This is a genomic window from Shewanella woodyi ATCC 51908 (genome assembly GCF_000019525.1).
Lineage (GTDB): Bacteria > Pseudomonadota > Gammaproteobacteria > Enterobacterales > Shewanellaceae > Shewanella > Shewanella woodyi.
Window position 1 is genome coordinate 1,557,133 of record NC_010506.1, and the last position, 922,746, is coordinate 2,479,878.

A 922,746-nucleotide genomic window follows, 5' to 3' on the forward strand; every position below is an offset into this window, starting at 1 on the left:
TAGTCACGATCTTTTAAGCTGGCTTGCAATGTATTAACCACATCTGGGTTAAAACAGTGGTACTCACCGCCTTCAACATATTTAAGTAATCCCCCCTGAGATAGAGGCTGGTGGGCACGGAAGGCAAGCTTATGCAGCTCAACCTGATCTTGCTCAAGCTCGCCAAAGTTAGCGCCTTCAATGCGGCTTACTACCCCATTAAAACAGAGAACAACGACTTTGCTAGCAAGGCCAACCGCTTCAAACTGCTGACTACAGCGGTATGAGGAGACCGTACTGATCCCCATCTTCGACATGATCTTCCTCAAGCCTTTATCTATGCCTTGGCGGAAGTTCAGCATCAACTGATAGTTTTTAGGGGCATTATTAAGCTTAGCCAGTGCCGAGATACTCTCGTATGCTAGGTATGGGTATATGGCGGTTGCGCCAAAGCCTAGTAAAACGGCGAAGTGGTGTGGATCACGAGCCGAGCCTGTCTCTACTATGATGTTAGTATCACAACGTAGGCTCTTATCAACCAGTATCTTCTGCACCGCTCCTACTGCCATGGCAGCTGGGATAATCTGCTTAGATTTGTCCGTTGCACGATCTGACAAGATAAGCAGGGTAGTACCTGTACGCGCTAAACGCTCAGACTCATCACAGATCCGAATAATAGCCTGTTCGAGTCCCTCTGTGATGTCGTAGTTCAGATCGACTCTATTAGCGCGGTAGTAGGTCGAATCCAGTGCCATTAACTGATTAAAGTCGCTGTATAGCAGCACTGGTGAGTTAAACATCACTCGGTAGGCGTGACCTGTGGTCTCATTGAACAGGTTCTGCTCTCTACCGACACAGGTAGAGAGTGACATAACATGCTTCTCTCTTAATGGATCGATAGGAGGATTGGTGACTTGAGCAAACTTCTGCCTGAAGTAGTCATAGACAGTGCGTGATTTTTTAGAGAGCACAGCCATAGGGGTATCATCACCCATAGAGCCAGTTGCCTCTTCGCCCTTTTGGGCCAACACCCAAATAACCTGTTCTAGCTCTTCACGTGAGTAACCAAAATGCTTCTGGTATTGCAACAATTGCTCGGGTGAAAATTCACAAATCCCTTGCTCGGCAATCGGGGTCTCTTCGGCCGGGGTTAAGGTTTGACTGTTTTTTGCCATCCATGCTTTATAGGGGTGACGACGTTTAAGATCGTTATCAATCTCAAATGATGAGTAGAGCTGACCGTTAAGGGTATCGAGTACTAATAGCTCACCGGGTCCGACACGGCCTTTCTCGACAACTTCGTCGGGGGCATAATCCCAAATTCCCACCTCAGATGCCAAGGTGAGGATTCTGTCTTTGGTGATCACATAGCGTGACGGGCGCAGACCATTACGGTCTACGGCACATGCCGCGTGACGACCATTGGTCATAACGATACCCGCAGGCCCATCCCATGGCTCCATATGCATGGAGTTGAAGTCGTAGAAGGCCTTTAACTCCTCATCCATCTCTGGGTTACTTTGCCATGCTGGTGGAATCAACAAACGCATCGCGCGGTACAGATCCATGCCGCCAGCAAGAAGCATCTCAAGCATGTTATCCAGTGAGGAGGAGTCAGAGCCTGTTTCGTTTACAAAGGGAGCTGCTTGTTGCAGATCTGGTAATAGCGGAGCATTAAATTTATAAGCACGAGCACGTGCCCACTGCCTATTACAGGTAATGGTATTAATTTCACCGTTATGGGCAAGGTACCTAAAAGGCTGTGCGAGGGGCCATTTAGGTGAGGTGTTGGTTGAGAATCTTTGATGAAATAGACAGATTGAGCTTTGCAGTCTGATATCGGCTAGATCAAGGTAAAACTCTGGGAGATCCGCAGGCATCATCAGGCCTTTATAGACGATGACTTGGCCTGATAAGCTGGCAACATAAAAATCTTTATCATGATGAAGTTGCTGCTCTAAGCGGCGTCTTGCCATATAGAGGCGACGCTCAAGATCTTTCTCTCGCCATCCAATAGGGGAATTAATTAGCACTTGATAGATCTGGGGCTGGCTTGCTTTACCTATATCACCAAGTACATCGGCATTGACTGGGACTTTTCTCCAACCTGCAACGCTTAAGGTCTCTTTTTCAAGCTCACGCTCTAACAGGAGTTTAGTTTGCTCTGCTAGTTGGTCGTTTTGGTTGAGGAAAAGCATACCAACGGCAAACTTACGACTAAGGTGCCAATCGTTTTCTGCTGCTACGGCTTCAAAAAACTTAACGGGAAGCTGCATTAGTAATCCACAGCCGTCGCCTGTACGGCCATCTGCTGCGATTCCACCACGATGCTTCATACGGTCTAGGCCGTGAATTGCAGTTCTTACGATGCGATGACTAGGCTCACCATCCATCTGGGCTATCAGGCCAAAACCACAATTATCTCTCTCGAAACTGGGGTGATACAAGCTCATACACAAACTCCCTAAACTTAAACTGAATACTACGTCGGGAAAATCTTGTTATAACTATGCACCCGAACCATTCAAATTAACGTTTGATTAAAGAAAGGTCAAACCAAATAAATGCATAAATTAGCGAGTGCTTAACTCCTGTTGGCGATAATTTTAACCAGCATTACGTTAACGTAAACTGTGAGTTGATTTGTATAACGCTATGAATAAAAAGAATTTTAATTTTTACTTAAATTTTTTAGTTAATGAAGTGTAACAAAGTGGACTGTAAATTTTTTTTGAGAAATATGAGTTCTATTGCAAATATAATGAATTATAAGCGGATATCACGTTTGCTTATTTATGCAGTGCTAATGAGTTAACTACATTTTTACCCCCCTTTTTTTGCTGAATCTCTATTTTCTGTTAAATCACCTTTAATCTCTGTCGTTTGAACTTAGTTTGATTTGGCTCCACGTTTTTAGTGAATAGATGAATTAGAATATGCTCATTCATTCTAGTAGTAGTAGAAAATGGGTTTAGATCAGTACGTCAATACGTTCGGTGTTGCTTGTAAGCAGCGCTTTGGTGAGAAACTTAAAAAGTTAACCATAGATGCAAAATTTACCTGCCCAAATAGAGACGGTACATTGGGAAGAGGGGGGTGCACCTATTGTAATGTGGCTTCTTTCAGCTATGAACATGGCACTGAGTTGTCGATACCTGAGCAGCTAAATAAAGGCAGAGAGAGGTTTGCTGGACGAACATCAAAATATATCGCCTATTTTCAGGCTTATACCAGCACTTATGATGAATATAAGGTGTTGAAGGCTAAGTATGATGAGGCGATTATCGACCCGGATATTGTGGGCTTGTGTGTGGGGACTCGACCTGATTGTGTTTCCGATGATGTTATTGAGTTACTGGCTGGCTATCAGGCCCGCGGTATTGATGTTTGGCTGGAACTGGGCTTGCAATCAGCCAGTGATAAGACACTAAAGCGTATCAATCGTGGCCATACTCTAGCCGATTACCTTGATACTGTGACCCGCGCTAGAGCTAAGGGAATTAAGGTCTGTACACACCTGATCTTAGGTTTGCCTGGAGAGGAGCATCAGGATTACCTTAATAGTTTACATGCTGTACTCCAAGCTGGTGTAGATGGGCTAAAGCTACATCCATTGCATATTGTAGAGGGAAGTACCATGGCAAAAGCGTGGCGAAGCTCGCGGATCTCACTACTGTCAATGGAAGATTACGCTTATAGTGTTGGCGAAATGATACGCTACACGCCAAAAGAGATAATTTTTCATAGGGTTACAGCCTATGCGAAAAAACCGATTTTACTCGCACCTGACTGGTGTGCTTATCGTTGGAATGGGTTAGTGGCGATCGTGGATGACTTAAAAGCCAAAGGTGGGCAGGGGAGCTATTTGATTTCTAAGTTAAAAATGAGCTCAAAAGCGATATAGAAAGTAGTTAAATGGCAGATTTGATTAAAATTTAGTTAAAAGATGGTTAATAAATGAATGTTTTTTCGCTGTTATTACTCATTTAGTTGCACCAGTAATTATAGCGGGTATTATGTTGTAAATTAGTTTGTATACAGTCAAGAATTTTTGAGAGGTGCCTTAATATGGCAACAGCTGAAATAGAATCAATTTTGGATCTTAATACTCTAGAGCAGTACTGCAGTGCAATTGGTGCGGGCACTTTGCTAAAAAGCGTTGTTTTATTTGAGCAGTTGATGCCAGAGTATGTGGGCAACTTAGTTAACGCTAAAGAAGCTCAAGATAAAGACACATTGTGTTCTGAAGCTCATAAGTTTAAAGGTGCCGCGGGTTCTGTTGGACTAAAGCGTATTCAGCAGTTTGCTCAACTACTTCAACACGGTGAAGACGCCGAATGGGCTGCAGGTCACGAAGCCTGGTTACAAGCTATTGTTGATAATGCCAGCCTAGATCTTGCAGAGCTAAAGCAGTATCTAGAGGCTAAAGCATAACAGCTTGATTTTGCTATGCTGATGGCGCTAATGGAGCTTGACTCTATTAGCGCTTTTTTATGGAATTAATCGCCAATCACGCTCCTTTTTTTAGTCTTTTTCTCTTTTTTGTTCATAAAATCCTAATTAAATTTTAGAGATAGCTCACATTTTAATGTCTGATATTACGCGATTAGTGCTAATACTATGATATTGTCGATATTGAATATCTGAATGAAAATCTTAGTTGGTAATCGATTTTATGAAGCACTTACCCAGTTTGAAAAACCTCTTTTATCTCGTGAACCTCTATCAGGAGCAGAATTTTAATCGTGCTGCTAAGATGTGTCATGTTAGCCAGTCTACTCTCTCTAGCGGGATACAAAACTTAGAGGAGCAGCTTGGCCATCAGCTAATTGAACGGGATCATAAATCATTTATCTTTACGGCTATTGGTGAAGAGGTGGTACTGAGATCGCGCAAGCTACTCACCGATGTTGATGATCTTGTTGAGCTGGTTAAGCACCAAGGCGAGCCAATGACAGGGGATATTCGCTTAGGCTGTATTCCAACGATTGCTCCTTTTCTGTTGAGCCGAGTGGTTAAACAGTGTCAGCAAACCTATCCGAATCTCACTATGTTTTTAAAAGAGGATACGACTGAGAGGCTATTGGACGCTTTAGGCAAGGGAGAGCTTGATCTTCTATTGTTAGCCTTGCCAGTGGATACCAGTGGATATCACAGTATGAAGGTAGGGATCGATCCCTTTAAACTGGTTGTTCATAACGACCTAGCTGGTGAGATCCATGAACCTTTGGATTATCAATCTCTGCCCGATGAAAGTATATTTTTGCTTCAGGCTGAGCATTGCATCACTGGGCATGCAGTCAGTGCTTGTCAGCTTGGTGACAGTGCTAAGGTGAATCCATTTGCAGCAACGAGTTTACATACGTTAGTGCAGATGGTTAACGGCAAGTTGGGAACGACATTTCTACCTCAAATGGCGATAGATGCAGGTATCCTCAACGACACTGATTTAGAGGTGATGCAGCCACCAGGTGAGGCACCCTACCGAGATATCGGATTGGTGTGGAGGCAGACTTCAAGCCGCATCTTGACCTTTAGGACTTTAGGCTTAGCGATACAGGAGCTCTTAGCTAAAGAGCCTGTTTAAGATAATGCAATGATAAAAGCCTGAGCGAGCTTCAGGCTTTGTTATGATTGCTATAAGATCAGCCGTTAGAGACACCAAAGACTTCAATAGAGTGCTGCTTTCCTTTTAGCTTTACCGGCCCTAAGTTGGTTAAGGTGTATTGGCTGCTGTCATTATCTAAACGGGACTCCAGTGAGCCTGAGATTAACATTCTCTGCCCCAACGGATTACACTGATCTTGAAGTCTCGCTAAGGTATTAAGCACATCACTGAAGAAGCTGATCTCTTGCTTTTGCACACCCACCACAGCGGCCACCACTTGACCACAGTGAGCGGCAGCCTTAAATTTAGGCACAAAACCATACTGCTCTTCAAAATATTGCCGTTGCCAATTGAGTTGTTGGCTGAATTCAAAATAGATATTGAAGCAGCGGTCTTGCTGTATACCATCTTTTAACGGCCAATGTATCAGTACGGCATCGCCCATATAGCGATAGATCTCAGCTTCATTATTCACAACCGTATCTGATAGCAGACTAAAGCTATCTTGGATTAGTCGGCTAAAGCGATAATCTCCTAAGGTCTCGGCGTGAGTGGTTGATGCCACCATATCCAAGTAGAGGAATAACCTCTGCTCATATCTTGGTTTATGGTACTTACCCAGACCGATATTAAGCAGTACTCGTGGCCCAACAAGCAGTGCCATCTGCTCGATAAAGGCTAAACCAACTCGCACGACAACCAGATAGACAATGAGTGCCTGAAAAGAGGGACTATAGAGAATATGCGCCGTTAGCATCTGTCTCAAGGTGGCCATATGGTTTTCGATAGCCCACATATTGAGGAACTGGGTGATATAAGCCAGAGTCGTTGCGCCAAGCAGGAGAAAGAGTCCCTTAAAGATCACCGAGAAAAGGTATGGAAGGCGATTGATTGCACTAAAGTCGGCAATGAGGTTCGACATCCAGTGTAAGCTGCCGAAGATGATCCCCATATAGATAGCCAAGGTAGCCAGATCCGCAGAGCCGATGGCCCACTGAGGAAGATCCGGTGCTTGTGCATATCTAAAGAACACAAATGCCGCCATGGCGATGCCCCAGGCGATTATCGCAAAAATAAGTTTTTTTGCTTGTATACGTGCTCTCACAGTAAAGGGGGTATCCTAAGGGTGGCGGTCAGGGGCGCTATTTTATAGAAAATACCCCCATCATTTCCAGTAGTATTTGTGATCTTAGTCAAATGAAAGTCAGTTCATGGCTTTAATTTAAACGAATAAGATGGATGTATCGACAAGTTAGATTAAAAGGTAAGTATTTAGAGGTTTTTTAGTTAATTTAGCTGGTTAATTTTAATGGTGTGTTGCTTATACCCAAACAACTTCAAGATGCAGGATTCAGCATGTCGAGAAGTGACAGAGTTCAAGGTCGTTAATTGCTCCTGCATTAACGACATTCCCGCCATCCATGGCGGTCTTCATGAAATAGTAGGACTAGTTATTCTCGGCTCTGGCATCCTGCTTCGCCCTACCTTCTACATCTGACTTCCATGGAAAGGAAGAAATGTCTTATTTTGTATGGAACAAAATAGACCATGCAGTCGTAATTCAATATTTCATAACACAGAAAAATGTTGCTTCTCGACATGCCCTTCGGGAGTTTCCGTAGAATCGCTGCACTGCGTTAGTGATATCAACAAGGGAATAACCATTCTCCTCAATCACTGCCTTGTTCAGCTATCCTACGGGAGCTCTGAAACGATCATCTTGAGGTAGCTTGGGTATATATACCGAATGCTCTGGAGAGGATCGATTGCGTAAAAGGGATTTTAAGATAAAAACCTCTAGGATTAGTCATCTGAGTGCTGCCGTTTGGACCAATACTTTGAGTTACTGAGCGACTATTTGCACCTTTAGGTCTAAGTTGTAACACCTCTCCATGTCTGGCTGTGAGCTGTTTAACTTGACCAAGGGCAATAAACTCCATGATCTCCTCCCAGTCTTGCTTTAACAAGGCAAGCTCCTCCTCATTAGGGCGCCATAAAATAGGGCTGCCTATCTGCCGCTGTGAGACTGGAATATCCCTATCGCCTTGGATCGGGATCCAAAGGACAGTTTGTAATTTATGGCAAACAACGCTGGTCTCCCAAGTTAATCCTTGAATATCGATTAAGGGGGCAACGGTTACATAGGTGGTCTCTATCGGCTTGCCATTTTTATCTACTGGGATCGTTTTAAGTTCGATACCTAAATGTAGAAAATCGGGTTCAGGCCTAGAACCTGCCAGTGCGCCGAGTTCATGTTCTATTAGTTGTCCAACCCAGCCTTTGTCACGTTTAAGGTTAGCGGGGGTGATAAAACCGTGGGAGTCGGCGAGCTGACCTAATGTTAATCCAGCCATATCGTTGGCACGACTCATTAATTCATCAATTGTTTTGGGGGAGTGAGGTGTGGTCATTCGCTGATTTTACCAAAGATAGTAAAGATAGCAATTGGTGGTCAAAAAGCATTCAAGCCAACTTGTGTTGATAACTCATTTTCTATAGGTAAAGCTAACTTACTGATAATAATGGTTAAGACTGACCTACTTTCGTTATTGAGTTGAGTATTTTTTACTTGCTCTATCTTTCCCCCAACTTTTCCAACACAGTTATCCACAGTTTTGTTGGATAACTTCTATATTTAGAAACCAAACTATAAATTTATGAGATGTCAAACAGATATTTAGGGGAGTTATTATAAAAAATAGATAAATATCCTCTTTACTTGTGAATAACCTGATAATTGAAAACCTAGACTTATTCAAAAATGAAAGCTTGGTTAAAAAGTGAGCTGTGAATCTATTGGTTATACCATTAACCCAAGGGTGTTTTTTTAAGTGTAGATAAAATAACGATTTTATTTGATTTGGTTAAAAGGTTATACATTAGAAATTTCGTACGTATTTTGGGTTTTTAACGGTTACAAATGAGTTAAGAACAGAGATATCCACAGATTTTGTGGATATCCTCACTGACTTAATGGAACCCTTGTTGATAAAGTTGGTTTTTTTATTTATTTATCCAAGGTTATTCTCTCACGGGATATTTGCCGAACTCACTGCTTTGTGAAACAATCGAATGATTAAAGTGTGAATTCACGGAGTCCATGTGATTGATAGTGACGGCTTTCGGGCTAATGTGGGCATCATTATCTGTAATCGTTTTGGGCAGGTTATGTGGGCGAGAAGATTTGGCCAACATTCCTGGCAATATCCTCAAGGTGGCGTCGATGATGGCGAGACTCCTGAGGAAGCAATGTATCGAGAACTTTATGAAGAGGTTGGACTAAGACCAGAACATGTTCAGATCTTAACTTCCACCCGTTCTTGGTTACGTTACAGATTACCCAAACGCTTAATTAGACAAGATAGTAAGCCTGTGTGTATTGGGCAAAAGCAGAAATGGTTTTTGCTACAACTTAAAAGCAGTGAAAGTGCCATCAACCTTAATGCTTGTGGCCATCCTGAGTTTGATGATTGGCGTTGGGTGAGTTACTGGTACCCAGTTCGACAAGTGGTTTCTTTTAAACGCGATGTTTATAGAAAAGTGATGAAGGAGTTTGCACCTACCGCACTGCCATTTCAGTCGCGGGAGCATCATAGCAACAATCGAAGAGGTCGGCGGCGTTAAACTGCGAAAGAACAAAACATAGGGGCTCCTATCATAGAAGGAGCTTTTATCTGAATATAAAATATGGCATGAGTAGAGTGAAAACGGAGGTTTACTAAGTGTTAAAAACACTAAGAGATATTACACAGGCTGTTGCTGCGGCTCAGGATCTCCACTCTGCATTAGCCCTATTGGTGTCTCAAACCAAGTCAGCCATGGCAACCCAGTGTTGCTCTATCTATATACTAGAGGGGCGAGAGCTTATTCTATCGGCCACCGATGGTCTGCTTACTGATGCGGTTGGTCAGGTGAAGATGTCATTGAGTGAAGGCCTAGTTGGGCTAGTTGCCGAGCGGGAAGAGGCTGTTAACCTTGCTGATGCCCGTCAACACCCTAGGTTTAAAGAGTTCTCTGAAGTTGAGGAGGAGAGCTTTCGCGCATTTCTTGCAGTCCCTATTATCTACCAAAAACGCATTCTAGGTGTTCTAGTTGTTCAGCAGATCGAAGCTCGGCAGTTTAATGAGGGTGAAGAGGCATTTCTGATGACCTTAGCGGCGCAGCTTGCGATGGCTATCAGAAACCTGAGAATGAAAGATGAGGTGAAAACCAGCTCTAACCAACTGCATTTTACCGGCACCTCAGCTGCTAACGGTATCGCCATCGCCCATGCTTTAGTACTTGGTGGCCAGATAGATCTGGAACAGCCAGAGTCAAGAGCTCAAGATATTACCTCCGAGGAGGCAAGGTTACACACGGCGATTAGTACCTGTAAAGATACGTTAACCTCTCTGTCGCAGCGATTTGATCAAGAGCAGGATAATGAAGTGGTCTCTATCTTCTCTGCTCTATTACTTCTGCTTGATCACGCGAGTTTAGGGGGGGAGTACATTAAAGAGGTCAGAGATGGCTGGTGTGCGGTTTCAGCTGTCAGTCGAGTTTCTCTGCGTTACATCGAGCAGTTTACTCAGATGCAAGATCTCTACTTGAAGGAGCGGGCCAGTGATATTCGCGATCTAGGTCAGCGGGTATTACGTCTCTTGATTGAGCCTGAAAGGATGGAGGTTGATCCTGAGATCCCAGTGATTTTGGTCACTAAAGAAGCCGATGCCACCATGTTAGCTGAGTTCCCCAGACAGAAACTAGTGGGAATTGTGACTGAGCAAGGGGGAGTCAACTCCCATGCGGCTATTTTAGCTCGAGCTTTAGGCGTCCCGGCGATTATCGGTGTCGAGGGAGTGTTGACGGCAGGTATCGATAATAAGCTGCTTATTATCAATGCTAACCGCGGCCAACTCTTAGTCTCTCCTACTCCTACATTGATTAATGAGTATCGCAACCTTATCTCTGCCGAAAAGGCGCTGCAAAAGCAGTATGCGATGGAGTTGAACCTGCCTGCAGAGACCATTGATGGAAAGCGGATCCATCTTTATTTAAATGCTGGCTTGTTAAGCAGTTTAGCTTCCGAGATAGCCGATGGTTCAGACGGGGTTGGCCTGTATCGTACTGAGATCCCTTTTATGTTGCACCAAAGATTCCCTAGCGAGTCAGAGCAAGTAAAGGTGTACAAAGAAGTTCTTGACGCTGCCAGTGATAAGCCGGTGGTGATGCGTACCTTAGATGTCGGTGGCGATAAACCACTCTCCTATTTTCCTATTAATGAAGAAAACCCTTTTCTTGGTTGGCGAGGTATTCGTCTTTCTCTTGATCACCCTGAGCTGTTTCTTGTGCAGCTTAGGGCGATGGTCCAAGCTGGGGGCGAAGGGGAGCAGCTGCATATCTTACTGCCAATGGTGAGCAGTTTAGATGAGATAGATCAGGCTAAAGCTTACTTAGAGCAAGCCTATTTTGAGCTGAAAAATGATGTGAACCCTAATATCGTCAGACCAAAACTTGGGATCATGCTTGAAGTACCTGCACTACTTTACCAACTTGCAGAGGTCGCAAAACGGGTAGATTTTGTCTCCGTTGGCTCTAACGACTTAACCCAATACCTGCTAGCTGTGGATAGAAATAACCCAAGGGTCAGCACGCTTTATGATTGTTATCACCCTGGAATACTTCGTGCTTTAAAGCGGGCACGTTTTGACTGTTGGCAATACCATCTGCCTGTCAGCGTATGTGGTGAACTTGCTGGAGAGCCTATCGGTGTTATTTTATTGGTTGCCATGGGTTATGATCAGTTAAGTATGAACCAGGGGAGTTTAGCTAAGGTGAACTACCTACTTAGACGAGTGTCTCATTCTGATCTCAGCGAACTTTTGGAGATGGCACTGACATTAAATAATGGCCGTCAAGTAAGGGAGTTGGTGAGAAGCTACTTTGAATCTCGCGAGCTGGGTGCTCTGCTTAACTAACAGCCCCTTTTGTTATAAACTAGCGCTCTTTTTTCTGTGAAGGTGCCGCCTTGGATAGCATGGTTTTGGTTTTTATCAGTTGCTTGGCTTTAGGCGCCTTTATTGGCTTTATGGCGGGGTTATTGGGCATAGGTGGTGGAGTCATCGCGGTACCTGCGCTGCTTATTTTACTCCCAAGCATTGGTTTTTCTTCAGATATTTTACCACACGTGGCGATTGCAACTTCCCTTGCAGCCATCATCTTAACCTCTCTTTCATCGGCTCAGGCTCATCATAGACGGGGTAATATCCCTTGGCCTATTTTTACAACCATGTTGCCGGGGTTGATCTTAGGCTCTATTTGCTCAGGCTTTATAGCTAAGATGATAAGTGCAGAGCAACTGCAGCAGATATTTGCCTTCTTTATCATCTTGATGGCGATTCAGATGGTATTTCCATTTCGTGTGGCAGCTGAAAATAAACCGCTGCCATCGACACTGTTTCTATTTTTAACCTCAGTCATTATTGCTATCATCGCAGCCTTAATGGGCATTGGTGGTGGAATACTCTTGATCCCATTTTTGAGTTGGTGTGGATTACAGATGCGCAATGCGATAGGTTTTTCGTCGGCGTCCGGTCTGTTTATCTCACTGTTTGGTAGCCTAGGTTATGTGGTTGCTGGTTGGCAGGTATCTGGCTTGCCTTCGGGTACATTAGGCTATGTATATTTGCCTGCTCTTTTAGGGATAGTTATCACTTCAGTGTTAATGGCTCCGTTGGGCGTCAGAGCAGCTACTCACTGGCCAACTCCTATTTTAAAGCGAGTTTTTGCACTTTTGCTTATCGTCACAGGCATTAAGCTTGCGCTCACTTAATGAGACTGTCGATAGCAGCAGTGAGGGCAATTGCCCTGTGTATAAGAAAAAATACCAATTTTTGTAAGGCGCCATCAGAGGATAAGTCGCAATGAAACAGTACCTAGATCTATGTAACAGAATTATCGATGAAGGCACCTGGATTGAAAATGAGCGTACCGGTAAACGCTGTTTAACAGTGATCAATGCCGACCTTGTCTATAACGTTGCTGACAATGAGTTTCCACTTATTACGACTCGAAAGAGCTTTTGGAAGAGTGCGATTGCCGAGATGTTGGGCTATATACGGGGTTATGACAATGCTGCTGATTTCAGAAAACTGGGAGCCAAGACATGGGATGCGAATGCCAATGAAAATCAAGCTTGGCTAAACAACTCTCATCGTAAAGGTGAAGATGACATGGGGCGTGTTTATGGCGTTCAGGGGCGTGCGTGGAGTAAACCTGATGGCGGCAGTGTGGATCAACTTAGGAAGATAGTCGATAACCTAAAAAATGGTGTCGATGATAGAGGCGAGATATTAAGCTTCTATAACCCAGGTGAGTTTCATATGGGCTGTTTACGTCCCTGTATGCATACCCATAACTTCTCAATGCTAGGTGATACTCTCTACTTAAATAGTTTTCAGCGTTCATGTGATGTGCCATTAGGCTTAAACTTTAATCAGGTGCAGGTATTTGCGTTATTGGCTATTGTGGCTCAGATCACTGGGAAAAAAGCGGGAATGGCATACCATAAGATAGTGAATGCCCACATATATGAAGATCAGCTCGAATTGATGCGTGATGTACAGCTAAAAAGAGAGCCGTTTGCACCAGCATCATTAACCATTAATCCGGATATTAAATCCCTTGAAGATCTGGAAACTTGGGTTACTATGGATGACTTTGAGGTGTCAGGTTACCAGCATCATGACGCGATAAAATACCCATTTTCAGTTTAATTGACTGAAAGAGCGGTTTTGCTAAATATTTGAATAGTTAGGGATAACGGATGTTGAACGAATGTTCGTTACCCACTATTTATGAATAAAAATACCCTTTTACCTTTACGCATTTTCTCATCTTTTTATCAGATATCTGTTTCTGTTCACATTTCTTGAAAGTTAGCAAAAAGCTTGTTTGATAAATACTCAAACTGTCTATAGACTCGAAACATCGGAAATACCGATGTGTATGGCTAATGGAAACGAATATTCAAGTATATGCGTTTCGGCTAAACTCATGTCATTAAGTTTTTGGAGCGTATTATGGAAAGGGCAATTAAGAATTTTATGAGTCAAGAATCAGCAGGAGGCATACTGCTGATGATTGCCGTTGTATTTGCAATGCTAATGGCGAACTCGCCAATGTCTGGTATGTATCAAGGTTTTCTCGATACAGAGATGCAAGTTCGTGTGGGTAGTCTGGATATAGATAAGACGCTTATTCACTGGATCAACGACGGCCTTATGGCGCTGTTTTTTTATGTTGATTGGATTGGAAGTTAAGCGAGAGCTACTTGAAGGTGCGTTATCAAGTGCAGCACAAGCCTCTTTGCCAACATTTGCAGCAATTGGTGGTATGGTCATGCCAGCTGCCATCTACCTGATGTTTAACTATAGTGATCCGCTCACTCAATCGGGTTGGGCTATCCCCGCTGCAACCGATATTGCTTTTGCACTGGGTGTTATGGCGTTGCTGGGTAGCCGTGTGCCTGTTTCATTAAAGGTATTTTTGTTAGCCTTGGCTATTATCGATGACCTCGGTGTTGTTGTGATCATCGCTATGTTCTATAGCACAGATCTTTCAACTATAAGTTTAATCGTTGCTGCTGTGGCGATAGTAGGGCTTGTTGGGCTTAATCGTAAAGGTGTGACTGCGCTTGGTCCATATGGTGTTTTGGGACTGATCCTCTGGATTGCAGTACTAAAGTCTGGTGTGCATGCTACCTTAGCGGGTGTGATTATCGCTTTCTGTATTCCATTAAGGGCGAAAGATGGCAGTTCTCCCTCTGAGAGTTTAGAGCACAGCCTGCATCCGTGGAGCACTTTCATTATCTTGCCTATCTTTGCATTTGCCAATGCTGGGGTGGATTTGAGTCCGATGAGCTTTAGTGACCTATTATCGCCAGTTCCTGTAGGTATCGCATTAGGTCTGCTGGTTGGTAAGCCATTAGGTATCTTAGTATTTAGCTACATAGCGGTGAAATTAAAGCTCGCTGTGCTGCCTGAAGGTATGGGTTGGAAGCATATCGCACCTGTAACTGTGATGTGTGGTATCGGTTTCACTATGTCGATGTTTATCTCTTCATTGGCCTTTGTTGGTGATGCTGCAGCATATGGTGATCTGGCAAGATTGGGTATTTTAGTTGGCTCGTTATCGTCAGCATTAATAGGTTACTTCTGGTTATCTAAGGTGCTACCAGAAGCAGCAGACAGTAAGGAAACCAAACAAGGAGAATTAGCATGAGAAATTTAATGTTAGTATCGGCTCTGTGTCTGGGAATAGTTCCTACTGCAAGTGCGAGTCAATTAGACGCGTGTAATTCAGAGGTTCAAAGTGAGTCATGCCAGCATTACCTAGAAGGGGTTGTTGATGGCGCTTTGATGTATAAACCCAATGCGGTTGGCGCGCGTATTGAGACAGATAGTTATGAGTCTCGCGCTCTTAAGTATCGCGGCGGTAAACGCTTTCAAGAGGCAAACCGCACCTACTGTGAAGGGCGTATTCCAGACCGTGAGATACTCGTCAACGGTCTTGGTGAAGCTTTTTCGGCGGGAAATATCAAACGTGTAGAGATGCTTAATGAAGTGATGTACAGTTTGATGGATTGTCAAAGAGTTAAATAACTTAGATTAAGCTGAGAAGATATGTCTCATCTGAACTACAACCATCTCTATTATTTTTGGATGGTCCATAAAAAAGGCTCGGTGGCGAAAGCTGCCGAGGCTTTATGCTTAGCCCCTCAAACGGTAACAGGGCAGATCCGTGTCCTTGAAGCCCGCCTTAAAGGCAGTCTATTCAAACGTTCTGGACGTTCTCTTGAGCCCACTGAGCTTGGTGAGTTAGTGTTCCGTTACGCTGATAGGATGTTTAGCCTGAGTTATGAGATGCTAGATATTCTCAATTACCAAAAAGATGAGAATATTCTATTTGAAGTCGGCATTGCCGATGCGCTCTCTAAGGCGCTTGCGAGTCGAGTTCTTCTCTCTGTTGTTCCCAGTGATGGTTCTATGCATTTGGCCTGCTTTGAGTCGACCCATGAAAGTTTAATGGAGCGGCTGCGCGAGCATAAACTTGATATGATCTTATCTGATTGCGCTGGTGAATCTTTGAAATACCCAGAGATCTTATCCAAGAAACTGGGGGAGTGCGGGGTTGCATTTTTCTCCGCTGAACAGTTCAGTCAACCTTTCCCTGAATGTTTAGAACAGGGCAAGTTGTTGATCCCTGGTAAACGCACCTCTTTAGGCCAGCAACTGTACCACTGGTTTGATGTCAACGGACTCAATGTCAATATCTTAGGTGAGTTTGATGACGCGGCTATGATGAAGGCATTTGGCTACTTTAAGCAGGGGATCTTCGTTGCTCCCTCAATCTATAAGCAAGATATTTTATCTCATGGTATGCATCTACTTGGTGAGACTACAGACATTAAAGAGGTCTACCATGTGATGTTTGCTGAGAGGATGATTCAACATCCAGCGGTGAAGCGTCTCTTGGCAACCGATTTTACCGATCTGTTTGAAGGTCGTGATGCCGAAGTACAGCGTCTATAATCAAACTGAGTTCATATTGAAGTCACTCCTTGATAAGACTACACTAGCAGCAAATAAAAGAGAGGGATAATTTCTGTGTCTGAACCAATGAATATCGCTAGAGTTAGATGGGCTTGTCGCAGAGGAATGTTGGAGCTTGATGTTCTCTTCCAACCATTTGTTGAAAAACATTACGAGCAGATGTCCGTTGAAGATAAACATATTTTTGTTCGTCTGTTAGAGGGTGAAGATCCGGTATTGTTTGCTTGGTTTATGGGCCATGAAAAATGCGCTGATCCTGAGCTCGCTAAGATGGTGATCCGTGTCCGTGGAAGAGACGCAGCATAGCTTTAATCTCACCTCGTCATTCGACCAGCGTTTCTCGTTGGTCGTTTTTGCCAGTCTATGTTTAACCTCATTTCTTGCGTGGCCCCTGTTAGATTCACTCCTATATCACCTGATTAAAGCGCTGTTTTTCTCGATTATGCTGCTGTTTTTTATCCATCAGTTTTTACAACTCAAGAGTTGGCGTTTTCAATTTGTGCTTAATGGGGCTGGGGAGGGACGTTTGCAGGGGGAGGAGAGGTTTAAGTTAACGCAAAAGGCGTTTGTTTCCCCCTTTGTTTGCCTGTTCTATATTGAAGCTGATGAAAAGCAGACGTTAATGATAGTGTGGTCTGATATGTGTGACGACACAAGTTACCGAAACTTGTGCCGTCTTTTGCTTGCCAGTAAAGGCTGAGTCCCTTCTAGCTAGCGTTACCAAATGCTAATCAGGTTGTAAAATGGTTGGGGTCGGTTTATCCAACTGCTGTGGATGATCTATGTTGTAGTGGAGCCCTCGGCTCTCCTTACGTTCCATTGCACAGCGAATGATAAGCTCTGCTACCTGAACTAAGTTTCTTAGCTCAAGTAGATTATTACTGACGCGGAAGTTACTGTAATACTCTTGGATCTCCTGCTGCAACATGGCGCATCGACGAAGTGCCCGTTCAAGACGTTTATCTGAGCGTACAATACCGACATAATCCCACATAAACAGCCTGAGCTCATGCCAGTTATGGGCAATCACAACCTCTTCATCTGAGTTGGATACCTGACTTTCATCCCAAGCGGGAATGTGGCCTGGCATAGGGATCTTATGCAGTTGGCTTTCAATATCCTCACCTGCTGCACGAGCAAATACTAAGCACTCAAGTAGAGAATTACTGGCCAAACGGTTGGCACCGTGCAAGCCTGTGTATGCGACCTCACCGATAGCATATAAGCCGTTCAGGTCGGTTTGCCCATGGATATCAGTCATCACGCCGCCACAAGTATAGTGAGCAGCAGGCACAACAGGGATAGGATCTGTGGTGATATCAATACCGAATTCGAGGCAACGCTTATGAATTGTCGGGAAGTGCTTAATGACAAAGTCAGCGGGTTTATGGCTAATGTCTAAGTAAACACAGTCAGAACCTAAGCGTTTCATCTCATAATCGATGGCGCGGGCGACAATATCTCGGGGGGCCAGCTCTGCACGCTCATCAAAGTCTGGCATAAAGCGGCTACCGTCAGGGCGACGAAGAAAAGCGCCTTCACCACGTAACGCTTCGGTCAGTAGGAAATTTCTGGCATCTGCATGATAGAGGCAAGTGGGATGGAACTGATTAAACTCCATATTGGCCACACGACACCCAGATCGCCATGCCATCGCGATGCCATCACCAGAGGCGATATCTGGATTGGAGGTATATTGATACACCTTAGAGCTGCCGCCAGTGGCTAGTGCAACAAAACGAGCCTTAACTGTCTCTACATGCTCCTCATCTCTGTTCCAGATATAAGCACCGAGTACTCGATTACCTGAGAGGTTTAATTTACGTGAGGTAATAAGGTCAATGGCGTTATAGCGCTCGAGAACACGAATATTTGGGTGAGCCTTAGCTCTATCTTGCAGAGTGACTTGAACCTCTTTTCCCGTGGCATCGGCGGCATGGAGGATCCGTCTATGACTATGTCCGCCCTCCCGTGTGAGGTGGTAGGGAGCTTGGCTAGCATCGCCTTCGAAGCTCTCCTCTTTATCAAAAGCAACGCCACACTTTATTAGCCACTCCATGGAGCTTTTTGCATTTTTTGCGGTAAAAGTGACCACTGACTCATCACATAAACCTGCGCCAGCGACTAAAGTATCGGCAACGTGGGATTCTATCGTATCATCTTCATCAAATACCGAGGCGATGCCGCCCTGGGCATAGTAGGTCGAGCCTTCACTCAGAGGACCCTTTGATAATAATATTACTTGTGACTTTTCAGCAAGATGCAACGCTAATGTTAGGCCTGCAGCGCCACTGCCAATAACCAAAACGTCAGATTGGTGTTCAACTACTTGTTTCATCAGGTATCATGGTAAGTCTGTGAGTGTTATCTATGGTAAACCAAGTCAGCAAATATGGATACATTCCTGGGTAACAGAAAAATAAATTCAACTCTATGCAATTTTTTTAGAACTTTTTAGAAGTAAGCTAGTCTACATATGTGAATATGATTCGAGCGACTGAGAAATCAGCATTTTAGATTTAGGAGTAGTCGGCTCGGATGAGTGGACAAATAAGTGATCAACAGTTAGTTGAACGGGTACAGCAGGGAGATAAGAACGCCTTTAACCTCTTAGTGCAGAAGTATCAAAATAAGGTCATGAGCCTGATCTCACGTTACGTACGTAATCAGGCTGATGTTGGAGATGTCGCTCAGGAAGCTTTTATTAAAGCCTACAGAGCACTGCCAAACTTCAGAGGCGAAAGTGCATTCTATACTTGGTTGTATCGGATTGCGGTTAATACCGCGAAAAACCATTTAGTGGCACAGGGGCGACGCGCTCCTGCAAATGATATCGATGCTGAAGAAGCTGAGTATTATGATGGTAGCGATGCGTTAAAGGAGTTTGCATCTCCGGAGCGCTTAATGATGTCAGATCAGATCCAGAAAGTGGTCTTTGACACATTAGATACCTTGCCAGAAGAGTTAAAGATGGCGATTTCGTTGCGTGAACTCGATGGGATGAGTTACGAAGAGATAGCTAATGTAATGGATTGTCCAGTGGGAACAGTAAGATCGCGTATCTTCAGAGCTCGTGAGGCGATCGATAAAAAGCTCCAACCTTTGTTAGAGCAGTAATATCTTTTACTAATACGTAATATACAGGTGAAAAATGGATAAATTAGGTCAGGAATGGGTATCCGCTGCCGTCGATGGTGAAGTCGATGAGCAGGCGTTGGCTGAACTTGCAGCTAACAAGGATTCACATGAGCAGTGGCGTGATTATCATATGATAGGCGACGCAATGCGTGGTGAGTTACCTAAGACAATGAACTTAGACCTCTCAGCTAGTATCGCTGCCGCAATTGAACTGGAGCCAGCTATTTTAGCCCCAGCTCAGCCTAAGCTTGAAGAGACACAAGTGGCTAAGAAGTCGAATGTGATCCCTATGTTTAAGCAGTTTGGCCAATATGCCATCGCTGCAAGTGTTGCCTTAGTTGCTGTTATTGGTGTTCAAAACTATAGCCAAGAGACAGCTATCGATGCATCACCACTACCTGTGCTGAATACGCGTCCACTTGTGGGCAGTGTTACGCCTGTGAGTCTGCAAACTGGTCCAGTTCAACAAAACCAAGGTTTCAGTAATGTTCAGATGAAAGAGCAGCGTCAACGCATCAATGCTTATATTCAAGATCATATGTTGCAACAGAGATTGAATAATGGGGTTAAAATAGAAGACAATAGTGGAGTTGATTCCATTCCTGTGAGTAACTAGTACTCATAAAGGTACTTTTTCTATTTAGTTATACTCGTAAGGAGTTAGCTTGCGTCTTTTCCTGTTAGCACTGTTAGTTTTACATTTTCCTGCGATGGCGCAAGAAGATATGTCGGCAAAGGCTTGGCTTGAAAATATGAGTCAGGCCTTGCGTGAGCAAGAGTACAAAATCTCCCTTATCCAACTTCAAGCGGATCATATCCGTCCTTTAGTCTACATCCATGGCAAGATTGAAGATAAAGAAGTTGCGTTTCTAGAGCACCTTAATGGTCCACCTAAAAATGCGGTAAGAGTTGGAAATACCGTTACTTTTATCGAACATGATCAACCTGCCTACAGCATCAATGCGAGCCGTATTCAAGGCATTTTGCCGCCTGCTTTTGCCGGAGACATCTCGTCTTTGGAATCGGGTTACCAATTTGTATTAGGTGGTCGTAGCCGCTTAGCGGGGCGTCCGGGTCAGTTAGTGCGTATCATTCCTGTCGATGGCTTTAGATATGGCTATCAAGTCTGGTTAGATATGGATACGTTCCTACCGCTACGTTACGACATGTTGACCCAAGATAAGCAGCTACTTGAGCAGATCTTAGTGGTTGAGCTGTTAGTGCTCGATGATGTGCCTGCGATACTGAACGAAGCTTATAAGCAGCCTTGGCCTGGGGTTATTGCTCAACCCACCAGAGATGCTGGTGATAACTGGAAGTTTAAGTGGTTACCTGAAGGGTTTAACGTTTTAGTCAAAGACAGTCACAGGTTAATGGGCAGCCACGAAGCGGTTGAATATATCGCGCTTAGTGATGGTATAGCCAATATTTCTGTCTATGTTGCTAGAGCGGGTGATGCCGTTATGCCTGAAGAGTTAGTCACGAGAAATGGACTCTCTTTAGCTACAGAGCGGATCGGTAATGCGGAAGTGGTTGCTGTAGGTAAAGTGCCTGCTGAAACCCTATCTCGCATCGCTAAAAGCATCACCATAGAGTAGTTGAGAATCATATTATGATGGAAGAGATGGCAAAGGTGCTCGAGTCTGATGGAAAGGGCTGGGTAACAGTTGAGGTTCAGGTTAAAAATGCCTGCAATCATTGTGACAACAGCGAGTCATGTGGCACCTCTGCGGTTTCAAAAGCCTTCTCACCTAAAGTGCAACGTTTCTCTATTCCATCGGATCGCCAGTATCAAGCTGGCGAACTGTTGAAACTTGGACTGCCCGAAAGCGTACTGTTAAAAGCGGCGGCATTGGTTTATCTGTTACCTTTGCTGGGACTATTTTTCGGTGTCGCTGTGGCCTCTTTTATTACCTTTATGTTTAATCTAACCTCTGGCGATTTTGTGGTCATTCCATTTGCTATCGCCGGCGCTCTGCTGTTTTGGGCTAAGGGTAAAAAAATGGCCAAGCGCATGGAGGATGACACCCAGCCAGTGATTATTTCTCATCTAGGCCACTCCATTTAGTTCTTATCCGTCTTAAATTCGATTGTTCAAGCCATTCTGAGTCGATGACTCTTATATTGATTGGTATTACTTGCTCAATCGGGTACAATTCGGCACTTTTAAAAATTCTAACTTTGAGTACTCATTAGCCATATCATGAAGCACATTAGAAACTTTTCGATTATTGCCCATATCGATCACGGCAAATCAACACTTTCAGACCGATTGATTCAAGAATGTGGCGGTCTTTCTGATCGTGAAATGGCAGCCCAAGTTCTAGATTCAATGGACATTGAGCGTGAGCGTGGTATCACCATTAAAGCCCAGAGCGTCACCTTAGATTATAAAGCGTTAGATGGCGAAACTTACCAGCTAAACTTTATTGATACCCCAGGTCACGTCGATTTCTCCTATGAAGTTTCTCGCTCTTTGGCTGCTTGTGAAGGTGCGCTGCTCGTTGTTGATGCAGGCCAAGGTGTTGAAGCACAAACACTTGCCAACTGTTACACCGCCCTTGAGATGGATATGGACGTAGTGCCTGTTCTGAACAAGATTGACCTACCACAGGCCGATCCAGAGCGTGTAGCGGATGAGATTGAAGATATCGTGGGTATCGAAGCGGCCGATGCCGTTCGTTGCTCGGCTAAAACCGGTATTGGTATTAAAGATGTACTTGAAGTCATTGTCGCGCAGATCCCACCGCCAGAAGGTGATACAGAGGGACCGCTTCAGGCTTTGATTATCGATTCTTGGTTCGACAGCTATCTAGGCGTCGTATCATTGGTTCGAATTAAAAATGGCATATTGAAGAAAGGCGATAAGTTTAAGGTGATGTCCACAGGACAAACCTATAACGCCGATCGAGTAGGTATCTTTACGCCAAAGCAAACCGACACAGCAGAGCTGAAAACCGGTGAAGTAGGGTTTGTTATTGCGGGTATTAAAGAGATCCACGGTGCACCAGTTGGTGATACCTTAACCCATGCTAAACATGGTGCTGAAAAGCCACTGGGTGGATTTAAAAAGGTGAAGCCTCAGGTTTATGCTGGTGTATTCCCTATCTCTACCGATGATTATGAAAGTTTCCGTGATGCCTTGAACAAACTAAGTTTGAATGATGCATCACTGTTTTTCGAGCCAGAGACCTCATCGGCCCTTGGTTTTGGTTTCCGCATCGGCTTCTTAGGTCTGCTGCACATGGAGATCATTCAGGAGCGTCTTGAGCGTGAATATAATCTCGACTTAATCACCACTGCGCCAACAGTAGTGTATGAGATTGTTAAGACCAGTGGTGATACCATCTATGTTGATAACCCATCGGATCTGCCAGCAATTAATAATATTGCTGAGATGCGTGAGCCGATTGTTGAGACCAATATTCTGGTACCAAAAGATTACCTAGGTAACGTTATAACCTTGTGTGTCGAGAAACGTGGCGTACAGAAAAACATGGTGTATCACGGGAACCAAGTAGCGATCACTTATGAGTTGCCAATGGCGGAAGTGGTCATGGACTTCTTCGATCGCCTTAAGTCAACCAGTCGCGGTTATGCTTCACTTGAGTACAACTTTGTTCGGTTTGAGCCTGCCGATATGGTGCGCTTAGATATCTTGATCAATGGCGACAGAGTCGATGCGTTAGCGATGATTATCCACAAAGGTCTGATCCGTACTAAGGGTCTAGCACTCGTGAATAAGATGAAAGAGCTTATTCCGCGTCAGATGTTTGATATTGCGGTTCAGGCAGCTGTTGGCAGTCAGATCATCGCACGTTCATCCATCAAGGCGATGCGTAAAGATGTAACGGCTAAGTGTTACGGTGGTGACGTTTCCCGTAAGAAGAAACTGCTTAATAAGCAGAAAGAGGGTAAGAAACGCATGAAGTCTGTGGGTAACGTTGAAGTACCACAGGAAGCCTTCCTTGCCGTTCTTAAGCTCAACGATTAATTATTACAGAATAGAATTCGTTAATAATTGTTAATAGACAGCGCCGCAGTTTGCGGCGCTTTCGTTAGTGCAGTATAAATGTGGTACTGATGTATGTGGTACCTATCCGCTAACCTAGTTAGTGATTACTAATTTTAAGATTAAGGCAGGAGTTAATTATCTATGGCAGCCTATTTTTCCCTCATTCTGGTACTGGTGACCCTGTGCAGTGGCTTAGTTTGGATGGCCGATGCACTGTTACTTGCACCTAAGCGTCGTGAAAAGCTTGCGATGGCGCAAGCAGCTGATGCCAATATTAGTGAGGAGATTGCCGAGAAGATCACCCGTGAGCCAGCACTTGTTGAGACTTCACGTTCAATATTTCCTGTGATCGCTTTTGTACTGATTTTACGCTCATTTATCTATGAGCCGTTTCAGATCCCGTCGGGTTCTATGATGCCAACCCTGTTAGTGGGGGATTTTATTCTGGTTGAGAAGTTTACTTACGGCCTAAAAGATCCTGTGTGGCGCAGTCAGCTTGTGGATAATGGTAAGCCTGAGCGTGGTGATGTGGCGGTATTTAAATATCCGGTCGATCCTAAAATTGATTACATTAAGCGTGTGATAGGTTTGCCTGGCGATCGTATCGTTTATCGTAATAAGCAGCTTTATATTCAACCAGCCTGCGCTGAAGGTGCTGAAACTTGTCCTGAGTTGAAACAGGTGCCGCGCGTGTCTGTCAATCAAGGCGAATTTACTCACAATGGTACGCCTCTGTTGCGCTATACAGAGAAACTTGGCGACGTCAGTCATGATATCTTAATTGACCCAAGTCGCCCTGAGCCGCTCAGTTACTACTTCCGCGAAGGTAACTTGCCTGTGGGTGAGTTTATCGTTCCAGAGGGTCAATACCTGATGATGGGTGATAATCGTGATAACAGTACAGACAGTCGTTTCTGGGGATTTGTGCCTGAAGAGAACTTAGTCGGTAAGGCGGTCGCGATCTGGATTAGCTTTGAGTTTGAACGCTCTAAAGCTGACTTCTTGCCAAGTTGGATCCCAACTGGTGTGCGTTTTGAACGTGTAGGTGGTATTACATAAGATGGAACCGATTAAGAACATACCTAGACTGTGTAGAACCTTAGGTTATGACTTTAGTGAATTAGCACTGCTTGATCATGCGCTGACACACCGCAGCGCGGCGAGTAAACACAATGAAAGGTTAGAGTTCCTTGGGGATTCTATACTCTCTATTATTATCTCTGATGCGCTTTATCATCAGTTTCCTAAAGCGACAGAGGGAGATCTTAGCCGTATGCGAGCCACATTAGTGTGTGGCAAAATGCTGGCTGAGATCGGCTTTGAATTTAAGTTAGGCGACTACTTAAAGCTTGGCCCTGGTGAGTTGAAAAGCGGCGGCTTCCGCCGTGAGTCAATTATTGCCGACGCCGTAGAGGCGATAATTGGTGCAGTCTACTTAGATTCCGATCTGGAAGTGACTCGCAGCTTAGTGCTTGGCTGGTACAAGACACGTCTTGAAACCATTCAACCTATAAATCAAAAAGATCCGAAAACCTTGTTGCAAGAGTTGTTGCAGGGTTATAAAAAACCGCTCCCTGTCTATAAAGTGACAGATATTAGAGGGGAAGCGCACGCGCAAACCTTTACAATAGAGTGTTATGTTGAAGAGTTGCGTAAACCCGTTGTTGGGGTTGCGAGTTCCCGAAGAAAAGCCGAGCAGCTTGCCGCTGCACAGGCTTTGGAGTTAATAAAACGATGAGCAAGAAAGATAGCAACAGTAAGAGTGAGCCGAGTTTAGACGATCTGTTAGCGCAGATGAATAACCCGTCATCGGCGGCTAAATATGATGTAACTTACTGTGGCATGGTAGCTATCGTTGGGCGTCCTAACGTAGGTAAATCGACACTACTGAACAATCTGCTTGGGCAGAAGATCAGTATCACCTCTAAGAAGCCGCAGACAACGCGTCACCGCATCATGGGAATCCATACCGATGCTGAGCGTCAAGTGGTGTTTATCGACACACCAGGTCTTCACATTGAAGAGAAACGTGCCATTAACCGTTTGATGAACCGTGCTGCAGCCAGTTCGTTAGCGGAGGTCAGCTTAGTTATCTTTGTTGTCGATGGCATGACCTGGACCGATGATGATGAGATGGTGTTGCGTAAGCTACAGAGCCGTGACGATGGTCGTAAAACGGTTTTGGCAGTCAACAAGGTTGATAATATCAAGGATAAGGAGGAGCTATTTCCCTACCTTGAAGAGTTATCGAAGAAGTTTCCTTTCGATGAAATTTTGCCTATCTCTGCCACTAAAGGCACCAATGTGCAACGTATCTTAGATATGTCGGTAGAATCTGTGCCAGAATCTCCACACTTCTTCCCTGAAGATTATGTGACCGATCGCTCGCAGAAGTTTATGGCATCTGAGATCGTACGTGAAAAACTGATGCGCTTCTTAGGTGATGAGCTTCCCTATGATTGCACGGTAGAGATTGAACAGTTTAAGATGATGGAAAATGGTGTCTATCAGATCAATGCCTTAGTGCTAGTTGAGCGAGAGACCCAAAAGCGTATGGTTATCGGTAACAAGGGTGAGCGCATTAAGAAGATCAGCTCCGCAGCGCGTATGGATATGGAGGTTTTATTTGATAATAAAGTCTTCCTTGAGATGTGGGTGAAGGTGAAGTCTGGTTGGGCTGATGATGAGCGCGCACTGCGTAGCTTAGGCTATGGCGACGAGTAACCTAATCTCATTAAAGGTGCCCCTTGGCTTAGTCATCGAATATGACTGGGTTGATGGGCATTTTTTTTGTCCAATAAATACTCCTTTTTCCCCTTTTTCGAGCCTTAGCTAATGCTGCGTGGATATGTGCTTCATACTCGCCCTTTTACTGACTCAAGTGTCTTGGTCAATATGCTTGTCGATGGTCAGGGCCGCGTTGATTGTGTGGCTCGCTTAGGCAGTGGTAAAACGTCTATTAAAAGTATACTTCAGCCATTTCAGCCGCTGATTTTTGAACTCTCTGGCCGTAGCAACTTAAAGAATCTGATCCGAGTCGAGTCTGCTAGCCCGGCGGTGCCTATCAGTGGTGAGGTGAGTTTTGCGGGGTTTTATCTTAATGAGCTAATGGTGCGCTGTATCAGTGTTGACCATGGCGCTGAGGAGATCTTTTTCGTTTACCACAAAACCTTAATGGCAATGGCTGCTGGTTTTTGTCAGAGCCAGCTTCGCTATTTTGAGTTGAGTCTGCTTAAAGAGATAGGTTTGATGCCAACACTCAATGTGGATATCGCCCAAGATGCGATAGAGGCGGATTACTACTACAGATTGCTGCCCGATGAGGGATTTGTTAACGCCTTAGGGCCAAAAACATCACACTACAGCGGTGAGATGTTGCTGTCGCTAGAGAGCCACACACTGCAAGCTGAGCATTTTAAGCAGGCAAAGCATCTGATGCGCCTGCTATTGGCTCCCTGCTTAGGCGATAAGCCCCTTAAGTCTCGCGCGCTGTTTAAAACTAAATCTCAATATGCAAAATAACTAAGATGAATTTATTTATACCCAAGCGACCTCAAGATGCTCGTTTCAGAGCCCCCGTAGGATAGCTGAACAAGGCAGTGATTGAGGAGAATGGTTATTCCCTTGTTGATATCACTAACGCAGTGCAGGGATTCTACGGGAACTCCCGTAGGGCATGGCGAGAAGCAACATTTTTCTGTGTTATGAAATATTGAATTACGACTGCATGGTCTATTTTGTTCCATACAAAATAAGACATTTCTTCCTTTCCATGGAAGTCAGATGCAGAAGGTAGGGCGAAGCACGACTGAATGGATTCAGGAGGTAGGGTAACGCAGGAGCAGTTACCGAGGATGCCAGAGCCGAGAATAACTAGTCCTACTATTTCATGAAGACCGCCATGGATGGCGGGAATGTCGTTAATGCAGGAGCAATTAACGACCTTGAACTCTGTCACTTCTCGACATGCTGAATCCTGCATTTTGAAGTTGTTTGGGTATAGCATTTCCTTACTATATTCGTACAATAGCTGCAAATAACTTTAAATCTAAGGAAATTCCATGAGCCGTATCCTACTAGGCGTTAATATCGATCATATAGCAACATTACGTCAGGCCCGTGGGACATCGTACCCAGATCCTGTCCATGCCGCCGCTGTCGCTGAGCATGCGGGCGCCGAAGGGATCACCGTTCACCTGCGTGAAGATAGACGCCATATCGTCGATAGAGATATCTATTTGCTGGCTAAAACTTTAAAAACCCGCATGAATTTTGAGATGGCTGTCACCGACGAGATGCTAGATATCGCCTGTGAGGTTAAACCCGCTTATGTGTGTTTAGTACCGGAAAAGCGTGAAGAGTTAACCACTGAAGGGGGCTTAGATGTTGCCGGTCAGATGGGAAAAATTGAATCGGCGGTGCAGCGTCTTACTGATATCGGTGTGAAGGTTTCACTGTTTATCGATGCAGATAAAACCCAAATAGATGCCGCTGTCGCTGTAGGAGCACCAGTTATCGAAATTCACACTGGCTGCTACGCTGATGCCACTAATGATGCGGATCAAGCTAAAGAGCTAGCCCGTATCACAGAGATGGCAACTTACGCACATGGCAAAGGCTTAGTGGTAAATGCAGGTCATGGGCTTCATTATCATAATGTTAAGCCAATAGCCGCTATTCCTGAGCTGTATGAGCTCAATATTGGTCATGCGATCATTGCCCGTGCTGCCATCGATGGCTTAGCGACAGCGGTTAAAGATATGAAGCAGCTAATGAATGAAGGCCGTAGAGGCGAATAGGCTCCTCAGTTCCTAGGACCTAGGTTCTAGGAACTGATCTCTTCTCTGATTTTAAGGATATGTATGATTGTTGGTTTGGGTACCGATATTGCTGAGATTGAACGTATTGAGCAGAAGGTGCCTGCTGCAGGTGATATTAAGGGTTTAGAAAGTTGCCGTTTAGCTAAACGCGTGCTCACCGAGCCTGAAATGGCAATCTTTATCGCTTCAAAACAACCTGCTCGGTATCTGGCGAAACGCTTTGCCGCTAAAGAAGCTGCGGCTAAAGCGTTAGGTACAGGTATTGGCCGCGGAGTCTCTTTTCAACATATCGAAATTAGCAATGATACTAATGGTGCGCCATTAATTAGCTTCAACGGTGGAGCGGCAGATAGGTTGGCATCTCTTGGTGGTGCTCGCGCCCATATCTCAATTGCCGATGAGAAACATTACGCCACAGCTACCGTCATTCTTGAGTCGTGAGTCTATATTGATTGGTCTTTCACTGGCTAAATAATCGCTCGGCTCCCTTACTCCATCTATATCTGTTAACTCCTTCCTACTTCCACACTTGTTAAAGAAAGGTAAATGGCATTCACTTTTTTATTAAAGTACTATATATATGACATATTAATTTAATCTTCGATAGTTAACTAAGAGATAAAATAATGAAGTCTATAGTCCCTTTAGTTGTAATACTCTCTTGTCTGTTTTTTACCAGCTTCAGCAAGGCTACACAGGTGATCCACCTATCTCCATCGGCGCAAGATATGACGCCCGTACTGGCTAAGGCACTAGCATCTGTTACCGAAAGTGAGCTTAAAATCGTACTGGATAAAGGGATTTATCACTTTAAACCGGATTATGCGAAGTCGGGTTATCGGGTGATCACCAACCATGGTAATGGGGTAAAAAAGGTGATCTTCTCATTAGAGGGCTTTGACTCAGTAGAGATTGAAGGTAACGGTGCCGAGCTAGTTTTTCATGGGCAGTTGGCGCCTTTTCAGTTCTACCGCAACAACAAGGTGCGAGTCAGTGATCTTTCCATAGACTGGGATATTCCCTTTACGTTTACCTCTGAGGTTCTGGCTGTTAACTCTGAGCTGGGCTGGATTGATATTAAGCCTTTGCCAGGAAATAGTTATCAAGTTAAAAACGGGCAGATCCTATTTCCAAATGTTGATGGTTTTAATTATGAGTATTTAGGCTCATCTTTGGCGTTTGAGCCTGTTCAAAAGAGGGTGGTTCATGGGGCTTGGGACTTTAAGAGCAAACCTGACAGAGTACAAAAGCGCGAAGACGGTGTATTGCGTATCCATGAGAAGCTTAAGTATTACCCGCCAGTAGGCAGCTGGTTGAACTCTAAAGGTGATCGTCACAATGACAGATATGCCCCCGCATTTCAGGTTCGAAACTCTAAAAATATCCGCTTTGATGGGGTGAAGGTGCATCATGCATTGGGGATGGGCTTTCTGTTTGAGCGCTCAGAGAATATCGAGATCTTAAACAGCGGTGTATTACTTAAAGATAAGCAAAACGGCACCCGCGTTATCTCCTCTACCGCAGATGCCACTCACTTTGCTAACTGTAAGGGCGATATTCTGATAGAGAATAGCCGTTTTGAGAATATGCTCGATGATGGCGTTAATGTGCATGGCACCTATGTCATGGTAGAGAGTTTACTCAGTCACAAAAGCGTTAGGGTTGAGCTTAAACATTTTGAGCAGCAAGGGTTTGAGTTTGCCGCTAAAGGCGATGAAGTCTGGTTTGTTCATCAACCTGATGTTCATAGACGAACAGTCAATGAAGTGACTGGCGTTAACAGGATAAATGAGCGCTTTATTGAGCTTAGCTTTAAAGACAGTTTGCCTAGTCAGCTGCAAGTGGGAGATCTGTTGGAGAATAAAACCTGGAATCCTAATTTTACCATGCGAGGAAACAGCATTGGTGACCACAGGGCCAGAAGCATCGTATTGAAAACGCCTAAGGAGATCCTGATAGAGGACAATCATCTCTACTCCATGATGTCATGTATCTTTATGAGGGGAGAGAGCTTCTATTGGTATGAGTCTGGCGCGGTTGAGGATGTCACCATTCGCAATAATGTTTTTGAAAATTGCGCCTATTCAGGTAAAGAGCATGCGGTGATGTATATAACGCCTAGATTAGGTAAGAGCTTTGACAGCACACAATTTTTCGATAGCAACATTCGCTTTATCAACAATAGTGTGACCACCTTCGATAACCGCATTGTCTGGGCTGATCGAGTTGATGGGCTGATTATAGAAGGCAATAAGATCACTAAGATTGTTGATGGAGCTAAACCGCCGCTTCATCCCAACTCACCTGTGTTTGAATTCACTAACAGCAAAAATGTTGAGCTTAAAGGTAACCGCTATATTGGTGATAAGAAACTGCTTATCAAAGCCGATAGCCGCTCCAGTGAAACCTTAAAATATGATGGTTCTATGGGAGCAAAAATAGAGGCTGATAAAGAGTAATAAGGGCTAGATAGATAAGAGTTAAATGGCGTAATATGACTAGTCAGTATTAGTTTTAATGACTAGTTTTAGCACCATATAAAGGAATATAGAGATGTCGAAGAAAGAAGATAGAGATATTGAGAAGGATTATCCAACGGCGGAGTTTGTGGCCAAGTTACGCAGGCTAGCAGATTCCCTTGAAAGTGGTAGCAAGTTTGAGATCCAGATAGCGGGTGAGCGCATCTATGTGCCAGTGAGAGCAAAATACAATATCGAGCATGAGCGGGAAGGGGATGAGGAGGAGATTGAGTTCCAGATTAAATGGACCCATGAATAACCCTCCTTTCCAAGCATTTTACTGCTCACAAGACTCCAGAAAAGCCACCTAACAAGGTGGTTTTTTGTTTTTACGCTATTAAACCTCCTTAAAATCATTTAGGTTAATACTGTAGAAATTAAACAAACGTTTGTTTTGCCTTTGGCTGGCAATTCAATAAGCGTCACCTTGGAGAAGAGCAGATGAAATCCGCCGAAGAGCAGTTATCTACCTATAAAAGTGTTCATTTAAACCCTAAAAACATTAAGACCCATTTTGTTGGGATCCCCTTGATCATCTGGTCACTGTTCTTGCTGCTTAACCTGATCCCAGTGACTTTCTTTGCATTAGATACGCCAGCAATCAGTATCAATGTGGCATCTGTATTTGCAATTGGTGTGCTGCTTTATTATATAAAGTTGCATGCTCGCTTAGCCTTGGGATTGGCACTGTTTATTATCCCTGTGCTTTATACCTCATCACTGGTTGCTCAAGTTCAAGGTGCGCTTTGGATAGCCCTTGCTGTTTTTGTTATCGGTTGGGTATTTCAACTTATTGGCCATCAATATGAGAAAGCTAAGCCCGCTTTTATTGACGATCTAAATCAGCTATTGATAGGGCCATTTTTCCTTATGGCAGAGGTATATTTCCTGCTGGGGCTTGAGAAGGAGCTGGATAAACAGATAACGCCGATGGCGGTTGATAAACGCCGTGCGTTAGAGGATGAACGCAGGGCTGCGCGGCTCTAGTGGGGTTGTGAGAAAATAGATAATCAAAAAAGCGAGCCACTTAGGCTCGCTTTTAGTTAGCTAGTTAATTAATTTAGTGAGTTAGTTATGCGGCGTTTGGAAATGCTGCGGCATGACTCTCACGACATTGACCCTGTTCTCTCCCACTTCAACTATCTCAATTGGGTAGCCAGCAATTCTCATACTGGTATTGGGCGCGGGGATCTCCTCAAAATACTCAACAATTAAGCCGTTAATGGTTTTAGGGCCATCGGTGGGAAACTCCCAAGCCATCTCCTTGTTTAGCTCACGAATATTAATGGTGGCTTCAACTAGAAAACTGCCATCTTGTTGCTTATTGATCTCTTCGCTTGGGGTTGGCTCTGGTGAGGTGGTGAAATCGCCGACTATCTCTTCGAGAATATCTTCAAGGGTCACTAAACCTTGTATATCTCCGTATTCGTCAACCACCAGTCCAATGCGCTCTTTATTGCGCTGAAAGTTACTCAGCTGCACACTAAGCGGAGTTGCTTCGGGGATAAAATAAAGCTCTTTCACGGCGCGCAGCAGTGAAGATTTACTGAACTGATTTTTAGATTGTAAACGCAGTGCATCACGTAGATGAACAAAACCTACGGCATCATCAATATTGTCACGATATAGGAGCACCCGAGTATGTGGGCTCTGGATCACCTGCTTAGTAATACTCTTAAAGTCGTCATTAATATTGATGGCAAATAGATCTGAGCGCGGGATCATAATATCGTCAACGGTCACCTTTTCCAGATCCATAATAGAGAGCAACATCTCTTGGTGACGAGTAGGGATAAGGGCGCCAGCTTCATGGACAACGGTTCTTAGCTCCTCTTGGCTTAGGGCATCCGATGATTTTACCGAATGGATCCCAAAGAGATGAAGAACGCCTGAGGTGATAAAGTTAACGGTTTTGACCAAAGGGGAGAGAAATACGAGTAACCATTTGAGGATAAAACTAGAGGGGAAAGCGACACGTTCAGGGTGGAGCGCGGCAATGGTTTTAGGGGTGACCTCCGAGAAAACCAGCACGACTAAGGTTAATACACCTGTGGCGATGGCGACCCCCACGTCACCAAAAAGCCTAATCCCTATTATGGTTGCGATAGCCGAGGCGAGAATATTCACCAGGTTGTTACCGATAAGAATAAGCCCTATCAATCTATCTGGCCGCTCAAGCATCTTAGCAGCTCGTTGCGCTCCCTTATTCCCGCTTGATGCCAGATGTTTTAAGCGGTAGCGGTTGAGGGACATCATGGCGGTTTCTGAGCCTGAGAAGTAGGCTGAGATGATCAGTAAAACAAAGAGTATGACAAGAAGTATGCTGGTTGATATGGCGTCCAAAAAGGAGCTCCATTAGTTTGATTACAAATTTACTAAGCGGCTGAAACACGCGATAGAAACTACTAATTACAGCGATTCTTTTAACGTGTCAAGTCAGCCCTTTTATCTCATTCATTAAAATGTCATCAATCTATGAAATAAAAGGGCGATAGGATGGGGGCTGTTTAGCCTAAAATCAGCTCTTTGACGATTCGTGCGCCAAAGTAGGCAAGTGACAATAGTGTCGCGCCTGAAAGGGTATAGATAACGGCGGTTCTTATTTTACAGCCCACCCAATACTGCTGTGCAAGCATGGCAATATAGGTAAACCAAGCGATGATTGAGAGTACCGCTTTATGGCCTTTGCCCTCTTCAAACATATCGTCGAGGAAGATAAAGCCTGTGGCGAGCGATAAACTAAGCAGGATAACTCCGACAATCACTAGGTGGTAAAGCTGTTTCTCAACGGTCATTAAAGGTGGCATCGCTGGGTTCATAATCAGCTTCTTGCTCTTTAACTTATTTTGAATGATGGCAAGTTGAATGGCATATAATGCCGCGATCATCAAGGCGCTGTAGGCCATAAGCGAAAGCACCACATGCACTAAGATATCCGGGTGGATCTCAAAATGGGTGATATATTCTGGCGGTACTAACCAAAGTAGGGCGACAGAGATGATAGAGCAGGCGTAAACCACAGGCACGACCACAATCATCTTGAGTCTGAAGAGCAGCACTGTAAAACTAAAGGCGATAATCCAGTTAACCAGTGAGATCACATTGGTTAGGCTGAAGTTCTGCCCGTCACCGGTGAACATAGCTTGTGAAAGCGCTGCTGCGTGTAAGACGACGGCAATAGCAGCAACTGCAGCAACTAGGCGGCGGTTAGGACCGTCACTATGAAACAGACGGCTCACCACTAGCACTAAGGCGATGCAGTAAAAAAACATGGCTGAAGCGGAAAATATAACCATTGAGTATTAACCTATCGTTTTTGTTTGCGATGCTAGTATCTTGTTCATCACTTAGCTGACAAGCCTGAATGTGACGAATAAGCGAAGACTATACCTAGAATAACACGAGGGACAACTAATTGTGCAGTAGCTTGAGGCACAAAAATTAGTGCTTTCTGAGCGTTAGGCCTAAGTTTCGAACATTTGTTGTCCATTGTCGCTTTAAAGAGAGTCGAGATTGAGTCTATTATCAAGGGGCGCTGAAACTAGCTTATTACGTAGGCTTGGGTATATAATGCCGCCCTATAAATATCAATTCTAAAGGTAAGAACTCGATAATGTTTGAGAACCTAACGGACAGACTGTCACGTTCACTAAAGAATATTAGTGGCCGTGGTCGCTTAACAGAAGATAATGTTAAGGAAACCTTACGAGAAGTGCGCATGGCACTACTCGAAGCTGATGTGGCTCTACCTGTTGTACGTGATTTTGTTAACAGCGTAAAAGAGCGTGCGGTAGGGCAGGAAGTTTCTAAGAGTCTCAGTCCAGGCCAAGCATTTATTAAGATAGTCCAGAGCGAACTTGAAAACGCGATGGGTGAAGCCAATGAAGCGTTAGACCTTTCGGCTCAGCCTCCTGCTGTGATCATGATGGCCGGTCTTCAAGGTGCGGGTAAAACTACCAGTGTCGCGAAACTATCTAAGTTCCTACGTGAGCGTGAAAAGAAATCAGTTTTAGTTGTCAGCGCCGACGTCTATCGTCCAGCCGCGATTAAACAGCTAGAAACCTTGGCGACTGAAGTTGAAGTTGAGTTCTTCCCATCGGATGTCAGTCAAAAGCCTATCGACATTGTTAATGCTGCAATGGCCCATGCCAAATTGAAGTTTATCGATGTGGTCATTGTCGATACCGCAGGTCGTCTGCATGTCGATGAGAGCATGATGGATGAGATCAAGGCACTTCATGCTGCGGTCAATCCAGTAGAGACTCTGTTTGTTGTCGACGCTATGACGGGTCAAGATGCGGCAAATACAGCTAAAGCATTCAATGAAGCGCTGCCTTTGACTGGTGTGGTATTGACCAAGGTCGATGGTGATGCACGTGGTGGTGCTGCTTTATCTATCCGTCATATTACCGGTAAGCCGATTAAGTTCTTAGGTGTGGGTGAGAAGACCGACGCATTGGAGCCATTCTATCCTGATCGCGTCGCATCACGCATCTTAGGCATGGGTGATGTACTGTCACTGATTGAAGAGGTTGAGCGCGGCGTCGATAAAGACAAGGCGATGAAGCTGGCTTCGAAAGTGAAGAAAGGCGGCAGTTTCGATCTTGAAGATTTCCGTGAACAGCTTCAGCAGATGAAGAACATGGGCGGCATGATGGGCATGATTGAAAAGCTTCCTGGTGTTGGTCAATTACCGCCAGAAGCATTAGCTCAAGTTCAAAATGGCAAGATGACTAACCAGATGGAAGCGATCATCAACTCCATGACTAAAGGTGAGCGTGCTCGCCCAGATATCATCAAAGGGTCGCGTAAGCGCCGTATCGCTCAGGGTTCTGGTACACAAATTCAGGACGTAAACCGCTTGTTGAAGCAGTTTACTCAGATGCAGAAGATGATGAAAAAGATGTCGGGTAAAGGCGGCATGAAAAAGATGATGCGTGGCATGAGCGGTATGTTGCCACCAGGCATGAAGATGCCAGGCCGTTAAAATCTAGTTAAATTGAAGGCTCGGGTTGGGCATTAGCCTAGCCCGAGCCTTTTATTTTAGTGGTCAAAAAACATTGCATTCGTCGGCGAGTAAGGTAAAATCGTCCGGCTTTCTACACTGGGACACTTCGCGAACACGGAGTCCCAGTTTTTATTTTGCTTCTTAGAAGCAAACCATTAGAGGATTGAAGACGCATGGTTACCATTCGTTTAGCTCGTGGCGGCGCAAAAAAGCGTCCATTTTATAACATCGTAGTTGCTGACAGCCGTAATGCCCGTGATGGTCGTTTCATTGAGCGTGTTGGTTTCTTTAACCCAATGGCTCGTGGCCAGGAAGAGACTCTACGTCTTGACCTAGACCGTGTTGAGCACTGGGTAACTAACGGTGCTGGAACATCTGAGCGTGTTGCAAAGTTGATCAAAGACGCTCGTAAAGCTGCTGCTTAATAGCGTTAAGGTATAGTTTGATGAGTAGTAAACAAGAACCTGTCGTACTGGGTAAAATAGGCTCCAGTCATGGCATTAAGGGTTGGTTGAAGATCACTACCTATACCGAATCTGTTGAAGGTATTTTTGATTATTCACCTTGGTTGATTAAAGAGCAGGGTGAGTGGCGCGAAGTAAAAGTTACCCAGTGGCGTTTTCAGGGTAAAGCTGTAGTGGCTTCTCTTGAAGGCGTAGAAACACGGGATCAGGCACAGATGCTCACAAATTGTGAGATCGCCGTGTCTGCAGAGCAGATGCAGGAACTACCAGAAGATGAATTCTACTGGCGTGACCTCATCGGTTGTGAAGTAACCAATACCAAAGGCTATAACATGGGTAAGGTTCAGGAGATCGTGGAAACAGGATCGAATGATGTACTACTTGTTAAAGCTAACGCCAAAGATGGCTTCGGCAAAGCGGAACGTATGATCCCCTTTGTCACCGAGCAGTTCGTCCTAGAGGTGAACTTAACGGAGAAACAGATCTTAGTGGATTGGGATCCGGACTTTTAAGTCGAGGTACAACATATGTGGTTAGGGGTTGTAACCCTGTTTCCAGAGATGTTTCGTGCCGTCACAGACTTTGGAGTAACGGGTCGGGCCGTTAACAAGGGCCTGTTAGAGTTGCAAACGTGGAATCCAAGAGATTTCACCCATGATAAACATAAGACAGTGGATGATCGCCCCTATGGTGGTGGCCCTGGCATGTTGATGATGGTGCAACCTTTACGCGACGCTATTCATGCTGCGAAAGCGGCAGCTGGCGATAGTGCGAAGGTGATTTATCTCTCTCCTCAGGGGCGCAAGCTGACACAGCAAGGCGTCGAAGAGTTAGCTAAATCGGACAGTTTGATTTTGGTATGTGGTCGATACGAAGGTGTTGATGAGCGTATTATTCAAACTGAAGTGGATGAGGAGTGGTCAATTGGAGATTACGTGCTTTCGGGCGGTGAACTTCCAGCGATGACTCTTATCGATTCAGTATCAAGATTGGTACCGGGCGTACTCGGTAAGCAAGCTTCGGCAGAGCAGGACTCCTTCTCTGACGGTTTATTGGATTGTCCCCACTATACTCGCCCTGAAACCTTGGATGGTTTAGATGTACCAGCAGTCTTGTTAAGTGGTAACCACGAACATATTAGACGCTGGCGTCTACAACAAAGTCTCGGTAGAACTTTGTTAAGGCGACCAGAATTATTAGAAAATCTAGCTCTGACTGACGAACAAACGAAGCTTTTAGCTCAGTTTGTTGATTCAACAAATGAGTGTGGATAGTTACGATCAGTTATTACTAGTATGGAGTTTATTTCATGAATAACATCATTAAAATGCTCAACGAAGAGCAAATGAAGAAAGATGTACCAGAATTTGGTGCAGGTGACACAGTTGTAGTTAAAGTACGTGTTGTTGAAGGTGGTAAAGAGCGTCTACAGGCGTTCGAAGGTGTTGTAATCGCTAAGCGTAACCGCGGCGTTCACTCTGCATTCACTGTACGTAAAATCTCTAATGGTGAAGGTGTTGAGCGTGCATTCCAAACGCACAGCCCAATCATCTCTGATATCGAAGTTAAGCGTCGTGGCCGTGTTCGTCGTGCTAAGCTTTACTATCTACGTGAGCGTTCAGGTAAGTCTGCACGTATCCGTGAGAAGCTTTCTACTAAGTAATTTAGTAGCTCGCAGTAAGAAAAAGACGCAGTGTTCGCACAATAACCCGCCAATAGGCGGGTTTTTGTGATCTTGGGGTAAGGAAAATATCAAACTTCGATATTGATAATAGTACTTTCTGACTCTTTTCCATGAATTTTGTTTTAGTTGGTAGATCGTGCTTGATCTTAAGGTTAACCACAGGCATAGTTAGCTCTTGATTGTAATGGTGTAGCATTACAGCTTTACATTTTTAAGCTTATTGAGATAAAAATTACACAGAGAACAGAGCAATTCAGACAACTTAGGGAATTATCAGGTGGTTAGTATGCAGCAAGATACAATAAATAATGTTCATATCAGTTCAGAAAAAGTACTCGTGACACCTCAAGAGCTAAAGCTTGAGCTTCCCCTGTCTGAGCCTGCATACCACTATGTATTAAATGCCCGTAAAACAGTTGCTGATATCGTCCACAAGCGAGATAACCGCGTACTTATCGTCACCGGTCCCTGTTCTATCCATGATATCGACTCTGCGAAAGAGTACGCATTAAAGCTTAAGACGCTCCATGATGAGCTAAAAGATGACTTCTTTATTTTGATGAGAGTCTACTTCGAGAAGCCAAGAACGACCGTAGGCTGGAAGGGGATGATCAATGATCCTGATATGGATGAGTCGTTTGATGTTGAGAAAGGTCTAAGAAAGGCCCGTGAGTTGATGATCTGGTTGGCTGAGTTAGGTTTACCAGTGGCCACGGAGGCGCTCGATCCTATCAGCCCTCAATATATGTCAGAACTTGTCACTTGGTCTGCTATTGGTGCAAGAACCACAGAGTCACAAACACACAGAGAGATGGCGTCAGGCCTTTCTATGCCAGTGGGTTTTAAAAATGGCACCGACGGTAAGTTAGGGGTGGCTATCAATGCTCTGGAGTCTGCTGCCAGTGGGCACAGATTTATGGGAATTAACCAGCAAGGGCAGGTGGCACTGCTTCAAACTGCAGGTAACCCTGATGGCCACGTTATCCTACGCGGTGGTAAGAGCCCTAACTACGATGCTAAAAGTGTTGAAGATTGTGAGCAGCAACTGCACAGTGCGAACTTAAATGCTCGTTTAATTGTCGATTGCAGTCACGGCAATTCATCAAAGGATCATAAAAAGCAAAAAGGGGTCTGCGAAGATGTATTTAAGCAGATTTTATCTGGTAATCAATCTATCATTGGTGTGATGCTTGAGAGCCACCTTAATGAGGGGAATCAAAGCAGTAATAAGCCGATGAGTGAGCTGGCTTATGGCGTCTCTGTCACGGATGCGTGTATTGATTGGGCCACGACAGAGGAGCTGTTGAGAGCTGGAGCCGCATCACTGAGTAGCGTGTTACCTAATCGTTTCGATCAGCGAAAAGTGGTTAATGGTTAATAATCACTGCTAAAGTGACCCTGTTTTTATGCCTTCTTGATGGAATGATAACGAATGAATGAGAGAACGACGGCTGAACTTGAGAATTTAAGAGGCCTGATAGATGGTGTTGATCAGCAGTTGATCCACCTGCTTAGAAAACGGTTAGATCTGGTTGCACAAGTGGGTGCAGTCAAGCATGGAGCTGGCTTACCGATCTATGCTCCCCAGCGAGAAGCTGCCATGTTAGCTAAGCGCCGTGAAGAAGCTAAAAAGATGGATGTGTCGCCACAGCTCATTGAGGATATTTTAAGACGCCTAATGCGTGAGTCCTACCTCAACGAGAAAGATATCGGTTTTAAGCAGGTCAACCCAGATTTAGGTCATGTTGTTATCGTTGGTGGTAGCGGAAAACTAGGTGGTCTGTTTTCTCAGATGTTAGTGCTATCTGGTTATCAGGTGAAAGTCATCGATAAAGATGACTGGGCGAGAGCAGATGAGATATTTGATGGAGCTGGTCTAGTCTTAGTGACTGTACCTATTGGCATCACTTGTGATCTGATAAAAGATAAACTCACGACTCTACCGCAAAGCTGTATTCTAGCAGATTTAACATCCATAAAAGGGGAGCCCGTTGAAGCCATGCTAGCGGCCCACAGTGGACCTGTTGTCGGTCTGCACCCTATGTTTGGCCCAGATGTAGGCAGCTTAGCGAAACAAGTTGTGGTGGTGTGTCATGGCCGCCAGAGCGCTGAGTATCAATGGTTGCTTGAGCAGATCCAGATATGGGGAGCTAGAATTGTTGAAGCAGAGCCTGAGAGACACGATAAGGCGATGCAGCTGGTTCAAGCGATGCGCCACTTCTCTTCGTTCGTCTATGGGTTAAACCTCTATAAGGAGGAGGCGGATATTGAGAGCTTGCTTCAGTTTAGTTCGCCTATCTATAGGCTAGAGCTGGCCATGGTGGGGCGTCTGTTTGCTCAAAGCCCTGAGCTTTATGCCGATATTATCTTCGCGCAAAAAGAGAGTATGCAGGCGATTGGTGATTACCTTGATAACTACTCTCAAGCCCTCTCTCTTTTACAAGTAGGGGACAGGGATGCATTTGTGGCGCAGTTTAAAGAGGTCGCGCAGTGGTTTGGTGATTTTGCACCTCAATTTCAGCGTGAGAGCCGAGCTATGCTGCAGTCTGTCAATGACATGAAAACAGGCTGATTTAGCGGTTTATACTGATTAGTATTCGCTATGTAATGAAAGGGAGCTTTGGCTCCCTTTTTCGTTCCTGTCTGAAGCTTGTTAATGAACAAGTATTTTGATTTTTGTGATATATGTTGACTCCTCACTGCTGAATTTGATCTGTCTCAAACTTTCACCGATTAAACAAAATTCTACTATCTAAGTGGCAAACCTTACCTTTACACTAGCTTTAAACATGCAAATAAAAAGCATGATTAAAATTAGGAGCAATAGTAATGTTTTGTATTCAGTGTGAACAGACAATCAGAACTCCAGCTGGAAATGGCTGTAGTTACTCTCAAGGTATGTGCGGCAAACTTGCTGAGACCTCAGACCTTCAAGATCTTCTTATCTACATTCTCCAAGGTGTGTCGGCTTACGCCGTAAAGGCTCGTGAGTTCAATATTATTGATGCTGAGATAGATACCTTTGTTCCTAAAGCTTTTTTTGCAACATTAACCAATGTGAATTTTGATGATGCGAGACTGATTGAGTATGTTGAGCAAGCCAATACCTACCGTACTCGCTTAAAAGATGCCTACGAAGCGCAGTGCGCTGCAAACGGAGTCATGGTTGCCGAAATGAGTGCTCCAGCTCAGTTAGTGTTAGCCACCGCTAAGCCTGAACTGTTAGCTCAAGCCCCGCTTGCGGCTCCTAATCGCGGTGATGTGCATGAAGATATATTAGGTCTTCGTTTGTTATGTTTATATGGTTTAAAAGGTGCTGCAGCCTACATGGAGCACGCGCGGGTGCTGGATCAAACCGATGCGGAGGTGGCGGGGAGTTTTCATGAAATCATGGCTTTCCTTGGTGAAGACTCTGTTGATGTGGACAAGCTATTTGCCACATCCATGGAGATAGGTCAGTTAAACTACAAAGTGATGGCCATGTTAGATGAAGGCGAGACCAATGCCTTTGGACACCCTGAGCCAACTCAAGTTAATACCGTTGCGGTGAAGGGCAAAGCGATTTTAGTCTCAGGTCATGACATGGTGGATCTCGAGCTTATCCTTAAGCAGACAGAGGGCAAGGGGATTAATGTCTTTACCCATGGTGAGATGCTGCCTGCATTGGCTTACCCTGAGTTTAAGAAATATCCACACCTAGTGGGTAACTATGGCAGTGCTTGGCAGAACCAGCAGAAGGAGTTTGCTAACTTCCCTGGCGCTGTGGTGATGACCTCTAACTGTATTATCGATCCAAACGTAGGTAACTACTCAGACCGTATCTTTACTCGCAGTATCGTTGGTTGGCCAGGTGTGACCCATCTTGTTGGTGATGACTTTACTCAGGTTATCGAAAAAGCCTTAGCACTTGATGGCTTCATTTATGATGAGATCCCCCACCTAATTACCATAGGTTTTGCTCGTAATGCTTTGATGGCAGCAGCTCCTGCTGTTATTGAAAACGTGAAGAACGGCTCTATCAAGCATTTTTTCCTTGTTGGTGGCTGTGATGGTGATAAAGCGGATAGAAGCTACTTCACCGATATCGCGACTCAGGCGCCTGATGACTCATTAATCCTGACTTTAGGTTGTGGAAAGTACAAGTTTAACAAGCTGGAGTTTGGTGACATTAATGGTATTCCACGTCTGTTAGATATCGGCCAATGTAATGACTCCTACTCGGCGATTCAGCTTGCTATCGCGCTTTCAGAAGCATTTGAGTGTGAGATTAATGAGCTACCTTTGAGCTTAGTACTCTCATGGTTCGAGCAAAAAGCGATTGTGGTATTACTTACTCTGTTGTCACTGGGCGTTAAAAATATTCGCACTGGACCAACACCACCGGCTTTCCTTACTGAGAATCTGCTTAATATCTTAGAGGAGAAGTTTGGATTGCGTAATACCACAACGGTAGAAGCCGACTTGAACACCATCCTCAATGTGGCATAGGGCTTAAGCCTATATCGAGACTGGCCAAGACTTTCAAGTCTTGGTCAATTGTCTCTAATACTTTTTACATTGGCTCTATGTATTAGCTGCTTTATTGAAATCTCTTTCTGTTAGTGAATGGAAATAAAATGAACCTAGATACCCCCTCTAAGCTGGATATGGATGAACTGCAACTCACCTCGCCAACTTGGCTACACGGTGAAGTTGAGCTGTTATGTGTAGAGAAGTGGCATGAAACCCATGATGTGGTGAGTTTTCGTTTTCAGGGGAAAAGTCCGGTTAAGTTTCAGTTTAAGCCAGGTCAGTTTTTGACATTTATGCTTGAGATTAATGGCGCAGTGATTCATCGCAGTTACACCATCTCATCTTCACCATCTAGGCCTTACTCTATCGTCGTCACTGTTAAGCGCATCGAAGCGGGTGTAGTGTCTAACTATCTGGCCGAATCGCTTCAGGTTGGTGACACTGTAATGGCAACAGGTCCTGACGGAGTATTTAACTTAGTCGATATTCCTGCAACTAAGTACCTATTTTTAAGTGCAGGTAGTGGCATTACCCCCATGTACTCGATGACTCGCTGGTTAACCGATACTCAAGTAGGCGCTGATATCGCTTTTCTTCATTGCGCAAAGAGCATGAAGGATCTTATTTTCAAAGAAGCGTTAGATAAGATAGCGCAGAACAACTCACGCTTTGATTTAAGTTATATCCTAGAATCCGATATCGAAAAACTGACTGCTGAGTATAGTTGTAGAGCTGGCCGAATTAATGGGCAATACCTCAGTGAGCTTGTGAGCGATTTTCAAGATAGAACCATATTTGTCTGTGGTCCTGCGCCTTTTATGTCAGGAGTGCGAGCTGTGCTGAGTGAGCTGGGTTTTGATATGTCTCAATATCACCAAGAGAGCTTTGGTGACGATATTATGCAGACGACTTTAACGGCGACTTTGGCACAAACCCCTGAGACAAAAAACTTCATGTTAAGCATAGGGGATCGCCAAAGAGCGCTAAGCCCAGAGCAGAGTTTACTTGAAGGGATTGAAGCTGAAGGCTTGCCAATTATTGCTGCTTGTCGCTCGGGTGTGTGCGGTGCGTGTAAGTGTCAGGTCGTTGAGGGAGAGACTGAGTCCAGTAGCCAGATGAGCCTAACGCCTGATGAGATTGAACAAGGTTTTGTGTTGGCCTGTTCAACAAAATTAAAGTCGGATGTCACCTTAGTGCTTTAACCTTGAGTGGTTAATTCATAGGGTTGAGTAAGTAGAATTTGCGCAATAGCCAGTGACAACGTATTGTTAAGGGGTGAACCTATTAGATCAACGTGTCATTTTTGGAGCATATCTATGATATCTACGGCGACAGAGGGAGCGGCAATAGACGACCCAAGCTTAGCGCACCTTCTTTACGGCTTGATGACAGCTTTTCCTCTTTTTTTTCTACCTACCTTGTTAGGGCTAGCCATCAATCTTGCCCATAAGCCGCAAGGTGCTAGTGCTATGGTTCAATCACACCTGCGCTGGCAGCGACACTCAATGATTGGCTTTGCAATCTTAGCTGGGTTAGGTTTTTTCCTTTCACCACTGTGGTTAAGCGTTAGCATCTATCTTGTTGCAACACTTTGGTTTTGCCATCGAATAATCAAAGGTTGGTTAAGTTTGACTGAGGGTGTTGAGGTTTAGTCGCTAAAATTGAGATAAAAAATGAGGACCTAGGTCCTCATTTTTTTGGGTAATAATACAGGTTTATTGATACAGATCTCTTAGCAGTTCGCTATGGCTGGCGAGCTCAGCATCAAACTCACTATTTTCAGATGAAAAGTTCAATATTAACCCGTCCGCCTTAAGTTGTTTTGCAGCTTTTGCATGGGGGGAGAGTGTTTGCTGACTCGATGCGTAACAGGGGTTAATCAAAATTGGCAGGTGGGTTATTGTTTTAATATCCACTAGAGCTGCGAGATCGAGAGAGGGCATCACAGAGTCATTGAATGTTCTTACACCCGACTCACAAAGGATTAGCTGTTGATTTCCTTGGGTCAATACAGTCTCTGCGGCATTGAGCAACTCCTCAACACTTGCCATGGTATTGCGTTCAAGTATCACTGGAATATGCAGTGAGCCCACCTGTTTTAGTAGGGGCTTATTATGCATCTGTTTACCTGTGATAAGTAAAATACTGGCGTGATCAGTGGCAAACTTTAACTCTGACTCATGCTCGACTGCGATGATGCATTCGAGATCAAACTGGTGCAGTGCTTTTTTAAACTCAAGGATATTAGTACCGATATCGATTTGATGAGATAAGCCCTCCAAAATCACCCCTTGAAAGCCAGCTTCTTTAAGTGACTTTGCTTTATGGCTGTAGAGTTCACTCTCTTGGGGCAAAGAGATAAGCGCAATGGCACCAAACTGGCCATCACCAATCTGCAGCTGGCCTATGGTTACCTCTGTGGCATCATCAAGATTAGTTTTGCTGTATCTCGATTGCTCACAGCTCAGAGCTGATTGGGTCACTGAGGGTTTATCTGAGTGCTCAGCTCGGCTGGTATCTGGTTCAATCATCAGCTGGCTGTTAGAGAGCTGAGTTGGATTAACCGTTTCACAAGGGTAACAGCCTAATACTTTAATAAAGCGGGTGATACGTTCTAGCTCTTTCAGGGCTGACTGCATGGCATCGCTGGCAAGGTTTGCGTCGAGATCCAGATAAAACATCTCCTCCCAAGGTGTGCCTGGGATGGGGCGAGACTCTAGCTTACTCATATTTAGGTTGTGAGCTTTAAGCACTAAAAGGGCCTCTACCAGAGCGCCTGGTTTTTGGCCTGTTGCCATGATTAAGGTCGATTTGGCTGGAAGCTGCTCGGGGACGGCAATGGCCTTTCTTGCAACAACGATAAAGCGGCTCTGATTAATTTTCTGATTCGCTAAATCTTGTGCTATTGCTTCAAGTTGATAGAGTGCGCCACCTTCTGCACTACCTATGGCGGCAACACTAAGATCATCACTCTCTATCACTCGCTCCATCGCTTCGGCGCTGCTTGAGCAGTATTCCAGTTTATAGTCTGGGTGAAGAGCTAAATATCGACTGCATTGACTGATAGGTTGAGGGTGGGCATAGACGGTTTTAATCTGCTCTAACTTACTGCCATTTTTGGCTAATAAGCAGTGACCAACCTCAATTGTGGTTTCGCCAACAATGGCTAAACTTGTGTGTTGTAAGACGTCATAGACCTCGTTGATAGAGCCTGAAGAGGTATTCTCGATGGGGAGAAATCCATAATCGGCATGGCCAGACTCTACGGCCTGAACTATCTCATCGAAGCTCTTGCAGCCTAAGTCTTGCATATTGACTTGTCTGCGCTCGCAATAACGGTTGGCGGCGAGGTAGGAATATGAGCCTCTTGCACCTAAGTAGGCGACATTATATTGCTGTTTTTGAGTATCAGGGTTGGCGCGACTTTGGAGGTAGGCTTGTTGATTGAGTACTGAGTCTTCAATAATGCTTTGATAGAGGGAGATAACGTAGTGGGCATCTAATCCCTGCTCTCGCCCCTGCTTAACTAATCGGGAAAGTAACTCTTTTTCTCTTTGTGTATCGCGTATGGGGCGAATATCGACCTCTTTGCTACGGGCTACGTCCAGACTGAGCTCACGTCTTTTAGCCAATAGTGCCAGTAGATCTTTATCTAATGAGGTGATCTGTTCACGGGTATGGTTTAGTGGCTGTGGTTTGCTCATGCTGTCCTCTAGTTAATTTCCTAATTCTGATACATGGTGAATTTACATAAGTGTTCCTGACACAAGGTAAATTTATATCCATCCATGGCAAATTTACATAAGTGTTCCTGACACAACGTAAATTGATATCCATCCATGGTAAATTTACATAAGTGTTCCTGACACAACGTAAATTTATATCCATCCATGGTAAATTTACATAAGTGTTCCTGACACAAAAAAGCCCCCCTAGTGGGAGGCTTTGGAATTTTCACTTTCGTTTTTACACCGAAATTCCGCCTCCCTGTATGGGGGGAATAAAAAAGAAAGTAAAAAAGTGAACGTTAAGTTGTTTCATGCCTATAAAAGTAAAGCCCGAGCTCAGGAGTGTCAATTAAAAACTCGTTTTATATTTAACCGTACGTAGGTTTACATATACCCAATCTACTTCGAAGTGCTCGTTTCAGACCCCCGTAGACTTGAACTGGGGAGATATTGAGAACATTAAAGCGATCTGTGATGGAGTGTGGAATAAATGTTCCCGACATAACTACCACACTTTTCCGTCCATGGAGTGTGGCATAAATGTTCCTGACATAACTACCACATTTTTCCATCCATGGAGTGTGGCATAAATGTTCCAGACATAACTACCACATTTTTCCATCCATGGAATGTGGCATAAATGTTCCCGACATAAAAAAGCGCACCATGAAGGTGCGCTCTAGATGAAAATATTTAAAAATCAAACTCAGGGTGCCTCCTATTTTCATTGAAACTACTTTAGGTTTAAAAACGTGTTTACTTTTACATTAATCAGGCTTGTTGTGACATAAAGACTGAGCTTGCCTGACTCGTTTCTCGCTGTGTTACGATGACCTGTGTTGCGATCTATAGTTAGTGATACTTTTATCGCTCCTGTTTAAGTTGAAACCTAACGGGTTGCGTCACACTTCTTGATTAAGGGAGACAAGGGTTAGGTTTCATGTCACGCTGTTACACTTTCAGGCATATGGGCTATAAAAGCTTATCTGCCTCTGGCTTCCTAGCTGTATCAGCTTAGGGCCATTAAGGCTAAGTTTGCCTGACTAGTTCCTACCGGTTTTACAATTACTAATTCTGCAAATGATGTTAGTGATTCTCTATCACTCCTTTTTAGTGCTGAGATCTAGCTAGTTGCGTCGCGCTTCTTGATTAAGGGAAGCAAGAGCTCGATCTCCTATACTGCTTCATACTTTCAGACCTATTGCTATAAAAGCTTATTTGCCTATGGCTTCCTAGCTATATCTGCTTAGGGCCTAATTGAGGCGGATTAATCGTCTGAATGCTGTATCGCTAAAACTGACTATCACTTACTACTGCCACTATACCTCTGTGTATTAAGGTTAGCACCGCTTGGACGTTAAGCGGCAAACTCCTCATCTATTTCATCTTCAATATTGAGGTCTACAGTTTCCTCTTGTCTCTTGAGGGTTTCGTAACGTTGAGCTTCTGGCTTATGGGTTAGGCGGTTGAGCTGTTTTTCTAGCTTCTGTCCCATGGCATTAATTGCTGAATAAAGGTCTTCATGTTTTGCTTGAGCAAAAAGCTTGTGACTTGGGATCCCGACGGCGGCTTCAATCTTAAATAACTGCTTCTCTTGAACAATGATGACATGTGGATTGATTAGCTGAATATCATGTCTAGCTAGCTTATCTAAACGAGCCTGAATGCGTTCACGAATAAGGGGAGTAACTTCAAGGTTTTTGCTAGTGATCTTTGTCATATATTGAACCTTCTATTATTGCCTTGAATTCAGATTACCAATCTCCACAGCGAAAGTCGTGATCTTGATCACGTTTTCTTAGCTCTTTTGTGTTGTTCGGCTTTTATTTGATCACTTAGACAATTATTGAAAATAACTGGTGTAAATTGCTTGTAAAGGGGGGACAAGGAGGTCATATTTGAATGGATAAGTGTAGACTCTTTTTTTATAATACCCGCCAACACTGTACAATATATCACCTATATCGTTATTCAATTTTCTTTTCCTACTTTCATATCTGGTAAATAAATGAACAATAAAATTAAAGTTTGGGATCTTCCTACACGGATTTTTCACTGGGGCATGATTGTTTTATTAGGAGGGCTCTGGTGGACGGCTGATGCTGGAGAGATGGATTGGCATCAAGTTCTTGCCTATTCTTTAATGGTGTTTATTGTTTTTAGGCTTATCTGGGGCGTTGTTGGAAGCGATACTTCGCGTTTTAGTCATTTTATTAAACCCCCTAAAGCGGTATTGGATTATATGAAGCTGACTAAGGAGCAAGGTGTCTCCTCTAGTATTGGTCATAACCCATTAGGTGGGTATATGGTGATTGCCTTGATTATGCTTGTTTCAGCTCAGCTGACCACAGGTTTATTTGCAACTGATGAGATATTTACTGAAGGCCCACTGTACTCTTTGGTATCGAGTGAGACCGGCTCCTTGATGAGCTGGCTACATAAAAAAATCTTCTATGTGATGTTGGGCTTTGCTTCTATCCATGTATTGGCTGTTGTTTACCATGGCCTTAAAGGTGATAAGTTAATCACTCCTATGATCACCGGTTACAAACAGGTATCTGAAGCAAGCGGATTGGAGTTAAAGTTTAAACCTGCTCTGATGGCTTTCTTGCTGGTGGCCCTGTTAGCGGGCTTGGTTGGAAATTACTTAATTAAACCTGTTGTGGGAATGCTGTAGCATTAAAAACAATAAGCCTGATGACTTGTGCACTCAGGCTTATTGTCGTCAGTGTCACTTAGTCTTTCTTGTAGCTATCGTGACAACCTTTACAATTTTTAGCTGTTGCCATAAAGGCTTGCTTCAGTGCTTTTTTATCGTCAGCTTTTGCTGCAATAGCTAGGGCTGCTGAATCTTTTTGAAGCTGAAGCATCTTGGCATCAAAATCAGCTTTTTCAGTCCAGACTTTAGGCAGTGCTTCAGTGTCACCTTTATCAGAACCTGGTGTAAAGCCCTCTAAAGGAAGCTTTGAAAGTGCCGCAACGTTGTCTGCTCGCATTGCAAACACCTCAGCATCAAACGGTTTCTTGCCTTTTAACATCGCGCCCATATCACCAAAATTGTAGGCTAGTAAGCTAAATGCTGATTGACGGTATTCAATTGCATCATCGGTCTTTTTGAAATTACCTGCCTGTACGCTTGTCGCTAGTACTGTACTGGTAACAACTGCCAAGATGGCCATTTTTGCATTCTTGTTCATTATATTGCTCTCACGTTTCTTGTTGTTTTGTGACATTACACCGTTATTGTATTCTTTTTTTATCGAGTGGTACTATCCAAATATTCAAGAGTTTACATGTAAAGATGAAAAGATTTGTAACTGAGTTTTGTGTTATTTAGGCTTAGCAGGATGATAGCTTTGGATTTTATGGGCTTATTGGTATTATTGTAATGGAGAGGCAGTACAGTTTGCTCTCCTGTTTCACCATCAAACAGGTAGATGCTTATAGATTGTGGAGTGAAGGTTGATGAGAGCTGAGTGGGATTGTGTATTAGAAAAAGTCGTGAGTCATCAAGATCACAACGCGCTAATTGAGCTATTTGAACTCCTGTTAACTGAAGAGGAGCGAAGTGCTATTGCGGGCAGACTAAAAGTGTTTCAGGTGCTACTTCTTGGTGAGATGAGTCAACGTCAGATAGCTGCTGAGTATAAGATAAGTATTGCTACTATCACACGTTGCTCTAACTATCTAAAACATATGTCTCCCGAGCAGAGAGAGAAGATTAAAACACTTATCTTAGGTTAAAACATACTGTGGCTTAATGGGAGTTGGTGTCGTCGGTTAGATGCCCGTTTTGCTAAGATATAGAGCGAGTAGCTAATTAAACTAAAACTGATGATGTAGCTCAGATCTGTTGTCGATATTTTATAGGTGATAATGGCAAGTAATAGGTAAACAAAGGGAAGTGAGTTATAGATAACTTGTGGAAACCTACCTTTTTTACGTTTCTTGACCGGATCAGTACGACGGTTTTGTGAGCGCATATTATAGACTTTGCTGCCTAGATAGAAGATGGTAAATGCGGCGATAAGTCCCCAGGGACTATCTAATACAAGTAAGCTTATTGAGCCAGTTGCGATATAGGTGATAGGCAGAATTTCATAGAGAGGTTTGCTAAGCATAAACAGTCCTTTGTTTGAGCTTGTAAATAGTTTGGTGCACCAGTTCGTTCTATCCATATTCTAGCCGAAAAAAAGCCCACTGCATGGATAACATGCAGTGGGCTTATATTTATTCGTAATGAGTTAATACTAATTAGCTCATTACCGAGTTATATCGATAGCTATTAGTGTCTGCAACCGCAGCCGCCGTTACCATCACAACCCTCTTTAGCGGGCTCATCTTTCTTGTCACTGCAGCGTCCCTCTTCATGATTGTGCTCATGTCCGCCGCCACAACATCCGCCTTCATGGCTATGCTCATGCTCTGATCCGCAACTGCTTCCATGTGCATGGATATGACCATGGGCAATCTCTTCGGCTGTCGCTTCACGGACTTCCATCACCTCAACGATAAAGTTGAGTGATTGACCTGCTAGAGGGTGATTTCCGTCAACAACAACGACATCATCTTTAACCTCTTTAACTTGGACAGGACGTTGTCCCATCTCTGTTTCTGCAATAAAGCGCATACCAGGTACGATATCCTGAATATCACCGAAAGCACTCAATGGGACTTCTTGGCGCAAACCATCGTGATATGGACCATAGCCGTTATCAGCATTTACTGTAACATCCAGTTTGTCGCCGACAACTTTACCCTCAAGTTCTGTTTCCAGACCTGGGATCATGTTCTCTGCTCCATGAAGATAAAGCATTGGCTCACCTTCAAATGAATCTTCGATAACTTGGCCTTGTTCATCAGATAAACGGTAGTGAATGCTAACTGCGCAGTGTTGGGTGATTTTCATATCGCCTCCAATTCAGAATGTGGGCGCATTCTAGCGCTCTTTTTATTCATTGGCGATGATTTGCATCAGGTAATGTCGATTAGCTCAGCTTTCTGGCCGATGATTTTAAGGTAAGCCCTGATTGGTTGTTTGCAGATTTTTACCATTAAATGAAAATTGTGACTATTTAAGCATATTTTTTAAAAATAAATTCATAAGTTAAAACTGAGTATTTAGAGGTGTTTTTGTGTATTTATCCCCTTAGTATTACAGGTTCTATGTAAGGTGCTGTTTTACGGAGTTTATATAGTGTTCGAATTATCTCTTATTATTATCTCTTTTATTTTTAGTTGCTTATTGTTCGTCATTACTTTGCCGTAAACGTAAGGTTTGTGGTTTTCTTAGTTCAAAGTCAAGTATAAGTATCAGCTAAGTTCCCCCAGTGGATGCTATTGATGAAAAAGAGCAACTAATGGTTTTTTTCAGTTAACTTAATATTTGGGGCTTGACAGCCCCATAGAAAAAAAGCAATTCTGTATCCATAGATTTTCACGTTTATTTGGATAGCTTAATTTTCTGATGCATTGCCTAAATCGAGTTGTAACCACCATTATTACAACCACCACGATTACATTCGTGGGGGCAGGCTAAACGTACTTAAATTTTTTTGAATATGACAAGCCCGCTCCCACACCAAGGAGCGGGCTTTTTTGTTTCTTAGGTATTTGGCGCGGTACAAGGAGAAAGTATGAAAGTAATGAAGTTTGGCGGTACCTCGCTGGCTAATTGGCAACGATTTAGTGCGGCAGCGGCCATTGTCGCTGATACAGCAAAAGATGAGTCCGTGGCAGTGGTATTATCGGCACCAGCAACAGTGACAAATGGGTTGCTGGAGATGGTTGACCTTGCAATTCAAGGTGGCGATTTTAAGTCGGTACTAGCGAATGTTGAGCGCGTATTTACGGCATTGTATCAAGATGCTAGCTCCACACTGTCACCTTCTCAGCTATCTCTGCTTATGGATAAGTTAACTGAGCAACTTAGCTTCTGGGAAAAGAAGCTGCTTGGTATCAATTTGCTCAATGAGTGCCCCGATTTTGTTCGCGCTGAAGTTTTAGTTTGCGGCGAGAAGCTCTCTTCTGCATTGATGGTCGAATTGATGTTGACCAAGGAGATAAGTTCAGATTTACTTGTACCTCAAGCCTTGTTTGTTGCCGATGGCGAGCCACTCGAGTCGGTCGTTGATATTGAGTCAAGTAAAGCTAAATTCAAACAAGTGCCGCTGGAGAGTAAACGAGTTTGGGTGATGCCAGGCTTTACCGCTGGAGACCGGGAGGGAAGGATAGTGACTCTTGGGCGTAATGGCTCAGATTATTCTGCAGCGGTTTTGTCAGCCTGTATCGATGCCAGTTGCTGCGAGATCTGGACTGATGTTGACGGGGTTTACAATACTGATCCACGTGTTGTTGCTGATGCAAAACTTCTCTCTCAGCTGAGTTACCAAGAGGCGATGGAGCTCTCCTATTTTGGCGCAAAAGTACTTCACCCTAAGACTATCTCTCCTATTGCCCGCTACCACATCCCTTGTTATATCCGTAACAGTTTTAACCCTTCTGCCATAGGCACCTTAGTCTCAAATGAGGCGGATAAAAGCGGCTTGAATGTGAAGGCCATCTCTAACCTTGATGCGCAGACGATGTTTGATATCTCAGGCCCTGGGATGAAAGGCATGGTCGGGATGGCGAGTCGGACGCTAGGTGCCATCTCCCGTGCTGGTGTCTCAATCTCTCTTATTACTCAAAGCTCTTCTGAGTACAGCATCAGTTTCTGTATTGCGACTCAAGATGCTCATAAAGCAAAAGCTTCATTGGAGTTGGAGTTCGAGTTAGAGCTGAAAAATGAGATCTTAGAGCCGATTGAGATGCGAGATAACTTAGCTATCGTTTCATTGATTGGAGATGGCATGCGCACCCATAAAGGGGTTGCTGGCAAATTTTTTCAAGCATTGGCGCAAGCGTCGGTGAACATCGTTGCGATAGCACAGGGATCTTCGGAGCGTTCCATCTCGACCGTTATCGAACAGCGTAAGATTAAGCATGCTATCTCAGCCTGTCACCAAAGCTTCTTTGATGTACAGCACTACCTAGACGTATTTCTTGTGGGGTGTGGCAATGTTGGTGCAGGTCTGCTTGAGCAGATCAAACAGCAAACTCAGATGTTAAAGCAGGAGCATATCACTATTCGCGTGTGTGGTATCGCTAACTCACGCCACATGCTTCTTGATGCCGAAGGCGTCGACCTGAACAGCTGGCAAGGGCTGCTCAGTGATAGCCAAACTGAGTGCGATCTCGACTTTATGTTGCAGTGGGCCAAAGAGCAGCAGCTACTTAACCCTGTGCTGGTGGATTGTACCTCTAGTGAGTATGTGTCCAATAAATATCTGGATGTGATGAATGCGGGTCTGCATGTCGTGACGCCAAACAAGAAATCAAATACTCGTGATATTGAGTACTACCGTGCACTGCGCCAAACCGCCCTTAAGCAGCGTAGACAGTTTCTTTATGAAACCACTGTTGGTGCTGGGCTACCTGTTATTGATAACCTTAAAAAGTTACTGTTTGCTGGTGATAAGCTGCTTAAGTTTAATGGCATATTATCGGGTTCTCTGTCATATATTTTTGGCATGCTCGATGAGGGGATGACACTCTCTGAGGCGACAGGAATTGCGCGAGATAAATGTTTTACAGAGCCCGATCCTAGAGACGATCTCAGTGGCATGGACGTTGCTCGCAAGGTGTTGATTTTAGCCCGTGAAGTAGGATTGGAGCTGGAGCTCAGTGACATCACTATTGAATCAGTGTTACCTGATGACTTTGATGCCAGTGGAGATGTAGAGACCTTTATGGCTAACTTACCTAAGCTGGATCAGCAGATTGCACAGTGGGTTGAGAAAGCGCGCTCAGAAGGAAAGGTACTGCGTTATTTGGGGCAAATTGACGATGATGGATGCCGCGTCAAGATAGCTGAAGTGGATGCTGATGACCCTCTTTATAGCGTCAAAGGTGGTGAAAATGCGTTGGCTTTCTATAGCCGTTATTATCAACCAATTCCGTTCGTACTTCGCGGCTATGGTGCGGGTACCGATGTGACAGCTGCTGGTGCATTTGCTGATCTGCTTAGAACATTAAACTGGACTCGGGAGATGAGTGCATGAGTGTGAATATACTTAGCGAGCAACTTTTGATGAGAAGCACAGATACTGGTGTCAGTCTGATGAGTATGAAGAAGGGATGTTCTCTATGAGTTTAACGGTTTACGCCCCAGCTTCTATGGGAAATGTTGGAGTCGGTTACGATCTCTTGGGCGCTGCGCTTGCGCCGATTGATGGCAGTTTATTGGGGGATAAAGTCTCCATTGCTGCATCTACTTCTGGAGTGCAATTAAAGGTGGAGGGCCATTGGGCTGATAAGCTTCCACCAGAGCCGAAGGAGAATATTGTTTATCAATGTGCACTATTTTTTATGGAGCAGCTAAATAAGCAAGATGGGGTTGCACTTACTTTAGAGAAAAACCTTCCAGTCGGGAGTGGCTTAGGATCAAGTGCGAGTTCGGTTGTTGCGGCCCTCTATGCGTTAAATGAGTATTTTGACAGACCCTATGATAAGCAAGCTTTACTGCGACTGATGGGGGAGTTTGAAGGCAAGATAAGTGGCTCTGTTCATTATGATAATGTCGCGCCCTGTTATTTAGGTGGGATGCAGTTGATGTTAGATACACAAGCGAAAGTGTGTGACAGCATCCCTTCGTTTGAAAACTGGTACTGGGTTGTTGCCTATCCTGGTATCTCCCTTTCGACCTCTAAGATGCGTGAACTCTTGCCAGATCATTATGACAAGTCTGTTGCTATCGACTTTGGGCGTAACTTAAGTGCTTTTGTTCACGCTTCATATCAACAAGATGCTGAGCTGGCTATTTCGGTATTGAAAGATGTCATGGCTGAGCCTTATCGCGCATCGGCCATTCCTGGTTATGAGCTAGCCAGAGACGCGTTAGATAAGTTAGGCATGTTGTCGACGGGGATCTCAGGAAGCGGGCCGACACTCTTCTCTGTTACCGATAGCTTAGAGACGGCGCAAGCAGCGCAGGCCTGGTTAGACTCAAACTATGTTGAGCAAGGGCTTGGCTTCTCTCATATATGTAAGCTCGATGCCTTAGGCACTCGCACAATAGATTAATAAGTATTGAAAAAGGTAGTTAAACCTATGGAACTGTATAACTTAAAACACCCCTCACAAGTGGTTAATTTTGCCCAAGCGCTCACGTTAGGCCTAGGTAAAGACAGAGGCTTGTTTTTTCCTAAATCTATTCCTGTATTAGAGGATATGGACTCGCTATTGGCACTGCCGTTTGTCGAGCGTAGCAAAAAGGTATTAGGTGCTTGGCTCGCCAGTGAGATAGGGCAGGAGAGAGTTGACTCCCTCGTTGAGAAAGCTTTTAACTTCGACCTTAAACTGGCTAAAGCTGATGAGCATCGTTACTGCCTAGAGCTGTTTCATGGCCCTACCTTAGCCTTTAAAGATTTTGGAGCCCGCTTTATGGCCCAGTGTCTGAATGAGCTTGCGGGTGATGACAAAATTAATATATTGACGGCCACCTCCGGTGATACTGGCGCTGCTGTTGCAGATGCTTTCTTTGGGCTGGATAAGATCCAAGTTGTGGTGTTATACCCTAAAGGTAAGATAAGTGTTCTTCAGGAGAAGATGTTTACCACGCTAGGGGACAATATTCACACTGTGTCGGTTGAGTCAGATTTTGATGCTTGTCAGGACTTAGTTAAGCGAGCATTTGAAGACAGTGATGTACGTGATGGTTTGCACTTAAACTCTGCAAATTCAATTAACATCAGCCGTTTGCTAGCGCAGATCTGTTACTACTTTGAAGCAGTTGCTCAGTTTAAGCGCGAGCACAAGCAAGATCCTGTCATCGCGGTTCCAAGTGGTAATTTTGGTAACCTAACTGCGGGCTTATTTGCTAAGGCGATGGGGTTACCTGTAGCAAGATTTGTTGCTGCAACCAATAGTAACGATACCGTGCCTCGCTATCTTGATAAGGGGGACTGGTTGCCACATGCTACGGTTGCCACTATGTCTAATGCAATGGATGTATCTGAGCCAAGTAACTGGCCAAGGGTTGAGGCGGTAGTTGAGAAGATGGGGTGGTCGCTAGCCGACATTACTGGTGTTGCTTTATCGGAGCAGGATACTTCAAAGGCGCTGAGTGAGCTGAATCGTCAAGGTTACCTCTGTGAGCCCCATGCTGCCATTGCTGCACAGGCGCTGAGTCTAACTCAGTCTGATGGCGAGAGGGGGATATTCTTAGGGACAGCGCATCCTGCTAAGTTTAAGGATGTGGTCGATAGAGAGCTTGAGGTCAATCTACCTCTACCTCAAGAACTTGCAGCGGTGGAGAAGAAGGATATCTTGTCTGTCACATTGCCTGCAGATTTTGGGCAACTCAAACAACACCTTTTCAAGATTCTCTAGTGTTTGAACTTATTTATAAAAAGGAGGGCGTACCCTCCTTTTTTATTAGCTAGTGAATGATTGTCTACCGAAAATTACCTTTGTTAAAAGTAATGATGATACTTGTGGGTATCGACTTTGATTTTTACATATAAAGTTTGATCTTAGAGGCTTAATTTACACTGAGCTATCCAGTTCACTTGTGTATCACCACGTATCCTGCTTCAAATAATTGGTGTGATCTCTGTCACAACTTTTTGTTTTCAATTTGTATATCTTGCCTCGCAGTTTTTCAGATAGGTTCCAAATTGTGTATAAAATTTTGACTGCCATGCTTATCTCTCTCATGCTGACAGCATGCTCCTCGATGGATGAACCAGAGCTGTATCATAGGATCAATGAGGCTTACGATTTTGAAGTGACCCATTGCGATAGTTTTGCCATGGTAACTGGCATCGGAAGGGGGGAGAGGGCGTTAAGAAACGCGAAAGTCAACGCCATGAATCATGGCGAAGAGTTGGGAGGTACCCACATTGTTTGGTTGCAAACCGATCATGGTGATCCAACAAAAGTCGTCGCGGTCATCTACAAATGTTTGCAGTAACTGTTAACGAGTACTAATCCACTGCGATGTGCTTTTTAGTCAAACTGCGTAGCCAATTTATCTCATCTACCCAAATGTCAGAGTTGATGGTTTCTAGTACCATAGGAATATTCTCAGTGGCGGGATGATTCATAATAAATTCAAACCCCTCTTTTCCAATGTGGCCTAGACCTAAAGACTCGTGTCTGTCAACGCGGCTATTTAGTGGCGTTTTACTGTCATTGAGGTGCATGGCTTTTAGGTAGCGATCGCCTACTATTCGGTCAAATAGGGCGAAGCTCTCCTCACAGGCCTGATAGGTACTGATGTCGTAACCTGCTGCAAACATGTGGCAGGTATCTATGCAAACCCCAACGCGAGATTTATCCTCTACGCCATCGATGATCTGAGCGAGCTGCTCAAAACTATGACCTAGGTTTGAGCCTTGTCCTGCGGTATTTTCAATCACAGCGGTGACATGCTGTGTTTTGTCTAACGCCATATTTATCGACTGACTGATCCTAGATAGGCATTCATCAATCTCTATCTTTCTTAAATGGCTTCCTGGGTGGAAGTTAAGTAGTGATAGCCCCATCTGCTCACAACGTTCCATCTCGTCGAAAAATGCCAATCTGGATTTTTCAAGTTGCTCTTGATCCGGGTGCCCTAGGTTAATCAAGTAGCTATCATGGGGTAAAATAGCTTCACTTAAGATGTTTGCTTCTTGGCAGTTTTGCTTAAAATCTATTACCTGTTGTGGGCATAGGGGCGCAGCTTGCCATCTCCTTTGGTTTTTTGTGAACAGCGCAAATGCATCTGCTCCTATTTTTTTGGCATTAATGGGGGCGTTAGCTATCCCACCTGATGCGCTGACATGGGCGCCAACCCAACGACTCAAACTCATTTAAATAGTTTTCCTTACAAAATTTTCTTAAATAGTTGCACACTTTAGGGGGAATTAAAGTCGCGAAATATTAAGCCTTAACTATGCTATTAACATAAAGTTAATTAAAAAGATGGCCTAGGGTAAAGGTAATTGGAATGGACTCTACAGCGTTTAAAGAATTCTCTCAAACGGATCTTAATCCTTTGTGGCCTAGATTACTGGCTGAGTTAGGAAAATTACAGGCTGATTTTATTAATGGGGAGGATGTTCTGCTTCCCCTCTGTCGAGTCTTAGCTGAGCTCAGCCAATCCCAAGCCGTATTAATATTCCCTAAAGACAGATTCGATTCTGAAGATATGCCAGCGTGCACAACCTGCTGGTGCCGCGATCCTGTTCGCTATTTAACCCTATGGAAAGAGGCCAAGGAATGGCCATTTATGAATCAGGAACCCACTGTTCATCGCTGGCAATCGTTTGTTATCTGGCCGGCTAAAAGAGTCAATATTCAGATATTTTTCCACTCAGCAAGTGAGGAGTGGTTGTCATTTCTATTATCGTCAAATGAAACGCTGTCAGAGATCATCATGGGGATGTTGGCTCAACAATCCGGTGAAGAGCGGGAGAGTGTAAGAGCTCGAGTGACATCAACAATTGACACTGAGATGTTCCAATCGATCGTAAGTAACAGTGAAGATCTTATTCTTGTGGCAAGTCGGTCACCTTTTGGTGTACCTAGCATCATGTACTCTAACGCTGCAGCGACCAGTGTCAGTCACTACCCCAGAAGCCAGTTGATTGGTAAGCCTATTACGATGTTATTTGAGTCTGGACTGGAGGGTGATGAGGAGAATCAGTTACTGCAAGCGATTAACTGCCGCACCGATTTCGATGGTGAACTTGTCTGCACAACAGCAAATAATGAGGAAGCTTTACTGCATATGCACTTAGTCGCACTGGAGGAGACGAGTGGGCATGGCAGTTTATTTGCTTTGGTTGGTCGGGATATCACCGAGCAAAAGCAGTTACAACATATCATGGCTAGAACTCAAAAAATGCAAGCTATGGGGCAGTTGGTGGGAGGTATAGCTCATGACTTTAATAACATATTGGGTGTGCTTAAGGGAAATCTAGAGTTATTGGAGTTAAAGATCACAGAGGAGAAGCTACTGCGTTACCTTAAAAATGCGTTTAAAGCGTGCCAAAGAGGTACCGATCTTACTCGGCGTTTGCTGCAATTTTCAAGGCAGGAGCAATTTAGCGCGCATCACTGTCAAGTTAATGAGGTGATTGGTGGCATGGAAGAGCTGCTAGGTAAATCACTCACGACCCAGATAAAGCTAAAAACGGAAGTGAATAAAGATATTGCAGATATCTATGTTGATCGCGGCGATCTAGAAGATGCGCTTCTTAATCTGGTGTTAAACGCTAAAGACGCGATGGGTGGAGAGGGAGATATCTTGATTAAAACAGATATCACCTATTTGAGTGGTTTACTCCCTGGCATAACAGGGAGCCCTCAGGTTGAAGAGGGACAGTATGTCACTGTGTCTGTGACTGACTCTGGTTGCGGGATCCCCGCCCATCTTTTAGAGAAAATCTTTGAGCCTTTTTTTACCACCAAAGATAAGAGTAAAGGCACCGGACTTGGATTATCTATGGTGTATGGCTTTGTTAAGCGCTCTAAAGGTTATATGAGCGTGATGAAATCCGATGAGCAGGGAACCGAGTTTTGTCTTTGGTTTCCTGTGACTAAGCAAGCAATAGTCGAAGAGATAAAGAAGGATGAGCGGATAAAGGTGCCTGTGGTCGCGAGTAAGCTTAAGGTATTGATTGTTGACGATGAAGTTGAGCTGCTCAATGTATTAAAGGATTACTGTGAATTGTTAGGAATGGAAGTTGAGTCCTGTAATGATCCTTTAGAGGTGAGAAGACGCTATAGCAGTGGCCTAGGGGATATTAAGTTATTGATCACCGATGTGTTGATGCCAGGTGGGATAAATGGTTATGAACTGGCTAAAGAGCTATCGGCAGATGCTGAGCTTTCCGTGTTGCTGATATCGGGCTTTATCGGTGATATCGGTATCAATAAAAATGAAGATATGCCCTATCGGGTGTTACATAAGCCCTTTGATCTGGAGGGACTTGTGGACTCTCTTGAGCAGGTGGGGATTGAGTTTACTTGCGCTAGTGAGTAGGTCTCAATCTATATCTTGAAGCTGTTTGGGTACAAGTGTTTCAAGTGGCTACTGGTGAAATAGCGTTTAATTTTTGGGTTGTGTGCAGTTAAAGCTTATATAAGGAGATAGAGGGTTATGGCACAAATACGAGTATGGGTTGTCGATGATGATCCGGATTATTGTGAGTTGATATCTGAAGTGTTGAGTGATGATTATCAGGTCACCCTCTTTAATGATGCTAATTCATATCGTACAGCGTTGGAGCTAGAGACACCTGAGCTTATTCTGATGGATATCAATCTCCCTGATGTGAGTGGTATTGAGTTATGTCAGGAGTTGATGAATTCAGGGAAAGATGTGGCAGTCATTTTTGTGTCGGGCATGAATACTCTCGAGGAGAGACTGAGGGCTTATGAGGTTAGCGCCGTTGACTTTATCGCTAAACCTTTCGAGCTCAAAGAACTTCAAGCAAAGGTGCAGGCGGTTGCTTCATATCAAGCTAAGAAGCAATCTCTGGTTCAAGCTGAGTCTATGTCGAGAAATATGGCGTTTCAATCCATGACTGAGTCATCGCAATATGGCGCTGTTTTGCAGTTCTTTAGACAGTGTTTTCTCTGTAATGATTACCAGAGTTTAGCCGATGCTTTCTTTGAGTTGATGCAGCAGCTTAATCTCAGTACCTGTTTAGAGATCCGTGATATGGAGGTGCACTACTTTGCGCCCCAAAATGCAGAGATCAGCCCAATTGAAGCCAATATTTTAGAGCTTCTTGATAAGCATGGTCGCCTATATGATTTTGGCAGCCGAACCATATGTAATGATAAGCATGTTTCGTTTTTGATTAAAAATATGCCGATGGATGATGAAGTTCTATATGGGCGATTGCGGGATGTGATTGCGGTTATTGTTGAGGGGCTTGAGGCGCGCGTTATGGATATCGGTCGTCAGAAAACCCTTGAACATGTTTTTAAAGAGATCCAAGGGCTTTTAGGGAACATCTCTGGTGCAATTGTTGAGCATGACCAAAAATTTAGTGCAGCTTTAACCGGAGTAACCACAGAGATCCGCAGTAGTTTTCATGTGTTAGATATGACGGAGGAGCAGGAGGATTACTTTGCATCTTTGGTGGAGAGAAACCTGAAAGAAGCCAGTTCGGCGGGGGATGCATTTTATCGCCTACAGGGCTCCCTTAAAACGGTCAGAAACGTGGTTGAATCGAGTGTCTCTTAATGTTGGGGGGATTATCTCCTTTTTAGTTGATCTTAGTCACGTCAACGAGAGAGGAGCTTTTGCTATATTGGGTAATGTTTAATCTATTTACTAGTATTGTACATATAAGGTGTTCGGAATATGGAGATCACTATGCTTGCAAGACTGAACAATGATCATAAACATATCGCAATTTTGCTCAATATTCTGAAGGTGAAATATAGCAGACTAGAGGTTGGCGAAGCTGTTAACTATAACCTGATCAGGGATATTGTTGAGTATATGCAAAGCTATGCAGAGCATAGCCATCATCCTTTAGAGGATATCATTGATAGCTATTATATGGCTAAGTACTCCCCTGAAGCGCGTGATGAAAAGCTAGCTAAAGAGCATCAAAAGTTGACCGAGTTTTCCGCTTCGCTTATGGCGAACTTAAACTTAATTTTAAGTGATGTGGTGGTCTCAAGAGAGCAGTTGATTATCGACCTTAAATCCTATGTTGCTGAGCAGGAGGAGCATATGGTTTATGAGAACAGCACCATATTCCCACTGTGGTCAAAGATGACCGACGAGGAGGATTGGAAAAATATACAGCAGGAGTGCTCCCTTAAGTTGATTGATGACCCTCTGTTTAATGACGATGATAATGTTCTGTTTGAAGAACTTAGAGAGTACATTAATTCAGACGACACAGATTAATAAAACAGAGAGCTGGTTTATTCCCTCCTGATTGACATAAGTGTTCTGACCTCCAGGGTCTTATGCGTTCCATACGTTTTAAGACATTCCCCATATCCCTATGGGTCAGTGGAGGAAATGTCTTAAAGATGTCGGGAACATCTAAGACCAGACACAAAGTCAATTTCTATCCTTGACCTCTAGGACGGAGGGAATGTCATGGAGGTGTCTGGAACACCGACGACACATGGGAAATTGACATAAGTGTTCCAGACACAAAAAAGAGCGCATTATGCGCTCTTTTTGATCTTGATATTTTACATTAGGAGGTTATCAAGTTCACATTCGAAACTTTTATCGATATCTTGTAGCTCTTTAAGTAAGCGATGCTTCTCTTTCAGTGCTTCAATTTCACGCCATTTACGCTTCTTATTGGAGCTTCTTGAGCGACTCGGCCTTTCTACGACTGCATCTAGCGCACTACCATAATCTAGTCGATTCATGGCAACCTCCTGTTGTTGTTATTCTGTTCAACAAATAAATACCACACTTTTAAAATAGTGTGCAAGAGAAATGTTTCATTTGTGTTAATTCAATGTGACCTTTTGATGTTGTTTGAACACTAAAGTTGTAGGTAAGTGTAAAAGATACAAAAGGATGGAGTGTCTGAAATTTGAGAATAAAAAAAGCCAGTAAAAACTGGCTTTTTTCTAAAAATCGACTACGGCGTTAGATTTTGCCTTGTCTGAACATATTTATTAGACCGTTACTGGAGCTGTCTAATGAGGTCGCATCACTGTCAGCACTGAGTCTTTCCAGTACATCATTACCTAAACTTTTACCTAACTCTACTCCCCATTGATCGAAGGAGTTGATATCCCAGATAGCACCTTGAACGAAGGTTCTGTGCTCATAAAGTGCAATGAGTGAGCCTAGTGTTGATGGTGTTAACTTATCCATTAGGATCGTATTACTTGGCTTATTGCCAGGCATAACTTTATGTTTGGCGATCAGTGCTTGTTCGTCAGCTGATAACTTGCTACCTGAAAGCTCATTAAGGGCTTCATCATAGTTACGTCCCTGCATCAGAGCTTGTGTTTGACCAAAGCAGTTAGATGCCAGTTGAATATGATGTTCACCGAGAGGGTTATGGCTTTGAAGCGGCATAATAAAGTCCGCTGGAATAAGCGCAGTACCTTGGTGAATTAACTGGTGGTAAGCATGTTGACCATTGGTGCCTTCTCCGCCCCAGATAACAGGGCCTGTGCTAAAGTCCACATCGGTTCCATCTAAGGTAACTGACTTACCATTACTTTCCATATCAAGTTGCTGGAAGTATGCGGGTAAGCCACGTAGATAGTGATCATAGGTCAGTACCACATGGGATTGAGCGCCGTGGAAGTTACCATAGAGCAGAGAGAAGAGGCCCATAATCACTGGCATGTTTTCAGTCAGTGGCGCTTCTAAGAAGTGCTTGTCCATCTCATGAGCACCTTGTAACAGCGCCTTGAAATTGTCCATTCCAATTAACAGTGCAATTGGTAGTCCAATAGCTGACCAGAGTGAGTAGCGTCCGCCTACCCAGTCCCACATCGGGAAGATGTTTTCTGCATCAATACCAAACTCAGTCGCCTTAGGAACATTAGAGGTGACGGCCACGAAATGCTTAGCCACATCAAGCTGGCTTCCGCCTTGCTTGAGGAACCAATCTTTAGCACTTAAGGTGTTTGTCAGTGTCTCTTGGGTACCAAAAGATTTAGACGACATGATAAACAGGGTTGTCTCAGCATCCAGTGTCTTTAGCTTTTCACAGATAGAGGTGGCGTCAACATTGGCAACAAAATGACAGTTTAGCTCACCAGTCCAGTAGGGTCTGAGTGCTTGAGAGACAATTTTAGGGCCTAGGAAGGAGCCGCCGATGCCGATACTAACGACATCAGTTATTCTCTTGCCTGTATAGCCTTTCCATTGACCAGAGGTGATAGCGTTAACAAACTCAGCCATCTTCTGCTGAGTTTCCTGCACTTCCTGTACAATGTTGACGCCATCAAGCAGTATCTCTTGCTCTGGGCTAGCACGAAGGGCGGTGTGTAAAACAGCGCGCTTCTCTGTGGTGTTGATTATTTCGCCGTTGAACATGCCTGCTATTTTTGATTGTAGCTGAGCATCTTCGGCAAGTTTAAAAAGTAAAGAGAGTGTCTCTTCTGTCGCTCTATTTTTAGAGTAATCCAAAAATAGGCCACAGGCAGAAGTTGACATAGTCTTAAAACGTTGAGCATCACCCTCAAACAGGTCTCTCATATGTGGCAGTGACTGCGTATGAGTGCTTAGTGCCTGCCAGGTGTCGCTCTGGGTCAGTCTGGTCATCTCTTTAACTCCTTTTTAAGAGGTTAGTTTCTCTTTAAGCATTACTTCCAGCTTACCTTGATCGATTGCGAAGTTACGAATGCCTTCAGCTAGCTTCTCAACGGCCATAGGATTTTCATTAAACTCCCAACGGAACTGCGCTTCAGTTAATGGCTCACCCGCTTCTACAGTTGTTTCTGCCGGAATAAGCTTACGTACAACTTCAGTCTGTGAGTTGGCCATCTCTTCAAGAAGAGCTGGTCCAATCGTTAAGCGATCACAACCGGCAAGTTCGATTATTTCACCAGTATTTCTGAAGCTTGCGCCCATAACAACTGTGTTAAATCCATGACGCTTGTAGTAGTTATAGATCTCGGTAACAGAAACAACACCTGGATCTTCGGTTGCTGAATATTCAAGTCCAGTGTCTTTCTTGTACCAGTCTAAGATACGACCAACAAAAGGAGAGATAAGGTAAACACCAGCTTCTGCACATGCTCGTGCTTGAGCAAAGCTAAATAGCAGTGTCAGGTTACAGTTAATCCCTTCTTGCTCAAGCTCTTTAGCCGCACAGATCCCTTCCCAAGTAGAAGCAAGCTTGATAAGAATACGAGATTTATCTATGCCAGCTTCTTGATAGAGCTTGATAAGCTTGTGGGCTTTAGCGATAGAGCCTGCTTTATCAAAAGAGAGGCGAGCATCGACTTCGGTAGAGATACGGCCTGGAACGATTTTTAATATCTCGACACCGATATTAACAGCAAGTTTGTCACCAGCATCTTCTACTTGCTGGTCAATCTGGGAGCTCTGCGTTTTAGCCCATTCGATGGCATTTTCGATAAGGTGTGCATAGTCCGGGATCTGGGCTGCTTTTAAAATTAATGACGGGTTAGTCGTTGCGTCTTCTGGTTGATAACGCTTGATGGCTTCAATGTCTCCAGTATCAGCGACAATGGTGGTGATTGATTTGAATTGCTCTAGTGTATTAGCCATAAAATTACATCCTTCTTAAGAAGCAGCTTAAGGTTTGTGATTTGCAGCAGGTATTAGAAGCGATCTTGATGATAAATCCAACCATAAATGAAAAAAAATTACAGGAAAGTTGCAAAATATCAGTAAAAAGGTTTTTAAAGGATAAGATTGCTTGAAAATACCCACTTAAAATGAGTATCCGAGAGTATAGCTTGTAGCTCGCTATCATTACAGATAAAAAAAGTCGCTGCCAAGGCAGCGACTTTTTTAACCAAAGAGCAAGAAGCGTATTACTTGATTAGGGCTTCTTTTTTCACGCCTGTGACGTGAGCTTCGATACGGCGGTTAGCCTTGTTTGCAGCTGGGCTGCTACCTTCGATGATAGGTTGAGTGATACCGAAGCCTTTCGCTTCTACGCGATCTTGCGCAATACCATATTTTTCAACCAATATCTTAGCAACGGCGTTAGCACGCTTGTCAGATAGCATCATGTTGTACTCAGCTTTACCTACATCAGAGGCATGACCTGAGATCAGCACTGTCGATTTAGGGTGCTGGTTCATGTAGTTCGCTAGCTTCTCAATCTGCTGGTAAGATTCGTTCTTAACCACTGATGAGTTGTTAGCAAACTGAATCGAGCCAACATCACGCTGCTCAGTTGTCTCTTTGTAGATAGTACAACCATTACCATCAACTTGATGAGTTGAAGGTGTATTTGGACATTGGTCCATATCGTCAGTTACACCGTCATTATCTGAATCGACTGGTGCTGCAACGACTGGAGCGACCACTGCGGCTGGAGCAGTACGACCGAAACGGTAACTAAGCTCTAATCCCCAATAGTTGCTTTCCATGTCAAGTGTATTCCACTTGTCATCTTCTAAGTTTTCATAGCGGCGGTATTTAGCCTGTAGCTTCAAATTCTCAGTGATGTTATAACCGACACCAACACCAAAGTAAGGTGCTACGCCGCTGTCACTATAGTACTCAGTGCCATACTGCTTGTTGTTTGATAGCAGGTAGTTCATCGCACCAGCTTCAGCCGATAGACTCCAGCGTTGTGAAAGTGGCATAAAACCAACTAGACCAAGGGTCATACCTTTGGCACCAACATCGTTACGCTTGTTGGCATAGTCTGTCCACTCTCCGCGACCAAGATCACGGTAACCTAGTTCAACACCAAAATAGTCGTTAAATAGGTAACCGCCAAATACGTCCCAAGCGTAAGGATCATCTTTACCACAAACTTTCATGGTTTTTAGATCGCAGCTTGGTTCATAATCGTTAACACCAACACCGCCACCCACATACCATGGGGTCAGCTCTTGAGCTGCATTAGCAGCAAAAGGGAGCATCGATGTCAGCAAAACTGCTTTTAATGTATTGTTCATCATTTTCCAAATCCTTTTCTTGTTAATACTTCCCCGTTACTGCTTATCGATTGATGATGCAGAGCCAACCCTTTGGGAGGGGATTCCTTTGTTTTTGTCGTTGGCGTCACTATTATCCATTGAATTGTGAACTATTTCCAACTTGATTGCGTACAAATAGTGATTTACCACAAGTTTTTTGTATAAAAAAAGGTGTACCCAGAAGGGATACACCTTTTTATTAATTTTACTTAATGAATGCGTTTTTTAGCGAGTCCAGACCCAATTTTCAAGACTAATAGGGTCAACACCGTTAGCTTTGATATAGTTTCTGTGGTCCACGAGACGCTGAAGCATGTCTGTGGTAATGGCCACGTGTTGGGTTTCGTCGATGACGCCTTGCTGGAACAACTTGTAAGCCATATCAATAACCAAGTGGTAACGAGAAGTACCGTTACGAACGCCCATATCAAATGGCGTTGTTGTTGAACCTTCCTCTTCGTAACCTTTGATTCTGAATCTATCACTGCCTTTATAATCAAATACCAACTTCTTAATGGTATTTGGGTAACCGTGATAGTTAAATACCACACCTTTATCGGCGGTAAATACCTCATCCATTAACCAAGGCTTGCTTTGGAAATCCAAGCTACCTAAGCCGCTGCTGGTAAGCTCGGTGACGCTAACAAAGCGAATACGCACCCTTGGCAGTAACTCACGTATGAGTACCAGTGATGCCATCGCTTCTTGGGTGACGTAATCACCACAACCAACGAGTACAACATCTGGGTTTTCATCGGAGGCAAAATCCCAAACCATGACGCCATCTTTTGCTTGTTGGCGTGCTTCATCAAGTGTTAGCCACTGAGGCAAGTCTTTCTTACCCGCAACTAAGATGTTGAGCTTGTCTCTGTCTTCATATGCACGCTCTGTATAAACCAAAGTGCTGTTACCGTCGGCTGGTAGGTAAGCTGAGATGATCTTAGGGTGCTTCTCTAACATTGCGCCGAGGAATGACGGGTTTTGATGCGAGTAACCGTTGTGGTCTTGACGCTCAAGGAGCGATGATAGCACCACGTTACAGGCAGGTACTGGCTTACGGAAGTGTACCCCTTGGCTGGCATAGACATACTTACAGTACTGATCGGCCATTGATGAGACAACTTGTGAGAATGACTCATAAGTTGGGAACATCGCGTGGCGACCTGTCACAGTGTAGCCATGCATCATACCGAAGAGTAAGTTCTCTGAAAGTAGCTCGATAACACGTCCATCACGGGCCATGTCTTCATCCCACTCCTCGATAGGCCACTGCCATGCGCGGTCTGTTTCTTCAAATACTGCTTGAAGTTGATTCGAGTAAGTCTCATCAGGGCTGAAGATACGTAGGTTACGTTGGTCACGGTTGAGTTTAAATGCATCACGCATCCACTCACCCATCTTATACATAGAGAGCCCCCGCTGTCCTCTTGGTGTTTCCGGACCATAAGAGAGCTTTTCAAGGTCTGGTTTGGACAGGGCACGAACGACTTCGCCACCATAGCTTAAGTGTTGACGGCCGCAGCAAAGCTCTGCTGGTGGAATGAGAGATTGGATCTCTTTATCGAAAATTAGCTGGCCTTGTTCGTTGATTGAGTAGAGCTCATTAAAGTTATAGCTTGCAAGCCAAGTATCGAGAGCATCTAAGTGGCCTTTATCTGTGGCGCACTTATTAACGATAACTTGGTGAGATTCGCAGTTACCCTCTAGCTTCTTACCATTATACTGTGAGGTACCTGTCCAGCCTTTTGCTGTACGCATCAAAATCACTGGCCAGCGAGGCTTGACAACATCTTCACCACTGCGTGCACGGGTTTGAATGGCGGTTATCATCTCATAGGAGGTGTCCATGGCTTTCGTCATCTGCACATAGACATCTTCATCGAGCTCATCGTCAACGATGATTGGATGGTAGCCAAGGCCGCGGAACTCAAGATCTAGCTCTTCGTGGCTCATACGTCCCATACGGGTTGGGCCTGAGATCTTATAACCATTAATATGGACGATAGGCAGTACGGCGCCATTGGTTGCAGGGTCAACTAAGCGGTTAGCATACCAAGATGCTGCGAGTGGACCTGTTTCTGATTCACCATCACCCACAAGACATGCTGCAATTAAATCAGGATTATCCAGTACTGCGCCCCAGGCAACAGAAAGCGAATAACCTAGCTCGCCACCCTCTAAAATTTGGCCTGGTGCTTCAGGGTTTGCATGGGATGGGTAGCCGTAAGCGGCGGAGAACTTTTTACAGATATCTTCAATGCCAGTTTCGTTGTATGGAATGTTTTCTGGGTAGAAGTGGCTAAGAGACCCCTCCATAAACAGGTTAGCTTGTACGGCAGGAAAACCATGGCCAGGGCCGACTAAATAGACAAAGGAGCGCTGGTTCTTGACGATAAGGCGGTTGACGTTGGCATAAACAAAGTTGATACCTGGGCAGGTGCCCCAGTGGCCAAGCAGTCTAGGTTTAATATCTGAGTGAGTAAGCGAACGTTTATGTAGTACGTTCTGCTTGAGGTAAATTTGCGAAGTGGCTAGAAAGTTGGTAGCTCGAACAAATTTCTTTAGTGCGCTGATCTCTTGCTGTTGTGACATAAATAACCCCATTTATAGTAAGCAAAAAGTTAATCAAACCTCATGGGAAACACTATATTTGTAATTTTATTACAAAAATGTGTTCTATATCTTGTTTTGCAAAAGTTATAAGTTTTGTAAATTGTTGCTAATTTGGTGGTAAAACCTTTGTGTTATCAGTTGTGAAAGGTGATTTTTAATGTGAACGACCGTGATTTAGGTGTTATGTAAATGGTTAAGTGTGATCGTGATCACGCGAGGTATTTTTAATGGTATGCTATTTTGCGGCATCGAATTCGGTAAGCCTAGCTTTAATTGGCTTAGGAAAGGATAATTAAATAGAAAATTTACCGGTATTCTTTGATCAAAATTGGAAGGAAACTTATAACAAGCCAGATACGGTAAGGTAAAGCTATCAGACCGATATTTGTCATGGGGATAAAAATTAGCTTATGTTTGAAAAATTAATGATGTGGATCGAGTCTGCGATCAACTACACAAATGGCCTGCTTTGGGGCAGTGTGCTTATCTATGTGTTAGTCGCAGCAGGTGTCCTATTTACACTACGCTTAGGTTTTATCCAGTTTCGTTTATTCGGACATGGTGTCAAACTCGTTATTCAAGGGCGTGAGAAGATTGACGGGATCTCCTCATTCCAGGTGTTTTGTACCTCGATGGCGGCGCGAGTCGGTACCGGCAATATGGCTGGTGTGGCTGTTGCTATCACAGTAGGTGGCGCCGGCGCGATATTTTGGATGTGGCTTATTGCTATGCTAGGTATGGCAACGGCCTTTATTGAGTCGACTCTGGCTCAAGTCTACAAAGTCAAAGACAGTGAAGGTCAGTACCGTGGTGGTCCCGCTTATTATATGGAGCGTGGACTGGGCAAACGCTGGATGGGGACTATCTTCTCTATACTGCTTATTATTGCTTTTGGTTTCGCTTTTAACTCTGTGCAAGCCAACACCATGACAGATGCACTTAATAATGCATTTGGTTTCGATAAAACATTCATTGGTCTTGTTATTGTACTTGCCTCTGCTTACATTATTTGTGGTGGATTAAAGAAGGTTGCCAAGGCATCTGAACTGATTGTGCCTGTGATGGCGGTGGCTTACTTAGCGATAGCCTTACTGGTACTTGTCACCAATATCGAGCAGGTTCCTGCAGCACTATCACTGATCGTTAAGAGTGCGTTAGGTTGGGAAGAGGCCGCTGGTGGCGCGATGGGCGCTATGATGGCCGGTATTGCACGTGGTTTATTCTCCAATGAAGCGGGTATGGGCAGCGCGGCTAATATTGCGGCATCGGCGACACCGAACCCTAATCACCCAGCGTCTCAGGGCTTTGTACAGATGATCGGTGTTTTTGTTGATACCATCGTTATCTGTAGCTCCTCAGCTGCGATCATCATGCTCTCTGGTGTACTCGATGCACCAAATGGACAAGAGGGGATAGGATTGCTGCAGTTAGCGTTAAATAATGAGCTAGGTGCTTGGTCATCTTATTTCTTGGCATTTGCGATTATCCTCTTCTGCTTCTCCTCAATTATTGCTAACTACAGCTACGCAGAAAGCAATGTTATGTTTTTAACTAAGAGCAAAAAAGTACTCTTCATCTTCCGCGGCCTAGTGTTAGCCATGGTCATGGTGGGCTCTGTGGCATCGTTAAGCTTAGTGTGGAACTTTGCTGATGTGTCGATGGGATTGATGGCTCTGGTTAATATCGCTGCGATTGTGATGCTCTCTAAGGTGGCCTATTCCGTGATTAAAGACTATGAGCTTCAGCTTAAATCTGGCGTAACACCAACTTTTGATAGCACAAAGTTTCCCGAAATCGATAATTTAGAGGGCGGGATCTGGGTGAACAAAAATCAAAAAACGGCTAAAAGTTCTGCAGAAACGAATTAAGCGTAATTTACTTAGCCCTTTGTTTGGTTAACTGAATTAGTGCAATCTAAAAAACCACGCTTAATAGCGTGGTTTTTTTATGTTGGTATCAGTATGATAATCAGCAATAAAGTTCAATGAGGATTAGTGATGTTAGTTTTAGTTTCACCAGCAAAAACCTTAGACTATGACAACCCTGCGGCGACGACTGAATATACTCTCCCTAAGTTAACTCAGTACAGTGAACAGTTAATCGAGGAGTGTCGTAAGCTCACCCCAGCTGATATCGCCTCACTCATGAAGGTCAGTGACAAAATTGCTGGCTTAAATGCCGCCCGCTTTGAGAGCTGGAGCCCAAGGTTTACCACAGGCAACGCCAAACAAGCTGTGTATGCGTTTCGCGGTGATGTCTACACAGGCTTAGATGCCGACAGTTTATCAGAGGACAGTCTAAGTCGAGCTCAGAGTCAGTTACGCATCTTGTCGGGCTTATATGGCCTATTAAAGCCGCTGGATTTGATGCAGCCTTATCGTTTAGAGATGGGTACACGCTTAGCCAATGCTAAAGGCACCAACCTTTATCAGTTTTGGGGAGATGTGATAACAGATGAAGTTAACGCATCGCTGAAGGAGCAGGGGGATGAGCTTTTAGTGAATCTAGCATCAAATGAATACTTCAAAGCGGTTAAGCCTAAGCTGGTCAACGGCACTATCATCACCCCTGTTTTTAAAGATCGTAAAAATGGTCAATACAAGGTGATAAGCTTCTTTGCCAAGAAAGCTCGGGGCATGATGGTGAGGTACATTCTTGATAATAAGGTCAGTAACCTTGAAGAGCTAAACAAGTTTGATATGGCTGGGTACTATTACTGCGAAGCCGAATCTACGGCTGCTTCACCGGTTTTTAAACGAGAAGAATAATAAATTTGTCGGCCTTCAAATAAAGGCCTATTTCATTTTTTGGGTTCATTTTACTAATATGGTATTTGGAGGTTTACTAAGTACCATAGCTTCATTGACATCTATTGCTTGCAGCATGCCTAATGTGTAAATACTTCTGCGGGACGCTGTGAAGCCATCCTTGGCCGCTCTGCGGTTTCATCCTTGAAACCGAAGCCCACAGCCGTATTCACACCTGACTGTTTATCTCTTCGATGTCGGTTCTTCTGGTTGCTAGCTCATTTTTGGACATAAGCTTGTTAGAACTAGGGCTCTAAAGGTGAGTAGTGGGATTAGTAAATCTATGGTGTTCGACAATGCAGTAACGCCCTAATAATGGGCAAAAAATTGTTGGCTAAAATGTTGAGGAACGAAAATAGTCAACTGTTTTTTATCCTTATTAATTAGCTTGTTATATGCCAATTTACACATATATGCTGATTAGAACAATACTTAATATGATGACCACTATCCCTGTACAAATGATGCGACCTTCATGTTCTTCAGCTTGCTTGCCACGAGGGTAATTACCCAATGTGACAACTAACAAAAATATGCGACCAACCCAATAGATAAGAAACTCACAAATAGCTTCTATAAGGATAAAACGGATCAACCTAAGAATAGTTTTTATTGCTCCTTCGGCTAACTCTTCCACCGAAACCTCCTTGTGCATATAACATTTGTATACACGCCTTGCGCGTTTATCAAGTTAGACCAGTAAAAGTGTATGTGCTTAATCGTCTGATTTATAATCATTTACAACGATTAGTCTAAACACACCTCCTGGAAAAACGAGAATGCACACTTTGTTTGCCTCGTATCTCCTGCAAACCGAGCAAGCGCGTTTTTAGTTACTTGAATTTACATCTATTTCTATTTCCACTCAATAACAAACCGTGAACTGATTGCGCAACATTTAGAGGTTTACCGCACAAAACCGATACTACTGTACATAAGTGCAAACACTGATGAACTTAGAGGTTATCGTTAGACGGAGTCCTTACCTTTCCGACTGATGAAAGAAGTGCTGAAAAAGAGGTCTGTGCTGCATAGGATGAATTGCTGTGAATAGCAAATAAAGGGGCAAAAACCATTTACAAAATTCTGCCAGTTAAACCAAATCGAAGAGATAGATGAACAGGTGTAGGTGCGGCTACGAGTTTTGGCAGCATGGAAGCTGCCGTAAAGCCCACAGGGCAGAAAATGTTCCAGACATTTTTCTGCATTTCCTACTATCCGTGTAGGTCAGACGTGCTAGCGGCGTCTCGTAGGAGTATCTGCACACTCCCCCGCTGGAAGCGATAGACAACCATGAAGGTACTACTTTCAAACACAACATCAAATATCAAACCAGCCAGAAGCTAAACAAGAAAATGTAATCAGCCTTCATTCGAAGGCTAGCCAACTTTGGGGCAGGTTGGGGCGTACCATCTTATTCGTGAGTTACGAACACTGCTAAATAAAGTCAAATCGAAGAGAAAAATAACCAAGTGTAGGTGCGGCTGTGACCGTCCGTGACATGGCCGTTCTATGACATCCATGTCACCACGGCATTCGTGAATCCATTCACATCAGATGTCACGGCCGAGACTATAGGGATATACTTGTGTCGTGTCACAGAAGTATCTGCACATAACCCTGCTGGAAGCAATAAGCAGCAATGAAGGTAAGACCTTCAAACACATTACCAAATGGCAAATCAGCCAGAAGCTAAACAAGAAAATGTAATCCAGCTTCATTCGAAGCAATTAAACCACCATTATAGATAAACGGTGGCTTAATTGATGAGGCAAAAATAAAGCTGATCGCTAAACAGCTATTTAGCAATATCTACTTAGTTGCCAAGGGACGTAAATCAATCTCTGATTGAGCCATTAGATAAGCAAACTGTGCGTAGGCTGCCACGTTCTGCTGTAACGATTCGGGATTAACCTTATCTAACGTATCATTAGGGGTGTGGTGATAATCAAAATAGTCTCGGCCATCTTGCCTTAATGATGCGACTGGGACGCCTTGTTTAGGCAGCATAGAGACATCTGGGCCACCAGAGGCGGTGTTGGTGCCCATTGCGACACCATTTGCTGTCATAGGTTTGCTAATCGCTAGCACATCTTTAAAGGCCTGCTCTGAGACGCGGTAGTCGATCTGGTAGATAAGCCCTGCGCCAAAATCAGACTCTGCGGCGATATAGTGCTTTGCAAGTTCATCTTTATGGGCTTTGGCGTAAGCTTTACCGCCAATCAGGCCAAGCTCTTCTGCTGCGTAAAGTACGACTCGAATGGTTCTGGCAGGTTTTTGTGGTAAGTCTTGAATAAGTTTACCTGCCGCTGTCACGATACCGACTCCTGCCCCGTCATCCAATGCGCCTGTGCCCTCATCCCACGAGTCTAAATGTGCGCCTATAAGCACTATCTCATCGGGCTTTGTGGCACCAGTTACCTCGGCGATAACATTATAGGAAGTAGCGTATCCATGACTTTGTGGTGACATCTTAAGCTGCAGCACTACATTCTCATCTCGTTTTAGCATTAAGTTGAGTTGGTCAGCATCGGGTGATGATAATGCGGCGGCAGGAATACGCGGCACATCGTCTTGATAGCGCATTGCACCAGTGTGAGCCATACGGTCATGATCTGTGCCTATGGAGCGAATAACAATGGCCAAGGCGCCTTTGGAAGCGGCTGCCACTGCGCCCCGTGAACGTCCGCCTACCGTTTTGCCATAGCCTTTGCCTGTGGTGTGTCGCTCAGTTTTATGGTCGATGAAGGCTATTTTTCCTGTTAATGCTCCCTCTGGTGCTGCTTTGAGTGCGGCGAGGGTATCAAAACGGACAATAGGGGCGGTGATCCCGTCAATTGGTGTGGCGACACTGCCACCTAGGGCTGTGATGACTAAGCCTTGAGGATAGGGGGCGACCACCATCGCTTTGGCATCACCTCTATCCCATACAGGGACTTTTACTGGCTCCTTATAAACCTTATCGAAACCGAGTGTTGTTAATTTATCTTCTGCCCACTGAACGGCAATAAGATCTTTTTCACTGCCTGCTAATCTTGGCCCAACCTCTACGGTGAGAGATTCGACAAGATCATAGGCCAGGGAGGAGGCGAGAGCTTGCTGCTGTAACTGTTCGGAAATCTGAATGTTTTCCGATTTTGGCTGTGTGTGTTGGCAGGATAAAAGTGGCACTAAAAGAGAAGCCATGAGTAAGGTACGACGATAGTTTTGCATAAGTTTCCTTTGTTTTTATTACTTATGTCCCATTTTTGAAAACAATCTAGCAAAAAGTGTGCTTTATGTCCCGACTATATCCGTTAGGCAAGGCTATATTAGTGGCGGGGATTGTTTTAGGAGAATTTGCTCGTAATGAATATCGAATTAATGCAGCAACGTGCTGACCACGCCGTTGTAATGTTGAAAGCTTTAGCTAATGAACGCCGTCTCTTTATCCTGTGCTACCTTCTTAGCGAAGGGGAGATGTGTGTTGGTGAGATGAATAAGAAATTGGGATTAAGTCAATCTGCTCTGTCTCAGCATTTAGCTTGGTTAAGAAAAGATAATTTAGTCGAAACCCGTAAAGAGGCACAAACCGTTTATTATTCACTGAAGAGTCAAGAGGTGTCAGAGATCATTAAGTTGCTCAATAACATCTACTGTCATTAAGTGGAAGGAAATACCTATTGGTATTAAAAACTGACAAAACTGACTGTTTTGTCAGTTTTTTTATGTCTGTCTTATTAAAATTTAGACATAAAAAAACCGGCCTAAGCCGGTTTTTTATCGCAAAACTCAGAATTAAGCAGCTAGTGCTTTGATTCTTGTGTTTAGGCGAGCCTTATGACGGGCAGCTTTATTCTTGTGAATAAGGCCTTTAGTTGCCATACGGTCAAGGATTGGTTGTGCAGCATTAAATGCTTCAGTCGCCGCAGCGTGATCGCCAGCTTGAATAGCTGCGATAACTTTCTTTACGTATGAACGTAACATTGAGCGACGGCTAGCGTTATGCTGACGACGCTTTTCAGATTGAAGCGCGCGCTTCTTTGCAGACTTGCTATTAGCCAAGGTGCAACTCCTAAAAGGGTTAGATATTTTAAAGGTCGGGAATATGCCTCATTTTTGTCACTTTGTCAATGACAATAGTTGAATCTTTATCTTAAAGATAAATAATTCAGCCTGCTTGGCTATCTTCAACCTAACTCGTGTAAGATGGAGCGCAATTCTAGCAGCTATTGTGAGAAGGTGACAGAGGGAAAATCAAATTATTGAGACGATTCTTCTGGGCTTCTCGGTATATTTCTGGGCATATTTTGAGTAAAAAATTAGTTAAGTCAGGCATCATTGTGAGTGTCATGACGTTAGTTTCCCGTGTCATGGGATTAATCAGAGATGTCGTTATCGCTAATTTGATGGGAGCCGGAAGTGGCGCCGATGTTTTTATCTTAGCGAATAAAATCCCTAACTTTTTAAGACGTTTATTTGCCGAAGGGGCTTTTTCACAAGCCTTTGTTCCCGTATTTACCGAATACCAGCAGAAACATTCACCTGACGAGGTGCGTGAACTGATCTCAAAAGTAACGGGTACCTTAGGTATTTTGGTGAGTGTTGTCACCTTAGTTGGTGTAATTGGCTCCCCGTTATTGATGGCATTATTTGCCAATGGCTGGTTTGTCGCCTGGTTAAATGATGAGCCTAGTGGTGAGAAGTTTGAACTAGCGTCTTTGCTGCTCAAGATCACTTTCCCCTATCTTTGGTTTATCACGTTTACAGCCATGGCGGGCTCTATTCTTAATACTCGTGGGCGATTCGCGGTGTCAGCATTCACGCCCGTCTTTTTGAATATTGCTATTATCTGCGCGGCGCTTTTTCTCTCACCAAAGCTTGAAAGTCCTGAATTGGGACTCGCGCTTGGGGTGTTTTTTGGTGGTTTAATTCAGTTTCTGTTTCAAATTCCTTTCCTGCTGAACGAAAGGGCGTTAGTTAAGCCATCTTGGGGTTGGCATTATCCTGGAGTGGTCAAGATCCGCACCTTAATGATCCCGGCCATATTTGGGGTGTCGGTTTCACAAATTAACCTTCTATTTGATACTTTTATTGCCAGTTATCTAATGACCGGCTCCATCAGCTGGCTTTACTACTCTGATCGACTATTAGAGTTTCCTTTAGGTCTGTTTGGTATTGCGATTGCCACTGTCATCCTTCCTGCATTGTCTAAAAAACATGTGAATGATGAGGGGGGCGGGTTTGCAAAAACCATGGATTGGGGCGTTAAAGCTATCTTGTTACTCGGCATGCCCGCTATGTGTGGCCTGATATTGTTAGCCAAGCCTATGCTGATGGTGCTGTTTATGCGTGGTGCCTTTACAGTCGATGATGTTGAAATGGCCTCTTACAGCTTGATGGCCTATGGCAGTGGCCTGTTAAGTTTCATGCTTATCAAGGTATTAGCCCCTGGGTATTATTCGAGGCAAGATACTAAAACACCTGTGCGTTATGGCATTATTGCGATGGTGAGTAACATGGTATTTAATGTGATCTTTGCTATTCCGTTTGGTTATGTTGGTTTAGCTATCGCCACTTCGCTCTCAGCATTGCTCAATGCAACTTTGCTATACCGAGGCTTGGCTAAAGCGAATGTCTATAAAGTCAGCAAACAAACAGGGCTCTTTTTTGGTAAAGCACTGCTATCTTGTATAGTGATGGTCACCGTTTTAATTCAACTTTTACCCAGTCAAGATATTTGGTTGCAACAAGTGTTCACACAGCGAGCCTTAACACTTTTAGCCTTGATTGGTGCAGGCGTAGGGAGTTACTTAATCAGCATGATAGTGCTGGGAATTCGTCCCTGGAAAATTAAAACGGGTTTGTAAATAACGGCTAGAGGCAATACCAAGTAAGATCATTGCTGATAATCAATGTCAGCTGGTATATAATCCGCCCACTTAGGCTTGCTAGTTATGTAATGTAATGGAACTAATCCGCGGTATAAACAATATTTTACCAGCACATCATGGCTGTGTTCTCACCATTGGAAACTTTGATGGAGTGCACCGTGGTCACGCTGAAGTTATCTCAAAGCTTGTAAAAAAAGCGAGACAACTGAATGTACCTGCAACTTTGATGACGTTCGAGCCTCAACCGCAAGAGATGTTTAGGGGAGATAGTGCCCCTGCAAGACTCAGTACTTTGCGGGATAAAATTGTCTTGCTTGAAGAGTTAGGCATCGATCGCTTAGTGTGCATTAACTTCAATACTAAGTTTGCTGAGATGCCCGCCGAAGATTTTATCGACAAGTTGTTGGTGAAGTCCCTTGGTGTTAAATACCTTGTTGTCGGAGATGATTTTTGCTTCGGTAAGGAGCGAATGGGTAATTTTGATATGCTCAGGACTTCGGGTGAGAAACATCAGTTTGCTGTTGTCAGTACTCAAAGTTTTCTTCTTGGGGATAAACGTGTCAGCTCCACTGAAATTAGGGGCTTACTCGCTAAGGGGAAGATGGAGCAGGCTAGACGGTTATTGGGACACCCTTTTACCTTGAGTGGGCGAGTCGCCCATGGTGAAGAGATTGGGCGCACCATAGGATTCCCTACGGCCAACATCGCTTTGAAACGTAAAGTGAGCCCTGTAAGAGGGGTGTTTGCCGTCAAACTGTATTGGGATGATAGTGACGTATATGATGGTGTCGCCAATGTTGGGTTTAGGCCGACGGTGAATGGGCAAAAGTGCCAGTTGGAAGTACACCTTTTCGATTTTGATGGTGACCTGTATGGGCGCACTGTTGAGGTTGAGTTAGTAGCAAAAATTCGAGATGAACAGCCTTTCCAGTCTCTGGAAGCGCTGAGAAAACAAATTAACAATGATGCAGACAAAGCCAAAGCCTTGCTTGGCTGTGATGCAGGTTAAGCCTTTTGGCAAACATAAATGGTATAGGATTAATGAGCGACTATAAATCTACTTTGAATTTGCCGGAAACTGAGTTTCCGATGCGTGGTAATCTGGCTAATCGTGAGCCAGTGATGTTGAAATCGTGGGCAGAAGATGATCTGTACCAACAGATCCGCGATAGTCGTATTGGCCGTAAGCCTTTTATTCTACATGATGGCCCTCCTTACGCGAACGGCAGTATTCATATTGGTCACTCAGTAAATAAAATTCTAAAAGATATCATTGTTAAGTCTAAAACGATGTCAGGCTTTGATGCGCCTTATATTCCTGGTTGGGATTGTCATGGTCTGCCTATTGAACTTAAAGTTGAGCAAAAAGTGGGTAAGCCTGGACATAAGGTTACCGCTGCCGAGTTTCGTGTGAAGTGTCGTGAATATGCGGCAAAGCAGGTTGATGGTCAGCGTGATGACTTTATGCGTCTAGGCGTATTTGGTGACTGGCACAACCCATATCTGACGATGGATTACAGCACTGAAGCCAATATTGTTCGCTCTTTGTCAAAAGTTATCGACAGTGGTCACCTGCACAAAGGTGTTAAGCCTGTTCACTGGTGTACCGAGTGTGGCTCGGCTTTGGCTGAAGCTGAAGTTGAGTACGAAGATAAAAAATCTCCAGCTATCGATGTCGCTTTCGCAGCTGCCGATAAAGTGACACTGCTTGCTAAGTTTGGTGTAGAGGAGTGCAGTGGCTCAGTTTCTATGGTTATCTGGACGACCACACCTTGGACGCTGCCTGCTAACCGTGCGCTATCTGTTGCTGGTGATATCGAGTATGCCCTTGTTGAGTTTGTTAAAGGCGATAAGACAAGCAGTGTTATCTTAGCCGAGACCTTGGTTGAGTCATGCATGGAGCGTTATGGTGTTGATTCTCATAATGTATTAGGTAAAACAAGCGGTCAATCTCTTGAGTTACTAAGATTTAACCACCCATTTTATGACTTCGATGTGCCAGTTATCTTGGGTGAGCATGTGACTGTTGACTCAGGTACCGGTGTGGTTCATACCGCCCCTGGACATGGTCAAGACGATTTTGTTGTGGGTCAGAAGTATGGTCTTGAAGTGGCGAACCCAGTTGGCGATAACGGCGTATATAAGTCTGATACTGAAATTTTTGCCGGTCAGCATGTATTTAAGGCTAATGATAATGTTGTTGCACTTCTTGAAGAGAAGGGCGCGTTAATCAAGCTTGAGAATATTCTTCACAGCTACCCTCATTGCTGGCGCCATAAAACTCCTATTATCTTTAGAGCAACGCCTCAGTGGTTTATCTCTATGGAGCAGAAGGGTTTAAGAAAGCAAGCGCTCAATGAGATTGAACAGACTCAGTGGATCCCTGATTGGGGGCAGAGCCGTATCGAGAAGATGGTTGAAAACCGTCCTGATTGGTGTATCTCTCGTCAACGTACTTGGGGAGTACCGATTGCACTGTTTGTGCACCGCGAAACCGAAGAGCTTCACCCGGACAGTAGCTCTCTTATGGAGCGTGTTGCGAATAAGATTGAGCAAGAAGGGATCCAGGCTTGGTGGGATCTTGACGCCGCTGAGCTTTTAGGTGAAGAAGCTGATCAGTATCGTAAAGTGACTGATACCTTAGACGTGTGGTACGACTCAGGTTCATCGTTCTCGTCAGTTGTAGCCTCACGTCCTGAGTTTCAAGGTCATGATATTGACCTTTACCTAGAGGGTAGCGATCAACATCGTGGCTGGTTTATGTCATCTTTGATGATCTCAACTGCGATGAATGGTAAAGCACCTTATAAGCAAGTGCTAACCCATGGTTTTACCGTAGATGGTAATGGTCGCAAGATGTCAAAGTCTGTGGGTAATGTGATTGCTCCTCAGACCGTGACCAATAAATTGGGTGCCGATATTCTGCGTCTTTGGGTTGCAGCGACAGATTACAGTGGCGAGATGACTGTGTCTGATGAGATCTTAAAGCGTAGCGCAGATGCGTATCGCCGTATTCGTAATACAGCTCGATTCCTGCTGGCTAACATCAATGGCTTTAATCCAGAGACAGATCTGGTTGCCGTTGAAGAGATGGTTGCGTTGGATCGCTGGGCTGTTCGCCGGGCTGCTGCGCTACAAGAGGAGCTACTAGAAGCATACGAGCAGTATAACTTCCACGTTGTGACACAGAAATTGATGCAGTTCTGCTCTGTTGAATTGGGTAGTTTCTATTTAGATATCATTAAAGACAGACAGTACACTGCTAAAGGTGACAGCCATGCTCGTCGTAGTTGTCAAAGTGCCTTGTACCTGATCTCTGAAGCTATGGTTCGTTGGATTGCGCCAATCTTAAGCTTTACCGCAGATGAAGTGTGGCAGTTATTGCCAGGTCAACGTGATAAGTATGTCTTCACGCAAGAGTGGTTCCAAGGGCTTAAGTCAGTCACGCTAGAGTCTGATTTAAGTGATGATTTCTGGTCTGAGCTTTTAACCGTGCGCGGTGAAGTGAACAAGGTGATTGAGCAGGCTCGACGTGAGAAGCAGGTCGGTGGTTCACTTGAAGCTGAGATAACTCTCTATGCCGATGATGCCTTGTCGACTGCTTTAGCGACCTTAGGTGATGAGCTGAGATTTGTACTGCTTACCTCTAAGACTCAAATTCTTGACCTGTCAGCAGCGCCTGCTGATGCGATAGAAACAGAGTTAAGCTCGCTTAAGCTAGGGCTTAAAAAGGCGGAAACCGAAAAGTGTGAGCGTTGCTGGCACCATAGAGAAGATGTTGGACAAGTTGCAACCCATCCAACGCTATGTACACGCTGCGTAACCAACATTGAAGGTGATGGCGAAGTTCGTCAGTTCGCTTAAATAGGTAATTGCAACGGCTCTTGAGGAGCCGTTGTTTTTTCTGCTATCTAATTTGCATGCTTAAAGGGTTCCGCTTCTTTAAGTGATTGCGAAGCAATATTGAGATTTAAAAGGATCGATAGATGCCAACTAACTGGAAAGACAGTGGCTTGCGTTGGTATTGGATGGTTGTATTGGTGTTTATTGCCGATCAGCTATCTAAGCAATGGGTATTAGCTAATTTTGAGTTGCGTGAATCGGTGGAGTTATTGCCTTTCTTTAACTTCACCTACCTACGAAACTATGGGGCTGCTTTTAGTTTTTTAAGTGATGCAGGGGGCTGGCAACGATGGTTCTTTACCTTCGTGGCAGTTGGCTTTAGTACATTACTGACCATTTGGTTAAGAAAACAACCAAGGCAGATGTGGCGTTTGAATTTGGCTTACACCTTAGTGATAGGTGGCGCGTTAGGTAATTTGATTGACCGCCTTCAACATGGCTATGTGGTCGACTTTTTGCATTTTTATTGGAACACAAGCCACTTTCCGGCATTTAATATTGCTGATTCTGCTATTTGTGTTGGTGCCGCTTTGATCATTATTGACTCCATTATTACCGAGCGAGATGATAAGAAAAAAAAAGCTCAAGAAAATAATAATACTGCGAAGGAGTAGTTACCTTGTCTGATACACGTTCTATTGTATGTCATATGAATATCGTGCTCGAAGATGGCTCTACAGCCGATAGTACTAAAGCATCGGGTAAGCCTGCCAGACTCAATATTGGTGATGACAGCTTAAGTCCCGCTTTTGAAGCTGAGATAACGAATTTAGCTCAAGGTGATAAGCATAGCTTTACGCTGCAAGCAGTTGATGCGTTTGGAGAGTCAAACCCTGATGCAATTCACCATATGGACAGAAGCAAGTTTCCTGCAGATATGAGCCTTGAACCTGGTGTGATAGTCAGTTTTGGTGGACCGGGTGGCAGTGAAATTCCAGGCATGATCCGCGAAGTGGCTGGAGACTCCATTACCGTCGATTTAAACCATCCTCTAGCCGGCCAAGTGGTCACCTTTGAGCTTGAAGTTGTACAGGTATTATAACGTATGCAAGTAGCCCAGAATCTTCAGATCAAGTTAGCTAACCCTCGGGGCTTTTGCGCCGGAGTGGATAGAGCTATCAGTATTGTAGAGCGAGCTTTAGAACTGTTTCCTGCACCTATTTATGTTCGCCATGAAGTGGTTCATAACCGCTATGTGGTGCAAAACTTGAAAGATCGCGGTGCGGTTTTTGTAGAAGAGTTAGATCAGGTTCCAGATAACAGTATTGTGATTTTCAGTGCTCATGGTGTTTCGCAAGCTGTAAGGAAAGAGGCTAAACATCGTGGTTTGAAGGTGTTTGATGCGACCTGTCCACTTGTTACTAAAGTTCACCTACAGGTTACCAGAGCTAGTCGCAAAGGGATTGAGTGCATTCTTATTGGTCATGCAGGTCATCCTGAGGTTGAGGGGACCATGGGGCAATATGATAACCCTGAGGGGGGAGTATTATTAGTTGAGTCCCCAGCGGATGTCGAATCGTTAGAGGTTAAAGATCCAAATAACCTCTGTTTTGTTACTCAAACCACGCTCTCTATGGATGATACTGCCGATGTTATTGAGGCGCTTCAATCTCGCTTCCCAAGTATACAGGGGCCTCGTAAAGATGATATCTGTTATGCAACCCAGAACAGACAAGATGCGGTAAGAAATGTCGCTGACGATGTTGATCTATTTATTGTTGTTGGTTCTAAAAATAGCTCTAATTCCAACCGTCTTCGTGAACTTGCACAGAAGAGAGGCACACAATCTTATTTAGTCGATAACTCTGATGATATCGATTCAAGTTGGTTTGAAGGTGTTACAAAAGTTGCGGTTACAGCAGGTGCATCTGCACCAGAAGTACTGGTTCAGCAGGTTATTGATGCAATAGCACAATTGGCACCTAGCGTGATCACTGAAGTTGAAGGGCGTAAAGAGGATACGGTTTTCGCTGTTCCTGCCGAGTTAAGGTGATAATCCTGCTGGTTTAATTTTTAGTTTAAGGAGGCTCATAGCCTCCTTTTTTATGTCTGATTTTCACTCAGGTTCTAATGATGAGACTTCTTATACACTAATATTACTAGCGGCTAACATTCGACTAAACTATGATTAACCTATATAGTGGGGTATTACTGCTAACTTTCAGATTTTTAACGGGTAAATAAGATTTTTAACCGTCAATAATATGGCGAATGAAGGACAATTGACGCAGATGAATAATGGGACGAAAGGGTTCTCTTTAATTGAGGTGTTAGTGTCGCTGGTCATTTTAGTGATCGGCTTAATTGGCATCTTTAATCTACATATTGTTTCGAAGAGAAGCAGCTTTGAGTCATTTCAGCAGACTCAAGCTTCCTACTATGTTAACGATATCATCAATCGCATGAAACTTAATCGCTCTCAATTAATTAACTATAACGGTACTTATAGCGGTGGATTATCACAGCCAGGGACTTCGTGTGATGTTGCTGCGGGTGGCCCCGCTGTGGTCTGCACTAATGTTGAAACTCGGCTTTGGGATCTTTACCAGTGGGAGCAGCTTTTTGGTGGCGCTTCAGAGCAACTCAGTGGACGTGATGTTGGAGGGCTAGATACTCCAACGGCCTGCATCAGGACTCAAGCCAATGGGCAGGTGCTGGTTGTGATGACATGGAGAGGAATTAGAGCGCTCTCAGATGGAACTGCTAATGCAGCAGGTGATAATGCTGCTTTCATTAAAGGGTGTGGCTCGAGTAGTGACAGACGCCGAGTTTATTCAATTAATACAGTGATCATATAGATGAGACAGTTAATGCGAAATAAGGGCATACAAGTTTCGGGTTTCTCCCTAGTTGAGCTTATGGTGGCGATGGTCATAGGACTGTTTCTCTCTGCTGGTTTGTTTTCCATGTTTAATATGTCGGCAACCAATGTCACGACCACGAGTCAGTTTAATCAATTGCAAGAAAATGGCCGCATTGCGCTTGCTTTGGTTGAGAGAGATATAAGTCAACTTGGTTTTATGGGGGACATGACAGGGACTGATTTTGTTCTTGGGGCAAATACACAGATCCCTGCTGGGGGGGTTCCAAACGATTGTGTTGGTGCTGGCGCGAATAATGCCAGTTTACCCAACAATACCCCTTCCCATTTCAGACGTCTTTGGGGTTATGAAAGTGGAGTTAGTGGGGATTCACTTGCTTGTTTAAATAGCGTTAATAGTGGCACTGATGTTCTTCAAATAAAAAGGTTAATTGGACCTGCAACAACCACTCCCAATTTAAATACGCGATATTACGTGGCTGCAACGCCTAATCAGGCAATCTTTTTTGTGGGAAACCCCGCCCCTCCTGTCTTGGCAAATGCTAGATTTTGGGAGTATCAACATCATGTTTACTACATAGCTAATGATGGTGATATCCCAGTATTAAGGCGCAGAACGTTAAGTGTTAATAACGGCATGGCCAATGAAGACCAGCTTGTTGAAGGTATCGAAAATATCAGAGTGTTATATGGATTTGACAATGATGGTGACAATACCGCTGATAGTTTTATGCCAGTGCAAAATGTGACAAACCTAATGTGGGATAACGAACTGTTCCAACGCCTAGTTGCTCTTAGGATATTTGTCTTAGTTCGTGCAGTAGAAGCTGACAACAGTTATACCAATAATACCGATTATGTTTTAGGTGATAAAACAGTTGCTGCTACAGGTGATAATTTTAGGCGTAAAGTGGTGTCGACTACTGTTGTACTTGAAAATCCAGTACTCATCAGATAGTCAATATTCATTTTCACGGCACATGTGAAATGTTTTGGAGTAAATAGATGAAGAAGCAAGAAGGAATGATCTTATTCTTTTCGCTAATTGTACTTGTCATCATGACGGTGATTGGTGTGGCTCTGGCTGTTAATTCTACCCAGTCTATTCGGATGGCTGGAGCTGGGTCTGAACGGGTTGAAGCGATGGCTGCAGCACATGGCGCACTCGATAGTGTCATTGATAGTAATCAAGGGGTTGCACTCGCCAATTTAACTGGGGAGATGAATGCGGGCACTATGTTAGGGGTGGCAAGTACGATAACACCATTACAACTTGATGATGTCAGTTGTCAGCGCAGTGCAAATGCAAGTTCATCGAATTTAATCAGTTGCCGTCGCTCTGAAATTACGAGTGTTTCCAGTTTTGGTCGAAACAATATGGGACGGTTAACGGTTGTGGGCGGCGTAGAGCAAGAAGTGCTTACTGGGAGTTAAAAGATGATAGTTAAACATGTTGCATGCGTAGCTTTATTTGTTTTAGTTGGTATATCGGCAGGAACCTTTGCTGATGATACTGATCTCTATGTTGTAGAGTCTTCTGTAAGAACGGGAGCGAACCCTAAAGTATTGATAATTTTTGATAACTCAGGAAGCATGACTACCATTGAGGAGGATGCACCTGGCGCTTATGATTCCACCACCACCTATGAACCCATTAGCTCAGCCCACGCGTATCAAGATGATAAGATCTACTTCACAAAAGGGATAGGTATCGATAATGCTGGTATGGACATTCCCTTAAGCCCCTCTGATTCAAGACGCTTTTTAAAAGATATCAATGGCTGTCATCAAAGCTGGGATCTTATTGAGCGGTATGGGCGTTTCACTGGCTTTGTTGGTGAGTATAGAATAAAGGGGAAAACGGGCTCTTGGGGGGAGTTACGAGATAACAGTGGGGCTAACTATGACACCATAGATTGCCTTGAGGATATTCAGGAAAATGATCCTATCAATGCCAAAGACAAAGATGGTAATGCCCATGGTGACGGTTTTCCTGTCGATGGAATGAGACAGGGTAATACCCCTAAGCCCTATAGCACAACAGGCGGAGATACTCAGCTTGGGTTAGGTGAAGCAGTTACTCTCTATACGGCCAATTATCTTCGCTGGCATGCGGCTGCTGTTGCTGACGCGTTACCAACTAGCCCACAATCTCGTTTAGACATTGCGAAAACGGCAATTGAGACAGTGATTAACACGAATACCTCGATAGATTTTGGGTTAGCTCTGTTTAATATGAACTATCCATCAGAGGGCTACCGAGATGGCGGGAGAATCGTGTCTAAGATACAGAAGATGTCTCCGGCAAATAAAACTGCGCTTTTATCTACCATAGATGGGATCCCAGCAGATACAAACACCCCTCTTTGTGAAACTTTATTTGAAGCTTATAAGTACTTTTCGGGTAAGCCAGTGCTTTATGGTAAAAAGGATTCTGATTACTCAAGTTGGTATGATGGTAATAAACCTCCTAGAGATACTAGCGCAGAGTCTGGTCTGAACTACTCCTCGCCATTTAGAGTTTGCCCTGATATAGCCTACGTTATCTATATTACTGATGGTGTGCCAACTCAAGACACCTTCGCTGATACAGATATAACAACACTCACAGCTAGTGGAGTAACAGAGAAGGCTGATGATAAAGTGGTTGCTCCAGATTATTCTGTTTTCTCTGATCCAGGCTTAAGCTCTCCAAGTTATCTCCCAGCGTTAGCAAGTTATCTTTATCATAACGATCTAGTCACTTCACCAGAGACTTTGAGTGATGGCTCTACAAGAGAGCATATGCAAACAGTTAAAACCTTTACTATCGGTTTTAGCTCTGGTGCTGAGGATGCCGAAGCGCTATTGAAAGAAACTGCGAGGAGAGGCGGGAACAAAGTCGATGATAATGGTGTTAATACCGGTTATTTCCAAGCTACGGGAGGCTTAGGACTCGTTGCCGCCATGAATGATGCACTCCTATCTATTATGGAGACTGATGCCAGTTTTACCTCTCCTAGTATCGCAAGTAATAACTTTGATAGAACTCAAACTTTTGATGCGGCCTATTATGCGATGTTTCTACCAGGGAGAGGCCCTAGATGGAGTGGTAACCTTAAAAAGCTTAAAGTGACTTCAGGTGGTGTTCTGGTGGATAAGTCTGGTGGTGTTGCTATCGGTGATGCTGGAGATATTAAAGACACCGCATGTACTTTCTGGAGCTTATGCACAAGTAAGTCTGATGGCAAAAGTGTTCTAGAGGGGGGAGTAATAGAAGCCCTACAGAGAGCAACACCCTCTACCGGGATAAGTGCTCGTACTATCTACTCAAATTTGACTAACCCTATGTCGGATCTTGCTCAAGTTTCAGAATCCATTCTCTCAACCAGTATGGGGATAGTTGAAGCCGATGTCAGTGATACGGTTAAGTGGTTATATGGTTATGATGTTGATGGTGATAACCCAGGTGGAAGTGCAACTGATTATCGCAGTGATATTATGGGAGATCCTCTGCACTCAAAGCCATTAGCGCTGAACTTTGGCACAAAGACGAGCCCTGATATCCGTATTGTTTTAGGAACTAATCAAGGCTTAGTTCATATGTTTAAAGATACAGGAGATGAAGTTGAAGAGAGTTGGGCTTTTATCCCTACAGAACTCTTAAGCAATGTTCCTGTGTTGAAACAAAATGTGGCTAATGGTGGCCATTATATTTACGGCATGGATGGTTCCCCTGTTTCTTACACTGAGACTGACTCGTCAGGGAGAGTGAATAAAGCTTGGGTGTTTATGGGGATGCGCCGTGGTGGTTCCTCCTATTATGCACTAGATGTCACCTCTCCAGATTCGCCTAGTGTTAAATGGATTATAACTCCTGATAGTTCAGGTTTTGCTGAGCTTGGGCAGTCTTGGTCTGAACCTATTGTGACGACTATTCCGGGGCATTCTGGTCCTGTTCTGATATTTGGTGGCGGTTATGATGCTCCGCTTTATGATGCTGATACTGTTCCTAGTACTGCTGCGAGTAAAGGCAAAGCTATCTATATAGTTGATGCCGATACAGGTGCCTTAGTGCATGCATTTACAGATACTGGAGTTGGCGGGACTAAAATGGATGGACTTGTTGACAGTATTCCAAACTCTGTTGCGATTTTGGACAGCAACAATGATGGTGACACCGATAGAATCTATGCCACGGATGTAGGTGGTCATGTATGGAGGATTGATCTAGCAGAGTCAACAAGGAGTACATGGAGCTCTTATAAGTTTGCAGATCTAGGTGGAAGTACAGCCATTAATGATAGGCGTTTTTTTGCGGAGCCTGCTGTGGCTCAAACGACTTTCAGTAACATCTCCGAAGTTGAAGTGACTGATGGAGAGGGCGCGACAACGACAACTACCTCATATCAAAATGTTCCCTATGATGCCGTTGTTATTGGTAGTGGCAGTCGTCCCCACCCTACGAGTGTAGTGACTTCAGACAAGTTCTTTGTACTGCAAGATCGTAATGTCGTCACTCGAAGTGTGATAGGGGAGCCTGTTCCAGAAGTGCTAGATATGAGTAAACTCTACAATGTTACCTCTACACCACCAGTTACCGAGGCTGAAAATATCTCCTTTGGAACAAAGCGGGGATGGTACTTTGATTTTACGGGTTCTGGTGAAAAGTCTTTAACTGCGGCTCTAATTATCGATGGCAAGGTTTTCTTTACCTCTTTCTTACCGTCAGTGAACGAGGTTTCAGATCTAATTTGTAGTAGCTCTGGTCAAGGTCGATTATATGTGTTTGATCTTCATAGAGGGACGCGAAGTTATGAGAATGTCTATTATGAGTTAGGAGAGCGTGTACCAGATACCCCTCAAATAGTGGTCCCAGCTCCAGAAACAGGTGAAGACCCCTATATCTATATTATTGGTGTAGGGAAAGGAGAGATTAAAGATGGAGCGCCAACAGGAACCATTAATGTAGGGGCGGGTTTAGGCGTTAATAAGATCTATTATCATATCGATGAGTAGGTAGAGAATTGAAGATGAAAATGAGAAATGGTTTTACGCTAGTAGAGTTAATGGTTGGTATTGCAATTATTGGAATATTAACAGCAATAGCTTACCCCTCATATACTGAATATGTTGCCGAGGGGGCTAGAGCAGAGGCACATACATCGCTGCTAAGGATCTCAAATCTACAGGAGCAGTTTTATTTAGATAATAGAACTTACACGGAAGATATGAACGAGCTTGGTGTAGGTGCAGATCCCTTTGTGACACAAAGTAACCTTTATAGCGTTGATTCAACAGGGACTGGCAGTTTTGTTCTAGTTGCAACTGCGCTAGGAGTCCAAGCGACTCGAGATAGTGCTTGTGCAACGATTCAAATTACAGATACAGGTGCAAAAACACCTACGGAGTGTTGGTAATGAAACGTTTTATGATATCCATCTTCTTATTTAGTCTATCTGCAACGACTGTGGCGAGCGAAAAACAAGATTATAAATGTTTTGTAAACTCAACAGATGGAGATAAAGTTGTTTTTTACCGGTGGAAAACTGATGAGTTAAAACTCAAGATGGCAAAATTAGTTGGACGTACAAATACTAATAAGAGAGGGAAAAAGTATTTCATTAAAACTGTACAAGAGTGTGTGCACACCAATGAAAACTTTGAATCTGCGGACGCTAAAAAAGTTGATAAGGTGACACTACATTAAGTTATAACCGCTTAATAAGAAGTACAATTGATAATAGAGTCAGAAAAGCGAACCTTTCCTGAGGAACTGACCTCTACACCACGTGAGTTTTCGCTGGTTGTAGAGCCCGGGCAGTATGAAAAAGTACCGACTGTTGAATTGGTTGGAATAAGCCCATCCGGTGTAAAGCTCACAGAGCTTCCTGCATAGGTAAAAAAGTCTTTGCTGTTAAATGCATCTACCTGTTTGATGATGGGATCTGTTACGCCATTTGTTGAATCTATAGTTGCCGCTGCGCCATTATCAATAAAGATGCTGAAACCTGACTTCCAATCAGAGCCACAACTAGTGCCTGAAATGGGACATACAGTGACTCTGGCACCATAGCTGACTGCTTGGCTTCTGGCAAACATTAGGTATTGTTGTACTTTTCTAATTTCACTCTCAGCTCTATATCCTTGGTACATCTCTGTGAAAGAGGGAACACCAACAGTGATCAATATCATACCAATGACAAGTGTCACCATAAGCTCTACTAAGGTGAAACCCTTTTCTAGTGTTAACATTGCATAAATCCTCACATCTACTCATTACAGTATAAGTGAAAATGTATGTTTTATCTGCACTTTAATGATAAAAAAATGAGCCAATATATTGGCAGTTAAGGTTTTTTTGGCACAAATAAAGATAACGTTTGTTTGGCTCTCTAATCGCAGGTTATTACCTTCTGTTTTGAAAACCTTACACGACCAGCTTGGTTTACAATTAAGGCTGAGGAGTGTTCACTATCAATGCTAGAGGGACAATATTTTAGGGTTCCGTTTGTTCCTGATGCTAAACCTGTTGGCTGGAAGCGAATTGCCGAACGGTTGTATGTTATAAAATCCCTTGAATTAAAAGGGTTTGTTTTAAATATTATTCTATCATCTCCATCAAGTAGATTCTTCTCACCTAAGTCGGTAAATACTGTTAGTCCAATCCTCCAATCTTTTGAGCATCGCCCCTCCTCCATAGGGCAGACCGTTACTCTTATTGAGTAGTTAATCGCATAATTTCTAGCGAGTTGGAGAGATTGCTGTATTCGGCGTATAGAGGTATCAGAGCGAAAATATTCATACAGAGAATTGAATTGTGGTACGCCGACAGAGATGAGAATGGTGGATACGGCTAAGGTAGAGATGCACTCCACTAAGGTAAAACCTAGTTGTGTCTTCATATTTCATCCTTGATGATTAGCTGATTTACATCCAGTAATTCAGTGTATTTTTGAAAAACATTTTTGAGGTGATTTTTTGACAATTATAGACTAATAATTAAGCTAATGAGTTTTTGATACTGTTTGCAAAGTGGAGTCACCCAGTAATAGGAAAATGATATTTGCCTTTGGGGAAAAGAGATACACATGGTAAGCTTAATCATTAATGATTTTTATCCATTTAAGCAAGTGACTAGGAGAGTTTGATGAAGAAGGTCGAAGCCATTATTAAGCCATTTAAATTAGATGATGTGCGGGAATCGCTTGCTGAAATTGGTATAACCGGGATGACGGTTTCAGAGGTAAAAGGTTTTGGGCGTCAAAAGGGCCACACAGAGTTATATCGTGGAGCTGAATATATGGTTGATTTTTTGCCTAAAGTGAAAATAGAATTAGTTATCCAGGATGAACTGTTAGATCAAGCGTTAGAGGTCATTGTCGATACGGCCCGTACAGGTAAAATTGGTGACGGAAAGATCTTTGTTACTGAGATAGAGCGAGTGATACGGATCCGTACTGGTGAAGAGAACGAAGAGGCCGTCTAATTTCTTCTTGTTATAAGAGTTTTATATGAAAATGCCGCAAATCTATTGCGGCATTTTTAATTCCAGTTTACAAGTCGAGCTAGTTTGAGGCTTCCGAGCTGGAGTCTCTAATGACGGGTTCTGGAATGAATATTTTAGCTTGTTCAGCACTTATAGAGCGCCTTTTAGCTATCAGTAACTCAGTGGCTATTTGAGCTATTTTTTGATTTGGCTGATGTACGGTTGTGAGCTTTGGCCAAGTTTGCCTGGAGAATGGGCTATCCTCAAAACCGACAATTGAGAGCTGGTTTGGTATCTCTACCCCCTCAAGGCGAGCTGCAAAAAGTGCCCCAGCTGCTATTTCATCGTTACAGGCGACTATCGCAGTTGGTCTATCAATTTTATCTCTGCTTAATAGCTCTTTTGCGCCTTCTACGCCTGATTCAAAGGAGTATTGGCCAGCGATAATATCCTTCTCATCTACGTCAAGCTTGTTGCTTGTCATCGCCTGAGTGAAACCTGTCAAGCGCTCTTTTGTAGACTCATGATGTTGATCCCCGCTAAGAAAAGCAATTTTCTTATGACCCAGATCGATAAGGTGCTGAGTGATTGACACCGCGCCATGTTTGTCATTGACGAGTACCGCCAATCCTGTGTCCTCTTTGATCTTATCTCCAGCAATAATTCGGACATAGTTTGCATCTATTTCATCCAATGCTTTTAACACTTTAGGGTCTTCAGACAGAGGTGGGGTGAGCACTAACCCCGCTAGTCTGGCGTGCTTTACCATGGTTGTGAGCTCGTCACAAATGCTGTCAGACTTGGCGTTACATGGGTGGATCAATAGCTCGTAGCCCATATCTTTACAAGAAGAGAGAATGCCATTTTGCATATCAATAACGTAATAAGCATTTGGGTTATCATATATAAAACCAATCACATAAGACTTAGTTCCTGCCAAATTTCGAGCGGCTAGGTTAGGTTGATAGTCGAGTGCTTTTATCGCTTCATTGACTTTATCTACGGTCGCTTGTTTAACCGAAGGTTCATTATTCGTGACTCTAGAAACTGTCTTTATTGAGACGCCAGCATACTTGGCAACGTCGTTTATAGTTACTTTCATTTTGTTTAACGCTCTTTAATATCAATGCATTATGCATAAATCTAAGCATGTGAAATAGCCGTTTATATGCTTGCTCTTTTAGCTTTACAAAGAAAAGTTTTTCAATTTGTTACGACTATAGTGCGAATTTTTACTCTAATAAGCAAACGACAAATTCAATTTTCAAATCTCTTATATACAATTCATCTAAGTTATTTTCTCTTACTGTGTGGCTAGAAGCCATATTAACACTTGATTTACAAATCCCGATTAGAACAATACTGGTGTAAGAAAATTGTGCAAATAAACTTAAAAAAGGCTTTCTCGGTTATTTTCTTGTAGCGCGCGGGTTAATAATTGTGTAATGTTTGTTCTGAACATGACAGCGTTGTCATTCCATTAGGGAATGGTTATGGATACTAAAAAAAATAAAATAGAGTTATGGAAGGGAAACGAGATGCGAACATCTAATTTTAAGAAAAGTATATTAGCGACAAATATCGCTTTAATGCTTGGTACGGCAGTCTCTATGTCTGCTGTGGCAGCTGAAGCGGACTCTGCACCTACAGCAGATGAAAATATTGAGAAGATTGAAGTGCGTGGTCTTCGTGCTTCAAATAAAGCCAACATTAATGAGAAACGTTTTTCAAATGCTGTTGTTGATGCCGTAACTGCAGAAGATATTGGCAAGTTTCCTGATTCAGACGTAGGACAAGCATTGGGTCGTGTCCCTGGTGTGAGTGTTGGGCGTACTTTTGGTCAAGGTAGCTCTGTGTCAATTCGTGGTACTGATCCCTTGATGACGTTGACTACTTTGAACGGTCAAAATGTCGCTTCAACTGGTTGGTATGATCAGATGAACGTTGATCGCTCTTTCAATTATTCAATGCTGCCATCTGAGCTTATTGGCGGGATGGAAGTCTACAAGTCGAGCCAAGCTAACCTTGTCGAAGGTGGTATCGGTGGTACTGTTATTGTAAAAACACGTAAACCACTTGATATGGAAGCCAACTCAGTATTTGGATCCGTAAAAGGCGAATACGGAACTGTTAATGAAGAGTGGGCTCCAGAGCTTTCTGGTCTATATAGCTGGAAGAACGAGTCAGAAACATTCGGTATCCTTCTTGCGGGTTCATATATCGATCGTGAGTATCTACGTACAGGGACTGAAGCCGACTTAGATTGGGGCGGACGTTCATCAATTCAGCCTTCAAGCTTCCTTCAAGAGCAAGAGCGTACAGCGGTAGATGCAACAATTCAATTTAGACCGACTGATAATCTTGAGTTTGGTGCGCACATTCTATCTATGCAGTTAGGTGCCGATAGTATTGGTGCTAACATGTACATTGAAACTGACACAAACTGGGGCGCTGGTGACTCTAACTGTCAGAAGTTCAATGCTGCTGGTGTTTGTGTGTTAAGTGTCACTCCTGAAAGTGCACCAACAGATGTTTTCTATCAGAACTGGGCTCGTAAAGGTGAGATGACATCTGATACTTTCGAGCTTAATGCTGAGTATGAAGGTGATGGCTATACACTATCTGCCGTTGCTGGTAATACTAAAGCTGAGGGTGGTACTCAAATGAGTGCAAACTTCGGTTATGGCTGGTGGGGTGATAACTTCGGTCAAGTAAAATGGGCCGGTACGGTTGATGCAACAGGTAAGCAGATCGACATCAATGGTCGTGATATGAGCTTCACTCAAGATCAACTGGATACGACAGTAGGAACGTCACAATGGACTGGTGTACAAGGTCCTAACCGTGATGAAGAAAATTATGTTCAGTTCGATGCCGACTTTGATATTGATATGGGCATCTTAACTAAGTTTGAAACAGGTATTCGCTATACTCAGCATGAGTTTGAAAAGTCTGAGAACAAAGCAGTTTATGATCCAAATAAAGCGAACTCATTCAATACTTCTGATCTATACAGCGGTACGATGAAGTTAGGTTATGACGGTTGGACAATCCCTAAAGCAAACCTAGATGCGATGATAGACTCAACTGTCTCTCTTGTTGATGAGTTTGTTTATAACCGTGCTGCCTATGGTTTAATTGAAGAAGATAACTTATCTATTTACGGTATGTTCTCATTCCAAGGCGACGATTTCCGCGGTAACTTCGGTGTGCGCTATATCAGTACTGATGTGACCTCTAGCGGCCATGTCATCGATAACTCTCCTGCTGATAAACTTGGCGTTAATGCTGGTTGGAGTGAAGAAGTTCATAGTGAGAGTGATGATTACGCAGATGTTTTACCAAGCTTTAACCTTTCCTATAATGTGACTCAAGACGTAATCATTCGTTTTGCAGCAGCTCAAGCTATTACACGTCCTAACTATGATAACTTGTTCCTATCAAGTGTTTCTGGCTACCCAGATGATCGTCGTGGTAACGAAGAGATTACTTACGGAAATCCTGGACTGAAGCCAATGAAGTCTTCACAGGTTGATGTAAGTCTTGAGTACTATTATGGCGACGGTAACCTAGTTTCAGCAACTTACTTCACTAAAGATATCAGTGATTTTATCGTTGCAACAACTAAGTACAACCAACAGATTGGCGTGATTAACAATGATCTAGAAACTCCAGCTGATGATTGGACCGTGAATAACTTTGAAAATGCCAATGATGGTCAGATTGACGGTATCGAGCTTCAGTTAATTCACGCATGGGACAATGGTTTTGGTGTTAACGCTAACTACACATTTGCCAACGGTACAGCGCCTTCTGAAGTATATACTGACAGCATAGGTATATTTACTGAGTCATCTGAGCACACTGCTAACTTAGTGGGCTTCTGGGAAAATGATGATTTCTCTGCTCGTGCTGCATATAACTGGCGTTCAGAGTACATGATCCGTGAATACGGTAAGTACTATGGTAACCGTATGCATGATGACTTCGGTACTTTAGATGTGACATTAGGTTGGAACATTACAGAAAACATCGGTCTACAACTTGAGGTTGTTAACTTGACTGCTGAAGATGATGTTCAGTACGGTGCAGCTGCTGCCGGAACAGATGTTAAACCAGCACTTCAAGATGACTTCCCAACTTGGTCATTTAAAGGTGAAACAACCTACAAGCTAGGTGCAAGTTTCCGCTTCTAATTATATTTGATAAAGTAAAAAACCCAGTCTTGACTGGGTTTTTTTTTAGGAGTCATTTATGAAGATTAAACGAATTGCCATTGTTGGTGCTGGCACTGCAGGTTGGCTAGCTGCGAATCATTTAGGCTCTGAGCTCAGTGCTGATCAAGATGTTGAGATCACAGTTATTGAGTCAAAAGATGTGCCGACGATAGGTGTTGGAGAGGGCACTGTTCCCTATATAATGAACTCCTTAAAGCGGTTTGGTATCTCAGAGGCTGAACTGCTCTATTCCTGTGATACGACCTTTAAACAAGGGATTAAGTTTGTTAATTGGTTAGATAGCGGATCTCGTGGTGACAACTTCTATTACCATCCTTTTGATGTTCCCTATCCGAGTGGCTTCGACGTGAGTCCTTACTGGGTTGCACATGGTGGAAAGCGGCCATTTGATGATGTGGGCATTCAAGCAAGAATTTGCGAGTTAGGGCTAGCGCCTAAGAGAAAGAGCTCTGGGGAGTATGAAGGGGCTTTAACCTATGCCTATCATTTTAATGCATTAAAATTCGCTCAGCTATTAGCCAAGAATGCCCAAAAACGCTTTAATGTGACTCATCAGTTCGCAACCGTTGTGGGAGCAAAGAAGGCTGAAAATGGTGATATTACTCATCTTATTACCAAGGACGATACAGAGTTAGTATTTGATTTCTATGTAGACTGCAGCGGTTTTTCATCGATATTAATTGATAAAGAGTTAAAGGTTCCTTTTGTGAGTAAGGCCGATGAACTACTCACAGATTCAGTGCTTGTTCAGCAGGTGCCGCTCAAAGATGAAGATGAGCTTCCTCCCTACACCACTGCTACAGCCCATAGTGCTGGGTGGATTTGGGATATACCTCTTACAACAAGAAGGGGGACGGGTTTTGTCTACTCCAGTAGGCATATGAGTGATGAGCAGGCATTAAGTGAATATGCTGACTATTTAGGTGTCGAACAAGGGACTATCTCTCCTCGAAAATTGCCAATGGAGATAGGCTACAGAGAAGCATTTTGGAGTCAAAATTGTGTTGCATTAGGGCTCGCGCAAGGCTTTGTTGAGCCCTTAGAAGCGACATCTATTTTGGTTACCGACTTTTCTGCGGAGTTGCTAGCTCGTAACTTTCCACGCAACACTTCGGATATTGAGGCGCTGATTCCTCATTATAATAAAGTCGTGACCTACGTTTGGGAGAGAGTAGTTGATTTTATTAAGCTACATTACTGTATCTCAGATAGAGAAGACTCACAGTTTTGGTTAGATAACCGAAAAGAGGATACATTTTCTGATGAGTTGAAGCAGCGACTCACCAAGTTTAAAGTCAGTACACCTAAACAGTCTGATTTTTTTAGTAAGTTTGATCTATTTAATGATAAAAACTTCTTATACGTTTTATATGGGATGGAGTTTAAAACTAAAGCAATCTCTATTTCAGCTAAGGAGATAGAGCATTGCAGTATGTTGCTGCAGAGCAATGATAATCTAGTTAAAACTGCGGCTGATGAACTGTTAAGCCATAAAAGTTGGCTATTAGGGTTAAAAGCAGCTATGAGCCCTAATGGCTAATTTAGCCACTATCTACTACACAGGTATAAGATGCGAGGGCTAGCTTAGTTTCTACTGATGGTGAACTTGAATTGAGGTGAGTGGTTCTTCGCTCAATGACTCCCCCAAAGACCAAAAATTATCCTTTGGGGGCAATGTTTAAGCTAGGCTTTATCCAGCTGATTTTGTTTAGTGATCAATCTACCTATCTGGTGCAGTGAGGTTAGGTGAGCATAAATTAACGGCATTAAACCTTTACTTTTCAAGGTGAGGAACGCTTCATCGTTAAGCTCATTCAAGATTTGTTCATCGATGATATACACACCATCAATATTAACCTCTGGGCTATCGCTGTTGAGTTTGACTGTTAGTTGCTTAGGAGCAAGCAGATTTAGCTCAGCAAAGTATTGAGTAATGGCGGATGTTTGTTGAGTAAAGCTAGCGAGATCCAATAGCGCATTAGAGCGTTTTTTCAAGTATTCAGTCTGCTCCCCGGAATCATCAAAAAGCTTATTACCTTCATCTGAGGTGACAAGCTCACTATCTTCATCGATAAACACCATCACCTCGTCGCTCTCTTTAGAGGTTTGCATTAAAGATAAAGGTGCCTTGCTAAAGCCTATTGGCGTTACTGATGCCTCCCAGTTTTTCGTTTGGCAGTACAGGTTGAAGTTATTTTTTATTCCCATCATAGCGATAGGGGTAAATTGACCACTCTCTGCATTTTTTACAAAGACAATAGGAAACTCTGTTGCTAGTACTGCAAACTCTTGCACTACAATAGGGATCAAGCTCTGCGCAGCAAAGCGACTGAAGTCTTTAGATTCTTTAATGTAGGTATTGAGGTGTTTTGATGAATTCAATGGAGAGATATTTGTCATTTTAATTTTGCCTCTGTTTACTATTTATTTGTTATTGTTTAATTTTTAATGGTATGAATCTATCACCCTAGTCATGTTGTATCTGATTTCAACTCTTATGTCACCACTAGCATTGTTACGCCAGATAGAATAATCCATCCGGCGAAAAATATTTTTAATCCCTTAACTGGAAGGTATAAAGCCAGCTTTTTAGCCAAAATTCCTCCCATAATGGCGCCAGGTCCTGCGAATAGGATCACCTTAAAATAGGCATCACTTTGCTCTGATAGATATATAGGGCTAACGGACCAAACAGTGAAAGCGGTGACGATGACGCCAACTGCGATAGCTAAACTTGGTGTCACCTTTTTAAGCAGCAGATAGATAACAATAATCTCACCAACCCCCACAGATAACCAAGCTGTGATTATGCCGCCTAAATAGGTAATAAACCCAAGTTGAAGCACTTCATAGCGACTCAAGGTATGGTTGGCGTCACTGTTTTTAAGTGCAAAACAGCTATAGATAATTCCCAAGCCTAAAGCAATAGAGAAGAGACTAAAACTGTGCTCCAGCGAACCGGGGGCTTGTATCTCAAAAATATGAGTGGTCCAGATCCCAGCGACAGAGAGTGGTATACAGATAAAGATAAGTTTAACAAGTAGGCGCCCTTGTTGAGCTTGTTTTTGATGAGTAAAGTGCAGCCACCAGGTTAATGCTCCAGCCGTCATACCAAAGCATTGAATGACAAATGATGTCGATATACTTTGCTCATTGGTAAAGTTGAGACTATTAAAGACTGGGATAAAGATAACTCCTCCACCTGCACCGGTAGAGTTTGCAAAAATGGCTCCTGTTATGCCTAAGAACAGGTAATGAAGGTAATCACCGAATAGTTCAAGGGGATGGGGGAATTGCAATAGCCATGTTGACCATAGGGTAGCAAGCACAATAAAGATGAATAGAGGTCTTGAGATGAGCGTTATCTTTTTGTTTTTGTTTAGGTTCATCTTAGGCTCTCTTTATTGTTTTTTTATTGGTGCCTATTCAGCCGAATTAAGGGGGCTTTTGAATGTTATCAATAATTGACAGCGTTGTCATATTTTGGTGTTTTGCTCTGGTTTTCATCTAAGTGCTGATCCTTTCTCTTTATTAATGCTTTTCATGATGGGCTAAAAAAAGTTCTAAATGAATGTCAAAAAAATGTAGATATTCTGTTTGCTCTTGTGTATGTTTGTAAATGACAGCGTTGTCATCTGCTTGTGTGACACTCTGTTTGTAAGGTCTGCATGATGTAGGAAGAGGTCTCCTTATTCATGTTTTGGCAAACATTTGCTAATTACTTTTAGCATCAGTTTGTGTTTGATATTTCTATAGTCTCTCCCCAGAAACTAGTCTTGGCTAAGTGTTATCTTCATCATTTTGAATTTAACACTTAGCTACTTTTTCTAAGGTAGCTGACTATATCCTGCGGTAGGTTTGATAGGTTGAATCATTGGAAGATAAATTAACTAACACTCTTGTCTGATCTAGACGTATAAAAAGAGGAAATGCGCTTCATGCTACGACTTCGAATTAAGCTTCTCCTCATCTCTCTATTATCCGTTTTCTGTTTAACCCCTAATGCTTATAGTGAAACACTCGTCACCACTATTCCGCAAAGTTGGCAACTTAATTTATTGAAAGAAGCCCTATCTCGTGTGGAAACTCAATACGATATCTCAATGCTTGACACTGAAATGAATCAAAAACGTAAGGTGGAAGAGGCGTTAGCTGGAAGCATTGACATATTTTGGAGCATGACATCACAGCAACTTGAAGCGGTTGTGCTCCCAGTCAGAATCCCGATATTTAAAGGCTTGTTGGGTAATCGTTTACTGATCATTAGAAGCGATGAGCAGCAGCGTTTTATCGATGTCAAAAGCAGAGATGACTTTCTGCAGTTTTATGCAGGGCAAAATCGCTATTGGCCTGATGCGCTTATTCTTGAAGAGAATGGCTTACCTCTAATTACCAGCTATAAATATAAAAATTTGTATCCAATGTTAGAGGGAGGGCGTTTTGATTATTTAGCTCTTGGTGCTCAGGAGATCTGGCAGGAGTTAGATAAAAACCCTGATCCTAATTTGAAGGTAGATAGTGCCATCTTGCTGCAGTACCGCTCGCCTGCTTACTTCTTCATCTCCCCAGAAAAACCTTTACTTGCTAAAGACTTAAAGAAAGGACTAGAGAGCATGATTGCCGATGGCAGTTTTGATCAGCTGTTCAATAAGGAGCTCGAGATTGATGCGCTCTATGAGCAAGCACAATTTAGCAAACGTAGGATTATTCGACTACAGACACCTGGATTGAGTTCATTAACACCCGTAACTCGTGATGAGCTGTGGCTTGATCTATTTAATATGGAGGGGAAGGGCGATGAATAGTTTGTCAATTAAGGTACAGATAGGGCTAGCTGGTGCTCTTTTTGTTGTTGTCAGTGTTCTTTTTTCCCTCGCTTATATGGTCGAGGCTAACCGATTAGAAGCTAACTTTAATGAGTATAAGAGTAATACTTTGGCCAGCCTTGAAGTGACATTGGCTCAGCCTGTATTTTACTATGACTTTGAGCAGATTGACGCGGTTTTATCTGTCATGCTTGCTTCTGAAAAAATATATGAGATAACGATTAAAGATCATAGGGGTAAGATGCTCGGTGACAGTAAACAAAGCACTCCAGTTGATCCTAAAGCGGTGACATCTGATAAACTGGCATTCACCACAAACGATAAACCTACTGGAGAGCTGACGGTGAGTTTCTCTTCAGCCCCAATTACAGAGGCATTGAATCAGCTTAAGCTAAGTTATTTCTTTCAAGCTCTAGTTATTTTACTTCTCAGTCAACTCTTTATCTTTATTATTCTAAAGCGGTTAGTTATCACTCCATTGGTTCATGTGTCAGCTGTAATGGAGGAAATCGCCTCCGGTGATGGCGATTTAAGCCATAAGTTACCAGTCGAGAGTAATGATGAGATTGGTCAACTTGCCACGGCTTTTAATGGTTTTGTGGCAAAAATACATGGCACCATCTCTAAGGTTAATGAAACATCAGAGCTGATCCTTCAAGATGCATCTTCATTAGGGGATCTTTCTAAAAGTAATAATCATCGTGTTCAATCTCAATTAAAAGAGACTGAAGCTGCGGTTGCAGCCGTTACTCAGCTTAATTCAAGTGCCAATGAAGTGGCAAAAAATGCCAGTTCAACGGCAGAAGCTACTGGCTTGGCTGATAAAGAGGTAGATAATAGTCAACAGCAGTTTGATTTAGGTTTAGAGGTAAGTAATCGACTTGCCGATGAACTCTCCCGCTCTGTAGTTGCTGTACAGGAGCTGCAGCAGGAGACCCAAAGAATTGATGAAGTTGTGGTGGTGATTAATGCCATCGCTGAGCAGACAAACTTGCTTGCGCTAAATGCAGCGATTGAAGCGGCACGAGCCGGCGAGCAGGGACGTGGTTTTGCTGTTGTTGCTGATGAGGTGAGGACACTAGCAAGCAGAACGCAGCAAGCTACAGGTGAGATACAGAAGATGATCCAGCAGGTACAAACGGGAGTTGATGAGACTGTGTCTGTGATGCAAGCGAGTCAAACTCTATCTGCTGAAGCGGTTAGTCACTCAGAAGAGATAAAATTAATATTGAGTAATGTGACTAGTTTAGTCTCTAATATCAGTAATATGAATCTGGAAGTTGCCGAGGCCGCCGGCGAGCAAACTTATGTCACAGATGATATTTCAAAAAATTTAAATGATTTGGCCACAGTCTCAGGTTCGGCTTCACTCGACAGCGAGCAACTCGCAGAGTCGAGCGAGCGTTTGTTCCACCAAGGGGAAAGATTGCGGGCTTTGGTTGGTTCATTCCGTTTGCAGGGATGATAAAAATAATAATAGAGGAATACAATGAAGCTTAAATTACTGACAGCCGCCATTACTCTGGTACTGGCCACAAGTGGCTGCTCCGATAATAGTAAGGTGAATGATAATAAACCAGTCACGCAAACTAAAGCTCAAAGCGCTGAGGCGATGACTCAAGCGGTATTAAATCAACTGGGTGAGACCCTTGATGTTAAGTATCGATTGCTGACCAATTTTCCTGAAGGTTGCCCAACAGAGGGAGTCGACGGCCGATGCTTTAGTGCTCAAATAGATTTAACCTCTAAAGTGGATCTCTCAAGTGCAGATTGGGCTATCTATTATAGCCAGATGAGGCCTGTGCAAAAGGTGTTATCTGAAGAGTTCGAGATAACACGGGTGAAGGGGGATCTTCATAAAATCACACCAACAGCCGCATTTACTGGTTTAAAAGCAGGTCAGACTAAAACTATCGATTTTAGGGGAGAGCTGTGGCAACTATCTGAAATTGATGCGATGCCAAACTATTATTTAATCTCTGGCGATTTAACTCCCGCATTAATTAAAAGCACGACCGTTACCCATGATCCCGAGACTGGCATGGAGTTAAGGCCCTACGTTGCAGACTTTACTGATGCTGATACTCAATATAAGCGCAGTGATACTGATTTAATAAAATGGGCTACTCCTGAGGTTTTGTTCCAAGCTAATCAGGGCGTAGAGTTACAAACTGGCGCTGCAACAAATACCATCATACCGACACCGTTAAAGGTTGAGGTCACATCAGAGAATAAGCCTGTTTCACTTGGAGCGGGAATAAAGCTGGTACTTAACGCTCAAGCTAGGGGCCCTATAGATGCCGCGCTAAAGCGACTCGCTAGACTTGGCGTGACTGAGTCTGATAAAGGCTTGCCTGTTGTGCTTAATACGCTTAAAGACTCCACTCAAGCGGGAGCGTATCAGTTAGCTATCACAGAGCAAGGTATTGAGCTTACAGCTGCTGATGATGCAGGTTTTTCTTATGGTTTGTCCTCTCTGACAAGCTTGATTGATAGCCAAGATCTGTCGATTAATACCATGTTGGTTGAAGATGCACCAAGGTATGACTTTCGTGGCATGCATATTGATGTTTCCCGTAATTTTCACTCTAAGCAGCTGATACTGGATATGCTAGATCAGATGGCGGCTTATAAGTTGAATAAGCTGCATCTGCATATGGCCGATGATGAGGGTTGGCGTCTGGAGATTGATGGTCTCCCTGAGTTGACCGATATTGGCAGTAAGCGCTGCCATGATATAAGTGAAACCACCTGTTTGCTGCCTCAGCTTGGTAGTGGGCCTTCAGCTGATACCCAGGTAAGTGGTTACTACTCTAAAGCCGATTATATTGAAATTTTGAAATATGCATCGGCAAGACAGATCCAAGTTATCCCCTCGATGGATATGCCGGGCCACTCTAGAGCCGCGATTAAATCCATGGATGCTCGCTATAAGAAATTTATGGCAGAGGGTAATGAAACGGCCGCAAAAGAGTACCTGTTAACTGATCCCGACGATAAAACTGTCTATTCATCTATTCAGTATTATGACGACAATACGCTTAATGTTTGTCTAGAATCGACTTTCCACTTTGTTGATAAAGTCATTGATGAGATTGCCAAGCTTCATAAGGATGCTGGTCAACCCCTCACTCTCTATCATATTGGCGCCGACGAAACTGCGGGTGCTTGGCTTGAGTCGCCACAATGTAAGGCGTTTGTAGCCAATAATGTGCAGGGTGTCACCTCATTTGATGAACTTGGTGCCTACTTTGTTGAGCGTGTTTCAAACACGCTTAATGACAAAGGAATTGAGCCTGCGGGTTGGAGTGATGGTATGAGCCATACACGTCCAGATAAAATGCCGAAAAAGTCTCAGTCTAATCTTTGGGACGTTATCTCCCACGGCGGACATAATCGAGCTCATGAACAGGTGAATCTTGGCTGGGATGCGGTGTTAGGTACACCAGAAATGCTCTATTTCGACTTTCCCTACGAAGCAGACCCTAAGGAGCATGGCTACTACTGGGCGAGTCGTAATACCAATGAGCGTAAATTATATGGCTTTATGCCTGATAATTTGCCGGCAAATGCGGAGCAGTGGACCGATATTCAGGGGCAGCCGTTTGAAGTTGATGATACCGAGAAGCTGGATGACAGTGGAAAGCGTATCAGCGGTCCTATTGCGCAAGGTAAAGGCTTTGCCGGGCTACAGGGGCAGATCTGGAGTGAAACTTTAAGAAGCGATGAACTGGTTGAGTATATGACCTTTCCAAGATTGCTGATTTTAGCCGAGAAAGCTTGGCACAAAGCGAGCTGGGAGGTGCCTTATCAATACACTGGTGCTGTCTATAATCAAACTACTGAGTTCTTTACTCAAGAGATGCGTGCCAGTCAGGCTAAGCAGTGGGCTGTTATTGCTAACACTTTAGGGCAAAAAGAGCTCATTAAGCTGGATATGGCGGGTATCGATTATCGAGTGCCTACAGTTGGGGCTCATATTCATGAAGGAGAGCTTCATACTAACATCATCTATCCAGGGCTTAAGATTGAGTATCGAATAGACGGTGGCAAGTGGGAGGCGTTCAAGTCACCTGTCGCGGTTAAAGGGATGGTTGAGGTAAGGGCTCTTGCTGCTGACGGCACGAGGAAGGGACGAACTTTAGAGGTTAAGTAACATATGCCTAACAGGTGTGACTTTGTCGTTCGATAAAGTCACACTTCAGTTAAGCCTCTTAAATACTCGTTTATCTAATATTTAGCGCAAAATTTTTTTGATATAAAAAGTAAATGACAACGCTGTCATTTTTATTGTAACATGAGATTAACTTAGTCAGTGAGCAGAGCGGCATTCTGGTAGTGTGCGTTTTGAAAAAGAACTGTGAATGAGGTCTGTCATGATAGTGAACCAGACGAAGGAGAATCCGTTGTTTATAGGTATTGATGGTGGCGGCAGCAAGTGCCGTGCAACGATTTACTCTGCGGAAGATGGTGTAATAGGTACTGGGGTAGCTGGGCGTGCAAATCCACTTCACGGTCTATCTCAAACATTTGAATCAATTCAATTATCTACTGAACTTGCATTAAAAGATGCAGGTATGGCTATAGGTGATAGCAAGGGGTTAGTTGCCGGGCTTGGTTTAGCAGGGGTGAATGTCCCTAGGCTCTACCAAGATATCGTCAATTGGGAACACCCATTTGCAGATATGTATGTCACCAGCGATCTTCATACTGCTTGTATTGGTGCCCATAAAGGTGGTGAAGGGGCCGTTATCATTACCGGTACTGGCTCATGTGGTTACGCTAATGTTGATGGCAAATTTATTAGTCTCGGTGGCCATGGTTTTGCTTTAGGTGATAAAGGTAGTGGTGCTTGGCTAGGTTTAAAGGCTGCTGAACAATCCCTACTTCACTTAGATGGCTTTGCAGAGAAAACAATATTAACTGAAAAATTACTTAACCATTTTAAAGTCAATGATGCTTTAGGTATTGTTGAGAATTTAGCGGGTAAAAGTTCAAGTGTGTACGCTAAGTTAGCTCGAATAGTGCTTGAGTGTGCTAACCAACAAGATGAGGTTGCGCAGGCGATAGTTAAAGAGGGAGCTGCTTATATCAGTGAGCTTGCTCGTAAACTCTTTGAGATAAATCCTCCGCGTTTTTCTATGATAGGTGGTCTCGCTGAGCCATTGGCGCCTTGGCTAGATAAAGATGTCGTGACCAAGTTGTCACCGACTTTAGCACCGCCAGAGTTGGGAGCTACCTATTTTGCTCGCCAGCAGTTTGGATGTAAAGCAAGTTAATTCAACCTACGTAGATGTGATATAGATACAGAGCTGTTACTGAATCAATTGAGAGTTAAAAGATGAAACAAACGTTTATTGCACAACAAGTTTTCGATGGTAAAGACTTTCATCATAACCATCCAATCACTGTTGAAGATGGCCATATACTCGCTTTTGATACTGTAGCAGGAGTCAATGAGGTTAAGCTCGACGGTACTCTTGTTTCTGGTTTTATTGACGTGCAGGTCAATGGTGGCGGTGGGGCTTTGTTAAATTCAGATACTTCAGTTGAGTGTATTGAAACAATTGGCGCTGCACACGCAAAGTTTGGTACCACAGGCTTCTTACCTACCTTGATAACCGATGATATTGATGTCATGCGCCGCGCCGCCGATGCCGTCGCTGCGTCCTTAGATAAAGGAAGTGCAGGGGTTTTAGGTGTTCACTTTGAGGGACCGCACCTGTCTGTCCCCAAAAAAGGGGTACATCCCCAATCTCATATCCGCCGTATCTCTGATGCCGAGTTGGAGGTTTTTTGCCGAAACGACTTAGGTACTAAGGTAGTGACACTGGCACCGGAAAATGTTTCTGTAGAGGTGATAAAAGCGTTAGTGGCTGCCGATGTAAAGGTGTGTTTGGGTCACTCAAATGCAGATTATGAAACCGTTGTTGCAGCGCTGGAAGCTGGGGCTACAGGTTTTACTCATCTATTTAATGCCATGTCTCCTTTTGGTTCCCGTGAGCCGGGAGTAGTTGGTGCTGCAATTGAGAGCCGCGATGCATGGTGCGGTTTGATTGTGGACGGTCATCATGTCCATAGCGCTGCTGCTAGGGTGGCTATCTATGCAAAGCCTAAAGGTAAGATGATGCTGGTGACAGATGCTATGCCACCAGTTGGTCTCGATGATGAAGCCAGTTTTGAGCTGTTTGGTACGCAAGTTATCCGCCAAGGTGACAGATTAAATGCGGTGACTGGTGAGCTCGCAGGCTGCGTATTAGATATGGCTGGTGCAGTTAGAAATACTGTAAATATGTTAGGTTTGAGCTTAGATGAAGCGGTGAGAATGGCCTCTCTTTATCCTGCACAGTTCCTGGGGCTTGATAAGCAACAAGGAGAGTTAAGGCTTGGTAGCAAAGCTGATTTTGTTTTACTCAATAATGATATTTTTGTAGATCAAACTTATATAGCAGGCTCGCGTGTTTTTTAGCGCTAATTATATATAATATAGATACTTAAGCCTCAACGGCCTTGCTGTTGGGGCTTTATGCTATAGAAAATACAAAACTAAAATAATAATAAAATAGGTAAGAGGTTATGGAAGCTACTCAAGCTAAGACCCCAAAAAGAAGATTGATGTCACTCGATGCTCTTAGAGGTTTCGATATGTTTTGGATTTTGGGTGGTGAGGCGCTTTTTGCTGGCTTACTTCTGTGGACGGGTTGGCATGGGTGGCAATGGGCAGATGCACAGATGCACCACAGTCAATGGCATGGCTTTACCTTCTACGACCTTATTTTCCCGCTTTTTATCTTTCTTTCCGGTGTTGCTCTGGGCCTATCCCCTAAACGATTAGATAAGTTGCCAATGGCACAAAGAATGCCTTTGTATAAGCACTCTGTGAAGCGTCTATTACTGCTGCTGTTCTTTGGTGTTCTTTATAATCATGGCTGGGGAACTGGTGCACCAGTTGCAATCGATGAGGTTCGTTATGCCAGCGTTTTGGGAAGAATTGCTTTTGCCTGGTTTTTTGCCGCCATGTTGGTTTGGCATACGAGTTTCCGTACTCAGGTTTTAGTAACACTTGGAATTTTAGTGCTTTACGGTTTGGCGCAGCTACTTATCCCTGTTCCTGGGTATGGGGCTGGTATTTTTAGCCCAGAAGGGTCAATTAATGCTTATGTCGATACTCATCTTCTCCCTGGAATAGCTTATCAGAATCGAGCTCTAGACCCTGAAGGGATACTGTCAACACTTCCTGCGATAGTTAATGCAATGGCTGGCGTATTTGTTGGCCACTTTATTGTTAAAGAGCATGCAAAAGGGGAGTGGTATAAGGTTGTGACGATGTTAATTGCAGGAGCGTTAGTGCTTGGTTGTGGTTGGCTGTTAAACCTTGTTATTCCAGTTAATAAAGATCTATGGACCAGCTCTTTTGTTTTAGTGACAACAGGTTGGAGCATGATCTTACTTGCTGTGTTTTATGCTGCTGTAGATGTTTTGAAGTGGCAGAAAGCTGCATTCCCATTTGTGGTGATTGGCTGTAATGCTATCATCATCTACCTTGCGTCCAGTTTGATAGATTGGAAGTACACAGCCCAAAGTCTCTTTGGAGGTTTGGTGAGTGCTTTTCCATCTTCAGCCCAAGAGCTAATGGCTGCGATTAGCTTGCTGCTCGTGCAATGGTTAGTTCTTTTTTGGATGTATAAGCGGGGAGTGTTCGTAAAAGTTTAAACTAAATGAGATGGCATCTTATATTTTCGTTATTGATAACGGTCATTTAGCTTAAATTAGTTTCAAATACAAAATGACAGCGTTGTCTTTTTTGCTTTATTGTTTTAACATCAATGAAACAAGGTCTGTTTGCTTTGCACAAAATAGTGTATTTTGAAGGCCTTTTTTTGACTACAGAACCTATAAAAAGTGATATCTCATTAGTTAGATATCAGAACTTAAAAATATTATAAGAAGTAGGCTTATGGAAATGACATTAAATAGTGACAATAAGCGCAGCAGTATTATCCCTATGACAATAGTGGCTGTGCTATTTTTCGTATTGGGATTCGCGACCTGGCTCAACGGCTCGCTGATGCCATACCTGAAACAGATCCTCCAGCTCACCCCACTTCAAGCCTCTCTTATCCTCTTCTCCTTTTACATTGCAGTGACGTTTACTGCGCTTCCATCTGCATGGTTGATTAGAAAAGTGGGTTATAAGAATGGCATGGCACTAGGCATGGGCGTCATGATGCTTGCGGGGTTGTTATTTATCCCAGCAGCTAAGACACAGATATTTGCTCTGTTTCTTTTTGCTCAGCTTGTGATGGGGGCGGGGCAGACGTTACTGCAAACTGCGGTTAACCCTTATGTTGTTCGAATTGGTCCTGAGGAGTCTGCCGCTGCACGTGTTAGTGTTATGGGGATTCTGAATAAAGGGGCCGGCGTTATTGCTCCTTTAGTATTCAGTGCGCTTATTCTTAATAGTTTTAAAGATAGAGTTGGCACTGAGTTAACATCTGCTCAGATCGATGAGATGGCTAATGGGCTAGTACTTCCCTATTTAGGCATGGCGTTATTTATCGGTTTATTGGCATTAGTGGTTAAGAAGTCACCCCTACCTGAGCTAACCGATGAAGATGAAGGCGAGCAAACAAATAACAAGGGACAGATTAAAGAGGCGCTCTCTCACCCTAACCTTGCTTTTGGTGTTGTAGCGCTATTCTTCTATGTGGCTGTAGAAGTTATCGCGGGTGATACCATAGGTACATTTGCGCTTTCATTAGGCATCGAAAGTTATGGTGTGATGACCTCATATACCATGATCTGTATGGTACTAGGTTACACCTTAGGTATTTTGACTATTCCGCGTTTTATCTCTCAACCAAAAGCGCTAATGATCTCAGCTATTTTAGGTCTCATTCTCACTATAGGCATCGTCTTCGGTGACAATGAGTCCTACGCAATCGCTAATACCTTATTAGTCCCTTTTGGTGGTGCTCAGCTGCCTGATACCTTGCTAATGATCGCTTTCTTAGGTTTAGCTAATGCAATCGTATGGCCTGCAGTGTGGCCACTTGCATTGTCAGGTATGGGTAAATTAACCAGTACTGGTTCGGCACTTCTGGTAATGGGTATTGCTGGTGGTGCGTTTGGTCCGCTATTTTGGGGATTAACTAGCTCAGTCTCATCGCTAGGACAACAGGGCGGGTATATGGTGATGCTGCCTTGTTACCTATTTATCCTGTTCTATGCGGTTAAAGGCTATAAGATGAAAAGCTGGAAGTAATTCTATTGCGCTAAAGTTTAAGAAGGAGCCTTTAAGGCTCCTTTTTTATTTCTCCGTATTGCTAAGAGCTGTAAAGCTCTTAGCAAGGACTTGTAGCCCATTTTGGACATTAGGTTTTTAACTCGATAGTTTCGGGTAGGCAGAGCTTATAATAGAGTCTATTAGTTGCTTTATGAACTGAGCTATTTGCTTGCTTTAAGAGTGGCTAAATCACTCTAGAACTCTTTATTAAGAGGAGATAAGCTCGTGCCGGCACCAAGAGTCGAAGTCCTTGATATAGTGACCTACTGATTATTCTTAGTTTCATACAAACTTTAGACATAAAAAAGCCACTAATTAAAGTGGCTTAATGCTCTTCACAAAGAAGAAGATGCCAGCACCAAAACTCGAAGTTCTTGATATAGTGACCTACTGATTGTCTTAGCTACATATAAATTCTAGATACAAAAAAGCCACTAATTAAAGTGGCTTGATGCTCTTCACAAAGAAGAAGATGGTGCTGGCATCAAGAGTCGAAGTTCTTGATATAGTGACCTGCTGATTATTCTTAGTTTCATACAAATTTTAGATACAAAAAAGCCACTCAAAGAGTGGCCTAATCGTATATGGTGCCGGCACCAAGAGTCGAAGTCCTTGATATAGTGACCTACTGATTGTCTTAGCTGCATATAAATTCTAGACACAAAAAAGCCACTAATAAAAGTGGCTTGATGCTCTTCACAAAGAAGAAGATGGTGCCGGCACCAAGAGTCGAACTCGGGACCTACTGATTACAAGTCAGTTGCTCTACCAACTGAGCTATGCCGGCTTATTTTTTCAAATGGAGAACTCGGGAGCAATCTATTTGATTACCAGTCATAACTCAAACAAGTGAGCTATGCCGGCTTATCTTTTTAACTGATTCTGTTTCTAATCAATTAATAAATATTGGTGCCCGAACCCGGAATCGAACCAGGGACACGAGGATTTTCAATCCTCTGCTCTACCGACTGAGCTATTCGGGCAACTAAACTAAGTGTTAGTCATCTACTCTAAACCAGATATTAACTTGGTTGTTAATGACCTGTGCCGTTTGGAGTGCGCGTATAATATAGCGATGCCCTAAGGCGTGCAAGTAGTTTTTAAACAAAGATGTTCAACTTGTCAAAAACTGTACTAAAAGTCCTACTTTGTATTAAACGTGAACATTTTATGATGCTTTAACAGGCGAAATAATAAAGAGGAGTAGGAGCAGTATTTTTACAATGTGGTGCCGGCATCAAGAGTCGAAGCTCATATGGGGGAGATCTACTGCTTCTCTTACAAAAAGTAAGTCAGTTGCTCTACCAATTGTGCTATGCCAGCTTAGAATAGAAATAAAAAAGCCCCGACATTTTCAGGGCTATTACTCTTCACAAAGAAGGTGGTGCCGGCACCAAGAGTCGAAGCTCCTGTTACTGCGACCTACTGATTGTTTTAGCTACATATAATTTCTAGACACAAAAAAGCCACTAATTAAAGTGGCTTGATGCTCTTCACAAAGAAGAAGGTGGTGCCGACACCAAGAGTCGAAGTCCTTGATATAGCGACCTATTGATTGTCTTAGCTATATATAAATTCTAGATACAAAAAAGCCACTCAAAGAGTGGCCTAATCGTATATGGTGCCGGCACCAAGAGTCGAAGTCCTTGATATAGTGACCTACTGATTATTCTTAGTTTCATACAAATTTTAGATACAAAAAAACCACTCAAAGAGTGGCCTAATCGTATATGGTGCCGGCACCAAGAGTCGAACTCGGGACCTACTGATTACAAGTCAGTTGCTCTACCAACTGAGCTATGCCGGCTAAATATTGGTGCCCGAACCCGGAATCGAACCAGGGACACGAGGATTTTCAATCCTCTGCTCTACCGACTGAGCTATTCGGGCAACTAAACTAAGTGTTAGTCATCTACTCTAAACCAGATATTAACTTAGTCGTTAATGATCTGTGCCGTTTGGAGTGCGCGTATAATATAGCGATGTTATTTCTCCTGCAACTGCTTTTTTGTAATTCAACTACTGTTCGGTTAGTTAGTGTTCAAGCTGGTTGAAAAGTCATACATCTGCTTAAAATTCCCGCTTATTTGGCGTTTTTACTGCTCTTTTTTCGTTATTTGGCATTACCTTTCTAAAAAGTAGGTGTTAAAGGTCAATTTTTCGAGGTTTTAGTTTTAAAAATAGAACGTATTATAGGCATAAAGTAAATTCGCTCTTAGCATCATGCTCTTTGTGTCAGGATATTTGTTATGTTTCGTAATACTGAAGCCTCCTACGGGCTAGCTTCTATTCTATTTCATTGGGTTTCAGCCCTAGCTGTTATCTCACTATTTGTTTTAGGTTATTGGATGGTCGATCTGACCTATTACAGCACCTGGTATAAAACAGCTCCCTATTTACATAAGAGTTTTGGACTCCTATTGCTGCTTTTAACCTTAATTAGGCTGGTTTGGAAAGTGGTTAATCCCAAACCTAAAGCCGATCCTAATCATAAAAGGTGGGAGCAAAAAGCTGGTCATATAGCCCATTTAGCAATCTACCTTTTACTTATCGTTATTATGTTTAGTGGTTATTTGATATCAACAGCCGATGCACGAGGGATCTGGGTGTTTGATTGGTTTGAAGTACCAGGCTTTGGCTCATTTATCGATGGGCAAGCAGATGTTGCAGGTCTAATTCATCAATATGCAGCTTATAGTTTGATGGGGTTAACATTAATACATGCCTTGGGGGCCATAAAGCACCATGTAATAGATAAAGACTCAACCTTATTAAGAATGATTAAGGTGATAAAGAGCTAATAAGAGCAAGATTAATGTCTGCATTTTTATGAATAATAATTTGAAAATTTTACTTACTTGAAGGATAGATACAATGAAAAAACATTTATTGGTGACGGCATTAACGGCTTCGCTTTTTCTTGGTAATGCAGCTCAAGCTGCAGATTATATTGTTGATACAGATGGTGCTCATGCATCGATACAATTTAGAGTTAGCCACCTAGGCTATAGCTATGTTGCAGGTCGATTTAATGATTTTAAAGGTGATTTTAGCTTTGATGCTAATAAAGTCGCCGATGCTAAAGTCAATATGGTGATTAATACTACGAGCATCGACTCTAACCATGCAGAGCGTGATAAGCATCTTCGTAGCGCTGACTTTTTAAACACTGCAAAATTCCCACAAGCGACATTCACCTCTACCTCAGTTGAAGATAAAGGTAATGGAGATTTTATTCTAAATGGTAACTTTACGTTAAACGGGGTCACTAAACCGCTTGCTATCTCTGCCACTACGGTTGGAGAGGGGCAAGATCCATGGGGCGGTTATCGTGTTGGTTTTACAGGGACTACTGAGTTTGCCCTCAAAGATTACGATATAAAGATGGACCTTGGTCCTGCATCGTCTCATGTTAAGCTAGATCTTGTTGTTGAAGGAATTAAGCAGTAGCAGCATATATGAACATCTATAAAGTCAAAAAGCGCTTATTAATACCAATCGGTATAAGAAGGTGATCTACTCAGAGTTTTTTTGGCAAGCTAATTCAAGGCGAATGAATGACAGAGTGGTTATTCCCTTGTGAGTTCATTCAACGCAGAAGTAGGCAGCCAAAAACACTCCTTACAGGCGAGTTTTAGCGGTTCTGATTCTGCGTTAACGAGCTTAAACGTAGAACAACTATGTTCCTCACTCGTTGCCTTGCCTCAGAAGCGCTAAACTCTCGCTGAGCGATCACATCTTTATACCGATTGGTATAAGGCGCTTTTGACTGATAAGATGTAGATTAATCATCATCTTTTTGAGGTACGTAACCCTCAATTTCAACGTCTTTACCTTCAAATAGAAAGTTCACCATTTGAGTCTCTAAAAAGCCTCTATCTTCAACATTCATCATGTTGAGTTTTTTCTCATTAATAAGCATGGTTTGTTTAGCTTGCCATAGGCCCCAGGCCTCTTTGCTGACGTTATCAAATATACGCTTACCAAGTGGGCCTGGATAGAGCTGGAAACCTAAACCTTCAGCCTCTTTTTTCAGATAGACGCAATTTACAGTGCGAGCCATGATTACTCCTTAATTAATACTGAACCTAAACCTGCCAAGATGCGCTCTGTTGCTGCAGCCAGACCAACTTTAGGTGGATTGGGTAAGTTATACCAGACTGATGGCTTATCTTCCATGATCTGGTTATCGCTCTGGTTATCAAGATTGACAACAACAGGCGTAATATCCAAATGAAAATGGCTGAATGTATGCCTAAACCCTAGTAGTAACTCCTCTTGTGAAACTTTAATACCTTTTATCTGTAAATATTGATCAAGCTCTTCACGACTTGAGAATTGAGGGAAGCACCATAAGCCCCCCCAAATACCCGCAGGTGGGCGTTTTTCGAGTATGACCTCTTCTCCTTTAGCTATGACTAGCATCCAGGCACTTTTTTCTGGGGTGACTTTTTTAGGTTTCTTGCCAGGAAACTCAGTTTGGCGACCTATAAGTTGAGCTTCACAGTCGATGGCTACAGGGCATTTATCGCAGCTAGGCTTTGAGCGAGTACAGATAGTTGCTCCCATATCCATCATAGCTTGATTGTATTTCTGCACATCTTGTTTTGGAGTTAAGCTGTCTGTTAATGACCAAAGCTGATTTTCAACGGCTTTTTGTCCTGGCCAACCTTGAATTGCATCATGGCGGGCGAGTACGCGCTTTACATTACCGTCGAGTATTGCATGATGTTGACCTAATGAGAGTGACAGTACTGCTCCTGCAGTTGAGCGACCTATACCTGGAAGGGCGAGTACATTATCAAAATTGGTTGGGAACTCCCCTTGGAACTCATCTCTTATGATCTGAGCCGACTTATGTAGGTTTCTGGCGCGAGCGTAATAACCTAGACCAGTCCAGTAGTGCAAGACCTCATCTTGAGGCGCATCCGCAAGCGCGCCAATACTTGGAAATCTCTCCATAAATTTTAGGTAATAGGGGATAACAGTACTTACTTGGGTTTGCTGCAGCATGATCTCGGAAACCCAGACTTTATAAGGTGTCTTCTCTAATTGCCAAGGAAGGTGCTTTCTGCCGAACTTGTCATACCAAGTGATGATCCGTGATGAGAAAGTGTCAGGGTTTGCTTCGATAGGTTCAGTCACTGGCATATTAAGGGGCATATATATTAGAAGAGTTTTTTGTAAGCGCAGTCTATCTATCCTAGTCTCCATAGACAAGTGGTGTTTGCTCTTCAAAAGCTGGAGATTCGCACTGCTGGAGAAAATTGGTATACTTCACCGATTAATTCCCAAGGTATTTGGGGGATAGGGCTTGCACTGTTTGTTGAACTTTGGATAATGCCCTACTTTTCTATTTTATCATGCCAAGATCGAGGGCAACAATGAGCGATGTAACAACGGCCGAGTTTAATGAAGAAGGTAAGTACCTTCGCAAAGTGAGAAGCTTTGTATTAAGAGAGGGTCGCTTAACTAAAGGCCAAGCTACAGCTATGGAGGAGCAATGGCCGTTAATGGGTCTTGATTACTCCCCTGAGCCACTGGATCTGGCAGAAATTTTTGGGCGCGAAGCCGACACTGTATTAGAGATAGGTTTTGGCATGGGCGCATCGCTTGTTGAGATGGCTAAAGCATCACCAGAGCTTAACTTTATCGGCATAGAAGTGCATAAACCAGGTGTTGGAGCTTGTTTGAGCGTTGCAGCTGAAGCTGGTGTGACTAATTTACGTGTATTTCACCACGACGCCATAGAAGTGTTAGAGAACAGTATTGTTCCTAGTTCACTTGCTCGCGTGCAGTTGTTCTTCCCAGACCCTTGGCACAAGAAGCGTCATCATAAGCGCCGTATTGTTCAGCCTGAGTTTGCTCAGACTATACGCAACTCTTTAAAGCTTGGTGGTGTGTTCCATCTGGCAACTGATTGGGAAAATTATAGCGAGCATATGTTGGAAGTGATGAATGCAGCCCCCGGTTATAAAAATCAATCGACAACCGGTGATGTTGTTGAGAGACCCGATCACCGCCCACTAACTAAGTTTGAGGCCCGCGGTCACAGATTAGGTCACGGTGTGTGGGATATTATGTTTGAGCGTATAGATTAAATCACTCTGATTTTTCTTAGTAAAAAGTATTTTAATTTAAGGTGGGAATGACTATGGCAACACGTAGCCGTCGTTTACGTAAGAAATTACGCGTTGATGAGTTTCAAGAGTTTGGTTTTGATATCAACTGGACCTTTAATGACTCAGTATCTGAAGAGCAGATTGATAATTTAGTTGATCAATTTATTGATGAGGTTATCGAGCCACGTAAATTAGGTTTCCATGGCGGTGGCCATAAAGAGTGGGAAGGTATTATTGCGACTCAAGAGCTTGGTAAGTGCTCTGAGGAAGATCGCACAGCGGTTAGCGACTTCTGGAAAGGCAAAGAGGTGTCAGATCTAGTTGTCAGCGAGCTATACGATATCTGGTGGGGTTAATGCCTGAGCAGGCATTACTGGAACAGGTGGTCGATAAAGTTCGGCCACTTTTAGGTCAGGGGAAGGTTGCAGATTATATTCCCGCACTGGCAAGCGTTAATCCTAAAAAACTCGGGATCGCTGTCACCACAATAGATGGTACAACTATAGGGGCGGGGGATTACCTTGAGCCTTTCTCGATTCAGAGTATCTCAAAAGTATTTAGCCTTACCTTAGCTCTCACTCTTTATGAGGAGCACGAGATCTGGTCAAGGGTTGGAAAAGAACCCTCTGGTCAGTCATTTAATTCGTTAGTCCAGGTAGAGTTGGAGAGGGGAGTCCCAAGAAACCCCTTTATCAATGCTGGTGCATTAATCATCGCGGATCTTATTCAGTCTAGGCTAGGTGCTCCTAAGCATAGAATGCTTGAAATTGTGCGGGAGTTAAGTGGTAACCCCAGCATCCTCTATGACAAAGTTGTTGCGGCTTCTGAGTATGAGCACAGTGCTCGAAATGCTGCCATCGCTTATCTGATGAAATCATTTGGTAATTTCAACAACGATGTGGATACCGTTCTTCATAGTTACTTTCACTATTGTGCAATGCGAATGAACTGTGCAGATCTTTCAAAAGCCATGTTGTACCTCGCTAATAGAGGTAAGAGTTTGAGTGGTCAGCAACTGATCTCACCAGTGCAGACTCGGCAGATGAATGCGCTACTGGCAACCTCAGGCCTTTATGATGGGGCTGGTGAGTTTGCTTACCGTGTAGGTATGCCAGGCAAGAGTGGTGTTGGCGGTGGCATTATTGCTGTGATCCCAGGTGATATGTCTGTGTGTGTTTGGTCACCTGAGCTTGATCTTAATGGTAACTCATTGGCGGGAACCGCTGCATTGGAAGAGTTTTGTCAACGATTAGGACGTTCAATCTTTTAACGTTTGCCTATCTGCATCAGAAGTTAGTGAATTTGCCAACTACTGGTCTTATTCACTAATTCATTTTCTCTAATTACTTCTTATTTTTAGTAAGTTGTTGTTTACAAGTTACTTTAATTGTTGGCACAGCTTGTGCTTTATATCTCTTATACAAGATTTTATGAGATCTGCTTTTAAACAAAAAGCGTATCAAGAGAATAAATAACAGTTAATTTAAGGATAAATTCAATGAGAAAACTTGCAACTTTACTAGGGATCACCGCAGCTATATTTGCGACTACCATGACCTCAGTTCAGGCCCATGAAGATCATAAGTCTAACTCCTATTCAGATCATAACAGTGAGTGTGAAGTGACACTTAACTATGATGTTGCTGTTGAACCTAAAAAGCTGACAGTGACAGAGGGTTCGGCTGAAGTCTATCGAATAGAAATGGATCAACTGTTTGTTGAAGGTAAGCCTGTATCGCTTAATCGCTCGCAGAAAAAACTGCTAACTCAATACTCTGATGAAGTCTCCACCCAAGTGCCCGAAGTGATTGGTTTAGTTCATGATGCTGTTGGTATTGCTTCCTCAGCTGCCAGTATGGCACTAACACCGCTACTGGGTGATGCTGCTGGAGCTAAGCTTGATGAGATGATGGACGGACTCGAGGAAAGGATTGAGAAAGTGGCTTATCAAAATGGAGATAAGTTCTATCTTGGTGCGACTCATTCATCATTGGAAGATACATTTGGTGAAGAGTTTGAGCAAGAGCTAGAGCAACTGGTTAAGAACTCTATCGGCTCTATGATGGTAAATATAGGTAGTCAGATGCTTGCTGGTGATGGTGAATCATTTGAACAGAGCATGGAAGCGTTTGCCACTAAAATGGAAAATGTTGGTCAAGATATCGAGCTGCAAATGGAATCTCAAGCCCAAAGCTTAGAGGATAGAGCTGATAAAATGTGTGAACGTTTTCGATACTTAGTTGAGTTAGAGCAGAAGTTAAGAGCCGAAGTACCAGAACTTGCTAAATACCCTTTAATTGATGCGCCACAAAAAGAGCTACTTGAGTAACTCATAAAGGCACAACTTTACTCCTTGGACTCCCTGTTGCCCCCAATTTGCAACCACCCCGTATTTATATGAATACGGGGTTTTTTCGTTTGGGTATATGTCAGATTAAACAGGCTGAATAAAATAGCGATTAGAAAGCGCAAATCTTTGGTATACTGATGAAAATAATAAGAAGACTGACTAGGTCAACAGGACTATGTCATGTGTCTGACTCTACTTCAGTGTGCTTCAGTAATTTGAATTTTAGTTTAAAGTTAATTGATTTAATTAACCTTTTTCTATTTTTAAGTCTTATTGAAAGCATTAAATAGTGTCGTAAACACCTTAAGGCGATTTACATGTTAGAACTATTGGAACCAATCGCAATTTTCACTCATGTTGCTCGTGCTGGCAGTTTTAGTGCCGCAGCAAGAAAATTGGGGATCTCTAAATCTAAAGTGAGTACTCAAGTTGCAGATCTGGAACATAAGTTGGGTGTTCAGCTTATTCAACGAACAACTCGCAGTTTAAGTTTGACCGAAGCTGGTCAGTTACTCTATACCCAAGGTGAAGAGTTACTTAGGGATGCCGACCAAGCTGTTGCCAGCGTTCATAACCTCAATGATGCGACTCGTGGAGTGTTGAAAGTAGGGATCTCCCAGTCATTTGGCACTATGCATATTATCCCCGCTTTACCAGAGTTTATGACAACTCATCCTGAGCTCGAACTACAAGTTAGCTTATTAGATCATAAAGTTGATGTTGTCAGTGAAGGCTTAGATCTACTGCTTACTATGTCTGAACAGCTGCCTTTAGGCATGGTTGCTCGTCCTTTGATGAAATGCCAGTTCCTGCTAGTTGCTTCCCCTGATTATATTGAGAAACACGGTCAACCAGATCGTCCTGAGCAGTTAGTGGATCATAACTGTTTGGTGTATCAAGGCGAGTGGCATGAACATAGCGTATGGCAATTTAAGCAGGGTGATGATTACTGTGAAATAGGTGTTTCAGGCAACTTTAGAGTCGATAATGCTCCTGCGTTAAAGTCAGCGGCCGTGAGTGGCTTAGGGGTTGTCTATCTGGCAAGTTACCTGCTTGAAGATGAGATTGCTAAAGGGACCTTAGTTCCTCTTCTTGAAGATTGGCAATTAACACACCATCTTCCTCTGCAAGCTGTCTATCCAAGAAGAAAGCACCTAGCACCTAAAGTAAGTGCATTTATCGACTTTATTAAAGGTCATATTGGCTCGCCTCCATACTGGGATGCACCTTGTGCAGAGCTTTACGCTAAGCGAAAGTAAACGAGCACAATTAAACGTCAAAATAACGCCTTTAGGATAGCTCCTGAAGGCGTTTTTTATTGTCTAAAGAGCCTAGTGATAAGTTTCTGCTTTCTGTGGCTTAAACCAACAGAACACGGATATAAGTTATTCTGAAAATAGATATGGTTAGTGGTTAAAATGGAAACATTGTTCTAGATTGTGGACAGTTAAGTCGTTAGTGGTTCTATATGTTATTATTTTGTTTTAATACAGTGTGTTGTGTTTGCCTTTTTTGCTTGGGTAACTGCCACTTATTAAGGGGTTACTAATGTGATGGTTTTTTTATCTTGTACTTTGTTCTTAATTCAATACAATTGGTTTTATCGGTTCAGGATGATTTGACCCCTATATATTAACTAAGAATGACCCCTCTTATTTAATATATACAGATCCGCTTAATAGCAGTCCTGAATTGATGCTGACTGAGTTTGTAGAACTAAAACAATTGTCAGCCTTAAAACCATCATCCTAGTTTTGGTTTACCCCAGTTTATACTGGGGTATTTTTCTTCAAGGATCCTGTTTCTCTGTACCCTGCAATCTCACTATTCACTAGTATAAGTGAAAGTTTGAACTTAACAGTAGAGACAAGAAAGCCACATTAATTGTGGCTTTTTTATTTAGAGGATTGTATTGTCTAACCCCTCTTTTTCTCACTAACCCAGAGATCAACTTGATCTTCGAGAACATCTAAAGGAAGCGGACCGTTTTTTAACACTAAGGTATGAAACTCGCGGATATCGAACTTCTCCCCCAGTGATTGTTTAGCCTTTGCTCTTAGGTCGAGTATTTTCAACATTCCCACTTTATAGGCTGTGGCTTGTGAGGGCATGACAACATGACGCTCTACCATCTTCACCGCATCTGACTTTGCATTAGGGGTATTATTGACGTAGTAGTTAATAGACTCCTCACGGGTCCACTTTTTAGCATGTATGCCTGTATCTACGACTAAGCGACATGAGCGCCAAAGTTCCATCGCAAGGCGACCAAAATCTGAGTAGGGATCAGAGTAAAGCCCCATCTCTTTAGGGAAGAATTCACTGTAAAGTCCCCAGCCCTCAATATAGGCTGTATAACCACCAAACTTACGGAACTTAGGTATCCCCTCAAGCTCTTGTGCTATGGCTATCTGCATATGATGCCCTGGGGTTCCTTCATGGTAGGCTAGTGCTTCCATCTGGTATTTTGGCATAGCATCCATGTCATATAGGTTAGCGTAGTAGGTACCAGGGCGACTTCCATCGGGCGATGATTGATTGTAGAAGGCTTTTCCTGCTGACTTCTCTCTAAAGGCTTCCACTCGCTTAACTATCATGGGAGCTTTAGGTTTGACATTAAATACTTCATCAAGCCTAGATGACATGTTATCGATAAGCGCCGTGGCATCTTTTAGGTAAGCATCACGTCCCTCATCGGTTGCAGGGTAATAAAACTGTTTATCTTCACGCATAAATTTAAAGAAAGCCTGTAGATCGCCTTTAAAGCCAACTTTTTTCATGATCACACGCATCTCATTATGGATACGGACTACTTCATCTAGACCTAGCTGATGGATCTGATCTGCGGTTAAATCTGTGGTGGTCGTTCGAGCAAGTGCATTGTTGTAGAACTCTTCACCTTGAGGAAACTTCCAGACTCCATCACGAGTATCTGCCTGTGTCTCAAGCTGAGTAAGATAAGTGACAAGCTTCTTATATGCAGGTTGCACTTGAGAGATTAGAGCATGTTTAGCTTCTTTTAGTAATGTCTCTTTTTTGCTGTTATCAATCTCTAACCCATCGACTTTACGTTTTATATCTGCCCAGAGAGCACTGTCTTTACCAGAATCGAAAGGTGCACCTGTGATGATATTTTTACTATCAGAGAGTACATGTGGAAACACAAACTTAGGTGCGATAATTCCGTGCTGTGCACGAGCTTCTAAGGACTCTTCAAGCTGCTTAAGGTATTTAGGAATGCCGTTTAGGCGGCTGATATAGGCGTTAGCATCTTCGACAGTGCCGACTTGATGTTGGTTAATTAAAAATGAGGGTAGCATCGAGTGGCCACCATACATCTGATTGACTGGGTAGCTGTAATAGCGCCATCTATTATCCGCGACCTCGTTTTCCAGCCTCTGTTTGAGTAGGCCATAGCTTAGGCTGGTTTGATCATCGAGCTTACTGACATCTATCTGCTTAAGTTGTTTGAGATGTGCTTGGGTGAGGGCAAGCTCTTTAGCATCTGCGACTTCCCCTCTCTCATCCCATTTCCCGTAGTCTTTCTTTATGCCTAACTGTGTTTGAGAGATGGGGCTTGCCATCACATTGTCCATAAATATGGTTTCAAATAGCGCGTTGGCTTTCTCTGATTCGCTGATTATTACTACTGCGTTTTCAATGGATTGAGGCTCAGATGGGGGAGTGGAAGATACGCCGCATCCTCCGATAAGTGTTGTTAATGTTAAGGCTACTAAGCTTATTTTTGTTTTTATTGGCATGATGATTGAGTCTTATTTATTAGAATTTATGAAAATCAACTGCTAATCCTAAAGAAGCTAATCGTTAATGTTTTGATCTTAGTGTTAGAAAATGTTTCAAGAGGCTAATTTTAGTGTTTTAGCCCCTTGAATAGAAGGTGAACAAGCGAAAGCTTATCAATTAGCAGAACTGAGAAAGTAGCTCGTTTACAAATAGCTTTCCTCTGCTGGTCAATTCCCAGTATTCATCATTTTCAGTGAGAAGCTGTTTCTCTTTTGCGCGTTGAATACCAGAGGTTAATACCTCTCTTGATAGGCCTGTTCTCTGCTCAAATTCTCTCTTGGGGATGGGCGACATAAGTCTGAAACGATTCATTAAATACTCAAGAGCGCGATCTTCTTTCGCTACCTCAGTGGTTTCGAAATTGTAACTGTCGGTAGCAAGATAACCTTTAGGATGTTTAATCTTCACGGTTCGGATTATCTTGTTTTCATTGAGTATGGTGATTTTTCCGTGGGCTCCACAACCTATGCCTAAGTAGTCTCCAAACTGCCAGTAGTTAATATTATGGCGACATTGAAACCCCGGTTTTGCATAGGCGGATATCTCATACTGCTGATAGCCAAGTGCTGCAAGCTTTTTTTGCCCCTGTTCATATATCTCCCATAGCGCCTCATCATCAGGCAGTTGAGGTGGCCTTGAATGGAATAGGGTGTTCTGCTCTATCGTTAACTGATACCAAGAGAGGTGTGGGGGAGAGAGAGCCGCAGCTGTATCTATATCCGCCATCGCTTCAGCAAAGCTTTGATTGGGTAATCCATGCATCAGATCTAGATTAAAGCTCTTGTAACCAGCGCTTAGGGCTTTTTGAGCGGCGACTTTAGCTTCATCTTCATCATGGATCCTACCTAGTAGATTAAGTTTGTCACTGGAGAAGCTTTGCACCCCAATAGAGAGACGTGTAACACCTGCTTGGTAGTAAGCTTCAAAGTCATCGTGCTCTAAAGTGCCAGGGTTGGCCTCCATGGTGATCTCAATATCATCTTGAAATGGGATAACTTGAGATACATGGGTTAGCAATTTCTCTATTTGTGAAGCATGAAACAGCGAGGGCGTACCGCCTCCGATAAAGATCGAGTGTAGCTTTCGACCCTGAACATATTGCAAGTCATGGGCTAGATCACTGATGAGCGCGTCAACATACTCCTGCTGAGGGAGCTCACCATTTTGACCATGGGAGTTAAAGTCACAATAGGGGCATTTTTGAACGCACCATGGAATATGGATGTACAAGCTTAATGGAGGAAGGGTAAGCATTAGCGAATACCTCCAACACATAGAGCACTTTTGACTATACAAAGCCGAGGTATATGGATGTACAAGCTTAGTGGAGGAAGGGTAAGCATTAAGCGAGTAGCCCTTGTCTGCGCATTGCGTCGATTAAGAGTGTCATCGCTTTGCCTCTATGGCTTAAACGGTTCTTCTCTTCGCTGCTAAGTTCGGCAGCGCTGCAGCTATGCTCGTTTGGAATAAAGATGGGATCATACCCATGGCCATTATCCCCTTTAGCTTCGAAACTAATTTTCCCCTCCCAAGCTGCCTGGCAGATTATCGGAGTAGGATCTTTAGCATGGCGCATGTAGACCAAAATACACTGAAATCGAGCTGTACGCGCTTGGGGCTTATCTTTTAGGGCATCAAGTAATTTGATGTAGTTGTCAGTTTCACCTGCACCTTCGCCAGCGTAGCGAGCAGAGTAGATTCCTGGCGCTCCCTCTAACAGGTCGACCTCAAGCCCTGAGTCATCAGCAATCGCTGCCATGCCTGTCACTTGAGCCGCGTGGCGCGCCTTAATGATGGCGTTTTCTACGAAGGTCGTGCCAGTCTCCGGTACTTCGGCAACGTTAAACTGGCTCTGGGGAAATACTTCCACTCCATACTCAGAGAAGATCTCTGAAAACTCTTTTAATTTGCCTTTATTGCCACTGGCGAGTACGAACTTATCCATGGGTAACCTTGAACTGAAAGGGAGTAATTGGGCGCAATGATAACTAAGGAGGAGATGAAACGATAGTAGATATTAGGGGGGAGTTGAGGATGCTGGGACAGAAAGAAGACCCAGCATTAAATATCGATATTACTCTACATAGAACTTTTGTTTAAATTTCAGCTGAGTATTAAGCTTCTTTGCGTATTGTATCGCAATGTTGAAGTTGATCTCCTGATCATCACGATAGGGCACTTCGGCAATATAATAGATAGCTTCACCTTCACGGATCTCTCTGAATTTTAGGGTGATGCGTGCATCTAATAGATTGTTAGCAACACCTGAAATTTGGACTGGGACAGCAGGGTTACCCTCCTGGCTAGTGTCCAAAACTGAGATATTGATGATGCCGGTGTAACTACTGCGTTTAATTCCATAGGATTTAGCTATGCTAGGCGTCAGAAAAGTGCTGCTTAACGCGACATAGTGGATATCAAAATTGCCAATCTTCTGTTTTTGCTCTGCTGAAACATTGCCAACCAAAGCAAGGCTTAGAATTAGTGCTGATAATATGGCTTTTAACATGATTAGCCTCCTGTTGATCATTTTATAAGTATATACCGATACGTCTCTAAAGTACGATTAGAGTTAGAGCTGTGAACTTATATTTTCAGGTATGACTCTGGGAGATATAACCTTTACCTGTTTATGCCTTCCCTGCTCACCTTTAAGGATGTTGATATCTCCTTTAGGAACTTTAAATGCCTTTGAGAGGTATTTGATCAAGTGGGCATTTGCTTTGCCATCAACTGGCGGTGCTGTTATGGCTATCTTTAGCTCTTCACCGTGAACACCGACTATCTGATCTCGGCTAGCTTTAGGCTGGATATATAGGTTAAGCAGCAGATCATCCTGCTGCTTGATAACTGGTGCCATTAAACATTGGCCCAGAAGGGGACATATTGTGCTAGTAAGATGTTGATGAAGTTTAACAAAATCATCATGATTAATAGTGAGAGATCTAATCCACCCATTGGAGGAAGAATACGGCGAATAGGTGAAAGTAGTGGCTCAGTGAGTTGACCCATCACCATCTCTATTGGATTGTGGCCTTGGCTTACCCAACTTAGTATCGCTCTGATAATAAGCATCCAGAAAAGTAGCACACCAGCCTGTTTGAAGACAGATACCACTGCGATCAATAGTATCGTTGGGATATTGATTGCCGCTCCAGCGATTAGGCTTAAGACGACAAATTTTGCCGTTACAACCAGCAGGGCTAAGACAACTGATGCGGTATCGAAGGCACCAATGGAGGGAAGCACTCTGCGCATCGGGGCGACGATAGGATGAGTGGCCTTTACTATAAACTGACTAAATGGATTGTAGAAGTCGGCTTTGGCTAATTGAAGCCATATGCGCAAGATGACAACCATCAGGTAGAGGTCGAAAATGGTACTGACTAAAAAACTTAATGCATTCATCTGAATTCTCTATGTTGTAATTTCAATTTATATTGTTCGGTATTTGATGGTGAAAGTTTAATACTGTTTGGCCATCTCTTGGGCACGAGCGACACAGTCATCCATGGCTTGCTTAACGAGTCCTCTAATATTACCAGATTCAAAGGCATTTATGGCTTGAGCTGTTGTGCCTCCCTTAGAGGTGACATTTTCTCTTAATTGCGCGGTAGTCAGTTCTGGGTTTTGGATCACCATCTGTGCTGCGCCTAAAGCGGCCTGTTGAACCAGTAAGCGTGCTTTCGTCTCGTCTAAACCTGAATCTTTAGCTGCCGCTAACATCGACTCCATAAATAGGAAAAAATAAGCCGGAGAACTGCCTGCCAGAGCGATAACCTGATTGAGCTCCTCCTCTGTTTCTACCCAAAGAACTTCGCCACCGCTCTTCATTAACTGCTCACAGATAAGTTTCTGTTCTTGGGAGATATCCCCGTCGGCAAATAAGCCAGTCATTCCAACTCCTATCTGGGTCGGTGTATTAGGCATAGTGCGGATAAGTGTTATCTCTTGAGCAAAGTAATCTTTATATCTGTTAGCCGTTATCCCTGCTGCAATTGTGATGATAAGCTTTTGACTTAAATCGAGAACGCTAAGCTCTTCACATACAGCCTGCATAAAGTGGGGCTTAACACTTAAAATAATCACATCGGCATCTTTAGCAGCCGTTAGATTATCATGGGAGACCTTAATATTAAGATCGCGTTTCAGTGCATCTAATTTCTCAACGCTGGGATTGGTTGCATGGATCAATGATGATGTATAGCCACTTTTAACTAAACCACTTGCAATGCTGCGTGTCATATTGCCAGCACCGATAAAGCACAACTTTTTCTCAAGCATATCTCTTCTCTTTTTCAGCTAATGCTGATTAGTATAGGGACAAATCTATATTACATATATCTGGGCGATTACGGATAAAACAACTACTTTGGCTAAGTTTATAAAGTAGCTGATATCTTTGCCGCGAATATTAGTTACCGGATATATCACGTTCTCCAAAAATGGCACTTCCAATACGCACCATAGTTGAGCCGTGCTCAATAGCTTGTTCAAGGTCGTTACTCATTCCCATCGAGAGGGTATCAATATCAGGGTAAGTTGCTTGTAGATTTAAATAGAGTTCCTGTAGCTTTTTGAACTCAGCTTTTTGCAGTAAAACATCCTGAGTTGCTGTTGGAATAGCCATCAGTCCACGTAGTTTTAGCTTAGGTAACTTGCTGATGCTCGAAGCCAGTGAGTGGACCTCATCCACAGTAGCTCCAGATTTACTCGACTCTTGGCTGATGTTTACTTGAATGCAAACATTGAGAGGCTGCAGAGTGTCAGGTCTTTGCTCATTTAAACGTTGAGCAATTTTTTCTCGGCTTAGGGTATGCATCCAGTCGAATAGGCTGGCGACTATCTTAGATTTATTTGATTGAAGTGGGCCGATAAAATGCCAATGGATCTCAGGGCAGGAGGATTTCAATGCATTTACTTTCGCTTCCCCCTCCTGAACATAATTTTCGCCAAAATGTCTCTGCCCAGCTGTATAGGCGGCTATAATATCAGTATTAGGTTTGGTTTTACTCACTGCGAGTAGTTGAATTTCATCGGAATTTCTTGATGAAATTTGTGCCGCTTGTATGATTCGATGCTGGGCGTCAGCTAGTCTGTCTGCTATTGTTGTCATCATGTAATTATTTTGATTGAGTGGATATACCATATTATGGAAATCACAGAGTTACTTGCCTTTAGTGTAAAGCACAAGGCGTCAGATCTACACCTCTCTGCAGGTGTTTCTCCTATGATACGTGTTGATGGTGAAGTCAGAAAGATCAATTTACCTGCGTTAGATCATCAAGGGGTCCATGGACTCGTTTATGACATCATGAATGATAAGCAGCGCAAAGATTATGAGGAGCATTTAGAGATAGATTTCTCCTTTGAAGTGCCTAATCTTGCTCGTTTTCGTGTTAACGCCTATAACCAGTCTCGAGGCGCTGCTGCGGTATTTCGTACCATTCCCAGTGATATCTTAAGCCTTGAGCAACTTGGTGCTCCAGAAATTTTCAAGAAGATATCTGATTTCCCTCGTGGCTTAGTGCTCGTTACTGGGCCGACAGGTTCAGGTAAAAGTACCACCCTTGCGGCCATGATTGATTATATTAATGACAACCGCCATGAGCACATTCTTACTATTGAAGACCCAATAGAATTCGTGCATCAAAATAAGCAATGTTTGATTAACCAGCGTGAGGTGCATCGCCACACTCACAGCTTTAACGCTGCACTAAGAAGTGCGCTGCGTGAAGATCCAGATGTCATTCTTGTTGGTGAGATGCGTGATTTAGAAACCATACGTTTAGCGATGACAGCGGCGGAAACCGGTCACTTAGTCTTTGGAACCTTGCACACCACTTCAGCGGCTAAAACCATTGACCGTGTTGTTGATGTATTCCCTGAAGGGGAGAAGGGGATGGTTCGAACCATGTTATCTGAATCTCTTCAGGCGGTGATTTCACAAACCTTGATTAAGAAGGTGGGCGGTGGCCGAGTGGCGGCTCACGAGATCATGATGGGAACTCCCGCGATTCGAAACCTTATTCGAGAGGATAAAGTGGCGCAGATGTATTCAGCAATTCAAACCGGTATGGCTCATGGTATGCAGACGTTAGATCAGTGTCTGCAGAATCTGGTTAATCGTGGCCAGATATCCCGTGAAGATGCACAGCATAAGAGTGCCAATAAGCAAACTACGTTCTAATACACATCAGTATTATAAGGCTTTATTATGGACGTTCGTCCTTTTTTAAAAATTATGGTGGAACGCAAAGCGTCGGATCTGTTCATTACGGCAGGCTTCCCCCCCAGTGCGAAGATAGATGGTGAGTTAAGACCTCTAGGTGAGCACTCTTTCTCTGCGGCGCAGTCATTGGAGTTTGTTGAGTCGTTAATGACCGATGTGCAGAAGGAGGAGTTTCATAACACACGTGAGTGTAACTTCGCTTTTGCAGCAAAAGAGTTAGGAAGATTTCGTGTTAGTGCATTTTGGCAAAGGGAGTCTCCTGGTTGCGTGATGCGTCGTATCGAAACAAATATTCCTGATGCTGACGATCTCAAGCTTCCTCCCATCTTAAAAGATCTGGTGATGAGTAAGCGCGGTCTTATCATAATGGTAGGTGGTACAGGTACCGGTAAGTCTACCTCATTGGCTTCACTTGTTGGTTACCGTAATGCCAATGCTCGCGGGCATATTTTGACCATTGAGGATCCTGTCGAGTTTGTCCATGATCACCGCAAAAGTATCATTACTCAACGTGAGGTGGGCATAGATACAGAGTCGTTCGATGCAGCCCTAAAAAGCTCACTACGACAGGCGCCCGATGTCATCTTAATTGGTGAGATCAGAACCCAAGAGACGATGGAATTTGCGCTAGCCTTTGCTGAAACCGGTCATTTGTGTATGGCAACACTTCACGCCAATAATGCTAACCAAGCACTGGATCGTATTATGAACTTAGTGCCAGAGAGTAAGCATCAGCAGCTTTTGTTCGATCTCTCTTTGAACTTGCGTGGTATCGTGGCACAGCAACTTGTGCCTAAAGCGGATGGACTAGGGCGACGTGCGGCAATTGAGATCTTGATCAACACGCCAAGGGTGAGCAGTCTTATTGCTAAAAATGAACTTCACTCCCTTAAAGAGACAATGGCTAAGTCCAATGAGCAGGGGATGCAAACCTTCGATCAGGCGCTGTTAAACCTCTATGTAGAAGGCGAGATTAGCTACGCCGATGCTCTGCACCATGCCGATTCACCAAACGATCTTCGTTTGATGATAAAGCTGCGCAGTTCAGAAACTGGTGGCTCAGGCTTTATGGAGGGGGTGACGCTAGATCTGGATTAAATAAAAATCCCATTAATCTGTAAGTAGAGTGATCTAAAGCTCTAGTTGTAACGTATCTTTTCGTGGCCGCTCAATAGGGCTCTTGTGATAAACAAGGGCCTTTTTTATGCGCTTAATCACAGGAATCTTTTGAAGTTTGTTCTAGGTCTACCTTTTGACGACAAATGGCTTAAGATATTGATTCAAACTATGGTTTAATACTCGGTAATTGCACCAAATTTAAAGAGGCTAACTTGGCTAAATATTCAGGTTTATCGAAAGACGTGGCACACACTAAGCGGGGCAAGACAGGTGTTGTGTTGGTTAACCTTGGCACACCCGATGCACCAACAGCTTCTGCTGTAAGGTGTTATTTGGCTGAATTCTTGTCAGATCCAAGGGTTGTTGAGATCCCCAAATTAGTGTGGATGTTGATTCTACATGGCATTATCTTGCGTATTAGACCTGCAAAATCAGCTGCACTTTATAAGCAGGTTTGGACTGATAAGGGGTCTCCACTGATGGAGATAACTCGCCAGCAGACAGAGAAACTCGCAAGCTACCTCAAAGACAATGCTGGCGAGCTAGCAGGTGAGCAAGATATCAGTGTTGAGTTTTGTATGCGTTACGGTAACCCTTCGGTATCAGAAACCTTAAAGCAGATGCACAGTGAGGGAGTGGATAAGATGGTGGTTCTGCCTCTCTATCCTCAATATGCTGCGCCTACAACCGGCTCGGTATTTGATGCGATAGCCAAGGAGTTAACTAGCTGGCGCTACCTTCCTTCACTGCACTTTATCAATACTTATCATCAGCATCCAGACTTTATTCATGCCTTGGTTGAATCGATAAAACGTGATTTTGCTAGCAATGGTCAACCTCAAAAGCTAGTGATGTCATACCATGGTATGCCGGAGCGAAACTTGCACCTTGGTGATCCGTACTACTGTTTCTGCATGCAGACGACTAAACTTGTGGTTGAGCAGTTAGGCTTAAATGAGGATCAGTATATTGCGACTTTTCAGTCTAGATTTGGCAAAGCAAAATGGCTAACGCCCTATACTGATGCAACTATGGAGTCTCTTCCTGGGCAAGATATTAAAGATATCGCAGTTGTGTGCCCGGCATTTAGTGCTGATTGTTTAGAAACACTGGAAGAGATCGCCGAAGAGAACAGGCTTATATTTGAAGAGGCGGGTGGTCAACAGTACCGCTATATTCCCGCATTGAATGATGACGAGTTACATATCAAGATGATGGCAAATTTAGTTAAGCCTTATCTTTAAGATGAAGCAGAAAAGAAGGGAGCCTAGCTCCCTTTTTAACGCCTGCTTCACGCTATGACTTAATACAAACTCTCGAAGTAACTTTCGACAATCAATACCGCCGACATGGCATCAACTTGGCCTTTTGTCAGGGCTTTATAACCACCCATCTCAAAGAGTCTGGTTTTAGCATCGGCAGTGGTTAAGCGCTCATCTTGTGTCTCCACTTTAACACCGAATCGCCCGCTTATCCTGTTGGCAAACTTTTTTGCTCTTTGAGTCATCTCCTGCTCAGAACCATCCATATTAAGCGGTAGACCCACAACGACGAGATCGGGCCTCCACTCTTCGATCAACATACCTATCTCTTCCCACTTAGGGATCCCATCCACAGCCTTTATTGAAAGTAGTGGGTTGGCACTTCCTGTCAGAGATTGTCCTATTGCGATACCTATACTCTTAGTGCCGTAGTCGAAGCCTAAGACAGTTTGTGAACTCATAGATTATGCATATCCTGTTTGATTAATAGTTTTGGTGATACCAATACTTTATGTGCTTAATAAGGAGCTAAGCATGGCCACTCTGATTAGAGAGCTGCCAGATATCAAAACCAAGTGATTCGGTAGCTTGCTGCCATCTATCGTTAAAACCTATGTCGAACAGTAGCTCCTTAGTCGCGGGAATAGAGAGCCAAGTATTTTCAGCTAGCTCCTGCTCAAGCTGATCTTTACTCCAACCAGCGTAACCGAGAGTGACAATAAAGTTTTCTGGAGCCGCATCTGTTCCAAGAGAGGTCAGTACATCTCGGGAGGTGGTCAGCATAATTTCATCAGTAAGGCTTTGGCTATTATTCCAGTTTGTTTGTGGAGTATGCAGTACAAAGCCGCGCTCTTGATTAACGGGTCCACCGATAAGCACCGCAGAGCCAAGAGAAGTGATGGGATCTGGCTCTTCATCGAGTTCCATCTGTTTTAGAAGTTCGTTGACATCAATACCGATAGGCCGATTAATCATAAGCCCCATCGCGCCTTTTTCATCATGTTCGCAGAGATAGATCACCGAACGCTCGAAAAAAGTATCCTGTAAAGAGGGCATGGCGATTAACAAATGGTTCTGTAAACTGTTCATCTTTAGCTCCACATAGGGAATAAAGTTAGCAGAGGGCTAACTTAACCACCGGCAAGTTTTACCTGGTAATTAAGTTTTTCAAGTAAGGTTTTAAGCTGCTCTCTATTATCGGTTTGAACTTCGATAGTGAACTCTTTAACCGTACCGCCACAGCCACACTGTTTTTTTAATTTTTGCGCCAGTGCTTTAAGCTCTTTTTCGCTTAAAGCTAAGCCTTTAATAACCGAAACACCTTTACCTTTGCGACCTTTACTGTCTTTATGGATCCTGACAATACCATCACCTTGTGGGGCTTCCTGAACCTCTTTTTCAGGTGCGATACGGCCCACATCGGTACTATAGACAAGTGTTACGTTTGAATCATTTTTCATAAGAGAGTCATCAATTATCGATAATAGAAGGAGTTTAACAAAATGGTGAAATTTGTGGGAGCTAATCGTTAAGTATAGAGGTAAAAAGCGCCAGAAACGCTAGTATGCAGGCATTAAAACGGGGAGATAAGAGGGAAAAACGCGCTGTTATCTGTTTTTTAACAGCGTTCTAAATCTTAGAAAAATCTTTAAGTATGTAGAACGCCTATTGCCAGTGAGATACTTGTTAGTAGTGCGCAGGGAATGATGAATTTGTGCATTCTAGGAAGTGCAACAGAGCAAGCTGTGACAATAAACCCAAAGGAGGCTGCTCCAAAGCTATTACCCTCTCCCTGAAAAATAGTAATGAGTAGCCAAGTTAAAATAACTATGGGCAGTACAGATAAACTGACGTGGCTTAAGCCATCCTGACTTGATTTTGCAATGGTTTGACTAGTGACGTTTGCCGGAGCAAACTTGAAAATTCCGCTAGCAATAATAAATGCTGCTACAAACCATAACATAATAGATTCCCTTCAGGTCTTAACTGATAATCATTATCATTTGTATTGATAAGTAAGTCAAGCTGTATAGAAGCTGTTAGAAGCAGAAAATTTGGTTGTAGAACATAAAATTGCTATGTAAGCTGATAGTAATAATACACGGTAAGTTTTAGGATTCGACGGGGTTAATATGAAACAAGTTAAAGTAGTTTTGGCTGCACTATCACTCTGTGCGCTTAGCGCGTGTAGCTCAATGAAAACAAGTTCAGATTATGATCCTGCGGCTAATTTCAGTGATGTCAAAACCTATGCTTGGGTAGAGAAGAAGACGCAAGATAGCAGTTATCATCTGGATGGGTTAATGGATCAGCGTGTTCGTAGTGCTGTTGACAGTCAATTGTCGCTTAAGGGGGTTAAGTTAACCGAACCATCTACAGCGGATGTGTTGGTTAACTACCTCACTAAAGTTGATAAGAAGATAAATGTTGATACTTTCAATACCAACTATGGTTATAACCCATATTATGGTCCTCGCTGGGGCATGAGTGGCTCTATGCATACCCAAACTACAGTTCGTGAATATGAAGTGGGTACATTGATCTTAGATATGGTTGATAGGGAGTCAGGAAAGCTTATCTGGAGAGGCTCTGTTGCCGATACTATCCGTGATAAAAATACTCCAGAGGAGCGCATTGAGGTGGTTAATCAAGCAATCGCTGCCATGTTAATGAATTACCCTCCAAAGCCAGAAGCTAAATAGTGACTAGCTAAATTAAAACTTTTAAAAAGCGACCAACATGGTCGCTTTTTTGATCTCGTTTTTGATCTTAGTCGTGTGAGCTGTGCAGTGTATAGACTAAAGTCGAGCATCTAGTTTCTTGCATTGAGTGATATTCTCACGGTCAATTATTTACATAAAAATAAAGTAGATGGTGACCTTGTGGAGCAATTTATAACTCAGTGGTTTAGTGAATATAACAAGGGTGAGGGTGTCATTAGGAGTTCCCTTTCGAACCAAACTCAATCCCATTGGGAGGCGTTATTAACTGACGCTAAACAGGGGAAACTTAACGATTGGCAGAAAACACCACCAGGTCGTATGTCGCTGATTTTACTCTTAGGTCCAGTTGCTCACCTGCTGGCCGACAGCGATGTGACAGAGCTTAATCGACGTGCAAGAGATCTGTGTATACAGGGCGTCGATCTGGGTTTTGATACTCAGCTGGATCTTGTGCAGCGACGCTGTTTTTACGATCCTCTTTTCTACTCTTCGGTTGCCAAAGACAGGGAGCTATTGCTTCGCCTTCTTGAAGGGATGCAATCACAGGCTGAATTACCGGAAAAGACGGTATGGTCAAACTGGTATGCGCAAGCGTCGTCTCTTAGCTCATAATCAATCTTACTGAATAGCCTATATGAAAGTCGCAGCTTTACATTAAAGCTGCGACTGATAATTGCTGTGATTTACTGCTGAAGTAGCCTGCGTAGAAGAGCTCGTAGGGTGTGGTTGGCTTCGGAAATCATTGAGCTTTCCTGTATCACATCCACATTTGCTTGCCACCCAAGCTGCTCAAATTGAACCGGTACCCTACAAAGGGTATTAGCCTCCAATGCCTCTTTTGCTAGGTGAAGCGGAAGCAAAGTCCAGCCAAACCCCGATTTAGCTAATTCCAACAATACATAATAGTTATCAGCGTGCCATACATCCGGTGAATGAGCTTGATTGAACCAAGTGGTTTTTGAGCCTTTAGAGCTTATGACAAGTTGTCGATGAAGTTTCAACATATCCATATGGGGGGAATCTGTTTGAGCTAAAGGGTGCTTAGGGCTGATCAGAAGCTCGAACTCTACAGTGCCTAAAGTTTCGAAGTCAATTGACTCAGGGTATAGGTTATCGCTAAATACCAGGCCCGTGGTGGCTCTTTTATCTAAGACCAGTTGGATCACATCCTGACTTGAAGCGCAAAGAAACTCCAGCTCCAACTCGGGGTGAGCATGCTCAAGTTGTGGAAGTAGTTCGATAAGGTGGGCATAGGGGATCCCTTCATCGATAGCTAAGGTGAGTTTTTTTGTCTCCTCAGACTCTAATGCACTGACTTGTTGAGTCAGGCGGCGATGCTGAGCGATAACGGCTTTAGCTTGTGGTAATAGTTGCCTGCCTTTAGGTGTCAGCACAGGGTAGCGGCCACTTCTGTCAAAAAGCACAAGCCCCGTGTCTATCTCCATGTTCATTATATTTTGACTTACGGCTGATTGCACCTTGCCCAGCTTACGTGCAGCTGCTGAAAAAGAGCCTGATTCAACAGTGGTAATGAAAGAGGTTAATTGCTCGATAGTAGACATATCAATAAAGGTGATGGTAGCTAACTTTTTTGTATCTTATATTGAGATGATAATAGCTGCAAGTTATCCATTGGGCTTTAAAGATATGCAAACTAAAGAGAGAGTATTTCACGCAATCATGTTTGAACTTTTGGCATTAGCTATTGTTGTTCCTCTGGCTGCCATGTTTAGTAGCAAAGGTGCGTCATCATTGATGATAGTCGGTGTTGGCCTCAGCTTATATGCTGTTATCTGGAACTATTTTTACAATATCTGGTTCGATAGGAAATTTGGTTGTGACCGCGCTTCGAGAACAGTGACAGTGCGAGTTGCTCACACATTGGGCTTTGAGGGCGGGATTATCTTTATAACTGTGCCAATTGTAGCCTGGTTTTTAAATATCAGTTTAGGTGCCGCACTATTGATGGAAGCTGGCTTTCTGATATTTTTCTTTTTCTATGCTATCGGATTTAACTGGTGTTATGACAATATTCGCAGCAGGATGGTGGCAGCATAAGTTAGTAAGTGGTGTTACTCAGCTTAGAACTATCAACCTAAGCTGATGTTGCAGTGTTTTATTCTGGCTATTTACTGAATTGGTAGAAGGTTATAAAATGGTTGGAATTTGTAAAAGTTACACTTCGGATTGTCTATTTTACCTCCATGGGCTATATAGGGCTTATATAGAATTAAAAGGTTAAGCGGAAGCTTAAGCTGGTGGGTAAATATGATAAAGCGAGCGGGTGTCTGTTTTATTCTCTCTATTGGGTTGCTGTTTTGCTTGTCTGCTTCGGCATGGACATGGACGGATAGTGATGGAGATGGGGTTCCAGATGCTAAGGATGCCTGCCCTGAAACCAAAGTCGGAGTCATAGTTCGCTCTAACGGATGTGGCGTACAAGTCGATACTGATAGGCTCTGTTTACCGACTTTGGATGAGCAGTTTTATCCGCGGACATGTACTCAAGCTACCCCTTTAGTGTTGAACTTCGAGTTTGCTCAGGCTGAGGTGATGTTTGCTCAGTGGCAGGTGTTTACTCGTATTAAGCGTTTTCTTCAAGAGCATGACGTTAAGTTGTGTTTACTTGGGCATACAGACTCAGTTGGTGCAGAAGCTGGTAATATGGCGCTATCTCATCTTCGGGCTCTCAATGTAAAGCGGATTTTGGTTGATGATTTAGGGTTTAATCCAGATCGATTCCAAGTTAAAGGCATGGCTGACACTCACCCAGTGGCTAGCAATGATTTCCCTGAGGGGAGGGCGATGAATCGTCGAGTTGAGCTGTTCGTTGAGCCTTAGTTACGGCTTTTACATAATATATAAACATTAGTTTTGAATTAACCTAGCAATTTTCAATATTATTGGGTTAGTAATAATAAAGCCAAACTTGGTTTGGTTCATTTTAGGGAGTAAATAAATGGAAAACTTGGAAGGTTTGTTCGAGCAAGTGCCTGAGCTTGTCGTGACATATGGAATGAAAATCCTCTTAGCAATTGTTATTTTTGTTATCGGTAAATATTTATCGGGACTGGCGAAAAAGATAACCTGTAAGTTGCTACTTAAGAGAAAGATAGATGAAACTGTCGTCTCTTTTGTGGGGAATATGGCATGGGCACTAGTCTTCGTGTTCACTATTGTGGCAACGCTTGGGCAGATCGGTGTACAAACAGCTTCTTTGGTTGCAGTAATAGGTGCCGCGGGCTTAGCCGTTGGTCTTGCACTTCAAGGTTCACTCTCTAACTTTGCTTCAGGGGTGTTAATGGTGCTATTCCGTCCTTGTCGCGTTGGTGATTATGTTGAGGCTGCAGGCATTGCCGGAACCGTTAATGAGATCACTATCTTCTCAACTAAGTTACTAACACCTGACAACAAGCTTATTATCGCGCCTAACTCAGCCATGATGGATGGGACGATAATTAACTATTCTGCGATGGATACACGTCGTGTTGATCTGGTGATTGGTGTCTCTTATGACGCTAACTTGGCCGATGTCAGAAAGATCCTGACTCAAATAGTTGAAAATAATCAGTACGTTCTAAAAGACCCTGCTTACACTATTGCAGTTGCTGAATTGGCTGACTCTTCTGTTAACTTTGTTGTTCGCCCTTGGGTTAAAGGCAGTGACTACTGGCCTGCGCACTTTGAGCTGCTAGAGCAGATTAAGATCGCACTGGATGAAGCCAATATCGGTATTCCATATCCACAAATGGATCTATACCTGAAGGAAACACCAGCTGCATAATCTGCATAGCTGATTCACTTTCAGACACAAAAAAGGTCGGCAATTGCCGACCTTTTCATTTATGCCAAATCCCATGAGCGAGAAGGTTTATTATGCCCCATCGTGGCCATGTTCATATTGATAATCAAATTTCGGCATTCCCCAATGAAATTTAATCGCCAACATTCTGAAACTGAAGCCAAAGGAGAGGCAGATAGCAAGGTTTATCCACTCTGTTACAGCAAAAGACTTAAGGCTGACATAGAGAGCTGCGGTTAACAGAGCAACCAAGGCGTAGAGCTCTTTTTTAAAGATGAGCGGCACTTGATTGCACAAAATATCACGGATCACACCACCGAACACACCAGTCACCACTCCCATGACCACAGCAACAATTGGACTGAAGCCTAGCATTAGTGTTTTTTGGGCACCTATGATGGAGAACACGGCTAGCCCAAGTGCATCGATAGCTAGAAATACTTTAGAGAGATAGCGCATAACGGGGGCTATCAAGACTGTAAGCAGAGATGCAAAGGCGATAGCAATTAAGTAGTGCACATTTTCAACCCAAATGAGCGGGTAGTTTCCTAATAGCATATCGCGTAGCGTACCACCGCCAATTGCTGTAGCGCAGCCAATGATGACCACACCAAATAGATCCATCTGTTTTTTCCCAGCAGCAAGGGCGCCAGTCATGGCTTCGGCAATGATACCGATAAGCCATAGTAAACTGATAAATTTAACTTCTAACATCAAGAGAGGCCATAGCGAAAAAAAGAGAGGCGATTTTGCACTAAAATTGCCAAAAGTAAAACAAACATTTTTTGTATTTTGATATTAGTTTTTCTAATTTGTTAATGTCGTGCATTCATTTTTATCCTTTATTTTTATGGCTTAATTATGATTAGCTTTTTAGTTTAGCTAATCTTTCGGTCTTGTTTCTTTTGGAAGTGCTTGTTTGGTCTATTTTTTTGAGGTTAACTCGTATTTAAATCAGTTTTAAAGGGCGTGATAATAGATGCTTTTAACACTGGTACAGTGACGACTCTAAGGTTAGTATGCGTAGATGTTAACTCTTGTGAAGTGAGCTTATGATAGATTTTCGTAGCGATACAGTGACTATGCCTACGCCAGCTATGCGTAAGGCTATGGCCAATGCCGAAGTCGGCGATGATGTATATGGTGATGACCCGTCGGTAAATCGTCTAGAGGCGATGTCTGCCGAAATGTATGGTTTCGATGCTGCGCTCTTTACCTCCTCTGGTACTCAGGCAAATCTATTGGCCCTGATGTCCCATTGTGAGCGTGGTGATGAGTATCTGTGTGGCCAACAGGCCCATAACTATAAGTTTGAGGGAGGCGGAGCAGCAGTACTTGGCAGTATTCAACCACAACCTTTGACTAACCAAGCTGACGGCACTATTTTGCTTTCAGAGGTTAAAGCTGCAATAAAGCCAGACGATATTCATTTCGCTAAGACACGTTTGTTGAGCTTGGAAAATACTATTGGTGGTAAAGTGCTTCCTCAAGAGTATTTAGCGCAAGCGCAAACCTTAGCATTTGATAATAAGTTAAAGATACACTTAGATGGAGCCCGTGTTGCTAATGCTGCCGTGGCACAAAATATTGCGATTAGTGAAGTAACTCAATTTTTTGACTCTGTTTCTATCTGTTTGTCTAAAGGACTTTGTGCGCCAGTTGGTTCACTGTTATTGGGTGATGAGCGCCTCATCGCGAAAGCCAGACGCTGGCGTAAAATGCTTGGTGGTGGAATGCGCCAAGCTGGAGTTTTGGCCGCTGCAGCGAGTTTAGCGATTACTGAGCAAGTTGAGCGTTTAGCGATTGATCATGATAATGCTGCCTATCTTGCACAGCAGTTAGCGGCTTTGGATGAAGTGAGCGTTGACCTCTCCTTAGTGCAAACTAACATGGTTTATGTTCAATTTTCGCCTCAGCTGAATGTACAGACTATTGCTGCTAAGTTGAAGGCTAACGGTATACTCATTAGCCCGAGTTCAACAGTTCGCCTAGTTACCCATGCAGATGTAAGCCGTAAGGATATTGATACCTTCATTACTGAGCTTAAACGTCATCTAAAGTAGCCACTAAAATTAGGTTTTAATAAAGAAAAGTCTGCATCTGCAGACTTTTTTATTTTTAGTGCGCATGGCCGTGGTGATCTCCACCTGACAGAGAGTTGCCATCAGTGTCATAAAACCCTGAACTGCCGTGCTGAATAAAACCTTGGGTGATCATCTTAGCGATAAAGGGATCGGACTCACTGTCGCCCACATCGGCAAAGTCGAGATCGTTATAACCTTGTGTGATGGTGTTGACCTTCTCGCTTGTCATGGGGCTGGCATCACGCAGTTGATAATGCACGCTTCCTCGAGCATGGGTGATGGAGAATTGATAGGGGAGAGCAAGAGACTCAATCCACTTGAGTTTAATGTTTTGCTCGCCTTGCAGACCTGAATATTGCTCTAGCCGGAAGCAGGATGCCTGTGTGTTCTCACCCCTTTGTAACTGTGATTTTAATTCAGGTGAGACCAAGTGAAACTGCTGTAACAGATCATAACTGATATTTAGCGAGCGTAGATCGCTTGGACGGTAGGTGATTGAGCGACGCTCCTCGGGAAAATAACGGATATATTCACCATTTTTATCCCAAGCTTCGAATGTTTGTGGTGACGTTTGGTAGATAACTTGATGCTGGTTTTTAATTAAACGCATCAAATAGCTAGCCTGTGGTGTACCAAAACGGTCTGATTCGATCACATCATACTCGAGCTTGATGTTAGTGGGCGCTAATTGATCACACTGAAATCTGCTTACTTTTTTCTTACTTACAGCCTCTTCTATACCCTCTGAATGGGCAAAACAGTTCAGGCTTACGGTAAATAACAGGGCAGTGCTAAGTAAAGAGTACTTCATAAAAACTCCACTTTAATTGGATAAAGGTCACTCAATCTCTTGAGTGACCTTCAGAACCTAAGGTTTACTGAGCAGCTTCAGCTTTGACAACTAAGTTGGCAGCATGATTAATGACATGGAAGATATGGTTTTGCTCAACAGTGCCTTCAATGAGATGAGAGCCTGGACCACTTGCAAATATACCAACATCTTCACCTGCATGGGTTTCACTCGATAGCGGAACAAGTGCTTCTTGGTGAAAGCCTGCACTTTGAGTATCGATATAGTTAAGATCGACCCGTCCAGTTTCTACCGGGTAGCCATAACGCTCATCACCGCCTGTGCTTAGGTTGGCATAGCCGCGTCCATTGGTGTAACCCACAGTGGTGTATGGCAGTCCATTGTTGTCGGTTGCATTAGTTGGGCCTGGCAGGCCAGAAGAGTCATTGCCCTTCACTAGGCCAAGTATTGGGTTGCCTCGCGTTGGGTAACCGGCAATGGTAAACACATGACTGTGATCGGCTGTGACCATAAGCAGTGTGTCTTTCGTCGAGGTTTTCTCCATGGCGACACGGACAGCTTCAGAGAGGGCTATGGTGTCATAGAGGGCTCTTGCTGCGTTCCCTGCATGGTGAGCATGGTCGATACGACCCGCTTCGACAATCAGCACAAAACCCTTATCATTTTTCTTCAAAATATCGATGCTCTTAGCTGTCATCTCTGCCAGTGAAGGCTCCCCCGTCACACCTTGAATTGTGCGGTCGTAGTCATACTCCATATGGGATGAGTTGAACAAGCCAAGGGCATGATCTGTGGTTGCAGGATTAATGGCTAAAAAGCTATCTCTGTCTTCGACATAAGCTGAGTTGGTGTATTTTGCTGTCCACTCATCGGTCAGGTTACGTCCATCTAAACGCTTGCCATTCTTCCCCTCAGCATCGGTTAAGGTGTTTGGAATAAAGGCGCGGCGTCCGCCACCCATTACCACATTGATGCCACTGCCAAAATCGAAGTCGAGTAACTGGCTGGCGATATCTCTACAGCCATTGGTTACCGCTTCAGCGGGCAAGTCTGCATCACTCTCCCAGTTACGTTCAGGTGAGTGGGCGTAAGTAGCTGCAGGCGTTGCATGGGTAATACGTGCAGTAGACACTACCCCCGTAGATAAACCTGCCATTGCGGCTAATTCAAGGGAGGTCACTAGGTTTTGATTTGTGGTTGACGCGCAGTTACCTCGGGTAACTCCCTCAGCTTGGGACAGTACGCCGACATCGGTTTTAACCCCTGTGACCATGGCCGTCATGGTGCCGGCTGAGTCTGGAGTTTGTCCATCTACGTTATAGGTTTTGGCTAAACCAAGATGAGGCAGAGTTTCAAATGAGAGTGAGTTCTCCTCGCCAGTTTCTCCTTTAAGTTGCCCTTCGAGAATGCGCGCGGCTGTTACCGTTGATACGCCCATGCCGTCACCGACAAACAGTATGATGTTTTTGGCAGCTCCTGCTTCGTTGTTGACTGAAAATCCCGCCGCTTTAGTCACTCGGCGTTGGCCGTCAATGTACCACTCATTGACAGAGCTCCAGTCTTTACCATCAGTTCCATTGCTGCCATCGTTTCCGTCGGTGCCATTGTTACCATTAGCACCGTTATCACCATCGCTGCCACATGCAGCTAGACCTAAGATTGCTGCCAAAGACAGTACCAGTAGTTTCTTATTCATTGTTTTGCTCCAAAATTGAGTACTGTTTGACTAGTATTTAGTGCCGCCAAGAGATTGGGCTTGGTTGATGATATGAAAAATGACATTTTGCTCTATGACACCTTGAACTAAGTGTGACCCTGGACCTGTGGCGTGCAGGCTAATATCTTCGCCAGCATGAGTCTCGCTTCCCATTGGAATTAGCGCTTGTTGTTTAAAGCTTTTCTCTTGAGTATCGACAGATGAGAGATCATCTCGAAGACCTACTACCGCGCCTGGGCCGTTGGTATAGCCAAGTGTGGTGTAAGGTTTACCATCTTTGGCTGTGGCTACGTTGCCATCGACATTGTGCACTAAGCCTAAGATAGGGTTACCGCGCTTAGGGTACCCAGCGATAGTAAACACATGGCTGTGATCAGCGGTCACCATAATGAGAGTTTCTTCAGGATCGGTACTGTCAATTGCTGCCTGAACGGCATTTGAGAGCTCTACCGCATCCATCAAGGCGCGGTGTGCATTACCTGCGTGGTGGCCATGATCTATCCGTCCTGACTCAACGATTAATAGGTAACCTTGGTCGTTCTTTTTCAGTATATCGATAGATTTAGTGGTCATCTCGGTGAGTGAGGGCTCACCTGCGGTGTCATCCATTCTGTCTGCTTCATACTCCATATGAGAGGAGTTAAATAAGCCAAGTAGATGTTCTGTTGAGGCTGTATCTATCGCATCAAAACCTGTTTTATCCCATACATAAGCTGCATTGCTTAAGTTATCTGTCCAGCTTTTGGTTAGGTCAACTCCATCGCTGCGTCGACCTTTTTTATCTTCGCCATCTGTGATGGTGTCAGGAATAAAGTTACGGCGTCCGCCGCCAAGAGCGACAGTGAGTGCATTGTCCTCATCGCGCATGACCAGTTGATAGGCGATATCTTTACATTCATTGGTGATCGCTTCTGCTGGTAGGTTACTGTCTGCTTCCCAACCACGCTCAGGCGTACTTGAATAAGCGGCTGCTGGGGTTGCATGTGTGATACGAGCTGTGCTGACAACGCCGGTGGAGAGGCCTTTGGCATTCGCTAAATCCACCAAGGTCGTGAGCTCATTCCCCTTTGATGACAAGCAGTTTGCACGCAGGCTGGTGTCAGAGACGGATAAGACGCCCGCTTTAGATTTCACCCCTGTCACCATAGCTGTCATGGTGCCAGCCGAATCAGGTGTTTGCTGATTAGTGTTGTAAGTCTTTACTAACGCAGTGTGAGGGAACTGCTCGAAGCTGAGGAAGTTCTCCTCGCCACCCATATTGCCCTCTATTTGCTGTCCTTGAAAAATGCGTGCAGCGGTTAAGGTTGAGATCCCCATACCGTCACCCACAAAAAGAATGACATTTTTAGCCTTCTCTTTATTCACCTGTTGAGTTTTCTCTGTGACCTTGAGTGCGCTGGATTTAAACCACTCACTGTCAGTTTGATTGGTAGGTAGTACGGCTGCATTGGCCGTAATAGTTACTAAACTGCATGAAACGAGCGCAGCTACAATTTTCATATTAATCACTATCATCACCCTTATATTATTGAGTTCTATTTTTGAGCTTGGATTTAACGCGATGATAGTCGGATATTTATATGACAAAGAGAGGTCAGTTAGATTGAGTTTTTGTGACTGAAGCTGTTTTACTTGATTCAGTGAGTTTTGTGGTTTGGAGCAAAAAACGAAGAGGAGTACGCTTTAGTGTGGTAGAGTCGCAGTGATTTTTGCTCCGCTGCCATGACTAAGCGAAATTAACCTTGAGCAAGCCCTGTCACCTTTACTTTTTGACCTCTTTGTAGATGAATTCGATTATCCTATGAATAGAAAACCTGAGCACCTGAACACCTCACCAGCTCCTATAAAACATCGCATTAGTAAAGAGAAGATAGGCTTTATCTCCTGTCTGCTTTTGGCCGCCACTTTTCTCCTATTTCCTGGCACTGCGGTGACTTTTGCCGCCAGTATCTCTGACTATGCAATTAAGGAGTATGGGCTGGGTTTTATCGTATTTCCTTCACTCTTGGTTATTCTGTCACTGCTCATCGCCTTTACCCCATTTGGTAAAGTGAGATTAGGGGGCTGGGATGAGAAGCCTGAGTTTGGTTTTATCAGTTGGACCGCCATGCTATTTGCTGCGGGGATGGGATCTGGTTTGATCTTTTGGGGGGTGGCTGAGCCTATTGTGCATTTTGCGCATCCGCCGAGTTTCGTGGCGGATACACCGCTGACATCGAATGTTGAAGATGCTAAAGATACTGCTCTGGCACTGACCTACTTCCATTGGGGCGTTCATGCTTGGGCAGTTTATGCCATCAGTGGCTTAGTGATGGCTTGGTTTGCCTTTAATCGTGGGCGAGCTATGACCATTTCGGCGAGTTTTACCGATAAAGCCAAGGGGGGAAGGTTTCAGGTTTTTGACTTTCTAGCTGTAATCGCGGTTATCTTCGGTGTCGCGGGAACTTTAGCTAACACCATTGCGTTGGTGCAAAGTGGTTTACAGCAGGTTCTGCCTTGGGATATTGCTGGTTTGATATTTCGATTAGTTCTGCTTATGGCTATCGCATTGGCCTTCACGCTCTCATCAACTCTTGGACTTGATAGGGGGATTAAGCAGATGAGTCTGTTTAACTTGCTGTTTGTTATCGCCATACTGCTGGTCGTTGTCAGCATTGTGGATCCCTTTGCGGTTGCTGAAACCTTGGTTACTTCAACGGTGAGTTATATCAGTTTGCTTCCCTCGCTCTCCTTTACTATCGATCCCAGTTCTCGGGCTTGGAGTGAAGGGTGGAGTATCATCTATTTTGTCTGGTGGATTGCCTGGGCACCCTTTGTCGGTCCATTTATTGCGAGGATTAGCAAAGGACGTACGGTTCGCCAATATTTGCTGTGTACGATATTTGTTCCAACACTTACCACTATCGTCTGGTTCAGTGCTTTTGGTGGAAGTGTATTTGAGATGAGCATTTTGGACGATGTGATTGCGGCGACCAATAGTGATGTAACTTATGGCCTGTTTACCTTTTTCGATGCTATCCCCTACGGAAAAATACTAACCTACAGTGCGATTTTATTACTGGTGACCTTTGTTATCACCAGTGCCGATTCTGCTATCTATGTCAGTGGTATGCTAACAGGTAGCAGTCAGTTAGGGTCTAAATTGATGTGGAGTTTAACCTTAGTGGCGATCACAATCGCGCTATTATTGAAAAACGATATTGAGTTGAATAAGCAGATAGCTATTTTAGGGGCTGTGCCATTTACCTTAATTTTAATGGCACAGACCTGTATTTTACTCAAAGAGATGTTCAACCATAAAAGGGTTGTGGATAGTGACGAGTAGGCGACTTGCCATTGACCTTGGCACTATCGCTTATTTACTCCACTCAACCTGCTGAGCTAACTTCGCCATCTCACGAATGGAGTCGTAATCTCTATCCCCATTTTGAGTGAAGTGGGATATCTTTACTGAGTCCAGTATCTCACGGCCTAATGGATCTTTATCCATGGCTAGCATGGCCGACCTTAATGTTTGACGTAGATGCTCGGGAACCTGTTTTGAGATGATAAACGGCGGGAAGCCGCTTGGGCCGAGAGTCTCGATAACACGAAGTCTTGTTGCGAGTGATGGATCGTTTGCAAGCTCTAGTTCAAACACCCAGCTGTCGATAGCTGAGGCATCTATGTCGCGATTTAAAAGCATCTTTATTGACTCTTGATGGGCGCCAGATTCAATGACTTTGCCCAAATAGCGACTGTCTAGCCCCAATGCCGCCAGATGGCTTCGCATAAGGTAGCTACCTGAGTGTGAGTTGGGTTCATTATAGGCCCAACTTGCCCCCTGAAGATCGTCAAATGTTTGAATATCGCTCTCGGCAGGGACCATAATATCTGAGTAGTAAACAGCTTTATTTTGGTAACGGCTGGCTTCTAATACTGGCGTGGCCAGTAGTTCTATTTCGCTGCCAGTACTGTCGGCTTTCCAAGCGTAAGGTAATCCGCAGATCCAACAGATCTGTATTTCGCCATTATCAAACTTCTGTTCTCTCTCTTGCCAACTGATATCAAGAGTCGATGTCATAGGGAGTTGCAGCTTAGTTGCGAGGTACTCTGTTAGTTTTTTTACAAAAGGGTCGGCGTTGCCCGCCATGCAAGAGGTCAATGTTAGCTTATTCATGGTTATTTCATATCTGTTGACAGAAAAGAGCTTATGACGCGAAAAGTGCCATAAATTTATCGGTTAGTTTACGTAGAGGCGCGGTAAATTTAACGGAGTCATTTTATCACTTCTAGGTATTACCCATCAAAGTTTTCTATTGGAGTTGCTGTCTAACTCAACTGAAAGCCGACAGATATCAGTTTTCATTCAATATCTCTTCTGTTTTGAACTTAGTTTTGAGCCTTGCTTGAGCTTTTATGGGGTTTAATCTTGCACTTTTTTAAGCTAAAGCTCCTATTTTGGTGCAGTCTTACTTACTGGGGTTTATGTAATCTTTTGTATTTAAAGGGATTGGTAGTTGGTATTTATCTTGCTACCTATTTGTGAGTATAGGTGGTTTGCTGTGTTAATTTTGCAGCTACCTAACTGATATCTCAATTGAAAGGGACAAATTATGAAATATTACAGTCGCAGATTTATTAAGCCTGAACATTTAAACCCTGCAAACCTTCTCTTTGGTGGGCAGTTGTTGAGTTGGATTGATGAGGAGGCGGCAATTTTTGCTGGCTGCCAGATGAAGAGCCAACAATTAGTGACCAAATTAATCTCTGAGATCAACTTTATGACACCCGCAAGGCAGGGGGATGTGATTGAGTTTGGCCTTGAGTTAATCAGTGCGGGAAGTAGCTCTATTACTGTTCGCTGTGAAGTGAGGAGTAAGGTTTCACACCTTCCCATTGTTACTATCAATCAGATGGTATTTGTTAATGTGGATGAAAAGGGCTTGCCTAAGCCCCACGGTATAAGGGCAAATGCCGCTTAGCTTATACTAAAGGTGATATCGCAGTAAGAGAGCGGTGTGCCTATATACCCAAGCTACCTCAAGATGCTGAATCTTGCACCTTGAAGCTGTTTGGGTATAGCATCAATCTTTCTTGCTAAGATCGTCATTAACTGATTTGACAGCATCTCGGGAAGCATGGCCTATCGCTTTAGTCGCATCTCGGGTTGCGTGACCTATGTCAGTTGTCACCTCTTTGGTACCCTGACCAATCGCTCTACCTGTTTCCTTTAATTCAGCGCAGGCTGAAAGATTTATGATAAAAGCGAATGCAATCGTTAGATTTAATAGTTTCTTCATGATTAAACGTCAGCAATTTTTTTACCGTAATCTTCGATTAGGTATTGCATGATCTCCTCTACAGAGGTGTCTTTTGTGTCGTCATCCATAAAGATCTTAAAGGTCACAATGGCGTGCCCGTCACCCTTGAGGCGGTTCGTTTGCATAGAGAAGTAGGCGCTTTCGGTATCAGCTTCACGAACAACAAACCCATCAATTTCAAATACACGGTGACCTGAACGACCATGCCATTTAGTTAATCTGTTTAAACCGATTTCGCATGATTGATTAAACTCGACATGATTCTGCCAAGTTGTTGGGTGAGCGGGATCCTTAATGTGTGGGCATCGAACTGTATAGTTGTAAACATGAGAAATTGCTGTCATATGCTACCTACCTTTATATGCGGATACTAATGCCATCATAGGCACTGCTTTTGTGTTCGGTCAACTCTTAATTAGGCTTTACTTATCTTTCACAAATGACTCTGTTAAGTCATTGCTCTTTAGAGTTGGTCTGACTCTTTTTTAACATGAGTCAAATAAAGATAACCTTGTGCTAGATCGCACTTTTGTCCAATTGCTTTTCTCTTGCTTAATAAAGCATCAACTAATGGACCTTGTGTGGAAATTGATTTTATTGAGGTTTATTACCTATCAGTAAAGCAGATACTTACTGATTTTATTTGTTTAGTATCATTAAGGATAATTTAATTCTTTAGAAGTAACTTAAGTATTGTTTATATCTAAGTGATTGTTCTGTCAGTTATCAATATTGTTTATTTATGCGTTTTATTTAGTAAATAATAAAGCATTTAATAAAGGTGATACCTGTCTGTTGTTTTTATGGGGTAAAGATGTAAATAGGTATTAATAACTTATTTATCTGCTTATAATTTGTGAAATCATCAAATGTTACCAATATCTATCGGAGGCCTAAATGCCTGCTCAAACCGTTTCAAAATTAAAATGGTGCACTCTGTTTATTATAGGATTGCAATTAGCGGCCTGTGGCGACGCTCCTGCACCTAAGCAAGCTATGTTGCCGAGTGTTATCGTCAATACGGCTAAAACCGAAGAGATTCAATCTAAGACTGAAATCGTCGGTCGTACTCATGCTTCTGAAGATGTGGTAATTAAATCTCAAATTCAGGGGCAGTTGCTAAAGCGCACTTTTATTGAGGGGGATGATATTGATAAAGGGGATCTGTTGTTTGAGATCGACCCCTCTACTTTTGAGGCTGAACTTGCTCAACATAAAGCTGTGTTAAAGCAAGCATTAGCTTCCCGTGATGTGGCGGTAATGAACTGGGAGCGCGGAAGCCGTTTGTTGCCGGACGGCATGATTAGTGCTCAGGATATGGATGAGCTGACCACCCGTAAGCTGACAACGGCGGCAGGTGTGGTTCAAGCTGAAGCTGCAGTTAAGGGCTCAGAGCTTCAATTAAGTTACACCAAAATTTATGCTCCCATCTCAGGTCGTATTAGTAACTCAAAGGTCAGCACTGGTGACATTATCAGCTCTAACTCTGAAATGGCTAACTTGGTTCAGTTGCAGCCTATGTGGGTTAATTTTCAAGTAGCTGAAAGAGCATTGATCAATGCTCGTGAGAGCTTTGCTAAGGCGGCGAAGAAAGAGATCGAGATCTCAGACATCATCATAGGGTTACGCCTGCCAAATGGCAGTATGTTTTCAGAAACAGGCTATGTGGACTTTGTGAGTAACCGTGTCGATGCCGCAACAGGTACTCTACCTATTCGTGCGACCTTCAAGAATGAAAACAAGCTGATGTTACCAGGCATGTTTGTCACCTTAATCATAGAGTCACCAGTGAAAGAGAATGCACTGCTTATTCCTCAAGCATCGGTACAGGAAGATCAACAAGGTCGCTTTGTGATGGTGCTTAACGATAAAGATGAGGTTGAGAAACGTATTGTTGAGTTAGGTGAGCGCTTCGGCATCGATTGGCGTGTCTTGAGTGGCCTTAAAGATGGTGAACGGATTGTGGTTGATGGACTACAGAAAATTCGCCCTGGTATTCAGGTAAAAGCAGTTGAGCAGGAAGTAATTCCGTTTAAAGAGTCTCAAACGGCACCTAAATAGTCATATCTCAAGGAAAAGGTTAATCATTATGAATGATTTTTTTATTGGCTCGGTCCTAAGTTTGCTTAGGTTTGAGTCGAAAGTTGAGTTTAAGGTTGAATTTAATGGTGACAGGGGATTGTCATGATTAGTGATTTTTTTATTAGCTTGGACCTAAATTTGCTTGGGTCTGAGTTTAAGGTTGAATTTAATGGTGACAGGGGATCGTCATGATTAGTGACTTTTTTATTAATAGGCCTAAATTTGCCTTTGTGATCTCAACGGTGCTGACGATTGTCGGCCTTATCTCTATTCCTATCTTGTCGGTGGCGGAGTTTCCAGAGATCGCACCGCCGCAGATTAATGTCTCTACTAGCTACTCTGGTGCTAGTGCCAACATAGTGAAAGACACCATAGCTCAGCCAATAGAGGCTGAGGTGAATGGTGTCGAAGGCATGCTCTACATGCAGTCAAAGAGTGCCAATGATGGCAGCTACTCTTTGAGTGTGACCTTTGAGGTGGGTACTGATCCTGATATGGCTCAGGTAAAAGTACAAAACCGAGTTCAGCAGGCGATGCCAAGGCTGCCTGAAGAGGTTAAACGTCAAGGGGTTAACGTAGAGAAACAGAGCGCGAATATCTTGATGGTGGTGAACTTGGTTTCGCCAAAGGAGACCTTCGATTCTCTGTTTATTACCAACTATGCGGGCTTAAATGTCACCGATGCGTTAGCACGTCAAAATGGTGTGTCGAAAGTGCAGGTGATTGGTGCTCTCGACTATGCGATTCGGATCTGGCTAGACCCGAATAAGATGGCAAGTCTTGGGGTGACGGCCAAAGATGTGATTGGCGCTCTGCAAGAGCAGAACATTCAGGTTGCCGCTGGACGTATCGGTGCTGCACCTGTGGATCCTGATCAGCAGTTTCAATACACGCTTCAGACAAAAGGTCGCTTGAAAGATCCTAAAGAGTTCAGAAATGTGATGATCCGCGCTAACAATGATGGCTCTAAGGTGATTGTTGGAGATGTTGCGCGTGTAGAGCTGGGCTCACAAACGTATGATGCTCAGGGTAAGCTAAATAATAAGCCGTCGGCGATTATCGCTATTTATCAATCTCCAGATGCCAATGCATTGGATGTGGGTAAAGCGGTTAAAGCTGAGATGGCGAAACTGTCTGAGCGTTTTCCGAATGATCTCGACTATGAGGTGCTATATGACACCACAGAGTTTGTTGAAACTTCGATTAATGAAGTGGTGCAAACTCTATTTATCTCGATAGCACTCGTGGTCTTTGTAGTGTTTATCTTCCTGCAGGATGTCCGCTCTACTTTGATCCCTGCGATTGCCATTCCTGTCTCCCTAATTGGTACGTTTGCCTTCCTATTGGCTTTTGGAATGAGCATCAACACGGTCTCGCTATTTGCGTTGATATTGGCTATCGGTATTGTGGTCGATGATGCGATTGTGGTGGTGGAGAACGTAACACGCCTAATGCAAGATGAGGGCTTGTCACCAAAAGAAGCGACCTCTAAAGCGATGAAAGAGGTGACAGGTCCCGTTATTGCGACCACTTTAGTGTTACTGGCGGTGTTTGCTCCTACAGCGGTTATGCCAGGAATAACAGGTCAGATGTATGCACAGTTCTCCGTGACTATCTGTATCTCTGTACTAATCTCGTCTATTAACGCATTGACATTGAGCCCAGCGCTTTGTGCGTCACTACTGCGACCACCTAAGCAACATACTAAAGGCTTCCACGCCACGTTTAACAAGTACTTTGAACGTGTGACTGGTAAGTATATGGGATTGGTTTCATCACTCACCCGTAAGCTCTCTTTGGTTTTAGTCGTGTATGCTTGTTTGATTGCGGTGACTGGAGGAGTGGCGAAGATATTACCATCAGGGTTTGTGCCAATGGAGGATAAAAAAGCCTTTATGGTGGATATCCAACTACCTGATGGCGCTTCATTGAACCGAACCGAAGAGGTGATGAAAGAGCTGGTGGAGCTGACGTTAGCAGAGCCAGGTGTTGAGAATGTGATCCATGCAAGTGGCTTTAGTATTTTGACTGGCTCAGTTGCTTCAAATGGTGGTTTGATGATCGTTTCCCTTTCTACTTGGGATGAGCGTGATACTCCAGATATGGTGGAGTCAGCCATTGTTGCTAAGCTGCAGGCGAAATACGCGGCTAACCCATCAGTGAAGGCGATGGCATTCTCGCTACCACCGATCCCTGGAGTGGGAAGCGTAGGTGGTTTTGAGTTTGTACTACAAGACACTCAAGGGCGAACACCACAAGAGCTGGCATCTGTAATGCGCGCCTTGATAATGAAGGCAAATAGTCAACCTGAAATCGCCATGGCCTTCAGTAATTTCCGCGCCGATGTGCCACAGATGTATGTGGATGTTGACAGGGATAAGGCTAAGGCGCTTGGTATATCGCTCAATGAGATTTTCACAACCATGCAGACCATGTTGGGCTCTATGTATGTGAATGACTTTAACCGTTTCGGTAAAGTGTTTAGGGTGATTTTACAGGCAGAAGGAGAGTTTCGTAACTCAGATCAAGATATCTCGCGCTTTTATGTTCGCTCTAATACAGGGGAGATGGTGCCTCTGAGCACCTTAGTTAAAGTCACGCCTATCCTAGGGCCGGATGTGATGAACTCCTATAATATGTTCAACTCCACAACGATTAACGGTTTCCCTGCACCAGGATTCAGTTCAGGTGATGCCATCACTGCGATGGAGAGGGCTGCGAATGAGACGCTGCCAACAGGGTATACGTTTGAGTGGACGGGACAAACCTATCAGGAGATCAAAGCGGGTAACTTAGCACCCTTGATCTTTGGCTTAGCACTTCTATTCACCTACCTGTTTTTGGTGGCGCAATATGAGAGCTGGACAATTCCATTTGCGGTTATTCTGGCGGTGCCCATAGCGGTACTTGGCGCCTTCTTGAATATCTTGCTGGTGGGCTCAGATCTGAACCTTTATGCCCAGATTGGCTTAGTGTTGCTGATAGGACTTGCCTGTAAGAACGCTATCTTGATTGTGGAGTTTGCTAAGCAATTAAGAGAGGAGGGTAAGAGTATCCTCGATGCGGGTGAAACGGCGGCAAGACTACGTTTCCGGGCGGTATTGATGACAGCATTCTCCTTCCTACTTGGGGTGTTGCCTTTGGTTATTGCCACAGGTGCGGGCGCGGGAAGCCGTCGTGCACTGGGTTATTCCGTGTTTGGCGGTATGTTGGCTGCAACCATAGTAGGTACGCTACTAGTGCCTGTATTCTACGTGATGATGCAGACAATGAGAGAGAAGTTTAAAGGTAAAGCAAAAGCTGCTGAGTAGTTAGCTTTAGCAGCTGTTTTACTTACACGTAAAGGCTCATCAGATGATGAGCCTTTCTTTATTGGTATTAGTGTTTACAAATTCTAAATTCATGATATTATCACCACCGCTCTGTTGGAAGAGTTATTAAAGATAAGAATTAAGTAAAAGTAGAACCCTCAGTTAGATCTTCGCAAGTTTGTCTCGGTAGTGTGTTTCCCTTAGCTTCATCGTAATACTTAATAATTCAGCTTCTTAGCACATCGCACTTTCGCGATACTTTTTAATGAATTTATATAAGGGACACAAAATGTCTAATTCAACTACTGGTACTGTAAAATGGTTTAACGAAGAGAAAGGTTTCGGCTTTATCTCTCAAGAGAATGGCGGCGCTGACGTATTCGTTCACTTCCGTGCTATCGCTTCTGATGGTTTCAAGACTCTTGCAGAAGGTCAGAAAGTATCTTTTGAAGTTGAGCAAGGTCAAAAAGGCCTTCAAGCTGCTAACGTAGTAGCTCTATAATCTAGTTCTCTAGACTATAAAATTAAGACCGCCCATGGGCGGTCTTTTTTGTGCCTGAATTTTTTGAACATAAAAAAAGCCCAAGATTATTAAATAATCTTGGGCTTTTTAGTGTGCTAATTCTTTGCAGGGAAAAAGCGAACTAAACCAGCTTACAACAGATGTATCATTTTGTGCTAGTGATTTATCTGTTCTTTACCTATTTTTAAGCGTTTATCTTGCTGGTCGTTGTAAAAATAAGCATAAGTCACTGCTAAATTAGGTTTTTATCGATAAGTAAAACTGATTCAGCTTTACTTGGCTAGAGTGCGTTAGTGAAGATCTGACAGATCTCTTCATGACTTGCCTGCTTAGGGTTGGTCAAGCCACAAGCATCCTTAAGGGCATTTTCTGCAAGGGTTGGGATATCTTCCGCCTTAACCCCTAGCTTAGTGAGATTTTCTGGGATCTTAACTGCAACAGAGAGTGATTTTATTGCTTCTATGGCAGCAGCAGCCCCCTGTTCATCACTCATGCTTGCGACCTCAACGCCCATCGCTTTAGCTACATCTTTTAAACGAGCCGCGCTGACTTGCGCGTTATACTCTTGAACATGTGGCAGTAACAGGGCATTACATACTCCGTGTGGTAGATCATAGAAGCCACCAAGCTGATGGGCCATTGCGTGTACATATCCTAGGCTAGCATTATTAAATGCCATTCCTGCTAGGAACTGAGCGTAAGCCATCTGATCTCGGGCATCGATATTTTGTCCGTTATCTACCGCTTCGACTAAATTACCCTTAATAAGCTCAATGGCTTTAATCGCACAGGCATCAGTAATAGGGTTTGCTGCGATAGAGACATAGGCTTCGACTGCGTGAGTCAAAGCATCCATTCCCGTTGCTGCGGTTAAACCTGCAGGCTTGGCCAGCATTAGCTCTGGATCGTTAACAGATAGAATAGGTGTGGTGTGTTTATCGACGATGGCCATTTTAATATGTCTGGCTTCATCTGTGATGATGCAGAAACGTGTCATTTCACTTGCCGTTCCTGCAGTGGTGTTGATTGCAACAAGGGGAAGCTGAGGTTTGGTAGAGACATCTAAGCCCTCATAGTCTTTGATGCTGCCACCATTGGTTGCCACTAGCGCGATACCTTTAGCACAGTCATGGGGAGAGCCGCCGCCCAGTGATACAACAAAGTCACATTCGTTGGCATTGAGTAGCGCCAATCCTGCTTCAACGTTGCCTACTGTTGGGTTGGGCTGAACGCCATCAAAGACTGTAGATAGTATTCCTGCTGCCCCCAATTTCTCTGCAACTTGGCCAACTAGCCCTATCTCAACTAAAGGCTTGTCGGTTACGATTAATGCATGTTTAAAGCCCAGAGTTTTAATGTCACCAATAGCTTCATCAACGGCATTTTGTCCTAACACATTAACTGATGGGATAAAAAATTTAGCAGCCATAAATTCACCTTTATGCTTAAATGTTTAAAGTTATTATCATTTCTGGTAACTAAAGTACCAATCTTGGTTGGGCAAAGGTGTGATCGGTATCTAAAAAGCCATGGGAATAGTTCAGTGATTATCACAAAATCAGACGTGTACTACTAAATTGATATAAATATGACAGAGGTAATGAAATTTAACCCCTTTTTCCTTTAACCTTACTTCTGCCTGTCTTAGGTGGGCATTCCTCTTGTAAACACCTGCTTTTGAAGTTTAATAAACTAAACCTACTCATCTGGAAGGCCTTGAGTAGATGTTCTTTCCTTTTGCGACAGAAACTTTGGTCTATACTTTTTCTTACCAGCCTTCTGGATAAGATAGAATGCAAATTTCTCCCATAGCTCAGTTTATTACCTTGACATTATTGGCTACCAGCTTCGATCTTGCTGCAGAGCAAAAAGTGACATTGGCGTCATTAAAGTTACAAATAGAGGCGCTACAAAAGCAGGTTATGCTGCTGGAGCAGGCTCAGAAGCAAGAGGCACAAAAACGAGAGAAAGCGATCTCTCAAGCAGATAAGCCCCCCGAACAAGTCCAGCCTAAGTCTGAAACCGGTAATAACACCCTTAAGGTCTATGCCACGATGAGACCCACATACGGCTACTTCGATGAGGGCGGTGAAACTTTCTATGATGTGAGAGATGCGTTATCTCATATTGGCCTTAAGGCGACTAATGAATTTATGCCTGGTTGGAGAGCTGAGCTTCATGGTGAGTGGGGCGTTGATCTCTCCAATAATGGTGATTTTGGTAAAGCTAGACGTGCCTATGTCGCCTTAGGTGGTCCCTATGGCCGTATCGGTATCGGTAAGCAAAGGCCACCACAATATCTACTGATTGCTGAATATGTTGATATCTTTAATCATGCAAACAGTCCCTTCGCCTATGATCCTGAGAGTGTTTTTTTCGTTAATAATATGCTGACTTATCGGCTGAGTGTTGAGAATTTTAGCTGGTTAGCCGCAGCGCAATTTGATGGTGGCAGTGGCAGTAATAGTGCCGATCTGGTTAATCTTGGGTTGAGTTACGATAATGACGGTTTTCATGGCGCAGTCACTTATCTAGAGCAGAGCAGTATCGATGGGAATTTAACAACAGGTGAAGATGAAGTTTGGGCTGTATCTTTAGCTAAAGAGTTCGGTAATGGCTTCTACTTAGCGGGAGCTTATCAAGATAAAAACTATCAACGAGATGGGATTTCTCAGGATAGAAATGGCCACACCTTAGATATCGCTTCTGCTTATCGGATCAGCCAGCAGTTTAGAGTCAAGTTAGGTTATTTTGATTTTGATGATGGTAGGGAGACGTTTTTGAGCCAAAGATATCATGGTTTTAACACAACCTTAGAGTGGCTTCCCGACGACAACTTAAGGTTTCATCTAGAGTACCTGACCAAAGATTATGATTACTTAAATGATTTTGATTCTTGGACTGTTGGCTTTAGATATGATTTTGCTAAAGATTGGCGTTTTTAACTTAAATTACTCTTGTTAAAACAGCTGCATAATGCCGGAATGTCTAGTCATAACTCCATGTTTGACTAGACGTATATAACGCAGATTAGTGGATTGTTTGATGGCTGAATCTCATATGCTTAGAGTCTTTAATCAGGCGGACAAAGTCCTCTCTGCTGACACGAAGTAAACTATTATGATCGCCCGCTTCCAGATAGAGCTCTTTAGATTGGACCAAGAGGTCATCATAAACCGCTTCCATATTATAGGCATTTCCGAAGGGGGGAATGGCTCCTTTCTCGCAATCTTCAAACATCTTATAGACAGATTTTTCATCGATAAGGTGTAGGTCTCGATTTAGTTTCTCTCCTAGTGAGCCTAAGCTTATCTTATGATCTGCTAATAGCACTGCCATCATCTTTCGGCCTTCATGATCTTCTAAGATCACGGCTTTGGCTATTTGTGCTGGCGGGATATTGGCGGCAACTGCTGAGCTAATTGAGCTAGAGCTGTGGGGATGGGAGATGAGATCGTAGCTCACCTCATTTTGATTTAAGTACTCATTTAAACGAACAGAGATAGTCATGATTTAACCTCATAAAGACAGTATGACCTACCAATTATAGTCGTTTTGACTAAATTTCTCTTTGAAACTAGCTTATTTCCCTGCTTAGGTATAAGAATCAAAGTAGTAGTGCATCATCTATTTCATGATACTTAGCTGCTGAATCTATCAGAGACTTTGCAGTAAGGCCTGGCACACCATAAACTTGGGTTTCAATTCCATACTTTTGGTAAATTTTGAGCATTAATAGATCAAAGTCGCCATCGCCGGAAAGTAAGATAATGCTATCGACTTCGCTGGCCGCTTCCATGATATCGATAGTGATCCCTACATCCCAATCCCCTTTAGCACTGCCATCTGCTCGCTGAATAAAGGGCTTAAGTTTGACATCAAACCCTATATGTTTGAGTGCATCTTGAAATTTGAGTTGGCCATCATCGCCCTTATGAATGGCGTAAGCGGTTGCTGACACTATTTCACCTTCATGGCTGATATGTTGCCATAGTTTACGATAGTTAAACTGACGTCCGTGGGCTTGACGGCAGGTGTAGTAGATGTTTTGAACGTCGACAAAAAGGGCAATTTTTTTCAAGTCACAATCCTAGATTATTTACATCACCAAACCATACAGCAGCAAGTGACAGTAGTGAAGCATGCAAACCTGTTATACCAATCAGTATAAGAAGTTGATCTACTCAGAGTGTCTTTTGGCAAACTAATTCAAGGCGAATGAATGATAGAATGGTTGTTCCCTTGTGAGTCCATTCAACGCAGAAGTAGGCAGCCAAAAACACTCCTTACAGGCGAGTTTTAGCGGTTCTGATACTGCGTTAACGAGCTAAACCGTAGAATAACTATGCTCTTCACTCGTTGCCTTGCCTCAGGACCGCTAAACTCTCGCTGAGCGATCAAATCTTTATACTGATTGGTATTAGTAAATTAAGCCTTGTGCATTGTTCATGCTTCACCAATTCGGTATGCTGTCTGGTATCTGGTTAGTTTATTACCCATTATCTAGGTTAACTCTGAGAATAATAAAAAGTAACATACTAAAGGTAAATAGAATGTCTTCGATATCATCACTGATAACCGCAGTAAAGCGTTCTGTGGCAAGCGCTTCAACGACTGTGCATACTGTTATGGTCAGTGTATCGGCTCTGTTAGTTGTGGCATTTGAGCCCATAGAGGAGTTTTTTGTACGTAGTCTGACTTTAATCTATCTCTTTTTGAGCCATTGAGCTGTTACCAAACCTTAGCTCTAATTTTTGTCACTAACCCTTGTTAGTAATCCCTGTCATTAAGCTCAGTCATTCAGCCCTAGCACAAGGGTTAGTCTTACCTTTATTCCACCGTTTTACGCTTGAAAGCCAATAAAGATAATGGCTTATCTTCACTGTGATATCTGTTAAATAGCTGGCCAATATCATTGGGTGGTGTTTGACACTTTTCGAATCCATGTTGTTGATAGAAGCTGACTAGATGGGGAAGTGAAAAGATAAATGTATACTCATCTGTCATCTCATTATTTATTCCACGCATCAAAGTATGACCTAAACCTTTACCACGATGCTGTGGATGGATCAGCATGCCTGTTACTAAGGTATAGAGACCAATAGGCCTTAGTCTGACAGCGGCAATAACTTCACTCTCTACTGCCACTTCAGCGGTACCCTTCTCTTCGAGGAGAACGGCTATTCGCTCTTTTTTAGTGAGTCGCGCATAGGGCATAAACTGTTTATAAAATGGATAAACTTGGGCACGATTATTAAGGGAGAGCCAGTGAAGGTGCAAAGTGTTTCTCGTTAATTTGTTGATGGAGGGATTTTATCAAAATTATACCCAGCTAGCATGGGCATTATTTATACTCTTTCCTGTATCGATTGTTGCTAAAGTACCTGCTTAGTTTAATCCTTGTTGCTTTAAGGTTTCCCTCAGGTTTCAGGTCATGGTTTGTTACAAGTTTTGGATTAAAAAGAGCAGGTTAATTGCTTAGCTTTACACTGCTTTACCCTACAAAGGCTGAATTTTATTTAAAATAGCTTCACCCCTGATGTTTTGAATTGATAAAGAAATTCATAAATGAAAAAAAGCCTGATTATTATCCCCATTGTTTTATTGATTACTGCGATAGCCTCATTCAGTGGTTTCTCTGAAGCCAAAAAATCAGCAGATAAAACTGCCCGAGCACCTAGGGTTGTTCCTGTTGTGACTGGAAGTGTGGAGCAACACATGCTCTCTCAATCACTCTCTTTAATTGGTAAGCTAGAGGCGGATAGATCTGTATTTATCGCGCCTGAAGTGGCGGGGAAAATTAAGCAGATTAACGTTGTTGCTAATCAAGATATCCAAGCGGGTCAGGTGTTAATTCAGCTTGAGGATGCTCGGGTTCAGGCGAGTGTTGCCGAAGCGAATGCTTACCTTAATGATGAAAAACGTAAGCTTAAAGAGTTTCAAAAGTTGATCGCGAAAAGCGCCATCACACAAACAGAGATTGATGCTCAGAAAGCCAGTGTTGATATCGCAGCTGCGCGATTGGCTGCGGCACTTGCAGAGCTTGATTTTCACTACATAAAAGCTCCGTTTTCGGGCACGGCTGGTTTGCTCGATTTCAGTCTAGGTAAGATGGTGACTGCGGGCAGTGAGCTGCTCTCCCTCGATGATCTCTCTTTAATGAGGTTAGATCTGCAGGTGCCAGAAAACTATCTCTCATTACTCAGCGTTGGCATGAAGGTGAATGCGACTAATCGTGCATGGCCAGCAGAGATGTTTAGTGGTCAGGTTGTGGCTATCGATCCTAGAGTTAATCACGAAACATTGAGTCTAAAGGTCAGGGTTAGTTTCGATAATGCCAGTCATAAGCTTAAACCCGGCATGTTAATGTCGGCCAATCTAGGCCTTCCTGCGGTATCTGAACCCGTTATCCCAGTTCAAGCTATTGAGTATTCTGGCACGAAACGTTTCGTGTATGTGGTAGGTGAAGATAAGTTAGCTAAGCGCACTCAAGTGACATTAGGCGCGCGAATTAAAGATGAAGTGGTGATCACTCAAGGCGTCGATATTGGCGAGAAAATAGTGGTTCAGGGTTTAGTGAATATGCGTGATGGTCTCAGAGTCGATGAGCTGTTAGCGCCGAAAAGCCATATGACTGCCGATGCAGATCAAGGTGGGAATAGTAGCGGAGACAGAAGTTAATGTTAATTTCTGATATCTCAGTTAAACGTCCGGTTGTTGCTATCGTTTTAAGCTTGCTACTGTGTGTTTTTGGAGCGGTTTCTTTCTCAAAACTTGCTATTCGTGAAATGCCCGACGTTGAAAGTCCAGTGGTCACTGTAATGACCACCTACGAAGGTGCGTCGGCAACCATCATGGAGAGCCAGATCACCACGGCTCTGGAGGATGAACTCACGGGGATCAGCGGTATCGATGAGATAACCTCAGTGACTCGAAATGGGATGTCCCGTATCACGATTACTTTCGATCTCGACTGGGATCTGACCGAAGGGGTTAGTGATGTTCGTGATGCCGTAGCCCGTGCTCAGCGCCGTCTACCCGATGAGGCCAATGATCCAATTGTATCTAAAGATAATGGCTCAGGTGAGCCCTCTATCTACATCAATCTAAGCTCATCTGTGATGGACAGAACTCAGCTTACCGATTATGCCCAGCGTGTGCTTGAAGACAGGTTTAGTCTGATAACTGGTGTGAGTTCGGTGAGTATTTCCGGTGGCTTGTACAAGGTGATGTACGTGCAGTTAAAGCCTGAGCTGATGGCGGGTCGTAACGTCACTACCGCTGATATTATTGCTAGCCTGAAAAGGGAGAATGTGGAGACTCCCGGTGGTGAGGTGCGTAATGACACAACTGTGATGACTGTTCGCACCGCACGTCTTTATAATCATGCAGAAGACTTTGATTATCTTGTTGTGCGTACGGCTAGTGATGGTAGCCCTGTTTATTTGAAAGATGTGGCTTCGGTGTTTATTGGGGCTGAGAATGAAAACTCTACCTTTAAAAGTGATGGTGTACCTAATTTAAGTTTAGGCATCATAGCCCAGTCAGATGCGAACCCACTTCTGGTTGCCAAGGCGGCGCACAAAGAGGTGGAGCGTATTCAACAGTTCCTGCCTGCGGGTACTGAGCTTGTGGTCGACTATGACTCAACCGTATTTATCGACCGTTCTATTACAGAGGTATACAACACGCTTTTCATCACTGGGGGACTGGTGGTTTTGGTGCTCTATATCTTTATTGGTCAGGTGCGGGCAACACTCATTCCCGCTGTAACAGTGCCCGTCTCTTTGATCTCTGCATTTATTGCGGCAAATTTCTTTGGTTTTTCGATCAATTTATTGACCTTAATGGCGCTTATTCTCTCGATAGGTTTAGTCGTGGATGATGCCATTGTGGTGGTGGAGAATATATTCCATCACCTTGAAAAGGGTGAGGAGCCGCTACTTGCCGCCTATAAGGGCACGCGTGAAGTTGGCTTTGCCGTGGTGGCGACAACGGCCGTTTTAGTGATGGTGTTTCTGCCAATATCTTTTATGGAGGGGATGGTTGGTCGCTTATTTACTGAGTTTTCAGTGATGCTTGCTATGTCGGTTATCTTCTCCTCAATTGTGGCGCTGACCTTAACGCCAGTGCTTGGCAGTAAGATGCTAAAAGCCAATGTGAAACCTAATCGATTTAACCTATGGGTAGACAAGTTATTCAATAAATTAGAGTTTGGTTATCGCAAAACGGTAGCTCAAGCTGTTCGTTTTCGCTTTGCAGCCCCTTTAGTGATCATCTTATGCATCGCTGGTAGTGCTCTTTTGATGAAAAGCGTGCCCTCGCAGTTGGCGCCCCAGGAAGATCGTGGCGTCATATTTGCTTTTGTTAAAGGGGCGGAGGGAACCAGCTATAACCGGATGACTGCCAATATGGATATTGTTGAGCAGAGGTTGATGCCCTTGCTTGGGCAAGGGGTGATCAAATCTTTTAGCGTGCAAGCCCCCGCTTTCGGCGGCCGCGCAGGCGATCAGACTGGCTTTGTGATTATGCAGCTGGAAAGTTGGGAAGATAGAAGCATAAATGCTCAACAAGCTCTAGGTATTGTGGCTAAAGCTTTAAAAGGTATTCCAGATGTGATGGTACGTCCTATGCTGCCTGGATTTAGAGGACAGTCGAGTGAGCCTGTGCAGTTTGTGATTGGTGGTTCAGATTATGATGAACTGTTTAAGTGGGCGCAGGTGCTGCAAGAGGAGGCTATTCATAGTCCTATGCTGGAAGGCGCCGATCTCGACTATGCCGAAACGACACCTGAATTGGTGGTGAGTGTCGATAGAGAGCGGGCTGCAGAGCTTGGGATCAGTGTTGCCGAGGTATCAGAGACTTTAGAGGTGATGCTTGGAGGGCGCAGTGAAACCACCTTTGTCGATCGCGGTGAGGAGTATGATGTTTATCTAAGGGGTGATGAAAATAGCTTTAACAGTATGTCGGACTTAAGCCAGATCTATATGCGTTCTGCTAGAGGTGAACTGGTCTCGCTGGACTCCATTACCCATATTGAGGAGGTGGCGTCGGCAAATAAGCTCAGTCATACCAATAAGCAGAAGTCGATCACCTTAAAAGCTAACTTAGGTGAAGGTTATACCTTAGGCGAAGCACTTGATTTCTTAGATGCAAAGGCGATAGAGATCTTACCCAGTGATATTTCGGTGAGCTATACGGGGGAGTCCAAAGATTTTAAAGAGAACCAAAGCAGTGTCTTGGTCGTATTTGGTTTAGCACTTTTAGTGGCTTATCTAGTGCTGGCAGCCCAGTTTGAAAGTTTTATTAACCCTATGGTGGTGATGTTTACTGTACCTATGGGGGTATTTGGCGGATTCTTAGGACTTTATCTAACGGGGCAAGGGCTGAATATCTATAGTCAGATAGGCATGATAATGTTGATCGGTATGGTGACTAAGAACGGCATCTTAATTGTCGAGTTCGCTAACCAGTTAAGAGACAGGGGCTTGGAGCTAGAGCAGGCAATTATCGATGCGTCGGCTCGTCGCCTGCGACCTATTCTGATGACGGCATTTACTACCTTAGTGGGCGCTGTTCCACTTATTTTATCCACGGGAGCAGGCTCTGAGAGTCGTATTGCAGTGGGAACTGTTGTTTTCTTCGGTATGGCATTTGCGACCTTTGTGACTCTACTTGTTATCCCCGCCATGTATCGACTCATTTCGGGGGCAACTCATTCACCGGGGTTTGTGGAAGCTAAGCTTAATAGGGCGATATCAGCTCAACAGCTTGCTGAACAAAAGTGATTCTATTCATTAAGCTATAACCGAGAGGAATTATTTATAAAGGGTAAACAGAGCTGTTTACCCTTTTTTACAGCTACAAATCTGAAATATCGCTAAGTCCCCACACCTTCTTGTTTAGCATGTTCAACTTTATTTTCTTGTATTGTTAGTTTATCTGTTTTGTTGTTCTCTGTTTTCTTCTTTGTTTGCCCCCACTTTAAGGTCCGCCAATAAAAGCGTAATGACTAGTTTTTTCTTTATTTGTCGAACTTATATTCTGAAATTTTCGTTTAATCAGTATTTTAATGTGGCCGGCTATTTACACTTTGAAATGGTATAAAGTGTTGTAATTGTGTGTCTAGTTGGTTTAATCTTATTATTCTCTTGGTTTGTTTAGTGTTTAATCTTGAGTGCAGTTTTTACTGTATTAGATGTCATTTAAAAATAAGAGATGTGACAGGGGAGTTGTAAGCATCTGTATCTGAAGGGAATCATTACCGTGCGCATATAATAATAGAAAATATCCCTATGAGCATTTTTGCCCCTGAATTGACTGCAATTTGTGGTCAGGTTTGTAGCCGTTTAACTGCTATTGGTCGGTCAACTTTTTCCTATCGTCGATTTAGACTTTCATCTTTTTTGATCAGCTCTTCTGCTATTTATATTCTGTTTCCGCACTCTATCTTAGCCGATGATACTGAACTCTATGTGCATGAAGCATCTGCACGTAGTGGGGCTCGGCCGCAGATGCTGATAATCTTTGATAACTCCGGCAGTATGAATACAACGGTTGTTGGAGCTGAAAAACCTTATTCATCAAATGCCGGTGGTATAAGCGGCGATAACTTAGGCAAGCAAAACAAGCTCTACTTCACCAGGGGGGCCACGGCCGCAGAAGATCAACCTAACCCCTCCAACACATCAGAAACACGTCACTTTTCTGGAGTGATCAATAGTTGTGAGAGCTCTTGGGAATCACTGCATGAATATGGTTTTTATACTGGCTATTTCAGAGGTTACTCATTTACAGGCTCTGAAGGAACCTGGAAGGAGCTCGATGATACCGGCACTGAGGGGGTGATTGGTATCGACTGTTTTGAAGATATACAGGATGAAAAATGGGCCAATGCAGTGGGAGTGACAAGTGGTTTACCTGTCGATGGGCGTGGCTCTAGCTCTCAACCGAGATTTTATACCTACGCTAATGGGAGCTCTACTGAAGCAACTAAGCAGCGGGCGCGCGAACGAGCTGAGCTGACTGGATTTGGCACAGGTCGCCCTTTGACTATCTATACTCAAGACTACCTTACTTGGCAACATGGTACTAAAGAGAAGGCGAATATCAGCCGTTTAGAGATCGCAAAGAATGCGGTTAAAAGTATCATTTTAACCACACCGAGTGTCGATTTTGGCTTAGCGGTGTTTAATGTTAACGCGTGGAATGAGTTTGAGCGTGATGGCGGGAGGATTATCTCTGGTCTAAAGGAGAATACCTCTGGGGTAAAGTCAGACTTGATTGAAGTTATTGGCGATATTCAAGGTAAAACGAATACCCCTCTTTGTGAAACACTGTATGAAGCTTATCGCTATTTTTCTGGATTAAGTGTCGACTTCGCCTACAAAAATACTGACCTACCAGGAGCGGGTTATTACGTAAGTCAGCAACCTCAAATGGATGCTTCTGTGGCTAAAAGTGGCATTTACGAATCGCCATTTAAAAAGTGTCAGAATAACGCCAGCGTGGTGATTATTACTGATGGTGTGCCGACTAAAGATGCTGCTGCAAATGGTTTCATTGACACATTAACCGGAGGAGCTGATAAATACGGCAGTGCAGCGACAGGAGATCTCAACTATCTAAGCGCGATGTCAAGCTGGATGAATAAGTATGATCTTAATACCAGTGAACCGGGCGAGCAAACCGTTAGCACTCATACGATAGGTTTTAGTAAAGGGGCTGCTAGTGCGGCAGCACTTTTGAAGAAAACTGCTGAAGTAGGCGGAGGACGCTATTTTGATGCCACCAATGCTAACCTGTTACAGGGCTCACTGCAGCAAGTGGTCAGTGAAGCGTTAGATACTAACTCTAGTTTTACTTCGCCGGCGGTTGCGAGTAATAACTTCAACCGAACTCAATCATTTGAGTATGCTTACTACTCCATATTCTTGCCCAATAAGGGGCCTACTTGGCTTGGAAACCTTAAGAAGTACAGAGTGACAGGAAAGGGGGAAGTGGTCGATAAAGCCGGAAACCCTGCCATTGGTCTTGATGGAAATATTAAGTCCACAGCTTGCTCTTTCTGGACACCTTCTGCTGTATGTAGTGCTGGTGGTGATGGTAATGAAGTTGAGAAAGGCGGAGCCCTGTCTGCGATGCAGGCGGCTGATTCTAGAACCATCTATAGTAATTTAAACACTGGATTAACTGAGCTGACCGTTAACAATGTCACTAGTACTGCGGGAGGAACCGAAAACTTAGTTAACTACCTAGGCGTTGCTGAAGAACAGTTCCCCTCTCTTTTTGGTTGGGCAATGGGCTTAGATGTCGATAACAATAAAGGGCTGGAGAGCATTCCTAATCCAGCAACTAATTGGCGCGATGACATTATGGGGGATGCCCTTCATTCAAAACCACTAGCACTTAACTTTGGTACAAAGTCGACGCCTGATGTGCGTATTGTGATGGGGACTAACCATGGTTTTCTGCATATGTTTAAAGATGATAGTAGCAGTAACAGCGTGACTGAAAATTGGGCTTTTATTCCTTATGAACTTCTACCAAATCTAAAAACTCTTAGGGCGAATGTGCCCACAGGTGTTCACTCTGTTTATGGCGTTGACGGTTCTCCTGTGGCCTACACCGAAAGTAATGACTCAGGTATAGAGAAGGCATGGCTCTTCTTTGGCATGCGCCGAGGCGGCAGTAGTTACTATGCTATTGATATCAGTAATCCCGATAATCCAAGCTTTATGTGGAAAGTGGATGCCAGCTCGCCGGGTATGTCTGAATTGGGTCAGTCATGGTCTACTCCTGTCGTCACAACCATTCCAGGTCGAAGCAGTGAGAGTCCCGTGCTTATTTTTGGTGCGGGTTACTCGCCGTCGGGTAAAGATGGTGCGGGTATTGGAGCCGATGATGTTAAAGGTCGCGGGGTCTTTATTCTTGATGCTGAAACCGGTGCATTGGTGCATCAGTTTGGCTCTGCCAGTACAGGAGGAACACAACTTCCAGGGATCTCAGACAGTATTCCAAGCTCAGTTGCTGTATTAGACTCCAATGCTGATGGGGCAACCGATCGTATTTATGCGACAGATACAGGCGGTAATGTATGGCGTATGGATATGCCATCTGCAGATACAAATAAGTGGTCTGGGTTTAAATTTGCCAGTTTAGGTGGTGGTGTTCAATCTTCTGACAGACGTTTCTACTCAGCTCCCGCCGTGGCACAAACCGTCATCACCAATATTGCCGAGGTGACTGTCGAGAACGGTGGAACAACAACCAAAACAAAAACCAAGCTTAACATCCCCTATGATGCCGTGGTGGTAGGTAGCGGACACAGAGCAATGCCATCAGATTTGAGCCGCTCAGATATGTTCTTTACCCTGCAGGATAGAAATGTGGTGAGTCGCTCCTTTAAAGGTGGGGGGAGTGGAGTGGTTATTCCAACAACGTTGACCCTATCAGAGCTCTATGATGTTACCTCAACTCCCCCTTCAGATTCTGATGAGCAGGAGCAGATCAATTTTGGTAAGAAAAGAGGTTGGTATTACAGTTTCTCCCGTACTGGCGAGAAGAATTTGTCACCAGCCACCATAGTTAATGGGCGAGTATTCTTCACCTCATTTGTGCCGCCCGGTGATAACTCCAGCAGTGATCAATGTATTAGTGCGGGAGCGGGCTTTCTCTATAACTTCGATCTTCATCGGGGAACGCGAACACATACCTACATAAGAACGGGTGAATTTGTGCCTGATACGCCTCAGCTCATCGTTCCTCCACGTGTGGTTAATGAAGGCGAAGAAGCTAACCCCCCGAATATGTACCTTATCGGTATTGGTGCAGCCCTGCCTGGTAACCCACCTGAAGGGTGTGACCCTAGTGATTTAAAGTGTGTGGGCGGCGGGTTAAGTACTAATAGAATTTATTACTATACGTCTGATTAAGTTTATGGATTATTGAGCCTTAGGAAAATAAAATGAAAAAGTTACTTTGGGTTATCAGTTTATGCTGTCTATGGCTCTCATTTAGCACTACTGCGGAGGAGAGGGCGGATTATAAATGTTATGTTGATACTAATCAGGGACACAAGGTGGTGCGATTTTCTTGGTATCCGAGTAAAACAAAGCTCTATATGGCGAGGTTTGTCGGTAAGCGGATGACAAGTGATAAAGGGTCACAACCCCTGTATATAAAGAGTATGCTTGAGTGTGTTAATGTGACGCAATCATTCAACAAGCCTCAAGCGCGAGCTGTTGAACAAAGAACCTTAAGTTAAATCATATGGGCTGTTAGCTTTAGTAGGAAAATATGGACGTTGAAACGGCAAAACAGTACCTATTATCTAAACCGGAAACGATACTTGATTTTCCCTTCGGTAAAGAGGTTTCTGTATTTAAAGTGAAGGGAAAAATGTTCGCGACCTTGGCCATTGGTAAGATGGGAAAAGGTGATGAAGATGGTCATCGAGATTGGTGGATGAACCTCAAATGTGATCCTGATGAAGCCGCGATATTGAGGGATATATTTCCTGCTGTGATCCCCGGTTATCATATGAATAAGGCGTTATGGAATACCGTTATTCTCGACGGCTCAATTCCGCAAGGTGAAATTGAACGTATGATAGACAACTCATTTTCCTTAGTGGTTGCCAAGATGACGAAGAAAGATCAGAGATCGATTTTACTTCATCTATAACTTGCGACTCCAAGTACTTTCTCTATGGGGTTGGAGGCTTGGCCTTATCACCAACTGATCGCCTTTCCTTGCCAATCAAGATAACTTAATGTGCTATCGAGTTCAGACTTTTCAACAATTTCTAGCAGTTGCTTAGCTACAAACTCGCAAGAGAAAAGCTTCCCCGGTGGTACATTTTTTTGAAACGGTTTTGAAAGAGCTGTATCAGTGGTTCCTGGGTGAAAGGCGATAATTTTGATGTTTTTAGCCCGCCGAGCTAGCTCAATTGCGGCAGTTTTAAGCATCATATTGAGGGCTGCTTTTGAGGCGCGATAGCTGTACCACCCACCTAGACGATTATCACTAATGCTGCCAACTCGAGCACTAAATACAGTGATCTTGCAGGGGATTGAACTGGTTAACAGTGGTGTTAATTTTTGCAGCCACAGTATGGGGGTGAGTGCATTTATCATCATGACTTGTTCAAATGATGCTGCTGTTAGATCCTCTAATCGTTTTTCAGGCTTAATCTGCTGAGTATGCAGTACGCCGTGACAGATGAATACTTGGGTAATAGGAGCATGATCTAATTGTGCTAGCTGACGGATCACGGCTTCAATCGATGCCGATTGATAATCTTCAATTAATATTTTGTTGATATTATCGTCAATTATTTCTGAATAAGCGCTAAAGTCTCGGGTGACTAACACTAATCCTGTACTGTCTATTTTCTCTACCTGAATCGCTATGGCTACTGCAATATCGCTACTTGCCCCAATGATTAAAGTTTGTTGAGTTATCATGCTCTCTCCCGGTGATAGTCATTTTGTCTGTAGCGGAAATAGACTGTGCTATGACCATAAAATAAGCGCCACTATGTGCAGTAAAATCACAGCAAACGTTAGTCGAAAGCGCATAATAATGTAGTCAATTTTGAGTTTACTTTGCTTAACAAACCTAATTTCATACAGGAAGAGGAGTAAGTAGCTTGTTGCTAAAATGCCTAAAGCGATATCGTGACGTATCAATAAGCAAGCGAATGCTGTGATGCTAAAAATATTACTCACAATCTGTTGATGACTTTGCTGTAGTTGCCTATCAACTCGCCAAATAGTGCCAGCAATAAAGCTTAATATAATGGCGCTATAAGCGATAAAAGCGGACTTTAGTGCTATACCCCAAACCATTTCACGCTCACTTAGATACAGGCAAGCGACAAATGGAATCAACCCCATGTAGCCCAGTATTTTCCAAGTCTTCATCGGTACTTCCAAATCGTATACAGGTTTTAATTCTTTGATAACGATACGCTGCATCTGTGATGAGGGATCACTTCTTTATAGCCGCTGTATCGGTGATCGATTCGGTTATCAGGCTCGTATATATTTTTAGATAAGTGATAAAGAGTACTTGAATTGAAAAATAACCTAGATGTAAAACGTAGTTTGTTGATCTTTAATCAAATCATCAGTCATGGAGAGCGGAACAATGGACGTAGCGTTTTCAATGGCATGAGCGCTTGGTATGACTTTGATGGTTATACCTGTTATTTGGCATTTAATGAGGTCACATTGACGCTACTCTTTCATGGCAAATACCTCATAGATAGCCCATCGGCAGAGTCATTGGCCGCATTTGAAAAAAAACTATCACAATTTAATTAGTGCAGGTACAGATGAATAGTGTCAATCCAAAGGCTTTACTTCATAGTAAATGGACCAAGAAGCATGTGGAGAATAGGGAGAAGCATTTTGTGATAACTAAGGTTGAACGAGATGAGGATAATAGAGTTATCGAGTGCCTCATTCAGGCTGTCATTAACCTGAATGAGTACTCCATTGATTGGCGCGATCTTAAAGATGTCTCATTATGGCGACAAGGTTGGCAGTAGCTTAACCAAGTGTGGCCATTTATTAGAGCCCAATACGTTCGCCATTGTATAAACCGCGTATTAAATGTCCCTCTTTCATCAGAAGGATCTCCCCTGAATTGCCATTTTTAATACTGGAGTCGATGGCTAAAACCTTGTTATCGAACAGCCCTAACACCTGCTCTTGAGAGGTGTGCCCAACTACCACTCGCTTGACCTGAAAGTAGGCTAATATCTTATCGAGTTCATTCTCATCAAAGTCTGGTTTGAAATAACCTCTAAACCAAGTTGGCCCATTGCCAAAAAAGAGGAAGTTCAATAGTGGGTCTTGGCGTATCTCCTCTTTTGACTTGTCGACATTAGCGCGATATAAACGGTTGGCCTTTTTTAGATTGAGCCCACGCTCTATCCATTCATTGCTAATTCCGCCATGGAGAAACAGCGAGTCATTAATTTTCACTAGTGTGTTCTTGCTGCGCAGCCACTGGCCTATCTCACTGCTGTTGTCATACAGCTCATCATAGGTGCGGTTTAACAGTTTTTCTGTAGTCTGATAGCGCTCATTGACATAACGTAGGTCACCACGCATCACCATCTGTTCATGATTTCCCATTAACAGGTGAAGTTTACCGCCAGCTTTTGATGCTTGTCTGTCTAGCTTATACATAAACCAAAGCACTTCATTAATCAGATGACCGCGGTCGAACATATCTCCCGTCATCACCATATGTCCATCACCAAACGCCCAATCACTGTTTTGGTCGATGATCTTCTGCTTTTTTAACAGATGAATAAGCACGTCATACTGGCCGTGGACATCACTTAACGCGACGATTTTTTTCACGCCCGTATAGATATCGGGATGAACTAGCTTAGCGTCATGATTCAGTACTGGCTCAGGTAACTCACCGCAGTTTGAGGGGCGATGAAGTTGCTGCTCGTTAATCTCAGTGGTCAGCAAAGTGCTATCACAGATCCAAGATGCGTGCTGCTTATCTCTGGTCTCTTGCTCGCTTCCCTTTTTATAGAACAGATAGGGGCCATCGAAATAGCGTCCATCGAGCTGCCCAGACTCATTGTTAGCAGTGACTGAGTTTTGCTCGGAAGCTAATGCTGACTGACTTACGAAAAGTAAGCCCAATACGCTTAATGTTAATATCGTTTTCAATGCGTTGGCTCTTATTTATTGTGATCCTTGATGCTCGGCGAAATACTAGCACTTCAGGCAAGAGGGCTGCCAGAGCAAAGAGCTGGATAGATATAGAAACGATGTAAAAACGAGGTTGACTGATTTTTGATGATAAACGTAAAGTGGCTAGAGAATACTAAATGATTAAGGATGATAGATGTCTAAATCTCTATATTTACTGCTGATGTTAGTCAGTATTGTTAGCCCGATAAGTGGAGTCAATGCCAAGGAGTTTACACAGGCTAGCACGCTTAAAGTGACTACGCTTTCGACCATGCTTGCCAGTCGTGGAATAGGGGAGTGGGGTTATTCCGCCCTGATAGAAGTTGATGGCAAGAAAATTTTGTTTGATACCGGCAATCGTCCTGAGACAGTGCTGCAAAATGCTCAAACTTTAGGTATCGATCTGTCTGATGTTGAAGATGTGATATTAAGCCATAATCATGGCGACCACACAGGTGGTCTGCTCACCCTCAGAAAAACACTGCGTGTACAAAACCCCAAGGCCCTGAGTCGTATTCATGTGGGCAAGGGGATATTTGCAGAGCGAGCCAATAGCCGAAATTCAATATTAACGATGCGAGACCAACTGATTAAGCTGGGAAGCGAGTTTATTGTTTATGAGAAGCCCACTGAAATATTCCCTGGGGTTTGGCTTACAGGCCAAGTACCGCGGGTTCATCCTGAGAAAAACTGGAGTGGAAAGGGACAGATCGTCACACAAGCAGGTTTAGTCGAAGATAATATCCCAGAAGATCTCTCCTTGGTTATCGACACCAATCAAGGTTTTGTACTTATCTCTGGCTGCGGCCATGCGGGGATTATTAATACCATGGAGCACATTACCGCTAACATTCACCCAAGTAAAATCGCAGCAGCCATAGGCGGATTCCATTTAGTGTCCGCAACAGATGAACACTTAGCTTGGACGGCCAAGAAACTACAAGATTTTGGTGTCGATCAGATGATTGGCGCACACTGCACCGGTATCGATGCCCTCTATACACTACGCGGCCATTTGGCTTCGGACAGAAAGCACATGGTTGTCGGCTCTATTGGTGATCAGTTCACTTTAAAAACAGGCATAAAAGCAGGCTTTATTGCACATTAGTTGAGTGTTTAAAGGTCAAGTTTTCTTGCCTTCGAATGAAGGCTGATTACATTTTTATTTAGATTCTGGCTGGTTTGATATTTGGTGTTGTGTTTGAAGGTTGTACCTTCATTGTTATCTATCGCCTCCAGCGGGGGGAATGTGTAGTTACTTCTGCGAGACGCTGTGAATATATCCCTATACGCTCTACGACTTCATCCCTGAAGCCGAAGCTCGCAGCCGCATCTACACCTGTTCATTTGTCTCTTCGATTTAGCTTTACTTGGTTGGGTTTCGTAACTTATTTTTGCCCCATTATTAGCTTCGCCGAACAAATTAGCGTATCCAATCATTCGTAATTTGCCCAAATACAGCTAATGTGAGAACGGTGATATTTATACAGTAAAAGTGTATTCAAATCTCGATTGGGGAAGTCGCTTTGGGACAAAAGCGAGTTAGGTTCGTTTAACTGGTGTCCCAAATATGTGGTACTGTTCATGTTGAGCAATTGTGTAACAGTTAAGAGATAGACACGATGAGAGAGATTTACACAGTAGACCAGTTAGAAGATTGGTTCGCTGAATGGTCATTTAAACAGGGCAGAATTTACTGCCCTATTGATGAGTTACTGATTCCAATGGTGAGACATTTACGTAACTCTCACCTACTGAAAGGTTGTTCAAGTGAAGATGGTGAAACCTTGGATGACCTGTTCAGACTTATGATTGAACCAACCACACCAACTGTTAATTGTCGGCTAAAGACAGAGCCAACGACCGAACAGGTGAAACAGTTCTGCGATGTGGTTTTTAAGCATCTGGGTAAAACCCAATTGACCGTAGCCGTAACACTGATTCTGGTTAAGCATGTTGGATTACCAACACCATCTTATAGATTGATTCCTGATGCACCTGTAATCAAGAAAACAGAAGTAATAGATTTGAGTCCTGTCATGACAATCTGTGGTCGATTAGGAATCTTTGAAACTTGTCCTATATGTGGAAAAGGTAAAGCACGACTGGACTGGTTAACTGGTTACTACAATGAATGTCAGGAGTGTGAGATACTCTGACCTGACCCGTTAGATTAACAGTACATGTACTAGCTCAGACCTGATCTGACAGTTCTCCACTTTTGAATGGTGTCTGTCAGTTTAAATTTGAGCTAGATTTTAATCGGCTAATACAGATAAGGTGTTCGACAGTGTAATCTGGCGCATCAGATCTATTGATAGTGCGCATACCGCCAGTAAAGAAAGTTAACCCTACTTGGTAGAGCGCCACAGTCCCCATTGTTGGATAAGCTCTAGTTGGGTATTCTTCTCAAAGCGACTGTGCATTGCAGTACCTGGAAAGCAGTTAAAAGCGAAAGCGGTATCATTAAACCAACGTCGTGCTTGTAGCTGTATTTCTTCGTCAACGGGTGGTAGTTCAGGGTAATACTTGTTGAGGTATTCGCTTGTGTAAGCATACTGTAATGCGTTCTCTTTTGTTTTCAGAATCTCGTTCAACCCTTTTACTACGCCATAAAACATAGTAAAGCTCTCAACCACATGGTGATGTTCAAGGAAGGGAGGAGTTTCACCACGGACACAGCGAATCCAAAGAAAATTGTTAATATCATATTTGCCAACACTCCCAGTCTTGTAGTCAAAAATCAAAGTATTGGTTTCATCGTGATCCGCCGACATGTATGCTATACGGGACACATCTGAAACGCCGGGATTCATTGACTCTGTTAACTTATCGTATAAGGAACGAAGCTCATTGACCGTAGGTAAACGCCAATCACTATAGCCTCCGTGTTTAATCTCGTTTAAATGATTGGCATAATCATCTGCAGTTAAACAATCTTCATCGATCTTAATTTGATTTTGAACTAAGTGTTCTGCAGGTTGCTGCTTGGCACTATCATTGCGGTAGTACATCAACTCCCAGTTTTCTTTAGTCTTCAACTCCCACGTTAAATTAGTTGATTCATCCAGCCATACTTCAGGTTCAATTGGTTCTTGATGTGGTGTTTTTGAGAACCCGTCTAGAAACTTCATTATCATTTACGTGAGCCTATTTTTAAGGTTAGGAGGCATTCTTCAATTATAGTCATAGTGACTCCTTATCGATTGAATAACCGTTATATTGTTTGGTGTGATTTACCGACAGGCTTAGCAATCTAAGTATTGTTCTTACCTTGATTCCTTAGTCGGTATGCTTCTGCGTACCAATCTCGTGCATCTTTGGTTATGCCTAGATTGTTACCAATTTGACCTCGGTTGGGGCAGGTGCAGATTACCTTAGGTGACAAAGGTGTAAAGTGAATTATAGGCATTTTTTGAAATGCATCTCAGCACCGCGAAAATAAATGGGGACAGGCATAGTTAATTGCGTAAATTCCGCACCTCCTACTAAGCTTTAATTATCGGTAACCAGTAGGAGTTAACCATGCCTCGTCCCAGAAGAACCCAGATAAGTATTGAAGACACGCCTTGGTACCATTGCTGCTCCAGAGTGACTAGACGTGCCATGTTGCTAGGGGATGATAAATTCACAGGTAAAAACTATGACCACAGGCGTGATTGGGTCGAATCCCAGTTACTGAAATTAGCGGGGGTGTTTGCAATTGATGTTGCTGCGTATGCCGTGATGAGCAATCACCTACATGTTGTGCTTTATGTTGACCTTGAAACAGTGAATAGATGGTCAGATAGAACGGTAGTTGAGCAATGGCATAAGCTGTTTAGTGGTACTGAAATCACACAAAAGTTTGCTAAGGGTGAAGTGATAGAAGAGTATCAAGTGGCTAAATTAAAACACCTTATTGCCACTTACCGCTCACGCTTGTGCGATATTAGTTGGTTTATGCGCTGTCTTAATGAGCCGATAGCAAGAAAAGCGAATATCGAAGATAATTGCACAGGCCATTTCTGGGAAGGGCGCTTTAAGAGTCAAGCCTTGCTTGATGAAGCGGCGGTGCTGGCCTGTATGGCCTATGTTGAACTCAACCCTATTCGAGCCAAAATGGTTGATACACTTGAGAATTCAGACCACACCAGTATACAACTTAGGGTTAATGCTGCGTTGAAAGGAGAGCAACCCACTAAGCTACTCCCTTTTATTGGAGATGAGCAGCTCAATCAGCCGAAGGGAATAAACTTCGCACTGAAGGATTACCTAGAGTTAGTTGATGAAACGGGTAGAATTATCCGTGATGACAAGAGAGGTTCTATCTCTGCTAACAGTACAAAGATACTGACAAGATTGAATATTTCATCAGACAACTGGATAAAATTGACCTCAGAGTTTGGCAAACTGTTTCACGGCCCAGTAGGGGAAACACAATCGTTAACACGCTATTGTGAGCACCTTCAAAAACGTCGACGGCATTTCTCAAAAAGTTGTCTGCACTTTCAAGCTGATTAATTTATTTGAATAACCTCAACTGCTAAAGAGTCCATGGCAAATAGTATGGATGAACTCTCCACATTTTAAATTCATCATTCCAGCACTAAAACCACTATTTTCAGTCATATACCAGCTTAAGAATCTACTTCGTAGAGTTAGAGAAGCTTTTGTGTCGTAAGAATATTGAACATCGGCAGTAGAGCCGTTATGTTATTGATTAATAATGGCTGGCTAGATTTATTTTAGTCAGCTTGGAGAACACTCGTATTATCATTGTATAAGCCGAAATCACCTTAAGTGGACACCCATAGAAATCAACGGAACCATTTCTTTTCCCTCATCCTACCCCTTGCTTCATGCCTTTTTCCTCCGCCGAGGGGATCAGCTTTGTCTTGATGCTTAACGAAAACAAACAGCATTCTTACCACGGAGCGCTTCGCTGCACGGAGAATACGGAGGTAAAGATCTAGAACTCAAAGATTTAAAATACTAAGATTTAGAGAACAGGGCTTTAGATTTCGCTCTTCTTCGTGTCCTCTGTGCTCTCCGTGGTGAATAGCTTTGGCTTGGTCTTTAACTATTTTTGAGCAGAGTATAACTAGCTCACTTTTGTCCAGAAACGATTTAGAGAAGACTAGTAAACTTCAATCGAAGAGATAAACAATCAGGTGTGAAGGCGGCTGTGACCTTAGGTTTCAAGGTGAGGTTTCACATAGTGAAACTCTGCGAACGAGAGATAGGGATATCGAACTGGCCGTTTAACAGGGAAGTTATTGGAAACCGCAGAGCGGCCAAGGATGGACTCTTATGACATCAAGAGCCAGCGTCCCACAGAAGTATTTACACGTAAGGCATGCTGCAAGCAATGGATAACAATGAAGTTATGGTTCCCAACAAGCTGATCAAATACATACCCAGCCCAATGAACCCAATAAAATAGATATTTAAGTAACTTGTTATCCGACAAGTAATCCCCCTTTGGGTAAAAACAAAAAGCCACCCTATAAAGAGTGGCTAGTCATTATTCTGAGCTACTCGTTACTCGCTAGCTCATACGCTTGTACTTAAGACGATGTGGCTCAACCACATCAGTACCATAGGTCTCTTTTAACCAAGTTGAGTATTCGGTGTAGTTGCCTTCGTAGAAGTTCACTTTACCCTCATCGCGGTAGTCAAGAATGTGGGTGGCGATTCTATCGAGGAACCAACGATCGTGAGAGATAACCATGGCACAACCTGGGAACTCAAGTAGAGCCTCTTCCAGTGCACGTAGAGTTTCAACGTCCAAGTCGTTGGTTGGCTCATCGAGTAGCAACACGTTACCGCCAGCTTGCAGCAGTTTTGCTAAATGAACTCGGTTACGCTCACCGCCCGATAGGGTGCCGATGATCTTCTGCTGATCGCCACCGCGGAAGTTAAAACGTCCCACGTAGGCACGAGATGGGATCTCAGTGTTGTTGATGCGCATAATATCCTGCCCACCTGAGATCTCCTGCCATACCGTGTTCTTATCGTTCATCGAATCACGGAACTGCTCAACCGAGGCAATCTGTACAGATTCACCGAGTTCAACTGTGCCGCTATCTGGCTGCTCTGCACCTGAGATCATCTTGAACAGGGTTGATTTACCCGCACCGTTGGCACCGATAATACCGACGATAGCCCCTTTAGGGACAGTAAAGCTTAAGTCATCGATAAGTACGCGATCGCCATAGGATTTAGTCAGGTTATTAATCTCGATAACCTTGTCACCTAAACGTGGTCCAGGTGGAATGAACAGCTCATTGGTTTCGTTACGCTTTTGGTAATCATTTGTATTGAGCTCTTCAAAGCGAGCCATACGCGCTTTACCTTTAGACTGACGTCCTTTTGAGCCTTGACGTACCCACTCAAGCTCCTTGGCAATAGTCTTTTGACGAGCGCTTTCTGTGGCTGATTCCTGTTGCAGACGAGCATCTTTCTGCTCAAGCCAAGAGGAGTAGTTACCCTCCCATGGAATACCTTCACCACGGTCGAGTTCTAAGATCCAACCCGCGGCGTTGTCGAGGAAGTATCTATCGTGGGTAATTGCCACAACGGTGCCAGTGTAGTCTTGTAAAAAGCGTTCTAGCCAAGCAACAGACTCAGCGTCCAAGTGGTTGGTAGGCTCATCGAGAAGCAGCATGTCAGGCTTTTCGAGTAGCAGACGACAGATGGCCACACGGCGGCGCTCACCACCAGATAATACGGCTATTTTTTCATCCCAATCAGGAAGACGCAGGGCATTAGCGGCGCGCTCTAGGATGTTGTCTAGGTTATGGGCATCTTGTGACTGAATGATCGCTTCAAGTTGTCCCTGCTCTTTGGCAAGGGCATCAAAGTCAGCGTCAGGTTCTGCGTAAAGTGCATAAACTTCATCGAGACGAGTTAGGGCATTTTTAGCTACCGATACTGCTTCTTCAATCGCTTCACGAACGGTTTGGTTCTCATCAAGCTTAGGCTCTTGAGGCAGGTAACCTATCTTAAGGTCCTGCATTGGACGCGCTTCACCCTCAATTTCGGTATCGATACCGGCCATGATGCGAAGTAGGGTGGACTTACCTGAGCCGTTCAGACCCAAAACACCAATTTTTGCGCCTGGGAAAAAGCTTAATGAGATATCTTTAAGGATCTGCTTTTTAGGCGGGACTATCTTACCCACTCTAAGCATGCTGTATACAAACTGAGCCATGATTTTCATCTTCTATGACAAAACAATGGCATGATTCTACTTGATTAAATGGGGAAGCTAAACAGAGTTCTCTTAGATATTTGATAGGAAGTGAGAGGTCTCGCTATTTACCATGAGAGGGGGAGTGATTTTACTGAGAAAAGTGTTTTCTATAATCGCTATCAAACTAACGGTTTAAGGGATTTTTCTAGATAAAACAGCTTTAAATATCAGCGACAGTCTGGATTTGATGACCATGTGAGTCATGTTCATCATTAACTGTAGCTAATTTCATCTTTCAAATACTGTGATTGTGATCAAATGCGCTGTAGAATACCGCGCAACCCTACTATAAGTATTTACAGCTGGAGTAAGCAATGCTGAAAAAAGATATGAATATCGCGGACTTTGATCCACAACTGTTTCAAGCGATTCAAGATGAGACTCGTCGTCAAGAAGAGCACATCGAACTTATCGCTTCAGAAAATTACACCAGTCCACGTGTTCTGGAAGCTCAAGGTTCTCAGCTGACTAACAAGTACGCCGAAGGCTACCCTGGTAAGCGTTACTACGGCGGTTGTGAGCATGTTGATATTGCTGAAGAGTTAGCGATTTCTCGTGCTAAAGAGCTGTTTGGTGCTACCTATGCTAACGTTCAACCACACTCTGGTTCACAAGCAAACGCAGCTGTATTTATGGCGCTGCTTGAAGGCGGTGATACAGTACTAGGCATGAGCCTAGCTCATGGTGGTCACCTGACTCACGGCTCACACGTTAGCTTCTCTGGTAAGCTTTATAACTCTGTTCAATATGGTATTGACGAAACAACAGGTAAGATCGATTACGCTGAAGTTGAGCGTCTTGCTGTTGAGCATAAGCCAAAGATGATTATCGCAGGTTTCAGTGCTTACTCAGGTATCATTGATTGGGGCAAGTTCCGTGAGATTGCAGACAAAGTAGGTGCTTACCTGTTTGTTGATATGGCTCACGTAGCGGGTCTAATCGCAGCGGGTATCTATCCAAATCCGCTTCCACATGCCCATGTTGTGACAACCACAACTCATAAGACACTTGCAGGCCCTCGTGGTGGTCTAATTCTTTCTGCAATTGATGATGAAGCTATCTACAAGAAGCTGAACTCTGCCGTTTTCCCTGGTGGCCAAGGTGGTCCTTTAATGCATGTTATCGCTGCTAAAGCGGTTGCATTTAAAGAGGCGTTAGAGCCTGAGTTCACCGCTTACCAAGAGCAGGTTGTAGTTAATGCGCAGGCGATGGCTAAAACCTTTATCGAACGTGGCTATGATGTTGTGTCGGGCGGTACAGATAACCATCTGTTCTTGCTTGATTTAATCAGCAAAGATATCACAGGTAAAGATGCTGATGCAGCGCTAGGTCTTGCTAACATTACTGTTAACAAAAACTCAGTACCAAACGATCCGCGCTCACCATTTGTGACCTCAGGTCTGCGTATCGGTTCTCCAGCAATCACTCGCCGTGGCTTTAAAGAAGCGCAAGCGGTTGAACTGACTAATTGGATGTGTGATGTGCTAGATGACATTACTAACGAAGGAACAATTGAGCGTGTTAAGAACCAGGTTCTTGAATTGTGCGCTAAGTTCCCTGTTTACGGTTAACCTTAAGGGTTAAATCAGGTAAACTTCGGTGGCCGCTTTTATAGCGGCCATTTTTGTATCTGACGATTGTGATTGAGTCTTGGCTGACTTACCTTTAGAGTTTAGACTCTAACCGATCGTTTTTATTCTATTTTTCCGCTGGAGGCTCAATGCATTGTCCATTTTGCAGCGCAACTGATACTAAGGTGATCGATTCCCGTTTGGTGGCCGATGGTCATCAAGTCAGACGTCGTCGCGAGTGTGCTGAGTGTCATGAAAGATTTACTACCTTTGAAGGCGCTGAACTCGTTATGCCTCGGGTGGTAAAACAAGATGGTAGTCGTCAGCCTTTCGATGAAGAGAAGTTACGTGGCGGCATGCTTAGGGCTGTCGAGAAGCGTCCGGTTTCGATGGATCAAATCGAACAAGCTTTGACTAAAATTAAGTCAACGCTGCGTGGAACCGGAGAGCGAGAGATCAAGTCAGAGATGATAGGTAACTTGATGATGGAGCAGTTGGTGAATCTCGATAAGGTTGCCTATATCCGTTTTGCCTCTGTCTATCGTGCTTTTGAAGATGTTTCAGAGTTTGGCGATGCGATCGCTAAACTACAGAAATAGCAGGCTCAATTGAAGGTTACTCCATGAACTGGTCTGTAGAAGATATTGAGATGATGAGCCGCGCCATCAAACTGGCGCGCCAAGGTTTATATACCACGCAGCCAAACCCGTGTGTGGGTTGTGTGGTCACCAAAGATGGACAGATCCTCGGCGAAGGTTTCCATATCAAAGCGGGTGGCCCCCATGCTGAAGTGCATGCTCTGGCAATGGCAAATAGTGATTCCAATTTAGGGGCCAAAGGCGCAACAGCCTATGTTACCCTTGAGCCATGCAGCCATTATGGTCGTACACCACCCTGTGCTGAAGCCCTTATTCACAATAAGCTTGCTCGCGTTGTCGTTGCAGTTGAAGATCCCAATCCTCAGGTCTGTGGACGTGGTATTGCCATGCTCAGGGATGCTGGTATTCAAGTTGATGTTGGTTTACTTCAAGATGAAGCCTATAAGATCAATCCCGGCTTTATGAAGCGTATGGAGACTGGTCTACCTTGGGTGACGGTTAAACTGGCTTCGAGCTTAGATGGCAAAACGGCATTAGCCAATGGCGCTTCAAAATGGATCACAGGTCCAGAGGCTCGCCGTGATGTACAAAGACTTCGTGCCCGTCACTGCGCCTTGGTGACAGGTGTTGAGACCATCTTGGCTGATAATCCATCACTTAATGTTCGCCATAGCGAGTTGGGTTCATTAGCCGATAGGCATAGCGAAAGCGATCTACATCAACCACTTCGCGTCGTATTAGATAGCCGTGCTCGGGTGACATCAGACTTAGCCCTATTTGCGATTGAGTCGCCCATTCTTCTGGTCTCTTGTGATGATTATCCAGCTATAGAGCAGCAAAGCTGGCCGTCACATGTTAAGCAGGTAAAGTTGAACTGTGATGAGTCTGGGCGTGTGGATCTCAATGAGCTGTTTAAATATTTAGGAAAGCAGTGTAACTCAGTGCTTATTGAAGCGGGGGCAACTTTGGCAGGGAGTGTTATTGCCAAGGGCCATGGTGATGAGTTGGTGCTTTATCAGGCGCTGAAAATGTTAGGTTCAAGTGGACGTAATCTAATCACACTTCCTGAGTATACAGCCATGTCACAGATACCGGCTATCAAGCTTGTCGATGAACGTAAAGTCGGGGCTGATACCCGCTTAACTTTAGATATAAGGTCATAATTCATGTTTACCGGGATCATTGAATCAGTAGGTACACTGCGCAAAATTGAACGTCGTGGTGATGATATTCGCCTTACCGTAGCCAGTGGAAAGTTAGACTTAGGTGATGTTCGCCTCGGTGACAGTATTGCCACTAATGGCGTGTGTCTGACCGTTGTTGAGTGCATGAGTGATGGCTATGTGGCCGACATCTCAGCTGAAACGGTGAGTTTAACTGGTTTTGCTCACTATCAAGTTGGACGAAAGGTTAACCTTGAGAAAGCGGTAACGCCAACGACTCGTCTTGGTGGACATATGGTCAGCGGTCATGTCGATGGTATCGCATCGGTTGATGACAGACAGCTTCGCGGTAAAGCGATTGAGTTCTGGTTAACCGCGCCAGCCGAGTTAGCTAGGTATATCGCTCATAAAGGCTCTATCACTATCGATGGGGTCAGTTTGACCGTCAATGAAGTACAAGATAACCGCTTTAGATTGACCATAGTGCCCCATACTGCTGGTGAAACCACCTTAGTGGATATGAAGGCCGGTGATACGGTAAACCTTGAGGTTGATCTTATTGCCCGTCATCTGGAGCGTTTAATGAGTTATGCCGGCGATAAAGCACAAACACCTGAGTCGAACGTGACCATGGATCTGCTCGCTCGTTCAGGTTTTTTACGCTAGAAGATGGCGGTAAACTTAATACCGATTTACTTTAGTAAAATTACATTAGAATTAAACATTAAGGCCTTACAATGTCGTTACACAGTATAGAAGAGATCATCGAAGATATTCGCCTCGGTAAAATGGTTATCTTGATGGACGATGAAGATAGAGAGAATGAAGGCGATCTGATCATGGCGGCAGATATGGTTACCGCTGAAGCGATTAACTTTATGGCCAAGTTTGGTCGTGGTTTAATTTGTCAGACCTTAACTCAGGCGCGCTGTCAGCAGTTAAACCTGCCCTTGATGGTGAGTGACAATAATGCGCAGTTCTCTACCAATTTCACGGTTTCTATTGAAGCCGCAGAGGGGGTAACCACTGGTATTTCGGCGCAAGATCGCGCTGTGACAGTACTTGCGGCAGTAGGTAAAGATGCCAAGCCAAGTGATATTGTTCAGCCAGGTCACATCTTTCCATTAATGGCGAAAGAGGGCGGGGTACTTATCCGCGCAGGTCACACTGAAGCGGGTTGTGATTTAGCCCGTCTTGCTGGTTTTGAAGCCTCGTCGGTTATCGTTGAGATCCTCAATGATGATGGCACAATGGCTCGTCGTCCTGATCTGGAGATCTTCGCTAAAGAGCATGGTCTTAAGATGGGCACGATTGCAGACCTTATTGAGTATCGTAATACCAAAGAGACCAATGTGGTTCGTGAAGCTCAATGTAAGTTGCCAACCCGTTTTGGTGAGTTCGATATGTTGACCTTCAGAGACACTATCGATAACCAACTTCACTATGTATTGATTAAAGGCGAAGTGAAAGAGGATGGCTTAGTTCGAGTACATCTGCAAAACACCTTTAATGATCTACTTCACTCTGAGCGTGATCAAGAGCGCAGCTGGCCACTTGAGAAGGCGATGAAACGTATTGCTGATGAAGGTGGTGTACTAGTACTTCTTGGTCACCAAGAGCACAGCAGTGATATTCTAGCCAAAGTGAAAGCCTTTGAACTTGAAGATAAAGGTCAAGCGGTTGCGGCGGCTAAGTGGAAAGGAACCTCTAGCCAAGTGGGTGTGGGTTCTCAAATTTTAGCGAGTGTGGGCGTGACTAAGATGCGTCTGTTGAGCTCACCGAAGCGCTACCACTCTCTTTCAGGTTTCGGTTTAGAAGTGACAGAGTACATTTCTGAATAGAATTATATAAATTTATAAATAATTGCATGGGGAACCAGCGGCAGGCTGTGCTATCATACTGCCTCTTCCGTGCCCGTGCCGGTAAAATTAGCTAATTTAGGTAAGATAAATGAACGTAGTTCAAGGTAATATCGAGTCGAAAAATGCAAAGGTTGCTATCGTAGTATCACGTTTTAACAGCTTTGTTGTTGAAAGTTTACTTGAAGGTGCGGTCGATACACTGAAACGCTTTGGTCAGGTTGCTGATGAGAACATCACAGTAATACGTGTACCTGGAGCGGTAGAGTTACCCTTGGCTGCACGTCGTGTTGCTGCTAGCGGTAAATTTGATGGCATAATTGCACTAGGTGCAGTTATCCGTGGCGGTACGCCACACTTTGATTTTGTTGCAGGTGAATGTAACAAAGGTCTAGCTCAGGTTGCACTTGAGTTCGATCTTCCTGTTTCATTTGGCGTTTTGACTACCGATACCATAGAGCAAGCGATTGAACGCTCAGGTACTAAAGCGGGTAACAAGGGCGGTGAAGCTGCACTTGGTCTGCTTGAAATGGTCAACGTGCTGCAAGAACTAGAACAGCAGTTGCAAGATTAGGAATAGAGATGAAGCCTTCTGAGCGCCGCAAGGCCCGCCGTTTAGCCGTTCAAGCCATTTACTCTTGGCAGTTAAGTGGAAATAACATTGCTGATGTTGAGCATGAGTTTCTAACTGAGCAGAAGATTGATGGTATCGATGTAACTTACTTCCGTGAGCTACTATCGGGAACAGCGACAAAACAGGCTCAAATAGACGAGTTGATCACACCTCATATTGAGCGTCCTTATGATGAGGTCTCTCCTATAGAGAAAGCTGTGTTAAGACTGGCAACTTATGAGCTTACATTCCGTAAGGATGTACCTTATAAAGTGGCAATTAATGAGGCTATCGAACTAGCGAAAGCGTTCGGTGCCGAAGATGGCCATAAGTTCGTAAATGGTATTCTCGACAAGATTGTAGGTCGTAAGTAATACAACAGGCGGCATCTTTGGATGCCGTTTTTTTTGTCTTTCTTCCTCTATTTCAGTACTCAGGTAGCAGCAAATTTCATCTATACTTGGTCTTATTTTAGCTTTATTATCCAGCTAACGAGAGCTTATTCCTGTGAAAGAATTTCAATTAATCGAACACTTTTTTGCCAAGCAAGCTCAGTCACGCCGTGACGTTGAGCTAGGTATTGGTGACGACTGTGCTTTAGTGACACCCGCACTCAATAAATCCATCGCAATCTCCTGTGACACCTTAGTCGAGAATGTTCACTTCTATCCCGATATTCCTCCAAAAGCCTTAGGTTATAAATCACTGGCGGTTAATCTGTCTGATCTTGCTTCTATGGGCGCAGAGCCTGCTTGGATGACGTTAGCGCTGACATTGCCAGAAGTGGATGAGCAGTGGTTAACCAGTTACAGTGCTGGTCTATTTGAAGCTGCTGAGTATTACAATATTGCCCTTGTTGGCGGTGACACAACTCTTGGGCCGCGCTCCATCACAATTACAGTTAATGGGCAGGTACAAGCGGGCACAGGTTTAACACGAAGTGGTGCCAGAATTGGTGATTGGATCTACGTCACTGGCACGCTAGGCGATTCGGCTTTGGGGCTAGATCTTATTCGTGGTAACAGGGCGTCGAGTCCTGAAGATGCAGATTTTTTGATTAATCGTCACTACTACCCAACGCCACGAGTACTTGCAGGTCAAGCCCTTCGTACGCTGGCTTCAAGTGCTATCGATCTTTCCGATGGGTTACTGAGCGATATTCAGCATCTACTAAAACAGTCTGGTATTGGAGCCACTATCGATGTGGATCTCTTGCCACTGTCTGCTTCTCTTAAAAACTCTGTAACAGAGGAGGAAGCACTGAGTTATGCATTAACGGGGGGGGAAGATTATGAGCTGCTCTTTAGTGTTCCAGAAGCACAAAAAGGGGCACTTGAAATAGCTCTCGCAAATACCGGTGTTTCATTTGCTCAGATAGGCCAGATAAGCACAGGTGATAAGTTGAAACTACTTCGTGATGGTCAGCCTTACACCCCTATTAATATTGGATTTGAACATTTTTCCTGATGAACTTTCTTTCTAAAGATGAAGCCCTTAGTCGCTTATCCCTGACTAATCCTATCCATTTCTTAGCCTTAGGCTTTGGCTCTGGCATGATGGCAAAGGCTCCTGGCACCTTTGGTACCTTGGCGGCTATTCCTCTCTATCTATTAATGGCTCCACTAAGTATTCAGTGGTACTTAGGCTTAACTCTGCTAAGTGTGATTGCCGGTTTCTATATCTGTGATAAAGCCGCTAAAGATATGGGAGTGCACGATCACGGTGCCATCGTATGGGATGAAGTAGCGGGTTTGCTGATCACTATGATTGCAGCTCCTGCCGGTTGGCTTTGGTTAGTTATCGGTTTTGCCCTGTTCCGCTTTTTTGACATTATTAAGCCATGGCCGATCCGTTGGCTGGATGCCAAGGTCAAAGGTGGGTTTGGGATCATGATAGATGATGTGCTTGCTGGCATCTTCTCCTTAGCTTGTTTACAGGGATTAGCTTACTTTTTTGCTTAATGCCTTAAAAGCTGCTGTACTTTTTAGGGCCCTATAGAGGGCCCTTTATTTATACTTACTGATATTAGTACTATTCGTTTTCTCTCTTCCCCTCTTCCGCTTTAGTGCCTTTTTTGCTATTTATTTCACTTGTTCATTTTTTTTGCAATTATGTTAAAATATTTATCGCCCAGTTGATTTAACTGGTTTTTACTGTCTTTTTGGTTTTATGCTCTAAATCTTGGGTTGGGGAGGTGGCACTTTTCAGTTGTTATGTTGATTTTGGCTCGTCTTAACAAATTATCTTGTGTTGGTTTGGCTGCGAGGCTCGCAAAGTTAGGTGAGTTTATCGCTATTTTCCGAAGTATGTAGTTGGCTGGTTTTACCATTGGTATCAATAGCGAAACTATTTTCTACGCAAGTAGTCCGCATCTGTGAACAGCAGAATGTGAAAATAACAATAAATTAAAATGGTTATATAATGTATTACGACAGAGAAAATGTGCATTTTTACTCCCGCTTTTTAATCCGTTTAGCTTGGACTGTGGAAGTTATCGCAGTATTAATTGGCTTTACGATCTCAATTTTAATGGCTGTTTCAGCTTTTAAATCTATCTCTAACTTTGAAAATACAGATCTGATTGATAGTACCTCATCCATTGTTGTTGCAGGGTTACCTTTCCTGCTGGTTGCTGTGGTTGAGCTATGTAAAATCCCCCTCGTTTTTACCTTTATGAATGTGAAAAGCGTGCTTTGGCGCTCTATTTTTCTCTTCTTTGTGTTTTTTCTGAGTTTGATCACCTTTGAAACCATGTTGAATGGTTTTGAGCGTAACTTCTCAAACCTCAGTCGAGCCATCGACAATAGAAAAAATGAGATAGTGAATGTTGATACTCAAATAGAGCTGATTGAAAAGCGTAGGGATCATGTGCAGAAGTTTACTGAGGAGGAGCTGAATGCTGAGTTAGCTGCTCAAACAGAGCTTCTTGATACTGAACTTTCAGAAAACCTTTTTCAAGTTGAATTGGCTAAAAATAAGCAGTTAGCTTCAATCGATCATGGCTTTGAAGCTGGCCTTAGACAAGAGATAGATCGCTTGATGGCCATACGTGATGGTTACTATCGAGACTGGACTAAAGAGAAAGGCGTCATTGAAGATAGGTTTACCGCCACGATTGTTGGTAATGTGACTGGCAGTAAGGATGAGCGTACTCGCTTATTGGCTGAGTTAAATGCATTGAAAGCTGAGATGAAATCTGAAATGGACGATTCTAACTTCTTTACCGAAGCGGCTGTTGAGAAGAAGTATCGTGCACTTATCAGTGAAAAGGAGCGTCAACTAGGCACGATCACAACGGGCTATTTAGGTGGAAGCGCTCTTGAGAAACAGTCTCTTATGGAGAACCAACTTCGTCAGCAGATTGAGTTTGTGAACAGTAAATACCAGCGCAGAGTCAATGATGTAAATGAGCGTATTGATGCGAAAAAGAAAGAGATTGGCGATCGTTATGCTAAAAATTCTCGGGTTAGAAACGCCATCATTAACCGCGCTAAAAATGAGAAAAATAACTTCTTTAGTATGACAGAGACTGCGAAAGGTGAAGTGGCGCTCTATGAAGAGGGTAAGCGTATTGAGCTTGAGGATATCTCTCAACGTGTATTTAAATACGATGAACAGATCTTCGAGTTACGTAACGAGCAACGTTTGCTAAATACACAGATAAGTCACCTGATTAACCAAAACCAAGTCTATCGTCTAGCCATGTACGCTTATGGTAAAAAAGATGCCAGTGAGGTCGATCGTCATATGGTGGGTGTGGTGGCACTGTTCTGGTTTGGCTCATTAGCCTTAATTGCTGCAGTAACTGGTGTGATGTTAGCACTGGCAAGTTTTTATCTAAGACGCTTTGCGGTTGAGATGGATGAGAAGCAAAGAAAACAGCCTCAACTGTTTGAGACTCCTGAAGATATTTAATACTGATTGGTGTAATACTGCTTAATCGTGAGTTAAAAGAGCCAGAAGGTTAACCTCTGGCTCTTTTATTTATACCAATCAGTATAAGAAGTTGATCTACTCAGAGTGTCTTTTGGCAAACTAATTCAAGGCGAATGGATGATAGAATGGTTGTTCCCTTATGAGTACATTCAACGCAGAAGTAGGCAGCCAAAAACACTCCCTACAGGCGAGTTTTAGCGGTTCTGATGCTGTGTTAACGAGCTAAACCGTAGAATAACTATGCTCTTCACTCGTTGCCTTGCCTCAGGACCGCTAAACTCTCGCTGAGCGATCAAATCTTTATACTGATTGGTATTACTAGCGGCTCTTGGCTAGATTAATGGCCACATCTTCAATCATATCTTCCTGACCACCAACGGTTTTCATCTGCCCCAGTTTTAGTAAAATAGCTTCACTGGGAACACCATATTTTTCTGCAGCCCTTTTGGCGTGAAGCAAGAAGGAGGAGTAAACTCCTGCATAGCCTAGTACTAAGGAGTCGCGGTCGACTCGGATCGCTTGATCCATCATGGGGACCACTATCTCCTCAGCCGCCGCCATCAATTTAAACACATCGACATCGGTGCTTGCGCCCATGCGAGTAGCGACAGCGTTAAATACTTCAAGAGGCGTGTTGCCTGCTCCTGCACCGAGCCCCGCTGCCGAACCATCGATACGTTCAGCACCTGCTTCGACTGCGGTGAGTGAGTTAGCCACACCCAGTGCTAAGTTGTGGTGACCGTGAAAGCCAATTTGAGTGTCAGGCTTTAAGCCATCACGCAGTACACTGATACGCTCAAACACATCATCTTGCAGCATATATCCAGCTGAATCGGTACAGTAGATACAGTTTGCACCGTAACTTTCCATCAACTTGGCTTGCTCTAGCAGGGCTTTTGGTTCAAGCATATGGGCCATCATCAAAAAGCCCACCGTGTCTAAACCCAGTTGACGTGAGAGTGAAATATGTTGCTCAGTCACATCCGCTTCTGTGCATTGTGCTGCAACACGTATCGTGCTGACGCCTAACTCGTGAGCCATTCGAAGGTGATCGACAGTGCCAATTCCTGGCAGCAGCAGGGCTGATATCTTGGCCTGTTTCATTAAAGGGATCACGGTGGAGAGATACTCTTCATCGCTGTGGGCGGCAAATCCATAATTCACTGAGTTACCGCCCAAACCATCGCCGTGGGTGACCTCTATGAGCGGCACTCCTGCATCATCAAGGGCTGTGGCCAGTTGAGTCATCTCAGCCAAACTTATTTGATGACGCTTTGCATGCATACCATCCCGTAAACACATATCGTGAAGGATGATTTTTTTATTACTGATATTCATGTTTGATCCTTTTCGATATCTATTTAGTGGTGGCTATCTTTGACGCTCATGTTTGAGCGTAAGTTACGGGCTAACATCTCACCTGTGCAGAGGGCTGCTGAGGTCATAATATCCAGATTACCCGCGTATTCAGGTAAATAGTCCCCAAGGCCTGCGACCTCAAGAAATACCGATACCCGGTTACCATCAAATACAGGACCATTTTTCAGTCGATAACCAGGAACATACTCTTGAACCTGTTCAATCATAGAGAGCACTGATGCAGTGATCGCTTCAACGTCAGGTTCATCCTGAGTCAAGCAGTGAACGGTGTCGCGCATCATAAGTGGTGGTTCAGCGGGGTTCATGACGATAATGGCTTTACCTTGGCGAGCCCCGCCTATCTGCTCGATGGCATCAGCAGTTGTTCGGGTAAACTCATCAATATTTTTGCGTGTACCCGGGCCTGCTGATTTTGAAGCTATGGTGGCGACTATTTCACCGTAGTCGACGCTTTGAACGCGACTTATGGCAGCGATAATGGGAATGGTCGCCTGACCACCACAGGTCACCATATTTAAGTTACCCGATATTGAACCATCGTTTATTTGAGTTTGGTTCTCGGTTTGTGAAAGTAAGCTCTCGAGATTAACTGGCGGAATACAGTAGGGACCAATAGCGGCAGGGGTGAGATCGATAACCTTCACTCCCTTACTTTGCAGTTTGCGGTTATTCTCTTCATGGACATAAGCTGAGGTGGCATCAAAGGCTATCTGAATATTATCTGCTTCAATATGAGTTAGTAGCTCATCTATACCTAAGTGGGTGGTTTTTAGCCCGAGCGCCTTAGCGCGTTTAAGACCGTCAGAGTTTTCATCTATTCCCACCATCCAGACTGGATTTAGCGTACTGCTTCTAAGGGCTTTTATCATCAGATCTGTGCCGATATTGCCTGAGCCAATCAGGGCGATATTGATTTTTTTATTCACCATTTTATGATTTCTCATCTTGTAGGTACAAAGTAGGTTGTCTTATTTAGGTTGTGATAAAGCGATAACTGGCGGTGCCAATTCCCTCGATTTCAACACTCATATCATCATCCGCCTGACAGGGGAGCATGGCTGCAAGTGAGCCCGATAAGATAATGTCGCCTGCATTGAGACTGATGCCATAATCGCCCAATGTGTTGGCAAGCCAGGCAACACAATTTAATGGAGAGCCTAGTGCTGCAGAGCCTTGTCCTGTGGCGACCACCTCTCCTCGGTTTTTTATCACCATTTGGCAGTTTTCAAAATCCACATCCTGAGGTGATACACGCTCATCACCCATGACAAAGATGCCGCAAGAGGCATTATCTGCAACAGTGTCTTCTATCTTGATTTTCCAATCTTTGACTCGAGAATCTACAATCTCAAAGCAGGCCGCGACACTTTCGGTGGCATCGATGACATCTTGTGGTGTCACATTTGGCCCTTTAAGATCGGCCTTTAAGATAAAGGCGATCTCTCCTTCGGATTTGGCTTGAATGAGAGGTGAATTGAAGGGGATCTCACTGCCTGACTCAAACATCATGGCATCGGTGAGAAAGCCAAAATCGGGTTGATGAACTCCTAGCATCTCTTGAACCACTTTACTGGTGAGTCCTATTTTTTTACCGACAACGCGCTCGCCATCATTGAGCCTATGCTGTAGAAAACACTGTGAGACTTGATAAGCATCATCTAAGGTCAGTTGTGGCTCACGTTCGGTGAGCGGTGGTAACATCTCTTGATTACGTAATGCCCGGTATAACTCCAATCCTAGCTGCTCTATTTCTGCTGGCTTCATCCTATTTTCCTTCAATGGGGGCATCTTTTATTAGTATCATCTTAGCTCTTTGTAAGAAAAGGAGAGATGATTACCTACAGGTTAAGCTAATAAACTTAACCTTGATAAAGCCACTCTACTTGATTATGTTCTATAACAATAATTGAATAATATTCTTAAAATAATTCATTTTTTGAATGAGTTTACTTAAGTTTTACTGATTTAGTTTTGACAGATAGGCAGCGAGAACATAATGGATATCACTAAAACCCAACTTAATATCAATCACCTGAAGATGATATGCACTATCGCTAAGTCTGAGACGGTTAAAGAGGCTGCTGAGTCTCTGTTTATCACCCAACCGGCACTCACTAACCGTATTCGAGAAGCCGAACGCCGCCTTAATACCAGTTTGTTTGTTCGCAGAGGACGTAAGCTCATTATCTCCAATGCTGGAAAGCGCCTGCTGCATTCTGCTAAGAAAATTTTAGAGGAGTTGGGACGAGCAGAATATGATATCGCGCGATTATCCGATGGTGTCGAGCAAGTGTTGAGGATAGGGCTGCCCCATTATGCTTCATTTAAATGGTTACCTGCAGTCACTAGTTACTTTGCTAAGGAGCTGCCAAATATTGAGCTGGAGATCACCGCTGCTGCTGCGAAACGTCCATTGAATGCGCTGTTTAATGGGGATGTAGATATCGCTATGATCTCAAGCTCTCAGCAGAAACTCTCACTAGATGAGAACCTCTACGAGTCCAGTTTTCTGTTGCAAGATGAGCTGATGGCTTGTCTCTCAAAAGATCATAAGAAGGCTGAACGAAATCATCTAGTTGCAGAAGATTTTATTGATGAAACCTATATCACTAACTCGACCATTCCGGAGAAGGACAGGGAGTATGAACTCTTCTTTCAGCCGGAAAATGTTTTGCCAAGAAAGGTTCTGCAAGTTGGATTTAATGAAGCCATCCTTGAGCTCACCAAGGTCAACCTAGGTGTGACTATTATGTCGAAACATCTGGTCAGCCCCTATTTAGAAAATGGCATGATTAGAACGGTGCCGTTAGGGGAGCAGGGATTAAAAATTTACTGGCACCTTGTGTACCTCAAACAGGGAAAAATAGCTAAACCTGCTAAGGTGCTAACCACGATTTTAAAGCAGTATGCTAATGAGAGTTAACTAACCTTCAAGTTTAAGTGGTTATTCATTTCTTCTTACTCCGATTAAAATAAATTCTTATTTTACAGTTAATTAAAACTCATTTTCATTAATAGATTCTTAATTTTGAGAAGAGATGGATTAGCTGGTTTACAAGGCCTTTTTGTTTAGATTTTAGCCTCTGTTGCATAATTGTTACTCATGGTTTATACAGGTTGTTCACTTTATCTCCAGGGTAGGAGAGTAGTTAAAGTTAATAAAAAATATTTATAACAATAAATACAGGAAAGGAAATCTTACTATGTCCCACCTACGTATGAAATTACTCTGTATATCAGTGACAATGGCGATGGGTTCTGTGCATGCTGCAGAGCTTAGCGTGGACACGCAAAATCAACCTGTGCTCAAGAGCAGTTTAGCGAGTAAAGGAAAGTTAAATAAAACAAGCACTGCCACGGGCAATAATGTTTATATTGTCGAATTTACCGCTCCCCCTTTAGCAACCTATAACGGTGGTATTAGAGGCTATAAAGCAACCAGTAATAAAATGACCGGTGCAAATAAGCTTAATACTAAGAGCAAAGAGAGTAAGGCTTACCGTAAATACCTTAAAAAGAATCAGCAGAAATTTGTTGCTGATTTAGGTGCGCAAAACAAGGTCAAATTTGACTATCAATATGTGTTTAATGGTGTTGCACTTGAGATGTCAGCTGCCGAAGCTAAAGAGCTTGAGTCTAACCCTGATGTTAAACGCGTTTATCTGGAGCATATCGAAACCCCAGATACAGATTCTGGGCCTAAATGGATTAATGCTGACTCTATCTGGGGTGGCACGCCGAATAATGTTCCTCACTCTCAAGGTGAAGGGATAGTCGTTGCTGTGCTAGATACCGGGATCAACCATGGTAACGCTTCATTTTCGGATGTTGGCGGCGATGGTTACGACCATACTAACCCGCTGGGCTCTGGTAACTACTTGCCTGGAAGCTATTGTGATACCCAAGATGCCAGTTTCTGTAACGATAAACTAATAGGTGCTTGGTCATTTGTTCCCTTAGATAGTAATTACCCAGTTCCTGAAGATAGCGACGGACATGGCTCTCATACAGCCAGTACAGTTGCGGGTAATGTTAACCCTATCGCTTCTGTTGATGCACCCACAACATCGTTAACTCGTAATGTTTCTGGTGTCGCTCCCCATGCTAATATTATCGCTTATGATGTATGTACCGCAGGCTGTCCTGGCTCTGCACTTTTGGCAGCAATTAACCAAGTTGTGGTTGATGCGGCTAATCTTCCCGATGGCATACATGCATTGAACTACTCTATTTCTGGTGGAAGCAGCCCCTATACCGATGCGGTTGAGATAGGCTTTTTGAATGCAACAGCAGCGGGTATCTATGTTGCAGCATCTGCGGGTAACAGTGGCCCAGGTGCATCGACTTTAGGTCATCAATCACCTTGGGTATCAACCACAGGTGCGAGTACTCATAATCGAAGCTTAGTGAATACACTGCTCGATATGGACAGTGATCAGGGACCACTAGCTGATATCTCTAGTGTTGGTTTTACAGCGGGCTATGGACCTGCATCGATTGTCTATGCTGGCGATCATCCGACAGCCAATGGCAGTCAAAATGATAGTAATCCAGCTCAATGTCTTGATCCTTTCCCAGCAGGGCACTTTAATGGCGAGATAGTGGTGTGTGATCGAGGCGCTATTGCTCGTACGGCTAAAGGTCAAAATGTTTTAGCAGGTGGCGCAGGTGGATTTGTATTAGCAAACCTAGCATCTAATGGAGAGAGTGTTTCAGGTGATGCACACTATTTACCTGCACTGCACTTAGGTGTGACTGCAGCCGACACGCTTAAAGCTTGGTTAGCGTCAAACACCAATACTGTTGCGTCCATCTCTGGTTATGAGGTGGTACTGGATGACAGTTTAGGTGATATTATGGCTGGCTTTAGTTCACGTGGACCTAATACCGCACTGGATATTATCAAGCCTGATCTTACCGCCCCTGGAGTGGATATTCTGGCGGCATTGAGTACTTCAGATCTATCGCAACCTGATGTGTATGGATTCTTAAGTGGAACCTCTATGTCTAGCCCGCATAACGCAGGCGCCGGTGCCATTGTCTCTGCAGCGCAGCCTGCATGGTCACCCTATGCAGTTAGATCTGCCATGATGATGACAAGTGTTAATACCAGTGTTCTGAAAGAGGATGGTGTAACACCTGCAGATCCTTTTGACATGGGAGCTGGGCGTATTGACCTTGCTCGCGCAATAGAAGTTGATCTGATATTGGATGAAACACCACTTAATTTCTGGAATGCGAACCCTGAAACCGGTGGCGATCCTAAGACATTAAACATCGCAAGTATGCAAGATGGTAAATGTGTGGGGAGCTGTGAGTGGACTCGTACCTTCACAAATACAGCGAAACATACGGTCCATGTTGATTTGAGTACCAGTGGTGGAGACGCGAGTTACTCTGTGTCGCCTTCTAGATTAAAGATTAAGGGTGGAAAAACGGGTAGCTTTACCGTCAGCGTAGATAGTAGTTTGGCCAGTGGCTGGGACTTTGGTCAGGTAGATATTGCTCGTCGAGGCGATGGGCCTGACATGCATATGCCGATTGCGATCAATGCCGTTACGAGTACAGATGCAGCAGTGTTTACTAAAACCGTGGATAAAGCCGATGCCAGTAATGGTGACACTTTGACTTATGGTATTAACATCACCAATGGTCAATTAGGTGGTAATATTGACTTAAGCGATTCGCTACCTGCTGGAGTCACTGCAATAGCGGGTTCTGAAACTGCGACAATTGTTGATGGTACCAGTATCTCAGCCTTTAGCTTAAACGGTAACAGCGCCAGTTGGACGGGTACTCTTGATATTGGCTCAATAGCAGTGACGCCTTCGGCATCACCTTTTGGATTGTTTCCTTTGGCTAATCTAGGTATTTCTCCATTAGGCTGTCCATCAGATTGTGATGATGGTGCCTTTAGCTTCAATGTGCCAGCGTTCCAATATAATGGCCAAATGTATACCCAGATGACCATGTCGGTGAACGGAACATTGGAGGTAGGCTCAGCGAGTGGTAATGCTGCTTCTGCATCAATTAATAAGCTACCTAATGCCACTCCGCCTAATAACTTGTTGGCTCCTTTCTGGTCTGACTTGAATATGAACGATGGCGGTAACATGTATGTAGGTGTCCTCAATGCTGGTCCAAATCAGTTCACTGTCTACGAGTGGAACAGTCTTCCTCTCTATGGAAGCAGTAACGCTGAGCAGTACACATTCCAAGTATGGGTGTTAAATGGAAGTGCTGGAGGGATCTGGTTTACCTATGGTGGGTTAGGAGATCTTTCTTATGCTTCTGTGGGAGCAGAGAATGAAGATGGCAGTACAGGTTCATCTTATTATTTCTCAGGTGATGGTTCAGGTATAGCGCCAGGAGCCGATCTGGCTGTGAGCTCGGTACAGGGCGGTTCTGCTCACTTTACTTTCCAAGCAGAAGTGACAGGCTGTAGCGCTGGTGAGGGGATTGTTAATCAGGCTGACATTTATGCCGATGATAATGCTCATGAGAAAGCGATTGCAGTGACTAGGTGTAACTAGCAACTCGATGGGATAACCAGTTACTATTTGATAAAAGGGCTCTTAGAGCCCTTTTTTATATCTCTTCAGTCTTTGTTGAGAAAGTTTTACGATAATGGAAGAGCGACCATATGAACATTAATGGTGCTAATATTAACGCCATCATATTTTCATTTAGAGTAAACTGGCCATGGATAAGCTCAGATATGGTATAGATAAGCTCAATTACCCAACTCCACATTGATACAACAAAAGCCCCCTTTTGATACATAAACAGCCCGCCATAGAGACGTGCCAACCCTAGAGCTAAAACAGGATCCCAACAAGTCTGGGATAGGCGCCGCCTGCACTATCAATATCGAATTGAGGAAGCGCACTGAGCAGTAACGCGGGGTGTGTTTGGAATAAGATAAACATAGTGACATCGACGACAAAAAAGAAAAACAGCGCGTACTTAAGGGGTTTCATGGGGGCTCTCCAGAGGAAACGTTGTTTAGCTCTTGCTTAAGTTAACTGCTTTATCTGGCTTTGCAATCAGGCTTACTATTTGTCCATCATTTCGTTGAGTTTATTAATTGTATTTAGGTTTCGCCCTGTTGCCCTAACGCCTAAGCAAGACTCAATATTGGCAACCAGTTTAGAGCGACCGATACCATCAGGGGCATGTAGATAGAAGATTTTATCGAGCAGTTCAAAGCGTTCAGTTTGAGATGCTAAAGCTAATATTTTTGTCGTATCAGCTTTAGGACTATCTTTACAAAAGTAGAAATGGATAAACTTATTTTCACCCTTTTGAAAGGGGCAGTTTGAGATAGCAAGTTTAAACTCATCTTTAGTAAGAACAAGGGTTTCAGGAGTAAAGCCAAAGTGTGTTTGAATTAATTCACAGATCTTTTTCTCTGGGTGCTCATGGCCAGTCAAGAGTAGATTGCCGCTTTGAATGTAGGTGGTGACGTTATTAAAGCCATTATTTTCCAAAAGCGCCTTAAGTTCCTTCATTGGCAGTAAGTTTTTTCCACCAACATTGACTCCTCTAAGTAAGATGGTATATCTGTTCATAAATGTCTAGATCCCTTTGATTAACTAAGTTGAATGATTATTTCGTTGATAACTGGTACCACAGACAAAACCAGTAACCCAGACATTGAATAGTTAAACCACCTCATATTTTGTTCGCTCTTGAGTAGCTTTTTTAGCATAGAGCCAAACAATAACCAGATCCCAACACAGGGAAAAGAGACCAAAAGAAAGGTCAGCGCTATGGTCAAGTTTTGACTATAGAAGTTTGACTCAAGAGTGGTGAATGCCGCAATAGCCCCTGTAGAAACGACCCAAGCTTTTGCATTGACCCACTGAAACAGTGCGCCTTTCATAAATGAGAGTGGTTTAGGTTGAGAGTTGGTTGTATTGGTATCCATTACCCCAGCTGACTTTGCAATGAGCCATGCTAAATAGAGCAGATAAAGAGTGCCTATGCATCTTATGATGAAGTGTAGCTGTGGAAATAGCTCAAACAGTTGTGCAAACCCAAAGCCAACCAAGAGTAACATGACTGTAAAACCAACACAGATCCCGCTGAGCAAAGGCAAACTTTTTTTAATGCCAAAGTTTACCCCTGAGGTCATCACTAAAATGTTATTAGGCCCTGGAGTCACTGAAGATGAGATGGCAAAAAGCATCACAGCGATCAAGTATTCCATTAAACTTGCTCCTGAATGTATAACTCTTTGAGAGAGTGGATCTGTTTTAAGCTTTTCTCATTTTTTAATCTATTTGGGTTAAACCAGATTGCATTTAATCCGGCTTGTTGCGCTGGAATTACATCCTTACTAATCGTATCGCCAACCATAATGGCTTGGCATGGTGTTAGGCCTAACTTTCTGATGATTCGTGTATAAAATTCTGTTGAGTCTTTTGAGATGCCTAAGTTTGCCTTACAAAAATAACCTGAGATATATTGAGCTAAATCCACACGTTCAAATGCCTGCCTGATGTCAGTCTCTGATGAGTCATCGGCGCCAGTGGCGATATAGATTTGGCTCTGTTTGGAGAGATAGCTTAGGGTCTCTTGCGCACCCTCTATGGTTTCAACCTGCTCCCAGTCGCACATTTTTCCTTGAGTATGTGGGAAGTCGACCATCAGAGTATCACCCCAATCAAATAGATAAACTTGCACTGTACCGCCTTGAAATAATTATAAAAAAGGAGCGATATGAAATCGCCCCATTTTTAGTTAGAAAGTTTAGCTAGAAAGCCTAGCTAGACAAAGTTAAGTTAGAAAGCGCTAAACTAAATAGGGCTAAACTTAGTTAGAGTAGCGTCTAAGAAGGGCAAGGCTCCCAGTTAATACCATCTGTACTGCATTCATAAACTCTAGTGTTATCCTCTTGCAGGGTTGCCCTTGTCCAGTTGTCATGACTGTCTTTGTCGACTTGGATATTGTCGAACCACATGCGTTTACGCCATAGCTCGGTATCGACTAATACCTCATCATCCCAACCTCTTGGTAGTAGGGACAGATGTTCGATAAGCTCGGCAGCGTTTAACTGTTCAGCTTTATCTTTGAAGTCTACCCAGTCAGGGAGGGAGTTAAATTCAGCCTGTGCTTCTCTGAAGAAAAAACGGGCAAAATAGCTCTTCCCCTCTTCTATAAAAGAGATTTTGTGATTACGTGAATATGGCGTACTAGCAATATGTACACAGCCATCGATAGTGTCAGAGTTGTCTTTGCTTGATGATGTGTTGCTCAGTTCAAAGGTAATGCCGCCTTGTTTAAAGCTAACCTTTTCAAATGAAGAGCAGCGGTAAGTCCCATCGGTATTATAGTAGGCATCTTCACGCGTGCTGAACTGACCTGCTAATGTTTGATCACCCCAAGGGGCATCAACACGGACTAAGTCAGTAAGCACAATATCAATACCTGACAGATCTGCAGTGAGTTTCACCTCTTCCAAATCGTAACCTGTTGCAGTAGAGATATATGTTGAACGGTACCAAGCCTGCTCGAAGCTAAAATCGTTATCTTTATCGCTATCTTGGTAGATAACCACACGGATCTCACGAGCATCAGGAAACTCTGCCTCTAACTTGCCTTTATGGGCGTAGGAGGCTTTAAGCCCTGTGACAATGGCCTGAGCAATATCATAGGCTTCACTATCTGCATCTGCGATAAAGTCAGCATAAATTTGCGCCTCAGAGAGGTTGTAATGATAAACAAGATTGTTCATCACCTCGCTGAGCTCCTGCACAAGCTCTGCTCGAAGCTGTGTATCTTGCTTCAAGTTCTCACAGCTTAAATTGGGGGTGTTAGTTTCTTTTAATTTTTCAGCTACCTGCTCCCAGAGCACTGTGGTCAAAGGGGAGATATTTTTAATATCATCATCGTTCAATGGTGTGATAGAGGGGGGGATCGACATTTGATAGGCTTCGGTTACCTCACCTAAGTCTTCATCAATAGCCCCAACAGGCACATCGACATACAAGGTGGCGTAAGGTACACAGTCGGCTTGCTCTTGAGTGAACTCAAATGCATAGTCTCCAGCAGCACCCGATAGGGTAGAAGGCTCACTACCTGTATCAAAAGTGCCATTGCCATTGATATCCAACCAGACCGTCGCGCCAGAGACATAACCATCTATTACCTTGCCCGACATTCCCACTGTTTCCGGTGGTGGTGGTGGTGGTGGTGGTGGTGGTGGTGGTGGTGGTGGTGGTGGTGGTGGTGGTGGTGGTGGCGGTGCTATCTCTACTTTCTCTTCAGGAGTGCTTGAACCACCGCCTCCTCCACAGGCTGCAAGTGCTAAAGCCAGCAAGACGCTGGTTAGCCATTGTTTCCAAAGCTTGTTCATGTAATATCCTTTTTACATTTCTAGGGCTCATAAATAGCCCTAATAACAAGTGCTATTAGCAATATACTTGTATGTTTATTATTAATATACCGATTTGAAAATCGGTTGAAGTATAAGTGGGATTGTTTTTTTAAAGTCATCACCACAATGAATTCATTCTACCTATGAGGAAAATGAAAACAAGATTAAATTTACCTATTGTTAACAAAGGTAACTTGGCCTATTTAACAACTTCTCCCTGTTTTTACCCAGCTTCCCCAGTTTTTCCCTTAGAAGTGCTTCATGCTTTATCCATTATGAATATACCTTGGAACTTCATTTTAAGAAGCAAGATATAAGCAAGGAGTAATAGCATGAGGGATATGTTCACTCGTAACCGTTGGCAAAGGGCTGTGGTATCAAAACTCAGTATTTTGATAGGAAGATGGATTGAATTAAGGGGGGCTGCACTCGTCTCATCGATATTATTGCTATTTTTTTGTGGCGGTGCCAATGCAGCGGGCGGTATTGGCTCTGTATGGGCAACGGCCAGTGACGATAGCTCAATATCGATAACCTGGAGCGTACCTAGTGGTGATTATGATCACGTAGGCAGTAACTATAAAGTGTGTTATCGAAAGACGCCGACGGTTAATGTTTGTGGTGTAGGTCCATATTATGAGGCTTCCAACAGCTATCACGCGACGGGATTGAGCTCTGGCACTGAATATAAGTTTAAGGTGTGGTGCTACTGTAAGAAGAGAAACTGGCGGGGAAAATGGAAAGATGCCAAATGGCGCAAGATAGGTACCTATAAGCAATCAACCTCTCCAGAGCCTGAGCCCGATGTGTTGGTAAGTAGCATCTCTGTGGTAGATGTTGCACCGGGGGCATCTAAATTCGAGGCATCTATTGATGTTGAGGTGACTTACACAAATCCAGCGGCATTTGAGTTTGTTCGAGTCTGCTATAAGAAGCTAGGGAATATGAGTTCGATGAACTCTATCTGCTCGAAAAGAGATCAGCCACCAATCTCATGGACTAGCTCTGATCATGGCCGCGGATGGCTTGATATTGCTCCAGCCCCTTCAGGAACAATATTTTCTTTCGGAAGTTTAAAGCAATGCCGTCAATATAAGGTGGTGTCATATGCTTTTTATGACGGTGTCGATACTGGTCTGAAATTAGGTGAAACCAATGTCCACACACCAGGTGATTGTAAAGCCAATAAGATGGCCGTGGTGATCGTCGATGACTATAGCGAAACGATATTGCATGAGTATGCGCAGATGATGTCCCACTACTATGATGAACATCTATTTCAGCATTTAGCGATGCAATATGATCAGGAACTTTTTACTGCTCAAAAGTTGATGATGGAAGAGCAGCGAGTCGATATTGTGCAACCTAAAGCCCTGATAGAATATCTGGTTAGCAGTGACTCTCAAGTGTGGGATCGTTGGCAGCAAGAGCGAAGCTTAGTTGAGCAAAGATTAACACTCGATGCCTATATGCAAGACAAGTATCCAGAGTTATACAGCGATATTCTCGATGACTTGAAAGAGCCAGAGCAACAAAGAGAGAAGCGTTAACTTATCCGATGTTAGATAGAGACTGAGTTAGGGGTAGAAAAGCCATCAATATCTATTGATGGCTTTTTTCATTTGAATACAAGGTTAAAGCTAACAACCATTGAGAGGAGAAAGAGTGAAAAGTCACACTCACTTCTATAATGATCTTAATTAACGTGAAGTTTTGTTCGTTGTTTTGTCGCAGTCATAAGCACAAGTTATTGCTGCTTTAGGCTTTTTATCTTTGCCGTGCTCTAATTGACGCTCAGCATCTTGCACCGATATTTTTTGGAAGAATACTTCCATAATGATGTTAAGTCTCTCTTCGGCATCGCCAAATTTATCAAAGCCACCGTACCTCACTGAATCAAAATCAAGGTGAGCGACCTTGGTTCCTTTGCTATCAGTAACGTCTAAGTTGACGTAACGCATATAAGTGGCCATATCCCACCACCAGTTAGCGTTGAACTCAAACATCACTTGATCGTCATCTAATTGAGCTGTGGGGCTAGCTGTTTCCTTAGAGACTTTATAACCATTATCAAGCATCCAACCAGTAACAATATTTCTAACTTGTTCAGTCTGTTTTGAATCGTTTGTCATCACGATCTCTTTATCAAAGTTTGAATCCATCTGCTTCAACTCTGTTAAACCATTGCTTGAGCAACCTGTAGCAGCAAGCAAAAACAAACCTAGTAATACCTTTTTCATTTTATTCCTTTTGTATGAATCAAGGGCTGTATACGACTAAGTACACAGTCATCTATCGAAAGTTGCGAATGATGATAACAGCTGGCTGGCAGTACACAATCAATTTGATGAGTTTACTCGAAAAACATTGATTTTTATCAAATAATTATAAGTAGTTAGTTCTTGAAATGAAGAGTGGTGGCATTCTCTGTTTTTGGTTCATTTGACTCTTTGGTATTGGATGAGTGTTGATGGTCTGAACTTCGTTGTGAGCTATCCACCACGGAGACGTAGATTCTTCGAATGAAGAATGACTACATTTCTCTGTTTTAGCTTTTGGCTGATCTGGTATTGGAAGGGTTATTGATTTTCAATTTTACATTGTGAACTATCGCCTACAACGGACTGTATACAGATATTTTTTTATGACTATTAGACTGCTTCTAACAGCTAACGTCGTGGAATTCCATTCCCTTCTAGCAATAAAGAGTAGGGCAAGGAGGACTGCTCGTCCTTATCCTCCTTGCATCCTCCATAACGCCCCGATGAAGTTACATGCATTGAATAGGGGCTTCATACTTCAATAAAAATCGCCTAACGGCTCAAATGTTACGTCCATGTAACTCTGAGCCTAAATCATCATCCATGATGGTTCTACGGTATTTTTAATTACGTATCTCAGCAACTTCCAACGGGTAGTTGTTGTAGCCTGCAACTGTATTTGGTTTAACTTAGGTTATGAATATGAGAGTTATCTTGCTGAAACTGATACATCTTGATGCAAACTACTCTTTTTGAATGATATTTATTGCTGGATATTGAATACCATACTGTAAGTAAGGTATTGTACCCTCAATCAAGGAAATGCTGGCAAGTATCTATTATATAAGTGAAAACTGAATAATAGAATGCAGCCAATCAGGGATGAATTAGTAAACCGTTGTGTTGACGCTTAAGGCATCAAAACACCAACTCTCTCCCCTAGATTCTCTCCAAGAGCATTTCCTAAAAGCATGTATTTATTTGAATCAGAAATGGGTGACTGAGTAAATTTATCGCAAAATTTTCTCAGCCAGTTTTTATTTAATGATTAATCGAGCGTTAAATAGTTTGGAAAATATGTCGACTGTAATAGAAATAGATTTCTCTAAACGGTTAGAGATAAAAATAGATAATAAGCAACCTGTTGGTTTAGAAGATTTGTCTCTGTCTCTTTTGTCATTCAATAAACAATTCCATAAATTTGTCGAGTCAGAAACTGATGCTTTGACGGATATAGGTTCCGAGTTGTTGATCAAAGAAGTACGAAAAGGCTCTATTATCGTTGAACTAGTGTCTCAATCTGCTCCTATAGTGCCGTTACTTTGGGATGGTGGTTCATTAGCTCAATGGGCATCAGTTGTTCAAAATACATGTAATTGGCTTTTGGGAAAAAGTGATAATTCGCCTAAAAACTTAACAAAACAAGATTTGCAAGAATGGAATAAAATCGTTGAACCAATTGCCAAAGACAACGGTTCACAAATGAACATTAATGTTTCTGATGGCGGTAAGGTTATCAATCAATTTATCCTCAGCTCTAATGAAGCGGCAGCGATACAAAATCGGATAGGACGGCTAGTTGAAGATATTGATACACCAGTAGAAAATAGGCATTTAAAAAAGGTTATGTACTGGTATCAAACAAAGTTTGATCGAAATTCTGATACTGGTAATAAAGCAATTATCGATGATATTTCAAAGTCTGCACTTAAAGTTATTTTCGAAAACAATGCCCTAAAAGAAGAAATGCTGCACCCAGATCCATCTTTGGGTAAACCTTGGCAAGAATTAGCTTTTATCGTTGATGTTGAGGTTCAGACCGTCAGAGGTAAACCAAAAATGTACAATGTATTGAATTATTATCCTGAATATACTTTCGATCCTGATGAACCATAATTATTCAATAAATGTGAATAAGGTAAGTATATGGGACTTCATTCAATGTATAGTTGAAATCTACAAAATTGTTCCTTATTGAAAGTCTTCGCTTATCAGGGGGGAGCAATTAACAAGTATTTGTGTTAATTAGCCTAAATCGAAGAGATTAACACTCAGGTGTAGGTGCGGCTGAGGGCGTTGGTGGCAAGGATGCCACCGTCGAGCTTACAGGGAGTGTACTTGTAGCGTCCCTCAGCAGTAGCTGCACAAAGGCCTGCTGCAAGCAATAAACACCAATCAAGGTGAGTCCTTCAAAAAACCATCAAACACCAATTCAGCTCAAATATAAAAATAAAATGAAAACCACCTTCATTTAAAGGTGGCTAACCCATCTGTTTGAGCACTTCCTCAAACAACCATCTCCCCTCAATACCTAAATCCAAAATAACATCGAAATGGTTTCGACCTGCAATTTCGCTAAAGGTAATATCAAACCCTTGATCCTCAAGTTGAGCCAACATGGCCAAACTTTGGCGCTTAAACTCACTGGTTTCATTATCACCAAAGGCGATAATCACTGGGCAGTGATGCTGAGTGGCATGGCGCAAAGGACTGTTAGCTTCGACCTCCTGCTCAGTTAGCTGCAGCGGATCATTAATCGTTGTGTGCAGCAGAGGCGCAATATCATAGATGCCACTGACGGCGCAGATGCCTTTGATAAAGGGCTTTTCAGGAGCAAATGTAACAGGGCTATTAGCTAAGTCATTATTACTTAGATGGTTACTGGTCAAATAGCCTTGCCAATTGGTTTGTAACATCATCAAACACAGATGAGCGCCGGCTGAGCTGCCCGATAGGTATACCTCATCGGCATCGAAACCGAGTTCATCGGCATGAGATACGAGCCACGCAAGGGCGCGGCGGTTCTGCTCTACGATTTCGGTTAAACTCGCCTTAGGTGCCAAGCTGTAATTGATAACGGCGAAGTAGTGGCCCGCTTGCTGAAATGCGCGAGCGGCAAATGCAGACTCCTCCTTGGTGAGCTCCTGCCAGTAGCCGCCATGAATGTATACATGTAGCTTTTTGCCTCTTGCACTGTGATGAGTCGGAAGAAATAGATCGAGTACTTCATCCTTACCTGTGTTATCGCTGTCAGCGTATTTAAGGTCTCTTAAGACTGAGTTTTCACTAACTGCTTGCTCGATAACGGTTTGGCTTTGATCTATATACTGCTGAATATAGATCATGATGTCATCGACACAGCTACTGGGAGAATACTCTATTTCAAGAGCCTCTTTTTCGAGAGGTGCCTTGTCAAAAGGAGCTATCTCAAGCTTATCCCTATCTGTAGCAGACATTTACAGATGTGTCCTTAGCTCGAACAGTTCAGGGAAAAAGCTGATATCCAAGGCTTTTTTAAGAAAGCTTACACCCGATGAGCCGCCTGTGCCCATCTTATTGCCTATGATGCGCTGAACGGCATACATATGCTTAAAGCGCCACTGCTGAAAGGCGTCCTCAATATCAATTAACTTCTCTGCCAGCTCATAAAGCTCAAAATGTTCATCGGCGTTGCGATAGACACTAAGCCAAGCATTGAGTACTGATTCATTGGCTTGATAAGGCTGAGTGAAATCACGATTAAGGGCGCTGTCATCAATTGGCAATCCCTGCTTATGTAGCACGCGAATGACTTCATCATAGAGGCTAGGGCGCTCGAGGATCCCCTGCAGTTCACTGTGTACCTGTTCATTACTCTCATGAACTTGAATAAGATCGGCATTTTTATTGCCCAGTAGGAACTCAATCTTACGATAACCGTAGGATTGAAAGCCGGAGGAGCGGCCCAATGCATCCCTAAATTTTAGGTAGTCAACAGGGGTTAAGGTCGACAGTATGTTCCAGGATTGAGTCAGCTGGTTTAAGATCTGTTTGACTCGGGAGATCACCTTAAAGGCGTGGCTAAAATCCCCCTGTTGAACATTATGGATCATAGTGTCTAGCTCGTTGCCAGCCAATTTTAGCCACAACTCACTGGTTTGATGAATGATAATAAACAGCATCTCATCGTGAACCTCTGATTGTGGATGCTGGGCAGATAGTACCTGCTCAAGACAGAGGTAATCACCGTAGGACATATCGTTGTTAAAGTCGGTATGGATGGAGTCTTCCATCTCTCGGGTATTGCCTTGTTTAGGATTATTATGTGGGCATACCATGGTTATCTCTCCAGTTTCTCTAATACAAGTTTATGCAGTAATTGGTAAACATGGGGGGATTGCCACTCTTGATGAATATTATCCAGTTGCATGATTTCGTCCATGATCTCGTTTTGTATGTCACCTGTGGTCAGTGCAGATGAGTAAGATAGATGCGGAGAGAAGGTGACCATCGAATACAGAGGAACCCAGAGCTGTGGGTACATTCTATTGAATTCACTTTCAATTTTCTTGCGCAATAGGAAGTTACTATCGCCTGATAAATCACTCATTTCAACAAAGTTTCGTTTTGCAAGCTCGATAATGGCATCGCCATTGGGTTTTCTCTCCGCTTGATAGGCGGTTAAGATCTGTTCCCAATTGTGTTCATGGGTTTGAATTAACTCATTAAGAATACGGCAATCTTCAAAGCCGCAGTTCATCCCCTGTCCATAGAAGGGCACCATGGCATGGGCTGCATCACCGATAAGTCCCACCTTGTTATTGACCACCCAAGGGTAGATATGAACTAGGCATAGAGGAGAGGCTGATTTCTGCATAAACTCATCGACTGGATTGTCGAGAAGCGGCAGAGCATCAGCAAAGTTATCTTCAAAAAATTGAGTAACTTTCTCTTTGCTATCAAGTGATTGAAAAGAGAGTTCCCCTTCGTGATTTAAAAATAGGGTGCAAGTGAAAGAGCCATCATTGTTAGGCAGAGCGATAAGCATAAAGGCTTTTCTTGGCCAGATATGCAGGGCGTTCTTTTCCAGTTTGTGGCTGCCATCTTGGTTAGGGGCTATGGTCAACTCAATATAGCTCTGTGGCATATATTCAAGGCTGTAACTTATCCTCTGTCTCGGCAGCTCTTGGGCTAAGCGCCTGACCTTAGAGAAAGCTCCGTCCGCGCCAAAAAGTAGGTCTGTTTTATGTTGCTTTCTGTCTTCCTCTTTGTTGGAAAACTCACTGTTTAGAGTATCGAAATCGAGTTGAGTTAGATGATGCTCAAAATGGACATCAATTAAGGGCTCCTCTTCGGCCAGAGAGATAAGCTGTTCATTGATCCCTGCGCGAGAGACTGACCAAATAGCTTGACCCTCCTTGCCGTAGGGCTGCTTGGTCAGGTTTCCCTCTAGGTCGTGCATCACACGGCAATACATGGGGATGGCGTGCTCGCGAATCTTATCGTCGAGTCCCACCGCTTGCAGTGCTAGCCAGCCGCGATCGGAGAGGGCTAAGTTAATCGACTTACCTTGATAGATACTGGCTTTACGTGAATCGACTCTGGACTCAAATAGATCGACCTTGTACCCCTGTTTGGCTAACATGACCGAGAGTAGAGCGCCTACAGGCCCCGCCCCGGCAACTGTGATATTTTTCACCTGCTTATCCATGTTGCCTCCAGTTTTGCGCTAAGACTTTTAAGGTTTGCCCTAACAGATAGACATCTTCGAAGCTGTTATAAAGTGGCGTTGGTGCCAGTCTGATCACATCTGGCTCACGAAAGTCGGCAATGACTCCAGCTTTGGTGAGTGCCTCAAAGAACTCTTTATTGGTGCCCACTAGCTTGATTGAGAGCTGACAGCCACGTTGAGTAGGGTCGGTGGGAGTGATGATTTCAAGCTTAATATCGGTAAACTGATTAACGATATCGTTGAAGACAAACTCAAGGTAAGCGGTCAGTTTAAGGCTTTTGGCTCTGAGGTTTTCAATCCCCGCCTCGTGGAAGATATCCAGTGAGGATTTCAGTATCGCCATGCCCATCACTGGCGCGTTACTTATCTGCCAGCCCTCTGCGCCTGTCATCGGCTCAAAGCTATTTTCCATCAAGAAACGTCGCTCTTTATTGTGCCCCCACCAGCCGCCGAAACGGTTTATCTTAGTGTTGTTGCCGTGGCGGTCGTTGACAAATATGCCGCCTACGTTGCCTGCGCTGGAGTTGAGGTATTTATAGGTACACCAAGCGGCAAAATCCACATCCCAGTCGTGAAGATGCATCGGGACGTTACCCACTGCGTGAGCCAGATCAAAGCCCGCTAATGCACCAACACCATGGGCGGCTTTAGTGAGTCGTTGCATATCAAAAAGTTGCCCTGTGAAGTAGTTAACGCCACCGAAAAACAGCAGTGCCAACTCATCGGCATTGTCATTTACCGCGGCAATAATATCCTCTTCACGGATCAGGTATTCACCCTCTCGTGGGGAGATCTCAATAATCGCATCATCAGGGTCGAGTCCATGGTGACGCACTTGAGTTTCCAGCAGGTAGCGGTCTGACGGGAACATCTTGGCTTCACTGATTATCTTAAAGCGTTTGGCTGTAGGCTTATAAAAAGAGACAAACAGCAGGTGCAGGTTAGTTGTGAGCGAGTTCATGCAGACCACTTCCGACTCGTTGGCACCGACTAGTTCTGCTGAGGCTGGGGTTAAGATCTCATGGTAACTGACCCAAGGATTGACAGCGTGAAAGTGTCCCTCAACACCCCACTTAGCCCAATCTTCTAGCTCTTGATTGATATGCTCCTTGGCTGTTTTAGGTTGTAACCCTAATGAGTTACCTGTGAAATAAAGCACCTCTTTGCCATCAATAACAGGGTGATGAAATTGATCGCTATAGTGCGCTAGTGGATCATTCCTGTCTTGCTGCTGAGCAAATGCGAGTGTATTTTCAAATATCATGGTGATCCCTTATTTGCTAGCTTGGCTGCTGCTGTTGTTAGAAGTACTGAACTGGCAGGGCGATAGGCCCTCTATCTCAGTGGAGATGGTTTGTCCTGGCTTTAAGGCAACGGCAGCGGTTGCTGCCCCTGCTAAGATTATCTGCCCCGCTTGTAGCGATTCGCCATATTGGGCGACACAGCGAGCGGCTTCGATAAGCGAGTTAAGCGGATGGTCTAAAATATCTTTGCTACTGCCGCGCTCGACCTCAGCATCATTGACTTTGAGTATCATAGACAGACCGTCAATATTGGTGTCAGGGCTGTGCCAAGGTCCGACGACAAAGCCTGTGCTCGAACAGTTATCGGCTATGACATCACTTAAGGAGAATTTAAAGTTTTGATAGCGGGAATCGATAACCTCAATTGCCCCCGCAACTGCATCAATAGCGTCATATGCCTCCTCTTTGGTCACTATGCCTGCAAGTGGCTTTTTCAGGCGAAACGCGATCTCAGGTTCAGCTCTGGGGTGAACATATTTGCTTAAGTCTATGCTGCCGCCATCTTGGATCATCATGGCGTCGGTGAGTCGTCCCCAGATTAGGTCGTCGACGCCCATCTGAATCATCTTGGCTTTGCTAGTAAATCCCATCTTGTAACCGACCAACTTCTCACCTCTAATTAGCCGTTGCTCGATACTGATCTTTTGTACCTTATAGGCATCATCGAGGGATAACTGAGTGGTTGAGGAGAGCTGGGCTATGCTGGCTGCATCTGCGGCTGCCTGGTCGAGTTTTTTGGCTAAATCTATAAGCATAGGGTTTATCTCTTGTTATTTTTCTGATTTTTAACCGCTAATTTTCGGCGGCGAAATGCTGTTAAAGGTTAAAAAATTGTTCGGCGTTACCAGATAACAGCTTCTGCTTGGTTTGCTGATCTAGTTCGCTAGCACTTTTGATTAATTGCCCCATCTGCTGTTCGCCTAAGGGGAAAGGGTAATCGGTGCCAAACATCAGCCTATCTGGCCCCATCTTTTTCACCAGCAGTGCTAAGGCATCGTGATCAAACACGGCAGTGTCGAGGTAGAAGCGATTGAGATAGTGGCTGGGCGGATGTTGTGAGTGTCCTCGGGCAATATCCTTGTGGATCCAAGCGTTCTCAAGGCGGCCAAGTAGAAAAGCAAATGAGCCACCACCATGGGCGAAACAGATTTTGAGTTTTTCACTGACATGATCGAAGCCGCCACCTAATATCATTGACACGATAGACAGCTGGGTTTCCGCCGGCATGCCTACGGTCCAACCCATCATGTAATCTTTGGTGCGATCAGCAGCCATCATGTCCCAGGGGTGTACAAATACTGGAATATCTTCACTTGCACAGTGCTGCAGGAAGGTGAGTATCCCTTTATCGTCCATGTTTTTCTCGCCTACATGGTTACCAATTTGCACACCTACATGGCCACAGGCTTTAGCACGGCTGACCTCAATGCAGGAGGCATCGATATCTTGTAGGGGAACCTGAGCGAGGGCGAACAGACGTTTGTTGTTCTTAGCGCAGATCTCAAGGGCGGCATCGTTAAAGAGCTGGGCACAATAACTGGCCTGGGCTACTGGGCGATCATAGGCAAAGAGAATAGGGGTTGCGGAGATGATCTGTTTATCGACCCCGTCACGGTCCATCTCATCTAGACGAATTTGTGGATCCCAACAGGCGGAGTAAACAGGCCTGAACTCTTGACTGCCTCGCATTAACATGGCGCTGCTTGTGTGACTATTAAGGTTTTCACCGGCAGCGGTTTTATGGGCCATCCAGGGCCAGTTATCGCCGCCAAACTTGTTCTGCAAGTTTTCCCATTCACGTGGAATAAAGTGTGAGTGAATATCGGTAACCTTCATGACTTATCCTGCTCTTTATTTTCTAGTAGGGTCACCCAGCCTTGTGGGGGCTCTTTTCCTGGGTGCAGCTCACCGCACTGGGGGCAGGTTCGGGCTTGCTCATCTTGATAGAAAGCTTGATAGATGGGGGGGAGATCTCGAACAATCGATTTAAGTAACACCTCAACTCTGTGAACTAAGCCATCACATTTAAAGCAGTACCACTCGAAAGCATCTTTAGCTCCCTCTGGCCGCTTAGGTTCTATCACTAAACCAATACTGCCAGGCATAGGGCGCTGGGGGGAGTGACGTACATGGGGAGGAAGGAAAAAGATATCACCCTCACGGATAAACAGATCGTGGCACTTGCCCTCTTCGATGATCTTGAGCACCATGTCGCCTTTGAGTTGATAAAAGAACTCCTCGACAGGATCGTCATGAAAATCGGTACGCTGATTTGGACCACCGACCACAGTGACCATCATGTCGGTATTTTCCCAGATCTGTACGTTACCCACAGGTGGCTTGAGTAGGTGCTGGTGCTCATCTATCCACTGCTGAAAGTTAAACGCGGCTAATTTACTCATCTGTTTACCTTCTATTAAAATTTATTATTCTTGTCGCAACTCGCAACTCGCAACTCGCAACTCGCAACTCGCAACTCGCAACTCGCAACTCGCAACTAGGACCTAGAGCGGCTTGTAGGCCACGGCTTTACACTCAATCAAAAGGTGCGGATGTGGCAGTTGATGTACTGCAACTGTGGTGCGAGTTGGCCCGCTGTAGTCAAAGTATTCTGAATAGACACGGTTGTAGCCGGCAAAGTCATTCATGTTGACGAGGAAGGTGCTGATTTCGACTAGATCGGTTAAATCGGCATCGACGGATCGCAATAGGTCTCGAATATTGTCAATCACTGCGCGAGTTTGAACTTCAATATCTAGATTGGTTGCACCCATCTCATCGACCTCAACACCAGCAAAGCTGTTATCTGGCAATCTTGAGCTTGTGCCAGAAACATAGATAAAATCGCCAGCACGTTTAAGGTGGGGGAAGCTACCTCTTGGTTTAGCTTTTCCCGCGACGAGTGTTGCTCTTGTTTTATCGTTTGGCTTCATTGGTATCTTTTCTCGTTTTCATGGCCAAGTTGAAGTGGTACCCAACGTTGGCTTTAGTATTAAATTAACTATCAATGTGGATACAGATATTGACCGGTTCGCTATAGAAGGCGAGGGAGTGCTTTCCTCCTTCACGACCAATTCCTGATAATTTTACGCCGCCGAAAGGAGCACGAAGATCCCGTAGGAACCAAGTATTCACCCACACTAGTCCGACATCTAACTGGGGGGAGACGCGGTGGGCGCGGGAGAGGTTTTCACTCCATACCGAAGCGGCGAGGCCATAGTCAGTGTTATTGACTCTTTCTATCACCTCATCTTCATCATCAAAGGGTGATACATGGCAGATGGGACCGAAGATCTCCTCCTGATTCACTCGTGCATCATCACTGAGTCCGGTGATGATAGTTGGCTCGATAAAGCAGCCCATATCACGCTCGTCATTAAACTTAGGAACACCGCCACCAGTGACAAATGTGGCGCCTTCATCTTTGGCGAGTTGATAGTAGGAGAGAACCTTTTGCTGGTGGACTTTAGAGACCAGTGGGCCGATAAATACATCTTTATCTTTTGGGTAGCCGATCTTTATCTGCTCCGCTTCATGCTTAAGACCTTGGATAAAAGCGTCAAAAAGGGAGTGATGAACATAGACTTTCTCAGTGCAGAGACAAACCTGTCCGCAGTTGGTAAAGCTAGAGCGAGTTACGCCCTTTATCGCTTTATTAAGATCTGCATCAGCAAAAACGATGGCTGAGTTTTTACCGCCGAGTTCAAATGAGATAGGTTTTACGCGGTCAGCAACTGACCTCATAATCTGTCTACCTGTGGAGGATGCGCCGGTGAAGGTGATGGCATCGATTCCGTGGTGGCTGGTCAGTGCATCGCCTACGGCACGACCTCGTCCTAAAATCAGGTTGAATGCGCCTTTGGGGACACCCACTTCATCCATCACTTGTGCGAGGAGAAAAGCGGTGGATGAGGTCTCCTCTGAGGGCTTTAATATCACGCTATTACCACACGCCATGGCAGGGGCAATTTTCCAGGTCGCCAATAGTAGAGGTAGGTTCCAAGGAGAGATAACCCCAACCACGCCTAGAGGTTTATTGACACTGTAGTTGAGTGCTTTATCTCCCGTTGGTGTGTCAGTGATAAAGGTTTCCCCTGAATTAAACTTCGCCAGATCGGCAAAAAACCGGAAGTTAGCTGTGCCACGGGGAATGTCTATGGTCTTGACTTGAAAAAGGGATTTGCCTGTGTCGGCAATTTCGGCTGCAATAAACTCTTCTTCACGCTCAGCCATCCTATCGGCGACCTTGTGTAGCAGTGCGCAGCGCTCATTGACTGTCATCTTGCCCCAAGTTGAACGTTGAGCGGATCGTGCGCTTATTACCGCATCTTCAATCATCTTTGGTGTTGCTTCACTGATATGGGCAATTGTTTGACCATTGACAGGATTAATATTGTCAAAATGAGTGTCGCTATTAATGAAATGACCATCAATGTAGCTGGTTAATATAGGTAACTCAGACATCTGTCTTGCCCTTAATTCGCAGTCGATATGGATTTGAATATATTTTTAAGGTTATCTGCTTTTAAAAAATAACCATAATTTTATAAATCTTCTATTTAGATACAAAAAATGAATGCTTTGTGATTAGGCTATAGGTTTACAGGCTTTATGGGGACAGTGTTTGAGTGTTTTTGAGTCTGATAATTATGACCACCTTTGTTACGCATTTGTTGTTTTGCTGAAGATAAAAAGCTGGGCAGTGCGATTTTTGTCCGTATGATGAATATACCCAAACAACTTCAAGATGCAGGATTCAGCATGTCGAGAAGTTACAGAGTTCAAGGCATGAAATAGTAGGACTAGTTATTCTAATTCAATATTTCATAACACTGAAAAATGTTGCTTCTCGCCATGCCCTTCGGGAGTTACCGTAGAATTGCTGCACTGCGTTAGTGATATCAACAAGGGAATAACCATTATCCTCAATCACTGCCTTGTTCAGCTATCCTACGGGAGCTCTGAAACGATCATCTTGAGGTAGCTTGGGTATATATACAAAATAACAAAACAATAATAAGCCTTTATTTTACATGGCTTTATAATAAGGTTGTTAAGTATGAGTGTACGTGGACAGTTTTCATCTAAGCTTGGTTTTGTACTCGCGGCGGCAGGGTCTGCTGTGGGACTGGGGAACATTTGGGGTTTCCCTACTCAGGTTGCTAGTAATGGTGGTGCCGCTTTTGTTCTAGTCTATTTGATATTAACGTTTTTATTAGCCTACCCCATCTTAATGGCTGAGTTAGTAATAGGGCGTTATTCTCAGTCGAACATGGTTAATGCGCTTCAGGGAATATCTCAAGGTCCTGTGAGTAAATTAAGTGGAAAACTATCTGGTTACTGGGCACTAACAGTTGTTTGTTTAATTTTAAGTTTTTACTCCATCGTTGCGGGGTGGATGTTGGCTTATGCACTAGCGTCTATCACTGACCTATTAGGCTTAGAACAAACATCGCTTTGGCTTACGGCATTTTCAACACCGAGAAACTTAATATTTTGCTTTATCTTCTCTTTATTAACAGTAGGGATTGTTCATAAAGGAGTGAGCGATGGAATAGAGAAGTGGTCGGCTAGATTGATGCCTTTGCTATTAATTTTACTTATTTCTTTGATTATTTTTGTGGCGACTCTTGATGGCGCTGCTTTGGGTTGGGAAGTTTATGTTATTCCTGACTTTGCTAAAATATTGCATTCAGATCTATTAATTAGTGCTCTAGGGCAGGCTTTCTTCTCACTCTCTTTGGGGGTTGGAACCATGCTTATTTATGGATCATATGTCAGTAAAAAAGAGAATATAGTGACCTTAGGGGCTCAAGTCACCTTAGTGGATATTGGCATCGCAATATTAGCTGGCATGTTAATTATTCCTGCCATGTATGTGGCACAACATAATGGCGTGACTATTTTTACTGAAGCTGGTGAATTAATTAATGGTGATAGATTGATATTTACAGTGATCCCAGAGCTATTTACAGCGATGGGAGATCTTGGCAATGTTATCTCTTTTGTTTTTTTCTCATTGATGGCGATTGCAGCCGTCACCTCATCCATCTCTATGCTTGAAGTGCCTGTTGCTTACACGGTTGAGAACAGCTCACAACCCAGAAGTCGGGTCACTTGGCTGATTGGTGCCATCATTGTGTTAATAAGCACTAGTATTGTATTTAATTTTGAGTTGCTGTTTGGAGCGGTTATTTCATTTACCACTCAATATAGCCAACCTCTACTTGGGTTAGTTTTATCTCTATTTGCAGGCTGGGTGTGGCGACGAGACTCGATATTAAGTGAGTTGAAGCTGGGTTGTCCTGAGATTGAGCATTCATTGTTTTGGAAAATATGGCCAAGTTATGTCCGTTTTGTTTGTCCTGTGATTATTTTGGTGATGTTTTACCATTCAGTGTTTAATTAGTTTTATCTTTTTAATTTGTATTTTTTATATTGTTTAAATGGGCTCATTGTTGTATCAGCATTAAATAGCTGCACTATTAAACTCTAGCGCTATTTAATACTGAGAATGGAATTTAAAATCATAACTATTTACCTCACATTTGTCAGTATTAAGCCTTCAACCTAAAACAGAATAGGCTGTGGCAAGTTGTTGCTCAGGTAAAGTGATAGGGAGTTATTATAATGAAAATATTCCGCGCTAATTCATTAACGCTTGCGATAGGTATTGCTCTTGGGAGCACCAGTGTGGCTGTTCAGGCTGCCGATGAGGCATCAGCTGAGCAAGAGGTGGAGACCATTTCAATATTGGGTACTAGGGTCTCGAATCGAACTGCAACAGAGTCTGCGGTTCCCGTTGATATTATCAGTGCCGAAAGCTTAACTCGTGGAGGTTTTACCGAGCTAGGACAGAGTCTGCAAGCCAGTGTTCCTTCGTTTAATTTCAGTCGAACTCAAGTTTCTGATGGCTCAGATCTATTTCGTCCCGCCACACTGCGTGGACTACAACCGGATCAGACTCTGGTATTGATAAATGGTAAGCGTCGCCATAATCAAGCGATCTTTGGCCTTAATGGGACTGTTGGTGCCGGAGCGGCGGGAACGGATATGAATGCCATTCCGCTGATTGCACTTAAAGATGTACAGGTGTTGCGTGACGGTGCAGCGGCGCAATATGGATCGGACGCCATCGCTGGTGTGATTAACTTATCTCTTAGAGACAGCACTGATGTGACCTCAGGTTATATTCAGGGTGGGAGTACGGGTGAGGGCGATGGTGACAACTACTCCCTTGGCTTAAACACAGGTTTTGACCTTGGTGATGATGGCGGCTTTATTAATCTCTCCTTTGAGTACCGTGATGCCGATGGCACTAACCGTGCTCAAAGGGATATGGGAGGCTCTTCAACAGTACCTAACGGGAGTGCACTCTCCGATGAGGTACGTTGGAGCCAAGGTAATGCTGATTCAGAATTTAAATCGATGTTCTACAATGCCATGATGTCGGTGGGGGAGTTTGAGCTTTACTCTTTCGGTGGCTATTCAAATCGAACTGCATTAGGCAATGGTTTTTGGCGTAATTTTGATGAAGCTGCGAAGGTTGTACCTCAAGTTTATCCCGATGGTTTTCTGCCGCGTATTTTTAATGAGGCGCAAGATACCTCAATTGCCGCTGGTTTAAGAGGGGATATTAATGATGATTGGCAGTTTGATCTCTCTGCTGTTTATGGTCAGAACCGTTATGATTTTGATTCGAGGAACAGTATCAATGCTTCCTATGCTGCCGAATATCTTTATAACAATCCTGGTGCAACCGATGCAGAGATAGCCGCTAACTCAGGGCCAACTTCTGGCTATTCAGGTGGTTTCCGCTTCGACCAAACCACTTTAAATGTTGATATTAGTGGGATTGTGGATACAGGTTGGGACTCGCCGATATATGTGGCGTTTGGTAGTGAGTACCGCAGTGAAAACTATGAGATTGTGGCCGGTGAACTGGCCTCTTACTCCTGTGGTAGCTCAAATGCGAACAACTCTTTTCCCTCTGTGATGGATCCTGAAGTATTTGCTGGTTGTGGTTTTCAGGCTTACCCAGGTTTAAGGCCCGATGCGGCGGGTGAGGCTGACAGAAGCAGTTATGCCTTCTACCTAGATCTTGAAACTAATTTGCTTGATGACTGGATGCTAGGCGCTGCGCTTCGTTTCGAAGACTTCTCAGATTCAGGCAATGATCTCGTCGGTAAGCTGTCATCACGTTTCGATGTCACTGATTCATTTGCAATACGTGGCGCAGTCTCTACAGGCTTTAGAGCGCCATCACTGCAGCAAAGTGCTTATACCGCTTATACGACGAACTTGGGACCAGGCGGTGTACTATCTAGCTCCTTTACTGCAACGGCAGGCTCTGATTTTCCTTCTGCACTTGGGGTAGACAGTTTGAAGCTTGAAACCTCAAAAAACCTAAGTTTAGGTTTTGTGCTTAATCCCACCGATGATCTTTCTGTGACCTTAGATGCTTATCGAATTGAGATTGAAGATAGAATTACCTTAGGTAGTCTTCTGTCTGCTGAAGATGTAGATTTTAGTTCTGAAGCGGTTGCAGCCTTAGCTGCGACGGGGGCAGAGCAAGCCAACTACTTCTCTAATTCGGTTAACTCAACCACTCAAGGCGTGGATCTGATTGTGACTCATCAGGCTGAGCTATTTGGCGGCGATTTAAATACTACCTTTGCGGGGAACCTTAATGAGACCAAAATTGACAGTGTGAATGCACCTGAGGGGATCCCTGAGGATGTTGCACTGGATGACCTACAACGTAGCTTCCTAACCGATGGTCAGCCAAAAGAGCGTGCGACTTTAACGTTTGATTACAGTAAAAATGACTGGCAAGCCATGGTTAGGGCTAATTACTTTGGCGAAACCGACGTGACCTACTTTGGTAATGAGCATATTGGCTTACCTGGTTTTCTTTCTCCCACAGGTTCATTTAAACCGACGAGTACTGTAGAAGCCGCGGTATTGGTGGACATTAACTTAGAGTATCATTTTACAGATTCTTTAAGTGTCTCCGCGGGGGTGAATAATATTTTCGATGTGACCCCCGATGAACTTGGCGCCGATGAGCCACTCGATTTTATTACTAATCAGGCATTTCAATACCCTGTAAGGGCGCTGCCATATGGGTTCGATGGGATCACTTACACAGCCAAGGTTAACTTTACCTTTTAGCCTTTCATGGGTGAGTAACGTTAACTTATAGAACTAAAGCCATCGAGTCTCTAGATGGCTTTTTCATTTGGTTAATTGGGGTTTTATTAATTAATACTTATTTGACAGCGAGTTATGAGGTTAATATCTGTATTCTAGTTCATAATGTTATGGTAAAAATAGCTAGTAACATTCAATTTTAATTGATTATAACTGGAGATGGACAGTGGATCAGACGACCAGCAAAGTGAAGAGCATGTATGAGCAGTACCCTTATCCGTCAGGGGACCCGACAATTAGGCCAGGTTTTGATATCAGACTGTTACTTAGTTATGTTGCAAACCAGCGAACCTCTGATAAGCCTCTACAGGTATTGGATGCAGGGTGTGGACGTGGCCCTGGCGTTATAGGCGCCGCTTCACTTCAACCGGATGTGATGTTTACCGCTATTGATATCAACTCGGTTGGCCTTGCAGAGGCCAGTGCTAATGCAAAAGCGCGGGGGCTGACCAATATCAATTTCGTGCAAGCGGATCTGATGACATTAGAGGGGCTGGAAGTGCCAGAAGGGGGATTTGATGTGATCTACTCCTCAGGGGTGTTGCATCACTTGGCAGATCCACAGATTGGTTTGAATAATCTCACGAAAATTCTTGCTCCCCATGGTGTTATATCACTGATGCTTTATGGCAGTTTTGGGCGACAGGCCCTGTATCGATTAATCGAAGGGATAGATATTCTCAGCCCTAAAGATGATCCCATTGAGAGCCGAATCCCCATGGGAAGGTTGCTTGCGAAGGTGGCTGAAGAGACGATTTTTAAAGATAACTACTGGAAAAGTACCTATCGAAACCCCGATGTTGAATTTGTTGATACCTGCTTGAATGTTAATGAAGTCAGTTATGACATAACCTCATTATGGCAACTCATTGAACAAGCTAATATGAAGTTTGTGCGTTGGGTCGAGCCTGATGTCTGGTCAGTAGAGAAGCGCTTTGATGATCCTGAGCTACTGGAAAGACTACAAGCTTTGAGCGATGTTGAGCAGTATCAGATAATTGAGCGTCTGTTTGAGGTGCCTAAACTGGATTTTATCATCTGTGGTGCTGATAATTTTGCCAAGCCTAAGCTAACAGAAGCCGAGGTAGATTCCAGTATCTTTGCGGTGAACCCAGAAACCTCTTTCTCTATCGAAAAGCGCAATCAAAATCAGTCTCAAAGGATTGAAAGTGTCAGCTACAAGGTAAGGCATCGAGAGAGCCAAAATGTGAGCGACCCTATCCTTGCTCAGTTAGTCTTGTTACTTGCGGAGCAGACGACCTGTTTTAGTGGTGCAGATTTGGTGAATGTGCTTGCTCAAAGCAGTGTAGATAGAGAGATTGCTATCGAAGTGATTTTCGATCTGCTTGATGAAGAAGTGATCTTTATTCCATAAGCATCACTGTTGGAATAGACCTGTATCAGGCCCATTTTATTCAACCAGAGTATGAATAAAATGGGCCACTGTCTGCTTAAAACATAGTGATTATAGCTAACTTTTTTACTCCTCTTTGCTGGCACTCTTTTTACGTTTTCTTTTTTTCTTGGTGCGATCCGATTTAGGTGCAGTTGCTTTGAAGATACTGATGTTATGGAGCCCTGAGCCTTTCTTCATGGTTTCGCTCATATAGAAGTCAGCTTGATACTTTTTATCTTTCCATTTATACCAATCTTCGGTTTCAACGCCCTCATATTCGATGATTGTCACTGCCCCACCAGGCATTTTCCCTGCATTAGAGGTATGTCGCTCTATATGATCATGATTAATCCAAATACCTGGGTTATTCATTTTTACTATCACATCAACCCGTCCACCAGAGGGGACATAGACAACATCCGCCCAATAGGGACTGTCTAGTGGTAAGCCATCTTTATGGGTCACTAATACATCATGACCATGCAGATGGTAAGCTGTCTCAATGGTAGCGGCATAGAGCCTGATCCTGAGCACATCTCCCTCTTTTACTCGTAATGGCTGAGTGCTAGGAAATGACTTACCGTTTATTGAGAAATAATCATTGAGCTCTTGTGGATGACCGCCTTTTCCATATTCCATAGCAACTTCAGAGTTCCAACCAGATACCATCATGATCGCTTCTTTGGTGACAGTTTTTTCAATGTCGGTTGGATCTTTAGGGTCGATAATCATAGGCCCCCACATTCCTCTTAAACCGACATGTTCAGGCACATTCACATGGCAGTGATACCAGAGACTACCGGGCCTATCGACGATAAAGTCATAGACAAATGATTCCCCTGGTTCTATTGCTTTTTGGGTCACACCGGGAACACCATCCATCTTCCAGCTGTTGGTCTGTAATGTGCCATGCCAGTGGACAGTATGAGCCAATGTAGAGTTGTTATGCACGGTAATTTTTAACCTATCTCCCTCTTTAGCGCGGATTAATGGACCTGGAACTTGGCCATTAAAAGCCCACACCTTATTTGAAAATCCGGGAGTGACTTCAGCCACCATTTCATCAATTGTCATCTCAAACTCTAATGTCTGTGCAGCGACAATCTGACTGAAAAGCAGTAATGAAGATAAAATCCAAACTTTATAGGGTATTAAATTAATTCTCATCACTTAACTCCTCTTTCTGGCAACAAAGCGTTCTAACATAAACCACAAGCTCATTAATCTCCTCATCCGTCATATTGGCATCCCAATTCGGCATTAAATTCGACTTACTGACTGCCTTGCCTCCTTTTTTGATTGCGATAAAGATGTCTTCATCGGTGCGTGAGATCATCTCCTTAGTGTCAGTGTGATCTTTAGGTAATACATCCATTGTTGCCGCATTGACTCCCCAACCGTCGCCCTCTTTTCCATGACATTGAGTGCAATATGCTTGATATAACAGCTCTCCTTTTGTTGATTCTGCAGCCAACTGGCCACTTAGAGCTAGGCTTAGGAGAAGTAAAATACAGTGAAAGGTTCTCATTCTGGTTGCTCCGTTATCAGGTTGAGGTAGTTCAATAACTTTTCGATAGAACTCTCATTTAAATGGCGGTTAGGCATGAGTGTTTTAGGATCCCACTTTTCTGGATAGCGAATGTAGGATGAGATGAAGGCCGGTTGTAGGCGGTTCATTGAGCTGTATAGTTCAGGGGCTGAAACACCACCATAGCCATCTTCACTCTGATGGCATGAACCACAGCCTTTAAATTTGTGAAAGTCTTTCTCACCTAGTGCCCGATTTGCTTTGCCTAAGGTGACACTTTCTAGTGCGATAAGATCTGACTTGGGGGTCTGAGCCATTAAATATTCAGTGAGTTGTTTTGCTTGAACTGCATTAACGGCAATATGCTCAGTCAATTTACTCTCATCGATAGCATCACCATCTTCAGTCACAATGACATTGTCTAAAAAGAAGTGACCACCGGGACGAAGACGCTTTGGGTTAACTAACCAATTCTCTAGCCAGTCTGGATTAAACTTATTGCCTGCGTAAAACAGTGTTGGCGCTCTCTCTTTTAGTCGTTGTGAAAGAGTGATATTGCTATTGTCTGAGATAGAGTGACAAGCTGCACAGGCCTCTTCATAAAGGTTTTTCCCTTCCTCTTGGGCACTTACTAAGGTACTAAACGAAAAGGGTATTAGTATCAAAATAGTGTTTAAAAATAGTGTCTGTATTTTCATGTTTTTTTCTACGTCGATAGGGCATACATGCCCTATGAATACGATTAAGTTATTCATTAATAGAGTTTAAAAATGTGGCAAGTAATGAGGTCGTTATTCTGCTGGAAAAGGGCTAGTTAATGACTAAATTAGTGCCTTTACCCATTTTAGGATCTGCGTCTGGCTTGTTCATTAGGACAGTGATTGCGCCATTTAATGCAGACTTCATTCGATGATCAACAAGGGCATTATTTGTTGGGCGATCGCTAGGGCTAACGATGTCGGCGATAATCGCATGAGCAGGGGCAACATCAATGGTTTGAATACCATGCCGAATGTTTTTCGGGTGACCGTTATCCCAGACTTTATCCCAAATACCCGCAATAGGATGAAAAGCTGCATTTTCATTTATTTTAGCGTTAGCAAAATAGATACGTACCCGTTCACCAGGTTTAGATTCAAGTACTTGTGTCGCATTTTGGTCATGTACAGGGTCGTAATGAAACTGTTTTCCATTAATTAACACACCTTTCCATTTTTCGTTATTGGTGATCTCTGTTGGAGTGGCATTATTTTCAAATAGGTCGCCTTCAACAATGACATATTCGCGATCAGGTTTCGGAAAATCCTCTGTGTAGCCCTCCTTGGGATCTACAATAATAACGCCATACATTCCTCTAGATATATGCTCTGACATGGATTCAGAACCACAATGGTAGATAAATACCCCAGGGTACTTGGCTTCAAATTTAAAATCTTTTCGTTTGCCTGGGCGCACACTTTCAAATTCATCTAACACATCGACTATAGCCGCGTGAAAGTCCATAGAGTGGGATTGTTTATTGCTCTTTTTATTGAGTAATGAAAAGTCAACAATATCGCCCTCAGTGACGCGCACAACGGGGCCCGGAATGGTGCCACCGTAGGTCCACATATTGTGTTTAGTTCCTGCATTATCGACTAACATCTCTTTTTCAATCACAGGGATCTCAACTGTGATGACTTTTGCATTAGATGCGTAGCTACTTAACAAAGCTAAAGAGATAAATATTCCATATGCAATTTTTGATACTTTCATTTCTACTCCTAATTATTTTGGTTTGATTTTTAATTCAATAATAACTAGAGCATGATTTGTGCCAGATGGTTTTTATTTTCTTTCCCGCATTGGAATAAGGTTTCTATCTGTTGGGTTTCTTATTTTTTAGTGTTTAATGTCATGTTGACTTTGTTATTTTGATACCTTGTATGTCATTCTGACATTGATTTAATTAGATTGGAGGGGCTGAGTTGGTCGTAGCAATACTCAATGAACATCATTAAATATAAAAATACTGTCATAATGAAAGCTAGTTTTTCTCTTGTGGGTAGCTGCTTGTATTTCTTTGATGTTTTTGTTGTGGCTAAGATGAATAGTACTAGTGAACCAATGTAGAAGAGTAAAGAGAAAGCGACTTCTGTTCCTAAAAGCTCTCCTGCTAACCTGAATAAGATATAGATGATTACTAATCCTTGACTCTCTTTTATTAATGTCTGGCTGAGCGGTGATAACAGAGGTGATGAGCTTAATTTGTTGGTACAGAAACAATAAAATAAAGTCGTGCTTACAAGTAATAGTAAAGGTATTGATTTGTTTGGGGCTAAATATGATATTGTCAACAAGTAACTCGCCATAATGGCATTGGATATATTTGCTTCACTCTTAGTTATTTTCTTTATTTTACTCTTCAACATGATTATTAATGTTTCCACGAAAACTCCAGAATAATTTGTAGCCATAGATTGCAATAGAGCAAAAGTCACGCCAAACCTTAATTGATAATGCAATTTCAACTAAGATGATTCTGAATCAGGTGTACAAGCAAATAGCATAATTATCGCTCTTTTTTCATTTCTAAACTAAACTTGAACTGTCACTTTTTTTAGAGGTGATAACTTTTTATTCGAACGTAGGATTTTGATAAATTGGACTTTTCGATGAAAAATATTCAGCTGATTATCTATGTTTTTATCTCACTTTTTATCCCATCTTGGCTCTTAGCTGCTGAAATAGGGGTGGAGGTCTATGCTGATGATTCCTATCCTCCCTACTCATATATCGAGAATGGTGAGCTTAAGGGGATCTACACCGAGATCCTTCAAAAGGCATTCTCAAGGATGGAGGGATATAAGGTTAAGATTAAGCCTGTACCTTGGAAGCGTGGCTTATCATATATCGAGAATGGTAAAGGGTTTGCTATCTATCCTCCCTACCATAGAACCAAAGAGAGGCCCTATATGTGGCCCTACTCAATTCCCATCTTGGATGAGAGGGTGATTGTTGTTTGCCGTGCTGAAGTATTAACCCGCTCTATCAGGCCTATCTGGCCCGATGATTACTTTGGTTTAGTGATTGGTAACAATGCTGGTTTCTCATCTGGCGGAGATAGATTCTGGGAAGCGGTGAAAGATGGCAAGATCACAGTCAATGAAGCCAATGGCAATGAGAAAAATATCATGATGTTGGGTCTAGGCAGAACCGATTGTTATATGAATGATAGGATCTCAATCCTGTGGGAGCTGAAACAGCTGAAAGCCAATGGGATGTATGATGAAGGTGGTAAGCATGCCAGATTAATGGAGGGCGCAACCATCAGTATTGAGCAAGGTTTTCTCGCCTTTACTGCCACTGGCGCTGATAAGTTTCCTCACATGGATGACTTTATCTTAAAATTTAATACCGTTATCTACGCCATGAGACGAAGCGGTGAACTGCAGAAGATCCTTGATGATTTTGTAAGGTGATACCAATTTAAAAGAAAGGGGGGTTTGGTTTGTACCTTTGCTTAAAAACAAAAGACACCGCAGGATTGATGACATCGCGCGGTGGCTTTCTTTTCACTATTACTTATCGCTGACAGCTTAAAGCTACTCTTTCTATAAGCCGCTCAAGGCTGTCTCTTTATAAGAAGCTTAAGCCATTCTCTGACTTGGTTTCCAGCGCAGTAGCTGTGTTGGCAGTTTAACCCCTTGGGAAGTGAGAGTATTAACACGGTTCAGGTAAGCTGCGCCATACATCAAGTGCTTAGCGACATCGACGGCATTACGGTCTTGATAGTTATCTAAGTAGCTACCTTTAGCCCACTGATTAAAGGCGCCCAGTGCTGGACCTGCCCAGATCTGGTAATCCATCTCTCGACCCGCTTCACCTGAGTTTGACCAGCGACTAGAAAGCCCTAAATACCAGCGGAAAATCAGTGCCATCTTACGCTTAGGGTTGCCCTCGGCGCGCTCAATCTGCTTAGGATCGCGCTCGTTAAAGTGGGCTACTGTGCCTGCCCAGATCTCATCAAGGCTTGAGCGAAATACCTGCTTCTCCAGCTTTTCACGCTCATCAGACGGGATCGCTTCGATAGACTCATAGCGGGTGTAGATCTCATAGAGCTTGTTAGCGCGCATCGGAAACAGGGTTCCACGTTTAACCACTTGCAGTTTTACGCCCATCTCGAACATATCTGCTGCTGGAGCCATGGTGACATCGGCCATCTCAGTCGTTGCCAGTAGTTTACGGGTATGTTCACTGGCGCCTGCTTCAACACAAGCCTGATTGACAGAGCCTGTAACTATGTAGGCTGCGCCCATATTGAATGTGGCTAATGCGGCGTCAGGTGTACCAACCCCGCCACCACAACCAACACGTATTGGCGTTTCATACTGGTACTTAGCTTGGATCTCATCTTTGAGAGCCAAAATAGTGGGCAGTAGAGTAACCAAAGGACGGTTATCGGTATGGCCGCCTGAATCTGCCTCGGCTGTAATATCGTCGGCCATAGGCACAAGCTGGGCAAGTTCCATCTGCTCAGCTGTGATAGAGCCATCATCCACAAGCTTTTGTAGCATCTTGACTGGCGCTGGCATCATGAACTTTTCAGCCACTTCGGTGCGGCTCACCTTAGCAATCACCTTGTTACCGACAACCACATTACCCTGTACGTCACGGCTTAGGCCCGCTGCTCGGTAGTAGACTATTTGGGGGGTAAGTCCTAAGAAAGCGGATGCTTCAACGGTGCGAACCTTATGTTTAATAAATAGCTCGACGCTACCGCGTTCTAGCGCTGGCTCACTTGGGCTATGGATAAGGTTGAACATGTAAGGCCCGTTTGGTAGCGCCTTTTGAATGCGATTTATGGCTGCTTCAACGCGGCTTGGGATAAGGCCTGCTGCGCCAAATGAGCAAAGAATACCTGCTTGACCTAGGGCAATAACCAGCTCTTCAGATGAGATACCGTTCGCCATTGCACCTGCGTAGTAAGCGTACTTAACACCGTGGACGCGGCGGAAGTTACTGTCACCTAAACTTTCGGTACCAAGTGCAGGAGCAAAAGCACTGACCGGCTGGTTACCGTTGGCTGCTTGCGTAGAGGAACCTTCAGAGACGACATGGGCTTCTTGAGCTATCCCAATCCCTTTTTCACTGTGGTTAACGACAAAGCAGCCACGACTGAAGTCTTTCAGCTGCTGCTCCATCACATTCACATCAAAGTTAATCTTACTATCTGCTACAGCCCACGGCCATGGAGAGAGTTGTTCACTAGTTGTCGTAGGATTCATTCTTGACCCTTAATAATTTATTTCCCCGTCACCCTAGACGCTACAGTTTTATTGTCGGCGCTTGTCGTTACCATCATGTATAAAGCATACACTCAGGTCTCTCCAAACTTGACGGCTTCACTGTAACGCCTATGGTTTAGGGGATATTTAAGTTAGAGGTTTTAAGTCTCAAACTTTTTTGTTATTTTTAGTTCAGTGAGTAGCGTTAATTGCTACTCACTCTTTTCTTAATTTTGTATATCAGTAAAACTTTTAATGGTTGAGAGCGCTGCTAGTTCGTCTTGATTCTAGGAGAAGGCGCGCAGCCTATGACTATAGGTGAGCACCTTCGACAACGAAGCGTGGCGACAATAGCAAGTTAATCAGCCATTAAAGAGCTTCTTCGATGGAGATTGCGATATCAAAAACTTCGTAAATACGCAGCCCATCTTTACTTAGACTCGCATTACCTGTGATCACCTTCTTGCCATTTTCATCTTTGACCGAGGTGATGCTGACATCCATCGACATCTGCTTATTCAGTGGGTTGATCTGACCGCGATACTTCCACTTGATGTTCGATAATATTTGACCAAACTTTGGATTGTTAAATCCAGCGCCCAAGTCTTTACTGATGGCGTAAGCTTGCATGGTTTCGATAATTGCTTCAACACCTAAAGAGCCTGGCATTACCGGATCTTGGTGGAAGTGGAACTGGAAGAACCAGTCACTAGGGTCGATAGTGCGCTCAGCGTACAGGTAGCCTAATCCTTCAGTGCCGCCATTATCGACAATCTCAACCGAGTCGATAAAGTTCAGTTGACCACCTGCAAGACGGTAGTGTGGTTTACCCGCTGGGGCTGTGAAATGACGACCACTCTTATCGAGTAGGTTAACTTTAGTGTCTGCTGCAATTCCTTTAGCGACGTGCCAAGGTTGTGTCACTTTACCGTTATCAAGGCCAAGTTGATCTTTAAGCGCATCACCTTTGAAGTAACCAAATACTGCAGTGCCTCGATAGAATGGCTCACCATCTGTGCTTAGCTCGAAGCTAAAGCTTTGGATAATGTTGGTGCCAGCCATAACGGTTGACAGTAGACGTGAGTCATTCTTGATAGTTTTACCACGCAGATCGACTTCGCGTAGTAGCTCACCGCTACCGTCTAAATTACGGAAGAACAGCTCAAGACCTGGGAAGCCAAGTGTGGTCCCCATGTAACCTGAGATGAAACCGTTTGGTTGCAGGGATATCTCCATCAAAATAGAGTAGGGCATCACAGCATGGTGACTATTTTTATCAAAGTACCAGGCATCGGTTGGCACTTCATATTCAGCGATACATGAAGATGGCTTCTTAAAGTCGCCGCGCTTGCCGTTGACTTCGATAACGCGTGTGGTGACCTGCAGATCGCCACAGGGAGTACGTGGTGGGATCATGCCGCGGTAGATTGAGAACTCAGGTCCGAAACAGTTTTCGATGTTACCTGTAGCAAACTCAAACATGTGATACGGCGTAAATGGCACGGTATCGGGTACACGGTTCGGGTAATCCGGTGTGATTGGCGCTTCAACGTGTGAAATCGGGATCACGCCCTTGTTTGGCGCTTTAGTCAGATCTGGAATTTGGGCCATTAATGGCGCGTTCGCTGATGCTGGCTGGTAAGCTTTAGGAGAAGAGCTCGCTGCGTGAGCCGACTCTTTATTAAGAGACGCTAGCGGATAGCGAGTACACTCATCTTCCTCTTTTATCATCACACCTAAGTTTTGGAAGTCCACTACTGGCTTGCCATTTAGGATGATATCGATATTTGCCTTAGCGTATGGACGTGGGCTAAAGCCTATTTCCGTCACTTCCATACGGTAGGTTAGCGTGCCTGATTGCGGCAGTACCTGTCCGCGACAACGGACCTGCTGTGATGCATTTTCAAGTGGCTGGAAGCGTCCATTTTTGGTTTGAGTGTGCATGCCTAAATGCAACATAAAGAACTGCAACAACTGGCCACAGCCTTCAGCCATTAATGAGCCAGCCATCACTTGGTCGCCCTGGAAATGACATGGGAAGTACCAGTGATCTGGTTCTAACTGCTTATGACCTTCGATTAGTCCAAGTCCCCATGTGCCGCCATTACGCTCAACCTTGCTGACCTGCTCAATCATCAGGAACTTTTCTGATGCGAAACACAGTGATGGTTGGGCTGGGCCTGCATGACTTGCACCGAAACAGCCTTCGATATCAGCCGTTAGCAGTTTATGGATGTCACCATAGCTAAAGCTAGTTTTAGGGCAATCTAAAATCGGGTTAAAGGTCTTCTTCACCGCTAAGCTGCGGGCTTTAATCTCATCTTCGGTGCGGATAACACCTTTACCGTCGGCAAGCTCCTCATCGGTGAAGAAGCCAGCACAGCCACCATCCATCTTAAGGATCATGGTATCGCCAACAAAACACTCATATGAGAAGAAGAACAGCAAGGTGTCGCCGTTGCGGGCGTAGTTGTTGATCTTAATATCATAACGCAGTGTATCGCCGCCACGTGGCAGATCGCCTAGGAAGGTGAGGGTACAATCTAATAGGCGGTAAACGCGCTCGCCCTTGTTCTCAAAATCGATACCTAGATAGCTGATGAGCATCAAGTCACACTGACCCGATTCAACCGCAACAGCCCACGGGATCTGGCCATCAACCAAGTAAGGAGCATCCAGAGGGATGTCATACTCAGTGGTCATTGAGCATTTTTTAAATTCGTTCATGGTCGCATCTAACTTAGTGACGCGAGACACCAGTAGGTAATCTGTGGTCGGTAGACGTACCCGGCGTGAGTAGCTGTCGATGATGGCGTAATCTGAGCCAAATACATTGGCGATATCACCTTCAGCGTATTCAACGAGATCGGCATAATTCCAGATACAGGGCTTAAGCTCAGGCGTCGGCGCAGTGTATGGCGGCACGTTAGCGTGATCAGGTTTGAGTTCACTCTCTTGAGGTAAAGAGTGAGCAGCCACAGGCGATTTTTTAGCGAGTGTATTGGCGTATGAAACTGGTGCCGGTATTGCTGTGCTAGCTACCTGCTCTTGTCCAGTGACTTGAGCAAGTTGCTGCTTTAACAGCGCATCAGCCACTTTCATGCCGGCTGAGCGACTCTTTAAAAATGCTTGGTGAGCTTGTTGGGTCAGCTGCTGGTTTTGCTGAAAAGCGCTTAAGTCACCCGCAGAAACATCGAGAGTTTTGCTTGGCGCTTGTGCTGTTATTGTTTTAGCTTGAGACGTCATAGGGTTACCTAATACTGGAGTAGGGTTCACTGAGGCGGCTTTTTCCTGCGTAGGCTCAGTAACTTGCTGTAATGCTGTGCGTGTAACCAAAGGCTTTTTGTATTTCACCACAGATGAAGTACTGCTCATGGCTAACTTATCTTGTATCGAGGCTAAGCTTGCTAGTGGAGCCTGTAGGATATGTTGATAGATATCTCGGCCCCCTAAAGTGACCTGCTTCAATAGCTGGTGCTTAGCATCCGATTTAAGTTCATGACTTAATCGATTAGTAAGGGCACTGTTTTCACTTGCCGTTTGGCTGATTAACAGCTGCGATATTTGAGCTTCACTGCTATTGGCGACCAAAAGGCTACCAGCTTGCTGCTTCTGGGACTGATTCTGAGTAGAGAGGTTAAGCAGGCCATGAAGTAGACTCGCCATTCCTGCTGCGGCAAAGCTATGACCCACACGCTCATCTGCACTTGTGATAATGGCGTTAGGGAACAGATCTGTAACAGGGGTATTTCGATGACTACCTGGTGCAATACTGGTTTCAACGACTTTGACTGTGTTGATATCTGCGCCAGCTTGAGTCAGCAAGTTATCGGTAACCAGATTGGCTTGTGTGGCGTTGCCAAAGGCTAGCGAATTGATAGTGCCGTATGATTTTTCTGGTTTAGCATCATTAGCTACAAGCACGATTGCACCTGCACCTTCACCAACATTCCAGCTTCCACTTTCTTGAGCGGTAGAGTGTTGGGCCGCAGTTGCGTCGATAGAGACAGGTTCAACACTGTTTTTCAGTATCACCTGCTCAAAGCTACCAGAGAGGTCCACTGCTGCAATAACAACGGCATCTAAAGCTTCACTTACCATCATATTTTGCGCGACATCGATACAGCGACTTACCGATTGCTCTGCGGCTGAGATGGTAAATGCCGGGCCATGGAAGTCCCACAAAGATGCGATTCGCGAAGCCATGATATTGCCGATAAAGCTGGTGTACTGGTTGAGCTTCGCCGCATCGAGCACGCTATCCATGGTGATAGCTTCTAATGCTTGATACTCATCTTCATCCAAGGTGACGCCAACAGCGGCTAGGCTCTCTTTAAGTTGAGTATGCAGGTTAACGCGGCCGCGGAATTGATGCAGTTCAAGCTCGGTTTCCATGGCAACTAACACTGCCACTTTCTGGCCCGGCTCTAGTTTGGCATCTCGTATCGCTTCATCGGTGACCTTCATCAGCATGAGCTGCTGTGAGATGAGACGGTCATCTTCATTTGGTGGCAGTTTAAAGCGTAGGAAATCAAGCTCAAAACTGTCGACATAGGCTCCTTTGGGAGCCGCGCTTAAACCAAATTCAGCTAATAGCTCTGAGTGTTGCTCTAGCCCTTTCCAGCGCTTTTTCGGCAAGGTGATAAAGCCATTGCTGTTTGAGGTAATCGCACTGTTAAGCTGATTAATACTGTTTAGGGGACCAAAGTGAGATGCAAGACCTGTGATCTTCATCGGCTGTGGTGTCACGGTTGGCTGAGTCTGCTTGACTGCGCCTGTAGCTTGAGCGCCAGCTGCGTCTTTTGGAGGTAAATAGCTCTCTAATAACAGGTGAGCGTTACAGCCTCCGAAACCAAATACAGAAACGCCAGCGTGACGTTGAGCATTGCCTGTTTTAGCTGGCCAAGGTTGTACTTGATTTGGCAAGGTTGATGAGCCAAACAGATGATTAGGCGAGGATATCGCATCGCTAATATTGATACTTGGCGGCAGTGCACCCTCTTTCATGGCGAAAATCATCTTCATGATCCCCGGCATGCCCGCAGCGGTTAACAGGTGGCCTAAGTTCGATTTAGCTGAGCCTATCAGCGGCGCCTGATTGCCAGCGAGCTTACCTTCAAAGAAGGTCTCCATTGAGGTAAGCTCTATTTTATCACCCAGTGGAGTCCCCGTTGCGTGACACTCAATGACCTCGATATCTTTAGGCTCAATGTCGCTGGCGGCATAGGCTCGCTCAAACGCTTTAACCTGCCCTTTAGGGTTAGGGCTTAGTACAAACTGCCCCTTACCATCGTTAGATAAGCCAACACCACTCACGACCGCATAGATATTATCATCATCACGCTCGGCATCATCTAAACGCTTTAGCACGAGTACGCCAGCACCTTCGCCAGCAAATAGCCCTTTGCTGTTACCATCAAAGGGGACAGAGATACCGTGATCTGGGTAGGCGTGAAAGATGGAGAAACCCATGTTAATAAAGAAGGGATCAGCCCCTGAGACTGCGCCTGCTAGCATCACATCGGCTTTGCCTGCACTTAAGTAGTCACAAGCAAGTTTCAGTGAGTAGACTGAGCTTGCACAAGCTGCATCGAGACTGAGCTGTGCGCCGCCTAAACCTAGCGCGTCTGCCACCACTTTTGAAGCGTTGTGGGCGATGGCGCCGTTAGCGTTATCTAAGGTGGCCTCACCTTGTGCTCGGCTCGTGTGGGCATTGGTTGGGTTTAGCTTAAAAGCACTTGCTCCGAGCTTATCTTGCAACGCCTTCTCAACGGCGCTGTGATAGATAGGCAGAAACAGATCGTTCGAGCGAGTCGTAGGAAACGACAGCGCTCCCATGATGATACCTGTGCGCGCTAACGAAGCGCTACCTAAGTTAATGCCCGCATCCTGGAGTGCTTTTCGGCTGGTATCAAGCGCCCAAAGAAAGCTGTCATCTAACCCTGTTAAGCTTTCACTTGGAAGTTGATAGCCTGTTGCATCGAAGTGGAAGTTTTCGATGTAGCCGCCTTTATCACAATAAAAACGGTCAGATTGTCCCTGAACACCTTGGTAGTCGCAGCTGTTAGCCCCGAGCTTTTTATTGGTTAAGGTGGTTCGTGAGTCTCGTTTATCTAGCAGGTTTTGCCAAAACTCACCTGGTGTCTTAGCATCCGGGTAGAGTGTGGCAAGGCCGACAATGGCAATCTTGCTCTGTTTAGTGCTGTTTGAGTTTGAAGAAGACATTAGACTTCTCCTTGTAAAGTTAGATTCGACATCTGTTTACTCTTGAGCTGAACCGTGTGTGTAGCCTGTAGTTGTGACAGGGCTATCTCACGATTTAATCCATTGATCAAAGGCGCGACAGTAAGAGGTACTCGGTGACTGATGAGTTGGCCTAATGCCTTAAGTAGGGTGGTGATATCATCACCGCCTTTGGCATTAACTGGCACCGTGCTGCAAGGGTAGTCAGTAGACTCACTCCCGCATTGACGATCCTGTTTAGCGATTTTGTCGATAAGGGTGCAGTTTTGTCTATCTGCGCCAAGTTCGACAAACAGCTTAGCGCCTTGCTTTTGTGCACTATGAATAAGGGCTGTAAAGTCTAAGGTATTGCAGAAGGTATCGGCGATGGAGCGGGCGACAACCTGAGAGTCTATTTTACCTTGAGCATTAGATACAGTGCTATCAGCCGATGCTGCACTGATAAACTTGATATCAATAGGCAGTGAATCTTGCAGAGGCTGATTGTAGAACTGCTCTACATTGCCATGCTCCTCCATCGCTGGAGCTGTGTGCATTGCCGTGACGCGGTTTGCAGCAATGCCTCGTTTTTTCAACTTAGCGAGCAGCTCTCGACACTGAGTCTCACAACCAGCAATCACACAGGTATCACCCTGAATAATGGCGAGGTAAGCGTGGGGGAACTCAGGTAATAGCGCTTCAATGGGCGCTGCTGGCGATCGAACAACAAAGCTGTTCCAGACAATATCTGCATCGTTATTATCAAGCTGCCAAGCCTTACGAACCGCTGTTAGTTTGCCTGAGATCGCGCTGGTAAATAGCGGGTCAGTTTTGGTTTTTTCAATCAAGGTATGTGGCTCTTTCCACACGCCAAGACTGGCCCACATCGACGCCTCACCCATGGAGTAACCTAAGGCAAAGTTGGGTGTGATAGTAAACTCTTTAACCAGCAGTTGAGTCAGTAGGTAGCTGCTACCTACACCAGCAATAGCCAGATCACCTAAGGCCATGGCTGGTGCCACTTTTGGGTCTAAGTGATAGATGCTGTCGGCTTGGAACATAGACTTCAAGTCTCCCTCACGCTCAAGTTGAGCGTAGAGTGACGGGAAGTATCCATGCAATTCACTGAACATATCGCTATAAACCGTCCTCACTCCAGGGTAGACAAAGGCAAGGCCATTTTGAGCCGGTGCCCCTAAAGGCTTAGCGGTAAAGTAGCTACCTGCTGGCGTACGATACTGACCATTCTCACTTATTACACTTGGTAGTTTCTCAGCCATGGCATCAAGCTCTTGAAGCATGGCTTCAACTGACGTTGCTTGTAGTGCGATAACCAGTTCGTAGTTTGTGCTTGCTTCGAAGGCAAGCAGGTTATCACGCATCAAATTAAGTAGCGATTCAGGAGTTGAGGCTGCTAGCAACTGAGTTCTCAGCGCGCCTAGTGAATTAATGAGTTCCACTTGGCTATTTGCTGAGACAACAAGTTGTAACCGCTTAGTATTGATAATCGATTTTGGTGCGGTAAAGCCTGTGCCTTGGGAGAGCACGAAGCTGATGCAGCTCTGATTGTTAACGCATTCGCTTGGGCTGTGGGCACTATTATCATCGCTGTGGGCACTGTCGCTTTGCCCCTTGACGCTATTTGTTAGGTTAATGGCCACCACGCGTGCTTGATGGTGGCTGGTAAACCAGTAGTGGCTATTGGCCTGTTTAGGACCGATTGACTGTGGATCTCTATGGTGTGTGCGAGAAGCAAGATCTTGGATGAGCTTACATACCGCATCAAACTGCTCAGTGCTATTAAGCTCTGGCAGATCAAAGCGCTTGCTGACGCTGTCAGGTTTGCGCTTTGCTTGGTTTAGGGCCTTAGCCATAGAGGTTGATGGATCTAAGTGCTCTTGTATCTGCATCGCAGCAAGCTGCGCATGGGGGTGAATTCGATTTTGCGCCGCCTTGAGTGCATGCATCATCAACAGTGAGCTAGATGGCGTTGAGATCTGTACTATCTTACCTTGCTCTATCGATTCGATAGTGGCTGTTAAGTTCGCTTCAAAATCATCGACCTTGATAGAGACAAGCTCTGTTGTCTCTAGCAATTTTGAGCTGTATAGCTCAGGCATTAACACACAAAGTTGTTCAGCCTGCTCAGATGCAGCATCTACACTCTTGCTTAAATCTAGTGAGGCAGGCAGCACCAAGAGTGCGATGCGCAGGGGCATCTCACTCTTGATAACTTGCTCACTGACGCTCGCGTTAGCTGTCAGCTGGTCCATTAAGACTTTTCTCCACTAATGCGGTTCGCAGTGCTGTTTTCATTCAAAAAAGCACTATTGAGGTTTTTACTGATGGTGACTTTCGCCCCTTTCATCATGGCGCTAAGCTCACCATTTTCATGGTATAGCGCGACATTAGCCTCAAGTGAACGAGCACTTGTTTTGACAACTTCAAGTGTTAGCACTGCTTTGTCACCAAATGCCAGCGGCTTATTTGAGACAAACTCGCCGATAGTAGAAGGTAAGCTTGCCGCACCGTATTTAATCCTTGCCCATACCAGCATCGCCTGCAGCAGTAGATCTTCTGCAAATGGCTGACTACCACCGATATGCTGCGTGGCAACAAACTGGCCGCAATCACTGTCATCGACTTGTGGTAACTGACAACTAGCCAGCAGCCCCGCATCATCAAAGTTAAAGACCTGCTTTATGCCCTGCAGACGTGGCCCATGGAATAGGGTGCCATTGCTGTAGAGCTCTGCGCTATCCGTAATGGCTTCACCAGTTAAATCGATAGACTTAGTGGCAAAGGTCTCATTAGATACGGCAAGTGTGGCCTTGTACTGCGGACGACCTTGACTGCTGATTAATGCAGCAATTTGGTTGTTGTCAGTAGGCGTCAACTCAAGGGTTATCTCTTGAGCATTACTGCTGTCGAAGATGATCCCCTTAAGCAGTTTATAGTCGAGTACTTTGACTTGAGCACCAAGCACCTTGCTTGCAGCTTCTCGCATCCACTGTATTGCACATACTGTGGGGAGCACTGGATTACCGCTAATGCGGTGGTCTTGGATGAAGACCATGTCATTAGGGTTTAATGCTCTAGTTAGAGAGACTGGTGCTAGCGGGTGTGATGCATAAAACACCTCACCCGCATTAAGCTTTTTTACAGAAGCGTCCTTCTTTGAAGCATCGTCGCCACCTTGCATAGAGGTACCGATAAGCAGCTGAGCGCCGGTCTCACTGAGCAGTTGGGTGGCAAATAGCTCCGCCCCTGCCTTTAGTGGGATAACGTACACGCCACGTTCGGTAAACATCTTCTTAAGTGCGTCTGTCACCATGCCGCCATCCCAAGGGCCCCAGTTAAAGCTCATTACCTTAGCTTGTGGGTTACGTGCAGTGAACTGCAGTGCTGCCTTGTTGAGGATGTCGTTAGACATAGCGTAATCGCTCTGGCCTGTGTTGCCGTAGAAACCAGCAGCAGATGAGAACATCGCCAGCAGTTTCACCTTGCTTGAATCAAGTGCAGCAAGCAGGGCTTTAAGGCCGTTAACTTTAGTGCCGTATACGCGAGCAAGCTCTTCGATTGTTTTATCTTGAATATGCTTATCGGCAAGCACGCCAGCACCATGGATAAGGCCAGTTATCTCGCTTGAGCGTCCATTTAATGCTTTTGTAATTGCGGCGGTGTCGGTCACATCCATGCTGACATATTCAGCACTTGCGCCAACCTCTGCAAAAGCATTCAGGGCTGTGTTGATCTCAATAGAGCTCTTAACAGTCCAAACTAACGCTTCAACCTGTTTAGGGGTTGGCTTGCTGCCTGTAGAGATAATATGCGCAATCGCTGCGGGCTTTAGCTCGCTTATTTGCTTACCCGTTGCCCAAGTTGGAATAGCTTGAAGTTCACTACGACCTGCTAGGATAAAGTGTGACTGAGTACGCTTAGCAAGGGCTAGGGCACATTCAAAGGTCACACCTTTTGCACCACCCGTCACTAGGATTTTATCAATAGAGTTAAGCTCTGCTTTGGCAGTTTTGTTACTTGCCTCTCCCGCAACTAAGGTGCAGCGACTCACGTTGCCCTTGTTATCAATAGATAAACCGACTTCAGGAAGCCCTGTAACGCTATCGAATAACTCAGCTGTGATAGCATCGGCAAGATGGGTTGCATCTAGGCTTGTTGCAATGTCGAGTGCACGGCAGAAGACGCTTGGCCACTCATGGCTCAGTGTCTTAGTTAAACCTGCAAGTGCAGCTTGGTTTAGCTCTGCATTTTCTAGTGCTCTCGCGTCTAAGTAACCAAAACCACCGTCGATACGACTAACCGTGATAAAGCTACGACGCTTATCACTTGATGTTGTTAACTTTGGCTGTAGCAACTTAGCCCAAAGGAAGGCTTGGCTAACATGAGTGTAGCTGTCATCGCTAAGGTTGACTGCGTTATTAACGCTGTTGCTATCAGCTTCAGGTTGTAGATGGATAAACCCACCAATTTGACCTAGTTGCTGCTCAATTTGAGCAATAATAGCGCTGATACCTGTTTCATCAAGGCTTGTTGCTTGAAAGCTTGCAACATCACTGTTAAGTGGTGATTGTGCCGCACCCTTAGGTAAACGCACAACGGCAACCTTAAGGCCTTGTTTAGTTAGTTTCTCTGCGAGTACGCCTGCGTTGTGACCATCATCGTTAATCACTACGGTTGCGTCTGCGGCGAAACAGTTGTTGATTTGATCCGCCGCTTTAAGCTTTTTTAGCGCTACCTCACTGTGAGGAGGCAGTTCTAGTGAAGAGGTAATTGTCTCTGCTACTGACTTTACAGCACCTGATACAGCAGCACCTACTGTAGATCGTGAGCCTTCAGCGTCTGTTGTAGAGAGTTTGCTGTTCATGTAGCTTACGATTTCGCCCAGTGTACGACACTCAGCAAGATCTTCTGGATTTAGCTCAGGAAGGCCTGGAAGCTCATCTTGAACAGTACCTAGAATTTCAACACGCTTGATTGAGTCGATACCTAGGTCTGCTTCCATATCCATGCTAAGTTCTAGCATCTCAGTTGGGTAGCCAGTCTTCTCAGCAACCACAGACATCATAGTGCCTTGCACTTGATCTGCACTTAACGCAGTAGAGAGCGAGCCCTCAGCGGCTTTTAAAGGTGAAGAGTCAGTAGTGCTTGTTGCTGTTGCTTGAGAACCAACAGATGGTAGTTTCGAATTCATGTAGCTTACGATTTCGCCCAGTGTACGACACTCAGCAAGATCTTCTGGGTTTAGTTCAGGCAAGCCTGGAAGCTCATCTTGAACAGTACCTAAAATCTCAACACGCTTGATAGAGTCGATACCAAGGTCTGCTTCCATATCCATGCTAAGTTCTAGCATCTCAGTTGGGTAGCCAGTCTTATCGGCAACCACTGACATCATAGTGGCTTGGACCTTCTCTGCAGAAAGAGCCGCGCTCAGGGCTGTTTCCGCAGAGAGTCCGCTGGTAGCTGGCGCTGCAGCGGCACTTGTATTAGCCCCTACAGAAGGCAACTTGCTATTCATATAAGTCACGATTTCACCCAGAGTACGACACTCGGCAAGATCTTCTGGGTTTAGTTCAGGCAGGTCTGGAAGCTCATCTTGAACAGTACCTAAAATCTCAACACGCTTGATAGAGTCGATACCAAGGTCTGCTTCCATATCCATGCTAAGTTCTAGCATCTCAGTAGGGTAGCCAGTTTTCTCGGCTACAACAGACATCATAGTGCTTTGTACTGTCTCGGCGCTCAGGGTTGTTTCCGCAGAGAGTCCGCTGGTAGCTGGCGCTGCAGCGGCACTTGTATTAGTCCCTACAGAAGGCAACTTGCTATTCATATAAGTCACGATTTCGCCCAGTGTACGACACTCAGCAAGATCTTCTGGATTTAGCTCTGGTAGACCAGGTAGTTCATCTTGAACTGTACCCAAGATCTCAACACGCTTGATAGAGTCGATACCCAGGTCGGCTTCCATATCCATCTCAAGCTCTAGCATCTCAGTTGGGTAACCAGTTTTCTCGGCTACAACAGACATCATAGTGCCTTGTACTTGATCTGCACTTAAACCTGTAGAGAGTGAGCCCTCAGCGGCTTTTAAAGGTGAAGAGTCAGTAGTGCTTGTTGCTGAACCAACAGATGGTAGTTTCGAATTCATGTAGCTTACGATCTCACCCAGTGTACGACACTCGGCTAGATCTTCAGGGCTTAGCTCGGGCAGGCCAGGTAGCTCATCTTGAACCGTACCCAAGATCTCAACACGCTTGATAGAATCGATACCAAGGTCGGCTTCCATATCCATCTCAAGCTCTAACATCTCAGTTGGGTAGCCAGTTTTCTCGGCAACTACAGACATCATAGTGCTTTGTACTTTTTCCGCACTTAAACCTGTAGAGAGTGAGCCCTCAGCGGCTTTTAAAGTTGAAGAGTCAGTAGTGCTTGTTGCTGTTGCTTGAGAACCAACAGATGGTAGTTTCGAATTCATGTAGCTTACGATTTCACCCAGTGTACGGCACTCGGCTAGATCTTCAGGGCTTAGCTCTGGCAGATCTGGTAGTTCATCTTGAACCGTACCTAAGATCTCAACACGCTTGATAGAGTCGATACCAAGGTCGGCTTCCATATCCATCTCAAGCTCTAACATCTCAGTTGGATAACCAGTTTTTTCGGCAACCACTTCAAGCATGGTCGCTTGGACTTTTTGTGCGGAGAGTGAGCCTTCAGCGGCTTTTAAAGGTGGAGAGTCAGCGGCGCTTGTATTAGATGTAGCGACAGGCTCAACTCTGCTTTCTACTTTTGCTGCTTGAGCAACAGTGACTGCTTGCACAGGTGTTATGGCTGGAGCTACTTGAACTACAGGTGCGGCCATTGGAGCTGGAGTTGCCACTTTCGCAGGAGCAGCTTGAACTGGTGCACTAACAATAGGAGCCACGGTGCTTGGTGCTGCTTGGATGACAGCTGGTTGAGCAATAGGAGCGACTTGAACTGGTGCTGGCGTGCCATTGAGTAAATTAAGCGCTGCGATATTGCTACCAGCTTGCATCTCAAGAAATTGAGTGTGGCTTTGCAGTGTTTGAGCTTGAAGCTGGTGGAACTGCTCCATTGAGCGTTGTAGGCTCTCTGGAATGGCAACTCCAGAACCTGCAAGCTTCGTCTGCTCTGTCATCAAGGTCGTGAAGGTCTCGCCATATTGCTGCGGGATCTCAAGGAACTGTTGATGAAGCTCTGCTGCTTGCTGCTGGGCTGCAAAGAAGCTAGTAAGCGCATCGCTGCTAACATTTAGAACCGCTGAAGGCTCGGTATTAAAGGCTGGTTTGTTTTGAGACACTACTTGACTCTCTTGAACAGAATGGGTTATCACAGGGTTTGCTTGAGCTGTTGATACTTCAACAATTTTCTCAACGACTGTTGGGACTTCTACAATTTTTTCCACTTCAACGATCTTTTCAACTTCGACTACTTTTTCAACAACCTTCTCTTCAACGATAGTTGAGCTAGTGACTGCACCAGTGTGGAGAGATTTTTCCATCTTAGCGCGGGTTGATTTGCTGATATGGTTAACCGCATTAAGGGAGATGCTCATTGGAGAGCGTTTCTCTGGCGCAGCAATATCAGCTTGGTATGGATCGATATTATCGAGTTTGATACCAGCAACGGCTAACTGGACGGCGGCTTGCTTAAGTTGAAGATCGCTATCGCCTTTAGGGCTTGGGTTGATAGAGATAGCACACAGCTCATTCATTCTGTCAGCAAGTGTACCTTGTACCAACTTCTGCAATATGTTCTTAGGTCCAAACTCAACAAAGATACGTGCACCGTCTTTGTACATCGCTTCTAACTCTGCGGTAAAGCGTACCGATTGAAGCATATGTTTCTTGAACGAGGCCTTAATCTTAGCGCCTGTATTGGCATAAAGTTCACCAGTGGCGTTTGAATATAGTGCGCGAGTCGGCTTGCTGAATTTTGCGCCGTCGATAGCTTTAGCAAAAGGGGCTTGAGCATGACCCACAAGCTCAGTATGGAAGGCACCCGATACTGGCAAGTTGATCGCCTTATAACCAAGTTCACTAAGGGCTTTAGCGGCTTCGCCAGTTGATGAGGTTGGGCCTGCAATGACAGATTGTGTCGGCGCATTGTAGTTAGCCACTTTTACGCCATCGAACTTAGCGATAGTCGCTTCAACTGACTCTAGATCGGCAGCAGATTTGGTAATGATGGCGAACATGGCACCAGCGTCGGCCTCAACGCCATTTTTAGCCGGAGCTTTGGTTGCCATGGCATCACCACGGGCAAAGGCTAGCTTGTAGTAGTCATCCGTTGAGATAGCGCCAGATGCACAAAGTGCGCTTAGTTCACCAAAGCTGTGTCCCGCTACCATATCGGCATTAAAGCCTGCGGCTGTGAACAGCTCGTACTGACCCATTGAGATGGCACCGATAGCACTTTGTGCATTAGCGGTGTTGGTCAAAATGGCTTCTTGGGCTTTAAGGTCATCTTTATTAAAGACAGGCTTTGGGTAAAGTGTCTGTGAAAGCGGCGTTTTATCGTTAGCAGCGAAGACTTTATCGGCGGCTACAAATTGCTGACGCATCTCAGGGTAGTAACAAGCTAGATCTCGGCCCATATTAAGATATTGAGAACCTTGACCAGCAAATAGTGCCGCGACTTTACCTGTTACAGCGTTTGCACGATAGCTAGTGCCACCTGGAAGCTGGAAGCCTTCTTGAGCGGCAAGAGTATCTGTAGCAAGTTTAGCAATTGCTTGCTTGATCTGTGTTGCTAGCTCTTCGGCTGTATTAGCAACTAAACCGATACGCGGAGCGTTGGCATCTAGTTCACGTAGACCGTAATCTTGTGCAGCAGTGGCGATGATAAACTCATCGGTTGTTGCTGCAGTCGCTAACTTATTTAACTCAGCGATAAGTGCATCTTTTGAGGATGCACTGATTAAGAAGCTTTGAGCCACTTGGCGCTGACGGTATTTAGCTTTTTCGCTATCTAGGCGACTGTGTTCATTATTGTACTCTTCCAACACGAAGTGGAAGTTAGTGCCACCGAAACCAAAGGAGCTGATACCTGCGCGGCGGGGGGTGCCGTCAACACGTGGTAACCAAGGGCGTGTTTCAGTGTTGAGATAAAATGGCGAGTTTTCAATATCAAGTTTAGGGCTAGGCTGACTGACATTGATGGTTGCCGGCAGAACCTTATGGTGCAGTGCAAGGGCGGCTTTAATCAAACCCGCAGTACCAGCGGTTGATTTAGTGTGACCAATTTGAGACTTAACTGAGCCAAGGGCAATATGCTGTTTAGTGTCGTTGCCATTAGCAAATACAGAACAAAGGCCTGCAAACTCGGCTGCATCACCAGCGGCAGTACCTGTACCATGGGCTTCGATTAAGCCTAATGTGTGCGGCGCAAAACCTGCATCATCATAGGCGCGGTTGAGCGCTTTAGCTTGACCTTCAGGACGTGGAGCGTAGATGGACTTAAACTTACCATCGGATGATGAGCCTATGCCTTTAATGACTGAGTAGATACGATCGCCATCGCGCTCGGCATCTTCAAGACGCTTAAGGGCAATCATGCCGATCCCTTCACCAATCATCATGCCTTTTGAGTCGATATCAAATGGCTGAATAGTTTCATTAGTGGTAAAGGCTGGTGTCTTTGAGAAACTCATGTACATGGACGGTGAGTTATCGGTACACACACCACCTGTGATCATCATCTCTGAGCGACCTTCGGTCAGCTCGGTTAACGCCATGCGCATCGCAGCAAGAGAGCCTGCACAGGCTGCATCGACCACGCAGTTCATACCACCTAAATCGAAGCGGTTGGCGATACGACCCGAAATAACGTTACCCAGTGAACCTGGGAATGAGTTCTCCTCCCAGTGTACATATTGATCTTGGAACTTTTTGATAAGCATCGCGCTGTCTTCGTCGCTAATGCCGCTGTTAGCAAAGACTTTCTTTAGTACAGGGTACTGCAGGCGCGCGGTTAGGCTGTGGCTGATCTTCTGACCACCACCCACACCCAGTGTGATGCCTATCTTGTCTCTGTCATAGCCCTCTGGCAGATTCGCATCGGCCAAGACCTCTTTTGCCACGATCAGTGATAGCAGCTGTGATGAATCGGTTAGCTCAAGGATATTTGGCGGCAGGCCAAACTCCATTGGATTGAAGTCAACATCTGGAAGGAAACCACCACGCTTACAGTAACTCTTATCTGGGGTGCTCTTATTCGCATCATAATACTCTTCAGGCTGCCAGTGAGTGGAGGGCAGCTCAGTGATCGCATCGATTTTTTCGCTGATAAGATCCCAGAACTTGTTTAGGTAGCGGGAGTTAGCAAAGATACTGGCCATGCCGACGATGGCGATAGGCATATCTTTAAGGCGTTTATTAAGACGCTTATCAGCTTGGGGATCTTGATTCATTTCAGCTGTATTTGTCGAGGATGCTTTTGCTGATTTTTTATCAGCTAATGGCTTTGAGGGTTTAGAGGTCTGGCTCATTATGAGTCTCCACTGGGTGCCTGAGATTCAGGCGTCTTGTTGTTAGTCTCAACGTTTTCTGTGACAGTGCCATGACTAAGCTTGGCGCCAGGAAAGCGTTGTAAAAAAGTGTGGTAGTTGCGAACGAGCAACTTACGCAGATGAAACGGCCCATGCTTTAATACATTGGCGATATATCGGTTTGTGGCTTGAGTATTGCCATCTTTGTAGATATCTAGATATATCCAGTCACTGTCAGGATCGACACCGAGCAGGATTGAATAGGATTCTTCGTCACTCAGCTGAGGTGGGATGGTCAGAGAGACCACCTGTACAACATTGTCGCTATCAGTGTTAGGTAGCGCTAAGGTCTCGGCGAGTGTTTCGTAGTGTAGTGTATAGGTTTCGATATCACTGCCTTGAGTGATCGGCAGTTGATTAAAGTAACGTTGCGGTACATGGGGACTTTCAATGCCATTGATACGGGAAACACCATAGCGTTTGAGGCAGCGTGCTAAACCAGATCTAGAGACATTGGGGTTAATAAACTTTTGGGTGACCACCAATAATCTATCTAGAGGGATCTTTAACTGGTATCTCAATCCGACCACAACATACTCTTGCAGTGGTGTGAGGGTGGTATTGAGATGATGGGGAGTATTGGATGTATCGGCTACTGAATCACGCTTTCGCCACTTGCGCACAGTCGCTTCGCTAATGTTGAGCACTTTAGCGAGCTGGGACACTGTAAGATCCGATCCTTGGATAAATCGACGCATCTCTGGTGTAGTGGTGGCATTTCGGTGCCTAGTCTCTGTTGCGCACTGCGTACGCTTATCCGAATTTATCTGCTCCGGATTTTTGTTCACACTATCTTGCTCTGCCATCGGTTTAGCGGGTATCCATGAACAATCTACTGGGACTTACTACGACTTTATGACTAGATAATATCTGCAGAATATCCATTTTATCGTAATTTATCAGTATTTTTTGGCTAATGGTTGAGCAGACTACCTGACCTTAAGTGACAACACAATCACCTGGGACTTAATAATTCCTCTTCCGACCAGTTTGAGCTTACACGTGTTTATTTATGTGTGATAGATGTTTCATTTTTACCAGCTGGAATAAAACATCATTAAGGTCAAATAACACTCAGGTATACAAGTCGACACTTTAAGTTAACAAGCGCGTTAACTATATTAATCAGCACCGCTAAAACACTCTGAGTAGCTCAACTTCTTATACTGATTGATATTGCTCACGTCTGTTTAGCAAAGGGGGGAGGGGCAGATATAGTTAGCATCAGGTGGTGAACGGGGTTAGCGCAGCAAGTTAAAATTATCGTTAAGCTGAGGTTACCTCTAATTTCCATCTAGATTCACCTGATCTTAAGCACTCTTGAAGTCAATGATTCTTAAATGTTAGTTTCTAAGGCTAACTTATTTGATAATGGTGCTTATGGAAGAGTTAACATCCCTATTTCAATCATATTGCCAAGCCTTTGATGACAAAGATGCCGTGGCTATATCCAGTAAATATACCATTCCTTGTGCGATATCCGATGCCGATGGTGCTCTAGTGTTTAATGAGCATTCGGCTTTACTTGAAAAGTTTGCTAGCAACTGCAATCGTCTTGGTGAGTTAGGCCATCAATATTCTGAGTTTGTGCTCTCAGAGCAGCGCCAACTCGGTAAAGGGGTTGCCATGGTAGATGTTGGTTGGCGAGTTTATTTCACGGATAGGTCGAGTGAATTTAGGTGTTTATACATAGTCCATAAAACGGAGCCAGGCTGGCGAATATTCAGTGCCCATCTCTACGCTGAAGCGCATTCAAAATAGATGATTAATTAAGAAGCCAATTGTTGACTTAAGAGGTTAACCTTATTAAATCATATTAGAAAAAATGCAGCCTCTCTATGAGGCTGCATCTATTTTACATAAGACTGATTGGTATTACATGGATACCTTAATGCCGATAAAGGCTTTACGGCCAACAAGGTCATAAAGGGCATCATTGGTGTATCCTGGTGGTAAGGTATCAAACAGGTTACGCACTCCGCCATTAATCATCACGTTATCGGTGATATGGTACGTTGCTGTTAGATCATGAGTTGTCATCGAGCTGATATAACCTGGCTCTAAATCTTCAGGAGAACCTCCGTTTACGGAGACATCATAGGTTACGACTCTGTCGATGTAACGTGTAGCCCAACTAAGGTTTAAGTCTTCAAGCTGGTAATCGATAGCTAGACGAAATTGCAGCTCAGGATCTCCCACTTCCCCTTTCTCATCATTGATCTCATCTGGACGGTTTTGGAACTCGAGGCGCTCTAGTTCGAGTAACTGGTTACCCAATAAGTTAAACTTTAACTCTCCAGGAAGGTTAAATGTTGCCAGATCAAAATTGTAAGCGGCTTGAAATTCTAAACCACGAGTATTGAGGGCAGCAGCATTTAAGAATCCAGAGCGAACTAGGCTCACATCGTGAGTTATTGGGTCACGGTCGACAGCTGAACAGAAATCATCATCGGGACCACCTGTGGCATCGACACAGTTATCGGCAATACTCTGTGCCGTTACCTCAATAATTGCATCTTCAATTTCAATATCATAGTAATCAAGCGTAAATGATAGCTCATCGACAAAGGTCGGTGTCCAAACGAGACCGCCAGTAAATGAAGTTGAAGTTTCAGCTTTTAATTCTGAATTACCACCTGAGATGATATCAACACTGACGTTATCATTGGCCTGAAATCCTGATGGAATACCTAGTGCAGCACAGTTTGCTACGCGATCTGGATCATCGTTGATATTGTCTGCATCACAGGGATCTGCTACACGACCAAATCCTGGAGAGCGAGGACTAAATGCCTCTGATATGTTGGGGGCGCGAACGGCTGAACCATAGGTACCGCGTACACTAACTTGTTCAATAGGGGCATAGAACATGCCTACTTTCCAAGCCTCAGCTTTACCTGCATGGGAGTAATCAGCTGTGCGGTAAGCACCGTCTACAGTTAACTCGTGAGCAAAGGCAAGATCTTTTATTAGCGGGACATTCACCTCAACAAAGTACTCTGTGACATCATATTCACCAAAAGAGTCAGGGGTTGCTGCGTTTGTTAAAAAGCCTGCTTTGGTGAATTCATCGGTAATTGAAGCTGAGCTCTCTTCACGGTATTCGAAGCCGACAACCATGGCAAGAGGTCCACCTTGTAGTTCAAGGAACTCCTCAGAGTCTCCTGAGATTGTGCCGCCGATGACCTGTTGAGTGATCTTATCTTCACGGGTGACATCTGCTGAGATCCAGTCTCGTGCTTCCTCTGAAGACTGGCCTAAGCCGAAAGGGTTATAGGCAACACAATCACTGCCATTGACCGAAGCTGGATCGGTATAATCATCTCCTTGAGCACTTGGTACTTGGCTTCGGCAAGCTGCTAAACCTGTTGCAGGATCTATGACAGAATCTAATGCCGCGACAAAGTTATCAGGGATGAGATCATTAAGGGTTTTACGTTCGTTACTGGTTTCACCGTAGATATAATATAGATCGTAATCTAGAGTGGTTTCACTTAAGTCAAAACCACCTTTAAAGCCACCAACATAGCGGAATAGTTCTCGAGTGTTCGAGGCTGAGCGGTTGCCAAGTTCATCAAAAAACTTAGCAAATACGGCTGTTTCTTGACCTGCGTCTTGTAACGTTGTTCTTAAGCCTTCATCTAAAAAAGCATTGTCATTTACGTTAACACTGACATTGCCGAAGCGAAATGAGGGCTGGAACTGCTGCTTAATATCTGATCTTACAAACTTAAATTCACTATACAGTTCGATGTTATCGTTTAGATCAAAATTGAGCGAAGAGGATACTGTGACTCTTTCTACGCCGGGAATGTAGTTTTCATAGGACTCACCGTCAAAACAGGTGTCACAACCGTCGGGAAATGAGCCAAAAGCAAAGCTATTGGTGCCAACGCGCTCTACCTGTCTCAATGGGTTTCCTGCGTTATCAAATACCCAGCGCCCACCAGGCCCACCAAAAGCATTAATTATTCCTGTACTGCTGATTAGTTCGGAATAGACCTTAGGCACCCTTAATCGATCTGGGATCCCGTCGGTTTCTGTTTCACTATCAGGGTTAATGATGGTTCCCCAGCCATCAAATTGGCGTATATCTGTCGATAACACCTCTTTAGTGCGATCGTAACCTGCAAAGAAGGTGATATTACCGCGTCCATCAGCGATGCTGGCTCCGCCAAGAATATCAAATGAGTGTTCCTGTGTACCAACACTCTCAGTTGAACCTGCGGTACGAGCATTAAACTCAAAACCCTCATAGTTGTCTTTTAGAATGATGTTAATAACACCTGATACAGCGTCAGAACCATAAATTGCCGATGCCCCGCCTGTCACTATTTCAACCCGTGAGATGAGGCTCGCAGGAATGGTCGATAGATCTACCTGCGATGAGCCAGGCTCACCAGCAACATGGCGCTTACCGTTTACGAGTACTAAGGTTCTGTTTGCGCCTAATCGTCGTAGATCTGCCGAGCTTATTCCCGCGCTTTCATTGCTGTTGTTATTGCCAATAATCGTGTTGGTTGCGCCAATGGCGGGTAACTCAGCGAGTATGCTGCCTAGATCTGAGTTACCAAATTTGGCTAGCTCTTCTGAGTCCAGTGTAACAATTGGAGCGGGTTGGGTGAGTTCAGCTTTTGCAATTCGAGAACCCGTAACTGCAATTTTCTCGATGTTATCGCCATTTTCATCGTTTTCCTCTGCAAAAACCGGTATTGCAAGTGAGGTAACGAGACTCACGGAGATAGCCAATCGAATCGATCGGGTTAATTTGGAGTTTGGAAACATTTTTCTCTCCCTAAAACAATCTGTTGAGGCGCCGCTTAGGTTTGTAGTCTTTATTGATACAGCACCGGAAACGTAAAAATGCCATAAAATATTCACGTAAATGTCACGCTTATTACCCAAAGAGTTCACAAATCGGAGTTGGCGGCGTGATAAAGATGTTTGTTATCTAGGAGTGGCGTTTTTAATGCCATATTTGTTACATTTGAACTTGAGTTAAATAGACTTTTCTTTTGCTAAACAATCATTAGGTTATATATGAATATCTTTTTACTACTGGCTGGAACTTTGAGTGGTATTGCTGGGCTTTTGCATCTTGGTTGTATCTACTTTGGTGGCCCTTGGTATCGCTTTTTTGGGGCTGGGGAGCAGATGGCGCAACTGGCGGAGCAGGGGAGTCTTAGACCTACATTGATAACCTTAGGCATTACCTCTGTGTTGGCTATATGGTCGCTCTACGCTTTTTCTGCTGCAGGGGTTATCGGACGTTTACCTTTTATAAAAACGGTATTGGTTGTTATCACCTCTATCTATCTTTTAAGAGGTGTTGCAGGGTTTTTATTGATAAATAACCCTATGGGCAGAAGTGCTGAGTTTTGGATCTGGAGCTCCATAATCTGTCTAGCGCTTGGTTTGATGCATCTATTTGGACTCAAACAACAATGGGCTAGTTTGTGAATTTTAGCTTTTGTTGAGTAAACTCTGTTAATCACGGTTTCGCTTTTTTCTCAATCGTTTATAGTGGTGAGTGATTGTTATTTACTCATAATTCAGGACGGAGCGACGGATGAGAATGAGCTTATTGAACTACGTTAAACTGACTCTGAGTTTTGCGATTTTTTTGCCTGTTCTCTCTGTGGCGGCTGTGACAAAGACAGATGCAGGGTCAGAGCTAGAGACAAGGTCAGCCAAAGAGATCGTGGCTCTGTCTGATAAACAGATGCGCGGTGAGTCTAGTTATACCGTGGCAACCATGAACATTATTCGCCCTGACTGGACCCGCTCCATGAGTATGAAGAGCTGGACAAAAGGACAAGACTTGTCGCTTGTACTGGTGACTGCGCCTGCAAAAGATAAAGGCAGCGCTTCACTTAAACGTAAGAAAGAGATGTGGAACTGGATCCCCTCCATTGAGCGTGTCATCAAAATCGCTCCCTCTATGCTCAGTCAATCTTGGATGGGCTCTGACTTTACTAATGACGACCTTATTAATCAGTCATCTATCGTGGTTGACTATACCCATACCTTAGTTAAAGAGGAGATGGTTGATGGTGACAATAGCTATGTGATTGATGCCTTCTCTAAAGAGGATGCGCCCGTGGTGTGGAGTAAGGTTCGGTTGTGGATCTCAACGAAGAGTTACCTGCAAAGAAGAGTCGAGTTTTATGATGAGGCCGATGCGCTGATAAATACCATGGAAACCTTCGATGTTAAGCAGCTTGGTGGCCGTTTAATTGCTACCCGTATGACCATGGTGCCAGCGGAAAAACCTGGCAATAAAACCGAGATGATCACCCATGAAGCCCAGTTCGATTTTGAGCTAGGCGATGATTTTTTCTCTCAACAGCAGATGAGGGCCTTAAGGGATTAAAAGCAGGGTGTCACTTGGTGACTTCGAGGGCGCTGCGCTTCTAGGATCGGCTTACGGTCTCCTAGGTTCTAGGAAAAACAAAGAATGGAGTTTACTGCGTTGCTCTGGCTCTGTCTTTTGACGTTATAGAATCTAGCAGCGAAGCATTCTAGCCGTGAGCTTGCGAACGTCCTAGCGTACTGAGTCTAGAGCCTAGAAACAAGTGAAGTGACTAAGTTAAATGCGTAAGGAAAATCTATGTTATTCAAGTTGGCGTGGCGTAATCTCTGGCGACAGAAAAGGCGCACTTTGTTAACCGCTTTAGCTCTCTCTCTGGCTTTGTTCCTGTCACTATTTATGCGCAGTATGCAGGAGGGAAGTTATGAGAATAACATTGATAATAGTGCCCGCTTTTCAACGGGTTTGCTGCAGCTGCAAAATCCTGAGTTTAGTGAGAGCCAAAGCATTGAAGACCTGCTGTCAGCGGCAACTGATTTTATTGCCCCTGTTACCGCTCCTCCGCTCAGCCCCCATATCACACACTATCTGCCAAGAATTGAATCCTTTGCGCTGGCATCTGCCAGTGAGCGTGCTAAGGGGGTGATGGTATTTGGTGTAGAGCCTGAACGTGAAGACAGTTACTCAGGTATTGCCGATAAATTGATTGCTGGTGAGTTTATCGACGCCGATGATAAGCAGGTACTGGTGGGTGAAGGACTGGCACAGTTTTTATCAATTAAGGTCGGTGATGAGTTAGTGCTCTATGGCCAAGGGTATCGTGGTCAGACTGCTGCAGGTTTATATAAGGTAAAAGGCATTATCCACTTTCCACTGGCCGCCATGGATAATCAATTGGTTTATATGCCGATTAAGCTTGCTCAAACTCTCTATTCAACCGGAGAACAGGTTACCTCTTGGGTGCTTCACACCGACTCGCTTGACGCGGTGGCTGAGATTAAATCTGAGCTTGTTAAGGTCTTTGGTAGCAAGGTGAATGTACGGGATTGGCAACAACTCTCCCCTGAGATGGCGCAGCAAATTGCCATGGATAAAGCTGGCGGTGTTTTTATGATGTATCTGCTCTATGGCGTGGTGGGTTTTGGTCTGTTTGCTACGATTCTAATGATGACGTTAGAGCGGCAACGAGAGTTTGGCGTCATGCTCGCCACTGGGCTGTTACGACGCAAGTTATTGGGGTTAATCGCCATTGAGTCTGGATTTATCGCTTTGATTGGTGTCTTGATAGGCTTAATTATCACCCTGCCTGTGGTTACCTATTTTCATTACCATCCCATTCAACTGACTGGTGAGACCGCGCAGTTGATGCTGGAGATGGGCTGGGAGCCCATTATCCCTATGATGTTGTCTTTTAGTTTGATATTAGATCAAGTCAAAATCGTGTTGGGTCTGATGTTTATCTGCCTGCTCTATCCTCTGTGGCGTGCTTACCGTATCGATCTGGTGTCAGCATTAAAAGGAGATAGCTATGGGTAATAACAGCCAAGTTGTCAGAAAAAAGGCGATGACAGCTCAGATAGTTAAGCTGGCTTGGCGTAATTTGTGGCGCAATAAAATCCGCACAGGGATCATGCTTGCTTCTATGGTATTTGGTTTGATGGGTGTAGTCACCATGATGGGGTTCCTGTCAGGTATGTACGTCAGCATGATAGACAATGCCATTGCTTGGCAAACCAGTGATGTTCAGGTGCAAAACAGACGCTACCTTGAGGACCCTGATATCAATGAGGTGATTGTTAATCCCGCAGCACTCTACTCAGAACTTGAGCGTTTGCCGCAAGTGAGTGCTTATTCAGCGCGAGTAGTGGCCGATGGTATGGTGGCCTCAGCTAGAGCGAATCGGGGCATACGGATAAATGGCGTCAATGTTACTGATGAGGCTGCAGTCACTCCTATCGCAGCCCATATTGAGCAGGGGACTTGGTTACCAGAAACTGGACGCTATCCAGTTGTGGTCTCTCAAAAGACCGCGGAGCGCCTGCGATTATCTTTAGGCTCTAAAGTGGTGCTGACCTTCAGTGATGTAAACAAGGATGTGACTGGCGCAGCGTTTCGGGTCAGAGGGATCTATCGCTCTCCATCAAGTAGCTTTGACGATGCGAACCTTTATGTAAGGCAACAGGAGTTAAGTCAACTTGCTGGCGTCGAAGGGGTGCATGAAATCGCAGTCTTACTCGACGATAGCCAAGGTGGTGATAGCTTTGATAACCAAGGTGCAAAGTTGGTGGCACAGGCGCTGCGCAAGGTGAGCTCAACACAAAATCAGATCCGAGATTGGCAACAAATTCAGCCTATGCTCGCGACCATCATTTCACAAATGGGAGTGAGTAATGGCGTTATCTTACTTATCTTCGTGACTGCCATGGGCTTTGGCATCATCAATGTCATGCTGATGTCAGTGTTTGAGCGTACCCGTGAGTTCGGTGTTTTGATGGCGGTAGGCATGGTTAAGAGTAAGGTATTTCTTCTTATCTTACTCGAATCTTGCTTACTCGGAGTGACAGGAGCAGGTCTTGGATTACTTGGCAGTTTTGCTGTTATAGCCCTGTTAAGTCAGACAGGCATCCCCCTTGGCAGTATGTCTGAGGGATTAGGGGCTTTTGGCGTCGATACCACGCTTTATCCTGTGTTGAAAATAGGTGAATATTTAGGGGTATTTTTAACTGTGGTGGTGGCCAGTATGCTTGCCTCTTTGTACCCCGCTAGGCAAATTTTAAAGCTGCGGCCAGTGGATGCTATGTCTCATAAGCACTAGCTTCATAAACACTAGTCTCATAAGCACTAGCCGTATAAGCATTAGCGACACCTATTTTAAATTTGGATAATCAGCAGAGAAGCTAATTGATGAGTATTGAAATAAGTCAGTTAAGTAAAACCTATAACCCAGAGAGTGACTTTCCTGTGCATGCGGTTCAGTCGCTTGATCTTACTATCGAGCAGGGAGAGTTCGTTGCTGTGATGGGGCCATCTGGCTCAGGGAAAACTACCTTGCTAAATATGATAGGTGGTATCGACACCCCCACATCAGGCTGTGTGCTTATTGACAGTGAGAATATTTGCGAGCTGGATGACAAGGCGCTGATCGCTTTTAGACGGGATCACGTGGGCTTTATCTTTCAGGACTACAGCTTGCTGCCTGTGTTAACAGCACTGGAAAATGTTGAGTTTGTGATGCAGCTGCAGGGACTTAGCGAGAAGGAGTGTCGAGCGCGAGCTAGTGAGTTATTAACTATGGTGGGACTGGGTGAGCAGATGCACAAGGTGCCCTCTAAACTCTCTGGTGGTCAACAGCAAAGAGTGGCTGTTGCCAGAGCCCTTGCTCCGCGTCCACGCTTTGTGATGGCTGATGAGCCGACAGCAAATCTGGATGCAAAAAGTACGTCTGAACTGCTAGATATCATGCAGAGTCTTAACGAGAAGGAGGGCACGACCTTTATCTTCTCAACCCATGATCAAAGGGTGATAAAGCGAGCCAAAAGGGTGATTGTATTTGAAGATGGTAAGTTGACTGAGGATAAACAGCAGTGAAGCGAGCCAGTAGGCTGTTGACTGCTTTACCTTGGTTGCTCTTAGCGCTTATATCTTGGCAGCCTAGCTTGTTAGCGGCACCTATCCCTGGACTTGAGCCCACTAAGTCGTGGGATCTTGACGGGTACATTAAGTATATGGGGGCGCTAACCTCTCCTGACTCGGTCTCTAACAGCCTTGATCATCTTCTGCACCAAAGGTTTAATTTTGAGTATCGATTTGATCGCAAGTTGAGCGTTAACGTGTCGATGCGTAACCGAGTATTCTATGGCGACAGGGCCGATATACCCGGTTATGGGGATGCGATTGGCGAGGATTCTGGTTACTGGGATCTAACATCCACTTGGCTCGATAGCGGTGGTTTGGTGGGAAATACACAGTTTGACCGAGCTTATCTTGATTGGAAACCCAACGAGTTTGACGGGGGAAACTGGCAAGTTCGTGCAGGGCGTTTTAGGGTTAACTGGGCCATGAGTACCCTTTGGAACCCTAATGATATCTTTAATGCCTACTCTATTTATGACATCGATTATGAAGAGCGTAGCGGTGTCGATGCTCTATTAGTAAGTCGCAAGCTTGGATTTGCCAGTGCTTTGGACTTTGTCTATAACCCCAATTCAGAGAGTGAACTGAGCAGTTACGCTATGCGTTATCTCTCCAACTACCAGGGCTGGGATCTGCAAGGACTGATTGGTAAATCAGGTTTTGATCATGTGATAGGTGCAGGCTTTGCTGGTGAGCTGTTTGGCGCTGGTTTTAGGGGCGAGTTTAGTTATTTCGATCCTCAATATGAGCGTTGGCCTATCGAAAAAACGGCCATGGATGTTGGACAAGTTGGCTCTCCTGTTTCGATGAACATGTTAGCCCCGCAAGCATTAAGTTCTACCAGCGTCTCCACACTTGAGATGGATTATAGCTTTAGTAGCGCAAGAAACTGGATGGTGCGTGGCTCAATGTTGCATATCTCTAATCCTACAGAGTCAGATAGTGCACTGCTGTATCTGAACCTGCCTTTGACGGCGAGAACCTTAAGCTTTAGCCAATGGACCAGTTATCTGGATGTGAGCTTTGATATCTCAGCATTAAATAGAGTCACTTTCAGCAGTAGTTACTATGACGATGGCTCCTACTTTGTTGGTGCAAGCACGAATCATTCATTGGCGAACAACTGGAGTCTTTTGCTGGTGTTGCAGCGATTCGATGGCAGCAGCAGTAGTTTATTTGGCCAGACCCCATCAAGTTTAGGCTCTGTGCAGCTTAAATGGAGCTTTTAAGTTTTTAGCTACTCATTAGAGTCTGCTTGAGTCACTTTAGTTGCACTCACCTCTGTTGGTGTTTATCCTGCTGGCTAATACCAATTCAAATAACAAAAATGATAATCAAAGGGTTCAGAATATGAGTCAGTCAGATGTTTATTCCATCGGTAAAATAGGTCAAAAATGGGGGGCTGAAGAGCGACTAGCGTGGCGCAACTTACAGAGCGTTAAACGCTCTTACCAAGATGATGTAGTGAGTAATATTTTGCCACTTAAGGCCCATTTTGAGGTCGAGCAGTATGGTGCACTCTCCTATGATGTTGAGAAATATCCTCTGTTTGTGGTTAAAAGCCGTGATTGGGATAGCAATAAACCTACGGTACTGGTTTCTGGCGGTGTACATGGCTATGAGACCAGTGGGGTTCATGGTGCGCTGCGTTTCTTAGAGACTAAAGCGCTAGGTTACAGTGACAAGTTTAATCTAGTCGTTGCGCCATGTGTCAGCCCTTGGGGTTATGAGACTATTAACCGCTGGAACCCCAATGCAGTGGATCCTAATCGCTCATTCTATACAGATTCGCCTGCTGAAGAGTCTGCTGGTTTGATGGCCATGGTCGCATCACTGGGCCAGAGCTTGGATAAGAGCTTGGATGAGAGTTCAGCTCAGCGCTTGATGGCACATATCGATCTCCATGAGACTACAGATACCGATAACTCAGAATTCAGACCAGCCTTAGCGGCCAGAGATGCTGTCGTCCATGATAACTGGAACATTCCCGATGGTTTCTATCTGGTGGGTGACAGTGAAAACCCAGTTGATGAGTTTCAAACAGCAATCATCAAAGCGGTTGAGAAGGTGACCCATATTGCGCCGCCAGATGAGGATGGCAAATTAATTGGTGTGCCATTTTCACAAAAAGGGGTGATCAACTACGCAACTAAGGCGCTGAGTCTCTGTACTGGTTTTAGTGATGCCCGCTACAACACGACTACTGAGGTGTATCCGGATAGTCCACATTCTAATGACGAGAACTGTATTCTTGCTCAAGTGGAAGCGATCACCAGCGGTCTGGATTTTATTATTCAGGACAGAGGGCTTTAGGCTTTCTTTATAAAAAACGCAGCGTAAAGCTGCGTTTTTTTATTTTATAGCAGATTAGAATGCATAACTCAGACTTAAATCAATGGATCTAGGCAGGATGTAGCGTCCGTTTGACGAGATAGAGCTTCTAGGATCACCCTCTGTTAACCCCTCTTCATCGGTTAAGTTGCTAACGGCTAACTGCACTTGAACTTCGTCAGTGAAGTTAAAAAGTACTCCTAGGTCAACTTTTTCATAACCATCCAAAGTTACTGTGTTTTCATTGTTTGCATAACGTTCACCAACGGCAGATATCGTGCCGTATAGGGTTGCGTACATCCCGTTGTCTAACTCTATGTCATAACTTGGAGTGACGCGAACCTGCCAACCTGGTTGTCTCTGGGCTTCGTTACCTTCGTTGGTCGGGCTTTCTGTGATTTCAGTTTCCTGAATGGTCGAGTTCAAATTGACTGAGAAACTGTTATCATTGAAGTAGTTAAAGTCGATCTCTATGCCGTAGGCTTCATTGGTGAGAATCTCACCCGGGGCGCCGGGTTGGCGAACAAAGGTATCGCCTTTCACTTCATTCATAAATAGGGTGGCGAAGAGCTCGAAGTCGTCATCTACTAATTTATAACCTAGCTCATATTGGCTGACCTCTTTGATCAGATCTTCACCACTTTCATAAGCGCCAAAATTATCTCTGAAGTCGTCAAAATAGGGCATCTTACTACCATCGTTGATGCGAGCAAATACGCCCATCTGATCGGCAAACATCCAGTTTGCTCCCACGGTCCAAGCTGTGCTGGATTCATCATAGGAGACGGCTTTAGTGATTTTACCATCTAAGCCTTCATCAACTGTGTACTCTATCTGATGATTCTCCCCTCTAAGGCCTGCATCTATGGTTAAATCGTCAGAGATTTCGTAGGAGATAGCGGTATAAAGCGCTTGGGTGGTACCTTCACCTATGCTGTTGATATCATAGTTCCAGCCGCAACTGTCCTGATTATCATTACAGTCGATACCTGTTAGCATCTCACCGCCAGATTCAACCACGTGGTAAGCTTGATTACCCAGTGCCCACCAGTCCTTCGCCTTGAAGGTTGAGTTGTAATAGCCTGCTGTGACTGAAACATCTTCAAAGGTTTTGGTTAAGATAAAGTCATTGGTAAAGGACTCAATCTGCTTCTTAACAACCCAGCGGCCAATCTGTTGCACCATAGTGGAGCCCGCATATTCCGTGCCTGTGACTGCACCAGTCGCAGTACTGCCGCTGTCAGCGACGTTAGATAGTTGTGTTGGGTCTCCATTAGGAACTAAACCATAGGTATCGGCATCCCCTTTGGTATAGATAAATCGGTCGACGAGATCCCAGCCGTTATCAAAACTTAGATCTATGCTTCCGCCTGTGACAGATCCGTTCCAGCCTCTACCATCGCCAAAGTCAAAGGCTTCACTTGTACTGTTAGGTCCGTATTGAACAGTGGCTTGGCGGTTATTGGTTCCTATCTGAACATATTCATTATCAACAGTGTCGACATTCAGCGGTGCAGGTAGGTACCAGACACCATGATCATCTGTGATTCGGGTATAGAGGTTTATCTTACCGTTATCGAGTTCTTTGGTTAGATTGATAGTAAATTGCTGACCCTCTTCAGCATCGAAACCAGCATCCCGAACACCTGGTGAGCTTTTAAAATATCCGCCTACCATGAAGTAAAGATCTTCAGCAAGACTTCCACTTAACACACCGTCGATCCGCTGCAGTCCGTAGTCTGAAGTGGAGTATTTGATTAAGCCTTCGGTATCATCACTTCCCTCCTTTAGCAGAAAGTTAGTGGTGAGACCGGGCTGGCCATTGGAGATAACGGGGTTAGGCCCCCCTCTAAGGGCTTCCATAAACTCCACGGTTTCATCGAGGCGAAATAGGGTTGAGTTTTCAAGAAACGAGAGTGTTGAAGGGGGAAAAATAGGTGCACCTTGGAGTTGGACCGTAAGAAAAGGAGCATCACCGCCACCAGGGAAACCTCGGACAAAAACATTAGCCCCAGATACTCCACCTGAGCTTTCTGCCCATACACCTGGTACCGCTTTAAAAAGGTCAGCGGTGCTTTTTGGGGACATCTTTTGAATATCTTCATCGGTGAAAGAGCTGATAGCAAAACTGGCTTCATCTTTTCTAATGGCTTTACCACTGAATGACCCAGTTACAACAATTTGTTCTATGTTCCCCTGAGCCTCAGTTTCGCTGTTATCGGCAGCAACACTGGTGTGAGCATAGCTACTAAGGCTAGCTAATATGGCAAGGTAAGTTAGCTTAAGTTGGAACTTCATCTAAGGTCTCCTTTAGCGCCAACATACATCACATTACTATTGGCTTATTTAGTTATAGTTGTTAATTCTGGGTTGTTCTTGTTAATCATCTGGTTTCTTTTCAACCAATATAGACAGGCTTGCAAACGATTGCAATTACTTTTTGCAATCGTTTGCATTTGGTGTGGATAGGTAAGGCTGACTATCGTTTTAAAACGTGGTGAGTTATGTAATAATTCTGGGCATGAATAAAAAAAGAGTAATGACTTTAGCCGATATCGCTCTTCTGGCTAATGTATCAAAATCAACAGCATCTAGAGCCCTGAGAAATAATCCGTTAATAAATAAAAACACCCGTGAGTTAGTGCAGGAGATTGCGCTAAAACATAACTTTAAGGTGAATGCGACGGCGAGTAATCTTCGGACTCAAAAAACCAACACCATTGCTGTTGTTGTCATGTTTGATCAAAAGTCTGGTCAGGCAATTTCAGATCCATTTCTGATGGAAATTTTGGGAACAATAGCGGATGAGCTAACCCATTTTGGTTATGACATGTTGCTAACCACGACCAAGACTGCCACCCATGATTGGTATAGTTACTATTATGAGTCTAAGCGTGCGGATGGTTTGATTATTATTGGTCAAGGCGAACATGATCAACGCATCGAAGCATTAATTTCGACGGATCTGCCATTTATCGTATGGGGCACCGAGATACATGAGAAAAACTATACAACCGTAGGCAGTGACAATCGAAAAGGTGGCTACCTCGCCGTCTCCCATCTGATTGAGCAAGGTTGTCAGCGAATTGCTTTTTTAGGTGACATTAATCATACGGAAGTTGAGCAGCGTTGGTTAGGCTATCAAGATGCGGTTGCAGAAGCGGGCTTAGTTGTCGAAGATAAGCTACAGATCAAAACTGACTTTACCTCGGTCGATGGTTATCAGAGTTTACGCGATCATTGCTTAAATGATGACGTCCCAATCGATGGCGTGTTTGCGGTCAGTGATGCAATCGCATTGGGGGCGACTAAGTATTTGTTTGAACAAAATATCACTATTCCTAAACAAGTTGCAGTGATCGGCTTCGATGATATATCTATGTCAGAATACTGCTCGCCGTCTCTATCGACTATTAGACAAAACACGGCGGCAGGGGGAAGGTTATTGGTCAAGCTTATGTTGGATAAACTTAACCATCTACCTGTGGACTCTCAACTTTTGAATGTTGAGATGATTCAAAGGCAGTCAAGCAGTCGCTAAGGTGTAAATTTAACTGGTTAAAAGTGGTAAATATTTGATCTGCTTGACAGAGCGTGTTCTTGTCTCCAATGCCCACGGCATACATTTTTGCTGATTTTATTGCTGTAACCCCAGCTGCTGCGTCTTCTATGCCCATGCAATCATGGGCATCAACACCTAAACCTGCGGCGACAGATAAAAAGATATCTGGTGCAGGTTTGCTGTTTTTGACTGAGGCCGCATCGCCAACAAAATCGAATAAGGATTCAATGCCGAGTTTATTAAGCACTAAAGTCGCATTCTTGCTTGCTGATGCTAATCCTATTTTTATCCCCCTTGCTTTAAGTGATGTGAAGCAGGCTAACACTCCCTCAAATAGGTGTTGTGGGGTGATGGAGGCTATTAATGATAGATAATGTTTGTTTTTCCTATCAAGTAACTGGTTAAATGCCTGCTCATCAATGGTCAAATTGCCTTTGTTTAGAATATGCTGCAAAGAGTTATGTCGGTCTACGCCTTTCAATTTTTCATTATCGTCTAAGCTAAAGTCGACACCTAAACTCTGGGCAATCGATTGCCATGCGATAAAATGAAACTCCGCGGTATCGGTGAGCACACCATCTAGGTCGAATATTGCTGCTTGTAATGCCATGTTTAACTCCACTTATTCACTCTGTGCAACTTCAGGAATGAGCATCTCTTTTGTCGAATGTAAGTTATCGAGCCTGAATGTTTGGCTGTAATGTTTTAAGGTAAGTTCTGAGCCAGAAATAAGCTGATAAATCACTTTCTCCTTGGATATATGAAGCTTAAGTTGGCAGCCTCTAAGGGCTAATTTAAAACACAAGTCCTGCCATTGCTTGGGAAGTAGAGGCGTGAAGCTGACATAATCCTCTCGCAAGCGTAATCCACTGAAACCATGGGTTATGCACATCCATGAACCAGCCATAGCAGCCGTGTGCACCCCTTGCTCAGTGTTGTGATGTAGGTTTTTTATATCTGTTAATAGTGTCTCTTCGAAGTAATCGAAAGCGGCAATAGGATTACCTGTTTCGCTATATGCCAAGCTATGAGTACAAGCTGATAGGGTGGAATCATGGGTGGTAAGTGGCTCATAAAAATTCAGGTTATTTCTTTTGAGATTAATATCCACACGATCGTCTTGTAGAAAATTGGCCAATATCACATCAGCTTGCTTTAACACCTGGTGCCTATAGATGGTCAATGGGTGGAAGTGAAGCAGTAATGGATATTTTTCTTTTGGCGTATTGGCAAAGTCCCATGCTTTTTTACTGAAAAAACTGTCATCTTGGGGAGTTAAATTAAGCTCTGCCTGATGGGGAAGGTAGAGAGTTTCTGAGATCTTTTTCCACAGTGCTATCTCATCTTTAGTTACAGCTAGGCGACTCATTAGGCTGCTATATTTCTCACTATTTTTATCTTGTAATAAAGCTAATAAGTCACAGACAAAACTTAGATGTATTTTGGCCATGGCATTGGTGTAGTAGTTGTTATTGACCAGCGCTGTGTACTCGTCTGGTCCTGTCACTGTATCAATGCAGAACTGGTTGTCTCTTAAAGGGTTAAAGTGTCCAAGACTAGGCCATAACCTTGCCGTTTCAATAGCAAGTTCAGCGCCTTCTTGCCAGATAAACTCCCAGTCTTTGGTAGCACTGAAGTAGTGTTTCACAGCATAAGCGATGGCTGAGTTGATATGGTACTGGGCTGTTCCTGCTGGAAAGTATGATGAGCACTCCTCACCGCCTATGGTGCGCCATGGAAAGAGGGCGGCTTTAGAGTGACCTAACTCTTGGGCTCTTTGTTTTGCTTGTGTTAATCCAGAATATCGATAGCTGAGCAGACCTTTAGCGATATGAGGTTGAGTGTAGATAAAGTAGGGGGTGATATAGATCTCTGAGTCCCAAAAGTAGTGACCATTATACCCTGGCCCTGTTAGGCCTTTCGCTGCTATGTTGCTCTTGCCATTTCGACCTGCAGACATATTCAAATGAAGCATGTTTAATCGTATTGCTATTTGATGCTCAGCCTCTCCAGTGATCTGAATGTCACTGTTTTCCCAAAACTCCTCCATGATTGCTCGGTGCTGTTGTTGGTGTTCCAAGTAGCCTAGTAAAGCTGATCTGGACAGAGCCTCTTTGATCTGGTCACTGGTTTCAATTACAGAACATTTTTGCTGGTGGCATTGTCTTTGATTGCAGTGAAATACACTGTATTTGGTAAATTCGGCCCCTGTATCGTTCAGCATCAAATCAAATCGAGTTCCTAGTGAACTTGCCTCGTTTACTGCGCTAGACTCGATAAGCTGGCTTTGATAAAACTCATGCCTATCTGCTGCTATCACTAAGCTTTTTGGTGAATCTAGTTGGTGGATCCGATAACTAAAATCGAGTGTTGATGCCGAGCCCATCAAGGTCAGTTGCTCTTGATTGGATAAATTGCCCACTCTGGGATCATCATTGCTGTTTGAGTCTAAATAATCCGCGGTAATATAGGAGGTGACTGAGAGCTTTCCAGTAAAGTTAACCGGTTCTATTTGATAGTGGTTTAACATTAAGTCTTGCTGATGTTGACAGACTGTTCTGGTGATATTGAGCTTAATGGTTTTACCTTGCTTGGTGGAAAGTAGCAGAGACTCTTTAAGGGTTGCATGGTAAATATCTAAGACTTTTTCACCTCTGCTGATAGGTTGAAAAATCTCCTCACCATCAGATATTTCAATCTGTTTGGTGTTTTCAACTTGCAGCATTTTATTATTGAATTTAGCGAACCCATAAGCCGTTTCATCATATTCAATAACCTCCTTTGTAAAGGCTCCATTAATGTAAGTGCCTTCAATTTCAGCATTGGTAATTGGGCTTTTATAACCGCTAGTTCCTCGAGTTCCTATAAAGCCATTGCCTAAAGAAAGCAGGGTTTCAACGACACCCTCTCCCAAATGGGAAAGTTCATCTGAAGATAAAAGCCATTGCTTGCTCTTATTTAGCACGATTTCGTTCGAGAGAGTGTTCAATATTTATCTCATAATCCATGTTGCGATAACTGAATCATACTCATCTATTGCATTTTTGCAAACGATTGCAAAAATATTTTTTTACGCTAGTATGTTAATCAATTGATGGTGAGATGTTGGGTTTTAACTTGTTTGTATTGCCTATAATTACAGGGGCAATGGTTAATAGAATTACCTTCCTATTGGTCTTATCAGTTTGAATTATAATAATATTAGTTTGAGGGTGTTATGAGTTCTTGGCGTATTAAGTTGTCGTTATTGTTAACCTATTTGGTTTTTGCGATTTTGCTCAATAGTGTTGGCGTTGTGATATTACAAGTTATTAATAACTATGAGGTAAGCAAGTCTTCAGCGAGTGTTCTTGAAGGTTTTAAAGATCTTCCCATCGCAATAGTCTCCTTCTTTGTTGCCTCCTACCTTCCTCGCTTTGGCTATAGGAATGCCATTGTGCTTGGGCTGGTTATCGTGACCTTGGCTTGTATTGTAATGCCGTTAATTCCCAGCTTTGCAATGACAAAAATACTGTTTCTATCCGTAGGCGTTAGTTTCGCTTTGGTAAAAGTATCTGTATACGCAACCGTAGGTTTAATCACCCATGATAGGCAGTCTCATGCCGCCTTTCTCAATACTATTGAGGGTTTTTTCATGGTGGGAGTTTTGTCAGGATATTGGATATTTAGCCTGTTTATCGATCCTGACAGTACGAAATCAACACAGTGGCTGCAGGTGTATTATTGGCTATCTCTACTGTGTGCTTTCAATATACTTCTACTCTTATCGACCCCATTTAAGCAAAGTCGTCAGGCTGAGAGAAAAGACTCAGCGATCACAGAGTTTTTGGCAATGCTGAATCTGGTTAAACTGCCTATGGTGTATGTTTTTGTGACTTCAGCATTTCTCTATGTACTCATAGAGCAAGGCATAGGGACTTGGCTGCCAACCTTTAATAATGAAATTATTCGCTTACCTACCGATATGAGTATTCAGGTTACCAGCATATTTGCAGCGTGTTTGGCGTTAGGCCGCCTAAGCGCAGGCGTTATTTTGAAACGTATTCATTGGTATCTGTTATTGAATATATGCCTAATTGCAATGGCAGCCCTGGTTTTGTTGACCTTGCCTATGACAAATAACCTCGAACCGATTGGTAATAATGATTGGAGCAGTGTTCCTCTTGCCGCTTGGTTATTCCCCTGTATTGGTTTATTTATGGCGCCCATATATCCAGCAATAAACTCAGTAATTTTAAGTGCTCTACCTAAAGATAAGCATGCTGCTATGACTGGGTTAATTGTACTTTTTTCAGCTCTAGGTGGCACCTGTGGCTCAATGCTAACAGGGTATGTATTTGCCGTTTTTGATGGGCAGACAGCTTTCTATCTCATCCTCATTCCTATCTTAATCATCATGATCACCTTAAGGCTCTTGAAGGGAAACGTTCAACGCAGTGGCACTGTCGAAGTGGTGACGCCATAAAGTATATGTATTAAGATGCCCGACCTCGAAAGCCTGCTTCGGGCTTTCAAATCATTAACGATTTATCAGGGCTAATTACTTTGCAGACTCTTGAACAACTTAAATCTGGGCAGCTAAAGGGGGCGACACGCCTACAACTTGCTGAAAACCTATCACTGTTTCCGACGGAAATTTTTGAACTTGCTGACAGCTTAGAGGTGTTAGATCTCTCTAATAATCAACTTGATAGTTTGCCTGATGATTTTGGATGTTTAAAAAAACTAAAGATATTATTCCTCTCCAATAACCGTTTTACCCAGCTTCCAAAGGTCATTGCCAACTGTCCAAAGCTTGAGATGATAGGTTTTAAAGCCAACCAGATAGTGTCGGTTGCCGAAGACTCACTGCCAAAGCACACCCGCTGGCTTATTTTGACCGACAACAAGTTAGAGCGCCTGCCAAACTCCATCGGGGAGCTGTATCGTCTGCAGAAGTTGGCTCTAGCAGGCAACTGCCTGACTGCGCTGCCAGATACTATGGCCAATTGTCACAGCTTGGAGTTGGCTCGTTTGTCGGCCAATCAATTCACCTCTTTGCCTGACTGGTTATTTCAACTGCCAAAACTCTCTTGGTTGGCTGTTGCGGGTAACCCTCTTTTTGCCGAAGGTTACAAGACAGGTTTGACTGAAAACAAGAGTGTTGGCCATGTAAACTTGAGCGATATCGAGTTGGGTGAGCAGATCGGCGAGGGTGCATCCGGCGTTATCTATCGCGCCAGATGGTTAGCTCAGCCTAGATGGCTGCACGGTGAGTCTCTTGATATTGCGGTGAAGCTTTTTAAAGGTGAGGTGACCAGCGATGGTTACCCAAGCGATGAGTTGGCTAACTGTTTACAAGCGGGTGAGCATCAAAACCTGATTAAGGTGGTTGCTCAGATTGATGATGGTGGTCAACTTGGATTAGTGATGGATCTTATTCCTTCAAGTTTTGGTAATTTAGGTCTGCCTCCCTCATTAATCAGTTGTACTCGAGATACTTTCCCTGCGGGTACTGAGTTCGGCCTATCAACCATTATCAATGTGGGTAAGCAGATGGCAGAAACCATGACACATCTGCATCAAAATGGCGTCAGTCACGGGGATCTTTATGCCCACAACACTATGCTAAATAAACATATGCTAAATAAAAATGCGCTAAATACAGATCCGGTAAGTATTTCTAAAAGTGATGAGACCCTGTTTGGTGATTTTGGCGCGGCTTCTAACTTACATCTATTGCCAAGGTTGCAAGCTGAGGCGATGGAGAGCATTGAGGTGCGCGCCTTTGGCTGTCTGTTAGATGACATGCTAAATCAAGTTTCACAGCAAGTCAGTCGCACTGCTGATAAAGCTATATTTAATGAACTCATTGAGTTAAGCCAAGCTTGTATGCAGGTGCAACTTCCTATACGTCCACGTTTTAACGAGCTAAGTTCAGCGTTAAAAGCCTTGCAGTATAAAGTACAAGGCTTGGCTGATGTAGCTATCTAGAGATAAGCCTTAGTGGAAGTTTGAATTTAACTTAATAGCTTAGTCAGCTTTTGGGTTTCAGAGACTGAAAACCCAACAAACCCGATAGGTGTTTGGCTGTCTAAGCTATTGATAACCTTATTGGCACTCTCTTCACCAAAACCGCCACATAACTCAATGACTTGCACCCCTTCCTCAATAAGCTCTCGACACACTGTGATAGCCTGCTCTACAGTACTGACTCCAACTACTTGAGTTTTAAAGTATTCGTTCTCAATGACGGATCTATTCTGTGTTGGCTGATACTCTTTTGCCAACACAATAAAGCCATAGTTTGTCAGTGTCATGAGACTCCCTCATCTGAGTCATTAAACTGTTTCTCATAGCCTTTTGGTGGTGGAGTCCAGCCTCGCTCTACCTTAGCTTGTTCATCAAAGCGTTCACTCTTCATCGCTTTGGCGATGGCGGTTTCCAGCTCGATAAACAGATCTCTAAAGTGTGTACTGTACTTGCTGTCTTCACTATTTGCCTTCCACATTTCGTAGAGAGAATCCTTATAACAAAGCTCGAGTTCACGAAGGGTGGCCCTTTTCTGCTCAGCTTTAAAGGGGTGTACGCCCATCGATATCAATGCTTCCTTGCCTAACTCTAAGGCCGAGTGATAGGTCTCACTGATAATAAAATCGGCGCCTGCATGTTTGAGTTCAAAGTGATGACCTCGGTCGAAGGCTCGGGCAAATATTTTGACCTTAGGGTAGGTATGCTTGACATACTTTGTTAGCTCAACTGCGCGTTCATTATTGTCGATGGCAATAACGATCATAGCGGCGTTTTCTATGCCCGCAGTGTGCAGAAGATCTGGCCTAGTGGCATCGCCGTAAAAGCTTTTAACATTGATCTTTTTAAGGTTTTCGACTTGAGATATTTGATGATCTAGCACCACAGTATCAATCTTATTGGCCCGTAAAAAACGGTTTACCAACTGACCGAAGCGGCCGATGCCAGCGATAATAACAGTGCCTTTTTCGGTTATCTCATCGGCTTCTCTGTCATTTTCTGAATGCTCATATTTTGGCAATATCACCTTATCGAAGAAGATAAATAGGCCTGGGGTGAGGAACATAGAGAGTGCGACGACCAGAGATAACATCTGAGCAAGATCGCTTGGGATCACGTGGTTCTGTACTGTGTAGCTAAGGAGTACGAAGCCAAATTCCCCTGCTTGGGCCAAGCTCAAGGCAAATAGCCAACGGTCGCTATTCTTAATTTTAAAGATAAAGGCTAATGCAAATAAAACTAAGGCTTTAATGAGCATTACGCCAGCAGTTAACCCAAGGACTGGACCGATATTGCTTGCCAACACATTAAAGTCGATACCAGCCCCTACTGTGATAAAGAACAGTCCTAATAACAATCCTTTAAAGGGCTCAATATTGGACTCAAGTTCATGGCGGAACTCGCTGTTGGCTAACACCACTCCAGCGAGAAAAGTTCCTAGCGCAGGTGATAGACCCACAAGGCTCATCAATGCAGCGATGCCAATAACTAGCATAAGCGCCGTGGCAGTGAAGATCTCTCGTAGCCCTGAATTAGCCACATAGCGAAATAGAGGGCGACTTAAGTAGTGACCACCGACGACAACGATGGCGATAGAAAGTAGTAATACGATCCCGTAAGCCCAGCCGGGAAGTCCTGCCACTAAGGAGAGTTCTTCATGATGTTCAGCGGCTTGACCCGCGATGGATTGCGCTTTTTCTATCAGCTCAGGCAGCGCCAGTAGTGGGATAAGCGCCAGCATAGGGATAACAGCGATATCTTGAAACAGTAGTACCGAAAAAGCATTTTTACCGCCTTCGGTTTTTGAGAGATCTTTCTCACTAAAGGTCTGTAACACAATGGCTGTCGATGAGAGCGCAAAGATAAGGCCGACGGTGAGTGCGACACTCCATACGAGTCCAAAATAGAGCCCACCTGCGGTGATCACTAATGTTGTGAGTCCTATCTGCAGACCGCCGAGTCCGATAAGTTTATTACGCATATCCCAGAGCATTCTAGGCTCAAGTTCGAGACCAACGAGAAATAGCATCATCACGACACCAAATTCTGCAAAGTGTTGCAGCGTATTCGTTTCACTGCCAACCAGTCCGATAACAGGTCCAATTATGACCCCTGCGATCAGATAGCCTAGCACTGAGCCAAGCCCGAGTCGTTTAGCCAAAGGCACGGCAATAACCGCAGCGCAAAGGTAGATAAAGGCTTGAATAAAGTAAGCTGTCATGGCGTTTTGTCTTCCTTAGTTATTGTTATGCTTGGATAAGTGTTGCCAAATTCTTGTTCAACAGCGGCAGTGACTTAGCTTGTGCTAAATCGAGTTTATTATTGGACAGTGCATTAAGTAGCTGGTGCATCTGGTTAATATGTTCATGGACGCGATTTTCCTCGACGGCACTGCGTGAGCCAAACAGAACAAAGGGCGCTAAGTATTCCATGCCTGTTAATGAGGCGGTTTGCTCAAGAGGTTGAAGTAGCTCGCGTATGGAAAAATGGTTATAGCCGACTTCTTGATAGGCATCTTCAGAGCCTCCAGCAGAGATGGCGCACAGAAAGGTTTTTCCTTTCAATGCGTTGCCATTCGTGCCATAAGCAAAGCCATATTCCAGCACCAGATCTTGCCACTGTTTTAAAATAGCGGGAGTGGAGTACCAGTAGAGGGGGAACATAAAGATGATCACATCATGCTCAACGAGTCTTTGCTGCTCCTTGTCTATGTCGATATGGAATGTGGGGTATTCACGGTAGAGATCAATACAGGTGACATCACCATGTTGTTGGCACTCGGTAAAGAGTGGTTTATTGACCTCTGATCTCTCTTGGGAAGGGTGTGCAAATAGCACTAAAATTTTCTTTCTCTCATCGGGCATGTTACCGATCCTTGCACCTTTAATATGATTAACTTTAGTAAATTAGCATAGGTTGTGCTGATGGGTAACTGCTTTGTTACTCCTTTTGAATTTAGTGGTTAAACTTGTTTTGATTTTTATTCTGGTTTAATGCTCTTTGTTTTTTATTTTTTTAGGGTTATTACTCTTTTTTTTGTGCCTAAGTATTGCGGTGAAAATATGCTAGCTGAGTACTATTTAGATAATAGCAGGCTACTTATCTAGATCTAATATCTCCGAGCGGTAGATATCGATACTGGGGGCTGCATCGATACCAACCCGATTATCATGGTAGAGGTGCACCTCTATATCTTTTAAGGGTTGACCATCTTTATCATAGATATTAGTCAGAATGAGTGAGCTATTGGCTTTTCTGGTGAGTATAAGCATATGTATTCCCTTACAAGTATTGGTGTTTCTCTATTAAGGTGTAGTTGTCTAATGCTCAAAATTCAATGGATAACAAAAAATCTATCCACAATGGGCACCTTTGCCTTATTAATCACAGTTTGCTTATAGGCTACTTAGCTCACTTTTTTGACCTTTTCAAATATGCTATAATGCGCACCAATTAATTGTTGGCCTTTGCTAAATATGCCAGCATTTTATCCTTATTGTAGTGGTATTTTTGCCGTGCAATTTTTTGATTTCAGATAGATAAGATTGATATGACTAGAGAACTATTAAAGCGTTGTGATAGTAAGTGTGAGCTATGTGGTAGCGAGACAAAGTTAGCCTCTTTTGAGCTTCCTGACTCAAAAGGTTACGGCGATGCGCGTATCATGATTTGTGACACTTGTACTGGTCAAATTCAAGATCCAAGCAGCATCGATATGAATCACTGGCGTTGCCTTAATGACAGCATGTGGAGTCAAGTTCCGGCTGTTCAGATCATGGCTTACCGTATGCTAAAGCAGATAAGCGCAGAAGCTTGGGCTCGTGATCTGTTAGACATGTTATACCTTGATGAACATATGCAAGCATGGGCAGAAGCGGGTATTGAAGAGGTCGATGAAGATTTTGTGCCCCACAAAGACAGTAATGGCGCAATCTTGGAAGCGGGTGATAACGTGGTTATCATTAAAGATCTTAACGTTAAAGGAACCACCTTTACGGCCAAGCGCGGTACTACAGTTCGTGGGATCTCGTTAACCAACAATCCAGAGCATATCGAAGGTCGTGTGAACGGCACTCGTATTGTGATCCTGACCTGTTTTGTGAAAAAAGTACCCGCTGGTGAAGAGTAACCTCAACACTTAGTAAGTTGTACTGATTAACCGCTATGCTCTTATTGAACATGGCGGTTTTTTATATGTAGAATTAGTGTTTTATAAAAGAAGGGAAGTCGATGAAAATTTGGGTTGATGCCGATGCCTGCCCAGGTGTGATAAAAGAGATCCTGTTTCGGGTGGCAGATAGAGCGAAAGTGGAAGTTACCCTAGTGGCAAACCACTCAATGCGTATTCCGCCTTCACGTTATATCAATATGGTGACAGTGCCGTCAGGCTTTGATGTGGCCGATGATGAAATCGTTAAGCGTCTTGATGCTGGCGATCTGGTTATCACCGCCGATATTCCGCTGGCATCAGAGGTGATCGATAAAGGCGGCGTCGCATTAAATCCCCGTGGTGAGCTTTACACTGAGCAGAACATCAAGTCGATTTTAAACATGCGTGATTTTATGGATACCATGCGTGCCAGTGGCGTTCAAACTGGTGGACCAGCTGCGATTGGTGCTAGCGAGAAACAAGCTTTTGGTAATCAGCTAGACCGTTTTGTCACTAAACACCATAAGCCAGTTTAAGCTTCTAGTTACGGGTTACTAGCTTAAGAGCTAAGGGCTAGGGCGGTTACGCGTAACTGATATCAAGTTTAAGGTTACAAGCTTTTTTGAGCAGTCTTTAGCTCGTGATTTATCACTTCCTATTTTCATTCTGCTCACCACTCTCCTTGAGTTATCTTTAACTCGCTACGTGCCATTTTCTTTGCCATATCTTTAGGTATTAGTCCAATTCTCTCTGTTTTACCCAATATATAACCCCCACTGTTCTCTATCTGTTACTAATTAAGTACTGACTTAATCGGAGCTTGTTCACGGTTTTAGCAAGGTTTTTATCTGTTTTACTTGAACTTTATTCTTATTTAGCATATTTTAAAACTTAATATTAAACTTAAGTTTGGTATCCAAACAAATGTTTGGTCGTTAAAACTGGATAATAACAATGACAGAACGCGAACATCAGATACTGGCAATACTTAAACAGAACCCGTTAATTGCACAACAAGACCTTGCCGATCGACTTGGAATAAGTCGCTCCGCTGTTGCAGGGCATATTATGAACCTGACCCATAAAGGCATTATTCGCGGCAAGGGCTATATTTTGGCTGAATCCCGTTATGCCGTGGTGGTTGGGGGGGCCAATATGGATATCCTTGGTCGCCCTTTAGATACGTTGCAAGTGGGGGATTCAAATCCCGGTAGCGTGACCTGCTCTCCTGGTGGAGTGGGGCGAAATATTGCCGAAAACTTAGCCCGCTTAGGTTCTCAAACTCGGCTACTGAGTGCGGTGGGGAAAGATACCTATGGACAGGCTATCATCGACCAGTGTCAGCAAGCGGGTATCGATATGCAGGCCTGCTTGCAGTTAAAGGATGCGTCAACCTCTACTTACCTGTCAGTGCTTGATGGTGATAGCGATATGCATGTTGCTATCAATGACATGGCGATTTTAGATAGGTTGAGCGTCGAGTTATTGAAGGCGCAGGAGGAGATGCTAAGACGTGCAGATCTGCTTATTTTAGATGCTAATCTTTCGGCGCCCGCTCTGGAGTATCTGCTAAGCAACTTCTCCGACAGGCCGATATTTGTCGATACCGTCTCCTGTGCAAAAGCAAAGAAAATCCAACCTTTTTTGAGCGCTATTCACACCTTAAAGCCCAATCTTAAAGAAGCTGAGCAGCTCTCTGGAATAAGCATCGCGAATTATGGCGAACTACCTAAGTTAGGTCATTGGTTTCATGAGCAGGGGGTGCAGCGCATCTTCTTAAGCTTAGGAGCCGATGGGGTTTTTTACAGTGATGGTCAAACTCAGGCGCTTATTCCCGCTGTCGATGTCCCTATGGTCAATGCCAATGGTGCCGGTGATGCTTTCCTTGCTGGCCTTGCCCATGGCTGGCTTCAGGATTGGGATATCGAACAATCAACAAAATTTGCCATGGCTGCGGCCGTAGTGGCTTTGTCACATCTTGCGACCATCAACCCAAACATGTCTGAAATGTCAGTCAATCGTGTTATCAAGGAGTCTATATGTTAGAGCAGTACCTAGATATTAACCCTGAAGTTGCAGCTGCATTAGCCGCTGGAAAGCCAGTTGTTGCATTAGAGTCGACCATTATCTCCCACGGCATGCCTTATCCGCAAAATGTTGAGACGGCGCTGCGTGTTGAGCAAATTATTAGAGACAATGGGGCTATTCCTGCGACGATCGCTATCTTAAAGGGGCGATTAAAAGTTGGGATGACACCTGATGAGATTGAGTACTTAGGCAAAGCGGGCTTGGATGTGATTAAGACCAGCCGCCGTGATATCCCTTTTATCGTCGCTAAGCAAGTTGATGGCGCAACAACTGTAGCATCAACGATGATCTTAGCGGCAATGGCTGGTATTAAGGTTTTCGCGACTGGAGGTATTGGCGGGGTTCACCGCGGAGCTGAGCAAACCTTTGATATCTCTGCTGATCTGCAAGAGTTGGCCAATACTGATGTTGCTGTCGTTTGTGCCGGGGCTAAATCTATTTTAGATATCGGGCTGACCCTTGAATACCTAGAAACCCAAGGTGTGCCGGTTATCGGTCACCAAACTGATACCTTGCCAGCATTTTATACCCGTGAAAGTGATTTTGGTGTGGATTACAGACTTGATACGCCGGAGCAGATTGCTGATGCATTGAAAGCTAAGTGGGCTATGGGGTTAAAAGGTGGCGTCGTGGTAGCAAACCCAATTCCTCAAGCTCATCAACTGGATCGCGCTATGATTGATGAGGTTATCTTAGATGCCTTAGCTCAGATGGATGAGCAGGGTATTTCGGGTAAGGCATCGACGCCATTCCTATTGGCTAAGGTGGCTGAAAAGACCAAAGGTTCAAGCCTTAAAGCTAACATAGAGCTAGTTTTTAATAATGCCAAGCTTGCTGCTGAGATTGCGGTTGAATATACAAAATAGCAGTTGATATATAGTCATAAAAAAGCGCCTTAGGGCGCTTTTTTATGTTTAGTTCGTTTGGTGCTAAATTGCTTGCCGCTCATGTTATCATCAAGATATTTTAAGATAAAACCTAGATGGTAAAGTAAGTTGGAGTCACAATAAATGGTGTATGTCGGAAAGTGTTTGTGCGGTGAAGTACAGATAAAAATCAATGGCGGGATTAGTGACATTATTCACTGCCACTGCTCATTGTGCAGAAAAAATAGCGGTACAGCTTTTGCCACTAACGGTTTCGTCAATGCTGCAGATTTTGAGATCATATCAGGCGAAAAAAGCTTAAGCACATTTTCATTTAAACCCGGTCGAAATAGACATTTTTGCTCTCATTGTGGCTCACCTGTGTATAGCTCAAATGAACAGGATCCTAGCCGCTATAGGTTAAGACTAGGGATCCTGGACTCAGATATTACTGAACGACCCATCTCCCACAATTTTGTTTCATCGAAAGCGAGTTGGGAAGAGTTAGATAGCAAGTTGCCTAGATACGACTCTTTTGAACCTAGCAGGCAATAGCAGTTTCAGTCCGTATGCAGTTTTTCCCCGCCTCTTTGGCAAGGTAGAGGGCTTGGTCGGCCTGTTTAAGAAGCTCTGTTTGCTGCATCATATCTGAGGTTCTTACCGCCAAACCTATACTCACACAGCCTCTCCAGTGTCCATTTAAATTTAAATTGCTCTTGTTGGCGCCAAATGTCACTAAGATGGCGTTAACTTTAGTGAGGAGCTGGTTGGCGATATGCTGTGTTCCTGCCAAATCTGTTTCGGGGCAGAGAATAAGAAACTCATCTCCCCCTAAGCGGCAGACAAAATCATCGGTGCGCACTGCATGTTCGAGAACTTTGGCCAGCCGGCATAACACAAGATCGCCAGCATCATGGCCATAGGTGTCGTTTACGGTTTTAAAGTGATCGACATCTATCATAATGCAGCCAAGAGAGGAGCCGGGTTTGTGCCAAAGCTGAGTTAATTTCTCCATGGCAAAACGTCGGTTTGCCAAACCTGTAAGCATATCGGTAATGGAAAGCTTTTCCAGATGAGTGTTAGCATCGCTAAGGGCCTGAGTTCGTAGTCGAACTTTCTCCTCTAAGGTTTGATTGAGATCGATGAGCTGTTTATTACGTTGAGATACCTGATTAAAGAGGCCATTGAGCGCAGTCAGTAGGGGAGCGGTGGCATTATCGGCTTGTGACTCCTCCTTTGCAAAGCTTCCTGTGGAGTCATGCCTGCATCTATCGCTTCAATTTGACGAGCCATGTTTTTGTCATCACCTAAAATATGGTAAGCAAGCCACTGGGTCAGAAAATCCAACAGGTATTTAAGGACTTCTGGCTGATCGATGGAGATGCTTGCCTGCATCAGTTGTACTTCATGGAGAAAGTAACGATGAGCCTGCTTTTGCATAGTAAGGTGTCTCGGGTCTATTCCCTTTTCATGCATTAACCGCTCTTCATCCTGAAAATGTTCTTGGGTGTATAGCCATAGCTCCTGTAATACCTGATTGATATCTTCCATGATAAGTTCATCACAGGCGAGTTGATGACCAAAGCGGTTTATCAGATCCACTAACTTTTTATGTTGAAAATCAACATTATCTATCCCTGTGGCAAAGTTCTTGTCCCATTGAAATGGATCCATTTTTAAATTATCGCTCTCATATTTTTTATCGACGACAGATTTTAGATAGAGATCAATGCACTGTCGTTGTTCTGGCGCACAGTTTTGTTTTTATGTGTTAGCAGTTGAAGGGGAAAAGTCATGAGCTGTAGCTTGATGCAGTAGGTTTGATGCAATAGCTTTGATGTAATAGTCTTGATGCAATTTTGCTCTTGTGCTTATATCTATGACTAACGTGATATTTTAGGTTCAAGGATCGAGTGATGAGTAAGCATGATGTTGAGATGGAGCTGGCCCAATTAAATATTGCTAAAGCCAGAGGAGAGATGGATGAGCCTTTGATGAAGGAGTTTGTCGATAACTTAGAGTCTGTCAACGCGATGGCTGAGTCCAGTGAAGGCTTTATTTGGCGACTTAAAGATGAAAGTGGTGATGCGACTGCTATTCAGGCTTTTGATGATCCTCTGTTACTGGTCAATATGTCTGTATGGCAATCTCCCGATGCGCTTAAGGGGTTTATGTACATGACTCACCACATTAGCTTTATGAAGCGTAAAAAGGAGTGGTTTGAGAAGTTAACCCAGGCGAACTATGTGCTTTGGTGGGTACCTAAAGGGCATATACCCGATGTCGAGGAGGGAAAGTTAAGGTTAGAGCACTTAAGAGAGCATGGAGAGTCGCCCTATGCGTTTAGTTTTAAGAGCCGTTTTGAGCCCAGTGATTTGGTGATCACTAAGATAGCTTGACCTTGTTTACATCTTAATAAGTTATTTATTTTAATCAGTTTTTATCTTTTACTAAGCGTTATTATTTTGTAAGCTAAGTTCACGCTTATAAAGGATAAAAACTAGAATGGATCCCCAAGTATTAGAACCACAACTGCTCGAGATTAAAGATTTTGTCTCTTTCACTTTAGCTATCATCGCACTATTCATCGGTAAAGCCATTATCTCTCGCTATGAGTTATTGCGAAAGTACAGTATTCCAGAGCCCGTCGTTGGTGGTTTTGCTTGTGCATCTATTGTCGGCATTCTCTATTATGGATTTGATCTTCAAATAGAGTTTAATTTGGATGTAAGAGATATTTTGCTTCTGTATTTCTTTGCTGGAATAGGATTGAAAGCTGATTTTGCCACCTTAATTAAAGGTGGCAAACCCTTACTTATTTTAATCACATTGTCGACGCTGTTTATCTTTATGCAAAACTTTATGGGGGTCAGCGTTGCATCCCTATTTGGATTAGATCCTAAAGCCGGTTTAATGTCGGGCTCTATTTCGTTGATTGGTGGCGTGGGTACGGCAATGGCTTGGACGCCTACGTTTGTGGAAGAGCTGGGTATCGCTAATGCAAATGAGCTTGGGATTGCATCAAATACATTAGGGTTAATTTCTGCTTGTGTGATTGGTGGACCTATCGCTGCATACTTGATGAAACGTCATCATATTAAGGCTAATCAAGATGACAGTTTAGATATCGGTGCGAGCCATAAAACTAGCTCTCAGCATATCAGAGTGGACTATTTTGGTGTGTTAAGAGCTTGGCTCTGGCTAAATGTGACCTTGATTATTGGTTATTTCATCGATATTGCATTGCAGGAGTTAGGGCTTAAACTGCCCATGTTTGTGGCGTGTTTGTTGGCTGGTATTATCATAGGCAATAGTGGGCGAGCTCTGCTTAATCGAAGCAAAGATAAAGGAGAGGCTTACCTTAAAGATGCTTCTCAAGGACTTTCTTTAATTCAAGATATCTGTCTAGGCATGTTTTTAACCATGGCATTGATGAGCCTGAAAATATGGGAGCTTGAAGGTAGTCTGTTTTATATATCAGTGGTAATGAGCTTACAGGTGCTGCTTTCGATTATCTTTACTGTGTTTATTGTCTTTAGAATGATGGGCAAAGATTATGAGGCTGCTGTTATCTGTTCGGGTTTTGGTGGGGTAACTTTGGGCTCGACGGCAACTGCGATTGTGAATATGACTGCGGTTACTCAACAATATGGTGCAGCGCATAGAGCCTTTATTATCGTACCTTTAGTCTGTGGTTTCTTTATCGACATTATCAATGCGATGATCATTAACCTCTTTGCATACTTTTAAATGCGTTTTGGTCGTTAATTTTGTGTGGATGAAAAGGAGCTAAGGCTCCTTTTTGGTTTCAGATATAAATATTACTCTTCATCATCAAGTTTGATAAACATCAAGTCGCACGGCATATTACGTAAGACGGGTTCGCTGGGAGAGAGTAGCATTTGCCTGATAAAGCTTGATTTGTGATGACCCATAATCAAGAGATCAATGTGGTACTTTTCGACGCTATCGATAATCTCATCATCAACATAACCACTGTGAAAGATGTGCTCTTTAATCTCATATTCTTGTGAGTTAGCCAGTTGGTTCATAGCGGCGATAGACTCCTGTCTTAATGCTTGATCTCTTTCTTGAAACTCGATTCCAAGCATACCCTCATAAGTGTGTGGTATATCTAAGTCCACGTGGATCAAACTGAGTTGGGCATTATTTTGTTTCGCTATTTGGGCTGCCTTTCTTAAGATTTTTTCACTGTCTTTATTTAGCGCGACTGAAAGAAGAATATGCTTGTAGTTCATCATGATCACCATCACTGGCAAAACCAGAAGTTGATTAGGTATAAGTTCAGAGTAGACCATAATGGCTCGGGGTAACATTGAGTTATTTCAATGCGACCCTTAAGAAAAACTGACTGTAATACCAATTGCATTAAGTATGTAATCAATTCAGAGTGCCTCAGGTTTTTCTATTCAAGGCGCATTGGCGAGGAAATGGTTATTCCCTTTTAAGTCAATGCAAAGCAGAAGAGGAAATCCTGAGACGCTCACATAGTGCGGCTGATGTTCAAAGCAAACGGCAAAACACTTTATGCTGCGTTTGGGTCTCTAGATATAGAATAACTATTAGCTTCAATACCCAGCCTTGCCTACAGCTCTTTGAACTCCCGCTGAATGGTCAGATACTTACTGCAATTGGTATAAACTGGTGATAGGGCAGTTTTGTTTGATAGTGGACTTTTAAGGTTAGAGTAGCTCTGCGACGATAAGTTTTAATAGAAAGGTTTCGCGTACAATGGAGAGGCCTTTTTTGTCGCTGTTGGCGAGAGTGTGCTCGTTATGCTTAATGGCCTCATGGATGTTTATCCACACTGGAGTCATGCCATTTTGGATCTCATGAGCCTCTAACTTAGTTTCCCCGAGCTCTGGGTGGATATCACAGATAAAGCAGTAGGACTCCATATGCACAATGTCGAAATCACCTTTATACCAAGGCCGAAACTCCTCATAAAGCCCGAACTCCTGTAACACTTCGATGTGCTGTGCTCCAGTCTCCTCCTCAAGCTCACGAATGAGCCCCGCCTCTATTGACTCGCCCTCATCGACTCCGCCACCGGGAAGACTGTAATCATGGTAACGTTCGGTGTAGAGCATTAATACCAATCAATATAAAGATTTGATCGCTCAGCGAGAGTTTAGCGGTTCTGAGGCAAGACAACGAGTGAAGAGCATAGTTATTCTACGGTTAAGCTTGTTAACACAGCATCAGCACCGCTAAAACTCGCCTGTAAGGAGTGTTTTTGGCTGCCTACTTCTGCGTTGAATGAACTCACAAGGGAACAACCATTCCATCATCCATTCGCCTTGAATTAGTTTGCCAAAAGACACTCTGAGTAGATCAACTTCTTATACTGATTGGTATAAGTTCTCACCATCAAGAATGATGCCACGGGCCGCTTTTCGGGTGAAACTTTTACCTTCACGTGATTGGATATTTGGGTGTGTGCTTGAGGCTAATAAACGCATATGAAGATCTAATGTCAGAGTGAAGGCAAAGGGGGATACCTAGATAGTCGTTTAAAACGAATCTAGGCCTTGAATCTTTATTCGTCATCCTGAACTTGTTTCAGGATCCAGCTTGAGTTTTTAAGCTGTTATCGTTAAAGGACTAATTCAAGCTCTAGCTCAATGTCAGTGCAGTGTTTTTTGCAGAACACACCGTATTTTTTCTCAGTGTCTTTTTCGGTAGGGACGATTAAAGTCAGTGGCTGTTTACAGGTCTCACACTGTACAGTGTTGCCTTTAAACAGGCGCTTTATCAGGTTTTTCTGTTCATTAAACGACTTAGCAGTTGTCTTATTGATAATTGAAAAGTCGATTTTGTTAGTCTCAGTGGTCATAAATATTCGTGATTAACTTAGCTATAGCGGCATTATACCCAAGGGGTTGTAGAATGCGAGAGATAAGCGTTAAAGCAGCTATTAGCTGTTTTTTCTTGTTAACTGGCCTTAGAATATTGGTTCAAGTAAATTAAAGACCAGTAATAGGTAAAAAATGATGGCGACAGATACTCCTAAAAGCTCAATCGACAGTGCCAGCGATGAAGTTAAGCTCGCGGTAGATCTTATCTATCTGCTTGAAAGCCATAATATCGATCCCCAAGTTGCACTATCAGCCATCGAGATTGTGGCATCAGATCTTAAAGCTAAGCTTGTAAAGGCATAGAGCTCCTCTCCAAGATAAAATCATTATGCTATCAAACTGTTAAGTTGATGGGCGAGTCAAAAGGCTCACCAACTCAGGCTAACTTTATATTTTATTAAACTGGCAAGTGTCCTACTTTAACTAAGATGATGGTCTCCTCTTTAACAAAAGGGTGATGTTGGCTCATGTGCGGGCTACGTATCCAAGTGTTTGCTGGGTATTGTCCATACATGCCTCAATAAAAGTTACAGCTACAGACATTCGAAGTTTACTTTGGGCATTTTTATCATTACTACTTTGTGAGTAAACCCCATCCGACGAATGATATTACGCGTTTAGTAGTCATTCATTTAACATCAAAATCCGAGCTTTTTCATTAGGGAATGGATACTTTTATGAAAAGTATGAATACTCCTAAGCAGAAGTTTCTATATTCCCAAAACCTAGTTGTTTATGATTTTAAAAAAATATTTGCGTCTTCCGATAGCACAAAATCTCGAATGTGCAACTATTTTTAGTGTGCAAATTGTAATATTTGTTTACATTTTGGTGGTTGTGTGTAATCGTTTTGGTGCGCTCATCAGAAGGAGTTTCTGGGTAAGGGATTATGGTTAGTCAATGGATTTCAATTTTTGCTTTATTTTTATCATCACTAATATGTCTTGATAATGCTTATGCTGGACCAAATTCAGGCTATCAATGTCGTGAAGCTGAAATAGGTGCTGGTAATCATGGTCTGGTAGCTGCTCATCTCCTTTCAAATTTTACTTTCGTTACAGGTAAAACCAATATTCAACTACGTATTTTCCATTAGCGTGAAGGAGTGTGGCTTCATATTATATGGAGTAATTTTTTACTTAAATTTTAATTTAGAAAATGAGACCTTTTAATAAAAAAAATTAGGGGGTTAGAGGTTAAACGAATGCCGGGAGTTTACCTTAAGTTGTGCGTTGCCTTTATTTAATAGTTAAATACCGCAAGGCTAGACAGGGATAGTATTATTTTTGAGGTTAATTATGTGGAATGTTCGCAATATATATATAATAAAAAAAGTTATGGTTATTGCCTTGTTAGTGCTTATCTCGTTACCAGTACTATCTGAGAATGATGGGGACGATGAAGAGCTTAACAACAATGAATTTTTGAATGACTCTTTTATCAAAAAATTGACCCCGAATTATGGACTCAGTTTTCACTCCAGTGATTTGATGGGGGAGAAATATGATATTGCTAATGGTCTGTTAACGTTTCACCGAACTGATGCAAATATTCCCGGGAACTCAGGCTTACAAGTCGCGTACAACACTTCATTTACGGTTGATAGGCCAGAAATTACAGGCTGGAAAGAGGAGCTTCCTCGAATTGAATTTCAAATGGTAAGAAGTTACGGGCAAGCTGAAGATTTTTATTTTGCTGAAGCATGGAAGTCGAACAGTAACAATCGTTGTTCTGGCTTACAACATTTACGGGGGATTACTGCTTCTTATGATGATGAAAATGGTAACAGTACTAATGTTCGTCTTCGTGGTGATAGGTATTCTTCTGGATTAAGACTTATCATTCCCAATAAGGTCTCTAGTATCTTGATGTATCCTAGCCCAAATCAATTGGAAGATTTACCACAAGGTACACGCTATTCAACGAATAATGATTGGGTTATATCTTGCTTTACAACAGGTGGAAATGAAGGCTTTTTAGCGACAAGTCCAGAAGGGGTCAAGTACTATTTAGATGAGTATAAGTTTTATAAATATGAACTGAATAGTAATACATCTGAGATTTCATTACCGAGTCGTGGTGGCTCCAGTTCATATCGTAAAGTAAAACATGCCTTATATGCTTCTAAGGTAGAGGACAGGTTTGGTAATGTTGTTGAATATCAATATAATGATAAAAAAGAGCTCATAAAAATTGTATCTAATGATGGAAGGGAAGTTACTGTTGAACGACCATCAAACTCAGTTAAATTAATTAAATCATCAGGCAAAGTGTGGAAATATGTGTCTGGAGGCTCTTACACTACAAATACCTCTCTTTTAGAGGTGACTATGCCTGATGGGAGAAAGTGGAATTACGATCTTCATTATGTTGACGAGCCGGATGATCAAGAAGATTCTTGTAGCTCTTCTATAAGCCCTACTTTGGAGGAGATGAATGTCACTCACCCTGATGGCTCGTCTGCTATTTTCTACTTTGGTGCTAGGGAGTTCTTTAGGGCTAATGTTAAGTGGTGGTTTCTAAAAAGCCTTTATGATTACAATGATCTTCCTGACCACACCTGTACTAACAATTATGCGTTAGTAAAGAAAAAGTTGAATGTTTTAAGTGAGGAATATGTATGGCGGTATTCATACTCTGAAAATTCTGGTCACTATAGAGGGAAAACTAGAGAGCGATTCCAAGATTTAGAGGGCGATATTCCAAATAATATAGACAGGCTCTTACATAGAACGACCACAGTTACAAACCCCGACCTATCAAAAATAGTTTATTACGTAAATAGGGATTCTTGGTCATGGAAAGAGGGGAAAATTGAAGCAGTAGAAAAACTTGATGGAAATAATACTTTAGTAGAGCAAGTTCAATATGAATTTGATGCTCCAGAGTACAATGGATACCCCGTGAATAGTGATTTTTATAATAATTATTCAAAGCGGGCAAATGGGATCAAAACTAAAACGACCTCTATTTATGATGACGATGTATTCGTAAGTGATGTAGTTGAGTTTAATAAATTTGGTCGTCCTTTGATAACTTCAGAGTCCTCAACGGTATTTTCTGAGAAAAAATACAGGAAAGTAGAGTACCAACACGATAAAAATAACTGGGTACTCAATTTACCCACTAAACAATATGTATCAAGCACCTCTAGTTTTGGAGAGCCCTATAAAGAAACAACATACAATAATAGCTTGTTACCCTATCAGAAAAAGTTATTTGGTCGTTTAGTTTCAACCAATACCTATCACGCTGACGGTAATCTTAAGAAAACAACTTTTAGTGGCTTAAACCGTTATGAGCAGTTTGATGATTACTATCGCGGTAAAGCCCGTAAAATCACTATGCCTTGCGCAACCACAAATGGTTGTAATACAGCAAATGGCAGCACCACTAATACAGTCATTGCTAAGCTAGAAGTTAATAGTGATGGCACCACAAAAAGTGTGACTGATTTTAATGGCCATAAAACCAGTTATAGCTATAACCCAATTGGTTGGTTAACTAAGATTGATTATGTCAATGGTGACTGGTCTGACAAAATCATCAAATACGCTCAGGTGACCACTGCAAATGATGGTATCACCGGTAGCGGTATCGCAGTTGGCCAACTTAAACAAACCATTACTCAAGGCAATTTTGAGCAGAAAATCTATCATGATGGTCTGTTACGCCCAACCTTCACGCGAACAAGAGATAAAGCCAACAGTGACACTATCAGTTACCAACGTACTGAGTATGACCATGAAAACCGCCCAACACTGCAATCCTTCCCAAGTAGTAATGCAAGTGCGACAACTGGCACGGTAACAACATATGATGCTCTAGGTCGTGTAATTGGGACCTTGCGTCAAAGCGATAATGCCGCTAGTAGTATCGAATACTTAAGTGGTAACAAACAAAGAGTCACCGATGCTAAAGGCAATGTGACTACAACAACCTATCTGGCGTATGGTAGCCCCAGTTATGACAAGCCAACGTTTATAGATGCCCCAGACAGTGAGGATACCAGCATTGCCTACAACAAATTCGGTCAGATTAAAACAATTACCCAAGGAGAGGTGACCGAAAAGCGCTTATATGATGGTTATCAACAACTGTGTAAAACCTATCGTCCTGAAACGGGAGTAACTGCTTATGGTTACAACACACAGCGCCAGCCTATTTGGCGTGCTGAGGGGACTGATGGAGGTCATGTTAGCTGCACGCCATCATCGGTGCCTGCATCACATAAAGTGATTATTGGTTATGACAATCTAGGACAATTAAGAACTGAAAACTTCCCCGACACCACACCTGATAATACCTATGGTTATGATGCGAATGGTAATCTTGCAAGTCTGACCTCAGGCAGTGGTAGCAGCGCCATTAGTTGGAGCTACCTGTACAACTCACTTAACCTGATAGATAAAGAAACCCTATCCATCGACGGCAAAAGTTTTGTGTTGGATTGGGAGTATAACAGCTTAGGAAACGTAGACTCCTTAACGTATCCTTCAGGAAGGCCTATTAGTTTTGCCCCGAATGCTTTAGGGCAGCCAACCAAGGCGAGTGAAGGGGTTATCAATTACGCCAGTGATATAGAATACCATCCCAACGGCCAGTTAAAACAGCTGACCTATGGTAATGGGATGGTGCGTAATGTGGCTTTAGATACCACAGGGCGTATCGATGCCATCACTGATGCTAAGGGAAGCGCTTATCAACTGAACTTAGATCCAAGTTATGACTTAAACGATAACATTCATAGTGTTATCGACTGGGTTGACCGCAGCAATGATATCGACAACATGAGTTATGACGGCCTAGACCGTTTAAAGTCTGCTGATGGTAAGTGGGGCACTGGCAATTACACTTATGATGGATTAGGTAATATCAAAACCCGCAGTATCAGTGGTTCATCGATTACTTACCACTACAATACGCTCAATCGCCTCGACAAACTTAGTGGAGCTTATGCCTACAACTATGCATACGATACCCGCGGTAACGTGACTCACAATGGTCGCTATGGCTTAGGTTTTAACCGTGCGAATCAAGTCACCACAGCCAAAGGTATCCCTTACCGTTACGATGGCCACAATCGCCGAGTATCAAAAAAAGCTGATGAATACAGTATTTATAGTCAAGCAGGTCAGCTACTTTATCGACAAAAAGACAATGGTGATAAAACCGATACTCTCTACTTAGGTAAGCAGTTAATTGCAGAGGTTGAGCATAGAGGCACTTATACTCCCCCAGCACCCAAACCGAGCATTAGTCTTATCTTTTCTGGCGGGGGAAGCAGTGGTGGGGATTGCCCTAAAGGGTTTGTGTGTGAATCGGCAAGTGCCATACCGACTCTTCCCCCAGCTGATGCGTACACATTGTCATGGACAACAAGCAATGCCGATAGCTGTACTGGTAAGGTCTTTAGAAATGGCTCTTTACACTCAACACTTTCAGGCATCAGCAATACGGGGATTTACTTCGAAAATGAAGGTGCGGGCTATGGAGCGGAGCTAACCTGTAGTAGCAGTGGTGGCACTACGACTAAATTTGCGTATGCAGGCAATGGAGATGAATACTAATGAAAATATTAACATTCACTCGGTTTGCCATTAATTCATTTGTTGCGTTTGTCCTGTCAGTTGCTTCACTGTCTTTTCAAGCAGAGGCAAGCCAAGGGCAAACGGTATTTATCCCCATTGCGGTGGGGGACATCACCACCTTCATTCCCATTATGCCTTCAAGTAGCACTGGGAGTGTGACCAGCACCACGACTGATGGCAGTTATAACCTCAATTGGTCAGCGGTGACGAATGCAAGTTATTACCAAATCATTATCACCGATGAAGATGGTAAAAAACGCATCATTAAGGTATTCGGAACCAGCTACGACTTGGCTGGCTTGTCGTTGGGGAGTAATACCATAGAGGTGCAAGCTTGTAATGCCAATCATCAATGTGGTGTGGGGTATCTAGCGGGCACAGTGTCGCGCAGCTCTAAGGTGACATATCAGCATACCGACATGCTGGGCACACCTGTGATGGAGACCGATGTCGCCGGACAAGTGGTAAGCCGTAGTGTCTATGAGCCATTTGGTAAGCGCCTTGGCGGTGAGAAAACAGGCATTGGTTATACTGGACACCTGCAAGATGAAGACCTAGGTCTGACCTATATGCAGGCCAGGTACTATGATCCATTGATAGGCAGGTTTTATTCGAATGATCCGGTTGGATTTACAGGTGAAGTCGATACATTTAATCGCTATTCTTATGTTGCAAATAACCCTTATAAATATACAGACCCTAATGGTCAATCAAAGCGTCGCCTCAGAAACCAAGCAAAGGAAGCTAGGGAGAACAACCAAATTGCAGAAGTTGCAGGTGAAGCGCTTGTTAATATATTACCTGAAGGAGCAGTAAAAGATTTTATTCAGGAAAATGTTAATGTAATAAAGGCAAACAATCGAAGAGGCGCATTAAAAAAAGGACAGCAACATGCTCAGGTTCCTCGAAAGTCTAAAGGGGGAGAAGATATACCTATGAATGAATTAAACCATTCAAGTAGAGGTAAGAATTATAATAAAATTAAGGAAAGTGGTGGTACAAACCTTGGGCGTAGAGATACTAATTCTAAATCGAGCGTGATGGACCACCCAGATGGTCATAATGATAATAATGCTACACATCATGAAAGCCCTCATGTACATGCAACTAACAAAAAAGGCGACTCGATAATCATTGAGTATGAGAATGAATAACTATGGATATTGTTTACAGTAATGAAACCATTAGAGTTGATGAGATATTATCAGAACATATCGAAGGCATAGAAGTACTTACCATTGCATGCATAAACAATGATAAAAGTCTGGGGTTTGAGAAAGAAGATATCAACAAGGAAGTGATGTATGAGTTATTGACCCCTGATTCATATATATATGGGCCAAAAGATAAAGAGCCAACGTATATGAGTGAAGAATTTGATACATTAATATGGAAAAAAGCAGGAGGCCCCTGTTTGATATTTTCTGTTGTGGAAGAGCAATTCTTAGAAGAGTTAAATCGACTAAAAATGTATAAAAAAAATGAGCTTAAAGCTAAATTGAAGAAAATAGATTTTTCCGAAGAACAACCTCTTTTGCAAAAGGTTTATTCTGCAGCTAACGCTTGTCTAGATTCTGGTAGCCTCAAAAAGCTATTGAGCTTTTGTCGCAACATAACAATTTGGCGGTTTGGTGATCTGGGATTGTATTGTCATGTTCTTTCAACTGATGTTAATGTTGAAAAGTTTATTCCACGAGGACGAATGGTTGAAGCATTACCTGAGTGGTAGTTTTTCTAATGCATTGAACTCAAAGCCCCTTACCAAAAGATAAAGGGGTCAAAGATAAAGATAAAGGGGTCAACGAAAGATAAACATATCCCTACTGAACAAACAGAAAAAAAGGATAACTAAATTGATATCAGGTTTTCTTATTGTGACCGAAAAGCACATGCCAATGTATTATTTGGCAAGTGAGCAATCTAATAAAAGTTTGGAAGTTTCAAATAAAGTGTATTCTGGATGTGGAAGATCTTGGGATTATTGGTTACCAGATAGTGCGCCAGCAAACGTTAAAAAGCTTACTACAAAAGCCGAAGAAACATACTCTCAAAACTTGATGTACAGCTTGTTTAGTTCAATAGAAGAAGCTAAAACAGTTTTAGATTGGGTGAACGATAGTGAGGATGAATTTAGTTTCAGTCTGCTAAAGGTTTACTCAGATAAAAAGCCTGACAGTACCGCAATGAAACATGCTGAATTTATAGGAGTGGATATAGATTGCAATGGGCATTATCCGATAAAGGAAGAGTTGTTTGCTTCAAAAATAGCTTCTTCAATGCAGTTTGAGTTCGAGGCTTTTTTCGAATTATTAAACAAGAATGGGTTGTTTGACTCATATTTGGATGCAAAGAAGTTTATGGATTGTTATCTCAGAATTCAGATGGATAAGAATATTGAGAAATTATCTGAAGATGAAATTTCATATAGCTTTATACATGAAGTGAAATGAAGTGAAATGTCCGGATAAAGGGGTCAGAGCCCATTAACTTTTAGGTCTTTAGATTTACTCTGGTTTGATTGGTGCGTAGGTGCTAGGTGGCCAAATCTGACATTTTGATAAGCACTGGAATTTTTAGGAACATGGATATGTTAAACAAACTACTGATTGCTAGTAAGGCGAAGTTGAAATGGATCACCTTGCTGATGGCTACCCTTTTTAGTACAGGGGTTTATGCTACTAGCTGCGTGCAGAACAATAATATTGTGACATTCACTGGACTAGATTCTAAGGAGGGAGTGATATATGCCAGTCTCTCCTCCCATGATAATCAGTGTGGGTGTAGTTACATAAGATTCGCCCCTCAAAACACTAGAACAGAAATGGCGCTGAGTATCTTGATGGCTGCCAAGCTTAGTCAAAACAGAGTTCGAATAGATTTGATGGAACATGGTAACTGTAATACAGCGTATCGTGTTTATCTGCAGTAACTCTTTGTTGTCAATATAGATGGAAGTCAGTTAGCAGTCTGTATTCTGCAAGGAATCAAGGAATCAAGGAATCAAGATGAAAACTCCACTTTTGACGTTAGTGTTCTTATTAATGTTTAACTTCAGCTTTGTCACTCAAGCAACGGCTGGAGTGACTTGGGCCAGTGGTAAGATCACATCGCTGATGGCATCAGCGACAAACCCTGCGATAAGACTCACTGGAAATATATCGCCAGATAGATGCAGTGGAGGAACTTATGGATGGTTATATTTTGCTGGAACTGCCGAAGAGAAAAACCGTATTTATGCCACGGCACTTGCTATGTCACTCTCCGGTAAAACGGTAACGGTTTACACTAATGGTGATGACACCACTTGTCGTATCAACAATATACAGATCACATCTGGATTGAATTAAGAGTGATTAATTGTAGAGTAGGCCTTAGATCTCATTAACTATAGTGTTGCAAAACTAATAATAATTCAAATGGAAGATACACGCTGTTCAGCATATCAAGGAATAAAAATGAAATTAATTATATTGGCTTGCTTTCTGGTGTTGTCAGTTACTTTTTCTACATCAGCGAATGCCGCATTTCATTGCTCTGCTGATATCAATCGGATATTAATTTACGGTAGTGGTACGGTAAATATTCGGCATTCTGGTAGGAATGATTTTACCGTTATTTGTGACTTAAACAATGAATGGAAAGGGGTTAGTGTGACAACTTGTGCCATGTGGACTGCTATGTTGCAAAATATAAAAAAGAATAATGGCAAAGCTATTTTTTATTATGGTGGTGAAGGAACCTGTGCTGCTCTACCTACTTACGGTAGCACTCCCGCTCCTGTATATATTGGTGATATTTAAGTAACAACTAAAAGAGCTTAAGTCTATTTTAAGTTGTGTTACTGTGAGATTAGAATCAAACCTAAAGGATGTGAAGGGTCAAGTCCTTCCCTTCTAGAAAACACTCAAGATTGGGGCTGGTTTTATATTAAATAAGCTAAATCGACTTTGGATATAGAAGTATGGATACGTTAAAAAAATTATTTGTTAGTCTGGTTTTTCTATTTGTCAGCTCTTCCGTTAGCGCAGTATGTTTCGAGAGAGGATGCTCAAATGTATATGTTGAAAAACTGTATGTTAATGCCTCTGGAGTTGTGTACGTGGGTACATCTGGGGATGAGAGGTTGATGACTTGCGATGCTGTCTCTGATGTGTATAGCACCTTCAGATCTACGGATGCTGGCGGTGATATGATTTTCTCTACGCTATTAGCTGCGCAGCTCTCAAATAAGAAAGTATTTGTGAGAACGGTCGAAAGCTCAAATGAGTGCAAAATCGCCTATGTGACGCTGGACAAGCAGTAGTAATATAGTTAAATGGGCAGGTAAAGAAGTTGGGCTAAGGTATGAAGACGCAAAAAAGCACCAGTATCTAATTATTGCAAAGCCTCATTTGTAACGCTTGTCGCTCCAGTTTTATAGAGATAGCGAATTTATAGTGTTATAAAAAATCAATTTAAAGAGGTATTAACGTGAAAGTTCTTTGTTGTTTTCTTCTATTGTTAGTTTCAACTAGTTCGTTTTCAGCAGCTCAATGGTGTAAAGGTAAGCTTGAGAGGGTCTATGTAGACAAGCCTGGGAATGTATATATATTTGGTAATTGGCGTAATGACTATACCCAAATTTGTAATGTTAACTCTGCTTGGAAAGGTGTTTCAGTGGAGTTGTGTAAAACTTGGTTCTCACTTGCAGTTACAGCAAAAGTAAGTAATGGTAATGTTATTGTTCAATATTCTGATGTGCCTGCTTGTAATACTATTCCTAACTATTCAAATGCACCTTCTCCTAACTATGTGATGTTAAATAAATGAATAAGATTATATGTTTAATCATATTGTTGTTTTTTAGCCAACAAGTCACATCTGGTGAACTGGTTAGAGGCGCGACAATTATTGAAATAGCTAGTAGTTCCAGTAATCAAGATGTGTTTTATTTAAGTTTGTCAGGGGGCACTGGTCCTTGTGCTGGTAAATCAATATTGTTCCCAGCATCAAAATCTCAGTCAAAAGAATCTTATAACCAAGCTTTCTCTATAGCTTTAGCTGCAGCAGCTTCAGGTAAAAAAATTCGTGCTCATAATTATGAAGATGATAGCTGTAGAGAAGCTAATTTTATTGGCATGCTTACTCAATAGATATAAGAATTACTGAGTATAGGTGAGCAGTATTTATTTACTAATTTATGCGATTGGAGTCAAAATGAAAAATATACGAAGGATATTATTTATATTAATGGCATCTATCGCAATGCCCGTTTTTGCCGGCAGTCAAACAGGTTTAGTAACCAATATTAATGTGCGTGACGATGGTCTGCATTGGTTTACCTTATCTGGAGATCGAGGCGTCATGCCAGCGTGTACTCGTGAGCGTTTTACCTATTGGATGATCAAAGATGAAAACTCTACCTATGGTAAGAGCCAGTTTAGTATGTTGCTAGCAGCTTATATGGCACAGAAAACTGTGACCATAATAGGAACTGATAGCTGTACACGTTGGGGCGATGGCGAAGATATTAAAGTTGTGCAGTTTAGGTGAAGCAACTCTGTATGCTTTTATTATGAAAGGAACGGTTTAGCTAGTAATTTTATAAGAATATAGTGCAAGTACCTGCTATCAGGTTAAGGGAGTTAACATGAATAGAGTTAGTTTTGTTTTTTTACTATTAATCAGCTTTACACCTTTTGATGTAATGTCTGAAGGCTCAGGATGGTCTGGAAAATCTAAAATTGAGCAGCTGTACGCTGTAAACTCGAGCCAAGTTATTGTTAAGTTATCTAATTTCACCAATGCTACGGGTTGTAATCCCAATACTGCTGGTCATGTGTTAGTTGACACTAATTCCCAAAAAACATTTTATACACTCATTTTATCGGCATTTATGGCTGGAAAAGAGGTTAATTTTTATCTGTATGGGGAGTGTAAAACAACACATTGGGTTGGCCCCTCATTTGCTGGGTTCGGACATGTGATAGTTTATTAAATTATATATTATACGGTTAATTAAAGGCTAAAGAAAATGGTGCAATGTCTATCTCGTTTCAGAACACATATAGCTGTAAGGTTAAAGCTGATTTCGCTTATGTTGTTTAGTGTAACGATAGCTTTTTCTGGGAAGGCTGCGACATATACGGAGCCACAAGTATTAACTCAGATGACAATTGGTGATTCTTTTTCTAGAGTGAAGCAAGTTAATATGCCGAGCGAAGAGCTTTGTGGTAGAAATGATTGGTATATTCTTGATATTCAATTAGACAAAAATAAAGCTATGTTTTCAGCTCTATTAGCAGCTAAGGCTTCAGGTCAGAAAGTACATTTTCAGCTTACTGGTTGCTGGCAGAACTACCCAAAAATAACGCATGTATACAATTGTAAGAACCAATACTGCACAAATGAATAAGAGAGTGAGTTTTGTTCTTTTAATTATCATCCAATTCAGTTTTCTCTTTGACTAACTATGATGCTGATTTATTACGAGGCTAGGGTTTTGAAATGTTTATTACGGGTCACTTTACTAAGTTTACTGTTTTCCTCCACATTTGCGAATGCTGGAGCCTATTCGAACTGGGCTGTTCCGACTAATGTGGAGCTAGTGGGTGGAGGAGTTTTGATCCATGGCCAATTTGGTGATCCAAACAATTGTGGTAAGGCAAACTTTATCTATGTAAGCCATTCGGATATTCGGTTTGACTCCGTTTTTTCAATGGCCTTAGCTGCACTCATGGGGCAAAAAGAGCTAAGACTATATTCATCATCTTGTGTGGGAGTTGGTTTTCATTGGCCTGGAAATGTAATTAATCAAAATACCAACGGCCAAGCTGTGTATATACGCTGAACACATCAACAGATGTTGATGATATAAGGTTTTATTATGAAATATTTTTTAATGTTGTTTTTGATTCTTCAGTCTTTTTCATCTTTTGCTGCTCACCACTGCTTAGGGAAAGTGGTTAACCTTGATATTGCTGGAAATGGAAATATTCATGCGAATATAAGTGGAATAGGTAATGGGAATGTTATCTGCTCTACTAAAACCAAGTTAGGTGAGTATGAGCCAGAGGCATGCAGAGTCGCTTTTAGTTTATTACTTAGTGCAAAAATGTCTGATAGCAACATTCGTTTGTACTTTAGAGATGATACTAATACATCCTGTTTTAAAGGCAACTGGACAAATTTGGGCTCTCAAAGTCATGGGCTGTACTATATCAGAATGGAAGGTTAACTTAGTATGCCACCTTTATAAGATAACAAATTATATGAGGGAATATGAGAACATTAACTATCGTATTTTGTAGCATTATGTCGCTTTTACAATGTGCTGTTGCTGGAAATATTTGGTGTACAGGGACAGTGTCAAACGTCTATATAGCTGCTGATAAAAGTGTGGTAATAAAAGGTAGTTGGCGCAACGATTATACTCGAATTTGTTCAACTGAGGGAGTACCGGTATCGATACTGTAACCTGCTCGCTTTGGTTCTCCATTATATCAACAGCCATGACAAACGATAAACAGGTGAAGTTGATGTATTCAGACAGAGATGGTCAATTTCAATGTAATAATTTACCTACCTATTACTCAACACATAACCCATCGAATGTGATGCTTGAGAGATAATTTATTATGAATCGAATTATATATACTTCGTTTTTCAACTTGTTACTTCTGAGTTTTAGTGTCGAGTCTCTTGAAAGAATTACAGGTTATGTGAAAGTTCTAGAGCCTACGTATATGCCAAATACTATTAGTTTCAGTATGAGTGCTGGAACCGCTTCATGCCCAGCGGGTAGTTGGTTGAAATGGAGCAAAACAGAGGATAATAATAAGGTTGCTTTTTCAACCCTGATGGCAGCGTTAATGTCAGGTAAGAAAATAAATCTCTACTTTTTAGATAACGATACAACTTGCACCGCTCAATTTTTACATCTGTTGAGTGAGTAAATATAGCTATTGTCGGTAGCAATATTTGGCGGGCAAAGAAGTATCTGGTTACTTAGGTAGTTGGTCACTCGTGATGGATAAACCTAAAACACTAGAAGGGATTGAAATTCAAAAGGCAAAAGGCAAAGGTGCATTGGTACACAGCTATATGGTATTTTTGTAAAGCAGAAATAATAATTGGTTGCCTTAGGTTGTAACAGCTCTACAGGTAAGTTAGTGAATTAGATGGATATTAAATATGGATATTTTAAGAAAAGTACTACTAATCTCTTTGGTTTTTCTTGTACAAAATGCAGAGGCCAAATACTTTACTGATTATAGCTCAGGTGTGACAATTAATAGAATTCATGCTCATAGTGGTGGTGGAGTAACATTGCATATAACGGGCGAGGTAACAAATCTCGATAATTGTCTCGTTACTGAACGTGTGCATATTAGAGCAGATTTAGTCGGGAGTAAAAACTTAATTGCTCATGCTATGATGGCTTTTGCTTCAGGCAAAAAGGTGGGGTTGCATGCTTCTGGCTGTGAAATCATCCCTTTTTGGGGCGGCACTCACTTGACCCCTATTATCAATAATTTATGGGTTTATAATTAGACATCCACATAATCTGCACTATGGATGCAAGGCCTAATTATATAGTGTGTTTAGGGAGAAACATGTGAACAGATGGATAGTGATAGCTTTATTTACCGCAATTAGTTTTGTCGCCTCTGCTCAACCCGGACATTGGACACCTTATCAGACAATCCAATCAATAATTATTGAGAATGGGATAGCGCTAATTGTTGTAAAGGGGGGCGTACCAACTGAATATATACCAACAGCATGCAATCAAGCGTTTAATCAAGCGAATCTCAGTACTGAGCATGGCAAGGCTATCTACTCTTTGGCCTTAGCAGCACGTATGTCGGATACTCCTATCTCGATGGCACTAGAATGTAGTGGTACTAGACCTTCAATCAAATTAATTCGATTGTAGTGAAGATAAAAGCTTTTTATAGTCCCTATTTAAATATGTACTTTTAAAAGAGTGTTCCTTATGAAATTATTTATTTTTTTGAGTTGTATTATTTTTTGTAGTTTTTCAACTGTAGCTGCACCTCAGTATGCGGGCACAGTTAAAGGTTTCTATATCAATAATGGTAAAACTGTTTTAGTAAAACTTGATACGCCAACACCAGCTTGTGGTGATCAAACTTGGCCATTTCAATTTAGTCTGTCAGGTGAAGTTGCAAAAGGTTGGATGAGCATGCTTTTAATGGCAAGAGCATCTGAGGCTCAAATTGGGGTCGGATATGCACCAAATGAAAATGGAAGGTGCAATGTAGAGTACTTTTATTTTTACAATTAATTTGATTGTAATTTACTCAAGGATGATCCAATGAAAATAGTTAAATATCTATTGTTTTTAGCTTTTCTCTTATCTAGTTCTGCGTTTGCAAGAACGGACTGCCCTGCAGCTAAGGTGCTCCATATTCAGATAGAAGGAAGTGTTATTCTCTATATGCAAGAGGGAAGTTCTTGGAGAAGGTTAGGTAACTTAGATGAAGTTGGTACAGCAGAGCGTTATTCAGCCCTTCTAGCTGCTCAAATCGCTGGACTAAAGGTGATGGTAGGTTATAGAAGCAGCAGTTATAACTGCGCTGTGACAAATTACAGTGAGCCAGCTTATATTGTGAGAACATATAACCGAGAGTAATTTAAATCATCTTTTAAGGATAAATATGAATTTAATATTGAAAGTTGTCATTGTAACTATTCTATTAATATTCACTTGTGATGCATTTTCTTCTACCCGATTTAGAAATGTAACAATTACAGGAGCTGGTGTGTTCCTTAGTGGTGGTAAGGGGATTTTACTGATAAACATTAATGGGGATAAGTCTTCAATGGAGGAGTGCGCTACGACTAAGAGGTTTGCTATAGACAGCAATGTGCCGAATTACCAAGAGATGGTGAGTTTAGCGATGACAGCTTATATATCTGGCCAAACCAATGTTGATCTGTATGTTACTGAGAGTTGTAACTCTTGGGGGAATGCACAAGACCTACGTGGTATTAAAATGGGCACTATGCCTTGGTGATGTGAAAAGACATATATGAGTGCTGAGTAACTTCATTACCTTAAAGTTAACGATAAAAAGGATGTTAAAATGTTACGTATTGTGATGATTACTATAGCTGTTACTTGTACGCTATTTCCCTTTCTAGTCAATGCCGCAGCGGGATGGTCTGGTAGAGCTGAAGTGACGGGGATCTATACTCTAAATGAATCGACCGCTCTGATTAAGCTATCAACTTTTAGCAACCCTAATAGCTGCCAAATTAATTCTAGTGGTGACGTGAGGATTAATCCGTCGGTAGATAAAAATTGGATGAGTATGTTTCTTGCGGCTTATATATCAGGTAAGCCAGTTGATGTTTATGTTAGTGCGGCTTGCACCGGTGTATGGACTGGAACCTCTTATGCCACAGTTGGCCATGTTCGTTTGTTATAGGGCGCCTAGCAAAAGTAAGATATCTTTTTTAAGTTAATTAAATGGATTTATATAAATCATGAGAATGAAAATATTTTTAATCGGTCTCCTGTTCTCTTTAAGTTTTATGAACAGTGTGACAGCCGCAACACTGGTCTGTAGTGGTAAAATTGATAGATTATCATATCACTCACCAAATAAATTTATGCTAAAGCTGTCCAGTATGAATACACCTGTCTTTTTCTGCAGTCCAGATATGGAGTGGAAAGTGGGAGGTACTAGCTATGTTACAGGAGCTGAGACATGTAAAACCATGTACTCAACATTTCTGGCTATAAAAATGACGGATAAGTCGATCACGAGTATGTATTTTGATGGTGATCAAGTTCCCAGTAGTTGTAATAGCTGGGAAAGCTGGCGACAAGCCAATATTCGTCACTATTCAATATAAATAATATCTAGACAAGTTTAATTAATGCCTTAGCCCGCACCTGGTATTCGTATTTACCCCCCCCTTAAAAATCAATTGATTAAGGCTCGGTTTTGAGTGAAGGTAGGTGTTTGTGTGATACAAAATAGACTCTCTGTGTTAATTTTGTTTCGGTTGTTAGTTGTTTGGTGTAATATGCTGCTACTTTGGTTGTATGTCGTTAGTGCTTATGTAAGCCTTTCATTGTATGAGAGTAAACTCAATTAGTATTTCAGGATTTAATATGTATACACGGATGTTTGTAAAATATAAATTGATAATGGTTATTTCTGTTACCTCTACTTTTATCTTTTCTTTATTAGGTATTGGTAATGTTAGTGCTTCTTCATTCAATTGGAATTCTGGCACAAGTGATATCAAACTTGTTCAAAACAGTGATGCTAGTTCAGACATATTCATCCCATCTTCTAGTGTTAATGGGCTATCTGTTAATGACTTTAATCAGTTCATTGTGTCGCAGCGAAAGTTAACTATCTATAATGGTTCACGCTCTTCTGACTCTATAGTTAACAATGATATTGCAAATGTAATAGTGATTAAATCCTCAGTCATCTCTTTAGCCGAGAATATTGAAATTATCGGTGCACCGGCAGACATTATTTTTATTGGCACATCAAGCAACCAAAAATTAACATGCACTAATTGTAGCTTTACCAATGTCGGCCGAGTGACTTTTGCTGCTGCAACGGTCAAATCTGTGTCATTAATTAAAAGCACAGGTATTGTTGGTGAGCTTGTTACTACAAGTGGTGGAAGTGTTGAAGTTAATGGGCTTCTTGCACCTGGCTTGCAAGCAATGGAGTTAATCGCTGATACCGTTAAAACTGCTGGAATAATTGATATTAACCTCAAGGCTGATATTCATCCAGAAGGTGGTCATATTGTTCACCCAGAAGGGAGTAAAGTAGTTGGCTCTGGTGGTATTAGCTTGTATTCAGGAAGAATGACTATTGATTATGAAGAATTAAAGGTCACTGCTGCCACTGTAGTTAATCAAGAGTTTCTCGTAGACGGCAAAATTCGCGCAGCAACCATTGCTGTTTTAAGCCCTAAGAACGTAAGGTTTGCTTCTACTGCAGATTTAAGTACTCTCTCTGATGTGATTGCAACTAGCACTCGACATTCACAGTTTTATGCACCAATTGAGGGTATCTTTATTCAAGGTGCTGGTAAGCATTTATCTACTGGTGATTTAGACTCTACGACTCATAAAATAACTGTGGCAGGTAAGTTATCTTCTGATAATAAAGTGCTGATTAAGTCATTATCTAAACTGAATGTCTCAGCGGTTGTTGTCGCTGGTGATTTATCACTTATCTCGGGCCATAATACAAATGTTACTGGCGGGTTACAGGCTAACCTTATTGAAGTTGCTGCGAGGAACTTTATCAATAATGGTGCAATGGCTTCATCTTGGTTAAATATAGAAACAGAAAAAAGTATCTATAACAGTTTTGGTGGCAATATAAAGGCTAATAAAATTACTTTAAAAGCGAATAGCGGTACTGTTGTTAATGGCTCCCGTTCTAAATACAAATACTATCCAGATACTCCAACCTCCCTTACCATTTCTGCTGATATGACAGCCTTAGAGCATGGTTTATATTATCAAGTGACCGAGTCGGGGACCGTGGGGAGTAATCAAGGTGCGAGTATTTTGGGGAATGAGGTATATATTCAAGCTAAATCGGTAGAGAATATTAATCCTTATTCTTTAACTAAAGCAGCTTCAGAAGATTGGAGTGCTGGTGTGAGTATTAATAATTCTTTAGCACGTCAGGTTTCATTGCAGGCTGAAAATCGTTTGGAAATAAAAGCTGATAACTATATTTTAAATTCATCTGCAATCATTGGACTAAACCAAAATGGTTTTATGGTATTTAATACTCCAATTTTTAGTAATGAAAGGTATAGATTAGCAGTAGAGAACTTTACATATAATCAATTAGAGTTGAGTCATGATCAAAGCCAGAGTCATGATGTAGCAAAAGTGGGAACAGAAACTAAAATTATTGCTTACTCTCCCCCTGCACGTTTATATACCTTTGGTGAATTTAGATTTAGTGATGGTAACGCAAATGACAATACTAGTGAGGAGTTCTTGAATGAGTTTTCCTACTTTGAAGTTTTCGGGGATAGCCACTTTCATCAATCGTTAATTAAAACAATAGGGATTGAACTCGCACAATCTTTATCTATCAGCGAAGTATCGAAGGTCAGATCTTGCTTGAATTTTGGTAATTGTACTGGGGATACAATGTTAACGTTGGCTGATGCAGAGACTCTGTTTTCAATTCGCGGCAATCTTTATGGCATTGATCCGACTTTACCTTCAGAGAGTCATCTAGTAGTTGATAATATCAACACATACAACGCTCTTGTTCAGCAGTTAGTTGATGCGTATTTAGCTCCGTTTATTTATACGAATTCTGAGTACGATTATGGATACGTGAAAAATATGGCAATCAACGATGGTTATTTAGAAGGAAGTGCAATAAAAGTTGATGGCTATACTACATCTTATATTCCTGCTGGTCCTGGTTACGCTATAGCTCCGAAAATTGAGACTAAAAATATTAGAAAAAGCATAGATAGTCTATTGGCAGAAGATGCAGCTCAAAACCCACATCCCGGTACAGCTTATACACCAAACCAAATTACTGCTGCTAGTCGAGCCTATATCGAAACCTTAGATATTACTTATCCTGAAGGGTATTCAGCATTTTATAAAGAGCACAATAATGTATTTAGTTCTTATACCCTATCTGATAATGATGATGTTTTAATTACATATAGAGAATATGTCACTTATGTCAGGCCACAAGTTGGGGATGATAAATACCAGCTAACAGTGACCGTTAGACTCCCGTTAACAGAGCTTATGACCTATTTGCCAAACTAGAGTGTAGAAAGGATATCTATGAAAAATTTAATGAAGAACACTCCTGCGGTTAAAAAGCCTATTTGGCAAAGGTTTACCGCCTATTTGATGTCATTTATCCTACTTGGGCAGATCTGTTTACCTGCGACGGTAGTGGCTGTTGAGCTGATTTCTGATGTATATATATCATCAGAAGTCAACTCTAATGCTCAGTTTGAAAGGGTTTATAATACTGACCGTCAGTTTGAAAAAGCATTTTATGTCGAGGATATCACAAGTTCTGGTACACAAACGGTAGAGTCGTTTCATCAAAAACTGCTAGATTTTAGAAAGAGCTCACTACCTGCGCCATTAATGATCCCAATAATGAATGGTGAGATTACTATTATCTTTCCTCATTATCGGTTAGAAAAACGGATCGGTGATCAGTTTGTTCAAGCTCGATTTATTCGCTCTCAGATCTTTAATCTACTCAATAGAAATCTACTTAGTGATGCTTATGCTAATGAAGCTGCACAAATTAATGGGCTTTACAATAAAGCTTATGAGTTCAGTGCGAAATCTTCTGCCAAGTTTGGTGATAGTTTAACGCGTGCTCAGGTGAACACCTTTGGACATAATTTTATCTGGCCTGAACTGCGCACTGTGAATGGTGAAGCGGTACTAGTACCGATAGTTCATCTAACTGATGCGAGTGTGGATGAGCTACTTGTCGATGGCCATATTGTTGAATTTGCGGGTGAAACGGCGCAGTTTAATACCATTACCGTTAATGCTGGTACTATTTATACCCGTCGAGGCACATTTCTTAATACAGCTGGGGATTTCACCGTTTCAGAAGGGGCAAGTGTTGTCGCTGATGGTGACTTAAACTTGTTGGTTGGTGGCACCTTGCAAAACCTTTCTGGCCGCCTATCAGCCGAAGATAATGTCAATATTATTGCTAACCAATACCTTCAAAAAACGGTCGTACACCGTTACGCCACGCGTTATGAACAGGGTACTCGTCTAGGCGAGATCGCCAGTGTCGATGCGGTCAATGGCAATGTTTCAATTAGAAGCTATAACGATATTGTTGTTCAAGGTGGCACCATATCGGGCAATAACGTCATCCTTAATGCCGATGGCAATATTCAGCTAACGACTCAATACACGACTTATGTGCGTAACCAAGCTGTCGGTGGTTATGATGAAACACAATCGATTATTGAGCACACAGCAAGCGTGCTTAGCGCTAAAGATAATATTTATCTTATGGCTTCAGGCGCTATTGAATTAAATGCCGCTACCTTGTTCGCTGATGAAGGTGTGATTCAAATATTGGCCGAGCAGGGCGTTTATATTGCTAATGAGTTTAATGAATTTCAATCATCACGTTCTGGCAAGGTTGGTAAGGTAACCCTGCAGGAACAAGAGTTTCAAACCATTGCGATACGCTCTGCGTTAGAAGCGGGTAAAGGCGTGCTCATTGCATCAAACTTCGGTGATATCACGCTTCAGGCAACAGAGATAATATCGGGTGCTGGCACCCAAATTAATGCACTCAATGGCAAGGTCAATTTGTTATTGGCGAAGGAGCAAGATCACTACTTCTATAATCGTGTTAAGGAAGGTTTCTGGCGCATAAAAACCGAAACTCAAACTGATACTGTAGATACCGCCGTTTACAATAGCATTATTGGTGGTATAAAAGTTCAAGCAACTCACGGTGTTACGCTTGAGTTTGGTCAAGAGGAAGGTGTCACTCTGCAAGACTCTCTTGCCATGTTTGAGCAAACTGAAGATCTTGCGTGGATGGCTGAAGCATACAATGATCCTGAACTTGCAAGTAATATTGAGTTAGTTTATCAAGAGCTCGTTAAAATCCATGAGTACGATAAATCCAGCAGTTTAAGCCCAGCAGCTATGGCAATTATTGCTATCGCGGTCGCTGTGGCAATGGGGCCCGCAGGTGTAGGGCTTATTGGTGCAAAAGGTGCCATCGGTGCGGTGGGCTTCGTCGCGCAACCTGTAATGCAAGCAGGGGCATTAGCCTTAGCAACGCAAACGGCGATGAGTTTTGCCAATGGTAATAACTTATCTGAAACCGTTAAATTAATGCATTCAAGTGACACTATTAGAGCGGTTGCTACAGCGATGATCACCGCAGGAGCGTTGAGCGCCATAGATGAAGTAAAGCTGTTTGATATGCCAGCAGGAGTAGATGCTTCTGCTGATCTAATTAGTGCGCAAACCGCGATTGACCTAGGAAATCAAGCCACACTAATCGTTGTTGAAACGACGGTGAGTACCGGGATCTCGACCATTATTAATGGTGGTGATTTAGGTGATTTTGGTGAGGCTCTGGTTCAAGGGTTACAGCTATCTGCCATCAATAAGATTGGTCAAAAAGTTGCAAATGAGATTGGAGGCTTGGCAGATTCTAAGCCCCCGAAAATCAATGAAGCACTTAGGTATATCTCGCATGCCGGTTTAGGGTGTGCACTTGGGGCCGCAACAGCTGAAGTCAGTGGCAGTTCTGATCCTGTCGTTGGCTGTGGTTCAGGGGCTGGTGGTGCCGTAATTGGTGAGGCCGTTGCACAGGCATACACCGAAGCGATGATGACTGACAACCAAAAGGAAGTCGTAGATTGGTTAAAGTCTAAAGGCATTATGGCAGAGGGAGATTTTGAGGCACTAACCCCTGCTCAACAAGCTGAATATTATACACTTGTTCAATCAATGCAGGTGACGCCCAGTGAACTACTTTCATTACAGGCAAAAGGCGTTGATTTAGCAAAGTTAGCGGGGGGCTTAGCTGCATTTGCAGCAGGTGCCGAAGTGAATATTGCTGCACATACAGCAGAAAATGCTGCGCAGCATAACTGGTTCCATTTAGTTGTACTAGCAGCTCGAGCAGCCATGTTTGTCATGAGTGCATTAGAGGTTTATCAAGCAACTCAAGACATCATAGAGAAATATGAACAATTTAAAGCGCATGAGGGCAATGAAGAGCAGCAACGTGCAATATTGATACAGCTAGCAAAAATGCTAGGTGAAGAGCTCGTGTACGAACTAACTGTTGGTAAATTAGAAAATGCTGCTACCGACAAAGTATTGGCTCGTATTACAGAGTATGCCAAAGATAAAGGTTATGATAAAAAAATCACTGATGTGCTCAGTGATATGCACCAAAGTGAAACCAATGGCACCCCCTTTCCCCATAGTGATAGAGTTAATGTTAGCCGTAACCCTAACCTAGATAATTTGCCTCCTGGTTACGAAGTCTTACCCGATGGCCGTATTCGTGGTACTGGTGGCGCTATTGCAAAAGATTCTGGCTATAAAACAACTGAAGGTGATGTTATCTTCCAGCGGGAAACGGGTAGCTATTATTATATTAAGGGCGATGGCACCCAGCAATCTGTTGGCTCTCCCAGAGATACTGGTGACTATCTAAAGTATGATAATGTATGGGCGTCAGGAGTACGCCCGGTAGACCGAGGCCGGCAAATTCAAGCAGAACTCGCCAAAACGGAGTACCAGCAATGGGGCAACACTGATTTCTATGAAATTGTTGACCCAGTTACAGGTCAGTCTAAAAAAGTGGTAGCGCAAAACTTCCCGCTGATTGACTTTGAGCTTGACGGCATGGTGGTGAGCTTAAAAACGGTCAATACCAATGGTACAAGTTGGTTAACAGATATGGACTACCACATGCGTGATTTAGCAAACAGAGGGATTTGGTCGGATGGTGTGCTGGTGCCCACAAGCAATAGAATTTTAGATATTCGGGTGCAACCCGGTGGGTTAGCTGATACCAGTAAATTAGGGGCCATGGCCGCTAAGCATGGTATTACTATTGAAATTTCGGAGTATGGCAGTTAATGGCTTTTGAATTAGATATTATTTTAAGCGGTGAGCAGTTACTCAAACCGGGGGCTGTGTGGGACGCTTTGAGGTTAGATGCTGATATTGTAGCGCTTACCCCACAACCTGTGCGAGATATGTATATTGACAAGAAGATCACTGGAATTAGCGGTTATTTATGGGCGGCCAAAGATCAAATGTCGTTTGCGCTTGGGTTTGGTAATGCGCACTTGTCAGTGCGACCAGACATGCGTTTTAACCAGCATACTGATTTTAGTTACGCTAAGGTATCGATATGTGATTTGGATGAGTTAATTGCCCACCGTGCCAAGTGGCTGAGCCATATATTTGAACATCCGGGATTCATCTACGCGCAAGTATCTAATACTGAATATAAGCGTAGGCAGATGATGACCAGTATTCAGCAGTTTGAGATAGAGGGCATTGCCCACAGTCATCTGCCGAAAAAGCACAATGGCTTTCCGCCACCCATAGGAAAAGAGATCGTCGATGTTGCTAATAATCCAGGGCGCTTTGAGCGAAGACAAGGTTATGAAGCAGCAGTGGCGGCAGAGATGTGGTTAGGGACGCGCTTTTTTGAGTTAACTAACTTGAGTAAACAACAACTTGAGGAGAGCGAGTTTATGGTTAACACCCAAGGGGAACTACTGCACTTAACAGCCTATGACAAACCTTTCGACTGCGCTAATGGCGAGCAGGGGCTAATTCAGCATAGGCTATGGCAGCTACTTTATGGCAATGACGAAAAGTAAATATTAGATAAGATAAAGGGTAGGCTAAGTCTACTATGGTTTTAATATGTTAGGTTTCAAGGCGAAAGAGATGCGTCGGCTGTTTTATGTAGTCACAAAACTGGCACTTTTTGCTGCACTGTTGACTGGCTGCTCTGTTGCATATCAGCCCTCTAATGGTGTGAAAGAGGGTTATCAGGATTTTATGCTACCAAGTGGCTGTATTGTGCTGACCTATGTGGGTAATGGCAGGGCAACTGCGTCGGCATTGCAGGAGGTCTGGCAACGTCGTGCGACCGAGTGGTGCCCAACAGGCTTTGATATTGTCTCTATGAACCGAGATATTAGACATGGTTCTATGGTCAGCCCTGTGGGGGGGGGTGATGCACGCTTAGGCACCCAAACTCCGGTTTTAAGCGGTGTGTTCAAATGCATGGGTGGCATTGAACATATCAGTGGCAGTGTTCAAGCATCAGAACAAGATAGAAAATTCATCCAGTTAGCAGCAGATATTTGGAGTAACAATCCGTCATGTGGTTAGTTACCGCAACGGGCGAAAGCGCATACGTATAGAATGACGGACAAGTCATATACGGCAGAGCCAAATAAAATAAAGGGGTCAGAGCCCTTTAGTTTTTAGCTCTTTAGGTTTTCTTAGGTTTTCTTAGGTTTGTTAGGGTGTCCAGGTGCTAGATGGCCGAATCTGACGTTAAGGTGAGCTTCAATGTCGGCTCTGAATTTATCGCTTCCTAGAGGAAAGTTGTGATTTAAACAGTTTCTAATGGTATGGACTTGTTCTGGTGGCAGCTCTGTATTGAATAGCTCTCGATATTGATGTTGTCGAAGCTCTGGTGTAGAGCCAAGTTGTTGATAGAGTGGATGTGGTGTTAGGCAAGCAATCTGTTTTCCTGCACCATGAAATTGATAGCTTGACCAAGGGTATTCGCTGGGATGTTTAACCATGTTGGCTCTTACTGGATTGAGTTCGATGTAGCGTAGGCAAGCTATGAAGTAGGCTTCGCTATCGATAAGGCAGGCTTTATGACGCCCCTCCCAAAGGGTACCAGTACGCTGGTAAAGTCGGTTTATTGTACTGACATAAGTGCGGCCGATACTTTGCATTACTTGTGAGATGCCTTCAGTTGTTGAAGGAGTCATAAGCAGGTGAACATGATTAGTCATTAGCACGAAAGCATGTAGTTTTACATTATATTGAATTAGCGCATCAGAGAGTGCGTTAATGTAGATTTTAAAGTCGTCATCATTGAAGAAGCAAGCGGAACGATTGTTGCCTCGTTGAACAATATGGCAGGTAATATCAGGGGCATAAAAACGTGGTTTTCTTGGCATATCCGTTCCTTGGATAAAGGTAAGGCTTGGATGCTAAGTATAGATGAGAATTGCTAAAGGGCTCTGACCCCTTTGTTGTAATTAAGGGCTCTGACCCCTTTGTTGTAATTAGATAAAAGATGCCTGAGTCTATTAGCTTTTACCGCTCGGCTACAATTTAAACAAAGGAATGAATATGAAACTATCAATGCTTAGCTCTAAGGTGATGGTCTTAAGCCTGCTCATGCTGAGTCTATTTAGCCAGCAGGTATTTGCAGAGAATCAAGCTGGTAAAGTAGGACGGATCAACCTGTATGGTGGTGATTGGGGCAATGGTTGGAGAGGGGGCATGTTGTATAAGTTAGATACTATGCCTGCGGGGATTAGCTACTTTACCGTACGGGCTTCCGATATCGCTTTCGATCAGTTTTATGCGCTTTTACTGGCAGCTAAACATGCCAAAAGCACGGTGACTGTGACTTATAATGCCGGTGCCCAAGATGCGAATGGGTATGTCACAACGTTAGCAATAACTGATAACTAGTTTAGTTTTAGAGAAAAGGAAGTTTCGATGCGCAGTTTTAGTTTACTTGTGGCTTTTAGCTGTTTAATTTTTGCCAATAGTATTGATGCTAAACGCTATTGGCCAAGTACGACCTTGACTGATTGGTCACTCTATCTAAATAACGGCGTGGCTTATATCTCCTCGCCTCAATTTCCTGAACACTGCCTGCACAGTCGTGGTCAAATAAATATGAGTGGTACCGAGTTTGATAAGGCGCAGTATGCCTATGCGCTTTCAGCCAAAGCAAGAGGTAAGAGCTTGAGATATGTTATAGACAATACTCACACCACTTGTGTTATCACTGGTTTATTGGAAGTAAATTAGTAATCTGTTTGTTGTGGTTTAAGAAAAGGATTTTATGATGAATAAAACTAGGCTTGTGCTAATTTTTGCATCTTTATTTATATCTCTGGTGAGCTTCAATAGTTATGCTGGTGGCTGGGCAACACCAGCTGTGCCGACCCATATTGAGATTGAGCGTGGTGGTGGATTTTTAGTGGTTGGTGCTTTTGGCAATGCGGGAACTTGTACGAAAGGGGATAAGTTTTACGTTAAAATCGATCATCCTCAGTACGATAAAATATATGCCACAGTATTGGCTGCTTATATGGCCGGTAAAAAGGTGAGACCTTATATACATACTTGTGCACCTGTAACTTGGCATTCAACAACCGCGGTGACTTATAACATAATGACACGTTCAGGCGCGTTATATATTCATGATTAATAGTTACTAAGGAAATATAATAATGAAATCAATTACTCTTCTAACTTTGCTTTTTTTATTTTCACTTTTTGGTGTAAGTAATAGCTATGCTGCCATTGAATCTACAGGACAGACGAGCATCAAACGTTTGATTTCTTATAATCAGTATGGCGGTGGGGATGTTGTATTTACGGTAAATGAACCAAGTAGCAATTGTGATGGTTACTGGATAGCTAAAAGTGATGCAGGCTTTGATGCGAATTTAAGCATGATCTTGGCAGCATATCACTCAAAGTCTAAAGTTCGCATATATGGGCATGATGAACAAAAGTGGAATGGTAGTACTAGTTTTTGGTGCAAGCTTTATGCGATAGAGCACACGGAGTAAGCCTATGGCTATAAAATTAAAATCTTTCTTACTTATTCTTGTTTTATGTTTCATCTCTCCTCGCTCAGATGCTAGTGGAGGTACAGGTTCAGGTGTAATAGAGAATATATATGTCAATAATGGTTGGACTATGGTTCATGTTCCAGCCATTACTAATAATCCAGATAACTGCCCCAGTGCTAGCTATTTTGCCATTAGACCCAGCGATGCTAATTATATTACTTTACATTCCACCTTATTAGCTGCGTTTATGGCTGAAAAGCCAGTTAGGTTTTGGCTGAGCGGTTGTGGTGGACAGAATAATAATCACCCTAAAATTGTAAGTGTCTGGATGTATAAGTGATATTTAAAAGGTGGAAATTAGAAAGTAATGGAGAGGTTAAATATGGTGGTTAGTCGAAGATTAAATATATGTTTTCAATTCCCAATATTTTTGACTTAAATATACTGATAAACAAAGGAGTGTGGAGTGAAAATATTAATACTTTTAGTCGTATCCTTGTTGGTGAGTTTTAGTGCACAAGCATCGGCGCCAGCTTGTTATAGTAGTTATAACGGTTATTGCCAATATGATGGCAAGGTGAGCCGAATTTACGTTAACTCAAGTAATTTGATCTTGCTGTATTTTGATGAAGCGATGGACCCCGCTTTAGGAAGTGAAGCTAATATGTCACTAAACTCTGGAGTGGCAGCTGCTGTACTCATTACTCAAAACCCTGAATTTGCCAAATTGTTTTACTCTACTGCACTTGCTGCCCAAGCCAGCCAACGAAATGTCCAAATACAGATGCGAGGCACTCTTAGCGGTTATATGAAGGCCGATCGAATCTGGCTGGCTGAGTAAATAATTAACAAGGAGATCATTATGTTTATCCGTATTATAACGCTGGTAGGGTTATTGCTTGTTTCGAGTATCTCTCAAGCTGTAGAAAATCACTGTGGGGAGGTACAGCGGTTAAGGGTGTGGGCTGGTGGTAGTGATACCTATGGCATTTGGGTTGAATACAAAGCAAATCCAAGTCAGTGTCCGGGTGGCTTTTATATCCCACACGGGGCTAATAATAAGGATTATGTTTTTAGTATCGCGTTAGCGGCTAAAATGGCGAAGGAAAGCGTTTGTATTCAAGTTTATAGTCACTCAACTGATATTCAAAATCGTTGTCGCATCAATTATATAATGAACCCATAGAGATAATTTAATGAAGTTAATAATAATGCTCTGTTTAATGTTTACGAGTTTTTCATCAAGTGCTGCTTGGCTAAATACGACTGGTAAAGTTAAAAGTATTAGCGTGTACGCAGGTAAGGATACTATTTTGGTCAATTTAGATAGCGCTGGTACGAAAATTAATGAGTGCTCTAGCCCAAGCACATTTGCCATTAGTAGTACCAATACCCCTGAGCAAAGAGCACGTTTATATTCTACATTACTTGCAGCACAAGCTGCTGGCAGGAGTGTAACATTGGCCTATAACGACGTTGGTAATTGTGAAGCTTGGGGCGCAAATGCTCATGCTTATCGAAGAATCGTACGTATATCTTTAGGCGGTTAGAAATGAAAATTTTTATACATTGTTTATGTTTGTTTTTGCTGTTTGGTTGTGCGAATAAATCATTTGAACGACAAGATGTATCGTATAGTTTTTCAGAACCTAATCGAATCCAGTTCCAGGGTAAGGGGGCTGGTGCTGGAATAGCCTTGATGTCGACTATGGGGCCAGTTGGTATCGCCCTTGGTGTCGCCATCGATGAGGGGATAGCAAAAGATATTCGAGAGTCGGCAGTGGCGAGTGGTTTTGATATGCCGTCATATGTTGTAAAGAGTGTAGATAAGCACTCCCAATCTAAATTGAACCCTGTCGTTATTGATTTAAACTATGCTGGTGCTGGTGTGAGCAATGAGCTGCCAAGTATAGAGGTAAAGCGTTATGGCTTTAAAACGACCGGTGGGGCCGATGATGCCACAGCGGCAGAGCTTATCGTGATTGTTAAAACAGGTAAAGGTGAGCAATTTGAATATTATTACCCTAATGACTTTAACGCTACAGAAAATGGCAACAAAAGCGATGAAGTTCCTAGTTATCCATTAGCTGAAATTAAAACTAATGGCGAGCTATCTGTTTTATTGATGCAACAGGCTGTAGATATTGTTATTGGCAAAGTGGTAGAGAAGAACTTAGATTCACCTGTTGAGTCGCTCACTGACAAGGAGGTTAAATGAAAGTAATAACAATAAAATTTTTTGCTGCCATTACGCTATGTTTTGTGGCTAATTTTGCTCAAGCTCAATTTTGGTCCAGTAATACAAAAATAACTAAGGTATACCCATATACCGACGGGCTGATTTTCTTTACTGAGTATAGGAATAGTGATGTAAGTACGTGTGATGGGGGAACCCGTTTCTCTATCAATAAATCGCATCCTAACTATGAAGTTATGGTAAGTACATTGCTGGCGGCTTTTATGTCTGACAAGACTATGACAATGAATGTTTCAAGTACGACACGCGCTTGTGCGCCTCACATTAACCGCTTTCTTGTGACTAAATAGCGTTTAAAAGGGTAACTAGAGCATGCGATGTATTCTCATTTTTATTTTAGGCTTATCTATACCAAACCTTTGCCCTGCATGGGGGACCAGGTGAGATTGCGGCAATAATTATGGCTTTAGAGTTACTCTAAAAGAGGGTAAGAAGTTATGCGGCAATGATAATAAATGGGCATATTTGAATGACAATGACAGCAATTACCAGACATATGTTGCTGTGATATTGGCAGCAAAGATGTCTGGTAGAGCTGTGACAATTTATTCAAATCAAGAGAGCGCGTCCGGTAGAAATTATTGTCACATTGGGTATTTTTCTATCCAGTAGTTAGCTGCGTAATAAAGGTTATTAGTGCTCTTAAGCTCAGTTTATTAAACTGGCAAGTGTCCCACTTTAACTAAGATGATGGTCTCCTCTTTAACAAAAGGGTGATGTTGGCTCATGTGCGGGCTACGTATCCAAGTGTTTGCAGGGTATTGTCCATGTTCATCTTCAAACAAACCTGAGAGTACCAGTATCTCCTCGCCGCCGAAATGACGGTGAGGTTGGAATACTTCATCTGCAGGCCATTTTACCAGTGCTGTGTGTTGCCCCTCAAAATCATGGAGTGACATCACTTCTAGACCACCCATTCCCCGTTGCCAAGGTGTTGAGTGAGTATCCACTCGTACTTGTTGTAGGTCATTTTTATCAAACTGGTTCAGTTTCACAAACAGGGTGCAGCCGTCAGTGCTAAAGGGACGGTGACTGCTTCCTGGCGGGTTACGTATGTAGGTGCCAGGACCAAAGTCTCCGGTTTCATCAGAAAAGACTCCCTCTAATACCAGTATCTCTTCACCTTGAGGGTGAGAGTGGCGTTTGAAATGGGAACCAGCTTGGTACTTTACGATGCTAGTAGCATGGCCGCTTTCAAGGTCTTCTCTAGCCAATGGTTTACGTGTCACTCCCTTAAGCGGGCTTGGTAACCACTCCAGTTGGTTGGTATCGATCATCACCTTCTTGGAGAAGTCCATATTGAGGTTTGATTTGAGCTGCTGCATATGCCACCTGTAATTCGTTACTTAAATTTGGGTCTTGGATTCTGGTACTTGTTCTAATTACGTCCGGCCATGACGCCACCGTCGATATCCCATATTGCGCCAGTAACCCAGCTGCTTTCATCGCTGAGTAGGAAGCTGATGCTGTTAGCTATGTCGCTTGGCGTGCCTATTCTACCAATGGGATGAAATCCGTTAAAACCTGCTAATGCATCGTCCATTTGAGCCGGATCAATAAAGGTCTCATAGATGGGAGTCTTGACCACTGCAGGTGAGATGGCATTAACCCTGATATTAAAGTCAGCAAGTTCCATCGCCATATGCTGAGTTAGCGCATGAAGTCCTGCTTTGGCCATCGAATAGGCTGAAGAGGGGGTGGCTTTAATCGCCTGCTTTGCCCACATTGAGCCGATATTAACGATATTTCCGCCACCATTGCTCATCATATTTTTAGCCACGGCTTGAGAGAGAATAAAGCTGGCTTTATTTAACCCCATATAGATCTCATAGTCGCTCAGGCTATGGTCAATAAAGGGCTTAGGATTGAAGTATCCTGCTGCATTAACCAGATAGCTAATTTTAGTCGATGGCTGTTCAATAAAATCTACAATTCGCTGTACTTGGCTCTCTTGGTAAAGGTTGGCTTGAATGGACGAGACTTTACCCAATGTACTGAGCTCTGATACTGCTTTATCAAGTTTGGATATATTATTGCCTATGATCACCACTTCAATATTGGCTTGTAATAACTGCTTAGCTGATTCAAAGCCCATTCCACTTGAACCACCGATCACCATTGCGATACCTGTATGTGTAAATGTCATCTTGAGTCCCTCTTATTTAATCTATGAAAAATTTGCTTGTTGGCATCATTTGCCGCTTGATGTGATAACCTTACGGATCATGGACGGGCAAAAAAAGTAAGCACAATTTGGTTTACTAGGTACTTTTTGGTACATCTTTATGACTTTAAAAGAGAAAGAAATTTCTGATTTACAACAAAGGGTTGTTGGCCCAAGTGAAAGTGCGCGTATGGTTGAGACCATAGTCGGGTGCAAATGGTCACTGACTGTCTATCAGCTATTGGCTCAGGAGATTAATCGGCCTGGTGAGATGGTGCGCTGTGTTGATGGTTTAACGACAAAAGTGTTGAATCAATGCCTGAAGCGCAATGTGGAGTTTGGGATTTTAGAAAAGCTATCCTATCCAGAGATCCCACCGCGGGTTGAGTATCGAGTGACACCATTTGGTAGTAAGTTTATGACGATATTAGATGCCCTTAAGGATCTACAAGAGGAGATCCAAAAGGGGGGCTAATGCTCTTAGTGAATGGTCTTAACTAAAGATAAAGCCATACAGGTAACCAGCACCGATTGCCATGGTGATAATCACAGTGAGAAAGGCAATTATCAACTGATTTTTGAACAAAGATTTAAGCAGTATCACCTCTGTTAGACTGGCGCCCGCACTGCCAATAATCAATGCCATAACAGCGCCTAATCCCATCCCTTTAGCTGCCAGTGCTGCACTAAGTGGTATGACTGCCTCTGCGCGAATGTAGAGCGGGATACCTATGATTGCGGCAATAGGTACGGCAAAGGGGTTACTGTCGCTGGCGACTTTGGCAACGAACTCAGTTGGCATAAATCCGTAGATCATAGAGCCCACCGCAATACCGCCTATTAGATAGGGAAGTACCTTCTTAAAGTCTTTCCAAGTGGTGTTCCATATTCTTCTCCATTTGCTAATGGCTGCAGGTTTAGCGCCACAGCTTGTGCCACAACAGCTAGGCTTTGGTTCTTCATAAGCTTCGGCTTTAATGTACTTTTCAAATCCTAATCTCTCCAGCGCATAGCCTGCTATCACCGAAACGCCCATGGCCATAACAAAATAGAAGAGTGTTACTTTAAGTCCGAAGGTGACGGCAAATAGTCCAATTATAATTGGATTGAGCAGTGGGCTGGCGAACAGGAACACCATCATGGTGCCAAATCCTGCCTTTGCTCTGAGTAATCCCTTTAAAAATGGGATTGTTGAGCAGGAGCAGAAGGGGGTGATCGCACCTAAAAAACCTGCAACAAGATAACCTTTGCCATTTTTTGAACTTAAAATATTTTGGATTTTACTCGGTGGAATATACTCCTGCAGTACCCCGACAAGATAGCTGATGGCTAGGAACAGCAGGGTTAGTTCTACCGCAAGAAAAATAAACATGTTCAATGTTTCTTGGAGCATATTGATGGTGCTTTGTGACAACATATATTGTACCTCTTCAAGATCTCGTGCCTCTTCTCTTTCATTGCTGGCTAGGAGCTATTAGAAGAAAAGAGATAAACTTACTTAACTATATTTCTGGAATAGTCGAATTGATGTGGCGAATATAATTGAGAAGGCTTGCCCCTGTCAATATATTTCTGTTATTCTCGAAATATAGAGGTGTTTGAGTTAATGACTGGAGCTAGAATGGATCTTGAGTTTGCAGCTAAAGCGATGAAAGAGTTGGGGCACCCGACTCGCTTGGCTATCTTTAAACGTTTGGTAAAATCGGGTTATCAGGGGATCCCAGTAGGGGAGGTACAGGAGGAGCTCAGTATTCCAGGTTCGACCCTTTCTCATCATATCTCAAGCTTAATTTCGGCAGGACTTGTTAAGCAGCATCGTGAAGGTCGGGTGCTGTTTTGTGTGCCGCAGTATGAGGTTTTGCAGGAGGTTATTGATTTTCTCCAGGCGGAATGTTGCAGCGCGCAGAAGTGTGGGTAATATCAATCAGTATAAGAAGTTAAGTGTGATGAAAGGGCCTAAGATATAGGCCCTTTATTGTTAGTACTGGTTGAAATTAACCTTGTTTACGGCGCCTCCACACTAGGGGGAGTAGGAGAAGTGTTAGCCAGCCTAGTGAGCCGCCACTTTTCCTCTCTACCGTATCGGTGACCGATACAGAGACGAGCGTTGAGTCAGAGTTGCCATTGCCGTCATTGACCTCCACTTGGAAAGAAAGTGTCTGTGCATTGACATCAACAGTTGGGGTGAGAAAGCTGATTTTGTCTGCAGTGTCATTAAATGTCACACTTGCTCCACCTAATTGAGTCCACTTATAGCTCAAATCATCACCATTGGGATCTGAAGATACACTGGCATCCAATACCAAGGTTGTACCTTCAAGAATAGAGCTTGGCGCATCAACTTTAGCTGTAGGCTTCAACTCTGCTACATCAAAACTGTAGTTCTGTTCTAGTTTCTTCGCGGTGGGATTATCCACAGTATTGGACAGGGTTAAGCTGTTTTTTGTACTGGCTTTACGTGGAATTAAGTCAAATGTTACATCTTGGCTTGCCATGCCTGATGTCATCTCGACACGCCAATTGATCACATTGTCGACCAATTTACCGTCATGAGAGATGTTAGCCACTTCATGGCCATCTGGGATCTTAGCTTCTAGCATGTAAATGCGGGTTTCTTGAGTTTTGTTGGCTTCAATTTTATTGAGCACTTTTGTTGGCTCTCCCGCGGTTAAATCACCTGATAGCGTTTCCTCTAAAGGCATAACCACATCATCGCCTTTACGCTCAAAAACGATTGGTAGTGTCACGTCAGCCACCTTATCATCAGAGCTCATAAGCCTGACGACAGCTAAGCCTTCATCACCTGCCAGCATCTGTTCATCCCAAGCTATGTTTAAGGCAAAGTCTTTCATATCACCGGTTAATTTTAGCGATAGATTATCCGATGCTTCATCATACAGAGTGAGTTGCTTGAGTCCGAAAGCATCCTCAGCGCCAACTGCCGAGGCTTGGTAGTTCTGAACAACAACATAATAATCACCGGCTTGAGGTGCTGTGAGCAGTACGCTCTCGTTGGAGCCTGCGAAAGCGGAGTTTGCTATGATGCTTACATCGCTGCCATCTTTCTTGTCTAGCAGGACAAACATGTCGAGATCAGGTGAGGTGGTGTAGCTGATTGAGCTCCTGAAATAGAGCGCATTATCATTCACCGAGAATTTAAATACCTGTACCCCATCTTTAAGATCATCCAGTGCGCTGCTGACATTTGAGTCCTGTTTAACCTTAGATTCAAAGCTATCGCTTAACTTTAAGTGAGTAACGTTAGCGGTGAGATCTGGAAGATCGATCGCTTTAAGCTGAGTGTAGTTACGCTCATCAGCATCACGGGTTGCATCTATGGTGAGCAGAGTAGGCAAGTTGCGTTTGGCAATTTTAGCTACTATCGGCATATTTGCGTCAGGGTAAGACTCTGAGGTGAGTGTGAGTTGACCAAACCCCCACTCTTGTGTGGCATTCGTTACATCTGCAGTTACGGTAATGCTTTGGCTTTCACCGGTTTTTAGGCTGAATGTTGCTGGAGAAACCGTTAGGTTCAAGTTCTCTGTGATACTGGTGCTTTGTGCGCTCCAGTTACCATCGCCTGTTGCGGTGACAACACGAGTCCAACTGCAGGTATTAACACATTTAGAGTCCGCCATGCTGGGAATATTTAACTTACGGGGATCGCCATTAGTTGCTGGGTTGGCAATCTCATAATTTAGGGCTAACTCATCCATAATAAGCCCCGTTTTGGCCGCGAGATCGACACGAATACGTCCAGAGCCCACATCAAATGCATCAGCTATGGTTTTCCCATCGGCTTTTTTCATTCCTTGGGCGGTGGTTGCAGTTAACATTAATGCAGAGCGAATATTATCTGGTGTCCAATCTTTATGAGCGGATTTCAGGAGTGCGCCGGCACCAGCTACATGAGGGCTTGCCATTGAGGTTCCTGACATGACTGTAAAGTCTGCTGGATTTGTGCCTGTTTTATCATGGCCAAACTGTTGATCTGAGTAGGCTGCATAGATATCTGAGCCTGGCGCTGCAACAAAGGGGACGATGACATCATTGGTAGCGTTGGGTCCGATAAGAGAACCGGATGAGAGCACGTCGGCCTCTTTCTCTAAAATCTTAGGTTTAGGGTCGATAGTGACTTCTAGCTTAGGGTTTTCAGCCAATGCTGCGACCATCTCTAATCCATCAAGGTTTCCTATAAAAACGGCTGGTATTGTGGTTTTCTCTAAGCTTGACATGGTCAGCCTGGCATTCGCTTCACCATCTTTATTGAAAACGATGACAGCCTTAGCATCTGCGGCGATAGCGTTATTTACTTTGTCACTAAAATTACAGCTTCCACGCTTAATGAGTGCGATTTTGTTCTCGAACGCTTTTTCGGCAAACGCATTACAGCCTTGAACGTTGGTCGCATCGAGGCTACCTGCATAGAGAGGCTCTGCAGAGATCACCTCAGTTTGAACTGGGCCAGAGCCAGGGGTAAAGTCATAGCTCTTATTATTGAACTCAATTGATCTGGCAATATCTCGATTATGAGTTGAGTTTGCAACAGAGGTGTACCAAGGGGCATTTTTGTTTGTTGAGTAGGGGACTTGCTCTGGACCGCCTGCGCGTGTATTCCCTGCCGCAACAGCAACAAAAATACCAGCGTTTCTTGCGCTAAGAAAAGCTTGCTCAGCCGAGCTTTGCCAAGGGTTTCCTCCACCACTGATGGAGAAGTTAATAATATCTACTCCATCTTTAACTGTATCGTCTATTGCTTTTAATATCGCAGTGCTTGAACAACCTGAGTAGGTATCTCCATTGTCTCCTGGGCTACAGATTTGATATGAGACAATATTTGCGTGGGGAGCGACACCTGAGATCTGCGCAAACTCTACTCCAGTCTCTATACCGTCACTTTCAAGCTTCCCTACCTCGCCTTCAACAAGAGGAACGTTTAGTAGAATATTACCCGCGGCTGTGCTGGCGACATGGGAGCCATGACCACCATAATCCTCGCCGTTTTTAGCAGGTGGGTTATCGCCGAACACGCTTACATCATCATAGTCATCGGTGATATCTGAATAGCTGCGTATGCCGATTAGTTTATCGTTACACATATCGGTGAAATCAGTTTTGCAGTCACCGACATAGACGCCTTGTCCCCAAGGGTTGGTATGATCGTAACCGTCTTGGCCAATGTCGGCGAATGAGTCATGGTCAGAGTTAATCCCAGAGTCGATGATCCCAACAATAACTCCTTCACCCATGGCTTTGGTGCCTGTTGCTGAACCATCCCATACCTGAGGTGAGCCGATAAGCGCCTGACTTACATCTGTTTCTAGTTGCTCCATGCGTTCACGTTCAATAAACGCAACATCTTGAAGTTTGGCTAATTTAATTGCTTGAGCTTGTGTCATGCGAACTGACATGCCGTTAAAAGCATAGCTAAACTGGGTAATAGCCTGAATATTGTTGCCTGTAATGGCTTGAGCCTTCATTAAAAAATGGCTCTGTTTTGATTGCAGGTAACTTCGGTAAGCTTTGACTTCTGATTTAGCTATATTAAGCTTGCCACTTCGTAGCTTGTTACTGCCTGGGCTATGTTTGAGAAATTGTGGGCTGGTGGCTTTAAGCCCTGGGATATCTCCTTGGTAGTTGGCGACTGCAGGAGCTTTTAATCGAATAATATACACATATTCCTGCTCACCCAGCCCTGGTTCAGGAATAAATTTTACCCCTTGAATACCATCTAGTTTGTTTCTGAGTTGCTGCTTAATCAATGAACTTGGAATATTCAGTTCAACGGTTTCTCCGTTTGCCGTTTCAAGTGTTTGAGCCTCAATACTGGCAGTCAGTAAAGCCATGGATATGGCTACTGCTAATTTTGTTTTCATTGTATCTTCCTTAAATTTTCAACTTGTCATGTCTATTTATATTTATTTTTTTGATACGTAGAAGGGGCTGATAATAACCAGTGTTTCTAACGCGTAAAATATTTAACATGCAGTGATACAAAATGAAACAACTATTAAACGGGGTGGTGGACGGTATGCTGCTCAATGGCTTTGTTTGATTGGGTTTTTGGTATATTTTTATTTTATTCAGTACGTTGTATTATTTACTTTGTTTTTTTGAATCTGTTTAAAATAATTTTTTTATAATATTTAATTGTAAATTAAGTTTACAATTAAATACTTGTAATAATTGGTCTGCATTTAACTTCGTGCTACTTAGTTTTGTTTTTTGTAATTAACCTTATGTTTACATATTTATTTCTAATAAAGTCATACCTAATCTCGATTGCGAAATTATTAGTGCTTGTTTCACTCTTAATTGTTGCTTTTATGTTAATGCTTGTGTTTTGTTATTTAGAGAGGGGAGGAGCCATACTTTTGTTGGCTCCAATCTCTCTTTATCGTATTAGCGTTAAATTGAGCAGCCTGTTTGATCACAACCTTTCTCTGCTCTCTCCTCTTGAGGCTTGAAAATATCAGTATCCTTTGAGGGGGAGGTGTGCTTATCTGTTTCAAATGGCTCTGCAACAAGTTGACCCACTATCTTGCCAAGAGCCAAGTCTGGAATATGGCCAAAATGGCTTAGCCTGATCTGCCCCTGTTTATCGATGACGATAATAGAGGGAGTGCCTCTTAGCATATATTCCTGCATTGTCTTTGGGATCACACCTTGAGTCGATGGTGTGTCGATGCCGATAGGAAAACTGAGTCGGTATTCACTGATAAATACCTTAAGAGCAGCTTTATCCATGACCTGATGATGTTCAAAAACCGTATGCAGCCCCAAAATGTTAACTTTTTCATCGGCAAATAGCTTATGCAATGCCTGTGCTTGAGGTAAACCGTGGCTTACACAAGTTGGACATAACATCTGAAAGGCGTGTAATACCACAACCTCTCCCTTTAATTGAGCCAATGTGATGGGCTCTGGTGTGTTGAGCCACTCAGAAACATGGAGTTCTGGGGCTCGTTGATAGTGGGTCATATACACCTCGCTTATGTTAAGAGATCAATGGGTCAATGTCGTTTGACGTCCCTGTCTATGAAAACGCTGGCTTATCGGTTATTGATTCACCTTTCCTGGAAGGCTTAGATCTCCAGAAGCGATATCAAATACATCTACTACGCAAAATAGTGGGGCATGTACATCAACATTAATACGTAACCCGGCAGTCACTCCATCAAACTGTGCGCTATTGACTACACCTATATCATCGAAAGGAATGCGTACTTCAACGGTTTCGCCGTTAATGGTAGGCTGCCAACCAGGGCTATCGAGCAAGATGGGGAGCCCCGGCCAGGTTTTTGGTAGTCTGGGCTTGCTGCCTTCAGGAATATCAACCACACCAAGCGCTCCTTTGCCACACTGTTCATTAGGTTGTAAAACTACCCAGTGGCTGTGCCAGATATTACCGTCATTTCCAGTATTGCCATCCCTGTTTTCATCAAATAACGGGGTGTCATCGAAATCAGGATGTGTGGCAACAGCTAAGGCTAAGATCCCTGCTTGATGTTCAAAACCGACCTCGAAACTGTCGATATTGGTTGGCCAAACATAAGCAAAAGCCCTGCTTCCAGCGAGCTTTCCTGTTTTTGTTGGCTTACTGGTGCCGGCATTTTCTGATACTGCGATATGGAATATGGCGGTATTTCCTTCGGTAGATATTTTCGCATGAATAATGTCAAAAGGGGCAATAACATCGGTTTGCTGTTTGGCTTTTATGCCTCCAGAGTGTGCTTGGTGAGCTGAAGCGCATCCTATGGATAAGCTTGAAAATACGAGTATTGAAATGATGGGTATGAGTTTCATCAGTATTCCTTAGATCTAGTCTGTTTAATGTTTAGTCAGTTTTGCCTTGATTTATTGTATCGAATCGAAACTATATTTAGATTTACACAGATAAATAACCTTGTCAACAATGTTTCGATTCGATACCATGAGGGTATGAATACATTAATTATCCAACAGCTCATAGAGCGACTTAGCAGTTTGCTGCGAAGTGAATCACGTCACCAGCTTGCAGAGTTCGGCTTACAGCCAGTTCAGTTTGATGCCTTATGCTATCTGGCAAGTTGTAATCGTTACTCCGATACACCAAAAGCGGTGACTGAATTTTTGGGGTTAACTAAGGGAACGGTCTCTCAGTCGATAAAGATATTGGAATCTAAGGGGCTTGTATTAAAACAAGCGGATAAAAATGATAAGCGAGTGACGCACTTAGGGGTTAGCCAGCAGGGTGAGCTGCTTGTTGAGCGCTTGATGCCAGCAAATATGCTTAAACTTGCCTGTCACAACAGCTCTGAGGACGAGCTTGGTAAAACCGTTGAGATGCTTCGGACTATGCTAAGGCAGGTTCAAGATGCTAATGGCTTTAAAAGTTTTGGTCAGTGTCAAACTTGCAGTCATAACCAGAAGCGGGACGATGGGAGTTATTTTTGCGGCCTGACCCAAGAGGCGCTGTCTGCACAAGATATTTTACTTATCTGTGTTGAACATGAAAAACGCAGCCAATAGGCTGCGTTTTTATTATTAAGCATTCAACATTAAGTTAGTTAGCTATTTTTAGTTCTGCTTTTTCAGTGATTAAATTCATATCAAAATCAAACTCATCAACACGAATTGCTCGCTCACGTTTAAGGTTGTAGTCCTGTAGAAGTTTATGCTCTGACAGTTCAATGACTTTAGCTTCTAACGCCGCATCTAAGGTGATGGAGAATCGAGTTCCCGCCTTGAACTGGCGACTACGTAGGCCTTTTTTCACTTTGGCAAGTAGCGGTAAACAGTCCATTTTTGCAAGATAAGCTTGCTCGTTTATGTCGTTACCATCCCCAGGGATAGGTTTAATGAGATGGGTTAAGTTACGCTTAAACTCAGTGTTTAGCTGAGCTTGCTCAGCAAGTTCTCTGACTAGGTCATCATTGACTTTTGGCATTTTAGCCGAGTAGGTGACTGTCAGTAGACGCATCAGTTTACGAGTTGCTGATGAGGGGAAGTTTTCAAGGAAAGCCAGTAGTGCCTCTTCCGCTTTGCACAGTGACCAACGAGTTGCGTAATGGAAGTAGGGAGCGGCTTGCTCTCTTTGCTCCTTTGGCAGCTTTTGTTCGTAATAACGAATTGATGCCATGGCTGCATATAGATAACTCATTACGTCACCTAGGCGAGCCGAGAGCATCTCGGCTTGTTTGAGCTTACCGCCCAAGACTAAAAGTGAGAAGTCAGCATACACCGCAAGTTTTGAGGCAAGTTTATTGACCGACTTCTCGTATGGGATCACCTCTGGCAGAGTCGAGGTTGCTTGAGCCGTAAAAGGTAGCAGACCTAATCGGAATGCACGCAGTGAGTTATTAACGCTATAGCCGACAGTTTTCGCAAAGATGCTGTTAAACACTTTATCTGCATTAGTGTCATCGCTGTGGATCGCTTCAACCATGCTTTGTAGATATGGATGACAGCGCATTACGCCTTGGCCAAAGATCATCAGGTTACGGGTAAGTATGTTGGCGCCCTCTACCGTTATTGCGATAGGTTGTGCCACATAGCCTGATGCGAGTGTGTTTTGTGGTCCGCGTTGAATCGCTTTACCAGCTTGAATGTCCATAGCTGAGTTTAGAATGTCACGGCCAAGCTCTGTCATATGGTATTTCGCGATAGCGGTGACAACAGAAGGTTTAAGGCCAATACCCAGTCCTTCGGTTGTGAGTACTCGCATTGATTCTTGCAGATAGGTTTTACCTGCAATGTCGGCGAGTTTTTCCTGAATACCTTCAAATTTGCCGATGGACAAACCAAACTGCTCACGAACCGCGGCGTATTCAGCTGAAGATTTGAATGAGCATTGGCTGACAGAAGCACCTAAAGCTGGCAGTGAGATCCCGCGTCCTGCGCCAAGACAAGCCACCAACATGGCCCAACCACGGCCAATATTTTTCTGTCCACCTATGATGAACTCCATAGGGATAAAGACATCTTCTCCTCGGGTTGTACCGTTATAGAAGTTAACGCCCATGGGATCGTGACGATTACCCAACTGAACACCTGGATGAGCTTTAGGAATAAGGGCGCAGGTGATCCCCAGATCTTCATCTCCCCCTAGTAGGCCTTTAGGATCTTGAACTTTAAATGCCAGTCCAAGTACTGAGGCGATAGGCGCCAAGGTGATATAGCGTTTATCCCAAGTGACAGACAGACCAAGCACTTGGTTTCCTTCATATTCACCAAAGGTGACGGTACCGATATCGGGGATCCCACCAGCATCAGAGCCCGCTTCAGGGCTAGTTAAAGCAAAGCAGGGGATCTCTAAACCATTGGCTAAGCGAGGCAACCAGAAATCTCGCTGCTCATCGGTGCCGTAATGCATTAAGAGTTCACCTGGACCTAGTGAGTTTGGCACCATGACGGTGACGGCTACAGCTGAACTTTTAGCGGCTATTGTTGCCACAATTGTTGAGTTGGCATAGGGGCTAAACTCTAGTCCGCCATAAGCTTTGGGGATGATGAGTGAGAAGAATTTGTTCGTTTTGAGAAATGTCAGTACATCATCAGGGATGTGCTTAGCACCTTGAATGGCAAAGTTATCGACCATCTCCAACAGTGTTGCCACTGGACCATCAAGAAACGCTTGTTCATCAACAGAGAGCTTTGCTACAGGAATATTTTTTAAGGCATTAAAGTCAGGAACGCCTTGGTAAATCGAACCTTCCAGCCATACATCGCCGGCGTCGAGTGCTTCTTGTTCAGTGGTAGAAATTGTAGGCAATACTTTTTTTAATCTTGTTCTTATGCTCATTGTCTTCGCTCATCCGATCAAAAATATAACCAGATTACGCCACAATTTAACCAATAGATCAATTGCTCCAAACAAGTAATTTAAACAATTGTTTGAATTAGTGTTTGAATTAGTGTTTGAAGATAGAAGATATTTACCGCTTATTCATTGGCTTACACCTGTACGCTCATCGTTAAGTTTTTTTTTACTTCGTTGCTTCTTATTAAGCTGCTTTCGATTAAAAGAGGGCTAAGCATTTTGATTCGATTGTAAATTCAGTCGATATTGAGGGAGAAAATGTTAGGCTTACTAGTTGTGTAAATGATAATTATTTGTATATAGAAATGAATATTGTAATTGGAACTGCTGTGGTTGTGCTCTGGTTGGGTTGCTTAGCTTTGCTACTGTGCAGTAAGCATCAGCGATTATTAAAAAAGCCTTTGAGCAAAGAGGCGTCGACTTTGGGGTTTGTTACCTCTTTTATGTTGAGCATCTGGTTACTGATGGCTGAATATAATTTAGTGGCCGCCAGCTTGATGGTGTTGGTGTTCACCCTTGCTATCTGGCTCAGTCAGGTGTTGTTACTAGGTCATGTGAAGTTAAAGCTTGCTCCCTTTAGTTGCGTTAACTTGGCCTTTTGGTTAGCCGTCGCTCAGCTGGGGGGGCAGCATGTGGTCTAAAACCTTTGCCGCACTATTTGGTGGTTGTCTTATCTCTATCTCCTTGATGCTAAATCTCAACTACCTATTACCGCTTGCAGTCGATATTCGGTTGTTTGTGGGGTTACTGATCTCATTTCCACTCTGGGTTGGAGCCATGATTTGGTGTTATGGCAGTGATTCAGCTTGGCATGCTTGGGGTCGTTGTGGTGGTTTACTGCTTGTCTCCATTAGTATTAATACTCTGTTTTTTCTCAGATAAGAGCTTGTAGACGATAGGTTTCTTACTTTAGAACATAATTATGAATAAACAATTTTTAAAACGAATTACCGAAGCGCACAGTTGGTTGGGATTAATTATCTCTGGTTTGCTGTTTATTGTTTTTTTTACGGGCTCGATAAGCTTGTTTCGTAATGAGATAGCGTTTTGGTCAATATTGCCACACCATGCTCCCGCACAAGGCGAGCCTCTTCCTCCTAGTGAGATTATACAGCTTGCGATAAAAGATTATCCTTTCAATGCAAAAGAGCATTTAACCTTGGTTTCTCCCACCTTAGCGTTTCCTTTTTATAGCGTTTACGTGGATATTGTGTTGCCGGAAGGTGCAACATCTGATATTGATTATGTGTCACTACTGATAGACCCAGTATCTGGGAAGACAGTGGCGAAAATTGATGATTTTTATCTGGCAGAATTTCTCTATCACCTGCACTACAATCTCAATATCCCCTATGGTAGTTATATTATTGGTTTTGTAACTCTGTTTTTCTGCTTCGCTTTGGTCTCAGGTATCTTTATTCATGCACGTAAGCTTTTCAGGCAGTTTTTTCTCTACCGAACTGGAGAGGGAAAGCACGATCAGTTACTGACGATGCACAACCTGATAGGTGTTATGACTCTGCCTTTTACCTTGATGTATGCGATCACTGGTCTCATTTTTAACTTAGTGATTATCTATCAAGTCGCCTTTGCCCTAGTGTTGTATAAGGGAGATCAGGAGGCATTATTAACGGATGCGGGCTACACACAACCTAAGCCTGAATGGCAGGGAGAACCGCTCGATAGTCAAGATGAGATAGATAAATTACTTGCACAGCATGTTCAGGACTTTGGTCAAGATGCCGCAGCCATTCGCCTCTACAACTATGGTGATAAGAGTGCTCTTATTCAGATCTATGGCAATGTTTCTGGTGAGTTTGTAGGCCCGGTTGAACAGGTTATCGCGCTGGATAATGGTGAGATGATTTTTTCCAAAACTCCGACCTCTCCCAATATGGTAACGATAGGGCAAACGGTGCTTGCGACACTGCATTTTGGGGATTATGCCGGTATTGATTTAAAGCTTATCTACTTTCTATTAGGTATGGGAGTATGTGTGCTGATCGTGAGTGGTAACCTGCTTTGGGTTGAGAAACGTATGCAGCAGCGACACTTTTCAGTCAAGCAGACCTCAGCGGTAAACAGCATGACTTTAGGCACAACCATGGGAGTGATTTTAGCCACTGCTGTGGCGTTTTTATTTGAGCGCCTATTGCCTATCGACTTGCTTGGTCGTGAGAATGTGATGATAGCTAGCTTTGTTATTACATTGGGACTCTACATGGCGCTAGCGTGGTTTATCTTAGATAAAAGTAGGCTGTTGTTTATCTCTTTGGTGAGCACAGGTGCAGCACTTTTACTGGTACTGTTTAGCGATTTTGTTCTCTTTCATCATCAGATTGTTAACCTGCTTAGTTTAGACATATTTAGTGTGGTTGGTGTGCAAATAGGCTTAGCTTGTACTGCTATCTTGTCTATCACAGTGGCCTTTTCACTGTTTAACAAGAAAGCACCACCGCCGATTCTTGCCGAAGCGAATAGTGAACCTGAGTTGGCTTAAAACAGACTATATGCTAGTAACAAATCAGTAAAAAGCGCGGATTAAATCCGCGCTTTCGTTCACTTGGGCTAATTTACCGTAAGTTGTTGCTGCTCGAGTTCAGCGTCATATTGCCAGAGTTGGTAACTGGGTGCACTGCCATCGTAAAACCAAAGTACGGCAAGCATTTGACCATTGTGGTTTGCTACTTTGATGTCTGCATCGAGTTGACCGTCGATTAGCGAGCCACGGTAACGGCAAGATTCAAAGTTCACCTCATAGCTCATGTTGCTGCCGCTATAGTCATCGCAAAGTGAAAAATAGGCTCGTTTACTCGAGTTAATATCGATGGAGATCATCAGTTGAAATACCGCTTGCATGGCATTATCGGCTGCAACAACTAAGTCGTCTAAAGACGTAGGCTCAGGGGCTGGATCAGGATCTGGATCCGGCGTTGGCGTTGTAGTTGGGGGAGTGGTTGAAGGTGGTGTAACAGTCCCCGTTGTCGCAGCAGGAGCAGAGCTTTCATCTCCTCCGCCACCTCCACATGCTGTTATGCTTGCAAATAGCAGGACGAGTAAGCATGTTTTGCCAGTCTCAATGCAAGATATTAATGCTTTGATAAGATCATTGAATGTTGTCATTTCTATCTCCTTACCTTCAGGATTAATCTTGGAAGATCAATTGTGAATTGGCATTTTGGTACCAATTTTTATTGGTATCGCCTGTACTATCTGCCGCAAAATCGAGAAACTCTGGGTAGGTAACATCTAGCCTTTGCCTCTCTGCTGGGTGTTGCCAAGTTTCAGGGATCTCTAATGCCCAGCTCATCCCATTTTCATTAAGGAAGTACTGCCCAGAAGCTGGATCTGATCTGTCTTCTCTTGCACCAAAGTAGGCGGTGGAAAACTTATCGGTCGGCGCTTTATTTTTCAGGTGAATTTCAAGTTTACGTCCGGGCAGTTCACCAACCACATTCTTGGCTGCTAAGCCATGATCGGTACCTGGAGTTGCAAAGATGAATGGGTCGTAGGGGAACTCCGGCATATCCTCAACTGCCACAGCATTTTCAAAAGGCACTCGCATCTTCCATGTAGTGCGGTAGGTTGTCCCACAGCCAGCCTCAGTTCTCAGGTAGTTACAACCTGTCGCTAAGCTAATATGATCCCAGAGATCTTGGGTGAAGATGAGCACGGCATTAGTCTGCCCTGATTCAAGTGGCGACGTGCTTTGAGCGACCTCATCGATACTCCACTCGATTGCATTCTCTTTTATATTGCCCATGGCGATATCATGAAGTTGAATGGCAAAGCCGTTATGATAGGCTGCCCCCATTGCGGCTAACTTAGCCTCAAACTCCACCCTGATCACTTGGCCACTCTTGATATACTCAATCAGTCTGAGGTTAAAGATGACATCGTTCATGTCATAATCTTCCTGATCTGGGTAGAGATCTTCATAAGCGACAGAGGTGTATCCTGAAGATGAGGGATAGTAATTTATGGTGACTTGAGCTTCGGTGACGGTAACTGGATAATCTTCAACCTCACCATCCCCCACGCCGCCTGTTGGACCAATATCTGCTAAGCTGCTATAGCGAAATCTAGCCCATGTTTGTCCCGCTTTACCCCAAGTTGGTACATCTAAATTTACGGTGTTACTGCCTGGGGAAAGTGCCTGGCCGCTGATAGCTCGCTCGTCATCATCGAACACACCATTACCATTCCAGTCGAACCAAGCATTGAGATAACCGCCAGAACCAGTAGCTGTTACTAGAATGACGGCTGACTCACCTAGCTCAAAGCCGGTAGGAAAGCTCACACCATCTTCATCATCGTTGCCATCACTGCTGTCGTCGGATAAGGGGGTAGGGTATCCACTGGACTCATTATCGACACCGGAGCCAAGATAAAAGTCATCGATAATTGAGTGTCGTGCACCGTTTGAGGACATCAAGGTTTTATAGCTGTCAGGGGCGTCACCAAAATCGACACTATCACCTACAGGTATATCAGCAAGGGCGCAGCGTGCGCCGTCGTTACTTGAAGAAGAGGGACCATAAGCGAAAAGCTCTCCGCTAGGCTCTGCACCACTCATGTCGACACGATAGATTTTACCGTCGCTATTGTTACTGATATAGAGTGTGCCGTTAAGATCAAAAAACTGCGCCCCAAAGGTGAAGTTTGAACCAGAGGAGACCAGAACTGTGCCTAGGTTAGTTGAGGCTGCGGTGACTGGATCAATCTGCAGTAAATTACCATTGGAACCATTACTGACAGCATAGATATAACCATCGGTTGGATGGAACGCAAAGTCGGTAATATTGTAACTCGCATTGGCTTTACTGCCACTGACTAAGGTCATGGTGTAATTATTGGGATCATCTAGAGGAATGGTAAATAAGCCTTTGTTTTTCTTATACCCATACCAAACATTCTCATCAATGGCGATATCACCGACAAAGAAGTTTCCTGCTGCAGCTGCATCAGCATCTTTCGTGACGGATAGTGGATTAATTTGGTAGTCACTACCTGTTTTTCCTAGTGTGGCACTTTGATAATCCCAACCATAGATATAGTTATCATGGTAGTTAAATCCAACACCATTATAGGATTTCGTGGTTCCCATATCGGCAGAGGATTCTACATAGCTACCTGTTGATAGTTCTACTGAATATGCTTTGGGGGCTGATGAAGGAGTTTGTATGATAAAGGCTTGAGTGGGACACTCCTCAAACTCCGTAGCCCAACTGTTGCCTTGGTAAAGTAAGATTCCACTCGTGATCAATATCAGATTTTTTATATTTCTCATTGGGCTTCCTTAATCCATTAACCTAAGTGACTAATGGATAGCAGGGTTTGTGCCAATAATTTTTTACTTTAAATACATGTGGTTATATTTTTTGTTGTTTTTGGTTATGCGGGCATTCGCATACTGCAAGCCAAGTTGCAGATTGACATCAATGCATCTGCTATAGGTGTTTTTCATGTCTGTTTATTAAGTTAATCCGTATTTTTGGGCATGTGAGTTCAAGACTGCTGTTTTCAAGCTGACTTTTTGTTAAAGGAGTGAGCAAGATGGGGGATATCTCGACTGTGTATTCTCCGTTATTCAATCTAAAAGCTTGAGCTAGTTCTAGCTCAACCTGAACGTTCTCTCCTGCTTTGAGAATTAAGTAGTCCTCTTTGTTAGGTTCTCCTCTTTTCATCAATGCACCTTCATAGGGAATTTGAACTCCTTTATGCGTGATGTGTATAAACTCACTGAACCAAGCGTCGAATGGTGTTTTCCATTGGAGAAACTTCCAAGGTTGCTCGCTTGGATTATGGAGGGTAAAGAGGAGCTTTGCCTCATTACCATGCTGTGAGAGCTTGCATTGAGGGAACATGATCGCTCCTGCTTTGGCTGGTAGTGGTGACAGGTAGAGAGATGAAGCCGCCAGCATTAAAATGATCACTTTTTTCATATTAGGCTCTGCGGTTAAAAAAGGGCAGAAAGCTCTGCCCAAAGACAAGTAAACTTGAGTGTAACTTAATTTAAGTTTGGTGTATTTTCCGCGAAGTATTCGTGACTATCTGCATTTTGAATCGCTTGCGCAGGATCGCTTATTGCTAACGCTTTGGCACCACTTTGACCGTAAACGATATCATCAGTGCCGGCGACTACATTAAAGTGACTCATCTCATGGATGATTGTACCACCTTTAGAGTCTGTTCCTGTGGTAGGAGCCGACCAAAAAGCACGGCACATATAAATTTTATAGGGTTGAGTTGGGTAGACATAAGCGAAGTACCTCTTCTTACAGCTACAGTCAATAGTCAATGGTTCGTTGTTAAGCGCACTGTCTATTTTGCTGAAGTTATTGCTGACAGTGTTCCAGCGAGATGAGCTGTAATTACCAAACCAAGTGTTGTAGCGCGTTGAGCTTGAGTTATTACCGTTCAGGTGCTGGTTGGCATCAGCTGACATACCTTTTGCGGCATCTAAACCTGCCAGAATGTCAGTTTTTTGTGAGTTACTACAGCGACCTGTAAAGGTGACACCATCCACTTCTCCACCACCATCTCCTCCACCCGGTTTACCCTTTTTTGTGCCTTGTTTTAGTTCACGTCCCTCAAGGTAGAAACTTGTCGGCTGGGAATGTATACCCTCAACTCCCAAACGTGCTAGTTTTTTAGCTTGCCCTGGATTAGGAGCAAAGAGCTGCAATGAACTGACATCGTAACTGATCTCATACTCTGCTGTTGAGCTCATATCATAAAGAGAAGATAACTCTACGTCATAGGAGATACTCTCGCCTGATTTTAACTTGATGTAGTCATTTTTTGTTGGTGCTTGACGTTTGTAGTGTGCGCCTAAGTATGCTCGCTCTTCACCATTAGCTGTGACTTTAAACAGTGCTTCCTCTACGCCATCTGCAGCCGTATACCACTTTAATACTTTTACTGGAATATGTTCTTCATTGGTTAATGTGACTTTTACAACGACATTATCACTGCTTTTATAGTCCTGCTGGCTCATCTCGAGTGTTGCATTTATGCCATCGGCATAAGCGGAACTACTGATTAGTGCTGCTGTGACAGCAATGGCGCTCAATGCTTTTTTTGTATTCATTGATTTATCCTCAAGGTGTTATTTACATTTGTATTTATTTTGTTTGTTTTGTGTTTTGTAAATGTTTCGAGTGAAGTTTAATCAGATATATTTTTAAAAGGCAAGTTTGGTTAGTTATTTATTCTGTGTTGGTTGTAAATAATGGTGGTTTTGACTGTTTTGTGGGGGTGTAAGGCTGAGTAATGTAAGGAACTATCATAAAGCCTTAAGCTTAAGCTCTTATCTGTGTGTGATAAAGAGATGTTAAATAGAGGAAATGTGGAAAATTTTTACTCCTCTACTAAGCTCATTAATGAATCAAATCTCTATTTGGTGAACTATGCAGATCGTGTTGAGAGTGAACGATTATAGTTACTAACTATCTTAGGTATTGAATCTGTATGGATGAGATCTCGGCCAAGCAAGTTAATCTCAGTAAAAAAAAATATCACTCACTCAGTTTGAGTTTTACCTTGTGGTTCCTCGCGCTTTCGCTTATTCCGCTGATTGGTGTCTCTTGGTTTAGTTATGAGCAAGCTAAACAGAGTTTGATGAACGCAGCAGAAGATGAGTTAACTCAATCATCGAGTTTTACGACTCAGGCTATTCAAAGTTGGTTTAATTTACGCCTGCAGGATTTAAAAGTGGAAGCAGAATCGACACAGATGTCAGCAATGCTGCAGTCTTTGAGCTCTGGAGTAGTCTTGAGTGAGCAACCACTTGCTCACTATGTCAAGAGCAGTGATTGGCAAGGGAGGGTGGATAGGTACCAAGAGCATCTTGTCACTTTAGTTGAACAGTATGACTATATTAATGATATCTATCTTATCGATACTGATGGAAACATACTCTATTCCGTTGAAAAGAATGCTGATCTTGGTGAAAATATTTTTAGTCCTGCACTTAGATATAGCCATTTCTCAGCCAGTGCTCAGGACTCGCTAAACACGGGAGAAGTGAGCTTTTCCAGTATTGAGCATTATCAGATCTCAGACAACCCCATCTCAAGTTTCATCACCTTATCCATGTTTAATGAGTTTGGAAAAACTGTTGGTATATTTGCAATTCAACTGCAGTTTGAACGCATTCTGAAATCTTTGAACTTATCGGTAAAGGAGGGCAGTTCGTTAACTCATTACCTTGTTGATGAAAATGGTTTGCTGCTTTCACCTATTCGAGATAACTGGAATGAGGTCACCATCAAGTCAATTGATACGGCGCAGTTCAAAGCTTGGTTAGCAAATAGAGCTGAAAAATCATCAGCTGTTGTTTCTGAGTCAGATGAGAAATTTAACATCAACCTGTCTGCATTTGAGTACATGGGGCCTGATAATAAATTGGTGATAGGGTTACACCAGGTGGTGAAGCTAGCCAATGTTGATTGGCTACTGGTCAGCGAAGTGGATAGAGATGAGGCATTAGGAGAGATTAGCTGGCTTGCAAAAATGACCTTACTAATGCTCTTATTAACAACCTTTGTTGTTGTGTTATCAGCTATTTTTGTTGCTAGAAAGATAACTGAGCCCATTAAGCAGTTAGCTAGAACTAGCCTTGATGTTGCTAAAGGTGGACGTGTTAAGCCTATTCATATTGATAATAATAATGAGATCTCTCATTTGGTTGATGCATTCAACGAGATGTTACTGACAAAAAGCTCCTATGAGGACTCACTCTTTTTGGCTAACTCTCAAGCCCAAGCAGCATTAAATAATCTAGAAGATCAAAAATTTGCTTTAGACCAGCATGCAATTGTTGCAGTGACAGATCTGAAAGGAAATATTACCTATATTAATCGTCGCTTCTCTGAGATAAGCGGTTACCAAGAGGAGGAGTTGATCGGAAAAAATCATCGCCTGCTGAACTCTGGGCGTCATCCAAGATCGTTTTTTATCCAGATGTACAGTGTGATCTCTAAAGGAGAGGTTTGGAATGCAGAGATCTGTAATCGGGCTAAGGATGGGAGTTACTATTGGGTAGATACCACCATAGTGCCATTTACCAATGCTGAAGGTAAACCTGAAAGCTATATCGCTATTCGCACCGATATTACCACCAGAAAGCTTGCAGAGATAAAAACAAAAGAAGCCCTCTCTTTAATGCACTCCATGCTTGAATCAACTGATAACGGTATTTTAGTGACAAGTTTGGACGGTAAAATTTTACAGTTTAATGAAAGCTATGCTGCACTATGGGATATCGAAGTGAAAACGGGGTTGGATCATAGAGAGTTTGAGCTTAAAAATAGGGACAAAATTTTAGACTATCAAGGGGTTATTGAGAGGATTGCAAGCCTTTATAGTGAACCCGACTTTGAAGGTTTCGATATCTTAGAACTAACTGATGGCAGAATATATGAGCGTGTTTCTTTGCCTATGAAATCTGATGAGGGGCTGTTGGGGAGGGTTTGGAGTTTCCATGATATCAGTAAGCGAATGAAAACCCAGAATGAGCTCATTTTGGCTAAAGAGGAGGCAGATCTTGCTGTTAAAGCAAAGAGTGAATTTTTAGCCAGTATGAGTCATGAAATTCGCACTCCCATGAATGGTGTATTGGGGATGCTAGGCTTACTCAATAATACCCAGTTAACAGACTACCAAAAGCGTAGGGTCAGTATTGCTCAGTCCAGTGCAAAATCTCTTTTGACTTTAATCAACGATATTCTTGATTATTCGAAAATTGATGCTGGTAAATTAGAGTTGGAAAATTTGGACTTTAACTTGCGAGGAATGCTTGGTGAGTTTGCTGAAGGGATGGCCTTTCAGGCACAGAATAAGAGTCTGGAGTTGGTATTAGACCTTAAAGGGATAGAACACTCTATGGTGACGGGGGATCCTAGCCGGCTTCGTCAAGCACTGACAAATCTCGTGGGCAATGCGATAAAATTCACCAGTAAAGGTGAGGTGCTGATTGAAGCTGGACTTCGTGATAGCGGTGACGAATGGTGTTTTTGGTGTGTGATTACAGACACTGGAATAGGGATTGCTGCTGATAAGATCTCATCTCTTTTTGACTCCTTTAGTCAGGTTGATGCATCGACTACCCGTAAATATGGTGGTACAGGTTTAGGTTTAGCCATTGTGCAAAAAATCTGTCAGTTAATGGGAGGAGATGTCAGCATAACCAGTGAAGTCGGCAAAGGGACACGTGTTGAGTTTACTATTTACTTAGGTAAAAGTATTAACTCTCAATTGGTTGTTCCTAGTGCGAATATTGAAGAGTTGAACTTACTCGTTGTTGACGATAATGAAACCAACAGAGACGTTATTATCGAGCAGCTATTGATTTGGGGGGCAAATGTTGAAGGTGCATCTAATGCAGTTAAAGCGTTAGAGCTTTGTGCTTATAGAGATGAAAACCTTGAGCAATCCCAGTTTGATGTCGCATTTCTAGATATGCAGATGGCAGATATTGATGGGGCTGAGTTGGGGCGGCGGTTAAAATTTGATGACAGATTCAAATCAATAAAACTAGTGATGATGACCTCAATGTCTCAAATCGGTGATGCGAAATTTTTTGCCGATCTCGGTTTTAGTGCTTATTTTCCTAAGCCCACAACCACCTCTGATCTTTTTGATGCACTCTCAGTTATCTCCGAAGATGGTGAGGCTTTACTCAAGGCGCACCCGTTGATCACACATCACTATCTGCAGACATTAGTCCATAACGATGATACCGGGCCTCAGGAGTTTTCCTCAAAAGTACGAATCTTACTGGTAGAAGATAATTATGTTAACCAGCTTGTTGCAACAGGGGTTTTAGAAGATTTTAAGGTGTCAGTAGATGTTGCAGACAATGGAGTTCAAGCTATTCATATGCTGCTTAATGCAGAGGATCCTCCATACTCTTTAGTTCTGATGGATTGCCAAATGCCAGAAATGGATGGCTATGAAGCGTCGAGAGCAATACGCAGGGGAGAAGCGGGTGACAGGTATAAACAGATCCCCATTATTGCGATGACGGCGAATGCCATGATGGGAGATAAAGAGAAATGCCTCGATTCGGGTATGGATGACTATTTGGCAAAGCCGATAGAGCCAGAGAAGATCTACTTTAAATTAAACCAATGGCTTAACACTACAGGTGAACACAATAGCCCAGCCTTAGAGGCGAAAACCACTTCAAGCTCCCGTGGAGCTGGGCATCTGAGAACCCCAGCTAAGAAAGAGTCAAATACTGCTCATGATACTCAATCGGCTTCTATAATTGATAATAAGATGACAGAAAGAAATAGATTATGGGACAGGGATGGACTGATGAAGCGTGCTATGGGCAAGGAGGCGCTTTTTAACTCGATACTTCATCTGTTTAATGAAGATATGCCTTCTAGAATGGAGGCGCTTAATCATGCCATTAAGGCTGAAGATTTAGATGCGATAAGACAGGTTTCGCATACTGTGAAAGGTGTTGCCGCTAATGTTGGAGGGGAGCTTCTTAAAGAGCAAGCCGCGATTATTGAATTTGCCGCAAAAGAGGGGGATCTAACTAAGGCAAAAACTGAGCATCCAGCGCTTGTGGTTGCGTACCAAGAGTTAAAGCTGGTGATCGATGAATTTCAGCAAAAGCCTGAAACAGAGGTCATTAAAAAAGAGTTGTTATCTCAGGAGCGGGTTAATGGGCTCTTAGATCAGCTTGATAAACTGTTGGCGCAAGGGAGTTATATCAATATTGAGGAGTTCATAGGGCTTGAGAGTGCGAGTATCGATAAAATTTTACAGTCTGAATTTGATCACCTTCTATTACTGCTAACTGATTATGATTACCCTGCCGCAATTACCGCCCTTAAAGAGTTAAAAGTTCGATTGGCTAAAATCGAACTCAGCAGAGGGGAGGCCTCTCGTTCATGAGTGATAAAGCAACCATTCTGCTAGTCGATGATACTCGTACTAATATTGAGTTATTAGCTGGCTGTCTGCAAAAAACCTATAACTTAAAGGTGGCAATGAATGGCAAGCGTTGTCTAGAGCTGGCTGAAAGTGAGCCTGTTCCTGATCTAATACTGCTCGATGTGATAATGCCTGATATGGATGGTTACGACGTCTGCCGCCAGCTAAAAGATAACTCTTCAACGAAAGATATTCCTATTATGTTTGTTACAGGAAAGGACAGTGATGAGGATGAGGAGCTAGGGTTACAGTTAGGAGCTGTAGATTATATTACTAAACCCATTCGTCCCGCGATTGTAACTGCTAGAGTCGGGACACAAGTCATATTGAAGCAGCAGAGTGATACTTTGCGAAGTATGGCTTTGCATGATCAACTCACCTCTTTGTTTAATCGTCACTATCTGATTGAAGCTGCCAATAGTAAAGTTGCGAGAATTAAGCGTCATGGGGGAACACTCTCCTTGATGATGATTGATATTGATTACTTCAAGTTGGTCAATGATAAGTTTGGACATCAAGCTGGAGATACCGTGCTTAGGGCTGTTGCGAGCGTGTTATCTAGCGGTAGTCGTAAAGAGGATGTTGTGGCGCGATTCGGGGGGGAGGAGTTTGTCGTATTACTCGATGATTGTTCTATCTTGGATGCCGATGATAAAGCCGAGCAGTTAAGGAGTTTGATAGAGCAACTTATTCCGGAAGGTATCTCTGTTACAGCGAGTTTTGGTATTGCGGAATTAGATCCTGATGGCGAAACATTCGAACACCTTCTTGCACGAGCAGATCAGGCCGTGTATCTAGCAAAAGAGCAAGGCAGAAATTGTGTTGTTCAAGCTAAAAGTGAGCTGGATATCAAAGAAGATTGAAGCTGGTTAACCTTATTACTCTCGGATAATGCTCATTATTAACCGATATTTCAATGTATTAATACTCTCAAGCTATAGAGGAAGGCGGTTATGAAGCAGGCTGCAAGAATACTGGTTGTGGATGACACTGCTGTAAGTCGATTGATGCTAAGAGGGATACTTGAAGATAAATATGACATTTCTGAAGCTGAGAGTGGTGAAGAGTGCCTTGCGATAATCGATGTGAGTATTCCTGATTTAGTTCTTCTTGATGTCGATATGCCGGGAATGTCAGGTTTTGAAGTCTGCGTAGCCCTTAGAAGGGAGATTGTAACGGCGCACCTTCCGATTATATTTGTTTCTGGATTGGATACTGTTGAGGAGCGATTGACTGGCTATGAAGCGGGAGCTGATGAGTATATTACTAAGCCAGCGGAGCCTGAAGAGTTACATGAGAAGGTAGGAGTATGTTTAAGCCAGCATCTTGAAATAAGTCATGCAAAAGACTCTGCATCTGAGGCGATGGCCATTGCGATGGAGGCGATGACGGTAAGTAGTGAGCTTGGTCAAGTGGTTCAATTTATCAAAGATGTGCAGTCAATTGAACGTGCAGAAGACGTTGGTTTGGCGATGAACAATATTTTGCTTAATTTTGGTATGCATGCGGTTTCTCGAGTAGACACTGGGGATGTTGTTTTTGTCGGTTGTAAAAAAGAGAGTATAGAAGCAGAGCTATTAACTCGCTTTGTATACCACAATGAACGGATATTAAGCATCGGTATTAGAACAATAATTAGAGATCCCCACATTGTATTATTGATTAAAGATATGCCGCTAGATGATGAGAAACGTTGTGGCAGATTAAGGGATCACTTGGCGGTATTGATGGATATTGCCAATGTGCAGCTAGCTAATTTAGCGGCACGGGCAAAAATGTTGGAGCAGAGGCAGGAGATATTTACCCAAGTTATCTCAATGACAGAAAAGCAGATCCAACAGACATCAGAGCGATTAATCACTCATGAAGAGAGCTCTCAAGGTGTGATGAGAGGGATGTTAACTGAGCTTGAGGGGATGTTGTTTGGCTTAGGATTAGAGGAAGATCAAGAGAAACAACTAATTGCGCTTGCCGATGAAACATCAACTAAGTTGGAAGCTAGTCAGGGGCAGGGTGAGCTCGTTAATAAAGAGCTTGGGGCAATACTTGAATGCCTGTACAAGTTCTTTAATACGCTTAATGAATCCCGTGAGCAAAGCTAAATATTGCTTTCACACATCAATGTAAGGAGTCGTTCGCTACAGGTTCCAACTGAAGGTCAGTGAACCATACCCATGCCAGCTTTGTTTATCATTTTGATACTCCTGACTGTAGGAGTTAAAGCTCCAAGATACGGAACCGTTGGAGTGTGACCAAATAATACCGCTCTTAACCCCATATTGTAGGTGTTCTAACATGAGGTGGGAATCATAAGGGAGCGAGCCCTCTAAGCTTAAATCATTGAATCTATAGCCTACAAAAGCTCTACTATAGAATATGAAATTACTGAAACCTTTAACGGAGGTGAGGTTGCCCAGATGACCACTATGTTGGCTTAGGCGGCCAAAAGAGTGTTCTAGATCATTCCCCCAACGAAACAGAACCCCTAGTTCATTTTCACTTCTAAAATTACCAGCCTGAGTGTGACTAAATCCACTCAGCTCCCATTGTGTCTTGCCTGTAAGAGCATGATTAAATGCATCTCTTCTTAACATCAAGGCATCGACTTCATAGGCTAGCTGTATCGTTACTTGGTTTTCAACTTGATATTGCCAGCCCAAGGGAGGTGAGGAGTCAGTGAACTTGTGGACGAACTCTTGAACCTGCTGAGCTCCTGATAAGGGGCCCATAACACCAAGAGAGAGCCAGTTTTTCTGAGATAAATTCACTCCATAATGGGCTGTATGACTTTCAATAGTCAGCAGTCCTGCATAGGGGCGGTCATCTGGCTGAGGAGTTGCAACCTCAATCTCCGCTGGCGTCCACATCCTTTGGTTAAATTTAGCTCCCCAAGCTATCTCTCCCTCCTGTTGGTTAAATAGAAAAAGCCTTTGCCATTGGAGAGGAGTCGGAAGTTCACTCCTCCTATCTTGTGCAGCGCTTTCCCAGCCTAAAATCATGCCATTGGTGTAGTTGCCATCACTGCCAAAGATAATGTCATTATCAAGCTGAAGGTGCCATTGTCCACCATAGACTTGAGAGCAAAGAAGGAGAGAACTGAATAACGAAATAGACCTTAAGTGGCAAATATTCATCAAGTTTAGCTCCTTATACCAATCAGTATAAAGATTTGATCGCTCAGCGAGAGTTTAGCGGTCCTGAGGCAAGGTCCTTAATTGCTCCTCGGCTCTGGCATCCTGCTCCGCCCTACCTCCTATATCCATATAGTCGTGCATTAATGACATTCACCACATCCATGTGGTTTGCAACGAGTGAAGAGCATAGTTATTCTACGGTTTAGCTCGTTAACACAGCATCAGCACCGCTAAAACTCGCCTGTAGGGAGTGTTTTTGGCTGCCTACTTCTGCGTTGAATGAACTCATAAGGGAACAACCATTCTATCATTCATTCGCCTTGAATTAGTTTGCCAAAAGACACTCTGAGTAGATCAACTTCTTATACTGATTGGTATTATTTGTTTTAGGATATTTACAGAGATTATCTAACAAAGTTCTAAATATACAAGCTGTTAAATGTGACGCTTTGTACCATCGATGCTCAAACGAGATAGATGAGTAATCATTTTGACTCCTCGCCTATGTAAACTAACTTGCGCGCAATTAATATTTTTTGTACTCTAGTGGTAATTAAGTTGCGCGCAATTTAATTGTTGTGCTTAGGAATTAAAATATGGAGTTGAAGATGAAGAAACTATATGAAACAAATGCGACTGCCAGTGCAGGAAGAAACGGTAAAGTATCAAGTGATGATGGTTTATTGTCGCTTGCATTAAGCTACCCTAAAGAGATGGGTGGGAGTGGGGAAGCAACCAATCCTGAGCAGCTATTTGCGGCAGGCTATAGCGCCTGTTTCTCTAATGCCATATTACATGTGGCTCGAGAGGTAAAAGTGCCATTAACCGAGGCGCCGGTTACCGCTACAGTGGCAATTGGTGCTAAAGAGGAGGGAGGGTTTGAGTTAACCGCGGCATTATCTATCACGCTTGAACTGCTTGAAGCACAAGCTGTAGAGATCGTTAAGACAGCTCATCAAGTATGTCCTTACTCAAATGCTGTTAAAGGTAATATTGATGTTGTGCTTACCCTCAATGGTAAAAGTATCTAATGGGTCATGAGGGTCGATGATATGAAAGATAAGATAGCCTTAAACGCTGCGTTATTAACGAGTGGTAGAGTGTTACTGGCGCTCTACTTTTTGTTACCAGGGATTATGAAGTTTGTCAGCTGGGAGATGCATATCACCTTGATGGCCAAGCATAATATGGTGATGATCCCACAGCTGTTAGCCATAGCGGGTGTGTTTCAAATATCTGCGGCTATTGCACTGATATTGAATCGATATACTTTCATTGTTTCCTTGATGCTAGCTGGTTTGGTGTTAGTCATTAATGTGTCTTTGCATGATTTTTGGAACTATGGGGGAGTAGAAGCTGCTCATGAGATGCAAAACTTCATTAAGAACTTGGGGATCTTTGCAGGTTTACTTGTGCTAGCGGGGCACTCTAGGTGTGCGGCTCAAGCTGAGTAGTATGTTTATATTGCTTGAAGACTAGAGTGTAAAAACCACCATTGGGTGGTTTTTTTGTGCTTGAGAATAGTTAAATAGCGGCTTTAAAAATATGCATAAATGAAGGCGGCTGCTCGATATTAATTGGTACTTTAAGTTTACGGGCTACATCGTTTGCCGAGATTAACCCTCTGATATGGTGCTGCTGGTGGTCAATAACCAGAATATGGTGTAGACCATTCTCCTGTAATGATCTGACAACATCACTGACCTTGGCCGATGTTAGTTGTTCATAGTCCAGTGATTGCAGCTCTTCTCTTGGCACCATCATATCTGTGACCAGCAGTTCATCCAGATTGCTATTAAACTTGTTGGCCATTTTTACCATTTTACGATGCAATAATTGATGTTTAGTGATCACCCCTAAGAACCTATTTTTTCCATCGACGACTAGGCGCATAAAAGCATGGGTCTTCTCCATGATCTCAGAGGTTTTGACTGCGCTGGTTTGAGAGTCGATGACCATAGGCTGGGAGTGGTCGAAATCAGTAAATATAGAGAGTGCAGGTGAATTGAGTTGAGTGATGTCATTGTCGGTTGACCAGAGTAGGTGATCGACAGAGGCTGTATTAAAAAGTTCTAAGTTTCTCATTTTTGTTATTCCTTAAACTGCAAAGGGCGTAGGGAAGTTGTCATTTCTTAGGTCTGTCTGAGGTAAGTTGATTATCGTGAAAATCAGCAGTTAGGCGAAAGGCCTCAAACGTAAGATCGACTATCAAGTTAGTGCAGTCAAAGCAAGCGAGTCAATCACATTAATGACAATTAATTTATGTATAAACAATTGATGCAGTTGTTAATTTTTGTAACCATAATGATTTGTGTGAACTCTTTAAGTCATATCTATGTCACAGTGCTATGTTATTTAAATTGTAGTTTCAGCTAAAACTAAAAAGCTCAAAGCGTTAGTCGGGAAGATATGATGACAGAGATCGAATATGAGTTAGATGGTAAGTCCATTGAAACATTGCAGATGTTGGTAGGTTTAGAAGTTAACTTAATCACTCAATCTGCAAGCTTACATCTTAGTCAAGGCTGCGGGAGCAGTCTCTCTCCTCTCTATTTTAGGGGGAGTCCAGGTTTTATCGAGATGAGTAATGAGTGGCATACCAGTCCTGATGGGCATGATTTTCATCTACCTAAATTTAGATTGTTGCAGAAACCTGGTGAAATTGAATACAGTGAACATAATAACTCTGTCGGCCCGTGTTCAGAGATAAAAATGTCTGAAAATAACAGTGCCGTTATCGAAACCATAGAGGTTTTGAGTCTTAGCTGCCGATTTGCAGTTGGAGATAAAGCTAGCAATTTAACTTTGTCAGATGAGATTCTCACCTACGACTGGGGGATCAATATCAGATTGTCCGATGGCAGTTCTGTTTCTATTACAACGGAAGATGATTCAATTTTAGGTGAATTTATTATTTCACCGAAGGCGATGGAGCCATACCGCAAAGAGGGTATCAGTATAGAGCAACTTGATATTCGATTAAGACTAAATTAGGTCACTGAATTATGGGGAAACCCTAACGAGGCTTTTCGCCCACATCGCAACCAATAAAAAGGCCCCAACACTTTCGTGATGGGGCCTTCTTGTAATTGGTGGAGGCGGCGGGGCTCGAACCCGCGTCCAAAACACCTACATCCAAGGCGCTACATGCTTAGTCTCTCTTTTGGTTAACCAAGTACACTCCGAAAGACAGGATTGCAATTGGCGAGTTCAGTACTGTTTCGCGGTTCACCCCTGAACGTGGTTCCCTCGCTATCAAATGTAAAGGTGACCATCTTAATACTCTGCCCATTTGAGAAACGTGAGCAAGATGGCTAGCTAGCCTAAGCTGCTAGAGCGTAGTTATCGTCGTTTGCAACTATAACTGTGCGGCTTTTTACGAGGCCAACCGCCCCTCGGCATGCTCCCAGGGTTTCGAGAATCTTGTCGAATCCAGAATCGCCCCCAAGTACAATTTGATTGTAACGCGACAACTCTTGCTTTAACAAGGATAAAAATCGCATTGGCAACCGTTTGTTCGTTATACGTACGTTCTTACATACATATGTGTTATTTACTACTGCTGAACCGCTTTTTTCATGGTTCGGGCTTTTTCGATCTGCCACTCTCGGTCTTTGGTATCATCACGCTTATCGTGCTCTTTCTTACCTTTACCAAGACCTATCTCTATTTTTACCCATGCACCTTTTTGCCAATACATCGAGATAGGGACAATAGAGTAGCCTTTACGGTCAACCAGTCCTTGTAGCTTATCTAACTCTTTGCGTTTGAGTAGTAGTTTGCGTGAACGCATAGGATCACAAACAACATGGGTGGACGCGGTATTCAGTGGGGCTATGGTACATCCGAAAAGGAAGGCTTCGCCCTCTCTCATAAATACATAGCTTTCAGACAAGTTGACCTTGCCCATACGAATAGACTTAACTTCCCATCCCATTAGGGATAGACCTGCTTCCATCTTCTCTTCGAACTTGTAGTCGAATGTCGCGCGTTTATTACGTGCGATAGATGCGGAGGAGTTTTTTGATTTTTTTGCATTTTTCTTAGCCATAGGCTGGCTATTATACTCAGAGAGAGAGTTTTTGGAATTCCTGTTATCGATTAATTTTTTATTTTTGTGGAATAATGCTGGATCTGATGACTTTTTGTTCAAACAGCTTAATACCAATACAGTATAAAGGTTTGGGCGAAGAGGGCGAAAATATACGTTTTTCTAGGTTCGTGTTAAGATCAATGAAAAGTGATAGCGCATCTATATTTCTAGATGACAGTTTAGGTAATAGAGTCAAATGCCCCAGATATCCCGCAGTGTGTTAGTACGCTTTAGTGCAATGCAGATGTATGAAATAGTCAACGATGTAGAGTCCTACAAAGAGTTTTTACCAGGCTGTGTAGGTGGGAAAGTGTTAGAGTTTGATGGAAGCACTATGCTTGCATCTGTGGATGTATCTAAAGCTGGGATCAGCAAAACCTTTACCACTAGAAATCAGATTGTGCCTGGTAAGAGTATTCAGTTGGCCCTTGAAAATGGCCCTTTTAAACATCTTATTGGTGAGTGGCGCTTTACTGAGTTAACCGAAGATGCCTGTAAAATTGATTTCGAACTCAATTTCGAATTTTCCAGCAGCTTAGTTGATATGGCTTTCGGTAAAATATTTAATGACCTTATGACCTCTATGGTAACGGCTTTTACTGGCCGAGCAAAAGTTATCTATAGTGAGCAATAGGCTCATGTTGCAGAGCGTTTAAGAGAAGTATTAATGAATATAGAGCAAGAGAATTTTTCAGTTGAAGTGATCTATGCTTTGCCTACTCAGCAAAAACGAGTTCAGGTTAAAGTGGCACCGGGGACGACCTGTATTGAAGCTGTTGAGCTGAGCGAGATGGTTAATTTTTTTCCGGAAATTGATCTTGAAAAGGTAAAACTTGGGATTTTTAGTCGCTTGGTGAAACATTCGGAAGTATTGGTTCCTGGACAGAGAGTAGAAATTTACCGGCCCTTGATAGCCGACCCTAAAGATGTACGTCGTAAGCGAGCTGAAAAAGCGAAAGATGAAGGGCGGATCAACAAGATCACAGGTGCAAAGATTTAACCAATAAATGAATTAAAAAGGGGCTAATTCCTATGGAATTAGCCCCTTTTTATTAGATCTGTTTTTAGCGATTATTCGAACTTTTTACTGGCCTGAGCTTCGGGATCATTCTCTTCAACAAGAGGCTTTGCGTCAGGACGCTGCTCGGGAATTAAAGGGTCGATCTGTTCTACCTCTTCGATGAGCGGTGCATCAGGGAGTCGACTCTGCTCCAGAGGTGTATTGAACTCCTCTGATAATTCATAATCACCAACAACTTTAGTTAACTGGTCATTATCAAAATGGATGATCAGCTCTTTATGAGTAATACTGGCATCGCGACCACTTTTATAATGGTAAACATAGTACCAAGTGTCGTCGGCGAAGCTATCTCGTAGCACTGGGCGCCCAAGAATATATTCAACCTGCTCTTTGGTCATTTCCACACGTAGTTTTTCTACCTGTTGAGTCTCCATATAGTTACCCTGGGGGATATCTGGTTTATAGATCAACCAGTCAAATACACCACATCCAGTCATGGATAACGAGAGCGCAGCAGCGCCCAAAAGGGTAAGACTTTTCTTTTTAATTGTCATTGAATACGCTACTTCCTAAAAATCTGCTGGTCATCATACCCAAGCTGTCCCTATGCTGACAAGGGTTATCCTTGCACTGGTTAACGAAAAGTATTTGATTTGAGTAAATTGGATCGTATCTGGCTTATTTGTCAGTTTAGTTTTTAAGTCACTGTTCGAGTATAGATGAGACAGTATCAGGCCTTTTTTGTTCCTTAACTTTCCACATAGACTTCGTTATTGGTGGATAATGTGGCGAAAGTGTCAGCCAAAATGCCTATTTTTGAATAGGTTTTTGTAGGAGAAAAGTATAGTCGATAGGAAGCTTACTTTTAAATGTTTAACTAATGATTTGAATTAAAGCATTTAAATTTAAATTTGCTGCTGGAATGCACTCATGTCACAGAATCAATAACCGCTTGCAAAGTATCTGGAAAGTTATGAGAATGTAATCCTGAAGCTTTACTCTAGTTTTGTGCTAGGTAAGCATCTATTACATAAGAGATAAAGCTATTTACTCCCAGCTTAAGTTTAGCTATGGGTATGGTAGCTGGTAAAATTACAATTGAGGATAGCTGCTTGTCATCTGGGGTTAGGGAAGTTAATGGAAGCTTAGTTTGCGTTGGTACCGGCTTAAATCTAGCTGGCCAGATAAGCGTGCTGAGTAAAAGTTATATAGAGAATGCTGATGTTGTTTTCTCTCTTGTGCCTGATGGCTTTGCTCAGCGCTGGTTAGAAACGCTTAATAATGATGTTCGCAGTCTACAACCATTTTATGCTCAGGGAGATGAGATAAAAAATCGTCGTGATACTTACGATCAGATGGTGGAGGCTATTTTGGAACAAGTGCGGGCAGGCAAGAGGGTCGTATGTGCCCTTTATGGTCATCCTGGTGTATTTGCCTGTGTTTCTCACTTTGCCATTGCACAAGCACTTGATGAAGGTTATAGCGCTAAAATGGAGCCAGGTATCTCTGCTGAAGCTTGTTTATGGGCTGATTTAGGCATAGATCCTGGTCAGTCTGGCCATCAAAGTTTCGAAGCTAGCCAATTTATGTTTTATAAACATACTCCAGATCCGACGACCCACCTGTTACTTTGGCAGATAGGCATAGCTGGTGAGCACACATTGACTGAGTTCCATACCTCATCGGATCGTTTGCAGATTTTAGTCGAGCAGTTAAATGAGTGGTATCCACTGGAGCATGAAATTACTATTTATGAAGCGCCAACTTTACCGATACACCAAGCTAGGGTGGATAAGCTGCTCTTAAGAGACTTACCTTTTGCACGTCTTACATCAATTAGTACTTTATTGATCCCCCCCTCTAGTAAGCTCGAGGTCAATCATGCCATATTGGGTAAGCTTGGGATAACTGAAGTGGATTTAGGCTAAGCATACAAGTGATATAGATTAGGGATAAATGCTAGGTGTTAGATTAAATACAATAAACATAACAGTCACAACATAAAAGGATGTAATTAATGTCAAATTTAAATGATTTTTTAGAGAAACTAAGTTCAGATGCCGATCTTAAAGCCAGATACCTTGAAAACCCTGAACAAGTGATGGAGGAGGCGGGTTTAAGTGAAGAGGAGAAGGAAGCGATGCGTTTAGGTGATGAGAAAAGCCTAAGTGATCTGACTGGAGACAAAAAAGCTTATAGAAAGCACATTATGTCCCCAAAAAATAAGTAATAACGATTAAAAAGCTCTGGGAGAAGCTTTGAAAGTCGTTTGTTGGTTAATTATTAGCTAAGTGGGTTCAAAATGAATAAGAAAAATGGGGAGGGTTCTCTTGTATTTTTGGTTGCCAAAACCATTCTTTTATGCAATTTGATTTTTTCTCACAAGCTGCTGAGAAGCTTTAGAAGTAAACATGTTGGATTAAATAAATCAATTTTTTTATTTCTATATGTAATTAATTTTTCTGGAGGAGTTGTGGCGGAATCATTTGATGAAGCATCATTGAATGATAAGCTTGTTACACTTGAATTAAAGCGGACGCAATCTCCTCAATTTGTATCTGATTCATTAAAAGATATAAAAAAGTTAATTAACAAAATGAGCTTAGAGCAGCGATATCGTTACGTTCTTCTTCAAGCGCATTCGTACGGCATTGCTGGTAAACCTAATGATGCATTCCAACTCTTAAATCAACAGCTGAAAAATGAATTCCCCATTCATCTTAAACATTATAAAGCTCGTACTTTATCTTTACTCGCAAACAGTTACTCGCACTACAATTATTTTTCTGATGCGTTAAAAACTCTTCATCAACTGCTTCCTTTATTAAGTGAAGTAAATGATATTGAAAGTGAAGTTATTGGCTATCGTTTGGCAATAGAGCTATTTGGTGAATTAAGAATGAGAAATGAAGCTTTGTCATATGCGAATGTTCTTTATAGTAAATTCGATGAAATTGTATCTCCACGACATAAATGCTTTGTGGCATTTAATTATGCGGAGAGCTTTTTGGGAGTTTATGGTTCTTCACCCAGTTTGTGGTCCAAAGTCGAGAGTTTATATGCGAATGCATATGAATTATGTAACACTGCCAATGAGAAAATGATAATGGCAGTGTCGGCTTTAGGGCAGTCAAATATGCTAATCAAAAGAAGAGCTTTTTTAGAAGCAAGAGAGTTGGCTAAGCATGGATTAGATTTGTCGATATCAATACCTTATCCACACGATATTGCAGAAGGGTATCTGACGCTAGCTCGAATTGATATTTCAGAAAGCTTGTATCAGGCTGGGCTCGTAGAACTTAAAAAAGCTTTAGATATCTCTTTAACACTTGGTGATAGTAAATTGCTTTCTAAAGTGTATAAGCCACTTGCTAAATTGAGCGAAGAACTTGGTGAGAGTGAGAAAGCATTAGAGTACCTAAAGCTTTACCAGCAGCATCATGAGAAAATATTAGGCGAAATTCAAAGTAAAATCATTGCTTTCGAGACGACAAAGCTTGATTACCTAGAGAAGGAACGACAGATCCGTTACCTTAATAAAGACCGTGAGCTTTATACCGCAAAAGCTGAACTAACCGAATCTCAGCGCAATAATGAACGAATGATGTTTCTGCTTATCTGTGGCAGCTTAGTGGTATTGACCCTGTTCGCTATTAATATGACCCTACAGAAGCGTAAATATATGAGGTTAGCCCAATTTGATGCGTTAACTGGCATATTTAATCGAGGGACTGGACAGAATTTAGCTGAAAACAGATATATTAAAGACTCTATGTCGGGGATAGATTTTAGTGTGGTCTTGTTTGATCTGGATCGCTTTAAGAGTGTAAATGATAACTACGGTCATGCAATGGGAGACTGGGTACTTAAGAAAGTCTGCGAAGTGGTCAGCAAAGAGTGCCGCAGTAGTGATATATTTACCCGTTTTGGTGGTGAAGAGTTTGTTCTCTTTATGCCGAACACCAGTGAAAGTGTGGCAAGAGAGGTCGCGGTAAAGTGTAAAGCTCGGATTTTGGCGATTGATACTCGATATTCGGGTCATGAGTTTACCATTAGTGCCAGTTTCGGCGTTGCAACCAGTACAGAGAAAGATTTAAGTCTCGACCCTATATTGCAACGTGCTGATATCGCAATGTATCAATCTAAAGAGCAAGGCAGAGAGCGGGATTAAATTCTAATGATATTGACACTTAAAGAAAGCTACCAGATAGATGTACTTTGTAAACTGAGATTATCATTCATGAAAAGTGATTAAAAATAGAGCTTTAGATGCCCAATATTGTGCTCAAAAATAGTATGACTTTTGATATCTCGTTTCGTTATAGCATGCGGTTAAAGCCAGGGGAGTTTGTAAGACAATATTGGCCATTGTTAGTCGCTTTTTTAGGCCGTAATCTTCATAAACTTTTTAATTTTAGTTTGATTGTATGGGTAGTTTGTCCAGCTAGTGTGATGGCTGATTACTCTACACACACTGCTCATCATAATAGTCAAATCAATAGAGAAACTATAGATGAGTCGCTAAGTTCATTAGAGCTAATTCGTTCTCAGTCTCCTGAGGTTGTTTCAAATCAGTTATTAACTCTCTCACCAAAGTTTGATGTGATGAACCGGGAGCAGCAATACCGCTTTACTCTGCTCCAGTCCCACTCATATGCATTATCTGGAGATTACTTGGGAGCCTCTGGTCCCTTAATTACACAGCTAGCAAAGCCATTTAGTGAGAAAAATGCAAAATATCGTATAAGTATGATGACTTTACTGACTAATATTTATTCTCACTTCGATTATTATGCTGATGCTTTGAAAACGTTACATCAATTATTGCCTCTTCTAGCCGATGTTGATGACATAGAGGCGAAAGTTCATGGATATATTGTCGCTGCTGGAATATTTGGGAAAATAGAGCTACATGAGGAAGCGCTCAAATATAGCCGAGCACTATTTTCAAAAATTGATAAGATGAAATCGGCAAGAAACCAGTGTTTTGCCTTGTATAGTTATGTCGACAGTATTCATGTTGCTTACGGTGATGATGAAGCTAGATTTTTACAAATACAATCTCTTTATGGCGATCTTTATAGGTATTGTGCTATCGCTAATGAGAAGATGATCATGAGTTCTTCCCTATTAGGTCAAGCGAAGATTTTGTTTTATTTAAAAGATTTCAATAATGCTAGAAAGAAAATAGATGAAGCGATCACACTATCAACAGAGATCCCTTATTTACTAGATATCGCAAGAGCTTATATATTATTATCGGAAATAGAGAGAGCTGAAAACAATAATAAGCTGGCTTTAATCTATATTAATAATGCATTAGAGGCAGCTTTGAAAGTAAAGGAAGAGGAGGTGATTTTATTAGTCTATAAGTCACTTTCTGAGATTAATGAAAAACTGGGAATGACAGATAAAGCTTTGGTACACCTAAAGCTTCACCAGCAATACCGTGAGAAAATATTAGACAGAAACCATAACGCAGTCATTGCTTTTGAGACGACAAAGCTTGATTACCTAGAGAAAGAGCATCAGATACGTTACCTCAATAAAGACCGTGAGCTTTATACCGCAAAAGCCGAACTAGCTGAATCCCAACGCAATAACGAACGTATGATGCTTATTCTGATCTGTGGCTGCTTAGTGGTATTGACCCTGTTTGCTATTAATATGACGCTACAGAAACGTAAATATATGAGGCTAGCGCAATTTGATGTATTAACTGGCATCTTTAATCGAGGAACTGGACAGAACTTAGCTGAAAACAGATATATTAAAGACTCTATGTCGGGCACAGATTTTAGTGTAATTTTGTTTGATCTGGACGATTTCAAGAGGGTGAATAATAACTATGGTCATGCAATGGGAGACTGGGTGCTTAAGAAGGTCTGTGAAGTGGTCAATAAAGAGTGCCGCAGTAGTGATATATTTACCCGTTTTGGTGGTGAAGAGTTTGCTATCTTTATGCCAAACACCAGTGAAAGTGTAGCAAGAGAGGTAGCCGAAAAATGTAAAGCACGGGTTTTGGCCATTGATACTCGCTATTCAGGCCATGAGTTTACCATTAGTGCCCGTTTCGGTATTTCAACTAGTACAGAAAAAGATTTAAGTCTCGACCCTATACTGCAACGTGCAGATATCGCCATGTATCAATCTAAACAGCAAGCTAGAGAGCGTGTCTCTGTTTATACTCCGGAATAAGTAAAGAGCGAAGTTTATTGAGCATGAGCACCTCATCCTTTCCACCCATTCACCTCCTCTGAAGGTATTAGCCACTTTTGAAAGAGTGGCTTTTCATCGAAACTAAATTCATTTTTTATTATTTTTCTTTATTTTTTTTAAGAAAACCAAATCAATTTTCTATGTTGATCGACAAACACAACTGGCCATATGTTAATGGGTTGTTTTGTTTTTCCTCTAGTTTACGTAAAGGTAATATTGAAACGCTTGTTTAAACTCGGCTTGTATTGCTAATTAGATAACCATCTGAAAATTATGTTTTTATGCTGTTTACTAACTGGTTAGTTCAAAACGGAAAGGAATATTGCCTATTCGAATAATAGACTTAAGTTGTGTATCATTAAGTTTACTTTATCTAATTTAATTACGTAATAATTTTCATGATTGTTGTTTTGGTAAATTTGTCTGACAAATTACTGATTAAGTAATGTTTTTGTTTGGGTTTATATAATAAATATCAATTTAATCATTGTCTTATTGTTATTTTTGTGAGTGTTCGCAACCATTTTACTACATTCTATTACCTAATTTTTCTCTGTCTTAAGTCATTTCACTCGCTTGCAAATAGAAAGAAATGTCAGTAGCTTTTGTTCAAAATACAGTTTAACGAACTAAAACTGACATGTTTAGGTTTTGGCCTTTTCTTTGGCTTTTATAGCTTTGCTTATTGCTTATGTAATATGTAATGGAAAAGCGTAAGAGGTCAGCAACCCTATTTTTTGGAGAAGAGCGAATGGCGCAAGAAGTGATACATAATGCACAGCAGGGAGCTATGGACGTGGCTCAGCTTGGACTCGATGCAAATTGTGATGTCGCAGCTCATCTACAAGCAGGTTATATCAGTGCTCCAGTTGAAACCAATAAGACGCAGGAGAGGCTTAAGGTTAATGGTGAAGTTGTTGATGGTCAGGATAAGGTGTTAAACGAGGGGGCACTGAGCCTGCTCTCTAGTTTGTGTCGTCAGTTTGCTGCTGAAGTTTCTGAGTTATTAGAGAATAGAAAAAGCCAACAAGCCAAGTATGATGCAGGCGGCACTCTGGATTTTTTACCTCAAACTAAAGCCGTTAGAGAGGGGAATTGGCAAGTTAGAGGGATCCCTGCAGACCTCATTAATAGAAGAGTGGAGATTGCCGGTTCTGTTGATCCATTGATGCTCATTAATGGATTAAACTCGAATGCAAACGTGTTTGTGGCTGATTTAGAGGAGTCACCTGCATCGAGCTGGAATGAGTTGATTGAGAAGCAAGTTAACTTACGAGGTGCTGTGCGTGGGGAGATTGAGTTCACCTCACCAGAGACTGGTAAATATTATCTGTTAAATGATGCTCCTGCCGTGCTGTTCTGCCGAGTTCGTGGCCTACATATGGTTGAACATCATCTTGAGTTTGATGAAGCCGCTATTCCAGCTGCTTTATTCGATTTTGCTCTCTACTTTTATAATAACTATCGACAGTTATTAGCTAAGGGCAGTGGTCCCTATTTTTATTTGCCTAAAATGGAAAGCCATCTAGAAGCAAAATGGTGGGCTAAGGTTTTTGCTTTTGTTGAGGAGCGTTTCTGCTTACAGCCTGGCACCATCAAATGCACTTGTTTGATTGAAACTTTGCCAGCTGTTTTTGAGATGGATGAGATCTTATTTGAGCTGAGATCCAATATCGTGGCGCTTAATTGTGGACGCTGGGATTCAGACTTTAGTTACATTAATACTGGCCGAAACCATAGTGATGAGTTATCGACTGATAAACAGATGTTTACCGTGGGAGAGTCGTTTTTAAGTGTCTACTCTCGTCTGTTAGTCAAGACGTGTCATAAGCGTGGTGCATTAGCGATTGGGGGAGTGGCAACCTATTTTCAGGCTAAAACGAATGAAATCAGTGCAGAACGACTCGAAAAAATTCGTATCGATAAAGAGCTAGAAGCTAGAAATGGGCATGATGGAACTTGCGTTGAACATCTAGAGTTAGTGGACGCTGTCACGGAGATATTTAATCAATATATTGGAGCAGAACAGGCCAACCAACTTCATATTACTCGTGATGTTGATGGTCCTATTAGTGCAAGAGAGCTGCTACAAGGCGTTGGAATTACAACTAACGTTAGGCTGGATATCAGAGCTGATAGCGAGTCAAATGCCGCCTAATGATGCGCTTTAATTAAATTACATACTTTTTGTCAAGCCAGTTTGCAAGATGGACTTGATGGTACTTGTTTCAATTTGCTGAATTTCAGCGGTTGTTCCCGCGCGGTATTCTTACGTGCTGTGCGGGCTTTTCTTTCCTTTCAACTGTGCACCATTGCTACGACAATGTTTGCTTGTGTTGGCGACTCCTCGTGAGTCGCTTTTTTTTATCTTAAACATTTAAGCAAATAGGTATGTATCTCTAGTGTAATGTGTTTTTATACCTATACTTAAATCAATTTACTTAAGCTTGCTTTTATCTGTCAGAGAATAACTTGAAATCGACCAACCAAACTTTATCTCATCCTAAATCGAAAGGAATCGATTATTGGACTAAACGGATTAGCGATCAAGAGATGCCAGCACTGTGCTCCACTGTTAAAACCTTGGAGAAGCTGGAGAAAGATGATGTGTCATCATTAAGTATCTTAGGAAAGAGCGTGATACATGATAACGCATTGACCTCTCGAATACTCAGAGTTGCTAATAGTGCGACCTACAGTAAAGGTAACAGTCAGATCACCACAGTGAGCAGGGCGACTGTGATGCTTGGTTTCGACAATATTCGCAGTATTTGCATCACGGCTAAGTTGCTAAGTAGTTTATTAGAGTCAGATGGTTTAACGCCTAATGTATATCAACGCCTATTAAAGCTGATGGCTCGTGCGTTTCAAGCAGCGATGTTAGCTAAGATGATGCTTAGGGAGCACGAAGAGGAGTTACAGGAGGAGGTATTTATCGCCTCTTTACTCTATCACCTTGGGGAGAGTGCTTTTTGGAGCACGGGTAGTGAGGAAGCGATAGCACTGGACACCTCTATCTCTCAATGTTGCGATGCTAAAGAGGAGAAGACTGTAATACGTGAAAATCTAGGTACCTCCTTTAATATGCTCTCACAAGGTATTGCTAGAGCCTGGGGGTTAGGCGAAGTGTTACAAAAAGCTCTTAGCAGCCCAGATGCGAGGACGCCAGAGATCCGCAGTATTTTTCTGGCCAATGAGATTTGTGAAATACTCTCTCAGTCTACTCCTTCACCCAGCGAGCTACAGCATAGGCTACAACAAACAGCGACCATGTTAGATATAGAGGTGGATGAACTTAAAGGGCGCATGATACGCTGCAGTAAGGCAACGAAAAAGCTTGCTGAAGCCTATGGCGCTAAAGTATTGCTTGAGTATCTCCCCAACCCAAAGCTATTGACCAAAGACCTTGAGGTTGAAAAAGATAAACCTGCGCTTCGAGTACCTAATATGGCTGAACAATTGAAAAAATTGCGAGCATTAACTGATTGTGCAGTGACTAAAGCCGACTTTAACCAAGTTATCACCATTACTTTGGAGGGAATACTCTTAGGAGTGGGGGTTGACCGTTGTGGCGTGTTGCTGTTGTCACCCAATCGTAAGCAGTTACAGCCTCGAATTGTACTTGGCGATGGGGCAGAGCAGATGAAAAATGAGTTCATCATCTCTCTTGAGCAGAAAAAGTGCCTATTTAGCGAAAGTATTGAGTTGAAGCAGTCTATGTTTGTTGATGAGCCTGATTCAGCTAAATGGCGTCTTTATATGGATGATGATCTTAAGAGTAAAGTCTCATCGAAGGGCTTTATGCTGGCTCCACTAATTGTTGAGAAGAAGGTGATTGGAATGATCTATGCCGACAGAGCTAGTTCAGCACGTAGCCTAGGCCAGCCAGAATTCGATAACTTCACCCACTTCTCTAATCTTGCTAATCTATGCCTTACTGCCGCTTTGGGACATTGATGGTTTTAGTTTGTAAACTTAGTCTCATTGTAATTTGATAGTGGCTGTTATCTCTTTTGCTATCGCATTGGGAATAGGAAAACTTAGGTGGTACTGAGCCACTTTCCAGCCCATATCAGTTAAGACCAAAGTGCCAGTTCCTCGACTTACACCGTAGGATTGGCTGTCTAGAAGCTCATCAAAAACAATGACCTTATCCAGCTTTTGCATCGTGTTTAATTTTCTACTTTTGAGTGTGTAGGTCCAGCCTTTAGTTGGGCGAGCGTATTGCTGAAACTTCTCCATTGTCCAATGCTCATTGGCATCGGTGCCGATGAAGATAGCATCAGGAAGGTAAAGCGAGAAATAACAATCCCAGTCACCATCACTTGCTGCTTGATGCAGTTTATCCAGCACCTGCTCAGCATTATGATCTGTTGATTTGGCAAACGCTGCCGTGTTAATTGATGCTGCAATGATGAGTAGTGCTGAAATGAACGGTTTTAGTGCGCTCAGTTTAAAGTTAGCTCTCATAGTGTAAACCCTGTTTTTGTCATTATGTTAGTAGGTATTTTTTGGCGATGATAGTCATTTGGTATTAATGCCAATTTATGGGATCCAGCTTAAAGAAATGACTTAGTTCTGTATAGAGCTCTCGATGAGATTGGTAGAACTCTTGGGGTTGTTCGAAAAACACCTCTGTAATGACTGCAAAAAACTCGGCGGGATTCGTGGCACCATAGTAACTGAAAATTGAAGGGGTGTTCTGCTCTGCTTGGTATTGAAGTCGTTCAAACTCTCTGCTCAGGACTTCCGACCAGCTTGAATAATCATCTAAGGAGCTTAAAATCGGTGCACCATTTGCGTTACCATCCTCTTGATCAAGCTGATGGGCAAATTCATGTATCACCACGTTGCTGCCATCGCGAGGGTCTGCAGCATCATCTTGAGTTGTTTGCCATGACAGCACGACTTTGCCATTTTCCCAAGACTCCCCAGAGAGTAGTCTTTTCTTATCTCCTACGACTCCACCGCTGCGGAGTTCATGATTCTTCACAATAAAAACAGAAGGGTAAACTAATATCTGCTTCAGTTTTGGATAAAAATCAGTTTTACGATTAAGCAGTAATAAACAAGCTTGTGCGGCTATAGTAACGCGGATCTCATCATCAATCACAATACCGTCACAGCCGATAAACTCCTTTTCATCGATAAAAACCTGTATTAAATCTTTTAGTTGTAGTTGAAGGTCTGCTGGTAGGGAGCGGAAATAGGGCATACGTTGCTTAAGAATTATTCGCCAACTAGCTGGGAAGGGCGTAGCTGTGACGCTCGCTCTATGTCTAGCGATTCGCCATGAGCGCGAAGCTATCCAGAAGATAGAGAAGAGTGCCAATAGCGAAACAATAACGATTGCCAGCATAGAAGTTTTATCCATTCACAATGACTAATGTAAATGAGATAGGGTCGATGAAGAGGTAATTCAAGTTTAGCGTAAATTGTTTACCGCTTTAAACTCAAGATTAGAGACAATACAGTTTCTGCCCGATGCCTTTGCTTGGTAAAGTGCAATATCCGCTTGATGAATTAAGGTTTCGGCAGTGATACCTGGCTCAGAGTTTGAGGTGGTGACGCCTATACTGATAGTAGTGAGCTCATTATGCAGGGAGTCTGCATGGGGAATGGCGAGCTTGATGACCTCCTCTCGCATTATCTCTGCGATGTCACTGGCAGTTTGATTATCAGTTGCGGTTAAGAAAACAATAAACTCCTCGCCACCGTAACGGGCAAATATTCTATCTTGCATCTCAGGTAAGGTTTTTAACGCATAGGAGATACGCTTAAGGCATTGATCTCCGATAACATGACCATACCTATCATTAAACAGTTTAAAGTTATCGACATCGAACAATATGATAGAGATTGGTTGGTTAAACTTACTCGTTGATTTTAATTCATGCTTTAGCTTGTGATCGAAAAACCTACGGTTATATGCGCCAGTTAATCCATCAATTTCAGAGATAGATTTGACCTGGGCTGCATAGCTTTTCAATGTTTCTAATGAGCTCACCATCTGCTGAAGTTCTAAGTTATCGGCCTGAGGCAGCGGAGTGTTCTGTTTCTCATTGGCGATAGCTTGCATCGCATTGCTGGTAGCGATAACGGGTTGTATTATCCCTTTAGAGATAAAGTGCCAGTTGGTTAACCAGATGAAAAATGTATATAGCACTCCGGCAAAGAAGATAAGCCATACAAAGGAGTTACTATCATCTTTTAGATGTTGTCCTTCAATGTCGACCTGCTTCTTTACTTGCTCTACCAGTTTTGAGGAGAAGAGTGCGATCTGATGGGCTGCATCGGCTTGTATCTCAAGGTGAGTGTTCGCTATTCGACCACTATTTACTGAATCTCGGCTTGAAATAAATAAGTTTGAGGAGCCGATTAGATTAGGGTGTATCTGTGATAACCAGTCCTCTTTTAATTGAGCAGCAATCTTAGATGAACTAGGGTGCTGTTTTAATGCTAAAAAGTGTCGCATAGCCTCTCGTTGCAACTGATTGTTCGTTTTATTATCAGCATTATCATCTACCTCAGCTGCGAGTCTGAATACCTGCATGCCTAAGTGTAAAAAGTCGGTGAGCTCTCTATGTTCATCAATCGATTTTTGAAGTTGGGGATAGTTTTTTTGGCTTAAATACCCGTCGGCCTTTTGATCTAATTTAGTGAGTTCATTTGAAACTGCTCGTGAAAAGCCTTTCTCGATGAGTCCCATATTAAGTTTAAGTCGGCTGGCTTGTGTCTCAGCTTCTTGTGCATTCTCAGTGAGTTGAGCTAAAAGTGGGATCTGCTTAGCCGCTAACTGTATTGTGCTTAAATGAGCGTTGAGCTTCGCAAGCTGTGCTTGGTCAGTTTCAAGTTCAATAAGTGAGAGCAAGCCTCTCTCTAATCCACTCCACTGCTCCACTAGCACATTGAGTAGTTCTGTGCGCTCACTGTTTGTGCTAAATGATGAAAGCCTGACAGTGGTGAGCTGTAACTCCTGACTGTTGTTAGACAGCTTAAGCGCGTACATTATTTTACTCACGTCTTGATTGATTAAGTGGTCTAGCTTACGCTGCAGTTCCTGAGATAAACCAATCGACGTAAGCCCAATCGTTAACGTAAGTATAATGATGATATATATAAGTAATCTTAACTTTTCTTTTAAGCTGCTTAAGGGCTTTTTTAGTTTCATCTTCTTACCACTGGCACTTCACCGGAGCGATTTTGGATCTGCTCAATTTTGTTAATCAACTGAGAGGTTACAGATTCTATATCCTCGTTACTGTTAGACAGCTGAAAGCAGCTTTTTGCCAGTTCCGGATAGATATCTCCCATTGCAGTACTGGTGAAGTGGCCCAATTTAAGGACCTCGTCTGACCAATTAATATTGGCGTTATGGCTGACGTTAAACGCGCCACCTATGTGCCGTAACTCTTCTGTTTGAAACTCTGGTGCGGTTGCAACATCAATTCGGCAAGGATTTCCCCCGCCAAGCGCGTAGGCATATTGCGCTTCAAAGGACCCCATATATTTCAGTAACCAATAGGCTGCTTGGGGATTGACGCTATCATAGGCAACAGCAAAGGCATAGGCACCATTGTAGGGCTTACCACCAGGGACTTGTGCAATGCCAAGCTTGGCTCCTGGTATATTTGATTCAACTTGAAAAGAGGCGCTCCAAAGATTGTTATAAGCGAAAGGCCACATGGCAACGTCACCGTTGGCTAATGTGTTTGCAGCTTCCTTAAAGGCAAACTGCTTATGGGCGGGAAAAGCATGACGCATTAGATCTCGGTAAATGTTAGCTGTGCGAATAAGTGTCGCATTCTCTCGGGGGAGTTGGAAGAGCTTTATCTTCTCTTTACCATTGTATTCTGGTTTCATCCAGTAACCATTGAGGCTCCATAGGATGGAGGAGAATTCATCGTTAATATGGGGACGGTTTCCTGACATTAATGCCAAGCCATAAAAGGGTTTCTTTAGTATGTTACTGCCTAGGTTCTCACCTGCTTCTCTAGTGAAAAAAGCGCTGATATCTTTTAACTCTTGAATGCTACTGGGAGGAGCCAGTGTATAGCCATATTTAGCTTGGAAATTAAACTTCTCTTTAGGATGCTCAAATAGATCGGCTCTGTAATGGTTGCCCATCACATAGTTGTTGTAGGGTATGGCATGGATCTCACCTTGGTAGGAGAGGATATTGAGTAGTGATGAGTAATATGGCTCAAGATAGCTGTTTATGCCCCTTTCACCACTGGGATCATAGAGGGATGCAAGTTCCGATAGAGGCACTGTTAATCCTTTCGATGCCCACTCTTTTGCCCAACCCGCTTCCATAGTCAGCAGATCATACTTACCTGCTCCTTGGATTAAAGACTCAGTTTGAAGAGTATACATCTGATCCAAAGAGGTGGTGATGACATTAACTTTTATCCCTGTTTGAGCCGTAAATTTAGGGAGCATCTTCTCTTTTAAATGTACTGTCCAAAATCCAGTTTCTGCGACTAAAGTGATCGCTTTTTTATTCTCTATTTCGGGGATCTGTTCGAGTGAAAATTGCGCATGACTCTCCAGGATGTAAAGAAATGATACAAAGATAAAAAAATTGTTTAACATCTTAGGCACGTGATATTACTCCATTTTACCACCCCGTAAGACTATATTAATACTATTATGTTGCACATTTGTATAGGTAATATTTCAAAATGGCTTACTAGTCATACGAAGATGTGAGATTTGTTCCTATCATGGAGGAATATATTGGGAAAAAAGAACTGGCAGCTTAAAGGAACTTAACGATGAAACAGCTTCTCTGCCAGTCAAAGGGTGGGAGAAATGGGGGGTTAATCTACAATTATTGAGCGCTCTTTTGTTTTTCTTTCATCATCACTAAGTGAAAAATGGTGCTCGATTAAAAAACGGATTAATTTTGATTTTGCAACGTCACACCCACTGGCTAATTCAGCTAAATGTGAAATGGCGGATTCACTTAGCGTGAATGTGGCTTTGCGATAGGGCTCGTTGCCTTTACGTATCTGTGTGACAGCTTTTGCTGATTGAGCCTTTACCTTACAAGAAGGCTGTTGAGGCTGCTGGTTAACCATTGAGGCGAGGGTGATCACCTCTGCCATGCCTTGGTCTGTATTTTTAAACCCAGCAGCGTAATGTGTCGCTTCATCAATGAAGTCTTCAATGTTGACCTGTTGATGTCGACTTACATGAGTTTGCCCGCGATTAGACTGCGTAGAGCTTTTCTTGAGATCTGCTAGTCCCATAGTCACCTCTGGTATTGTTCATTTTAGCTGCGGCGATACGATTTCTTATCTCTGTCGCGTCAGCAGCTTCTAACATTTCGCAAGCTATGCTTCTCATCTCTTTTGCAGCTTTGCCCTTTGGTTCTATCTCTATGACCGATAAACCAGACTCTTCACTGTCATCAAAGATATTACGGCTGTAGTTGATGGCATCAAGTACATTAATGTCGTAAGTCCTACAGACCTCTTTTGCTTCAAGAATGCGATTTGCCTGGCTTGGCAAACTAGGGCATTGGGTGATCACAAATGATGCTTTCATCTTTGGATTAATCATCATGCATGTGGCGACAATATCATCCATGTGGTTGACTGTTTTTAGGTCTCGACGTTTAGGTCTGAGCGGCATTAATACATGAGAGGCGACAGACATACTGGCTCTGAGTGCTAAGTTATCTTGTCCGCCACAATCGACAATAACAAAATCATAATGCTGCTCCAGACTGAGAAGATCATTACGGATTTTTCCATAGAGTTGTACGCAATTAATGCTGGCGAGTTCTGGGTTATTATTTCTAGCTTGGATCCAATCTGATGTGGTTCTTTGAGGATCGCAGTCGACCATAATGACGGATGCATTACACTCTGCTGTTAGAAATACGGCTATATTTTGGGCTATGCAACTTTTGCCACTGCCCCCCTTTTCACCTCCGACTAAGATGATCATCTCTGTTCCCCTCACGTAAATAGCATGTGTTAGTCAATATCTATCTCTTGCTCAAATATCAATTTAGAGAATAATCATATGTTGGTCAATTACCTGATTTTTGACGTTTTTTTTGTTTTTGGCTTGCGTCGTAAAATTGACAGAACAGTGTTTTTGACGCCTTTTTGACATCGAAAAACTAAAAAAGAATTTACCTTGGTTAATACAATGTTATCAGTAAGATGGAGAGCTTTTGTTGAGCTGTTGAAAAGTAAAGTGGAGGCAAACAGGGCATTCAATAGGAGTACTGATGAACTTTATAGTTCTAAATGAAATTAAATAAGCTGTAAGTATAAGAAAAGGATATAGTACTTTTTTACTAGATTTAACCTCAGTGGACGGTTTGAGCTGTGTTTCTGTTAAGTTAAACTAGTCAAGATGTGTAGAAGTGGTAATTGGAAGTGAGTATATGAATGAACAGATATTGCTAGAGGCAATTAATCAAAAGATGCCTTTTGGCAAGTATGCAGGCCGTAAGCTACTCGAGCTGCCTGAACCTTACTTAGTTTGGTTTCACTCTAAAGGTTTCCCTGAGGGAAAGTTGGGTGAGCAGTTGGCGTTAATGTATGAGATTAAGCTCAATGGACTCGAAGGAATGCTGCAACCTCTATTAGCTAAAGTTCCAAGAAATTGATTTTTGATTTCGGTTTTATGATCTTGATCTAAAAGATGGGCATTGCTTCTGTATTTGATTTCTTTAATAGAGATTTATTCATGACTGCGTGCTTTAATGATTTCATCATATCAATGACTGTGGAAAGAAAGGGAACAGATAATGATAGCTAAACTTGTAAAATTGCTTGCTGTAGCAACACTAACATTAGGGATCTCTAGTGCATGGGCTCAAGGGGTCGTGCATGAAGGCACTGTGGTAGATACCATGAATGGCGGTGGTTACACTTACGTACAGATTAAAGAGTCTGATAAGACATTTTGGGCAGCCGGTCCACAAGTTGAGATCAGTAAAGGTGACAAGGTTGTTGTTCAAGAGCAGATGTGGATGAATGATTTCACTAGCAAAACCTTAAACCGTACTTTTGATGAACTGCTATTTGTTGGCCGCATCGATAAGAAGTAATGATGACTCAACCAATTCGGATGCCGATTTAGTTGAAAACTTGTTGAAAATGGTGGCTCGATAACTCTGGTTATCGCCACCATTTTTGTTTATCTTCCATTATTCATGCAAACTAATACCATCTCTTTTTCATGTGCCAGCGATCCATGTTTTCAGTCATTGCCTACCAAGCAGGCTACGCAACTAGCGTGAGCCAACTTTTTCACGATGCAATTCATGCTATCGATGAGGTGCATTACTCATTTGAGGATAAATCTGCTTGGTCATCAAAGCCGAGATCGGCCTATCACTGGCATAAGCGAATGAGTCGCTCAAAAGCTTGGCTTATGATTGATAAGAGCATGCTCATAGATGGCCAGCCTAAGTGCTGTGGATTTATCAATATTGAGACAGGGTTTTATACTCAAGGCTATATCGATAGTTTATATGTTCATCCTGCCTATCAGGGGAAGGGGATTGCTAAAGCCCTGTATCAAACTCTTGAACAGTGGGGCGTAGAGCAAGGCTATCGAGAGTTGATGGTTGATGCTTCTAGCCTCTCCAAAGCTATGTTTCTGTCACAAGGCTTTAAGCTGTGTCACCGAAGCTATCAGGAGAAACGTGGTCGTGTGATCATGGGGTACTTGATGAAGAAGCAGCTTTAGTCACAACCAATTTTGTAACGGCTACTACTTCTATTATCAATAAAGATCACAAGTGGCTGGTGTAATGCACTTGAGGTGCTATCTCATCCTCTAAGGAGCCTTGTTGCCGCTCCATATAGCGAGTGAAAGCGAGGGGAAGCGTAAGCTCGTTTATTGGCTCTTGGGTTTTAGCTTGTAGCAGAGGGCCATAACCCTCCTTACCCGATACGGTATAGGCGGAAGAGACGCCAAAATAATATGTCTCTTTATCGACAGCAAGCCAAGTGAGACCATCCTCAGCCAAAACTTCTAGGGAGAGAACCCTTTCGCCTAACGCTTTACGGCCATCGTAACAATATTTAAGACCATAAGTGTAGGGAAAGCTGCCTGCACCAGTGCCTGTGACGCTATTGTTGGTGGCTGAGTTGATGGCTGATTCGATGGCCGCAAACAGATAGATACCCTGTATCTCATAGTGAACTAATGGCAGATCGAATGGCAATAAACGTCCAACAACGTACGCGAGGGTGACTTCACCTTTATTGAGTGATTGCCTTACGCCACCGGCATTATGAAGAGCAAAGTCGACTCTGGGAAGTTGATGCTTGGCTTCATGAAAGATGCTCTTACAAACCAAAGGGGCGATTTCACTACCGTGAGGCAGTGCTTTACTGGGTAGGCGAGTGTGTACTAAATTTTTTGGTACAAAGCCTAAAATGGTTTGTTCAAGGGCTGTGATGGCTGGTTTATATTGAGTGTTAATCACTTGGGTAACTGAGCTGTCCTCATCATCCCAAGTAATGCCAGGATGCTGTTTTAGGTGAGCATAAACCCTATCGTATTCACCTTGAGAAATATCATGTTTAGACTCGAGAATGAACTGACTGTCCAACATAAAGAGGTTATGACCTTCGAGCTTGGTGACCATACCTAATTCATTAAACTCGATATCTGCAAGGCCAATTGTCTCGGCGTGTTTTCCAGCATGCAATATTGGGGTGTTGTTGACACTCACTCCGTAGGGCGTCGAGCTGAGTCCAAACTCTTTAAATTCTCCCTGAAGCGTATGTGAGTGCCCACCAACAATTAGACTTATCCCATCGACAGACTCAGCTAATACCTTGTCTTGATCAAACCCGAGATGACTAAGCACTAAGATATGATCTATGCCTTCGGCTTTCAGTGCGTTAACTGTATTTCGAGTCGTTTTAATCGCATCGATAAAATGGGTATCGGGATCGGGGCGAGCAATCTCTGCCATCTGATCTAAAGTGATACCGATAATAGCCAGCTTTTTATCTTGAAGTGGCTTGAAAACCACTTTAGCTATGCCTTTTTCATTATGGTATTCATAGAGGTTTTTATGGCCCTTAAGCGCACTGCTTTTTGTTGTGCACTCTAGGCTTAGATCCATATTTCCTGCGAGCAGAGGGAACTGAATACTATCTAGGAAAGCGAGAATGGGCGCACTACCGGCATCGACCTCATGATTGCCTATGACCATGGCATCTGGCTTTAATAGATTAAGGAGGTGAGCGTTAGCAGCGCCCTTAAACTGATTAAAGTAAAGAGAGCCCTGAAAACTGTCACCACCATGAAGAAACAGAAAGGCTTGCTTAGAGCTTTGAGCCTGTGATCTTGCTTGGTTGATCTGGTAATTGAGCCTAGCATACCCGCCGCTATGGGTATAAATGTCGTAGCTTTTTCCCTCATCTTCATAATTGAATCTCACACTACTACTGTCAAAGTGGGAGTGAGTATCGTTGATATGGGCAAGTTTGAGGGTATAGCGGATGGGCATAAAGTCTGGCTCTTAGGTCAATCGGGAGAGGATTGTACACCCGATACCCAAGCCACTTCAAGACGCAGGCATTAGTATCTTGGGGTCGTTTGGGAGGATTAAGAAAACAAAAAAGGGAAACTCAAGTTTCCCTTTTAGCCTTGCGCTTATTGAAGCGTTAGCGGTTATGAGCCTGACTTTGGCGTTTCGACATAGGAGTCAAACTCACCGTCATCGGAGAAGGTGATCCCTTTGTCGGTCATGCGCTTTTCCCACTGCTTACGTGCAAGTTGCTGCATATCAGTGACAGGGTCGTTGCTATCGACAATCTCCAAGCCTAATAAAGACTCGATAATATCTTCTAACGAGACGATACCTTCACCAGTACCGTATTCATTCACGACCATAGCTATCTTGGTATTACGCTTAATCAACAGCTGAAACAGAGGAAGAATTTTAGCGGTTTCCGGTATCACAACCAGATTTCGTTTTAGCTCACCTATGCTGGCTTGGGGCGTTTTACGCTCCGATAGCAAGATATCGTTGCGGTTGATATAACCAATGACATCATCAGGATCGTCATTGAAGATCGGAATGCGCGAGAAGGGCGATGTTTTGTGCTTCTTAGCAAACTCCTCTTGGGTCATTGAGGAGGGTAAGCTAAACATAACCGTTCTTGGTGTCATGATCGCACTGACCGGCATCTCTTTTACCGATAGCATTTGAGTCAAAATCTTTGACTCCTGCTCATCAAGTTCGCCAGACTCTTGGCCAATTTTAGCCATGGCACTCATCTCTTGACGAATATATTGACCTTCATCGCCTTTACCTAAAAGCTGTGTCACCTGCTGAGACATCCAGATCAGAGGATACATAATCCTCTCCATCCATAGAAGAGCAATAGATACTGATGGCGCGAGAGTACGCCAGTAGTTTGCACCTATGGTCTTAGGGATAATCTCTGAGAAAAACAGGATAAGGAAGGTTAAGATACCAGAGAAAACACCTAACATCTCATCACCGAACACTTTAGCGGCTTGTGCACCCGCAACGGCAGCACCCACAGTGTGAGCTATGGTGTTTAAGGTTAGGATAGAGACCAGAGGTGACTCTACATTGTCTTTCTGTTTACTAAGACGGTCTGCCGCACTAGGGTTAGTGTGGACCAAGTTTGCAATATAGCTTGGGGTGACAGAGAGTAAAACGGCTTCGAACACGCTGCAAAGGAAAGAAACGCCAATTGCAACACATACTATAACGATGAGGGTGATCATTTAGAGGTTTATAATTTGCTGACCAATATTAGTCCACGTTAATTCTAACATTAAAACATTCCGCTTTCCTACATATGCTGCATTAAACATATTTTATGGGATAAGAGTTGAGAAAGGGAGTATCTTAGGTGTAGATATAATGGCCAGCGCTATCACTGCTAGCTAAAATTGGGGTATCTCTGTATAATTCGCCGCCCTGTGGCGTGTATTAGGTGTTGAGGTTAGTCAAAATGAGTGAAAAGAAAATCAATTTATTGGATCTTGACCGTAAAGGGTTAAGAGCATTATTCACTGAAATGGGTGAGAAGCCGTTTCGTGCCGATCAATTGATGAAGTGGATTTATCATTTTGGCGTCAGTGACTTTGACGAGATGAATAATATTAACAAAGCGCTGCGTGCGAAGCTTAATGCCCGCTGTGAGATTGTTGCGCCTGAAATTTCCAGCTTTCAAAAGTCTGAAGATGGCACCATTAAGTTTGCTATTAATGTTGGTCAAGGCCAGGAAGTTGAAACCGTTTACATTCCAGAAGATGACAGAGCAACCTTGTGTGTTTCATCACAAGTGGGTTGTGCTTTAGAGTGCACCTTCTGCTCGACTGCTCAGCAGGGCTTTAATCGTAACTTAACGGTTTCTGAAATTATTGGTCAAGTTTGGCGTGTTGCGGACTTTATCGGTTTTGTGAAAGAGACTGGCGAACGTCCTATTACTAACGTCGTTATGATGGGAATGGGTGAGCCACTACTGAACCTAAAGAACGTGATCCCTGCAATGGATATCATGTTAGATGATTTTGGTTTCAGCCTCTCTAAGCGCCGAGTGACGGTATCAACTTCAGGGGTTGTACCAGCATTGGATAAGTTAGGTGATGCTTTAGATGTTGCTTTGGCGGTAAGTATTCATGCTCCTAATGACGAACTGCGTGACGTGTTGGTTCCAGTCAATAAAAAGTATCCTTTAGAGGAGTTTTTAGGTGGGATCCGCCGTTATATTGCTAAGTCGAACGCTAACCGAGGACGTGTAACTGTTGAGTATGTCATGTTAGATCATATCAATGACAGCACAGACCAAGCCCATGAATTAGCTAAATTAATGAAAGATACCCCCTGTAAGATTAACCTTATTCCGTTTAATCCTTACCCTGGTTCACCTTATGGTCGCTCCTCTAATTCTCGTATCGATCGTTTCTCCAAAGTATTGATGGAGTACGGTCTAACAGTGATTGTTCGCAAGACTCGTGGTGACGATATTGATGCTGCTTGTGGTCAATTGGCCGGTGATATCAGAGACAGAACTAAGCGTTTAGCGAAAAAACGCATGCAAGATAGCCAAATATCGGTCACAATAAACTAACTCATTGTAAATTGTAGATAGATAGGCTTGTCAATGAAGCACGGACTGCCCCAAAAAATCGCACTTACCATACTTCTTTCGAGTATGTTGAGTGCCTGCGTGTCACAAAGTACTTATACTGGAACCGACGTTCCTGTGACCGAAAGGGAGTTCGACAATGTCTTGGCCGCGCAGAAGCGTGCACAACTCGGGTTAACCTACCTGCGCAAAGGTAACAGCCAGCAAGCTAAGTACAATTTAGATAAAGCTGTTGAGTTTGCCCCGAATATTCAAGATGTACACATATCAATGGCTTACTACTATCAAACAGTCGGTGAGCTTGAAAATGCCGAAGACTCCTACCGTAAAGCCATTAATGCGAGAGACGCCAGTGGCGACGGGTTAAACAATTTCGGTGTGTTTCTTTGTCAACAAGAGAAATACAAAGAGTCTGAGAAGATGTTCCTTAGAGCGGTCAAAATGCCCAGTTATACTCGCTCAGGGGACAGCTATGAAAATTTAGGGATCTGTAGTCGTAAGGCTGGAGAGATAGAGAAAGCGCGTAAATACTTCAGTACCGCACTTAGATACAATCCCAGAAGTGGAAGCACTCTACTTGAATTAACAGAGATCGAGATTGAGGAACATAACTATCTCGATGCACGTGCGCAACTTGCACGCTACCATCGTGTCATCGCCCAATCTGCCGAAAGTTTGACCTTAGGAGTTGAGATTGAGCGGGGCTTAAACGATGAAGAGGCCGCCAGAGAGTTTGGCATATTACTTTTAGCTAAGTTTCCCTCATCTATTGAGGCTAAGCGATATCGAGCCAGTATGCACTGATGACAAATAAGAAAGTCGATATGCTCAAGGATGCAGCAGACAGTAATGAGACCCCAGACATATCCGAACAGATGACGCTCGGATCCCTGTTAAAAGCCGCCCGTGAAGAGCAAGGGGCGAGTATTGGCGATATTGCGGGGCAGTTGCATTTGCGACCTTGTATCGTCGAAGACATAGAAGCTGACAATTTTGGCGACATCGCCTCAGCCATCTATGTGAAAGGGTATGTGAAAAACTATGCCCGAATCGTTCAGGCTGATGCACAAGCGATACAAGCTTGCCTAGATATTCAACTCCCCAAGGCCAGTGCGCCTGAGATGCAAAGCTTCTCCCGTAAAACAACACGTCAAGCTCGTGATGGACGCCTGATGTTTGTCACCTATCTGATCGCCTTTATTTTATTAGCTCTACTGGTTTTATGGTGGGTGCAAAAATCTGATACTCAAGCCAGTGTCGATTTTTCAAAGCCTACGATGGAGGAGATGGCAGAGTCAATACAGGAGCCATTTTCGACAAAAGCCTTACCCGATCCAACTCTAGAGCGAGATTCTGGAATAGAGAGCTCTGGAATTGAAAGCTCAGACACCGGGCTGAGTATCAATAACTCAGCGATTAATAGCGGTGTTGTCCACAGTAACGATATTGATGATTTGTCTCCTGAAACGGTTAACGTTGAAAGCAGTGATTTGGCAACGACAGTGGTTTCTACTGAGCAGCTACCAGTATCGGTGCAAAGCGAGATTGTGCAAGATCTCCCCTCTGTCGACAGCTTAGGTGCATCAAGATTAAGCTTGAGCTTAGTGGCTGACTGCTGGATCAACGTCAAAGATGCCGATGGCAAAGTACTCATTAATGATCTGAAGAAAGCGGGCAGCTTACTTGAAGTTAAGGGACGTGAACCTTTTAAACTGACCTTAGGTGCACCCCAGGCTGTGACAATTAAGCTAAACGAAGAGAGTATCAGTTTAGCTGATTATGCTAATGGGCGCGTTGCCAGATTTAGCTTGCCTTTTGCCGAATAAGACTCCAAGCCTGAATCAAGATATAATGATGCTGTGTTAACACAGCATCAGCAAGTAACAGACATATAGAGTAAACAAGATGTACAACGAAAACCCGATTAAAAGACGTGCTTCAACCCGTATCTATGTAGGTGACGTTCCTATTGGTGATGGTGCACCAATTGCAGTCCAATCGATGACCAACACCTTAACGACTGATGTTGATGCCACTGTTGCTCAAATTCGTGCATTGGAAAACGTAGGTGCGGATATTGTACGTGTCTCTGTGCCGACTATGGATGCCGCTGAAGCGTTTAAACTGATTAAGCAGCAGACCAATATTCCTCTGATCGCCGATATTCATTTCGATTACCGTATTGCACTTAAAGTGGCTGAATATGGCGTAGACTGCCTGCGAATTAACCCAGGTAACATTGGCAATGAGTCTCGCATTAAAAGTGTGGTTGAGTGTGCCCGTGATAAGAATATCCCTATTCGAATAGGTATTAACGGTGGCTCTTTAGAAAAAGATCTGATGGACAAGTACAAAGAGCCTACGCCAGAGGCGCTGCTTGAATCTGCGATGCGTCATGTGGATATCCTAGATAGACTCAATTTTGATCAGTTTAAAGTGAGCGTTAAAGCATCTGATGTATTCCTTGCCGTTGAAGCGTATCGTTTGCTAGCAAAACAGATAGTGCAGCCACTTCATTTAGGCATAACCGAAGCAGGTGGTTTACGTTCAGGCTCTGTTAAATCTTCCGTAGGACTTGGGATGCTGCTGGCCGAAGGCATTGGTGATACCTTGCGTATTTCATTGGCCGCAGACCCAGTTGAAGAGATTAAAGTGGGCTTTGATATTCTTAAATCGCTGCGGATCCGTTCTCGCGGGATTAACTTTATCGCCTGTCCATCGTGTTCTCGCCAAGAGTTTGATGTTATCAATACGGTTAATGAGCTTGAGCGCCGTCTCGAAGATGTGATCACACCTATGGATGTCTCTATCATCGGTTGCGTCGTTAATGGCCCTGGTGAAGCCTTGGTTTCAGATATTGGCTTGACTGGAGGCAATCGTAAGAGCGGTTACTTTGATGATGGCGTTAGACAAAAAGAGCGTTTCGATAACGATAATATCGTCGATTCTCTTGAAGCTAAAATAAGGGCGAAAGCCTCAATCATCAATGGACGTATTCCGGTACAAGATCTAAATAAGTAAGTAACGAGTTATTCACTAACGCTGAGCTCTGTCTCGGCGTTTTTTGTGAGTTAATCACAGCCTGTTTAGCTATCCTACTCGCGCTCGATAAAGAGCGCCTTGAGGTCGCTTAGGTATAGAGATATACTGCACCGCGCTGTTAAATTTAAAAGTTAAATCGGACGAGTCTATACCGTGGCAAAACAGATCCAAGCAATTCGCGGAATGAATGATATTCTGCCTACCCAAAGTCCTCTATGGCAAAAACTAGAAACTGTATTAAGAGAGACTGTTGCCGCCTACGGTTACAGCGAGATCCGTACGCCTATCGTTGAGAGTACCGACCTTTTTAAACGCTCAATCGGTGAAGTCACTGATATCGTAGAAAAAGAGATGTACACCTTTGATGACCGTAACGGTGACAGCTTAACACTTCGCCCAGAGGGAACAGCGTCAACGGTACGTGCCGGCAATGAGCATGGTTTGCTCTATAACCAAGAGCAACGTCTTTGGTATATGGGCCCTATGTTTAGACACGAGCGCCCACAGAAAGGTCGCTACCGTCAATTTAATCAGTTTGGTGTTGAAGTTTATGGCATCGGCACTGCCGACGTCGACGCCGAAGTCCTGATGCTTTCTGCCCGTTTATGGGAAAAGCTTGGCATTAAAGAGCATGTCACACTTGAGTTGAACACCTTAGGTGACCCAGCTGAGCGTGCCACATACCGCAGCGCCCTTATCGAGTTCTTAGAGCAGTTTAAAGAGCAACTTGATGAAGAGAGCCAACGTCGCATGTACACCAACCCACTGCGTGTTTTAGACACCAAGAACCCTGAAGTTCAGGCGTTATTGGTCGATGCACCTGAGTTGATGGACTTCCTCGGTGAAGAGTCACGAGCACATTTTTCACATTTATGTGAACTCTTAGACGCTGTTGGTATCCAATACGTCATCAACCCTCGCTTAGTGCGTGGTTTAGATTACTATAATCGTACTGTTTTTGAGTGGGTTACCTCTAGTTTAGGTTCACAAGGAACCGTACTTGCAGGTGGACGCTATGATGGATTAGTTGAGCAACTCGGTGGTAAAGATACACCTGCTGTTGGTTTTGCTATGGGATTAGAGCGTATCGTTTTACTGCTTGAAACATTAGAGTTAACCAGTGATATCCCTTCAACTGTCGATGTTTATGTGACTGCGATGGGCGATACAAGTAAGATTGAAGCGATAAAAATTGCTCAAACCTTAAGAAGTGAGTTGCCTAACCTTAGGGTTATGAGTCATTGTGGCGGCGGTAACTTCAAGAAACAGATGAAGCGCGCGGATAAAAGTGGTGCCCAGATCGCACTGGTTATAGGTGAAGATGAACTTGCCAATAACCAAGTTGCAGTCAAGTATCTCCGCGAGAAAAAAGAACAAGAATTAGTTGCACGTGATGGATTAGCAACTTATATCGCCAAGCAGATTTAAGAGGAAGATTGCGTGGAAATTTATAGCACAGAAGAACAACAAGTAGATGCTATCAAACAGTTCTGGAAAGATTATGGAACTTCGATTGTCGTTGGTGCAGTAGTCGGTTTAGGCGGCCTTTTTGGTTGGAACTACTACTCAGAACATAAGATCACTCAGGCTGAATCAGCTTCAGAAGCTTTTCAAGCTATGAGCGCTCCAGCTTTAGATGAAGCGGGCATGTTAGCTGCTGCAGAGACTTTTGCTAAAGAGCACAGCCAAAAAGGTTACCAGTCTCTGTTATCGCTTATTGTTGCTAAAGCGGCAGTTGAATCAGGTGATTTAGAAAAAGCCGAAACTACACTGAAAAGTGTGATTGCGTCGGCTGCGGATACTAGCTTAGTGATGGTTGCCACTATCCGTTTGGCTCGTGTTCAAGCTGAGCAAGGCCAGATTGCCACTGCAATTACCACGTTAGAGCAAGTATCAGATCCTGCATTTACAGCACAAAGAGATGAGCTTAAAGGCGACTTCCTAGTGCGCAAAGGCGATGCTGAGCAAGCGAAAGCTGCGTATCAAGCTGCCGTGGATAACGGTGGAGCAACGGCTAGTCCTGCGCTACAAATGAAGCTAGATAATTTGAACAAGGCATAAGGAAGCTGCCATGAAGTCTTGGTGCAAAACATTGCTCGCATGTGGATTGAGCTTAGGTCTGTTATCAGCCTGTTCATCCAGTGACGTAGAAGAGGAGCCGGTGAGCCCTTTGCCTGAAATCGAGGCAAGTGTCTTTCCAACAGTAAGCTGGAGTGCTTCGGTTGGTAATGGTGTGGGACCTTATTACTCCCGCCTACGCCCAGCTGCACGATATGACAAACTGTATGTTGCCGATCGTTACGGTCAGGTGGTTGCATTTGATGAAGCCACTGGTGAAAGAGCGTGGGAGAGAGACTTCAGCTCAGCTTTTAAAGATAATATCTTAGCCAAAAATAAAGGGGCTAAACTTGCAGCTGGCGTTACCGCTGCTCGCGACAAGGTCTTTATCGGTGGCGAAAGTGGTCTACTTGGTGCACTCGATGCTGAAACCGGTGAAACCGAATGGTCGGTTGTTACTGGTGGTGAGCTATTATCTGCGCCAACTGTTGCCGAAGATATTGTTGTGGTCAATACCAGTGCTGGAACGCTCGAGGCATACAGCGTTGAAGATGGTGAGCAGCAGTGGATCTATGAGTCAAAGCTGCCAACATTAACCTTACGCGGTACAGGTTCTGCAAACTATGAAGCGGGTGGTTTCTTTGTGGGAACTGCCGATGGTAAAATAGCCGTTGTGATTAAGAACAATGGTCAGGCTGCATGGGAGCAAGCGATTTATACGCCAAAAGGCGGTAATGAGTTTACCCGTATGGCCGATGTCGATATGATGCCGCTCATTATTGGTGAAAACCTATACGCAGTGAGTTTTAACGGTAATCTCGTATCGATGGAGCTAAGATCTGGTCGTGTTGTCTGGACCCGTAAATATTCAAGTTTCCATGAGTTAGCCGATTCGGGTGTTAACCTGTTTTTGGTTGACGATCATAGTCGCATCTACGCAGTAGATAGACGTAATGGTCTGGAGAACTGGAGCAATACTGAGCTGGCAAATCGTGACTTAACGTCTGCAGCCGTGTTCAAAGACTACATCGTAGTGGGTGATTTTGAAGGGTACCTTCACTTTATCGACAAGAGTAATGGTAATATTGTTGGCCGTGTAGAGGTCGACAGTTCAGGCTTATTTAGCCAACCTCTGGTTGTAGGTGATAACATATACGTTCAAACACGAAATGGTAAAGTTGCTAGAATAACGCTCCCATAAATTATTGTTTAAACGATAATAAGCCCCTGGAAGCGTGTTCCGGGGGCTTTTTGTTTACTGAACTTAAGTTTTTTCGTTTTTTATATTTTAAAAGAATTTGTAGATAGAGGCATAAAAATGATTCCAGTAGTGGCCCTTGTTGGTCGTCCCAATGTCGGAAAGTCGACCCTGTTTAACCGCCTTACGCGAACGCGTGACGCTTTGGTGGCCGACTATCCTGGGCTGACTCGGGATCGTAAATATGGTCGTGCTCACTTATCAGGCTATGAGTTCATTGTTGTTGATACTGGCGGTATTGATGGCACTGAAGAGGGGATTGAAACCCACATGGCTGAGCAGTCTATGGCTGCGATTGAAGAAGCAGATGTGGTGCTATTTTTAACAGATGCAAGAGCTGGCTTAACCGCTGCTGATCAAGCTATCTCTGAGCACCTAAGACGCCGTGAAAAAACCACCTTTGTTGTAGCAAACAAGGTTGATGGTATCGATGCTGATTCTGCCTGTGCCGAGTTTTGGGCATTAGGTCTGGGTGAAGTTTATCAGATGGCTGCTGCACAGGGCCGTGGTGTGACTAACATGATTGAATATGCCTTAGCACCTTACGCTGAAGCTCTGGGTCTGAACCGTGACGGTGATGATGAAGAGGAGAAAGAGGAGCGTGAGTACACCGAAGAGGAAGCGGAAGCTGAGCAGACTCGCCTTCAGGATTTGCCGATTAAACTTGCCGTTATTGGTAAGCCAAACGTAGGTAAGTCGACGTTAACTAACCGTATCTTAGGTGAAGAGCGTGTGGTGGTTTATGATGCGCCGGGTACAACCCGCGACAGTATCTATATCCCGATGGAGCGAGATGGCCGTGAATACGTGCTTATCGACACCGCTGGTGTGCGTCGTCGTAGTAAAGTTAATGAAACCGTTGAGAAGTTCTCAGTGATTAAGACACTGAAAGCGGTTGAAGATTGTAACGTCGTGTTATTGATCGTCGATGCTCGTGAAGGTATCGCCGAGCAAGATCTTGGTCTTTTAGGCTTTGCGCTTAATGCGGGACGTGCACTTGTGATCGCTGTTAACAAGTGGGATGGCATCGATCAGGATATTAAAGACAGAGTAAAGAGCGAGCTTGACCGTCGTCTTGGCTTTATCGATTTTGCTCGTATTCACTTTATCTCAGCACTCCACGGTACTGGTGTTGGACATCTTTTTGAGTCGGTACAGGAAGCTTATGAGAGTGCTACCCGTCGTGTGAGCACTTCGATGTTGACTCGTATTATGCAGATGGCTCAGGACGATCATCAGCCACCTATGGTCAATGGTCGCCGTGTTAAGCTTAAATATGCTCACGCCGGTGGATATAACCCGCCTATCGTGGTTGTTCACGGTAACCAAGTTAAGAAGTTACCTGATTCATACAAGCGCTTTATGATGAACTACTACCGTCGTTCATTGAAAGTGATGGGAACTCCGATCCAGGTTCGTTTCCAAGATGGCGACAACCCATTTGAAGGGATGAACACCAAGAAGCTAACTGTGAGCCAAGAGCGTCGCCGTAAGCGTATGATGACTCATATCAAAGACAAAAAGTAGAGTTTACTGTTCGTCTTAAGAGTAAAAAGGCCAGCTAATTAGCTGGCCTTTTTATTGGTATATTTTTATAAATTGTTATCGTTTTACGCAGACAAATATGGCGTTGCCAGAAGTTGGCTGCAGTGGAGTTATCTTGTCGTAGTCATGCTCAAAGATATGCACCTCAAAATGAGGTAATAGTAGCTGCTCGAGTTCATCAAAGCTCACGGCAACCATAGGGTGTTCATCTTGCCAGACTTGACTCTCTTGCTCGTTACTTTTCTCGATACTGAGCTTAAGTGATTGGCGTTCACCAGCGCCACTGTAATTCCAGCCCGAGCTGAAGGTAAACTGACTGTCGTTAAACTCAGTGCTGTGTCTGACAAAGGCGCGGTTATCTATCTTGGTTTTCTCCACCGCATTAAAGCAAAATATCCCCCCCTCGCTGAGCGCGTTATAGACGCTAGAGAGACACTGCTTGAGTTTACAGATCCCATCGTTGTAATGGATAGAGTAGAGAAAGCAGGTGATTAGATCGACCGGATTATTCACCCTAAAGCTGCACATATCCTGCAGAGTAAACTCGGCCTCTGGGCAGCGAACTTGTGCCAAGTCGAGCATAGGTTGATTGATATCTAAACCGCAGCTTTGGAAGCCATAGTCGATAAAGTGACGAATATGGGGGCCTGTGCCACATGCAAGATCCAGGTGAGTACTAGCGCCATTGCCAAACAGTCTATTGAGCCTACGAATATGGTCACTCTGGGCCTTGTAATCGATATCAGCACACATGAGATCATAATAGCCCGATAGATCTGTATATAACGCAGTTGAAGGTGCAGTGACGTGAAGAGCGAGTGACAAGGTTTGTTACCAAGAAAATTTAGGGTGGCGAATACTAAATGAATAACCTTAAATAGCGAAGAGAATAGGTGCCTACTCAGAGGATGATTTTATTAAAATTGTGAAGTAATAGCGCTTTTTGAGCTTTGAACCTTAGGAGGCTCATTTAGTGTTTGTTAGTCTGCTGAGGACAGCTTGTGGGGTAACACTAACCAGTGTAATCATCTATGCACTTGCTTTTGTGTGAAATTTTAAGCTACTTTGTGTATGTTTTTTATGAGGGATTTATATGGAATTAAGACTAATCAATACAAGTAGCCAGAGTTTCTTGTGTGATAGATATGAGGTCGTAGGCTGTGAGAGTTTTACACAATTAAGTGATGGGATAAAAGAGCTAGAGCAACAAGATGTAGGTCATAATTTCTTAGTGACATTGGACGATCTTGGGCAAGCTTGCTATACCTCAATGCACACGAAACTACGTCATGATTTGGATAGCATTGATGGAATAGAATTAGAGGGGCTTCCTCCGCAGTGCTTTGAAGACAATGGTGAACATAAGGGATATTTGAGTTGTAAAGAGGAGTTCTATATTCGTAGAAGAAATATAGAGCTAAAATTGCCAAGTGTCACTTTTGAAGATGTGTGCGATAAAAGTATTGGCTTGTATTGTGATGACGAAGGTGACTTTAAGGAGGTCAACACAGATCCCTCCTCACTTCTAGATCGTGAGCTATATATTCTAAAAGTTCCCGTTGAACATAGCTATGAAACCATATACGCCTTTCCCAATGGGTATTTTGATGACGATCTTAGCCCTTTTGAAAACATTGTATTTGCCCGTACTTTATATGAGAAGTTTGGTTATAAGTTAATTGGTTTGGGGGCTTCATATTTAGCTTTTCGCAAAAGCAGGGCCTTGAGTGAGGAGCAAATTCAGGAATTGATAGACTTACTGGATGCGGTTTATAGGGAAGAGTTTGACTCTGAACTCCGAGGATTATGCACTGGGTTTATTAGCAATAATGATCATCTTATATTGAGCTATACAGAGTAAATTTTGTGACGACACCTCATGATGTGGTCTTATTTATGCCATTAGGGGGAAATATGTTAAAGCAAGTTGGAGAAACGCAGATCCAAGTGAAGCACAGAGCAAGCTGTCATTGTGGCGCTGTTGAGCTGGAACTATCACTACCTCAAGGCATAGTGAACCCTAGGCGTTGTGATTGCTCCATTTGCCGTAGAAAAGGCGCCATTGTCGGCTCTGTTAATCTTGATGATATCCGTATCGTGAAAGGCGAGGAGTTTCTTAAGTTGTACCAATTCAATACTGGGACTGCAAAACATTATTTTTGCTCAAATTGCGGGATCTATACTCATCACCAGCGCCGCTCTAATCCGCAGGAATATGGCTTTAATATAGGTTGTTTAGAAGGTGTAAATCCTTTTGACTTAGGTGCTGTCGTCACCAATGACGGGGTTAATCATCCAGCAGACAGCTAGAGTCTTGCAACTGATTTTTGCCCTAAAGTTAGCTAGCCTTCGAATGAAGGCTGAATACATTTCTTCCTGTTAACTTTTGGCTGAATTGGTCTCGGGATCCAGTTTGTTGGGCTTCTAATGATGGAAGTTGCATTTATATATTTAGTTTCTGGCTAGTTTGATATTTGGTGTTGTGTTCGAAGGTAGTACCTTCATGGTTGTCTATCGCCTCCAGCGGGGGAGTGTGCAGCTACTTCAGTGACACGACACGAGTATATCCCTATAGTCTCGGCCGTGACGTCCATGTCACGGACGGTCACTGCCGCATCTACACCTGTTTATTTGTCTCTTCGATTTAGCTGTATTAGGTAAGGCTTTGTAAATCATTTTTGTCCCTTTGTGTGTTATTCGCAGCAATTTGTACTATGTAGCACTGTTCTCTTTGCAATACTTTTCTCATCGGTCGGAAAGGTATGGGTTACATTTAGCAAAACCTCTAAGTTCATCAGTGTTTGCACTTATGTACAGTAGTATCGGTTTTGTGCGGTAAATCTCTAAATTTTGCGCAATCAGTTCACGGTTTGTTATTGAGTGGGAATAGAAATAGATGTAAATTCAAGTAACTAAAAACGCGCTTGCTCGGTTTGCAGGAGATACGAGGCAAACAAAGTGTGCATTCTCGTTTTTCCAGAAGGTGTGTTTAGACTAGTCGTTGTAAATGATTATAAGTCAGACGATTAAGCACATACACTTTTACTGGTCTAACTTGATAAACGCGCAAGGCGTGTATACAAATGTTATGCCCTAAAGGAGAAAATTGGCAAAGATGGAATACGTAGTTTATGAATTTCCGGATTATGCGGAACAAGTAATTAATCTCCTTTTAGAGGAAGATTGGCTGATTCATTCATTTTCTCTAAATGATGAGAAGGAGATCTTTAACCCATCCGCTTATTTATACAATTCTGAAATGAGCGGGGTAGAGTACGCAATCCATTTAGATCTCAACATCTATCAATATATACTGAATGCATTTAAGAAAGAGAAAAAGAACAAATTACACAGAAGTGCAATAGCTCTTGTAGTTTTTGCCAAATTTACAAACGTTAAGTTTGACCCGACAATCGCAATCTATGAAAAGTTAAACTATAAAAATCAATGTCCTGACGAATTGATTGATGACTTAATATTGTTCCGTCAAATTGACAATGCTGAAATGGACCATTTAGCTGAGTTTGTGCTTAGTGAAACTGATTCAATTAAGCTTCCGAATCCAGCTTGTTTAGACCGCTCTCAGTTGAATGAAAAACTAACAGAATATCGCAGGTTAAAAAAGTGGGACACTCTTTATGTTCTAGTCCTGAAGCTAACCGAATTGTACTTTTGTGACAGAGGCTTATCGAATGAAGACAAGCTAGAGGTTTTCTGGCGTTGGTGCCATGAGGAGTTTTTATTTTCGCTAGTCGCAACTTGTTTAGCTATCAAACTATTTGGTAAGCAGCGCATACCTAAGTTAATGAAGTATGCGCCTAGGCATTCAGCCGAAATAAATAAGAAGCACTTAATCAACATGACTTGGGACTTGTTTTTATTGGATAAATTCTTTGAAAATTGGGTGAACAAACCTGATCAACAAGAGTTCATTTATGCTAGCAATGACAAGCCATTTCAAGAAGTTCTCAAAACAGCGATTGAAGTACAAAGCAATGGAGTTGACGTCATACTAAATAGAGACTTATCGCCTGCGCTTATCAAATCATTTCTTACTACATTTGAGCAAGTTATGACAAAACAAGGGAGGAGCATTTCATCAGTGACAGACTTCCAATCGTTTCGTGAAGGGTTGATCGTGGATTATGAGAGTGCGCTAAAAGTGCGGGCATAACGACTCCCTTCTCAGGACACCCACAGTAAACTAACGCTATTTCCAACCTCTGACTAAACTTTGGATATAAGTTGAAGTAGGAGACGATGATGCCCCAACCAAGAAGAACTCAAATCAGTATCGAAGACACACCTTTTTATCACGTCTCGTCCGCAAAGCCTGGCTGACAGGGGTCGATGAGCTTTCAGGTAAGTCCTATGAACATCGCAGGCAATGGGTTGAATCTCGGCTAATCGAACTAGGCGATATATTTGCTATCGATATAGAGGCTTACGCGGTGATGTCGAACCATCTTCATTTGGTGTTGCGCATAGATATAGAGCAGGCAAACAGTTGGACAGACAAAGAAGTCGTCTTACAGTGGCATCAACTGTTTAAAGGTACAGAGCCAACACAACAATTTGGCAATGGCGACTTGGTTGAGGGACATCACTTAGCTCAACTTAAACGCTCAATAGCCGAGTATAGAAGTCGATTGAGTGATATATCTTGGTTTATGAGGTGCTTAAACGAGCCAATTGCTCGAATGGCTAATAAAGAGGACAAGTGTACAGGCCGTTTCTGGGAGGGAAGGTTTAAGAGTCAGGCTCTGCTTGATGAGGCTGCAGTGCTGACCTGTATGGCGTATGTTGAACTAAACCCCATTCGGGCTAAGATGTCACAAACGCTTGATACCTCAGACCATACCAGTATTCAAACTCGTGTTAAGGCAGCGATAAGAGGAGATAAATCTCACTCACTGTTGCCGTTTATCGGTAATGAAACAGTAAACCAAACTAAAGGTATCAACTTTGAGCTGAAAGATTACTTAGAGCTGGTCGATGAAACAGGCCGAATCATTCGGGATGACAAACGAGGAAGTATCTCAGTAAGCGCAACTAAGATATTAACTAAGCTCAATATTCCTGCGGATAACTGGATTAGACTTACCTCTGATTTCGGTAAATTGTTTCATGGTCCTGTAGGGACCTTACAAGAACTGACCCGCTATTGTGAGCATTTAGATAAGCATCGGCGACACTTTGCAAGCTGTTGTAAACTTTTTGAAGATAGCTGAAATCGATTGAATTAACACTCTTCACCTGAATTAAAACCTCCTAGCAGTTAGAGGCGACCAGCCTTGCACGCAATCTCACGTTTAACGACTAAATAGACCGAAAACCTCATAACAAAGGCAGTATCTGCGCTATAAGTTGATTTTACCTACTCCCTCCCCAGTCTGAAACTGGGTATATAGAAGACGATGTATCTTGTTGATTTACCTTGGGTTGATAAATTATTGCGGCTAAATTATTGCGAGGTCAAATTAAGGTCAATGCACAATGGCAAATGTACTGCTTAGTCCATAATATCGAGAAGCTACAAAGTAGGATGCATTAAAGGCAGGTAGACTTTTTGCCATCCAAATCAGCTGCGAAAAGCCTATAACAGCTCCATAAAGGCCACTTAGGCTAACCTAAGCTGAAATCCCCGCTAAAAGCCCATCAAAGAATAAAGCCAAGTGAAAAATTGAATCACGATAGAAACTTCGATACTGTCCTTGTATGGTATTAAAAATTAATCAAAACGAGTAATTCTACAGGCTCGTTATGCTTACAATCTAAATCAAGGAGTCGATTTGAAATTTTTTATATCAATAATTATTGTTTTATTTTCTTCGTGTACATTCGCTGCGAATGAAAATATCAATTTAGGATCTGGTAAATTCACAATTGAAGGTGGTAAAGGGCACACAGAAAAAAAGATTGATATTTATTATCATTTACCTAATTCCTATGATGAAAACACTAAAGTACTTATTGTTATTCCTGGAGCAGGAAGAAATGGATGGAGCTATCGTGATTCATGGGTTGAAGCCTCAGAAAAACACAATGTATTGATTTTATCTCCTAGTTATTCTGAAAAGCTTTATCCGAGGTTCTGGAATTACAACATTGCAAGAATGCTATCTGATGTAAAAATCAATAAAGCTAAAAGTGCAATAGAAAGCTATACAGTTGTTTCTGATTCCAATGAATGGATTTTTAGTGATTTTGATCGGGTCTTTGATTACTCCGTTTCTAAACTTAGCTTAACAGCAAAAAAGTATGACATGTTCGGTCACTCTGCTGGTGGTCAAATATTACATCGTCTTGCATTATTTGATTTTAAAAACAAAGCAAATCGAATCTTAGCGTCAAATTCTGGTTGGTATACAGTTCCGACTTTCAAAGAAAATTTTCCTTACGGTCTTAATAAGGGCGTTTCTACGCGAGAAAAAATAAGCTCAGCTTTTAAATCTAAGCTTACGCTTTTTCTCGGTGAACTAGACAATGAGCATGAAACTCGTGGGCATCTTGTAAGAAACCCACAATTGGATATTCAAGGCACTTATCGCTTAAGTCGTGGAAAGCACTTTTTCAAAAAATCAAAAGAATTAGCTTCTAATCTTAATGTTAAATTCAATTGGAATATCCATGTAGTTCAAGGGGTTGGGCACGACTATAAAAATATGGGTAAAGCAGCTGCGATATACCTATATTCCGAGTAGTGTAAGCATAACTAATAAGGATATTCCACGCGAAGCCGCGGCCTGCTTTAACGAACAACGTGGCAATTGTTGAACAAGCCCGAGTGACCCCTTTAAATTGATTCTTTACTACGTAAGTGCGGCGTGAGAATTTAGACTGTTTTAGGTGAGCCTTAGAAAGACATTCAGGCTGTCCTCAACTAACATATCCACTCAAGCCCTATCAGAAATAAGCTTAAGTGAAAAATTGAATAGCCATAGAAACTTCGATATCGTCGTCGTATTGTGTTAAACAATAACGAGTAATTCTACAGGCTCGTCGGCTTTTTGGGGAGACAGGGATATCATGGAAGAATTAAAATTGTTAGATCTACTATTAGAAAAATCAGGCCACTATCATCCATTATATGGCGATGGTCTAGCAACACATTTACCTATGGTATTAACGGCTTTAGATCTTTTAAATGCCTCGAGCATTAAATTGCAACATACATTCGATGAAAGCATAAAAGGGCTTGAGGAAATAGGAAGCTTAGAGGGTGTTACCTCGGTAAATGGTATTGACAGTAACCTTGGCAATAGTGAAAGTTTTAGATCCTATTTAACGTATTTCAAAAGCGAGTTAGAACAATGCGGTACACAAGCTGTACTGAAAAAATCATTACCTATATTAATCTCTGGTGTAGCTGCTTCAGCATTTCATGGACTTATCAGGTTAGCTTATGCAATAGAAGCTAATTGCCAAAGCGAAATGGCTATTGCCCTCGCATATTGGAGCGCAGAATATCAGTCATTTGAACTAAATGAAGAAACTACAAATGAAAGTCTAGAAAGTATACTTACTCAGTTATCGCCATTAGGTGAGAATCATAAATTTTCACCAGGACTTATAGTAGATAGAATGTCTGAAATCGGCATATTGTTGAAAAACAAGGGTAGTATTACTCAGCCGAATATTATTGACATATCAACACTTAGAGAGTTTACGATAAAGTCATTTTACTTAAGTGACGACTTCACTCTTTTGCATACCGTAACAGGGTGTCACGCATTATCAATTGTTTTACCTTACCTTGAAGATAAGCAAACAGCTCTCAGAGAGTTGTGGAAGGCTATTGTTGTTGCGTATTTAAGCACAGGACTTCGTTATCAAGATAAAGAGATCACAACTGTTGAAAAAAACATTAATTTTTCGCCTATCATCGAAAAAGCACTAAAGTCAGAAGATTCGCACGCTATTAAATTGGTCTATACGTGTCTTTGTGAATATAAGAACTGGAATGATCCTTTATATTTTACCGTTTCAAAAAGGGCAATATTGAACAGTCACAGCTAACAAATAGGGTAGGCCGCGTCCTGCTTTAGCGAACAACATGGCAATTGTTGAACAAGTCTGAGTGATCCCATTAAATAGATTATTTGGTAAGTGCGGTGTGAGAATTTAGACTGTTTTAGGTGAGTTGACCAGTACAGTTCACACTGCTGCGTGTTTTGGGCTTAATTTTTATCATTTTTGAGCCTATTTTTTCTAGAAGAGAAATTCTACAGGCTCGTTATGCATCAAGTACTTTCGAAGGAAAATTATGGTTGTTGAAATTATTAGTGTAATAGTAATTCTTGCTGTGATCACTATAGGTTACAAAGTTGCTCCACATAGAGATTTAGGAAAGAGTAAGCCGTTCCTTGCTGTATTTCCAAAATACAAATGCTTGGTAAGTGTTACCTATAACCCAGACGTCTTAGAATCAAAACTTGAAGAATTTGGTTTTAAGAAAGTCGGTGAAAAAGGTGAGGGTGTTAAGTTTACACGAGGTTCGGTTTTAGGGGAGCTTTCAGTAAATTTGACCAAAGTGGATTTACATTTAAGTTCTGCAAATTCTACAAAGACGTGCTTATTAGTAAATGCCAGTTGGGTTGCCGCATTTGACACGGGTGATCACTGGATACTAACAAAAGAGCTCGCGGAAAAACTAGAAAATGCATAACAAAGCACTCAATCTGATGCCAAAGCTCCGTTTAAACTTGGCATACGCTTCGCGTATTTTACGCCAAGTTCAAACTCGAATATGTGGGGTCTGTGTAGGCTTTATTTGATTAATATACATTTACTAATCCGACTACCTACCTTTAGAACTCTTACCCTAACTAATTGTTGTCCAAAATCGAGTTACAAGTAAATTTTAATTCGAAGAGATTAACAACTGGTGTGAACGCGGCAGTGACCTTTGACATCAAGGATGATGTCGTAGAGCGTATAGGGCAGAAAATGTTCCAGACATTTTTTCTGCATTTCCTCCATCCCTGGAGGTCAGACATATTTATAGCGTCCCGCAGAAGTATTCACACATAAGGGTCGTTCATTCACATCCATGTGATCACGACATTGATACATCTGACCCATAGGGATATGGGAAATGTCTTATGAATGTAGGGAACATTCAAGACCCTGTATGGCACATGCTGTAAGCAATAAACACCAACTCAGTTATGGTATCCAGCAAACCAACCAAACACTAAGCCTGCCCAATGAAACCACATGATACTTGGGAGCTTATTATCCGATAAGCAACTAAACCACATGATACTTGGAAACTTAATATCCGATAAGTGACTAAACCACTTTAGAGCGCAGTTCCCCCTCAAGTAGTCTTGTGGTCAGCAAGTCGCCTGTTTTTGCATCTTTTGCATTGAGGAGCACTTTGCCTGACTCATCTTGGGTAATACTGTAGCCGCGACTAAGTGTGGCTAAGGGGCTGACTGTTTGTAGTTGATGGGCACTGTTTTTAAGGCTTAGCTCTACATCATGTAGCTTGTCCTTAATCCCCTCGTTTAAGCGTGTGGTTAGGTAATCTAGACGCTTAGCTTCTAGGGTTAGTCTGTGCTCAGGGGATTGCTGGCTGAGCCTGTGACTTAAGTTTTGCTGCTTTAGTGCCAGTTTATGAATTCTGCTATTGAGGGCGGCGTTAAGGCGTAACTGCATCTCATCGAAGCTCTGCTCAAACTGCTCAAGTCGGCGTTTGGGATCTTGTCGCTGCAGGCGATTTTCAAGAGCTGTCGCTTTCTGAACCGTTTTAAGTTGGTAATGTTGCCAGCTTTGCTTTAAGCGAGAGAGGCCAGCTATTAACTTGTGGGCTTTATCATCAGCATCTTTAGAGAGCAGCTCCGCACCAGCTGATGGTGTGGGAGCCCTGACATCGGCGACATAGTCACTGATGCTGGTATCCACTTCATGGCCAACGGCAGAGACGACAGGCAGGGCACTGTTGTAGATGCAATGGGCTAAGTCTTCGCTGTTAAAGCACCATAAATCTTCTAGAGAGCCACCACCACGGGTAAGCAGTAACACATCGACCTCCTGTCTGGCATTGGCAAGCTCGATCGCGCGGCAGATAAGTTTGGCCGCGTTATCACCCTGAACTTGAGTGGGATAAACCACCACTTCAATGGAGGGGTCGCGCCTTGCTAACACATGAAGCACATCTTTAAGCGCTGCACCTGTTGCTGAAGTGATAACCCCTATTTTATTGATATTCGTCGGGAGCGGTCGTTTAGTGTCGGTAGCAAAAAGTCCTTCGGCTGCGAGCTTCATCTTTAAGGCTTCATACTGCTGAGCTAGCATGCCGTCACCGGCTGGTAGCATGGACTCAATGATGAGCTGATAATCACCTCTGGGTTCATAGACACTGATTGAACCTTTGACCAGTACCTGCTGACCGTTGGCTGGTCTAAAAGTGACTGTGCGGTTTTTGCCCTTGAACATGGCGCAGCGAATTTGCGCGAAGTGATCTTTAAGTGTTAGGTACCAATGGCCGGAGCTGGGAGAGGAGAAGTTCGATATTTCGGCGTTAAGCCAGACTCTCCCTAGCTCGCCCTCAAGAAGCTGGCGCACCTCACCATTGAGCTGTGAGACGGTATAAACATTATTTTTTGGCATTTTCATAGAAAATTCACGCTTAATGGTACTTTTTTACTATTTTCCATTTACCAGACCTAATATGCAAGGTATAATCCCGCCGCAATATTTTCACCTTTATTTTCTAATCTCTTGGGGAGATGTTGCATGTTAAGATTAAAAAAAGAAGCCCTAACTTTTGATGATGTGTTGCTGGTTCCAGCTCACTCTACCGTTCTCCCTAATACCGCCGTACTCAAGACTCGTCTGACTAATACAATAGAACTGAACACTCCAATCGTGTCTGCAGCCATGGATACCGTGACTGAAGCTCGCCTAGCGATCGCCATCGCTCAGGAAGGTGGATTAGGTTTTATTCATAAGAATATGACCATTGAGCAGCAGGCCGAAGAAGTGCGTAAGGTTAAAATTTACGAAGCAGGTATTGTTCAGCAGCCAGTGACAGTAAAGCCGACAACGACACTTGATGAGCTTAAAGTTCTGACAGAGAAAAACGGTTTTGCCGGTTACCCTGTCGTCAATGATGCGAATGAGCTTGTTGGTATTATTACTGGTCGTGATGTGCGTTTTATCACTGACTGGAGCCGTACTGTCGATAAAGTGATGACCCCTAAAGATCGTTTGGTCACCGTACCTGAAGGTACTAAGCTCGATGAAGTTCAAACCTTGATGCACTCTCACCGTGTTGAGAAAGTATTAGTGGTTGATGCTAACTTCAAGCTAAAAGGTCTAATCACAGTAAAAGATTTCCAAAAAGCTGAGCGTAAGCCTAATGCGTGTAAAGATGAGTTAGGTCGTCTACGTGTTGGCGCTGCTGTTGGAGCAGGCCCTGGTAACGAAGAGCGTGTTGACGCACTTGTTGCAGCTGGTGTTGATATCTTACTTATCGACTCTTCACACGGTCACTCTGAAGGTGTACTACAGCGTATCCGTGACACTCGCACTAAATACCCTGAGCTGCAGATTGTTGGTGGTAACGTGGCAACAGCAGAAGGCGCATTAGCGCTAGTTGATGCTGGTGTTAACGCCGTTAAAGTGGGTATTGGCCCTGGTTCTATCTGTACTACTCGTATCGTTACTGGTGTGGGCGTACCGCAAATTACTGCAGTTTCTGATGCCGCTGAAGCGGTTAAGCATCTTAATATTCCTGTTATCGCCGATGGCGGTATCCGCTTCTCTGGCGATTTGGCAAAAGCTTTAGCCGCTGGTGCATCATGCATCATGGCAGGCTCTATGTTTGCCGGAACCGATGAAGCGCCAGGCGAAACTGAACTTTATAATGGTCGTGCTTATAAGTCATACCGCGGTATGGGCTCATTAGGTGCGATGACGCAAACCCAAGGCTCTTCAGATCGTTACTTCCAAAGTGATAATGCTGCTGACAAGCTAGTGCCTGAAGGTATCGAAGGTCGCGTGGCTTATAAAGGTAAGCTTAAAGAGATCATTCATCAGCACATGGGCGGTCTTCGTTCATGCATGGGATTGACTGGTTGTGGCACGATTAAAGAGCTTAATGAGAAAGCGGAATTTGTGAAAATCACTTCAGCTGGCATGGGTGAATCTCATGTTCACGATGTGACTATCAGCAAAGAAGCACCGAACTACAGTTCAGGTTCATAACTGATTGATGTGTGATTGCGGCGGGCTCTGCCCGTCTGCGACTTCTGTGTTATGCCAAGCCAGACGCTATCTGGCTTGATACCGGCAAATTAAATTGATAAAGGTTTCCCATGAACAACATTCATGATCATAAGATACTGATCTTAGATTTTGGCTCTCAGTACACTCAACTTATTGCCCGTCGTATCCGTGAGATCGGCGTGTATTGTGAACTTTGGGCTTGGGATGTATCCGAAGAACAGATTAAAGAGTTTGCACCAAACGGCATCATCTTAGCGGGCGGCCCTGAAAGTGTCACTGCAAAGGATTCACCTCGTGCCCCAGAATACGTTTTCACTGCTGGTGTTCCAGTACTTGGGATCTGTTACGGCATGCAGACCATGTCTGAACAGCTTGGTGGTAAGGTTATTCAAGGCGTCGGTGAAGGCGAGTTTGGTTACGCGCAAGTTGAACTTCAGACTCAATCTGAACTGTTTAAAAGCATTGAAGATGCGATCAGTGACTCAGGTAAGCCTCTGCTAGATGTATGGATGAGTCATGGCGATAAGGTTTCTGAGATCCCAGAAGGTTTTGTGACCGTTGCTAATACAGAAACTTGCCCATATGCCGCGATGGCTAACGAAGAGAAAAAATTCTACGGTGTTCAGTTCCACCCTGAGGTGACACATACTCGTCAGGGTAAGCGTATGCTTGAGCATTTTGCTTTGGATATCTGTCAGTGTGATGCTAACTGGAAGCCAGCGTCTATTATCGAAGATGCTATCGAGAGATTGAAGCAGCAGATCGGTGATGATGAAGTTATCTTAGGTCTTTCTGGTGGTGTTGATTCATCAGTGGTTGCCATGCTGCTTCACCGCGCAATTGGCGACAAGTTAACTTGCGTGTTTGTTGATAACGGTTTACTACGTCTTAATGAAGCGCAGCAAGTGATGGATATGTTTGGCGATCACTTTGGATTGAATATTGTCCATGTTGACGCTGAAAACCGTTTCCTTGATGCGATGGCGGGTGAAGCCGATCCTGAAGCTAAACGTAAAATTATTGGTCATGTTTTTGTTGATATCTTCGATGAAGAGTCTAAGAAGTGCGTGAATGCTAAATGGTTAGCGCAGGGCACTATCTACCCAGATGTGATTGAATCAGCGGGTAGCGCAACAGGCAAAGCCCATGTGATTAAATCACACCATAACGTTGGCGGTCTGCCAGATGATATGGAGATGGGGCTTGTTGAGCCGCTTCGTGAACTGTTTAAAGATGAAGTACGTAAGATAGGTCTTGAGTTAGGTCTTCCTTATGACATGCTTTACCGTCATCCTTTCCCTGGACCGGGTTTAGGTGTACGTGTTCTGGGTGAAGTGAAGAAAGAGTACTGTGATCTACTTCGTTTAGCCGATGCTATCTTTATCGAAGAGCTGCACAAAGCTGACCTTTATAACAAGGTGAGTCAGGCATTTACTGTTTTCCTACCAGTACGCTCTGTGGGCGTGATGGGTGATGGCCGTAAATATGATTGGGTTGTTTCACTGCGCGCTGTTGAGACAATTGATTTCATGACTGCACACTGGGCACATCTACCGTATGACTTCTTAGGTCGCGTATCTAACCGTATCATCAATGAGATCGACGGTATCTCACGTGTTGTTTACGATATTTCAGGCAAGCCACCTGCGACGATCGAGTGGGAATAACCCTATAAGTGAAGTTGCACTGTTAGTTATTTAATCAAGGGCCAGCGTATTTGATACGTTGGCCCTTTTTTTGTTCTTTTAGCCTAAAAAATCTTCAAAGCCTAAAACCTTTCATATACTTATACCTATCTTAAGATCAACTGATTAGGGTGGATGCGCTTTTGAAATATCGTCCAGAAATTGATGGTTTACGTGCCCTTGCCGTGGTTCCTGTGATCTTGTTCCATGCAGGTTTCCATCATTTTAGCGGTGGCTTTGTTGGTGTTGATGTATTTTTTGTGATCAGTGGTTATCTCATCACCAGTATTATTCTGGTAGAGATGGAGCAGGGCAGGTTTAGCTTAGTTAACTTCTATGAGCGAAGAGCTAGGCGAATTCTGCCAGTGCTCTTTTTTGTTATGGCAGCCTGCTTTCCTTTTGCTTGGCTCTATTTAATGCCCGTGGATATGAAGGATTTTATTCAAAGTATTTTGGCGGTTTCCACCTTTTCATCAAATATTCTGTTTTGGCTTGAGAGTGATTACTTCGATACTGCCGCCGAGCTCAAACCTCTGCTTCACACATGGAGCTTAGCGGTTGAGGAGCAGTACTATATCTTCTTCCCGCTGTTTTTGATGTTCGGTTGGAAAATGGGCAAAAGCTGGGTTGTAACGGTACTTTTTCTGATTTTTTTAGCCAGTTTAGCCCTAGGTCATTGGGGGGCCTATAATATGCCAACTGCCTCCTTTTATCTGTTGCCAACTCGAGGTTGGGAGTTACTTCTTGGTGTCTTTGCGGCTTTTTACTTGAGTCGACACACCCCTGTGCTTCCCTATCGCTGGCTTAACAATCTGCTGAGTTTATTAGGATTTGCATTAATCTGTTTTGCGACATTTGCTTATGATGAAACTGTGCCCTTTCCCAGCATGTATGCATTGGTCCCCACCTTAGGCACCTTGCTTATTATTGTGTTTGCTCAAGAGGGGACTCTGGTCAATCGACTACTTAGCGTTAAACCCTTTGTCGGTATCGGTTTGATAAGTTATAGCGCCTACCTCTGGCATCAACCCATTTTTGCATTTGTGAAATATCGCAGTTTTACTGAGCCTTCGACGTTGCTGATGTCCGGATTGTGTCTTGCCGTTGTGCTATTAGCTTACTTAAGTTGGCGCTTTGTGGAGAAACCATTTAGGAACAAGACAGCTTATAGTCGCCGATTCATTTTTACCTTCTCAGGCCTAGCTACCAGTGTATTTATTGTTGTGGGTAGCGTGCTAAATTTGAGTGATGGCTTTAAGTCTCGTGAGATCTATGCCGATTTAATGGTGGGGGGCTACCAGCCTGATAATCGCGAGTTAGGCGCCAATAGTTGGAGTGAGCTGCGGACACTTAGTGGCGATGAAAACTATGGTGTAGATAAAAACCCATTCGATAGAGGCTTATGGTTTGATGAGCTCGATGCCAGAGGGCGCTTACTGTTGGTGGGAAATTCTCACTCTAAAGATATGTTCAATGTATTAACGAGCAGTCAGCAGACGATGAAGCACTATCAGGTGGCACGCTTTGGCACTGAAATTTACAATATTGGCGATGACTTTTTTGCATCTCCAAACTATCGCCTCGCAGATGTGATCATGTTCGCTTCTCAATATAAACCTATGGATATTGACCGTTTTTCAGCTGTGATAGAGAGAGTCATGACTGATGGAAAACGGGTGGCTTTAGTTAAGAATATCTACGAGTTCGAGGAGTTTGGGCACCGCACTTATGCTGATTTTCTATTTAATCTACTGCTGCAAAATGAAGGTCCGGAGAATATATCGCTCAGTGATATTGATAAAATCAATCAAAAACACTTCCAACAATTTCAGCACAGAGAGCCAGCTCAGTTTAGAAAGCAGCTCAATAAAAAAGTTGATGATATTGCACTCAGATATCAAGAGGTAGTGGTGCTAGATAGAATGGATTATGTGTGCGATCGAACTAAAGAGGTGTGTTATGCCATCACAGAGAACTATCAAAAACTGTTTTATGATTATGGTCATCATACATTAGCTGGAGCTAAGTTTTTTGGCGCGCGCATCGATAGGGTGAACTGGTTGATGGCTTTATAGTTAACGAGGCGAATACTTTTGTTTGTGAGCAGGTATAATAGCTGTGAAAATTCACTGAGTTTTGGCTATTGCCAATCAGTGCAACCATATCAGCATAACTATGTCAGCATAACTATGTCAGTATAACTACGTCAGCATAACTATGTCAGTATAACTACGTCAGTATAACCATATCAGTATAAAGAGTATTTAGAGGTGCAGTTTGTCCCAAACAGAACGCGATATCCATTATATGAAGTTGGCGATGGATATGGCCGCAAAAGCAGAAGAGAAAGGCGAGGTGCCTGTTGGTGCCATTTTAGTAAAGAATGACGAAGTGATAAGTGCAGGGTTTAACTTCTGTATTGGATCACACGACCCTTCCGCCCACGCAGAGATGCAATGTTTACGTCAGGCGGGGAAGGTGATAGAGAACTATCGGCTACTAGATACCACCTTGTATGTGACATTAGAGCCTTGTGCTATGTGTGCTGGCGCTATGGTTCATTCCCGAGTATCACGTTTAGTGTTTGGGGCTAGTGATGCAAAAACAGGTGCTGCCGGCACTGTGATTGATTTGGTGCGACACTCTGCATTTAATCATCAACTTGAGGTGACTCAGGGAGTGTTAGAGCTAGAATGCGCCGAGCAGTTAAGCCAATTTTTCAGACGTCGTCGCAAAGAGAAGAAAGCCCTTAAGCAGCAACAGAAGCTGAGTGCTAGCCCCGAGTGAGGCTGATGGTATTTGGCTTATGCAGATTGATATTATACCCAAACAACTTCAAGATGCAGGATTCAGCATGTCGAGAAGTGACAGGGTTCAAGGCATGAAATAGTAGGACTAGTTATTCTAATTCAATATTTCATAACACAGAAAAATGTTGCTTCTCGCCATGCCCTTCGGGAGTTCCCGTAGAATCCCTGCACTGCGTTAGTGATATCAATAAGGGAATAACCATTATCCTCAATCACTGCCTTGTTCAGCTATCCTACGGGAGCTCTGAAACGAGCATCTTGAGGTGGCTTGGGTATAGATCAACTGCATGGAAGTGCAGTTAATCTTGAGATTAAGCTTAACTTTTTAACTAGAGGGCTGAAGAAATACAAAAAACTGCTTTTGTCTGTTCAAGGTTCTTTGATGTTTTAACTTAAGTTGTGCTCTGCGTCGTGCGGATACATTGTTGATTGTTCTTTTTTTCATCGGCTACCTCTTTTAGTATTATTCTGGTTGCGCGCCTGTGATCGCTTTCTCTCCAATTCCGATCTGATCGGCAAGTTGGGACTCCTCTATCAAGGCTTGATTCTCTTCCAATAACTTATTCTGATTGTCGATCCAGACCAAGGTATCATAGTAGCGCCTGATATTATCAACATAGTGCACGGCTTCATTTCCGCGAGCATAACCGTAACGTGTTTGTTTATAATATTTTCGCTTCTGTAATAAAGGTAGCACCTCTTTTAGATCACGCCAAGCACTTGGATTTAATCCCATCGACTCTGCTAATTTTCGGGCATCTTCAACATGACCGTAACCGATATTGTAGGAGGCTAAGGCAAACCACATACGCTGGTTGTCGGGAATGGAGTCAGGTAATCGATTAAGAATGCCTCTGAGGTATTTCGCTCCCCCTTTAATGCTCTGCTCTGCGTCGAGGCGGTTTTCAATCCCCATCTGTTTGGCCGTTGGCAGTGTTAGCATCATTAAGCCTCTCACACCGGTCGGTGAGCGTGCATTGGGGTTCCAATGTGATTCTTGATAGGCAGTAGCGGCGAGCTTTCTCCAATCGAGATCGCCTGCGTAATATTGAAAGCGTTCCTTATATTTAGGCAGTTTATTATCTATAGCTCTGAGAAATGCACGGGTATCGACATAATCGAAGCGTTTGACGTGGGCAAAATATTTCTCATCGAGATGAGCTAAAGTACCGTCGAGCTTCTCGCCATGCCAAAAAGTGAGCAGTTCACTCATTAGCTTGTCGCTGTTTTGTGCCGGCAGTAGCCAAACAATCGCTTGTTTCTCTTTTAGCGTCAGACCAGCTCTTAGCTCCGGCATATAGCGGCGGCTGATCTCAAAGGTGGTTGAGTCAGCGATGGTGTAGCTGATCTCCCCTCTGGCTATCATGGCTAGTAGCTCTTCGTTGTCTTTATCTTGCTCTTGATCCCACACAAGTTCGGGGTAGATCTTCTGTAGCTGAGATAGAGTGTCTACGAATGAGGAGTCTGTGATCACTGTTATCTCATCTTTAAGTTGAGAGATATCTTTAGGTTGAGGTGTCCCTTGTTTATAAACCAGCACCTGATTAACCCGATATAGAGGCGGGCCAAGCCTGAAGTTTTCTCTGCGGGTGGGGGTGTCGGCAAGTCCTGCAGCAATCAGGTCGACTTCACCACTGTTGAGGGCTTGGTAAAGCTCTTTAATATTAGAGTAGGGCTTCATTGCCAACTCTAACTCTAGATGGTCTGCAAAGCGGCTGGCCATCTCGTAATCGAAACCTGCTTCCCCTTGACCTGTCGTGACATAGATTTGGGAGCCATAGATGGTGCCTACGTTCAGTACCGTTTTTTCAACCGCTGGTGGTACTAATTTTGTTTCCTCCACAGCGACTCTCTGGCAGCCAGCCAGGAGTGTTAGTGTCAGTAAAGTAAGCAAAATTCTATTCATAAATACCAATTATCGCGACATTTTCGTCAAGCAAGCAGGCGATTATATCATATGTCGTGTTAAACCAAATTTTCAATCAGAATTAAGAGAGCGAAGTGGAGAGCAAGATGAGCCATCTTCTCTATTATGGTCCAATTTTTCATCGGAAAAGGTCTGTGAATTATGATTATTACACTTTTTCATAAAATAGAGCCAGCGCTTCTTAAAGGCGTTATTTTAGGTAAGTGAAAGATAGTTTGATAAATGACCAATTTTGCTCCGTTTATCTTAATTTCTTCGATTTATGAGCCGATATTCCTGTTTGTTTGTATTTGTCAGAAAACACTGTTTTCGACAAAATACTAGGAGTGATTTGTCGGAAACATTTCCCTATAATAGCGCCAGATCTGACCCTGCAATTATAATTTATAAGGTGAAATGACGTGATGGAGATCATCCGCGGAGCCCCTGCTTTATCAGCGTTTAGAGTTCAAAAACTAATGGAAGCTTTTGATAATGAATCACTTCCTGTTAGTGGCATTTACGCCGAGTATATCCATTTAGCCGATTTGTCTGAATCTCTTGATAAGAGTGAAACAGAACAACTTGCCAAACTCCTCACCTACGGTCCTGCTATTGAAGCACATGCACCAGAAGGTTCACTTCATTTTGTGACTCCACGCCCAGGGACTATCTCTCCTTGGTCATCTAAGGCTACTGATATTGCCCATAACTGTGGCCTTAATAAGGTTAACCGTTTAGAGCGTGGTGTAGCTTACTATGTGGAGTCAGATGCACTTAACAGTGAGCAGCAAAAAACACTTAACAGTATCATTCACGATCGCATGGTTGAAGTGATCCTCCCAAGTTTTGACAACGCCGAGATCCTATTTGCTCATACAGAGCCTAAAGAGGTGGCGAGTGTCGATATCTTAGGTAAGGGGCGTGCAGCACTGGAGAAAGCGAATAACGATTTAGGCTTGGCATTAGCCAATGACGAGATTGATTACCTTGTTGAGAACTTCATCAAGCTTGGACGTAATCCTAATGATGTTGAGCTGATGATGTTTGCCCAAGCGAACTCAGAGCATTGCCGTCATAAAATATTTAATGCAGATTGGACAATCGATGGTGAAGTGCAGCCAAAGTCATTGTTCAAAATGATCAAAAATACCTTTGAGAAGACGCCTGATGGCGTGTTGTCAGCCTATAAAGATAATGCTGCGGTTATGGAAGGTTATGAAGCAGGCCGCTTCTTCCCTGAAGATAACGGTGTTTACGGTTATCACACCGAACCTATGCATATCTTAATGAAAGTTGAGACCCATAACCACCCGACTGCGATTAGCCCATACCCTGGTGCTGCAACAGGTTCCGGCGGTGAGATCCGTGATGAAGGCGCAACTGGACGTGGCTCTAAGCCTAAAGCTGGCCTGACTGGCTTTAGCGTTTCAAACTTGAAAATCCCTGGATTTGTTCAACCTTGGGAAGCCGACTACGGTAAGCCAGAGCGCATTGTAACGGCACTGGATATCATGACCGAAGGGCCGTTAGGTGGCGCCGCATTTAATAATGAATTTGGTCGTCCGGCTCTATTGGGTTATTTCCGTACCTATGAGCAGGAGGTTTCTAGCCATAATGGCGTAGAGGTGCGTGGTTACCATAAGCCAATCATGCTTGCTGGCGGCCTTGGAAATATCCGTGGTGAACATGTTCAAAAAGGTGAGATCACTGTTGGTGCAAAGCTAATTGTACTCGGTGGTCCTGCGATGAATATCGGCCTTGGTGGCGGCGCAGCCTCCTCAATGGCGTCAGGTGAGTCCAGCGAAGATCTCGACTTTGCTTCTGTACAACGTGAGAACCCAGAGATGGAGCGTCGCTGTCAAGAGGTGATCGATCGCTGCTGGCAGATGGGTGACAGAAACCCGATACAGTTTATTCATGACGTGGGAGCGGGTGGACTATCGAACGCTTTCCCTGAGCTGGTTAACGATGGCGATCGTGGTGGCAAGTTTGAGTTAAGAAATGTACCTTCAGATGAGCCTGGCATGAGCCCTCTTGAAATTTGGTGTAATGAGTCACAAGAGCGCTATGTGATGTCAGTTGCACCTGAAAACCTTGAGGTGTTTACCGCTATTTGTGAACGTGAGCGTGCGCCATTCTCTGTGGTAGGTGTGGCAACCGAGGAGCGTCACTTATCTCTGAGCGATGAGCACTTTAACGATAAGCCTATCGATCTGCCCCTAGAGGTTTTATTAGGTAAAGCGCCTAAGATGAGCCGCGATGTTGTGACCGCTAAAGCTCTCTCTCCTGAGCTTAATCAAGAGAAGATAGAGATTAAAGAAGCTGCTCACCGAATTCTGCGTCTGCCGACAGTTGCCGAAAAAACCTTCCTAATCACCATAGGTGATAGAAGTGTTACCGGTCTTGTGAACCGAGATCAGATGGTGGGTCCATGGCAGATCCCTGTTGCCGATTGTGCGGTAACGGCGTCAAGTTATGACTCATATACCGGTGAAGCGATGTCACTGGGTGAGCGAACGCCATTAGCTCTTTTGGACTTTGGTGCATCGGCACGTATGGCCGTGGCTGAATCCATTATGAACATTGCGGGGACCGATATCGGCTCGCTAAAGCGTATTAAACTCTCTGCAAACTGGATGTCTGCTGCAGGTCACCCTGGTGAAGATGCTGGTCTGTATGAAGCGGTAAAAGCGATCGGTGAAGAGTTATGTCCTGAACTGGACTTGACCATTCCCGTGGGTAAAGACTCGATGTCGATGAAGACAGCTTGGGAAGATAATGGTGTAGAGAAAGCCGTGACTTCACCTATGTCTTTAGTTATCACAGCCTTTGGTTCAGTACAGGACATTCGTAATACAGTAACGCCACAGCTTCGCACTGATAAAGGTGAGACTGAGCTATTACTTGTCGACCTAAGTGCGGGTCATAACCGCCTCGGTGGTTCATGTCTTGCTCAAGTCTACGGGGAGCTGGGTGATACTGCGCCAGATCTTGAAAATGCTAGCTTACTGCGTGGCTTCTTTGAAGTGATGCAACCACTTGTCAATGAGCGTGCTGTTATCGCATATCATGACCGTAGTGATGGCGGCTTATTTACCACGCTAGTTGAGATGGCATTTGCCGGTCATACTGGATTGAACATTGATCTTGCATCTGTTTCTGGCAGCGATATCGAGCGTCTGTATAACGAAGAGTTAGGTGGCGTGTTACAGGTAAGCCGTGCTCAGAGCGAAGCGATTAAAGCTAAATTTATCGCTGCAGGTGTTGCTTGTCACACTATCGGTACCCTGACAAGTGAAGACTGCATCACTATCTGTGATGGTGAACGTGAGCTGTTTACAGAATCTCGCACCGCATTGAGAACGATTTGGGCTGAAACAACTCACCAGATGCAGTCACTGCGCGATAATCCTGAGTCAGCGAATGAAGAGTTTGCTTTAAAACAAGATGCAAAGGATCTTGGTTTAACGGTCGATCTTAAGTTTGACCCTAGTGAAGATGTTGCAGCACCATTTATTTTAAAAGGCGCTGCACCTAAGATGGCTATCTTGCGTGAGCAAGGTGTTAACTCTCACTTAGAGATGGCTGCGGCCTTTAATCGTGCAGGCTTTGAAAGCACCGATGTCCATATGAGTGATATTCTCAGTGGGAGAGTGACATTAGAGGGATTCCAAGGCTTAGCGGCTTGTGGCGGTTTCTCCTACGGTGATGTTCTGGGCGCGGGTGAGGGCTGGGCTAAGTCTATTCTGTTTAATGCTCGTGCTCGTGAGCAGTTCAGCCAGTTCTTTGAGCGTGGTGATAGCTTGTCTCTGGGTGTGTGTAATGGTTGTCAGATGTTATCGACACTCAAAGACATTATTCCTGGTACTGAGCATTGGCCTAGATTTGTGCGTAACCGCTCAGAGCGTTTTGAAGCGCGCTTTAGTTTAGTAGAAGTGCAGAAGAGCCCATCACTATTCCTACAGGGAATGGAAGGCTCACGTATGCCAATTGCTGTGTCTCATGGTGAAGGTCGTGCTGAGTTTAGCTCACCTGAAGCACTTGTTGCTGCTGAAGCATCAGGGACCATCGCATTGAGATATGTCAATGGACGAGGTGAAATCGCAACACAATATCCTCAAAATCCAAATGGCTCGCCTAATGCGCTCTCTGGGATCACTAGCAGTGATGGTCGTGTGACTATTATGATGCCACACCCTGAGCGAGTATTTAGAACCGTTGCAAACTCTTGGCATCCTGATGAATGGGGCGAAGATAGCCCATGGATGAGAATGTTCAGAAACGCCCGAGTCGAGCTTGGTTAATTAATAAGGATGCCTTCATTGGCAACCTTTAACCATGATCAATGGGTGAATGGGGCGAAGATAGCCCTTGGATGAGAATGTTTAGAAACGCTCGAGTTGAGCTTGGTTAAGAGAGTTTAGATTAACCAGCATTAAAGCTAAAAGTAAATAAAGGGCTTCGAATTTTTCGAGGCTCTTTTTTTTTGCTTTGATTATGGAAAATAAATTACTAATTAACAATGTGTTATATAAAAATTAAAGCATCAGTAGATGCTTAATCATTGATATATGAACGCTTGGAAAGAATTGCGTTGATAAGCGTAAAAAGCGGAGAAAAAGTGAGATGAAATTGCAGCTATAGTATATAAGTGATGGCTAAATAATGCGGGGGAATTTAGTTTACTTGATGTAAAATAGCAAAAAGCCACCTAACTCAAAGAGAAAGGTGGCCGTTTTGCGCTAACAAAACTTCAAGTAAAACAGGGTTGCTAAAAAGCTATTTTATAGCTCTCTTGCAGTATAAAGTTCAACAAAAACACGCTTGTAGTTGTTTACTAGACGATCGAATAAGTTTTTCATTTGGCTATCTCCACACAGTAATTTAAATGATGTGAGCGGAGTTTGGTTGTGCCGGGCTGCTTCACCGGATTAACGAACCGTCTCCTTAACACAGGACGAATAATATGCTTAAAGTGTGGATTGCTCAAACGAGAAAAATTGTATTTTACCATTATAAAAACTAATCCTTTAGTGTGTGTATTTATGTTTTGAAATTGTTGGTAATTTGTTTTTATATATATTTAACCGTAGTTTATGGTGTTTTTATATATTCTTGATGAGGTAGTAAAATTGATACATGTAACGCTTATATTGTGTTTTTTACCATGAGGGTGGTTATGGTTGGAGTAAACTGATTAAAAGTATCTATGACCACTATTTATAACGTTGCCTAACATGATGCTTTTTTTGAGTCAAGGTTATTGCACGTTGAACTGTGTCCTCAAGCACAAAACCCGTTTTCTGCGGAGTGTTTGATTGATTTGAATCAATTTTGAATGGTATAAAATAGGGGCGAAAGCTAAGTAAAATCGAGTTAAGTTGCTGAATATAAGCCTCTAGCTAGTTTTTTGCTGTTTTTTCTGTGCATTTGTCACAATTTTTTCTTTTTTGTGAGATCGGTCGGAAAGTATGGGGCGAGCGGTAGGTGATAGTCTGAAAACTCGGCCAAATAAATAAAAATATGCAGTTTAGTCATTGATAGCACCTCAAGGTGTTAAATAGGGCTAAAACTTAATTCCTAAATAGGCATTAACTATGAATGATGGGGATCTACTCATGGTTAATGGATGCACCACCTAAGGAGTCACTAATGATTTTAGAAGAGGTTGTTGAGTTATCGCGCTTTCAATTTGCGATGACGGCTATGTATCACTTCTTGTTTGTTCCCTTAACTTTGGGCTTGGCCTTTCTGCTTGCGATTATGGAATCACTCTATGTGATGACTGACAAGCAGATCTACAAAGACATGACTAAATTTTGGGGTAAGTTGTTCGGTATTAACTTTGCTCTTGGTGTGGCCACTGGTCTCGCAATGGAGTTTCAGTTCGGTACAAACTGGTCCTATTATTCTCACTATGTCGGTGATATTTTCGGGGCACCTCTTGCTATTGAAGGTTTAATGGCCTTCTTCCTTGAATCAACCTTAGTTGGTATGTTCTTCTTCGGATGGGATAGATTCAGTAAACGTCAACATCTTGCTGTAACTTGGTTAGTGGCATTGGGCTCGAATATGTCAGCCTTGTGGATCTTAGTCGCAAACGGCTGGATGCAACATCCAGTTGGCTCAGTATTCAACTACGAAACCATGCGTATGGAGATGACAAGCTTCGCTGAAGTGCTGTTTAATCCAGTAGCTCAGGTTAAGTTTGTTCATACTGTGGCATCTGGTTATGTTGCCGGCGCCATGTTTGTACTGGCTATCAGCTCTTACTACATTCTTAAGAAGCGTGACCTACCTTTTGCTCGCCGTTCATTTGCTATTGCGGCAAGTTTTGGTATGGCGTCAATTCTGTCAGTTATCGTACTGGGTGATGAGTCTGGTTATAAAGTGGGTGAGGCGCAACGCGTTAAGCTTGCAGCTATTGAAGCTGAGTGGCACACAGAGCCTGCACCGGCAGCCTTTACTGCGGTAGGCTTCCCAAATCAAGAAACCATGGAAACTGATTACGCGATTAAGATCCCATATGCGATGGGGATAATTGCGACTCGCTCACTCGATGAGCAAGTGACAGGTATTCATGATCTTATTGATGAGCATGAAGTTCGTATCCGTAATGGCATGAAAGCTTATGCTATGTTGACTGAACTTCGTGCGGGTAATGAAACACCTGAGCTGCGCGCTGCATTTGAAGAAGCTAAGGTCGATCTTGGTTATGGCCTGCTGCTTAAGCGTTATACCGATAATGTGGTTGATGCAACTGAGGAGCAGATTGTCGCTGCCGCTAAGGACTCTATTCCAAGCGTAGCGCCTATGTTCTGGTCATTCCGTATCATGGTTGGCGCTGGAATTATCATGCTGTTTGTATTCGCTGCAGCTTTCTGGCAAAGCACGCGTCATCAAATAGAGGAAAAGCCTTGGGTATTGAAAGCTGCATTATACAGCTTGCCACTGCCTTGGATTGCAATTGAGTGTGGTTGGTTTGTGGCTGAATATGGCCGTCAACCTTGGACCATCTCTGAAGTGCTGCCGACCTTCATGTCAGCATCGAGTCTGTCTGCAAGTGATCTTTGGTTTAGTATTATCTCCATCTCTTTGTTCTACACTGTGTTGCTGATTATCGAGGCTTACTTAATGATTAAGTTTGCACGTAAGGGCCCAAGTAGTTTGAAGACTGGTCGTTATCACTTTGAAAACCTTGATGCCTAAACGGGAGATCTGATTATGTTTGATTATGAAATGTTAAGATTGATCTGGTGGGCGCTGATTGGCGTGCTCTTTATTGGTTTCGCTGTGACAGATGGTTTCGATATGGGTGTGGGTGCTCTTTTACCAATTATTGGTAAAGATGACACTGAGCGCCGTATCATGATCAACTCGATAGCGCCTCACTGGGACGGCAACCAAGTTTGGTTAATCACAGCTGGTGGTGCTCTGTTCGCTGCTTGGCCTATGGTGTATGGCGTCTCCTTCTCGGGATTCTACGTCGCCATGATGTTAGTGCTATTTGCCCTATTTTTACGTCCTGTGGGCTTCGATTACCGCTCTAAAATTGAAGACCCAAGATGGCGTAAGTCATGGGATTGGGCGCTATTTGTTGGTGGGTTTGTTCCTCCGCTAATCATAGGTGTTGCTTTTGGTAACTTGCTGCAAGGCGTACCATTTAATTTCGATGAGTACTTGCGCGCAACCTACCATGGCGGCTTCTTTGGACTGCTAAACCCATTCGGTCTGCTTGCGGGTATCGTCTGTGTCAGTATGTTTATGATGCAAGGTGCAACCTGGTTACAGATGAAAACTGAAGGTGAGTTAAGAGTACGTGCTGCTAATGCATCTCAAATCTTATCGATTGTTCTGTTTATCTGTTTCGCCGCTGCGGGTGTGTGGCTGGTTAATGGCATCGATGGTTATGTTGTCACGTCGACGATTGATACCTATGGGATTTCAGATCCGACGTTGAAAACGGTAGCAGTTGAAGCGGGTGCTTGGTTAACAAACTATGACAAATACCCAATCACTATGTTGTTCCCTATTTTAGGTTTGGTGATGCCGATTCTGGTCTTGTTCTCAAGCCGTCTCAATCGCAGTGGTTTTGCCTTCCTGTTTAGCTCACTAGCGATTGCTGCTGTGATCTTAACTTGTGGGGCTGCTATGTTCCCATTTGTTATGCCATCTTCACTTGAGCCAAACGTGAGTTTGACCATGTGGGATTCGACAGCGAGTGAAGTCTCTCTTACTGTGATGACTTGGGCTGCTATCATCTTTGTACCTATTGTACTGAGCTACACTGTGTACACCTATTTGAAGATGTTTGGTCGCTTGTCTCGTAGCTTTATTGATAACAATAAGACGTCACTATACTAATAAGGAGCCGACATTATGTGGTACTTTGCTTGGATACTAGGTGTATTGCTGGCGTGTTCATTTGGCATTATCAACGCGTTATGGCTTGAGAATACCGAAAACATGGACAGAGACACCGAAAATAAAGATTAGTCACTTACCGATAAAGTAAGTCGATAAAAAAGCCCCGCCCTTGAGAAAGGTGTGGGGCTTTTTGTTTTTAAAGAAGGGAAAGGAGCTGGTCATAGGAAGAGTCGGCGCTAGGAAAAGCTAAGACGGTGAAAGCTAAGATAGTGCTCTGCGAGCTTACGGAATGTTCGCAGGCTCACTCACGGAACGTTTCGCTTACGGATGGTAAAGCCTACCAATTAACACAGGTAGGCAGTGTTATGCATAAAAAAGGCAACAGTGAAAACTGTTGCCTTAAAAACTCACCGAGTTTAGGTTAAAAAGTTAGGCTTTAAACACGCTTATCTGCTGTTTTATCTCTAGGGCTAAATCTGTTAAGCCTTGAGCCACATCGACATGCTCTCCAGCTCTCTGCTCTCCCTCTCTGGCAAGTTCAGTGATCTGATGTAGATTACGGGTTATCTCCTCTGCGACAGCGCTCTGTTGCTCCGTTGCACTGGCGATGCTGCTAGAGGCGATAGCGAGCTCACCTATGCTTTCGGTTATCTGATTGAGCTGGGTGCTTGCCTGTTCACCTTGGGTTGCAGAAGCTTGGCCTAGTTGATGGCTCTGTCCCATCTGTTTGGCTGTGTTTTTTACCTGAGACTGTAGCTGCCCTATGGTGTGGCTAATCTCTGCAATTGAGGTTTGTGTGCGCTGAGCTAAAGTTCGCACCTCATCGGCGACGACGGCAAAGCCTCGACCTTGCTCTCCAGCACGGGCTGCTTCGATAGCGGCATTGAGCGCAAGTAGATTAGTTTGCTCAGCGATACCATTAATCACTTCTGTGACCTTACTGATGGCTTGGCTCTCTTTAGTGACGTTTTCAACACTGACATGGCTGGTGTTAAGCTGATCACTGAGCTCTGCTAAGCCTTTTACCACTAAGCTAAGTTGATTATGCCCCTCTCTGGAAGCGTTATCGACCTGCTGACTCTTATGAGCCCCTTCGCTTGCATGGGTGGCTACATCACGTATTGAGGTGGACATCTCCTCAATGGCGGTGGCAATTTGATCGGTTTGTGCCATCAAGGAGAGGGCCTCTTCACCATTAAGCTTTGCGGTCTCTTGAGCATGGGCGGCTTGTACCTCTAAGGTGCTGACCGATTGCTGTAGCGCTGTAATAAGTAGGCGTAAGCTTTCAGCCATTGAAGAGGCACTGATGGTGATCCTATCGACTTCGTTTTTGCTGCTCGAATTTGGTATATCAAAATCTTGTGACAGATCGCCTTTACCTAGCTTATCGAGCTGTAGTTGGAGCTCTTTTAAGGGGCGCAGTGTTTTGACCAGGACAAAAAAGAGTAAAACCGTGATGGCTATGATCCCCAGAATACTGACGATGGCATTAATGCTCAGGAGTTTAAGGCTCTCCTCATTTAATTCACTGGTTTTAGCTATACCAATTAATGCCCAGTTCCATCCAGGTATCATGACCGTATAGGCATACATCTTGTCATTGTTACGGTTGATATAACGCCATGAACCTTTGTTCGTTAGCGCCTGCGATACGCTCAGCCCATCTAATTTTTGAGCATCCAATTTAGTATCGACGGCATAGCTTGGATGAGCGACAACGGCTTGGTCGTTCTCACGTATGATAAGGAAGTGTCCCGACTCCTCAATTGTTAACTTGTTCATCGCTTGTTGTAGCTGAACTAAGGACTCGGTGATATCAAAACCTATGTATAAGATCCCGATAATATCGCCCTCTGTGCTCATTATAGGACGGTATACCGTCATATAGTCTTTGCCAAATAATTTGGCATAGCCTTCATAGATCTCTCCCTTCATCAAGGTGGTATAGCCTGGATGGCTCTTGCCTAAATAGGTACCTAGTGCTCGCTTACCGTTGGCTTTTTTGAGTGAAGTGGAGATCCGCAGGAAATCATCACCGTCACGAACAAAGAGGGTTGCGGTGCCGCCGGTAAGGTTAGAGAAACGATCGACCTTACTCTTAGAGGCATTGATCTGCTCTCTCTCATGGGCAAGGGCTGGGGTGACTTTTCCCAATACTTTGACCGTTTTATCGGGTTTTCTAAACTGACCTGGGTACATAGCGCGCAGGACATCAGCGCTGCGTCTAGCGAGCATCAATAGGCTAGTGTATTGCACTTCGATAAGATCTGCTGTTCCCTGCATCTGAGCTTGCATGGCTGCAACGGCTTTCTCCTCTAGTACCTGTGATGAGCTGAAGTAGGTAATACTGCCTATCAAACTGAAGATAATGATGGTCAGAATGAGGGCTAAGGTGCCTATCTGTTTCGCAATTGGCCAGTTTTTATAATTCATGGGTAGATCCACTCTTATTATGGTAAGTGGTAATGTAAAACACATTATCTTTCAATGAATTGATATAGGTCTAAAAGCGATACTTATTTAAGCAGTTTTATGTTCTTATTTGTTTTTATGTTGATCTTGTTCACACTTGTAATGAGTGTAACTTGAGAGGTGGGAGCGGGAGTTAAAGCGGGGAAATACCGAAGCACATAGCTGCAATGCTTCGGCTGAGATTGATACTGACACTGATTAGTACTAGTTCTCTAAGGGGAGCTGTTTCGTTAGGTTGGTACAGCGTTTTTTTGGTGTCATAAACAGTTGATACATGGTGGGAACCCAAACAAGAGAGAGTAAAGTTGTTAACAGTGTCCCACCAGCAATCGCGATGGCGAAAGGTGGCCAGAAACCGCCACCAGCTATGATCAGCGGCAAAAAGCCGCCTATGGTGGTAATGGTGGTTGAGCCAATATGACGGCCACAACTTGAAACCGCACTGACCACGTTTGAGATATTTCCTCCTCTTGCGTCATCTTGATCTTCAAGCTCCGCCAAGATAACAATGGCAGCATTAATGGCAAGCCCCATTAGACCTAGTAAGCCGATAATTACGGTAAATCCAAAAGGGTAGCCAAACAGATAGACGGCGAGTAACCCAAGTCCCGCAGATTGAAGGGCGCTAAAGAGAATAATGGCCGTTAACCTGAACGAATTAAATGAGAGCACAACGGTTGCCAGAAGCAGCGTGACCACAAGTACGACATTTGACAGTAAATTACCCACAGCCTCATTGCGCTTGGCACTTTCACCACCGACCTCAATACGGTAACCTGCGGGCAGTGATATCGCATCAATGCGCACTTTGGCATCGTCCAGTACCTGCTGTGGCAGAACGCCGCTGACAATGTAGGCCTCTATGGTGTTGACTCTCTGGCCATCCCTTCGTGGAATCGCTCCTCTGCTCACCTCTATTTTATCACTGGCCAGTGCCGAGAGTGGAATACCTGTACCAGAAGGGGAGACGAGATTTATCTCTGACAGCTTGGTTTGTTGCTCGCGAGTGCTGTCTTGTAACCTTACCCTGATGGGAAGAGACTCTGTTTGCTCAAGTAAGCTGCCTCCATTGATCCCTGTGGTCGCCATCTGGATCTGCTTAGCGATATCGGTAAGGTTTAACCCGCTCATTAAACTGGCATCTTCATTGATCTGAAACCACACCTTAGGGGCACCAGCACTAAGGGTTGCTCGAGTGTGAATAACATCCGGAGTGTTGCTTAAAACCCGCCTGACTTCGTCGCCTATCACCCTTAATTGATCTAGGTTAGGGCCAAATACTCTTAATTCTACAGGGGCGTTGAATGGTGGGCCTTGTTCCAGTTTTCGCACTAAAACTTGCGCAGCAGGGAAGCTTGAGTCTAAGTTTTGTTGAAGCTTAGGGATCAACGCATTTGCGGTGGCAAAGTCAGTGACTTTCACCATAGCTTGGGCATAATTACTGGCACCTTGCTGACGCTGCAAAAGGTTGTAGTAGAAAGAGGGGGTATTACCGCCAACAACCCAGTCGATTCGGGTAATTCCATCGGTTGTGCGTAGGTGGGAGTCCATTTTTTCGATATAAGCTCGGGTGCTATTTACACTGGCGTGGGGAGGCAGGTAAACCTCTATCTGAAACATATCTCTGTCTGAAGGGGGAAAGAACTGCTCTGTCATCTTGCCAGCTGCGATAAATCCGAGCACTGGAATAATACCAATCAACAGTGCAGAGATAATAGGGCGTTTTAGCGCTATGATGAGAGTTGTATGAAATAACTGACTGACGAAGGGAAGGGAGATCCCTCTTTGATACCACTGCTGCTCGCTGCCACTCACACCAAATCGGCCTGCAAGGCCAGCAATTAATGTGTGGGAGATAACGTAAGAGCCCACTAGTGCAAACATGACTGAGATAGCGATACCGCCAACAAACTCTCCAGCAGCGCCTGGCATCAAGACGATAGGTGCAAATGCCAGCATGGTGGTGATGGTTGAACCTGCAAGGGGAAGCCAGAGGTGATGCAGTGTTTTACTGACCGCCTCTAGTCTTGATAAGCCTTGCTGTCTTCTCTGAGCAATAGCATCGACGATAACAATGGCATTATCAACCATGATCCCCAGTGCTACCACTAAACCTGTGACTGACATCTGATGGATCGGTAGGCCGATGTATTTCATGCAGGCTAAGGTGAACAGGGCTGTTAATGGTAGAGAGAGGGAGACAATCAGTGCATTGCGTAGTCCAAGGGTTAACATTAATACGACTAAGATGATGATAAAACCAAGTAAAAGGCTGCCAACTAAACCGCCGAGTCGCTCAGTGGTGTATCCCTCTTGATCAAATAGCCACTGGATCTCAATATTGGCAGGAATGCTCGTTTGTAGCTCATCGACTGATGCTCTGACTCTCTCTAGCCAGAGGTCAACACGGGTATTGTTTAGCATTCGAGCCGAGACCATGACCCCTTGCTCCTGCTCTATGAGTGCGATGGAGTTGGCCGGAGTTTTAGCTTGTCTTTTAATGGCTGCAATATCGCCTAAGCGAATGATCTGCCCTAGCTCATCGACTTTCAATGGCACTTGACGAACGCGGGTGACAGAATCGAGCTCACCAGAGACTTCGATAAGTGCGCGAAAGTTGTTGTTATTTATCTCTCCTGCGGAAACTTTAGTGTCTGCATTTTCAAGGATTTGGGCAATCGCGGCAGGAGTAAGCTTGAGTTGGTTGGCTTTATTGCCATCGAGTTCGACTAAGATCTCTTCTGTTGGGGCACCATAGAGGGTCACGAAATCTGTACCGCTAACCAAACGCAAGCGGCTCTGTAACTCCTTGGCGTAGCGGTTAAGCATGTCGGTGCGGACCTCTCCACCTCCTTGCCACACAAGTCCTAAAATCGCTGTGCTGGCATAGCCTATCTGATCGTCTAAAGTAGGGCTAAGTGCGGCTGAGGGTAGGAGTGATTTGGCATCTGCAACCAGATCTCTGGCTCTTGACCACACTGGATCGGTATCGATAACCTCATCTTTAAGTTCCAGCTGAATGACCGAAATACCAGGTCTTGAGGTGGACTGAACCAGCTTTATCTCTTCGAGTCGGCGAAGCTGGTTTTCGAGTACTTCGGTTACCAAAGCTTCGACACGCTCGGCTGAGGCACCGGGATAGTGAGTGATCACTGATGAGAAGCGGTTGGTTATATCGGGATCTTCCATGCGAGGCAAACTAGATATAGCGCCAAAACCTGCCACTATCAGCAAGGCAATGAACAGACTTGCCAGCCTACCGTTTTCGACAAAAGCCTTGATCATGGATCACCTCGCCGCTACGTTAGTGTTGCGCTTGACCTGCTGACCAACAACGAGTTTATGCAGTCCTTGGGTGATATAATCTTCATTAACTTTGAGAGCGCCTTGAATGTAAGCCATATCTTCCTTGGTATAGAGGATCTCAATATCCCGTCGTTCGATATTAAAGGTGCCTTTATCGGCCTCTAAATCGTTATTAGGGGTGATAACATAGAGGTTCCACAAGCCTCTTATTCCATCGGTTAGCGCCGAGATAGGCACCCAGTAACCGTTTTGTTGGATATCTGTCTCATAGATTAAATAGGCGATTTCACCATTGATCACCTGAGCATCAATAGGCAGGGATAACCTTAACGGTACGGTACGTGTAACCGGATTAACTTCAGCGCCTTTTCCCTCAATTTGTGCTGTGTAACTGTTGTTGCCAACCTTGAGTAATACGCCTTGTTTGGTGTTGAGTTGCTGAGCAAGTTTGACGGGGACGCCCACAAAGGCTTGAGGGTTTCTGTTTTGAACAAGCGTAAATATGGGCGTTCCTAATGCTACTACTTCGCCCAGATTACTGTTTCGTTTGCTTATTACGCCACTAAAAGGCGCAAGCAGTGATGATTTTTCTATTCGTAATGCATTGGCAAGCTTTGAAGCGGTGAGTCTCTTTTGGGCTGCTAATAGGCTGTTTAACTGACCTTTTAGTTCATCAAGCTGCTGCTCTGACGTGTAACCCTGTTTTTGTAGCTCAAGGCTGCGGTTTAAGGTATTTCTGGCAAGGGTGAGATCAGCGCTATTTTGTGACAAGCTGGCATCAATCTCTGCTCTTTCAGCTTCCAGTAAACGTGTATCTAGCTGTGCCAATAGTTGACCTTTCTCGACGCTGTCGCCACTGTCTACGGCGAGTGATTTTAGTTTTCCTGACAGCTCAAAGCCTATTCCTGTTGTGTTTCCCGCTCTAATTGTGCCTGTAAACTCCTGTGTATGTTGATAGGAGTTCGATAACGTTAGGCTCTGTGTTGTCACAGTTTGTAATTGAGCTTGTGTACTGTGAGTGGTCACTTCTCCCTGACAAGCGCTCAGAAGGCCGATAAGTAGCATAGCCATTATGATTTTGTTCTGGAGTATATCGGTTATAATATTCATCCTGATCCGCTGTCCTGGTTAATGTGGGGTAGCAAACTTGTTAAACTAGACTGTCTAGTCTATTTTGAAAGAACTAGACTGTCCAGTCTAGTTTGTGATTAAATGTGTCCAAACTATAAAAACCTTGTTAATTAAGAGGTGTTGTTAATGACTTCAACTCCAACTGCTAATCTAAGCCGCAGTGAACAGAAGCGAGTACAAATTCTTGAAGCTGCAATCGATCTGTTTTGTGGGCAGGGCTTCCCTAATACCAGTATGGACGAAGTTGCTAAAAAGGCTGGCGTCTCTAAGCAAACTGTCTACTCTCATTTTGGCTGTAAAGACGACCTTTTTGTGGCATCAATTGAATCTAAATGTGTGGTACACAATTTAACAGAAGAGCTTTTTGCCGATCCTCATCATCCAGAAAAAGCCTTGGCAAGTTTCGGTGAATATTTCAGTGAGATGATTGTGAGTCCCGAAGCGCTCAAGGTCTTCACCGCATGTGTGGCACAGGCTGAAACTCATCCAGAGATCTCTGAGCTCTTCTATAATGCCGGTCCAGAGCATCTACTTAACCTAATGTCAGACTATTTGACCTTAGTTGAACAAGCTGGTGTTTATCAATTTGGAAATACAAGAAGCTGCTCTGTGCGTCTTTGCTTGATGATGTTTGGTGAGATGCGGATGAAACTGGAGTTGGGATTAGGAGTTGAGGAGCTTATTGAAGGTCGTGAGGCCTATATTCAAGAGTGCGTCGATATGTTTTTAAGGGCTTATAAGCTTAAATGATTGCTAGTTAAAGTGATCTGTTTTGGTGTTGATGACGTATTAAAGAGTGATTTTATTTTAAATGCCGCTAAAGGAGCTAGCATGATCAATGGGTCTATCAATATTTGCCTGAAAAGAGCAATCGTCGTTTCACTGCTCTCATCTGTGGTTTATCTACCCAGTGTGTCAGCGTCAGGTAAACCCTCTTTCTCCCCTTTTAGTGTCTCAGTTTCCCGTATTGATACGGCTGAAGCGGATATCGGAGAGGGGCAAAATACCCTACAAAGAAGTTCATGGTTGTTTGATGCTAACGCTAAACTCCCTTTAAATAAGCAGTGGTCACTTGGATTCAATTTAGGGTATGGCGACCTAAATTACGACTGGAAGCAAGATGGCAGCTCGATTTTAAATCGCCAACTTCAGGGCTGGCAGCAGGTACACAGGTATAGCGCTGGCGTCTCATTAAGCTACCGTTTGAATAAGCACTGGATGTTTATGGTGGCGCCTAAACTGCAATACGCTTACGCTGACACAGCTAAATCAAGTAACGCCTCTAGTTATGGTGTTGTTGCCTCGGGGATGTACCGATTTGGTAATGGTAACTTGCTTGGATTAGGAGTGGCGTATTTAAATGATATCTCGGAAGTTAGAACGGTACCTTTCTTGGCGGTTAATTGGCAAATTAATGACTCATGGCGACTTGGAAACCCCTTTGCCGCAGGTTTTACGGGGCCAGCAGGTTTAGAACTGAGTTACCAATTAAGCCCAAGTGTGGACTTTGGTTTTGGTGCATCGAAGCGAACTCAAAGATTTTTACTTGAGGATGATGACACGACTGTCGAAGTGGATGAGTGGGTCAGTTTTTTACGGGCTGGCTGGCGAGTGTCAGAATCTGTGACGTTAACAGGTTACGCTGGGTATTACTTTAATGGTGAGTTGGAGCTGAATAAGCCGCAGGTGGAGGTTGAGACCATTGATTCTCAAGGCGCACTGGCTATTGCTGCTGAATATAGATTTTAACTGAGGGGCTAATCGTTATCTAGCCCCTTTACGATTTCTTATACTGGTGTTACTTGCCTAACATCGCTTTTTTCAAGCTGCTTTGAGCTGGCTCATCACCTAACCAAATTTTCAATAATGCTTGCCTGAATGCTTCACCTTCAATAGTGGCTTGGGCAATATTGTTTTTATAAGCTGTGACACCAGATGCTTTGCTGGTGGCGAGAGTAAACTGGTCTCCCTCTTTAATCTCTTCACTAAACAGTGCCATAAAGGCATCTATTTGAGACTGGATCGCAGCAGTTTTCCCCTCAGTTGCATCATCGAAACCTTCAGTAATGGCATCGCGCATTTTGTCAGCTGTGATCATACCTGATGTGATATTTAGGCGAATGGCCGATTGATCTGCATCGATAATTTGGGCGGGATCTGAGTTGGCAGCTGTTAGGTATAAACTGCCAACATAGAGATCAATAAAAAATTTACTGCGAACACCTGCGCCATTGAGTTGCAACTCAGTGTGAGCAAGGGTTATCTGCTCAGGTAGCTGAACGCCGGAGATCTCCATTGCCGAAGTACTCGAAGCGAATAGTAGTGAGCCAATCAGGCTTAGCTTAGTGATAGAGTGGGTGAGGGACATCAAAAACCTCTTAATTGTTTATATTATTGAGTAATACTGCTGTCGAGCTACGAGTTAGCCGCGGTTACCCAGTTGGTATTGTCCATTTTGGTGGATAAATACCGCTTGCTTCTGCTTGGGGGAGATAAGCAGTGGACCATCATCAAAAAACAGGAAACATTTCCAGTTACGCACAAACACATCCCAGCGAGTCTCTATTACTTGATATTTCTCATAACAGAAATAAACGACCTCATCCTCTTTCCATTCAATATAGTTAGCAAACATCTCTGGTAGCGCGGGATCTTCACTGTCCCATGCACTTTGCCAGTGATCAGTCTCTAGCCAAGCATTCCCCTTTGCGGGCCAATCACCTTTGCCAAACTGCTCAGCATTGCTACTGCGGTTGCTGATCCACTTGTTCCACACTTCCATTGACCCCTTCTGATCAAGCGGCTTGATAAAGGCTTTATCTTCATCGGTAACGGGGAGATCTTTATGGTTAAAAATCCATTTACGTTTGTACTGCTCAAGCGGGATATAGTTATGTGACAAGCGGGGACTCCGGAATATATGTAGTGTAGGAAAACACTGATAGCTTACAAATTCTGTAACTTTATGGCGTGTATTATACTTGCTTGTAGGCTTGTTTGAAATAAAAGCCAGCGCTTAACTGGCGTTTATCGAGTCTCTTGTAAAATTGAATTTAAAGAAGGCTAGCTCAGTTTTGCAGCTTTTTCAGATAACTTTGAGCTGTCTGGTTGTTTGGGTCAGCTTGTAGTGCATGGTAGAATGCTGTTTTCGCACTTTCTAGCTCTTTGACTTCAATCATAAACAGTCCAAGTTTTAGCCAAGTAGTTACATCTTCCGGATACTTATTTAAATAGTCTAAATAAGCATTAATAGACTCTTCAAACCTGCCTAGCAGTTTTAAAACGTGAGCGTGCTGCGGAATATAGTCTTCAGAACACTTGGTTAACTGTGTTAAAGCATATTCAGCGACATCTATTTGGCCTGTTTTTAGAGCCAGTAAGCTAATCTGTTTTAGCTCAATTTCGGTTTGTAACTTCTCATCTAAGTTTAACAAAACCTGCAATGCTTCAGTTTCATTTTTTTCAAGTTGTAATTGATGGCAATAGGTAAGGTGGTATAGTCGTTTTGCTTCATCACTATTATCAGATAATTTTTGGAGATTTTTGGCCATTTTAACTAAGGCTGTATGATCATTGTCTCTAATGAGTACGATGATTTTCTCAAAAACATTTTCCATCGATGCTGACTCTTTGACAGTCTCTATATACTCTTTAGGCGTGATAGCTAATTGTTCTATGTACTCATTTGTAATATTTTTTATTAGTTGAGTGTTTTTTTCTACTAACTCAGCACTATCTTTATACTCATCGCCCTGCTGCCAATTCTTGTGCGCAGAAAGCCAAATGTTAACACGACCATGTTGCAGATCTTTTCTCCAAAATTCAGTCAGTGTAGAAAAATCGGGTATGCTAGACAGCTCATCAATTCTATGATCCAGCCTTATTTGAGTGTCACTCACAAGTTCCTGTAATTGTTCAGCAACTACAATAAAAGCTTGGTAATAGTGATCTGTCATCTGATGTACATGATTTTTATTCCATTCATCAGTTTTTTTTGTGGTTAGAAAATCTGAGAACTCCGCTAAACCGTAGGTTTTGATTAACTTTGCGACACTTGAATAACTTTGATTTATTTTTTTATCTAAAAGATCAATTTCAGCAGTATTTTCTGAGCCTTGCTTAACTGTGATATTTTCATCTTTAAGTTGTGTATTCAACTTCAGCGCTTTTTTTGATAAACCTATGATATCTATCAATGTATCAGATAACCTACTGAACTCTTTTTTAGAGGTTAAATTATTTTGTTTTCTTTCTTGAATAGTTAGATTTGGAATCGACTCTAGTAATTCTGAAGGCGTTATATTGTTAAGCTGAAGTTGAATTTCATTGGTGTCCTTATAGGATATACCTTTCACTTTTGCAGCCTTTAGAGATAGGTTTAAGTACTCTATTTTGGGGTTCTGTGATGTTTCATTTGCTAAAGATTCCATGGCCAGTTTTAGCTGTGTAACTGTTTCTGCTTTTCTACCTTCATAGGTTTCTATCCATTCACCCATAATGCCTAAGTTGGGACCAATTTTTGCTTCGACTGAGCCTTTAGTATGAGTAAAACCATCATCTGTAAAACACAGATCAACGCCTGTCAGGATGATACGGGAAAACCCCATTTTAGTTGCTAAATGAACTGAAGCATTCGTTACCGTTGGCCCTAATGTTTCTATATTACCTTTACTTTCAAGTTGCCAAGGGTATTGACAGTCCATAAATAAACTTTTCCCCTCCCATTGACCTAAAAGTCTAGAGCTTACGTGGAATGAGTTAACAAATAAGCTAGATTCGGCAAGTGCCATCATATCTCTGTTGACTTCGAAGCTAAAATCATAGGGGTCTACTGACACAATAACGTGGGGGGTAATCCCCTCTGAAGCTAATTTTCCAGCTACTCGAGAGACTGCAATAATGAATAGTTTTTGATGATTAGATTTTATCCAATTGAGATTTTCATCTAATGATGGACCTCCAGCCACAACTAAACAGCTTTTACCATTAAACTGATTAGCCAATAGAGAAGCTGGCAGCATATTTTCAGAGACATTCTTAAACTGTTGCTCAAAGTATTTTTTTTGGGATGAACTGAGCATCTGTTCCAAATGTTCAGCTTCTAACATTTTTACTACTTGAGTATTAAGTATGCTGTATTCTGGGAGATGGCTAGATGTTGCTGCTAAACTCCTATAATGCTTGAAGTTATTTTTAAGTAAGTAGATACCATAAGATGTTGATGGAAAATTAGATTGGAAATCCTCCAAACTATAAATATATAGTTTATCGATTAACTCTTTTGGGATATCAATGTTCAATAAGCTCAGTACAGGGTTGAGCTCAATAAAGATAAATACACTTCCATCAGGAATGCCTTGCTCTAGTAGGTAGTTGACTAACAGCCCTGAATCCATGCCAACGATAATCTGTAACATATCTTCTTTAGCAAAATCTTTCTTAAATTTTTTGTCATATTGAGTTTTAGAGTCGATGGTATCAAACATCTTTCTATTGACACTCGGTAAGTAATATTCATCAAATGGACTGATTGAAAAAGTATTCTTTATGTTTGATTCAGCTAAATACATTTGATTCCTTTTAAACTTTGCAGGTTAATGTCAATAAAGTGGTGTGTACGACAGTTTTCAGACTATACATATTTATATGCTAGTCTTAGGCCAATTTTAATGCGAAGCAGGATAATATGACTATTTTAGCTGTTTTATTATTTTTGCAGGTTGGCCAGCTACAACGCAGAAGGGAGGGACATCTTTAGTCACCACACTGCCAGCGCCAATGACACTGTTTTGACCAAGGGTGACACCGGGTAAAATGATGGCATTAGCGCCTATCCAAGCGCCTTTGCATACGTTCACAGCTTGGGGGGCTTGATGTCCTTGAGAGAAAATAGGCTTCTGAGGATCGCTAAACTCATGGTTTGCGGTATAGATATGAACTCCTGAGCCGATTAAGACTAAGTCCTCGATAGTAATATTTATAGATTTATCACCATGCTCTGATCCAAATAACATAGTTCCTGGCCTAATGACGACATCGTTACCAATACTAATGTGGTCACAACAGATAGCATAGCTTCCTGGTCTCATCGCACTGTTGTGGCCAAATTTAGCAAATTTTTTCCGACATAACCAAGCACCAAGCCGTTTGGAGTGCAACAGGAGGTGAGTTAGAGGTATGTCTGGACCAATTCGCTTAACCTTGAACCAATAGCTTAGTTTCTTGAACATAATTTATAGTGTAAATCCATCATCAATGATTATGTTTTGGCCTGTTATATACTTCGATTGTTGCGAAAGTAAAAAGATGATCGAGCCCGTTAAGTCTTCGGGTGAAAGCATCCCATGGCCGTTAGTTGAATTTTTGTATGCGTTAAGAAACGCAGTGGGCTGGTTATCTAAAATACCACCAGGGCTGACACTATTGACTCTAAATCGACTGTCTTTTACAAAACTTGTCACATATTTATTAAGGTGGAGTAGGGCTGATTTTATGGCTGCATATTCGACAGGCATAGTCATCGCTGTACCATTATAGATGGAGAAATCAGGGGCGACTACGCCATAAATAGAAGAAATATTAACGACGGACATTGGGGCTTGTTGCTTAATAAATTGTGCCGCACATTGCTGTATAAAGAGAAACGATGAGCCTAAATGCAAAGACAGGTTTTCATTAAAGCTTGCTAAAGATACATCTAAAAATGAGGTGCCATACTGTTTATTGCGTGGGTAAGTACAATTAACGGCGCCAGAAATCTCGACCTGATTTGAGAAAAATTTTTTTACTGCCTCTTCATTATTTGAGTCAAGCTCTACCAAAGTTAATGAATCAGACTCAATTGTCCTGATTTCGCTAAGTCTTGAAGTCATTGCAGAAATTGATAAGTCTGTGGCTATCACGGTTGCGCCTTGATCGAGTATGGCGCAGGTTACTTGTGAGCCTAGTAAGCCTGCTGCACCAGTGATAAGGATTGTTTTCCCTTTTAGCATACCTGTCCTTTACTGCTTAAAATAGCTTCAGCGAATTTGAAATCATAGATATCGTCAATATCAACAGCTCTCTCTTTAGGTATTACAGTGTGAGCAACTTTTCCTGCAAAAAGGCCTGTTTCATTGAGAATATATCGAGGTGTTGATACGTATACTACGGTAGTAATGTCGTAAACAATAGGTGCATCTTGACGCCGGCATACCTCTTTTGAGTTGGCATTTACCAGTTCAACATGGCCAGACCCAGTCTCTTTTATCATGTTAAAATAGGGACTTCGATTAGCCGGTGTTGTGGATATACAGATATCTGCATTGCTTGTTTGAAGCTTATGCATAGCTGATTCAACATCTTCAACACTTCTTAGTGGGCTGGTAGCGGGTAAACTAATAAACCGTTCAAATTCACCATATTCACTCGTAACCCAGTTCACCGCATGTTGCCAAGAGAGCCATTCTGGAGAGTTATCGGTAGCTAAGTGGGCAGGTCTTGGGATTATTTCTGCACCAGATGCTAAACCAATAGTGGCAATTTCATCATCATCTGTTGAGATAAACACCTTATCTATGTCGGTGACATTGAGTGCGGTTTCGATGGAATAGACGATAAGCGGTTTGCCGAGTAAATTTTTGACGTTCTTTCTCGGGAGTCCTTTTGACCCTCCACGTGCAAAAATAAAGGCGTATTGTTTCATTGGGTGACTCCCCACGTCGCCTGCTGTTTAATTTGAGCAATCAAGTTGACTGTATGACAGGCATCTTCTAAGGATGCTGTTGTACACTCACCGCGTTGAATATTGTTGATAAAGTCAGTGACCATGTTGATGTACATTTGGTTCTTATCCCACTGAGGAACTGAGTAGAGTACTTGTGCGCCTTCATGATTGTGAAGAGTGATAGTATTAGTTAATAAGTCCCAATGCAGCCGACCTGTTGAGCCGATAAAAGTACACTCTCGTTGTGCTTGTTTCTGAACAAAATCCATATGAAGCGAGCAAACGCATCCAGTGTCATTTGTTAATACTAGGTCAGCAATCTCCTCAACGTCTAATGCCAACTCCTTGGTGCTTCTAAGTTGTGCATAGCTTAGCGTTAAAGGACCGAGTAACCAATGTAAGTAATCCAGTTCATGGCTTAATTCAAGGAGGGCACCTCCGCCAAGCGATCTGTTCGCGGAAACTGAATGCGTGTAATGCTTATTAGGTCGCCAATCAGGCAAATATTGTCCCACGCTAGCCTGACAGTTATATATATCACCGATAACATTATGAGATAAAAGGCGTTTAACCTCGATGGCAGAGCTAAGATATCTCAGGCAGTACCCGACTATCACTTGCCCTGAGTGTTGTTGAGTTAGCCCTAGAATACGGTCGGCGCTTTCTGGCTCTGAAGCCAAAGGTTTTTCAATCAAAACAGGGATGTCATGTTGGATTAACGCACTTGCGTGGGCCTCATGGAAAGGGCTAGGTGAAGCGACAATCACCAATTCAGGTTGGCTGTCGATGAGCATTTCAATACTTGAGAGCTGAAGATCGGCAAACTCTATCTCTTCGTCAGCGATTCTGCCACTGGCAGAAAGAGCAATAACTTTTGCATCTGGATAGATGAATTTCAGGTTTTGTCTATGACGCTTAGCTATGTTACCAAGGCCGATGACCGCGATGGTTTTCATTGTTCAAAACCAATTGCGCAGATATCTGCCTGAGCTTGTTTGAAGTCATCCATTTGGCCAATGTCGAGCCAATATTCATGGATTGGGAACATAAGAACATGCCCCTCATCAGCAATTTTTTGCTCTAGCAGCGTCGGCATATCGATATATGTATTAGCTGCAACACTCTTTATGATCTCTTGATTAATGACATAAATACCAGCATTCACAAAAAAGCGTTGTATCGGTTTTTCGATCATACCTGTAATGCGACTTCCGGTACCACTTATCACACCGTAAGGTATTTGATAGTCATACTCTCTGACACACATAGTGGCGTCAGCGTTATTGTCATCATGAAACTTGAGCAGCAGTTGAAAATCCACTTTGGTTAGAATGTCACCATTCATAACAATAGTGGGTAACTGAGGAATACTCTTAGGCAATAGGCCAACGGCTCCCCCTGTTCCTAATGGCGTATCTTCATGAACATAAGTGATGTTGATGTTCCACTGACTACCATCGCCAAAATGCTGTTGGATTTGTTCAGGCATGTAATGAGTTGAAATATAGAAATTGGTGAAGCCTGCTTGAATAAAATTGAACAGGGCTATCTCAAGTAGGGGTTTGTCTCCTACTTTTAACATAGGTTTAGGGCATCTATCTGTAAGAGGTTTTAGGCGCGTACCAAAACCGCCTGCCATTATCAGTACCGGATTGGCATAATGAGTCTGCTGTTGTGCACTCTTTAAGGTCTCTAATCCCACGAGGATATTATCTTTGACTAATGGGATTGATAAAATGCTGTGTTGCTGCATAAGTTGAAGCAGTTTTTTCTTCGATGTCGAAGGAGCTGCTGTTCTAGGGTTCGTATTCATCACTTGGGTGACGATAGCATCGAGTGATAAATTATTGAGTAAACCACGACGAATATCACCATCAGTGATCACGCCTAAAAGGTGTTGATTATGATCTATGACTAACGCTACCTGTAGCGCTTGAGAGTTGATGAGCTCTAAAGCATCGCGGAGCGTCTTATCTGGGGATATTGTTACTTTACTCAATATTGGGCTCATATTATGACCTTTTCTCTATCTGACTGCGATAACCATAAGCGATCGAATTATCAGGCATATCTTTAGTAACCGTAGCACCTGCAGCAACGATGCAGTGTTTTCCAATCGAGACGCCTTGTATGATATTCGCACCAGTGGCTACATGAGTGTGTTCACCAATGCGAACGTCTCCGCAGATTGTTGCTCCAGGGGCAATATGACAGTGCATGCCGATATGGCAATCATGCTCAATAATCGCTCCTGAATTAATGATTGTACTCTCACCAATCACTGCGCCAGTTTGTATGATCGCGCCCATGAAAATTTGCGAGCCTGCGCCAATCGTGGAATAGGGTGATAACATTGCATTTTGGGATATCACAGTTTCAAATTGATAGTTAGATTGCGTAAAGTAGTCAAAGATCTCATGACGTAAACTTTGGCCAGGTAAGGAGCCCAAGCCATTTACTAATTTAACCTTATCAGGGGAGAATTGTAAAACATCTTTATCTGAATCAAAGTGTTGTATCTCATTAAAGACCGAGCGAGCACTTTTACTGTGGCTGATCACCGCTAAAATTGTATGATTATTTTGCAATAAGATATCAGCGAGTACACTCGCATGACCTCCTGAGCCGAGTAAAATGACAGGTTTAGTCAAAAATCACCTCTCCGATAGCGTAATCTTTATCCGCTTTAGTGCCGAGCCGTTGCCAATATAGGTAGGGGCTTGCGCCAGTACCGGGTCGCTTAACTGCTAGGTTCTCAGTTGAGAAAATGTCACCTTTTCGAATGGGGTTAACTGTCACTAAGCTTTTTCTGGCAACGTTAATATTTTTTAATTCACTGACTTGAGGCGTTTTAACCCCATCTCCCATTGCCGCCTCTACAGTGCGAATCGCTGTAACCATGGCCGTTAGTTCATCAGGTTCCAGTGATGCCTTATGATCTGGACCTGACATCTCGTTATCTAAGGTAAAGTGCTTTTCAATGATGCTGGCTCCGCGAGCTGCTGCAGCGATGGGGATGGTGATCCCTTGACTATGATCTGAATAACCTACCTGTAGTGAAAAAACCGATGCTAAGGTATCCATTGCCTTGAGGTTTATCTCATTAAACGGTGCAGGGTATTCGGTAGTGCAGTGCAATAAGCTGACCTTTTCTTTTAGGGCTTTTTGCCCCTCTAGCGACATATAAGCTGCTGTAAACGCCTCTATACTTGGCGTTGAATCGTTTGATGTTGTTAGACCGAATGCGATAACCCCTAGTGCTGATTCAATCTCGGCTAAGGTCGACATACCTGTAGATAGAATGAGATCGCAGCCTGTACGAGCATGTTCAAGTATAAAGGGAGCATTGGTGATCTCACCTGAGGCAATTTTTAATGTCTTGAGCTGAAGTGTGTGAACTAAAAAATATAAACTTTCAGAGTCAAACGCCGTAGAAAGAAACTGTATACCAAGTTTGTTGCAGTAATTAATTAGGCGTTGATGAGCGTCGTGTGACAGCTCCAAGCGGCTTAACATTGTAAGTTGAGATTCGACTTTTTTTGTGTTGCTTATCTGATAATCAGCTTGCTTGGCTGTGGCTGTCACTAAACTTTTAGCATTAAAAGTTTGAAATTTAACGGCATCAGCTCCTGCTTTATGGGCGACATTGATGAGTTCGATGGCTAAATTCTCATCGCCATTATGATTAACGCCCGCTTCGGCAATAACAAATGTCTTACTCACCTAATAATCTCCTTCAGTAACATAAACGCTTCGGCTGATTCACAACCAGCCTGTACTCCTCTAACAAAGCTTAAGGATGAGATTGCTTTTCGACTTCTAGGAAAGGGAAAGTGACTCATCTCAGATTCAAAATGATCGAGAATATTTAGTTTTTGCTCTAAAAAATCTGAGATATCGACAAAGACATTAGGTTTAAAGCCTCCATCTTCAGGTTTAAGTCCAAAGTCTGTTTCTGATAGAGTTTCGTAAGCTAATATCCGCTTTATCGATGGATATCGAAAGGTTTTAGAAGAAGCCGTGATGGCATCAAAAACAACTTCGTGATCACTGTGGGCGTCATTTCTATACGCTGTGTAGATCAGTTCAGGCTCCACGCTTTGAATAACTGAAGAGATAGCTGAAATGATGTTCTTTTTTGGCAAACAGTCTAACGATGCGGGTGGAAGAAAAAGTTCATGAACCTGTTTAAATTTATACAGAAGTCCAACTTTGGCTATTTCATCTTTCCTTATGTTAATTTGCTCCTCGCTGAAGCCTGAATCGAGAGACATACCTGTGACAATCAACCAATGCACCTCATCGCCTATGTCGATATGTTTTAGAATGGTCCCACCGCAACCTAATGACTCGTCATCAGCATGTGGAGCAATAACAAGTACCTTTTTAGTCTTCATTTTTTAAAGGATCCTCTGTCTTACCGACTATTAATGCAAAGTTATTCTCTTTAATCAGAGAATAAGCAAGTTTGGCTGAGTTGCCATTTCCATAAGGATTAGAGATTTGAGCTAATTTTTTAGTGAACTCAGGTGAGGAAGCTTGTTTGATACCTTGTTTGATAGCTTTTAATGTGGCATCAACAAATAGGACGTTATCTGTGCAATAACGGTCCCTCTGCCTTGCTCCAACATTGACGCAAGGTACAGGAATGCTTGCAGCTTCGAGTAGTCCTGCAGAAGAGTTTCCGACAATCAAAGAGGATTGCTTAAATAAGTTTACAAATTGTTCACGTGACAAGTTTCCATATAATGTCACATCCTCATATTTTTTAGCTGCATGCTTTAAAGCTGAACGTATTTCAGCATTACCAGGGTCTGAGTTCGGTAAACCAAGAAAACAATGATACCCAGCAGAATTAAGAGATTCGACCATTGTGTCAATGAGTTGAGTTGATATTCTCTTTTCTTCATCTATAGGATGATAAATTAATATTGCTGCTGGCTTGGTTACAGTTTTATTTGCGATTAAGTCTTTAATATTTGGAATAGGCTTAACATTGTTAAATTTATCTAATGCAATACTGCCAATGTTAAATATACGTTGGGGGGGCTCCCCTAAAGACAGTAGTCTTCGCACATGTTCATCTGTGCTTACGAAATGGCAAGTCGATAGTTTAGATACGGCATGTCGAATGGGGTTGTCAATATGCCCATCTGCAGCATGATCCCCTCCATAAAAGTGAATCGTAGGTATTGATAAATAACCACCTAATAGTGCCCCAACCATGACTTCTTCACGGTCGCCAGCATAGATAATTAGATCTGGATTAAATGATTTTACGACATCAATAGCGGATATAAGCAATATTGATGCGCTTTTTAATCTACCTGCTGAACTGTTAGAGTCTAGTAAGCTCTCTATTTCCATTAAAATATCAAAACCATCATTCTTTATATCGTTAACTGTATGACCGAAAGACGTTGAGTTATGTGCTCCACCGACCAATAGTTTGAGTACAAAACTAGTATCTTGCTGTAATTTAAAAAATAATGGACTTAACAAATCATAATCTGATCTGATTGAGGTTATCGCTAAAATTTTCACTAAAAGATATCCGACATTGACATTTGTACAAATATTTTTGGCTCTGAACTTGTGTTAAAAGTCCTGTAACCAAATCGGTATGCAAAAGCGACTTCGCAACCGGAATTAGCCAAAAACTCCTCTGAAACAGGTAAAATTAAATTGATAGAGCTCATCGATTTGGCTAAATTTAAAGATGGAGCCGTCGAGAGGTGCATGACATCAAATCCATCATCCAATGCTTTGAGTCCAATGTTTTTATCGTAACTCCATGTTTGATTTGGCTTACTTGTTCTCCAGTTACAAACTTTTTCTTGACTAAGGTTTAGAGTAAAACTACTCGAATCTATGTGTTGATTTAGTTGTATTACAGCTAAATCAATCATATCAGCTTGCAAGGTGATGACCTTGTATTCTTCTGAAACTGTCCAACCTAAACGTTTTTTGAAACCTGGTACGGAGTTGTCATTGGGGAAGCCAAAAACAATGGCGGGTTCATTTAAGCTCTCTATTTTTTTATAAACTCGCTCAGCGAGTAGCTGAAAAAGTCTATGCTTTCTATAATCTACAGCGACCATAGTTGTCATCGATAAAAATCCGAGCATAGAGCTCGAACTGTTTTCAAGGTTCATGGGTATGACTGCATAGTGTCCAATTATTTTATTATCATGAATTGCAATGGATACTAATGGCTCACCAAAGGGGTTATCAAGATAAGCCCACTTCCATAAATCGCAATTTAGCTCCTTATCAAAGGATTCAAGAAAAAGTGCTGCAATACCATCATAGTGCATTAGTAACTGTGAAGTATTCTCTATATCAATAAATGAAATTTCATCAAGAATGTTCATAAAACTCAGCCTTTATTTTTCGTTCAAAATGCCCGCACACACAAACCACTTGAGCAAATAGGGTTTCTCTTTCTTTCATTCTCAGTTGAGTATCTAAAACTCCCATCCTCATAAAGTTATATTCTCGTGTTGATTGGACTACTTGGTAAATTTACCAGACGCTCTTCAAACCATTCTGAGTGCTGAAGTGAACCACGCAACGCATCTTTAAACATGGGAAGGCGATGCATCAGTTGCCAGACTGGCCGAGTCATCACCCCACTATCGTTGGTTAACTTGAGCAGTTTGTCACGACTATGAAGATTGGGACAAATAACCGCATTGAGCCAATAGTTCGATTTTGCGTAACTCGGCTCTTGGACAAAAAGCAATTCGCCGCCATCAAAGAAGCTGTTGTAATGCATTGCTAGAGCGCGTTTTTGTTCGATAAACAGAGGTAGACTCTCCATTTGAGCACAACCAAGTGCAGCATTTAAGTTAGGCATTCGGTAATTAAAGCCGGCTTCATCATGATAAAACTCGTAAGGGTGGGGCACCTTTGCGGTTGTTGTTATGTGTTTTGCTCGTATGCCATTGGCTTGGTTATTCGTGAGCAACACTCCACCGCCACCGGTGGTGATTATCTTATTGCCGTTGAAACTAAGTGCGGCAAATTCACCTATTGTCCCCGTATGTTTTTCTTTATAGCGTGAGCCTAAACTTTCGGCGGCATCTTCAATTAAAACAAGATTCCATTGCTGGCAAATGAGCACTAATTCATCCAGTTCAACGGGGTGACCAAAGGTATGCATAGGCATCACAGCTTTGATGGTTTGCTTCGTCTCTTTGTGAATACATAAGCCCTCTTCATTAAGAAGCCCATACTCTTCGAGGTAAGTTTGCACAGCTTGTGGGCTTAACCCTAAGCTCACGGTAGAAATATCGACAAAAATAGGTGCTGCGCCCATGTGATATAAGGCATTGCAAGTGGCAACAAAAGTCAGGGATTGAGTGATCACCAGATCGCCACTTTGTACCCCTGCCATGTATAAAGCGGTGTGCAAGGCACTGGAACCGCTCGAAGTGGCAATGGCTTTAGGAGACTGAGTAAAAGCTTCAATTTTTTGCTCGAAATCAGTGACAAACTTGCCAACACTAGACACAAAAGTACTGGTTATTGTCTCTGCAACATAAGCCTGTTCGTTGCCTGCAAACGTTGGAGCATGCAAAGGAATAAACTCATTGGTTTGATAGGTTTCTCGAATAAACTTAACTAATGACGACATAGCAATGAAGTCCTTTTAGCGTGATTCGTTTACATTTTTTCATCAAGAGACCTTCCTGTTTCTTTATGGCCGAACTCAGGCAGCATAAGATGAAAAAGCTGGACTACTTGCTCTTTACTCCATGACTTGGCTAACTTCATTGATTCGATCTCTTGTACGAATAACTCGAGTAGTTTTGGGTCGTATTTTAGTCTATTCTTGATGATCCCCAGCTCCGAAAATCTAGCCATATCCAGGGTTTCTTGTGCGGTAAAAAACTCCTCAACCTCCTTCTCACCAGTTGTATCACTGACGGTGAAGTAGCATGGCCAAATGCCTTTAGCTGGCAGTGTGGCAGCCAATTGCCGTGCCTCATCTTCACTTTGACAAATATGGGCTTGATAGCCTCTAGATGAAAGATACCTTACGGCGATGTCAGCAAAGGAAATAAGATGTTGCTCTTCATCAAGTTTGGGAAAGAAAATATCTCGATTTTCACCAAAAATACAAGACATTAAACAGAGTTCGCCAGATTCTTGAGCGGTGACAAAGTAACGTTTAATATCTGTCGGGGCAACAATAGGTTGTTGCTTTAACATGCGCTGATTAAAACTATGTAGCAATGATCCATCAGAGAACGCCACATTGGCAAAACGTGCGGTTGATATTGTCATCTCTTCACTGCGACGCATCAGGAACATCTCCATGATACGTTTAGAGGCACCCATCATATTGACTGGGTTGGCGGCTTTATCGGTTGATACACAGAAGTACTTCTTCACACCAGAGGCTATCGATTGCTCAATTGTCTTATCGGTGTTGAAAATATTGATATTTATCATGCGCATTAAGGTGAAGGGATCTTTTTCGCTTCTGACATGCTTAAGTGCAGATAGATTGAGTACATAATCATACTGACCATCTTGAGCTATAAACGCGTCATATTCTATCGAGTCGATATCGAGCGCGAAGGTTTGAAAGTCCCCATTGATGTACCCAAAAGAGCTGCGTATATCTCTGACTAGCTCAGCTAAGTTATTCTCGCTGATATCGACGACATGTAACTTTAATGGAACACGCTTAAAAATCTCTTTTACCACAGCCTGACCAATAGAGCCTGCACCACCTAGAACGAGAAAACGAGACTGACTAACCTCATCGATTAACTGAGCCTTGTAATGCCCAATATCTTGAGTAAACAGTTCTTTCTCTCTTCCAATTAGCTTTAAGGTGTTTGTCATTGTGCTACCGATGGTTTGATGCATTCAACTTATAGATAAGTCAGCTATTACAAGTGGATCTAGTGATAACTAAAGTCTATCTTATTTTTTACTAAAAATATTTTTAATACACCGAGAATTAATGCAAAAAATGAACCAAATCACTAACATCCCCTTTCTAGGTACCATAATGAGCTGACTTTCAGTAACCTCTGACAAGAAATTGGCTATTTCACAGGAAAGGGCGAGCTTGGGAGCACCACGGTAGAACTGATGGGGGAATGTGACTGTGATTGTGAAAGAGTCTAAAGTGGATAGGTTACAGATTGTGTCAGTGTTCGTGTAAAAAGTAGATACAACAGCTCTCATTAATTTCGAAATTCAGATGAGGATAAGCATCTGAGTTAATCCGAAAGCCCTAATTTGCTCCGACCCCTTTATCAAAATCGAAGAGACGAACTTGTTTCAGATAAAGGTGCAGATGCGGCTGTGGCCGTTGACAGCATGGATGCTGTCGTCGAGCTTACAGGGACGTACTTGTTGCGTGTCACAGAAGTAGCTTCACATCAGCCTGCGGCAAGCAATAGATAACGCTGAACTTAGTTGAACTGAAAAAACGAAACAGATAACAATGAAAGTTGATGTATCAGAGCTAACTAAGATGGAACTGCCCATCAAGTACCAGTCGGCACTTGGAAAAGTTTGGTCTCCCCACAGGGACTCGAACCCCGATCGATCGCTTAGGAGGCGACTGCTCTATCCTGTTGAGCTATAGGGAGACGGGAGTGATTATACTGGTTTTCTCCCTAATGAAAAGAGGGGATGAAAAGCTAATTAATTTAGTTGCTTATTTCTTATACTCTTCATAGCTCACATCTTTATCGCGATGTCGTTAATCTGCACATTGTAGGCGGCTTTTTGGTTCACTAACATTGCTGTGGCAGTGTCTTGAGTGACTTGGTCTATCTTAATGGTCGCTTTACTCTCACTGGCTACGGCGCGCATCTTGTCAAAACGATCAGGCATGTTTTCTTGAAGGACTAGCTGGAACGTGTCTCCGACGCGGATCCCATGGCGGCGACCTAGATTAATGATCACTCTGTCATGTTGCTTAGCGACCACCTGACCAAGAATGGGGCGGCAGGTTAAACTGGTATCAATCTCTTGTACTGCTTGGGCTAGCACCTTGTCGATATCTTTTCCGTAGGCTGAGTTCCAGAATCGATTTTGATTCGAGGGAACTGTCTCCTGACGTTCAAACTCCCAGGGCGCCGATGAGGTGAAATCTTGACTCCAGATCTGCTCGCCACTGATCCCGTGGTAAAGGGAGAGCCTGAGTTGAAATTGGCGAATGGGATCGCTGCTCCAGAGTCCTAACATGTTGCTCTCGGCAGGGTTGGTGGAGATATCGATGATCTCTGGAAGCAGCACATATTGGCTGTCGGTTATTTCGCTGAGCCAGCTAGGTAGTCTGTAACCTCTGATATCCACTAAGGCTTGTTCTATATCGAGTCGCTCATTGGCGTGAATATGGGAGAAACTGCTATTTGAGGACTGGGTTAGTGCATTACCAATGCGAACAGAGAGGGCTTTTTCAAAGGCGCCGATATTGCCGTAACGCAGTTGTGCTCTGTCTCTTATCATCGACTGGGGCACTAATATTGCCGCTTTTAGTGACTGGCTGTCACATTGGGCTTGGTGAGCGCTGGCTCCGATAACATCAACTTTTACCATGACAGTGAGTTTATTGCCCTCTATTAGCTCGTTGATAAGCTCAACTTTAGCGGCTTGGGACTGTTTTTGTAGTGAAAAACTGTCTTGGGTTAATTGACCATTATTAACCGTTTGAGTACTGGTAAAGCTGGCGCCATTTTGAAGTGTGGCATAGGTTAGGGCTTGATGAATGGCATCTTCGCGAGCTTTGGTGACATTGCCATCAACAATATTAGACTCCCCTTTGACGACGACCCAAGCAGCCACAGCTAAGTGGGAGTAGAGCGATATTAAGGTAAGCAGAAGCAAGGTTACAAATTTCATTTTATATCCATCTATTGCCGTCGATATCAGTGATGAGTGGCGCTATCGACATAAAAATGACAGTAACAGCGACTGTCAGCCATATGTTTATGGTAAAGCAATTATCATGCCTCTATCTTAATAGCAGAGCTTATTAGTGTTTTAGCTGCAGGGTAAGTCTATATTGGTCATGCTTAGTTTGAATGTTTTGATAAATCGTGGTTATGGGCTTAGCCCATAACCATCAGGTTAGCGCGAGATGACTCTCCGTTCTGGAGTTATTTTTGTTGGATTAATGGGATGAGTTTGTTTGCGAGCCAGCTGTAGTATTTATCATTGCCGTGGATCCAATCATGATTACCGTCAGCGTATTGTATCTCGGACAGATAAGTTTCAGGATCTGTGACCTCTTGATCGAATGTCGTCGCTGCATTAAAGAAGGTAAGACCAAATTGACTCCATACATATTCCACTGCATAGAAATATGAGTAGATGAGGTTTGTCATCGATTTAGACTCTTTAAAGTACTGACAAAATGGTGGATCGGATACCACTATCACTGTGTGTCCCTGATTGTGAAGCTTCAACAAGATAGAGAGTTGATCGGTGAGATCATCATTAAAATAGTCGACAAACTCTTTTGTAGTGATTTCATCAACGCCTTCTGGGTAGGTTTGCTCTAACCATTTGGAAAATCGTGAGATATTCTGATGTGTCTGCATTCCTAGGTTAGTGATGATGGTGGAATTCGCTAAGGTTTTATCTTGCTGATGAGTATTTAAGTTTACTAGTATCTCAGACCAAAGCTTCCTCGAAATGGCGCTCTCGAGGGGAACAAAATACTCGGCATCACACATGGCAAACTTCTTTTGTGAGAAGCCTGAACCGTTCATAACCATACCGCCACAATGGGGGATATCCATTTGGTTTAGTGAGCGTGATAGTTTACCCATATGGCTGTCACCAAAAAGGGTGAGGTTCACCTTTTGAGTTTGTTGTTGGCTCTCTTGAAGTTTTTTTGTGGCTTCGAGTAACTCATCTTCGCAAACGACTTCATTAGTATCCGGCTGCTCTATAGTGGTTTGAGCTGTTTCATCATGAACTGTTTTAGGGGAACTCTGTTTATCAATCACAGTTTTGAAATGCTGCATAACATAGTTGACAGCTTGTGGAGTGACAGATCTTAGGTTGCTCTCAAATCTAAAGTCGCCAGCATTGGGAACGGTTATTAGTTCGTATGAGGGGAAGTAAGAAAATTCGGAATAATGATCGCTCATGAAGCCTGCAACGGTCCGCAATAATGATTTTGAACCTTGATTGGCAACTAAGATATGTTTGTCAGTCATGGTAGCTGTTAAAGGTACTGGTGATACCGTTAAAATGATCTGAATCGTCGGGTTGATGGATTTGAGTCTTGCAGAAATCGCTTTAAGATCTGCACATAACTCTTCATAACTGAAGTTATGGAACTGATAAATAGAATCATCAAATTTGCCAGAGATGATCCCTGGGCAACTGGGATAGAATACATCTTCATTATCTCTCCAGGCCTCAGTCAACCCTAAGGTAAAAACCAGTACATCTGTGGTTGTGATTGTTGCGCGCATTTCTGCCGAGGCCTCGCTGCGAGCTGTCACTAAATCAGCTAGTGAGTCAAAACCTGCAGGATTAAAGTTGGGCCTTAATAGATCGTAATACCTGTTGTCCTTACAATAAGTAGCGCAATTAATATCAAGTTGGCTGCCCCTGTCCTCAATATCAAACCATTGCAGAAAGCCCCTTGGTGTATAGAGGTTACCAAATGCAAAACTGGAAACTTGGTTGGATTCAAGCTTACTTTGATTAAATAGATAACTACCTGCGTTTAGCCACTTACCAACATGCTGTGCAAAGCAGGATCCTATGGATGAGATCCTAGGTGTATGCTGATTTAAATGAATGTTATGAAGTTTGGGAAATATCTCGTGTCCAAGTTCAATATCAGCAACACCAGTACGCCAAAAGGAGCTATCGCCTTGATGACTATAAGGTGTAAATCCTGTTTTTTGCATAATGTTAGCTCCAGATCTTTAATAACTTAAAACGAAAAAGTGCCATAGTTATGGCGGTTTACGTTCTTCTTTGCTGACTAAAGCAATTAGTGTGCCTCTAAGGCAGCGTTAGATAAATAGATTAAAGTTATGTGCAAAAAGGCCGATGTAGTGGCTAGTAGAGCTGTATTAGCTCAGAGAGTGCGTGTATTACTGTGTAGTTAAAGTCCTTTTGGCTTGATACTTGCTTTCTCTATATATACCCAAGCTACCTCAAGATGCTCGTTTCAGAGCTCCCGTAGGATAGCTGAACAAGGCAGTGATTGAGGATAATGGTTACTCCCTTGTTGATATCACTAACGCAGTGCAGGAATTCTACGGGAACTCCCGAAGGGCAAGGCGGGAAGCAACATTTTTCTGTGTTATGAAATATTGAATTAGAACAACTAGTCCTACTATTTCATGCCTTGAACTCTGTCACTTCTCGACATGCTGAACTCTGCATCTTGAAGTCGTTTGGGTATAAGATTATTAAGTGAGCTTGTCAGTGTTAGTTTGCCCATTTGGGATGTTTATTTTTATATTAGCTCTGTCGATTCATTGAATTGTTTGTTTAATTTAAGGTTTAGCCATGCGTACCCTACAGCTTGTTTTATTTACATTACTCCTTAGCGGGTGTGCTCAGCAGGTACACACTACCAAGTCACCGCTTGCCGACGGCAATCGGTTGCCGTCAACGTCGGCCATTAATCATGTTTCACAGCAGATTGCGAACGAGTTGGTAAGGCAAAATGATGCTTTACGTGCTAATCAACCTTTGCTGGTTGCTACACCTGTTTTACTCGCTGATTTAAATCAGACCAATGCTGTAGGGCTTCAGCTCCAGGAGGGGTTAACTGCAGCAATGCACGATCATCAATTTAGTTTGGTCGATATCAATGTGGGCGAGAATATTCGTGTCACCCCTCAGGGGGATTTTTTATTGACGCGAAACTGGAAGCAACTGCCAACCGGTATTGCTGTTGAGCATGTATTGGTGTCGACCATGAGCATGAGCAGCGAAGGGATGGTGATTAATGCCAGAGTCGTTAATATTACCAATAATCGTGTTGTCTCAGCCTCACAAGCGAGTTTTGGACTTGAGCAGTTACCAGGATATTTAAGGGCGTCAGAACAGGTGGTCTCTCAAGATGGATTACTTTACCGAGACAGTGGCATGGGAGAGAAAGAGGTGAGAGTGATTGGAGGTTTGAAATGAATAAGTATTTAATCTTGATAGTATTCTTACTATCTGGATGTGCATCCCAAGATCGATACATAGAGTGGGAGACGCAAAAACCTGAGAGCTTTCCAAAGCTGACCGCTATTGGCTATGCAACTTTAGATGCCCAACCCTCGAAGAGTAAGTCTCAGCAGGTTTTGATGGCGATGCAAGCCTCTAAAATTGCTGCTTATCGTGAACTTGCTGAGCAGGTTTATGGCCAAGAGCTCTCTGCGACCAGTAAGGTTAACGATTGGATGTTAACTGATGATGCGATACAAGCTTCTGTTACAGGCATTATTAGAGGGGCTAAAGTGGTCAAGAGTTATCCAGCGGGAGAGCACTATGTCACTGAGCTGGAACTGGATTTCTCACAAGTTTGGGCGCTTTATCAACAAAACAATAGGCCGCAAACAATTAAGAGTGTGACCTATTTTTAACTTTTAAGAAGTAACAAGTAAGAAGTTGAGGATTATCCCTCAACTTTTTAATGTCCTATTTCTATCATGATTATTTTAATTCCCCTAGCAGAACAGATAGCTTCCTTTTATTGGGCACTCTTATTGCACCCTAACGATTGAATTCTAGTGTTAGAGTCATTAACGATGAGGGGGAGGGAGCTGTACTGATTAGCTGATAAAGGTACGGATACAATTGTGCTGTGAACTGAGGGAGCTGGGGGCAAGTTTAGAGGCGATTAGCAGACTTAGCTGCTGATTAAGCTTTTAAGTTATTTCCTAAGGTCGATATTGTCGATGTCTTACCTTTGCCATTGTAAGTGAGGCTTGATGCATTTCTACTGGCCTGAAGAGCTTGGGCGAAACGATTGACACTGGCCAAGTTGAGCTCAATTAAGCTGGCATTTTCCATATTAAGCTGCTGACATTCTGCAAGCTGCTCTTTGGCAATCTTCACTTGATTGACGAGAGCTGGCTCAGTAGAAAGCGCTGCTATGTCGGGTTGAGCGGATAAAACACCATCATTGGCCTTTAAGGCGTCAAGTAACTTAGCTTTGCTGGAAGCCAGTGTAAGTAAAAGCTCGGCATCTTGATCAATCAATGCGCTCTTTTCTTCAGATATTGTTACTTTCAGCTCTTGTAATAGCTGATGTTGCTTTTCAATGATGCTGGATAATTGGCTCATACAGACTAATTGAGATCCTTGAGTTCATTTTCAAACATAGCGATGTTGCTAGCAAGCTTTTCAGGATCGACTTTATAGCGTCCCTCAGCGATCGCAAGTTTAATTTCAGCAACTTTCTGCTTATTCACTTCAGGAATGTCACTCAACTTTGCTTGGATGCTCTGCAGTTGTTGAGCTTGAGAAGTGATCGACACTGAGTCACTTTTAGGAGGCGTGCTAATTGAACTAGCATTATTACCAGCTTGACTCGTTTGAGTGTTGGTTTTGTTCGCTGATGCCTTGTTTACATGGGCGTTAGCAGCGGAGTTTACTTGTTTAATATCAATAGCCATCATCAGGCTCCAGCAGTAAAAAAAAGAAGAACATACTCGTGTATCGGCAAGGATAAGTAGAGCTTTAGTATATTTTTACGTTTTTTACATTCTAACTTCAACTTCACCTACACCCGTGACGGTAGCATGCAGACTTTTATTGGAATGTGTATTCTTAATTCGGATTCTATCACCTAAATTTCCATCTCGCAGCGCTTCACCGACAGTTTTTATCACGACATTTGCCGAACGGGCGTATATTGAGACAGTATCGCCTTTACACACAAAGCAAAGATTACTACTAAATATAGGTTGATTAGGGGGAATTCGCCTCTTAACTCGAGTGCCGACGACCTGCTTAATGTCGTCAAATTGCTGACCTCTGAGGTTTGTTCTATCAACGTACTCGATTATGACATCATCGTTGGAAAGTAAGTCACCTGGGCCTAATGTCTCTCTTGCAACGACAACTGGATAGAGTATGTCTACGCGCACTGAGAGAAAAATTTGCCAAGGGTAATCCAGTTGTGGGCTATCACAACTTATTTTTACCGTATTGGTTCGTTTAATGGCTCTATTTGTCGCAAGCTCTGCCTTTACGGGGGGGAAGCATGCTGGTGGTGTAATTCGCGTATCTAGGCTTTGAGGGGTGATCTTTACTTTAGCGTCACCTGAGACATCTATTTTTTTTTCTATGGTCTCTATAGCTAAATTTGATATGGTCGATAAAGAGGGCACACTAGCCTGAGTAGCACTTAAGGCGTGTGTCGAGAATAATAATGTGAATAAAATGAGTACATTTTTTACTTTCATAATGAATAGACTAGCTTGAATCGCTAGATTACACCTATACTTTCGTAAAGAACGTGATTTTGCACTTCTCAAATCTAAGAGAAGGAGTCATAAACTTGACTAATTCATGTTCTGGTTGTGAGATATATCTATTCAAGCAATTAATATGCCTATACTCAGTTAAGTTATGAAATGTAGGTCAGCATCCTAAAGACGACAAGGCAAGCGTATTATGTCAAGTATTCTTGAGTCAGTTAACAAACGAACCCAGCTAGTTGGGGCGAACCGTTTAGAGCTTTTACTTTTTAAGCTTAACGGCCGTCAAAGGTTCGGAATCAACGTGTTCAAAGTTAAGGAGGTACTACAATGCCCACCCTTAACCAGTTTGCCTAAATTAAGTTCCTTTGTTAAAGGGGTTGCACACATTCGTGGTGCGACGATATCTGTGATTGATCTCAGTGCGGCAACAGGTGGCCGTCCAATTGAGGATATCGACGGTTGTTTTATCATTATTTCTGAATACAACCGAAGTATTCAGGGATTTTTGGTAAAGTCAGTAGAGCGGATAATTAATATGAATTGGGAGGCGATTATGCCGCCTCCACAGGGGTCTGGACGCTACTCTTATCTGACTGCTGTGACTGAGATAGAGGGTGAGTTAGTTGAGATCCTTGATGTCGAGAAAATTCTTGATGAGATATCTCCAGTTAAAACTGAAATTAGCCAAGAGTTAAGTGAGCAGCTAACCATAGATGAAGATGATAATTTTCATATCATGGTTATCGATGATTCTGCAGTGGCAAGAAAGCAGATCATTCGTGCTCTTGAAGCATTGGGATTGCAGATCGATACGGCCATTGACGGTAAAGATGCATTAAATAAACTCACCAAAATGGCTGAAGAGATGGATAATGTCTCCAAGGAGATCCCGCTTATTATCTCAGATATCGAAATGCCAGAGATGGACGGCTATACGCTAACAGCAGAGATTAGAGATAATCCAAAGCTGAAAGATATTAAAATTGTGCTGCACACCTCCTTAAGTGGAGTATTTAATCAGGCCATGGTGGAGAAAGTTGGGGCGAATGACTTTATTGCTAAATTTAATCCCGATGAGCTTGCTGCGGCAGTGAATAAGCATTTGAGTCTAGAATGATAGAAGATTGAGGGCTGCGGTTTTTATATTATGCTTGTTTCTTTATACTTGCTAATGTATAACCCAGCGCTCTATACAATATGATGTTGTTATAGCCTGTTTTACTGATATTAGGATATCTAGGTGCCAAATAAATCACTTGCTGAAGCTGAATACACACAATTTAGATTATTTCTGGAACAACACAGTGGTATTGTGCTGGGTGATAATAAGCAGTATTTAGTACGCAGTCGCTTAGCACCTTTGATGGGACAGTATAATCTTCCATCCTTGTCTGAAGTGGTCAAACACTCCATGAAGCCAACTGAGCGGCAGCTGAGAGCATCTGTTATCGATGCGATGACCACGAATGAAACTTTATGGTTTAGAGATCGGTACCCCTTTGAGTTGCTATCTAATAAGTTATTGCCTGAATACAGCAAGCTTGGTAGACCACTTAAAATATGGTCGGCGGCCTGTTCCTCAGGTCAAGAACCCTATTCACTTGCCATGACTATTTTGGAGTATCAACAGAAAAAGCCAGGAACCTTGCCAGGTAATGCCTCAATTCTAGCAACGGATCTATCTCCGTCTATGCTTGAAAGGTGTAAAAATGCTGAGTATGACAATTTGGCATTAGGCAGAGGCTTGTCTGAGGAGCGTAAGCGTCAGTTTTTTACAGCGACCAATGACGGCACTATGGTGATCAAGGACAATGTTAAACGTCTAGTTAACTTTAGAGCCCATAATCTACTTGAAAGCTATACCTTGCTAGGTAAGTTTGACATTATATTTTGTCGTAATGTGCTTATCTATTTCTCTCCAGAGGCAAAGGCCAAAATCCTGCGGCAATTTGCTGCCGCTTTGAACCCGAAAGGGATACTCTTTCTTGGCGCATCTGAGTCAATTGCCGGATTAACAGAGGAGTTTGATATGATCCGCTGTAATCCAGGTATCTATTATCAAAAGAAAATCTAAATGATTATCTAACCTATCGTCTATATCGAGCTTGAAACTAAGTGCCTGTGACTTCTGCGGTTAGTTTCATACTCTGATAGAGCATTTAGCCTTATATATCCTCTGTTATCTCTTCGTTAAGCCATTCTAATTAAGCCCGTTTATTAAGCGTTTCACTCTTTTCTTACTTACCTTTAACGTGCTCAAGGTCAAACCTCCTCATATAGCTCTTGATATTGTATTTTTTGGCATGACAATTGCTTTGTTATTGACATTGAGTTTAGGAGGCAGTTTTATGGCGATTAGTTTTGATAAGGCGTTAGGAGTTCACCAATACACACTAGGGATCCGCTCCCAACGTGCAGAGGTTATCTCTTCGAACATTGCCAATGCAGATACTCCTCACTATAAAGCGCGTGATATCGATTTTGATAAAGCACTGCAAGCTGCAACAAGTCAACAGCGTGGGCTGGCGATGACTGGCAGTGACAGTAAACATTTCGATTTAGCAGCCCTCTCTGAGCAACATTATGGTTATAGAGTGCCTAATCAGCCAGATACCGGTGATGGTAATACCGTTGATATCCAGCAAGAGCAATCAGAGTTTATGCAAAATGCCCTTGAATATCAGATGTCACTGGGTTTTTTAGACAGTAAGTTCTCTGGACTTAAGAAAGCACTGAAAGGAAATTAATGATGAGTTTATTCAATATTTTTAACGTTTCAGGCTCAGGTATGTCGGCTCAATCGGTAAGATTGAACACCACTGCCAGTAATATTGCCAATGCCGATTCAGTCTCCAGTAGCATTGATGAGACATACCGTGCAAGGCATCCCATTTTTGAAGCTGAGATGGCTAAAGCTAGTCATCAGCAGCAATCATCACAATCTGTTGCCGTTAAGGGCATAGTTGAGAGTGATGCGCCTTTGCAGAAGGAGTACTCTCCTAATCATCCAATGGCTGATACAGATGGCTTTATCTATAAACCGAATGTGAACGTGATGGAGGAGATGGCGGATATGATCTCGGCGTCTCGCTCATATCAGATGAATGTGCAGGTTGCTGAAGCGGCAAAGTCTATGCTTCAGCAAACCTTAAGAATTGGCAAATAGAGGAGCTAAGCAGTGAGCCTCATTAATCCGCTAAATAGTGCCCAAAATGTGGGCGGTGCTTCCCAGACATCGAATCAATCTGTGGCACCAGCGCAGCAAACAGCTTCGGCAGCACAAGCTGCTACGCAAAATACTGAGCAGACGTCGACAACGGGAAATCCATTTATTGATGCGATTCGCTTACCGGACGAATCATCGATACCTGAGCCCAATAATCAGGAGTTGACCCAAGAAGATTTCTTCTCGCTATTAAGTCAGCAGTTGTCGATGCAAGATCCGTTCAAGCCTGTTGATAATGATCAGATGATCGCTCAGATGGCATCATTTTCTACGGTAGACGGCATTAATAACCTTAATGATGAGATTGTTAACCTTAATACTGTGATGACCTCGAGCCAAGCGCTGCAGGCATCAGGCTTAGTTGGGCAGAAGGTGTTGATCCCATCTGATACTGGGCATGTTTCAGCCGAAGGCCGAGAGCTTAAAGGGATCATCAGTACCCCTGAAGCTATCGAAAGTATCACGGTACGTGTTGAAGATGACAAAGGACAGTTAGTTAAATCGTTTACGGTTGATGGCAGTGCTGGCGGCAACGTGGATGTGGCATGGGATGGACTTGATAAAAATGGCGAGCCAGTTGCCGACGGTAACTACTCCATCAAGGCGTCAGGCAAAGTTGATGGTAAGAGTGAAGAGCTAGCCGTATCTACCTATGCCCACGTGACCAGTGTTTCACTCGGTACGGCAAGCACGGGTGCCATTCTTAACTTACGTGGCGTTGGTGGTATTAAGATTGGAGATGTATTAGCTGTCGCTGAAAGCTAATTCAAATAACAAACTTGTCTGCATAGTGGGTGAGTTTAAGTAATAAATTATCCAGAACCTTAGGTTGCTGGATACTCAGTTCAAACAATGAAGTGATGGCTGGATTGTCATCATTCAGAAATGAATCGAAATCGAGGTGAATTATGTCGTTTAACATTGCATTGAGTGGTATTTCCGCTGCCCAGAAAGATCTAAATACCACAGCGAATAACATCGCTAACGTTAACAGCATTGGCTTTAAGGAATCTCGAGCTGAATTCGCCGATGTGTACGCAAACTCCATTTTTGCGAACAGTAAGACAGCGGTGGGTGGTGGTGCGACAACAAGTCAAGTTGCTCAGCAGTTCCATCAAGGTAGCTTACAGTTCACCAACAATGCCCTAGATATGGCGATTAATGGTGGTGGCTTTTTCGTTACATCAAGCAGCTTAGATTCACAAGATCACACCTTCACAAGAGCTGGGGCGTTTAAAGTCGATTCAAATAACTACTTGGTTGACTCGCAAGGTAACTTCCTACAGACATTTGGTGTCGATAAAGATGGTAACTCAACCTCGGTGAGCTTAACGACGACCAGCCCAGTTATCATTCCAGATACCGCAGGTAGCCCAAAGATGACAGATGAAATTGGGATACAGATGAATCTAAATGCGGGTGATGACACCTTAGATCCTGCCGCATTTGATCCAAACGATCGTGATACCTATAACAACTCAACTGCGGTAACCTTATATGATTCATTAGGTGAACCTCATATTATGACCACCTATTTTGTTCGTCCACCTCAAGCGGCATATACAGGTGCGAGTAATTGGGTCGCTTTCTACGCTGTCGATGGAAAGCAAGTTGACTTAGCAGGTCCAGCTGGTACTTATCAAACAGATACTACAGGTGATGGTAATGCCGATAGTAGTGGCTCTGCGACAACAGCTGGTGGCTGGAAAGGCTCGGTACTGACCTATAACGATACGGGGGCATATGTTGGTAGTGATCCTGCGGTTGTGACCACAGAGGAGCTGGGTGTTAATGGTGCCGGGGTACTCGGTCCTGGCGCCGATGGAACCCAAACTTTGGCGGTTAAATATAATAATCCAACTCAATATGCTTCAACATTTGAGGTCACTGAACTCACGCAAGATGGTACGACGGTTGGTCGTTTAACCAATGTTGAAGTGGGAGCCGACGGCCTAATTAATGCCAGCTACAGTAACGGTTCGACGGTTCCGTTGGCGAGAGTCGCCTTGGCTCGTTTTGCCAATGAACAAGGTTTGACTCAAGTTGGTAATACTTCATGGAAAGCCAGTTTAGACTCAGGGCTTGCCCTTGCTGGTGAAGCAAACAGTGGGACGTTTGGTAGTATTCGTTCATCGGCTCTTGAACAGTCGAATGTTGATTTGACGACAGAGTTAGTCGACCTTATCTCTGCTCAAAGAAACTTCCAAGCAAACTCAAGAACTTTGGAAGTGAACAATACCCTGCAGCAAACGGTACTTCAGATCCGATAGTTTCCCTAAAATAGAGGAGCGGCCTACATCGCTCCTCTTATCTTCTCTAAATCTTCTTGCTACTCCCCCTTATATTTTTACAGCCCTATTTTTATCACCGCCAATAATTTGTTCCTATTGTGGCATGTAACTTGCTGCATATTATTCATATATAGTTTTATGCGAAAGATTGACGGAGGAGCTGGTGGACAAATTACTCTACGTCGCAATGAGTGGCGCTAAGCAGAATATGAATGCTCTGGCGGTACGTGCGAATAACTTAGCCAATGCTAATACCGATGGTTTTAAAGCGGACATGGAACAAGCGCGTTCTATGCAGGCTTTTGGCGAAGGTTTGCCGACACGCGTATTTGCAATGACTGAAAATCCATCGGCAAATTTCTCCTCAGGTCCTATTAAGACAACTGGACGAGATCTGGATATTGCGATTAATGGCAGTGGATGGATAGCGGTTCAAGGGGCTGATGGTGGCGAAGCTTATACTCGCTCTGGGAGCTTAAGTTTCGATACTTCAGGTTTACTGCGTAATGACAGAGGAAACCCAATTATGGGTGATTCCGGTCCTATCGTTTTACCATTGCCGATAGAGAAAGTTGAGATAGCTCAAGATGGCATTATCTCAGTGCGTCCTTTAGGGGCGACAGCGGAAGTGATTGAAGAGGTAGGCAGGATTAAGTTAGTGAATCCTGGCGATGGAAATATGATGCGAGGAGCTGATGGTTTGTTTAGACAGATGTCAGGTGAAATTGCTCCTGCTGATCCACGTGTTGCCGTTGAAAGTGGTGCAGTGGAGGGCAGTAATGTGAATGCTGTCGATGAGATGGTGTCTTTGATTGATATACAACGTCAGTTTGAGATGCAGGTCAAGATGATGAAAACCGCAGAAGAGATGGATCAAGCATCATCTTCATTAATGCGTATTAGCTAGGAGATTATATTATGCATCCGGCGTTATGGATAAGTAAGACTGGGTTAGATGCTCAGCAAACCGATATTTCAGTTATCTCCAATAATGTGGCTAATGCCAGCACCGTTGGTTACAAAAAGAGTCGCGCAGTTTTTGAAGACCTTCTGTATCAGACTGTCAATCAAGCGGGTGGTGTGAGTGCATCAAACACTAAACTACCCAATGGATTAAATGTTGGTGCGGGAACGAAAGTGGTTGCCACTCAAAAGGTATTTACTCAAGGCAACATGCTGACCACAGATAATTCATTGGATCTGATGGTTGAAGGCCCAGGTTTTTTTGAAATTCAGTTGCCAGACGGCACCGCTGCTTATACCCGAAATGGTCAATTTACACTAGATGACACTGGGCAAATTGTGACATCAGGCTCTGGGTATGTGGTTCAGCCTGCTATCACTATTCCTGAGAATGCCACAGGCATTACAGTTTCCGCTGAAGGCGAAGTGTCGGTAAAAACAGCCGGCACAGCTGAGAGTCAGGTGGTTGGTCAGTTAACCATGTCAGACTTTATCAATCCAAGCGGGTTAGACCCCATGGGACAGAATTTATATACGGAAACCGGCGCCAGTGGTACCCCAATTCAGGGCACTGCATCTCTTGATGGCATGGGCGCTGTACGTCAGGGCGCTTTGGAAACATCAAATGTGAATGTAACCGAAGAGTTGGTGAACTTGATTGAGAGTCAGCGTATTTATGAGATGAACTCTAAAGTTATCTCGGCTGTCGATCAGATGTTGTCATACGTGAACCAGAATCTATAGAGGTCTCGCCATGAATAAATATTGGTTATGGACAGTATCAAGCTTGGTGCTGCTACCGGTATTAGCAGGTTGTGCTTCAACAGGTGGTAAACCGATTGCTGACGATCCTTACTACGCACCGGTGTACCCTGAAGCGCCACCGACTAAAATCGCGGCAACGGGATCCATGTATCAAGACAGCCAAGCTTCTAGTCTCTATTCTGATATTAAGGCTTTGAAAGTTGGTGATATTATTACTGTTATCTTGATGGAGCAGACGCAAGCCAAGAAAAGCGCTAATAATGAGATTAAAAAAGGCACGGATCTGTCCTTGGACCCTATTTATGCTGGCGGCGGCAATATCAGTATTGGAGGTCAACCTATCGATCTCAGGTATTCAGACAGTATGAATACCAAACGTGAGTCTGGAGCCGATCAAAGCAATAGCTTATCAGGGAGTATCTCTGCAAACGTGATGCAGGTGCTAAATAACGGCAACTTGGTTATCCGTGGTGAAAAGTGGATCAGTATCAATAATGGTGATGAGTTTGTTCGTTTGACGGGCATTGTTCGCTCTCAAGATATTCGTCCTGACAACACGATTGACTCTCCACGTGTGGCGAATGCAAGGATCCAATACAGTGGTACAGGTACTTTTGCTGATGTGCAAAAGGTGGGGTGGTTAAGCTCATTCTTTATGGGCAGCTGGTGGCCTTTCTAAGGAGGTAAACATGAAACTTAAACTATTTCTTCTATCCGTTTTGCTGTTAGTTTCAGGATCTAGTCAGGCTCAGAGGATCAAAGATATCGCCAATGTGCAAGGTGTGCGAAGTAACCAACTAATTGGCTATGGTTTGGTTGTTGGTTTGCCTGGCACTGGTGAGAAGACCACCTATACCGAACAAACATTCAAAACCATGTTGAAAAACTTTGGTATCAACTTGCCTGATAACTTAAGGCCTAAGATTAAAAACGTTGCTGTGGTTGCCGTACATGCTGAAATGCCAGCATTTATAAAACCAGGTCAAACTCTTGACGTGACGGTTTCAAGCTTAGGTGAGGCAAAAAGTTTACGTGGTGGCACCTTACTACAGACTTTTCTGAAAGGGGTCGATGGTAATGTGTATGCGATTGCGCAAGGAAGTATGGTGGTCAGTGGCTTTAGCGCTGAGGGGCTTGATGGCTCTAAAGTTATCCAAAATACACCGACAGTGGGACGTATCCCAAATGGCGGTATTGTTGAAAGAACGGTGACAACCCCGTTTTCAACTGGCGATCACTTAACCTTTAACTTACGCCGAGCCGACTTCTCGACAGCTAAACGACTCGCGGATGCGATCAATGAGCTGCTTGGCCCTGGGATGGCAAGACCGCTCGATGCTGCATCGGTGCAGGTGAGTGCGCCTAGGGATGTTTCTCAACGTGTCTCTTTCTTGGCGACACTTGAAAATATTCAGGTAGAACCAGCGTCAGAGTCAGCTAAGGTGATCGTTAACTCTCGAACCGGCACCATTGTTGTTGGAAGAGAAGTGCGCTTGCTTCCTGCTGCAGTGACCCACGGTGGTTTAACGGTAACAATTGCGGAAGCAACGCAGGTTTCACAACCTAACCCTCTTGCTGGTGGTCAAACCGTAGTGACGGCCGATACCACGATTGATGTGGCGGAGGAGGATAGCCGTATGTTTCTGTTTAACCCAGGAACGACATTGGATGAGTTAGTTAGGGCTGTTAACCTTGTTGGCGCAGCACCATCAGATGTGCTGGCTATTCTTGAAGCATTAAAGATGGCTGGCGCACTGCACGGTGAACTTATCATTATTTAGTTTTTCACACCTGCGCCTATCAATAAGAAAGGCTTAGCTAAACAGCTAGGCCTTTTTCAATTCAAATAGCAAATCACAAATGCATTCAACTTCTTATGCTAATAAGTATATTTGGTACGCCATTTGCAGCAAATAGGCATCAACGTCTGATTATTGTCGCTACTGTTGGAACACTCTATGGAAAAGCTCTCAAACTCATCTCATTTTTTGGATCTAGGAGGCCTAGATTCACTTAGGGCTCAGGCCAAAAAAGATGATAAAGCGGCTTTAAAAGAGGTTGCTCAGCAGTTTGAAGGTATTTTTGTTCAGATGCTAATGAAGAGTATGCGTGATGCCAATGCTGCTTTTGAGTCTGATAGCCCGATGAATAGCCAATACACCAAGTTTTATGAGCAGATGCACGATCAGCAGATGTCTGTAAACCTTTCTGACAAAGGGATGTTGGGCCTTGCGGATCTTATGGTGCAGCAGCTCTCGCCAGAAACAAGTAATGTTACCCCCGCGTCTGTACTTAGAGGCAATGCCAATTTAGGCGAAGGTGTCGAGCAGGCGATGGTGATGAGCCGTGCCACTCGGGGAGGAGCCATTACGCAGCATGCTTCTCAACCAGCGCTAGACACCGAAGCGGCAATGGAACCGCTAAAAGCTGTGTTGTCTGGCAAGCAATTGCCGTCTGAGGCAACTAGCTCAAATATGACTTTTGCAGATCGAAATGATTTTATTGCCAAGCTCTACCCCCATGCTAAAAAAGCGGCTGACAGCTTAGGTACACAACCTGAGGTCTTGATTGCCCAGTCCGCGCTAGAAACCGGATGGGGACAGAAGATGATTAAGCGCCAGGGGGGCGACTCGAGTAACAATCTATTTAATATCAAGGCGGATAATCGTTGGCAAGGGGATAAAGCTGCAGTGAAAACCCTCGAGTTTGAACAGGGTGTTGCAGTGCAGCAAAGAGCTGATTTTCGAGTTTATGATGGGATTAAGCAGAGCTTTGATGATTTTGTCAGCTTCATTTCCGATGGACCAAGGTACCAAGAAGCGATGAAGAAAGCGGCTAATCCGAATGAGTTTATTAAAGCCTTACAAGATGCTGGTTATGCAACCGATCCTGAATACGCCAACAAGGTGATTAAGGTAATGAAGTCACTCTCATCTGAGCTTCAGACAGTTATACCGGGAGATAAGTAATGAGCTATCTGCTTATCAGTATCGAACAATTTAGGAGTGCCTGGTAATGGGTATGGATCTTCTTAATATTGCAAGAACAGGTGTTTTGGCCTCTCAGTCACAACTGGCGGTTACTAGTAATAATATTGCCAATGCCAATACTCAAGGCTACCACAGACAGGTCGCTGAGCAATCGAGTTTGGATAACCAGCGTCTGGGCGGTAACTTTTTCGGTTCTGGTACTTATATCTCAGATGTAAAGCGTATCTATAATGATTACGCGGCAAGAGAGCTCCGGATTGGTCAAACGACTGTCAGTGAGGCGCAGGCTACTCAGATTAAGATGGGTGAACTGGATCAGCTGTTTTCTCAAATTGGTAAATCCATTCCTCAGGGACTGAACGATCTTTTTGCTGGATTGAACAGCTTAGCCGATCTACCCGACGATATCGGAATTAGAAATAATGTATTAGGTTCTGCAGGACATCTAGCCAGTAGCTTGAATCAGATGCAAGCACACCTAGATGGGCAGATGAAGCAGACCAATGATCAAATCGCTGGTATTACCGACAGAATTAATGAGATTGGTAATGAGTTAGGCCATATTAACCGTGAACTGATGAAGTCGCAGGGCGAAGATATGTCGTTACTGGATAAGCAAGATGCGCTTATTCAGGAGCTTAGCCAGTATTCTCAAGTTAATGTGATCCCATTAGATACAGGGGCAAAAAGCATCATGTTAGGTGGTGCAGTGATGTTGGTGTCAGGCGAAGTGTCTATGGCAATAGGCACAACTGCTGGTGACCCATTCCCGAATGAATCGAGAGTGACTAGCTCTGCTGGGGCTCAAACGTTGATTATCGATCCGTCACAGATGGGAGGCCAACTTGGTGCTCTATATGAGTTTCGCAATGAAACCTTAGTTCAAGCTCAGTTGGAAGTTGGGCAGCTTGCATTGGGTGTTGCAGATGCTTTTAATCAGGCTCAATCACAAGGCTTCGATCTCTCAGGTGCACTGGGACAGAATATTTTTACTGATATTAATGATCCTGACATGGCAGTAGGCCGGGTTGGTGGGTTTGGTACTAATACTGGTAATGCTAATTTAAGAGTCAACATTGATGATACTTCTGCCTTAACTGGTGGAAGCTATGATTTAACCTTCACAGCCCCCGGTACTTATGAGCTAACGGACATCAATACCGGAGTGGTTACTCCTTTGACCTTAAATGGCTCTCAACTTGATGGTGGAGATGGCTTCTCTATTCATATTGATTCTGGCGCATTTGTTGACGGTGACAAATTTGAGATCCGCCCATCAGCTGGCGCTGCAGCAGGTATTAAAGTTGAGATGACCGATCCCAAGGGAATTGCAGCAGCGGGGCCGAAAATTACAGCGGGGACGGCTAATTCCGGTAATACCGAAATTGAGATCCTTAGCATAGATAGAAACAATGTGAACCTACCTTTAACGGGATCTGAACTGACTTATCAGATAGATCCTGTTGCAAATACCTTCACTGTCTTTGATGCATCGGGAACGTTAGTGAGTGCCGCCGCTCCATATACGCCGCCTACCATTACCAGCAATGGTTTCAGTTTTGATGTGAATACGACATCTACATCGACAGAGAGTTTTACTTTCGATTTTACCTTTGCTGAGGGCGATAACAGTAATGCTGTTTCGATGGCACAGCTTAGCGAAGCTAAGTTGATGAACAGTGGAGGCTCTACATTAACCGACGTCTATGAAGGCACTAAGTTAGTTGTTGGCGGTAAGGCCAAAGCTGCATCCGTTGCTGTTGGCTCAGCCGAAGCGGTTTTCACCCAAGCCTATAACCGAGTTCAGAGTGAATCAGGGGTAAACCTAGATGAAGAAGCCGGTAACTTAATTCGATTTCAACAAGCCTATCAAGCGTCCGCAAGGATTATGACAACGGCTTCAGAGATCTTTGACACCTTATTTAGTTCTGTTCGATAGGGGAAGCGAATATGAGGATTTCTACTTCGCAGATGTTTAATCAAAGCATCAACAGTGTTCTGGATAAACAGACTGCTACTAGCAAAATATTAGATCAACTATCGAGTGGCAAGAAGGTCAATACTGCGGGTGATGATCCAGTAGCATCAGTAGGCATTGATAATTTAAATCAACAAAATGCCCTTGTTGATCAGTTTATGAAGAATATTGACTATGCCAAAAACCGCCTTGGTTTGAGTGAAAGTAAGCTTGGCACGGCTGAAACGTTAGTTGCTTCAACGCGAGAGCAAGTGATCCGTGCAATAAATGGTGGCCTGTCAGAGTCTGAGCGGCAAATGATTGCCGATGAGCTTAAAGGAACGTTAGAGGAACTCGTTGCGGTTGCAAATACTAAGGATGAATCGGGCAACTATATCTTCGCAGGCTTTGAAACTGGTAAGCAGCCTTTTGCCTTTGATAGTGCTGGAAACATGATATATAGCGGTGATAACGGAGCGCGAGAAGCGGTTATCGCCTCGGGTGTTACGATTGCCACTAATATCCCTGGTGACAACGCTTTTATGAATGCTCCTAGTGGCTTAGGTGATTACAGCGCCAATTATCTGGCGAGTCAAGTTGGTGAGTTCTCTGTTGATAGTGCCAAAATAACGAACCCTGGTACATATGTTGAAGATACCTACACTTTTACTATGGTGGGAGCGAATCTTGAGGTTAGAGATTCAAGTGCCACATTAGTGACAACAGAGGTCGGTTTTGATCCCACTAACCCTATCTCTTTTAACGGGATGGAGGTCAAGCTAGACGGTATGCCTACTGCAGGCGACAGCTTCTCAATTACTCCTCAGTCAGAGGTCAGTATTTTCGACACAATTAATCAAGCAATTTCTCTACTCGAAGATCCTAATAAGGTGAACACCCCACAAGGTGTTTCTGAATTGGCACAGATATTGAATAATATTGATAGTGGTGTCAATCAAATCAGTATTGCTCGAAGTGAAACAGGCAACAGCCTTAAAAGCATCGAAAGCTACAGTACTCACCATGTAGATGAGAAGTTAGTGAATAGTTCAACTCTATCTATGTTGGAAGATCTTGATTATGCATCGGCAATTACAGAGTTTGAGAAGCAGCAGTTAGCATTAAATGCGGTTTCAAGTGTATTTAGCAAGGTAGGGTCTGTTTCACTGTTCGATTACATATAGACCCTGTTTGAGTAAAAAATCAATCTAATTTTAGCCAAGGTCGCAATCTTGGCCTTGTACTAAGAAAGAGGAAGTCAAAATGGCTATTACAGTTAATACTAACGTGACATCGTTGAAAGCGCAGAAAAACCTGAACACATCTAGTGGTAATCTAGCCACCTCCATGGAGCGGTTATCGAGTGGTTTAAAGATTAACAGTGCAAAAGATGATGCGGCTGGTCTTGCTATCTCAAACCGCCTGAACTCACAAGTTCGTGGTTTGGAAGTGGGCATGCGAAATGCTAATGATGCGATATCGATTGCACAAATCGCAGAAGGTGCGATGCAGGAGCAAACAAACATGCTTCAGCGTATGCGTGATTTGACCATTCAGTCTGAAAACGGTGCAAACAGCACTGAAGATTTAGCTGCGTTAAAAGCTGAGATGGATCAACTTGCTACAGAAATTGATAATATTGGTACTAGTACGGCGTTTGGTAATACTAAGTTGCTACAAGGCGGTTTTTCAGCTGGTAAGATTTTCCAGGTTGGTCACCAAGAGGGTGAGGATGTCAAGGTTGTTGTTAAGAAAACGGACAAAACTTCTTTATCTGTTGCCGCGTTGAATAATGCAACTTCTGCAAATAGAGCATCGTCATTAGCAGCTATCGATAAAGCGATTAAAACTATCGATACACAAAGGGCTGATCTCGGTGCGGTTCAGAATCGTCTTGCTCACAATATCAGTAACAGTGCTAATACCCAAGCTAACGTTGCTGATGCGAAGAGTCGTATTGTGGATGTGGATTTTGCCAAAGAGACTGCGACCATGACTAAGAATCAGGTATTGCAACAAACAGGCTCGGCAATGCTGGCTCAGGCAAACCAATTGCCACAAGTTGCGCTATCTCTTCTAGGGTAAAAATGGTTATGCCAGAAAGCGACTCATGCACATTTTGTGTGGAGTCGCTTTTAGCTATCTGCTCTATCGTGTTTATTTCTTATTGTTTTTTATGATATTTATTTGTCTTTAAGTTTTTTTGAAAAAAAAGGTTAAAGATAAAAAATCCTCTGCCGTTAAATATACTGTAACCGATATGCTCCGCCTGGCTAAGAAGACAGGCAAAGTTTCAAGCCAGGTATTAAAGAGGAAACAAATTATGGCTATTACAGTAAATACGAACGTAACATCATTGAAGGCTCAGAAAAACCTGAATAATTCAAGTGGTAATCTAGCTACCTCTATGGAGCGTCTATCAAGTGGTTTGCGTATTAATAGCGCAAAAGATGATGCGGCAGGTCTAGCGATTTCAAACCGTCTTAACAGCCAGGTTCGTGGCCTTGAAGTCGGTATGCGTAACGCAAACGATGCTATCTCTATTGCTCAAATAGCAGAAGGTGCAATGCAAGAGCAGACTAACATGCTACAACGTATGCGTGATTTGACTGTTCAAGCGGAAAACGGTGCAAACAGTGCTGATGATATTGCAGCACTTAAAGCTGAGATGGATCAATTAGCAACTGAAATTGATGCGATTGGTACTAGTACGGCATTTGGTAATACTAAACTGATGACTGGTGGCTTCTCTGCAGGTAAGACCTTCCAAGTGGGTCACCAAGAGGGTGAAGATGTTAAAGTTACTGTAAAGAAAACAGATAAAACATCTCTTTCTGTTGGTTCATTAGCTTTAGCTACCTCTGCAAACCGCGCGTCAGCATTAGGTGCTATCGATAAAGCGATTAAGACTATTGATACGCAAAGAGCTGATTTAGGTGCGATTCAAAACCGTCTTTCTCACAACATTAGTAACAGTGCGAACACTCAGGCAAACGTTGCCGATGCTAAGAGTCGTATCGTAGATGTGGATTTTGCGAAAGAAACATCAGCAATGACTAAGAACCAGGTACTTCAACAAACAGGTTCAGCGATGCTAGCTCAGGCTAACCAGCTACCTCAAGTTGCTCTATCACTACTATAATATCAACTAAAGGTTAGTTGATAGATGATATAGTTGAAAGGGAGGTTCGGTCACGGATCTCCCTTTGTTGGTTCTAAGATTGTGAAGTTATATAGTGGGAGGAGAGTACAGTTATGGATATCAATTTTACAAACTCATCCAGCACAGCAACTGCTAAAATTGAGATCAGTACTACGCCAGTTAAATCAACTGCAGCAGAGAGTTCAGAACTTGAACGTCGTGCAACAATTCAAGCAGTAGAAGAGACTGAAAAAGAAACTGAAGTTCAGTCAAAAACCAGTCAAGCTGAGATGCAACAGCTCGTTGAAGACCTATCTGATATGATGTCGGTTATGCGTAAAGGCTTAGCCTTTAAGATCGATGAAAGTTCAGGTAAGAATATTGTCAGTGTCATGGATGTTGATTCGGGTGACATTATTAGACAAATACCTAATGAAGAGGCGCTAAAATTAGCGCAAAAGCTGTCTGAAGTGACAGGTCTCTTGATGAAGACTGAAGCTTAAATTGTCAGTTTTATATTTAGTTTTAACATTATAGTTTTATGAGGTTTTTATGGCATTAACAGCGACGGGAATAGGTTCTGGGCTAGATATTAACACTATTGTCGGTGTTTTAGTTGATGCTGAGAAAGTCCCCAAAGAAGCTATCTTTGATAAAACAGAGAAGACCATCGATGCGAAAGTGTCGGCCATAGGTACACTGAAAAGTGCCTTGTCGACGTTTCAAGATGCGCTTGAAAAACTAAAAGATGGCAATAACATTAATCAAAAATCAGTTTCGACTGGTGACAGCCAGTTTTTAACGGCAACAGCCGATAAAACCGCACAAACTGGAAGCTACAACATTAAGGTTGAGCAGTTAGCCACAGCTCATAAAGTGGCTGGTATTAATGTTGCTGATCCCGCTGCAGCAGTCGGTGAGGGGAGTTTAGACTTAACAGTTAATGGAAATAGCTTTTCTGTTGATGTTGGGGCTGGTGATTCCCTAGAAGATATTGCTAAAAGCATCAATGATGCCACAGATAATGTTGGTGTCACTGCAACGATTATTACCAGTGATGCAGGCAGTCGGTTGGTCCTTAGTTCTGATGTCGAAGGGCCCGATAGCCAGATAACGGTAGCTGCGACTGATACGGTTGGTACCGGTTTGAACGATATGTTTGGTGGAGTTAACCTCACCGAACTTCAAGAAGCGAAGCCTTCAATAATCCATGTCGATGGTCAAAAGATAACCTCTCAAACTAACGAAGTTAAAGGGGCTATCACTGGCGTTACTCTTAATCTAACTGATGCGGATATTAATACGAGCAGTACTGTTAAAATTGAGTTGGATAAAGAAGGGATTAAAGAGAATATTACCGACTTTGTTGATGCTTATAACAGCCTTATTGAGTCCATTGATAAGCTTAGTGCTTATGATACAGAGAAGAAAACGGCTGCGGCGCTTCAAGGGGACTCAATGATCCGTTCGATAGAGTCTCAGGCACGTAACCTAATCAGTTCAAGAGTCACGGTTGATGGTGAGACTGTTGCCCTTTATGACATTGGGATATCGGCAGATCGCTATGGTAAGTTGTCTGTTGATAGCACTAAACTTGATAAAGTGATCGATGAAGATATTGGTAGCATCGAAGGACTGTTTGCTACGGATACTACCGGTATAGCAGTTCAATTGGATGAGCTTGTTGAGGGCTATGTTAAGACCGGTGGTCTAATCGATTCTCGCAATAATGCTTACACCAGTGATAAGCAGAGATTAGATGATCAGCGAGAAGCATTTTCATTAAAGATGGAACAACTGCAGGCTCGATTGTTTAAGCAGTTTAATGCCATGGATCTTGTGGTTGGAAATCTTAACCAACAAGCTGGCGGCATTATCAGTGGACTTAACTCACTCCCTGGTGTTGTTAAATCCCAAAGTTAAACCAAATTTGTAACTGGAGTAAATGGTGCAAAACTTTCAGGCGTTGGAGGAGCTAAATCAAGCTCTTGAACTGTTACTCGCAAAACTGGATAAAGAACCTGCTGAAAGTGAACTTGCTGATGAGTTGGTATCAGAATTGCAGGTACTGGTTGGTAAGCGTCAACTTTTGCTTAATGATTTACTTGCAGCAATTAAGCTAGAAGATAAAACTATGTGGCTCAAACAATTAGAGCTGACTCAACGTTTTGAGCAACAAGCTAAAGTTATAATGCGGCATAGACAAGAGTTGATGCATCTGAGCAGTAAAAGTAAACGGCAAATAAACTTTTACAAGTCAATCGGTGCTAAATAGGTAGGTATATATGAGAAAGTCACTGCAATCATATCGTAAAGTATCTGTTGAGAGTGAGATCTCAGTTGCTTCACCGCACAGAATTATACAGATGATGTTTGAAGGTGCTTTACAGCGTTTGGCACAAAGCCGTTACGCAATAGAAAACAATGATATTGCTAATAAAGGCATCTATATTGGTAAAGCTGTGGGCCTTATCACAGGTTTAAACAACAGCCTTAATATGGATGCTGGTGGTGATATCGCAAGTAACCTTTCAGATCTCTACGATTTTATGTTACGACGCATTTCAGAAGCCAATATGAATAATGACATACAGGCAATTGATGATGTCAGTGATATCTTGAAAACAATTAAAGAGGGCTGGGATGCGATTCCGCCTGAGAAGCATCATATGGCATCTCATTCAGAAGCGATGTAATCCTATCTGCGTGTATATCTTCAAGGGGCTAATCAGCCCCTTGTTCATTCCAAATAAAGTCGACACTAGTCAAAAAGTTGACATTGATACCCTAATTTGTTGACTATTTCATCAAAAAAAAAATTAGTTCTGCTAAAATCAATTCAGTGGAGCATTAAATGCATCAGGTACTTGCTAATAGCCTGCTGATAATACACTATTCCTCATGGTAGTGATTTCTTACATACTATTATGGAAATGCTACTCCGCTTTTACAGCAACAAACACTAATAATTAATGCGAATAATAACCAGCGCTTTACGGCTTTTTGAATGATGCAAACAGATCAACGAATTCTACTTGTCGGTAACCAGTCTGAGCGAATGAATCGCTTATCTTGTGTATTTGAGTTTTTAGGTGAACAAGTTGAGTTAGTCGCAGTCGATAAACTCGAACTGCGAGTTCATAACACTCGATTTCGAGCTTTAATCATCTCATCCGACATACAGTCTAAAGAGTTACTACAAACTCTTGCAGCTACCTTGCCTTGGCAGCCGATATTATTGCTTGGCGAGATGGATGGCGCTGTTGCGTCTAATATACTCGGCCATATTGAGGAGCCTCTAAATTATCCTCAGCTGACAGAGCTTCTTCACTTCTGTCAGGTTTTTGGGCAAGCTAAACGTCCAGATATTCCTACTAGTGTAAACCAAACCAAACTGTTCAGAAGCATGGTTGGCAGAAGTGATGGCATTGCCCAGGTTCGTCATTTGATCAACCAAGTTGCTCCCTCAGATGCGACAGTGCTTGTCCTTGGCCAATCCGGTACAGGTAAAGAGGTGGTGGCGAGGAACATCCACTATATTTCAGATCGCCGTGATGGGCCCTTTATACCCGTTAACTGTGGTGCAATCCCTCCTGAGCTTCTTGAAAGTGAACTTTTTGGTCATGAAAAGGGATCCTTTACTGGAGCGATAAGTGCACGAAAAGGGCGCTTTGAACTTGCAGAGAAAGGAACACTTTTCTTAGATGAAATTGGTGATATGCCTCTGCAGATGCAGGTGAAATTGCTTCGAGTTCTTCAGGAAAAAGTGTTTGAAAGAGTCGGTGGTTCTAAATCGATTACTACTGATGTACGTGTTGTCGCGGCAACGCACCGTCAACTAGAGTCAATGATTTTAGAGGGAGAGTTTAGGGAAGATCTCTATTATCGTTTGAATGTCTTTCCTATCGAAATGCCAGCTTTATGCGAGCGTAAAGATGATATCCCGCTGCTTTTGCAAGAACTTGTTAGCCGAGTGTATAACGAAGGGCGTGGCAAAGTTCGTTTTACTCAAAGAGCAATCGAGTCATTAAAAGAGCATGCTTGGTCAGGTAATGTCCGTGAGCTGTCTAACTTGGTTGAGCGTTTAACGATTCTTTACCCAGGTGGGTTGGTTGATGTTAATGATCTGCCAGTAAAGTATCGTCATATTGATGTGCCTGAATACTGTGTAGAGGTCAGTGAAGAGGAGCAAGAGCGTGATGCGCTCGCTTCCATATTCAACAGTGACGAGCCTGTCGATATTCCTGAGACACGTTTCCCTAGTGAACTTCCGCCCGAAGGCGTTAATCTTAAAGATCTATTAGCTGAGCTCGAAATTGATATGATTAGACAGGCATTGGAACAACAAGATAATGTGGTTGCCAGAGCCGCTGAGATGTTGGGCATTAGGCGAACAACCTTAGTTGAAAAGATGAGAAAGTATGGAATGGGAAAAGAGTAATACCGAGTAGATTACCCTCCCGTAAATTTAGCCCTTAAATATGCAAGCTTCTTGTTAGCTATAAGGGCTAAAATCATTATCTTTAGTCAATATTCATTCGTTAAACTTACTACCAATATCAGTTATTTTTGCATAGATAACTGATGCTTATTAATCAATGTCTTCCTTATTTTCTTTCCTTTTTATTTTGTGGCGTAAATTCTGCATGTAGCTTGTTAGCAGCAATTTTTTGACGGAGTAAATATGTCCGTAAGTCCTCAAATACAACAGGATACGATATCCCAACACTCTCCTAAGTGGTTGGATATTGCGCCAGCAGCGAATATGTCTAATCGAATGGAGCATATTCTGCAAGCTATGCCATCGGGCATTGTTATCATAAATGGTGATGGTGTTGTTACGGACACAAATCCTGTCGCGGTGAAGCTATTAGGCTTGCCTTTGGAGGGGTTAAAGTGGATTCAGGTTATTAATCGTGCCTTTTCTCCTCAAGACGATGATGGACATGAAGTATCACTTCGTAATGGCCGCAGAGTGAAGTTAGCAATCACTCCACTAACACCTGAATCTGGCCAATTAATAGTGTTAACTGATCTGACAGAAACGCGTATTTTGCAGAAAAACTTATCGCATCTTCAGCGTCTCTCTGCTTTAGGTAAAATGGTGGCCACTTTGGCTCACCAAGTTAGAACGCCATTAACAGCTGCACTTCTATATGCTTCCAACTTAGGAAGTCCTAAATTGACGGATGTTTCCAGAAAAAGATTTCAGGGAAAGTTAGTTGATAGGCTAAACGAGTTAGAGCATCAGGTGAATGATATGCTCTTAATGGCTAAAGGCCGTCAGCAGGAGCAAGGCGAAGCGGAGCATATCTCAACGGTCATGGAAAGCGTACTCGCCAATTGCGAACCGATTGCTGAGCAGAACCGGTGTGAACTTGAATTTATAGATAGCTCGAAGAGTCCATTTCTGGCTAATTCGAGTGCGTTAAGCTCAGCAATTAATAATCTGGTTGTTAACAGCATTGAAGCTGGCTCGACAAAGGTAAAAATTCAGGGATATGAAACACAGAGCAATTTGCATATCGACATTATTGATAATGGCAAAGGGTTAGACAAGGCGATGCAGCAGAAGGTGCTTGAACCATTTTTTACCACTAAAGCACAAGGTACCGGTTTAGGTTTAGCGGTTGTTCAATCTGTTGTGGCAAATCATAGTGGAAAATTGCAACTTAGATGTGAAAAAACAAAAGGGTGTACGGCTTCATTGGTTTTCCCAAAATTATTGGGCCAAGACTCTGAAACCTTTGATAAACCCTTGGTAAAAGAAGTTGATGAAGGAGCTAAATATGTCTGAAGGTAAACTATTATTGGTCGAAGATGATCACTCTCTTCGTGAAGCCCTATTAGACACTCTTTTGATAGCTCATTATGACTGTGTGGATGTTGCTTCTGCAGAGGATGCCATTGTTAAGCTTAAACACGAGTCATTTGATATGGTGATAAGTGATGTGCAGATGGAGGGAGTGGGTGGTTTAGGCTTACTAAATTACCTTCAACAACATCACCCACAGTTACCTATGTTACTTATGACAGCATATGCAACGATAGATAATGCTGTAAATGCTATTAAGCTTGGGGCTGTCGATTATTTAGCGAAGCCCTTTGCACCAGAGGTTTTGTTGAATCAAGTCTCTCGTTATCTCAAGCCAAAATTGTGTCAAACACAACCTGTTGTTGCTGATGAAAAGAGTCTAGCGCTACTCTCTTTAGCACAGAAAGTGGCAGCTTCAGATGCTTCAGTGATGATCATGGGGCCAAGTGGTTCAGGTAAAGAGGTATTGGCTAGGTTTATTCACCAAAACAGCCCCCGTGCAGAGCAACCTTTTGTCGCGATTAACTGTGCAGCAATTCCTGAAAATATGCTTGAAGCAACTCTATTTGGCTATGAAAAAGGGGCTTTCACCGGTGCTTATCAGGCCTGTCCTGGTAAATTTGAACAGGCGCAGGGAGGAACCTTGCTACTTGATGAGATCTCTGAAATGGAGCTAGGCCTACAGGCTAAGTTACTAAGGGTACTTCAAGAGAGAGAGGTGGAGCGAATTGGCGGCCGCAAGAATATCAAGTTAGATGTGAGGGTATTGGCAACCTCAAACCGCGATCTTAAATCTATGGCAGCATCAGGTGACTTTAGAGAAGATCTCTATTACAGAATAAATGTGTTTCCTTTAGTCTGGCCTTCGTTAAATCAAAGGCCAGCAGATATACTACCACTGGCTCGTCATCTGCTGCTTAGGCATGCAACGACATCAGGGATGTCGGAGATCCCTGATTTTGAAGAGAGCGCTTCTCGTCGCCTGCTGACTCACCGATGGCCTGGTAATGTCCGAGAGTTAGATAATGTGATTCAGAGAGCCTTAATTCTCTTCACTGGCGGGAATATAACCGCCAATGAGATCATAATCGATGCGGACGAAGTGATGCTTACTCAGGATGTGAAGTGTCATACTAGCACTCAAGAGAGCTCGCTGGAGTTGGATGCACTCGGAGATGAGCTAAAAGCTCAAGAACACGTGATCATTCTAGAAACTTTGACCCAGTGTCAAGGTAGTCGTAAGCTCGTTGCTGAGAAGCTAGGTATTAGCGCCAGAACTCTTAGGTATAAAATGGCCAAGATGAGAGATGCTGGTATTCAGATCCCTGCATAAACCGATCTTTTGATTTAGCTTAGCTATGTTTATAAAAGGCACTAACTTTAGTGCCTTTTTAGTATTTATTCCCCTCCATGCACAATTTTATCTCTCTCTTTTTTGTATTTCAGCACAACTCATCTTTGTGGCAAACAAATTGCATTAGTTCTTACCAAGAATCATTTTCGTCAACTATCCGTCATTTCTACTGTTAGTCGACTGTTTGGGAGAAACCTATGCAAATCGGAGCAAACTCTTTATTGCAAGAGATGAAGTCACTGAGTGGAGAGATCCCTACAGGCAGTATCACTCCCCAGATAACGCAGCAGGTAAGAAGTACTTCAGGTAGCGATTTTGGTGAGTTGTTATCACAGGCTGTTACCAGTGTCGGTGAGTTACAAGCTAACTCTGGGGAGCTATCTTCTAGACTCGACATGGGAGACACAAGGGTTACCTTGTCTGACACTGTTATCGCGCGTGAGAAAGCTAGCGTAGCATTTGAAGCAACAGTTCAAGTGAGAAATAAACTGGTGGAAGCCTATAAAGAAATCATGAGTATGCCTGTATAATACGTTGCATTACTTAGGTTTTATCTATTTTTAGTTGGTATTTTGACCACAATGATTAATAGACAAGCAGGGATCTATTTTGAGTACAGATATGGTTGTAGGTACAAATTCCACATTGGCAAGTGATGATATTGCCGGTGGTGTTCAGGAAGAGAATAAGTCTGGTGGACTTGGCTCATTTGGTGGTGTTGATATGTTACGCCAAGTGACAATGGTGCTTGCACTTGCTATCTGTCTTGCTGTGGCTGTTTTTGTCATGTTGTGGGCCCAAGAGCCAGAGTTTCGACCATTGGGTAAAATGGCGACCGAAGATATGATCCAAGTACTCGATGTGTTGGATAAGAACAAGGTTGCTTATAAAATAGAGGGCGATGTTGTTAAAGTGCCTGAGGAGAAGTATCAAGAGGTCAAATTGATGCTTAGCCGTGAAGGGGTGGATAGCGCGTCAAACAGCACTGACTACCTGAGCCAAGATAGTGGCTTTGGTGTAAGTCAACGAATGGAACAAGCAAGGCTTAAACACAGCCAAGAGCTAAATTTAGCTAGAGCGATTGAAGAGCTACGAAGTGTCACTCGTGCAAAAGTGATTTTGGCTATTCCAAAAGAGAATGTGTTTGCCAGAAATCGCTCAAAACCTAGTGCCACTGTAGTGATTAGTGCACGCCGTGCAGGTTTAGGTCAGGAGGAGGTCGATTCGATAGTCGATATCGTTGCTTCTGCTGTACAGGGGTTAGAGCCAACACGTGTTACGGTTACCGATTCTAATGGTCGTTTGCTAAACTCAGGCAGTCAAGATGGTGTATCGGCTCGAGCTAGAAGAGAGCTTGAGTTGGTTCAACAGAAAGAGTCAGAATACCGCAATAAAGTTGAATCCATATTAATGCCGATCCTTGGCCCTGAAAACTTTACCTCTCAAGTTGATGTGAGCATGGATTTTACCGCTGTTGAGCAAACCGCAAAACGCTTTAATCCAGATTTACCAGCGCTTCGCAGTGAGATGACGGTAGAGAATAGTTCTAACTCAGGTGCGATAGGCGGCATACCTGGTGCTTTGAGTAATCAGCCTCCAATGGAAGCGAACATTCCTCAAAATGCATTAGACGGTGAACAGAGTGAAGCAAATAAGAACCCTGGATCCTCTCATAAAGAAGCAACTCGTAATTTTGAATTAGACACCACCATCAGCCATACCAGACAACAGATAGGTGTTGTTAGACGTGTGAGCGTCTCTGTGGCTGTCGATTTTAAGCCTGGTCCCGCTGGTGAAGATGGACAGGTCAATCGAGTACCAAGAACAGATCAAGAGATGGCTAATATTCGTCGTCTACTTGAAGGGGCTGTTGGTTTTAGTACCCAGCGTGGGGATGTTATTGAGGTGGTAACTGTTCCCTTTATGGATCAATTGATCGATGAAGCTCCAGCACCTGAATTATGGGAGCAACCTTGGTTCTGGCGTGCCATTAAACTTGCCATGGGTGGCTTAGTTATTCTGGCGCTGATCCTGTTTATCGTCCGACCTATGTTGAAGAAACTTATCTATCCAGATAGCAGTAACCTACCTGATGAGCCAAAATTTGGTGATGAGTTAGCAGAAATTGAAGATCAATATGCATCGGATACTTTGGGCATGTTAAATCGTCCTGATGCTGAGTACAGCTATAATGATGATGGCTCCATTTTGATACCAGATCTGCATAAAGATGATGATATGATTAAGGCGATTAGGGCACTCGTGGCTAATGAGCCGGAACTGTCTACACAGGTCGTTAAGGGTTGGTTACAAGACAATGAGCAATAATACAGAAGTGGCTGAGGCCGGGGGCAAAGGTTCATCGGTAATCGATGACCTTACAGGTGTAGAAAAAACAGCGATCTTACTGCTAAGTTTAAGTGAAGCCGATGCCGCATCGATCCTTAAACATCTAGAGCCAAAGCAGGTACAGAAAGTGGGTATGGTGATGGCGGCCATGGAAGATTTTGGCCAGGAAAAAGTTATCGCTGTACATCAGTTGTTTCTTGATGAAGTACAAAAATACTCCTCAATAGGCTTTAACAGTGAGGAGTTTGTGCGTAAAGCTCTGACCGCGGCATTAGGTGAAGATAAAGCCGGTAATCTGATCGAACAGATTATTATGGGCAGCGGTGCGAAAGGGTTGGAGTCGCTAAAATGGATGGATTCTCGCCAAGTTGCGACGATTATTCAAAACGAGCACCCACAGATCCAAACCATTGTTCTCTCCTACTTAGAACCCGATCAAGCAGCTGAAATTTTTGCACAATCTCCAGAGAATACTCGTCTGGATTTGATGATGCGTATTGCTAATTTGGAAGAGGTTCAACCTGCTGCCTTGCAAGAGCTGAATGACATTATGGAGAAACAGTTTGCAGGCCAAGGTGGTGCTCAGGCTGCCAAGATGGGTGGCTTGAAAGCTGCGGCTAACATCATGAACTACTTAGACACAGGCGTTGAAAGTCAGTTGATGGAGACGATGCGAGAGTCTGATGAAGAGATGGCGCAACAGATCCAAGACTTAATGTTTGTATTTGAAAACCTTATTGATGTTGATGACTTAGGTATTCAGGCACTGTTGCGAGAAGTTCAACAGGATGTCTTGATGAAAGCGCTCAAAGGCGCAGATGATCAGCTTAAAGAGAAAATATTGGGTAACATGTCTAAACGTGCTGCAGAATTGCTGGCCGATGATCTAGAAGCCATGGGGCCTATTAGGATCAGTGAGGTTGAAGTGGCGCAGAAAGAGATCTTATCCATTGCTCGTCGCCTAAGTGATAGTGGTGAGATTATGCTAGGCGGTGGTGGCGGTGAAGAGTTCTTATAATGAAGTCCAATAAACCTGAAGGTGAGAGCGAAGTTCACCCACCTGAAGCCGATATTGAGTTTAGCCATTGGCATATCCCGGATGTAACAACAGCAGTTCCCGAAGATGTCTCTAATCTTTTTGGACGAAAAGCGGCTCAAAAACCTGTCACGGAGGAACCTGATTCAATTTTACCTCCAACCTTAGGGCAGATAGAGGAGATTAGGCAGGAAGCTGAAAATGAAGGTTTTGCACAGGGAAAAGAGGAGGGGCATCAAGCTGGCCTCGAAACTGGACGTTTAGAGGGGTTAAAGCAGGGCCATGATGAGGGATTCGAGCAGGGCAAAGAGCAAGGTTATCAAGAGGGGGCGGAGAAGGCACTAGAGCTCATCAAACGGTTTGAAGGTTTACTTGAACAGTTTGAAAAGCCTCTTGAACTGCTTGACAATGAGATAGAGCAGGAGCTTGTATCATTGACATTAAAGCTATCTCGCGCAGTGATTGGACATGAAATAAAAACTCATCCAGAGCATATATTATCTGCGTTAAGGCAAGGTGTTGACTCATTGCCTTTGAAAGAGCAAGGGGTTGTGATCCGCTTGCACCCAGAAGACCATGAGCTAGTTGGTTCGTTATACAGTGCCAATCAATTAGAGAAAAATCGTTGGGATTTAGAGAGCGATCCAAGTTTGACTCCTGGCGATTGTATTATTCTTAGTCAGCGGAGCAGTGTCGATATGCGACTTGAGAGTCGAATGAGCACTGTATTGCAGGAGTTAGAGAGTCATCAGCAGAATTTAAGCCAAACCGTTGAGCATCAAAAACAGGCCTTAGATATCGCCTCTGAAGCGAGTCAAGTGCTAGAAACATTGCCTGAAGAGGAGCTCAATGTTGAGACTCAACAGGAGAGCGATGGTGAAGTAACTGATGAGTCTCATCATGTTGAAAATAGCAAAGAACAGAGCCCTGATGACTCTCCTGATAAAGTGGATTAACTCTTTATCCCTATATAGCTGACTATTTATGATCCTCATTCTAGGTATTTATTTCAGAGCAAAAGGCGAATACAAAGATGCATAGCCGCCAAAACCAACTGCTGAATAGAATCAAGCAACAGTCTGGAAAAGTACATCCTTTCATTGCAGAAGCGAGTGGCCAACTAGTACGTGTGGTTGGTTTAACGCTAGAAGCTACCGGCTGCCGCGCGCCTATTGGAAGTCTTTGCAGTATAGAGACATTAGCGGGAGAGCTTGTTGCCGAGGTGATAGGTTTTGACGATGAGCTTCTGTATCTCATGCCTATTGAGGAACTTCGAGGCGTGTTACCTGGCGCTAAAGTTACCCCTCTTGGCGAGCAGAGCGGCTTGAATGTGGGCCTTTCTTTGCTGGGAAGAGTACTTGACGGTAACGGTTTGCCTTTGGATGGTCTGGGCCGATTACAAACCGATCAAAAGGCTCCAAGACATGCCCAGTCTATTAATCCCCTGTCTCGCAGAGCAATCACTGAACCTTTAGATGTTGGAGTGCGGGCCATCAATGCCATGTTGACTGTGGGTAAAGGTCAAAGAATGGGGCTTTTTGCGGGCTCTGGTGTCGGTAAAAGTGTCTTGCTTGGTATGATGACTCGTGGAACCACAGCCGATGTTATTGTGGTGGGCTTGGTCGGTGAGCGTGGCCGAGAGGTTAAAGAGTTTATTGAAGAGATATTGGGTGATGAAGGGCGAGCCCGCTCTGTTGTTGTTGCTGCACCTGCAGATACATCGCCACTTATGCGATTGCGCGCTTGTGAAACATCGACGCGTATCGCCGAATATTTTCGAGACCTAGGTTATAACGTGCTTCTATTGATGGACAGTTTGACCCGCTACGCACAGGCACAAAGGGAGATTGCGCTGGCAGTGGGTGAGCCTCCTGCAACCAAAGGTTATCCGCCTTCAGTATTTGCAAAACTTCCTAAGTTAGTTGAAAGGGCGGGTAATGGAGGGTCAGGACAAGGTTCCATCACAGCATTTTATACTGTGTTAACTGAGGGCGATGACCTGCAAGATCCTATTGCTGATGCTGCTAGGGCTATCTTGGATGGGCATATCGTCCTCTCGAGGCAACTGGCGGATTCTGGACATTACCCTGCAATCGATATTGAGGCGTCAATAAGCCGTGTTGCACCTATGGTGATTAGTCCTGAGCATCTAGAAGCGATGCGCCGAGTTAAGCAAGTTTACTCCCTCTATCAGCAGAACAGGGATCTTATCTCTATCGGTGCCTATACCCAAGGGAGTGATCCAAGAATAGATAACTCTATTCGCTTGCAACCAGCCATGAACGCTTTTTTAAGGCAAACCATGAAGGAAGCCATTCGATTTGATAGTAGCGAGCTTATGCTGAGCCAATTAGGTGCTCAGTGTAAGGTTTAATGACAAGTGTTTTTGAACAGCAAGAGTTGGTGGTTTAATGGCGAAGCATGATCCGTTAGATACAGTGTTAAAACTTGCAAAAGAAGCTGAAGAGCAAGCGGGCTTGCAGCTTAAGTCTGCGCAATTGATGTTGCAAAAGTGCCAGAGTCAACTTGAAGCGCTGAGGAACTACCGTCTCGATTATATGAAACAGATGGAAAATCATCACGGTAAAAATATCAGTGCCAGTTATTACCATCAATTTCATCAATTTGTCAGACAGATAGATGAAGCGATTACTAAACAGATCTCCTCTATTCAGGAGGCTGACTCCCAGAGAGAGCACAGACAGAAATATTGGCAGGAGATGCAACAAAAAAGGAAAGCTGTTGAACTGCTGCTCTCTCATAAAGCAGATAAAGCTCAACAAGCTGAACTAAGGCGTGAACAGAAGATGACTGATGAGTTCGCATCTCAACTGTTTTATCGAAAACGTGCTCGTTAACCCATTCCTTTTAAGTTTCCACTCTTCTAACCTCTTCTTGGCATTGAAATTGCTTCGCTTATAGATATAGATCTTGTCGGCCTAGTCGGTCGACATTTTGACGCTGACTGTGAGCCTTTATATTATTGACAGGCAGTGTTTTTTGGAGGCTTTATGCAGAAGATGACCAATGTACTTTTAGCCAATAACAAAGCTGAAAGTAAGCCAAGTACAGAGAGTAAGCAAGTCACCCAAAGTGATGGGAAAGCGACTAAGGATAGTGATTTCTCCACTGCGCTGCAGCAAGCAAGTGTTGAGGCAAAACAACAGGTTAAATCTGCATCCAAAGAAACCTCAAACAGCGAAATAAAGCAGACTCATGCTCAAGACCCTGAACTTAAAGCTAAAGCCGAAGATGGTGTTGCACAAGATACTGCAGACCAAGACGGTGACTTGATTGATGTATCCCATGTCTTAGCGCAAATCAACCTAGCATCAGAGTTAAGCAAGAGTAGCTCAGGAGCAGAGAGTAAAGCTAGCGGCGATAGTTTGCCGCTTGATGAAATGCTCATTGATGAGCAATCCATTGAAACCTTAATGGTTAAAATTGATGGAGAAGCCGAACAAGATCTCGATATTTTCGATCCAGAAACGTTAGCACCTATTGATGAAAAGTTGTTGGCTGAATTACAAAAGCAAAGTGGTCTTACAAAAGAGGAGTTACAAGCACTTTCACCTGAGATCTTGAACCAGCTCGTTGTGCTAGTTAAGAGTGGTGGTGATCATCAAGCGATACTAGATGCTATTGAGAGCGATAAGCTCTCGCTCGATGATGCAGCCATAATCGAACAAGAAGCTAAACTCTCCGATACTGAGTTGTCACATAATATGCAAACTTTGGCAGGTATCTCTGCTGAGAAAGAGATGAAAAATGGGCAAGGGTCATCGAGCAATAATGAGGCAAAGTCATTAACTGCTGAACAGTTAAGACAAGTAGAAACAGCTAAAGAGGGGCATGTAGTTAAAGGGGAAGAGCCTAAACTCAATCAGCTTCAAGGGCAAGAGTTAGCGTCAAAGCCAAAAGTCGATAATGAGAAGTTCAGTAGCATTTTAGGTGAGAAAACCATAGCTCAACCTGAAGCTACATCTAAGGCGAACAAAACAGATGGGCAAGTTATTGCCGAGCAGCAACTCAAGGGAGCTGAACTAACGGTAAAACTGCAGCCTGTTAAGGCAGGAAGTGAGCAATCCTTAGTATTAAGTGAATCATTGCAGGGGGGAGAATCTAAATTGCAACAAACAAGCTCCCTGTTATCGCCTCAACCTCAACGAACTGATATCGCCCAGATACAACTCTCATTAAGACAAAGCAACGAGCAGCAGGTTCAGTTACAAGATATGATCCAACGGTTTGCTCCAGTGATGAAGCAGCAGTTAGTTACTATGGTGAGTCAAGGGGTTCAACATGCTGAGATTAGGTTAGATCCACCTGAGTTAGGCCAGTTAATGGTAAGAATTCAAGTGCAAGGCGATCAAACTCAAGTTCAGTTTCAGGTGGCGCAACACCAAACCCGAGATATGATTGAGCAGGCTATTCCGCGATTGAAAGATCTTTTATCTGAGCAGGGGATGCAGTTGACTGACAGTCAGGTTTCTCAAGAAGACTCGAACAATGGTGAAGGTGAGCAGGCAAGCGATGATAATGGAGATCAATTTACCTCTGAACTGGATGAAATCTCAGCAGAAGAATCATTAATAAGCTCAAAACAAGCAACTAGTTACCGTTCGGGTATAGATTATTACGCATAAGCAGGTAACCTATAGAGATCAATGTGAGGATCGCGCCAATTTTAGCTACAATCCTTATTATGAATACATTGCATATCTAGCAGTAGCATCTAGAGGCATTATAAAAAAGGAAATAAAATGGCTGATGAAGAATCATTAGAACTTGAAGAGAATGGTGAACCGAAAAGTAAGAAGAAGCTAATTTTTGGTGTCATTGGCTTAGTTTTATTACTGGCTATTGGTGGGGGAGTTTGGTTTTTCTTAGGCTCAAGCGAACCTAGCGATGAGGCTGCTGTTGAAGGTGAAGCGGCTGAAGTGGTTGAAGAGGTGAATACCGGAGAGGCTTTTTATGTTGGTATGCCTAGGCCATTTCTATTTAATTTGCCAGGTGCTTCCCGTTCAAGATTAGTTGAGATTAAAGTCCAATTGATGGTTCGTGGCGGTGACGATGATGTCTTAATTAAAAAACATATCCCGTTAATTGAAGATGCACTGCTGACTACTTTTAGTAGTGCTGATGTTCAAAAAATGAGCTCTCTGGCAGGGAAAGATGAATTACGCCAGTTAGCACTGTTAAATGTTCAAAACACGCTCCAGCCTGTTACAGGGCGAAAAGTTGTCGAGAAAGTACTGTTTACTGGTTTTGTGATGCAGTAACTGGTGGCTGTAGTTTATTAAGTTTTCCGATTCAGATATCACTATATGATGTCATTACTTTTTGGTAAAAGCTTTTACCTTAAAGCGATGAGTATGAAAACGTTTATATGATGAATCGTTCCTTTTTAGTTTAATAAGGCAATATTGTGAGTGATCTATTAAGCCAAGACGAAATTGACGCGCTACTTCACGGGGTAGATGACGTAGAGGAAGAGGAAGTTGAAGAGGGGGGAGTGGATGCTCGCTCCTATGACTTCTCCTCCCAAGATCGTATTGTGCGCGGACGTATGCCTACGCTTGAGATTGTTAATGAGCGTTTTGCTCGCCATCTGCGTATCAGTATGTTCAATATGATGCGTCGTGCAGCCGAGGTTTCCATCAACGGTGTACAGATGCTCAAGTTTGGCGAGTACGTGCATACGTTATTTGTTCCAACCAGCTTAAATATGGTGCGTTTTAACCCACTTAAAGGGACTGCACTTATCACAATGGAAGCAAGGTTAGTTTTTATTCTGGTGGACAACTTCTTTGGTGGTGATGGACGCTTTCACGCTAAAATTGAGGGGCGTGAGTTTACTCCGACAGAAAGACGAATTGTGCAACTGCTGCTGAAGATAATCTTTGAAGATTATAAAGATGCTTGGGCCCCAGTCATGGATGTGGAGTTTGATTATCTGGATTCAGAAGTTAACCCTGCAATGGCCAATATTGTAAGCCCAACAGAAGTTGTTGTTATCAGCTCATTCCATATTGAGGTTGATGGTGGTGGCGGTGACTTTCACATCACTATGCCTTACTCCATGATTGAGCCGATACGAGAGCTTCTCGATGCCGGTGTGCAAAGTGATACGCAAGATACCGATATGCGTTGGTCTCAGGCATTAAAAGACGAGATCATGGATGTTAATGTTGGTTTAGATGCAACTGTTGTTGAACATCAGATCACACTTAAAGATGTGATGGAGTTGAAGCAGGGAGACATTATTCCTGTTGAGCTGCCTGAACATATCATTTTGCGCGTTGAAGACTTACCAACCTTTAGGTGTAAATTAGGTAAAGCTCGGGATAATCTCGCGCTTAGAGTGATCCAGAAAATTCCTCGACCTGAAACAGCCAAATCTGAGCTTCATTTAATTACCCGTAAAGCGAAAGTTCGGGAAGTGAAAGAGTTATAACATGCTAAATAGCGTGTTTCCCAATAAATATCATGGTTTAACACGTTGTTTGATAATGAAATATTAAGGTGTAAAGATGAGTACTGAAGATACTGGTGATGATTGGGCAAATGCAATGGCTGAGCAGGCGTTGGAAGAAGCCGAAGCTGTTGAACTTGACGAACTGACTGATAATACCACAGCAGCGGATCTATCAGAGGAGGATGTTGCCAAATTAGATGCAATTATGGATATCCCAGTGACCATCTCTATGGAAGTGGGACGTAGCTTTATCAATATCCGTAACTTACTACAACTTAACCAAGGCTCGGTTGTCGAGTTAGATCGCGTTGCTGGTGAGCCTTTGGACGTCATGGTTAATGGCACACTTATCGCTCATGGTGAAGTGGTTGTGGTTAACGATAAATTTGGTATTCGTTTGACTGATGTGATAAGTCAAACGGAGCGTATTAAAAAGCTTAAATAAAGGCCCTAAAATGCTCTCATTGCTAGTTGGCGGTGCTACTTCCGCCTCTGAGTTAGCGACTCCCCTAGAGAAAGGTACTGGGATGGACGCGTTATTAAATATGATGGGGGGACTGATTTTAGTCCTAGTGTTGATATTTGTATTAGCCTATATCGTCAAACGGCTTAACTTGGTGCCAGCTAGTAATGGTGTGTTGAAAATGGTGGCGGCAACACCACTTGGACAGAGAGAGAAAGTGGTGTTGATAGAGGTTGAAGGGCAGCAATACTTGCTAGGGGTTACCGCTCAGCAAGTAAACTTGATCGATAAGCTCGATACTGCTGTCAAAACAGATCCCGACTCCTTCGCAACTCGACTGCGTCAAGCTAAGACAAAACAACTATGAATCGATTGTTGCTATTAATTACCTTCACTTTACTGCTTTTTTCTCCTGATATTTTTGCACAGGATGGCATATTACCTGCGGTGACAGTTTCAACTGGCGCCGATGGCGATACTCAATATTCGGTCACAATGCAGATATTGCTGTTGATGACGGCACTGAGCTTCCTGCCTGCCATGCTCATTATGTTGACATCGTTTACACGCATTATCATTGTTTTATCAATTCTTCGCCAAGCAATTGGTTTACAGCAAACTCCCTCTAATCAAGTCTTGATTGGTATGAGTATGTTTCTTACTTTTTTCATCATGTCACCGGTTTTTGACAAGGTTTATGATAGCGCGGTGAAGCCTTACATGAATGAAAGTATGAATATAGAGCAGGCGTTTCATGTTGGAAAAGAGCCAATTAAAGAGTTTATGTTGGCACAAACTCGTGTGACAGATCTGGAAACCTTCGTAGAGATCTCTGGTTATCAAAACATTAATTCAGTAGATGAAGCTCCCATGAGTGTCATCATTCCGGCGTTTATCACCAGTGAGTTAAAAACAGCCTTTCAGATCGGATTTATGCTATTTGTCCCATTTTTGGTGCTCGACCTTGTGGTCGCCAGTATTTTGATGGCCATGGGTATGATGATGCTCTCTCCTATGATTGTCTCTTTGCCCTTTAAAATCATGCTGTTTGTACTTGTCGATGGCTGGAGCTTGGTTATGGGTACCTTGGCGAATAGTTTTGGGACTTAGGGGGCTATATGAGTCCAGAATCACTGGTTGATATTTTCCGTGAAGCCTTATCTGTCATCGTTACTATTGTTTCGTTGATCATCTTACCTGGCCTAGTTATTGGTCTTATTGTGGCGGTTTTTCAGGCTGCAACCTCTATTAACGAACAAACATTAAGTTTTTTACCTCGTCTATTAACGACACTATTTGCGCTTATGTTTCTGGGACATACATTGATTCAAACTATGATGGAGTTCTTCTTTGAAATGGTGAATATGATCCCGCAGGTGATTGGCTAATGAGTGCCTGTCACGCATTTTTTTTGAATATATGTCTGCTTAGAGAGCAGAGCATGGTTAGTCTGAGTCGATAACCATGGAGATATTAATGGGGACCTTAATGGATGCTATTGCATCCTATATGTGGCCATTATTCCGTGTCGCCAGTATGTTGATGGCAATGGCAATTGTCGGTGCCAATACAACTCCGGTTCGAATACGACTGCTGCTCTCGATGACAATTACATTTGCCATCGCCCCAGTGCTTCCTCCCATGGAGAACGTTGATCTATTTTCTCTCTCATCAGGCTTTATTATTTTTCAGCAGATAATCATTGGCGTGGCAATGGGGTTTGTGACTTTATTGGTTATGCAAACTTTTGTTCTAACGGGTCAAATAATTGGTATGCAGACAAGTTTAGGTTTTGCGTCCATGGTTGATCCCTCATCCGGTCAGCAAACACCTGTGATTGGTAACTTCTTTTTGCTGCTCACAACCATGATATTTTTAGCTGTCGATGGCCATTTAGTCTTAATTCGTATGTTGGTTGTTAGCTTTGATACTATTCCCATTTCCGACCAAGGGATCAGTATTGCAAGTTATAAGCTATTAGCGGAGTGGGGGGCATATATGTTTGGAGCAGCCTTAACGATGTCGATGACGGCCATTGTAGCCCTGCTTATGATTAACCTCTCATTTGGCGTTATGACACGGGCATCCCCACAGCTGAACATCTTTGCCATCGGTTTCCCAGTTACTATGGTTACAGGTTTATTTATTCTATGGTTAACCTTAACACCTATTATGGAGCACTTTGGCGCAGTATGGCGCGATGCACAGCTGCTTTTATGTGACATCGTTGAACTTCAATGCAATGTCGATGGAAGGTTTTAATGTATGGCTGAAAACGACAGTAGCCAAGAGAAAACCGAAGAGGCAACTCCCAGGCGCAGGGAGCAAGCGCGAGAAAAAGGTCAGGTTGCCCGTTCAAAAGAGTTAGGTACCTCAGCGGTTCTCCTCGCTTCAGCTGTTGGTTTTGTCATGGCAGGTCCAGGCATTGCAAAAGCATTAGCGTCAATTATGACGAATCTATTTACCATTGATAGAGCGCAAGTATTTGATACAAATGAGATGTTCCTTATATGGAAGTTTATTGGGCTTGAATTAGCATTCCCTATCTTAAGTTTGATAGCCTTTCTAGCGGTAGTATCATTTATTGGTAACATTGTCCTCGGTGGGATCACTTTTTCGGTCAAAGCATTTATGCCTAAACCTGATAAAATGAGCCCTGTCAAGGGGTTTAAGAGAATGTTTGGTGTACAGGCCTTGGTTGAATTAACTAAAGGTATTGCTAAGTTTTCGGTCGTTGCCTTAGCGGCTTACTTTCTGCTCAGCTTCTATTTCGATGATATTCTAGCGCTCTCTCGTGAGCACCTTCCTGGTAATGTTTATCACTCTTTAGATTTACTTGCATGGATGTTTATACTGCTCTGCTCCTCAACCTTGCTCATTGTGGTTATCGATGTTCCATTTCAGATCTGGAATCACAATAAGCAGCTTAAAATGACCAAACAGGAGATTAAAGATGAGTACAAAGACACCGAAGGGAAACCTGAAGTTAAAGGAAAAGTAAGACAGATGCAGAGGGAGATGGCGCAAAGGCGAATGATGAGTGAAGTGCCGAACGCCGATGTTATCGTGGTCAACCCGGAGCATTACGCTGTGGCAGTAAAATATGATGTAATGAAGTCTACTGCCCCTTATGTGTTAGCCAAAGGGGTTGATGATGTCGCATTTAAAATTAGAGAGATAGCAAGAGAACATGAGATTGCTATTGTATCTGCTCCCCCTTTAGCCCGTGCGATTTACCATACGACGAAAATAGAGCAAGAGATCCCTGAAGGGTTATTTACTGCTGTGGCTCAGGTGTTAGCCTATGTATTTCAGCTTCGCCAATATCAACAAAAGGGTGGCAGAAAGCCGACTCCCATTCCCGTCAACCAGCCCATTCCTGATGAGTTAAAACATTAAGTATACTTTTGCTGTTAATTTGTTCAGTTAGAAAGCTAGAACATTCATTTAACGGGATTTAAAGAGTATAGTGACAAACTTGGAAAATATTAATTAAATCAACCGCTATTAATTAATGAAGTATATTGGCTTAAATCTTGCTGTATCAGAGCTAGATGTCAAAGTTTGGACTCTTTTTAATGGATGTTAAAGCAAGCCTAGGTCAGTTTAAAAATATTAAACCTGCTCATTTTAAAGGGGTGGGGACTCCGTTACTTGTGCTGGCAGCCTTGGCGATGATTGTGTTGCCAATACCTGCATTTCTGCTTGATATCCTGTTTTCTTTTAATATCTCATTAGCATTAGTTATTTTACTTGTGGCTATCTATACGGATAGGCCGTTAGATTTTGCCGCTTTCCCTAGTGTTCTGTTGGTTGCGACCCTATTGCGGTTAGCGCTTAATGTGGCTTCGACTCGAGTGGTGTTACTTGAAGGGCATAATGGTGGCGATGCTGCTGGTAAAGTGATTGAAGCCTTTGGTTCAGTGGTCATTGGCGGTAACTACGCCGTCGGACTGGTTGTATTTTTAATCCTCATTATCATCAACTTTGCCGTTGTAACAAAAGGTGCTGGTCGAATTTCAGAGGTGAGTGCTCGCTTTACCTTGGATGCTATGCCGGGCAAGCAGATGGCCATTGATGCCGATCTAAATGCGGGTGTGCTCAATCAAGACCAAGCCAGAATAAGACGTGCTGAAGTGACAAAAGAAGCCGATTTTTATGGTGCAATGGATGGTGCTTCTAAATTTGTAAAAGGTGATGCCATAGCGGGGATAATGATCTTAGTGATTAATATTCTAGGTGGTTTTGTTATCGGTATGGTGCAGCACGACCTTGATTTTTCAACTGCGGTTGAGATCTACACTCTGCTTACCATTGGTGACGGCCTAGTGGCTCAAATCCCTGGCCTACTTCTATCAATAGCCGCTGCATTGATGGTGACACGTCAAAACGAGTCTGGTGACATGGGCCAGATGATGATGAGCCAGATGTTTGACAGTCCTAAATCAATTGCTATCGCATCAGGTGTGTTGTTGATCATGGGAATTGTCCCGGGCATGCCCCATTTCGCTTTTATCTCTTTCGGTATAATCACGGCTTCTATTGCTTACTTTCTTTACCGAAAACAAGAGAGTAAGCGAGCGCATGCATTAGAGCTTGCGCAAAAATCTCCTGCTGAAACCGCTGATGCTAAACCAAAAGAGTTAAGTTGGGATGATGTACAACATGTTGACACTATTGGTTTAGAGGTGGGGTATCGTTTAATTCCTCTTGTTGATAAAGGTCAAGGCGGTGAGCTGCTTGGTCGAATAAAAGGTGTGCGTAAGAAGCTTTCTCAAGAGTTGGGCTTCTTAGTACCGGCTGTGCATATACGCGATAATTTAGATCTCTCTCCAAACAGCTATCGGATCTCTTTGATGGGAGTTGCCTCTGGTGAAGCTGATATCAGGCATGATTGTGAGTTAGCGATTAACCCTGGGCAAGTGTACGGAAAACTTGATGGGGTTGAAACTACAGATCCCGCTTTTGGCTTAGAGGCCGTTTGGATCGCTCCAGAGCTAAGAGAACACGCGCAATCATTAGGTTATACCGTCGTAGATGCTGCCACGGTTGTTGCTACTCATTTAAGTCAACTACTAACGAACAATGCGGCCAAATTACTGGGGTATGAAGAGGTTCAACAGTTGATGGATATGCTGAAGAAGCACTCTCCTAAGCTTGTGGATGGATTTATTCCTGATGTTATGCCCTTGGGGACAGTGGTTAAAGTGATGCAGAATCTACTTAATGAAGGTGTTTCTATTCGCGACCTTAAGACGATAGTGCAAACTTTGTTAGAGTATGGGCCAAAGAGTGCTGATACAGAAGTGCTTACAGCAGCGGTTCGAATTTCGTTAAAACGTATGATTGTTCAGGAGATCAGCGGGCCAGAAACTGAAATCCCTGTCATAACTTTGGCGCCAGAGTTGGAACAGATGTTGCATCAGTCTATGCAAGCGACAGGGGGGGAAGGTCCGAATATCGAACCGAGTCTTGCTGAACGAATGCAGAAGTCATTAGAAGATGCATCCCAAAGACAAGAGATGATAGGGCAACCCGCAATATTGCTTACTTCAGGTATGCTACGTTCAACCCTATCTAGGTTTGTTAAGCATACAATCCCGAATCTAAGGGTTATCTCCTATCAGGAAGTACCCGATGAAAAGCAGATAAGAATAGTGTCTGCGGTTGGCCAGTAGAGGGTGTGTAAGTGAAGATTAAACGATTTTTAGCAAAAGATATGCGCACAGCCCTAGCTCAAGTCAAAGAGACTCTAGGCTCTGATGCTGTCATTATGTCAAATAAAAAGGTGACGGGTGGTATTGAGATTGTGGCGGCAGTTGATTATGACGAGCCAAAGCCCAATTTACAGAAAGCTCCAAAGACACCAGCGACACCAAGTTTCATGGATTTGGCTGAAGAGAAAATATCACTGGGCTTTAAAAGGCCAGTAAGAACAGAAACTAAGGCAAATCCTGCTCCCGCTGCCGATTCTTTACAAGCATTACTTGAGCGACAGCAAAGTAGAGTGAACCAACAAGCTACCAATAAAAGTGCTGAGCTGGAGATGCCTGATTGGGCGAAAGGGTTAAAAGCTCCTGAGGTTAAGAAAGCTGCTCCTGAGGTTGAACCTCAGCAATATGCGCAAAGAAACCATGGGAATTCGAAAGCTAACTCTGGGTCTAATCAAGAGATGGATGCCATGCGTGAAGAGCTGGCGTCGCTGCGTAACTTACTGACACATCAAGTGACCTCTCTATTATCTGAGCAGAAAAGCCGCACAAACCCTGTGGGCGCTATGTTAGAAAGTAAGCTGTTAGAAGCTGAGTTCTCTCCAATGGTAGCGACAAAACTATCAGATTTAAGTGAGCACTATCAGCCAGCTGAATTAGTCAAAGCTTTGCCTCGCTGTTTAGCAAATATGCTAGATAATCAAGGGGATGATATTGTTCGCCAAGGTGGTGTTGTTGCTTTTGTTGGTCCAACTGGAGTCGGTAAAACAACCACAGTTGCAAAGTTAGCTGCTCGATTTGCTGCACACCATGGTTCAGATCAAGTTGCACTGATAACAACAGATCATTATCGTATTGGAGCCTTTGAGCAATTGGCAACCTATGGCAAAATAATGGGGTGCCCAGTTAAGCAGGCTCATGATCTCAATGAGTTGGAACAAATTCTTTATCAGTTCCGTAATCGCAAGCTAGTATTGATAGATACGGCGGGCATGGGACAAAGAGATCTAAGACTTTTTCAACAACTAGATAATTTAGCTGCAAATAGCAGATTACCTATCAGGAGTTATCTGGTACTGTCAGCAACAGGACAGAGAAGAGTATTAGAAGATGCTGTCGCACAATTTAAGCGAATTCCGCTTTCGGGTGCCGTGTTAACTAAACTTGATGAGTCAGTTTCTTTAGCACCAGCGTTAAGCGTATTGATACAAAGTGGGTTACCATTAAGTTATGTTACTGATGGTCAAAGGGTTCCTGAAGATATGCAAGTTGCTGATACATTAGCATTAGCAAACAAAGCGCTGTCAGTATTAAACAGGAAAGAACAAGTAATAGAACAGAACAGTGAGCGCTCTGAAGAAAGGGCCTATGCATTTGAGTAAAGTGATGACTCGGGATCAAGCAAGTGGTTTACGTATGATGAATCAACCATATAACGATAAAGTAAAAGTAATAGCGGTTTCTGGTGGTAAGGGTGGCGTTGGTAAAACCAGTGTGTCAATTAACACGGCTGTTGCATTGGCAGAGAAAGGTAAGCGGGTTTTAGTTTTAGATGCGGATTTAGGACTAGCTAACGTTGATATTATGCTTGGGCTTCGTGCTGAGCGTAACTTATCTCATGTATTATCCGGCGATGTTGAGCTGGATGATATCATTGTGCGTGGCCCTAAAGGCATTGGAATCATTCCTGCGACCTCTGGTACCCAAGCAATGGTGGAACTCTCTTCTGCTCAGCACGCTGGGCTTATTCGTGCATTTAGTGAGATGCGCACTCAGTTTGATGTCTTGATTGTCGATACTGCGGCTGGGATCTCAGATATGGTGTTGAGCTTCTCCCGTGCATCGCAAGATGTATTGGTCGTTGTGTGCGATGAACCCACCTCTATCACTGATGCCTATGCGCTTATTAAAATACTAAGTCGAGAGCATGGCGTCTTTCGTTTTAAAATAGTTGCAAATATGGTGCGAAGTTTACGGGAAGGTATGGAACTCTTTGCTAAGCTTAGTAAAGTTACAGATCGTTTCTTAGATGTCGCATTAGAATTGGTCGCTACAATTCCTTTCGATGAAAACTTGCGAAAATCTGTACGTAAGCAAAAATTGGTTGTAGAAGCGTTTCCAAAGTCGCCTGCCACCATCGCTTACCATGGCTTAGCAAATAAGATTATTAGCTGGCCTATTCCTCAACAACCAGGAGGACATTTAGAGTTCTTTGTTGAGCGATTAGTGCAGAAGCCTGAGTATCAAGAGGACAGAGCGAGTGAGTAAAACCGCTGCGTATACTTGTTTAGATAATAAAGCTTCAATCGTTGAACAGTATGCTCCATTGGTTAAAAAGATTGCTCACCATCTTTTAGCACGCTTACCAGCGTCAGTTCAAATTGATGACCTGTTACAGGCTGGAATGATGGGTTTGCTCGAAGCTTCTACGAATTTTGATGGCAGTAAAGGCGCAAAGTTCGAAACCTTTGCTGGAATACGGATCCGTGGCTCTATGCTTGATGAGATACGCCGTGGGGACTGGGTTCCAAGGTCGGTACATCGAAACCAGAGACGTGTTGCTCAAGTTATCGATGAGTTAGAACAAGAGCTTGGAAGAGATGCAAAAGACACTGAAATTGCTCAAAGACTTGATATATCGCTAAATGAGTACCACCATATTCTTAATGATGTTTCAGTTGGAAAGGTGGTTGGAATTGAAGATTTAGGTGTGTCACTTGATGTTGTAGGTCAAGCAGAGGAGCGAAAGGATGACACTTTTGAATCGATTGCAGATGTTGAGTTTCATACAGCCTTGGTTGAAGCGATCAAGCTTCTACCAGAAAGAGATGGATTAGTTTTATCGCTTTATTATGATGAAGCGTTAAATTTAAAAGAAATTGGGTCCATTCTTGAAGTTAGTGAGTCCCGAGTTAGCCAGATACTAAGTCAGGCAATGCTCAGACTAAAAGCTAAACTTAAGCATTGGACAAATAATAAGATCACGTAAGTAATAATTAGAGCTCCGCGGAGGACACTTTGGACAAGAATATGAAGATTCTCGTTGTTGACGACTTCTCAACAATGAGGCGTATCATCAAGAACTTGTTAAGGGACTTGGGTTTTAACAACACTCAGGAAGCTGATGACGGTTCCACAGCATTACCTATGCTGCAAAAAGGCGATTTTGATTTTGTCGTTACCGATTGGAATATGCCAGGAATGCAAGGTATTGATCTATTGAAGGCCATTCGTGCTGACGATGAATTAAAAAATATTCCTGTATTAATGGTGACTGCTGAAGCTAAGAGAGAGCAGATCATTGCAGCGGCGCAAGCTGGTGTTAATGGTTATGTTGTCAAGCCGTTTACAGCTGCAACATTGAAAGAGAAGTTAGACAAAATTTTCGAACGACTCGGTTAATCAAGGTTGTGTTATGCAGGCTACTACTTCGGGGTTAATCTCACTAGAACAAGCTAGCAAACTTGTAGACCTGCTTACTCAGGGTGAGCAGGAGCAAGCCGATGACTTGGTCAGAGAAATTGCAACACCTATCCAGAAAGAACTATTCGATGAGGTTGGAAGACTAACTCGACAGCTACACAGCGCTATTGTTGATTTTCAAGTTGATGACAGACTGGTGACTTTAGCGAGCACTGAGATCCCTGATGCTAAAGAGCGTTTAAATTATGTCATCGATATGACAGAGCAAGCTGCTAATAAAACCATGGATGCTGTTGAAGAGTGTTTACCTCTTGCCGATGTGCTAACTACAAATATTCAGTCGGTTAAGCCTAAATGGGCGAAACTGATGAAGCGAGATATTGAACTGACTGAATTTAAAAAACTATGTCACGATGTTGAGCAATTCGTTGAGCAGAGTGAGCAGGATTCTATACGCCTCAAAGAGCTATTAAATCAAATATTGTTGGCCCAAGATTTTCAAGATTTGACGGGGCAGATTATCCGCAGGGTGATCGATTTAGTTCGAGAAGTAGAGAACAATTTAGTTTCTATGTTGACCGTATTTGGTGAGCAGTCTTCTGTCGATAGTTCACCTACGTCGGAGACTGGCATTGAAGCTGAAGGACCGATAGTGAACGCAGAGGAACGAGAAGATGTCGTAGCTGGTCAAGATGAAGTTGATGATCTGCTATCGAGTCTAGGTTTCTAATTAGGAGTCAAATTAATGTCATTTGATGTTGATGAAGAGATACTGCAGGACTTTTTGATAGAAGCGGGTGAGATTTTAGAGCTTTTATCAGAACAGTTGGTCACTTTGGAGAATAATCCAGAGGATACGGAACTGCTAAATGCCATTTTCCGTGGGTTTCATACGGTCAAAGGGGGGGCTGGCTTTCTCAGTTTGAACCCTATGGTCGATATATGCCATGAAGCTGAAAATACGTTTGACCTGCTTCGTACAGGTAAGCGTGATGTTTCTGCGGAATTGATGGATATTATTTTGCATGCTGTCGATGCCATCAACTCAATGTTTGCTCAAACGCAGGCTGGTGAGGAACAAGACTCTGCCGATCCTGATCTTCTTGCTAATTTGAAACTACTCAGTGCGGGTAAGTTGCTACCCAATGAAGGTGGGGCTGATGCCGCCGAAGAGAGTTCTGAAACTGATAACTCTGCAGCCGAGGTTGTCGAAGAACCTGTTCAAGGTGAACCTGAAGTAGATTCTGATCAAGGCATCGATCTATTTGATGAAGAACCAGCCTCAGGCGATGATAGTAGTATTGATGAAATTGATGAATCTGAATTTGAAGCACTGCTTGATGCCCTTCATGGAAGTGCAAATGGTGCAGATAAATCTTCAGCAGAGCAAGCAACCGAATCAAGTTCAAATGATGATATTACTGATGATGAATTTGAATCGTTACTAGATAACCTCCATGGGTCTGGCAAATTTAAAGCTAATGAACAAGCTGCTAAAGTGGAGGAAACTCCGCCACCTCCAGTTGATTCTGATGACATTTCAGATGATGAATTTGAAAAGTTGCTTGATGAATTACATGGTTCCGGTTCACCCAAAAACGTTAGTGAGCCAGCTCCTGCTGCGGTAGAGAAGAAAGCTAAGCCTGAAAAAGTTGTACCCACAGAGCCTGTACCTAAAGATGTTCCAGTTCCCAAAGCCGCGCCAGCTCCTAAAGCTAAGGCTGCACCTAAAGCTGCTGGGGCTAATAAACCTGCAGCTACCAATATGCCTCAGGCTGAAACGACGGTGAGGGTTGATACAGCTCGTCTCGATCAGATTATGAACATGGTTGGTGAGCTCGTGTTAGTGAGAAATAGATTGCTTAGTCTTGGCATCGCCCGTGATGATGAGGAGATGTCTAAAGCTTTGGCAAATCTCGACCTGGTGACAGCCGATCTGCAGGGCGCGGTCATGAAGACTCGTATGCAGCCAATCAAGAAGGTATTTGGCCGCTTCCCTCGTGTTGTCAGAGACTTGGCTCGTACACTGAAAAAAGAGATTGATCTTAATATGATCGGTGAAGATACCGATCTAGATAAAAACCTTGTAGAAGCCTTAGCAGATCCATTGGTCCACTTAGTGAGAAACTCTGTTGACCACGGTATTGAGATGCCAGATGTGCGAGAGGAGACTGGAAAATCCAGAACCGGTACGATTACCTTATCTGCAAGTCAGGAAGGCGATCATATCCTGCTTAAGATTGAGGATGATGGCGCTGGAATGGACCCCGTAAAGCTGAAAGAGATTGCAATCAGTCGTGGGGTGTTGGATGAAGATGCTGCATCACGTATGTCAGATACAGAAGCTTATAATTTGATTTTTGCTCCTGGTTTTTCTACCAAGGTTGAAATTTCAGATATCTCAGGTCGTGGCGTTGGCATGGACGTGGTTAAAACACGTATTGCCCAACTTAATGGTACGATTCATATCGACTCCATGAAAGGGAAAGGCACGGTATTAGAGATCAAGGTTCCGCTTACGCTTGCTATTATGCCTACATTAATGGTTGAGGTCGCTACACAGGTTTTCGCCTTGCCTTTATCGAGTGTGAGTGAGATCTTCCATTTAGATTTAACTAAAACAAATATTGTTGATGGTCAGTTGACCGTCATTGTTAGGCAAAAAGCGGTGCCACTGTTTTATTTAGAACACTGGTTGAGCCGAGACCCAAGTGCATTGGTGCACGGGGATAAAGAGCACGGACATGTTGTTATTGTTCAGTTAGGTACCAGACAGATAGGTTTTGTGGTTGACTCTTTGATCGGCCAAGAAGAGGTGGTGATTAAGCCTCTAGGTACCTTGTTGCATGGCACTCCAGGAATGGCTGGTGCAACAATTACATCCGATGGCGGAATAGCTCTTATTCTTGATATTCCTGGTTTATTAAGTAATTACGCAAAAAAATAAAACTAAATGCGGATAGGAAATTGAATGAGCATTAAAGTTCTCGTTGTTGACGATTCAAGTTTTTTTCGTCGAAGGGTGAGTGAAATTGTTTCTAAAGACCCTGATTTAGAAGTCATTGGTACTGCGGTTAATGGAGCAGAAGCAGTAAAAATGGCTGCAGAGCTAAAGCCTAATGTCATTACCATGGATATAGAGATGCCGGTAATGGATGGGATTTCTGCTGTGCGGGAGATTATGGCAAATACCCCTGTTCCTATTTTGATGTTTTCCTCTCTGACACATGATGGAGCAAAAGCAACATTAGATGCTTTAGAAGCGGGCGCACTTGATTTTTTGCCAAAGCGTTTTGAGGATATTGCAACCAATAAAGATGAAGCAATACGGTTATTGCAGCAAAGGATTAAAACCATTGGTCGCAGAAGGGTTTACAAACCTATTACTCCCTCTGTAACTAAATCAGCTCCTACACCTGTCTCTAGGCCTGTGACTACACCAGTGTCACCAAGAGCAGTAAGCGGCTCAGTAGTATCACCTAAGCCTAGTATTATTAATCGAGCCTCTGGTAAGAAATATAGAATATTATTGATTGGTACTTCAACAGGTGGGCCTGTTGCGCTGCAAAAAATATTGACTAAATTTCCTCAGAATTACCCTCATCCCATTTTGTTGATCCAACATATGCCAGCGGCCTTTACACCTGCCTTTGCATCTCGCTTGAATGCATTATGTCAAATCGAGGTAAAGGAAGCTGTTTCTGGAGACCAATTAAAAGCTGGCCACGCCTATTTAGCCCCAGGTGGAATGCAGATGATGCTAGAACGAGCTGGTACTCATGGCCGCTTGAAGATTGTTGCTGGAAGTGAAGATATGAATTACAAGCCATCAGTAGATATCACTTTTGCTTCAGTATCTAAAGTATTAGGTAAAGATACATTGGCGGTTATTTTAACTGGGATGGGAGCCGATGGTAGAGAAGGTTCACGTATGTTGAAAAGCTCTGGAGCGACAATTTGGGCGCAAGATGAGGCTTCATGTATTGTGTATGGTATGCCGCAAGCAGTTACTGCAGCAGGTCTTTCAAGTCAGTCTATAGGGCTTGAACAGATGGCAGATGCTATTTTACGAGAATCATCAAATGGCTAAGTCTAAGGGAAAGTTTAGTACTTTCTCTATTTTGATCATCTTTCTACTTTCAGTTGCAGTATTCGTATTCGCCTCCTTGTACCTTGAAATCCGGCATAAAAATGAGCTCTTAGTATCAGAGGTTCAACGGCTGGAAAGTAGTCAAGTATTGCTTATGGTTCCTGATGAACAAGCTGAAGTTGTTGCTAAGTGGATGTCTGAAAACCCAGAAGCAACAAAAGCCTTGTTGGAGCAAGCTAAGCCGAAACAAGAAGTGAAAGTCAGTGTTGGGCCAGGAGTGGTTGATTCAGTTGTTGATACTCCTGTCTTTGATAAGAATAGTACAACGGCGGCGCTAGAGGTTAGTGACAAGCATGTTGATGAAACTCAACCTGTTTCTGAAGTTCTACCGCAGGCAAAGCGAACAGAAAATACGATTGACGATATGATTGAGGTATTGCCTAATGAAGCGGTTGTACCCTTTCAAGAAGCGATAGAAGATACAATAAGTACTGACGAAGGGGATGAGAGTCGGCTTATCGCCCCTAGAACCATTTCAGAAGACGAACAAGGTGTAAAAGTCATCGTTTTGCCACATGGTGGAATTAGAGTGACAACCCGAGAAAATGATTAGTCAGAAAACTTAAGGATAGCAGTTGAGGGGATTTCTTTGAAAATCTGGACAATAGCGAATCAAAAAGGGGGAGTTGGTAAAACAACGACTGTAGCGAGTTTAGCTGGTACCTTAGCTAAGCGCGGCTTGAAGGTGTTGATGATCGATACCGATCCCCATGCTTCTTTAGGCTATTACCTTGGTATTGACTCTGAAGATGTTAATTCATCTCTTTACGATCTTTTTTTAGAGCATAAGCAACTGACTACAGAGCTAGTAAAAGAGCATATCGTTTCTACTCAAGTTGAGGGGATAGATCTACTCCCATCAACAATGGCATTAGCGACACTTGACCGTTCATTAGGCCACCAAGGTGGTATGGGGCTGATACTCAAAAAAATACTATTGTTGGTTGAAGAGAGCTACGACATTGCATTAATTGATTGTCCACCAGTATTAGGTGTGCTGATGGTGAATGCTTTAGCAGCGAGTCAACATATTATCGTCCCCGTTCAGACTGAGTTTCTTGCTATTAAGGGGTTAGATAGAATGCTTAAAACCATGATTTTGATGGGGCGTTCTAAAAATATCAAATATGGCTATACCATAGTACCAACTATGTATGATCGTCGAACAAAAGCCTCATCTGCGGCATTACAGCAATTAAGTCAAGATTATGGGGAACAGTTATGGATGGATGTAATACCAGTGGACACTAAGTTTAGAGATGCAAGTTTAGCTCATCTTCCTGCATCACATTTTGCTGCGACTAGCCGTGGTGTAAAAGCATATGCAAGGCTGTTAGATTATCTACTTGCAGGAGCATCACCTCATGTCAAACTCAGTTGATGATGCGGTTTTAGATTACTTCTCTCTATTATTGGAAGATGATGAGAGCGGAGCAAATACTGATTTACCTGTTGAAGCGGCTAAATCGCAAAAACCAGTTCAAATTGTGCAAAAAGAGATTAAAAGTCCCGTTGTTAAAATCAATGCACAAGAAGAAAAGAGTGACTTAGCAGATATAGACAAATTTGAAGCGCTAAAAAAGAGTGTTTGTGAAGAGGCTCTGCAAATTCAGAAACAAGCTAAATTAAAAGCAGAGAGCTTTGTTAATACAAAAAAGCAAGATCCACATCTTAATAAGTTAGCATTAGAGCAACTACTTGAGCCTTTATTTAAGCCTGAATTAAAAGAAGCTACACAGGAAAAAGTAAAAGATGTTGCCGTAGTTAAAACAGATAGCAAACTTAAGAGTACTTCTGAGGCGAAAAAAGTTAAGCCTGAAGTTCAGGAACAAGCGCTTGATGAGCAAAAACAAGCTGTAGAAACAAAGCTTGAGACAAAAACGGGAGAAATTCCGCCTAAAGTAACAAAAGATCTACTTGAAACTCTCGATGATGAGTTTCAAGTACTATTCTTTAAAGTGGCAGGGTTAACATTGGCTGTGCCGTTAGTTAGCTTAGGTGGGATTGTTAAACTTGATAGGCTCAACCATATTATGGGAAGGCCTTCGTGGTATAAAGGGGTTCAAACTCATAGAGATTCGCAGTTAAATGTAGTCGATACTTGTGCTTGGGTTATGCCTGAGAAGTATGATGATGCATTAGCTGAATCCGTAAACTATCAATATGTTGTATTATTAGAAGATAGTAACTGGGGATTAACGTGTGAATCCTTAGTGAATTCGGTAAAAATAATGAAATCGGATGTCAACTGGAGAAGCAGGTCGGGTAAGCGCCCCTGGTTGGCAGGAGTTGTAAAAGAGCAGATGTGTGGCATATTGCATGTGCATTCACTCATTGAGTTATTAAATTCAGGTTTAGGTAGTCAGGATCCTGTTGGCTGAGGTAAATATGACAGACGCAAATCAAGTAGCGGTAAGTAAAGACGACGAAGTGTTGCAATGGGTAACCTTTAGGCTCGACAATGAAACCTATGGCATCAATGTCATGCAGGTTCAAGAAGTGCTAAGGTATACCGAAATCGCTCCGGTACCAGGTGCTCCTCACTATGTGTTGGGGATCATTAATCTGCGAGGCAATGTGGTTACAGTGATCGATACGAGATCACGTTTTGGTTTGGCATCTTCGGAGCTGGATGATTCTACTCGAATCGTGATTATCGAAGCTGAGAAGCAAGTGATCGGCATTTTGGTTGATAGTGTTGCTGAAGTCGTTTACTTACGTGGCTCTGAGATTGACAATGCGCCAAATGTCGGTACTGAAGAGAGTGCTAAATTTATTCAAGGCGTTAGCAATAGAGATAATGAGTTATTAATTCTCGTTGATCTGGATAAATTACTGTCTGATGAAGAGTGGATGGAGTTAACACAAGTCTAACAGCCACCTAATCCTGAGTGTTAGTCCCTAGCTATTAGGGACTGATTTCTCGTTTCTGCTTTATAAGAGTTTTAATAAACATGATTGGTGATGAAATTTTAATCGCTGCACTTGTGTGTGTAATAGCCTGTTTAGGCTTATTACTTTATCTGCATATCCAAACAAAAAAGTTAAAGAGCAAGGTTGATGCGTTAACTCTCTTAGTGAAGGAGAGCGATCGCCAACGTGAGAGTGTTAAGCGTGAACTGCAGGAGCTAAGGAGCGGCACTATTGGTGTTGGTAGGCGTATGTTGGAGCTTGAAAAGAGAGCTTCTCAGCATGATGCGAGATTAGATGAAGCGAACCAACAAGACCCTCAAGCTAAGCTCTATACCCGTGCGATGAAGATGGTAGATTTAGGCGCTGGTATTGAGGAGCTGGTACATGAGTGTGAGATCCCTAAAGCTGAGGCTGAATTGTTAATCCGCCTTCATGGCAAAGGTTAAGCAGAGAAGGACGGGCTTTGCCCTGCTAGGTACTAGGGGACAACTAGTTGGCGAGAGTAACTAAAGACGAACACCACTGGTGGCAACAGTTGACGGAATTGCTTTCTTCTATTGTAGGTCGGCATTTATGCCGTCGCTTTGGTTTATTGGGTTTGATGGACTAAAGCCCAACCTACAGCGGATGTAAAAATAGCCGCTCTCGCAGTGAACTCGTGAACGTCCTAGTAAGGAGCTTGCTACTGCCCTCGAAGCTGACGTAGTCAGCAATCTTCTTAGCTCGTATTTATATCTCCTCGATTATTTTTTTGTGCATATTATTCCACTCCTGTGGAAACTTCCCATCTAGCATATAAGCAAACGCAATTATCTCTGCAATAAGTAGGTATAGTTCTTTTGGGATCTCATCACCAAGCTCCAGATTTTGCAGGAAGTTACTTAAGTCTGCGTTTTTATGGATGTGGATACCCGCCTCTTTTGCCACTGAAATGATCTCTTCTGCAATTAGCCCTGAGCCTTTAGCTGTTACCTTCGGTGCATTGTTACCATCGAACCCCAATGCAACAGCTTGCTGTGTTATTTCGTTTTCCTGTTTGCTCATGAGAATCCTTAGTCGTACTGACTGCTTATATTCATTGGTACTATTATGCTTTAATTTTTACCAAAAAATGCTCACCAGGTAATAATGTGGCTGGAAGCTTCGAGTATTGTGCAGAGACCTTCTCTGGTGTTAGGCCAATGTCACTTAGCTTCTTTATTAACAATGGTAGTTGTGTGTCGATTTTCTTTAGCTGCTCACTATGCTCTGCGTTAATGGTCATTGTTAATTTTGAGTCAATGACATGAGCTTGAAACAATATAGGGCCTTGAGATAAATTGAACTTTAGTTGAAGCTTCCAGTCTGCTTGTTTATCCTCATCGTCTCTGTTTTCCTGAGAGAAATGTCCCTCAAGGTTATCTTGATGTTGGTTGAAAGAGTAGGGAAGAGTGAAGTACCAATTACTCTGTCCATTGTTATCATTACTGGCCTGAGCATAGAGAGTCAGGTTACTAATGAGCTTTCCAAGCGATTCAGTTGTTCCTGCCTTATCTAGCATGGTAAGCAGTAAGTTACTTATCCCTGTCCTTTGTTGAGCTTTTTGAAAGTACTCTCGTGTTGCAGCGCTTATCTTGACTGCGCTATTTACCTGTTCACTTTTTAGGCCTAGAAGAAGATGAAAAAGCAGTGATAGCGAGTTGGTATGAGAGAGTGTGGCATTATTGATTGCTTTCGTATCAAAAGGAGTATTGAACTTAAATTGATCGAGTAATTCACCTCTTATGGAGCTTGGTCTTGCAAGTGAAGATAGCATCGAAGGTGTTAAATTAGGGAGTAGCTTGGTTAATAAGTTCGCTATGTTATTTTGTGATGGCTTAGTTGACTCACTTTCAGGAAGACTACCAGCTTTACCAAAAGCCTTATTTAAGGCTGCTAGCATCAATGCTTGTTTTGTTTGAGTGTTAGATGCTGCTGTTTCATTGGCTTTTCCTGCTTCTATAGTCACTTGCTGCTTTATGTCTATGTTTGCTTGGTTTAGAGGTTTATGTTGGGCTATTTGGGGTTTATCTGATGCAGTGGGTGTTTGCTGCTCACTCTTTTTATTAGTAAGAGCGATATTTTTCTCCCCAATCGATCCAGTTGGCATAATGGGGGGGGGTGTAGGGAGCTTCTCGCTTCTTGTAGCGTCGTTTGAGGTTACTTGATTGGGGGTTAGTGGCTCTGTTGATATTTTACTTAGTGGTTTAAATAGGTGTGAGTAAAGTTTTGCTATCTCAGGCTTGGCTTGAATTATAGAGTTTTTGTCGCCTTCCAATGTCATAGAGCTTTTATCTGAACTAGCTAGCGATAATTTGATCTCAGTTTCTGCAACAACAGGTTTTAAAATAAGTAGCCACTGATTTTTAACAAAATGAATTTCAGGTAACACGACTATCTGACTTGAGCCTGTTGCTTGTGTGGCCGGTAAAGTGGTGGAATGTGGCAGTGTTAACTTTAATCCATTCGACAGGGTCAGAGCCCTGTTTAAAAGGTGTGCTGGAGGTATGGGGTAGCCCCCTTTTCTTGAACTTAATAATTTAAGTTGATTTAGGTTTATGCCACTTTCTTTAACAAGTCCTTTTAGTGCTTGAGGCAACTCCAATGAAATCGACTGACCCAGTGAAATAAGTTTATTGATGGTGGCAGTGAGCTGCTTAGTTTCATTAGTTGTAGAATGAGATGATGAAGGTACTTTAATTAAATAATCTACAATTGAAGAGTGGTTAAGCTTCACCTGATTTGCTAGAAGGTCGATATTATAATGGTTTCCTCGGATTAAGACCTGTTTTAGCTCTGTGGATAATACAATCGCCTCTGGTTTTATTAATTGAGATTGAATCGCTTTTAACTGCTCAGTACTCATCTTATTGAGGGGGTCAGAGGGTAGCTGTGATGGCAAAGCTGAAGTATTTGAGGTGAGCGATTGACTCGCTACAGAGGAGCGACTTGTATTGCCTTGGGCCGAGGCTACACTGTTTATCGTTTTGTTATGTTCAGCCATGTAGTGTTTTCCACTGAAGTTACATTTGTTTTTACAAATTTATTCATTTAACAATTGATCTATTTTTTTTGCCGAGTATCCTTATCGGACTTACAGTGTAATCATACTCACTAGTCTAGTTCTACATCATTCTAGGTTACTGTTCTTATCGTCATAATCGAAGAAAACCTTTAGTGTTGAGTAGCTGATTAGTAAAAGTGGCTGAAATGGATTCAGTCATATTATCTAAGAGAGAAATATGAAGCTTAACAGGATAATGCTAATTGTAGCATCGTTGATCATTTCCCCCATTGCGGTATCAGGACAGGATGTCCTAGTAAAGCATGTTTATAAGGAAGAGGTTCATCAAGAGAGAGCATCATTAGATGGTGGGGTCAATCTTGACATCGAGCCGGAGACTTCACCGACTGTAACTATCTCATATAATGATCCTAGGGATCCGATAGAAGGCTTTAACCGGGCTATGTGGGATTTTAATTACCATGTAATGGATCGGTATCTGTATCGCCCCGTTTCTCATGGGTATAAGGATTACATTCCATTACCTGTTAAAACCGGCGTAAATAATTTTGTGACTAATCTTGAAGAGCCCAGTACACTGGTTAATAACACCCTACAGGGAAAGTGGAGCTGGGCAGCTAATGCTGGAGGAAGGTTCACGATTAACACCACTATGGGTTTGCTTGGTGTGATTGATGTTGCAGGTATGATGGGGCTGCCACGTAAACAAGATGAGTTTAATGAAGTGCTAGGTTACTACGGTGTTCCGAATGGTCCCTATTTTATGGCTCCTTTTTTAGGGCCTTATGTAACCAGAGAACTCGCATCGGATTGGGTTGATGGCCTATACTTTCCATTATCTGAGTTTACAATCTGGCAGTCTTTACTTAAGTGGGGTCTTAAAAGTCTTCACCAACGTGCAGAAGCGATTGATCAAGAGAGATTGGTAGATAATGCTCTGGATCCTTATACTTTCGTTAAAGAAGCTTATTTTCAACATATGGACTATAAGGTGTATGATGGAGATGTACCTGTAGATTTAAGTGAAGATGAGCTTCTGGATGAGTATCTTGATGAACTAGATTAAAAACTTATTCAGGTCTTCAGGATTAGCTTGTATGCCAAGATAAAAGCTAAATGAAGCACATATACCCAAGCTACCTCTAGATGCTCATTTCAGAGCTCCCGTAGGATTGCTGAACAAGGCTGTGATTGAAGAGAATGGTTACTCCCTTGTCGATATCACTAACGCAGAGCAGGGATTCTACGGGAACTCCCAAAGGGCACGGCGATAAGCAACATGTTTCTGCGTTATGAAAAAGTGAATTAGAATAACTAGTCCAACTATTTTCATGCCTTGAACTCTGTCACTTCTCGTCATGCTGAATTATGCATCTTGAAGTCGTTTGGGTATATTTTATAAAAGGACCTTGAATGGCGCTAAAAGAGCTTGTTGTTTTACTTGTTGAAGATGATCCTGTTTTTCGTCGAATTGTGGCTTCTTTTCTGGATAGCCGCGGTGCAACAGTGCTTGAAGCTGATGATGGTGAACAAGGTTTAGATAGATTTAAGCAGTATGCTGTTGATATCGTATTAGCAGATCTAAGCATGCCTATCATGGGCGGCTTAGTCATGTTAAAGAAGATGTCAGAGATTAACCCAAGCGTCCCCTCAATTGTTATTTCTGGTAATCAAGTGATGGCAGATGTCGTTGAAGCGCTTAGGATAGGCGCTAGCGACTACTTAGTAAAACCTGTTGCAGATCTCTTTCTTATCGAAAGCGCTATTAAGCAATGCCTTGATGAGCGGCATATGAAAGATGTGCAGCTTGAAGATATGGAAGAGCTTTCTTACCAAGAGTTGCAAGACAATTTAGTGCTTTTAGAGCAAAATGCAGAAGCTGCAAAAAGTGTCCAGCAGCAGCTATTTCCACCATCCCAAATTAACTACCCTTGCGCTAAAATTGATTACAGCTTATTTAAAAGCGATGAAGTGAGTGCATACTTCATTGATACCGTTAATGTGGGTGAGCGGCATCTTGTTATGTATATGGCGCACTTCACTCCTCAGGATAATCGAGCTGCATTTGGTAGCGTTCTTTTAAAGAGCTTTGTAAATCAAAAGCTGAAGCTTTTTCGTGACGGTTCAACACAAGCTATTATCGAGCCATACAACATGCTTTGTTATCTAAATGAAAGAATGACTAAGTCTGGCTTAGATATCTTTATCGATATCGTTTATGTGGTTGTAGAGCTAACTCAATTTCGCGCTTCAATCGCCCAAGCTGGGCATGGTTTACGCTGTTACCTTCGTAATAGTGAAGGGCTGATGCCGCTAGCGTTACCTGACTCTCTCCAGTTAGGTATTTTAGACTGGGGTCAACCTAGTTCACACTTTAGAACTCTAATGCCAGGAGAGAGCTTTTGTATCTCATCCAGTGCCCCAGAGCATAAACAGATGTTACTTAAAGATCACTTTTGTGGTTTGACCTATGATACACAAACGCCAAACGGTGGTTACGTACAACTCACTTTTTAAAGGCTAAGAAGGGCAATGACTTCGTCATCTTCGAGGACAGTCGTAGATTCCTTGCTAGGACGTTCGCGAGCTCACTGCGAGAGCGGCCTTCGGCCTGCTGTAAAATCTAAAGCGTACAAAAATGCTACGCTCACTCAGGCCTGCTCTTCTCCGCTTCACTGTAGGTTGTAGCCCATCAACAATCGATTACCATGACGTATGTTCTTATCTGTCTTATCCATAAGCGAAGCATTCCGTACGGCCGCAGGTCATTCTGTCTACCTTAGCCGTTTGCGGCGTTCGTCTTTATCGCAACGAAGCGTCCTAGAGCCTAGCAGGGCAAAGCCCGTCCTTCTGTATAGAATAAACCAGACGGCATAAATGCAGACCTACAAATATAAAAACGCCTTACTATTACTAGTAAGGCGTTTTATCATTTTAGAACCTAGAACCTAGAACCTAGAACCTAGAACCTAGAATCTAGAACTGTGAATATATAAGCTTAGTGCTTTATACCTTCATGCTCTGCAGTCACAGCCATCTCTTCTTCAAGCGCTTCTTCTTCTGTGTGTACAGGGCCGTCTTCAGCACCGTGCATCCAGTCGACTAATTTATCAGCCATAAAGTAAAGTAGGATACCAGAAGCTGCTGCGGTAATTGCAATACCTGCGAAGATAGACATTGCATTGGCAAGTTGCTCCTCTTTTGGACCACCGTGACCGATAAATGAACCTACAACACCACCAATCTTATTCGCTGCAGCAACGAATAGGAACCAGGCACCCATCATTAGTGATGCGATACGTAGCGGAGCAAGTTTAGTCACCATTGAAAGACCAATTGGAGATAGACAAAGTTCACCCATGGTATGGAAGAAGTAGGCACCGACTAACCACCACATGCTTGATTTAGCATTGGCATCGCCGCCCATTTCAAGTACTGCACCAATCATAAATAGGAAGCCGATACCCAGCAGAACAAGACCTAAAGCAAATTTCACTGGCGAGTTTGGCTCATTCTTACCTAAGCGGATCCAAATTGAAGCCACAACTGGTGCAAAAATAACGATAAACATCGCATTCAGTGATTGGAACCAAGTCGTAGGAACTTCCCAACTGCCTATGCTTCTGTCTGTGAAGTCATTGGTGAACAGGTTCATTAGACCGCCAGCCTGTTCAAAGCCAGCCCAGAAGATGATGGTGAATAGACCCATGATCATAATAACTTTGATACGGTCACGTTCAACTTTTGTCAGAGGCTCTTTACGTACTTCACCTTTTTCAGCAGCTTTCTCTTTTTCAAGTTGTGCAGCTGGTCTACGACCAATATCACCAAGTAGCTTTTGAGCAAACATGAACTGAATAATTAATGATAGAACCATACCAATACCGGCACAGATGAAGCCTGCTTGGAAGTTACCGTCGAAGTAAGCTACAACAGAACCAACAATAATACCTGAAAGGAATGCACCAACGTTGATACCCATGTAGAAGATAGTAAAAGCACCGTCACGACGGTGGTCGCCCTCTTCATAAAGATCACCAACCATGGTTGAGATATTTGGCTTAAATAGACCATTACCTAAAATAAGTACACCAAGACCTAGGTAGAAAACTTCAGTTTCCATTCCTGGTACCCAAGCATGGGGTGTACCTAAAATGAATTGGCCTGCGGCCATTAAGGCACCACCAATGATAATGGCACGACGTTGGCCTAAATATGTATCAGCTAACCAGCCACCGATAAGTGGTGTTAAATAGACTAAACCTGTGAATGTACCGTAAAGAGAGAGGGCGTCAGCGCTAGTCCAACCTAAACCATGACCACCTTGTGATTGAACACTATCTACCAAATAAAGTACCAAAATGGCACGCATTGCGTAATAGCTGAATCGTTCCCATAACTCTGTTGTAAACAACAGGAACAATCCCTTCGGATGCCCGAGCATCGTCCCTTGGGGTTTTGCTACGCTCATTAAGTTTCCACCTTCGCTTGTGATTGCCTGTGAGACAAGTGTCGCCACAGAAAAATTGTTATTTTTTTATTTTACAGTTTTGTAACGCTGAACTCTTAGTTAGTTTTTTACTCTAACATTATGATTTGTTATGTAATATTTTTTCAACTCAACAACAAACACGCTACAGACTATTGTTATATTTTAATATTTGACGCTATAAATCCTACGAAACCCATCTTATATACCCTTTTCACCTTACAGATGTCAATTTTGCCCGTGTGAATGGCGACTATTTAAACAAGCAGAATAAAGAATAAACGGAAAGATATTTTAACGGAGATGGTGACTTCGTCATCTTCTAGGGCAGTCGTAAACTCCTTGCTAGGAGGTTCGCAGGCTCACTTCGAGGGGGGGGGCTTTGGCCTGAGAAGCAGAACGCTTCGCTGACAGATAACGGAACGTTCGTGCCTCACTTACGGTAAAAGAAAGGACGAACTCCTCTTTTGATTTTGCTCTTACTGTGAGCGGAGCGTTCCGTGAGGCCACAGGCCATTCCGTCAACCGTAGACATTTATGGCGGTCGCGCTTATAGAAGCGAAGCGCCCTAGAACCTAGCAGGTACTTGTGCCGTCCTCGCAGGGCGAAGCCCGTCCTTGTTTCTAGCCCATCAACAAACAATGATAAACATATTAAACCTGACGGCATAAATGCCGACCTATCAATAGAAAAATTCATTCCGTCAACATGAAGCCGCTTGCGGCGTTCCGCATTTGATTGTGTAGAATCTAGAAGCGAAGCGCTCTAGCAAGCCGTAGGCCGCTCTTCTCAATTTTTACCATAAGCAAAGCGTTCCGTACGGCCTCAGGCCATTCCGTTAACCGTAGCCACTGGTGGCGTTCGCGCTTATAGAAGCAAAGCGACCTAGAACCTCGCAGGCACGAAGTGCCGTTCTAGTAGGGCAAAGCCCGCTCTTCTTAGCTTTCCCTCTTTTCATCAAAATAGCAATTTGATATGATCTCCTTTGTGAATGGGACGTCGCGGATCTTAAGTGAGAGCTTAGATTGTTATGACTATGGACTTTTCCTATATTCCCATCTCTATCCGTCTATTTTTACAATGCTAAATTTTAAAGTTAGTCATAAAAGTTAGACCCTTAAAGCTATGTGCTTGTTTAGCAAAACGTAAAGAGTCAAATGACCATGAAAGCTTGGTACCTTCTATATTGTAAGCCACGTGGCGAAGCCAGAGCTGTACATAACTTAACTCTTCAAAATATTGATACTTACCTTCCTACTATAGGCGAAGAGAAGAGAGTAAAAGGAGAGGTAAGTATTAAGCGTATCCCACTTTTCCCTGGCTATCTTTTTATCAATATCGATCCACAAGTGACCAGTGTTGCGCGAATTCACTCAACCCGTGGAGTGGGTCGTATCGTTGGATGTAATGAGCTAATGACCTCTATTGACGATTCAATTATCCACAGCATTCGCTTACGTGAACATAAGCTGCTATCTGAGTTATTGCCTGCAAGTGAGTTATCACAGAAGTGTGATGGCTCTTCAACAGTAGAGATAAATCCTGGCGATCAGGTTAAGTTTACTGAAGGACCATTTGCTGATTTAGAGGGGATCTTTGCCGAGAAAAGCGGTGATAAACGCTGTCATGTTCTTTTTGAGATTATGGGGCAGAAGAAGCGAGTTTCAGTGCCCAGAGACAGTATAAAACCTGTTTAAGCTAAATATAGAGCTTTTATCCTACATATTTTCAAAGTAAACATTATTGCTTAAGTATATTACTCATTTGTTTGTAGGATATTTGCCATAGTTGGTGTTTTGTTTTCTATTGGTTATGTTTGTTAGCTTGGCTTGTGTTTTTGAGTCTCGCTTTGTTAATGAGTGCATAAAATGTATCGCTTAGGCTTGCTGTTCTTCGTAATTCTCGCAAAAATATGGCTGTTTATTTTGCGTGGAACATAAAAACCGATATTTTTAATGGTGATTAAGGTTCTAACTATTCGCTGACTATGTTGGTTTTTTATAGGAATATAAATATGGGATCCACTGCCGTTTTAGTTGTGCTTCCTATATTAAACACTCTTTTACGATTGCTTTTTGAGGTGGTACGCATTCGAGGCTTTAATGAACAGCATTTACATAACGGATAGCGTATAATGCGCCACTGTTTAATTTTTGGTTAGGCAGTTTTAGAAAGTATGATTAAGGCTTTTTGTCTTGAATAAATGAGTATGGCTTTGAAATGTCTATTTGGCATTAGGTGTTGTTAGACGGTAAACCGACTTGAGTGAGTTTACTTTGTAGACATCTTAGTGAGTGTAGTAGCTATTTCAAAGTTTGCACTTTGCTTAAAAAGTGAAGAAAAGAGTAACAAAATTAGAGTGTCGCATCTCGTGACGGGCAATTTGGAAGCCGCAATCCATGGGCGGTAGCGTGTCCGAAGGACATCGAATGAAAAGTTTCATTCGTTAAGTGATAGCCGAAGGCCTCTGGCCGCCACGCGGGTCGGTAGCGTGCCTGACACAAATTGTCGGGAACAATTTTGGACAGCTTTAGCTGGCCCATTGGGCGAAATACATGGATGTATGGAGTAAAGGGTGCCGAATGAAAACCTTTGTTTATTGTTTATTAAAGAGTATTCGTTTAGTGGACGCCGAAGGGCGTCTCGTCCGCCACGCGGATCGGTAGCGTATTCAAAAAGATTCTAGGACGCTTCGCTGCGAGGACGTTCGCAAGCTCACTGCTAGAGCGCTTTGCTGCTAGGAAAGAGCAGAAATTACAGTAAACATTATTAAGCTTTTGCCTTCAATAGTTTTGATTTTTTTAGGTCTTCGAGCCTAGAATCTGCTTATTACACCTAGAACCTTTTTCTTGTGTAGGTCGGTATTTATGCCGACGCTTTTGATGGGCTAAAGCCCAACCTACATATGCAAAGAAGGACGGGCTTCGCCCTGCGTAGGACGGCACTAGTGCCTGCTAGGTTCTAGGGCGCTTCGCTTCTTTTAAGGCGAACGCTGATGGCCTTATTCTATTGTAGGTCGGCATTTATGCCGTCAGGTTTGCTATATACAATCACTTATTGATGGTCCAAAGCCCAACCTACATAGATTAGCAGCACAACGTCAGCTCCCGCAGTGTTGCGTCCTAGCAAAGAGCTTGCGACCGATCTTGATGCTGACGTAGTCATCGTTTTCTTGTTACCGTAAGAGCAGCGTTCTGTAGTGACGAAGTTACGTGCCGTGAGGACGAAGTCCGTTCATCACTTTTTTAACCTTATTTATATACATAGCTTTATCAACGGAGATTATCAGTGTTACACAAAACCAAAAAAATAATCATTGCAGGCATTAGTGCCTTAGTTTTGTTGGGCACGCAAGCACAAGCTGCTATGCCGTCTCCGCAGATGATAGAGCAATTTAAGAACTTGCCTGCTTCAGAACAGCAAAGACTTGCTAAACAGTACGGTATCGACCCTTCAATGTTAGGTGGCGGGGCTAGCTCACAGCAGCAGCTAGAAAATCCTACTCTTGTTAATGAGAGACAAAACTTTGATCGAAATGGTCAACCTATCTATGAGCAGGATAAAGATAAAGAAGAGCTCGATTTTGATGAAGATAAAGCGAAAACTGAACTGAAACGTTTTGGCTATGATCTCTTTAGAGGTGAGCCTACTACATTTGCGCCAGTTTCAGATGTTCCTGTACCTAGTGAATATTTAGTCGGTCCTGGTGACAATATTAAAGTCCAACTTTACGGTAAAGATAACAAAGAATACGACTTAGTTATTAACCGTGAGGGTGAGATTCAATTCCCTGAGCTTGGGCCAATCTCAGTTAACGGATTAACTTTTGCCGAGCTACGAAAAATCTTAACTTCCCGTATCAGCGAGCAGATGATAGGTATCGAATCTAACATCACCATGGGTAAGCTGCGCTCTATTCGTATTTTTGTTGCTGGTGATGCCTACAAGCCTGGTTCATACACTGTTTCAAGTTTATCTACGATAACTCAAGCACTGTTTGTTTCAGGTGGTGTAAATGAGATTGGTTCACTGCGTAATATTCAGCTAAAGCGTAATGGCAAATTAATCGGCACCATGGATCTTTACGATCTGCTTATGCGTGGCGATGCATCTAGCGATCTAATGCTCCGCTCTGGTGATGTGGTATTTATCCCATCAGTGGGTGGTTTAGTTCGTGTGACCGGTGAGGTTCGTCGTCCTGCTATCTATGAGTTAAAAAACCGTGAAACACTGGCTGATGTTTTATCCATGGCTGCGGGTTTAAAGTCGGGTGCTTATCCAAGAAGTAGTAGTATAGAGCGTTTCAATACGAATGGTTTAAAAACAGTTAAAAATGTTGACCTTACTTCAGCACAAGGTCAAAAAGTTAAGGCTCTAGCGGGTGATGTTGTACGTGTAAAATCTGCTTCTAATCAGTTTGAAGACGCCATCACAGTTGTTGGTGCAGTTGTAAGGCCAGGTAAGTATCAATGGTATCAAGGTCAAAAGATTAGCGATCTGGTTCCGTCAATTTGGGGCGATCTATCGGCTTCTGCAGACTTAGACTATGGCATTATTGTTCGTGAAGTTAATCAGTACGGTGATATTGAAGTCCATCAATTTGAGCCCGGTAAAGCTATCAGTCAAAAAGTTGCAACTGATGACCTACTATTAAATGCACGTGATAAGGTTATCTTCTTCAACTTTAGTGATAAAAGTCAAAATCGTTACGAGTTAAATAAATTAGTTAAAGAACGCGTTTTAAAGGTCACTGAGCTTGCTGGTGACTCATTGGTTGGTAACGATCTTTTTAAAGCTGGCTTTGCGCAACTGCAACAGAAAGGGTTAACAGAGCGAAGTGAGATCGGTGGTGTTGTTATCGCAAAAGAGGCTGATGATAACGAGCAGCAAGCCATTATTGGGGAGGTCAACAAGATGTTGATTAACCTGTTTGATGATAAAGACTTGATAAAGCTTAGTTCGGCGATGAACCGCAGTGAGCTGCTTTACCCTGTTGTGATGAAATTAACCACTCAAGGTCGTTCAGGCAAAGAGGTTAAAGTTGTCGCTGTTAATGGCAAGGTTCGTCACTCTGGTATCTATCCACTAGCCGTAAATGCAAGAGTTGATGACTTAATAAAAGCGGGTGGTGGCCTTCAAGAAGGTGCCTATACCGCAAGAGCAGAATTAACAAGCACCTTAATAGACAGCCAAGGCTCAAGTATTCAACATCAAAATATCGATCTGAAAGCAGCTATTCAAGGTGATGCGACTGTCAATGCAAAACTCAAAGGTCGCGATATTTTAACCGTGATGACAACACCGGATTGGCAAGAAAATAAATCTGTTGAGATCCGTGGTGAAGTTAAATTTCCTGGCATGTATAACATTCGTCGCGGCGAGACACTTAAAGATGTGCTAAATCGCGCTGGTGGATTTACAGAGTTTGCTTACCTACCATCAGCGGTATTTGTGCGGGAATCAGTACGCCAACAAGAACAGCTTGAGATTAAAAAGCTTGCTAATCAACTCCGCCGCGATATCGCAACTCGCGGTGTATCGAAAGATGGCAATGTTGTAAATTATAGCGATGCTCAGATGATGCTCACCGACCTTGAAAACATCAAAGCTGTCGGGCGCTTAGTTGTTGATTTATCTGCAATATCAGTTGGTATTGAACAAGCAGATCTTCAACTCGAAGACTCAGATATCTTATATGTCCCCTCCACTAAGCAAACCATTGCAGTAATGGGCGAAGTACAACATGCTGCAACGCATAGATTCAAGAAGGGCTTAACGCTAGATCAGTATCTTGCCATGTCTGGTGGCGAGAGAGAGCGTGCAGATGGTGATAGAACCTATGTGATTAAAGCGAACGGTTCTGTACTGCTTCCAAGCCGCTCAATCTGGTTCAGCAGTGAAGACAGCCTTCAACCTGGTGATACGATTATCGTACCGCTTGATACAGAATACAAAGATAACCTAACACTCTGGACGCAGGTAACCAGCATCATCTACAACACAGCAGTAGCATTCGCTACAGTCGCGAACTTGTAAGAAGAATCGAGTTACGAGATCGCTTCGCTGCTAGAACGGGCTTCGCCCTGCTATAAAAGCAAAAAGCTTAAGAGCCAGCGTTATATACTACGTCAGTGCTATCTTTTGCTTTTATAGAATCTAGAAGGAGCGAAGCGACGTTCTCGTCGTGACAAAGTCACGAACTAGAAGCGCAGCGCTCTGCCAAAGCTAAGGAGTAGCTAATGAGATTTGAACAACTGGATGTTTGGAAGAGAGCTTCAAGATTGTCGTGCGAAATATACAAGGCAACAGAGACAGTTCAAAACTGGGGTTTTAAAGATCAAATAACACGCTCAGGCTTATCAGTACCTTCGAATATTGCAGAAGGTGAAGAGCGTGAAACCAACAAAGAAAAAGTACGCTTTTTGTATTATGCAAAAGGCTCACTTGGTGAGTTGGTTACCCAGTTATATATCGGAATTGAAATCGGTTATCTAGAAAAGCATTCCTCATTGGAAATGGTAAAAGAAGCCAAAGAACTCGCAAAAGTCCTAGGTACTATGATCAAAAAGAAAGAGTCAAAAATTAAAGAAGAACCAGCAGTCTACCAGACGAAGTAATTATTGCTGTTATAGCAGCGAAGCGCACTAGCCGCGAAGCGTCCTAGAATCTAGAAGCAAAGCGCTCTCTACTCCATCAAATCAAAAGATAAAGTGATGAATAACCAAAATATACCGCAAGAATTTAAGGATGCAAGGTTCCCTCAAACTACAAGCGAAGACGAGATTGATTTGAGGGAATTGTTTAAAGTCATCTGGCAAGGAAAATGGCTCATTATTGCCATTACCGCTGTTTTCGCCATAGGCTCTGTCATTTTTGCACTTTCACAGCCAAATGTTTACAAGTCTGAAGCTCTATTAGCTCCAGCAAGTGAAGAACAAAGTGGTGGATTAAGTGCATTAGCGGGTCAGTTTGGTGGTCTAGCCAGTATGGCGGGTATAAATCTAGGAGGAGGTGGAGGAGTCGATAAAACTCAGATGGCCATCGAGGTGATGAAGTCACGTCAATTTGCTAGTCAGTTCATCCAAAACCACAATATTTTGCCAGATCTAATGGCGGCAGAAAAGTGGAATATGGGTGATAACACGATTACCTATGATAGTGAGATATATGATGCGTCAGCTAACAAATGGGTACGTGAAGTTAAAGCGCCGTTCAAGCCTAAACCTTCAATGCAAGAGGCATATAAAGAGTTTAGTAAAGCCATTTCAGTTAACTCTGCTAAAGATACTGGTATGGTTACTATCTCTGTCGAGCATCTGTCACCTAGCGTAGCTCAGCAATGGGTGGCTTGGTTAATCCAAGATATAAACAAGGTGATGAAAGAGCGCGATGTAGCTGAAGCTAATCGCAGTAGCGAATTTCTTAATAAGCAAATAGCACTGACAAACGTCGCGGATATTCGTTCAATTCTATACAAATTAATTGAAGAGCAAGCAAAAACGATTATGTTTGCCGAAGTTCGTGATGAATACGTATTTAAAACAATCGATCCAGCCTTAGTGCCTGAAGAGAAAGCTAAACCCAAACGTGCCCTTATTTTTGTGTTAGGCACTATGCTTGGTGGCATGCTGGCAGTGATGATTGTTTTAATAAGACATTTCGTCAGAAAAGAAGGTTAATTTTTAAAATAGTTATTATATTGGACAAATTTTATCTTCTTTCTTCTGTATAACTGTAAGCGGATCGTTCCGTAAACGTAGTGTTCTGTAGGCTGTTATCGAATATGATTTTATTACTTATTGGGGCTGCTGCATTTAAATAAAGAGTAGAAAAAGAATAGAAAAACAGTAAAACCTAATATTTACAAGGGATAGCGCTTACTTAGAAATAAGAGCAATTGTCTCAAAATGGATTAAAAGTGTCTCAGCCTAGCTTTTAGGTCTGAGATGTAAGAGGGCATGAATTCATTCTTTGAAACAAACTTCACTGTCCACAAAATATCAGTAGCTACTCAAAATAGATTTGTTTTCGATTATATAAAGGCAGTAAAAATGATTGTATCACTAGACAATGTGAAAATTGGTATTATTGGTTTAGGCTATGTTGGGCTTCCTTTGGCTGTTGAGTTTGGTAAAAAAAGCCCTACGATAGGTTTCGACATAAATGAAGGGCGTATATCAGAGTTATCATATGGCCATGACAGCACACTTGAGTGCAGTCATCAGGAGCTCGCTGAAGCAACTTGTCTTCGTTACACAGCATCTTTATCAGACCTAAAAGAATGTAATGTGTACATTGTTACCGTACCAACGCCAATAGATGAGCATAAGCAACCTGATTTGACTCCACTAGTAAAAGCATCTGAAGCTTTGGGTGCTGTTGTCAGTGAAGGTGATATCATTATATATGAGTCAACCGTATATCCTGGTGCGACTGAAGAAGAGTGCATCTCGGTAGTCGAAAAAGTCTCTGGATTGAAATTCAACCAAAACTTTTTTGCTGGCTATTCACCTGAAAGAATCAATCCTGGTGATAAAGAGCATCGCGTCACTAACATATTGAAGGTAACCAGTGGTTCAACTCCTGAAGTAGCTGAATTTGTAGACCAACTATATAAAAGCATTATTGTTGCCGGAACACATAAAGCATCGTCTATAAAAGTTGCCGAAGCTGCAAAAGTGATAGAGAACACCCAGCGGGATGTCAATATTGCATTGATCAATGAGCTTTCAATTATCTTTAACAAATTGGATATTGATACGCTAGAAGTGCTTGAAGCTGCGGGTACTAAATGGAACTTCTTGCCGTTCCGCCCAGGTCTAGTAGGTGGACACTGTATTGGTGTCGACCCTTACTACCTAACTCATAAAGCTCAAACTGTTGGATATCATCCTGAAATGATCCTAGCTGGCCGAAGACTAAACGATGGTATGGGCCAATACGTAGTTTCACAACTTGTTAAGAAAATGCTTAAGAAACGTCTCCATGTAGAAGGTGCCAATGTACTAGTTATGGGGTTAACATTTAAAGAAAATTGTCCTGACTTACGTAACACCAAAGTGGTCGACATTGTATCAGAGTTGAAGGAATACAATATAAATGTCGATATAGTTGACCCTTGGTGTTCAAATGATGAGGCCGAGCATGAGTATGGGCTGTCGTTATGTGAAAAGCCAAAAGCGAATAACTATGATGCGATTATTATGGCTGTTGCCCACAATGAGTTTAGAGAAATGGGTGCTGAAAAAATTCATGTTTTAGGTAAAACTGAACACGTATTATACGATCTAAAGTACATACTCGATAAAGAAAGCGTAGATATGCGTTTATAACCTCCTTTACTGTGAAATAGGATTGTAATTTGGACAAGTTTCTACTTGGTCTATTTCGATCCTAAATCACTTTATTTTATCTTAATTCTTAATTCTTAATTCTTAATTCTTAATTCTGGACTTCTTATGTCTCGTTACGAACAAATTCAACAAGAACTTATAGATTCTCCTAAAACTTGGTTAGTGACGGGAGTTGCAGGGTTTATAGGCTCAAACCTGTTAGAGAAATTGCTTAAACTAAATCAAACTGTAGTAGGGTTAGATAACTTTGCGACGGGTCATCAACATAACTTGGATGAAGTAAAAAGTTTAGTTACTGAAGAACAATGGGAACGTTTTACCTTTATAGAAGGTGATATCCGCGATTACAGCACTTGTGAGGAATCTGTAAAAGGTGTGGACTATGTATTACATCAGGCGGCGCTAGGCTCTGTCCCTCGTTCGATTGCTGATCCAATTACATCAAATGCAACTAATATCACAGGGTTCTTGAATATGCTGCAAGTAGCAAAAGCAGCTAAGGTAGAAAGTTTTACCTATGCGGCCAGCAGCTCAACATACGGTGACCATCCAGCACTACCGAAGGTTGAAGATAACATTGGTAACCCTCTTTCTCCTTATGCAGTTACGAAATATGTTAATGAACTCTATGCTAATGTGTTTGCCAAAACATATGGTTTTAAAACAATTGGTTTACGTTACTTTAATGTATTTGGTCAACGCCAAGATCCAAATGGTGCTTACGCAGCGGTAATTCCTAAATGGGCTTCTGCAATGATTCAAGGTGATGAAATTTTTATAAATGGAGATGGAGAAACCAGTAGAGATTTCTGCTTTATTGAAAATACTGTTCAAATGAATTTATTAGCGGCAACAAGCGAGGATATAGCTAAAGATGAAGTTTACAATGTTGCCGTAGGTGACAGAACAACTTTAAATGATTTGTTTACCAATATTCAATCTTCATTAAACAAAAGTGGAAGCATATATAGTATTGCTCCTAGTTATAGAGCGTTTAGAAATGGGGATGTTCGTCATTCGCAGGCCGATATTTCCAAGGCAAAGCAAAAGTTAGGTTATTCGCCAGAGTTTAATATTTCTCAGGGAATAGCCAAAGCAATGCCATGGTACTTGGGGTTTTTAAATAATAGATGAAAAAACTTATATATATTGGTGGCTTTGAGCTACCTGATAAAAATGCTGCAGCACAAAGAGTTATAGCTAACTCTAAAATATTTAGTATGCTAGGGTACTCTCTCGAATTGATCGGCGTAGATAAAAACTTGTCGTTCGACGATGGGCTTTGTTCTGTATCCTATTCAGGTTGCGAATTTGAAAGTAAAGCAGTCTCCTATCCTAAGACCAATCGGGAATGGATCAATACAATTTTAGGTCATGATGAAATTGTTAATTACTTAAAGGAAAATGCGACGGATATTGAGTGCGTAATACTTTATAATTATCCTTCAATTGCCTCTTTCAAAATTTATTCCGCAATGAAACAATGCAATGTGACTGTTATATCTGATATTACAGAGTGGCATAGTTCTAGAGGTGCAGGCTTAATTTTTTCAATTGTAAAATGGCTTGATACAACGCTTAGAATCAGGTATTTAGCTAAAAAAGCAGGAAAAGTCATAACAACCAGTCAATACATGACGGATTATTACAAAAGTAAAAATGTTGAAACATTAGAATTACCTACATTGTATGATACGCGAAAGTTCACTACACCGCCAAAAACACTTGAAAAGTCTTCAACTAGCCTAATTTATATTGGTAATCCGTTTGATGTAAAAAGAGCTGCAAAGGCAAAAGGTGCCGTTAAGGAAAGGCTGGATATAGTCATCAAAGCCTTGAGTATTCTATCTGATAATTATGTTTTTACTTTCAATGTGTACGGAATATCTGAAGAAGATTATTTAACTGTTTATCCCGAACATATTGATCTAATCAAAGGCCTTTCCGACAGGGTGTTTTTTAATGGAAAGATGGATCACAGTTTTGTAATACAGAGGCTCCAAGAATCTGATTTTTCAGTTTTCTTTAGGGATGAAACATTAGTTAACTTGGCTGGGTTTCCTTCCAAACTGGCTGAGTCAGTATCTTGTGGTATACCTGTTATATCTAGTCATATTGCAAGTTTGACTAAATATCAAGATATAAGCGGAGTATATTTGGCTCAATTAGGTAAAGAGGTAGATATGATAGAAAGGTGCCTTAAAATGACTGAGCTAGAACTAAATGAGCTAAAAGAAAAAACTTATAACTCAAAGTTTTTTGATTGCAGAATGTACTTTGAACAGGTTAAGTTATTTCTTAGTTAATTTTTTATAAGGGTAAAATGAATAGAATTATTAGGTTACTTTTTTTTCCATTGAACTATATTTGGGCAAGATTGTTCCCAGTAAATTTCGCAAGGAAAATAGGAGTTAAAATGAATGGTAGAGTTACTATTTACGGTTCCAGTTATGAGATGTTCAGTGCTGAGCCATATTTAGTAACCTTAGGGGATAATGTGTTTATTAGCGTGGGGGCTTCATTCGTTTGCCATGATGGTTCTACTCTACCTTTTAGGAAAAACATTCCGGACTTGGAGTTAGCTGGTAGGATAAATGTTGGCGATAATATATTTATAGGTAAGGGCGCTTTAGTTTTGCCCGGTGTAAGTATAGGCAATAATTGTATTGTTGGTGCAAATGCTGTTGTAGCTAAAGACGTACCAAATAACAGTGTAGTGGCAGGTAACCCAGCTAGGGTGATTAAGTCTACAGATGATTTTTTGGCTAAAGCAAAAAGAAACTCACTGAAGATTGGGAACTTATATGGGAAGGATAAAGTTGATGCGTATAAAAAGATATTTGATGTTAAATGAAGAGCTTAACTAGATGAAACTCATAAGTTATAGGTATTTGCCATTAAATATATTTTTGCTTTATACGTTCTTTGTAATGTTTGCTTTGTTCTTTGGGCCAGCCCAGTTTAGAAATATGAACTTTCTTTATTTAGCTTCATTCCTGATAATTAACACATTTATTTTTGTTTTTTTTTTCATTGCAGGAGCTAAAGGGATAGTAAAGTGGGAACATAAGAAGTCAAAGAATAATTTCATTGAGGGAAGTTTTTTTAAGTTTTTTTTGTATTCTGGTCTACTTTTATCGATTGTTGCCTGGGGGGACTTTTTTGTATCAGGGAAAAGTATATCAATCTCGAACATGGGAACCAACTATGTCGATGGCTATGATGGTTACGTTCGAGGTAGTAGTTCAATTGGTTTTAGCTATATATTAAATATCTTTTCGGTCTCTCTGCAGACTCTCTCATTATTGTTTATCTTTTCGAATTACATTTTTCTGAATAAAAAACAAAAGTTAATAGCTTGTTTTGTGATCTTTACATATTTGATTATAAATGTATTGGTTTCTGGTAAGCAGAAATACCTTGGTGATATTGTTATTTTTTTTGTTTATTCTTATTTAATCTTTTCGGCAGTTCAAAACAAAAGGTTTAGTGTAAGTAAAATATTAAATTACTGTTTTGTGTTTTCTGTGGTGGTTTTTTCTTTCTCATACATTTTAACATCAAGATATGCGGCTATTGATATCGATGGCAGTAATATTGCAACAGCTTTAAATTCTCATGTTTACTGGGATAGTGAATCAATAATTATTAAGATTTTTGGTAACACTTTTGGATTTGGAATTGGTATGTTTTTAGGCTATTTCACCAATGGGCTTTATGGCTTGAATTTAGCATTGCAATTACCGTTTGAGTGGACCTATTTTCTAGGGAATTCATATTCACTAGCGAAAATTGTTGAGACTGCGATATCTTCGCCAGGCTTGATCTTGCAGCATTCGTATCCATTTAGAGCTGAAGAATTAGGGTGGGGATTGGATAAGTGGCACTCCGCTTTTTCGTGGCTTGCATCAGATTTAACGTTTCCTGGAACCCTATGCTTTATGGCCTTCTTTAGTTTTAGTTATGCGAGAGTTTGGATTGCTTCGATTAATAACTCAAACCCTTTTGCTCGTCCGTTATTTATTTATCTTTCTGTGGGAATTGTTTTTGTATATTCGAATAACCAGTTAGTACACTCTCTCTCTGGTGTTTTTGTTTTATTTGCACTTGTTATTATGTATTTTATATATAAATTTCAATCTAGGCAGGTTTATGTTTAATCGATTCGGAAGGAACTTGTCATTGGTTTCAATCGCTTTGTTTGCTCTTATTTTGGGTGGCAAAGCGTCAGGGTTGTTAAAAGATGTTTTAATAACATATAGTTTTGGTGTGAGTAAAGAAACTGACGCCTTTTTCTTAGCTACGTACATTTCTACACTTATTTATATTGGGCTTTACTCTTCTATTTCAATTGTAATTATACCTAAGTGTAAAGATGTTTTGAATAGAAAATCGAGTGCAATCGAATTGTACTCGCTCTATTTAATGTATTTATCACTGTCTATTTTTATTTCTTTCGTTACATATTTTTTCTCGGATGAAATTGTGGCTTTAGTTGCTAATAACGAACACGTTATGCGTAAATCTGTTGACTATCTAAAACTAATGGCATTAACTTTTCCGTTGTCAACTGCCGTTGGTATCTTGAATTCTTTACAGTTATGCAAAAACAAGCCTTTGTTAACTTATGTTACACCTGTAGTAAATAATTTTGCATTTTGTGTTACTATTTATTTAGTCGATAGTGGTGATTTTAACTTGTTACTATATGTGGCGATTGTTGGATGGTTTGTATTATTGCTTTTTAATTTTTTCGAACAAAAGGTTCGCTTTAGAAAAGTAATTAATCGTTTTCTTTTAATTAGGAAAAAAAGCTTAAAACCAACGGCAATTGGTTTGGTTGTTCTGTTTGTTGTTGTAGAGCAGTTGACCAATTTTATACCAGTTTACTTTGTTTCTATGGGAAGTGCAGGTGAGCTATCTGAGTTTACCTATGCTAACAAATTGAATCTTTTTATATTGTCAATCAGTTTGTTGTTAATAACTAGTCATGTACTGCCTAATTTATCTTCAAAAAAAAATTTGTTAGAAATAAGGATGGTTTTATATAAATCTTTTGATTATCTTTCTTATTTTCTGTTGCCATTAGTCATTGTCGCAGCGATTAATAGTAAGGAAATAGTAGAACTAATTTTTTTTCGCGGAAGCTTTTCTATTGAAAATGTTATTAATGTTACGAAAATATTCACGTTGATGGTTTTAATATTGCCCGCATTTATATTTAAAGATATTCTAAATAGGGTGTATTTTGTAGTAAAGAAAGATACGGAGTGTCTTACTATTACTTTGGTTACAGCTATTGTTAGTCTTGTGGTTAATAGCTTTACATATCCTTTTTTTGGAGCCATTTCCGTAGTTTTTAATTTTGTTATTATAACTTACATTCAAGTTGTTGTGCTTTTCTTTTTCCTTTTTAAATTTAGACTTTGGTTTTCTTTGGCTACTTTTAAGGCTTTCATATTTCGAATTGTAAATATACTTTTTGTTTCTTACTGCTTGTCATATTTTGATTTTGGATTGGTTCTTTATTCAAGTCTGTTTTTGTTGTTTTATATATCAATTTCTTATCTTTTTAGGGATGAGTTATTATTAAATTCGTTAAAAAAATTAAGGGTCGTTTAATGTCAGGTAAAGATATTTTTAGAGGGAAAACACTATTGATAACAGGGGGGACAGGGTCGTTCGGAAATGCTGTTTTACGCCGTTTTTTAAATACTGAGATTAGAGAGATCCGTATTTTTTCGCGTGATGAGAAAAAACAAGATGACATGCGAAAGCATTTTCAGTCAGATAAATTAAAGTTCTATATTGGTGATGTTCGTGACCTGCAAAGTATTTTAAGTGCTATGCGGGGGGTGGATTATGTCTATCACGCTGCGGCATTGAAGCAGGTACCGTCGTGTGAGTTCTATCCGTTAGAAGCCGTTAAAACTAACGTGTTGGGAACAGAAAACGTACTCGAAGCAGCAATCGCTAATAATGTTGAGCGTGTAGTGTGTCTGAGTACAGATAAAGCTGTTTACCCAATTAATGCTATGGGTATTTCAAAAGCGATGATGGAAAAAGTTATTGTTGCTAAAAGCCGTAATCTAGAAGATAGCAATACCACAATTTGTTGTACTCGCTATGGTAACGTAATGGCATCACGTGGGTCAGTTATTCCATTGTTTATCCGCCAGATAGTTAATAATGAGCCAATCACGATTACAGACCCTACAATGACTCGTTTTATGATGACCTTAGACGATGCCGTTGACTTGGTATTACATGCTTTCAAAAATGGCCAAAATGGAGATATTTTTGTGCAAAAAGCGCCGGCAGCAACGATTGAGGTATTAGTAACTGCGTTACTCGAAATGCTTAAAAAACCAGAGCATGTTGTAAACGTGATTGGTACCCGCCACGGTGAAAAATTGTTTGAAGCTCTATGTAGTCGTGAAGAAATGTTTGTTGCACAAGAGCAAGGTGAATATTTTAGAGTGCCTGCAGATAATAGAGACTTAAACTACTCAAAGTTTTTTGAAGAAGGCGATTCAGACCTCTCTAAGGTAGAAGATTACAACTCGCACAATACTGAACGTTTAGACGTTGAAGGTATGAAGCAACTACTACGTAAGCTTGATTTTATGTGTGAAATTGAGTCTGGAAACATCATTGTTCCTGAAGGTGTTTAAGTATGAGAATATTAGTTGTTGGTGCTACAGGCATGCTAGGTTACAGTCTGTTTAGTAACCTAAATGAGCATGCTCATTTGTCTGTATTTGGCACCGTGCGGAGTATTGTCGGGAAAGAGGCGTTTTTTAGCAACGTACAGCAGCAATTAGTCACGGGAGTTGATGCCTACGATATAGTCTCACTTCAGCATGCCATCGAAACGGTGGCGCCTGATGTGGTCATTAACTGCGTTGGTTTAATTAAGCAGCATGGTATTTCTAAGCAACATATAGACGCTGTTAAAATTAATGCATTGCTTCCTCATGAACTCGCCAATATTTGTGATAGGTTTGACGCAAGACTGATTCACTTCTCAACTGACTGTGTTTTTACTGGTGATATAGGTTTTTATAGCGAAGAATCATTACCCGATGCACGTGATTTATACGGTAAATCTAAGTGTCTTGGTGAAGTTAACTATGGCAAGCATTTAACCTTAAGAACCTCAATTATTGGGCATGAGCTTACTTCTGCTGTAAGTTTAGTTGACTGGTTTTTATCGCAAGGCGAAAGTACAAGAGGTTTTTCTAAAGCCGTGTTCTCTGGCCTACCTACTTGTTATATAGCCAAGCTATTAGCGGACTGTATTTTAATTAATCCAGAGATTGTAGGATTATTCCATCTGTCGGTCGACCCAATTGACAAACATACTTTATTAGAATTGATTGCAGAGCAATACCAAAAACAAATCACTATTACTGATTCGCAAGAGTTAGTGATAGACCGCTCACTAAATTCAGATAAATTTAGGCAATTAACTCAGTTCAGTCCACCGGAGTGGAGCGAACTTGTTGGGTATATGTATAAAGATTATGTAAGAAGGTATAAAGCATGAAAAGGTTAAAAGTTGTAACTGTTGTAGGTACTCGTCCAGAAATTATTAGGTTGTCATGCACAATTGCAAAGTTAGATGAGTTTTGTGAACATGTACTAGTGCATACTGGGCAAAACTATGATTACGAACTAAATCAAATATTCTTCGAAGACCTAGGCATTCGTGCTCCTGACATATTTTTAGAATGTGCCGGCGCTACAGCTGCCGAAACCATGGCGCAAGTAATAAGTAAAGCAGATGCCATGTTTGCCGATGTACAACCAGATGCCATTTTAATATTGGGCGATACTAACAGTGCAATGGCCGCGATTCCGGCAAAACGTAGAAAAATTCCAATTTTTCATATGGAAGCGGGCAACCGTTGCTTTGACATGCGAGTACCAGAAGAGATCAACCGTAAAATAGTGGATCATACTGCTGACGTCAACATGCCTTATACCGATATTGCGCGTGAATACCTATTAGCCGAAGGCTTAAAGCCCGATCTAATTGTTAAAACCGGCAGTCCAATGGACGAAGTGCTTCATCGTTATTCAGATAAAATTGCTAATGCCGAAATTTTAACTACGTTGGGTTTAACATCGGGTGAGTATTTTGTGGTAAGCGTGCATAGAGAAGAAAATGTAGACTCTGAAAAAAATATTCATAGTTACGTGGACGCTTTAAATGTTATTGCCGAAAAATATCAGTACCCTATTATCGTATCGACACACCCTCGTACCAGAAAGAAAATTGACTTACTTAAATTAGAGTTTCACCCCTTGGTTAAATTGTTAAAACCGCTGGGGTTTAGTGATTACGTAAAATTGCAAATGGACGCTAAAGTGGTATTAAGTGATAGTGGAACGATAACTGAAGAGTCGTCAATCTTAAATTTTCCTGCGATTAATATTAGAGATGCACAAGAGCGCCCTGAAGGTTTTGAAGAGGGAGCTGTTATGTTTACTGGTATGAATGTAGAGCGGATACTACAAGCCATCGAAATACTTAATAAGCAACCACGTGGTGAAGAACGACTAATTAAAAAAGTACAAAACTACATAGCACCTAATGTATCAGATAAAGTGTTACGAACGATTATTAGTTATACTGATTATGTTGACCGGGTTGTTTGGAGAAAGCTTTAGCTGAATTCTTTGTATGTTACCAATTTTTCTGTCTAATTAGTTTGGTTAAAGTGTATATTTAATGAAAATTATAATAATTGGTGGTGTGGCTCAATCTTTGATCAACTTTAGGGGTGATTTGATCAAGTCTTTCTTGAATGCTAATTATGACGTTGTTTGTATTTCAGGAGAAACGGACCATAAATATGTGGAGCAGTTAGAGAAGCTTGGTTGTAAATTTATTCCGTGCAAATTAAAAAGAACTAGTTTAAACCCACTTGCTGACTTACTATTACTTTTTAATTTCATAATGATTTTTCGTCAAGAAAAACCAGATGTTATTTTAGCTTATACGATAAAGCCTGTTGTGTGGGGCGGGATAGCATCTAAATTATTTTCTCGAACAAAATTTTATGGGTTAATTACAGGTTTGGGGTTTTCTTTCCAAAAGGGAAGTCTGAAGCGTAATATCCTTTGTAGTCTAGTAAAAAGATTATATAAGTTTGCATTAAGTGGTGCATCTGGGGTCATATTTCAGAACTCAGATAATCAGAATGTATTTATTAAAAATAGACTTATTAACAGGGAGGTTTCAACAGTAGTTCCTGGCTCAGGAGTTAATTTATCGCATTTTGCTCAAACTCCTTTACCTAAAGGGAAGATTACCTTTCTTATGATATCTAGATTGCTCGGCGAAAAAGGTGTTCGTGAGTATATAGAAGCTGCTAAACAAATTCGTACTCGGTATCAAAATGTTTCTTTTCACTTAGTTGGACCCATTGATTCGTCGCCTGATGGGATTCCTCAAAATGAAGTTTTAGAGTGGCAAGAGTCCAGATATATTGAATACTTCGGTTCATCTTCTGATGTAAGACCTTTCATTGAGGCGTGTCATGTGTTTGTTTTACCCTCTTACCACGAAGGAATGCCTAGAACAGTGCTAGAAGCGATGAGTATGGCTCGCCCAATTTTGACTACCGAAGTGCCTGGTTGTAAAGATACTGTTACTCCTGGCGTAAATGGCTTTTTGGTTCAGCACGGGCGTGCTGACTTACTGGCTGAGAGGGTGGGGTGGTTTATAGATAACGAAGAGTCGCTTCAAGAAATGGGTCAAAAAAGTAGATGTATGGCTGAAGATATATTTGATGTTCGTAAAATTAATGCAAGTTTGTTTGATATTATGAGTCTCAAGAGGAACTTTAATGATAAAAAGACTATTTGATATAATTGTTTCATTGTTAGTACTAAGCTTTTTGTTACCTGTTATAGCTGTTGTAGGTATCAAAGTTGCCATTGAGCTTGGCCGTCCTGTAATTTTTAAACAAAACAGACCTGGTCTTAAAGGGAAAATTTTCAAATTGTTTAAATTTAGAAGCATGAAAGATGCAGTTAATGAGGATGGAATACCTTTACCTGACTCTGAGAGGCTTTCAAGCTTTGGGGAAGCGCTAAGAGCTACGAGTCTAGATGAGTTGCCGAGTTTATTGAATGTAATTAAAGGCGATATGAGTTTAGTTGGTCCAAGACCGTTACTCGTAGAGTATCTACCGCTGTACAATACAGAACAAGCAACACGCCATAATGTACGTCCCGGAATTACTGGTTGGGCACAAGTAAACGGACGAAATGCCATTAGTTGGGAGCAGAAGTTTGAATACGATGTGTGGTATGTAGAAAATCAATCTTTTTGGTTAGACATAAAAATTCTATTGTTAACTATCAGAAAAGTCTTTGTAAGGGATGGTATTTCAGCGGATGGTGAAGCTACAATGACGGCATTTAAAGGCTCTGATAATGAATAGTCCTAGTTTGTATATTGTCGGAGCTGGAGGGCTAGCTCGAGAATTGTACTCTTATTTGGCGACAAATAATTTTATCTACGAAGGGTATGAACTAAAGGGGTTCCTTGATGATAATCAGGAAGCACTGAATGGCTTTAATATGGTGCATAAAGTTTTAGGTCCATTAAAGCACCATAGAATAGAAGCAAATAGCTTATTGTTGATGGGGGTCGCTAGCTGTCAGTTAAAGCAAGACCTATTTAACTTTTATCGAGGTCTGGGGGCTTCATTTATAACTTTTAGCCACTCGTCATCCTTCGTAGGGCGAAATGTTACTATTGGCGAAGGTTCTATATTAGGCCCAAATGCTGTTATAACTACAGATGTTCAAATTGGGCTTCTTTCTACTATTAATGTGAATACCTCTATAGGGCATGATGCATCTTTGGGTGATTTCTGTACGCTTAGTGGTCATTGTGATGTCACTGGTGGCGTAGAGCTTGGTGATAGAGTTTTTCTTGGTTCGCATGCGTGCATTATTCCTAAAGTCGTTATCGAATCAGACTCTATAATCGGTGCTGGAAGTGTTGTAATTAAAAGAGTCGTGGCTGGCTCAACCATGTTTGGTAATCCTGCTAAAAAAATTAAATGAGGTAGATATGTCTAAAGAAAGTAAGTTACTGGAAATTATTGCTGAAATTTTGGAAGTAGAAGTTAACGAAGTTAACTTGGATACACAATTAGATGAAGACTCTTGGGATTCTCTAGCTGTGGTCACATTTATCTCTGAAGTTGATTCTAATTTTGATGTTGTTGTTTCTCCCTCTTTAGTCGGTGGTGCGGAAACTGTTAAACAGTTAATTGACTTGGTTTAATTATTTACCACGCCCGTAAGGGCGTTTTGGTTGTAGAATGATTTCGATTAGTAATGTCAGCATAAAAGGTATAGCAACTACGATTCCTTCATCTAAGGTCACTAATAGTGACTTGGGGGCTCTTTATGGAGAGAAAGAGATTACAAAGTTGATTTCTAGCGTTGGTGTGAATACTAGAAGGGTTGCTGATACCAATACTACTTCTGCGGATCTTTGTTATGACTCCGCAGTCAATTTAATTAATGAGCTTGAGTGGGAGCCTGAGTCAATAGGCGCTATCATATTTGTAAGTCAGACTGGGGAATATCAGCTACCAGCAACGGCTTGTATTTTACAAAATAGACTCGGCTTACCTGTCAGTTCGATTGCTTATGATGTGAACCTTGGTTGTTCTGGGTATACCTATGGTTTATTTTTAGCGTCAAGTCTTGTTCAAACGGGTATTAAACGAGTTTTATTGTTAGTTGGTGACACTATTAGCAAGTTGGTAAAGCCTGGAGATCGAAGTACGGAGCTATTATTTGGAGACGCAGGTACCGCAACAGGGCTAGAGTTTGAAACTGGTCCAGTTATACATTTTGAGCTTGGAAGCGATGGAAGCGGCGCGGAGCATATCATTGCTCGAAATCCTCAACCTCAAGTTAACTCTATTCGTGGCTTAAACTGCGCATTTTTAGAGATGAATGGTGGAGAAGTATTTACTTTTACTCTTAAGCGGGTTCCATTATTAGTTAATGGATTTTTAGAGGCTTTAGAGTTAACAAGTAAAGATATTGACTCATGTGTTTATCATCAAGCTAATCACTTTATGATTAAACATTTGTCAAAAAAGTCTAAATTTGAACCATCGCAAGTTCCAGTCAGTATTACCGAGTTTGGTAATACTAGTTGTGCCTCTATTCCGCTGACACTATGTACTCAAAATCTTATTTCAAGAAATCGAATGCTGTTGGTTGGTTTTGGTGTCGGTCTTTCTTGGGGAGCTGTTATGGTAGATTTAAGTACAACTAAGCTTTTACCTGTAAGTGAGATAAAAATCAATGAGCAATGAGTTAGCTGGAAAAACCATTTTGGTCACAGGCGCATCTTCTGGATTAGGAAAGGCTATTGCTATTTATTTTAGTACAGTCGGAGCTAGGGTTGTATTAACCGGTCGAAATGAAGAGCGTTTACACGAAACGCTAAAGGACATGAGTGGTTCTAACCACCTTTATTTTATAGCTGATCTGGCAAAAGTAGAGTCAACTCAAGCAATGATGGATACTGTTTTTGCTAATGTTGGGGCTCTTGATAGTGTTATTCATTGTGCTGGAATTCAAAAGACCCTGCCACTACAAGCTTTGAAAGAACATCACTTCGATGATATTTTTAATACAAATGTGAAAAGTGCCCAGTTTATCGCTAAGTTTTTGCGTAAAAAAGGCAGGTACAACTCACAAGGTACAAGCTTAGTTTTACTCAGTTCAGTTGCTGCGGTGTGCGGCGAGCCTGCAATTTCTAGTTATTCAGCCTCCAAGGCTGCATTATTGGGGTTATCCAAGTCTTTAGCTATAGAGCTAGCACGTCAAAATATTCGAGTTAATTGTATAGCACCCGGTCATGTTGGGACTGAAATGGCGATAGAGTTTAGTAAACAGCTTACAGCTGAGCAACGTGAAAACATTCTGCTTAAGCATCCACTTGGCCTTGGTAAACCTGAATATATCGCTCAAGCTGCAGAGTTTTTAGCAAGTGATAAGTCATGTTGGATCACCGGGACAACTATTTTTGTTGATGGTGGATATAGTGCTCACTAAGGAGTGATAGTGAAGTCTAAAATAATTGCAGTCTCTTCTTATTTGCCGGAATATATTCTTACCAATGAAGAGTTAGCTCGGGATAATCCTGAGTGGAGTGTGAATAAAATATATGATAAGACAGGCATAAGCACACGTCACATTGCAGCTGAGGCCGAATCGTGCTCAGACATGGCGGTAGCGGCTTGTGAAAATCTGCTCAAAGAGTACTCAGTGAATAGAGCGGATATTGACTACGTATTATTGTGTACTCAAAGTCCAGATTTTAAACTTCCAACCACAGCATGCATTGTGCAAGAACGGCTAGGGTTAAAGAACTCATGTGGCGCGCTTGATTTTAATTTAGGTTGTTCCGGCTACATTTATGGGTTGAGTTTAGCTAAAGGATTAATTGAGACTAATCAAGCCAAAAATATTTTATTAGTTACGTCAGAATTATATTCTAGATATATAGCTAAAGAGGATAAAAGCGTCAGAACACTATTTGGCGATGCAGCTACAGCGACTCTAATATCTTGTTCTAATTCTAACGAAGATAAAATAGGACCTTTTGTTTTTGGTACAGATGGTGCTGGAAAAGATAATCTTATTGTCCCACACGGTGGGGCGAAATACCCATTTGACGCCAGTTCTGATGTATTAGAACAAGATTCTAGTGGTAATTATAGGGCACCCAAAAACTTATTTATGGACGGTGGGGAAATCTTCACTTTTACGCTTAAAACAGTTCCGAAAAGTGTTGATGCATTGTTGGAGCTAGCTGGGTTTGAAAGAGAACAGATAGATCATGTTATTTTTCACCAAGCTAATAAGTTTATGTTGGAACAACTCAGGAAGAAATGTAAATTTAATGACGAAAAATTTCTTACTTCATATGAGTTTTTTGGGAATACAGTGTCTTCAACAATACCATTAGGAATTAATGAGGCGATTAAAGCTGATAAGTTTAATCCTGGTGACAAAATAATGCTTGTTGGTTTTGGTGTCGGTTATTCTTGGGCCGGAACCATCATTACTTGGTAAATAAAAATGTTAAATACTCCATTTTCTCCATGGCCTTCTTTCACTCAAGAAGAGGCCGATGCTATTAGTCGCGTGCTCCTATCCAACAAAGTCAATTACTGGACTGGCTCTGAGTGCCGTGAATTTGAAAAGGAATTTGCTGCTTGGTCTGGTTGTAAACACGCTATTGCTTTGAGTAACGGAACCCTTGCATTAGACCTCGCTCTTAAGGCTTTGAATGTTGCTGATGGTGATGAAGTTATTACTACGCCTCGTACTTTCTTAGCATCTGCGTCATCTATTGTTACTGCAGGTGCATCACCGGTGTTTGCTGATGTTGATCTTAATAGTCAAGCTATTACTGCTGAGTCAATCGAGGCCGTGCTAACAGAAAAAACTAAAGCTGTTATTGTGGTGCATCTTGCTGGTATGCCAGCAGAAATGGATGCAATAATGGCATTATCCGCAAAGCATGGTTTTTATGTGATTGAAGATTGTGCACAGGCGCATGGCGCAAAATATAAAGGTCGCAGTGTTGGTTCTATTGGTCATATAGGTGCTTGGTCATTTTGTCAAGACAAGATCATGACGACTGGTGGTGAAGGCGGTATGGTCACTACGAACGATAAAGCACTTTGGCAAGAAATGTGGTCTTATAAAGATCATGGTAAAAGTTTTGATGCCATTTATAATCGTGAACACCCACCAGGTTTTCGTTGGTTGCATGATAGCTTTGGTACCAATTGGCGTATGACTGAACTGCAGGGCGTGTTAGGTCGTATTCAGTTAGGTCGTATGAAGGGCTGGACCGTTGCGCGTCAGACAAACGGAAAAGCAATCGATGAAGCTGTTAGTGATTTAGCTGTTGTTAGGGGCGTTGATGTACCCGAGCATATTGAACATGCTGAATATAAACATTATTTATTCGTTTGCCCTCAGTATCTAAAGGAAGGATGGACACGCGATTTAATTGTTGAAACAATTAATTCTAAAGGCGTTCCTGCATATCAAGGTAGTTGCTCAGAGGTCTATTTAGAAAAAGCGTTTGACAATACATCTTGGCGACCAAGCAAGCGGTTACCAAATGCGGTTGAGTTAGGTGAAACTAGTTTAATGTTTCTTGTACATCCTACATTAACTCAGGTCGAGATAGATAAGACTTGTGAAGTTATTCGCAGCGTCTTGCTTTTGGCTCAGAAGTAGCGTTGAATTTATTCAGTATAAAATCTCAGGTTTGAGCTTCAGATTGACTGAGTAAATACAGGTTTTAAGGCTCTATTCATACTAATAATGAATAGAGCCTTGTTTTATACATTTCTAGCAATGTCTTTTATAGTCTTTTTCAGTATCTCTTAAGTCAGCCCTTCCCCCTGTGTCAGGATCGTTGTCACCCCTTAAAGTGTGAGCGTCCGATGATCTACATCTAGCCGAGTTTTACTAGCCATGGTAAGAGGCTGTTGAGATCAGAATTGGGATGGGATAACTTCTCCAAGCAGTGTTCGATGTAATCGAACGGAATAAGGCCGTTGGCTTTGGCCGTCTCTATGATGCTGTATAACATGGCACTGGCTTCTGCACCACGGTGATTATGATTGAACAGCCAGTTTTACGTCCTATCACAAACGGTTTCACGGCACGTTCCGCGTGGTTGTTATCGATATTTAACCTGCTATCTTCAACATAACGAGTCAGCAAGACTTAACGGTGTGGTAAGCCCCCAGTTTCCTAGGAACTTTCTAAGTTCTCATAATACTGCTTCTCGAACTTCATCGGAGACAGTCCATTATTACTACCATGATGTCGCACTGGATTATAGAAATATTCGATATAGTTAAATATCTCAGACCTTGCTTCAGCTCTAGTCCTATAGATCTTGCGCTTAACTCTGTCCTTTTTTAGCAACGAGAAAAAACTTTCAGCGACAGCATTATCATGACATTTACCCCGTCGGCTCATACTCGCTTGTAGGTTGTTCTCTTTAAGAAAACTACGCCAGTTTGAGCTGGTATATTGCACTCCTTGAGCTGAATGTATTAGCACCTTTTCCGATGGCGAACGCCTCCATACTGCCATCAGCAACGCGTCGATAACCAGGTCTGCCTTAGCTGAGCTTTTCATCGTCCAACCAACAACTTGTCGAGAAAACAGGTCAATCACAACAGTCAGATATAGCCAACCCTCATGGGTGCGAATAAAGGTAAAATCCGTTACCCAAACCTTATTTGGCTTATCGACGTCAAAACCTCTATTTAGCGTGTTTGGAGCTGTATGGCTAACATTGCCACCTCCGAAGCTTGGATTACGCTTATAGCTCCTAATTGCCTTGATTTTGGCCTGACTCATGATTCTATAAACACGATTTTTTCCAACAGTCTCACCATCATCTTTAAGGTCCAGCGTAATATTTATATAGCCGTACACACAGCCGCTTTCCAGCCAATATTGCTTTATCTTACCAAGTAGTCGTTTGTCCTCTATAGCCCTAGGGCTATGGGGTTCTTTCAACCAAGAGTAGAAGTCACTGCGATTTACACCGAGCGTTTTGCATAGCGTTCTTATGGGGTACTGTCTGAGCCTAGACTTTATGAACGTGTACTTTTCTTTGACTCGCTTGCAAAGTACACTGTGGCCTCCTTTAAGATATTGCGCTCTTTTGTTACTCGACGAAGTTCTGCTTTAAGTTTACGTATTTCGGCTTGTTGATTATCGATGGTGGTGTGCTGTTTCTCTGGCTTATCAAACTTGTTAATCCAGTTGTGAAAACTTTTGGGCGTGACGCCTAACCTTTCTGCGACATCTGCAATCTGGTGACCACGTTCAGTGACCTGCTTAACCGCTTCGATTTTGAACTCGTCGGGATATCTTTTTTCGCGCATGTAACACCTCATATTTTTTGATTCATTATAACTCTATGAAGTGTCTACAGTTCTAGGGGCTTACCAACCATTCTATTCCCTATTTTTTCTGAGTTGGTAAAACTCATCGGATCTGAACTATTTGATTAAAATTTAGCACACGGTTTTAAGGTAAAGCTGTTATTGTTAGTTGCTGGTTGTTAATGACGGTGATGATGTTTAAATTAATATTGTGTGGTGATTGCAATTGTCTTTCGTATCGCTTGTCTTTTTGATTTTTATCCCTTTAGTTTTTGTCTGTTATTTTTTCACTCCTCAACGTTATCGATGGGCCTTGTTGTTTCTGGCTAGTTATTTATTTTACGCGTATTGGGATTGGCGATATATTCCTCTATTGTTTGGGTCGTCATTAATTGACTACCTTTGTGCCTTAAAAATGGGGGAGAAGGAAAGTAAGTCAGCGCGAAAGCCTTATCTATGGTTAAGCTTAATGGTTAATTTAGGTATATTATTCGTGTTTAAATATTGGAACTTTTTTGGTTATAGTCTTAGTAGTTTATTGAGTGTGAATTTAGAACTTCACAACCTACTACTCCCTTTAGGCTTGTCTTTCTACACATTACAAACATTAAGCTATATTTTCGATGTTTATTTAGGGAAGATCAAACCTGAAAGGCACTTAGGTCTTTTTTGCCTGTATGTCAGCTTTTTTCCTCAATTGGTAGCTGGTCCAATTGAGCGAAGCAGAACATTATTACCCCAACTGAAATCCTTGGAATTGCCTACTCTTTATCAATTTCGTTATGGTTTACTACTCATTGTCTGGGGCTTTTTTATTAAGCTTGTTATTGCTGATAATTTAAGTGCTAGCATTAATTCGGTTTACTTTGGTAAAGAATACTTTCCCTTTTGGGTTTATTGGTTCATAGGTGCGTTGGTAACGCTAAAAATTTATTGTGACTTTATGGCCTATTCTGAGATCGCACGTGGTGTAGGGATGCTGTTTGGCGTTAAACTTACGTTAAATTTTAGAAGGCCTTTATTCGCAACTAACCTTAGATCTTTTTGGCAACGTTGGCATATTAGTCTAACTCGTTGGATTGGAGATTATATTCAAATTCCTCTTCTAAGACGTTATCCTACTCAACCTCACCGCTCAGTTGTAACGATTATGACCTTGGTTATTATTGGTTTTTGGCATAGTGCTAGCTGGAATTTTATTCTTTTTGGTTTGTTTCATGGCATGGTTATGGTGATATGGAGTCCAATAGCTAAAAATATCAGTATATTATTCGAAGGCAGTTTTGCCTTCTCAAGTATCTTTGGTAGGTTTTTCTTAGCCATTGTTTTAATGTCTAGTGCGCCGATGTTTTATATTCAAGATACTTCAATATTGTTTAATATACTTAAAAATATGTTGTTATTTGATTTATTTGAACCTACTCAAATATCAAGCATTCATGGAAAGGTTATGTTGATTAAGGCTCTTTTCGGATTTATTTTATTATTTTTATATAGTTTTTTCAATGAGTTTAAGCAGCAAGATTTCATAGTTAATTTAGCTAGGTCGTCATCTAATAGACGTTGGTGTGAAATGTTGTTTATTGTCTTTAGTACGTTGTTTTTAGGGAGTTTCGTTCATGAGCCATTCATCTATTTTGAATTTTAGGTATTTGTCTATGTTCACCCTGAAGGCGATACTGGCAACTGTTCTTATCTCTGTGGTAATCAATGGAATGTTATATTTTTTTCAAGACGAACGTAAAGTGACAAATAAGTTGCAATTATTTCATGAGGGAAAAGATGAGTTCACTGCGTTAGCCGTAGGTACTTCACACAGTATAGGGTTTCACTTCCCTTCATTAGGGCAAAAAGGTATTAACTTTTACGATGGCGGGGGAGATATTGAAGAAGTAGTGTTTAAATCTGGTATTATAATGGATCAAGCTGTCAATATTGGTTCTATATTCGTGTCAGTTTCACCAGGAACCTTACACATGTCTCAGAATTATGGGAATAATATCAATCGACAGTTAGTTGTAATAAAAAACCTACCACTTTCCTATGATGTGTTGCTATCTACACCATCTATTGTGTTGCCTAGTTTGTTAGAATTTTTATTTCCTATTCTTGAAGTAAAAAATGAAATTAAAGAGAAAATTGATTTGAGTTTGGCTTCAAGTAAAAATTTAAATGGCTTTTCAACTGACATCAATAGGGCTTGCTTAAAACCTATACTAACAGAGGTTGATAAGGATGCTCTTATACTTGGAGGTTATAAGCTCGTAACATTACTCCCTAATTGTTTGGACTCTTATGCTGCGAACACTGTTACAAGTCACTCTTCACACATTGAATCTACAATTTTAAGCGATGTAAATATGCCCAGTATAAATGTTAGCCGTTTGTCGGGAATGGCAGACGAATTCAAGTTAAGAAAAGTCGAAACACGATTGATCCTTGTCGTACCTCCTCTGACTGTAGAGTACTATGAAGACGAGAGAATTCAAAAGTGGATTTCAGAACATAATAAGCTATTGGCCGAACTGTCCAAACACCCCAACATAGACGTATATGATTTTCATGATTTCTTTCATGATGAGATGGCTGACGGGAGTAATGATTTTTTTTATGATGATGACCATTTGGCCTTACCGGGTGCAATTAAGTTCAGTAAAGCGTTAAAGCAAGCGATGGATGAAAGAGAAGGACGCTAACTAGTGAAGAGCAGATGAACGCTTCGCTCACCGATTACGGAACGCTGACGCTTACGGTAAGATATAAGAACAGTGCCCAAAAGCGTTCATTCAAGAACGCTTTTGGGCATGAATCATCGTTGTTTATTCTGTAGCTGAACAAGGGTATTTTCAAGTTGCTCTATTTTTGAACTCTGTGATTCAACTTTATCCATTAATGCTTTAATTGCAGCTAATGATATACCTGAAGTATCTGTTGGTGAGATATGCTTGTTATCCACACCATAATTAAATAAGGCATAAAACTCTTCAGCCATTGGACCTATATGAGTCACAGTTCCTGCATCACGGATATATGACCAAGAAAAGATATCTAGATCACTCAACATATCTAATATTTTGTTTCCATCAATCAAATTTATGTTGTTTTTGGTTGCGCGGCTTGAACCTGGGCTAATAGTTCCTTGTGCTGTTATATTTCCTCCAACCCAAAGATCGCCTGTTTGCTCAATGTTACCGTTAGCCAATAAGTGCCATGCGTATTTATTTCCTTGTGAAGCAGCATCAACACCGTGATTCATATAGATATCGCCGGTGTTATACATAGCGTAGCCAATGAGTGGGTTGTCTTTATTCAGAATTGTCATTGAATTGCCATACACGTCTGCTACTCCCATTTCCCACTGATCAGTAACTACATCATTTTCATTGAATAATATCTTGGGGTCATTTGTTTTTCTAATTGTTACTTGACCATCAGTGAGCATCAGATCGCCAGATTCAATGTCTAGAGCCGCATCAGGAGTAGCATCACCTAATCCCACATCACCATCATTGGCTACAAATATACTATTTGCTGGTGCACTAGGCTGTATTCTGAAAACTAGGTTACTGCCATTAGTTGCGTCACGGATAAAGAAGTTGGATTCGTTACCGGCGACATCCCAGGTTTGGGGGGTGAAGCCTGAGCTGCCGTCTTGTTCTAGGCGTAGGGTAGGGGTGTTACCGTCTTTGACGTGTACTTGTACGACAGGAGCATTTGTTCCTATCCCTATTCTACTTGCATCATCGACGTATAAAGAGTGGCTACCAGCACCTGCTTCAATGGTGAATGGTGTTTTTGCACCGTCTATATCATCGATTGAGAACTTGTTTAACCCGCCATTGGCACTATCATTGGCTGTGATTTGCCAATCTCGACTTGGGAAGCTGGAAGTTGAACTGGTATCCATAAATCTTATTCTGAGATTATTCTCTTTTAATCTTAATGTATCAAATCCAAAAGATTCACCGTTGACGCAATCCATTCCGGTACAGATACTGCCATCTACGATGAGATCATCGAGTATTACCTGATCGGCTTGTACTGAAGTTGCCATCGACATGGTGATTGCCAGAGTCAATGGTAGTAGTTTAAAAGCTATGTTCGTTTTATTTTTCATTGTAGTTGCCTTTGCTTTTACTCTTATAAAATGAGACTAGAGACGTCCAAGTCTTACTTGCCCAAATTCTCATCGACTATTTCAAAGTTGTTTGTATCTATCTCTTCTGCTTTTTCTAACCCTTCTGAATATTCTTCGTGGACAAACTCACTGTCTTTGACATTAAAGTAACCAGATTTTGTTTCAACTTTTCCTAAGTTTCTCTTTGAACCGCTGCGACCTGTTCTTGGATCGTTAATAGTTTCAACTTTTCCTGGCTGGGCGTACTCTATTTGGTAACTATAGTTACCGTCTTGAGTAATACCTAGTTGGCCAAGATCCAGTTCAGTATCATTTCCTGAGAGTATGAATTGCTTCTCAAAGCCATTTGGCCCAGTGATAGTAATCGTTGCTGTTTCAAATCGTTTCTCAGAGCTCAAAGTACTGATATCTAGTTCTGAGCTACTAGCGACAATTGTTTTAGCTACACTAGTATTAGGTAAAGCTATACTTAACAGAACAGCTAGAAATAAAGGTGTTGCAGAAGGCTTTTTCATATTTCGGTCCTGTTTTATATTATCACGCCTTAATTTTAACTTAAGTATAACAATAGGCAACAAAAACCTTTTTATTCTTGAGTGAGGTAAGACCAGAATTTAGATTCACTACCTATTTATAAATATAAATTCTGAGCTGTATTGTGTTGGTTAGAATATGCGTCATTATATAACTTTTTGAAATAAATGAATTTATTTTTATTTGTTTATTGTGCTCTTTTTTGCCTAAAAACCAATCTAGATAGAAAATATATTTATATTAGGCATATCAAAATACATTTCAGGTGTTATCATTGTGTTTAATAAATGTTTCTCGACTTGTTGTTTATATAAGTTAAATGTCGCGATTTAGGTTTTTATAAAAGGAATTGCTATGAAATACACCTTCAATAAGTTGAAGTCTCTTTTGGATTGTTCAGCTTTAGTTTTTTGTATGGGAGCCACTTTCTTTGGAAGCCAAACTTTCGCGGCGGGTACTGACTTAACTTTGTCTGGGAGTTTTAGCTCGCCTACCATTGCTTCTGGTCATATTAGTACTTTGACCTACACGTTAACTAATACCTCGGGAGCTTCTGCAAGTGATATTGGATTTACAGCCACATTACCCTCTGGTCATTTGATTGCTGAGCAAACTCAAGCATTTTCGAATTGCTCTGATGGTACATTTGCCGCTGTTGGAGGTGACAGTATTTCTACTGCATCAGGTTACCGACTTGGAGCTGGTCAAAGTTGTTCATTCATGTTTAATGTCACTGCTACTGTTAATGGCGCTGCTGCAACTTTAGTAACAGGTCTAACTTCTAGCTTAGGTGCTGGAAGTGATATTTCAACAACGTTGACGGTTGATGACACTCTGTTTACTGCATCGGCTAGTTTTAGCTCTTCTGTGGTGAATTTAGGTGCTATCAATCGCCTCTCACTCTCTTTTTCAAATTTAGGGGGAACGGTCACAAACGGGACGACCAGTGTCGATCTTCCAAGTGGTTTAGAGATCGCTCCCATAGCCAATTTTAGCTCTGACTGCTCACTTGCCTCACTTAATGAACCTTCTGGAAGTAGTACTGTTACCATTAACGGGATCTGGTTGAATTCCGAAGCAACATGTACAGCTGAAGTCGATCTGATTGCAAATAGCGCAGGTATGATGGATCTGGTTTGGGATGATATGTTTGGTACAGTGTCATTTGCCCAAGTTTTTTCAGGTAAACTAGGCACATCCTTTGAGGTCCAAAGACCATTTGCGAATATTAACTTTAATCCTATAACCATCATTCCTGGAGCCAGTGGCAGTCTGGATGTTACTTTGACTAATTTTGATCGCAGTAGCAGTGCAACTGATATTACTTTTTCCTCAGATTTAGATTCTGCTCTCTCTGGGCTTATTGCGACAGGCGGTACCCAAGTTGATGTATGTGGTGCTGGTTCCTCAGTTACTGTCGGTAGCTCCATCAATTTTAGTGGCGGCTCTGTATCGAGTGCATCAAGCTGTAGTTTTTCTATCCCAATACTTGTCCCTAATGGCGCGGCTCAAGGCGCATATACATTAACCACAACTGCAATATCAGCGTCACTTAATGGTGGCACAACGAATTATAGTGATACAAGTAATGCCTTGATTGTATCAAATACTCCAGGCTTAACGATTACGGTACTAGAGAGTGGGGTAACATCTGGTGACGATGTTACTCTGCGTCATACTGTGACAAATATAGACAATACGTATACAGCAACAGGGATTGAGTTTGAGACTGATTTTGTTAATTTAACAGGCGCTGTGATTAAAACATTACCAGCCACAAATGATTGTGGTTCTGGTTCGGCTTTTTCTTCTGTGTACAAGTTTGATGCTTTTACTGCCATGTCTATGACTGCTGGTGAGCTTGCTCCAGGAGCGAGTTGTACATTTGATTTAGTGCTGACTCTACCTTCAGGTATCACAGCTGGTGAATACAACGTTTCTGCTGGTGCAATCTCTGCAACTATTAATAGTCAGGCTGTTGAGTCTGGTACTCCCTCTGCAAGTGAAACTTTTATTGTTGATACTGCACCGTCATTAGTTTTCACTTTTAATGATGAGAGTTTACTTCCTGGTAGTAGTACTAGTATTGATTTTTCTCTTAGCCATGCTTTTGCATCATCTGCGGATGCGACAGGAGTCAGTTTTACCCTTGATCTAGACGGAGTACTGAGTGGTTTAGTGGCATCAAATCTGCCTTCCGAGCCTTGTGGGGCTGGTTCTACTCTCACTGGTTCAGGACTTCTTACCTTCGCAGGAGGTTCGTTATCCCCATCTAGTTCATGCGACTTTTCTGTTGATGTAACGCTTCCTGCTAGCACAGTGGGAGGTTACACATTCACGAGTTCTGTTGTAAGCGCGACCGTATCTGGAAATGCTGTCACATCTCAGATAAATAGTGCTGATATCACCATTAGCGGGCTAAATTTTAGTAAAGCATTTGCGACAAACCCTATACGAGTTGGCGCAACAGGTACTGAAGTTGATATTAACTATTTAATTACCAATGAAGCGGGAGCTGATGATGCGACAGTGATTCAGTTTACTGATAGCTACAATGCAATGGTCGCAGGTACAACAATTACCTCTGCCGATCAAAGTGCATTTTGTGGGGCAAGCTCAGCAACGAGTGGATCAGGTGGGAGTTTTTTAGTCGTCAGTAATGTTGAGGTTGCAAATGGTGAGCAGTGTATCCTGACTGTAACCATTAACTTGCCAAACTCAGCTACATCCGGCTCATATGGTGCTAACACAAGCGGCTTATCAGCAACTGTGGGTGGTAATAATGTTGCGGTTAGCCCTGCGGTAGCAAGTTTAGTTATTAATGAGCTTTCTGTTGTAACTAGTGTAGATGTATCAAGCCCTACATCTGAATCGACTATTAATTATGCCATTGAGTTTTCTAATGCAGTTAATGGCTTTGATGTGACTGATATCAATGCTGTTAATGCAACACTGGCTAATTTTTCAGGTAGTGGAACAAATTATAGTGTTGAAGTCACACCAATAGCTGACGGTGAAGTGATACTCCAGATTGCTTCTGGTGTCGCTGTTGATGCTAATGATGCAACAGTGCCTAATCAAGCTGCAATTGATATTAGTTTTGACTATCAATCTACACCCTTAGTTCCAACTCCTAGTTTGAGCATAAGTGCGCCATCTGCAGTGCTTGCTAATAGTGGCCCAGTGACTTATACGGTAAGTTATCTTGATGTTGAGCAGGTTAATCTGACTGCTAGTGATATTACACTGAATAAAACGGGTAGCGCGAATGCTGATGTTACTATCATCAACGGTGATATGAGCACAGCTACTGTGAGCTTAGATAACTTAAGTGGCGAGGGTTCCTTAGGGATAACAATTGCTGAAGGAAGTGCGAGGTTTAGCACTAATATAGCGCCAGCTGCCGGCCCTAGTAATATTGTCGTTGTAGATGCTGTGGCGCCTAATGTTGTTATAACCGGACCGAATGGTAATCAAACTTCGTCTTTTGTCGTCAATATTGATTTTGATGAGAATATGTCAGGGTTTACGGTTGATGACATTGTTGCTTCAAACGGAACACTTTCAGATTTTCAAACGATTAATGCTGCAAGTTACACTGTTCAAGTTGACGTAACTGGGGAGACTAGTGTTTCAATTGATATTGCTGCAGGTGTCGCAACTGATAGTGCTGGCAATGGTAATACTCAGTCAAATAGTTTCAATGTTAGTTATGACGATGTACAACCATCAGTCACAATTGGTGGACCATCAGGAACCACAGCAACAGCATTTACTGCCACGATAAGTTTTAGCGAACATGTTTCAGGTTTCGATGTTGGGGATATCACAGTCAGTAATGCGGGCTTGAGTAACTTTGTCACTATTGATGCAGCAAATTACTCTGTGCTTGTTACGCCAGTGGTTCAAGCGAATGTTAGTCTAGACATTGCTAATAGTGTTGCTAATGATCTGTCTGGTAATGCTAACTTGGCTGCGTCAAACTTTTCGCTTACATATGACTTTAATGATGCGCCCATTATTTCTGGGGCGCCAGTAACAAGCGTTAATGAAGATTCAAGTTATAGCTTTTCTCCCACATTTAGCGATGCTGATGTCGGGGACACGTTGACCTTTAGTATCGTCAATAAACCGAGTTGGGCAACATTCAGTAGTGTCAATGGTACGCTTGCTGGTACACCAACTAATGATGACGTTGGCTCGACTTCAGATATTGTTATCTCTGTCTCGGATGGGGCTCTATCTGCATCATTGGCTGCATTTAATCTTGAGGTTATCAATACTAATGATGCACCTCTGATTCTAGGTACACCTACAACATCGGTCAATGAAGATGCTAGCTTCAGCTTTACGCCTACTGCATCAGATGTGGATACGGGTGACAGCTTAAGTTTTAGCATTGTTAATAAGCCAAGCTGGGCAACCTTTAGCGCAACAGATGGTACACTTGCGGGCACTCCAACGAATGATGATGTCGGCTCAACTTCAGATATTGTTATCTCTGTCTCGGATGGGGCTCTATCTGCATCATTGGCTGCATTTAATCTTGAAGTGATTAATACGAACGATGCTCCTACCGTATCCGGTATTCCAGCAGCTTCAGTGGATGAAGATGTAAGTTATAGCTTTACTCCAACTGTTGTGGATGTGGATTCGGGTGATAGTTTAAGTTTTAGTATTGTTAATCAGCCAAGCTGGGCAATCTTTAGCTCAACAGACGGTACGCTTGCGGGTACCCCAACGAATGATGATGTTGGCTCGACTTCAGATATTGTTATCTCTGTTTCAGATGGAGCTCTATCCGCATCATTGACTGCATTTAATCTTGAAGTGATTAATACCAATGATGCTCCTGTATTTGAATCTTCTCCTGTACTAGAAGTACCTGCTGGAGGCTTATATTCATACCCACTCTCTGCCTCTGATATTGACCCAACATATCACATTAGCTTTGAGCTAATGAGTGGACCTGAGTGGTTGAGTATAAATAGTGAATTTACTCTCGAGGGGATAGCTCCTGAAGAGAGTGCTGGTGAACAGTTCAATATCGTTGTTGCTCTTAGTGATGGTGATGTTGAATCTCCGGTATTGCAAGAGTATCTGCTAACTATTGTTGAGCCTTCTGTTACTGAGCTTTCTTCACGATTCTATTTCACTCCTGCGCCAGCGACGGCTCAGCAAGAGGTGAGCTTAGTGTTGGAGATAACTAACTCAGGGTTAACTGCAGCTGAGGATGTTATTTTTGAGATAGCTATTAGTGATGAGCTCAGTATCAATACCATCCCAGCTGCTTGTTCTGAGAGCGAGTCGAATAAGCTGGCCTGTCAACTTGATATCGAGATTGAGGCTGGTGGGGCTACTACAACTTTAGTTGCCCTATCAGTTGGGGAGGTTGAATCTGGGTTTACCTCTGCCGATGTGTCTATCTCTGGAGCAAATTTAGGCGGAGTTGTTATTGAAGAGAGTGCGCAACTGCTACTGGCTAATGTATTGTCGGTGCTTCCTGGGGACTCAGTGATTAGTACGCCTTCAAGTGTTGGCTTTACTGTTGATATTAATGGTGACAGCTTTGTCGATTTGTTGAGTTTTGATGCCATGGCTATGAAAACATCGATTCTGACAAATGATGGCAACGGTCAGTTGGTTATATCGTCGAGTTTAGACATGATTCAAGATGTGAAATCTATGCTTGTTGCCGATATTAACGGCGATGGTGCATTAGATTTGCTTACCGCTGGCGGAAGTGATGCAGATAGTGTTGCTTACCTTCTTAATGGTGAGCAAGAGTTATCATCTTATGTGGTGATGGATGCAGTTAGTGCAGACTTTATCTTAGTAGCCGATCTGCTTAATGATACAGCTGTTGAGGTTGTGCTTGCTGGTTTGTCTCAAGCTGATGTCGCAATCTATTCAGGTTTTGGCACTGACACTCAAGATAGTTTGAGTATTACCGTATCGAACCTCTTTAATTTGCCGCAACCAAATGCATTAGTGGCTTCGGCTCAAAATGGTCAAGAACTAAAAGAGATCGATAGCAACAAAATTTCAGTCTCTGCTTCGAATTCGAGTCTCGATACAGCTGTGACTTCACTGAGTGTTGTTCAAATCAGCGAAGGTGTTCGCCTCCTTGCCTCTGGTGATGTTAGTGCGCCTATATTGGTTAATTTAGGAGATTGGACAACCGATACAGTGCCAGCTATTACAACGCCTGTAGAGAAGATGCAGCTTGTTGATGTGAATGGTGATGATATTGCTGATGCCTTTATCTATAACGATAAGGGATGGAGCTTAATCACTAGCGTGTTTGAAACTGATGCTATGGCGAGCGATGTTCAGCTCCCTGATGCCAAATATATTGTTGTTAGCGATCTTAATAATGACGGTGTTAGCGAGATCTTATTTATTATGCCTCAAGGGGTAAGCATCTGGCATTATTATGGGCTTAATGATATTCGTGTTGATGCCGCTGCTATTGTGACTGAGGAGCTAGGTCAGTTAGCCTTAATGGATATTGATAACGATGGTGATCTGGACATAGTAACATTTGATGGACAGAAGGGAGTGTCCCTTTGGTATATGAACTTAGCCGGAGGCTTTGGTGAGCAAGAGATTGATCTTACCGTTTTTGCTCAAGCTCCTAACTTCCCACAAGTTGATCAGGCAGGTCCTATATCCTTTAGCATCCTCAATCAGTCGAGCGGTGATGCAACTGATGTTAGGTTAGTGATCACCCCTTCTAGCGGCGTAAACTTAAGCCAACTCGCTAGAGGCTGCTCTGCTGAAGGTGACAAAGTGCTGTGCCTAGTGGGAGGGTTAGCTGCCGGCGAGCGAGCTGAGTTGACCGTCTGGGTGAGTGCGAATTCAGCTGGTGAGTACAGTGTTGATGGTCTTGTTTCTGCTACTCAATTTGATGTCAATGAGGAGAATGATAAGGTGACTGTTATGTTGAATTTGCCCGAGCCAGCTTCATCGAGCAGTGATGCGGGGGCGACCTCAATCATGTGTACGATATGGTTATTGATGTTGCTAGCTTATCGTCGACGTCAATTTAGTTAAAGTAAGTAGCCGACATTACTTGGTAATGTCGGCTTTTTGACTTTATAGGGATTGATGCATATGCAGGCGGTTATCTAGAGCTCCGTTATTGCTGATACCTATTAGGGTCATTTACCGTAGCAACTTTTTCAGTAACTCTATTGCAGTAACTTTTTACTGTAACTTTGTAAAGATTCAATTATAAAAATAAAAGAATAATATGCCGACAATATCGGCAAGGGAGAGAATAATGCGAGATTTTAGCTATAGATCTACATCTGTTGTTAGCTTAAGTGATCGTTTGATACCTCGTTGTTTTAGTTTGTGTCGTTTCACCTTAAGCGCTGTTTGTATTAGCGTCCTTTCTTCATCGGTTTTTGCCAATGAGTTACCACAAAAGCCTCATCTTGATGATGGCATTTTACGCTTAATGGGTAAGTTAGAGTCAGCTAAAGATCCTAAGTGTCATGCTACAGCAACTCGTCTCGAGGGATTAATATACGGCACTCCTCTCACCGAAGATGCTCGCTATATAAAAACTGAGTTTCAGAAAAGACTTGTGAGAGACATCTGGCAGCTTGCGGCGACTGAAAACCCTGATTTGGATCCTTTAGATGAGGAGTCTGTGCTAAAAGCGGCCGATTCACTTTTTAACACCCAGCATGTTGAGTTAGGGACGCAAACAGCCACTAGAGTAACTGTAGAAAAGTTAAATGCTGATATTACAGATCGAGATCAGGAGCACTATGGCTCAATCGCCTATACGCTAAGGGCGATGTTAGCTGTGCAGCAAGATGTGCTACTTGATTTTGATGCTGAGCTTCCTGAGCTGAGCGATGCTGCCGCAGAGTTACTCACTCAGAAGGTAGATCTGTTAACTCTGATGTTGCTTAAAATGTCGGATGAGCAAGCCAGAACTGCCGATGAATATGAAATATCGGCAAGCCAGGTTCAACAGGTGTGGCAGTCAATTTTCCCTAAACAGTTTATTAAAGACGCTAATTCGCAGCGAGTTGCTGGCAGCGAAAGTGCAAAGGCTGCCAGCTCTTCAGGTTTGTTGATGCAATTAATTGAGCAAAAAATTGCAGCATTTTCAGAGTACAATGATGTTAATCAAACTCTGTTTGCCCGTAACCTTCAAGTCTATTTTGCTAAACTTGCCCTCCCTAAAGATGCAGCGAAAGCTTCTGAGTTCAAACAATATTTTACTGAAGCTATGATTGCTTTCTCTGGAACTCTGTATCTGGATGCTCAGTCAAGAGTGCAAGGTGAGATAACCATTGGTGAAGCTGAAGTTGCAGCTGCATTGCAGTCACTTTTGCCTCACAAGGTTAATGAATATGAAGATGTGATCTTCTATCCAAACTATCCGAAAGAGAAACAGGTGAGTATCGAATCTTATGATATGGACTCATTTCGTGATTCTGGCCTGCACTGGTTATACCTTAAAGAGGCTTTGGTCGATGCAAAGTCATTAGTCAAACTTGAGGCCGACCCTTTTGCCGCTGAGCTATTAAGTGAAGCGATCGCTCACTATGGCGTACTTCTATTAAGGAACACTGGCATAGAAGGGAAGCGATTAAAACAGACTGAGTTAAGTGCTCAATTGGTGGCTCAAAGCTATGAACTTATCATGGCAGATGTTCAGGCTTATAAAATCTATAAACCTGACGTTGTGAAAACAACGGGGATTATCTCTGCTGGCGGCAATGGGGCTAAATCAGAGATCCGTTACTTTAAAAATGTCACCTTGGATAAATCGTTTAAGGCTGAACACAGATCATCCGACTGGTTAAGCCGTCAGTTAAGAAGCTACCTAAGTAAAGATGCACAAACTGGTATTATCACCATTCCTCCCGCTTTTGGTGGTGGAGGTATTGCTGCTGAAGATATCAACGGTGATGGACTTATCGATCTGCTGGTATTAAGTGGCTTGGGTAATAAGCTGTATCTTAACAAAGGCGATAAGTTTGAAGATATCACCACTGTGTCAGGATTAAGTAACATTAGTCAGCGCAAGGGAAGTCATGACAGTGCTGGGGAGCCGCGACAGCCATTAATTGCGGACTTTGATAATGATGGTGATCAAGACATTATTATCACCTATGTCGATGAAGCTCACCGTGTATACCGTAATGAGGGAGAGCTTAAGTTTACTGAAGTCACTGACATTGCCAAACTTGGGGGAGAAGGGTTAGTTGGTGGACCCGCAACAACTTTTGATGTCAATAATGATGGTTTGTTAGATCTCTATATTCAGTACTTCGGCAATTACCTTAAGGGGGATTTACCTACGTTAAAAAGGCGCAATGAAAATGGTGGAGTCAATGTGCTTTTTATCAACCAAGGGGATTTTAAATTTGCTCAAGCAAAAGAGGCGTTAGGGGCTAATAACTCTGGTTGGGGTCAGGCTGTCACTCATACAGACTTGAATATGGATGGCTGGCAAGATCTGATTGTAGGTAATGACTTTGGCGTAAATGCTTATTATATCAATAAGCATGGTAAAGAGTTTGTTGATTATGCGGCAAAGATTGGCACGTCTAAACCCTCATATACCATGAGCTTAGGCTTGAGCGATCTCAATCGTGATGGTGTTGCTGATGTTTATGTCTCCAACATTGTAACAATGAATAAAGATCAAAAATATGTACTGCCTAGTGAAGACACTACCGCTGAATTTAACCCCGATAAGCTTGCCAACATGCGAGTGGTTGAAGGTAACGATCTATTTTTATCAACCTTAAGTGAAAAGGGGAGCCTTCAATATCAACACAGTGACCTGATTGGTCGAGGGGCTTCATCCACCGGCTGGGCATGGGATGCTGATTTCTTTGATGTCGATAATGACGGTGATGAAGACCTTTATGTTCTAAATGGCATGAACGACTATTACGTTTACTCCACTGATAACCCCTATTATACCGACCCTATGACAGGTGAAAGCCTAGATGTGAACTTTCCTGATGCCGCTAAGGCCAGTAACGTTTTCTTCCTCAATGCCAATGGAAAGCTTTCGAATGTGTCGGCGATGAGCGGTTTGGATATCGTCGCCAATTCACGCTCTGCAGCGTATCTTGATTTCGACAATGACGGCGATTTAGATTTGGCGCTGAATAACTACCATGACACGGCACAGCTTTTTGAAAATCAGGCACAGACACTGAACAACAATTGGATAAAGATAACCCTTAAAGGTTCACCTAAACACGGTGTTAATCTCGATGGAATTGGGGCTCAGGTGATTCTGGGTTATGGCGAGGATGGCTACAGTTGGCGACAAGTGAGTGGCAGCCAAGGTTATATGTCAGTCCACCCTAAGCAGCAACACATAGGTTTAGGTAAGGCAACGACTGCTAGAGTGTTGATTATCTGGCCAAATGGTCAGAGACAGAGCTTTGATAATGTGCAGGCAAACAAAAGTTATACGATAGAGTATCCAGAGAAGTGATGTAAGAGCAGGGGCGACACTCGAAAACGTCATCCTGAACTCGTTTCAGGATCCAGCTCTTCTTTAATTTATAATATTAGCCAGATGCTTATATGCTTTTCGACACTCGACACTCGACACTCGCTATTTAATGCGCGTTTAACGTCATCCTGAACTTGTTTCAGGATCCAGCTTTTGATGGAAAGATTTTGATGTTTTTTAGAACTTATATTTTATTTATTTTCTGTATTTTTGTGCAGTTTTATCCTCAAGTAGAGGCTACTGAAGTTAACATATCAACATCTATTGAGCCCGAGTTGAGCGCAGCTTTTCAAGCCCGTACAGCTTGGCTTGAAGATAGGAAGGTAATAAAAGGCAATAGCTCATCACCTCAATTTATCAATCAATTAATTCTCTCCGATTCACCTTACTTGCTTAGTCACTCTCTTCAGCCTGTAGACTGGATTGAGTGGGAACCTGAGTTTGAGTCAGGTTTTCAAAGTAACGGCCAATTGATCTTCATCTCAATTGGCTATTCAACTTGTCACTGGTGCCATGTCATGGCAGAGGAGAGCTTTGCTGACCGAGAGATTGCAGAGCACCTTAATAGCTCCTATATCAACATTAAAGTCGATAGAGAGCAGTGGCCTTTGGTAGATGAGCGATTTAAATCTGCTTTAGAGTTACTAAAAGGGGAGGCGGGCTGGCCCCTTAATGTGATATTAACGCCTGAAGGTCAAGTTATCTGGATAGACTCCTACCTAAGCAAAGCTAAATTTTCTAAAGTCATAAGAGGTTTAGCTAACCGCTGGCATAACAAGCCAGAGGCAATAAAGAGTTTAGCCGCACGTATAGATAAAAAATTGAAAGCTGAACTAGGTATCGGTAATGAGCAATCGATGGGGAAAACACTATCTAAGAGCGAGTGGCGCGCTTTACTTCCAAAGATGCACCAGAATATTCATAACTCACTGATTGCTGAACAAGGTAGTTCTGGTCCAAGGTTTTTTCGTGCTTATTGGGCGCTTGGGTTACTTGATGAATATTTGAGAAGCGGAGATAAAAAGCTTCTAATGACGGTAGAGTCACACCTCGATATCATTTTGTTAAGTCCAGTCTATGACATGGTTGAAGGTGGTTTTCATCGATACGCTGTTGATGGTGATTGGCAAGTTCCCCACTTTGAAAAAATGCTCTATACCCAAGCTAATATGATACGAGTGTTGGCTAAAGCTTATGGGTTAACAGGTAAGGGTCACTACAGTATTGCGATGGAGCAAACATCAGATTGGGTAGAGACATGGCTTAAAAATGATTTTGGTTATTCATCAGCAGTCTCTGCGCTATCTGAAGGCGAGGAGGGGAAGTATTATCTAAGGGCAGCGGATACAGGCAGCCAAGAAGTTGGTGAGCAGTTAGTATCAATTGATAACCTGACACGTGACTGGCGCGATTCTAAAACCTTTCAACAGCTTAATGAGAGTCGAGCAAATAGGATAAAACCTCTGATCGATGAGAAGGTGATTGTCAGTTGGAATAGCCTCTATGCTGTCTCATTACTGGAGGCGTATGAGGTGACTCAGGAGAAGAAGTTCTTAGACAGAGCAAACTTACTACTCGATTCACTTTGGCTTAATGCTAGAAAAGATAATCAACTCAATCGTATTTTGTTTCATGGGCGAGCTTCAATTCCTGCGCAAATGGAAGATTATGCTTGGTTTGCTACTGCACTACTTAAACTCTCTTTCTACCAAGCATGGGCTGATGAAGAGTTCGAAAATGTAACCAAAGAAAAAGCCCTCAAAAAAAACATAGAGAAGAGTATAGAAACCGCTACTCAGCGAGCTGTTTGGTTACTCGATAGACTTGGGAATAAAGTAGAAGGTGGGAAGGGAGATAAGTTAACCAATCTAACTTTAGATGGCGAGTTACCCTCGACCTATGCAGCAGCGTTTGGCGCCATAACGAATGGAAGGCAGATGATTGGTAAGCGGGAGTATAAAGTTTGGCTTAATAGGTTAACTCGTTTCTTTAACCCTAAGCCACAATCGATTATCTCTCAATACAGCTTCGTTACCCTGATGGCTGATAAAGTAAAAAAAGTTAATGTCAACCAAGCGGTATTTGCCAAGGGGCATGGAAAAGTAACCCTAGAGCAAAAACAGGGAAAGCTAAGTCTGCTGTTTGATATGGAGCCCGGCTGGCATGTTAATGCTAATCCAGCCTCAAGTGAGAAATATATTGCTACTCAAGTGAGTATGGCTGACCTAGGGGATGTTGAAGTGAAGGGAGAAAGCTTCAAGGTAAATTACCCTGAAGCAACCCATAAAAAGCTAGGTTTTAACGATGAATCATTGGCTCTGTATGAGGGAATATTTGAAATTGAACTTAGAGATATAGTCGATAACAGTTCACCTCAGAAAGTTAACATTCGAATCCAAGCATGCTCAGACAGCCTTTGTTTACTGCCTGAGGATATTTTCTTTTTTCAATAGGAAATATTTTTATTGCATTAGAGCTTAATATTGAAAGTGTTCTTTTGGCATTAGTGGAGAAGTGTGAATGCTTGGTTTTTGATGGTTCTTTGTTGTGGGGTAGTTGTGTATTGGTTGCTGAATTGTGGTTTGTAATTGGCCTTTGATTCTTATAAAGCTCTAAGACTAATAACTGAGGCGCAGTATTGTTAAAGTGTGCTAAAATCAACGCCACTGCATTCTATCATTATATATTTTTGAGTTGTTGTATTATGTCGAGCTTTTTTACTCTGGAGCGGAAAATGGATTTTTTTCAGGTGTTATTCTCTTTAAATCGAACTTATAAGCGATTAGTTAGTGTTGGAATCGATACTGTTTGTTTGCTGGCTTCATTTTGGTTGGCGCTAATGGTTCGGACTGATTCAGTTACCGCTTTTGGCAATCAAGGGTACTGGCTTCTTATTGGCTTAGTTTGGCCTATTAGTATCATTGCTTTTATGAAGTTGGGTCTATATCGAGCGGTACTTAGGTATTTAAGTCTTCAAGCATTAACCGCTATCTTGTTAGGTGTACTGATATCTACAGTTAGTCTGGTGTTTATCTCATACTTTGCCAATTTAGGCTTACCTCGTACAGTTCCCGTTATTTATGCTGCTTTTGCTTTAGTCTTGATTGGGGGCTCAAGAGGGGTGATACGAGCCGCTGTTGGTTCAGGAATGAAGCGGGAAGGTGAACCAGTTATTATCTATGGCGCAGGCGTTAGCGGCAGGCAACTCGTCACTGCTTTAGTTCAAAGTCACGAATACTATCCTTTTGCTTTTGTTGATGATGATGTGACAACCCATGGCAGTGTTATTCAAGGTGTGCATGTTCACTCTCCTTCGATAGTGCGTAAGCTGATAAAGCAAAAGCAGGCGACTAAGGTGCTGCTTGCTATTCCAAGTGCCTCTCGTCAGAGAAGAAAAGAGATTTTACTCTCTCTTGAACCTTTAGCTGTCCAAGTTTTAACACTGCCTGCAATGGCTGATTTGGTAAGCGGCAATAAGCTTTATAGCGACATTAAAGAGGTGGAGATAGATGATCTGTTGGGTCGCGATGCCGTTTCCCCAAGAGAAGACTTACTCAAAGATAATATTACAGACAAAGTCGTGATGGTCACAGGAGCTGGTGGCTCTATTGGTTCTGAGCTTTGTCGTCAGATATTGAAGCAAAGGCCCAGTAAACTTGTTCTGTTTGAGCTGTCAGAGTTTGGTTTGTACTCAATAGAGAAAGAGCTATCTGCAACGGCTATAGAGAATGGGCTTGATGTTGAGATATTTCCAATGCTTGGCTCTGTGCAGAGAGAGAATCGTGTTCAGGCCGTAATGGAGTCATTTCAAGTTCAGACTGTATATCATGCAGCAGCGTACAAACATGTGCCTTTAGTCGAACATAATGTGGTCGAAGGCGTACGTAATAACGTATTTGGTACCATGTATACTGCTCGTGCTGCCATTGCTGCTAAAGTCGAAACATTTGTACTTATCTCAACGGATAAGGCGGTACGTCCAACAAATGTGATGGGAACAACAAAGCGTATGGCGGAGTTATCCTTACAAGCTTTAGCCAAGGAGTCTCATGCTACTCGTTTTTGTATGGTGCGATTTGGTAATGTTTTAGGTTCATCTGGCTCTGTCGTACCTCTGTTTAGAAAACAGATTGCATCTGGCGGGCCTGTTACCGTTACTCACCCGGAAATTACTCGCTTTTTTATGACCATTCCAGAAGCTTCGCAACTTGTTATTCAAGCTGGCGCTATGGGGAAAGGTGGAGATGTCTTTGTTTTGGATATGGGGGAGTCTGTAAAAATTGTAGACTTAGCGGCTAAGATGATTCGTTTAAGTGGTTTTGAAGTTCAAGACTCTATCAACCCTGATGGTGATATCTCTATTGAGTTTAGTGGGTTGCGGCCTGGTGAAAAACTGTATGAAGAGTTGCTAATAGGTGATGATGTTACCGGTACAGAGCATGAGCGGATCATGACAGCCAATGAAGCCTATCTTTCTTGGGATGAGCTAGAAGTTATTTTGAGTAAGCTTGATATGGCATGTCATGAATTTAACCATGAAGTTATTCGGGAAATTTTGTTAACAACGCCTACAGGTTTTAATCCAACGGATGGCATCTGCGATCTGGTTTGGAAAGTGAAGAATGAGCAGCAAGGCACAAAAGTTGTGTCATTAGTATCTTAATATCTTAACTCTATTCAAATACTCTAAACGGTTCCCTTTTATTTATAAGGGAGCTGTTTCTGTTTTTATTTAAGAATCTGTACTAAGTGAAAAGCGGTAAGTCGCTAAGGCTGATGGAAAGGTCTGTGGTGGTACTGAGTGCTGTACTTACGGGTTAAACAAGTTTCTATTGTAGGTCGGCATTTATGCCATCGACCTTGTTTGTTGTGTTGATTGAGTTTGATGGGCTAAAGCCCAACCTACAGGGGAGATAGAGAAGGACTGGGTCCTGCTTTGTATTTTACCGTGAGTGAGGCACGAACGTTCCGTCATCTGAAAGCGCAGCGTTCGTTCTAGCTTTTGATTTCCTAGTAGGCTGGAGGCCGCTCTCGCAGTGAGCTGGTGAACGCCCTAGCAAGGAGTCTGCGACTGCCCTAGAAGATGACGCAGTCATTGCTCCTCATCTGACTTTATCGCAAAGAGCTTGCGACAGTCCTCGAAGCTGACGAAGTCCGTGCTTCTCTTTAAGAGCATGTCAGAGTAAAATCATCTCCTTTGGACAGAAGTAAGCTCCACTTCATCTGCTTGGTAGCTTTTCGAATCCAAGTATTCAACTATTTTTCATTTTAGAGGCGTGATGAAAGGCATTATTTTGGCTGGTGGAACCGGCACGCGTTTGTATCCGCTCACTAAAGTAGTTAGTAAACAGTTACTGCCTATCTATGATAAGCCGATGATCTATTATCCCCTTGCAACCTTAATGAGTGCGGGTATTAGGGATATTTTGATCATTACGACCCCTGATGATATAGAGAGTTTTAAATCTTTATTGGGGACAGGTTCAGACTGGGGGGTGAGTATTGAATATCAGATACAAGTATCCCCTGATGGTTTAGCTCAAGCTTTTTTACTGGGTGAGTCTTTTATTGGTGATGATAGCGTGGCACTTATATTAGGTGATAACCTGTTTTATGGTCATGATCTGATAAAATCCCTTAAGCGTGCTGCCAAGGGCAAAGTTGGCGCAACGGTATTTGGTTATCATGTCTCAAACCCTTGTGATTATGGCGTTGTCGAGTTTGATAATGAAAATCGTGTTATCTCAATCGAGGAGAAGCCTCAATCGCCTAAGTCTAATTATGCGATTCCTGGGATCTATTTTTTTGATAATAAAGTCATTGATTTTGCTAAAAAGGTTACTCCTTCAGACAGAGGGGAGTTAGAGATCACAGAGGTGATCGGTCAGTATTTAGCTGCAGGTTTTCTGAATGTGGAGATCATGGGTAGAGGGACTGCTTGGTTAGATACAGGCACTTACGATAGCCTGTTACAGGCGGCTCAGTTTATTGAAACTATCGATAAACGCCAGGGGTTAAAGGTTAATTGTCCAGAAGAGATGGCTTATCGTATGGGTTATATCGATGATAAACAGTTATTGGCTTTAGCAGAGCCTTTACGTAAAAGTGGCTACGGTGAGTACCTGATTAGTATTCTGTCTCAGAGAGTTTTTTCATGAAGGTTATATCCACACCAATCAGCGATGTAAAGATATTAGCTCCGCAAGTATTTACTGATGAGCGAGGCTCTTTTCATGAAATCTTTCGTGATGATTGGTTTATAGAGCATGTTGCTGATGTTCGCTTTGTTCAAGAAAATCAGAGCTCGTCTAAACAGAGTACGTTACGCGGCTTGCATTATCAGACTGCGCAGACGCAGGGGAAACTAATCCGCGTTATCTCTGGTGAGGTGTTTGATGTAGTGGTTGATTTGAGGCGTTCAAGTCCAACTTTTGGTCACTGTTTTTCGACAACTCTTTCAGCTAATAACAAACATCAACTTTGGGTGCCAATTGGATTTGCTCACGGGTTTTATGTAACTTCTGAGTCCGCAGAGTTAGTATATAAGTGCACCGATTATTATGCGCCACAATTTGAATGTTCCATACTATGGAATGATCCTGAACTAGCGATTGATTGGCCAATCGCTAGTGACTGTAATCCGCTGCTTTCTGAAAAAGATAGAAAGGGAGTATTGTTCCAAGATGCTTTTGTTTTTGAGTGATATAGCTGGCAAAAGTCTGAGAGGGCTGTGTATTGTAGGTCGGTATTTATGCCGTCAGTTATTATGTTTGCGATTAGTTGTTGATGGGCTGAAGCCCAACCTACAGGGGCGCAAAGAAGAGCGTTGAAATCAAAGCTTGCTACTCTTTTTATCGCGAAATAGTGTTCAGTGTAGGGGAAATGAGAGAATAGATGAGTAAAACCATATTGGTGACAGGTGGGGCTGGTTTTATTGGAGCGGCGCTCATTCGTTTTTTAATTAATGAAACTGATAATAGGGTTATTAACTTAGACAAACTAACCTATGCTGGTAACCTGCTTTCACTTAAAGATATTGAAGGGGATGAGCGTTATCATTTTATTCATGGTGATATCTGCGACAAAACTCTGGTCTGTCAAACGTTAAAGCATTTTCAACCTGACTTTATTATGAACTTAGCGGCAGAGAGTCATGTTGACCGCTCCATAGAGGGTCCGTCTGCATTTATTGAAACCAATATCTTAGGAACCTTTAGCTTGCTGGAAGCGGCAAGAAGCTATTGTTTAACTTTATCAGATGAAAAACGTCATGGTTTTCGATTCCATCATATCTCTACCGATGAGGTGTATGGTGAATTAGGAGATACAGGGTATTTCACAGAAGAGAGTCCTTACTTGCCCAGTTCGCCATACTCGGCGAGTAAGGCTGCATCTGATCACTTAGTGCGAGCATGGAGCCGGACCTATAACCTTCCTGTTGTATTAACGAACTGCTCTAATAACTATGGTGCCTATCAGTATCCAGAAAAGCTTATCCCCTTAGTGATAATGAATGCGTTGAGTGGCAAGCCTATCCCTATATATGGTGACGGTAAGCAGATTAGAGACTGGCTGTATGTCGATGACCATGTTCGTGCTCTATATTGTGTTGTGACAAAAGGAGAGGTGGGTGAGACTTATAATATTGGCGGGTGTAATGAAAAAACTAATTTGGAGGTGGTTACCGCTATTTGTGAACTGCTTGAAGAGTTGGCTCTAACTAACGCCTATTCCAGTAATGAAATAGATGGAGGGTTTTCGAGTTTAATCACCTATGTAACTGATAGACCTGGTCATGATACTCGTTATGCTATCGATGCTGGGAAAATAGCACGGGAGTTAAATTGGCAGCCAATGGAGTCTTTTAATTCAGGTTTGAGAAAAACGGTTATCTGGTATTTAGAAAATCAAGCCTGGTGCCAATCGATTCTATCTAAACCTCAAAACAAACCATTTTCACAAAATAAGCCATCTGAAGCTGATTGAGATATGAGTATGGACAGTGTCAATTTAGCCTCTGATAAGCGTTTACACAGTAGAAAACACGTAAAAGTACTAGTAATCGGAAAACATGGTCAGCTGGCTCTAGAGTTAGCTGATACAGTGCCTACTGATGTTGAACTGACCTGCCTTAGTCGAACTGAAATCGATCTTACAGAGCCATCAGACATAAACCGAGTTATCTCAACTATCAAGCCGAATATCATTATTAATGTGTCAGGTTTTACCGATGTCGAGGCCGCTGAGTCATCTTATGAAAATGCATATGCATTAAATGGGAAAGCGGTGGATAACATCGCTTCTGCAGCATTTAATGCGAAGGTGAGGTTTATCCATATTTCAACAGACTTTATTTTTGATGGTAGCTCTCAAAGGCCTTATACAGTGGATGACAAGCCCAATCCTATTAATGTCTATGGCCAGTCAAAATTAGCTGGAGAGGTGGCAATAGCCAAGTATCACTCAGATAACTTTACTATTGTACGTACCTCTTGGCTCTACTCTCGCTTTGGGAAGAACTTTGTAAAAACGATGCTCAACTTGATGTCAGAGAAAGAGCAGCTAAATATAGTTAACGATCAATTGGGCTCTCCAACTCATGCAAAGGGGCTAGCTCATTTTTTATGGTGTTTGATCAAGCTAGAAAAGTGGCAAGCTATCTATCATTGGAGTGATCTAGGCATTACCTCTTGGTATGAGTTTGCCATAGCTATTCAAGAACTTGGTATTAAACATGGTTTATTGCAATACCAGATCCCAATTAAACCAATACTCTCTGTTAATTATCCAAGCCTAGCTAAACGCCCTTCATTTAGCGCTTTAGATTGTACGGCATCACAAATGATCTTAACTGGTAAAGCTTGGCAAGATGAGTTAACCGATTTTATTAAAGCATTAAAGCCTACCTCGTAGATTGGGCTTGAGTCCATCGCAGCTCATCATTTATATATTTTAGCTGACGGCATAAATGCCGACCTACATAGGTTTTAATGAAATTTTCTACAAGTAAACAGAATTCCAATATGGGTAATTTCCTATATTTTTGACTAGATTTTTTCTTAATGGGTTAGCCACTATGTATCGGCTAATGCTTTTTCTGTCGTCATCATAACGTAAAGCTCGGTCATAAAATGATGATTGCCACAGCTTGCAGCTTGATTTTAACTCTTTATTGATAGCAAAACTGCTGGCTCCTTTAAGTGTCCCTACAATCTTTGATAATTCTGAATCATTACCCAAATGTAATAGTCCATGGAAGTGATCTGGCATCAACACCCAAGTTAGCCATATGCAATTATGCTGATGTTCACTCATTGCTATTTGCGAGCAGAATATGGATGCAATGCGGAAATCATTGAAATATGTTTGCTTGTTCTGTGTGTTGAAAGTAATAAAATATTCACCTTGCTCTTGTGAAAACCGACCTTTACGCAAGTCATTCCATGACATAGTTGCTCCTTATATTTTAGCTGACGGCATAAATGCCGACCTACACAGATTGTAGATTGGACTTGAGCCCATCACACCTATCATTCATATATTTAGCTGACGGCATAAATGCCGACCTACACAGATTGTAGGTTGGGCTTGAGCCCATCACACCTATCATTCATGTATTTAATCAGACGGCATAAATGCCGACCTACATAGGATGTAGGTTGGGCTTGAGCCCATCACACCTATCATTCATGTATTTAATCAGAAGGCATAAATGTCGACCTACATAGGATGTAGGTTGGGCTTGAGCCCATCACACCTATCATTCATGTATTTAATCAGAAGGCATAAATGTCGACCTACACAGATTGTAGGTTGGGCTTTAGCCCATCAATATCCATGGCATTAGTCTTCCTAGCTCTATTGAGAATTTTATATTCCTTTTCGGTATAGAGTTCTTCTCTTTAATAACTTTTAATATTGTTTCCTGCTGTTATTATCAAATCCATAAAGTGATGAATCTTAAATTTACCTCTGTTCAGACTGAATAGATAAGGGCCATACGGAAATCCATATGTCGACACATCAAACTCATCTTAAGCAGCTTGAAGCTGAATCGATTCAAATTATGCGTGAAGTTGCCGCTGAATTTGATAATCCTGTGATGCTTTATTCGGTTGGTAAAGATTCTTCGGTTCTACTGCATCTTGCTCGTAAAGCATTCTACCCAGGTAAAATTCCATTTCCTTTGATGCACGTTGATACTAATTGGAAATTCAAGGAGATGATTGAGTTTCGAGACCAAATGGCTGAGAAGCACGGTTTCGATCTTATCGTCCATAAAAACCCTCGTGGTTTAGAGATGAATATCAGTCCCTTTACCCATGGCAGCGCTAAGCATACCGATATCATGAAGACTGAAGGGCTTAAGCAAGCGCTTGATGCTCATGGTTTTGACGCAGCATTTGGTGGTGCACGTCGTGATGAGGAGAAATCCCGTGCTAAGGAGCGTGTTTACTCGTTCCGCGATAATAAACACAGATGGGATCCAAAAAACCAACGTCCTGAGCTGTGGAACATCTATAACGGCAAAGTGGATAAGGGCGAAAGTATTCGTGTGTTCCCGCTATCGAACTGGACTGAGCTCGATATTTGGCAATATATCTACCTAGAAGGGATTGAGATCCCCTCTCTGTACTTGGCAACTGAGCGACCTGTGGTCGAGCGTGATGGCACTTTGATCATGGTTGATGACGAGCGTATGCCACTCGAAGCTGATGAAGATGTGCAAAATAAGATGGTCCGTTTTAGAACATTAGGTTGTTATCCACTGACTGGCGCGGTTGAGTCACAAGCACAAACGCTGCCAGAAATTATCCAAGAGATGCTGCTCTGTACGACTTCTGAACGCCAAGGTCGCGTGATTGATAACGACTCTGCTGGTTCGATGGAAAAGAAAAAAATAGAAGGATACTTTTAAAGTTGAGAAGCGATTTTAAAAGTAAGACTGGCTTGCGCCAGAAAAGGCATTCTTGTGTTAAGAGAGCAGCGTAGAGAAGTGTCTTTTGTTAAAAAGTATATTGATTCAACCGTGAGTAAGTTTTCCGACGTTCAACGCTCACAGATAAGGAACAGAGATGACTACCAGTTCAAATTTAATTTCTTCAGATATTGAAGAGTATCTGAAAGTTCATGAAAACAAAGATATGTTGCGAGTGCTGACTTGCGGCAGCGTGGATGATGGTAAGTCAACGTTAATTGGTCGCCTGTTATTCGACAGTAAGATGATCTTTGAAGATCAGATGGCAGCGATTGAGAAAGACTCTAAGCGTTTTAATACCACCGATGATTCCTTTGATCTAGCACTGCTGGTGGATGGACTGCAATCTGAGCGAGAGCAGGGCATTACCATCGATGTGGCCTATCGCTATTTCACTACTGAGCAGCGTAAATTTATCATCGCAGATACCCCTGGTCATGAGCAGTACACTCGAAATATGGCGACAGGTGCGTCGACTTGCGACCTTGCTATTATTTTGATTGATGCTCGACACGGTGTTCAGGTTCAGACAAGGCGTCACAGTTTTATCTGTTCTCAGCTTGGGATCAAGCACGTCATCATCGCCATTAATAAGATGGATGCTATTGATTACGATCAAGCGACCTATCAAAAAATTAAGAAAGAGTATCGCGAGTTTGCAGAGGATCTCTCCTTTAGCGATGTACGTTTCGTGCCTATTTCTGCACTAAAGGGCGATAACGTTGTAAATGAAAGCCCTAATATGACCTGGTATCCAGGCTCGACACTGCTAAAGCTGCTTAATACGGTGTCAGTTGAGCAGGATAGAAGCGAGTCATTTCGTTTTCAGGTGCAGTACGTTAATAGACCTAATCTGGATTTTCGCGGTTTTTGCGGCACCATAGGTTCAGGTGAAATTCGTGTTGGAGATACTGTCGCCACTCTTCCCTCAAATAAAGAGAGCCGAGTTAAGTCGATTGTGACATTTGACGGTGAGCTTGAAAAAGCGGTTGCTGGTCAAGCTGTGACACTGACCCTTGAGGATGAGATAGATATTAGCCGCGGTGATATGTTGGTTCGTCCCCATGACAAGCCTTTTTCAGTTAGCCACTTTGAGGCCGATGTTGTTTGGATGACAGAGGAGCCACTGTGTGTCGATCGTGAGTATGCAATAAAAGTCGGCAGTAAGTCTGTTTATGGTTATGCCGATGCGATTAACCATAAAGTTGATGTGAATACGCTAGAGAAGCAGTCTGCTCAGCAATTAGCCTTGAACGAGATCGGTAACTGTCACTTTGCAGTGACCGAGCCTGTACAGTTCGATGCTTACGATACTAACCGCTCCACAGGTTCTTTTATCATCATAGACAGGTTAACGAATGTGACAGTTGGTGCTGGCATGATCCGCAATCCGATAGAGGTTAAATCAACCAAAGCCCATGAGTACTCTGAGTTTGAGATAGAGATGAACGCGCTAGTGCGTAAGCACTTCCCACATTGGGGCGCCAAGGATATCTCTAAAGGATAAGTTATACGTAGGAGGGGCTTTAGCCCCGATGTTTTTATATGTATTAATCGCGGCTAAAGCCGCTCCTACAATGAGAGTCAGGATGTTATGTCACTAGATGCTTATTTGACGATAGGGGTGTTCTGCATGACGATTTTGGGGCTTATTAGCTTCCAGAGTCGTCCATCTCTGGTATTTGGTGTAGCTCTACTTGTCTTAGTGGGGCTAAATCTTGTATCGCGTGAGCAGCTTCTGTCGAGTATGTCTAATCCTGGATTAGTGACCTTAGTGCTATTAATCCTATGCTCGTTTGCCCTTGAGAAAACCCGTTTACTGCGGGTGATAGCCTCTAAGGTGATAGTGGGCAGTTACAACTCAACTTGGGCGCGCCTATTTGGCGTGACGGCACTTAGTTCTGCCCTATTAAATAATACGGCTGTGGTAGCCACTTTGCTCTCTCCAATTCGTAATAATCCACACCATTTTGCCAGTAAATTACTCTTGCCTCTCTCCTATGCCGCAATTTTGGGGGGAACGCTGACACTGATTGGTACGTCAACCAACCTGATTATTAATAGTCTCTACATCGATGCAGAGGGAAAGTCATTGAGCTTTTTCTCCTTTACCGCTGTCGGTGCCATGTTGGTGTTGGCGTGTGGATTGGTGTTAAGAGTCGTTTCTCGCTGGTTACCTGAGATTGAACATAAAGAGTCTTGCTCAAAAGGTTACTTTATCGATGCTGAAGTGGTTGAGGGGTCTGAGTTAATTGGCCGCTCGGTTGAAAATAATGGATTAAGGCATCTTGAGTCTCTGTTTCTTGTTGAAGTTGTGCGCAATAAACGTCTGATTAGTCCAGTTACACCGACCGAGGTGCTGCAACTTGGTGACAGGCTTATTTTCAGTGGCGATATCACGAAAATGATGCAGCTTAGTCAGTTTTCTGGGTTGGAGATGTTTGCCGAGAAAAATGGTCTGCTGGATTCTAACCTGACCGAAGTTGTGGTTAAGCAAGAAAGTGTGCTTATCTCAAAAACCTTAAAAGATGCAGGTTTTAGAGCGCTTTTTGATGCAGCTGTGGTTGCTATCAGGCGTGATGGCGAGGAGATATCGGGTAAGTTAGGTGAAGTGGTGATAAAGGCTGGCGACTTTTTAATTTTAGCCGTGGGGGATGACTTTAAATCACGACGAAATCTCAGTAAAAACTTCATTGTGATCAGTGGTGTTGAGCCCGAAACACGCAATAATGGCCTGAAAGCTTGGCTCTCTATTGGTGGCTTTGTTCTCACTATTGGATTAGCGGCAACCGGAGTGATTGAGATGCTCCAAGGGTTAATGTTACTCCTAGGAGTATTGATTTTTAGTCAGTGTCTTAGCGTTAATGAAGTCGTTAGGCGTTTCCCTGTGGATATCTGGCTTATTGTTTCCACCGCCATTTTGCTTTCTCACGCCTTAGTGAATACTGGTGTGGTTGAGCTGTTATCTCAGTGGGTCAATCAAGTGGCCGATAAAGAGCATTTGTTTATGGCTCTAGTTTTGGTGTACCTTGCCACTTGGCTTATCACTGAGCTTGTGACCAATAATGCGGCAGCTGCTTTGATGTTTCCAGTTGCTTACAGTATTGCCTTAGGGTTTGGCGTGGATATATTGCCGTTTATCATGACGGTTGCGTTTGCGGCGAGTGGCAGTTTTATCAGTCCTTATGGGTATCAGACAAACTTGATGGTGTATAACGCAGGCCAGTATAAGCTGATGGATTTTGTCAAAATCGGTTTACCTGTCAGTCTGGTTTATGCGGCTATTGTGTTAACTGCTGTGCCGATCTTTTTTCCGTTTTAGCTCGGGCTGTTAACAGTAGCTTCGAGCTCAAGATACAGCTAAGAAAGCCTTGAAGCTTAAAACAACTAATGGATATTTTTATGTCATCATTATCTAAAACTAGCGCGTCACCTTATCAGGAAATAGAGGTTGAAGATAAATCCTCCGATGTTGTCTGGCACAATGCAAGTGTGAGCCATGAGCAAAGAGTTGCGGCGCAGGGGCACAAGCCTGCTGTACTTTGGTTTACGGGGCTGAGTGGCTCGGGTAAGTCTACAGTGGCTAATGCTGTGGATAAATTACTCTATGATTTAGGGTGTAAGACCTATCTGCTTGATGGTGATAATGTTCGTCATGGGCTTAATGGCGATTTAGGTTTCTCAGATAAAGATCGAGTTGAGAATATTCGCCGTATCGGTGAGGTATCAAAACTGTTTGTTGATGCTGGGTTACTTGTATCGACCGCTTTTATCTCTCCCTTTATTGCGGATCGTGACTTGGTTAGAAAGCAGCTAGCTGATAAGCAGTTTATTGAGGTGTTTATCGACACGCCGCTTGAGGTGTGTGAAGAGCGAGATCCCAAAGGGCTTTATAAAAAAGCACGGGCAGGGGAGATTAAAAACTTTACTGGCATCGATTCAGCTTATGAGCTGCCTAAGTTGCCTGAGATCCATGTGAAGACGGCTGAAAAGTCCATCAAAGCATGTGCAGAGCAAGTGGTTAATTATCTTATCGTGAACGGGTATATTAACTCGTAGCTTAAGAGCAAAACTTATCTAAGGGTGTTATGAATTACGATATTTTTAATGGCGATGCCGATGGGATAATCGCGCTATTACAGCTGCGTTTAGCTCAGCCTCATACTGCAACCTTAGTCACTGGCGTTAAGCGGGATATTGAACTACTTGAGCCATTAACAAAAAAGTACTCTCTTACGGCGCAAGATAACCTGACTGTGTTGGATATCTCTATGGAGAAGAATAGAGTAGGGCTCCTATTTGCGCTTGAGTCTGGTGCTAAGGTTTTTTATAGCGATCATCACCGTAGTGGTAAGATCCCACAAACTGTAAATTTAGATGCTCATATAGACTTAGATGCTAACACCTGTACCAGTTTGATTATTGATGATTATCTGCAAGGGGAGTTTCACCTTTGGGCAATCGTTGCAGCCTATGGTGATAATCTCATTGCCAAAGCTGATGGTCTAAGTACTAAAGCGGGCCTTTCTCTATCTCAAGCAAAGCAGCTTAATGAGCTTGGAACCTTGATTAACTATAATGGTTATGGTGCTCATATTGATGATCTACACTTTCACCCCGCAGAGCTTTATAAGGCGCTGTTAAAGTATCCCGATCCTTTCGATGTTATTGCGGATTTAAGTTCTCCTTTTCACCGATTAAAGAAGGCCTATCGCCACGATATGGACAGGGCACTTGCGGTAAAGCCTTTCTATCAAAGCGAAACCTTATCCCTGTTTGAGTTGGAAGATGCGCCTTGGTCTAGACGAGTGAGTGGTGTATTTAGCAATCAGCTTGCTAATCAAGACACAGGTAGCGCTCATGGCGTCTTTACTGAGAACAGTGATGGAAGCTTTACTGTGTCACTTCGAGCTCCGTTATCTAATAAGCAAGGCGCCGGTGATATATGCAGTCAGTTTGCAACAGGAGGCGGCCGCGCCGCCGCTGCGGGTATTAATCAACTACCACGCGTTGATATCCCGCGTTTTACTCAAACAGTTGAAAGCTATTATGGTTAAGCTACAGTGGGTGAAGCTAAAAATAAGGGCGATGACTTCGTCATCTTCTAGGGCAGTCGCGAGCTCCTTACTAGGATCCTAGGGCGGGCTGCGCCCTGCTATAAAATCAAAATCCGTTTACAGATACTGGAATGTTTGTGCTTCTCTTCCGTCATCCTGAACTAGTTTCAGGATCCAGCTCTGCGCTTGACATCATTTTTAACACAGTATTTTCTTTTGATTGTATAGATTCTAGTAGGCCGTTCTCGAAGCCAACTTGTTGGCGCCCTATGACATTGTGGGCACGAAGTATCGTCTTTATCTACATATCCTGTAGGTTGGGCTTTAGCCCATCATCTTCAATAACCGAATTCATGAGGGCATACAAAAACTGACGGCATCAATGCCGACCTACAATAGAACAATGCTTGAACTGTAAGCAAAGCGTTCCGTGAGGCCGTAGGCCATTCCGTCATCCGTAGCCGCTTGCGGCGTTCGCTTTTATTATTAGCACAGCGCCCTAGAATCTAGCTGGGCGTAGCCCACTTTTCTCTGTCCCCTTTATTTTGTTCTGTTTCTCATTGGAGAACAGGCAGCGCTCGATGTTTTCGAATGCATCACACTTTTGTTGTTGCCAGAAGATATTTCGCAGTAATTGGTATTCATTAATGGTTGAGGGGGAGATATGAAAGGTTTCATCTCGGTCTAACCGCTCCATTAATGCTTGGAACTGATAAACCCGATATCTGTTATTAATGGCTTCATTGCTAGTTACTTGCCCAACTAAGGGTAAGTACTCTGCGTAATCATATATCTCCCTGAGTTTTTCAGGTTTCCCACCTTGCTCGAATGAGTAAAATAGAATGGGGACTTGATGGAGTAACAGATCGATGAACAGGGAGGATTGGTCGGTGATAAGCAGATCAACGCCTTGAAGAATATTGTAAACATCTTCCCAGTGTGAAATATCGATAATGTTTGAGTATTGATTTAGATCTTTTCCCAAATGAGCTTCATTAGGATGAAACCGGACTAAAAATAGCTGCTTGTTACGCTTTAGCTGTTTTGATAGTGCAGCCCAGTTAAACCCTTTATCATATGGGTTCTCTATGGCTCCATTTTGCCCATCGCTTTTATTGTTAATGCCACTGTCTCGCCATGTTGGTACATATAAAATGACCTTTTTATATTGGGTATTAAGTAGTTCTGGTATCGACTTTGTTTGTTCTGGGTAACGTTTGAAGTAATCGGTTCTAGGGTTACCACTGCGAATGAGTTGATGGGGCGCGAGCCTGAAAGCCGAGGAAAATAGACTATCTATCACTGGGCTGGGACTGAGCATCATATCGGGTTTAATATGTTGCTGGTGGAAATGTAATCTATTTTTCCAATCACCTATAAGGGTATCGGATTGGTAAGTATGAGCCAATGGGCCTGAAGTGATGTCGAACTCAATTTTTTTAAGCGGTGAGCCATGCCATAGGTTTACCTTGACCGCACCTTTAGCAAAATACTGATTAATATCGCCTACGTAACTATTGTAAAAGTAGAACTTAGCGGTTAAACAGTGAAATATGCCTAAAATGCTGCGTCTGTTATATGCTTCAAATCCCTCTTTTCGTAAGCGTTTAATTACCGCATTATCGCCACTAATCCAAATGGAGCGTATTAATCCAGTGTGCTGCCAATGAAGATAAAGATACTTGGCGTTATCTGAAAACTGGTTTTTATAGCTACCTAATACGGCCTTATTGACCCTAGGACACAAACCTGCTGTGTGATAGATGATCTTTCTTATTATTGCGGTGAAAAAAGTCATGATAGATACTCACTCTATGTTTTGTCCTTCGCTGTCCTAGCTAAGGTTATTGTCATTTATTCACGCTTTTTCAAGGGATGCTTATACTACGAACGCCCCTGGTTAGCCCCTAAGCTGCTCTTTATCTCTGTGGTTGAAATATTGCCCGTTCTATCTAGATAAACGACTTTGCATTGATTGGACAGGTCGTCAAACTTACCCTGCCAATCACTTCCCATGCCAAAGATGTCAATATCAAGTTTTTCTATATCTTCTCTTTTTTGTTCCCAGTTTGTTTCTGGTAGCACTAAATCCACATAACGGCACGCTGCGATGATCTCCGCTCTTTGCTGGTAATTGAAAAAAGCGACCTTGCCTTTTTTGGCATTAAACTCATCCGTAGAGACGCAAACGATGAGCCTGTCCCCCATGGCCTTGAGTCGCTGGAAAAGACGTACATGGCCGAAATGAAAGAGATCGAAAGTGCCATAGGTAATTATCGTTTTCATCTTCATTCTCCTGTCATAGTTAAAGGGGGCCATTAATAGATCGCCTTGTTGACACTCTCTTGTGAGTGCAAAGCTTTAGGCATGAACAGTGATTGTTTCAGTAGAGATAGGTATTTGGTGTTACTGGAATTATTGTCAAATTCTAGCATTAAAAGTGATCGCTCCTCCTCTGGAGCATCCTCATCAAGAAGTAACTGGACGGGGCCGAATACACCAAGTCGATGTTTATTTTGTCCACTTGCATAGCGTATTTGAGCCGGTGCGCCAAAGAGATCTAATTGACCTGTAAGCACCAAACAAAGCTGAGGAAGGAGTGAGATAATGCGAGTCGGAGTATTGAATGAGTAAACAACGAGACTTTGGCCTAAGTTGTCATTAATCATCTCTTGAATAATGGGCTTTGCTTTTAGTTTGAGAAGGAGCACTCTGATAAGGGAATAAGTTGCTAGAAGAGGCCAAAATGGTAGGCTAATAAGCAAAATAGCAAGGATAAACAGACGAGTCATAAAGTGTGTTTGCGAAGGTATGATATTGGCTTCAAGCTGGCTGGGGCCTATTAAGGCTTGATCGTCTACTAGGATGTGGCCGTCAGTATTTAAATTAATCAGCAAGTTTTTACATAGTATGCTGTTATTAACCTCTAGCCCTTCGCCAACATAAGTGTGCGGCAGAATTAAACAACTCTCTAGCACCGAGCCTTTGTCGATCAGCGTATCGTTACCTATGATGACAGTGTTCTTCATCTCAACGCTGGGGTCTACCTTGCTGTTTTCACCAATGATCCCCCAAGCATGCTGTTTATCTAGCCCTTGAGTATCGGCTTTCGCTCCTACATAAAAGTCTTGTTCTGGATTGGCGGATGTGAAACTGCGCTCCATTGGGGTCAAGGCTGGAATATCATTTCTGGCTAAACTTAAATTCACCTGCAAATATGCCTGGAAACTATCGAGCATATTGCAAAGGCCATGCAGTACCAGAGTGACGACACTGTTGTTTTCACCATGATTGATAAGAGGCCAGTCAATGCCATCAAGATAGGGCTGTGCGGCTGGTAGCATTGACATACCAGCGTTTTCATTGGCCATTTTGGCTTGTACAAATTCGTTAGGAAATTGTCTAGAGAAGTTGATAAAGCTAGCGATACAGGGGGAGCGGAAAATATCACCTCTGATGATCAGTATTGATTCATTAGAAGGTAGAGATAACCGGTTGAGTACTGATTTCGTTTTCTCTTGTGGTTTACTTAAAAAGTATTCAATTCTAATCCCCCATCGCTCTCCATCACCAAGTTGTTGCTCAACCTCTTGAGCTTGTGATGAGATGATTAACTTAACCTCAGAGATCCCTGAGGTGGCGATATCCTCTAAGGTATATTCAATGACAGGTTTGTTGCCTACAGGCAGTAATGCAGGGCAATAGTGCTGATCAAGGGGGGCGAGTTCATCACCTATTCTATTTGCGAAGATAATTGCTTGCATCTCTCTTCTCCTATTATCTACTAACTCTATCTACTGGCACTTTTTTGGAACATATTCTAATAAGCGCCCTTAGCGAGCAGTACAGCGGGAATGGTCTTAACTAAAATCCAAATATCGGTGAGTAATGATTGTTGATAGATATAATCCACATCCAATTTAACTTGTTGTTCGAAAGGGATGTCTGAGCGGCCACTGACCTGCCAAATACAGGTTATTCCCGGTTTGACAGCCAGTCTTTTTCTATCTTGCATTGAATATTGCTCTACTTCGGTCAACAGTGCTGGGCGTGGTCCAACTAAAGACATATCGCCTAAAATAACGTTCCATAGCTGTGGAAGTTCATCAATTGAAGCTTTACGGATGAGTTTGCCGACATTGGTGATTCTGGGGTCTCGTTTCATCTTAAATAGCACGCCGCCCTTCATCTCATTGTCTGCTTTGAGCTTTGCTAGCCTTTGCTCTGCATCTAGATACATAGATCTAAACTTCCACATGGTAAAAGAGGCATTATCTTTCCCAGCCCTTTGCTGGCTAAAGAGTACTGGGCCAGGTGATTCCAAGCGGATCACTAAGGCAACAAGAAGCAGAAAAGGGATCAAACTTAATAAGATGATTGAGCCTGCTATCAGGTCAAAACCTCGCTTAACGAGTGCAGTGATTTTTCCCTGTAGTCTTTGACGTGTACAGCGATGAGTGGCACTGAGGTTATTTGCTTTCATATTAGTTAGCCTAGATGTCTCCACCATTAGGCACTGTGGAGCGGATAACTCAGAGAGGTTAGCTTGATGTTTTTGTTGGGTAGCTAAATGTTTCTGAGATTGTATCTCTTTAAAAACGCGATAGAGAAAAAGTGGATTACCTATGATGTATCGTTTCCACATTCTTTTAGGCTCTTCACTTAGACGGCATATCCACTCCATTCCCATCTGTCTTACCCATAATGGCGCGCGTTTAACCTTTTCTGCATAGAAGTCGAACAGACCGCCAACTCCGATCCCAACGCCAACATCGAGTTGATGCTTATGTTTTGCTAACCATAACTCCTGTTTTGGTGCGCCCATGGCGACGAGCAGTATGGAGGCTTTGGAGTGATTGATTTTATCTATCACTTGTTGCTCGACTAAAGGATCGCTGATGAAGCCATGATGAGTACCTGCAATTTTTAGTTTTGGGTACTTAAGTTGCATATTCTGAGCGGCAGTTGCAGCAACGCCTTTGTCGGCGCCCAGTAGAAAAATGGATAGACCTGCATCGGCTGCTTGCTCACATAGCCTTGGAAACATATCTGTGCCATTTAGGTTATCTTTAGGTGCGACTCCCTTACAGATGCTGGCAATTCGTATACCTGAGCCGTCAGCAAAAACCCTGTCACAGGAGGTCTGTAGGCAGTCTCGGTATTGGGAGTTTTGTGTGCTTATGTTCATGCAATCAGCGTTAACAAATGCGTACTGGCTGAAATGCTGATTGACCTTTGCTGTAGATGAACCAGCATGAGATAGCTGTTTTTTATGATGTTCTTGAGCATTTTCGATAATCAGCGCTAACATCTCGGTCATGCTTAAATTAGAAAGCTTGATATCGAACAGATTAATATCACTGATATTTTGGTTAGCTTGTTTACTGGATAATAACCAGATAAGAGACGTACGGGCTAGAGCTAGGAGATAAGAGAACGCACCTTTATGAGCTTGAATAATGGCAAGCTCTTGGTTTTCAAAGCTGAGCCCCATCTGTTGATGCATTAATTTGAATGATATTAGTCCAGGCTTAATTGAGGTGGCTTGTGTTGTAGCATAAGAGTTAGCGGTATCGCTCTTGTTACTCTGTGAAGGGGAAAATATGTAACTCTTTTCTGTTCCTAATAGAGAGATATCGCCTTTGAGTAGGTTGATTAACTGTGGCCACTGACAGCAGATCCCTTCACCAGTAAACTGGTAAAGACTGAGTTGCTTGTTATCCACTCCATAGATATAAACACGCTCAATAGCTGCACCATATCTGAATTTTCTGTACAGGTATTTGAGTAGCAGTACTGGACTTGCAGCCAAGATTAAGAGCAGAGCTGAGATAAAGTCGATCCCTCGAATGAAATTAGGCATTGTTGCTGCTTGCTTAACTTGTGTCTGAGTGGTCATTTTGCCTGCCTTAAGCGTGCTGCTATTGGTGTTGTGTTCATATTCTTAGTTATTGCATAGGTTAGGCCAACTATTCTTATCTTTAATTTTCAAGTGATTACCATGCTTTTAGTCTGTTTTAGATTACTTGTAACCGGAGATGTTGCAGTTTGCAATGCAGATAAAGAAGGAATATGAATGAGTCTTGGGAAGCGTTTCGAGCTGCTTGTATGGATAAAAGTTAAAGCAATGGTGAACTAAGTGCTGATTGATAATGGAACGTTCGTGCCTTACTTACGGAAAAAGAATGAGCGCCGATTTCGTCAGTTTCGAGGTCAGTCGCAACCTCCTTGCTAGGGTAAAGGCTGAGAAGGGGGGCTCTAGCTTTTGTTTTGACCTGTAGGTTGGGGCTTAGCCCATCAAAAGCTTATATTGTGTTTACAAACCTGACGGCATAAATGCCGACCTACTTTCAAAATAAGGTTCTAGGTTCTAGGACCTAGGACGCTTCGCTTCGAGGACGGCCTCCGGCCTGCTAGGAAATCAAAAGCGAGAACGAACGCTGCGGTTGCAGATGACGGAACGTTCGTACCTCACTCACGGATAAAGCAAAAAAGATTCAGCTTTTGATTTTGCTCTTACCGTAAGTGCAGCGTTCCGTGCGACCACAGGCCATTCCGTTATCCGTAGCCGCTGGCGGCGTTCGTCTTTATAGCAGCGAAGCGACCTACAGCCTAGTAGGCACTTGTGCCGTCCTAGCAGGGCGAGCCTGTCCTTTTTAGCCTTTAAGACAACATTGATGATTTAACACCATCTTTGCTGATGCGATTTCTCTGCACAAAACCTAACAGAGATTGGCCTACATTCTCACAAACTTTATACGCGGATGAAGGCAGTAGCCAGAGTAGATAGGCGGCTGTAAAAGTGACGAGTGTTCTGGCTGTTTCATTGATCATTATTGAGGGAGACTCAGTAAGTGCACGGTTCATTAGGCTGATGGCAGCTTTACCACTGCCATTTCTAATAGATTGTCGCGCTAGGTACCTGAGTTGATAGGCCCTTGCATTATGTTCATGCTTTGCAAGGAGTTTTGGGGCATAAAGTTTAGCCTTATCTATCATCGACTCCCAAGATGCTAACTGCTTAATGATATTAGAAGAGAGCCCCTGCTGATTTAGACGATAATAGGTTAATGGCTCTGGGATCCCCTCCATCTTCCAGTGAGTGGTAGCGACAATTCTTAACCAACACTCAATATCTTCTGATTGGCGAAACCTTTCATCGAAATAGCAGGTGTAATGTTCAGGATGGTTTAGCGCTTGAAAGCGAATATCATTCAGGGTTTCACGGCGAATAACGGGAGCAGAGCCATTACCAACAGGGTTACGACACAGTAGATCGGCGGCTGTGATCCCTTTAAGTTGCGGCATCTGATAAAACTCCGTTCTCTTGCCCTTATGATCCATAAAACTTGAACGTGAAAAGCTGATCCCTACTCTTGGGGAGTCGTTTAGGTGATCAACATGCATCTTTAGTTTGTCTTTATGCCACATATCATCTGAGTCGATAAAGGCGACATACCGTCCGATAGCATGGCGGATCCCGCTATTACGAGCTGCGGCTAAGCCCTTATTTTGTTCATGATTGACGATACGGATCCGGTGATCGAGCACGGTTTTACATATCGCGAGGCTTTGGTCTGTGGAGCAATCGTTAACCAGAATAAGCTCGAAATTAGTAAATGATTGGCTTAGCACTGAATCTATGGCGCTTTTAACAAAGTGCTGCACGTTATAGATAGGCATTACTACAGATACTCTAGGCGTCATGGTGAACCTCCTGATTAAAACGTTTTGAATGGCTTTTCTGTTCCTCTTCAGTGCAGATAGCCTGCTTATTAAGAATGAACAGTTGAATGTAAAAACTAAGGGCTGGCATGCAGATAAGGTGAATAATTAAGATCCCAAGGGCTACTGCGACTAGCCCCCATTGACTGCAGACTGCGATTGTAATGGCTAGCAGTAGCGTAAAGCCGAGGTTAAAGCTGAGATTTAATCGACTTTTGTTCAGGCTAATGAGTAGCTGACTTGCTGCTTCGCCTATGGGCCTTACTAGACCACTTAGGCAGAGAAGGATAAATACAGGTAGAGCACCGGCTTCTATCCACTTACTGCCATAGATTAATGGCAAGTAAATTGGAGAGAGAAGGGTTTGTAGTGTAATGACTGGAATGGCAATTTTTAAGATCAATATTAATGAGTGACTGTAACGTGCTTTAAGCTCTTGGGAGGCGATGATTTTTTGTTGATCTTTTTTTGCGCCACAAAGGTGAGAATATAGCGCCGTTCCGTAGCTTTGAATAATGCCAAGGCTTATCCCTAAACTCGTGTTAAAAGCAAAAAAGTAGATCCCCAAAGCCTCTAAACCAAGAAAGTAGCCGATTAAGAGGTAGTCGATGTTTTGTCTCAACGAGATACTCAGATCGCTCAAACCAACCATAGACCCAAAATTAAACATTTTAGGAATAGGCAAACCACTCACACTGTGGTCATTAGATTTGGGAAGTGGGTTATGGTACCTGTGTATGGCTATCCAGATCAGTATAACCAGCACCTTTGGCAATATAATGGCCCAAATTCCCAATCCCAAGAGTGCAAATGTGGCGGTTAGGAGTCCATCACCTACGGTTTGCCATAAAATTGCGCGGCCAACAACGCGCATTTTATTTGCTCTAAGATTAATTGCTGCATGCAGCATACCGATAGGAAGAAGGAGGTAGCTTGTTGCCATGAGTATCATAGGCGCGATAATGATCGTGTCTTGGTGATAAAATGCGAGAGGCCAACTGAGTAAGCTCATGGCAACAAATGCGGTGATTGATGCAAACCAATTTATTTTGTTTGCATTTGGGAGTGATGCAGCCAGCTCATCATCGTTCATCTTGATGAGTGATGCAGAGGTGATCCTTCTAGTGGGAGTACAGATGAGTTCAAAACAGGTCAGTATTATGGCGACTTGCCCGAACACTTCAGGGGTAAATATCCGGGCTAAAATAATACTGGAAGCTAGGCGTACAACACGTCCCATGACTTGAGCCGATCCCAACCAGAAGAGGCTTTTTGAGAAGCGACTCTTAGCTTGCATTGTTGTGAGATCTGTTTGTTGCTTTAGTACTTGGCTCATACATAAACCTTGCTGATACCGGGTCTAGGTTAAGTAATACAGGTTTCATGCCAAGGATTGATGTTTTGTTAATGCATTGAAAGTAAAGTGATAAATATGAGGCTTTGTTAGCCAACTGTGGTTTTTTGATGAGTTGGTTGCACCTTGCTATTGATATTCATTAGCTGTGTTGCAAATTGCAATCATCTGCAATTGCTTTTTAGTTTAGCTCTTTATCTACTGACCTTTTCGTTTATGCGCAATACCAACAATAATCAGCCCAGGCCAGAATAGGTAAGCTAAGATCTCTAAATTTTCCCCAAAGGTGTAAAGAAATATCTGTAATAGCACTGCAATTGCTGAAGCCGCGACTGGGGATTTTGATATTTCGCTAATTAAACTTAGTAGGCTGCAGATCAAAGGGAGCGCTAGTGCAATGGCGCCAACCAAGCCTTTAACGAATAGCAGACCAAACCAAGTATGATGAGAACCGATAGGCATATATTCCACGAGGTGGGGACCTCGCTCCACGATACCATGCCCCCACACGAGAGCCTCGTTAGACCAGCGCTGCAGTGCAATTTGTCCTAGATGTTCCCTTACGCGAGTTGAACCCGCTCTTGCTGATTTAATTGCTGCAATACTGAGCTCTATCTTTTCAATAACCTGAATACCCACTAATCCTAATAGGAGAACAGAGGGGGATGCTAAGAAGTAGAGCCAAGGAGATCTGTGCCATCGGATAAAGGCAAAATAACCAAGTAGAAGAAAGTAGCAGACAATGGCTAAGCGTGACTGAGAAACTAAGATCATAACTAAGCTACCTAAGACCCCATATACCTTATAGCGGCGCTCTTTCTCCTGAATGGCAAAGTTAAGAAATAGGTTTCCCATCATGCCTAAAGCTGGTGCCCATGGGGTGAAGAGACGCCACCTAGGGGTGCCACTGCCTGGGTCGATTTCATAAAGGCTAACGCTGAAAAACTCAGGGCCTGGGCCACCAATAATACTTAAGGGAGAGACATATAGGGTACTAGGTAGTCCTACAAGCCATGCGAGAATACAGAAAGGCAGGATAATAAGGGTGTGTTTACAGACAATACAGCAGGCTCGATAGATAAGTTCTGGCCTTATTTTTAATGAGCCTAGCAGTGGAAAAACAGCGAGCAGGGCCCAACCCTTTGCCCAACCTATGCTGGACTTGATTAATTTAGGGGTCCCAAGTTCAAAGTCGAAATGCGCGATGACAAGTGCGATTAGCATAGTACACATGCCAAATATCCAGCAGAGTTGAGCTGGAGTGAGGACGAAGTCTTCTCGTTCAAATATATAGCGTTTTGCCATTCTCAACAGGAGTATCCAACCGATAACTGGGGCGACGATATACATGGCGCCCAGAACCCAGAATAGGTAGGTATAGGTGATGCTGTACCAGATAATCTTCTCATCTGTATTCATCGCTGTGGGATCTGGGTTAAATCGTTTGCTCCCCATAGAGACTCCTTTCGATAAATTAAGTCATCAATATCTTTTGTAAAATAGGCTTTCTAACCCAAAGAATACTTAATCCAGCTAAACAGAAGATGGAGGATATAATCCCACCAAGGAGTGCTAGAACGGTGGAGAGTTTGTTTGGCTTTTCTGGCAGTGATGGTGGCGCGAGCAGTTGAATGAGTGGGTAAGCCGAATAGATATCGGCTTTTCCTATATCAAGTTTTGCTATGGCAGAAGTGAATACAGCGGTGGCGAGTTGATGCTCTCTATGAAGATCTTCGAGTTTAGCGGCATCATCGTTACTGTCTTCTAGTCGGGTATCCCATGCGGCAATCTGGGTTGTTAAACTTTTTATCTCTTGGTTTAACCCTTCAGCCTCAGTGTTTAAAGAGATGAGCTGTCTCATTAATTGAGCTCGGCCGTCGATATCATCTGCAGAGAGCTTAAGCATCAAGACATCATCTTGGTAACCTAACAATATTTTGCAGCGTTTTTTTAAGGCCTGAAATAGTGCGTTTTGTTGATGCTTTTGAGTCATCACTTGTGGGTGTTTCTTTCCATATCGACCTGAATACTCTGCCAAGGTTGTCGTTGCTTGAGTATAGATCACTAAGAGCTGTTGATAGAGTTGATCATTTTTCAGTTTGAGTAGATCTGCAGCTTGCTTGGCGTTGAGTGATAGATGCATCTCAAGCATCTTCTGGCTGGCTATGACCCCCTGAAGTTTTGATACCATATTGACTCTATTGTGTCTGAGTCTCTCAATGGTAAGCGCAAGCTCCTTAAATTGGTCCAGAGAGACCAGTCCGATTTGAGACTGAAAACTAAGGATTTTATCTTGACTCTGGCTGACTTTACTTGCAAAGCCGTCGAGACCAACTTTGACGCCATTTTCTCTCTGTTGTGTTTCATCGTCTCTTAATCTGGACAGTAGAGCTTGTAAGCTATGGTAGTGAGCCCATGCTTTTTCTTGGGCGCCCTCAGCACTGGGGCCACTGATGGTAAATTGCATCAATCCCGTTTGATTTGGCAATTTAAGCTTAGGTTTGCCCATTTTATAATTAGGAATTTTGATTGTTTTAGCGGCAGCATTTATCAACACACTGCTCATAGAGAGCGCTTTATAGTTTTCACGTGGGTCGATGGCAGAACTGGCGTAGGGAGAGCTATTCGTGCTGGTGGCTTGCCCTATGCTGTCGAGATTGACGAGCGCACCAGCGCCTGCACCGGGTAAGATTAAGGTCCATTTACTCTCAAAACGAGTTGGACTAATGACTAACACTAAGGTCACTAAGGTCCAGATGATAGCCAGAGCTCCAATTGCCGTCTTGATATAAACCCATCGACGAGCATTAACAGGAAGGCTGCTTCCTTTTACTGCTGCTCGCCTTAACCAGAGCAGCTGACTGGGATGGTGTTTTTTCATCTCTCTTCCCTGTCCTTAGTTAAAGTATGCCGAGTAAGGTGGCAGGAACAATGATCTCAGTTATTGTTCGTGCTATTTCACGTATATTGGTGACACCAGAGTCATAGCAGGCTATTCCGTCACCAGGAAGCAGTACTGGGTTTATGTGTGATTTCCAAGATTGCGACATCAGGACATCAACAGAGCGTTCAACGACATCAACCTCTTGAGTAATAGGGTTTTTTGTTACAAGTACAACGTGCCTACTTGCATTGGTACTTTGAGCCCCCCCAACACAGTTACCGCCAATAACACCTGTTAATAAGCGTGTTCCATAGGGGAATCGAGTTGCTTCTGTATCAACGGCAGATTGAGCATTGCTGCTTGCAGGTTGAGTCAGATTAGAGATGAAAACACGAATACCAGGCGCGGTGATCTGTGATGGCCTAGCGAGTGAATCATCAAAGTGAGTATTTTGCGGCACATGGATATGGTCTTCGGCCATTAAAGTTAGGCGAGGTACAGGGTCTCCATTAATTACCCCTGTGAGATCTACTTCAATGATATGCCGACCTCGGGTGATTACTATCCGACTAATGTCGGCATTTGGGCTGATACCGCCAGATGCTTTTAAGGCCATATAGATGCTTCTGCCTGCGGCTTGATCACCTGAATGCCCACCATCATCATCTTTGATCTCTGTATCTGATTTACGGTTGATACTGTGCAGCCCAGGTTCAAACACAGCACCAGATACACTGACTTGAATAGGTGCCCATCTTAGGGGGGTAATACTTAACCTGATCGCGCCTTCAAGCATCAAGTTTTCATCGACTAACAGCTGTTTTATGTTCTTTTTCAGTGAGGGGATAGATACCCCGTGGGCTTTAAGGGCTGGCAGGTAAGGAAGATAGATAAAACCGTCTGCGTTAACTTCGACTTTTGCACTAAACTCATCACCATTTAATATTTTGATGCTCACTCTATCGCCCACAGATAGGAGTGGCGTGTTAAACAGTTTAGTAAATGAGGCATAGTCTGAAGCTGATGTGATGGTTTTAGTCGCAGGGGTATCTTTACTTGCTACCTCAGCGATATACCCTCTCATGTAGGGGGTTTTATTACCGTAGTAGTGGCAAGTTTTCTCCTTTTGTTTGCTACTCATTTGATTGAGTTTCTGTTTCTTTTTGTCACTTTGGCAAACATTATCCCTATGGGACATGTTGGGGGTAATACAAGCTGATAGGCTTATCACTCCGACGACAAGGAGTGCTTTCAGAAATAGAAGGCGGGTAGTTTTCATGACTGAGACTCCGTTGTTAGTTATGCCGTTGGTATGTTGATAGTCTTGTATCAAGCTCGTTTTACTGCTCACAGATATGCTCAATTGCGGCAGTTCTATCTTCATAGATGGCAAAAACATGATGTAAGCGAGTTAGCTCTATTAAAGCCCTGACTCCTGCACTTGGAGAGAGCAGGATGATCTCTCCTGCTTTTTTCTGAGTTAACTTGAGTGCAGAAACTAAAACGGATAGCCCACTTGAGTCGATGAATTCAACTTGATGAAGATCTAACACGAGTTTATTTGAACCAGTTTCTATCTGATGAGTAATGGCGGCTCTAAGTGTCGGAGTTTGGGTTATCACCATCTCTTTAGGAAGTGTAACTAGGCATGCATTGTTGAGTGCTAATGGAGAGAATTTCATATTAAGCTCCTTAGAGAATCACATTGAGTATTAAGGTGTTAGGGTATCTATTATCTGGTTACTTTTGTTATTGCACAACTTAGGCCATTTTTTATCGTATTGAATATAAAGGTAAAAAAATATTTTTATGGCACTTTCTTACTGATATCTATCAGAATGCAAATTGCTGCGATGCAGAATGCGACATGAGAATTGGTGGTAGTTTGGAAGGTATTGACCGATATTTACTAGATGAAATGTGTAAAGCGAAAGGCAAGAGGTGGTTCTTGAGGAGAAAGTTAAAATAGTGGATTAACTTAAAATTATTAAATCACTCTTGCCTTGCGTTCATATTGTCTTTTTATTTGCGTAGCTCGTAGCTAACTCCTTAATAGACTCAGTCTTAGGTGTGTACCTGCGACTGAGCTCTGATACCTGACTTGGTCCATCCAGTTTTGCATGATCCAAAGTCCTCGACCGGACAAAGATAGCGGTGAAGGGCAAGATATCTGATCGTCTAATGGCGTATAGGGTGAGTTGTCTAAAAGGTCTACGGTAATGCGATCATTATTACAGTGTAAAATAACAATAACCTCTTCGATTTGACTATTAGTATGTTCAAGAACATTAGACAGTGCTTCCATTACACATGTGATCACCTTAAATTTTTGTTGTGATTGAACACTGTTTTGCTCCAGAAACTGCTCAAGCTCTTTGCACAGTAAGTTACTGTTCCAAACGCATTGTGATAAATTTAATTTGAGACTATTCATATATCCTCCGAGAGATACAGTCTGAAGCTGAAGTTATTGATGCTTTTGAAAGGGGGTGTACAGGCAATACCTCATTGATAACTGCCTCATTCTTGAAAGTCCGATCTTCGGTTTCTACATGCGAATAGTAGAGCTCTTTAACGGGAGTGCTATCTAGCATAGGGCTCTGTTTGAAGAGACTTGGCGCAGATAGCAACATCATCGAAATATCATCTTGTGGTTTTTTTTGCTGCCATAGGTTTATAGAGTGACTGAGATGATGCAATAGGGATTCGGGAGAGAGTGAATGGGCTTGATCACATCTTTTAACTAATCGAGTGATGCCAAATTCACCAAACCTTGGGTGCATTGATTCATATAATCCATCTGAGTAAAGCATCAAATGTTGATGGCTTTTTAATGTGAACTTGCTATATCGGTAGCTAAATTGTCTGTCTATTCCCAAGGGAAGCCCTGAATCTAACTCCATTAACCTAGCACCTGTATCGTCTAATAATATGGGTTGGGGGTGTCCGGCAACGGTGATTCTAATCTCACCAGTTAAGCTATTTGCAATACCAAGTATTAATGTTGCAAATCGTCCTTTATTTTCAGGGTCTTCAAAATCTTGGTTAAGCTTGTTGACTATTAAAGCTGGATCTAAGCTTTCCCAATCACAGCTATTACAGCTAAGCTGTTGAGCTAAAGTAAAGCTCTGCATCGAGGCTGCAATACCGTGTCCAGTCACATCAAGTAGGTAAAATCCAATGTGGGTCTTGTCTATCTCTATGCATTGGAAAATATCACCTGCGAGCTCCTGTGCTGGATTAAATCGAGTGGCTAAGTGCCACTGATTGATCAAATGACTTGATGATGGCAGGTGAGAGCTTTGCAGTTTTACTGCACTTTTCATGTCACTTTGTATCTGCTTAAGGCACTCATGTTCGTTTGCCAGTGCGGTATTAAGCTCACTATTCTTATGGGTCAACTTACGTTGAAGTTTCACAATTCGTGCTGCGGCTAAGATGCGGACCTTTAGCACGTTAGGCACAAATGGCTTAGAGATAAAATCATCTGCACCGGATTCTATGCCTTGGATCATATGCTCAGCTAAATTATTGGAAGTTAACAATATGATATAGGGAGGAAAGGGGAGCGATTTTAAATGTTCACAAAGCTCAGGCCCAGTGATCCCCGGCATTCTCCAGTCGCTAATCACGATATCCACCTCTTGCCTTTCATACTCAAGTATTGCTTGCTCAGCAGAGCTACAACTATTCACGTGAAGTCCCATGTTTTGTAATAGTTGGGCGATAAAACAACGCTCACTTTGGGTATCTTCAACGATCAAAATATTAAGATTTTCGGTTTGAAATTTAAATAAGCTATCTACCATAGTCTTGTTCCATCGAGCTTACCGATACTAGGTTAAAGCAATACTTATGCCATGGAATAACTGCAGACTTGATAACTATTTGAATATTAACGAGGGGGGATCTATTTTGACTTCATTATTATTGTGGAACAGGGGTTAGTCTTGTTGCAAATTGCACTTAGGTGTTTGATGTTGAAAATTCCTGTATCTGTTACTAAGCTTGAAGAGACTAGTCAATTTTCATATTAAGTATCATAGGTTTGACGTTAATTTAAAATATCATTTCGACTTATTTAATACTGGCAATAGGCTTGGAACGGCGTAAACACTCTTAATGGCATACGCTTTGCTCAGCTACTGAAAGATGGCGCTAGTAAGGAGGTGTGAAGTGAGTATATCAACCTTGTTTAAACAACTTTTTTTATTAACGTTTATCTGTAGTGTTAACTTAAGTGTTAACGCTCAAACTATTGAAAATAAAAATGATAGTTTGCATTCAGATGAGCCTGTAACCTTAACCTTTGGCGTTGTGCCCCAGCAAGCGGCTAGTACCTTAGCAAGGTTGTGGTCGCCGGTTTTTGAGGTCATGTCGCAAAATGCTAATTTTCAATTGCGTTTTGCTACCGCAAGAGATATCCCCACTTTTGAAAAGCGATTGGCTCAAGGTGAGTATGACATCGCGTATATGAACCCCTATCACTATACAGTTTTCCATGATTCTGTTGGTTATCAAGCTTTGGTTAAGCAGAAAGGAAAACAGATAAAAGGGATCATCGTGGTAAGAGAAGATTCTCCTATTCAAACATTAGACGAATTAGAAAGTCAGGTGCTTGCTTATCCTGCACCAGCTGCCTTTGCTGCCAGTGTGTTACCTCGAGCAAACTTAAAACTTAAAAATATAGAGACAAAAGTGAAGTATGTTGGCTCCCATGATTCTGTGTATTTAGCGGTCGCCCAAGGTCTTGTGGCCGCTGGTGGAGGGGTTCAGCGTACCTTTAAGACAATGGATAAACAGATAACTGAACAGTTACGAGTTCTTTGGGTCACCCCTGGTTATACCCCGCACGCTATCGCTTTTCATCCTAGAGTTCCGAAGAGTTTAATTGAGGAGGTGCAGCTTAAAATGCTTGAGTTAACGTCAAGTATTGAAGGTAGAGATGCACTAGAGCGCTTAGGTTTTAGTCGCTTTGAGCAGGCAAGCAATGGTGACTGGGATGATGTTAGAGCATTGGGTTTAGGCAGCTTTTCTAAACCGTTAGAGCAAGCGAAAGAGAGGAAAGGAACATCACATAACATGGAGGATAGATAATGTCCTTTAGGTTAAAGACGGTGCTTGGAATTGCCTTTATTGAGGGAGTATTGCTCCTGCTACTGGTGTATACCAGTGTTGATTACCTAAAGAGCTCTAATGAAGCCGAGATAGTTAAGCGAGCTGATGCCATAGTGACGCTGTTTGCTGCTGCGACTAAAGATGCTGTAATAAGTACCGATCTGTCCACATTGCAAGTGCTTGCCAATGAACTCTTGGAGAGTAATCAAGTTTTATACGTCAATATCTATGATAGAAACTCGCTTTTAGTTCAGGTCGGTGAAATCTCATCTGGAGAAGTTGGCTTCGAGGTGGAAGATGAGGAGAACCCTCCGGGGAGGATCGTTGGACTGAGCAATGGAGTGTTAGCTGTTCAGGCAGAGATTTTAGAGTCAGGCTATCATTTCGGTCATGTTGAACTGGGCATTAGTGTACATAAGTTCGATCAGTTTCTAATCGATGCTACAACACGTTTTTTCTCTATTGCAGGGCTAGAGATGGTGTTGGTTGCTCTGTTTTCTTGGCTTTTAGGCCATTACCTGACAAGTAACTTAAGTGAGCTGAAAACAGCCTCAAATCGAATTTTACAAGGTGAAACCGGAATACAAATTCCAGTGACTAGCAGTGATGAGATAGGACAGACCACGCGCGCTTTTAACCGAATGATTGAGAAGGTGGAGGGAAAAGCAAAGGAGTTAGAGGGAGCGAATACTCGTTTAAATACCATTCTGTCTGCTGCTGTCGACGGCTTTATTATTATCGATGTTTATGGTGTCATTACTCAGGTTAATCCTGCGATATGCCGGCTTTTTGGCTATATGGAGGATGAGATTGTCGGTAAAAATGTTTCTATTTTTATGCCGAGTTATGAGCGACATACACATAATGCTTTTTTGAAACGTTTTATTGAGGGGAAGCGGGAGGCTGTTGAGCGAAATGGAAGAGAGTTCATGGCGCTACATAAAGATGGCAACCTTTTTCCTATCGAACTCTCTATTTCTAAGATGACCATAGAAAAGGAGATCATGCTGTTAGGCTTGGTCAAAGATCTCAGTGATATCAAACAAAAAGAGATCGAGGCTAAGCGAACCGAGTCGATTTTATTAGCGACCCTCGAAGCGAGTCAAGATGCACTGATAACAATTGATATTGCCGGTAAAATTCAAGAGTTTAATGAAGCCGCCAGTCAGCTATTTGGACATGACAAAGAGAGTGTGATTGGTGAGCAACTTGCTGAAGTTATCTTTACTGATATTGAGAAGGCCTGTTTTAAGGAAGGTTTAGAAGAGTTCAGGCAAACGGGAGATGGACCAGCCATTAAAAAAAGTATTGAATTAATGTCGATGAAACTTGATGGCAGTACGCTGCCAATTGAGCTGAAGATGATACCTGTTCAGCTTGGGGATGATATATTTCTTACCGCTTTTATCCATGATATCTCCAAACGCATGGAATATGAGTTGCAGTTAAAGAATGCGAAAGAGGAGGCTGAGTCTGGTAGTAAGGCAAAATCTCGTTTTCTTGCCACAATGAGTCATGAGATCCGCTCTCCATTAAATGCAGTGTTAGGCAGTGTAGAACTCTTGTTAGATTCGATGTTGAATAAGGAGCAGAGACTTTATGCGCAGACCGCCAGAGAAGCTGGTACGGCGCTACTGAGTACCATCAATGATATCTTGGATTTCTCTAAAATCGAAGCGGGTCAAATGGCTTTGGAAACCGAGAGTTTTTCTCCTGCTAAGTTAGTGTCCCAAGTGATGCAGATTTTAGCGCCTAAAGCGGCGGAAAAAGGGGTAAACCTTGCCACATTTATCAATCGAAATGTGCCAGAGATAGTAAAAGGTGATGCTCAAAGGTTAAGGCAAGTGCTGCATAACTTGGTGGATAATGCGATTAAGTTTTCTGACTCAGGGTGCATCTCTGTTGAGATGTGGATCCCCGATAGTCATCATCAGGAGGTGCAGCTTTATTGTACGGTGACCGATGAGGGCATTGGGGTGAGCCTTTCAGCTCAAGAGAAGTTATTTCAAGAGTTTAGCCAAGTTCACGATCAACATAATACGAGTTATAAAGGAACGGGATTAGGCTTAGCTATTTGCTCCGAATTGATCACCATGATGGGAGGTAAAATTGAGCTTAGTAGTCGGTTAGGCCACGGTAGCTGCTTTCGGTTTGATGTTCGATTACAGCAAGACCCATGTGAGTTGAATCATTTCTACCATCTTCCCCAACACGCCAGAGTGCTGTTGATCCACTCAGATAAAACGGTGGTCGAGCTAGCTCGTAAGCAGTACTGCCAATATGGTGTGCACTGTGACAATCTGGACAATATTTCAATTCTAGTTGGAAGTGCTGAGGTGAAAGGACGTTTTAATTTAATTTTGATTGATGAAACAAGCCTGCCTGAGATAGATCAGAGTTTGACTTATTTACTAAAGCGCGACTTTTTATTTGAGGAGGGGATACTCGCTTTACTGGTGTCTAGCTTAGGTTCAAATATGTCTGAGGAGCTATCTAAACTTGGCTTAGAGCAGGTGATATATAAGCCATTAAATAGAGATATTTTACTTGGTTTATTAAGTAAGAGTTATCTAAATAAAAAAGAGAGTAGTGCAGATATCCTATTACCCGATATAACACCTAAAAATAAGTTGTTGTTATTAGCTGAAGACAGTATGTCAAACCAACTTGTGGCAGGCGCTATGCTGACTAAGGCAGGCTATGAAGTTGAGTTTGCAAATAATGGTGTTGAAGCGGTTAGCATGGCAGCGGAAAAAAACTATGGCTTGATTTTGATGGATATGCGTATGCCGGAGATGGATGGTGTTGAGGCTGCGCAACTTATTTTACTGAGCCAACCAGACACCATTATTCTTGCTATGACAGCTAATGTTCAACAGGAGGATATGGATAGTTGTTTAAGGGTAGGTATGAAGGATTTTGTCCCTAAGCCTGTCAATAAAAATGATTTAATTAGGCTCATTGAACAGTGGTTGCCCGCAATCACAGATGAAGAGCGGGTGATTGATTCTGTAGACAGTGAAGTGAGAGTTAATGAGCTAAAAAGTTGTGAACATCCAGATGAGGACATAAGCTTTAAGGATGACAGAGCAGAGGTTATCCCCCTTATGGCTGAGATGGAAAGTGAAGCTGAAAAGTTAAAAGATAACTTGTTTGATGAAGGAGTTATCTCTGAGCTGTTTGATGTACTTGGCCAAGAGTCTGTAGAGGGTATGTACTCAGTTTATCTTTCTGAAACAGTTGAACGTTTAGAGGTGTTAAAAACCTTAATGAAAAACCGAAATTATCATGAGATAGACAATCAAGCCCATACGTTAAAAAGTAGCTCAGGTAGTTTTGGTGCCCAAGCTCTCTACAAGGTTGCAAAAAACCTAGAAAAAAGTGCGAGAGAGAAAGATGAGAACAATATAGAGTTTCATTTTTTAGCTGTCCAACAAGTTGGTGATGAAACGGTAAAGGCTTTTAAAGACAGATTTATCGCTTAATGGTCACTTTGATTCATGACCTGTTGTTTTCGATAAAAGCTTATCTTTATATTTGGCGTCAATAACATGAAAAGTGGAGGAGCGGACATATATGGAAATTGATCACTCGTTTACGGTTTTACTTGTGGAAGATAGTATGTCTTTAGGCGCACTTTATACTGAGTATCTGAGGGCTGAAGGAGCTAAGGTCACTCATGTTAATCATGGAGAGGATGCGTTAGCGGAAATGGAGCGATGGCAACCTGATCTTTTAGTGCTAGATATTAAGCTTCCCGATATGTCGGGAATGGATATTTTGCAAAAAGTTCAGTCTAACTATACTGATATTACTGTCATTATGATCACAGCCCATGGCACGATTGATCTGGCTGTTGAATCGATGAAGTCTGGTGCTTTTGATTTCTTAGTCAAACCTTTTGATGCTAAACGCCTCTCTATTACCGTCCGTAATGCCCTTAAACAACGCCAGCTGGTCAATTTAGTCGCCAAGTATGAACAGAGTTTGCCAAAAGCAAACTACAAAGGGTTTGTTGGTGAATCACTGTCGATGCAAGCTGTATATAAAACCATAGATTGCGTTGCAAACAGTAAAGCTTCAGTGTTTATTGTAGGAGAAAGCGGTACAGGCAAGGAGGTGTGTGCTCATGCCATCCATCATGCAGGAAATAGACGAGACAATGCATTTGTGGCACTTAACTGTGCTTCAATTCCCAAGGACCTTATAGAGAGTGAGATCTTTGGTCATACCAAAGGAGCATTTACCGGAGCTGTGGCTAATCGAGATGGTGCGGCGAGCCGTGCTGATGGTGGAACACTTTTTCTTGATGAAATTTGTGAAATGGATCTAGAGCTTCAGAGTAAGTTATTACGTTTTATCCAGACTGGTATTTTTCAAAAAGTGGGAGGAACCAAGGAGGAGAGGGTTGATGTGCGCTTTGTCAGCGCAACGAATCGGATCCCTTGGGAAGAGGTGAAGCATGGACGTTTTCGCGAAGATCTTTTTTATCGTTTACATGTGATCCCCATTGAGTTGCCGCCTCTTCGAATGAGAGGAAAAGATATTACCCTGCTAGCCAATAAGTTATTGAAAGAATATAATAATGAAGAGGGGAAACAGTTTAAAAGTTTAAGCAGTGATACTAAGAAAATACTGCAGTCTTATGATTGGCCTGGCAATGTCAGGCAGTTACAAAATATCATAAGGCAGGTGGTTGTTTTAAACTCATCAGATATTGTTGAGGCTTCGATGTTACCACCACAACTGACCTCGACGTTGAGTCGCACTAGCTTGGTTCAGCCTTTAATTGGAGTGCAATCAACGGCTGAGGATAATAGAGGTTTAACGGATGTTGTTTCTTGTCTATCTTCTGAGGATGGTAAAGAAGATACCGGTTTATATCAAACAGAGGCCTCGCTAAGCTGTTCGGGTGAAGATGATAAGATCATACCTCTATGGTTATCTGAAAAACATACAATAGAAGCTGCGATTAAACAATGTGATGGCAATGTGCCCAAGGCTGCGGCATTATTAGATATCAGCGCTTCAACTATCTATCGAAAACGTCAAAGCTGGGAAGAGCAACAAAAAGTAACCTCTTAGGTTAGCCCATAATCGCTTGTCGCTTTGGCGTGAACCAATAAGAGAGTCCAAATGCAGTATCTCGTCGATGTTCATGCCCATACCATAGCGTCAACTCACGCCTATAGCACAATTCATGATTATATCTCTGTGGCAAAAGAGAAAGGTCTTAAGCTCTTTGCGGTAACCGATCACGGTCCAGACATGGCGGATGCCCCTCATTTTTGGCATTTTGTTAATATGAGAGTCTTGCCCAGATTGGTAGATGGTATTGGCATTTTAAGAGGTATAGAAGCCAACATAAAAAATCGAGATGGAGAGATTGATTTTTTCGGTGACTATCTTAAAGAGTTGGATATCGTACTTGCTGGATTTCACGAACCGGTATTTCCTCCCTCTGATCGTCAAACACATACTCAGGCGATGATCTCGACGATTGAGAGTGGCAATGTGGATATTATTACTCACCCGGGTAATCCAGCTTATCCTATCGATATTGATAAAGTTGCAGAAGCGGCAGCAAAACATAATGTGGCTCTGGAGATCAATAACTCCTCTTTTCTTGCATCGCGCAAAGGCAGTGAAGGTAACTGTATCGCGATTGCACGTGCAGTTCACGACGCTGGAGGCTTGCTGGTGATGGGATCTGATTCCCATATCTCTTTCTCTTTAGGGGGATTTGAGCAGGCCATTTTAGTTATCCGTGAAGCAGAGTTTCCTGAGGAGAGACTACTCAATCGAAGCCCACAGGCTTTGCTCTCTTTTTTGTCTGAAAGAGGGCATGACTCCCTTGATGAGTACTCTGTACTACTAAGGAGCTAAATTCGATAGGCATTATTGAAGCTTTCTTGGAAAAATAGCTCTAGCTTCACGCTACAGTTAGAGTTAGAAAGGTTCAAGGGGAAACGCTGTGCTGCTTTTCCTAGTAGGACGCAGTCCGTTCTCGGAGCGTCCTAGGACCTAGAACCTTTCTAAAAAATTAAAATCGTCTTTCCCACCCTGCATAGATAGTGGTGTCCCAATCGTTGCCGCCATTGTGAACATATTGGCTGTAGCCTAGTGTACCACCCACTTTTAAGGTTCCTTCATAGAAAGGGCGATGATAACTGGTGTCGATTTGGTATACCCGCTCATACTCTCCCGGTGAAACAGGGTTGCCACCTTGAGGGTTCGATGTATCTTTACCATCGGTATTCAGTCTTAACCAGCGTAACTTGTTGGTGATGTTTTGACCGCCACCAAGCTGAGTTATTCCGCCTATGACTAAGGTTTCTGAATCATTGTCGTAGGTGCTACCTAGACTTTTACCATAGTAGCGGTAGCCACTTTTATAAAAGCCATGTTCATACATGCAGTTATAGATCTTATCGCTGGCGCCACATGAAGCTTTAGTATCGGCATATTCGATAAAGATCCGAGTATTAATACTAGCAAGCACAAAATCAACACCGCCCATATTAGAAGCGTTGATCAGTTTATTCTTACCATTATGATAATCTTCATGAATGCGCTCATAGTAGATACCATATGGGATCCCAAATGCGGTATCTGACCAGCGAAAATCATAGCCTGCCAGCATATTTTCTTGGCCATTTTCAATTTCACTTTCACTCATGCCACCGTTGAATAGGCCGTCCCACCAGTCACTTAGACTATTACCGTAACCTTCGCCGCCCCACTGCATCGTCCATGAGAAGCCCACTTCTAACTTTGAAATTGGTCTTAGGGTACCGCGAGCGCCCCAATGCTTTGTTTCTGGTACATAGCGGTCACTTTCCATCTGACTAAAGCTGGTGGTGAAAGTCCAAGGCCCGACCCAGTTCAGCCAAGGGGTTTCAAAGGCTTGTGAGTTATTTCGGCTGAATGTGATCCCCGGCATAGGGCGCGCATTGGTGGTCTGAATAAGGCCTGTATCCCAACCCGGCCCCCAGTATTTTTGTTGTGCGCCTGCACTGACTATCCAGTTACCGAGCATGACAGCGGCAAAGCTGTTATCAAGGCGTGCACTGTTGCCATCTATGGGATCGTAGTGGTAGCTTGCCGAAAGGCGGCCGCTAAACCAGTCTTGAGTGACTTCTGCGCTGACAGAGGTCTCTGCTTTATCACGATAGTCTTGACCAAAACCAATAAAACGTGTGGGATCTGATGCCGTAGCCAGTTCAATTTTAGTATTAAAACTTTGATGGTCTTCATTGTAAGCTGCCATGACACGTTCAAATGCAGAGAGTTGACTCGCATTTAGCTGCGATTGCTCAGCTTTGTCCATATCTTGCTTTAACCCGTCCCACATCAGTGGATAAGTGGTAATAGGTTGGAGAATGACACCCGTATCTGAAAGCAGTTGAATATCCGCGCGCAGTGACAAGTCATTAGGTTCGACCCACCATGCAGCCTGCACTGAACTGCACCCTAGCAGTAAAAACCCTGATAATAATTTGATTTTCATTGTGATCCCTTTTGATAATGCCGGCATTCTAGAGGAATCACTTTTATTGGAAAAGTGTTGAATTAGCCCTTGGTAAAAATATTGCCAATTGTCAATTTAACGTAACTGTAGTGTTGGCGTTTTGAGGTGTTTGGGTTTTAATTTTGCAGTTGTGAGTGTTGCTTTATTGTTTTGCTGAGGGTTTGAATACGAATGCAGCATTATTGAAAAGCTTTGCAAGGATATTGCGTAGGTTTAAACTCTTTTTAGTTTATGTATTTTAGATTTTTAATCGAAAATATTTAGTATTGCAAATGAATATAAGCGAATTTAGGTTTGTTCTCGCTACATAAATAGAAAACTCTTATATTGTTAGCCTTAAAACAGAAATAGCTGCGGAGTAGAGAAGATGGTGCGAATGGGCGTCGACCTTGGTGGAACTAAAATTGAAATTGTAGCGTTAAATGATGGAGGAAAAGAACTTTTTCGTAAACGTATACCGACTCCAAGAGAGTACCCTGCCACGCTGGATGCAATAGAAGCACTGGTCAATGAGGTTGAGTCAACATTGGGAGAAACTGGAACTGTTGGCGTGGGGATCCCTGGTGTTGTTTCTCCCTATTCTGGGCTGGTAAAAAACGCCAATTCGACTTGGATTAATGGTCACCCTTTAGATGTGGATTTAGGTGAGCGTTTGAATCGTGAGGTGAGAGTTGCCAATGATGCTAACTGCTTTGCTGTTTCTGAAGCTGTCGATGGCGCCGCTGCAGGAAAGGGGGTTGTATTTGGTGTGATTATTGGCACTGGCTGTGGTGCCGGCTTTGCGATCAATGGCAAGGTACATGCAGGTGGTAATGGCATTGGTGGTGAATGGGGCCATAATCCGCTGCCTTGGATGACAAGTGATGAGTTTAATACTACCTCCTGTTTCTGTGGCAATAGAGATTGTATTGAGACCTTTATTTCCGGTACTGGTTTTGTCAGGGATTTTAAAGCAGCTGGTGGACAAGCAAATAGCGGAATAGAGATCGCGAGTTTAGTGGAAAACGGAGATAAGTTGGCCAAAGCGGCCTTTGAGCGTTATATCGATAGATTGGCTCGCTCATTAGCCCACGTGATCAATGTGCTTGACCCTGATGTGATTGTGTTAGGCGGAGGTGTGTCTAACATCGCAGCTATCTATCCTCTGTTACCAGAAGTATTACCTAAATATGTACTTGGCGGTGAATGCAGAACACCTGTTGTACAAAATATGTATGGCGGCTCTTCGGGAGTGAGAGGCGCAGCTTGGCTATGGTAAAGCTTTGAGCTGAACGGGGAACTTGTTAGAATAAGCGCCGCTCTCTTATATGGATGTTGGATACGATGTTTTGGTTAAAGAAGATAATTTCTCAGCTGTTTATGCCTGTGCCCCTGACAGTGTTGCTCCTGCTTGTTGCGATGGTGCTACTTCGAAATAGGAAATTAGTTCGTAGCTTACTTTCCCTTGCTATTGTATTGCTGGTTTTTCTTAGCAGTACACCAGGTAGTAATCTGCTTAGCTCACCACTTGAAAACAAATATAGTGTTAATAGTAACACCATCCCTAAAGGGTGTTTAGTGATGGTGTTGGGCAGTGGCCATGATGAGTCAATCTCTGGTACAGCAGTTCAAAAACTCTCTTCAACTGCACTGGCGAGACTGTCTGAAGGTATTCGTCAATACAATCTAGGCAGTGATTGTAAACTGGTTGTCAGTGGCTGGAGTGGAGGGGAGGGGACTCTTTCCCATGCTGAAGTGATGGCTGAAGCGGCGATAGAGTTAGGAATAGATAACGAGCGTATCATCAGGTTTCCGTTAGCAAGAGATACCATAGAGGAAGCCGAGTTTCTTAAATGGGAGATAGGTAATTACCCATTTAGATTGGTCACATCGGCGAGTCATATGCCTCGCTCCATGGCTATTTTTCAAAATATTGGTTTAGCTCCTCAAGCGGCTCCTACGGATTTTATGACACGTCAAGGACGTTGGTGGCGACTTGATGCGGAAAACTTATGGTCATCTCAAAGAGCCATTCATGAGTACCTTGGTCGTCTGTGGTTTAAAATAAAGTATGAAAATGATGGCACAATGAATAATGCCTCTACACCGGCAAGAGAGAGTTATTAGCGTGATAATTAGGAAAAATTTTGCAGAGTAAACTGGTGGAAGTACGTTCGAGTGTTAAGCGAAATGCCATTACGCTCACCTTTGTTGGGCTGGTTGGGATTATTTTAGGTTTAGTTCTATTTCTCAGCTCTTCAGTGCTTTTTGCTCCCGCTTTATGTGCTTTTGCTTTGGGGATTATCGCAACAGTGCTTGGGGTTTCCAAACAGATGGAGCCTGAGGTGAGCATCACTTTGTCACCTGATGGACTCAGTTATCACCATAGGCGAGGCAGCTTGTTTATTGAGTGGGAAAATGTTCAACGCTTTGATATCCCTAAAAGTCTAGATGGTCTTGAGACGATTGAATTGCCATTTATCGGGATCCGTTTGAAAAAAATCAACCCAGTACTTGATGTGATCCCTGGCCGTCTTGCTACAGGCTTACTGACTGAGCAGCGCCCCTTGCTAATGTCTGCTGTGACATTAGATGAGAATTTAGAAGTACTAGAGGACTACCTTAACTCTGAATTTACACCTTTATTGGTTAATGGTGAAAGGTATAGAGGGGTACTGGCTATGTATGGACACAGAAGTGAGATGTTAAACAGAAATTTAGGCTATCACCAATATATCCCTTTTGATTGTTTAGACAGAGAACCTAGAGAGTTTTTAACCCTATTAAGGGATTACCTGCAAGAAGTCAGAGAGAGCGCTTAATATTTATAGGGAGAGTGAAACATCCTTGTTGATCAATGTTGAGTTAAGCTGGAGTTAATTGGTTTGCAGTTCACCTTCAACGTCAGAATTGAGCAGTTCTTGCTGCTCTATTGTATTAAGTAGTGCAACCTCCTCCCTGACTCGCATACCAATAAACTGTCCGCCTTCAAATATCTCCATCGATTCACAGGCTATTTCACCTTCGACAGTGCCTGTGCTGGTGATATTGAGCTTGTCACACTTGAGTTTTCCTTTAAAACTTCCGGAGACTTTTAGCTCGTTACAGCTTAGTTCTCCATCAATATGCCCATCAACTTCGATGGTGATTTTTCCAGAGGAGCTGACTTTACCATACACTTCACCACCAATTAGTGCCTCTCCGGCAAAGTGACTTTCCCCCGATAATTTAGTACCTTGTGCAACAAAAGTTAGTCCGGTATTCGATCTTTTTTTAGTAAACATAAGCTTCTTAAAGTGGCTTGTGGATACCAAGATATTAACCTTAATTTAACGCTAACAAAACCATTAATATTTGGCACACTATCGTCATTTTTTTGGCTTTATACCAATCAGTATAAAGATTTGATCGCTCAGCGAGAGTTTAGCGGTCCTGAGGCAAGGCAACGAGTGAAGAGCATAGTTATTCTACGGTTAAGCTCGTTAACGCAGTATCAGAACCGCTAAAACTCGCCTGTAAGGAGTGTTTTTGGCTGCCTACTTCTGCGTTGAATTAACTCACAAGGGAACAACCATTCTGTCATTCATTCGCCTTGAATTAGTTTGCCAAAAGACACTCTGAGTAGATCAACTTCTTATACTGATTGGTATTATACTCTGTTGTCTGAAGCTGCTAATATAATTGAGTTATTGGGGCAGGGAGCAACGCAGGCACCACAGCCTGTGCAGGCGTTAAGGTCTATATTTGGTCTAGGAGCTTGGCCTATTTCTGGCTTGAATGTGATGGCTCTGGGATCGCATGCATCTTTACAGCTTTGGCACCAGATCCCATGGTGAGCAAGGCAGGTATCATTGACCGTTGCGGTCAGTTGCCAAGCTTGCTCATTGGTATCGGTAAAAATAGCTTCTGGACACACCTCTGCGCATTTTTTACAGAAAGTACACTCATCGATTTTAAAGTCTATCTCAGGAAAACCACCGTCTCCCTTGATGATAATATCTGTTTCACAGCTTAGGATGCATTTGTCACACCGACTGCAGATATCGGTAAACTCTATATCTGTACGACTCCATGGTGGGCGGATAGCGTTAGACTTACGGCGACTAAAAAGACGGCGGCGGCTCTGATTGATATTGCTCATTGAAGATAGGTGTCCTCTAAGTCAGCAAACTAGGTGCTTGCCGACTTAACTGCTAAATAAGTGAATGAGATTAACTACTTGCGTATCCATTAGGATTGCTAGATTGCCACTTCCAGCTGCTATTAGCCATATCTTCTAGGCTATGGGTCGCCTGCCAACCTAGCTCTGTTTTGGCTTTTAAGGGGTCGGCATAACAGGCTGCAATATCACCGGGTCGGCGAGCTACGATTTGGTAACTGATGCTCTTTCCACAGGCTTTTTCAAATGCATTTACCATGTCAATCACACTGTAGCCAACCCCTGTGCCAAGGTTATAGGTTACAAGCCCAGATTGAGTGTTAAGTTTCTCTAACGCTTTGAGGTGCCCGATGGCAAGATCCACAACGTGAATATAATCGCGAACCCCAGTACCGTCATGGGTATTATAATCATCCCCAAAAACGCTGAGTTTGTCTCTCTTACCAACCGCTACTTGAGCAATAAATGGCATTAAATTATTCGGTATATCATTAGGGTCTTCACCTATTGAACCACTGGCGTGTGCACCGACTGGGTTAAAGTAGCGTAGACGTGCAATATTCCAGCTTGGGTCTGACTGATAAAGATCCTCTAGAATGTTCTCTACCATCAACTTAGATTGTCCATAGGGATTAGTTGCACCTGTTGGGAAGTCTTCAGTAATCGGTAAGCTTGCTGGATCGCCATACACGGTAGCTGACGAGCTAAACACTAAATTTTTAACATCGTTTTCAGCCATCACTTCACATAAAACTAAGGTGCCAGAAACATTGGTTTCATAATAGCGAAGTGGTTGTGCTACAGACTCTCCTACGGCTTTTAAACCTGCAAAATGGATAACTGCTTGGATTTTGTGATCGGTAAACACTTTCTGTAAAAACGCTTTATTGAGTACATCACCTTGATAAAAAGTGACCGATTTCCCAGTAATGCTCTCAACTCGGTGCAAAGCTTCAATACTTGAGTTAACTAGATTATCAATAATCACGACCTCTTGGTCGGTATTTAAAAGTTCTACAACGGTATGGCTGCCAATATAACCAGCACCACCTGTGACTAAAATCGTCATGATTACTTTTCCTCGTCGAATTCGTTGACTAACTGCTTAAGATATTGCTTGAAATCATGACCGATCTCTTTGTGGCGAAGTGCATGTTCTACACTGGCTTGCATATAACCTTGTTTATTACCACAGTCATGGCTCTTGCCCTTCATGTAGTAGGCGTTAACTGTTTGTTTTTCCATTAGCATGGCAATCGCATCGGTTAACTGTATCTCATCACCGGCTCCTGCTGGAGTTTTTGCAAGCAGTGGCCAAATATCTGCAGGTAAAATATAACGGCCGACGACTGCTAGATTGGAAGGGGCGACATTAATATTGGGCTTCTCAACTAATTGAGCTAGGGGGACAGATTCACCCGGTTGCAGGTCATGCCCTTTAACATCGGCTATGCCGTATTGATCAACCTGATCTATTGGTACTCCCTCAACCATTATCTGGCCAGTTTCAGTTTGATCATAGAGCTTAACCATCTCTGCAAGATTGTCGTTACGCAGATCGCAGCTGGCTTCATCCACTAGGACATCGGGAAGAAGAACGGCAAAAGGCGCATCACCAACCACAGACTTTGCACATAAAATGGCATGGCCTAACCCTTTGGCTTGTGATTGACGCACACTAATGACGGTGACACCCCTAGGGCAGATAGATTGGATCTCGGATAACAGTTGACGTTTTACTCGTCTTTCGAGTTGGGCTTCAAGTTCAAAACTGGTATCAAAATGGTTTTCGATGGGATTTTTACTGGCATGGGTAACAAGTACGATTTCATTGATCCCAGCGTTAATTGCTTCATTGACAACATATTGAATAAGCGGTTTATCAACGACGGGTAACATCTCTTTAGGTATCGCTTTCGTTGCCGGAAGCATCCTTGTTCCAAGTCCCGCGACAGGAATAACAGCTTTGCAAATTTTATGTTGTTTCATTCTTTCCCTTTCATGCACTTATAGCTTGATATACCTATTTTAATAAACTGTGGGGGAAAAGCCATATTAATAGTGAACTTACATGGCCTTGTATCTGAATGGAAATTTTGGCAATAATTCAATACGAATTAAGTTTTTAAATTTCAGTGACTTGTGATGGTGTGCGTTTTAGGTGTAACTTTTTGGTTACAATTGTGGGGGCTCAGTCGACCAGATAAAAAGTGTGAAGTGGTTAACAAAAAAGGCGCTTTGGTCAACTATGAAGATAGATTCCATAACGTGTATAGATGAAGATGAGTAAACAAACTGAGTATGTAGCCCGTTTGCCTGATGCAAAGGGTCAGCTACATTTTCCACAAGATGAACATGATATTTGGCAAGCCCTCTATCAAAGGCAACTCGATAACTTACCTAAGTTTGCTTGTGCTGAGTATCAACAAGGCTTGAAGAAGCTAGCCCTTTGTGATGATAAGATCCCTCAGCTTACCGAGATCGATAAAGTCTTGTTAGATAGCACGGGCTGGAAAACTGCAGCAGTGCCTGCACTTATTTCATTTGAGAAGTTTTTTGCTCTTTTGGCTAACAAAGAGTTTCCTGTTGCAACCTTTATTCGTTCCAAAGATGAGTTTGATTATCTGCGTGAACCGGATATTTTTCATGAAGTATTTGGCCACTGTCCGCTATTAACTAACCCCTCATTTGCACATTTTTCACATGTTTATGGAAAATTAGGCTTAGCTGCAAGTAAGGAAGATCGTGTCTTCTTGGCAAGGTTATATTGGTTTACTGTTGAGTTTGGCCTTATCCAGAAGAGAGATAACTCTTTGGAGATCTATGGAGGAGGCATTTTAAGCTCGCCAGGTGAAACACTTTATGCCATGGGAAGTACACCTGAGATAAGACCATTCAATCTACTCGATGTATTGAGAACACCATATCGTATCGATATTATGCAGCCTGTGTATTATGCAATTGATAGCATTGAGTATCTTGATGAGATCGTAAAGATGGATATTATGGGAGCTGTAGCTGAGGCGAAGAAGCTAGGTCTATTTGAGCCTCTGTTTGAACCGAAATCTAAAGCCAGTTAAATCACCATAACTAAAACAAATAATTTGAAGGATGTAAGATGACTAAATTAGCAGATATGAAGTGTGAAGCCTGCCAAGCTGATGCTCCTAAAGTAACCGATAGTGAGTTGGCAGAACTGATACGATTGATCCCTGATTGGGGCGTTGAAGTTCGTGATGGCATCATGCAGCTTGAGCGTGTTTATAAGTTTAAAAACTTTAAATTGGCTATGGAGTTCACCAATAAGTTGGCTGAACTGGCAGAAGAGGAGTTTCATCATCCTGGGATTTTAACCGAATGGGGTAAGGTCACTGTCACTTGGTGGTCACACTCAGTTAAAGGCCTACACCGTAATGATTTCATTATGGCATCCAAGACTGACCAGTTGCTTGGGTAATATTAAAAAATATAAATATCAGCAGGTTAGTCTAGATTTTCCTGCTGTCCTTTCTCTTTGTTACACTTTGTTCTGTAAACAAGACTTGCCACAATAATCATAACCTTCTAACGTATAGGCGTCTGAGATGCTGTGATTACCCTTTGCAATAGTTCTATTGCCTTCAAAAGTTAAACAGATACTCAGTATTAATCCCACTAATTGATGTTTTTAATAAAGGGAAGTATACCAGAATGCGGTTGGAAGTATGTTGTTTGGACCGAGTGGGTCTAGCTAAAGATATTTTAATGATTTTAGAAGGTTATGGCATTAACCTACTCGCCATTGATGCCAGTAATCAAGGGTTTCTCTATCTACAGTTTGCAGAAGTAAACTTTGATACCCTCAGTGAACTACTGCCTTTGATCCGAAAAGTTGAGGGGGTACATGATGTCCGTACAGTCTCTTTTATGCCATCAGAGCAGGAGCACTATGCGTTAAAAACCTTGCTGAAAACCTTGCCCGATTCTGTTTTCTCTATCGATGTGAAGGGAAGAGTTCGGATCGTGAATGAGTCGGCTATTATGACCATTGGCATGCAAGAGCATGAGATCTTGGATGAGTCCCTCAACCATTGGGTACAAGGGTTTAATTTTAGCCGTTGGTTAAGTGAAAGCTTAGTATTGGCTCAGGCGACACGAGTCAATATTGGTCAGAATGAATATCTGGCAGAGATGCTCCCAATTTACCTGCCTGATGAGAATGATAAATCGATTCTTGCGGGCGCCGTTGTATCACTTAAATCACCAGCTAGAGTGGGCAAGCAATTCAATGCGCTACAGAATCAAACTGTTGGTTTTGAGAATGTACTGGCGACCAGCGATAAGATGAAAGAGGTGCTTGTACAGGCACGCCGAATGGCTCAACTTGATGCGCCACTGCTAATCACAGGAGAAACAGGTACGGGTAAAGAGCTAATGGCACGAGCGTGTCATGATGCCAGTATGCGCAGAGAGTATCCGTTTATCGCGATAAACTGTGCAGCCTTGCCAGATAGCGCCGCTGAGGAGGAGCTATTTGGTTATGTGAGAAACGGTGAGGTGATTAAGCGAGGCTTCTTTGAAGAGGGTAAAGGCGGCACGGTTTTTCTCGATGAGATAGCTGAAATGTCTAAATCTGCTCAAGTTAAGCTATTGCGTCTGTTACAAGATGGAACGTTCAGACGTTTGGGTGAAGATCAGGAGGTGAGAGCAGATGTTAGAATAATCTGTTCTACCCAGAAGAACTTGGCAGAGCTGTGTCAGACAGGTGATTTTAGAGAAGATCTTTATTACCGTATCCATGTATTGAGTTTCCACCTTCCATCGCTTCGTGAACGTAAGATTGATGTTATCCCGCTGACTGAGATGTTCCTTGAGCACTATAGCCAGCAACTTTCAATCCCTATTCGCCGGATCTCTGCTCAGTGCCGTGAGCACTTACTCAATTACGCTTGGCCAGGTAATGTTAGACAACTTAAAAATGCTATTTTTAGGGCAGTGTCTATGTGGGATGGCTCTGCTGAGCTTACGGTTGAGCAGTTGAAACTGCCTTCATATGCTGAGGGTTTCGGTTATTTTGATCATCAATTTGAGGGAAGCCTAGATCAGGCTATGAAGCAATTTGAGGCCAGTCTGCTTAGAAGGCTCTATCCTGCCTACCCAAGTACTAGACAGTTAGCGAAGAAGTTAGGTGTGTCGCACACTGCGATAGCGAACAAGTTAAGAGAGTATAAGATCAGTAAACAGAAGTAGATGTAACAAGAGATTGCCACCTTAAGTGTTGGGTTTTTCATCACTGTTTGTGTGAAAAGCCCAAGGGAGTAGGTGAGTTTTTAACTGTAATTATTTATTTACAAAATTGGATGTCGGTCGGGATATTGTGATTTGTGTCACGCTATTCCTATCGGCCTTAGCTTAGTGTCATTCTATAATAATTATTGCGTCAAATATCATCTCTGCAGACAGAGCCAGTTTTGTTTGTAGCGAGGGGTTTAGGACAGGAGCAGGTATGAAGTTAGCCAGTTATAACAATGGTCGTCGTGATGGCCAGTTGATGTTAGTTAGTAAAGATCTCACCAAAGCAGTAGCGGTACCCGCGATAGCCCATACTATGCAGGAATTGCTAGATGCTTGGCAGTTACTTCAGCCGCAGTTGAGCGAGTTATATGATGCATTAAATGATGGCTTGATCGATAACGCCATCGAATTTGATGAGGCTAAGTGTTTGTCTCCTCTTCCAAGAGCATATCAATGGGCCGATGGCAGTGCATATGTGAACCATGTTGAGTTGGTACGTAAGGCTCGTGGTGCTCAGATGCCAGAAACTTTCTGGACCGATCCTTTAGTGTATCAAGGTGGTTCTGACTGCTTTATCGCACCTAAAGCCGATATTCCGTTGGCAAACGAAGAGTGGGGCATCGATTTCGAGTCAGAAATTGCCGTTATCACTGATGATGTACCTATGGGTGTATCGACTGAGAATGCTGAGAAACATATCAAACTGCTTATGCTAGTCAACGATGTGTCACTGCGTAATTTGATCCCTGGTGAACTCGCTAAGGGCTTTGGTTTCTACCAAGCTAAACCGTCGAGCAGTTTTTCGCCTGTTGCAGTAACACCGGATGAGCTAGGTAAGCGCTGGGAAGACTCTAAAGTGCATCTGCCATTGATAACCCACTTGAACCGTGAGTTGTTTGGTCAGCCAAATGCAGGTGTTGATATGACGTTCAACTTCAGTCAACTTGTATCTCATGTGGCTAAGACTCGTCCGTTAGGCGCTGGTGCGATTATCGGATCAGGAACTATCTCTAATTATGATCGTAGTGCGGGCTCAAGTTGTTTAGCTGAAACTCGTATGCTCGAGACGATAGCCGATGGTAAGCCAGCGACATCATTTATGAAGTTTGGTGACAGAGTTCGTATCGAGATGCTCGATGATAATAACGAAACTATCTTTGGTTCAATTGATCAGCAGGTCGTTGAGTACAAAGGCTAACACCTTATGTTTTCTTTAAAAGGCCAATTCAATGAGTTGGCCTTTTTTGTATCAAAAGGATTATATGATGAAACTTTATGGATATTGGCGCTCAAGTGCCGCTTATCGGGTTAGGATAGCCCTGAACCACAAAGGATTGGAAGCGGAGCAGTTGTCTGTTCACCTGGTTAAAGATGGAGGCGAGCAACATAAAGCCGATTATGCCAGGTTAAACCCTCAAGAATTAGTGCCTGCATTTATTGATACAGACGCAGAAGGTAATGAGGATGAGTTTATTCTTTCTCAATCGCTGGCCATTATTGAGTATCTCGATGAGAAATATCCTGAAGTCAAACTCGTTCCGGATAGCATGTATGACAGGGCCCTTGTTCGTTCGATGGCGATGTCAATCGCCTGTGAAGTACACCCGCTGAATAATCTTAAGGTGCTTCAATATCTGGCTAAAGGATTAAACTTGGACGATGATGCTAAGTCTGCTTGGTATCATCACTGGATCCATGAAGGCTTTGCTGCACTTGAGAAGCAACTTATTAAATATTCAGGCCGTTACTGTTTTGGTGATTCTGTAACCCTGGTTGACCTGTGTCTTGTTCCTCAGGTTTATAATGCTAACCGTTTTAAGGTTGGCTTAGAAGCTTACCCAAACATTGTGAGGATCACCCAAAATTGTAATCAGCTCGATGCTTTTATTGATGCATCTCCCGAGAATCAAGCCGATGCCAGTTAATTCGCTTAAAGAGTAATAGTGAATCAAATCTGAATAGCTTCTCAATGAACATGATTCGTTGAGAAGCTTATTTTTGATTTGGCTATCAATTTAATTTTATCACCTATTTTTCATCAAGAAGTCGACAAAGGCTCTATCGGCAACACTGATAGGTTTGTGTCTTTTCCAAGCGATATGAAGATCGAGAAAAACTGGTGGAGTGAACGGCTTAGCTAAGATTTCATCTTTTTCACTGATCACCATCTCGAGTACACTGGTGATAGCAAAGCCCTGTGACACTATCTGTTTGATCAAGTTGATTAGATTGGTTTCAAAGCCGATGTTGGCATGCAGGCCTAATGCGTCTGCCTGAGATAACATCCACTCCCGATGGAAGTAACCCGGTTTAAACATCACAAGTTCATGCTCAAAAAACTGCTCAATATTGATATCTTCCTGCTCGGCCAAAGGGTGCTCCGTGCCAAGTGCCACCACCATCTGCTCAGTTAACAGCAGTTGGCTTTCAAATTCGGGCTTAAGATCTTGTGCTGTGATGATGGCAACATCGACCTCCTCCTGTATCAACATCCTCAAGGAGTCTCGTGTTCCTCCTTCAAAAAGCGACAGTTTAAGATCCGGATATTGATGTCTAAAAGCCATTAGCCTGCTTGGCAGGTAGAAGGAGCCAAGCATGCCCGGCACGGCTATGTTAACTTCACCTTTGGTTAGGTTAGCCATTGATTTAATATGAGACTCAGCCTGCTTAAGCTGTTTAATGATAAGTAAGGCGTGGCTATGTAGAGCCTTTCCCTCTGCCGTTAGTGATACTTTCTTTATGCTGCGGGTGACTAAGGTAACCCCAAGTGAAAGTTCGAGTCGTTTAATACTCTGGCTTAACGCAGGTTGTGCCATGTTCAGGCTTTCGGCAGCTTTAGTGAAGCTGCCATGTTTTACCAGTGAATCTAGATGTTTAAGCTGCCTTATATCCATAACATTAATCAATAGCTTCTATTGTTTTAATCTATTATTGTTATGTTATTACTGGTGCTAACCTATGTCCATCGAGTTTGTTTATTAAGTTACTGGGACTGATGACGGCTAATACTCACCAAGTGATGAATTCAACCATTCTAATTGAGCCTGAGGCTCACACTTCATTGGTATATAGAAGCGAAGTTAGGCTTATTTGGAGCCTCTCCATCGCCTCTATTGTGGTTTATATTAACCTCTATCTAGTGCAGGGGATATTGCCCCTGATCGCTAATAGGTTTGATGTTGCTGTCTCCCATGGGACCTTACTTCTCTCTGTGACTAGTTTCTCAATGGCATTTTCACTGCTTTTCTATGCCGTTTTATCTGACAGAATTGGGCGTAGAACGCCTCTGTTGATCAGTTTATATTTGCTGCTTCTCTCTGATCTGTTGATGGTGTTTGTGGCTGACTTTTCTCAATTAGTGACGCTTAGGTTGTTGCAAGGTGTTTTATTGGCTGCGGTGCCGGCAATAGCTATGGCTTATTTTAAAGATGAGCTGAGTAAAGCTGCTATGTTGAAGGCTGGCGCCATCTACATTGCTGCCAATAGTTTAGGCGGTATTGCTGGTCGCTTGATAGGTGGCGCTTTGTCATTACATTTTCCTTGGCAGGAGGTTATCTGTGTCATCTTGTTGGTCTCATTTATTGGTGTAGTAACAGTACACTGCTTATTGCCTGCAAAAGGTAAGAGCCGTCACTTACCAAGTCACCTTTTCGCTGCAACAAAGCCAACGACCTGGTATTCGTCTCTCTATTGCGATCTAACGGGCTTTTGGCATCATCTAAAGGATAGCAAGTTGAGAAGCATCTATCTGGTTGGCGGACTTGCGTTTTTGGTGATGGTAAACCAATTTAGCTATATTCAACTCCATTTGATGTCGTCTCCATTTCATTGGGGACGTTTTCAAGTGACGCTCATATTTCTTTGCTACCTAAGTGGTACCTTAGCTTCTCTCTATTCAAGCCGCTGGATAGGCCGTTTTGGGCGAGCTAGATTATTTAACTTAGCCATTTTAGCCATGTTTTTAGGAGGTCTTGTCACTTTGTTGAATACGACTTTAGCTATCTGCATCGGCTTTTTGATGAGCTCGTTCGGTTTCTTTCTGCTTCATAGTGGCTGTAATGCTTGGGTTGCTCAGCGCGCTCGAGTCCATAGAGCTAAGGCAACTGCGCTGTATCTGTGTTGTTATTATTTAGGGGCGTCACTTGGCGGCCCCTACCTATTACCGTTTTGGCAACATTGGGGCTGGAGTGGGGTCGTCGCGGCTTCAAGTATTGTGTTACTTGTGCTTGCTTGGGTATTACATAGATTAACCCAAGCGAGCTCTGACGAAGTAGCTCGGGTCGATTTTGTTACTGAATAAACAGTTTCCTGTCTAAATCATATTTTTGCATCTTGTCATAGAGGGTTTTACGGGGCAGCTCTAGCTGCTCCATGGTGAGCTTGATACTGCCTTTGTTGTGGCTAAGGGCTTCCTCTATTAAGAGACGTTCGAAAAACTCGACTCTCTGTTGTAACGACATGGCGCCATTAAGATTGACAGGGTTATTTATTGAGGTCGCAAAGGCTGCTTCTGCACCGAGCAAAACATAGCGTTCAGCAAGGTTTCTTAGCTCTCTGACATTGCCTGGCCAATCATGTGAGGTGAGTTGGGCACCTTGTTCAGAGGTTAATGGGATAAGCGCCTTGTGATACCGAGAGGAGGCTATTCGAGCGAAATGTAAAAACAGTAGGCCAATATCTTCTCGTCGCTCTCTAAGGGCAGGAATAGACACAGTGACTAAGTTCAATCGGTAGAGCAGATCTTGTCTGAACTCACCTGTTTTACACAGGCTATCTAGGTCGACTTTGGTGGCGGCTATGATTCGAATATCGAGTGGAACCGTTTTGTTTGATCCGAGTCGTTCGACACATCTGTCCTCTAATACTCTAAGTAACTTTACTTGAAGCGAGAGGGGAGTGCTCTCTATTTCGTCGAGAAACAGAGTGCCACCGTTTGCATATTCAAATTTTCCAATTCGTGTTTTATCAGCACCTGTGAAGGCCCCAGCTTCGGCGCCGAAGAGCTCACTCTCAATAATCGTTTCGGGGATAGCCCCACAGTTTATAGCAACAAAGTTGGCTTGGTTGCGTACACTATGATCATGAAGGTAACGGGCGACCAGCTCTTTTCCTGTACCGGTTTCTCCCTCTATGAGTACATCGGCAGGCATATCCAACACCTGATGGAGAATATGTTTCATCTGCTTGATCCCCGGACTGTGTCCCAATATTCTGGGACCGGGAAAGCTAATTGACTCAAGCTCTTGTTTTAACTTCCGGTTTTCAAGGGTTAATGCTCGTTTTTCTAAGGCTCGTTTAACCACATCGAGCATATATTCGTTGTTAAAGGGCTTCTCTAGGAAATCATAGGCGCCCTGTTTAAGCGCGTTGACTGCCATGGCTATATCACCAAATCCGGTGAGGAGTATGATGGGCAGATCGTTATCTTGCTTGATAAGGCTCTGCATCAAAGAGATGCCATTTAGCTCAGGCATATTTACATCTGAGATTAATACTCCAGGCCAATTGATATCAATTCGTTCAATGATTGATTTGGGCTCAGAGGTGGCGAAGGCTGAGATCCCTTCAAGTTCAAACAGTTGTACCAGTGCCGAACCGATAAGCGGTTCATCATCGACAATGATGACTCTATATTGCTCCAGGCTTTCAGGGCTCATAAATGCTCTCCTTGGTGTCGATGCGTAGGTGGCTCATTTTTCATTTCACTGTGGTAAATGGGTAAACAAATTTCAAATATTGCTCCTCCGTCAACAGCGTTAGAGACCTCAATACTGCCCTGCATAGACTCGATAATTCTACGGGAAATGGATAAGCCCAGGCCTAGCCCTTGTCGATCGCTAGTGGTGTAATATGGCTCAAATATCTTTTCCATCTGGCTATCTTGCACACCGGGACCGCTGTCCTGAATTTTGATACAGAGCATCTCACCCTTTTCAATACGTATGGTGATCCGTTTTACTTTACTGCGTTCCATAGCGAGGATGGCGTTACTCATTAAATTGACGAGTACTTGTTGAAGCCGAATGTCATCTCCCCATATTTCATAGTGCTCGGTGCTTGTTATCAGCTTTAGCTCCACACCTTGTTTATCAATCTCTGGCTGAATGATAGTCATGGCATCTTGAATACACAGCTCAATATTCGTCGCACTATCGTCACCTTGGCTCTTACGGGTGAAGCTTTTAAATTGGCTGACGATGGTCGCAAGTCTGTTGGTGAGTGAGATGATGGTATGAATATTGTCCTTTACATGCTCAGTCTTATTTCTGGATAACAGTGTTAGGGTATTTTGTGCATAGCTTTTAATCGCGGCCAGTGGTTGGTTTATCTCATGATTAATACTGGCGGACAGGCTACCTATAACGGTCAGCTTTGCCGCTTGAATAAGCTCATCTTGGGTTTCACTTAGCATGCGGTTGCTTGCCTCTAAATCTTGAGTTCTGTCTTTAACTCTCTGCTCTAACATGTCATTAACCTGCTGTATTCTTAGCAGGTTTTTACGTTTTTCGTAACCTAAAAGAGCGGCTAGTGCTAACAAAAGGTAAAGGGTCGCGTAAAGCAGCATAATGGCTGGCAAAGACTGGTATATGGGAGCTAGTGGGGTCATGATATGCACCGTCCAGCCAGCTCTGTTCATCGCTTTATGGGTTTCCAAATAGTCATGTTGCTTGGTGTTGGCATTAATTCGATAGATTTTATGTTCTTTGTTAGATGTATTTTTGTAGGGTGGGTAAAGGGTTAATTCATTAATCACGCGGTTAGCATATCGCTTAGAGGCATTAATAGCATATTGACGAGATTGATCGATGGGAGTGAGTGAGGTTAACTGCCACTCGTTGATACTGGATAAAAAGATAATGTTATCTGGATCGGCAACGGCGAACTCATAACCGCCAGCTCGAGCAATGCCTGTGCTTTGCTTTTCGATATCAGTGATATCGACCTTTACCACAATCGCGCCCAATATACTGGCTTGACTATAGATGGGGTATGAGAAGTAATATCCACGTTTATTTGAAGTGGTGCCAACAGCAAAATAGCGACCCAAATTCCCCTCAATCGCCTCTTGAAAATAGGGTCTGAAGGAGAAGTCTTTACCAATAAAAGAGTAGTTTTCTCGCCAGTTACTCGCAGAAATTGCGACGCCGAGAGCATCGACTAGATAGATATCTAATGATTCCGTGATGTTTTGTATCTGTTCTAAATAGATATTGAGTGCTTGTAGATTTTTTTCATCTTGCTGGTTTAGCAGAACATTTTTGAGTAAGGGGTTAGTGGAAAGTACATGGGGAATACTCTCATACCTTGATAGTGATGCGCCAAGGAAGTTGATCAACTCTTTCATCTGCTGCTGAGAGCTGTGATCTGTCTCTTGGTAGCCTTCATTGAGATAGTACCTGTGGGTCGAAAATAGGGTCAGAATCAGCCCTGAGATAATTAGAGACGTTGTAAGTAGATATTTTTTAGTGTTTATTGACATAGAGCTATACACATCCCAGTGAAAACATAGCGAGTCTAACCAGTAGGATTACTATACTATTGGTTAGACACTTGTGAAACCCTTGTTTTGTTTATGGGTATTTGTGGTTGCCATTAGTAACCGTTTAATTTATCGATATATTCGGGAAAGAATAGCGATATCTGCGGTACATACGTGATCAAGATGAGGAAAATCAATAGTAGCCCTAACCATGGAATACAGGATTTAATCACCCAGCCCATGCTTTTCCCTGTGATCCCAGCTGTGACGAAGAGGTTCAATCCTACTGGCGGCGTTAACATACCTATCTCCATATTCACCACCATAATGATGCCCAGATGTATTGGATCTATGCCTAGCTGAGTTGCGATCGGAAATAGAATGGGTGCCATAATGAGCAAGATAGCCGATGGCTCCATAAAGTTGCCAGCTGCTAGCAGTAGGATATTGACTATGATCAGAAATCCCCATGCTGGTAAACCTAATCCTACAATGGCTTCAGCGATGATATGAGGTATACGTTCAGTCGTCAGTACATGGGCAAATAACATCGCATTTGCAATGATAAACAGTAACATGATACTGACTTTAGCCCCATCTCGTACAACGTGACGGATCTCTTTATCTGTTGGAGTTTTCAATAGCGCAAGCATCATATAGCCGATATTTCTCACACCTGCAGTAACGAATGACTCTTGCTGTTTTTGCCATGGGACATTTTTCAGCGGTCCTATATCTCGGTAGCCAAAAACAGCAATAAAGTAAGCGTACACACACGCCACGGCTGCGGCTTCTGTTGGGCTCGCCACTCCGCCATAGATAGAACCGAGTACAATGAGAATAAGTGCTAACCCGCCCATAGCTTTGGCGCTGGAAATACTTAATGCTTTAAAGCCTGGAAAGGGTCGTGATGGCAGGTTTTTTACTCTGGCAACGATATAGATAGCTAGCATCAGTAGCAGACCCATCATTAACCCTGGAACTAAACCCGCCATAAACATGCGTGCGGCGGAAACCTCTGTTGCTGCTGAGTAGACCAGCATGACAATGGAAGGGGGGATGAGAATGCCTAGCGTGCCTGAGGTGGTGATAACTCCCGCAGCAAACCTCTCTGGGTATCCAGCTCTTACCATGCCGACGATAACGATTGAGCCGATGGCGGCAACGGTTGCAGGAGAGGATCCTGAAACTGCAGCAAATAGCATACAAGCCATCACAGAGGCCATAGCAAGGCCTCCACGAATATGGCCAACGCTATCCATAGCAAAGTCGATAATTCGCCTAGCAACGCCGCCAGTGGACAGAAAGGCCGATGACAGAATGAAGAAGGGGATTGCGAGTAGTGTGTAATGCTCAGATGTGGCTTCATAGAGCTTGAGCGCAACTGATGCCAACGAATCATCTGAAAATAGCAAGATGGTTAACATGCTAGAGAAACCAAGGGCGATAGCGATCGGCATGCCTAACATCATGCAGATTAATAAGGTGATAAACAGAGTAGCGATGGTCATGATTTATCATCCTTATGATTGTTTGAGGAGATCTCCTGAGCTAATTGCATGCTCTCTTTAGCTTCATCGGCTAAGGTAAAGCCGAGAGTTTTATTGCGAGCTATGGCGATGAATAGTTCAATAAATCGAAATAGCAGTAAGCCGAAGCCGAAAAGTAATATGCTTTGAGATAGCCAAAGTGGGACTGCGGGCTCCTCAATATCAATGCGTAATGCTTCCCAAGCAAAATCAGGATCTAATTGATTGATGAGTAGATGGGGAAAGTCGATATCCTCCATGGGGATGCCAATTTCATGCATCTTGCTGAGATAATCCCAGCTGCCTTTGAGAAACATTAAGCAGTAACCGATACAGATTGTCGTGGCCATTAATGCTGCTATTTTTCTGCCCTGTTTCGGTAATTTTGTAACAAATGCATCGACACCAATATGTGCTCCGACTTTTACGCCGTAAGACATGCCAAACAACACGAACCAAGCTGATAATGTCAGCGTTAGCTCCTGTATCCATAAAAAGCCGGTATTAAAGAAAAAGCGAGCGATCACTTCAACAAAAACCAGAACTGTCATCGAGGTGATTAAGAGATTAAGTAATCCCTCTTCGAAGTGAGTATATAATCGATTTATCACGGCTTACTCCCCAAGATATTTACTCTCAAAATAAACGGTGAAGAGAGGTACCCTAGTCTGTTTTCTATCTTATTTTGAATAGGGTACTTACGCTTCATAACTATTTATTGTTATTGTTATTGTTATTGTTTGTTAGATGCTTCTGCCGCTTGAATAAGGTTTTTACCTATTTTGGCCTCAAACTGTGACCATACGGGCTTCATTGAGGTAACCCATTGCTGGCGCTGTTCTGGAGAGAGTTGAATTACTTCGGAACGCTTTGAGGCGACAATCGTCTCTTTATCTTTATTGACTTTGGCGGCAGCGATCTCATTACCGTAAGCTACGGCCTCGTCTAGGGCTGTTTTGATGATGGTTCGCTTATCGGCTGGAAGACTTTTCCAAAAGGTATTTGAAGTCACGACCATGTAATCAAGTACGCCATGATTACTCTCAGTAATGTAGCTTTGAACCTCATAAAACTTTTTAGAGTAAATATTTGACCAGGTATTTTCTTGACCATCGATAGCGCGGGTTTGCAGTAAGGTGAAAACTTCAGAGAAAGGTTTTTTTACTGGAATGGCGTCTATAGCTTGAAATTGTGCGGCAAGTACATCAGATGCCATGATTCGGAATTTTTTACCGCTTGCATCTGTGGGTAATATTAACGGACTGCTTGCCGATAACTGCTTCATACCGTTATGCAGGTAACCCAGTCCGACAATACCTTTACGTTTCATCGAACCCAATAACTTTTGGCCCGACTCACCTTGCTGAAAGCGATTAACTGCTTCCATATCGCTAAAAAGAAAAGGTAGATCGAAGATCTGTAATTTCTTGGTATAGCGTTCAAACTTAGACAAAGAGGGAGCGACAAATTGTACATCGTTTAGTAATAGGGCGGCCACTTCGTTGTTGTCGCCAAATAATTGCGAGTTTGGAAAGACGTTAACTTGGTATTCACCCGGTAGTCTCAGCTCTACTAACTCCTTAAATTTGAGAGCCATCTGCCCCTTAGGGGTATTTTCTGCCACGACATGAGAGAACTTTATCTCTACAGGTGCTGCGAATACTTGGCTGCTAGAGACCAACATGGTTGTGATTGTTGAGAGCTTAACAAAGGCTTTTATTGAGCGTGCGAGTGATTGCAGTTGAGCTGGTAGGTATCGGTTAGTCATCTTCATTCCCTTTATTTTACTTGTTTGATTAGTACTGACAGGGGATAAACTTCCCCTTACCATTTTTAAGTGTTCTCTACGGCTTTCTCTTATAGAGCAAAGAGTAAGCCAATTATGAACAAATAAAGGTAATCGCTTAGTTGTCAGTATGTTGCGGGAATGTTTTTTGAATGGGCCACCATTACGAGATTTTTTTGGGTGGGATCTCACAGTCTTAAAGTGGAGCGATGGGTGGGTTTACACCCATTAAAGCTTCGTTAAAGGGTATCTCTATGCTTTACTGCGAATACGGGGCTAATTAGTAGGTAGAGCGATGAGCGGAGAGGGGAGTGTTATGGTTAGAATATTGTTCAGTGTTGTCAGTTGCACTATTTGTTTGGGGTAATGTGTTTAAGAATTGAGTCACTTGGTAACAGCTCTAAATGACCATATTCATCAAAATACCAGCCAGTAATGAAGCCTTTTTGTCTCATGGTGACTAGATTATTCATTACCTCTTTGGCTTCGATAAGTGCAGTCTGTTGGTCGCAGTTATTTGTAAGCTTTATATAGGCCACTATGCTGCTTAAAGATGCTGATTGGCTGACATCGCTCATTGTCCTGCTCCCAATTTGGGTTCTTATTGAAGAATAGTTTAGCAAGGAAAATATGTTGGGTTTGACTGGGTATATTGGAAAATATTCTATGGTTCATCGCTGTTATTCGATAAAACTTGATTGAGAATTTTCAGCGTTGTAGTTTGGAGGAATTAGAACCTTTAAGAGAATGGTGGTCGATACTGGGCTCGAACCAGTGACCCCCTCCTTGTAAGGGAGGTGCTCTCCCAGCTGAGCTAATCGACCTGGGATCTCATAATGTTTGAATTCTTTATGAAAAGAATGGTGGTCGATACTGGGCTCGAACCAGTGACCCCCTCCTTGTAAGGGAGGTGCTCTCCCAGCTGAGCTAATCGACCTGGGATCTCATAATGTTTGAATTCTTTATGAAAAGAATGGTGGTCGATACTGGGCTCGAACCAGTGACCCCCTCCTTGTAAGGGAGGTGCTCTCCCAGCTGAGCTAATCGACCTGGGATCTCATAATGTTTGAATTCTTTATGAAAAGAATGGTGGTCGATACTGGGCTCGAACCAGTGACCCCCTCCTTGTAAGGGAGGTGCTCTCCCAGCTGAGCTAATCGACCTGGGATTTCATAATGTTTTAATTCTTTATGAAAAGAATGGTGGTCGATACTGGGCTCGAACCAGTGACCCCCTCCTTGTAAGGGAGGTGCTCTCCCAGCTGAGCTAATCGACCTGGGATTTCATAATGTTTGAATTCTTTATGAAAAGAATGGTGGTCGATACTGGGCTCGAACCAGTGACCCCCTCCTTGTAAGGGAGGTGCTCTCCCAGCTGAGCTAATCGACCTGGGATTTCATAATGTTTTAATTCTTTATGAAAAGAATGGTGGTCGATACTGGGCTCGAACCAGTGACCCCCTCCTTGTAAGGGAGGTGCTCTCCCAGCTGAGCTAATCGACCTGGGATTTTCATAATGTTTGAATTCTTTATGAAAAGAATGGTGGTCGATACTGGGCTCGAACCAGTGACCCCCTCCTTGTAAGGGAGGTGCTCTCCCAGCTGAGCTAATCGACCTGGGATTTACACAATGTTTTAATTCTTTATGAAAGAATTGGTGGTCGATACTGGGCTCGAACCAGTGACCCCCTCCTTGTAAGGGAGGTGCTCTCCCAGCTGAGCTAATCGACCTCGCTGTGTGGGGCCGTATTATAGGGAGGAACGATCTACTGTCAACGCTTTTTTAGATAAAATAGCGAGTACGGTTCAATTTTGCGCGTGTTGATGCATAGTTAATCAGAGCTGAGCCGTTATCAAAAAAAAGGTTAAAAATTAGCATGTAGATATGGGATATAGTAGAGCCGTAGATCTTACTAATCAGCTGCCGACAGTAGAGACCCTCTTCAATAGCTTGTTTTACAGCTTTATCGGTTTTTTTATTATAAGTAAGGCTTCTATCATTATGTGTTGTGCTTTTTAGATTAGCTTTATAAAGTAGGGCGGTTGAGTCGCTGCTTATACAATAGATAAAAATCTAAATCGAAGAAAGACAGATTTTCCCCATAAAATTTGCCATATAGTAGTAGATCTATTTTCCCTAGCCCTTTTGGCTGTTAGAATATGCGCCACATTCATTAGTACAGTCTATTATTTAGACTTTCTACATAGGTCAATGTCCATTATGACAGTTAAGACGCGTTTTGCTCCAAGCCCTACCGGCTTTTTGCACGTTGGTGGTGCTCGTACAGCACTTTATTCATGGTTATATGCACGCGCAAACCAAGGTGAGTTTGTTTTACGTATCGAAGATACCGATTTAGAGCGTTCGACCCCTGAAGCATGCGCTGCAATTTTAGAAGGCATGGAATGGCTTAACCTGAATTGGGACGAAGGTCCTTACTATCAAACCAAGCGTTTTGATCGTTACAACGAAATCATTGTACAGATGCTAGAGCAGGGCACTGCATATAAGTGTTACTGTAGCCGTGAGCGCATTGATACAATGCGTGAAGAGCAAGCTGCGAAAGGTGAGCAACAAAAATATGATGGTTGTTGCCGCGATAAAGCACCGCGTGATACTGATGAGCCATTTGTTGTACGTTTCAAAAACCCAACAGAAGGTAGCGTTGTATTCGATGACCACGTACGTGGCCACATTGAATTTGCCAACAGCACGTTAGATGACTTGATCATCGCACGTACAGAAGGCACACCGACTTATAACTTCTGCGTTGTTGTAGATGATTGGGATATGGGGATTACCTGTGTTGTTCGTGGTGAAGACCATATCAACAATACACCACGCCAGATAAACATCCTTAAAGCATTAGGCGCACCAGTACCTGAGTATGCTCACGTATCGATGATCTTAGGTGATGATGGCGCTAAGCTATCTAAGCGTCATGGTGCGGTAGGGGTGATGCAGTATCGTGATGATGGTTATTTGCCTGAAGCACTACTTAACTACCTGGTTCGCCTTGGTTGGTCTCATGGTGATCAAGAAGTGTTCTCTATTGATGAGATGAAGCAATTCTTCAGCCTTGATGACATCAACAAAGCGGCTTCTGCTTTTAATACCGATAAACTGATTTGGTTAAACCAGCACTATATTAAGGAACTTGATCCAGAATATGTAGCTTCTCACCTTGAGTGGCACATGGCTGATCAAAACATTGATACAAGCAATGGTCCAAAACTGTCTGAAGTGGTTTCTGCATTGTCTGAGCGTGCAAAGACTTTAAAAGAACTTGCAGCATCTAGTCGCTATTTCTTTGAAGATTTTGCAGAGTTTGATGAAACTGCAGCTAAAAAGCACCTAAGAGGCGTTGCACTTGAGCCACTAACTTTGTTCCAGAGCAAATTAGCTGGATTAAATGAGTGGACTTTAGAAGCTATTCATCAAGCAATTGAAGATACTGCAGCTGAATTAGAAGTCGGGATGGGGAAAGTGGGCATGCCATTGCGCGTGGCCGTAACGGGTGCTGGTATGTCTCCTGCTGTCGATTTAACCATATTCTTGGTTGGAAAGGTCCGTGCAGAGCAAAGAATCTCCAAAGCGATTGAATTTGTAGCAAATAGAATAAATTCGTAAAAAACGGGTTGACTCTTTTGGGTGCGCTGCATAGAATGCGCCACGCAGTTGAGACACAGGCAACGAATAGTTCGCGGTGCACTCAAAAGTGATTTAGTTAGTGAGGGGCCTTAGCTCAGCTGGGAGAGCGCAACACTGGCAGTGTTGAGGTCAGCGGTTCGATCCCGCTAGGCTCCACCAACTAACTGAATGTAAGCGTTAAGTTTTAGCCTACAGAACTTAATGAGTATTCACTCTTTGCAGAGTCTAATGCAGTCCGGGTCCCCATCGTCTAGAGGCCTAGGACACCGCCCTTTCACGGCGGTAACAGGGGTTCGAATCCCCTTGGGGATACCACTATTTATAACGATTAGACTTTGGTCTGGTTGTTCAAGCGTTGAGTTTTAGCCTACAGAACTTAATGAGTATTCACTCTTTGCAGAGTCTAATGCAGTCCGGGTCCCCATCGTCTAGAGGCCTAGGACACCGCCCTTTCACGGCGGTAACAGGGGTTCGAATCCCCTTGGGGATACCACTATTTATGACGATTAGACTTCGGTCTGATTGTTCAAGCGTTAAACCTTAGCCTACAGGGTTTAATGAGTATTCACTCTTTGCAGAGTCTAATGCAGTCCGGGTCCCCATCGTCTAGAGGCCTAGGACACCGCCCTTTCACGGCGGTAACAGGGGTTCGAATCCCCTTGGGGATACCACTATTTATAACGATTAGACTTAGGTCTGGTTGTTCAAGCGTTAAGTTTTAGCCTACAGAACTTAATGAGTATTCACTCTTTGCAGAGTCTAATGCAGTCCTAGCTCTTGTTTATAAAGAGTCATCGTCTAGATGGTGCCTAGGACACCGCGCTATTTTTTATTAAGATCAGCACGGCGGTTTCACTTTAATAGCCTTCTAAAGTGTGACTTATAGGTCTTCGTTATATTGGAAGTAAAACAATATGTCCGGGTCCCCATCGTCTAGAGGCCTAGGACACCGCCCTTTCACGGCGGTAACAGGGGTTCGAATCCCCTTGGGGATACCACTATTTTATAACGATTAGACTTCGGTCTAGTTGTTCAAGCGTTGAGTTTTAGCCTACAGAACTTAATGAGTATTCACTCTTTGCAGAGTCTAATGCAGTCCGGGTCCCCATCGTCTAGAGGCCTAGGACACCGCCCTTTCACGGCGGTAACAGGGGTTCGAATCCCCTTGGGGATACCACTATTTATGACGATTAGACTTCGGTCTGATTGTTCAAGCGTTAAACCTTAGCCTACAGGGTTTAATGAGTATTCACTCTTTGCAGAGTCTAATGCAGTCCGGGTCCCCATCGTCTAGAGGCCTAGGACACCGCCCTTTCACGGCGGTAACAGGGGTTCGAATCCCCTTGGGGATACCACTATTTATAACGATTAGACTTCGGTTTGATTGTTCAAGCGTTAAACCTTAGCCTACAGGGTTTAATGAGTATTCACTCTTTGCAGAGTCTAATGCAGTCCGGGTCCCCATCGTCTAGAGGCCTAGGACACCGCCCTTTCACGGCGGTAACAGGGGTTCGAATCCCCTTGGGGATACCACTATTTTATAACGATTAGACTTCGGTCTAGTTGTTCAAGCGTTAAACCTTAGCCTACAGGGTCTAATGAGTATTCACTCTTTGCAGAGTCTAATGCAGTCCTAGCTCTTGTTTATAGAGAGTCATCGTCTAGATGGTGACCAGGACACCGCGCTATTTTTTATTAAGATCAGCACGGCAGTTTCACTTTAATAGCCTTCTAAAGTGTGACTTATAGGTCTTCGTTATATTGGAAGTAAAACAATATGTCCGGGTCCCCATCGTCTAGAGGCCTAGGACACCGCCCTTTCACGGCGGTAACAGGGGTTCGAATCCCCTTGGGGATACCACTATTTTATAACGATTAGACTTCGGTCTAGTTGTTCAAGCGTTAAACCTTAGCCTACAGGGTTTAATGAGTATTCACTCTTTGCAGAGTCTAATGCAGTCCGGGTCCCCATCGTCTAGAGGCCTAGGACACCGCCCTTTCACGGCGGTAACAGGGGTTCGAATCCCCTTGGGGATACCACTATTTTATAACGATTAGACTTCGGTCTGATTGTTCAAGCGTTAAACCTTAGCCTACAGGGTTTAATGAGTAATCACTCTTTGCAGAGTCTAATGCAGTCCTAGCTCTTGTTTATAAAGAGTCCTAGCTCTTGTTTATAAAGAGTCATCGTCTAGATGGTGCCTAGGACACCGCGCTATTTTTTATTAAGATCAGCACGGCGGTTTCACTTTAATAGCCTTCTAAAGTGTGACTTATAGGTCTTCGTTATATTGGAAGTAAAACAATATGTCCGGGTCCCCATCGTCTAGAGGCCTAGGACACCGCCCTTTCACGGCGGTAACAGGGGTTCGAATCCCCTTGGGGATACCACTATTTATGACGATTAGACTTCGGTCTGATTGTTCAAGCGTTAAACCTTAGCCTACAGGGTTTAATGAGTATTCACTCTTTGCAGAGTCTAATGCAGTCCGGGTCCCCTTCGCCAAGAAGAGAGTGCCTAGGACACCGCGCTATTTTTATTAAGAATCAGCACGGCGGTTTCACTTTAATAGCCTTCTAAAGTGTGACTTATAGGTCTTCGTTATATTGGAAGTAAAACAATATGTCCGGGTCCCCATCGTCTAGAGGCCTAGGACACCGCCCTTTCACGGCGGTAACAGGGGTTCGAATCCCCTTGGGGATACCACTATTTCAAAATTTCATGCTTATTCCAGTGCATGAAATGGGGCCTTAGCTCAGCTGGGAGAGCGCAACACTGGCAGTGTTGAGGTCAGCGGTTCGATCCCGCTAGGCTCCACCATATTAAACTTGTTGCTGTAGTCTTTGATTCAGTAATATAAAAAAACCACCGAAAGGTGGTTTTTTTATGCCTGAATTTTACATACCCTGTTTATTATTCTCTGCGTAGATAGGGTAGAGGAGGGCGCTAGCGATCGATTCTCTGTTATGCCTCCTTGTTATAACATTTTACCCAAGTTTGTCTTTATGAGTAATTGTTAACATCAAAGTTAGGATGAAGCTGGCTGTACTATATGACTTCTATCATCTTATAACGGTGAAAATGTGCGATTATTTGCCCACGGCAAGGGCTAATTCAATGGCTTTTTTTATCAAGCCATTGTATGGGGATTTAGGATAAGATGCTGTGAAATGTAAGTTATTAGGCACCCAGTTCGTATCCACTATTTCTAGCTTTCCGTTGGCCAATTCAGTATTAATCATTTGTTTGGGTAATGGGCTAACGCCTATCCCATCAGTTACCATGCGCAAACATGCAGATAATGAGCTGCATGAAAATAGTCTAGGTGGTGGAATGTTTAATTCACGAAATTTATTGCTTATGTCTTCATATGGACGTGTATTTCTGGCATAAGTAATGACTGGCCACTGGCTTAATTGCTCTATTGATGTTGTCATTTTTGCCATACCTAATTTTGGGTTCGCTACCCATATCAGTGAGAACTCACACAAATCTACATTTTCAATTTTACTGTCTGATACCGGGCCCATTAAAAAAGCTAAATCCAATGATTGTGAAAGCAGTCCTTCTCGTAAATTGGTAGTGACATCAACGGTTATTTCTACGTCTAATTTAGGAAATAAATTATGAATTTTGTTCAAAAATGTAGGTAACCATGTGTGAACAATAGTTTCAGATACGCCTAGTCGTAATAATCCACATAATGGTGAGTTTTCATCAGCTACCTCCTTTAATTGCTCCGTCATATGCATTATTTTTTTTACATACGGTAATATTTCTTGCCCTTTCGATGTTAAAGATACTGGGCTGTTATCACGTTCAAACAGTTTTACCCCTAACTCTTCTTCTAATGCAATAATCCGTGCCGATATGGAAGGTTGAGTTGTATTCATTTTTTCGGCTGTTAGTCGGAAATTTCCTAGAACAGCAACCCACATAAATGTTTCAAGACGTTTAAAATTCATAACAAAACCTTATATCTCATCAACAAGTGAGACGCGCTTACCTGTCAAATATCCGTATTGCCATTGAGCATTTCGTGCATTTTTAACTCTTTTCAACTTGGCTCCTCAGCTTTCACTTCTAGAATCATTCAATCAAAATAAGAGATAGCTATGTTTCTGTGAACCTACATCACTTCTTCTCTAATAGCTATGTTGCTAGAGGTAGCTGTAAAGTGCTCTTTAAGGTTAGTTTATTATTAGCAAGGGTAATGTGGTTATTACCTACTTGATCCTAGTAATGAGACTCATGGGCATTACTATGCTGTAAGAATACTAAGTCCATTATCCTGGTTCTTGTATATCTATTGCTTATCATTTTAAGCCGTAATTACCCCATGTAATGTCTGGGAAATAATGCTAGAAGGTGTTAAGGGGGATTGTAGATTTATCGAATCAGTCCTTGATTGAGCTCAAGTTTTGCCAGTACATTGATACATAATCAGAACAATGACGATTAAGCTGTCGTTGTTCTGATTACCTTAACTGCCCTTAATCAATTATGGTCACATGTTTAACTGGTAGTATTAGAGTGATATTTGATAACTAGGAAGCATCAAAAAGCATACTTAACACCTAACTGTAAGCGTGTATTGTTGGCATCGTCACCATTAAATTCCACTTTTCGATTGTGTTGCAACTCAACAGAGTATTCAATGCCATTATCCATTTTCCAAAAACGATTAATATGAAATTCGATCGATTTTTCAAAAGTATCAACAAACAAACCGTCTTCACGATCGATTTTTAATTGTGCAATAGATGCATTGAAGCTACCATCATCAAGTTGATGTTTAAAAGCTACAGCAACACTCGAGCTTGAGACGGCTTGTGCATCTCCATTGCTATCAATGTAAGCATTTGCTGAGTACCACTTCTCTTGATTATAACGTCCTGGAGACCCCAAAATTGTGCTAATAGAAATTGTATCTTTTGCGCCTAGATTAACGGCAAGTCCTAGGTGGGCCGCCGCAGCAACAACAGTATCTTCTACACCAGAGTTATTTGTTATGTCAGCTGCTCTTATAAGCCCTGCAGCATAATAACTAAACAGATCTCCTTGCTTTCTATATTTGATAACCATGTCTGGTAATATATCGTTGGAATGACCCATATAAGTTTTTAGTTCAGGGTTCTCTAACGAAAATGACCAGTTATTATTGGTATAACGAATTTGAGATTGCCTAATAAATGACACGCCTGGACTACTGGAGAAATCAACAAACTTTGGGTAGGCAATCCAATCCATAAATGTTGACCAGTTCTGCCCAACCATCCAATGGTCACTTTCCACATAGGCAAGCCTTAAGCGTAGAGAATGAGAGTTTGATACGACTTGGTTTCCACCATTACCATAAAAGTCTGTTTCTATTACAGCTTTTATTCCATCATTTTTTGCCGTAAAGTTAAGCCTGCTCTCTCTAGCATGAATGCGAACACTTCTTTCTTCTTTAATATCTCCCGTGTTCAAACCACCAGTAAAAGCCAAGTCTCCTTGATCTTGATTATTATCAACAATTAAATCAACTTTTACATATCCTCCAATATTTATATCCCAGTCATTAATTTCTGTTTTAAGTAATGCAGCCTCTGCAGATGATATACTTAATACTGAACCAGCTATAAATGTAATTATTATATTTGTATTTCTCATTTTTATTGCCTGTTAAGTGAGTTTTTAATTCAATAGTCCAAATTTAATGTTCATTTTTATTTAATAAAATGACAGTAAGTAATGGTGCTTATTGTTGGCGATACTGATTTAACGAAACCGTTTGTGGTTTTCTATTACTACTTTAGTTAATCCTAATTACAGTACAGGCAATTAAAAAAATATGTCCAATCATTTATGTTTACTGTGGTCGATAAATATTTTCTATCGGCATGAAGTTTTATAGTTCTATGAACTAGGCTTCTTATCTTTATTGTTGATGGCCGTTATTCACAATCAAAAAGTAAGAATGTGAATAATTACTTGGCAGATATCGTAGTGGAAATGATGTTGGTTATCATTAATTTAACACGCTCATAACTAAAATTTATCAATGCTGTTAAATTGTTTCAATTAGACATATTGGCTTCGATGTAAGATAAATATTCGTCATCGGATGGATATATTTATGGATTGATTAGAATGCAGAAACCAGTAAATAATAATTTTAAAGAGTCATTGCTACGGACTGTGGAGTCTCTTAGGAAGAGCATACGTTCTGGCGAGATGGATGATAGTACAAGCGGTTTAGTGCCAGGTTTAGTTCAAGCAAATATAGTCATTTTACCTAAAATATGGGCACATGATTTCTTACTTTTTTGCCAAAAAAATCCTATAGCATGTCCACTTATTGACGTTTTCGATGCTGGACAGTTTCTATTAAATAGCCTAGGGAAAGATATTGATGTTCGTACAGACATTCCTGAGTATTGTGTTTTTGTTGGTGGAGTTAAAACTGAAGTAAAAAAAGACATATCAGATTTGTGGCAAGATGATTTTGTTGTTTTTGCATTAGGATGTTCTTTTAGTTTCGAGTATGCGTTGCAGCAAGCAGGGTTATCTATCGCAAACTTAGAGTCTAATAGTAATGTTTCAATGTACGAAACTAATGTTCCAACCAAAAGTGTTGGAGTGTTCCAAGGTAATGTCGTTGTATCCATGAGACCGTTTACCCCTGCTCAGGCCATAAAAGCTATTCAGATAACAAGTCAATTTCCTCTGGCACATGGCGCTCCTATCCATATTGGAAAGCCTGAGATGATAGGCATTAATTCTTTAAGTAATCCATCTTTTGGTGACTCTGTTGAAATAAATGAAGATCATATTCCAGTATTTTGGGGATGTGGCGTTACGCCTCAAGTAGTTATTAGTAACGCAAAAATACCAATGTTCATAACGCATGCTCCAGGGAAAATGTTAATTACAGATAAGCTATATTCTGAATTGCGTTAATAATAAATTCTACTATAAAAACAAAATAAAGGTGAAATCATGAATGTATTATCTAAGATTTTTTTTACAAGTATGTTGTTACTCAATACCAACGCTATATTTGCTAGTGACAATAACAAGGCGCCGAGCAATGTTCAAATTGACAATGTTAATGTTTCGGTTGTTGGAACTTGGAGTATGTTGTCTCAGTATAAGCAATTTGAGCGCCCTTTTTGGGATGAAACGATTACAGAGAATAGTAATGGTGCCGTCATTGCTGATGTAAAAGGTTTTAATGAGATGGGATTAAAGGGAAGTGAAGTTGTCAGGTTGATGAAGAGTGGTGTTATAGATTTTGGTTCTACAGTGCTAGGTTATTTGGCTGCAGACAACCCCAAAAATGAAGCGATAGATTTAGCTGGATTAAGCCCCAATATAGAGACTGCAAAGATAGTTTCCGATGCATATAAGACTGAGCTTAGCGAGTTATACAATAAAACATACGATATTAAGCTACTGGGACTATGGCCGTATTCAGCTCAGGTTCTGTTTTGTAATGTACCAATAACAGGACTTTTGGATTTAAAAGGCAAAAAAATTCGTACATCAAATAGAACCCTTGCTGAGTTTGTTGGTGCATTGGGAGGGGTCGGTGTAACGATGTCGTTTGGTGAAGTGGTACAGAGTTTACAGAAGGGGGTAGTTGATTGTGCTATTACGGGCTCAATGTCTGGCTATAACGCAAAGTGGCATGAGGTAACAACCCATTTATATACCTTACCATTAGGTTGGGCCAATGTTATGCACGCTGTGAGTAATAAAGCTTGGAATAAGTTACCGAAAGCGACAAAGGATTATATTGAACAAGAGATTAATGGCCTAGAAAGTGACATATGGAAAGGCGCAGCACTGGAAACTGAACAAGGAATTGCCTGTAATACTGGTCATGGTAAATGCCAATCTGGTGAACCTGCAAGTCTAATATTAGTCGAGTATACCGAGGGTGAAAGTATGTTATTGGATAATATTTTAAGTGATCATGTTTTACCGTTATGGGCAGAACGTTGTGGTAAACCTTGTACAAATAAATGGAATGAAACGATTGGTAAAGCAATAGGGAAAGACATAGATACTAAATAACGTTAGGTAAGGTAATAAGTTATATTTGAGGTGGTAAAATGGTTAATACACAAGAATTAAATGATTGTGATTATTTACTTTGCTTTAATGACCAACGTGAAAATTTAGCAAAAAAAATAGAGAAAAACGGAGGTGATAAGCTAAGTGTTTTGAAAACAAATCTTTCAATTGTACTTGTCGATGATAGTGAAACTGAAAGTTACATTAGAGGATATAATTGATTGTCTTAGCTTGCGCAATCTTTAAATAATATAATTATAAGAGATGTTATTAAATGAATCTTGATACTAATAAAAATAACCTTAATCCCATTACTAGATTATTAGACTCTATGATTGTTAGAGTAGAGGCTATATCTCAGTGGATGGCGATTGGGGGAGGTGTGTTGATACTTTTTTCTGTGTTCCTTATATTTTCTGAAGTTGTTCTTCGTAAATTATTCAATGTTTCGATAGGCGGTGCGGATGAACTGTCAGGATATGCATTAGGTATTAGTATTACCTGGGCTTTAGCATACAACGTTATTAAACGTGTTAATGTACGCATTGATGCAGTTTATCAAATGTTGACTCCCCGTTATGCTTCATTTGTGAATGTAATGTCGCTGATATCTTTAGGCTTAATAGGTATTCTACTTGTTTACTATGCAGGGCTGACCACGTTAGATACCTGGGAGTTTTCATCAAGAGCTAATACTCCATTAGGAACACCATTAATTATTCCACAGTTCCTATGGTTAATGGGTTTTGTATTATTTGAAACAACAATTTCATTGTTATTGATACGAAGCCTTATTGCTATTTTTTCAGGAGATGATGTCAAAGTTAACACCCTATGCGGTGTACGGACTGTTGAAGATGAAATTATGGCAGAAAATCTTGATCTTGATAAACCGAGAAAGGTGTAGTTATGTTAGCTTTTACTTTAATAGTTTTGTTAGTGTTGTTGGCCCTAAGTATACCTATTGCTTCATCACTTGGTATATTGGCATTCTCATTAGATTCAAAGTACTCATCATTACCTTTATATAAGGCTGTTGGTGAAATAGCTTGGTCATCAAGTACTGACTTTTTATTACTAGCAATTCCTTTGTTTATCCTTTTAGGAGAAATAATGCTTCGTTCTGGAACCGCAGAACGTATGTATGATGGTCTGGTAAAATGGATCTCTTGGTTACCTGGTGGCTTACTACATTCGAATATAGGTGCCTGTGCATTATTTGCTGCGACATCAGGCTCAAGTGTTGCTACTGCCGCAACTGTAGGAACAGTTGCTTTGCCACAAATAAAAAAACAAAAATATAATGAATCCCTGTTTTTAGGTACTTTAGCCGCAGGAGGTACATTAGGAATATTGATACCACCGTCTATCAATATGATTATTTATGGCGTATTAACTGATACATCAGTACCTAAGCTATATATGGCAGGCATTATACCTGGCATTGTGTTAGCTGGATTGTTTACTTTATTAATCATTGTTCTATGTAGTTGTAAAAAATCACTTGGAGGAGAGTCTTTACATTATTCATGGTCAGGAAAATTATCAAGTCTACCATCCTTGTTACCACCATTATTTATATTCATTATCGTGGTTGGTGCAATATATGGTGGCTTTGCTACACCGACAGAGGCTGCTGCACTAGGCGTTGTGGGTTCATTGGGGATAGCTTTTAAACAGGGGAAGCTAAGTTTCTCAATGCTAAAGTTAGCGCTTGAGGGAACTGTAAAAACGTCATCTATGGTTCTGCTCATTATTATTTGTGCTTACTTTCTTAATTTTGTATTGGCCGGAATAGGTTTAACTGATGAAATCAATAGAATTATAGTTGAATTAGAGTGGAGCCCTACCCAAACAATTTTAGCTATTATTATTTTCTACTTAGTGCTTGGTTGCTTTATGGAAACATTGTCAATGATGATAACAACCGTACCAATAATGGCACCGATAGTTATTGGTATGGGATATGATCCTATATGGTTTGGAATATTGTTGATGGTGTTGTTGGAAACTGCACTAATATCGCCGCCAATTGGGTTGAACTTATATGTGGTTCAAGGTGTTCGAGAGCGAGGTGATATATCCGATGTTATGTTAGGTGTGATTCCTTTTTTCATGGCGATGTTAGCTATGATTGTATTGATAGTATTTATTCCTGAAATGGTAATGTGGCTTCCTGAGCTTATTTATAATTAAATTTCACAGGGTGGTTTAAACTAAAATAGTATTGAACTAGTTAATTGTTATCCAAGTTTCATGTTAATAATCTATTGACTAGTTCGTTTTTATTGGTGACAGAGAGTTGAATTAAAATGAAAATTAATTGTGACTTAGGTGAAAGCTTTGGTTCTTGGTGTAAAGGTCAAGATGAGCTAGTTATGCCTCTGATTGACCAGGCTAATATAGCATGTGGTTTTCATGCAGGCGATCCTCAAATAATGGAAAATACGGTTAAACTGGCTATTGAAAATAATGTTGAGATTGGTGCACACCCAGGTTACCCCGATCTTATTGGATTTGGGCGTAGACCATATTCTTGTGATTTATTAGAGCTAAGAAGTATTCTGCTTTATCAAATTGGGGCACTGCATGCAATGTGCAGCAGTTCAGGTACCAAGGTATCTTATGTAAAGCCACATGGAGCTTTATACCATTCAATGATGAAAAATGAGGATGTCATGAAATGTATTTTACAAACTCTTTCCAGTTTACCTTTTGAACTGTCATTAATGGTACAAGCATCGACTGAATACTGTAAACATATCGATATGGCATCTAGCTTAGGCGTTAAATTGATTTTTGAAGCATTTGCAGATCGTTCTTATGTGGATCACAACAATTTAGCAGGAAGAGATATCCCAAATGCTGTTAAGCATGACAGTGATGAAATATTTTTAAATATTAAGAATATGAAAGAAAACCGTCAAGTGGTCAGTATTTCTGGCGAAATTATTGATATGAAAATGGATACAATCTGCTTACATGGTGATAATGAAAGCTCCTTTTTAGCGCTAGATAAATTTCACCGTGCAGGGCTATGAGTGTGGATATTAAAATAATAAATGAATCTTCACTTATTATCTATTTTGGAGATGAGATAACACCAGAGAATGGCGCTTTGGTATCACAGGCATGTAACATCATTTTGGAAGAATTATCTTCGATTGTGATTGACTATATACCATCATATTGTTCATTGCATTTAAGCTTTGATATAAGCCGCTTCAATATACTCTCCATTAGAACAGATATACAGAATATGTTGAGTTGCCAGAGAAATATAGTAACCATTGACAGTGGCTTAGTTATTGAAATTCCAAGTTATTATGACACTGAAGTTGGCTTGGATCTTAATAATGTTGCTGAAGAGTCTGGACTCTCTATAAATGAGGTCATTCAGTGCCACAGTCAGGTTATATATCAAGTATACGCAATTGGGTTCGCTCCCGGTTTCGCGTATATGGGGAATGTTGATAAAGGCATTTCATTACCAAGAAAAAAGACTCCAAGAACTAAAGTACCTAAAGGAAGTATCGCTATTGCTGAATCTCAGACGGCAATATATCCAACCGAATCTCCAGGAGGTTGGCATGTTTTAGCTAGAACTCCGATAGAGTTAATTGACTTTAACAGTGAAAACCTTACCCCTTTGAGTGTTGGTAACCGAGTCAAGTTTGTTCCCATTAATAGGATTGAATATCTGAAAATGGGAGGTGTTTTATGAGTTTTGACATAATTAAATGCGGTATGTTGTCGCTATTACAAGATTATGGGCGTTACGGGTATCAACACATTGGTGTTACTTCTGGGGGGCCGATGGATGAACATGCTTTTTTATGGGCAAATAAACTATTAGATAATGTTGCTAATGCGACTCAGATTGAAGTTACGTTTGGTGGACTAGTATTGCTTGCGACTAAGCCTACTGTGATTGCGATAACAGGTGCAGATTTAGGTGCTTATATAAATAAGAAAGCGGTAAAACCTTGGAGAACCTATAATATTTCAGTTGGCGATACAATTATGTTTAATCAACCTAATACTGGCTTGCGATCATATCTTGCCGTAAAAGGTGGATTCCACGTAGAGCCTCACCTCGGCAGTTCTGCAACTGTGGTTAGGGAAGGGATTGGTGGTATTGAACGAAATGGGGTGAAGCTTGAGGCTGGTGATAAGCTAAAGTACTCACCTTACACAAATCAATATTTTCGTTCTGTTTCTTCTCATTTTATTCCTGACTACTCAGCGACAATTGAGCTCGGGGTCATACCATCGTATCAATTCGATGGTTTTTCTAAGCATCAAATTAATATTTTCTTTAGTTCTACATATGAAATATCTAATCAAATTGACCGGATGGGTTACCGTTTAAAGGGAGAGCCTATTTCGTATGACGGTAATGGCATTATTTCTGAAGGGATCTCTATGGGGGCGGTGCAAATCCCTCAAGACGGACAGCCAATTGTATTACTTCGTGATAGGCAAACGATTGGTGGATATCCCAAGATAGGCTGTGTTAGTGCTTTAGATTGTAACTTGTTAGCGCAAAAGAGATCTGGGGACACCATCACTTTTAAATTGATTGACCTACAACATGAACAGGGTAGGAGGTGTATCTTCAATAGATTTTTCTTTGATTGAAGTATTACAGTTTATTTTAAATATTCAGCTGGATACTTTTATACATTAAGTTTATGTAGTTTTAATTTTAATTAGTATAAATAATTGTGGGTTATTTTTATTTTGGCTGCCCATTATTTTAAAATTCGTTATTATTCTTTTAGGTGTTTTATGGATGTTTATCAGGCAATTTTCACTGCGTTAAATATTATGTTTCTAGGGATGTTCTGTGTATTTACTTTTCTTGGAATATTAATTTTAGCAGTAAATTCAGTTTCGTATTTTTATTCGGTCAATTATGAAGCTGCTTTAGATGAACCTAAGGCAACAACGAATAATAATACGGAAGTTATTACGGCAATTGCTACAGCTATTTTTCAGTATCGGAAATCTCGTGGTATACCACACAATAAATATAACTAAGGAATTATCATGTCTAAGCGTCTTGCTCTTACTGACGTTGTTTTAAGGGATATCAACCAATTACCATTAACGACTCATTTTAGTTTAGAAGAGTTATTACCCATCGCTGAGAAGTTAGATCAAATTGGATTTTGGTCATTAGAAACATGGAGTGAGGCAACGTTTGATTCATGTATTCGCTATTTAGGAGAAGATCCTTGGCATCGAATTCGTGAGCTTAAAAAAGCGATGCCTAATACTCGTCAACAAATGTCGTTATCTGGCCAAAAATTACTTGGTTATCGCCATTATGCCGATGATGTTGTGATTAAGTTTGTTGAGCACGCACACCGCTGCGGTATTGACATATTTACTCTTGTTGATGAGATGAATGATGTTCGAAATTTAAAAGTGGCTGTTGAATCTGTCGTTAAGATAGGTGGCCATGCTCAAGGAACAATCTGTTATACCAGTAGTCCAGCTCATAACCTTCAGTTATGGCTCGATATGGCTAAAGGTTTAGAAGAGATGGGCTGCCACTCAATAGTTATTAAAGATGTAGGTGCTTTGCTAAATCCGTTTGATGCTTATGAGTTAGTTTTAGGCCTTAAAAAAACAGTTAACTTACCCATTTCAATTGATTGTCAGGCCACGGAAGGCTTATCTACTGCAGTTTATCAAAAAGTGATAGAAGCTGGAGTCGATATAATTAATGCTTCCAGTTTTTCAATGGGCAATGATCGTGGTTGCGCTGCAACTGAAACCGTTGTTGCAATGACTCAGGGCACCGAATATGAGACTAGTTTAGAGCTTGAGCTACTTGACGAGGTTGTGAATTACTTAGGTGAAGTGAGCCAGAAATATAAACAATGTGAAGGCTCTAGCTGTGTAACAGACGTGCGGATTTTAATGTCAAAATTACCAGAATATATGTTAACTGATATTGATAATCAGCTTAAAGAACATAGTGCTAGACACATGATGAGTGAAGTTTTACAAGAGATCCCTAAGGTACGTCAAGATTTAGGTTCTCTCCCTTTAGTTGGCTCGTCATGGCAGATTGTTGCTACTCAGGCGGTTTTGAATGTACTAACTGGTGAACGTTACAAGACCATAACCAAAGAAACGGTGGGAGTGCTAAAAGGTGAATATGGTTCGACGGCAGGAACTAAGAATGCAGAGCTCCTCGCACTTGTTTTAGATGGCAATGATGAAATCATCTGTCGTCCTGCGGATCTGATCGATAATGAATTTGAAGTGGTAAAGAGCGAATTGGAACAGATTGCTAGAGATAAACATTTTTCGTTATCAGATCCAATCGAAGAGGATGTACTTACTTATGCTCTATTTCCTCAAATTGGACTTAAATTCTTAGAATGTCGCAATAACCCTGTTGCTGCTAAGCTCGCAGTTGCTAATGATACTGTTACTACCACTACTCCAGCTAGTCAAGCTATGGCAGTTTCAGAGAATTATAGTGTTCGTGTGAATGGGGTGACTTATCAAGTTGAAGTCTCATCCGGTGGAGCAATTAGTAATATCGACCCTGTTGTTGACTCAACACCTACGATGGTTCCCCCAACTACTGCACCCGTTGCTTCAGCTGCTGGAACACCATTGGCTGCGCCACTGGCGGGTAACATCTTCAAAGTGCTGGTTAAGCCTGGGCAACATGTAGCTACTAATGATGTCGTCATCATTATTGAAGCAATGAAAATGGAAGTTGAAGTTTGTGCTCTTAACAGTGGTGTAGTAAGTCAGGTTCAAATCAAAGAGGGTGACAGCGTTACCGTTGGCGATATATTGATGGCAATAGGGTAGAGGTTGTAATGGAAGGATTACTTACACTATGGCACGACACTGGATTATATAACTTTCAGATTGGTCAGCTTATCATGATGTTTATTGGCGGGTTATTATTGTATCTAGCAATAAGTAAGCGTTATGAGCCATTACTATTATTGCCCATTGGTTTTGGCGCGATTTTGGCTAATATTCCAATGGCTGGGTTTACTGAAGAAGGCGGACTTCTTTGGTATATCTATCATATCGGAATTGAAACCGGCGTATTTCCGTTGATTATTTTCATGGGCGTTGGTGCGTTGACTGATTTTGGTGCGCTAATTGCCAATCCCAAAGTGTTGCTTTTAGGCGCAGCAGCCCAGTTTGGGATATTTTCGACCTTGTTCGGTGCGATAGCCTTAAATATGGTACCGGGATTTGAATTTAGCTTAAGTGATGCTGCAGCTATCGCCATTATTGGCGGAGCAGATGGTCCTACAGCCATTTTTCTGGCCTCGCGACTGGCACCAGATTTATTAGGTGCTATTGCGGTTGCAGCTTATTCTTACATGGCATTAGTGCCCTTAATCCAACCACCAATAATGAAAGCGTTGACGACTCATGAAGAACGTTCAATTGTGATGGAACAGATGCGGGATGTGTCAAAGATAGAAAAAATAATCTTCCCATTAATGGTGCTTGCTCTAACGGTGATGTTTTTACCTGCAGCCACGCCATTGGTTGGGATGTTCTGTCTTGGAAATATAATGCGAGAGTCAGGTGTCGTCGATCGTCTTAGTAGCACTGCACAAAATGAATTGATTAATATTGTGACCATTTTTCTTGGACTGGCCGTTGGCTCAAAGCTATCGGCTGAAAAATTTCTTAATCTTGAAACTTTAGGGATCCTTGCCCTTGGCGCTATCGCTTTCAGTATAGGTACAGCGTCAGGGGTAATGATGGCGAAGTTGATGGGGCGTTTTTCTCGCTCGCCAATCAACCCATTGATCGGTGCTGCTGGTGTGTCGGCGGTACCTATGGCGGCGCGGGTTGCCAATAGAGTTGGATTAGAGGCCAATCCACATAATTTCCTATTAATGCATGCCATGGGGCCAAATGTTGCTGGTGTACTCGGTTCTGCGGTTGCAGCGGGTATATTGCTGGCAATCATTGGTTGATAAAACTTTAGTTGGCGCAAGTTTCGAGCATGAGGGAGATGTCATTGTGATGCGTAAACTAGATACCTAATGTGTTAGTAAACCTTGTTATTGCTTGAGCTACTGCCAACTAGGGTATTTCACTTTGAAAATACTGTAGTTGGCAGATATTCATACCATGACTGTTGTGGGCTGATAAGGTTGGATAATTAATCTATACCTAGGAAACCACCAGTTTGATGAGCCCAAAGCTGAGCATAGATCCCACCTGAGGCAATTAACTCTAAGTGGGTACCTTGTTCAACGATATTTCCTTGATCCAACACGATTAACCTATCCATCGCTGCGATAGTAGAAAGCCTATGTGCTATGGCTATTACTGTTTTTCCCTCCATTAGTTTGTATAAACTTTCCTGAATGGCGGCTTCGACTTCAGAATCCAGCGCTGATGTGGCTTCATCGAGTAACAAAATAGGGGCATTCTTTAAAAGAACCCGTGCAATTGCAATACGCTGGCGCTGTCCGCCAGAGAGCTTAACGCCTCGTTCACCCACCTGCGCATCGAGTCCTTGGTTTCCTTCAGGATCGCTTAGTGATTGGATAAAGTCATATGATTGAGAGTTTGTGATGGCACTTTGTAGAGCCTCATCGCTAGCCTCTGGATTTCCATAGAGAATATTGTCACGAATTGAGCGGTGAAGTAGGGAGGTATCCTGAGTTACCATACCTATATTGGCACGCAGTGAGTCTTGTTGTACCTGCTTAATGTCTTGCCCATCAATCTCAATTGTCCCTTTTTCTACATCATAAAAGCGCATTAGCAGGTTCACTAAGGTTGATTTCCCTGCGCCAGAGCGGCCAACTAAACCTACTTTTTCTCCAGGTTTAATGTTGAGATCCAGTTTTTCGATGACGCCGCTATCTTCGCCGTAGTGAAAACTTATCTGTCTAAAGTCGATAGCCCCATGTGATACCTTAAGCTTCTCGGCATTTTCTATATCTTGGATCTCTGTGGGTTTTGATAATGTATTGACCCCATCAGCGACAGTACCAATATTTTCAAACAGTGAGCTTATCTCCCACATGATCCATTGAGACATGCCATTAAGTCTGAGTGAAAGACTGACCGCTATGGTGATGGCGCCAATTGTTATAGCGTGGTGGCTCCATAGGTATATTGATATTGCTGCGATCGCAAAAACAAGCAGGTAGTTGATGATCTGCACGCTGACATTAATGCCCGTTACTAATCGCATCTGGCGGTAGACGGTATGAAGAAAGCTTTCCATACTTCCTTGCGCATATTCAGCCTCTTTTTGGGTATGAGCAAAGAGTTTGACGGTAGCAATGTTGGTATAGCTGTCAACGACTCTTCCTGTCATGGTAGAACGTGCATCAGCTTGGGCTGTTGAGGCGGCTTTAAGCTTAGGAATGAAAAGAAATTGTATTCCAATATAGACACATAGCCAGATAAACATAGGTGCCATCAGGCGGGGATCTGCATTTGCAATCATGACAAGCATTGAGATGAAGTAGACTAAGATATAGACCAGCACATCTAAGATTTTGGTTACAGTATCTCGCACCGCAATTGAGGTCTGCATTACCTTAGTTGCGATACGTCCGGCAAAATCATTTTGATAAAAAGAGACACTCTGTTTGAGCAAGTATCTATGAGCTAACCACCTGATAGACATTGGATAGTTGCCTAGCAAACCTTGATACACAATCAGTGCATGAAGTAATACGAGTGCTGGAATGACAACTAATATTAGCAGTGTCATACCGAGCAGTTTTTTACCCTCTTTTTCAAATAGAGTGTCGGGGTCGTGAGCAATTAACAGGTCAACAAGTTGCCCCATAAACCCAAATAGAGAGACCTCAAGTACCGCCAATATTGCCGTTAATATCGACATTAAAATAAGTGGAAGCTCAAACCCTTTCGTGTAAAAGCGGCAAAAAGCATATATCCCTGTTGGTGGTTGTTCAGCCTCTTTGGCGGGCAGGGCATCAATCCATGATTCAAATCGTTTGAACATCTAGATCCTCAATTGGTGTTGTATTTCTGCGATAGGTGGACGATTTGTTAGCATATAGTAAACGGTTGTGTTTTTGTGGTTATTATTTATTTTAAATTCAGTTCCGTTTTCCGCTAGTTCAACAAGATTAAAGTGAGTAAAGTGATACCTGAACTCAATTATTGTATGGGTAAGGTGTTGTGATCATGTGTTCTGAAGCCGAGGGAGTATTGACGAATGAGTCTTGTCGAAGAGCAAGGTTGGCGAGAGATCCTCGTTTTGATGGTGTTTTTTTTATTGGCGTACTAACGACAGGGATCTTTTGCCGCTCAATTTGCCCGGCAACACCGCCAAAGGAGAAGAATGTTCGCTACTTTTCTACGGCCATAGAGGCTGCCAATGCAGGGCTTAGGCCTTGTTTACGTTGCAGGCCTGACAGTGCACCAGGCTCCTTTGCATGGAAAGGCACTGATACGACGGTTGAACGTGCTTTATCATTAATCGATGACGGCTTTCTTTTTGGTGATAGCCCTGGTTCATTAGAATCATTGGCGCAGAAGCTAGGGATCACCAGCCGATACTTAAGAAAACTCTTTGCCGACAAGGTGGGGACATCTCCAAACAAATATGCACAGTTTCGCCAATTGATGTTTGCTAAACAACTGTTACATCAGACAGATCTGTCGATGACACAAGTTGGACTGGCAGCTGGATTTACTAGTATCAGACGCTTTAATGAAGTTTTTCAGCAAACATTAGCTTTAACCCCTTCCGCCCTGCGTAAAAGCCGCGGCTCGCGCCAAAGCGAATTGAGCCATGAAGGGAGTGAAATACGATTATCTATGCAGTTCTCCTATCGACCACCGCTTAATTGGCAAAAGCAGCTGGATTTTTATCGGTTAAGAATGGTCGAAGGGATGGAGTGGGAAGCTGACTTAGAAGGCTACAGTCGCAGCTTTCAACTTGGAGATGTGAAAGGTTTTTTTGAGGCTAAGCATGATGAAGTGAAGCATAGATTTAATGTCATTATTCATCTAGTCGATCCCCAAGCTTTACCGGTATTGAGTGAGGTGGTCGCGCAAATAAAGCGAGTATTGGATCTCGACGCTGATATGTTTCAAATCCAAACGAGTCTCTCTTCGATTGGAATTATTAAAAACTCGATTGTAGATGGCCTAAGGTTGCCTGGTACCTGGTCTGCATTTGAAGCCGGCTGTAGGGCGATTCTGGGTCAGCAGGTGAGTGTGGTTCAGGCCACTAAATTGCTAAATCGATTAGTAGAGGCAAACGGCGAGCGGCTTACTATTTCAGGAAGAGAGATTCTTCTATTTCCAACTCCTCTAGCAATAGCGAACGCAAGTTTAGATGAGTTAAAAATGCCGGGCGCCAGAAAAGCAGCCCTTAATGCTTTTGGGACGTTTGTTAGTCAACACCCTGACGCACCTGTGGATGACTGGCTTAATATCAAAGGAATAGGACCATGGACAGTGGCCTATGCGAAAATGAGAGGTCTAAGCGATCCTAATATTTTACTCTGTTCAGATCTTATCGTTAAGAAAAGGGTGCTTAAGCGATATGAGGCGTTGCAGAGCTCTGAGACAGATTTAAAGGCAAATCTAGATATTTCTTACAAAACGATCACGCAGCAATTAGAGCAAAGTATCTCTCCTTGGGGGAGTTACTTAACTTTTCAATTATGGAATTTAGAATAATGAAAAAAGCGCAAAAGCATGAGGTTCAAGTATCAGGTTCACAGGTAAGGTACATGGCGGACAAGCACTTACTTACTCCAATAGCAGATAGGTTGGTTAAGAGTCCTGTTGGCGTGTTACACATAAAGGCAAACTCATTAGGCATTAGTCACCTTGGAGTAGCCAAAGAGGGGGTTGAGTTACTCAAGGAGGATGGAGGCGAGCGATTTGAGTCGGCTTTGCAGCATCTTTCTCAACTTGAAGTTGAATTGCAGGAGTACTTTTCAGGGACTCGTCAGGAGTTTAATGTCTCTTTGGCGCCGAAAGGAACAGAGTTTCAAGCTCAAGTATGGCAAGCCTTGACCGAGCTGGGCTACGGCCGTACCTGCAGTTATGGCGATATAGCTGAGAAGATCAAAAGGCCAAAGGCGGTGAGGGCGGTTGGTGCTGCCAATGGAGCTAACCCCATTGCGATTATCGTGCCTTGCCATCGTGTGATTGGCAAAAATGGCAAGTTAACAGGGTATGCTTACGGCTTGAATATGAAACAGCAACTGTTAAGCCTAGAAGGCGAAAGTAGTGGGTCTTAAGTTAGCAGTTGTGCTATTGAGTGCTGACTGAAGTATGAAAGCACTCATAATGGGGCTTAGGTTGGCTGAACATATCAGCAAAACCTCGCAAGGGGGCCGCAACTAGCGTAGAATACGCCCCATATTTTTTTAATGGTAGCCCCCTGAATCTATGGCCCACTCACTTCCTTGTGAAACCACAAACATTGCACGCTTTGACGAATTAGGTTTAATTCCTGAACTTCTTCAACGGATCGCTGAACTTGAGTATTTAACTCCTACACAGATCCAGTCTCAAAGCATCCCTCATCTATTAGAGGGGAAAGATCTTCTTGGCGGTGCAAATACAGGTTCAGGTAAAACGGCTGCTTTTGCTTTACCGATTTTACAGCATCTACATGTTGGCGATAAACCTGTTGCTAAAGGCAACATGGTAAGGGCGCTAGTACTTGTTCCTACTCGAGAGTTAGCTAAGCAGGTCGCGGCAAGTTTTAAAAGTTATGCTCAAGGTTTAACCCCAAAATTGAAAGTTGAAGCTGTATTTGGTGGGGTTTCAGTTAACACTCAGATGTTAGCGCTTCGTGGGGGCGCAGATGTGCTTGTTGCAACCCCTGGTCGTTTGTTAGATTTGCTGTCGAGCAATGCCATTAAACTATCTCAAGCTTCCCATCTGGTGCTGGATGAAGCAGATCGTATGTTAAGTTTAGGCTTTGCTGAAGAGTTAGAGAAAGTTTTAGCTCTCCTGCCTAAACGCAAGCAAACCTTACTCTTTTCTGCAACTTTTCCTGAAGAAGTAAAAGAGCTGACTGATAGTCTGCTTAATTCACCTGTTGAGCTTCATTTAGAAAGCACGGAGGAGAGCACCTTAGTGCAGCAGGTTTATACCGTTAATAAAAACCGTAAAACCGCTCTTTTAGCTCATCTGATTAACGAGCGAAACTGGCGTCAGGTATTGGTGTTTGCCAGTGCCAAGAATACCTGTAATCGTCTGGAGCAAAAACTGGCGAAAGCGGGGGTTAGCGCACAAGTTTTCCATAGTGATAAATCTCAAGGCAGTAGAACACGAGTGTTAGATGGATTTAAAAGTGGCGAGATAAGCGTATTGATTGCTACTGATATTGCAGCCCGTGGTATCGACATTGAAAAGCTTCCCGTTGTTATCAATTATGAATTGCCAAGAAGCCCATCTGATTACATGCACCGCATAGGGCGTAGTGGTCGAGCTGGTGAAGCTGGATTAGCGCTGTCTTTAATATCACATGATGAATATCAGCATTTCAAGTTAATAGAAAAGAAGAACAAGATTAGGTTGGTTCGTGAGCAGATTGTCGGCTTTGAAGCGGATGAAGAAGCGCCATTAGATTGCCCATCAAGAGAGATTAAGCCTATGGCCGCACCAGAGGGGATGGGTAAGAAAAAAAGAAAAAAACTACCTAAAGTCAATGCTGAACTATGGGGTAAGAAATCTTAAGTATACCCAAACAACTTCAAGATGCAGGATTCAGCATGTCGAGAAGTGACAGAGTTCAAGGCATGAAATAGTAGGACTAGTTATTCTAATTCAATATTTCATAACACAGAGAAATGTTGCTTCTCGCCATGCCCTTCGGGAGTTCCCGTAGAATCCCTGCATTGCGTTAGTGATATCAACAAGGGAATAACCATTATCCTCAATTACTGCCTTGTTCAGCTATCCTACGGGGGCTCTGAAACGAGCATCTTGAGGTAGCTTGGGTATAAGAGTTAATCAACTCATTATCTTTAGTCGATAATGGCCACATATTTTGAACGATAAATTATTTTGTAATAGGTAGAAGTAATGCAGCATCTATTTTGGTTAGTCGAAGACAAAGTTGCTGGACGCAGTGGGCCTAATAAGGATATGTGGGATCTGAATGAGATTAAATCCGCTGGTATTGGCGCGATACTTTCAGTCAATGGTGGTGAAGATTGTGATTTAGCCGCGATTAAGCAGGCTGAGCTTGCTTATGCTTGTATTCCGTTTTCGAGTAATATTCCTCCGACAGAAGATGATTTAGGTATTTGTGTTGAGCAACTGCCTAAAGCATTAGCGTTCATTAGGGACTGTGAAGCTAAAGACTTGCCGGTGTTGATCCATTGTCGCTCTGGAAAGGATAGAACAGGGCTCTTAATGGCTTACTATTTAATGGAGAATGGCGCAGCACCTTTGCATGCAGTGAGCCAAGTTCGCGCTGTTAGGGATATCGCTTTTAGTGCTGAAGGTTGGGATCAGTTTGCTTTTGATGTGCTCTATGCACTGCAAGATTAAGCCTGGTTAACTTGTAAGTTTTATCGACTCTAGATTTTTAAAATGTAACACCTCTGTTTATCGTTTTTTTGAAAAAATAGGATAAATTTTGAGGTGTTTTTTTAGGCTAATTGTTCATATAGTCAAAAACTTAATACAAGTCATGTATTCTTTTTCAAATGGAGATATTTTTAACTATTTTAAGGTTATACTTCCTATTATACAGTGATGAGTAATTGGAAGAATGATGAAGAGTAAGGCGAGTCAGTCACAAGGGCTATTACTTTTTAGATTATCCCACAAGCAGCTGTTTGCTGTGGGAACGTTAAAAGTGCGAGAGCTTGTACCCTACACTCCGCTGAATGCGATCCCTCATTCCCATCCAACCATTTTAGGTGCTGCCACCATCCGGGGAAATACCATCCCAGTCATTGATATGGCTGCTGCTGTGGGCTATCAAGGGCTGTCACAGGATGAGTATGCTAAGAGCTATATCGTTATTACTGATTGCCAACGTATGGTGATTGGCTTCTTAGTTCGTGGGATTGATAAGATCATTGAATGTAATTGGCGTGATATCGAATCTCCACCTAATAACTTAGGACCTAACGCTTACTTAACTGGAGTGACACGTTTTGAAGAGGGGTTAGTACAACTTCTCGATGTTGAGCTATTGCTCTCTAAAGTCTTCCCTGAAAGCCCTGAAACCAGCCGCGCTATTTTAACTGACGTACAGCGAGAAAAACTTAAGCCCTTAAGGATACTGTTAGTCGATGACTCGAAAGTGGCTCGTAAACAGTTATCCGATGCTCTCGATAGAATTAACATCCCTTACCAAGTTACCTCCGATGGACACGATGCACTGTCAATAATGCAGAACGCTGCAGAAAAGCGTGAGCCCATAGATATGTTGGTCAGTGACATTGAGATGCCAGGCCTAGACGGTTATGAATTGGCATTTGAGGTAAAAAATACCCCCGCCTTAGCGCAAGCTTATATTATTTTACACACCTCTTTGTCGAGTGAGATAAGTATTGGTCAAGCTCAACAAGTTGGCGCCAATGAAGCGTTGGAGAAGTTTGATGCCCATGAGCTTATCAGCGCTATGCTTCGTGGTGCTGAGAGTAAAGCCAAAAGTTAGTACCATGATGCCCAAATGCTATGTGTAGGTAATATTGTCACCAATTTGTGATGTATGACTAGACATCTGAGGCCAGTTTGGTTACAACTTCTGATTAAAGAAAAATAACTTATTCAGTTAGCGTAATCGCCCCGCTAAGCGGGTGTGACTGTTAACATCATAAATATAAAAGTAACAGGCCACTTCATGAATCAAAACCAATCTTTTTTAGCCAAAATGGCTAATGGCAGCTTAGTGCTGCAGATCCTAGTTGGGATTATCGCGGGCATTATTGTTGCCACACTTTCTGAAAGCGCAGCTCAAAGTGTCGCATTTTTAGGTCAGTTGTTTGTTGGTGCATTAAAGGCTATAGCACCAATATTAGTGTTTATTTTAGTTGCAGCTTCCATTGCAAATCAGAAGAAAAACGCTAAGACCAATATGCGTCCTATTGTGATTTTATATCTTTTTGGTACCTTCGCCGCCGCAGTTACCGCTGTCTTGATGAGTTTTGCATTTCCGACCACACTCGCATTAACCTTAGATGCGGCTCAGGCAAGCCCGCCAGAGGGGATCGGTGAAGTCATTCATACCCTACTTTTTAAATTAGTTGATAACCCTGTTAATGCGTTAATGACGGGTAACTATATCGGTATTTTAGCCTGGGGTGTGGGTCTTGGTTTGGCATTGCATCATGCAACGGATTCAACTAAGCAAGTGTTTGCTGATGTGAGCCATGGTGTATCTCAAATGGTGCGCTTCATTATTCGCTTAGCTCCGATTGGTATTTTTGGTTTAGTATCATCAACATTTGCAAGTACAGGTTTTAGCGCTATTGCCGGCTATATGCACCTGCTTCTTGTTCTTCTTGGGGCAATGGCGATTATGGCGTTGATCATCAACCCTGCGATTGTGTACTTTAAAATACGCCGTAACCCATACCCATTGGTGTTTACTTGTATTCGTGAAAGTGGTGTGACAGCCTTCTTTACTCGCTCTAGCGCCGCCAATATCCCAGTGAATATGGCTTTGTGTGAAAAGCTTAAGCTACACGAAGATACGTATTCTGTATCTATCCCGTTAGGTGCGACGATTAATATGGGCGGTGCAGCAATTACGATTACCATCCTGACATTAGCTGCGGCCAATACCATGGGTGTTCAAGTTGATATTCTGACTGCGATCTTGCTCAGTGTGGTTGCAGGTATTTCTGCTTGTGGCGCGTCGGGTGTGGCAGGTGGTTCGCTCTTGCTTATTCCATTGGCCTGTAGTTTATTTGGGATCTCCAATGATATTGCAATGCAAGTGGTTGCGGTTGGCTTTATTATCGGTGTGATCCAAGACTCGGCAGAAACGGGCCTTAACAGTTCAACTGACGTTATCTTTACTGCTGCAGCATGTGAAGCTGCTGAAAGAAAAGAGAATGCTGGCGCATAAACTTTATCGTTAGTGTGAATAAAAATGCCTAGTACTGAAGAGTATTAGGCATTTTTTTATCCCGTTATACTTATACCGATTGGTATTACTTGGTATTAAGCGCCAACTATTCCTAGTGGTTTACCTGTTTTCCAAGCACCGCGGGTAAAATCGGGGAAGGTGACAGAGTTACTTCTGTTGTTAACCGACTCCTCACTGAGAATATTGACTACAGACCAAGCTGCGCCATCATATACGTCTTGATCGAGTGGCTCAGCATTTCTTAAGCAGTACACCATTCGCCATAGCATCAAGAAGTCCATACCGCCATGGCCACCATTTCGCTCAGCTTCTTTGCCCATCTGCTGCCAAAGAGGGTGATCATATTTGTCGTACCATCTGGTCATGTCCATGTCCCAACGATGGAAGCTTTCACCACCTTTTTCATCTCGCTCAAAGGGGGATTGCTCTAATGCAATTCTGTTAGGAAAGCCTGCAAAGACACCATTAGTACCTTGGATCAGGTTATGGCGGCTATAGGGTCTTGGGGTGGTAGTATCATGTTGTACCATGATGGTACGCCCCTTTACTGTCTTAATTAAGCTGGTGCTCATGTCGCCATTAATATAGTTCAGCTGGTTACGCTCGTGATCTGCGGGGAACTCCCGCTTGGCATAAAGGGCTCGTCCAAGGGCGGGCGAGCTCATGGAGGTGAGATAATCGAAACGATCACCACGATTGATGTTCATATATTGTGAAACAGGACCTAGACCATGGGTAGGATATAGATTGCCGTTGCGCTTGGTATGCCAGTGAGTACGCCATGAGCCTGTTTTACTCTCTAACTCTTTCATCTGCCAGCGTAGTTCATGAATATAGGCCGCTTCACCATGGATTAGCTCACCAAATACTCCTTGACGAACCATATTGAGCACCATCAGCTCATCGCGGCCGTAGTTGACGTTCTCCATCATCATGCAGTTCTTTTGTGTTCGCTCGGCTGTATCGACAATTTGCCAACACTCTTCGACGCTCATGGCCAGCGGCACTTCAACGAAAGCGTGTTTGTCATTTTCCATGGTATCGATAGCCATGGGGGCATGCCATTGCCAGGGCGTAGAGATAATGGCGATATCGATATCATCTCGCTGTAACATATCTCGATAGGTATGTTCACTGCCTGTATAGGCATTGGGTTTAGCTAAACCTTGCTCAACAACGAAGTCTATTGCTCTGTCTAATACAGCTGGATCTGTGTCACAGATAGCCTTAATTTCAACACCTTCAAGATGACAAAAATGCTTTACATGGCCATATCCACGTTGACCAACACCGATAAAACCTACCCTGACTGTGCTTAATTTGGGCGATATCAAGCCCATGACACTTTTTCCATTACTAGGTTTAGGTGGCATTTTTTGGGGCTGAGCGGAGGCTGGGAGGATTAACCCACTGGTGACAAGGCCCGCTGTTGTAGCCCCGGCAGCTTTTAAAAAAGCGCGGCGATTAAAGTTTTTCATAGACTTCCTGTAGGAGCAAGTTGTTGTAATTTAGAATCAATTATCAAAAATAAAGCTTAACGATATTGTTCTGTTTATGATTATTATTTTTCGACAACAGTTATATCAAATTTATGCCTTACAGTTAGTGCATTTTTTACTCATCCGATGGGTTAGCTAATTAAAGTCAATTTCTCAAAGTGTGGCTGCATATTAAGTGACTTAGATCGCGTTTTTATTTTGTAATTAGGATACAGTTTTTATACACTTATTAAGCTAAGATTAAACAAGCGCAAAAGTGCTAGAGCTTGTAAATGTTACAAATAATTAACATTTGTGGTATCAGCGGAGTAAAATAACAATGACATCTGTGACTACAGTCATACAAGATCAAACATTTAAAGTCGATAGTAGTGAACTGCTTAAGGTGATTAAAATGTCAGTTGTTGAGAAAAGGCAGCGCTTGGGTTGGCAGGCAAAAGAAGCAGAAAAAAGAGACATTGTCGGTCGCTGGGTAGATGAGAGAGACTCTGTCGGCGATAAGATAACCCTCTATCGGGAAGATGGTAAAATTTATCTTGAAACTTGGTATAACGATGGCTGCCATAGTTTAGATGAGATGGAGGCTACACCTACACCCGAGGGACTTAAGCTAGAGGATGTGGGTGGGAATATTTTTGGTGAGTATTTTCTATTGTCTGATGGAAAAACTCTGCAGTTTTGTAACTCTTCAAGCTGTTTTTATACCGCTAAAGTAGCTTAAATGGGTGATTGCTAGCGCTATTATTCTACGCGCTAGCTACACAATGTTGGCTAAGCTGTAAAAGGGTGTAGACTGGTAAAGCTCATGAGTTTTCCTGAATAGGGGTGAGTAATAGCCAAGGTCATGGCATGCAAACACAATCTGTGTGATGCATCGATCACCTCTTGCTCCCCATAAAAGTCATCCCCTAAAATCGGATGTCCTATTGCAAGCATATGTAGCCTAAGCTGATGGGTACGTCCGGTAACCGGGTTTAACTCAACTAGTGTGCTGTTTTCTCTTTTTTCAAGTACTTTATAATAGGTTTTTGAGGGCTTCCCATCTTCAGCTATCTTTTGCAGTGGTGGACGTTCACTATCGGCCTTCATAGCTAACTCTATGACCCCTTCAGTTTTATCTAAATGCCCTTGAACTTCTGCAATATAGGTCTTCTTACTTAGGCGATTTTGAAATTGCGTTTTAATATTTGACTCTGCTTTTTTATTGAGAGCAAACACCATAATGCCTGAGGTTGCACAGTCGAGCCGATGAACCAAAATGGTTTCAGGATAGCGTTGCAACAAACGAGTCAGCGCACAGTCAAAAGTGTTTTCCGCTCTACCTGGGTTGGAAAGAAGCCCCGAAGGTTTATTAATCACAATCATATCTCTGTCTTGATAACGAATATCTAACCAAGGTATTGACGGCGGGGTGTAAGTGAATATCTGCATGTGCTCTCCTGTTGCGAGGGGGTATTATACCCATTACCGATATGATTAATATCCAAAAGTGCGACTGTTTATCGGGAATTAGCTGATGAATTATTGCGGTTAATCACACTTATTTTCAGCTTTTAAATTTCAATCTCTATTTTGTGAGTTTGATTGAAGCATAGATATTATCGAGCTGGTATTTTCCACCTATCTTTTTAACTGCTAATACATTGGCTGTAGCCAGTTTCTCAACTTTGCCAGCATCTCGGAAAATTTAATGAATTTAAAACCTTTAGCTATCTGCACTTTGCTTGTTTCAGGCGCTTTGCTATCGAGTGTTTCACATACTGTTATTGCTGGAGGGGATCTTCCTGGTACCTCTTCATCAGCTGTTGCCCAAGGTCAATTAGGCTTTGTGTATGTTGACCCCTATCATTTCAGTCCTCTAGTTGCCTTAATCGATTTAGGTGGTAAGCAGATATCTGATGTGTCAGTTGAGGTGAAAGGGAGTGGCAAGAAGGGAGTCGATATTCGATATCAAGTCAGTCAAAACCAGCTTAATACCCATGATGGGATACCTGTGTTTGGGCTCTACCCTGATCTGCTAAATACAGTCTATGTTCGTTATAAGCTCAATGGAGCTTTTGTTAACGAAACCTATAGGATCAGAACCAGTGCATTGCCACATATCCATATTGATGGACAAGAGCGTAGTCAGTACGAGTATGAAGCAGTAACAGTTGCTGATGGATTTCAGAATCGGCTCTATCTGGTTGACGGACAGGTGATTCCGCCCAATGTACGTGATCACTGGGATTGGCTGCCTACCCAAAATATCATAGATACCAATGGTGATGTACGTTGGCATCTCAATGCTGGGGTGATCTATGACCGTCCAGGTGGCTCTATGTCATTTAAGCAAACATCAGATGGAAAATTGATATTTGGTCAGGGAGTGATGTTTGAGCAATATGCAGGTTTTAACTCAGCTTATTACGCAAAGTATGACTTTATTGGTAAGCCCATCTTAAAGCGTACTTTACCTCGTGGTTTTATCGGTTTATCCCATGAGATAACAGAGATGCCTAATGGACACCTGTTATTACGAGTGGGGAAAAAAGATTATCTGACAAAAGAGGGCCTTAAGCTTGATACTGTGCGTGACCATGTGATTGAGGTCGATAGTAATGGCGATGTGGTTAAGGTGTGGGATTTCAACAAAATCTTAGATCCGCTTCGAGATACGGTTCTTAAATCTCTGGATATGGGAGCTGTGTGCCTTAATGTTGATGTTAAAGAAGCTGGGAAGACTAGAAGTGCTGAACAACTGGCAAATGAGCCGTTTGGCGATGTAGCAGGTGTTGGAACTGGCCGTAATTGGATCCATATTAACTCCATTGGTTATGATGCAAGTGATGACAGCATTATCATCAGCAGTCGACATCAATCAGCTGTGGTGAAAGTTGGACGGGATGATGAGGTTAAGTGGATCTTGGGAACACCTGAAGGTTGGAGCGATGCTTTGGCTGCTAAAGTATTAACCCCTGTTGATAGCCAAGGTGAGCAGCTTAGGTGTGATAAAGGGGGCTGTGATGGCGAATTTGATTGGAGCTGGACACAACATACGGCATGGCCAGTCCCTGAGCGCGGCACTGTGACAGTGTTTGATAACGGTGATGGACGTGGGCTTAAGCAACCATTTTTTGCTACCGATAAATATTCTCGCGGTGTTGAGTATAAAGTCGACATGGATAAGATGACAGTACAACAGGTGTGGGAGTACGGCAAAGAGCGAGGTTATGAGTGGTATAGTCCGATAACATCGATAACCCAGTGGCAAGCAGACCATCAAACCATGTTTATGGCCTCAGCTTCTGCAGGGCTGCTAGAGAGTGAGAAAGCCCCTGAACACTGGATAACTGAAGTGGATCCTAAGACTAATGAGGTGAAGGTTGAAATTAAGGTTAAGACTTTAACTAAGCATGAGCCTGGCTACAGAAGCACCGTTGTTCACCCTGAGAAGATGTTCAGTCAGTAAAGTTTACCTTCAAAATGATGTATGACTGGGCTAGAGAGCTTAGGTCATACATCTTTTTAATCGAGGTGTAGGTATTCACTCGGTGTTTTTCTTGTCCAGATCCGGCTGTAAGCCATGAGCTGAGGATAAAAGGTTCTAAAGGCTATCTCTATTTCAATATCTAAGTCGCTAACGGCCTTAGTGGCCCCGTTAAATATTTCAGGTTTTGATACCCGTCTTGCCATCGATTCGATGGCTTTATTTAATCCTTTGCGATCTCTATAGGCTAATAGCCAGTTTTCGCTGCGGATTTTAGGTGCGATGAGTTGTAAGCGCTCGGGCAGTTGCTCACAGGCATCTATCGCATCATATGCAATAGTTGAGAAGGCTTTTAAGCTAGCACTATGATACTCATCCCAATACTTGGCTAACATATGATCGAAGGCAAGGTCGATTAATATCGGTGCAGCTCTTCTAAGCGAGACAGGAAATTTGGTCAGTAACTCTTTGGTAATTTCATGGCTATCGGTTAATTGATCTATCTGTCTGTGTAACCAGATCCCCTGCTGCAGATGTTTAGGAAAGTCAGCAATATTTCCTTTAGCGAAGTCTCCCGCTAAATTAGCCGCAAGGCTGGTATTACTGTTATCGGCTAGATGAAGGTGTGCGAGAAAGTTCATGACGATGTTGTAATGTTCTTGTTGAAAACGCTTATTTCACGGTATCATGCGCGCCGATGCTTAGATAGGCTTTCACGGATTTAATTATCGACTTAGCTTAATCTTAAGGATATGCGTCTATTTTTAGTAACTTTCTAATTCAGTATCGGTTTAAGGATCAAGGATGATGTGGAACTGGTTTTCAAAATTTATTGGCATAAAAGAGTCACAGCAACGTCAGCGTGTCGAGTTTGATATCCCTTTCGAGTTATACCACTGCAGAAAGGAGAAATTTAGTATTGAATCGAGCGATCACTGCGATGAAGAGAATAATACCATTTAGTATAAAGATGTGGTCACTCAGCGAGAACTTAGCGCTTTTGAGACAAGGAAGCGAGTGAAGGGCATAGTTGCTCTACGCTCAAGCTCGATGACGTAGTATTCAGAAGCGCTAAAACTCGCCTTTTAGGAGCGTTTTAGGCTGCCTACTTCTTCGTTGAATAACTTCCCAAGGGAGCCACAATTACTTCAGTTATCCACCTTGAACTAGTTTGCCTAAAACAGCTCTGAGCTGACTACTTTCTTATACTAATTGGTATAAAAGCAACCACTGATTGTTGATCTTGTCAGCCTCTGCCAATAAACTAGCGCCCGATTTATGTTTAAAACAGAGACTAACCATGCGCGTTACCGATTTTTCATTTGAACTTCCCGATGAGCTTATTGCTCGTTATCCCATGCCTGAGCGCACTTCATCTCGTCTACTCTCTTTAGAAGGTAACAGTGGCAAGCTTGGTGATAACCAGTTTACCGATATTTTGGACATGGTTAATCCTGGCGATTTAATGGTGTTTAATAACACCCGGGTGATACCAGCACGACTGTTTGGACAAAAGGAGACAGGCGGTAAGCTTGAGATCTTAGTTGAGCGTATGCTAGACGATAAACGTATTCTTGCCCATGTCAGAAGCTCTAAATCTCCCAAAGTGAACACTAAAGTGTGTCTCGATGGTGGTTATGAGATGACCATGCTTGCGCGTCATGATGCCCTGTTTGAACTAGAGCTTAATGATGAGAAGACCATTCTTGAGGTGCTTGAGAAAGTAGGTCATATGCCTCTGCCTCCCTATATTGACCGTCCCGATGAAGATGCGGATAAAGAACGCTACCAGACGGTTTATAACGATGCGCCTGGCGCCGTTGCCGCGCCAACCGCGGGGCTACACTTCGATGATGCACTGTTAAACAGATTGAAAGAGAAGGGGGTTGATACCGCCTTTGTGACGCTTCATGTTGGCGCAGGGACTTTCCAACCTGTGAAAGTTGATGATGTGCTTGATCATAAGATGCATTCAGAGTGGGCGGAAGTTTCTCAAGAAGTTGTCGATAAAATTGCGCACACTAAGGCTCATGGTGGCCGAGTGATCGCGGTGGGGACGACATCGGTTCGTTCACTAGAGAGCGCGGCGAAAGCAAGTGAGGATGAGCTTCAGCCTTTTTGCCGTGATACTGATATTTTTATCTATCCCGGTTATGAGTTTAAAGTGGTGGATGCCATGGTGACCAACTTCCATCTTCCTGAATCTACCTTGATCATGCTTTTGAGTGCTTTTGCTGGCTTCGATGAGGTAAAAAACGCCTATCAACACGCGATTGCTCAAAAATACCGCTTCTTTAGCTATGGTGATGCCATGTTTGTGACTAAAAAAGCGAACTAATAGCGAAATTTGGTTTAAAATACCCACCCACTTAAAGCGGTGGGTTTTTTTTAGCTCCCAATTTAGATTTAGGGTTGATCTGCAATAGTTTGCCCCTATTTCTAATGTTTACTTCGGCTCTGCATTTATGGCGAGCTTATATGAGTCAGACTGTTTTTCTGGCGAGGATATAGAATGAAATTTGAATTAGATACAACCGATGGCCGCGCACGTCGCGGACGTTTGGTGTTTGATCGTGGCACAGTAGAGACACCTGCATTTATGCCTGTGGGCACCTACGGCACAGTAAAAGGGATGACTCCGGAAGAGGTGCGTGAAACGGGCGCTGATATTCTGCTTGGTAACACTTTCCACCTATGGCTTCGCCCTGGTGAAGAGATCATGCGTAAGCATGGTGACCTGCATGACTTTATGAATTGGCAGCGTCCAATTCTTACCGATTCTGGCGGATTTCAGGTGTTTAGCTTAGGCGATATCCGAAAGATAACTGAAGAGGGAGTACATTTCCGTTCACCGATTAATGGTGAAAAGATCTTCCTTGATCCTGAGAAATCTATTCAGATCCAAAACTCATTAGGCAGTGATGTCGTGATGATTTTTGATGAGTGTACGCCCTACCCAGCGACTGAAGATGAAGCACGTAAGTCGATGCAGATGTCACTGCGATGGGCACAACGTTCACGTGATGAGTTTGACCGACTCGAAAATCCAAATTCGCTCTTTGGTATTATCCAAGGTGGCGTATATGAAGATCTTCGTGATGAGAGCCTAAAAGGGCTAGTTAATATTGGTTTCGACGGTTATGCCGTTGGTGGTTTGGCAGTGGGTGAGCCTAAAGAAGATATGCATCGCATTCTTGAGCATGTATGTCCTCAAATCCCAGCTGACAAGCCAAGATACTTGATGGGGGTCGGTAAGCCAGAAGATTTAGTTGAGGGTGTTAGACGTGGTGTAGACATGTTCGATTGTGTTATGCCAACTCGAAATGCGCGCAACGGTCATCTGTTTACCAGTGAAGGTGTTATTAAGATACGCAATGCGCGTCATCGTGATGATACTTCCACACTCGATGATAAGTGTGATTGTTATACCTGTAAGAACTATTCACGGGCGTACCTTTACCACTTAGATCGTTGTAACGAAATTTTAGGTGCTCGTTTAACACCATTCACAACCTTAGATATTACCAAAGATTGATGGAAGGTTTGCGCGGTGCTATCGAGACAGGTACATTAGAGGCCTTTGTTGAGGACTTCTATACCAGTCAAGGTCGCGAAGTACCTGAAGTTCCAGAATTAATCGATTAATTTTTACACTGACAATAAGAAGAGAACACTATGTTGATTTCAAATGCATACGCTGCCGATGCTCCTGTATCTGGCGCAGGTGGTACCATGGAACTTGTTTTCATGCTGGTTATATTCGGCCTGATCTTTTATTTCATGATTTTCCGTCCACAATCTAAGCGCGTTAAAGAGCATAAGAGCCTAATGAGCTCATTAGGTAAAGGGGATGAAGTCCTGACCAGCGGTGGCATACTGGGTAAGATCGCTAAAATCAGCGATGAAAATGACTACGTGTTGTTGTCTCTGAACGAAACAACTGAAATTACAATCAAGAAGGATTACATTGCGGCTGTATTGCCTAAAGGCTCTATTAAGTCACTTTAAGCCAAGAGGGCGATGGTGTGTTAAATAAATATCCAATGTGGAAGAACCTGATGGTGATGATTATCATCGCAGTAGGTTCTTTCTATGCGATTCCAAATCTCTTCGGGGAAGACTACGCTGTACAGGTTGTCGCTACCCGTGGTGCTGAGGTTACTGCAACGACTCAGTCGACCGTAAACGATATTCTTGCAAGCAAAAATATCGAGGTAAAACGTTCTGAACTTGAAAATGGACAATTGCTTGTTCGTGTCAATAACGGCGAGCAACAACTGTTAGCAAAAGAAGCGATTATCGAGTCTCTAGGTGATAAATACATCGTCGCCTTAAACTTAGCTCCAAAGACGCCACAGTGGCTAGAATCAATGGGCGGAAGTCCAATGAAGTTAGGTCTGGATCTACGTGGTGGTGTGCACTTCTTAATGGAAGTGGATATGGGCGAAGCGATCCGTAAGATGACTGAAGCCAAGATGTCAGATTTTAGAACCGATCTTCGTGGTGAAAAAATCCGATATGCAGGTATTCGAAATAGCGCTAAAGGTATCGAGATTAAGTTCCGTGATGAGGAAAACTTAGGCAGAGCTGAACGTTTTCTAAAGACTCGCGGTAATGACATGGTCTTTAGAGATATCTCATCTGGCGGTAATTACCTGTTACTGGCAAATCTTAGCGAAGCTTATGTTAAGCAAGTGAAAGAGGAAGCACTGCAGCAAAACATCACCACGATCCGTAATCGTGTGAATGAGCTAGGTGTAGCCGAGCCTGTTGTACAGCGTCAAGGTGCTGAGCGTATTATCGTTGAACTTCCAGGTGTTCAAGACACGGCTCGTGCTAAAGATATCTTAGGTGCAACTGCGTCAATTGAGTTCCACATGGTTGACGAGAAAGCCGATGCAGCTGCCGCTGCAAGTGGCCGCATCTCACCAAGTTCGCAGGTGTATAACCGCCGTAATGGTGGCCAAGTTGTGCTGCATAAAGCGGTTATGTTGACCGGTGATCATATTCAGGGCGCACAGCCAAGTTTCGATGAATACAGCCGTCCTCAGGTAAGTATTAACTTAGATTCTAAAGGCGGTTCTATCTTCTCAAATGTGACTAAGGACAACATTGGTAAACCAATGGCGACCCTGTTTATTGAGTATAAAGATAACGGCGAAAAGAATCCTGACGGCAGCATCAAGATGCAGAAGATTGAAGAGGTGATCTCAGTTGCCACTATTCAAGCACGTCTTGGTCGTAACTTTGTTATCACAGGTCTTGAGCATGCAGAAGCGCAAAGCTTAGCTCTACTACTTCGTGCTGGTGCCTTGATTGCGCCTGTGACAATCGTAGAAGAGCGCACCATTGGCCCAAGCCTAGGTGCTGAAAATATTCAAAACGGTATGCAAGCGATGATCTGGGGCATGGCCGTAGTACTCATCTTTATGTTGGTGTACTACCGTGGTTTTGGTCTTATTGCGAACTTAGCTCTAACGGCTAACTTGGTGATGGTTGTTGGCGTTATGTCGATGATCCCAGGTGCCGTGCTGACCCTACCAGGTATTGCGGGTATGGTGCTAACCGTGGGTATGGCTGTAGATGGTAACGTTCTAATTTATGAGCGTATCCGTGAAGAGCTACGTAACGGCCGCAGTGTGCAACAAGCGATCCATGAAGGTTATGGCAACGCGTTTTCAACCATCGCCGATGCGAACATCACCACCTTTATGACGGCATTGATTCTGTTTGCCGTGGGTACTGGTGCTGTTAAAGGTTTTGCTGTCACCTTGATGATTGGTATTGCGACGTCAATGTTCACTTCTATCGTGGGTACTCGCTCAATAGTTAACGCTATTTGGGGTGGTAAACGCGTTAAGAAACTATCTATATAAGGAGGCTTGATTATGTATCAGATTTTATCAATAAAAGGCACGATCAACTTCCTTCGTCATGCGTTGCCAATCAGCATGCTTTCACTGCTATTAGTGTTGGGATCGCTGACATCACTGGCAACTAAAGGTATCAACTGGGGATTGGATTTTACCGGTGGTACAGTTGTAGAGCTTGAGTTTTCATCGCCAATTGATCTGGAGATACTGCGAGGTAAGTTAACCAGTGTAGAGACCGATGGCGCTGTAGTACAAAACTTTGGCTCTAGTCGTGATGTACTGACTCGTCTTCCTGTTAAGGAAGGGGTTGCAACTGACACTCAGGTTGCCCAAGTTATGGAAGCGGCAACGGCACTGGATCCACAAGTGATCCAAAAGCGTGTTGAAGTTGTTGGTCCTCAGATAGGTAAAGAGCTGGCAGAGCAGGGTGGATTAGCGGTATTAGTTGCGCTTATCTGTATTCTTATCTATGTCTCTTTCCGATTCGAATGGCGCTTAGCGCTAGGGTCTGTAGCGGCATTGGCTCACGATGTTATTATTACCTTGGGCGTGTTTTCCTTGCTCCAGTTGGACTTTGATTTAACTGTGCTTGCAGGCGTACTAACGGTTGTTGGTTACTCGCTTAACGATACGATTGTTGTATTTGACCGTATTCGTGAAAACTTCCTTAAGATGCGTAAAAGCAGTCCTGAAGAGGTGGTCAACACCTCTATTACTCAGACAATGAGTCGTACTATCATCACAACCGGTACGACCTTAGTCGTGGTTGTTGCACTGTTCCTTAAGGGCGGCACCATGATCCACGGCTTTGCGACCGCATTGTTGATGGGTATCTTTGTCGGTACTTTCTCATCTATCTATGTGGCGAGTTTCTTAGCGATTAAGCTGGGAATTAACCGCGAGCATATGATGCCTGTAGAGATAGAAAAAGAGGGCGCGGATCAAGACGCATTGATGCCATAATTTTCTCAACCTAGTAGTTAGCCATCAAAGAAACTTATGATGGCAATTATGGAGATAGAAAAGAGGGCGCGGATCAAGACGCATTGATGCCATAATTTTCTCAACCTAGTAGTTAGCCATCATAGAAACTTATGATGGCAATTATGGAGATAGAAAAGAAGGCGCGGATCAAGACGCGTTGATGCCTTAATTTTTCAATATGAGTTAAGCGTGAAGAGCCACCTTTCGGTGGCTTTTTTATATCTGAGCGTATCTGTTAATAGTATCGAATTCAGCGGCGTTGACTCAAAAATGCTTGTTTTGCATCTGTTAATAATAGGTTTATTTGTTGTTAACTTGATTTTGGTCAGTTTATTCAAGTTTGCTCGATTTTTAGCTCTCGACAGGCTTCCCCATTTAGCAGTAGGATGTTGTCAGTCATTCTCTTTGTTGAGATAAAACCTATAAATTTGCCAGAAGAGCAATAGATGTTGGGGAATAATAGATGGAAGAGCGTAATCGAATGGTCGCAGGTGGAAACCTTCTACAGGCTCATACATGGAAGGGCTTATTGGAGGCGTGTGGAATAGAGGTTCAATTAAAAGGTGAAGCATTACTAGGAGGGATTGGTGAGCTTCCAGTTGATCTACAAAATGTCGAATTGTGGGTTCCTGAGTCTCAATATGAGAAAGCTAAAGCACAACTTGAGTCACTCAATACCGAAAGTCCCCAATGGCAATGTGTTCAGTGTCATGAAATGAATGAAGATAGCTTTGAGCTCTGCTGGCAATGCAGTGCTGAAAGGTGTGTTCAACACAACTAGTCATATTTTTATATTCTGTTTATTTTGGAGTTTTTCCTGTGCAGCACAATCCTGCTTTTTTAGCTTTGGTTGAGAGCATTTTGCCTCAGATAATGGAAATGTCGGTTGATGAGTATCAAAACAGTTCTGATTGGGAACTTATTGATGTTAGGGAAGATCATGAATGGTTGAAGGGACACCTTCCTAAAGCTCATCACTTGGGACGTGGGATCATAGAGCGTGATATCGAGACCCGCTTTGCTGATAAAGAAACGCCTATTTTGCTTTATTGCGGTGGCGGTTATCGCTCGGCTTTAGCTGCTATGAATCTACAGTTGATGGGGTATAGCAAGGTGAGATCTCTGACTGGTGGTTATAAAGCTTGGATAGAGCGTCAACTTCCAATAGTTCAAGCTTGATAGGCAGATTAGGAGTCATTTAGGATGCAGTATTTTCCTCTATTTGTTGATACCACAAAACTGAATGTTTTACTCATTGGCGCAGGTGAAGTCGCGAGTCGTAAACTTGAGCTGCTGGGGAGAACAGAAGCGTGCATTAAGGTTATTGCTATCGAAACCTCTGATGAGGTTCAGGGTTATGCCGATAAAAAACGTATTACTCTTATCCAGCGAGCTGTGGTTGAGGAGGATATTGCCGATGTGGATATTATCTATTTAGCGACAGCCAATGAGGCATTGAATGGTCACTTGGCTGATTTAGCTACCGCTCGCGGGATCTGGGTTAATGTCGTTGATAGTCCTGAACTCTGCCGCTTCATAACACCATCAATTGTTGATAGAGGTCGGTTACAAGTTGCGATAAGCACGGCTGGTGCAGCGCCTGTATTTGCTAGAGAGCTCCGTTCTCGAATTGAGTCATGGTTACCGCCCTCTCTTGCTGATCTATTTGATTTTGTGGCAGAGCATCGTAAAGAGGTGCAGGATAGGTTACCTGAGTTCAAGGCGCGTAAACTTTTTTGGGAGCATTTCTTTCGCTCAAATGGCGATAGGTTTGATGATAAAACTCTGCAGCGGTATGAGGATTCATTTCAGGGGCTGACTGCACAGGGTGAGATCCTATTAATTGATGATTGTACGTCGATTGTAATGCTTCCTATCTCTGCAATGCCGTTAATGCAAAGGTTAGATCATATCTTTAGCGATATTGAATTGCCTTTTACGCTGAATGAACTGGTTAGGCGAGATGCGACTAGAGAAAACTTGGTGGCTATTAGCGAGTTAACCCATCGGCTGGAGAAGGGAAAACGTAGTCTTGTCTTTGCTGATAGAGATAAGATCTCACAACTCAAAGCACACTTCCCAATGGCTAAGCACCTGAAAGCGGGCTCTCTTTAAACTGATTGTTGTTAGCTTTTTGATATTGGCTCTCACAGTGAAGGCCAATATCAGTTTTCACCAATTCATCGCTTAACTTACTCTTTATTACTTCTTCGTTTCTCGAAGCTATACTTAAATTACTTTTAAGGTACACTAGCGTCAATTATCTAAAGACAAAAGTAGTTATGGCACCTAAAGCAACGGTTTATAAAGTAAATTTACAGATAGCCGATATTGACCGCGGCTATTACCAAGATCATAATTTGACCTTAGCTCAACATCCTTCAGAAACTGATTCACGAATGATGCTGCGTTTACTTGCATTCGCCATGAATGCCAGTGATACGCTTGAGTTCAGCAAGGGGCTCTGTGTTGAAGATGAGCCAGAGTTATGGGAAAAGACACTCGTTGGTGACATTGAGCTCTGGATTGAGTTTGGTCAAAGTGATGAGAAGTGGTTACGTAAAGCCAGTGGTCGAGCTAAGCAGGTTCAGCTATTTGCTTACGGTGGACGTAGTGTTCCCATATGGTGGCAACAGAATGAGCAAGCCTTCTCCCGTTATAAAAATCTGAAAGTATGGAATATCCCTGAGAATGCGGTGAAAGAGATGGGCGAGCTAGTAAGCCGGAGTATGTCGCTTCAATACAATATTAGCGAAGGACAGATCTGGGTTTCAAATGATGACGGCAGTGTATTAGTTGAGCCTGAGCTTTTAAAAGAGTAGTGCGACACAATATTGAAAAAATTAATAAAAAGCCAGTCGCATGACTGGCTTTTTATTGGTGTGAGCTAATTAAATATTAAGCTTCTTCAATGATCCCCTCATCACCTTTGCCTTTTGTTTTAATGATGATAAGTGCTGAGATAATCGCTGTTGAAATAAGGCCCGCAATGGTTGAAATAGTGATAGGTAAGCCGGCACCCAAGGTTTCAGAACTCAATAGGAAGCTTATTACCACTGTCGTCATAAACATCGCTGGAATAGTGCATATCCAATGTAGTTTGTTATGACGTAACAGGTATGCAGATGCAGTCCACAACATCATGACTGCTGTTGTTTGATTCGCAACACCAAAGTAGCGCCAGATAACTCCAAAGTCGACTTGAGTCAGAATTGCGCCCATCACAAATAGTGGGATTGCCAGTAGTAGACGCTTAGGCAGAGCCGTTTGTGGCATCTTAAAGAACTCAGAGAGAATTAAGCGTGCTGAACGGAAGGCTGTATCACCTGATGTGATTGGCAGAATAATCACGCCTAAGATAGCCATAAAGCCACCTACTGCACCGAGAAGACCAGTTGATGCTTCGTATACAACGTTAGCTGGATTACCACCCATGCCGTCACTGAGTCCCTGTACACCACCAAAGAATGACAGGGCAATAGCACACCAGATCAGGGCGATAACACCTTCACCTATCATGGCACCAAAGAATACAAAGCGGCCATTTGATTCATTCTCAACGCAGCGTGCCATCAAAGGAGATTGCGTTGCATGGAAACCTGATACGGCGCCACATGCAATAGTGATAAAGAGTGCAGGCCACAGTGGCATATCGTTAGGATTTAAGTTAGTTAGGAAGTCTTTGGCTTCAAACCCTGGTAAGAGTGTGTGCTCGCTTGACACTACGATAGCAATTGTTAGTCCAATAGACATGAACAGTAGTAAGGCGCCGAAGAATGGGTATAACCTGCCTATGATCTTGTCGACCGGAACAATGGTTGCAATAAGGTAGTAAGTAAAAATAATGCCAACAAAGATTGAAACATCCCAGCCTGTTAACTTACCAAGCAGACCTGCAGGTGCTGAAATAAATACCACACCAACAAGTAGTAGTAAGATGATGGCAAATACGTTCATAAAGTGCTTTGCACCTTTGCCTAAGTATTTACCCGCTAGGTTTGGTACCGATTGACCGTTATTGCGTACCGATAGCATACCAGAGAAGTAGTCATGGACTGCACCAGCAAAAATACAACCAAACACTATCCACAGCATAGCTGCAGGGCCATAAAGCGCACCCAGTATTGGGCCAAAGATTGGACCCACACCCGCGATATTAAGTAGTTGGATTAGGTAGACCTTGCCTTTTGACATCGGGACGAAGTCAACACCATCGGTTTTGGTGAATGCAGGTGTTTGGCGTTGGGTATTGATCCCAAATACTTTCTCGACAAACTTACCGTAGATAAAGTATCCGCCAATCAATAGGCCGACACACATTAGAAACCACATCATAATTACAATCTCCGATTTTCAGTTGCAGCGATTGTAAAGATTTGTTGTGACAAGATCTGAGTAAAAGAGGTCAGTGGTCGTTTTGGGCAAGTCAGCGGTTTTATGTTTGAGTTAAGTGGTAGCGCACCTTTGACTACCACTTAGGTGTATCTGCGTTATTGAAAGCCAAAAAGCTGTTTAAGCGGTTTTAGATAGCGTCTCGATACTGGCACCTTAGCTCCAGATAGGGTGATCACCTCGGCGCCACTCTCTTGTACCTCTATCTCAGAGACTGCGTCAGGTTTAATAAGGTATTGCCTATGGCATCTTACAAGTGATGTTTTCTCTTCGAGCACTTTCAGGGTTAAGTGAGTGTGTACCAACTCCTTACTGGTTGCGATATGGATACCACTAAGATCGCTAAAAATATATTCAACCTCACTTAACGGCAGTACTTTTAGTCTTGTGCCCGTATAACAGGGAAGGTGAGTGAGTATTTTTGGGGCCAAGACTTCAACAGGCTTAGGGCTGAGATCTTTTCTTATTCGCTTAAGAGTTTGCGATAGTCTCTCTTCATCAATAGGCTTTAATAGATAATCAAACGCGTGATTGTCGAAAGCCTTAATGGCATATTCATCGAAGGCGGTGACAAATACCACATAGGGCATAGTGTCAGGGTCTAACATGCCTATCAGCTCCATACCTGTGATCTTCGGCATCTGGATATCGAGAAAAAGCAGTTGAGGTTTATGTTTTGATATCATCTGCAGTGCTTCAATGGCATTACTGCATTGCCCGACGATATCGATATCTTGATGCTCACTAAGTAGGTCAAGTAACTCTTCACGAGCGAAAAGTTCATCGTCAACTATCATTGAGGTGATCACTGTGTGGCTCCAGAGTAGGGTAATTGAATACTTACTTTAGTGTAACTATCCGGTTCAGAGTCAACTTTAAGGCCATATTCAGAGCCAAACTGATTTTGAAGCCGTTTATGTACCAGATTCATACCTAGCCCCTCTGAATTTTCTTTTAGCTGATATAAGCCTGCATTATCGGTAACTTCCAATAGCAACAGTTCATCGGTGATGCTGGCGGTAACTTGGATAATCCCTTTATCTAACATGTGTGATGTACCATGTTTTACAGCGTTTTCAATAATAGGCTGCAGAGTAAAAGCGGGAAGCCGGTAATGACGCAGTGATTCATCAATATGAATGTTTACCTCTAACTTATCGATAAAGCGGGCTTTCTCTATGGTTAAATAGGACTCGATATGTTCCAGCTCATCTTCAAGTGTCACTAAGCCTGTGGTGCGCTTTAAATTGATTCGCAGAAACTGAGCTAGTTGCTGGATAAGCTTTCTTGCCTTGAGTGGGTCTCTTTTTATAATCGCAGCTATCGTGTTTAGTGCATTAAACAGAAAGTGTGGATTGACTTGAGCTTGCAACAGTTTTAGCTCAGCCTGAGTTAACAAGTTTTGCTGCTGCTCGAATCGGCCAAATAGGATTTGGTTGGATAGTAATCGTCCAATGCCTTCGCCTAGGGTGCGATTAATATTGAGAAAAAGCTTATTTTTAGGCTCATAGAGTTTAATCGTACCTATCACTTGAGTCTCACTGCGAAGCGGGATAACTAAGCTTGAGCCTAATCCACATTGGGAAGAGATAGAGCAGGCATAAGCAACATCGACACCATCGGCAAACATGACACAGTTGTTATCTATTGCATCTTGAGTGATTTGAGATGAGATAGGGGTACCTGGAATGTGGTGATCAGCACCAGCGCCAATAAATGCTAACAGTTTTTCGGTATCTGTGATCGCAACGGCGCCAACATTAGTCTCCTCAAGTATAATTTTGGCAACTTTAGCACTGCTTTTTTGATCGAACCCCTTGGAGAGCACACCGACACTGCGTTCAGCAATTTTTAGTGCTTTGGTTGAAAATACCGATGACATCTTATCGAACATGGTTTTTTGATCCCGAACCATGCTCATAAAGAGTGCTGCACCGATCGAGTTAACCAGCAGCATAGGTAGGGCTATCTGTTTAACCAGAGACCAAGCATCTCCAAACGGCTGAGCGACGAGCAGTATTACGCCCATCTGCAACATCTCAGCAGAAAAAGTGACTAAACACACCAACAAAGGGGCGTAGATAAGCTCACTTTTCCCCTGTTTTCTGAGGTACAAACTGATAATTCCTGCTGATAATCCCTCAAGTGTGGTGGAGATCGCGCAGGCAAGATCGGTAAAGCCCCCCATACTGTATCTGTGAAGCCCACCAGTTAATCCAACTAAAAAGCCAGTGACAGGCCCGCCAAGCAAACCGCCGAGTACGGCGCCCATAGCTCGGGTATTGGCGAGTGCATCATTTGTGTGCTCACCAAAATAGGTCGCCATAACACAGAAACTTGAAAAGGTGAGATAGATAAATATCTTATGGGGTAGGCGAGTGGCAGCCTCAGAAAAAAACTGAAATAGCGGTGTTTTACTGACCAGATACACCATGACCAGATACAGACTCATCTGCTGGGTTAAAAGTAAGACTAATGACATCGATAACGATCCCTGAATGCGATAATGGCATTTTGCCAGAGCGGCGGTAAATAACAAAATAGTGAGACGACTTAATCATTATTTTGCGGTGGTGATCAAAGCCTGTGTGAGTTAAAAACGCTACTCTTATCTTGAATATAAAACGTTGGAGAACTAAATGACTCAATCAATACATGGTCATCAGGTAATGGAGTTGATGTTGGCACTGAATAAAGCCATCAGCAAAGAGGAGTTAAAGCTGTTAATGCTGAGGCAGTTTGGTGCTTCAGCCAAGTATCATACCTGCTCTGCGTGTGAGATGAGTGCTGATGAATTGATTATACTGCTAGAGAGGAAAGGCAAATTTATCATTTCTGAACGGGGTGTTGAAACAGCAAGAGAAAAGATTTGCAATCATTAGTTTAAATTGAACTAGCAGAGTAGCTATGTGCTGGTGTGGGAGTTAATCTTCACCTTTGCCGATAACATTCTCTCTTTCTTCATCACTGAGATCAAAAAAGTCGTGAATTAAGATCCTAATTAAACGGGATTTCGCTATTTTCGATTGAGTGGCTAGCTCATCTAAGACGGTGATGGCATCCTCTGTCAGCGAGAAGGTGGCATGTTTGAATATTTTGGTGGAATGTTTATCTAAGCCATTGAGTTGAGCCTGTCTTAATTTTTTTCTATTGCGACTAACGGCACTTGGTTTGCCAAATGCGTAACTATTGGCATCTTCAATAAAGTCATCGACAGAGATGCAATCTTGATGTGACTTCTTCTTTCGTCTTTTGAGATCAGTTAAGCTCATAACTATTCTCTGGTTCTATTGCAAAAATCTCATCGGCGATGGCTACAATCTCCGTCGCGGCTTTACCTTCTGGCTCTATCTCCATCACTGAGGCCCCTTGCTCTTCACTGTCATCGTAGATATTCCTGTTAAAAGTAACCGAGTTCAACACCCTGAGGCCAAAGGATTGCACCACCTCTTTTGCTTCGAGGATACGTTTATATTGACTGGGAAGTGAGGGGCATTGTGTCATCACTATGGTTGCTACCATCTTAGGGTTGACCATTTTACAGGTGCTAAGCATATCTTCCATATGGGGAAGGGTCTTAAGATCACGGCGTTTAGGTCTTAAGGGCAATATGACGTATGTGGCAACCGACATCGCAGCACGCATAGCAAGGTTATCTTGACCACCACAATCGACAATGACGTAATCGAATCGCTCATCTTGGCTAAGGAGATCGTTACGAATTTTGCCATAAAGTTGAATGCAGTTGATAGTCGGAAGTTCGGGGTCTTCATTACGTGCTTGGATCCAATCGGAGGTTGTTCGTTGCGGATCGCAATCTACCATCAGAACATTTGCTTGAAATTTTCGCGTAATATGAACGGCCACATTTTGGGCTAAACAGCTTTTTCCTGCTCCTCCTTTTTCACCTCCCACGAGAATGATCATATAAGCATCTCCATCATCTTTTCCATTATTATCCCAAGGTTATTAAGTAGGAATAAGTATAGAACAGACTATTTGATGCTGCTGAAAACTCGTGAGAAATTGATATTAGTAGCTAGGGACCAGTTGCACTGCAGTATGGAAAAACTCGCCCACATTTTTGCAACGACAAACTTGGCCTTTAACTGTGTGTCTTTTATCGTTATCTGGATTAAATGAAATTTCGATGAGCTCGCCTAACTTAAAACTGTTTTGATGTTCGAAGAGTACTCCGTGCCTAGCTAGGTCCACACAGGTGGCATCTGTTGACTGCAATTGCTGATCTTCACCTTGCCAGCTAACCTCTATTTTATCGGATTCCATATCAAGTCTGAGTGAATGGCGGCGATCTTCACTTTCTTCCATGTAAATGTTCCTTTAATCGAGCTTAAGATAGGTAATATAAAAGTAGCATGCTTCTTGAGCTAAAAACAAAAAATAATGGTAAGGATTTGGAAGGGAAGTGACTCAGCCCCGTAGGGCTGAGTGAAGTGTAATGCTGGATAGCGATTGCTATTAATCTTGAATCTTAGGGTAGGGAAGCTTAAGTTGACCCCAGCGAATAATGATAACGGTGGAAGCCAGTATTAAGGTTGAAACTGCGATGGCGATAATTCGCCAGTCACTCATCCCTTTCATATCTAAGATTAAGTAGCGTGCCAAGGCAACAATTGCAATATAGAGTGGCATTCGAACAGGCAACTTGCCAGATTCTATATAGTTAGCCACCATGGCGAGCACTTCGAGGTAAATAAATAGCAGAAGTAGATCGGCAAGCGCGACACTGCCAACGTCGAAGATATGAAATACCTCCTGCCCAATTGCAACAACTGTAGCTAACGCAATGATAATCAATACGAAGTGCTCAACAGCTTTTAAACCTTTTGAACTATATTGTTTGTATATTGATCTCATAAGGACCTCTGAACAATTTTTTTCAATGGTACCAAGATTCAAAGTCCATGTTTATTTATCTGTGTGATGACTTTCACAATAATAGGAATCATTAGACAAGACTTGATTAGATTGAAAAGAGGAGTAAAAGAAAGGCATAAAAAAAGCCACCTATAAAGATGGCTTTTCTATGGCACTATTTACATCTGTATTGTTGTCAATTAACGCTTAAGCGCTTCACTTAATAGTGGGCGTGCGGTTTTAACAATGGCAGAGGTTACTTTAGGGGCACCAGCGATGATGTTGCCAGAATTCATATACTCATGGTTGCCAGTGAAATCGGTAACGGTACCGCCAGCTTCACGCACTAGTAGGTCGCCTGCTGCGATATCCCAAGGCTTAAGACCAATTTCGAAGAAACCATCAACACGACCTGCAGCTACATAAGCAAGATCAAGCGCGGCTGAGCCTGCACGACGAACGTCGGCACACTGGGTGAATAGTTCACCAAAGATCTTCATGTAAGTTTCGGTGTGCTGTTTAGCTTTAAATGGGAAGCCTGTAGCGATAATAGTTTCATTAAGCTCATTATGCTTAGAAACGCGCATACGGAAATCGTTAAATTTTGCACCTTTACCACGAGTCGCTGTAAATAGTTCATCACGGATAGGATCGTATACAACGGCAACTTCTGTCTTACCCTTATGTTGAAGAGCGATAGAAACTGCGAAGTGAGGAATGCCTCTAACAAAGTTGTTAGTGCCATCCAGAGGGTCAATAATCCAGACGAACTCTTTGTTCTCGCCTTTGTTCTCACCATTCTCTTCACCAACAATGGTGTGATCAGGGTAAGATTTACGGATCTGATAAGTAATGGCAGCTTCAGCTTCTTTGTCTACGTTTGTAACGTAGTCATTGATACCTTTGGCTGTTACTTCGATCTTATCGAGTTCAGCGAAGGCACGTATAATCGTTTGGCCGGCAGCGCGGGCAGCGCGCACAGCAATAGTCTGCATCGGATGCATTACAATCCCCTGGATGTTAAAGAACAGATATAAATAATCGGGGCGCATTATACCTAAAGCCAACTCAAAAGCAAGCTTAGCGGCATGGATGTCGTTAGATGTTTGATAAGTGATTATATGAAATACTGATTTAAGTATTAAAGTTTCATGGTCTGCTGTGATAACATTCTTTTCTGTGTTCCGTCATCAAAATTAAGTAGTTTCATGCTAAGCAATATTCGCGTCGTTCTCGTTGGTACATCTCATCCAGGCAACATAGGTTCCACCGCTCGTGCAATGAAAACCATGGGCCTCTCCACACTTTATTTAGCTGAGCCAAGAGTAGAGCCTGATGGTCACTCAGTGGCCTTGGCTGCTGGTGCATCAGATATTCTTAAACATGCCGTTACGGTTGATAGTGTTGCCGAGGCGATAGCTGATTGCAGTTTAGTGATAGCAACCAGCGCAAGAAGTCGTACATTAGACTGGCCAATGTTAGAGCCAAGAGAAGCGGGAGAAAAACTCGTATCCTCTGCACTAACAGGTCCTGTTGCTATCGTATTCGGGCGCGAAAATAATGGCCTGACAAATGAAGAGTTACAGAAGTGTAACTATCATGTCGCGATTCCTGCCAATCCTGAATATACCTCATTAAATCTAGCCCAAGCTGTGCAGATCATCTGTTATGAAGCACGTGTGGCTCACTTAGCTCAGGTGCAACGTGATTTTGAAAATGCCAAACCTGCCGATTATGTTGAGCCGGAAAATGAGTATCCTTTTGCAAGTGAGCGTGAGAATTTTTTCACTCACCTTGAAAAGACATTACTCAATACAGGCTTTATTGTTAAGCAGCATCCAGGACAAGTGATGACTAAGCTGCGCCGCCTTTTCAGTCGGGCAAGACTTGAAAAGCAAGAGATGAATATTCTTCGTGGCATGCTGACTTCCATCGATAAGAAAGTGGCGACAAAAGATAAGAGCGAAACATAAGGAGTCGATCACAATGGGAGTGATAGCCAGAATTAAAGATGATATAGCCTCAATCTATCATCGCGATCCCGCAGCTCACGGTACTTTAGAGATATTATTGAATTACCCAGGCATGCAAGCTATTTGGATCCATAGGGTGAGCCATAAACTTTGGCTTAGTCAATGGCGACTTCTCTCTCGTTGTTTATCTACTTTTTCCCGCTGGTTAACGGGGGTAGAAATTCATCCCGGTGCACGGATTGGTGATCGCTTTTTTATCGATCATGGTATGGGGGTAGTGATTGGCGAAACAGCCGAAATTGGTGATGACTGTACTCTCTATCACGGTGTGACTCTCGGTGGCACAACTTGGCAGTCGGGTAAGCGGCATCCAACGTTAGGGAATAATGTTGTGATTGGTGCTGGAGCACAGGTTCTCGGTCCTATTACTATGCATGACGGAGCCAGAGTTGGTTCTAACTCGGTTGTGGTTAAAGATGTTCCCAAAGACACCACAGTTGTTGGGATCCCCGGCAGGGTGGTTGCAACGCCAAATGATGTCACTAAAGAGCAGACGAAAAGGCGTAGTGAAATGGCGAAGAAATATGGCTTCGATGCTTACGCAGTTTCACCGGATAATCCTGATCCCGTCGCTAATGCGATTGGGCAGATGCTGGATCATATGCACTTGATGGATTCAAAGGTTCAGGAGGTCTGTCAGGCAGTCCAATCAATGGGAGGTTCAGTGTGTACAGATAAACTTCCTGAACTTGAAGTGGATGAGTTTAGTGATGCTGAACATGCTGCTGCGCAGAAGAGAAAGAAAGCAATTGATGAGTTTGATCCCATAATCTGAGATTTCGTGAGTATTATGGTAAAGATTCATTGAAAAAATTGAGTAAAACAGGTTAAATACCCCACCAAACTCGAGGGGTATTTTTGTTTAATGGCGAAAAAACCATGTAGCTCAAATGCCAAGCTTAATACTTGACTAAACTACTAGGTTTAATACTTGACTAAAACACTCAGGTATGTTTGAATTCACTTAAGCATTTTTGGGAGCTGTAGTCGCTATGAAACTTACATCAAAAGGTCGGTATGCTGTTACAGCCATGTTAGATGTTGCTATGCATTCAACCGCTGGACCTGTTCCGTTGGCCGATATTTCTGAACGTCAGGGGATATCACTTTCTTACCTCGAACAACTTTTCGCAAAACTCAGAAAGCAAGGATTGGTTTCTAGTGTCAGAGGACCAGGCGGTGGTTACCGTTTAGGCGCTGATGCAGGAGAGATATCTGTTGGTATGGTGGTACGTGCAGTCGATGAGTCTGTCGATGCTACCCGTTGCCAAGGGCAAGGAAACTGTCAAAGCGGAACTCGCTGTCTTACCCATTCACTTTGGGGAGATCTGAGTAAGCAGATTTCTGATTTTTTAAATGGTATTAGTCTTGCGGGTTTAATGACGAAACGAGATGTACAATTTATCTCTATTAAACAAGATGAAATACAACAGGAACAAAGAGTAACACTATAAGTTAACTTTGTTATTTTATAATTTTTTTTGTACTTTGTTCGACCTTACTCAAGGTTACGCTGTACGGAGTGTGTAATGAAGCTTCCTATCTACTTAGATTATGCTGCGACTACGCCGGTTGATCCCCGTGTTGCAGAAAAAATGATGCAGTGCATGACTATGGACGGCATCTTTGGTAACCCGGCATCCCGTTCTCACCGTTATGGTTGGCAAGCTGAAGAAGCTGTCGATATTGCCCGTAACCAAGTTGCTGATCTAATTAATGCCGATCCTCGTGAGATCGTATTTACATCCGGTGCTACAGAGTCTGACAACCTAGCAATTAAAGGTGTGGCTCACTTCTACCAGAAGAAAGGCAAGCACATCATTACCAGTAAGACTGAGCACAAAGCGGTACTCGATACTTGTCGTCAACTTGAGCGCGAAGGTTTTGAGGTGACTTACCTTGCACCAGAAGCTAACGGCCTTATTCCATTGGCTACTATTGAGTCTGCAATGCGTGAAGACACTGTTCTTGTTAGCATCATGCACGTAAACAATGAGATTGGCGTGATCCACGACATTAATGCCATTGGCGAACTTTGCCGTAGCAAGAAGATTATCTTCCATGTCGATGCTGCGCAAAGTGCAGGTAAGTTACCGCTTGATGTCCAGGAAACCAAAGTCGATCTACTTTCAATTTCAGCACACAAAATGTACGGCCCTAAGGGGATTGGTGCATTGTATGTTCGTCGTAAGCCACGTATTCGTCTAGAGGCGGCTATGCACGGTGGTGGACACGAGCGTGGTATGCGTAGTGGTACGTTAGCGACTCACCAAATTGTTGGTATGGGAGAAGCTGCTGCAATCGCGAAAGCTGATATGGAAGCCGATAATGCACGCATTGCTGGGTTACGTGACCGTCTTTGGAACGGTGTTAAAGGCATCGAAGAGACTTACATTAACGGTGATGTTGAACAACGTTACTGCGGCAGTCTCAATGTCAGCTTCAACTTTGTTGAAGGTGAGTCATTGATGATGGCCCTGAAAGATCTGGCTGTTTCATCGGGTTCAGCTTGTACTTCCGCAAGTTTGGAACCAAGTTATGTGCTTCGTGCACTAGGCTTAAATGATGAGATGGCACATAGCTCAATTCGATTCTCAATCGGTCGTTTTACGACTGAAGAAGAGATCGACCACGCAATTGAAACAATTAATAAATCTATTGATAGTTTGCGGGATATGTCTCCACTTTGGGAGATGTTTAAAGATGGTGTTGACCTTGAACAGGTTCAGTGGGCTCACCATTAATCCAATATTAAACAATAACTAATCAATAGAATTTGGAGTAGTATCATGGCTTATAGCGAAAAAGTACTCGATCACTATGAGAATCCACGTAACGTAGGTTCTTTCGATAAAAATGATCCGTCAGTTGTGACAGGTATGGTGGGTGCACCAGCTTGTGGTGACGTAATGAAGCTTCAACTTAGAATTGATGCTGATGGCGTGATTGAAGATGCCAAGTTCAAAACTTACGGTTGTGGCAGTGCGATAGCCTCTAGCTCACTTGTGACCGAGTGGGTTAAAGGTAAGACGATTGAAGAAGCTGCTGCGATCAAAAATACTGATATTGCTGAAGAGCTTGCACTACCTCCTGTGAAGATCCATTGCTCAATTTTGGCCGAAGATGCAATTAAAGCGGCGATTGATGATTATAAGTCAAAGCAAGATAAGTAATTTCCGGAGTTAAGATGGCTATTTCAATGACTCCTGCGGCTGCCGAACGCGTTAAAAGCTTTCTGGACAGTCGCGGCAAGGGAATTGGTTTACGATTAGGGCTCAAAACATCAGGGTGTTCAGGGATGGCTTACATCATTGAATTTGTTGATGATTTGAACGCTGATGATGAAGTATATGAGATCGATGGTGTGAAAATTATTATCGATGCAAAAAGCTTTATCTACCTTCAGGGGATCGAGTTAGACTTCGTCAAAGAAGGACTCAATGAAGGTTTCCAGTTTAACAATCCCAACGCTAAAGGGGAGTGCGGCTGTGGTGAAAGTTTCACAGTCTAAAGAATTAAACCATGAACTATTTTGAGCTGTTTAGTTTTACCCCTACCTACCAAATCGACACCGCCTTACTTGCAGAGCGCTATCGCGAACTGCAAAGGGCGGTTCATCCCGACAAGTTCGCTAATGCCAGTGAGCAAGATAAGCGCATCGCAGTACAGCGTACAGCACAAGTCAATGATGGTTTTTCGACGTTAAAGGATCCAATATTGAGAGCTGAACATATGCTCTCATTGAATGGGATCGATTTAAAACATGAGTCGACAACCGTTAAAGATACGCTCTTTTTGATGCAGCAGATGGAGTGGCGCGAATCACTTGAAGATATCTCTGATAGTAGTGATCCTGATACGGCTATCTCTGATCTCCATGAGTCATTTAGTGATTATGCAAAACAGATTGCTGAAGAGCTAAGTGGATTACTCTCGAGTACCAATGAAGCTGAGTTAATTCAAGCTGCTGATCTTATCCGTAAGCTTAAATTTATGGCAAAATTGCAGATTGAGTTAGAACGTATCGAAGATGCCTTGTTTGAGTAAGCTTACATTGTCACAATATTAATCGTCTTTTAATTGATTAGCTTTTTTCTCTTTTGCTAATTTTTAGGTTGGAATTTTATGGCCCTATTGCAGATCGCTGAGCCCGGACAGAGTGCCGCTCCCCATCAACATCGTCTGGCGGTTGGTATTGATTTAGGTACCACAAACTCGTTAGTTGCGGCTGTTCGCAGTGGCGTCGCAAACACGCTGCCAGATGACAAGTCTCATCACTCATTGCCTTCGGTGGTCCGATACACTCAAGAGGGTGTTGAGGTTGGAGTGGATGCAGAAGCTAACTCAGCGAAAGATCCACAAAATACCATTATTTCAGTTAAGCGTTTTATGGGACGCAGTTTGAGTGATATTCGCTCTGGGGTACAAGATTTACCCTATCAACTCGAAACCAGTGAAAACGGTCTACCTGTGTTCGTAACGGAGCAGGGCAAAGTTAACCCGATACAGGTTTCTGCTGAAATTTTAAAACCTTTAGTTTCACGTGCTGAAAAAACCTTAGGTGGCGAGTTAGAAGGTGTTGTTATTACGGTTCCTGCATATTTCGATGATGCACAGCGCCAAGGTACTAAAGATGCTGCAGGCTTACTTGGTGTAAAAGTGCTGAGATTGCTTAATGAGCCTACCGCAGCGGCAATCGCTTATGGACTTGATTCTGGACAAGAGGGCGTTATTGCCATCTATGATCTTGGTGGCGGAACTTTTGATATCTCTATATTGCGTTTGCATAAAGGGGTGTTTGAAGTATTAGCCACTGGCGGTGATTCCGCTTTAGGTGGTGATGATTTTGATCATCTTCTATACCAACATCTTTTGAATCAATGGCAGCTAGCGTCACCTTCTGCAACCTTAAGTCGTCGCCTTCTGATTGAGTCTCGACGGGTGAAGGAGGCACTTACTGATAATATTCAAGTAACAGCCTCTATTAAACTCGATGATGGAACTGAGCTCACTCATGATGTGGCTAAAGCTACATTTGATGATTTGATCAGTAGCTTAGTTAAGAAAACGGTTAGCAGCTGCCGTCGAGCCTTGCGTGATGCTGGTGTCACTAATGATGAAGTATTAGAAACAGTAATGGTGGGGGGGTCAACCCGCGTACCACTTGTGCGCGAGCTGGTGGATAAGTTTTTTGGTAAAGAGCCATTAACCTCCATTGACCCTGACAGAGTCGTCGCCATTGGCGCAGCGATTCAAGCTGATATTTTAGTCGGCAATAAGCCTGAGTCAGACCTTCTGCTTCTCGATGTGCTTCCTTTATCATTGGGTATAGAGACCATGGGCGGGTTAGTCGAGAAGATTGTGTCACGCAATACGACTATTCCTGTTGCTAAGGCTCAGGAGTTCACCACATTTAAAGATGGCCAAACAGCAATGGCATTCCATGTGGTTCAAGGAGAGCGAGAGCTGGTTGACGATTGCCGCTCTTTGGCAAGATTTACACTTAAGGGGATCCCGCCTTTAGCTGCTGGTGCTGCACATATACGTGTGACCTTTCAGGTTGACGCAGATGGATTATTAAGTGTCACTGCTATGGAGAAATCGACGGGAGTACAGTCTAGCATTCAAGTTAAGCCTTCTTTTGGATTAACTGATGAAGAGATTGGTACCATGCTCAAAGACTCTATGGCGAATGCCAAAGAAGATATCACTAGGCGCATGTTGGCAGAACAAAAAGTGGAAGCTGCAAGAGTATTAGAGACCTTATCAGCTGCTTTGCAAAAAGATGCGGTACTTTTGACAGAGAGTGAGCGCAGCGATATTGAGCAAGCTATGGCAAGCTTAGCGCAGATCAGCAGCCAAGATGATGCTGACGCAATAGAGAAAGCGATCGAAGCTTTAGATGCTAGTACGCAAGATTTTGCGGCTAAGCGTATGGATAATTCAATCAAGTTGGCACTGAAGGGCCAATCAGTTGATAGTATTTAACGGGTAATCAATAGGTAAATAAGATGCCACAAATAGTATTTCTACCCCATGAAGAGTTATGTCCCGACGGTGCAGTGGTTGAAGCGGCTGAAGGTGAAACAGTATTAGATGTTGCTTTGCGTAATGGCATTCATATTGAGCATGCTTGTGAGAAATCCTGTGCATGTACAACATGTCATGTGATCATAAGAGAAGGCTTCGATGAGCTTGAAGAGAGTGATGAACTTGAAGATGATATGCTAGACAAGGCGTGGGGTTTAGAGCCGGAAAGTAGACTTTCATGTCAATCAAAAGTGCCCAGTACCGATCTTGTGGTTGATATTCCTAAATACACCATCAATATGGTGAGTGAAGGCCACTAGGTCTAGCTTTTTAAAAGGTCAGCTAAATAGCTGGCCTTTTTTGTAGGCCTTCTATAATTTATTGGTATTCACGGAGATAATAGGAGCTTTACTATGTCACTTAAATGGATTGATTCGCTCGATATTGCGATAGAGTTGCTTGAAAAGTTTCCAGAGGTAGACCCTGTGTCTGTTCGCTTTACCGATCTTTATGAATGGGTATTAGCGCTAGATGCTTTTGATGACGATCCTAATCATTGTAATGAAAGAGTACTTGAAGCGATACAAGCTTGTTGGATAAGTGAAATATAGCGTAGCCTATCTCTGTCATATGTATTAAGATAGTTAGGTGGATAATTTTTAACGACTTTTTATCCACCATGTCAATTCTCTGTGATCTTTATCACTCTGCAAATTTTAGTTCTTAGACCGCGATCTCATTCTCTTGCTTTTAAAGGTAGGATTTTGTCTCGAAATTTCGTATAATCCGCGCGAATTCAAAAACCTGTTTATAAAAAAGGAAGCTTTTCATGGCTATCGAACGTACTTTTTCTATCATTAAGCCTGATGCTGTTGCAAAAAATAACATCGGCGCTATCTATAACCGTTTTGAAACTGCTGGCCTGAAAATCATCGCATCTAAAATGGTTCACCTAAGCAAAGAGCAAGCTGAAGGTTTCTATGCTGAGCACAGTGAGCGTCCTTTCTTTGGTGCACTTGTTGCATTTATGACTTCTGGTCCTATCATGGTTCAAACGCTTGAAGGCGAGAATGCTGTTCTAGCTCACCGTGATATCTTAGGCGCTACTAACCCAGCTGAAGCTGCTCCAGGTACTATCCGTGCTGACTTCGCAGAGAGCATTGATGAGAACGCTGCACACGGTTCTGATTCTGTTGCTTCTGCTGAGCGTGAAGTTGCTTATTTCTTCAGTGCTGAAGAGCTTTGCCCACGTACTCGTTAAATTTTGAATATAACGTGTAACTTAATAAAAGGAGCCCTCAGGCTCCTTTTTTGTACCTGCTCTCATTCTCACCTCTCCTAACTGCGTATCTGTAAGTAATGTAAATGACAGTCGTTTAGCTTCTATTCGACACTTATCTTTTCTTTCTATAATTCAGAATTCCTTTCTATCGACGCATTATTACTCGTTTATAAAGGGCAACTTTTTAATAATGAATGGCCTTTATTTTATTCAGTGCTATTAATTTTTAATTTAATTTCCGTTTCATTTTGATACGTTGTTTTCTGGGTTGTTGCATCTTGGTACTTAATTAATAAGTATAAAACATGTGGTGTTTTTTGTATCTTTTGTGGTGTTTCAATTCACCTCATTTAATTTTATTGTGATTGTTAGTTTTATTTTGAACCTCTCTATGTTTTTGAATTTTAATGGTATTTATATTTTAAAATTGTTAATTGTATCAATTGTTTACATCGTCGTTATTTAAATGTGTCTTCTGTTGACTTGTTTCGATGTATTTAACATTATTGGTTCATAAGGTTGTCACCTTTACTTCATTTAGAAACTATTAATAACAATAACAATTATCATCGAATTTATTTTCTACTAAATAAGTGGTTAATATGATGAGGGAGAATATATGAATACTTTGTCCTTAACAGCAAAAGCAGTACGCAGTAGTTTTATTGTCGCTGCTGCATCTTCAGTTGCATTTTCCGGCTTAGCTTTTGCCGAAGAGCAGCAAGAAGGTGCAAAAGTTGAACGCATTGAAGTGACAGGTTCTCGCATTCAACGAACTGACATGGAGACGGCTAGCCCTGTTACAGTCATTGATGCCAGTGCAATCAAGGCCGCTGGTGCAACTTCTATTGATGAAGTATTGCAAAAGATGACCGCAACTGGTGGTGCAATGACCAATCCAGGGATTAACAATGGTTCTCAGGGTAACGCCTCTATTAACTTAAGGGGACTAGGTTCTCAGAGAACCTTAGTTCTAGTTAATAACCGTCGTATGGTGAACTCTGGAACTGGCGCTGCTTCAACAGTTGATTTGAATACTATTCCTGTTTCTATGATTAAACGCATCGAAGTGCTTAAAGATGGTGCCTCTTCCGTATATGGTTCAGATGCTGTAGCTGGTGTAGTAAACATTATTCTTAAGGATGATTTCGAAGGTTTAGAGGCAAATGTACAAACTGGTATCTCTGGTCAGGGAGATGCAAGTGAAACAAGCTTCGATCTGACCATGGGGGGAAGCTTTGAGCGCGGTAATGTTGTTATGGGCTTACAGTACATGGATCGTGGTGAAGCAAGTATGGCTGACCGGGATTCAACGCAGTGTGATTATGCTGAACGTACAGGCGCTGATGGTAAAATTGAGCTCTACTGTGGAGGTAGCTCATATACTCCAGGTGGACACATCTGGGGCCCCGATGGACGTGATTCTTTGCAAGGAAACCTTGACGGTAGCTGGCATGAATTTACCGATGATGACAAGTATAATTATAATGCATCAAGCTACTTATATACACCAATGCAACGCCTTAATTTAACTGCACTAGGTAACTTTGAACTCACTGATTCGATTAATCTGTTCAGTGAAGCTATGTATTCTAAACGATGGTCTGAACAACAGATGGCACCACAGCCAATATGGACAGATACTTTCACATATACAGAGGCGATGGGAGATAGCCTATTAGAGCATGGTTATGAGTATGGAGATGAGTTGGACTATGGACGTCGTATGGCGGATGTCGGAAACCGTGGTTTTTCTCAAGTAGTTGATACGGTTCGTGTTGTTGTAGGACTCGATGGTTACTTAGAGAATGGTTGGTCTTGGGATACCTCTGTTAACTATGGACGTAATGACTCAGTTGATCGTCTAGCTAATCTTATCAACATGGGATCGGTTAATACTGGCATTGAAGAGGGAACATTTAACCCGTTAGATCAAAGCTCTTGGTCTCAAGAGAACATGTCTGAGTATCTGTATACTGAGTTAAATTCTGGTGGCAGTGAGATGTTTATTGCATCCGCAAACCTGTCGGGCGAAGCGATAGAGTTACCTGCAGGTTACTTAGGTTTTGCTACTGGTTTAGAACATAGAACAGAAAAAGCTTGGTTTATTCCAGACTCGTTAACTTCTCAAGGGATGGCTAATGATCCAAAGGTCGAGCCAACGGGTGGAGAGTACGACGTTACTGAAGCATATTTAGAGCTAGCGATCCCACTTCTATCTGGAATGTTTTTAGCTGAGCAGGTCGATATGAGTGCTGCTGTTAGGTATTTTGATTACAGCACTTTTGGCAGTGACAGCACTTGGAAGCTTGGTTTAACTTGGCGTATGACTGATGACTTTATGCTTCGTAGTGTTGCGTCAACAGCTTTTAGAGCACCGTCAGTCGATGAGCTGTATTCAGGTAAATCACCTTCGTTCGATCAGGTTGAGCATCCTGTCGGTCAAGATCAAGCGGAAGTCACACGAGGTGGTAACCCTAACTTGACACCGGAAGAGGCTGAAACCTTTACTGCAGGTTTTGTTTATTCTCCTTCATGGTTTGATGGTTTCTCGGTAACTGCAGATTATTACGATATCTCAATCACTAACTCGATTGCTTTGGTTGATTCACAGTACATTGTTGATCAGTGTATGGATGCTCAAGGTAACCCGATTAATACTGGAACTAGTCTCTGTCAGTCTGCAGATATTAAGATGGGTGGTGGTAATCGCATTATCTTCAATAATCAGCTGCAAAACATAGGTGCGGAAAACACCTCTGGTGTTGATATTAACTTAGCTTATGCTTTCGATGCTGCTGAGTTGGCGTGGAAAACAAGTTTGGATACCACAATCTTACTTGAAAATGAATCTATTATCTTAGGTGAGTCTATTGATTATGCTGGACTAATCACTTCTGGAAGTGGTGGATTTGCAAAATATAAGACTAACTTTGATTTAGGTGTTGAGGGAGATAGTTGGGGAGCGAGTTATCAGGCTCGATATATCTCTGGTATGGACAGTTATGCGTGTCAAGCTAAGCCATCATCTTGCTATGCGCCATCGACAGACAGTATCCTCTATCATGATATATCGGCGACTTACTTCCTTCCACAAGGATGGACAATCTCAGCGGGCGTTAATAACTTACTTGATGAAGAAGCACCTTATTACACAGGTAACAATGATGCCAATACGGATCCCTACACCTACGATACATTGGGACGTTACTTTTACTTACAAGCGAGTGTAAAGCTATAATCTAGTTTGTGCTCCAATAAAAAGTCGGCTTAATAGCCGACTTTTTTATGTGGTAACTTTAAGATGTGAGTTAGCTCTTCAATATTCATAAGGGGCTAAGTATCAGTTTATAAGGTGGCTAATGATTAAGCCTTAGCTCTTGCCTATGTTGATGCTCATAGTTTTCAGCGCATTCTGCACATCTTTGTTCGAGCATATCCCAAGCTAGCCTTTCAGGTTCAATCTCATTCTCACAATCAGCGCATAACCCATAGAGTCCAATATCGAGCTGACAAAAAGCGGCGTCGAGTTTTGTGAGTCTACAAAATAATGGCTCATCACATAGCTTTGCTTGAGTTAAGACCTCGATAATCTCACAGAGGCTACTCTGCTTACTTTCTAGTTTTATTTGGTGTTTATTGGCAAGCTCACCTATCTCCTTCCTGAGACAACTTTCTAGTTTCGACAATTCATGTCTGATGTGGGATCTGCTCACGGGAATATGCCTAAGTTATATTTCTATCGGACATTAAGTCTAAACAGGTGAGGAGGAAGCGTTATGACTAAGATCAAAACTCAGTCACATTTACACTATTTATATGGATAAATAGCGTCAAATGAGCGATAGCTTTGATCTTTAACTGCCATTTTGTCGGCTTTTACTTATGGCAGCCTATAGGTATTGATTCTCTGCTTCACTTCTTAACAGGGCGAGGATCTCTTGAGTTTGTTTCATCACGCGCACTTGTGCAAATAGGGTGTCGGCCTGTGGGTATTGTTTCACCATAAATTTCAACCACTGTTTGATTCTAGCTGGGTAATACTTCTCTTTGACGCTGACAATTTCATATTCAGAATATTGCACTAATAACTGCATCACTTGGTTCCAGGGCATCTTAACTTGGTTGGTTTTGATGACATGGGCTAAATTGGGAACCGCTAACGCCCCCCGTCCTATCATGACGTCATCGCATCCACTGGCAGCCTGACATTTTAAATAATCTTGATGACACCATACTTCACCATTAGCGATGACTGGGATAGCAATCGCTTCCCTTATTAAATTGATATATTCCCAATGGGCCGGAGGGCGGTAACCCTCCTCTTTGGTTCTAGCATGTACAGTGAGTTCGGTAGCACCAGCTGATTCAATAGCTTGAGCTATCTCTACGCAACGGCTTTTATCATCCCAGCCTAATCTGATTTTGGCCGAAACTGGGTGTGATGAAGGCACTGCCTCTCTTACGGCTTTAGTGACTTTATAGATAGTTTCAGGTTCTTTAAGTAAAGCAGCGCCACCATTGCTTCTGTTAACCATGGGGGCTGGGCAACCGTAATTGAGGTCAACGCCGAGTGAGCCAAGCTCGATAGCTCTTATGGCGTTTTCAGCCATCCAATTTGGGTGTTGACCCAGTAGCTGTAATCTAACCGGGGTTCCAGCTTTGGTTTTACTACCATAGGCTAATTCTGCACATAAGCGATAAAAGACTTTTTCAGGTAATAGCTGATCCACAACTCGAATAAATTCGCTAATAACAAGATCATAACCGCCAACGCTAGTAAGCAGTGAACGCATTGGAGCATCGGCAACGCCTTCCATTGGAGCAAGTATTACACGCATTGTTGATTCTTTACCTTACAGATCATTAAGTGGACCCACTTTGGAGTCGATTGAATTGAGCGTCATTTTGAGGCGTTTTTGGAAATGGTGTTGTTGCAGCCATACTATCAACATTCAAAAATAATGCCGCGGGATCCGCCTAAACCTATTGCTTAGAGGTTCTTAGAGGCCAGAGATATTTTACATTAAGCTGTGAATAGATACAAAAAACTATCTTGATGCTCTGGCCTGATAGTGGGATAAAAAGTTGCGAATGTGCTCATTATGCGTCATAAATGTGAGCGTTATAGAAAAAATGAAATAAAATTGAAGTGTGTCGGGTCTATTAATGCAAGCCAGCTGACAACAATGTCGTTGGCAACAAAAACGACTTAAATTAATACGGAAGGAAATCATTATGAATTTAGTTAAAAAAACAGTTGTTGCTGCTGCTTTAGGTACTGTTGTTGTCGGTTCAGCTTTTGCTGCGGAAGCGCAAGCAAATCCATTTGGTTATAGCCAAATGGAGTCAGGTTACCAGCTTGTTGACGGTGAAGGAAAATGTGGCGAAGGTAAATGTGGTGGCGACAAGAAAAAGGCCAAAGAGGGAAAATGTGGCGAAGGTAAGTGTGGCGGCGACATGAAGAAAGCCAAAGAGGGAAAATGTGGCGAAGGTAAGTGTGGCGGCGACATGAAGAAGGCCAAAGAGGGTAAATGTGGTGAAGGCAAGTGTGGCGGCGACATGAAGAAAGCCAAAGAGGGTAAATGTGGTGAAGGCAAGTGTGGCGGCGATAAAAAGAAAGGTAAAGAAGGTAAGTGTGGAGAAGGCAAATGTGGTGGCAGTAAGTAATTTGTCACTGAAACATTGCTCTGGAACGATACAATAGATCCGGTGAGAGCTATTGTTAATTTAAGGCCAGTTTATCTGGCCTTAATTGTTTCTGAGTGTATGTCGGCATTACAATTTAGTTAGATATGATGAAACAGCAGGAGAGTGGGATGGATGAGCGTGCAAAAGTAGGACTCGGTCTTAGACGAGAGATGCTCGATGAATTTTGTCAGAGCTCTCCTCAGGAGATCAATTTTTTTGAAGTCGCTCCAGAAAACTGGATGACCTTAGGTGGAAAGTATGGGCGGCAGTTTAAGCAGTTAACTGAGCAGCATGAATTTTTCTGTCATGGGTTATCCCTCTCGATTGGTGGACCTGCAGCGCTCGATGTTCAGTTTGTAAAAAATATTAAGTCCTTCATGGATGAGCATAAAATCTCTGTCTATTCTGAGCATTTAAGTTATTGCTCAGGTATCGGTCATATGTACGATTTAATGCCGATCCCCTTTACGGAGGAGGCGGTGCACTACGTCGCCAAACGAGTAAAACAAGTTGAAGATATTTTAGAACGCGCGCTTATTCTCGAAAATGTCTCTTTTTATACAGCGCCTGGTGCCCAGATGTCGGAGCTTGAGTTCGTCACTGCGGTATTAGATGAAGCAGACTGTAAGATGCTTTTGGATGTGAATAATATCTATGTTAATTCCATCAATCACCAATATGACGCAAAAGTTTTTTTGCGAGCTATGCCAACAGAGCGGATAGAGTACCTCCATATAGCGGGCCATTATGAGGAAGATAAAGATCTGATTGTCGATACTCATGGCGCGGATGTGATCTCACCAGTTTGGGAGTTGTTGGCTGAGTGCTACCAGACTCATGGTGTATTTCCCACTTTGTTAGAGCGAGACTTTAATATTCCAGAAACACCTGTTTTGTTGGAGGAGATCAATCAAATTGCTCAATATCAACAGCTAGAGATTGCGAATTTAGCTAGGAGAGCATAATGCACTTTTTAGAGATCCAACAGTCATTTATTGACCATATAAAAGAGCCTTCCTCAACACTACCCAGTGGAACTGATGCGCGAAGAATGAAAGTGTATAGGGAGCTGTTTTTTAATAATGTAGATGGGTTTATCTCAAGTGCCTTTCCTGTGTTAAAGACCTTGTATAGCGATGAGGATTGGCTAGCATTAGTACAGACTTTCTTTGTGACTCATCACTGTCAAACCCCCATATTTATTGAGATAGCTCAGGAGTTTTTAGCTTTTGTACAAAGTGAATACGAATTTCAGCCGAACGATCCTGTCTTCATGCTCGAACTGGCACATTACGAATATATGGAGTTAGTTGTTGCTGTCGCTAAAGAGAACCCACAACATAAGCCAATTAAGGGGGGGATTGCTGAGTTTCCTATATGTTTGGCCGATACAGCAAAAGTGCTGCAATACTCATTTGATGTTCAACATATTAGCGAAGAGTACTGCCCTGAAGAGCCTAGCTCGTCACCACAGTTTTTCTGCCTCTATCGAGACGGTGATGATGAGGTGATATTTTTGCAGTTAACGCCATTATCTGCACAGGTTTTAGGTTTTTTGTCTCAATATGAAGCTGTGACTCTTGATGATGTAAACAGTTGGCTAGCAGGTATCTATACTGATATGGATAAAACGATGCTAACCCAAGGTGCGAAGCAGCTGTTAGAAGACCTTGCATCGAAAGGAGTTATTCAACAATTTGTCCCTAATTAAGTAGGAGATGATTAAGGATTGAATTCAAACAAAGGTATTAAACTCGCTTCCTAAATTGTGAGCTTCACACTATAATGACTACATAAATTGATCTAGATCAATAAAACGTCGTAAATTATTGTGAGGAAGTCATGAGTCAGCCGTTTAAAGATGCATTTAACATTTTCTATTTTATTGGTTTTATTCTTGTGTTGTTAATACCAACCTTACCAGCGACATTGTCATGGTTAAAATTTAGTGGCTTGCTCTAATTATTGATTGAAATTCATATAAACTAACCACTCTTTTGAGTGGTTTTTTTGTACATGGAAGTGCTTATTCCTGATAGTAAGGATAGCGATGAAGGGGATTTGTTTTTATACTCAGAGGCTTTTGTGAACAGGCTATTTTATCTGGAAATAGCTGCTGCATATCTTGTTGAGGATTGAGATGGTTTTAAAGCGTGGCTTTTATCTTATTTGTGGCTTGTGTAGCTTATTTTTAGGTTTATTGGGGATCCCGCTGCCCATATTGCCAACCGTACCATTTATCCTGTTAGCGGCATTCTGTTTTGCACGTTCGAGCGAGCGTTTACATCTATGGTTAATGAATCACCCTTGGTTTTCAGAGGCGCTAAATGACTGGGATGAAAAACGGGCTATACGAAAAGGCTTAAAGAGAAAGGCATACATTGTCAGTGGCTTAAGTTTTGCTGTTAGCATTACTATTGTCCCTATAATTTGGGTGAAGGTGATTCTTTTATGTTTTGCGATTGGATTGGGGTTGTACCTTAGGCAGATCCCTGAATTAGAGGATTAACGAGTGTATAAATCATTGTAAAAGGGAGCATGCTTATGAGTTTATGAGATCCCCTCGTCAAAATACTCCTAATTAGCACTCCAGCTTGTTGCAACTGAATCTAAAGCGGCTTAAGCTTTAGCCGGATTTTAAAACATCGGCAGCTAAACTTGTCGACAAAACCAAAAGATGATGGCATGAATAACGATAGCTTAGCGATAATAAAACAGAGTATTAAAACTATCCCGGATTATCCAAAACCCGGGATCCTATTTAGAGACGTGACCAGTCTACTTGAAGACCATACCGCTTATAAAGCAACCATGGATATTTTAGTTCAACACTATAAAGACCATGGTTTTACTAAGATAGTCGGTACTGAAGCACGTGGTTTTCTATTCGGCGCTCCGTTAGCGTTAGAGCTTGGTGTTGGCTTCGTCCCAGTGCGTAAACCAGGCAAATTGCCACGTGAAACGATCTCTGAAAGTTATGAGCTTGAGTATGGTCATGATGTATTAGAGCTTCATACTGATGCTATTAATGAAAATGACAAAGTATTAGTTGTTGATGATCTGCTAGCGACAGGCGGTACGATTGAAGCAACGGTTAAGCTTATTCGCAAATTAGGTGGTGAAGTGAAACATGCGGCTTTTGTGATCTCTTTACCTGACTTAGGTGGCGCTAAACGTCTTGAAGAGATGGATCTTGAACTGGTTACACTTTGCGAGTTTGAAGGCGAATAAAGCAGCGTAAAAATGTTCCTCGGTAGCGAGTTTTAGCATGGCATGCTATTGTGCGAGAATCCGAGGAGCATGCTCCCGAAATTGATAAAGAAACGCTTTGGGGAGTTCCATGTCTTATCAGGTGTTGGCCAGAAAATGGCGCCCTGCCACTTTTGAGCAAATGGTTGGCCAGTCTCATGTTTTGCATGCGTTAACCAACGCACTAACTCAGCAGAGATTACATCATGCATATCTGTTTTCTGGTACACGAGGGGTGGGGAAAACAAGTTTAGCCCGACTCTTCGCAAAAGGATTAAATTGTGAACAAGGTGTCACGGCAACCCCGTGTGGACAATGTTCCAGTTGTGTTGAGATCTCTGAAGGTCGCTTCGTGGATCTTATTGAGGTGGATGCGGCTTCAAGAACAAAAGTCGATGACACGCGTGAGTTACTTGATAATGTCCAGTACCGTCCCAGTCGAGGCCGGTTTAAAGTCTATTTGATCGATGAAGTGCATATGCTGTCCCGCAGTAGCTTTAATGCGCTCCTTAAAACATTGGAAGAGCCACCTGAGCATGTAAAGTTTTTGCTAGCAACAACGGATCCCCAGCGTCTTCCTGTGACAGTTCTTTCGCGTTGTTTACAGTTTAATTTAAAAAGTTTGACCCAAGATGAGATCATTCAACAGTTATCCCATGTGTTGACTCAAGAGTCGCTTGTCTTTGAAAATCAAGCATTAACATTATTAGCCAAAGCGGCTAATGGCAGCATGCGAGATGCATTGAGCTTGACTGACCAAGCGATCGCTTTTGGTGGCGGGGAAGTTAGACTTAAGCAAGTGCAGACTATGCTAGGTAGCATTGATGAAAGGCATGTTATCACGCTTTTTAACGCCATAACTCAGGGAGATATTGAGCACCTTATGCAGGTGATCTCCCAAGTGCTCTCATTTGGTGCTGATCCTGAAGAGGTGCTGCGTAGCTTACTTGAACTGTTACATCAGATAACCTTAAGTCAATTTGCCCCCGCTGCGGCTCAGCTATCCATCTATAGTGAGCAGATTAGCGCATTTGCAATACAGTTAAGCCCAGAACAGGTGCAACTCTATTACCAGTTACTGTTAACAGGCCGGAAAGATCTTCCCCATGCACCTGATCCTAAATCGGGTCTGGAGATGGCACTACTCAGAGCGGTGTCATTTGTGCCAGAGGTACCTGTTAAGCGTTGGATTGTCGATAAGCCTGCCACTATTTCAGTGCCTGATGTTAATGATGCTAAGCCAAGCGCTCATGCTGTTGAGGCTACTCAAATTTCCACGCCTTTAACTACAAATGCAGCGATACCACCTGCAGAGTCTCTTGATGGAATAGGTGATATTGAGTCTCCTGAGCTCAAGCTACAAAAGGAGAGCGAGCCTGCAACTGAGTTTGGTAGTACATCTGATAGTGCAGATCATAGTGCTAAGGAAAACGTACCCGTTTTAGCTTCCGCCTCCGATGAACCTGAAGAGTCAGATGATCAAGATGCTGATCTTGAGAGCTTAAACAGTGAACAAACCTTGATATTAAGTCAGGCAGCAAGTCAGGGAATGGAGCAAGAGAGTACAGACTCCACTGAGTTACAAGCATCTGTTGATGTAAAAGAAGCTGAAGTTGTCCCCGAGTCAACTCAATCGCAGTCTGAGGTTATCCCTGAGCGAACAGAGAGTGCTGTTGAAATAAGCAGTGAGTCATCTGACTCAGATCCTAATGTGGTTCCCGATGAGTACTATGCTCAAGCGGCTCAGTTCGATGCTCAAAATGAGTATCAAGAGCAGTTTCATGAGGATTATTCAGACCCCTATTCAGAAGACACTGCCGAGCAAGGTGCATACTCAACGCCAGAGCCAAGTGCTGAGAGTCATGAATCCCGTTCAGCTGAGATTTCAGCTGCTGATGGTCCAGAGGAAGATGATATTCTGGATGCTGTTTTAGCGGCGAGAGATAGTTTGTTGACTCAACTTAGTGCTGATAAGCCTAAGGAGAGTGATGGAAAAAAGTCTGATCCCCAGCGAAAAGAGTTTGTTCCGCCTAAGCGACAAGCACCGGTAGCAGAGCCTCAAGAGCCAATTCAAAGCGAAGATAATCAAACTGCTCATCAAGCAGAGCACCAAGCTGATAAAAGTGATGGTGATGAAACTGGTGAGAATGAAGTTGATGTTAACGTCGCTGATAACGAGGATAGGCCACCTTGGGAGGAGCCATTAACTCCTTCTGTTGAAGAGACGTTAAGCGATGCAACGCCTAACGTAGAAGACCTAGAGAGTGAATCAACTCAAGCTTCTGAGCTTGAGGAATCTGTTTCTGAGCCAGAAGATAAGATGCTGGCAGCTGAGATTAGCTTAGCTGATGATGGCAGTGTGAGCGGCAATGAGGTCGATCTTAAATGGTATCGTTTGATGTCGGCACTGGATGTGGGGGGACGAGTACGCCAACTGGCGGTTAACTCTGTTTGCCACCATTTCATTGAACCTCTTGCGCTCTTATTAAAACCTAATCAGAAGCATCTTGCTGCTGATATTGCGATAACCCAATTAGAGGAAGCGCTGGGAAGAGCCTTAGATAAAGAGGTTAATATTGCGGTTTCTGTGGGAAGTGACACCACCCGTGAAACGCCCTTAGAGATACGTCAGCGTTTCCATAGAGAGTTACTGTCTCAGGCGCACCAAGGATTAATGAGTGATACTCATATTCAATGGTTGATGGCTGAGATGGATGCTGAGTTTGAAACGGATAGCTTAAGCTACAGTCCAGAATTGCTCAGTTTGAAAGGAAATACCATCGAGCTTATCGATAAGTCGAACTTTAAGTCGCTACCTGAGTCATAACTTTGTACGGCTTTGATTGATTATCACTATTTTTTAAGTAAGATGAGCCAACTTTATTAGACCCTTAATTGAAGAGATATAGCTATGTTTGGAAAAGGCGGTATGGGTAACCTGATGAAACAGGCCCAACAGATGCAAGACAAAATGGCCAAAGTGCAGGAAGAGATCGCACGTATGGAAGTGACCGGTGAAGCGGGTGCTGGTCTTGTTAAAGTCACCATGACGGGTTCTCACAGCGTACGTAAAGTGGATATCGATCCAAGCCTGTTGGAAGATGACAAAGAGATGCTAGAAGATCTTATCGCTGCAGCTTGCAACGATGCTGCGCGTCGTGTGGAAGAGAACCAAAAAGATAAAATGGCTGAAGTGACTGGTGGAATGCAACTGCCACCTGGCATGAAGATGCCATTTTAACTAGGACACAAAATGAAATTTAGTCCTTTGGTTGATGAACTCATTCAATCTCTCAAGTGTTTGCCCGGTGTTGGGCCGAAATCTGCACAACGCATGGCCTTTCAGTTGTTAGAGCGCGACCGTAAGGCTGGGCAGTCTTTGGCTTCTGCGTTGTCGAGCGCGATGAGTGATGTGGGACACTGTCAGGCTTGCCGTACTTTTACTGAAGAGACACTTTGCCCGATTTGTGCCAGCCATAAACGGGGAAACTCTGAAGTTATCTGCGTCGTTGAAACGCCCGCTGATGTACTTGCTATAGAGGCTGGGGGACACTTTTCAGGTCGATACTTTGTGCTATTAGGTCATCTCTCACCACTCGATGGTGTGGGGCCTGAAGAGCTTGGTTTATCCCTACTTGAAGCGCATTTGGCTTCCGGTGAGGTCTCTGAGCTCATTCTTGCGACCAACCCGACGGTAGAGGGGGATGCAACTGCACACTTTATTGCCGATATGGCCAAAGGTCATCAGGTTTCTGTCAGTCGTATCGCCCACGGTGTTCCTGTTGGCGGCGAACTTGAGTATGTGGATAGCACCACATTAGCACTCTCGTTTAATGGACGTTTGCCACTGTAACTATTTTTTGGCTCCGTTATGGGACTGCTTTAATCATAAATAACCCAGTATCTAGCGACTAGATCCTGGGTTTTTTTTAATCATTTGAAATATTCAGAAACTTTTTCCCTTGAAAAGGTAAATTCCAGCCCCATCTCTATCTGCATAAAGAATTCGTTTTAGTGAAACAGATAAAGGAACAATCCATGTCTCAACAAGAAACTCACGGCTTTCAAACTGAAGTCAAGCAACTCCTTAACTTGATGATCCACTCTCTGTATTCAAACAAAGAGATTTTCTTGCGTGAATTGGTATCCAATGCTGCCGATGCAGCTGACAAGCTACGTTATGAAGCGTTAACTAACGATGCGCTATACGAAGGTGACGGTGAGCTAAGAGTTCGTATCAGTACAGATAAAGAGAAAGGTACCGTTACTATTGAAGATAACGGTATCGGTATGACCCGCGACAGTGTTATCGAACATTTAGGAACTATCGCTAAGTCAGGTACCGCAGACTTCTTTAAAAACCTCTCTGGTGATGAGTCGAAGGATTCACAACTGATTGGTCAATTTGGTGTTGGTTTCTACTCATCATTTATTGTTGCCGATAAGGTGACGGTTCGTACTCGCGCAGCAGGTCATAGCAGTGAAGAGGGCGTGCAGTGGGAATCAGCAGGTGAAGGTGACTTTACTGTTGAAAATATCGTTAAAGAGAATCGCGGAACAGAGATCGTGCTTCACCTGCGTGAAGAGGAGAAGGAGTTCGCCGATGATTTCCGTCTTCGTTCAATTATTACTAAATACTCAGATCATATCTCTGTGCCTGTTGAGATGTTCGAGCCAGGTACTCCTGCTGTGGAAGCAACCGAAGAGCAAGAAGCGGTAGAAGCGACTGAAGGTGAGTGGAAGGCGATGAACAAGGCGACGGCGCTTTGGACACGCAACAAGAGTGATGTTTCGAAAGAGGAGTATGAGGAGTTCTACAAACATATCTCCCATGACTTTACCGATCCACTAATTTGGAGCCACAACCGTGTTGAAGGTAAGCAGGAGTACACCAGCTTACTATACATACCTTCAAAAGCACCTTGGGATATGTGGAACCGTGACCGTAAACATGGTCTGAAACTGTTTGTACAACGTGTTTTTGTAATGGATGATGCTGAGCAGTTTATGCCTAGCTACCTTCGTTTTGTGCAGGGCTTGATTGACTCAAACGATCTTCCGCTAAACGTTTCCCGTGAAATTTTACAAGACAACAAGATCACAACCGCATTGAGAACTGCTGTGACTAAGCGTGTGTTGGGTATGCTTGAGAAGCTTGCAAAGAATGATGCAGAGAAATACCAGTCATTCTGGGCTGAATTTGGTCAAGTGTTGAAAGAGGGACCTGCCGAAGACTTCGCTAACAAAGAGCGTGTTGCTGGTCTACTGCGTTTTGCATCGACTGATACTGGCGAAGCGACAGCAAACGTATCACTGGCTGACTACATCGAGCGCATGAAAGAAGGTCAATCTAAGATCTACTACATTGTTGCCGACAGTCATGAGGCCGCTGCTAATAGTCCGCACCTTGAGTTACTACGTAAGAAGGGCATCGAAGTGCTCTTAATGTCAGAGCGTATCGATGAATGGTTGATTAACCACTTAACTGAGTTTGATGGTAAGCAGCTTCACTCTGTTACACGTGGCGATCTTGAGCTTGGCGATCTTGAAGATGCTAGTGAGAAAGAGGCACAAGAGAAGCTTGAGACTGAGTCTGAAGGTTTAGTTAAGCGCGTTAAAGACGCGTTAGGTGATAAAGTCTCTGAGGTTAAAGTGACAACTCGTCTAACCGACACACCAGCTTGTGTGGTTGCCGGTGAAGGTGAGATGTCGACACAGATGATCAAGTTGATGGAAGCGGCTGGTCAATCTGTACCAGAAAGTAAGCCTAGGTTTGAGATCAATCCTGAGCACCCACTCGTTGCACGTTTAAACGATGAGCAAGATGAGGAGCTGTTTGCACAATGGAGCGATCTACTGCTTCAGCAAGCGCAGCTTTCAGAAAAGGGTAGCTTGGCAGATCCTTCAGCATTCATTAAGTTAATGAACCAGATGCTTTTAGCTCAGTTAAAGTAAGCTGTAGTTAACTTGGACAGAAATAGGAGGCATGACTTGTTTGGTTAAGAGTCTGCCTCTTTTTTTACTTTGTAATTTAGGATTGTTATGGAAGCTGTTTTAGAACTGACTAAAGATAATATTCAAGATGTGGTTGATGCATCGATGAAGCAAGTTGTCGTCTTAGCCTTTTGGTCGCAGCAAAGTCCAGAAAGTGTGGCACTATCTCAAACCCTAACCGGGATGGCACATAAGCAAGCTGGTCGTTTTGTGCTAGCAAAAGTCGATTGCGATAAAGAGATGGAGATAGCTAACTACTTCCAAATTCAAAACGTGCCGACCACACTTGTTTTGAGTGAAGGTAAGCCTGTGGATGGCTTTGCGGGGCTTCAAGAGGAGGTGCAGATTGCAGCAATGCTTGATAAACATCTTCCTGCCCAGTGGCAGATACAGCTTAATGAGGCGAAAAACTTACTGGCCTTGCAAGATGCGGCGCCAGCACTGGCTTTGTTGAAGCAAGCTTACGCTGAGTCGCCTAATGCCGAAGTTACTTTGGTTTTTGCCGATGCTTGTTTAATGTTAGATGATTTTGATTCAGCGGCTGAGCTATTAGCCAGTATAGGCCTTGCAGATCAAGACAGTTATTATCAGAGTTTGAAGGCCAAACTTGCCTTAGCATTAGATGCTGCGGACAGCCCTGAGATAAGGGAGCTACAAAAAGCAGTGGAAAGTGAGCCGGAGAATATCGCTCAGTTACTGTTACTGGCTAAGGCTCTGCACCAAGCAAAACGTAACGAGGAAGCATTAGCGATATTATTTACGCCTTTATCTAAGGATATTAGTGTAGAAAATGGTGAGGTTAAGCAGTTGTTTTTAGAGATCCTCACTGCGTTAGGTCAGGGAAATACACTGGCAAATCAATATCGGCGAAAACTCTACAGTCTCTTATACTAAATGTTGAGTTAAAATTGAGTAAAAGAACTAGGTGGGATAGAGATAGGTGAAAATGGTGATATTTCTTTGGTTTCCTACCTTAGTATATGTGGCCAAAGTCTAATGAATATCTGGCTTAAAACCTACTTATCCCTCTTCAAAATAGTGGCCAAGTGTGCGAAGATCGCGGCCTAATGAAATCTATGTCAAATAAAAGGACAATCGAGATGCGCATCATGTTATTAGGTGCCCCAGGTGCCGGTAAAGGTACTCAGGCACAGTTCATCATGGAAAAATACGGTATCCCGCAAATTTCTACTGGCGATATGTTACGTGCAGCAGTTAAAGCGGGTACGCCACTTGGCTTAGAAGCTAAGAAAGTGATGGATGCTGGTCAATTAGTGTCTGATGAGCTAATTATTGGCCTAGTTAAAGAGCGTGTTGCTCAAGCTGATTGTGAGAAGGGTTTCTTGTTAGATGGTTTCCCTCGTACTATTCCTCAGGCTGATGCTATGGCTGATGCTGGTATTGCTATCGATCACGTTGTTGAGATCGATGTGCCGGATGAAGAGATCGTTAAGCGCATGAGTGGACGCCGTGTTCACCCAGGTTCTGGTCGTGTTTACCACATTGTATTCAACCAGCCTAAAGTTGAAGGTAAAGATGATGTGACTGGTGAAGATCTTGCTATTCGTCCTGATGATGAAGAGAGCACAGTACGTAAGCGTTTAGATATTTACCATGAGCAAACTAAGCCATTGGTAGAATACTACGGTAATGTAGCTGCTAACGGTCAGACTAAATACAGTAAGTTTGATGGCACACAAAGTGTTGCTTCGGTTAGCGAAGAGATTGTTGTTGCTTTAAGCTAAGCTTATTTACACCATTTCTAAATGAGCACTGGCTCATTTTATAAAGCCCACTTTAGTGGGCTTTTTTGTGGGAGTAAGCTTGAGATTATTCGATAAAAATTTGATCTGATAGCTGGTGAATTTTGCTGTGTGTGGTAGTATCTGCCGCCATTTATATTAGCTCACTCACCTTATTGCTAATATAAATAGTTAATTGTCAAAATGTCTGATATTTTTCTGTTAGGCATTTATTCCAGATCGCTTCGAAAATGTAGGCTTTAGGCTTCGCTAAAGGGAGTCTGTTGTGCATTTTTGAGGGTTTGAGTTACAGCTACCATTCAACGAGAGCATTACATGAAGTTTCCAGGTCAACGAAAGTCAAAGCATTACTTTCCCGTACAGAATCGTGACCCACTGTTGGCGCAACTGACGCAGCAGCCGGAGCGATTTCCAACGTACATTACCGGCATAGATCAAACTCTGGTTGATATTGAAGCTAAGGTTGCTGACGAACTGCTACAGCGCTATGAATTACCGAAAGGAAATTCGACCTTAATTGATGATGAAACAGCTCATGCTCTCTATACGGAACTGAAGAGCCAAGCGTTAATCAGTGATGAGTTTGCTGGTGGGACTATTGGTAACACTGTTCACAATTACTCTATTCTTGCCGATGATAGATCTGTCTTGTTTGGTGTGATGAGCAAGAATATCGAAGTGGGTAGCTACGCATACCGATACCTTTGTAATACCTCCTCTAAAGTCGACCTTAACTATCTACAGCCTGTAGAGGGGCCTATTGGGCGCTGCTTTACACTTATCTCTGAATGTGGTGAGCGTACCTTTGCAATTAGTAAAGGTTCGATGGATAAGCTAAGTCCTGAGTTTATCAACAAAGAGGTGATTCAAGGTGCATCTGCTTTAGTCTTAACTGCATATTTGATGCGAGCTAGTGATGGTGATCAAATTACTCAAGCTGCGTTAAAAGCGATTGAGTATGCTAAAGAAGCGGATGTTCCTGTGGTTCTTACATTAGGTACCCGGTTCTTGATTGAGAGCGATCCTCAATGGTGGAAAACGTTTATCGAAGAGAATGTGACAATTCTGGCGATGAATGAAGATGAAGGTGAAGCCTTAACTGGGTTTAAAGATCCGCTTCAGGCAAGTGAAGCTGCGCTTGAGTTGTGCGATCTCGTGTTAACGACAGCGGGTCCTCTTGGTCTATATATGGCGGGTTACACGGATGACTCTGAGAAGCGTGAAACCTCTCATACGCTGTTACCTGGTATTATCCCAGAGTTTAACCGTTATGAGTTTTCTCGTCCAAAGCTAAAGTCGGATTGTAATACACCAATTAAAGTATACGCACATATCTCACCATACATGGGAGGCCCTGAAAAGATCCGTAACACTAATGGTGCTGGTGATGGCGCATTAGCGGCTCTGTTACATGACTTAGCGTCTAACACTTTTCATAAGGCGAATGTTCCTGGTTCAAGTAAACATAAGCGTGACGGGCTATGTTACTCCTCATTCTCGCAGGTGTGTAAATATGCTAACCGCGTGGCTTATGAAGTACTTGCTCAACACAGTCCACGACTATCAAGTGGTCTACCTGAACGAGAAGACAGTTTAGAAGAGGCATACTGGGAAAGATAAACCCATTTTTGACCTTTGCTTAAATAAAAAAGGCGTCCAAATTGGACGCCTTTTTACTGCTTTTAAATTATCTATTTAGCGTGCAGTTGCTCGTTAAAGCTACCTGCAGTTTTCCCCGCCTGAGTATCATTAAATGTTGTTTCATCAAACTCATTTTCAGACTTTGCGATAATCACAGTTGCCACACTATCTCCAGTTACATTGACCGCAGTTCTGACCATGTCTAGTAGTCTGTCGACACCGATAATCAGTGCAATACCTTCAACAGGGAGCCCAACCTGATTTAATACCATGGCTAGCATGATAAGTCCGACACCTGGCACACCTGCGGTGCCTATTGAGGCTAAAGTGGCGGTAACAACGACCATTGTATAGTCGGTGATGGTCAGATCTACACCATAAACTTGCGCAATAAATACCGTGGCAACACCTTGCATGATGGCGGTACCATCCATGTTAATTGTCGCACCTAAAGGCAGTGTGAAGGAGGCGACTTTGTTATCGACACCTAATCTGTGTTCAGCGGCCTCGATAGTCACAGGCAAGGTTGCATTGGAACTCGCCGTGCTGAATGCAAAAAGCTGCACATCACGCATCTTACGGATAAAGATAAGTGGGTTAAGTCCGGTAAATAGTTTGAGAAGAGAGGGGTAAACGATAAATCCGTGGATAAGTAACACACCTAGCACAACGAAGAAGTACTTCACCACACTGCCGAAGGTTTCCAGACCGAGCGTTAAAGCCAGTTTCGCCATCAAAGCGAATACACCATAAGGTGCTAGTTGCATGATGAGTGTGACGACGCGCATTATCACTTCATTAAGGTCGTTAAAAAGCGCTGCAACGCGTTTTCCTCGCTCGCCAATATGTGATATTGCAAAACCGAAAATAACGGCAAATAGGATGATTTGAAGCATATTGCCTTCACTCATCGCTTGCAGAGGGTTAGTTGGGACAATATTGATTAACACTTCAGACAAGCTTGGTGCTTCTTTTGCGTTAAAGCTTAGTCCTTCACTCACCAAGGAGGCATTACCTGGATGGACGAGTATCGCAATGGAGATCGCAACAGAGATGGCAATTGCGGTAGTGAAGAGATAAAAGGCGATGGTTTTTCCGCCTAAGCGCCCAAGTTTAGATGGATCGCTCAGTGAGCAAGTTCCACAAACCAAAGAGATGAAAACCAGAGGGACGACTAGCATTTTGAGACCAGAAACGAAAACAGTACCAATTACGTGTAAAAAGCCCTCAGTAATATATTCATTGATAAAACTGCTATCGGGAAATAAATTCCTTAAAAGTAACCCTAATATTATACCGGCTCCCATACCGATAAGTATTTTACTCGTGAGGCCGAGTTTCTTTGATTGAGTTAATGACATTGTGATTCCTGTATAATTATTATGCTTTTCAATTTGCGTAATAAGCCTAGCATGCAAAATTCTGTGAGGATACGGGTAAAAAGTTAAACTTTATTGGGTTTTTCGAGAAATAAATCAAGATAGTTATGGAAAAGTGGCGGGAATTTTATGTAATCTTGTTCTATAAGTAATAGGCGCTTTGCTTAAAATTACACTCAGAGTAACAGGGAGTCTGACATGCAGTCAGCATATAAAATATTTACCGCATTCTTTTTGTCTTTTTTTATTATTGCATGTAGTGGTGGAGGGGGGATTTCTGATGAAGGAAGTGGTGGAACTACACCTCCTGTAACTATATCTATCACACTAGAAGTTGATAATGACCAAATATCAGTCGCAGAGCCTGGTACATTAACTGCAACTGTGAGGGATTCTACTGGTGCAGCAGTCAGTACCTTAGTCTCTTTTACTTTAAATAATGATTCATATGGAACATTTGATCCTGGTACCGGAGAAGTTTCAACAAATGCTGATGGTGTTGCAACAATTAAGTTGAACACTGCTGCTATCAATACTGGAGCAAGTATTACTGCGACGACAGGGACGGGAGAGACCGCTTCTGTTAATGTCACTATGGTTGGTGATGGTGGTGAAGCTGGCGGTGGAGCACAAGTTTCATTGGTATTAACTGACTCAGCAGGTACTCCAATTCAAACGATTAGTACACTATCTCCAGGTAAGTTAACAGCAACAGTCACGGGAATTAATAAGTCAGTTATTGTGACATTTGAGAGCCCTATTGGAGACTTACCAATTAAGAGCGCGGTAACAGATTCTGAAGGTAAAGCTACTGTTGACATATATGCTGGAAGTTCATTAGGCGCTGGAGAGGTGACGGCAAGTTTAGCAACTAATGAAGTTGGTAAAACAATTGTGGTGGTTGGTGCGACTAATGTGGTAATGGGAAGTGGTACCCCTTTCACTGAAGGAGTCGCTGAGGTCAGTACTACTAACTTATCTGCTGGCGGTACCGCAACAATCTCTGTTCAAATACAAGACGATAAAGGCAACCCATTTACGCAGCCCGTTGATGTGAATTTTTCATCGACTTGTGCGACGAAAACACCTGCTCAAGCACAAATTAGTTCACCCGTTTCATCAAGTAATGGTTTAGCGACGTCTACATATCTAGCTCAAGGTTGTGTCGGAGAAGATCAGATTAATGTTACAGCTAATGCCGGTGGAATTAGTCTTTCTGCCGTTGGAACGATTAATGTGTTACAAGCCGATGTTGGTAGCATTGTTTTTGTATCTGCAGAGCCTGAGAATATAGGCATTTTAGGTACTGGTGGTGTGGAATCATCAGTCGTTAAATTTAAAGTGCTTGATAAAAACAGCAACCCTGTTAGCAATCAAAATGTGTTGTTTGAGTTAAATACAATCATAGGTGGCGTTGCGTTAACTCCTGCTCAAGCGACAACAAATAATGAGGGTATCGTTCAAACTGTTGTAACTACAGGTACCGTGGCTACATCGGTAAGAGTGACAGCAACGGTTGATGGTTCTAATCCTGTTATTTCAAGTCAGTCTAAACAATTAATTATCTCTACTGGTATTCCTGATCAAGATAGTTTCTCATTATCAGCAGAAATGTTAAATGCTGAGGGGTGGGTTGTTGAAAATACTGAGGTTAAGGTCACTGCTCGTATGGCAGATGCCTTTAATAACCCTGTTCCAGATGGAACTACAGTATCATTTACAACTGAAGGCGGTGCGATTGAAGATGCTTGTCAAACTATAAATGGTGCCTGTTCAGTAACTTGGGTTAGTCAGTTACCAAGGCCTGAGGGGCAAGAGCTATTTAATGAGCAAGGAGTACAAATTCGCAACCCAACTGCTGCACTTCGATGCCATGTACTCAAAATTAATGAGACTGATTCCGGTGTTTGTGATATTAATAATGATGCGCAAACAAGGATATATGGTAACTTTTATGACCAGAAATATGGTGGTCGAGCGACGATCACCGCTACGGCAATCGGTGAGGAATCATTCCCAGATCTGAATGGTAATGGTCGTTTCGATGCCAGTGAAATGAATGAGTTTTTGACAGGTAAAGATGTCAGTGGGGAATCTTTTGACTTGAATGACGCTTTTAATGATTACAATGAAGATAGCGTATTTAATCCTCAACCTGATGGTCAACTAATTGGATTTGAAGGTGGTGCATTAGAAGAGTTGGTAGATTTCAATTCAAATACAATATTTGACTTAAAAGATGGGGTTTATAACGGTGTACTTTGTTCTGAACCTGCTCATGCAGGCTGTGCTGATGGTGTTTCAGACTCTAAAACATTATTTGTAAGACGAAGCTTAGTGATGGTGATGTCTGGTAGTAAAGCTGTCGGAACGCTTCCTAATGACATTTTTATCAGAGATAAAGATGGCGATCATTTTGGTGGCAGTATTAATATAGTGGGAAAAGGAGCTGCGATAGTGATTTTTACTATTTCAGATCTGCATAACCAGCAGATGCCAGCAGGTTCTAAAGTTAGCTTTTCATCAAGTGCAGGCTCTGTAAGCAGCACAAGTGAAATTATATGGCCAAGCTCTAACTATAATGGAGGTACCCAATTTAAGGTTAGCCTTAAAGGTGAAGATGAGCCGAATTCAGGCGTATTCAGTGCAGTGGTTACTACACCTAATGGCACTATCACCGAGGTGGTGAATATTGCGGTTAATATTCTATAGTTTTAAGTTATAAAGATAAAAAAGGCGCATATGCGCCTTTTTTATTGTCAGTTTATTAGTTGTTCAACTTTTAAGTTCTGTTAAATGACTACTTCTGGAACTGATACACGCTGCCTAGCTTCATTATCTGTGTTAACTCATCTAATGCCGTTCTTGATTCGATAATTAATTGAGGATCAGCTAAGTCATCGACACTGAGACGATCGCGATAGTGTTTATCAACCCAAGCGTTTAAGCGTGTAAATAGTGCATCATTCATCAGAGTATTTTGGTTAACTGCAGCTAACTCCATATCATTCATGGCAACTCGTAAGCGAAGGCAAGCAGGTCCGCCTCCATTTTGCATGCTTTGTTTAACGTCAAAATAGTTAACCTGCTTAATCGGCGTTCCTAATGTGACTAGCTCATTTAGGTAAGCAAATACCGCTGGGTTTTCTTGACAATTAGTTGGGGCGATAATGGCCATCTCACCAGAAGGTAGAGTGATGATTTGGGTATTAAACAGGTAACTCTTAACTGCGTCCTCAATACTGACTTTCGCCGTAGGGACTTCGATAAAGTGAACTTTTGAGTCACCAAACTTTTGCTGTATCTCATCAAACTTATTTTGCGTATCTAAGAAAGCTTGTTGATGATAGAAAAGCACATTCTGGTTGCCAACAGCAATCACATCGTTGTGGAAAACCCCTTGATCAATCACATCAGGGTTTTGAGAGAGGTAAACGGTATTCTCTTCACTTAATCCATGAAGGCGAGCGATCGCCTGTGACGCCTCTAGAGTCTGTCTTGCTGGATACTTTTGCGGCTTAGGTGCATTAGGGTTCGTGGCTTCCTGTCCGTAAACAAATAGCTCTACACCAGCGTTACCATAATTCTCACACAAGCGAGTGTGATTGGCTGCTCCCTCATCACCAAAGCTTGAGTGCTCAGGTAGATGTTGATGGTGGCTAAAGTGGCGCGAGTTATTAAAGGTGGCTGCTAGAATGTTTCCTGTTGTGACAGGTTCGATGCTACGGTGCAGCTTGTCGACTAAGTTTGCTGGGGTAAAATGGAGCTTTCCATCTTGGGTATCGGCACTTGGAGAAACCGTTGCTGCATTTGCCGTCCACATACTTGATGCACTACAGCATGCACGTAAGAGAGCAGGAGCCTCTTTAGCGGCTTTATTTAATATTTCAGCATCAGTCCCCGAAAAACCAATTCTACGTAGTGTATGAAGGTCTGGGCGCTCCTGAGGGGCTAACATACCTTGTACCATTCCCATATCTGCCAATGCTTTGGCTTTTTTTAATCCCTGTTTTGCGGCTGACTTGGGATCTGATACCGCTGAAGCGTTACTAAAAGAGGCTACATTGCCAAAAGAGAGGCCGGCATAATTATGTGTTGGACCAACAAGTCCATCAAAGTTCGCTTCAAAGTGCTTCATTTATTATCCTTATGGTCTAGCAAGAGGGTATTTATCTGAATCAATAAGCTTTACTGCTTGTTGATTATCTTTTTATTCACGTCCGTCTCGATTTGAGAAAGGGGCGTGTTTGCTTACAGTAGTTGGGCTCAGTATACGTGAGCTTCCATGGTTAACAAGTTGTACCTAAACGCTGAAATTGTGACTTTTGCATTGAAATTCACAAGAAATCCTTGCTAGATGACTAATAATGAAATATTAGTTTTTAAATAAGCAAAAAAATATTTTACATTTTGTCTATGTATGCTTAAAAATTGGCTTAACGATACAAATAAAAGAGGGATTAACTTGAAACTATCGAGACAACACTCTATATATGGAGCCAATTTACAAATTTTTGAGACTTTTTGGCGCAGATCATTCTATGGGTAAATCGCTAGTTATTGTCGAATCACCGGCCAAAGCCAAGACTATTAATAAATATCTCGGCAAAGATTACATCGTGAAATCGAGTGTGGGTCATATTCGTGACCTACCAACATCCTCCACTGCTGAAGCGAACGTGGCGACTAAAACGCCTGCTGAAGTCAGGAAGATGTCTCCTGAAGAGAAAGCTATATATAAGAGTAAAAGAGCGAAACAGGCGCTAGTTACTCGTATGGGGGTTGATCCTGAAAATGGCTGGAAGGCCAAGTACCAGACTCTTCCCGGTAAAGAGAAAGTGGTTAAAGAGTTGCAAGCATTAGCTGCAAGTGCTGACCATATCTTTCTCGCAACCGATTTGGATAGAGAGGGAGAGGCTATTGCCTGGCATCTTCAAGAGGTGATTGGTGGAGACGCATCTCGTTATCAACGAGTCGTGTTCAACGAGATCACTAAATCCGCTATCCAAGATGCTTTTAGTAAACCTGCCACACTTGATACGAATATGGTGAATGCGCAACAAGCGCGCCGTTTCCTTGATCGTGTCGTTGGTTTTATGGTTTCTCCTCTGCTTTGGAAAAAAGTGGCGAGAGGACTTTCGGCTGGTCGTGTTCAGTCGGTTGCGACTCGTCTAGTGGTTGAGAAAGAGGGTGAGATTAAAGCTTTTGTTCCTGAGGAGTTTTGGGATATACACGCCAATTTAACAACGCTTGCAAATGACGCGTTGAAGATGGAAGTGGTTAAGTTCCAGGAAAAAGCGTTTAACCCAGTTAATGAGCTGCAAGCTCAAACGGCTGTGAGTGCTTTATCACAGTCAAGCTTTGTGGTTGCAGCTCGTGAAGATAGGGCAACGTCTAGTAAACCTTCAGCGCCTTATATCACATCGACATTGCAGCAGGCTGCAAGTACCCGTTTAGGTTTTGGTGTAAAGAAAACCATGATGATGGCTCAACGTCTTTATGAGGCGGGTCATATTACCTATATGCGTACAGATTCAACCAACTTGAGTCAGGAAGCGGTAGACAATGTCCGTGAAATGATTGGCAAAGAGTACGGCGATAAATATCTGCCTGATGCGCCAATCCGTTACGGAAGCAAAGAGGGAGCGCAAGAGGCACACGAAGCTATTCGTCCTTCAGATGTATCCGTTCATGCCGCTGGTATGAAAGATATGGAGCGTGACGCGCAGCGACTTTATGAGTTGATCTGGCGTCAGTTTGTTTCTTGCCAGATGACACCTGCTAAATATGATGCGACTCGTTTAACTGTCAAAGCGGGTGAATATGAGCTTAAAGCAACGGGTCGAACACTACGTTTTGATGGTTGGACACGAGTTCAAACAGCCGTTAAAAAGAAAAATGAAGAGGATAATACCCTGCCAGTCGTGGCTAAAGGTGATGTACTCTCTTTAGAGGAGTTACTGCCTAAGCAGCACTTTACTAAGCCGCCTGCTAGATACAGTGAGGCTTCATTAGTTAAAGAGTTAGAAAAGCGCGGTATTGGCCGTCCATCTACCTACGCAACGATTATCTCAACCATACAAGACCGTGGTTATGTAAAAGTTGAAAATCGCCGTTTCTATGCTGAAAAGATGGGTGAGATTGTCAGTGAAAGTTTGATTGGCAGCTTTAAAGAGCTGATGAGCTACGACTTTACTGCCAGCATGGAGCAGACCCTTGATGATGTGGCACAGGGTGAGCTCGAGTGGAAAAAAGTGCTTGATGGTTTTTATCAAGACTTGACCAAACAGCTTGATCAAGCAGAGCTTGCACCGGAAGAGGGCGGAATGCGCCCGAATGAGATGGTGCTTACAGACATCAAGTGTCCGACTTGTGGCAGACCTATGGGGATCCGAACTGGTACCACAGGGGTGTTCCTTGGTTGTTCAGGTTATGCGTTGCCGCCTAAAGAGCGCTGCAAAACCACCATGAACCTAACCGCAGGTGAAGAAGCGGTCAGTGAAAATAGTGAAGATGCAGAAACCGATGCGTTACGTGCTAAACATCGCTGTGGCGTCTGTGGTACAGCCATGGACAGTTATTTAATTGATGAAACTCGTAAGCTTCATGTATGTGGTAATAATCCAATCTGTGGTGGCTATGAGGTTGAGTTAGGTCAATTTAAGATCAAGGGCTATGAGGGACCCATCATTGAGTGCGATCGTTGCAGTAATGATATGGAGTTGAAAAATGGTCGCTTTGGTAAGTACTTTGGTTGTACTAACTCTGAATGTAAGAATACTCGTAAGCTGCTAAAGAGTGGTGAAGCTGCGCCGCCAAAGGAAGATCCTATTCATCTTCCTGAGTTAAAATGTACTAAGTCAGATGGCTACTTCGTATTAAGAGATGGTGCTGCCGGTATCTTTATGGCTGCAAGTACCTTCCCTAAATCACGTGAGACTCGTCCGCCATTAGTTGAAGAACTAGTGAAGTACCGTGAGCTATTATGGCCTAAATATGCTTATTTAGCCGATGCTCCGGTTGAAGATGATGATGGTAACAAGTCTACGGTGCGCTTTAGTCGCAAGACCAAGGAGCAGTACGTTGCAACAGAGGTTGATGGAAAAGCGACTGGCTGGACATCAAAATTTGTTGATGGCAAATGGGTGACTGAATCTAAAAAGAAAGCCAAGCCTAAAGCGAAACCTAAAGCTAAGGCGAAAGCCAAGAGCTAATAGAGGGGGAACACTCCTATTTTAGCCCTATAAAGCCTCGATAGTTTTCGGGGCTTTTTTATGTCCTTTACTTCAGTCCTTAGTATACCAACTAACCTCTGAGTGGATGCTACTTGCTATACCTCAAGAGAAAGTGACGCTCTGTTCGGTTACCATTTTGCTTGGCAGCCTTGGGTTGGTGGAAAAGAAGTATGAGTGATTATTGGATACAAAAATTAGGTATAAAAAAACCAGCGATTACGCTGGTTTTAAAAATAAGTGAAATCACCACTTCTTCTTGGGCTGGAACAGGACGTCGATATCCTCCTCCTCTTTATTATTTTGCACCACAGGTGCAGCTTCTTTTTGCGCGCCCATCACTTCATCTAACATGGCTTTTGCTTCATCGACCTTACGACCAATAAAGGGATCGTTGGGCGTCTGCGCCTTAATAGCATGCAAGGTTGACAGTGCCTTAGTGACCATCTGTTTTGCTGAGCCATATTGTTTAGTCGCACAAGCCGCTCTAGCTCTAGAAAGCATTGAGTCGACGTTAATGCGTAACTGAAGGCTATCAATTCTAGCTTCCTCTTCAGAAAAGGTTGTTGTGTCGACTTTCCCTTTATTATGCTCAGCTCTTAAAATAGCCTTAAGTTTCTTTAATACCTTAACTAAATCTAGTATCTGTTTGTCATTGTCCGGTAGCCTGAACCCCTCAATTGGCGGAGAGTTTTTGGGGTTTGAACTCATGGTGGTAACCTGTGAGCTAATATCATTTAGGCGACGTTCATAATCAGGTGCTTGGTTGCCTGCTATGCTTTTTGCGTGTTTCAGGGCGTCCTGCACACGTTTATAAAGCACCAATACAATTTGAGAAGAGCAGGGAAACATTCCTGTGAGAGAGAGAATCTCCTCGGTCTCGTCAATAATGGCCCGCTGTCTGGCTAATTCAGCTCTGCGCTCAGCTTCCGCCTTCTCTTTTTGTTGTTGTACAACATTAACTCCGATAACAAGAAATAAGAGAGCACCAATAAGGACCAGAACCAAAGTAAATATCATAGGTCTACCATCAATTAAGCAATTCTTTTAATGCTACTATAAATCAACAGTCTAGCATAGTTATCTTAGCTTAGGATTTTGCTAATGTCGTGTGATTCTCGTGAACTCTATGTTATATTCCATATTGATTTAATTTTTAGCATGAACTATAACTAATTCTTATAATTAATTAAGCGTATAGATTAAAACCTAAGCAATGACTTGAGGTTAAATTGAAGGATAAAAGATGAAGCTACAGCAACTCAGATATATTGCCGAAGTGGTTAATCATAACCTCAATGTGTCGGCAACAGCTGAAAACCTTTATACATCGCAACCAGGGATCAGCAAACAAGTTAGAATGCTTGAAGATGAGCTAGGTATCCAGATTTTTGGTCGTAGTGGTAAGCATTTAACTCATGTGACACCTGCCGGTGAGCAGGTAATAAGTATTGCAAATAACATCCTTGGCAAAGTTGAAAGCATTAAAAAGGTGGCTGAAGAGTACACTAAGCCTGATCAAGGTGAGTTAAATATTGCAACGACAGACACCCAAGCTAGATACGCATTGCCAAACATCATTCGTGGTTTTATTGAGCGTTACCCTAAAGTCAACCTTCATATGCACCAAGGCACACCTTCTCAAATTAGTGAGCTTGCTGCACGTGGAGATGCCGATTTTGCCATTGCAACTGAGGGGATGCACCTGTACTCAGATCTGATCATGCTGCCTTGTTATCACTGGAATCGTTCAATCGTGGTTAAACGGGATCATCCTTTGGCCTCACGCAGCAATATCAGTATTGAAGATCTAGGTCGTTTTCCACTTGTGACTTATGTGTTTGGTTTCGACCGCGAATCTGAGATTGAGAAATCTTTTAATAGTGCAGGGTTGGAGCCAAGAGTGGTGTTTAGTGCCACTAGTGCAGATGTACTAAAAACCTATGTTCGTTTAGGGCTAGGTGTGGGGGTTATCGCTTCTATGGCGATCGATCCAGTGATGGATAGAGATCTTGTAGCAATCGATGCGAGTCACCTGTTTGGCCATAGCACGACGAAAATTGGTTTCAGAAAAGGAAACTTCTTAAGAACTTACATGTATGAGTTTATTGAACACTTTGCTCCCCATCTCACAAAAGAGGTGGTCGAGAAAGCGGTAGGTTTAAGAGACCCACAATTGATTGAAAATATGTTCGCCAATATAGAGTTGCCAGTACGTTAACTTTATTTTTGTCGAACATAAAAAACTCGCCTTTTGGCGAGTTTTTTGTTTGTGCTATCAGTGATGCATTAACACTCTACGATATTAACGGCCAAACCACCTTTAGCGGTTTCTTTATACTTGCTGCGCATATCCTTGCCTGTATCCATCATGGTTTTGATCACTTTATCTAGGGATACTTTGTGGTTTCCATCTCCGTGCAGTGCCATTCTGGAAGCGTTAATGGCCTTGACGGCGCCCATAGCATTACGCTCTATGCAGGGAACCTGTACTAGACCGCCAACAGGGTCGCAGGTTAAGCCTAAGTTATGCTCCATGCCAATCTCAGCTGCATTTTCAACATGCTCAATGGTACCGCCCATGATCTCTGTTAGGGCTCCTGCAGCCATAGAGCAAGCTACGCCAACTTCACCTTGGCAACCGACTTCTGCACCGGATATAGATGCATTCTTCTTATAAAGGATACCGATAGCGGCAGCGGTTAACAGGTAACGACAACAGACTTCAAGATCCACTTCCTGAACAAACATATCATAGTAGCAAAGTACGGCAGGAATGATGCCTGCGGCCCCGTTGGTTGGTGCGGTGACTACGCGATCACCTGCTGCATTTTGCTCATTCACCGATAGCGCGAACAGATCTACCCAATCCAATGCCGTTAGCGGATCGACGCTGTTTTTACCTTCAGCTTTTAAACGGCGGTACATAGCAGGGGCACGGCGTCTTAGTTTTAAGCCTCCTGGGAGGATCCCCTCTTTCTTATATCCGCGCTCGACACAGTTTTTCATGGTTTGCCAGATAATCCATAACTGCTGCTTTATCTCAGCCTCAGAGGCTATGCTCAGTTCGTTCTCCATCATCAGCGATGAGATACTTAACCCATTATCTGTGCAGAGAGTGAGGAGCTGAGTTGCACTGTTAAAATCATAGGGGGCAGATTTTATCGGTGCGGCGGGGGATGCATCTTGGGCTAAAATCTCATCTTGATCTAAGATAAAGCCACCACCAACGGAGTAATAAGTTCGCTCGAATATGCATTGACCTTGGCGGTATGCATAAAGCGTCATCGCATTGGCGTGGGCTGGGAGGCTTTTTCGTCTATGGTAGGTTATCCCTAATTCACGAGTAAAGGTGACTTTTGTGCCGTTGGCCATCAATAGGACTTCACTTTGACTGACCTCATTTAAGATCCCATCAATTGCGTCAGTATCTACGGTATCTGGTGCTTCTCCCATTAAGCCTAGTATCACGGCTTTACCTGTACCGTGACCTTTACCCGTTTGACCGAGCGATCCAAACAGCTCTGAACGCAACTCATCAGTTGTATCCAATAGGCCTGCTTTCTGGAGATCCTCTATGAAGATGTTTCCAGCTTTCATCGGGCCTACAGTATGTGAACTAGAGGGACCAATTCCTATTTTGAACATGTCAAATACACTAATCATCTTAAAACCTTTTCTGTTTTATTCGTTATTAGCACTATCTCTACGCGATTAAATTTCCCAGAGGTCAGTAAATAAAAAGGGAAAAAAGTCATGCTGTGTTAATCTACGCGGATAGTGTGGTTTTGTTTTCATAAATTATCCCACACTTTTCCATTGGGCTTAGCATGAGTTTTTTTAATTTCATACTTCAGATTAGATAAGCTAAGCCATTTTAGTGATATGAGCTTATATCATTGGGGATATTTATCCCCTAAATAATAAGGCGTAGTGCAAAATCTACTCAGCCAATTAATCACATTATTTTTATATTATAGGAGGAGTTGTGAGTTACTTAATGCTTGATCTGCTTTCTACCCAAGCTTCTGCAGAGGAGCTTACTCAGCTGAAACACCCTATGGTTGGAGGGGTGATCTTATTCAGTAGAAATTATACTGATCGTCCGCAACTTGTCTCATTAGTAGAGTCGCTCCGTGTTGTTAGGCCAGATCTTCTTATTGCAGTCGATCATGAGGGGGGAAGAGTACAGCGCTTTAGGGATGGTTTTACCCATATACCGGCTATGGGAGACATTCTTCCATTTGCTGGCGGCGATATGATACTTGCTAAAAAATGGGCTGTAGAGTTAGGTTTTCTTATGGCTGTGGAGCTTTTGGCTTGTGATATTGATTTGAGCTTCGCACCTGTGCTTGATCTTAATCGTGTCAGTGAGGTGATAGGTAAGCGTGCATTTAGCTCTGAACCCAATGAAGTCATTGAGCTTGCTGGAAGCTTTATAGAGGGGATGCATCAAGCTGGTATGGCATCTGTTGGTAAACACTTTCCAGGACATGGCAGTGTGGTTGCTGATTCTCATATTGCTCAGCCTTATGATGAGCGTAGTAAAGAGGAGATCCTTGAGCTAGATATGCAACCTTTTAAATCGCTGATAGCCAAAGATCAGCTCCACGGTGTGATGCCCGCACATGTGATCTATTCAAAGGTTGATCCAAATCCTGCTGGTTTTTCATCATTTTGGCTGCAAGATATATTACGTGAACAGTTAAGTTTTCGGGGAGTGATATTCTCTGATGATCTAGGGATGAAGGGGGCGGGAGTTGTGGGCGGGTATAAAGCCAGAGCTCAAGCCGCATTAGATGCAGGTTGTAATATGATTTTGATATGCAATGATGCCAAGGGAGCTACAGAGGTACTTGAAGAGTTAGTTTGGCCGACCAGTCAGCCTGAATATCCAGCTCAGTTATTGAAGCCTGATAGTAAAATCGTTGCACAAGCTCTTCAAAACGATGAAAGGTGGCAGCAAGCCAAACTCCTTGCATCAAGATTTTCAACAGATTAATTGTAACTAATATTTGGAATATTGATTCACCTCAATATTCCAAAAGTGCAACTTAGTTAAGGTTAATCTCCTAATTTTTTTATAGGTGACCCAATGATCCTCTATTTACATGGCTTCGATGCAACCAGCCCTGGTAACCATGAGAAAATACGTCAATTGCAGTTTATTGATAAAGACGTACGTCTACTGAGTTATAGCACTTTACACCCAAAGCATGACATGCAGCATCTACTTAATGAAGTGAGTAAACAGCTGAAGTTAACAGATGATTCCGAACCTATCATTATTGGTGTCGGTTTAGGTGGGTATTGGGCCGAACGGATTGGTTATTTAAATGGTTTAAAATCTGTATTGATTAACCCTAATTTAACACCGCAAGATAATATGTTGGGTAAGATAGATAGACCGGAAGAATACTCGGATATTGCAAATAAGTGTGTGTCAGAGTTTAGAGAAAAGAACAGTGGTAAGTCTTTAGTTATACTTTCACGCAATGATGATACATTTGATAACCAAGTCGTGAGTGATGAATTAAGCCGCTTTTATGAAATATGTTGGGATGAGGAGCAACCTCATAAATTCCCAGTGTTAGCGAGCCAACTGCCAAGGATCCAAGCATTTAAAAAGGGATGATTCAGTGAGTGCCGTACTATTACGGCGCTTTAATTGCTCGCTCTGCACAAATATCGCTTACCGCTTAAACTCCAGTGATTGAATATTAGTCTCATTTCCCCCGCCTAATAATACTTCTTCTGCAAAATAGTTTAAAAAATAAACTCCCATCTATGTTAAATTGTAAAAGTTCTTATTACATTAATAATGAATTATATAGTATAAGAAACTGACTGATATCCGAATGTAAGAACTTAAGATCGATATATGTCTTTTTTTTAGTTGAAAAGTCTACTTTTTGTTTTAAAATTGTATTTTGCAGTGTAAAGTAGCGCCCAAGATTAATTTGTTACACAATGATACATAAAGAGAATTTGGTCTAAACCTGACCATACCATTTTGCGTATGTCGCCCGATGCAGCTAATTATTTTTTTGTTAGCTGTTTTTTTTTGCATGTTTTTTGCCCAATTGTGTGCTTTGGGTTATCTTCAGGGGAGGGCATTAGCGATAATGGACTTACAGATGAAGAGAGTATTAATCAATGTGCAGGGCAAAGTGCAGGGAGTGTGCTTTAGGCGTTTTGCACAGTCTAAAGCTAACGAGTTAGGGATAACCGGCTACGTAGTCAACAATGAAAATGGCTCGGTTAATATTCTAGCTCAGGGAGCCTACCCAGCAGTTGATAATCTGATTGATTGGTGCGACAAGGGCTCACCACAAGCCCAAGTCGACAAAGTGTATGTTCAAGAGGATGAGGAGAATGAGATCTACCTCGACTTCTCAATTCTTCCTTATTAAAGCTCGTTGGCAATATCCTTGATTCTGTCTGTTGGTTGCTCCATCTTTCTGATCTGTAGAATCATTCCCATTTTAGGGTGATCAAAATAGTGGATCTCATCGCTTCGTACTCGACGATTCTGTGTCAAAGGGAAAGCATACAGAAAAGGGGTTACTTTATTGCTTTGCTCTACAGTTTCATTGAGATAGCTGGATGAGGTATCAATCTCTTTCGTTCCCTCTTCTCTGAGGTTCAGCGCAGCTTCTACATATAGGTAATGATTTAGGTAGATGTTAAGTGTCCCGTCAAGTTCCCACACGGGCTTTTGAGTTTTACTATCAAAGCTAGTATCAAGAAAGTCAAACTGTGGGATGGTGAGCTCCGACTGGTAGCTTTGAACCATCTGCCCATTTCCCTCAAATCTGTCGGAAAAATCTTGACCAGAATAGAGCCTCATAGGTTTTGCTTTATGCCGTGGCAGCATAGATTGTTGCCAGGTCATGTGCAGTAAACTCTTGTTGCCAGGCTCTCGGCTTATTTTACTCATGATATCTTTAAATTGATTTTGCTCACTTGAAAGCAAAACCGGAGCGCCACCTGGAATACCATACTGCTCAGTTGCGGCAGCGATATTGACAGGGATCTGTGTCGTGTGATTGACCTGAGCCGAGCCTAACTGCTGATTACATTCATCTGCATTGGTAGCCCAGTCACTGGATGAGCATCCCTTTAAGCCTAGGCTTGCACCTGTGATATCGGTACTGAAAAGTGGGGAGATAAGATCCACGGCTTTTCTGGTGTTGATTAACGTGACCTGATCAGGACTTTTTTCCTGATTGTGTCCAGCGTCTCGTTCAAACAGGTATACCTCGACTTCAAACCAACGTTCATCTTGAGCGTAAGCTTGAGTTATCGATAGCAGTCCCATTAGGGGTAGTAACGTTTTCTTTAACACATTAATCTCCAAGACGGTGTTGTGATAATTGCCCCAAAAGCAATTTAACCAGCGCCAACCTATCTGCGTGAGATTCAGCTGGAATGATGAATTTTAACTTACTCGGGCCGTCCATTCGATAGTTTTGTGGTTGGCTTTGCAGTAAACCGATAATAAAACCTGGATCGACACTATGATCGTCGCTGAACTCTAGGCTACCACCTTTGGCATGCATCTCTATTTTTTTGATGCCTAAGGCTGTAGCTTGGTGCTTGTAAAGCGTTAACTCCATCAAGTTTTTAGTGGAGTCAGGTAGGAGTCCAAAGCGGTCGATTAACTCGACTTTTAATTCATCCAACGCTTGCGATGTTTCACAGTTAGCTATCCGCTTGTAAAGAGAGAGTCTGATATTCACATCGTGGACAAAGTCTTCGGGCAGCAGTGCAGGAATGCGAAGATCGATTTCACACTGACGCCTTAGCATCTGGCTTAATGAAGGCTCTTTACCCTCTTTTAAAGATTTAACGGCATCCTCAAGCATCTCCATGTAGAGTGTAAAACCAATTTTTGAGATATGGCCGCTCTGCTCGTCACCTAAGAGCTCTCCGGCGCCACGTATCTCGAGATCTTGAGTCGCTAACATAAAGCCTGCACCGAGATCTTCTAGTGCACCAATGGCTTCGAGACGCTTCCTTGCATCTTTTGTCATGCTCTTAGGATGTGGCGTCATTAAGTAGGCGTACGCTTGATGATGTGAGCGTCCCACGCGGCCTCTTAGTTGGTGTAGCTGAGCGAGTCCAAATTTGTCAGCACGCTCTATTACTATGGTGTTTGCCGATGGAATATCGATACCAGTTTCTATGATAGTAGTACAGACTAAGACATTGAATCTTTGATGATAAAAATCAGACATCACCTTTTCTAATTCACGCTCTCGCATCTGTCCATGGGCGGTGATCACACGGGCTTCAGGTAGCAGTTCACTGATCTCAGCAGCACGTTTCTCGATGGTTTCCACTGTGTTATGGAGAAAATAAACTTGGCCCCCACGTAATATCTCACGCAGCAGTGCTTCCCTAATCGCAGCGTTGTCATACTCTCTAACAAAAGTTTTGACTGCAAGTCGCTTAGCTGGTGGAGTCGCAATGATGGAAAGGTCACGCATACCAGACATGGCCATGTTTAGGGTTCGTGGGATCGGGGTGGCCGTTAAGGTTAAGATATCAACATTGGCTCTGAGGGCTTTAATCTTCTCTTTTTGGCGAACACCAAACCTATGCTCTTCATCAATAACAAGCAGGCCTAAGTTTTCAAATTTCGCCTCAGATTGCAGTAGCTTATGAGTACCGATAACGATATCGACCTTGCCATTACTCAGATCCTCTAATACGGCTTTTTGCTCTTTTGCTGTTTTAAAGCGCGACATGACCTCAATTTTAACTGGCCAATCGGCAAACCTATCCTTGAAATTTTCAAAGTGCTGCTGTGCCAGCAGGGTTGTTGGAACTAAAATAGCGACCTGTTTACCGTCATTGACTGCAACAAACGCCGCGCGCATGGCGACTTCAGTTTTACCAAAACCGACATCACCACACACTAATCTGTCCATGGCGATAGGGGAGCTCATATCGGTTAATACGGCATTAATGGAGGTTTCTTGATCCACAGTCTCCTCAAATGGGAAACTGTTACTAAAGAGGGCGTACTCCTCTTGATCAATATGGCAGGCATCGCCAGGTCTAGCCTGTCTTCTGGCATAAACATCGAGTAGTTCCACTGCGACATCACGTATCTTTTCAATCGCCTTTTTCTTCGCTTTTGCCCAGCTCTCATTACCTAGTTTATTAAGCTGAGCCTCTTCATCTGGGCCGACACTGTAGCGACTGATAAGGTGCAAAGAGGAGACGGGAACATATAGTTTGTCTCCACCAGCATATTCAAGTTTAAGGTACTCAGCGACGAGTCCTCCAGTGTCGAGGGTTTCGAGCCCTTGATAATGGGCGACACCGTGATCTAAGTGAACAATAGGTTGGCCCACCTTGAGCTCTGCCAAGTTCTTAATCAGGGCATCACTGCTTATCTGTCTCTGTTTATCTCGGCGCCTTGTTTGCGAGATACGGTGGCCAAATAACTCTGTTTCACAGATGATGCTGAACTTAGCCCCTCTGGCTTTTTCGATAATAGCGCCTTTAGATAAAGGCGAGACAATAAGGCCTTGCTTGACTTTTGAGTCGACAAAATCATCTAGATGTTCGAACACTTGTGGCTTAAGGTCTATTTTGGCAAATAGCTCAAGCAGTGCTTCACGACGCCCCTCAGATTCGGCGCTAAAGAGGATCCTGCCGCCCTGAGTGGCATAATCTTGAAGTAGTGTCAGTGGCTGTTTAAGTTTATGGTTTGCTGTTAACTCTGGCAGTGATTCGAGCTTGGCATTACTGCCACTGTCTTGATTTTCACCTATTTTAAGCAGAGTTCTAGGGAACTTTTTAAAGGCGGAAAAAAGCTGCTCGGTCAGCAGGTATAGTGACTTTGGCGGTAACAGAGGTCTAAGTGGATCGACGCGTCTGTCTTCATATCTAAGCTCTACCTCAGTAAGGTGTGCTCTTGAAGCGGCTTCAAGATCGCCAATGTTAACCAGTTGAGTCTGAGCGGGCAGGTAATCAAATAGGCTTGCCGTTTCATCGAAAAAAAGTGGTAGGTAGTTCTCAATCCCAGCTGGAAGTATTTTGCGGCTCACCATCTGATAAACAGATTCTGGCTCTTTGACTATCACTTCAAAATGACGTCGGTACCTTTGTCTAAACCCTTCGATAGCCGCACTGTCTGTGGGGAACTCTTTTGCTGGCAATAAACGAATTGAGTCGATGGCACTACTGGAACGTTGAGTTTCAGGGTCAAAATGTCTTATCGATTCCACTTCATCGTCAAACAGTTCGATACGATAGGGCTGAGTTGAGCCCATTGGGAACAGATCGATAATCGAGCCTCTTACAGCAAACTCTCCGTGTTCATAAACTTGTTCAACGAGGTGATAACCGGTATCCACCAATTGCTGTTTAACATCTTGAAGGCAGTAGTTATCACCTTTAGCCAACATCAATACGTTGCCGGCTAGAAATGATCTTGGTGGCAGAAGAACCATCAGAGTACTGATGGGGACTATCACTACTCCCCGTTTAGCATTCGGGATCTGTGACAGAGTTTCCAGACGTTGTGAAACCAGATCTTGATGGGGGGAGAAACTATCGTATGGCAAGGTTTCTCTATCAGGGAACAACCAAACAGGAAGAGTGTCGTCCTGAAGAAGATAATTTAGTTCGCTCTCTAATAGAAGCGCAGTTGGGGTATCACTGGTGACTGCCAGTGTCAGCCCCTCATGATCCTTGACTAAATTAGCTAAGGTGATGGCCTGCGATGCGCCGCCTAATGTGAACAGAGTTTGTGCTTTGGTGGCACTTTTAACATGGGGCGGCGTTAATACGGAAAATGCTTTCATTGAGAGATGACAGGGGATCAGCGACAAAGATGCCTGTCATTGTAGTGGGATACAGGCGCATGTGCTAGTGAAAATTATGTCGCTTTTTTCGCAAGCTTGCGTTGTTTTAATTGCCTTTGTTGTACGCTCAAGCTCGCCTTGACCAGCTGCTCTACGTCAGTGTCTGTGATCACAGAGAACTCTAACTCAGTCAAATAACCTGTTTGCGGTTCGACATCCGTAGCTTCTATCACTTGAGTAGCCGTGACTTGAGCAAAACAGAGCAGGGCAACCAGCTCCTCTTTAATATGAAGCGTCAGCTTAAACTGCTTCCCGACATCAAATTGTGTTGCCCCGATTATGCGGATCCCACTCCCGCCAAAAAACTTTCCTTGATGTAGCTCCCCGTCATGTGCTTCGCGTTCGAGTACATGTTGCAGAACCAGATCGACCTTCTTCGACTGCAGTTTAAGGTACTCAACAACGGTTTTAGCTTCATCATCTAAATGCCTTAGTTGCAATAAGCAGTCGGCTTCTAAAGATTTAACATCACTAATAAGCTGCAGACCAAGTGGTAGCATCAGCGTTAATTCACCCTCAGTTGGAATGGGGGCGTTATCTGGCCAAGCTGTTAGGTAGACTTTAAAATCGTGCTTGACACTAAAATAGGGGCTTGAGTCAGTGATCAAGGGATTTCCTCTTGTTTTTATATAGCTATTACCCCTATTATCGTGCGCATCTTAATGATTTAGCAAGGCTCTATATTTAATGAGTCGTTGGGCAACTATGAATTTTGCGTTATCTGCACATATTGGCTTTCGTTATTGGCGTGCAAGAAAGGCCAATGCGTTCGCTTCATTTATCACTTTTTTTGCGGTTTCCGGTATTTTGCTTGGAGTTGCAGCGCTCATTATTGTCAGCTCGGTTATGAATGGTCTAGAGGGACAATTAAAGCAGCGTATTCTTGGGGCAGTGCCTCAATTGACGGTCAACAGTGAACAAGCTCTCACTCATTGGCATGCTAATGTGGCAGAGCTTAAAACGTTACCAGGTGTTTTGGCTGCCACTCCCAGTATTGCCACGCAAGCTATGGTCCAGTCACCCTCTAATATTAGTGCCATTCAAGTGTATGGTATCTACCCTGAATATGAAAAAGTGCTCGAAGGTAAGATGCAAGGTGTGTTAAATGCGCATTTTAGTCAGCTTATACCAGGAAAATATCGGATCATACTCGGCTCTGAGCTTGCCAGACGTTTAGATGTGTCCATTGGCGAGAAGGTGAGAGTGCTCAGCGCAGAAGGTGTGGTTTACTCCCCTTTTGGACCCGTGCCTAGCCAGCGTAAATTTGTGGTTGCAGGTATCTTTGAGATGGGCTCCCAAGTTGATGCAAGCTTGGCCTATGTTCATTATGAGGACGCGCAGCGGTTAATGCGGCAACCTCCTGGAGAGATAAAACATCTGAGGCTATATCTAGCAGATCCCTTTAATGCAGAGAGTTTAAGTAGTGAAGTAACGAACCTGTTTAAGAGACAAGGTATTGAAGTCACCACCTCTGACTGGCGAGACACATATGGTCATCTGTTTAGCGCTGTGAAGATGGAAAAGAATATGATGTCTTTGATGTTAAGTCTGATTATTGCCGTTGCCGCGTTTAATATTGTCTCTGCACTGGTGATGATGGTGGTAGACAAAACAACGGACGTTGCAGTATTGAAAACTCAGGGGCTGAGCACAGCGAATGTGATGGGGATATTTATCTTTCAGGGATCGCTCAATGCCATTATTGGTCTGGTGCTAGGGCTTATTATCGGTGTTGGGTTAACGCTTAATTTAAATACCATGATGAATTCGGTTGGGATCTCTATCTTAGGGGCGGGTCAATCACTGCCTGTGCAAATTGAGTGGAGCCAGATGAGCTGGATAGTCATTGGTACTTTAGTTATTACCTTCTGTGCCACGCTATATCCAGCATTTAGAGCGGCTAAAGTACAACCTGCGACAGCGTTGAGATATGAGTAAGCTACGCCTAAAAAGTTAAGCGTCCAAATGGGAGAGAGTCAATCACTCTCCTGTTTGATGAGTAAAGAATATAAGAGTAAATAGCATATGCCAGAGTTATTGTTAGAAGTGAAGAGTGTCAGTAAACGTTTTCAAGAGGGGACGGTGGATACTCAAGTGCTTACAAGTGTGGATCTACAGGTATTTAAAGGTGAGCAATTAGCCATTATCGGTACCTCAGGCTCAGGTAAAAGTACTTTATTGCATATCATGGGGACACTCGATAAGCCAAGCAGTGGCCATGTCTTTATGTTAGGGGAAGACCTATATGGTTTGTCGCCGCGTCGCCAATCTGAGGTGAGAAATCAGGACTTAGGCTTTATCTATCAATTTCACCATCTATTGCCAGAGTTTAGTGCGCTTGAAAATGTTGCCATGCCGGCCCTTATTCAGGGAAGAAATCGTAAAGAGGTTGAAGTTGAGGCTAAGGCATTATTGGAGCGAGTAGGTCTTGGGCATAGATTTGATCATACCCCAGGTGAGATGTCAGGTGGAGAGCGTCAGCGTACTGCGATAGCCAGAGCGTTAATTAATAAGCCTAAGCTAGTCTTAGCAGATGAGCCAACGGGTAACTTAGATGCTACGAGTGGCGAGGCTGTGTATGAGCTGATCCGTGAGCTTGCAAACCAGTTAGGCACGGCATTTGTGGTTGTAACCCATGACGCCAAATTAGCAGCAAGAATGGACAGGCAGCTGAAGATGAAAGATGGCCACCTTCAGAGTGAACAGCTTACAGATGTTGAAGGAAAGGCTTCATGAACCCATTTTTATCAATATGGGTTGGTTGGCGTTTCTACATGGCACGCCAATCTAATAGCCTGATTAGTTTTATCTCATTTGCATCGACCGCAGGTATCGCCTTAGGTGTCGCGGTATTAATTGTTGTGCTCTCAGCCATGAATGGTTTTGAGAGTGAATTAGAAAATAGGATGTTGGGTGTTGTCTCCCATGGAGAGTTGAGCGGAGTTAATCAACCTGTTAATAACTGGCCCGCAATTGTTGAGGACGCCAAGAAGGTGCCGGGGATAGTGGCATCAGCTCCCTTTATTCGTTTACAGGGACTCGTACAAAAGCCTGGCGGATTTCAAGGACTGACCATTTTAGGAGTTGATACTCAATATGAGCAGAAGGTCTCCAATATTGCCCAATTTATGCCAGCAGAAACCTGGGAAAAGCTAGCTGAGACTGATAAAAATAACATAGTGTTAGGTAGAGGTTTGGCAAAAAGTTTAGGCTTAAACCTAGGTGACTCATTAAGCATGTATATGCCTAATGTCAACGCCGATCCTACCGTGAAGCGTATTGGCTCTGCAAAAAGTTATCGTTTCACTGTGGCAGGGATATTTGAGCTCGGAGGAGAGCTGGATCTCTCTACTGCCTATGTGCCGATGCAGTATGCGGCATCTATTTTAGCTATGGGTGAGCAGGTATCGGGTATTAGAATTAAAGCGGATAAAGTATTTGAGGCGCCGCGGCTTATTCGTGAACTGGGCTTTAGCCAAGATCAATACCTGTACATCACTGACTGGACTCGTACTCAGGGGCATCTTTACCAAGATATACAACTTGTTCGCAGTGTGATGTATCTAGTACTGGCTTTGGTGATAGCCGTGGCTTGTTTTAATATTGTCTCGACGTTAGTGATGGCCGTACGGGATAAACAATCTGAGATCGCAATTTTGCTGACTATGGGGATGAAGCGCAGTGCGATTATGACAATCTTTATTGTACAAGGTGCCCTTAATGGAGTGCTGGGCTGTCTGCTTGGAGGCTTGTTTGGTGTGCTTATCGCGGAAAACCTAAGTTGGATAGCCAAAGCGATAGAGGGGGCTTTAGGCGTTAAACTGCTCTCTGCTGATATCTACTTTATCGACTTCCTCCCATCAGAGTTACACCTCGTTGACGTTGGGGTGGTGTTATTGTTAGCGCTGGTCATGAGTTTAATTGCGACACTTTATCCTGCTTGGAAAGCGAGTCAAACACCGCCTGCAAGCGCATTAGCCGGCCGCTAATTAGATACTTTTAAGAGAGGGAAGCGGTGAGTAGTGCGATTGTTGTTTTGGGAGCGCCAAATGATAGTGATGGCAACTTGTCTGTGATGGCACTCTCTCGATGCGATCTCGCATACACCTATTTTTCTCAAAAAAACCACCTCAAAATTATCTGCACTGGTGGGGTTGGCGCTCATTTCAATACCACTTCAACTCCCCATGCACAGTACTTGAAAAATTATTTGATGAGTAAAGGGGTACCACAGATAAATTTTCTTCCCCTTGTCGAGAGCCGATTTACCTTTGAAGATGCACTACTGGCTCGAGAGGTTATTGAAGAGCATAAAATTACCTCTCTAGTTATAGTGACATCAGAGTTTCATCTTCCCCGAGCCAAATTAGTGTTTAGCACGATTTTCCCACAAATCACGTTCCACTACTTGGCGGCAACGACGCCACTTTCTGATGATGAACTGCTTAAACTTGAAAAGCATGAGAGGGATGTGATGGAAAGGGAGAGGCGTAATCTGAGTACTTTGCTAAGGTAAGTCCACAATAAGAAACACCAAGCGTGTTTCCTATTGTATCGAGCGGTAACCTTGTCTGGTTTTGAGCTAATTAGCTTTTTCGTCTATCCCATTTCAGTAGAATTGAGTACTTCCATAGGGTTCTTATTAAGAAAAAACCCACTATTGAAAATATTGCACCCATTACAATACAGCCCAGTAGAAAAGGTGGGCCTATGGTGGATATTGATGACTCTATCCACACCCATGTGGCTTCAAAAGCAAAGTTTTGCGGTGGGTGGTTAAGGAGCTTAGCCCCTAACATATAAGCGGCATAAAACATAAATGGCATAGTGATTGGGTTCGTAATCCACACTAATGCGACAGATACCGGCAGGTTACAGTTAAAAATGATGGCTAGAGCGGCTGCCAGTACCATCTGAAATGGCATGGGGATCCAAGCAACAAAAAGGCCGACGGCAAAGGCTGCTGGAGCCGAACGTCTGTTAAGACTCCATAAATTGGGATTATGTAATAATTTGCCGAACATCCGCAAATGCTTATGATTTTGCAGCGTTTCAGGCTTAGGCATAAATCTTTCAATGATTTTTTTTGGCATAAATGGTTATTGCTGTCTTAACTAGTTCAGTATGAATCGATTTATGTTTGGTTTTTGCGTCACAATACTCTCAGCCATGTTGTGGCCTTCATTGCCGACAGCTCAACTTACCCCCATTTTAGTTGTAATAGGGGTTCTGATATTAAAGCGTGCGCCATTAATCTCAGGTGTCGTCTTGGCTGTTGCATGGAGTGCGTTTTATGCGCAGCTGGTATTAAGCTGGGATGATCAAAGTATAGACCTTGGCCAGCCTGTAACTGGCGAAATCATATCACTAGTAAATCAAAACAGCGACTGGGTTAGTATGGATTTTCGGCTGTTGGATCATAATTCGACAAACTCTTGGCCAAAAAAAATACGTTTGAGTTGGAAAAAAGCCCCTAAATTGGCGCAAGGTGAGATCTGGGAGCTGGTGATTAAGCCAAAGCCTATCACCAGTGTGTTGAATCAAGGTGGGTATAATCAACAGAAATTACTTCTTAGTCGTCATATCATCAGCAAAGGTAACGTTATATCTGGTGAGCGAATTAAGGCAAGTGATTCTTTGCGTAACAAGCTCTTACAAACACTCAAACCCACCTTAGAAACATTGGCTAATGGCGATCTTATCTTAGCATTACTGCTAGGGGATAGGAGCTTGTTGGATGCAGAGCGTTGGCACGCCCTCAGAGTGACGGGAGCGGGGCATCTGGTGGCAATCTCCGGTCTGCACCTCTCGGTTGTTGGAGCTTGGGTGTTTGTCACCTTATCTAAGTTTCTTAATCTGATATCTCCTTGTGTTGGGCGACGGAATTTGATGTTGGCTGCGGCTTCATCTGCTGTAGCGTGCTGTATTTATGCCTACCTTGCAGGGTTTGCACTACCAACGATTCGCGCTTTAACTATGCTATTGTTATTGGTTTTTTTGACGCTGTTAAACCGATATTCATCTTCTTGGGAGCGCTTGTTGTTTGCGCTTTTTCTGATATTAGTTATCGACCCCTTCAGTTGTTTAAGTGCAGGTTTTTGGCTGTCATTTTCTGCATTATCAATTATTTTACTGACGCTACAGGCTCGTCCCATACCTGTTGCTGATGAGCCTAGCTCCCTGCACAAGAGAGTGTGGCTTAAGTTAAGTCTTTTCTGGGCCATACAGTGGCGATTAAGCCTTGGACTGGGTTTATTGCAGGCAGTGCTTTTTGGTGGTCTGACTCTTTATGGGATCCTATTTAATTTTATATTTGTTCCTTGGTTTAGTTTGCTGGTTATTCCTGCCGCTATTTTCACTTTCGTTATCTGGGGGTTAGGTTTAACAGCTGGATTTAATCTGTCCGTCTTGTTTGAATTGGTCGATAAAACTTTATGGCCTGTTACCCAAGCCTTAGATTTGTTTGTTGTTTTACCTGGTGCTTGGTTACCTATTTCAGATCACATGATGTTGGCGCTGTTCTTTCTTCTGTGCGGATCATGGCTTATGGCAAAGCTGAAAAGTGTGCAGTGGAAGATTATCTCTTCACTCTTGCTTCTACCATTTATCCTTTCGTTAATGTTTAGATGGGGATTGGCCTCAAAGAATCACTGGCAAGTGCACCTGCTCGATGTTGGTCAAGGTCTCAGTGTCGTTATAGAGAGGGGACAACATGGATTAATTTATGACACTGGAGCCCGATATGGTCGGACGTTTAGCTATGCAGAAAGAGTCGTGGTGCCCTTTATTCGAGCCAGAGGCATTACTGAGGTTGATTATCTTGTATTGAGTCATAGCGATAACGATCATGCTGGTGGCGCCTCAACGCTTATCTCTACTTTTCCAGAGGTTGAATTAGTGACAGACATCCCTGAGTATGCCAGCGTCAATTGCAGACCTAAAACCATTATATGGCAGAGATTAAGAGTTGAGATCTTGGCGCCTCGTGTTGTTGAGAAGGGGAATAATGGCTCCTGTGTCGTGAAAGTCAGCGATGAGTATCATCAAGTCTTATTAACTGGTGATATAGAGAGTAGGGCAGAGCACGCCTTACTGAGCCTAGGCGATAAGCTCAACAGTGAACTGCTTGTGGCGCCACATCATGGTAGCAGAACCTCCTCAACCTCTGAGTTTATCAGGTTGGTTTCTCCTCAGTTAGTGCTCTTCCCTTCAGGGTTTAATAATCGTTACGGCTTCCCTAAGCCTGATGTCTTACGTCGCTATCAGGACCATGGAGCAGAGCACCTTATTTCGGGACGACAGGGGCAGATCAGTGTGATTTTTAATCGAGAACAGCGTGATATTCGAACATACCGGGCCAATTTAGCCCCTTTTTGGTACAACCGATTGTTTGAATTTGGTCAGAATGATAATCCAGAGTAGAATGCGTTTTTTGAATTAAGAATAGATTTGGTTAATGACAACATCTTCCAATCAAGAAGTCTGGACAGTATTTAAGCGTTTGATGGTGTATATCAAACCGCTTAAAGGTGTGTTTTTTCTGGCGGTAGTAGGCTTAGTGCTTTATGGCCTGGTCGATATGACATTTATTGCCGTAATTAAGCCCTTTATCGATGGCGGGTTTGGTGGACAAGCGAGCCAAATTCCCTCCGCGGCCAATGGATTAGATTTAGGTACAACTGATGGGTTTAACTCATCAAGCGATGTGCTTATGATGGCACCTTTTGTCGTTATTGGCCTGTTTACATTGCGTGGTTTGGCAAATTTCCTGTCGACTTACTGTGTTTCGTACATGAGCGCTAGGCTCATTATGGATATGCGTCAGCATGTGTTTGATCACTATCTTACGTTGCCAGTTAGTTACATGGATAGAGAAAATACCGGCAGTTTAATCTCTCGGGTAACCTATGATACAGAGCAGATTGCCCGTGCGACTGGCAGCGCCTTGATCACTATGGTACGTGATAGCATCACAGTTGTGGGTATGTTGACCGTGATGTTTTACTACTCTTGGAAACTCTCCCTGTGTATCTTGATTATCGGTCCTATTATCGGTGTGATTATTACGGTTGTTAGCCGACGTTTTCGTAAGGTCTCTAAACGAATTCAAACCGCAATGGGTGGTGTTACCGCGGCTACGGAGCAGATGATCACAGGGCATAAGAATGTGCTCTCTTTTGGTGGTCAAGAGGTTGAGTCTCAACGTTTTGGCGTCGTTAATGAACAGAACCGTTACCAAACCATGAAGCTTGCCATGGCGCAATCAGTCAGTCAGCCATTAGTGATGGTGATTGGCTCATTTGCCTTAGCGTTTGTTCTGTATGCAGCCAGTTTTGAAAGCTTACAATCTGAGCTAACCGCGGGAACCTTTGCCACGATTTTAGGTGCCATGTTGGCGATGCTAAATCCTATTAAAAGTCTGACTCGCGTGAATGCTGAATTTCAACGTGGTATCGCAGCCTGTACTACGGTTTTTGAACTTTTGGATATTGAACCTGAAAAGGATGAAGGCAAACATACTGTGGAGAGAGTGAAGGGGAATTTGAGTTTTAATCATGTCTCTTTTCGCTATCCTGAGCAGGAAGGCCTTGCACTCGATAACATAGACTTTTCTGTCAAGCAGGGTCAAACCATCGCTTTGGTGGGTCGTTCTGGTTCAGGCAAGTCTACCATTGCCAGTTTAATCACACGTTTCTATACCGGTTTGAGTGAGGGCGAAATAGTGCTCGACGGTGTCAGTATTGACGATTACACCTTAGAGTGTCTTCGAAGCCAGGTGGCTCTGGTGTCTCAGCAGGTGACACTATTTAATGATTCCATCGCCAATAACATCGCTTATGCTTATTCTGGCGAGGTGAGTCGTGAGCAGATTATTGAAGCGGCGCGCTCCGCCCATGCAATGGAGTTTATTGAGTTACTCCCCGATGGTTTAGACACTCAAATTGGTGAAAATGGAGTGATGTTATCCGGTGGCCAGAGACAGAGAATTGCGATAGCCAGAGCGATACTGCGTAACTCTCCTGTACTTATCTTAGATGAAGCCACATCTGCCCTAGACACTGAATCGGAGAAGGCGATTCAGCAAGGGTTAGATAACTTGAGACTCAACAGAACATCCATCGTTATTGCTCATCGATTGTCGACGATTGAGGCGGCGGATCAAATCCTTGTGATTGACCAAGGTAAAGTTGTTGAGCGTGGTAACCATGCTAGTCTGCTTGAGCAAGAGGGAGTCTACTCTAACCTTTATCAGATGCAGTTTGGCAGCTAATTGATGCAGGATTTTGTTAATAGACTCTGGTATCCGAAAGCCGATGATTGTATCGGCTACAGAGGGATAAAGTGGTTACTTACTCCACTTAGTTTGTTGTTTTGGTGTGTCAGTAGCCTTCGTAGGCTGCTGTTTAAGCTTGGTATCAAGGCCGCAGTGTCTCTTCCTGTTCCTGTGATTGTTGTGGGCAATATTACGGTGGGGGGCAGCGGTAAAACGCCTACCGTTATCTACCTTATTGAACTCCTGCGTGCCCAGGGATTAAATCCAGGTGTAGTCAGTCGAGGTTATGGGGTTAAGATTGACGGCGTTAAAATCGTTGAGCCTCACTTAGGCGCTGATAGTGTGGGTGATGAGCCTGCTATGATAGTGGCCAGAACTCAGGTTCCTATGGTGATAGGCAGCGATCGCGTTAGTGCTGCTAAGTGTTTAATTGAGCGTTTTGATGTTGATATCATTATTAGTGATGATGGCCTTCAGCATTATAAAATGGCGCGGGATGTTGAGTTACTTATTCTTGATGGTGAGAGACGTTTTGGAAATGAGTTGCTGTTGCCGGCAGGTCCTCTTAGGGAGTTGACAGGCAGACAAAAAACAGTGGATTTCACCATAGTGAACGGTGAAGCGAAAGAGGGCGAGTTCCAGATGATACTTGAGCCAACCCGCTTTATACCTGTATCTCCCCGTTCTGAGTTGGTTTTTGAGCCCGTTGAGCATGTTGTCGCTATTGCGGGGATCGGGAATCCTGAGCGGTTTTTTACCACTTTAGCTCAATCAGGTGTTGAGGTGATAAAAACCAAGGCGTTTGAAGATCATCAAAAATTCAGCTTAACGCAGATAACTCAAGTTACCGGAAACTCTCCTGTGTTGATGACTGAAAAAGATGCGGTTAAATGTCGCGATTTTGCAAAAGAAAACTGGTGGTATTTGGCTGTAGATGCCAAGCTAGCAGAAAATTTTGATCAGCGACTGATGGATAAAGTTCGTCAGGTTATCGCTGTTAAACAAGGAAATAGAGATGTCGTTTGATAAAAAGTTATTAGAGATCGTCGCTTGCCCTGTGTGTAAAGGGAAATTAGATTACGATAAAGCGAAACAGCAACTGATCTGTAAGCTTGACCGCTTAGCTTACCCGATAAATGATGGGATCCCTGTTCTTCTTGAGAATAAAGCTGAGAGTTGGGAAGAAGCCTAATCTTAGCTATGTAGTCAAAAGCGCTTTTACAAGCGCTTTTTTGTTTCTCTTTCCTTGTGTTCTTTGTGATCTGTTTGATTTACCCTCTATCTTCACTGTTATCGATACTTGCTTGAGCACTCAAAGTGGATTTTACTTTTTCGGTTTGCTTTAACTGGAGCAAATACGCATAATCACCTCTCATTTTCTCGGAGTAAATTGCGTGCCTAATCAGACCTTCAGATCTCTCGTTGATACAGTATTGAATGACAATAAGGGCGAGAGGGTTGTACGATTTGAACATCTTGGGCAGGTGTATTGGCTAAAGCAAGCGGAAAAGTTAACCGGTGCCATGCGTTTTTTAAAGGCCAATCCCAAAACTGCGATTCAAACTGAAATTGAGACATTAACTCAACTGGCTAAACAGGGAGCTCAGGTTCCCGAGCTTGTCTGTTTCGATGATAACTTTCTTGTTGTTGCCGATGTGGGCAAAACACTCAGTGAGTGGATAGTAAATCCTGAGGTTGATCAGGCAAAGCGCTTGAGAATCTTGACTGACAGTGGTGAAGCTTTAGCTAAACTTCACCGCTTAGGTCTAGCCCATGGTCGACCAGCATTAAGGGATATTAGCTGGCACGATGGCAAGATCAGTTTTATCGATTTTGAAGCAAGTCAGAACAGCAAAGATATTACCTATCAACAGAGGCGGGATATACTTGTTTATATTCATAGCCTTTACCGCTACCTAGGCCCTAACCATGAGATGATAACGCCGGTGATAAAGGCTTATCGTGACGCCGGAGGTGAGCATATTTGGCAAGAAGCTAAAGCTTGGATAGCTCCTTGGCAATTTCTCTATTACGCCTTGTATCCGTTAAAAGATATTGGAGGCAAAGATCTTCGTCCCATCTATTGGTTGCTGTGGCATTTTAAGCAAGTTAATTAATGAGATAGTCTTAGGGACTTAACCTTAAAGCATTTTATTGTTATCGTTAACACTTAATACCAGTTGCATTAAGTATCTGACCATTCAGCGGGAGTTCAAAGCGCTGTAGGCAAGGCAGGGTATCGAAGCTAATAGTTATTCTATATCTAGAGACCCAAACGCAGCATAAAGTGCTTTGAAACCCGCACTATGTGAGCGTCTCAGGATTTCCTCTTCTGCTTTGCATTGACTTAAAAGGGAATAACCATTTCTTAGTCAATGCGCCTTGAATAGAAAACCCTGAGGCACTCTGAATTGATTACATACTTAATGCAATTGGTATAAGCCACAAACATTAAAGCTTAATAAAAGGGAGTTAGTCTGCTCTTTTATCTCCTTTTAGGAGTGCTATGCTTTGGATTTTGTGTTGTGCTCAACTCTTCCAGCCGTTAAACTTCCGCCTCCAAAAATTTGGTTGGGCTAAGGTTTGGTAACATTGGGCTTATACGAACGTTAGCAGGTGAATGTTCACTATTGGATCTATCCATTTATATTTTGACATGAAGAATAATCGCCCACAGGTAATAACATGATTAACCACTTTAGCGTGCTTGGCATTAAGGCAAGTGCAAATGAAGATGATATTAAGAAAGCATACAAACGTTTAGCAAACCGATTCCATCCGGATAAACTACTCGGTGCATCCGATGAAGATAAGCAGCAAGCTGAGGTACAACTTCAGCGAGTAAAGCAAGCTTATGAAGTGCTGTCTAACCCTAAACTTAAAAGCGCTTTTGTTAAAGACTTCAATAATGTCATTGTGACCGACCCTGCTGCCGCTATGCGCGAGCTGTGGGATCAATTTTATTCTTAAGTTAAATTCAGAGCAATCATGGCAACATCACTTAATCTCTCACGCATTGATGAGTTAAAAGAGAATGCATACAGTAATATCGAGTCTTACAACGACCCTGATACCCCTAATGCTTTAGCGCAGTTTACTAGTCAAATTAAGGCTGTATTACTGGCAGATCCTGCTCTGCTTAACTCAGTACCTGAATACCTGCCAATAGCCCTCTATGACAGAGTTAAATTTCCCCCTGAGGCTAAGCTCAAGTGGTCAGGATGGATAGATGAGGGGATACAACCAGAGTGGAATGACTTTAAAACTACGGTTGCATTTAATAATGCTGACATCCCATTGGTGATGGCTGTACGTGGTCACTCTGAGACACTTCTGATTGAGAGCTGTGCAGTGCTCTTTTTGTTAGAGAATCAAAATAATACACCATCTGCTAGTAAAGAGACCGATCAAGATGATGACAATGACATCGAAGATGATGAAGACGGTTATTACGATCAGTACGATTACAATGAGGAGTACTCATGAATAATTTGATTGAAATTACCGCCGCTGAGATTAAGCAGTTGGCTGATGTAGAGCCTCAACAGGCGAGTAAGAAATTTGAGTTGATGGCGAATACCATGACCGATGAGGTTTTGGTTGAAGTGATTGAGCATATGGATATTGTGACCTTGACTCAAATTAACAGCCACCACGATATCTCTTGTCCGTCGATCATGTCTGAGTTGATGAGTCCTGAGCAGATCCGAGATATTGTTTGTCAGCAGCCTCTTTATTGGGAGGAGAAGATTAAGAGTAATGCCGATGAATTAAGTCAGCATACTTTTGATTTTTTGACCTACCTTATCCGTATACAGGATAGCGAAGCTAAGCAGGTCGCTATTTTAGAGTGTATCGCTGAAGACCCTGCCGGTCTTTTCTACCTCTCTATTCCATTTATTGAGCTGATCCTTGGGCCATCGACAGATACTGATGTGCAGATCAATGATACTTATGATGATGAAGATGACGGTGAGACCATAGGTTTTAGTGATCGTAGTGCTGAGGAGGAAGCCCATAGCTTAAGCATTGATGACCCTCGCAGCCTGTTAGCTTTGATCCGTGAAATTGCACCAGATGTTGAAAAGTCGATTAAAAATCTGCTTCGTAGTGAAAACTCAGGCTGGATGAATATCATCAACAAATTTGTTAGTGAATTAGTTATTCAGGCTAAAGAGAAGAATCAAGTGGCTGATGAATACGCTGAAGTTGATGATATGTTTAGTTTTCTTGATTAAGGGCTCGGAAAATGCAAATAGTATTACGAGATAATGATCAAGGGCCATTTTTAAGTAAAGTGTTAGCTTATGGCCAAGCTGAGTCCTTACTCGATGAAGCGCAGCTTGCTCAAATTAAGGCTAAAGCTGTGTTGATGAGCCTTAAGCTTGCCGATAAATTTTATAATAAGTATAAGATGCACTTGCTAGAGCATGCTGCCTTTGATGTTATCGGGGTGGTGAGTTTAGGCTTGATGGAGCAGAGCGAGCGAGATCTTAACCGTGGACTTAGCCTTTTGATGACAGCCGATGGTATCGTAAAGTCATTTCAAAAAGGTTGGAGCATGCTCACAACCGTGAGTAAGTATAAGCTTAGCGGTAAATCAATCTATGGCGATATAGATAAAGTCTTACTTGAAAAGGTCTCTTGCCCGAGTGACGCTCAGGAGTGGAGTGGATGGCAAGCTTATCAAGAGGCATTATCGGATTTTAATCGTCAAGAATCTGTGGTGAGTTTACTCAGGCAGTTTTATTCCCAAGCAAGTTACGACCCTTTAGATTGTTTAAGCCTTGAAAGTGTATTTGCTGAAGTGGTCTTGTATCGCTTGTTTTTTGGACCCGTTAAGATTAAGCAAGACCTTAAGCAACGTTTGGCCCATATTGAACTCGAAGAACATTGGTTTACCCTTGACCATATTGAACTTGAGATGAACAACACGCTTGGTGAGTTACCACCGGCGCTTGCTGAAACCATTAGTGTAGATTTAGGTAAGTATTTTGCTCCTGGGTTACTGCGTACCTTAACTTTTGCTAAGGGCTACCGTGAACAGCTGTTAAAAGGGGTAAGTCCTGAGCGTTTGGAGCGACTAGAGTACAAAGAGGGGCTAACAGGTTTGTTAGGTTGGCCTATCTATATTGTGATGTAGTGCCATCCGTTAGATAAACAGAAAGCGGAAACACCGATGGGTGTTTCCGCTTTTTTATACCTTTTTATGACTATTTTTTTAGCCCGTTATAGAGAGTGTCTATCCATTTTTTCTCTGAAATAAACCTCCACTCCCAAGCTTGCCATTTCTCAGGCATACCTTCAGCTTGGATCTCATCAAGGGTCTGCTGTGCTTGCAACTTGCTCTCCATCCAATTGATGGATGCATCAAGCATATGCTTAAATCGGATCAGGTCATTTCTAGTTGCAAGTGATCCATGGCCTGGGATCACCTTGGTTTCATCATCAATTTTGCGGATCATCGCAGCGACATTGTTACGGTAGCCTTTAACGGAGCCGCCAGCGTTGAGATCGATATAGGGAAACCTATCTTTAAAGAAAAGATCTCCCATATGGAGGACGCTTTTGTCCTGCCAAAGCACAATACTGTCGCCGTCAGTGTGGCCCGGCCCCATATGTAACAGCTGAAGGTTTTCCCCATTAAAATGTATGTTAATACCTTCATGGTAAGTGATGCTAGGTAAACCTTCAGGTGTGTAGCTTGTGTTGCCAGAGAGACGAGAGAGCACATTATGGTGGGCTAAAATTACCCCATCAATGCCAAATAGATTATTGCCCCCAGTATGATCCCCGTGATAGTGGGTATTGACCACATATTTGGGTTTACCTGTTTGTATTTTTGATAGAGCCGCAGAGATCTTATCGGCTAGAGGTGCAAATTGATTATCTATGATAAGGATACCGTCACTGCCGGCAGAAACGCCAATATTGCCACCTGAGCCTGTAAACATGTAACTGGTTTCTGTTAGTTGCTGAGGTGTTATCTCCACATCTTTAAATCTGTCATCGTTTGCAAACGCAGAGGTTGTGAGTAGATAACTTAAGCTTACACTGAGCAGTAAACGAGTGTTCATCATATGGGCCATCTTTTTTATTAATTATGTTACTTAAGATAACCTTAGGTTGGGTTTATCACAACAAATTCAGCACTTGGTAACAACAAAGGCTGCTTTTGCAGCCTTTGTTTCACATAATCAGAGCTTTTTGCTATATTAATTTGCCCAAGGAAGCAGTCTCCTTGATACGCGATCTGCTTGTCCCAATTTCACCGCAGCGCCAAATCGCATTCTATAGAGTGCTTGGTAGCATAGGGGGACCAGATATAAACTGGTGACTGTAGAGAAAGTCAGCCCGCCAATAATAGCGATAGCCATCGGTGAATAGGAGGGACCGCCGCCACCTAGTTGAGTATCACCCATTGCAAGAGGAATAAGCCCTAGAACGGTGGTACCAACAGTCATCAATACCGGACGTAAGCGTGAGTTACATACTTGGCTGATGGTGTCAGATAACTTATCCAGATCTGGTGACATTTGATTTATCTGATCGACCAACACTATGCCGTTATTCACCACCACTCCCATTAAGATCAAAATACCTATCATGGGCATTATATCCATGGAGGTTCCGGTAAACAGTAGTGCCCAAAATACCCCTGTGATAGAGAACAGAATGGATGTGATAATGGCCGTTGGTAGTAGCAATGATTCAAACAGAGCGGCCATTACGATATAGATCATGGCAATCGCTAAGATCATGTTGGTTGCCATTATGGCTTCATCTTCATCCTGTTTCTGAAAACCGCCTCTTAGGGAGTAGTCATAACCCGATGGGAAGTTAACCGCTTCCATAATCTTGGTTATCTCCTCCTGTGCCTCTTCCATTGTAAGGTCATCAAGGTTAGCACCAATAGAAAGAGCCGTTTGCCTGTCATAGTGTCTTATCGTGTCGAATCTGGCTTGGATATTAACCTTGGCTAAACTCCCTAGCGTGTACACTCGGTCATCAATTCGTATGATAGGTAGCTGCTTGAGTTTCTCAAGAGATAGGCGCCATTGCTGCTCAAAGGCGAGCTCAATTCGCAGTTCGCCATTAGGGTCGTGGCGGAAGGATCTCAGCTGGCTTCCACGCAGTGCCATGGAGATATTAGCGGCTATTTCGTTAAGCTTTAAGTCAAGACGAGCAGCTAAATCTCGGTCGATATGAATAATGACCTCCTGCTGCGCCCCACTTAATTCAGAACGTACATCAGTTAACCCTTCAATAGAGGAGAGTTGGGGAATAACCTGCTCGCTGAGTTTGATGAGTTCGCTGGTGGATCGGCCTGTAAGCGAAACCCTGAGCCCATTATCATCATTACCCCAACCAAACTGAGGTTTTGCGATGGAAAACTTAGGAAACCCTTCACGTATGGTTTTCTTAAGCACCTTCATGTCGACCTCTGTATCTTCATTGAGGATAAGTGTTGATTGACCGCGGTCGGCAGAGAAGTAGCTATAGACTGAATCTATCTGGAACGCCTCTTTATTGGCATAAAGGTAGGTTTCCATCTTGGTTATCATCGCTTCGGTGACATCTAAACTATGACGTCCCTCTACCTGATAGTTAATATAGAGTCGATTATTTCCCTCACCATCGGATTTATCTTGTTTTACCATACTAATAGGCAGGGCTGTCGTGGCCAGTATGATAAGGGCGATAACACCTGAAGTTTTAGGATGAGATAAGATCCAGTTCAAACTACGTTGGTAGTTGATACGCAGTTTGCTGTCTTTTTTCTCCGGCTCTATTTCAAAATGCATCTTGCTTAACATAAGAGGTAGTAAAGTTTTCGCCACTAACAGTGATGCAGCTAGTGAAATACAGATGGCGATAGCGACATGTTCTAAGAAGATGGTTAGCTCGACCTTCACGCCAAAAATATTGGGTAAAAACACAATCGCCGTCGTCAGGGTACCTGCTAAAACAGCTAGAGAGACCTTATTTACACCGGTTAATATTGCATTATCACTTTCAGCTTGCCCATCATTTAACTGCGAACTCTGTGAGTTTTTCTGAGCTTGTTTCTCCTGTAATACACTTTCGGTGACCACAACGGCATTATCGATAAGCATACCGACAGCTAGCAGTAGCCCCATCATTGAGAGGATGTTTAGGCTGTAACCGAGCAAGTACATCGCCGCTAATGTCATGCAGATAGAGATAGGTACAGAGGTGACCACGACCAATGTCATTTTTAGATTACGTAGAAACAGATATAGCACAGCGAATGAGAGTAGGGCGCCGATGAGACCTGCTGTTAGTAGATCTTCTAATGATGAGGTTACCCCATAGGCTTGATCTTCCATGACAAACAATTTTACCCCATTAAATTGAGGATCTTGCTTGGCGCTTTCAATCACTTTCATCACACGTTTAGAAACATCAACTAAGTTGGCTCCTGATTCTTTAAATACGTCTAGACCCACAGCATACTTCTGATCTAAATGGCGGCCATCTAAACGCTCTGGCAGGGAGAAATTGACGGTGGCAATATCCCCTAAAGTGACCCCAGGTTTAAGCACGAGTGCATTTATGTCATCAAGATCCCTAAACTCACCTTTTGGCGAGACTTGATAGACTTGAGAGCCAGTACGTAAGACGCCTGCATTGACAACAAAGTTCTCCTGTCGCAGTCGGCGATTTAACGCTTGTATTGAGATGTTGCTTGAAGAGAGTTTATCTGCATTTAAACGTATCTCGATCTGTTTTTGCTCAACACCATAGAGGGTGACTTGTGAGACACCCTCCACTCGTTCAAGGGGGCGTTTAAGCTGCTTATCTAGCAGGTCAAAAGCGCCAGAGAGTTCACGATCGCTCGATATTCTTAAATTGAGCACTGGCATATCGGCGGTTGAGAACTGGCGGATTAACACGCGCTCGACATCCTTGGGTAACAGATGTCTTACGGCGTCGATCTTCTCTCTCGCTTCCAAGCTTTTAGTGGCAACATTCTGTCCCCACTTCATTTTCAACTCAATCTCTGCACCATTTTGTGATGAGTTTGAACGCATCTCCTCAATGCCGCTCATGGTCGCCAGTGACTCTTCGAGTACGCGGGTGATATCACGCTCCACTTCTGCCGGTGTAGACCCTTTATAAGGGACTTCGATATTTACCTGTGGTATATCGATCCCTGGGAACATCTCTAGCGGCAGTAGACGACTGGAAGCGAGACCAAAGAGGAGTATGGCAACGAAAAACATGCTCGTTGTCACAGGCCTTTTAATGGCTAAACGGGTTAAGTTCATGCCTGACCTCCGCTATTAACCAATGTGTTGCTCTCTTTTACTTCTTTATGTGTAAACTCTTTACGGTCAAATAGGGCATAAAGCACAGGGATAACCACAAGCGTTAACAAGGTGGAGAGGCAGAGGCCAAATATCACGGTAATGGCCATTGGTGCCCTGACTTCCGAGCCATCCCCCAAGCCTAGCGCCATAGGAGATAGTCCTAAAGCTGTGGTTAAGGTCGTCATAATAATCGGACGTAAGCGAGATTTAGCCGCATTAGATATTGCTGTGATTTTATCGAGACCGTCTTGACGCAGTTGATTAATTCTATCCACCAAGACAATGGCGTTGTTAACCACAATACCTGCCAGCATAATCAAGCCGATAAATACAACAACACTGAGGTGAGTTTGGGTTATGTAGAGACCCAAAATACTGCCTCCCACCGCCATAGGCACTGCGATTAGGATCAGTAGTGGATGAAGCAGTGACTCAAACTGACTCGCCATCACCAGATAAACCAAGAATACCGCGAGCACTAGGGCAATTTGTAGTGATTGGAAAGAGTGCTCCATCTCCTCATTTTGTCCACCAAACCTTGCCTGAATTGAAGTCGGCAGCGTCTGCTGACCTAAAATCTCTCTTGCTTCTAGTACTGCTTCATTGAGATCTCCATAAGCCAGGTTTGCAGAGACAATGGCAACTCGCTGTTGACTGATGCGGTTGATTGCCGATGGGCCTAGCTTTAATGACACGTCAGCAACGGCACTGAGTGCAATAGGATGACTGCTATCTGGATTAACGATCATGGAGTCGATGTCACTGATTTGATCGCGCTCCTCAGCTTCACTGCGCACTAAAATATCAACTTTACGGTCTCTGACTGTGTACTGGCTGGCAATTGTGCCACCGATACGCTGAGCAATACGGTTAGCCACAGTTGGCGCATCCATTCCCAGCTTAGCGAGACGCTCATGGTCGAAACGTATGCTGAGTTCAGGTTGACCGTCACGAAGGCTAGTGTTGATATCAGCAAAGCGGTCTGAATCCGATAGCGCATCGACTAGGTTGTCTGCTGTACTTTTTAGCTGAGTTAAATCGTAACCGACCAGCTCAATCTCTAACGGAGTTTTAAAACTAAAGAGTTCAGGGTGCTGAATTTTTGCTTCCAGTTCAGGAATACGCATCGCCGTGCGTCTTAGAACGTTGGCCACGGTATCAAAAGCACTGTGATCGGCTAATACGACCTGTAGGCGTCCCCAGTTCTCACCTCCTCGAGATGTATCAGATGTCATTAATCCGCCGCTTCCCGCTTGGCTGTATGCGTGTTTAACATCGTCTCTGTCTTTAATGGAGAGAGCGAGTTTTCGAAGGACGTTATCTGTTTCTGATACCTCTGTTCCTGGTGGAAGCAAGATCTCTACATAGAACTCACCTTGATTCATTGGGGGGATAAGCTCCATCCCTAGTTTTGGTATTAGGGATGCGGCGCCTAAGGTGACGAAAAGGGCAATAGCGATAGTCAGTACTTTTAGTCTTAATGCTAGGGCCAGTAGGGCGTGATAAACCACCTCTAATTTATGATACATCCAGTTAAAACCTGAGCTGATTGGTCTCATAAATAGACCCGTAAGCCAAGAGGTAAGGCGGCCTAACATCAAGGCCAGTGTCAGTAGTGCGCTCGGCAGATAGCTGAACAGCAGTACAAAGGGGAATGAAAAAACGGTGGCACTGTAGTATTTCAACTTACCGATTTTAGTCTCAGGCTTAGGTTTCTTTACCTTTTCCATTAATGGTGGCAGGGATTTAAAGCCCTCTCTTGATGCCAACATCGGGATAGTGGTAAGTGCAACAAGCAATGAAGCGAGCAGGGCGAAGGTGACAGTTAATGCTTGATCTGAGAATAGGGCACCGGCAACACCATCGACGAACACAAGAGGAACGAAAACGGCTAACGTGGTTAAGGTCGATGCGAAAATAGCGCCCGCCACCTCTTTTGTACCAGTAACAGCGGCATCAAGTTTATTCATCCCCAATGAGCGGCATCTATCTATGTTTTCCAGCACAACAATGGCGTTGTCGACGAGCAATCCGACCGCGAGTGCTATCCCCCCAAGTGACATTATGTTTAGGCTGATATCGGCAAAGTACATCATGTTAAATGTGGCAATGACAGAGAAAGGAATAGAGATTGAGATAATTAAGGTTGGAATTATATCCCTTAAAAACAGATAGATGACCAACATAGAAAGCAAGCTACCTATCAGAGCCGCAGAGGTCACTTCGCTGACAGCACTCTCGATAAATTCAGATTGGTCATATATCACTTTTAGCTCAGTGTTATTGTCCTCATTGAGTTTATTCAGCTCTGCGGTTACTTTACGTGCTACTGTGACTGTGTTGGCGTCTCCCTCTTTGTATATGGCTAATTCAATCGATTCTTGATCGCCGATTCTGGTTACATCATTACGCTCTTTATGGGCATCAATAATGTTGGCGACTTCAAACAGTCTAACTAACGTTTGGTCATCTCGGTAAACGACGATTCGGCCTAACTCTTCAAGCGAGTTGAACTGATTTAATGTTCTAACAAGATACTCTTTTTCTCCCTGGATCACTTTACCGGCAGAGAGGTTAATGTTCTCCTCTGCAATACGGTTGCGGATAAGATCTGCATTAAGGTTTAGTTGGGTTAATTTTTGCTGATTAAGCTGAATATGAACCTCTTGCTCAAGGCCGCCAGATAGCCTGACTGCGGCTACTCCACTTAGTGACTCAAGTTGGCGTTTTAACTCCTCCTCGGCATAGGTTCTCATCTGTTTCAGTTCGCTATCGCTGGCATCTGGCACTGACAGGGCTAAGCGCACGATCGGATCAAGGTTTGGGTTAAACCGCAGTAATAGCGGTTTTTTTACATCAAGAGGGAGTTCAATGGTGTCGAGTTTCTCTCTCACATCGAGACTCGCCATATCCATATCTGTGCCCCACTCAAATTCAAGTACAACATCAGACATACCTGAACGTGAGATGGAGCTGATTTTACGTAGCCCTTTTACAATACCCGCGGCTTCCTCAATGGGTTTAGAGACAAGTTGCTCAACTTCGACGGGAGCTGCACCAATGTATTGTGTCCGAATAGTAATGGTGGGGTAGCTTAAATCTGGCAGTAACTTTACTGCCAGCCTAGAGAAGCCAACCATACCAAATAAGATGATAGCAAACATAAACATCCAAACAGTGACAGGTCGGTTTACCGATGTTTTTATAATAGACATAGACCCAGTTCCTTTATTTGCTTGTTGATGCTAGGTCTAGAGAGCTGATGACCTCAACCAGAGACTGGTCTTTAAGGTTTTGATGACCGCGGATCACTATCTGCTCACCAGGCTCTATTCCTGAAACCACTTCAACCGTATCGGCTTCACGGTAGCCTAGTGAAACTGAGCGGCGGTTGGCATTTGTGCCATCGATAACATATAAAGCAAACTCGTTATCTTGATTAACGACTGCGTTATAGGGAACGGTGATCACGTTATTATGGGTGTCGTACCTCAGCTCAACTCGGGTAAACATGCCTGCTTTTAATTTTGAGTCACTGTTAGGAACGGAAAGTGTCACTTTAAAGGTGCCGCTTTGTGCATCAACGACTGGGCTGATACGCAGCACTTTTGCATGTACAGTGTCTTGTGTGTTCTTATTGGCAAATATTTGTGCGTCTTGGCCTAGTTTTAAACTTTCAAGTTGCTGCTCTGGAAGATGAACAATGCCATAAAGTTCATCTTGATCAACAACATAAAACAACTCTTCGAACTCTTTCGCCATGTTGCCAGCTTTGACAAATCGGGTTGCTATTACGCCATCAATGGGTGAACGAACCATGCTCTCTTCAACTTGAAGCGCGGCCAAGTCTCGTTTTGCGATAGCAGCTTGCAAGTTGTATTCAAGCTTTGCCATTGAGTCAGCACTGAAAAACTCTTTGTTGTTCATCTTTTTGAGGCGGTTTAGCTCCTGCTCAATAATCTCAACTTCTGCTTGTGAGCGGGCTAGTTCATATTTTTGTCTTTTGGCATCGATAACAGCAAGTAGTTGACCTTTAGTGACTCTGTCTCCCTCTTCAACATTGATGCTCTCTATTAAACCTGAGATCCGAGTAACGACATTGGCTTCTTGTGGAGCTTCTAAGGTAGCTGTTGTACTGTAAAATGAGGAGACGTCTCCTTGAATCACAGTGGTTGTTTCTACTGGTACGGCGTACTTCTCCTCCTCTTTAATTTCCTCTTCTGCGCCACAGGCACTTAATACGCCGACTAAAACTAATGGAAGGGCAAGTTTGAAATAGTTATTAGCACGTTTATTTAGAGAGTCCATGTAAGATTACCTATGTTTTTTGATTCCAATTAATACTAACTAAGCACAACTTGTGCCAAAGTTTAAATCCTATGTTAATCAATCTTTTAAGTGATTCTTTTCTCTTTTGATTAACTGCTTAGTAAACTTTGTAGCGAAAATGTTTAAAAAATGATGATTTTGACTATAGGGTTAATCTGAATAAAATGGGTGACTGAATTAAGTCTAATTGCAACAAAATGTAGCTAGAGAGATATGATAAAAAATCAGAGGCTTATTTAGGTTCATAGGAGAGTGGTTTGATTAAGGTAAGGGCGTTTAATGCGCAGAGTTCAAGCTCCGATATTGATGAGCTGTGGACACTTAAGTTTAATACTATCAGAAAAGTCAATTGTAGAGATTATACGCAAGCGCAAGTTAAGGCCTGGGCACCTGATAGTTTTGATCGTGAAAGCTGGTTAAAGAGGGTGAGTGAGATGGACCCTCTCATTGCTGAGGTTGATGGCGTGGTTGTCGGTTTTGCTGATCTTCAAGTCGACGGCTATATCGATCATTTCTTCTGTCATCTGGACTACCAAGGTAGAGGGGTAGGTAAAACCTTAATGAAAGCGTTAATGGAGAAAGGAGCGCGCTTAGGTGTGCCGCGTTACTACTCGCATGTCAGTATTACCGCTAGGCCTTTTTTCGAGCATTTTGGCTTCACGCTGGTGAAACAGCAAAGTGTTGAGGTGAGAGGAGAGGTGCTTACCAATTATGTGCTGGAGAAGATTGTTTAACCAATTTGTTTTAATTTGCTTATTTTATGACATTAAAAAAGGCACTCAATGAGTGCCTTTTTGGATAACAGAGCTAACTTAAAAGTTAAGCTTCACGTTTACCTTGAGGGATAAAAGTGCGCTCTTCATCACCAGTATAAAGCTGACGTGGACGGCTAATCTTATGACCAGGCTGATCCAACATCTCTTTCCAATGTGCAATCCAACCAACTGTACGCGCTAATGCGAACAAAACGGTGAACATGCTAGTTGGAATACCTATAGCCTTCATGATGATACCTGAATAGAAATCGACATTCGGGTATAGCTTCTTAGAGACAAAATACTCATCTTCAAGTGCAATACGCTCAAGTTCCATCGCAACATCAAGTAGTGGATCATCGACTTTGAGTTCGCCAAGTACTTCGTGACAAGTTTCACGCATGACTTTTGCACGAGGGTCAAAGTTCTTGTAAACACGATGGCCGAAGCCCATTAGGCGGAAAGGATCTTCTTTATCCTTTGCACGAGCAATGAACTCTGGAATACGGTCAACTGTACCAATCTCTTCAAGCATGTTTAGGCAAGCTTCATTAGCACCACCATGTGCAGGTCCCCATAGTGATGCGATACCCGCTGCAATACATGCAAATGGGTTAGCACCTGAAGAACCGGCAAGACGGACTGTAGAAGTTGATGCGTTTTGTTCATGATCTGCATGTAATATGAAGATACGATCCATCGCACGCTCTACAATTGGATTAACTTGGTACTCTTCACATGGTACGCCAAACATCATGCTCAAGAAGTTACCTGCGTAACTCAACTCATTGCGTGGGTAAACAAAAGGCTGACCAATTGAGTACTTGTAGCACATAGCTGCGATAGTCGGCATTTTTGAGACTAGACGGAAGGCTGCGATTTCGCGGTGACGCTCATCGTTTACATCTAAAGAGTCTTGGTAAAATGCAGAAAGTGCACCTGTAACACCACATAGCATGGCCATTGGGTGAGCGTCACGTCTGAAACCTCGGAAGAAGGCTGCAAGTTGCTCGTTGACCATAGTGTGGTTTTTAACAGTATGAACAAACTTTTCATACTGAGTCTTAGTTGGAAGCTCTCCGTAAAGAAGCAGATAACATAGATCTAAATAATCTGATTCAACGGCTAATTCGCTTATCGGATAACCACGGTGAAGCAGTATCCCCTGATCACCATCGATATAGGTAATTGCTGATTCACAGGAAGCTGTTGCGAGAAATCCTGGATCGAAAGTAAAGTGACCTTTGCTACCTAGCTTACTAATGTCTATCACATCGAACCCTGCGGTACCTTCTTTTACCGGCAGTTCGATCGATTCATTCCCTGGCAGTTCCAATTTGGCTATTTTGTCAGCCATACCCTTCTCCTTACTTCATTCTTATGTGAGTGCGGCTTATCAATCGCCAATACTTTACAGTGAATCCAGATCACATTTCAATTTAAATAACCGTTTAAATTCGTTAGACCATGGTCTTATTTTGGCCAAACCCTATAACAGAACAGGAACTTGGCAGATTTTTTTACCAAAAAAACTAAATTTGCATAATGTGATGTTTGTATTTGACATTTGCCCCGCGTATACTTGCCTCGGCTCTTATGAGCGACTAACATTGCCACTTAGTTAACACTTTTTTGCGTGCTTAATTAGTGTCTACTAAAATGGTTAAATGTTTGTTTAAACTTTTCTTTTGTGAAAGCTTGATTTGTGATCTAAATCACGCCTCAATTTTTGATCAAAAGCGGTTCGTATAACAAAAATATAGCTCAATTGAGCAGAGTGAGCAGAACGTGAAAAAGAAAAGACCTGTCCATTTAGATCTGCAGACCATTCGCTTCCCTGCAACAGCGATTGCGTCCATTCTTCACCGTGTATCCGGTGTCATCATGCTGTTTGCTGTCGGTATTCTTATTTGGTTGTTAAATGAATCTTTAGCATCCCCTGAGAGTTTCGCGGGCATACAATCTCTTTTTGATAATTTGCTAGTTAAGTTCGTCATATGGGGAATTCTTACTGCACTTGGTTATCACCTTATCGTTGGCTTGCGCCATCTGGTAATGGATACCGGGCGTTGGGAAGAGTTGGCCTCTGGCATAGCTTCAGCAAAAGTCGCGTTTGCATTGTCAGCCGCGTTTTCAATCATTGTGGGGATTTGGGTATGGTAACTAATGCAGCGAGTCTTGGCCGAAGCGGTGTCCATGACTTTATTCTTATACGCTCAAGTGCAGTCGTTCTGGCTATCTATACCATCTTTTTGGTTGGATTTATTGCATGTAGCTCCCCACTAACTTACGACGCATGGCATGGCTTATTTAGCGCATTGCCGATGAAGGTCTTTACACTACTTGCACTTGTTGCAGTTCTGATCCATGCATGGATCGGTATCTGGCAGGTACTAACAGATTACGTTAAGCCATTGATGCTGCGTGGTGTACTTCAGTTTGTGTTTGTCGTTGCGGCCTTTAGTTATTTGGCTGCGGGCATTTTGATAGTGTGGGGTGTTTAAGTGAGTATTCCAGTTCGCGAGTTTGATGCAGTCGTTATTGGCGCCGGTGGCGCGGGTATGCGAGCAGCACTACAGATCTCTAAAGAGGGTAAAAGCTGTGCGCTTTTATCGAAAGTTTTCCCAACCCGTTCCCATACTGTGTCAGCACAGGGTGGTATTACCGTAGCACTTGGTAATGCCCATGAAGATCACTGGGAACAACACATGTACGACACCGTGAAAGGTTCCGACTTTATCGGTGATCAAGAAGCGATTGAGTTCATGTGTAAAACGGGTCCTGAAGCTGTTATTGAATTAGAGCAGATGGGTCTTCCTTTCTCTCGTTTCGAAAACGGTAAGATTTACCAGCGTCCATTTGGTGGTCAATCGAAGAATTTTGGTGGCGAGCAGGCGGCACGTACTGCAGCTGCAGCCGACCGTACGGGTCATGCACTGCTTCATTGTCTTTACCAGCAAAATGTGAAGCATAAGACCGAAGTTTTCTCTGAATGGTACGCTCTTGATTTAGTGAAAAATGAAGACGGTGCCATTGTTGGTTGTACTGCAATCGATATCGAAAGCGGCGAAATTGTTTACTTCAAAGCTAAAGCGACCATTCTTGCTACTGGTGGTGCGGGACGTATTTTCGCTTCGACCACTAATGCGCATATTAATACTGGTGACGGTGTTGGCATGGCGATGCGCGCTGGCGTTCAGATGCAAGATATGGAGATGTGGCAGTTCCATCCAACAGGTATCGCTGGTGCGGGCGTTCTGGTAACAGAAGGCTGTCGTGGTGAAGGTGGATACCTGTTAAATAAAGATGGCGAACGCTTTATGGAGCGCTATGCTCCGAATGCGAAAGATTTAGCGTCACGAGATGTGGTTGCACGCTCTATGATGACTGAGATCCGTGAAGGTCGTGGTTTAGATGGACCATTAGGCCCTCACTGTTTACTTAAGCTTGATCACTTAGGTAAAGAAACACTCGAAGCGCGTCTTCCTGGTGTTTGTGAGCTGTCTCGTACCTTCGCTCATATCGATCCTGCAGATGGTCCAATCCCTGTACTACCAACGTGTCATTACATGATGGGTGGTCTTCCTGCTAAAGTTAGTGGACAGGTTATCCGTCAAAATGGTGATGGAACAGAGCAAGATGTCGTTGGTTTGTTTGCGGTCGGTGAAATTGCTTGTGTATCTGTACACGGTGCTAACCGTCTCGGTGGTAACTCGCTACTTGATTTAGTGGTATTTGGTCGTGCAGCTGGTCAGCATCTAGGTAAAGCACTTGATGAAACTGCGACACCTAAGGATGCAACTGAAGCTGATATTGCTCAATCTCTTGAACGTTTAAATCGTTGGGAAAGCAATAAAGACGGTGAAGACCCAGCGCAAATCCGTAAAGATTTACAGCTTTGTATGCAGCTTAACTTCTCTGTATTCCGTAGTGGCGATGCGATGGCTGAAGGGCTTAAAGAGCTTAAAGCTATTCGTGAACGTTTAGCTAATGCTAAGCTTTCAGATAACTCGACAGAGTTCAATACTCAACGCATTGAGTGTCTTGAGCTGGATAACTTGATGGCAACGGCGATAGCAACTGCTTATGCTGCAAACTATCGTACCGAAAGTCGTGGTGCTCATTCACGTGAAGATTTCTTAGACCGTGATGATGATAACTGGTTATGTCACAGTGTCTTCGACCCGGTTAGCGAAGAGATGACTAAGCGTGATGTGAACATGGAGCCTAAGCTTCGTGATGCCTTCCCACCGATTAAGCGTACTTACTAAGGAGATTGAGATGAATTTGAATATCGCAATTTATCGCTATAATCCCGATGTAGACGCGAAGCCGTATATGAAGGATTACACGTTGGAAGTGGCTGAAGGGACCGATATGATGGTTCTCGATGCACTGATGCTTTTGAAAGAACAAGATCCAACGTTAGCATTTCGTCGCTCATGCCGTGAAGGTGTTTGTGGTAGTGACGGTCTAAATATGAATGGTAAAAACGGCCTGGCATGTATCACGCCTGTGTCGACATTCAAAGGTAAGAAGATAGAGATCAGACCACTGCCTGGCATGCCTGTTGTCCGCGATCTTATTGTGGACTTATCTCAATTCTACAAGCAGTATGAGAAGATAAAGCCGTATCTGATTAATGATGAGAAAACGCCTGCGCGTGAACATCTGCAATCACCTGAAGAGCGTGCGCATCTTGATGGTTTATATGAATGCATCATGTGTGCTTGTTGTTCTACTGCTTGTCCATCATTCTGGTGGAACCCAGATAAGTTTATCGGACCAAGTGGCTTACTTCATGCCTATCGTTTCTTAATTGATAGCCGTGATACAGCCACGGAAGAGCGTCTGTCTGAACTTGATGATGCCTATAGCGTATTCCGTTGCCATAGCATCATGAACTGTGTGGATGTTTGTCCTAAAGGATTGAATCCAACTAAAGCGATTGGACATATTAAGTCCATGTTGCTTAAGAGAGCAGTATAAATGCAAGACCAAGAGCTGAAATCAATAATTATATAGCTCGAATTGAGTCACTTTTCATTTGAAAAGTGGCTCTTTTGTGTAATGGAACTACAATTTGCCGTGAAATGATGAAAAACTGATTTTCTCGGGATAGCAACGATTATGCATTCCTTGTTTTTATCACAAAGAATGCATACTTAAGACTTGGCTAAATTCGTGTATAAAGTTTGAAAGGAATAGAAATGCACCAAGGCATCATGAAAGCCTGGCTCGAATCATCACATCTAAGTGGTGCTAATTCGACCTATGTAGAAGAGATGTATGAAGCCTATCAAGAAGACCCTCAGTCTGTTGCAGCAGACTGGCAAGCGGTGTTTGATAACCTCCCTTACGCGAACGGTGCATCAAAAGATGTTCCGGAAGCAGCCCACTCTAAAGTACGTGATTATTTTCGTAGTTTAGCGTTAGAAGGTCGTCAGAAGGGCTCAGCCCGTGTGACAGATCCTGAAGTCGATGCTAAGCAAGTTAAAGTCCTGCAGATGATTAACGCCCACCGTTTCCGTGGTCACCAGAATGCGAATCTGGACCCATTGGAGCTTTGGAAGCGTGATCAAGTTTCTGAGCTGGACCCAGCCTTCCACGGTTTAACTAGCGAAGATATGCAGCGTGAATTCAATACCGGTTCATTTGCTCATGGTGGTGACACTATGAAGCTTGGTGATCTGATTAAAGCCTTGAAGGCCACCTATTGTGGTTCAATTGGCTCTGAATACATGCATATTACTGATACCGATGAGAAACGCTGGATACAGCAAAGGTTAGAGCCTTCTTTAGGTAGAGCTAATTACGATAAACCCGCTAAAACTCGTATCTTGGCAGGCTTAAATGCCGCTGAAGGTATGGAGAAGTACCTAGGGGCTAAGTTCCCTGGCGCTAAGCGTTTCTCACTGGAAGGTGGTGATGCGTTAGTGCCTATGATGCGAGAGATTTTATATCGCGCAGGTGAAGCTGGCACTAAAGAGGTTGTGGTGGGCATGGCTCACCGTGGTCGCTTAAACTTGCTTGTGAATATCCTAGGTAAAAAGCCCTCTGAGTTGTTTGACGAGTTCGCTGGTAAACACAGCGATGCGATCAATGGCTCTGGTGATGTTAAGTATCACCAAGGTTTCTCATCTGATTTTAAAACACCTGGCGGTAACGTCCACTTAGCCCTCGCGTTTAACCCATCTCATCTTGAGATTGTTAACCCTGTGGTTATGGGCTCAGTTCGTGCTCGTCAAGACCGCCGTGGTTGTGATAGTGGCTTACAAGTTCTGCCTATTACCATTCATGGTGATTCGGCGATTACTGGTCAAGGTATCGTACAAGAGACATTTAACATGTCTCAGACTCGTGGTTTTAAAGTGGGCGGTAGCATTCGAATTGTTATCAATAACCAGGTTGGTTTCACCACTTCAAACACAGAAGATGTGCGCTCTACTGAGTATTGTACTGATATTGCTAAGATGGTTCAGGCACCGATATTCCACGTGAATGCTGATGATCCTGAAGCAGTTGCTTTTGTTTCTCAACTTGCCGTTGATTACCGAAATGAGTTTAAACGTGATGTGGTGATCGAGCTTGTGTGTTATCGCCGTCATGGCCATAACGAAGCCGATGAGCCTAGTGCAACTCAGCCATTGATGTATGCAAAAATTAAGAAGCATCCAACGCCACGTAAAATCTACGCTGATCGTTTGATTGCTGAAAGCACCCTTGCAGCCGATGAAGTTACTTCGATGATCAATGATTATCGTGACGCGCTTGATCACGGTGATTGTGTTGTTGAAGAGTGGCGTCCTATGACACTGCACTCTGTTGATTGGTCTCCCTATATCAATAAAGAGTGGGATGATGCCTATGAAGGGCAGATGTCTATGGAGCGTATCAAGAACTTAGCTGAGAAGATCAGCTACGTACCTGAAAACCATAAACTGCAATCTCGTGTGGCTAAGATCTACAAAGATCGTGTCTTAATGGCAAGTGGTGAAAAATTGCTCGACTGGGGTTTTGCTGAAACCTTAGCCTATGCATCTATTGTCGAAGATAAGCAGCGTATCCGCATTACCGGTCAAGATTCTGGTCGTGGTACCTTCTTCCATCGTCATGCTGTTTTGCATAATCAAAACGATGCAACGGCGTATATGCCACTGCGTAACATTGCCGATGAACAAGGCCCTATTGATATTACTGATTCAGTATTATCTGAAGCGTCGGTGTTAGCATTTGAATATGGCTATGCAACAGCAGAGCCAGGTGGATTGACTCTATGGGAAGCACAATTTGGTGATTTTGCCAACTGTGCCCAAGTGGTTATCGATCAGTTCCTCTCCTCTGGTGAGCAGAAGTGGGGTCGCTTATGTGGTCTGACAATGCTACTGCCTCACGGCTATGAAGGACAGGGACCAGAGCATTCAAGTGCCAGATTAGAGCGCTTCCTACAGCTTTGTGCTAACCACAATATGCAGGTATGTGTGCCATCAACTCCAGCTCAGGTTTACCACATGCTACGTCGTCAGGTTGTTAGACCTATGCGACGTCCATTGGTTGTGATGTCTCCTAAATCACTCTTGCGTCATCCATTAGCGGTATCGTCAATGGAGGAGCTTGCAGAAGGGACATTCCAAAATGTGATCCCTGAAGTTGAAAGCTTAGACAACAGTAAGGTTGACAGAGTTGTGTTCTGTAGCGGTAAGGTGTATTTCGAGTTGCTTGAAAAGCGACGTAAAGAGAATGTCACTAACGTTGCTCTGGTTCGTTTGGAGCAGCTTTACCCATTCCCGCATGAAGACATGGACTCTCTTTTAGCTGAATATCAGCATGTTAAAGATTTTGTTTGGTGTCAGGAAGAGCCTCAAAACCAAGGTGCTTGGTACTGTAGTCAACACCATTTCTGGACATCGATTCCAGCGGGTGCAAAGTTAACCTATGCCGGTCGTGAAGCATCAGCTGCACCCGCTTGTGGTTATCCATCACTGCATGCCAAAGAGCAAGAATCTTTGATTAATAGCGCATTAAAACTGTAGTAATAGACAAATAAAAAGGATAGCTCCTCATGAGTATCGAAATTAAGGTACCCGTACTACCAGAATCTGTTGCTGATGCAACTATTGCTACTTGGCATGTTCAGCCTGGTGAACAAGTAACACGTGATCAAAACCTTGTTGATATTGAAACTGACAAGGTTGTACTTGAAGTGGTTGCCCCTGAAGATGGATCGATTGCTGAATTTCTAGCAAACGAAGGCGACACTGTTCTTGGTGAAGCTGTCATCGCTAAGTTCACTGCTGGCGCTGTTGCTGGTCAAGAAGTGACGAAAGCGGAAGCTGAGGCCACCACACCTGAAGCTGCTGATGACACCAATGATGCTCTAAGCCCATCTGTTCGCCGTTTACTGGGTGAACATGGTCTTGAAGCAAGTCAAGTTAAAGGCACTGGTGCTGGCGGTCGAATTACAAAAGAAGATGTTGAAGCGTTTGTGAAGAGCAAGTCAGCAGCTCCTGCACCGACGGCTAGTGCACAGGTAGATGTTGCACCATTAGCTGAGCGTAGCGAGAAGCGTGTACCTATGTCACGTCTTCGTAAGACAATTGCAAACCGTCTACTTGAAGCTAAAAACTCTACAGCTATGTTGACGACATTTAATGAAGTTAACATGAAGCCAATCATGGATATCCGTAAGCAGTATCAAGAGGTTTTTGAGAAGCGTCATGGGATCCGTTTAGGTTTTATGTCTTTCTACATTAAAGCGGTAACGGAAGCGTTGAAGCGTTTCCCTGAAGTGAACGCTTCTATAGATGGTGATGATATTGTTTATCACAACTACTTTGATATCAGCATTGCGGTGTCAACGCCACGTGGTCTTGTGACACCTGTTCTTCGTGATACAGACACCATGAGCCTTGCAGATATCGAGCGTAATGTTCGTGAACTTGCAATTAAAGGTCGTGACGGTAAGTTGACTGTTGATGATATGACTGGCGGTAACTTCACTGTGACTAATGGCGGTGTATTTGGTTCACTCATGTCCACCCCAATTCTTAATCTGCCACAAAGTGCAATCCTTGGTATGCATGCCATCAAGGATCGCCCAATGGCAGTGAATGGGCAGGTTGAAATCCTACCTATGATGTACCTAGCATTATCTTACGATCACCGTATTATCGATGGTCGTGAGTCAGTTGGTTACTTGGTTGCCATTAAGGACTTCCTCGAAGACCCAACTCGTCTGCTGCTTGATCTATAATTAGCAGCGACATCTTACCAGCTGCTTCATTTGGAGTGGTTGGTAAATACCCTCGTTACTGGCCCCATAGAGGTCAGTTGGATTTGATAAGAAGTATACGGATAGATCATCATGAATTTGCATGAGTATCAGGCGAAATCTCTATTTGCCGAATATGGTTTACCAGTGTCAGAAGGCTTTGCATGTGATACAGCTCAAGAAGCAGTAGAAGCAGCAGGTCATATTGGCGGTGATATGTGGGTTGTTAAGTGTCAAGTACACGCTGGCGGCCGTGGTAAAGCAGGTGGCGTAAAAGTTACTGGCGATAAAAACGAAATCAGAGCATTTGCTGAACATTGGTTAGGTAAGAACTTAGTGACTTACCAAACAGATGAGAAAGGTCAGCCTGTTGCTAAGATTTTAGTAGAAAGCTGTACTGACATCGCTAATGAATTGTACCTAGGTGCAGTTGTTGACCGTGCTTCACGTCGCGTTGTATTTATGGCATCTACTGAAGGTGGTGTTGAGATTGAGACTGTGGCCGAAGAGACGCCAGAGCTTATTCACAAGGCTATCATTGATCCACTAGCAGGTCCTCAGCCTTATCAGGCACGCGATCTTGGCTTCAAGTTAGGTCTAAATCCTACACAGTTGAAGCAGTTCACTAAAGTCTTTATGGGCTTAGCGAAAATGTTTGAAGATCATGATTTCGCGCTACTTGAAATCAACCCGCTTGTTATCACAGATGAAGGCAACATTCACTGTCTCGATGGTAAGATTGGTATCGATGGTAATGCACTTTATCGCCAGCCAAAGATCCGTGAAATGCACGATCCATCACAAGATGATGCTCGTGAAGCCCACGCTGCTAAGTTCGAACTTAACTATGTTGCACTAGACGGAAACGTTGGTTGCATGGTCAACGGTGCTGGACTTGCAATGGGTACGATGGATATCGTTAACCTACACGGTGGCAAGCCTGCTAACTTCCTTGATGTTGGCGGCGGAGCGACTAAAGAGCGTGTTGCTGAAGCATTTAAGATCATCTTATCAGATGACAACGTTAAAGCCGTATTGGTTAACATCTTCGGTGGAATCGTACGTTGTGACATGATTGCTGAAGGTATTATCGGTGCAGTAAAAGAGGTCGGTGTAACCGTTCCTGTTGTTGTACGTCTTGAAGGTACTAACGCTGATCTTGGTCGTGAAGTTCTTGCTAACTCTGATCTTGATATTATCGCTGCTACAAGTCTTACTGACGCGGCTGAGCAAGTTGTTAAAGCTGCGGAGGGCAAATAATGTCTGTCTTAATCAATAAAGATACTAAAGTTATCTGTCAAGGTTTCACTGGCGGTCAAGGTACTTTCCACTCTGAGCAAGCTATCGATTACGGTACTCAGATGGTTGGTGGTGTATCACCAGGAAAAGGCGGTCAGGTTCACCTAAACCTTCCTGTTTTTAACACTGTTAAAGACGCGGTTGCAGAAACAGGCGCAACAGCTTCTGTTATCTATGTACCAGCTCCTTTTTGTAAAGATGCTATCTTTGAAGCGATTGACGGTGGCATTGAGCTTATCGTTTGTATCACAGAAGGTATTCCTACACTGGATATGCTTCAGGTTAAAGTGAAACTTGAAGAGACTGGCGTTCGTATGATTGGTCCTAACTGCCCAGGTGTTATCACTCCGGGTGAGTGTAAGATTGGCATTATGCCTGGTCACATCCATAAGCCAGGTAAAGTTGGTATCGTTTCTCGCTCAGGTACACTTACCTATGAAGCGGTTAAGCAAACGACTGATGAAGGTTTCGGCCAATCAACATGTGTTGGTATTGGTGGTGACCCAATTCCTGGAACTAACTTCATCGACGTTTTGGAGATGTTCCAAAACGATCCACTGACTGAAGCAATCGTGATGATTGGTGAGATTGGTGGTACTGCTGAAGAGGAAGCGGCCGATTACATCAAGGCTAATGTGACTAAGCCTGTTGTTTCATACATTGCTGGTGTTACTGCACCTGAAGGTAAGCGTATGGGCCATGCTGGTGCAATTATCGCAGGCGGTAAAGGTACTGCTGAAGATAAGTTTGCTGCATTAGAAGCTGCTGGTGTAACGACTGTCCGCTCTCTTGCTGATATCGGTAAAGCACTACGTACTAAAACTGGTTGGTAATCATATTTTCCAGTTAAAAAAGGCGCCTATGGCGCCTTTTTTGTGTCAGGAACACTTATGAAGATTTCAGGGTCATTAATGTGTTGCGACTTTAAACTCTGCAGGCTTTAGAATATAATGATCTTCTACATAAAACTGTTCTGCACTGCAGCTTTCCCACCAGTTCGACCATGCATCATCACATCTATTTTCAATTAATGCTTCATTTTCCAATGGCTCAATTAAGCTTCCCGTAGACATGAGCAGTCCGTAAGGTGAGCGGCGTTTTATCATCTGAGGGGTCAAAGAGGTGGGATCGCTTAACCCCATGCTGCCAACAAGTTCAAAAAAACTCTTTAAGGTATTATGGTGGAAGTTCTTAACCCTTAAGCTCTTATCGTGAACATTTAAGGCTTTTGAACGGGCAGGGTCTTGAGTTGCAATACCTGTTGGGCAATGATTAGTGTTGCAGTGGCGTGATTGAATACACCCAAGTGCCATCATCATAGTTCGCGCCGCATTAACCGTATCTGCGCCTAAGGCTATTTTAGACAGTAGATCAAAACTTGATGCGGTTTTCCCCGAGGCAATAATACGAATTTTATCCCTTAATCCAACACCTATGAGTGCATTATGGACGAAATAAACTCCCTCTAAGCATGCCATACCTAAGCGATTGGTAAACTCCACGGGGGCTGCACCTGTTCCACCTTCAGCACCATCAACAGTGATGAAATCTGGGGTTATTCCTGTTGCTAGCATCGCTTTACATATGCCTAGAAACTCAGCTGGGTTGCCAATACAAAGCTTAAAGCCCACGGGCTTTCCGCCACTGAGTTCCCTTAACCTTTTTACAAAGTTCAGTAGTGCTATTGGAGTGGTGCATTCAGGGTTAACGGCAGGAGAAACACAATCTCTGTCTCTGGGAACGTGTCTGATCGCTGCAATCTCTTCGGTGATTTTAGCTTTAGGAAGTACGCCACCGTGGCCAGGCTTTGCACCTTGGCTCAGCTTAATCTCAATCATTTTTATTTGAGGCCGAGTTGCCATCGCTTTAAATGTATCGGGGTTAAAGTTCCCCTCATCATCCCTGCAACCAAAGAGGCCTGAGCCAACCTGCCACACTACATCGCCACCATGCTTAAGGTGGTAAGGACTCGCTCCACCTTCACCCGTATTATGGTAACAGCCAGCTAACTTAGCGCCTAAGTTCATCGCTTCAATGGCATTAGCACTGAGCGAGCCAAAGCTCATGGCTGAGATATTTAGGTAGGAGGCATCATATGGCTGAGTGCAGTCAGGTCCACCAAAACGTACACGTTTTACATCATCTTTAATCTCTTTAGGAGAGAGGGAGTGCCACAGACTTAAGTAATTCTCCTCCATTAAATCTCGCTGGGTGCCAAATGCGATAGTGTCACGAGCATTTTTTGCTCTTTGGTAAACAAGAGAACGCTGTTCGCGGTTAAAAGGCTTCTCTTCGGTGTCATTTGCAATAAAGTATTGCTGGATCTCAACGCGATAGGATTCCAGAAAGTAACGCAGGTAAGCGACGACAGGGTAGAGACGATTTAAGGTGTGTGGGCTGAATTTAATATCGTAAAAGCCAACAGCAGTATAACCTAAGGTAAACAGTAATAGCAGACTAGAGATAACATTCATCTCAAGCTTTAATATGTAGAGTGCTGATAGGTTACCTAATGTGGCAACTAGCCAATAAACCATTTGCATTATAGTCATGAAGTATCCTTAATTTGGGCGAACGTTCGCTGTGGGAAGCTAAAAGTGATGAAGATTAAATGCTATATATCCGTAGTGTTATACCAATCAGTATAAAGATTTGATCGCTCAGCGAGAGTTTAGCGGTTCTGAGGCAAGACAACGAGTGAAGAGCATAGTTATTCTACGGTTAAGCTCGTTAACACAGCATCAGCACCGCTAAAACTCGCCTGTAAGGAGTGTTTTTGGCTGCCTACTTCTGCGTTGAATGAACTCACAAGGGAACAACCATTCCATCATCCATTCGCCTTGAATTAGTTTGCCAAAAGACACTCTGAGTAGATCAACTTCTTATACTGATTGGTATTGATTACCATAACCTAATACGAATATGGATAGAAGACCGAGGATTGAACAAATTTATGACATAAAAAAACCAGCATTATGCTGGTTTTAAATTAATTGAGCGATTCTCAATAAACCTGTTTACGCAGGAGCCTGAGTTTTATGCTTCGCCGTGGTTGCACTCATCATTGGTACAAACGCCATAGAGATATAAACTATGGTTGGTCAGTTTAATGTTGTGCTTCATCGCGATCTCATCTTGACGAGTTTCAATAACATCATCAGAAAATTCGATGACTTTACCGCAAGACAGACAAACCAGATGGTCATGGTGGTGCTGCGTTGCTAACTCAAATACTGCCTTCCCGCTTTCGAAATGATGGCGTGTCACAATACCTGCATCATCGAACTGGTTTAAAACTCGATAGACAGTAGCTAAGCCAATCTCTTCACCTAAGTCGAGCAATCTCTTATAGAGATCTTCGGCACTGATGTGCTGGTTTTCTGGTCCTTGCATCAGTTCTAGGATCTTGACTCGTGGTAAGGTAACTTTCAAACCCGCTTTCTTTAGCGCTTGATTTCCATCTGTCATTACTTATCTCTTGATTGCAGAACCTAAGCTATTATCGGTTCATATGTGGATATTGAAATTCATTATATGTGCAGTAACAGAAAACATAAACCTTTGATCTTGCTTTATAGGACGATAAGCAAATAAAACGCAATATTCAGGCACTAATGATGATATTTGGTTCGATTTAAGCACACTTTTTGTATTGTTATTCGGCCGTTATACTAATGCACAATAGCAATTGCCCTTAATTTTTGGCAGGGTATAGTGGAACCAATTAAATAATAAAGATAAAAAGAAGGACTGAAGATGTATCGGCAGATTGTGATTTTAACTGGCGCAGGTATTTCCGCAGAATCTGGCCTAAGAACGTTCAGAGATCAAGATGGCCTTTGGGAGGAGCATAAGATAGAAGATGTAGCCACGCCAGAGGGCTATGCCAGAGATCCTGAGTTAGTTGAGGCGTTTTATAATACTCGCTGGAGCCAGTTACATAATGGAGATGTAGAACCAAACGAGGGGCACCTTGCTTTGGCAAAACTTGAGAAGGAGTTTGATGGAGAACTCTTAGTCGTAACACAGAATATAGATGATCTTCATGAAAGAGCTGGCTCTCGTCGTTTGCTTCATATGCATGGGGAGCTGTCAAAGGGGCGTTGTCCCCGTTCAAGACAAACGTTTATTCTAAAAGATCCCTTTGGCCCTGCTCATACCTGTACCTGCTGTATTCCCGCTCAACGACTTCGCCCCCATGTGGTTTGGTTTGGCGAGATGCCGATAGGTCTAGATAGAATTCAACATGCACTCGACAGCTGTGATCTGTTTATCGCTATCGGAACATCTGGAACGGTTTACCCAGCGGCTGGCTTTGTCGATACAGCAAATCATCATGGTGCGCAGACCATAGAGGTTAATTTAGTTGAAGCGGACAGGCATAGTCAGTTTCAGTATCACCTACAGGGGAAGGCGAGCCAAGTTTTACCTGAGCTGGTTGATAAGATACTCAAAGGGCAAGTTATCAGTAACTCGAGTTGTGATGTCACTGATTCATTAGTGCTGAAAAGTGCTAACTGATGCCAGTTAACACCTATGAGGCTAAACCTGTTGTTACCAATAGCACACAAGGTTTAGCCATCATAATGCGCGGTCTTCCCGGCAGTGGAAAATCCCATTGGGTGAATGAGTTTATTGCTCGTCAGGCTGCTGAGGTTAGAGAACGTTTTTTTACATTTGGCTACTTTTCAACTGATAGTCTGTTTTACCGTGATGACGTGTATCAGTTTGATGTAAAACGTTTATCTGAGTTTCACCAGCGTAACTTAACGGGATTTATCCAAGCACTTTCTGCTGGGGAGCCTATTGTTATTTGTGACAATACTAACTTAGCAAGGTGGGAGTCGATGGCCTATGAGGCCGCGGCTAAAGCACTAGGTTTTCAAGTGCGTTATGTGTTAGTTGGCGATCCAAAAGATAGTGCTCACCAAGTTATGTGTGCCAAGCGGAACAGCCATGGTGTGCCATTATCACAGATTATAAAGATGGCGAACTCGTTTGAAGAGTTTTAGTCCGACAAATAGCTTCTTGCTACTTCTACTTTAAATCTCTCCTTAAAAATCCACCTCAATAATGGCGGCAAAGTGATTCGAGCTCTAATCACTTTTGTCGCTTCTTTAAGACTCAACTTCATTTTCATTAAGTGAATAAAATTTGTTCTATAATTCATAATTCTTCATCTAGGTGAATGATATTCAGGTTAATCCCTCTTAAAGCATATGATTGTGGAGTTGTGAATGATGCTAGATAGATACTTTGAATAAAATGATATGTCAGTGTTAATCTCTGGTAAACTAACTTGTACACTAATGGTTACTTGTGTAGTGTGTTGGTTACATATTCACCGCTTTAAACTGGGAACTCTATGAGAAATATCATTTTAGCCGCTGGCTTACTAGGTAGCATTTTTACACAACAGGTATCGGCTGAAGGTGAGTGCGGCAAGGTTACCATCGCCGATATGAATTGGAGCTCAGCGTCACTGATTGCTAATGTTGATCGCTTCATTCTTGAACATGGTTATGGCTGTGAGGCTGAGTTGCTTCCCGGCGACACTATGCCAACCAGTACCTCAATGATAGAGAAAGGTGAGCCGGATATTGCCCCTGAGATGTGGAGTAATAGTGTAAAAGAGCTCATTGAAAAAGCAGTAAGTGAAAAGCGCTTAGTGATTGCGGGACAATCTCTCTCTGATGGTGGTGAAGAGGGGTTCTGGGTTCCTCAGTATATGGTTGATAAAGATCCTAGTTTACAAACTATTGCTGGCGTTATTGCCAACGTCAAATCTTTTAAACACCCTGAAGATCCAGAACGAGGTGCCTTTTATGGTTGTCCTGCTGGCTGGGGGTGTCAATTGTCAGCAGAAAATCTTTATCGTGCACTTAATTTGAGTGATGCAGGCTTTGATCTCATCGATCCTGGTTCAGGTGCTGGTTTGGCGGGTTCCATTGCTCGAGCGTATGAGCGGGAGAAACCTTGGTTTGGTTATTACTGGGCGCCAACAGCGGTATTAGGTAAGTACAAAATGGTCAAAGTCGACTTTGGAACTGGTGTTGATGTTGAGCATTTTAAAGCGTGTACCTCGCAAGCTGAATGTGCGGATCCTAAAGTGACCATGTATCCAAAGGCGCTCGTTCAAACCATCACTACATCTGATTTCACTAAAAAATCCTCTCAGGGGTTTGACTACCTCAGCAAACGCGCTTTCACCAATGAGCAGATGAATGGTCTACTGGCTTGGATGGAAGATAATCAGGCTGATGGCGATATTGCTGCTGAATATTTTCTAACAAATTATGAAGATATATGGACCCAGTGGGTCGCTGCTGACGTTGCTGCCAAAGTGAAACAAGCCATTAAGAACCGATAAGTCGTTCATGCGAGATCACTGATCTCGCAGCCTCCCTTCGTATAGACATAAAAACAATAGAGGTACTTATGGCCGATTCTTGGCTGAGCAAATTTCCTAAAATGGATCGTGCTGATCTGCTGGAGATACGAAAGTCATTAGATGGCGCTTTTCGTGATTTTTCCCGTGAATATGGTGATGAAATAGAGTCCTTTTTCAGCCCTTTACTTGATTTTTTGATCTGGTTTGAAAAGCTATTAGTACAATCCCCATGGTGGGCGGTACTCATTGTTATTACTGCGATGGTTTATCTCGCCAGTCGTTCCTGGAAACTATCTTTAGGTGTGGTTGTGTCGTTTTTGCTTATCGGTTATTTCGGTATGTGGGAGGATACGATGCGTACGTTAAGTATTATCACTGTTTGTACGCTTTTAGCCATTATATTGGGCGTCCCTATAGGGATCTTTATGGCACGCAGCGACCGAACACAATCTGCTGTCACCCCCATTTTAGATGTCATGCAGACCATGCCCGCGTTTGTCTACCTTATCCCTGTGGTGATGCTGCTTGGGATCGGCAAAGTTCCTGGCGTAATTGCCGTGGTTATCTATGCAATTCCACCGGTTATTCGCCTGACAAACTTAGGGATCAGACTTGTCGATAAAGAGGTACTTGAAGCTGCGACGGCCTATGGAGCCAATAAGATGCAGCGCTTGTTAGGCGTACAACTGCCCCTTGCTGCTCCAACGATTATGGCTGGGATTAACCAAACCATTATGATGGCGTTGGGGATGGTAGTGATTGCGTCGATGATTGGTGTAAAGGGACTAGGTCAACCTGTACTTAAATCTATTACTAATCAGTATTTTACCTTAGGGCTTTTCAATGGTTTAGCCATTGTGGCGTTAGCTATCATTTTCGACAGAGCCTCTCAAGCATACGCTAAGCGTTCTCAGAAGCATTTGCAGGATGGTCATAATGTCTAACAAAGTGAAGATAGAGCCGCTTATTGAGATTAAAGATCTCTACAAGGTTTTTGGAAAAAAGCCAGCGAGTGTGATGCCCATGGTTCGAGAGGGGTTATCTAAAGATGACATCTTGGCTCAAACGGGTCACACAGTTGGTTTAAAAGCGATAAACCTTGATGTTTATAAAGGTGAAATTTTCGTCATTATGGGCTTGTCTGGCTCAGGAAAGTCTACATTAATCCGCCATTTCAATCGCCTTATCGATCCCACAGAGGGGCAGATATTGGTCGAGGGAACGGATGTGATGAAATTAAATACCAAGGAGCTGGAAACATTTCGCCGTAAAAAGATGGCGATGGTTTTTCAACGCTTTGGTTTGATGCCCCATAGAAACGTTCAGGACAACGTGGCTTATGGGCTAAGTGTTCAAGGAGTTGATAAAGCCACCAGAGTTGATAAAGCAAACAAGTGGTTAGAGACTGTGGGACTTGCTGGTTATGAGAAGCAGTACCCATCGCAGCTTTCTGGCGGTCAGCAGCAACGTGTCGGTCTTGCAAGAGCCTTATGTACAGATGCTGAAATCTTGTTGATGGATGAGGCTTTTTCCGCGCTCGATCCCTTGATCCGCAGTGAGATGCAAGACCAATTGGTTGAGCTGCAAAAAGAGCTAAGTAAAACCATTATCTTCATTACTCACGACTTAGATGAAGCCCTAAGAATTGGTGATCGTATCGCGATTTTAAAAGATGGCGATCTTATTCAACTTGGGGAGCCCGTCGACATTCTGCTTAATCCTGCCGATGACTATGTTGAAGCTTTTGTTAAAGATGTGAACCGAGCACGGGCATTAACAGTAGATACAGTGATGAAGCCGCCGGCCTACCGTTTGACGGCAGAGACCATAGGTGAAGCACTAAAAGAGATGAGACAGAATTCAGCCAACTACGCCTACTACATGACCGAAGAGGGCTTTCAGGGAGTGGTCTGTGAGAAAGCGCTTGAGAGTGCTGCTGAAGATAATGCCGCCGCACCAATGGATGAGTTTAAAGTAGAAGAGATGAGTGTGCTCTCACCGGATGCACCGCTGGAAAGTATTATTCCTGCCACGATGAAGTCAGATTTTCCAATGCCAGTCGTGGATGATGATGGAGACCTACAAGGCCTCCTTTCAAGAGAAGATCTGGCTGAGGTACTGTCAGATTTTTACAAAGATGAAAAAGATGAAGTAGTCACTGAGTCTAAAACAGATTAAAAACAATGATAAGCAATAAGGATAAATGATGATCCGCAAGACACTATTAGCCTCTTGCATCGCAATGATGTTAAATGCTAGCGCAAATGGCGCCACGGTTGATGAAGAGATCGCGGCGCTTAAAGCTCGAATCGATCAACTGGAGTCAGAGAAAGTAGCTCCTAAGAGTGAGGTTGAGGAGAAAAAGGATAACTCTATTAAGTTTGGTGGAGCCGCACGTTTCCAATACAGCTACGAAGATTATTCAGATAGTAACAAAGATCGTGGTGGTGATTTAGATTTCGATCTATTCCGTATCGATGTCGATGGTAACATCGGAGACATTCTTTTTTCTGCCCAGTATCGCTGGTTTCAGTATATGAATGTGATACATCATGCTTGGGTTGGTTATAATTTTGATGACACTCAGCAGGGTAAAATAGGGGTGACTCAAGTCCCATTTGGTATTTTGACCTATGCATCGAATAGCTACTTCTTCAGTTCTAATTTTTACTTAGGGCTTGAGGATGACTATGACCTAGGTCTGAACTACACCTATAAAACCGATGCCAATCGACTTGATTTAGCCTTTTATAAAAATGATGAATTAGGTGGTTTAGATGGTTACGTATCTGATCGCAGCGACCGTTACGCCTATGATGTCGTCGGTGTCCGTCTTCCTGGAGAGGGGATCTATGATGTGCCAACTTTGGAAGCCGCTGAGTCTAATACCTTCAATGCACGTTATGTTCATAACTTAACATTTAATGATGTAGCCGTTGAGCTCGGAGCTTCGGCTCAGGCTGGTGAGTTGGATATCGCTGGGGCTCAAGATGGAGACCGATTCGCAGCTGCAATACATGGTGTCGTAAACTATAATCGCTGGAACCTGAAACTGCAGGTAACCGGTTATGAATATGATGTTGATGGTATGGATGTTGAGCAGATGGTGGTAGGTGCGTATCATTTTTATGACTCTATCCCTGCTGAAGCAACCACTTATATTGGTAATCTAGCTTACAGTCTACCCGTGAGCATAGGGCCGATATCAAACTTAACTTTCTACAATGATTACTCACTTGTGACAGACAAGTCAGCCGATCTTGAAGATACCTTTATGAATGTCACTGGTATGGCAATCACAGCTGGTGGGCTCTACACCTATGTTGATTTTGTTGTTGCTGAAAACCAGCCATTTATTGGTGGTTCAATGGTGGGCAATGGTGAAGTAAATAAGCGCGTTAACATCAACTTTGGTTATTATTTCTAGTTTTAAATAACATAAGTTTTGATGTGAATTTAAAAAGTGAGGTGAGTTTAGTCTATTGACTATTCTCACCTTTTTTGTAAGTGAAGTAACACTTCATCGTTTAATTCATCAAGTAACATCTTGGTTTTTGACTGCGTTAGGTCCAAAGCTACCCAACCATCTGTGCCCATAATATCCAGAGTAAATATCAGCAGTTTATTTTCTGTCATGGTTAAAGAGTCTGAATTCCATTCGCCTGTTGCTTTGATGATGCCCTGACTGGTATTGAGTCGAGTGATAGTAAACGCAACGGGGGGATTGTTTAAATTCATCTCTCTTATCCTTGTTAAACGAGCTGTTTAGACATGGATACCGATGCCAGTCCAAAACCTGACGGATGTTGCCAGTGAGTTTTTTCAAGAATATCAAACCCTAAAGATTGATAGAAAGCCACAGCGTTAAGAGTGGATGAGAGCTGAAGCTGAGTTAAGTTAGCCTGTTGTGCACTTGAGATTAACGCTGTTGCGATTAACTTTCCAACACCTTTTCTAGATGTTTTAGGGTCGACAAACAGAGACTCAAGTCTGCCTTGTTCCTTGTCAATAAAGCCAAAGCCAAGCAAAGTGCTCTGTTTATTCTCACCGATATCTTCGGCGACAATGGCGTGTAAACTGATCAATATCTCTGCAAAGTTACTTGGCATAGGGGAGGCCGCCCACTGCTTCACCACCTCTTTTGGGTAGTGGCTTAAGCAAGCTTGACTGATTGCCTTGGTTCTTAATGCCCAAATATTGCAAGTATCGGCTATTGTGGCGGCTCTAATATTAATCATCTTATCCTTTTAAGATTATTGGGCTAACCTTGCCATAAGATGGCTATCGACATACTCACCATCTCTGAAAGCATAAGCTTTAGCTGTTCCCTCTATCACGAAGCCTGCTTTTTTATAGAGTGCAATGGCTGCGGGATTGTCTGTATACACCTCAAGTTCAATGCGTTTCAGTGCGAGCCAGTTGTCAGCAAGATCAAGTATCGCTTCTAATAACTGTGTGCCTATTCCCTGATTCTGCAGTTGATGGCTAACAGACATACCAATATTGGCCACGTGTTTCCTACGCGGATTGTCCATTATTATCATGCCAATTTGACCCACAATCTGGTTATCAATAAGGGCAACTAAGTTATAGTGATCTTTACCCATATTAGCGAGTCTAGCCTGCCAGTTTGATAGTGATGGGTAGGGGAGTTGCAACGTACCTGAGTAGCAGGAAGGTTGGGTATATAGTGATTGTACTCCCTCAAAATCGCTAGGTTCAGTGTGCCTTATTGTGACATCCATTTTTGTTTCAGCTCCTTTATCTTCTGTTAGGTTTATATCTATCTTATTAATGTATATAAAGTTAATTTCAATTACGAATGTTTTATCACTAAAATTAAGTGATTGGAAGCTATCATCCAGTGAAGGGGAGATAGGCTAAATCTGTTTGATGTTGATTCAATTTAATCGCTGATATTGCTATTGATTGATTTTATGGCCACTCATTAACATTTTCAGCGGTTGTGAAGTCTGTTCGCTGCGGGTTAACAACACAGAATCTATGCCCAGTTGGTGCTAACATCACGACCCAGCGTGGAAACTTTTCAGCAACTACTGCACCTAGTTTTTCAAGTCGAGCAACTTCTGCATTGATGTCATCGGTCTCGATATCTAGGTGAACTCTGCTTTCGTGGTTCACTTTTTGAATCAACACTTGGGGTTGATTGTTACAGGTTTCCAGATGCGCATACTTATTAGACCAATCCTCGGTAGAGGAGATGCACATTAAACCTAGGGCATTTTCCCAAAACTGATTGGCGACTTCGATATCATCAACTTGACTGTCTATCACTAGGGCGGCTAATCGACTCTTATGCATATTGTGGTCCTCTATCTAGTTGAGCTATACCAGAGCTTCTCGCACGGCATTAGAGGGGGAGCACTTGGGTATAGCACTCGTTCTAACTTGATTATTTTAAGGGCAATAGTCAAGAGAAAGGGTGAGATGACAGGATGGAGGATTTGGAGTAGAGCTGCTGTAAGTAATACCAATCAGTATAAGAAATTGATCTACTCAGAGTGTCTTTTGGCAAACTAATTCAAGGCGAATGGATGATGGAATGGTTGTTCCCTTGTGAGTTCATTCAACGCAGAATTAGGCAGCCAAAAACACTCCTTACAGGCGAGTTTTAGCGGTTCTGATGCTGTGACTTTTTATAAACAAAGAGGGAGCTTAACCCATAGTTTCACTATGCTCTTCACTCGTTGCAAACCACATGGATGTGGTGAATGTCATTAATGCAGGAGCAATTAAAGACCTTGCCTCAGTACCGCTAAACTCTCGCTGAGCGATCAAATCTTTATACTGATTGGTATAAAGGGTCACTATATAAAAAATTACAGTGACCACAGTGTCAAAGTTGAATATTAACGACGAAAAGTGATGTTTTCAGCTGCTTCTAAATGAATTTGTGTTGTTGCAACTTGAGTTTCTGCGAGCAGCTTTCCGTGGCGTACAGAGTAACGTACTGGCACTTGGCGGCGCACGGCATCAAAACCATTATCGGCAGGAAGGATCAGTAAGCTGCCTGGCTTGCCTATCTCTATCCCATAGCTGTTCTGAATATTCAGGGTACGTGCTGATTTGCTGCTGATAAGGGCTAGCGAGTCATTTATCTGCTCATAACCCATAATCTGACATACATGCAGACCCATATGTAGTACTTGCAGCATATTTGCAGTGCCCAATGGATACCATGGATCGAAGATATCATCATGACCAAAACAGACATTAATGTTGGCTGCCAGCATCTCTTTGACTCGGGTGATGCCGCGGCGTTTAGGATAATCATCGAAACGACCTTGCAGGTGAATATTGACTAGCGGATTGGCGACAAAATTTATGCCCGACATCTTAAGTAGACGGAACAGACGTGAGGCATAGGCACCATTGTATGAGTGCATCGCTGTTGTGTGGCTGGCAGTGACTCGTTCTCCCATATCGTATTTATGGGCCAGAGCGGCAACCGTTTCCACAAAGCGTGATTGTTCGTCATCGATCTCATCGCAGTGAACGTCGATAAGACGGTCATACTTGCGGGCAAGCTCAAAGACAAAGTGCAGAGACTCGACACCATATTCACGGGTGAACTCAAAGTGAGGAATTGCACCTATGACGTCAGCACCTAATTTGACCGCCTCTTCGAGTAACTCTTTACCATTGGGGTAGGAGAGGATCCCCTCCTGCGGGAAAGCAACGATCTGAATATCCACCCATTGCTTCATCTCCTCTTTAACTTCAAGCATGGCTTTAAGGGCGATAAGTGTTGGGTCGGAGACATCGACATGGGTGCGAACATGTTGGATACCGTTGGCTATCTGCCATTTCAGTGTCTGCTTAGCTCGGCTTTTCACATCTTCGATTGAGAGCATAGATTTACGCTCAGACCAACGTTCAATCCCTTCAAACAGAGTTCCAGATATATTCCAGCTTGGCTCTCCTGCTGTTTGTGTGGTGTCTAGGTGTACATGGGGTTCACAAAAAGGGGCGATAGCCATGCCGCCTTCACCGTCAAGGTGCTCGCCAGAGATATCTGCAGAGCTGAAGTGTAAGTGCTCAGTCATTGGGGCGATAGTTTGGAACTTTCCACCTTCAATTAGGATCTGATGCAGGCCTTGCTTGCCTTGGAGAGTAATGTTTTGGATCAGCATATTTGCAGCTGGCATCGTGGTTTCCTTATGCATTAGTTGCATTTTTACAAGTTGATTTTGATGGAACTGTTTTACGTTTAATCAGAGTGTCTATTACGAGATAACTTAGTGCACCAGCCAGTACTGCATTGATTGGCACTATGCCTGGTAGCAAGTGGCCTGCAGCAACACCTATCGCGACGCCTAAAATAGCGGCCCAGTTAACTGTGTCGAATTTTGCATTAGCAAAATCTTTGTACTTTTCACGGTTTCTTAAGAAGTCAGCGATGATGATACCGCCAATTGGGGGGATAGCTGCTGACAGAAAGGTGAGCCATCCCACGAAGTTATTATATAGCCAAAGCGCGCAAAGCGTGCCGATGATGCCGTTAAATACCGACAGGTACTTACTTGGAAGGCCTGTGATATTGGAAAAGCCTAAACCGGAAGCGTAGAGCGCATTATCATTAGTGGTCCAGATGTTTAACCCTAAGATAATAATTGCTGGGATCAGTAAGCCTTGAGCAATCATGACCTCTGAAATATCCGCTTGGCCTGTTGCTGCCGCGCCAGCTGCGCCAAAGATAAACATCAACGAATTGCCAATGAAGAAGGCAAACATAGTGACAAATACAGCATTCATCGGTTTTTTACCAAATCGAACAAAATCAGCGGTGAGTGTTCCTGCTGAAATAAACGACCCGACAACCAGAACCAGCGCGGTAGAGAAGGCCATTGGCTCCTCGGGCGTAAAGGCTACTAAGCCATCGACGCCACCCATACTGTCAACCGCCTGAAGTACTGAGAAACCACCGAAGAGGGCAATAGCGGGAACGGCGATGGCAGATAAGATCATGATGGCGGCAATGCCGAAGTAAACGGTGGCGGTCATCAGTAGACCAGAGATAAGAATAAGCAGGTTGGTGTCTATTCCTGTCGCCTTATGTACTGGGATGGCAAACATCGCGACACCAACACCAAACCAACCAACTTGTGTTCCACCGAGAAGAAGAGAGGGAAGCCAGGAGCCTTTTAAACCGAAAGAGTAACGAGCCAGAAGATGTGTAGAGAGGCCAGATTGAGCGCCGATGTAACCAAGAAATGAAGTATAAATACCGAGAATTAAATTACCAATGAGAACCGCGAGAATAAAATCATTAAAGGAGAGTCCTGTTCCAAGTGTTCCTCCTGTCCACATACTTGCTGAAAAGAAGGTTAATCCCAGCATCACCATAGTGAGAGAGAATGCCTTTACGCGCCGATTGTGGAACCGGACCTAAGCTATAGTTATTATCGCCTGCCATCTGTTACCCCTGCATCATATAAATAAAATGTGCGGCTTACCTGAAGTGTAACCTCGCATTATAACTGCTTGGTGTTACTGCCATTCAGGCAAACGGCGCGTATTCTAGTGATAATCCATACCCTGTCAAGGATATTGATAGGGTTATTCTATTTTTGATGACTTCACTAGCGAATCTGCTAAAAATGATATGTATTTGCTGATTAGATGTAACTAGCTTCAGTTTTTGTTTATTCACTTTAGTATCTAAATAGCATATGCATTGTTATTTATCATTTGAAACTGATGACGAGTAAGAGAAAGTTTTAGTTTATCGCTTAAGTGCACTGTAGAAGGTAAGAATGCTGATGAGTCTTCTCTTATCTTGAGCTTTGATCCAATTTTGTCCATAAAGATGCATTACTGATGCTGCCAACGTGATTTGATGTAAATTATTACTGCTATTAAACAGTAATGCCCTACAATTTTTATGTAATACAGCCGTATTCAGTTCACCTTGATAAAGCGTATTGATAACAGGGCTATCTTCAACATCACTAAACGTCCAATGACACTGCTCATATACGTTGAGTAGTAGCTGGTTGAATTGGGAGTTTGTTAGATTGTCTTTATGTTTTATAAGCCAAGAGAGTGCGATCAGGTTATGCCCCCAAAAACCTGGCTGAGTCAGTGCTGCATCTAGCCCTTCTTGAAGGGATAGATCACTTTTAAGGATAAAATCATTAGCTAGCGGGTAAGTTAAGGGGTCTTTTTGATAGAAAGTCGCAGTGACAAACTCAGTAAATCTCTCTATAAATCGGAATTTTTGTGAGTTCGTTGTGATCTGCTCAAAGCCCTCTTTAAAGGCTAATAATATAGAGAGATTATGATTGAGGTATTGTGAGTGTTTGATACAGAGATCTAGATAGTAATTGAAGATCTCATTGAAGCCAGATTCATGAAACCACTGCGCCATGGAGAAATAAGAGTAGGGGTAAAGTCCGTGGCTTAACACCCAATCTCTTCTTCTGGCTACAGGCTCAAAAGGTAGAGTTTGCGATGTGAGTATCTCATTGGTAAAAACAGGCTCTTCACTATTAAGTAGTGCATCTAACCTTTCTAGTTCATCTCCAGACAACTCCAGAGCCTTGGTTAAATACTGTATTGATATAAAACACTTAATTGAATGTTGTTGGTGTATTGCCGCTATCCTTTGCAATATTGTATCGAGTGTCACATGAACTCCTTTCGCTAAATAACCAAAGCTTGCTTAGGAACTTAATGCTTTATCCAGATTGTTTCAATATCAAGAGAGCATGTATTTACGGTTTGCACTTAGCAACGCAAACTGTACTTTTATACTAGTTTTTCTTTGAATGTTGGTGCTTAAGTATTGTTTATTAAATCATTATTTATGATTGGTTAATTGTATTTGGATCATGTGCTAGTGTCAGAAATGCTAGATAGTAGTTTGATTAGGGATATCGTGTGCGGGTTGTCCAAGCATATAAGCATATCACTGAGGCAATTAATGCTACTTGCTGTTTCTACTAGGATATTACCTTTCATTGGTAACACTTTATATGTTAACTACTCACTTAATGGAATAATTATGTTAAAAAAATCATATTGTGCAGCTTTGCTGACCACCTTACTTATCTCTACATCATCAATGGCAGGGACTCTTAACGTAGAGCCCAATAAGGGCGGGGCTGCTGAGCGAGCTAATACCCAACTTTCTAATGGAAATACTCAGAGCGTTGCTGATATAGATATAAAAGCTGTATTGTCTCCAACGCTTAATCTTCGCCCACAGATTGGCGTGAGACGTCCAATGGGCGATTTATAATCGTCAAATTAACTCTAGGTAATATTTATATCTGCTGGCAACCTGCAAGTTTGCCAGCCTTTTCTATTTGTTAATGAGTTTCCTATTTGTTAGTCAGTTACAGGTATGTCTGTTTTATGGTTCGACTGCTTAATACTTGCTTGCCAGATTCGGATTAACCAATCTTGGGAGTGGTAACCTCCCGATAGAGCGAAATCTAGCTGCTGGATAAGTTTGCTATCTCTTGGTTTACCAGTTAACCAGTGAAAAACTCGGTTAAGACTCCACAGTTTCATATTAGTTAGCTCTGTATTATTTACTTCATAAAAGCTTATCAAAAATGACAAAAAATCCGTATTACACTATATAACACGTAATAAGCAGCTAATTACTTCATGCTTTATGAATTAAATCGAGCATTCTAAATTAATCATAGGTTTGGTATTTCTATCTATTCATATTTTGTTACTTATGACTGTGAAATTGGGGGGGTATAGATAAATTAAAGGCTTGAATATGGAGGGTATCTGCTGTACTAATTTATAAGGTTTAATTAGGTTTCGAATTTAAACAAGTTGAATTAATATATTAATTTTATTGGTTCTATTGCTTGTTTAATGAGTTGTTTATTCACAGTCTCTATTGTTGAGTCAATATAAATAACGATTAAGCCTATCAAGTTTTTATTTATCCAATCACGCAAGATTATCTATGACAGGGAAGGGAGATTAATGATGAACATAGCCGAAAACATGACAAACAAAGTGACAGACAAAGTGACAGAGGGGGTTGAAATTGTGGTTCCTGCACCCGCGTTCGAAGGAAACAGTATGAACGTGAGTACCGATGTTAACTACTTTTCAATCACGCCCGATGTGCTCTCCCCTTGGAACACCGAAATCTATCGAGTTGATAATGGGGTGTTAGCACTAACACCGAGTCCATGTTCATCCTTAACCATAAGTTTTGAGCCTTATAAACCAAGTGAAACAAGTCCTGTAGTGCTTAGCGAGGAGCTGCAACTCCTGCAACGGGCGGTACTTATCGGCAAGATGAGTGATAAAGCTATCGAGGCTGGTTGGCGTTTTTATGAAAACGGCATCGTGTTTGATGAGGAGCAAAATGCCAGTGCTTATAGTGTCACCAGTCAGGTGGCGGATAATGGGCTACAAGTTATATTGACCATTGAGCAGGTGAAAGAGACTCCCGTTGGGGGAGATACTATCTCCTTTAGGTATGTGGCATCAAAAGATCTACCGACCCCTCCATTTACCGATGCACAGGGACAGTTTACTGTTCACTACTCTCAAGATCCTCTTGTTGGTGTTAGACGACCTCAATTATAAAGTGAGAACTACTCATCCTAGCTGGCAACGTTGATTGTTGCCAGCGTCTACCAAGAGTTGATTAAACTTAGGTGTGTCGCAGAGTGAGTCAAACCAAGGCAGATTAAACCAGGCTGCACCAATATTGGAATTTAATGCCTCTTCGACTTGAGATAGTGCTGAGATATGTTCACCAATTCGTGTGTATACAATTGCGGCCACAAGGGATACTTCTCCATCGTCTGGATTCAGCTTTTTTGCCATATTGATGACTTTAATTGCCGAGTTATACTCCTTTAAATGAGCATAAGCTTGGGCCGACAGTAGCAGTGAAACTCGGTCACTTTGGCCCTGAGTTAAGGCCAATACCTGTCGGTAATTAGTTGTAGATTGGCTAGTTTTACCTAAGATTAATTGAATATCGGCCAGATTTAATACCCAGTTTGGGTGGTTAGGGCTACTATCTACCGCCAATTGAGCCATCTTCAGTGCTTGTTGGTATTTCCCGGAGAGTGCATAGCTAAGTCCAAGGTTACTAATATCAATACTTTGATTGTTTGTTTTCACTAAGGGAACATAAAGCGCTATTGCTTGCTCTAAGTCTCCCTCAATGAGTGAAATATCAGCCAAGAGTTGATTGGCAAAGTAGTGTTTTGGATTGATTGAAAGTAGCGTTTTCAAGGTTTTTTTAGTGTGTATTGAATCACTTTGCCACCAGTAACTGAGTGCTAAATTATATAATAACTTTGTACTTGGCCTCAGAGATAGTGCTTTCTGGTAGGTGTTTATGGCCTGCTTTAATTGATTGCTGGCTAAGAATAAGTAGGCTTGTAGCTCAATTAATACAGTTTCATCAGCCCCACGCTGCTTGGCTATGGTAAGTTGTTTCTCTGCCTGCTCAAACTCATTGGTGGTGATTGCTATGGCGAACTGATCTATGGCTTGTTCGACACTGTATCGATACTCAGGAGGAGATTGATTTATCAAATTAACGATACCCTCCATGTACTTTTCATCATTTGTATCTGCGTATAGGTTTAGCGCAGACTCTCTGTATAAGCCATAACCTGAAAATAGGTGTGGTGAATTCACCAGTATTTTCTCTAACGTGATCAAGTGGTTTTCTGTCGCTTCTCCCCGTAACTTCATTATTGAGTAAAGCTCAATATAACTCAGGTAGTCTTGTTCACTAACCTGCATATTTACCTGCTCTCCAGCCACGCTATCTGAAAATAGCTTAGCCAGCTTCAGTTGGGTATCATTATGGGTGGCGTAGAAGTTCTCCAATATTACCGGCCAGTGATCCTGCTCTGATACCGTCCAGCGCTGAGAGTCTGAGCTTTTATTTAATCGTGAAAGAGTAATGTTGCAGCGGGTGATGTTGCAGTTGATTTCACTGGTGAGGATATCTGTCGCGCCAGTATAGTTGCCGATTGCATTGATATCGCCCTCGATGGCATTAACCTCTGAGCTTGAGATAAGCTGCATCGATTGGTTTTGTATTATGTACTGCTTAATAGCATCGTCCATGGTTGCTACCAGCAAGCTAGGTTCTGCACTGGCTAAAAGATTGGAGCCGATGGGGTTTTGATTGTTAAAGCTTGAGCTTTCAAGTGTTGGTGGGATCACTACCACTTGATGTTTAATCGCCGTGCTAGATGGTGCAGGATTCATAAAAGCCAATAGTGATGGGTAGTTTGCCAGCAATAAAGCCGTTAACAGGCAAAGAGCTGCCGCCGTTATTAATATACTTTTTTTCGATAACGTATTGAGAGGGCTCGTTTTAAGTACACTGTCTCTAAGTGCATTGTCTCTAAGTGTATTGTCTTTAGAGGGAGCATGATGCTCCTCTGTTTCGGTGCCTCTATCGTATAGCGGAGTATTGGCTACAGTTTGCTGCTGTAATATCTCTTCTTGGGTTTGTGCGATGATAATTTGCTGGAGTTTATCTGCCACTTGCTTTGCGCTTTGTACTCTATCTGCGGGTTGTTTTTGAAGTAGTTGATTGAGTAATTTCGCTAATGCTGCTGGGATTTGTGGCACAAGTTCAAAGGCATCTGGCGCTGGGGTTGTGATGATGTTATCACCAATCTGACTTGCTGAGCCTGTGCCAAAAGGGTGGTGACCAGAGATAAAGCGATAGGCCAAAATGCCGAAAGAGAATAGATCACTTAAATGGTTGATTGGCAATCCATTTAGCTGCTCTGGTGACATGGCTATTTTACAACCTTGGCTTGCAACTAGGCTCTCATCATTTTCGCTGACATTTTGCAGTGCTTGGACTGAGCGCTGAGTTTGCGCAATGCCAAAATCAACAATTTTAGCGCCGAAACCGCCTTCATTTGTCTCCGAGGTAATGATGATATTAGATGCTTTTAGATCGCAATGAACAACTCCTACATGGTGTGCGGCTGCTAGCCCTAGGCAGATCTGATGTAAGATCGTTAGTTTCTGGATTAGGCTAGGGAGCTGCTCATGCTGAAACTGCTGAAGCGGTTGGCCTTCGATGAACTCCATGACTAATACGAGCTGACTTTGATGTTCCAGCACATCATAGATCTGCACAATATTAGGATGGTTTAACTTAGCTAAGGCTCTGGCTTCATCTAGTGTTTTATTTGGTGTCTGGCTCCCGTCTGATGCTTTATTCAACACTTTAATGGCGACGGTTCGATGCAAACGAGTATCTTGGGCGAGGTATACCTTGCCCATGCCTCCTGCACCTAAAGTATCTGTCAGCGTATATTTATCTGAAATAAACTCAGGTAGTTGTAGGGGCGTGGGCTCAGTTATAGGCTTCAATTTACTTCTGTTCCTATTTTATGATGGTTGAATGTCAAAACCACTAGTGGTGCCCGTACTGTGTTTGGCTATCGCTTGGAGTGCTCTCCCTATTTTGATGAAGACCACACTCGAGCTTTTGTCCTTTATAGATATTGAAATTTGCACTGCCGAAACGTACTTTTCCAGCCTGTCTTTGGATTATGTATTCGGCATCATTGACGTTGACACTGTCGCTGAACTGTTTTCTGGCTCTGTGGATCTGGATATTAAGGTGGCGGATCTCTATCCCCAAATCTTTGACGAGTTGCTCTGCATAAACCCAGCCCTGCTCAGATTCATCTAATCCTTGCTCCGCGCTTAAGGAGCGGTATCTGGCTAGATTCAATGTTAAATAGTGGTGACTGCGCACATGGAGATCTAATATCGATTCTGGAGTATGTACTTTTAGCTGTGATACCTCTTCATCTAAGCTTAGATAGAAATCAAAGGTGATATCTTCAAGGGTTAATCGAGAGTCCTGCAACGCCTGAGTTAATGGCTCTAGATGGCTAAGGTGCAGTTGCCATTTCTGTTTTTGAAATTCGATAATTTGCCCCTCTGCGAGTATGCAGTTGTCATCGGTTTCACTGTCAATGGATGAGACTTTCCAGTTATCCATCTTTGGGTCATGAAATATGGCTAATTCTGGATTTGAGTGAGGAAGTAGATTGTACTCCTCAAGTGTAATGGCATCATTAAGGTGTTGATTATCTTCTCCAGGCACGGCGTAGGGGATAAGAAGGTCGGCAGGTGCATCGGTATTTTCTAAACAATATTCCTGATGTTCTAAGGAGGCAAAATTAATCTTATCTCCCGCTTTCAGTGGATAGCGCTTATTACTAAAGAGTTTTATCTTATTTAACCAGCAGCCATTTGTGCTGATATCTCGAATAGTCCAGATGCCATCACTCCACTCTATTATCGCATGGATTTTTGATATATCTGAATGACTTATTAGCGTATTTACTGAATAAGCTAAACGTCCAAAACTGTGGTGGGCATAAAGGTAAACTTTAGAGTTTGAATTCGGATCAATGATATACGCCATTTAACTGCTCCCTTTCATAATTAAATAAAGTCCGATTTTATTTAAAGTAAAGGTTAACCCTGAATAACCTTCGCCACCGTTAAATTGTAGCTATCTATTTTACGAACCTCTAATTATAGATATCATTTTATTATTTTCGCTTCTATCTTAACGCGTTAAAAAAACCGTGGCTAGTAATGAAAATAAATTGTAAATAAAGTGGTGGCTTTTTATTGTCAAAGTCGCACCAAAACAAGGCAGTGGCACTGTTATTGTCCAAGTTCTTACACTCTATTTTTTATATCTGGTTGATTTAAATATATTAAATGATTGGCATAACTAGTGCAAAGTTAAGGGTAAATAAACCTTAGCTGTATCTGGAGTGCTGATGTTGTTTGGTCGAAAAAATAGAAAGCCCATTGTGATCCCAAGTAAGCAAGTTGCGAAGTGGAAATACACTACGTGTAATTATTGCTCTACAGGCTGCTCTATTGAGATAGGCTTGAATGAGCATAATAAGATAGTGACAACTCGTGGTCATGCAGGGGCCGATGTTAATCGAGGTAAGCTATGTATTAAGGGGATCCTTGAACATGAGCTATTTGAAAGTCCGGGCCGAGGCAGTGCACCGCTTGTTCGTAATCAACATTTCGAGGAGTTCGAGGAAAGTTCTTGGGATCATGCCTTAGATACGACTGCGAGCAAGATAAAGCAGATCCAAGCCGAGTATGGACGTGATGCATTTGCCATTGTCTCTTCGGGTCAGCTATTAACTGAAGAGTTCTACACCTTAGGCAAGCTTGCTCGTGGCGTGATTGGCACCAATAATTATGATGGCAACACGACTTTGTGTATGGCATCGGCGGTGAGTGGTTATAAGCGCTCCTTTGGCGCCGACGGGCCACCGGGTTGCTATGAAGATTTCGAACACACTCACTGTTTAATGGCCTTTGGCTCTAACCTTCCTGAGCAGCACCCCATCATCTATTGGCGTCTAAAAGAGGCGTTAGAGAAGCGTCACTTCCCGCTCATTGTTGTCGACCCTAGAGTGACTATGCTGGCGCAGTTTGCTGATATTCACCTGCCTATTACGCCGGGAACCGATTGTGTACTGATTAATGCCATGCTGCATGTGATCATCAAAGAGGGTTTGCAAGATCAAACCTATATTGATGCCCATACTCAAGGCTTTGAAGCAGTCAAAGCGCTTGTTGGTGCATATAGCCCAGAAATTGCTCAGCATATCTGCGGCATCGATGAAGACACCATACGCAATGTGGCGAGGCTGTACGCTAATGCGCCGGCTGCGATGAGTATCTGGACCATGGGGATCAATCAATCAACCCATGGCTCCGACGGTGTCGCGAACATCAATAACCTCAATATGCTCACCGGTAACATAGGCAAGCCAGGCGGCACTAGTTTATCGATAACCGGTCAGTGTAACGCCATGGGTACCCGAGAGTGGTCATCATGTTCTGGGCTACCCGGTTACCGTTATTTGGAAAATAGGGCTGACCGAGATGAGATCGCGGCGTTTTGGGGGATTGATCCAGACTTTTTTCCAGAAAAGCGTGGTTTGGCCGAGACCGATATTTTTCCCGCAATAGAAACTGGCGAGATTAAAGGCTTGTGGATTGTGGCCACGAATCCGATGACCTCAATGCCAAATACACCACGAATACGTAAGGCGTTAGAGAAGTTAGATTTTTTGGTGGTTCAAGATGTATATCAGGATGTTGAAACCAATCAATATTCCCATGTGTATCTTCCTGCGTCTGTGTGGGCAGAGAAAGAGGGCACCCATACCAATACCGAGCGCAGAGTCAATCTCATTAGCAATGTGTTACCTCCCTATAAAAACTCTAAACCGGATTTTTGGATCTTTAATCAACTGGCGAAACGCTTTGAGAATGGTCAGATGATCCATTTTCCTGAGACGCCAGAGGGGGCATTTGAGGAGATGAAATACCTGTCTAAAGGTAAGTTGCCACACGGCGCACCGCGTAACCTAGATATTTCGGGGATGAGCTATGCAAAAATTGCCGCCGCTAAAGGGATACAGTGGCCATTTCGAGAAACGGATGAGGGGTTAAAGGGGGGAGCTAGGCTCTATAGCGATGGCGTATTTGCCACGCAAACGGGCAAGGCGAACCTTATTCCTGTGGATTTTTACAATAATAATGAGCAGCCCTGTGATGAGTATCCTTTTTGGCTTAATAGTGGCCGTGTGGTTGAGCATTTTCATACCCGTACCCGTACAGGAAAGATAGGTAACTGTAATAAGTTCAGCCCAACCGCCTATATGGAGATGAATCCAGATGCGGCGAATGCATTAGGGGTTAAACATCAAAGCTATGTGCGTTTAACCAGCCGTCGAGGCGATGCGGTTGTGATGGTGCAGCTAACACAGAGAGTGCCGCGTAATATGGTCTTTATCCCTTTTCATTATCACGATTGCGTAAACAGGCTGACACTCGGCTTACTCGATCCCTACTCCCGTCAGCCAGCCTTTAAACAGTGTGCAACCCGAATTGAGGCGATTGATCAAGTTGAAGCCGCCCGTATCAATGCCGAGCGACGTGCATTTTGATTTGTAAACCGCAGGGTGAATTTAAGGACATAGTGATGAGTATAGAAAACATAGAAGAGCCAAAAATAACAGCTAGCATCAAGAAAGTTGATGTCGATCTGTATATCCCTGAGCAGGCAACGAGTACAAGTTCAAAAAAAGAGACGGCCTCAAATAGAGCTGAGGAGAATAAAGAGCAACAGGGACGCTCAAATCACTGGGAAGTGAGAACAGATGAGCAAGCTTATGCTTATTTGCCAAAAACAGAAAGTGAAATTGAAAATCGTTACGGCAAGCGAATTGATCTTGTTGAGTTGACCGATAAACCGGTAGGTCGCTCCATGTTTATTAATGACAACCCGCAAGTTGGCACTAATTCAGATCGTAATAAACAGCATGGGTTTTTCTTTACCGCCGATAACTGTATCGGCTGTCATGCCTGTGAGTCAGCCTGTTCTGAGAAGAATGATAATCCTGCGCACTTGGCATTTCGCTCTGTAGGGTATGTGGAGGGGGGCTCATACCCAGATTATAAACGGATGAATATCTCCATGGCCTGTAACCATTGTGATGATCCGGTGTGTTTAAAAGGGTGTCCAACGAGGGCATACACCAAACATGCGGAGTATGGCGCTGTATTGCAAGACCCTGAGACCTGTTTTGGTTGCGGTTACTGCACTTGGGTTTGCCCCTACAATGCACCTCAGTTAGATCCAGTAAAAGGGCAGGTATCTAAATGTAATATGTGTGTCGATAGGCTCGAAGTTGGACTTAAGCCTGCTTGTGTGTCGGCGTGTGTGGGTAACGCGCTCGATTTTGGCGTGATAGAGAATACACCAGAGAACAGAGAGCAGTGTAAAACCGCTATACCTGGCTTTCCATCTCCTGAGATCACCCATCCCAATATTCGTTTTCAGCAGACAAAAACACTACCTGATGAGCTGACTCGCACTGACAATATGCCAGTTAAATACCATAAGGATCCCCAAGGTCATTATCAGCCTGTGGTGGATCAAAAGGTGGGTAAGCAAAAACATTGGAATCTGCAAAAGTTAAACAGTCGAGAAAACCCTCTGGTGCTATTTACCTTGTTGGCGCAAGCTGCACTGGGGGCATTTATCATTCCATTTTTAGGGGCACTAGCAGGCATAGAGATGTTTGAGGTATTTATCGGCTCTAACTTCTTCCTGCCATTGGTGTTACTTTCAATTGTGCTGATGTCACTGGGCTTATTTATGAGTGTGACTCACTTAGGCAAACCTTTTCGTTTTTACCGAGGTTTTAATAATCTGCGTTACTCACCCATGAGCCGCGAAGGTTTTGGTTTAGCGATGTTCTCAGCAGGCCTTGGAGTGACTTCACTGTTACTTTTACCAAGCAATGCGTGGGTTATCAGCTCAATAAACCAGCTAATTGGGGTTGATTTATCTGCGTCAGTATCAGGATTAACCTTAAAGCCTTGGGTGCTTGGATTTGGGGGATTTGCGACCCTTGCTGGATTAGCAGGCCTCTATTATATGAACCAGTGTTATCAAATTAAGGCCAGACCCTTCTGGAATCATTGGCAAACAGTAACAAGCTTTGTGGGTAACAGCTTGTCTTTAGGCGTTATGGTCAGTGGTGCAGTTTTACTCATCTCAATCGACGTTGAGGGGGCAGGTTTCTCTGATGCACTGCAGATACTTGGGCTAATATTTGTGCTGGGACAAATGATAGAGGCGGTTGGCTTGATTGGGCACAATATGATGCTTAATCGAAGTGAAAATGAAGGCGGGGCGGCTCACTATGTCCAATGCACTACATTTGGTAAAACCTATCTGCTACGTAACTATCTGCTAGGTTTTAACCTCTTTATGGGGTGTGGTTTACTGATGACTGCTCAGGTGCAAGATGTGAGTGAGCCCATCACTGTTGCAGTCTGGTTGAGCTTAAGTTTAGTCAATATTGTGACTGCAGTTATCGGCAGGGCGCTATTTTATAATCTCGTGATCCCGACGACGATGCCTGGTGCTTTTTTCTGGAAGAACAAAGGGTTTGAGCAACACGCAAGGGATGTAGGACTGGCTGATAATCCAGCTTGCGGTGTCGCGCCTTTAGCTCATTAATGTTCGTTGAATCTATTGGTTCAACTATTGTTGGCAGATTGACTCATTTAAGTTGTACAAGATTGCTGATTGGCACTCGATCGATATCAATAAATCAGGTATCTTGGAATATATCTAAGCTTTATAACCTGTTATCAATTGATTCGTCGACGACAATATGCTGAATTGGGTCTACATTTAGTTGATAAGAACAATAGCCAAGGATAAAAGAATGAACGTAGAGTTAATCGGAAATTTTGTTGGCCTCACTCTGGCTCATACTGGTTTTATTGGTAGTGGACAAAATGGTGAGCTGATGGTCCCTTACCTTATCTTACAGTCTGGCGCTAAAAGAGAGGTGCAAAATTTTGAAGCTGCCACTCAGCAAGAAGCGATAGAGCTGGCGCATAAAGCGATTGAGGAGCAACAAGACTCTGTGGACGCATGGTCTTATGCTCAAGAGGGGGTTGTAGAGCTTGAGGATGGCACTAAACAGGATGTTTATCTGATTAAGGCTTGGTCAAATGAGCTTGCTCAACCTGTTCAACTTTACCAAAGATGTCAATCTAGCCCCTTTAAGCTTATCGGTAATATACAGATATTAAATTTTGAAGAAGCGGGCTTTAGCATGGAAGATGCAGATACCTTTATGAATGCCCTTAATAATGGGATCTTGTCTCATAAAAGCGCTAATGAGAATTGGGAAAGCTGGTTTGAATAGTTAAAACCCTATGCTTGTTTGATGCCTGTTGGGGCTATATACCCAAACAACTTCAAGATGCAGGATTCAGCATGTCGAGAAGTGACAGAGTTCAAGGCATGAAATAGTAGGACTAGTTATTCTAATTCAATATTTCATAACGCAGAAAAATGTTGCTTCTCGCCATGCCCTTCGGGAGTTCCCGTAGAATCCCTACACTGCGTTAGTGATATCAACAAGGGAGTAACCATTACCTTCAATCACTGCCTTGTTTAGCTATCCTACGGGGGCTCTGAAACGAGCATCTTGAGGTCGCTTGGGTATAGAGTGGAGATGAACAGCTACATGTGAGCTAATGAACCAACACCACTTCTTAGCCCCGGATTTCAACCAAATGATCATATCGAGTCTTTATTATAAAGTCCTCGCACTCTTGCTGTCCCCGTATGATAATCTACATCACCTCTTCCTTGTTACTTCTTAGTGATGAAAATAACCGAAAACGAACGTGATGCTGTCTATAAAACTATTTTTGCTCGACGAGATGTTCGTGGCGAATTCTCCTCTGAGCCGATCCCTGAAGATGTGTTGCATAGAGTATTAACCGCTGCTCATCATGCACCTAGCGTCGGTTTTATGCAGCCTTGGGATTTTGTACTGGTTAATGAGCTGGAAACGAAAAAGAAGATAAAGGCTGGCTTTGATAGTGCCAATCATGAATCTGCAGAACAGTTTAATGATGACAAAGCGGTTCAATACCGACAACTAAAATTAGAGGGGATACTTGAAGCGCCGCTGGGTATCTGTGTGACCTGCGATCGACACCGCAATGGCCCAACTGTTTTAGGTCGTACAATTAAAGCTGAGATGGATCTATATAGCAGTGTGTGTGCTGTACAGAATCTTTGGCTAGCAGCCAGAGCAGAAAATCTAGGTGTCGGTTGGGTGAGTATTCTTCATGACTCAGTACTAAGAGATGCACTTAACATCCCTGAAGAGATTGAGATCATCGCCTATCTGTGTGTCGGCTACGTTTCCCATTTCAAAGATAAGCCGGAATTAGAAACCTTAGGTTGGCAGCCTAGACGTGATGTTAACTCTGCAATTCATTACGGCACCTGGTCTAGATCTGCGGACACAGATGCCTAACAAGACTCACAGCTTAGCTAAGGCGATGGGGGTACAATCAATATCGAGTTGGGGAAGCTGAGCGCCTTTGCCTAACGAGAGGATATAAGCAACGGCGTTAACTAAATCATCAGTCTGTATCTTATCTTGGTTTGCAATTCGCCCATCATCAGTCATCTCAGTATTAACCACACTGGGGCAGAGACAGGAGACCTTAACATTGTGGGGAAGCAGGTGTTTATACAAACTTTCACTGTAACTGATAAGGGCGGCTTTGGTCGCTGCGTATGCACCAATTTTAGGTAAGTGGCTTTTGCCAGCTAAAGAGGCAATATTGATAATATAGCCGGAGCGCGCTTGTTTCATCTGCTCGCTAATGGCATTTGTGAGTACCATTGTAGAGATGCAGTTGACGGAAAACAGTGTGCTAAGTGTGGCAGCTGAAGCGTGTTCGAACTCAATACTAAGGACGCCTGCGCTATTAACCAGTATATCAATGTTCGAATGCTTCTTGGTTATCGTCTGAGCGACACTCTCTACTGCCGCGCTATCACTAAAATCGACAGCAATGGTTTCTATGCTGATGTTTGCATTTATTTTTAGTAGTCCCTGCTTAGCCGAGGCTAAATTACTGGCTGTTTTTGCCATTAAGATCAGGCTAAACCCCATCTGAGCAAACTTTTCAGCGATGGAATAGCCGATCCCGCGGCTACCTCCAGTGATAATTGCTAATTTTGACATGATGACTCCTGACTAACCGTGGCTAATAAACTCTGCTTGATCACCGCAGGTTAAGATACTTTTGGCCACTATTTTCATTGCACTGGTTAATTTAGTTAACTGCTCTGCAGAGATAACATAGGGAGGCATGATGTAGATAAGGTTGGAAAACGGCCTTATCCAGACACCGAGGTCGACAAACTGCTGCTGTAATTCAGCGGTATTGACGCTCGAGTTCATCTCTATTACACCAATTGCCCCCAATACACGCACATCTTTAACCTGTGGATATTCAATGGCCTCGGCAAGTTCACTTTGTAACTGACGCTCAATGTTACTGACTTGGGCTTGCCACTCATTACGTGAGAGAAGATCTAAGCTGGCGCAAGCGGCAGAGCAGGCCAGTGGGTTACCCATAAATGTTGGGCCATGCATGAACACGCCAGCAGGCGAGTCGCTGATCCCCTGAGCAACCTCGTCGCTACATATAGTTGCGGCGAGTGAGATATAACCGCCTGTGAGGGCTTTACCTAAACAGAGAATGTCGGCTTCAACGGCTTTTCCATCATGGGTGGCGTGCTCATAGGCAAATAGCTTACCCGTACGTCCAAAGCCTGTTGCTATCTCATCGAGTATTAAAAGCACATTAAACTCATCACATAGCTGACGTAAACCCACTAAATATTGAGGGTGATAAAAGCGCATACCTCCAGCACCCTGTAAAACTGGCTCTAAGATAACAGCTGCTATCTCATTGCCCTGTGAGGAAAGTTTTGCCCGCATCTCATCGAGTTCACTGTTATCGAATGGCTGGCCAAATTGAGTTTGGGGGGCACTGACAAATTCATGTTGAGTAACAGAATCACCAAACATGGTGTGCATACCACCTTCGGGATCGCACACGCTCATGGCGGCAAATGTGTCACCGTGATAACCACATTTTACTGTTAGTATGCGCTGTTTCTGTGGCTGGTTACGCCCTTGCCAATACTGTAAAGACATCTTAAGCGCGACCTCAACAGCAATAGAGCCTGAGTCGGCTAAAAATACTTTCGTGAGGTTATCGCTGGTCATATTCACCAGCTTTTTTGACAGTTCAATTGCTGGCTGGTGGGTGATCCCACCAAACATGACATGGCTCAGCTTGTGTAGCTGCTCCTGCATTGCATTGACTATTGTAGGGTGACTATAACCATGAACGCAGGCCCACCAAGAGCTAGTACCATCGACAAGTTGGCGTCCATCATCCAGTGTCAGCTCACACTCTTTTGCCGATATCACGCCAAACGCAGGAAGGGCGTGACTCATTGAAGTGTAAGGATGCCAGATATGTTGCTTGTCAAATTCAAAGTCTATTGAACTGTTATTGGCGGTGATTGTAGAGTTGATATAGTTGTTCATAAAGTAACCGTTAGTAAACCATTTTATCTGGTTGGCGTTGACAGATTACGGTCTACAGGTATCCTAAGCAAGATAAAAACTAATTATATTGAGTTGAAAGGGTAAGTTAAATGTCGGAAATACAGCTGCGTCACGACTGGAAACGCGATGAGATTGAAGCACTTTTTGCTTTGCCTATGAATGACTTACTTTTTGAAGCTCATTCAATCCATCGTCAGGTATACGATCCAAACGAAGTTCAGATCAGTCGTTTGTTGTCGATAAAAACCGGCGCTTGTCCTGAAGATTGTAAATATTGCCCTCAGAGTGCTCGTTACGATACTGGCCTTGAGAAAGAGCGTCTCATTGAGATTGAGAAGGTATTGACCGAAGCAAGAAGTGCTAAAGCGGCTGGTGCATCTCGGTTCTGTATGGGCGCTGCGTGGCGTAACCCTCACGCTCGAGATATGCCTTACCTTAAAGATATGGTGCGTGAAGTAAAATCCATGGGAATGGAAACCTGCATGACCTTAGGCATGTTATCACCCGATCAAGCAGGAGAGCTTGCCGAGGCGGGATTAGATTACTACAACCATAATTTAGATACTTCACCTGAATATTACGGTGACATCATTACTACACGTACCTATCAAGACAGATTAGATACCTTGTCGAATGTACGCGCTGCTGGCATGAAAGTCTGCTCCGGTGGGATTGTGGGAATGGGCGAGCAGGCCACCGACCGCTCAGGTCTTCTGCAGCAGTTGGCTAATATGGAGCAGCACCCTGACTCAGTGCCAATTAACATGCTAGTTAAAGTGGCTGGGACGCCATTTGAGAATCTTGAGGATCTCGACCCATTGGTGTTTGTCAGAACCATTGCTGTCGCACGTATCTTGATGCCCCATTCAAGGGTTCGCTTGTCGGCAGGTCGTGAAAAAATGAGTGATGAGATGCAAGCGATGTGTTTCTTCGCTGGGGCTAACTCGATATTTTATGGGTGTAAACTACTGACCACAAATAACCCTGAAGAGAATGAAGATATGACCCTGTTTAAGCGTCTTGGTCTGCATCCTGAGCAGGGTAAGTATGCCACCATCGAAGATGATAAGGCTGTATTTGAGAAGGCAACGGCTAAAGCTAATGCGATTAAAGATAAACAAAGTTCTGCTTTTTATGATGCCGCAGCGCTTTAACGGATTGGCACTTTGTGACGAATAAATCCCTAGATGCATTAAGTTGCGATCGCGTCTCTTTATCGCAAAAGATCGAGATTAGACAAGCTCAGCTTAAAGAGGCTGGGCTGCTGAGACAAAGAGAGAAGTTGAGTGTTACTCGTGGTGGCAGTGATAAGCCTGCCATGCTTTTTTCTGTTGAGGGCGTTGACTATCTTAATTTCAGTAGTAACGATTACCTTGGGTTATCTCAATCATCTGAGCTTGTTGAGGCGTTAAACCTCAGCGCTAACGACTATGGCGTGGGTAGCGGATCATCCCCCTTAGTGACAGGATACAGTCAAGCGCACCAACAGCTTGAGCAGCGTCTTTGTCAAATCACAGGCCATGAGGCGGGTTTACTTTTCTGTTCAGGCTTTAGTGCTAACACAGCCTTAATGAAGACCCTGTTCGATGCCAGTGATAATGTCGTGGCGGATAAACTGATCCACGCTTCGATTATTGATGGTTTGGGTGACAGTAAGGCTAGACTCAAACGTTTTTTACATAACGATCTGCAAAGCGCAGAACGGCTGCTGTTGAAGTATCAGCCTCAAGCCTTAGTGACAGAAAGTATCTTCAGTATGGATGGCGACAGGGCGCCGCTGCAAGCGCTGTCAGAGCTTTGTCATCAGCACGAAGCTTGGTTGATTGTTGATGATGCCCATGGTTTTGGTATTGATGCCGCGCTGGCTAATAAAGCTTGCGCAGTGAACGCCTCTCTTGTTGATATTCAAGTTGTGACCTTTGGTAAAGCGCTAGGCTGTCAAGGTGCTGCGATTCTTGGTAGCCAAGCACTTATCGACTTTTTGGTGGCCAATGCTCGTGAATATATCTATTCGACGGCGCTTTCCCCCACATCGGCAAGTCTTGCACTTGCTGCTGTCAATTTAACCCAAACGTCCATACAGCCTGCAATGACCTTGGCTGATAATATTGCCTATTTTAGACAAAGCTGCGCCACGGCTCAGCTGAATTTAAGTGGATCAGTTACACCTATCCAACCTCTGATTATTGGTGATGCTGATAGAACCTTAAAAGTGGCGGCAGATTTGAAAAATTCTGGCGTGTGGGTAGGGGCAATTCGGCCACCCACAGTGCCTAAAGGAAGTGCAAGATTAAGGATCACTATCACAGCCTTGCATACCCGTAGCGACATTGACAAATTAGTGAGCGCGTTAGTATTGGCTCTGGAGTAGAATCCAATCAATGCTGAGTTTAATTATTAGATGAGTGTGTAATTAAAGATGAAACCCGAAGTAGTCATAGATGGGGTTAACAAGATAAGCGACACTAATATCGTTGCTGAGCGTTTCTCTGCTGCAGCAAAAACATACTCCCGCCATAACTGTTTGCAAAAGCGTTCAGCGCAAGGCTTACTCAAAGAGATGAGTCCTTGCGGTGTCCTGCTCGATATCGGTTGTGGACCGGGTACAGACTTTAGTCATTTTAAACGCGTAGTGGAGGTTATTAGCCTCGATATCGCGCCAGGCATGCTCGAGCAGTTGTCCATTAACTTCCCGTCTTATACAACTATCTGCGCCGATGCTAAAGCGATCCCTCTGCCTGAGAATAGTGTTGATACTGTGTATTCCAATCTCGCATTGCAGTGGTGTGACGATCTTCAACAGTCTTTTAAAAGTACTGGGGCGGCATTAAAGTCTGGAGGTGATTACTATCTCTCTGTTGTGGCCGAGGGCAGTTTACCTGAACTGGTCGAGCTGGGTTTTAGGGTGAATAGCTTCAGAAGTATGACCGATATCGTTTCACAGTTTGATCCTGAGTTTTGGTTAGTTAAGTCAGCCAAGCTTGAACCTATTACGGTTTATTTCGATGATTTAAAATCTTTGCTCTACTCCATTAAAGGGGTAGGGGCGTCGATAGTATCAGATGAGAAAAGTTCAGAGCAGAACTTGAGTCACGGCATTCGCGGCCGAGAAGATTGGAAAGAGCGGTTAGCGAGGGCGGAGTGCATACGCCAAGCTAAAGGACTTCCTTTGACCTACCATATTGCGCAGCTCCATGTAGAGAGACGATAACTGATGATCTATTTTGTGACAGGTACAGATACTGATTGTGGGAAAACCTTTATCTCATCGGCGCTACTTTGCAAAGCTGCGAGCCAAGGACGAGCGAGCTTAGGGCTTAAGCCTATTGCTTCGGGTTGCGAGGAGACTGAGCTGGGGCTGAGAAACAGTGATGCCTTGAGTTTAATAGCGCAATCCACTATCGAGCTAGATTACGAGCAAGTTAATCCTGTCTCCTTTAAACCTGCTATTGCGCCTCATATTGCCGCTATGCAAACTAGTGTTGATATCTCTCCTGATACAGTGATTAAGCATCTGTCACCGACACTGTCCTTAGTCAATGAGACGGACTTTTGTTTGGTTGAGGGGGCTGGTGGCTGGCGATTGCCTCTGGGAGAGGGAGCATTTCTTTCTCAAGCCGTTCAATCACTCTCGCTTCCGGTAATCTTAGTCGTGGGGGTTAAGTTAGGCTGTTTAAACCATGCTGTTTTGACTCAGGAGGCAATACTGGCCGATGGTCTAGAGATCGCTGGTTGGGTTGGCAACATTGTTGATGCAGACACCTCATGCATCGAAGAGAACTTGGCCAGTCTTCATCAGCTAATGTCATCTCCCTGTTTAGGTGTGGTCCCACATCTGTCTAATGGCTCTGCTGAAGAGGCAGCAAAATACCTGACAATCTAGCTTAGCTCTCAGGTGTTACAGTCCAGTACTTCTGAATCTTGCTTCTCTAATTAACAAAATTTAATGCCCTTTATATTATTGCCAAGCTAGGGCTCTGCTTTTTTTAAGACTGGCTTAATATAAGGCTTTTAGACTGCTTTCTCTTTAATTTACAACTAATTTTAAGTGAGCTGAACTTGTTCAGTTGACACTATTTTTGACTTTCTCACTTGAATTATCGCTTTTAGGACATATTATGTCTTCAAGAACGCAAAAATCTGGTATTCAGTACCCAACAGGAGCTTAACTAAATGCGTATTTTTTTATTGATTGCTACCAATATGGCAATCTTACTTGTGGCCTCTATTGTGATGTCACTTCTAGGGGTTAACACTTCAACCATGGGCGGACTGCTTGTATTCGCCGCGATTTTTGGTTTCGGTGGCGCCTTTATTAGTTTGGCAATCTCAAAGTGGATGGCTAAAAAAACCATGGGTTGTGAAGTGATAACAGCCCCTCGTGATAACACTGAGCGTTGGTTGGTTGAAACCGTTGCTCGTCAAGCCGAGCAAGCTGGCATTAAGATGCCAGAAGTGGCTATCTACCAGTCAGAAGAGCTGAACGCATTTGCGACAGGCCCAAGCAAAGATAATGCACTGGTTGCCGTCAGTAGCGGATTGCTTTATGGCATGAGCCAAGATGAGATTGAGGGTGTACTTGCTCACGAAGTAAGCCATGTTGCTAACGGTGATATGGTGACCTTAACCCTTATTCAAGGTGTAGTGAACACCTTCGTAATCTTCGCGGCCCGTGTTGTTGCCGGTATTATCGATAACTTTGTGTCGAGTAATGACGAAGAGGGTGAAGGCCTAGGCATGTTCGCATACATGGGGGTTGTCTTTGTTCTGGATATGCTATTTGGTATTCTCGCTTCTATGATCGTGGCTTACTTCTCTCGTATTCGTGAGTTTAAAGCCGATGAAGGCGCTGCTAAACTTGCCGGTAAAGAGAAGATGATTGCCGCGCTTGAGCGTTTACGTCAAGGGCCTGCAACAGGTGCCATGCCTGCCCAAATGTCTGCATTAGGCATTAACGGCAAAAAGTCTATGTCTGAACTAATGATGAGCCATCCTCCATTAGAGAAGCGTATTGCAGCACTGCGTAACAGCTAAGAGCCAATGGTGGAGCTTGTATCAGAACTAATGATGTCAGCACAGCCTCAATTAGAGAAGCGTATTGCGGCACTGCGAAACAGCTAAGAGCCAATGGTGGAGCTTGTATCAGAACTAATGATGTCAGCACAGCCTCCATTAGAAAAGCGTATTGCAGCACTGCGTAACAGCTAAAACCGCTGCAATATTGTTGATTGTTGAATAGAACGGGAGCCTAGGCTCCCGTTTTTTATGTTTAAACTCTAAAAGTGCATAATTATTTAGTTGTAGGAAAAGTGAAAGGGTGGGTACTGCAACTAAAGTTTCATTCTTTTATGTATGAAATAAGTGTGATGTAAGTCACTTTAATTCGTTAATCAAATAGTTAGAAGTATTTTTATTTGATGAATCTCACATATTATCAGAGTTGGAGTTGCTAAGGTTTCGACTATAGTAAGTTGCGAGTTTGCTTATATTTAGCTACTTTATGCATTGTCGTGCTATTACTTTGGGTTGCAAGATGACGTTGACAGTTGATAAAGCGTCACTATGTTGCCCTATAAAGAGGATATTATTGTGAGCAAAAAAATATTAAGTGCGCTGTTTGGTGTAGGTTTAGCTGCACTAGCTTTATCACCAGCTGTGATGGCTGAACCACAAGAGCTTGCTGAGATGCATGCAGAGATGGATGGCTGTGAAGCATGTCATGCAGATGGCGAGCCATCTGCTGATGGAGCTTATGAGTTTGAGCAGTGCCAAAGCTGTCACGGAACACTGGCTGAGATGGACGCTGTTCATCAACCCCATGAAGGCAATCTAACGTGCGCCGATTGCCATGCCCCCCATGACATGAATGTTGGTGACAAGCCAGGATGCGATAGTTGTCATGATGATGGCCGTACATCTGAGTCGACACTTAAATAGTGGTTTTGATGGAGCCATTATGTTGAAATAAAATGCCAGCACTTGCTGGCATTTTTGTGTCTGCAGTCTCTGTTTTCCATGCCTCTGTGAACTTTCTCGTCTTTTTTATGAGCTTTTTTGGTGCAAGGCTTTGCACTCTTGCAGCTCAAACTTAGCAAAAATAGATATCGATTTTTAAAACATCAATATTAATCAGTTAGTTAATTACTGGCATAAGGGTTGCGATAACTTCCCATAAGATTCGTCTTGGTCTAAAGGGGTTATCGGATTTAACTCTAAGAGGGAGTGTTCAGTGAAAACAGCTGATGTGATTAAACTTGATTTAAATCGGTATAGCAGTACTCCACCTAAGGTGGCGATTGTAGGAGCGGGGTGTGGCGAGGTGGAGCTATTGACGTTAAAAGCGGCTCGATATATCTCAAAAGCCGATGTCATTATCTACGACAGTTTAGTGTGTGAGGAGATCCTAACATTAGCATCCTCTCGATGTGCTATGCATTTTGTCGGTAAGCGTTGTGGTCAGCCCAGTGCTAAGCAAGATGAGATAAATGCGCTATTGGTCGCTAGTGCAAGGGGGGGCGGTTTTGTGGTTCGCTTGAAAGGAGGTGATCCGAATATTTTCGGTCGTGGTTGCGAGGAGGCACTTTATCTAGCTGAGAGCGGAATTAAGAGCGAGTTTGTTCCGGGAGTGACGGCGGCACTTGGCTGCGCAGCCAGTGCAGGGATCCCTTTGACACACAGAGGCGTGGCACGCTCTGTGACCTTTGTGACCGGGCGTGTGTTTGATAACAGTGCCCAAAGCTGGAGCGCACTTCTCTGCGCCGAAACAAGCTTAGTTTTTTATATGGGCAAGGAGCAGGCAGGTAACATTGCGAAGGGGCTATTGGCTGCGGGGGCAAGCATTGAGCTACCTATGGCATTTATCACTAATGGCGCTCGAGTAGATCAGGATGTGGTTTACGCCAAATTAGGGAGTATGGCGATGGTGGCGCAGAGACTGGTTGTTGAGGGGCCCACCTTGATAATTGTCGGAGAGGTCGTCAATGTCGCTCAGACACTATCAGAGCTGGTTTTGAGTATTGAAGAGAGAGGTTCACAGCGAGTATCTGAGCATAGTGATAATCAAATGAATCCATCACGTTTGGTGAGGTGATCTTTTGCACGGCACCATTATGACTAATACAAGTATGATGAAAAAGAGCTATCAGGCTTTAGTTAAAGCTTTAGGGCGGGGAACTAAAGGCTCCCGTAGCTTAACGCTTGAGGAGTCAACATTTCTCATAACTGGTTTTTATGATGGTTATGGTACCCGATCTCAATTAGCGACATCCTTGATGTTAATGAGGGTAAGGGGAGAGACAACTGATGAGATTGCTGGGGTTACTTTAGGTATCCAGTCGACAATATCCCCTGAGTGGAAAACCATAGGTGCCAGTATCGATTGGCCCTGTTATGCAGGAAAGCGTGACATGTTACCTTGGCTGCTGCTTGCGGCTAAAGTGTTAGCAAAAGAGGGTGAACGAGTACTGTTACATGGCGATCCCCACTCACTTTCCCATCGTTTACATATTGCTCGTTATGTTGCCTTACTCGGGATCCCCGTTGTTTCATCACCTAAGGAGGCAAAGTCGGCGCTGGACGGCGCTGGGATCTGCTATCTGGATGCCGATCATTTAACGCCTTTAGTTTCGCTATTTCGCTCACTGCACCAAGAATTAGGTTTACGTAGTCTTTTTCAAACCGCGATACGTTGTGTCAATCCTGCCTTTGCGCCTGTGAGCTTACGCAGTTACTTTCATCTAGGTTTAGATACAGTGCATGCCAAGGTGGCTAAATCGGTAGCGCTATTTAATCCAGAGAGTAAAGCGGTGAGAGTGGGAATTTTTAAGGGGGTGCAGGGGGAGACTGAAGTGAACCCAAGGATCGCCACTGAGATCACTATTGTCACGGGTAATAGTCAGCAGGGCTTTGTACTCCCAACGTTATTAGAGGGGGTGATTGGGATAACTAAGTTTACTTCTCAATTAGAAACAGAGCAGATTGCTGAGTTGTTTCTATCTGTTTGGCAGCGGGGTGAGCTTATTTCACATAATGAGTTGATACCGGACACTCAGAGAGTGACTCAATTGGCCATTGCGAGTGTCCTCAGTTCTTTGTCGGCGATATACCTGATTAAGGGGCGTTGTCAGTGTCCTAAAGTTGCAACTCAATTAGCGCTCAAGGCTTGGAACGATAGAGAAAACAAACTTATAGAGCTTGCTAAAAATCCGCTGCTGGAGGAGAGATAGATGAGATTGTTGATTGTCTCTGAGGGGAATAAACTCGACTTTGCTAACGTTTCATCTTATTTGAAAAGTGAGGTTGAATTGCTCATATCTTCAAGTTTAAGCGAACTTGAGCGAATCTCCTTAGATATTGAAAATGATGTCTTGCTGTTATCTGTGACGACTTTCACCCAAAGGGAGTTGGCTTTTCTGCAAAGGTTAATCGCATTTTCGGCTATTCCTCTACTGATAAACGCGCAAAGTTGGCAAGCAGACGATCTTAAAAGCTTGTTAACGTGCGGCCGTGTTACATTCGTGCCAGGCCAGTTAGAGATGAGCCGTTTAAATGACTTACTTGTGTTGGCAAAATTAAGGTACGAACTCGCAGAGCAGCAACTTCAAGAGATCAGTACTCTGCAAGGCTGTTTACAAGAGCAGAAGCAGATGGCGAGAGTAAAGTCTAAGCTTCAGGCTACAGGACTCTCTGAGTCTCAAGCTCACCAACTGCTACAAAAGGAGGCCATGAAGCAAGGGATCCCATTGGCTCAATTGGTAAAGCAGTTTCTTTAATCCTTTATTCTTTAAGTGCAGCTCAAAACAGAACCATTGCTTTAAAGAGTTATCCCTTTAAATGAATTGCCTCTTTAAATGAGCTACTCAATACTTTTCACCACTCCACCGATTTAATTACTTTGCTTTTTTGATATTTGATGAGGTGAACTTCTGCTCACTTGTGGTGCACTGGGACTTAACTTGTGCATAAACTCTATACCTATTTATGATTACCTTTATTTTAAGTTAATAAAAATCAATAAGATATGAATTATTTTTTGTTGGCATAAGCCTCGCATTCCTAATTATAGGTTAACTGAAAATTAGAATGGATTGGCAATGGCGCCATGTTCCCACTGGGGAGCATGGCGCTTTTTTCTTTTTAAAGTAGTAGAAAAAAGTGGGGACAGGTTCATGGGATGCATACAAACGACTCAAGTGCCAGATGCAAGGTTTTGTCGAGATGAAGATGACTTAAAGCCCAAGTTACTGGTTGTGGGTAACGGCATGGTGGGTCACCATTTTATAGAGCAGCTTTGTGAACAAGGCCTTAATGAAAGATATCAAGTGGAGGTATTTGGCGCTGAAAATCTGCCAGCCTATGACAGGGTTCAGCTCTCTAAATATTTTGACTCAGGATCTGCTGACTCTTTGATGTTGGCAAGTGTTGATGCCTATCAAACCAAAGGGGTCTCGCTTCATCTTGGCAAAGAGGTAGTGGGTCTGGATATTGAGAGCAGGCATCTATATACCTCCGGTGATGAGACGTGGCGTTATGACAAATTAGTGCTGGCAACAGGCTCTTATCCTTTTGTACCTCCTATTGAGGGAAAAGATCGTGAAAAGTGTATGGTTTATCGCACCATTGATGATCTGCACGCTATTGAACATGCGGCTAAAGATGCCACCTCTGGCGTGGTGATTGGCGGAGGACTTTTAGGGCTTGAAGCCGCAAATGCCTTGCTGACTTTGGGTTTAGATACTCATGTTGTGGAGTTCGCGCCTCAGTTAATGCCTGTACAACTTAATGACAAGGCCGGTGAGCTACTTTGCCAGAAGATTGAAGCGCTTGGGGTATCTGTTCATACCAGTAAGGCAACAACTGCCATTATTGAGGGGGAGAGCTCAACTCATCGCATGACATTCAGTGATGGTAGTCATTTAGAAACTGACTTAATCGTCTTCTCGGCTGGGATCCGTCCTCAAGATAGCCTAGCAAGAGTCAGTGGCCTTGAGGTTGGTGAGCGTGGTGGGATTGCCATTGATGACTATTGCTTAACCTCAAATGAAGATATCTATGCCATCGGTGAGTGTGCTCTCTGGCAGCAGCAAGTTTTTGGGCTGGTGGCGCCGGGCTATCAGATGGCGCGGACTGTTATCTCTCATCTGTTATCGAGCAGTAAGGGAGCTGACTCAGCTCCTTTTAGTGGCGCAGATATGAGCACTAAGCTTAAGTTGCTAGGGGTTGATGTCGCATCTATTGGCCAAAGCCGAGGCTTTGATAATGCAAAGTTTGTTGAGCTTAGTGACAATCAAGTAGGCACCTATAAAAAGCTTTGGTTGGATGAAACAGGAGGCTACCTAAAAGGGGCTGTGCTAGTCGGTGATGTGACAGATTACAACTTTCTCCTCAATCAATATCTTTCAGGTAGTGCGCTAACAACTCCCGCTATTGAACTGTTTCAACAAGATGCTGATGCCCCTTTAACGCTCAATGATGATGCCGTTATCTGCTCATGCCATCAAGTCACCAAAGCAGACATAGTTGCTAGGGTGATAGAGGGGGATCATTCTCTTGCGGCCATTAAAGGTTGCACCAAAGCGGCATCGGGCTGTGGAGGCTGTAGTGCCCTGGTCCAGCAGGTGATCACTCAAACCATGGAGTCTCAAGGTCTTGAGGTCTCTAAAGGGATATGTTGTCACTTTGAGCATGACAGACAATCACTGTTTCATCTATGCCAAGTTGAGTCTATTACTAATTTCTCCTCTTTGATAAAACGTCATGGAAAAGTGGGGACGAGCCAACTCGGAATTGGATGCGATATCTGTAAACCCCTAGCGGCATCGATTTTTGCCACCCTTGAGAATGAGTATGTTCTCAATCAGCAGCATGCCAACTTGCAAGACACTAATGACGCTTATCTGGGCAATTTACAAAAAGATGGCTCATATTCTGTGGTCCCTCGCATTGCTGGGGGAGAGATAAGCCCTGATAAATTGATAGCTCTAGGTGAGATAGCCAAAAAGCATGACTTGTATACTAAGATAACCGGTGGACAGCGTATCGATCTCTTTGGCGCACAGCTCTCCGAGCTTCCCATGATCTGGCAGGAGTTAGTGGATCAGGGGTTTGAAACTGGCCATGCTTACGGCAAGTCACTTCGAACAGTGAAATCCTGTGTCGGCAGCACTTGGTGCCGATATGGTGTACAAGACTCGGTGGGTTTAGCGATAGCCCTTGAGAATCGCTATAAAGGCTTGAGATCGCCACACAAGTTAAAGTTTGCGGTATCGGGTTGTACTCGAGAGTGTGCAGAAGCGCAGAGTAAAGATATTGGCATTATTGCCAGCGATAAAGGCTGGAATCTTTATGTTGGTGGCAATGGAGGGATGAGGCCAAGACATGGGGATCTGTTTGCAACCGATCTTAGCACCAAAGAGTTAGTGCGCTTTATCGATCGGATCTTGATGTTTTATTCCAAAACAGCTGCACGTTTGCAGCGTACCTCTGTTTGGCTTGAATCCCTCGAAGGTGGGCTAGCCTATCTTCAATCTGTGATTATCGATGACAGCTTAGGTCTGACATCAGAGCTTGAGAGCCATATGGAGAAAGTGGTTACTAGCTATCAATGTGAGTGGAAAACCAGTCTAGAGAGTCCAGAGTTTTTATCTCGATTTAGTGAATACGTAAATCCTGAACAGATGCCTGCATTTGAGTTAGAGCGGTATCGATACAGTCGTGGCCAACGTTTCCCTGCTTCCACACCTGACAGAATTCCTTTGATCAATATTCCTCTTAGTGAAGATGTTCAATTGGCTGAATTAAATGAAGTTTAACTATGTGGCAGGATGCGAAAAGGAGATTGAATATGAGATGGGTTGATATTTGTGATGAGAGTGCACTGCCAAGGTTTGGCGGAATTGCTGCATGGTGTGAAAACCGCGCTGTTGCCATTTTTAATTTAGGTGAGCAGGGGCTCTATGCCATGAGCAATACTGACCCTGCTACAGGAGTCAGTTTACTCTCCCGTGGACTTATCTGTGAATTGGAAGGGGATATTTGGGTCGCATCGCCACTGCATAAGCAGCACTACAGTTTAACTAGTGGTGAATGCATTGAAGATGAAAGCTTACGTGTTCAGCTTTACCCCATCAGCTGTGAAGGAGGCAGAGTTTGGCTTCAAACGGCCAGTGAAAAAAGTGAACCAAGGGTTTTAAGGAGTGCGATATGAAGGCGGAAAAATTTAACCTATTCTCATTTTCAGGCAAGATGAAGATGATGCATATGAGCTGGATGGCATTCTTTATCTCATTTGTTGTTTGGTTTAACGCAGCTCCGTTAATGAGCGTCATTGCCGACAGCCTAGGACTGAGTAAAGAGCAGATAAAAACCCTGCTTATTCTTAATGTCGCTCTCACCATCCCTGCACGGATTATTATTGGCATGGTGACGGATAAGTTTGGTCCAAGGTTAACCTATTCCGCCTTACTTATTGTGTGCTCAATCCCCTGTTTTATGTTTGCCTTAGGAACCAGTTTTGAGCAGCTTGCTTTAGCTCGCTTTCTTCTTGGCTTTATTGGTGCGGGTTTTGTTATTGGAATACGTATGGTCAGTGAGTGGTTTCCCGCTAATGAGCTTGGTACCGCAGAGGGGATCTATGGCGGCTGGGGCAACTTTGGTTCTGCCGCTGCAGCTTTTACCTTGCCTGCGATTGCCCTTGTGTTTGGCGGTGAGGATGGTTGGCGCTATGCCATTGGTGCTACAGGGGGACTGAGTTTACTCTTTGGTGTTATCTACTTTCTTAATGTGAGCGATACACCTAAAGGTTCAACCTATTTTAAGCCTAAAAAAGCGGGTGCATTAGAGGTGACAAGTAAAGCTGATCTGGTGTTACTCGTTGTGATGAAGTTGCCTATGTATGCCACATTAGCACTCTTGGCCTGGAAGTTGTCCCCCGAGGGCGTCAAGATGTTCAGCCAAAGTAGTACTGAGTTGATCTATGGGCTGTTAATACTCGTTCTGGCTATCGATCTTTATCTTACCTATCAAGTTAATAAACATCTGTTCGATGGGCCAGTACCTGAGTTTGAGCGATATCCTTTTAAACAGGTAGCAGTGCTCAATGTGCTCTATTTTTCCACGTTTGGCTCGGAGCTGGCAGTTGTTTCTATGTTACCTCTCTTTTTTGCAGAAACCTTCGAGCTGGGCTTAGCCCAAGCGGGGATGTTGGCATCGAGTTATGCGTTTATGAACCTGCTGTCTCGTCCTGGAGGAGGCTGGATAAGTGATAGATTTGGAAGAAAGCCAACCTTAATGATCTTAACCGCTGGTTTAGCTTTAGGTTATCTTGGGATGGCACAGATAAACGATCAGTGGTCTCTGCCTTTGGCTGTGTTAATGGTGATGACCTGCTCCTTCTTTGTCCAAGGTGGTGAAGGCGCCGTATTTGCTGCTGTTCCCTTGATTAAACGTAGGCTAACCGGCCAAATTGCTGGTATGACAGGGGCTTACGGCAATGTAGGGGCGGTATTTTTCCTGACGGTTTACTCCATGGTGTCGACCCAGCTGTTTTTTTATGTCATTGGCGCGAGTGCGCTATTTGGCTTGGTTAGCTTGTTGTTTCTCACTGAACCTAAAGGTCATATGACTGAGGTGAATGAGGATGGTGAAGTGACCATGATAAGTGTTAACTAATGAGCGCGTTTGAGAAGATGCATCACCAAGACTTGCCCTTAAACGGTAAACTTGAGATCAATGCTGGACAGTATTCTCATCGCGGAGTGAAGCAAGTAAATGAAGATGCGATAGGGATCCGTATTCCCGATGGGTTAATGCTTACCACCAAGGGAGCAGTATCTGTGATCTGTGATGGAGTGAGTGCCGCTGAGGCCGCTGAAAAAGCCAGTCATATCAGTGTGACTAACTTTATCTCAGATTACTATTCAACCCCAGATACTTGGGGAGTCAAGCGTGCAAGCTCTCAAGTGTTAACGGCCTTAAATCGCTGGTTATTTGGCTTAGGGCAAGATTATCGTGATGCGAGAAAAGGCTATGTGAGCACCTTCACCGCACTTATTTTTAAGTCATGTAGTGCTCATCTACTACATGTGGGTGATTCACGGGCTTATCGTTTTCGACATGGGGAGCTAGAGCGAATAAGCCGTGATCATATTAGCGTACTGAATGCCAATAAGCGTTATTTAGCTAGGGCTCTTGGGTTAGATGTGAAACTGGATGTGGACTATCGTCAGTTAGCGCTTCAGAGTCAGGACTATTACCTGTTAACCACTGATGGCGTCCATGATCTATTTACCGATAGTGAGCTGAGTGAAGTCTTGAGTCTATGGTTAAATGAAACTCAAGAGGCTAGAGAGGTGCACTTCAGATCAGAGCTCGCTGACTTGGCTCTTTTTTGTCGTCATCTGTGTGAGCTTGCGATTGAAAGGGGGAGTGAAGACAACGTCAGTTGCCAGCTGCTTGGCATTGAGACTTTGCCTTCTCAAGATATTAATGATGTTTATCAGCAACTCTCTAGCCAGCCTTTCCCACCGCCACTGTCAGTAGGGATGAAATTAGATAATTATCTGATTAAGCAAGTTTTACATCAGAGTCAGCGTAGCCAAGTCTACCTTGCGGTTAACCAAGAGGGGAGGCAGGTTTGCCTTAAAACCCCCTCTGTTAACTACCTTGATGATGCGGCTTATATTGAGCGATTCATGCTTGAAAGTTGGATTGGGCATAGGATCCACAGTCCAAATGTAGTCAAGTTACTCGATAGAGACCAGCCAAAATCGGCTCTCTATTATGTGACAGAACATCTCAATGGAATGCCCCTTAGTGTATGGATAAGCAGAAACCCGAACCCTTCAATTCAAGAGGTGTTGATGTTGTTAAAGCAGTTAGAATCAGGTGTGCGGGCTTTTCATCGTAAAGAGACCCTCCATCAAGATCTTAAACCTGACAATATTCTTCTAACTCAGGAAGGGCAGATTAAAATTATCGACTTCGGTTCCTGTTACATTAAAGGAGTCGCAGAGATAACGACTCCGCTGCAAAGAGATAGTGTTTTGGGAACAGCTGATTATTCAGCACCTGAAAGTGTGCTGGGTTATCGGGTGAGTAACCGTGGGGATCTTTTCTCATTGGCGGTAATCGCATTTGAGATGTTGACAGGAGAGTTGCCTTTTAAGGGAAGGCTAGCGAGATGCCGGACAAAAGCTGATTATCAAGACCTTATCTACATTCCCTGCTATGAACTGAATCCTTTAATTCCTACCTGGATAGATCAAACCTTGAAAAGGGCCTTGAGTCTAGATCCAAACCATCGACATGGTGATACCTCAGAGTTTATCTATGCGCTACAACAACCCATAGTTGTAAAGGATAAGCGAGAGTTTGAGTTGCCACTTTTGGAAACAAACCCAGTGATATTTTGGAGGGCGACAACACTTTTTTTTGCACTTTCTACTTTGTTATTACTACTTTTTCTCTAATTAATAGTAATAGTTAGCAGACTTTAATTTAAGTTGAACAGCTATTATTCGTAGCAATTTTTATGTAGGGTTAGTCAATGTTTTTACTACTTTCAAAGTCTCTGAAAACATTTTTGTATAGAGAATGTAGTGATAAGTCGCCAAAGGAGTGGGTCTATTATGAGAGTGAACGCTGTTTGTATTATCTGGGTGTTGAGCTGTATTTTACTTTTAGGCTGCAGTAATAGAGCCGTAACTCCTCCTAAACCGAGTTACCCAAATACCAACGATCTGCTGTTTAGTTCAGATACAACCTCAATTCCTAGTTTTGATAGTTTAATACAATTTACGTCATCTCAAGTGGAAGATATATATCGATTTGTTGAAAAAGAAGACATTACCCAACTTCCGGTAAATGAGCAGGCTCATCAATACGTCGCAAAAAAGTTAGTTAACTTTAATTATGAAGGGAAAAATTTATCTGCTGCTGAAGCGATGGCGACAGGGAGAGGTAACTGCATGACCTTGGCTCTGCTGACTTATGCTGTAGCAAAAGAGCTCAATGTCGGTGTAGTTTTTCAAGTTATGCATACGGCGCCTATGCTTCAGGAGATCAGGTCTAATTTGGCGGTCACATCAGATCATGTGCGAACGTTTCTTTATGAGGAGGATAAAAGCAGTAGTAAAGGTTTTTATCTCTCTGGTAGAGACTACGCGATAATGGACTATTTTCCTGATAGTTACGATAGAGGTGGAGCTTTTATTGATGAAAGCCAATTTATTGCCATGTATTACCGAAACTTAGCGGCTGATGCCTTACTTGATAATGATCTGGCTCTTTCATTTGCACTGTTAAAGCAAGGAGCAAGCTATGCACCTGATTATGCACCTCTGCTTAATATGATGGCTGTTGTACATCGAAGAGCGGGTGATGAAAAGACCGCTGAGGAGTTTTATCTGTATGGAATGGAGGTGGCTAAATCTAAGATCACTCTCTTGAGCAATTATCACCATTTACTGACCTCTCAAGGAAAGGTTGATTCTGCAAATGAGATAAAGAGAACCTTACTTTTTCTCGATGATCCAACACCCTATAACTGGTACCTGCTTGGTAGGAGTTCGCTTAAGGAGGGAGATTACTTTAGTGCAATTATCTATCTGGAAAAGTTTTTAGAAAATAGTCCATATTATCACCAAGCATATATAGAGTTAGCCAGTGCTCAGCATGCTTTGGGGAAAACCTATGCTGCTGAAAAATCGTTAAAAACGGCTTTGGAATATACATATCTTTCTAACACTCAACGTCTATATCAGGCTAAATTAACTTGGCTTAAACAAAGTCGGTAGAATGAGTATTCCAGAGGGGTTAGTAGTTAAGTATTAGGTCTAAGGTAAAAATAGCAGTTTTGTATGACAAGCTTAATACTTTATGCTGACGATGTTGTTATCTATCCCCATCATAATATTGAGATAATGGTTATATAGGACCGTGAAAATTTATACAGGGTTTATTTGCAAGAAAAGTTGCTACGCATTTTATACAAGTGATATTTCATCAGGACTATGAAATTTTCTTGTTGATAGCACATGAAAGTTAACGTTCAACACGATAATTTTTTTGGGGCATTCTTTTCTTTTTTTGTTCATCAACAAAATATAATGTGTAGGTTACTAGATTTTTTGGTATAACTTACAAGTTGTTGCTCTAGGGCAGTTTAAGACGCATTAGTTTTGTCGACATGGAGTCAGCAGTATGTTCAAAGTTATAAACTGGGTAGTTATTTCTCGTTCTAATCTTCTCACTGATCTATTGGACACACGCTGGCCTCAAGAATTTTTAGTAAAACTACTTAAAATTCCTCCAGAAAAAGCGGAGCTCGAAGTGTCTGGTGGTAACTTCTCCTTAGTTATCATAGATCTATCAACTGTGGATATTCAAAAAGCTTACCAAATTCAGCGCTTTGTTGAAAAAAAGCTATCGGCAAGAGTTGTCTTCCTTCATTTTCCTCGACAAATTGATGCTCGTTTCCTGATCCATCCGACTGTGACTGCAGGCGTATTTTTCTGTGATGCAGCACTTGACGCGATTGGCCATGGTTTGGGAAATATTTTGAGGGGACAATCGGTTATACCTGCTGAGCTGTCAGAGCAAAAACAGGATAATCAATCGCAGGTTGAGGGAAGTGAGAGCTTAACTATAAGAGAGCGTGAGGTTTTACAAGCACTGCTAAGTGGCAGTACTAATGTCGATATTGCTAATCAGCTTTTTGTTAGTGAAAGTACGATAAAGACTCACCTTTACCGTGCTTTTAGAAAGATAGGTGTATCGAGCCGTGGTCAAGCGATTGCGTGGGCACAGACACACCTGCATGAAGTGCAACATTAAATCAACTCTATCCATTTATTCACATTTGCCAAGTTTTTATGGCAAATGTGATTAACTGCGTCCTATCTACACTTCTCAGCATCATATTCCACGATTTATCTGTACCATTGCTCAATGGATTAACCCTCTTTTAATGGAGGGCGGATTCGTTGGGAGTAGATTCATCGGTCATAGTCAAATTTGATATCATGACTACACATGTGTATAGTTGCGTTTAAATCTGTAGTTATACATGTGTGTAGCTACTGTGTTTGCTACTAATCTATTTAGATGTTTTTGGAGTTGACTATGATAAAGAAGACTATTTTGACCATTTATACCTCCTCATTACTAGCTGTTGTGGCGTATTCATTACCAATGACAGTGAGCGCTGCAACTGTAGGTTGCGAGCGTGCTGGTGGGGTGAAGTGTCAACGTGTCGCACCTAAACGTATTGTCCGTACTCCAGTTGTAGCACCTGTGATCGTGGTACCTAAGCACCATAAACATTATCACTCTTTTCACTCTCCTATGTTAACGGCGATGGGAATTGCAGTTGTGCTTAATGCGGCAGGGGAGGTAGTCACTGAAAAGGGTCAGCAAGTTATTGTGTTAGGCGAAGGGAATGAAGTCAGTAACGTTTATGAAAAAGAGGGTGTTGTGTATATCGTTAAGGCCTAATGGTTGCAGGGAGCTATATGAAGCCTTTCATTGTAAATAAAAGGCTTCATATAGAGGGGATTAGTTTACGCAGCGTTAATTCGCTCTTGATTGAGAAAATTAAAACCTTGTTTCAGGAATGAAAACTGCTCAACATCTGGAAGAGATTGAACGGCATCTAGCATATGGTTGAATGCTGAATCTATCATTAGTCTATCTGAAAGTTTTAAGTAGTTATAAACAACGGGTCTTAATACGACGGTGAAATCACTGGTCATCTCTGTGTATCTTTGCTCGTTAACTGCTGAGGTATTTTGAACTAGCTCCCTCATACACAGTGCAGCAAGTAGAGAATTTTTATCGCTGAAAGATTGGTATTGAGCGGCCCTTGAGTAGCCGGCTTTTTTGTGAACATCAGACATATTCAAAGCGATCATACCATGCTCTTTTATCAGGTCAGTTGCCGCGTTTAATAGTGCAGTCTCTTTATCCGTTAGCATATTGCTATCTCAAATGTTTTATTAGCCTAAGATTCTATGCTCTTACACTCTATTGTCAATGTTAATGTATATACAATTGTGTAACTGTTAATCAATGTGGGGGGACGTGTCGTTTGCGTGACTATGATTTTGGTAGAGTTTATAGATATGTTTGTAACTTTTTAGGATAAACGGCGTCTTCTTTTTCAAGATGAGTTATCAGATACTCACAATGTGATTAATTACAGGTATACTCCTACTATTCCATGATTGAGAGGACAGGCAAGTGGCCGAAGAAACCATTTTCAGTAAAATTATACGTCGAGAGATCCCTGCTGATATCTTATTCCAAGATGAATTAGTCACCGCATTTCGTGATATTAATGCCCAGGCGCCGAGCCATATTCTTATCATTCCCAATCATCTTATTCCAACAGTGAATGATGTCAAAGCATCAGATGAGAAAGCACTGGGACGTATGATGACCGTTGCCGCTAAATTGGCGGAGGAGGAGGGAATAGCTGAGGATGGGTACCGTCTTATTATGAATTGCAATAAACATGGGGGACAGGAGGTTTATCATATTCATATGCATCTTGTAGGCGGTAGGCCTCTAGGCCGAATGTTAGCAGCTAAGAAATAGGCGTGAGTGCTACCCTATGAAGGTTAATCCTGATTTTTTCCCGCTCACTCAACTTGCCACACGCTTTGTTGATCAGCTAGCGCAGTGCCGCCGTCTAAACCTTAGGGTGCATGAGGCCAGTGAACATCACGTGTTGATTGAGCTGCCCTATGCCCATGAATTAGTGGGGTATCCGGATACGGGAGTGATTCACGGCGGAGTGATCACAACCTTGATGGATACGGCAAGTGGCAGCGCAGTGGTTTGCTCTATCTTTGATAAATATCAGGCGTTAGAGCTTTCTCCAACCTTAGATCTGCGGGTTGATTATATGAAACCTGCCGATCCCAATAAGCCTGTTTATGGCTTTGCTGAGTGCTATAAAATATCTTCTAGTGTTGCGTTTACACGTGGGATTGCTTATCAAGATTCAATTGATGATCCCATTGCCCATGCAGTCGGTTCTTTTATGCGTATCAGTCCGGAGATGATTGGGGATGAGTTTCGTCAAGCTTTGATCGGCGAGGAGGTCACTTCTCTATCTGATGCGTTACCAGACAGCGAGCAGTGCGTGCAGGAGCCGATTGTCGCAACAGCCCCTCAACTCGATGTAAAAGAGATAGTAAAAAAAGCCACCGAGCTGAATGACTTTAGCCACCTCTTATCCCATGTTCCCTATACCGATTTTATTGGTATGTCTGTGGAGCGATTCGGTGATGAGCTAGTTTTCAGACTGCCAGCAAAAGATGACAATATAGGTAACCCTATCCTCCCAGCTATTCACGGTGGCGTGATTGCTGGGTTTATGGAGATGTCGGCAATTGTTCAGCTTATGGTGTTTATGCACACAAGTAAGGTGCCTAAGGTAGTTGATTTTTCGATTGATTACTTAAGAGCTGGGTATCATAAAGACACGTTTGCTGAGTGTAAAATTACCCGACAGGGGCGCAGGGTGGCCAATGTGAGCATCAATTGTTGGCAAACGAACCGTAAAAAGCTGATTGCTACAGCAAGGGCTCATTTTTTGATTGATTAATTAAGCGATAAACTCATATTGTCAGTATGAGTTCCTCTACTTTTAAGGATGATAAGTGCAATGAAGAAATTGATAACTATATTAGTGTTAGGGTTAATGATGACTGCATGTGCCCCTCATACTGCTGGGGTGATGGCAAGCTCCACGGGAGAGGTACGTGTCGACAATGGGTCCTTTGCTGGTGAGGTCAGTGTTGAGCAACTTAAGTCCCGTCAACAGGGAGGGTTCCTACAGGGATCTGGATTAATCATCAGTAAAGTTGCAACGGATCTGCGGCTTCAATACAAGTTTACTTGGTATGATATTAACGGTTATACCTTAGATGATGAGGGCAGCGCCTGGAAATCATTAAAGCTCCATGGTAAACAGCAGATGCAGGTGTCAGGCCTTGCGCCAAATACAGATGCTGTTAGGTATGAGCTTTATGTGAGGAAGGCTTTTTCTAACTAGTTAAAAGCTTATTCGGAGTTACGTAATAAAAAATACCAACATTGAGTTGGTATTTTTTATTACGATTGATGCTAGAAGTTTGTCAATAGTTAGTAATATTGATGTATAATCGCCGGCGCCAAGGGGTGATGCTGCATATAATGCGGCATCTGAGATGTCTTATGACAAACCCTTTGAACCTGATCCGGCTTATACCGGCGTAGGAATGGGCCAAATTTTGATCGTTTAAACTAGATCAAACACAATATCCTTTCTCGCTTTTCCAATTGCCGGATCTCAAAATAATAATTTGGGGTCCTAATGTCTGTTTCAAAACTGTCTATATTAAAAAAGATTTCACCTGTCGCGCTTGCTGTATCGAGCACGCTAGCATCTGGCTACGCTGTTGCATCTGAGCTAAATCAAACACCTGATACGCGTGATGAGATGGAAGTGATTGTAGTCACTTCCGATTTTCGTGGCACTGAGCTTGAGAAGATGCCTTCGAGTATTACCGTTATCGATCAGCAGCAGATCGAAGATGAAGGTGCTCAACATTTCGAAGATATCCTAAACTCCATCGCAAACTTCAACTGGTCAGGAGGAAGCTCAAGACCAAAATACTTCCAAATACGTGGTGTTGGAGAGCAGGAGGAGTACCAAGGGGCGCCTAACTCCTCAGTCGGTTATATTATTGATGATATTGATATGTCGGGTTTAGGCATGATATCGAGCATGTACGACCTGCAGCAAGTAGAGGTGCTTCGTGGGCCGCAAGGGACACGTTATGGGGCGAATGCACTTGCGGGACTTATCTACCTTAAGAGTAATGATCCTACTGATGTGTTTGAGCATGGAGCCGAAGTCTCTGTAGGCGATGATGCATTAACGACATTTAGTGGCTTTAGTTCTGGTCCGTTAACAGACTCTGGCAAACTCCTGTATCGAGTGTCACTGCAACAGCATAAGCAAAACGGTTATCAAGATAACCTCTATCTTGGGCGTGATGATACCAATGCCCGTGATGAATTTACTGGCCGTGCAAAATTGCGCTGGTACGCAACTGATGATTTAGAGATAGATTTGACCTTGCTGCACGCTGATTTTGATAACGGTTATGATGCTTGGACCTTAGATAATAATGGTTTCGATACGTTAACTGATGCGCCTGGTGTGGACAAACAGCGAACCTCTGGCAGCTCGCTCAAATTCACTTATACAGGGGCTGATGCATTTGATTTAGTCTCTTTGACCTCCTATGCGAGCTCTCAAACTCACCATAATTATGACGGTGACTGGGCCAACCCAGATTATTGGGCTGGCTTAGATTGTGGCGGCGAGCCTTGTCAGTATGATTACACTTGGGATAAGAGAGGAGAGCGTAACACTGTTAGCCAAGAGTTTAGACTCAGCTCCACAGAAGCCGGGCGTATTTTTGCTGGGAGCACTGATTGGTTGCTCGGCGTTTATGGTATGAATCTCGATGAAAATAATGAAGTTACCTCTTTTTATAACGGCTGGGCTGACGAGCATGTTATTTCAGATTTTAATGCAAGAAACTATGCAGTTTTTGGTCAAATAGACTCAGATTTAGGTAATGGCTATTCATTTTCAACAGGATTGAGAGTCGAAGAGCGAGAGGCGCAATATGATGAAGATCGCCTTGTAGATGGGGAGATGAAAAGCTCAAGCTTTAATCCTGATGAGACTATGTGGGGCGGTCATATTGCCTTGAGTAAGACGCTCAGTAATACACAGGAGACATACATTAGGATTGCTCGTGGCTATAAAGCAGGCGGCTTTAATATGGCTTTGCCTGAGCAACTAGCGGATAAAACTGAGTATGACTCTGAGACTCTCTATAACTATGAAATTGGGTTGAAATCTATCTGGCTTGATGGTGACATCAATACAAATTTCTCCGTTTTCTATATGGATAGACAAGATCAGCAAGTTGCAGCATCTCAGCAAGCCGTAGAAGATAGTCAACGTTTTTACCTCTATACCGAAAATGCAGGTAGTTCAAGTAACTATGGTGCTGAACTGGATGGCACTTGGTATGCAACAGATAACTTGAAGTTATATGCAAGCCTTGGCTGGTTAGAAACCGAATATGGTGACTATTCATATCAGGACAAATATGGCGGCACGGTTGATTTAAGTGGCCGAGAACTGGCTCACTCACCTAAGTTTACCTATAGCGCTGGGGCGACGTATCGCACCGATTCTGGCTGGTTTGCAAATTTAACCACGAGCGGTAAGAGTGAGTTTTACTACTCAGACAGCAATGAGTCTACATCTGAAGCCTATACCATCTTCAATGCTCGTATGGGTTATGAGACAGAGCTTTGGTCTGCTTATCTTTGGGGACGCAACCTGTTTGATGAGAAATATGGTACACGAGGCTTCTATTTTGGTAATGAGCCCGATCAAGATTGGGCTGATAAACAATATATCCGTTATGGCGATCCTCGTCAGCTCGGATTAACCTTTAGTATTAAGTTTATCTAGTTAAAGTACTGCCGGAAATTTCCGGCTTAATTATCTAAATGTTTAAAAGTTCAATGTTCACTCATTTAATTTTAGCCGTACATTAAGTGCGGCTTGGGGTCATAAAATGAAATTAACCGCTGAAATTAGCTGCTACCCGTTACAAGACAACTACTTGGATCCTATTCGCTGGTTCATTGGCCGTGTCGATAGCTATAAAAATATCGAGCGTAAAACGAATGCGATGGCGACTCAGGTGTGTGGTGAGTATCGTGAGGTGATGGATATGCTAGCAACAGAGATGGAGGCAGCCCATAAGAAGTGGGGCAAAGCTGTCTTTGTGTGTAAGTTTATTGGTGGTGAGCTTAATCTCTCCCATAGCGAGTAGCTGAGCAGTATAGATGTTTGCTATTTTTTGATAGGCAGTTAGTTGCTTTTTAAGTGATGAAGCATGCTTGAAGTTGAGCTCATATTCAGGACGTGGATATGAGCTTTTAAGTTTTACCATTGAGTGAGAGAGTCATGACAGACTTTTGGTCAGCATTATTAAATACTTTTACCGGAGCCTTATCTGAAGCGAATGCGTTAACCGCTTGGGAAGGCGTGGCCGTTATCTTAGCGGCGGCCTATTTACTGCTGGCGATGAAGGGCAGTATCTGGTGCTGGTTTGCGGCTTTTGCGAGTACAGCTATCTACACGGCACTTTTTTGGAAGGTGTCATTGCTAATGGAGTCAGTGTTGAATGTCTACTACATGGCGATGGCAATATATGGTTTTCAGCAGTGGTCTAAAGGAAAGCGTGATGATACGGGCGGTGTCATTTCATGGAGCTTTAACCGTCACCTTAAGATAATTGTAGTGACAGCTGGCGTCTCACTTTTGATGGGGTATCTGATGGCTAATTTTACTAGTGCTTCTTTCCCTTACTTAGATGCTGCGACAACCTGCTATGCTGTTATGACAACCTACTTAGTGGCGAAGAAAGTGCTTGAGAACTGGCTTTACTGGGTCGTTATCGATCTGGTTTCCATCTATCTCTATCTTCAAAAAGGGTTAATGCTTACCTCTTTACTGTTTATTCTGTATGTGGGGATGGCCATTGGCGGATATTTTCTGTGGCGATCCACCATGAGAGAGCAAGATATGGCGACAGTCAGTTAACAACCTTAATGAAATTGATAACTCTATGGATCAAGCTGAAGCGTTAATGAAAAGGTTACCTGTGATTGTGATTAAAGAGCTTGAGCAACTTGGGCTGATATTTGGTAGCAATCATGAAAGTGACAAAGCAGGCTCTAGCACGCTTGAGGCGCTAAAGCTTACTCACGGGCTGAGTAATCAAAATTACTTGATTGATAATGGTCAACATAAATGGGTACTACGTTGTAACTCATCGGCAAGTGATCAATTGTGCAATCGTAGAGCTGAAGTGAGAAACTGGCGTTTAGCCGCAGAGGCCGGTATCGCACCTGCATTGCTCTATGTTAGCACTGATCACTCCTTTTATCTTAGTGAGTATATTGATGAGGAACCCACTAAGCGGTGGGCTAACATGCTTAGCGCTGAAACAGCTCATCCTGTTATCCATGATACAGCAATTTGGCCTGATGCTGACAAACAACTTTTATTGCTGCTACAGGGGTTTACATCTCTAGATACTCCCGAAAATATCACAGACAACCCAGAGCAGTGGCGGCTTTACTTTAAACGATTAAGTGAAATCGAGGCTTGCATTGTGAGTGAAGCAAGCTCTGGGGAGAATGCACAATGGTGTACTCACTTTAAGCAGTTATCAAGCTTAGAGAGCAAGATATCCCAATGGCTTCATGAGTTGAGTGATTGCGCGCTAGGGTTGCAGTATAGCCATAGGGATCTCAATCCTCATAACCTGCTTTGTAAAGATGGCACTCTGTATTGCATTGATTTTGAGTACGCTTGCGGTTCACATCCGTTATTTGATCTTGCTAGTGTGTTATCAACTCATAAATTATCGACCCCGCAGCGACAGCGATTGATCGATGCTTATCTCTTAAATCATCCTAAATTGACCTCTGATGCAAAAGCGGCGTTACCTGCGGCGATAAATATTTATTGGGTTTTTGCAGCATCGTGGTCACTCTTGATGGCGTCGGATAATTCAGCTAACTCAGATATGAAAAATTTAAGTAATAGTAATCCACATCAGGCGCAAGAATACCTAAACTGCTTTGAGCAATTTTTCTCTTTAATCGATTAACTTACTCTGTTGTAAAACACTACAGACGCTCATGTTTTTGTAAGCGAGTTGAGCCTTTATGCTATAAAGTGATAACTGGGTGAAATAAAACTCTCTCTCTGATGGTCTATTTAACCAATAATGATTAATACCAATCAGTATAAAGATTTGATCGCTCAGCGAGAGTTTAGCGGTCCTGAGGCAAGGCAACGAGTGAAGAGCATAGTTATTCTACGGTTAAGCTCGTTAACACAGCATCAGAACCGCTAAAACTCGCCTGTAAGGAGTGTTTTTGGCTGCCTACTTCTGCGTTGAATGAACTCATAAGGGAACAACCATTCTTTTATTCATTCGCCTTGAATTAGTTTGCCAAAAAACACTCTGAGTAGATCAACTTCTTATACTGATTGGTATAAAAGGAGCGTTCATGTTAGTTAACCTGTATCAAAAATTTGTAGACCTGCTTAAATACTTTGAGGGACTAGCCCCCCTTGCACTTCGGCTTTATCTTGCCCCTGTTTTGATGCAGGCTGGTTATAATAAACTTTCTCACTTTAGCGATTCAGCCGCTTGGTTTGGTAACCCTGACTGGGGGTTAGGTCTGCCTTTTCCTGAGTTGATGGTTGCATTGGCTGCTGGAACTGAGTTGATTGGAGGGGGATTATTGGTATTAGGGTTGGCTACGCGTTTGGTTTCTATTCCCTTGATGGTGACCATGTTAGTGGCTGCCTTTGCCGTTCATTGGGAGAATGGTTGGTTAGCGATTGCCGATGGGAGTTCTTGGCTAGCTAACGAGCAGGTGCTTGCAGCTGGTGATAAATTGAGCGCCGCAAAAACCTTGCTCCAAGAGAACGGCAATTATGAGTGGCTGACAAGCTCTGGAAACTTTGTTGTGTTGAATAATGGGATTGAATTTGCCATAACTTACCTGTTTATGCTGTTGGCCTTGTTATTTATGGGAGGCGGACGTTTCACTAGCCTAGATTATTATATTGCTAAGGCTATGAATAAATAAGTTGAGCTGAATAAAATTAGATTTAATGTCATAAGTTGTGTAAATCCCACCAATTAGGTGGGATTTTCTATTATCCCTATCAAAGCTTTGTTACTCTTATTGAAAATCCAATTTGATAAATATCAATCAGTAAAAAGATTGGTATCATAGGAGTAGTTTTGGACGCTATTGAGTTATTACTGACAAGACAGTCATGCCCACGCCTTGCAGAGCCTGGTCCAAGTGAAGCACAGCTTAATACTATTTTAGATGCGGGTGTTAGAGTCCCTGATCATGCGGGATTAGCTCCTTGGGAGTTTATTATTGCTCAAGGTGAAGGGTTAAAAAAACTTGGTCAAGTATTTGCCGATGCAGCTATGAGCAGTGGCGCCGATGAGGCTGCACTCGCTAAAGCCTTAGTAATGCCCCAACGAGCTCCTTTAGTGATAGTTGTGGTGGCTAAACCTGTTGAGCATGCAAAAGTACCTGAGCTTGAGCAGCATATCGCCGCAGGCTGTGCAACGATGGCGATGCAGCAGGCTGCATTTGCATCGGGTTTAGGGGCTATCTGGCGTACTGGGAGTTATGCTTTTGATCGCAACGTGCATCAAAGTTTAGGGCTTACACAAGGCGATCAGATTGTCGGCTTTTTATATGTCGGTACACCTGTGGTCAAGGCCCCGATTAAAGCGGCTAAGAAGGGCGGTGAATTTACCCGTTATCTGTGATCTATATTGAATCTATTTAATGTAAAAGCGTCCAAGTAGGACGCTTTTTTATATTCAATTAGCTATTGCTGATAGCTTGTCCCACTTCAAGCTGTTCAAACCAATCTAAAAACTGCCCAACTTGCTCTCCTTTGAATATTCTTCCGTGCTGAGGGCACATATACTCAATATCTAGTTTTCTGACTCTGGCTATCCAGTCATTCTTGGCGGCATTTGAAGGCATCCATCTTTGATGGAAAAAACTCATCTTCTTGATATGGCTTTCAAAGTCGTCGACAAAAATACTAACATTGGGCCCCTCAAGAGCTGCGCCCACATCACCGCTCATTAATACTCTAGTTGCCGGATCGTAAACATGAAAGTTACCGGATGCGTGCAGGTAGTGAGCTGGAATGAACTGTACCTCAGCTTGATCCAATATTAATCGGCTTCCCTCGTCTGGTAATGCCTCATAGGTGATATTGCTCATTCCAAAGTGCCTGATAAATCCCTCCCATATCCAAGGGGAGTAGAGTTTGGCTTCGGGTAAGGTTTGATCCCATAGCCCTAAGGAGGAGATGATGTCAGGATCTTGATGAGATGCAAAAAGGTGGGTGAGCTGTTCAAGGGGAATATGTTTAACAATATTTGCCAGCATAGGAGCGAACAGTTCCACACCACCAGGATCCATTAAGAGTGCTTTATGTTCTGTGACAAGCATATATTGGTTGGTATCTATTATTTTTTCAGGTTTATCAGGATCTCGACCAAAATAAATCCATTTATGTGTTGGTGCTTCAACGAGTAGTTGACTTTTCATTAGTGCTAGCTCCCTGGCAAACTTGAGTGATTTAAAGGCTTAAGCGGCTTTCTTCTCTGCGGAAGTATCAAAAAGAGATATAGCATTATCGACTCTTTGACGGATCTTATTGGCGACATTGTCAACACGGTTGGCAACATCATTAAAGGTGGCTTGATTGGCGACATCGACACGGCAAGCTTCGATTCGGCATATTGAGGCGAGTATATTAGCAGTTCTCAAATTACGTTTAAGCTCATGAAGTTGAACCTCCATTTGATTAATCACCTTTTGGAAAGAGCGCTGGAGCTGAGCATATCTATCAGAGGTATGTTGAAAAGCTGGCAATATCGTTTTGGCATACTTAGCATCATGTGAATTACGCTTTGCTTTTTCAAAATGTTTCAGTGCGGAGGCTGCTCTTGCGGTTTCGGTTGCCATTTTGCTGGCTTGGTTTGCTAATAGGTTAATGTCGGTTGCTGCTTTCATGGTGTAACAGGCAAGATCATCGATAAAACCTGTTAAGGCTTTAAACCCTAAGGCTGCATTACCCACTCTCGAAGAGGCTGCCTGAGCATTACTAGCGGTAAGGTTAATCTGCTTACAGTAAGTTAATGTGTGATTTAACTCGGCGGCTACGACTGCGGCTATCACATAATACTGACTGACTTTAGTACGTTTCCTTGACATAGGGTTAGCTTCCTCTGCGAGACTTAACAAAGTATAGTCTAAAAATCAGGGAGTAAAGCTTGAGAGGGGATTTTGATTGTATTAGAAACTGATAGGTTAAGGCTGAGGTATTTAACCTTAGGAGATGCAGCATTTATTTTAGAACTGCTTAATACTCCTGGCTTTTTAGACAATATTGGTGATAGAGGTGTGAGAGACCGCTATCAGGCTGAAACCTACCTGATTGAGGGCCCGATAGCGAGTTACCAGGAACATGGTTTTGGGTTATATCTGGTTGAGCTGAAAAGCACGGGCGAGCGGATCGGTTTATCTGGCATTGTTAAGCGTGAAAATCTTCAATTTCCTGATTTGGGTTATGCGTTTTTGCCGCATTTTTGGGGGAAAGGTTATGCTCTTGAATCTGGAAAGGGGGTTTTATCCCATGCAAAAAAATTAGCACTATCGAATATTTTGGGCGTTGTCAGTCCGGGAAATGATGCTTCTATCGCTGTTCTAGAAAAACTCGGTATGCAGTTTGAGTGTCATCAAAAGTGGTCAGATGGAAGCGATATTTTACGGTACAACTTGCAGGTGGATTGATTTTATTTGGTAAGGTTTTTACCATATCGTTGAGTTTGAAAGTAATACCAATCAGGATACGTTGTCATCAATTGTTCATCGCACGCATATTATAATAAAAATAGTAGCAGGGAGAGAGATGTGGCTAATGAAATAAAAACTGAGTTCCTTTCGGGGGAATGTATTGTATTAGAACCTATGACCATAGAACATACGGCAGCGCTATCTTTAGCGGCTTCAGATGGTGAACTTTGGAATATTTGGTACACAGATGTGCCTCACCCAGATGAGATGAAACAGTATATAGAGGCTGCGATAGCGTCTGAGAAAGCGGGAGAGGCGTTAACCTTTGTCGTGAGAGATAAAGTGTCTGGAGAGGTGATAGGTTCGACACGGATCTGCCGCTGGGATCAGTCAAATAGGCGATTAGAGATTGGCTATACCTGGTATGCAAAGCGCGCCCAAAGAACAGGTGTGAATACTGAAGCTAAATTACTGCTGTTAACCTACGCTTTTGAAACTTTAGATGTGATGGCTGTAGAGTTTAGAACTCATTGGCATAATCAAGCTGCAAGAGAGGCGATAACACGCCTTGGTGCTAAGCAAGATGGCGTGTTGAGAAATCATCAGCTGCTTGCAGATGGCACAGTTAGAGATACGGTTATCTACTCTATTATCGATAAGGAGTGGGAAACTGTGAAAGATAACTTGATGAAGAGAGTCGCACAATACAGCTAGTAGAAGCTGACTTAAATTCATCTGAATAATAAAATACGCACGGTTCAGCCTAAGGCTAGGGTGCTAAGGCTAGGGTGCGTATTTTATCGATACCATATACTAGGGAGAGTATAAGATGGATAGTCGCATCATACAGGGACGCTTAGAGGATGTGGATGTGATATCGCAACTCTTTAATGAATACCGTCAGTTTTATGGACAAGCTGATGATCTGCCTTTAGCGAGAAGTTTCATTGCTGAACGCCTTAGTGATAACTCCTCCATTATTTTTTTGGCTATCGATAGTCATGACCTCGGGTTAGGCTTTGTGCAACTGTATCCGGGTTTCTCTTCGATAAGTACTAAGCCTGTACTCAATCTCAATGATCTGTTTGTAACAAAACACGCAAGGTGTGTCGGCTTAGGTGTTAAGCTGATGAAGCTGGTTATTCAATATGCGAGAGACCATGGCATAAGTAAACTTGTGTTAGAGACACAAGAGGCTAATCAGCCTGCTCGCTCACTTTATACCTCTTTAGGCTTTGAAGTTGATAATGACTTTCTTACCTATTCACTTGATATTAAGCGGTAACTAAAGTAGAACAGTCGTCAATTATTTCGATAAGTTTGTGATAGGGATCCCATGTTGAATTTCGTTAGTCAAAGATTTAATTCATTTTGTCACCTAACAGGTAAAAGTTTGCTGCTTGTGCCCGTTACTCTGTTTTTAAGTGCTTCTGCAATGGCGGCAGATAAGCCGAGTGAGGCGGAACTGGCATTTAATGAAGAGGTACTTGAGTGTGCGTCATACTATCAAATCAGCTCGAATGTGATCGTAAACATGGATGCTCCACAGATGAAACCAGTGGGGGAGCGTTTACTTAACTCTTCAAAAAAGGCAATAGCATTAGCTGAGCAATATCAGAGCAAAGATGCGGTGGAGAAGCAGTTAACAGTTACCAAAGAGAAGCAGTTAGCCACACTGCCAAATGGCAAAAGTTTAGGCCCATTGATGAGTAAGTATAAAGTGGCTTGCCAGACATTGTTATCTGAGCCACAAAAACGCTTGGATTATTGGATAATGGCGACTATGTAACTCGGCTGTTTTATGGTCGGAAGGCTAGTTGTATGATAAAGAGTCTTAGGGCTTTTTTGAAAGAAAATGATAAGCCTTCCTGTCTAATAGCTATCAGTACGAGAGTAATGTCACTTCAAGCCATGATTGACCGATACGAGGGATAGATGAATTATTACTATTTAGTCGCTGCATTATTAGCATTGTCGACACTCATAATCCATATTCATCATGGAAGAAAACATTACCTGTTTCCTATGTTGTCGAGCGAGTTAGATCCTGTTGTAAAAGCAGTATTTCACTGCGTTTTTCATTTCGTATCCCTGTTTATTTTACTCTCTACGATCATTTTGGCTGCCTGTGGTTTTGATCTGATCTCAATGATGCAGGGATATGGTTTAGTGCTATTTATTGCTCTGAACTTTGGCATATTTGCGATTTGGCAGCTTTTTCTTGCCTTTGATAGTGAGATCCCATCGCCATTTCGTCGACTGTTTCAATGGATGCCCTTTGCTGGGATCGCTATCTTGAGTTTAGTGGGGAGCTATTTTTAGCCCTTTATCGATTGCTCCACGGCCAGCTTTAGCTTAGATACTTCTTTTTTACCGTTACTTTCCCACCTCTGAAAGATATTCACCTGAGATCTCTGTCAATTTATTGAACTTTCTGTATCTTATAACTCTAACTTTTGAATCTTGTACATCAGTAACAACTTTCATGTTTTTAAAGAGTTAACAAGATGTAACTCAGTTTGTTCCGTAGTAAGTATTGAAACATTTATGTATAAATATAAATGTGAGTGAGAGCATTATGATCAAAGTCAATGGATTAACTAAAGAGTACCAGATGGGCAATACCTCTGTGTTTGCACTAAGAGGGGTAGAGTTTACGATTAATCACAATGAGTTTGTTGCCATCATGGGACCATCAGGTTCTGGTAAATCGACATTGATGAATATCATAGGGTGTTTAGATAAACCTACTAGTGGTAGCTATCAGTTAAACGAGCAAGAAGTTGCTAGTTTAGATGATGATGCATTATCAGCGGTTCGCAACAAAGAGATAGGTTTCGTCTTTCAAAGTTTCCATCTATTACCGCGAATGAGTGCATTGCAAAATGTGTTGTTGCCATTACGTTTCTCTAACCCTCCAAATCAAGATAGCCAATATGCGAGTGAGTTATTAACTCGGGTGGGTCTAGGGACAAGGCAAGATCATAGACCAAATCAACTGTCGGGTGGTCAGAGACAAAGGGTTGCTATCGCTCGAGCTCTGGTTAATCGTCCAGCCATTTTACTCGCTGATGAGCCAACTGGTGCCTTAGACAGTAAAACATCTGTTGAGATCATGGATCTGTTTACCGACCTGCACAAAGCGGGACAGACGATTATTCTTGTCACCCATGAAGAGGAAGTTGCTGCTTATGCACAGCGAGTGATTCGCATGCGGGACGGTCATATTGTAGAGATTGAAGACCGGAGCACCTATGCCGCTTGATTGCCGTCCTAAGCTAAACTGCCGTCGTTTATGCTCGCTACTGTTTTTACCATTTTTGTTCATCCATTTTTCAAGCACCGCTGCTAATGAGTCACTGTTATTAACGGGAAAAGTCTCATCGGTAAAGTCACAGTCATTTATGGTACCAAAGGCCGGTGATGCATGGCGTTATCAGATACAGTGGATGATGCCGGAGGGGGAGATTGCTGAGCCTGGACAAGTGGTCGTTATTTTCGATAAAACTCAAATTGATAATCAGATTGAACAGCTAGAGGCGAGTTTACTGAGGGTGACAGCGCAGGAGCAGAGCACATCAATCGACTTAAAAGCGAGTGTTTTACAGGCAAAGTTCGATCTGAAACAGAAGGAAACAGAGCGTGATAAGAGTCAGCTTGATGCCGATGTGCCTGCGGACTATATCGCAGCCAAAGAGTATGCGGAGAATCAATTTAAGCTGATGCAGGCCAATAGTGAGTTGATTAAAGCAGAACAAGCATTAAAAGAGGTGTTAGATAAACAATCTGCCAGTAAAGCTCAGCTGGCAATTGATAGAAGCCGAGCTCAGCTTGAACTGCAACAAGCATTAGATGGAATAGAGCAACTCACACTAAAAGCGGAAATAAAGGGGCCGCTACTTTACAGTAGCGAACCTTGGTCTGATAAAAAATATGCGGTGGGGGACACAGTACAGATTGGCCGTCAGGTTGCAAGCTTACCAGCAATGGAGGAGTTGGAGGTTGTCGCTTGGGTCAATGAGGTCGATGTCGATAAAATTGAGCCTAGCAGCCGGGTCACACTAAGGCTGGATTCTCAATCTAATATGACCTTCAGTGGTCAAATTAAAAGTATCGGTAGGCAGGCGCAGAAGCAAGCAGCTTGGGGAAACAGTAACTGGTTTAAAGTGGAGATAAGTTTTACCCCCGATGAGAAAGTGAAAATTATTCCGGGTATGAGCGTATTAGTGACCTCGGAGGTGAAGTTATGAAAAAGACTGTTAACTCAATAGCAAGGAAGACATGGATTAAAAGCTTTGTACTCTCTTCGCTTACATTATCCTCAGCCTCTATGTTGTCGGCCTGCAATCATGAATCTGTGACCAGGGTAGAGCAAGGTGTCCTAAGTCAAAGTATCGAAGCATCCGGTGAGCTTGTTTCGGCTGATACCGTTTCATTAATGCCGCCTTCAATTCGCCGTGTGTGGCAGTATCAAGTTAAGCAGTTAGCTCAAGAGGGAGCAGAGGTTCAGCAGGGTGATATGGTTGCTCAACTCGACACCTCTGCCTTGACGCAAAAGCTCTCAGTTAAAACAGCCAAGTTAGAAGCGACTCTTCAAGATATTGAAACTTCCAAGTTAAGGAATGCAAAAAAACTTGAGGAGCTGAGACTGGGACTCGCGGAAGACAAGATGAACCTTGAGAAAGCGGAGCGTAAATTTAGGCTGTCAGATGAAACCGTAGCTGCCATTGAAAAGTTTAAATATCAAAAAGATGCAGAAATAGCCCGAGATAAGGTGAACTTAACAGAGCAGAAGCTGGTTTTAGAAGTGAAAGGGGCTAAACAGAGGGAGGCGATGTTGATGGGGGACCGTCAGAAATTTGCTGCTGAAGTTGAGCAACTTAAACGTGGAATACAATCCTTAACGCTTATCGCCCCGCGAAGTGGAATGGTGGTTTATTGCAATGACTCTCAAGGTAATAAGATAAAAGAGGGTCAGTCAGTATTTATGGGGGATGCGGTGCTAAGTATTCCAGATCTGACCCATATGCAGGTCAATATGACGATCCCGGAGGTTGAGGCGAGACGGGTTAAGATAGGTCAAGAGCTTAAGATTAGACTTGATGCGAACCCTGATAAGGTTTTTACCGGTAATATTATTGAACTCGGCGCTGTATTTCGCAATAAAAACCAAGAGGTTCCTTTAGTTGTTTTTGATGCTGTTGCCAGCATAGATGAAGCGGATACTGAGTTGATGCGCCCAGGTATGACCGCCAAAATATCGATTGATATTGCCAATGAAAAGCAGGAGTTACTTCTCTCTCTCGATGCTGTTCATTACGACGCTGGACAGGCATATGTGTTTACTCCTGATACTTTTAGTAACAGTAAACAGGCTGTCACTATAGGTGCGATAGGTAAAGAGCGAGTGTCTATCACATCAGGATTAGCATTAGGTCAGGAGGTTGTACTGCCATGAGTGAGTGTCAATTCTCTTTCACTAAGTCTGTAAATGGTGCATTTAATTTGAGCCGTAATTTAATGAAGTCATCAGTGTTAATCGCGATGTTGGCATTATCAGGCTGTAGCCAGCAAGCCAGTGATGGTGTGTTAACAATGGATGTTCAGCGAGCGGATTTTACCTTTGATATACCCGCAGCGGGTGAGCTAGAGGCGAGCAATGCAACTGCTGTAACTGTGCCTTCAGGATTAAGAGGTCCACAATCTTTAGCTTGGATATTAGCCAACTTTACTCAAGTTGAGGCCGGTGATGTGGTTGCCAGAATGGATCCAGAGCGGGAAAATTATCGACTTAAGATGGAACAGTTTGATTTCGATAAACTTGCTTTTGATAGTCAGATCCAGACAGAAAAAGACAATACGATTAGTCAAAACTTACTGGAAGGCACCCAGATAACGAGTCAGGAGAAAGATCTTGCTGAGCGTTACTTCAGTGATGATGAGCGGGTTTATAACAAGATAGAGATCATCGATCAGATGCGAAATCAGGACTATCTAGTGGCCAAGATGCACTATTTTGATTGGGGGTTAGAGCAACATGGCTCGCAAGCTGAAGCGGAGCAGGAGTTAATAAAGCTTAGACAAAAGGGGCACTCAGCCAAAATCAGTCGGTATGAGAGTAATCTAAATCAGATGGAGATCATTGCGCCTCATGATGGCCTGTTTGTTTACCAAGCGGGTTGGGATGGCTCTTTTCCCGTCGTGGGTGACATGATGTGGTCTGGCACCTCCATTGGCTTGTTGCCTGATACCTCAGTTATGCAAGCAAAATTATATGTTCAGGAGTCAGAGGCGGCGGGATTAGCTGTAGGAAAAAAGGCAACCGTTTATCTTGATGCCTATCCTGACAAACCTTTTACTGGTGAAGTCACTCAACTAGATGCCTTGGCAAAACCTAAGGATAAAGACAGTCCTGTTAACTACTTTCAATTTACCATTAGCCTAGATAGAACCGAGGTGGGCATTATGCAACCCGGTAGGCAGGTTCAGGCAAAAGTGCATATGTTGAGTTTACATAGCGTGTTGACAGTTCCCAATCAAGCACTTTTCCAAAAAGAGGGTCAGTATTGGGTCTACCTTAAAACGGCAGAAGGTTTTGTTAAACAAACCGTGGAGATGGGCAGCCGAAGTCTAAACCGCACCGAGATCACTAAGGGATTGAGTGAGGGGGATGTGATAGCACTGACTACACCTCCTAAAAGGAGTCGAGTATGAGGCACCTATTAGTTGAAAGCAAAGTTTATATCGAAGGAGTAAAGCAAGCCTTCGATGAGATGCGTCATCATAAGCTGAGGACTGCGTTGACCCTGTTAGGCATGATATTTGGTGTGGGCGCCGTGATTGCTATGTTAAGCGTGGGTGAAGGTGCAGAGAAAGAAGCACTTAAGATGATTGAATCCATGGGGGTTAGAAACCTCGTGGTTAATGCAAGGCCCACAGATGGTGAAGCGTTAAAATCGATACGTGAGCACAGCTTAGGGTTAAATCTAAGGGATGTTGAAAGTGCGAAAGATACACTACCTTTTGTTGAGCAGTGGAGCGCGGAAAAGCAGGTCAAAACGTTCAGCTTATTTAGTCTTGAGGGGCGCAGTGATGCGCAGGTTAAGGGAGTCACCTCTAGCTACTTCTCATTAACGGCACTTAAGCTGAGTGAAGGTAAGATATTTAATTCTGATGATGAACGTTATTACAATCAAGTGGCAGTATTAGGACCAGAAGCGGCTCGCAGCCTGTTTCCACAAGGACAAGCGATCGGCTGTGTAATTAAGGTCAATCATCAATGGTTCAAAGTAGTTGGTGTCTTGACCGATGTCGATACGGGTCAGTCTAAGATTCAAGGAGTGAAGTTAGGCGGGGAGCGCAATCAAGTGTTTATTCCATTGTCTACCGCTCTGAAAAAGCTTAATTTCAAGCCCCTTGAAGATGAACTTGATGCGTTTAAAGTATCAATATCTGAAGGGATTGAGCCCTCTTTAGCGGCGAAAAGCTTACGTCACTTAATCGACAGACGTCATGGTGGAGAGAAAGATTACGATATTGTGGTGCCAGCGGATCTGTTGGCACAGCATCAAAAAACACAGCAGATATTTAATATTGTGATGGCATGTGTTGCTGGGATCTCACTGCTTGTGGGCGGGATTGGGATCATGAATATCATGTTAGCAACGATTATGGAGCGCACAGGAGAGATAGGTCTGCTGCGTGCATTAGGTGCTAGACGAAAAGATATCGCGCGTCAGTTTCTCATCGAGAGTATCGCCATCTCTGCAACAGGTGGCATCATCGGGATCGGTGTGGGCTTGTTATTGGCCATGGTCATATCAACCGCTGCTGGCTGGCCTGTTGCCTGGTCTCCTTTTGCGATTATTCTGGCATTAGGAGTGTGCATGACCATAGGTGTCGGTTTTGGACTTTATCCTGCGAAGAAAGCGGCAAAGCTGGATCCTATTGTGGCCCTTCAACGAGACTAGTCATCATTATGCAGCCCACTTTTGAAGTGGGCTGCATCTTTTCTTCTATCTAATTTTACCCTGCTGACTATGTTTTACTCGTTAATCATAAAAGTGGGTAACAATTCAGCGGGAGCGAGGCTTTCAGAGCTTTTTTTTGAGAGTGAGGGGGCAAATTAGGGTATCCTTACGCTCCATTTTTTCGTCTGGCAAACTGCTGGGCAATGAGTTTTATAGCAATTGGTATAACTCCCTCGAAATAGAAGTCTGTTATGTTTTACGATCAAAATCTAGCTATACGCTATCCTAAAGGACCCTTTGCCATGTGGAGCGTTTACAGTTTCACAGGCGCCTCCATTCTTGCCTCCATTGTGTTTTCACTCCTGCTATTTTTATCGATTGATGATGATCCTTTGATGCAGTTTCTATTTGGAGGGTTGGCTATTGTCTTTGAACTGGGTAAATTCTTCGCCTGGTATGAGGTGGGTGAGCGCCATGCCAGACGAAACTATTCAGGTATGATCTTTGCGCTGGGCTTTTACGCTGTATTGGCGGCAATCTCTATTGGTGGCTCGGTTGGCGGGATTAATAGCGCGACCAATAAAGCTCAGAGTCATGTCGCTTTGCATCAGAGTAAGGTCAATGCATTTGATATGCAGATAGCTGCCATCGATAAGCAGATAGCACTTAATAATGTTGCTGCTGAGAAATACATTCAGATGGAGCGAATAGCCACAGGTGTAGTGAGAATACAGAATGAGAATAAACGGCTCAGAGAGGAGCAGCAAAAGTTAGCGGTGCAGAGAGACAGCCTACCGCTTGCTGAACAAGGCTCTGTGGTTGGACTGATTGATAGTTTGGCATCCTTTTTACATACATCGCCCCATACTGCTCAGTTAGGGCTGGTGGTGTTTCTCTCAATACTGTTGGATTTCTTTGCCGCTTTCTTCGTTGGTTTGATCGGTGAGGAGAATCGCTTTCGTCATCAATATCGTCATATGAAACCAATTACCATAGATAGCTTCACCTCAGGTGAGATGAAAGAGCCAGAGATGTTGAGCCACTTCACACCCACAATCAACAGTGAGTTTGATGGCACAGCTTGCAATGAACCCAATAAAACTGCTTATGAGAGGGTGATAGAGGCCTTGAGTACCCAGCAGGTGATGTGCAGTAAACGTGCAGTAATAACACAGCTAAAACTCAAGCCTGATGAGGTGGATGTTATCTTTACTCAGCTCTTTAATGAGGGCATTGTTAGCAAAAAAGCCAACAACCACTTTCAGTGGCATGGATTGCAAGGCTGAACTTATACAGTATAAAAACTGCGTTTAACTTATTAGTTGAGTTAAACGCAGTTGTTTTTACTGCACGTTACTGTTTCTTGAAGTTAATGGGCCTTGATACTCCGACCTCTTTTTTGACCGGTCTGCCGGGGTTAATACGTGAAAGGTGCTTTTTACTTGAAGGGACACAAAACAGCTCTCGTTGACCATTAACTATCTGATCCGGTGCGAACTGGTTATTAATCTCTAAAGCTTGGCTCCTCACCTTGTCTTGTTTGACATAGTTGTAGCAGACCAAGTGACGCTCTTTATTGCGTATTTTAAAATACTTATCTTTATGCTGCTTAGAGGAGGGGTTACACAGGAGTACGGGCTTACCAAGAACGGCTCTAGTTTTACCAAACTGATCCTCAATCATGATAGTTTCATTGGGCAATCTATCTCCCTCTTTGACGCCGTAGCATTGAAAGTGTTCGCCAGGCATATTGACTGCAACAGGTTTTGGCTTGACTAAGTTATCGCAAGCAGTAGTAAAGACTGAATAGGTTTTCTTGCGTAAATCGCTCGTAGACCAGATCCATCTGAAGTTACTGCTATTAACACTGTTCACTAATGGAAAGTTGAGTGTTCCCCAAGGGGAAGTACCTGAAGCCACAGTCCCTGAGAAATTATAGGGGGGTTGGCCATTTGCTAAGGAAGCTGATATCAAAGTGTTAATTTGTGAGGCATTAGGTCCTCCATTTTGCGCCCAACCCGATGAAGTGACATTAGACTGGTATGCCTTAAATCTTCCTGAGCCCGAGTAAACTGCATTATCAGCTTTTAAAATGGCTGACATACCTTGTGATACTTTGCCATCCCCCCAAGCAATAACGCTAACTGAACAGGTTTTTAATGACCTTGGGTCACTTTTTATATTGAAATTAAATGATTCAATGTTTCTCCACTGACTGCCATGAACGCCACGATAAACCACATTATTAGGGCTGCCATTTCCCGGTGAGTGCACCACAATAAAGTCGTTATCAACGGCGACATTACCTGTTACTGTGGTTGCGCCTACGATTCCTGAAGCGCTGATTAAACAGATACTGATTAATGTTTTCTTTAATATACTCATCTTGTATTTCCCTCTACTGAATGTTCATGTTGTCAACTTTATTGACGCGGTTAGCTGGTTCTATAAGCCGACTTGAACTGAAGTTTTAAATTATCAGGAAGAAATAAAAGTTCATTAAAGTTAGAGGGTTAAAAAGGGGCTACTTTCGTTTTTACCCAAATTGACCCTAATCTTTAGTGGACGGACTTGAGGGATGTGAATAAGTTGGCACCTATTGTATTGATTCAACTTAGCTTCAGAATTATCTGAAAAATAAAAGGAACATCTTATGAATATCAAGAGGAACTTAGCACTGGTTTCACTGTTTATTGTCGCAGGTACTGCATCTGCGCACCAGTTAGCTTTTGATAAATTGACCCCAAGTCATAAACGTATGCAAACAGTGGTGTCATTTGAGCTCAATGAAGAGGAGATCATTAATCAGTATCATTTTCGCGCTAAGTATTTTGATATTGAAAAATGGATGATGAGTAAAAATCTAGTATTGAAAGCGGATCACCTTACCAATGGAGAAGTAGCACATCACGGAGTGCATACAAAGCAGCTAGAGCAGCCAGAACTGACTTTGAGTGCTCAAGGTGGTATTCATCATACTGTAGATCCTTTTAACCGACTAAACAGTGTAGCTGGAAGTTCAGGAGGGGAGCTAAACAGTGTTGTTAATCGGGTAAATATTGCTGGGCTAGTTGCGGTGTCTATATGTAACGCCTATACAAGTGTCAATATTAAGCAGGCTTCTTACCATCTTACACCCAAATTTACAGCCCCAGTTAGTTTGTTACAGGGGATAAACCCTAGTACGGCTGAACTCAGCGATTACTCCCTTAGTGAAGGGGTGAAATTTAGCTGTGTCCATCCAATTGATGTGGCCAATCCCTTGCCAAGAGAAAGCATTAAGGATGTTAAGCAGCTAAAGTATGGAACGGCTAGTAAAATAAAGTAACAGGCTAGCATACATAATGTTTATTACTTACAGGTATGGCTTAAAGTTTATTATGTCTCCATTGATTCACTTTTTATCTGTAACATTATCTGATTGAGGTGAGTCGTGAGTTGCTCTCTATCATGGCTAGACAGCTCACATTCAGACAAGACAAAGTGGCAGGTTTTTACCACGTTACGCCACCTTGGATTGTCTGGTAGCGTCTTTAGGCTGAGGTATTTGTCCAGTGATCGGGTTCTGAGCCGTCCCGAGTCCACCGATATTTTCCAAATTTTACTTCTATCAGCAAGTTCTACCTTGTTGGTTTGGGTCGCTTTCTCCCAAAGGGCGATACAATCGATCATGGTACTGACCAGCAGTTCAGATAATGGCTGACTTGAGGGGGAAACTGTTTGTTCACTTTCATTATTAGAGAGTAAAAATAGTTGCTGTTTATGGGATTCGATCACAGTCAGAAGATGTTGTTGGGCTTTTCTCTTCTTCACAATATAGAGAGAGATGATAAACCCGATAAACAGACTGATACTGGTGATGATTAACGATAGATTAACCAGCTTATCAATTTTTTGCGTTTTACCTTGATTAATCACTTGCTCTTCGACAAGAGCTCTTTGAATGCGCTCATTTTCAATCTCTCTTTGAATAATATTGATGTTCTCGCTGTATTTGGCTTCGAGGAGTGTTTCATGTAGTGCTTGGTATCTCTTTAAATAGACTATGGCTTCGTAAGGGTGGCCATTGTCATAATAGAGATCACTGGCGTAGCGGTAGATTTTCATTTTTTGCAGTGAGTTTTGGTTCGAGTCACTGTGTTTGATGGCCTCTTCGATATATTCAATAGCCTTAAGATCATCAACTTCATGTTTGGCAAGCTGAGATTTCAATAGGTAGATATCATCATGGAAGGAGTGCTCGTTAGAATCTAGATACTGTGATAGCGTTTCTATCACTTCACTTGCGGGTGTTAATTCATTGGCGTTGATATGTATAGTTGCAAGTGAGACTAGAGTTGAGATGAGATCGATTTGATTTAATGTGTCGCTGTATGCTTTGATGATTTTATTGCTGTAAAAGTAGCGTTTATGATAGTCACTGGTGATGTCGTATATTGCAGCAAGATCACCGTAAAGGTGAGACATGGCGTTGATAGCATAAATATCTGTGTTGGCACTGGTATAAATAATATAATGTTCAAGAGATAGTTCAAAATAGTGTTGTGCCTCTTGGAATTTTTCAAGGCTTTTGTACATTAAACCTAAGTTTCTCAGGGTAATTGCTAGGTATAGGTTATTGCCAATTCTCTCCTTAATCGTTAGGCTTTTTTTGTAATATGTTAGTGCATTAGAGTAGTTGGTAAGCATCTCTTCTATGATAGCTAGATCATTATAGCTTTTAGCTAACCATAGATCTGATGCTGTCGTTTTCGCAATAGTAAAAGCTTGCTCAAATAATTTTTTCGCTGCTTGATACTCTTTTCTGTATAGATGTTGAGTGGCTTTTTTACGAAGCCATAGGTACTGGATCTCATCACTTCTATTAAACTCATCGCTTTGCTTAACTGATTGCAGATACTCTTCAGCTGTTTGGCTGTCACCTAAGTCTAGGTTGATATCATAAAGGGCGAGCATGAGCTTAGCAGTCATGAGTGGGTTAAGCGTTCTATCGACTTGCTCAAGCTTCTCTTCACACACTGTTTTGCTTATCTGTGCACTCTCCTGTTTCATACTTATATGACATTGTTCTACAATGGAATTTTCAGCTTGCGCTAACGATGTCATTAATAATGCGAATAGGCATAAATATGAATTAATTTTATATTTCAACTCGGTTCCGGTCCTTAGAGTATGCTTGTTTTTTGATAGTGAATTAATATAAATCGAGTTATTAGCTAGTGTTCTTTTGTTTTTTTAGTTTTAAATACTTAAATTTGTTGCTTTGGTAACATATACGTAATTTGTGGCAAGGTACAGAATCTACTTAACAATTGAGCTACAAAATTGCGCTTTTTGTGAGGACTGGGCTCATTATTTTGTTTGAGGAACTTTCTAACAAACTCACTTTAAGGAATATGAACAAGGTGAAAACGATTGGATTGATTGGCGGTATGAGTTGGGAGTCGACCCTTAGCTATTATCAAGCACTTAACCTAGGGGTTAAAGCTGAACTTGGCGGGTTACATAGTGCGAAAATAGTACTGGTTAGTGTTGATTTTGCTGAGATTGAGAAGCTTCAGCATCTTGGAGAGTGGGACAAGACAGCAGCGATCTTATCTGAAGCTGCAAGCGGGTTAGAAGCGGCGAACGCTGACTTTTTCATGATCTGTACTAATACTATGCACAAGGTTGCAGATGAGGTGCAGGCTAAAGTGAACATCCCGCTACTGCACATTGCTGATGCAACTGCTGAGTTATTGGTTAAAGATGGTATCAAGAAAGTGGGGTTATTAGGCACCCAATTTACCATGGCTGAATCCTTTTATAAGGGAAGGCTGACGGAAAAATACGGTATAGAGGTACTAACCCCAAGTGATGATGACCAGTCAATCATTCATCGAGTTATCTATGATGAGCTTTGTCAAGGTGTGGTAAATGCACAATCCCGATCTGCCTATGTGGAGATTATTGAAAAGCTGAGGGACAATGGCGCTGATGCGGTGATACTAGGTTGTACCGAGATAGCTATGTTAGTCAAAGAAACAGACACCAATGTGCCACTTTATGACACCACCGCTATTCATGCTGAGGCTGCTGTTAAAATAGCATTAGATTGTTGATATCGTTTTTTTAGCTACTTGCAGAGGTGTTTTTAAACAGGGCTTAGAAGTTTACCGATGTGTACCTACGTACGTTTCGTCTTGGTTGGTGTTTTGTTGTTGAACCGATCATAAGATGTTTCCGAATTGGTGCTTTCTGTCCTGTTTTTCGCCAAACCTGTATGCTTCCTGAATGGCCTTGTTGCTCTTTGTTGGAATCGATAACCTTTGTGCCGAACTTGTATTAATCTGCATGCAATTTATAAGACAGATGTAACAACAATAATCAGTTCGGGGAATTACTTTGAAAACATTAACTATTGCAGCAGCTTCTCTACTCGCCATTTTTGCATCAAGCAATGTGGCTGCAGCCAATGACCATAGTGGTTTTTATGTGGGTGGCAGTTTAGGACAACTAAAAGTAAAAACAGAGGATAGTGATAATGGCTTAGGCTTTGGTGCCTACGGTGGTTATAACTTCAATGATTGGTTTGGTTTAGAAGCCAACATGTATCTTTCAGGAGATCTTGGTGGCAATGGTTATGATTTAGGTGCTGGTACGTTTGCTTTTACCCCCAAATTTACTTACCAAATTAATGACACCTTTGCTGTGTATGGCAAAGTAGGTATCGCTTCTATGGCTGTTGTGTATCGACCTGATAGAGGTATAGATGAAGACTTTACTGGCTTTGGTTGGGTCTATGGTGTTGGTGTTAATGCCTCTATTACTGAGAACCTTAACATCCGTTTAGGCTATGATATTGTTAAAGGCGATCTCGACTCTGAGTATTCATTCAGTGAGCAAAATGTGGATACTGATATCTCTAACTTTGCGCTAGGTATGCACTACCAGTTTTAAGCTTTAATTGGCTAAAGGTTAAATGACAAAAGGGATACTGATACCGTTAGGTGTCGTATCCCTTTTTTGTATTTCTCACTTATCTATACCGATTGATATAGTCTTAAAGCACTAAGCTTCCTAATGCAAATCCCAATGCGACAGAGGTAAAGATGGTCACAAGTCCAGGGATCAGGAAAGGGTGATTAAATACCATCTTACCAATTCGTGTCGACCCCGTATCGTCCATCTCTACGGCTGCTAACAGGGTTGGGTAGGTGGGCAAAACAAACAGGGCACTTACCGCAGCGAAAGAGGCGATTGCAGTTATTGGTGCAACACCTATGGCCAGTGCGGCAGGCATAAGGGCTGTAGTAGTAGCACCCTGGGAGTAGAGTAGCATAGAGGCAAAAAACAGAGTGACGGCTAACATCCAAGGGTATTGATTGAGTATGTCTGCAGACAGCGCCTTAATCTCAGTGATATGACTTGAAACAAACGTATCTCCCAGCCAAGCAACACCTAACACACAGATACAGGCACACATACCGGATTTAAACGTTGGAGCATTGGAGATCTCTGAAGGGTCTATTTTGGTAATTGTCACGATAGCGGTTGCAGCCGCTAGCATAAATACCATGATAGCTTCGTTACGGCCCAATGCAGGGTCTTGAATGAGATTAACAGTGTCTGAAATTAGGGTTGCATAGACAATCACACCGACAATGGCGGTGACAAAAATAGCCGTGGCTGTTTTTGCTGTTGGCAGCAAATTACGCTGAGTTTGCCCCTGAAGTTTAATCAGGCCTTTAGCTTGACGCTCTAGAAAAACAGGATCATCTTTTAATTCACAGCCAAGGAAGTTAGAGACAAATGCGCCTATCATACAGGCTGCAAAAGTAGTGGGAATACAGATGGCTAGCAAGGTTAAGTAGCCCACGCCCAGAGGCTCTAAAATACCAGAGAAGAAGACCACAGCTGCGGAGATAGGTGATGCTGTAATGGCAATTTGTGAAGCAACAACAGAGATCCCTAATGGACGTGAAGGTCTAATTCCTTGCTCTTTAGCGACCTCTGCAATAACAGGTAAAGTAGAAAATGCAGTATGGCCAGTTCCTGCAAGTAAGGTCATGAAGTAGGTGACAATCGGTGCGTAGAAGGTGATACGTTTAGGGTGTTTTCTAAGAAAACGTTCCGATAGGTCGACCAATAGCTCCAGTCCGCCGGCCACCTGCATTGCAGCAATTGCGGCAATAACTGACATAATGATCAAGATGACATCAATGGGTATGTGCCCGGTATCAACTCCTAGAAACAGTGATAAAACGAGGACACCAGCGCCGCCAGCTAATCCAATTCCTATTCCACCGATACGTGCCCCGAGATAGATAAAAGCGAGCACAACGAGCAGTTCAACAACGACCATAATTAACCCTAATGTAATAACATTCAGCGAAAATATACCGATTTAAAAGAGGTATATTGATTTGCCTGAGGAGAAGCTTATGTTGTTTTTGGTACCGCTTTTTCCTAGGCGCTAAATTTTACTCCCCTTATCCCCTATATAACGGTACTTAGTTGACTATTTTTTTAAGCTGTGATTTTGCTCACGTAGCCCTAAGTTTTTAATGGGGCATGCGCACAATTATCCCGTTTTTTGATTTAACCTAAAATCGCATATTGAGTCACTTTTACGCCATTAATAATCAGCTTATTGATTGTTTTTTATCAGAACTTTTTCTTAAATATCGCTTAAGGAGTTCATAAGTTGTATTTACCTTCTTACCACCTTCCTGTAACTTAACTGTAACCAGTCTGTTTTATACTTTGTGCTGGTTTTAGATGTAAAAACAACAGCAATTTGAACAGAAGAGTCAAATGCTGAAATAAAACTAGGTTAAATGGGTTATTTTAAGGGGTTAATATGTTTACCAAAGCAAGCTTGCTTGCCTTGGCGATAGGTGGTGTGTCCACGTTCGCCCAAGCAGCAGACAATCTGATCATCTCTGAGTATGTCGAAGGCAGCAGCAACAATAAAGCGTTCGAGCTCTACAATCCAACCACCGCAGCGCTAGATCTTAGCCAATATGAAGTTAAATTCTACTTTAACGGTAATACACAAGCAGGTACAACAATCAGCTTAAGTGGCTCATTGGCACCTGGAGAGGTGTATGTGGTCGCTGATAATGATTCAAGTGCTGATATCTTAGCCATTGCCGATCAAGTCAGTAATAGCAGTTTTTACAATGGCGATGATGCACTGGTACTCATGTCAGGTGGCGTCGTTATCGATAGTTTAGGTCAGGTTGGTTTTGATCCTGGTAGTCAGTGGGGAAGTGGAGATCTCTCTACCCAGAATAATACACTTAGACGTAATCCAGATATGTTGATCGCAGATACTGTGGTTGATGATGAAGCGAGCTTAAATACTTGGTTAGGTTTTGCTCAGGATGATATCTCTGATCTGGGGATGTTTGACGGTTCAGGTCCAATTGATCCGCCTCCACCAGTAGATCTTGTGTGCCACGATCCTTTTGTGACAATCCATGTACTGCAGGGCCAAACTGATGTGAGCCCATACAATGGCCAAACTGTTGAAGTTGAAGCGGTTGTAACCAGTAATCAAGAGGCAGGGCTTAAAGGACTCTTTATCCAGATGCCTGATGATGCAGTTGATGCCGACCCACTGACCTCAGAAGGTGTCTTTGTTTATACTGGTGGAGATACTGGTTACCTAGCTGGCGATCTTGTTCGCATGCAAGCTGTGGTTAAAGAGTTTAATGGACTCACTGAACTGACCGATCTTGTATCTCATACATTGTGTGCTTCTGCTCAGGCAATCCCAAGCCCAGCAAGTGTGACACTTCCAGTTGCTGATATCGCAGATCTTGAAGCGTTTGAAGGGATGCGAGTGAGCTTCACTCATAATTTAGTCGTTAACGAAGTGTATAACTTAGGCCGTTATGGTGAACTATTGCTTGGAAGTGAGCGTCACTTTATCGGTACGCAAGTTGCTGCTCCAGGCGCCGATGCCTTGGCTGTTACTGCTGCGAATGCAAGGGATGCTATTGTACTTGATGACGGCTTAACGGCTCAAAACCCAGATCCGGTTCGTTACCCTTCACCAGGCTTAAGTGCCGATAACACTGTTCGTGTTGGTGATACAGTTACCGGATTAAATGCCATGATGCACTATGCATTTGGTAAGTACCGTTTGATGCCTGTTGATACAGTCAATTTCATTGCTGAAAACGCAAGAACGCTTGCACCTGAACTTGCTGCGGGTGGTAATCTAACCGTGGCAAGTTTTAACGTTCTTAACTACTTCAACGGTGACGGTGCTGGTGGCGGGTTCCCGACCCCACGTGGCGCTGATACTGCGACAGAGTTTGAGCGTCAACGAGCGAAGATCATCAGTGCTATGGTAGGTATTGACGCGGATCTGTTTGGTTTGATGGAGATTGAAAATGATGGCTTTGGCAGTGATTCTGCGATTGCGGATCTGGTCTCAGGGCTGAATACAGCTATCGGTGAAACTCGCTATGGTTATGTTAATGCGGGTGGAAGCTCTATCGGAACCGACGCTATTGCTGTTGGAATGATCTATCGACTCGACAAAGTTAGCCCACAAGGTGCGGCTAAAATTCTGTCAACGGCTAACTCACCGTTAGACGATGCTGGTGCGCCTCTGTTTAATGATGGCAAAAACCGTCCTATGTTGACTCAGTCCTTCTCTGTTAATGATAGTGATGAGTCATTTGTTGTTGCAGTCAATCACTTCAAATCAAAAGGTAGTAATTGTGACAGTCTTGGCGACCCTAACCTTAATGATGGTCAAGGAAACTGTAATGTCACTCGTACCCGTGCAGCGCAAGCTGTAGGCACTTGGTTAGCGGCTGAATACCCACAGGCTCCAGTGCTCTTGATTGGTGATTTGAACGCCTACGCACAAGAGAATCCATTAACAGCATTAAAAGATGCTGGGTTTACTGAGCTGTTTGATCACTTAGATAAAGTCGGTGCATACTCTTATGTGTTCTCTGGTGAAACGGGTCAGCTAGATCACGCTTTAGCCAACAGCGAACTGATTGACAGCGTAGTGGATGTTACTGAGTGGCACATCAATACCGATGAGCCGCGTATACTCGACTATAACGAAGAGTTTAAGTCAGCTTCTCAGATTGAAAACTTATACAGTGATAGTGCTTATCGCTCATCAGATCATGATCCTGTAGTCGTCTCTTTACTGCTTGAAGCAGCTAATATCGCTCCAGTGGCTAGTTTCACTTTCGATCTGCAAGGTGCTGTGGCTAACTTTACCAGTACCTCTACCGACGAAGATGGTGATCTGGTCAGTTATGAGTGGACATTTGGCGACGGTAATGGCGCTGATGGACAAGCCGTAAGTCATGAGTATGCTCAAGATGGTGATTATGTTGTGACACTAACGGTGACCGATGATGGCGGCTTAAGCCATAGTGTTTCCCAAACTGTGACTGTGGTGACTGAGCCTGAAAATATGAAGCCAGTTGCTGTTATCCATCATATCGATCTTTGGTTTATCGATATCTTTGTATCGCTTAGCTATGACGAAGATGGTTATATTACTCGCCATAAGTGGAAGTTTAATGATGGCAGCAAAATTAACGGTCCTGTGGCGGTTAAGTTTGCAAGTCGCGCATCTAAAGTTAAGCTGGTTGTAACAGACAATGATGGCTTAAAAGACAGTGCTAAATTAAGATTTTAAAGAGAAGAGTTTAACTTTTTAGTTAACAACAAAAAGCCCGCATAGCGGGCTTTTTTACGGCGTGATTTTTGTTTAATACCAATCAGTATAAAGATTTGATCGCTCAGCGAGAGTTTAGCGGTTCTGAGGCAAGGTCCTTAATTGCTCCTGCATTAATGACATTCACCACATCCATGTGGTTTGCAACGAGTGAAGAGCATAGTTATTCTACGGTTTAGCTCGTTAACACAGCATCAGAACCGCTAAAACTCGCCTGTAGGGAGTGTTTTTGGCTGCCTACTTCTGCGTTGAATGAACTCATAAGGGAACAACCATTCTTTCATCCATTCGCCTTGAATTAGTTTGCCAAAAGACACTCTGAGTAGATCAACTTCTTATACTGATTGGTATAAATAGAGACTATTTTTTTACCCACTTACCATTTGAGCTTTTGATATATTGCCCACGTTTGGTGGCTTTCATCGCTTTCTCGGCAGCGAGTTTTGCTACTTCACTAGCAGAAATACCATTTTTTCTCGCAATCTTTTCGTAGTGAGCTTTACGTTTTGCATTCACCTCTTTTGCTACCGCAGTAGCTTGAGGGTCACTTTTTACAACCCCTAAATAACCATTAGGTTGCTCGCCAACTAATCCTTGTGATTTAGCATCTTGTAACGAGATCGCAAATGCGTTTAGGCTCAGCAGTAGACCTGCGGCGAGCACGAGTAACTTAGTTTTCATTCTGTCCCCCTTAATTAACTGAGCCGTTAAAATAGTTCATCATTGGTAAGTAGCTCATCAAGCTCTTTATCCACTTTAATGCGTATCTCATGTTCAATTTTAACATTGAGATTGATCACGATTGGCTTATCTGGTGGCTCTATCTTCACTGTGGGCGTGCAGCCCGTCAGTAGCAGGAGAGCGGTGATTGCGCTCAACGTAATGCGTTGGATTTGCAACTTTTTCACGGCTATTTCCTTTTATCCAGTTTCTCGAAGTTATTTGGGTCTAGGCGTTAACTATAACGGGTTTAAGATGACAATAAGCTGAACGCCTGCTTTAATTCATCGATTGTTCTATTTGAGTCTGTAGCTTATCACCTATCTGCAAACTCTTTAAAAGTAGTAACATATTCTCCTCTTGAGAGTAGTTCAAGTGAATTGGTCGTTCAATCCCTATAGTGTGACCTTTCACATTGACGTTTAAGATGGCATCTCCCGATGGCTCCATATCAAAGGTACTGGCAAGCTCAGAGTATTCAAGGTGCTCCAAAGTTGAAAAAGCAAAGTCCAGATAGGGCTGCGAGGTTCTCATCTGATCTACCGCAGGATTACCGCTGAGGGTAATAAGTCCACCTGGCGCACGAGCTGCCAGCCGTCCACCACTGACAGAAACTTTACCGTCGATAAGATCGACAGGTAGTACACCATCAAATATCCCATCGGCGTAGAGTCCCACTTGCGGTTGTATCGCTATCAGCTGGGCAAGACTTAATCCTTGAAGCACTAAATATCCATGGGAGGGGGCGTTCAGGTTCAGGTCAAACTCGGGTAGAAGAAGTTCGCCTCCTAATAATTTACCGCCCGCATTCATCTGGATATTGGCATTCGTTAAATTCGCCGGCACATTAGTTGACTGGCTATCTAACTTTTCTGAGTCTTTGGATATAGATATGTTGGCATTTGCTTTGAAGTCTTCGATAAGCACACCAGGATTAAATGCAACCGCTGACAGATTGATGTCGGGGCAGGAGAGTGTACTTTGCTCCTTGGGAGAAACTATAGATTGATCTTGGCCAGTACGATTCAGCTTAAGGTGGCAGCTAGCATCCATCATTGCGCCTTCAAATGGGAGCTCGTTGATACTGCCTCTAAGATCACTTAATTTTGGGGTGAAATCTAAGGAAAAGTGGCTTTGTGAGAGGGGGGATTTGCCATTTTTTGTTGTTTTCGTCTCTTGGGTGAATTGGTAATTAAGGTCTAACCTAGTGTGGCCATCGAGATTGAGACTTGGTGGAAGGGAGTAATTTGCATTTATCAGACCTAATACCGAGCTTATGTCAGTGTCGAGTATCGCTTTCCCCTCAACAGTAAAGTCAGTTAGGTTGGGTTGAGTTAAATCTGGTGTGGCTGTGTGCGTCGAGTCTAGATTTAGTCCATCGAAAGACCAGTGCTCTTGGGTGTTTAAATCTTGCTTATTCCAGTTGAAGCTCTGTATTAGCTCGCTTTGGCTCAACTCAAGGAGCTTCTCTGTTCTAAGGCGTCTGTTCTTACGGTAACTTCGCTTTATCTCGAGTCCCTCAATCTGGTACTTGGCTTGGTTTTGCAGGCTTTGCTGTTTAAGCAGTTGGTTCAAATTGGTATGCTTATCGATAGCCAATTTAAGGTTTGCAGTCTCCATCAATGTTAGCGTAAGGGAAGGAAGCTGAATGTTTACCTCCTGATTAAGTAGCGTAGGAGCCGTTGCTGTTTCTGTATTTTTTGATTTTGCGTGAGCCACTTGTGAGCCTGTTTGCAGCAGTTCATTGGCTAGTTGTTGGAGCTTAAATCTTGGGATCTCTAGTGACAATTGAGTTGTGCCATCATCAAGTTGTGACTTTTCTAACTTGATCCTATCCAGTGATTGCAAGTTTGCTTCCTGGGTTGAAACTGAGATGGAAGGGAGGGCGAGTCCCACAGTTTTACTTATTTTTTTATCTAAGAAGTTAATACCTTCAGAGCTTAATGAAAATATAGAGCCGTTAAACTCAATCGCTAAAACCTCTGGCTCGTTATCCTTAGAGTGCTTTGTTGCTGTGAGATAACTGGGCGCATCTGTATGAAGGCTAAGGTTGTTAGCGTTAAAGCTCACCTCTTTTGTTTTAGAGGAGGGCTGCTTATGGTCGTAGCTGACGGGACCTAAGGCTAACGTAAATGAAGGAAACGTTATTGAAAGGGTCTCGTTTGAGTCATTGAGATTTAGAGGGGAGTGAGTTCGCAATGAGAGTGATTTGATACTCATACTCATAGCCATAGCATCTTCTCGATTACTGTGCTTTTGTGGCGTAGGCTCATGCAACATCAGCTCTTCACTATGAAAAAGTGTCGCTTTATCTAGATTTAGGCTGAGCTCTGTTCCTATCTTGTTGCTCTTTGCTTTTACTTTACCCGTTAACTCTGAAGTGGTTTTTGCGAGCTCAAGGGCATAAGAGGAGAGCTGCTCAGGTAGGATAGTGGTTAGTTCAAGCCTCTTTTTGGTTACAGTATTAAGCGACCAATCCCCCTCTAACTCAGCCCTTTGAGTTTCACTCTCCAAGGTTAGGTTTAGGGTTTGTAATATGGCTTTGGCAGAGAGCATTTCGTTCTCAATCGCGAGTTGAATCTTAGGTGATAGAAGCTTTCGCTCTGCAAATGAGTAGTTAAGTGGCTCGTTCAGCTCAAACTTCATACTCAAGGGATTAAAAGAGGTGGCTTTATTGTCTGGATGCAACAGCTCGCTCATCTTGAGAAGCGATTTATCTTTAATTAGCGATCGTAATGCAACTTGTTGCCGGTGATCGGGAGCGACAGCTATCGAGAAGGGCTGTAAGCTCAATGATAGATCTGCAATATGGCCATTAATCGTAAATTGAGTTAGAGACGTTTCAGGAGTGATAATAAGATCTGCTAATTGTGTCAATTTTAGCTCTGTGTTTATAAGCTCATGGTTTGATGTCAGTTGTGCGGTTTTGAGATTAAGCTCTGCTTGACTATTCAGTGTGCCACTCAATTGTAATCCTAACTCATCAACTCTTTGTTTTATCAATATCAGACTAGTTAACGCCTTGTTATTAATAGGCTGTTTGGCAATATTGTTAAGGAGTGTTTGAACTTGCTCAAACACGACTGAGGTAGAGAAGGCCCATTTTGTGTCACTTAATTGAGCATCCATCGATAATAGGGTTTCACCCTTTTGCGTGAGTAAACTAGAGAGTGCGCCTTGGTTATCTAAGGTGAGGTAAGCTAAAACCAAGTTTAGTGGATTAGTGGTTCCGTTTTTCAATGTGAGTGTTGTTGGCCCAATCTCTATCTGCGGGAGTTGAGCGATATCCAGTGCCACAGTGGGGCCCTGTTGATCGACATTTTTCCCCTCATCAGTGAGGACGGAAGGGTTGAGTGCAACATCCACTTGTCCCAGTGAGATTTTAGCTATCTGATCCGTTGAAAAATTGAGAAGAGAAAAAGAGGGGGCCAAGGTTAACTCAAGATCTTTAATCTTGATGTCGCTATCTTTTACCTCAAGGAACACATGCGCGAAGTGCCATTGAGTGATCGAGTGAGGGCGGATACTAAGCTTAGTTATCTGAGTGTCATAACTGGCTAGATACTGATTGGCAAACTTAACTGTCAGCCACTCATAGCTCATCAACAAGGCTGTGAATAGGCAGATAAAGAGAAGTGTAAAGGCGAGTATAAGTCGCTTCATCCGAGATAAGGTTCGGAGCATCAATATAGTTTTTCCCAGTAATTTGTTGAGTTTATACCCAAGCGACCTCAAGATGCTGAATCCTGCACCTTGAAGTTGTTTGGGTATAGTATGATGAAAAAACAAATATTTGAAAAGTGACGATTATATTGATTGGTATTAAGGTCAGCTCCATAAAGAGCAATAAAAAAGCCAAGCTAATATTCATCAGTATAAGAATTAGCTTGGCTTTCGTTTATATAGTGCTATTGGCGGCTCATCAGCTTAACAACAAAGTTAACTCTTCCAACGGATCTTAGTGGTTAAGGTGTGTGATTCATCAGGGGCTAAAGTTACTGCATCATCTAGTACGTTAGCTGCTTCTAAGCAGACCATAGAGAGGTAGTCGTCGCTATTGAATCGAGAAAGGCGTTGAGATTTTTCTATCCAAGGGTTCCAGAGTACAGCTGAACGACTATTTTCACGATTAACCTCTATCACACCCTCAGGTGTCACTAGCTCCTGCAGATCACTTAGCTTGGTATAGACGCGATCTGTCTCTTTGTCGAAGGAGACCTCATCACCTTGTTGCTTGAACGGGCCTTCTCCAAATTCAATGTATTGAGAACCTTCAAACCCTTTGGCCTTGAGTTGAGAGATATCCCCAATAGGGAAGTAGGTATGCAGTGCCTGCGTAAAACTAATGGGGTAACCAGACAAGTTTGTATTTTTAAGGGATACCGTTAAGGTGCCATTTAAGATAAATAGCATTTCGACTCGAGTATCGTGGGGCCAATAAAGCTTATCTTCCTCACTAATTTTCAGCGTAAACCTAAGCTCGACGCCAGAATCTTTCATCTGTACAGACTCTAGTGCCCATAATCGGGTACGGGCAAAGCCATGTTGTGGCCAGTCAGAGTTATCGTTCATGCCAAACCAGGGCCAGCAGACAGGTATTCCGCCTCTGATCCCGCTACCTGCTTGATAATCATCTGCAGATGAGACCCAAAGTAAGGGCGCTTTTCCCGTTGGCTGGAAAAAGTCAATTTGCGCCCCTTGTAAGAAAATTCTGGCTTTACATGCCGGAGTATCAACATCGACGTACTCTAATCCGTTGGCGTGCTTTTTAGTTGTCACTGAACCCATGCTCTGTTTCCTCATTCCAAATGCTGGACTCACTTATATTGATACAAGCTCTAAATATCGAGATTGTTTGGATATGTTTGATAGTGAGTCGGAATAATAATGCAGCTAGCTTAGCTTGTTTTGCACTTTTTCATAAGAGGTACTTGTGTTCTATTTACGGTTACGCTGTTCGGGTGCGCAAACAAACTGAGAAAAGCGAAAGGTTTCAGTAACGGTTCAGAGAGATTAAGGTCAATATCTTGCGTGGACGAAAACTGCCTCTTGTAAAAGTCATTATTTAAACGCATGATTGAAACCATTGTATGAAAGGTCTGAACTTTATTAGCTGCGTATAAAAATAAAAGGATTAGGGAATGCCGACATATCAAGCACCACTTCGTGATTATCAATTTGTATTAAATGAGTTACTTAATATCTATGAAGAGAGTGAGTTACAGGGATTCGATGAGATTGATGCAGATCTTGGCGATGCCATTCTTCAAGGTGTGGCAGACTTTGCTACCGAGATCATGCTACCGCTAAACAGTAGTGGTGATGTCGAAGGTTGTAAGTTGCTTGATGGTCATGTTATTGCACCTAAGGGCTTTAAGGAAGCTTACCAGCAGTATGTGGATAATGGCTGGGGCACTTTGACCTGTGATCCTGAGTTTGGTGGCCAGGGACTTCCTGAAGTTATTGGTGTGTTTGCAACCGAGATGAAAACCGCTACTAACATGGCGTTTGCCATGTATCCAGGGTTAACTCATGGCGCTTATGCTGCGATACATGCACATGGAAGTGACGCATTAAAGCAGAAATATTTAGAAAAACTGGTGACAGGTGAATGGACTGGGACCATGAACCTGACAGAGTCACATGCGGGTACAGATCTGGCGCTACTGCGCACAAAAGCTGTCGATGCAGGTGAGGGGTTTTTTGCTATTTCAGGTGAAAAGATATTTATCTCATCTGGTGATCATGATTTAGCCGAAAATATCATACATCTAGTGCTAGCCAGACTACCCGATGCACCGGCAGGGGTGAAAGGGATCTCTCTGTTTGCAGTGCCTAAATATCTCGTCAATGACGATGGCAGTATTGGTGATGCTAACAAATTGTGTGCGACTGGGCTCGAGCATAAAATGGGGATCCACGGAAACTCAACCTGTGTGATGAACTTTGATGGAGCACTCGGTGAGCTAGTGGGCGAGCCTCATCAAGGCTTACGTGCCATGTTTACCATGATGAATCAGGCCAGATTAGGAGTGGGCGTGCAAGGTTTAGGTGTCTCTGAGATCGCCTATCAAAATGCACTTATTTATGCGAAAGGTAGAATCCAAGGGCGCGGCTTAAGTGGCGTTAAAGCCCCTGAAATGGCGGCGGATCCTATTCTAGTCCATGGTGATGTTCGCCGTATGTTGATGTCTCAAAAAGCCTTCAACGAGGGAGCGAGAGCCATGATGGGTCAGCAAGCGTTATGGCTGGATAAAGCAGAGCGTCATAGCAACCCTGAAAAGGCCAAGGAGGCCTCTAAGTTAGCCGCACTGTTTACCCCTATTGTGAAAGGTTTCGTGACTGACAGAGGCTTTAATGCCTGTGTCGATGCTCAACAGGTCTTTGGCGGCCATGGTTATATCCATGAGTGGGGAATGGAGCAGTTTGTACGTGATATTCGCATCGCCATGATTTATGAAGGCACAAATGGCGTACAGGCACTGGATCTGGTTGGCCGTAAGATACTGTCAGATAAGGGGGCTGCGCTGATGAGTTGGTCTGGGCTGGTTAAACAGTTTATCGGTGAGAACATGGGTAATGATCAGATGAAGCCCTACATTGCCGGCTTGATGGATGCCTCTGGTGATCTCGAGAAAGCCACTCAGTTTATCGCAACTAATGCAGAGAAGAACCCAGACATTCTTGGCGCTGCTTCAATGCCATATATGCAGATATTAGGGATCACAGCTTTAGCTTGGATGTGGGCACGTATCGCTTCAACGGCAATCTTAGCACTCGAGAATGGCACTACCGAGATTGAGTTTTACCAAGGCAAGCTAAAAACCGCCACATTTTACATGAACTATTGGGCGGTACAAACCAGAAGCTTACGTAAACAGATAGAAGCGAGCAGCGAACAGTTAACTCAATTTAGTGAGGCTGATTTTTAACGACTAACTTTCTTGTTGCTGTTCAGATTCGGTCTGAAATCTTACCTAATTGATCTGCGGGGGTTTATCTTGTGCCTCTGCAGATCAACTTCTTTCAACGTATAGATTATCAATACTAAAGATTGTTTTATCTCTTACCGTTAAACCGTCAATTGCATTAACTCTCCCCATCAACCCATTTAAAATTCATACTTAAAAACTCATTAATTAAGTGTATTTTGGTTATTTGAACTTTTATGTAAACTTAAACGGTCATTTTTCTCTTATCATTATGTCAGTTCACTAACAGGAGTCCTTATATGAAACTTAAAACATTAATCATTCTTTTGGCGGGTGTGGCATCATTTTCAAGTCAGGCATTAGAGATCAGCAGTAAAGATATTCATGAAGGTCAGCTGATGAGATCTAAATTTGAGTTCTCTGGAATGGGTTGCAGTGGGGGGAATGTATCGCCTCAGCTTTCGTGGTCTAATGCGCCAAAGGGGACTAAAAGCTTTGCAATTACAGTGTTTGATCCCGACGCGCCAACCGGTAGTGGCTGGTGGCATTGGACGGTATTGAATTTACCAGCAAGTACAACTCACCTAGAGCGAGGCGCTAAAATCACTAAAGGTCTTGAAACTCGCACTGATTTCGGTAAACCAGGTTTTGGTGGGGCATGTCCGCCAGAAGGTGATGGTATGCACAGATATCAGTTTACGGTTTGGGCGTTGCCACAAGAAAAAGTCGATCTTCCTGCCGATATCTCTCCTGCCGTTGTAGGTTTTACGCTTAACAGTATGGCCTTAGATAAAGCAGTACTGACAGCAACGTTCGTACGTTAAGTCTGGGATATTCGGGGATAAGATGGCTAAGTTAATCAATGTGCACGCTTTTAAAAGCTCGCAACCACAAGCATTAAGAGACGTTCCCATCTATATTCCCAGTATTGTTGTGATACAAGCGGGGGCTAAACTGCTGAGTTGGCAAAGTGATACGTTAACGTTCGAGAGGGGGACTTGGTTGTTTGCTCATGCTGAGCAATCGCTTACTTTTATTAATCACCCTGCTAATTTTACATTTCGCTCAATTCAAATTTGTTTCTTATCGCCTCCTTCCTCAGCGATTATGGAGTCGATGGTTGATGAGAGAGGGAGGCGTTTAACCAAATCACCTAAAGTGGTCTCTAATACAAAGCTTGATTTTGCTTTGAAACAGCTACTTGCTATGCAAGAGCTGGACTTTACCGAGCAGACTCAGCAACACTACCTTGATGCCTTTTATCAAATACTGTTAGAAGCTGGGTTACTGCAGCTGCTTTTCCCTGGGGCTGATCTTTCAATGCGAGAGAGGGTATGTCGGTTTTTGAGTAATGAGCCCGCTAAGGCTCATTCCATTGATGAGCTTTGTACACACTTAGGCCAGAGTCGATCGACGTTAACACGACGGTTAGCTGATGAGAGTACCAGTTATCGTGAACTCTTAAGTGAGACTCGTATGCTCCATGCGCTCAGTTTGATGCAGACCAGACCCTACAAGCAGTTGGAGCTGGCATTGGCCTGCGGTTATCAGTCTGAAACTCGCTTTGGTCAACGTTTCCTTAAGCAGTTTGGACTCACTCCTAAGCAGTATATGAAGACGCTTTAAGGTTGAACAACAAAGTTAGATCTACATTTTTATAAAATGAAGCAAGCGATTATTGGCAGGCATAGTGTGGTCAGCCATTAGCTTCAGACCTTGCTCTTTTGCAAGTTGAATAATCCACTCAATATCGCGTATCGCACTTTGAGGGTTTTGCTCTGCTAGCCAGATATCGAATCTGGCATTACTTTCACTGGTGTAGTTTCCTTCATAATTAAATGGCCCGTAGATACAGAGTTGCCCCTGGGATTGTAAATGCTCTCCGACGCCGTTAAAAAAAGCTTTTACCATCTCTTTGGCCATGATGTGGAGCGTATTGGCGGTGAACATAGCATCGATATTAGCCTGTTTTGCTAGCGGCCAAGTTTGGGTCACATCGAGAGCTAATGGTTGTCGTAAATTCATTAGCTGTACTTGGGCTAATCTCATCTCTATGCCTTCAAGATAGCCCTGTTGATCACTGGTTTGCCAGATAAGATGCGGCAGATGTTGTGCAAAGTGGACAGCATGCTGCGCTGTACCTGTGCCTATCTCCAAAAGGTGTGTTGAGTTTAAAAATAGTGGCCTTATCACATCAAGGATAGGGGCTTTATTGTTTTCACAAGCTTGGGAAAAGGGGAGCTGATTTATGTTCATTCTATTAGGCCCAAAGAATAGGAGATCTTAATTTGATACTGTATCTTGTTCTTTCTTTTCAAAGAAGGGAAGTTTAAGCGTTTATGGAGAGCTGGATATGAAACTTATCAGTGTAGCTCAGGAGCATATTCGCCAGATGATGCTCTGGTTTGATGATAAAGACTCACTGTATTCCTGGGCAGGTCCTGGTTTTCGTTATCCATTTACCTATGATAGCTTCATTGAAGATCTTAATCTGGATGCGTTAATCTCATTCTCTTTGGTCAATGATACTGGTGAGCTTGTCGGGTTCGGTCAGTGTTATCGCCGTAATGGTAAATGTCACCTAGGACGCCTCGTTATTGCCCCCCATTTTCGAGGGCAAACTTGTCAGATAGCACCATCTAAAACGATGAAAGTAAGTCACTACCTGATCTTGGCCTTAAGTGAACAGGGATGTGAGGTATTAGAGCTCCCTCTTGTCTCTGGTTCTGTCTCTTTGTTTGTGTTAAATCATAATCTTCCAGCCCTTAATCTCTATCTGTCTTTAGGCTTTGTTGAGAGCCAGTACCCTGAAGCTATTCCGATTGATAACTGTCTCTACATGGTGAAATAATTTTAATCTTAGTGATATGAAATGTAAGGAGTATTAATGTCTGAGTACCTTGCCAATATTAGCTGGAAGAGAGCCGCTGATGAGGCATTTATTGATAATGAATATAGCCGAGGTCATCAGTGGTCTTTTGATGGCGGAGTCGAGATTTCAGCTTCCTCTTCACCTCATATTGTTCCTCTGCCGTTTTCTGTGGAGGCTAATGTTGATCCAGAGGAGGCATTTGTCGCTTCACTTTCAAGTTGTCATATGTTGTTCTTTTTGGGGATTGCGGCAAAAAGGCGGTGGGTCGTTGATGCTTATCATGATAATGCTGTGGGAGTAATGGGGCTGGATGAAAATGGGAAAATGGCGATGACTAAGGTACTGCTTAGGCCCAAAGTGACGTTTTCAGGAGAAAAGCAACCAAGCTTGGCTCAACTTGAAAAAGTGCATCACCAATCCCATGAACAGTGCTTTATTGCGAACTCAGTAAAAACAGAGGTGGTCACTGAAATCGTATTTTAGCGAAAAGAAGTTGATGCTGGGCGGGGGGATAAAGTGTCAACTATTTAAAAGTAAGTCGAGTACTGGCCTACTCGACCTAACCTGAGTTGTAAATGATGACAAGCTCTTAGGCTAGTTTCATGACTCTACATTCAAAAAACAGCAAAATAATTGGTGGCAGATCCACTACTTGTGCTCGCTCCCTAGGCGTTCTTACGTTTGTACATTTTGGTTAGACACTGCACAAGTCAACTCAAGAGTTAACATTAACAAACTATCTGTCTAAAAAATTAGACTAAAAGTGTCTGTAGTGTTAAAAATATGTTCTCCCTTTTAAAGGGCAGAGCTATATATCTTTTTATCAACGGCCAGTGGAAAAAAGGAATTTATGTTCACAACACCAGAGATAGTCAAATCGCTTCGGTTGTCACAAGGATACAGTGTCACTGAACTGGCAAGTAAGATGGGGTGCAGTCGACAAACCATATATAACTGGGAGGATGGGGTCTCAGAACCTAAACTGTCTCAGTTTCTGCATTTATGTGTGATTGTGGGGCTTAATCCAAATAATTTACTTCCTAAAATACCTTCAAAAATGAGTAAAACACAGATCACAGACAAGGAGTTTCAAGATGATAATCAGCAATCCTCCACTGATTTCACAAAGTAGTCAGCTAAAATCAATATCCTCAAGTGAAGTAGGGATCACACGGAAGACAACTGGGGGAGATGTTCAGCCACCACCAAAAATTCAAGCTGAAGGACCAGTGATCACACCAAACACAACTGGAGGGGCACTTCAACCACCACCAAAAATTCATGCTGAAGGACCAGTGATCACACCAAAGACCACAGGTGGAGCACTGCAACCCCCACCAAAAATCCATAATGATGAGATGGTGACTTACGCACGAGGCGCTTCAGGAGTTATCTCTTCTGACGCTGATAAAACGATAGGTGCCCATACCTCCATATCCGTTAATGTGTGATATTCAGTTAGGTTTAAGCAGTGAAGGTTAATGTATTTAACACTTTTACTTTAATTGTGTTTTTACTGGTTGAAGTTAGGAATAGGATGTTTCCAAACTTATGTTAGAGTATTTTTCACTGTTTAACCGCATTGAATGGGCGCTTATCATCATAGCTTTTGCTGTGAGTGCCAAATCTGCCAATATCCGTTGGTTGACGGGGACATTGATTGTTTTAAAGACGATTGATGTTTTAGTTATTGACATTATTTTACAGTGGGGAGGTTTTTATTACCTTGCTATCTCATTTTATGATGTCGTTATTATTGCAATGATACTGAATCGGCAAAAAACAGCCTCCTGGATTGCTGGTCTGAATATTCCAGTATTGAGTCGACTTGCACTAGGTTCTGCCCAATATTATAAACTGACAAGTAATGAGATCTGTTTAATTTTACTGTATCTAGCGTCAATTTTGGTTAATCTACTCTCTTTGAGTGAACGTTTAGTCCGTAAGTACACTGAGTTTGAACCTATGTTTTTCTACAATATATATCCTGAGGCGAAGCTTACATTAACAACTTTAAGCATTTTAATTCTCTGCTCTGTTGCGATAAATGGTGCGAACAATCTCTATCGGGACAGGAAAGGACAAAAATTATAATTTAATGGTGAAGCATGAGTTGGTTACTAATGGGGAAACCTTCAAAGTAAACCAACTCATTAAAAGATGAGCATTTTGCTAATGTATATGGCTAACTTTCAGCTTTTCCTGCTTCTTTGGCTTTCTTAATATCAAAATTATCCAGTAGAAGAAGGTTGTCGGCTAAGGCGGATTTGAGCTTAGTTGCGGGAGGCGTTTTTTTATCACGACTTAATGACTCTCTTCGCGTGACAGACTCTAATAGTGCTTCAAGCTTTTCGGGGGATTCAAGCTCGAGATCCGGAAGCTTTTTACTGCTAGCGTCATTATAAAGTTTAAACTCATTCTTTAGGTGCTCTTGAGCTTCTTTAATTCTATTCATCTGCGCTTCTCCATTTAAAATAAATGTCATCTAATTAAGCTAGTTCATAAGATGGGTTTACGCAAATTATTGAATTTCTCAATATTAAAGTGAATTCATTGCTCTTTTGGTTTAATTGTATGATCTAGTTTGGTTAGAAAAAGACCCTTTTGATGCCAAAAGGGTCTCTGTTAGTCAAAACCGACTAGGTTAGGCTTAAATGAGACAGCCTTGTAGTATGTTGACCTACTTAGTCACTGGTGTGGTTAGGTCAATATTGTAGATGGCAAAGCCAAACTCATCGGTTAAATCTGTGCGTTTAGTTAATGGGCGAACTTGGTTATCGATAACAAATTTATCAGCAAGTTCACTGTCTTGGGTTTCAAAGCGGATATCTAATTGAGTGGCAGTATCGATCGTCACAAAGTCCCAGTTATTGTCAGCAGAAGGATCCACTTCTCCATTGGTCTCTGTTTCATCTGTGATGTACTGAGCTAGTGCCTCACGATTACTGTCTGGCAACTCCATGATGACGTAGTCCGCTCCTGTACCTGCAAACTTACCACCAAATGCGCGGTAGTTATTGGTTGCGACGATAAACTCTTTCTTAGCTAATTCGTCACCGGTGAATACCGTATCATCTTGGGTATAAGCCAAGTCAACAATGCGGTTTGCATCTTCATTGACAAGCTTACAATCCCCATCGAACTTAGTAGGTTGAGTGACATCTATTTTGTAAGTCACACCATCGATAACATCGAAGTTGTAAGTTCGGTGCGTGTCCCAGTTAATTAGGTTTTGTGGTGTCGAGATGTTTGGATCAATCTGATTAAACTGGTTTGCACTGCACTCCAACCAATCTTTGAGCTCTGCGCCAGTAAGCTTAACGGCAACCATGGTATTTGGATAGAGGTAAAGATCGGCGGCATTCTTATAGGTCAGATCTCCTGCTGGTACTTGCACGTAAGAGTCTGCGTCAGCAGCGGTGCTGTGACGTCCGCCAGCTTTAAATGGAGCAGCCGCAGAAAGCACCGGAATATCTTTTAATGCGTCGGTTAGGTTAGCTTTGACTTTAGCTATCTGCGCATCAGAGACAATCTGCACTGATGGATCATCCTGCACTAAGGTCAGGAAGCTATACATATCAGCAGAGGCTTTACCAATAGGCTGATCTACGTAGCTAAGTGTGCCTTGATGCTCAAGTGCTACAGCGTCACGAATACCATTATCGGCAGTGACGAGTTCAGGCTGTTCTGCATTTTTGTCATATATCGGTGATGCTTTTGCTGAGCGGTCGATGACAACCCAAGCGCCGTTCTGCATCTCGAGTTTAAGATCGACAATACCTAAGTTATCACCCCAACGACCAGGCATTACAGCTGCCACACCGTTGATTGTTCCTTTCTCTAGGTCAGCGTTTTCCAATCCTTCAAAGGTAGCTGATGGAAAAACTGAGTGGCTGTGGCCAAAGGTGATTGCATCAATCCCCTCAACCAGTGAGAGTGCATAGGTGGCATTTTCATCGTTAACATCAACCGGATTTGATGGCGTGCCGACACCTGAGTGAGGAATGGCAACAATCACATCCGCACCTTCAGCTTTCATCATAGGGATGAACTTTTCTGCGGCTTCAACAATCCCAAGTACAGTTACTTTGCCTGAAAGGTTTTGTTTATCCCAAAGTAGAATTTGTGGAGGAACAAAGCCGATATAACCAATTTTGACGGTTTGTTGATCGCCATTGCTGTCGATGACGGTTTTCTCTTCGATGATGTAAGGGGTGAAGAGGTTATCGCCCTTGGCTTTACCTTCCCAGCAGTCAGCTTCACATAATACGTTAGCATTGATATAGGGGAAGTTTGCACCAGCTAGGGCTTCCTCTAAGAAATCTAGCCCGTAGTTGAACTCGTGGTTACCAATATTACCTACAGAGTAGCCTAGGGTATTCATCGCTTTATAGGCAGGGTGTGTGCCACCTATGGTGTTATCGCGTTTGAAATTGTCGGCAACATAATCCCCCATTGGACTACCTTGCAGCAGGTCACCATTATCAACTAAAACAAAGTTGTTAACCTCAGCGCCTTGTTGTTTGATTAGGCTAGCGGTTCTTGCTAAGCCTATGGTTGGATCATACTTTGTTTTGTAATAGTCATAATCCATGATGTTAGTGTGTAGATCTGAGGTTTCAAGAATTCTAAGGTCAACCTGTACGGCTGCAACCTGTTCGTTGTTATCATCTGAACCACAGGCAACTAACCCTAGTGTGGATGCGATCACTACCGCTAAAACTTTTTTATTAAACATATCCATCGTTCTCTTTATATTTAGACCCCAGAAGAGCGTTTTTATGCTCTTCCATTTAGCTGATGGTTACTCTCTGTTAACGTTACTCAGCTTGATGGATTATATAGAGATCCAATGGCTTTTATGTGACATGAGGTAGGCTTGTTGTGATGATATCTCTGAATTAACTCTTGTTCGCTTAAAATGTGAACTTGGTGTTTTACACGTTGTTTTATTTGTTAGTGCTATGTTTGTTTTGCTCTCAATTTGTTCGAGTTTAATAAAAGGCCCATGGTAATCGAAATAAAAGACAGGCATAAAAAAGCACGGCATTAGCCGTGCTTTTTACTTTCATTAGCCTCTTGGTTTACTTATTCAGTAAGCCACGGCTGCGAAGGAGTGGATCAATACCTGCTTCTTTGCCGCGAAACTCTTTATAGAGTTTCATCGGATCTTCACTTCCACCTTGTGAAAGGACTGTGTTTCTGAATGCATCGGCAGTGGCTTTATCAAAAATACCATTCTCTTTAAAGGCTTCAAATGCATCCGCACCTAAGATATCAGACCACAGGTAACTGTAGTAACCAGCTGAATACCCACCAGAGAAGATATGAGCAAAGTATGTACTGCGGTAGCGTGGCGCGATCTCACTGATTAAACCCATCTTATTCAGAGAGTCAGCTTCAAACTTAGCCGCATCTTTTGGCGTGAAGTCTGTGATAGTGTGCCAATCTAAATCAAGCTTAGTTGCTGCCATATATTCAACAGTAGCAAAGCCTTGATTGAATTTACTCGCGGCTTGGATCTTTTTAACCAGCTCTTGAGGAATAACTTCACCTGTTTTGTAGTGTTTAGCAAATTGAGCTAGTACTTCAGGTTGTGTCATCCAGTTTTCCATTACTTGTGATGGGAATTCAACATAATCACGCGGTACAGAAGTACCAGCCTGTGAGCGATACTTTACATCAGATAGAATACCGTGAAGTGCATGACCAAACTCATGGAAGAGTGTACTTGCTTCATCGAAGGTGAGCAGTGAAGGCTCATCACCGATTGGGCTAGGGTAGTTCAATACGTTAACAATGATCGGCATAGAGTCGACACCATTCATATCGTATTGTTTGCGGTAAGAGTTCATCCAAGCGCCACCACGTTTGCTATCACGAACGTAGTAGTCGCCTAAAAAGATCGCCATGAGTGAGCCATCTTTGTCATACACTTCCCAAGTGCGTACATCTTTATTGTACTTAGGTAGATCAGTGCGCTCTTTAACCGTGATACCAAATAAACGGTTAGCCGTGTAGAACACGCCTTTAAGGGTATTTTCTAATGAGAAGTAAGGGCGAGTTTGTTGCTCGTTGAAGCTATATTTAGCCACACGGATCTTATCGGCATAATAATCCCAGTCCCAAGCGGCTAGTTTGAAGTTTCCACCTTGCTCATCGATTAGCTCCTGCATAACGGCAACTTCAGCTTCAGCTTGACCCAATGCAGCAGGCCATACCTTGTTTAGCAACTCATAGACATTTTCAGGTGTTTTAGCTGTGCGCTCTTCAAGTACTAAATGGGCGTGTGTTTTGTAACCTAGTAGCTGAGCACGCTCCGCACGTAAGGCTGCCATTTTAGCCAATATTTTTTTGTTATCATTGGCGTTATCATTGTTAGCACGCTCGATGTAGCCTTTGTAGAGCTTTTCACGAAGCTGACGGTTATCTGCGTAGGTTAAAAATGGCGTAATTGATGGGCGAGATGTGGTAAATACCCACTTGCCTTCATGTCCACGTTTAGTAGCGGTTTGCGCTGCCGTGCTGATAACATCACTCGGTAGTCCTGCCAGATCCGCTTCATTGTCGATAACGAGTTCGAATGCGTTGGTTTCAGCCAACAAGTTATCACCAAACTCTAGGCTTAGTTTGCCAATCTGCTCATTTAGGGCACGTAGCGTTGATTTATCCGCTTCGTTTAAGTTTGCGCCACCTCGAGTGAATGATTTATAGGTATCTTCAAGTAGTTTGGCTTGGGCTGTATTAAGGTTTAGTCCCTTACGCTGCTCATAAACGGCTTTCACTCTCTTGAATAATTTATCATTGAGTAAAACATCATCACCGGCAGCTGAAAGCATAGGCGACACCTCTTTAGAGATGGCTTGAAGCTCATCATTAGTGTCTGCACCAGTTAGGTTGTAGAAAACACTGGCAACTTTAGTCGTTAAGTTTCCAGAAAACTCCATCGCTTCAATGGTATTTGCAAAAGTAGGCGCCGCAGGGTTATCGATGATGGCCTGAATTTCAGCCTTATGTTGTGCAATACCTGCTTTAAATGCGGGCAGGTAATGTTCGGGTTTAATTTTGTCGAAATCTGGAATACCAAAATAGGTGTCATATGGCTTAAAGAATGGATTAGAAGCATTATTTTCGATTATTTGCGCTGCTAGTACATTGGGTGCCACATTGGTTTCTGTTGTAGTTGAAGTGTTGCTACATGCACCTAAAGCGAGCGTGAGTGCAATGGCTGATACGAGTGGTTTGAGGGTTAATCCCTTCATATTTTTATCCCCGATTATTTTGTTGAGTTGCTTTTATTGTGTAAACGCCAACATTGAGGTCAGATCATTTTGGCGAAGAAAATTGGATCAATCTTTTTCGTTAATGCCTTTAAATATCATGGTTGAAGGTGATAAATCCATCAAAATTATGTTTAGTTTGTAACAAATGTTTTGAGTGGTGTGTTTTTATACGCTAACTGACCAATTATATGGCAAACTAACAGAGTTTCTTGATAATAATAACAATTGGATAACCTATGAAAACCCTTATTGGAACCTTGAGTTTACTCCTTGGTGTGATGCTGGCTTTCTCTGTGCAGGCTTTAAGTCCTAAATCGGAGAGTGTGGCTGATTATGCTGTCGAAAACTATGAAGATGCGATGTTAGATTCTCTGGCTAAACTGGTGACATTTAAGACTGTTGCGAAGGAGGGGATGACACCCGAAAATAATCCTGAGTTTATCGGTTTTAAGCAAGAGATAAAGAAATTAACTCAAGAGCTAGGTTTGACTTATTCAGATCATGGTTATGTGTTGTTAATCGGCTTAGGCGATAGTGAGGATAAACTAGGGGTTATTACCCATGGTGATGTGCAGCCTGCAGATCCGGCGTTGTGGGCTCAAGATCCTTTTTTGTTAGATACTCAATCTCAGCCAGGTAAGTTAATTGGTCGCGGCACTGAAGATGATAAAGGCGCCATTGTCACCGCCATGTATGCCATGAAATCGATTAAAGATAAGCAACTTACATTAAGTAAGCGTATTGAGTTGATGGTCTACTTGGCTGAGGAATCTGACTGGGATCCTCTCAGGGAATTTCTTAAAGGCTATACCCCAGCTGAGATTAATATCACGATTGATGCCGAGTACCCTGTGGTTACCGCTGAAAAGGGGTGGAGTCAAATTACCTTCACGATTCCTAATCTTGATGGCGAGTTAATAGGTAAGTCCCATGATAAGCACTCTGCTAATTTACTTTCATTTTCAGGTGGGTACTTCTCAAGTCAGATCCCTCAACAAGCAAAAGCGAGTTTATCTAATGTTTCATCCCCTTTATTGGCCAAACTTAAAACCATTGTAACCAAGCAGGAGGGGATGGCTTATCGTTTTGAGTCCAAGGGGGAGCATTTAACTATTTTTGCTGACGGTAAAGCAGCGCACTCCTCTTCGCCAAAAGATGGGGTGAATGCGGTAACGCATTTAGCCCAACTTCTGTCAGCACATCACTGGCCTAAGTCTCAGGCTTCATTAACGCAAAGCTTCATTCACGAGTTAATTGGTTTGGGAGTTGAGGCTGAACTGTTTGGGGATATCGCCTATAACGATGGATTTATGGGTCCTATGACATTGGCGCCAACGGTGGTGAAGCAAACACAAAAGGGCACTGAGGTGACGCTAAATTTACGCCGTCCTGTGGGGAAAACTCCCGAGCTTTTGGATATTCAAACTGCACAGGCACTCGAGCTTTGGCAGGTTAAGCATGATATCAAGTTAAAAGATGTAGAAACTTATTGGGGTAAGCCTATGGTGATGGGAAACGCGCCTCATCTGGATACTCTGCTGGCTGTTTTCTCACACTTCACAGGGATTAAAGATCCTAAGCCTGTTTCTATTGGGGGCTCAACCAACAGTAAGCTCTTTCCTAATGCGTTAAGTTTTGGTCCCACCATGCCAGGTAAGGCATATACGGGACACACGGAGAATGAGTTTATGACTCAGAAGCAGTTTATGTTGAATTTAAAGATGTATACCGCGGCGTTTATTGAGTTAGCGGTTGAGAAGTAAGGTGTAAAAAATCGCCAGTGTTTGGCACTGGCGATCTCTTGTTACTATTGACTCTAGACTCGTTCTGTATTTTAAATTGGCTAAATGAAGTCCATTAATAGCCTAAGGTTTCACTGCCTGCACGCCTTGGATCCGATGCGCCAAAGATGCCTTTCTCTGTCACCATAATTGATTGAGTAGAGCCCATAGCATTATTGATTTTCACCTTATGCCCTTTAGCCCTTAGCAGCTCTATGGTGTCACGATTTAAAGTATGCTCAACTCGTAACAGATCCGGTTGCCATTGATGGTGAATACGTGGCGCTGCAGTGGCTTCAGCAATATTAAGATCGTGATCGATAACATTCATGATGATCTGCATCGTAGTATTGATAATACGTGAGCCACCAGGACTGCCCGTGACAATAAAGGGCTTGCCATCTTTCATCACTATGGTTGGACTCATGGAGCTTAATGGGCGTTTATTTCCTTCTACAGCGTTTGCATCACCACCGACTAAGCCATAGCCATTTGGTGTGCCTGGTTTAGCGGAGAAGTCATCCATCTCGTTGTTCAGTAATATTCCTGTGCCTTTAGCCACTAAACCTGAGCCATAACTGAAGTTAAGGGTGTAAGTATTGGAGACAGCATTGCCCCATTTATCAACAACCGAGTAATGAGTCGTTTGGTTGCTTTCATAGGGGGCTAAGTTACCGGGTTTTACTTCGCTACTGGGTGTCGCCTTATTGATGGCTATCTGGCTGGCGAGCTTTTTGGCGTAATCTTTATTGATAAGGGCTTGTACTGGCACTTTATAAAAATCTGGATCGCCTAAATATTCGCTGCGATCGGCATAAGCGCGGCGCATCGATTCAGTCATCAAGTGTAAGGTAGCAGCAGTATTATGGCCAAGCTTATCGATAGGGAACTGCTCAAGAATGTTAAGCATCTCTATAATATGCACGCCTCCTGATGAAGGAGGGGGCATAGAGACAACTTGATAACCTCGATAATCACCTTGAACAGGTTTACGCTCAACCACTTTATAGTTTTTGAGATCATCCAATGTCATGATCCCACCAGCATCTTGTATTGCAGCCACCAGTTTCTCGGCTGTTTCACCTTGATAAAAACCTTTACTGCCCTTTTGTGCTATCAGCGACAGCGAGTGAGCTAATTCAGGCTGCTTTAACAGATCTCCGACCTGATAGTCACTTCCATCGGCTTTATAAAAGATCTCAGCAGAACTTGGCCATTGAGCAATACGGCGCTTTAAACCTGTGAGTGATGTGGAGAGATCTGGGGTCACAGAAATACCATTTTTTGCCATCTTAATGGCGGCGTTGGTGGCCTGTTTCATGGTCATGGTGCCGTATTTTTGTAAGGCCAGCTCCATCCCCATTACAGTGCCAGGCACGCCAACGGCTAAGCCATGCTCTCGACTGAGCGCGGCAACTGGGTCGCCTTGCTCATTGAGGAAGATATCTTTGTGCGCTTTAGAAGGCGCCATTTCACGGTAATCAATTGCTATGGTTCTGTTTTGCTCTGCCAGATGAACTAACATAAATCCACCACCGCCAATATTACCTGCCCTTGGTAGGGTGACTGCTAAACTAAAGCCAACAGCGACAGCTGCATCTACGGCGTTGCCACCTTGCTTTAATATCTCGACACCAGCTTGCGTGGCTAAGGCTTCCTGACTAGATACCATGCCATGCTTAGCCCAGATAGGCTGCGCCGTTGCCATATGGCTGTAGATAGATGCTTCTTTAGCCTGTGCTGGTGAAACAAAGGCTGAGGATAGAGTGATGAGCGGGGCTGCTATCGACATGGCGACGAGTAAGGTCTTGAACGCGCGCATAAGCTTCCTTGTTATTACTTATAATTAATTATCAGTGCAATGTGACGTTAAAGAAAACAAATTGCAAGTGGTAGCCAAGTTATCATTTTTTTGCCAGAGTTTGTGTCCCTGATTTTTCGAGCGTTTGTGTTATTCTCAATAATCTGTTTTTTAATCACTTTTGAGCCAGAGTTTTGATGTCAGAGATCCAGATTGAATTTATCCCAGCAATTTCATTAATCTCTGCTCAGGAGTGGAATCAGTTAATGGTGACGAGCTCCGATGAAGGAGCGAGCGTTAACCCTTTTGTGCGACATGAGTATTTAGCCGCATTGGAGTCAAGTGGTTGCGTTTGTGCTAAAACAGGCTGGACACCGATGCATCTTACTGTACTACAAGGTGAGAAACGCTTGGCGGTGATGCCACTTTATGAAAAGACTCACTCCTATGGAGAGTATGTTTTTGATTGGGCATGGGCCGAGGCCTATGAGCGAAACAGTATCGATTATTATCCTAAATTACTCTGTGCTATCCCTTTTACGCCAGTAACGGGGCCGAGAGTGGGGATGGCTAAGAGCTTAACTCAGAGTGAAGCGGCATTAGTGTGGTCAAAGATTACTGAGCATTTTAGTGAGATGCTGCAAAAGAGTGGGTACTCGAGTTGGCATGCGCTGTTTTTAACTAAGCCTGAGTGTGACATGTTTTCAAAGCAAAATGCATTGAGCCGAGTTGGTACCCAGTTTCATTGGATGAATAAAGGCTATCAAAGCTTTGAAGATTATCTGGCAGCGATGAATTCACGAAAACGTAAGGATATTCGTAAAGAGCGTTACAGAGTCGCTCAACATGGGCTCACTATGCGTTTTGTGGATGGTGGGGAGGTGACCGATGAGCAGTGGCTGGCGTTTACTCACTGTTATCAAATGACTTACGCCAAACGTTCGGGCCATTATGGTTATCTTAATTTATCTTTTTTTAAATCATTAGCGCAAAATATGCCTCAGCAGATAAAGTTACTGCTAGTGGAGACGAATGAGGGTGACAGTGGTGCTGATTATGAGGATAAGCAGGGCCAACGAATTATTGCATCAGCACTCTATTTTTGTAGCGATACCCACCTTTATGGACGTTACTGGGGAGCATTAGAGACGATTGAAGGGCTACATTTTGAGGTTTGTTATTATCAGGGGATTGAGTATTGCATTGCACAGGGATTACAAACTTTTGATGCTGGGGCTCAAGGGGAACATAAGGTCCCCCGAGGGTTCGAGCCAGTAGCTATCTATTCAAATCATGATATTGCTCATCCCGCCTTTCGTGATGCGATTGAACATTTTACTCACCAAGAACGGACTCAGATAAGCTGCTATATGAAAGAGATGAGTCAATCACTGCCATTTAAGTCTAGTGATTAACCTAAGGCTAGCCAGAAGCCAACACCTATCATAAGTGAGCCTGCTATCCGGTTCATCCATTTGATATTATCCCCACGGCTTAAGAAGATCTTTAAGCTTTTTCCTCCAGCAGCGTAGGCTAACATGCTGATGAGCTCAGTGAAGAGTATGATGCTGAGTAGCGCGACAAATTGAGGAGCAAGCTCCTTGTCGACATTGATAAAAGGGGGAAGCAGGGAGATCATAAATGCCCAGCCTTTGGGGTTGGCAATCGCAGTGATAAAACCTTGTGAGATAAGCGTGCTATTACTAATCCTAGCAGATTGTTCATCTAGCTTGGCCATCTTACCTTTAGCACGCCACATCTGAACACCGATATAGGCTAAATAGATACCGCCTACCCATTTCAATACCTCAAAGATTTGTGGGTAGTTAAGCATGATACTTGCAACGCCCATGACCGCTGCGATGGCGACTAAAGCGACACCGACAAGTTCACCTATCATCATCCATAAGGTACGGCGAACACCAATACTCATACCTAATGTCATGGCGAGTGTCATGCACATTCCCGGAGTGATTGAGACAAAGAAAAAAGTGGGCAGAAAAACCGCAAGTAGAGCAAAATCCGGCATGTTAATAGGCTATCTTAAAAGTAATGAAGGGTTAAGTTTATCCCTATATTTGTCCACTGAAAACAAAAAACCAGCCACTTGGGCTGGTTTTACATCTAGGTAACCTAGTTAAGCAGTCAATGTAACCTAACTGACTGAATATGCGTGAAGTTTATAGTACACCACGGCGCTGTTGATCGCGCTCAATTGATTGGAATAGTGCGGTAAAGTTACCTTCACCAAACCCTAGGTTATTTTTACGTTGTATGATCTCAATAAATATAGGACCAAATAGGTTCTTAGTGAAGATCTGCAAAAGATATCCATCTTCATCACCATCAACCAAAATCTGGTGGTGCTTGATGCGCTCTCTGTCTTCAGTGACCTGAGGAAGCTTGTCAAAGATAGTTTCATAATATTCAGGGATAATATCTAGTGTCTGAATTGATGAACCTTCCATCGCATCAAGTGAGGCGACAATATCGCGACTTCTAAATGCTAAATGCTGAACACCTGGGCCATCATAGTCTCTTAGGTACTCATCAATTTGGTTTTTGTCATTGCCTTTACCTTCATTGATTGGAATACAGAAGCTGCCATCTGGCGAGCGCAGTGCATAGGAAACCAGTGCTGTTTGAGAACCTTTGATGTCAAAGTAACGCACCTCAGTAAAACCAAAAATATCTTTATAGAAGTTTGCCCACTTCTCCATCGTGCCCTTGTAGACATTATTGGTTAAGTGATCGACTTCAATAAACCCTTTCTCTTGGGTCACAACTGGGTTTTCTAGATCGACGAAATCATGCTTGTAGATATTATTCTCTTCACCAAAGATATCGATAAAGTAGATAAGGCTGTCGCCAATACCGTAGATGGCAGGGTAAGGATGATCCTTACTCGCTTCATCTGCAGGCTTAGCACCACGCTCAACTGCGCCTTCGAAAGCAAACTTAGCATCCTCTACACGCCAGCCCATTGAGCAGATGGCTGGTCCGTGGCTTTTAGCAAACTCTGAAGAAAATCCACTACGTTCGTTGTTTAAGAGGAAATTAATATCATTTTGTTTGTAGTAGGCAATGTCCTTTGTTTTGCTCTTTTTTAGTTTTGAAAAACCAAAATCGATAAAAACCTGATGCATGAAGTCATGTTCTGGTGTAGCAAATTCTGTAAATTCGATACCCAGTAATCCCAGTGGATTTTGTTCGCTTGCCATTGTCTTATCCTCGTTCAATTTAACATCACACGCCGCCACTCTTCGATGGCTGTTGAGTGAAGCATTTACTGTTCACTAAAAGTCGTGGTAATGAGTGCTTATCTATTAAGCGTCGTCTTGTTTGCTATCTTCACCCAGTTTAATGACATATCTGCGTTGATATTGATCATGTACTGATTCTATGTGTGATCTAAGTATCAATTTAGTTGGTGACTTGAACAAAAAAAAGAATAATAATTAGCTTATCTTGAACAAAATATTAGATGGTATTGTATTGTTTACACCCTTGGAGGTCATATGCGGATAGATGTCGACACATTCAAAGTGCTTGAGATATTAGTCGAGGAGGGAAGCTTCGCTAAGGCCGCAGAGCGTTTACATAAGGCTCAGTCTGCGGTGAGTTATCAAGTTAAAAAACTTGAACATCACTTAGGTGTAAAGCTTTTTTGTCGGGATCAGTACCGTGCTGAATTAACACCTGAGGGTAGGGTTATCCTTGCTGAAGGGCAAAAATTGTTGCAATACCTTGCCAACATTGAACATTTAGCCAGCAAGTTCAGTGATGGGTGGGAGCCAAAACTTGAGCTCATTGTCGATGGATCTTTGCCGATGGAGCCCATTATGAAGGCATTGAAACGGATGACGTTGGAAAATATCCCCACAAAAATCCAGTTGAATGTGGAGTTTTTGGCTGGTGTTCAGGCAAGGTTCGAGCGCGATCAAGCTGATTTGATGTTAGTGAAAGACTACAGAACTGGCCCTCATTACCGTCCACAATCCCTTCCAGATATCACAACCATTTTGGTTGTTTCATCAAGCCACCCATTGGCGAACACTCATGATGTTTCACTGCTTGAGTTACAAAGCCATGTTGAGTTGACCATAGAAGATTCTTCATCCGATATTCATTATCACGATGAGTTGCAGTTTGGCGGTGATAAAGTGTTTTATCTTTCGGGCTTTATCATGAAGAAAAATGCGTTGGAAATGGGGCTTGGCTTTGGGTGGATGCCAGATTTTCTTATTCATCAGGAGTTGGCAAGTGGCGAGATGGTTGAAGTCGACTTTACTGGGGGAAGTCGGTATACCTTCACACCTAAGCTGGTGTCGACAATGGAGCGCCCTCTGGGAAAGGCTGGACAACTATTTACTGAGTTCATTCTTGATGAGTTTGCTAAAGCTGAACTCTCATACTCGCTTTAGGAATCTTGAATCTCAGATTGCGATGCAAATTAAGAACTGCCATCCATTTCTTAACCTCCTTTTGAACCATGAGTGACAAACAGCATCAAATGTTCTGTTAAATAACTGTAGAGTTTAAAAATGGGTGATTCATTAACCTTGAGTTGGTTAAATTCTAAACGCTTGTATCTGAGGATGAATCTAGCAAGGCGGAGCTTAAATAACACTTCGTACTGTTAAGCTTAGGTTCAGATACCTTACCTTAAGATGGTTTCATTGAAGGTTTGCCCAATGCTGGTACAGCATATGCAAATCCATTTGTAAGTTGTTATGAGATGAAAAATCTTCATTTACGCAAGCAAAGTCTGCCCGCTTGCAGGGGGTATTAGATGGAACCATTATTACTCAACCATACTTCAGCTCTTTATGCTAAATATGTAAGTGACTTAGCCTGTGGAGAAAGAGCATTATCTGTATTTAAAATGCATGAGTTTATTGATGAACTAGCTGAAAACAGCTTACTCTTAACTGATTTCAATTGGGATGACTGGTATCACAACAGCCATTTAGTTGACAGGCCTGAGTATATTGCTGATGCCAGTTTACATGAATGCCAACTCTTGCTTACCGCCATGACACGCTTAGAGCAGTTCAGTCCAGGAGTGATGGATAATATGCGTCGAAGTGGGGTGCTATTGGCGATTATGGAACGATTTAACTGTTTATCGTTAAAACTTACAGCATAGATAATACCAATCAGTATAAAAACGCCAGCATATGCTGGCGTTTTAGTTTTACACTCTACACAAATGATTATTTACCAAATGGTACAGGCCTTGGAGTATTGACGTTTGATGGCGGCAAGATAGGCAAAATTATCTGAGGCTGATCGCCGGTCAGTGATTTTAGGAATGCGACCATCTCCTTTGTTTCCTGCTCAGTTAAACTCTGTCCTAGCTGAATATCTGCCATAACATTAACCGCTTCCTCAAGTGTCCAGGTGGCACCGTCGTGGAAGTAGGGGTAGGTGAGTTCAATATTTCTTAATGTTGGCACTTTAAATACATGCATATCGGCTGCATTGCCTGTGACAGCAATCCTTCCCTCTGCAGGGTTCTTGGTGTGGAATGGCTTGACGAGTCCCATCTTCATATACATGGTGCCGCCAACCGCAGGGCCGTTATGGCAACTGACACATCCCTTGTCTTTAAACAGTTGATATCCAGCTGTCGCTTCTGTTGTTATTGCTGACTTATCACCTTGTAAGTACAGATCAAATGGGCTGTTTGGTGTTACTAAAGTTTTCTCAAATGCGGCAATGGCATCTGTGATATTGTCGATGGTGATCTTACCGTCGCCATAGACGTTTTCAAATCTTGTCTTATAAGCGGGCATTGAGTCGATTGTTGAAACCGCCAATTCATGGGAAAAACCCATCTCTTTGGGATTCGCAATCGGTCCACCAGCTTGCTCTTTTAGGTCTTTTGCTCGGCCATCCCAAAACTGCGCTAGTCCATATTCAGCGTTTAATACTGTGGGTGAGTTGATCGGACCCTCTTGCCAGTTGTGGCCGATTGAGGTTGGTAGGGCATCAACACCACCTGTAGAGAGATTGTGGCAAGAGTTACATGAGATAAAGCCAGATTTTGACAATCTTGGTTCGAAGAAAAGCATCTTACCCAGTTCAACTTTTTCTGGTTCAGTGATATTTGCTGGCTTGATGATCTCAATGGGCTCTTTGGCCATGGCTGGAGAGGCACAAATAGCGGCTAAAATGGCAAGTGCAATAGGGGAAAATAGTTTCATAACAGACCTCACTGTAAGATATTTAAATCGATAAGCTTATCGACGCAGGCATGATATTCAGTTAAGAGATTTTTTCATAACTATTTGTTTCGATGGGGACTATCGTAGATTTGGATTAATTAATCGTGAGGTTGATCTCGGACAGAAGGGGGATATTTCGCTAGTATTTATGCGCTGGTTCAAACTTTATTTAGAAGTGTGAACCAAGCCGCGTCGATGCCATGTAGGATTGGGGGAAAAATTAAGATTTCATTCTTCTTAATAGGATTTTTCTATCGAGCCAAGCAGCAGATGCTGAAAATTGTTTCTGACTTTTACGCAACCAGATTTTTGCCCAAGGGTATTCAAGGCTTAAAATTGCCAACCCGATGGGAAGAAGTAACCAAGCAGGCCCAGGTAAAATAAGTAAAGCGGCGCCGAGTAAAGTGAGCCCTCCACCGAGTACTGTTATGGCAGTCTTTCGTAGCATAAGCGCCTCTCATCATTGTTATTCTAGTTAGTTTCTCACTGTTTATTCCTCATTGGCTAGGCAAGAATTGTAACAAAGGTTGATTTATTATTGAGCTAAACAAGCTATAATTGCTTTCATGACTAGGGATTTATGGACCGTTTTTTGAATTGCTATTAAGGAGGTTATCAATATCGATAACAGTACTTTTTTAGTTTGCGGTAATAAAAATAACTCTACCTTTGCCACTCTCTGTGTTCTGTTGGGAATATTGGCAAGTCTTCTTGCGCCTAAAGTAAATGCCGAAACTTTGCATCTCACTTCACTTCATTGGCCACCCTATTCGAGTAGTCAGCTAGCTGAGCAGGGAGCGGTGATTGCCATCACTCGAGCGGCTGTGAATGCCATGGGTCATAAACTAGAAGTTGATTTCTACCCCTGGAGCCGAGCTGTCAGATTAGTGAATAGAAAGGGGGCAAAATATGACGGTTACCTTCCAGCCTATCCTTATCCTACCGAGAAATTTGTTTTTTCAGATGTTCTAGGCACTAGCCCGTTGGGATTAGTCGAGCGACGAATACACCCTGTGAGCTGGTTAGAAGCCTCAGATCTTAATCAATATACTTTAGGTGTAGTGAGAGACTATGTGAACACCAGTGAGCTTGATGCCATGATCAAACTGGGAACTCAAAAGGTTGAGGTGGTGAATTCTGACGAACACAATTTGACAAAAGTGGCAACGGCGCGAGTGGATGCAGCTGTTATGGATGTTAATGTGTTGCAGTTTTTACTGCTACAGAGCAAGTTAAAACCATTGAGTAGTAAAGTACAAGTCAATAAACATATCTTAGAAAACAAAGATTTGACTATTGCATTTGCGAATAACTCACAAGGGCTTTTTTGGCGAGATATTGTTAATGCAGGCCTGGCTAAAATTGACAGTGATGCAATGCTTTCAGCTTATATAAAAAACAGTGAAAAAAAGTAGGTCTTTTACTACAGGTTGAATAAGTGTGAGGGCACTTGCCAAATTGATGATTTGACAAGTGAGGTTAGCTGCTACAAAACTAGTTTGTATGTTTGCCTACTTCCCAGCCTTTTAACGCAAGTAAGCTCTCTCCTGAAGCGATAGCTCCCTCTTCTAGTGTGGTGGCCATGGAGTCATTCCAGCGATTAAGGTAACCAAACAGCGAGATCACCCCAAGTATTTCTACAATCTCATCCTCTTCCCAGTATTGATGTAGACGTTGATTCAGTTCCTCATCAACACCGTTAGGGACTGTTGATGCTGCTACTGAGAAATCCAATGCGGCGCGCTCTGCATCAGTAAATGCAGGGTGTGTTTTATATTCCCATATATTATCAAGTTGAGCTTGCTCTGCGCCATAGCGCTCAGCGGCTCTAATAGTATGTGCTTGGCAATAGCGACAACCAGTAACATTACTGGAAACATAAGCGATTAGTCGCTTGAGTAAACTTGTCACTCTCCCCTGATTGTCCATTACAGCCATATTAAGCTCGATAAAGGCTTTAGCTATTTTAGGCCTTCTCATCATGGTCAGTACGCTATTAGGGCAAAAGCCTAATGTTTCATTAAAAAATCTAGCAAGCTGGGCAACTTCTTCGTTGGATTCGAGAAGGGGGGTAACGAGTGGCATCAGTTCTCTCCTGTTAGTTTGACTGTGACAGTTAGCCTACAGAGTCATTTTTCAACAAAAAAGAGACAGTCAAGGTTAAAAACAGCGGTACACTTTCAATTAAATTGGTAAAAAAGTATTATATTTCTATTTTGTACTGATATCGTGTCAGCCATCCGACAATGAGAGTGTTTTATGCCTATTAAGAAATATCAACTGGTTGCGGACACGATTTCCCAGCAGATCTTGACTGGTTATTTTCAACCTGGAGAGAAAATCCCTTCAGTTAGAGCAAGCTGTGAACAGTTTCATGTCAGTATGACAACGGTACAAGCGGCGTATGAGATCCTTGAAGATAATGGCTTAGTGGCAAGTAGGCCAAGTTCCGGTTACTTTGTTTCTCGTTTAGCCGATACCGAGCACTTAACGCCAATAAAGCCACAGGGGATCTCCGTTTATAACCGCATGATATCTGTGCTGAATGATTGTCATAAAGAGGGGGTGATAAACCTAGGTACCGCGGTCGTATCACCCTCACTGCTTCCCACTCATCAAATTAAGAAAATCCTGAATAAGCTGACTCGCGATCATATGCTTGAATTAGTCACGCCTGAGTTTTCATCAGGTTATCCGCGCTTAAGAAGGGAGTTCGCTAAACGAATGCTCAATGTGAATGTTGAAGTACACCCTGATGATATCTTGGTTACTGGTGGCTGCCAGGATGCGATCGCATTAGCATTAAGTGCAGTGGCAAATGCAGGTGATGTCATCGCTGTTGAAAGTCCATGTTTTCCAGGATTATTACAAGTGATTGAATCACTTGATATGAAGGCGTTGCCACTTCCTTGCTCGGGGAGCTTAGGGATGAAGCCTGATACATTACAAGATGCGCTTCAGTCTTGGCCTATATCAGCCATAGTGCTTGTTCCCTCATTCAGTAACCCTACCGGGAGTCTTATGCCGATAGAGAGTAGAAAGAGGGTGATAGCCTTAGTAGAGGAGTATGATATTGCGCTTATTGAAGATGACCTTTTCTCTGAGCTTAACTATCAAGATAAACCTGTACCAGCTATCAAGTCATTAGAGAGAAAGGGGAATGTGATCTATTGCTCCTCAGTTTCTAAATCATTAGGCTCAGGCTTTAGGTTGGGCTGGTTATGCGGTGGAAAGTATCATAGCAAGATTATGAAATTAAAAGCTTTTAGGAATGTATCCGAACCTTTGATTATTCAGATGTTGATAGCTGAATTGATGAAACAGGGCGGATATAGTAAACACCTTAAAAAACTGAAAATAGCCTTACATCAAAATCAAAAATTGATGCAAAGCTGTATCAAAAAATCCTTCCCTAAAGGGACACTGGTGAACTCTTGTGATGGTGGTTATGTCCTGTGGGTGCAACTTCCTGATCTTTGTGACTCAAGAGAGTTGTTTACGCAAGCCATTAAAAGTGGAGTTGCATTTTTCCCTGGGGATGTGTTTTCTCCCCATGAGCACTACCTTAGTTACATCAGGTTTAACTTAGCTGTGAAATGGTGTCAGGAGATTGAGCAAGCCGTTATAAGTTTAGGTAAGCTGGTTAAGCTGCAGTTAGAGCGAAGTGCAGCTCAGCTACCGATAGACTGAACTGCTGTATATTAGATTATGATATAGCTGTTAGCGTTTAAGCTTTTGCAACAACGGTTTGTCCTATAGGCGTTAAACTTAAAATAGCCAATTTAAGATGTTGAATACCAAATGGAATGCCTATGATGGTGACAAAACATGCTAAGGCATGAGTAATATGTCCTATTGCTAACCAGATCCCGAAAAGTAAAAACCAGATGATATTACCTATGGTCCCGAATGCGCCGGTTCCTATATCCTCTCGGCCTGTAAGGCTTTGACGATTCATATGGTCTTGGCCAAATGGCCAGAAAGTCATCTCGCCAATTACGAAACATGCTCGTCCGAAGGGGATACCAATAATACTGATATAACAGAGTAAACCGGCGACCCACCAAGCCAGTCCCATCACAAAACCACCAAGAACAAACCAAGCTATGTTAAATATTAAACGTAATACTGCCATTAATGACTCCTAAATAAAGGCTGATGCTAAAAGATCACAAACGAGTGTGAAGTTATGATCCGTAACCTAAATAAAGCTATTTTTGTGCCATATTTATATGTTGTTGTAAATTATAGGTTTAACTACCATCTTTCTTTGAGGGGGTAGTGAGAAATACTTGTATTTAGTTATTTTGCTCAACTGCACCAAGTGATAAAATTCTATGAGTACGGTTTAAAGGCTAATTGAGAAATGAAGTTAAGTAATACACCTGTTGACTCGCTTATGATGTTTGATAGGCAGATATTTATTAAGCGTGATGATCTGCTTCATCCTGAATTTTCTGGCAATAAAGCACGAAAGTTTGCCTATTTTCTCGCCCATGATTTTCCTGGGGCCAAAAAGTTGATCGGCTATGGCTCACCTCAGGCTAACTCTCTTTACTCAATGTCTGCTTTGGCTAAGCTTAAGGGCTGGACGTTGGATTTTTATGTGGATCACATCGCTGCACAAGTAAAATCTCAAACAGAGGGAAATTATGTTGAGGCCTGTGCGAATGGGGCGAATGTCATTGATTTGAGCGAACGACACGACAGGGAAGGGCGCAGCTGCGAAGAATATATTAAAGAGAAAGCATTGATTGATGAAACCCAAGCGCTGTTTGTCCCTGAAGGTGGGCGATGTGAATATGCTGAGTTTGGTGTTGCGCAACTCGCCAGAGAGATCGTCGATTGGGCTGTTCAAGCAAACCTAGAACAGTTAAAAGTGTTTCTCCCCTCTGGTACAGGGACAACAGCACTGTTTCTTAATAAATATTTTATTGAATCGGGCTCTAATATTCGTGTCTTAACCTGCGCTTGTGTTGGCGGGGATGAGTATTTAAATCTGCAATTCACCCAACTATCTCAGTTTAAAACGTTCTATCCAGAGATTATATCTCTGCCTAAAAAGTATCACTTTGGGAAGCTTTATCGTGAGTGCTATGAGATGTGGCAGCGTATCGATAAGCAGGGAATTCGATTTGAGCTTTTATACGACCCGGTAGGCTGGATAGCGCTTGAAGCGTATTTAAAGAGTGCTAGTGAACAAACGTCAATCATCTATATTCATCAGGGAGGTTTACTGGGAAATGCCAGTATGCTGCCGAGATATAAACGTAAGTTTGGTTAGCGAGTTAATGTCATTTGGGGGAGGTTTTTACCAGTTGGTCAGGCTAAGTATCTGTGAAATTGATACAGCCTAGACCAAAGGTAGGTGTTGCTTAGATGCTTAATAGCCGACGTAATGAAGTCGGTCCTATCTGTTCTTTAAGAACAATCGATACTGATGAGAGGAGTGTATCGAACTGCATTATTCATATTACTTTTTCGGTTTACTTGTTGCTTGAAAGCAACCACTTCATAAACGTTAATGCTTCAGTACGCTTAGAAAATGTTTGTCTATTCTTTCCAAGGCTATCGGTAAATGCGATAGATGACTTGTTTAAAGAGATAGAATTTACTGGAAAACTAACTGTGATCTCATGACCATTTACATTGTACGACATATGCCATACTCCTTTTATTTTTTACTGCACTATTAGCAGTGAATATATAACTATAAGATATCCTTAGCATTATTGCGAAAGACGAATTTAAGATTCGTTTTGAGCCTACCCATCTTTAGCACCTTAATCAAGGCAGTTCGTTATCTATAAATGTTAGTGTTTGTAACAGTTTAGATTGAAGCTTTGATCTAATCAGATTTAATCATAGTGGTATGACAGTAATATGACTAGTTTTTAGATGCGAACCAGGTGTATTAATATTTTTGCGTGGTATTGACGAGAGGAGTCAAACAAAAGGCAAACTACTTTACAAGGGTGTTCAAAATCAGAGCACAGTATATCCCTAGTTTTTGGCTTGTCAATAGATATCGAGTATCTTTTTCATTCTTTGTGCTACTAATATTTAGCGTTATAAACTGTTGTTTTATAAAATAAGTGATATTATTTTGTCACCATAGTGTCCTAATTTGGTTGTGCTAATGCGCTTTTTTTGTATCTCTATCATGCTTTTTATTTTAGGTTTGCTCGGCCCTTCGTTGGCGCTAGCTGATACTGCAAACTTAATATCAGGGGCTAATGCAGCGGAAGAACCTCATACTGCATTGAGTGTCCATCAGCAGTTTCAATATAAAGATAAGCATAATAGAGATACGCCGAAAGGAACACTAGAGGGGTTCTTCAATGCCGCTTATGAGCAGGATTTTGAGTTGGCGTCACAGTATCTGGATCTGCGTTACCTGCCAGAAAATATGTCACAAGAGAAAGGTCCTGAATATGCCACCATGTTGCAGGCGATTATTGACAGAAATGTATGGATCAACCTTGAGGAATTAGATGATACACCTCAAGGGGCAACTAATGATAGTTTGCCCTCATACAGAGATATCTTTGGCCGAATAAAGGTGGAGAGTGGTGAGGTGATGCTACTACTTCAACGAGTGCCCTCTGACAAGCGTTCGATTTGGAAGATATCGAATGCCACTGTTGCTAAAATTCCAGAGCTTTATAGTCAACTCGGATATGGACCTATTGTTGAGTGGTTTGTTGAGACCATTCCAGAAGGGCGACTGTTTAAGATCAATCTGTGGGAGTGGGCGTTACTGCTCACATACTTGCTGGCTGCATTTATTATTGTGATTCCAATCACCTTGTTGATTAAGTTAGTGCTGTTAAAGTCTACTCTTAGTCTCAAGGTGGAGCTTGGCTATATTGCTTCAGGCCCATTGCGTTTTTTTCTTGCTGTGGTGCTTGATAGGGCTTGGATAGCCCAAAGCAGTATCTCTCCTCATGCTCTGGAGGCTATTAATACCGGTTTTTTACTGCTGATCTCGGTTATATGGTTGGTATGGTCTTCATTAGGTATTATGAGTGCAGGTTTAAAGCAGCGTTTAATCGCTCAAGAGCATCAGCAAGGTGCATCTTTATTGGGGCCTTTGACGAATTTTGTTCGAGTGATTTTTATTGCCATCGCTTTTTTGGTTTGGCTAGAGTTTTTAGGATTTAATGCCAGTGCAATCGTGGCAGGAATGGGCATTGGTGGTGTTGCAATTGCGCTCGCTTCTAAACAGTCAATTGAAAACTTTATTGGAACCATCACTCTTTATTCTGCTGCCCCAATTAAAGTGGGCAATATTTGTCAGTTTGGCTCCATTAAAGGGACGGTTGAGGAGATTGGGTTACGTTGTACGCAAATTCGTACATTAGACAGAACCTTAATTCATGTGCCTAATGCAAAATTAGCTGAGATGGAGATTGAAAATATCTCTGAGCGTGAGAAGATTCGCTTTAAAGCTGATATTCGGCTCGATTATTTAACCCGTTCAGAGCAGCTAAAGGCTATTATTTCAGATATTACTGGAATGCTAGAAAACCATGAGCTGATAGATGAAGACCCTTTGCGAGTTACCTTTCAAGGTTTTGGATTACACGGGCTTCAAGTCAATATTTTTGCGTATGTTGGAACAACCAGTTTTCCGACTTATCAGAAAGTTGCTCAGGAGTTACATCTGGCGATCATGGATATCGTTGAGACCCATGGTTCTAGAATTATTCCTGTTGCGCCTATAGCTGCTAAAATTTAACTATCCATAGGGGTAAGTGATAGCTCTATATGTTATTTATTCGAGTTTTATCAGGCTTAGCTATGGTTCTACGGACTATAATTAATTAGCAATGTTACCAGAGACTGAGTGTCTCTTTTTTCGAGAGTTGTATTATGACAAAAGTACTAGATTCAGTAGACCAACGTACCCAATTAGTCGGTGAAAACCGCTTAGAACTTTTATTATTTCGAATTAATGCAACTCAACTATTTGCCATCAATGTTTTTAAAGTCAAAGAGGTAGTTAAACTTCCTCCGTTAAACTCTGTGCCTGGAAGTCACCCGCATATCTCAGGTGTTGCGAATATTCGCGGCTCTTCAATTCCGGTGATTGATCTTAGAGGTGCTATCGGCTTCTCACCCATGAGTAGTGATCAAGAGCGTAATCTGATTATTACTGAATACAACCGTAGTATTCAGGGCTTTATGGTGGGTAAGGTTGAACATATCGTTAATATGACCTGGAGTGATATTTTACCTCCGCCTAAAACTGCAGGTAAGCAAAATTATCTTACAGCTATCTGTCGATTAGAGATCGATGATGTGATCAACATGGTGTCAATTATCGATGTTGAAAAGGTGCTAGCGGAGATCATCAATTACGATATTCGCCTTTCAGAAGGTGTGTTAGATGAAGAGTTAGCCAAAGAGATGGTTGGTCGTAGAATATTAATTGCTGATGATTCATCAACAGCTCGAAGACAGATTAAAGAGACGCTTGAGCCACTAGGAATTGAGATTTTAGAGGTGTCTGATGGCTTGCAAGCCCTCCAGTTACTACAAAGTTGGTGTAACGAAGGTAAATCGATCTACGATGAGATATTAATGCTTATCACAGATGCTGAGATGCCTGAGATGGATGGATATAAACTAACCTCAGAGATACGAAGTGACAATCGTATGTCGGATCTGTTTATTGCATTGAACACCTCATTAAGTGGCAGTTTTAATGAAGCCATGGTCGAGAAGGTTGGTTGTGATCGATTTATTTCTAAGTTTCAACCGGATCTCTTAGTTGGTGTCGTACAAGATAAATTGAGAGAGCAGAAAGAGAAGTAATAAGTGCTAATCATTAAAGCAGCGTTAGGCTGCTTTATATTGTTTTAATACTGATTAGTATAAAGCCAGTTAAAACCAAGTTGAGTCACTCAACTCTTCACCCTGTTCAAGGGCTAGGTCTTTCAATACCTCCTGTTTAGTTCTCTTATTTGAAGCGATATTGATCCTGCAGAGTCTAACCGCATAAGCGAATCGATTTCGGCCCACTTGTGAGACGATTGCTTGAAGAAAATGTTTATCTAGCCCTAAGGTTTCGCTGTAATGTTTAATGGCTTTTGAAAGGGAAGAGTATTTTACACCATCGAAATCAAAACTTGTTTCCCTCTCTTCGATATCAAGAGGTACACCATCAATTGAGATAGACCAGCTATGGGCGTTAACTCTATCTCTGGCGATAAGGTACATCATCCAACCACTTTTTTTAAAGCCCTCAAATACCTTGCAGGAAAATTCAGAGTCAATTAACTCCTGCTCTGTCCAATTAATCCCAATGGCAAGGTGCTTAGCATAGATCCGCATTAACTCATCTTTTACGGCTATCTGACACTCCCAGATAGAGGTTAGCTTATGCTTTTCAGCTAATTTTAAGCACTCTTTACAGGCTGGAACAGCCAAACTTGGGTGCGGTGTATGACTATTAGCATGATACTGAAAAGAGTCGTTACATGGCTCAGCACAAAACCAGCAGGTATGACGAAGCTCGAAGGGGATATCGATTAGGGGGATAGTTAGCGTCATAACAGATCACTGTGCATGACGCGATTGTGTGTGCATTTCATTATGAAGGATAGAGTGTAGAGAGGTTACTCCTCTTCTACATTGACCAGAGACTTAGCGAGTATGATTGGATCCATCTCTAAGCACTCTTGATCTTCCTGCCAGTTGGTTCCAATCAAAACGCCATCTTCATTAAGGTCTGATATCCAGAACTCGAGTAGATCAGTTAAACCGATAGCAACAGGTTGGTAATTAGCCCACTCATCATTACAGTGCACCTTAGCTTGTGCTTCAGTAGACCATAGTGGCATAACGTCGGTATCTTCATATTCTGAAGAGTCACATACGACCCAACCTTCTCCAGATTCATCTTGCAGTCCCCAGACAGCTTGGTGTTGTTTAACATCTTCGATAAAGCTGGCTAATATTGGATTTATTTCTGTCATGTCAGGTCTCTTAAGTGAGTTATTTTTCGGGGTCATTATACGACATCGCATCTATTCGCCAAGTGATCTTTAGCATTTTATCCTTAACTTGAAAAATTAAGGTTATTTCCATCTTGCGTGAGTATAGTAATTATGGCTCAATTTGAGCTTGGTATCTTAAGGCCTTTTTTCAGACTGTTATTGTCGGCCTATTTTTTTACAACATTTTTGGAGTATTCATCATGATTAAAAATGTCCCTTTAGCATCTCTGCTACTGTTTTCGAGTTTGAGTACACCACTGGCCTTTGCGACTGATTTCCCCTCTTGTGTGGTTGAGCTGCAAAAAACGGCCAAGAGCCAAGGTTTGTCGGCCGATACGATTGAAAACACTTTAGGTAAGGTTAAATACGTGGCTCGGGTCATTGAGCTAGATAAAAAGCAGCCAGAGTTTAGTCAGACTTTCGATAACTACTTCAGTAAGCGAGTCACAGATTGGCGTGTGAAAGAGGGGAGGCGTTTACTCGCTGAGAATCGTGAGCTTCTTAATCAACTGAAAGATAAATATGGTGTTCCTCCACAATATTTAATGGCCTTTTGGGGCTTAGAGACAAATTTCGGCTCCTATAAGGGAAAGATGCCTGTTTTAGACTCTTTAGCGACGTTAGCTTGTGATCCTAGAAGAAGTGGATACTTTACCGGTGAGTTGATGAAAGCCCTTAAACTCAAAGAGGAGTATCAATTTGAGGCAAGTGAGATGGTGGGCTCATGGGCGGGAGCCATGGGGCACACTCAGTTCATGCCCTCTGCATATACAGCTTATGCGGTAGACGGCGATGGTGATGGTAAAGCTGATCTATGGAATAGTAGGGCTGATGCGTTAACCTCTGCGGCAAACTTTCTGCAGCAACTTGGCTGGCAGCGAAATGAGCGTTGGGGACGTGAAGTTACCCTACCTGATAACTTCAGTTATGAGTATTTAGGTAAGCGCCATGAACAAGCTTTAGTAAAATGGGCTGAGCTAGGCGTGATGAAAAATGATGGTAAGCCTATCTCGACACCGGACATGAAAGCTGCACTTTACTTACCTGCTGGTCATACAGGTCCTGCTTTTTTGGGCTATAAAAACTTCGATGTGATTATGCGCTGGAACCGTTCGACTTTCTATGTGATTGCCGTCGGTCACCTTGCTGATCGTATCAATGGTGGCGTTAGCCTAACAGTGGCGCCGCCTAAACAAGATAACTTAAGCCGAGCACGGGTTAAGCAACTTCAAGCAAAGTTAAATGAAAAAGGGTTCGATGTTGGTAAACCTGATGGTGTATTAGGGGCGAACTCCAAATCAGGGCTGCGAGAATTCCAGCGTTCTGCAGGCTTAGTTGCCGATGGCTTTCCAAGTGAGGCAAGTTTTAATGCACTAGGCGTTCAATAGCCTTATACCAATCAATATAAGAATTAGATAAACACTAGAGCTGGTGGGGGAGTTTTGGTAAGCTTCCCTCCAAAATTTAAGTCAGTATTATGGTTAAGGACAGTTAATGAGCATTAAGAACGATATGGTAGTTCAGTTTAACTACACATTACGTGATGAACAGGGAGAAGTATTGGAGACAAATGAGGGGTTAGATCCTATTGCATACCTTCATGGTCACGACAATATGATGCCTGGTGTTGAAGATGCCATTGCCGGTAAAACCGTTGGTGAGAAGTTCTCTGTTACCCTAGCGCCAGAAACCACTTACGGTGTTCGTAACGAAGAAGCTATTCAGCGTGTTTCAGTAAAGCATCTTCAAGGTGAGAAAGTGTGGAAGGCTGGAATGCGCGCATTGATCAATACCGATCAAGGTCAACGTCAGGTTACCATTATCAAAATGGGTAAGTTTATGGCGACCGTTGATGTGAATCACCCGCTGGCGGGTCGCGAGCTAACTTTTGACCTTGAGATTATCGACGCAAGAGCTGCAAGTGATGAAGAGATCGCTCATGGTCATGCGCACGGTAAAGGTGGTCACCACCACTAGGCTCAAAGAGGTTCTGAGCAGATAGAAACCAGCAAAATCTTGCTGGTTTTTTGTTTTATGTTTATTTTCAGGAATGGGTTATGGTCATCGATTTCTCTCAAGGGAAAATTATTCTGACACCCTTTGAGATCCAGATTAAATTATCCACATCAGGCAGTGGTATGTATGCCATGGCCGAGGATCTGAACTTCATTGATGATGCGTTAATTATTAACGCCGATGCAGGCTCTGTAAAATGGAGTTTGCGCTTGGACTCTATTGAACAACTTAATATGATCCGTGAGACGTTGGGAGTTGCTTGAGCCTCAAATACCATCTGGATCACTTTTACTCCTCCCGTCTGACGTCCTACGGTGAGTTCAGCTAACAATCCGAGCCATTTTTTATCTATTAATAAGAATCTAAGGGAAAACATGTCAACAATATCATTAGAGCGGATCACGATAGAGCCTCAAACTAAAGCCACTGCTTGTGTTATCTGGCTTCATGGTTTGGGTGACTCTGGGGCTGGTTTTGCGCCTGTTGTTCCCGCATTGGGCTTGCCACAAGATCACAGCATTCGATTTATTTTCCCTCACGCACCTGAGCAAGCCGTGACGATTAACCAAGGCTATATCATGCGAGCTTGGTATGATATTAAGAGTATGGATCTGCATAACAGAGCCGATATGCAAGGTGTATTGGGATCTGAGGTGTCGGTCAAAGCGTTAATCCAAGAGCAGATAGACTCAGGTATCCCCGCAGATAGAATTGTGCTTGCAGGTTTTAGTCAAGGTGGTGTAATGAGTTTGTTTACAGGCCTTAGATACCCTGAGAAACTTGCTGGGATTATGGCTTTATCATGTTACCTACCTACAGCCGATAAACTACCTGAAAACTTAAGTGTAGCGAATCTTTCGACGTCAATTTTACAGCATCATGGTGAGCAAGATGATGTTGTGCCTGTGAGCTCTGGTAAGATGGCAAATGAGCTACTCAATGATGCGGGATATAAGGCTGAGTGGAAAACATATCAGATGCCCCACAGTGTTTTACCTGAACAACTACGTGACATTGCCAAATGGTTAAATAGTGTGTTGTTGTAGGTTTTTGCTTTGTAAATGGTTTTGTTTAAGCTTTGATATCACTTTTTTCTAGCTGTTCTGATTTTCGAAGAATATGAATCAAGTTTAACTTTAAATAACTCATTGAAAAAATAAGGTAAGCTTTGCTTAAGTGCTAGCTTACCTTTTTATTTTGTCTCTTTATTGTTCCTTCTCTTTTGCTCCTGTTTTTCCTCTCGAACAATGATGTTAATAAGTGTATGTTTTAACAAAGATTTTACTCTCCTTTTTGCAATAAACTTAACAGTTTTCATCTCACCCTTTGGTATGATGTTAGCCAGCGAGATCAGAGAATCCGTGATGTTAATAATTTAATAAAATAATTAAAGGGTTGATGTAATGATTAATAAGCTAGTAAAAGGTGTTGTCGCAACGGCTGTCTTAGCCGCATTGGCGGGCTGTAATAGCAGCGACGATAACAATACTCCACAAACAGCATGTGAAGCTGCGGGCGATGCATGTACTAAATTCACCGTTATCCATACTAATGATAACCATGGTCGCTTCTGGCAAAACAGTAAAGGCGAATATGGTATGGCGGCACGTAAAACCGTTATCGATCAAATTCGTAATGAAGTTGACCACGCAGGTGGTGAGACCATTCTACTCTCTGGCGGTGACATCAATACCGGTGTTCCAGAGTCAGATATGCAAGATGCAGTACCTGATTTTATCGGTATGAGCATGCTGGGCTATGATGCAATGGCTGTAGGTAATCATGAGTTTGATAACCCGTTAAGCACATTAGATATGCAGGCAACGATTGCTCAGTTCCCTATGCTAGCTGCTAACATCTATAAAAAAGACAGCAATGGAGAGGTCACTTCAGAGCGTTATTTTGAACCTTACCGTGTCTTTGAAATTAACGGTCTTAAGGTGGCTATTATCGGCTTCACAACGGTTGATACTCCTAAAGTTGTGAGCCCAGATAACGTTGCCAGCCTACATTTCACTAAGCCTCAAGATGAAATTCAAACCGTTCTTGCTGAAATCGAAGCCAATGAAAAGGTTGACATGGTGTTTGCTTTGACACATATGGGTCATTATGCCAATGGTGAGCACGGTACGGAAGCTGCTGGTGATGTGAAACTAGCTCGCTCATTAGAGCAGGGCCAATTACAGGCGATTATCGGTGGTCACTCACAAAACCCTGTGTGTATGGAAGGTGATGGTTACGCTGACTTTAAACCGGGTGATGAGTGTAAACCTGATGTTCAAAACGGCACCTTTATTATGCAAGCCCATGAGTGGGGCAAGTATGTTGGCCGTGCTGATTTCGAATACATGGACGGTGAGTTGAAGCTGGCTAGCTATAAGCTGATCCCAATTAACCTGAAAGAGAAAAATGAAAACGATGAGCTTGTTTTCATTACTGAAGAGATAGAGCAAGACCAACTGGTGATTGATGCACTACAGCATTACCAAGATCTGGGCCAGGAGCTACTTGATGTGGTTATCTCAAGTACAGATGGTAAGCTTGAAGGTGATAGAGCCGTTGTTCGCACAGAACAAACCAACTTAGGCCAGCTACTAACTCGCGCTTATGGCGATTGGGTCACGGCTAATTTTGAGCCAACAGTCGATTTCGGTGTGATGAACTCAGGTGGTATCCGTGACTCTATCGCACCAGGCACAGTGTCATACCGCGACGTGTTAACGGTGCAGCCATTTAGTAACGATGTGTCATTCGTGACGATGTCAGGTAAAGAAGTTCAGGATTACCTTGCCAATGTAGCACTAAAGACCGGTGGTGGAATGGCGCAGCTTTATCCTTTAGAGATGAACGTGAGCTGTGATGCTGTTGAAGTTAATCCAGATGCTACCTCTGCTGATATCGTGCAGATCACATCGTTAGGTGGCCGTGCGTTTGATATGGCGGGTAACTACACTTTCTCATTGATCAACTTCAGTGCTAAAGGTGGTGACGATTATCCAAAGATCACAGAGCATGTAAACTATGTTGATACTCAGCGTAGCGATGCATCGGTTCTTCGCGAATACTTTGAAAAGAACCCTAATATCAAAGTGGCTGATTACGATCCTGCCCAAGGTGGACACCCTGTGTTCTACCGTGGTGGTGCTGTCGTTAAGAGCTGTGCTAAGTAACCTAAGAAGATAATCTTCTCTATTTTGATAAAAGCAGCCTATTGGCTGCTTTTATTTTCTATTTCAGATCTGCAATTTAATAAAACCTGTATTTACTCTCCATATTATCCCGCTACGCTCTCTATTAAGGGTCATAAACTCTTCATCAGTTCTTCACACTTGATAATACTTGGATAATATTTAAATCAAGGGGCAAAATTTAACAGGCTAATACTTCTGCCATTGTTCTTAACACAGGTCAAACTTTATCTGTTCAGCTGAGTATTTAATCTATTGAAAATATAGAGCCTAAATCGATAAATATAAAATGTTGCCGCACTAAGTTTAATTTTGCTGCCGACGTTGATTTGCCACTGTTCTTATAAGAAAACAATTCTCGCTACAAATCACCCTTTTAAGAAACATTAACATCACATTTATTCATTAAAATGACACATATTCGATATATTCTTTGTTATTATGTTCGCCAACGAGATCATAGAATCCGTATTTTTAAAAAATGATGGTAATAATTAAAACTATTTCAATAAAAATCTAGGGGTTGATAGTAATGAAAAATTTGTTAATTAAAGGACTTGTTGCATCTGCTGTACTGGCAGCATTAACGGGCTGTGGTAGCGATAATGATGATGCACCCGTTTTACCGACTACCTGTGCCGAAGCTGGTGAGGCATGTACCACTTTCACTGTACTGCATACGAATGATAACCATGGCCGTTTTTGGGAAAACAGGCATGGCGAATATGGCATGGCGGCACGTAAGACTCTGATCGATCAGATCCGTGCAGAGGTCGAGTCCAATGGCAGTGAAACAATTCTGCTCTCAGGCGGTGATATCAATACAGGTGTACCTGAGTCAGATCTGCAAGATGCACGTCCTGATTTTGTTGGTATGAACCTGATTGGTTACGATGCTATGGCTGTTGGTAACCACGAATTTGATAACCCGTTAGCAACTGTTGAGATGCAGCGTGAGTTGGCAAACTTCCCAATGCTGGCTGCTAATATCTATGATAAAGCTTCTGGTAAGCGTTATTTTGATGCTTATAAGGTCTTTGATGTAAATGGCCTGCGTATTGCGGTTGTAGGATTGACGACTGAAGACACTAAGAAAATTGGTAACCCTGAATTTATCAGTGGTCTTGAATTTACCGACCCTGCGACAGAGATCCAGAAAGTCATTAAAGATATTAAAGATGCCGATGAAGCGGATCTTATCTTTGCTACAACCCATATGGGACACTACGCTGACGCACAAAATGGCAGTAATGCACCGGGTGATGTCGCCATGGCTCGTGCAGTAACAGCTGGCGATCTGCATGCGATTATTGGTGGTCACTCTCAGAACCCTGTCTGTATGGAGCCTGGTACTAACGATTACGCAGACTTTACGCCTGGTGGCGATTGTACGCCTGATAAGCAAAATGGCACCTATATCATGCAAGCCCATGAGTGGGGTAAGTATGTTGGACAAGCTGATTTCGAATACTTCAACGATGAGCTACACCTTGCAAGCTACAAGCTGATCCCGGTTAACTTGAAGAAGAAAAATGATGCGGGAGAGCGTGTGTTGATTGGTGAAGAGATCACACCAGATGGCACTGTATTAGAGATCCTGAAGCAGTATCAAGAGAAAGGTCAAGACCAGCTAAACGAAGTGATTGCGACAACGGCAGAGAAGCTTGAAGGTGAGCGTGCAGTTGTGCGTTTTATGCAGACTAACTTAGGTCACTTAATCTCAACTGCGCACACCTCAAAAGTAAATGCTGATGTTGGTGTGATGAACTCAGGTGGCGTACGCGCATCTATTGAGCCTGGTGAGATCACTTATAAGGATGTATTAACTGTGCAGCCATTTGGTAACTCTATCACTAAGAGTACAGTAACAGGCGCTGAGTTAACTGAATACTTAGGCGCTGTTGCATCTCTACAGATTGACTCAGGTGCCTATGCTCAACTGACTGGCGTAAAAATGACCGTTGATTGTGTTGCTAAAACTGTCGATATCAGCGATGTCAATGGCAAAGGCTATGATGCCGCTGCAACTTATACATTTACCGTTCCTAGCTTTAACGCTGCTGGTGGTGACGGTTATCCTGTATTGACCCCTGTGATGACAGGTTTTGTTGATGCAGCCGTTATGTATGACTTCTTAAAAGAAAAGGGCTCTATTGCTGCAGGTGAATTTGCACCGACTGGTGATGTTGTTTATGAGAACTCTATGAGCACTGATGGTTGTCAGGTACTAAGCACTCAATAAGAAGCTTATTAAAAGTTTTTTAGTGTAAAGAGTAGGGTAGCTTTCGAGCTACCCTTTTTTATTTTTGAAAACTTTTATATTGATTGGTATTAAACTCAAGACTAGAAAAAAATGTCACTTTTTTAATACCAAGCCTTGAAAACAAAATTATTGGCTACATATAGTGAGTATGGGGCGCTCAATGAGGTCTCTAGTTAATGAAAACGTGATGCCTTCGGGGTCTATGTTTGTTAGCGAAAAATGATTGTGAAAAGGTGCGACTAAGCTAACGATTTAGCTGATGTTGACCAACTTAAATTAACTATATTGCTTAAGACAAGGATATAACTATGCGTAATTATGACTTAACACCACTATACCGCAGTGCCATTGGTTTCGATCGTTTAGCCCAGCTTGCAGAACATGCTGCATCGAACAAAGGCAATTCAGGTTACCCACCCTATAATATCGAACTGCTTAACGAGACCCGTTACCGTATCACTATGGCTGTTGCCGGCTTCACGATGGACGAGCTGGATATTACCAGCGAAGGTGACAAGTTATTAGTGAAGGGTACCAAGGCAGAACAAGATAAAGAGCGTAAATACCTTTATCAAGGTATAGCAGAGCGCGGCTTTGAGCGTACATTCCAGCTTGCTGACTATGTCACCGTTGTGGGGGCTAACCTTGAGAACGGTTTACTCAATATTGATCTTCAACGTGAGATCCCAGAGGCGATGAAGCCTAGAAAAATTGAGATCGGTACATCAAGATTGATCGACTCTGAGTAGTTTCTTATAGCCTGGACTCTATAATTAACTAACATTCAGAAAATAGAAAGGGAGCCTAGGGCTCCCTTTTGCACATGGATGTGCTTATCCCTGATCGCAAGGACAGCGATGGAAGGGGTTTGCACATGGCCGGATATGTTCCATACATTTTGCGGCATTTCCTCCATCCGTGGAGGTCAGATGTGCTTATCCCTGATCGCAAGGTACCTGAAATGCTCCCAGCATTTGTCGGTATTCCCTACACTGACCCATAGGGATATGGGGAATGTCTTTAAAGCGTATGGAACGCTTAAGACCATGTAGCTCAAAGCGATGGAAGGGCTTGTTCTCCGGCAAATACTAGCTTCTTAAGCGCGCATCGCCTTTTCACCGCGGCTAAGCCCAACGACGCCAGAGCGAGATACTTCAACCACTTTAGTGACTTCACCAATGGCGCTGATAAAGGCATCAAGCTTAGCTGTCGGCCCAGTTAACTGCACTGTGTAAAGCTCAGCGGTAATATCGACAATTTGTGCACGGAATATATCTGCTGTGCGTTTTACCTCTTCACGAATACTGCCTTTGGCTTTGACTTTGACCAGAGCCAGTTCTCGCTCGATATGCTCAGATTCTGTAATGTTAGAGACTTTTAGAATATCGATTAACTTGTGCAGCTGTTTCTCAATCTGTTCCAGTACATTTTCATCGGCAAACAGTGTGATATTGAGCCTTGATAGCGTTGCATCATCGGTTGGGGCTACCGTTAGTGTTTCTATGTTATAGCCGCGTTGAGAAAACAGGCCAACAACTCGAGACAGGGCGCCAGGTTGGTTTTCAAGTAATACAGATATAATACGACGCATTAGCTTTTCTCCGTTTTGCTTAGCCACATCTCGTTCATTGCCCCGCCGCGAATAAGCATTGGGTAAACGTGCTCTGTCTGATCGACATTAATGTCGACAAACACCAACTTATCCTTCATCGCTAGGGCTTTCTCAAGTCCAGATTCAAGCTCTGATGAGTCACTGATTGTGATCCCCACATGGCCATAAGCTTCAGCAATTTTGGCAAAGTTAGGTACAGAGTCCATGTAAGAGTGAGAGTGACGGCCAGAATAGATCATATCCTGCCACTGCTTTACCATGCCAAGAAAACGATTATTTAGATTAATGATTTTTACAGGAATATCGTATTGAAGCGCTGTCGATAACTCCTGAATATTCATCTGTATTGAACCATCACCAGTCACACAAAGCACTGTTTCATCAGGCTTGGCTAACTTGACCCCCATGGCTGCTGGCAAGCCAAATCCCATGGTGCCGAGCCCGCCTGAGTTTATCCAGCGGCGTGGTTTATCAAAAGGATAATAGAGGGCGGCAAACATCTGGTGCTGGCCTACATCTGAAGCCACATAAGCGTTACCTTTGGTGAGTTTATGCAGGGCTTCAATCACCTCTTGTGGCTTAATTTTTTCACTGGTTTTGTCATAGGCAAGACTCTTACGTTCACGCCATTGATTAATTTCACTCCACCAGAAATCGATGGCAGCTTCATCTCGATTGTCATCATTGGATGCATTTAGTTGAGTTAACATCACATCGAGAATTTTATCTGCCGAACCAACGATAGGAATATCGACACGTATGGTTTTAGAGATAGAGGAGGGGTCTATATCTATATGCAAAATGGTGGCGTTGGGGCAGTATTTTTCGACATTATTGGTGGTTCTGTCATCAAAGCGCACCCCAATACCGAAGATTAAATCGGTATTGTGCATCGCCATGTTGGCTTCATAGCAACCGTGCATGCCCAGCATGCCTAAGCTATTTTGATGTGTTCCGGGAAAAGCACCGAGCCCCATTAAGGTACTAACCACAGGAATATTTAGTTTTTCTGATAGGGCTAAAATTTGCTTGTCGCACTCTGATATAACTGCGCCGCCACCGACGTAAAGAACTGGCTTTTTAGCTGCCAGGAGCGCCTGTATTCCGCGGCGGATCTGCCCTTTGTGACCAGAGGTCGTTGGGTTGTATGAACGCATGCTGATGTCATTTGGATACTCATAATCATGGAGTATCTCAGGGTTCATGCAATCTTTTGGAACATCGACAACGACAGGGCCTGGTCTGCCGCTGGCTGCGATAAAGAAGGCTTTTTTGATGATCTCAGGGATATCTCGTGCGTCAGTGACCAAAAAGCTGTGTTTAACAACGGGCCTTGAGATACCGATCATGTCACACTCTTGGAATGCATCGTTACCGATCAAATTGCTAGGAACTTGACCCGAGACAATCACCAGAGGAATTGAATCCATATAAGCGGTTGCAATACCAGTAATCGTGTTGGTGGCGCCGGGGCCTGATGTGACAAGGACCACACCGACTTCACCCGTTGCGCGGGCATAGCCGTCAGCCATGTGCACGGCAGCTTGTTCATGACGAACTAAGATATGTTCTATTTTGGATTTTTCGTGTAGGGCATCATAGATATCTAACACGGATCCGCCAGGATAGCCGAATATATGTTTTACGCCTTCGTCGATAAGTGAACGGACGATCATACTGGCGCCGGATAACTTCTCCATTTGTAAACCCTCATAAGTTACCGCTACGGTATGCAGTATCTCGATACAGCGACGGTAATCGCTTGAATATAATGAGTTTGGACGGTGATCCTCACTCTCGATATGTCGGTTAGCATCTGGTGTAATGTTAACCATCACCTTGTAAGGTGTGACATCTGTTTAAAATGAACAGATTTTCATCATATAAAAAAGAGCACGTATTTCAACCCTTTTATGTAAAAAAACTCTTTAGATGAGAAAAAATAGTGTTTAGAGGGGAATTCAGCACTATTTTTGTGCAGATAAGATAAAAAAGAGATAGTTTATGAAAATAGGAAAACGAGTTTGAGGCTGATTAATACCATGTGTTGTTAAGTTAAAGCTTTTTCACTGTAGATGCAGAGAAAGTCTAATCTCCCTGCATCTATCGCTATTTCTCTGGTTAAGGCGATTTATGTAGATGTTTGTCTATCAGGCTCACTCTTCACACTGAACGCCGTGAGCTGCAAAAAACTGACACAGTCCAACTAAGATGACGGCACTTAGCATAAGTGCTGAAAACGGCACTGCTGTACCTGTATAAAATAGGGCAAGCAGCGGGCCTGCCATGGCACCACAGCCAAAGCGCAAGGTGCCAATCACTGCGGTTGCAGTACCTGTCTCTTTTTTAAATTTCATCAGCACAATAGCATCAGCGTTGACGGACATGATCCCTAAGAACCCCATAAAGGGGATCAACATAGCCACAGTAAAGTGATAACTAAGCCCAAAAAGATTAACGAGTAACAGCGCTGAGCCTGCAAGCATCGCCAGTAAGGTTGAAACTTTTAGCATCAGTCTTGAACCGTAACGCACAACAATTCGGCTGTTTATAACATTGGCTAACATGAGTGCGCCAACATTGGTGCTAAAGAGTATGGCAAAAAGTGACTTGTCTAAGCCAAAAACCTCCATGTAAACAAAGGGGGAGGCGGTCAGGTAGCAGAAAAAAGCAAATGAGGTCAGTACGCCACTGGCGATATGCAGTTTTGTCCCAGGCTTGGTGAAGACCACGGCATAGGCTCCAAAGAAAGATTTTTGGCTACGGCTGTTTGCATCACTGTCGCTGGGCATCTTCAACTTCCACAGCACTAGTGCTAGCAAGATGAACGCGTAAGCTGCAAGAATGAAGAAGATGAGATGCCACTCTCCAAGCTCTAGGATAAGACTGCCTATGCTAGGGGCTATCAGAGGCGCTAACATCATTATTAAGCTTACATATGACATTCCCTTAGCTGTGTTTTCTCCATAGACCTCTTTGATATAACCAGGCACAACAACCGTAGCGGCAGCACCAATAAAAGCTTGTGCAAATCTTAATGCTAAAAATAGTTCAACATTGTTGACGAAGGCCAAGCAGAGACTCACTAACATAAAACCTGTTAAACCCATTAGTACAAGAGGTCGTCTACCGATCCTATCTGCTAAGGGGCCAAAACAGAGCATCCCTACGGCATAACCTGCCAGATAGATACTCAAAGATTGCTGCACTGTAGTGATATCGGAATGGAAACTACTGGCTAAGGTTGCCATTGCAGGCAAATACATATCGATAGCCAAAGGCGTGATAGCTACGATGGCAGCTAGCATGGGGATTAATATGGCAAGGTTAACGATAGCGACGGGTGTAACTGTGGCTGGCGATTGCTGTGGATCTGTTTGCACTGATACCTCTTGATACTAAATCTTGCAGTGAAGGGAAAATTAACTAATACGGCCGTGCTTGAAATATCTTTATACCGATCGGTATGAGTCAGATATCTGAGAGATGGATGATTGTACGACTTATCACCCGAGTAAGCCATGTTGAAATGAGCTCTTTACTGAATTAGCTGGGGCAATTTGTAACGAAACTTTACTTGAGCCAAGTGCTCTCGTTTTTAAGCTCTCTTTAACTATTTAAGCTTATTCAGATTGAATACTCGAGTTTGCTCAATGTCTTAAATTTGTCACCTTGTTGTCATCTTTTGTTCGCTTTATGTCATTAGGTTATCTGGTCAAATTCTAGAGATGATACACCTTAATGGCGGGCACAATGAAAACAACAAGCAGAGCTATATCGGTAAATAGAAGAGTCAACATTAAGCAAAAGGTGATAGCGAAGTATCGAAGCGTTATTCAGTCGATGTTAGTTAGCTCTTTTTTGCTAGCGGGCTGCGGAAGTGATGGCAAGGACGGCATCAATGCACTGATCAATGTGACTGAGCTTGAGGTGGGAAGTGAGCAGTGTGCACTTGGTGGTCAGATAATTCAAACGGGTTTAGATATTAATGGTAATGGCCTGCTTGAGGGGGATGAAATTGATGACGCACAGACACAACTTAATTGTAAAGAGAGCACTAAGCCCTTGGCAGCGGAGTTAATTGCTCGGCATAGTTCAGGTGTCTTTGGGCAAAGTGCAGCAGAGATTGTTGATTATCATAGGGCATCGAGAAGCATATTTGTGGTGAATGCAAACAGTGGCAAAGTTGATCTGCTTAACGCATCACTTTTGGTTGATGCCACAGCAGTCAGTACAGAGAGTGCTTTGGTTTTAAATAATCTGCCAAAACTTGGAGAGCTCGACGTTGCTGCCGATATCGCCTTGGCAGAACTAGGGGAGGTTAATAGCTTAAGTATCTTTGATGATCTGTTAGCTGTGGCTATCGAAAGGGGAGATGGGCAAGGCAATAAGAAGCAAGCTAATGGGTTTGTTGCCTTTTATCGTTTATCACAGGCAGGTGACGCTAGTTTTATTAAAGCCGTTGAGGTCGGTGCATTACCTGATAATGTCACTTTTACCCATGACGGTAATAGCTTGATAGTCGCTAATGAAGGAGAGCCTAATGGGGCATACACCTTAGACCCTGAGGGAAGTATTGCTGTGATTGCGATTGTGCAAGGAGTACCCGCTGATAGCGCTAGCATAATAGACTTTAGCGACTTTAATCTTGGGGGAAGCCGAGAAAGTGAATTGAGCGAGCAGATCAAGATTAATGGCCCAGGCTCATCGGTAGCTCAGGATTTAGAGCCCGAATATATCTCTATTTCAACAGATAATAATAGCGCTTTTGTGAGTCTGCAGGAAAATAACGCCATTGCTGTGGTTGATTTAACGGCTTTGACGATTAGGGATATTTTACCTTTGGGCTTGAAAGATTTCGGGTTAGCACGAAATGGCATTGATGCTAGTGACAAAGATGATCTGATCAATATCCGTGCTTATGAAGGCGTTTATGGTCTTTATCAACCTGACACTATTGCAAGCTTTTCTTGGAAAGGGGGGAATTTTATTGTTTCTGCCAATGAAGGTGATGCCAGAGATTATGCTGGCTTTTCTGAAGAGCTAAGAGCGCAAGATTTGCTGTTAGATGCCAACCACCCACAAGTTGCTGCGATACAAGATAAGACCCTGCTAGGGCGTCTTAAAGTGACAAATTCGATGGGAGATGAAGATCAAGATGGTGATTTTGATAAAATAATAGGTTATGGCGGTCGCTCTTTTTCTATCTGGGATGAAGCGGGAAATATAGTGTTCGATAGTGGTAATGAGTTTGCTCGTATCACTGCTGCGGTTTTAGGTAGCGATTTCAATAATCACAATGAAGAGAGTAAAGGAGATAGTCGTAGTGATGATAAAGGAGCCGAACCTGAAGCATTAGCGTTGGGAGTGATTGGTGATAAAAGGTACGCTTTTATTGGACTTGAACGAACATCAGGATTTATGATTTATGATATTACCAACCCATTTGATGTTCATTTTATCGACTACGTGGTCAATCGGGACTTTAGTGTCGAGTTTGAGATAGATGGAGATAATATAAGCGGTATGCCTGAGCTTGCTGGCGACTTAGGCCCCGAGGGAATGAAGTTTGTCTCAGCAGATAAGAGTCCAAACGGGCAAGCGCTGTTGATTATTGGCAACGAGGTCAGCGGGACGACCTCTGTTTATCAGTTCAAATAACAGGGTTAAGCCACTTTATAGTGGCTTTTTTATCTACATTGTTGGTTGAAAACACGCTAATGAAATGGTTCTTCGAACGATTGATCTGCTTCGCTTAATGCAAATGAGCTTGTCATAAATTGGGTTTACATGCTTTTATAGATAGATCGAGTGAATTAATTTAACAACTTCTAGAGTGGTGATATGAAGAAACGTTACCTTTTGGCTTTACTGTTTTCCCATCTGTTTGTGGCTGGTGGTGGTTTTATTATGGGGATGTACCTCTTGCCGATAATGACCGCTCCTGCAGCTCCTCAACTATCAGTATTGGAGTCTACAATTGAAAGTCGTGAGTTTAGCGGCCAGTTTTCACGAGAAAGAGCTGACAGTGATCTGCTTCATTGGGGAGAGGGAGAGGTCTCAATTAGTGCTGACTCGATAGCTTTTATTGGCTCATTAGCACCTGGTCCCGATTATCGACTCTACCTGTCACCTAAGTTTGTTGATACAGAATCAGGTTTTAATCGTCTTAAACCATCTATGGTGCAAGTGGGGTCGGTTAACACCTTTGATAATTTTATTGTGACTATTCCTGATGATGTTGATCCCTCACACTACAACACTCTTGTAGTGTGGTGCGAATCATTTGGCCAGTTTATTACCTCTGGAACTTATGAAACAGTTGCTCAGTAAAAACTGAGTAACTGTTTATACCATCCACCCTCTTATCTCTATGGGTTAACAGGCAAACTCTTTCTCATAGGCAAGCATAAAATCTTCTCGTATCGACTGCTCTAGATGAGATGCACGCTCTGTTGGGCAGAAGATCATGATATGGACATGCTGCTCTCCAGTGGCTCCACTACTGACATGAATATGGGGCTCAGACCCAGGTAAGTCGACGCCCGCATGTTTCTCTATGATGCTGTTATAGCGCTTAGCGACTTCATGAAAATCTTCGCAATGTTGCTCTATCTGCACTGTCAGAGAGGGAAATAGTGGGTATAGATTAACGAACTTAGGCACAGTAATGGTGAAGTTATGGTAAACATAGCGCTTCATAAAGTTCAGGTTTTTGACTGGGTAGGTAAAAAACGTACTGTTAGGAAAAGTGGCTGTCTTTCCAGTGTAGTGATACTGACCATGGTGGAGATCGATCTCCTGAATGACCGTTGCCATTAAGTTATGTTCAATCACTTCACCACATAAACTTCCAACCTCTATCCAGTCACCAATGACAAAAGAGCGAGAGCTTGCACGTTGGATTGAGCCTGTAAAACAGAGAATAATCTCTTTTGATGCAACAACAATGGCGATAGCGATAGCGGTTACCGATAGCGCAAACTTGTTGATCTCTGTCTGCCACAACATAAACAGCAAAATGACCAGTAGAGTAAACGTGCCGTTTTTGGTTCTGGAGATCCATTTACGCTGAGTATCACTCAAAAAAGAGACATCACCACGAACCTTGTAAATGATGAGACGTTTAGTCGCTGATATTAAAACGATAATGAGTAAGGTAAGTAAAAGCTTATGGGTGAATAAGAAATCGATAAGCAGTGTTAGTTTTTCCACAAAAGCCTCTTTTAAGCATTTTTAAACATTAAAGTGCTGTAAGTCAGTGAGTTGTATCTAGGCTACTCTAAGGAGAAGGTGTTAAAAATACAAGAGTCCCTTCAGAAGCGATTAATACATTGCTGATCCATTAGTCAATGCAAAGCCTTTAAATGAGGTTGCTTGTTAAGCGTTATTTTGAGCTGTGAGTGTTAGTACTTGAGAGTAATACTCCCGATAACGAGTTTAGATAATCAATTCTGAAAATTAGGTTTAGGCAGTAAACCCCTTCAGTTTTCTTCCAGAATTTTTCTTATTAACTATGCTTTTAGTTAGCACTAAAGCTCATCACTCCGTTTTAAGTTTTACAAGGAGCATTTGAGTAAACATTAGTCGTTGGCAAGGTAGGGTATTCGATGGATGAATTGCAATCTCAAGCACTGATTAAGTTCACCATAGCGAGAAAACTTCTGTTAGTTATCATATCTAACTTACTGATGATGAGTTTAGTTGGTGCTTATGCAGTGAGCTTGATGCTGTCAACTGGTGAGGAGATCGAAGAGGCGGTATTCATTGAAATGCCGAGGATGAGCCATTTAACACTGACTGAGTCGCATCTTTTGGAGCAGCAAACTTATTTCGAAAAAGTATTACGCTTAGCCGAGGAGATACAGCTTGATTTAAGCTCTGGCGATGAAAAAAGCCTGATTATCGTGACCAGAGAGTTTAATCGAAACAACCTACTTTTTAGAGAGTTGTCAGCAAGAATCACAGATGAGCTTGATAAAAGCATCATTGAAATACAAGGGGTTATCAACACTCAAAGTATACAGATTGAAGATGATAGTCATCAGCTACTGCTCAAGGGGGTTAAGGAGGTGAAGCGTTTACATCTCCAACATGAATCTAAAACCTTTGATATTTTTAACTCTGTAGAGTCTGGTGAATGGGATCACTCCACCAACCTCATGATGATTAAAGAGCTTGAAACAGAAGGCAGGGAGGTAGAACAAAGACTTGCCACTTTACGAGATATGGTCGAGGAGCAGATCCAAAAACACCTGCTAACGACTAAACAAAATGGTACTCAAGGGATTAAAGCGGTTGTTGTTTTTGTTCTGATTGCACTGCTAATAAGCTTAGCTATCTCACTGTTTACAGCTCGACTTATTATTAAACCCATCAGTGATATCAAACGGGTGACAGATGCATTAATAAAAGGAGATTTGACTCGCAACATCTCTTGGAAAAGTAGTGATGAAGTGGGGGCTCTTTCTGTGTCGATTAATGAAGTCATTAGAACAATGAAAGAGGTTGCAGAGCAAGCTAATGCTCTTGCCTGTGGTGATTTTTCTAAAGATATTTTGGTTAAAGGGGAAAATGATCAATTGATCATGGCCTTGATCCAGATGAAAAAACAGATAAAGGAGAGAAATACCTCATTGTCTCGTTCGTTAAGCCTCAACAAAGGGATTGTGAGTACTGCTGTCGATGGCATTATCTCGATTAAAGATGATGGCACCATTCTCTCTGTTAACTTAGCAACAGAGAGAATGTTTAAATATTTAGCTGAAGATCTCATTGGTAAGAATATTAAAGTGTTGATGCCTGAGCCCTATCACTCAGAGCATGATAACTATCTGAGTAAGTATAAAAATACAGGGATTAAAAGTGTGATAGGTAAAGGGAGAGAGGTACAAGCCATGCGCAGTGATGGCAGTACCTTTCCCATATTTCTCTCTGTTGGAGAGGTACAACAAGGCGATGAGACACTGTATACCGGTTTTATTCGAGATATCAGTCAGCAAAAACAGTATGAACAAGAGATGCTTAAGAGTGAAGCCTTAAACCGAGGCATGGTTGATACTTGTTTAGATGCCATTCTCTCTATTTCCGCTAAGGGTGTGATCATTGCCTGTAATCGCGCTGCAGAGTCTCTATTTCAATACTCTCGAGATGATTTGCTCGGTAAGAAAATAAACCTCTTGATGCCGAGCCCTTTTACTGAAGAGCACGATACTTACCTTAGTAATTACCTAAACACAGGGACCAAAAAGGTGATTGGTCAGGGACGTGAGGTTATAGGTTTAAAAAGAGATGGCTCCACTTTTCCAATGTACCTGACCGTAGGTGAAGTTATACAAGAGGGGGAGAGTATTTTTACCGGGTTTGTTAGAGATATCACAGTAGAGAAAAAGTTTGAACAGGAGATGATGAAAAGTGAAGCGCTTAATCGTGGCATGGTCGATACCTGTTTGGACGCCATTCTCTCTATCTCAGTTAAGGGCGTGATTGTCTCTTGTAATCATGCTGCACAGTCTCTGTTTCAATATCGAAGTGACGAGCTAATAGGCCAAAAGATAAACCGTTTAATGCCAAGTCCCTTTACAGAGGAGCATGATGGCTATCTTGAAAAGTATTTTGCTACTGGTATTAAAAAAGTCATAGGGCAAGGGCGAGAGGTGGTCGGCTTAAAAAGAGATGGCTCGACCTTCCCAATGTATTTGACCGTTGGTGAGGTCGAGCAAGATGGAGAGACTATTTTTACTGGCTTTGTGCGTGATATTAGCAAAGAGAAACAGTATGAATTAGAGCTTAAGAAAACCAATGAAGATCTTCTGAAGCAAAATGAGTTGAAGAGTCAGGTCTCTAGAATTAACGACTTGACCCAAGGTGCCACGGATATGATGGCGATGTCCGATGAGATTATTTCAGCATTGGCCGAAATGATGAAAGCAGGAAATGGCGTGTTGTACACCTATGATCGCGACGATGCCAGACTGACCTTGTCAGGAAGTTATGCTTTCAAAAAAAGAAAGGCAATACTCCCCTCTATCGCTATGGGAGAGGGCTTGGCAGGTCAATGTGCGAAAGAGCAAAAAACCATACTTCTAACTCATGTTCCCATCGATTATATTCAAATAAATTCCGCTTTGGGCCAGAGTACTCCTCTCAACGTGTTAGTGGTACCAGTATTATTTGAAGATGAGTTGGTTGGTGTTATTGAGCTTGCTTCATTTAGAGAGTTCAGTGATGAGCAAGTCGAAGTGATAGAGCTCATCTCCTGTAATTTAGGCATTGTGGTAAATAATCTACGAAATCAACAAGTCACTCAGGAACTTTTAGTTGAGACTCAGAGGCAGTCAGAGGAGTTACAGGCGCAGCAGGAGGAGCTTAAGAGCTCAAATGATAGTTTAGTCGAGCAAACTCAACGCCTTAAAGCTTCAGAGGAGGAGTTGAAGGATCAGAGTGAAGCGTTAAAAGTATCCAATAAGGAGCTGGAGGAGAAACAGACCTTCCTTAAGCGCCAAAGAGATGAGATTGAAAGCGCCAGAGCTGATCTTACAGTGAAAGCGGATGAACTGGCCTTAGCCAGTAAATATAAGTCCGAGTTCTTGGCCAATATGAGTCATGAGTTAAGAACCCCCCTCAATAGCCTTCTTCTACTCGCTAAAGGCTTGGCTGATAATAAGAGTAAAAATTTAAATGAGACTGAAGTTGAAGATGCTCAAGTTATCTTTGATGGTGGTAATAACCTTCTGTGTTTAATCAATGACATTATGGATCTCTCCAAAGTCGAAGCGGGTAAGCTCTCTATCCATATTGAAGAGGTTAATATAAGTACGCTATGTCGAAATTTACGGCAGGTCTTTAACCCTATTGCTAAGAACCGTGAACTGGAATTTGATATTAAGGTCGATGAAAAACTGCCTGCTACGGTGAGTAGCGATGGACATCGGATTGAGCAGATACTGAGAAACCTACTTTCTAATGCATTAAAATTTACCGAAGCTGGCAGTGTTACGCTATTTATCGGTTACTCCGCAGCTGACACTGTTTTCTCCCATAGTTGTTTAGACCCTAATACTGCCTTGTCGTTTGCTGTTGTCGATACAGGTATCGGTATCCCGCAAAATAAGATCCAGGCAATCTTTGAAGCATTTCAACAGCAAGATGGCTCAACCAGTAGAAAGTATGGTGGCACTGGGCTAGGTTTAACCATAGCTAGAGAGTTGACTCGTTTGTTAGGTGGGGAGATACAGCTAGAAAGTGAGCCGAATCAAGGCAGCACTTTTACGCTCTTTTTACCGAATGCCTTCGATGTGAATGGGGTGGAGGCTAAATCTGATGGCGGATCAATTGTCTCTGATATTAAGTTTTCAGCCGAAGACCAAGACCCATCTCCCGCTGAGCCTATAGAACAAGCCATCCCAGCAATGCCTCCCAGAGAACCTTATCTTGAGTTTATCCCCGATGATAGAAATAACCTACACGAAGGGGAGTTGAGCTTACTCATTATCGATGATGATCCGACTTTCGCGAAAATATTAAGGGATCATGCTAGAGAAGCGGGTTATCAATGTCTGGTGGCGGGCGATGGACGTATGGGGATCTATCTAGCACAAGAGTATCAGCCCAGTGGGATTATTCTCGACATTATGCTGCCAGATATCGACGGTCATAAGGTGCTCGAACAATTAAAGTTCAGCCTTAAGACTCGTCATATTCCAGTGGAGATCATCTCAGCTCACAGTGAAGATAAGAACACTGCATTAGTCAAAGGTGCAGTTGGGTTACACACTAAACCTGTTAGCCAAGAAGCCTTGTTAACAGTACTTGATGAGATAAAAGCCTTTTCTAGTAATGAGTTACGCAGGCTACTGGTCATTGAAGATGATACAGGTAACCAGACCTCTATTATCAGGCTATTAGATGGCAGTGATATCGATATTAAGTGTGTCGGCAAAGGGAGTGATGGCGTCGATGAGATCCTGTCGGGACAATATGACTGCATTATCTTAGATCTAGGTTTACCCGACATCACAGGTTTTGAGGTACTTAGCCGAGTGGAAGCCAGTGAGTTAGAGCGAGTGCCACCTGTGATTATTTATACGGGTAAGGAGATAACGGATGAGGAGCAAAATGAGCTTAACAAGTTCTCATCGACAATTGTGATAAAGGGCGTGGGCTCAGGTGAGCGCTTATTGGATGATATCTCTTTGTTTCTGCATGACATCGAAAAGCGCTTTGGTAGCGAAGAGCGCAATACAATTCAGATGCTGCATGATGAAGATGCCATGTTTTTAGGTCGTAAGGTGTTAATTGTTGACGATGATATGAGAAACACCTATGCCCTGTCTAAAAAATTAATCGAAGTAGGGTTTGAGGTAGATATGGCCCATGACGGCAAGGAAGCGGTGGATCTCCTATTAGTTGAGAAGAGCTTTGAATTGGTGCTAATGGATACCATGATGTCAGAGATGGACGGTTATGAGGCGATAAAGCAGATTAGGGAGATGGAGCATTATAAGCTGGTTCCCATTATCTCTTTAACGGCGAAAACGATGCCGGAAGATAGAGCCAAGTCCCTGCAAGCAGGGGCTTCAGAATATCTAACCAAACCCATCGATTTTGAAAAGTTACTGTCTATTTTGCGTATTTGGCTGTTTAAGCACTAGCCTAGGAGTGAAAAATGTTGACTGAGTTTAAATTCAGAACTCAACTGTTATTGAGTTATGCAACCATCTTATCATTCATGCTTGTGATCGCCTTAGTGGTCTTTTTTAGTGTCAAATCACTAGAGGATGATTTGATCTGGGTGGAGCATACTCATGCCGTTTTAGACAAAGCCTCCAAAATAGAAGCCTCAGCCATCAATATGGAAACGGGAATGAGAGGTTATCTTTTGGCTGGGCAAGATGATTTTTTAGCCCCATATGAAGAGGGTAGAAAGGTTTTCAATAAATTAATCTCCGAGCTTTCATCCGATGTGGATGATAACCCTGAGCAGGTGGCACTGTTAGGTGAAATAAAAAAGACAATAGATGAATGGCATACAGAGGTGACGACCCCGGTTATTGCTTTAAGGGCTGAAATAGGTAATGCCAAGTCGATGAATGACATGGCAGAGGTGATAAAACGAGCTGAAGGTAAGGCTCTTTTTGATGAATTTAGGAAGAAAATTGCTGAATTTATAAAACATGAACAAGCGTTAGTTGTGCAGCGACATCGAACTCTTGAACTTAGTAACAATGCTAAAGAGCTTAAACGGCTTGAAAAGCTAGAGGTTCGCTCTTATGAGGCGATCACAATGGCACAAAATATTCTTGCAGCCGCTGTTGATATGGAAACGGGGATGCGTGGCTTTCTGCTGGCTGGTCAGGAGCGTTTTCTTGAACCCTATAAACAAGGTAATGAAGCGTTTCATCGATTAGTGGATGAGTTATCTCAGCTAGAAGCGGATCATTCCAATCAACTTGCATTATTGTCCGTAAGTCGAGAGCTCATAGACACTTGGATAAGTGAGGTGGTTGAGCCTCAAATCAGTCTGCGCGAAGAGATAGGTGATGCTAAAACCATGGATGACATGGCAGATTTGGTTGGAGAGGCTAAGGGGAAAATCTATTTCGATAAGTTTCGTGATCAGATAAAGACATTTAAAGATAGAGAGCTAGTTCTACTGGATAAGCGTCAAGCATCTCTTGAAAGTACTGAATCTCTGGTAGTGAATGTGACCCTCTTTGGTACTCTTTTAGCCATAATTGTCGGTATTGGGGTCGCATTTAGGTTAACTAGATACATAGTTAATCAATTAGGTGGTGAACCAGCTTATATTGCTGAGATTGCCCGAAATGTCTCAAATGGTGATTTGAGTATTGAACTGGAGCATGAGGGCAAGCCTCAAGGAATATTTGCTGAGATGCAGCAGATGATGCTGACCCTAAAAGCTAAAACTAGCTTAGCTCAGGGGATCGCTGTTGGTGAATTAGATCAAGTTGTTAAGCTGGCATCAGATAAAGACACCTTAGGGATAGCGTTAAAGGAGATGCTTAAAAACTTAAATAATGTCGCAGACCAAGCCGATGCCATTGCCAAGGAGGATTTTAGCAAAGAGGTGGTGTTTAAAAGTGATAAAGATCGATTAGGTATCGCTCTGCATGAGATGAAAAATCAGATCAAGGAGCGTAATGCTTCGTTATCATTGAGCTTAAACCTTAATCGAGGGATTGTGGATACCGCTGTTGATGGAATTATCTCAATAAAAGATGATGGCACCATACTCTCTGTTAACTCCGCCACAGAGGAGATGTTTAAGTATTCTGCCGAGTCACTTATCGGACAAAATATTAAATTCCTAATGCCTGAGCCCTATCATTCGGAGCACAGCACATATCTTAGTCAGTATAAAGCAACCGGAAACAAGAAGATTATAGGTAAAGGTCGTGAGGTGATGGCCCTTAGGAGTGACGGTACTACTTATCCTATCTATCTCTCAGTTGGGGAGGTTAAACAGGGGGAGGAGACGCTGTATACCGGTTTTATTCGTGATATCACGCAGCAGAAGAAGTTTGAGCAGGACATTATTAGAAGGGAAGCGCTCAATCGTGGCATGGTTGACACCTGTCTTGACGCCATTCTCTCTATAACGACCGATGGGGTCATTATTGCCTGCAATAACGCTGCAGAGCTACTGTTTCAATATAAAAGTGAGGAGTTGATTGGCAAGAAGGTCAATATCTTAATGCCTAGCCCTTTCACCGATGAGCATGATGAATATTTAAAGAATTATTTAACGACTGGTATTAAGAAGATCATGGGCAAAGGGCGAGAGGTTACTGGTTTAAAAAAAGATGGCACGACATTCCCAATCTTTTTGACTATCGGTGAGGTTGAGCAGGAGGAGGGCACAATCTTTACTGGTTTTGTTCGGGATATCACTAAAGAGAAGCAGTATGAGGCAGATCTGCAAAGAACCAATGAAGATTTAATGAAGCAAAACGAGTTAAAGAGTCAAGTCTCTAGGATTAATGAATTGACTCAAGGCGCTTCAGATCTAATGGCGATGGCTGATGAAATTATTTCTGCACTCTCACAGATGATGAAAGCGGGTCACGGGGTTATCTATACCTATGATCAAGAGGATGATGGTTTAAGCCTGTCTGGAAGTTACGCGTTTAAGAAAAGAAAAGCAGTACTTCCCTCTATCTCTATAGGGGAAGGCTTGGTAGGTCAATGCGCTAAAGAGAGAAAAGCCATACTCTTATCTCAGGTTCCAGCGGATTATATCCAGATAAATTCAGGGCTGGGGCAAAGCTCGCCTTTGAATGTGTTAGTGGTTCCAGTGTTGTTTGAAGAGGCGTTGATAGGGGTGATTGAGCTGGCCTCTTTTGAAGGCTTTACTGATGAACAGGTTGAAGTCATCGAGCTGATATCAAGTAATTTAGGCATAGTGATCAATAACCTCAGAAGCCAAGAGAGGACGCAGACTCTATTACTGGAAACCCAAAGACAGTCAGAGGAGTTACAGGCGCAGCAAGAGGAGCTTAAAAGCTCAAATGAAAGCTTGCTGGAGCAAACTCAGTTGTTGAAAACCTCTGAAGAGGAGCTAAAACAGCAGAGTGAAGAGCTAAAAGTGTCAAATGAGGAGTTAGAAGAGAAACAGGTATTCCTTAAACGTCAGAAGAGTGAGATTGAAGCGGCCAAAACAGATCTTACGATTAAGGCTGAGGAGTTAGCGTTGGCCAGTAAGTATAAATCTGAGTTTTTGGCCAATATGAGTCATGAATTAAGAACCCCTCTAAATAGCTTGCTTCTATTAGCTAAGGGATTAGCAGATAACAAGAGTCAACACTTGGATGAAACAGAGGTGGAGGATGCCAAGATTATCTTTGATGGGGGCAATAACCTTCTCTGCTTGATCAATGACATCATGGATCTTTCTAAAGTTGAAGCCGGTAAGTTGTCGATCCATATTGAAGAGGTCAGTATTGCTGTGCTGTGTCGTAATTTAAGGCAAGTATTTGACCCTATAGCTAAGGATAGAGAGCTTGTACTCAATATCGAGGTTGACGATAAATTACCTAGCACTGTACGCAGTGATGGTCATAGAGTTGAGCAGATATTACGAAACTTACTCTCTAATGCATTGAAGTTTACAGAAACAGGCTCTGTAACACTTAAAATTGGCTATGTTGCACCCAATACTCTTTTCTCCCACAGCAGTCTAGATGCAGAAACTGCGCTCTCGTTTTCGGTTGTTGATACAGGTATTGGTATTCCAGAAAATAAGATCCAAGCTATTTTCGAGGCTTTTCAGCAGCAGGATGGCTCAACAAGCAGAAAGTATGGTGGCACTGGATTAGGCCTGACGATAGCGAGAGAGTTGACTCGTCTGCTGGGAGGAGAGATCCAGCTACAGAGTGTGCTTGATGAGGGAAGCACGTTTACTCTCTATCTTCCCAACGTTTATGATTCTGATGCCGTGGAGGAGAAGCTTGAGGCGGGGTCAATTGTTTCTGATGTTAAATTCAAGCAAGAGGTAGTGGGAGCAAGTGATGTGGAAGAAAAATCCTCCAAGACAGAGGAACCCACAGAGCTTGTACTGCAACCTTACTCGGAATTTATTCCCGATGACAGAGAGAGCCTGCAGGAGGGCGAGCCGATTATATTGATCATTGATGATGATCCTGTGTTTGCCAAAATATTGCGTGATCATGCCAGGGAGTGTGGCTATCAGTCTTTGGTTGCTGGTGATGGACGAATGGGGATTTTTCTAGCACAGGAGTATCAGCCAAACGGGATTATTCTCGACATAATGCTTCCTGATATAGATGGCCATCAGGTATTAGAGCAACTGAAGTTTAGCCTCAAGACTCGTCACATACCTGTAGAGATAATCTCGGCTCATAATGAAGATAAGAATGCTGCATTAGTTCAGGGAGCCATTGGCTTGCAAACAAAGCCTGTTAGTCAAGAAACCCTATTAAGTGTATTTGATGAGATTAAGTCATTCTCATCCTCGGAACTACGCCGATTGCTGGTGATTGAAGATGACGCTGGAAATCAGACCTCCATAGTTAGGCTTTTGGAGGGGAGTGATATCGATATTAAGTGCGTCGATAAAGGTACTGAGGGGGTTGAGGAGATTTTGTCCGGGCAATATGACTGCATTATTTTGGATTTGGGTTTACCAGATATTAGTGGTTTTGAGGTGTTAAAACAGATTGAGAGCAGTAAGTTAGAGCGGATCCCACCAGTTATTATCTACACAGGTAAAGAGATTACGGATCAAGAGCAGCTTGAGCTGAACAAGTTTTCATCGACCATAGTGCTAAAAGGTGTGGGATCAGGTGAACGGCTGCTAGATGATATCTCACTCTTTCTACACGACATTGAGTCTAGATTCGCAACTGACAGTCAGAAAACAATTCATATGCTCCACGATGAAGACGCGATGTTCCAAGAACGTAAGGTTTTGATAGTCGATGATGATATGAGAAATACCTACGCGCTATCTAAAAAGTTGATTGAGTATGGTTTTGAAGTAGAGATGGCCCATAACGGCAAAGAAGCCGTTGAGCAACTGACAGAAGATAAAAGTTTTGAGTTAGTGCTGATGGATACCATGATGCCTGAGATGGATGGTTATCAAGCAACAAAACGTATTAGGGAGATGGAGCATTATAAACAAGTTCCCATTATTGCATTAACAGCAAAGACGATGCCTGAAGATAGGGAAAAGTCATTACAGTCAGGAGCTTCCGAATACTTAACTAAACCAATTGATTTTGAAAAACTGCTATCTATTATGCGAATTTGGCTGTTTAAGCATTAATGTAGAGGAGTAGAGCATGTTGGGAATGAAGCTAGAAGATATGCAGGAGTTTGAAATTGATCTACTGCTTGAAGCTATCTATTTTCGCTATGGTTATGACTTTAGAGATTACTCCAAAGCATCCTTAGAGCGAAGAGTATTACATCGTGTCCAGCAGTCTAATCTAAACTCTATCTCTGAAATGGTGCCCAGAGTGATGCATGATACTGAGTTTTTTGAACTGTTTCTTCGAGATATGTCAGTCACTGTTACTGAGATGTTTCGTGATCCCAAGGTGTTTCATAAATTGAGACAGGAGGTATTTACTCAGCTTAAAACTTATTCTCGGGTCAATATTTGGCATGCTGGCTGTGCGACTGGAGAGGAGGTTTATTCCATGGCTATTATGCTTAAGGAGGAGGGGTTACTGGACCGAACAAGGATTTATGCCACCGATTATAATAATCACTCTTTAGATATCGCTAAAAAGGGGATCTACCCAGTCGAAAAAATGAAACTCTATACTGAAAGTTACATTGCTGCTGGTGGGAAAGCCTCTTTTGCTGATTATTACTTGGCGAAGTTTGGTTCGGTAAAGATGGCAGAATCGTTAAAAGAACATATTACTTTTGCCAATCATAACTTAATGAAAGATCAACCTTTTGCTGAGATGCACCTAATCGTATGCCGAAATGTTCTTATCTATTTCAACGCTAAACTGCAAGATAGAGTATTGACACTTTTTAAAGATAGTCTTATTGCTAGAGGTTTTTTATTACTGGGTGATAAGGAGACATTGGATTTTAGTGAAGTAAAATCCTATTTCGAAACATTTAATAAAAAAGAGCGCATATATAGGCGATTAATGCATGTTTGAGGCTCTAGTTGTGGGAGTTTCAGCTGGTGGGTTACGAGCTCTAACCGAGATTTTACCTAAGCTTCCTAAGGGGTATCCACTGGCTATACTTATAGTGCAACATCGCCATAGGGATTCGGATAACTTCCTAACTGAACATCTCAATGAGTTATCCTCTGTTTGCGTCAAGGAAGCGGAGCTGAGAGAGGCGATATTGCCCGCTCATGTGTATATAGCACCAGCTGGCTATCATCTATTAGTTGAAAGGGATAAAACGTTAAGTTTAAGCATAGATCCACCGGTTAATTTCTCTATCCCTTCAATAGATGTTCTGTTTCAATCCGCTGCCACTTGCTACAAAAATCGTCTGGTTGGGCTTATACTTACTGGAGCTAATTCTGATGGAAGTCAAGGTTTAAAATTCGTTAAGGATTATGGTGGATTTGCCATTGTTCAAGCACCTAATACTGCAGAGGTCGATGTGATGCCAAGAGCTGCAATAGACTTAGTCGATGTGGATAAAGTGGTTCCTTTAGAGGAGTTGGCTGCTTTTTTGACTCAAGCTCGTTTTAAGCAAAATTCAACGGTAGTAAGGGAGAAGTTAGATGAGTGAGCGTCTTCCTAAGATTCTTGTTGTTGATGATGAGCCAAATAATTTGCGTGTCTATGAGAGGATTTTAGCCCCTCTGAATCTCGATATTGTTAAGGCCGGTTCGGGACTTAAAGCTTTAGCTGTTGCGCACAAACATGATTTTTTCTTGATCTTAATGGATGTTCAGATGCCGGGAATGGATGGTTTTGAGACTGCTTCTCTTATTTTAGATCACCCCAAAACCTCTCATATTCCTGTCATATTTATTACTGCATTTGCCCGTGATGAAACTTTTGAGTTTAAAGGGTATATGAATGGCGCCGTTGACTACTTAGTCAAGCCCATCAACGATGAGATATTAAAGAGTAAAGCTGGTGTGTTTTTAGAGCTTTACAAGGAGCGTTTAAGATTAGATAAGGCTTTTAAAACAAAGAAAAAAGCAGAAGAGGAGCTGAAAGTACATAAGGAAAATTTGGAGGAGATAGTTAAAGCAAGGACTCAGGAGTTACAACACTCAATAGAACATCTATTAACGACACAAGATAAGTTAGTAAAAGTAGAAAAGATGGCCTCTTTAGGGCGTTTAGTATCAGGTGTTGCTCATGAGCTTAATACTCCAATAGGCATTTGCGTGACTGCTGCCTCATTCTTGGAGGAGGAAACCTGCCGGATCAGTGAACATTTACAAGATGAATCTTTAAGTGCGGAGGATCTAACTAGTTTTTGTGAGTCATCGATTCAGGGCTCCGAGATGCTGCTCTCTAACCTCAGTAGAGCCACCAATTTGATCAAGAAGTTTAAGTTAGTGGCGGTCGATGTGTCGACTGAGGAGCTATCAAACCTAAATGTGATAGCGCATATTGATGAAATTATTATTGAGATCTTACCTGCTTTGGATCTCACTCACCACCAGATCACCATTGAGGGAGATAAGGGGATTGTGGTGGAAACTTATCCTGAAACATTAAAACAAGTATTAAAAGAGTTGTTGTTAAACTCGATTACTCACGCCTTTGAAGAGGATATCAAGGGTCATGTAATGATTAAGGTGGAGAAGGTTGATGAAAGGGTTCGTCTTACTTTTCGTGATGATGGTTGTGGTATCGAAGCGGATACCTTAGCCATGGTTTTTGAGCCCTTCTTTACTACGCGTCGCGGATCTGGCGCGAGTGGTTTAGGGCTTTATATTGTGTTTAATTTAGCAACCCATGTACTTAAAGGCGAAGTCATCTGTAATAGTACCTTAGGCAAAGGAACTGAAGTGATTATTACTTTTCCCATAGAGCATAGCTATTAACGCTATTTATTCGATATTCCAGTCTTTCTATTTTTAGCCCCCTAGTTGCTCACTGACTCAGCTTTTGATTAATACCTCTTTATTTTAATTGTTGACCATTTGTGGTTCAATAATTGAGCATGTTTTTGTAAGAGGTGTGAGAAATGAAAACTATCTTAGCAGTACTTGTGGGGATATTTCTTGGTAGCCTTGTCAATATGGGGATAGTCACGCTTGGCGGAGAGCTAGTTCACCCCCCTAAGGGCGTTGATGTTACTGACATGGAAAGCCTTGCTTCATCTATGCATCTATTTGAACCTAGACACTATCTATTTCCATTTCTGGCTCATGCTTTGGGAACATTGGTCGGTGCGTTTGTGGCTGGTAAAATTGCCGCTACTGGGTTATATCGCCCTAGTTTATTTATTGGGGGCTTTTTTCTATTGGGTGGCATAGCAAGTTCTGTCATTTTGCCTGCACCAGCTTGGTTTATTACGCTTGATCTCGTTTTAGCATATATTCCCATGAGCTGGCTTGGTTTTTGGCTATCAAATAAACTCACTAAATAAAAGTATATTTTTTACTTCATATACTGGAGTTGCCACAAAGTAGTTGTGACTTAAACGACCGAATAAGCACTTTGGCTGAGGGTTTGTATTGTTGTTTCAATTTCCTGCAAACTCTCTATAAATTGAGTTAGGTTTTGGGCTGCACCGATACTGATCCGGATATGATTATCATGGTTGTCAAAGTCATCGCCATTACGCACTAGTATACCTTTTGCGGCAAGGGCGGTCACAACGTGGTGAGCTTTTAAAGGTGAGTTGAGCTTTAACCAGCCATTTAGTCCGCGCCAGCGATGTTGTAGGTTTAAACGATCACACATAGAGATAGCCAGTGCTTGTCGCTCGCGAATTAACAGGTCTCTTTCACCCACTAATGCCTGTGTATTGATTAAGCGAGCTGCAATCTCCATATTCAGTGGTGATACCATCCAGCATTGGCTGTGTAGAGCAAGTTTTACGGGGGCAATAAGTGCTTCAGGCAATAGAATAAAGCCTTGACGTAGTCCACCAGAGAATGTTTTTGATAGGCTTGATAAATAGATAACTCTTGATTGTGCTTGGACTGAATGTTCTCGCGCTTGTTGCCACAATGGGAGATGCCACTCCTCAGGAAGACAATAATTTACATCGTCTTCAAGAATATAGAAGTCATGTTCAATCGCCATTTTTAACAGGGTTTGACGTTGACTCATGCTGTACTGAATACAGGTCGGGTTTTGGTTATTCAGCGTTAGGTAGAGCAGTTTAGGATTATATTGCTCAACTAAAGTTTGCAGTGCCATCAGATCTAGGCCTGAATCGGTTAGGGGGATCGAATGGGCATCGAGACCGAGTTGATTTGCTGCGACTCTGATCCCTGGGTAGCAATTTTCTTCATGCATCAAAACATCGCTCTTGCCCAATAGAGCGTTTAGTACTGAAAATAACCCTTGCTGTGCACCATGGCAGAAGATGAGCTGTTTTGAATCTTGCTCAATACCGCGGGTGGTTAGCCAATGATGAAAAGCTTGTTGCTGGTGAGTCAGAGGATCGGCCTGATAACCCATAATTTGATTTAAGGTGATAGGATCTTTGGCTATTTCGGTCAATATATCGCTAAGTGTTGCCGTTTGGTTGGTCAAGGGAGGCTGACAGGTCGCAAAGTTAACTTTGCTACTTTCCGTATTCTGGACTTTTGCTTTGACGTAAGTGCCATCACCTCTTCTCGCTTCTACATAGCCTCTCTGCTCTGCCAGAGCATAAGCTCTAGTAATTGTACCTATTGTTACACCAATTGTATCTGCTAATTGTCTCTGTGGTGGTAACTTACTGTTTGGTGTAAGTTCGCCTGAATGTATGGCTTGTTCAATAGCCGTTACAATCCTTACATACTTAGGTCCGCTGAACTCATTGAGATCTAAACTCCAAATTGTACCCATAACAATAAACCTGTTGATCCTAATTTTATTATCGATAATATGCACCTTAACATAAGTTGTGTCAATTATTGTATGTGTACAATTTTGATCGTGATGAAATATATTAAAATGGGAGTGAATAATGCAGGAGACACTTTGGACCTTGATGCTATCTGCCGCGTTTTTCTGTGCCACCATGAGTATGACACCTGGCCCTAATAATATTTTATTGGCTCAATCAGGGGCTAATTACGGAATAAAGCGTAGTTTGCCTCATATCTTGGGAATAAGAGCTGGGCAAACTTGTTTACATATTTCAGTCCTTTTAGGGCTCGGAAGTTTGTTTGATATTTGGCCCATGTTTCACCATGTACTAAAAATGCTTTCGATTGGGTATCTACTTTATTTGGCTTACCGGATCTCAACTGCTGCGGTTAGTGATGATCCAGCTGCCCAAGAGAGCAAGCCAATGACGCTTAAGGAGGCGGCGCTGTTTCAGCTTATTAATCCAAAATCTTGGATGGCAACGATTACATTATGTAGTGCATTTACCGTCACTGGAGAGGCATATTGGCTGAGCGGCCTTTTGGGGATGATTGTGTTTAATCTTGTTGGCTTTCCGGCCTCGTTTACTTGGGTGTTGCTGGGGTCTACGATTAGGCGTCAATTGAACTCTGCTAGACGGCGAAGCCACTTTAATTGGTCAATGGGATTTTTGTTATTGTTAACCATCCCCTTAATCGTCAAGTAACGACGTATTGTACCTGTAGTAAAGAAACATATTTTTTGGGAGCTATGATGAAGATAAAAATAGATATTATTGATGCATTTACTGATGTTAGGTTTAAAGGTAATTCTGCTGCAGTGATTATTACTGATACTTGGTTGCCTGATGAGTTAATGCAATCAATAGCGATTGAGAATAACTTGTCTGAAACGGCTTTTGTGAAACGTTTAAATACTCAGGATTATCAAATTAGATGGTTTTCTCCTATTACAGAGATAGACTTCTGTGGACATGCGACATTAGCGGCCTCTTTTGTGATTTTTAAGGAACATAAAGGGCTTGAGGAGATAAGGTTTACTGCAAAAGCAGTGGGGGAAGTTGTGATCACGAAATCTTATGACAGCTATATTCAGATGTCATTTCCTAATCGTATGCCTCAAAAGCTTAAAAGTGTTCCCACAGCCTTAATAGAGGGACTATCGATAAAGCCCGTTGATGTATTGCGTAATGAGCAAGCCTATGTCGTGGTTTATCGGGATAGTTGTGATGTTATCTCTGTTGAGAAAGATGATGAAATACTTAAACGACTGGCACCCTTTGATGTTGTAGTGACCGCAAAAGGCAATAATGTTGAGGGTGAGTACGATTTTATCTCTCGTTATTTCTGGCCTGCCAATGGAGGGGGTGAAGACCCTGTAACGGGCTCAATTCATACAGGGCTGGCGCCCTACTGGTCAGCGCGTTTAGACAAAAATGAGCTAAAAGCTTATCAGGCCTCTGCTAGAGGAGGAGAGTTGCTATGTCGTGTTGATGGAGAGCGTGTCTATATTTCTGGGAAAGCAGTACAGTACTTAGAGGGCGTTATTCATCTATAGCTAAGGGGTTTTAATTGAGTTTAGGTCAGTTCAGCCAAAGCTGATTATTTCAGCTAAGTGAGGCGAGCTCTTATGCTTGAGCTGAAGTACTAAGATGAGAGCCCCCATTTGGCGATAATAAACAGATCATTAATACTGGTATCACTTTGCTCTGATATTGTTTTTCGTTTGATGTCTAAAACGGTAAAGCCATTACTCTCTAAATGCTCACACAGATGCTCTGCGCTATGGTAATGGGTGTACATCTGATCGCCATTGCTTGAGGTGTCAAGCTTGGACTTAGTATACTCACCCTCCATGGTACTAAGGTAAATAACCCCCTCTTTCTTTAATAGTTTTGCTGAGTTTTTTATTAAAGTCTCTGCATCCTCTCTTGAAATATAGGGAAGGCAAAAGCCACACATAATGGCATCATAAAGGTGATCTATTTGAGAAATATCTCTACAGTCCATCACTTCAAAATAGCCGTTGGGGTTGTTCTCCTTGGCAAGTGTGACCATGTTAGGCGCAAGATCTATACCGTGTAGTTTCATCTCATCACATCTCTCAATGAGAAAGCGGCTAATATTTCCCGGTCCACAGGCTATCTCAAAGATTTCAGGGCAGACCTTTTGATTGATTAGCTGGCAAAAAAGCTCGAAAGTATCGTCATAAAGCGATAGATCCATATACTTGTCTTGGTATTTTTGCGCGAATTTGTTAAACGTATTTACACTTAATTTATACTTATCCAAATTAACTCCGGATGTTATTTTTTAGTTAGATTACTTTTTATCGATTTTTATTACCAGCCCTATGGATATTTAGCATATTTAAAAAAGAGCCATTATCAAAGTTTAAACTCCGAAATAAACTGTTTAAATTCAAGCGCACTCTTTTTAGGCACTTCAATCATAGGAAGGTGGCCTACGCCATTAAAGATACAGACCTTATGTTGATTAAGTAATGGACACATTATTTTTATGCTGCTCTTATCTAATATTCGGTCTTTCTCCCCCCATATAATCAATACAGGTATTTTGATTTTATCTAAGTAGGGCAATAGATCACTGTTATGAAAATCATTAAATATCTTGTGGTGCAGTTGATGTTTATCAGCTTGCCTCGCTAAATGTTCTCGTTTTAGCGGCAGAGGAAGATGGTTTGATTGTCCAAATACATAGTCAAAATATTCGATGGGATCGGAGCAATCGATGAGTGGATGAGGATGACCTGCATTAAGGGCTTTTATCATGTCACTTTTGATTGGAGTATCGATACCTGCACTATCTAATAAGGTCACAGAGATGAGTTCGTCAGGAAATAGCGCCGCATAGGTGGCTGCAATTTGGGCCCCCATTGAGTTACCAAGTAGGTGAAAAGCAGGGAGTTCAATTGCGGTAATAAATTGATGTATTCGTTGCACTTGTGCCTCTATGCTGTAGTCAGCTTCAAGTGGCGCATCACTCTCGCCATGACCAAGCAGATCTAAAGCAATGATTCGATACTTATCTCTCAAGAAAAGCGACATCATGGGCCAGTTATCTTTATTGGCGGTAAAACCATGAAGCATAACCAGTGTGGGTTTATTGTTATCTTGCTTATTCGGTTGGTTGTCCAGATAGACAATACGTTCTCCCATAATAGAGATCTCTTTACGTTTAAAGCCTGCAAGAGTTCGAGTACACGCAGTTAATAGACAGTAAAGATAGGAAGGGGTTAAATAGATTAACGTAAATAGAGTAAGCAGAATGAGGATTAATATGGATATAGACAACCAAAACATGAAGCACTCCTTTTAAGAGAATTGCTTTTCCTTAATATGGCTTAGGAATTATAAATATTATTTTCATCTAATGTTGAGGTTAACACAAATTCGACACAGAGGTAGTGGGTAGAGGTCAATGAGTTGCCATAGATGTTTCTGGATGGCTGTTATCTGTTGTTTGCTATAAATAAAGCGGGTGGATAAACCCGCTTACGTTAAAGAGGTCGCTTAGCTATTCATCTCTTGTTAGTACTTCAAGTAGCTCAATTTCAAAATGTAGATCTGAATTAGGTTTTATATGAGCACCTATTTCACGTTCACCATAAGCAAGATGGGAGGGAACAAACAGTTTACGTTTTCCTCCTACCTTCATCCCCATCATTCCTTGATCCCAGCCTTTGATGACGCGGCCAGTGCCAATGACACACTGGAAAGGACGTCCTTTAGCATATGAGGAGTCAAATTGGGTGCCGTCTTCAAGGCAGCCTACATAATGGGCAGTAATTAGTGCACCTTTAACCGCCTCTTTACCCTCACCAATTTCCAGATCTGTAATGATTAATTCTGAAATCATGAATATTCTCAATTATATTTTCATAGCGCGTTGGTCTTATACCGGATACGCATAAGGTTAATAAGGCGGATTTTACCATAAGGGGGATAGGGATAATCAGTACAGATCTCACAACTCCCTGTAAGACTAGCTTCAGTGTCCAGCCCCAAATAGATACTCTTGTTCGTTATCTAACCACAGTGGGTACTTCTTCATGATAGCGGTAAAAGCGTCACTGTTTAGGTGGTTAGCTAGCCACCTGTGTAAGTTTGGGTAGGGTGCTTGCTCAAACCAAACTTTGTCGACATGGGCGAATTGACGCACAAATGGATAGATGGCGTGATCGGCAATGGATTCATTATGGCCGAGAAGGTTGTCACCTTGGGTCAAAAGCTTCTCTAGTTGGGAGATAAACTGCTCGCCTTTCTCTCTGTAATAGGTGTCGCTGAACTCTGGGTATCTGTCTGCGTACTTGTATCTGTCTAGCCAAGGTTTAAAGTTTTCATCATTAGTTTTTATTAACGCCATTGCGACTTTTTGTTGCTCTAGATTACCTTGTAATAGCATATTGTGGGGATCGTTTTGGCTTAATGCCCACTGCATTATGTCTAGACTTTCGTCAATGACCTGTTGCGTGCTGGTAATGAGCACTGGAACCGTTCCTTTTGGGGATACATCTAACATGGCTTGAGGCTTATCTTTTAGAATAATCTCCCTTAACATCACTTGGTTTCCGGACAGGTATATGCCTAATCGGGCTCGCATGGCGTAGGGACAGCGTCTAAAAGAGTACAGGGTTGCTAAGGTCATAATCTCTTTGTGTATAGGGTCGTTTGAGCCTATGTTGTGGCTTTTAATATTAAAAAACAATCTTGATGTTGGGAACATAGCATTATTGGCTCAGCTAAATGGTAATACCCCTACATTTTGTCTCTGTTTGTTCGAGTGTGACTCAGGTAAGATTCTTCGCGTTTTTGCGGGCCTGCTCACTTTTGTGGAGCGGCTTTATTATTGAGTTAAGATGCACCGGAGATTAAGCTCCGGCTAGCTGACGAGGTTATTATGTCCCAAGTTGTTGTGTGCGCGCTTTATAAGTTTGTTTCTCTCCCTAATTTCGAATCTATCCAAAAGCCGCTTTTAGCCCATATGGAGAGTGCTGGAATTAAAGGGACGCTATTATTGGCCAGTGAAGGTATCAACGGGACTGTTGCTGGCTCACAACTGGCTATCGATAACCTACTTCAGTGGCTTGCTAAACAAGATGGCTTAGACAGTATTGTGCACAAGTTGTCATTTGATGAGACGATGCCTTTTTACCGTACCAAGGTTAAATTGAAAAAAGAGATTGTCACTATGGGCGTCGAGGGGATAGATCCTCTTAAAGTTGTTGGCACTTATGTGAAACCTAAGGATTGGAACCAGCTGATTTCAGATCCAGAGGTGTTGTTGGTTGATACCCGTAATGAATATGAGGTACAGATAGGAACATTTAAAAATGCTGTTGATCCTAAAACAGATACATTCCGCGAATTTCCTGCCTATGTGAAAGAGCATTTAGATCCTGCTAAGCATAAAAAAGTTGCCATGTTTTGTACCGGTGGGATCCGCTGCGAAAAGTCTACTGCTTATCTCAAAGAGCAAGGTTTTGATGAGGTCTATCATCTTGAAGGTGGCGTGCTCAAATACCTCGAAGAGGTTAAGCAGGAGGAGAGTTTGTGGGAGGGGGAGTGTTTTGTATTTGATAATCGCGTTGCTGTGAACCACGCATTGGAGAAGGGACAATACGATCAATGTAACGCTTGTCGTATGCCAATTACTGAGTTGGAGAAAGCCAGTGAGGCATTTGTTCAAGGGGTAAGTTGTCCACACTGTATCGATAATATCTCTGAAAAACAGCGTCAACGTTTCGAAGAGCGAGAGCGTCAGATGCAGCTTGCTGCAAAACGAGGAGAAGCACATATAGGCAGTGATGTGGGGGCCGTTATACAATCACGCCGTGATAACAAAGAAAATCTTAAAAAATCACAAGTTAAGTTGAATAATAAAAAATATAATAAGTAAGATAGACTCAAAAATGCAGTCTATACTGAGTGTGCAATATGAGACTTTTTAATCCTGTATCGGGCGATTAATACCTCAATGTTGTAAGAAAGCCGTCTTAGACGGCTTTTTTTTGGGCTAAATATTGCAGTGTCACTCATTCCTCTTTTTACTCATTTCAATGTGTGCTATTTTTCACGGCTTTTTATCTGTTTAGGCGAGTCGCCTAGGGGCAATTAAATGTTTGTCGGTTTTGATTATGGAAGTGCCAATTGCGCCGTTGGTGTTATGCAAAACAGTGAGGTGAAACTGTTGCCTCTGACTGAAAGTTCACACTATTTAACCTCAACTCTCTATGCCTTAGACAGAGAGTTGATTGCCGAAGCTGTGCATCAACAGATGCCAGACTCCCTTAAAGCTGAATATGCTAAAGCCCGTGCATCTCAATTAACCCGTGCTCGCAGTGCTCGCAGGGAGCTGGATCTAGAGCCCAATGAGCAAGCTGTATTTGTGGGGGAGCAAGCGGTAAAAGCCTATTTAGATATGCCCGAAGAGGGCTTTTATGTCCGTTCACCTAAATCTTTTTTAGGGGCAACTGGCTTGAGAGCGGATCAAGTTGCGCTGTTTGAAGATATCGTCACTATGATGATGCTGCATATCAAGCAAGAGGCCGAATCCACTCGCGGTTTAAACGCTAAAGGCGCTATTACTCATGCTGTTATTGGCCGTCCCGTTAACTTTCAGGGGATTGGTGGAGAGGAGAGTAACCTGCAGGCTGAATCAATACTAAGACTCGCCGCCAAACGTGCAGGCTTTGTTGATGTGGACTTTTTGTTTGAGCCATTAGCCGCAGGTATGGATTACGAAGCAAGCCTTGATGAGGATAAGCTTGTGTTGGTGGTTGATGTGGGCGGCGGTACTACTGATTGCTCTGTGGTTAAGATGGGACCTTCTCATGTCGATGCTAAGGACAGAAGCCAAGACTTTCTTGGTCACAGCGGTCAACGCATTGGAGGGAACGATCTTGATATCGCACTATCGATGAAGGCATTTATGTTACATCTAGGCTTAGGTTGCCACATGGTGAATGGATTACCTGTCCCGAGTAAACCTTTCTGGAATGCTGTCGCGGTCAATGATATCAGTGCGCAGCGTGACTTTTCATCACTTAACTCCCGAAAGACCATCGAGGAGCTGATTAAAGATGCCAAGCGTCCAGAGTTGCTGCAGCGTTTGTTGAAGGTACAAAAAGATCAACTAGGTTACCGCATAGTTCGCAGTGCTGAGCAGGTTAAAATCAGTTTGTCAGATGCCGACAGTGTGACGGCTAACTTAGATTATGTTTGTCCGAATTTACATGCTGAAGTGAGCCAAGCCCTGTTTAAAGAGGCGATTGAGCTACCAAGCGCTAAAATTGAGGCCTTGATGAAGCAAGCATTAGAGATCGCAGGGGTTAAGCCTGATGTTATCTATGTGACTGGTGGAACGGCGCGAAGTCCCGCTATTTACGATAAAATAGCCGCCATGTATCCTGAAACTCCAATTGTTGTTGGGGATCATTTTGGTAGCGTAACAGCGGGCTTAACGCGCTGGGCTCAAAAGGTGTTTGCTTAGTCATATTTTGGGGTGTAGGTTAATCAAGAGCTTAAACGATGACTGTTAGATTTTTTAAGGATTAAAGATGAAAAACCTTAAGCTGTTAAGAACTGCCTCATTGGTGGTGGTGATGTGTAGTGGACTTAGTGCCTGTGGTGACGACGTGGCTAAAGTGAGTTTAGGCATGTTTACCACCAAAGATGTGCTTATTGACGCAAAGCATGATCCTAAAATACCCGGTGTGACCTGTCATATTAGCCGCGTTGAAGCAAATTTGAGTATGGCCGATCCCTCTGATATGAGTATCTCTTGTCGTCAAACAGGCCCTATTACCCCAGCTGAAATTGCCAGTATAGATAAAAGTAAAAACGGCGAAATAGTCTTTAAGCAGTCTTTGAGTATATTGTTTAAATCATTAAAGGTTCGCCGTATATATGATGCAGAGAATCAAACTTTACTCTACCTCTCTTACTCGACTAAAGAGACCAAGGGCAGTGATAAACATGCACTGTCTACGGTTCCTCTCTATGGCACTCAAGCTTGGGTAAAACCAGCTGTCCCTGTAGCAGAACAAGTTAATTAACCTTGATTGAACACTCATTATGAGTGTTCAGTTTCTCCCCATTAGGTGTTATCTGTTAGGTGAGCCGATGAAGCGAGTTGTGATCATAGGGTCAAGCTGTAGTGGTAAATCTACCTTTGCCAAACAATTAGCCGACAAATTGGCGATGACATATATAGAGTTAGATCAACTGCATTGGTTACCTGATTGGGCGGAACGCCCAGATCCTGAGTTTAGAGCATTAGTGGATAAAGTGAGTGCTGCTGAGTCTTGGGTTATTGACGGTAATTACTCTGTGGCTCGTGATATATTGTGGCCGCGTGCGACCACCATTATTTGGCTGAATCACTCTTTCGAGCTTGTGTTGTACCGTGCTGTTACTCGTTCAATCTATCGAACATCGACTAAGAAACCCTTGTTTGCGGGAAATGTTGAAACATTCAGGCATAGCTTCTTAAGCCTTGATTCAATTATCCTTTGGGTGTTAAAAACCTTTCATACCAAGCGTGCTCGATACGCTAACTTATTAACGTCAAATGAACTACCTGGCATTAATATCATCGAATTAAGCGGTCAAAAACAGGTGGACGCTTTTTTAGATAATGTTAAAGTCAGATGACAGACAATAAAAAGGCCGCTGAATGCGGCCTTTTGTTTTGAATGTTGCGATGATTACTTCACTCGCATACCTGGTTGAGCGCCTTCATGCGGCTCTAAGATCCACAGATCTTTGTTACCAGGACCTGCTGCGAGAACCATGCCTTCAGACATACCAAAACGCATCTTACGCGGTGCAAGGTTTGCTACCATCACAGTGAGCTTGCCTTCAAGATCTTCTGGTGCATAGGCTGACTTAATCCCTGCGAAGACCTGTTTGGTTTCACCACCTAGATCAAGCTGAAGTTTAAGTAATTTATTGGCTTCAGGTACATGCTCGGCTTTAGCAATACGGGCAATACGAAGATCAATTTTCGCAAAATCTTCAAAACTTATCTCCTCTGAAATAGGATCGCTTTCAAGGGGAGGGCGAGTATCGACTGGCGTATCTGTCGCTTTCTTGCTATCTGCTTTCTTTGGCGCTTCTGCTGGAACCAAGTTGTCTTTAGACGCTTCAATGATCGCTTCAATATTCTTCATATCGACACGTTGCATCAGGGCTTTAAACTTAGCAATCTCATGACCTGCGAGGTCGGCATTCAAGTTATCCCAAGTCAGTGGGAACTGCAGGAAGGCTTCAACATCATCGGCAAGCTTAGGCAGTACAGGTTTTAGGTAGGTCACTAAGATCCGGAATAGGTTTAATGCGTTAGAGCAAACCTGATGTGCTTCCTCTTGCTTAGCTTCATCCTTAATTAGCTGCCAAGGTGCTGCATCGGCAACATAAGCGTTGGCCAAATCGGCTAAGGCCATGATCTCACGCATCGCCTTACCAAATTCACGGCTTTCATATAACTCAGCGATAAGAGTCTGTTTACCTAGGAAGGTTTGCTCAAGGCTAGTGTCAGCAACTTTTGCTAACTTGCCATCGAAACGTTTGCTGATAAAGCCAGCTGTTCTTGATGCTAAATTAACGAGTTTACCGACAAGATCAGAGTTAACACGCTGAGCGAAATCTTCAAGGTTAAGATCAAGGTCATCAATACGGCCGCTTAATTTAGCCGCATAGTAGTAACGAAGGTATTCTGGATCTAAGTTATCGAGATAGGTACGCGCTTTAATAAAGGTACCTTTGGATTTTGACATCTTAGCGCCGTTTACAGTCACATAACCATGAGCGAAAACGCTAGTTGGCTTACGGAAGCCTGCACCTTCGAGCATCGCTGGCCAGAATAGGCTGTGGAAGTTGACAATATCTTTGCCGATAAAGTGGTACACCTCAGCGCTTGAGTCTTTTGCCCAGAAATCGTCAAAGTTTAGATCTTCACGTCTGTCACACAGATTTTTGAACGAGCCCATGTAACCGATAGGGGCATCAAGCCATACGTAGAAGTATTTACCTGGCGCATCAGGGATCTCAAAACCAAAGTAAGGCGCATCACGGCTAATGTCCCACTGCTGTAGTCCTTGTTCGAACCACTCACCAAGCTTGTTAGCTATCTCGTCTTGAATCGCGCCCGAGCGAGTCCACTCACTTAGCATGGTTTCAAAAGCTGGCAGATCGAAGAAGAAGTGCTCAGAGTCTTTCATCACTGGTGTGGCACCAGAGACGGCTGATTTAGGGTTAATCAGATCTGTCGGGTTGTATGTCGCGCCGCAGTTATCACAGTTATCACCGTACTGATCTTCACTCTTACACTTAGGGCAGGTGCCCTTAACGAAGCGATCTGGAAGGAACATCGACTTTTCAGGATCGAATAGCTGCGAGATAGTGCGGGTCTTAATGAAACCTGCATCGCGAAGCTTAAGGTAGATGTCACTTGAAAGCTCACGGTTCTCAACACTATGTGTGCTGTGGAAGTTATCAAATTGGATATTGAAGTCAGCAAAATCTTGTTGATGTTCTCTGTTAACTTGCGCAATCATCTCTTCAGGCTCAATTCCCATCTGTTGAGCTTTCAACATGATCGGTGTGCCATGGGCATCATCTGCACAGATATAGTGACATTCATGACCACGTAGCTTTTGGAAACGTGACCAAATATCAGTTTGAATATATTCCAGCATATGGCCTAAATGGATAGGTCCGTTTGCGTATGGAAGTGCGCTTGTCACTAAGATTTTACGTTGTGAATTTGCCATCTTGTCTCAAAATCAGTTAAGGGCCCAAAAAGATTGGCATAGATACTAACCGATCCCTTCAAGAGTTTCATCAAAACATGCGCTAAGTGAGTTAATTCTACGCGAATATTGTGGGCTTTTTCTGGTACACTTGGGCAAATTATTTATAGAGGGTTGCACTTTTGTCTTCAGCTTCTCAGGATTATCGTCTTAGCGATGAACTTCTCGGGCCTGTGTTGGCCATTTTGGACGCTTACCAAGATCCATATTTAGCACAAGGATTAGTCAGTGCTGGTTGTGTAAGTAAACTATCAATTGATGGTAAACGTCTTCAGTTAGGACTCTGTTACCCCTATCCCTGTATGACTCAGTATCGAGATACTGTGATGGCAATTACTAAGAAACTTGCAGTTCTTGATGCCATCGATGAGGTTGAGTGTGAAATTGATTTTCAACCAGCCAGTATCTCAGCAATCTCAACAGTTGAACCTATACCAAATGTGAAGCAGGTGATTGCTGTTGCTTCTGGTAAAGGCGGCGTGGGTAAGTCGACTACCTCTGTCAATCTCGCATTGGCGTTAGCGGCAGAAGGGGCAAAGGTGGGTATCTTGGATGCGGACATCTATGGTCCATCTATTCCACTCATGTTAGGTGTTAGTGATTTTAGACCTGTTTCAGCTGACGGTAAGATGATGTCTGCTGCAACAGCGCACGGGATCTCTGCTCAATCTATTGGTTTTATGCTTGCCGATGACGAGGCCGCTGTTTGGCGTGGGCCTATGGCGGCTGGTGCCTTGGCTCAGCTGTTAAATGAAACACTCTGGCCGGAGCTTGATTACTTAGTCATCGATATGCCACCAGGAACGGGTGATATTCAATTAACCTTATCTCAAAAAGTACCTGTGACAGGTGCGGTTGTGGTTACCACTCCTCAAGATATTGCCCTTGCCGATGCCAAGAAGGGTATTAGCATGTTCCAGAAGGTCAATATTCCTGTGCTCGGCATAGTGGAAAACATGAGTTTTCATATGTGCAGCGAGTGTGGTCATAAAGAACACCCCTTCGGTAGCCATGGCGGCAGTAAGATGGCGCAGCGTTATCAGGTGCCCCTTTTAGGCGAGCTGCCTCTTAAACTTAATATTCGCGAGGATGTCGATAATGGTAAACCGACTGTTGTTGCCGATCCCGATAGCGAAGTCGCGGCTTTATATCGCGAGATCGCAAGAAAAGTAGGCGCGCAATTAGCGCTAACTAAAGTACAATCCACTGTATCAATCAGTATTTCAGATGACGAATAAGGTAACATCAGCATGAACTCTCAGTGTGTCATTATCGGTATCGCGGGTGCATCTGCATCAGGTAAAAGTTTAATTGCAAAGACGATATTCGAGGAGTTGTGCCGCGATCTTGGTACGGATCAAATTGGCGTTATCGCTGAAGATGCGTATTACAGAGATCAGGGACATCTTTCAATGGAGCAGCGGGTGCTGACCAACTACGATCATCCAAAAGCGTTAGATCATGAGTTGTTATGCCGTCACCTGCAGGCACTGAAAACTGGTGAGGCGGTAGAGATCCCGACCTATAGCTATAGCGATCACACGCGTATGGCCGATACGATTAAGATGACGCCGAAGAAGGTGATCATCTTAGAGGGGATTTTATTGCTGACTGATCCTGGGTTAAGAGGATTGATGGATGCAAGCGTATTTATGGATACACCATTGGATATCTGTTTTATGCGCCGCTTAGCCCGCGATGTTGCAGAACGTGGACGTACAATGGAGTCTGTGATGGCGCAATACACTGAAACGGTTCGTCCTATGTTCCTACAGTTTATCGACCCCTCTAAGCAATATGCGGACATTATTGTGCCTCGTGGAGGAAAGAACCGCATCGCTACTGATATCCTTAAGGCGAGAATTCAACATCTACTCGCAAAATAATATTGCTTAATCCATAAGGTGCCGTGTTATCTAGCCGTTTAACTTGTTAGGCTGCTAGATAATCGCTTATGTTTGCAGTACCTTACCAAGTGGTAACTTCTAAGCAATGATGGATAAGGAGCTAAAGAGTTAATGACACAAGTGTGGGTTAATGGTGTGCTGGCCAAAGAGATCGACCCGTTAGACAGAGCGATAGCATACGGTGATGGTCTGTTTGCCACAATGCGCATTGCTGCTGGAGAGATACAGTTTCTATCGGCGCACCTTGCCAGATTAACTCAGGGAGCCAAGCGTTTAGGTTTTACTTGGTTTGCTTCACAAGAGCTTCAAAGTCTGCTTAAGTCATCGGCGTTAACTCAGGTTAACGGCTGTGTTAAGTTGCTGCTCAGTCGCGGTGTTGGTGGCCGAGGTTACGCCGCGCCAGATGCTTGCGGTATTAATGAGGTACTCTCACTTTATGAGTTGCCGCAACATTACGCTCATTGGCAAAGCGAGGGCGTATCACTGAGCTTGAGTGAGGTTAAATTAGCAAAGCAGCCAAGGCTTGCTGGAATTAAACACCTTAACCGCCTAGAGCAGGTGCTGATCAAATCGACGGCGCTACCAAGCTCGTTTGATGACTGGCTAGTGCTCGACAGTGATAGCCAAGTTGTTGAATCATCCATGGCTAACCTCTTTTTTGTTAAGAATAAAACTGTTTTTACCCCAGCGATTAGCCACTCAGGCGTTGCCGGAGTGATGAGGGAACAATTGATTTTTGCTTTAGTTGAGTCTGGTTATCATATTGATATTAAGCAGATAAGCTATGCCGATATTAACAAGTTCGATCACTGTTTTATGACCAATAGCCTTTTTGGGCTGGTGGATGTAAACCGTATTGGTACCATCAACTATTCTAAATATTCACTTTCAGACAGATTGAGAAATACTCTGCAACTTACCCTATGAAAAAATTTATTATCGCCTTTACCGCAGCCATCTTTACTCTGTTAACGTTAGCTGGTGGTGTTAGTTTATGGACCTACAATACTGTTGTAGATTTTAGTCAGTCGACACTTAAGCTTGAACAAGCACAAGATATTGAATTAAAAAGGGGAACCTCTTTTTATCAATTGGTGAGCTTATTAGAGCAAAGGGCGTTAATCAGTGATGGTTGGAAACTGAAGATTTTGGTTAAGCTTCATCCTGAACTGGCTAAGATCCGAACCGGTCTCTATGAAATCAAACCTGGAGAAACTGTGTCGGGTTTGCTGGAAAAACTCAATCAAGGTAAAGAGAAGGTATTTGCAGTTACTCTAGTTGAGGGGCAAAGTATTAAAGAGTGGACTGCCATTTTAAATACCTTGCCGCACACTGAAACCACCGAAGATGTGTTTAATCTTGTGCTCAGTGAGCAAGGTGATGATTCAGCTCTGCCCGAAGGAAAGTTTTACCCAGATACCTATCATTATCGCGCTGGGGACAATATTAAATTATTAGTCACTCAAAGTTATAACAAGATGCAGCAGGAGCTAGAAGCTGCTTGGGCTGGCCGCGCTGATAATCTGCCACTGAAGTCTCCCTATGAACTGCTTATCATGGCATCAATTATTGAAAAAGAGACGGGTAAAGCCAGCGAACGCCCTTGGATCTCGGCGGTATTTATTAATCGCCTCAATAAAGGGATGCGCCTGCAAACCGATCCAACTGTTATTTATGGTATGGGGGAGTCATATAAAGGGGACATTACCCGTAAAGCGCTGAGAGAGATGACGCCATTTAATACATACAGAATTAATGGGTTAACACCGACTCCAATTGCAGCGCCAAGTGGTGCAGCCCTGTTAGCTGCGGCGCATCCTGCAGAGGTCAACTACCTTTATTTTGTCTCAAAAAATGATGGTAGCCATATATTTTCAAGAACATTAGTCGAGCACAATCGTGCCGTAAACAAATATCAGAGAAACAGATGAGTAAGCAATTGAACAGCAAATTTATTGTCATTGAGGGCTTAGAGGGCGCGGGTAAGTCCAGTGCTATCTCATTGGTTCGTGATTTTATCGAAAAGCACACAGGTGCAGTGCCTGTCTGTACCCGTGAGCCAGGCGGAACACCGCTGGCTGAGCGTATTCGCGATCTGGTGAAAATTGCCGATGAGACAGATCCCTTATGTGATGAAGCAGAGTGCCTGTTATTTTATGCCGCTAGGGCCCAGTTGGTTGCCAATGTGATTAAGCCTGCCCTTAGGCGCGGTGAGTGGGTGTTAGGCGACAGGCATAATTTGTCCTCTTTGGCCTATCAAGGGGGAGGTAGGGGCCTGAGCACTTTAGTTGAGTCTGTGAGTCGTGCGACGTTAGGTGATTTTAAACCTGATCTGACCATCTACCTTGATATTGAGCCTAAACTGGGTCTGACTCGTGCGGCTAACCGTGGAGAGCTCGATAGAATTGAAGTTGAAGAGATAGCCTTTTTTGAGCGTGCGAGACACACTTTTCTCTCCTACGCTCAGCAAGATGACTCAATTCAAGTGATTGATGCTGGTCAAACCATGGCTGAAGTTCATAAAGATATTGTGGCCTTGTTACAGGCGCAGGATTGGTAATATGCAGGATATTCCTTGGCTGAAACCTGTGATCGCAGATTTTAGTGAGCAACTTAAGCAACAACATGTTGGGCATGCCTATCTGTTAGGGGTTCATCAAGGTTATGGCGGGGAGCAACTGACGCTAGACTTTGCGAAAGCGGCACTTTGTCACAGTGTCACTGACCAAGGGGCTTGCGGCTTTTGTAAAGGATGTCAGTTAGTCGAAGCGAATAACCACCCAGATCTCTATCATTTAGTGGCGGATGGAAACCAGATAAAGGTCGACCAAGTCAGAGCGCTTTGTCAGAAACTGACATCGACCTCTCAGCAGGGCGGAAGGAGGGTTGCAGTGCTCTCTCAATGTGAAAAGCTCAATCTTGCTGCTGCCAATGCCTTACTGAAAACCCTAGAGGAGCCGGGGAAAGATACTTTACTGCTTTTGCAGTCGGATACTCCATCACGTTTAATGGCAACCATCAGTAGTCGCTGTCAGCGGGTTCACTTTCACTCTCCGAATATTGATGAGGTTAAAGCTTGGCTATCCCAGGATAGAGAGCTTAGTTCTGATGTGACCTGGTGTTTACCTGTCATGGGAGGGCCACTGGAGCTGGCCAGTGCGTTACAAGATCAACGCTATGAACAGTTACTTCAGTTACGAAAAGACTGGGCGCAAAGTTTGTCCTCTGGTCACCTGTGTGCTAATTTAATTAATATCAATGAAAAGCAAGTTTCTGATGCAATTAAAGTTTTATATTTAATTTTAAGGCAGAAACTGGTAAAGCAGACCCAATTAGACGCCTTGTTAAGAGTACAAGTTTCAGAGCTGGCGGCTAAGGTAATGGACACTTATCATAGGTTAAGTGTTATGCCGAACGTGAATTATTTGGCGCTTTTTCAAGGGTTTATCTTAGAATATAGAAAGTTGACTTAAAGATAACCGATTTATGACAGATCTCGTTGTTAATTTTGACACGCTACATCATCTATACCGTGCTTATATGCCTTTTATTCAACCTGTTGGGCTATTTGTGTCGACGAGTGAGAGTCATTATTTAGGTCAAGAGTTAACTATCGCCTATCAACTGCCAGGTTCGACCACAAAATTAGAGTTTAAAGGCTCTGTAGTCTGGATAAATCCCTTAGGTGCCTCGGGTGGACGTCCGGCTGGAATAGGAGTGAAGATAATAACTGAGCCTGAAACCCACAAACACCACATTGAGAATCTATTGTCACGGGAGCTAGCTTCTGGGGATCAAACCTGTACCATGTAGCCTCTTTATTTGACCTCTCTTAGCTAGACTTGTATTCTTCACCTCCTTTTATTTTCTTCACTTTTGCTGGATAACTACGTGCTCATCGATTCCCACTGTCACCTTGACCGCTTAAAAGCGGCCCCCGATCAACAAAGTCTTAGAGATATTTTGGCTCAAGCTAAGAGCCGAGGTGTTGATTATTTTCTCTGTGTTAATGTACGCCAACAAGGTTTTGCTTCAATGCGGGATAAGATGGCCGAGTTTGATCAGGTCTTTTTGTCCGCCGGTGTCCATCCACTTGACGTGCAAGAGGGGCTAAACAGAGTGGAGCTCAATGAGTTTGTCAAAGATCCTAAAGTAGTGGCCATAGGTGAAACAGGGTTAGATTACTTTTATGCTAATGAGACTAAAGCCCTGCAGCAAAGCTGCTTCGAAGAGCAGATTGCGTTAGCGGTTGAGGTGAACAAACCGTTAATCATTCACACCCGTGATGCCCGTGAAGATACCATCAACTTTTTAAAAAATGGCCACGCCGATAAGGTAGGTGGCGTACTGCACTGCTTCACTGAAAGCTGGGAGATGGCAAAAGCCGCTATCGATTTAGGTTTCTATATCTCAGTATCAGGCATTGCAACCTTTAAAAATGCCGGTGAGTTACGAACTGTTATGCGCAAAGTGCCCAAGGATAGGCTGCTTGTGGAGACAGATTCTCCCTATTTAGCCCCTGTGCCTCACAGAGGAAAAGAGAATCAGCCTGCTTATGTAAGGGATGTCGCTGAGTTTATTGCCGAGCTAAGGGGAGAGAGTTATGAGGAGTTGGCCGAATATACGACCAATAACTTCTTTAATCTATTTTCCGATGCAGCGAAATTGGTTGGGCGTTAAAGCTTTTATGTAGATAAAAAAAGACCCAAAACTATTCCGATTGTTTTGGGTCCAGGGGAATGGCTCTGTTTAAAGAGCCGTGCGCTACTGGTGAGAATTACTCTCTGGCTAATAGTGTAGTTGACCTAAGTCGCTTACACCGTATATTCCGAACGTTTATTGCACAATATCGTAACAAAATGTTTCTTGGTTGATTCAAAGCTCGGTTTTTGCTTTAGCACTGATCACTTTGTCCCGTACTAGTTCTCTAGGTAAGTTGTTTTTAAGTCGTTTCCCTAGGTGCTTTGCTACGCCAAGTGCACAATGATGATAGGTTAAAATCACCTCTCCTTGAGGTTTTCCGCCATCTTGCAACGGAATATCCCGTCCCATCAAATACTCTATTGCTTGTGATTCATTGAGTTCAATGGCGTTGTGTTTATCCGATAGTGCCATAATTGCTTCATGACGAACCTTAAACCCTTTTTTCAGCCCGTCAGCTAACTTAAGCCCAATACGCTGAAAGCGCATTTTTCCGATAAAATCGGCCATTTTTGCTGGGAATAACCAGTATTCAAGATCCCGCTCCATGATTAAGCCATCTTTAGGTAAGCTGATGCCAAAAGTGTGCTTAAAATAGTGGCTAAGCTCATCTTTTGTTTTGTTATTGGCAGCTGTAAATGGGAAGTTTCTCTGTGCTTTTGGCAGAGGCTTCTGACGCTCGACATCGGCTACTTTACGGACCTTAGCGATGAAGAAACCTTCACTATCGTATATTTGTGGCCAAACGTGCAGGAATCCCTCTGAAGTACAAGACTTGTCTGCATCGGGAAATAGCTCGCTCAATGACTGAAACTCGACAGCCTGAGGAAAACAAGACATTAAGTGTTCACAGACCTCTTGGTTCTCACTCCGGCTAAGGGCACAGGTTGAATAGACTAAGCTTCCGCCAGTTTTAAGGGCGAGAAATGCTGATTCAATTAGCGCCTTTTGTGTTTCAATAATCGAGGCATTTTCTTCTAGACTCCAGTTGCGCAGTGCTAACGGATCTTTTCGTATCGTTCCCTCTCCGCTACATGGGGCGTCGAGTAAGATGGCATCAAACTGATGATAAAGATATTCACCAAATACGCGAGCATCGAAATGAGTTAAGGCTGTGTTGTAGACGCCCATGCGTTGTACATTGGCGTGAAGTACTTTGACCCGGCTAGAGGAGTATTCGTTGGCAACTAACAGACCCTTGTTATCCATTAAGCTGGCCATCTGAGTGGTTTTCGAACCTGGTGCTGAGGCCATGTCAAGAATGGTGTATTCAGATGAGTTATCCAAACCGTCAAACAGTGCAGTAGGGGGCAGCATGGAGCTGGCTTCTTGAATGTAAAAAAGTCCCTGAATATGTTCTATGGTATTGCCAAGCTGTATCTCATTATCTAACGCCACCCAAAAACCATCACTGCACCAAGGGATCGGATCGAGAGTCCAACCTTTAGCTGCCATCAGTGTGACAAACTCGTCTGATGAGATCTTTAACGTATTAATACGAATAGAGGGCCGAAGGGGCTTACTACTGTAGCTGATAAAATCATCCATAGTGAGATGAGCTGGCATATCTTTAGCGATGCTATTGATAAAATCTTGATTTAATTGAACCATAGGAGAGAAACTGTTACCGAGCAACGTGTTATTTTGCGCGATTATAGCATAGCATGGCTTAGTAAGCGTAAGAGGAGAGCAGTAACATCTGCCTGTTTGGGAGTAGGCGCATATCGCCTCTACTCAGTGATGATTAATGAGTGAGATTAAGGGGATCTTGTGTTAAATCGGGTGTGGTTGTTTTTCTTTGTAACGGCGATGATTGCCATCTTTATTCAACTTTTTAATGGCAATATTGAGGTGCTATCAAGCTCAGTAAACGCCCTCTTTGACAGCTCAAAGCTTGCTGCTGAAATCGCATTAGGATTAATTGGTGTGCTTTCTTTGTGGATGGGCCTGATGAGGGTGGGAGAGAAAGCGGGCGTGGTCGGTTTCTTTGCTAGCTTGTTTGAGCCATTACTCTCCCGTTTAATGCCTGAAGTGCCCAGAGGACATCCAGCTTACGGCAGTGTGACCATGAATCTAACTGCTAATATTTTGGGTTTGGATAATGCCGCGACACCTCTTGGGTTAAAAGCGATGCAAGATCTGCAGAGTTTAAACCCTGAAAAATCAGTGGCCACCAATGCGCAGATCCTGTTTTTAGTGCTTAATACCTCATCCGTCACACTGGTGCCTGTGACCGTGTTTTTGTACCGTGCCCAACAAGGCGCCGCAGCACCTGCAGATATCTTTCTACCTATCTTGTTAGCAACAACTGCATCGACCTTAGCGGGTGTCATCATTGTATCGCTGTTTCAGCGAATATCACTATTCAATGCAGTGGTGATGGGGTATGGCGCAGTGATATTTGGCTCTATTATGGCATTAGTGTTTTATCTGGGCACCTTGACGACGACGGCTATAGGAACCTTGTCGACAGCGATGGGTAATGGGATATTACTGCTGCTGGTGTTTAGTTTTATACTGGTGGCCGGATTACGTAAAGTCGCTGTGTATGATGAATTTATTACGGGGGCGAAAGAGGGGTTTGCTCAGTCAATAAAGCTAATCCCATATCTGCTTGCTATGTTGCTGGCCATTGCGTTATTGCGCGCCTCAAGTGCGTTAGATTATCTGCTAAATCTGATCTCTGTGCTAGTTTCTGTTGTCGGTGGCGATACGCGTTTTGTTGATGCGTTGCCAACGGCCATCATGAAACCTTTTAGTGGTTCAGGAGCCAGAGCCATGATGTTAGAGACCATGGAGCACCATGGTGTCGATTCATTTGCTGGACGTTTAGCCGCAGTATTCCAAGGAAGTACTGAAACCACTTTTTACGTCTTAGCTGTCTATTTTGGCGCGGTGGGGATTAAAAATGGACGACATGCGTTAGCCTGTGGTTTAACAGCAGATTTTGCTGGAATAGTCGCAGCCATTTGTGTCTGTTATTACTTTTATGGGTAGCGAGTTAGTACAATACACATAAAAAAGCTGACAAGAAGTCAGCTTTTTTATGCTAAGTATTAATGTGTTAGAAGTGATAGCTCACGGAAAGCATGGGGCCGATAAAACTGTAATGTAGGTTATAGTTGGCGACATGTAGATCAGATTGAGTGGCTTTATGCACATAATCGACATCGACCTCATAGTAGTTAAACGCTGCTGTCATGTGCCAATTTTCGGTTATCTCAGCTTCAACTCCAGCTCGAATATCAACTAAGTTTCCTTTAAGGTCATCAAGCTTGATATAAAAGTATTGCGCATGGGCGGTAAATCTAAAGCCTGGCATAAATTCGTAATCGCCATAAACACCGATATCAGGAAGGGGGGCCGTGACGCTTTCTTCAACCATTTGATTGGTAGGTGTAGCTCCACAAGTATCTAAGCTACCGCCATCGATACATGCACCTATATTTCCTTCAAACCCAGTTTCAATAAACATGGCATGGAGCCCGAGGGATAGCCCTAAATTGTAATTATTTCCCTGCAAAAAATTATAGCCATAACCGATGCGAGCTATATCAATATTAAGGGTGGTTTTAATCTTTGCCCCTAGTTGAATATCGTAGATCTGATCGTCGAGGTTTACCTGAAAAGGCGTCGTTATCTGCTGTACATCGGCATTGCGATGTAGCTGTTTCCAGTCGATATATAGGCTGTGTTTATCGTTAAAGTGATAAAAAACTTCGAAAAAAGGTAAAAACTGTGACTCTTCGAGCTTAAGATCTTGTTCGAAATCAATTTCAAAATCATTACCAAGAATAGGATTAGTAACATCCATGCTGGAATTTGAGTTCGAATAAAACCCTCCTATTCTAATGACGCTTTTACTGTCATCCTCAGGAAGTGAGCTCATTGGCTCTTGGGCCCAGCAAGGCGATGCTATTAATAGACCTAATACGGAAATGCCTATCTTTCCAAGCATAAAGGCGACTCCATTAATTGTTATTATAATTATATTTTTCTAAGTTATTGATTTTATTGGTTTGACCGTAAAATCTAGTACTATAGTATCAGAATGAATCTATTTGTGAATGATTTGTATCAAGAAATGTTAGAATAAGTTGAATGAATCATACTGTTTTTTCGAAAGGTATCACCTTCAGCTTGAAGGCGAGTGTTTTCAAGGTCTGTGAGACTGCTCAATTACTGAGGAGCAGATTCTCCCCATCAGTAACTGACATGAATTATGTTTATTTTTTGTTAATTCCAACTTTTATCGGTAAAGAGTTATAGGTACCGAGCTCCGAGGATCACGGTCCAGATGATGGCGCATAGTGTCAGGCTCATAAATACCGCTGCAGAGGCGATATCTTTCGCTTGACCGCTTAATTGATGGTGTTCACTGCCGATACGATCGACAACGGCCTCAACTGCTGAGTTTAGCAGTTCGACAATCAGTACAATAAATAGCGTCAATACTAATAATAAACGTTCGATGGTCGTGATGTCGGCAACTAGAGCGATAGGCAACATTAGCAGTGCTAATACGACCTCTTGTCTGAATGCTGCTTCATGTGCCCAAGCCGCTTTTAATCCCTTCATCGAAAAGCCTGTCGCTCTAAATACGCGCTTTATACCGTGGTTATTTTCAGGTTTCATATTAATCCAAAGTAAATTTGTGAATGCGTTATATCGGTGTGGTATGACAATGTCTATTACTGACAGCCTAATTTTTGCAAGAGTATAACACCGTGAAAATATGAGACCAATTTCAATTAGTTTGGTTCATGTTCTACACTCATGGGCATCGAGCTAATTAATAGCCTGATTGTGATTAATGGAATTAATCTTGAATATTTTACGAAGGAGCGTTGAATGAAAACCTTAAATAGAAAGTGGGGGGAGCTTGTCCTATTTCTCCTCTTGTTCATGTCGCTATCCTCTGTTGCGGGAGGGGAAGATGCAAAGTTGATTCAACTCGCAACGGATGCAGAGATCGAGGGTGAAATAACACAGTACCTTATCAGTGAAAAACTCGATGGTGTAAGAGGATTTTGGGATGGGGAACAGCTTTATACTCGCTCAGGACTTCGAATTGTTACCCCTGCTTGGTTTACACATTCTTTCCCTACTTACCCTCTAGATGGTGAACTTTGGATGGGAAGAGGTACTTTTGAGCAAGTTTCAGGCTTAGTGAGGCGTAAAACGCCTTTAGAGAGTGAGTGGAAAAAAGTGACCTTTATGGTATTCGATTTTCCCGAGAGCAAACTCTCTTTTGGTCAACGTTATCAGTATTATGTGAAAGCCTTAGCTGATATTTCACCCTACCTATCGGTAATAGAGCAAACTCAAGTACCGAATGTAGAACAACTTAATGCCAAACTTGCCTTGGTTGTTAACGGAGGAGGAGAGGGGTTAATGCTGCATAAGCAGGATGCTCTTTATGTAGCAGGTCGAAATCGAGACCTTATAAAGCTTAAGCCATTTTATGATGCGGAAGCGACCGTTATTGCTCATCTTCCTGGGAAAGGTCAGTTTAGTGGCTTACTTGGGGCATTATTGGTTGAAACTCCAGAAGGTGTGCGCTTTAAAATAGGCACCGGGTTTAGTTTGGAGGAGCGACGACAACCGCCTAAGCTAGGGGATATTATCACTTATAAGTATTTAGGTTTTACCCAGAAAGGGACACCTAGGTTTGCCAGTTTTTTGCGGGTAAGGGTTAATAGTAAAGTGACACAGTGATTACCTGTTATGGTGATTTTAGTGGTCCAAGGGTTATATACCATAGAAATTTTAGTATTATTTTATGCAATATAAATATCGATAGTTATATTATAAAATTGTCAATGTGAATAAGTTTTTTGAGAATTACTTTCGGTTAACAATGAGTACTAAAGTTGTAAGGTATAGTGTGTGATAGAGTTGTAGACTGATGTGTTTTTTGTTGTCAAAAGTAATTACCTAGTTGTATAAACTATATTGTTACTTATATTTGTGATTGCATTGGCAAAAGTGCCGACTAGATAATCCCTACCTGTTTACAGTGTAATATCTTACCCCCCACCTAACCGGGTAGGTGTATATTTTTTCTAGATATGATTAAGTATTACAATGCTCTGCTGTAGAGAGAGTTAAATATTGACACTGAAAGACCATGCAAACATTATTGTTATATACATCTATTGAATGGAGAGGTGTTATTTTTTTGTGTGATAATTCATCAATAGATGGTATCTACTTAGGGGGAGGGGGAATGGAGTCTTCTGTTTTAGGAAACCTACTTCGAGAAGTTGAGATTGAATTAGCTTTAAAAAAAATGCATTCGGAAATTGAGCATTATATTAAAGTTCATCATAATGAAAAGGTTATATATATAGCTGAGAGTCTTCTTTGTGACTGTGTTAGAACCAGTAGCAATCATGATATGTACCCAGCTATTCAATATGTTGTCATTAATGAATTATTGAAGGAGGTTTTACTCAACAAGACCACCAGTGATGAACCTCAAAGTAATGAAGGAGAGTGTATATCTACTATTGAATTAACACAGAGGCAACATGAAATTCTTCATTGGGTCAAACTAGGAAAGAGCAACTGGGAAATATCAACTATTCTTTCTATCTCAATTGATACTGTTAAGTTTCATTTAAGAGGAATATACAAGCGATTAGGAGTTTCTAACCGTGTACAGGCGGTACAAGTTGTCACAGCTTCTGATTTGGATAGTTTAGACTTAGGAAGCTTAGTAAATATATTGAAAGCAACCAACTGACTTAGTACTATAGAGCGACTAATAGAATGTTATTTTCCTTTATTCGAAGATATTTCTCCCAGAAGCTCTCTAAGCTCTGAATATTTATCGAATAGGATATCTGGCCCCTCTTTTCCTTTTAGTACTTTCACATCCTTATGATTTTTTTGGAGTGTAATTGCTCCAAGAGTTTTTTTTGCTCCTTGAATATCTTTAACTGGATGATCGCCTATCATCCATAAATTATCCCCTTTTTCTAGTCCTAGTTTTGATCGAGCGAGTTGAAACGGCAGAGGGTTTGGTTTGTCAGCTCCAGCTTCTTCAGTTGTTACTATGTAATCAAATGCTTCATGCAAACCAAAATATACAAGTTTTCTAAATTGAATCTGAGCTGTTAAATCTGTTACTACTGCACTTTGGATCCCATGGGCCCGTAAATCATGTAGAAATTCATGCATTTCTGGGAATAGTTGGCTATTTGTGAGAAAGGTTCTCCAGTAAGTTTGTTCTAAATCAAGTGTTGTCATAATCTGAGTTTTTAGACCCAGCAACTCAATTGTTCTTTGAAAGTACAGCAGTCGGCTATGTGAGCTTGCAGTTTCACCAAGTCTCTCTTTTATCTCTCTTTTACTGATTTTTAATGCATCTGAAAATCGACTTTGTTTGATTCCTAGTATCTTTTCAGCTTTTTGTTGAACAGCAAGTGAAGCTTGTTGGTGAGAGTAATGATATGGGTATAAGGTATTGTCAGTATCAAAAATCACTGCTTTAGGAAAGTCTTTGATAATACTAGTATCTCTCAATTCTAAGGTCATTTTTTTCTAACCCTCATCGTTTCATCTAAATGCAGAATAGTGATGATTTGCATCAACCCAAGCATGCCATCTTTCCATACAGGGTAGATATCAAGTAGTTCTGTAAATGTTAAGTTTAATGATTGAATAGCCAATGACATATCCTCTGCAAATACATCCCCTTCGATGGTCAATGTGACGTTATCATTATCATTGGTGAAATGTTTTTCTAATGATATCCCGCATAACCCTATCAATACCTTTGAAAGGCGTTCGTAGTAGACTCTACCTTTAATTGTTACCTGTAGTTTTAGCCTTACGTCATCGAAATTTTGCTCAGGATTGAATGGAGAAACATTATCTTGATTTAAAGGGATAAGTTGAAAAATAATATCTGCACGTTTTTTTTGTGGATGAATATACCTTTGAGCATCAGATTGACGTTTTTTTAACGAAGCGCTGACGCTTTCAATGTTACTACCACGAGCGTTGACATCTCGTTGGTACTTCCAAAAATATCTAAGTTGGTCGCTGGGTTCAAGAAATACTCTGACATCGAATTTATCGGATAATGATTTGGAAAAAAGTGTATGGAGACCTGAAGCTATTAATACATTATTGCCTTTGCGAAGCTTAGGTTCAGAAAAAAGCCCTGTTGTATGTTCATATGTTCTGCAATATATACTTTTCCTTTCTAATAAAGCTAGGATATCTCTGCAAAATTTATGAATATAGTTAGCACTGGGGTTTAAGTGGGTAAGTGCATTCCACATTCCGCCGTAACGATCCCATACATGGTAATCATCACCAGAAACATAGGAGACAGAGTGCTTTCCAAATAGGCCTGCCAAAGATGCTCCAAATGTATCCTTACCTGCACCTGAATCACCTGAAATCCCAATAGCTATTGGGTTTGTACCTATTAAATATATTTTATTCTTAAGTATTTCTTCTCGTAGTAACCTCCAACTTAACAGTCCTCCAAATGTTGTTATTAACGTGACCCAGAGAGAGCGACTATGAATATTCATATATGAACTCATTTTATCTAATTCGAAAATAAGATCATATTCAAAGTAATTTATCTGTGCGCCAAATGAGAACATTGAATGGTAGCAGATGATTAGGAATGTAAATGTTCCGAATAAAAAGTTCGAATACTCATTCTTCTTCAATAAGTACCCGATCAAAAACGGAAGCAACCATAGATACCAGCCAACAGGAGAGGGGGTTAAGAGGATTAATGCGAAAAAGCCTAGACCAATACTAGCCATTAATACGTCAAAGCTAATCCATGAAATACGCCACATTGAATACAGTAAAAGGACATAGATTATTGGCGTTACATAAATATTTATTTCTGGTCCCAAAGGTATTGCAAAGTGGTATATGCGCTCAGTTTCAGGAGTGTTTAGTACCATTTCTACGAAGCCTGAGCTAAAAATAGCTGGGATAACCAGTAATACTAAAGCACTAAAAAATGAAAATAAAAATGGAAAAAATGCTCTTCTATATCTTTTGTTCTTATATAGATAAATAGCAAAAAAAGGAATGACGATTAACATACTATGCTTTGCTGTTACAGCTAAAGCTAGTGTGAGCCCTGAAGCAATCATGTGATTTTTTTTGGTGAGAGTAATAGCATAGAGCAAAATGGCAACAGGTATTATATCTGTTTGCCCATTCCAATAATTAACAAACAATACAATTGGAGATAGCCAATATAGAGTTGTTATCGCTTCGCTATTGTTAGGGTAAAGTTTTACTAATAGGCTAAAAACAATGAAGTCAGCGATTAATATCGTAGCCTTAAGCCCGAGATTTTCAAAGAAACTAAGCTTTATAAAATCATCGATGAAACTGCCTAAAAGTACAAGTGGAGTATGTGAAAATAGCATAGTAAACCCATATGGGTATGCTCGATAATTCTCATTAACTAATAAAAAATCACTCCAGGGATCAAAGGAGGGCTGGTCGATAAAGTGTGAAATAAATGGCAGAAACCAGTCTGTTTGGATTTCTGGGGCTAGGAAAACTATTAATACTATCCGTATCAATAGACCTGTTTTAAAGTATGGAATATTGAAATAGGCTATGTTTTTCATAGCCATCTTTGTGGATATTTTGTACATACTGCATCGATCATATGTTTGAAATTTTTAATGCGTTGCTTGACTGTGATTATCTCTGAACCCCTATTTAGAGAGTGCAGTTCAGGGGATACTAAACATATTTTATAGTTGGCTTTTTTGAGAGTATGCACCATATCGGAGGTGATGTAGGGAGTGTTAAAGGAGTCTATCCAGACCCAGTCAACTAGACCTTGTAATGATAGAGCGGTTTCTATTGATTCATATTCGGATACGCGAACAGCGCACCGTTTTTCACCTAACTTGGCAGTTCGTATTAAAAATGGGACTGACTGATCAAGAAAAAAATAGTTACTAATATTATATTGATTCATCATTTCAATGATCTGATGCTCTAATCCTTCTTCTTTGACATTCAATATAAGTAGTTTATGTTTATATTCCTGTAGCCATTGTTCAAGAGCTTCTCCTGCAGTGAAAGGATCGTGCTGTAAAATTAACCTGTTACCTATAGTACGTATGTCAATTTCGACTCCTTGATTATGAGGAGTTGTAGCCAAAATTGTTCGTGTATTTATTCTGTGTTTGACGATTATCATAGTAAACCTCTAACGTTTTTTCAGTGAGAGGCTGAAATCAAGAGTGCGTTTTATAAATTTTAGTTTCTGTCTCCAGTTTATATTCCAGTTGGATTGGCCATACTTTCTATCGCTAAAAGTGACCGGTATGCGTTTTATTTTGTGGCTTTTTTTTGCAAGAAAGAAAGCGTACAAGTCTAACGAAAAGTCATTGGGTGGGCTTTGCCAGGACTCATAAAACTTTCGATGAAATAGTGTAGGTTGAGCATTAATATCCCAAAGCCAGGTTTGGTGCAGGAAAAGTTCACATATACTCATGCCAATGGTAAAAATATTATCTTTCAATGGCCGCTTTTTACGGGTTCCTTTGACAAAAAGTATCTCAGGTGTATCTGAGCATTCAAATACACAGCTTGCATTCACTGTATCGTATGGATCAGTTTGGAGATCGGCATGGGTCCAGCCTAATATATCACCTTGGGCTATTTTCAGACCTGCACATATTCCAAAGCCATATCCTTGGTTCACTTGAACGTGGCAAGAATGTATAAATTGATCAGCACTTATTAATTCTGCAAGTTGTTTTGAGGTATCATCTGTGGAGCCATTATCAACAATAATGAACTCTAATTTTGAATGGCGGATCGCTTGTCTACATCGCTCTACTAGTAAGGGGAGGTTTTCTACTTCGTTATAACAAGGAATAATAATTGATGTTAGCATCGTTTTGCCCCTTTGTTCATCTGATTACTTTTCAAGGTAAGTGTGAATGGGGCTACTTTCAAAACGCTGCTCCTGGCTTTCAACTGGGACTCGATTATCTTGGGTTAAGCAGTAGTGATGCGTATTCCATTTGTGAAAGCAGGATTGCCAATAACTGAATATGTTTAGGTCATCGGGAACCCCCCAGCCCAAATAATGATCCACGTCGAAAATATAGACGTTCATTCCTATGTTAAGTGCATCTTCAATCATTGAATCAATGTAGTACTCTCCGTTCATTTCGCCTTTTCGGTTTATAAGTGATTCAAATAAAAGTGAAAAGTCTCCAGCTCTTTTAAATGTAAAACAACCAATAATGATAGAGTCTTCAGATGGGTTATTAAGTGGTGCCTTCACTGATACTCTTGTCACCTTATTTTCGGGTGTAGATTCTATCCAGCCAAACATCTCAGGTTTTCTTTTTGCTAAAGCATGCTCCTTTGTGGTCCAGACGATGATATCTGTATCAGGCATAGAGAGTAGGTTTTCAAATTTTGTAGTATCGTAAATTGAACCATTATCACAGGCGCCAATTGTTAGTGGGAGATCTACCTCTATATTGTTCATCGCTGACATACAAGTTCTCGCCTGACCATCTGTAATTTGATCAAGTATTGAGATATTCATGGTAGGAAAGTTATTTTTAAGTTCAAGAATCAATTGACTAATATATGGGAGGTCGGCCCGTAAAATTGCATATTGTTTATCTGTGATAGGTAGATCATTTATAGCTTGGATAGCCATTGCTTTCCCTGATACGGGGATAAGTGGTTTAGGAGTTTGGTAACCGGCGTCTAGAAAGCGTTGACCTTGGCCAGCCATGGGAACAAATACAGCTCCTTTGTGTTTAGCGGTTCTAACTCTTGGGCTTATTAATGCCAAAAATGCAGCTGACCACATTTTATATTCTGCGAGGTCCTCTGGGGTACCCCATTGCATGAAATGTGAAATTTCATAAACGACTACCTTACAGTTATCCGCTAACATGGGGATATATGCCAAACTGACGTAATACTCTTGATTGGTATTTAGTTCTTGAAGAATCATGGTATTGAAATACTTTTTTAGTATCGAACCACTAGCAAAATAGTAGGTTCCACTTGATGCATATTCGTTCATAGGTGAATCTGTAAATGGTTGTTTTTCTTGAATATCAATTACACTGTCATTCAAGGTTTTAATATAGGCGTAGTATGTTGAGCCTAATGAGTGGGGATGAAAACCTCGATAACATGGAATAGCTCCATCTACTTTGCTCTTTAACACGAACTGTTTAAAGTGATACCAATCCCATAAACAGCTGAAGTCACAGTAATTAACTATGGTAGGTTTGCTTAGATCTATATCTTCGATAACTTGCATAACCGAATATACTGGCCCAAATTTGTGAGGGGGAATCGCAAGTATTTTTGCCGTTTTACAATACTTTTTTATCGTTGACTCCATTTTATAACGTGGAGTTTCTAGGTGTTCTCGATTACAAATAAAAGTAATATCTGATTCATCAGGAAACAGATCTATTACATGAGCAATCATTGGCTTACCTTCTATTTCGATAAGAGGCTTAGGGATTGTGTAGCCCTTTTTTCGAAACCGCTCGCCAAAGCCAGCCATTGGAATGATAATCTGCACTGGTAATTCCTTAAATTGAGCTCGTCATCGAGTGTCTATATGTTTCAGCATCCCAATTGGTAAGCTCCATGATCTCTGAATCGCTTAAGTAACGTATGACGTGCTTTTCTGGGAGTTTTAGTAATACAGAGGACAAACCGTAAGCCAGTTGTTCACCTGTTTTACATACATGTTTATTTATTAGTACTCCTTTTCCTTCCATCAATAGCATCTGAGGGGAATTTACTGGGTTTTTATCTTTAACTATTGATTTAGTTATTGTTTTTATTGACTCACCGAGAAACACAACTTGATCTGGAAAAAGAGGGCCTTTTTTTGCTGTTCGATAGGAGTTTTTGTTTAGTGCTAAAGAGTGAATGTCTGGATATGAGGGCAGTCTATAATCACTGCCAGCTGAGAGTGCTAATAAGTTAGCTATATTTGCATAGGGGGTAGTTGATCGTTTTGGACAATAAAGTCTTGATTCCACCTCTCTAACTAGCTGTTCAATTTCAGTAACAGACTTTCCTAAAATCACAACGCCATGATTTTTAAGGAGAATGATGTTTGTATCTTGTTTGATAGTATTTAATATTGATTCCGTTAGGGCTGCCCCAGGTTTTACATAATCGATAAGGCACCAATGAAGTCCTGTAAGCCTGCCTGCTATGTTAGATTCAATATTTTTTTGAACTAACCAAGCCAGTACCGATGTTGAATGAAGGTGAACGACAAATTTATGTGGGAGTAGGGCATGCATACTTGTTTCTATAGAAGGACGTAAACCAGACTCTACAGTGTGTTCCATCACATGGTGATCTAATGAACTGGTTGGCTCTAATAGAAAGCTACGTTTAAGCTCAGATAACTTCAAAGGAATAAAAATATTCTCATTTAGAGCATTACCTAACCATTTACCAGATGCTTTTATCCACATACAGTCACTTTGGTAGCATTTGTAGGAAGTGTTTCCTCCTGCTCCCTGAACCAGCGACAAATTGCGACCATATTTGGCGGATATTTGGGCTAACTCCTGTACTGACATAATATTTTTTGCGCCCCATAAAAGTTCTGTATGTTAGTTGGTTTAAATGGTTGGCTTTTCAAGAAACAGTACTCAAAAAATTAATTCATTAAAGTAAAAATTAACGATTACTGTTTCATATTTTTTAATCGATTAAAGTGATTACTTATCAATCAGCATACAAGAAAGAAAATGAAATATTCACTACCCGTGTGAGCAGTACATATTTGATTTCAACAAATACTTGTAGAAAATTAGATACATCAACCGTTACTCACTTAGTCGTTAAATAAAGGCTAGTTTTTCAAGTGCACTTTTTTCTATTGCTTCAATTTTTGCTAATTCATGAATAAGCATTTTTAATGTAGAGTCTGTCGTCTCAGATGAACTTAAGGGAGATAAGGCCAATAACTCTTGCCCGACTGATTGCCATAAAATGCCACTTTCTGTAAAAAGTTCTGCTGCTTTTAATATCGTTTCATTGTTATTTATTTTGGCTATATGTGTCAGGAAGTCACTTATCATTAGTCGAAATAGACCACCACCTGTACCAAATAGCTCTATTTGTCTTCCTAGGTATACAAGCTGTCTTGTGAGTGCATCACTCCTTACTGGATTTCCATCTCCATCAACATCATCTACAGAGCCTCGCTTAGTATTGGGCCAATTCTGTGCTGATTTTGCTAGTTTCTTGATCCCTGGGATCCCTAAATTACGGAAATTGGGTTTTAGTACTTCTCGACAAAGGTTTTTAGCGGCTATTGGTCCAATGGTGTGCAGATTAGGCTGGCGTTTAACAGACTTAAATACACAGCACCAATTTGCTGGATTAATGGGAGGAGAAAGTGTCGATGATCTTGCTTTACAGAGTTCACTTGAGTCTATCCATTGAGTGTCAGTAAAAGAGGAGTCCGACACCTCAAACCAATCGCTCTGCTCATCGTAATCAATAATATTGATAAAATACCCGCCAAAGGGCGCTTTACCTGCAAGCCCCCAATAGGGAAGCAGTGAAATGTCAACGCGAGTAATGACCGCCGTGTATTTTTTGAGAAGCTCTATAAGTACACTAGGGCCTGCAGATTGATGTATTTCTACATCAATTCCCATTAAGCGGGCTGCATTCATTGGGAAGATTGCTTGTTTTCCTAGAACGATATCAGCACTGTTTCCTTGCACTGTGTGATAGGCAAAACCAAAGCTAGCATCTAATCCAAATATGATATTCTCTTCTATATCTATGCCTAGGGAGAGTAAGATATTTCGCTGGCAAGTTGACTCGCAATGTTTACCTGTTGCATGGACATACACATTTGTTGATATCTGGGCTGATGGTTGGGAACTTGAAAGTAGAGTATCGTTCATCTCTTTAATTTCCTTATATTCATCACACTTGGTTATACATTTTTTATTTCTATTTTATTTGTGTTCCATTGACCGACATCATTACCGATGAGAGCTGTATTTTGCCAATCATCAAATCGAGGTACATTTCTCATCTCATATTCGTACTCTTCATGCATATCCTGCACAATTTTTATTGTCTCTTTTGAGCGATCTACAAGAGTCTGTCCTTTTAAGCCCCACCATAGATACCAGTTCTTGTGGTTAAGGTAGGTATCTCTTACATAGTTAAGTGTATCTGCGCAGGCTAATGTTTCGGGTTCAACATAGAAAGTGGGAAGAAACATGTTGTGATTTTTTTGGATAATGCCTTTTTTTACAGCTATTCGTTGTAGCTTTGTATTACCAAATATCCTAATGCCAAGGTTTGCATAAATCTGATTAGGTTTTAGGTATTTCATTGAAAATTCAATAGAGTCTTTCAAAACTTTTGGTGTCTCTCCTGGGGCGCCTAGAAATACACAGTGGGTATGTTCCAACTTGCTTGCCGAGAGTATTTTATCCACCTCAACAACTCTAGATTGATCGAAGCCTTTAATTAAATGCTCTAATCCCTCTTCTGAAAATGCATCAGTACCTAAATCAACTCTTATACAGCCAGCTCTTGCCAGTAGGTCGACAAACTCTTTAGTAATAGCTGTTGGGGATAGTTGGCAGTACCAAGGTGTTGTTAATTTAGCTCGAACCATGGCTTCACACACTTCTGTTGCGTAATCAAGTGGAGCATTAAATGTGGCATCGACTATTTCAAATTCTTTGACCTGAGGATTATTTAGCATTGCCTGTTTGATCTCATTGGCAACTAGTGCAGGCTCTTTGAATCTATTTCCCCGGCCTTCAGTTTTTTTAATGATGCAGTATGAGCAATACAATTTGCATCCACGTTTTGTTTGCAGTGTTTCAATGGCGGGTTGAGTATCACGGGTGAGATCCGTTGAAGATGATATTGTGTCAACAAAGTATTGAGGATCGTAGATACTTCTATCTGGTTCAACAGTGCTGACATCTACGCTTCCAAATGAGGGGTTCTGCATAAATTTGCCATCTCGTATATAACAAAGCCCTGAGATCTCCTCCAATTTTCCTTTTCCATTCATTATGTATTCAGCCAGCTCTACTATGCTTTTTTCCCCCTCTCCAGCGACACCAAAATCAGGTTCTGCATATTCAAAAAAGGGTTTTGGTTCAACAGAAAAACCAGAGCCTCCAATCACGACTTTAGCGTTGGTGTATTTGCGTACACATTGAACAATTTTTCGAGTCAATGGACCGAAAAAAATGGGGTCAATAAATGTCAGGTTATCGAGATTACGAACCGCAATACCTATGAGGTCAAAATCATGTGATTTTAGCTTCTCAAGTACGGCTTTGAGTTCACGAGCTTCCCATAATAGATCCAGCACATGTACTTCATGTCCAGCTTGCTTTAAAGCGGAGGAGATATAGGCCATCCCAATAGGGAGTGCTGGCCGGGGAACTCGTATTTTATTGGTTGAAATGAGTAATACTTTCACGTTTCCTCCTCAATATTATTGAGTGATAAGCCTTGAAGGTATGAGGATGTGACTAAGTCTCCAATCCTACTGTTGGATTCTCGGTATTTATGTAAACGATGGATATCCAGTTCAATTAACTTGTAACCTTCATCCATGTCCATCATGAGCATGGTTTCGTCACCGTCTTCAAAATCAAATAACTCCTTCTCTAAAAACATAGGATCTGTCACTACCGAGCTTCGACCCATGTATTTAAAGCCCGCATAAGGGTTTGCCCCAATGCCTGAAACAAAGACAATAAAACACTGAGACTCAATGGCTCTAGCGGTTAATAATTGATTCGTTACGTAAAAAAAGGCTTCGGGGATTAGCGCTGTACAGATAATAATATCAACCTCTTTGCAGTACAGTTCCATACAGGAGATTGGGAAATTTATGTCGTAGCCTTGGAGTAATCCAATCCGACCTATATCAGTATTGAATACGGGAAAATCACTCCCCTGTGATATGTATTTCCTTTCCATTTCAAAACAGTGCACACGTCGGTATTTACCAATAATATTTCCAGTAGGAGAGATGAGAAAAGAGGTACTAAAGTAGCTCTCTCCGTCAACTTCAAACAGGCCTGCGACAAGGTAGATCCCTCCCTCCTTGGCAATCTGGCATAATTTATCGGTACACTCTCCAGGAATGGTTACCGCTACATCAGTGACATCAAGAATGTTTCCACTGGTTAGAAATGATTCTGGTAAGCAGACTAATTGAGCACCATCTTTAATGGCTTTTTTGATGTATCGTTCTGCACGGCGCATATTGCCGGACTCGCGGCTTAGTTTACATTCCAGCTGAATAACAGCGGTTTTTATTGGCTCAGTTATCATTGGAGTCCTCGGTATATAAGTTAGAGCTCAATGAATCAATTGGTTTAGAGGAGATGATTAGTCCAAGATCTTCTTGATATACGTTCCACTCCTCTAAGCCTGCTTCATTTAATAACTTTCTGGACTCCGCTGGTGTGTAAGAGCTACCAAGTGCCTCAATAAATTCATTTCCACCATCTTTGATAAACTGCAAGACAAAGGTAATGTGACCCTCTTCTGCTGCTCTGTTTAGGTCTTCAATAATCACAATTCCGTCGTGCTTGCAGATCCGTTTACACTCCTTTAAAACGGCAATTGGATTCCTCCACATATGCAGTGAGGAGAAAGAGAAAACAATATCAGCTGAACCATCTTCGAAGGGCATCGCATGAAACTTGCCTCCTTCAAACTCAATATCCCCTTTGTTGCTTGACCAAACTGCAAGGTTTAGATTCTCCTCAGCAACTTCAAGTAATATCTTGTTCTCTTCAATACCTGACACTGGGGTATCTGGCAATTTACCTCCAATATATAGCGATAACAGCCCAGTATTGACACCGACTTCAACGATGTCTGACATCTCATCCTTTGCTTGTTCCAAAATCCTGTTTGCTGGTTTCTGATAAGACATCAGTGCTGATTTTCGCATGCCCAAGTCATAGGCTCTTGCGACGTCAATATCTTTAAAAGGGGCTTTCCTTGGTTTTCTATCTTGAATCTTAAACATTGATTTCACGATAAATTCCTTTTAACTTGTTATGGTCGAGTTGTGATTTCAATTGGTTGCCACTCCGCAACGCTAGATTGAAACTCTGTGATGTCAGAACCTAAATGTTGTGGGTACCTTTTGAACGACTCGGAATAAAATGTCTTAGAGATGTTGTCTAGGTAGTACCAGCCTTTGGGATCGGTGACTTTGAGTTCATTTTGTGTCAACTCGACTAATCCTTTACTTTCTAAATCTTGTATCTCACTTTGGAACTTTTCTACAAAATCAACACCATAAAGATGTTTGAACATTTTTCTATCAACTTTTGAGGCCTTAACACCTAAAATCATTCCACGGCGAATGGCTTCCTCTTTGCTGATATATTGTCCCATTGAGATCGGGAGCTGTCCTGAATTGACGACCTCAATATATTTATTGATGGAGGGTTCATTAAAGTACCAGTGATCTTTTAGATGGCCTGTTGCGGTTGGTCCTAGCGGGATAATGGGAATATTTTCACTCCATGAGCGTTCACCATATCTTGGTTGGTAGCCTGGTTTGGCAAAACAATCCCCAAAGTAACCATCAAATCCATTTTCAGTGAGCTTTTTGGCCGCGAACATAAACATCTCATCAACAACGTCTGTGGTGGGCACCGGTGGTAATTTGCGTCGTTTTGTACTGACCTGAGCAAACTCCATATAGGTGTAAAAAGAAACACATGTCACGCCTAATTCGATTGCCTTGTCTAGGCTATATTCCCAGCTTTCCATTGTCTGACCGTTTAATCCATGCATCAGATCTATGTTTATATTTGTGAAACCAGCTTCCTGACAAATTTTGATCGCATTTTCCAACATTTTTGGGTCACTAGGGCGACCGATACTCTCTAGCTCCTCTTGGACGAATGTTTGTACACCTAAGCTAATGCGTTTGACACCATTGTTATAGAGAGTTTCAGCCTTCTTTTTTGTTATATCTATTGGCGTAGTTTCTATGGATAGCTCTACATCGTCACTCATATTGAGCTCAGAGTGAAGGTGACCTAGCAGCTCTTCTAGCTCAGCAGAGGAGAGAGCAGTGGGAGTGCCTCCACCTATGTAGCCAAGTGTAATTTCATGATCTTGAACGTATGGACGCGCCGCGTAATTTGATATTTCAGTTTTTAGGGCATCTAAATAGCGCCGGGTTATCGTTTTATCGGTTTGATGTTTTATGTATGGGCAGCTAAAACATAGCCGATTACAAAATGGGATGTGTACGTATATTCCCATCTGTTGTTTACCAAATACCTCTTCCTCTTTGATGGAGTGATGTCTTGTTGGGTATTGGCGAACCCACTCACTGTCTCTTGTTGGGTACTCTTTCCAAAATGGTAAATTAGGTAATGTCATGAATGATCCTCTCTAATATTTTTCCCTGATAAATGACGCATAATTTCTGCTAGTTTGGGGTGACACCAGTGTATCGACTTGAGCCTGATTCCGACGGAAGAGAGATAGCTAACGACAGATGACAAGATGTCTTGTTGTTGCTCGGCTATCTCAATATGGAACTGTGGCCCTACGGATTTAACCTCAAGTGAATTGCCAAATTGCTTCTGCCATTCATCTAGAGAGTGCTTAGTTTTTCCTATGTCTACATTTGGGTTTAACAGTGATAGCTTCAGGTAAGGGCTACCTAAGGTGCTGATGAATTCATTTACAGTCGAAAGTAAGGTTTGTCTTCCTTGATCTAATACAAGAACTTGATCTGCGAGCTGTTCTAATTCGTCAGAGTGGTGTGTTGAAAAGACGATGCTGACACCGGTCCGTTTTAGATGGGAGATGAAGCTTAAAATGACCTCTCTTGATGTGGCATCTAAACCTGTTGTTGGTTCATCAAGAATAAGTAGATCTGGTTTATGCGCGACTGCGACTAGAATATGGAGTTTTCTTTGATTCCCGCCAGATAATTTTGTTACGGCAGTATTTTGGTACATCTCCAGATCGGCGAGTTTGATGAGCTCGGTATATTGTTGTTTTGGCACTCGCCTTAATGTGAATTGGTGGGTGAGGTACTCCTTAACCATTAACTCATCAGGAAGGGATTTGTATTGTTGAATATACCCAATATGTTGACTCGCTTTGCTCCAGTTATTTGCAGATAAACCACAAATAGTAACTGAACCTGTATCAGGTTTTGTTAAGCCAGTTATTAACCGTATTAAAGAGGATTTTCCATGGCCATTAGCTGCTACTAAAGCTAAAGCTTCTCCTCTGTTAAGGCTAAAACTGATCATTGACAGTGCAAAGTTAGAGCTGAGTTTCAGTCCTAAATTGCTTACTTTGAGTACTTCATTGTCGCAGCTCATCATCACCTCTTTAGAACCTTTGAATACGGAATTTAAAGACATACATGGCAACCCAAATTGAAGTAAGTGAGTAAAAGGTTGTCAGTAAGAGATTAAAGTAGAGGTCTGTTGAGCTGGTTGCCGCCATAGCATCTCGAAAAACCTCGATATGAGCAGCTAAGGGGAGTGCACTTACAACATTTGAAAATGAACCGAAATTATCCAGTGGAAAAAATACTCCTCCGAAATAACTTAACGGGATGATAATAATATTGATTAAGCTAGAAAAGGATATTTCGTTGGTGAAGCTGGCAACGATGATCCCTAATGCTGCAAAGGTGATGCATTCGGTAAAAAATGCAAAAAATAGCAATACGTAGGATTCAATTGTGGCATTAAAAAACAGCATTGAGATCATTAATACCAGTAAGAATTGCAATGAACATTTTAATGACATGCCAATGATTCTACTGACTATAAAGCCCACATATGAAAGCGGAGAGAGCACTATGTCTTCAATCGTTCTGCGTTGGCAATCTACAATAAATGTGTACCCCATTGTATAGGTGCTGCTAAACATGATCCCTACAGCAAGAATACCGGGAAGAATAAAGGCAAAATAATTGCCTTCGATAGGGACTATAGGTTGTCCATTATCCGCTCCTAATCCAAATGCCAAAACCATAGTTACTGAGGTTAACAGTGACGAAATAACGATTAATTTACTTCTGAAAAACTGAAGTAGATCTAAATAGATCAAATTATATGCATCGCGAGCCCAGTATTTTATGTTTGCTATTTCCATCAACCCTCTCCATGTTTTATAGATGACATGCGGATATAGTCATGAAGGTAAGGCTGTTTCAATCTGACTTTTCGTTGTTGTCGTGGGTACCAAATTGCTGTTATCGTTGACTCTTCTTGGCCTGCTTGGGCCAGTATGTCGCAACGATTATCATCACTTATAGCTTCACATAAGCCGTCAACGATCATGCTGCGTCCCATGTAATCCATCATCGCTAATCGATTGTTTCCTAAGCCACTTGCAAATACGACACAGCAGCCGTTATCTGCGGCTCTTGCTCTACATAAGGTTTCGACAGGAAAGGAGTAACGTGTAAATAGATTTGCTACACATACAAGAATGTCGACCTCTTGCTGAAAATAATGCCGACTTGATTCCGGGAAACGTATATCGTAGCTGACCAGTAAACCAATGCGGCCAAGTGGTGTATCGATCACATCACAAGCTTTTCCTTGGGAGATAAAGTCACGTTCATCTTCCCACAGAGATGCGCGGCGGTATTTTGCTAATAGTTGGCCATCACTTCCGATAAGGATTGCGCTGTCATAGATATCACCGCCATTCCACTCCAAAACCCCCGCGCAAATCTGTATTTCATGTTCCAATGCTTGCTTAGATAAGAAGGACTGAATGTCGTGCAAAGATTGTGAATTTTGCCGTAAACTTGGAAAGTTAATTCCAGTCGCAAAGTTAGCAGGCAAACAAATAAAATTTGCGCCTTTACTTTTTGCTGCTGTGATCAGTGTGGCGACTTTTTGCAGATTATCTTCCATATCATCCTGCATAATTCGGTACTGTATTACAGCAATGTTTGTGGCTTTTCCTTTAAATAAACTCATGTTATTTGTCGTCAATTCACCAAAATGATAGATTCAGTTCAGCCTTAATTTCGGGCTTTGGTTAAGTTGTTTTTGTCCATAAACAACATAAAACGTGCATAAGTAAGCTAAATTATCTTTATGTTTTATCTATGTATTTTTTACGTCTTTAATTTTGTTAAATGGGCAAGGCCATCCTCACCGTTTGGAAACCTATTTATGGCCCACTCTCCACTCCACTCCTGTTCAATAATCTCCATTGCATTTTGGTGAGTTCTTAGATTTGCATCATGGTAAATAATGTTTTCTGAAACCTCTTTAGTGAGCATAAAAGCATTAATAGAGCTACTGGTTCGGTGGTCACCATCGATAAATACGAGATCAAAATATTGTTTTGGAAAATAGAGTGGTAGCTGGTGCTCATAAGCAAAAGCTTTAGTATCTTCGCCAGATTTAGTTGGCACAGAAAAAGATTGGTTATTTCGACTACCAAAATAAGCCTTAACTTTTTTGACGCGTGTATTTGGTATTGCATTGATATGATCGAATATCGCCTCACTATCGATAGTTCCATCTGATATCCAAGGATCCACACAAGTAATATTCATCGTTGGACTGCAGCTCGATAGCCATCTAGTTGAGATGCCACAAAAACTACCTATTTCTAATATTGATTTAGGCTGAATATCTGCAATCAAAGCTTCAATTTGACAGGCATCTGCCTTCTTTAACGATGTATGTAAGATGAGATCAGCTTGCTTAGGAAAGGAAGCATGCAGATATTTTGCAATATCGTTAAAGCGTCTTTTGCTATTGATGAATGAGCTGTGGTTATTATTCATCCTTTAGCCCCATGACTTGCTTGTGTATTTTCTAAGGAGGCTGTATCGCTCAGGCAGTTTACTGCCCCATCTAACACAGTTAGAAAGTTGTCAATCATCTCAATGTTTACATGGGCAGTAATGACAAGCCGTAGACAGTGTCTGAATCGCTTTGATACTGAAATTATCCAATCCCACTCCTCCAGTAATGTCATGACCTCTTCGGCATTTGGTAGGTCAACTATCACAATATTTAACTCAGGTGGTGAGGCGAGTTGATAGTTTCGCCACTTTAGTTGCTCTACCAAGTACTCCATAGTGGCGTAATTCTTACGTGTGATCTCTTTATAACCATCCCAGCCTAAGTGCTCTAAAACCGCAAAGGTTGCAACTGCAGCACCGCCAGGTCTTGTGCCTAAAAATGTCTTATGGCTAGGTGTGTTAATAAAAAATGAGTCAAGAGATATCAGTTCAATTAAACTCTGATCACGAAAGAATATGCCCCCCGCAGGAATATTGGCTAAACCATATTTATGAGGGTCCATCGTTATTGAGGATACGCCTGGTAAACTAAAGTCGAAATTGGGTAATTGGTATCCCAGTGCTTTGGCAAATGGAATGATAAAGCCCCCTGTTGCGGCATCGACATGTAGGTAGATTTGATGCGCCACTGCAATATCACTTAACTCTTCAATTGGATCGATTGAACCGAATTCACTGCTACCCGCTGTTGCGACTATTGCTACAGTATTTTCTGAAATATGTTTGTTGATTTGAGAAATATCCATACGGAATTTTTCATCTACAGGTAAGATCACCGCTGTTAAATCCAACAAGTCAAAGATCTTTTTCATAGAGTAATGCACAGTTTCAGCACAAATAACTTCACTGACATGTCTGTTCTTTGCCTTGCTTCTTGCCTGCTTTTTGGCAACGTATAGGGCTAATAGGTTTGCTTCTGTTCCTCCGGAAACTAGGCTACCTGCAGGTTCTTTTGCATGTAAAAAGGTAGATATGGACTGAATAACCTGTTGCTCAATTTGATGTGTACCCTGAAAAATACGAACATCACCGAGGTTGGTATCTATTGCATCAGTAAATGCCTTAACTGCGACCTCATGAGGCTGAGTACAGATAGAGTTCAGTACTCGATCCCAAGGTACATCGGTTTGACGTAGCTTCTGTATATTGGAATATACTTCTGATTTAGAGAGGCCGTGTTTACGCATATTTACCACTCTTCTACATTTGTTGGTGATGAATGTGATAAATCTTCAGCCATAGAGAGGGGAGCATATAACTCTTTTCGTCTTGCCCATAAGCCAAACCAGAGAGTGTTCTTGAATGTTAAGTCGGCTTCACGAGTTTTTGACATCAAGCCGTCATCCCACATTGCCTGTATGACTTCTGGATTCCATTCTGCTTTAGCTTGAATGTTACTTGGTAATGCGATCATGCTACCGCCAGCACTCTCATCTTTAGTATCAACAGATGTACCGGTTGATGCATATGCAATGGCAATACAATTTAATGTTGCTATCCCCCAAATAGAGCACTGTTTGGAGTTTAAGTTTTTAGTGGTTAAACTTCCCGAAACTAAGACTAACTCGGCTCCCTGCAGAGTTTGAATTCGAGAGGATTCTATATTCCAAAAATCACTTCCTAGTAATATGCCGACTTTTCCCATATCAGTCTCAATGACTGGGTAACGCTCTTCTGTGTTTTCTTTCATATCAAAGGCATGCTTTACACTTGCTAGACAGTGGCCTTTTCTATCAAGAAGGCGGGTAATATTGACGGTATGGCTGCCCTGTACCTCAAGCCATGATCCCGTCAAAATATAGGTGTTGTATTTGAGTGCTAATGAGGAGAAGGTTTCCTGTATTTTTATAGCGGTATCTTCATCCAACCCGCATTCTGGCTGAATCAATGCATGTTCAGGTAGCACGATAAAGTCTTGAGGCTCTTGACAGGCTTGAGCTACAAGTTTAACGATATATTTTAGCGCTTCTTGTATGGACGCTTTTCTTTGTGTTTGTAAAACCTTAATTCTCATTATCCCTTCCTTAAGCTACTCGAATATTTGGCAGTAATGCCGCTACTTTTCTTTATCATTCTAAGGAGGAGGGATCTGCTGGGTTTGCTGAATACTTTTTTTGGTTTCAGCGACTAAATCTCGACCGAGCCCAACGTAATCTTCATTCAGTTTTTTGTAGCTAAAGGGCGCTCTTGATAGCAAGTTTTTCCATGTGTCGTCGTTATATGTTGGCGCCCTTAGTTTAAGGATGTTTTCAATTGAAAGGTGGGCAACAAGCGTAGAGGCTTCATTATCAGGTGCTTTTGCTATAATTCCTTCAGGAGTCGCGATTATACTGGTCCCTGCGAAAGAGACTGTGATTGTCCGTCCGCCGCGTTCTCCATGGATCTCTCCAACAGTGCTTATATAGACAATATTGACGCAATTAAGGTATGCCGTAGCATGAATGGCATTGACCATGGCATCCAGATTCTGCTTTAAGGAGCCACCTGGGACAAAAATAGTATGAGCCCCCTTAAGGGCTAACATTCTTATGGTTTCAGGAACCCAGAAGTCAGAACAAACAGCTATTCCAATTGGGCCGAACTCTGTATTAATTACCTCTATTGAGTTACCCGGTTCGCATACAACGGTTTCATTAGCAAACATATGAACCTTGTGAGCTTTGCCTGCAATCTCTCCCGCTCTATTTAATAGAACTGCGGTATTACAGTATTTTCCGTTTTGCAAAGATTCGACCATTGATCCTAGCAGGATATACACGGCATATTTTTTGGACAAAGCTCCAAATTGCTCAGTGATTTTTCCTGGGATATTGGTATCTGTGATCCCTTGTAATGCTGATTGACCGGGCATATACCAAGGTGGGCCGAGGAAAAACTCGGGGAGACAGATGATGTCAGGTGAATCACTCATACAGCAACTCTCTACCAACTCTAATGCTTTGGTGACATTGTGTCTGGGCTCATCTTGCCATGTTGTTTGAATTGTGACGACTTTCATGCAGAGTATCCTGACATTATTGCTGGCTCATTAAGGGGGAGCTTGGTATTGCTGTGCCTGGTTTGGAACAGTTATCAATTATCTCAAGCATTTCGTTATTGTTTGAAACACTAACATTGGCTTCAATATCAAATGTTTTTCTTATTTCGGTTCGTATTCGTTCGGCGGTAAGTGATTTATCTTCAGTATTTGTTTGGGTATGAAAAGCGGAAATAGACAAGGTTTGGTTGTTGGTCACTGTGTATGAAAAGTAGGGCTCAAGACCTTGTATACTGAACAAGACTGTATCTAATTCAGAAAAGTGATGAAGTCCATCAGGAGCCTCGAATATATCGTCTTCTCTGCCAAGGTGCGTAAAAGTGGGATGAGGGTTACCACAAGAGCAAGGCTCATGATCTAATCGGATCAGATCGCCTGTTTTGTATCTAATTAGTGGCATAGCTTCAGTATTTAATGTGGTAAAGACCAGCTCTCCCATTTCACCTAAGGGGACAGGGCTGCCTGTTTTAGGGGATAAGGTTTCTGAAAATAGCCGATTAGAGCAAAGGTGCAATTTTTGCTTTTCGCAGGGTGTTGCTACAGCTAATGCCTCAGTCATACCGTAGTGATTATAGACTTTAGCATTCCAAGACTCGGCGATGAACTTCTGCTTAGCGCTAGAGCTTGGCTCTCCGACACAAATGATCTTGTTAACTGTACTGCTCTTAGGGTCTAAGCCTGCTTCCGTTGCAAGTTGAGCTAAGCGAATTGCCCTTGTCGGAGAACAAAATAGTGTTGTTATGGAGTAGGTTTTAATTAAATTGACCAATCGCGTCCAAGGACACAAGATGTTATTTGTGCCGATAGACACAACAGTGACATTCAATATTTCTGCTACTCGGTCAATGTCTGCGCCAACGTAGGTTAATTCATAAGGAACAGCTACTGCCAAAATATCCTGATTTGATAGAATTTTCCCCCAACTGAGACAGACTTCTAAATTATTGCTCAACCAGTCATTTTTAGTGACAAACCCAGAGCTGTACTGGCCTGAAGTTCCTGTACTTTCCCCATATCGGATAATGTTAGAAAAATCCACAGCGAGTAGATTAAATGGGTAACAGCTTTTAACATCTGCTTTAGAAGTAAAAGGAAGGTGTTGAAACGCTTCAATAGTATCTACCTCATGCCAAGAGGCGTTATCTATATAGAAAGGGCTGTAGCTTGTTGCATATCTAATCGCATCATTTAACTGCGTGATAATAGAGTCATCTGATATTGAAAAGTTAGATTGATAACTGTTTAACAGTTGAAGATGTTGAGTATATTGGCCATAAGCTGCGTTAGAATGGCTATGATTGCCAAGGGTGTTACAGCTAGTTTTACTATTATTTACGAGGGCCATATCTGAATTCCACTGTGGAAATTAGGAATAATCCTATAGCCAAGAACATTACTCGTCTACTACCCCTTGGGGTGGTTGAACTCTATTTTAATATCTATATTATCGTTAAATATAATCAATGTTATAGCTGATTAAATAATACAGGGGTTCTACATTTATAATGGTGTGGCACCTTTCTATTTTTATTGCATTGTTTAACGATGTGGTTATTAATCGCTTTGTGATATCTTAGCAAGTTATATAATGGTATTAAATTTACCTTACTACTGATTCTCCTTGGTATGACGAATTAGGTCTAACCAATTATAATGTTATAATTAAGGAATAATAATGACGATGTTAGATGTTTCCGCTTTTAGTGGAGTGCATTGTGAATCAACCACAATGGTAAATTTACTCAGTCAAAGAGGGATTGATATAAGTGAGGCTATGGTGTTTGGGCTTGGTAGAGGCTTAGATTATATATATTGGAAATCTAAATTGATGCCTTATCCATTTATCGGTGGAAGAGTTAAACCAGATAAGTTGACTGAGTTTTTCTCTGAAAATTTGGATATTACCATTATAAGAAAAGAGACCGGTTCAATCGATAAAGCTTGGCAAAATCTAGTCAGTGAAATCGATGCGGGAAACTTAGTCGGCCTTAAGTTAGACAGTTACTTTCTTGAGTATTGTAGTGAGACTTTTCACTTCCCATCACATTATCTGACCTGCTATGGATATGATAATGAGAGGGTGTATTTGATCGATAGTATGGGGAGTGAAGAGCGCTACTCTACAAGTCGAGATAGCCTCTCGAAGGCGAGAAGTTTCAAAGGGCCCATGTCTTCAAAAAGTCTATCTTATACGTTGGCAGAACACGACATTAAGTTTGATCTCGAAGAGGTCATTCCGAAAGCTATTACTCAAAATAGTGAGTCTTACCTGAACCCTCCGATTAAAAATATGTCTTTTAAAGGGATATGCAAAACAAGTGAAGTTATGAAGGACTGGTTAACAACCCTTGAAAATCCAAAAGAGAACTTAGCTTCAATTGCCTATATAATGGAACACGCTGGAACGGGAGGGGGGTTATTTCGTAAACTCTGGGCGACCTACCTACAAGAGTGTTCTCAGATCATTACTCATCCAGGTCTTGATGATATTAGTGCAAGATTTTTTGAAATTGGAGAAGCGTGGAGTCAAGTTTCCAACTTATTAGAAAATACTGCAGAATTATTGGATAAAAGGTTGCTGTTAGAAGCATCAAGTATTCTGTTACGTATTGCTGAGGATGAGAAGAGTGCTATGAAGGATCTTCACTCCTTAGTCATTAATAAAATGTGATCTGTTAATATTAGTCGCCAGGTTGTGATTTACTGGCGAGGGCCTCATCTGCTGCTTTTCTTTGAAAACCTCGTTATCTCGTTAGTTTAATGCTTCACTATATCATTATTACTACCATCTATATTTTTGTCTGGTTTATATTCCTTTATATGTTATTGCTTATTTGATGTCATATCTGCTAGCTGTTTCTTTAACCTTATGTTTTTCTGGTTTTCATCTATTTTAATCTTAATAAAATTAATCTAACTACCCGGGTGGGGAGTTTGAATTAATAATATTCCCTCTATGATGGTTATTAAGTTCAATCACATTGATTAATCACTGCCAAAGTTACGGCATATATTTATGAGTAGAAGGATATGCGCTTTTGCATCTGCATACATGCGAAAGAATGGATCAATTGAAGGATAAGCTCAGGTCAAATAATGTGAATAAATTAGATTACCAACTCTCTTTAGAAGATATGCCCACTCAGTGGTTTAATTTCTTCCCCCACCTACCTAAACCATTACCTCCAGTAAGGGACAATGGGAAGCGTTCAACTCTGGAGATTAGCCAGTTAATTCGCCCTAAAATATTACTTGAGCAAAACGCGCCAAAAGAGAATTGGATAGATATTCCCGAAGAGGTGATAAATAAGTTGATCATGTGTGGTCGACCGACACCATTGCGCAGAGCATTGAGTCTAGAGAAACACCTTAAGACGCCTGCAAGAATCTACTTTAAGCGGGAAGACACCATGGCGACAGGGAGTTTTAAACTCTCCACTGCAGTTGCACAAGCATACTATGCGAAACAAGAAGGTAGAGAGATTCTTATATCGGAAACCGGTGCAGGACAATGGGGGATGAGTGTTGCTTTGGTGAGTCAGATGTTTGGCCTTGATGCTCGAATATTTATGGCTAGGTGTTCATTAGAGCAAAAACCGTATCGGCAACATTATATGAAAATGCTTGGATGTGAAGTATATCCTTCACCGTCAACTAAAACAGAGTGTGGTAAAGAACTTCTACTCCAAACTCCAGGTCACCCTGGAAGTATTGGTAGCGCGATTAGTGAGGCTATTGAGAATGCTTTAGACACGCCGGGATCTGCTTATTTATCTGGAAGCAATGTAAATCATGTGCACTTACATCAAACCTTGCTTGGTTTAGAGGTTAAGCAGCAGCTATCGATGGCTGGTGAATCTAATGTGGATCATCTTGTAGCTTGTGTCAGTGGCGGGAGTAATTTATGCGGCTTTATGATGCCATTTCTGCCTGAGAAGAACAGTGGAGCCAAAATTGATATGTTGGGTGTGGAGTCAACTGCCTCCCCACGATTAACCCAAGGAACCTATGAGTACTGTCGCTCTGATGTTGCTGGTTATACGCCAGAAGTGCTGAGTCACTCCATGGGAGAGAGTTACATACCTGCTCCAGTTCATGTGGGCGGTTTACGAAATCACAATAGCTCCCCCTTAGTCAGTCTACTCTGTCGAGAAGGTATTCTTCGCGCGGAGGCATTAGATGAATTTAATGCCTTTAAAGCGGGCCAAATAATGCTGAAAACAGAGGGAATATTAGTCGCGCCTGAGTCTTCCCATGCGGTTGCTGCTGCCATCGATCTTGCGGAAAAAGCACGCATAGAAAACAAAGAATCTGTGATTGTGTTTTTAGCTAGCGGTAATGGTTTTTTGGATCTGCAAGGTTACAACGATGTATTAAATAATTGATATAGATAATGAAAGGGTTATTAGGTTAAGTATTTATATGAAACTTTTGAACTTCACACCCCAAAGTGGCCAGCATTGTGAAACAACAACGATTCGAAATATGTTGGCTCATGAAGGTGCGCACCTCTCTGAAGCTATGTTATTTGGATTAGGAGAGGGGCTAGACTTTCAGCATTGGGTCTCTCAACAGCCAACGGCTATTCCTCCTATACTTTCGGGAAGAGTTGAGCCCGGCCGAATTACTCATAACCTTTCCAAACACTTAGAGCTAGATTTTAATGAGACAGTCACAGAGTCTCCTTCGGTTGCACTTAAACATATTGAGTCAATATTAAATGATGGGCAAGTACCTGGATTAAAAGTAGATATCTATTACTTAGATTACTTTACATCTAACCGTCATTTTGCTGCCCACTACTTGTCGTTATATGGTCTCGAAAAAGAGCGTGCTTATGTTGTCGATACGTGCCAGCAAGGAGGGGCAAATCAGTTACCAATAGAGTCACTATCTCATGCTAGAGACTCCCAGAAAGGGTTTATGCCTTCTCGAAATCTATCCATACATTTAGCCTCACTATCTGACTTATCTCTTCAATTTAGCGAAGGAGTGATCTCCTCTCAAACTACCCAAGTGTTAACTCAAGCGATTAAGAATGTGGCGACTAACCTCTTACAAGAAAGGGGGCCGCTGTGTGGTATTCAAGGCTTACATACAACAGCGAAAGAGATATCGAACTGGCATCAACATTTCGATAACCCTCAAGAATCAGTCGCTTCGGTAGGTAACTTTCTTAGATTTGCAGGCACTGGTGGTGCGAATTTCCGTCTGATATATAAAGCATTTTTATCTGAGTGCATAGACTATTTAGACTGTAGCATCATTAAGAACTCTGACTCAATATTTGAATTGATCGTCGCTCAGTGGGATTCAACAATTGATCATCTCTTGGCATTTTCAAATAGTGGAATAGAAGCTGATTTAATGAAAGCCAGTCAAAGTTTCTATGAGGTGGCCAATTTAGAGCATGAAGCAATGTTACAGCTCATAAATGTTGAAAATACACCAACTAGGGTCGCGGTATCACCCATCAAGGATGAGAAAACAATTTGTAGAATGTGCCATGGTGGATGCGGTGCAATTGTTACCATGGAAAATGGTATACCCAAAGCAATCCGAGGGGACTCATCCAACCCTATCAGTGAAGGGTATTTTTGTGCCAAAGGAAAAGCATCAATTGAGCTAGTTAACCACCCAGATAGATTAATGTTTCCACAGAAAAGAGTGGTTAAAAATGGTCTTGTGACTTTTGAAAGAATATCTTGGGAGGAAGCGCTAGATGAGATTGCGACGAAAGTATCGCAAGTGAAAGCTCAATCTGGTTCAAAAGCCATTTCATTTGCTCAAGGGACAGATAGAAATTATCAGGAGTGGGTATTTAGGCTGGCTAACGCAATAGGCACGCCTAATGTCGTTGGTCCTGCTCATGTCTGCTTCTATCCAAGGGTTATGTCGTCTATTTTAACTTTTGGTGGCTTCACATTTTCTGACTATGACGGCCAGCCCAATACTGTTCTTGTATGGGGGAGTAATAAATTACAAACCCACTCTGATGGTGTCATCGGTATTAAACTTGCGAAAGCGATGAAGCAGGGGGCGCAGCTTATTGTTGTTGACCCTTATGAAACCATTGCGGCTAAACAAGCAGAGATCTGGCTGCAGATTAAACCCGGTACCGATGGGGCTTTGGCGTTAGCCATGATGAAGCTTATTATCGAAGAGAGATGGTTTGATGATGAGTTTGTGAGTGACTATACCCTTGGTTTTGAAGAGCTCGCTGACAAACTTGCAAATCACGATATTAATGAATTAGCGGAAGAAACAGGACTGTTAGTCGCTGATATCTACAGGGCAACACGACTTTACTCCTCCTCTCTTAGGGCGACGATTGAAACGGGCACAGGTGTTTCTCAGAACAGCAATTCATTCGATACGCTTCGCTCTATCTATATGCTGTCTGCACTATGTGGCTTCCTTGATAAAGAGGGAGGGGATGTGATCTGGGAGCCTATGGATGTTGATGGTCGTCGCTCATTTCCTAGGGCGGATCTATTACCTGAAGAAAATGCTGGGGATCGATTAGGGAGCGATCAACATCGTATTTTAGCTATGAGCGGCTGGGCAACTGCGGATGCATTGTGGCGCTCTATCTTGACTGCTGAACCCTATAAGACAGAGTGTTTAATCGTATTTGGAAGTAATTTATTAACTTCTTATGCAAATCAGAAAGATGTTCACAAAGCATTAGAGGAGCTTGGTTTCCTTGTTGTATGTGACATGTTTATGACACCGACAGCGCAAATGGCTGACATTATTTTACCCGTTTCCAGTTGGTTAGAGAGAGATCAAGTTGTTGAGTTTAATGCTTATATCGCACCTCGAAGAAAATTGGCACAAGTTGCTGAATGCAAGTCTGATGAGGAGATTATTTTAGCCTTAGCTGAGCGACTGGAAGTGTCTGAGCATTTTTGGCCAACACTTGGGCAGGCATTGGATCATAAACTCGCTAATTTATCTCTTGATTGGGCCTCTTTTTCAGATAAAGGGGTGATGCTCAATAGCAAAAAGTATCGCAAATATGAGCAGGGAGGCTTCGCGACAAAAAGTGGCAAAGTTAATCTATTCCATCATGGTTTGAAACAGATGGGATACTCAGCTCTTCCCGAGTACCAACAAGTCGATGTCACTCCTCAAATGGTCAATGCATACCCCTATATTCTGACCAGCGCCCATTCTCGGTACTTCTATAACAGTGAATATCATCAACTTCAGAGCTTGGCCAAACATCAAGAGCACGCGTTAATTTCGATGCATGTGGATGCTGCAAAAGCGGAAGGTCTCTTTCAAGGAGACACGGTAAAGGTGTATACCCCAGAAAACTTAGATGGGGTCATATTCAGTGTAAACCTAACTAAAAAGGTGGCAAAGAATGTTGTCTATGTTGATGCGTGTTGGTGGTACCCGAATCAGACCTCAATTGAGCAAGCATTATGTTCATCTGTCAACGCTCTGACTCATGGTGGAGCGGTAAACGGACAGATGGGAAGCAATAATCTACGTGGTTTTAGAGTGGCATTGAGTAAGGTTGAGCAGACATTGCCTCAATCGGAGCTCAATGGTTCTTTAGCATCGGTGAACACACTATGACGCAATTGATGAGCAATGAATCGAGAGTCCCTGAGACAGACAATGGACAGCAGGGGGAGTATATCGCTGAGCAGTATAACTTGATGCAAAGAGATATTCGTGATCATGGATGGTTAAACGACAAGGTGGAGTTACTTATCAATGAAGGTGTTGTGAGTGGTGAGATATTAGAGGTCGGGATGGGACCTGGCTACTTAGGGCTTGAATGGCTAAAGATGGTGGGTAGAAAAGGGCACGTAACGGGCTTAGATATTGCTGCTGATATGGTCAACGTAGCACGACGAAATAGCGTTGAATATGGCCTTGAAGCAAGCACCACATATCAGGTGGGTGATGCATTGAAAATGCCGTTTGAGGACGAGAGTTTTAACCATGTTATTAGCTATGGATCACTGCATGAATGGAATATGCCCATGGAAGTGTTTAAAGAGATAGATAGAGTCATTCGACCTGGAGGACGTTACTGCGTCATTGATCTAAGGCGCGATCTTGACAGGCAGGAGATCTCTTTTATGCGCATGAATATTGCGACTGATATGCGAAAGGGGTTTATGAGTTCCGTTAAGGCTTCATATACCCGTGATGAGCTCATTAAGATGCTTTCTGGTTCGGTACTCGAAGGCGCGAAAATTCAAAACGTGCCTTTGGCTTTATGTGTGTCAGGCCAAAAGAGTCACAGTAAAAATTCAAGTAAGAACAAGCTGTAACGGTAAGTTAACGAGGGGACGGTGTGATGCTTAATTCAACTTTGGGTGCCGATAATGGGGATATACCTTGTAAGTCACAGTGCCCTTTAGACACCAATTTGTATATAGGAACCATTGGTCAATCAGTTGAATTACCTTTCCTTGGTGGCTACATATTTGAAGATGCATGGCTGCAGATTGTCAATAAAATGAAATTGTTAAAGCAGACTGATGTCATTGGATATCTCACAGAGTTCTGCGGCAATGACGCCCTACCTAAGTGTGATTTTTCGGTAATAAATGGGATTAACCATATTGCTTTTTATCTTGGGGATTATGACACCAATGAACAAGTTCTGCAGTGGTACTCCTTTTTGCAAAATAAAGCTAAGTGTGGGGAGGAGATCACATCAGTCCTTATGGGGCCCTCATATATCTCTCCTAAACAATATGGAACCCAAGGGTGGTGGTACTCCTTGGTCTTTAAGGATGATTTTGTTATCGAGCTATTCTGTTGCCATCGCTTTGGCCAATGGCGTGATAAGAGTTCAAAGGAGAGGGTTGATTTGATGTCTCACTTAGCCTTTGAAGTTACTCAAATGGAAGCGGTCAAACCACTTATTGAAGGTTTAGAGCGCATTGAGAATCATCTTCAAGTCATCGCGTATACCGAGCAAGATGAGATGGGTCATACCTATGGGCATGTTAGGAATAATCAAAGCAATAGAGTTATTGAGTTGGTTCATCAACTACCAATAGAAGATGGAGGACAGGGTGAGACAGTTTAACTACGTGATGTTTTTTTTCATTTTTCGAAAGCTTGAAGGCAATTACCTATGAGTGACCAAGTTGGTATAACGATCAATAAGCTCTCTGCAGTATTAAAACGTCGAATTGAGATTTCGAATGATGTAATGAGCACGCTCAGTTTAAGTCGTGATGAGTTCAAGTTGTGGCAGGAACTGGCGCTGTTGAATAACGTCAAACATGCATGTTTGCACTCGCCTTTTTATCAAAACCATATTCCCAAGCAACTGGCTCAAGAGTTTATAAATGGTGATTTGACCCGTTTTTCTAAACTGCCATTTACTACCCGGGATGATTTGATGAATCAATATCCATTAGGGCTATTATCAGTGCCAAAGGAGCAAGTAGTTCGCTTTAATGAGAGCTCTGGTACATCTAATGGCAAACCCATATCAGCATATTTTACCCAAAAAGATTGGCTTACTAATAACAATACTGTGGCCCACTTTCTCTCTTCGGTTCTGACTTCTAAAGACTGTGTGGCGCTTGCTGTTCCCTACGAACTAGCAGGTATTGGGCAAGATTTAGATCGTTCAATAGAGTTATTAAATTGCTCTGTTGTTGCACTGGGAGCATTAACGAAGTTTTGCCCGCCTGAGCGGATGGTCAATATATTAAAAACTGCTGGGGTTACAACACTTATCTGTTCAGGAACGCGAGCTCTCTATTTAGCTGATGTTGCCAAGGAGCAAGGGATATGTCCCAAGTCTGAGTTAAAGGTAGACAAAATACTGTTTGCTGGTGAAGGGGCATCAAAAGCGAAGCGTCGATTGTTAGAGGAAACATGGGGGGCAAAAGTGTATGCCATGTATGGCATGACGGAAACAAATACTTTGGCCATGTTCTGTACTGAAAACAGACTTCACTTGATTGAAAACCGTAACTATTTCGAAGTAATTAATCCGACAACTGGCTCTTTGCAGGAACGAGGTGAAAAAGGGGAGTTAGTGGTGACATCACTCAGTTCAGAAGCGATGCCACTAATACGTTATCGGACAGGAGATTTTTGTACGATTGATGACTTGCCATGCCGATGTGGTAGCCCATTTAGAGTGTTAAATCATATGGGGCGTACAACTGATTTGATTATGGTTGGTAGTAAGCCTATCAGTCAGTTGCAATTAGAAGATGCAATCATGATGCATCTGCCTTCGTCACCATACTATTTCAGCTTTAAAGCAAAGAGTGACAAATTGTTGATAGGGCTAACTTCCAACAACATTCTGGATACTGTTCATAGCAATATCGCGCATGAGATTCTTCGACGATTCGAGGTCTCTGTTGAGTTTACATCGATAGCAAAAGAGAAGTTTGTACACGCTTTAAGAACTGCCGCAAAACCAACGATGAATAACTTTTTGTTAGATGATGAAGATGCCAATGAGTGATGATGATTTTGAAATATATCCAGAAAATGTACCTGGCAAATACTTCGTTAAGAACCTATGTATCGATTGCCAATTATGTGCGGATATTGCTCCGAAGAACTTTGCCTGTAACGAAGATGAAGAGTACCACTATGTAATAAAGCAACCAGAAAATGCTGAAGAAGAAGCTCAAGTTATTGAAGCACTTGAGTATTGCCCAACAGAAAGTATAGATATTTTTAACGATGAGATTGAATAATTCCATTAGTTAAAATGAGTAGGAGTATCATGGAAACTAGATCCCAAACATCAGACAATGGTGATATCACTGACACTGGAAAGTCTGCCTGCCCAGTTGAAAATTCAACTGCGGAATTAACTCATAACTCTGAAAAAGAGCTTCGAAATGCTCTGGGAAAAATAGCGGAAAGCTATGATGAACTTCATAATATATCTGTTATTCAACAAGCAAAAAATTACTATCAACTGCCTTTAGGGTCTTACAACTCAACAATTAAAGCTATTTTTCAATCCGCAGAGGTCGCACTTCAGAATCTGATAAGACTAACTAGATTAGCAAGCTGTAAGATAGCTCAAGATGATATAAATAGCGCGATGAAGTATGTGAAATGGAGCCGAGGCTTTCATCAGTTACTTGAGAGTTTAGGTTCTGCAGCATTTAATATTCAAACCTACTTTCCCGCTCAATGTGTGCAACGTACTGCTAGGTTCAGTATTAAGGATTCTCCCACACTCAAGGAGTAT

The 922,746-nt window shown here is 42.8% G+C and carries 792 protein-coding genes, 27 tRNA genes, 1 other RNA gene, 9 pseudogenes, 1 riboswitch and 1 other annotated feature (2 of these 831 cut by a window edge); of the genes and pseudogenes, 535 read left to right on the top strand and 294 right to left on the bottom strand.

Going from position 1 to position 922,746, the window contains the following annotated elements:
* A protein-coding gene (gltB, locus tag SWOO_RS06210; RefSeq protein WP_012323860.1) for a glutamate synthase large subunit crosses the window boundary here: on the bottom strand, positions 1 to 2,432 show its 5' portion. Its footprint begins 2,017 nt before the window's first position; only the first 2,432 of its 4,449 coding nucleotides appear in the window; the start codon lies at positions 2,430 to 2,432; its stop codon lies off the left edge, out of view.
* 512 nt (positions 2,433 to 2,944) lie between these two features.
* On the opposite strand from gltB, the gene SWOO_RS06215 reads away from it, so the two are divergent.
* The 3 genes from SWOO_RS06215 to oxyR all read left to right on the top strand — a co-directional run bounded on the left by SWOO_RS06215 (position 2,945) and on the right by oxyR (position 5,566).
* Positions 2,945 to 3,883, top strand: coding sequence for a TIGR01212 family radical SAM protein (locus tag SWOO_RS06215; protein WP_012323861.1), 939 nt, complete (start codon positions 2,945 to 2,947; stop codon positions 3,881 to 3,883).
* 164 nt (positions 3,884 to 4,047) lie between these two features.
* Positions 4,048 to 4,413 (top strand): Hpt domain-containing protein, encoded by a 366-nt coding sequence (locus tag SWOO_RS06220; RefSeq protein WP_012323862.1) that lies wholly within the window; start codon positions 4,048 to 4,050, stop codon positions 4,411 to 4,413.
* A 241-nt stretch (positions 4,414 to 4,654) separates the two neighbouring features.
* Positions 4,655 to 5,566, top strand: coding sequence for a hydrogen peroxide-inducible genes transcriptional activator OxyR (gene oxyR / locus SWOO_RS06225; RefSeq protein WP_012323863.1), 912 nt, complete (start codon positions 4,655 to 4,657; stop codon positions 5,564 to 5,566).
* A gap of 58 nt (positions 5,567 to 5,624) precedes the next feature.
* Here the strand turns inward: oxyR and SWOO_RS06230 are convergent, their stop codons facing one another.
* Both SWOO_RS06230 and mutH read right to left on the bottom strand, forming a co-directional pair.
* Positions 5,625 to 6,692: an adenylate/guanylate cyclase domain-containing protein gene (locus SWOO_RS06230; RefSeq protein ID WP_012323864.1), complete on the bottom strand. Its 1,068-nt coding sequence runs from the start codon at positions 6,690 to 6,692 to the stop codon at positions 5,625 to 5,627.
* Between the two features lie 610 nt (positions 6,693 to 7,302).
* Positions 7,303 to 7,998 (bottom strand): DNA mismatch repair endonuclease MutH, encoded by a 696-nt coding sequence (gene mutH, locus SWOO_RS06235; RefSeq protein WP_012323865.1) that lies wholly within the window; start codon positions 7,996 to 7,998, stop codon positions 7,303 to 7,305.
* Positions 7,999 to 8,689: 691 nt separating this feature from the next.
* On the opposite strand from mutH, the gene rppH reads away from it, so the two are divergent.
* The 9 genes and pseudogenes from rppH (at position 8,690) to SWOO_RS06280 (ending at position 16,879) form a co-directional block, all read left to right on the top strand.
* Entirely contained in the window at positions 8,690 to 9,211 is a 522-nt protein-coding gene (rppH, locus tag SWOO_RS06240) for an RNA pyrophosphohydrolase (protein WP_012323866.1), read from the top strand.
* A 98-nt stretch (positions 9,212 to 9,309) separates the two neighbouring features.
* On the top strand, positions 9,310 to 11,544 hold the full coding sequence (ptsP, locus tag SWOO_RS06245; RefSeq protein ID WP_012323867.1) for a phosphoenolpyruvate--protein phosphotransferase: 2,235 nt from the start codon (positions 9,310 to 9,312) through the stop codon (positions 11,542 to 11,544).
* A 50-nt stretch (positions 11,545 to 11,594) separates the two neighbouring features.
* Entirely contained in the window at positions 11,595 to 12,398 is an 804-nt protein-coding gene (locus SWOO_RS06250; protein ID WP_041417515.1) for a sulfite exporter TauE/SafE family protein, read from the top strand.
* Between the two features lie 91 nt (positions 12,399 to 12,489).
* Positions 12,490 to 13,341: a thymidylate synthase gene (locus SWOO_RS06255; protein WP_012323869.1), complete on the top strand. Its 852-nt coding sequence runs from the start codon at positions 12,490 to 12,492 to the stop codon at positions 13,339 to 13,341.
* 306 nt (positions 13,342 to 13,647) lie between these two features.
* Positions 13,648 to 14,848: pseudogene (nhaA, locus tag SWOO_RS06260) on the top strand (Na+/H+ antiporter NhaA).
* On the top strand, positions 14,845 to 15,228 hold the full coding sequence (locus tag SWOO_RS06265; protein WP_012323870.1) for a hypothetical protein: 384 nt from the start codon (positions 14,845 to 14,847) through the stop codon (positions 15,226 to 15,228). Before nhaA ends, SWOO_RS06265 begins: the two are co-directional and overlap by 4 nt.
* Positions 15,229 to 15,249: 21 nt before the next feature.
* Positions 15,250 to 16,158, top strand: coding sequence for a transcriptional activator NhaR (gene nhaR, locus SWOO_RS06270; RefSeq protein ID WP_012323871.1), 909 nt, complete (start codon positions 15,250 to 15,252; stop codon positions 16,156 to 16,158).
* Between the two features lie 87 nt (positions 16,159 to 16,245).
* Positions 16,246 to 16,485, top strand: coding sequence for an FAD assembly factor SdhE (locus SWOO_RS06275; RefSeq protein WP_041417516.1), 240 nt, complete (start codon positions 16,246 to 16,248; stop codon positions 16,483 to 16,485).
* Entirely contained in the window at positions 16,466 to 16,879 is a 414-nt protein-coding gene (locus tag SWOO_RS06280) for a protein YgfX (protein WP_012323873.1), read from the top strand. Before SWOO_RS06275 ends, SWOO_RS06280 begins: the two co-directional genes overlap by 20 nt.
* Before the next feature lie 27 nt (positions 16,880 to 16,906).
* Here SWOO_RS06280 and nadB read toward each other — a convergent pair whose 3' ends face one another.
* Positions 16,907 to 18,517 (bottom strand): L-aspartate oxidase, encoded by a 1,611-nt coding sequence (gene nadB / locus SWOO_RS06285; protein ID WP_012323874.1) that lies wholly within the window; start codon positions 18,515 to 18,517, stop codon positions 16,907 to 16,909.
* A gap of 200 nt (positions 18,518 to 18,717) precedes the next feature.
* Between nadB and rpoE the strand changes: the two genes are divergently transcribed.
* The 14 genes from rpoE to SWOO_RS06360 all read left to right on the top strand — a co-directional run bounded on the left by rpoE (position 18,718) and on the right by SWOO_RS06360 (position 31,658).
* A complete protein-coding gene (gene rpoE, locus SWOO_RS06290) occupies positions 18,718 to 19,296 on the top strand; it encodes an RNA polymerase sigma factor RpoE (protein ID WP_012323875.1) in 579 nt (192 codons plus the stop codon).
* Between the two features lie 34 nt (positions 19,297 to 19,330).
* Positions 19,331 to 19,933, top strand: coding sequence for a sigma-E factor negative regulatory protein (locus SWOO_RS06295; RefSeq protein ID WP_012323876.1), 603 nt, complete (start codon positions 19,331 to 19,333; stop codon positions 19,931 to 19,933).
* A 49-nt stretch (positions 19,934 to 19,982) separates the two neighbouring features.
* Positions 19,983 to 20,915 carry a MucB/RseB C-terminal domain-containing protein gene (locus SWOO_RS06300; RefSeq protein ID WP_012323877.1) on the top strand — a complete coding sequence of 311 codons (933 nt, stop codon included), beginning with the start codon at positions 19,983 to 19,985 and terminating at the stop codon, positions 20,913 to 20,915.
* Between the two features lie 14 nt (positions 20,916 to 20,929).
* Positions 20,930 to 21,385, top strand: coding sequence for a SoxR reducing system RseC family protein (locus tag SWOO_RS06305; protein ID WP_012323878.1), 456 nt, complete (start codon positions 20,930 to 20,932; stop codon positions 21,383 to 21,385).
* A 135-nt stretch (positions 21,386 to 21,520) separates the two neighbouring features.
* A complete protein-coding gene (lepA, locus tag SWOO_RS06310; RefSeq protein ID WP_012323879.1) occupies positions 21,521 to 23,311 on the top strand; it encodes a translation elongation factor 4 in 1,791 nt (596 codons plus the stop codon).
* Positions 23,312 to 23,473: 162 nt separating this feature from the next.
* Positions 23,474 to 24,391, top strand: coding sequence for a signal peptidase I (gene lepB / locus SWOO_RS06315; protein WP_012323880.1), 918 nt, complete (start codon positions 23,474 to 23,476; stop codon positions 24,389 to 24,391).
* A 1-nt stretch (position 24,392) separates the two neighbouring features.
* Entirely contained in the window at positions 24,393 to 25,070 is a 678-nt protein-coding gene (rnc, locus tag SWOO_RS06320) for a ribonuclease III (RefSeq protein WP_012323881.1), read from the top strand.
* Positions 25,067 to 26,056: a GTPase Era gene (gene era / locus SWOO_RS06325; RefSeq protein ID WP_012323882.1), complete on the top strand. Its 990-nt coding sequence runs from the start codon at positions 25,067 to 25,069 to the stop codon at positions 26,054 to 26,056. The genes rnc and era overlap by 4 nt, the downstream gene beginning before the upstream one ends.
* Before the next feature lie 111 nt (positions 26,057 to 26,167).
* Positions 26,168 to 26,854 (top strand): DNA repair protein RecO, encoded by a 687-nt coding sequence (gene recO / locus SWOO_RS06330; protein WP_012323883.1) that lies wholly within the window; start codon positions 26,168 to 26,170, stop codon positions 26,852 to 26,854.
* A gap of 539 nt (positions 26,855 to 27,393) precedes the next feature.
* On the top strand, positions 27,394 to 28,131 hold the full coding sequence (gene pdxJ, locus SWOO_RS06340) for a pyridoxine 5'-phosphate synthase (protein WP_012323884.1): 738 nt from the start codon (positions 27,394 to 27,396) through the stop codon (positions 28,129 to 28,131).
* A gap of 63 nt (positions 28,132 to 28,194) precedes the next feature.
* Positions 28,195 to 28,593, top strand: a complete 399-nt coding sequence (gene acpS / locus SWOO_RS06345) for a holo-ACP synthase (protein WP_012323885.1) — start codon at positions 28,195 to 28,197, stop codon at positions 28,591 to 28,593.
* A 185-nt stretch (positions 28,594 to 28,778) separates the two neighbouring features.
* Positions 28,779 to 30,611 carry a right-handed parallel beta-helix repeat-containing protein gene (locus tag SWOO_RS06350; protein WP_012323886.1) on the top strand — a complete coding sequence of 611 codons (1,833 nt, stop codon included), beginning with the start codon at positions 28,779 to 28,781 and terminating at the stop codon, positions 30,609 to 30,611.
* A gap of 94 nt (positions 30,612 to 30,705) precedes the next feature.
* Positions 30,706 to 30,930, top strand: coding sequence for an amphi-Trp domain-containing protein (locus SWOO_RS06355; RefSeq protein ID WP_012323887.1), 225 nt, complete (start codon positions 30,706 to 30,708; stop codon positions 30,928 to 30,930).
* A 182-nt stretch (positions 30,931 to 31,112) separates the two neighbouring features.
* Positions 31,113 to 31,658, top strand: coding sequence for an Mpo1 family 2-hydroxy fatty acid dioxygenase (locus SWOO_RS06360; protein WP_012323888.1), 546 nt, complete (start codon positions 31,113 to 31,115; stop codon positions 31,656 to 31,658).
* Between the two features lie 81 nt (positions 31,659 to 31,739).
* Here SWOO_RS06360 and SWOO_RS06365 read toward each other — a convergent pair whose 3' ends face one another.
* Positions 31,740 to 33,014, bottom strand: coding sequence for an HlyC/CorC family transporter (locus SWOO_RS06365; RefSeq protein ID WP_012323889.1), 1,275 nt, complete (start codon positions 33,012 to 33,014; stop codon positions 31,740 to 31,742).
* A gap of 164 nt (positions 33,015 to 33,178) precedes the next feature.
* On the bottom strand, positions 33,179 to 33,967 hold the full coding sequence (locus tag SWOO_RS06370; protein ID WP_012323890.1) for a cytochrome C assembly family protein: 789 nt from the start codon (positions 33,965 to 33,967) through the stop codon (positions 33,179 to 33,181).
* Between the two features lie 317 nt (positions 33,968 to 34,284).
* Here SWOO_RS06370 and ffh point away from each other — a divergent pair, with 317 nt between their 5' ends.
* From ffh to SWOO_RS06425, 10 genes are all read left to right on the top strand, one after another.
* Positions 34,285 to 35,658, top strand: coding sequence for a signal recognition particle protein (gene ffh, locus SWOO_RS06375; RefSeq protein WP_012323891.1), 1,374 nt, complete (start codon positions 34,285 to 34,287; stop codon positions 35,656 to 35,658).
* A gap of 194 nt (positions 35,659 to 35,852) precedes the next feature.
* Positions 35,853 to 36,104, top strand: a complete 252-nt coding sequence (gene rpsP, locus SWOO_RS06380) for a 30S ribosomal protein S16 (RefSeq protein WP_012323892.1) — start codon at positions 35,853 to 35,855, stop codon at positions 36,102 to 36,104.
* A 20-nt stretch (positions 36,105 to 36,124) separates the two neighbouring features.
* Complete coding sequence (gene rimM / locus SWOO_RS06385) at positions 36,125 to 36,655, top strand: ribosome maturation factor RimM (protein ID WP_012323893.1); 531 nt, start codon at positions 36,125 to 36,127, stop codon at positions 36,653 to 36,655.
* Between the two features lie 15 nt (positions 36,656 to 36,670).
* Entirely contained in the window at positions 36,671 to 37,417 is a 747-nt protein-coding gene (gene trmD / locus SWOO_RS06390) for a tRNA (guanosine(37)-N1)-methyltransferase TrmD (RefSeq protein WP_012323894.1), read from the top strand.
* Positions 37,418 to 37,452: 35 nt separating this feature from the next.
* Positions 37,453 to 37,806: a 50S ribosomal protein L19 gene (gene rplS, locus SWOO_RS06395; protein WP_012323895.1), complete on the top strand. Its 354-nt coding sequence runs from the start codon at positions 37,453 to 37,455 to the stop codon at positions 37,804 to 37,806.
* A 307-nt stretch (positions 37,807 to 38,113) separates the two neighbouring features.
* Positions 38,114 to 39,205: a 3-deoxy-7-phosphoheptulonate synthase gene (locus SWOO_RS06405; protein WP_012323896.1), complete on the top strand. Its 1,092-nt coding sequence runs from the start codon at positions 38,114 to 38,116 to the stop codon at positions 39,203 to 39,205.
* Between the two features lie 54 nt (positions 39,206 to 39,259).
* A complete protein-coding gene (gene tyrA, locus SWOO_RS06410; protein WP_012323897.1) occupies positions 39,260 to 40,399 on the top strand; it encodes a bifunctional chorismate mutase/prephenate dehydrogenase in 1,140 nt (379 codons plus the stop codon).
* Positions 40,400 to 40,656: 257 nt separating this feature from the next.
* Positions 40,657 to 42,315 (top strand): hydroxylamine reductase, encoded by a 1,659-nt coding sequence (gene hcp, locus SWOO_RS06415; protein WP_012323898.1) that lies wholly within the window; start codon positions 40,657 to 40,659, stop codon positions 42,313 to 42,315.
* Positions 42,316 to 42,443: 128 nt separating this feature from the next.
* Positions 42,444 to 43,541, top strand: a complete 1,098-nt coding sequence (locus tag SWOO_RS06420) for a hybrid-cluster NAD(P)-dependent oxidoreductase (RefSeq protein ID WP_012323899.1) — start codon at positions 42,444 to 42,446, stop codon at positions 43,539 to 43,541.
* 114 nt (positions 43,542 to 43,655) lie between these two features.
* Positions 43,656 to 43,991 carry a hypothetical protein gene (locus SWOO_RS06425; protein ID WP_012323900.1) on the top strand — a complete coding sequence of 112 codons (336 nt, stop codon included), beginning with the start codon at positions 43,656 to 43,658 and terminating at the stop codon, positions 43,989 to 43,991.
* 63 nt (positions 43,992 to 44,054) lie between these two features.
* Here the strand turns inward: SWOO_RS06425 and pheA are convergent, their stop codons facing one another.
* A complete protein-coding gene (pheA, locus tag SWOO_RS06430) occupies positions 44,055 to 46,043 on the bottom strand; it encodes a prephenate dehydratase (RefSeq protein WP_012323901.1) in 1,989 nt (662 codons plus the stop codon).
* Between the two features lie 213 nt (positions 46,044 to 46,256).
* Positions 46,257 to 46,378: a sequence feature (Phe leader region), on the bottom strand.
* 1,046 nt (positions 46,379 to 47,424) lie between these two features.
* Positions 47,425 to 47,787: a ribosome hibernation-promoting factor, HPF/YfiA family gene (gene hpf, locus SWOO_RS06435; RefSeq protein WP_012323902.1), complete on the bottom strand. Its 363-nt coding sequence runs from the start codon at positions 47,785 to 47,787 to the stop codon at positions 47,425 to 47,427.
* 288 nt (positions 47,788 to 48,075) lie between these two features.
* On the opposite strand from hpf, the gene SWOO_RS06440 reads away from it, so the two are divergent.
* Positions 48,076 to 48,744, top strand: a complete 669-nt coding sequence (locus SWOO_RS06440) for a cytochrome b/b6 domain-containing protein (RefSeq protein WP_012323903.1) — start codon at positions 48,076 to 48,078, stop codon at positions 48,742 to 48,744.
* 58 nt (positions 48,745 to 48,802) lie between these two features.
* On the opposite strand, the gene SWOO_RS06445 is transcribed toward SWOO_RS06440, so the two are convergent.
* The gene (locus tag SWOO_RS06445; protein ID WP_012323904.1) at positions 48,803 to 49,264 is read right to left on the bottom strand and encodes a c-type cytochrome; all 462 of its coding nucleotides are present in this window, start codon (positions 49,262 to 49,264) and stop codon (positions 48,803 to 48,805) included.
* Between the two features lie 268 nt (positions 49,265 to 49,532).
* On the opposite strand from SWOO_RS06445, the gene trpR reads away from it, so the two are divergent.
* Positions 49,533 to 49,811 (top strand): trp operon repressor, encoded by a 279-nt coding sequence (gene trpR / locus SWOO_RS06450; protein WP_012323905.1) that lies wholly within the window; start codon positions 49,533 to 49,535, stop codon positions 49,809 to 49,811.
* Here the strand turns inward: trpR and SWOO_RS06455 are convergent.
* The gene (locus tag SWOO_RS06455) at positions 49,808 to 50,188 is read right to left on the bottom strand and encodes a hypothetical protein (protein WP_012323906.1); all 381 of its coding nucleotides are present in this window, start codon (positions 50,186 to 50,188) and stop codon (positions 49,808 to 49,810) included. The two genes, trpR and SWOO_RS06455, sit on opposite strands and share 4 nt — an antisense overlap.
* A gap of 164 nt (positions 50,189 to 50,352) precedes the next feature.
* Entirely contained in the window at positions 50,353 to 50,976 is a 624-nt protein-coding gene (gene slyD / locus SWOO_RS06460) for a peptidylprolyl isomerase (protein ID WP_012323907.1), read from the bottom strand.
* Between the two features lie 727 nt (positions 50,977 to 51,703).
* Here slyD and thrA point away from each other — a divergent pair.
* From thrA to SWOO_RS06480, 4 genes are all read left to right on the top strand, one after another.
* Positions 51,704 to 54,169 (top strand): bifunctional aspartate kinase/homoserine dehydrogenase I, encoded by a 2,466-nt coding sequence (gene thrA / locus SWOO_RS06465; RefSeq protein WP_012323908.1) that lies wholly within the window; start codon positions 51,704 to 51,706, stop codon positions 54,167 to 54,169.
* Positions 54,170 to 54,254: 85 nt separating this feature from the next.
* Positions 54,255 to 55,190, top strand: a complete 936-nt coding sequence (thrB, locus tag SWOO_RS06470) for a homoserine kinase (RefSeq protein WP_012323909.1) — start codon at positions 54,255 to 54,257, stop codon at positions 55,188 to 55,190.
* A 27-nt stretch (positions 55,191 to 55,217) separates the two neighbouring features.
* Complete coding sequence (thrC, locus tag SWOO_RS06475) at positions 55,218 to 56,498, top strand: threonine synthase (protein WP_012323910.1); 1,281 nt, start codon at positions 55,218 to 55,220, stop codon at positions 56,496 to 56,498.
* A 310-nt stretch (positions 56,499 to 56,808) separates the two neighbouring features.
* Positions 56,809 to 57,081 carry a hypothetical protein gene (locus SWOO_RS06480; protein WP_041418005.1) on the top strand — a complete coding sequence of 91 codons (273 nt, stop codon included), beginning with the start codon at positions 56,809 to 56,811 and terminating at the stop codon, positions 57,079 to 57,081.
* Positions 57,082 to 57,094: 13 nt separating this feature from the next.
* Here the strand turns inward: SWOO_RS06480 and nfo are convergent, their stop codons facing one another.
* A complete protein-coding gene (nfo, locus tag SWOO_RS06485; RefSeq protein ID WP_012323912.1) occupies positions 57,095 to 57,964 on the bottom strand; it encodes a deoxyribonuclease IV in 870 nt (289 codons plus the stop codon).
* Positions 57,965 to 58,101: 137 nt separating this feature from the next.
* Between nfo and SWOO_RS06490 the strand changes: the two genes are divergently transcribed.
* From SWOO_RS06490 to SWOO_RS06500, 3 genes are all read left to right on the top strand, one after another.
* A complete protein-coding gene (locus SWOO_RS06490; RefSeq protein WP_012323913.1) occupies positions 58,102 to 60,141 on the top strand; it encodes a hybrid sensor histidine kinase/response regulator in 2,040 nt (679 codons plus the stop codon).
* 117 nt (positions 60,142 to 60,258) lie between these two features.
* On the top strand, positions 60,259 to 61,353 hold the full coding sequence (locus SWOO_RS06495; RefSeq protein ID WP_012323914.1) for a response regulator transcription factor: 1,095 nt from the start codon (positions 60,259 to 60,261) through the stop codon (positions 61,351 to 61,353).
* A 132-nt stretch (positions 61,354 to 61,485) separates the two neighbouring features.
* Complete coding sequence (locus SWOO_RS06500; RefSeq protein WP_157582089.1) at positions 61,486 to 62,031, top strand: hemerythrin domain-containing protein; 546 nt, start codon at positions 61,486 to 61,488, stop codon at positions 62,029 to 62,031.
* Between the two features lie 296 nt (positions 62,032 to 62,327).
* On the opposite strand, the gene SWOO_RS06505 is transcribed toward SWOO_RS06500, so the two are convergent.
* The 5 genes from SWOO_RS06505 to SWOO_RS06525 form a co-directional block, all read right to left on the bottom strand.
* Positions 62,328 to 62,513: a DUF3545 family protein gene (locus SWOO_RS06505; protein ID WP_012323916.1), complete on the bottom strand. Its 186-nt coding sequence runs from the start codon at positions 62,511 to 62,513 to the stop codon at positions 62,328 to 62,330.
* Positions 62,514 to 62,739: 226 nt separating this feature from the next.
* Positions 62,740 to 64,377 (bottom strand): glucose-6-phosphate isomerase, encoded by a 1,638-nt coding sequence (pgi, locus tag SWOO_RS06510; RefSeq protein WP_012323917.1) that lies wholly within the window; start codon positions 64,375 to 64,377, stop codon positions 62,740 to 62,742.
* 15 nt (positions 64,378 to 64,392) lie between these two features.
* Positions 64,393 to 65,349 carry a transaldolase gene (gene tal, locus SWOO_RS06515; RefSeq protein WP_012323918.1) on the bottom strand — a complete coding sequence of 319 codons (957 nt, stop codon included), beginning with the start codon at positions 65,347 to 65,349 and terminating at the stop codon, positions 64,393 to 64,395.
* 269 nt (positions 65,350 to 65,618) lie between these two features.
* Positions 65,619 to 66,722, bottom strand: a complete 1,104-nt coding sequence (locus SWOO_RS06520) for an OmpA family protein (protein WP_012323919.1) — start codon at positions 66,720 to 66,722, stop codon at positions 65,619 to 65,621.
* A gap of 243 nt (positions 66,723 to 66,965) precedes the next feature.
* Positions 66,966 to 69,332, bottom strand: a complete 2,367-nt coding sequence (locus SWOO_RS06525) for a phosphoketolase family protein (RefSeq protein WP_012323920.1) — start codon at positions 69,330 to 69,332, stop codon at positions 66,966 to 66,968.
* A 431-nt stretch (positions 69,333 to 69,763) separates the two neighbouring features.
* Here SWOO_RS06525 and SWOO_RS06530 point away from each other — a divergent pair, with 431 nt between their 5' ends.
* A complete protein-coding gene (locus tag SWOO_RS06530; protein ID WP_012323921.1) occupies positions 69,764 to 71,221 on the top strand; it encodes an alanine/glycine:cation symporter family protein in 1,458 nt (485 codons plus the stop codon).
* A gap of 129 nt (positions 71,222 to 71,350) precedes the next feature.
* Positions 71,351 to 72,121, top strand: a complete 771-nt coding sequence (gene yaaA, locus SWOO_RS06535; protein ID WP_012323922.1) for a peroxide stress protein YaaA — start codon at positions 71,351 to 71,353, stop codon at positions 72,119 to 72,121.
* 442 nt (positions 72,122 to 72,563) lie between these two features.
* Here the strand turns inward: yaaA and SWOO_RS06540 are convergent, their stop codons facing one another.
* The 3 genes from SWOO_RS06540 to SWOO_RS06545 all read right to left on the bottom strand — a co-directional run bounded on the left by SWOO_RS06540 (position 72,564) and on the right by SWOO_RS06545 (position 75,373).
* On the bottom strand, positions 72,564 to 72,797 hold the full coding sequence (locus tag SWOO_RS06540; RefSeq protein WP_229377316.1) for a hypothetical protein: 234 nt from the start codon (positions 72,795 to 72,797) through the stop codon (positions 72,564 to 72,566).
* Positions 72,798 to 73,236: 439 nt separating this feature from the next.
* Positions 73,237 to 73,368, bottom strand: coding sequence for a hypothetical protein (locus tag SWOO_RS26360; RefSeq protein WP_267864808.1), 132 nt, complete (start codon positions 73,366 to 73,368; stop codon positions 73,237 to 73,239).
* Positions 73,369 to 73,972: 604 nt separating this feature from the next.
* Entirely contained in the window at positions 73,973 to 75,373 is a 1,401-nt protein-coding gene (locus SWOO_RS06545) for a M28 family peptidase (RefSeq protein ID WP_012323924.1), read from the bottom strand.
* Positions 75,374 to 75,508: 135 nt separating this feature from the next.
* On the opposite strand from SWOO_RS06545, the gene SWOO_RS06550 reads away from it, so the two are divergent.
* Positions 75,509 to 75,805, top strand: coding sequence for an ArsR/SmtB family transcription factor (locus SWOO_RS06550; RefSeq protein WP_012323925.1), 297 nt, complete (start codon positions 75,509 to 75,511; stop codon positions 75,803 to 75,805).
* 132 nt (positions 75,806 to 75,937) lie between these two features.
* Here the strand turns inward: SWOO_RS06550 and rpsT are convergent, their stop codons facing one another.
* Entirely contained in the window at positions 75,938 to 76,204 is a 267-nt protein-coding gene (gene rpsT, locus SWOO_RS06555; RefSeq protein WP_012323926.1) for a 30S ribosomal protein S20, read from the bottom strand.
* Positions 76,205 to 76,449: 245 nt separating this feature from the next.
* Here rpsT and murJ point away from each other — a divergent pair, with 245 nt between their 5' ends.
* The 12 genes from murJ to SWOO_RS06615 all read left to right on the top strand — a co-directional run bounded on the left by murJ (position 76,450) and on the right by SWOO_RS06615 (position 90,446).
* On the top strand, positions 76,450 to 78,009 hold the full coding sequence (gene murJ, locus SWOO_RS06560) for a murein biosynthesis integral membrane protein MurJ (protein ID WP_012323927.1): 1,560 nt from the start codon (positions 76,450 to 76,452) through the stop codon (positions 78,007 to 78,009).
* A gap of 97 nt (positions 78,010 to 78,106) precedes the next feature.
* Entirely contained in the window at positions 78,107 to 79,042 is a 936-nt protein-coding gene (gene ribF / locus SWOO_RS06565) for a bifunctional riboflavin kinase/FAD synthetase (RefSeq protein WP_012323928.1), read from the top strand.
* A 32-nt stretch (positions 79,043 to 79,074) separates the two neighbouring features.
* On the top strand, positions 79,075 to 81,897 hold the full coding sequence (gene ileS, locus SWOO_RS06570) for an isoleucine--tRNA ligase (protein ID WP_012323929.1): 2,823 nt from the start codon (positions 79,075 to 79,077) through the stop codon (positions 81,895 to 81,897).
* A 122-nt stretch (positions 81,898 to 82,019) separates the two neighbouring features.
* Positions 82,020 to 82,550 carry a signal peptidase II gene (lspA, locus tag SWOO_RS06575; protein ID WP_012323930.1) on the top strand — a complete coding sequence of 177 codons (531 nt, stop codon included), beginning with the start codon at positions 82,020 to 82,022 and terminating at the stop codon, positions 82,548 to 82,550.
* A 5-nt stretch (positions 82,551 to 82,555) separates the two neighbouring features.
* Entirely contained in the window at positions 82,556 to 82,978 is a 423-nt protein-coding gene (gene fkpB, locus SWOO_RS06580) for an FKBP-type peptidyl-prolyl cis-trans isomerase (RefSeq protein ID WP_012323931.1), read from the top strand.
* A 3-nt stretch (positions 82,979 to 82,981) separates the two neighbouring features.
* Complete coding sequence (gene ispH, locus SWOO_RS06585; RefSeq protein WP_012323932.1) at positions 82,982 to 83,929, top strand: 4-hydroxy-3-methylbut-2-enyl diphosphate reductase; 948 nt, start codon at positions 82,982 to 82,984, stop codon at positions 83,927 to 83,929.
* Positions 83,930 to 84,167: 238 nt separating this feature from the next.
* Positions 84,168 to 84,734: a type IV pilus modification protein PilV gene (gene pilV, locus SWOO_RS06590; RefSeq protein ID WP_012323933.1), complete on the top strand. Its 567-nt coding sequence runs from the start codon at positions 84,168 to 84,170 to the stop codon at positions 84,732 to 84,734.
* A complete protein-coding gene (locus SWOO_RS06595) occupies positions 84,735 to 85,715 on the top strand; it encodes a PilW family protein (RefSeq protein ID WP_012323934.1) in 981 nt (326 codons plus the stop codon).
* A 47-nt stretch (positions 85,716 to 85,762) separates the two neighbouring features.
* Positions 85,763 to 86,191, top strand: coding sequence for a pilus assembly PilX family protein (locus SWOO_RS06600; protein WP_012323935.1), 429 nt, complete (start codon positions 85,763 to 85,765; stop codon positions 86,189 to 86,191).
* Between the two features lie 3 nt (positions 86,192 to 86,194).
* Complete coding sequence (locus SWOO_RS06605; protein ID WP_012323936.1) at positions 86,195 to 89,755, top strand: pilus assembly protein; 3,561 nt, start codon at positions 86,195 to 86,197, stop codon at positions 89,753 to 89,755.
* A gap of 14 nt (positions 89,756 to 89,769) precedes the next feature.
* Positions 89,770 to 90,156 carry a type IV pilin protein gene (locus tag SWOO_RS06610; RefSeq protein ID WP_012323937.1) on the top strand — a complete coding sequence of 129 codons (387 nt, stop codon included), beginning with the start codon at positions 89,770 to 89,772 and terminating at the stop codon, positions 90,154 to 90,156.
* Positions 90,156 to 90,446 carry a TapY2 family type IVa secretion system protein gene (locus tag SWOO_RS06615; RefSeq protein WP_012323938.1) on the top strand — a complete coding sequence of 97 codons (291 nt, stop codon included), beginning with the start codon at positions 90,156 to 90,158 and terminating at the stop codon, positions 90,444 to 90,446. Before SWOO_RS06610 ends, SWOO_RS06615 begins: the two co-directional genes overlap by 1 nt.
* 11 nt (positions 90,447 to 90,457) lie before the next feature.
* Here the strand turns inward: SWOO_RS06615 and SWOO_RS06620 are convergent, their stop codons facing one another.
* Positions 90,458 to 90,991: a GspH/FimT family pseudopilin gene (locus SWOO_RS06620; RefSeq protein ID WP_012323939.1), complete on the bottom strand. Its 534-nt coding sequence runs from the start codon at positions 90,989 to 90,991 to the stop codon at positions 90,458 to 90,460.
* A 140-nt stretch (positions 90,992 to 91,131) separates the two neighbouring features.
* Complete coding sequence (locus SWOO_RS06625; protein WP_012323940.1) at positions 91,132 to 91,641, bottom strand: GspH/FimT family pseudopilin; 510 nt, start codon at positions 91,639 to 91,641, stop codon at positions 91,132 to 91,134.
* A gap of 245 nt (positions 91,642 to 91,886) precedes the next feature.
* On the opposite strand from SWOO_RS06625, the gene SWOO_RS06630 reads away from it, so the two are divergent.
* Entirely contained in the window at positions 91,887 to 92,225 is a 339-nt protein-coding gene (locus SWOO_RS06630) for a P-II family nitrogen regulator (RefSeq protein ID WP_012323941.1), read from the top strand.
* A 79-nt stretch (positions 92,226 to 92,304) separates the two neighbouring features.
* On the opposite strand, the gene SWOO_RS06635 is transcribed toward SWOO_RS06630, so the two are convergent.
* The gene (locus tag SWOO_RS06635; RefSeq protein ID WP_012323942.1) at positions 92,305 to 93,327 is read right to left on the bottom strand and encodes a LacI family DNA-binding transcriptional regulator; all 1,023 of its coding nucleotides are present in this window, start codon (positions 93,325 to 93,327) and stop codon (positions 92,305 to 92,307) included.
* A gap of 436 nt (positions 93,328 to 93,763) precedes the next feature.
* Here SWOO_RS06635 and SWOO_RS06640 point away from each other — a divergent pair, with 436 nt between their 5' ends.
* Both SWOO_RS06640 and SWOO_RS06645 read left to right on the top strand, forming a co-directional pair.
* Positions 93,764 to 96,421 (top strand): TonB-dependent receptor, encoded by a 2,658-nt coding sequence (locus SWOO_RS06640; RefSeq protein WP_041418008.1) that lies wholly within the window; start codon positions 93,764 to 93,766, stop codon positions 96,419 to 96,421.
* Positions 96,422 to 96,479: 58 nt separating this feature from the next.
* Positions 96,480 to 98,003: a tryptophan halogenase family protein gene (locus SWOO_RS06645; RefSeq protein WP_012323944.1), complete on the top strand. Its 1,524-nt coding sequence runs from the start codon at positions 96,480 to 96,482 to the stop codon at positions 98,001 to 98,003.
* 143 nt (positions 98,004 to 98,146) lie between these two features.
* Here SWOO_RS06645 and SWOO_RS06650 read toward each other — a convergent pair whose 3' ends face one another.
* Both SWOO_RS06650 and SWOO_RS06655 read right to left on the bottom strand, forming a co-directional pair.
* Complete coding sequence (locus SWOO_RS06650) at positions 98,147 to 98,863, bottom strand: SapC family protein (protein WP_012323945.1); 717 nt, start codon at positions 98,861 to 98,863, stop codon at positions 98,147 to 98,149.
* A gap of 95 nt (positions 98,864 to 98,958) precedes the next feature.
* Complete coding sequence (locus tag SWOO_RS06655; protein WP_012323946.1) at positions 98,959 to 99,852, bottom strand: sulfite exporter TauE/SafE family protein; 894 nt, start codon at positions 99,850 to 99,852, stop codon at positions 98,959 to 98,961.
* Between the two features lie 540 nt (positions 99,853 to 100,392).
* On the opposite strand from SWOO_RS06655, the gene SWOO_RS06660 reads away from it, so the two are divergent.
* The 7 genes from SWOO_RS06660 (at position 100,393) to nagP (ending at position 110,554) form a co-directional block, all read left to right on the top strand.
* Positions 100,393 to 101,268: a type 2 periplasmic-binding domain-containing protein gene (locus SWOO_RS06660; RefSeq protein ID WP_012323947.1), complete on the top strand. Its 876-nt coding sequence runs from the start codon at positions 100,393 to 100,395 to the stop codon at positions 101,266 to 101,268.
* Positions 101,261 to 102,754 (top strand): methyl-accepting chemotaxis protein, encoded by a 1,494-nt coding sequence (locus tag SWOO_RS06665; protein WP_012323948.1) that lies wholly within the window; start codon positions 101,261 to 101,263, stop codon positions 102,752 to 102,754. The genes SWOO_RS06660 and SWOO_RS06665 overlap by 8 nt, the downstream gene beginning before the upstream one ends.
* A 24-nt stretch (positions 102,755 to 102,778) precedes the next feature.
* A complete protein-coding gene (locus tag SWOO_RS06670; RefSeq protein WP_012323949.1) occupies positions 102,779 to 105,445 on the top strand; it encodes a family 20 glycosylhydrolase in 2,667 nt (888 codons plus the stop codon).
* 220 nt (positions 105,446 to 105,665) lie between these two features.
* Positions 105,666 to 106,568 carry an N-acetylglucosamine kinase gene (gene nagK / locus SWOO_RS06675; protein ID WP_012323950.1) on the top strand — a complete coding sequence of 301 codons (903 nt, stop codon included), beginning with the start codon at positions 105,666 to 105,668 and terminating at the stop codon, positions 106,566 to 106,568.
* 62 nt (positions 106,569 to 106,630) lie between these two features.
* Positions 106,631 to 107,758, top strand: coding sequence for an N-acetylglucosamine-6-phosphate deacetylase (gene nagA, locus SWOO_RS06680; RefSeq protein ID WP_012323951.1), 1,128 nt, complete (start codon positions 106,631 to 106,633; stop codon positions 107,756 to 107,758).
* Between the two features lie 107 nt (positions 107,759 to 107,865).
* Complete coding sequence (gene nagX / locus SWOO_RS06685; RefSeq protein ID WP_012323952.1) at positions 107,866 to 109,002, top strand: transmembrane glucosamine N-acetyltransferase NagX; 1,137 nt, start codon at positions 107,866 to 107,868, stop codon at positions 109,000 to 109,002.
* Between the two features lie 244 nt (positions 109,003 to 109,246).
* Positions 109,247 to 110,554, top strand: a complete 1,308-nt coding sequence (gene nagP / locus SWOO_RS06690) for an N-acetylglucosamine MFS transporter NagP (RefSeq protein WP_012323953.1) — start codon at positions 109,247 to 109,249, stop codon at positions 110,552 to 110,554.
* 732 nt (positions 110,555 to 111,286) lie between these two features.
* Here nagP and SWOO_RS06695 read toward each other — a convergent pair.
* The 4 genes from SWOO_RS06695 to SWOO_RS06710 all read right to left on the bottom strand — a co-directional run bounded on the left by SWOO_RS06695 (position 111,287) and on the right by SWOO_RS06710 (position 112,465).
* Positions 111,287 to 111,362: transfer RNA gene (locus SWOO_RS06695), tRNA-Thr, on the bottom strand.
* Between the two features lie 120 nt (positions 111,363 to 111,482).
* Positions 111,483 to 111,558: transfer RNA gene (locus SWOO_RS06700), tRNA-Phe, on the bottom strand.
* 748 nt (positions 111,559 to 112,306) lie between these two features.
* Positions 112,307 to 112,382, bottom strand: a tRNA-Thr gene (locus SWOO_RS06705).
* 7 nt (positions 112,383 to 112,389) lie between these two features.
* Positions 112,390 to 112,465 (bottom strand) — tRNA-Phe (locus SWOO_RS06710).
* Positions 112,466 to 112,824: 359 nt separating this feature from the next.
* Here SWOO_RS06710 and SWOO_RS06715 point away from each other — a divergent pair.
* Positions 112,825 to 113,376, top strand: coding sequence for a cytochrome b (locus SWOO_RS06715; protein WP_012323954.1), 552 nt, complete (start codon positions 112,825 to 112,827; stop codon positions 113,374 to 113,376).
* 73 nt (positions 113,377 to 113,449) lie between these two features.
* Positions 113,450 to 114,025, top strand: coding sequence for a YceI family protein (locus SWOO_RS06720; protein ID WP_012323955.1), 576 nt, complete (start codon positions 113,450 to 113,452; stop codon positions 114,023 to 114,025).
* A 334-nt stretch (positions 114,026 to 114,359) separates the two neighbouring features.
* Here the strand turns inward: SWOO_RS06720 and SWOO_RS06725 are convergent, their stop codons facing one another.
* Both SWOO_RS06725 and mutY read right to left on the bottom strand, forming a co-directional pair.
* The gene (locus SWOO_RS06725; RefSeq protein WP_012323956.1) at positions 114,360 to 114,638 is read right to left on the bottom strand and encodes an oxidative damage protection protein; all 279 of its coding nucleotides are present in this window, start codon (positions 114,636 to 114,638) and stop codon (positions 114,360 to 114,362) included.
* A gap of 2 nt (positions 114,639 to 114,640) precedes the next feature.
* On the bottom strand, positions 114,641 to 115,726 hold the full coding sequence (mutY, locus tag SWOO_RS06730; protein WP_049774448.1) for an A/G-specific adenine glycosylase: 1,086 nt from the start codon (positions 115,724 to 115,726) through the stop codon (positions 114,641 to 114,643).
* Positions 115,727 to 115,959: 233 nt separating this feature from the next.
* Here mutY and trmB point away from each other — a divergent pair, with 233 nt between their 5' ends.
* The 5 genes from trmB to SWOO_RS06755 all read left to right on the top strand — a co-directional run bounded on the left by trmB (position 115,960) and on the right by SWOO_RS06755 (position 120,306).
* Positions 115,960 to 116,676 carry a tRNA (guanosine(46)-N7)-methyltransferase TrmB gene (gene trmB, locus SWOO_RS06735; RefSeq protein WP_012323958.1) on the top strand — a complete coding sequence of 239 codons (717 nt, stop codon included), beginning with the start codon at positions 115,960 to 115,962 and terminating at the stop codon, positions 116,674 to 116,676.
* A 53-nt stretch (positions 116,677 to 116,729) separates the two neighbouring features.
* Entirely contained in the window at positions 116,730 to 117,053 is a 324-nt protein-coding gene (locus SWOO_RS06740; RefSeq protein WP_012323959.1) for a YggL family protein, read from the top strand.
* On the top strand, positions 117,053 to 117,967 hold the full coding sequence (gene glsB, locus SWOO_RS06745; RefSeq protein WP_012323960.1) for a glutaminase B: 915 nt from the start codon (positions 117,053 to 117,055) through the stop codon (positions 117,965 to 117,967). Before SWOO_RS06740 ends, glsB begins: the two co-directional genes overlap by 1 nt.
* Before the next feature lie 228 nt (positions 117,968 to 118,195).
* On the top strand, positions 118,196 to 119,026 hold the full coding sequence (locus tag SWOO_RS06750) for a YggN family protein (protein ID WP_012323961.1): 831 nt from the start codon (positions 118,196 to 118,198) through the stop codon (positions 119,024 to 119,026).
* Between the two features lie 338 nt (positions 119,027 to 119,364).
* Complete coding sequence (locus SWOO_RS06755) at positions 119,365 to 120,306, top strand: LysR family transcriptional regulator (RefSeq protein WP_012323962.1); 942 nt, start codon at positions 119,365 to 119,367, stop codon at positions 120,304 to 120,306.
* 657 nt (positions 120,307 to 120,963) lie between these two features.
* On the opposite strand, the gene SWOO_RS06760 is transcribed toward SWOO_RS06755, so the two are convergent.
* From SWOO_RS06760 to SWOO_RS06795, 8 genes are all read right to left on the bottom strand, one after another.
* A complete protein-coding gene (locus SWOO_RS06760; protein WP_012323963.1) occupies positions 120,964 to 122,808 on the bottom strand; it encodes a DUF885 domain-containing protein in 1,845 nt (614 codons plus the stop codon).
* A gap of 160 nt (positions 122,809 to 122,968) precedes the next feature.
* Positions 122,969 to 124,105 carry a radical SAM family heme chaperone HemW gene (hemW, locus tag SWOO_RS06765; protein ID WP_012323964.1) on the bottom strand — a complete coding sequence of 379 codons (1,137 nt, stop codon included), beginning with the start codon at positions 124,103 to 124,105 and terminating at the stop codon, positions 122,969 to 122,971.
* An 88-nt stretch (positions 124,106 to 124,193) separates the two neighbouring features.
* A complete protein-coding gene (rdgB, locus tag SWOO_RS06770) occupies positions 124,194 to 124,796 on the bottom strand; it encodes an RdgB/HAM1 family non-canonical purine NTP pyrophosphatase (protein WP_012323965.1) in 603 nt (200 codons plus the stop codon).
* A gap of 129 nt (positions 124,797 to 124,925) precedes the next feature.
* The gene (locus SWOO_RS06775) at positions 124,926 to 125,360 is read right to left on the bottom strand and encodes a DUF4426 domain-containing protein (protein WP_012323966.1); all 435 of its coding nucleotides are present in this window, start codon (positions 125,358 to 125,360) and stop codon (positions 124,926 to 124,928) included.
* Positions 125,361 to 125,423: 63 nt separating this feature from the next.
* A complete protein-coding gene (gene yggU, locus SWOO_RS06780) occupies positions 125,424 to 125,711 on the bottom strand; it encodes a DUF167 family protein YggU (RefSeq protein WP_012323967.1) in 288 nt (95 codons plus the stop codon).
* A complete protein-coding gene (locus SWOO_RS06785; protein ID WP_012323968.1) occupies positions 125,711 to 126,259 on the bottom strand; it encodes a YggT family protein in 549 nt (182 codons plus the stop codon). Before SWOO_RS06785 ends, yggU begins: the two co-directional genes overlap by 1 nt.
* Positions 126,260 to 126,316: 57 nt before the next feature.
* Positions 126,317 to 127,135 carry a pyrroline-5-carboxylate reductase gene (proC, locus tag SWOO_RS06790; RefSeq protein ID WP_012323969.1) on the bottom strand — a complete coding sequence of 273 codons (819 nt, stop codon included), beginning with the start codon at positions 127,133 to 127,135 and terminating at the stop codon, positions 126,317 to 126,319.
* Between the two features lie 130 nt (positions 127,136 to 127,265).
* Positions 127,266 to 127,967: a YggS family pyridoxal phosphate-dependent enzyme gene (locus SWOO_RS06795; protein WP_041418012.1), complete on the bottom strand. Its 702-nt coding sequence runs from the start codon at positions 127,965 to 127,967 to the stop codon at positions 127,266 to 127,268.
* Positions 127,968 to 128,003: 36 nt separating this feature from the next.
* Here SWOO_RS06795 and SWOO_RS06800 point away from each other — a divergent pair, with 36 nt between their 5' ends.
* The 3 genes from SWOO_RS06800 to hemH all read left to right on the top strand — a co-directional run bounded on the left by SWOO_RS06800 (position 128,004) and on the right by hemH (position 131,446).
* A complete protein-coding gene (locus SWOO_RS06800) occupies positions 128,004 to 129,041 on the top strand; it encodes a type IV pilus twitching motility protein PilT (RefSeq protein WP_012323971.1) in 1,038 nt (345 codons plus the stop codon).
* Between the two features lie 27 nt (positions 129,042 to 129,068).
* Positions 129,069 to 130,181 (top strand): PilT/PilU family type 4a pilus ATPase, encoded by a 1,113-nt coding sequence (locus SWOO_RS06805; protein ID WP_012323972.1) that lies wholly within the window; start codon positions 129,069 to 129,071, stop codon positions 130,179 to 130,181.
* Positions 130,182 to 130,414: 233 nt separating this feature from the next.
* Positions 130,415 to 131,446 (top strand): ferrochelatase, encoded by a 1,032-nt coding sequence (hemH, locus tag SWOO_RS06810; protein WP_012323973.1) that lies wholly within the window; start codon positions 130,415 to 130,417, stop codon positions 131,444 to 131,446.
* Between the two features lie 59 nt (positions 131,447 to 131,505).
* On the opposite strand, the gene ruvX is transcribed toward hemH, so the two are convergent.
* From ruvX to SWOO_RS06830, 4 genes are all read right to left on the bottom strand, one after another.
* Positions 131,506 to 131,925, bottom strand: coding sequence for a Holliday junction resolvase RuvX (gene ruvX, locus SWOO_RS06815; protein ID WP_012323974.1), 420 nt, complete (start codon positions 131,923 to 131,925; stop codon positions 131,506 to 131,508).
* Positions 131,926 to 131,992: 67 nt separating this feature from the next.
* Positions 131,993 to 132,553 (bottom strand): YqgE/AlgH family protein, encoded by a 561-nt coding sequence (locus SWOO_RS06820; protein ID WP_012323975.1) that lies wholly within the window; start codon positions 132,551 to 132,553, stop codon positions 131,993 to 131,995.
* Between the two features lie 41 nt (positions 132,554 to 132,594).
* Positions 132,595 to 132,924 (bottom strand): stress response translation initiation inhibitor YciH, encoded by a 330-nt coding sequence (gene yciH / locus SWOO_RS06825; RefSeq protein ID WP_012323976.1) that lies wholly within the window; start codon positions 132,922 to 132,924, stop codon positions 132,595 to 132,597.
* Between the two features lie 188 nt (positions 132,925 to 133,112).
* Positions 133,113 to 133,427 (bottom strand): hypothetical protein, encoded by a 315-nt coding sequence (locus tag SWOO_RS06830; RefSeq protein ID WP_012323977.1) that lies wholly within the window; start codon positions 133,425 to 133,427, stop codon positions 133,113 to 133,115.
* A 169-nt stretch (positions 133,428 to 133,596) separates the two neighbouring features.
* On the opposite strand from SWOO_RS06830, the gene SWOO_RS06835 reads away from it, so the two are divergent.
* Entirely contained in the window at positions 133,597 to 134,166 is a 570-nt protein-coding gene (locus SWOO_RS06835) for a DUF4136 domain-containing protein (RefSeq protein ID WP_012323978.1), read from the top strand.
* Between the two features lie 180 nt (positions 134,167 to 134,346).
* Positions 134,347 to 134,799 (top strand): DUF924 family protein, encoded by a 453-nt coding sequence (locus SWOO_RS06840; RefSeq protein WP_012323979.1) that lies wholly within the window; start codon positions 134,347 to 134,349, stop codon positions 134,797 to 134,799.
* Positions 134,800 to 134,870: 71 nt separating this feature from the next.
* Here the strand turns inward: SWOO_RS06840 and SWOO_RS06845 are convergent, their stop codons facing one another.
* Complete coding sequence (locus SWOO_RS06845; protein WP_012323980.1) at positions 134,871 to 135,749, bottom strand: LysR family transcriptional regulator; 879 nt, start codon at positions 135,747 to 135,749, stop codon at positions 134,871 to 134,873.
* A gap of 85 nt (positions 135,750 to 135,834) precedes the next feature.
* On the opposite strand from SWOO_RS06845, the gene SWOO_RS06850 reads away from it, so the two are divergent.
* The 3 genes from SWOO_RS06850 to SWOO_RS06860 all read left to right on the top strand — a co-directional run bounded on the left by SWOO_RS06850 (position 135,835) and on the right by SWOO_RS06860 (position 137,971).
* Positions 135,835 to 136,245 (top strand): PACE efflux transporter, encoded by a 411-nt coding sequence (locus tag SWOO_RS06850; protein WP_012323981.1) that lies wholly within the window; start codon positions 135,835 to 135,837, stop codon positions 136,243 to 136,245.
* A 210-nt stretch (positions 136,246 to 136,455) separates the two neighbouring features.
* Complete coding sequence (locus SWOO_RS06855; protein ID WP_012323982.1) at positions 136,456 to 137,028, top strand: OmpA family protein; 573 nt, start codon at positions 136,456 to 136,458, stop codon at positions 137,026 to 137,028.
* Positions 137,029 to 137,146: 118 nt separating this feature from the next.
* A complete protein-coding gene (locus SWOO_RS06860) occupies positions 137,147 to 137,971 on the top strand; it encodes a mechanosensitive ion channel family protein (RefSeq protein WP_012323983.1) in 825 nt (274 codons plus the stop codon).
* Between the two features lie 90 nt (positions 137,972 to 138,061).
* On the opposite strand, the gene SWOO_RS06865 is transcribed toward SWOO_RS06860, so the two are convergent.
* On the bottom strand, positions 138,062 to 138,703 hold the full coding sequence (locus SWOO_RS06865; protein ID WP_012323984.1) for a trimeric intracellular cation channel family protein: 642 nt from the start codon (positions 138,701 to 138,703) through the stop codon (positions 138,062 to 138,064).
* A 338-nt stretch (positions 138,704 to 139,041) separates the two neighbouring features.
* Between SWOO_RS06865 and ltaE the strand changes: the two genes are divergently transcribed.
* Entirely contained in the window at positions 139,042 to 140,052 is a 1,011-nt protein-coding gene (gene ltaE, locus SWOO_RS06870) for a low-specificity L-threonine aldolase (RefSeq protein WP_012323985.1), read from the top strand.
* A 55-nt stretch (positions 140,053 to 140,107) separates the two neighbouring features.
* Here ltaE and SWOO_RS06875 read toward each other — a convergent pair whose 3' ends face one another.
* The 3 genes from SWOO_RS06875 to SWOO_RS06885 all read right to left on the bottom strand — a co-directional run bounded on the left by SWOO_RS06875 (position 140,108) and on the right by SWOO_RS06885 (position 144,116).
* The gene (locus SWOO_RS06875; protein WP_012323986.1) at positions 140,108 to 140,884 is read right to left on the bottom strand and encodes a hypothetical protein; all 777 of its coding nucleotides are present in this window, start codon (positions 140,882 to 140,884) and stop codon (positions 140,108 to 140,110) included.
* Positions 140,885 to 140,948: 64 nt separating this feature from the next.
* Positions 140,949 to 142,580 (bottom strand): alkaline phosphatase, encoded by a 1,632-nt coding sequence (locus SWOO_RS06880; RefSeq protein ID WP_012323987.1) that lies wholly within the window; start codon positions 142,578 to 142,580, stop codon positions 140,949 to 140,951.
* A 30-nt stretch (positions 142,581 to 142,610) separates the two neighbouring features.
* The gene (locus tag SWOO_RS06885; protein ID WP_041417524.1) at positions 142,611 to 144,116 is read right to left on the bottom strand and encodes an alkaline phosphatase; all 1,506 of its coding nucleotides are present in this window, start codon (positions 144,114 to 144,116) and stop codon (positions 142,611 to 142,613) included.
* 286 nt (positions 144,117 to 144,402) lie between these two features.
* Between SWOO_RS06885 and SWOO_RS06890 the strand changes: the two genes are divergently transcribed.
* Positions 144,403 to 145,926, top strand: a complete 1,524-nt coding sequence (locus SWOO_RS06890; protein ID WP_012323989.1) for a BCCT family transporter — start codon at positions 144,403 to 144,405, stop codon at positions 145,924 to 145,926.
* Between the two features lie 30 nt (positions 145,927 to 145,956).
* Here SWOO_RS06890 and SWOO_RS06895 read toward each other — a convergent pair whose 3' ends face one another.
* A complete protein-coding gene (locus SWOO_RS06895) occupies positions 145,957 to 146,760 on the bottom strand; it encodes a phosphate/phosphite/phosphonate ABC transporter substrate-binding protein (RefSeq protein WP_012323990.1) in 804 nt (267 codons plus the stop codon).
* 436 nt (positions 146,761 to 147,196) lie between these two features.
* Here SWOO_RS06895 and SWOO_RS06900 point away from each other — a divergent pair, with 436 nt between their 5' ends.
* Positions 147,197 to 147,565 carry an acyl-CoA thioesterase gene (locus SWOO_RS06900; RefSeq protein ID WP_012323991.1) on the top strand — a complete coding sequence of 123 codons (369 nt, stop codon included), beginning with the start codon at positions 147,197 to 147,199 and terminating at the stop codon, positions 147,563 to 147,565.
* Positions 147,566 to 147,667: 102 nt separating this feature from the next.
* Here the strand turns inward: SWOO_RS06900 and SWOO_RS06905 are convergent, their stop codons facing one another.
* Positions 147,668 to 147,883 carry a hypothetical protein gene (locus SWOO_RS06905; RefSeq protein WP_012323992.1) on the bottom strand — a complete coding sequence of 72 codons (216 nt, stop codon included), beginning with the start codon at positions 147,881 to 147,883 and terminating at the stop codon, positions 147,668 to 147,670.
* Positions 147,884 to 147,885: 2 nt separating this feature from the next.
* On the bottom strand, positions 147,886 to 148,248 hold the full coding sequence (locus SWOO_RS06910) for a hypothetical protein (RefSeq protein WP_012323993.1): 363 nt from the start codon (positions 148,246 to 148,248) through the stop codon (positions 147,886 to 147,888).
* A 553-nt stretch (positions 148,249 to 148,801) separates the two neighbouring features.
* Here SWOO_RS06910 and SWOO_RS06915 point away from each other — a divergent pair.
* The 3 genes from SWOO_RS06915 (at position 148,802) to cspE (ending at position 153,799) form a co-directional block, all read left to right on the top strand.
* Positions 148,802 to 149,965, top strand: a complete 1,164-nt coding sequence (locus SWOO_RS06915; RefSeq protein ID WP_012323994.1) for an efflux RND transporter periplasmic adaptor subunit — start codon at positions 148,802 to 148,804, stop codon at positions 149,963 to 149,965.
* Between the two features lie 209 nt (positions 149,966 to 150,174).
* On the top strand, positions 150,175 to 153,297 hold the full coding sequence (locus tag SWOO_RS06920; RefSeq protein ID WP_012323995.1) for an efflux RND transporter permease subunit: 3,123 nt from the start codon (positions 150,175 to 150,177) through the stop codon (positions 153,295 to 153,297).
* Positions 153,298 to 153,586: 289 nt separating this feature from the next.
* Positions 153,587 to 153,799 (top strand): transcription antiterminator/RNA stability regulator CspE, encoded by a 213-nt coding sequence (gene cspE / locus SWOO_RS06925; protein WP_012323996.1) that lies wholly within the window; start codon positions 153,587 to 153,589, stop codon positions 153,797 to 153,799.
* Positions 153,800 to 154,100: 301 nt separating this feature from the next.
* Here the strand turns inward: cspE and yiaY are convergent, their stop codons facing one another.
* A complete protein-coding gene (gene yiaY, locus SWOO_RS06930) occupies positions 154,101 to 155,249 on the bottom strand; it encodes an L-threonine dehydrogenase (RefSeq protein WP_012323997.1) in 1,149 nt (382 codons plus the stop codon).
* Positions 155,250 to 155,613: 364 nt separating this feature from the next.
* Here yiaY and SWOO_RS06935 point away from each other — a divergent pair, with 364 nt between their 5' ends.
* Complete coding sequence (locus SWOO_RS06935; protein ID WP_012323998.1) at positions 155,614 to 156,765, top strand: porin; 1,152 nt, start codon at positions 155,614 to 155,616, stop codon at positions 156,763 to 156,765.
* Positions 156,766 to 156,850: 85 nt separating this feature from the next.
* On the opposite strand, the gene SWOO_RS06940 is transcribed toward SWOO_RS06935, so the two are convergent.
* Both SWOO_RS06940 and SWOO_RS06945 read right to left on the bottom strand, forming a co-directional pair.
* Complete coding sequence (locus tag SWOO_RS06940; protein ID WP_012323999.1) at positions 156,851 to 157,330, bottom strand: YbaK/EbsC family protein; 480 nt, start codon at positions 157,328 to 157,330, stop codon at positions 156,851 to 156,853.
* A 97-nt stretch (positions 157,331 to 157,427) separates the two neighbouring features.
* Positions 157,428 to 157,901 carry a LabA-like NYN domain-containing protein gene (locus SWOO_RS06945; RefSeq protein ID WP_012324000.1) on the bottom strand — a complete coding sequence of 158 codons (474 nt, stop codon included), beginning with the start codon at positions 157,899 to 157,901 and terminating at the stop codon, positions 157,428 to 157,430.
* Positions 157,902 to 158,373: 472 nt separating this feature from the next.
* Between SWOO_RS06945 and SWOO_RS25835 the strand changes: the two genes are divergently transcribed.
* The gene (locus SWOO_RS25835) at positions 158,374 to 158,547 is read left to right on the top strand and encodes a hypothetical protein (protein ID WP_195742864.1); all 174 of its coding nucleotides are present in this window, start codon (positions 158,374 to 158,376) and stop codon (positions 158,545 to 158,547) included.
* 103 nt (positions 158,548 to 158,650) lie between these two features.
* Here SWOO_RS25835 and SWOO_RS06955 read toward each other — a convergent pair whose 3' ends face one another.
* Entirely contained in the window at positions 158,651 to 159,100 is a 450-nt protein-coding gene (locus SWOO_RS06955; RefSeq protein WP_041417525.1) for a GNAT family N-acetyltransferase, read from the bottom strand.
* Between the two features lie 288 nt (positions 159,101 to 159,388).
* Between SWOO_RS06955 and SWOO_RS06960 the strand changes: the two genes are divergently transcribed.
* The 5 genes from SWOO_RS06960 to SWOO_RS06980 all read left to right on the top strand — a co-directional run bounded on the left by SWOO_RS06960 (position 159,389) and on the right by SWOO_RS06980 (position 168,505).
* The gene (locus tag SWOO_RS06960) at positions 159,389 to 160,501 is read left to right on the top strand and encodes an efflux RND transporter periplasmic adaptor subunit (protein ID WP_012324003.1); all 1,113 of its coding nucleotides are present in this window, start codon (positions 159,389 to 159,391) and stop codon (positions 160,499 to 160,501) included.
* Positions 160,501 to 163,608 (top strand): multidrug efflux RND transporter permease subunit, encoded by a 3,108-nt coding sequence (locus tag SWOO_RS06965; protein ID WP_012324004.1) that lies wholly within the window; start codon positions 160,501 to 160,503, stop codon positions 163,606 to 163,608. The genes SWOO_RS06960 and SWOO_RS06965 overlap by 1 nt, the downstream gene beginning before the upstream one ends.
* Positions 163,609 to 164,115: 507 nt before the next feature.
* Positions 164,116 to 167,754, top strand: a complete 3,639-nt coding sequence (locus tag SWOO_RS06970; RefSeq protein WP_012324005.1) for a pilus assembly protein — start codon at positions 164,116 to 164,118, stop codon at positions 167,752 to 167,754.
* A gap of 32 nt (positions 167,755 to 167,786) precedes the next feature.
* Positions 167,787 to 168,086, top strand: coding sequence for a TapY2 family type IVa secretion system protein (locus tag SWOO_RS06975; RefSeq protein ID WP_012324006.1), 300 nt, complete (start codon positions 167,787 to 167,789; stop codon positions 168,084 to 168,086).
* 32 nt (positions 168,087 to 168,118) lie between these two features.
* Complete coding sequence (locus tag SWOO_RS06980; RefSeq protein ID WP_012324007.1) at positions 168,119 to 168,505, top strand: MmcQ/YjbR family DNA-binding protein; 387 nt, start codon at positions 168,119 to 168,121, stop codon at positions 168,503 to 168,505.
* Between the two features lie 47 nt (positions 168,506 to 168,552).
* Here SWOO_RS06980 and SWOO_RS06985 read toward each other — a convergent pair whose 3' ends face one another.
* Together SWOO_RS06985 and SWOO_RS06990 are read right to left on the bottom strand one after the other, a co-directional pair.
* A complete protein-coding gene (locus SWOO_RS06985) occupies positions 168,553 to 169,287 on the bottom strand; it encodes an SDR family NAD(P)-dependent oxidoreductase (RefSeq protein ID WP_012324008.1) in 735 nt (244 codons plus the stop codon).
* A gap of 48 nt (positions 169,288 to 169,335) precedes the next feature.
* On the bottom strand, positions 169,336 to 169,746 hold the full coding sequence (locus tag SWOO_RS06990) for a DUF3429 domain-containing protein (protein WP_012324009.1): 411 nt from the start codon (positions 169,744 to 169,746) through the stop codon (positions 169,336 to 169,338).
* A 153-nt stretch (positions 169,747 to 169,899) separates the two neighbouring features.
* On the opposite strand from SWOO_RS06990, the gene SWOO_RS06995 reads away from it, so the two are divergent.
* Together SWOO_RS06995 and SWOO_RS07000 are read left to right on the top strand one after the other, a co-directional pair.
* Positions 169,900 to 170,148: a DUF3081 family protein gene (locus SWOO_RS06995; protein ID WP_012324010.1), complete on the top strand. Its 249-nt coding sequence runs from the start codon at positions 169,900 to 169,902 to the stop codon at positions 170,146 to 170,148.
* 11 nt (positions 170,149 to 170,159) lie between these two features.
* On the top strand, positions 170,160 to 170,375 hold the full coding sequence (locus SWOO_RS07000) for a TIGR02450 family Trp-rich protein (protein WP_012324011.1): 216 nt from the start codon (positions 170,160 to 170,162) through the stop codon (positions 170,373 to 170,375).
* A 22-nt stretch (positions 170,376 to 170,397) separates the two neighbouring features.
* Here the strand turns inward: SWOO_RS07000 and SWOO_RS07005 are convergent, their stop codons facing one another.
* Positions 170,398 to 171,522: a metallophosphoesterase gene (locus SWOO_RS07005; protein ID WP_012324012.1), complete on the bottom strand. Its 1,125-nt coding sequence runs from the start codon at positions 171,520 to 171,522 to the stop codon at positions 170,398 to 170,400.
* A 178-nt stretch (positions 171,523 to 171,700) separates the two neighbouring features.
* On the opposite strand from SWOO_RS07005, the gene SWOO_RS07010 reads away from it, so the two are divergent.
* Together SWOO_RS07010 and SWOO_RS07015 are read left to right on the top strand one after the other, a co-directional pair.
* Positions 171,701 to 172,654, top strand: coding sequence for an MBL fold metallo-hydrolase (locus SWOO_RS07010; RefSeq protein WP_012324013.1), 954 nt, complete (start codon positions 171,701 to 171,703; stop codon positions 172,652 to 172,654).
* Between the two features lie 514 nt (positions 172,655 to 173,168).
* Positions 173,169 to 173,705 carry a hypothetical protein gene (locus SWOO_RS07015; RefSeq protein WP_012324014.1) on the top strand — a complete coding sequence of 179 codons (537 nt, stop codon included), beginning with the start codon at positions 173,169 to 173,171 and terminating at the stop codon, positions 173,703 to 173,705.
* 192 nt (positions 173,706 to 173,897) lie between these two features.
* On the opposite strand, the gene SWOO_RS07020 is transcribed toward SWOO_RS07015, so the two are convergent.
* Positions 173,898 to 174,680: an Lcl C-terminal domain-containing protein gene (locus SWOO_RS07020; RefSeq protein ID WP_195742865.1), complete on the bottom strand. Its 783-nt coding sequence runs from the start codon at positions 174,678 to 174,680 to the stop codon at positions 173,898 to 173,900.
* A gap of 391 nt (positions 174,681 to 175,071) precedes the next feature.
* On the opposite strand from SWOO_RS07020, the gene SWOO_RS07025 reads away from it, so the two are divergent.
* The gene (locus SWOO_RS07025) at positions 175,072 to 176,049 is read left to right on the top strand and encodes a hypothetical protein (RefSeq protein WP_012324016.1); all 978 of its coding nucleotides are present in this window, start codon (positions 175,072 to 175,074) and stop codon (positions 176,047 to 176,049) included.
* A gap of 1,027 nt (positions 176,050 to 177,076) precedes the next feature.
* Here SWOO_RS07025 and ettA read toward each other — a convergent pair.
* Positions 177,077 to 178,741, bottom strand: a complete 1,665-nt coding sequence (ettA, locus tag SWOO_RS07030) for an energy-dependent translational throttle protein EttA (RefSeq protein WP_012324017.1) — start codon at positions 178,739 to 178,741, stop codon at positions 177,077 to 177,079.
* A 356-nt stretch (positions 178,742 to 179,097) separates the two neighbouring features.
* Here ettA and glyA point away from each other — a divergent pair, with 356 nt between their 5' ends.
* From glyA to SWOO_RS07080, 10 genes are all read left to right on the top strand, one after another.
* Entirely contained in the window at positions 179,098 to 180,354 is a 1,257-nt protein-coding gene (gene glyA, locus SWOO_RS07035; RefSeq protein ID WP_012324018.1) for a serine hydroxymethyltransferase, read from the top strand.
* A gap of 149 nt (positions 180,355 to 180,503) precedes the next feature.
* Complete coding sequence (gene nrdR / locus SWOO_RS07040; protein WP_012324019.1) at positions 180,504 to 180,953, top strand: transcriptional regulator NrdR; 450 nt, start codon at positions 180,504 to 180,506, stop codon at positions 180,951 to 180,953.
* Between the two features lie 23 nt (positions 180,954 to 180,976).
* Positions 180,977 to 182,116, top strand: coding sequence for a bifunctional diaminohydroxyphosphoribosylaminopyrimidine deaminase/5-amino-6-(5-phosphoribosylamino)uracil reductase RibD (gene ribD / locus SWOO_RS07045; protein ID WP_012324020.1), 1,140 nt, complete (start codon positions 180,977 to 180,979; stop codon positions 182,114 to 182,116).
* Positions 182,117 to 182,119: 3 nt separating this feature from the next.
* On the top strand, positions 182,120 to 182,782 hold the full coding sequence (locus SWOO_RS07050) for a riboflavin synthase (RefSeq protein ID WP_012324021.1): 663 nt from the start codon (positions 182,120 to 182,122) through the stop codon (positions 182,780 to 182,782).
* A 71-nt stretch (positions 182,783 to 182,853) separates the two neighbouring features.
* Positions 182,854 to 183,957 (top strand): bifunctional 3,4-dihydroxy-2-butanone-4-phosphate synthase/GTP cyclohydrolase II, encoded by a 1,104-nt coding sequence (gene ribBA / locus SWOO_RS07055; protein ID WP_012324022.1) that lies wholly within the window; start codon positions 182,854 to 182,856, stop codon positions 183,955 to 183,957.
* 109 nt (positions 183,958 to 184,066) lie between these two features.
* Positions 184,067 to 184,549, top strand: a complete 483-nt coding sequence (gene ribH, locus SWOO_RS07060; RefSeq protein WP_012324023.1) for a 6,7-dimethyl-8-ribityllumazine synthase — start codon at positions 184,067 to 184,069, stop codon at positions 184,547 to 184,549.
* A gap of 8 nt (positions 184,550 to 184,557) precedes the next feature.
* On the top strand, positions 184,558 to 184,962 hold the full coding sequence (nusB, locus tag SWOO_RS07065; RefSeq protein ID WP_012324024.1) for a transcription antitermination factor NusB: 405 nt from the start codon (positions 184,558 to 184,560) through the stop codon (positions 184,960 to 184,962).
* 133 nt (positions 184,963 to 185,095) lie between these two features.
* Positions 185,096 to 186,055 carry a thiamine-phosphate kinase gene (gene thiL, locus SWOO_RS07070; RefSeq protein ID WP_012324025.1) on the top strand — a complete coding sequence of 320 codons (960 nt, stop codon included), beginning with the start codon at positions 185,096 to 185,098 and terminating at the stop codon, positions 186,053 to 186,055.
* Positions 186,055 to 186,549, top strand: coding sequence for a phosphatidylglycerophosphatase A family protein (locus SWOO_RS07075; protein ID WP_012324026.1), 495 nt, complete (start codon positions 186,055 to 186,057; stop codon positions 186,547 to 186,549). Before thiL ends, SWOO_RS07075 begins: the two co-directional genes overlap by 1 nt.
* A gap of 460 nt (positions 186,550 to 187,009) precedes the next feature.
* Positions 187,010 to 188,503 carry a hypothetical protein gene (locus SWOO_RS07080; RefSeq protein ID WP_012324027.1) on the top strand — a complete coding sequence of 498 codons (1,494 nt, stop codon included), beginning with the start codon at positions 187,010 to 187,012 and terminating at the stop codon, positions 188,501 to 188,503.
* A 339-nt stretch (positions 188,504 to 188,842) separates the two neighbouring features.
* Here the strand turns inward: SWOO_RS07080 and dmpG are convergent, their stop codons facing one another.
* Genes dmpG through SWOO_RS07095 form a run of 3 tightly spaced genes read right to left on the bottom strand, consistent with a single transcriptional unit; the run spans position 188,843 to position 191,668 of the window.
* Positions 188,843 to 189,862 (bottom strand): 4-hydroxy-2-oxovalerate aldolase, encoded by a 1,020-nt coding sequence (dmpG, locus tag SWOO_RS07085; RefSeq protein ID WP_012324028.1) that lies wholly within the window; start codon positions 189,860 to 189,862, stop codon positions 188,843 to 188,845.
* 23 nt (positions 189,863 to 189,885) lie between these two features.
* Positions 189,886 to 190,833: an acetaldehyde dehydrogenase (acetylating) gene (locus tag SWOO_RS07090; protein WP_407636067.1), complete on the bottom strand. Its 948-nt coding sequence runs from the start codon at positions 190,831 to 190,833 to the stop codon at positions 189,886 to 189,888.
* Positions 190,834 to 190,876: 43 nt separating this feature from the next.
* A complete protein-coding gene (locus SWOO_RS07095) occupies positions 190,877 to 191,668 on the bottom strand; it encodes a fumarylacetoacetate hydrolase family protein (protein ID WP_012324030.1) in 792 nt (263 codons plus the stop codon).
* Positions 191,669 to 191,900: 232 nt separating this feature from the next.
* On the opposite strand from SWOO_RS07095, the gene SWOO_RS07100 reads away from it, so the two are divergent.
* A complete protein-coding gene (locus SWOO_RS07100; RefSeq protein WP_012324031.1) occupies positions 191,901 to 192,827 on the top strand; it encodes a LysR family transcriptional regulator in 927 nt (308 codons plus the stop codon).
* A gap of 280 nt (positions 192,828 to 193,107) precedes the next feature.
* Positions 193,108 to 196,437: a S8 family serine peptidase gene (locus SWOO_RS25450; RefSeq protein WP_012324032.1), complete on the top strand. Its 3,330-nt coding sequence runs from the start codon at positions 193,108 to 193,110 to the stop codon at positions 196,435 to 196,437.
* Positions 196,438 to 196,722: 285 nt separating this feature from the next.
* On the opposite strand, the gene SWOO_RS25840 is transcribed toward SWOO_RS25450, so the two are convergent.
* From SWOO_RS25840 to SWOO_RS07130, 5 genes are all read right to left on the bottom strand, one after another.
* Positions 196,723 to 196,884 (bottom strand): hypothetical protein, encoded by a 162-nt coding sequence (locus SWOO_RS25840; RefSeq protein WP_195742866.1) that lies wholly within the window; start codon positions 196,882 to 196,884, stop codon positions 196,723 to 196,725.
* Positions 196,885 to 196,959: 75 nt separating this feature from the next.
* Positions 196,960 to 197,475: a DUF1697 domain-containing protein gene (locus SWOO_RS07115; RefSeq protein ID WP_012324033.1), complete on the bottom strand. Its 516-nt coding sequence runs from the start codon at positions 197,473 to 197,475 to the stop codon at positions 196,960 to 196,962.
* Positions 197,476 to 197,495: 20 nt separating this feature from the next.
* A complete protein-coding gene (locus SWOO_RS07120) occupies positions 197,496 to 198,116 on the bottom strand; it encodes a LysE family translocator (RefSeq protein ID WP_012324034.1) in 621 nt (206 codons plus the stop codon).
* The gene (locus SWOO_RS07125) at positions 198,116 to 198,592 is read right to left on the bottom strand and encodes an HAD family hydrolase (RefSeq protein WP_012324035.1); all 477 of its coding nucleotides are present in this window, start codon (positions 198,590 to 198,592) and stop codon (positions 198,116 to 198,118) included. Before SWOO_RS07125 ends, SWOO_RS07120 begins: the two co-directional genes overlap by 1 nt.
* A gap of 145 nt (positions 198,593 to 198,737) precedes the next feature.
* Entirely contained in the window at positions 198,738 to 200,264 is a 1,527-nt protein-coding gene (locus SWOO_RS07130) for a hypothetical protein (RefSeq protein WP_012324036.1), read from the bottom strand.
* A 353-nt stretch (positions 200,265 to 200,617) separates the two neighbouring features.
* Here SWOO_RS07130 and SWOO_RS07135 point away from each other — a divergent pair, with 353 nt between their 5' ends.
* On the top strand, positions 200,618 to 201,835 hold the full coding sequence (locus tag SWOO_RS07135) for a fibronectin type III domain-containing protein (protein ID WP_012324037.1): 1,218 nt from the start codon (positions 200,618 to 200,620) through the stop codon (positions 201,833 to 201,835).
* A gap of 150 nt (positions 201,836 to 201,985) precedes the next feature.
* Here the strand turns inward: SWOO_RS07135 and SWOO_RS07140 are convergent, their stop codons facing one another.
* Positions 201,986 to 202,525: an Sbal_3080 family lipoprotein gene (locus tag SWOO_RS07140; protein WP_012324038.1), complete on the bottom strand. Its 540-nt coding sequence runs from the start codon at positions 202,523 to 202,525 to the stop codon at positions 201,986 to 201,988.
* Between the two features lie 1,098 nt (positions 202,526 to 203,623).
* Here SWOO_RS07140 and SWOO_RS07145 point away from each other — a divergent pair.
* Entirely contained in the window at positions 203,624 to 204,442 is an 819-nt protein-coding gene (locus SWOO_RS07145; RefSeq protein ID WP_041417528.1) for a hypothetical protein, read from the top strand.
* Positions 204,443 to 204,807: 365 nt separating this feature from the next.
* Here the strand turns inward: SWOO_RS07145 and SWOO_RS07150 are convergent, their stop codons facing one another.
* The 9 genes from SWOO_RS07150 to SWOO_RS07190 form a co-directional block, all read right to left on the bottom strand.
* Positions 204,808 to 205,782, bottom strand: a complete 975-nt coding sequence (locus SWOO_RS07150) for an alpha/beta hydrolase (RefSeq protein ID WP_012324040.1) — start codon at positions 205,780 to 205,782, stop codon at positions 204,808 to 204,810.
* The gene (gene kynA / locus SWOO_RS07155; protein WP_012324041.1) at positions 205,783 to 206,643 is read right to left on the bottom strand and encodes a tryptophan 2,3-dioxygenase; all 861 of its coding nucleotides are present in this window, start codon (positions 206,641 to 206,643) and stop codon (positions 205,783 to 205,785) included.
* Positions 206,644 to 206,645: 2 nt separating this feature from the next.
* Positions 206,646 to 208,016: an FAD-dependent oxidoreductase gene (locus SWOO_RS07160; RefSeq protein WP_012324042.1), complete on the bottom strand. Its 1,371-nt coding sequence runs from the start codon at positions 208,014 to 208,016 to the stop codon at positions 206,646 to 206,648.
* Positions 208,009 to 209,301 carry a kynureninase gene (kynU, locus tag SWOO_RS07165; protein ID WP_012324043.1) on the bottom strand — a complete coding sequence of 431 codons (1,293 nt, stop codon included), beginning with the start codon at positions 209,299 to 209,301 and terminating at the stop codon, positions 208,009 to 208,011. Before kynU ends, SWOO_RS07160 begins: the two co-directional genes overlap by 8 nt.
* Positions 209,302 to 209,310: 9 nt before the next feature.
* Positions 209,311 to 210,096 carry a 2-keto-4-pentenoate hydratase gene (locus tag SWOO_RS07170; RefSeq protein ID WP_012324044.1) on the bottom strand — a complete coding sequence of 262 codons (786 nt, stop codon included), beginning with the start codon at positions 210,094 to 210,096 and terminating at the stop codon, positions 209,311 to 209,313.
* Positions 210,097 to 210,157: 61 nt separating this feature from the next.
* Complete coding sequence (locus tag SWOO_RS07175) at positions 210,158 to 211,177, bottom strand: amidohydrolase family protein (RefSeq protein WP_012324045.1); 1,020 nt, start codon at positions 211,175 to 211,177, stop codon at positions 210,158 to 210,160.
* Positions 211,174 to 211,743 carry a 3-hydroxyanthranilate 3,4-dioxygenase gene (locus SWOO_RS07180; protein WP_012324046.1) on the bottom strand — a complete coding sequence of 190 codons (570 nt, stop codon included), beginning with the start codon at positions 211,741 to 211,743 and terminating at the stop codon, positions 211,174 to 211,176. Before SWOO_RS07180 ends, SWOO_RS07175 begins: the two co-directional genes overlap by 4 nt.
* 102 nt (positions 211,744 to 211,845) lie before the next feature.
* Complete coding sequence (locus SWOO_RS07185) at positions 211,846 to 212,274, bottom strand: RidA family protein (protein WP_012324047.1); 429 nt, start codon at positions 212,272 to 212,274, stop codon at positions 211,846 to 211,848.
* Positions 212,275 to 212,338: 64 nt separating this feature from the next.
* The gene (locus tag SWOO_RS07190) at positions 212,339 to 213,805 is read right to left on the bottom strand and encodes a 2-hydroxymuconic semialdehyde dehydrogenase (protein ID WP_012324048.1); all 1,467 of its coding nucleotides are present in this window, start codon (positions 213,803 to 213,805) and stop codon (positions 212,339 to 212,341) included.
* Between the two features lie 595 nt (positions 213,806 to 214,400).
* On the opposite strand from SWOO_RS07190, the gene SWOO_RS07195 reads away from it, so the two are divergent.
* The 3 genes from SWOO_RS07195 to SWOO_RS07205 all read left to right on the top strand — a co-directional run bounded on the left by SWOO_RS07195 (position 214,401) and on the right by SWOO_RS07205 (position 219,929).
* Positions 214,401 to 215,750 carry a sodium-dependent transporter gene (locus SWOO_RS07195; RefSeq protein ID WP_012324049.1) on the top strand — a complete coding sequence of 450 codons (1,350 nt, stop codon included), beginning with the start codon at positions 214,401 to 214,403 and terminating at the stop codon, positions 215,748 to 215,750.
* A 221-nt stretch (positions 215,751 to 215,971) separates the two neighbouring features.
* Positions 215,972 to 218,515, top strand: coding sequence for a TonB-dependent receptor plug domain-containing protein (locus tag SWOO_RS07200; protein ID WP_012324050.1), 2,544 nt, complete (start codon positions 215,972 to 215,974; stop codon positions 218,513 to 218,515).
* A 205-nt stretch (positions 218,516 to 218,720) separates the two neighbouring features.
* The gene (locus SWOO_RS07205; protein ID WP_012324051.1) at positions 218,721 to 219,929 is read left to right on the top strand and encodes a class I SAM-dependent methyltransferase; all 1,209 of its coding nucleotides are present in this window, start codon (positions 218,721 to 218,723) and stop codon (positions 219,927 to 219,929) included.
* Between the two features lie 105 nt (positions 219,930 to 220,034).
* Here SWOO_RS07205 and SWOO_RS07210 read toward each other — a convergent pair whose 3' ends face one another.
* The 4 genes from SWOO_RS07210 to SWOO_RS07225 all read right to left on the bottom strand — a co-directional run bounded on the left by SWOO_RS07210 (position 220,035) and on the right by SWOO_RS07225 (position 223,233).
* Positions 220,035 to 221,117 carry a multicopper oxidase domain-containing protein gene (locus SWOO_RS07210; RefSeq protein WP_012324052.1) on the bottom strand — a complete coding sequence of 361 codons (1,083 nt, stop codon included), beginning with the start codon at positions 221,115 to 221,117 and terminating at the stop codon, positions 220,035 to 220,037.
* Complete coding sequence (locus SWOO_RS07215; RefSeq protein WP_012324053.1) at positions 221,107 to 221,478, bottom strand: c-type cytochrome; 372 nt, start codon at positions 221,476 to 221,478, stop codon at positions 221,107 to 221,109. The genes SWOO_RS07210 and SWOO_RS07215 overlap by 11 nt, the downstream gene beginning before the upstream one ends.
* Positions 221,475 to 222,176, bottom strand: a complete 702-nt coding sequence (locus SWOO_RS07220; RefSeq protein ID WP_041417531.1) for a cytochrome c family protein — start codon at positions 222,174 to 222,176, stop codon at positions 221,475 to 221,477. The genes SWOO_RS07215 and SWOO_RS07220 overlap by 4 nt, the downstream gene beginning before the upstream one ends.
* 112 nt (positions 222,177 to 222,288) lie before the next feature.
* The gene (locus tag SWOO_RS07225; protein ID WP_012324055.1) at positions 222,289 to 223,233 is read right to left on the bottom strand and encodes a multicopper oxidase domain-containing protein; all 945 of its coding nucleotides are present in this window, start codon (positions 223,231 to 223,233) and stop codon (positions 222,289 to 222,291) included.
* 899 nt (positions 223,234 to 224,132) lie between these two features.
* Between SWOO_RS07225 and SWOO_RS07235 the strand changes: the two genes are divergently transcribed.
* Complete coding sequence (locus tag SWOO_RS07235; protein ID WP_012324057.1) at positions 224,133 to 224,939, top strand: substrate-binding periplasmic protein; 807 nt, start codon at positions 224,133 to 224,135, stop codon at positions 224,937 to 224,939.
* Between the two features lie 168 nt (positions 224,940 to 225,107).
* Here SWOO_RS07235 and pfaD read toward each other — a convergent pair whose 3' ends face one another.
* The 5 genes from pfaD to SWOO_RS07260 all read right to left on the bottom strand — a co-directional run bounded on the left by pfaD (position 225,108) and on the right by SWOO_RS07260 (position 244,358).
* Positions 225,108 to 226,745, bottom strand: a complete 1,638-nt coding sequence (gene pfaD / locus SWOO_RS07240; RefSeq protein WP_012324058.1) for an eicosapentaenoate synthase subunit PfaD — start codon at positions 226,743 to 226,745, stop codon at positions 225,108 to 225,110.
* A 369-nt stretch (positions 226,746 to 227,114) separates the two neighbouring features.
* Entirely contained in the window at positions 227,115 to 232,970 is a 5,856-nt protein-coding gene (pfaC, locus tag SWOO_RS07245; protein ID WP_012324059.1) for an eicosapentaenoate synthase subunit PfaC, read from the bottom strand.
* Entirely contained in the window at positions 232,970 to 235,240 is a 2,271-nt protein-coding gene (locus SWOO_RS07250) for a PfaB family protein (RefSeq protein WP_012324060.1), read from the bottom strand. The genes pfaC and SWOO_RS07250 overlap by 1 nt, the downstream gene beginning before the upstream one ends.
* Positions 235,240 to 243,492, bottom strand: a complete 8,253-nt coding sequence (locus tag SWOO_RS07255) for a type I polyketide synthase (RefSeq protein WP_012324061.1) — start codon at positions 243,490 to 243,492, stop codon at positions 235,240 to 235,242. Before SWOO_RS07255 ends, SWOO_RS07250 begins: the two co-directional genes overlap by 1 nt.
* Positions 243,492 to 244,358: a transcriptional regulator gene (locus SWOO_RS07260; protein ID WP_012324062.1), complete on the bottom strand. Its 867-nt coding sequence runs from the start codon at positions 244,356 to 244,358 to the stop codon at positions 243,492 to 243,494. Before SWOO_RS07260 ends, SWOO_RS07255 begins: the two co-directional genes overlap by 1 nt.
* Positions 244,359 to 244,932: 574 nt before the next feature.
* On the opposite strand from SWOO_RS07260, the gene SWOO_RS07265 reads away from it, so the two are divergent.
* Complete coding sequence (locus SWOO_RS07265; RefSeq protein WP_064791949.1) at positions 244,933 to 245,313, top strand: Cif family virulence factor; 381 nt, start codon at positions 244,933 to 244,935, stop codon at positions 245,311 to 245,313.
* Positions 245,314 to 245,427: 114 nt separating this feature from the next.
* Here SWOO_RS07265 and SWOO_RS07270 read toward each other — a convergent pair whose 3' ends face one another.
* Positions 245,428 to 248,337: a TonB-dependent receptor domain-containing protein gene (locus SWOO_RS07270; RefSeq protein ID WP_012324064.1), complete on the bottom strand. Its 2,910-nt coding sequence runs from the start codon at positions 248,335 to 248,337 to the stop codon at positions 245,428 to 245,430.
* Positions 248,338 to 248,592: 255 nt separating this feature from the next.
* On the opposite strand from SWOO_RS07270, the gene SWOO_RS07275 reads away from it, so the two are divergent.
* The 7 genes from SWOO_RS07275 to SWOO_RS07305 all read left to right on the top strand — a co-directional run bounded on the left by SWOO_RS07275 (position 248,593) and on the right by SWOO_RS07305 (position 255,808).
* Positions 248,593 to 249,012 (top strand): hypothetical protein, encoded by a 420-nt coding sequence (locus SWOO_RS07275; RefSeq protein WP_012324065.1) that lies wholly within the window; start codon positions 248,593 to 248,595, stop codon positions 249,010 to 249,012.
* Between the two features lie 109 nt (positions 249,013 to 249,121).
* On the top strand, positions 249,122 to 249,925 hold the full coding sequence (locus tag SWOO_RS07280) for an outer membrane lipoprotein-sorting protein (protein WP_012324066.1): 804 nt from the start codon (positions 249,122 to 249,124) through the stop codon (positions 249,923 to 249,925).
* A 237-nt stretch (positions 249,926 to 250,162) separates the two neighbouring features.
* Positions 250,163 to 251,398: an ABC transporter permease gene (locus SWOO_RS07285; protein WP_012324067.1), complete on the top strand. Its 1,236-nt coding sequence runs from the start codon at positions 250,163 to 250,165 to the stop codon at positions 251,396 to 251,398.
* Positions 251,391 to 252,677: an ABC transporter permease gene (locus SWOO_RS07290; protein ID WP_012324068.1), complete on the top strand. Its 1,287-nt coding sequence runs from the start codon at positions 251,391 to 251,393 to the stop codon at positions 252,675 to 252,677. The genes SWOO_RS07285 and SWOO_RS07290 overlap by 8 nt, the downstream gene beginning before the upstream one ends.
* A gap of 89 nt (positions 252,678 to 252,766) precedes the next feature.
* A complete protein-coding gene (locus tag SWOO_RS07295; protein WP_012324069.1) occupies positions 252,767 to 253,450 on the top strand; it encodes an ABC transporter ATP-binding protein in 684 nt (227 codons plus the stop codon).
* A complete protein-coding gene (locus tag SWOO_RS07300) occupies positions 253,447 to 254,724 on the top strand; it encodes a hypothetical protein (protein WP_012324070.1) in 1,278 nt (425 codons plus the stop codon). The genes SWOO_RS07295 and SWOO_RS07300 overlap by 4 nt, the downstream gene beginning before the upstream one ends.
* 121 nt (positions 254,725 to 254,845) lie before the next feature.
* Complete coding sequence (locus SWOO_RS07305; protein ID WP_012324071.1) at positions 254,846 to 255,808, top strand: M14 family metallopeptidase; 963 nt, start codon at positions 254,846 to 254,848, stop codon at positions 255,806 to 255,808.
* 54 nt (positions 255,809 to 255,862) lie between these two features.
* Here SWOO_RS07305 and SWOO_RS07310 read toward each other — a convergent pair whose 3' ends face one another.
* Complete coding sequence (locus SWOO_RS07310) at positions 255,863 to 258,124, bottom strand: TonB-dependent receptor (protein WP_012324072.1); 2,262 nt, start codon at positions 258,122 to 258,124, stop codon at positions 255,863 to 255,865.
* Between the two features lie 223 nt (positions 258,125 to 258,347).
* Here SWOO_RS07310 and SWOO_RS07315 point away from each other — a divergent pair, with 223 nt between their 5' ends.
* The gene (locus SWOO_RS07315) at positions 258,348 to 259,367 is read left to right on the top strand and encodes a LacI family DNA-binding transcriptional regulator (RefSeq protein WP_012324073.1); all 1,020 of its coding nucleotides are present in this window, start codon (positions 258,348 to 258,350) and stop codon (positions 259,365 to 259,367) included.
* Here the strand turns inward: SWOO_RS07315 and pgmB are convergent.
* Positions 259,297 to 259,998, bottom strand: a complete 702-nt coding sequence (pgmB, locus tag SWOO_RS07320; protein WP_012324074.1) for a beta-phosphoglucomutase — start codon at positions 259,996 to 259,998, stop codon at positions 259,297 to 259,299. The genes SWOO_RS07315 and pgmB overlap by 71 nt on opposite strands.
* Before the next feature lie 12 nt (positions 259,999 to 260,010).
* Complete coding sequence (locus tag SWOO_RS07325) at positions 260,011 to 262,377, bottom strand: glycoside hydrolase family 65 protein (protein ID WP_012324075.1); 2,367 nt, start codon at positions 262,375 to 262,377, stop codon at positions 260,011 to 260,013.
* 228 nt (positions 262,378 to 262,605) lie between these two features.
* Between SWOO_RS07325 and SWOO_RS07330 the strand changes: the two genes are divergently transcribed.
* Positions 262,606 to 263,853 carry an MFS transporter gene (locus SWOO_RS07330; RefSeq protein WP_012324076.1) on the top strand — a complete coding sequence of 416 codons (1,248 nt, stop codon included), beginning with the start codon at positions 262,606 to 262,608 and terminating at the stop codon, positions 263,851 to 263,853.
* An 80-nt stretch (positions 263,854 to 263,933) separates the two neighbouring features.
* The gene (locus SWOO_RS07335) at positions 263,934 to 265,361 is read left to right on the top strand and encodes a leucine-rich repeat-containing protein kinase family protein (protein WP_012324077.1); all 1,428 of its coding nucleotides are present in this window, start codon (positions 263,934 to 263,936) and stop codon (positions 265,359 to 265,361) included.
* Positions 265,362 to 265,387: 26 nt separating this feature from the next.
* Here the strand turns inward: SWOO_RS07335 and SWOO_RS07340 are convergent, their stop codons facing one another.
* The 4 genes from SWOO_RS07340 to SWOO_RS25845 all read right to left on the bottom strand — a co-directional run bounded on the left by SWOO_RS07340 (position 265,388) and on the right by SWOO_RS25845 (position 268,669).
* Positions 265,388 to 265,687: a DUF6506 family protein gene (locus SWOO_RS07340; protein WP_012324078.1), complete on the bottom strand. Its 300-nt coding sequence runs from the start codon at positions 265,685 to 265,687 to the stop codon at positions 265,388 to 265,390.
* Entirely contained in the window at positions 265,684 to 267,618 is a 1,935-nt protein-coding gene (locus tag SWOO_RS07345) for a monovalent cation:proton antiporter-2 (CPA2) family protein (RefSeq protein ID WP_012324079.1), read from the bottom strand. Before SWOO_RS07345 ends, SWOO_RS07340 begins: the two co-directional genes overlap by 4 nt.
* Before the next feature lie 25 nt (positions 267,619 to 267,643).
* Positions 267,644 to 268,261, bottom strand: coding sequence for an NAD(P)H-dependent oxidoreductase (locus SWOO_RS07350; protein ID WP_012324080.1), 618 nt, complete (start codon positions 268,259 to 268,261; stop codon positions 267,644 to 267,646).
* 231 nt (positions 268,262 to 268,492) lie between these two features.
* A complete protein-coding gene (locus tag SWOO_RS25845) occupies positions 268,493 to 268,669 on the bottom strand; it encodes a carbon storage regulator (protein ID WP_195742867.1) in 177 nt (58 codons plus the stop codon).
* Between the two features lie 278 nt (positions 268,670 to 268,947).
* On the opposite strand from SWOO_RS25845, the gene SWOO_RS07355 reads away from it, so the two are divergent.
* The 5 genes from SWOO_RS07355 to SWOO_RS25850 all read left to right on the top strand — a co-directional run bounded on the left by SWOO_RS07355 (position 268,948) and on the right by SWOO_RS25850 (position 273,056).
* Positions 268,948 to 269,526: a PhnA domain-containing protein gene (locus SWOO_RS07355; protein WP_012324081.1), complete on the top strand. Its 579-nt coding sequence runs from the start codon at positions 268,948 to 268,950 to the stop codon at positions 269,524 to 269,526.
* Positions 269,527 to 269,627: 101 nt separating this feature from the next.
* The gene (locus SWOO_RS07360; RefSeq protein ID WP_012324082.1) at positions 269,628 to 270,083 is read left to right on the top strand and encodes a YaiI/YqxD family protein; all 456 of its coding nucleotides are present in this window, start codon (positions 269,628 to 269,630) and stop codon (positions 270,081 to 270,083) included.
* A 418-nt stretch (positions 270,084 to 270,501) separates the two neighbouring features.
* Positions 270,502 to 271,593: a PfkB family carbohydrate kinase gene (locus tag SWOO_RS07365; protein WP_012324083.1), complete on the top strand. Its 1,092-nt coding sequence runs from the start codon at positions 270,502 to 270,504 to the stop codon at positions 271,591 to 271,593.
* The gene (locus SWOO_RS07370) at positions 271,587 to 272,501 is read left to right on the top strand and encodes a pseudouridine-5'-phosphate glycosidase (RefSeq protein WP_012324084.1); all 915 of its coding nucleotides are present in this window, start codon (positions 271,587 to 271,589) and stop codon (positions 272,499 to 272,501) included. Before SWOO_RS07365 ends, SWOO_RS07370 begins: the two co-directional genes overlap by 7 nt.
* Positions 272,502 to 272,648: 147 nt before the next feature.
* Positions 272,649 to 273,056, top strand: coding sequence for a GFA family protein (locus SWOO_RS25850; protein ID WP_195742923.1), 408 nt, complete (start codon positions 272,649 to 272,651; stop codon positions 273,054 to 273,056).
* Here SWOO_RS25850 and SWOO_RS26235 read toward each other — a convergent pair.
* Positions 273,043 to 273,537 carry a GGDEF domain-containing protein gene (locus tag SWOO_RS26235; protein ID WP_229377322.1) on the bottom strand — a complete coding sequence of 165 codons (495 nt, stop codon included), beginning with the start codon at positions 273,535 to 273,537 and terminating at the stop codon, positions 273,043 to 273,045. The two genes, SWOO_RS25850 and SWOO_RS26235, sit on opposite strands and share 14 nt — an antisense overlap.
* Positions 273,538 to 273,695: 158 nt before the next feature.
* Complete coding sequence (locus tag SWOO_RS26240) at positions 273,696 to 274,175, bottom strand: bacteriohemerythrin (protein ID WP_229377325.1); 480 nt, start codon at positions 274,173 to 274,175, stop codon at positions 273,696 to 273,698.
* A gap of 263 nt (positions 274,176 to 274,438) precedes the next feature.
* On the opposite strand from SWOO_RS26240, the gene SWOO_RS07380 reads away from it, so the two are divergent.
* Both SWOO_RS07380 and gltS read left to right on the top strand, forming a co-directional pair.
* Entirely contained in the window at positions 274,439 to 274,900 is a 462-nt protein-coding gene (locus tag SWOO_RS07380; RefSeq protein WP_041418022.1) for a DUF3291 domain-containing protein, read from the top strand.
* Between the two features lie 106 nt (positions 274,901 to 275,006).
* Positions 275,007 to 276,251: a sodium/glutamate symporter gene (gltS, locus tag SWOO_RS07385; protein WP_012324087.1), complete on the top strand. Its 1,245-nt coding sequence runs from the start codon at positions 275,007 to 275,009 to the stop codon at positions 276,249 to 276,251.
* A 71-nt stretch (positions 276,252 to 276,322) separates the two neighbouring features.
* Here the strand turns inward: gltS and SWOO_RS07390 are convergent, their stop codons facing one another.
* The 3 genes and pseudogenes from SWOO_RS07390 to SWOO_RS07400 all read right to left on the bottom strand — a co-directional run bounded on the left by SWOO_RS07390 (position 276,323) and on the right by SWOO_RS07400 (position 278,358).
* Positions 276,323 to 276,820 (bottom strand): universal stress protein, encoded by a 498-nt coding sequence (locus SWOO_RS07390; RefSeq protein WP_195742868.1) that lies wholly within the window; start codon positions 276,818 to 276,820, stop codon positions 276,323 to 276,325.
* 384 nt (positions 276,821 to 277,204) lie between these two features.
* A pseudogene (locus SWOO_RS07395) lies at positions 277,205 to 277,618 on the bottom strand (NUDIX hydrolase); the annotation flags it as partial.
* A gap of 500 nt (positions 277,619 to 278,118) precedes the next feature.
* Positions 278,119 to 278,358: a hypothetical protein gene (locus SWOO_RS07400; RefSeq protein ID WP_012324089.1), complete on the bottom strand. Its 240-nt coding sequence runs from the start codon at positions 278,356 to 278,358 to the stop codon at positions 278,119 to 278,121.
* Between the two features lie 154 nt (positions 278,359 to 278,512).
* On the opposite strand from SWOO_RS07400, the gene rsmS reads away from it, so the two are divergent.
* Positions 278,513 to 278,683: a pleiotropic regulatory protein RsmS gene (rsmS, locus tag SWOO_RS07405; protein ID WP_407636068.1), complete on the top strand. Its 171-nt coding sequence runs from the start codon at positions 278,513 to 278,515 to the stop codon at positions 278,681 to 278,683.
* Between the two features lie 94 nt (positions 278,684 to 278,777).
* Here the strand turns inward: rsmS and SWOO_RS25860 are convergent.
* Positions 278,778 to 278,888 (bottom strand): annotated as a pseudogene (locus SWOO_RS25860) (cupin domain-containing protein); the annotation flags it as partial.
* Positions 278,889 to 279,269: 381 nt separating this feature from the next.
* Between SWOO_RS25860 and SWOO_RS07410 the strand changes: the two are divergent.
* From SWOO_RS07410 to SWOO_RS07545, 28 genes are all read left to right on the top strand, one after another.
* On the top strand, positions 279,270 to 279,476 hold the full coding sequence (locus SWOO_RS07410) for a hypothetical protein (protein ID WP_041417535.1): 207 nt from the start codon (positions 279,270 to 279,272) through the stop codon (positions 279,474 to 279,476).
* 241 nt (positions 279,477 to 279,717) lie between these two features.
* Positions 279,718 to 283,950, top strand: a complete 4,233-nt coding sequence (locus SWOO_RS07415; protein WP_195742870.1) for an RHS repeat domain-containing protein — start codon at positions 279,718 to 279,720, stop codon at positions 283,948 to 283,950.
* Positions 283,950 to 285,125 carry an RHS repeat domain-containing protein gene (locus SWOO_RS25865; RefSeq protein WP_012324092.1) on the top strand — a complete coding sequence of 392 codons (1,176 nt, stop codon included), beginning with the start codon at positions 283,950 to 283,952 and terminating at the stop codon, positions 285,123 to 285,125. Before SWOO_RS07415 ends, SWOO_RS25865 begins: the two co-directional genes overlap by 1 nt.
* 2 nt (positions 285,126 to 285,127) lie before the next feature.
* Entirely contained in the window at positions 285,128 to 285,700 is a 573-nt protein-coding gene (locus SWOO_RS07425; RefSeq protein WP_012324093.1) for a hypothetical protein, read from the top strand.
* A gap of 124 nt (positions 285,701 to 285,824) precedes the next feature.
* Positions 285,825 to 286,421 (top strand): hypothetical protein, encoded by a 597-nt coding sequence (locus SWOO_RS07430; protein ID WP_012324094.1) that lies wholly within the window; start codon positions 285,825 to 285,827, stop codon positions 286,419 to 286,421.
* A gap of 137 nt (positions 286,422 to 286,558) precedes the next feature.
* On the top strand, positions 286,559 to 286,900 hold the full coding sequence (locus tag SWOO_RS07435) for a hypothetical protein (RefSeq protein WP_012324095.1): 342 nt from the start codon (positions 286,559 to 286,561) through the stop codon (positions 286,898 to 286,900).
* Between the two features lie 76 nt (positions 286,901 to 286,976).
* Entirely contained in the window at positions 286,977 to 287,318 is a 342-nt protein-coding gene (locus SWOO_RS07440; protein ID WP_012324096.1) for a hypothetical protein, read from the top strand.
* 108 nt (positions 287,319 to 287,426) lie between these two features.
* A complete protein-coding gene (locus tag SWOO_RS07445) occupies positions 287,427 to 287,771 on the top strand; it encodes a hypothetical protein (protein ID WP_012324097.1) in 345 nt (114 codons plus the stop codon).
* A 299-nt stretch (positions 287,772 to 288,070) separates the two neighbouring features.
* Positions 288,071 to 288,274 (top strand): hypothetical protein, encoded by a 204-nt coding sequence (locus SWOO_RS25870; RefSeq protein ID WP_195742871.1) that lies wholly within the window; start codon positions 288,071 to 288,073, stop codon positions 288,272 to 288,274.
* Between the two features lie 167 nt (positions 288,275 to 288,441).
* Entirely contained in the window at positions 288,442 to 288,780 is a 339-nt protein-coding gene (locus SWOO_RS07455; protein WP_012324099.1) for a hypothetical protein, read from the top strand.
* Entirely contained in the window at positions 288,777 to 289,103 is a 327-nt protein-coding gene (locus SWOO_RS07460; RefSeq protein WP_012324100.1) for a DUF5992 family protein, read from the top strand. Before SWOO_RS07455 ends, SWOO_RS07460 begins: the two co-directional genes overlap by 4 nt.
* A 64-nt stretch (positions 289,104 to 289,167) precedes the next feature.
* Complete coding sequence (locus SWOO_RS07465; RefSeq protein WP_012324101.1) at positions 289,168 to 289,503, top strand: hypothetical protein; 336 nt, start codon at positions 289,168 to 289,170, stop codon at positions 289,501 to 289,503.
* 97 nt (positions 289,504 to 289,600) lie between these two features.
* The gene (locus tag SWOO_RS07470; RefSeq protein ID WP_012324102.1) at positions 289,601 to 289,948 is read left to right on the top strand and encodes a hypothetical protein; all 348 of its coding nucleotides are present in this window, start codon (positions 289,601 to 289,603) and stop codon (positions 289,946 to 289,948) included.
* Positions 289,949 to 290,119: 171 nt separating this feature from the next.
* A complete protein-coding gene (locus tag SWOO_RS25875) occupies positions 290,120 to 290,365 on the top strand; it encodes a hypothetical protein (protein WP_195742872.1) in 246 nt (81 codons plus the stop codon).
* 471 nt (positions 290,366 to 290,836) lie between these two features.
* Positions 290,837 to 291,187 carry a hypothetical protein gene (locus SWOO_RS07485; RefSeq protein ID WP_012324105.1) on the top strand — a complete coding sequence of 117 codons (351 nt, stop codon included), beginning with the start codon at positions 290,837 to 290,839 and terminating at the stop codon, positions 291,185 to 291,187.
* Positions 291,188 to 291,695: 508 nt separating this feature from the next.
* Positions 291,696 to 291,905: a hypothetical protein gene (locus SWOO_RS07490; protein WP_229377331.1), complete on the top strand. Its 210-nt coding sequence runs from the start codon at positions 291,696 to 291,698 to the stop codon at positions 291,903 to 291,905.
* A 25-nt stretch (positions 291,906 to 291,930) separates the two neighbouring features.
* The gene (locus SWOO_RS25880; protein ID WP_195742873.1) at positions 291,931 to 292,068 is read left to right on the top strand and encodes a hypothetical protein; all 138 of its coding nucleotides are present in this window, start codon (positions 291,931 to 291,933) and stop codon (positions 292,066 to 292,068) included.
* Between the two features lie 75 nt (positions 292,069 to 292,143).
* Positions 292,144 to 292,503: a hypothetical protein gene (locus tag SWOO_RS07495; RefSeq protein ID WP_012324107.1), complete on the top strand. Its 360-nt coding sequence runs from the start codon at positions 292,144 to 292,146 to the stop codon at positions 292,501 to 292,503.
* 64 nt (positions 292,504 to 292,567) lie between these two features.
* On the top strand, positions 292,568 to 292,888 hold the full coding sequence (locus SWOO_RS07500) for a hypothetical protein (protein WP_012324108.1): 321 nt from the start codon (positions 292,568 to 292,570) through the stop codon (positions 292,886 to 292,888).
* A 60-nt stretch (positions 292,889 to 292,948) separates the two neighbouring features.
* A complete protein-coding gene (locus tag SWOO_RS07505; protein WP_012324109.1) occupies positions 292,949 to 293,260 on the top strand; it encodes a hypothetical protein in 312 nt (103 codons plus the stop codon).
* A gap of 30 nt (positions 293,261 to 293,290) precedes the next feature.
* Positions 293,291 to 293,608, top strand: coding sequence for a hypothetical protein (locus tag SWOO_RS07510; RefSeq protein ID WP_012324110.1), 318 nt, complete (start codon positions 293,291 to 293,293; stop codon positions 293,606 to 293,608).
* Positions 293,609 to 293,633: 25 nt separating this feature from the next.
* Positions 293,634 to 293,993 carry a hypothetical protein gene (locus SWOO_RS07515; RefSeq protein ID WP_012324111.1) on the top strand — a complete coding sequence of 120 codons (360 nt, stop codon included), beginning with the start codon at positions 293,634 to 293,636 and terminating at the stop codon, positions 293,991 to 293,993.
* Between the two features lie 69 nt (positions 293,994 to 294,062).
* On the top strand, positions 294,063 to 294,407 hold the full coding sequence (locus SWOO_RS07520) for a hypothetical protein (RefSeq protein WP_012324112.1): 345 nt from the start codon (positions 294,063 to 294,065) through the stop codon (positions 294,405 to 294,407).
* 58 nt (positions 294,408 to 294,465) lie between these two features.
* Entirely contained in the window at positions 294,466 to 294,837 is a 372-nt protein-coding gene (locus tag SWOO_RS07525; RefSeq protein WP_012324113.1) for a hypothetical protein, read from the top strand.
* A 262-nt stretch (positions 294,838 to 295,099) separates the two neighbouring features.
* A complete protein-coding gene (locus SWOO_RS07530; protein WP_012324114.1) occupies positions 295,100 to 297,778 on the top strand; it encodes a hypothetical protein in 2,679 nt (892 codons plus the stop codon).
* 18 nt (positions 297,779 to 297,796) lie between these two features.
* A complete protein-coding gene (locus tag SWOO_RS07535; RefSeq protein ID WP_012324115.1) occupies positions 297,797 to 301,624 on the top strand; it encodes a DUF637 domain-containing protein in 3,828 nt (1,275 codons plus the stop codon).
* On the top strand, positions 301,624 to 302,379 hold the full coding sequence (locus SWOO_RS25460) for a hypothetical protein (RefSeq protein ID WP_012324116.1): 756 nt from the start codon (positions 301,624 to 301,626) through the stop codon (positions 302,377 to 302,379). Before SWOO_RS07535 ends, SWOO_RS25460 begins: the two co-directional genes overlap by 1 nt.
* A gap of 70 nt (positions 302,380 to 302,449) precedes the next feature.
* Positions 302,450 to 302,899 (top strand): hypothetical protein, encoded by a 450-nt coding sequence (locus SWOO_RS07545; RefSeq protein ID WP_195742874.1) that lies wholly within the window; start codon positions 302,450 to 302,452, stop codon positions 302,897 to 302,899.
* Between the two features lie 113 nt (positions 302,900 to 303,012).
* On the opposite strand, the gene SWOO_RS07550 is transcribed toward SWOO_RS07545, so the two are convergent.
* Positions 303,013 to 303,708 (bottom strand): transposase, encoded by a 696-nt coding sequence (locus SWOO_RS07550; RefSeq protein ID WP_012324118.1) that lies wholly within the window; start codon positions 303,706 to 303,708, stop codon positions 303,013 to 303,015.
* 175 nt (positions 303,709 to 303,883) lie between these two features.
* Between SWOO_RS07550 and SWOO_RS07555 the strand changes: the two genes are divergently transcribed.
* The 10 genes from SWOO_RS07555 to SWOO_RS07600 all read left to right on the top strand — a co-directional run bounded on the left by SWOO_RS07555 (position 303,884) and on the right by SWOO_RS07600 (position 307,896).
* Entirely contained in the window at positions 303,884 to 304,231 is a 348-nt protein-coding gene (locus SWOO_RS07555; protein ID WP_012324119.1) for a hypothetical protein, read from the top strand.
* Positions 304,232 to 304,258: 27 nt separating this feature from the next.
* Positions 304,259 to 304,576, top strand: coding sequence for a hypothetical protein (locus SWOO_RS07560; protein ID WP_012324120.1), 318 nt, complete (start codon positions 304,259 to 304,261; stop codon positions 304,574 to 304,576).
* A gap of 34 nt (positions 304,577 to 304,610) precedes the next feature.
* Complete coding sequence (locus SWOO_RS07565; protein ID WP_012324121.1) at positions 304,611 to 304,979, top strand: hypothetical protein; 369 nt, start codon at positions 304,611 to 304,613, stop codon at positions 304,977 to 304,979.
* 22 nt (positions 304,980 to 305,001) lie between these two features.
* Positions 305,002 to 305,346 carry a hypothetical protein gene (locus SWOO_RS07570; RefSeq protein WP_012324122.1) on the top strand — a complete coding sequence of 115 codons (345 nt, stop codon included), beginning with the start codon at positions 305,002 to 305,004 and terminating at the stop codon, positions 305,344 to 305,346.
* 4 nt (positions 305,347 to 305,350) lie between these two features.
* Positions 305,351 to 305,689 (top strand): hypothetical protein, encoded by a 339-nt coding sequence (locus tag SWOO_RS07575; protein WP_012324123.1) that lies wholly within the window; start codon positions 305,351 to 305,353, stop codon positions 305,687 to 305,689.
* Between the two features lie 126 nt (positions 305,690 to 305,815).
* Complete coding sequence (locus tag SWOO_RS07580; RefSeq protein ID WP_012324124.1) at positions 305,816 to 306,190, top strand: hypothetical protein; 375 nt, start codon at positions 305,816 to 305,818, stop codon at positions 306,188 to 306,190.
* A gap of 21 nt (positions 306,191 to 306,211) precedes the next feature.
* Positions 306,212 to 306,535 carry a hypothetical protein gene (locus SWOO_RS07585; protein ID WP_012324125.1) on the top strand — a complete coding sequence of 108 codons (324 nt, stop codon included), beginning with the start codon at positions 306,212 to 306,214 and terminating at the stop codon, positions 306,533 to 306,535.
* 10 nt (positions 306,536 to 306,545) lie between these two features.
* The gene (locus tag SWOO_RS07590; protein WP_012324126.1) at positions 306,546 to 306,899 is read left to right on the top strand and encodes a hypothetical protein; all 354 of its coding nucleotides are present in this window, start codon (positions 306,546 to 306,548) and stop codon (positions 306,897 to 306,899) included.
* Between the two features lie 2 nt (positions 306,900 to 306,901).
* On the top strand, positions 306,902 to 307,567 hold the full coding sequence (locus SWOO_RS07595) for a hypothetical protein (protein ID WP_012324127.1): 666 nt from the start codon (positions 306,902 to 306,904) through the stop codon (positions 307,565 to 307,567).
* Positions 307,564 to 307,896 carry a hypothetical protein gene (locus SWOO_RS07600; protein WP_012324128.1) on the top strand — a complete coding sequence of 111 codons (333 nt, stop codon included), beginning with the start codon at positions 307,564 to 307,566 and terminating at the stop codon, positions 307,894 to 307,896. The genes SWOO_RS07595 and SWOO_RS07600 overlap by 4 nt, the downstream gene beginning before the upstream one ends.
* 366 nt (positions 307,897 to 308,262) lie before the next feature.
* Here SWOO_RS07600 and SWOO_RS07605 read toward each other — a convergent pair whose 3' ends face one another.
* Together SWOO_RS07605 and SWOO_RS07610 are read right to left on the bottom strand one after the other, a co-directional pair.
* Entirely contained in the window at positions 308,263 to 308,931 is a 669-nt protein-coding gene (locus SWOO_RS07605; protein ID WP_012324129.1) for a cupin domain-containing protein, read from the bottom strand.
* 53 nt (positions 308,932 to 308,984) lie between these two features.
* Positions 308,985 to 309,752: an SDR family NAD(P)-dependent oxidoreductase gene (locus SWOO_RS07610; protein ID WP_012324130.1), complete on the bottom strand. Its 768-nt coding sequence runs from the start codon at positions 309,750 to 309,752 to the stop codon at positions 308,985 to 308,987.
* Between the two features lie 139 nt (positions 309,753 to 309,891).
* Here SWOO_RS07610 and SWOO_RS07615 point away from each other — a divergent pair, with 139 nt between their 5' ends.
* On the top strand, positions 309,892 to 310,245 hold the full coding sequence (locus tag SWOO_RS07615; RefSeq protein ID WP_012324131.1) for a winged helix-turn-helix transcriptional regulator: 354 nt from the start codon (positions 309,892 to 309,894) through the stop codon (positions 310,243 to 310,245).
* Positions 310,246 to 310,263: 18 nt separating this feature from the next.
* Here the strand turns inward: SWOO_RS07615 and SWOO_RS07620 are convergent, their stop codons facing one another.
* Positions 310,264 to 311,187, bottom strand: coding sequence for a permease (locus SWOO_RS07620; RefSeq protein ID WP_012324132.1), 924 nt, complete (start codon positions 311,185 to 311,187; stop codon positions 310,264 to 310,266).
* Positions 311,188 to 311,391: 204 nt separating this feature from the next.
* On the opposite strand from SWOO_RS07620, the gene SWOO_RS07625 reads away from it, so the two are divergent.
* Positions 311,392 to 311,688, top strand: coding sequence for an ArsR/SmtB family transcription factor (locus tag SWOO_RS07625; protein WP_041417537.1), 297 nt, complete (start codon positions 311,392 to 311,394; stop codon positions 311,686 to 311,688).
* Between the two features lie 76 nt (positions 311,689 to 311,764).
* On the opposite strand, the gene SWOO_RS26435 is transcribed toward SWOO_RS07625, so the two are convergent.
* The 3 genes from SWOO_RS26435 to SWOO_RS07640 form a co-directional block, all read right to left on the bottom strand.
* Positions 311,765 to 315,646, bottom strand: a complete 3,882-nt coding sequence (locus tag SWOO_RS26435; protein ID WP_012324134.1) for a S8 family serine peptidase — start codon at positions 315,644 to 315,646, stop codon at positions 311,765 to 311,767.
* A gap of 532 nt (positions 315,647 to 316,178) precedes the next feature.
* The gene (locus SWOO_RS07635; protein ID WP_012324135.1) at positions 316,179 to 316,751 is read right to left on the bottom strand and encodes a peroxiredoxin family protein; all 573 of its coding nucleotides are present in this window, start codon (positions 316,749 to 316,751) and stop codon (positions 316,179 to 316,181) included.
* A 78-nt stretch (positions 316,752 to 316,829) separates the two neighbouring features.
* Positions 316,830 to 317,576, bottom strand: coding sequence for a hypothetical protein (locus SWOO_RS07640; protein WP_012324136.1), 747 nt, complete (start codon positions 317,574 to 317,576; stop codon positions 316,830 to 316,832).
* Between the two features lie 135 nt (positions 317,577 to 317,711).
* On the opposite strand from SWOO_RS07640, the gene SWOO_RS07645 reads away from it, so the two are divergent.
* On the top strand, positions 317,712 to 318,281 hold the full coding sequence (locus SWOO_RS07645; protein WP_012324137.1) for a MarR family winged helix-turn-helix transcriptional regulator: 570 nt from the start codon (positions 317,712 to 317,714) through the stop codon (positions 318,279 to 318,281).
* 34 nt (positions 318,282 to 318,315) lie between these two features.
* Here SWOO_RS07645 and SWOO_RS07650 read toward each other — a convergent pair whose 3' ends face one another.
* Positions 318,316 to 320,553: an acyl-CoA dehydrogenase gene (locus SWOO_RS07650; RefSeq protein ID WP_012324138.1), complete on the bottom strand. Its 2,238-nt coding sequence runs from the start codon at positions 320,551 to 320,553 to the stop codon at positions 318,316 to 318,318.
* A 323-nt stretch (positions 320,554 to 320,876) separates the two neighbouring features.
* Between SWOO_RS07650 and SWOO_RS07655 the strand changes: the two genes are divergently transcribed.
* Genes SWOO_RS07655 through SWOO_RS07665 form a run of 3 tightly spaced genes read left to right on the top strand, consistent with a single transcriptional unit; the run spans position 320,877 to position 323,071 of the window.
* Positions 320,877 to 321,212 carry a hypothetical protein gene (locus SWOO_RS07655; protein WP_012324139.1) on the top strand — a complete coding sequence of 112 codons (336 nt, stop codon included), beginning with the start codon at positions 320,877 to 320,879 and terminating at the stop codon, positions 321,210 to 321,212.
* Complete coding sequence (locus SWOO_RS07660; protein WP_012324140.1) at positions 321,202 to 321,453, top strand: hypothetical protein; 252 nt, start codon at positions 321,202 to 321,204, stop codon at positions 321,451 to 321,453. The genes SWOO_RS07655 and SWOO_RS07660 overlap by 11 nt, the downstream gene beginning before the upstream one ends.
* A 40-nt stretch (positions 321,454 to 321,493) precedes the next feature.
* Positions 321,494 to 323,071 (top strand): PepSY-associated TM helix domain-containing protein, encoded by a 1,578-nt coding sequence (locus tag SWOO_RS07665; protein ID WP_012324141.1) that lies wholly within the window; start codon positions 321,494 to 321,496, stop codon positions 323,069 to 323,071.
* 68 nt (positions 323,072 to 323,139) lie between these two features.
* Here SWOO_RS07665 and SWOO_RS07670 read toward each other — a convergent pair whose 3' ends face one another.
* The 4 genes from SWOO_RS07670 to SWOO_RS07685 all read right to left on the bottom strand — a co-directional run bounded on the left by SWOO_RS07670 (position 323,140) and on the right by SWOO_RS07685 (position 327,664).
* Entirely contained in the window at positions 323,140 to 323,694 is a 555-nt protein-coding gene (locus SWOO_RS07670; RefSeq protein WP_012324142.1) for a hypothetical protein, read from the bottom strand.
* A gap of 22 nt (positions 323,695 to 323,716) precedes the next feature.
* Positions 323,717 to 325,861, bottom strand: a complete 2,145-nt coding sequence (locus SWOO_RS07675; RefSeq protein ID WP_012324143.1) for an LruC domain-containing protein — start codon at positions 325,859 to 325,861, stop codon at positions 323,717 to 323,719.
* Positions 325,862 to 326,021: 160 nt separating this feature from the next.
* A complete protein-coding gene (locus SWOO_RS07680) occupies positions 326,022 to 326,516 on the bottom strand; it encodes a hypothetical protein (RefSeq protein ID WP_012324144.1) in 495 nt (164 codons plus the stop codon).
* 65 nt (positions 326,517 to 326,581) lie between these two features.
* Complete coding sequence (locus SWOO_RS07685) at positions 326,582 to 327,664, bottom strand: M35 family metallo-endopeptidase (protein WP_012324145.1); 1,083 nt, start codon at positions 327,662 to 327,664, stop codon at positions 326,582 to 326,584.
* A gap of 380 nt (positions 327,665 to 328,044) precedes the next feature.
* Here SWOO_RS07685 and SWOO_RS07690 point away from each other — a divergent pair, with 380 nt between their 5' ends.
* From SWOO_RS07690 to SWOO_RS07700, 3 genes are all read left to right on the top strand, one after another.
* Positions 328,045 to 332,487, top strand: a complete 4,443-nt coding sequence (locus SWOO_RS07690) for a response regulator (protein WP_012324146.1) — start codon at positions 328,045 to 328,047, stop codon at positions 332,485 to 332,487.
* A complete protein-coding gene (locus SWOO_RS07695; RefSeq protein WP_012324147.1) occupies positions 332,484 to 333,389 on the top strand; it encodes a diguanylate cyclase in 906 nt (301 codons plus the stop codon). The genes SWOO_RS07690 and SWOO_RS07695 overlap by 4 nt, the downstream gene beginning before the upstream one ends.
* Positions 333,390 to 333,479: 90 nt before the next feature.
* Positions 333,480 to 334,628: a response regulator gene (locus SWOO_RS07700; RefSeq protein WP_012324148.1), complete on the top strand. Its 1,149-nt coding sequence runs from the start codon at positions 333,480 to 333,482 to the stop codon at positions 334,626 to 334,628.
* A 36-nt stretch (positions 334,629 to 334,664) separates the two neighbouring features.
* Here the strand turns inward: SWOO_RS07700 and SWOO_RS07705 are convergent, their stop codons facing one another.
* Positions 334,665 to 335,660 carry a lipid A deacylase LpxR family protein gene (locus SWOO_RS07705; protein ID WP_012324149.1) on the bottom strand — a complete coding sequence of 332 codons (996 nt, stop codon included), beginning with the start codon at positions 335,658 to 335,660 and terminating at the stop codon, positions 334,665 to 334,667.
* Positions 335,661 to 336,268: 608 nt separating this feature from the next.
* Here SWOO_RS07705 and SWOO_RS07710 point away from each other — a divergent pair.
* Positions 336,269 to 336,691, top strand: coding sequence for an organic hydroperoxide resistance protein (locus SWOO_RS07710; RefSeq protein WP_012324150.1), 423 nt, complete (start codon positions 336,269 to 336,271; stop codon positions 336,689 to 336,691).
* Between the two features lie 21 nt (positions 336,692 to 336,712).
* Positions 336,713 to 337,114: a DoxX family protein gene (locus SWOO_RS07715; protein WP_041418033.1), complete on the top strand. Its 402-nt coding sequence runs from the start codon at positions 336,713 to 336,715 to the stop codon at positions 337,112 to 337,114.
* Positions 337,115 to 337,184: 70 nt separating this feature from the next.
* Here SWOO_RS07715 and SWOO_RS07720 read toward each other — a convergent pair whose 3' ends face one another.
* Positions 337,185 to 337,745 carry a CBS domain-containing protein gene (locus SWOO_RS07720; protein WP_012324152.1) on the bottom strand — a complete coding sequence of 187 codons (561 nt, stop codon included), beginning with the start codon at positions 337,743 to 337,745 and terminating at the stop codon, positions 337,185 to 337,187.
* Between the two features lie 324 nt (positions 337,746 to 338,069).
* On the opposite strand from SWOO_RS07720, the gene SWOO_RS07725 reads away from it, so the two are divergent.
* Positions 338,070 to 338,654: a hypothetical protein gene (locus SWOO_RS07725; protein WP_012324153.1), complete on the top strand. Its 585-nt coding sequence runs from the start codon at positions 338,070 to 338,072 to the stop codon at positions 338,652 to 338,654.
* A gap of 96 nt (positions 338,655 to 338,750) precedes the next feature.
* Here SWOO_RS07725 and ssrA read toward each other — a convergent pair.
* Both ssrA and smpB read right to left on the bottom strand, forming a co-directional pair.
* Positions 338,751 to 339,106, bottom strand: a transfer-messenger RNA (tmRNA) gene (gene ssrA / locus SWOO_RS25885).
* Between the two features lie 110 nt (positions 339,107 to 339,216).
* On the bottom strand, positions 339,217 to 339,711 hold the full coding sequence (gene smpB, locus SWOO_RS07735) for an SsrA-binding protein SmpB (protein ID WP_012324154.1): 495 nt from the start codon (positions 339,709 to 339,711) through the stop codon (positions 339,217 to 339,219).
* Positions 339,712 to 339,949: 238 nt separating this feature from the next.
* On the opposite strand from smpB, the gene SWOO_RS07740 reads away from it, so the two are divergent.
* Together SWOO_RS07740 and SWOO_RS07745 are read left to right on the top strand one after the other, a co-directional pair.
* Positions 339,950 to 340,387, top strand: a complete 438-nt coding sequence (locus SWOO_RS07740) for a ubiquinone-binding protein (protein WP_012324155.1) — start codon at positions 339,950 to 339,952, stop codon at positions 340,385 to 340,387.
* 33 nt (positions 340,388 to 340,420) lie between these two features.
* Positions 340,421 to 340,753 carry an RnfH family protein gene (locus tag SWOO_RS07745; protein WP_012324156.1) on the top strand — a complete coding sequence of 111 codons (333 nt, stop codon included), beginning with the start codon at positions 340,421 to 340,423 and terminating at the stop codon, positions 340,751 to 340,753.
* A gap of 71 nt (positions 340,754 to 340,824) precedes the next feature.
* Here SWOO_RS07745 and SWOO_RS07750 read toward each other — a convergent pair whose 3' ends face one another.
* Entirely contained in the window at positions 340,825 to 341,328 is a 504-nt protein-coding gene (locus tag SWOO_RS07750) for an outer membrane protein assembly factor BamE (protein WP_012324157.1), read from the bottom strand.
* Positions 341,329 to 341,844: 516 nt separating this feature from the next.
* Here SWOO_RS07750 and SWOO_RS07755 point away from each other — a divergent pair.
* From SWOO_RS07755 to SWOO_RS07780, 6 genes and pseudogenes are all read left to right on the top strand, one after another.
* Positions 341,845 to 342,702 carry an SAM-dependent methyltransferase gene (locus tag SWOO_RS07755; protein WP_012324158.1) on the top strand — a complete coding sequence of 286 codons (858 nt, stop codon included), beginning with the start codon at positions 341,845 to 341,847 and terminating at the stop codon, positions 342,700 to 342,702.
* Positions 342,703 to 342,791: 89 nt separating this feature from the next.
* A complete protein-coding gene (locus SWOO_RS07760; protein WP_012324159.1) occupies positions 342,792 to 343,004 on the top strand; it encodes a hypothetical protein in 213 nt (70 codons plus the stop codon).
* A 72-nt stretch (positions 343,005 to 343,076) separates the two neighbouring features.
* A complete protein-coding gene (locus SWOO_RS25465; RefSeq protein WP_012324160.1) occupies positions 343,077 to 344,945 on the top strand; it encodes a GGDEF domain-containing protein in 1,869 nt (622 codons plus the stop codon).
* A gap of 98 nt (positions 344,946 to 345,043) precedes the next feature.
* On the top strand, positions 345,044 to 346,972 hold the full coding sequence (locus tag SWOO_RS25470; protein WP_012324161.1) for a tetratricopeptide repeat-containing diguanylate cyclase: 1,929 nt from the start codon (positions 345,044 to 345,046) through the stop codon (positions 346,970 to 346,972).
* 811 nt (positions 346,973 to 347,783) lie between these two features.
* Positions 347,784 to 349,124 (top strand): annotated as a pseudogene (locus SWOO_RS07775) (malate synthase); the annotation flags it as partial.
* A gap of 341 nt (positions 349,125 to 349,465) precedes the next feature.
* Positions 349,466 to 350,950, top strand: coding sequence for an HDOD domain-containing protein (locus SWOO_RS07780; RefSeq protein WP_012324163.1), 1,485 nt, complete (start codon positions 349,466 to 349,468; stop codon positions 350,948 to 350,950).
* A 24-nt stretch (positions 350,951 to 350,974) separates the two neighbouring features.
* Here SWOO_RS07780 and SWOO_RS07785 read toward each other — a convergent pair whose 3' ends face one another.
* From SWOO_RS07785 to SWOO_RS07810, 6 genes are all read right to left on the bottom strand, one after another.
* On the bottom strand, positions 350,975 to 351,463 hold the full coding sequence (locus SWOO_RS07785) for a nuclear transport factor 2 family protein (protein WP_012324164.1): 489 nt from the start codon (positions 351,461 to 351,463) through the stop codon (positions 350,975 to 350,977).
* A gap of 64 nt (positions 351,464 to 351,527) precedes the next feature.
* Positions 351,528 to 352,352 (bottom strand): M90 family metallopeptidase, encoded by an 825-nt coding sequence (locus tag SWOO_RS07790; RefSeq protein ID WP_041417540.1) that lies wholly within the window; start codon positions 352,350 to 352,352, stop codon positions 351,528 to 351,530.
* 66 nt (positions 352,353 to 352,418) lie between these two features.
* Positions 352,419 to 354,164 carry a GGDEF domain-containing protein gene (locus SWOO_RS07795; protein WP_012324166.1) on the bottom strand — a complete coding sequence of 582 codons (1,746 nt, stop codon included), beginning with the start codon at positions 354,162 to 354,164 and terminating at the stop codon, positions 352,419 to 352,421.
* Positions 354,161 to 355,588 (bottom strand): extracellular solute-binding protein, encoded by a 1,428-nt coding sequence (locus SWOO_RS07800; RefSeq protein ID WP_049774278.1) that lies wholly within the window; start codon positions 355,586 to 355,588, stop codon positions 354,161 to 354,163. The genes SWOO_RS07795 and SWOO_RS07800 overlap by 4 nt, the downstream gene beginning before the upstream one ends.
* A gap of 227 nt (positions 355,589 to 355,815) precedes the next feature.
* The gene (locus SWOO_RS07805) at positions 355,816 to 356,247 is read right to left on the bottom strand and encodes a hypothetical protein (RefSeq protein WP_012324168.1); all 432 of its coding nucleotides are present in this window, start codon (positions 356,245 to 356,247) and stop codon (positions 355,816 to 355,818) included.
* On the bottom strand, positions 356,207 to 356,950 hold the full coding sequence (locus SWOO_RS07810) for an AAA family ATPase (RefSeq protein WP_012324169.1): 744 nt from the start codon (positions 356,948 to 356,950) through the stop codon (positions 356,207 to 356,209). The genes SWOO_RS07805 and SWOO_RS07810 overlap by 41 nt, the downstream gene beginning before the upstream one ends.
* Before the next feature lie 448 nt (positions 356,951 to 357,398).
* Here SWOO_RS07810 and SWOO_RS07815 point away from each other — a divergent pair, with 448 nt between their 5' ends.
* The 3 genes from SWOO_RS07815 to SWOO_RS07825 all read left to right on the top strand — a co-directional run bounded on the left by SWOO_RS07815 (position 357,399) and on the right by SWOO_RS07825 (position 358,711).
* Positions 357,399 to 357,623, top strand: a complete 225-nt coding sequence (locus SWOO_RS07815) for a DUF3820 family protein (protein WP_012324170.1) — start codon at positions 357,399 to 357,401, stop codon at positions 357,621 to 357,623.
* Between the two features lie 141 nt (positions 357,624 to 357,764).
* The gene (locus SWOO_RS07820) at positions 357,765 to 358,067 is read left to right on the top strand and encodes a hypothetical protein (protein WP_012324171.1); all 303 of its coding nucleotides are present in this window, start codon (positions 357,765 to 357,767) and stop codon (positions 358,065 to 358,067) included.
* A gap of 146 nt (positions 358,068 to 358,213) precedes the next feature.
* Positions 358,214 to 358,711: a GNAT family N-acetyltransferase gene (locus SWOO_RS07825; RefSeq protein WP_049774279.1), complete on the top strand. Its 498-nt coding sequence runs from the start codon at positions 358,214 to 358,216 to the stop codon at positions 358,709 to 358,711.
* A gap of 46 nt (positions 358,712 to 358,757) precedes the next feature.
* Here the strand turns inward: SWOO_RS07825 and SWOO_RS07830 are convergent, their stop codons facing one another.
* Both SWOO_RS07830 and SWOO_RS07835 read right to left on the bottom strand, forming a co-directional pair.
* Positions 358,758 to 360,491 (bottom strand): bifunctional metallophosphatase/5'-nucleotidase, encoded by a 1,734-nt coding sequence (locus tag SWOO_RS07830; RefSeq protein ID WP_012324173.1) that lies wholly within the window; start codon positions 360,489 to 360,491, stop codon positions 358,758 to 358,760.
* Between the two features lie 164 nt (positions 360,492 to 360,655).
* Entirely contained in the window at positions 360,656 to 361,744 is a 1,089-nt protein-coding gene (locus SWOO_RS07835) for a CNNM domain-containing protein (protein WP_012324174.1), read from the bottom strand.
* 230 nt (positions 361,745 to 361,974) lie between these two features.
* Between SWOO_RS07835 and SWOO_RS07840 the strand changes: the two genes are divergently transcribed.
* The 8 genes from SWOO_RS07840 to der all read left to right on the top strand — a co-directional run bounded on the left by SWOO_RS07840 (position 361,975) and on the right by der (position 370,999).
* Positions 361,975 to 363,096, top strand: a complete 1,122-nt coding sequence (locus tag SWOO_RS07840) for a bifunctional tRNA (adenosine(37)-C2)-methyltransferase TrmG/ribosomal RNA large subunit methyltransferase RlmN (RefSeq protein WP_012324175.1) — start codon at positions 361,975 to 361,977, stop codon at positions 363,094 to 363,096.
* A gap of 33 nt (positions 363,097 to 363,129) precedes the next feature.
* The gene (pilW, locus tag SWOO_RS07845; protein WP_012324176.1) at positions 363,130 to 363,918 is read left to right on the top strand and encodes a type IV pilus biogenesis/stability protein PilW; all 789 of its coding nucleotides are present in this window, start codon (positions 363,130 to 363,132) and stop codon (positions 363,916 to 363,918) included.
* The gene (locus tag SWOO_RS07850) at positions 363,918 to 364,940 is read left to right on the top strand and encodes a RodZ domain-containing protein (RefSeq protein WP_012324177.1); all 1,023 of its coding nucleotides are present in this window, start codon (positions 363,918 to 363,920) and stop codon (positions 364,938 to 364,940) included. The genes pilW and SWOO_RS07850 overlap by 1 nt, the downstream gene beginning before the upstream one ends.
* A gap of 79 nt (positions 364,941 to 365,019) precedes the next feature.
* Positions 365,020 to 366,135 carry a flavodoxin-dependent (E)-4-hydroxy-3-methylbut-2-enyl-diphosphate synthase gene (ispG, locus tag SWOO_RS07855; protein WP_012324178.1) on the top strand — a complete coding sequence of 372 codons (1,116 nt, stop codon included), beginning with the start codon at positions 365,020 to 365,022 and terminating at the stop codon, positions 366,133 to 366,135.
* A gap of 174 nt (positions 366,136 to 366,309) precedes the next feature.
* Entirely contained in the window at positions 366,310 to 367,584 is a 1,275-nt protein-coding gene (hisS, locus tag SWOO_RS07860) for a histidine--tRNA ligase (RefSeq protein WP_012324179.1), read from the top strand.
* 12 nt (positions 367,585 to 367,596) lie between these two features.
* Positions 367,597 to 368,217: a tetratricopeptide repeat protein gene (locus SWOO_RS07865; protein WP_012324180.1), complete on the top strand. Its 621-nt coding sequence runs from the start codon at positions 367,597 to 367,599 to the stop codon at positions 368,215 to 368,217.
* A 10-nt stretch (positions 368,218 to 368,227) separates the two neighbouring features.
* Positions 368,228 to 369,415 (top strand): outer membrane protein assembly factor BamB, encoded by a 1,188-nt coding sequence (gene bamB / locus SWOO_RS07870; RefSeq protein ID WP_012324181.1) that lies wholly within the window; start codon positions 368,228 to 368,230, stop codon positions 369,413 to 369,415.
* Between the two features lie 117 nt (positions 369,416 to 369,532).
* A complete protein-coding gene (gene der / locus SWOO_RS07875) occupies positions 369,533 to 370,999 on the top strand; it encodes a ribosome biogenesis GTPase Der (RefSeq protein ID WP_012324182.1) in 1,467 nt (488 codons plus the stop codon).
* A 75-nt stretch (positions 371,000 to 371,074) separates the two neighbouring features.
* On the opposite strand, the gene SWOO_RS07880 is transcribed toward der, so the two are convergent.
* Positions 371,075 to 371,770 (bottom strand): class I SAM-dependent DNA methyltransferase, encoded by a 696-nt coding sequence (locus SWOO_RS07880; protein ID WP_049774452.1) that lies wholly within the window; start codon positions 371,768 to 371,770, stop codon positions 371,075 to 371,077.
* Positions 371,771 to 372,110: 340 nt separating this feature from the next.
* Here SWOO_RS07880 and SWOO_RS07885 point away from each other — a divergent pair, with 340 nt between their 5' ends.
* The 8 genes and pseudogenes from SWOO_RS07885 to SWOO_RS07915 all read left to right on the top strand — a co-directional run bounded on the left by SWOO_RS07885 (position 372,111) and on the right by SWOO_RS07915 (position 379,685).
* On the top strand, positions 372,111 to 372,878 hold the full coding sequence (locus tag SWOO_RS07885; RefSeq protein ID WP_012324184.1) for a hypothetical protein: 768 nt from the start codon (positions 372,111 to 372,113) through the stop codon (positions 372,876 to 372,878).
* Between the two features lie 53 nt (positions 372,879 to 372,931).
* The gene (locus tag SWOO_RS07890; RefSeq protein WP_041417542.1) at positions 372,932 to 373,327 is read left to right on the top strand and encodes a GFA family protein; all 396 of its coding nucleotides are present in this window, start codon (positions 372,932 to 372,934) and stop codon (positions 373,325 to 373,327) included.
* Positions 373,328 to 374,123: 796 nt separating this feature from the next.
* Complete coding sequence (locus SWOO_RS07895) at positions 374,124 to 375,191, top strand: hypothetical protein (protein ID WP_195742875.1); 1,068 nt, start codon at positions 374,124 to 374,126, stop codon at positions 375,189 to 375,191.
* Positions 375,192 to 375,280: 89 nt separating this feature from the next.
* Positions 375,281 to 376,248, top strand: a pseudogene (locus tag SWOO_RS07900) (transposase).
* Positions 376,249 to 376,484: 236 nt separating this feature from the next.
* A pseudogene (locus SWOO_RS26560) lies at positions 376,485 to 376,571 on the top strand (transposase); the annotation flags it as partial.
* Positions 376,572 to 376,809: 238 nt separating this feature from the next.
* Entirely contained in the window at positions 376,810 to 377,721 is a 912-nt protein-coding gene (locus SWOO_RS07905; RefSeq protein WP_012324187.1) for a hypothetical protein, read from the top strand.
* Between the two features lie 325 nt (positions 377,722 to 378,046).
* On the top strand, positions 378,047 to 379,036 hold the full coding sequence (locus tag SWOO_RS07910) for a questin oxidase family protein (protein WP_012324188.1): 990 nt from the start codon (positions 378,047 to 378,049) through the stop codon (positions 379,034 to 379,036).
* A 247-nt stretch (positions 379,037 to 379,283) separates the two neighbouring features.
* Positions 379,284 to 379,685 carry a hypothetical protein gene (locus tag SWOO_RS07915; RefSeq protein WP_012324189.1) on the top strand — a complete coding sequence of 134 codons (402 nt, stop codon included), beginning with the start codon at positions 379,284 to 379,286 and terminating at the stop codon, positions 379,683 to 379,685.
* 626 nt (positions 379,686 to 380,311) lie between these two features.
* Here the strand turns inward: SWOO_RS07915 and xseA are convergent.
* Positions 380,312 to 381,640, bottom strand: coding sequence for an exodeoxyribonuclease VII large subunit (xseA, locus tag SWOO_RS07920; RefSeq protein ID WP_012324190.1), 1,329 nt, complete (start codon positions 381,638 to 381,640; stop codon positions 380,312 to 380,314).
* Between the two features lie 120 nt (positions 381,641 to 381,760).
* Between xseA and guaB the strand changes: the two genes are divergently transcribed.
* The 4 genes from guaB (at position 381,761) to tadA (ending at position 387,726) form a co-directional block, all read left to right on the top strand.
* Complete coding sequence (guaB, locus tag SWOO_RS07925; protein WP_012324191.1) at positions 381,761 to 383,233, top strand: IMP dehydrogenase; 1,473 nt, start codon at positions 381,761 to 381,763, stop codon at positions 383,231 to 383,233.
* 110 nt (positions 383,234 to 383,343) lie between these two features.
* Positions 383,344 to 384,921 carry a glutamine-hydrolyzing GMP synthase gene (guaA, locus tag SWOO_RS07930; RefSeq protein ID WP_012324192.1) on the top strand — a complete coding sequence of 526 codons (1,578 nt, stop codon included), beginning with the start codon at positions 383,344 to 383,346 and terminating at the stop codon, positions 384,919 to 384,921.
* 161 nt (positions 384,922 to 385,082) lie between these two features.
* On the top strand, positions 385,083 to 387,014 hold the full coding sequence (locus SWOO_RS25895; RefSeq protein ID WP_012324193.1) for an acyltransferase family protein: 1,932 nt from the start codon (positions 385,083 to 385,085) through the stop codon (positions 387,012 to 387,014).
* Between the two features lie 202 nt (positions 387,015 to 387,216).
* The gene (gene tadA / locus SWOO_RS07940) at positions 387,217 to 387,726 is read left to right on the top strand and encodes a tRNA adenosine(34) deaminase TadA (RefSeq protein ID WP_012324194.1); all 510 of its coding nucleotides are present in this window, start codon (positions 387,217 to 387,219) and stop codon (positions 387,724 to 387,726) included.
* 486 nt (positions 387,727 to 388,212) lie between these two features.
* On the opposite strand, the gene mltF is transcribed toward tadA, so the two are convergent.
* A complete protein-coding gene (gene mltF, locus SWOO_RS07945) occupies positions 388,213 to 389,655 on the bottom strand; it encodes a membrane-bound lytic murein transglycosylase MltF (protein ID WP_012324195.1) in 1,443 nt (480 codons plus the stop codon).
* A gap of 425 nt (positions 389,656 to 390,080) precedes the next feature.
* On the opposite strand from mltF, the gene purL reads away from it, so the two are divergent.
* The 4 genes from purL to cydX all read left to right on the top strand — a co-directional run bounded on the left by purL (position 390,081) and on the right by cydX (position 398,154).
* Entirely contained in the window at positions 390,081 to 393,962 is a 3,882-nt protein-coding gene (gene purL, locus SWOO_RS07950; RefSeq protein WP_012324196.1) for a phosphoribosylformylglycinamidine synthase, read from the top strand.
* 1,348 nt (positions 393,963 to 395,310) lie between these two features.
* Positions 395,311 to 396,867: a cytochrome ubiquinol oxidase subunit I gene (locus tag SWOO_RS07955; RefSeq protein WP_012324197.1), complete on the top strand. Its 1,557-nt coding sequence runs from the start codon at positions 395,311 to 395,313 to the stop codon at positions 396,865 to 396,867.
* Between the two features lie 15 nt (positions 396,868 to 396,882).
* Positions 396,883 to 398,022, top strand: a complete 1,140-nt coding sequence (cydB, locus tag SWOO_RS07960; RefSeq protein ID WP_012324198.1) for a cytochrome d ubiquinol oxidase subunit II — start codon at positions 396,883 to 396,885, stop codon at positions 398,020 to 398,022.
* 15 nt (positions 398,023 to 398,037) lie between these two features.
* A complete protein-coding gene (gene cydX / locus SWOO_RS25900; RefSeq protein ID WP_012324199.1) occupies positions 398,038 to 398,154 on the top strand; it encodes a cytochrome bd-I oxidase subunit CydX in 117 nt (38 codons plus the stop codon).
* Positions 398,155 to 398,454: 300 nt separating this feature from the next.
* On the opposite strand, the gene SWOO_RS07970 is transcribed toward cydX, so the two are convergent.
* From SWOO_RS07970 to SWOO_RS07980, 3 genes are all read right to left on the bottom strand, one after another.
* Positions 398,455 to 400,458 carry a methyl-accepting chemotaxis protein gene (locus SWOO_RS07970; RefSeq protein ID WP_012324200.1) on the bottom strand — a complete coding sequence of 668 codons (2,004 nt, stop codon included), beginning with the start codon at positions 400,456 to 400,458 and terminating at the stop codon, positions 398,455 to 398,457.
* Positions 400,459 to 400,701: 243 nt separating this feature from the next.
* The gene (locus tag SWOO_RS07975) at positions 400,702 to 403,782 is read right to left on the bottom strand and encodes an efflux RND transporter permease subunit (RefSeq protein WP_012324201.1); all 3,081 of its coding nucleotides are present in this window, start codon (positions 403,780 to 403,782) and stop codon (positions 400,702 to 400,704) included.
* A gap of 3 nt (positions 403,783 to 403,785) precedes the next feature.
* Complete coding sequence (locus SWOO_RS07980; RefSeq protein ID WP_012324202.1) at positions 403,786 to 404,913, bottom strand: efflux RND transporter periplasmic adaptor subunit; 1,128 nt, start codon at positions 404,911 to 404,913, stop codon at positions 403,786 to 403,788.
* A gap of 147 nt (positions 404,914 to 405,060) precedes the next feature.
* On the opposite strand from SWOO_RS07980, the gene SWOO_RS07985 reads away from it, so the two are divergent.
* Both SWOO_RS07985 and SWOO_RS07990 read left to right on the top strand, forming a co-directional pair.
* A complete protein-coding gene (locus SWOO_RS07985; protein ID WP_012324203.1) occupies positions 405,061 to 405,684 on the top strand; it encodes a TetR/AcrR family transcriptional regulator in 624 nt (207 codons plus the stop codon).
* Between the two features lie 81 nt (positions 405,685 to 405,765).
* Positions 405,766 to 406,683, top strand: coding sequence for a DUF6268 family outer membrane beta-barrel protein (locus SWOO_RS07990; protein ID WP_012324204.1), 918 nt, complete (start codon positions 405,766 to 405,768; stop codon positions 406,681 to 406,683).
* 49 nt (positions 406,684 to 406,732) lie between these two features.
* Here the strand turns inward: SWOO_RS07990 and SWOO_RS07995 are convergent, their stop codons facing one another.
* The 18 genes from SWOO_RS07995 to SWOO_RS08080 all read right to left on the bottom strand — a co-directional run bounded on the left by SWOO_RS07995 (position 406,733) and on the right by SWOO_RS08080 (position 425,544).
* Positions 406,733 to 407,302 carry a chalcone isomerase family protein gene (locus tag SWOO_RS07995; RefSeq protein ID WP_012324205.1) on the bottom strand — a complete coding sequence of 190 codons (570 nt, stop codon included), beginning with the start codon at positions 407,300 to 407,302 and terminating at the stop codon, positions 406,733 to 406,735.
* A 54-nt stretch (positions 407,303 to 407,356) separates the two neighbouring features.
* A complete protein-coding gene (locus SWOO_RS08000) occupies positions 407,357 to 407,836 on the bottom strand; it encodes a DUF2947 domain-containing protein (protein ID WP_012324206.1) in 480 nt (159 codons plus the stop codon).
* Positions 407,837 to 408,002: 166 nt separating this feature from the next.
* On the bottom strand, positions 408,003 to 410,504 hold the full coding sequence (locus SWOO_RS08005; protein WP_012324207.1) for a 6-hydroxymethylpterin diphosphokinase MptE-like protein: 2,502 nt from the start codon (positions 410,502 to 410,504) through the stop codon (positions 408,003 to 408,005).
* A 120-nt stretch (positions 410,505 to 410,624) separates the two neighbouring features.
* Entirely contained in the window at positions 410,625 to 410,948 is a 324-nt protein-coding gene (locus tag SWOO_RS26260) for an acyltransferase (protein WP_229377335.1), read from the bottom strand.
* A gap of 219 nt (positions 410,949 to 411,167) precedes the next feature.
* Positions 411,168 to 411,926: an oxidoreductase gene (locus SWOO_RS08015; protein WP_012324209.1), complete on the bottom strand. Its 759-nt coding sequence runs from the start codon at positions 411,924 to 411,926 to the stop codon at positions 411,168 to 411,170.
* On the bottom strand, positions 411,920 to 412,618 hold the full coding sequence (locus tag SWOO_RS08020) for an acylneuraminate cytidylyltransferase family protein (protein WP_012324210.1): 699 nt from the start codon (positions 412,616 to 412,618) through the stop codon (positions 411,920 to 411,922). The genes SWOO_RS08015 and SWOO_RS08020 overlap by 7 nt, the downstream gene beginning before the upstream one ends.
* The gene (locus SWOO_RS08025; protein ID WP_012324211.1) at positions 412,615 to 413,595 is read right to left on the bottom strand and encodes a Gfo/Idh/MocA family protein; all 981 of its coding nucleotides are present in this window, start codon (positions 413,593 to 413,595) and stop codon (positions 412,615 to 412,617) included. The genes SWOO_RS08020 and SWOO_RS08025 overlap by 4 nt, the downstream gene beginning before the upstream one ends.
* Complete coding sequence (locus tag SWOO_RS08030; protein WP_012324212.1) at positions 413,592 to 414,650, bottom strand: nucleotidyltransferase family protein; 1,059 nt, start codon at positions 414,648 to 414,650, stop codon at positions 413,592 to 413,594. The genes SWOO_RS08025 and SWOO_RS08030 overlap by 4 nt, the downstream gene beginning before the upstream one ends.
* 1 nt (position 414,651) lies before the next feature.
* Positions 414,652 to 415,290 (bottom strand): acetyltransferase, encoded by a 639-nt coding sequence (locus SWOO_RS08035; protein WP_012324213.1) that lies wholly within the window; start codon positions 415,288 to 415,290, stop codon positions 414,652 to 414,654.
* Positions 415,283 to 416,362 carry an N-acetylneuraminate synthase gene (gene neuB, locus SWOO_RS08040; protein ID WP_012324214.1) on the bottom strand — a complete coding sequence of 360 codons (1,080 nt, stop codon included), beginning with the start codon at positions 416,360 to 416,362 and terminating at the stop codon, positions 415,283 to 415,285. Before neuB ends, SWOO_RS08035 begins: the two co-directional genes overlap by 8 nt.
* Positions 416,359 to 417,036, bottom strand: coding sequence for a PIG-L deacetylase family protein (locus tag SWOO_RS08045; RefSeq protein WP_012324215.1), 678 nt, complete (start codon positions 417,034 to 417,036; stop codon positions 416,359 to 416,361). The genes neuB and SWOO_RS08045 overlap by 4 nt, the downstream gene beginning before the upstream one ends.
* Positions 417,026 to 418,183, bottom strand: a complete 1,158-nt coding sequence (neuC, locus tag SWOO_RS08050) for a UDP-N-acetylglucosamine 2-epimerase (protein WP_012324216.1) — start codon at positions 418,181 to 418,183, stop codon at positions 417,026 to 417,028. Before neuC ends, SWOO_RS08045 begins: the two co-directional genes overlap by 11 nt.
* The gene (locus SWOO_RS08055; protein WP_012324217.1) at positions 418,183 to 419,013 is read right to left on the bottom strand and encodes a GNAT family N-acetyltransferase; all 831 of its coding nucleotides are present in this window, start codon (positions 419,011 to 419,013) and stop codon (positions 418,183 to 418,185) included. Before SWOO_RS08055 ends, neuC begins: the two co-directional genes overlap by 1 nt.
* A 116-nt stretch (positions 419,014 to 419,129) precedes the next feature.
* Positions 419,130 to 420,278, bottom strand: a complete 1,149-nt coding sequence (locus SWOO_RS08060; RefSeq protein ID WP_012324218.1) for a LegC family aminotransferase — start codon at positions 420,276 to 420,278, stop codon at positions 419,130 to 419,132.
* A 29-nt stretch (positions 420,279 to 420,307) separates the two neighbouring features.
* Positions 420,308 to 421,498: a UDP-N-acetylglucosamine 4,6-dehydratase gene (locus SWOO_RS08065; RefSeq protein ID WP_041418042.1), complete on the bottom strand. Its 1,191-nt coding sequence runs from the start codon at positions 421,496 to 421,498 to the stop codon at positions 420,308 to 420,310.
* A gap of 682 nt (positions 421,499 to 422,180) precedes the next feature.
* Positions 422,181 to 422,256, bottom strand: a tRNA-Arg gene (locus SWOO_RS08070).
* 91 nt (positions 422,257 to 422,347) lie between these two features.
* A complete protein-coding gene (locus SWOO_RS08075) occupies positions 422,348 to 423,514 on the bottom strand; it encodes a flagellar assembly protein T N-terminal domain-containing protein (RefSeq protein ID WP_012324220.1) in 1,167 nt (388 codons plus the stop codon).
* A gap of 257 nt (positions 423,515 to 423,771) precedes the next feature.
* Positions 423,772 to 425,544 (bottom strand): GSCFA domain-containing protein, encoded by a 1,773-nt coding sequence (locus tag SWOO_RS08080; protein WP_012324221.1) that lies wholly within the window; start codon positions 425,542 to 425,544, stop codon positions 423,772 to 423,774.
* Between the two features lie 610 nt (positions 425,545 to 426,154).
* Between SWOO_RS08080 and SWOO_RS08085 the strand changes: the two genes are divergently transcribed.
* Entirely contained in the window at positions 426,155 to 426,781 is a 627-nt protein-coding gene (locus SWOO_RS08085) for a FlgO family outer membrane protein (protein ID WP_012324222.1), read from the top strand.
* Positions 426,778 to 427,224, top strand: coding sequence for an LPP20 family lipoprotein (locus SWOO_RS08090; RefSeq protein ID WP_012324223.1), 447 nt, complete (start codon positions 426,778 to 426,780; stop codon positions 427,222 to 427,224). Before SWOO_RS08085 ends, SWOO_RS08090 begins: the two co-directional genes overlap by 4 nt.
* Positions 427,225 to 427,501: 277 nt before the next feature.
* Here SWOO_RS08090 and SWOO_RS08095 read toward each other — a convergent pair whose 3' ends face one another.
* The 3 genes from SWOO_RS08095 to flgA all read right to left on the bottom strand — a co-directional run bounded on the left by SWOO_RS08095 (position 427,502) and on the right by flgA (position 429,051).
* A complete protein-coding gene (locus tag SWOO_RS08095; protein ID WP_012324224.1) occupies positions 427,502 to 427,927 on the bottom strand; it encodes a flagella synthesis protein FlgN in 426 nt (141 codons plus the stop codon).
* A 5-nt stretch (positions 427,928 to 427,932) separates the two neighbouring features.
* The gene (flgM, locus tag SWOO_RS08100; protein ID WP_041417546.1) at positions 427,933 to 428,259 is read right to left on the bottom strand and encodes a flagellar biosynthesis anti-sigma factor FlgM; all 327 of its coding nucleotides are present in this window, start codon (positions 428,257 to 428,259) and stop codon (positions 427,933 to 427,935) included.
* Between the two features lie 84 nt (positions 428,260 to 428,343).
* On the bottom strand, positions 428,344 to 429,051 hold the full coding sequence (gene flgA, locus SWOO_RS08105) for a flagellar basal body P-ring formation chaperone FlgA (protein ID WP_012324226.1): 708 nt from the start codon (positions 429,049 to 429,051) through the stop codon (positions 428,344 to 428,346).
* Between the two features lie 211 nt (positions 429,052 to 429,262).
* On the opposite strand from flgA, the gene SWOO_RS08110 reads away from it, so the two are divergent.
* From SWOO_RS08110 to SWOO_RS08355, 50 genes are all read left to right on the top strand, one after another.
* Complete coding sequence (locus SWOO_RS08110; RefSeq protein WP_012324227.1) at positions 429,263 to 430,186, top strand: chemotaxis protein CheV; 924 nt, start codon at positions 429,263 to 429,265, stop codon at positions 430,184 to 430,186.
* A gap of 123 nt (positions 430,187 to 430,309) precedes the next feature.
* Positions 430,310 to 431,143 carry a CheR family methyltransferase gene (locus SWOO_RS08115; RefSeq protein ID WP_012324228.1) on the top strand — a complete coding sequence of 278 codons (834 nt, stop codon included), beginning with the start codon at positions 430,310 to 430,312 and terminating at the stop codon, positions 431,141 to 431,143.
* Positions 431,144 to 431,417: 274 nt separating this feature from the next.
* Positions 431,418 to 431,816 (top strand): flagellar basal body rod protein FlgB, encoded by a 399-nt coding sequence (flgB, locus tag SWOO_RS08120; RefSeq protein ID WP_012324229.1) that lies wholly within the window; start codon positions 431,418 to 431,420, stop codon positions 431,814 to 431,816.
* Positions 431,817 to 431,818: 2 nt separating this feature from the next.
* Positions 431,819 to 432,235: a flagellar basal body rod protein FlgC gene (flgC, locus tag SWOO_RS08125; protein WP_041417547.1), complete on the top strand. Its 417-nt coding sequence runs from the start codon at positions 431,819 to 431,821 to the stop codon at positions 432,233 to 432,235.
* Positions 432,236 to 432,316: 81 nt separating this feature from the next.
* The gene (gene flgD, locus SWOO_RS08130; RefSeq protein WP_374700126.1) at positions 432,317 to 433,060 is read left to right on the top strand and encodes a flagellar hook assembly protein FlgD; all 744 of its coding nucleotides are present in this window, start codon (positions 432,317 to 432,319) and stop codon (positions 433,058 to 433,060) included.
* A 143-nt stretch (positions 433,061 to 433,203) separates the two neighbouring features.
* Positions 433,204 to 434,565 carry a flagellar hook protein FlgE gene (flgE, locus tag SWOO_RS08135; protein ID WP_012324232.1) on the top strand — a complete coding sequence of 454 codons (1,362 nt, stop codon included), beginning with the start codon at positions 433,204 to 433,206 and terminating at the stop codon, positions 434,563 to 434,565.
* A gap of 184 nt (positions 434,566 to 434,749) precedes the next feature.
* Positions 434,750 to 435,493: a flagellar basal-body rod protein FlgF gene (flgF, locus tag SWOO_RS08140; protein ID WP_012324233.1), complete on the top strand. Its 744-nt coding sequence runs from the start codon at positions 434,750 to 434,752 to the stop codon at positions 435,491 to 435,493.
* An 11-nt stretch (positions 435,494 to 435,504) separates the two neighbouring features.
* Complete coding sequence (gene flgG, locus SWOO_RS08145) at positions 435,505 to 436,293, top strand: flagellar basal-body rod protein FlgG (protein ID WP_012324234.1); 789 nt, start codon at positions 435,505 to 435,507, stop codon at positions 436,291 to 436,293.
* Between the two features lie 10 nt (positions 436,294 to 436,303).
* Positions 436,304 to 436,993, top strand: a complete 690-nt coding sequence (flgH, locus tag SWOO_RS08150; RefSeq protein WP_012324235.1) for a flagellar basal body L-ring protein FlgH — start codon at positions 436,304 to 436,306, stop codon at positions 436,991 to 436,993.
* 10 nt (positions 436,994 to 437,003) lie between these two features.
* Positions 437,004 to 438,095 carry a flagellar basal body P-ring protein FlgI gene (locus tag SWOO_RS08155; RefSeq protein ID WP_012324236.1) on the top strand — a complete coding sequence of 364 codons (1,092 nt, stop codon included), beginning with the start codon at positions 437,004 to 437,006 and terminating at the stop codon, positions 438,093 to 438,095.
* Positions 438,096 to 438,272: 177 nt separating this feature from the next.
* Entirely contained in the window at positions 438,273 to 439,283 is a 1,011-nt protein-coding gene (gene flgJ, locus SWOO_RS08160; protein ID WP_012324237.1) for a flagellar assembly peptidoglycan hydrolase FlgJ, read from the top strand.
* A 46-nt stretch (positions 439,284 to 439,329) separates the two neighbouring features.
* Complete coding sequence (gene flgK, locus SWOO_RS08165; protein WP_012324238.1) at positions 439,330 to 441,243, top strand: flagellar hook-associated protein FlgK; 1,914 nt, start codon at positions 439,330 to 439,332, stop codon at positions 441,241 to 441,243.
* Positions 441,244 to 441,254: 11 nt separating this feature from the next.
* A complete protein-coding gene (flgL, locus tag SWOO_RS08170) occupies positions 441,255 to 442,445 on the top strand; it encodes a flagellar hook-associated protein FlgL (protein WP_012324239.1) in 1,191 nt (396 codons plus the stop codon).
* 79 nt (positions 442,446 to 442,524) lie between these two features.
* Positions 442,525 to 443,346 (top strand): flagellin N-terminal helical domain-containing protein, encoded by an 822-nt coding sequence (locus SWOO_RS08175; protein ID WP_012324240.1) that lies wholly within the window; start codon positions 442,525 to 442,527, stop codon positions 443,344 to 443,346.
* A gap of 238 nt (positions 443,347 to 443,584) precedes the next feature.
* On the top strand, positions 443,585 to 444,403 hold the full coding sequence (locus tag SWOO_RS08180) for a flagellin N-terminal helical domain-containing protein (protein ID WP_012324241.1): 819 nt from the start codon (positions 443,585 to 443,587) through the stop codon (positions 444,401 to 444,403).
* A 113-nt stretch (positions 444,404 to 444,516) separates the two neighbouring features.
* Positions 444,517 to 444,906 carry a flagellar protein FlaG gene (locus SWOO_RS08185; protein ID WP_012324242.1) on the top strand — a complete coding sequence of 130 codons (390 nt, stop codon included), beginning with the start codon at positions 444,517 to 444,519 and terminating at the stop codon, positions 444,904 to 444,906.
* Positions 444,907 to 444,955: 49 nt separating this feature from the next.
* Positions 444,956 to 446,326, top strand: a complete 1,371-nt coding sequence (gene fliD / locus SWOO_RS08190; RefSeq protein ID WP_012324243.1) for a flagellar filament capping protein FliD — start codon at positions 444,956 to 444,958, stop codon at positions 446,324 to 446,326.
* Between the two features lie 22 nt (positions 446,327 to 446,348).
* Positions 446,349 to 446,678 (top strand): hypothetical protein, encoded by a 330-nt coding sequence (locus SWOO_RS08195; protein WP_041417549.1) that lies wholly within the window; start codon positions 446,349 to 446,351, stop codon positions 446,676 to 446,678.
* A gap of 10 nt (positions 446,679 to 446,688) precedes the next feature.
* Positions 446,689 to 447,099, top strand: coding sequence for a flagellar export chaperone FliS (gene fliS, locus SWOO_RS08200; protein ID WP_012324245.1), 411 nt, complete (start codon positions 446,689 to 446,691; stop codon positions 447,097 to 447,099).
* 311 nt (positions 447,100 to 447,410) lie between these two features.
* Positions 447,411 to 448,844: a sigma-54 dependent transcriptional regulator gene (locus SWOO_RS08205; protein WP_012324246.1), complete on the top strand. Its 1,434-nt coding sequence runs from the start codon at positions 447,411 to 447,413 to the stop codon at positions 448,842 to 448,844.
* 243 nt (positions 448,845 to 449,087) lie between these two features.
* Positions 449,088 to 450,200 (top strand): sensor histidine kinase, encoded by a 1,113-nt coding sequence (locus SWOO_RS08210; RefSeq protein WP_012324247.1) that lies wholly within the window; start codon positions 449,088 to 449,090, stop codon positions 450,198 to 450,200.
* The gene (locus tag SWOO_RS08215; protein ID WP_012324248.1) at positions 450,193 to 451,551 is read left to right on the top strand and encodes a sigma-54-dependent transcriptional regulator; all 1,359 of its coding nucleotides are present in this window, start codon (positions 450,193 to 450,195) and stop codon (positions 451,549 to 451,551) included. Before SWOO_RS08210 ends, SWOO_RS08215 begins: the two co-directional genes overlap by 8 nt.
* A gap of 218 nt (positions 451,552 to 451,769) precedes the next feature.
* A complete protein-coding gene (gene fliE, locus SWOO_RS08220) occupies positions 451,770 to 452,102 on the top strand; it encodes a flagellar hook-basal body complex protein FliE (RefSeq protein WP_012324249.1) in 333 nt (110 codons plus the stop codon).
* 91 nt (positions 452,103 to 452,193) lie between these two features.
* Positions 452,194 to 453,900 (top strand): flagellar basal-body MS-ring/collar protein FliF, encoded by a 1,707-nt coding sequence (gene fliF, locus SWOO_RS08225; protein WP_012324250.1) that lies wholly within the window; start codon positions 452,194 to 452,196, stop codon positions 453,898 to 453,900.
* Positions 453,890 to 454,939 (top strand): flagellar motor switch protein FliG, encoded by a 1,050-nt coding sequence (fliG, locus tag SWOO_RS08230; protein WP_012324251.1) that lies wholly within the window; start codon positions 453,890 to 453,892, stop codon positions 454,937 to 454,939. The genes fliF and fliG overlap by 11 nt, the downstream gene beginning before the upstream one ends.
* Positions 454,939 to 455,913 carry a flagellar assembly protein FliH gene (gene fliH / locus SWOO_RS08235; protein WP_012324252.1) on the top strand — a complete coding sequence of 325 codons (975 nt, stop codon included), beginning with the start codon at positions 454,939 to 454,941 and terminating at the stop codon, positions 455,911 to 455,913. The genes fliG and fliH overlap by 1 nt, the downstream gene beginning before the upstream one ends.
* 77 nt (positions 455,914 to 455,990) lie before the next feature.
* A complete protein-coding gene (fliI, locus tag SWOO_RS08240; protein WP_012324253.1) occupies positions 455,991 to 457,331 on the top strand; it encodes a flagellar protein export ATPase FliI in 1,341 nt (446 codons plus the stop codon).
* A gap of 37 nt (positions 457,332 to 457,368) precedes the next feature.
* Positions 457,369 to 457,815: a flagellar export protein FliJ gene (fliJ, locus tag SWOO_RS08245; protein ID WP_012324254.1), complete on the top strand. Its 447-nt coding sequence runs from the start codon at positions 457,369 to 457,371 to the stop codon at positions 457,813 to 457,815.
* Positions 457,816 to 457,968: 153 nt separating this feature from the next.
* Positions 457,969 to 459,603: a flagellar hook-length control protein FliK gene (locus SWOO_RS08250; protein WP_012324255.1), complete on the top strand. Its 1,635-nt coding sequence runs from the start codon at positions 457,969 to 457,971 to the stop codon at positions 459,601 to 459,603.
* Between the two features lie 117 nt (positions 459,604 to 459,720).
* Positions 459,721 to 460,239: a flagellar basal body-associated protein FliL gene (fliL, locus tag SWOO_RS08255; RefSeq protein WP_012324256.1), complete on the top strand. Its 519-nt coding sequence runs from the start codon at positions 459,721 to 459,723 to the stop codon at positions 460,237 to 460,239.
* Between the two features lie 146 nt (positions 460,240 to 460,385).
* Positions 460,386 to 461,414, top strand: a complete 1,029-nt coding sequence (fliM, locus tag SWOO_RS08260; RefSeq protein WP_012324257.1) for a flagellar motor switch protein FliM — start codon at positions 460,386 to 460,388, stop codon at positions 461,412 to 461,414.
* Positions 461,415 to 461,490: 76 nt separating this feature from the next.
* Positions 461,491 to 461,880 (top strand): flagellar motor switch protein FliN, encoded by a 390-nt coding sequence (gene fliN / locus SWOO_RS08265; protein ID WP_012324258.1) that lies wholly within the window; start codon positions 461,491 to 461,493, stop codon positions 461,878 to 461,880.
* Between the two features lie 10 nt (positions 461,881 to 461,890).
* Positions 461,891 to 462,265: a flagellar biosynthetic protein FliO gene (gene fliO, locus SWOO_RS08270; RefSeq protein ID WP_012324259.1), complete on the top strand. Its 375-nt coding sequence runs from the start codon at positions 461,891 to 461,893 to the stop codon at positions 462,263 to 462,265.
* Positions 462,262 to 463,008 carry a flagellar type III secretion system pore protein FliP gene (fliP, locus tag SWOO_RS08275; RefSeq protein ID WP_012324260.1) on the top strand — a complete coding sequence of 249 codons (747 nt, stop codon included), beginning with the start codon at positions 462,262 to 462,264 and terminating at the stop codon, positions 463,006 to 463,008. Before fliO ends, fliP begins: the two co-directional genes overlap by 4 nt.
* 8 nt (positions 463,009 to 463,016) lie before the next feature.
* Positions 463,017 to 463,286, top strand: a complete 270-nt coding sequence (locus tag SWOO_RS08280) for a flagellar biosynthetic protein FliQ (RefSeq protein ID WP_012324261.1) — start codon at positions 463,017 to 463,019, stop codon at positions 463,284 to 463,286.
* Between the two features lie 76 nt (positions 463,287 to 463,362).
* Entirely contained in the window at positions 463,363 to 464,160 is a 798-nt protein-coding gene (fliR, locus tag SWOO_RS08285; protein ID WP_041417551.1) for a flagellar biosynthetic protein FliR, read from the top strand.
* A gap of 3 nt (positions 464,161 to 464,163) precedes the next feature.
* Positions 464,164 to 465,297, top strand: a complete 1,134-nt coding sequence (gene flhB, locus SWOO_RS08290; RefSeq protein ID WP_012324263.1) for a flagellar biosynthesis protein FlhB — start codon at positions 464,164 to 464,166, stop codon at positions 465,295 to 465,297.
* A 179-nt stretch (positions 465,298 to 465,476) separates the two neighbouring features.
* Positions 465,477 to 467,576 (top strand): flagellar biosynthesis protein FlhA, encoded by a 2,100-nt coding sequence (gene flhA, locus SWOO_RS08295; protein WP_012324264.1) that lies wholly within the window; start codon positions 465,477 to 465,479, stop codon positions 467,574 to 467,576.
* An 11-nt stretch (positions 467,577 to 467,587) separates the two neighbouring features.
* Entirely contained in the window at positions 467,588 to 468,991 is a 1,404-nt protein-coding gene (gene flhF / locus SWOO_RS08300; protein WP_012324265.1) for a flagellar biosynthesis protein FlhF, read from the top strand.
* Positions 468,992 to 468,995: 4 nt separating this feature from the next.
* Positions 468,996 to 469,877, top strand: a complete 882-nt coding sequence (locus tag SWOO_RS08305) for a MinD/ParA family protein (protein ID WP_012324266.1) — start codon at positions 468,996 to 468,998, stop codon at positions 469,875 to 469,877.
* Positions 469,870 to 470,598: an RNA polymerase sigma factor FliA gene (locus SWOO_RS08310; protein WP_012324267.1), complete on the top strand. Its 729-nt coding sequence runs from the start codon at positions 469,870 to 469,872 to the stop codon at positions 470,596 to 470,598. Before SWOO_RS08305 ends, SWOO_RS08310 begins: the two co-directional genes overlap by 8 nt.
* A 29-nt stretch (positions 470,599 to 470,627) precedes the next feature.
* Positions 470,628 to 471,011, top strand: coding sequence for a chemotaxis response regulator CheY (gene cheY / locus SWOO_RS08315; RefSeq protein WP_012324268.1), 384 nt, complete (start codon positions 470,628 to 470,630; stop codon positions 471,009 to 471,011).
* 13 nt (positions 471,012 to 471,024) lie between these two features.
* Entirely contained in the window at positions 471,025 to 471,762 is a 738-nt protein-coding gene (locus SWOO_RS08320; RefSeq protein WP_012324269.1) for a protein phosphatase CheZ, read from the top strand.
* Positions 471,763 to 471,777: 15 nt separating this feature from the next.
* Positions 471,778 to 473,979: a chemotaxis protein CheA gene (locus tag SWOO_RS08325; protein WP_012324270.1), complete on the top strand. Its 2,202-nt coding sequence runs from the start codon at positions 471,778 to 471,780 to the stop codon at positions 473,977 to 473,979.
* A 24-nt stretch (positions 473,980 to 474,003) separates the two neighbouring features.
* The gene (locus SWOO_RS08330; protein ID WP_012324271.1) at positions 474,004 to 475,122 is read left to right on the top strand and encodes a protein-glutamate methylesterase/protein-glutamine glutaminase; all 1,119 of its coding nucleotides are present in this window, start codon (positions 474,004 to 474,006) and stop codon (positions 475,120 to 475,122) included.
* A complete protein-coding gene (locus tag SWOO_RS08335) occupies positions 475,115 to 475,735 on the top strand; it encodes a hypothetical protein (protein WP_012324272.1) in 621 nt (206 codons plus the stop codon). The genes SWOO_RS08330 and SWOO_RS08335 overlap by 8 nt, the downstream gene beginning before the upstream one ends.
* Positions 475,736 to 475,771: 36 nt before the next feature.
* On the top strand, positions 475,772 to 476,563 hold the full coding sequence (locus SWOO_RS08340) for a ParA family protein (protein WP_012324273.1): 792 nt from the start codon (positions 475,772 to 475,774) through the stop codon (positions 476,561 to 476,563).
* Positions 476,547 to 477,563 (top strand): chemotaxis protein CheW, encoded by a 1,017-nt coding sequence (locus SWOO_RS08345; RefSeq protein WP_012324274.1) that lies wholly within the window; start codon positions 476,547 to 476,549, stop codon positions 477,561 to 477,563. Before SWOO_RS08340 ends, SWOO_RS08345 begins: the two co-directional genes overlap by 17 nt.
* A gap of 7 nt (positions 477,564 to 477,570) precedes the next feature.
* Positions 477,571 to 478,056, top strand: a complete 486-nt coding sequence (locus SWOO_RS08350; protein WP_012324275.1) for a chemotaxis protein CheW — start codon at positions 477,571 to 477,573, stop codon at positions 478,054 to 478,056.
* Positions 478,057 to 478,139: 83 nt separating this feature from the next.
* Positions 478,140 to 478,541 (top strand): DUF2802 domain-containing protein, encoded by a 402-nt coding sequence (locus SWOO_RS08355; protein WP_374700125.1) that lies wholly within the window; start codon positions 478,140 to 478,142, stop codon positions 478,539 to 478,541.
* A 283-nt stretch (positions 478,542 to 478,824) separates the two neighbouring features.
* Here the strand turns inward: SWOO_RS08355 and SWOO_RS08360 are convergent, their stop codons facing one another.
* Together SWOO_RS08360 and SWOO_RS25475 are read right to left on the bottom strand one after the other, a co-directional pair.
* Positions 478,825 to 479,139 (bottom strand): EscU/YscU/HrcU family type III secretion system export apparatus switch protein, encoded by a 315-nt coding sequence (locus tag SWOO_RS08360; protein WP_012324277.1) that lies wholly within the window; start codon positions 479,137 to 479,139, stop codon positions 478,825 to 478,827.
* Positions 479,140 to 479,182: 43 nt separating this feature from the next.
* The gene (locus SWOO_RS25475) at positions 479,183 to 481,117 is read right to left on the bottom strand and encodes a flagellar hook-length control protein FliK (RefSeq protein ID WP_012324278.1); all 1,935 of its coding nucleotides are present in this window, start codon (positions 481,115 to 481,117) and stop codon (positions 479,183 to 479,185) included.
* Positions 481,118 to 481,355: 238 nt separating this feature from the next.
* Between SWOO_RS25475 and SWOO_RS08370 the strand changes: the two genes are divergently transcribed.
* Positions 481,356 to 482,204: an MlaA family lipoprotein gene (locus tag SWOO_RS08370; protein ID WP_012324279.1), complete on the top strand. Its 849-nt coding sequence runs from the start codon at positions 481,356 to 481,358 to the stop codon at positions 482,202 to 482,204.
* Between the two features lie 347 nt (positions 482,205 to 482,551).
* Positions 482,552 to 483,655, top strand: a complete 1,104-nt coding sequence (locus SWOO_RS08375; protein ID WP_012324280.1) for a response regulator — start codon at positions 482,552 to 482,554, stop codon at positions 483,653 to 483,655.
* 481 nt (positions 483,656 to 484,136) lie between these two features.
* Here SWOO_RS08375 and SWOO_RS08380 read toward each other — a convergent pair whose 3' ends face one another.
* Positions 484,137 to 485,609 (bottom strand): peptide MFS transporter, encoded by a 1,473-nt coding sequence (locus SWOO_RS08380; protein ID WP_012324281.1) that lies wholly within the window; start codon positions 485,607 to 485,609, stop codon positions 484,137 to 484,139.
* 1,181 nt (positions 485,610 to 486,790) lie between these two features.
* Here SWOO_RS08380 and rfaH point away from each other — a divergent pair.
* The 21 genes from rfaH (at position 486,791) to SWOO_RS08490 (ending at position 510,292) form a co-directional block, all read left to right on the top strand.
* Positions 486,791 to 487,324: a transcription/translation regulatory transformer protein RfaH gene (rfaH, locus tag SWOO_RS08385; protein ID WP_041418044.1), complete on the top strand. Its 534-nt coding sequence runs from the start codon at positions 486,791 to 486,793 to the stop codon at positions 487,322 to 487,324.
* Between the two features lie 1,591 nt (positions 487,325 to 488,915).
* Positions 488,916 to 491,663, top strand: coding sequence for an SLBB domain-containing protein (locus SWOO_RS08390; protein ID WP_012324283.1), 2,748 nt, complete (start codon positions 488,916 to 488,918; stop codon positions 491,661 to 491,663).
* A gap of 203 nt (positions 491,664 to 491,866) precedes the next feature.
* A complete protein-coding gene (locus SWOO_RS08395) occupies positions 491,867 to 492,244 on the top strand; it encodes a four helix bundle protein (RefSeq protein WP_012324284.1) in 378 nt (125 codons plus the stop codon).
* Between the two features lie 96 nt (positions 492,245 to 492,340).
* The gene (locus SWOO_RS08400; RefSeq protein WP_012324285.1) at positions 492,341 to 493,306 is read left to right on the top strand and encodes a Wzz/FepE/Etk N-terminal domain-containing protein; all 966 of its coding nucleotides are present in this window, start codon (positions 492,341 to 492,343) and stop codon (positions 493,304 to 493,306) included.
* Between the two features lie 372 nt (positions 493,307 to 493,678).
* On the top strand, positions 493,679 to 494,959 hold the full coding sequence (gene tviB, locus SWOO_RS08405) for a Vi polysaccharide biosynthesis UDP-N-acetylglucosamine C-6 dehydrogenase TviB (protein WP_012324286.1): 1,281 nt from the start codon (positions 493,679 to 493,681) through the stop codon (positions 494,957 to 494,959).
* A gap of 126 nt (positions 494,960 to 495,085) precedes the next feature.
* Positions 495,086 to 496,114: an NAD-dependent epimerase/dehydratase family protein gene (locus tag SWOO_RS08410; protein WP_012324287.1), complete on the top strand. Its 1,029-nt coding sequence runs from the start codon at positions 495,086 to 495,088 to the stop codon at positions 496,112 to 496,114.
* A complete protein-coding gene (locus SWOO_RS08415; protein WP_012324288.1) occupies positions 496,111 to 497,286 on the top strand; it encodes a glycosyltransferase in 1,176 nt (391 codons plus the stop codon). The genes SWOO_RS08410 and SWOO_RS08415 overlap by 4 nt, the downstream gene beginning before the upstream one ends.
* A 110-nt stretch (positions 497,287 to 497,396) precedes the next feature.
* Positions 497,397 to 497,834: an acyltransferase gene (locus SWOO_RS08420; protein ID WP_012324289.1), complete on the top strand. Its 438-nt coding sequence runs from the start codon at positions 497,397 to 497,399 to the stop codon at positions 497,832 to 497,834.
* Between the two features lie 13 nt (positions 497,835 to 497,847).
* The gene (locus SWOO_RS08430; protein ID WP_012324290.1) at positions 497,848 to 499,140 is read left to right on the top strand and encodes an O-antigen polymerase; all 1,293 of its coding nucleotides are present in this window, start codon (positions 497,848 to 497,850) and stop codon (positions 499,138 to 499,140) included.
* A gap of 22 nt (positions 499,141 to 499,162) precedes the next feature.
* On the top strand, positions 499,163 to 500,602 hold the full coding sequence (locus SWOO_RS08435; RefSeq protein WP_012324291.1) for a lipid II flippase MurJ: 1,440 nt from the start codon (positions 499,163 to 499,165) through the stop codon (positions 500,600 to 500,602).
* On the top strand, positions 500,602 to 501,654 hold the full coding sequence (locus SWOO_RS08440) for a polysaccharide biosynthesis protein (RefSeq protein WP_012324292.1): 1,053 nt from the start codon (positions 500,602 to 500,604) through the stop codon (positions 501,652 to 501,654). Before SWOO_RS08435 ends, SWOO_RS08440 begins: the two co-directional genes overlap by 1 nt.
* Positions 501,655 to 501,656: 2 nt before the next feature.
* A complete protein-coding gene (locus SWOO_RS08445) occupies positions 501,657 to 502,529 on the top strand; it encodes a dTDP-4-dehydrorhamnose reductase family protein (RefSeq protein ID WP_012324293.1) in 873 nt (290 codons plus the stop codon).
* On the top strand, positions 502,526 to 503,656 hold the full coding sequence (gene wecB / locus SWOO_RS08450) for a non-hydrolyzing UDP-N-acetylglucosamine 2-epimerase (protein WP_012324294.1): 1,131 nt from the start codon (positions 502,526 to 502,528) through the stop codon (positions 503,654 to 503,656). Before SWOO_RS08445 ends, wecB begins: the two co-directional genes overlap by 4 nt.
* 61 nt (positions 503,657 to 503,717) lie before the next feature.
* The gene (locus tag SWOO_RS08455; protein ID WP_012324295.1) at positions 503,718 to 504,857 is read left to right on the top strand and encodes a glycosyltransferase family 4 protein; all 1,140 of its coding nucleotides are present in this window, start codon (positions 503,718 to 503,720) and stop codon (positions 504,855 to 504,857) included.
* Positions 504,838 to 505,437 (top strand): sugar transferase, encoded by a 600-nt coding sequence (locus SWOO_RS08460; RefSeq protein ID WP_012324296.1) that lies wholly within the window; start codon positions 504,838 to 504,840, stop codon positions 505,435 to 505,437. The genes SWOO_RS08455 and SWOO_RS08460 overlap by 20 nt, the downstream gene beginning before the upstream one ends.
* The gene (locus SWOO_RS08465; RefSeq protein WP_012324297.1) at positions 505,430 to 506,068 is read left to right on the top strand and encodes an acetyltransferase; all 639 of its coding nucleotides are present in this window, start codon (positions 505,430 to 505,432) and stop codon (positions 506,066 to 506,068) included. Before SWOO_RS08460 ends, SWOO_RS08465 begins: the two co-directional genes overlap by 8 nt.
* Before the next feature lie 7 nt (positions 506,069 to 506,075).
* Positions 506,076 to 506,291, top strand: coding sequence for an acyl carrier protein (locus SWOO_RS08470; RefSeq protein WP_012324298.1), 216 nt, complete (start codon positions 506,076 to 506,078; stop codon positions 506,289 to 506,291).
* A 37-nt stretch (positions 506,292 to 506,328) separates the two neighbouring features.
* The gene (locus SWOO_RS08475; protein WP_012324299.1) at positions 506,329 to 507,342 is read left to right on the top strand and encodes a ketoacyl-ACP synthase III; all 1,014 of its coding nucleotides are present in this window, start codon (positions 506,329 to 506,331) and stop codon (positions 507,340 to 507,342) included.
* The gene (locus tag SWOO_RS08480; protein WP_012324300.1) at positions 507,332 to 508,087 is read left to right on the top strand and encodes an SDR family NAD(P)-dependent oxidoreductase; all 756 of its coding nucleotides are present in this window, start codon (positions 507,332 to 507,334) and stop codon (positions 508,085 to 508,087) included. The genes SWOO_RS08475 and SWOO_RS08480 overlap by 11 nt, the downstream gene beginning before the upstream one ends.
* A 9-nt stretch (positions 508,088 to 508,096) precedes the next feature.
* On the top strand, positions 508,097 to 509,110 hold the full coding sequence (locus SWOO_RS08485) for a 3-oxoacyl-ACP synthase III family protein (RefSeq protein WP_012324301.1): 1,014 nt from the start codon (positions 508,097 to 508,099) through the stop codon (positions 509,108 to 509,110).
* A 6-nt stretch (positions 509,111 to 509,116) separates the two neighbouring features.
* Positions 509,117 to 510,292, top strand: a complete 1,176-nt coding sequence (locus SWOO_RS08490; RefSeq protein ID WP_012324302.1) for a DegT/DnrJ/EryC1/StrS family aminotransferase — start codon at positions 509,117 to 509,119, stop codon at positions 510,290 to 510,292.
* Between the two features lie 220 nt (positions 510,293 to 510,512).
* On the opposite strand, the pseudogene SWOO_RS25905 reads toward SWOO_RS08490, so the two are convergent.
* Positions 510,513 to 510,781, bottom strand: a pseudogene (locus SWOO_RS25905) (transposase domain-containing protein); the annotation flags it as partial.
* A 33-nt stretch (positions 510,782 to 510,814) separates the two neighbouring features.
* Positions 510,815 to 511,965 (bottom strand): IS3 family transposase gene (locus tag SWOO_RS08495; protein ID WP_195742877.1). Its coding sequence is split into 2 segments (ribosomal slippage): positions 510,815 to 511,731 and positions 511,731 to 511,965, totalling 1,152 coding nucleotides; the frame shifts between segments, so codons are not numbered across the junction.
* 493 nt (positions 511,966 to 512,458) lie between these two features.
* On the opposite strand from SWOO_RS08495, the gene SWOO_RS25480 reads away from it, so the two are divergent.
* Together SWOO_RS25480 and SWOO_RS08510 are read left to right on the top strand one after the other, a co-directional pair.
* Entirely contained in the window at positions 512,459 to 513,613 is a 1,155-nt protein-coding gene (locus SWOO_RS25480) for an MBOAT family O-acyltransferase (protein WP_195742878.1), read from the top strand.
* A complete protein-coding gene (locus SWOO_RS08510; protein WP_195742879.1) occupies positions 513,585 to 514,661 on the top strand; it encodes an SGNH/GDSL hydrolase family protein in 1,077 nt (358 codons plus the stop codon). Before SWOO_RS25480 ends, SWOO_RS08510 begins: the two co-directional genes overlap by 29 nt.
* A 113-nt stretch (positions 514,662 to 514,774) precedes the next feature.
* Here the strand turns inward: SWOO_RS08510 and SWOO_RS25485 are convergent, their stop codons facing one another.
* Positions 514,775 to 516,082: a tail fiber domain-containing protein gene (locus tag SWOO_RS25485; protein WP_012324306.1), complete on the bottom strand. Its 1,308-nt coding sequence runs from the start codon at positions 516,080 to 516,082 to the stop codon at positions 514,775 to 514,777.
* Positions 516,083 to 516,135: 53 nt separating this feature from the next.
* On the bottom strand, positions 516,136 to 516,618 hold the full coding sequence (locus SWOO_RS08520) for a hypothetical protein (RefSeq protein WP_012324307.1): 483 nt from the start codon (positions 516,616 to 516,618) through the stop codon (positions 516,136 to 516,138).
* Positions 516,619 to 516,991: 373 nt separating this feature from the next.
* Here SWOO_RS08520 and SWOO_RS08525 point away from each other — a divergent pair, with 373 nt between their 5' ends.
* From SWOO_RS08525 to rfbD, 8 genes are all read left to right on the top strand, one after another.
* Positions 516,992 to 523,693, top strand: a complete 6,702-nt coding sequence (locus SWOO_RS08525; RefSeq protein ID WP_012324308.1) for a DUF7933 domain-containing protein — start codon at positions 516,992 to 516,994, stop codon at positions 523,691 to 523,693.
* Between the two features lie 229 nt (positions 523,694 to 523,922).
* A complete protein-coding gene (locus tag SWOO_RS08530) occupies positions 523,923 to 527,123 on the top strand; it encodes a CRTAC1 family protein (RefSeq protein WP_012324309.1) in 3,201 nt (1,066 codons plus the stop codon).
* Positions 527,124 to 527,314: 191 nt separating this feature from the next.
* Complete coding sequence (locus SWOO_RS08535; protein ID WP_012324310.1) at positions 527,315 to 529,597, top strand: thioredoxin domain-containing protein; 2,283 nt, start codon at positions 527,315 to 527,317, stop codon at positions 529,595 to 529,597.
* A gap of 281 nt (positions 529,598 to 529,878) precedes the next feature.
* Positions 529,879 to 531,807 carry a polysaccharide biosynthesis protein gene (locus SWOO_RS08540; protein WP_012324311.1) on the top strand — a complete coding sequence of 643 codons (1,929 nt, stop codon included), beginning with the start codon at positions 529,879 to 529,881 and terminating at the stop codon, positions 531,805 to 531,807.
* A 616-nt stretch (positions 531,808 to 532,423) separates the two neighbouring features.
* Positions 532,424 to 533,302 (top strand): glucose-1-phosphate thymidylyltransferase RfbA, encoded by an 879-nt coding sequence (rfbA, locus tag SWOO_RS08545; protein WP_012324312.1) that lies wholly within the window; start codon positions 532,424 to 532,426, stop codon positions 533,300 to 533,302.
* A complete protein-coding gene (gene rfbC / locus SWOO_RS08550; RefSeq protein ID WP_012324313.1) occupies positions 533,299 to 533,847 on the top strand; it encodes a dTDP-4-dehydrorhamnose 3,5-epimerase in 549 nt (182 codons plus the stop codon). The genes rfbA and rfbC overlap by 4 nt, the downstream gene beginning before the upstream one ends.
* 191 nt (positions 533,848 to 534,038) lie before the next feature.
* Complete coding sequence (gene rfbB / locus SWOO_RS08555; RefSeq protein ID WP_012324314.1) at positions 534,039 to 535,130, top strand: dTDP-glucose 4,6-dehydratase; 1,092 nt, start codon at positions 534,039 to 534,041, stop codon at positions 535,128 to 535,130.
* Between the two features lie 9 nt (positions 535,131 to 535,139).
* Complete coding sequence (gene rfbD / locus SWOO_RS08560) at positions 535,140 to 536,057, top strand: dTDP-4-dehydrorhamnose reductase (protein WP_195742880.1); 918 nt, start codon at positions 535,140 to 535,142, stop codon at positions 536,055 to 536,057.
* 87 nt (positions 536,058 to 536,144) lie between these two features.
* Here rfbD and SWOO_RS08565 read toward each other — a convergent pair whose 3' ends face one another.
* Positions 536,145 to 536,594, bottom strand: a complete 450-nt coding sequence (locus tag SWOO_RS08565; RefSeq protein WP_012324316.1) for an REP-associated tyrosine transposase — start codon at positions 536,592 to 536,594, stop codon at positions 536,145 to 536,147.
* 562 nt (positions 536,595 to 537,156) lie between these two features.
* Between SWOO_RS08565 and cysD the strand changes: the two genes are divergently transcribed.
* From cysD to SWOO_RS08590, 5 genes are all read left to right on the top strand, one after another.
* The gene (gene cysD, locus SWOO_RS08570) at positions 537,157 to 538,062 is read left to right on the top strand and encodes a sulfate adenylyltransferase subunit CysD (RefSeq protein WP_012324317.1); all 906 of its coding nucleotides are present in this window, start codon (positions 537,157 to 537,159) and stop codon (positions 538,060 to 538,062) included.
* Between the two features lie 157 nt (positions 538,063 to 538,219).
* A complete protein-coding gene (gene cysN / locus SWOO_RS08575) occupies positions 538,220 to 539,629 on the top strand; it encodes a sulfate adenylyltransferase subunit CysN (RefSeq protein ID WP_012324318.1) in 1,410 nt (469 codons plus the stop codon).
* A gap of 87 nt (positions 539,630 to 539,716) precedes the next feature.
* Complete coding sequence (locus tag SWOO_RS08580; protein ID WP_012324319.1) at positions 539,717 to 541,444, top strand: SLC13 family permease; 1,728 nt, start codon at positions 539,717 to 539,719, stop codon at positions 541,442 to 541,444.
* Between the two features lie 80 nt (positions 541,445 to 541,524).
* Positions 541,525 to 542,181, top strand: a complete 657-nt coding sequence (cysC, locus tag SWOO_RS08585; protein ID WP_041417560.1) for an adenylyl-sulfate kinase — start codon at positions 541,525 to 541,527, stop codon at positions 542,179 to 542,181.
* Positions 542,182 to 542,210: 29 nt separating this feature from the next.
* Positions 542,211 to 543,179 (top strand): hypothetical protein, encoded by a 969-nt coding sequence (locus SWOO_RS08590; protein WP_012324321.1) that lies wholly within the window; start codon positions 542,211 to 542,213, stop codon positions 543,177 to 543,179.
* A gap of 499 nt (positions 543,180 to 543,678) precedes the next feature.
* Here SWOO_RS08590 and SWOO_RS08595 read toward each other — a convergent pair whose 3' ends face one another.
* The 12 genes from SWOO_RS08595 to SWOO_RS08650 all read right to left on the bottom strand — a co-directional run bounded on the left by SWOO_RS08595 (position 543,679) and on the right by SWOO_RS08650 (position 558,951).
* Positions 543,679 to 544,977, bottom strand: a complete 1,299-nt coding sequence (locus SWOO_RS08595; RefSeq protein ID WP_012324322.1) for a CDP-glycerol glycerophosphotransferase family protein — start codon at positions 544,975 to 544,977, stop codon at positions 543,679 to 543,681.
* Positions 544,978 to 545,063: 86 nt separating this feature from the next.
* Complete coding sequence (gene tagD, locus SWOO_RS08600) at positions 545,064 to 545,465, bottom strand: glycerol-3-phosphate cytidylyltransferase (RefSeq protein ID WP_012324323.1); 402 nt, start codon at positions 545,463 to 545,465, stop codon at positions 545,064 to 545,066.
* Positions 545,466 to 545,497: 32 nt separating this feature from the next.
* Positions 545,498 to 546,943: a sugar phosphate nucleotidyltransferase gene (locus SWOO_RS08605; RefSeq protein ID WP_012324324.1), complete on the bottom strand. Its 1,446-nt coding sequence runs from the start codon at positions 546,941 to 546,943 to the stop codon at positions 545,498 to 545,500.
* Between the two features lie 56 nt (positions 546,944 to 546,999).
* On the bottom strand, positions 547,000 to 549,078 hold the full coding sequence (locus tag SWOO_RS08610) for a WecB/TagA/CpsF family glycosyltransferase (RefSeq protein WP_012324325.1): 2,079 nt from the start codon (positions 549,076 to 549,078) through the stop codon (positions 547,000 to 547,002).
* 764 nt (positions 549,079 to 549,842) lie between these two features.
* Positions 549,843 to 550,886, bottom strand: coding sequence for a glycosyltransferase family 2 protein (locus SWOO_RS08615; RefSeq protein ID WP_012324326.1), 1,044 nt, complete (start codon positions 550,884 to 550,886; stop codon positions 549,843 to 549,845).
* Entirely contained in the window at positions 550,876 to 552,240 is a 1,365-nt protein-coding gene (locus SWOO_RS08620) for an oligosaccharide flippase family protein (protein ID WP_012324327.1), read from the bottom strand. Before SWOO_RS08620 ends, SWOO_RS08615 begins: the two co-directional genes overlap by 11 nt.
* Positions 552,241 to 552,456: 216 nt before the next feature.
* Entirely contained in the window at positions 552,457 to 553,713 is a 1,257-nt protein-coding gene (locus SWOO_RS08625; RefSeq protein WP_012324328.1) for an O-antigen ligase family protein, read from the bottom strand.
* Between the two features lie 19 nt (positions 553,714 to 553,732).
* Positions 553,733 to 555,139, bottom strand: a complete 1,407-nt coding sequence (locus tag SWOO_RS08630; RefSeq protein WP_012324329.1) for a GumC family protein — start codon at positions 555,137 to 555,139, stop codon at positions 553,733 to 553,735.
* A 19-nt stretch (positions 555,140 to 555,158) separates the two neighbouring features.
* Positions 555,159 to 556,421, bottom strand: a complete 1,263-nt coding sequence (locus tag SWOO_RS08635; RefSeq protein WP_012324330.1) for a polysaccharide biosynthesis/export family protein — start codon at positions 556,419 to 556,421, stop codon at positions 555,159 to 555,161.
* 61 nt (positions 556,422 to 556,482) lie between these two features.
* Positions 556,483 to 556,824 (bottom strand): STAS domain-containing protein, encoded by a 342-nt coding sequence (locus SWOO_RS08640; protein WP_012324331.1) that lies wholly within the window; start codon positions 556,822 to 556,824, stop codon positions 556,483 to 556,485.
* 359 nt (positions 556,825 to 557,183) lie between these two features.
* Positions 557,184 to 557,576: an ATP-binding protein gene (locus SWOO_RS08645; protein ID WP_012324332.1), complete on the bottom strand. Its 393-nt coding sequence runs from the start codon at positions 557,574 to 557,576 to the stop codon at positions 557,184 to 557,186.
* Entirely contained in the window at positions 557,569 to 558,951 is a 1,383-nt protein-coding gene (locus tag SWOO_RS08650; protein ID WP_012324333.1) for a SpoIIE family protein phosphatase, read from the bottom strand. Before SWOO_RS08650 ends, SWOO_RS08645 begins: the two co-directional genes overlap by 8 nt.
* Before the next feature lie 367 nt (positions 558,952 to 559,318).
* Here SWOO_RS08650 and SWOO_RS08655 point away from each other — a divergent pair, with 367 nt between their 5' ends.
* From SWOO_RS08655 to SWOO_RS08670, 4 genes are all read left to right on the top strand, one after another.
* Positions 559,319 to 560,239 carry a phosphate/phosphite/phosphonate ABC transporter substrate-binding protein gene (locus SWOO_RS08655; protein WP_012324334.1) on the top strand — a complete coding sequence of 307 codons (921 nt, stop codon included), beginning with the start codon at positions 559,319 to 559,321 and terminating at the stop codon, positions 560,237 to 560,239.
* Positions 560,239 to 563,745 (top strand): PAS domain S-box protein, encoded by a 3,507-nt coding sequence (locus SWOO_RS08660; RefSeq protein WP_012324335.1) that lies wholly within the window; start codon positions 560,239 to 560,241, stop codon positions 563,743 to 563,745. Before SWOO_RS08655 ends, SWOO_RS08660 begins: the two co-directional genes overlap by 1 nt.
* Positions 563,746 to 563,836: 91 nt before the next feature.
* On the top strand, positions 563,837 to 565,345 hold the full coding sequence (locus tag SWOO_RS08665) for a sigma-54-dependent transcriptional regulator (RefSeq protein WP_012324336.1): 1,509 nt from the start codon (positions 563,837 to 563,839) through the stop codon (positions 565,343 to 565,345).
* Between the two features lie 51 nt (positions 565,346 to 565,396).
* Positions 565,397 to 566,146, top strand: a complete 750-nt coding sequence (locus tag SWOO_RS08670; protein ID WP_012324337.1) for a phosphatase — start codon at positions 565,397 to 565,399, stop codon at positions 566,144 to 566,146.
* A 157-nt stretch (positions 566,147 to 566,303) separates the two neighbouring features.
* Here SWOO_RS08670 and SWOO_RS08675 read toward each other — a convergent pair whose 3' ends face one another.
* On the bottom strand, positions 566,304 to 567,770 hold the full coding sequence (locus tag SWOO_RS08675) for a capsule assembly Wzi family protein (RefSeq protein WP_012324338.1): 1,467 nt from the start codon (positions 567,768 to 567,770) through the stop codon (positions 566,304 to 566,306).
* A gap of 388 nt (positions 567,771 to 568,158) precedes the next feature.
* Between SWOO_RS08675 and mak the strand changes: the two genes are divergently transcribed.
* The 3 genes from mak (at position 568,159) to SWOO_RS08690 (ending at position 570,592) form a co-directional block, all read left to right on the top strand.
* Positions 568,159 to 569,049: a fructokinase gene (gene mak, locus SWOO_RS08680; protein WP_012324339.1), complete on the top strand. Its 891-nt coding sequence runs from the start codon at positions 568,159 to 568,161 to the stop codon at positions 569,047 to 569,049.
* Positions 569,050 to 569,114: 65 nt separating this feature from the next.
* Positions 569,115 to 569,897 carry a YdcF family protein gene (locus SWOO_RS08685; RefSeq protein WP_195742881.1) on the top strand — a complete coding sequence of 261 codons (783 nt, stop codon included), beginning with the start codon at positions 569,115 to 569,117 and terminating at the stop codon, positions 569,895 to 569,897.
* Positions 569,898 to 569,917: 20 nt separating this feature from the next.
* Positions 569,918 to 570,592 carry a DUF2982 domain-containing protein gene (locus SWOO_RS08690; protein ID WP_012324341.1) on the top strand — a complete coding sequence of 225 codons (675 nt, stop codon included), beginning with the start codon at positions 569,918 to 569,920 and terminating at the stop codon, positions 570,590 to 570,592.
* Positions 570,593 to 570,646: 54 nt separating this feature from the next.
* Here the strand turns inward: SWOO_RS08690 and SWOO_RS08695 are convergent, their stop codons facing one another.
* From SWOO_RS08695 to galU, 4 genes are all read right to left on the bottom strand, one after another.
* A complete protein-coding gene (locus tag SWOO_RS08695) occupies positions 570,647 to 571,054 on the bottom strand; it encodes a bactofilin family protein (RefSeq protein ID WP_012324342.1) in 408 nt (135 codons plus the stop codon).
* A 365-nt stretch (positions 571,055 to 571,419) separates the two neighbouring features.
* Positions 571,420 to 571,911: a ferredoxin-type protein NapF gene (gene napF, locus SWOO_RS08700; RefSeq protein WP_012324343.1), complete on the bottom strand. Its 492-nt coding sequence runs from the start codon at positions 571,909 to 571,911 to the stop codon at positions 571,420 to 571,422.
* 70 nt (positions 571,912 to 571,981) lie between these two features.
* The gene (gene galE, locus SWOO_RS08705; RefSeq protein ID WP_012324344.1) at positions 571,982 to 572,998 is read right to left on the bottom strand and encodes a UDP-glucose 4-epimerase GalE; all 1,017 of its coding nucleotides are present in this window, start codon (positions 572,996 to 572,998) and stop codon (positions 571,982 to 571,984) included.
* 2 nt (positions 572,999 to 573,000) lie between these two features.
* Entirely contained in the window at positions 573,001 to 573,918 is a 918-nt protein-coding gene (gene galU / locus SWOO_RS08710) for a UTP--glucose-1-phosphate uridylyltransferase GalU (protein ID WP_012324345.1), read from the bottom strand.
* A gap of 293 nt (positions 573,919 to 574,211) precedes the next feature.
* On the opposite strand from galU, the gene phhA reads away from it, so the two are divergent.
* The 5 genes from phhA to maiA all read left to right on the top strand — a co-directional run bounded on the left by phhA (position 574,212) and on the right by maiA (position 579,128).
* Entirely contained in the window at positions 574,212 to 575,009 is a 798-nt protein-coding gene (gene phhA, locus SWOO_RS08715; RefSeq protein WP_012324346.1) for a phenylalanine 4-monooxygenase, read from the top strand.
* 38 nt (positions 575,010 to 575,047) lie between these two features.
* Complete coding sequence (locus SWOO_RS08720) at positions 575,048 to 575,386, top strand: 4a-hydroxytetrahydrobiopterin dehydratase (RefSeq protein WP_012324347.1); 339 nt, start codon at positions 575,048 to 575,050, stop codon at positions 575,384 to 575,386.
* Positions 575,387 to 575,619: 233 nt separating this feature from the next.
* Positions 575,620 to 577,158, top strand: coding sequence for a transcriptional regulator TyrR (gene tyrR, locus SWOO_RS08725; protein WP_012324348.1), 1,539 nt, complete (start codon positions 575,620 to 575,622; stop codon positions 577,156 to 577,158).
* Positions 577,159 to 577,414: 256 nt separating this feature from the next.
* The gene (locus tag SWOO_RS08730) at positions 577,415 to 578,401 is read left to right on the top strand and encodes a fumarylacetoacetate hydrolase family protein (protein ID WP_012324349.1); all 987 of its coding nucleotides are present in this window, start codon (positions 577,415 to 577,417) and stop codon (positions 578,399 to 578,401) included.
* Between the two features lie 67 nt (positions 578,402 to 578,468).
* The gene (gene maiA, locus SWOO_RS08735) at positions 578,469 to 579,128 is read left to right on the top strand and encodes a maleylacetoacetate isomerase (protein ID WP_041417561.1); all 660 of its coding nucleotides are present in this window, start codon (positions 578,469 to 578,471) and stop codon (positions 579,126 to 579,128) included.
* 99 nt (positions 579,129 to 579,227) lie between these two features.
* Here the strand turns inward: maiA and SWOO_RS08740 are convergent, their stop codons facing one another.
* Entirely contained in the window at positions 579,228 to 580,097 is an 870-nt protein-coding gene (locus SWOO_RS08740; protein WP_012324351.1) for a LysR family transcriptional regulator, read from the bottom strand.
* A 125-nt stretch (positions 580,098 to 580,222) separates the two neighbouring features.
* Here SWOO_RS08740 and SWOO_RS08745 point away from each other — a divergent pair, with 125 nt between their 5' ends.
* Positions 580,223 to 581,503 (top strand): MFS transporter, encoded by a 1,281-nt coding sequence (locus SWOO_RS08745; protein WP_049774456.1) that lies wholly within the window; start codon positions 580,223 to 580,225, stop codon positions 581,501 to 581,503.
* On the opposite strand, the gene SWOO_RS08750 is transcribed toward SWOO_RS08745, so the two are convergent.
* The 15 genes from SWOO_RS08750 to SWOO_RS08820 form a co-directional block, all read right to left on the bottom strand.
* Positions 581,493 to 582,860, bottom strand: coding sequence for a sigma-54-dependent transcriptional regulator (locus SWOO_RS08750; protein WP_012324353.1), 1,368 nt, complete (start codon positions 582,858 to 582,860; stop codon positions 581,493 to 581,495). The genes SWOO_RS08745 and SWOO_RS08750 overlap by 11 nt on opposite strands.
* Positions 582,857 to 584,683 (bottom strand): sensor histidine kinase, encoded by a 1,827-nt coding sequence (locus SWOO_RS08755; protein WP_012324354.1) that lies wholly within the window; start codon positions 584,681 to 584,683, stop codon positions 582,857 to 582,859. Before SWOO_RS08755 ends, SWOO_RS08750 begins: the two co-directional genes overlap by 4 nt.
* A 113-nt stretch (positions 584,684 to 584,796) precedes the next feature.
* Complete coding sequence (locus tag SWOO_RS08760; protein WP_012324355.1) at positions 584,797 to 586,194, bottom strand: TRAP transporter large permease; 1,398 nt, start codon at positions 586,192 to 586,194, stop codon at positions 584,797 to 584,799.
* Positions 586,191 to 586,823, bottom strand: a complete 633-nt coding sequence (locus SWOO_RS08765; protein WP_012324356.1) for a TRAP transporter small permease — start codon at positions 586,821 to 586,823, stop codon at positions 586,191 to 586,193. Before SWOO_RS08765 ends, SWOO_RS08760 begins: the two co-directional genes overlap by 4 nt.
* A gap of 122 nt (positions 586,824 to 586,945) precedes the next feature.
* Positions 586,946 to 587,896, bottom strand: coding sequence for a TRAP transporter substrate-binding protein (locus SWOO_RS08770; protein ID WP_229377387.1), 951 nt, complete (start codon positions 587,894 to 587,896; stop codon positions 586,946 to 586,948).
* A 452-nt stretch (positions 587,897 to 588,348) separates the two neighbouring features.
* Positions 588,349 to 588,576 (bottom strand): hypothetical protein, encoded by a 228-nt coding sequence (locus tag SWOO_RS08775; RefSeq protein WP_012324358.1) that lies wholly within the window; start codon positions 588,574 to 588,576, stop codon positions 588,349 to 588,351.
* Positions 588,577 to 588,746: 170 nt separating this feature from the next.
* Positions 588,747 to 588,822 (bottom strand) — tRNA-Val (locus SWOO_RS08780).
* A 37-nt stretch (positions 588,823 to 588,859) separates the two neighbouring features.
* Positions 588,860 to 588,935: transfer RNA gene (locus SWOO_RS08785), tRNA-Val, on the bottom strand.
* A gap of 37 nt (positions 588,936 to 588,972) precedes the next feature.
* A tRNA-Val gene (locus tag SWOO_RS08790) sits at positions 588,973 to 589,048 on the bottom strand.
* A gap of 37 nt (positions 589,049 to 589,085) precedes the next feature.
* Positions 589,086 to 589,161: transfer RNA gene (locus SWOO_RS08795), tRNA-Val, on the bottom strand.
* Positions 589,162 to 589,198: 37 nt separating this feature from the next.
* Positions 589,199 to 589,274, bottom strand: a tRNA-Val gene (locus SWOO_RS08800).
* Between the two features lie 37 nt (positions 589,275 to 589,311).
* Positions 589,312 to 589,387: transfer RNA gene (locus tag SWOO_RS08805), tRNA-Val, on the bottom strand.
* A gap of 37 nt (positions 589,388 to 589,424) precedes the next feature.
* A tRNA-Val gene (locus SWOO_RS08810) sits at positions 589,425 to 589,500 on the bottom strand.
* A 38-nt stretch (positions 589,501 to 589,538) separates the two neighbouring features.
* Positions 589,539 to 589,614: transfer RNA gene (locus tag SWOO_RS08815), tRNA-Val, on the bottom strand.
* Between the two features lie 38 nt (positions 589,615 to 589,652).
* A tRNA-Val gene (locus tag SWOO_RS08820) sits at positions 589,653 to 589,728 on the bottom strand.
* A 490-nt stretch (positions 589,729 to 590,218) separates the two neighbouring features.
* On the opposite strand from SWOO_RS08820, the gene gltX reads away from it, so the two are divergent.
* The 14 genes from gltX to SWOO_RS08890 all read left to right on the top strand — a co-directional run bounded on the left by gltX (position 590,219) and on the right by SWOO_RS08890 (position 594,470).
* Positions 590,219 to 591,628 (top strand): glutamate--tRNA ligase, encoded by a 1,410-nt coding sequence (gltX, locus tag SWOO_RS08825; RefSeq protein WP_012324359.1) that lies wholly within the window; start codon positions 590,219 to 590,221, stop codon positions 591,626 to 591,628.
* 104 nt (positions 591,629 to 591,732) lie between these two features.
* Positions 591,733 to 591,808: transfer RNA gene (locus SWOO_RS08830), tRNA-Ala, on the top strand.
* A gap of 80 nt (positions 591,809 to 591,888) precedes the next feature.
* Positions 591,889 to 591,964: transfer RNA gene (locus SWOO_RS08835), tRNA-Glu, on the top strand.
* A gap of 102 nt (positions 591,965 to 592,066) precedes the next feature.
* Positions 592,067 to 592,142: transfer RNA gene (locus tag SWOO_RS08840), tRNA-Glu, on the top strand.
* A gap of 102 nt (positions 592,143 to 592,244) precedes the next feature.
* Positions 592,245 to 592,320 (top strand) — tRNA-Glu (locus tag SWOO_RS08845).
* A gap of 251 nt (positions 592,321 to 592,571) precedes the next feature.
* Positions 592,572 to 592,647, top strand: a tRNA-Glu gene (locus SWOO_RS08850).
* A 103-nt stretch (positions 592,648 to 592,750) separates the two neighbouring features.
* Positions 592,751 to 592,826, top strand: a tRNA-Glu gene (locus tag SWOO_RS08855).
* Positions 592,827 to 592,928: 102 nt separating this feature from the next.
* Positions 592,929 to 593,004 (top strand) — tRNA-Glu (locus SWOO_RS08860).
* Positions 593,005 to 593,106: 102 nt separating this feature from the next.
* Positions 593,107 to 593,182: transfer RNA gene (locus SWOO_RS08865), tRNA-Glu, on the top strand.
* Between the two features lie 252 nt (positions 593,183 to 593,434).
* Positions 593,435 to 593,510: transfer RNA gene (locus SWOO_RS08870), tRNA-Glu, on the top strand.
* A 103-nt stretch (positions 593,511 to 593,613) separates the two neighbouring features.
* Positions 593,614 to 593,689, top strand: a tRNA-Glu gene (locus SWOO_RS08875).
* Positions 593,690 to 593,964: 275 nt separating this feature from the next.
* Positions 593,965 to 594,040, top strand: a tRNA-Glu gene (locus tag SWOO_RS08880).
* A 240-nt stretch (positions 594,041 to 594,280) separates the two neighbouring features.
* Positions 594,281 to 594,356 (top strand) — tRNA-Glu (locus SWOO_RS08885).
* 38 nt (positions 594,357 to 594,394) lie between these two features.
* Positions 594,395 to 594,470 (top strand) — tRNA-Ala (locus SWOO_RS08890).
* Between the two features lie 269 nt (positions 594,471 to 594,739).
* Here SWOO_RS08890 and SWOO_RS08895 read toward each other — a convergent pair.
* Positions 594,740 to 595,615: a LysR family transcriptional regulator gene (locus SWOO_RS08895; RefSeq protein ID WP_012324360.1), complete on the bottom strand. Its 876-nt coding sequence runs from the start codon at positions 595,613 to 595,615 to the stop codon at positions 594,740 to 594,742.
* Between the two features lie 592 nt (positions 595,616 to 596,207).
* Positions 596,208 to 597,305, bottom strand: a complete 1,098-nt coding sequence (locus SWOO_RS25490; protein ID WP_012324361.1) for a DcaP family trimeric outer membrane transporter — start codon at positions 597,303 to 597,305, stop codon at positions 596,208 to 596,210.
* Positions 597,306 to 597,785: 480 nt separating this feature from the next.
* Here SWOO_RS25490 and SWOO_RS08905 point away from each other — a divergent pair, with 480 nt between their 5' ends.
* The 11 genes from SWOO_RS08905 to SWOO_RS08955 all read left to right on the top strand — a co-directional run bounded on the left by SWOO_RS08905 (position 597,786) and on the right by SWOO_RS08955 (position 607,696).
* Entirely contained in the window at positions 597,786 to 598,595 is an 810-nt protein-coding gene (locus SWOO_RS08905; RefSeq protein WP_012324362.1) for a putative hydro-lyase, read from the top strand.
* Positions 598,596 to 598,634: 39 nt separating this feature from the next.
* A complete protein-coding gene (gene dctP / locus SWOO_RS08910) occupies positions 598,635 to 599,714 on the top strand; it encodes a TRAP transporter substrate-binding protein DctP (RefSeq protein ID WP_012324363.1) in 1,080 nt (359 codons plus the stop codon).
* Positions 599,715 to 599,752: 38 nt separating this feature from the next.
* Positions 599,753 to 599,935 carry a hypothetical protein gene (locus SWOO_RS08915; protein WP_012324364.1) on the top strand — a complete coding sequence of 61 codons (183 nt, stop codon included), beginning with the start codon at positions 599,753 to 599,755 and terminating at the stop codon, positions 599,933 to 599,935.
* Positions 599,936 to 599,988: 53 nt separating this feature from the next.
* Complete coding sequence (locus SWOO_RS08920; RefSeq protein ID WP_012324365.1) at positions 599,989 to 600,621, top strand: TRAP transporter small permease subunit; 633 nt, start codon at positions 599,989 to 599,991, stop codon at positions 600,619 to 600,621.
* A gap of 2 nt (positions 600,622 to 600,623) precedes the next feature.
* On the top strand, positions 600,624 to 601,910 hold the full coding sequence (locus tag SWOO_RS08925) for a TRAP transporter large permease (RefSeq protein WP_012324366.1): 1,287 nt from the start codon (positions 600,624 to 600,626) through the stop codon (positions 601,908 to 601,910).
* Between the two features lie 116 nt (positions 601,911 to 602,026).
* The gene (locus SWOO_RS08930; protein ID WP_012324367.1) at positions 602,027 to 602,755 is read left to right on the top strand and encodes a 5-oxoprolinase subunit PxpA; all 729 of its coding nucleotides are present in this window, start codon (positions 602,027 to 602,029) and stop codon (positions 602,753 to 602,755) included.
* Between the two features lie 2 nt (positions 602,756 to 602,757).
* On the top strand, positions 602,758 to 603,438 hold the full coding sequence (locus SWOO_RS08935; protein ID WP_012324368.1) for a 5-oxoprolinase subunit B family protein: 681 nt from the start codon (positions 602,758 to 602,760) through the stop codon (positions 603,436 to 603,438).
* Positions 603,435 to 604,355: a 5-oxoprolinase subunit C family protein gene (locus SWOO_RS08940; RefSeq protein WP_012324369.1), complete on the top strand. Its 921-nt coding sequence runs from the start codon at positions 603,435 to 603,437 to the stop codon at positions 604,353 to 604,355. Before SWOO_RS08935 ends, SWOO_RS08940 begins: the two co-directional genes overlap by 4 nt.
* Before the next feature lie 150 nt (positions 604,356 to 604,505).
* Positions 604,506 to 604,757, top strand: a complete 252-nt coding sequence (locus SWOO_RS08945; RefSeq protein ID WP_012324370.1) for an OadG family transporter subunit — start codon at positions 604,506 to 604,508, stop codon at positions 604,755 to 604,757.
* Between the two features lie 9 nt (positions 604,758 to 604,766).
* Positions 604,767 to 606,557 carry a pyruvate carboxylase subunit B gene (locus tag SWOO_RS08950; protein ID WP_012324371.1) on the top strand — a complete coding sequence of 597 codons (1,791 nt, stop codon included), beginning with the start codon at positions 604,767 to 604,769 and terminating at the stop codon, positions 606,555 to 606,557.
* Between the two features lie 8 nt (positions 606,558 to 606,565).
* On the top strand, positions 606,566 to 607,696 hold the full coding sequence (locus SWOO_RS08955) for a sodium ion-translocating decarboxylase subunit beta (protein WP_012324372.1): 1,131 nt from the start codon (positions 606,566 to 606,568) through the stop codon (positions 607,694 to 607,696).
* A gap of 188 nt (positions 607,697 to 607,884) precedes the next feature.
* Here the strand turns inward: SWOO_RS08955 and SWOO_RS08960 are convergent, their stop codons facing one another.
* Entirely contained in the window at positions 607,885 to 609,714 is a 1,830-nt protein-coding gene (locus tag SWOO_RS08960) for an ABC transporter ATP-binding protein (RefSeq protein ID WP_012324373.1), read from the bottom strand.
* Positions 609,715 to 609,899: 185 nt separating this feature from the next.
* Here SWOO_RS08960 and SWOO_RS08965 point away from each other — a divergent pair, with 185 nt between their 5' ends.
* The 6 genes from SWOO_RS08965 (at position 609,900) to sstT (ending at position 616,779) form a co-directional block, all read left to right on the top strand.
* Positions 609,900 to 611,405, top strand: coding sequence for a DNA-3-methyladenine glycosylase 2 family protein (locus tag SWOO_RS08965; RefSeq protein ID WP_012324374.1), 1,506 nt, complete (start codon positions 609,900 to 609,902; stop codon positions 611,403 to 611,405).
* A gap of 53 nt (positions 611,406 to 611,458) precedes the next feature.
* Entirely contained in the window at positions 611,459 to 611,974 is a 516-nt protein-coding gene (locus tag SWOO_RS08970) for a methylated-DNA--[protein]-cysteine S-methyltransferase (RefSeq protein ID WP_157582007.1), read from the top strand.
* A 151-nt stretch (positions 611,975 to 612,125) separates the two neighbouring features.
* Complete coding sequence (locus SWOO_RS08975; protein ID WP_012324376.1) at positions 612,126 to 613,424, top strand: DEAD/DEAH box helicase; 1,299 nt, start codon at positions 612,126 to 612,128, stop codon at positions 613,422 to 613,424.
* A 348-nt stretch (positions 613,425 to 613,772) separates the two neighbouring features.
* Complete coding sequence (locus SWOO_RS08980; RefSeq protein ID WP_012324377.1) at positions 613,773 to 614,243, top strand: phosphatase domain-containing protein; 471 nt, start codon at positions 613,773 to 613,775, stop codon at positions 614,241 to 614,243.
* Positions 614,244 to 614,469: 226 nt separating this feature from the next.
* Entirely contained in the window at positions 614,470 to 615,363 is an 894-nt protein-coding gene (locus tag SWOO_RS08985; RefSeq protein WP_041417563.1) for a chemotaxis protein CheV, read from the top strand.
* A 186-nt stretch (positions 615,364 to 615,549) separates the two neighbouring features.
* Entirely contained in the window at positions 615,550 to 616,779 is a 1,230-nt protein-coding gene (sstT, locus tag SWOO_RS08990) for a serine/threonine transporter SstT (protein WP_012324379.1), read from the top strand.
* Positions 616,780 to 616,874: 95 nt separating this feature from the next.
* On the opposite strand, the gene SWOO_RS08995 is transcribed toward sstT, so the two are convergent.
* Positions 616,875 to 618,278 carry a Gfo/Idh/MocA family oxidoreductase gene (locus SWOO_RS08995; protein ID WP_012324380.1) on the bottom strand — a complete coding sequence of 468 codons (1,404 nt, stop codon included), beginning with the start codon at positions 618,276 to 618,278 and terminating at the stop codon, positions 616,875 to 616,877.
* Positions 618,279 to 618,618: 340 nt separating this feature from the next.
* On the opposite strand from SWOO_RS08995, the gene SWOO_RS09000 reads away from it, so the two are divergent.
* Complete coding sequence (locus tag SWOO_RS09000; protein WP_012324381.1) at positions 618,619 to 619,020, top strand: hypothetical protein; 402 nt, start codon at positions 618,619 to 618,621, stop codon at positions 619,018 to 619,020.
* A gap of 50 nt (positions 619,021 to 619,070) precedes the next feature.
* Here SWOO_RS09000 and SWOO_RS09005 read toward each other — a convergent pair whose 3' ends face one another.
* Positions 619,071 to 619,730 carry an RluA family pseudouridine synthase gene (locus SWOO_RS09005; protein ID WP_012324382.1) on the bottom strand — a complete coding sequence of 220 codons (660 nt, stop codon included), beginning with the start codon at positions 619,728 to 619,730 and terminating at the stop codon, positions 619,071 to 619,073.
* 259 nt (positions 619,731 to 619,989) lie between these two features.
* Here SWOO_RS09005 and SWOO_RS09010 point away from each other — a divergent pair, with 259 nt between their 5' ends.
* Entirely contained in the window at positions 619,990 to 621,750 is a 1,761-nt protein-coding gene (locus tag SWOO_RS09010) for an aryl-sulfate sulfotransferase (protein ID WP_012324383.1), read from the top strand.
* Between the two features lie 56 nt (positions 621,751 to 621,806).
* Here the strand turns inward: SWOO_RS09010 and SWOO_RS09015 are convergent, their stop codons facing one another.
* Positions 621,807 to 622,409 (bottom strand): acyl carrier protein phosphodiesterase, encoded by a 603-nt coding sequence (locus SWOO_RS09015; protein ID WP_012324384.1) that lies wholly within the window; start codon positions 622,407 to 622,409, stop codon positions 621,807 to 621,809.
* Between the two features lie 163 nt (positions 622,410 to 622,572).
* Here SWOO_RS09015 and SWOO_RS25910 point away from each other — a divergent pair, with 163 nt between their 5' ends.
* From SWOO_RS25910 to SWOO_RS09060, 10 genes and pseudogenes are all read left to right on the top strand, one after another.
* The gene (locus SWOO_RS25910) at positions 622,573 to 622,731 is read left to right on the top strand and encodes a hypothetical protein (protein ID WP_012324385.1); all 159 of its coding nucleotides are present in this window, start codon (positions 622,573 to 622,575) and stop codon (positions 622,729 to 622,731) included.
* 337 nt (positions 622,732 to 623,068) lie between these two features.
* Positions 623,069 to 624,106 carry a tRNA preQ1(34) S-adenosylmethionine ribosyltransferase-isomerase QueA gene (gene queA / locus SWOO_RS09020; RefSeq protein ID WP_012324386.1) on the top strand — a complete coding sequence of 346 codons (1,038 nt, stop codon included), beginning with the start codon at positions 623,069 to 623,071 and terminating at the stop codon, positions 624,104 to 624,106.
* A 174-nt stretch (positions 624,107 to 624,280) separates the two neighbouring features.
* Positions 624,281 to 625,413, top strand: a pseudogene (gene tgt, locus SWOO_RS09025) (tRNA guanosine(34) transglycosylase Tgt).
* A 30-nt stretch (positions 625,414 to 625,443) separates the two neighbouring features.
* Complete coding sequence (gene yajC / locus SWOO_RS09030) at positions 625,444 to 625,776, top strand: preprotein translocase subunit YajC (RefSeq protein ID WP_012324387.1); 333 nt, start codon at positions 625,444 to 625,446, stop codon at positions 625,774 to 625,776.
* Between the two features lie 17 nt (positions 625,777 to 625,793).
* On the top strand, positions 625,794 to 627,644 hold the full coding sequence (gene secD, locus SWOO_RS09035) for a protein translocase subunit SecD (protein WP_012324388.1): 1,851 nt from the start codon (positions 625,794 to 625,796) through the stop codon (positions 627,642 to 627,644).
* A gap of 12 nt (positions 627,645 to 627,656) precedes the next feature.
* Positions 627,657 to 628,604, top strand: coding sequence for a protein translocase subunit SecF (gene secF / locus SWOO_RS09040; RefSeq protein ID WP_012324389.1), 948 nt, complete (start codon positions 627,657 to 627,659; stop codon positions 628,602 to 628,604).
* A gap of 484 nt (positions 628,605 to 629,088) precedes the next feature.
* Positions 629,089 to 629,406, top strand: a complete 318-nt coding sequence (locus SWOO_RS09045; RefSeq protein ID WP_012324390.1) for a putative signal transducing protein — start codon at positions 629,089 to 629,091, stop codon at positions 629,404 to 629,406.
* A gap of 38 nt (positions 629,407 to 629,444) precedes the next feature.
* Positions 629,445 to 629,804 carry a rhodanese-like domain-containing protein gene (locus SWOO_RS09050; RefSeq protein ID WP_012324391.1) on the top strand — a complete coding sequence of 120 codons (360 nt, stop codon included), beginning with the start codon at positions 629,445 to 629,447 and terminating at the stop codon, positions 629,802 to 629,804.
* A gap of 24 nt (positions 629,805 to 629,828) precedes the next feature.
* Positions 629,829 to 630,740, top strand: a complete 912-nt coding sequence (locus SWOO_RS09055; RefSeq protein WP_012324392.1) for a precorrin-2 dehydrogenase/sirohydrochlorin ferrochelatase family protein — start codon at positions 629,829 to 629,831, stop codon at positions 630,738 to 630,740.
* Between the two features lie 167 nt (positions 630,741 to 630,907).
* The gene (locus SWOO_RS09060) at positions 630,908 to 631,447 is read left to right on the top strand and encodes a YaeQ family protein (RefSeq protein WP_012324393.1); all 540 of its coding nucleotides are present in this window, start codon (positions 630,908 to 630,910) and stop codon (positions 631,445 to 631,447) included.
* Between the two features lie 76 nt (positions 631,448 to 631,523).
* On the opposite strand, the gene SWOO_RS09065 is transcribed toward SWOO_RS09060, so the two are convergent.
* The 3 genes from SWOO_RS09065 to SWOO_RS09075 form a co-directional block, all read right to left on the bottom strand.
* Positions 631,524 to 632,960: a carbon starvation CstA family protein gene (locus SWOO_RS09065; protein WP_012324394.1), complete on the bottom strand. Its 1,437-nt coding sequence runs from the start codon at positions 632,958 to 632,960 to the stop codon at positions 631,524 to 631,526.
* A gap of 155 nt (positions 632,961 to 633,115) precedes the next feature.
* Positions 633,116 to 633,826: a two-component system response regulator BtsR gene (btsR, locus tag SWOO_RS09070; RefSeq protein ID WP_041417564.1), complete on the bottom strand. Its 711-nt coding sequence runs from the start codon at positions 633,824 to 633,826 to the stop codon at positions 633,116 to 633,118.
* Positions 633,823 to 635,499 (bottom strand): sensor histidine kinase, encoded by a 1,677-nt coding sequence (locus tag SWOO_RS09075; RefSeq protein WP_012324396.1) that lies wholly within the window; start codon positions 635,497 to 635,499, stop codon positions 633,823 to 633,825. Before SWOO_RS09075 ends, btsR begins: the two co-directional genes overlap by 4 nt.
* 157 nt (positions 635,500 to 635,656) lie before the next feature.
* Between SWOO_RS09075 and SWOO_RS09080 the strand changes: the two genes are divergently transcribed.
* The gene (locus SWOO_RS09080) at positions 635,657 to 635,899 is read left to right on the top strand and encodes a YecH family metal-binding protein (RefSeq protein WP_012324397.1); all 243 of its coding nucleotides are present in this window, start codon (positions 635,657 to 635,659) and stop codon (positions 635,897 to 635,899) included.
* 42 nt (positions 635,900 to 635,941) lie between these two features.
* On the opposite strand, the gene SWOO_RS09085 is transcribed toward SWOO_RS09080, so the two are convergent.
* The 5 genes from SWOO_RS09085 to suhB form a co-directional block, all read right to left on the bottom strand.
* Positions 635,942 to 636,289: a hypothetical protein gene (locus SWOO_RS09085; RefSeq protein ID WP_012324398.1), complete on the bottom strand. Its 348-nt coding sequence runs from the start codon at positions 636,287 to 636,289 to the stop codon at positions 635,942 to 635,944.
* A complete protein-coding gene (locus SWOO_RS09090; RefSeq protein WP_012324399.1) occupies positions 636,276 to 636,944 on the bottom strand; it encodes an AAA family ATPase in 669 nt (222 codons plus the stop codon). The genes SWOO_RS09085 and SWOO_RS09090 overlap by 14 nt, the downstream gene beginning before the upstream one ends.
* 105 nt (positions 636,945 to 637,049) lie before the next feature.
* Positions 637,050 to 637,346 (bottom strand): PilZ domain-containing protein, encoded by a 297-nt coding sequence (locus SWOO_RS09095; protein ID WP_012324400.1) that lies wholly within the window; start codon positions 637,344 to 637,346, stop codon positions 637,050 to 637,052.
* A gap of 150 nt (positions 637,347 to 637,496) precedes the next feature.
* Positions 637,497 to 637,895: a phosphate-starvation-inducible protein PsiE gene (locus SWOO_RS09100; RefSeq protein ID WP_012324401.1), complete on the bottom strand. Its 399-nt coding sequence runs from the start codon at positions 637,893 to 637,895 to the stop codon at positions 637,497 to 637,499.
* 200 nt (positions 637,896 to 638,095) lie between these two features.
* Positions 638,096 to 638,899, bottom strand: coding sequence for an inositol-1-monophosphatase (gene suhB / locus SWOO_RS09105; RefSeq protein WP_041417566.1), 804 nt, complete (start codon positions 638,897 to 638,899; stop codon positions 638,096 to 638,098).
* A gap of 204 nt (positions 638,900 to 639,103) precedes the next feature.
* Between suhB and trmJ the strand changes: the two genes are divergently transcribed.
* The 12 genes from trmJ (at position 639,104) to SWOO_RS09165 (ending at position 650,481) form a co-directional block, all read left to right on the top strand.
* Positions 639,104 to 639,868: a tRNA (cytosine(32)/uridine(32)-2'-O)-methyltransferase TrmJ gene (gene trmJ / locus SWOO_RS09110; protein WP_012324403.1), complete on the top strand. Its 765-nt coding sequence runs from the start codon at positions 639,104 to 639,106 to the stop codon at positions 639,866 to 639,868.
* Positions 639,869 to 639,881: 13 nt separating this feature from the next.
* A complete protein-coding gene (gene cysE, locus SWOO_RS09115) occupies positions 639,882 to 640,703 on the top strand; it encodes a serine O-acetyltransferase (RefSeq protein WP_012324404.1) in 822 nt (273 codons plus the stop codon).
* 217 nt (positions 640,704 to 640,920) lie between these two features.
* The gene (iscR, locus tag SWOO_RS09120; RefSeq protein ID WP_012324405.1) at positions 640,921 to 641,382 is read left to right on the top strand and encodes a Fe-S cluster assembly transcriptional regulator IscR; all 462 of its coding nucleotides are present in this window, start codon (positions 640,921 to 640,923) and stop codon (positions 641,380 to 641,382) included.
* A 75-nt stretch (positions 641,383 to 641,457) separates the two neighbouring features.
* Positions 641,458 to 642,672, top strand: coding sequence for an IscS subfamily cysteine desulfurase (locus tag SWOO_RS09125; protein ID WP_012324406.1), 1,215 nt, complete (start codon positions 641,458 to 641,460; stop codon positions 642,670 to 642,672).
* 45 nt (positions 642,673 to 642,717) lie between these two features.
* Complete coding sequence (gene iscU, locus SWOO_RS09130; protein ID WP_012324407.1) at positions 642,718 to 643,101, top strand: Fe-S cluster assembly scaffold IscU; 384 nt, start codon at positions 642,718 to 642,720, stop codon at positions 643,099 to 643,101.
* Between the two features lie 14 nt (positions 643,102 to 643,115).
* Complete coding sequence (iscA, locus tag SWOO_RS09135) at positions 643,116 to 643,439, top strand: iron-sulfur cluster assembly protein IscA (protein WP_012324408.1); 324 nt, start codon at positions 643,116 to 643,118, stop codon at positions 643,437 to 643,439.
* Positions 643,440 to 643,450: 11 nt separating this feature from the next.
* Positions 643,451 to 643,975 carry a co-chaperone HscB gene (gene hscB, locus SWOO_RS09140; RefSeq protein ID WP_012324409.1) on the top strand — a complete coding sequence of 175 codons (525 nt, stop codon included), beginning with the start codon at positions 643,451 to 643,453 and terminating at the stop codon, positions 643,973 to 643,975.
* A 78-nt stretch (positions 643,976 to 644,053) separates the two neighbouring features.
* Entirely contained in the window at positions 644,054 to 645,916 is a 1,863-nt protein-coding gene (gene hscA, locus SWOO_RS09145; protein ID WP_012324410.1) for a Fe-S protein assembly chaperone HscA, read from the top strand.
* Positions 645,917 to 645,939: 23 nt separating this feature from the next.
* The gene (gene fdx / locus SWOO_RS09150) at positions 645,940 to 646,278 is read left to right on the top strand and encodes an ISC system 2Fe-2S type ferredoxin (RefSeq protein WP_012324411.1); all 339 of its coding nucleotides are present in this window, start codon (positions 645,940 to 645,942) and stop codon (positions 646,276 to 646,278) included.
* A gap of 93 nt (positions 646,279 to 646,371) precedes the next feature.
* Positions 646,372 to 646,569, top strand: a complete 198-nt coding sequence (iscX, locus tag SWOO_RS09155; RefSeq protein ID WP_012324412.1) for a Fe-S cluster assembly protein IscX — start codon at positions 646,372 to 646,374, stop codon at positions 646,567 to 646,569.
* 218 nt (positions 646,570 to 646,787) lie between these two features.
* A complete protein-coding gene (gene ndk, locus SWOO_RS09160) occupies positions 646,788 to 647,219 on the top strand; it encodes a nucleoside-diphosphate kinase (RefSeq protein WP_012324413.1) in 432 nt (143 codons plus the stop codon).
* Positions 647,220 to 647,859: 640 nt separating this feature from the next.
* Positions 647,860 to 650,481 carry a TonB-dependent receptor plug domain-containing protein gene (locus SWOO_RS09165; RefSeq protein ID WP_012324414.1) on the top strand — a complete coding sequence of 874 codons (2,622 nt, stop codon included), beginning with the start codon at positions 647,860 to 647,862 and terminating at the stop codon, positions 650,479 to 650,481.
* Positions 650,482 to 650,599: 118 nt separating this feature from the next.
* Here the strand turns inward: SWOO_RS09165 and SWOO_RS09170 are convergent, their stop codons facing one another.
* The gene (locus SWOO_RS09170) at positions 650,600 to 650,956 is read right to left on the bottom strand and encodes a TraR/DksA C4-type zinc finger protein (RefSeq protein WP_012324415.1); all 357 of its coding nucleotides are present in this window, start codon (positions 650,954 to 650,956) and stop codon (positions 650,600 to 650,602) included.
* Between the two features lie 177 nt (positions 650,957 to 651,133).
* A complete protein-coding gene (gene dusC / locus SWOO_RS09175) occupies positions 651,134 to 652,081 on the bottom strand; it encodes a tRNA dihydrouridine(16) synthase DusC (protein ID WP_012324416.1) in 948 nt (315 codons plus the stop codon).
* A gap of 397 nt (positions 652,082 to 652,478) precedes the next feature.
* On the opposite strand from dusC, the gene SWOO_RS09180 reads away from it, so the two are divergent.
* The 12 genes from SWOO_RS09180 to SWOO_RS09235 all read left to right on the top strand — a co-directional run bounded on the left by SWOO_RS09180 (position 652,479) and on the right by SWOO_RS09235 (position 665,557).
* Positions 652,479 to 652,910 carry an HvfA family oxazolone/thioamide-modified RiPP metallophore gene (locus SWOO_RS09180; protein WP_012324417.1) on the top strand — a complete coding sequence of 144 codons (432 nt, stop codon included), beginning with the start codon at positions 652,479 to 652,481 and terminating at the stop codon, positions 652,908 to 652,910.
* 149 nt (positions 652,911 to 653,059) lie between these two features.
* On the top strand, positions 653,060 to 653,896 hold the full coding sequence (locus tag SWOO_RS09185) for an HvfB family MNIO-type RiPP peptide maturase (RefSeq protein ID WP_012324418.1): 837 nt from the start codon (positions 653,060 to 653,062) through the stop codon (positions 653,894 to 653,896).
* Entirely contained in the window at positions 653,896 to 654,642 is a 747-nt protein-coding gene (locus SWOO_RS09190; RefSeq protein WP_012324419.1) for an HvfC family RiPP maturation protein, read from the top strand. Before SWOO_RS09185 ends, SWOO_RS09190 begins: the two co-directional genes overlap by 1 nt.
* A gap of 429 nt (positions 654,643 to 655,071) precedes the next feature.
* A complete protein-coding gene (locus SWOO_RS09195; protein ID WP_012324421.1) occupies positions 655,072 to 655,440 on the top strand; it encodes a YbaN family protein in 369 nt (122 codons plus the stop codon).
* 176 nt (positions 655,441 to 655,616) lie between these two features.
* The gene (apt, locus tag SWOO_RS09200; RefSeq protein ID WP_012324422.1) at positions 655,617 to 656,162 is read left to right on the top strand and encodes an adenine phosphoribosyltransferase; all 546 of its coding nucleotides are present in this window, start codon (positions 655,617 to 655,619) and stop codon (positions 656,160 to 656,162) included.
* Positions 656,163 to 656,271: 109 nt separating this feature from the next.
* A complete protein-coding gene (dnaX, locus tag SWOO_RS09205) occupies positions 656,272 to 659,007 on the top strand; it encodes a DNA polymerase III subunit gamma/tau (protein WP_012324423.1) in 2,736 nt (911 codons plus the stop codon).
* A gap of 84 nt (positions 659,008 to 659,091) precedes the next feature.
* Complete coding sequence (locus SWOO_RS09210; protein ID WP_012324424.1) at positions 659,092 to 659,421, top strand: YbaB/EbfC family nucleoid-associated protein; 330 nt, start codon at positions 659,092 to 659,094, stop codon at positions 659,419 to 659,421.
* Between the two features lie 12 nt (positions 659,422 to 659,433).
* Positions 659,434 to 660,033: a recombination mediator RecR gene (recR, locus tag SWOO_RS09215; protein WP_012324425.1), complete on the top strand. Its 600-nt coding sequence runs from the start codon at positions 659,434 to 659,436 to the stop codon at positions 660,031 to 660,033.
* Between the two features lie 185 nt (positions 660,034 to 660,218).
* On the top strand, positions 660,219 to 662,135 hold the full coding sequence (gene htpG, locus SWOO_RS09220; RefSeq protein WP_012324426.1) for a molecular chaperone HtpG: 1,917 nt from the start codon (positions 660,219 to 660,221) through the stop codon (positions 662,133 to 662,135).
* Positions 662,136 to 662,222: 87 nt separating this feature from the next.
* Positions 662,223 to 663,068, top strand: a complete 846-nt coding sequence (locus SWOO_RS09225; protein WP_012324427.1) for a co-chaperone YbbN — start codon at positions 662,223 to 662,225, stop codon at positions 663,066 to 663,068.
* 206 nt (positions 663,069 to 663,274) lie between these two features.
* On the top strand, positions 663,275 to 663,919 hold the full coding sequence (gene adk, locus SWOO_RS09230) for an adenylate kinase (RefSeq protein WP_012324428.1): 645 nt from the start codon (positions 663,275 to 663,277) through the stop codon (positions 663,917 to 663,919).
* A 333-nt stretch (positions 663,920 to 664,252) separates the two neighbouring features.
* On the top strand, positions 664,253 to 665,557 hold the full coding sequence (locus tag SWOO_RS09235) for an inosine/guanosine kinase (protein WP_012324429.1): 1,305 nt from the start codon (positions 664,253 to 664,255) through the stop codon (positions 665,555 to 665,557).
* A 71-nt stretch (positions 665,558 to 665,628) separates the two neighbouring features.
* Here the strand turns inward: SWOO_RS09235 and SWOO_RS09240 are convergent, their stop codons facing one another.
* Positions 665,629 to 666,939 (bottom strand): dicarboxylate/amino acid:cation symporter, encoded by a 1,311-nt coding sequence (locus tag SWOO_RS09240; RefSeq protein ID WP_012324430.1) that lies wholly within the window; start codon positions 666,937 to 666,939, stop codon positions 665,629 to 665,631.
* A 216-nt stretch (positions 666,940 to 667,155) separates the two neighbouring features.
* On the opposite strand from SWOO_RS09240, the gene SWOO_RS09245 reads away from it, so the two are divergent.
* Positions 667,156 to 669,669, top strand: a complete 2,514-nt coding sequence (locus tag SWOO_RS09245) for an invasin domain 3-containing protein (RefSeq protein ID WP_012324431.1) — start codon at positions 667,156 to 667,158, stop codon at positions 669,667 to 669,669.
* Positions 669,670 to 669,757: 88 nt separating this feature from the next.
* Here the strand turns inward: SWOO_RS09245 and astB are convergent, their stop codons facing one another.
* The gene (gene astB / locus SWOO_RS09250; protein WP_012324432.1) at positions 669,758 to 671,095 is read right to left on the bottom strand and encodes an N-succinylarginine dihydrolase; all 1,338 of its coding nucleotides are present in this window, start codon (positions 671,093 to 671,095) and stop codon (positions 669,758 to 669,760) included.
* Positions 671,096 to 671,498: 403 nt separating this feature from the next.
* Between astB and topA the strand changes: the two genes are divergently transcribed.
* Positions 671,499 to 674,171, top strand: a complete 2,673-nt coding sequence (gene topA / locus SWOO_RS09255) for a type I DNA topoisomerase (protein ID WP_041418062.1) — start codon at positions 671,499 to 671,501, stop codon at positions 674,169 to 674,171.
* A 264-nt stretch (positions 674,172 to 674,435) separates the two neighbouring features.
* On the opposite strand, the gene SWOO_RS09260 is transcribed toward topA, so the two are convergent.
* Positions 674,436 to 675,209, bottom strand: coding sequence for a hypothetical protein (locus tag SWOO_RS09260; protein ID WP_012324434.1), 774 nt, complete (start codon positions 675,207 to 675,209; stop codon positions 674,436 to 674,438).
* 226 nt (positions 675,210 to 675,435) lie between these two features.
* Here SWOO_RS09260 and cysB point away from each other — a divergent pair, with 226 nt between their 5' ends.
* A complete protein-coding gene (gene cysB, locus SWOO_RS09265; protein WP_012324435.1) occupies positions 675,436 to 676,410 on the top strand; it encodes an HTH-type transcriptional regulator CysB in 975 nt (324 codons plus the stop codon).
* 68 nt (positions 676,411 to 676,478) lie between these two features.
* On the opposite strand, the gene SWOO_RS09270 is transcribed toward cysB, so the two are convergent.
* Entirely contained in the window at positions 676,479 to 677,855 is a 1,377-nt protein-coding gene (locus SWOO_RS09270; protein ID WP_012324436.1) for an L-serine ammonia-lyase, read from the bottom strand.
* A 322-nt stretch (positions 677,856 to 678,177) separates the two neighbouring features.
* Here SWOO_RS09270 and nagZ point away from each other — a divergent pair, with 322 nt between their 5' ends.
* From nagZ to SWOO_RS09285, 3 genes are all read left to right on the top strand, one after another.
* Complete coding sequence (gene nagZ, locus SWOO_RS09275; RefSeq protein WP_012324437.1) at positions 678,178 to 679,191, top strand: beta-N-acetylhexosaminidase; 1,014 nt, start codon at positions 678,178 to 678,180, stop codon at positions 679,189 to 679,191.
* A gap of 93 nt (positions 679,192 to 679,284) precedes the next feature.
* Entirely contained in the window at positions 679,285 to 679,824 is a 540-nt protein-coding gene (gene ycfP, locus SWOO_RS09280) for an alpha/beta hydrolase YcfP (RefSeq protein ID WP_012324438.1), read from the top strand.
* Between the two features lie 502 nt (positions 679,825 to 680,326).
* Positions 680,327 to 680,602, top strand: a complete 276-nt coding sequence (locus SWOO_RS09285; RefSeq protein WP_041417567.1) for an acylphosphatase — start codon at positions 680,327 to 680,329, stop codon at positions 680,600 to 680,602.
* Here the strand turns inward: SWOO_RS09285 and SWOO_RS09290 are convergent.
* The 3 genes from SWOO_RS09290 to SWOO_RS09300 form a co-directional block, all read right to left on the bottom strand.
* Positions 680,599 to 681,537 (bottom strand): peptidoglycan binding protein CsiV, encoded by a 939-nt coding sequence (locus tag SWOO_RS09290; RefSeq protein ID WP_012324440.1) that lies wholly within the window; start codon positions 681,535 to 681,537, stop codon positions 680,599 to 680,601. The genes SWOO_RS09285 and SWOO_RS09290 overlap by 4 nt on opposite strands.
* Before the next feature lies 1 nt (position 681,538).
* Positions 681,539 to 685,012, bottom strand: coding sequence for a transcription-repair coupling factor (mfd, locus tag SWOO_RS09295; RefSeq protein WP_012324441.1), 3,474 nt, complete (start codon positions 685,010 to 685,012; stop codon positions 681,539 to 681,541).
* Positions 685,013 to 685,086: 74 nt separating this feature from the next.
* Positions 685,087 to 685,680 (bottom strand): hypothetical protein, encoded by a 594-nt coding sequence (locus SWOO_RS09300; protein ID WP_012324442.1) that lies wholly within the window; start codon positions 685,678 to 685,680, stop codon positions 685,087 to 685,089.
* 97 nt (positions 685,681 to 685,777) lie between these two features.
* Here SWOO_RS09300 and SWOO_RS09305 point away from each other — a divergent pair, with 97 nt between their 5' ends.
* The 4 genes from SWOO_RS09305 (at position 685,778) to SWOO_RS09320 (ending at position 689,588) form a co-directional block, all read left to right on the top strand.
* Entirely contained in the window at positions 685,778 to 687,010 is a 1,233-nt protein-coding gene (locus SWOO_RS09305; protein ID WP_041418063.1) for a lipoprotein-releasing ABC transporter permease subunit, read from the top strand.
* 87 nt (positions 687,011 to 687,097) lie between these two features.
* The gene (lolD, locus tag SWOO_RS09310; RefSeq protein ID WP_012324444.1) at positions 687,098 to 687,808 is read left to right on the top strand and encodes a lipoprotein-releasing ABC transporter ATP-binding protein LolD; all 711 of its coding nucleotides are present in this window, start codon (positions 687,098 to 687,100) and stop codon (positions 687,806 to 687,808) included.
* Positions 687,805 to 689,061 carry a lipoprotein-releasing ABC transporter permease subunit LolE gene (gene lolE / locus SWOO_RS09315; protein ID WP_012324445.1) on the top strand — a complete coding sequence of 419 codons (1,257 nt, stop codon included), beginning with the start codon at positions 687,805 to 687,807 and terminating at the stop codon, positions 689,059 to 689,061. The genes lolD and lolE overlap by 4 nt, the downstream gene beginning before the upstream one ends.
* Positions 689,062 to 689,087: 26 nt before the next feature.
* Complete coding sequence (locus tag SWOO_RS09320; RefSeq protein WP_012324446.1) at positions 689,088 to 689,588, top strand: YdcF family protein; 501 nt, start codon at positions 689,088 to 689,090, stop codon at positions 689,586 to 689,588.
* Positions 689,589 to 689,658: 70 nt separating this feature from the next.
* Here SWOO_RS09320 and SWOO_RS09325 read toward each other — a convergent pair whose 3' ends face one another.
* Positions 689,659 to 690,165, bottom strand: a complete 507-nt coding sequence (locus tag SWOO_RS09325) for a DUF2062 domain-containing protein (RefSeq protein WP_012324447.1) — start codon at positions 690,163 to 690,165, stop codon at positions 689,659 to 689,661.
* Between the two features lie 31 nt (positions 690,166 to 690,196).
* On the opposite strand from SWOO_RS09325, the gene SWOO_RS09330 reads away from it, so the two are divergent.
* The 9 genes from SWOO_RS09330 to atcC all read left to right on the top strand — a co-directional run bounded on the left by SWOO_RS09330 (position 690,197) and on the right by atcC (position 699,489).
* Positions 690,197 to 692,494: a DNA internalization-related competence protein ComEC/Rec2 gene (locus SWOO_RS09330; RefSeq protein WP_012324448.1), complete on the top strand. Its 2,298-nt coding sequence runs from the start codon at positions 690,197 to 690,199 to the stop codon at positions 692,492 to 692,494.
* Positions 692,495 to 692,528: 34 nt separating this feature from the next.
* Positions 692,529 to 694,343 carry a lipid A export permease/ATP-binding protein MsbA gene (msbA, locus tag SWOO_RS09335; protein ID WP_012324449.1) on the top strand — a complete coding sequence of 605 codons (1,815 nt, stop codon included), beginning with the start codon at positions 692,529 to 692,531 and terminating at the stop codon, positions 694,341 to 694,343.
* Between the two features lie 3 nt (positions 694,344 to 694,346).
* The gene (gene lpxK / locus SWOO_RS09340; protein ID WP_012324450.1) at positions 694,347 to 695,372 is read left to right on the top strand and encodes a tetraacyldisaccharide 4'-kinase; all 1,026 of its coding nucleotides are present in this window, start codon (positions 694,347 to 694,349) and stop codon (positions 695,370 to 695,372) included.
* Complete coding sequence (locus SWOO_RS25915; RefSeq protein WP_012324451.1) at positions 695,362 to 695,538, top strand: Trm112 family protein; 177 nt, start codon at positions 695,362 to 695,364, stop codon at positions 695,536 to 695,538. The genes lpxK and SWOO_RS25915 overlap by 11 nt, the downstream gene beginning before the upstream one ends.
* Before the next feature lie 202 nt (positions 695,539 to 695,740).
* Positions 695,741 to 696,463 (top strand): lipopolysaccharide kinase InaA family protein, encoded by a 723-nt coding sequence (locus SWOO_RS09345; RefSeq protein ID WP_012324452.1) that lies wholly within the window; start codon positions 695,741 to 695,743, stop codon positions 696,461 to 696,463.
* Between the two features lie 568 nt (positions 696,464 to 697,031).
* Positions 697,032 to 697,316, top strand: coding sequence for a cold adaptation protein ActJcold adaptation protein ActJ (atcJ, locus tag SWOO_RS09350; RefSeq protein WP_012324453.1), 285 nt, complete (start codon positions 697,032 to 697,034; stop codon positions 697,314 to 697,316).
* An 18-nt stretch (positions 697,317 to 697,334) separates the two neighbouring features.
* Entirely contained in the window at positions 697,335 to 697,832 is a 498-nt protein-coding gene (gene atcA, locus SWOO_RS09355) for a cold adaptation protein AtcA (RefSeq protein WP_012324454.1), read from the top strand.
* Positions 697,829 to 698,584, top strand: coding sequence for a cold adaptation protein AtcB (gene atcB / locus SWOO_RS09360; protein WP_012324455.1), 756 nt, complete (start codon positions 697,829 to 697,831; stop codon positions 698,582 to 698,584). Before atcA ends, atcB begins: the two co-directional genes overlap by 4 nt.
* A gap of 11 nt (positions 698,585 to 698,595) precedes the next feature.
* Entirely contained in the window at positions 698,596 to 699,489 is an 894-nt protein-coding gene (gene atcC / locus SWOO_RS09365; RefSeq protein WP_012324456.1) for a cold adaptation protein AtcC, read from the top strand.
* Positions 699,490 to 699,559: 70 nt separating this feature from the next.
* On the opposite strand, the gene SWOO_RS09370 is transcribed toward atcC, so the two are convergent.
* The 4 genes from SWOO_RS09370 to SWOO_RS09385 all read right to left on the bottom strand — a co-directional run bounded on the left by SWOO_RS09370 (position 699,560) and on the right by SWOO_RS09385 (position 707,989).
* A complete protein-coding gene (locus SWOO_RS09370; RefSeq protein ID WP_012324457.1) occupies positions 699,560 to 700,435 on the bottom strand; it encodes an MBL fold metallo-hydrolase in 876 nt (291 codons plus the stop codon).
* 126 nt (positions 700,436 to 700,561) lie between these two features.
* Positions 700,562 to 703,639: an efflux RND transporter permease subunit gene (locus SWOO_RS09375; RefSeq protein ID WP_012324458.1), complete on the bottom strand. Its 3,078-nt coding sequence runs from the start codon at positions 703,637 to 703,639 to the stop codon at positions 700,562 to 700,564.
* Positions 703,636 to 706,896 carry an efflux RND transporter permease subunit gene (locus SWOO_RS09380; protein WP_012324459.1) on the bottom strand — a complete coding sequence of 1,087 codons (3,261 nt, stop codon included), beginning with the start codon at positions 706,894 to 706,896 and terminating at the stop codon, positions 703,636 to 703,638. Before SWOO_RS09380 ends, SWOO_RS09375 begins: the two co-directional genes overlap by 4 nt.
* A 13-nt stretch (positions 706,897 to 706,909) precedes the next feature.
* Entirely contained in the window at positions 706,910 to 707,989 is a 1,080-nt protein-coding gene (locus tag SWOO_RS09385) for an efflux RND transporter periplasmic adaptor subunit (protein WP_012324460.1), read from the bottom strand.
* Positions 707,990 to 708,267: 278 nt separating this feature from the next.
* Here SWOO_RS09385 and SWOO_RS09390 point away from each other — a divergent pair, with 278 nt between their 5' ends.
* Positions 708,268 to 708,744, top strand: a complete 477-nt coding sequence (locus SWOO_RS09390; RefSeq protein ID WP_012324461.1) for a GNAT family N-acetyltransferase — start codon at positions 708,268 to 708,270, stop codon at positions 708,742 to 708,744.
* An 85-nt stretch (positions 708,745 to 708,829) separates the two neighbouring features.
* On the opposite strand, the gene SWOO_RS09395 is transcribed toward SWOO_RS09390, so the two are convergent.
* Positions 708,830 to 710,122, bottom strand: coding sequence for a citrate synthase (locus SWOO_RS09395; RefSeq protein WP_012324462.1), 1,293 nt, complete (start codon positions 710,120 to 710,122; stop codon positions 708,830 to 708,832).
* A 410-nt stretch (positions 710,123 to 710,532) separates the two neighbouring features.
* On the opposite strand from SWOO_RS09395, the gene sdhC reads away from it, so the two are divergent.
* The 8 genes from sdhC to sucD all read left to right on the top strand — a co-directional run bounded on the left by sdhC (position 710,533) and on the right by sucD (position 720,168).
* Complete coding sequence (sdhC, locus tag SWOO_RS09400) at positions 710,533 to 710,928, top strand: succinate dehydrogenase, cytochrome b556 subunit (RefSeq protein ID WP_157581928.1); 396 nt, start codon at positions 710,533 to 710,535, stop codon at positions 710,926 to 710,928.
* Positions 710,922 to 711,269 carry a succinate dehydrogenase, hydrophobic membrane anchor protein gene (gene sdhD / locus SWOO_RS09405; protein WP_012324464.1) on the top strand — a complete coding sequence of 116 codons (348 nt, stop codon included), beginning with the start codon at positions 710,922 to 710,924 and terminating at the stop codon, positions 711,267 to 711,269. The genes sdhC and sdhD overlap by 7 nt, the downstream gene beginning before the upstream one ends.
* Positions 711,270 to 713,036: a succinate dehydrogenase flavoprotein subunit gene (gene sdhA / locus SWOO_RS09410; protein WP_012324465.1), complete on the top strand. Its 1,767-nt coding sequence runs from the start codon at positions 711,270 to 711,272 to the stop codon at positions 713,034 to 713,036. It begins immediately after the preceding gene.
* A gap of 10 nt (positions 713,037 to 713,046) precedes the next feature.
* Positions 713,047 to 713,754 (top strand): succinate dehydrogenase iron-sulfur subunit, encoded by a 708-nt coding sequence (locus SWOO_RS09415; protein WP_012324466.1) that lies wholly within the window; start codon positions 713,047 to 713,049, stop codon positions 713,752 to 713,754.
* Positions 713,755 to 713,975: 221 nt separating this feature from the next.
* Positions 713,976 to 716,798: a 2-oxoglutarate dehydrogenase E1 component gene (sucA, locus tag SWOO_RS09420; RefSeq protein ID WP_012324467.1), complete on the top strand. Its 2,823-nt coding sequence runs from the start codon at positions 713,976 to 713,978 to the stop codon at positions 716,796 to 716,798.
* 29 nt (positions 716,799 to 716,827) lie between these two features.
* Positions 716,828 to 718,018, top strand: a complete 1,191-nt coding sequence (gene odhB / locus SWOO_RS09425) for a 2-oxoglutarate dehydrogenase complex dihydrolipoyllysine-residue succinyltransferase (RefSeq protein WP_012324468.1) — start codon at positions 716,828 to 716,830, stop codon at positions 718,016 to 718,018.
* Positions 718,019 to 718,129: 111 nt separating this feature from the next.
* The gene (gene sucC / locus SWOO_RS09430; RefSeq protein WP_012324469.1) at positions 718,130 to 719,296 is read left to right on the top strand and encodes an ADP-forming succinate--CoA ligase subunit beta; all 1,167 of its coding nucleotides are present in this window, start codon (positions 718,130 to 718,132) and stop codon (positions 719,294 to 719,296) included.
* A complete protein-coding gene (gene sucD, locus SWOO_RS09435; protein WP_012324470.1) occupies positions 719,296 to 720,168 on the top strand; it encodes a succinate--CoA ligase subunit alpha in 873 nt (290 codons plus the stop codon). The genes sucC and sucD overlap by 1 nt, the downstream gene beginning before the upstream one ends.
* A gap of 75 nt (positions 720,169 to 720,243) precedes the next feature.
* On the opposite strand, the gene SWOO_RS09440 is transcribed toward sucD, so the two are convergent.
* Entirely contained in the window at positions 720,244 to 721,887 is a 1,644-nt protein-coding gene (locus SWOO_RS09440) for an FMN-binding glutamate synthase family protein (protein ID WP_012324471.1), read from the bottom strand.
* Between the two features lie 484 nt (positions 721,888 to 722,371).
* On the bottom strand, positions 722,372 to 722,803 hold the full coding sequence (gene fur, locus SWOO_RS09445) for a ferric iron uptake transcriptional regulator (protein ID WP_012324472.1): 432 nt from the start codon (positions 722,801 to 722,803) through the stop codon (positions 722,372 to 722,374).
* Between the two features lie 288 nt (positions 722,804 to 723,091).
* On the opposite strand from fur, the gene cobB reads away from it, so the two are divergent.
* From cobB to SWOO_RS09475, 6 genes are all read left to right on the top strand, one after another.
* Positions 723,092 to 723,856, top strand: coding sequence for a Sir2 family NAD+-dependent deacetylase (gene cobB / locus SWOO_RS09450; RefSeq protein ID WP_012324473.1), 765 nt, complete (start codon positions 723,092 to 723,094; stop codon positions 723,854 to 723,856).
* Complete coding sequence (locus tag SWOO_RS09455) at positions 723,856 to 724,347, top strand: ATP-binding protein (protein WP_012324474.1); 492 nt, start codon at positions 723,856 to 723,858, stop codon at positions 724,345 to 724,347. The genes cobB and SWOO_RS09455 overlap by 1 nt, the downstream gene beginning before the upstream one ends.
* A gap of 353 nt (positions 724,348 to 724,700) precedes the next feature.
* Complete coding sequence (locus SWOO_RS09460; RefSeq protein ID WP_012324475.1) at positions 724,701 to 725,705, top strand: ABC transporter substrate-binding protein; 1,005 nt, start codon at positions 724,701 to 724,703, stop codon at positions 725,703 to 725,705.
* Between the two features lie 68 nt (positions 725,706 to 725,773).
* A complete protein-coding gene (locus tag SWOO_RS09465; protein WP_012324476.1) occupies positions 725,774 to 726,670 on the top strand; it encodes an ABC transporter permease in 897 nt (298 codons plus the stop codon).
* Positions 726,663 to 727,904 carry a quaternary amine ABC transporter ATP-binding protein gene (locus SWOO_RS09470; RefSeq protein ID WP_012324477.1) on the top strand — a complete coding sequence of 414 codons (1,242 nt, stop codon included), beginning with the start codon at positions 726,663 to 726,665 and terminating at the stop codon, positions 727,902 to 727,904. Before SWOO_RS09465 ends, SWOO_RS09470 begins: the two co-directional genes overlap by 8 nt.
* Positions 727,905 to 727,932: 28 nt before the next feature.
* Positions 727,933 to 729,153: a carbohydrate porin gene (locus SWOO_RS09475; protein ID WP_012324478.1), complete on the top strand. Its 1,221-nt coding sequence runs from the start codon at positions 727,933 to 727,935 to the stop codon at positions 729,151 to 729,153.
* Between the two features lie 65 nt (positions 729,154 to 729,218).
* On the opposite strand, the gene SWOO_RS09480 is transcribed toward SWOO_RS09475, so the two are convergent.
* The 7 genes and pseudogenes from SWOO_RS09480 to SWOO_RS09515 form a co-directional block, all read right to left on the bottom strand.
* Entirely contained in the window at positions 729,219 to 729,464 is a 246-nt protein-coding gene (locus SWOO_RS09480) for a hypothetical protein (RefSeq protein ID WP_012324479.1), read from the bottom strand.
* A 14-nt stretch (positions 729,465 to 729,478) separates the two neighbouring features.
* Positions 729,479 to 729,964 (bottom strand): GNAT family N-acetyltransferase, encoded by a 486-nt coding sequence (locus SWOO_RS09485; protein ID WP_012324480.1) that lies wholly within the window; start codon positions 729,962 to 729,964, stop codon positions 729,479 to 729,481.
* Positions 729,965 to 729,979: 15 nt separating this feature from the next.
* Entirely contained in the window at positions 729,980 to 730,471 is a 492-nt protein-coding gene (locus SWOO_RS09490; protein WP_012324481.1) for a GNAT family N-acetyltransferase, read from the bottom strand.
* A gap of 190 nt (positions 730,472 to 730,661) precedes the next feature.
* Positions 730,662 to 731,048, bottom strand: a complete 387-nt coding sequence (locus tag SWOO_RS09495) for a VOC family protein (protein WP_012324482.1) — start codon at positions 731,046 to 731,048, stop codon at positions 730,662 to 730,664.
* 548 nt (positions 731,049 to 731,596) lie between these two features.
* The gene (locus tag SWOO_RS09505) at positions 731,597 to 732,895 is read right to left on the bottom strand and encodes a cytosine deaminase (RefSeq protein WP_012324483.1); all 1,299 of its coding nucleotides are present in this window, start codon (positions 732,893 to 732,895) and stop codon (positions 731,597 to 731,599) included.
* Between the two features lie 10 nt (positions 732,896 to 732,905).
* Positions 732,906 to 734,163: pseudogene (codB, locus tag SWOO_RS09510) on the bottom strand (cytosine permease).
* Positions 734,164 to 734,472: 309 nt separating this feature from the next.
* On the bottom strand, positions 734,473 to 735,378 hold the full coding sequence (locus SWOO_RS09515) for a hypothetical protein (RefSeq protein ID WP_012324485.1): 906 nt from the start codon (positions 735,376 to 735,378) through the stop codon (positions 734,473 to 734,475).
* A 375-nt stretch (positions 735,379 to 735,753) separates the two neighbouring features.
* On the opposite strand from SWOO_RS09515, the gene SWOO_RS09520 reads away from it, so the two are divergent.
* On the top strand, positions 735,754 to 735,990 hold the full coding sequence (locus tag SWOO_RS09520; protein ID WP_041417573.1) for a hypothetical protein: 237 nt from the start codon (positions 735,754 to 735,756) through the stop codon (positions 735,988 to 735,990).
* Between the two features lie 89 nt (positions 735,991 to 736,079).
* Here SWOO_RS09520 and SWOO_RS09525 read toward each other — a convergent pair whose 3' ends face one another.
* Positions 736,080 to 736,265, bottom strand: a complete 186-nt coding sequence (locus tag SWOO_RS09525; RefSeq protein WP_041417574.1) for a hypothetical protein — start codon at positions 736,263 to 736,265, stop codon at positions 736,080 to 736,082.
* Between the two features lie 435 nt (positions 736,266 to 736,700).
* On the opposite strand from SWOO_RS09525, the gene SWOO_RS09530 reads away from it, so the two are divergent.
* Complete coding sequence (locus SWOO_RS09530; RefSeq protein WP_012324487.1) at positions 736,701 to 737,315, top strand: hypothetical protein; 615 nt, start codon at positions 736,701 to 736,703, stop codon at positions 737,313 to 737,315.
* A 12-nt stretch (positions 737,316 to 737,327) separates the two neighbouring features.
* Here the strand turns inward: SWOO_RS09530 and SWOO_RS09535 are convergent, their stop codons facing one another.
* Complete coding sequence (locus SWOO_RS09535; RefSeq protein WP_012324488.1) at positions 737,328 to 740,096, bottom strand: serine/threonine-protein kinase; 2,769 nt, start codon at positions 740,094 to 740,096, stop codon at positions 737,328 to 737,330.
* Between the two features lie 43 nt (positions 740,097 to 740,139).
* Positions 740,140 to 741,165 carry an FHA domain-containing protein gene (locus tag SWOO_RS09540; RefSeq protein ID WP_012324489.1) on the bottom strand — a complete coding sequence of 342 codons (1,026 nt, stop codon included), beginning with the start codon at positions 741,163 to 741,165 and terminating at the stop codon, positions 740,140 to 740,142.
* A 367-nt stretch (positions 741,166 to 741,532) separates the two neighbouring features.
* Between SWOO_RS09540 and SWOO_RS09545 the strand changes: the two genes are divergently transcribed.
* From SWOO_RS09545 to bluB, 4 genes are all read left to right on the top strand, one after another.
* Entirely contained in the window at positions 741,533 to 743,737 is a 2,205-nt protein-coding gene (locus SWOO_RS09545; RefSeq protein ID WP_012324490.1) for a molybdopterin oxidoreductase family protein, read from the top strand.
* Positions 743,738 to 743,772: 35 nt separating this feature from the next.
* Entirely contained in the window at positions 743,773 to 745,821 is a 2,049-nt protein-coding gene (locus tag SWOO_RS09550) for a DmsC/YnfH family molybdoenzyme membrane anchor subunit (protein WP_012324491.1), read from the top strand.
* Positions 745,822 to 746,032: 211 nt separating this feature from the next.
* Positions 746,033 to 746,521 (top strand): hypothetical protein, encoded by a 489-nt coding sequence (locus SWOO_RS09555; RefSeq protein ID WP_012324492.1) that lies wholly within the window; start codon positions 746,033 to 746,035, stop codon positions 746,519 to 746,521.
* A 465-nt stretch (positions 746,522 to 746,986) separates the two neighbouring features.
* Positions 746,987 to 747,649: a 5,6-dimethylbenzimidazole synthase gene (bluB, locus tag SWOO_RS09560; RefSeq protein WP_012324493.1), complete on the top strand. Its 663-nt coding sequence runs from the start codon at positions 746,987 to 746,989 to the stop codon at positions 747,647 to 747,649.
* A 6-nt stretch (positions 747,650 to 747,655) separates the two neighbouring features.
* On the opposite strand, the gene SWOO_RS09565 is transcribed toward bluB, so the two are convergent.
* Together SWOO_RS09565 and bioA are read right to left on the bottom strand one after the other, a co-directional pair.
* Positions 747,656 to 748,369, bottom strand: a complete 714-nt coding sequence (locus SWOO_RS09565) for an SDR family NAD(P)-dependent oxidoreductase (protein WP_012324494.1) — start codon at positions 748,367 to 748,369, stop codon at positions 747,656 to 747,658.
* Between the two features lie 12 nt (positions 748,370 to 748,381).
* Positions 748,382 to 749,749, bottom strand: a complete 1,368-nt coding sequence (gene bioA / locus SWOO_RS09570; RefSeq protein WP_012324495.1) for an adenosylmethionine--8-amino-7-oxononanoate transaminase — start codon at positions 749,747 to 749,749, stop codon at positions 748,382 to 748,384.
* 110 nt (positions 749,750 to 749,859) lie between these two features.
* Between bioA and bioB the strand changes: the two genes are divergently transcribed.
* From bioB to SWOO_RS09650, 16 genes are all read left to right on the top strand, one after another.
* Positions 749,860 to 750,924, top strand: coding sequence for a biotin synthase BioB (gene bioB, locus SWOO_RS09575; protein WP_012324496.1), 1,065 nt, complete (start codon positions 749,860 to 749,862; stop codon positions 750,922 to 750,924).
* 14 nt (positions 750,925 to 750,938) lie between these two features.
* Positions 750,939 to 752,141, top strand: coding sequence for an aminotransferase class I/II-fold pyridoxal phosphate-dependent enzyme (locus SWOO_RS09580; RefSeq protein WP_012324497.1), 1,203 nt, complete (start codon positions 750,939 to 750,941; stop codon positions 752,139 to 752,141).
* 48 nt (positions 752,142 to 752,189) lie between these two features.
* A complete protein-coding gene (locus SWOO_RS09585; RefSeq protein WP_012324498.1) occupies positions 752,190 to 752,981 on the top strand; it encodes a methyltransferase domain-containing protein in 792 nt (263 codons plus the stop codon).
* Positions 752,982 to 752,984: 3 nt separating this feature from the next.
* Complete coding sequence (gene bioD / locus SWOO_RS09590) at positions 752,985 to 753,653, top strand: dethiobiotin synthase (RefSeq protein WP_012324499.1); 669 nt, start codon at positions 752,985 to 752,987, stop codon at positions 753,651 to 753,653.
* 290 nt (positions 753,654 to 753,943) lie between these two features.
* Entirely contained in the window at positions 753,944 to 754,804 is an 861-nt protein-coding gene (gene htpX, locus SWOO_RS09595) for a protease HtpX (protein WP_012324500.1), read from the top strand.
* A 555-nt stretch (positions 754,805 to 755,359) separates the two neighbouring features.
* On the top strand, positions 755,360 to 755,707 hold the full coding sequence (cctA, locus tag SWOO_RS09600) for a tetraheme c-type cytochrome CctA (protein WP_041418072.1): 348 nt from the start codon (positions 755,360 to 755,362) through the stop codon (positions 755,705 to 755,707).
* Positions 755,708 to 755,999: 292 nt separating this feature from the next.
* Positions 756,000 to 756,860: a uroporphyrinogen-III C-methyltransferase gene (gene cobA, locus SWOO_RS09605; protein ID WP_012324502.1), complete on the top strand. Its 861-nt coding sequence runs from the start codon at positions 756,000 to 756,002 to the stop codon at positions 756,858 to 756,860.
* A gap of 19 nt (positions 756,861 to 756,879) precedes the next feature.
* A complete protein-coding gene (locus tag SWOO_RS09610; protein WP_229377337.1) occupies positions 756,880 to 757,995 on the top strand; it encodes a glycosyl transferase in 1,116 nt (371 codons plus the stop codon).
* Entirely contained in the window at positions 757,996 to 758,541 is a 546-nt protein-coding gene (locus SWOO_RS09615; protein ID WP_012324504.1) for an ANTAR domain-containing protein, read from the top strand.
* Between the two features lie 396 nt (positions 758,542 to 758,937).
* Complete coding sequence (gene nirB / locus SWOO_RS09620; RefSeq protein ID WP_012324505.1) at positions 758,938 to 761,580, top strand: nitrite reductase large subunit NirB; 2,643 nt, start codon at positions 758,938 to 758,940, stop codon at positions 761,578 to 761,580.
* Between the two features lie 32 nt (positions 761,581 to 761,612).
* Positions 761,613 to 761,975, top strand: a complete 363-nt coding sequence (gene nirD / locus SWOO_RS09625; RefSeq protein WP_012324506.1) for a nitrite reductase small subunit NirD — start codon at positions 761,613 to 761,615, stop codon at positions 761,973 to 761,975.
* Positions 761,972 to 763,438 carry a NarK family nitrate/nitrite MFS transporter gene (locus SWOO_RS09630; protein ID WP_012324507.1) on the top strand — a complete coding sequence of 489 codons (1,467 nt, stop codon included), beginning with the start codon at positions 761,972 to 761,974 and terminating at the stop codon, positions 763,436 to 763,438. The genes nirD and SWOO_RS09630 overlap by 4 nt, the downstream gene beginning before the upstream one ends.
* Positions 763,438 to 765,237 carry a bifunctional protein-serine/threonine kinase/phosphatase gene (locus SWOO_RS09635; protein WP_012324508.1) on the top strand — a complete coding sequence of 600 codons (1,800 nt, stop codon included), beginning with the start codon at positions 763,438 to 763,440 and terminating at the stop codon, positions 765,235 to 765,237. The genes SWOO_RS09630 and SWOO_RS09635 overlap by 1 nt, the downstream gene beginning before the upstream one ends.
* 159 nt (positions 765,238 to 765,396) lie before the next feature.
* Positions 765,397 to 766,563: a tetratricopeptide repeat protein gene (locus tag SWOO_RS09640; protein WP_012324509.1), complete on the top strand. Its 1,167-nt coding sequence runs from the start codon at positions 765,397 to 765,399 to the stop codon at positions 766,561 to 766,563.
* 406 nt (positions 766,564 to 766,969) lie between these two features.
* Complete coding sequence (locus SWOO_RS09645) at positions 766,970 to 767,602, top strand: response regulator transcription factor (RefSeq protein ID WP_012324510.1); 633 nt, start codon at positions 766,970 to 766,972, stop codon at positions 767,600 to 767,602.
* Between the two features lie 288 nt (positions 767,603 to 767,890).
* Complete coding sequence (locus SWOO_RS09650; protein ID WP_012324511.1) at positions 767,891 to 768,262, top strand: hypothetical protein; 372 nt, start codon at positions 767,891 to 767,893, stop codon at positions 768,260 to 768,262.
* 65 nt (positions 768,263 to 768,327) lie between these two features.
* On the opposite strand, the gene SWOO_RS09655 is transcribed toward SWOO_RS09650, so the two are convergent.
* On the bottom strand, positions 768,328 to 768,741 hold the full coding sequence (locus SWOO_RS09655) for a TetR/AcrR family transcriptional regulator (protein ID WP_012324512.1): 414 nt from the start codon (positions 768,739 to 768,741) through the stop codon (positions 768,328 to 768,330).
* A gap of 265 nt (positions 768,742 to 769,006) precedes the next feature.
* Here SWOO_RS09655 and hinT point away from each other — a divergent pair, with 265 nt between their 5' ends.
* From hinT to SWOO_RS09705, 9 genes are all read left to right on the top strand, one after another.
* Positions 769,007 to 769,363, top strand: a complete 357-nt coding sequence (hinT, locus tag SWOO_RS09660; RefSeq protein WP_012324513.1) for a purine nucleoside phosphoramidase — start codon at positions 769,007 to 769,009, stop codon at positions 769,361 to 769,363.
* Between the two features lie 16 nt (positions 769,364 to 769,379).
* Positions 769,380 to 770,378 carry a PaaI family thioesterase gene (locus SWOO_RS26500; protein ID WP_012324514.1) on the top strand — a complete coding sequence of 333 codons (999 nt, stop codon included), beginning with the start codon at positions 769,380 to 769,382 and terminating at the stop codon, positions 770,376 to 770,378.
* Positions 770,379 to 770,438: 60 nt separating this feature from the next.
* Entirely contained in the window at positions 770,439 to 770,828 is a 390-nt protein-coding gene (locus SWOO_RS09675) for a YcfL family protein (protein ID WP_012324515.1), read from the top strand.
* A gap of 111 nt (positions 770,829 to 770,939) precedes the next feature.
* Positions 770,940 to 771,051: riboswitch (TPP riboswitch) on the top strand.
* Positions 771,052 to 771,128: 77 nt separating this feature from the next.
* On the top strand, positions 771,129 to 773,318 hold the full coding sequence (locus tag SWOO_RS09680) for a TonB-dependent receptor (protein WP_012324516.1): 2,190 nt from the start codon (positions 771,129 to 771,131) through the stop codon (positions 773,316 to 773,318).
* 106 nt (positions 773,319 to 773,424) lie between these two features.
* Entirely contained in the window at positions 773,425 to 773,685 is a 261-nt protein-coding gene (locus tag SWOO_RS09685; RefSeq protein ID WP_012324517.1) for a YkoF family thiamine/hydroxymethylpyrimidine-binding protein, read from the top strand.
* Positions 773,686 to 773,819: 134 nt separating this feature from the next.
* Positions 773,820 to 774,458 (top strand): nicotinamide riboside transporter PnuC, encoded by a 639-nt coding sequence (gene pnuC / locus SWOO_RS09690; RefSeq protein WP_012324518.1) that lies wholly within the window; start codon positions 773,820 to 773,822, stop codon positions 774,456 to 774,458.
* Between the two features lie 25 nt (positions 774,459 to 774,483).
* On the top strand, positions 774,484 to 775,533 hold the full coding sequence (locus SWOO_RS09695) for a phosphotransferase (RefSeq protein WP_012324519.1): 1,050 nt from the start codon (positions 774,484 to 774,486) through the stop codon (positions 775,531 to 775,533).
* A 406-nt stretch (positions 775,534 to 775,939) separates the two neighbouring features.
* On the top strand, positions 775,940 to 776,527 hold the full coding sequence (locus tag SWOO_RS09700) for an HvfX family Cu-binding RiPP maturation protein (protein ID WP_012324520.1): 588 nt from the start codon (positions 775,940 to 775,942) through the stop codon (positions 776,525 to 776,527).
* A gap of 158 nt (positions 776,528 to 776,685) precedes the next feature.
* Positions 776,686 to 777,234 carry an NAD(P)H nitroreductase gene (locus tag SWOO_RS09705; RefSeq protein WP_012324521.1) on the top strand — a complete coding sequence of 183 codons (549 nt, stop codon included), beginning with the start codon at positions 776,686 to 776,688 and terminating at the stop codon, positions 777,232 to 777,234.
* A gap of 58 nt (positions 777,235 to 777,292) precedes the next feature.
* On the opposite strand, the gene SWOO_RS09710 is transcribed toward SWOO_RS09705, so the two are convergent.
* Positions 777,293 to 778,033 carry an oxygen-binding di-iron domain-containing protein gene (locus SWOO_RS09710; protein ID WP_012324522.1) on the bottom strand — a complete coding sequence of 247 codons (741 nt, stop codon included), beginning with the start codon at positions 778,031 to 778,033 and terminating at the stop codon, positions 777,293 to 777,295.
* Positions 778,034 to 778,072: 39 nt separating this feature from the next.
* Positions 778,073 to 778,702 carry a hypothetical protein gene (locus SWOO_RS09715; protein ID WP_012324523.1) on the bottom strand — a complete coding sequence of 210 codons (630 nt, stop codon included), beginning with the start codon at positions 778,700 to 778,702 and terminating at the stop codon, positions 778,073 to 778,075.
* A 72-nt stretch (positions 778,703 to 778,774) separates the two neighbouring features.
* On the opposite strand from SWOO_RS09715, the gene SWOO_RS09720 reads away from it, so the two are divergent.
* The 11 genes from SWOO_RS09720 (at position 778,775) to SWOO_RS09770 (ending at position 788,540) form a co-directional block, all read left to right on the top strand.
* Positions 778,775 to 779,281 carry a GNAT family N-acetyltransferase gene (locus SWOO_RS09720; RefSeq protein ID WP_012324524.1) on the top strand — a complete coding sequence of 169 codons (507 nt, stop codon included), beginning with the start codon at positions 778,775 to 778,777 and terminating at the stop codon, positions 779,279 to 779,281.
* A gap of 177 nt (positions 779,282 to 779,458) precedes the next feature.
* Positions 779,459 to 779,998, top strand: a complete 540-nt coding sequence (locus tag SWOO_RS09725) for a GNAT family N-acetyltransferase (protein ID WP_049774461.1) — start codon at positions 779,459 to 779,461, stop codon at positions 779,996 to 779,998.
* Positions 779,999 to 780,113: 115 nt separating this feature from the next.
* Positions 780,114 to 780,569 (top strand): GNAT family N-acetyltransferase, encoded by a 456-nt coding sequence (locus SWOO_RS09730; protein ID WP_012324526.1) that lies wholly within the window; start codon positions 780,114 to 780,116, stop codon positions 780,567 to 780,569.
* A gap of 51 nt (positions 780,570 to 780,620) precedes the next feature.
* Complete coding sequence (locus SWOO_RS09735; RefSeq protein WP_012324527.1) at positions 780,621 to 781,073, top strand: hypothetical protein; 453 nt, start codon at positions 780,621 to 780,623, stop codon at positions 781,071 to 781,073.
* A 146-nt stretch (positions 781,074 to 781,219) separates the two neighbouring features.
* Positions 781,220 to 781,606, top strand: a complete 387-nt coding sequence (locus tag SWOO_RS09740) for a hypothetical protein (protein ID WP_012324528.1) — start codon at positions 781,220 to 781,222, stop codon at positions 781,604 to 781,606.
* A gap of 256 nt (positions 781,607 to 781,862) precedes the next feature.
* A complete protein-coding gene (locus SWOO_RS09745; protein WP_012324529.1) occupies positions 781,863 to 782,549 on the top strand; it encodes an ABC transporter ATP-binding protein in 687 nt (228 codons plus the stop codon).
* Positions 782,539 to 783,534, top strand: coding sequence for an HlyD family secretion protein (locus SWOO_RS09750; protein ID WP_012324530.1), 996 nt, complete (start codon positions 782,539 to 782,541; stop codon positions 783,532 to 783,534). Before SWOO_RS09745 ends, SWOO_RS09750 begins: the two co-directional genes overlap by 11 nt.
* Complete coding sequence (locus SWOO_RS09755) at positions 783,531 to 784,742, top strand: efflux RND transporter periplasmic adaptor subunit (RefSeq protein WP_012324531.1); 1,212 nt, start codon at positions 783,531 to 783,533, stop codon at positions 784,740 to 784,742. Before SWOO_RS09750 ends, SWOO_RS09755 begins: the two co-directional genes overlap by 4 nt.
* Complete coding sequence (locus tag SWOO_RS09760; RefSeq protein WP_012324532.1) at positions 784,739 to 785,998, top strand: efflux RND transporter periplasmic adaptor subunit; 1,260 nt, start codon at positions 784,739 to 784,741, stop codon at positions 785,996 to 785,998. The genes SWOO_RS09755 and SWOO_RS09760 overlap by 4 nt, the downstream gene beginning before the upstream one ends.
* Positions 785,995 to 787,254 (top strand): ABC transporter permease, encoded by a 1,260-nt coding sequence (locus SWOO_RS09765; RefSeq protein WP_012324533.1) that lies wholly within the window; start codon positions 785,995 to 785,997, stop codon positions 787,252 to 787,254. The genes SWOO_RS09760 and SWOO_RS09765 overlap by 4 nt, the downstream gene beginning before the upstream one ends.
* 251 nt (positions 787,255 to 787,505) lie before the next feature.
* On the top strand, positions 787,506 to 788,540 hold the full coding sequence (locus tag SWOO_RS09770; RefSeq protein ID WP_012324534.1) for a hypothetical protein: 1,035 nt from the start codon (positions 787,506 to 787,508) through the stop codon (positions 788,538 to 788,540).
* Positions 788,541 to 788,607: 67 nt separating this feature from the next.
* Here the strand turns inward: SWOO_RS09770 and SWOO_RS09775 are convergent, their stop codons facing one another.
* A complete protein-coding gene (locus SWOO_RS09775; RefSeq protein ID WP_012324535.1) occupies positions 788,608 to 789,639 on the bottom strand; it encodes a DUF7450 family protein in 1,032 nt (343 codons plus the stop codon).
* A gap of 268 nt (positions 789,640 to 789,907) precedes the next feature.
* Between SWOO_RS09775 and SWOO_RS09780 the strand changes: the two genes are divergently transcribed.
* Entirely contained in the window at positions 789,908 to 790,582 is a 675-nt protein-coding gene (locus SWOO_RS09780; RefSeq protein WP_012324536.1) for a hypothetical protein, read from the top strand.
* 50 nt (positions 790,583 to 790,632) lie between these two features.
* Here SWOO_RS09780 and SWOO_RS09785 read toward each other — a convergent pair whose 3' ends face one another.
* Positions 790,633 to 792,306 carry a tetratricopeptide repeat protein gene (locus SWOO_RS09785; protein ID WP_229377340.1) on the bottom strand — a complete coding sequence of 558 codons (1,674 nt, stop codon included), beginning with the start codon at positions 792,304 to 792,306 and terminating at the stop codon, positions 790,633 to 790,635.
* A gap of 353 nt (positions 792,307 to 792,659) precedes the next feature.
* Here SWOO_RS09785 and SWOO_RS09790 point away from each other — a divergent pair, with 353 nt between their 5' ends.
* Together SWOO_RS09790 and SWOO_RS09795 are read left to right on the top strand one after the other, a co-directional pair.
* Entirely contained in the window at positions 792,660 to 793,355 is a 696-nt protein-coding gene (locus tag SWOO_RS09790; protein ID WP_012324538.1) for an aspartate/glutamate racemase family protein, read from the top strand.
* Positions 793,356 to 793,638: 283 nt separating this feature from the next.
* Positions 793,639 to 794,193, top strand: coding sequence for a porin family protein (locus SWOO_RS09795; RefSeq protein ID WP_012324539.1), 555 nt, complete (start codon positions 793,639 to 793,641; stop codon positions 794,191 to 794,193).
* Positions 794,194 to 794,296: 103 nt separating this feature from the next.
* Here the strand turns inward: SWOO_RS09795 and SWOO_RS09800 are convergent, their stop codons facing one another.
* Positions 794,297 to 795,598 (bottom strand): anaerobic C4-dicarboxylate transporter, encoded by a 1,302-nt coding sequence (locus SWOO_RS09800; protein ID WP_012324540.1) that lies wholly within the window; start codon positions 795,596 to 795,598, stop codon positions 794,297 to 794,299.
* A 498-nt stretch (positions 795,599 to 796,096) separates the two neighbouring features.
* On the opposite strand from SWOO_RS09800, the gene SWOO_RS09805 reads away from it, so the two are divergent.
* Positions 796,097 to 798,919, top strand: coding sequence for an ExeM/NucH family extracellular endonuclease (locus tag SWOO_RS09805; RefSeq protein WP_012324541.1), 2,823 nt, complete (start codon positions 796,097 to 796,099; stop codon positions 798,917 to 798,919).
* Between the two features lie 399 nt (positions 798,920 to 799,318).
* On the opposite strand, the gene SWOO_RS09810 is transcribed toward SWOO_RS09805, so the two are convergent.
* The 4 genes from SWOO_RS09810 to SWOO_RS09825 form a co-directional block, all read right to left on the bottom strand.
* Positions 799,319 to 799,639, bottom strand: coding sequence for a YdbL family protein (locus SWOO_RS09810; RefSeq protein WP_012324542.1), 321 nt, complete (start codon positions 799,637 to 799,639; stop codon positions 799,319 to 799,321).
* Between the two features lie 26 nt (positions 799,640 to 799,665).
* Positions 799,666 to 799,866 (bottom strand): YnbE family lipoprotein, encoded by a 201-nt coding sequence (locus tag SWOO_RS09815; protein ID WP_012324543.1) that lies wholly within the window; start codon positions 799,864 to 799,866, stop codon positions 799,666 to 799,668.
* 91 nt (positions 799,867 to 799,957) lie between these two features.
* Positions 799,958 to 803,362: a YdbH domain-containing protein gene (locus SWOO_RS09820; protein ID WP_012324544.1), complete on the bottom strand. Its 3,405-nt coding sequence runs from the start codon at positions 803,360 to 803,362 to the stop codon at positions 799,958 to 799,960.
* Positions 803,363 to 803,617: 255 nt separating this feature from the next.
* Complete coding sequence (locus tag SWOO_RS09825) at positions 803,618 to 804,466, bottom strand: D-hexose-6-phosphate mutarotase (RefSeq protein WP_012324545.1); 849 nt, start codon at positions 804,464 to 804,466, stop codon at positions 803,618 to 803,620.
* 353 nt (positions 804,467 to 804,819) lie between these two features.
* Between SWOO_RS09825 and SWOO_RS09830 the strand changes: the two genes are divergently transcribed.
* From SWOO_RS09830 to SWOO_RS09840, 3 genes are all read left to right on the top strand, one after another.
* Positions 804,820 to 806,610: an acyl-CoA dehydrogenase C-terminal domain-containing protein gene (locus tag SWOO_RS09830; RefSeq protein WP_012324546.1), complete on the top strand. Its 1,791-nt coding sequence runs from the start codon at positions 804,820 to 804,822 to the stop codon at positions 806,608 to 806,610.
* A 299-nt stretch (positions 806,611 to 806,909) separates the two neighbouring features.
* Positions 806,910 to 807,434 carry a YbhB/YbcL family Raf kinase inhibitor-like protein gene (locus SWOO_RS09835; RefSeq protein ID WP_012324547.1) on the top strand — a complete coding sequence of 175 codons (525 nt, stop codon included), beginning with the start codon at positions 806,910 to 806,912 and terminating at the stop codon, positions 807,432 to 807,434.
* 22 nt (positions 807,435 to 807,456) lie between these two features.
* On the top strand, positions 807,457 to 808,236 hold the full coding sequence (locus SWOO_RS09840; RefSeq protein ID WP_012324548.1) for a helix-turn-helix domain-containing protein: 780 nt from the start codon (positions 807,457 to 807,459) through the stop codon (positions 808,234 to 808,236).
* Positions 808,237 to 808,257: 21 nt separating this feature from the next.
* Here SWOO_RS09840 and SWOO_RS09845 read toward each other — a convergent pair whose 3' ends face one another.
* Positions 808,258 to 808,866 carry a DUF938 domain-containing protein gene (locus tag SWOO_RS09845; RefSeq protein ID WP_012324549.1) on the bottom strand — a complete coding sequence of 203 codons (609 nt, stop codon included), beginning with the start codon at positions 808,864 to 808,866 and terminating at the stop codon, positions 808,258 to 808,260.
* A 97-nt stretch (positions 808,867 to 808,963) separates the two neighbouring features.
* Between SWOO_RS09845 and SWOO_RS09850 the strand changes: the two genes are divergently transcribed.
* The 5 genes from SWOO_RS09850 to SWOO_RS09870 all read left to right on the top strand — a co-directional run bounded on the left by SWOO_RS09850 (position 808,964) and on the right by SWOO_RS09870 (position 811,576).
* A complete protein-coding gene (locus SWOO_RS09850) occupies positions 808,964 to 809,461 on the top strand; it encodes a GNAT family N-acetyltransferase (RefSeq protein WP_012324550.1) in 498 nt (165 codons plus the stop codon).
* Between the two features lie 36 nt (positions 809,462 to 809,497).
* Complete coding sequence (locus SWOO_RS09855) at positions 809,498 to 809,965, top strand: OsmC family protein (protein WP_012324551.1); 468 nt, start codon at positions 809,498 to 809,500, stop codon at positions 809,963 to 809,965.
* Between the two features lie 367 nt (positions 809,966 to 810,332).
* Complete coding sequence (locus SWOO_RS09860; RefSeq protein WP_012324552.1) at positions 810,333 to 810,614, top strand: helix-turn-helix domain-containing protein; 282 nt, start codon at positions 810,333 to 810,335, stop codon at positions 810,612 to 810,614.
* A complete protein-coding gene (locus SWOO_RS09865) occupies positions 810,577 to 810,933 on the top strand; it encodes a hypothetical protein (protein WP_012324553.1) in 357 nt (118 codons plus the stop codon). The genes SWOO_RS09860 and SWOO_RS09865 overlap by 38 nt, the downstream gene beginning before the upstream one ends.
* Before the next feature lie 100 nt (positions 810,934 to 811,033).
* Positions 811,034 to 811,576, top strand: coding sequence for a hypothetical protein (locus SWOO_RS09870; RefSeq protein WP_012324554.1), 543 nt, complete (start codon positions 811,034 to 811,036; stop codon positions 811,574 to 811,576).
* A 91-nt stretch (positions 811,577 to 811,667) separates the two neighbouring features.
* Here SWOO_RS09870 and SWOO_RS09875 read toward each other — a convergent pair whose 3' ends face one another.
* From SWOO_RS09875 to SWOO_RS09885, 3 genes are all read right to left on the bottom strand, one after another.
* On the bottom strand, positions 811,668 to 811,937 hold the full coding sequence (locus SWOO_RS09875; RefSeq protein WP_012324555.1) for a hypothetical protein: 270 nt from the start codon (positions 811,935 to 811,937) through the stop codon (positions 811,668 to 811,670).
* A gap of 225 nt (positions 811,938 to 812,162) precedes the next feature.
* A complete protein-coding gene (locus tag SWOO_RS09880; RefSeq protein ID WP_041418081.1) occupies positions 812,163 to 814,220 on the bottom strand; it encodes a bifunctional 2',3'-cyclic-nucleotide 2'-phosphodiesterase/3'-nucleotidase in 2,058 nt (685 codons plus the stop codon).
* 346 nt (positions 814,221 to 814,566) lie between these two features.
* Entirely contained in the window at positions 814,567 to 816,744 is a 2,178-nt protein-coding gene (locus SWOO_RS09885) for a M3 family metallopeptidase (RefSeq protein ID WP_012324557.1), read from the bottom strand.
* Between the two features lie 257 nt (positions 816,745 to 817,001).
* Between SWOO_RS09885 and SWOO_RS09890 the strand changes: the two genes are divergently transcribed.
* On the top strand, positions 817,002 to 818,528 hold the full coding sequence (locus tag SWOO_RS09890) for a dipeptidase (protein WP_012324558.1): 1,527 nt from the start codon (positions 817,002 to 817,004) through the stop codon (positions 818,526 to 818,528).
* 94 nt (positions 818,529 to 818,622) lie between these two features.
* Here the strand turns inward: SWOO_RS09890 and ggt are convergent, their stop codons facing one another.
* Positions 818,623 to 820,368, bottom strand: a complete 1,746-nt coding sequence (gene ggt, locus SWOO_RS09895; RefSeq protein WP_012324559.1) for a gamma-glutamyltransferase — start codon at positions 820,366 to 820,368, stop codon at positions 818,623 to 818,625.
* 176 nt (positions 820,369 to 820,544) lie between these two features.
* Between ggt and SWOO_RS09900 the strand changes: the two genes are divergently transcribed.
* A complete protein-coding gene (locus SWOO_RS09900) occupies positions 820,545 to 821,762 on the top strand; it encodes a GNAT family N-acetyltransferase (RefSeq protein ID WP_012324560.1) in 1,218 nt (405 codons plus the stop codon).
* Here SWOO_RS09900 and SWOO_RS09905 read toward each other — a convergent pair.
* Both SWOO_RS09905 and hppD read right to left on the bottom strand, forming a co-directional pair.
* Positions 821,759 to 822,376 (bottom strand): LysE family translocator, encoded by a 618-nt coding sequence (locus tag SWOO_RS09905; RefSeq protein WP_012324561.1) that lies wholly within the window; start codon positions 822,374 to 822,376, stop codon positions 821,759 to 821,761. The two genes, SWOO_RS09900 and SWOO_RS09905, sit on opposite strands and share 4 nt — an antisense overlap.
* 151 nt (positions 822,377 to 822,527) lie before the next feature.
* On the bottom strand, positions 822,528 to 823,568 hold the full coding sequence (gene hppD, locus SWOO_RS09910; protein WP_012324562.1) for a 4-hydroxyphenylpyruvate dioxygenase: 1,041 nt from the start codon (positions 823,566 to 823,568) through the stop codon (positions 822,528 to 822,530).
* A gap of 297 nt (positions 823,569 to 823,865) precedes the next feature.
* Between hppD and SWOO_RS09915 the strand changes: the two genes are divergently transcribed.
* Both SWOO_RS09915 and SWOO_RS09920 read left to right on the top strand, forming a co-directional pair.
* Positions 823,866 to 824,771, top strand: a complete 906-nt coding sequence (locus SWOO_RS09915; protein WP_012324563.1) for a LysR family transcriptional regulator — start codon at positions 823,866 to 823,868, stop codon at positions 824,769 to 824,771.
* A gap of 368 nt (positions 824,772 to 825,139) precedes the next feature.
* Positions 825,140 to 825,496, top strand: a complete 357-nt coding sequence (locus tag SWOO_RS09920) for a DUF6508 domain-containing protein (RefSeq protein ID WP_012324564.1) — start codon at positions 825,140 to 825,142, stop codon at positions 825,494 to 825,496.
* 67 nt (positions 825,497 to 825,563) lie between these two features.
* On the opposite strand, the gene SWOO_RS09925 is transcribed toward SWOO_RS09920, so the two are convergent.
* Both SWOO_RS09925 and SWOO_RS09930 read right to left on the bottom strand, forming a co-directional pair.
* Positions 825,564 to 826,556, bottom strand: a complete 993-nt coding sequence (locus tag SWOO_RS09925) for a cytochrome-c peroxidase (RefSeq protein ID WP_012324565.1) — start codon at positions 826,554 to 826,556, stop codon at positions 825,564 to 825,566.
* Positions 826,557 to 826,797: 241 nt separating this feature from the next.
* On the bottom strand, positions 826,798 to 827,025 hold the full coding sequence (locus SWOO_RS09930) for a PGPGW domain-containing protein (RefSeq protein WP_012324566.1): 228 nt from the start codon (positions 827,023 to 827,025) through the stop codon (positions 826,798 to 826,800).
* 241 nt (positions 827,026 to 827,266) lie between these two features.
* Here SWOO_RS09930 and SWOO_RS09935 point away from each other — a divergent pair, with 241 nt between their 5' ends.
* Positions 827,267 to 827,992, top strand: coding sequence for a substrate-binding periplasmic protein (locus tag SWOO_RS09935; protein ID WP_012324567.1), 726 nt, complete (start codon positions 827,267 to 827,269; stop codon positions 827,990 to 827,992).
* A 79-nt stretch (positions 827,993 to 828,071) separates the two neighbouring features.
* Here the strand turns inward: SWOO_RS09935 and SWOO_RS09940 are convergent, their stop codons facing one another.
* A complete protein-coding gene (locus SWOO_RS09940; protein ID WP_012324568.1) occupies positions 828,072 to 828,662 on the bottom strand; it encodes a carboxymuconolactone decarboxylase family protein in 591 nt (196 codons plus the stop codon).
* A 174-nt stretch (positions 828,663 to 828,836) separates the two neighbouring features.
* Here SWOO_RS09940 and SWOO_RS09945 point away from each other — a divergent pair, with 174 nt between their 5' ends.
* Positions 828,837 to 830,267, top strand: a complete 1,431-nt coding sequence (locus tag SWOO_RS09945) for an aminotransferase-like domain-containing protein (protein ID WP_012324569.1) — start codon at positions 828,837 to 828,839, stop codon at positions 830,265 to 830,267.
* A 37-nt stretch (positions 830,268 to 830,304) separates the two neighbouring features.
* On the opposite strand, the gene SWOO_RS09950 is transcribed toward SWOO_RS09945, so the two are convergent.
* Positions 830,305 to 830,712: a YccF domain-containing protein gene (locus tag SWOO_RS09950; RefSeq protein ID WP_012324570.1), complete on the bottom strand. Its 408-nt coding sequence runs from the start codon at positions 830,710 to 830,712 to the stop codon at positions 830,305 to 830,307.
* A 231-nt stretch (positions 830,713 to 830,943) separates the two neighbouring features.
* Between SWOO_RS09950 and SWOO_RS09955 the strand changes: the two genes are divergently transcribed.
* On the top strand, positions 830,944 to 831,861 hold the full coding sequence (locus tag SWOO_RS09955; RefSeq protein ID WP_012324571.1) for a pyridoxal-phosphate dependent enzyme: 918 nt from the start codon (positions 830,944 to 830,946) through the stop codon (positions 831,859 to 831,861).
* Positions 831,862 to 832,063: 202 nt separating this feature from the next.
* Here SWOO_RS09955 and SWOO_RS25925 read toward each other — a convergent pair whose 3' ends face one another.
* Positions 832,064 to 832,237 (bottom strand): hypothetical protein, encoded by a 174-nt coding sequence (locus SWOO_RS25925; RefSeq protein WP_012324572.1) that lies wholly within the window; start codon positions 832,235 to 832,237, stop codon positions 832,064 to 832,066.
* A 479-nt stretch (positions 832,238 to 832,716) separates the two neighbouring features.
* Here SWOO_RS25925 and SWOO_RS09960 point away from each other — a divergent pair, with 479 nt between their 5' ends.
* Together SWOO_RS09960 and SWOO_RS09965 are read left to right on the top strand one after the other, a co-directional pair.
* Positions 832,717 to 834,318, top strand: coding sequence for a mechanosensitive ion channel family protein (locus SWOO_RS09960; protein ID WP_012324573.1), 1,602 nt, complete (start codon positions 832,717 to 832,719; stop codon positions 834,316 to 834,318).
* A 134-nt stretch (positions 834,319 to 834,452) separates the two neighbouring features.
* A complete protein-coding gene (locus SWOO_RS09965; protein ID WP_012324574.1) occupies positions 834,453 to 835,397 on the top strand; it encodes a chemotaxis protein CheV in 945 nt (314 codons plus the stop codon).
* Positions 835,398 to 835,466: 69 nt separating this feature from the next.
* On the opposite strand, the gene SWOO_RS09970 is transcribed toward SWOO_RS09965, so the two are convergent.
* Together SWOO_RS09970 and SWOO_RS09975 are read right to left on the bottom strand one after the other, a co-directional pair.
* A complete protein-coding gene (locus tag SWOO_RS09970) occupies positions 835,467 to 836,135 on the bottom strand; it encodes a hypothetical protein (protein WP_012324575.1) in 669 nt (222 codons plus the stop codon).
* Between the two features lie 65 nt (positions 836,136 to 836,200).
* A complete protein-coding gene (locus tag SWOO_RS09975; RefSeq protein ID WP_012324576.1) occupies positions 836,201 to 836,560 on the bottom strand; it encodes a DUF2750 domain-containing protein in 360 nt (119 codons plus the stop codon).
* Between the two features lie 221 nt (positions 836,561 to 836,781).
* Here SWOO_RS09975 and SWOO_RS09980 point away from each other — a divergent pair, with 221 nt between their 5' ends.
* The 7 genes from SWOO_RS09980 (at position 836,782) to SWOO_RS10010 (ending at position 844,797) form a co-directional block, all read left to right on the top strand.
* The gene (locus tag SWOO_RS09980) at positions 836,782 to 837,969 is read left to right on the top strand and encodes a lytic murein transglycosylase (protein WP_012324577.1); all 1,188 of its coding nucleotides are present in this window, start codon (positions 836,782 to 836,784) and stop codon (positions 837,967 to 837,969) included.
* A gap of 106 nt (positions 837,970 to 838,075) precedes the next feature.
* Positions 838,076 to 838,558, top strand: a complete 483-nt coding sequence (locus SWOO_RS09985) for an FKBP-type peptidyl-prolyl cis-trans isomerase (protein WP_012324578.1) — start codon at positions 838,076 to 838,078, stop codon at positions 838,556 to 838,558.
* Positions 838,559 to 838,638: 80 nt separating this feature from the next.
* The gene (locus tag SWOO_RS09990) at positions 838,639 to 838,860 is read left to right on the top strand and encodes a DUF3389 family protein (protein ID WP_012324579.1); all 222 of its coding nucleotides are present in this window, start codon (positions 838,639 to 838,641) and stop codon (positions 838,858 to 838,860) included.
* Positions 838,861 to 838,971: 111 nt separating this feature from the next.
* Complete coding sequence (locus SWOO_RS09995) at positions 838,972 to 839,643, top strand: alpha/beta hydrolase (protein ID WP_012324580.1); 672 nt, start codon at positions 838,972 to 838,974, stop codon at positions 839,641 to 839,643.
* A gap of 357 nt (positions 839,644 to 840,000) precedes the next feature.
* Complete coding sequence (gene ushA / locus SWOO_RS10000) at positions 840,001 to 841,767, top strand: bifunctional UDP-sugar hydrolase/5'-nucleotidase UshA (RefSeq protein ID WP_012324581.1); 1,767 nt, start codon at positions 840,001 to 840,003, stop codon at positions 841,765 to 841,767.
* 550 nt (positions 841,768 to 842,317) lie between these two features.
* Complete coding sequence (gene ushA, locus SWOO_RS10005) at positions 842,318 to 844,027, top strand: bifunctional UDP-sugar hydrolase/5'-nucleotidase UshA (protein WP_012324582.1); 1,710 nt, start codon at positions 842,318 to 842,320, stop codon at positions 844,025 to 844,027.
* 329 nt (positions 844,028 to 844,356) lie between these two features.
* Entirely contained in the window at positions 844,357 to 844,797 is a 441-nt protein-coding gene (locus tag SWOO_RS10010; protein ID WP_012324583.1) for an Hsp20 family protein, read from the top strand.
* Positions 844,798 to 845,144: 347 nt separating this feature from the next.
* Here SWOO_RS10010 and ilvN read toward each other — a convergent pair whose 3' ends face one another.
* The 3 genes from ilvN to SWOO_RS10025 form a co-directional block, all read right to left on the bottom strand.
* Positions 845,145 to 845,639: an acetolactate synthase small subunit gene (ilvN, locus tag SWOO_RS10015; RefSeq protein ID WP_012324584.1), complete on the bottom strand. Its 495-nt coding sequence runs from the start codon at positions 845,637 to 845,639 to the stop codon at positions 845,145 to 845,147.
* Entirely contained in the window at positions 845,639 to 847,360 is a 1,722-nt protein-coding gene (locus SWOO_RS10020) for an acetolactate synthase 3 large subunit (protein WP_041418083.1), read from the bottom strand. The genes ilvN and SWOO_RS10020 overlap by 1 nt, the downstream gene beginning before the upstream one ends.
* A gap of 456 nt (positions 847,361 to 847,816) precedes the next feature.
* Complete coding sequence (locus tag SWOO_RS10025) at positions 847,817 to 849,043, bottom strand: multidrug effflux MFS transporter (RefSeq protein WP_012324586.1); 1,227 nt, start codon at positions 849,041 to 849,043, stop codon at positions 847,817 to 847,819.
* Between the two features lie 430 nt (positions 849,044 to 849,473).
* Here SWOO_RS10025 and SWOO_RS10030 point away from each other — a divergent pair, with 430 nt between their 5' ends.
* Together SWOO_RS10030 and SWOO_RS10035 are read left to right on the top strand one after the other, a co-directional pair.
* On the top strand, positions 849,474 to 851,321 hold the full coding sequence (locus SWOO_RS10030; protein ID WP_407636070.1) for a choice-of-anchor I family protein: 1,848 nt from the start codon (positions 849,474 to 849,476) through the stop codon (positions 851,319 to 851,321).
* Positions 851,322 to 851,504: 183 nt separating this feature from the next.
* Entirely contained in the window at positions 851,505 to 851,993 is a 489-nt protein-coding gene (locus tag SWOO_RS10035) for a DM13 domain-containing protein (RefSeq protein ID WP_012324588.1), read from the top strand.
* Between the two features lie 45 nt (positions 851,994 to 852,038).
* Here the strand turns inward: SWOO_RS10035 and SWOO_RS10040 are convergent, their stop codons facing one another.
* The gene (locus SWOO_RS10040; protein WP_012324589.1) at positions 852,039 to 852,875 is read right to left on the bottom strand and encodes a mechanosensitive ion channel family protein; all 837 of its coding nucleotides are present in this window, start codon (positions 852,873 to 852,875) and stop codon (positions 852,039 to 852,041) included.
* Between the two features lie 395 nt (positions 852,876 to 853,270).
* Between SWOO_RS10040 and SWOO_RS25495 the strand changes: the two genes are divergently transcribed.
* From SWOO_RS25495 to SWOO_RS10070, 6 genes are all read left to right on the top strand, one after another.
* Complete coding sequence (locus tag SWOO_RS25495) at positions 853,271 to 858,313, top strand: PAS domain S-box protein (RefSeq protein ID WP_012324590.1); 5,043 nt, start codon at positions 853,271 to 853,273, stop codon at positions 858,311 to 858,313.
* 14 nt (positions 858,314 to 858,327) lie between these two features.
* Positions 858,328 to 863,469, top strand: a complete 5,142-nt coding sequence (locus tag SWOO_RS25500; protein WP_012324591.1) for a CHASE3 domain-containing protein — start codon at positions 858,328 to 858,330, stop codon at positions 863,467 to 863,469.
* A 16-nt stretch (positions 863,470 to 863,485) separates the two neighbouring features.
* Positions 863,486 to 864,325 (top strand): CheR family methyltransferase, encoded by an 840-nt coding sequence (locus SWOO_RS10055; protein ID WP_012324592.1) that lies wholly within the window; start codon positions 863,486 to 863,488, stop codon positions 864,323 to 864,325.
* Positions 864,318 to 864,917 (top strand): chemotaxis protein CheB, encoded by a 600-nt coding sequence (locus tag SWOO_RS10060; RefSeq protein WP_012324593.1) that lies wholly within the window; start codon positions 864,318 to 864,320, stop codon positions 864,915 to 864,917. Before SWOO_RS10055 ends, SWOO_RS10060 begins: the two co-directional genes overlap by 8 nt.
* The gene (locus SWOO_RS10065; RefSeq protein WP_012324594.1) at positions 864,910 to 866,193 is read left to right on the top strand and encodes a hybrid sensor histidine kinase/response regulator; all 1,284 of its coding nucleotides are present in this window, start codon (positions 864,910 to 864,912) and stop codon (positions 866,191 to 866,193) included. Before SWOO_RS10060 ends, SWOO_RS10065 begins: the two co-directional genes overlap by 8 nt.
* A gap of 143 nt (positions 866,194 to 866,336) precedes the next feature.
* The gene (locus tag SWOO_RS10070) at positions 866,337 to 866,741 is read left to right on the top strand and encodes a hypothetical protein (RefSeq protein ID WP_012324595.1); all 405 of its coding nucleotides are present in this window, start codon (positions 866,337 to 866,339) and stop codon (positions 866,739 to 866,741) included.
* A gap of 50 nt (positions 866,742 to 866,791) precedes the next feature.
* Here SWOO_RS10070 and SWOO_RS10075 read toward each other — a convergent pair whose 3' ends face one another.
* A complete protein-coding gene (locus SWOO_RS10075) occupies positions 866,792 to 868,156 on the bottom strand; it encodes an aminotransferase-like domain-containing protein (RefSeq protein WP_012324596.1) in 1,365 nt (454 codons plus the stop codon).
* Between the two features lie 121 nt (positions 868,157 to 868,277).
* Between SWOO_RS10075 and SWOO_RS10080 the strand changes: the two genes are divergently transcribed.
* Both SWOO_RS10080 and SWOO_RS10085 read left to right on the top strand, forming a co-directional pair.
* Positions 868,278 to 868,886: a LysE family translocator gene (locus tag SWOO_RS10080; RefSeq protein WP_012324597.1), complete on the top strand. Its 609-nt coding sequence runs from the start codon at positions 868,278 to 868,280 to the stop codon at positions 868,884 to 868,886.
* Between the two features lie 47 nt (positions 868,887 to 868,933).
* On the top strand, positions 868,934 to 869,737 hold the full coding sequence (locus SWOO_RS10085) for a PhzF family phenazine biosynthesis protein (RefSeq protein WP_012324598.1): 804 nt from the start codon (positions 868,934 to 868,936) through the stop codon (positions 869,735 to 869,737).
* A gap of 89 nt (positions 869,738 to 869,826) precedes the next feature.
* Here the strand turns inward: SWOO_RS10085 and SWOO_RS10090 are convergent, their stop codons facing one another.
* From SWOO_RS10090 to SWOO_RS10105, 4 genes are all read right to left on the bottom strand, one after another.
* Entirely contained in the window at positions 869,827 to 870,471 is a 645-nt protein-coding gene (locus tag SWOO_RS10090; RefSeq protein WP_012324599.1) for a class I SAM-dependent DNA methyltransferase, read from the bottom strand.
* 95 nt (positions 870,472 to 870,566) lie between these two features.
* Complete coding sequence (locus SWOO_RS10095; RefSeq protein WP_012324600.1) at positions 870,567 to 871,502, bottom strand: alpha/beta fold hydrolase; 936 nt, start codon at positions 871,500 to 871,502, stop codon at positions 870,567 to 870,569.
* A 214-nt stretch (positions 871,503 to 871,716) separates the two neighbouring features.
* On the bottom strand, positions 871,717 to 872,058 hold the full coding sequence (locus SWOO_RS10100; RefSeq protein WP_012324601.1) for an FKBP-type peptidyl-prolyl cis-trans isomerase: 342 nt from the start codon (positions 872,056 to 872,058) through the stop codon (positions 871,717 to 871,719).
* A 132-nt stretch (positions 872,059 to 872,190) separates the two neighbouring features.
* On the bottom strand, positions 872,191 to 872,847 hold the full coding sequence (locus SWOO_RS10105; protein WP_041418088.1) for a glutathione S-transferase: 657 nt from the start codon (positions 872,845 to 872,847) through the stop codon (positions 872,191 to 872,193).
* 252 nt (positions 872,848 to 873,099) lie between these two features.
* On the opposite strand from SWOO_RS10105, the gene trhO reads away from it, so the two are divergent.
* The 4 genes from trhO (at position 873,100) to SWOO_RS10125 (ending at position 876,854) form a co-directional block, all read left to right on the top strand.
* Positions 873,100 to 874,098, top strand: a complete 999-nt coding sequence (trhO, locus tag SWOO_RS10110; RefSeq protein WP_012324603.1) for an oxygen-dependent tRNA uridine(34) hydroxylase TrhO — start codon at positions 873,100 to 873,102, stop codon at positions 874,096 to 874,098.
* A gap of 219 nt (positions 874,099 to 874,317) precedes the next feature.
* Positions 874,318 to 875,691, top strand: coding sequence for a molecular chaperone (yegD, locus tag SWOO_RS10115; protein ID WP_012324604.1), 1,374 nt, complete (start codon positions 874,318 to 874,320; stop codon positions 875,689 to 875,691).
* A 67-nt stretch (positions 875,692 to 875,758) separates the two neighbouring features.
* Positions 875,759 to 876,256, top strand: coding sequence for a CreA family protein (locus SWOO_RS10120; RefSeq protein ID WP_012324605.1), 498 nt, complete (start codon positions 875,759 to 875,761; stop codon positions 876,254 to 876,256).
* A gap of 67 nt (positions 876,257 to 876,323) precedes the next feature.
* Positions 876,324 to 876,854 (top strand): P-loop NTPase family protein, encoded by a 531-nt coding sequence (locus SWOO_RS10125; RefSeq protein WP_012324606.1) that lies wholly within the window; start codon positions 876,324 to 876,326, stop codon positions 876,852 to 876,854.
* Positions 876,855 to 876,907: 53 nt separating this feature from the next.
* On the opposite strand, the gene metG is transcribed toward SWOO_RS10125, so the two are convergent.
* Positions 876,908 to 878,974: a methionine--tRNA ligase gene (metG, locus tag SWOO_RS10130; RefSeq protein WP_012324607.1), complete on the bottom strand. Its 2,067-nt coding sequence runs from the start codon at positions 878,972 to 878,974 to the stop codon at positions 876,908 to 876,910.
* A 161-nt stretch (positions 878,975 to 879,135) separates the two neighbouring features.
* Here metG and apbC point away from each other — a divergent pair, with 161 nt between their 5' ends.
* The 8 genes from apbC (at position 879,136) to SWOO_RS10170 (ending at position 885,600) form a co-directional block, all read left to right on the top strand.
* A complete protein-coding gene (gene apbC, locus SWOO_RS10135; RefSeq protein WP_012324608.1) occupies positions 879,136 to 880,251 on the top strand; it encodes an iron-sulfur cluster carrier protein ApbC in 1,116 nt (371 codons plus the stop codon).
* 12 nt (positions 880,252 to 880,263) lie between these two features.
* Positions 880,264 to 880,899, top strand: a complete 636-nt coding sequence (gene udk, locus SWOO_RS10140; RefSeq protein ID WP_012324609.1) for a uridine kinase — start codon at positions 880,264 to 880,266, stop codon at positions 880,897 to 880,899.
* A gap of 132 nt (positions 880,900 to 881,031) precedes the next feature.
* Complete coding sequence (pabC, locus tag SWOO_RS10145) at positions 881,032 to 881,847, top strand: aminodeoxychorismate lyase (protein ID WP_012324610.1); 816 nt, start codon at positions 881,032 to 881,034, stop codon at positions 881,845 to 881,847.
* Positions 881,844 to 882,851, top strand: a complete 1,008-nt coding sequence (mltG, locus tag SWOO_RS10150; protein ID WP_012324611.1) for an endolytic transglycosylase MltG — start codon at positions 881,844 to 881,846, stop codon at positions 882,849 to 882,851. Before pabC ends, mltG begins: the two co-directional genes overlap by 4 nt.
* Positions 882,848 to 883,480 carry a dTMP kinase gene (tmk, locus tag SWOO_RS10155; protein WP_012324612.1) on the top strand — a complete coding sequence of 211 codons (633 nt, stop codon included), beginning with the start codon at positions 882,848 to 882,850 and terminating at the stop codon, positions 883,478 to 883,480. Before mltG ends, tmk begins: the two co-directional genes overlap by 4 nt.
* A 1-nt stretch (position 883,481) precedes the next feature.
* Complete coding sequence (holB, locus tag SWOO_RS10160; RefSeq protein WP_012324613.1) at positions 883,482 to 884,393, top strand: DNA polymerase III subunit delta'; 912 nt, start codon at positions 883,482 to 883,484, stop codon at positions 884,391 to 884,393.
* A gap of 13 nt (positions 884,394 to 884,406) precedes the next feature.
* Positions 884,407 to 884,733, top strand: a complete 327-nt coding sequence (locus SWOO_RS10165) for a PilZ domain-containing protein (RefSeq protein ID WP_012324614.1) — start codon at positions 884,407 to 884,409, stop codon at positions 884,731 to 884,733.
* Positions 884,734 to 884,811: 78 nt separating this feature from the next.
* Positions 884,812 to 885,600, top strand: coding sequence for a TatD family hydrolase (locus SWOO_RS10170; protein ID WP_012324615.1), 789 nt, complete (start codon positions 884,812 to 884,814; stop codon positions 885,598 to 885,600).
* A 195-nt stretch (positions 885,601 to 885,795) separates the two neighbouring features.
* Here the strand turns inward: SWOO_RS10170 and rsmF are convergent, their stop codons facing one another.
* Positions 885,796 to 887,232: a 16S rRNA (cytosine(1407)-C(5))-methyltransferase RsmF gene (gene rsmF, locus SWOO_RS10175; RefSeq protein WP_012324616.1), complete on the bottom strand. Its 1,437-nt coding sequence runs from the start codon at positions 887,230 to 887,232 to the stop codon at positions 885,796 to 885,798.
* Between the two features lie 159 nt (positions 887,233 to 887,391).
* Between rsmF and SWOO_RS10180 the strand changes: the two genes are divergently transcribed.
* A complete protein-coding gene (locus SWOO_RS10180) occupies positions 887,392 to 888,618 on the top strand; it encodes a nucleoside recognition domain-containing protein (protein ID WP_012324617.1) in 1,227 nt (408 codons plus the stop codon).
* Positions 888,619 to 888,685: 67 nt separating this feature from the next.
* On the opposite strand, the gene SWOO_RS10185 is transcribed toward SWOO_RS10180, so the two are convergent.
* Complete coding sequence (locus tag SWOO_RS10185) at positions 888,686 to 889,579, bottom strand: hypothetical protein (RefSeq protein WP_012324618.1); 894 nt, start codon at positions 889,577 to 889,579, stop codon at positions 888,686 to 888,688.
* A 305-nt stretch (positions 889,580 to 889,884) separates the two neighbouring features.
* Positions 889,885 to 890,256: a diacylglycerol kinase gene (locus SWOO_RS10190; RefSeq protein ID WP_012324619.1), complete on the bottom strand. Its 372-nt coding sequence runs from the start codon at positions 890,254 to 890,256 to the stop codon at positions 889,885 to 889,887.
* Between the two features lie 216 nt (positions 890,257 to 890,472).
* On the opposite strand from SWOO_RS10190, the gene SWOO_RS10195 reads away from it, so the two are divergent.
* Together SWOO_RS10195 and SWOO_RS10200 are read left to right on the top strand one after the other, a co-directional pair.
* Positions 890,473 to 891,339 carry a DNA ligase gene (locus tag SWOO_RS10195; RefSeq protein WP_012324620.1) on the top strand — a complete coding sequence of 289 codons (867 nt, stop codon included), beginning with the start codon at positions 890,473 to 890,475 and terminating at the stop codon, positions 891,337 to 891,339.
* A gap of 412 nt (positions 891,340 to 891,751) precedes the next feature.
* On the top strand, positions 891,752 to 892,369 hold the full coding sequence (locus SWOO_RS10200; RefSeq protein WP_012324621.1) for a helix-turn-helix domain-containing protein: 618 nt from the start codon (positions 891,752 to 891,754) through the stop codon (positions 892,367 to 892,369).
* Positions 892,370 to 892,398: 29 nt separating this feature from the next.
* Here the strand turns inward: SWOO_RS10200 and SWOO_RS10205 are convergent, their stop codons facing one another.
* The 19 genes from SWOO_RS10205 to SWOO_RS25510 form a co-directional block, all read right to left on the bottom strand.
* Positions 892,399 to 893,163 carry an HAD family hydrolase gene (locus tag SWOO_RS10205; RefSeq protein ID WP_012324622.1) on the bottom strand — a complete coding sequence of 255 codons (765 nt, stop codon included), beginning with the start codon at positions 893,161 to 893,163 and terminating at the stop codon, positions 892,399 to 892,401.
* Entirely contained in the window at positions 893,160 to 895,247 is a 2,088-nt protein-coding gene (locus tag SWOO_RS25505) for a glycosyltransferase 87 family protein (RefSeq protein WP_012324623.1), read from the bottom strand. The genes SWOO_RS10205 and SWOO_RS25505 overlap by 4 nt, the downstream gene beginning before the upstream one ends.
* Positions 895,244 to 895,831, bottom strand: a complete 588-nt coding sequence (locus SWOO_RS10215; protein ID WP_012324624.1) for a phosphatidylinositol-specific phospholipase C/glycerophosphodiester phosphodiesterase family protein — start codon at positions 895,829 to 895,831, stop codon at positions 895,244 to 895,246. The genes SWOO_RS25505 and SWOO_RS10215 overlap by 4 nt, the downstream gene beginning before the upstream one ends.
* A gap of 9 nt (positions 895,832 to 895,840) precedes the next feature.
* Positions 895,841 to 896,533 (bottom strand): glycosyltransferase family 2 protein, encoded by a 693-nt coding sequence (locus SWOO_RS10220; RefSeq protein ID WP_012324625.1) that lies wholly within the window; start codon positions 896,531 to 896,533, stop codon positions 895,841 to 895,843.
* A gap of 24 nt (positions 896,534 to 896,557) precedes the next feature.
* The gene (locus SWOO_RS10225) at positions 896,558 to 898,204 is read right to left on the bottom strand and encodes an NTP transferase domain-containing protein (protein WP_012324626.1); all 1,647 of its coding nucleotides are present in this window, start codon (positions 898,202 to 898,204) and stop codon (positions 896,558 to 896,560) included.
* Between the two features lie 10 nt (positions 898,205 to 898,214).
* On the bottom strand, positions 898,215 to 899,228 hold the full coding sequence (locus SWOO_RS10230) for a class II aldolase/adducin family protein (protein ID WP_012324627.1): 1,014 nt from the start codon (positions 899,226 to 899,228) through the stop codon (positions 898,215 to 898,217).
* A 264-nt stretch (positions 899,229 to 899,492) separates the two neighbouring features.
* On the bottom strand, positions 899,493 to 900,572 hold the full coding sequence (locus tag SWOO_RS10235) for a BtrH N-terminal domain-containing protein (RefSeq protein WP_012324628.1): 1,080 nt from the start codon (positions 900,570 to 900,572) through the stop codon (positions 899,493 to 899,495).
* Between the two features lie 32 nt (positions 900,573 to 900,604).
* Positions 900,605 to 902,125, bottom strand: a complete 1,521-nt coding sequence (locus SWOO_RS10240; RefSeq protein ID WP_012324629.1) for a B12-binding domain-containing radical SAM protein — start codon at positions 902,123 to 902,125, stop codon at positions 900,605 to 900,607.
* Positions 902,122 to 902,988, bottom strand: coding sequence for a carbon-nitrogen hydrolase family protein (locus tag SWOO_RS10245; RefSeq protein WP_012324630.1), 867 nt, complete (start codon positions 902,986 to 902,988; stop codon positions 902,122 to 902,124). The genes SWOO_RS10240 and SWOO_RS10245 overlap by 4 nt, the downstream gene beginning before the upstream one ends.
* Positions 902,978 to 903,694: a class I SAM-dependent methyltransferase gene (locus SWOO_RS10250; protein WP_012324631.1), complete on the bottom strand. Its 717-nt coding sequence runs from the start codon at positions 903,692 to 903,694 to the stop codon at positions 902,978 to 902,980. The genes SWOO_RS10245 and SWOO_RS10250 overlap by 11 nt, the downstream gene beginning before the upstream one ends.
* A 29-nt stretch (positions 903,695 to 903,723) precedes the next feature.
* Positions 903,724 to 905,070 (bottom strand): coproporphyrinogen-III oxidase family protein, encoded by a 1,347-nt coding sequence (locus SWOO_RS10255; protein WP_012324632.1) that lies wholly within the window; start codon positions 905,068 to 905,070, stop codon positions 903,724 to 903,726.
* The gene (locus tag SWOO_RS10260; RefSeq protein ID WP_195742882.1) at positions 905,067 to 906,071 is read right to left on the bottom strand and encodes an ABC transporter ATP-binding protein; all 1,005 of its coding nucleotides are present in this window, start codon (positions 906,069 to 906,071) and stop codon (positions 905,067 to 905,069) included. The genes SWOO_RS10255 and SWOO_RS10260 overlap by 4 nt, the downstream gene beginning before the upstream one ends.
* Positions 906,040 to 906,813 (bottom strand): ABC transporter permease, encoded by a 774-nt coding sequence (locus SWOO_RS10265; RefSeq protein ID WP_012324634.1) that lies wholly within the window; start codon positions 906,811 to 906,813, stop codon positions 906,040 to 906,042. The genes SWOO_RS10260 and SWOO_RS10265 overlap by 32 nt, the downstream gene beginning before the upstream one ends.
* Positions 906,813 to 907,652: a carbon-nitrogen hydrolase family protein gene (locus SWOO_RS10270; protein ID WP_012324635.1), complete on the bottom strand. Its 840-nt coding sequence runs from the start codon at positions 907,650 to 907,652 to the stop codon at positions 906,813 to 906,815. The genes SWOO_RS10265 and SWOO_RS10270 overlap by 1 nt, the downstream gene beginning before the upstream one ends.
* A gap of 140 nt (positions 907,653 to 907,792) precedes the next feature.
* Positions 907,793 to 908,473 (bottom strand): class I SAM-dependent methyltransferase, encoded by a 681-nt coding sequence (locus SWOO_RS10275; RefSeq protein WP_012324636.1) that lies wholly within the window; start codon positions 908,471 to 908,473, stop codon positions 907,793 to 907,795.
* Complete coding sequence (mfnA, locus tag SWOO_RS10280; RefSeq protein WP_012324637.1) at positions 908,470 to 909,681, bottom strand: tyrosine decarboxylase MfnA; 1,212 nt, start codon at positions 909,679 to 909,681, stop codon at positions 908,470 to 908,472. Before mfnA ends, SWOO_RS10275 begins: the two co-directional genes overlap by 4 nt.
* Positions 909,682 to 909,683: 2 nt before the next feature.
* Positions 909,684 to 910,508 carry a carbon-nitrogen hydrolase family protein gene (locus SWOO_RS10285; RefSeq protein WP_012324638.1) on the bottom strand — a complete coding sequence of 275 codons (825 nt, stop codon included), beginning with the start codon at positions 910,506 to 910,508 and terminating at the stop codon, positions 909,684 to 909,686.
* 60 nt (positions 910,509 to 910,568) lie between these two features.
* Positions 910,569 to 911,492: a carbon-nitrogen hydrolase family protein gene (locus tag SWOO_RS10290; RefSeq protein ID WP_012324639.1), complete on the bottom strand. Its 924-nt coding sequence runs from the start codon at positions 911,490 to 911,492 to the stop codon at positions 910,569 to 910,571.
* Positions 911,493 to 911,508: 16 nt separating this feature from the next.
* Positions 911,509 to 912,876, bottom strand: coding sequence for a phenylacetate--CoA ligase family protein (locus SWOO_RS25510; RefSeq protein ID WP_012324640.1), 1,368 nt, complete (start codon positions 912,874 to 912,876; stop codon positions 911,509 to 911,511).
* Between the two features lie 330 nt (positions 912,877 to 913,206).
* On the opposite strand from SWOO_RS25510, the gene SWOO_RS10300 reads away from it, so the two are divergent.
* The 8 genes from SWOO_RS10300 to SWOO_RS10335 form a co-directional block, all read left to right on the top strand.
* Complete coding sequence (locus tag SWOO_RS10300; protein ID WP_012324641.1) at positions 913,207 to 914,202, top strand: BtrH N-terminal domain-containing protein; 996 nt, start codon at positions 913,207 to 913,209, stop codon at positions 914,200 to 914,202.
* A gap of 427 nt (positions 914,203 to 914,629) precedes the next feature.
* Positions 914,630 to 915,916: a TrpB-like pyridoxal phosphate-dependent enzyme gene (locus SWOO_RS10305; protein WP_229377341.1), complete on the top strand. Its 1,287-nt coding sequence runs from the start codon at positions 914,630 to 914,632 to the stop codon at positions 915,914 to 915,916.
* 37 nt (positions 915,917 to 915,953) lie between these two features.
* Complete coding sequence (locus SWOO_RS25930) at positions 915,954 to 919,121, top strand: molybdopterin-dependent oxidoreductase (RefSeq protein ID WP_012324643.1); 3,168 nt, start codon at positions 915,954 to 915,956, stop codon at positions 919,119 to 919,121.
* On the top strand, positions 919,118 to 919,828 hold the full coding sequence (locus SWOO_RS10315) for a class I SAM-dependent methyltransferase (RefSeq protein ID WP_012324644.1): 711 nt from the start codon (positions 919,118 to 919,120) through the stop codon (positions 919,826 to 919,828). Before SWOO_RS25930 ends, SWOO_RS10315 begins: the two co-directional genes overlap by 4 nt.
* A gap of 26 nt (positions 919,829 to 919,854) precedes the next feature.
* The gene (locus SWOO_RS10320; RefSeq protein WP_012324645.1) at positions 919,855 to 920,595 is read left to right on the top strand and encodes a hypothetical protein; all 741 of its coding nucleotides are present in this window, start codon (positions 919,855 to 919,857) and stop codon (positions 920,593 to 920,595) included.
* A 48-nt stretch (positions 920,596 to 920,643) separates the two neighbouring features.
* Positions 920,644 to 922,002 (top strand): phenylacetate--CoA ligase family protein, encoded by a 1,359-nt coding sequence (locus SWOO_RS10325; protein ID WP_012324646.1) that lies wholly within the window; start codon positions 920,644 to 920,646, stop codon positions 922,000 to 922,002.
* The gene (locus tag SWOO_RS10330) at positions 921,995 to 922,240 is read left to right on the top strand and encodes a ferredoxin (RefSeq protein WP_041418103.1); all 246 of its coding nucleotides are present in this window, start codon (positions 921,995 to 921,997) and stop codon (positions 922,238 to 922,240) included. Before SWOO_RS10325 ends, SWOO_RS10330 begins: the two co-directional genes overlap by 8 nt.
* Before the next feature lie 29 nt (positions 922,241 to 922,269).
* Positions 922,270 to 922,746 carry the 5' end (the start) of a hypothetical protein gene (locus SWOO_RS10335; protein ID WP_012324648.1) on the top strand. The gene runs 1,056 nt beyond the window's last position, so 477 of the gene's 1,533 nt are visible here — the first part of the coding sequence; its start codon is at positions 922,270 to 922,272; the stop codon falls past the right edge of the window.

What these genes read in the sequence shown, in the direction of transcription:
- SWOO_RS06215 (WP_012323861.1), top strand. Translation starts at nt 2,945, where the DNA reads ATGGGTTTAGATCAGTACGTCAATACGTTCGGTGTTGCTTGTAAGCAG.
- SWOO_RS06220 (WP_012323862.1), top strand. Translation starts at nt 4,048, where the DNA reads ATGGCAACAGCTGAAATAGAATCAATTTTGGATCTTAATACTCTAGAG.
- oxyR (WP_012323863.1), top strand. Translation starts at nt 4,655, where the DNA reads ATGAAGCACTTACCCAGTTTGAAAAACCTCTTTTATCTCGTGAACCTC.
- mutH (WP_012323865.1), bottom strand. Translation starts at nt 7,998, where the DNA reads ATGACCACACCTCACTCCCCCAAAACAATTGATGAATTAATGAGTCGT.
- SWOO_RS06255 (WP_012323869.1), top strand. Translation starts at nt 12,490, where the DNA reads ATGAAACAGTACCTAGATCTATGTAACAGAATTATCGATGAAGGCACC.
- SWOO_RS06265 (WP_012323870.1), top strand. Translation starts at nt 14,845, where the DNA reads ATGAGAAATTTAATGTTAGTATCGGCTCTGTGTCTGGGAATAGTTCCT.
- nhaR (WP_012323871.1), top strand. Translation starts at nt 15,250, where the DNA reads ATGTCTCATCTGAACTACAACCATCTCTATTATTTTTGGATGGTCCAT.
- SWOO_RS06275 (WP_041417516.1), top strand. Translation starts at nt 16,246, where the DNA reads ATGAATATCGCTAGAGTTAGATGGGCTTGTCGCAGAGGAATGTTGGAG.
- nadB (WP_012323874.1), bottom strand. Translation starts at nt 18,517, where the DNA reads ATGAAACAAGTAGTTGAACACCAATCTGACGTTTTGGTTATTGGCAGT.
- rpoE (WP_012323875.1), top strand. Translation starts at nt 18,718, where the DNA reads ATGAGTGGACAAATAAGTGATCAACAGTTAGTTGAACGGGTACAGCAG.
- SWOO_RS06295 (WP_012323876.1), top strand. Translation starts at nt 19,331, where the DNA reads ATGGATAAATTAGGTCAGGAATGGGTATCCGCTGCCGTCGATGGTGAA.
- SWOO_RS06305 (WP_012323878.1), top strand. Translation starts at nt 20,930, where the DNA reads ATGATGGAAGAGATGGCAAAGGTGCTCGAGTCTGATGGAAAGGGCTGG.
- lepA (WP_012323879.1), top strand. Translation starts at nt 21,521, where the DNA reads ATGAAGCACATTAGAAACTTTTCGATTATTGCCCATATCGATCACGGC.
- lepB (WP_012323880.1), top strand. Translation starts at nt 23,474, where the DNA reads ATGGCAGCCTATTTTTCCCTCATTCTGGTACTGGTGACCCTGTGCAGT.
- rnc (WP_012323881.1), top strand. Translation starts at nt 24,393, where the DNA reads ATGGAACCGATTAAGAACATACCTAGACTGTGTAGAACCTTAGGTTAT.
- era (WP_012323882.1), top strand. Translation starts at nt 25,067, where the DNA reads ATGAGCAAGAAAGATAGCAACAGTAAGAGTGAGCCGAGTTTAGACGAT.
- recO (WP_012323883.1), top strand. Translation starts at nt 26,168, where the DNA reads ATGCTGCGTGGATATGTGCTTCATACTCGCCCTTTTACTGACTCAAGT.
- pdxJ (WP_012323884.1), top strand. Translation starts at nt 27,394, where the DNA reads ATGAGCCGTATCCTACTAGGCGTTAATATCGATCATATAGCAACATTA.
- acpS (WP_012323885.1), top strand. Translation starts at nt 28,195, where the DNA reads ATGATTGTTGGTTTGGGTACCGATATTGCTGAGATTGAACGTATTGAG.
- SWOO_RS06350 (WP_012323886.1), top strand. Translation starts at nt 28,779, where the DNA reads ATGAAGTCTATAGTCCCTTTAGTTGTAATACTCTCTTGTCTGTTTTTT.
- SWOO_RS06355 (WP_012323887.1), top strand. Translation starts at nt 30,706, where the DNA reads ATGTCGAAGAAAGAAGATAGAGATATTGAGAAGGATTATCCAACGGCG.
- SWOO_RS06360 (WP_012323888.1), top strand. Translation starts at nt 31,113, where the DNA reads ATGAAATCCGCCGAAGAGCAGTTATCTACCTATAAAAGTGTTCATTTA.
- SWOO_RS06370 (WP_012323890.1), bottom strand. Translation starts at nt 33,967, where the DNA reads ATGGTTATATTTTCCGCTTCAGCCATGTTTTTTTACTGCATCGCCTTA.
- ffh (WP_012323891.1), top strand. Translation starts at nt 34,285, where the DNA reads ATGTTTGAGAACCTAACGGACAGACTGTCACGTTCACTAAAGAATATT.
- rpsP (WP_012323892.1), top strand. Translation starts at nt 35,853, where the DNA reads ATGGTTACCATTCGTTTAGCTCGTGGCGGCGCAAAAAAGCGTCCATTT.
- rimM (WP_012323893.1), top strand. Translation starts at nt 36,125, where the DNA reads ATGAGTAGTAAACAAGAACCTGTCGTACTGGGTAAAATAGGCTCCAGT.
- trmD (WP_012323894.1), top strand. Translation starts at nt 36,671, where the DNA reads ATGTGGTTAGGGGTTGTAACCCTGTTTCCAGAGATGTTTCGTGCCGTC.
- rplS (WP_012323895.1), top strand. Translation starts at nt 37,453, where the DNA reads ATGAATAACATCATTAAAATGCTCAACGAAGAGCAAATGAAGAAAGAT.
- SWOO_RS06405 (WP_012323896.1), top strand. Translation starts at nt 38,114, where the DNA reads ATGCAGCAAGATACAATAAATAATGTTCATATCAGTTCAGAAAAAGTA.
- tyrA (WP_012323897.1), top strand. Translation starts at nt 39,260, where the DNA reads ATGAATGAGAGAACGACGGCTGAACTTGAGAATTTAAGAGGCCTGATA.
- hcp (WP_012323898.1), top strand. Translation starts at nt 40,657, where the DNA reads ATGTTTTGTATTCAGTGTGAACAGACAATCAGAACTCCAGCTGGAAAT.
- SWOO_RS06420 (WP_012323899.1), top strand. Translation starts at nt 42,444, where the DNA reads ATGAACCTAGATACCCCCTCTAAGCTGGATATGGATGAACTGCAACTC.
- SWOO_RS06425 (WP_012323900.1), top strand. Translation starts at nt 43,656, where the DNA reads ATGATATCTACGGCGACAGAGGGAGCGGCAATAGACGACCCAAGCTTA.
- pheA (WP_012323901.1), bottom strand. Translation starts at nt 46,043, where the DNA reads ATGAGCAAACCACAGCCACTAAACCATACCCGTGAACAGATCACCTCA.
- hpf (WP_012323902.1), bottom strand. Translation starts at nt 47,787, where the DNA reads ATGACAAAGATCACTAGCAAAAACCTTGAAGTTACTCCCCTTATTCGT.
- SWOO_RS06440 (WP_012323903.1), top strand. Translation starts at nt 48,076, where the DNA reads ATGAACAATAAAATTAAAGTTTGGGATCTTCCTACACGGATTTTTCAC.
- SWOO_RS06445 (WP_012323904.1), bottom strand. Translation starts at nt 49,264, where the DNA reads ATGAACAAGAATGCAAAAATGGCCATCTTGGCAGTTGTTACCAGTACA.
- trpR (WP_012323905.1), top strand. Translation starts at nt 49,533, where the DNA reads ATGAGAGCTGAGTGGGATTGTGTATTAGAAAAAGTCGTGAGTCATCAA.
- SWOO_RS06455 (WP_012323906.1), bottom strand. Translation starts at nt 50,188, where the DNA reads ATGCTTAGCAAACCTCTCTATGAAATTCTGCCTATCACCTATATCGCA.
- slyD (WP_012323907.1), bottom strand. Translation starts at nt 50,976, where the DNA reads ATGAAAATCACCCAACACTGCGCAGTTAGCATTCACTACCGTTTATCT.
- thrA (WP_012323908.1), top strand. Translation starts at nt 51,704, where the DNA reads ATGAAAGTAATGAAGTTTGGCGGTACCTCGCTGGCTAATTGGCAACGA.
- thrB (WP_012323909.1), top strand. Translation starts at nt 54,255, where the DNA reads ATGAGTTTAACGGTTTACGCCCCAGCTTCTATGGGAAATGTTGGAGTC.
- thrC (WP_012323910.1), top strand. Translation starts at nt 55,218, where the DNA reads ATGGAACTGTATAACTTAAAACACCCCTCACAAGTGGTTAATTTTGCC.
- SWOO_RS06480 (WP_041418005.1), top strand. Translation starts at nt 56,809, where the DNA reads ATGCTTATCTCTCTCATGCTGACAGCATGCTCCTCGATGGATGAACCA.
- nfo (WP_012323912.1), bottom strand. Translation starts at nt 57,964, where the DNA reads ATGAGTTTGAGTCGTTGGGTTGGCGCCCATGTCAGCGCATCAGGTGGG.
- SWOO_RS06490 (WP_012323913.1), top strand. Translation starts at nt 58,102, where the DNA reads ATGGACTCTACAGCGTTTAAAGAATTCTCTCAAACGGATCTTAATCCT.
- SWOO_RS06495 (WP_012323914.1), top strand. Translation starts at nt 60,259, where the DNA reads ATGGCACAAATACGAGTATGGGTTGTCGATGATGATCCGGATTATTGT.
- SWOO_RS06500 (WP_157582089.1), top strand. Translation starts at nt 61,486, where the DNA reads ATGCTTGCAAGACTGAACAATGATCATAAACATATCGCAATTTTGCTC.
- SWOO_RS06505 (WP_012323916.1), bottom strand. Translation starts at nt 62,513, where the DNA reads ATGAATCGACTAGATTATGGTAGTGCGCTAGATGCAGTCGTAGAAAGG.
- pgi (WP_012323917.1), bottom strand. Translation starts at nt 64,377, where the DNA reads ATGACCAGACTGACCCAGAGCGACACCTGGCAGGCACTAAGCACTCAT.
- tal (WP_012323918.1), bottom strand. Translation starts at nt 65,349, where the DNA reads ATGGCTAATACACTAGAGCAATTCAAATCAATCACCACCATTGTCGCT.
- SWOO_RS06520 (WP_012323919.1), bottom strand. Translation starts at nt 66,722, where the DNA reads ATGATGAACAATACATTAAAAGCAGTTTTGCTGACATCGATGCTCCCT.
- SWOO_RS06525 (WP_012323920.1), bottom strand. Translation starts at nt 69,332, where the DNA reads ATGTCACAACAGCAAGAGATCAGCGCACTAAAGAAATTTGTTCGAGCT.
- SWOO_RS06530 (WP_012323921.1), top strand. Translation starts at nt 69,764, where the DNA reads ATGTTTGAAAAATTAATGATGTGGATCGAGTCTGCGATCAACTACACA.
- yaaA (WP_012323922.1), top strand. Translation starts at nt 71,351, where the DNA reads ATGTTAGTTTTAGTTTCACCAGCAAAAACCTTAGACTATGACAACCCT.
- SWOO_RS26360 (WP_267864808.1), bottom strand. Translation starts at nt 73,368, where the DNA reads ATGCAGAAAAATGTCTGGAACATTTTCTGCCCTGTGGGCTTTACGGCA.
- SWOO_RS06545 (WP_012323924.1), bottom strand. Translation starts at nt 75,373, where the DNA reads ATGCAAAACTATCGTCGTACCTTACTCATGGCTTCTCTTTTAGTGCCA.
- SWOO_RS06550 (WP_012323925.1), top strand. Translation starts at nt 75,509, where the DNA reads ATGAATATCGAATTAATGCAGCAACGTGCTGACCACGCCGTTGTAATG.
- ribF (WP_012323928.1), top strand. Translation starts at nt 78,107, where the DNA reads ATGGAACTAATCCGCGGTATAAACAATATTTTACCAGCACATCATGGC.
- ileS (WP_012323929.1), top strand. Translation starts at nt 79,075, where the DNA reads ATGAGCGACTATAAATCTACTTTGAATTTGCCGGAAACTGAGTTTCCG.
- lspA (WP_012323930.1), top strand. Translation starts at nt 82,020, where the DNA reads ATGCCAACTAACTGGAAAGACAGTGGCTTGCGTTGGTATTGGATGGTT.
- ispH (WP_012323932.1), top strand. Translation starts at nt 82,982, where the DNA reads ATGCAAGTAGCCCAGAATCTTCAGATCAAGTTAGCTAACCCTCGGGGC.
- pilV (WP_012323933.1), top strand. Translation starts at nt 84,168, where the DNA reads ATGAATAATGGGACGAAAGGGTTCTCTTTAATTGAGGTGTTAGTGTCG.
- SWOO_RS06595 (WP_012323934.1), top strand. Translation starts at nt 84,735, where the DNA reads ATGAGACAGTTAATGCGAAATAAGGGCATACAAGTTTCGGGTTTCTCC.
- SWOO_RS06600 (WP_012323935.1), top strand. Translation starts at nt 85,763, where the DNA reads ATGAAGAAGCAAGAAGGAATGATCTTATTCTTTTCGCTAATTGTACTT.
- SWOO_RS06605 (WP_012323936.1), top strand. Translation starts at nt 86,195, where the DNA reads ATGATAGTTAAACATGTTGCATGCGTAGCTTTATTTGTTTTAGTTGGT.
- SWOO_RS06610 (WP_012323937.1), top strand. Translation starts at nt 89,770, where the DNA reads ATGAAAATGAGAAATGGTTTTACGCTAGTAGAGTTAATGGTTGGTATT.
- SWOO_RS06615 (WP_012323938.1), top strand. Translation starts at nt 90,156, where the DNA reads ATGAAACGTTTTATGATATCCATCTTCTTATTTAGTCTATCTGCAACG.
- SWOO_RS06620 (WP_012323939.1), bottom strand. Translation starts at nt 90,991, where the DNA reads ATGTTAACACTAGAAAAGGGTTTCACCTTAGTAGAGCTTATGGTGACA.
- SWOO_RS06625 (WP_012323940.1), bottom strand. Translation starts at nt 91,641, where the DNA reads ATGAAGACACAACTAGGTTTTACCTTAGTGGAGTGCATCTCTACCTTA.
- SWOO_RS06630 (WP_012323941.1), top strand. Translation starts at nt 91,887, where the DNA reads ATGAAGAAGGTCGAAGCCATTATTAAGCCATTTAAATTAGATGATGTG.
- SWOO_RS06635 (WP_012323942.1), bottom strand. Translation starts at nt 93,327, where the DNA reads ATGAAAGTAACTATAAACGACGTTGCCAAGTATGCTGGCGTCTCAATA.
- SWOO_RS06640 (WP_041418008.1), top strand. Translation starts at nt 93,764, where the DNA reads ATGCGAACATCTAATTTTAAGAAAAGTATATTAGCGACAAATATCGCT.
- SWOO_RS06645 (WP_012323944.1), top strand. Translation starts at nt 96,480, where the DNA reads ATGAAGATTAAACGAATTGCCATTGTTGGTGCTGGCACTGCAGGTTGG.
- SWOO_RS06650 (WP_012323945.1), bottom strand. Translation starts at nt 98,863, where the DNA reads ATGACAAATATCTCTCCATTGAATTCATCAAAACACCTCAATACCTAC.
- SWOO_RS06655 (WP_012323946.1), bottom strand. Translation starts at nt 99,852, where the DNA reads ATGAACCTAAACAAAAACAAAAAGATAACGCTCATCTCAAGACCTCTA.
- SWOO_RS06660 (WP_012323947.1), top strand. Translation starts at nt 100,393, where the DNA reads ATGCGCTTCATGCTACGACTTCGAATTAAGCTTCTCCTCATCTCTCTA.
- SWOO_RS06665 (WP_012323948.1), top strand. Translation starts at nt 101,261, where the DNA reads ATGAATAGTTTGTCAATTAAGGTACAGATAGGGCTAGCTGGTGCTCTT.
- SWOO_RS06670 (WP_012323949.1), top strand. Translation starts at nt 102,779, where the DNA reads ATGAAGCTTAAATTACTGACAGCCGCCATTACTCTGGTACTGGCCACA.
- nagK (WP_012323950.1), top strand. Translation starts at nt 105,666, where the DNA reads ATGATAGTGAACCAGACGAAGGAGAATCCGTTGTTTATAGGTATTGAT.
- nagA (WP_012323951.1), top strand. Translation starts at nt 106,631, where the DNA reads ATGAAACAAACGTTTATTGCACAACAAGTTTTCGATGGTAAAGACTTT.
- nagX (WP_012323952.1), top strand. Translation starts at nt 107,866, where the DNA reads ATGGAAGCTACTCAAGCTAAGACCCCAAAAAGAAGATTGATGTCACTC.
- nagP (WP_012323953.1), top strand. Translation starts at nt 109,247, where the DNA reads ATGGAAATGACATTAAATAGTGACAATAAGCGCAGCAGTATTATCCCT.
- SWOO_RS06715 (WP_012323954.1), top strand. Translation starts at nt 112,825, where the DNA reads ATGTTTCGTAATACTGAAGCCTCCTACGGGCTAGCTTCTATTCTATTT.
- SWOO_RS06720 (WP_012323955.1), top strand. Translation starts at nt 113,450, where the DNA reads ATGAAAAAACATTTATTGGTGACGGCATTAACGGCTTCGCTTTTTCTT.
- SWOO_RS06725 (WP_012323956.1), bottom strand. Translation starts at nt 114,638, where the DNA reads ATGGCTCGCACTGTAAATTGCGTCTATCTGAAAAAAGAGGCTGAAGGT.
- mutY (WP_049774448.1), bottom strand. Translation starts at nt 115,726, where the DNA reads ATGCCAGTGACTGAACCTATCGAAGCAAACCCTGACACTTTCTCATCA.
- trmB (WP_012323958.1), top strand. Translation starts at nt 115,960, where the DNA reads ATGAGCGATGTAACAACGGCCGAGTTTAATGAAGAAGGTAAGTACCTT.
- SWOO_RS06740 (WP_012323959.1), top strand. Translation starts at nt 116,730, where the DNA reads ATGGCAACACGTAGCCGTCGTTTACGTAAGAAATTACGCGTTGATGAG.
- glsB (WP_012323960.1), top strand. Translation starts at nt 117,053, where the DNA reads ATGCCTGAGCAGGCATTACTGGAACAGGTGGTCGATAAAGTTCGGCCA.
- SWOO_RS06750 (WP_012323961.1), top strand. Translation starts at nt 118,196, where the DNA reads ATGAGAAAACTTGCAACTTTACTAGGGATCACCGCAGCTATATTTGCG.
- SWOO_RS06755 (WP_012323962.1), top strand. Translation starts at nt 119,365, where the DNA reads ATGTTAGAACTATTGGAACCAATCGCAATTTTCACTCATGTTGCTCGT.
- SWOO_RS06760 (WP_012323963.1), bottom strand. Translation starts at nt 122,808, where the DNA reads ATGCCAATAAAAACAAAAATAAGCTTAGTAGCCTTAACATTAACAACA.
- hemW (WP_012323964.1), bottom strand. Translation starts at nt 124,105, where the DNA reads ATGCTTACCCTTCCTCCATTAAGCTTGTACATCCATATTCCATGGTGC.
- rdgB (WP_012323965.1), bottom strand. Translation starts at nt 124,796, where the DNA reads ATGGATAAGTTCGTACTCGCCAGTGGCAATAAAGGCAAATTAAAAGAG.
- SWOO_RS06775 (WP_012323966.1), bottom strand. Translation starts at nt 125,360, where the DNA reads ATGTTAAAAGCCATATTATCAGCACTAATTCTAAGCCTTGCTTTGGTT.
- yggU (WP_012323967.1), bottom strand. Translation starts at nt 125,711, where the DNA reads ATGGCACCAGTTATCAAGCAGCAGGATGATCTGCTGCTTAACCTATAT.
- SWOO_RS06785 (WP_012323968.1), bottom strand. Translation starts at nt 126,259, where the DNA reads ATGAATGCATTAAGTTTTTTAGTCAGTACCATTTTCGACCTCTACCTG.
- proC (WP_012323969.1), bottom strand. Translation starts at nt 127,135, where the DNA reads ATGCTTGAGAAAAAGTTGTGCTTTATCGGTGCTGGCAATATGACACGC.
- SWOO_RS06795 (WP_041418012.1), bottom strand. Translation starts at nt 127,967, where the DNA reads ATGACAACAATAGCAGACAGACTAGCTGACGCCCAGCATCGAATCATA.
- SWOO_RS06800 (WP_012323971.1), top strand. Translation starts at nt 128,004, where the DNA reads ATGGAAATCACAGAGTTACTTGCCTTTAGTGTAAAGCACAAGGCGTCA.
- SWOO_RS06805 (WP_012323972.1), top strand. Translation starts at nt 129,069, where the DNA reads ATGGACGTTCGTCCTTTTTTAAAAATTATGGTGGAACGCAAAGCGTCG.
- ruvX (WP_012323974.1), bottom strand. Translation starts at nt 131,925, where the DNA reads ATGAGTTCACAAACTGTCTTAGGCTTCGACTACGGCACTAAGAGTATA.
- SWOO_RS06820 (WP_012323975.1), bottom strand. Translation starts at nt 132,553, where the DNA reads ATGAACAGTTTACAGAACCATTTGTTAATCGCCATGCCCTCTTTACAG.
- yciH (WP_012323976.1), bottom strand. Translation starts at nt 132,924, where the DNA reads ATGAAAAATGATTCAAACGTAACACTTGTCTATAGTACCGATGTGGGC.
- SWOO_RS06830 (WP_012323977.1), bottom strand. Translation starts at nt 133,427, where the DNA reads ATGTTATGGTTTGTAGCAGCATTTATTATTGCTAGCGGAATTTTCAAG.
- SWOO_RS06835 (WP_012323978.1), top strand. Translation starts at nt 133,597, where the DNA reads ATGAAACAAGTTAAAGTAGTTTTGGCTGCACTATCACTCTGTGCGCTT.
- SWOO_RS06845 (WP_012323980.1), bottom strand. Translation starts at nt 135,749, where the DNA reads ATGTCTACTATCGAGCAATTAACCTCTTTCATTACCACTGTTGAATCA.
- SWOO_RS06850 (WP_012323981.1), top strand. Translation starts at nt 135,835, where the DNA reads ATGCAAACTAAAGAGAGAGTATTTCACGCAATCATGTTTGAACTTTTG.
- SWOO_RS06855 (WP_012323982.1), top strand. Translation starts at nt 136,456, where the DNA reads ATGATAAAGCGAGCGGGTGTCTGTTTTATTCTCTCTATTGGGTTGCTG.
- SWOO_RS06860 (WP_012323983.1), top strand. Translation starts at nt 137,147, where the DNA reads ATGGAAAACTTGGAAGGTTTGTTCGAGCAAGTGCCTGAGCTTGTCGTG.
- SWOO_RS06865 (WP_012323984.1), bottom strand. Translation starts at nt 138,703, where the DNA reads ATGTTAGAAGTTAAATTTATCAGTTTACTATGGCTTATCGGTATCATT.
- ltaE (WP_012323985.1), top strand. Translation starts at nt 139,042, where the DNA reads ATGATAGATTTTCGTAGCGATACAGTGACTATGCCTACGCCAGCTATG.
- SWOO_RS06875 (WP_012323986.1), bottom strand. Translation starts at nt 140,884, where the DNA reads ATGAAGTACTCTTTACTTAGCACTGCCCTGTTATTTACCGTAAGCCTG.
- SWOO_RS06880 (WP_012323987.1), bottom strand. Translation starts at nt 142,580, where the DNA reads ATGAATAAGAAACTACTGGTACTGTCTTTGGCAGCAATCTTAGGTCTA.
- SWOO_RS06885 (WP_041417524.1), bottom strand. Translation starts at nt 144,116, where the DNA reads ATGATAGTGATTAATATGAAAATTGTAGCTGCGCTCGTTTCATGCAGT.
- SWOO_RS06890 (WP_012323989.1), top strand. Translation starts at nt 144,403, where the DNA reads ATGAATAGAAAACCTGAGCACCTGAACACCTCACCAGCTCCTATAAAA.
- SWOO_RS06895 (WP_012323990.1), bottom strand. Translation starts at nt 146,760, where the DNA reads ATGAATAAGCTAACATTGACCTCTTGCATGGCGGGCAACGCCGACCCT.
- SWOO_RS06900 (WP_012323991.1), top strand. Translation starts at nt 147,197, where the DNA reads ATGAAATATTACAGTCGCAGATTTATTAAGCCTGAACATTTAAACCCT.
- SWOO_RS06905 (WP_012323992.1), bottom strand. Translation starts at nt 147,883, where the DNA reads ATGAAGAAACTATTAAATCTAACGATTGCATTCGCTTTTATCATAAAT.
- SWOO_RS06910 (WP_012323993.1), bottom strand. Translation starts at nt 148,248, where the DNA reads ATGACAGCAATTTCTCATGTTTACAACTATACAGTTCGATGCCCACAC.
- SWOO_RS06915 (WP_012323994.1), top strand. Translation starts at nt 148,802, where the DNA reads ATGCCTGCTCAAACCGTTTCAAAATTAAAATGGTGCACTCTGTTTATT.
- SWOO_RS06920 (WP_012323995.1), top strand. Translation starts at nt 150,175, where the DNA reads ATGATTAGTGACTTTTTTATTAATAGGCCTAAATTTGCCTTTGTGATC.
- cspE (WP_012323996.1), top strand. Translation starts at nt 153,587, where the DNA reads ATGTCTAATTCAACTACTGGTACTGTAAAATGGTTTAACGAAGAGAAA.
- yiaY (WP_012323997.1), bottom strand. Translation starts at nt 155,249, where the DNA reads ATGGCTGCTAAATTTTTTATCCCATCAGTTAATGTGTTAGGACAAAAT.
- SWOO_RS06935 (WP_012323998.1), top strand. Translation starts at nt 155,614, where the DNA reads ATGCAAATTTCTCCCATAGCTCAGTTTATTACCTTGACATTATTGGCT.
- SWOO_RS06940 (WP_012323999.1), bottom strand. Translation starts at nt 157,330, where the DNA reads ATGACTATCTCTGTTCGTTTAAATGAGTACTTAAATCAAAATGAGGTG.
- SWOO_RS25835 (WP_195742864.1), top strand. Translation starts at nt 158,374, where the DNA reads ATGTCTTCGATATCATCACTGATAACCGCAGTAAAGCGTTCTGTGGCA.
- SWOO_RS06960 (WP_012324003.1), top strand. Translation starts at nt 159,389, where the DNA reads ATGAAAAAAAGCCTGATTATTATCCCCATTGTTTTATTGATTACTGCG.
- SWOO_RS06965 (WP_012324004.1), top strand. Translation starts at nt 160,501, where the DNA reads ATGTTAATTTCTGATATCTCAGTTAAACGTCCGGTTGTTGCTATCGTT.
- SWOO_RS06970 (WP_012324005.1), top strand. Translation starts at nt 164,116, where the DNA reads ATGAGCATTTTTGCCCCTGAATTGACTGCAATTTGTGGTCAGGTTTGT.
- SWOO_RS06975 (WP_012324006.1), top strand. Translation starts at nt 167,787, where the DNA reads ATGAAAAAGTTACTTTGGGTTATCAGTTTATGCTGTCTATGGCTCTCA.
- SWOO_RS06980 (WP_012324007.1), top strand. Translation starts at nt 168,119, where the DNA reads ATGGACGTTGAAACGGCAAAACAGTACCTATTATCTAAACCGGAAACG.
- SWOO_RS06985 (WP_012324008.1), bottom strand. Translation starts at nt 169,287, where the DNA reads ATGATAACTCAACAAACTTTAATCATTGGGGCAAGTAGCGATATTGCA.
- SWOO_RS06990 (WP_012324009.1), bottom strand. Translation starts at nt 169,746, where the DNA reads ATGAAGACTTGGAAAATACTGGGCTACATGGGGTTGATTCCATTTGTC.
- SWOO_RS07000 (WP_012324011.1), top strand. Translation starts at nt 170,160, where the DNA reads ATGAATAGTGTCAATCCAAAGGCTTTACTTCATAGTAAATGGACCAAG.
- SWOO_RS07010 (WP_012324013.1), top strand. Translation starts at nt 171,701, where the DNA reads ATGTCTAAATCTCTATATTTACTGCTGATGTTAGTCAGTATTGTTAGC.
- SWOO_RS07015 (WP_012324014.1), top strand. Translation starts at nt 173,169, where the DNA reads ATGAGAGAGATTTACACAGTAGACCAGTTAGAAGATTGGTTCGCTGAA.
- SWOO_RS07020 (WP_195742865.1), bottom strand. Translation starts at nt 174,680, where the DNA reads ATGAAGTTTCTAGACGGGTTCTCAAAAACACCACATCAAGAACCAATT.
- SWOO_RS07025 (WP_012324016.1), top strand. Translation starts at nt 175,072, where the DNA reads ATGCCTCGTCCCAGAAGAACCCAGATAAGTATTGAAGACACGCCTTGG.
- ettA (WP_012324017.1), bottom strand. Translation starts at nt 178,741, where the DNA reads ATGGCTCAGTTTGTATACAGCATGCTTAGAGTGGGTAAGATAGTCCCG.
- glyA (WP_012324018.1), top strand. Translation starts at nt 179,098, where the DNA reads ATGCTGAAAAAAGATATGAATATCGCGGACTTTGATCCACAACTGTTT.
- nrdR (WP_012324019.1), top strand. Translation starts at nt 180,504, where the DNA reads ATGCATTGTCCATTTTGCAGCGCAACTGATACTAAGGTGATCGATTCC.
- ribD (WP_012324020.1), top strand. Translation starts at nt 180,977, where the DNA reads ATGAACTGGTCTGTAGAAGATATTGAGATGATGAGCCGCGCCATCAAA.
- SWOO_RS07050 (WP_012324021.1), top strand. Translation starts at nt 182,120, where the DNA reads ATGTTTACCGGGATCATTGAATCAGTAGGTACACTGCGCAAAATTGAA.
- ribBA (WP_012324022.1), top strand. Translation starts at nt 182,854, where the DNA reads ATGTCGTTACACAGTATAGAAGAGATCATCGAAGATATTCGCCTCGGT.
- ribH (WP_012324023.1), top strand. Translation starts at nt 184,067, where the DNA reads ATGAACGTAGTTCAAGGTAATATCGAGTCGAAAAATGCAAAGGTTGCT.
- nusB (WP_012324024.1), top strand. Translation starts at nt 184,558, where the DNA reads ATGAAGCCTTCTGAGCGCCGCAAGGCCCGCCGTTTAGCCGTTCAAGCC.
- SWOO_RS07075 (WP_012324026.1), top strand. Translation starts at nt 186,055, where the DNA reads ATGAACTTTCTTTCTAAAGATGAAGCCCTTAGTCGCTTATCCCTGACT.
- SWOO_RS07080 (WP_012324027.1), top strand. Translation starts at nt 187,010, where the DNA reads ATGTATTACGACAGAGAAAATGTGCATTTTTACTCCCGCTTTTTAATC.
- dmpG (WP_012324028.1), bottom strand. Translation starts at nt 189,862, where the DNA reads ATGAATATCAGTAATAAAAAAATCATCCTTCACGATATGTGTTTACGG.
- SWOO_RS07090 (WP_407636067.1), bottom strand. Translation starts at nt 190,833, where the DNA reads ATGGTGAATAAAAAAATCAATATCGCCCTGATTGGCTCAGGCAATATC.
- SWOO_RS07095 (WP_012324030.1), bottom strand. Translation starts at nt 191,668, where the DNA reads ATGAAGCCAGCAGAAATAGAGCAGCTAGGATTGGAGTTATACCGGGCA.
- SWOO_RS07100 (WP_012324031.1), top strand. Translation starts at nt 191,901, where the DNA reads ATGGATATCACTAAAACCCAACTTAATATCAATCACCTGAAGATGATA.
- SWOO_RS25450 (WP_012324032.1), top strand. Translation starts at nt 193,108, where the DNA reads ATGTCCCACCTACGTATGAAATTACTCTGTATATCAGTGACAATGGCG.
- SWOO_RS25840 (WP_195742866.1), bottom strand. Translation starts at nt 196,884, where the DNA reads ATGAAACCCCTTAAGTACGCGCTGTTTTTCTTTTTTGTCGTCGATGTC.
- SWOO_RS07115 (WP_012324033.1), bottom strand. Translation starts at nt 197,475, where the DNA reads ATGAACAGATATACCATCTTACTTAGAGGAGTCAATGTTGGTGGAAAA.
- SWOO_RS07120 (WP_012324034.1), bottom strand. Translation starts at nt 198,116, where the DNA reads ATGGAATACTTGATCGCTGTGATGCTTTTTGCCATCTCATCTTCAGTG.
- SWOO_RS07130 (WP_012324036.1), bottom strand. Translation starts at nt 200,264, where the DNA reads ATGAACAAGCTTTGGAAACAATGGCTAACCAGCGTCTTGCTGGCTTTA.
- SWOO_RS07135 (WP_012324037.1), top strand. Translation starts at nt 200,618, where the DNA reads ATGAGGGATATGTTCACTCGTAACCGTTGGCAAAGGGCTGTGGTATCA.
- SWOO_RS07140 (WP_012324038.1), bottom strand. Translation starts at nt 202,525, where the DNA reads ATGAAAAAGGTATTACTAGGTTTGTTTTTGCTTGCTGCTACAGGTTGC.
- SWOO_RS07145 (WP_041417528.1), top strand. Translation starts at nt 203,624, where the DNA reads ATGTCGACTGTAATAGAAATAGATTTCTCTAAACGGTTAGAGATAAAA.
- SWOO_RS07150 (WP_012324040.1), bottom strand. Translation starts at nt 205,782, where the DNA reads ATGTCTGCTACAGATAGGGATAAGCTTGAGATAGCTCCTTTTGACAAG.
- kynA (WP_012324041.1), bottom strand. Translation starts at nt 206,643, where the DNA reads ATGGTATGCCCACATAATAATCCTAAACAAGGCAATACCCGAGAGATG.
- SWOO_RS07160 (WP_012324042.1), bottom strand. Translation starts at nt 208,016, where the DNA reads ATGGATAAGCAGGTGAAAAATATCACAGTTGCCGGGGCGGGGCCTGTA.
- kynU (WP_012324043.1), bottom strand. Translation starts at nt 209,301, where the DNA reads ATGATATTTGAAAATACACTCGCATTTGCTCAGCAGCAAGACAGGAAT.
- SWOO_RS07170 (WP_012324044.1), bottom strand. Translation starts at nt 210,096, where the DNA reads ATGCTTATAGATTTAGCCAAAAAACTCGACCAGGCAGCCGCAGATGCA.
- SWOO_RS07175 (WP_012324045.1), bottom strand. Translation starts at nt 211,177, where the DNA reads ATGAAGGTTACCGATATTCACTCACACTTTATTCCACGTGAATGGGAA.
- SWOO_RS07180 (WP_012324046.1), bottom strand. Translation starts at nt 211,743, where the DNA reads ATGAGTAAATTAGCCGCGTTTAACTTTCAGCAGTGGATAGATGAGCAC.
- SWOO_RS07185 (WP_012324047.1), bottom strand. Translation starts at nt 212,274, where the DNA reads ATGAAGCCAAACGATAAAACAAGAGCAACACTCGTCGCGGGAAAAGCT.
- SWOO_RS07190 (WP_012324048.1), bottom strand. Translation starts at nt 213,805, where the DNA reads ATGTCTGAGTTACCTATATTAACCAGCTACATTGATGGTCATTTCATT.
- SWOO_RS07195 (WP_012324049.1), top strand. Translation starts at nt 214,401, where the DNA reads ATGAGTGTACGTGGACAGTTTTCATCTAAGCTTGGTTTTGTACTCGCG.
- SWOO_RS07200 (WP_012324050.1), top strand. Translation starts at nt 215,972, where the DNA reads ATGAAAATATTCCGCGCTAATTCATTAACGCTTGCGATAGGTATTGCT.
- SWOO_RS07210 (WP_012324052.1), bottom strand. Translation starts at nt 221,117, where the DNA reads ATGAGAATTAATTTAATACCCTATAAAGTTTGGATTTTATCTTCATTA.
- SWOO_RS07215 (WP_012324053.1), bottom strand. Translation starts at nt 221,478, where the DNA reads ATGAGAACCTTTCACTGTATTTTACTTCTCCTAAGCCTAGCTCTAAGT.
- SWOO_RS07220 (WP_041417531.1), bottom strand. Translation starts at nt 222,176, where the DNA reads ATGAAAATACAGACACTATTTTTAAACACTATTTTGATACTAATACCC.
- SWOO_RS07225 (WP_012324055.1), bottom strand. Translation starts at nt 223,233, where the DNA reads ATGAAAGTATCAAAAATTGCATATGGAATATTTATCTCTTTAGCTTTG.
- SWOO_RS07235 (WP_012324057.1), top strand. Translation starts at nt 224,133, where the DNA reads ATGAAAAATATTCAGCTGATTATCTATGTTTTTATCTCACTTTTTATC.
- pfaD (WP_012324058.1), bottom strand. Translation starts at nt 226,745, where the DNA reads ATGAATCCTACGACAACTAGTGAACAACTCTCTCCATGGCCGTGGGCT.
- pfaC (WP_012324059.1), bottom strand. Translation starts at nt 232,970, where the DNA reads ATGTCTTCTTCAAACTCAAACAGCACTAAACAGAGCAAGATTGCCATT.
- SWOO_RS07250 (WP_012324060.1), bottom strand. Translation starts at nt 235,240, where the DNA reads ATGGACCAGCTGACAGCTAACGCGAGCGTCAGTGAGCAAGTTATCAAG.
- SWOO_RS07255 (WP_012324061.1), bottom strand. Translation starts at nt 243,492, where the DNA reads ATGAGCCAGACCTCTAAACCCTCAAAGCCATTAGCTGATAAAAAATCA.
- SWOO_RS07260 (WP_012324062.1), bottom strand. Translation starts at nt 244,358, where the DNA reads ATGGCAGAGCAAGATAGTGTGAACAAAAATCCGGAGCAGATAAATTCG.
- SWOO_RS07265 (WP_064791949.1), top strand. Translation starts at nt 244,933, where the DNA reads ATGGAAGAGTTAACATCCCTATTTCAATCATATTGCCAAGCCTTTGAT.
- SWOO_RS07270 (WP_012324064.1), bottom strand. Translation starts at nt 248,337, where the DNA reads ATGTTTCCAAACTCCAAATTAACCCGATCGATTCGATTGGCTATCTCC.
- SWOO_RS07275 (WP_012324065.1), top strand. Translation starts at nt 248,593, where the DNA reads ATGAATATCTTTTTACTACTGGCTGGAACTTTGAGTGGTATTGCTGGG.
- SWOO_RS07280 (WP_012324066.1), top strand. Translation starts at nt 249,122, where the DNA reads ATGAGAATGAGCTTATTGAACTACGTTAAACTGACTCTGAGTTTTGCG.
- SWOO_RS07285 (WP_012324067.1), top strand. Translation starts at nt 250,163, where the DNA reads ATGTTATTCAAGTTGGCGTGGCGTAATCTCTGGCGACAGAAAAGGCGC.
- SWOO_RS07290 (WP_012324068.1), top strand. Translation starts at nt 251,391, where the DNA reads ATGGGTAATAACAGCCAAGTTGTCAGAAAAAAGGCGATGACAGCTCAG.
- SWOO_RS07295 (WP_012324069.1), top strand. Translation starts at nt 252,767, where the DNA reads ATGAGTATTGAAATAAGTCAGTTAAGTAAAACCTATAACCCAGAGAGT.
- SWOO_RS07305 (WP_012324071.1), top strand. Translation starts at nt 254,846, where the DNA reads ATGAGTCAGTCAGATGTTTATTCCATCGGTAAAATAGGTCAAAAATGG.
- SWOO_RS07310 (WP_012324072.1), bottom strand. Translation starts at nt 258,124, where the DNA reads ATGAAGTTCCAACTTAAGCTAACTTACCTTGCCATATTAGCTAGCCTT.
- SWOO_RS07315 (WP_012324073.1), top strand. Translation starts at nt 258,348, where the DNA reads ATGAATAAAAAAAGAGTAATGACTTTAGCCGATATCGCTCTTCTGGCT.
- pgmB (WP_012324074.1), bottom strand. Translation starts at nt 259,998, where the DNA reads ATGGCATTACAAGCAGCAATATTCGACCTAGATGGTGTGCTCACCGAT.
- SWOO_RS07330 (WP_012324076.1), top strand. Translation starts at nt 262,606, where the DNA reads ATGAGTTCTTGGCGTATTAAGTTGTCGTTATTGTTAACCTATTTGGTT.
- SWOO_RS07340 (WP_012324078.1), bottom strand. Translation starts at nt 265,687, where the DNA reads ATGACACTGACAAACTATGGCTTTATTGTGTTGGCAAAAGAGTATCAG.
- SWOO_RS07345 (WP_012324079.1), bottom strand. Translation starts at nt 267,618, where the DNA reads ATGACAGCTTACTTTATTCAAGCCTTTATCTACCTTTGCGCTGCGGTT.
- SWOO_RS07350 (WP_012324080.1), bottom strand. Translation starts at nt 268,261, where the DNA reads ATGCCCGATGAGAGAAAGAAAATTTTAGTGCTATTTGCACACCCTTCC.
- SWOO_RS25845 (WP_195742867.1), bottom strand. Translation starts at nt 268,669, where the DNA reads ATGCTTATACTCACCAGAAAAGCCAATAGCTCACTCATTCTGACTAAT.
- SWOO_RS07355 (WP_012324081.1), top strand. Translation starts at nt 268,948, where the DNA reads ATGACTAGAGAACTATTAAAGCGTTGTGATAGTAAGTGTGAGCTATGT.
- SWOO_RS07360 (WP_012324082.1), top strand. Translation starts at nt 269,628, where the DNA reads ATGAAAATTTGGGTTGATGCCGATGCCTGCCCAGGTGTGATAAAAGAG.
- SWOO_RS07365 (WP_012324083.1), top strand. Translation starts at nt 270,502, where the DNA reads ATGACAGAACGCGAACATCAGATACTGGCAATACTTAAACAGAACCCG.
- SWOO_RS07370 (WP_012324084.1), top strand. Translation starts at nt 271,587, where the DNA reads ATGTTAGAGCAGTACCTAGATATTAACCCTGAAGTTGCAGCTGCATTA.
- SWOO_RS26240 (WP_229377325.1), bottom strand. Translation starts at nt 274,175, where the DNA reads ATGGATCCATTTCAATGGGACAAGAACTTTGCCACAGGGATAGATAAT.
- SWOO_RS07380 (WP_041418022.1), top strand. Translation starts at nt 274,439, where the DNA reads ATGGAGCTGGCCCAATTAAATATTGCTAAAGCCAGAGGAGAGATGGAT.
- gltS (WP_012324087.1), top strand. Translation starts at nt 275,007, where the DNA reads ATGGATCCCCAAGTATTAGAACCACAACTGCTCGAGATTAAAGATTTT.
- SWOO_RS07390 (WP_195742868.1), bottom strand. Translation starts at nt 276,820, where the DNA reads ATGGTCTACTCTGAACTTATACCTAATCAACTTCTGGTTTTGCCAGTG.
- SWOO_RS07400 (WP_012324089.1), bottom strand. Translation starts at nt 278,358, where the DNA reads ATGACCACTGAGACTAACAAAATCGACTTTTCAATTATCAATAAGACA.
- rsmS (WP_407636068.1), top strand. Translation starts at nt 278,513, where the DNA reads ATGATGGCGACAGATACTCCTAAAAGCTCAATCGACAGTGCCAGCGAT.
- SWOO_RS07410 (WP_041417535.1), top strand. Translation starts at nt 279,270, where the DNA reads ATGGTTAGTCAATGGATTTCAATTTTTGCTTTATTTTTATCATCACTA.
- SWOO_RS07415 (WP_195742870.1), top strand. Translation starts at nt 279,718, where the DNA reads ATGGTTATTGCCTTGTTAGTGCTTATCTCGTTACCAGTACTATCTGAG.
- SWOO_RS25865 (WP_012324092.1), top strand. Translation starts at nt 283,950, where the DNA reads ATGAAAATATTAACATTCACTCGGTTTGCCATTAATTCATTTGTTGCG.
- SWOO_RS07425 (WP_012324093.1), top strand. Translation starts at nt 285,128, where the DNA reads ATGGATATTGTTTACAGTAATGAAACCATTAGAGTTGATGAGATATTA.
- SWOO_RS07435 (WP_012324095.1), top strand. Translation starts at nt 286,559, where the DNA reads ATGTTAAACAAACTACTGATTGCTAGTAAGGCGAAGTTGAAATGGATC.
- SWOO_RS07440 (WP_012324096.1), top strand. Translation starts at nt 286,977, where the DNA reads ATGAAAACTCCACTTTTGACGTTAGTGTTCTTATTAATGTTTAACTTC.
- SWOO_RS07445 (WP_012324097.1), top strand. Translation starts at nt 287,427, where the DNA reads ATGAAATTAATTATATTGGCTTGCTTTCTGGTGTTGTCAGTTACTTTT.
- SWOO_RS07460 (WP_012324100.1), top strand. Translation starts at nt 288,777, where the DNA reads ATGAATAAGATTATATGTTTAATCATATTGTTGTTTTTTAGCCAACAA.
- SWOO_RS07465 (WP_012324101.1), top strand. Translation starts at nt 289,168, where the DNA reads ATGAAAAATATACGAAGGATATTATTTATATTAATGGCATCTATCGCA.
- SWOO_RS07470 (WP_012324102.1), top strand. Translation starts at nt 289,601, where the DNA reads ATGAATAGAGTTAGTTTTGTTTTTTTACTATTAATCAGCTTTACACCT.
- SWOO_RS25875 (WP_195742872.1), top strand. Translation starts at nt 290,120, where the DNA reads ATGACAATTGGTGATTCTTTTTCTAGAGTGAAGCAAGTTAATATGCCG.
- SWOO_RS07485 (WP_012324105.1), top strand. Translation starts at nt 290,837, where the DNA reads ATGAAATATTTTTTAATGTTGTTTTTGATTCTTCAGTCTTTTTCATCT.
- SWOO_RS07490 (WP_229377331.1), top strand. Translation starts at nt 291,696, where the DNA reads ATGCCAAATACTATTAGTTTCAGTATGAGTGCTGGAACCGCTTCATGC.
- SWOO_RS07495 (WP_012324107.1), top strand. Translation starts at nt 292,144, where the DNA reads ATGGATATTTTAAGAAAAGTACTACTAATCTCTTTGGTTTTTCTTGTA.
- SWOO_RS07505 (WP_012324109.1), top strand. Translation starts at nt 292,949, where the DNA reads ATGAAATTATTTATTTTTTTGAGTTGTATTATTTTTTGTAGTTTTTCA.
- SWOO_RS07510 (WP_012324110.1), top strand. Translation starts at nt 293,291, where the DNA reads ATGAAAATAGTTAAATATCTATTGTTTTTAGCTTTTCTCTTATCTAGT.
- SWOO_RS07515 (WP_012324111.1), top strand. Translation starts at nt 293,634, where the DNA reads ATGAATTTAATATTGAAAGTTGTCATTGTAACTATTCTATTAATATTC.
- SWOO_RS07520 (WP_012324112.1), top strand. Translation starts at nt 294,063, where the DNA reads ATGTTACGTATTGTGATGATTACTATAGCTGTTACTTGTACGCTATTT.
- SWOO_RS07525 (WP_012324113.1), top strand. Translation starts at nt 294,466, where the DNA reads ATGAGAATGAAAATATTTTTAATCGGTCTCCTGTTCTCTTTAAGTTTT.
- SWOO_RS07530 (WP_012324114.1), top strand. Translation starts at nt 295,100, where the DNA reads ATGTATACACGGATGTTTGTAAAATATAAATTGATAATGGTTATTTCT.
- SWOO_RS07535 (WP_012324115.1), top strand. Translation starts at nt 297,797, where the DNA reads ATGAAAAATTTAATGAAGAACACTCCTGCGGTTAAAAAGCCTATTTGG.
- SWOO_RS25460 (WP_012324116.1), top strand. Translation starts at nt 301,624, where the DNA reads ATGGCTTTTGAATTAGATATTATTTTAAGCGGTGAGCAGTTACTCAAA.
- SWOO_RS07545 (WP_195742874.1), top strand. Translation starts at nt 302,450, where the DNA reads ATGCGTCGGCTGTTTTATGTAGTCACAAAACTGGCACTTTTTGCTGCA.
- SWOO_RS07550 (WP_012324118.1), bottom strand. Translation starts at nt 303,708, where the DNA reads ATGCCAAGAAAACCACGTTTTTATGCCCCTGATATTACCTGCCATATT.
- SWOO_RS07555 (WP_012324119.1), top strand. Translation starts at nt 303,884, where the DNA reads ATGAAACTATCAATGCTTAGCTCTAAGGTGATGGTCTTAAGCCTGCTC.
- SWOO_RS07560 (WP_012324120.1), top strand. Translation starts at nt 304,259, where the DNA reads ATGCGCAGTTTTAGTTTACTTGTGGCTTTTAGCTGTTTAATTTTTGCC.
- SWOO_RS07565 (WP_012324121.1), top strand. Translation starts at nt 304,611, where the DNA reads ATGATGAATAAAACTAGGCTTGTGCTAATTTTTGCATCTTTATTTATA.
- SWOO_RS07570 (WP_012324122.1), top strand. Translation starts at nt 305,002, where the DNA reads ATGAAATCAATTACTCTTCTAACTTTGCTTTTTTTATTTTCACTTTTT.
- SWOO_RS07575 (WP_012324123.1), top strand. Translation starts at nt 305,351, where the DNA reads ATGGCTATAAAATTAAAATCTTTCTTACTTATTCTTGTTTTATGTTTC.
- SWOO_RS07585 (WP_012324125.1), top strand. Translation starts at nt 306,212, where the DNA reads ATGTTTATCCGTATTATAACGCTGGTAGGGTTATTGCTTGTTTCGAGT.
- SWOO_RS07590 (WP_012324126.1), top strand. Translation starts at nt 306,546, where the DNA reads ATGAAGTTAATAATAATGCTCTGTTTAATGTTTACGAGTTTTTCATCA.
- SWOO_RS07595 (WP_012324127.1), top strand. Translation starts at nt 306,902, where the DNA reads ATGAAAATTTTTATACATTGTTTATGTTTGTTTTTGCTGTTTGGTTGT.
- SWOO_RS07600 (WP_012324128.1), top strand. Translation starts at nt 307,564, where the DNA reads ATGAAAGTAATAACAATAAAATTTTTTGCTGCCATTACGCTATGTTTT.
- SWOO_RS07605 (WP_012324129.1), bottom strand. Translation starts at nt 308,931, where the DNA reads ATGCAGCAGCTCAAATCAAACCTCAATATGGACTTCTCCAAGAAGGTG.
- SWOO_RS07610 (WP_012324130.1), bottom strand. Translation starts at nt 309,752, where the DNA reads ATGACATTTACACATACAGGTATCGCAATGGTGATCGGTGGTTCAAGT.
- SWOO_RS07615 (WP_012324131.1), top strand. Translation starts at nt 309,892, where the DNA reads ATGACTTTAAAAGAGAAAGAAATTTCTGATTTACAACAAAGGGTTGTT.
- SWOO_RS07620 (WP_012324132.1), bottom strand. Translation starts at nt 311,187, where the DNA reads ATGTTGTCACAAAGCACCATCAATATGCTCCAAGAAACATTGAACATG.
- SWOO_RS07625 (WP_041417537.1), top strand. Translation starts at nt 311,392, where the DNA reads ATGGATCTTGAGTTTGCAGCTAAAGCGATGAAAGAGTTGGGGCACCCG.
- SWOO_RS26435 (WP_012324134.1), bottom strand. Translation starts at nt 315,646, where the DNA reads ATGAAAACAAAATTAGCAGTAGCCATATCCATGGCTTTACTGACTGCC.
- SWOO_RS07635 (WP_012324135.1), bottom strand. Translation starts at nt 316,751, where the DNA reads ATGACCCACTATCAACGAGCCCCAGAACTCCATGTTTCTGAGTGGCTC.
- SWOO_RS07640 (WP_012324136.1), bottom strand. Translation starts at nt 317,576, where the DNA reads ATGAAACTCATACCCATCATTTCAATACTCGTATTTTCAAGCTTATCC.
- SWOO_RS07645 (WP_012324137.1), top strand. Translation starts at nt 317,712, where the DNA reads ATGAATACATTAATTATCCAACAGCTCATAGAGCGACTTAGCAGTTTG.
- SWOO_RS07650 (WP_012324138.1), bottom strand. Translation starts at nt 320,553, where the DNA reads ATGAGCATAAGAACAAGATTAAAAAAAGTATTGCCTACAATTTCTACC.
- SWOO_RS07655 (WP_012324139.1), top strand. Translation starts at nt 320,877, where the DNA reads ATGAATATTGTAATTGGAACTGCTGTGGTTGTGCTCTGGTTGGGTTGC.
- SWOO_RS07660 (WP_012324140.1), top strand. Translation starts at nt 321,202, where the DNA reads ATGTGGTCTAAAACCTTTGCCGCACTATTTGGTGGTTGTCTTATCTCT.
- SWOO_RS07665 (WP_012324141.1), top strand. Translation starts at nt 321,494, where the DNA reads ATGAATAAACAATTTTTAAAACGAATTACCGAAGCGCACAGTTGGTTG.
- SWOO_RS07670 (WP_012324142.1), bottom strand. Translation starts at nt 323,694, where the DNA reads ATGACAACATTCAATGATCTTATCAAAGCATTAATATCTTGCATTGAG.
- SWOO_RS07675 (WP_012324143.1), bottom strand. Translation starts at nt 325,861, where the DNA reads ATGAGAAATATAAAAAATCTGATATTGATCACGAGTGGAATCTTACTT.
- SWOO_RS07680 (WP_012324144.1), bottom strand. Translation starts at nt 326,516, where the DNA reads ATGAAAAAAGTGATCATTTTAATGCTGGCGGCTTCATCTCTCTACCTG.
- SWOO_RS07685 (WP_012324145.1), bottom strand. Translation starts at nt 327,664, where the DNA reads ATGAATACAAAAAAAGCATTGAGCGCCATTGCTGTCACAGCAGCACTA.
- SWOO_RS07690 (WP_012324146.1), top strand. Translation starts at nt 328,045, where the DNA reads ATGGATGAGATCTCGGCCAAGCAAGTTAATCTCAGTAAAAAAAAATAT.
- SWOO_RS07695 (WP_012324147.1), top strand. Translation starts at nt 332,484, where the DNA reads ATGAGTGATAAAGCAACCATTCTGCTAGTCGATGATACTCGTACTAAT.
- SWOO_RS07700 (WP_012324148.1), top strand. Translation starts at nt 333,480, where the DNA reads ATGAAGCAGGCTGCAAGAATACTGGTTGTGGATGACACTGCTGTAAGT.
- SWOO_RS07705 (WP_012324149.1), bottom strand. Translation starts at nt 335,660, where the DNA reads ATGAATATTTGCCACTTAAGGTCTATTTCGTTATTCAGTTCTCTCCTT.
- SWOO_RS07710 (WP_012324150.1), top strand. Translation starts at nt 336,269, where the DNA reads ATGAAGAAACTATATGAAACAAATGCGACTGCCAGTGCAGGAAGAAAC.
- SWOO_RS07715 (WP_041418033.1), top strand. Translation starts at nt 336,713, where the DNA reads ATGAAAGATAAGATAGCCTTAAACGCTGCGTTATTAACGAGTGGTAGA.
- SWOO_RS07720 (WP_012324152.1), bottom strand. Translation starts at nt 337,745, where the DNA reads ATGAGAAACTTAGAACTTTTTAATACAGCCTCTGTCGATCACCTACTC.
- SWOO_RS07725 (WP_012324153.1), top strand. Translation starts at nt 338,070, where the DNA reads ATGATGACAGAGATCGAATATGAGTTAGATGGTAAGTCCATTGAAACA.
- smpB (WP_012324154.1), bottom strand. Translation starts at nt 339,711, where the DNA reads ATGGCTAAGAAAAATGCAAAAAAATCAAAAAACTCCTCCGCATCTATC.
- SWOO_RS07740 (WP_012324155.1), top strand. Translation starts at nt 339,950, where the DNA reads ATGCCCCAGATATCCCGCAGTGTGTTAGTACGCTTTAGTGCAATGCAG.
- SWOO_RS07745 (WP_012324156.1), top strand. Translation starts at nt 340,421, where the DNA reads ATGAATATAGAGCAAGAGAATTTTTCAGTTGAAGTGATCTATGCTTTG.
- SWOO_RS07750 (WP_012324157.1), bottom strand. Translation starts at nt 341,328, where the DNA reads ATGACAATTAAAAAGAAAAGTCTTACCCTTTTGGGCGCTGCTGCGCTC.
- SWOO_RS07755 (WP_012324158.1), top strand. Translation starts at nt 341,845, where the DNA reads ATGGGTATGGTAGCTGGTAAAATTACAATTGAGGATAGCTGCTTGTCA.
- SWOO_RS07760 (WP_012324159.1), top strand. Translation starts at nt 342,792, where the DNA reads ATGTCAAATTTAAATGATTTTTTAGAGAAACTAAGTTCAGATGCCGAT.
- SWOO_RS25465 (WP_012324160.1), top strand. Translation starts at nt 343,077, where the DNA reads ATGAATAAGAAAAATGGGGAGGGTTCTCTTGTATTTTTGGTTGCCAAA.
- SWOO_RS25470 (WP_012324161.1), top strand. Translation starts at nt 345,044, where the DNA reads ATGCCCAATATTGTGCTCAAAAATAGTATGACTTTTGATATCTCGTTT.
- SWOO_RS07785 (WP_012324164.1), bottom strand. Translation starts at nt 351,463, where the DNA reads ATGAGAGCTAACTTTAAACTGAGCGCACTAAAACCGTTCATTTCAGCA.
- SWOO_RS07790 (WP_041417540.1), bottom strand. Translation starts at nt 352,352, where the DNA reads ATGCTGGCAATCGTTATTGTTTCGCTATTGGCACTCTTCTCTATCTTC.
- SWOO_RS07795 (WP_012324166.1), bottom strand. Translation starts at nt 354,164, where the DNA reads ATGAAACTAAAAAAGCCCTTAAGCAGCTTAAAAGAAAAGTTAAGATTA.
- SWOO_RS07800 (WP_049774278.1), bottom strand. Translation starts at nt 355,588, where the DNA reads ATGTTAAACAATTTTTTTATCTTTGTATCATTTCTTTACATCCTGGAG.
- SWOO_RS07805 (WP_012324168.1), bottom strand. Translation starts at nt 356,247, where the DNA reads ATGGGACTAGCAGATCTCAAGAAAAGCTCTACGCAGTCTAATCGCGGG.
- SWOO_RS07810 (WP_012324169.1), bottom strand. Translation starts at nt 356,950, where the DNA reads ATGATCATCTTAGTCGGAGGTGAAAAGGGGGGCAGTGGCAAAAGTTGC.
- SWOO_RS07815 (WP_012324170.1), top strand. Translation starts at nt 357,399, where the DNA reads ATGAATGAACAGATATTGCTAGAGGCAATTAATCAAAAGATGCCTTTT.
- SWOO_RS07820 (WP_012324171.1), top strand. Translation starts at nt 357,765, where the DNA reads ATGATAGCTAAACTTGTAAAATTGCTTGCTGTAGCAACACTAACATTA.
- SWOO_RS07825 (WP_049774279.1), top strand. Translation starts at nt 358,214, where the DNA reads ATGTTTTCAGTCATTGCCTACCAAGCAGGCTACGCAACTAGCGTGAGC.
- SWOO_RS07830 (WP_012324173.1), bottom strand. Translation starts at nt 360,491, where the DNA reads ATGCCCATCCGCTATACCCTCAAACTTGCCCATATCAACGATACTCAC.
- SWOO_RS07835 (WP_012324174.1), bottom strand. Translation starts at nt 361,744, where the DNA reads ATGATCACCCTCATCGTTATAGTATGTGTTGCAATTGGCGTTTCTTTC.
- SWOO_RS07840 (WP_012324175.1), top strand. Translation starts at nt 361,975, where the DNA reads ATGAGTGAAAAGAAAATCAATTTATTGGATCTTGACCGTAAAGGGTTA.
- pilW (WP_012324176.1), top strand. Translation starts at nt 363,130, where the DNA reads ATGAAGCACGGACTGCCCCAAAAAATCGCACTTACCATACTTCTTTCG.
- SWOO_RS07850 (WP_012324177.1), top strand. Translation starts at nt 363,918, where the DNA reads ATGACAAATAAGAAAGTCGATATGCTCAAGGATGCAGCAGACAGTAAT.
- ispG (WP_012324178.1), top strand. Translation starts at nt 365,020, where the DNA reads ATGTACAACGAAAACCCGATTAAAAGACGTGCTTCAACCCGTATCTAT.
- bamB (WP_012324181.1), top strand. Translation starts at nt 368,228, where the DNA reads ATGAAGTCTTGGTGCAAAACATTGCTCGCATGTGGATTGAGCTTAGGT.
- der (WP_012324182.1), top strand. Translation starts at nt 369,533, where the DNA reads ATGATTCCAGTAGTGGCCCTTGTTGGTCGTCCCAATGTCGGAAAGTCG.
- SWOO_RS07880 (WP_049774452.1), bottom strand. Translation starts at nt 371,770, where the DNA reads ATGTGTGCTGATATCGATTACAAGGCCCAGAGTGACCATATTCGTAGG.
- SWOO_RS07885 (WP_012324184.1), top strand. Translation starts at nt 372,111, where the DNA reads ATGGAATTAAGACTAATCAATACAAGTAGCCAGAGTTTCTTGTGTGAT.
- SWOO_RS07890 (WP_041417542.1), top strand. Translation starts at nt 372,932, where the DNA reads ATGTTAAAGCAAGTTGGAGAAACGCAGATCCAAGTGAAGCACAGAGCA.
- SWOO_RS07910 (WP_012324188.1), top strand. Translation starts at nt 378,047, where the DNA reads ATGGAAGAATTAAAATTGTTAGATCTACTATTAGAAAAATCAGGCCAC.
- SWOO_RS07915 (WP_012324189.1), top strand. Translation starts at nt 379,284, where the DNA reads ATGGTTGTTGAAATTATTAGTGTAATAGTAATTCTTGCTGTGATCACT.
- xseA (WP_012324190.1), bottom strand. Translation starts at nt 381,640, where the DNA reads ATGAAAATGCCAAAAAATAATGTTTATACCGTCTCACAGCTCAATGGT.
- guaB (WP_012324191.1), top strand. Translation starts at nt 381,761, where the DNA reads ATGTTAAGATTAAAAAAAGAAGCCCTAACTTTTGATGATGTGTTGCTG.
- guaA (WP_012324192.1), top strand. Translation starts at nt 383,344, where the DNA reads ATGAACAACATTCATGATCATAAGATACTGATCTTAGATTTTGGCTCT.
- mltF (WP_012324195.1), bottom strand. Translation starts at nt 389,655, where the DNA reads ATGAATAGAATTTTGCTTACTTTACTGACACTAACACTCCTGGCTGGC.
- purL (WP_012324196.1), top strand. Translation starts at nt 390,081, where the DNA reads ATGGAGATCATCCGCGGAGCCCCTGCTTTATCAGCGTTTAGAGTTCAA.
- SWOO_RS07955 (WP_012324197.1), top strand. Translation starts at nt 395,311, where the DNA reads ATGATTTTAGAAGAGGTTGTTGAGTTATCGCGCTTTCAATTTGCGATG.
- cydB (WP_012324198.1), top strand. Translation starts at nt 396,883, where the DNA reads ATGTTTGATTATGAAATGTTAAGATTGATCTGGTGGGCGCTGATTGGC.
- cydX (WP_012324199.1), top strand. Translation starts at nt 398,038, where the DNA reads ATGTGGTACTTTGCTTGGATACTAGGTGTATTGCTGGCGTGTTCATTT.
- SWOO_RS07970 (WP_012324200.1), bottom strand. Translation starts at nt 400,458, where the DNA reads ATGAATTATAAAAACTGGCCAATTGCGAAACAGATAGGCACCTTAGCC.
- SWOO_RS07975 (WP_012324201.1), bottom strand. Translation starts at nt 403,782, where the DNA reads ATGATCAAGGCTTTTGTCGAAAACGGTAGGCTGGCAAGTCTGTTCATT.
- SWOO_RS07980 (WP_012324202.1), bottom strand. Translation starts at nt 404,913, where the DNA reads ATGAATATTATAACCGATATACTCCAGAACAAAATCATAATGGCTATG.
- SWOO_RS07985 (WP_012324203.1), top strand. Translation starts at nt 405,061, where the DNA reads ATGACTTCAACTCCAACTGCTAATCTAAGCCGCAGTGAACAGAAGCGA.
- SWOO_RS07990 (WP_012324204.1), top strand. Translation starts at nt 405,766, where the DNA reads ATGATCAATGGGTCTATCAATATTTGCCTGAAAAGAGCAATCGTCGTT.
- SWOO_RS07995 (WP_012324205.1), bottom strand. Translation starts at nt 407,302, where the DNA reads ATGTCCCTCACCCACTCTATCACTAAGCTAAGCCTGATTGGCTCACTA.
- SWOO_RS08005 (WP_012324207.1), bottom strand. Translation starts at nt 410,504, where the DNA reads ATGTATTTAGCTGAATCAAACATAAAGAATACTTTTTCAATCAGTCCA.
- SWOO_RS26260 (WP_229377335.1), bottom strand. Translation starts at nt 410,948, where the DNA reads ATGTTATTTGGATCAGAGCATGGTGATAAATCTATAAATATTACTATC.
- SWOO_RS08015 (WP_012324209.1), bottom strand. Translation starts at nt 411,926, where the DNA reads ATGCTAAAAGGGAAAACAATCCTTATCACTGGTGCAGCAGGCTTACTA.
- SWOO_RS08020 (WP_012324210.1), bottom strand. Translation starts at nt 412,618, where the DNA reads ATGAAACAATACGCCTTTATTTTTGCACGTGGAGGGTCAAAAGGACTC.
- SWOO_RS08025 (WP_012324211.1), bottom strand. Translation starts at nt 413,595, where the DNA reads ATGAAAACCATCGCGGTCATCGGCCTTGGTAACATAGCTAAGCGTCAT.
- SWOO_RS08030 (WP_012324212.1), bottom strand. Translation starts at nt 414,650, where the DNA reads ATGAGCCCAATATTGAGTAAAGTAACAATATCCCCAGATAAGACGCTC.
- SWOO_RS08045 (WP_012324215.1), bottom strand. Translation starts at nt 417,036, where the DNA reads ATGAAGACTAAAAAGGTACTTGTTATTGCTCCACATGCTGATGACGAG.
- SWOO_RS08055 (WP_012324217.1), bottom strand. Translation starts at nt 419,013, where the DNA reads ATGAACATTCTTGATGAAATTTCATTTATTGATATAGAGAATACTTCA.
- SWOO_RS08060 (WP_012324218.1), bottom strand. Translation starts at nt 420,278, where the DNA reads ATGTCGTCATTAGTTAAGTTTATTCGAGAAACCTATCAAACCAATGAG.
- SWOO_RS08065 (WP_041418042.1), bottom strand. Translation starts at nt 421,498, where the DNA reads ATGACAAACACCTTAAAGCTAATTGGAAGAGAGAAAGAACTGTTTACT.
- SWOO_RS08075 (WP_012324220.1), bottom strand. Translation starts at nt 423,514, where the DNA reads ATGAAATTTGTAACCTTGCTTCTGCTTACCTTAATATCGCTCTACTCC.
- SWOO_RS08080 (WP_012324221.1), bottom strand. Translation starts at nt 425,544, where the DNA reads ATGCAAAAAACAGGATTTACACCTTATAGTCATCAAGGCGATAGCTCC.
- SWOO_RS08085 (WP_012324222.1), top strand. Translation starts at nt 426,155, where the DNA reads ATGCGTACCCTACAGCTTGTTTTATTTACATTACTCCTTAGCGGGTGT.
- SWOO_RS08090 (WP_012324223.1), top strand. Translation starts at nt 426,778, where the DNA reads ATGAATAAGTATTTAATCTTGATAGTATTCTTACTATCTGGATGTGCA.
- SWOO_RS08095 (WP_012324224.1), bottom strand. Translation starts at nt 427,927, where the DNA reads ATGAGCCAATTATCCAGCATCATTGAAAAGCAACATCAGCTATTACAA.
- flgM (WP_041417546.1), bottom strand. Translation starts at nt 428,259, where the DNA reads ATGGCTATTGATATTAAACAAGTAAACTCCGCTGCTAACGCCCATGTA.
- flgA (WP_012324226.1), bottom strand. Translation starts at nt 429,051, where the DNA reads ATGAAAGTAAAAAATGTACTCATTTTATTCACATTATTATTCTCGACA.
- SWOO_RS08110 (WP_012324227.1), top strand. Translation starts at nt 429,263, where the DNA reads ATGTCAAGTATTCTTGAGTCAGTTAACAAACGAACCCAGCTAGTTGGG.
- flgB (WP_012324229.1), top strand. Translation starts at nt 431,418, where the DNA reads ATGGCGATTAGTTTTGATAAGGCGTTAGGAGTTCACCAATACACACTA.
- flgC (WP_041417547.1), top strand. Translation starts at nt 431,819, where the DNA reads ATGAGTTTATTCAATATTTTTAACGTTTCAGGCTCAGGTATGTCGGCT.
- flgE (WP_012324232.1), top strand. Translation starts at nt 433,204, where the DNA reads ATGTCGTTTAACATTGCATTGAGTGGTATTTCCGCTGCCCAGAAAGAT.
- flgG (WP_012324234.1), top strand. Translation starts at nt 435,505, where the DNA reads ATGCATCCGGCGTTATGGATAAGTAAGACTGGGTTAGATGCTCAGCAA.
- flgH (WP_012324235.1), top strand. Translation starts at nt 436,304, where the DNA reads ATGAATAAATATTGGTTATGGACAGTATCAAGCTTGGTGCTGCTACCG.
- SWOO_RS08155 (WP_012324236.1), top strand. Translation starts at nt 437,004, where the DNA reads ATGAAACTTAAACTATTTCTTCTATCCGTTTTGCTGTTAGTTTCAGGA.
- flgJ (WP_012324237.1), top strand. Translation starts at nt 438,273, where the DNA reads ATGGAAAAGCTCTCAAACTCATCTCATTTTTTGGATCTAGGAGGCCTA.
- flgK (WP_012324238.1), top strand. Translation starts at nt 439,330, where the DNA reads ATGGGTATGGATCTTCTTAATATTGCAAGAACAGGTGTTTTGGCCTCT.
- flgL (WP_012324239.1), top strand. Translation starts at nt 441,255, where the DNA reads ATGAGGATTTCTACTTCGCAGATGTTTAATCAAAGCATCAACAGTGTT.
- SWOO_RS08175 (WP_012324240.1), top strand. Translation starts at nt 442,525, where the DNA reads ATGGCTATTACAGTTAATACTAACGTGACATCGTTGAAAGCGCAGAAA.
- SWOO_RS08180 (WP_012324241.1), top strand. Translation starts at nt 443,585, where the DNA reads ATGGCTATTACAGTAAATACGAACGTAACATCATTGAAGGCTCAGAAA.
- SWOO_RS08185 (WP_012324242.1), top strand. Translation starts at nt 444,517, where the DNA reads ATGGATATCAATTTTACAAACTCATCCAGCACAGCAACTGCTAAAATT.
- fliD (WP_012324243.1), top strand. Translation starts at nt 444,956, where the DNA reads ATGGCATTAACAGCGACGGGAATAGGTTCTGGGCTAGATATTAACACT.
- SWOO_RS08195 (WP_041417549.1), top strand. Translation starts at nt 446,349, where the DNA reads ATGGTGCAAAACTTTCAGGCGTTGGAGGAGCTAAATCAAGCTCTTGAA.
- fliS (WP_012324245.1), top strand. Translation starts at nt 446,689, where the DNA reads ATGAGAAAGTCACTGCAATCATATCGTAAAGTATCTGTTGAGAGTGAG.
- SWOO_RS08205 (WP_012324246.1), top strand. Translation starts at nt 447,411, where the DNA reads ATGATGCAAACAGATCAACGAATTCTACTTGTCGGTAACCAGTCTGAG.
- SWOO_RS08210 (WP_012324247.1), top strand. Translation starts at nt 449,088, where the DNA reads ATGTCCGTAAGTCCTCAAATACAACAGGATACGATATCCCAACACTCT.
- SWOO_RS08215 (WP_012324248.1), top strand. Translation starts at nt 450,193, where the DNA reads ATGTCTGAAGGTAAACTATTATTGGTCGAAGATGATCACTCTCTTCGT.
- fliE (WP_012324249.1), top strand. Translation starts at nt 451,770, where the DNA reads ATGCAAATCGGAGCAAACTCTTTATTGCAAGAGATGAAGTCACTGAGT.
- fliF (WP_012324250.1), top strand. Translation starts at nt 452,194, where the DNA reads ATGGTTGTAGGTACAAATTCCACATTGGCAAGTGATGATATTGCCGGT.
- fliG (WP_012324251.1), top strand. Translation starts at nt 453,890, where the DNA reads ATGAGCAATAATACAGAAGTGGCTGAGGCCGGGGGCAAAGGTTCATCG.
- fliH (WP_012324252.1), top strand. Translation starts at nt 454,939, where the DNA reads ATGAAGTCCAATAAACCTGAAGGTGAGAGCGAAGTTCACCCACCTGAA.
- fliI (WP_012324253.1), top strand. Translation starts at nt 455,991, where the DNA reads ATGCATAGCCGCCAAAACCAACTGCTGAATAGAATCAAGCAACAGTCT.
- fliJ (WP_012324254.1), top strand. Translation starts at nt 457,369, where the DNA reads ATGGCGAAGCATGATCCGTTAGATACAGTGTTAAAACTTGCAAAAGAA.
- SWOO_RS08250 (WP_012324255.1), top strand. Translation starts at nt 457,969, where the DNA reads ATGCAGAAGATGACCAATGTACTTTTAGCCAATAACAAAGCTGAAAGT.
- fliL (WP_012324256.1), top strand. Translation starts at nt 459,721, where the DNA reads ATGGCTGATGAAGAATCATTAGAACTTGAAGAGAATGGTGAACCGAAA.
- fliN (WP_012324258.1), top strand. Translation starts at nt 461,491, where the DNA reads ATGAGTACTGAAGATACTGGTGATGATTGGGCAAATGCAATGGCTGAG.
- fliO (WP_012324259.1), top strand. Translation starts at nt 461,891, where the DNA reads ATGCTCTCATTGCTAGTTGGCGGTGCTACTTCCGCCTCTGAGTTAGCG.
- fliP (WP_012324260.1), top strand. Translation starts at nt 462,262, where the DNA reads ATGAATCGATTGTTGCTATTAATTACCTTCACTTTACTGCTTTTTTCT.
- SWOO_RS08280 (WP_012324261.1), top strand. Translation starts at nt 463,017, where the DNA reads ATGAGTCCAGAATCACTGGTTGATATTTTCCGTGAAGCCTTATCTGTC.
- fliR (WP_041417551.1), top strand. Translation starts at nt 463,363, where the DNA reads ATGGAGATATTAATGGGGACCTTAATGGATGCTATTGCATCCTATATG.
- flhB (WP_012324263.1), top strand. Translation starts at nt 464,164, where the DNA reads ATGGCTGAAAACGACAGTAGCCAAGAGAAAACCGAAGAGGCAACTCCC.
- flhA (WP_012324264.1), top strand. Translation starts at nt 465,477, where the DNA reads ATGGATGTTAAAGCAAGCCTAGGTCAGTTTAAAAATATTAAACCTGCT.
- SWOO_RS08305 (WP_012324266.1), top strand. Translation starts at nt 468,996, where the DNA reads ATGACTCGGGATCAAGCAAGTGGTTTACGTATGATGAATCAACCATAT.
- SWOO_RS08320 (WP_012324269.1), top strand. Translation starts at nt 471,025, where the DNA reads ATGCAGGCTACTACTTCGGGGTTAATCTCACTAGAACAAGCTAGCAAA.
- SWOO_RS08325 (WP_012324270.1), top strand. Translation starts at nt 471,778, where the DNA reads ATGTCATTTGATGTTGATGAAGAGATACTGCAGGACTTTTTGATAGAA.
- SWOO_RS08330 (WP_012324271.1), top strand. Translation starts at nt 474,004, where the DNA reads ATGAGCATTAAAGTTCTCGTTGTTGACGATTCAAGTTTTTTTCGTCGA.
- SWOO_RS08335 (WP_012324272.1), top strand. Translation starts at nt 475,115, where the DNA reads ATGGCTAAGTCTAAGGGAAAGTTTAGTACTTTCTCTATTTTGATCATC.
- SWOO_RS08345 (WP_012324274.1), top strand. Translation starts at nt 476,547, where the DNA reads ATGTCAAACTCAGTTGATGATGCGGTTTTAGATTACTTCTCTCTATTA.
- SWOO_RS08350 (WP_012324275.1), top strand. Translation starts at nt 477,571, where the DNA reads ATGACAGACGCAAATCAAGTAGCGGTAAGTAAAGACGACGAAGTGTTG.
- SWOO_RS08360 (WP_012324277.1), bottom strand. Translation starts at nt 479,139, where the DNA reads ATGAGCAAACAGGAAAACGAAATAACACAGCAAGCTGTTGCATTGGGG.
- SWOO_RS25475 (WP_012324278.1), bottom strand. Translation starts at nt 481,117, where the DNA reads ATGGCTGAACATAACAAAACGATAAACAGTGTAGCCTCGGCCCAAGGC.
- SWOO_RS08370 (WP_012324279.1), top strand. Translation starts at nt 481,356, where the DNA reads ATGAAGCTTAACAGGATAATGCTAATTGTAGCATCGTTGATCATTTCC.
- SWOO_RS08375 (WP_012324280.1), top strand. Translation starts at nt 482,552, where the DNA reads ATGGCGCTAAAAGAGCTTGTTGTTTTACTTGTTGAAGATGATCCTGTT.
- SWOO_RS08380 (WP_012324281.1), bottom strand. Translation starts at nt 485,609, where the DNA reads ATGAGCGTAGCAAAACCCCAAGGGACGATGCTCGGGCATCCGAAGGGA.
- rfaH (WP_041418044.1), top strand. Translation starts at nt 486,791, where the DNA reads ATGAAAGCTTGGTACCTTCTATATTGTAAGCCACGTGGCGAAGCCAGA.
- SWOO_RS08395 (WP_012324284.1), top strand. Translation starts at nt 491,867, where the DNA reads ATGAGATTTGAACAACTGGATGTTTGGAAGAGAGCTTCAAGATTGTCG.
- SWOO_RS08400 (WP_012324285.1), top strand. Translation starts at nt 492,341, where the DNA reads ATGAATAACCAAAATATACCGCAAGAATTTAAGGATGCAAGGTTCCCT.
- tviB (WP_012324286.1), top strand. Translation starts at nt 493,679, where the DNA reads ATGATTGTATCACTAGACAATGTGAAAATTGGTATTATTGGTTTAGGC.
- SWOO_RS08410 (WP_012324287.1), top strand. Translation starts at nt 495,086, where the DNA reads ATGTCTCGTTACGAACAAATTCAACAAGAACTTATAGATTCTCCTAAA.
- SWOO_RS08415 (WP_012324288.1), top strand. Translation starts at nt 496,111, where the DNA reads ATGAAAAAACTTATATATATTGGTGGCTTTGAGCTACCTGATAAAAAT.
- SWOO_RS08420 (WP_012324289.1), top strand. Translation starts at nt 497,397, where the DNA reads ATGAATGGTAGAGTTACTATTTACGGTTCCAGTTATGAGATGTTCAGT.
- SWOO_RS08430 (WP_012324290.1), top strand. Translation starts at nt 497,848, where the DNA reads ATGAAACTCATAAGTTATAGGTATTTGCCATTAAATATATTTTTGCTT.
- SWOO_RS08440 (WP_012324292.1), top strand. Translation starts at nt 500,602, where the DNA reads ATGTCAGGTAAAGATATTTTTAGAGGGAAAACACTATTGATAACAGGG.
- SWOO_RS08445 (WP_012324293.1), top strand. Translation starts at nt 501,657, where the DNA reads ATGAGAATATTAGTTGTTGGTGCTACAGGCATGCTAGGTTACAGTCTG.
- wecB (WP_012324294.1), top strand. Translation starts at nt 502,526, where the DNA reads ATGAAAAGGTTAAAAGTTGTAACTGTTGTAGGTACTCGTCCAGAAATT.
- SWOO_RS08455 (WP_012324295.1), top strand. Translation starts at nt 503,718, where the DNA reads ATGAAAATTATAATAATTGGTGGTGTGGCTCAATCTTTGATCAACTTT.
- SWOO_RS08460 (WP_012324296.1), top strand. Translation starts at nt 504,838, where the DNA reads ATGATAAAAAGACTATTTGATATAATTGTTTCATTGTTAGTACTAAGC.
- SWOO_RS08465 (WP_012324297.1), top strand. Translation starts at nt 505,430, where the DNA reads ATGAATAGTCCTAGTTTGTATATTGTCGGAGCTGGAGGGCTAGCTCGA.
- SWOO_RS08470 (WP_012324298.1), top strand. Translation starts at nt 506,076, where the DNA reads ATGTCTAAAGAAAGTAAGTTACTGGAAATTATTGCTGAAATTTTGGAA.
- SWOO_RS08475 (WP_012324299.1), top strand. Translation starts at nt 506,329, where the DNA reads ATGATTTCGATTAGTAATGTCAGCATAAAAGGTATAGCAACTACGATT.
- SWOO_RS08480 (WP_012324300.1), top strand. Translation starts at nt 507,332, where the DNA reads ATGAGCAATGAGTTAGCTGGAAAAACCATTTTGGTCACAGGCGCATCT.
- SWOO_RS08490 (WP_012324302.1), top strand. Translation starts at nt 509,117, where the DNA reads ATGTTAAATACTCCATTTTCTCCATGGCCTTCTTTCACTCAAGAAGAG.
- SWOO_RS08510 (WP_195742879.1), top strand. Translation starts at nt 513,585, where the DNA reads ATGAGCCATTCATCTATTTTGAATTTTAGGTATTTGTCTATGTTCACC.
- SWOO_RS25485 (WP_012324306.1), bottom strand. Translation starts at nt 516,082, where the DNA reads ATGAAAAATAAAACGAACATAGCTTTTAAACTACTACCATTGACTCTG.
- SWOO_RS08520 (WP_012324307.1), bottom strand. Translation starts at nt 516,618, where the DNA reads ATGAAAAAGCCTTCTGCAACACCTTTATTTCTAGCTGTTCTGTTAAGT.
- SWOO_RS08525 (WP_012324308.1), top strand. Translation starts at nt 516,992, where the DNA reads ATGAAATACACCTTCAATAAGTTGAAGTCTCTTTTGGATTGTTCAGCT.
- SWOO_RS08530 (WP_012324309.1), top strand. Translation starts at nt 523,923, where the DNA reads ATGCGAGATTTTAGCTATAGATCTACATCTGTTGTTAGCTTAAGTGAT.
- SWOO_RS08535 (WP_012324310.1), top strand. Translation starts at nt 527,315, where the DNA reads ATGTTTTTTAGAACTTATATTTTATTTATTTTCTGTATTTTTGTGCAG.
- SWOO_RS08540 (WP_012324311.1), top strand. Translation starts at nt 529,879, where the DNA reads ATGGATTTTTTTCAGGTGTTATTCTCTTTAAATCGAACTTATAAGCGA.
- rfbA (WP_012324312.1), top strand. Translation starts at nt 532,424, where the DNA reads ATGAAAGGCATTATTTTGGCTGGTGGAACCGGCACGCGTTTGTATCCG.
- rfbC (WP_012324313.1), top strand. Translation starts at nt 533,299, where the DNA reads ATGAAGGTTATATCCACACCAATCAGCGATGTAAAGATATTAGCTCCG.
- rfbB (WP_012324314.1), top strand. Translation starts at nt 534,039, where the DNA reads ATGAGTAAAACCATATTGGTGACAGGTGGGGCTGGTTTTATTGGAGCG.
- rfbD (WP_195742880.1), top strand. Translation starts at nt 535,140, where the DNA reads ATGGACAGTGTCAATTTAGCCTCTGATAAGCGTTTACACAGTAGAAAA.
- SWOO_RS08565 (WP_012324316.1), bottom strand. Translation starts at nt 536,594, where the DNA reads ATGTCATGGAATGACTTGCGTAAAGGTCGGTTTTCACAAGAGCAAGGT.
- cysD (WP_012324317.1), top strand. Translation starts at nt 537,157, where the DNA reads ATGTCGACACATCAAACTCATCTTAAGCAGCTTGAAGCTGAATCGATT.
- cysN (WP_012324318.1), top strand. Translation starts at nt 538,220, where the DNA reads ATGACTACCAGTTCAAATTTAATTTCTTCAGATATTGAAGAGTATCTG.
- SWOO_RS08580 (WP_012324319.1), top strand. Translation starts at nt 539,717, where the DNA reads ATGTCACTAGATGCTTATTTGACGATAGGGGTGTTCTGCATGACGATT.
- cysC (WP_041417560.1), top strand. Translation starts at nt 541,525, where the DNA reads ATGTCATCATTATCTAAAACTAGCGCGTCACCTTATCAGGAAATAGAG.
- SWOO_RS08590 (WP_012324321.1), top strand. Translation starts at nt 542,211, where the DNA reads ATGAATTACGATATTTTTAATGGCGATGCCGATGGGATAATCGCGCTA.
- SWOO_RS08595 (WP_012324322.1), bottom strand. Translation starts at nt 544,977, where the DNA reads ATGACTTTTTTCACCGCAATAATAAGAAAGATCATCTATCACACAGCA.
- tagD (WP_012324323.1), bottom strand. Translation starts at nt 545,465, where the DNA reads ATGAAAACGATAATTACCTATGGCACTTTCGATCTCTTTCATTTCGGC.
- SWOO_RS08605 (WP_012324324.1), bottom strand. Translation starts at nt 546,943, where the DNA reads ATGCAAGCAATTATCTTCGCAAATAGAATAGGTGATGAACTCGCCCCC.
- SWOO_RS08610 (WP_012324325.1), bottom strand. Translation starts at nt 549,078, where the DNA reads ATGACCACTCAGACACAAGTTAAGCAAGCAGCAACAATGCCTAATTTC.
- SWOO_RS08615 (WP_012324326.1), bottom strand. Translation starts at nt 550,886, where the DNA reads ATGACGCCTAGAGTATCTGTAGTAATGCCTATCTATAACGTGCAGCAC.
- SWOO_RS08620 (WP_012324327.1), bottom strand. Translation starts at nt 552,240, where the DNA reads ATGAGCCAAGTACTAAAGCAACAAACAGATCTCACAACAATGCAAGCT.
- SWOO_RS08625 (WP_012324328.1), bottom strand. Translation starts at nt 553,713, where the DNA reads ATGGGGAGCAAACGATTTAACCCAGATCCCACAGCGATGAATACAGAT.
- SWOO_RS08630 (WP_012324329.1), bottom strand. Translation starts at nt 555,139, where the DNA reads ATGAAAAAACACCATCCCAGTCAGCTGCTCTGGTTAAGGCGAGCAGCA.
- SWOO_RS08635 (WP_012324330.1), bottom strand. Translation starts at nt 556,421, where the DNA reads ATGAAAACTACCCGCCTTCTATTTCTGAAAGCACTCCTTGTCGTCGGA.
- SWOO_RS08640 (WP_012324331.1), bottom strand. Translation starts at nt 556,824, where the DNA reads ATGAAATTCTCTCCATTAGCACTCAACAATGCATGCCTAGTTACACTT.
- SWOO_RS08645 (WP_012324332.1), bottom strand. Translation starts at nt 557,576, where the DNA reads ATGAATAGTCTCAAATTAAATTTATCACAATGCGTTTGGAACAGTAAC.
- SWOO_RS08650 (WP_012324333.1), bottom strand. Translation starts at nt 558,951, where the DNA reads ATGGTAGATAGCTTATTTAAATTTCAAACCGAAAATCTTAATATTTTG.
- SWOO_RS08660 (WP_012324335.1), top strand. Translation starts at nt 560,239, where the DNA reads ATGTCCTTTAGGTTAAAGACGGTGCTTGGAATTGCCTTTATTGAGGGA.
- SWOO_RS08665 (WP_012324336.1), top strand. Translation starts at nt 563,837, where the DNA reads ATGGAAATTGATCACTCGTTTACGGTTTTACTTGTGGAAGATAGTATG.
- SWOO_RS08670 (WP_012324337.1), top strand. Translation starts at nt 565,397, where the DNA reads ATGCAGTATCTCGTCGATGTTCATGCCCATACCATAGCGTCAACTCAC.
- SWOO_RS08675 (WP_012324338.1), bottom strand. Translation starts at nt 567,770, where the DNA reads ATGAAAATCAAATTATTATCAGGGTTTTTACTGCTAGGGTGCAGTTCA.
- mak (WP_012324339.1), top strand. Translation starts at nt 568,159, where the DNA reads ATGGTGCGAATGGGCGTCGACCTTGGTGGAACTAAAATTGAAATTGTA.
- SWOO_RS08685 (WP_195742881.1), top strand. Translation starts at nt 569,115, where the DNA reads ATGTTTTGGTTAAAGAAGATAATTTCTCAGCTGTTTATGCCTGTGCCC.
- SWOO_RS08695 (WP_012324342.1), bottom strand. Translation starts at nt 571,054, where the DNA reads ATGTTTACTAAAAAAAGATCGAATACCGGACTAACTTTTGTTGCACAA.
- napF (WP_012324343.1), bottom strand. Translation starts at nt 571,911, where the DNA reads ATGAGCAATATCAATCAGAGCCGCCGCCGTCTTTTTAGTCGCCGTAAG.
- galE (WP_012324344.1), bottom strand. Translation starts at nt 572,998, where the DNA reads ATGACGATTTTAGTCACAGGTGGTGCTGGTTATATTGGCAGCCATACC.
- galU (WP_012324345.1), bottom strand. Translation starts at nt 573,918, where the DNA reads ATGAAACAACATAAAATTTGCAAAGCTGTTATTCCTGTCGCGGGACTT.
- phhA (WP_012324346.1), top strand. Translation starts at nt 574,212, where the DNA reads ATGAGTAAACAAACTGAGTATGTAGCCCGTTTGCCTGATGCAAAGGGT.
- SWOO_RS08720 (WP_012324347.1), top strand. Translation starts at nt 575,048, where the DNA reads ATGACTAAATTAGCAGATATGAAGTGTGAAGCCTGCCAAGCTGATGCT.
- tyrR (WP_012324348.1), top strand. Translation starts at nt 575,620, where the DNA reads ATGCGGTTGGAAGTATGTTGTTTGGACCGAGTGGGTCTAGCTAAAGAT.
- SWOO_RS08730 (WP_012324349.1), top strand. Translation starts at nt 577,415, where the DNA reads ATGAAGTTAGCCAGTTATAACAATGGTCGTCGTGATGGCCAGTTGATG.
- maiA (WP_041417561.1), top strand. Translation starts at nt 578,469, where the DNA reads ATGAAACTTTATGGATATTGGCGCTCAAGTGCCGCTTATCGGGTTAGG.
- SWOO_RS08740 (WP_012324351.1), bottom strand. Translation starts at nt 580,097, where the DNA reads ATGGATATAAGGCAGCTTAAACATCTAGATTCACTGGTAAAACATGGC.
- SWOO_RS08745 (WP_049774456.1), top strand. Translation starts at nt 580,223, where the DNA reads ATGAATTCAACCATTCTAATTGAGCCTGAGGCTCACACTTCATTGGTA.
- SWOO_RS08750 (WP_012324353.1), bottom strand. Translation starts at nt 582,860, where the DNA reads ATGAGCCCTGAAAGCCTGGAGCAATATAGAGTCATCATTGTCGATGAT.
- SWOO_RS08755 (WP_012324354.1), bottom strand. Translation starts at nt 584,683, where the DNA reads ATGTCAATAAACACTAAAAAATATCTACTTACAACGTCTCTAATTATC.
- SWOO_RS08760 (WP_012324355.1), bottom strand. Translation starts at nt 586,194, where the DNA reads ATGACCATCGCTACTCTGTTTATCACCTTATTAATCTGCATGATGTTA.
- SWOO_RS08770 (WP_229377387.1), bottom strand. Translation starts at nt 587,896, where the DNA reads ATGTTGGTCTCTAGCAGCCAAGTATTCGCAGCACCTGTAGAGATAAAG.
- SWOO_RS08775 (WP_012324358.1), bottom strand. Translation starts at nt 588,576, where the DNA reads ATGAGCGATGTCAGCCAATCAGCATCTTTAAGCAGCATAGTGGCCTAT.
- gltX (WP_012324359.1), top strand. Translation starts at nt 590,219, where the DNA reads ATGACAGTTAAGACGCGTTTTGCTCCAAGCCCTACCGGCTTTTTGCAC.
- SWOO_RS08895 (WP_012324360.1), bottom strand. Translation starts at nt 595,615, where the DNA reads ATGAATTTTAAACGTCTTGAAACATTTATGTGGGTTGCTGTTCTAGGA.
- SWOO_RS25490 (WP_012324361.1), bottom strand. Translation starts at nt 597,305, where the DNA reads ATGAGAAATACAAATATAATAATTACATTTATAGCTGGTTCAGTATTA.
- SWOO_RS08905 (WP_012324362.1), top strand. Translation starts at nt 597,786, where the DNA reads ATGCAGAAACCAGTAAATAATAATTTTAAAGAGTCATTGCTACGGACT.
- dctP (WP_012324363.1), top strand. Translation starts at nt 598,635, where the DNA reads ATGAATGTATTATCTAAGATTTTTTTTACAAGTATGTTGTTACTCAAT.
- SWOO_RS08915 (WP_012324364.1), top strand. Translation starts at nt 599,753, where the DNA reads ATGGTTAATACACAAGAATTAAATGATTGTGATTATTTACTTTGCTTT.
- SWOO_RS08920 (WP_012324365.1), top strand. Translation starts at nt 599,989, where the DNA reads ATGAATCTTGATACTAATAAAAATAACCTTAATCCCATTACTAGATTA.
- SWOO_RS08925 (WP_012324366.1), top strand. Translation starts at nt 600,624, where the DNA reads ATGTTAGCTTTTACTTTAATAGTTTTGTTAGTGTTGTTGGCCCTAAGT.
- SWOO_RS08930 (WP_012324367.1), top strand. Translation starts at nt 602,027, where the DNA reads ATGAAAATTAATTGTGACTTAGGTGAAAGCTTTGGTTCTTGGTGTAAA.
- SWOO_RS08940 (WP_012324369.1), top strand. Translation starts at nt 603,435, where the DNA reads ATGAGTTTTGACATAATTAAATGCGGTATGTTGTCGCTATTACAAGAT.
- SWOO_RS08945 (WP_012324370.1), top strand. Translation starts at nt 604,506, where the DNA reads ATGGATGTTTATCAGGCAATTTTCACTGCGTTAAATATTATGTTTCTA.
- SWOO_RS08950 (WP_012324371.1), top strand. Translation starts at nt 604,767, where the DNA reads ATGTCTAAGCGTCTTGCTCTTACTGACGTTGTTTTAAGGGATATCAAC.
- SWOO_RS08955 (WP_012324372.1), top strand. Translation starts at nt 606,566, where the DNA reads ATGGAAGGATTACTTACACTATGGCACGACACTGGATTATATAACTTT.
- SWOO_RS08960 (WP_012324373.1), bottom strand. Translation starts at nt 609,714, where the DNA reads ATGTTCAAACGATTTGAATCATGGATTGATGCCCTGCCCGCCAAAGAG.
- SWOO_RS08965 (WP_012324374.1), top strand. Translation starts at nt 609,900, where the DNA reads ATGTGTTCTGAAGCCGAGGGAGTATTGACGAATGAGTCTTGTCGAAGA.
- SWOO_RS08970 (WP_157582007.1), top strand. Translation starts at nt 611,459, where the DNA reads ATGGCGGACAAGCACTTACTTACTCCAATAGCAGATAGGTTGGTTAAG.
- SWOO_RS08975 (WP_012324376.1), top strand. Translation starts at nt 612,126, where the DNA reads ATGGCCCACTCACTTCCTTGTGAAACCACAAACATTGCACGCTTTGAC.
- SWOO_RS08980 (WP_012324377.1), top strand. Translation starts at nt 613,773, where the DNA reads ATGCAGCATCTATTTTGGTTAGTCGAAGACAAAGTTGCTGGACGCAGT.
- SWOO_RS08985 (WP_041417563.1), top strand. Translation starts at nt 614,470, where the DNA reads ATGAAGAGTAAGGCGAGTCAGTCACAAGGGCTATTACTTTTTAGATTA.
- sstT (WP_012324379.1), top strand. Translation starts at nt 615,550, where the DNA reads ATGAATCAAAACCAATCTTTTTTAGCCAAAATGGCTAATGGCAGCTTA.
- SWOO_RS08995 (WP_012324380.1), bottom strand. Translation starts at nt 618,278, where the DNA reads ATGAAAAACTTTAATCGCCGCGCTTTTTTAAAAGCTGCCGGGGCTACA.
- SWOO_RS09000 (WP_012324381.1), top strand. Translation starts at nt 618,619, where the DNA reads ATGACATCTGTGACTACAGTCATACAAGATCAAACATTTAAAGTCGAT.
- SWOO_RS09005 (WP_012324382.1), bottom strand. Translation starts at nt 619,730, where the DNA reads ATGCAGATATTCACTTACACCCCGCCGTCAATACCTTGGTTAGATATT.
- SWOO_RS09010 (WP_012324383.1), top strand. Translation starts at nt 619,990, where the DNA reads ATGAATTTAAAACCTTTAGCTATCTGCACTTTGCTTGTTTCAGGCGCT.
- SWOO_RS09015 (WP_012324384.1), bottom strand. Translation starts at nt 622,409, where the DNA reads ATGAACTTTCTCGCACACCTTCATCTAGCCGATAACAGTAATACCAGC.
- SWOO_RS25910 (WP_012324385.1), top strand. Translation starts at nt 622,573, where the DNA reads ATGATGTGGAACTGGTTTTCAAAATTTATTGGCATAAAAGAGTCACAG.
- queA (WP_012324386.1), top strand. Translation starts at nt 623,069, where the DNA reads ATGCGCGTTACCGATTTTTCATTTGAACTTCCCGATGAGCTTATTGCT.
- yajC (WP_012324387.1), top strand. Translation starts at nt 625,444, where the DNA reads ATGTTGATTTCAAATGCATACGCTGCCGATGCTCCTGTATCTGGCGCA.
- secF (WP_012324389.1), top strand. Translation starts at nt 627,657, where the DNA reads ATGTATCAGATTTTATCAATAAAAGGCACGATCAACTTCCTTCGTCAT.
- SWOO_RS09045 (WP_012324390.1), top strand. Translation starts at nt 629,089, where the DNA reads ATGGAAGAGCGTAATCGAATGGTCGCAGGTGGAAACCTTCTACAGGCT.
- SWOO_RS09055 (WP_012324392.1), top strand. Translation starts at nt 629,829, where the DNA reads ATGCAGTATTTTCCTCTATTTGTTGATACCACAAAACTGAATGTTTTA.
- SWOO_RS09060 (WP_012324393.1), top strand. Translation starts at nt 630,908, where the DNA reads ATGGCACCTAAAGCAACGGTTTATAAAGTAAATTTACAGATAGCCGAT.
- SWOO_RS09065 (WP_012324394.1), bottom strand. Translation starts at nt 632,960, where the DNA reads ATGATGTGGTTTCTAATGTGTGTCGGCCTATTGATTGGCGGATACTTT.
- SWOO_RS09075 (WP_012324396.1), bottom strand. Translation starts at nt 635,499, where the DNA reads ATGTCATTAGTCTTACTTTTAACCCAGCAGATGAGTCTGTATCTGGTC.
- SWOO_RS09080 (WP_012324397.1), top strand. Translation starts at nt 635,657, where the DNA reads ATGACTCAATCAATACATGGTCATCAGGTAATGGAGTTGATGTTGGCA.
- SWOO_RS09085 (WP_012324398.1), bottom strand. Translation starts at nt 636,289, where the DNA reads ATGAGCTTAACTGATCTCAAAAGACGAAAGAAGAAGTCACATCAAGAT.
- SWOO_RS09090 (WP_012324399.1), bottom strand. Translation starts at nt 636,944, where the DNA reads ATGATCATTCTCGTGGGAGGTGAAAAAGGAGGAGCAGGAAAAAGCTGT.
- SWOO_RS09095 (WP_012324400.1), bottom strand. Translation starts at nt 637,346, where the DNA reads ATGGAAGAAAGTGAAGATCGCCGCCATTCACTCAGACTTGATATGGAA.
- SWOO_RS09100 (WP_012324401.1), bottom strand. Translation starts at nt 637,895, where the DNA reads ATGAGATCAATATACAAACAATATAGTTCAAAAGGTTTAAAAGCTGTT.
- suhB (WP_041417566.1), bottom strand. Translation starts at nt 638,899, where the DNA reads ATGCATCCGATGCAGACTATTGCTGTGCGCGCTGCCCGCGCTGCCGGC.
- trmJ (WP_012324403.1), top strand. Translation starts at nt 639,104, where the DNA reads ATGCTAAGCAATATTCGCGTCGTTCTCGTTGGTACATCTCATCCAGGC.
- cysE (WP_012324404.1), top strand. Translation starts at nt 639,882, where the DNA reads ATGGGAGTGATAGCCAGAATTAAAGATGATATAGCCTCAATCTATCAT.
- iscR (WP_012324405.1), top strand. Translation starts at nt 640,921, where the DNA reads ATGAAACTTACATCAAAAGGTCGGTATGCTGTTACAGCCATGTTAGAT.
- SWOO_RS09125 (WP_012324406.1), top strand. Translation starts at nt 641,458, where the DNA reads ATGAAGCTTCCTATCTACTTAGATTATGCTGCGACTACGCCGGTTGAT.
- iscU (WP_012324407.1), top strand. Translation starts at nt 642,718, where the DNA reads ATGGCTTATAGCGAAAAAGTACTCGATCACTATGAGAATCCACGTAAC.
- iscA (WP_012324408.1), top strand. Translation starts at nt 643,116, where the DNA reads ATGGCTATTTCAATGACTCCTGCGGCTGCCGAACGCGTTAAAAGCTTT.
- hscB (WP_012324409.1), top strand. Translation starts at nt 643,451, where the DNA reads ATGAACTATTTTGAGCTGTTTAGTTTTACCCCTACCTACCAAATCGAC.
- hscA (WP_012324410.1), top strand. Translation starts at nt 644,054, where the DNA reads ATGGCCCTATTGCAGATCGCTGAGCCCGGACAGAGTGCCGCTCCCCAT.
- fdx (WP_012324411.1), top strand. Translation starts at nt 645,940, where the DNA reads ATGCCACAAATAGTATTTCTACCCCATGAAGAGTTATGTCCCGACGGT.
- iscX (WP_012324412.1), top strand. Translation starts at nt 646,372, where the DNA reads ATGTCACTTAAATGGATTGATTCGCTCGATATTGCGATAGAGTTGCTT.
- ndk (WP_012324413.1), top strand. Translation starts at nt 646,788, where the DNA reads ATGGCTATCGAACGTACTTTTTCTATCATTAAGCCTGATGCTGTTGCA.
- SWOO_RS09165 (WP_012324414.1), top strand. Translation starts at nt 647,860, where the DNA reads ATGAATACTTTGTCCTTAACAGCAAAAGCAGTACGCAGTAGTTTTATT.
- dusC (WP_012324416.1), bottom strand. Translation starts at nt 652,081, where the DNA reads ATGCGTGTAATACTTGCTCCAATGGAAGGCGTTGCCGATGCTCCAATG.
- SWOO_RS09180 (WP_012324417.1), top strand. Translation starts at nt 652,479, where the DNA reads ATGAATTTAGTTAAAAAAACAGTTGTTGCTGCTGCTTTAGGTACTGTT.
- SWOO_RS09185 (WP_012324418.1), top strand. Translation starts at nt 653,060, where the DNA reads ATGGATGAGCGTGCAAAAGTAGGACTCGGTCTTAGACGAGAGATGCTC.
- SWOO_RS09190 (WP_012324419.1), top strand. Translation starts at nt 653,896, where the DNA reads ATGCACTTTTTAGAGATCCAACAGTCATTTATTGACCATATAAAAGAG.
- SWOO_RS09195 (WP_012324421.1), top strand. Translation starts at nt 655,072, where the DNA reads ATGGTTTTAAAGCGTGGCTTTTATCTTATTTGTGGCTTGTGTAGCTTA.
- apt (WP_012324422.1), top strand. Translation starts at nt 655,617, where the DNA reads ATGAATAACGATAGCTTAGCGATAATAAAACAGAGTATTAAAACTATC.
- dnaX (WP_012324423.1), top strand. Translation starts at nt 656,272, where the DNA reads ATGTCTTATCAGGTGTTGGCCAGAAAATGGCGCCCTGCCACTTTTGAG.
- SWOO_RS09210 (WP_012324424.1), top strand. Translation starts at nt 659,092, where the DNA reads ATGTTTGGAAAAGGCGGTATGGGTAACCTGATGAAACAGGCCCAACAG.
- recR (WP_012324425.1), top strand. Translation starts at nt 659,434, where the DNA reads ATGAAATTTAGTCCTTTGGTTGATGAACTCATTCAATCTCTCAAGTGT.
- htpG (WP_012324426.1), top strand. Translation starts at nt 660,219, where the DNA reads ATGTCTCAACAAGAAACTCACGGCTTTCAAACTGAAGTCAAGCAACTC.
- SWOO_RS09225 (WP_012324427.1), top strand. Translation starts at nt 662,223, where the DNA reads ATGGAAGCTGTTTTAGAACTGACTAAAGATAATATTCAAGATGTGGTT.
- adk (WP_012324428.1), top strand. Translation starts at nt 663,275, where the DNA reads ATGCGCATCATGTTATTAGGTGCCCCAGGTGCCGGTAAAGGTACTCAG.
- SWOO_RS09235 (WP_012324429.1), top strand. Translation starts at nt 664,253, where the DNA reads ATGAAGTTTCCAGGTCAACGAAAGTCAAAGCATTACTTTCCCGTACAG.
- SWOO_RS09240 (WP_012324430.1), bottom strand. Translation starts at nt 666,939, where the DNA reads ATGTCATTAACTCAATCAAAGAAACTCGGCCTCACGAGTAAAATACTT.
- SWOO_RS09245 (WP_012324431.1), top strand. Translation starts at nt 667,156, where the DNA reads ATGCAGTCAGCATATAAAATATTTACCGCATTCTTTTTGTCTTTTTTT.
- astB (WP_012324432.1), bottom strand. Translation starts at nt 671,095, where the DNA reads ATGAAGCACTTTGAAGCGAACTTTGATGGACTTGTTGGTCCAACACAT.
- topA (WP_041418062.1), top strand. Translation starts at nt 671,499, where the DNA reads ATGGGTAAATCGCTAGTTATTGTCGAATCACCGGCCAAAGCCAAGACT.
- SWOO_RS09260 (WP_012324434.1), bottom strand. Translation starts at nt 675,209, where the DNA reads ATGATATTTACTTTGGTTCTGGTCCTTATTGGTGCTCTCTTATTTCTT.
- cysB (WP_012324435.1), top strand. Translation starts at nt 675,436, where the DNA reads ATGAAGCTACAGCAACTCAGATATATTGCCGAAGTGGTTAATCATAAC.
- SWOO_RS09270 (WP_012324436.1), bottom strand. Translation starts at nt 677,855, where the DNA reads ATGATTAGTGTATTTGACATGTTCAAAATAGGAATTGGTCCCTCTAGT.
- ycfP (WP_012324438.1), top strand. Translation starts at nt 679,285, where the DNA reads ATGATCCTCTATTTACATGGCTTCGATGCAACCAGCCCTGGTAACCAT.
- SWOO_RS09285 (WP_041417567.1), top strand. Translation starts at nt 680,327, where the DNA reads ATGAAGAGAGTATTAATCAATGTGCAGGGCAAAGTGCAGGGAGTGTGC.
- mfd (WP_012324441.1), bottom strand. Translation starts at nt 685,012, where the DNA reads ATGAAAGCATTTTCCGTATTAACGCCGCCCCATGTTAAAAGTGCCACC.
- SWOO_RS09305 (WP_041418063.1), top strand. Translation starts at nt 685,778, where the DNA reads ATGAATTTTGCGTTATCTGCACATATTGGCTTTCGTTATTGGCGTGCA.
- lolD (WP_012324444.1), top strand. Translation starts at nt 687,098, where the DNA reads ATGCCAGAGTTATTGTTAGAAGTGAAGAGTGTCAGTAAACGTTTTCAA.
- lolE (WP_012324445.1), top strand. Translation starts at nt 687,805, where the DNA reads ATGAACCCATTTTTATCAATATGGGTTGGTTGGCGTTTCTACATGGCA.
- SWOO_RS09325 (WP_012324447.1), bottom strand. Translation starts at nt 690,165, where the DNA reads ATGCCAAAAAAAATCATTGAAAGATTTATGCCTAAGCCTGAAACGCTG.
- SWOO_RS09330 (WP_012324448.1), top strand. Translation starts at nt 690,197, where the DNA reads ATGAATCGATTTATGTTTGGTTTTTGCGTCACAATACTCTCAGCCATG.
- msbA (WP_012324449.1), top strand. Translation starts at nt 692,529, where the DNA reads ATGACAACATCTTCCAATCAAGAAGTCTGGACAGTATTTAAGCGTTTG.
- lpxK (WP_012324450.1), top strand. Translation starts at nt 694,347, where the DNA reads ATGCAGGATTTTGTTAATAGACTCTGGTATCCGAAAGCCGATGATTGT.
- SWOO_RS25915 (WP_012324451.1), top strand. Translation starts at nt 695,362, where the DNA reads ATGTCGTTTGATAAAAAGTTATTAGAGATCGTCGCTTGCCCTGTGTGT.
- atcJ (WP_012324453.1), top strand. Translation starts at nt 697,032, where the DNA reads ATGATTAACCACTTTAGCGTGCTTGGCATTAAGGCAAGTGCAAATGAA.
- atcA (WP_012324454.1), top strand. Translation starts at nt 697,335, where the DNA reads ATGGCAACATCACTTAATCTCTCACGCATTGATGAGTTAAAAGAGAAT.
- atcB (WP_012324455.1), top strand. Translation starts at nt 697,829, where the DNA reads ATGAATAATTTGATTGAAATTACCGCCGCTGAGATTAAGCAGTTGGCT.
- atcC (WP_012324456.1), top strand. Translation starts at nt 698,596, where the DNA reads ATGCAAATAGTATTACGAGATAATGATCAAGGGCCATTTTTAAGTAAA.
- SWOO_RS09370 (WP_012324457.1), bottom strand. Translation starts at nt 700,435, where the DNA reads ATGGCCCATATGATGAACACTCGTTTACTGCTCAGTGTAAGCTTAAGT.
- SWOO_RS09375 (WP_012324458.1), bottom strand. Translation starts at nt 703,639, where the DNA reads ATGAACTTAACCCGTTTAGCCATTAAAAGGCCTGTGACAACGAGCATG.
- SWOO_RS09380 (WP_012324459.1), bottom strand. Translation starts at nt 706,896, where the DNA reads ATGTCTATTATAAAAACATCGGTAAACCGACCTGTCACTGTTTGGATG.
- SWOO_RS09385 (WP_012324460.1), bottom strand. Translation starts at nt 707,989, where the DNA reads ATGGACTCTCTAAATAAACGTGCTAATAACTATTTCAAACTTGCCCTT.
- SWOO_RS09395 (WP_012324462.1), bottom strand. Translation starts at nt 710,122, where the DNA reads ATGGCTGACAAAATAGCCAAATTGGAACTGCCAGGGAATGAATCGATC.
- sdhD (WP_012324464.1), top strand. Translation starts at nt 710,922, where the DNA reads ATGGTAACTAATGCAGCGAGTCTTGGCCGAAGCGGTGTCCATGACTTT.
- SWOO_RS09415 (WP_012324466.1), top strand. Translation starts at nt 713,047, where the DNA reads ATGAATTTGAATATCGCAATTTATCGCTATAATCCCGATGTAGACGCG.
- sucA (WP_012324467.1), top strand. Translation starts at nt 713,976, where the DNA reads ATGCACCAAGGCATCATGAAAGCCTGGCTCGAATCATCACATCTAAGT.
- odhB (WP_012324468.1), top strand. Translation starts at nt 716,828, where the DNA reads ATGAGTATCGAAATTAAGGTACCCGTACTACCAGAATCTGTTGCTGAT.
- sucC (WP_012324469.1), top strand. Translation starts at nt 718,130, where the DNA reads ATGAATTTGCATGAGTATCAGGCGAAATCTCTATTTGCCGAATATGGT.
- sucD (WP_012324470.1), top strand. Translation starts at nt 719,296, where the DNA reads ATGTCTGTCTTAATCAATAAAGATACTAAAGTTATCTGTCAAGGTTTC.
- SWOO_RS09440 (WP_012324471.1), bottom strand. Translation starts at nt 721,887, where the DNA reads ATGACTATAATGCAAATGGTTTATTGGCTAGTTGCCACATTAGGTAAC.
- fur (WP_012324472.1), bottom strand. Translation starts at nt 722,803, where the DNA reads ATGACAGATGGAAATCAAGCGCTAAAGAAAGCGGGTTTGAAAGTTACC.
- cobB (WP_012324473.1), top strand. Translation starts at nt 723,092, where the DNA reads ATGTATCGGCAGATTGTGATTTTAACTGGCGCAGGTATTTCCGCAGAA.
- SWOO_RS09455 (WP_012324474.1), top strand. Translation starts at nt 723,856, where the DNA reads ATGCCAGTTAACACCTATGAGGCTAAACCTGTTGTTACCAATAGCACA.
- SWOO_RS09460 (WP_012324475.1), top strand. Translation starts at nt 724,701, where the DNA reads ATGAGAAATATCATTTTAGCCGCTGGCTTACTAGGTAGCATTTTTACA.
- SWOO_RS09465 (WP_012324476.1), top strand. Translation starts at nt 725,774, where the DNA reads ATGGCCGATTCTTGGCTGAGCAAATTTCCTAAAATGGATCGTGCTGAT.
- SWOO_RS09470 (WP_012324477.1), top strand. Translation starts at nt 726,663, where the DNA reads ATGTCTAACAAAGTGAAGATAGAGCCGCTTATTGAGATTAAAGATCTC.
- SWOO_RS09475 (WP_012324478.1), top strand. Translation starts at nt 727,933, where the DNA reads ATGATCCGCAAGACACTATTAGCCTCTTGCATCGCAATGATGTTAAAT.
- SWOO_RS09480 (WP_012324479.1), bottom strand. Translation starts at nt 729,464, where the DNA reads ATGAATTTAAACAATCCCCCCGTTGCGTTTACTATCACTCGACTCAAT.
- SWOO_RS09485 (WP_012324480.1), bottom strand. Translation starts at nt 729,964, where the DNA reads ATGATTAATATTAGAGCCGCCACAATAGCCGATACTTGCAATATTTGG.
- SWOO_RS09490 (WP_012324481.1), bottom strand. Translation starts at nt 730,471, where the DNA reads ATGGATGTCACAATAAGGCACACTGAACCTAGCGATTTTGAGGGAGTA.
- SWOO_RS09495 (WP_012324482.1), bottom strand. Translation starts at nt 731,048, where the DNA reads ATGCATAAGAGTCGATTAGCCGCCCTAGTGATAGACAGTCAAGTTGAT.
- SWOO_RS09505 (WP_012324483.1), bottom strand. Translation starts at nt 732,895, where the DNA reads ATGCCAGCTGCAAATATGCTGATCCAAAACATTACTCTCCAAGGCAAG.
- SWOO_RS09520 (WP_041417573.1), top strand. Translation starts at nt 735,754, where the DNA reads ATGTTAAAAAAATCATATTGTGCAGCTTTGCTGACCACCTTACTTATC.
- SWOO_RS09525 (WP_041417574.1), bottom strand. Translation starts at nt 736,265, where the DNA reads ATGAAACTGTGGAGTCTTAACCGAGTTTTTCACTGGTTAACTGGTAAA.
- SWOO_RS09530 (WP_012324487.1), top strand. Translation starts at nt 736,701, where the DNA reads ATGATGAACATAGCCGAAAACATGACAAACAAAGTGACAGACAAAGTG.
- SWOO_RS09540 (WP_012324489.1), bottom strand. Translation starts at nt 741,165, where the DNA reads ATGGCGTATATCATTGATCCGAATTCAAACTCTAAAGTTTACCTTTAT.
- SWOO_RS09545 (WP_012324490.1), top strand. Translation starts at nt 741,533, where the DNA reads ATGTTGTTTGGTCGAAAAAATAGAAAGCCCATTGTGATCCCAAGTAAG.
- SWOO_RS09550 (WP_012324491.1), top strand. Translation starts at nt 743,773, where the DNA reads ATGAGTATAGAAAACATAGAAGAGCCAAAAATAACAGCTAGCATCAAG.
- SWOO_RS09555 (WP_012324492.1), top strand. Translation starts at nt 746,033, where the DNA reads ATGAACGTAGAGTTAATCGGAAATTTTGTTGGCCTCACTCTGGCTCAT.
- bluB (WP_012324493.1), top strand. Translation starts at nt 746,987, where the DNA reads ATGAAAATAACCGAAAACGAACGTGATGCTGTCTATAAAACTATTTTT.
- SWOO_RS09565 (WP_012324494.1), bottom strand. Translation starts at nt 748,369, where the DNA reads ATGTCAAAATTAGCAATTATCACTGGAGGTAGCCGCGGGATCGGCTAT.
- bioA (WP_012324495.1), bottom strand. Translation starts at nt 749,749, where the DNA reads ATGAACAACTATATCAACTCTACAATCACCGCCAATAACAGTTCAATA.
- bioB (WP_012324496.1), top strand. Translation starts at nt 749,860, where the DNA reads ATGTCGGAAATACAGCTGCGTCACGACTGGAAACGCGATGAGATTGAA.
- SWOO_RS09585 (WP_012324498.1), top strand. Translation starts at nt 752,190, where the DNA reads ATGAAACCCGAAGTAGTCATAGATGGGGTTAACAAGATAAGCGACACT.
- bioD (WP_012324499.1), top strand. Translation starts at nt 752,985, where the DNA reads ATGATCTATTTTGTGACAGGTACAGATACTGATTGTGGGAAAACCTTT.
- htpX (WP_012324500.1), top strand. Translation starts at nt 753,944, where the DNA reads ATGCGTATTTTTTTATTGATTGCTACCAATATGGCAATCTTACTTGTG.
- SWOO_RS09610 (WP_229377337.1), top strand. Translation starts at nt 756,880, where the DNA reads ATGACTAATACAAGTATGATGAAAAAGAGCTATCAGGCTTTAGTTAAA.
- SWOO_RS09615 (WP_012324504.1), top strand. Translation starts at nt 757,996, where the DNA reads ATGAGATTGTTGATTGTCTCTGAGGGGAATAAACTCGACTTTGCTAAC.
- nirB (WP_012324505.1), top strand. Translation starts at nt 758,938, where the DNA reads ATGGGATGCATACAAACGACTCAAGTGCCAGATGCAAGGTTTTGTCGA.
- nirD (WP_012324506.1), top strand. Translation starts at nt 761,613, where the DNA reads ATGAGATGGGTTGATATTTGTGATGAGAGTGCACTGCCAAGGTTTGGC.
- SWOO_RS09630 (WP_012324507.1), top strand. Translation starts at nt 761,972, where the DNA reads ATGAAGGCGGAAAAATTTAACCTATTCTCATTTTCAGGCAAGATGAAG.
- SWOO_RS09635 (WP_012324508.1), top strand. Translation starts at nt 763,438, where the DNA reads ATGAGCGCGTTTGAGAAGATGCATCACCAAGACTTGCCCTTAAACGGT.
- SWOO_RS09640 (WP_012324509.1), top strand. Translation starts at nt 765,397, where the DNA reads ATGAGAGTGAACGCTGTTTGTATTATCTGGGTGTTGAGCTGTATTTTA.
- SWOO_RS09645 (WP_012324510.1), top strand. Translation starts at nt 766,970, where the DNA reads ATGTTCAAAGTTATAAACTGGGTAGTTATTTCTCGTTCTAATCTTCTC.
- SWOO_RS09650 (WP_012324511.1), top strand. Translation starts at nt 767,891, where the DNA reads ATGATAAAGAAGACTATTTTGACCATTTATACCTCCTCATTACTAGCT.
- SWOO_RS09655 (WP_012324512.1), bottom strand. Translation starts at nt 768,741, where the DNA reads ATGCTAACGGATAAAGAGACTGCACTATTAAACGCGGCAACTGACCTG.
- SWOO_RS26500 (WP_012324514.1), top strand. Translation starts at nt 769,380, where the DNA reads ATGAAGGTTAATCCTGATTTTTTCCCGCTCACTCAACTTGCCACACGC.
- SWOO_RS09675 (WP_012324515.1), top strand. Translation starts at nt 770,439, where the DNA reads ATGAAGAAATTGATAACTATATTAGTGTTAGGGTTAATGATGACTGCA.
- SWOO_RS09680 (WP_012324516.1), top strand. Translation starts at nt 771,129, where the DNA reads ATGTCTGTTTCAAAACTGTCTATATTAAAAAAGATTTCACCTGTCGCG.
- SWOO_RS09685 (WP_012324517.1), top strand. Translation starts at nt 773,425, where the DNA reads ATGAAATTAACCGCTGAAATTAGCTGCTACCCGTTACAAGACAACTAC.
- pnuC (WP_012324518.1), top strand. Translation starts at nt 773,820, where the DNA reads ATGACAGACTTTTGGTCAGCATTATTAAATACTTTTACCGGAGCCTTA.
- SWOO_RS09695 (WP_012324519.1), top strand. Translation starts at nt 774,484, where the DNA reads ATGGATCAAGCTGAAGCGTTAATGAAAAGGTTACCTGTGATTGTGATT.
- SWOO_RS09700 (WP_012324520.1), top strand. Translation starts at nt 775,940, where the DNA reads ATGTTAGTTAACCTGTATCAAAAATTTGTAGACCTGCTTAAATACTTT.
- SWOO_RS09710 (WP_012324522.1), bottom strand. Translation starts at nt 778,033, where the DNA reads ATGAAAAGTCAACTACTCGTTGAAGCACCAACACATAAATGGATTTAT.
- SWOO_RS09715 (WP_012324523.1), bottom strand. Translation starts at nt 778,702, where the DNA reads ATGTCAAGGAAACGTACTAAAGTCAGTCAGTATTATGTGATAGCCGCA.
- SWOO_RS09725 (WP_049774461.1), top strand. Translation starts at nt 779,459, where the DNA reads ATGACCATAGAACATACGGCAGCGCTATCTTTAGCGGCTTCAGATGGT.
- SWOO_RS09730 (WP_012324526.1), top strand. Translation starts at nt 780,114, where the DNA reads ATGGATAGTCGCATCATACAGGGACGCTTAGAGGATGTGGATGTGATA.
- SWOO_RS09735 (WP_012324527.1), top strand. Translation starts at nt 780,621, where the DNA reads ATGTTGAATTTCGTTAGTCAAAGATTTAATTCATTTTGTCACCTAACA.
- SWOO_RS09740 (WP_012324528.1), top strand. Translation starts at nt 781,220, where the DNA reads ATGAATTATTACTATTTAGTCGCTGCATTATTAGCATTGTCGACACTC.
- SWOO_RS09745 (WP_012324529.1), top strand. Translation starts at nt 781,863, where the DNA reads ATGATCAAAGTCAATGGATTAACTAAAGAGTACCAGATGGGCAATACC.
- SWOO_RS09750 (WP_012324530.1), top strand. Translation starts at nt 782,539, where the DNA reads ATGCCGCTTGATTGCCGTCCTAAGCTAAACTGCCGTCGTTTATGCTCG.
- SWOO_RS09755 (WP_012324531.1), top strand. Translation starts at nt 783,531, where the DNA reads ATGAAAAAGACTGTTAACTCAATAGCAAGGAAGACATGGATTAAAAGC.
- SWOO_RS09760 (WP_012324532.1), top strand. Translation starts at nt 784,739, where the DNA reads ATGAGTGAGTGTCAATTCTCTTTCACTAAGTCTGTAAATGGTGCATTT.
- SWOO_RS09765 (WP_012324533.1), top strand. Translation starts at nt 785,995, where the DNA reads ATGAGGCACCTATTAGTTGAAAGCAAAGTTTATATCGAAGGAGTAAAG.
- SWOO_RS09770 (WP_012324534.1), top strand. Translation starts at nt 787,506, where the DNA reads ATGTTTTACGATCAAAATCTAGCTATACGCTATCCTAAAGGACCCTTT.
- SWOO_RS09775 (WP_012324535.1), bottom strand. Translation starts at nt 789,639, where the DNA reads ATGAGTATATTAAAGAAAACATTAATCAGTATCTGTTTAATCAGCGCT.
- SWOO_RS09780 (WP_012324536.1), top strand. Translation starts at nt 789,908, where the DNA reads ATGAATATCAAGAGGAACTTAGCACTGGTTTCACTGTTTATTGTCGCA.
- SWOO_RS09785 (WP_229377340.1), bottom strand. Translation starts at nt 792,306, where the DNA reads ATGAAACAGGAGAGTGCACAGATAAGCAAAACAGTGTGTGAAGAGAAG.
- SWOO_RS09800 (WP_012324540.1), bottom strand. Translation starts at nt 795,598, where the DNA reads ATGGTCGTTGTTGAACTGCTCGTTGTGCTCGCTTTTATCTATCTCGGG.
- SWOO_RS09805 (WP_012324541.1), top strand. Translation starts at nt 796,097, where the DNA reads ATGTTTACCAAAGCAAGCTTGCTTGCCTTGGCGATAGGTGGTGTGTCC.
- SWOO_RS09810 (WP_012324542.1), bottom strand. Translation starts at nt 799,639, where the DNA reads ATGAAAACTAAGTTACTCGTGCTCGCCGCAGGTCTACTGCTGAGCCTA.
- SWOO_RS09820 (WP_012324544.1), bottom strand. Translation starts at nt 803,362, where the DNA reads ATGCTCCGAACCTTATCTCGGATGAAGCGACTTATACTCGCCTTTACA.
- SWOO_RS09825 (WP_012324545.1), bottom strand. Translation starts at nt 804,466, where the DNA reads ATGGGTTCAGTGACAACTAAAAAGCACGCCAACGGATTAGAGTACGTC.
- SWOO_RS09830 (WP_012324546.1), top strand. Translation starts at nt 804,820, where the DNA reads ATGCCGACATATCAAGCACCACTTCGTGATTATCAATTTGTATTAAAT.
- SWOO_RS09835 (WP_012324547.1), top strand. Translation starts at nt 806,910, where the DNA reads ATGAAACTTAAAACATTAATCATTCTTTTGGCGGGTGTGGCATCATTT.
- SWOO_RS09840 (WP_012324548.1), top strand. Translation starts at nt 807,457, where the DNA reads ATGGCTAAGTTAATCAATGTGCACGCTTTTAAAAGCTCGCAACCACAA.
- SWOO_RS09845 (WP_012324549.1), bottom strand. Translation starts at nt 808,866, where the DNA reads ATGAACATAAATCAGCTCCCCTTTTCCCAAGCTTGTGAAAACAATAAA.
- SWOO_RS09850 (WP_012324550.1), top strand. Translation starts at nt 808,964, where the DNA reads ATGAAACTTATCAGTGTAGCTCAGGAGCATATTCGCCAGATGATGCTC.
- SWOO_RS09855 (WP_012324551.1), top strand. Translation starts at nt 809,498, where the DNA reads ATGTCTGAGTACCTTGCCAATATTAGCTGGAAGAGAGCCGCTGATGAG.
- SWOO_RS09860 (WP_012324552.1), top strand. Translation starts at nt 810,333, where the DNA reads ATGTTCACAACACCAGAGATAGTCAAATCGCTTCGGTTGTCACAAGGA.
- SWOO_RS09865 (WP_012324553.1), top strand. Translation starts at nt 810,577, where the DNA reads ATGATAATCAGCAATCCTCCACTGATTTCACAAAGTAGTCAGCTAAAA.
- SWOO_RS09870 (WP_012324554.1), top strand. Translation starts at nt 811,034, where the DNA reads ATGTTAGAGTATTTTTCACTGTTTAACCGCATTGAATGGGCGCTTATC.
- SWOO_RS09875 (WP_012324555.1), bottom strand. Translation starts at nt 811,937, where the DNA reads ATGAATAGAATTAAAGAAGCTCAAGAGCACCTAAAGAATGAGTTTAAA.
- SWOO_RS09880 (WP_041418081.1), bottom strand. Translation starts at nt 814,220, where the DNA reads ATGTTTAATAAAAAAGTTTTAGCGGTAGTGATCGCATCCACACTAGGG.
- SWOO_RS09885 (WP_012324557.1), bottom strand. Translation starts at nt 816,744, where the DNA reads ATGAAGGGATTAACCCTCAAACCACTCGTATCAGCCATTGCACTCACG.
- SWOO_RS09890 (WP_012324558.1), top strand. Translation starts at nt 817,002, where the DNA reads ATGAAAACCCTTATTGGAACCTTGAGTTTACTCCTTGGTGTGATGCTG.
- ggt (WP_012324559.1), bottom strand. Translation starts at nt 820,368, where the DNA reads ATGCGCGCGTTCAAGACCTTACTCGTCGCCATGTCGATAGCAGCCCCG.
- SWOO_RS09900 (WP_012324560.1), top strand. Translation starts at nt 820,545, where the DNA reads ATGTCAGAGATCCAGATTGAATTTATCCCAGCAATTTCATTAATCTCT.
- SWOO_RS09905 (WP_012324561.1), bottom strand. Translation starts at nt 822,376, where the DNA reads ATGCCGGATTTTGCTCTACTTGCGGTTTTTCTGCCCACTTTTTTCTTT.
- hppD (WP_012324562.1), bottom strand. Translation starts at nt 823,568, where the DNA reads ATGGCAAGCGAACAAAATCCACTGGGATTACTGGGTATCGAATTTACA.
- SWOO_RS09915 (WP_012324563.1), top strand. Translation starts at nt 823,866, where the DNA reads ATGCGGATAGATGTCGACACATTCAAAGTGCTTGAGATATTAGTCGAG.
- SWOO_RS09920 (WP_012324564.1), top strand. Translation starts at nt 825,140, where the DNA reads ATGGAACCATTATTACTCAACCATACTTCAGCTCTTTATGCTAAATAT.
- SWOO_RS09925 (WP_012324565.1), bottom strand. Translation starts at nt 826,556, where the DNA reads ATGAAACTATTTTCCCCTATTGCACTTGCCATTTTAGCCGCTATTTGT.
- SWOO_RS09930 (WP_012324566.1), bottom strand. Translation starts at nt 827,025, where the DNA reads ATGCTACGAAAGACTGCCATAACAGTACTCGGTGGAGGGCTCACTTTA.
- SWOO_RS09940 (WP_012324568.1), bottom strand. Translation starts at nt 828,662, where the DNA reads ATGCCACTCGTTACCCCCCTTCTCGAATCCAACGAAGAAGTTGCCCAG.
- SWOO_RS09945 (WP_012324569.1), top strand. Translation starts at nt 828,837, where the DNA reads ATGCCTATTAAGAAATATCAACTGGTTGCGGACACGATTTCCCAGCAG.
- SWOO_RS09950 (WP_012324570.1), bottom strand. Translation starts at nt 830,712, where the DNA reads ATGGCAGTATTACGTTTAATATTTAACATAGCTTGGTTTGTTCTTGGT.
- SWOO_RS09955 (WP_012324571.1), top strand. Translation starts at nt 830,944, where the DNA reads ATGAAGTTAAGTAATACACCTGTTGACTCGCTTATGATGTTTGATAGG.
- SWOO_RS25925 (WP_012324572.1), bottom strand. Translation starts at nt 832,237, where the DNA reads ATGTCGTACAATGTAAATGGTCATGAGATCACAGTTAGTTTTCCAGTA.
- SWOO_RS09960 (WP_012324573.1), top strand. Translation starts at nt 832,717, where the DNA reads ATGCGCTTTTTTTGTATCTCTATCATGCTTTTTATTTTAGGTTTGCTC.
- SWOO_RS09965 (WP_012324574.1), top strand. Translation starts at nt 834,453, where the DNA reads ATGACAAAAGTACTAGATTCAGTAGACCAACGTACCCAATTAGTCGGT.
- SWOO_RS09970 (WP_012324575.1), bottom strand. Translation starts at nt 836,135, where the DNA reads ATGACGCTAACTATCCCCCTAATCGATATCCCCTTCGAGCTTCGTCAT.
- SWOO_RS09975 (WP_012324576.1), bottom strand. Translation starts at nt 836,560, where the DNA reads ATGACAGAAATAAATCCAATATTAGCCAGCTTTATCGAAGATGTTAAA.
- SWOO_RS09980 (WP_012324577.1), top strand. Translation starts at nt 836,782, where the DNA reads ATGATTAAAAATGTCCCTTTAGCATCTCTGCTACTGTTTTCGAGTTTG.
- SWOO_RS09985 (WP_012324578.1), top strand. Translation starts at nt 838,076, where the DNA reads ATGAGCATTAAGAACGATATGGTAGTTCAGTTTAACTACACATTACGT.
- SWOO_RS09990 (WP_012324579.1), top strand. Translation starts at nt 838,639, where the DNA reads ATGGTCATCGATTTCTCTCAAGGGAAAATTATTCTGACACCCTTTGAG.
- SWOO_RS09995 (WP_012324580.1), top strand. Translation starts at nt 838,972, where the DNA reads ATGTCAACAATATCATTAGAGCGGATCACGATAGAGCCTCAAACTAAA.
- ushA (WP_012324581.1), top strand. Translation starts at nt 840,001, where the DNA reads ATGATTAATAAGCTAGTAAAAGGTGTTGTCGCAACGGCTGTCTTAGCC.
- ushA (WP_012324582.1), top strand. Translation starts at nt 842,318, where the DNA reads ATGAAAAATTTGTTAATTAAAGGACTTGTTGCATCTGCTGTACTGGCA.
- SWOO_RS10010 (WP_012324583.1), top strand. Translation starts at nt 844,357, where the DNA reads ATGCGTAATTATGACTTAACACCACTATACCGCAGTGCCATTGGTTTC.
- ilvN (WP_012324584.1), bottom strand. Translation starts at nt 845,639, where the DNA reads ATGCGTCGTATTATATCTGTATTACTTGAAAACCAACCTGGCGCCCTG.
- SWOO_RS10020 (WP_041418083.1), bottom strand. Translation starts at nt 847,360, where the DNA reads ATGGAGAAGTTATCCGGCGCCAGTATGATCGTCCGTTCACTTATCGAC.
- SWOO_RS10035 (WP_012324588.1), top strand. Translation starts at nt 851,505, where the DNA reads ATGAAGAAACGTTACCTTTTGGCTTTACTGTTTTCCCATCTGTTTGTG.
- SWOO_RS25495 (WP_012324590.1), top strand. Translation starts at nt 853,271, where the DNA reads ATGGATGAATTGCAATCTCAAGCACTGATTAAGTTCACCATAGCGAGA.
- SWOO_RS25500 (WP_012324591.1), top strand. Translation starts at nt 858,328, where the DNA reads ATGTTGACTGAGTTTAAATTCAGAACTCAACTGTTATTGAGTTATGCA.
- SWOO_RS10055 (WP_012324592.1), top strand. Translation starts at nt 863,486, where the DNA reads ATGTTGGGAATGAAGCTAGAAGATATGCAGGAGTTTGAAATTGATCTA.
- SWOO_RS10060 (WP_012324593.1), top strand. Translation starts at nt 864,318, where the DNA reads ATGTTTGAGGCTCTAGTTGTGGGAGTTTCAGCTGGTGGGTTACGAGCT.
- SWOO_RS10065 (WP_012324594.1), top strand. Translation starts at nt 864,910, where the DNA reads ATGAGTGAGCGTCTTCCTAAGATTCTTGTTGTTGATGATGAGCCAAAT.
- SWOO_RS10070 (WP_012324595.1), top strand. Translation starts at nt 866,337, where the DNA reads ATGAAAACTATCTTAGCAGTACTTGTGGGGATATTTCTTGGTAGCCTT.
- SWOO_RS10075 (WP_012324596.1), bottom strand. Translation starts at nt 868,156, where the DNA reads ATGGGTACAATTTGGAGTTTAGATCTCAATGAGTTCAGCGGACCTAAG.
- SWOO_RS10080 (WP_012324597.1), top strand. Translation starts at nt 868,278, where the DNA reads ATGCAGGAGACACTTTGGACCTTGATGCTATCTGCCGCGTTTTTCTGT.
- SWOO_RS10085 (WP_012324598.1), top strand. Translation starts at nt 868,934, where the DNA reads ATGAAGATAAAAATAGATATTATTGATGCATTTACTGATGTTAGGTTT.
- SWOO_RS10095 (WP_012324600.1), bottom strand. Translation starts at nt 871,502, where the DNA reads ATGTTTTGGTTGTCTATATCCATATTAATCCTCATTCTGCTTACTCTA.
- SWOO_RS10100 (WP_012324601.1), bottom strand. Translation starts at nt 872,058, where the DNA reads ATGATTTCAGAATTAATCATTACAGATCTGGAAATTGGTGAGGGTAAA.
- SWOO_RS10105 (WP_041418088.1), bottom strand. Translation starts at nt 872,847, where the DNA reads ATGACCTTAGCAACCCTGTACTCTTTTAGACGCTGTCCCTACGCCATG.
- trhO (WP_012324603.1), top strand. Translation starts at nt 873,100, where the DNA reads ATGTCCCAAGTTGTTGTGTGCGCGCTTTATAAGTTTGTTTCTCTCCCT.
- yegD (WP_012324604.1), top strand. Translation starts at nt 874,318, where the DNA reads ATGTTTGTCGGTTTTGATTATGGAAGTGCCAATTGCGCCGTTGGTGTT.
- SWOO_RS10120 (WP_012324605.1), top strand. Translation starts at nt 875,759, where the DNA reads ATGAAAAACCTTAAGCTGTTAAGAACTGCCTCATTGGTGGTGGTGATG.
- SWOO_RS10125 (WP_012324606.1), top strand. Translation starts at nt 876,324, where the DNA reads ATGAAGCGAGTTGTGATCATAGGGTCAAGCTGTAGTGGTAAATCTACC.
- metG (WP_012324607.1), bottom strand. Translation starts at nt 878,974, where the DNA reads ATGGCAAATTCACAACGTAAAATCTTAGTGACAAGCGCACTTCCATAC.
- udk (WP_012324609.1), top strand. Translation starts at nt 880,264, where the DNA reads ATGAACTCTCAGTGTGTCATTATCGGTATCGCGGGTGCATCTGCATCA.
- pabC (WP_012324610.1), top strand. Translation starts at nt 881,032, where the DNA reads ATGACACAAGTGTGGGTTAATGGTGTGCTGGCCAAAGAGATCGACCCG.
- mltG (WP_012324611.1), top strand. Translation starts at nt 881,844, where the DNA reads ATGAAAAAATTTATTATCGCCTTTACCGCAGCCATCTTTACTCTGTTA.
- tmk (WP_012324612.1), top strand. Translation starts at nt 882,848, where the DNA reads ATGAGTAAGCAATTGAACAGCAAATTTATTGTCATTGAGGGCTTAGAG.
- holB (WP_012324613.1), top strand. Translation starts at nt 883,482, where the DNA reads ATGCAGGATATTCCTTGGCTGAAACCTGTGATCGCAGATTTTAGTGAG.
- SWOO_RS10165 (WP_012324614.1), top strand. Translation starts at nt 884,407, where the DNA reads ATGACAGATCTCGTTGTTAATTTTGACACGCTACATCATCTATACCGT.
- rsmF (WP_012324616.1), bottom strand. Translation starts at nt 887,232, where the DNA reads ATGGTTCAATTAAATCAAGATTTTATCAATAGCATCGCTAAAGATATG.
- SWOO_RS10185 (WP_012324618.1), bottom strand. Translation starts at nt 889,579, where the DNA reads ATGCTTGGAAAGATAGGCATTTCCGTATTAGGTCTATTAATAGCATCG.
- SWOO_RS10190 (WP_012324619.1), bottom strand. Translation starts at nt 890,256, where the DNA reads ATGAAACCTGAAAATAACCACGGTATAAAGCGCGTATTTAGAGCGACA.
- SWOO_RS10195 (WP_012324620.1), top strand. Translation starts at nt 890,473, where the DNA reads ATGAAAACCTTAAATAGAAAGTGGGGGGAGCTTGTCCTATTTCTCCTC.
- SWOO_RS10200 (WP_012324621.1), top strand. Translation starts at nt 891,752, where the DNA reads ATGCAAACATTATTGTTATATACATCTATTGAATGGAGAGGTGTTATT.
- SWOO_RS10205 (WP_012324622.1), bottom strand. Translation starts at nt 893,163, where the DNA reads ATGACCTTAGAATTGAGAGATACTAGTATTATCAAAGACTTTCCTAAA.
- SWOO_RS25505 (WP_012324623.1), bottom strand. Translation starts at nt 895,247, where the DNA reads ATGAAAAACATAGCCTATTTCAATATTCCATACTTTAAAACAGGTCTA.
- SWOO_RS10215 (WP_012324624.1), bottom strand. Translation starts at nt 895,831, where the DNA reads ATGATAATCGTCAAACACAGAATAAATACACGAACAATTTTGGCTACA.
- SWOO_RS10220 (WP_012324625.1), bottom strand. Translation starts at nt 896,533, where the DNA reads ATGCTAACATCAATTATTATTCCTTGTTATAACGAAGTAGAAAACCTC.
- SWOO_RS10230 (WP_012324627.1), bottom strand. Translation starts at nt 899,228, where the DNA reads ATGTCAGTACAGGAGTTAGCCCAAATATCCGCCAAATATGGTCGCAAT.
- SWOO_RS10235 (WP_012324628.1), bottom strand. Translation starts at nt 900,572, where the DNA reads ATGAACGATACTCTACTTTCAAGTTCCCAACCATCAGCCCAGATATCA.
- SWOO_RS10245 (WP_012324630.1), bottom strand. Translation starts at nt 902,988, where the DNA reads ATGATAACTGAGCCAATAAAAACCGCTGTTATTCAGCTGGAATGTAAA.
- SWOO_RS10250 (WP_012324631.1), bottom strand. Translation starts at nt 903,694, where the DNA reads ATGTTTAAGATTCAAGATAGAAAACCAAGGAAAGCCCCTTTTAAAGAT.
- SWOO_RS10255 (WP_012324632.1), bottom strand. Translation starts at nt 905,070, where the DNA reads ATGACATTACCTAATTTACCATTTTGGAAAGAGTACCCAACAAGAGAC.
- SWOO_RS10260 (WP_195742882.1), bottom strand. Translation starts at nt 906,071, where the DNA reads ATGTCTTTAAATTCCGTATTCAAAGGTTCTAAAGAGGTGATGATGAGC.
- SWOO_RS10265 (WP_012324634.1), bottom strand. Translation starts at nt 906,813, where the DNA reads ATGGAAATAGCAAACATAAAATACTGGGCTCGCGATGCATATAATTTG.
- SWOO_RS10270 (WP_012324635.1), bottom strand. Translation starts at nt 907,652, where the DNA reads ATGAGTTTATTTAAAGGAAAAGCCACAAACATTGCTGTAATACAGTAC.
- SWOO_RS10275 (WP_012324636.1), bottom strand. Translation starts at nt 908,473, where the DNA reads ATGAATAATAACCACAGCTCATTCATCAATAGCAAAAGACGCTTTAAC.
- mfnA (WP_012324637.1), bottom strand. Translation starts at nt 909,681, where the DNA reads ATGCGTAAACACGGCCTCTCTAAATCAGAAGTATATTCCAATATACAG.
- SWOO_RS10285 (WP_012324638.1), bottom strand. Translation starts at nt 910,508, where the DNA reads ATGAGAATTAAGGTTTTACAAACACAAAGAAAAGCGTCCATACAAGAA.
- SWOO_RS10290 (WP_012324639.1), bottom strand. Translation starts at nt 911,492, where the DNA reads ATGAAAGTCGTCACAATTCAAACAACATGGCAAGATGAGCCCAGACAC.
- SWOO_RS25510 (WP_012324640.1), bottom strand. Translation starts at nt 912,876, where the DNA reads ATGGCCCTCGTAAATAATAGTAAAACTAGCTGTAACACCCTTGGCAAT.
- SWOO_RS10300 (WP_012324641.1), top strand. Translation starts at nt 913,207, where the DNA reads ATGACGATGTTAGATGTTTCCGCTTTTAGTGGAGTGCATTGTGAATCA.
- SWOO_RS25930 (WP_012324643.1), top strand. Translation starts at nt 915,954, where the DNA reads ATGAAACTTTTGAACTTCACACCCCAAAGTGGCCAGCATTGTGAAACA.
- SWOO_RS10315 (WP_012324644.1), top strand. Translation starts at nt 919,118, where the DNA reads ATGACGCAATTGATGAGCAATGAATCGAGAGTCCCTGAGACAGACAAT.
- SWOO_RS10320 (WP_012324645.1), top strand. Translation starts at nt 919,855, where the DNA reads ATGCTTAATTCAACTTTGGGTGCCGATAATGGGGATATACCTTGTAAG.
- SWOO_RS10325 (WP_012324646.1), top strand. Translation starts at nt 920,644, where the DNA reads ATGAGTGACCAAGTTGGTATAACGATCAATAAGCTCTCTGCAGTATTA.
- SWOO_RS10330 (WP_041418103.1), top strand. Translation starts at nt 921,995, where the DNA reads ATGAGTGATGATGATTTTGAAATATATCCAGAAAATGTACCTGGCAAA.